The following is a 922,746-nucleotide window of genomic DNA, read 5'->3' on the forward strand; positions in this document are numbered from 1 at the left end:
TTCAGGCCACCAACATTCCCAAACCCAACATTCCCATCACCGAGGTTACCCCCACCAACATTCCCATCACCCACACTCGCAAACCCAACATTCCCCACACCCAAATTCCCCAACCCAGCATTAAAAATGTTGGTCCGCCCGGGGAAATCGATGATGGCCGTCTGCACCGCCCCCGCCGCCGCCGCGGCGGGGCTCTGCAGCACCTGGGTGAACGGTGTCAGTGCCGCCACTGCCGCTGACGCCCCGGTGTGGTAGCCGAACATGGCGGCCACATCCTGGGCCCACATCTGTTCGTATTCGGCCTCGACCGTCGCGATCGCGGGAGCGTTGAAGCCCAGCAGGTTGGATGTCACCAATGACACCAACTGCGTCCGGTTGGCCAACACCGCCACCGGATGCACCGTCGCCGCTACGGTGGCCTCAAAGGCCGCCGCCGCGATCCGGGCCTGGCTGGCCGCCTGCCCTGCTTGCACTCCGGTCGATGCCAGCCAACCCAGATAGCCGCTGGCGACGTTTGCCATCGCGGCAGAGGCCGGCCCCTGCCAGGAAGAACCGGTGAGCGCGGAGGTCACCGAGGAGAAAGCGGCAGCCGCCGATCCCAACTCGCCAGCCAGTCCATCCCAGGCCGCTGCCGCGGACAACAGCGGGCCCGACCCGGCACCGCTGAATATCCGAGCCGAGTTTATTTCTGGTGGCGACACCGAAAAACTCATCGCCGCAGCCCTTCTCAGGCGGCCGCCAAGCCGGAGGCCACCTGCCCATCGCAGCCCCCCCGACAACCCGACGATCCACGGGATCCACCCGGTCGTCGCCCATTGGCTGGTATCGCATCAGCATACGGCGGTTACCACGGGGACACGGGAACTTTAACAAAAAACTGTGACCAGTGGTCATAAACCGGGTCATTCACTCGAAATGTAAACTCTTTGTACAGAATCGTCGCTTTGGCCGCCCGGACACCATTTTGTCCACATCACCAATTTGTCGCGCGGCCGCGCGACTCGAGCTAGCGCGAGTCGAGAAGAAGAATCAGATTCGCAGCTACCAGCGAATCGAGGCCGGCGTCGCCCTAGCCAGCTATCGCCATACCCGCGGACGCAACCCCAGGGCTCTGGCCCGCAGCCACCACATGGCCTCGATCAGCGCGGCCCCGAGCAGACCGATCCCCAAAGCGATCGAAGTCGTGGCCAGATTGGAGGGATCCAGAAAGAACTTCCGCTGCGCCAGCGGGAGGCTAAAGATCGCCACATAGGCTAGGCCACAAGCGATTACGAGACCCAGCCGCCACCAGCGATAGGGCCGGGCCACCACCGCCAGTACCCACAACGCGGTTACCAGCAGAGTTATCAGGGCGGCGGTTGAGGCTTGCGTCTGCTCCTGCCACGTCGAATGTCGCCCAGGATAGGCGGTCAGGTAGGAGACGAAGGTCGCGACGCCGACCACCAGTCCAGATGGCAGCGCAGAGGTGAGGACCCGCCGTACGAATCCTGGATAGGCCCGCTCGTCGTTGGGCGCCAGCGACAAAATAAAGGACGGAATTCCGATCGTGAACCACGCCGCGATCGTGACGTGTATTGGCTGAAACGGATACAGCAATGGATCTGCGCCCAATGGCTTGGCGAACAAGCATTCGATACCCACCAGCAACGCCAGCAACGCCGAATACACGGTCTTGGTCAGAAATAGATTAGCGACGCGCTCAATATTGCCGATCACCCGCCGACCCTCGCCGACGACGTAGGGCAACGTGGCAAACCTGTTGTCAAGCAGGACTATCTGCGCCACCGCGCGCGACGCGGGACTGCCGGTTCCCATCGCCACGCCGATATCGGCATCCTTGAGGGCCAGTACGTCGTTGACCCCGTCGCCGGTCATCGCCACCGTGTGCCCATGGGACTGCAGCGCATGCACTATGGCGCGCTTCTGGTCCGGCCGCACCCGCCCAAAAGTGGTGTAGGTATCCAGGACGTCGGCCAACTCGGGCTGCTCCGATGGCAGCTGTCGTGCATCCATGGTTTGGCCCTGCAACCCGAGCTTGGCGGCGACCGCGCCGACCGATACCGCGTTGTCCCCAGAGATGACCTTCACCGAAACATTCTGAGCGGCAAAGTACTCCATCGTTTCGCGCGCATCGGGCCGTACTTTCTGCTCCAGAATCACCAAGGCGGCCGGAGTAACCTGGCCCGGTGCGCAGGGATCGTCCACCGCCACGTCTGCGACCCCCAGAAGCAGGATTCGCAGCCCCTGTGCCCCAATCCGTTCCGCCTCCCGGGCGGCCTCGGACGCCGAATCCAGCAGCACATCGGGTGCACCGATCACCCAATTTCCGTGGTCGCGAAATGATATGCCGCTCCACTTGGTTGCCGATTTGAACGGCGCCGTTGCGGTGGAGGTCCAGTCCGGTGGTGACGGAAAGGCCTGCGCAATGGCCTGCATGCTGGCGTTGGGCCGAGCATCGGCGGCAGCCAGGAAGGCCAGCACGTCGGCGACGGCCCCATGCTGGTCGGCGATGAGTTCGTCGACATCGGACACGCGCATACCGGTTTCGGTCAGCGTGCCGGTCTTGTCGGCGCACACCACGTCGACCCGGGCCAGTCCTTCGATGGCGGGCAATTCCTGTACCAGGCACTGGCGTTGCCCCAACCTGACGACGCCGACAGCGAACGCTATCGAGGTCATCAGCACCAGGCCCTCTGGGACCATCGGCACCAACGCGCCCACCGTTCGCAGCACCGAGTCTCGCCAACCCGCGTGGGTGGTGAACAGCTGGGTATAGATGGTCAGCACCCCGGCAGGTATCAACAGATAGGTGATGAATTGCAGAATCTTGTTGATGCCGCTGCGCAATTCGGATTTCACCAGGGTGAACTTGCTCGCCTCTGCGGCAAGCTTGGCAGCGTATGCCTCGTGCCCCACCTCGGTCGCACGGTATGCCCCGCTACCTGCAACCACGAAGCTGCCTGACATGACTTGTTCGCCCACGTGTTTGGCGATCGAATCGGCCTCACCGGTGAGCAGGGATTCGTCGATCTCGAGGTTGTCCTGCTCGAGGACTTCGCCATCAACGACGACCTGATCGCCAGGTCCGAGTTCGATGACGTCGTCGAGCACCACCTCGCTGGGCGACATTGTGCGGGTGCCGGATTGCCGCCGAACCAACGGTTTCGCCTGGCCGAGGATTGCCAGGTTGTCCAGTGTCTGTTTTGCCCGCAGCTCCTGGATCATTCCGATGATGCTGTTGGCGATGATCAGCAGGCCGAACATCCCGTTGATCACCGAACCGGTCGCCAGGACGATCAGCAGCAGTACGCCCAGAATCGCATTGATCCTGGTGAATACGTTGGCCCGAACGATTTGGGCCACACTGCGAGTCGCCCGCTCGGGAATGTCATTGCTCTTACCTTCGGCTAACCGTGCCGCCACTTCGGCATCGGTCAAGCCGATGGCCGTCATCGCGTGAACGTTCCGAGCTTGTTCGAATCGAAATACTCGAGATTGAGCGTGTCACCGGCGAAGGTCGCCTTCGAGATCGAACCGGGCAAAGCGTTCTCCGTCGACAGTGCGAACGTGAAAGTGTCGCCGTCCCAATGCGTCAGGTCAAACGTCTGGTTCTTTGGCCCCATCGACAACTGCAGCTGGCCATCGCGCTCCGTCACGGTGGCGGGGCCCCAATAGTCGTTGGCGTATACCCCGATGTAGTCGCTTGGCGGCCGGGCCGGTTCAGGGTTGACCGGGGGCTGCTTGCCGACCAGAGATCCTTCCGGGGTATTGATGGGGCCCATTTGCTGTCGGTATAGGTTCGTCCAGTCTTCGCGGACTTCGCCGTATTGCACCAGATCCATGAATTGGGCGGTGAGCGCTTCGGGTATGCCGTAGGGCGCGGCATTGGTCAGCGCAACGATGGCGATGTCTTCGGAGGGTAGGACCACAAAGTTGGTAGCAGCCCCCAGCCCGAACGCCCCGGAATGGCCGTACTGGGTGCGGCCCGCGGAACTCACCGACACGGTGAACCCATGGCCGTAGAAACCGGCGCGAGCTTTCGGTGAGCGCGCCGCCGACGAGATGACCTGCGGTGTGATGGCGGGGAGCAACGCCTCCGGTGACACGATTTGCTGGCCGTTGTACTCGCCGTTGGCCAGCACCATGGTCAGCCAGTGGGCCATGTCATTGAGCGACGAACTCACCCCGCCCGCCGGCGTTTGAGCATCCGGGTCCCGTTGGAACCGGGCCTCCCACCGGTCCCCCACCTTGATGTGGTTGACCGCGTGATTGGGCCGGGCCAGGAAGTCGGCGAATCGGGAACTCGTAGAGGTCATCCCCAGCGGGCGATAGAGCACCTCCTCGGACAGGTCCGGCCAGGCCTTGCCGGCTGCTGCCGCGACCGCATCGGCGGCGGCGGTCACACCGAAGTTGGTGTATGCATAGCTGATTCGAAAGGGGTCCAACGGCAGGTACTTCAACCGTTCGAGCACCTGCGTTGTGTCGTAGCCCAGATCTTCGAGCGCATCCCCGGCGTGGTCGGGCAACCCGGACCGGTGCGAATACAGGTCAGCGATCGTGGCGTGGTCGGTGACGTAGGGATCGCTGAGGGCAAACTCTGGTAGCTTCGAAACGACGGGCGTGTCCCAAGAAACGACATTGGTGCTGACCTCGTGCGCGACCACGGTCGCCCCGATGGGCTTGGACATCGAGGCCAGCTGGAAGACCGTGTCAGTGTCGACCTTGTTGTCCTGACCGTCGCCCTTGCTGACGTCCCGCACCCCGAATCCCTTGGCATACAGCGTCTTTCCACCGTGGACAATCGCCACCGCCATGCCGGGTATACCAGTGCTTTTCATCAGCTCGGCCACTAAGCCGTCAACCTTTGCGACCGCTTCGTCGATCCGGCCCGGGGGAATGTCGATACCGGAGACCTCATTGGGCGGGAGCTGCGACGGCGTCGATGGCGGGTTGGAAATTGATTGTTTGGGAGCACATCCCACCAACGCCAGGAACATCATCACCACTGCTGTCGTCGCCGCGCGTTTGGTCATTGCCGCACTCTAGCCGGGCATCGTCGCCCTCCCGGGTAGGCCCCATGCCACGTGCCGCCAGCACCGCTGGTGACCAGCGGGCATGCGGTCATGACAGTTCGCTGCGGCGTTCATGTCCCCGATGTCCGCCGAGGATATCCCCTTGCCGTCCCTTACTGCGGTGGGACGCAAACATCACCACCGCCAAGGTTGCGGCGCCGATACCGCTGGCATGAAGCCGATTTCGGCATCGCCTCGATCAGAGCCGCCACCAGGGGTTGAATCGCAACGGCCCGGCAGGATCGATGCGCTGACCGGGCAGTGGCACGGCCACCTGGACCTGGTCTGATTCAGCGGCTTTGAGCAGTCGCTCTACCGGTTCCGCCCACGGGTGCGGCGCCAACCGGAACGTCCCCCAGTGAATCGGCACCAACAGCCCCGAACCCGTGTCACTGACATCCAGGTGCGCCCGGACCGCCTCCTCGGGATTCATATGGATGTCCGGCCACCCAGTGTTGTAGGCGCCGATGGGCATCAAGGTCAGGTCGAACGGACCATGATCGGCCCCGATCTCGGCAAAACTCTTGGTGTAGCCGGTGTCCCCGCCGAAGTAGGCGCGATGCGTCGGTCCTACGAAGGCCCACGACGCCCACAGGGTGTTGTTGCGGCTCATGAAGCGCCCGGAAAAGTGCCGTGCCGGCATGCAGATCACGCTGAGCTCGCCGACCTGGGCGCTCTGGTGCCAGTCGAGTTCGATGATGCGATCCTCGGGGACGCCCCACGACCGCAGATGTGCCCCCACCCCCAACGGCACAAAAAACGGCGCCCGCTGACTACGGACCAGCGCGATCACGGTGTCGATGTCGAGATGGTCGTAGTGGTCATGGCTGATCACCACCGCGTCTACGGCGGGCAACCCGTCGAGCTGGACCGGCGGCGGATGCAGCCGCTGTGGGCCGACCAGATCCGAGGGCGAGCACCGGTCGCTCCACACCGGGTCGGTCAACACCCGGTAGCCGTCGATCTCGACCATCGCCGTGGAGTGGCCGAACCAGCTCACCGCCAGCCGGCTCGCGTCGCCCTGGTACACCTGCGGAGCAGCCAGCGGGATCGGCTTGGCCGGGCGGCTCCCACCTCGATTCGCGAGTAGCTCCCAAGCAAGGAGCCGCATTTCTTCACGATTCAGAGTGAACACCGAGGCGGGGTCGAGGTTGACGAATACACCGTCGCGATAGTTCGGCGATCCATCCGAGGCGGCCTCGATCGCCGCAGGATCGGCACCCAACGCAGCTGGCGCTCCGTGCAGCGCCCGCATCAGCCATCCGCCGGCCGCTAGCGAAGCGGTGCCGGCGGCCAGTCTTAGTGCCCGGCCGACCATGTTGGATTACGCCCCCTGGAACTTCGGCGGCCGCTTCTCCACCCGAGCGACCTGCGCCTCGATGACGTCCTGGCTTCCCCAGGCCTTGTCGAACAGCTCCTTGTGCTCCGGCCACGGTTGCTCGATGGAACCGTCGTCATTGAGCACCCGCTTGGCATGCTGGATCGCCAACGGCGCCAGACCGGCGATCTCGGCGGCCCAGGACTGTGCATCGGCCAACGTGCCGATGCGGTTGGCCATCCCGGTGTGCAGCGCCGTCTCGGCGGTCAACTTCTCCGCGGTCAGCAGCATCGCGCGCGCCCGTCCGTGCCCTACCAGCGACGACAGTCGGCGGATGCTCCAGTTATCCAGGGCCAGGCCATATTTAGACGTAGGGAACTGGAAAAACGCTTCGGGAGCCACGACCCGCAGGTCACACTGCATGGCCAGCTGCAAACCGGCGCCGATGGCAGGCCCATTCACGGCACCGATAACCGGCATCGGGGCTGCGTCCATCACGCGGTGCAGCTCGATGAGCCGATCGGGATAGTCAGCGGCAAACGCATCACCGGATAGATCCGCTCCCGCGCAGAACGCGGTGCCCTGGCCAGTGAGTACGACCGCGCGAACCGACCCGTCGCCGGCTTTTTGGATGGCCTCCCGCAGCTCCTCGACCAGCTGCGAGTTCAGGGCGTTGCGACGCTCCGGGCGCTGCAACTCGATGGTCATAACGGCTTCGACCTGGGAGATACCGATCATGGGGCAAGCCTATATAGCCTCATCGAGTGAGTCGTATCACCACCGACCAACTGCGCGACGCCGTACTGGACGAGGGCTCTTTCATCAGCTGGGATACGCCCCCGCTAGAGGTCCCGATATCGGAGTCCTACGCGCGCGATCTGGCCGACGCCCGAGCCGCCACCGGCCGTGACGAATCGGTGCTGACCGGCGAGGGCCGCGTGTTGGGGCGCCGGGTCGCGGTGGTGGTGTGCGAATTCGACTTTCTCGCCGGCTCGATCGGCGTGGCGGCCGCGGAGCGAATCACCGCGGCCGTGGAACGCGCCACCAGCCAGCGGTTGCCGCTGCTGGCCTCGCCCAGCTCCGGGGGCACGCGCATGCAGGAGGGCACGGTCGCGTTCCTGCAGATGGTGAAGATCGCCGCGGCTGTCCGGCTGCACAAGCAGGCCCACCTTCCCTACCTGGTCTATTTGCGCCATCCGACCACGGGCGGGGTGTTCGCGTCATGGGGTTCGCTGGGCCACGTGACGGTGGCCGAACCGGGGGCCCTGATCGGCTTCCTGGGTCCCCGGGTCTACGAGCTGCTCTACGACGAACCGTTTCCCGCTGGCGTCCAGACCGCGGAGAACCTGCAGCGCCATGGTGTCATCGACGGCGTGGTCACGCTAGACGAGCTACGACGCACACTGGATCGCGCATTGACGGTACTCACCGACGCGCCAGCGCCAGCGCCAGCGGCGCCAGCTCCCACTGCGATACCGGATGTTCCGGCGTGGACTTCGGTGCTGGCATCGCGACGACCCGACCGGCCGGGGGTGGAACACCTGCTGCGTTACGGGGCCACCGACCGAGTGCTGCTCTCCGGGACCGGTTACGGCGACGCGGCGACCACGCTGCTCGCGCTGGCCCGCATGGCCGGTCAGCCAATGGTGGTGCTTGGCCAGCAAGGGATCGGTGGCGGGATCATCGGACCGGCGTCGCTGCGCGAGGCTCGCCGCGGCATGGCACTGGCCGCCGAGCTGCGGCTGCCGCTGGTCCTGGTCATCGACACCGCCGGCCCCGCATTGTCCGCCGATGCCGAGCAGGGTGGGCTGGCCGGCCAGATCGCCCAATGTCTGGCCGAGTTGGTGACGCTGGGCACCCCGACGGTGTCGGTGCTGTTGGGGCAGGGCAGCGGCGGGCCGGCGCTGGCGATGGTGCCCGCAGACCGGGTATTGGCCGCCCAACACGGCTGGCTAGCTCCACTTCCGCCGGAGGGCGCCAGCGCGATCGTCTTCCGCGACACCACCCACGCCGCCGAGCTCGCCGCAGCGCAAGGCATTCGATCGGCGGACCTGCTGGCCGCCGGGATCGTCGACGTCATAGTTCCCGAACTCCCCGACGCCGCAGCTGAGCCGGTCGAGTTCGCCCAACGACTTTCGATCGCCATCGCGACCGAGGTTGCCGCGCTGCGTGAGATACCCGACGCCCAGCGCATGACGGCTCGACTCGCGCGGTACCGCAGCATCGGGCTCCCGCGCGACCGCTGACCTGCGGCGGTGCCGTTTAGCGGTCGGGCTTCGGCCCCGCTGCGGCGATTTTGGTGTGGCAGGTTAGCCAGGATCGAATGCGTGGCGGAGGGACGGGAGAATCAGCAAGGCCGGTTCGGTAATGTGATGCTGGGTCTGCGCAGCTCGCTCGATTCTCCCGTCAGCACCGCCTGCCCCGCACGGCAGGAATCATTCTGAGCTGCCGCGAGAGTCCAATTCGAATTCAATTTCTCTTACAACAGCCTCTTTTTACCGACCAGGATCTGGCTAGCACCCGTGAGAGAGCTCGGTGATCGATTTTTAGCCCCACGGCCGTTACCGCAGAGATTGCACCATTCCGCCAACGTGCGCAGATCACTACGGAGGCGCAGCCGCATCGCCGCCACCCGGCGAGAGACCGGCTCCATGAGACAAACTTGTCCAATCCTGTTCCTTTACATCTCTTTTGAGACATGCATGTTAAATCTCACACTGAGGATCGTAAGGAAAATTCCCCTTTTGAATAAGAAGCGAACGCCTAATATGGACACCGTCAAGTTTCAGCAGTACGGTCAGCTACGTGCCCCACGACCATCCAGCGAGCCCGCTCTCGTATCGGCTTGCCGAAGCGGGATCGGTTGCCGCCGTTGCCAATCGGGGCCGCCACCCCGAACGGCGCCGCGTTCACTGCAAGCTGCGCAGCTGGCCACCATCGGATTCCCCACAACGACCGGATGTCATGACGGCGCGCCGGCAACATTGCGCACACCGGCCCTTGCGGATGGCATGGTGCGGCAACACCGTTCACCTCCACACCGCCATCGCCGGCAAACCCATTGGCGCCCGCACCCATCCTGAAATGGTGTTTCATGCAGTTCGATGGCGATCCCATACACCAAATCGCGCTATTGCGACCGTCTCGAGACGAGAGTCGGCGCCGCGGCCCATGGAAGCGGCAACGCGCTCGATCCCGAGAAATTTTTGCGAGTTTGTAGTTAGATCAACTACGCAGGGGTCTGTGATGACTTCAGCCGGCGGGTGCGGTTGAGGATCGTTGGTTCGGGTTGAATGGGCGCGCGGGCGCGGGGAGTGGTATTGGTTACGGGTAGAGTGCGGGCGTTGGCGGTGGGGCTTACCGCGGGATTTATTGTTTACCTGGATACAACGGTATTACTTGTAGCTTTCGGTGCTATTTCGGCAAGTTTTCCGGAGGCATCCTCATCCGCCCGGTCGTGGGTGCTTGACGCGTATTTCATTGTGTTTGCCGCGTTGATGGTGCCGGGCGGGCGTTGGGCAGATCAGTTCGGTAGCCGCAACGTCTTCGCCATCGGTGTCAGCACGTTCATTCTGTCGTCTGTGGGTTGCGCGGTCGCGCCCACGTTGGGCGCGCTGGTTGCGGCTCGAGCGGCACAAGCGGTGGGTGCCGCGCTGATGGGGCCGGCTTCGCTTGCGCTGATTCTTCCTTATTTTGGTCGGGGTTCTCGGGCCACTGCGGTGTCGCTATGGGGTACCTCGGCGGCGTTGGCGGCGGCACTGGGGCCACCCCTCGGGGGGTTTCTCGCCGATACCGTGGGCTGGCGCGGGATTTTCCTCATCAACGTGCCGATCGGGTTGGCCGTGCTTGCCGGGTTGCGCAATGTCGACAACCGCGGCGATGCCGTGGCGGGGCAGCTGGTGAACACGAGCGCGATCGTCCTGATCGCTTCGGGTGTGGGGGCGCTGACGGCAGGCATCCTTGAAGGCCCGTCCTGGGGCTGGGGCCAGCGCCGGACACTGCTGTTGCTGATTGCGGGTGCCATCCTGCTGGCCGCGGCGATGGTGGGGGTGGCACGCCACCACCGCCGCGCGGAGCCGATACACGATTTCGACAAGGGCCGTTTCTTCGCCGCCAATGCGGCGACCGCGATCTTCGGGGCCGGCTTCTATGGGTTGTTACTTGCCGTCGTGTTCTTTCTGACGTCGCACTGGCACTATTCCACTTTCGAGGCGGGACTGGCCATGATGCCGATCTTTGTTGCGGCCGCGCTTGCGGCTATCCCGGCCGGAAGGATCGCAGATGCGCGGGGACACCGATGGGCGGTGATCCCCGGTTGCTGGGTTTTCGCTCTCGGCGTTTTCCTGTTCTGGTTACTGACAACGAGCCGAGCCGACTATGCGTCACGGTGGCTGCCCGGATCGATCCTCTGCGGGATTGGCATCGGGTGTGTCATGCCGGTTCTCGCAAGCGCTGCGATCGATGCGATGCCCGGCCAGCTCCTCGGCACCGCCAATGCACTCAATTCCATGTTGCGGCAATTCGGCGCGGCCCTGGGCACCGCCGCGGTGGGCACGTTGCTTGTTGAGCGTTCCGGTCACTCGCCCATCGACGTGGGCAGCTTCCGGGTCGTATGGGCATTTCTGGGGACTTTGGCCATCGCCACGATTCCGTTTGCGCTGCGCCTGATACGACCGGCGTGGCAACGACCGGTCGAGGAGCCTCAACCGGCAGCCGCCGAATGCACATCGCCACCCTAGCCGTCTCACGGAGCACTTTCAGGAAGAAACACCTCAGGGCAAACGATCAATGACAGGGATTAGGGGCACAAATCATGGATCTCTTCGATAAATTTGTTGCGGTAGACGAGCCGCTGCTACACATTTCTCGTGCCACACATGGCATAGCGACATATCCCAAGCTGGATGGGCCCGTCGGCGCCCACATGAGGTGGCAAGACCGCGAGCAGATCGTATGGAGCATCAACAACTATCTCGGAATCGCCAATCTTCCTGAAGTACGGGAAGCCGATGTCGAGTTCGCTCGACTCTACGGATTCGCAAGACCCATGGGCTCACGAATGATGTGCGGCGAGACGGACATCCTCGAGCAGTTGGAAGAGGAGCTGGCCAATTATGTGAAGAAGCCGGCGGCGCTCTTTCTCAACTATGGGTATCAAGGCATGGCCTCACTCATCGACTCACTCACCACCTCCTCAGACTGGATCGTCCTGGACTCGCAATGCCACGCGTGCATCATCGACGGGGTCCGGCTGAAGAAGAAGGGCGGCCTCGACCAGACACGTACGTTCTCGCACAACAATATTGACGAACTCCAAGCATGCCTGGCCGAGATCGATCGGGTGCGCAGTGCCGACGCCGGCGTATTGGTGATCACCGAAGGGGTTTTCGGCATGTCCGGCGACCAGGGTGCACTACGTGAGATCGTCGAACTCAAGAAGACCTACGATTTCCGATTGCTCGTTGACGACGCACACGGGTTCGGCGCCCTGGGCGCAACCGGCAGCGGAGCCGGGGAAGAACAGGGCGTCCAAGATGGTATCGACCTATATTTCAGCACCTTCGCCAAAGCGGCCGCCGGCACTGGGGCATTCGTCGCATCAGAGGCCAACGTAATTTGGAAACTGCGCTACACAATGCGCTCGCAGATCTTCAGCAGAGGCCTACCCCTGCCGATCATCGCCGGAAACCTGTTCCGCTTCGAGTTGCTGCGCACCCGCCACGATCTGCGCCAGCGAGCCCATGCCATCGCACATGAGCTTCAAACATCGTTGACCGACAAGGGATTTGACATCGGCAACACCCAGAGTCTGGTCACACCGGTATTCCTGCAGATGGACCCGTTGCTAACCCTCGAATTTCTGAACCGAATGCGCCACGAGCACAACGTATTCTGCTCGGGCGTGATGTACCCGGTGGTCCCCCCCGGGGTTGTCCAGCTACGACTGGTGTCCACCGCATCACACGACACCGCCGACGTGGAACCGACAGTAAACGCCATCGCGTCGCTCTACGACGAGCTAGTCCCCAACCGGGATCGTGACCTATCACCGGCACCTGAGCTCGGCGCGGTCTAACACCAGAATCCTATTGGGCGGACACGATGACAACTCACAGCCTCGCCGAATCACCATCTCGCCATCACAACCACTGGCCCCCAACCACACGATGTAGTAACGGGCCAGCTGTGATCGTCGACCTTCGCACCCGAAGAAGACCCGCACCCGCAGCGCCGACCAGCGAGCGCACCCCATGACCCGCTACGACTCACTGCTGGCCACCTTGGGCGATACGCCCCTGGTTGGCTTACCACGACTCTCACCAGGCTGGGACAACAGTCCGCACGTGCGGTTGTGGGCCAAACTCGAAGACCGCAACCCCACCGGGTCGATCAAAGATCGCCCAGCGCTGCGGATGATCGAGCAAGCCGAGGCCGACGGTTGGCTGCGGCCGGGCGCGACGATCCTGGAGGCCACCAGCGGCAACACCGGCATCTCCCTGGCGATGGCCGCCAAACTGAAGGGGTATCGGCTCATCTGCGTGATACCGGAAAACACCTCGATCGAGCGCCGTCGGTTGCTCGAGCTCTACGGGACCGAGATCATATTTTCCCCCGCCGAGGGCGGATCCAACACCGCGGTAGCGCTCGCCAAACAACTGGCCGCCGAACACCCCGAATGGGTCCTGCTCTACCAGTACGGCAACCCCGCCAACTCCGACTCCCACTACCGCGGCACCGGCCCGGAACTGCTCGCCGACCTGCCCGAGATCACCCACTTCGTCGCCGGCCTAGGCTCCTCGGGCACTCTGATGGGCGCCGGCCGATTCCTGCGCGAACACGTCGCCAACATCAAGATCGTGGCCGTCGAACCCCGCCACAACGAAAAACTCTGTGGGATGCGCAATCTCGACGAAGGATTTGTGCCCGAACTGTATGACCCCACGCTGGGGGCCGTGCGCTACCCGGTCGCCACCGCCGATGCCGAGCACCGCATCCGCGAACTCGCACACACCGAGGGCGTCCTGGCAGGCCTGTCCACGGGCGCGGCCCTACACGCCGCATTGGAGATCGGCACTCAAGCTCTGCGAGCAGGCGAGCGTGCCGATATCGCGTTCGTCGTCGCCGACGCCGCGTGGAAATACCTCTCCTCCGGCGTCTATGAACACCCGGCACCTAGCAAGTTACTGGCCCCATGACGCCACGATGCGAGCCCGCAAGTACGACGCGAACACCCAGAACCGGACCATCGGATTTCTTCCTCATATCGAATCAAACGAAATTCGGCAGGAGGGTGAACCCGTCTCCCAAATACTAAAAACAACGCCACGGCTCGCACCGGCCACGATCGGCACAACCCCGGCCGCACAGCATGAACACCGCGAATTAATCCGGAAGTCCGCCAACCCCCGACACCACGCCTACAGCTAAGGCATCACTGACATGACTACTGCGATGAGCGTCTTCGACGCACTGCCAGACAGACTGCAGGACCCGGTGGTACTGACCGCCCCATTCCTGATACTCCTGATCGTTCTCGAATGGATAGCCGCACGCAAACTGCTAACCACCAGCGCGCCCGCTGCCGACGACTCGAGAAACGCGCCCGGGGCCCACTTCGGCCCCGACACCATCGCAAGCCTGTCCACCGGGTTGGTCTCACTGGTCACCGGCGCCACCTGGAAGACCATCGCCGCAATCGGCTACGCCGCCATCTACACCTACGTCGCGCCCTGGCATCTTTCCCCACACCAGTGGTACACGTGGGTTATCGCGGTCCTGGGCCTAGACCTCATCTACTGCGTCGATCACCGCATCGCCCACAGAGTCCGGCTGATCTGGGCCGCACATCAGCCACACCACTCCAGCGAATACTTCAACCTGGCCACCGCGGTACGCGTGGAATGGAACAAGAGTGGCGAGATCATCATGTTCGCCATACTGCCGCTGTTGGGAGTTCCTCCGTGGGTGGTGTTCTTCAGCTGGTCAATAAATCTGACCTACCAGTTCTGGGTCCACACCGAACGGATCGGCAAACTACCGCGCTGGTACGAATACCTCTTCAACACACCGTCACACCACCGGGTGCACCACGGTATGGATCAAATGTATCTAGACAAGAATTTCGGCGGAATTCTCATCATCTGGGATCGCATGCTGGGCACATTCCAGGCCGAAGAATTCCGCCCACACTACGGACTCACAAAACCGGTCCACACCTTCAACATCTGGAAGCTACAAACCAACGAATACGCGGCGATAGTCCGAGACTGGCGCTCAGCAACTCGACTACGCGATCGACTCGGCTACGTCTTCGGACCGCCGGGCTGGAAACCGCAGACACCCGCCAACCAGGAAACCGGCAGGCTGGCCAAGTCCGCTTGACCCCCAAGCCATCGAGTTGGCAATCCGCCTCAGCCGACCCGCGCAGCACCGCCAGGTCTCAGCGGATCAACACCACGCCAAGAAGTTGACTGAGCCAAGCTCGTGCCGCGTCCTGGTTGCCGTCCAGTAGAAGTTGAATGCTGACCCCGTCATAGGCGGCGACCACGGCGCGGGCGGCGTCGGCAACGCTGCCGATCGCTGCGGGTAGTTCGACATCGCTGCCAGCAAGCCGGTCTTCCACTGCGGCACGCAGCTGCGCCCGTTGGGCCGCCAGGCGTTGGGCGAGATCCGGGTGGCGGGCGGCGTGCATCAGGAAGTCAGTCTTGATGAGCAGCCAGTCGCGGTCGAGCAACAAGGTGCTGGCGATTCGATCCACTGTCCCGGGCACGTCGGTGGGATCGTCGACGCTTGCCATGGCGGTGCCGACCTGTTCGGAGATCAAGGTGGCGCGCTGGTCATAGAGGGTGAAGAAGAGTTCCTCGAGGCTGTCGAACTGCGAGTAGAACGCCCCCCGGGTGTAGCCGGCCGCCGCACACACATCCTCGATGCGCACGTGCCCGAACCCTTTGTCTGCGAACACCCTGAACGCCGCATCGACCAGCCGGGCCCGAGTCTCGGCGCGCCGCTTGGTCACGCGCGCCGGCGTGGCAGTGTTGGCTTGCGGTGTCATCTACATCACACTCCGATACATCAACGCATCCGATGCATTAATGTATCAGATGCGTGGGCGTAGGGCATACTCACACATAACTCTAGGAAGGCTGTCGGATGGACGCTGATGTCATCGTCGTCGGTGCAGGTTTGGCCGGGCTGGTCGCCACTCACGAACTCACCCGCCGGGGTAAGAAGGTCGCGGTGGTCGATCAGGAGAACGAGAAGAACCTCGGCGGTCAGGCCTTTTGGTCGTTCGGCGGACTCTTCCTGGTGGACAGCCCCGAACAGCGCCACCTCGGAATCAAAGATTCCCTGGAGTTGGCGTGGAACGACTGGTCCGGCAGCGCGGCGTTCGACCGGCCCGACGATGAAGACTTCTGGGCCACCAAGTGGGCGCGCGCCTACGTGGAGTTCGCCGCCGGCGAGAAGCGCTCTTATCTGACCGACCTCGGAATCCGGTTCATGCCCACCGTGGGATGGGCCGAGCGCGGCGACCTGCGCGCCGAGGGCCACGGCAACTCCGTTCCCCGTTTCCACATCGCCTGGGGCACCGGCACCGGCGTCGTGGAACCGTTTGTCGACTCCGCTCTACAGAGCGCCAAGGACAAGCTGGTGACCTTCTACCATCGGCACCGCGTTGACGAGCTGGTCATCACCGACGGCGTTGCCACCGGGATCAAAGGCACCGTGTTGGCGCCCGATGACGCGGAGCGCGCCACTCCGTCCAACCGCGACGAGGTAGGCGAGTTCGAACTGTCGGCGCAGGCGGTCATCATCACCACCGGCGGGATCGGCGGCAACCACGACATGGTGCGGCGATACTGGCCGGACCGGATGGGCACCCCGCCAGCCTCGATGATCACCGGCGTGCCCGCCTATGTCGATGGCCGGATGCTCGACATCGCCAACGACAGCGGGGTACGCCTGGTCAACCGCGACCGGATGTGGCACTACACCGAAGGCGTCAACAACTGGGACCCCATCTGGCCCAAGCACGCCATCCGCATCATCCCCGGCCCGTCGTCGATGTGGTTCGACGCACTGGGGCGCCGGCTACCGGCCCCCTACCTGCCCGGCTACGACACCTTGGGCACCCTGCGCCACCTGCGCACCACCCCCGAGATCGCCAAGTACGACCACTCCTGGTTCATCTTGAACCAGAAGATCATCAAGAAGGAGTTCGCCCTCTCGGGTTCCGAGCAGAACCCCGACATCACCGGCAAGAGCCGCAAAGCCGTTCTGCAAGAACGGTTTTTAAACAAGGACGCGACCGGTCCGGTCGAGGCGTTCAAGCGCCACGGCGCCGACTTCGTCGTCGCCAACAGCCTGGAAGAACTCGTCGAGAAGATGAACGGCCTGACCGACGAACCGCTGCTGGATCCGGCCGCGATCCGCAGGCAGATCGAAGCGCGGGATCTGCAGGTCGCCAACCCATTCTGCAAGGACGTTCAAGTTCAGGGGATCCGCAATGCGCGACGCGCCCTTGGCGACCGGCTCGGCCGCGTCGCGGCGCCACACCGCATCCTCGACCCCAAGGCGGGGCCGCTGATCGCGACGAAACTGCACATCCTGACCCGAAAAACATTGGGCGGCATCCAAACCGATCTGTCGTCGCGGGCGATAAGCAACAACGGCGAACCGATCGCGGGCCTGTATGCGGCGGGAGAGGTCGCGGGGTTCGGCGGCGGCGGCGTGCACGGTTATAACGCGCTGGAAGGCACGTTCCTGGGCGGCTGCATTTTCTCCGGGCGCGCCGCTGGCCGTGCTGCCGCCGACGCCGTCTGAGCGAGTCGCTGACCCTCGCGAGCAGACGTGGAATCGCACAAGATCTGCGATCTTGATGCGATTCCACGTCTGCTCGCGCCAGTGGCTCCCAAATAGCTAGCCGCGACCCGGCGCCTACCCTCCCACCGCCATAGCCGGCAATCAGGCAAAATGGGCGGCATGGACACTGGTGCGAACTCACCTCGGGTCTTGGTGGTCGACGACGATTCCGATGTGCTCGCCTCGCTGGAGCGCGGTCTGCGGCTGTCCGGATTCGAAGTATCGACCGCCGTCGACGGTGCCGAGGCCTTGCGCAGCGCCACCGAGACCCGGCCGGACGCGATCGTGCTCGACATCAACATGCCCGTGCTGGACGGCGTCAGTGTCGTTACCGCACTGCGTGCCATGGACAACGACGTCCCGGTCTGTGTGCTGTCCGCGCGCAGCTCGGTCGATGACCGAGTGGCCGGTCTGGAGGCCGGCGCAGATGACTATCTGGTCAAGCCATTCGTGCTGGCCGAATTGGTGGCCCGGGTCAAAGCGCTGCTGCGTCGCCGCGGGGCCACCGCGACATCTTCATCGGAAACCATCACGGTGGGCCCGCTGGAAGTAGACATCCCCGGCCGACGGGCCCGGGTCAACGGTGTCGACGTCGACCTCACCAAGCGCGAGTTCGACCTGCTCGCGGTCCTGGCCGAGCACAAGACGGCGGTGCTGTCGCGGGCACAACTACTCGAACTGGTGTGGGGCTATGACTTCGCCGCCGACACCAACGTCGTGGACGTATTCATCGGCTACCTACGCCGCAAGTTGGAGGCCAACGGCGGCCCGCGGCTACTGCACACGGTCCGCGGGGTCGGATTCGTGCTCAGGATGCAATGAGTGCAATGACAGTGATGAACATCTTGTCGCGAATTTTCGCCCGTACGCCCTCGCTGCGCACCCGGGTGGTCGTCGCGACGGCCATCGGCGCCGCGATTCCGGTGCTCATCGTCGGAACCGTGGTCTGGGTCGGGATCACCAACGACCGCAAGGAACGGCTGGACCGCCGGCTGGACGAGGCCGCGGGTTTCGCCATCCCGTTCGTGCCGCGTGGCCTCGACGAGATACCGCGCTCCCCCAATGACCAGGACGCACTGATCACGGTCCGCCGGGGCGACCTGGTCAAGTCGAACTCCGACATCACGCTGCCCAAGCTGCAAAAGGACTACGCCGACACCTACATCCGGGGGGTGCGTTACCGGGTGCGGACGGTCGAGATCCCCGGACCGGAGCCAACATCGGTCGCGGTGGGCGCGACCTACGACGCGACCATCGCCGAGACCAACAACCTGCACCGCCGGGTGCTGTTGATCTGTACGTTCGCCATCGGCGCGGCAACGGTATTTGCCTGGCTGCTGGCCGTATTCGCGGTGCGGCCCTTCAAACAGCTCGCCGAGCAAACCCGCTCGATCGATGCCGGAGACGAGGCGCCGCGGGTAGAAGTGCACGGCGCCAGCGAGGCCATCGAGATCGCCGAGGCCATGCGAGGCATGCTTCAGCGCATCTGGAATGAGCAGATTCGAACCAAGGAGGCGCTGGCCTCGGCGCGCGACTTCGCCGCGGTGTCCTCCCACGAACTGCGCACTCCCCTGACCGCCATGCGAACAAACCTCGAGGTGCTTTCCACCCTGGATCTTCCCGACGACCAGCGCAAAGAAGTGCTCAACGACGTGATTCGGACGCAATCGCGAATCGAGGCCACCCTGGGTGCCCTGGAGCGGTTGGCCCAGGGCGAACTGTCGACATCCGAAGACCATGTGCCGGTTGACATCACCGAGTTGCTCGACCGTGCCGCCCACGACGCGATGCGCATTTACCCCGACCTCGATGTGTCGCTGGTGCCCTCGCCGACCTGCATCATCGTCGGCTTGCCGGCGGGGTTGCGGCTGGCCGTGGACAACGCCATCGCCAATGCGGTCAAACATGGCGGGTCCACCCGGGTCCAGCTGTCCGCGGTCAGTTCACGGGCCGGGGTCGAGATCGCCGTCGACGACAACGGCAGCGGTGTCCCCGAAGCCGAGCGCCAGATGGTGTTCGAGCGGTTCTCCCGAGGGTCGACGGCGTCGCATTCGGGCTCCGGCCTCGGGTTGGCCCTGGTGGCCCAGCAGGCCCACTTGCATGGCGGGACCGCGTCACTGCAGAACAGCCCACTCGGCGGCGCGCGACTGCTACTGAAACTTCCCGGCCCCAGCTAGTCCGATAGCGCGAACAGCGTCACTTCCGGTGCGTGCTCTTGCTCCACGCGGTGAAGAATGCCCGCGCGGCGGCCGCTTCGTCCTGAAACCAGACCTGAGCGCACGTCGTCTCGTACGACGAGTCCTCGGGGGTGTAGTAGTGGCGGGTGTCGGTGCGCCCCTTAACGACCCAGCCCTGGGGCCCAGTGCCGTCGGCATCGGCTCGGGCCGAACCCGGGCCGTACGGGGCAAACCGCCCCGGCGCCAGCTGGGCAGCCGAGGACTCCTCGGTAACAGCGGTCTTTTCGGTCGGTGCCCTCTTGGCCCGCGCAACCTTTTTCTTCGGAACTCGCTTGGCCCCCACCATGCGCTTCACTGGGCGCTTCCTGGCCCCAGCAATCTTGCGCGCGGCGGCCTTTTTCGCGGCGGCGGTCTTCTTCTTCGCGCCGGGAACCTTCTTCTTGGGCGCGTCCTCGCCTGCGGCAGCCTTCTTTTCGCGTGGCTCGGCGGTCGCCGTCTTCATCGCCGGGGGCTTGGTCTCGGCGTCTGCGGCGTCGGCTCCGCCCCCCGAAGCAGCGGCTGCCACTTGGTATTTGGTGGATCGGACCATCAGGGCGCAGGTCAATACCAGTCCGAGTAGGAACGACAGGATTATCAACCACCAGTGCACATGGGCCATCACTGCGCCACCTCGGTCTGGTGGGACTCGGCTGGATCCGGCTCCTCGGCCTGCACGGTTTGCTCGGTCTGCTCGGTTTGCTCGGTCTGCTCGGCCTCTACCGCCTCCGCTGTGGTGGCGACCGGTTTGATCGACACCGTGACAATCCCCCAGGCAACGGCCGAGCCCACAACGAAGGCAGCCAGGTAGTACAACCACTGGATCACGAAATCCACGCTGGATTCTCCTTAGCTGACCACGATTTCGACACGGCGGTTCTTGATGCGGCCCTCGGCCGTGTCATTGCTGGCGATCGGGTTCGCCGAGCCGAGACCCTTGGCGGTGATGTGATCGGTGGCAACGCCGTGGGCCACGAGGAAGTCGGCCACCGTCTGGGCACGCTGAGCGCTCAACGGAATGTTGAGGCCTTCGCTGCCGCTGTTGTCCGTGTAGCCGTTGACCGTCACCTTGGCATCCGGACACGCCCTCAACTTGTCCACCACCTGAGTCAGGACCTTATTGCTGTCCGGGGTCAGGCTCACCCCATCGTTCCCGAAGGCGATCGCCCCACCGGTCAGCGCCGTGACGGCCGCCTGCAGGTCGGCACATGCGCCGGTGGCCGCGGGACCCGTTGGAGGGGTGCTGCCAGCAGGCTGCCCCTTGACCTCGATCTGGTTTTCCACGTTCACGTCGGGCCAAACGCTCGTTGCCGCGCTTCCGACCGCATCCTTCTGGTCCGGCGATGCGGCGGTTCCGGTCAAGGTGATGGTGTCCCGTTCCACCTTGAGGGTGAAATCCGGAATCGGCCCGCTGGCGGAGAAAACAGGTTCGGCGTTGGAGAAATCAAGCGCGCGGACCTTGGGATCGATCTGGATCTGATCGACCACGGTGACATTTTGACTCAGCAGGCCCTTGAGCGACGTCATCAGCGCCGCTTTGGCATCTTCATTGGGAAAATCGCCGATTAGCGTCAGGGTATTGCCACTGCGGCTCACCGACAGCAATGACAACGACAACTCGGGCCGATCTGGCTTAGCGGAACTCGCCGTAACGGTCGGCAGCTCACCGGTCGGCCCGTTGACCGACGTCGGACGCTGGTAGGCGCCGTAACCGAGGGCCGCCAACAGCAATGGAATAACCACCACGCCGATTAGCCAGGAAACGCCCAGCGGGCGCCGTTCGAATTTCGGTTCCTTCGGCGCCTCGGTGGGTGCGGGCGCCTCGTCCAAGCCCGCGTCGGTACCCACCCGCACTTCTCCTTAGCGTCAGTTGGTTGCACAGCCCTCGCGGTGCCCCTGGCGATATGCAGCCTACCGACTCCCCGCCAGAGCAATTACCGATGTCAGGCACACTGGAGCAATGGCTAATGGGCGGAAACCGACGGACAGCGAAACCCTGGCCCATATCCGCGACCTTGTCGCCGAGGAGAAGGCATTGCGTGAGCGGCTTGTGCACCGCGAAATCTCCGAGTCAGAGGAGCATGAACGACTGCGCCTCATCGAAATCGAACTCGACCAGTGCTGGGATCTGCTGCGCCAGCGCCGGGCGCTGCGGGAGACCGGCGGCGACCCGCGGGAGGCAAGCGTGCGTCCCGCCGGCCAAGTCGAGGGATACTCCGGCTGACACGACCCCGCACTGACACCAGAATGAAAGAATTCGATGTCGTCGTTGTCGGCGGCGGCCACAATGGCCTGGTCGCGGCCGCGTACCTGGCACGGGCGGGTCTGCGCGTGCGGGTGCTCGAGCGCCTGGGACACGTCGGCGGGGCAGCAGTCTCGATCCAGGCGTTCGACGGCGTCGAGGTTCGTCTATCCCGGTATTCCTACCTGGTCAGCCTGCTGCCGCCGCAGATCATCAAAGACCTGGGTGCCCCGGTCCGGCTAGCCCGGCGCCAGTTTTCGTCCTATACCCCCCAACCTGACACGCACGGACGCTCCGGCCTGCTGATCGGGACCGCCGGCGACGACACCTTTGCCGCGGTCGGCGCGGCCGGCGATGAGCCCGGGTTTGCCGCGTTCTATCGGCGCTGCCGGCTGGTGACCGAACGCCTGTGGCCGACGCTGCTCGAGCCGCTACGCACCCGCGACCAGGCCCGCCGCACCGTGGTGGACTGTGGCGCCCCCGAGGCACTCGGCGCCTGGCACGCCATGATCGAGGAACCGATCGGGCGCGCCATCACCGCCGCGGTGCACGATGACCTGGTTCGTGGCGTGATCGCTACCGACGCGCTGATCGGCACCTTCGCCGGGCTCGACGAGCCATCTTTGACCCAGAACATCTGCTTCCTCTATCACCTGCTCGGCGGCGGCACCGGTGACTGGGACGTCCCGATCGGTGGCATGGGTTCGGTGACCGCGGGGCTGGCCGCCGCCGCCACCGGATACGGCGCCGAAATAGTGACCGGCGCGGAAGCTGTCGCGGTCACCCCGAACGGTGACGTGCGCTATCGCGCTGGCGACGACGAACACCTGGTCCGCGGGCGCTTTGTGCTAGCCGGCGTCACCCCAGCGGTCCTGGCAAAGCTGCTGGGCGATACCGAACCAACCTTGGCCCCGGGCGCACAGGTCAAGGTGAACATGGTGCTGCGGCGACTACCTCGGTTGCGTGATGCCGCCGTCACACCCGAACAAGCCTTCGCCGGGACATTCCACGCCAACGAAACCTGGACCCAGCTGGAAGCCGCGCACCAGCGCGCGGCCGCCGGGCATCTGCCGGATCCGTTGCCGTGCGAGGCGTATTGCCATTCGCTGAGCGATCCGAGCATCCTGTCGCCCGCGTTGCGTGACTCCGGCGCGCAGACCATGACGGTGTTCGGCCTGCACACGCCGCACTCGGTGTTCGGAAACGCCGACCCCGACGTGCTGCGCGACCAACTCACCGCAGCGGTGCTGGCCTCACTGAACTCGGTCCTGGCCGAGCCGATTCAGGACGTGCTGCTGACCGACGCCCATGGCCGGCCGTGCATCGAGACCACGACCACCGCAGACCTACAGCACACGCTGCACATGACCGCCGGCAACATCTTCCATGGCGCGCTATCGTGGCCATTCGCCGAAAACGACGACACCCTGGACACCCCCGCCCAGCAATGGGGGGTGGCCACCAACCACGACCAAATCATGCTGTGCGGCTCGGGCGCCCGGCGGGGCGGCGCGGTGTCGGGTATTGGCGGGCACAACGCCGCTATGGCGGTGTTGGCCTACCTGCGGCAAGACCGCTGACCGACTACCGCCCGTCCATCGCGACATAGTCGCGCTCGGTGTAACCGGTGTAGATCTGGCGCGGACGCCCGATCTTGCTGTCACCCTCGTCGTGCATTTCGCGCCAGTGCGCGATCCAGCCCGGCAGCCGGCCCAGCGCAAACAGCACGGTGAACATCCGGGTGGGGAAGCCGAGGGCACGGTAGATCAGGCCGGTGTAGAAGTCGACGTTGGGGTAGAGCTTGCGCTCGATGAAGTAGTCGTCGGTCAACGCCGCCTCTTCGAGCTCCTTCGCGATACCCAGCAGGGAGTCATCGCCGCCGAGCTTGGACAGGATCTTGTCGGCCTGCTCCTTGACGATCCTGGCGCGGGGGTCGTAGTTCTTGTAGACGCGGTGGCCAAAGCCCATCAGCTTGACGCCGGCTTCGCGGTTCTTCACCTTGCGGACGAACTCGCTCACGTCGTCGCCGCTGTCGCGGATCTGCTCGAGCATCTCGAGCACCGCCTGGTTGGCACCGCCGTGCAGCGGGCCCCAGAGGGCGTTGATGCCGCCCGAGATCGAGGTGAACAGGTTGGCCCGGGAGGAACCCACCAGCCGCACCGTGGAGGTCGAGCAGTTCTGCTCGTGGTCGGCGTGCAGGATGAACAGCATGTCCAGCGCCCGCACCACCTCAGGGTCGGGGTGGTAGGGCTCGGCGGGGAAGCCGAACGTCATCCGCAAGAAGTTCTCGACCAGCGTCAGGGAGTTCTCCGGGTAGAGGAACGGCTGGCCAACCGACTTCTTGTAGGCGTAGGCGGCGATGGTCGGCAGCTTGGCCAGCAACCGGATCGTCGAGAGCTCAACCTGCTCGCTGTCCATCGGGTCCAGCGCGTCCTGGTAGTACGCCGAGAGCGCGTTGACCACGCTGGACAGCACCGGCATCGGGTGGGCGTTGCGGGGGAAACCGTCGAAGAACCGCTTGAGGTCCTCGTGCAGCATGGTGTGGCGCTGGATCCGGCCGGTGAACTGGGCGAGCTGGTCGGTGTTGGGCAACTCGCCGTAGATCAGCAGGTAGCAGACCTCGATGAAGGTCGACTTCTCCGCCAGCTGGTCGATCGGGTATCCGCGGTAGCGCAGAATGCCGGCGTCACCGTCGATGTAGGTGATTGAGCTTTTGCACGACGCGGTATTGACGAAGCCGTTGTCGAACGTGGTGTGTCCGGTCTTGGACAGCAGCGGGCCGAGCGCAATGCCGTCAGCACCCTCGGTGGCATGGGCGATCTGCAGGTCGATCTCGCCCCCCGGGTACTTCAGAGTTGCGGTGTCGTCGGTGTCGGACACGAGAACCCCTTTGCGTTCTGGCTGATATGACTGCCCCACTCGGTGCGTATAGCTGAAGGTAGTCGTTGACACGATGGCGCGCCTGCCCGGGGTCGTATCTGCTGGCCCGGTCGATCTCCGCGACCCTGCTGCCCGGTGGCCATGACGGGCCACCGTGGCATGCCCCGACAAACCCTTTGCATATTCCGTGCGGAAGCCGGATGAACGATCAGACAACCGAATGCGCGCGATCGAGCGGATTGCCGACCGTGCCACACCCCGCCCATCCGCGCCTCGCGAGTCATTAATATTCAGCGACAAATATTTCTGCAGGAACTATTTCATAGACTTAAATCACGCGGTCCACCGGTCCACCGATCGAAGCGCCGGAAATCGCGCGTGGCCCGGCTACCAGGCCAGGACCTCGGGCCGGCGACGCAAGTGATACTGATCGAGGTCGGGATCGGCGAGCATGGCCCGATGCTCGGCCGGCGCGAATGGCCACACCTCCGGCACCCCATCATCGTTCAGATACCAGCTGCTGCAACCCGTCGTCCACACCGTCCTGGGCATCGCAGCCCGCAGCTTGGCATTGAATTCATCGGTTGCCCACGACGTCGGCTCGACCGTGTCGAACTCGCTGCTGCGCCACCGCTGTATCCAGCGCAATATGTGATCGGCCTGCGATTCGGCAATGCCAGTCAACGGGTAATTCCCCACTGGACTATGCGGACCCAGCAGCATGAAAAAGTTCGGAAAGTCCGGCATTGCCACCGTCTGATACGCATATGGGCCGCCGCGCCATACCTCGTCGATCTCGACACCGTCGCGGCCGATCAGCTTCATCGGCCGGAAGAACGCGTGCGAGTCGAATCCGGTGGCGAGCACGATGACGTCCACCTCGCGCAGCACCCCGTCGTCGGTCACGATGCCCGCGTTTTCAATGCGGTCGATGCCCGTGGTGACCAGCTCGACATCGTCACGCTGAATAGCACGGTAGAACCCCGAGGACATCACCAGCCGCTTACACATCGGCTGGTAGTCCGGAGTCAAAGCCTGGCGCAGGTGTGGATCCCGGACCAGGCGCAGGCTGGCACGGCACGTCATCCCCGTTACGCGGCGATGCCAGCCCGGCCTGGTCAGCGCCGCGGTGAATTGTTCGAAGGCCCGGCCCCATATCTTGTAGGCCAACGATTCGAGCCACGGCGCCCCGCGGTAGCAGGCACGACTCACCTTTGAGTACTGCCTGTTAGGCCACGGCAGGATCCACTGCGGGGTGCGCTGGAACATGGTGACCTTGGCCGCCACACCCGCCAGGGCGGAGACGAGTTGCACGCCGGTTGATCCGCTACCGATCACCGCCACGCGCTGCCCCTGCACCGCGACCCGATGATCCCACCGGGCCGAGTGAAAGGCGCTGCCTCCGAAGTCGTCCAAACCTGCGATCGCCGGCACCCGCGGGTGGTGCAGCAAACCGGTGGCCACGATCAAGAAGTCGACCGCCGTCTCTTCGCCGCTATCCGTCACCACCGACCAGTGATCGTCTTCAAATCGAGCGCTGACGATTTCGGTCCCGAAACGAATCCGGTCCCGCAATCGATAACGGTCGGCAATCCCACAGAAGTAGGATTGAATTTCGCCGCCCGGCGAGAATAAGTTCGACCAATCCGGATTCTTGGCAAACGAGTACTGATAAAGCCGCGAAGGCACATCACAGACCAGGCCCGGATATGTGTTCTCACGCCATGTCCCACCGACCTCATCGGCCTTCTCGTAGATGGTGACATCGGTAATTCCACTGTTGAGCAACGTAATTGCCATGCAGATTCCGGCCATACCTGCGCCAACGATGGCGACGGAAGGATCACGCCTTGTCATTGATCAGCTGCTCCCAATAGACGCGCACTACCAAAATTTCCTTCTAAAACTTCCTTCTAAAATGCCGTTCGATAATGCGACATGCAAAAAGGCTGCGTTGACACAACAAGATAAGGGTCCAGTACCCGCCGCTGTCAAATTAAGCCGAAAGCGCCACATAGATCAGAATCCAATTCTGATTTATGTGGCGCGCGGAAATTGAATGCATTACGCACCCGGCGCAAAAATCACCGACCGCAATTAGTGCGAAAGGTTTGCCGATCTCAGGGTTGCAGACGTTCGATCTGTGCGCCGCTGACCCGAATCCGATTGTGCACCCGGTTCTCCCGGCCCTGCCAGAACTCGACCACCTCAGCTGCGATGAGATAGCCGCCCCAATTCGGCGGCACCGGGATGCGCTCGACGTCGGCAAAGCGCGCCGTCACCTGCGCCAATTTGTCGAGCAATGCCGCGCGCGACGCGATCGGCTGCGACTGGTGCGACGCCCATGCGCCCAGCTGAGACCCGCGCGGCCGCAAAGACCAGTAGTCCTCGGTCACCTGCGCAGCGACCCGGCTCACCGGGCCACGGACGTGAACTTGGCGCCCCAGCTGGTACCACGGAAACGTCACGGACGCGTACGGAGTCTCGGCCAGCTCGGCGCCCTTGGCCGAGTCATAGCTGGTGAAAAACGTAATTCCGGCCTCATCGACCGCCTTGCACAGCACCGACCTGCTGACCGGGCGCCCCTGCGAAACGGTGGCCAGCACCATCGCGTTGGGTTCGGCGATCCCGGCATGTTCCGCGTCGTCGATCCACTTACGAACCAGCGCAAGCCATCCGTGGCCGAGCCAGTCCGCATCCAGGTCGGGACTGGCATCCTTTTCGGGTGACCCATATTCCACCCGCATCGCGGCCAGGCGCTGCTCGTTTGGCCCTGTCATTGCGCCAACGCTACCGGTGGGGCTACTAGGCGGTAGTTTCCGCCCCGAGGTGGAGTGCAAGAATTTGGCTATGACTGTGGTCCCGGAAGATTTTGTCCCTGGCCTCAATGGCGTAGTCGCCTTCACCACCGAGATCGCGGAGCCGGATAAAGACGGTGGCGCGCTGCGCTATCGCGGCGTCGATATCGAAGATCTCGTTAGTCTGCGGGTGACATTCGGCGATGTGTGGGCGCTGCTGGTCGACGGGGAATTCGGCCGCGGGCTGCCGCCCGCCGAGCCATTCCCGCTGCCGATCCACACCGGCGATGTACGAGTCGACGTTCAGGCTGGGCTGGCGATGCTGGCGCCCATCTGGGGCTACGCCCCACTGCTGGACATCGATGACGCCACGGCCCGCGAACAGTTGGCGCGTGCGTCGGTGATGGCGCTGTCGTACGTCGCTCAATCAGCACGCGGCATCTATCAGCCGGCCGTGCCTCAGCGAGTCATCGACGAATGTTCAACGGTCACGGCACGTTTCATGACGCGATGGCAAGGCGAACCGGACCCCAGGCACATCGAAGCCATTGACGCCTACTGGGTGTCGGCCGCCGAACACGGCATGAACGCCTCGACCTTCACCGCCCGCGTCATCGCCTCTACCGGCGCGGACGTCGCAGCGGCACTCTCGGGCGCGATCGGTGCGATGAGCGGGCCGCTGCACGGCGGTGCACCGGCTCGAGTCCTCCCCATGATCGAGCAGGTCGAGCGCACCGGAGACGCCCGCGGCCTGGTCAAGGGCATTCTGGACCGCGGCGAGAAGCTGATGGGCTTCGGGCATCGGGTCTACCGCGCGGAGGACCCGCGGGCGCGGGTGCTGCGCGCCACCGCCGAGCGGCTGGCGGCACCCCGGTACGAAGTCGCGGCGGCCTTGGAACAGGCGGCCCTGGCCGAGTTGCGTGAGCGCCGTCCCGACCGAGCTATCGAGACCAATGTCGAGTTCTGGGCCGCGGTCATTCTGGACTTCGCCGGCGTCCCGGCCAACATGATGCCGGCGATGTTCACCTGCGGGCGGACCGCCGGCTGGTGTGCCCACATTCTCGAGCAGAAGCGGCTGGGCAAGCTGGTCCGCCCCTCCGCGATCTACGTGGGTCCGGCGCCGCGCACCCCGGAGTCGGTCGCGGGCTGGGACCGGGTGCTGACCACCGCATAGCACGCGCCCGGACAGGTCGAATCGAGCACCAAATACCAAGCGCTACAAACTAGTTCGGGTAAGAGACGTTGGTGGTCTCGTAGTGGAAGGCGACCGCCGGAGGACTGTGGTCCGACAACGGTTGCCCGTTGGAATTGTTGAAGTTGGGCGCCTCATTGCTGTAGGCGGTGGCCTGCAGCGTCACTCCCGTGCCACTGCGATAGAAGATCTTGTCGAGCAATTCGCATTCGTTGCCGACCATGCAGTCCGGCGCGAACGGCGGCGTGGTGGGGCCGTGCTCGACCTCCACCCAGGCGTCGGTGAGCCCGGTGGAACCGGCGAAGTCGAGCAGGCCGGCTTGGTCCTCGGAGTACAGCGCGTTGAAGTCGCCGGTGACGATCACCGCGCGGCCCGCGGAGTTCTGCAGGATGTAGTTGGCAAGCTGCCTGAGGTTGGCGTTGGTAAGCACCCCACCACCGGTGTTGGCATGCAGGTTGTAGAGGTCCATGGTGTTTCCGCCCGGCAGTTGTAGCTGCGAGTAGCTAAAACCCTTCGGGGTGAGGCAGTTGTCGGCATCGCATTGAAACCACGTCTGCCGGTCGAGCCTTTTCACCTTGAACACGGCGAGGCTATTGAGCCCGTCGGAGAAGGGCACACCGATCGGCCACAGCAAGGTGGGCGGGCTGGGCGGTGTCTGGCTGGGCATCCTGGACTTCTTGATCAGGAATTCGTGGTAGCTGAAATCCTCCTGGACGTTGGACACCGAGAAGTTGTTGAGCCGCTTCCCGATCTCCTTGGTGTAGAGAAAGCGCGGCAGCATCGCGCTGGAGAGCGGGAACGGCAGCCCGGCGATGTTGTACGTCAACATGCTGAAGTCGCCGCTGATCGTGTCGGTCGGGATGTTGCCAACGAAGATCGTCACGGTGGCGACGTCGTCGTGGCCGTGAAACGGGCCCAAGTATCCGGCTAGCCCGTGCACGTGCAGGCTGGTGTCATCGCTGACCGCAACGGTGAACGTGTCGATGCCAACGAAATTCGGCTCGGGGGTGTAGACGAAGGCGGCCCTGCTCTCGTCGATGTTCACCATGCCGTGCTGAGGCCCACCAGGGGTGCCGCGGGGATTGACCTTGAAGGTCATCCTGTTGCCATCCGGGTCGTAGGCCGAAAACGGAACCAGGCCCGTCGAGCCGTTGACGTCGATCTTGAGTTGTTGGGGCGTGGCCACCGGCGTGCGGTTTTCGAGGATCGGCACCACTCCATTGCGGATTGAGGCCAGGAAATTGATCACGGCGTTGAGCAAGTCATCGGGGATGTTGCTGGGATCAAGCTGTGGCGTACCCATCCCTGGCGATGCCGCACCCGGCAGAGCCGTACCGGGCAGTACCGCTCCCGGCTGCGCCGCACCGGGCACCGCACCCGGCTGTGCCGCCCCCGGCAGCAGAGACGCTGCGGTGTTCTCGCCGCCCGGCGGCGCGGGGACGTCGGCCCACGATTCACCACTGGAGGCGTCCGAATCAGTTGGTGCGGCATGGCCGATCGCCTGATCGGTTGCCGCCGCAGCACCCACCACCAGAACGAACACCAGCGCCCCGACCCGGACCGCATGGCTGGCGTAACCCATAAATTCTCCTTGTGCCTCCACCGGGAAAGTGGCTTCGTCGGATGACGCTTTGCCGGTCGATGCGCAAGCTCGCGGTGGCTTGCCGGGCAAGCTCGATGCGAGCCAGGCCCAGCAAAGCCAACGGCCCGTCCGACGGCATCGACTGACAAGTGGCGGTATTGAGGTGTCGCGCTGCTCACCAGGATGTTCGAGGTGTGCAACCGGGAGGTCCGTAACGTGCAGCGAAGTCTGCCGCCCCACCAGAGCTATTGTCAATACCGATCTTTGGAGCCGGAAGCCGCGGTCGAGCCCGCCCGAGTAGCCCGCGTCCGGACATGCAGGACCGCCTCCCCCGGCGCATCATTAACGCCCGCCCTGGCTCGACCGAATGCTCAAACACCGTGAATTCCAATTAAATTCATCCAGATCACCGAGCCCATACCCTGACCATCCCGATGATCCGCCGAGGGGTATAAAAAGGCAGCAAGAAGGCACTGCCAGTGGCGACCGTTGCAGCGACGTTCTGTCGTGAGTGAACTGATCTTGCCAGCCGGATAGCACACAAGAAACGCGATAAAAATGGCCATAGGCATTGCGAGACAGCACTTATCACCTATACGCAGCCATCCCGAGTCAGTGCATTTCAAGGTTTATCCGCTGCCGCCCAATGCCTTTCGAATGAAACAATCGGTGAGCGATGCCATCAGCATCCTCGTTTCGCCCAGGCTTCCGACTTCGGCGAATTTTCGGGTCGACCTATATACCAACATATTTCGTACATGACGAACCTGCGCGCCAGTAGCTTTCACCCTCTCGTCCGGCATTCGCGTCCGACGCCGGAGCCCGAACACCAAAGCGACGCCAGTACGCGATCGTGGATGTTCGGCCACCAAGGGTTGACATATCGCCAGGAAGTGCTAAAGGAGCGCAATTCCCTCGCAAATCCCGTCAAAATCAGCGTGTTTCGTGACGTAATAGTACCCGTGTCGCGATCCAATCGTATTCGCGCCGATGCCGAAAAGTGCTCTCGCAGAAATGAAATCGTAGTCAACGGCGCCGTGTCTAGCGCTTTGGCGTCCACCAGGTCACTTGACGATCACTCGCCCATCACGGTCAGACAGTCACGGTGGACGCATCGCAACATCGGCCCGCGGCCGGGAGCCGGCCGCAGCCAGCAACCGGGGGGGCGAACCAGGGGCGGTCGGGAACCGAGGCGAACCGCACCGAGCGACGGCCACCGCCCGTCGCCTCATCCGCGCCTCATCTGCGCCTGATCTGCGCCTGATCCAAGAGTCCCGCACAGGCGACCAGCGCCCGTCCGGCCACAGGCCACCGGGGCTTGTCGGTGCCCCGCGGTTAAATGACGAACGCCGCGATGAGTTTGTGTCGCGGCTTGGGTCAGTACCGGTGAGCCCATTCGGGAAACCAACAGCAAGGAGACTTTCATGGCAATCAACGTCGAACCCGCCCTGTCCCCCCACCTCGTCGTTCACGACGCCGCGGCCGCCATCGACTTCTACGTCAAGGCCTTCGGGGCCGAGGAGTTGGGCCGCGTGCCCGGTCCGGACGGCAGGCTGGTCCACGCCGCGCTTCGGATCAACGGCTCTACCGTGATGCTCAACGACGACTTTCCCGAGATGTGCGGGGGCAAGTCGATGACACCGGTATCCCTGGGCGGAACACCGGTCACTATCCATCTGACCGTCACCGATGTGGACGCGAAGTTCCAGCGGGCACTGGATGCCGGAGCCACGGTTGTGGCGCCGTTGGACGACCAATTCTGGGGAGACCGCTACGGAGTTGTCGCCGATCCTTTTGGCCACCACTGGTCGCTGGGCCAGCCGGTACGCGAGGTCAGCATGGAGGAGATCCAAGCGGCCATGTCCGCACAGGCGAGCAACTAACGCAGATCAACCCTGACGTTGCGCAGGCGTCGCCGTACCGCGGCGCCTGCGCAACGGCGCGGCCTGACGACTCGCTTACCTGCCGAGGATCGCCGCGAGCAAGCCACGAGACGGGCGCACCGGTGCCCCCGAGGCGGCGGCACCCAGCATGTCGGCCACATCGGTGAACTTGTTGCGCGGACGCCCCTCGGCGTTACCGCGTGCAATCTCGGCCGCGTCGATGGCAAACCATCCCGCGGAGTCGATGACGTCGGGTTCGCGGGTATGCACCAGCTTGGCCAACGCGGCCGGTTTGCACACCGGATCGCCCAGCTTGCCCGCGTTGAAGTCGGCGACCAGCGCCGCAACCGTCTGCAGCGAGCAGGACTTGTTGGTACCGATGAACCCGGAGGGCCCGCGCTTGATCCAGCCCGCGACATAGACACCTGGCACCGGGGCGCCGCGAACCGGGTCCACGACTCGGCCACCGTCATTGGGGACAACCGCCGCATTGTCGTCAAACGGCAGATCGCCAATCTTCGTGCCGCGATACCCGATCGACGTCAGCACCAGCCCCGCATCGAGGGTGCGCATTTCGTCGGTACCGGTCACCGAAAACTCCACGCCGCTGGCTCGCTGCTCACCACGCACCGATCGGGGGGTGAGTTGGTATGCCAGCCGGATGCGCGGGCCCGATGCCGCCGAGCCCTCCCCCAGCGTTGCCAAGATCTCCAGCTTGCGCTTGGTCAGTTGGTCGGAGACGGTTGCCAAATCGTCAAGGACCCGCTGACGATCGGCCGCGTCGAGAACCACCTCGGCGCAACCCGTGAGCCCGATCAGCTCGGGCAGAGTGAACGCCGAGTGGGCGGGTCCGCGGCGGGCGGCGATCACCACCTCGCGAACCGCCGAGTTGCGCAGTGCGCGCAGCGCCGGATCAGCGATATCGGTGCGAGCCAGGTCGTCCGGATTCGCGGTGAGCATGCGTGCCACGTCGAGGGCGACATTTCCGTTGCCGATGATCACCGCGCGCTCATGGCTCAGGTCGACAGGTAGGTCAGTGAAGTCTGGATGCCCGTTTATCCATGCGACCAACTCGGTCGCGGTACCGGTGCCCGGCAAGCCCATCCCATCGATGTGCAGACGACGATCATCGGGCGCGCCGACCGCATACACCACAGCGTGATGGTGGGCCAACAAATCCGCGTGACTCAGCTGCCTGCCGATCTCCACGTTGAGGTAGAACCGAAACCGGCGATGGCGTGCCACCCCGTCGAACAATCGGGTGACCCGTTTGGTGTTCTGATGATCCGGCGCCACACCGGCGCGCACCAAGCCGTAGGGCGTGGGCAGCTTCTCAAAGACGTTGACGCGCACGCCATGCTGAACCAGCAACTCGTCGGCGGCATACATCGCCGCGGGCCCGGACCCGACGATGGCGACGGTGAGGGGCTGGCTGCGCGGCCGAACCTGGGCAGCAGGGATCACCGGTGCCAGCTTTGACGTTGGCGGTAGCTTCTCGCCGCCCTGACGCTGCGGATAGTACGACGCATTGATTTCCACGAACGGCAGTTGCTTGGAGTCCAGCCGCGAGTCGGGTGCAATCGCACCCACCGGGCACGCGCTCACACATGCACCACAGTCCACGCAGGCCACCGGATCGATATAGAGCATTTCCGACGTCGCGAAGCCGGGCTCGTCAGGTGTCGGGTGGATGCAATTGACCGGGCAGGCGAACACACAGGACCCGTCGTTGCAGCACGACTGGGTAATAACGTGCGGCATAGAACAGCTCGTAACGGCCTATGCGGCGGGCGAAGCGGCCAAGTGCTGGCGCTGCGGCTCGCTGCGATACCGAGACGGCTCCCCATCGATCTTGCAGATACGCCACATCAACCGCGCCGAGCGAGTCTGCATCAGACCGGTGTCGTGGGCCAGCATCCGCACGTCGGCGAACATGTCGCGCAACCACTTTCGCGACTCTGGCGATCTGAAGAACAGCTCCTTTTTGACCTCACGCGGGATGTCGAACTCCGCCCAGAACTCCTTCGGCGGCACCAGGATCGCATTGGCCAGCGACCGCATCGTCAGCGGCAAGTACAGCGAGATCCAGAACCGCTGCCGCTTGGTGAGCTTCGGCAAGCGTTTGCGGAGGAATTCGTGCGCGAACGAGATGTGCCGGGCTTCCTCGGCGACATGGATGGCCATCACCCGTTCCATGACCGGATGGAGCAACTTACCTTCGCGCAACACGTTCTTTTGGGTGTGGTCGATGGGCTCCTCGCCGGCGAGCACACCAATGAAGAACGCCACCGGCAGGGGGCCGGCCACCAATGGAACCAACGGCGAAATCCAACGCAACCGCCGGGGCATCCCGGGCACGTCGGCGCCGACACGGTTGACCATCTCCTGGAACATCATGGTGTGGTTGCACTCTTCGACCGATTCGTGCAGGCAGTACCGATACTCCGGTGATCCGTTGGGCATCCAGAAGGTGTAGTTCATCAGGCCCCTGACCAGGATGGACTCAAAATGCAGCCCAACCTTGGCCACGTTGGCCTGCCGCCACATCCCGATCTTGATCTTGCGTTCTTCGGATTGAGCCTGGTACCAGGGATGGCGCCCCAACGGGTCCGTTGCCGGGAGGATCCACCGGGGATCGTTGTCAGTGACAGCGAACTCCGGTGACTCCCAATCGATATCGGTGTACGGGTTGAAATTCCGCCGCACAGACCCCTCGGACAGTGTGGCGAGCATTTCCACGTACTCGGCGTCGTCGCGCACTTCCATATTGCGGCGCCACCGCCGAACCATTCGCGTCCTGGCCATTACAGCCCTCCTCGATGAGGTTTACATTCGGACGTGTGATGAACACGGTACCGCTGGTACCGGGAATTATCTAGACCCCGGACGACTCAGTGACCCACACCCCAATGGGCGGCCAACTGTGGGCTCGCTCACATCGGATCGCGCTGCCAGGCATTTTTCGGCCCGCTTGGTCACCACCGCGCCACCTCTCATTACCCTGATTACCATGGCTGACCAGCTCGCGACTTCCCTCGACATTCCCGCCAACCTCAAGCCCAGCGACGGGCGCTTCGGATGCGGCCCGTCCAAGGTCCGGCCCGCCCAATTGCAGGCCCTGACCAGCACCGCAGCCGAGCTGTTCGGCACCTCCCACCGTCAGGCACCGATCAAGAATCTGGTCGGCCAGGTGCGGTCGGGGCTGACCGACCTCTTTTCGTTGCCCGACGGCTACGAGGTCATTCTGGGCAACGGCGGCGCGACGGCGTTCTGGGACGCCGCGGCCTTCGGCTTGATCGACAAACGGTCGTTGCACCTGACCTACGGCGAGTTCAGCTCGAAGTTCGCCTCGGCCGTCGCCAAGAACCCGTTCATCGGCGACCCGATCATCATCAAGGCCGACCCGGGCAGCGCACCCGAACCGCAGGCCGACCCCTCCGTGGATGTCGTTGCCTGGGCCCACAACGAGACATCGACCGGTGTGGCGGTGCCGGTGCATCGTCCGGCCGGCTCAGGCGAAGCGTTGGTTGTCATCGACGCCACCTCGGGCGCCGGCGGCCTGCCGGTGGACATCACCGAGGTCGACGCCTACTACTTCGCGCCACAGAAGAACTTCGCCAGCGACGGCGGCCTCTGGCTGGCCATCATGAGCCCGGCCGCGCTGGCGCGCGTCGAGGCCATCGCCGCGTCCGGCCGGTGGGTCCCCGACTGCTTGTCGCTGCCGATAGCGATCGAGAACAGCCTGAAGAACCAGACCTACAACACTCCGGCGATCGCCACCCTGGTGCTGCTGGCCGAACAGCTCGACTGGCTGCTCGGCAATGGCGGGCTGGACTGGGCCGTCAAGCGCACCGCCGACTCGTCGCAGCGGTTGTACTCGTGGGCGCAGGAACGTCCCTACACCACCCCGTTCGTCAGCGATCCCGCCCTGCGCTCACAGGTGGTGGGCACGATCGACTTCGTTGACGACGTGGACGCCGCCGCCGTAGCCAAGACCCTGCGGGCAAACGGCATCGTCGACACCGAGCCGTACCGCAAGCTGGGCCGCAACCAGCTGCGGGTCGCGATGTTCCCCGCGGTGGAACCCGACGACATCAGCGCACTCACCCAGTGCATCGACTGGGTTGTCGAGCGTCTTTAACCTCGCCGTTATCAACCGGCAACCGTCCAGCGTGTCAGCGCGGCGGCAGCCTTTCGCTGCCGTAAAGTTCGCAACGTAACAGGTCCGGTGCCGACCTGCACGGAGCCTGCGAGGAGAAGCCATGCGGGAACTGAGAGTGGTTGGGCTCGACGCCGACGGCAAATACATTCTCTGCGAGGGTGTCGACTCAACCGAGAAATACAAGCTGCCCGCCGATGACCGGCTGCGGGCCGCGTTGAAGCGCCAACCGATACCGCCCGAGCAACCACAACTCGACATAGAAGTCACCAACATGCTCAGTCCCAAGGAAATTCAGGCTCGCATCCGCGCCGGGGCATCTGTCGAACAGGTCGCCACCGCGTCAGGCTCAGACATCGCGCGCATCCAACGCTTTGCCCACCCGGTGTTGCTGGAACGCTCGCGCGCCGCCGAACTGGCGACGGCCGCGCACCCCATGCTCGCCGACGGCCCCGCGGTTCTGACGCTGCTTGAAACCATCACCGCAGCGCTGGTGACCCGTGGCCTCAACCCCGAACGGCTCGACTGGGACGCCTGGCGCAACGAAGACGGCCGCTGGACGGTACAGCTTGCCTGGAAGGCCGGCCGCTCGGACAACCTCGCGCATTTCCGTTTCGCCCCGGGAGCCCACGGCGGCACGGTCACCGCGATCGACGACGCGGCCAGCGAACTAATCGACCCGGAGTACAAGGCACCGCTACGGCCCCTGGCGCCGGTCTCGCACCTGGCCTTCGACGAACCCGCAAAGCCGGCCAAGCAGGCAAAGCCCGCCAAACCGGCGAAGCAGACCCCGCCCGCTCCGGCCGAACAACCCGCCAGCAGCCGCCGTGGCAAGCCGGCCATCCCGGCCTGGGAGGACGTGCTGCTCGGGGTGCGTTCGAGCGGCCAGCGCTAGCGGCTGCCCAATCCGGCGAGGCCGATCAGCGCCAACCACGCCACGGCCACACCCACCCCCGCTCCCAGCACAAACCAGCGCAGCACCGGGGTGTTCCGCCAGCCCCAGAGCGACGGTGCCAGCCCGCCGACCGCCACGATGTTGAGACCGACCGCCAGCAGCGGATGCACGCGAATGAGCCCGATGCTGAGCACCGCATCGCCAACCCCTACCACCGCTGCGACAAAGGCGGCCACCGCCAAACCCGCAGCCCAGGGGACAGATTCACCGCGTTCGTCAGTCACTGGCCGAGCCTAGCCCGCTCATAGAAGGCCAAAGCGGCCGCCGTCGCCACGTTGAGCGAGTCGGTGCCCCGCGACATTGGGATGCGCACCCGCAGGTCGCTGATCCGCAGCGCAGCCGCCGTCAGTCCCGGTCCCTCCGCGCCCACCAGCAAGGCAACCGGTTGATCGCCCACGGCGTCCATCGCCTCGGGCAGCGCACGAGCGTCGCCCTTGGGTGTCAGCGCCAAGAGCCGAAATCCGCGTTCTTTCAGTGCGACAAGCTCCGCGGGCCAATCGGTTGCGCGCGCGTAGGGCACCAGCAACGCGTGCCCCATGGACACGCGCACCGCGCGGCGGTACAGCGGATCCGCGCAGCCGCTGCCGAAAATCACCGCGTCCACGCCCAGGCCGGCCGCGTTGCGAAAGATCGAGCCCAGATTCTCGTGGTCATTGACACCTTCGAGAACAGCGATGGTGCGGGCGCCATCCACGACTTGCCCAACGCTGGGCTCGACCACCCGGCTCGCGGCGGCTAACACGCCACGATTGAGGTGAAACCCGACCACCTGCGCCATGACGTCCGGGGAGACCCGGTAGTAAGGTGCCCCAACGCCGGCCAGATCGTCTTTCAGCTCGAGCAATCTGCGATCGGTCCCAAGCAACGCGCGCGGCGAAAACCGCGACGCCAGCATGCGCTGGACGACCAACACACCCTCGGCGATCACCAACCCTTTGCCCGACGGCAGGTCGGGCCGGCGGTCGATGCTGTTGAGGTCGCGGAAATCATCGAGGCACGGGTCGTCGGGATCGCTGACATCTCGCACATCGACGTCGCGAACATGGCTGTGCGCGGTCACGGGCTTTCGTCGACCAGCGCCATCATGATGTCGGCGGCGTTGCGCAGAATCTCGCGCTTGTCGCCGTCCAGCGTCGCCAAGCGCTCGGCCAGCCATTCCTGGCGGGCCCGCCGCGCCGCTTTGACCAGCTCCGCACCCGCTTCGGACACCGAGACCAGCACCTGGCGGCCGTCAACGGGGTGCGGCGTGCGATCCACCAGACCCATGTCGGCCAGCGAAGCGATCACCCGAGTCATCGACGGTGGGCGGACCCGCTCGCGGATCGCCAACGCGCCGGGTGTCATCGCGCCCTCATTGGCCAACGTGGTCAATGCCGACAACTGAGACAACGACACCGGCGACGAGGGGTTCCGAAATCGAAGTTGGCGGGCCAACCGCATAACTGCCAACGACAAGTCGCTAGCCAGCCGCCCATCGCTGTCAGGCACAGCGCGAGGTTACATCGGAACGCAATGGCGCGGGTTCAGAACGGCAAACCCATGCCCGCCGTGTCCGACGGCCAGGATTCGGCACGACCGCCCGCGCCCGCATTGGCACACCGCTTACCGAAGCCTGGCCGCGCCCGGGGCGGCCTGGGCCGATGGGTCGCTCGCGGACACGAGAACGACCCCGCCGTCGGCGCGACGGCAAACCCACCTGCATCCGCACGGCCGCCCGGATGACGACTTGGCTATCTTGGAGACACGATGAGTATCGAGCCCGACCAAAGCCCCGAACCGCCTCCGCTACCGGCGGTCCTGCTCGAGGTGTGGCCGGTCATCTTGGTCGGAGCGCTCGCCTGGTTGGGCGCGGCCATGGCGGCGTTCCTGGTACCCAGCCTGCAGGGCTGGCGTCCAGTGACGGTGGCCGGACTGGGGGTGGGATTGTTCGGTACCTGCCTTTTCGTCTGGCAGCTTGCCGCTGCCCGCCGCGGTGCGCGCGGCGCTCAGGCCGGACTCGAGACCTACCTCGACCAGCAGCAAATCGATCGGTAATTGCCTACCCGGGAGGACCCATGGCATCTCCGCTGTTGCAAACGCACATTGATATCGACGCGCCACCCTCGAAGGTCTGGGCGTTGATATCCGATCTGCGACGAATGCCCGAGTGGAGCCCGCAGTGCCGCTGGATGCACCAATTCGGCCCGTTGCGCCAGGGCACCCGCACCCTGAACTTCAACCGCCGCAACCGCCTGTTCTGGCCCACCAGCTCCCGAATCGTGGACGTCATCCCCGAGCAGAAGCTGGCATTCCGGGTCGATACCAACCGCACGATCTGGAGCTATGAGCTGGAGCCGCACGGCGCGGGAACCCGGCTGACCGAGAGCCGTCACGCCGAAAACGGCGTCAGCGCATTCTCGAGCATGTCGGTGAATGCCCTGCTCGGCGGCAACACGAACTTTGAACGTGAGCTGGTCGAAGGCATGAACACCTCGCTGGCCAGGATCAAGGCTGCCGCCGAAGCAGGCTAGTCCGACGACTCGGCCGGCTTCTCCACCACATCGAGCACTCCGTCGTCATACGGCTCGTACATCGGTGAGCCGGTGCCCGCCGGAGCGGGGGTATCCGAGTGCGCGCCGCAACCGTACTGCTTGTCGACAACGCGTCCGTCGGCCGCCAGTTCGTTACCGCATACCCCGAACATCGCACCCAGCGATCCGGCCAGCGGTAGGAAGAACCCACAGTCTCGACACACTCGCTTGGTCGATCGCGCCATCGGCGAATCGGGGCCGCAGTCTCCGTCATGCCATCGTTGGGCCGCCTCGGCACGGCCCCAACCGCTCATCACCCAGCGCCGGCCGAGCCCGACCTCTGCCGCGGTCTCATCGACCTGAGCGTCACCGCTGGCGGCGTAACCCGGCACCAGCCGTGGATCGTCCTTCGCCGGCGCCAGCAGGTCTCCCGGGCTTAGATCCCCCGGCCGTACCCGCTGCTCCCACGGCACCCAGGCCGGCGCCAGCAGCGCGGTTGGGCCCGGGACCAGCACCACCTCACTGACGGTGACCCGATCGGCACCGACGTAGCTGGCCACCACTGCGGCCCACTGCCAGCCCTGGTAGCCGGGCAGATGCGCCAGGAATCGGTGGGTGGCGGCATTGGGATCTTCGTAGCTGACGCCCAGGTAATCTCCGACAGCCTCGGGGCCGCTGAACTCCTCGACAGCCTCCCTGGCAAGCGCAACCGCACCCGTGAGCGTCGGCGCCAGCTCTTCGGGCCACTCGGCCACGGCCGTCGCGGAGGATTCCGTCGAGTCCTCAAAGGGTCCGGTCACATTCCCTTTCCTTTCTGCAAGCGACTCCATACTGCCGGAAGACACGGGGGGCGAGCCACACCCGGTTGCCTACACGGGGCGGCGAGATAGGACAGAATTGATTTGTGTCTGGATGGCGGCGTGATCACCAGGGCCGAATGGCCGCGTCCCCGGGCCGCCGGACCCGAAACGGATCGGTCAGTGAGCACCCGGGGATGGCGAACTACCCCACCGACGGCCCCGGCAACCGTCGCACGCGCCGTCCACCGCCCATGCCAAGCGCCAACCGCTACCTCCCGCCGCTGGACCGGGAGCCGGAATCCGAAGACGACGCGGAGGGGAACGAGGCGCCCCCACCACCCCCGCGCGGTCTCAGCAGCGGTGAACGGATCACCGTCACCCGCGCCGCGGCAATGCGCAGCCGGGAGATGGGTTCGCGGATGTACTGGATGGTCCAGCGCGCCGCGACCGCCGACGGCGCCGACAAGTCGGGGTTGACCGCGCTGACGTGGCCGACGATGGCTAACTTCGCGGTCGACTCCTCGATGGCTGTGGCACTGGCCAACACCTTGTTCTTCGCGGCGGCCAGCGGCGAGAGCAAATCCAAGGTGGCCCTCTACCTGCTGATCACGATTGCTCCGTTCGCCGTGGTCGCCCCGTTGATCGGTCCCGCGCTGGACAAACTGCAGCACGGCCGGCGCGTCGCGTTGGCGCTCTCGTTCGGACTTCGCACGGTGTTGGCCTTGGTGCTGATCATGAACTACGACGGGGCCAGCGGAAGCTTCCCGTCCTGGGTGCTCTATCCCTGCGCACTGGCCATGATGGTGTTGTCGAAGTCCTTCAGCGTGCTGCGCAGTGCCATGACGCCCCGGGTGATGCCGCCGTCCATCGACTTGGTGCGAGTCAACTCCCGCCTGACGGTATTCGGCCTGCTCGGCGGGACCATGGTCGGCGGTGCCGTCGCGGCGGGGGTCGAGTTCGCCTGCACCCGCCTGTTCGAGTTGCCGGGAGCGCTGTTCGTCGTTGTCGCGGTCACCGTGGCCGGTGCGCTGCTGTCCATGCGCATTCCGCGCTGGGTCGAGGTGACCGCGGGCGAGGTGCCCGCGACACTGAGCTACCACCGCGACCGTGGCAGGCAACGCCGAAGCTGGCCCGAAGAAGTCAAGAATCTCAGCGGAGCATTGCGGCAACCCTTGGGCCGCAACATCATTACCTCGCTGTGGGGTAACTGCACCATCAAGGTGATGGTCGGCTTCCTGTTCTTGTACCCGGCGTTTGTCGCCAAGGCCCACGATGCCAACGGGTGGGTTCAGCTGGGGATGCTGGGCTTGATCGGCGCGGCGGCCGCAATCGGCAATTTCGCCGGAAACTTCGCCAGCGCTCGCCTACAGCTGGGTAGGCCGGCGGTGCTGGTTGTGCGCTGCACCGTGGTGGTCACCGCTTTCGCGCTGGCGGCCGCGGTGGCCGGCAATCTCGTGACTGCCGCCATCGCCACCTTGGTCACGTCGGGCTCGAGTGCGATCGCCAAGGCCTCACTGGATGCGTCGTTGCAACACGACCTCCCGGAGGAATCGCGGGCATCGGGCTTTGGCCGCTCGGAGTCGACCCTGCAGCTGGCATGGGTCCTGGGCGGGGCGGTCGGCGTGCTGATCTACACCGACCTGTGGATCGGCTTCACCACGGTCAGCGCGCTGCTGATCCTGGGTCTGGCACAAACAATTGTCAGCTTTCGGGGCGACTCGCTGATACCCGGCCTCGGGGGCAACCGTCCCGTCATGGCCGAGCAGGAGACCACGCGCCGGGGGACCGCAACGGCGGGAGTGGGACCGCAGTGAAACGCTGGATGACTGCGCTGATCGCAGTCGTGGTGCTGGGGTTGTCGGCGAGCGCGGGCGTCGGCGCCTGGCTACTGGCACGCAATTCCGGTCCACAACGGCCCGAGATCAGCCTGTACTCGCACGGGCACCTGACCCGGGTAGGTCCATACATGTACTGCGACGTGCTCAGGCTCGACGAGTGCCAGACGCCGCAGACTCAGGGCGAACTGCCGGTGACCGAACGCTATCCGGTCCAGCTGTCGGTCCCGCAGGCCATTTCCCGGGCACCGTGGCGGCTGCTGCAGCTCTACGACGACCCGACCAATACCACCGCCGTCATCTTCCGGCCGAACAGTCGGTTGGCTGTCACCATCCCCACCGTCGACCCGCAACGCGGGCGGCTCACCGGGGTGGTCGTGCAGTTGCTGACGTTGGTGGTCGATCCCTCCGGTGAACTGCGGGAGGCACCGCACGCGGAATGGTCGGTGCGCGTGGTCTTCTAGCCACCTCATCGGCTCACCGGGCGTCGCGCCGTCGGCAGATCTTCGCGGGATCCCCCAACAACTCGACATTCGCTCGGACGTGTCGGTACGGCCAGGCACCGTGTCGGCATGGAGATTTTGGACTGGCCGTTCCGGGGCACTGAAGCACTAGCCGCCGGAGCCGTCACACCACACCGGTTGCGGACCCACTTCGAGATGGTTCACCGCAACGTGTACATCCCCCGCGGGAAGAAGCTGACGGCGGTGACGCGGGCCATCGCCGCGTGGTTGTGGTCGGGGCGGTCCGCAACGGCGGTGGGCCTGTCCGCCGCGGCGTTGCACCGCACGGGATGGATCGACGATTGGCTACCGGCCGAACTCAACCGACGGGGCCGGGACAAGGCGCGCGGCATCATTTCCCACTGCGCCTGCCTCGATGAGGACGAGGTATGCGTGCGCGACGGCATCGCCCTGACCACTCCGGCGCGCACGGCATTCGACCTCGGAAGGCGAAAAGGACTGACCACAGCGGTGATTCGGCTCGATGCACTGACGCGTGCCACCGAGCTGAAGGTGGCCGACGTCGAGATGCTCGCCGAGCGACATCGCGGTGCTCGTGGGTTGATCCAGCTACGTCAGGCACTACCACTGGTCGACGCCGGCGCCGATTCGCCCTATGAGACGCGAATTCGCTTGCTAGTCATTCGATCTGGCCTGCCAGCGCCCCAAACCGAGATCAAGGTACTCGACGATTGGGGCGCGGTGGCGGCCCGGATCGGCATGGGCTGGCCGGAATGCAAAGTCGGCGTCGAATTTGACAGCGCAGGTCAGTGGAATAACGCGGCGAGCAGCGACGCTGTCGATCGATCGGCCGAACTCGAAGCGCGCGGGTGGACGATTGTTCGAGTCAACGCGCAGACACTGAAAAACCGGCCTGACATCGTCGTGGCGCAGGTTCGACACGCGCTCGTGCGCAGAACCTAGGCTCCGTGACCGGCCGGGACCCGCTCCCCTGCGACCGGCGGCCCGGGCGGCGTGCCATCACCGAAGGGCCTGCCGCCCAGAGCTTCCCGTCCGTGCGGCGCCAGCCAGCCAGCCAGATCGGGGCCTTTGGGAACAATCCCGGTGGGGTTGATGTCGGCGTGCACGATGTAGTAGTGCTGCTTGATTTGGACAAAGTCCACGGTATCGCCGAATCCCGGGGTCTGGAACAGATCACGAGCGTACGCCCACAACGCGGGCATCTCGCTGAGCTTGTACCAATTGCACTTGAAATGACCGTGGTACACCGCATCGAAACGGGCCAGCGTGGTGAACAGCCGCACGTCGGCCTCGGTGATGGTGTCCCCCACCAGATAGCGTCGACTCGCCAGACGATCGCTCAACCAGTCCAATGCGCCGAACAGCCGATCGAAAGCGGCCTCGTACGCCTGCTGTGAGCCGGCAAAGCCACAGCGGTACACGCCGTTGTTCACTTCGGTGTAGATCCGCTGACTCACCTCGTCGATCTCGAGTCGCAACCGTGACGGGTACAGCTGCGGGGCGCCGTCGCGATGGTAGGCGGCCCACTGCGTGGACAAGTCCAAGGTCATCTGCGCGAAGTCGTTGGTGACCACCGCGCCGGTCGGTACATCGACGATCGCCGGAACGGTGATGCCCTTGGGGTACTCCGGGAAGCGCTTGAAGTAGGCGTCCTGTAGTCGCGGGATCTGCAACACCGGGTCCAGACCTTCGGGATCAAGGTCGAAGGTCCAGCTGCGCGCGTCATGGGTGGGTCCGCAAAAGCCTATGGAAAGAACGGGTTCCAAACCCAGCAGACGGCGCACGATGATGGCGCGGTTGGCCCACGGACAAGCCCGGGCAACGATGAGGCGATAGCGACCGGGCTGCACCGCATAACCGTCGCGCCCGTCGGCGGTGATGCGGGTGGTGATGTAGTTGGTGTCGCGGCTGAATTCACCGGCGCCGGCAACATATGAGCCCATGGGTGGACAGCCTTACAGCTTCGCCTCGGCTGACGTCGAGTCAGGCAGGAAGCGCCGAGCCACATTCGGCTGCGTGGACGGCCCGGGCTCCCAATGCGCAATCCAGGGTCCGGTGCCCTCGGAAGGATCGATGATTCCGTCCTCCAGCCAGGCATACCGACCCTCCAACACGTCGTTGGTCAGGCGGACATCGCCGACATCGGTGTTGGTCCACAACCCGTGGAACAGCGCTTCCACCCGCAGAGTCGCCTGTCCGCAGAATGCCTCCGCCAGCTCGTAGGCCTGCCGTCCGACGATCGGATCAGCGACCCGTTGGGCTTCGGCCCGCACGCATACCGCGGACATGGCGAACAATTCCGCACCGATGTCGACGATGCGACCGAGAAAGCCCTGCTTTTGTTCCAGCTTGGCCTGCCAGCGGGCCATCCCGTAGAAGGTGTTTCGGGCCAGCTTGCGAGTCGAGCGTTCGATGAATCGCAGATGAGCGGCCAGCGGGCCGAACTCGTGATACGCCTTGGGCCGCTGTCCCTCACCAAATACCAGCTGCGGCAACCATTTTGCATAGAACCCGCTGGCGCCAACCGCGGCTGCCGCCTTCTTCCGAAGATCGGTGTTGGGTTTGGCCAGATCCCCAGCGGCGGTCAGGTGCGCGTCTACCGCTTCGCGGGCAATGAGCAACCGCATGATCTCGCTGGATCCCTCGAAGATCCGGTTGATCCGAACATCACGCAACGACTGCTCCACCGGTGCCGCACGCTCACCCCGCGCTGCCAGTGACTCGGCGGTCTCATAGCCACGCCCGCCCCGGATCTGCAACAGCTCATCGGCGACCTGGCACGCTATCTCACTGGACCACAGCTTGGCCAGCGCCGCCTCGATGCGGATATCGTTGCGGCCCTCATCAGCCATCTGACCCGATATCTCCACCACCGCCTCAAGCGCGTACGTGGTGGCGGCGATGAACGAGATCTTGCCGGCGACCGCCTCGTGCTTGCCCAGCGGCTTGCCCCATTGCACTCGCTCGCCGGACCACTCACGCGCAATTTTCAGCGACCATTTGGCCGCCCCCGTCACCATCGCGGGTATCGCCAGCCGCCCGGCGTTGAGGGTGGTCAGCGCGATCCGCAGACCGTCCCCCTCCCGACCGATCAGATTCTCCTTGGGCACCCGCACGCGGTGCAGCCTGGTTACGCCGTTCTCGATGCCGCGCAGTCCCATGAACTTGTTGCGCCGTTCGACGGTGATTCCGGGTGAATCGGCCTCGACCACGAATGCGCTGATTCCACCCCGGTGCCCCTCACTCTTGGGCACCCGGGCCATCACCACCAGCAATTCGGCAACCACACCGTTGGTGGTCCACAGTTTGACCCCCTCGAGTTCGTAGGCCTGACCGTCGTCGATCGGTGTGGCCGTCGAGGCCAGCCGGGCCGGATCGGATCCGACGTCGGGCTCGGTGAGCAGGAAGGCCGAGATGGCACCGGCGGCGCACCGCGGCAAGAATTTCTTCTTCTGCTCGGGGCTTCCGGCGAGTTTCAGTGGCTCAGGCACACCGATCGATTGGTGCGCCGACAGCAGCGCGCCCAGGCTGGTGTGGACCGTCGATGCCAGCATCAGCGCGCGGTTGTAGGCAACCTGCGACATGCTCAATCCGCCATACTCGGACGGAATTTTCATGCCGAAGCAACCCAGTTCGGCCAGGCCCTTGACGTATTCATCGGGAATCTGAGCGTCTCGCTCGATGACGCTGCCGTCGATGGTGCCGAGAAACTCCTGCAGCCGGCACAGAAACGTCGCGGTGCGCGCCTCCTCGGCGTCCGACGGCCGGGGGAAGGGATTTATCAGCTCCAGGGGAAAGCGCCCGAGGAATAGCTCCTTCGCGAAAGATGGCTTATTCCAGCCACTTTCACGGGATTCCTCGGCAAGAGCTCGCGCTTGCTCCTCGGTGACCTGCGCCTGCTGTGCCATCGTTGCCTCCGCGCTACGACTTCACCGCGATAGGAAAAACCTGGTGCCGTACACAGGCAATACTACGGCGCACAACGGCAAGTGGAAGTGCCCGACGATGACGAACGCGGCCAGCGGGCCAGCCACTTTGAAAAAGCCCTGACGTCAACCCGATTCGATGCCCGAGCGGACGTATTGCGCCAACGGTTAAGCGTCGAGCTCCCGCGCCACGGCCTTGACCACCTCGGAGACCCGCCGGGCGGTCTTGCGGTCCGGGTAGCGCCCCTTGCGCAGCTCTGGCTGCACGGTGCTCTCCAGCAGCGTGATCATGTCCTCGACCATGCCGTGTAGCTCGTCGGGGCTGTGCTTGTGCTCAACGGCCTCGCGGCGGGTGCGGGTGAGGCTCGGTGGCGGGTCGAGCAATTTAAGGCTCAACGCCTGCGGTCCGCGCCGCCCGGACGCGATACCGAATTCCACCCGCTGCCCCGCTTTAAGCCCCTCGACGCCTGCCGGCAACGCAGAGGAACGAACGTAGACGTCCTCGCCCTCCTCCTGCGACAGGAAGCCGAACCCCTTGTCGGAGTCGTACCACTTCACCTTGCCGGTCGGCACTGCTCTCACCTGCTTGTCTGACGGATCACTGGGTTTACAACAAAAAGATGCGTCCCGCATGTGCAGGACGCGAGGACGATCACAGATCCTACTCGGATGCTGGCCCGCCAAGCATCCCTGTTTATCCGGCACTCGGTAGGCTGGCACCACTGCTGGAGGAGATATGCGCCTAATACTGAACGTTATCTGGCTGGTGTTCGGCGGCCTTTGGCTGGCCCTGGGTTACCTGGTCGCGGCGCTGATCTGCTTTCTGCTCATCGTGACCATCCCGTTCGGCTTCGCGGCGTTGCGGATCGCGTCCTACGCATTGTGGCCGTTCGGCAGAACGATCGTCGAAAAGCCCAGCGCTGGAACCGGCGCCCTGATCGGCAACGTCATCTGGATCCTGCTGTTCGGGCTTTGGCTGGCCATCGGGCACCTGGTCAGCGCGGTGGCGATGGCGATAACGATCATCGGGATCCCGCTGGCGCTGGCCAACCTCAAGCTGATCCCGGTGTCACTGGTTCCGCTGGGCAAGGAGATTGTTTCCGCCGACTGGCCGACCCGATACGAGCGGGTGGCCCGATGACGGTGACCGCGCTGGGCGTCCCGACGGTGCGTGGCCGGTCGGAAGGCTCGGCGATCGCATCCGACGCACCGGGCGATGGTCCGCTGCTGGATCGCTTTGGCCGGTCCGCCACCGACTTGCGGGTGTCACTAACCGACCGCTGCAATCTGCGCTGCGGTTACTGCATGCCCGCGGAAGGCCTGAACTGGCTGCCCGGCGAGCAGCTGCTTGGACCGGCGGAGCTGGCCAGGCTGCTCCGCATCGCGGTTACCCGGCTCGGGATCACCAGCGTGCGGTTCACCGGCGGCGAGCCGCTGTTGGCCCGGCATCTCGAAGAGGTGGTCGCGGCGGCGGCCCAACTGCGGCCCCGCCCGGAAATCTCGTTGACGACCAATGGTGTGGGTCTGGCGAAGCGGGCAGCGGCATTGGCGGAGGCGGGTTTGGACCGGGTCAACGTGTCGCTGGACACCGTGGACCGCGCCCACTTCGCGGCCGTCACCCGCCGGGACCGGTTGACCGATGTGCTGGACGGCCTGGCCGGCGCCAGGGCTGCCGGTTTGACTCCGGTCAAGGTCAACGCCGTGCTGGACCCCGAGACGGGCCGCCAAGACGTCGTCGAGTTGCTGAGATTCTGTTTGGAGCAGGGCTACCAGCTGCGGGTCATCGAGCAGATGCCACTCGACGCCGGACATCAGTGGCGGCGCAACGCGCTGCTGGGCTCCGACGATGTGTTGGCGGCGCTGCAACCCCATTTCCGGCTTCGGCCTGATCCAGCGCCACGCGGCTCGGCTCCTGCCGAGCTCTGGCTGGTCGACGCCGGTCCTGACACGCCCGCCGGTAAGTTCGGGGTCATCGCCTCGGTTTCGCACGCGTTCTGCTCGACGTGTGACCGCACCCGGCTGACCGCCGACGGTCAGGTCCGCAGCTGCCTGTTCTCCACCGAGGAAACCGACCTTCGCGGGTTGCTGCGCGCCGGTGCCGGCGACGAGGCGATCGAAGCGGCGTGGCGCAGCGCGATGTGGGCCAAACCGGCCGGCCACGGGATCAACAACCCGGATTTCGTCCAGCCCCAGCGCCCCATGAGCGCGATCGGTGGCTAGCCCGAAGGCGCCCGTGCCCGATCAGCCCGCCGGGATCGAGGTCACCGTTCGTTACTTCGCGGCCGCACGGGCGGCGGCGGGGATCGAGTGCGAAACGGTCGGGTTGCGGCCTGACGCCACCGTTGCCGAGTTGGTCGACACGCTGGCCGGCCGGAGCACGCGGCTGGCGACGGTGTTGGGCCGATGCTCTTACCTCAGGGACGGAATTGCTGTCCGAAATGACGCCACCGCGTTATCCACCGGCGACACGGTTGATGTACTCCCGCCATTCGCCGGCGGCTAAGCCCTGTGAATTGCCTCACGTAACGGAACGATAACGACCGGGACACGAGGTGATGTCGGGACGCTATGAGCTGCGGAAACAGTGGTCTTTCCTGGCCTTTTAGCCCACGGTTGCGCGGAAAACACCTCATTACTTCGTGCGTGACGAGAACGTCTGAAACCGCTACCGTCTCTCAGGGCTGGTCAACCGAACCCAACTGACTTGCCTGCCCTCCCTACAACGCGCCGAGCTCCATCCGGTAGGCGGGGGATTCCGACCCACGGATGGAGGCGGGGGACCCACCAGGTCCACCGAGATCGGACCGGGCCCTTCACGGCCCTTGGGGTGAAGCCGACGTCGTCCCACAGATGTAGTACGACGCTGGCCGGGTAACCTCTCCAACCCGAACCCGACAGCTGACCTCGCAGGCGTGTACCGAGAGGAATTACTGAACGTATGAGTGGACGTCACCGTAAGCCCACTACCTCGAACGTCAGCGTCGCCAAGATCGCCTTCACCGGCGCGGTGCTCGGCGGCGGTGGTATCGCCCTTGCCGGCCACGCGGCCGCGGCCACCGACGGCGAATGGGACCAGGTGGCCCGTTGCGAGTCTGGCGGCAACTGGGCGATCAACACCGGCAACGGCTACTACGGCGGCGTCCAATTCGCGCCGAGCACCTGGGCCTCCCACGGTGGCGGCGAATATGCGCCATCCGCGCAGCTGGCCAGTCGCGAAGAGCAGATCGCGGTCGCCGAGCGCGTCCTGGCCACTCAGGGCCGCGGAGCCTGGCCGGTATGCGGACACGGCCTGTCGGCCGCCACTCCCCGCGACGTCCCCGCTCCGGCCGCGCTGGATGCCCCGCTCGACGCCCCCGGAATCAACGGCGAGCCGGCACCGCTGGCCCCGCCCCCCGGAGATGACGTCCCGCCCCCGGCTGACCCGGCACCCCCGGTAGAGCTGGCGGCCAACGACGTGCCCGCGCCGGCCGACCTGCCGCCCGCCCCGGAAGACCTGCCGCCGGCCCCCGAAGACCTGGCACCCCCGGCCCCGGCCGACCTGCCCCCCGCCCCGGAAGACCTGCCGCCCGCGCCGCAGGACCTCCCGCCTGCGCCTGAGGATGTGGCCGCGCCCGCGCCGGCCGACTTGCCGCCGGCGCCCGAGGACGTGGCGCCCCCGGTGGAGTTGGTGGGCAACGACGTGCCCGCGCCGGCCGACCTGCCTCCCGCCCCGGAGGACCTGCCGCCGGCCCCCGAAGACCTGGCACCGCCGGCCCCGGCCGACCTGCCGCCGGCTCCCGAAGACCTGGCACCGCCGGCCCCGGCCGACCTGCCGCCGGCTCCCGAAGACCTGGCACCGCCGGCCCCGGCCGACCTGCCGCCGGCTCCCGAAGACCTGCCGCCGTCGGCCGACGCCGACAACCCGCCGGTGGACGTCCACGAGGCTTCGACCGTCGCCTACACCAAGAAGTTGTGGCAGGCGATCGTGGGACAGAACATCAGCGGCAACGACGCGCTCGACGCGCTCGCGCAGCCGGCCGTCTTCGCCTGAGACAGGGTCACCCCTAACCCGACCGGCGCGGAAAGCCGAGCGGGTTAGGCCGAACCCACCCATTCTTCGGAACCATCACCGAAGAACTGGTGCTTCCACACCGGGAGCCGCGCCTTGATCGTGTCGACCAACTTCGCGCACGTGGTGAACGCGGCCTCGCGATGATCGGCAGCCACGGCGGCCACCAAGGCTGCATCGCCCACGTACAGGACCCCGATTCGGTGGCTGGCCGCGACCGCGCGCACACCGGCGGCGTGTTGGGCAACATCGGCCACCACCTCGGCTAGCACCTGGCCGGCCGACGGGTGCGCGGAGTACTCCAGCCGCAACACTTCCCGGCCGCCATCGTGGTTGCGCACCACCCCGACGAAACCGACGACAGCTCCCGCCGAGGGCCGGCCCACCAGTTCCTCGTGTTCGGCCAGAGAGATCGGCTGGTCGGTCAGCAGGGCCCGCACCACCTGCGTCATCGCCGGTGGTCTTGGCCAGCGATTTGATCGAGCGCGTGGTGCACGACGTCGGCGAGCACATCCAACCCGTCCCGAACGCCGCCAGGTGAACCAGGCAAGTTGACGATCAAGGTTTGGCCGGCTACACCACACACGCCTCGGGACAACACCGATGTCGGAACCTTCGGCAAGCCGGCGCGGCGGATGGCGTCGGCCAATCCCGGGATCACAAAGTCCAGCACCGCCACGGTCTGTTCCGGGGTCGAGTCGGTAGGCGAAATCCCAGTGCCGCCCGAGGTGATGATCAGGTCCACCTGGGCCTCGACCGCGTCCTGCAGCGCCTCGCCGACCGGGTTACCGTCGGCGACCACCTTGGATTCCACCGGCGAAAAGCCGCGTTGCTCAAGCCATTCAGCGATAATCGGCCCGCATTCATCGGTGTACACACCGGATGCCGCACGCGTTGAAGCGATGATGATTTGGGCCGAGCGAGCCGTGCTCACCTCGACCAGCTTCCGCTGCGCCCGCCCTGTTTGCTGAGCACTCGGACATCGTCGATACGAGCGGCTGGGTCGACCGCTTTGATCATGTCGTAGAGCGTAAGGGCCGCGACGCTGACAGCGGTCAGTGCCTCCATCTCGACACCGGTTCGGTCGGTGCTGCGCACCGTCGCGGTGATCTCGACATCAGCCTCAGCCATGATGAAATCAACGTCGACACCGGTCAGGGCGAGCTGATGACACAGCGGGATCAAGTCACTGGTGCGTTTGGCCGCCAGAATTCCCGCCACCCGCGCGGTGGCCAGCGCATCCCCCTTGGGCAGGCCGCCGCTCGAGATCAACGCCACCACCTCCGTCGAGGTGCGCAGAAAGCCCGCAGCAACAGCCGTGCGTCTGGTGGCCCCCTTCTCGGTGACGTCGACCATGTGCGCGGCTCCCCGCTCATCCAGATGCGATAGCCCACCTGAGGGATAAGAGCCTGCCCCGGGTGTCGCCGATGCCGCGGGGGCCTTGGATGCGTTGGGGGGCTCGGCCATCCCAACGACTACCTGTTGACGACTGTCACCGGGTGCAGGTAGGGCAGATCGTCTGCGGCCAGCGGAAACACCACCTCACCGAACGGAGACAACGCCCCTGTTCGGTCGGTCACCAGCTCGCTCACGGCGTGGTCATCCGGATCCGTGGTCGGCCAGCCGTTGTCCACGTACTTGCTCTTACCCGCCTTGCCTTCAGCAATGTCAGCCACGGCGTCCATTCTGACAGGTTTACCTGCCGTCCGCGGCGCAAGGTCACCGGTCGGGCCCTACGCTGATCAGCAATGACCGAACACACCCCGGAAATCCCGCTGGGGTCCTGGCTGGCCGAATTGCCCGACGAGCGGCTGATCACGCTACTCGAGCTGCGGCCGGACCTTGCCCAGCCGCCACCTGGCAGCATCGCCGCGCTAGCCGCGCGGGCCCAGGCCCGTCAATCGGTCAAGGCTGCGACCGAACAACTCGACTTCCTGCGGTTGGCGGTGCTCGATGCGTTGCTGGTGCTGCTGGCCGACACCGAGCCGGTGCCGATCGCAAAGCTGGTGTCGCTGATCGGTGAGCGCGCCACCCAGGCCGAACTGACCGAAGCGCTCACCGACCTCAAACTGCGCGCCCTGGCCTGGGGCGACACCACCGTCCGGATCGCCGCCGACGCCGGCACCGCGCTGCCATGGCACCCGGGACAGGCCACTCTCGAGGACAACTCGCGAACCGGCGAGCAAATTGCCGAACTGATCGCCGGGCTGGACCAGCCGCAACGCGACGTGCTGGACAAACTGCTCGAGGGGTCGCCGATGGGCCGCACCCGCGACGCCGCACCCGGCGCCGCCCCGGACCGACCGGTGCCGCAGCTCTTGACGATGGGACTGCTGCGGCGCATCGACGCCGACACCGTGATTTTGCCCCGCCACGTCGGCCAGGTGCTCCGCGGCGAACGGCCCGGTCCGATGCAGCTCAGCGCACCCGACCCGGTGGTTTCCACCACCACCCCCGAGGACGTGGACGCGACGGCCGCCGGAGCGGTGATCGACCTGCTGCGTGAGGTGGAAGCACTGCTGGAAAACCTCGGCACCATGCCGGTTGTCGAGCTGCGCAGCGGTGGACTTGGGGTGCGTGAGATGAAGCGGATCGCCAAGGCGGTCGGAATCGACGAGGCGCGCCTGGGCCTGATCCTCGAGGTGGCGGCGGCGGCCGGACTGATCGCCAGCGGCATGCCCGATCCGCTGCCCGACCACGGTGACGGACCGTACTGGGCGCCGACGGCCACCGCCGACCGGTTCACCACGATGTCACCGGCCGAGCGGTGGCAGCTACTGGCCACCGCGTGGCTCGATCTGCCCGGCCGACCGGCGTTGATCGGCAGCCGCGGCCCCGACGCCAAGCCCTATAGCGCCTTGTCTGATTCGCTGTTCTCGACTGCGGCGCCATTGGATCGCCGGCTGCTCCTGGGCATGCTCGCTGAGCTACCCGCCGGCGCCGGTGTCGATCCGGTGACGGCTTCGGCCGCTTTGATCTGGCAGCGCCCGCGATGGAGCCGAAGACTGCAGCCGGAGCCGATCTCGGATCTGCTGGCCGAGAGCGAGGTCCTGGGGCTGGTCGGGCGCGGCGCGATCAGCAAGCCCGGGCGCACCCTGCTGGAACACGGCGGCGACCCCGCCGCCGTGATTGCCACAATGGCCGCGGCGCTGCCGAAGCCGATCGACCATTTTCTGGTCCAAGCGGACCTGACCGTCGTGGTGCCCGGTCCGCTGCAGCGCGACCTCGCCGATGAACTGGCGACCGTGGCGACCATCGAATCGGCCGGTGCGGCGATGGTGTACCGGGTCAGCGAACAATCCATCCGGCATGCGCTCGACATCGGCAAGACCCGCGGCTGGATGCACACGTTTTTCGCGGACCACTCCAAGACGCCGGTCCCGCAGGGACTCACCTACCTCATCGACGACGTGGCGCGCCGGCACGGCCAGCTCCGTATCGGCATGGCGACCTCGTTCGTGCGCTGCGAAGACCCCGCGTTGCTGGCCCAAGCCGTAGCGGCACCCGCCGCGGAGGCGGTGCAGCTGCGCGCGCTGGCCCCGACCGTGGCGGTGTCACCCGCCCCGATCGGCGAGGTCCTCGTCGCCCTGCGCAGTGCGGGCTTCGCACCCGCGGCCGAGGATTCCACCGGCGCGATTGTCGACGTCCGGCCCCGCGGCTCCCGGGTTCCCGCTCCCAACCAACGCCGGCCCTATCGGCCCCCGGCACGGCCCAGCGGTGAGACGCTCAACGGCATCATCGAGGTGCTGCGCAAGGTGACCTCGGCACCGTTCGGCAATATCCGCATCGATCCGGCTGTCGCGATGTCGCTGCTGCAACGCGCCGCAAAGGACGAGGCCACGCTGGTGATCGGCTACCTCGACGCGGCGGGCGTGGCCACCCAGCGGGTGGTGTCCCCCATCGTCATCCGGGGCGGTCAGTTGACCGCCTTCGATTCCACGTCGGGAAAGCTGCGTGACTTCGCTGTGCACCGCATCACGTCGGTCGTCTCGGCCGACGGCCAATAATGGATGCCATGATCCACTTCGGCTACCACCCAGATGGCGATGCGGTGCTGATAGCACCCTGCTGTGACGGAGGGCGGCGGGCATGACCGACGGACCCCTGATCGTGCAATCCGACAAGACGGTTCTGCTCGAGGTCGACCACGAGCAGGCCGGTGCCGCACGCGCAGCCATCGCGCCGTTCGCCGAGCTCGAGCGCGCGCCAGAACACGTGCACACCTACCGGATCACACCGCTGGCCCTATGGAACGCCCGGGCGGCCGGCCACGACGCCGAGCAGGTGGTCGACGCGCTGGTCACCCACTCGCGCTACGCGGTACCCCAGCCCCTGCTCGTCGACATCGTCGACACCATGGCCCGCTATGGCCGGCTGCAACTGGTCAAGCACCCTGCGCATGGTTTGACGCTGATCAGCCTGGATCGGGCCGTGCTCGAAGAAGTGCTGCGCAACAAGAAGATTGCGCCGATGCTGGGCGCCCGCATCGACGATGACACCGTTATCGTCCACCCCAGCGAGCGAGGCCGGGTCAAGCAGCTGCTGCTCAAGATCGGTTGGCCCGCGGAAGATCTCGCCGGCTACGTGAACGGCGAGGCACATTCGATCAGCCTGCAGCCCGACGGGTGGGAGCTGCGCGACTACCAAGAGCTGGCCACCGACTCCTTCTGGGCCGGCGGTTCCGGCGTGGTGGTGCTGCCGTGTGGGGCGGGCAAGACACTGGTCGGCGCGGCCGCAATGGCCAAGGCCCAGGCGACCACGCTGATCCTGGTCACCAACATCGTCGCCGCGCGGCAGTGGAAACGCGAACTGGTGGCCCGCACTTCGCTCACCGAGGAAGAGATCGGCGAGTACTCCGGAGAACGCAAGGAAATTCGGCCGGTCACCATCTCGACCTACCAGATGATCACCCGCCGCTCCAAGGGCGAATACCGCCACCTCGAGCTCTTCGACAGCCGCGACTGGGGCCTGATCATCTACGACGAGGTGCATCTGCTGCCGGCACCGGTGTTCCGGATGACCGCCGACCTGCAGTCCAAGCGGCGACTGGGCCTGACCGCGACGCTGATCCGCGAAGATGGCCGCGAGGGCGACGTCTTCTCCCTCATCGGCCCCAAGCGCTACGACGCGCCGTGGAAGGACATCGAAGCGCAGGGCTGGATCGCCCCGGCGGAGTGTGTCGAAGTCCGGGTCACCATGACCGACAGCGAACGCATGACGTACGCCACCGCCGAGCCCGAAGAGCGCTACCGGCTGTGCTCGACGGTGCACACCAAGATCGCTGTGGTGAAGTCGATTCTGCACAAGCACCCCGGCGAGCAAACCCTGGTGATCGGGGCCTACCTGGATCAACTCGAAGAGCTGGGCACCGAACTTGATGCTCCGGTCATCCAGGGAGCGACAAAAACTCGGGAAAGAGAGGCGCTGTTCGACGCCTTCCGGCGTGGCGAGATAGCCACCCTGGTGGTGTCGAAGGTCGCCAACTTCTCCATCGACTTGCCGGAGGCCTCTGTGGCGGTGCAGGTTTCGGGGACCTTTGGCTCGCGCCAGGAGGAAGCACAGCGGTTGGGCCGGTTGCTGCGCCCCAAGTCCGACGGCGGTGGCGCAATGTTTTATTCGGTGGTTGCCCGCGACAGCCTGGACGCCGAATACGCCGCACACCGGCAACGATTCCTGGCCGAGCAGGGCTATGGCTACATCATCCGCGACGCCGACGACCTGTTGGGCCCGGCGATCTAGCCTGGCGAGCAGACGCAAAATCGCACCAACGGAGCCCCGTTTGGTGCGATTTTGCGTCTGCTCGCGCCGGGGTAGGTAGAACACACACCTGACTTTGCTCGTTTTCACAGCTCAGGGCATTGGCCGCCCAAGAGTCGTGTTGTACATTCGGGCGTTTATGAGCACCCGCAGCGATCGGCGCATCCAGCGATGGCAGTCAGCCATCGTGGTTGCCGCGGCGCTGAGTGTGTTTGTTGCGTTGATCGCAGGTTGGGCGTTGCGCCCCAAGTTCTCTGCGGCCTCGCTGCCCGAACCGGTGACATGGTCACACGGAATTTCAGTCCACAGCCCGCATTCCGGGGCCCTCGGGTCAACACAACTACATGCCGATTCCCCAGCCGTGAGCCATGTCGGCAACGCCACGGCATCAGGCTCGGTACCAACCCACACCAAGCCGTTCCACAGCATGTGGATGACGCGTGGTCGGCCGCCGAGCTGGATTCCTTTATCACCGGCCTTAGTCTGGTCGCCGCAGCCGGCATCGCTTTTCGCAATGGAATTGGCGCCCAACCTCACCCATACCGCCAAGCCCGCCGATGCTGCGGGCGGTCGAGATTCGCTGACGCGGCTCTGCGTGGCCCGTTGCTGATGGCGCAGCGCTAATCGCGCCGCTGTGACGTAGCACCGCATACCCACCGCCGCTCAGGCCCGCCGCTTCGACGCGACCATCGCACCTGTGTCCGCCTGGCCGCCCGGCACCGTTTCGCCGGGACCGCCCTCACAACCACCAGCGCCATCTCGCCCGTAGGCAGATCTGGCGTTTCCCACACCAACTCGCCCGGGCCGTGCCGGCCCCGAAAGGAGAGTCTTCATGTCCTACCCGAATGCGCGCACTCTGCCCCTGGGATCACTCAACCAAAAGTCCACCGCCCTGGTCGCGAAACTACTTGTCGGCGCTGCCATCGCTGTCGGTTTCGGTGTGAGCGCAGCGGCATCGGCCAGCGCGGCTGACTGCATTGCCGGAACCGCGCCTGGCGGCGCCGACGCCAGCCCGTTGCAGAGCCTGAGCAACGGCTGTACCGAACTGCCAGTTCACATTCCGAGCGCAACGGAACGCGAGATCGATCGCGGACTGCACGACGGCTATGTCGAGGGCACGGTGCGCGGCCCGGCTTCGATCCCGAATCAGTAGACCGGGGCCCAGCAGCCGCGGTGGCCGCTAGCTCAGCGCGGGAATCACTTCACGCTCGAACAACTCGATGCCGGAGCGGTCATACGCGGCTTCCGGGAAATAGCAGATCGCGTATTCGCACCCAAGGTCGCGAATCTGCGCCAGTCGCTCAATGACCTGTTCGGGCGTGCCCGTCGCCGAATCCGGCAGGCCGCCAACCATCGAATCGGCCACGGCCTCAGGCACGTAGCCGACCAGACGGTCACGGACTCGCCCCATCCGATCTTTGACGTCGGCTTCCGAGGTACCCAGGACGGCGGTGAAGTTGGCCGATCGCACTATGGCGTCGAATTCGGTGCCCAGTTTGCGACAATGCTCCGCCAACACCTGCGACTTGTGCGCGAACTGTTCGGGCTGGGGCGTGAAGTTGGTGTATTGCGCGTACTGTGCGGCGATACGTAACGTCACCTTCTCCCCGCCACCGGCAACCCACAATGGAATTCCATTGTTCTGCAACGGCTTCGGCGCGACGATCGCGCCGTCGACCTGATAGTGCTTGCCGTCGAAACTGACCTTGCCGTCGCGCCAGGCGTCCCGCATGATCTGCACGCCTTCGTCCAGCCGGCCCAACCGCACCCCGGCCGAAGGGAATCCGTAGCCGTAGGCACGCCACTCGTGTTCGTACCAGCCGCCCCCGATCCCCATCTGGATGCGCCCACCCGAGATGATGTCGGCGGTGGCCGCCACCTTGGCGAGATATACCGGATTGCGGTAGCTCATCGCGGTGCACATTTGGCCGAGCTTGATCCTCGAGGTCACCGCCGCGTAGGCCGCCATCAACGACCAGGCCTCATGGGTGGCCTCGTCACTGGGCAATGGCACGGTATGGAAGTGGTCATAGACCCACAGTGAGTCCCAGGCGCTGGCATCGGCGTAGGTAGCCAGGTCGCGCATCACCGCCCAATGCTGCTCGGGCGCGATGCCGACGAGATCCATTCGCCAGCCTTGCGGAATGAAAAAACCGAAGCGCATAGCTCGGACTATATGCCCGGCGGCCACCGAATTTGGAGCGGGCACCAAGCACCCGCCCCGAGCCCGGCGTCAAACACCAAGCGCGGCCAACGCCGCCTCCACCGAGTACTGCCGCAGTTGCGCATAGGGCGCGTCCGGGAACTGCATGCAACAGTCCTGCAATCCACCAAATGCCAGCACCGCCCGGGTCGCCTGACCGAGCGTCGGCGCCGCGCCGAACACCAGCCGACCAAGCCGCTCCCGCCAGGCCAGCACGGTGTCGATCAGGCCGAGGTCGGACAGCAACGTCAGTTCGACCACCACCAGCATCAGGTCCTGACGATGCCGGTAGTGGAAATCGAAGTACCCCTCGAGCAGGCCGCGGACATTGCCGTCGGCAAGCCGCTCACGCTCCGCGACAAATCGCTCGCCCTCTTCGATCAACGGCACCACGATGCTGCGTACCAGGTCTTCGCGTGACGCGAAGTGGTAGTACAGCGCCGGCTTGGTGATCCCCAGCCGGTCCGCGATGTCCTGCAAGCTGGTGCCCCGCACACCTTGGCACAGAAATAGTTCGCGAGCGACTTCCTGGATCCGCCGCCTGGTGTCCGACCTGGGCTTGGTCACCACACGAGGCTATCTGACCTACCGTTAGGTAAGCACCCCATGTTAGCCTTACCGAACGTTAAGTAAGTAGGAGGCCGACGTGCGGATCTTGATTTCGGGCGCCAGCATCTCCGGTCCGGTACTGGCATATTGGCTGAGCCGCTACGGGTTCGATGTCACCGTCGTCGAGCGGGCGCCACAATTGCGCAAGGCCGGCGGCCATGCCGTTGACCTGTTCCGGCCGTCCATGGAGATCTCGGCGAAGATGGGCGTGCTATCGAAGATCGAAGCGCTGGCCACCGGGACCGAAACCCTGACCTGGTATCGCGAGGGCGCGCAGCGGCCAGTTCGCGTCAATCTCGCCAAGATCTTCAGCGCCACGTCCGACCAGCATGTCGAGATCATGCGCGACGATCTCAGTGAGATCTACTACGAGGCCAGCCGTAATGACGCCGAATACCTGTTCGGCGACTCGATCACAGCCATCTCGCCGGACGGACGGGTGAGCTTCGAGCACGCCGCGCCACGCTGCTTCGACATCGTGGTCGGCGCCGACGGTCTGCATTCCAACGTGCGGCGCCTGGTCTTCGGCGAAGACGCCGGACACACTCAATTCCTCGGCGGATACCTCGCGGTGGTGTCGGTGCCGAAAGGACTGGCACACGACGGCGAGATGGTCGGTCACGTCGGGCCCGGCCGGATGGCAGCGGTCTACACCGCAGCGCCCCTCGACGACGCGCGCCTGCTGTTCCTGTTCCGCACTCAGGACGAACTGCAATACCACTACCGAGATGTCTTGCGGCAAAAGGAATTATTGCGTGAAGCGATCGCCGGAATGCATCCGCAGGTGGACCTTTGGCTCGAAAAGCTGGACCGCACACCGGCTTTCTACTTCGACTCGATCACCCAGTTGCAGCTCGACACCTGGTCGCGCGGGCGGGTAACACTGGTCGGCGACGCCGGCTACTGCCCGGGGCCCGCGGTCGGCGGCAGCACCAGCCTGTCGGTGCTCGGCGCCTACATACTGGCCGGGGAACTGGCCCAAGCGGGCGGCGACTACGCGCGAGCGTTCGCCGCCTACGAGCGAGAGATGGCCGACCCGGTAAGTCGCGGCCGCGCCTTTGCCAGCGGGGTCGCCGTGAGCCTCATTCCGCGATCGAAAGCCGGAGTGTGGGCGCTGACCCACGGTGCGCAGCTGGTTTCAATGCTGCCCGGTGGCCTAACCAAAGCGGTCGCGAAGCTGAACACCAAGGGTGTGCGGCTCTACGACTCAATGCGGTTCAAGGAATACGCCCCACCGCGGCCCGGATAGGCACGAGCAGACGCGGAATCGCATTGCGACCGTGGGTCGCACGCGATTCCGCGTCTGCTCGCCAAGCCTGACGCTTAGGTCAGCGAGTCCGGCGGCAGGAAGCGGTCGCCGTACTTGGCGGCCAACTCGCGGGCGCGGGCCACGAAGGCCTCTTTGCCCCGGCCGAGCGCACCCTCGTAGCCGACGATGTACTGCGCGCTACCACCGGTCCACGGCGGGAAGCCGATGCCCATGATGGATCCGATGTTGGCGTCGGCCGTCGACATCAGCACGTTCTCGTCGAGGCACTTCTGGGTTTCCAGCGCCTCGGCGAACAACATCCGGTCGATCATGTCCTGCAGCGGCGGCTCCGAGGTGCCCGACTTGAACGTCTCCCGCAGGCCCGGCCACAGGCCGGCACGCTTGCCCTCGGGGTACTCGTAGAAGCCCGCGCCCTTGAGCCGACCGGACCGACCAACCTCGATCATCTTCTCGACAACCGCTTCGGCCGGGTGCGGCTCGTAGGTGCCGCCGGCGTCCTCGACACCCTTGCGGGTAGCGGTAGCGATCTTGTGCATCAGCTCCAGGTTGAGCTCGTCGGACAGCTGCAGCGGCGGGGCCGGGTAGCCGGCCTGCGATCCCGCCTGCTCGATCGACGACGGCTCGACACCCTCACCGAGCATCGCCAGCGCCTCGTTGACGAAGGTGCCGATGACCCGGGAGGTGAAGAAGCCGCGGCTGTCGTTCACCACGATCGGGGTCTTGCCGATTGCCAGGGTGTAGTCGAACACCCGGGCCAGGGCCTCGTCGGAGGTCTTCTCACCCTTGATGATCTCGACCAGCGGCATCTTGTCGACCGGGGAGAAGAAGTGGATACCGATGAAGTCCTCTTGGCGCTTGACCCCGGTGGCCAGACCGGTGATCGGCAACGTGGAGGTGTTCGACCCCAGCACCGCGTTGGGCTCGACGATGTCCTCGATCTCCTGGAACACCTTGTGCTTGAGTTCCTGGTTTTCGAACACGGCCTCGATGACGAAGTCCACGCCCTTGAGGTCGGCCGGGTCGGAGGTCGGGGTGATGCGAGCCAGCAGCGCGTCGCCCTTCTCCTGAGTGGTGCGACCGCGCTCGAGTGCCTTGGCCACCAGCTTCTCGGAGTAGCCCTTGCCCTTGGCGGCGGCCTCCGCGCTGACGTCCTTGAGCACCACGTCGTAGCCGGCCTTGGCCGAGACGTAGGCGATGCCCGCGCCCATCATGCCGGCACCGAGCACACCGATCTTGGTGATCGGGGTCTTGCCGATGCCGTCCGGCCGCGACTTGCCGGCGTTGATGGCCTGCAGGTCGAAGAAGAACGCCTGAATCATGTTCTTGGCGACCTGGCCGGTGACCAGCGAGGCGAAGTAGCGGCTCTCGATGCGGCTGGCGGTGTCGAAATCGACCTGCGCACCTTCGACCGCGGCGGCCAGAATGGCCTTCGGGGCCGGCATCGGAGCGCCCTTGAGCTGCTTGCGCAGCAAGGCCGGGAACGACGGCAGGATGGAAGCCAACCCCGGCGAAGACGGAGTGCCGCCCGGGATCTTGTAACCCTTCTTGTCCCAGGGCTGTTCGTGGGAATCCGGGTTGGCCTTGATCCACGCCTTGGCGGCGGGCACCAGCTCCTCGACCGTCGGCAGCACCTCGTCGACCAGCCCGATCTCCTTGGCCTTGGCCGGCTTGAACCGGGTGCCCTGGGACAGGATGCTCACGAAGGCGTTCTGGATACCGAACATGCGCACGGTGCGGGTCACCCCGCCGCCACCGGGCAGCAGGCCCAGGGTCACCTCGGGCAGACCCAGCTGGCTGCCCTCGGCGTCGGCCGCGATGCGGTGATGGCAGGCCAGCGCAATCTCGAGGCCACCGCCGAGTGCCGCGCCGTTGATCGCGGCGACGACGGGCTTGCCCAGCGTCTCCAGGGTTCGCAGCTGCCGCTTGACCGTCTCGACCGTGTCGAAGGACTGCCCGGCGTCTTCCGGACCGGCCTGGATCATGGACGTGAGGTCACCACCGGCGAAGAAGGTCTTCTTGGCGCTGGTGATCACCACTCCGGTAATCGAATCCTTTTCGGCGACAAGGCGATCCACCGCCTTGCCCATCGACTCGATGTAGGCCTCGTTCATGACGTTGGCCGACCCCGACGGGTCGTCCATGGTCAGCGTGACGATGCCGTCGGCATCCTTGTCCCACTGAATTGTGTTGTCGGCCATTTACTTAAACCCTCTCGATGATCGTCGCGACACCCATGCCGCCACCAATACAAAGCGTGACCAATGCGCGCCGGGCGTTGCGGCGCTCCAGCTCGTCGACCATGGTGCCCAGGATCATCGCGCCGGTCGCCCCCAGCGGGTGACCCATCGCGATGGCCCCACCGTTGACGTTGAGCTTCTCGTCGGGGATGTTGAGGTCCTTCTGGAACTTCAGCACCACCGACGCGAACGCCTCGTTCAGCTCGAACAGGTCGATGTCATCAACCGTCAGGCCGGCGCGGTCGAGCACCTTGCGGGCGGCAGGGGTCGGGCCGGTCAGCATGATGACCGGGTCGGCGCCACTGGTCGCGGTGGCGACGATGCGGGCGCGCGGGGTCGCGTTGATCGCTGCCCCCGCCTTTTCGCTACCGACCATCACGATCGCGGCACCATCGACGATGCCGGAGCTGTTGCCGCCCGTGTGCACGTGGTTGATCTTTTCCACCCAGTGGTACTTCTGCAGCGCGACGTCGTCGAAACCGCCCATCGCCGCCAGGCCCTCGAAGGCCGACTTGAGCTTGCCCAGGCCTTCCTTGGTGGTCTCGGGCCGCATGTGCTCATCGTGGTCGAGGATCAGCAGACCGTTTTGGTCGCGGACCGGCACCACGGACTTGGCGAAGTAGCCGCCCGACCACGCCTCGGCGGCCTTCTCCTGGCTACGCAGCGCATAGGCGTCGACGTCGTCGCGGGAGAAGCCCTCGATGGTGGCAATCAGGTCGGCGCCGATGCCCTGCGGAACAAACATGACGTCGTAGTTGGTGACCGGGTCAAGCCCCATGGCGCCGCCGTCGGCACCCATCGGCACCCGGCTCATCGACTCCACACCACCGGCCAGCACCAGGTCATCCCACCCGGAACGCACCTTCTGGGCGGCCATGTTCACCGCTTCCAGACCCGATGCGCAGAACCGGTTGAGCTGCACGCCACCGGAGGTAACCGGCATCCCGGAGGCCAGCACCGCGGCGCGGGCGATGTCGCCGCCCTGGTCACCGACGGGCGACACGCAGCCCAGGATGACGTCGCTGATCAGGTTCTCGTCGAGGTCAGGGTTGCGCTTGCGCAGCTCCTCGATCAGGCCAACGACCAGGCTTATCGGCTTGACCTCGTTTAGCGATCCGTTCTTTTGCTTGCCACGCGGCGTGCGGATGGCCTCATAAATGAAGGCTTCTTCGGACATGTCGACTTCCTGTTCACAAAAATTGGGGTTCAGATCCGTCATCAAGACTAGGTCCAGTACAGGCACACTAACAGGGGCCTCGGCCAACCTGTTGGTTGGGCCGAGTTGCTGGAGCGGTCCGCGCCGCTGATCACCGGCCGCGGCAGCGTGCGCCCAACGCCGCGCGACGGCGCGCATCGCCGCTCGGGCTAGGCTCGACCGACATGACGGTGTCGCGGCTACAGCCCTACGCGACGACGGTGTTCGCCGAAATGTCGGCATTGGCCGCGCGCATTGGTGCGGTCAATCTTGGCCAAGGCTTTCCCGACGAGGACGGACCGCCGGCGATGTTGAAGGCCGCCCAAGAGGCCATCGCCGCGGGCGCCAACCAGTATCCGCCGGGAATGGGCATCCCGGCCCTGCGCCAGGCCATCGCCGCCCAGCGTCGACGACGCTTCGGTGTCGAATACGACCCGGATACCGAGGTGCTGGTCACGGTCGGCGCCACCGAGGCCATCGCGGCCGCGGTCCTGGGACTGGTCGAACCCGGCTCGGAAGTGCTGTTGATCGAACCGTTCTATGACTCCTATGCACCGGTGATAGCAATGGCCGGCGCGAAGCGAGTTGCCGTGCCGCTGGTGCCCGACGGCCGCGGCTTCGCGCTGGATGCCGATGCGCTGCGACGCGCCGTGACACCCAAGACCCGCGCACTGATCGTCAACTCCCCGCACAATCCCACCGGTGCGGTGCTGCGCCGCGCCGAACTCGCGGCAATAGCAGAGATTGCGGTGGCCGCAGACCTATTGGTGATCACCGATGAGGTGTACGAGCATCTGGTGTTCACCTCGCCAACCGGGCACCAACACCTGCCCCTGGCCGGGTTTGACGGGATGGCGCAGCGCACGGTCACGATCTCGAGCGCGGCCAAGATGTTCAACTGCACCGGATGGAAGATCGGATGGGCTTGCGGCCCAAAAGAACTCATCGCCGGGGTGCGCGCGGCAAAGCAGTACATGAGCTATGTCGGCGGGGCGCCGCTGCAGCCCGCGGTGGCGCTGGCACTGGATTCCGAGGATGCCTGGGTCACAGCGCTGCGGACTTCGTTACAGGCCAGACGCGATCGGCTGGCCGCCGGCCTGAGCGAGATCGGATTCGGGGTACACGACAGCCACGGCACCTACTTCTTGTGCGCCGACCCGCGGCCGCTCGGCTACGACGACGGCACGGCGTTTTGCGCCGCGCTGCCCGAGAAGGTGGGGGTGGCCGCCATCCCGATGTCGGCCTTCTGCGATCCGGTGGCCGAGCATGCTTCAACCCAAGCCGATATCTGGAATCATTTGGTGCGCTTTACCTTCTGCAAACGCGAAGACACCCTGGACGAGGCGATCAAGCGGCTGGCCGCACTGCGTGACGCGGCTTAGTCAGCCGTACCCATCACGCGCTTGCGCAATCCCTCCAGCGCGGAGTGCAGGATCTTTCGGCGCGCACGATTAACCCAGAACTCGGGTAGCGGAGCTGAGGGTTCCACCGTGATGCTGAAGCGCACTCGCGTCTTATTGTCCGCTTCGCGGCGCAGGTTGTACTCGCCGTGCTGGCCGTGTTGCTGGACGGTCCTCTGGGCATCCCAGACCATCCAGTCCGGCCCCCAGTGATATTCGAGCAGTTCGGTGTCGGCGATCCCGGTGACCTTGATGGTGACCCGCACGTGGTGAGGTCGGCCGTCCGGATAATTGTCGACGACCTCGACGCGCTTGTGCACCACCGACCACGACGGCACCGCGCCCATGTCGGCTAGCGCCTCCATGATCACCTCAGGGGGCGCATCAATGACGATCTCACCCGACGCTTGTATGGCCACTGCCACCAAACTAGCAACCAAAATCGAGGTTTCAGGACAGACGAAGCTACTTGGCCTGATCCGTTGCGTCGCGATTGGCGACCAGCTCACTGAGCCCCTTTGCCGCGGCGTCGAGCACGTGCTCGCTAGCCCGCTTGACGATGAATCCCGGGATCGGCCCAGACGGTTCGACGGTGATGTCAAACCGCACCCGCGATTTGTCGAGTCCCTCGGGCCGGACCGTGTACTCGACGTGCTGACCGCGCTGCTGGAAGGTCTGATCCGCGTCCCAGCACACCCAATCCGGGCCCCAGTGGTACTCCAGGATCTCTTTGTCCACGAGCCCGAGAATCTTGATGGTGGCCTTCACGTGATGCGGACGGCCATCCGGGTAGTAGTCGATGACTTCCACACTCTTGTGCAGGGGTGACCAGGAGACCAAGACGCCGACGTCTGTCAGCGCCTCCATGACCACTTCCGGGGGCGCATCGATAACGAATTCCCGCGCTGCTTTTACGGCCACCAAGTTCAAGCTAGCAACGCTGCCCGGGCCACGAACCGGGTTCGGTGCAAATAACTAGTTACCAGTTGATTTCGCCGATACGCGTGATCGTGGCGGGCGGTGGCCCCACCGGCCCGGCCGGCGTTCGGGAGAACCGCGGCGCCGGCGCGGCCTGCTCCACGCCGTGCGCGGAAATCACCGTCGAGCGCGCCCGCAGATGATCGCTAGCTGCCGCTTCACTCCATGTCAGCACCGGGGTCACGCATGCGTCGGTGCCGGCGAAGACCGCGGCCCATTCGTCGCGGGTTCGGCTGGCGAACCGCTCCGAAAACATTTCGCGCATCTTGGGGTAGGCGGCGATGTCGAGCTGAGACGGCACCTCGGCGGCCGACAGACCGAGTCCGGCCAGCAACGCCGCGAAGAATTGCGGCTCGATGGCCCCCACCGCCATGTGCTTGCCATCAGAAGTCTCGTAACAGCGGTAGAACGGGGCACCCCCATCAAGGAGAAAGGACTCGCGCTCGTCGCGCAGACTGCCAATTCCCTTCATGGTCCACATCATCTGAGCCAGCACGCTGACCCCGTCGACCATCGCGGCGTCGATGACCTGCCCCTTGCCCGACCGCTCCCGCTCGTAGAGCGCGGCCATGATGCCAAGCAGCACCAGCATCGAACCGCCGCCGAAGTCGGCAACCAGATTCAGCGGTGGCGTGGGTGGCCGGTCCCGATAGCCCAGCGCCGACAACGCACCGGTCTGCGACAGATAGTTGATGTCGTGGCCGGCCGTCGGCGCCAGCGGGCCGTCCTGCCCCCAGCCGGTGATGCGCGCGAAGATCAATCGCGGGTTTACCGCGGCGCAGTCATCGGGCCCGATTCCCAGCCGTTCACAGGTGCCCGGCCGAAAACAATCCAGCAGCACGTCGGCCTTAGCAGCCAGCTCCAACAAGGCCTGCGGCTGGCTTTTGACGTCCAGGTCGACGATCCGTTTTCCGCGATGCAGCAGATCGCGGTCCTCGGCCGGCATCTGCAGACCCCCGGGCCGGCGCACCCGCACCACGTCAGCACCCAGGTCGGCGAGCACCATCCCGGCATGTGGGCCGGGGCCGATGCCACCCAACTCGATGACCTTCACCCCCGCCAGGGGTCCCCCACCCGCCACCGCGGCTACTCAGCCCTTCTTCACCTTCAGCACCTGCTTGCGCAGCTCATCGAGGCCGGACTCCACCGTGCCCTTCACCGCACGCTTGAGCACGAATCCCGGCAGCGGCACCACCGCGTCGACGGCCAGCTCGAGCTTTACCCGGGTCTTGTCGCCCTCCGGCGTCAAGAGGTAGCTCCCCTCCTGGGAACGCTGCTGGCCCGAACTGACGAGCGACCAGTTCACCTTGTTGTCGCCCCAGCTGTAGGCCACCACTTGCTCGTCGGTGATACCCGCGGTCTTGACCTTCATCTTCACCTGGCTGGGCCGACCATCGGCTCCGGTCTCGAGAATTTCGGCGCTCTGATGCGGCGAAGACCATCCGGGCATCGCTTCGAAGTCAGCAATGACGTCCAAGATCTCCTGGGGGCTGGCTTCGATGACGATGTCGCGGGTTTCTTTGATTGCCATGGCCCGCACGATAGCGAAGCGGCGGCCCAACCGGAATAGTTTCAACGGCGTAGCGTCGTCGTCGTGACCCTGCTCGAAAATGATGCCGCCAATGACCCCGTCTACACCGTCGGCGACTACCTGCTCGACCGTCTGGCCGAACTCGGTGTCTCGGAGATCTTCGGGGTTCCCGGCGACTACAACCTGGAATTCCTCGACCACATCGTCGCCCATCCGATCATCCGCTGGGTGGGCAGCGCCAATGAGCTCAACGCCGGCTACGCCGCCGACGGATACGGACGGCTACGTGGAATGTCGGCGGTGGTAACGACTTTCGGAGTCGGCGAGCTTTCTGCGACCAACGCCATCGCGGGCAGCTACGCCGAACACGTACCGGTGGTACACATCGTGGGCGGCCCCTCCAAGGACGCCCAGGGCGCCCGCCGGGCGTTGCACCACTCGCTCGGCGATGGCGACTTCGAGCACTTCTTCCGAATCAGCCGCGAAATCACCTGCGCGCAAGCCAATCTCATGCCAGCTACGGCATGCCGGGAGATCGACCGAGTGCTCTGCGAGGTGCGCGAGCAAAAACGGCCCGGGTACCTACTACTGTCCACCGACGTGGCGCGGTTCCCCACCGAACCGCCCGGCACCCCGTTGCCTCCGCTGGCCGGCGGAACCAGCCCACGCGCGCTGTCGCTGTTCACCCGCGCTGCCACCGACCTGATCGGTGACCACCAGCTGACCGTCCTGGCCGACCTGTTGGTCCATCGCCTGCAAGCGATCAAGGAGCTAGAGGCATTGCTGTCCGCCGACGTGGTGCCCCATGCGACCTTGATGTGGGGAAAGAGCCTGCTCGACGAGAGTTCAGCCAACTTCCTCGGCATCTACGCCGGGGCCGCCAGCGCCGAGCCAGTGCGCACGGCCATCGAGTGCGCACCCGTGCTGGTCACGGCCGGGGTGGTATTCACCGACATGGTGAGCGGATTCTTCAGCCAGCGGATTGACCCGGCCCGCACCATCGATATCGGGCAGTACCAAAGCAGCGTGGCGGACCAGGTGTTCGCACCACTGGAGATGGGCGCCGCGCTGCAGGCCGTGGCCACAATCCTGACCAAGCGCGGGATCAACTCTCCCCCGGTGGCGGTGCCCCCGGCCGAGCCGGGCCCGCCCACCCCGGGGCGCGACGAGCCACTCAACCAAGAGATGCTGTGGAACCGGCTCTGCGAAGCCCTGACACCGGGCAACGTGGTGCTGGCAGATCAGGGCACGTCGTTCTACGGCATGGCCGACCACCGATTGCCGCAGGGCGTCACCTTCATCGGTCAACCCCTCTGGGGCTCAATCGGTTACACGCTGCCCGCGGCGCTGGGAGCGGCGGTGGCCCATCCCGATCGCCGGACGGTGTTATTGATCGGCGACGGGGCCGCACAGTTGACCGTGCAGGAACTCGGCATCTTCTCCCGGGAGGGCCTGTCGCCGGTCATCGTGGTGGTCAACAATGACGGCTACACCGTCGAACGGGCGATTCACGGCGAGACCGCTACGTACAACGACATTGTCAGCTGGAGATGGACCGATGTCCCCGGTGCGCTGGGAGTCACCAACCACCTGGCGATGCGGGCCGAAAACTACGGCGAGCTCGACGATGCACTCACCGCGGCCGCCGAGCAGCAGGACCGCATGGTCGTCGTCGAGGCGGTGTTGCCTCGGCTCGACGTTCCGCCGCTGCTCGACGAACTCGTCGGATCGCTATCACCACCCGAGTGCGGCGGACGCAGCTGACGAGCACCGACAGGTTAGGCCGGGTGGGCCGCCCGATCGCCACTTGACGAGGCGATGATCGCCCGAACGGTGCGACGGCAGCGCCCACAGTCCGCGCCCGCTCCGCAGGCTCGCGCGACCTCCCGGGTAGTCGTGGCGCCGGCGACAACGGCATCGGCCACCATCTGACTGGTGACGCCGTTGCACAGGCACACGAACATTGCGGCGGTCAACTCACTGCGGATCGATCCGCATCATCTCGGAGAGCCGGCCCACGAACAGCGGTGGGTATGCGCCTATCCCGGCACCCCGAAGCCATTGGGCCGCGGCGTCGGGGTGATCGATCCACTCGCGGGCCCGCTGCTCGTCGGGAAACTCCTGCAGGATCAGCACTTCGTGGCTGTCGTCGAAAGCCTGAAAGACCCAGGTCTTTCGGATACCGGCGGCAACAAAGCGCTCCATCGCCGGGGCGACTTCGGCGATCAGCGTCGCCACGTCGTCGACCGAGGCGATCGCGGCCACCACGACTCCCGGGGCCGCCGCTGCCCCGGACCCCGACGCCCCGACGACAAACCTGTCCACAATCTCACCGGCAAAGACCGCCGGAATGTCGTCGACGCCTACCGCGTCGAACCAGTCGAAGAAGATCCGCGAACGAAGTAGCTCAACGACGGGCTCGCGGCTGTGCACCCCGATCATCACCAGGACGCGGCCGTAGTCATGTGTTGAGGCGTACACGAGAACGTGATGTGCACCGATATCGGCGAGCGCGGACTTGTTGCGTTCCAGCAGCGGCCACACCCTGGTTGGATCGGGCACGCGATAGTCCGATGCGATCACCATCGAGTGGATGTCGTTCGTCATCGCCGAGTTCCCGTCACCAGCAGCATCCCCTACACCGGTTCCAGACCTAACCTAGACCGGATCAAACGATGAGATAAGCCATTTTCCATTAGCTTTCGTCAGCTTGACCAGGACGCTGCTGGAAGTCAATGCCGGTTCGGGCCGATCTGCGCTCTGGGTGGTTTGGTTGACGAACAGCAGTACCACCGCCGAGTCCGGGTGCAACTCGGAAATGGCGGCGCGAAGCACCACCGCACTGGTCCTCACCGACTTCCGCTTGGCCGCCGGCGCGACGATCTGCTGCGTGAATTGGTCGTAGTAGGACAAGAATTCGCCGGTGAGGTGCGACCTGGCCGAGGAGAAATCGCGGTCGAGGGTGTCCGGAGAATAGGACAGGATGGCGATCGCCCCGTCGCTGGCGGCCGAGACGGCGGCCCCGGCGGCCTGGGCATCGACTTCGCGATCTGGCCGGTAGGAGAACACGAACAGCGCCGCCAGCAACCCCAGTGCGGCCGCCACCAGCAGCCCCACCACGGCAACGACCACTTTGCCCGGCGTCAGCTTGTGCAACCAGGCCCGACGGCGCTCGAGTGGCTCCGGCCCCGGATCCTCGCCGGGCTTCTGTTGTTCGACCGCGGTCTGCTCTGCGGTCACGGCACAAACTCGACTTTCGACATCTTGAGCTGATCACCGTCTCGGGTGATGGTCACGATCAGCCGGTACTTGCGGGGATCCTTCTTGGCCCCGGCGGCATTGGTGACTTCCGATGTCGAGGCGACCAGCACCACCGCCGAGTCATCGGTCATGGAGTTCCTGTCGACGGCGACGGCTTGGACCGTTCCCTGCTCGACCACCTGCGCCTGTTGCACCACCTGGATGAAGTCGTCGGAGGACTTGAGGAGTTCGTCTTTGAACGAGCCGGTGGAGTTGTCGAGGATGCGCCCTATCCCCTGCTTGGCGTCCTGGAAGTCCAGCGATGTCAAGGTGATCACGCCCTGCCTCGCCGCTGCAGCGAATTCGGCCACTCGCTCACGCTGCCGGGTCGCATCGCGATGCTGCAGCACCATGTACGCGCTGCCGGCCAGCGCGGCGAGAATGACGAGCACGGCGAGCGCGGCGGTGAGGGTGGACAGTTTGGGGCGCCTCAGCAGACCTCGCCGTGACCGCTCGGACTCATCGGCAAGATCGTCGCCCTCGGACTCATCGGCCTCGGCCGAGCCGGCGGCTACCGGCTCGTCGTCATCGGCGCTCAGCTCTTCGGTTTCGGCGACGTCGTCGGACTCGAGGACATCGGCCGAATTCGCAGACGGCTCTTCGGCACCGTTGGGCGAAGCGGTCGCCTGCCCATCCGCCGCGCCTTCATGGGTGGCTTCACAAGCAGCGTCAACTTCCGCTGCGGCCTCGGCGCGTTCGGCGCGACGTCTTAGTTGCAGGGCGCGCGCACGGGCACCGGCGGCGGCCGCCAGGGCCTCCGCTTCTGCGGCTTCGGCCTCAGCCTCTTCGGCCAACGCCCGCATTTCGGCAGCGGTGCCGCCAATTTCGCCCTCGTCCACCGGGGCCGATCTCGAATCAGCCGCGCCGTTTCCGATGCCGGTGCTCACACCACGCCCGCCCGACAGCAGCGCTGCGTGCATCGCTGGATGCGCAACTGCGCCACCCCGAATCCGTCATCGGCAGAGTCGAGCCCGGCCCCCGGATTCGATACCGCCGGCGCGCAACGACGGATTCCGCTGCTGCGCAACTTCACATCTCGCGGCATCGACCCCTCGTCTCGACGAACCTCGGAGAGCCACGTTGTCGTTTGGCCCCCAAGGCGGCTCCTAGCCCAAAGCTACACCACTGATGAAAGTAGCTTCTACTTGCGGAAATATGCTTCTCGACGCGCAGCATATCGCGAAGCCACGCCCTAGCGGAGCAGGTCCTTGACCACCTTTCCGGTCGCATTCAGCGGCAACGCATCGACAAAGCGCACCGAACGCGGGACCTTGAATCCCGCCATCCGTTCCCGGCACCAACCCAGCAAATCCTCAGCGCTGAGCGCACTTTTGCCGCTCTGGCGAACCACGAACGCCTTACCGACCTGTCCGAGCCGATCGTCGGGAACGCCGATGACGGCCACCTGTGCGACCGCCTCGTGCTCCATCAGAAAGCCCTCGATCTCGGCCGGGTAGGCATTGAAGCCGCCGACGATGAACATGTCCTTCTTGCGGCCGACCACGCGCAGCCGGCCGGTTTCGTCGATGGTGCCGAGATCTCCGGTATGTAGCCAGCCCTCGCCATCGATGGCTTCGGCGGTGGCAACCGGATCGTCGAGGTAGCCCCTCATGACGTTGGATCCGCGCACCAAGATCTCGCCGTCGTCGGCGGTTGCCAGCTCGATGCCGTCGCAGGCGAGACCCGCGGTGGTGGCGATGTCCTCGAACGAATCCTCCGGTTTGGACAGGGTGACCGTTCCGGCCTCGGTAAGGCCGTAGCCGGTCATGATGGTTTGGAACGGCAACTCGGTGCGCACCCGCCGAATCAGTTCCACCGGAATATCCGCGGCGCCGGTCACCCCCGCCCGCAGTGACGACAGATCCCGCTGACCTCGAGCGGACAGTAGCGAGTGGTACAGCGTCGGAGGCCCAGGAAGCATCGTAATTCGCTCGTGCTCAATCAATTCCAGCACGTTGTCGAGGACGAAGACACGTACCGGAATGATGGTGGCGCCCCTGAGCAGCGACGCGATGCAGCCGGCCTTGTACCCGAAGATGTGGAAGAACGGGTTGACGATCAGGTAGCGGTCGCCGGTGCGTAGATCCGCGCGATCACACCAATGGGCGTAGTGGCGCAATGTTTGGGCGTGATCCATCATCACGCCCTTGGGCCGCCCGGTGGTACCCGATGTGTAGACGATGTCCGCGATGTCGGATCCACTGACCGCACGCTCGAACGGCTTGCCGCACTCCAGGAAGCCGGAGCGCAGATCGATCGCCGGGATGCCGTCTGGAACGGTGAAATCCATTCCCAAGAATCCTTTTTCGAAAAGCACCGCTCTGGCCCCGCTGCGCCGGATGATGTCGGCGGCCTCGTCCGTCTTGAAGCGCGTGTTGACCGGGACCAGCACCGCTCCAGCGGTCAGCAGCCCGAAAGCGGCGATGATCCACTCGGCCGAATTGGGCGCCCAGACGGCAACGCGGTCCCCCTTGTCGATGCCCATCGCCGCGAACGCACCCGCGGCGCGGCGCACCCGATTAGTCAGCTCGGTGAAGGTGATCCGCAACGACCCGTCGACAATGGCTTCCGCATCGCCGAAACGCTCACCCGCGCTCAAGACCATCTCGGGGATGGTCTGCCATTCGTTCACACCGACATCAGCCGAGCGAGGTTGCCTCCCATGATCTTTGCCTGGTCATCGACGCTGAGGTCTTGCAGCGCGTCGGCGTAGTGCCGGGGTTGCGCGAGCCCCTCCGGGTGCGGATAGTCCGAGCCGTAGAGCACCCGGTCGGTACCGATCAGCTTGATCAGATCCGCGATGCCGTCCTCGTAGAACGGGCTGATGTGGATGCGGTTCTTGATCTCTTCGACCGGGTCGCCGCCGGGGAAGCTTTCCGGAGTCTTCTTGTAGACATCAGCCAGCTGATCGAGCAACGGGAACAGCCATTTCGAGCCAGCCTCGATGACCGCGACCTTGAGCCGCGGAACGCGGTACAACGCGCCGTGAATCACCCACGACGCGACGGCGTCTTGGACCGGGCGCCACTCGTTGAGCATGGAGAACGCATTGGTCTGGAAGGGCAGCATCTCCTTGTCGCCGCCATCCCACTCGGCGGTGTAGCGGGCGTACCCGGAGTCCGAGGAATGCATGGCGACCAGCACGTCGTGCTCGACGCAGCGGTGCCAGAACGGATCGAACTCCGGCAACGCAAACGACCGCGGGCCGCGATATCCGGGCACCGGAGCCGGGCGCACCAAGACCGCGCGGGCACCCCGCTCGACCACCCAGTCCAGTTCTTCGATGGCCTTCTCCACGATCGGCAGGCTGACCACCGGCACGGTGAAGATCCGGTCCTGGTAGCGAAAGCCCCATTCCTCGTGCAGCCATTTGTTGAGTGCGTGCACCACTATGTGGATGAGCAGCGGATCGTCGCGCATCCGCTCCTCGATGAGGCTGGCCAGGGTGGGGAACATCAACGATCGGTCGACGCCCAGTTCGTTCATCAGCTCCAACCGCGGACCGGGTTCGCGGAACGCCGGAATCGAGCGCATCGGCTCGCCGAAGATCTCCCGCCGGCTCTTTCCATCCGGGTTACCGATCCGGAAGTACTCCTCCATCGCCCCGGGCCTGGCCACCACCTCGAAGGTGGGGTTGGGGATGTAATCGCTGATCTGGCCGCGTATGGCGATCTTCGTGCGCCCGTTGACCTGGACGTACTGGATCACGCCCCGGTACTGCTTGGGCAGGTACTTGGTCAGCGACTCCTCGGTTTCGTAGAGGTGGTTGTCCGCGTCGAAGAGCGGATATGACAGAGCAGCCGACGACATGGAATCCTCCTTCGCGATTAAGGAGAATACTATTCTCATATCTCGGCGGCTGCAACGGGCGTCACTGCGCGTGCTACCCACAATTGCGCCCGGTCAGCAGTTGACGCTGATCCGAAATGCGGCCGTCGTGGGCTCGGCGGGCTTGTCCGTGTTGTACCCGTCGGCGTTCCCGGTGATGGTGAATCGGCCATCGCTGAAGTGCAGGCCCGCGTCGCCGCCGTCGCCCTGGGCGTACATCCCGGTGAAGCCCCCCAGATTGGTGATGCGAACCGACTTCGCGATCATTGGCCGCGCCCCCTGGTCGATCAGGACCCTGACCCCGGAGGCTTGGTCTCCGATCTGGATGGTCCGGTACCACTCGATCTGGGTGCACCGCACCACGCTTGGATGCACGTCGGCGCCGTTGACGGTCATCGACGCCGTGCTGGCCAGCTGCGAGCCCGACGACGAGCCGCAGCCGGTCAGACCGGCTGACGCGAGCACACACACGAACGCCAGCTTGATCGGATTGCGCACCCGGCCACCTCGATTCCGCGCGACGCGCCTTCTGGACCTGCAGCGATGATGCTATTCTCCGTTGAAGAGAATGCCTATACCGGCGGGCAGTTATCCGAGCACTGATTTTGCTCTTTGATGGCGCGTTCAGGAGCATTGACCACATGGTGGACTTGGAATTTGATGAGCTCGACACCGGGCTAGCCGTACTGACCATCGATCGCCCCCACGCGCGCAATGCCATCGGTTTGGAGACCATGGCACAGCTGCAGGATGCGCTCGACGCGGCAGCGGGAGCACAGGCCCTGGTGATCAAGGGCGCCGGCGATCGAGCTTTCGTCTCCGGCGGCGACCTCAAGGAATTGAGCGCGCTGCGCACCCTGGAAGACGCCTCGGCGATGGCGAAGCGGATGCGGTCCATCTGCGATCAGATCGCCGCGTTTCCGGCACCGGTGATCGCCGCCCTCAACGGACACGCATTCGGGGGTGGAGCCGAGGTCGCCGTCGCGGCCGATATCCGGGTGGCCGCCGACGATATCAAGATCGCCTTCAATCAGGTGCTGCTGGAGATCATGCCGGCGTGGGGCGGCGCCGAGCGGTTGGCCGCGGTGGTCGGCAAGAGCAAGGCGCTGCTGTTGGCGGGCAGTGGGATTGCACTCGATGCCGTTGAGGCCGAGCGAATTGGCTTGGTGGATCTGGTGTTCCCGCGTGCGTCCTTCGACTCGACCGACGGCGGCTGGCGGTCGCTGGCCAGATCGCTGGCACGGCGTCCGGCGGCCGAGGTCAAACGCGTAATCAACGGAACTTCACCAGATGAGGCGATAGCGTCCTTTGCCCGGCTATGGGTTGAGGATGCGCACTGGCAAGCCGCAGAGCGGGTGATGAACCGTACCCCCAACCGTGGACCGGGAGCCGAAGGAGCGACATGACCAGCAACAGGCAACCGGTCCTGCGATCAGTTACGGTCGCCGCGATTGCAACCATGACTGGTGCGCTTGCCGGCGCGCCCAAGTCATACGCGGACGACCCGCCCATGCATCAGGTCACCTACACCGTCTCCGCCAAGAGCCCCATCTACGCCGACATCTATTACGGGGACCAAGACCCCGCAGTCTTCTCCGACTACAGCCACAACAACTATCAGTTCACCCCGAACATCCAGGCCGATATCGCACCAGGGAAGCCGTGGACCATGCAGGTCATGCTGGCCAACCCCGACCAATGGGCGGTGGTCACCGCGAGCACCGGCAGGCAACAGGGCACGCCGCAGTTTCACTGCGACCTGACGGTGGACGGGGTGGTCAAGGTCTCCAAAGACGGACCCCGCGGCGTCCTCTGTTCGCTACGAATCTGGTGAACCTAGGGCTCGCCCTCTAACCGGCGCAGGTAGCTTTCCACCAACTCGATCGTTTCGGCGTGACCACCAGACATGCCAAGTGCCTTCTCCAGCACCAGAAAGCGCGACAGGCTGGCCATCAGAACCGTCCACACCACCGGCGGAACGTCCTGGCTGTCCACGCCGTAGCGCTGCAGTGCCGCGGTGATCACCCGTCGCTGTTCATCACGGAACCGCTCCGCGTAGTGGGCGATTTCGGCCCGCAACGCCTTGCGGTGATTGGCCAAGGCCATGAACTCCATCGAAATACGCGCAAAGGCCGGATCGCTGCCCAGTCTCCACAACGCCCACAGCGGTTTCGGTGACTGCAGCGCTTGGGCCTGCGCACGCAGACCCGCTTCGGCGCGGCGGCGGAACAGCTCGAGGAACAGCTCCTCCATCGTGCGGAAATAATAGTGCACCAGCTGGGGCTTGAGTCCGGCCTCACTCGCCACCCGGCGCGACGTCACCGCCGCGTAGCCCTCTTCGATCATGAGTTGTTCGGCCGTGTCGAGGAGCACGCCACGATTCTTCGCGTCAGGCGCCCCGATCCGACGGGCCGATGTCATGCCTTTGCTCCGTACTCTCCACAAAACCGGACGGCTCGCCACGATCGTATCGCCGCGCGCGCCCTTGACCGTGACATTACCGCCATGCTAAGCAGGTGCTCAGCGCAGCGGAAATGGGATTCTCCGGCGGCGCCAGCCGGTCATGGGAGGCACGCACGCAATGAGCAGCTACGAATCCATCGACTTCTTCACTGACCCGTCCCTGATCCCGGACCCACATCCCTACTTCGACTACCTGCGACGCCAAAGCCCGGTACTGCGGCTACCCCAGTACGGCGTCGTCGCGGTCACCGGTTACGAGGAGGCGACCGCGGTATACAAGGACACCGACTCCTTTTCCAACTGCGTCGCGCTCGGTGGCCCGTTCCCGCCGCTGCCCTTTACACCCAACGGTGACGACGTCAACGCCCAGATCGACGCCCATCGCGAACAGTTTCCGATGTACGAGCACATGGTCACCATGGACCCACCGGAGCACAGTCGGGCGCGGTCGATTCTGAGCCGGCTACTGACCCCCAGCCGGCTCAAACAGAACGAAGAGTTCATGTGGAGGCTGGCCGATCGCCAGCTTGATGAATTTCTCGGCGCCGGCGAATGCGAGTTCATCAGTGAGTACGCCAAGCCCTTTGCCACTTTGGTGATCGCCGACCTGCTCGGCGTACCCGAGGACGACCGCAAGGGCTTCCGCGTTGTGCTGGGCGCCGACCGGATGGGTCGAGTCGGCGCACTCGACCATGAATCGGTGGGCGTCAACCCACTGCAGTGGCTCGACGACAAGTTCAGTGCCTACATCGAGGACCGGCGGCGCCAACCGCGCAACGACGTATTGACAGCGTTGGCCACCGCGACCTACCCGGACGGTTCGACGCCGGAGGTCATCGACGTGGTTCGATCGGCCACCTTCCTGTTCGCGGCCGGTCAGGAAACCACCGCCAAGCTGTTGACCGCCGCCATGCGGGTACTCGGCGACCGGCCGGACATCCAGCGACAGCTACGCGAAAACCGCAGCCTCATAACAAACTTCATCGAGGAATCATTGCGGATGGATAGCCCCGTCAAGAGCGACTCGCGGCTGGCCCGCAAGAGAACCACAGTGGGTGGGCTCGATATCGCCGCCGGCACCGTCGTGATGGTATTGCCCGGCGCGGCCAACCGCGACCCACGCCGGTTCGAGGACCCCCATGAATTTCGTTTGGATCGCCCGAATGTTCGCGAGCACATGGCTTTCGCGCGCGGAGTGCACTCCTGCCCGGGAGGGCCACTGGCACGCGTGGAGGGTCGTGTCTCCCTGGAGCGCATTCTGGACCGGATGCTCGACATCGCCATCAACGAAGACCGGCACGGCCCCGCCGAAGACCGTCGGTATACCTACGAGCCGACCTACATACTGCGTGGACTCACCGAACTCCACATCACTTTCACTCCCGCGGGCTAGCGCTCGATTCCGTCCGGGCTACCCGAGCGCCAGCCCTACGGCGTAGCTCCCGAACAGGCTGATGCCGATCAGAATCACCCACGCGTCGGTCAGCCGGCGCAGCAGTTTCGGGGACTGACGCACCTCCATGAACTCCCGAAAAATGATGCGCACCTTGACAAGGGCGATCACGATCACGCTTGCCGTGAGCACCCTGCTGGGGCTTGGCGATCCGGGGTCGATGTAGCGGTCCATCCACAGATAGGTCAGCGTGAGCGACGCCAGAATCACCCAGACGACCAACAGCCTGGTATTGAATTTCTGCCCCACCGATCACCTCACCACGTACAGCAGCGCAAAAATGAGCACCCAGAGGTAGTCCACGGTGTGCCAGTAGGTGGCACAGGTTTCCACCAGCTCCTGGATTCGCCGCGATCTCGTTGCCGGACCACGTAGTTCAAACACGATGATGCCCAGGACTACGAAGCCGATCATTAGGTGGACAAAGTGGATTCCAGTGAGAAAGTAGTAGTACGTGAAGAAATCGCTGCCGGCCAGTCCGTTTCCCAGCGGGGCCGCTTTGGCCCACTCGGCCACCTTGGACACCATGAACACCAGACCGAGACACGCCGTGAGCAAGACGTCCCGCAACCCCCGTCGGTATGCGCCGGCCCGAGCCGCCTGAACGCATCGCGCTACCGACCACGAACTGAGCAACAACACCAGGGTGTTGAAGGTGCCGATCCGCAGGTCCAGCTGCGCCTGGGCGCTCGAGAACAGTTCAGGACTTCGCCCCCGATTGAACAGGTAGAACCCGAAATACGCCGTGAATACCAGCGTTTCGAACAGTACAAACGCCCACATGTCGGGCTGGCCCGGCACGAACGTGGGTTGCCTGTCCGCATCCTGCCGGGTGCCGGTACCGGAAAGCTCGGTCATCGCTACGCCGGCTCTCGCACCGGGAGATCCGGCAGCGGCCCGGTGCCGAAGTCCTCACGCTGGATCATCCGCCTCAGCAGAACGATGAAAACCCCGGTATAGATACCGAATACCACCATGTCGAGCCACCAGGCAATCTGACCGTTCCACGCCAATACCCCGCCGCGGAAGATCCACGCCGGCGACACAACGATCTCGGTGAGTGCATTGCACAGGTTGAGATATCCGAACCACTTTGGGAACACCCGGTTGCGGTCGATGAGAATCGCCAGCATCCACACCAGCGAGCCGATCAGGAACACGCCCATGGTGCCCACGAACGATAGGAAGGCGAAGTCGTAGATCCAGTGGATCAGCCTCGGGTCACGGCCGGGGCGCATCGCTGCGACCGTCAGCGCGATGCACATCAGCAGCATGCCCGGGATCGCGCTGAGCGAGTACAGGATCAGGTAGGAATACGTGAACGCCCGGCTGATGGACATCCGGCGCATCGAATAGGCGATCAGGGCGTTGCTCATCGTCGTCATGGCGGTGATGACGAACATCACGGCAAACCCGGCCAGGATCCCAAAGTGGTTGTCCTGGAACCACTGCGCGACCCGCGCATCATCCCACCCGGGATCCGGCGGCGGCTGGGTTCGGGTGACCAGGAAGAACACCACGAAAAAGATGTTGTAGAAGACAACCAGTGTCCCCCAGGCCAGCCACAGCTCGCGCTTCGGGTTGTGCCGACACTGCCAGACGATCCGGCGTGGCAGTGGCCCCGCGGGCCCCCCGGCTGGCGCCCCCAGCCGGTCACCGGTTGACACCCTCACTGCCGGCACTGCGCTTGTTCCCGGTAGAGGCACCGGCCCAACACCACGCCCATCACCACGATCCACACCACGATGGCAATGTTCTTCAGCCAGAACGACAACGCCCCGTCCCACGCCAGCGGACCGGTCAATGCCAGCCCAACGAATGCCGCCGGGGTCAGCGCGGCCGCGACAACGATGTTGAAATGCGCCACCCAGCGCCCCAACACCGGATGCGCGGAGTCATCGAAGTAGATCGCCAGGGCCAGGATCACGCTCTGTCCGATGAGGAAAGGGACCACAGTGGTGAAGGTGATCCAGGCAAAGTCGTTGAGCAGCTGCGTCAGCTGCGGTTCCCGTTCCGGGCGAAAGGCGGCCAGCAGCCAACAGACGTTGGCGATGAGGAAAAGTGTTGGGCCGCCGGCCACGCAGCCGAGCATGCAGTAGGAGAAGATCGGCGTGCGATGAGCCATCCTGCGGATCTGCAACACGAGCAGGATCAGGATCGGGATGAGGCAGACGCCGAACCAGTTGAACAGGATCATGCTGTAGCGGATGCGCGGCAGGTTCGCCGGATCGCGGTAGAACGCGGCCACCCGCTCCGCGGGCATCGTCGGCGACATGGGTGGGAGGAACCCCGGAAACAAGAGGAACGCGGCTATCCAGATGACCGACGCGGCGGGCAAGGTCCACAACAGAATCAGCTCGCCGTCGGTGCGCCTGCGCACACCCCGCGCATCCACCTGGCTTTCGCCGACCTCGCCCACCGGTGACTCCTTCCCGGCCCGCTAGTCAGCGAAACTAGCCGATCGGCTACTTTCGGTCAATAGCCGATCGGCTAGGCTCCCGGTGTGGTGTCCTCCCAGTCCCGCAATCAGTTTCGTGTCATCACACGCAGCGCCGCGCAGGTGCGCATATTGGACGCCGCGCTGGGCTTGATCGCCGAGCACGGCGTAGGCGGGACCTCGCTGCAAATGATCGCCGACGCCGTCGGCGTCACCAAGGCGGCCGTCTATCACCAGTTCAAGACCAAGGAACAGATCGTCATCGCGCTCACCGAACGCGAACTCGGTGGCCTGGAAGGGGCCTTGGAAGCCGCCGAGGCGCACGACCATCCTTCCCAGGCGCGTGAGTTGCTGCTGGATCGCGTCATCGAGTTGGCCGTCGAGCGCCGCGGCGCCGCCAGCACCCTGCAGTTCGATCCGGTCATCGTCCGGCTGTTGGCCGAGCACCAGCCGTTTCAGCGGTTCATCGAGCGGCTCTATGGCGTCCTGATTGGCGACGCGGGCCAAGACACCCGCGTGCTGGCGGCCATGTTGTCCGGCGCCATAGCCGTCGGCGTGTTGCACCCGTTGGTCGCCGATGTCGATGACGCGACGCTGCGTACCCAGCTACGGCGCATCACCAGTCGGCTGATGGATACCGGCGAAGGCTAGTCCGCGCTCTACGGATCGCCGTCCCCCTCACCGTCCCCGTTACCCAGCAGCTCCCCGGGGTGTTGAGTCCCACTGCCGCCCTAAATCGCCTACGCCACAGCGCTACAGGTGAATTCGGATCCAACTAGTCCCGGTGATCAACCGGAGTCGACCGACAACCGCCGCCAACGGGAACGCCTTTTCCGGTAACGTTTCCACCATGAGCAAAGTCGCTCGCTCGGTCGCCGCGACGACCTTGGTGCTCACCGGGTTCGGGCTCATCGGTGTGGGCGCCGCAGCCAGGGCCCACGCGGACGATCCGCCCTGGCCGTTTGTGGGATACCACTGGTGTCCGGGCCAGCCGTTCGACCCGGCCTGGGGACCGCAATGGGATCCCACCACTTGCCATGACGCTCATCACCGCGACATGGACGGCACGCTGCACGACCGCGACTACTTCGGGCCGAGCCCCTTCCAAGATTGGCCCGAGATCCCGAACATGCTGCCCTAGCTTCGGCCGTGCGCCGGTCGCACGGATTAGGTGTCGCCGCGCTCCCAGGCTTGTCTGCCGTCGTGGGCAACACACACCAGGAACAGCCCGTCTGGCGCTTGCGCAACGTAATACTCCGGGAAATCGGTACACGAGGAGTTCTCGTCCTTGATGCCGGCCATTGGCGGCGACCGAAACCACCGGGGCTCATATCTTCTGGGCGAGCCGCAAAACATCAGCCGCCCCGGCTGCGTGGCGAACGACACGTAGTAGTCGGCAGTCCCGAATACGTAGTAGGTGGTGCTGTCACACGGCGCACCGAGCACAACGTGCGGCCTGATACCTGGTGTGCAATCCGGGTAGTCGCACGTGCTCGGCTCGGCGACGGCCAACGGCGCCACCGGCAGGCCCGCCCACATTGCTGAACCCAGCACTGCGGCGACCGATGCCACAATGAATCGCACAAAATCACTTTGCCACAGCGGCGACTGAATTTGGGAAGGAAATTCTGTTTCACGGAGAGCCACTGATTCACCGGCGGTAGCAATCGCTCCAGACCTCTTATTTGCCAGTGATAATGTGGCTCTCCGATAGGTGCGGACCAGGAGGTGATCCATGCCGCCGCGCGAGCTTCCAGCACAGACGCTCGATACCGAGGATCCGGGGGCAGGGGTCACCGGCGCAGCCGACGCGGCTGCCGAAGCAGACCTACTCGCGCGGGCACAGGCCCGCGCTGATTCCGCTCGTGCCCGCGCCACCCGGCTTCGCGAACTCGCCGAAGCGGCCTCAACCGATCCCGATGCCAGCGCCGCCCCCGACGAACAGGAACCCACGAGAACACCAACGCGCCGCGGGCGAGGGCATCGCCACAGCCGAAAGGCCTTGGCGGCCGCGGGCGCGCTTGTGGTCATCTGCGCCTCGTTGAGTGCCAGCGGGTTTCTACTGTGGCACCACCACAACGCCGTCGCGCAACGCGAGCGCGCCGCAGCGTATTCCGCCGCGGCCCGCAACGCGGTCCTGACAATGATGTCGATTGACTCGAGCAAGGCCAGAGACGACGTGCAGCGCTTCGTCGACAGCACTACCGGGATATTCAAGGCCGGCATATTGATGAGCGCCGAGGACTTCGTCAAGGCGGTCGAGCAGTCCAAAGTCCATATCAAAGGCGCCGTCCAAGCTGTCGCCGTCGAGTCCATGACCGACGACTCGGCAATCGTGCTGATTGCGGCTAAGTCTGACATCGTCAAGCCCGATCAGACGAAGCCCGAAACACGGTCTTGGCGGATCGTCGTCAACGTCGAACGCGACGGCACCCAGCTCAAGATCTCCAAAGTTGAATTCGTCCCGTGAAAGTCGCCGGTGCCGCAGCAGTTAAGCGCTGGACGCGTCGTTGCCTGCGGCGTTGGCGCGCAATCCTGCTGACAACATCACTGGTGGCGGCAGTCGCTTTCGGCGCCGGCTACTTCTACTTCGTCTACCGAGTGGATCTACAGACCGATGATGCGGCGGCACAACAGGTTGTCACCGCGGCCAGCGACGGCGCTGTGGCTCTGTTGTCCTACTCCCCCGACACCCTCGACCATGATTTCGCCAACGCTAGATCCCGCCTCACCGACAACTACTTGACGTATTACCGACAGTTCGCAGATCAGGTCGTCGGCCCGGCCGCGCAGCGCGGCCGAGTCACCACCACGGCCAGCGTGGTCAGGGCGGCGGTGGCTGAGCTGCACCCGAATTCGGCTGTCGTGCTGGTATTTGTCAAACAGAAGACCGCCAGCAAGCAGAAGCCGGAACCGATTGTGACGTCGAGCAGCATTCGGGTAACGCTGACAAAGGTCAATAGTTCTTGGCTTATCGAGAGATTCGATCCCATGTGATTGTCATGTTTGGGTTCTCTGCCATACCGTCGGATGCACGTACGGTGTTAGTCTTTGAATCTCACTCGAAATCGGCGAAATAGCGCATCGAGGAGCAAGTGATGCGTTCCATGGGCGTAGCGATAAGCGCAACACTGATACTCGGCGGCGTGGGTTCGGCACCTTCGGCATGGGCCTACGATCCCGCCATCAATGGCACCTATACCGCCACGGTGATCGGTGACTGGGCCAGAACCAATACCGTCTATCACGACGAGCCGGTGGTACGCAGCACCTGGACCATCACCTCTTCATGCAGCACCGCCCAGGATTGCAGTGGCCAGGTCACCAGCGATCAGGGCTGGACCGCACCGCTGACCATGCATGACGGGCAATTGTGGACCGTCAAACGAGACCTGCCGAATTGGGAAACGTGTCCCGACGGAACAAGTTTCACCGGCCACGATGTCATCTACTTCTATCCCGCCAACCCCGAAACCGGTGAAACCCAACTTGGTTCGCCGGTTCTGGCCGGTCGCGAGAAGACCACCGGCCCCAGCGGCGCGTGCGGCAATAACGCCCCCCTGTATGTCGAACAGCCGTTCCGCCTGGACAAGATCGGCTGACCGGCGCGCCCGGCGGCTAAGCCGCGCAACGGACTTCAGGTGGGGAACATGTCCTTCCAGGTCCTGGGCGCTTTGCGCGTGTCGGGAACAACCAGATCCGTCTGGCGGTACACCTGACCATCGGGGGCGACGTAACTACCGGTGTGCGGGTCGTATTGGGCAAAAGCCACGGATGGGCCGGGCCGTGCCGCAGCCCGGCCGAGTCCGCTCGGCGCAGCCGACGGCGCGCCGCTTGGTGCGGGAGGCGGGGTGGACGGCACGTCGATGGGTGCAATCGGCGAGACTTCCCCCATCGGTGATGGCGGGCCCAGCGGCCCCGGCGGCATCACCGTTTCCTCCGGCGGGCCCACTCCTGGAGGCAGCGGCGTGCCCGCCACGGGCCCGAAGATTCTCTCGCGGTTCCAGTTGGCCCGGTCGTCGGGCGGGATCCCCTGCGCGATCAGGTTGGGATCCAACGGATAGGTACCGAAGATGTGCTGGCGCATCGCCAGCGGCTCGAATGGTTGGTCGCTCTCACAGATTTCGACGGTCGGCGCCCGCTTTCCGGGCTGACCCATACACGGGTAGTTGCGGGCGCCGCGCACTCCGATGGGTGAATCCTGCGGCAATTTGCAGTACAGCCCGTCCGGGGTGTCAACGATGGTGGTGTCGGCCGGGTTACGCCACTGACTCGGCGGCAGGAAGCCGACCGTGCACGCGGGCGGATCGCTGATGATGAGGTTGAACGCACCGGTGGCCAGTCCGACCGGATTCTTGGTGCCCAGGAAAGATTGAATCGCGGCGGTGAACGGCGGCAGCAGCACCAGGACCTGTTCGACCGAGGCATGGTAGGTCACCGCGATCTGACCGACGGTGGTCAGATTGGCAAGTAGCACTGGCAGCGTCGGCTTGATCTGATCCAGCAGTTTTGATGCCTCGTTGAAGGCACCCGGCCCACGCTCCAACAGGGTGCGTATCTGCGGGTCGTTGTTGGCCAGCTGGCCGCTGACCCCGGCAAGGCTGCGGGCCCACAACCGAATTGAATCGGTGGTTTGCGCCTGCGCGTCCAGAAATGGCCCGCTGTCTTCGGTGAGGGTCCGGGTGCGATCGGCGATGCCATTGAGGTCACCCGATAGCTGTGCTGAAGAGTCGAACAGCGATCCGAAATCGTAACCGACCCCGTTGAATGCGTTGAACGACTCGTCGAGCAACGTGCTGAGCTTGCCCTTGGGAATGCTGTTGATCAGGGCGCTGGTCTGATCGAGCACCGGGCCAATCGGCTGGCCAATCACGGCGCGGTCCCTGGCGATCACCGAGCCATCATGCAAGTAGGGCGGGGAGTCGGTTCGGGGACGCAGATCCACGTAGTACTCGCCCACCGCCGAGATGCTGCGCACCTCGGCTCTCAGATCCGCGGGGATCTTCGGCGAAGCATCGAGAGCCAGGGTGGCTTTCGCGCCGTTGGAGGTCAGGCCGAGCGCGGTGACCTTGCCGATCTGCACGCCGCGGTAGGTCACGTTGCTGAAGCGGTAGAGGCCACCGGTGGCCGGCAGTTCCAGCGTCACAGTCATTTTGCCGATACCGAGCAGTGTCGGGGCTTGGATGTACCAGACCGCCATCACCGCCACACCGACGATTCCCACAATCGCGAAGATCGCCAACTGGATGCGCACGAACCGGGTCAACATCTAGGGACCCCCGTCCGTCGGCGCGGCCTCGGCCGGGGTCGCGCCCGGAATCGGAACCGCCGAATCGGGCGGGGGGCCGGGCGCGGGGTCTGCGGGCGGTGGTGCGTCCGCCGGTGGCGGGCCAGGCGGTATCGGAGCTCCGAACTTGAACTGCAGGTATTCCGGATCCCCCGGAGCCGGAACGCCCTCGGCGCCCAACCGGCCCCAGTGCGTACCCAGCAGGATGCTCTTGCGCAGCCCCGCATTCGTCAAGTCGATGATGAAGTAGCCGTTGACGTAGTCGCCCCGGATATAGCGATCGATGAAGCCCTGGGTGAACGGGAACGTCGGCGCGTAGGCGATGGCGGCGTCGAGGTCCGGTCCGATGTCGGCAAGAGCACTTATCGTCGGTCCCAGGTTCTGCAGGTTCTGCACCAAGTCGGCTCCGGCGTCGTTGACCAGTCTGGTGGCGGTGTCGCTGAACGTCCCGAGCTTGTCGAGCGCCGCCGTGATCCGTGGCCGCTCCCGGATGAGAACGTCCAGCGCCGGCGGAATCTTCTGCAGCGCCTGGGTGATCACGTCGCGCTGGCCGGCCAGCGTACCGGCGAGCCGATTCAGTGCCTGGATCGACGCCACCAGGTTGTCGCGCTGCTCGTCGAATGTGCCGACGAATCTGTCTAGACGCACCAGCAGATCACGAATATCACTGGTACGCCCGGATAGCGCCGCGGTGAAATTGTGAATGATGTCCCCGATTTGCCCCAGCCCACCGGCGTTGAGGATCACCGACAGCGAGGACAACGTCTGCTCGGTCGACGGATAGGTCGACGACCGACTCAGCGGGATGGTGGAGCCCGGTTGCAGCCTTTGGTCAGACACCTGGCCTAACGGTGAATTCAAGGCCAGGTGCATGGATCCCAGTAGGCTGGTCTGGCCGACGCTAGCCACCGCATTGTCCGGGATCACCACTCCGGGCCGCACCGAGATCTCCACGTCGGCGTGCCAACCCCGCACCGTCATCTTGCTGATGCTGCCGACGATGACGTCGTTGATCATCACCGGCGAATTTGCTTCCAGGGTGCCCACGTTGGCGATCTCAACGTGGTAGACGGTGGCTCCCGGCCCCCGCCCCACCGCACCCGGCAAGGGCAACGAGTTGAGCCCGTTGAACGCGCATCCGGTCACCGCCAGCATGACGCAACAGCCGATGGCGAAGAGCCGCCGGAGCGCCGGCATCGCGGTTGGCCCGGTCATGGCTGCGGCCCCTCTGCCGGAAGCAGCATGTCCGATACGTTCGCCGGAGGTGGCGACGGTTCGACCGGCACGCTCGGCGGCGGCGGCTCCGGCATCGCGGCCCCCGGTATCCGCGCCGGCGGCGGCGGGGGCGGTGGCGCCTCCGGAGTGTCCCCCGGCAGCCCGGTGTAGGCCGACACCGCGGGAGGCAACTCGGGCGCTATGGGCTTCGGCCCCTCGCCGCCGGGTGCCAGCCGCTGCTCGGTGTACACGACGTTTTGCAGGTCGAAGGCCGGGGCCAGGATCGGGTTGATCGGAACCGGGAAATAGTTGAAGTTGAAGTACAACAGCGGGTTGAACACCTTCAACGCCGGGCTCAGATACAGGCCGCACAGCTTGCTCGACTCGACCGACGTGACGTTCTCCATGGCGCCGAGTTGTGAGCAGATGGAGAACACCGGGTTGGTGAGGTTCTGGATCCCGACCCCGCCTCGCACATTCCCGACATCCGGGTCGTAGTCGTTGTAGGCGTTGGCAAGCGCGTTCGGCGTGACGTGCAGAACGTTTTTCAGCGCCATCTTGTTATCGACCAGAATCTGCGTGAGGTCGGCCAACCGCGTGATCTGCTCGGCGGTCGCATCACGACTGCCCGCGATGAACCGCCGCACCTCGCCGACCGCGCTGGACAGGTCGGTCAATGCCGCGTCCAAGTCGGACTTGTTGTCGTCGAGCACGCTGGTGAGCGAGGCCAGCCGATCGTTGAACTGCACAATCTGAACGTTGCTGTCTCGCAAGGACCCAATGAACGTCTGCAGGTTCTTGATGATGTCGACGATGTTTCCGCTGCCGTTGGCCAGGATGCGCCCCACCCCGGACAGTTCGGCCAGCGTCTGGCGTAGCTTGTCGCCGTTTCCGTTGCCCAGCGCGTCGGCTGCGCTGTCGATGAACCGCGATATCGATGGGCTGGAAACCTTGCTGTTGGGCCCCAACTCGGTGGCCAGGCGCATCAGTTGGTCTTTCACCTCGTCCCATTCGACGGGTACCGCGGTGCGCTCGATTGGTATCACGGCGCCGTCAGCCATGACGGGGCCGCTCGACCGGTAGGCCGGGGTGAGCTGGACATAGCGGGCAGCCACCAGGTTCTGGGCGACGATCACCGCTTTCGCGTCCGCCGGAATCTGCACGTTGTGGTCGACGTGCAGAATCATCTTCGCCTTGGTCCCGTCGGGGCGGATAGCGGCGATGGTGCCGACCTTCATGCCCGAGACGCGCACATCATCGCCGGGATAGATCGCGGTGGCGGTGGGGAAATAGGCGGTGATCGTGGTGGGACGAAAGAAGGTGTTGCGCAGCGCAACTCCGGCACCAACGACGACGAGCCCGACCAAGGCCACCGCAAGCACAGCCTTGACCTTGCTGCGCGCAGCGCCTTCGAGCCGCATCATCGCGACCCACCCGGGTTTTGGTTGAAGGGGAAGGGGAACAAGGCACGCGGTCCGGCATTGTCCGGCGGTTGACCGGGAGCACCGTGGGCACGGAAGCCGAACGCATAGTCGATGAACCACTGGAAGAATTGAATTGTGAACAAGTTCGGGATGAACGGGTTGTAGTAGAAGCCGCTGGAGACGGTCTCCCCTTGGGTCAGCTCGTACTTTGCCAGTCCCGGCAACGCTTTGGCGAGGTTGTCCCGGTTCTTCTCCAGCATCGCGGTCACCGCGTTCAGCCGCTCCAGTGTCGGTGCGAGCTTGCTTTCGTTGTCGTGGACCAACCCCGACAACTGTTTGGCCACCGCAGATGTGCTGGCCAACAGCCGCACAATCGCTTGCCGCCGGGCCACCAGCATGGACAGCAGGTCATCGGCATTGAGGATCAGCGTGTTGAGCTGCTGACTGCGTTGCGACAGGATGCCGGTGACGTCAGCGGCTCCTTTGAGCAGCTCGCCCAGCGTCTGGTTGCGGCCGTTGAGGGCTTGCGACAGTCTGGTCAGCCCGTCGAATGAGGGGCCCAGCTGCGGCGCAATCTGATTCAGCGTCTCCGACAAGGTATCAAGGGACTGGTTGAGCGCGTCGGTGTTGGTGCCGGCGATGTCGGTCGCCGCGTCGCTGACGGCTTCCGACAGCGAATAGGGCGATGATGTGCGCGATACCGGGATCACAGCCATCGGACGCAGCGTGGTGCCGCCCGCGGATTCAACGGTGAGCACCCGCTGGCCCAGCAGGGAGCCCGTCCTGATGTGCGCGGTGCTGTCTGCCCCGAGCTCAACACCGCCGTTGACGGTGAATGTCACCAGAACATCGCCACGCTGCAACGACATCCCCGACACGGTGCCGACCTTGATACCCGATACCGTCACATCGTTGCCGACGGCGAGGCCGCCGGCATCAGAAAACAGCGCCTGGTAGCGCACGGTGGTGGCTCGTTGCAGCAGCTGTTCGGGGTTCAGCCCGACGGCGATGACCAGCACTATCAGCACCGCGCCGATGAATCCGGCCCGGATGAGACCTGCTCCGCGATACTTAAGCATCCGGTTCCGCGCACCTCCCGGTGACCTGGTGGGTGATGCCCACTTCCACCGTCCGGTACTGCAGATCGGAGACCCGCAGCGCTAGTCCGCACAAGTAGTACGGGAACCAGGCGCCGTAGGAACCGAGCCTCGTCAGCTTTCGGTAGTTGTCCGGCAGCTTCTGCAGCGAAATATCAATGAGGTTCTTGTCTTTATCCAGCAAGGGGGCCAACCGATTCAGTTGATCCACGGTGCCGGCCAACGGCGCGCGGGCGCGGCCAAGCAAATCGGCGATCGATGTGGTGCCGTTGTCCAGCGCGGTGATCGCGGCACCGATGGTGTCGCGGTCCTGCGACAGCGCGCTGATCAACCGCTCCAGGCGGTCGATAGCGCCGGAGAACTTGGTGCCTTCCCTGTTGACGGTGTCTACCACGACGTTGAGATTGTCGATCAGCGCCTGCACCGTTTCGTTGTTGTCCGCCAGCGCGTTGGTGAACGAAGACGTCTTGGACAGCAGTGATTCCAGTGTTGAACCCTCGCCCTGGAAAATCTGAATCAGTGACGCGCTGAGCGCATTGACGTCTTGCGGATTGAGTCCCTGGGTAACGGGTTTCAGTCCGCCCAAGAGCAGATCGAGATCGAGGGCACCGGCGGTGCGCTCAATCGGGATCTGTGATCCGGCGGGCAGCGTTTTCGTGGAGCCAGGGCCATCGACCAGTTCGAGATAGCGGTCACCGACCAGGTTCAGATAGCGCACCACGGCGCGGGTGCCGGTGGTGAGCACGATGTTGCGGTCAGCATCGAATTTCACCAGGACCTTTTTGTCTGTCCGCAGCGAGATGCTGTTGACCGTGCCCACCCGGACTCCGGCGATCCGCACGGTTTCGCCGGGCTTGAGCCGTGAAACGTCGTTGAACAGGGCCGAATAACCGTTTGTCGAGCCGGTTCGGTACTGCCCGAAGATAAAGAACAGAAAGACCGTCAGCACGATCATCACCGCGGCGAACGCCCCGAACTTGATGATCATCGCGCGTGAGCCGGTCATCCGGGTTGCCCGATCTGCATGGTGTTGCGTGGTGGACCATCGATCGGGCCGTACAACAGTTGCTTGAGCGCGTCGGAGTTCAGGAGCAGTTGCGGGTTGCCGTACTGCATCGGGTTGGCGCCGACATCGGCCACCACGAACGGTGGCGCCTTGTCGAAGGGCACCAAGGGCAGGTCATAGCACTGAGGCCCACCGGTGGCGGCCACCTTGGGCAGGTTCGACGGGTACCGGTAGCGTTCGGCGCCGAAGCCCAGGTAGACCAAGACCTTGATCATGGGCTCGGGTAGTGGCGGGGCATGAAGATTCACCAGGGAACCGGAAATGCCGCACCACAACGCTTGGCGGTACTCGTAGAGCAGATCGCTGGTCGGCACCAATAGATCGAGGACATCGGTCAGCGCCTGCCTGTTGCCGCCCACCACGTCGTTGCCCACGTCAGCCAAACCGATCGAGCTGATCAGGAACGCGTCCAAGTTCTGCTGCTCGTCGACGATCGACTTGCTGATCCTGATCGCGTTCTCGGCCGTGTTGACAAGATCCTGTGCCGCGTCCGCGTAGGCGTTGCTCACCACGGGCAGGACTGCGAGGTCGTGGCTCAGTGCGGGAAGACTCGGATCTTGCTTGGCCAGAAAGGCGTCCAAATCCGACAGCATCTGACCGATCTTGTGGCCACGGCCGTTCACCGCCGACGCGATGGCCCCGAGGGTCTCATTGAGCTTGGCCGGATCGATCGCCGACAACAGCGATGTGAGTTGTTGGAATACCGTGTTGACTTCCACGGTGACGTGCTTGCCTTCGAGCACCTGGTGAGGTTGCAGGCTCTCCGATGAAGGCTGCTCGGGCGGAACCAGTTCGACGAACTTGGCGCCGAAGACGCTTGTCGAAGCGATATCGACGAGCACATTGCTCGGGATGAGCCTGATCTGCGATGGGTCCATCGCCAGGTGCAAGACCGCGTCACCGTTGGACCGCACATCGATGGCGGCAACCTTGCCCACTTCCACACCGCGCATCTTCACCTTGGCGTCCGGGTTCATCACCAGCCCGGCACGGGGCGAGACCACGGTCACCGGCACGCTCTGGGTGAAGTCACCGCGGAACAAGCCCACCGCGACGGCCACGATCAAAGCGATCACCAGTACCGTCGCCAACCCGGCCAAGGGGCGTGCGTAGGAGCTGACGCCAAAGTGCCGACCGGGCGACGCCGCGACAGGGGTTGCAGCGCTGGCGGTTTCCGAACGGTGCATCGGGTTGGGACCGAGGTTGCGCGACATTGTCTTTTGTTCGCCTCCCCTAACCCGACAAGTGGAAGTTGCCGTTGGAGCCGTACACCGACAGCGACACCAGCAGCGTCACCGATACCACCACGATCAGCGAGGTACGCACCGCGTTGCCGGTCGCGACCCCGACACCCGCGGGACCACCCGAAGCGAAGTAACCGAAATAGGTATGGATCAGCAAGATCGTGATCGCCATCAACACGGCCTGCAAAAAGGACCACAACAGATCGATCGGGTTGAGAAAGGTTGTGAAGTAGTGCTGATACAGGCCCCCCGACTGGCCGAACAGGATCACCGTGGTGAACTGGCTGGCCAGAAACGACAGGATGACGGCGATGGAATACAGCGGGGTGATCGCCATCATCCCCGCGACGATCCTGGTGCTGACCAGATACGAAACCGGCCGGATCGCCATCGATTCCAGTGCGTCGATCTCTTCGTTGATCCGCATCGCACCCAGCTGCGCGGTGACACCGGCGCCGAAGGTCGCGGCCAAACCGATCCCGGCGACTATGGGCGCGGCAATCCGGACATTGATGAATGCGGCCAGGAAGCCGGTGAGCGCCTCGATGCCGATATTGCCCAACGAGCTATAGCCCTGAACCGCCAGGGTTCCACCGGCGGCCAGGGTCAGGAAGCCGACGATCACCAGTGTCCCGCCGATCATCGCCAGAGTCCCCGCACCCATGCTGATTTCGGCGACCAGGCGAATGATCTCCCGCCGGTAGTGGGTGGCCGCAAAAGGAGCTCCGGCAATCGCCTTGCCGTAGAACAGTGTGTGGTCACCGATGCGGCTCAGCGTGCCGACCGGCTTTTCGAGTTGTCGCGTCATACGCGGATAGACCGCTCTAAGCGCCACAGGGTGTCTTTGCGCCTCCTTTGGGATCCTTGGCCTTCGCAGCTACTTTGCCGACATTCGGATGCCGATCGCGGTGACGACCACATTGACGACGAAGAGCGACATGAATGCATAGACCACCGTTTCGTTAACCGCATTTCCGACGGCCTTGGCTCCGCCGCCGGATATCGTCAGGCCGCGGTAGCAGGCGACCAGTCCGGCGATCAGACCGAAAAGCGCCGCCTTGACGCAGGAGATGATGACTTCGGGCACACCGGTCAGCAGCGTGATGCCGGCGGCGAATGCGCCGGGGTTCACATCCTGGACGAATACCGAGAAGACGTAGCCGCCCACGATGCCGATGATCACCACCAGACTGTTCAGCAGCAGCGCGACCAGCCCGGAGGCCAGCATCCGCGGCGTCACCAGGCGCTGCACCGGATTGATGCCCAAAACCTCCATCGCATCGATCTCTTCGCGGATCGTTCGTGAACCCAGATCGGCGCACATCGCCGTGGCACCGGCACCCGCCACGATCAGCACCGTCACCAGCGGGCCGACCTGAGTGACCGCTCCGAACGCGGCACCGGCGCCGGACAGATCCGCTGCACCCAACTCCCGCAACAAAATGTTGAGGGTGAAGCTGACCAAGACGGTGAATGGGATGGCCACCAACAGCGTCGGCAGCATGGCCACGCGCGCGACAAACCATGACTGCTCCAGGAACTCACGCCACTGGAACGGACGGCGGAAGGCGAATTTGATGGCGTCGGCCGACATCGCGAACAGCCCGCCGACGGCTTGCATTGGTTTGGAGCCGCGCCCGAACGTGATGCCCGGGGTCCAACGGTCGGCCGCCCTATTCGCCATGGGTCCACGGCCCTTCGCCGAGCAGACAGCCAAATACGCTGCGTACCATGTTGATATGGGCGACCCGTAGCTGTGATTGCCCCGGAGGGCATGCCGTTTCGCCGTGTACAGCGGCTACCACCCTCACGCCAGTCCTCCGTTCTGTTGCGTGAGTTGGCGCTTGCAAGCGATGCGGACCCGACCCAGTCCCATGTCTTGCCGCGTTCGGCGATTATTGCTCATCGCACGCCCACGTGGAACCGAAAACGCACAACCGTTATCCGACAAGACGGATAGACCGGCGGCGTTGGCGGCGTTGGGCATGTGGGCTCCGGATTCTAGGTGACGGCACCGGCCGTCTTGAGTTCGATGATGCGGTCCCAGTCGAATCCGAGTTCCAGCAAGATGTCGTCGGTCTGCTCGGCGAACCCGGGCGCCGGTCCGGTCTGCGGCGCGGTCACGTCGAATTGCACTGGGTTGGCGACGAGTTCGAGTTCGCCTGCGCGAACCACATACTCGTTGGCCCGGACTTGCGCGTCGTCGGCCGCTTGCAGCGTGTCCTGCACCGGCGCCCAAGGTCCCGCGAGCGTCGCAAAGCGTTCGCTCCACTCGGCAAGCGTGCGGGCGGAGATGGCTTTGGTCAAGATCTCCACCGCATCCGCCGTGTGGGCGGCGATCTTCTCGACGGTGGCAAAGCGCGGATCCTCGGCTAGGTCCGGTCGGTCGATATGGCGACACACATCGGCCCAGAACTTGGTCGGCTGCATCATCACCAACGAGATGTAGCGACCGTCCGATGTCGCGTACACCCCGACCAGAGGGTTGATCGGCGATCCGTGGATCCCTGGTGGTGGCGCTTCCAGTCGCTGCCCCAGATGGCGGGTCAGCGCCACCGTGTGTCCCAACGACCACAGCCCACTGCCCAGCAGTGATACGTCGACAACCGACGGTTCACCGGTCCGTTCCCGTTTGAGCAGGGCCGCCGCGATGCCACCGGCCAGGTTGGTGCCGGAGATGGTGTCGCCGTACGCCGGCCCCGGCGGATTGATCATCCCCTGGTAGCCCATCGGTGTGATGGTGGCGGCCGTTCCGGCCCGGCACCAGAAGGCCGTCATGTCGTAGCCGCCCTTGGTCGCTTCCTCCCCGCGCGGCCCCAGCGCGCTGCCGCGGGCATAGATGACGGACGGATTCACGGCCCGAATGTCTTCGACATCGATGCCGAACTTGCGCCGCGCGTCCGGCAGAAAACTCGTCAGGAAAACATCTGACCGACGCGCTAACTCGTGCAGCACCTCCTTGCCCTCGGATATCGACATGTCCAGCCCGAGACTGCGCTTCCCGCGGTTGGCATGCTCGATATTGGGGTTGGGATCGCCTTCCACCCGCAACATGCCGGTCTGCCGAAGCCCCCGCTGCGGGTCACCGGTCACCGCGTGTTCGACCTTGATCACGTCGGCGCCCCACTCGGCGAGTACCGCGCCCGCCGACGGGACGAAGCCGTACATGGCGACTTCCAGAACCCGGATGCCTTCCAACGGCTTCATGCCCGGGCCTCCCCGGCCGGTACGGCCGGCATCACGGGCACCGCGAAAGTCTTGCGCTCCAGAAACTCTTCGAGGCCGGCGACGCCCATCTCCCGGCCGACACCCGACTGCTTGAAGCCGCCGAAGGGACTGTCTGCGCCGAAGTAGTTGCCACCATTGATCGAGAACGATCCGGTGCGGATACGGCGGGCGAGGGCCAGGGCGCGCTCCTGGTCGCGACTGAAAACGGCGCCGGCCAGTCCGTAGATCGAGTTATTGGCGATGCTCACCGCGTCGTCGTCATCGTCGAACGCAATCACCACGAGCACCGGCCCGAACACCTCGTCTTGAGCGATCTCGCTGTCCGGGTCGACATTGGTGAGCAGCGTGGGCGCATAGAAGAAGCCCGGATCCAGGCGTTTGCCGCCGGTGACCAGCGTCGCGCCCGCGGCGACGGCCCGACCCACCATCGCGTCGACCTTGTCGCGCTGGCGTTCGTTGATCAGCGGACCCATATAGGTTTTCGGATCAGCCGGGTCACCGTGGCGCACTCTGGCAAAGTTCTGCGCGATCAACTCCACGATCTCGTCGTGGTGGGCCCTGGGCACCAGCAGCCGCGATGTCAGCGCGCAGCCCTGACCCGCGTGGGTGACCATGCTGAAGGCCGCGAACATCGCGGCGCTGGCAAAGTCGGCGTCGTCGAGCATGATCACCGCCGACTTGCCACCTAGCTCCAGGAAGACCCGCTTGACCGTCTGACTTGCCGCGGCCATGATTCGCCGGCCGGTCGCGGTGGACCCGGTGAAGGTCACGACATCGACGTCGGGGCTGGCGGTGAGCACCTCCCCCACCGCCGGATCTGACGAGCTGAGCACGTTGACCACACCGGCCGGAATATCGGTGTGGTTGGCGATCAGTTCACCCAGGGCCAACGTGACCAGTGGGGTGTCCGGCGCGCCTTTGAGCACCACCGTGCAGCCCGCGGCCAGGGCGGGAGCCAGCTTGGCCAACGCGAGCTGGTTCGGATAGTTGTAGGCGATGATGGCCGCCACCACGCCCGCTGCTTCCTTCTCCACCCAGCGGTGGTGGCGCATCCCCCGCGATTCCTTCTCGCCAAGGTCTTCGGAGAACTCGTAGCGCGACGACAAGTCGGCGTAAAAGCGCACGATGCCGATCGGTTCGTCGAGCTGGGCGCCCTGGGTCAGCGCGTGGGTCGCCCCCACTTCGGCGATAGTGAGCTCCCGTAGTTCCTCGGCATGGTCGACCAGGGCCCGGTGCAGCTGGTCCAGGCACCGGATGCGCAACTCGACGTCGGTCGACCACTCGGTCGTGTCGAAGGCGCGCCGGGCCGCCGCAACCGCCGCCTCGGCTTCGGGGACGCCGGCATCGGGGGCATACCCCAGCACCGCACCGGTGGCGGGATTGACAGACGGGAACGTCCGATCGGTGCTGATGAGCCGCCCGCCAATCAACAGTCGGCGCTGCGCCCGCGAGGCGGCCGGGGCCTCGGCAACCCCTGATCGCGCATCCGCGATGGTCTCCGCCGTGTCCTGCGATGACATTCTGCGGCCCCCCGGTGTGGTGACAGTCACGAAAATTTGATTCTCATCTCAGGCGAATCTTACATTCGCCACCCGAGAGTTCAAGAAAGTCGCCCGACCGGATTGCACCGTCGATCGGCTAAGCGATCGCTCAGCGCCCACCGCCGAGTGGCCATTGCCGCTGGCCACACCCCGTTTCGCGGCTAGCTTGCGAGCCGCTTTCGTCCGAGAGTAGGGTTCTCATAATTGCAAGGGAGATTCTTTATGGTTGAGATTGCGACGGCCCCACCAGCGCCTCGGATATTGGCGGAATGAAAACCGCGGTCGTTACCGGTGGCGCATCCGGGATTGGGCTGGCCATCGCACGGCGGCTGCGCGCCGACGGTATCGATGTCGCCACCCTCGACCTCAAAACCCCCGACGGTGAGCTTGCCTTCTCCGCCGATGTCACCAACCGCTCGCAGGTCGATGCCGCGTTGGCGGCGATTCGTCAGCGGCTGGGCCCGGTCACAATTCTGGTCAACGCCGCGGGTTTGGACGGGTTCAAGCGGTTCAGCAACATCACCTTCGAGGACTGGCAGCGAGTGATCGACGTCAACCTCAATGGGGTTTTCCACACGATCCAGGCGGTGCTGCCCGACATGGTGGCGGCGGGCTGGGGCCGAATCGTCAACATCTCATCGTCGAGCACGCATTCGGGCACTCCCTATATGACCCACTATGTGGCGGCGAAGTCCGCCGTCAACGGACTCACCAAGGCATTGGCGCTCGAGTACGGGCCCAGCGGTATCACCGTCAATGCGGTGCCGCCGGGGTTCATCGACACCCCCATGCTGCGCAACGCCGCCGCGCAGGGGCACCTCGGTGACATCGAACAGAACATCGCCCGGACCCCGGTGCGCCGGATCGGCAAGCCGGAAGACATCGCGGCGGCATGCGCCTTTCTGGTGTCCGAGGAAGCCGGCTACATCACGGGTCAGATCCTCGGTGTCAACGGCGGCCGGAACACCTGAGCGTGGAGGTGGGAAGCGTGGAAGGTCAGGCGCCGCGCCGTCCGGTGCGCCAGGCGCTACGACAACAAGAGCAACAAGAGGTGCAGTCCCATGATGGGAGGAGGCACGGTGAAGGTCTGGGTTGATCCACAACGATGCCAGGGGCACACCCTCTGCGCGATGATCGCTCCGGATTCGTTCCAGCTCAGCGATATCGACGGCAGTTCGTCGGCAATCAGCGAGACGGTTCCTGCCGATCAGTGGGACCTGGTCCGGGAGGCCGCTCATTCCTGTCCTGAGCAGGCCATCGTCATCACCGACGAAACATAAAGGGAGACAGCACGTTGAGTGTCGACGATGTAGTGAGCGACAGCGATCACCAGAAGAACCGGTACCGATTCGACCGGCACTCTCCCGAGTACCGATCGCAGTTCAAGGCAATTACCGAGGAGATGCACACCACCTGCCCCATGGCGTGGAGCGATACCTATGGCGGCCACTGGGTAGCCGCTGGCAGCCATGAGGTATTCGAGCTGGCCCGCTGCCCGGCGGTGTCCAACGATCACGACGTCAACAACCAACGCCGCGGCTACAAGGGAATCTCGATCCCGACGGCGAGCCGCATCAACGGCGTGCGGGGCGGCATCTTGGAGATGGACGACCCCGAGCATCGCATTTATCGCACCGTGCTGAACCCATATCTATCGCCGGCCGCGGTCAAACGCTGGGAGCCGTTCATCGACGAAGTGACGCGCGCCTGCCTGGACGAGAGGATCGAACAGGGCAGCATCGACTTCGTCGACGATCTGGCCAACATCGTTCCGGCCGTGCTGACCCTGGCCATCTTGGGCATCCCGCTCGAGAAGTGGAACCTCTACAGTGAGCCAGTCCATGCGGCGGTGTACACGCCGGAACATTCCCCAGACATTCAGCGGGTGACCGAGATGCACCGGCAGATGGGGCTCGACATGGTGACCAACATGATCGAGATTCGCGATACCCCCCGGCCCGGTCTGGTGAATGCCCTGGTCCAGATGCGTATTGACGGCCAACCCGCACCCGATTTGGAGATTCTCGGCAATCTCGGCCTGGTCATCGGCGGCGGATTCGACACCACCACCGCGCTGACCGCCCATGCGCTGGAATGGCTTTCCGAGCATCCCGACGAGCGCGAGCGACTGTGGCGCAACCGCGATACCGTAATCGATTCCGCCACCGAGGAGTTCCTCCGCTACTTCACCCCCGCCCCCGGCGATGGCAGAACCTTTTCCGATGACGTCGAATTTGACGGCATCCATTTCAAAGAGGGTGAACGGCTGTGGATTTCGTGGGCGATGGCCAACCGCGACCCGCAGGTCTTCCCAGACCCGGACGAGCTCGTCCTGGACCGTAAGGGAAACCGGCACTTCAGTTTCGGCATCGGCGTACACCGCTGCATCGGATCCAACGTGGCGCGCACGGTGTTCAAGTCGATGCTGAGCGCCGTCGCCGACCGGATGCCCGACTACCGGTGTGACCCCGACGGGGCGGTCCACTACGAGACCATCGGCGTCATCCAGGGCATGCGCAAGCTGCCCGCAACGTTCACCCCGGGCCGCAAGGTCGGCGCGGGCCTGGACGAGACTCTAGCGAAGCTGCAACGCATCTGCGACGAACAGGAACTCGCGCGGCCCGTCACCGAGCGCAAACAAGCCGCGGTCATCGACTGACGCCCCTCCGGCGAGCAGACACAAAATCGCATCAGATAGCCGGCGATGATGCGATTTCGCGTCTGCTCGCCAGGAAAAGCGGGCCGCGCGGGACGGGTGATCAGCCGCGGGGTAGCCCCAGTACCCGCTGGGCGATGATGTTGCGCTGAATCTCCGAGGTACCCCCGGCAATGGTGCCGGAAAAGCTGCGGGCGTATCGCTCGAACCAGCTGGCGAAGTAGTGATCCAAATTCATCGGCGCATACGGCCCGGTCAGTGCGGGGTGAATCAGCCCGTCGGATCCGGCGGCCGCCAAAGCATGTTCACTGGCCCGCAGTTCGGCTTCCGAACCGAGCAGCTTGAGCACCGAGATTGCGGACGTGTCGTCCTCACCTCGGGAAGCGCGCGCCAGCGCCACCGAACCCAAGAGCCGCAGGGCCTGCTTGTCCATCACCATGGTGGCGTATCGGTCATGGTCGAGTTCGGTGACCGGATGCAAGTCTGCGATCAGATTGTCCAACCGGTCGGCGAATCCCAGCCACATCATGGTGCGCTCGTGCCCCAGCGATCCATTGGCCACCCGCCAGCCCCCGTTGAGCGCCCCAACCAGATTCGCGGCGGGCACCCGCACATCGCTGAAAAACACCTCGTTGAAGTCCAAGTCATCGGCGGAACAGATGGACGGGAAGGGCCGGCGCACCACACCGGCGGTATCGGTGGGTATCAGTAATGCACTGATCCCCTTGTGCTTTGGCGCGTCGGGGTCGGTGCGCACGAAGGTCAGTAGGAGGTCCGCGTCATGGGCCCCCGAGGTCCATACCTTCTGGCCGTTGACCACGAAGTGATCGCCGTCGAGCAGGGCGCGAGTGCGCAGCGACGCCAGGTCGGAGCCGGCGCTGGGCTCGCTCATGCCTAGCGAAGCGGTGATCTGCGCCCGCAGTATCGGCACCGCCCACCGCAGCTTCTGCTCGTCGGTTCCAAACGACAGTATCGACGCGGCAACGATATTCACGCCCTGCGGGTTGAGGCTGTGATAGATCCGCCGGCGGCACAGTTCCTCGAGATGTACGAACTGCTGAACCACCGTCGCGTTGCGCCCGCCGAACTCTGGGGGTTGCCCCGGCAGCAGCCAACCGTTGTCGAACAGCAGTCGCTGCCAGCGACGTGCCCACTGGGGCATATGCGAAACCGACCTGGGGCGCTCTACCGTTTCACTCGCCGGCGGAAGGTGTTCGTCGAGGAAGGTGGCAAACTCGGTCCGGAACGCCTCGACGTCGGGATCAAAAGTCAGCTGCACGGTATTCCTCAGCGATCTGGACTCGATGCTGCGCCGCACCACCTAGCATGAGTTCGCCCGCTTTTGCCCGTTTGAGCGCAAACTGTAGGTCGTTCTCCCAGGTGAATCCCATTGCGCCAAAAAGCTGTAACCCATGGCGGAACACCAGTGACTGGCACTCGCCCGCCGATGCCTTGGCCATCGCCGCGGCCAGGCGCCGGCGCGGATCATCGGCGGAGATGGTCAGCGCGGCAAAATACGCCAGGGCCCGGGCCCGCTGCACCGCGACATGCATGTCCGCCGCCTTGTGCTGGACGGCCTGGAAGGAGCCGATCGGCACACCGAATTGGTGACGGCTGCGCACATGTTCGAGCACCAGATCGAGAATGCGCTGGCAGGCGCCGACCATCGTGATGGCCATGCCAGTCAGGGCGATGTGGCGAGCCCGCTCGGCGTCGACGCCCACTCGGGCGTTCTCCGGCACCCTGACCTCGCGAAAGGACAGGTCCGCGACGTGTAGCACCGGGTCGAAGACGGATTCACGTCGAGCCGAAACCTGGCTGGCCGCCACGATGAACACCCCAGCGTCGGTCACCACCGCCAACCGGTCTGCGCGGTCCCCTTCCAGGACATGGCGTGCCGTCCCGTCCAACAGCCACCCCTGCGCGTCCCGGCGCACCGTTATCCCGCTGTACACGGCGGTGCCCGATTGATGAGGGTCGAAGCAACCGGCGGCCAGCGGCGCGAACTGACTCATCGTCGCCAAGAAGGGAGTGGGATCGGTCGCGTGGCCCAACTCCTCGAGCACAATCGCCAACTCCACCGCGCTGGCCGGATCGTTCAACTCGGTCCAGCCGAGGTCTACGTACACCTTCCACAGCGGATCGGAGTCGGCACCATTCTCGGCGACGCTGCGGACCAGCGACGGCGGGCATTGCTTGGTGACCACGTCGCGCACCGTCGCCTGCCAGAGCCGCTGATCAGCATCGAACTCCAACAGCATGCGGACCGCCTCCCGTCGTGCGTTCTCTGGCGAGAATAGCATTCTCAGTATCGGAAGCGTTAATCTCACTGCAGGGCTGTGGGGTGCAGGGAGGGACGGTAATGCTGGACGCCGCAACGACACTGTGGGAGATCGAGGCGATCAAGCAGCTCAAGGCCCGATACTGCCGCTACCTGGACACCAAACGATGGGACGACTGGCGGACGCTGTTCACCGACGATTTCCTCAGCGACACCTCGCGCTGCGGCGGGAAGGTAATCCACGGCGCCGACGAGTTCGTGGCCTACGTTCGCGCCACCTTGGGAAGGACCTCGCGCCCCACCGTGCATCAGGTGCACGCGCCGGAAATCACGCTGAGCTCGCCGACGACGGCGACCGGTGTCTGGGCGCTGCAGGATGTGGTGCGGTTGGGCCCCGGGGTCAACCTCGACGGGCGTGGTCACTACCACGAAACCTACGAGAAGCTCGATGGCGCGTGGCTCATCAAGAGTTCCACCTTGACCAGGTTGCGTGAGGACGTCTTCAATCCCGTTTTCTCCGTGCCGATCTCACCTCGGCTCCGCGACGCGGCGGCGGCGCTGCTGCACCGACTGGGCCGGTAACCGATGACGTCGGAGACCGTGCTCAATACCGGCGCCTTCGGACAGGTCGGCAAGCGCTGCACCGAGATCCTTTTGCGCCGTGGGCACACCGTGGTCGCAATGGACCTCGCCACCGAAAGCTCGGCCGTCATCGCTGCGGGTTTGCAGCAGGCCCGCACGGCCGGGGTGCTGATCCCGGTGTTCATCGATCTCACCGACGGCGCCGACGTGTCCACCGCGGTGGCCCGCCATCGGCCCACGGTGATCGTGCACCTGGCGGCGATCGTCTCACCACCCTCCTACCGCAATCCCCGGATGGCCCACCAGGTCAATGTCGGGGGCACCCGCAACCTGGTGACCGCGGCGCAAGCCTTGACCGATCCGCCGCTGTTCGTGTTCGCCTCTAGCGCAGCGGTCTACGGCTCCCGTAACCCTCACCGCCAGCCCGAACGCATCACCGCCACTACGCCGGTGAACCCCATCGACCAATACGGCGAGAACAAGGTCCTGGCCGAGCTCGCGATCGCCGAAAGCGGTCTGCCTTACGCCATGTTGCGACTGGGTGGAGTCGTCTCGCCCGACACCTCGGCCAAACTCGACACCGACTACCTGCTGTTGATGCGCGCCACCCCGACCGACAACCGCATGCATTCGGTCGATGCCCGCGATGTGGCGCTGGCCTTCGCCAACGCCGTGGCACGCAGAGCCGCTATCGAACAGAAGGTGCTGGTGATCGGGGGGCGACGACAGCCATGCCCACCTGATGTGCGACCTACAGGACGACGTCATGTGCGCGGTCGGCATCGGCGGGCTTGGCCCGTCGGCGGGCCTACCCGGCAATCCGGAAGACGACCGCGGTTGGGGCTTCACCGGCTGGTTCGACACCACCGAATCCCAAGCCCTACTTGGGTACCAAGAGCACGATTGGTCTGACACCCTGGCCTGGGTCGCCGGCGGGCTGGGACGTCGCCGCATCCTGCTCAAAGCGTTGGGGCCGATGTTGCGCCCGGCGTTGCGGGCGCTGTTGGGGCTGCAACGTCGGCTCGAACACCGCGGCCGGTATGCCGACCCGTGGCGGCTCATCGGCTCCAAGTACGGCCATGAAGCGCTGGCCACCACCGCACACTTGGTGGATTAACTCCCAAGACCCGGAAAGGCCGGCCGGTCCCAGCGATCCAGATTGACAACGTCGGAAAGCGGCCGCCGACGCAGCGGCCCGTGTTTGCCCTGGGGCCAACCGATGACGATATGACCGGCCAACAGCCAATCCTCGGGTACGCCGACGGCCTCGCGCAGCAACCGTTCCCCGCCGTAGGAAGCCCAGCTGGTCATACAGGCGCCCAAGCCCTGAGCCCGGGCGGCCAGCAGGAAGTTCTGCATGGCGGGAAAGATCGATCCGCCGAGCAGAAGTTCGGACGCCGTCGGGTAATGCTGCTGGGCGAACAAGACTGACGTGAATTCGCCTGCCCGATCGTGTAACTCGTAGGTGGCCCGGTAGGTGCGAGCACGCCGGCTGTCATCGTCGGCCGCCGGCCTGTGCATTCCGTAGACCGGCTCGATCACCGCCAGTGCGCGCGCCGCCGCCGCGGCCACCACCGCCCGTTGTTCGGGCGATCGCAGTACCACGAAGCGCCAGCCTTGAGCATTGGCCCCGGACGGCGCCCACGTGGCCGCCTCCAGACACCGGGTAAGGGTGGCGTCGTCGACCGGCTGGTCGGTGAAGCGGCGGACCGTCCGGGCGGTCGACATCACCTCCCAGATGTCACCGGTCGCGCCGCCGCTGGGGCTGGCTGCCTCGGGCACCTCAACGTCATATCAGTATTGCCACCAAACCGATAGCGTTCGAGTTTTGATTTCGGGAGGCGGGTGCTTTCCGGACCGGATCAACTCGGCGGAGCGTGGACGAATTCGGCTCTGCGCCAAGGAACGAATTTGCTTTATGCCAGCAAAGTCCCCAAGCGACACACCCGTTGACATTTCGGGGCAGGTCGGCATCCGAAAGATACAGTTTCCACCTGTGCAGAAGGATGCGTGATGACATGGGCTGACGCGGTCGACAAGATGTCGCGGCGTGAGTTTTTGGCTAAGTTGGCCGCCGCCACCAGTACCGGAGCACTCATGTCATTGGCCGGACCAGTGATCGAAAAAGCTTACGGCGCGGGGCCGTGCTCCGGACATTTGACCGACATCGAGCACATCGTGCTGTTAATGCAGGAGAATCGGTCGTTCGATCACTACTTCGGCACGCTGTCGGGCGTCGAGGGCTTCGACACCCCGACGCCATTGTTTGCGCAAAAGGGCTGGAACCCACGGACGCAGGCGCCGGACCCGGCTAGCACCACCCTGCCGTTCCGCCTCGACACCACCAGACCCCCGTTGCTCAATGGCGCGTGTGTCAATGACCCCGACCATGGTTGGGCCACCTTGCACGATTCGTGGAACGGCGGAGCCAACGACAACTGGCTACCGGCGCAGGCACGGACCCGTTCGGCGGCCAACATCCCTGCGACGCTGGGCTATCACACCCGCGATGATCTCCCGATTCATTTTCTGCTGGCCGACACATTCACGGTCTGCGACCACTACTTTTGCTCGGTGATCGGGCCCACGTTTCCCAACCGGCTGTACTGGGTGAGCGCCTGGCTCGATCCCGACGGCGCCAACGGCGGGCCACTGGTTGAGACCATCCCGACCCCGCCGATCGGCAAGTTCAGCTGGCCCATCATGCCGCAGCATCTCAGCGATGCGGGAGTCAGCTGGAAAATGTACTACGACAAGCGATTAGGGCCCGCGGTGAACAGCTACGTGGGTTACGGCGAGATTGTGCGATGGTTCACCCAAGCCCAAGACCCAAGGTCGGATCTGGTTCGCTTCGGGGCCACGCCCCGCTACCCCCGGGACTTCGCCACCGACGTCAAAGCCAATCGCCTGCCCCAGGTTTCCTGGTTGATTCCGAATTTTTTGGAGTCTGAACACCCCGCGATGCCGAACGCGGGCGGGGCCATCGCGTTCATGGACGTGCTGCGGATTCTGCTGTCGAATCCGGCGGTGTGGGAAAAGACAGCGCTGATCGTCAGCTACGACGAAAACGGCGGGTTCTTCGACCATGTGGTGCCGCCCACCCCACCGGACGGGACGCCGGGCGAATATCTGACCGTCCCTGACATCGACAAGGTCCGCGGGTCCGGCGGTATACGCGGCCCGATTGGTTTGGGCTATCGCGTTCCCGGCCTGGTTATCTCCCCATTCAGCCGCGGCGGGCTGGTGGCCCACGACGTGTTCGACCACACGTCGCAGCTGCGATTGATCGAGACACGCTTCGGCGTTCCGGTACCCAACCTCACCGCGTGGCGCAGAAACGTCACCGGGGACATGACGTCGGCCTTCAACTTCGGTGTGCCGCCGAACCCGTCGCGACCCAACCTGAACCAGTCCAAACGCGTCCTGCCTCAGCTGGCGCAATGCGGGCTCGGGGTCGAAGCGGTGGCGGGAATATTTGAGCTGAATCCGCCCTACCGGGTTCCCTACCCGCAAGCGATGCCCGCCCAGGAGACCACGCCCGTCAGGGGGGTTCCCAGCGGCCTGTGCTGAGCCGCCGGCCACCGTTGAGCCATCGTTGGCCGCACCGACGGCAACTATTGACCGGGACCGGACTCCGCGCCGGACGGGGTTGCGCCGTAACCGATTTCAGAGCAGCAGGCGGGTGCACTCGGCGCGTGTACCCTGGAAAGAAGTTGTTACAGACACGTAAACTGGGAGGAGATCGTGAAGCCGGACTGGAGGCAGAGGATAGCTGCGATACGGCGCCGTTGGATCGCGGTTGCGATCGCCGGCGCGGTTGCTGTGGCCGCGCTGATCCTGACGATGGTTCAGCCATTTGGCCCACCTCCGCACCGGGCCCTCGCGCATAGCGACAAGAGTTCGCCCGTTGCCATGCCACCCATCCCGCCCATCCCTCCGATTGCCCCCCGGTACGGCGCGATCGCCGTTGCCGACAACGGCGCGGTGGGCAAAACGTGGGGCCACCGCAAGCGCGCACAGGCCGAGATTCACGCACTGACCGCCTGCGGACACCCGAGCTGCAACGTGCTCAGCGTCTTCACTCGGTGCGGCGCCATAGCCCATGACGGCCAGAATTTCCACGGCGGACTCGGCCGGTCCCACCAGGCGGCCGGACACGATGCCAAGGCCAGGCTTGGCGGCGGCTGGGTCTTGACCTCGGCGTGCAACTGAGGCCATGGCCGCCGCGTCGGCGATCAGGTGAAGGGCCGGCGACAGAAGTCGGTAGCGCACCGCGGCAACGCCCGCCACGGAGATTGTGCTCCACAACCAGCTAATGAGAATGTTATTATCGCTAGTGCAGAACACGACTTGCATCAGCGTTCATAATTTCATCGTCTAGCAGGACAAACGATTAACCGAAATGCTTACCGCAAAGACGTTGATCGGCGGAAGCGAAGAATGTTAGCTTACCTAGCAGATACCCCGGCCGCGCTTGTGATGTTCGCCGGAGCTGGAGGGTGCCTTGGTGATTGAACATGCCGACGGGACGCGCATGCCAGTGATCGATGCCAGCGTGCACATCTTCTTTCCGTCCAACAAAGATCTGCGCAGCTTCCTGCGTGAGCCCTTCAAGAGCCGGGGTTTCCCCGACTACGAGATGGACTGGTACGGAGCCCCCGGTAGCGAATACGCGCCGAATACCGAGGGGCCGGACCGCCAATATCCCGGTTCAGACCCGAAATTCGTTGCCGATGAGTTGTTTTCACGACGTGGTGTCGATGTGGCGGTACTGCATCCGATGGGCCGCGGGATCATGCCGGATCGGCACCTCGGCAGCGCGCTACACGCCGCGCACAACGAGATGATGGTGTCGCGCTGGCTGGAACACGACGAACTCGGCGATCGCTTCCGCGGCACCATCCGGGTGAACCCCGACGACATTGCCGGCGCCGTACGAGAAGTCGCGAAGTGGCGTGCTCACCCGCGCGTGGTGCAGATCGGTGTTCCGCTGCAGTCCCGCGAGCTGTACGGCAAGCCACAGTTCTGGCCGTTGTGGGAAGCCGCGGTCGAGGCAGGTCTTCCGGTAGCGGTGCACATCGAATCGGGCGAGGGCATCGGATTTCCGCCAACGCCGTCCGGGCACACGCGCACCTACGAGCAGTACGTCAGCTTCATGGCGCTGAACTACCTGTATCACCTGATGAACATGATCGCCGAAGGGGTGTTCGAACGCTTCGCGGAGCTGAAGTTCGTCTGGGCCGACGGCGCAGCGGACTTCGTCACGCCATTCATCTGGCGGATGGATACCTTCGGCCGGCCGCATCTTGAACAGACCCCGTGGGCCCCACGGATACCCAGCGACTATTTGCCCGGCCACGTCTATTTCATCCAGGGCGGTCTGGACGGTCCCGGTGACGTCGAGTTCGCCGATGAGTGGCTGAGCTTCACCGGCAAGGAAGACATGGTGATGTTCGGCTCCAGCTATCCCCATTGGCAGTGCTACGACCTCCGCGATGTCCGCAACCTACCCACCGCGCTGACGGCCGATCAGCGCGAGAAATTGTGCTGGCGCAACGCGGCCGAGCTGTACGGGATCGATATTTCTGCCGAGCTCACTAGTGGCTGGCCGGAGGCCGTCGCAGAATAGAGACGAGGGACGTTGAGGAGATCGACATGACGCTGACTCATATGCACGAACGGGTTCCCGCAGCCGAGCGCATCGCCGTCCGGTGTGTCGACTCCGACATTCATCCGGTGCCCAAGCGCGGTGAGATCAGCCCGTACATCCCCGAGCCTTGGCGCAGCAAGTTTTTCCTCGACCACAAGGTCGGTGAGCTGATCTACTACGACGCGCCCGACTACGCACACAGCTTCGCGATGCGGGTGGATACCTTCCCGGCCGATGGCGAGTTCCCCGGCAGCGATCCGGACATGGCGTTTCGCCAGCTGATCATGGAAGCCGGCTCCGACATCGCGATCCTCGAGCCCGGTGGGCGCACACCGCGCCTGCCCGAGGCGCATCAGGCGTACTCGACCGCGCTGAATCGCTGGCAGGCCAATCACTGGCTCGACAGCCACAACAACTGGCACCAACGCTGGCGAGGTTCCATCTGCGCGGCGGTCGAGGATCCGGAAGGGGCCGCGCGTGAGATCGAGGAATGGGCCGGACACCCTTACATGGCACAGGTTTTGATCAAGGCCGAACCCCGCCCCTGCTGGGGCCACCCGATGTACAACCCCATCTGGGCGGCCGCGACCAAGCATGACATCACGGTGAGCTGTCACCTTTCCCGCAGCAATTTCGAGATGCTGCCAACGCCACCGGTGGGCTACCCCAGCTACAACCACGACTTCATGGTCACCTACTCGCTACTGGCGGCCAACCAGGTGATGAGTTTGATCTTCGACGGTGTCTTCGACCGATTCCCGACACTGCGGATCGTGCTCGTCGAGCATGCGTTCACCTGGATCCTGCCGCTGATGTGGCGCATGGACGCGCTCTATGACGCCCGCAAGTCTCGGATGGACATCAAGCGCAAGCCGTCGGAGTACGTCAAGGAGCACATCAAGTTCACCACGCAGCCCCTGGACTACCCGGAAGACAAGACGGAGCTGACCCGGGCGATCGAGTGGATGGAGGGTGACAAGATCTTGCTCTACTCCTCGGACTACCCACATTGGACCTTCGACGACCCCCGCTGGCTGGTGAAACATCTGCCCAAAGCGGCCCGGGACGCGGTGATGTACAAGAACGGCATCGCGACCTACCACCTGCCGGACACGGTGCCGGTTCTCGAAGGCCAGACCCGGGTGTTCTGAATTGGGCGAGAAGATAACGCGGCCACGGCTGGCTCAGGGGCGCGAACACATCGTTGCGACGGTGGACGAGATTCCGCCGGGAACCCACAAACTGGTGCCGATCGGCCGGCACGGTGTGGGTGTCTACAACGTCAACGGGACCTTCTACGCGATAGCCAATTATTGCCCGCACCAGGGCGGTCCGCTGTGTTCGGGCCGTGCCCGGGGACGCACCATGGTCGACGAGAGCGCACCCGGTGACGCCGTGATGGTGCGCGATCTCGAGTTCATCTACTGCCCTTGGCATCAGTGGGGTTTCGAACTGGCAACCGGGACCACCGCGGTCAAACCGGAGTGGAGCATTCGCACCTACCCGGTCCGGGTTATCGGTAGAGATGTGCTGGTGATGGCATGACATTGCAGGACAATCGCGTATCCTCTGTCGAGGTTAACGGCGGTCGGGTGGTTTACGAAATCCTGGGCGATTCAGGAGATCTCATTGTTCTGACCCCGGGCGGCCGATTCGGCAAGGACATCCCCGGCCTGCGGCCGCTCGCCCTGGCTTTGGTCGACGGCGGCTATCGGGTGCTGCTGTGGGATCGTCCGAACTGCGGCGCGTCCGATGTGCAGTTCTACGGGCAAAGCGAATCGCACATGCGCGCCGAGACGTTGCACGGCTTGTTGGCCGCCCTCGGAGTCCAGCAGTGCATCATCGCCGGCGGCTCCGGCGGGGCGCGGGATTCCATCCTGGCCACCATTCTTTTTCCCGAGTTGGTCAGCAAACTAGTGGTGTGGAATATCGTCGGTGGCATCTACGGCACCTTCGTGCTGGGTTCCTACTACCTGGTCCCCAGCATTTTGGCGGTGCGCGGCACCGGAATTGAGGCGCTGCTCAAGGTGCCCGAGTGGCGCGAGCGCATCGAAGCAAACCCCACCAACAGACAACGGTTCGGAGACCTGGACCGCGACGAGTTCTTGAAAGTCATGTTGCGCTGGCTCAACGCCTTCGTGTCCAAACCGGGGCAGACCATTCCCGGCGTCGAGGACGAAATGTTCGATCGCATCAAGGTTCCCACGCTGATCATCCGCGGTGGCGAGAACGATTGGGATCATCCCAAACGGACCTCATTAGAGGTCAGCTGCCTGATCAAGGGATCCGAGCTGATCGACCCACCCTGGCCGGAAGACGCTTGGGAGCGTGCCGCCGAGGATCGCGCGGCAGGAAGGGTGAAGCACTTCAACATGTTTGACACCTGGGTGCTGGCAGCACCCGCGATCCTGAAGTTCTTGGACTCGTGACTGCTCACAATGGGCTACCCGGTGCGGATATGGACCTCGCAATTGAGCGACGCTTCCAGCGCCGTGTGAATTCGGCTTTCCGGGACACGTTCGAGGTCGGATTCGCGCAGCGTGACGTAGACAATGTCATAGCCGTCGTCCCCGGGTTCGCGAAGGATCTCGCCGACGAGCCCAAAGGCCGACAGCACACCGTGGGCATCGTCGTCGGTTCCCCTGCTGATGAAGGTGACCACGCCGACCACCGGTCGTACCATGAAAGCGCTGGCGCACAACTCAATTGCCGCCGCCTTGGCCTCATCAACGTCGTCACCGGCGATAAGCAGTTCCACCTCCCGACGGCCGACCGGCCGCGACTCGAGGTCGTTGTCGACCACACCGGCGCCAGTCTCGTCGGCACGCGTGCGGAGCGCAGCCATGCCCGCGCGTAACTGGGCCGCGGTCAACGACCCGGCCGGGTCGACATTGACCCGCACCACCGCAGTCCGCATGCGGGCTACCCTAGCGCGCAATCACCGACCGGCGACGATAGCGGGCTGATTGATGGAAACACTCGACATCGCATTCAAGGCGACCGCCTGGCCGGGCTGCCCGCCGCGGTTACTGCGCGTGGCCGGCGGCCACGCGGACCAACAGGACCACGAAGACGTTGCGGCGTACCGGGCCCAAGGCGGGTACCGCCCGCTTGGCGACGCCGAAAAGTTGCTGCGCGAGATCGACGCGAGCGGACTCCTCGGCCGCGGTGGGGCCGCATTCCCGCTCGCGGTGAAAATGCGTGCGGTGCGCGACAACTGCCGCCGTGCCGGGCCGGCGGGCGGCGCTGTGGTCATCGCCAACGGCGAGGAGGGAGAGCCAGCCTCTTTCAAAGACCGATGGCTGCTGCGCAACCGCCCGCACCTGGTTCTGGATGGGCTGCGCCTGGCCGCGGCGCTGGTGGCCGCCACGCGCGCCTATGTCTATGTGTCCGACCCGGAATCCGCGCGCAGCGTCGAACGCGCCCTGGCACAGCTGGATCCCGACGCATTCGGCGGTGTCGCCGTCAGTGTCTGGGCCGTACCACCCGGGTACGTGGCCGGCGAGGAGACCGCCGCGGTCCGCGCGATCAACGGCGGCCCGGTCAAACCATCTGACAAGCCGCCGCGCCCCTTCGAATACGGCGTCAGCGGCCGGCCCACCCTGGTCAGCAACGTGGAGACGCTGGCCAATCTGCCGTACCTGCACCGCCACGGGGCCAGCGAGTATCGCGCGCTGGGTACGCCATCGTCGCCGGGGACATTTCTGGCCACCATCACCGGAGCCGGCCGAGCACCCGTGCTCTACGAACTCCCCTACGGTTTACCGTTTTCCGAACTGCTGGCACTGCATGCGGTTGCGCCCACAAAGGTCCGTGGAGTCTTGATGGGCGGCTACTTCGCCGGCTTGCTCAACCGTGGGGTGCTCGGCACCACACTCGATCACGAGACGATGCGACGGCTGGGCAGCGGTCTGGGCTGCGGCGCAATCTCGGTGATCACCGACGACTGCCCGGTCGCGGTCGCGGCTTCGGTGTTGTCTTACTTCGACCGCGAAAACGCCGGGCAGTGCGGGTCCTGTTTCAACGGAACGGCAGCCATGGCCGCCGTTGGCGGCGCACTTCGGGATTTCGCGGCAACCAGCGAAGACATCGATCGACTGCGCCGCTGGTCGGTGGTGTTACGCGGGCGCGGCGCTTGCGCGACCCTGGACGCAGCGACCAATGCGGCCGCCACCCTGCTGAGCCAGTTTCCCGACGAGGTGGCAAGGCATCTCGAGGGCACCTGCCAAGACTGCTCGAGCAGAACCGGCGGAGCGTTTCGCGCCGAACGCCCCTACCAGGCCACGGCACCGGTGAGGCAACCATGAGAATTCGTCTCGATCGCACCGTTTGCGACGGCTTCGGCCTGTGCGCCAAGCAAGCGCCCGGCTACTTCACGCTCGACGATTGGGGATACGCCTGCCTGAGCGGGGACGGCACGGTGCGGGAGGAAGACCGCGATCCGGTGCTGCGGGCGCTGATGGACTGCCCGGCGCATGCCATCACCGAAATCGGGGAACGCCAGCCAGATGTGGTGCAGCACTCCCCAGCCGGCGTCGAGGACCCCGCTGAGCACCTCAAAACCGAGTCGAACGAGGCGCAGTGGGGTTTTACCCGGTGACCGGCTGGGCTCGGTGTCCGCGCAAGGCAGCGGCAAGACGTCTCGAAACCGCCCAGCCCTAGCTGATAACGTAATTCTCGTATTCGCATAATGCTCCTTCCGCTCACGCCGGGGGCGCTCAACTTGCGGAGGTGAAGTGTCAGCAGCACCGGGACGTCCGCTGCCCCTGATCACCGACGAGAACGAGTTCTTCTGGACTTCGGGCGCCGACGGCAAGCTACGCCTGCAGGAATGCGCCGCCTGCGCATCGTTGATCCATCCGCCCGCACCGGTGTGCCGATACTGCCGATCCCGCGATATGGGTGTGCGGACCGTCTCCGGTGCGGCAACACTCACCGGATTCACCGTCAACCACCGGTTCAGCCTGCCCGGCCTGCCTGCCCCCTATGTGATCGCCCAAGTGGCAATCGCCGAGGACCCCAGGGTCCGGCTGACCACCAACATCGTGGAGTGCGACCCGGATCGGCTCGAACTCGGCCAGACCGTGGAGGTGGTGTTCGAGCGCATCGAGGACGTATGGCTACCGCTGTTTCGTCCGCGCACCGACGCGCAACGGCGCCCGCTGCCCGTCGATGAGATCGCGCCGCAGCGCTTCGGTGAACATGTGCGCCCCATGCTCACCACGCAGAAATTCGAGGACAAGGTGGCGCTCACCGGGATCGGCATGTCCACCATTGGCCGCCGGCTGATGGTTGCGCCGCTGTCGCTGACGGTGGACGCCTGCGAGGCGGCAGTCGCCGATGCCGGGCTGACGTTCGACGACATCGACGGTCTGTCCACCTACCCCGGTGGCGGCAATCTCGGCGGTTTCGGTGAGGGTGGCGTCACCGCGCTGGAGGCAGCGCTGGGCATCCGGCCGGTCTGGCACAACGGCGGCATCGAGACGTTCGGGCCGGGCGGATCGGTGATCGCCGCGATGCTCGCGGTCGCCGGCGGGCTGGCGCGTCACGTGTTGTGTTTCCGCACGCTGTGGGAAGCCACCTACAACGAGCTGATGAAGCGGGGCAAGATCGCCCCGCCCGGCGGCCGGACCACCAGCTGGCAATACCCATTCGGCGCGACGTCGGCGGCACACACCCTGGCGATCAACGCGCAGCGCCACTTTCACCGCTACGGCACCACCAAAGAGACGCTGGGGTGGATCGCGCTGAACCAACGCGCGAACGCCGAGTTGAACCCCACCGCCGTCTATCGCTCACCGATGACGATGGATGACTACCTGAACGCCCGGCCCATCACCACCCCGTTCGGTCTTTTCGACTGCGACGTGCCCTGCGACGCGGCGATAGCCGTCATCGTCTCCGCCGTCGACGCCGCGCGCAATCTGGCCAAACCACCCGTCCTGGTGGAGGCCGTGGGCACGCAGATCATCGAGCGGATCGACTGGGACCAAAGCACGCTCACCCATGAACCACAGGTGCTGGGCCAAGCGGCACACGTATGGACCCGCACCACGCTGCGCCCCACCGACGTCGACGTCGCCGAACTCTATGACGGATTCACGATGAATTGCCTGTCCTGGATCGAGGCACTGGGGTTCTGCGGGATCGGCGAGGCGAAGGAATTTCTTGACGGCGGTATGAACATCGCCCGCGACGGCCTGATACCGCTCAATACGCACGGCGGTCAACTGTCACACGGGCGCACGCACGGCATGGGTCTGCTGCACGAAGCCGTAACCCAGCTCCGCGGCGAGGCGGACGCACGCCAGGTCGCCGGCGCCCGGGTCGGCGTGGTCAGCAGCGGCGGCCTGACTCCCAGCGGCGTGATCCTGCTGCGGGCCGACACATGAACCAAGCCCTGGTCCGGCCGCGGGTGGTGCTCGTCGACGGCGTGCCGATGTCGGGCCTGCTCGCCGAGGCCGCCGACCCCACGGGTCCCAAAGCCACCGTCGTGGCACTGCACGGCGGCGGCACCTCATCGTCGTACTTCGACTGTCCCGGACACCCGCAACTGTCGCTGCTGCGACTCGGCGCGACTCTGGGCTTCACCGTCGTCGCCCTCGACCGGCCCGGCCACGGCAGCTCCGCACCCTATCCGGAGGCGATGCAGCACCCCGAGCAGCGCGTCGATCTCACATTCGGCGCCATCGATCGCATGCTCGACCAGCGGCCCCGCGGGGCGGGCCTATTCCTGATGGGCCATTCGGGCGGCTGCGAGTTGGTGCTGCGGATGGCAACCAGCCCGCGCGCCGCCGATCTGCTGGGCGTCGAACTGGGGGGCACCGGACGGCGCTACCACCCTGCCGCCAAGGAAGTCATGCGGTTGGCCGCGCTACAGGATCGCCCACCCGGGGTGCGCGAGCTGTTGTGGGAGCCGATGCACCTGTACCCGGACGACATTCGGCGGGGTATCACGAACTCGTCGACAGCTCCCCGTTACGAACGCACGGTGGCCCTCAATTGGCCGAACCAGGACTTTCCGGCACTCGCACCGGGCGTGCGGGTGCCGGTGCGGTTCACCCTCGGCGAGCACGACAATGTATTCCGGGCCGACCCGAGCGCACTGGCCGAAATTGCCGATATGTTCTCGGCCGCAGAGCATTTCGTCAACAGTCGACACCCTGGGGCCGGGCACAATCTCAGCCTCGGACACACCGCCGCCGACTACCACCGCCAGGTGTTGTCCTTCGTCGAGGACTGTGCGTCCGCACGCCCCCCGGATGGCGACGCTGCCGCGGCGGCCGGTTGATGCGGATCGGATCCGCCGGGCCGGTCCGGTCCTTTTCGGCGCGCGACGAAAGCGCTACCGTTAGCGTTACAGTCGAGCATTCCGGCGTAACGCCCGCAGCCCGCACTTCGCCGTCGAGGAGTATGCAATGACCACATCGAAGGTCGTCTTCGATCCGTTCTCCGAGGAGTTTTTCAACGGACCATGGGAGACCTACCGGCGGATGCAAGCCGAAGCCCCGGTGTACTACAGCGAGCAGTACGACTTCTACGCGTTGACGCGCCATGCGGATGTGGCGGCGGGGCTGAAGAACTTCGAGAGGTATTCGTCCGCCTACGGCATTGACTTGTCGATGGTGCGCTCCGGCCAGAAGCCGCCACAGTCGATCATCTTCATGGATCCGCCCGACCACCGACACATGCGCAGCCTGCTCAACAAGGTCTTCACGCCGCGCGCGATTCAGGCCCAACGCCAGACGGTCATCGACAAGATCGACAAGTACCTCGGCGCGCTGGACCCCGAGGGCTTCGATGCGGTGCAGGAGTTTTCCGGACCCTTCCCGGTCGAGGTGATCACCACCATGCTGGGCGTGCCCGAACGGCACGCCCAGCAGGTGCGCCATTGGATCGACGAATCACTGACCCGCGAGCCCGGCCAGGTCGAAGTCGGTGAACAGGGCATGCAAGCCAACATCAACACCGCGATGCTCTACTACGACCTGGTCAAGCAGCGGCGCGACGACCCGCGTGATGATCTGTTCACCAAGTTGATCAACGCCGAGATCGAGCGTGAAGACGGGCAGGTGACCAACCTTGACGATCTCGAAATCGCCGGATTCGCCACCCTTTTGGGCGGAGCCGGCGCCGAGACGGTGACCAAGCTGGTCGGCAACGCGGCCGTGGTGTTCGCTCGAAATCCCGAGCAGTGGCAAAAGCTGCTCGACGATCGCAGCAAGGTCCCCGCCGCGGTCGAAGAACTGCTGCGCTATGAGGCACCATCGCAATATCAGGTCCGGCGCGCCATGGAAGATGTTGAGCTGCACGGCGTCACGATTCCGGCCGGCAAGCCGGTGTTTCTCATCAATGGTGCGGCCAACCGCGACCCGCACGCCTGGACCGATCCGGACAAGTTCGACATCGATCGCGACCCGCACGAAGCCACCAACCTCGGTTTCGGCTACGGGATTCACAGCTGCCTGGGCGCGGCGTTGGCCCGGATGGAAAGTGCGATCGCGCTGGAGAAGTTGCTCGATTTCATGCCTGCCTTCGAGGTGGACTGGGCGGGCTGCAAACGTGTTCACATGCAAAATGTCGCCGGCTGGCAGAGCGTGCCGGTGCGGGTACTGCGGTAGGGGTGCTGCCATGAGGATCGAAGTCGACTGGGACCTGTGCGAAAGCAACGGCATATGCATGGGCATCGTCCCGGAGGTGTTCCAACTCGGCGACGACGACATGTTGACCGTTCTGCAGCCAGAAGTCACGCCCGAGAACGAGGAGCTGGTGGGCGAAGCGGTGCGCCAGTGCCCGCGGCAGGCCATCTCGATCACGCGGTAATACCGGCGCGCCCTCCCGATGCCCACCATCCTCCATGGGCACCGGAGGCGACGTCGATCGGCCAGCAGCACAGTAGCTAGCGGCGGCGAATAACTGCAGGTCGAAAACCGAATGCGGCGCCCAACACGGGTGCTAGCGTGAGCTACTCGCTTGGCCATGGGCGGGTCGCCGCCGGGGCCATCAGTCTCCGATCGAAGGATGCGAACATGTCGTTTGTCGCGGTCGCGCCGGACCTATTAGCCACGGCAACAATGGATTTGGATCGTATCGGGATGGCTATCAATGCCGGCAGCACCGCGGCAGCAGCCTCGACCACCGAGGTAGCCGCCGCGGCTGCCGATGAGATCTCGACAGCGGTTGCGGAGCTCTTCGGCGCCTACGCGCGCGGCTATCAGATCATCGGTGCCCAAGCCGCGATGTTTCATGCCGAGTTCGTCAGGGCCTTGGACATCGGCGCGGGCGCCTATTGGGCCACCGAAGTCGCCAACGCCTCGCCGCTGCAAAGCCTTGAACAACAGCTACTCGCGGCGATCAACGCCCCCACCCAAACGCTGCTGGGGCGCCCGCTGATCGGCAACGGCGCCGACGGCGCGGCCGGCACCGGCCAGGACGGCGGCGCCGGCGGGCTGCTCTACGGCAACGGCGGGGCCGGCGGATCCGGCGGCACCGCCCACCCCACCGGCGGGCGCGGTGGGAATGCCGGCCTGTTCGGCAGCGGCGGCATCGGCGGGTCCGGTGCCGCTGGCGCGGCCGGCGGCACCGGCGGTAACGGCGGGTTGCTCTACGGTGCCGGCGGCAACGGCGGCGCCGGCGGCAATGCCGTCATTCCCGGCGGCGACGGCGGTATGGGCGGAGCCGGCGGGGCCGCCGGGCTCATCGGCCAGGGCGGCAACGGTGGAGTCGGCGGCCTGGGTGCCACCGGCGCCGCCGGCGTCAACCCCAGCCCGCTACCCGCCGGCACACCGGCTGCCGCCGGAACCCCCGGCGGCTCCGATCTCGGCCAGCCCGGCGCACCCGGCGGGCCCGGGGACTACGGAGTCAGCACCGCTACCGTCGGCCAGCCCGGCGGTGCGGGCGGCGCCGGCGGCGACGGCAACTACGTGGGAGGTGTCGGCGGCACCGGGGGCGCCGGCGGGGTGGGTGCCGTGGGCGGCGACGGCGGCCGCGGCGGTGACAGCACCACCGGCACGGTGGCAAAGCTTGGCGTCGGCGGCACCGGGGGTACCGGAGGAGCCGGAGGCGCCGGCGCCGCGGGGGGTAACGGCGGAGACGGCGGGTCGGCCATTGCGGACAGCAATGAAGGTGGGACCGGGGGCACCGGAGGAACCGGCGGAACCGGCGGAACCGGCGCCGCCGGCGGAAACGGCGGGACCGGCGGCAATGGGTTCGTCGGCGGCGCGGGTGGCAGCGGCGGTACCGGCGGCGTGGGCGCCGCGGGCGACGGGGGCGGTGCCGGCGGCGTCGGCGGCGCGGGCGGCCACGGTGGACTGCTGTTCGGCGATGGCGGCGCGGGCGGCAGCGGCGGGGGCGGAGCCATGGGCGGTGCCGGCGCCGCCGGCGGTCAGGGCGGTACCGGCGGCACTGGTGGAGATAGCAGTGCCATCGATGACCGGCTTGCCGGCAATGGTGGAAACGGGGGCACCGGGGGAGACGGCGGTGCGGGCGGCGACGGCGGCAACGGCGGCAACGGCGGCAACGGCGGTGCCGGCGGGCTCTTCGGCCACACCGGGGCCAGCGGTGCGGGCGGGTCCGCGGGAACCGGCGGGGCAGGTGGCACCCCCGGCGCCGGAGGCGACGGCGGATCCGCTGTCATCATGCCGGGCATTTCCGGCGCTGACGGGCGCCTCGGTGACGCCGGCGCGGACGGCGTCGCCGGTCTTTCCGGCTGAACCGGGGTCAAACTACCGCGGCGCGGGCTCTTCGCCGCTGGGCTCCATCAGCTCTCGCTGATCGCCTGCTCCGGGCAGCATTGGATGGCCTCGCGGACCGCTTCCTCCAATTCCATTGGAACATCGGATGTTATCGCCACCGCGTAACCGTCATCGGTCAGGCTGAACACCTCCGGGCACAAGGTCAGGCACATGCCGTGACCCCGACAGCGTTGATCGTCCACCCGGACCTTCATGCGGGCGTGAAATCCAAATGCAGCTCGGTCAGGCCGCGCAGGATGTAGGTCGGAACATATTGGTAGCGGCGGTCATTCGCCGGTCCGTGCACCCGCTCGCTGATCGTGATGTCAGCCGTTCGGTCCAGCAGGCGCTCGATGGCGACCCGGGTTTCGGCGCGCGCCAAGGGCGCCCCCGGGCAGCTGTGGATCCCCCGCCCGAACGAGAGGTGCTGGCGGGCATTCTTGCGCGCGGGATCGAACGTCGCTGGCTCGACGAATCGTCGGGGATCCCGATTGGCCGCGGCTTGCAGCACCATCACCGTGGTGCCCGCGGGCAGGTCGACTTCGCCCACGGTGGTCGGGACCCGCGACAACCGGAAGTCTCCCTTGACCGGGCTCTCGACGCGCAGGGCCTCTTCGATGAAGTTCGGGATCAAGCTGCGGTCCCTGCGCAGCTGCTGCTGAATGTCCGCACGCTCACCGATGATCTGCAGGGCGGCGCCCAGTAGCCGCACCGTGGTCTCCTGGCCCGCCGAAAAGACGTTGCAGGCAACGCGAGCCACGTCCTCGACATCGGGGACGGTGCCGTCCGGGAAGGTCGCGGTGGCCAGGCCGGTCAGCACGTCCTCGCGAGGTTCGCGTCGACGGTCGCGCACGTAGTCGGCGAAGGCTCCGTAGAGGAATTCCAGCGGGTTGTGCGCCAAGGCCTCTTTGCCGGTGCCTCCGACACCGCCACCGGCGTGGTGGTGGATGTTGCTGACAAAGGTTTGGCGATCTTCGGGCGGCACGCCCAAGAGATCGGCAATCACCAGCAGCGTGAACGGGCTCGCAAAGCCTTTGATGAACTCGCCCTCCCCCGCGGCCAGATAGTCGTCGAGCACCCGATCGGCGAGCACCCACATGGCGTCTTCGTTTTCCTTGAGCCGCTTCGGGGTGATCAGCCGCATCAACAGGGCGCGATGGTTGGTGTGGGTCGGCGGGTCCAACGTCGGCAACTGGTCGCTGAACGGCAACTCGCTGCGGTGCCGCTCGATCAGCTCGGTGACATCGTCGCCTTCCAGCGGTACCGGGAAGCCGGGAAACGGCCCGGTCACCGAGATGCACGAGGAAAACGTCTCGGCGTCGTTCAAGACGCTGACGGCTTCGCCCCAGCCGGTCACCATGGTCACCCCGTGGTGGCCCTCGCCGGTGACCGGGCAACGCTGGCGGAGAGTCTCGTAATAGGGGTAGGGGTTCTCGACGAGCCCGCTGTCGCGGAAGAAATCCGGCTCGGCACAATCATTCATGAGAACCTTCCTCTCAAAGATGATCATGACATTTCCATAGCGGATCCGTCGGCGTCAATGCACCCAACCACCGAGCGTGCGGTGACTACACCGGCACGAACTCGCAGGTCAGGCCGGAACCAAATCGGCGGCGACCGAGTCCCGCGCCACCAGTCCGCTGCGGAATATCTCGCTGCCGTCGACCGCACCCGGTGCCGCCGCGGCAGCGGCCAGCGCGGCGGCCTTGAAGGTCCGGGCGGCCGCGCTCAGCGGATGCAGCACGCGGCTAACGCTGGCCTCCAGCTCGGCCGGCCAGGATTCCCCCCACAGCGTCACCTCGGTGACGCCATGATCGATGGCTTGCAGCACACCGCGCCGCACTCGTGGGTCGCAACCAAATAGATCCGCCCCGGCCGCCAATGCCTGCGGACGCGGCCGGGTTGCCGCCGACGCCAGCGCACATTCGAGGTCCAGCGTCTGGGCTCCGAGAATGTGCAGCGGCCGATCATCGAGGTGGTCGGCGACCAGCACGGTGACATCCCACCCGGCCATGGCCCGGTCGAAAAGCCAGCCGCCGGCATATCGCACCACGTCGATGACCGTGGAGGCGACGACGTCGAGTCGATATCTCATGTCGTGCTCGGCAGGGAAAAGTCGCGCGCGAGTGCCTCGGCGTACTCCTTGAACACCTCGGTCAGCGGTATCGAAGGATCGAGCAACCATGTCATTTCCATTCCGTGGATGAAGGCAAGGATCTCCACTGCTTTGACGGTCGGAGCTAGGTCGGCGCGATACCGGCCAGCCTCCTGACCACGACGGATGGCCTCGGCGACGATCTCGCACGCGTCGCGCTGGCGGGACACCAGGCGGTCATGTAGCGGGGCATCGGGGTCGATGTTCTCGGCCAGCAGCACGGTGAAGGTACCGACCAGTTCGGGCGCCCGGGTGAAGCGATCGGCGACCTGGGCAATCTCGCCGATCAGGTCACCCAAGCGATCGGCATGCGCGTCGTCATCGAGGTCACGCGCATCCAGCACCGCATGCAACAGCTGTTCTTTGGATTCGAAGTGATGCAGCAGACCCGCAGGGGTCACGCCCGCTTCCCCGGCGATCTGAGCCAAGGTCGTGTTGCGCCAGCCGTTGCGCGATAGCAGTCGCTGAGCAACGCCCAGGATGCGCTGTTTGCGATCCTCGCCTTTGGCGAGAAGCGTGTCGTACGGCCGCACTTCAGGCACTGGATTCCCTCTGAACCGCGTGGGCTAACCAACCTAGTGAATACACAGTAGGTTGGTTTGCGCCGCGATGGCAAGGGCGTCATTTTTGCCTTGTCGGCTACGCCTAGCTGAGGAGCTCGACCAGGGTGGCGTTGGCGGTACCCCCGCCTTCACACATGGTCTGTAGCCCATAACGAATGCCGTTGTCGCGCATGTGGTGCACCATCCGTGTCATCAGCACCGCGCCCGAGGCACCCAGCGGGTGTCCGAGCGCGATGGCGCCACCCAGCGGATTCAGCCGCCCCGGGTCCGCCCCGGTTTCCGCGAGCCAAGCCAGCGGTACCGGCGCAAAGGCTTCGTTCACCTCGAAGACCCCGACCTCGTCCAGCGAGACTCCGGACTTGCCGAGCACCTTCTCGGTCGCCGGAATCGGGCCGGTCAGCATCAGCACCGGGTCGGCGCCGGTGACCGCGCCGGCGCGGTACCGCACGATCGGCGTCAAGCCGAGCTCCAGCGCCATTTCCGAGGTGGTCACCAGTAGCGCCGCGCAACCATCGGAGATCTGTGAGGAGTTGCCGGCGTGGATCAACCCATCCTCGACGAACGCCGGCTTGAGGCCGGCCAGCTTCTCCACGGTGGTCCCCCGTCGAACCCCCTCGTCGGTATCGACAACGGTGGCGGCTGCGGGAAATACGGGCACGATCTGGTCGGTGAAGGCGCCGCGATCCTGGGCGGCGGCGGCCCGTTGGTGCGACAGGGTGGAGTACTCGTCGAGCCGATCCCGGGAGAATCCCCACTTCTTGGCGATCAGCTCGGCCGACAAACCCTGGTTGAACGAGAAATTGTCATACCGAGCCAATACTTTCGGGCCATAGGGCATCCCGGTCGCCCTGGCCGCTCCAAGAGGAACCCGGCTCATCACCTCGACGCCGCCGGCAACCACGACGTCTTGCTGGCCCGACATCACCGCCTGCACCGCGAAATCGAGGGCCTGCTGGCTTGATCCGCAGGCCCGGTTGACGGTGGCACCGGGAATGGTCTCCGGCCAGCCCGCGGCCAAGACCGCGTAGCGGCCGATGTTGCTGGACTGGTCGCCGACCTGCGAGACGCAGCCCCAAATCACGTCATCGACTATCTCCGGACCGACACCAGCGCGTTCCAGTAATTCGTTGAGGACGACGGCCGACAAATCGGCGGCGTGCATGCCGGACAGTCCTCCGTTGCGCTTCCCCACCGCCGTGCGCACGGCCTCGACAATGACTGTCTCACGGCCTGTTCCACCCATGTCCGGCTCCCATCACCCGTTGATCGCCGAGCGTGCCCTGAGCGCGAAAAAGTCGCGGTGCATGCACGTTCGGCGCGCAGCAAGCCTAGTTGGTCTCAGTAGCTGCGCGGCAGCTTCAACACATGTGAACCAAGGAAATTCAAGATCATCTCCTGACTGACCGGCGCGATCTTCATCAACCTCGCCTCCCGGAAGTACCGCGCAACGTGATACTCCTCCGCGTAGCCCATGCCGCCGTGGGTCTGCAGGGCTCGGTCCGCGGCGGCGAACCCCGCATCCGCGCACAGGTACTTGGCCGTATTGGCTTCGCGTCCACAGGGTTTGCCGTTGTCGTAGAGCCAGGTCGCCTTGCGCAGCATCAGCTCGGCAGCGTCCAGCCGGGCCAGCGAGTCCGCGAGCGGGAACTGCAGGCCCTGGTTCATGCCGATCGGCCGGCCGAATACCTCCCGCTCGTTGCCGTATTTGACCGCCTTGTCCAGCGCCACCCGGCCGATTCCGAGCGCCTCGGCCGCGATCAGCATCCGCTCGGGGTTCAGCCCGTCCAGGATGTACTGAAACCCGTTGCCTTCCTCACCAATTCGATCCTCGACGGGGATCTCCAGGTTGTCGATGAACAGTTCGTTGGAGCTCACGGCATTGCGGCCCATCTTGCTGATCGGCCGCACCTCCACCCGGCTGCGGTCGAGGTCGGTAATGAACAGGGTCATCCCGTCGGTCTTCTTCTTGACCTCGTCATAGCTTTGGGTACGAGTCAGCAGCAGAATCTTGTCGGACTCCAACGCCTTGGAGATCCACACCTTTCGCCCGTTGACCACGTAGCGGTCGCCGTCCCGCTTGGCGAAGGTGGTGATGCGCGACGTGTCCAGCCCCGCACCGGGCTCGGTCACCCCGAAGCAGACGTGGGTTTCCCCGGTCGCCACCGACGGCAGGGTGCGCGCCTTGAGTTCGTCTGAACCGTGCACGACGACCGGCTGCATGCCGAAGATCGACAGGTGAATCGAGCTGGCGGCGTTCATCGCGCCACCGGACTTGGCGACCTCCTCGAGCAGGATCGTGGCCTCGGTGATGCCCAGCCCGTGGCCGCCGTACTCGGTCGGGATCGTCATGCCCAGCCAACCGCCGTCGGCGATGGCACGGTAGAACTCGGCCGGAAATTCGTGCGCCTGATCTTTTTCCATCCAGTAGTGGTCGTCGAACCTCGACGCCAACTCGGCGACCGATCGCCGGATCAGCCCCTGGTCCTCGGTCAGCTCGAAATCCATTCCACCGCTCCCTATCCACTGCTCCCTATCCACTGCTCCCTATCCACCGCGAGCAGACGCAAAATCACGCAGTCGCCACCCAAAGTATGCGATTTTGTGTCTGCTCACCGGGCAGTGGCGGGCCTCAGTCCTTGTTGCCGGTCAACGCCTTCGCGTTGGCGGTGAACTCGGCCACCGACGAGCCCGACCGCGCATCCTTGTGATGACTCAGCGCCCGCACGGACACGTCGTGCCCTTCGGCGGCCTTGCGCAATGCGCCCACCGTCGCCTGCTCGCGAGTGATGTGGCTGAACGGGTCGAACGAGTACCAGCGCATCGCGTTCTCGTAGGTCATCTTGTTGATCTCGCCATCGGGGACATCGTTCACCGACAGGACATCCCACAGTTCCTCCGGCGCGCCCGGCCACATCGAGTCGCTGTGCGGGTAGTCGGCCTCCCAGGCGATGTTGTCGATGCCGATCATGTTGCGTAGCGCCACGCCCACCTTGTCGCTGATGAAGCAGGTGAGGAAGTGCTCACGGAACACCTCGCTGGGGATCTTGCCGCCGAAGTTCTGGTGCGTCCACGTCGAGTGCATCTCGAAAGTCCGGTCCGCGCGCTCCAGGAAGTACGGGATCCACCCGGTGCCACCTTCGGAGAGCGCGATCTTGAGGTCCGGGTACTCCTTGATCGGCCGCGACCACAACAGATCCGCGGCGGCCTGCACGATGTTCATCGGCTGCAGCGTGATCATCACATCCATCGGCGCGTCGGGCGCGGTGATCGCCAGCCGGCCCGAGGACCCGATGTGGATATTCATCATCGTGTTGGTGTCGCACAATGCTTTCCACAGCGGGTTCCAGTACTCATTGTGAAAACTCGGGTACCCCATCGCGGCGGGGTTCTCGGTGAAGGTCAGCGCGTGCACACCCTTGTTCGCGACGCGGCGCACTTCGGCGGCGCACGCCTCGGCGTCCCAGATCACCGGTATGGCCATCGGGATGAATCGCGCCGGGTAGGCCCCACACCACTCGTCGATGTGCCAGTCGTTGTAGGCCTGCACCAGCGCGACCGAGAAGTCCGGGTCTTCGGTGGCGAACAGTCGCCCGGCAAAGCCCGGAAACGACGGGAAGCAAATCGACGCCAGAATGCCCCCGGCGTTCATGTCCTTGATTCGTTCGTCGACGTTGTAGCAACCGGGCCGAATCTCGTCGAGGCCCTGCGGTTCCAGCCCGTACTCCTCCTTGGGCCGGCCGGCCACCGCATTGAGCGCCACATTCGGGATGACGGTGTCGCGGAACTTCCACATGTCCGAACCGTCGGGGTTGTGCACCAGCCGGGGAGCATCGTCGAGGTACTTGGCCGACAGGTGGTTCTTGAACATGTTCGGCGGCTCCACGGTGTGGTCGTCGACACTGATCAAGATCATGTCCTCTTTGTTCATAGCCGTACCTCTTTCCGCAGTCTTCCTGCCGTCTCCCTGAAGCTCCCGAATATCGGATGCGCGGCCACCGAACGGGCATCGGCGAGCTGCCACCTGCCTCCAGGCCCTCTGCCTGAAAACTATCTTCTCGCGATTCGAGAATCAACATTCAGCAGTTCGCCGCAAAACCCGACCTGCCGCGCCAGACCCGGGGCGGCGACGGCAGGCAGCGGCGCCCGCGCGAGCATTGACCGGCAAGACGAATCGTGCAAGTCTATTACTAATAAATGAGAATGTAATTCTCATTAGCCGAGAGGGCACTGGGACAACGCCGAGAGGAGCCGGCCGGATGCGCCTGCCGCCGCTGCCCGCCGATCAGTGGGACGAGGCTGTCCAGCGCTCCCTGTCGGTGATCTTGCCCGCGCAACGCTGCAATCCGCGCGACGCCGGAAACGCGCTGTCGACGTTTGCCAACCACCCCGCGCTGGCCAAGGCGTTTCTGCGGTTCAACACCCACTTGTTGTTCGCCTCCACCCTGCCCGCCCGGGTTCGCGAACTCGCCATCCTGCGGGTCGCGCACCGCCGCGCTTGCGCCTATGAGTGGACCCACCATGTGGCCCTGGCCGAACAGGCCGGCATCAGCGGTGACGAGATAGCCGCGGTTCGCCGGGGCGAGGCCACCGACGACTTCGAACGCGCCGTCTTGACCGGGGTCGACGAACTCGACGAGAACTCCGAACTGTCCGACCAAACCTGGGCGGCACTCGGCGAACACCTCGATGACCGCCAACGCATGGACTACGTCTTCACGGTCGGCTGCTACGCGCTACTGGCCATGGCTTTCAACACTTTTGGCGTGCAGCTCGAAGAGCTGGAACAAGATCGCGCAGAGAGGTAGCAGGACCTTGCCGCACTTCACCAAACCGGCTGCCGGGAGCTGGACGCAAAACTATCCGGAGCTGGGCACCGCGCCGGTCGACTACACGGACTCCATCGACCCGCAGTACTTTGCCGACGAACAGCGGGCGATCTTTCGGCGCACCTGGCTCAACGTCGGCCGCATCGAACGCCTCCCCCGCACCGGTAGCTACTTCACCAAGGAGCTGCCGTCCGCCGGAGCCGGGATGTCGGTGATCGTCGTCAAGGGCAAGGACGGCGTGATCCGGGCCTTCCACAACATCTGCCGGCATCGGGGCAACAAGTTGGTGTGGAACGACTTTCCGCATGAGGAGACCGCCGGCACCTGCCGGCAGTTCACCTGCAAATACCACGCTTGGCGCTACGGTCTCGACGGCGAACTGACCTTCATTCAGCAGGAGGATGAGTTCTTCGACGTCGACAAGAGCCAATACGGTCTCAAGTCGGTGCGTTGCGAGGTATGGGAAGGCTTCATCTTCATCAACCTCGACCCAGCCGCAGCACCGCTGTCCGAATACCTGGGTTCGATGGCCAAGGGCCTGCAGGGCTATCCCTTCCACGAAATGACCGAGGTCTATTCCTACCGGGCCGAAGTCGGCAGCAACTGGAAGCTGTTCATCGACGCGTTCGCCGAGTTCTACCACGCCCCGGTGCTACACCAGGGGCAGTACACCAAAGAGGAAGCCGCCAAGATCATGAAGTACGGGTTCGAGGCCCTGCATTACGAGCTGGCGGGCCCGCACGCGATGATCTCGGTTTGGGGCGGCCAGTCGCCGCCCGCGGACCTGAAGATGGTCAAGCCGATGGACCGGGTGCTGCGCAGCGGCTTGTTCGGTCCGTGGGACCGCCCCGCCCCGATCACCGACCTCGAGGAATTGCCGCCCGGCATCAACCCGACCAAAGCCAAGCAGTGGGGCATCGATTCGTTCCTGTTCTTTCCGAATTTCATGCTGCTGATCTGGGAGCCGGGCTGGTATCTGACCTATCACTACTGGCCGACGACGGTTGACAAACACATCTTCGAGACCACGCTGTATTTTGTGCCCCCCAGAAACGCGCGGGAACGATTGGCCCAGGAGTTGGCGGCGGTGACGTTCAAGGAATACGCGCTGCAGGACTCCAACACCTTGGAGGCCACCCAAACGATGATCGGTACCGGGGTCGTCAAGGACTTTCCACTGTGCGATCAGGAAATCCTGCTCCGACATCTACACAAGATGACCGGCGACTACGTAAAGGAATACCGCAACAATGGCCACGCCAAATAAGCTGCCCGCCCAGTTCGCCGACCTCGAGCCGTACCTGGATTGGGACCTGGCCACCGAGCCGCAACGTTATGCCAAGCGCCTGGCCTCATCCATGTCGCAGATGCAGGGCTTCTACGACACCGCCTTTCCCCGGCTGGAAGACGTGATCGCCTACTGCGACCAATTCCCGTTGGACGAATTGCCGGAGGACGCGCGAACACTCATGCACATGATGCAGTCGCTGGTCATGGTGTCGTTTCCGGTAGAGGCGTGGAAGCAGCCCCGGGTCCCCGACAGCGGCGCCGCCTGGGTCGAGCTGATCAGGGAACCGGTGGTTTGACCGGTGCTCACGCTCAAGGCTGCCGGACTGCTTGACGTCGACGCCGGCGAAATCCTGGCGCCGGCCGTCGTGCGCGTCGAAGGCGACCGGATTGCCGGTGTCGGCGGGGACCCCGAGGGCGACGTAATCGACCTCGGCGACCAGATCCTGTTACCCGGGCTGATGGACATGGAGGTCAACCTGCTGATGGGCGGGCGCGGCGAGAAGCCCGGCCTGTCCCAGGTCCAGGATGACCCGCCGACTCGGATGCTGCGCGCCGTCGGAAACGCCCGCCGCACGCTACGCGCCGGGTTCACCACGGTGCGCAACCTGGGGCTATTCGTCAAGACCGGCGGCTACCTCCTCGATGTCGCGCTGGGCAAGGCCATCGATGCCGGCTGGATCGACGGCCCACGAATCGTGCCGGCCGGACACGCCATCACCCCTACCGGCGGGCATCTGGACCCCACCATGTTCGCCGCGTTCGCCCCCCATGTGCTGGAGCTGACGATCGAGGAAGGCATCGCCAACGGCGTTGACGAGATCCGCAAGGCGGTGCGCTACCAGATCAAACACGGCGCCCAGCTGATCAAGGTGTGCTGTTCGGGCGGGGTGATGTCGCTAACGGGACCGCCAGGTGCACAACACTATTCCGACGAAGAACTACGCGCCATCGTCGACGAGGCACACCGGCGGGGGTTGCGCGTCGCCGCGCACACGCACGGTGCCGACGCCGTCAAGCACGCGGTCATCGCCGGCATTGACTGCATCGAGCACGGATTCCTGGTCGACGATGAGGCGATCGCGATGATGGTCGAGCACGGCACGTTCCTGGTGAGCACCAGGCGCCTGGCCGATGCCGATGCGATGGACATCTCGCACGCTCCACCCGAGCTGCAGGCCAAGGCGGCCGAGATGTTCCCGAGGTCGCGTGAGTCGATACTGGCCGCCTATCAAGCCGGCGTGAAGATCGCGATCGGTACCGATGCTCCGGCAATACCGCACGGGCGCAATGCCGATGAGCTCGTCACGCTTGTGCATTGGGGGATGCCGCCGCTGGCCGTGCTGCGGGCGGCAACGGTGACCGCGGCAGAGCTGATCAACGTCACCGATCGCGGTCGGCTCGCGGCGGGCCAGCTCGCCGACATCATCGCCGTTGCGGGAAATCCGTTGGATGACATCACAGTTACCCGCAGCGTCGGCTTTGTCATGAAAGGCGGCAAGGTTTATGCCCACCAAGACTGACGACCTGGTCGAGATTCAGCAGTTGTTGGCCCGGTACGCGGTGACCATCACACAGAGCGATATCGAGGGCCTGGTAGCCGTTTTCACCCCGGACGGAACCTACAGCGCCTTCGGCGACACCTATGGCCTCGATCGGTTCCCGGACCTGGTGGCCGCCGCGCCAAAAGGCTTGTTTCTCACGGCAACCGCGGTCGTCGAGCTAGCCGGTGATTCGGCCACCGGCACCCAACCACTTTGCTTCATCGAACATGCCACCCATGACATGCGTATCGGTTACTACCGCGACACGTATGCCCGCACCGCCGATGGCTGGCGGCTTAAAACCCGGGCAATGACCTTCATTCGCCGCAGCGGCGTGCACGATTCGGGACGTCCGCATGCCGTCGGCCGTCCGCAACCGTGACCGTCGATATCGGGCGGTTCCGGGCGGATCTGCGCACCTGGCTCGACGATAATGAGATGACCCCCGGACCCGACCATTCGTTGCGGGGCCACATGCAACAGTTGGCCCGAGTGCACGGCGCGCTGTATGAAGCCGGATGGATGCGTTACGGCTGGCCCACCGAAGTCGGCGGGCTCGGTGGACCGGCGCTGCTGCGCGCGATCGTCGGTGAGGAGGTGGTCGGGCGCCGGCTGGCCGAACCTGGCCCCTACTCCATGGCCGAGGTGCTGGCACCGACGCTGATCGACTACGCACCCAAAGGGTTGGCGGCGGAAATGGTGCCGCGGCTGCTCAGCGGTCGCGAGCAATGGTGTCAGGGATTCTCCGAACCGGGGTCGGGCAGCGACCTGGCATCGCTGTCCACCCGCGCGACCCCTCGCGGCGACGATTGGATCATCAACGGGCAGAAGGTGTGGACCAGCTTCGCGCAGTTCTGCACGCGTTGCATTCTGCTCACCCGTACCGCGCCTGGGCATGAGGGAATCACCGCGTTCTTTGTCGATCTGGACACGCCGGGGATCACCGTCCGGCCGTTGCGCACCATGCACGGGGTCGACGAATTCTGCGAGGTGTACTACGACGACGTGGTGATCCCGTCCGGCCGGATGCTCGGCCGGCCCGGTGATGGCTGGCGGCTGGCGATGGACCTGCTCCCCTATGAACGCTCAACCTGCTTTTGGCAGCGCATCGCCTATCTGTATTCCCGGCTCGACGAACTCATCGCCGACACCGCTGCCACCAGCTCTGCACTCGACGAGTTCGACCTTGGTGCGGCATATCTGGGACTGCATACCCTGCGCTGCCGTTCCCGTGACACACAGCACCGCCTGGCCGGCGGCTCGCGACTCGGGCCGGAGACTTCGATTGACAAGGTTCTCTTGGCGACCGCCGAGCAACGCCTCTACGACACCGTCCGCGACCTGCTGCCGGCAACGCTGGAACTCGACGACACCCCGTGGCGCCCGGAATACCTCTATTCACGTGCGGCCACCATCTATGGCGGGACCGCCGAAATCCAGCGCAACATCATCGCGCGCCGGCTGCTCGGACTGGGCAGCGAGGGATGAGCGCGAGATAGCGAGGACCAGTGGATCTCACCGACCCCGAATCGCTGCGACTGCTGGCGGACTCGCTGAAAACCGTAGTCACACAGCACCCGTCGCCGTCGGGCGGCGGGCTGGATGCGGCGTTGCAGGCCCTCGGCTGGCTCGACATGCTCGACGAGATTCCCGGCACTGCCGTTCCCTTGGTGTTTGCCATGCTCGGCGAGAACGGTGTGCATGCGCCGCTCGTCAATGACGTCGTGGCGCGTGCCGCCGGCTGCCCGGGTGGCGGCACCGTGCCGCTACCGTTTGCGGGCGGATCCTGGGTGATCTGGTCGCGCGGAGATCAGGCCGGTTCCGTGTTGGATGGTGAACTACCGATACTCCGGGTGGAACCGGCCGATCCGCTGCCACCCGCCGCACTGGCCGCGGGCCGAAGCGCGGTGGGCTGGTGGCTGGCCGGCGCCAGCCGGGCCATGCTGGAGCTGGCCCGCCGGCATGCACTGGACCGAAACCAGTTCGGGCACCCCATCGCCGCGTTTCAGGCGGTCCGGCACCGGCTGGCCGAGGCGCTGGTCGCGATCGAAGGCGCCGAAGCGACCCTTCGGGCCGCCACGGACCAGCCTGACGAATTGGCCTGTCTGCTGGCCAAAGCCGCGGCCGGCCAGGCCGCACTGACCACCGCCCGCCATTGCCAGCAGGTGCTTGCCGGCATCGGCTTCACCGCGGAACATCAGCTGCATCACCACGTCAAGCGTTCCCTGGTGCTCGACGGGCTGCTCGGCAGTTCGCGCGAGCTCACCCGCGAGGCGGGTGCGGTCCTGCGGACCAAAGGATTTGCTCCCCGGCTAGCTCAACTCTGATTTCTTCGACAGCAACCGCGATGCCGAGCTGCCAACGTTACGGCTGGTCAGTGGAATCGGCTTAGGTGGCAGCAGCGGCGATCACCGGTTGTGGCCCGACCCCGGGCCCACCCCGCGACTGGCCCTGCCCCTAGTGTTCTGCGCCGAACTGTCCGGACAGCCGGCCGTGGCGCTCTGCCGAATCCTGGTTCAGACCAATGATTTCGACGCATCGGCCCTTGGCTTGGTATTTGGTGATGATGGCGTCGAGTGCGGCCACGGTGGAGGCGTCCCAGATGTGGGACTGCGACATGTCGATCACCACGTTGTCCGGGTCGTCGACGTAGTTGAATTGGTAAACCAAGTCGTTGCTCGAGGCGAAGAACAATTCACCGCTAACTCGGTAGACCACCGTGTCAGCGGCGCCGCCGGTGTCTGATTCCACGATTCTTTCCACCGTCATGAAGTGAGCAACACGCCGCGCAAAGAGCACCATCGCGGTCAAGACACCGGCAACGACGCCGTAAGCGAGGTTGTGGGTTGCCACGGTGACCACCACGGTGGCGAGCATGACCAGCGTTTCGCTGCGCGGCATCCGACGTAGCGTCGCGGGGGCAATGCTGTGCCAGTCCATCGTGCCGACCGAGACCATGATCATCACCGCGACCAGTGCCGCCATCGGAATGAGCGCGACCACGTCGCCGAGGCCGACGACCAGGCCCAACAGGAACAGGCCGGCGAGGAAGGTCGAGATCCGGGTGCGAGCACCGGAGACCTTCACGTTGATCATGGTCTGGCCGATCATTGCGCAGCCGCCCATTCCGCCGAAGAAGCCCGTGACAACGTTGGCAACGCCCTGCCCCCAGGCCTCCCGGGTTTTGTTGCTGTGGGTGTCGGTGATGTCGTCAACGAGCTTGGCCGTCAGCAACGATTCCAGCAACCCGACCAACGCCATTGCCAGCGCATACGGGCCGATGATGGACAGGGTTTCCAGTGCGAACGGGACGTGGGGCACCAATAGGGTCGGCAGGCTGGACGGCAACTGGCCTTCGTCGCCGACGTTGGGAATCTCGACGGAGAACGCGACCGCGGCGGCCGTCAAGACCACGATCGCGACCAAAGGAGCTGGGACAACGGTGGTCAGTTTTGGCAGGAACACCATCAACAGCAAACCAACGATGACAAACGGATAGACCACCGCCGGCACTCCCAGTAGGTGGGGCAGCTGTGAGAGGAATATCAAGATCGCGAGCGCATTGACGAAGCCGACCATCACGCTGCGTGGGATGAACCGCATCAACCGAGCGACCCCCAGCAAGCTGAGCGTGATCTGCAAAAGGCCCGCCAAGATCACCGCGGCGATGAAGTAGTCGGCCCCGTGTTCACGCGCCAGCGGCGCGATCACCAACGCAATGGCGCCGGTGGCCGCGGAGATCATGGCCGGGCGCCCGCCCACCACAGCGATGGTCACCGCCATGGTGAAAGAGGCGAAAAGCCCCACTCGAGGGTCCACCCCGGCGATGATCGAAAAGGAGATTGCTTCAGGGATCAGCGCCAGAGCAACCACCAAACCGGCGAGCACCTCGGTCCGCAGACGAGTCGGCGAACGCAGTGCGGCCAGCACCGCGGTACTGGGATCGCCCGCCTCGCGAATCGTTGGGACAGCCGAAACCTGTTGGGAAGACAAAGCACTCCGTTCAGCTCGCGCGTAGCCAAGGGCCCGGCGCGGCGCGAAGATCGATTTGGGCGGCAGACGCGTCGACGCACCAATGCGGACGACCGGCCGAGAGGACTCGGATCGGCCCACTGCCGGACTGGATCCTACCCTTTCCCGAGGGGAGAGTTGGAATTTCGTGGGCCAGATCACGGCACCACCAGATCCAGCCCAGCCACCGGGTCGGCGGCTAAATCGGTTCATACACGGTCATTTTCGGGACAAACGTAGCCATGAATTCCGGCATGCCGATGTAAGGCGAGCCGATACCGCCTAACCGCGCGGCAGGCCGAGTATCCGTTCAGCGATGATGTTGCGCTGAATTTCAGAGGTGCCTCCGGCGATGGTGCCGGCGAAGCTACGCGCGTAGCGGTCGAACCAGCTGCCATAGTGGTTGTCCAGGTTCAACGCAGCGATGGGTGCCGTGATCGAGGGGTGCACCAGACCGTCGCCGCCTGCCGAGTCGAGCGCATCTTCGCAGGCACGCTGCAAAGCCTCCGAGCCCAGCAGCTTGAGCACCGACTGCGCGGGCACATCCTCCTGTCCACGCGCCGCCGAGGCCAGTGTCGCGGACCCGAGCAGTCGCATCGCCTGGGTATCCATCACCAACGTGGCGTAGCGATCCCGTTGCAGCACGCCCGCTGGATTGAAATCGGTTGCCAATTCGCCCAACAGGTTGGCATATCCCAGCCACAGCATCGTGCGTTCGTGCCCAAGGGAGCCGGTCGCCACCCGCCACCCTCCGTTGAGCTCACCCACCAGGTTCTCGGCCGGCACCGCTGCGTCGGTGAAAAACACCTCATTGAAGTCGACATCGTCGTGGTCGCACACCGACGCGAATGGCCGCCGCACCACGCCGGAAGTGTCAGTCGGAATCAGCAAAGCGCTGATTCCCTTGTGCTTTGGGGCGTCAGGATCGGTACGCACGAACGTCAGCAGCACATCGGCGTCATGGGCACCTGATGTCCACACCTTCTGCCCATTGACCACAAAACGGTCCCCCTCGCCGTCGCGGTAGCGCACTGCTCGCGTCTTCAACGACGCCAGATCCGAGCCCGCGCCCGGCTCGCTCATACCCAACGACGCGGTCATCTCCGCCCGCAGGATCGGCACTGCCCAGCGCCGCTTCTGCTCCGGCGTTCCGAACGACAGCAGCGACTCCGCAATGATGCCCACGCCTTGTGGGTTGAAACTGCGATAAAGGCGGCGCCGGGCCAACTCCTGCAGATGTACGTACTGCTGCAGCAGTGAGGCATTGCGACCACCGAACTCCGGCGGATTGCCCGGGATCAACCACCCGTTGTCGAACAACAAGCGTTGCCACCGCCGCGCCCACTCCGGCACGTGCGAGCAGGACCGCGGCCGCTCCATCCCGGCCGCCTGATCGGGCAAATTCCGGTCCAGAAACGAGATGAATTCGTCGCGGAAGGCCTCGACGTCGGCATCAAAGGTCAGCTGCACAGAACTCCTCGCCGCCCACTGAAGTTGATTCTGCTTCCCAAACACGTGCGCAAGAGAATAGTATTCTCATGTTCAGGAAGTTACAATCTCTCGTACACCGTCTGTGAGGAGGTCGAGCGCAGCGATGGCACGGCGTTCTCCGGTACAGTCCAACCATGTTTTCTCCTCGCGGCAATCATCTGAGCCGCCCGTGACGAACCCGAGCGAAGAACCCGCCTGGAAGCAGCGCGCCGTCGAGCGGTCGATCAAGACCGCGAAACTGCGAGCGGCGCAGCGCGTTCAGCGTTTCCTGGACGCCGCACAGGCCATCATCATCGAAAAGGGCAGCACAGACTTCACCGTGCAGGAAGTCGTGGACCGGTCACGGCAGTCATTGCGCAGCTTCTACCTGCAGTTCGACGGCAAACACGAGCTATTGCTGGCGCTCTTCGAGGACGCACTGAGCCGGTCCGCCGACCAGATCCGCGCCGCCACCGAAACCCACGCGGATCCGCTGGAGCGACTGAAAGTGGCGGTCGAGCTCTTGTATGAGGCGTCGCGCCCCGACCCGACAGCCAAGCGACCACTGTTTACCGACTTCGCGCCGCGCCTGTTGGTAAGCCACCCGGCCGAGGTCAAAGTCGCGCACGCGCCGCTGGTGGCGTTGCTCACCGAGCTGATGGAGGCCGCGGCCGAGGCCGGCGAACTGCGAGAAGACCTCAACCCAAGACGGATAGCCGCCATGACCATGCAGACGGTCATGTTCATCGCGCAGTCCAGCGGCGGCACCGACGACGCGACGAGCCACCCCATCACCGCAGATGAAGTATGGGATTTCTGTTCACGCGGATTCGCCGCCTCCTAACACCACCCGAACAGGCCTGCCCGAGTCACCGGCCCGCTTCGTCCGCCGGTGATAATGCCCGCGCGCGTTGAATCAGCCTAACGAGAACGCTATTCTCTCCATATAAGAACTGCGATTAGCTAAAACGGATTCCTCGTTGACACTCGTTGGCGGGTGATGACAGAGTTCAGGTGCAGCACGACTCGTGTTGCACGGGCGAACGGGCAAGCACGTTCCTTCGAGAGGCGACATGGGTGACAGTGACCGCAGCGAGTGACGTCTACTTCGACCCGTACGACGTAGAGCTCAACGCGGACCCCTACCCGATGTTCCGCCGGCTCCGCGAAGAGGCGCCGCTGTACTACAACGCGCAGCACGGCTTCTACGCGCTGAGCAGGTTCGCCGATGTCGACCGGGCCATCGTCGACTATCAAACGTTCAGTTCGGCCAGGGGGGCAATCCTCGAGATCATCAAGGCCAACATCGACATCCCCGCGGGCGTACTCGTCTTCGAGGATCCGCCGGTCCACGACGTTCACCGTAAGTTGTTGTCGCGCATGTTCACCCCGCGCAAGATCAATGATCTAGAACCCAAGATCCGCGAATTCTGCGCGCGCAGTTTGGATCCCCTGATGGGCAGCGGCAGGTTCGACTTCGTCGCCGATCTCGGCGCCCAGATGCCGATGCGCGTCATCGGCATGCTGCTGGGCGTCCCAGAGGAGGACCAGGAAGCCGCCCGCGATTTCGCCACTGCCCAGCTGCGCACCGAGGCCGGCAAACCGATGAAGGCCTCCGCCGACGGCATGGTCAGCGGCGACTTCTTCGCCCACTACATCGATTGGCGCGCCGAGCATCCCTCCAGCGACATCATGACCGAACTTCTCAACGCCGAATTCGAGGACGAGACCGGGACCGTGCGTCGACTCAGACGCGATGAACTTCTCACCTATGTCAGTGTGGTGTCCGGAGCGGGCAACGAGACCACCACCCGGCTGATCGGTTGGGCCGGCAAGGTGTTGGCTGAGCATCCAGATCAGCGCCGAGCACTGGTCGAGGACCCGTCGCTGATTCCGCAGGCGGTTGAGGAACTGCTGCGCTACGAGGCACCCGCACCACACGTGGCCCGGTACGTGACCCGCGATCTGCGGTACTACGGCGAATCGGTGCCCGAAGGCAGCATCATGATGATGCTGATCGGGGCGGCCAACCGCGATCATCGCCAATTCCCGCCGGACGGTGACGTTTTCGATATCCGGCGCGAGCCACACCAACACTTGACCTTCAGCGTCGGAACCCACTACTGCCTGGGCTCGGCGCTGGCACGGCTGGAAGGCCGGATCGCGCTCGAGGAGATCCTCAAGCGCTTCCCCGAATGGGATGTCGACCTTGGTAACGCCAAGCTCTCCCCGACCTCCACCGTACGAGGCTGGGAGAGCCTGCCGGCCGTCTTCGATTGAGCCACCCCCACCTGAGGAAGTGAGGTATCCATGACTGAGCAGCTTGGCGGGCGGGTCGCGGGAAAAGTCGCGTTCATCACCGGAGCGGCTCGCGGCCAGGGCCGCAGCCATGCGGTACGTCTGGCGCAGGAGGGTGCCGACATCATCGCTGTCGACGTGTGTAAACCCATCGTGGAGAACACCACCATCCCGGCGTCCACCCCGGAGGACCTGGCCGAGACGGCCGATCTGGTCAAGGGACACAACCGCCGGATCTTCACCGCCGAGGCCGATGTGCGTGACTACGACGCGCTGAAAGCCGCGGTGGACGCCGGAGTGGACGAACTGGGCCGGCTGGACATCATCGTGGCCAACGCGGGCATCGGCAACGGCGGCGCCACGCTGGACAAGACCAGTGAACACGACTGGCAGGAGATGATCGACGTCAACCTGTCCGGGGTCTGGAAATCCGTCAAAGCCGCGGTGCCGCATCTGATTGCCGGGGGCAACGGGGGCTCGATCGTCTTGACCAGTTCGGTCGGCGGAATGAAGGCGTACCCGCACTGCGGCAATTACGTGGCGGCCAAGCACGGCGTCGTAGGCCTGATGCGGTCCTTTGCAGTTGAGTTGGGGCAACACATGATTCGGGTCAATTCGGTACACCCAACGCATGTCCGGACCCCCATGCTGCACAACGAGGGCACCTTCAAGATGTTTCGCCCGGACCTGGAGAATCCCGGTCCCGACGACATGGCACCGATCTGCCAGCTCTTCCACACCCTGCCGATTCCGTGGGTCGAGGCCGAAGACATCAGCAACGCCGTACTGTTCCTGGCCTCCGACGAGTCCCGCTACATAACCGGTGTCACCCTGCCCGTCGACGCAGGTGGCTGCCTGAAATAGGGTTCCGTCACATGGACGGATTTGCGGGACGCGGGGCGGTCATAACGGGTGGGGCGAGCGGCATCGGCTTGGCCACGGCTACCGAGTTCGCTCGGCGCGGGGCCAAGGTGGTGCTGGCCGACATCGACAAGCCGGGACTGGAGCGGTCCGTCGAACATCTGCGCGGGAAGGGTTTCGATGCGCACGGCGTGATGTGTGACGTCCGCCATCTGAGCGAGGTCAACCATCTCGCCGCCGAATCCGCCCGCCTGCTGGGGCAAATCGACGTGGTGTTCAGCAATGCCGGCATTGTCGTCGCGGGTCCGATCGCCGACATGACGCACGACGACTGGCGGTGGGTGATCGACATCGATCTGTGGGGCTCAATTCATACCGTCGAGGCGTTCCTGCCGAAGCTGCTGGAACACGGTGGACACATCGCCTTCACCGCGTCCTTTGCCGGACTGGTGCCCAACGCCGGCCTCGGCGCCTACGGCGTAGCCAAATACGGCGTCGTCGGCTTGGCCGAAACCCTCTCCCGCGAAATGAAAGACCGCGGAGTCGGGGTAACGGTGTTGTGCCCGATGGTCGTCGAGACCCGGCTGGTCTCCAACTCGGAGCGGATCCGCGGCGCGGACTACGGACTGTCATCCGCACCGCAGGTAACCGGGGACATGGGCTCCCTGCCGACACAGGACGATAGCCTGCGCGTCGACGAGCTGGCACGCCTGACGGCCGACGCCATCCTGGCCAACCGCCTCTACGTGCTGCCACACGAGGGCGCCCGCACCTCGATTCAACGCAGGTTTGCCCGCATTGACCGCACATTCGACGAGCAAGCCGCCGAAGGCTGGCGGCACTAGCCCGGACCCAGCCGGTATTCGCCAGTCTGCGGATCGCGGTACCAGCCCGCCGCGGCGTGGGTGCCACCGTCGACGTGAATTGTCTGGCCGGTGACGTAGCGCGCCATGTCAGAGGCGAGAAACACCGCGACACTTGCTATCTCATCGACATCACCGGGGCGCCCCAACGGGACCAGACTTCCTATGTGCTCCAATGCCGCGGCGTCGCCCAGCTGCGCCAGCCCCTCGGTCATCGTGATATCGGGTGCGATCGCATTCACCCGAATGCCGTGGTGCGCCAGCTCCAGTGCCGCGGTCTTGGTGTAGTTGACAACGCCCGCCTTGGCGGCGGCGTACGCCGCGTAACCAGGCGCGGCCCGCACTCCCTCGATCGAGGTGATCGCCATGATGCTGCCCGGTAGCCCCGAGGCAACCAGCCGCCGGGCCACCCGCTGGGTACACAGCAGCACATGACCTAAGTTGCTGCGGTAGAGCGCATCCCAGCCCTTCTCACTGGTCTGCAGCAGCGGCGACCAGAACACCCCGCCCACGTTGTTGACCAGGATGGTTACCTCGCCCAGTTCGGCGTGGGTTCGCTGCAGGGCGGCGTCCACCTGGTCGCCGCTGCGTACATCGATGGCGATGCCCAGGCCACCAACCTCGGCTGCGGCCTGCGCGCAGGTTTGCGGGTCCCGCTCCCATATCGCCACCGAGGCACCGAACGCCGCAAGGCCAGCGGCGACGCCACGACCAATCCCCGATCCCGCGCCGGTCACCACCGCCACCCGGCCGTTGAGCAGGACATCCGCGGGATCAATTGCCATGGTGCTGTTCAGGTTGCCGAGTACATTGCCGAGGCCGCCCCGATAACACCGTCAGATTCCAGCTCGGATATCTCCGCCGCGGTCAGGCCCAGCTCGGTCAGCAACTCACGGTTGTGCTGACCCAACAGGGGCGCTGGTTCGGTGTGAAATCGTCCTGGCCAACCGGACAGCCGCATCGGCACCGTGCTGAGCCTGGCCGGGCCGTTCACCGGATGATCCACCACCTCGAAGAAGCCGCGCGAAGCCAACTGGGCCAACTCCGACTGCCGATGCGGTTGCATCACCTTGGCCACCGGTACACCGGCTTGCCATAGGGTGGCCACGATCTCGTCGCTGCCCCGCTGCCCGCACCACGCCGCCAAATGGTCGTCAATGACGTCTTCGTGGGTCCGCCGGCCGGGCGCTGTGGCCAGGCTTGGTTCGGCTGCCCAAGAGGGTGATCCGAGCGCAGCACCCAGCTGCTGCCAGTGCTGGTCAGTCGAGACCGCAATAGCAACCCAGCTGTCCAGGTGGCCGAACTCGTCGATGTCAGAGCTGCGGTAGAGGTTTTGCGGCACAGCGGCGGGGCCGCGGTTGCCCGCGCGCTCCAGCAGCCGCCCGTACGCGCTGTATTCGATGACCTGCTCCGCAGCGATGTTCAGCGCGGCGTCCACCATCGCCGCTTCCACCAGCACACCCCGACCGGTGCGCCGCCGGTGCTCGAGCGCCAGCAGCAGCGCATTGGCCGCATGCACACCCGCATTGGGATCGCCGACCGAATACGGCTCATACGGTGTGAGGTCGGGATAGCCCGTCATCCAGCTTATTCCGGCCGCGGACTCGATGACATAAGCAAACGCCGGATTGTCGCGCCACGGTCCGTCCAGGCCGAATCCAGGCATGCGTAGCAGGATGGCATCAGACCGAATCGACTGCACCGTGGTGAAATCCAGACCCAGCTGGTCCAGGACGCGCGGAGTGAAGTTCTCGGCTATCACGTCACAGGTTGTGATCAACCGGTGCAACACTTCCCGACCCCGCGAATCCCCCAGGTCCAGCGTCACACCCTTCTTGTTGGTGTTCAGCGCCACGAAAATGGGCGACTTCTCCCACCATTGGTCTTCGGTCACGGGTACGCCGGCAATCAGCCGGGTACCGTCGGGACGGCGGGTCGATTCGACGTGGATCACCTCGGCGCCGAGCATGGCCAACAGGTGCGTGCACGACGGTCCCGCCCAGAATGTGGTCAGGTCGAGCACGCGAATGCCACTCAGAGGCAGTCGCGTCAGAACCTGCGGCGTCGGTACCGGCCTGGGCTTCAGTTCGGCCGTCCGGTAGTGGTCGCCATGTTCCCCGAGCCGCGGCGCCGGACCGGGGCGGCGCAGGTGCACCGAACTGATCCGGTACGGATGGGCCGGTTGCAGGAACCCGTCGCGGGGGTTGCGGACAAAGGAACCTCGCGCCTGAAATTGGTCGAGCGAGGCGATGTTGGCCCCATTGGCCACCGGCGCGTTGGGAATCCGGAACGCCGTCGCGAGTTCCCGGATCTCGTCGGACGGATGGCTGCGCAGCCAGTCGTAGATCTCCTCGGCATGGAGGTTGGCTTGTTCGGTGATCGACAACGGCGATTGCTCGTCGATCCACTCCGGGTGACCGACCATCGCGCACAGGTCGAACCACTGCTGCGCGGTTCCACATCCCAGATCGACCAGCCCGTCTTGGGCACACGCCACCCCCGGTACGGTCAACCGCCGAGCGTCACGCCATGGCCGGCCGAGCATTTCGAAATAGGTGACGGGATAGTAAGTCTGGCTGAGAATTTGGGTCTCCAGCATGGATAGGTCGATCAGTTCTCCCCATCCATCGCTGATCCGGCGGTGCCGGGAGGCCAGGGTGGCCACGCTGGCATATGCTCCGGCCAGGTATTCGCCGACTTGCCCGCCGACGAAGACGGGCGCGCGATCGGCGAGGCCACGTCCGAGCCCGATGATTGCGCCTGACCACGCCTGCAGGGTGAACTCGGTCGCCGGCCGGTCGTGCCAGGGCCCCTCCAGCCCGAACGGGGTTATCGACGTGACCGTGAGCTGCGGATGGCGCCGGTGCAGCTCTTGCGGTCCAAGGCGCGGGTGCTCAGCGACTCTGGAACCTGGCGACCACACCACCGCGTCGGCGGCGGCCAGGAGCGCCTCGACCAACGCCAGGTCGCGATCGGATTCGGGTGCCGCGACGACGCTGTGCTGGCTACCGGCCAGGAAGTTGAACAGGGCGCCGTCGTTGCCCTCGGGTATGGCGGTGCCCGAAGCCGACCACCAGCGCAACGGATCACCCTCTGGTGGCTCGACTTTGACGATGTCAGCACCGCCGTCGGCGAGCAGTTTGGTGCAATATGCGCCCGCGATACCGGTGGACAGATCCACCACCCGGTAACCGGCCAGGGGCGGCTGAGCTGACGGTGTGGCCTCCACTAACCTTTTTTCTTCTTCTGCTTGGCAGGCTTGCCGGTGCCGTCTTTGGCCCGCGATTTCTTGCTCAGGCGCCACTCCGGTGGGAACCGGCTGTCATTGTCCTTGACCGCATCGCCCAGACCCTGCTCGATGGCGTCATCGAGCATGAGGTCATCGGTGTCGGCCCGCACACCGCTGCCCATCGACTCGAAGAAGCCACTGAGCAGGCTGCCCATGTACTCGCCCTGGAACTGTTTCATGATTTCGAAGAAGACCTTCTGCATGAACACCGTGTCGTTAGGCCGGTTGCGCGCACAGGCCAACGCATACTTGGCCACCTCGGCTTCGAGTTCCTCGCGCGGTACCACGCTGTTGAGAAAGTTGCAGTCCTGCATCTCCGCGGCGGTGAAAGCCCTTCCGGTGAAGACCATTTCCTGAAACTTGCGGATGCCCATGGTCTGCGCCCACCACCACATCCGCGGACCCCAGCCGTAGTAGCGGAATGACGGATGCCCGAAGAGCGCATCATCGCTGGAGATCACCAGATCAGCGTCGGCCGCCTGATAGAAGTGCCAGCCATAGCAGTAACCCTTGACCTCCAGGATGGAGATCTTCTTGAAATCCTGCAGGCCACGAATCCCGGCGTTCGGATTGGCATACCACTGGCTGACCGATGCGCCATGACGAAAAGAGCCCAACGGCGGATACTTGACCTCCTCAGCGCCGATCCGGAATTCGGCAAGCCGCGGGCCCTGATCCGGAGAGTTCATCACCTCCATGAACTCTTCGAGATCCGCACCCGAGCCCAGATCCTCTCCCTCGCCGCGAATCACCAGTACCTTGACCTCGTCATCGATGCTGGCCCGGTGCAGCAGATCGGCGTAGCGCAGTCGCGCGGCTATCGTCGGCGCATTCAGATGGCCGGGGCGATCGAAGGTGATGGTGGCGATTCGGGTCTCGGGGTCCTTGTCATACCGGATCACCTTGTCCACCGGCGGCTCCGATTTTGGCATGGCTAGGCCTGCCACATCGGGCTGGCGGTCAACACCTCGGGTCCATCGGCGTTGACCAACACCGCTTCGCGGCCAAACACGGCGCCCACCCCGGCCTCCCACACGTAACCCGTCACGGCAAGAACCATTCCCGGCTCCAATCGGTCATTGGCCGCCGTCGCGGGCAGCTGGGCGGAGATGACCGGCGGGTCAAAGCCCATTCCCAGGCCCCGCGCTACCGGCATCGGCGGCGCCGGTTCTCCGGCCTGCCGGTAGGCATTCAGCAATTCGCCGGCCCCCGCACCCGGCTGGCACGCTAAAAGCAGCCCATCCCACAGCTTCGCCCATCGTTGGTACAGCGGCGCGGCGCCCGCAACACCGTCTGCGGGCCAGGTTCGGCCCACCTCGCCGATGTATCCGCCGGCCAGGACCCCCGCGGAGAAGGCCACCAAGTCCCCGGACCGGACGCGACGATCGCCGCTGGCCCGCCGCCACGGGTGCTCGCGCGAAGTCACCCACGCCACATCCTGATTGGAGGGAGTGCTGACGCCGCCGGCCGCCACCGCTTCCACCAGCACGCCGGCCAGCAGCTGTTCACCGACCCCGGTTCGCAGCTCGGCTACCGCCGCGGCCAGCCCGGACTCGGCGACCGCGATGGCTGCCCGCAGCGCGACCACCTCCTCGTCCGTCTTGATCCGCCGGGCGGCGCGCATCGCGAGCTCGCCGTCGACCAGCTCCGCGTTGGGAAATGCCTGCGGCAGCAGCTGGGCGAAGACCGGTGACAGCGCGTCGGTCCCCACCCGCCGGGCGGTGGCGGCACCGTCGATGCGCTCGAGCACCGAAATGGTGTTCATCGGGTTCCACGAGATGCCATAGAGGTTCTCGTGCGGGATGTCATCGGGAACGCCTTCATCCCAGGTGCTGAGCAGATGAATGGCACCTGTCGCGCGGACCAGGACGCAGGTGGGGCCGAACGGCCTGGTACCGGCGACCCAAAGTTGTGGAGTGCCCGAGACATAGCGGACGTTGGCCTGCCTACCGAGAACCAGGAGATCGAGATCGTGGGCCGCCATCTGCTCGAGCGCACGTTGCCGGCGCCCACAACGCAGCGCTCTATTGTCGGGCAGTACTTCAGTCGACATAAGGGTCATACGGGTAGTCGGTCAAGCGCGTCGAGCCCTCCTCGGTGATCACCAGAACCTCTTCACTGCGGTAGCCTCCGGTACCGTCTTCCCACACAACTGGCTCGAGCACCAGCACCATGCCCGGCTCCAGCACGAAGTTCTCATCGAACTCCTCACCGAGATCGGTTCCGATCATCGGCATTTCGGCCGCGTTTACACCGATTCCGTGGCCCAGATAGAAGTGCGGCAACCAGGGCCGAGCACCGCCATTGGCCGCCGTTGCGGCCCTGGCCAACTCGGCTGCCGTCGCGCCGGCGCGGGCCACGCCGACCACGGCGCTCATGATCTCGCGCCACCTGTCGAACTGTTGCTGCTGCCGTGGCTGCGGGTCACGCCCCACGATCCAGGTCCGCCCGAAGTCTGAGCAGTAGCCCTGGTAGGTGATGCTCACGTCGGTCCACAGCACGTCGCCTGCGGCGAGTTCTCGCTCGGTGCTCAGCAGCGGCAGCGCCAAGTCGCCGTGGGTGGTCCACACACCCTCGGCCCTGCTTGCCGGCATGACCTGCCAGATCGGTTCGAGCATGCTGGCGGTGGCGCCCAGTTCGAAGGCCCGGCGCAGAAAGCGCGCGGATAGCTCGATCTGCCGAATCCCGGGCGCCAGCGCCTCGTGCACTTGCACCATCGCCGCATCGGTGATTCGGACGGCGTTGCGGATGCACGCGAGTTCATCTGAGGTCTTGATCACCTTGGCGGCACTCACGACGGCGCTCGCATCGACGGGGGCACCGCTGGGGAACAGCAGCTTTGCGGCTCGTGCCATGGCACCGGTCAACTCGTCGACCGCGATGGTGGCTGCCGGTGGGATCAGCTCCGACAACAGGCGCGCGAAATTCTCTACTCCTTCGTCGAATTCGAGGTAGACCGGACCGTGCAGGTGATCGGCGGGCAACTCCGACTCCTGGGATGCGCCCTCCCGAAACGGCAGAAACAGGTGCGGCCACTGGTCGCAGGCCAGCACCACCGCCACCGGGCGCTCGACGTAGGACAGCCCGGCGTCTCCCAGCGGCCAACTGGCGCCGGTGGCGTAGACGACGGCGCTGTTACCCAACAAGATCATCGCGTCGACGCCGCGATCGGCCATCGCGCGGCGGAGCCTGGACCCCGTCTCGCGCCGCATCCGGGTCAGGTCCGGCCGCTCCGGAATCTGCATCTCAGGCGAGGGCGGCCGCGCGAACGTCGTCATCAGAACTCCTCAGAGTCCCAGGAATTCGGTGATGTTGCCGCTGACTATCCGGGCGGCATGCTGCGGCCCGACCGCGTCGACGACAGCGGCCAGCGACTTCTCCGAATAGCCGTAGGTGCTCTCATTGTGCGGATAGTCCGAGGACCACATGACCTTGCCGACCCCGATGCGATCGATCAGTTCCAGTCCCAGCGGGTCAACCATGAACGATGCGCTCATGTGCTTGTCCCAGTAGTAGCGAACGTCATGCTCGAGCGGCCGGTTGAACATGTGCTGATAGGACGCCACCAAATGCTCAGCGTCCTGTAGTGCCCAGGGCACCCAGGCGATGCCGCCTTCGAACCAGCCGACCCGCAAACCCGGATGCTGGTCGAGGATGCCGCCGAAGATGTACTTGGAAAACGTCTCCCGGAATCCGTCGATATTGATCATCATCCCGACGACGACGCTGTTGAACTCACAGGGGCTCTTGGGCGGGGTCTCGCCGATGTGGTGGGTGATCGGCATGCCGGAAGCCTCGATCTCGTCCCAGACTGGCCGCATGGTCGTGCTCGCGTAGTCGATAGGGTTGCCGTCGTCGTCCTTGCCCGGGTTTAGCGGCATCAAAAAGGTCTTGAGTCCAAGCGATTTCAGTTCCTCTAGGGTGCGGCGAGTTCCGTCGGGGTCCCACCAGTTGATCAGCCCGGCACCGTAGAAATGACCGGCGGAGCGCTCCTGCAGTTCGGCGATGTACTCGTTGTAAATGCGGAATGCGAGTTCCCGAAGCATCTTGTCCGGGTAGTGAAAGAGGGCGAGCACCGCGTTGGGAAAGGCGAGCTCCTTGTCGACCCCGTCCTCACGAAGTTCCTGGATCCTCGCCTCGATGTTGGTGCTGGCGGCCCCGGGCAGGTCATCGTATTGCATGAGGACCGCGCTGAAGTCGCCCGGAAGGAACGACTGGCCCTTGCGCCCGACCTGAAAAGCACCGTCTTCGTACCAGATACGCGGTGCCTTGTCCTTCAGATCGTCCGGGAAGCGCTCATAGAAGATGTCGGCGGCCAGCGATATGTGATTGTCGGCCGAGAACACCACCGTGCCCTCGGGCAGCCCCACATTGATGCCGCTGGCATGTCCCCGGCGATTCTTCGGTGCTCCAAAGCCTTCCGGCGGGTAGAGCGAGACGGAGCTGGTTGGGGCCGACATCATTGATCCTCCATTCGGATCCGGGTTGAGACAGTGGTCACCAGGTCACGGGTAGTTCGTAGACCCCATAGGCCAGGCGGTCGTCTTTGAACGGGACGTCTTCGAGCGCAGTGGCCAGCGTCAGCGTGGGGATGCGCTGCAAGAGAGTGCGGTAGACAATCTGCAACTCGGCGCGGGCGAGCTGTTGGCCGACGCACTGGTGCCTGCCGTAGCCGAAGGCGACGTTGCGCTCGGCGCCCGCGCGGTGCAGATATAGCCGATCCGGTTCGGCGAACGCGTGCGCATCCCAGTTCGCCGGAGCGAGATCGATGATGATGCCTTCGCCGGCGCGGATGGTTTCTCCGCCAATGTGAATGTCTTCGTGGGCGACCCGGCGCTGGCCGTTTTGAATGATGCTGAGGTAGCGCAGCAGTTCCTCGACCGCATTCGCGACGATCTTGGGGTCGTGGGCATCCCGCAGAATCCCAGCCTGGTCGGGGTTCACCAGCAACGCGAGCACGCCAAGACCGATCATGTTTGCGGTGGTCTCGTGTCCGGCGATCAGCAAGCCGGTGCCCAACTGGGCGGCCTCCTTGACGCTGAGCTCACCGGCCTTGGCCCGCTCGGCCAGATCGGAGACCGCGTCTTCGGCCGGGTTCGCCATTTTGGCTTCGACCAGCTCAGCCAGATACTTGTGCAGGCTCATCGCGCCTTTGACGGTGTCCGCACCGGTCGCGTACCGGGCCAGCCCGACATTGGCGTGGTGCTGAAACATCTCGGCGTCCTCGTAGGGCACCCCCAGCAGTTGACTGATCACCAACGACGGCACCGGCAGGGCCAGTTTGGCAACAAGGTCGGCTGGCTGCGGGCCGGCCAGCATCGCATCGATGTGCTCGTCGGTGATCTGCTGGATGGTGGGGCGTAGTGCTTCCACCCTCTTGAAGGTGAACGGTTTCGACAGCATCCGCCGAAATCGGGTGTGCTCTTCGCCGTCGGCGGTGAACACCGAGCGGGGACGCTTGTGAACGGTCGACAACATGCCCGCATTCCAGTGCGGGAAGCCCGGCAGCCGATCATCAACGCTTACCCGTGAGTCGGAAAACAGCTCGCGCACTTGCTCATATCCCGTGATGAGCCACGGTGTGCTGCCGTCCCAGATGCGCACCCTGGTTAGCGGCCTAGCTGCCGCCAGGGCCATGACTCCTGGCGGCGGGGCGAACGGACAGCCCGCGGACCGCGACATCGGATAGTCCGGGATTCCCGCCGCCGTCTCGGGGCTGGGGCTTGCGAGCGTGTCGGACACGGTCACTCCTCGATCTTGATTGCCATCGCCGGGCAGGACGCGGCCGCCCTGCGGGCACCCTCGGCGAGCTCAGCGGGCGGATTCTCGTTGAGCAGGACGACCACACCGTCCTCGTCACGCTGGTCGAATATCTCGGGTGCATTCATCACGCAGTTGCCCGACGATGCGCAGACGTTTTCATCGACAATCACTTTCATCTGCGCCCCTTCTCACTCGCGCGCTGTCACAGGCGCCAGCCATAGGCCGGTTATCGCGTCGATCAGTCCGGTCGCGGCCCCGCGCCAGGAGGGTCGCGGCACCGAGGTGCCCGCGGCAAGCGCACGTTCGAGATCAGCACAGGTGTGCATCAAGAGGTTTCGCGCCATCAGGTTGCGTTCGTAGCGCACGTCGACGGACAGATCCGGTAGACAGCTGTTGATGCCGTCGATGACCTGAACCAGCGACGGCGAACTCAGCGCATCTTTGACGATGATGTTGTGGTAGGCGGGATCGGTCATCGCCTGCGCGGCAAACCGTGCGTACCAAGTCGGATTACCCAGGACCGCAAGGTGTTCGGTGAGCGGGCACACCAAACACGCCACCCAATCCCGCATCGTCGCGGCCGCACCCTTGGCGGCGGCCGCTGCCACCATTTGCTCGCGAAGCCGTTCGACCGGCACGCGATGCTTCTGCTCGATAGCGCGAACCAGATCGGTCTTGGTGCCGAAGTGATACCCCACCGCGGCGTTGTTGCCCTGCCCCGCCGCCTCGCTGACCTGGCGGTTGGAGACCGCGAACACACCGTGCTCGGCAAACAGCCGCTCGGCCGCGACCAGGATCGCCTCTTGCGTGGAGCTGGCCCGTTCACCGCGAACGGCCCTGCCAACGGCGGTCATGACACCTAGTCAACCGCGCACCGAAGTATTAAGTCAAGCGATTGATTTAAAACGCGAAAGCCCGGCACAGAGCCGCTGTGGCCGGTGCGACTGAAGGGGCCACAGCGACGTATCGGCCGGTTGCGCCGTGGCGCTACCCGACCCGGCCGCCGCACTCTGCGCATTTCTACTGATGTTTTGCGGCGGACCACCGATCCATGCTGGTAAGCATGACCACATCGAAGCGCGAGCAGACACGCCGCAGCTGAATTGGAGCGACCTAGGCATGAACGGTTTGCCGACGGGAACGGTGACGTTGCTGCTGGCCGACGTCGAGGGCTCGACCCGACTGTGGGACAACCAGCCCGACCAAGCCGCAGCCGCAATCACCCAGCTCGATCAGATTCTGGCCGAGGTGATTGCGGCTCACGACGGAGTACGGCCGGTCGAGCAGGGCGAGGGCGATAGCTTCGTGGTCGCGTTCGCCCGCGCCAGTGATGCCGTGGCTTGTGCCCTGGCGCTGCAGCGCGCCCCGCTGGCCCCGATCCGGCTACGCATCGGACTGCACACCGGCGAGGTTCGGATGCGTGACCCAAACGATCCGACCAACTACATCGGCCCGACCATCAACCGAACCGCACGGTTGCGCGAATTGGCGCACGGCAGCCAAACCGTACTTTCCGGTGCCACCGAACAGTTGGTCTTGGACCAGCTCCCGGCCGGAGCCTGGTTAAGCGATCTGGGCACCCACCCGCTGCGGGATTTACCTCGCCCTGAACGCGTGGTGCAACTGTGTCATCCAGACCTGTGCAATGAGTTCCCAGCCTTACGACTGTCGAAGGCCGCCGCCACCCATGGTCTACCGGTGCAGCTGACGAATTTCGTGGGCCGTGATGCGGGGATGGCCCATGTCCGCCAACTGCTGGCCGAGCAGCGGTTGGTGACCTTGACCGGGGCCGGCGGGGTTGGCAAGACCCGGCTGGCGGTGCAGATCGCGGGCGAGGTCGCAGGCGAGTACGACGGCGGTGTCTGGTGGGTCGATCTGGCATCGGTCACCGACCCAGACGCGGTGCCGATTTCGATGACCCGCGCACTTGGCCTGCCGAACCAGCCGGGCCGCTCGACGGTGGACACGCTGCTGCGGTTCGTCGCCGGTCGCCAAATGCTCATCGTGCTCGACAATTGTGAGCATCTGCTCGACACCATTGCGGAGTTGGTCCTCCCGCTGCTCGGCGCTTCCAGCAGCTTCACTTTGCTTGCCACCAGCCGGGAGCCCATCGGGGTTCCCGGTGAGGTGACCTGGCGGGTGCCTTCGCTGTCGTTGGCCGACGAAGCCATGGAGCTGTTTGTCGATCGGGCGCGTCGAGTGGCACCCGATTTCGCGAGCAACGACAATACGGCTCCTGCGGTCGCGGAAATCTGCCGTCGCCTCGACGGAATACCGTTGGCGATCGAGCTGGCGGCGGCGCGGGTACGGGCGCTGTCCTTGCCTGAGATCGTGGTGGGTCTGCACGACCGGTTCCGATTGCTGACCGGCGGTGCACGAACCGCGGTGCGACGCCAACAGACGTTGCACGCATCCGTGGACTGGTCACACGCCTTACTCAGTGAGCCAGAACGGATCCTGTTCCGCCAGCTGGCCGTTTTCTTGGGCGGGTTCGATCTCGAGGCAGCCCAGGCCGTGGCTGGAACCACCGATGTGCAGCGCTTCCAGGTGCTGGATCAACTCACCCTACTGGTCGACAAATCGCTTGTGGTGGCCGAAAACCTCATTGACCGAACGCGATACCGAATACTGGAAACGGTGCGCCAGTATGCTTTGGAAAAGCTCGCCGAGTCCGGCGAGGCCGATTCGGTACGGACCCGCCACCGCGACCATTACACGACAATGGCCGCGCGACTCGACTCGCCGAAGCACACCGACCATGAGCAGCGCCTCGAACAAGCCGAGATTGAGATCGACAACCTGCGCGCCGCATTCGCCTGGAGCCGCGAAAACTCCAATCCCGATGAGGCTTTAACATTGACCGCGTCGCTGCAGCCGTTGTGGCTCACCCGCGGCCGCATCCAGGAAGGGTTGACCTGGTTCAACTCTGCACTTGCCGATCTCGACACGCGACACGTCGACATTACGACGCCGGTGCGGATCAGAGCCCTGGCGGACAAGGCCGTGCTCAACGCATGGGTGGGCGCCACCGACAGCATGGACGACGCTAGGCAAGCGCTATCGATCGCGCGCTATTTCGACGACCCGGCGCTGCTGACGCGGGCACTGGCCGCCTGTTCGGTAATCGCCAGCTATCACCCCGAGTTGGCCAGGCCATACTTCGCCGAGGCGGTCGAGCTAGCCCGCGCAACGGACGACCGATGGAGGTTGAGCCAGATCCTGGGCACGCAGGCCTATTCCGGGATCATCAGCGGAGATCCCATCCAAGCCCGCACCGCCGCCGAAGAAGGCCGCGACTTCGCCGACTCCATCGGTGACCGATTCCATTCGCGGGAATGCCGCTTGTGGCTTGGCTGGGCACAGCTCTGGAACGGCGAACTCGACGCGGCCGCCAAGCAGTGCGCGAAAGTGGTTTCCGAGTCCGAGGCAGCTCACGACGAGATCTCGAAGGTGCTCGGCCAGACGATCGCCGGCTGGTCACTCGCCCATCGCGGAGATACCGATGCGGCTCGCATCTCAGCCGGCGCGGCCATCGAAGCCGGCCAAAGTCTCGGGGGCCTGTACCAGGGCATTGGCTATGGAGCGCTCTCCGCTGCGGCCCTGGCGGCCGGCGATCTCGCGACGGCACGGGATGCCGGTGAGGCCGCGCTTCGTCACGCGAGTGTCCAGCCTGATACGGCCGCGGTCTTCTTCAACCAAATCGCGCAAGCAGCCGTGGCATCCGAGGACTTCGACACGGCACGACGTCGCGCAGATGAAGCGGTCTCGGCAACCGCGTCTCGTCCGTTCTACGCGATGGAGGCGCGCACGACGCGCGCACGCGTGGCGCTTGCGTTGGGCGAGCACGACCGGGCTGAGCGGGACGCTCACCAGGCACTCATACACGCTTGCGGCGTTCGCGCCTATTTGGGCGTCCCCGACATCTTGGAATGCCTCGCGGATGTGGCCACTGAGTTCGACAACCACCGCGAAGCGGCCCGGTTCTTCGGCGCGGCAGCGGCAATGCGAGACCGGATGGGATCGGTACGGTTCAAGATCTACGACTCCCACTACGATTCGTCGCTACGAACCCTGCGTAACGCTCTGGAGGAAGACGACTTTGCGGCTCTTTGGGCCGAGGGCGCCGGGCTGTCGGATGAGGAGGCAATCGCCTACGCCCAACGCGGCCGCGGCGCGCGCAAACGCCCCGCCACCGGCTGGGCATCGCTGACACCCACGGAGCGCGACGTGGTCAGGCTGGTCAGCGACGGGCTCAGCAATAACGACATCGCCGCCAGGCTTTTCGTTTCACCGCGCACGGTCCAATCCCATCTGACCCACGTGTACACCAAGCTTGGGGTCACCTCCCGGGTGAAACTCGCCCAAGAGGCGACCCGAGAATCCTCCCGCTGAGCGGCGGGCCGCCCTACCTGCTGCGGCGAATCACCTTGCCCGCCACCGTCCCGCCGTCCACGGGAAGAACGGTCCCGGTGACATATCGCGACCGTTCACCGGCGAAGTACAACGCCGCTTCGGCGATGTCCTCGGGCGTGCCCTCGCGCTTCAGTGGCCGGTCCTCACGCATGGTCTGGCGAATCTGCGCGGTGAACCGCTCGACTTGCTCTTGATCCATTCCCGCCGCCGACGACGCCAACAGCGGGGTGGGGATGTTGCCCGGCGCGATCGCATTGACCCGAATCTCGTAGTGCGCCAGCTCGATCGCCGCCGATTTGGTGAATTGAATCACCGCCGCCTTCGAGGCCCGATACGTCATCACTCCCCCGCCTGCCTGAATCCCGCCGATGGAGGTGAGATTGACGATCGATCCTCCGCCGTGGGCGGCCATCTGCCGGGCGGCATCACGGGTGCCGGCCATCACTCCCAGCACGTTGACCGTCATCACGCGGTGAAAATCGGCCAGGTCGTCATCGAGGAATCTGCGGTGCATGGCGCCGGAGACACCGGCATTGTTCACCATCACGTGCAAGCCGCCGAAGTTGTCGACGGCGGCCGCCACCACCGCCGCGACCTGTTCGGGTTGGGAGACGTCGGTCCGACAGAACATGGCATCGGCGCCCAGCGCGGCCGCCAAGGACTCACCACGCTCCGCTTCGACGTCGGCGATCACAACCCGCGCACCCTCGGCGATAAACCGCGCCACCGTGGCGCGCCCGATACCGGAGGCCCCGCCGGTGACGATCGCTACTTTGCCGGCCAATTCGTCGACCACAGAACGAGTTAATCCGCGCGCGCCAGGTTAAGTCAAGCAGTTGATTTAGTTTCCATTGCTGTCACACGGAGCCGTCATCACCCTGACGCCACCCGGCGACCCGCCAAAACCACGGACTTTCCCTGTTTCATCGGCCGAAAACGGAGGATGCTGGATTGAGCAATTCCATCACGCGGACCGGGAGGGGCTTGACCATGAAGATTCTGGTTATCGGCGGCAGCGGGCTGATCGGATCGCAAGTCGTCGCCCAGTTGACCGGGCTAGCGCACCAGGCCGTCGCTGCATCGCCGCGCTCGGGCGTCAACACGCTCACCGGCGAGGGGCTGGCCGATGCCGTTGCCGGAGCCGACGCGGTGGTCGACGTGTCCAATTCCCCCTCCTTTGCCGACGACGACGTACTGCATTTCTTCACCACATCGACCAAGAACCTGCTCGCGGCGGAGCAAACAGCGGGTGTGCGCCACCACGTCGCGCTGTCCATCGTGGGCACCGACCGGGTGCCCAACAGCGGCTACTTGCGGGCCAAGTGCGCCCAGGAGAAGCTGATCGAGGAATCGGATCTGCCGTATTCCATTGTGCGGGCTACCCAGTTCTTCGAATTCGTGATCGGAATTGCCGATTCGGCTACCGATGGCGACACCGTGCGCCTGTCACACACCGCGGCCATCCAGCCTATCGCGGCCAGCGATGTGGCAACCGGCGTCACTCGAGCTGCGATCAGCAATCCGCTCAACGGGATCACCAACATCGCCGGCCCGGACAAGTTCGGCATGGACGACTTCGTCCGAATGGGGCTTGCCGCACATGGCGATTCCCGCCAGGTACGCACCGATCCCAACGCCCGCTACTTCGGCGCGGTGCTCGATGAGCACAGCATCGTCCCCACCGACGGCGAGGATGTGACCATCTACCCCACCCACTTCAGTGACTGGCTGGCCGCGGGCTAGCCCAGCGCACTAGGCCACTGCGGCGGGGCCGACTCGGGGTTCCTGCGCGCGACTAGGCCGCCTGTTGGCAGAGCTGCGCCGGTGGATGACGGCGGCTCAGTCGCTCGGCGCGCGTCGCCTGCCGGTCCAGCTGATACAGGCCGACCACCGCCGCGAGACCGATCAGAATCAATCCACCCCAGACGAGTTCATCGGCGCCAAAACGGTGTGCCACGCTCATCAGCGAGCCCACCGCAAGGTTGCCGACCAGGATTCCGACGCCGACTATCGTGCTGTAGAAGCCATAGTGTGTCGCCACGAGTTTGTCTTCGGCCAGCACCACCACGGTGCGCATTTCGAAGGGAAACAACGCCGCCGAAGCGACAGCGAGCAAACTCGCCGATACCAACAGCGCCGCGACCGCGGCCCCGGTGCCGAAACGTTGCGCGTTAGGCACCATCGCGAGCGGCACGAACGCCATGGCCAAGATCGCGGCCCCGACCACCAGGCTGCGACTTACCCTCCAGTGCGCGGCGAACCAGCGGGTGATGCGTAGCTGGCCGGCGATCGCGATCAGCCCGGATACCGCGAACATGGCCGCTACCAAAACTGATTGGTGGCCAGGCGCCAGCAACGATGCCTGTATGGGCAGGGCGAGGTAGACCTGGAACGACAGCACGTAGGCACCCGTCATGGCGGCTGCGAAGCCCAGGAACGAGCGGTTGCGCACAATCGCCTTCCAGCCCTGCAGAATCGACTCGTTCTTGGTGTCAGGGTCGGCCAGATGCTGGGGCAACGCCATCAGCTGAGCGGCGGTCAAGACCGCAAAGACGGCCGAGGCCCCCAGCACCGTCATCCGGAAATCGAGCGTCAGCAAGGCCAGCCCCACCAGCGGGCCCAGCAGGATCCCGGCCTGATAAAAGATGTTGAACATCGCAAACGCTTCGAGCTTGCGATCACCGGAGTCCGCGGCCACATAGGCACGCACCGCGGGGTTGAACAGCGCTCCGGCGAAACCCGTTGCCGCCGAGGCAATCAGCACACTGGGCAGCGAGTGCGCGACCACCAGTAGCGCAAACCCACCGGTACGGATCAAACAACCGGCAACGATCAGCGGCTTGTAGCCGAACCGGTCGGCGAGCGTCCCACCCACAAAGAACATGCCCTGCTGGGAGAAGTTGCGCACGCCCATCACCAAACCCACCGCCCATGCGGCCAGACCGAGCGGTCCCGCCAGGTAGTCGGCCAGGTATGGCATCAACATATAGAAGCCGACGTTGATGCCGAACTGGTTGATCATCAGCACCCGGCTGGGCCGGTTGAAGCTGCGGAACTGCGCCAGGAAGCCCATCACGCCGCTACCTGGGTCGGGTCGATCACCGTCGCGCTACGCGTCCAACGTTGCACCACCGCGGCCGAGGGTGAGGCGATCACCTCCGGCTCAGTCGCGGGTCGCTGACCAAGCAGCCCGTGCTCGTTGCAGTAGTCGTCGTTATAAACCGTGTCGAAGTAGCGCTGGGGACCGTCGGGAAACACCGCGGCGATAGTGATGTCCGACGGCAAGGTGCGCGCGGCCCATCCGGCGACCAGGGCGACCGCTCCGACGCTCCATCCGCCGCTGGCGTAGTGGGTAGCGGCCATGGACCGGCAGGCCCAGACGGCTTCGGCGGGGGCAACCCAGTGCACTTCATTGAAGGCGCTGTAATCGACGTTGCGTGGAAAGATGCTCGACCCCAGCCCGCGCATCAGCCTGCTCGACGCGGGCTGACCAAAGATTGTGGAGCCGATGGTGTCCACACCGATCAGTCGCATGGCGGGATTGAACTCGCGGAGCACCCGCGCAACACCCGATGAATGTCCACCAGTTCCCACCGAGCACACCAACACGTCGACTCGACCGAGTTGAGCCGCCATCTCGAGCGCCAGCGGCCGGTAGGCGTCGACGTTGTCGGGGTTGCTGTATTGGTCGGGATTCCAGGCACTGGGGTCAGCGGCCAACAACTGAGCGACTCGGTCCTTGCGGGCTTGTTGCCAGCCCCCGACCGGGTGCGGTTCGGTCACCATGTCGACGCGGGCACCATAGGCGGTCAGCATGCGCGCGATGATCGGCTCCAGCCCCGGATCGGTGACCAGCGTGACCGGGTGGCCGTAGACGGAACCGGCCAGCGCCAGGCCCAACCCCAGCGTGCCGCTCGTTGACTCGACGATGGCCGCTCCGGGGGCCAGATCACCGCGGGCGCGGGCCCGTTCCACCATGTGCATGGCAGGGCGGTCTTTCATGCCGCCGGGGTTGAAGCCTTCCAGCTTGGCCCAGAATCCACGATCGGCGCTGCCGACTGGACTCGCGTCCCCCGACACCCAGAGCACCGGGGTGTTGCCGACCATGGTGCCCGGGTGCCGGTTACGACCGGGAATGGGGTGGTATCCCTCGGGAACAACACGGTACCGATCCCGAGTCTGCCGCGGCCGCATCGAGGTCAGGTGTGAGCGGCCGGGAAGCGTTGTGGGTGAAATGTTCAGATTGTCGCCAGCGGAATTTGCTGCGTTTACCAAGGGCAAATTGGGGTTCATTGTCTCGTCGCTTCTGCATTTGGCCGCGATGGCGCTGCGGCAATTTGATGTGGGTCAGCGGTCCCCGGCCCGGGTTTGTCCCCATGACCTGGCGCTGACCAGTCAGCGACGAGCGCGGCAGTACCGGGTCAGCAGATCTTGACCCGCGCGAACATAGACTGGCACCGATGGCGGGCCACGCCCGGCCGGCACCACGAGATAGGTGAGAATGCCCGGAATCCCCGCCGCGGCGGCCACCGGAGCGGATTCGAACGACATCGTGGCCGTCCGGGGCAACACCGCCGTCGCGAATTGTTCCGGGCATGGAGGGGTCGAATTGTCCACGAGGTGCGCGTGGTCGGCGCTGAGCACGAACTCACTACCCACCGATGTCGCCAAGGGGTGATCGGAATGCGCCGGCTGCAAGTGCACCTGCGGCAACCAGCACTGCGCCGCGACCACCGCGGCGGCCCACGCCAAGGCCAGCGCGACGATCGCGGATCGCGTCCACACCACGCGGCGGCCTTTCATGCGGCTCACTATATACCCCCTACCGGTATAGCGTAAAGGGTGAGCTCCGGGTTGCGGGATGCCTGATGTCCTAGCAGGGTAAACAGGGTATATGCGCACAGCCGAATCGATCGAGACGAGGAGCGGTTAATGCCGGTACTGCCAACGGGCGGCCACCCATTCGGGAGCGCACAGCTCAGTAGGCGCGGCTTCATCGGCGCCGGCATCGCAGGCGGGCTGGCGTTGGCCGGTTGCGGCCACTCGCAGACCACGCAGACCGGCGAAACGGCCATGGCCGATGCGATCGCGGCCGCCGAGCGAGCCCGTCCGCACACCGGGCGAACGGTTACCGCCAGCCTCACCCCGCAACAGGCACAGATCGATCTGGGCGGGCCGGTGGTGCAAACGTTGGCCTTCGGCAACACGGTTCCGGGACCGCTGATCCGGGCCAGCGTCGGCGACGAGGTGGTGGTCGCGGTGTCCAACCGGCTCGACCGCGCCACCTCCGTGCACTGGCACGGCATCGCGCTACGCAACGACATGGATGGCGCCGAGCCCGCGACCCCCAACATCGGCGCAGACCAGGACTTCACCTATCGGTTCTCGGTCCCGAATGCGGGCACCTACTGGGCACACCCGCATGTCGGCCTCGAGGACGACCACGGCCTGTACCTGCCGTTCATCGTCGACGATCCGACCGAACCCAACCGCTACGACGCCGAATGGATTGTTGTCCTCGACGACTGGACCGACGGTGTCGGCAAGAGCCCGCAACAGCTTTTCGACGCCTTGGTGGATCCGAACAAGCCCCGCATGCAAGAACTCCCGGGGTCATCGACCGCCCCAAGCACGTCCACCAGTACGACGACCACCACGACAACTCCGACCACAAAAACCAGCACGACAACGACAACCACCGGAACCAGTAAGACATCTCCCACCACAACCACATCGGCGACGGGTAAGCCGGATGAAGAAAGCGGCGAAGTCGGGTCGAGCGACCTGCTCGGCGGAGATGCCGGGGACATCGCCTACCCGTACTACCTGGTCAACGGGCGAATTCCGGCGGCACCCACTTCGTTCAAGGCCAAGCCTGGTCAGCGAATCCGGATCCGCATCATCAACGTCGCCTCCGACACCGCGTTCCGTGTCGCATTGGCCGGGCATACGATGACCGTCACCCACACCGACGGCTACCCGGTGATTCCGACCCAGGTCGACGCGCTGCTGATCGGAATGGCCGAACGCTACGACGTGATCGTCACCGCGGCCGACGGCGTCTTCCCGCTGGTCGCCTCCGCGGAGGGAAAGAACGCGCTGGCGCGTGCCCTGCTGTCCACCGGCTCCGGCACCGCACCCGACCCACAGTTTCGGCCCGCCGAACTCAACAAGCGGGTGGGAACCGTGGAAATGTTCACCGCCACAACGGCTGTCAATCTGGGCCGGCCCGACCCCCAGATGAGCCTGCCGATCACGCTGGGCGGAACGATGGCGAAATACGACTGGACCATCAACGGGGAGCCTTACAGCAAGACGCATCCGCTGACCGTGCGGCTCGGCGAACGGCCAACCCTGATGTTCGACAACCCCACGATGATGTACCACCCGATCCATCTGCACGGCCACACATTTCAGATGATCAAACCCGACGGCACGCCCGGGGCACGCAAGGACACCGTTATCGTGCTGCCGGGGCAACAGCTGCGGGCGGTGCTGGTTGCGGACAACCCCGGATATTGGGTTCTGCACTGCCACAACAGCTACCACCGCGAGGCCGGCATGATGACGCTGCTGGACTACATCTTCTAAAGGCAGGCCCCGACGCGGCACCCGGTGGGTTCAGCGACCGAGAAAATCCAGCATCAGCTCGTTGACGGTACCGGCCCGTTCGATCTGCGGACAGTGCCCGGCACGGTCGACAACCCGCGAGTGTCCGTTCCGGATCTGCCCGGCGATCTGCTCGGCCCAGCCGCTGGGAAGCAGCTTGTCGTTGCGCCCCTCCACCACCATCGTGGGCACCGTGATGCGGTCATACCGGCGACTGCTGGACGGGGTAGCCGAGGGGGGTGCACCGGGGCGACGAAAGCGGGCTGCCGCCACGGCTTCCCACGCCCCCGGCGCGATACTCGAATCGTATCGGCGCTGCACATAGTCCATGTCGGCCGGATAGCGGGCGTCGTGAAATAGCGCTGCCACGATGCGCCGCATTGCCGGCAGGGTCGCGTCGTAGCTCTGTAGTGCGTCAAAGTGGCGGTTCTGCTGAATCTGCCCGCCGCCGCAGATGATCGCCATGGTCCGCACGGGCAGCATCGGCGCGTCTGAGGTCGTGTCGGTCAGCAGCATGATGGCCCCCATCGAATTGCCCACGAAGTGCGCGGAGTCAACGCCGAGCACATCGCAGAACCTCGCCACATGGCGAATGCGCATTGCGCGGCCGTCGACGAAATCAACCACCTTGGCCGACTGCCCGAAGCCCAGGAGGTCGGGCGCCAGCACCCGGAATCGGGCGCCGAGCACGCCGATGTTGTGTTCCCAGGCAATTTCGGCGCTGGCCCCGAACTCACCGCCGTGCAGCAAGACCACCGGGTCCCCGTCACCCGCCTCCAGATAGCTGGTAGGCAAGCCGTCGACCGCGACCGCGCGACGATGAATCCGCACTACTTTATTGCGATCGGGTTGACCGGCGAGCCTACCGCGCCGACAAATCGCAGCGGCGGCGCAACGAGCTGGAACTCATAAACCCCGTCGGCGGCGCAATCGGCGGCCAGCGCGGTCAGGTCCCAGTATTCGCCGAGCATCAGTCCCATGTCACGCAGGCACAGCAGATGCAACGGCAGAAACAGACCATCGACGCCAGATACCGGATCTTCGACTTGCAGATTGTCGGAAGCGACCGCGGCAACCTCGTGATCGTGCAGCCACTGCGCGCATCGCCAGTCCAGCCCCGAGTAAGGCTCGGTCTTGTTTGCGGTCATGAGAAATCTTGTCCACCAACCAGTCCGGATAAGCACGATATCGCCGGACTCGATGGTGACGCCCTGAGAGCGCGCCACGTCGTCCAGTTCCTCGGGAGTGATCGGGTTTCCGTGCTCCAAAAAGACCTCGGCTCCGCGATGACGCACCAGGTCGAGCAACACTCCGCGCGAGGTGATGCCTTTGACATCGACCTTGTCGATACCGCAGTGATAGGCGCCCTGGCTGGTCACCGAGTCGGCGGGGAAGCCGTTGTAGAGCTGGTCGTCGTAGTACACGTGGGACAGCGCATCCCACTGGGTGGCCGCCTGTAGCGGCATGATGATCATGTCGTCGTTGAAGCGGAATGGGTTGTCGACCAGATACTTGCCCATCTGCCTCGCGGTCGGGTTCTGCTCCCACCCCGGCCCGTACTGCGCCAACGAACTGGCGTCGCCGCCGTCGATCGTCATCAGATGTATTGGATTGTGCCGGAAGCCGAAAGCGCCCTGAGGCCCCGATGACCCGAAGTCGACGCCGAGCGCAAACACCTTCCCGTGCCGGACCAAGCTCGCCGCCCGCTGGACCTTCTCGGCGGTGATGAAGTTCAGCGTGCCCAACTCGTCAGCGTCGCCCCACCTCCCCCAGTTGCTGAGCTCCCGTGCCACACGTCGGAACTCAGTCAACTCTGCCATCAGGCCCGTCCTTCCCCGAGTTCTCCAGCGATCGATGCCGCCACGTTTCCACCGTCAACCCATACGACCTGACCCGAAATATAACTGGCTGCATGACCATTCAGGAACACCAAAACCGAAGCCTGTTCACCCGGAGTTGCGACCCGGCCCAGCGGCTTGGCGATATCGTCGAGAAACTCGGCTCCGTAGGCGGTTGTGAGCTGATCCAGAATCGGCGTCTCGGTCACCCCCGGCCCGGTGCAGTTGATGCGGATGCCCCGCGCACCGAGACCGACCGCACTTCGCATCGTGTAGAGGATCACCGCTTCTTTGGAGAGTTGATAGCCGGCGCCCAGCACCTCCAGGTGCCGTTTGCACCAATCGATCCCCTCGACCATCGTCGTGGTGTTCAACAGCGGCGCCACGGCGCGATGGTGTTCGCGGTAGCCGGCGGCTGCTAGTGACGACACGCTCACAATCGCCGAACCCGGGCCCATCATCGGCAGCAGTGCCTCGGTGAGATGGCGTAACCCCAGGAAGTTGATCGTGACGACCAGCAGCGGGTCACCAATTCCGGACGAAACACCGGCGATGTTGAACAACGCATCGACGGGCCCGCCGACGGCATCGACGGCTCGATCGATGGACCCGGGGTCGGCGAGATCGAGCTGGTGAAACTCGCTGATCTCATACCCGGGTTGGCGCTGGTCGAGTCCGACGACTTGCGCCCCGAGTCCGGTCAGCTGATGCACGGCCCGCTCGCCGATGCCCGATGCGCATCCGGTGACCACGGCACGACGGCCGTCATAGCGCCATAGCTGCTCGATCTGGGCCACCGGCCTTTCCCGATCCGCTTACCGTGCTGGTCGGCTACTTGCGTTGTTCCTTCAGGCGCTGCGCCGCTTGCACCCGGCCTTCGTTGATCTCCGCCATGGCCTCGGGAATCTCGCTGGCAGTGAACTTGCCACCGCGACCGGTGGGCAACCCGCCGAACGAGTAGGCCTCGTCGAACTGTGGCGCATTCGATTCCTGGCGCCGCGCTTGCACCTTCTCGATGACAGGAGCCAGTCTCGCGGCCTTGTCCGCCACCGCCTTCGCGTCGCGCTCGATGAACTCGGGCAGCACCTCCTTGCCCATCAACTCGATGGATTCCATGGTTCCCTCATGACTGCGCGGGTTGAGCAGCAGGATGATTTCGTCCACGCCGCTTTCCTCATAGCCACGCAGGAATTCGCGCACGGTAGCCGGGGATCCAATGGCGCCGCGTCCGGGGCCGTAAGCCAATGTCGGGTCCTTCTCGATCTCTTCGAGATACCGGGTCCACACTCCGGTACGCCCGGGCGTGTGAATCCCGGTCATGTAGTAGTGCATGATCCCGAAGGAGAAGAAACCGCCGCCCTGCCCCAGCCGTTGCAGTGCCTGCTCATCGGTCTTGGCCACCATCATCGACAGGTCACCCCCGATGGCCAGGATGTTGGGGTTGATCGCGGGAGTCACCGGCGTGCCGTTCTCTTCGAACTCCTTGTAGTACCCGTTGACCCGCTCGGTGAGCGGACCCGGTCCGGTGTAAGCGAAACTCAGCGCACCGATGCACTTTTGGGCGGCCATCTGCACGGTGGCCGGGCGGGTGCACGCGACCCACACTGGTGGATGCGGCTTTTGCATCGGCTTGGGGATCACATTGCGAGCCGGCATCTGGATGTGGTCGCCGGTGAATCCGGCGAACGGCTCCTCGATCATGCACCGGATCGCCACCTCGAGGGCCTCTTCCCATTGCCCACGCTTGTCGGCCGGATCGATGTTGAATCCGCCGAGTTCCCCAATCGAGGACGACTCTCCGGTGCCGAACTCGACTCGTCCGTTGGACAGCAGATCCAGGGTCGCGATGCGTTCGGCCACCCGGGCCGGGTGATTGACCGCGGGCGGCAGGTGCATGATCCCAAATCCCAGCCGGATGTTCTTGGTTCGCTGGCTGGCCGCGGCCAAGAAGATCTCCGGCGCGGTGGAATGACAGTATTCCTCGAGGAAGTGATGTTCGGTGAGCCAGACGGTGGAGAATCCGGCCTTGTCCGCGGCTTCGACCTCATCGAGGCAGTCCTGCAGCATGATCCGCTCGTCGTCAGGCGCCCAAGGACGCGGTAAAGCGAATTCATAGAACAGTGAGATTTTCATTGCTACCTTCCGTGGAAATGGGTGGTCGGTGTCGCGCGCCGCGCAGCTAGCTGCGCGGCAAGGTGTTTGGCCGCTACAAAGCCAAAGGTCATTGCCGGCCCGATGGTTGCCCCCGCGCCGGCGTAGCTGCGGCCCATCACCGGGGCGGAGGTGTTACCCACCGCATAGAGTCCGCCCACCGTGGTGTCATCGGGCCGCAGCACTCGGGCATACTCGTCGGTGCGCAGACCGCCCGAGGTCCCCAGATCCCCAAGAACGATGCGAAATGCGTAGTAGGGCGGATCTCCCAGCGGATACAGGTTGGGGTTGGGCAGCGTCGGATCGCCGTAATAGTTGTCATAGACGCTGTCGCCGCGGTTGAAGTCGTCGTCGTGGCCCTTGACGGCGAGTTCGTTGAACCGCTCGGCAGTCGCCTGCAGCTGCCCGCCCGGAACACCGATCTTGGTTGCCAGCTCTGCCCAACTCGTTGCGGCTTTGACCACACCCGACTCCAGCCAGGCGGTTGGGATCTTGCGGCCGGTGGGTACCGGGGCCCCGGGGATCTTCGGTATCGGTAGATGACCGGCCACGACGTAGCGGTTAAAGGAGCGGTGATCGGTGACCAGCCAGCACGGTATATGGGTGACACCGGATTTCTGGCCCGCGATCATGGCGTGACCGAAGTCCATGTATGGCGCCGCCTCATTGATGAAGCGCTTGCCCGCTCCGTTGACGATGAACTGAGCCGGCATCATTCGCTCGTTGAGCATGAATTGCATTCGGCCATCCGGCCATTGGATCGCCGGGAACCACCACGCCTCGTCCAGGAGGTCGGCGGCCGCACCCACCCGTTGGCCCGCGCGGATACCGTCTCCGAGTGCCGCGGGGTTGCCGAAACTCCAGTCCTGCTCCACCAGGGGTTGATGCTCTTTGCGCCAGGCCAGGTCGTGGTCAAAGCCTCCGGACGCCAGGATCACGCCGCCGCGCACTCCGATCCGTTCTCGGCCGCCCTCCGTTTGCACCACCGCACCTGTCACCGCTCCCCCGGCGTCGGTGAGCAGCTCCACCAGCGGCGCATCGAGCCACAGCGCGACACCTAGCTCCTTCATCGCCAGCCGCAGCCGTGCCGCCAGCGACTGTCCGATCGCCGCAATCTGCTCACCGAAGACTCTGGCCCGGATCATCCGGGTCACCAGTTTGAGTAGGACGGCCTTGCCTGCCCAGGACTGCCGGATGCGATAGAAGGACCGTAGTTCCTTGGGGCCCAGCCAAATTCCCTTGGGGGCCAGCGACAGCGGTGTGAGCAGGCGAGGTTGGTCGTCGCCCAGCTTGCGCAGATCGATGGGTGGCACGTTGATCGTGCTGCCCAGCACCGAGCCTCCCGGCAGTTCCGGATAGTAGTCGGCGTAGCCGGGCTTCCAGACGAACTCCAGCCAGGCAGACAGGCCTTCCAAGAACTCCAACATTTGTGGGGCCGAGTAGACATACTGCCGAATGCGCGCCTCGCTCACCAAGCCATCGGTAATCCGTCGCAGATAGCTGACCACGTCATCGGGGTTGGGCGGGTAGCCCGCCCGGCGTTGTGCGGGGGCCCCGGGAACCCAGATGCCGCCCCCCGACAGCGCCGTGGAACCGCCAAAGCACGAGGATTTTTCGATGACCAGGGTGTCGAGTCCACTCGACGCCGCGGTCAGGGCGGCGGTCATGCCCCCACCACCGGATCCGACCACGAGCACGTCGACCATGCGGTCGACGTCACCCCAAGATCCGACAGTCATGGCATCGGTACCGCCGTCCTGATGGCGAATCCGGCGATCAGGTCGGCCGCCTGCTTGTAGTAGCGGACTTTCGTCTGATACGGCCCGGCCACCGCCATGGCGGCGAACGCCGAGATCCAGGTGCGTATTTCATGCGCCGAGCTGCCGCCTTCGTGGGTGACGAACGAGTTCGACCAGCGATCGAGGTCGCTGAGGTGTCCGTTGTCGATGATTTCCAGGAAGCGCTGGTCCCAAGCCGGATTGAGCGGCTGTAGGTCACTGTTTCCCGCCGCGAAGCTCTTGGCCGCTTCCATCACGACGGTCTGCCGGGCTTGCCGCTGTGCGGGAGTCAGGGGCTGGCCGTGCACGATGCGCTCCCGGACCTGCGGATCTGCGCTGTGCAACGTCGGCACCGGCGGACTATGGGAGAGCCCGCCCGATCCAATCACCAACACCCGCATGTCCAGGGTTGACAAGAAAGTTCCTACCGCGGTGCCCAGCGCTCGGCACCGCCGCAGGGGGCCCAGCGGGGCGGCTATCGCGTTGATGAAGATCGGTATCACCGGGCGGGCGGTCGCGGTTCCGAACAACTTTTCCAGCGGCTGCACGGTCCCGTGGTCCACGTCCATGCTGGCCGATACGGCCACGTCGACATCCGCGCCGAGCACGGCCTTGGCGCAGTCCGCTGCCAGGTCGGCAGGAACATCAAGCGCACCGATGTGGGTACCGTAGTCCCCAACCGCACTGGCGTACATACCAATACAAAACGGGGGCATCGCCCGGTAGAAGAAGCCGTTGTAGTGATCCGGGGAAAAGATGACCACCAGGTCCGGGTCGTAGGCACGCACGAACTCGGCGGCCTCGGCAATGGCGGCATGGACCTCGTCAAGTAGGTCGAGCCGCGGCCCCGGTAGATTCAGCAGCGGGCTGTGGGACATACAGCACAGAGCCAGAGGCATTTTCGGCGTCACCCCCTCCCGAAGCAAGCGAGAGGGCTGCGACCAGCGATCGGCTCAGGTCTGGGGCCAGCTGGGCAATGCAGGCGCCGGCGATGCAACGGTCGGGACGCACGAACAACACCGATTCGTCGTGCGAGTCGAACCAGGCCTTGATTTCACCCGTACGGTCGCCGACGATCACCACGCCTGGGTCATCGTCGCCGGTCCAGTGCAGCTGGACCGCTGGACGCGCGGCAACAAATTTGGCGTCCAACGCTTTCCACGTAGCAAATGCGGCATCCCCGAGGATCTTTCGCGGGTTGTTGTTCCAGCACAGCACGGCGAACCAGCCACCCAGCACGTCGTCCAGCAGGATGTTGTGCTGGCCGCGTGTGTCGACTCGAGGCTGGATGAACAACGTGCCGACCGGCGACCGAGGGCGCCGAGGCCGGTCATGCACGACGGCCCCAACCTCGTATCGCGGCATCGGCTTGAACCGCATCTCGAGTACATAGCGCTTGAGCGAAGGCAGCACCGATGCGGAGCGCACCACCGCGTTGCGCACGGCCGCGATTCTGCGGTCGGTCGGCGAAATCACCCGACCCACCATGGTGGACAGGTCGATCATCGCCCGCGCGTGCTTGCGCCGCTCCAAATCGTAACTGTCGAGCAGCGCTTCGCCGGCCTGGCCCCGAACCACCGCGGCCAGTTTCCACCCCAGATTTGCCGCGTCGCGGATGCCGCTGTTGTAGCCCTGCCCTTGCCAGACCGGCATCAGATGTGCCGCGTCGCCGGCCAGCAGCAGACGCCCGCTGCGGAAGGCACCGGCGATTCGCGAATGATGGGTGTAGACGCGGCGCCGGATCACCTCGACCCGTTCGGGGTGCGGTACCAGCCGGGCCAGCATTCTGGTCAGGAAGGCCGGATCGTCGGCCTGCTCGTCAGACTCATCGGCGTGAATCATGAACTCGAACCGTCGTATCCCGTGAGCGATCGAAATCGAGGCATACGGGCGGCTCGGGTCCGCACCCACCTCGCTGTTCGGATGCCCCAGCGGGTCGTTGGCGATATCAACCACCAGCCATCGGGTGGGCGAGGTCGTGCCGTCGAAAGACACACCCATCATCCGGCGGGTGATGCTGCGGCCGCCGTCGCAGCCAACGACATAGCCGACCCGCACCCGCCGCGATTTGCCAGAGTCGTCTGCTGCGGTACCGCACTCGACCGCTACCGCGGTTTCGGTCTGCACGCATGAGGTCACCGGCCGACCCCACCACACCTCGACGTGGTCGAACCTGTCCAGACCACGGAGCAATTCCGCATCGACCAGCGGCTGCACGAATCCGTTGCGCTTCGGCCAGCCGAAACGCGCGTCCGGCGGGGCCATCTCGGCAAGGATCCGGCGCTTGGCATCGAAGAACCGCAGAATCTGGTTGGGCACCGTGTGCGGCAGGATGCCCTCGACCAGGCCGATCGACTGGAAGGTACGCAACGCCTCGTCGTCGAGCCCGACGCCGCGCGGATAGTCGATCAGCGTCGTGCGCTCCTCGATGACCAGCGTCCGGACACCCTGCAAGCCAAGGATATTGGCCAGGGTAAGGCCAACCGGTCCGGCACCGACCACTAGAACATCAAAGTCGTTCTGCCGTCGCTTCCCAGACATCAGTGCCCCATCAGGAAGTCGAGATGGCGGCGATTGAAGGATTTGGCGTCTTCGTACTGCGGCCAATGGCCACAACCCGACATCACCTCAAAGCGTGCGCCGGGAATCATCGATGCGATCCGGCGCCCCTCTGTCACGTCGGCCGTCGGGTCATGGCTGGTCCAGAGCACCAGCGTCGGCGCTTTGATGGCCCCGTACTCGGCCGGTCCCAGCAGGTTGCGGGCCCGGATCTGCGGATCCTGCAAGGCCATGATGTCGCGCATCGCGGCAACGAATCCCGGCTGGCGGTATATCCGTTGGCGGCTGGCCACCAAATCGTCGTAGTCCTTGGACTTGTCCGCCATCAGCCACTTGATCCGCGCCTGCACGGTCTCCCAGGTCGGATTCTCGGCGGCGGCCATCGATAACGTAACGATGCGCGCCATCACCTCGGGATCCGCCTGAGAACCACCAGCGGTATTGAGTACGAGGCGTTCAACCGCTTCGGGATGATAGACGGCCGCACGGGCCGCTACCCAGCCGCCCAGCGACTCACCGCTGATGCTTGCGCGTTGAGCACCGATGGCACGCAGCACCGCCATCAGATGCTCGACGTAGTGGCGGATTTCCAGTGGGTGACCCGGCTTGTCGGTGTAGCCATGGCCCAGCATGTCGATTGCCCAGGTCCAGAAGTGCTCGGCGTGCGCGGCCAGATTTCGGACGTATGCCTCGGCGTGACCACCAGATCCGTGCAACAGCATCAGCAGCGGCCGGTCCGGTTCGCCGGCGCGCAGGTAGCGAGTCCGAACTCCCTGCGCGGTGGTGAGGTAGCCCTGCTCGAACGTGACGCCCTGCAGGTCGCTCCACACGCTCTCGAAGTCCGTCACGGTTCCTCTCCGGGCCTGCCACTGTGGAAATAATGTTCTCGTTTTCCAGAATCATGTTGTGCTAATATCGCACATTGATGTGCGATATATATAGAGCTTCGCTCTCGCATAGGGATGTGTCAAGACTGTGACGGGCTCGGGAGCGGGGTCGCAGACGTTGGCGCGGGGGCTCACCGCGCTGCAGTTGGTCGCCGCGGCTCCGGCGGGCCTGTCGATGCAGGAAGTTGCCGATCGGGTCGGGGTGCACCGGACCATCGCCTACCGATTGCTGCTGACGTTGACCCAGTTCCGGCTGGTGGCCAAGGGCGAAGATGGGCGCTTCCGGCCGGCAGCCGGCCTCGCGGTGCTCGGCGCGTCCTTCGACCACAACGTGCGCCAGCTCAGTCTGCCAACGCTGCGCGCACTGGCCGATGATCTGGGCACCACCGTTTCATTGCTGGTTGCCGAGGGCGACGAACAGGTCGCCCTCGCGGTGATCGTGCCCACCCAGGTCGCCTATCAACTCGCCTTCCACGAGGGCAGCAGATATCCCCTGGACCGCGGCGCGGCCGGCATCGCGCTGCTAGCCAGCATGGCCGCGCGCCCCGGGGAGCGGGAGCTGGTCGCCGCGACGCGCCGGCGTGGCTGGGTGACGACCTTCGGCGAGATCGAACCGAATACCTATGGCCTGGCCGTGCCGGTCAGCCGGCCGGCACCAGCCCCACCAACCTGCATCAACCTCATCTCGCATCGAGAAGACGTGGTGATGCGCGCGAAGGGCGCCGTCATCGACGCCGCGCGGCAGCTGTCCACGCAGCTGAGCTGAAGGGATACCCAATCATGTTGTGGAGTCAGACATTCGATGTCGTCGTGCTCGGCAGCGGCGGCGCTGGACTCACGGCGGCCCTGAGCGCGGCAGTCGCCGGCGCCTCGGTGGCGGTGTTCGAGAAGGCGCCGACCGTCGGCGGGACCACCGCCGTCTCGGGCGGGATCGCCTGGATCCCCGCCCATCAGCGATCGCCCGACCGGGACCTCACGGTCGACGATGCGTTGCGCTACCTGCGCGCACAGTCCCTGCACTCGATGGACGACACCCTGGTCGAAACGTTTGTCCGAACCGGGGCGGCAATGCTCGATTTCGTCGAAAAGCACAGCGGCGTGCGTTTCGAGATCGCCGCCGGCTTCCCCGACTACCGGCCCGAGTTGCCGGGCGGACAACCGGCGGGCGGCCGGTCGCTCGGCCCGGCGCCCTTTGAACCAAGCCGACTCGGCGAATGGGCCAGCCGAATCACCTCTTTCCCCCCGGATTGGTCCAATGTCGGCTTCGACGCCGAAACCCGGGCCCGGCTGCACGCCGGCGTCGAGGAATCCGAAGACCTGTGCGTGGCCGGTACCGCCCTGGTAGCCGGGCTATTACAGGGATTGCTGGACGTCGGGGTGACACCGCGCACCGACGCCGCGGCCGAGGAACTGGTGGTCGAAGACGGGGCGGTCGTCGGGGTCCGGATTGCCCAGTCCGGCCGCAGCATCAGCGTGCGTGCCCGCCGCGGTGTTGTCCTGGCAACAGGTGGATTCGAATGGGATCCCGTCCTGGTGCGGGCCTTCCTGCGGGGCCCCATGCACGGTGCGGTCTCACCGCCCAACAACACCGGCGACGGGCTGCGGATGGCGATGGCACACGGCGCCGAGCTGGCCAACATGGGTGAAGCCTGGTGGGTTCCCATCGTGCAGATCCCCAACGACACCATCGATGGCAAGCAGCGCAGCCGCAGCGTGCGGCTGGAGCGAACCCGCCCGCGCAGCATCATCGTGAACCCGGCCGGGCAACGCTTTGTCAACGAGGCGTGTGACTACAACTCGATGGCCGGCGCCTTCCACTACCTCGATCCCAGGGGTGGCTACGTGAACGATCCCGCCTGGATCGTGTTCGACTCGGCCCATCTGCAACGCTACGGGTTCCTCGGGATCGACCCCGGCCAACCGGTTCCGGACTGGTTCTGTGAGTCGACCGACCTCACCGAGCTGGCCGCCAAGACCGGTATCGACGCCGACGGCTTGGGGCGCACGATAACGCGATGGAACCAAAACGTCGCCTCCGGTGCCGATCCCGACTTCGGTCGCGGCGCCAGCGCATACGACGGATATTGGGGTGACGACCAGGCGACCACCCTTGCCGGCAAGACACTTGGCCCCATCGACAGCGCGCCCTTCTACGCGGTGCCGATCCGGGTGGGCGCCATGGGCACCAAGGGCGGACCGCGCACCGATCGCGACGGACGTGTCCGGCACGTCAGCGGAGGACCCGTACCGGGACTGTTCGCCGCCGGCAATGCTATGGCGGGAGTGACCGGGAGGGCATACGGCGGGGCGGGTGGAACAATTGGTCCGGCAATGGTTTTCGGCTATCGGGCCGGCCGCGCGGCCGCCACCGGCGAGTCGGCCGATGCGCCCTAGTTGTAACTCCCAGCGAGGTTGTGAACGGCGTGGCTAGCGGGAAATAGGTGAGGACCTCCGGTATCGGTGTGGTTACCACACACACCCCGATCACCGAGAGGTCCTCATGTCCCACGCTAATGCCTCATTGACTCCGCGGGGGCGGTTGCGGCTGGCCCGCTGTGTCGTCGATGACCGTTGGACCTATGCCCGAGCCGCCGAGCGGTTCCAGTGCTCGACGGCCACGGCCAAGAAATGGGCTGACCGTTACCGCGTTGGCGGTCCAGAGGCCATGGTCGATCGCTCCAGTCGTCCGCATCGCAGTCCAGGTCGGCTTCCCCAGCGTCGGGAGCGGCGCATCATCAAAATCCGCTTCACGCGGCGCTGGGGGCCGCACCGCATCGCCGCGCATTTGCGGCTGGCCCGCTCGACGGTGGAAGCGGTGCTGCGCCGTTACCGGATGCCGTTGCTGCGCGATCTCGATCAAGCCAGTGGGCTGCCGGTGCGCCGGCCCCAACCGCGCCGTTACGAGCATCCCGCACCCGGGGATTTGGTTCACCTCGACGTCAAGAAGCTAGGTCGCATTCCCGACGGTGGTGGGCACCGCAAGTTGGGTCGTCACGCCGGTCGACGCAACCGTAGCGGCGTGGGGTATGCGTTTGTGCACCATGCCGTCGATGATCATTCGCGGCTGGCCTACTCCGAGATCCTCACCGACGAACGTAAAGACACCGCCGCAGGGTTCTGGTTGCGGGCTAACGGGTTTTTCGTCGATCACGGGATCACCGTCAAGCGTGTGTTGACTGACAACGGAAACTGTTACCGGTCAAAAGTTTTCGCCGATTCACTCGGCGAGGAGATCGCCCACAAGCGCACTCGCCCGTACCGTCCTCAGACCAACGGAAAAGTCGAGAGGTTCAACCGCACCCTGGCCAGCGAATGGGCCTACGCGCAGACCTACCTGTCGGAGGTCCAACGCGCGGCAACTTATCAGGACTGGCTGCACTACTACAATCACCATCGACCCCACACCGGCATCGGCGGAAAAACACCCATCGAACGCCTACGCGTTCACAACCTGCCAGTGAAGAACACCTAGTGCCGTTTAGCCCTTCAGCGGAACGCGTACACAAACGTGGGTGCCGGTCGGCGTATTGAGGAAGACCAGCGATCCACCGGCGGCGTCGACACGGGCCCGATGCGAGGCCAGACCGATATGCCCCTGGCCGAGGCGGCGCGCCATCGTTTCTCCGCTGACGCCGACGCCGTCGTCGGCCACATCCAGCACGCACACGCCGTCGGAGATGCCCAGAGCCACCGAAGCATTACGCGCCCGCGAATGCTGCACCACATTGGACAGCAACTCCCGGGCCACACCGAAGACGATGGGATCGATCTCGTCACGTATCGGATAGTCGACATCGTCGGTGATCCTGATGCCCGAACGTTGGGCGTGAAAAGAGGCCAACTGTTCGACCGCCGCACCCAAGCCGACCTGTTCGAGAACGGCCGGATGCAGCTCGAAGGTTGCCTGCCGCAGCAGATCCGACGCACTCTGCAGACCTGCCAGTGCGGTGCTCACTCGTTGGTCGTGGGGCGCGGCGGCCCGCAATTCGATCAGTTCCTGGCGCGCGGCCAGCACGTCCTGCAGCGGCCCATCGTGAATGGATTCCGAAATCCGGCGTTGCAGCACTTCCGAAGCCGTCATGGTCTGTGCGAGCAACTCTTCACGTATCACGCTCAACGTCGCCACCGAACGGGCGTGCCGTTCCTCGCTGCGGACCACCATCAATGCGGTGGCACAGAGGAATGCGTAGAGCCCGAACCGAAAGACCGCCTCGGGCCAGCCATTCATCCGAATCACCACCGGATCCTGAGCCAACGCCAGGGCGAATCCAACCAGCGTCAATGCCAGCACCACCGCGGCCCGCCGCGACGAAATGTCGAGGGCAACCAGCACCGGCAACAGCGTCATGATCAGCAGCGAATAGATGCCGTCGGTGGACAGCAACTGAAAGCCGGTCAGCGCCAACACATCGACGGCGGTGAAGGCGAGCGGTTCGTATCTGGCGATGTTGGCAAATCGGTCCAGGCTGACCATCGGCCGCGACCGTCGAAACGCCAACGCCAGCGCCCACAGTGCGGCAAACGCGTAGACACAGATCAAGGCCGTCTGCGCGCCCCATTCCCGGCGCGGCGTACCGACCAACATGGCGGCAACCATGAACAACACAACCCCGATCCGAAGCACGGAGCCGATGCGGTAAGCGCGCAGCTGGTGTGTTCGGCGCACCCGAGCCAGTTCTGCGTCGCTGGTGACCACCACAGGAACACCGTACAGACGGCACGAACCGACCAGCTGGCCATAATTTGCACTCGACGGGTTCGGCGACCTTTCGGTGCGCCGCTATCCGAGGCTCTGACCAGCAGATTCGTCCTGGCGCCGGCAGCTAGGAGCAAACTGTCGGCGGTCGGCTTGGCGTTGCCTGGAATTCGTCATCGATCCTGCTGAACCACCCGCTAAACTCAGGCCATGGTCGGCGCGCCATGGATGTGACTAAAACCGAGAAAGTGCGAGTGGTAGTTGGTGACGACCACCCGCTCTTTCGTGAGGGTGTGGTACGCGCGCTGTCGTTGAGCGGTTCGGTCAACGTCGTCGGCGAGGCCGATGATGGCGCGGCCGCGCTGGAACTGATCAAGACTCACTTACCCGACGTGGCCTTGCTCGACTACCGGATGCCGCGGATGGACGGCGCGCAGGTCGCTGCGGCGGTGCGCAGCAATGAGCTGCCCACTCGGGTGTTGCTGATCTCGGCGCACGACGAATCGGCGATCGTGTACCAGGCGCTGCAGCAGGGGGCCGCCGGTTTCTTGCTGAAAGACTCGACGCGTACCGAGATCGTCAAGGCGGTACTCGACTGCGCGAAGGGCCGCGACGTGGTGGCGCCGTCGCTGGTCGGCGGGCTTGCCGGAGAGATCCGCCAGCGTGCGGCACCCATGGCTCCGGTGCTCAGCGCCCGGGAGCGCGAGGTGCTTCATCGCATCGCCAAGGGCCAGAGCATCCCCGCGATCGCCGGCGAACTCTACGTCGCGCCGTCAACGGTCAAGACCCACGTGCAACGGCTATACGAGAAGCTCGGCGTCAGTGACCGAGCGGCCGCCGTCGCCGAGGCGATGCGGCAAGGGCTTCTCGACTAGTTGCGCCGGCGGGCGGGTGCCGATCCGGTTCCGGCGAAGACACCGACTTCAAGGGCAGTTCGACGCACACATGGGTGCCCGCCGGGGCATCGAGAAAGACGAACGTTCCGCCAGCCGCGTCGACCCGCGCCCGATGCGAAGCCAGGCCGATATGTCCCTCACCGAGACGGCGCGCCGCGGTACCGCCGGCGATGCCCACCCCGTCGTCAGCCACGTCCAAAACGCAAGCTCCGTCGGTGATCCCAAGGCTGACCGACACATGTTTGGCCTGTGCATGGTGCACCACGTTGGACAGCAACTCGCGTGCCACACCGAACATGATCGGGTCGATCTCGTTGCGGATGGGGTAGTCGATGTCGGTGCTGACCTCGATGCCCGATCGGCGCGCGGTGAAGGTCGCCAACTGTTCCACGGCCGCACCCAGGCCAACCTGTTCGAGGACGGCCGGGTGCAGCTCAAAAGTGGCCTGCCGCAACCGTTCGGAGGCACTTTGCAGGCCGGCCAGTGCGCGCTCCACCCGATCGTCGCCGGGCCAGACGCTCTGCAACTCGACGAGTTCCTGGCGCGCGACCAGCACGTCCTGCAGCGGGCCGTCGTGAATGGACTCCGAGATCCGGCGCTGCAACACCTCCGAGGCCGTCATCGTCTGGGCCAGCAATGCCTCTCGCAACGCGCTCAAACCCGCGACCGAGCGAACACGGCGCTCCTCGGTGCGGACCACCACCAATGCGGTGGCGCACAAAAACGCGTAGAGCGAGAACACAAACACGGAATCGGGCCACCCCGCGTCGCCGAGCAGCACATTGTCGTGAACCCCGGCGATGGTGAACCCGACAATGGTGAATGCCAGCACCACCATCGCCCGTCGTGACGAAACGTCGACGCCCACCAAAATCGGCAGCAAGGTCATCATCAATAGCGGATAGATCCCATCGGCCGACAAGAGCTGAAACGCGGTCAGCACCGCTATGTCGACGGCAGTGAAGGCCAGCGGTTCCCAGGACCGAATGGTGACCGCTCCGCTGGCCGCCACTCGCCGCGGTGAAAACGCGAGCAGCAGGGCGCCCGCCGCGGCCAGCACGTACACCACGACCAACGTGATTTGCTGGGCCCATTCGTGCTGGGGAGTGCCGATGAGCATTGCGCCGATCAGGAACACCAAGACCCCGAGGCGAAGCACCGAGACAAGCCGGTAGGAGCGCAGTTGATGCAGCTTGTGCACCCGCTCCAGCTCAAAATCGCCGGTCATCCCCACCGGAACACCGTACTCACAGCGGCAGACACCTGCCAGACTCGGAGTCGCCCAGCGCACCCCGGCTCTGCCAAGCCAGGCACGCACCGGTCCACCTCCGGACCAAAATGCGAGTCGTGCGGGCTGCGACCAGCACAGGCGGGGCCGGTGCGCCAACTGGCACTGCTGCCAGGTTTCAGCGGCGACGTCCGGTCTGCCCAGCTGATCTGCGCGCTTCTTAACTACGCCCATCATGACCGGGACAGGTCCCCGACTTGGCCAAGGCAACGGCGTCGGCGACCAGTTTGCGTGCCGTGCGCTCCACATCGCAGAGCTGCGCCGCATCGGCTCCACCGGCCTTCAGCCGGCCGCCGGTGAATACCAGCGGATCCAGGAAAGGTTCGGTAGCGGCCGCGTCGTAATCACCATCGAATGAGGGAAAATCGCTGCTCCGGTAGGTGATGGCGCGTACCACGGTGGGGCCGGCGCCAGCACGCGCCCGCTGCACCGCTGTGGCCACACAGCGTCGAACCGCCTGGACGTCGTGACCATCCACGGTGACGCTGGGAATCCGCTGGCACGCATCTCCACCATGGCCGGGGGCGCCGCGCAAACGGCCGGCAACACCGACACCGGGAACGCTTTCAACCACGATCACCACCGGAAGGTGCCACAGCACCGCCATGTTTGCGGCCTGGACAAACGCGCCGGAATTGACATCGTCAGGACCGGTGATGCAGAGCGTGACCCGGTCGCTGTTGTCCAGCCACTGCGAGTATGCGTGCCCGACCGCCAGCAGCGGGCACTGGTCGGCGGCACCCGATCGCTCCGGCGAGTTCAGCTGGTCAGCGTGGTCGCAGGTGCTGGCTTGGCCAATCAGCTCGGCGATCAGCGGCCCCAGCGGAAGATCCACACCGACGTGCAGGGCATGTGCGCGACGGCTGGCCAGCACCAGATCACCCTCGGTCAGTGCCGCCGTCGCACCGATACTCACGGCCTCCTGGCCCAACGCGGTCGATACCGGTGACTCCATCAGACCGTCGGCACGCATCTCCTCCAGCGCCATGTCGAGCAGCCGCAGCACCCACATCCGCCGATACATTTCGAGGTGGTCGGGCAGGAGCGCGGCCGGGCGTGCACTGGCATGAGTCATCTGTCGGCTCCTCATTCGTCAGCGGAGGCGTCGGCGGGTCAGCGCCGAGCTCCGCGGCGCCAACCCCGGATACGTCGCGGGCTTGGGGATGGCGGTTCGACGGCACCTCAGCGCAAGTTTGAAGCTAGCCGGGCCGGCCCGGCCGTGGTACCGCCGATCGGCCGGACAAACTGACGAACGCCGTTCCCCCGATCGGGGGAAGTCGCCGGCGCGAGTCGTAGCGCGGTACCTCGCGCGTAGCGGCTCAAGCGGCCCCTGCCGCGGCGGTGTATTGCGAGCCCCGGACCCCGACGTCACCGGACTTGTTCAGCGCCCGGCCCAGCGGCAGGCACAGCGCGGCCCCGGCCAAACCCACTGTCACGGTGACCAGCGCGACCAAGCGATGGCCGCCGTGCGTCAGACTGCAGGAGGACACGATGGGGGCCACGACCGACGCGATGGCCAGGGTCATCGACCAGATTCCGTGGTAGCGCCCGCCACTGGCGGGCGGAGCAATTCGGTGAACTATCCCAGCCGCGATCACGAACCAGGCGATTTCCCCGGGAGCGGACGCGGCCACGGCGATGGCGAAGCCGAAAGTCGTGTGCGCGAGCGCCGCACCGGCCATGGTCAACGCCGTCCATCCGCCGGCAATCGCCAGGATGTCCAATCGCGGGTTGATGCGGGCCGCGACTTTTCGGCCCAGCCAGGGCGTTATCACCGGGGTTAGGCCGATTCCGGCGGCGGCATTGGCCACCTGGGTCCAGCCGAATTCACCCGCGCCCAGACCGCTGTCGGCCATGAGCATGGGCACGGTGGCGTATAGCCCCCGCACTGCGGTCAGCGTCGCAAGGCTGGACGCGAACAACAGCACCAGCCGACCATCCGAAAATGCCCGGCGGTAGCTGATGCGTGCGGCCCTGACATGCACAGCCGGTGCCACCGGCGGCCGATGCGCCGTTGCCGGAATGCAGCGGGCCGCCACCAGCGCAAGCAGCGCGCACGCCACGGCGTTGATCCAGAACAGCACCGGCACGCCGGACCAGGCGGCGAGCAGTCCGCCCACACCACCGGTGATCGCTCGTCCGATGCTGACGATCCAGCCGAAACGCCAAGCATCGAGCTCGGCCCGCCGGCTCGGGTCTGGGATGAGTTCGGCGATCGCGGCACCTATCACCGGACGCGGCGCGTCGTAGACCACACCGGTGATCATGGCGCCGACCAGCAAGGCAGCCACGCTGCGTGCTTCGGCCATTCCCACCAGCACACCCGCCGCGATGGTCATGGTCCAAGCCAGCGTCGCCCGTGGGCCCAGAGAGTCCACCAGCCATCCGCAGACCAGCTGCCCCACGGCCCAGCCCACGCCGAACGCGGCCAGCACCGCGCCCACCGCGCCAGCGGCAAATCCTCGTCCTGCCACGTGAAACGCCATGAACGGATAGGCGAATCCGGCGGCACGCACCACCAGGTTTCCGCCCAGTAGCAGCCAAATGACCGCCGGGTAGCCCTCCCTGACCGGCCGGTGCCGTCCACCAGCGCGTTCGCCCGACGGGCGGGCACCGCCGAGTGGAGCCGCCACCGGGCGAGCGCAGAGCGCCCCTGCCGACCGGGGCTTTGTGTTGGTCTTTGTGTTGGCCAGGCGGGCAGCCGATCCGTTGCTGCCACGGGCATTGGAGCGCAAAGCGGCGTTGCGGGACCGCAGGAATTTCGTGGTGGCCCCGGCATCGGGGAGATCCGGGGAAGAACTAGAAGAGACACGCATCGCCTCGCCGGCGGCGATGGTCGCGGTGGTCGTCATCGATCCAGGGGTAAGCATGATCGCACCTGGGAGGCTCCTCCGATCAACTCACCATGCGGCAAGAATCTTGTCCGCTGATCGGGGGACACCGCCGATCGACTACAGCGGGCGAATAACCGCCCGTGGGCCGCTACTGAGCGGCGATAGCGTTGGCCGCCTCGGTCTCGGCGTAGGAACCGCCGCTGGCCTGCAAGGTGGTCACGAACATCTCGTGAATCGCCTGCGCCTGCGCGCTCAGCGTTTGGTACATCGCCCCGTGGGCGGCAAAGTGGGCCGCGGTCAGCGCCGACACCTCGTCGGCCGCAGCTGGGACCACCCCGGTGATGGGGGCCATGGCGGCGGCATTTCCCGCGCTCATCCCGGCCCCAACCGAATGTAGGTTCAAAGCTGCGGCGGTCAACGCTTCGGGTGCACTGGTCACAAATGCCATGGGACAAGATTGACACTCCGCCAGGCCGTTGTCTGTCGGCCGGAAAGCTATTCGTCAAGAGGAACTGCGTGTCCCCCAATTGGCGGACCTAGTGCGGCGGCGGGGCCAACAGCCGGTCAGCCGCAGCATAAGGATCGTCGAGGCCGTCGACCACCGCCTCGGCGAGCCGGTCCAGGTCGGTACGGCCGCGCAGCCGAGTCTGCGCCAGCGACAGAATCTGCGCCCGAGCACGGGCCAACCGGCGATCGCGACTATCGCCGCGCTGATGCGCGTCGATCAGGGCCAACAGCTCACCAATGCCCTCCGACTTGACCGCCACCAGGCTGAGGATCGGGGCATTGGTTTCGGCCCGCAAGTCTCGCACGGTCTGTTCGGCACCGACGCGGTCGGCCTTGTTGACCGCCACAATGTCGGCGACTTCCAGCAGACCGGCCTTGGCGGCCTGGACCGCATCGCCGGTTCCCGGATTGAGCACGACGACGGTCGGGTCTGCCACCGCCGCCACCTCGATCTCGGACTGTCCCACCCCGACCGTTTCCAGCAGAACGACGTCGTAACGCAGCGCCCCCAGCAGCCGGATGGCGGCGGGCGCGGAGGCGGCCAGACCGCCAAGATGGCCCCGACTGGCCACCGAGCGGATCAGCACCTCGGAGTCGTTGACATGCGCGGTCATTCGGATGCGATCGCCGAGCAACGCACCACCACTGAACGGGGACGACGGGTCCACGGCTAGCACGGCCACCCGGGCTCCGCGCTCCCGGTAGGCGCCGACCAGCCCGGTGATCGTCGTCGATTTGCCCGCCCCTGGCGGCCCGGTGATGCCGATGACTCGCGCGGGCCGCTGCGACCAGTCCTCGATAGCCGCCAGCACTTCATCGCGGCGGTCCCCCTCGACGAGACTGAGGAGCCGGCCCGCGGCGCGTTGAGATCCGTTGCGCGCAGCGGCAATCAGATCATCGATGCTCATCGCTTCCTATTTTGCAGCTATGGCGCCGCAACCTCGATGACCGTCGCCGATCCCATGCCGCCACCGGCACACATCGCCGCCAGCCCAATCCCGCCGCCGCGTCGGCGCAGTTCGTGCACCAGCGTCACCAGCATCCTGGCCCCGGTCGCGGCCACCGGGTGCCCCAACGAGCATCCGCTGCCGCTCACGTTGACCCGATCGGCGTCCAGTTCCAGCAGTTTGACGGTCGCCACGCACATTGACGCGAACGCTTCGTTGATCTCGAACAGATCAACGTCGGAGATTGATAGATGGCCCCGTGCAAGCGCTTTCGGAATAGCTTCGACCGGGGCCAGGCCGGTGGCGGCCGGATCGACACCCACCGACGCCCAGCTGAGCACCCGCGCCAGCGCCGGCATGCCCAACCCCTGGGCCATCCGGTCGCTTGCGATGGTCAGCACCGCGGCGCCGTCATTGGCGCCGCAGGCGTTGCCGGCGGTGATCGAGAAGCCGTCGATCTCGGGATGCAGCGGCTTGAGCGCGGCCAGTTTCTCCATCGTCGTGTCCCGGCGCGGATGTTCGTCGACACAGAACAGGCCGTGCGGCGTCGGGATCGGAACAATCTCCTCCTTGAACCGGCCCTCGTCGATCGCGGCGATCGCGTTGCGATGCGAGCGCAGGGCCCAGGCGTCCATCTCGGCGCGACTCACTCCGGCGGCCACCGCCGCATTCCAGCCGACCGTGATCGACATGTCCATGTTCGGCGCATCCGGCCGGTCCGGGTGAGTCGGCGGGAACCAGTCGACCCACTCGCCATCGATCTGCATCCGGGGCCGCGGCGAGGTGGAGGCCGAGTTCACGCCCCCGGCGATGATGAGCTGGTCCATCCCCGCCCGCACGCTTGCGGCCGCGCCCTGCACCGCCGCCTGTCCGGCGGCACAGTGCCGATTCTGGGCAAGACCGGGCACATGACCAAGCCCCGCCGTGATGGCCGCGTGGCGGGCGATGACGCCGCCGCCGTAGAGACCTTCGCCCAGGATTACGTCGTCGATCTGCACCGGATCCAGATCCGCGGTGGCCTCACTGACCACATGGTGGGCCAGGTCGAATGCGTTGGTGTCGCGCAAGGTTCCCTTGCGGGCGGTTCCGATCGGGGTACGCAGGGCAGCGACGATGACGGCTTCAGGCACGGGCTTTCTCCACTTCGGCGGCGCGGAGGCCAGAAGCCGACCGCACATTCACGAGAACCTGATTCTCTCAGTTTGAGAGCAACAGTTGCAACCAGGACTCCTTACACTGCTGGTGTGACACAACCGGAGGCGACAATCGCGGTCCCGGGCGGCAAGGTGTGGAGCAAGCGCGTCGGCGGCGGCTCCGGCCTTCCCCTTCTGGTGGTGCATGGCGGCCCGGGCCTGCCGCACTACTACCTGTCAGCGCTGCAACGACTGGCCGGCGAACGGGAAGTCATCTTCTGGGATCAACTTGGCTGCGGAAACTCCGAACGCCCGTCCGACGTGGATCTGTGGACAATGGGGCGCTCGGTGGCCGAGATGGACGCCGTGGTGCGCGGACTCGGGCTGGAAGCCTTTCACATCTTCGGCAATTCCTGGGGCGGAATGCTCGCCCAGCAGTATGTCCTGGACGTGCCATCGGGAGCCGTCAGCCTGACCATCTCCAACAGCACCGCGTCCATTCCCCGGTTCGCCGACAACGTGATTCGGCTCAAGGCGGAGCTGGATCCTGGCACCCGAGCCACCATTGACCGCCACGAAGCCGCCGGCACCACACATTCGGCCGAATGTCAGTCCGCAATCACGACCTGGAACGAAACGTATCTGTGCCGCACTCTCCCCTGGCCCGCCTACCTCACTGAAGCATTCCAGAATCTGGGTCCCGAGATCTTCGAAACGATGTTCGGGCCCAGCGATTTTCGGATCGTCGGGACCATTCGCGATTGGGATGTGGTCGATCGGTTGGCCGAAATCGCCCTGCCGACACTGCTGCTCGCGGGCAAGTACGACGAATGCTCGCCGGAAGACATGCGCGAGATGCATCAACGGATTGCCGGCTCACGATTCGAGTTCTTCGAGTGCAGCGCGCACATGCCCTTCATCGAAGAACCAGACCGGTTTGACCGGGTGATGCGCGACTTCCTGCGCAGCAACGACTGATTGGGTTGGCCACGCTGGGCGGGTCCGGCTAGTCCTTCGGAGCGGTCAACCTGGTCACGATTGAGCGGAAGTCCTCGGTGGTGAACGACTGGTGCTCGGCCGACAGCGCGTAGTCCAGACTGGCGAGCACGGCCCGCTCGAGGTGAATATTGAGCACCCGTTTGGTGCTTTCGACCGCCTGCTGAGGCAATTTCATGATCCGCTGGGCGCACGCCACCGCCTCGGCCACCGGATCGGCGGCCACATGGTTGGCCAGGCCGAGCTCGACGGCGCGCTGCGCGGCAATCCGCTGACCGGTCAACGCGTATTCCTTGGCCAGCATCAGGCTGATGTGCAATGGCCAGGTCAACGGACCGCCGTCGGCGGCGACCAGACCCACTTGCACATGTGGGTCGGCAAGATAGGCATCCGGCGCGATGTAGACGATGTCGCTCAGGGCGACCAGGCTGCAGCCGAGCCCCACCGCCGGGCCGTTGACCGCCGCCACCACCGGCACCCGGCAGCGGGCCATGCCCAGCACGATGTCTCGGCCATGCGCGATGGTCTTCGCCCGCAGGTCGGCGTCTTGGGCGAGTTCGGCCAGATATGCGAAATCGCCGCCGGCCGAGAAGGCTCGCCCGGCGCCCGTGAGCACCGCCGCGCGCGCGCTGCGATCCTCGCTCAACCGCCGCCACAGCCCTGCGAGCCCAACATGCAGATTGTCGTTGACCGCATTGAGCGCATCGGGCCGGTTCAGGGTGATGATGCGCAGCGCCCCCTCGGCGCGAACGTCGATTTCTGTTGGCATGTCATACATGTCAGACTCCCAATCCCAAGATGCGCGATGCGATGATGTTCTTCTGTATCTGTGAAGTGCCTCCCATCACGCTTTGCGCACGGCTGTACAGGTAGGCGCCGAACAGCTCGGGATCATGCGTGCCACCAATGCCCAGCGCGGCATGCCCGACAGACTGTTCCACCCACGTCATCAGCAATTTGTCCAGCGAGCCTTCGGGTCCGTGCGACACCCCGTCGAGCTGTTCGGACAACCGGCGCCGCACGTGATGAGTCAGCATCTCGGCTTGGACCGCGGCCCAGGCAAGCTCGTCGCTGACCGGATGCCCCTGGGCATGGTTGCGCGCCAACAGCTCTGCGACGAGCTTGTTGTAGCGGGCGGCGTAACCGAGGGTGGACGGTTCACGTTCGTGCCCGACCACGGTCATCGCCACCGCCCAGCCATCCCCTGGGGCGCCGACCATCCGGTCGGCCGCCACCGTGGCGCCGTCGAAGAACACCTGGCCGAACTCCTTGGTGACTCCGTTCATCATCCGCAACGGACGTTGCTGCACACCAGGCTGTTTCATGGCGACCACAAATGCCGACAAGCCTCGGTGCCGGCTAGCACCGGGTTCGGTTCGGGCCAGCAGCAGACACCAGTCGGCCACGTCGGAGTAACTGGTCCAGATCTTGTGACCATGCACCACATAGTCGTCACCGACACGAGTGGCGGTGGTGGTCAGCGCGGCCAGGTCCGAACCCGCACCGGGCTCACTGAACCCCTGACACCAGCGCTCGGTCCCGTCGATGATGCCGGGCAGAAACCGTTGCCGCAGTGCGTCGCTGCCGTGTCGGCCGATGCCGCAGACCAGGTAACCGACGCTGGGGCGCGGTGGCGCACCGGCACGAGCCAACTCTTCGTCGACGATCACGTCATAGACCGGTGCCAGCTCCCTGCCCCCGTATTCGCGTGGCCACGACAGCCCGAAGAATCCCTCGCGGTAGAGGGCCTGGTGCCAGGGCGCCTGCCGGGCCCAATATTGGTCCCCCGATCCGCGAAAGTCATCGGCGTTTACCGAAAGCCAGTTTCGCAGGCGTTGCCGGAAGACCGCCTCCTGCGGTGAATCACGAAAGTCCACGACCGACCTCCTGCAAGCTCACCGGCCACAACTCGGTTGATGTCAACGCCCGGCGCAGGTAAACGTGCACCAGGCAGTCCCAGGTATTGCCGATGCCACCGTGCACCTGTACCGCGGTTTCGCAGACGGTTCGACTGGCACGCGCGCAGTACACCTTTGCCATCCGGGCGGCCTGCACGGCTTGCGCCGGCTCGAGTTCGTCCACCGCCCAAGCGGCATGGCGCAGCACGCTCACCGAACCCTCGATCGACGCCAGGTTCTCCGCCAGCAGATGAGCGATCGCTTGATGGGACCCGATCGCTTTGCCGTACTGCTCGCGAATCTTCGCGTAGTCACAGGCGAGGGCGTGCGCGCCGCGGGCGTCTCCGACCAGGTCTGCGGTGGTGGCGACCAAAGCCAGCGCATACCAGCGCTGCGCGGCATCGGCGGATACCTCACCGACCGCGACCGGCTGTCCCAGCAACCCCGCGTCCAGTCGCGTCAGGTCCGCGCCCGCTCCCGCAACATCCAGATCTGCGGACAGCACGGCGGTACCCGAGAGCACCAGTGCGCGCCGATGTCCGCGCGCATCTATCGCCCGGCCGCCGACGCCCGTCGTCGCGCGCCCGGAGTCTGAGTTCAGTTGCCGGGCCAGGTCATCGGCGAGCACGGGGCCCAGGAATGGCGCATCGGCGAGCCCGCGCCCGAATTCTTCTGCCACAATCGCGACCTCGACACCGGAGGCGCCGTCGGAACGTAACGCTCTCCACCCGGCCGCCTCGATCTGCCTATCCAGCTTGGCGATTCGGGCTTCGTCAGCCAGATCCTGCACAGCTGCCGGACCGAGATCGTCGGCCATTTTCGCCGCCGAGTCACGCAGTTGCCGTTGTTCAGCTGTCAGACGGACATCCATAGAGCTCCTTGAGCGCTCGGCGCAACACCTTTCCGGAGGGCAGTCGAGGGATATCCGGCACGAACACGATCCGCGAGAGCCGCTTGTAAGACGCGAGCGAGGCGGCCACCCGGGCGCGTAGCTCGGCGTCGTCGACGGGTGTTCGGGCCGCGACAGCGGCAACTACTGCTTCGCCGTTGGCTCCGTCCGGCACCCCGAATACCGCACAATCCCGGACCGCGGGATGACCGTGCAGAACCGCCTCGATCTCGGCGGGGGCAACCTGGAAACCGCGAACCTTGATCATCTCCTTGAGCCGGTCGGTGATGCGCAGCCAGCCGGCGGAATCCAGTAAGCCGATGTCTCCGGTCCGATACCACCCCTGCGACATGACCTCGGCCGTGGCGGCCGCCGGCAGATAGCCCGCCATCAGTGAATGCGATCGCGCCTGGATTTCGCCGACCTCACCGGGGCCCACCCGCTCACCGGTTTCGGTCGATACCACCCGCAGGTCCACGCCCGGCAGCACACGTCCGACGGCGTCGAGCCGGGCACCCTGCAGCGGGCTGCAGGCGATCACGGGTAACTCGGTGGTGCCGTAGGCGGGCACCCAGCCAATGCCGGTCCGGTTCGTCACCGTCTCGGCGATGCCCGCACTCACCGGCGTGGCGCCCCACATGATGAACCTCAGCGACGACAAATCGTAGGACTCGAGGTTGGGATGCGACGCCATCGCCAAAGCTATGGGGGCAACCGCCATTTCCACGGTAATCCGGTCGCTTTCGATGTGTGCCAGCATCTGGTCGATGTCGAACCGGCGATGCAGACGCACCCGAACGCCGGTCCGCAACGCGGTGACGATGTTGAGCAAGCCAAGGATGTGCGAGGGCGGCGTGACGATCTGAATGCGATCGCGCTCGGTCAGCCCCAGCGCGTCACGCCAGTGGCCAATGGCCGCGTTCAGCGACGCGTGGGTGTGCCGGACCGCCTTGGGCAGGCCGGTGGTGCCCGAGCTGAACACCAACAGCGCATCGCCAGCGCGGCGCGGCGGGCCCGGTAGCGGTGCCGCGGGAGTGATCGGCTCGTCCAGGTGCAGCATCGGCATCAGACCGGCCAGCACCGGGTGATCCCCCGCGGCATGGGCGGGGCCGGTCAGGGCGAGGGCATGATCCACCTCGGCGCGCTTCCAGGCGGGGCTGATGAGCACCGCCGAGGCGCCCAGACACCAGATGGCGTTCAGCACGGCGACAAACTCCGGCCGGTTGGACGACATCACCGCCACCCGATCGCCCGCGACGACGCCTTGCTTGCGTAGTGCCGCGGCCAGGCCGTCGGCCATCGCCCCCAGCCCGGGCAGGCTAAAGCCCCGATCCTCGAACACGAGCGCGGCCGGCTCGGTCACGTCTCGTCCTTCCCGGCGGTCACGACAGCCTGAGAATACCCTATCTCCTGATGAGAATAGTATTCTCAATATGGAAGAACGCAAGTGCATCAGTGGGGGCGCAGGAAGGGCGGTCATGGCGGAACCGGGCATGGTGACGATCTACCTCGACCGTAGGCGGGCATCGGTGCCGCTGGTGCATGGCGAGACCCTGCTGGAAAGCGCACGACGAGCGGGGCTGGACCCGCCGTTCAACTGCGAGGCCGGCAACTGCGGGACCTGCCTGGCCCGACTCACGGAGGGCAGCGCGACAATGCTGGTCAACGACGCGCTTGACGACAGCGAGGTGGCCGACGGCTACATCTTGACCTGTCAGGGCATACCCGATACCGCACCGATCACGGTGCGCTACGAGTAGACCCGCGCAGCACCAGGATCGGCGTGCCGCTATCGGCAGTGTTCGCCCAGGAGCGGCGCCGGCCGGTATTCGGGCCGATAGCCGGACACCCGAATCGGATTACCGACGAGGCGCAATTCGCCTGCGCGCACGATCACTTGGGGATTCTCCGCGAGGGCCTCGGGCAGCGTCCGAACGGCTGCCGCGGGCACCCCCAGCGGCCGCAGCCGTCGCTCCCAACCGGCGGCGGTGTCGGTCGCCAACGCCGAGGCGACCACGGTGAGCACCTCCGCACGCCGGGACGCTCGCTCCGCCATGGTCTCGAATCCATCGATGCCGGCCTCGGCCGCAAAGGCCTTCCAGAAGCCGTCATGTGTGACGAACAGCCCGAGGTAGCCGTCGGCAGTCGGAAATAGCTGCGCGGGAACGTAATACGGGTGAGCGCCGTGCGGCCTGCGCTGCGGCTCGGTGCCGTCGTTGAGGTACGCGGCGGCGTGGTAGTTCAGCTGGGAGACCATGACGTCGAACAGCGACACGTCCACCTGCCCGCCACGGCCCGAGATGATCGCCGCCAACAACCCAAGCGCTGCACACATCCCGGTGGAGTTGTCCGCCGAGGAATACCCGGGCAGGGTCGGCGGACCGCCGGGTTCACCGGTCAGCGCGGCACTTCCGGCGGCGGCCTGGATCACGTAGTCGAAGGCCGGATCGTCGCCGCCATGCAACCCATAACCGGTGATCGCCACGCAAACGATGCGTTCGTTGAACCGCCGCAGCGCTTCGTAGGTCAACCCCAGTCGGCGGATCGACGACGGTCGCAGGTTGACCACCAGCGCATCGGATTCGGCCGCCAGCTCGGCGAGCCGGTGCTGTCCCACTTCGGAATTCAGATCCAGACAGAGGCCGGACTTGTTGCGGTTGAGGCTGGCGAAGTAGCTCTCACCGACCGTGCGTGAGATCTCACCGCCGGGCGGTTCGATCTTGACGACCTCGGCGCCGAGGTCGGCGAGCAGCAATGTGGCGTACGGGCCGGCCAGCATGGTACCGACCTCGATGACCCGAATGCCGGTCAGCGGGCCCGCGGCGGTCACCGCACCTCCGTCGCCAGCGTGGCAATCATGTCTCGGGTGCGACGCTTGGAGGCAACCAGCTCTTCACGATTGTCGCCGATCGGCAGCAGCCGCACCGACAGATCGGTCACGCCGGCCTCGGCGAATCGACGGAATCGAGCCAGGATCGCGTCCTCGTCGCCGGCCGCACAGATATCACCGACATCTCTGGCATCGCCGTATCCGAGCAGTCGTTGATAGTTCGGCGAAACCTCGGCCTCCCCCAGAATCCGGTTGGCGCGATCACGCGCTACCTCGACTTCACTAGAGCCGCAAAGGCAAACGGGGATGCCGGCGACGATGCGCGGAGCCGGGCGACCGGCATTGTCAGCGGCCTTGGAGATTCTGGGCACCACATGCTCGGCCACCGCACGTTCGTCGGCCATCCACAGCACGGTGCCGTCCGCTCGCTCGCCGGCCAGGGTCAACATCACCGGCCCGAGCGCAGCGACCAGCACCGGCAGGGGCGCCACCGCGGCCAGATCCAGCGGGTTGTGCACCCGGAAGCTGTCGTTCTCCACGTCGACGAGCCCGGGGTTGGCCAAGGCCGCGGCCAGGACCTCGAGGTAGTCCCGGGTGTAGGCGGCGGGCCGCTGGTAGGGCAGCCCGAGCATGTCGTCGACGATCCAATGGTGCGACGGTCCGACGCCCAGCACCAGGCGACCACCGGTGGCCGCATGCACCGACAGAGCTTGCCGGGCCAACGCGATCGGGTGCTGCGTCTGCAGGGGCACAACGGCGGTACCCAGCTCGATGCGGCTGCTCCGCGTTCCCATCAGAGTCACGGCGATCAGTGCGTCAAAGTCATTGGGAATCTGGGGAATCCACGCGCTATCCAAGCCGGCTGTTTCCGCCCAGTCGATATCGGCCAGCATCCGGCCCACCTTGCGGCCCGAATCCCCGCGCTCGGGGCCGATCATCACTCCGACACGCACGGTTCCTCCATGGACGGTTGCGGTGCGGTGGGCGCGGCGCCGGTCAGCGCGCGGATGTCGCGCACCAGGTCATCCAGCGGTGTTCCGGTGGGAAACACCGCCGCCGCACCGGCGGCCAGCAGCGTGGGCACGTCGGAGTGCGGGATGGTCCCGCCGACGACGACGGCGATGTCGGCGGCATCGGCGTCGCGCAGGGCCTCGATGGTGCGTGCGGTCAGCGCCAGATGGGCACCCGACAAAATGCTCAAGCCGACCACGGCCACATCTTCTTGAACGGCGATCGAGGCGATGTCTTCGATACGTTGCCGGATGCCGGTGTAGATCACCTCGAAGCCGGCGTCGCGCAGCGTGCGGGCCACGATCTTGGCGCCGCGGTCATGACCGTCGAGACCGGGCTTGGCGACCAGGATCCGGGCGGCCATCTAGAACACCACCGGTTGCTGGAATTCGCCCCACACCGCCTTGAGGGCGCGGACCATCTCACCGACCGTGCAGTATGCGTTGGCGCAGTCGATCAGCCTGTGCATCAGATTGTCGGCTCCTTCGGCGCCTCGCGCGAGCGCGGCGAGGCTGGACTGCACCGCGTCGCTGTCTCTTTCAGCCTTGACCTTGGCGAGCCGCTTGAGCTGAAGGTCACGGCCTTCGGCGTCGAGTTCGTAGGTGACGATGTCGGGTTCGGCGTCCCCGGAGACAAACCTGTTGACCCCCACGACGGGTCGAACACCCGCTTCGACGTCCTTGTGCATTCGGAAGGCCTCGTCGGCGATCAGGCCCTGCAGATATCCATCCTCGATGGCGCTGACCATCCCGCCGTGGCGCTGCAGGTCGTCCATGATCTCGATGATCCGAGCCTCGGTGGCATCGGTGAGCGCCTCTACGAAGTAGGAGCCGCCAAGCGGGTCGGCGACGCGGGTCACGCCGCTTTCATAGGCCAGGATCTGCTGGGTGCGCAGCGCCAAAGTGGTGGACTCCTCGGTCGGCAGGGCAAACGGCTCGTCCCAGGCCGCAGTGAACATCGACTGCACCCCGCCCAACACCGCGGCCATCGCCTCGTAAGCGACGCGGATCAGGTTGTTCTGCGCTTGCGGTGCATACAGCGACGCGCCGCCGCACACGCAGCCGAACCGGAACATCGCCGCTTTGTCCGTCTTGGCGCCGTATCGCTCGCGCACCAGCGTCGCCCAGCGCCGTCGTCCCGCACGGTATTTGGCGATCTCCTCGAAAAAGTCGCCGTGGGTGTAGAAGAAGAACGAGATCTGTGGGGCGAACTGATCGATGGACATCCGACCGCGCGCAACGACGTTGTCGCAGTAGGTGATTCCGTCGGCGAGGGTGAATGCCATCTCCTGTACCGCGGTGGCCCCGGCGTCACGAAAATGGGCTCCCGCCACCGATATGGCGTTGAATTTCGGGACCTCGGCCGCACAGAACTCGATCGTGTCGGCGATCAGCCGCAGCGAGGGCTCCGGCGGCCAGATCCAGGTCCCGCGCGACGCGTACTCCTTGAGGATGTCGTTCTGGATCGTCCCGGTGAGCTTGGCGCGCGGAACTCCCTTTCGCTCGGCGGCGGCCACGTAGAACGCCAGCAGAATCGCCGCCGTGCCATTGATGGTGAAACTGGTGCTGATCTTGTCCAGTGGGATGTCCTCGAACAGGATTTCGGCGTCGGCCAGGGTGTCGACCGCGACGCCAACGCGGCCGACTTCCTCGGCGACGTCTGGGTCGTCGGAGTCGAATCCGCATTGGGTGGGCAGGTCGAGCGCCACCGATAACCCGGTCCCGCCCTGGTCCAGCAGATAGCGGTAGCGGCGGTTGGACTCCTCGGCGGTGCCGAACCCGGAGTACTGCCGAAACGTCCACAACTTGCCCCGGTATCCCGACGCGAAGTTACCGCGAGTGAAGGGATACTCCCCCGGAGGCGGCGGCTCCGCCGTGCGGTCCCCAGGGCCGTAGACCGGCGCAACTGGGATACCCGATGCAGTCTGGGTCACATCATCCATCGATGAATAACGTACTTGCAAAAAAAGAGAATGCCAATACCACTCAGTTGACCAGCATAAACAGGCTCAGAGCGAGGGGGGTTCCAGAGCCGGCCGGGGTGCGCGGCTTCGACGGGGCGCGGCGGCTACACCCGGCAGAGAATTTCGCCGTTGGGAATCCCCAACCAACCATCCGGTGCCGCGGCCCAGTCCCGCCAAGCCTGCGAAATGGCCTCCAGATCTGCGGCACTGGCCATCCCGGAACCCAGCAGTTGGGCAGACAGATCCGAACGCAGAATCCGGTCGGCCCACATTCCGCCCCACCAGGCACGCATCTCGTCGGTCGCGTAGCACCACATGCTGCCGGTCGGCGTGATGTCGGCAAAGCCCGCCTGACGGGCCCACGACAGCAGCCGCCGGCCGGCATCGGGCTCACCGCCGTTGGCGCGCGCCGCCCGCTGATAGAGCTGTAGCCAATGGTCCAAGGCCGGAAGTTGCGGGTACCAGATGAACCCCGCGTAGTCGGCGTCACGCGCGGCGACCAGCCCGCCGGGCGCACAGACGCGCTTCATCTCCCGCAGCGCCTGCACCGGATCGGCCACGTGCTGCAACACCTGGTGGGCATGGACTACGTCGAACACGTCATCGGGAAAGTCCAGGGCATGCACATCGGAGGTCACGAACGCGACATTGGACACGTCGCATCGCTGCGCCTCGGCACGGGCCAGGTTCAGCGCCGCATCGGTGGGCTCTACCGCCGTCACCGTAGCGGGCACCACGCGCGCCGCGAGGTCGACGGTGATAGTCCCAGGGCCGCAACCGATGTCGAGCACGGACAACCCCGCACGAAGATGCGGCGATAGGTAGCCGGCGGAGTTGGCCACCGTGCGCTGACGGTGCCCACGCAGCACCGACTCGTGATGCCCATGGGTATAGACGGCTCGGCGTTCGTCGTTCATGAACCGGAGCCTACCCGCCCAAATCAAAAAGTGAGACAGACATCTCACTATATGAGACAGTCAGTCGACCGAAGCATTGAGGATCGGCCGGTCGACCCCCGCCCCCGGGCCATCGAAGTGCCACCACTCACCGGAGTACACGCTCAACCCGCCGTAGTTCATCGCGTCGCGCAGCCGTTTACGGCCGGCTTGGGCCGCCTCACTCACTCCTTCGGTGGCGAATGCCTTGGCCCGCGCCGAGAAGTCATCGAAGTCGGTGCCCATGTCGGCCAGGCAGATTCCGCTTATCTGCCGCTGGGACGGGCATTGTGGCGACACGCTGGCATAGGTCACGTCAACCGAGCGACCCGCCTCGTGGCTGCGGGCGTATTGGCCCGGACGCGCCACCCAGGCCGGGTTCGGGACCACCTGGAACATCTTGACCTGGACATCGTGCGGTCGGTAGCAGTCCCAGAACACCAGCGCCTGCCCTTGCGGGCGCAGCGCCGCCGCGGCGGCCGTCAACCCCGGCGCCATCGATTCGTGCACCAGACATCGGGCATTGGCGGGATACAGCTGCGTGCGGGTGAAGTTATTGGTGGTCGCGTAGCGCAGGTCGATGATGGCGTCGGGAACGACACTGCGCACATCGACAAGGCCGGCCGCAGCCGCGGCGGCACTGACGGGCGGGACGGACCCGGCCGGCACGCTGGCCGTTGTCGCGACGGCTCGCACGGCCGAGGTGACCACCGGAGGCGATGGGATCGATGACCCGTCGGGACTCGTCCACACACCCGACGGCGCGGCGGTGATACCGCAGGCCACACCGCAGGCGACGAGGGCAGCGGCGGCGCCAACCCTTCGCAATGGGCCGCTATGGAGTGCATCGGCAATACTGCTCACCGCACCGAGGCTACGTCGGGTCAGCCCGTTCTCACGTTTATCGCCGACGGTGTTCGGCGATCAGCGGCCGATCAATGTTCGTCGTAGTGCCCATCGTGGGCGGCATGCCGGCATCCGTCATGGATGTAGTCGACGTGATCGCCGTGGGGAACGGCGACGTGGCCGCAGCCATCGCCGTGAGTGTGATCGTGCCCGTCATGCACGCAGTGGCCGTCGGCGGGTTCACATTCGTCAAAGTGATCGCCGTGGCGCCGGTGCAGATGACCGTCGTGCAGATAGTCGACGTGATCACCATGCGGAATCGCGACATGTCCGCAACCGTCGCCATGCGAATGGTCGTGCCCCGCGTGCTGCCGGTGCGCTATCGCGTTCATCTCTTTCTCCTTGTGATTGTTGAGCGGGCCGGGAATGTCGACATGTTGGGCGCGTCAGCGGAGTTGTCGATCGGCGGTCGAGCTGTCGACACCACCATTCAATCCTCAACCAGCCATCACGGGGGACAAGAGCAGAAAGTCACCGAAAACTCTTGGATCGAGTGTCTTCGAGCCAACGGACATCGCACGCCACCGGCCAGCCAACAACGGCGCAAGATTTCGTCGGGGTTTCGGTTGGGCGAAGATACCGCAGCTTTCAAACACCGCCATTACATATGTTGCTAATCGAACTATACCGTTGGCGCGGTGTCCGACGAGAATCGCAACGAGCGCCACCGGCGCCCCGCGCTTCACGCTGCCGTCGCGGCATTTGTCCTGGCCTGCTCCGCTTTTCTCGCCGCCCCCACCGCACACGCGGCAGCGATAACCGCCACGCTGGCGGTGACGTCACAATGGGACACCGGCTTCGTCGCCAACTACCGGATCGCCAATCCCGGCGCGACCGAGTTGGCGGACTGGAAGCTCGAATTCGACCTGCCCGCCGAAGAATCTGTGACAAATTCGTGGAGCAGCAAGCTGGCCCAATCGGGAACGCATTACGTCCTGACACCCGAAGAGTACAACCGCACCATCGCGCCGGAGCACTCCATCAGCATTGGCTTTCAGGCCACGCTGGACGGCGATTTCTCGGCCCCACAGAACTGTGTGCTCAACGGCGAGTCCTGCACCAGTGCGCCGGACCTAGCGCCGGCCAGCGCGCCGCCTCCCCCGTCCGCCGACGATGCGGCGGCAACACTGGCGGTGATTTCACAATGGAATACCGGCTTTGTCGCCAACTACGAAATCGCCAATACCGGATCCACAGCCCTGGATGGCTGGAAGCTCGAATTCGATCTGCCCGCAGACGAATCTGTCACCCGAGCGTGGAGCAGCAAACTCTCCAAGACCGGCACCCACTACGTCCTGACACCGGAGTCCTACAACACCACCATCGCCCCCGGCAGCTCGGTCACCGTCGGTTTCCAGGCCGCCCAGACGAGCACGTATTCGGCGCCGGCGAATTGTCAGCTCAATGGCAAAACTTGCGGCGACGGCCCGGCCCCTACCGCCAGCGTGCGCCACTGAACGACACCGGTCGCGGGCGCTAACCGGCCGGGAAGAGACGAGCCACCAGAATGGCCGCGATAAGGATCGCAAGCGACAGCGGCGCCGCCACGGTGCCAATCAACATTCCCCGCCCAACCTGGCCTAGTTTGCCTGGGCTCTTGGCAACAACGGAGGAAATCGACAGGTAGATCAGCGACACCAGGAGTACGAAGACCGCCAGCGGCGGAACTGAGAGAACACAGAGCCAGGCCGCGAACTCCACCACCAGGATGTGGGCCAGCGCCACCGCGAAGCTGATCGGTCCATAACGGCCGGTCGCCGCGGTCAACGCAACACCAAGAAGGCGAAGGCGATGCCACCGATCAGGACAACCGCGGCGGCGCCGGTGACGCCTAAGCCAATACCGCGCCGCTGCGAGGAACTCGAGTTGAGCAACACCGCACCGGCCCCCAGCGAAGCGAGCGTCGCCAGGGCCGTCGCGGTCAGCAGCAGCGCACGTTCGCTTCGCCCGCTTTCCGTCGGAAATGCCCACTTCCCCAACAGCCACATGGCGGCAAGCAACAACAGCAAACAGAATTGAATGACCACCGGCGCCGACCAAGTGGCCGACCGCCACGCGGTGGCATCCATGTCACGAATACGAGCTAGAAACGACATCGGCACCCCCCTTGACGCGTCGCGTCACTCTCCTCGATCGGCATGCCACACCACTGTCGGCAGCCCCGCCCTGGCCGGCATCCGTGCGCTGGAAACCTAACCCGCCGGCACCAGCTCGAACCTGGCGCATCGCGCCGCGGCTACCGGCATACCTGTCTATCAGACGTTCGGTTCACGCCGAGGGCCAACTCCGCGCCGCCAGCGCCAGCCAAACCTCAGACTAACTTCATATAATTAATCATTAAGTTATTGAAGCATGTCGGGTAGCCTGGGAGCAGCAACATCGCCAATCAGAGATGAACCCGAGACTCTCTGCACCTACGAGGGGGGTGTGCGCCGGTGTCTTCTAGCGCCCACGGCCAACGGCTGAGCGGACCTGACGAAATGGTGTCGACCAGACAACGACCAACCCTGTCCTTGGCCACAGCCGTCGATTCACCCGATTCCGGGCGACTGGCGTCCACCCGCGACGCGGTCACCCTCGGCGACGCAGATTGGCGCTCACGGCTGCGCACCGCGGCACTAGCCCAGGTCGCCGACTTCGTCTCCGACCGCAGCGCCAGCGCGCTTGGCGGGTCGGGGTGGGAGGTCGCCGGCGACATACTTCTGCGGTTTGTCTCCGAGGGCAAATGCTTGAGATCGACCTTCATGTACCTGGGCTGGTTGTGCGGCGCCGGTCCCAACAATGCGGCATTATCGGCCGCGGCAAGCCTGGAGCTGCTGCACGCCTTTGCACTCCTGCAGGACGACGTGATGGACCAATCCCCGCAACGACGAGGCAGTCCAGCTGTCCATGTCCAGCTGGCCCGGTGCCACCAGCGGCGCCGGCTATCCGGGGCCGCAGCACGTTTCGGCGAATCGGCGGCCGTACTGCTCGGAGACATCTGCCTGGTCTGGGCCGAGCAGATGCTGCGGGAAAGCGGAGTCGAGGACCGCCGTCTCCGGCAGGTATGGCCCCGCTACGACGCCATGCGCATCGAACTCGCGGTGGGCCAGCTTTGCGACCTGTCCAACGATATCCGCAACCTGCCGACGCTGGATGCCGTCTTGGACGTGGCGCGGCGCAAGTCGGGTAACTACACGGTGCGCCGGCCACTCGAGATGGGAGCCGCGATGGCCGATTGCGATGAGCGCACGCTGGAACAGCTCGCGCGATACGGCGACGCCGTCGGAGAAGCGTTCCAACTGCGCGACGACATGCTGGGAGTGTTTGGCACACCGGCGATCACCGGCAAACCCAGTGGCGACGATCTCCGCGAACGCAAGGCAACCAGCGTCGTGGTCGCCGCCTACGAGATGGCCGATCCGCCGACGCGTCGGCAGCTTCGCGAGCTGATGAATCGGGCTGAGCTCGACGACGCGGCGGTTGATCACTGTAAACGACTGATCACCGCGACCGGAGCTGCGCAGCGAATCGAGGACATGATCGACCGCCGTGTCGATCGCGTTCGAACACTATTGGCCGACATGACGATCGGTCAGCAAACCCGAGCCGCGCTGGGCGATCTGGCAGCAGCCTGCGTGCAGCGCAGCACGTGAGATCACGCAAAGTAGGGAGCCGCGATGCGAACCATTGAAGGCACTGCCGATCACGTGGTGGTGATCGGTGCGGGACTAGCGGGGTTGGCCACGGCGCTGCACCTGGCGGGCCGCGGCCGCGCCGTCACGGTCGTTGAACGCGAGGCTTGGCCGGGTGGACGCGCCGGCCGACTCGACATCAATGGATACCGAATCGATACCGGCCCAACTGTTCTCACCATGACCGACCTTATCGACGAGGTCTTTGCGGCCGTGGGTGAGACGATCTCGGATCGGCTGGAATTGCTTCCCGTCGATCCGGCCTACACCGCCATGTTCGCCGACGGAAGTTCGATCGATGTGCACTGCGACGCGGATCGGATGGTGGCGGCGATCGACAACTTCGCCGGTCGTGAGCAAGCTACCGGTTATCTTCGGCTGCGCGATTGGTTGACCCGGCTATACCGAATCGAATTCGCCGGCTTCATTGCCTCGAACTTCGACTCGCCCCTATCACTGCTCACCCCGCAGCTGGCGCGACTGGCGGCTGCCGGTGGATTTCGCAACTGGGACAGCATGGTCAAGCGCCACATCACCGACCCGAGGCTGCGTCGCGTGTTCACCTTCCAGTCCCTCTATGCCGGGGTGGCGCCGCAGGATGCGCTGGCGGCCTATGCCGTTATCGCCTATATGGACACCATATCGGGGGTGTTCTTTCCGCGCGGCGGGGTTCGTGCCCTGCCTGACGCGCTGGCGGCCGCCGCGGCCTGCGCGGGCGTGCAGTTTCATTACGGTTCGCAGGTAAGCGAACTCGAGCGCGACGGCGCGCGGATAACCGCTGTCCGCACCGACAAGGGTGAGCGCATTGCCTGCGATGCAGTGGTGTTGACCACCGAGTTACCCACCACATACCGACTATTGGGCCGAACCCCCCGCCGGCTTCGCCGGTTACAGGCGGCACCGTCGGCGGTCGTCGTGCACGCCGGCTGCCGCAGCGCCACGATTGCGGGTGAGCCGGCGGCCCATCACACGATTCTTTTCGGACAGGCATGGGAACAGACGTTCACCGACATCATTCGCGACGGCCGGCTGATGCGGGATCCATCGTTGTTGGTCACCCGACCGACCGCGGGCGATCCCGCCCTCGCACCGCCGGGACGAGATCTGCTCTATCTACTCGCGCCGGCGCCCAACCTGACCGCGGGCCGGGTCGATTGGGACAGTGCCGGTGCTAGCTACGCGCAATCCATGATCGACACCGTCGCCTCCCGGCTGCTTCCGGACCTTCGCGACAGCGTGGAACTACTCGACGTCGTCACCCCCCTGGACTGGGCCCGGCAGGGCATGGCGGCAGGTACTCCGTTCGCGCTGGCGCATACGTTCGGCCAAACCGGCCCCTTCCGCCCGGCCAACACGGTGCGCGGCATCGACAACGCGGTGCTGGCGGGATCGTCGACGGTTCCGGGTGTGGGCGTTCCGACGACGTTGATCTCCGGGCGGCTGGCCGCCGACCGCATCACGGGAAACACCAACCGATCAATCCGACACCTCGACCTGAAAGCACAGTTGTCATGATTCGCAGTGAATTGGACGCCGCCGGGATCGGTGATCCCCGGTTGCGCGAGGCCTATCAGCAAAGCCGCCGAATCAACGCCGCCAGCGGGCGTACCTTCTTTTTGGCCACCAGACTGCTGGCACCGGATCAGCGACCACCCGTACACGCCTTGTACGGTTTCGCCCGGTACGCCGACGACATTCTGGACTCCTTCGATCCGCTGCTGGACACTGACACCCGCGCCCGGCGACTGCAGCAGCTGGCGCAGCAGTTCTTTTCCGGCGCAGACCATCCCGACAACCCGGTGCTTGCCGCGGTCAGCCACACCGCACGCCGCTACGGCATCGGCGCCGATCTGTTCGAAGATTTTCTGGAATCGATGCGCATGGACCTCACCATCACCGACTACCCCGACCGGGATGCGCTCAACACCTACATGCGCGGTTCAGCGGAAGCCATTGGCTTACAGTTACTCCCGATCTTGGGCACCGTCGTTCCGGCGCAAGAGGCCATACCCTACGCGGCCGCCCTAGGACGCGCATTTCAGCTCACCAACTTCATTCGCGACGTCGACGAGGACCTGGCCCGCAACCGCGTCTATCTGCCCGCCGACGAACTCGCCGCATATGGGGTTGATCGGGATGTGCTGATGTGGTGTCACCACAACCAGCGCAGCGATGGCCGGGTACGCGAAGCTCTGGCCGCCCAACACGAGATCACCAGAGAGACCTACCGGTTCGCCGCCGCCGGGATCCAACTGCTGGCGCCGCGGTCGCGGCCTTGCGTCGCGACGGCTTTGACGCTGTATTCGGAAATCCTGGGCCGCATCGAAGACGACGACTTCGCGGTGTTCGGCCGGCGCGCCACCGTCGGGACCGCCCGCCGTCTGCGGGTGGCCGGTGCCGGATTGATACGAGCGTGGCGCGCCCGAACCAGCGGCGCCATCCCCGATCGCTCCGAATACGGTGCCGCATGACCGACCGCTGGCAATACCTGCTGGTGCTGGTCGCATGCCTGGCAATCACCGCGCCGCTGGAAGTGTTCGGCGCCGGCGTATATCGGCGCCCGCGAAGGCTACTGCGGTCGGTGCTACCGGTGGCCGCGGCATTCCTGTTCTGGGACGAGTTGGCCGTGGCCGCCCGGGTGTGGACTTACGATCCGCGCTACATCAGCGGGCTGGACATCCCGTTTCGGGTCCCGATCGAAGAGGTGCTGTTCTTTCTGGTGATCCCCATCTGCGCCCTGTTGACCCTCAACGCGGTCAGCACCATTCTCGAGCGGCTCCGCCGACGATGACCGGGTTGGGGTACACCCTGCCGGCCGTGCTGGCCGTGGCCGGCGTCGGCGCCCTGGAGCTATTGGTACTACGGACCGGGTTGTTCCGGCGCCCCGCGTACTGGCTATCAATGGTGATAGTGCTGGGCTTTCAGGTTCCGGTCGACGGCTGGCTCACCAAGCTCAGCGCTCCCATCGTCAGCTACGACGAGCGGCAGATCACCGGCCTGCGGTTCCCGTTCGACATCCCGATTGAAGACTTCCTGTTCGGCTTCGCGATGGTCACTGCCGTTCTACTGCTGTGGGAGCGACAACGGGAACCCGGTGAGCCCGCACCGCCGAGCCAGGCGGGCAACCACGAGAAGCACAGCTTCGAGGACAAGACATGTTGACCAGAATGGCCCGACTCTCCCTCACCGCACCGCGCCGGGTCATCGCGGTGGTAATCCTGGTCATGGTCGGCACCGCCATCTTCGGCATCCCGGCGGCAAATAGCTTGGCGGCCGGGGGATTTCTGGATCCATCAGCGGAATCCGCGCGTGCCGCGGCGGTGCTCGCCGACAAGTTCCATCGAGGCGACATGGAGATGGTGCTGCTGGTGAGTTCGGACGACGGTGTCCGCGATGGTCCGGCACGCATCGTCGGCACCGATATCGCGCGGCAACTCGCGCAATCACCCTTCGTGGCGCAGGTGGCATCGCCTTGGGACACACCGCAACCGCCGCCGGACATGGTCAGCGCCGACGGGAAATCGGCGCTGATTCTGGTGGCGCTCAAGGGCGACGAAAACAGCGCACCCCGGCATGCACAGGCGCTTGCGCAGCGGTTGGCGCACAACCGCGGTGGGGTGACGGTGCAGGCCGGTGGGTCCGCGATGGTCTATGCACAGGTCAACCAGCAGACCGAGAAAGACTTGCTGCGAATGGAGTTCATCGCGGTCCCGGTCAGTTTCGCCGCGCTGGTGTGGGTGTTCGGGGGCTTGCTGGCAGCGGCCCTACCGGTGGCCGTGGGCGGATTCGCCATCCTGGGGTCCCTCGCGGTGCTGCGCGGTGTTGCGATGGTGACCGACGTGTCGATCTTCGCGCTAAATGTCACGGTTGCCCTGGGCATGGCCCTCGCGATCGACTACACCCTGCTGATCATCAGCCGGTACCGTGACGAGCTGGGCGAGGGGCGCAGCCACGAAGAGGCCCTGGTTCGCACCATGTCAACCGCCGGCCGCACCGTCCTGTTCTCGGCGGTAACGGTTGGGCTCTCGCTCGTCGCGATGGCGCTGTTCCCGATGTACTTCCTGAAGTCCTTCGCCTACGCGGGGGTTGCGGTCGTGGCGTTTTCGGCCCTGGCGGCGATGGTGGTCGCACCAACGGTGATCGTGCTGCTCGGCGACCGGCTCGACGCGCTCAACGTCTGGAAACTGGGCCGGCGGCTGCTCGGGCGTCCGGAACCGCCGCCGCGGCCCGTTGCGCAGAGTTTCTGGTACCGTACGGCCAAACTGGTCACCCGCCACGCGATTCCGGTCGGCCTGGCCATCATCGTGTTGTTGATCGCGCTGGGAATCCCGTTCCTCAACATCAAGTGGGGCTATCCGGACGACCGCGTGTTACCGCCGTCCGCGTCGGCACGCATGGTCAGCGACCGAATCCGCAGCGATTTCAGCTCGAACTCGGCGAGCAGAGTCACCGTCGTCCTCACCGACACCGCCGGCCTGACCAAACCGGATCTCAATCACTACGCCGCCCAATTGTCTGAGGTATCCGATGTGTCGGCGGTCTCGGCGCCGACGGGCACCTTCGTTGCCGGAGAGTTGCGGGGCCCGCCCTCCGCACCGACCGCGATGGCCGCCGGCAGCGCGTATCTGACCGTGGAGAGCACCGCGCCGCTGTACACCAAGGCCTCGGCGAACCAGCTGGATCGTCTGCACGCCGTGGCGCTGCCCGGCGACACCGCGGTGCAAATGACCGGCGTCGCACAGATGAACCGCGACTCCGTCAATGGGATTACCTCGCGGTTACCCATGGTGTTCGGCTTCATCGCGATCGTGACACTGGTGCTGCTGTTCTTGCTCACCGGCAGTGTGCTGCTACCGATCAAGGCGGTGGTACTCAACATGCTCTCGCTTACAGCGGCTTTCGGCGCCCTGGTCTGGATCTTTCAGGACGGCCATCTGGATGCGCTGGGTACCACCCCAACCGGCACGTTGGTCGCCAATATCCCGGTGCTGATGTTTTGCATCGCCTTCGGCTTGTCGATGGATTACGAAGTCTTCCTGCTGTCCCGCATCCGCGAGTTCTGGCTTGCATCACCTCGGGAAAGTGCCGACAACGATGAGAGCATCGCCCTGGGCCTGGCCCATACCGGCCGGGTCATCACCGCCGCGGCATTGCTGATGTCGATCTCGTTTGCCGGCCTGATTTCCGCAGAGGTGTCTTTCATGCGGATGTTCGGGGTGGGTCTGACGATTGCTGTGCTGGTCGACGCCACGTTGGTGCGGGTACTGCTGGTGCCCGCGTTCATGCATGTGTTTGGCGGATTGAACTGGTGGGCACCCAAACCACTGGAACGGTGGCACAGCCGCAGCGCTGGCGGCGGATCCGCAGGCCAAACCGCCCGCAGCAACGATGCCGTCGGCGGCAACTCCAGCAAATTCGACAGCAATCGCCGCGTCGACGACCACGTGCACCGGTCGCGGCGGTAAGGGCGATAAGCTAGTCGCTCTATCGCCCGAAAAGGATGCAGGCAGGTGACCAAGCGCGTCGCTGTGAATCGACAGCCGAGTCGAGCCGAGCTGGAGCGGCTGTTATCGGCTGATCTGCGCGCCATCACCGCTCATTCCGACCGGGTCGGCCGCTACTACGCCCGACACAACGATCTCAGCCACGGCGACTTCCAGGCATTGCTGCACATCATGGTCGCCGAGACCGCGGGGACACCCGTGACACCGGCCCAGCTCAGCCAGCGATTGGACGTCTCGGCCGCGGCGATCACCTATCTTGCCGATCGGATGATCCATGCCGGGCACATCCGCCGCGAAGCCGATCCCGAGGACCGGCGCAAATCACACCTTCGCTTCGAGCAAAGCAGCCTGGAGCTCGCACACAAGTTCTTCATGCCGCTCGGCGACCACATGCGCGAGGCGATGGCTGATCTGTCCGACCGTGATCTGCGGGCCGCACACCGGGTGCTCACGGCGATGATGGACGGGATGGCGACCTTCGAAAAGGAGCTCTTCGAGTCACCCCCGCAGAAATCGGAGCGCGCCCGCACAACGCCGGCGCAGGCGGAAAACTCCTAAACCGCGCGGCTACCGGATGGCTGTCACACCGATGTTGCGCAGCGACGTGAGATCCGGCGCGCCGCAACAGTGCAGGCAGACTCGGAGTTCGTCGAGGAACAGCTGCAACCAATCCTGCACCGCCGTGGCGGATTCGATCGCCGGCGCAAGCAACGGGCGAGCAATCGCGACCACATCGGCGCCCAGGGCGATCGCTTTGGCCGCATCCATTCCGGTGCGGATGCCGCCGGAGGCGACCAGCGGGACAGCCGGCAACGCTTGGCGCACCTCGACAATCGCCTCAGCGGTGGGGATACCCCAGTCAGCCAGTTCCGGGTAGCGCAGCTCGCCGTAGCGAACCAACTGCTCCACCCGCGACCACGAGGTTCCTCCGGCGCCGGCCACGTCGATACCCGATACCGGCAGCCCGCCGGGCAGCCGCAGCAGTTGCGCGACGGCCGCGGCCCCGATGCCGTGGCCAACCTCCTTGAGCAGCAACGGATAGTCCAGCAAGTCGGCTGCGTCGCGCAGCCGACCCAGTGACCCGGAGAAGTCGGTATCACCACCGTGCTGCATCGCTTCCTGCAGTGAGTTAGCGTGCACCGCAAGTGCATTCGCACCAACCCGGCGCAGCGCGGCAGCCACGGCCCCAACCGCGTCCTTGGTCAACTGAGCCAGACCGATGTTGCCGATCAACAGCACGTCGGGTGCTACCTCACGCACCGCGAAACTCGACGCCGCCCGCTGCCCGCGGGCATCGTCGAGCATGATCCGCTGCGAGCCCAGCATCATTCCGATACCGAGGCGCTGCGCGGCGGTGGCCAAATTGCGGTTGATCGTCGCGGACAGCTCGGCACCGCCGGTCATCGCGCCGATCAGGACCGGGGCACGCAATGGCACGCCGAAAAACTCGGTCGACAAGTCGATGTCGGCGAGGCTGGTTTGGGTCAGTGCGTTGAAGGGCAGGCGGTAGCGTTCGAGCCCGGTCGTCACGCCGACGTAGTTGACATCGTCGTTGAGGCACACGTCGATGTGCCGGCGCTTGCGGCTGGAGATCTCGGCCGGGTCGTTGGTCATCGGGCAGCACCGGCCGTCGCCATCATGGTCCTCGTCGCGGCAAGCAATGCAAGTCCTTCTTGGGGTTCAACGACGCCGTCACTGATGCCACAGAGCCTACCGCGCGCGCGGTTTGGTCAAGTTGCCGAAATGTCACACAACGGGCAGGAATCGACCCGTGCGGCGGTCATTGCGAGCTCGGCGGCGGCCACCAGAACCCGCGGCCAGATAGCCGCGTCGGCCAGCGCGAAGTCCTGGCGCTGGCGCGCGCGAATCCGCACATGGTCAACAGCACCGTCGGTGTCCCACAACGCCAGCGCGCGACCGTTGCTGTGCGCGGCGTGGTAGTAGACACCGTGTACCGGGCGGCGCGCCGGCTGATCTTCGTAGATGGCCCGTGCCCAGGCTTGAGTGCGAACCCGCGGATAGGCGCCGGTGGCCAGCGACGGCAACGCGCCGATGCGCATCGCGGCGCCCTCGGATCGCAGATCCAGCACCACGATCTCGGTGCGCGGACGCAACAGCCCGACCCGAAACCGGGGACAGACGGCGGCCTCTCCTAGGTCACCAAAGACCTCGCCCAGCGCGGTGGCCAGGGTGCCGGCAACGTAGAGCACAGATCTTCCCTCAGGACAGATCGCCGGATGAGCTGCCGGCGGCGTGTGGTGGTCGAGGCGGTGCAGCGGCCCGAAAGCGCGATGGGTGATGGCGTCCGGGGTGTGCGTGGACAGGTGGTAGACCCGGCACCACTGCCAGCCGCGGGCGCTCAGCGTTTCCGGCCACTTCCACGTCCAGACCCGACCACCTGAGAGCGGACGATTCGGTTCGCCGAGGTCGGCTACCACGCCGCCGCGGTCGACTTCGCCACCACCGCGATCACATCGTCGATGCGCGCGTCGACCAGGGCATCGGCCGGTGTGATGTCGCCCAGTTCCGGGTTCGGCGTGGCGGCCCACTTGCTCAAGGCGACGATTCCCCCCGGAAAGGCCTGTCGCAGTTGCGCGATTCCCGGCAGAAAGCCGCGTTGTGCCCCGGCGTTGAGCTGCCACATGGGTATTCGCCACTGGCGACCGTCCTTGAGACCGATCAGGTCGCCACTGGTGATCCGGTCAAGCACGGCCTGGCTGGAGATGTCGAGCAACTCGGCAACCTCCGCCGTCGACAGCGACATGGTCAGCAATTCTCGGCGGGCGACGAAGTCGTCCTGCAATGCCTGCAGCGCAGCGCCGCTCATTTCCTTGGCGGTTGGCGCACTACCCCACAACGATTCGTCCAGACCGTCCGTGTCCCGTGCCGCGACTGCTTCGACAAAGCCCGCTTTGACCGACGCGGGCGCCGCGTCCAACACCGCGTGCACCGCAGAACTCAGCTGTGCGGCCGACGCGCTGGCCCGCTGACGCCGTCGCGGCGCCGCATTACGCGTTGGGGTGCGGGTGACCATACCTCGAGGCTATACCAAGATAACCAAGCAAACACGGCCTCGTCGCGCCCGATCGGGCCCGGCGGGTGCGATCCGATCTCCCTATTTCTTGTCCATCGGCCCTGGGTTGGCGACCACGGGAAACTCGCCGGTATAGCCGATACGTCTGCGCGCAATCTCCAGCACTTGGTCGCGGACCAGGAACCAACCGCCGATCAGCATCGGAATGATGAGTCCCAGGGTCGCTACGGTCCAGGTGCCGATTGGGTAGGAGAACCCCATCAAAACCAGCACCGCGACCAGAAACACCAAGGTGAGATAACCGGTGTAGGGCGCACCCCACATGCGAAACGACGGCCGGTACACGATGCCCTGCTTCGACCAGCGGAACAGCTGAATCTGGCAGCAAACAATGGTCGCCCAGGACGCGAGAATGCCCAGCGCCGCGATATTGAGGACGATCTCGAAAGCCATCTCGGGAACGACGCCGTTGAGCAACACCCCGATCAGGCCGATGGCGGCCGTCAGACAGATCCCGCCATAAGGGACTCCTCGTTGCGACATCCGTGCGGTGAAACTCGGTGCACTGCCGTTCATCGCCATCGAGCGCAGGATGCGCCCGGTCGAATACAAACCTGCGTTGAGACTGGAGAACGCCGCGGTCATCACCACTACGTTCATGATCGAGCCGGCGCCGGTCACCCCGATCTTGTCGAAGAAGGTGACAAACGGGCTCTCACCGGCCTTGTAGTCGGTGTAGGGCAGCAACAGGCCGAGCAAAAACAACGATCCAACGTAGAACAGGGCAATACGCGCGATCACCGAGTTGATGGCACGCGGCATCACCTTCTCCGGCTCCGCCGTCTCCCCCGCTGCCGTTCCAACCAGCTCGACCGCCGCATAGGCGAAGACCACGCCCGAGGTGACGACGACCAGGGGCAGCACGCCATACGGGAAGAGTCCGCCGCCGTGGGCGAGCAGGCCGAGACCGGTGGAATGACCATCGACGGGGTAACGGCCGGCCAGGAATATGGTGCCCACGACCAGGAAGGTCAGCAGCGACACCACCTTGATCAGGGCCGCCCAGAACTCGATCTCACCGAACAGGGTCACCGAGATCAGGTTCATGCTCAACGCGATACCCAGCGCGAACAACGCCAGCGCCCACTGCGGGATGCCCTCGAAAACCCGCCAGAAATGGAAGTAGGTGGCGATCGCAGTCGAGTCGACAATCGAGGTCATCGCCCAGTTCAGGAAATACATCCAGCCCGCGACATAGGCCGCCTTTTCGCCGAAGAATTCGCGCGCATAGGAGACAAACGACCCCGACGACGGCCGGTGCAGCACGAGCTCACCCAATGCCCGCAAGATCAGGAAGGCGAACACTCCACAGACCGCGTAGACCAGAAACAGTGCTGGACCGGCGCTGGCCAGCCGTCCACCGGCGCCAAGAAACAGGCCGGTGCCAATCGCACCGCCGATCGCGATCATCTGTAGCTGGCGCGGCTTAAGGCTCTTGTGATAGCCGGCATCTTCGCTCGCGAGAGCGATGTCATCGGGATGGGTCGGGCTCGACGGGGTTCTCAACGCTCAGATGCCTCTTTCCCAGTTCGGTCGCTGGCTGTGGGGGTCAGCCGCCGGGGGCAGGTTCCGAGCCCGCGGGATCATCCGGGCCCGGAGTGTGTGGTGGTGTCGGAATATCACGAAACGTAAAGATGAAGCCGAACGCCGCCACCGCGGCGGCGATCGCGTAGCCGATGATCGAATACCAACCTGCGTGCAGGTATGCGGTAACCGCGACGAGTGCCATGGCACCAAAGACCATCGACATTCCGATAAGCGGCGTCTTGGCCTTGAAATCAACAAAGCGCATGGATAACAACCTCGTCGGGTGGCGAACGAATGTGGACTAAGTAAACACGGTGTGGACGATCATGTCCTGTTGGGCGACCGGCCCGCCAACCCACCCCTTGTGCTATAAGACCAATCCGCTGCGCCTTTGCCGCGACAATGGTCACCGATCAGCTGCGTCGCCTTTCGGCTCGCCTCGGCCGCGGGCCGGTGACGGCGCGAGCGGCGAGATCATCCGGCTGATCGTCGCGACCCGACGGTCGAGCCGGTCGGCCGGGATATCGATGAGCTGATAACCGAATTCGCGGTAGCTGTCTTCGTGGATCCGTTCGAACCTCAACGCCTCCGCTATGTCGATTCGGCGGGTCGTGGTGGGCTGGCAGAAGCCCAAGTTGCGGACGAAAAAGACCTGTCGCTGATAGGTGTGTTCGGCGGCAATCCGGTCAAGCTCGGCCGTCAGCGCCGCGCAAACGGGCAGCCCGAGATAGACGGCGAGCGCGTGAGTGCACACCGGCGAGCGGTCGAAGAAGCAAACGCCGGGGCCCGTCGTGTCGGCCGCAACTTGGCGCCGGCGCTGTGTCTGCACAACCTCGTCGATAAACGACGCATTGGTCGCACCCGTCCAGGGTTCGTCTTCGCCGCGCGCCTGCCGACCGAGGATGACGTCGGTGGCGGCTTCCGCCACGACGGCGTGTCCGAGCTCTGCGAGCCGCCGCACGATCGACGTCTTACCCGCTCCAGGCGTGCCGGTGAGAATGTATCGGCGCGTCAATTTCGTTGGTTTCCTCGGTGTCGGTGGACGACAATTGCCGCGGGCGCGGCTGGACGCGACCCAACGGGGTGGTGGCGTCGACGGGAGACCCCGCGGCCGGAGCCGAGGTCATTCCCGATTCAACCCCTTGAGGCAACATCTGCAAGATGTGACGATTGCCTCAATGGATGCCTCAGTGAAAGCCTCGGTGCGGGACCTTCAAGGCAAGGTGGCCGTGGTGACCGGCGGGGCCGGAGGCATAGGCCGAGCCCTGGGGAAGCGCTTCGGTCTGGAAGGCATGAAGGTGGTGCTCGCCGACGTCCTCGCCGAACCGCTGGACCAGGCCACCCGCGCACTCACGGACGAGGGCATCGAGGCGGTCGGCGTGGTTACCGACGTTACCGACTATTCCTCGGTCGAGGCATTGGCCAAGGAGACGTTGCGCCGATTCGGCGCGGTGCACGTGGTGTGCAACAACGCCGGCACCGGCGGAGTCTCCGAGGGCTACATGTGGGAACACGACCTAGCCGACTGGCACTGGGGGATAGATGTCAACGTCGTGGGCGTGATCCACGGCATCAAAGCCTTCGTGCCCATCCTGCTCGAGCACGGCGAGGGACACGTGGTCAACACCTGCTCGGGCAACGGCGGGTTCGCGCCGATCGCCCGGGGGGCCATGGGCGGGCCGGCCATGGCGGTCTATCCGATGACCAAGGCCGCCGTGCTCTGCCTGACCGAGAGCCTCTACACCCACCTGGAGTTGACCGGGACGCGGGTTCGGGCGCATGCCCTTTTCCCCGGCGGTTTCCTCAACACCGGCATCTGGGAGTCGTGGCGGCACCGACCACAGCGCTACGCCGCGACCCAAACGCGCCGCACACCCGAGCACACCCTGGCCGACGTCGTGGGTCGCTTCGAGGCCGCCGGCGCCCGCGTCGAGTTCACCCCGCTCGCCACGGTCGCCGACCAAGTGGTGGAGGGAATAAGAGCCGACCGCTTCTGGATGATGGGCCCCCCCACACCGGCCGATGAGGTGGTCACCCGCAAGGCGGCATCGATCGTGGCTCGCGCCGACCCCGACTACCTGGTGGATGTCCTCGGCCGCAGCGCCGCCAAGGAGCCGGAAACCGAAGGAGGAAAGCGTTGATTACCAACGCAGTTCGCTATGGTCCCCGCCCACCCGAGGCGCAAGTCGACCATGAGATCGATGCCACCAAGGCGCCCATCGCCACCGAGGCGGTGACCGTCACCTACCTCACCGATCCGCAGATCGTCGCGGCCGTGCTGCCCAAACCGCTGCAGCCGGCCGACGAGCCGCTGGTGCGGGTCCAGCTGCAGCGGGTCCGGATAGCGGGCCGGCCGCCATTCGGGTCGGCGGTGTTTGCGGTGACCGCACGGCACGGCGAATTGCAGGGGGACTACCCCCTTTTCATGCCCCAGTCCACCGAACAGTCGGTCACAGGTGGGCGCGAAACATTCGGTGAACCAAAGAAATTGGCCAACATCGAGGTCGACCATGACGGTAGCCGAGTCAGCGCCAGCGTTGACCGGATGGGCTATCGGCTGATCACCGTCAGCGGTCAGGTGAGCGGCGGCGCGCCGTTGCCGCCCGACCAGGTCAACACCGAGTTCTACTTCAAGTTCCTGCGCTCCCCCGACGGCAATGGCATCACCGACCCACACTTGGTCTACGGCGAATATCACCGCCACTACGAGCTGCTGGAGAACATCGACGGCAGCCTCGAGCTCGGAGAGTCTCCGCTGGACCCGGTGGCCGACATCGCGATTCGCCAGATCAGGTCGATTACCTGGTGCCGCCGGCGCACCGTCCAGGTGGGGCGGATCGCCACCCGGGTACCCCAGGAATGGCTGCTGCCCTATGTGCACCAGCGCTATGACGAACCCCATGACGCCCCGTCCCCGGCCACACCCCCCAGCCCTGAGCCGGCCCGGGCATAGCCATGGACCGGTACACGGTTATTTCGGCTGACTGCCACGCCGGGGCGGACCTGCTCGACTACCGCGAGTATCTCGAGGCGAAGTACCGAGACGAGTTCGACGGCTGGGCCAAGACGTTTGTGAATCCGTTCGGGGACCTCAGCGAGCCGGACGCCGAACACAACTGGGACAGCGATCGTCGTAACGCAGAACTGGACTCCGATGGCGTTGCGGGAGAGGTCATCTTCCCCAATACGGTGCCGCCGTTCTTCCCGCAGGGCAGCTTGGCCGCTCCCCCACCGAGTACCGCCCGGGACCTCGAACTGCGGTGGGCCGGCCTGCGTGCGCACAATCGCTGGCTGGCGGACTTCTGCTCGTTGTCCCCCGAACGGCGCGCCGGAGTGGGCCAGATCCTGCTCGGGGACGTTGACGAGGCCGTCGCCGAAGTGGCACAGATCGCCAAGCTGGGGCTGCGCGGCGGCGTGTTGCTGCCCGGGGTTGTCCCCGGCACCGGCATCCCCGCGCTTTATGCCGAGCACTGGGAGCCGCTCTGGGCGGCGTGCGCGCAGGCGGGCCTGGTGATCAACCACCACGGCGGCAACGCCGGACCCAGCCCGATCGACGGATGGGGTAGCTCGCTGGCGGTGTGGGTGTACGAGTCGCACTGGTGGGCACATCGCGCACTCTGGCATCTGATCTTCAGCGGCGTGCTCGATCGCTATCCGGATCTCACCGTGGTCCTGACCGAGCAAGGCACCGGATGGATACCGGCGACCCTCGACTCACTGGACGTAGCGGCAGCCCGTTACCGGCGGCCCAATTCGGCCATCGCCCGCTTCGCCGGGCCCACCGCCGGCTCGCTGCCGCTGCAGCCCAGCCAGTACTGGGCCCGCCAGTGCTACGTCGGCGCCAGCTTCCTGCGCCCGGTCGAGTGTGCACAGCGCCACCGAATCGGTGTCGACCGCATCATGTGGGGCAGCGACTACCCGCACATGGAAGGGACCGCTCCCTACAGCCGAGAAGCGCTGCGCCACACCTTCAGCGACGTCGAACCCGACCAGGTGGCGGCCATGGTGGGCGGGAATGCGGCGGCCGTCTACGGCTTCGATCTGCAGGCCCTCGCGCCGCTGGCCGCCCGCATCGGCCCAACCGTCACCGAAGTCGCCGAGCCACTGGCAGCCATCCCCGCCGACGCGAGCAGCACCGCGTTCGAGCCCGACCCCATCCGCGCCTGGTAGCGAAAGGACACTCGTGACTCCCCTGGCCCCTTACGTGATCATCTCTGCGGACTGCCATGCCGAGCTGCCGACCGATCAGTACCGCGAGTACGTCGACCCTGAGTACCGGGAGGACTTCGAGGTCTACCTGGCCGAGAAGGCCGCCGCGTCGCAGGTCGGCGGGTTCATCGACGAACAGTTCGCGCAGGACTGGTTCTCCGAGCATGGCGAGGGCATCGCCGGTGGCTGGGATGTGGGCCTGCGCGACAAGGAGCTCGACAGCGACGGGGTGGTCGGCGAGGTCATCTTCCCCGACGCCGACGCCGTGTCCGGGGTCGCCGGCGCGCCCTTCGGCGCCGGTCTGGCCCAGTCGGGCTCGCTCGACCCGGGGCGGGCCATGGCCGGGGCACGGGCCCACAACCGCTGGTTGGCCGAGCTGTGCAGCCACAGCCCCGAGCGCCGCGCGGGGGTCGCGGTGGTGCCGATCCTGGCCGACGTCGACGCGGCGGTCGCCGAGATCACCCGGGCGGCGGAGTCGGGGCTGCGGGGCGGGATCATGATCCCCGCCCTGTGGGCCAGCTACCCGCCCTACCACGACCGTCGCTATGACAAGGTCTGGGCCGCCTGCCAGGACCTGCAGATGCCGGTACACACACACGTCGGCGCCGCCCCGCAGCAGGAGTACGGCGAGCACCTGGGCATCTATGTCACCGAGGTGCGCTGGTGGGGAGTCCGGCCGCTGTGGTTCGCGTTGTGGTCGGGGGTGTTCGAGCGCTTCCCCGGGCTGCGCTGGGGCGCCACCGAGTGTGGCGCGTTTTGGGCCAACGACCTGCTGTGGCTGATGGACACGCGGTACCTGCGGGAGCACTCGGCCAAGAAGATGAGCCATCTGCTGGAGGGCGACCTGACGATGCCCCCTTCGGCTTACTTCGACCGCAACTGTTTTATCGGGGCCACCACCACCGAGCGCCGGGAGCTGGCGCGGCGCTACGAGATCGGGGTGTCCAACATGCTGTGGGGCAACGACTTTCCGCATCCGGAAGGGACCTGGCCGCACACCCGGGAATGGCTGCGGCAATCGTTTTGGGACATCCCCATCGACGAGACCCGCCAGATCCTGGGCCTGGCGGCGGCCGAGGTGTACAACTTCGATCTGGACGCGCTGGCTCCGCTGGCCGGGCGCATCGGTCCTACCCCGGCGGACCTGGGCCAAGACGATGCGGTGAGCATCCCCAAGTGGGAGGCGGCCCGCCAGGCCGGCCGGCACTGGCTTACGGGTGCCGAGCCGCTGGCTGACCTGGTGCAGAACTAGGGCCCCTCACGGGACACCGGTTTCGGCGGTGTCGTCCAGCCATTAGTCGCCGCGCGCTGACCGGGCGCGCCTCATCGAGCGCACACGTTTTCTCATGGGTGAGACGTTGTGGGGTGTGGTTGGGGGGTGGTGGTGCAGTCGGTGGTGGGTGGGCTGCGACGGGGGTCGGGGTAGTGGCGGGGGTGGGTGTTTTTCGTGTTGTGGCGATCTTGGTGATTCGCGGATAGGTCGTTGACCTGCGTCGATATCGTCGGCCGATCGGTGTTGGGTGTGGTGGGCTGAAGGGGCGGTGGGTGTGGTGTCGTTGGTCAGGGTGGCCCCGCAGGTGGTGGCCGACGGGGTGGGGAACTTAGCGCGTATCGGGTCCTCGATCGGGGCGGCCAACGCGGCCGCGGCGGCGGCGACCACCACGATGGTGCCCGCCGGCGGTGATGAGGTGTCGGTGGCGGTGGTGGGGTTGTTCCGCGGTCTGGGGCAGGACTACCAGCTCTTCGGCGCCCAGTTGGAGCAGTTCCATCAGCGTTTCGTGCAGATCCTGGATGCGGCCAGGACCGCCTATCTGGAGACCGAGACCGCCGCGGCGGCGGCGGTGGCCGATGGGCAGTATCAGGTGTTGGCGGAGCCGGTGCAAACGCTGGGGCAGGCCTGGCTGGCCACTCCGGCGGGTGAGCTGCTCGATCCGTTGGTCAATGCGCCGTTTGCGTCGTTGACCGGCCGGGAGTTGATCGGCAACGGGGCGGCGGGGGTCGCGGGTGTCGATGGTGGTGCCGGGCAGGCCGGGGGCTGGTTGTTCGGTGATGGCGGCCCGGGGGCGGCGGCCACGGCCACCAGTGCGGCCGGCCGTGGTGGGGATGCCGGGCTGATCGGTGCTGGTGGTGCCGGTGGGGCCGGGTGGGCTAACTCGGGTGCGGCCATGATGGCCGGCGGGGCCGGTGGTGATGGGGGTTTGGTGTTCGGTGATGGCGGGCCGGGTAGTCCCGGGGCGGCCTCGTTGGACCCCACCGTGGCCGGTGGTGCGGGTGGTCCGGGTGGGGATGCTCGCGGGATCGGTGACGGTGGCCGTGGTGGCGATGGTGGCCCCGGGGCCACCGGAGCGCCCGGCGGGCGGGGCAGCGATGGCGGGCCCGGCGGCAAGGGCGGCAATGCCGGGGACTACGGCAACGGCGGTACCGGCGGAACCGGCGGCATCGGCGGGGCCGGCGGCCCCGGCTCACCCGGCGGAACCCCGGGTGCGCAAGGATTTAGGGCCGGCGATGCCGGTAATGGCGGGGTGGGCGGGATCGGCGGCGATGGCGGGCACATCAAAGGCCACGGTGGTGCCGGCGGAATCGGCGGCCACGGCGGCCACGGCGGCACCGGCGGCGACGGCCAAGCCGGGGCGAACGGGGAGTTTCCGGGAGACCGCGGTGGTTCCGGCGGGGCCGGTGCGCGCGGCGGCAACGGCGGCGCCGGCGGCAACGGCGGCGCCGGCGGTCATGCCCTCGCCGAGGGATTCCACGACGGCGCCGCCGGTACCGGAGGTGTGGGTGGCAACGGCGGCGACGGCGGCAACGGCGCCGACGGAGGTGACGGCCATTCCGGTGACCCGTCGTGGCGCTCCGGCGGGGATGGCGGTAACGGTGGAAACGGTGCCTACGGGGGCAACGGCGGTCTGGGCGGCCTCAGCGGTGACGGCTCCACCAGGGCCGCCCACGGTGTCCAGGGAACCATGGGTGACGGCGGCGACGGCGGCGATGGCGGCAACGGCTCCACCACCAGCGATCAACCCGACATCGACGGCGGCAACGGCGGGTATGGCGGCTGGGGTTTCAACGGCGGTAACGGGGGCAACGGCGGCGACGGCGGCACCCGCCCGAAGGGCACGCTTTTCTTCAGATCCGGTGGTGACGGCGGTTTCGGCGGCTGGGGCGGCAACGGATACGGCGGCGTCGGCGGCGACGGCGGTAACGGCGGCTGGGGCGGTAACGGCGTGAACAGATACGGCGTGCTCAACCCCGGATGGGGCGGCGACGGCGGCAACGGTGGAGCCGGCGGTACCGCTTACACCAGCGGCGGCGTATACGCCGGTGGGCCCGTCCAACCCGGCACCGAAGGCACCGGGCCGTCCGGCGATCATGGCGGTTTCGGCGGTTCGGGCGGCATCGGCGGGCACGGCGGCCAAGCCCCGTAGATCCTGCCGGGCCGAGGTGATCTTGCTGGGGGTTTGTGCGCGCGCTCCCCTGGTTCAACGACCAGGTCGAGCACGGCCGACTTCCCCCGGCGGTACCGCTACCGAAGCCCTGGTGGGCGCACAGCGAAACAGCCGGGGGAAGTGCTACAGCTTCCGTTCGGGGAACCCAGCGAACCGTCACCGACCCGATCCGGGCCGGTCACACGGCACACCCATCGAGTGGATGAGCCGCTAAGGCTGGACTTCCCCGAAGATTTGCGAAGGGGTTCCTAGACGGCGCTGACTCCTACCGCCTGGGGACCCTTGGTACCTTGCTCAACCTCGAACTGAACCCGCTGGTTCTCCTCGAGCGAGCGATAGCCACTGCCCTGGATCTCCGAGTAGTGGACGAAGAGGTCCTTCGTGCCGTCGTCAGGAGTGATGAAGCCGAAGCCCTTTTCTCCGTTGAACCATTTCACAGTTCCCTGTGCCATTCACTTACTTCTTTCATTTAACTACCGGACGTACCAACAACGACCGGACAACTAGCGTAGCGCAAGCCGCAATCATTGAAACTGATTGCGTCCTAGGACGTTTCCTGACGCATACGACCAGGCCGGGGACCCCGTCGGCGGCCGCCGGAACCCGCGGACCTCGGCCGCGGCGAACCATGCGGCGCCGCACCATTCCTCGGCGCGGCCCCCTTCTTCGGCGCGGCCCCCTTCTTCGGTGCGCCCGCCTTCTTCGGTGCCGCCACCTGCTTCGGCGCGGGAGCTTGATAGGGCGCAATGTCACCGACCAGCGCATGTACGGCGGCCGAGTCGGCGGTGACCTCTTGCGGAGTGACCCGGATTCCAGCACGACGCATCAGCGCATGAGTGTCCTTGCGCTGCTCGGGCAGCACGACGGTCACGACGTCACCCGCGTTCCCGGCCCGCGCCGTGCGGCCGGACCGGTGCAGGTAAGCCTTGTGCTCGGCGGGTGGGTCGATGTGCACCACCAATTCGATGCCGTCGACATGCACGCCGCGGGCGGCGATGTCGGTGGCGACCAGCACCCGCGCCTCACCCTTGCTGAAGGCGGCGAGGTTTCGATCGCGGGCGGGTTGGGAAAGGTTGCCGTGCAGATCGACGGCCGGGACACCGGATTCGGTGAGCTGCTTGGCGAGCTTGCGCGCTTGATGTTTGGTGCGCATGAACAGGATTCGGCGGCCGGTACCCGAGGCGAGGCGGTGCACCAGGTCCTTCTTGGCTGCCGCGCCCGAGACGTGGAACACGTGGTGGACCATCTGGGGCACCGGCGAATCGGAGCTATCGACCGAGTGCAGCACGGCGTCGTGCAGGAATCGGTTGACCAGCTTGTCGACCCCGTTGTCCAGGGTCGCCGAGAACAGCAGTCGCTGCCCGCCGCCCGGTGTGGCCGCAAGAATGCGGGTGACCCCGGGCAGGAAACCGAGATCGGCCATGTGATCGGCTTCGTCGATCACCGTGATCTCGATCGAGTCGAGGCTGATCAATCGTTGCTTCATCAGGTCTTCCAGCCGGCCCGGGCAGGCCACGACGATGTCGACGCCGGAATTGAGCGCCGTCACCTGCCTGCCTTGCGGCACCCCACCGAAGATCGTGGTCACCCGCAGGCCATTGACCGCGGCCAGCGGTTGCAGCGTCGCGGTGATCTGGCTGGCCAACTCCCGGGTGGGGGCAAGAACCAGACCCGTGGGCCGGGCTGGGCGGCGCGGGCGCCCGGCCAGCCTGCTGACCATCGGAAGGGAGAAGGCCAGCGTCTTGCCACTGCCGGTCTTGCCGCGGCCGAGGACGTCTCGGCCGCCGAGCGTGTCGGGCAGCGTTTCGATCTGGATCGGGAAGGGATGGCTGATCCCGCGGGCGGCGAGCACCTCGATGAGCGATTCGCCCACGCCGAGATCAGCAAAGGTCGTGCCAGTAGTCAATTTGATGTCTTTCAGGATTGGTTCCGCCGAGTGGGCAGCGAGATACGCGCGTTCGGTCAGTACAAGGTGGCGAAATTGCCGGTGGGCAAAATCGATCGCCGAGATACGAACTGCGCCGGCATCAGCCCCGAAAGCAGGGCGAGCACGGGGGGTGAAGAAGCGTTTCACGACGTGCTGACCATCGAATGCAACGGTCAACGTTGTTAGCAGCATAACAGCACAGCGACCTCGGACGTGCCCACCACCGCCGCCGGGTGGGCGTGAGTGCCCAACATCACTGCCCGTACAGTTATGTATGAACCGCGCTCTAGCGGTGATCGCAACTCTCAACGCACCACCAGGAAGACCTGCGCGCGATACGATCGTCGTCGTTCGTCCTTCTGTCGACAGTGCTAACCAGCCGACCCCTTCATTGGAAGGACACCAAGTGGACAACTCGAACCTGTTCTCCCACCCGGAGACACCGGAATACATCGCCCCGGGCGAAACCTCTGGCCAACCGGTCAGCTACCCGACGTTTTCAGACCGGCCCGACAACGGATCTGCCACCTCGGCGACGTAATCATCCGAGACGACTGGCCGCGCGCCAAGGTCACCTCGATCAAACCTATTGGCCGCCAACCGATGTAGTGACCGTTCGCGCACCGCTACCTGGTGCCACTTGTGTTTCGGGCCAGCGTGGCACCAGAAGCGTTGGCAGCGAAACCTTCTGAGGTATCGGCGGCCGGATCACGCATCAGCGCAGTCTCGGCAACGATTGTGTCCCTATTCGGCGCCCAAGCTCGGGCCCGGCAAACCATGCCCCAGGAGTTGAACCGAACCGGGCCAGCGACGCGCTCGTTTGGCGCCGGTAATGGTGTCCGAGCCTGGGCGACCTCGGTGGTGATAACCGCCCGCCGAAGCTTGGACGCTTAGCACAAGCAACGAACCGCCACGTGACGACGTAGACTTTTGTGGGTCGAGAGGCGTTGCAACGGTTCGCCGGTTCCCCGCCGGTATCCGCCACGCTCGGCAGAGTCAAGGACGCCTTCCGCTACGGAGGGAATAAACGTGAGCGCCTTTGAGCCGAATATCCGCCCTGACTGCACCGACGCACTGACGGCCACCCTCGGCCAGCGAATCATGGTGATCGACGGGGCGATGGGCACGGCGATCCAGCGGGACCGCCCGGATGAGGCCGGCTACCGAGGCGAGCGGTTCAAGGACTGGCCGAGCGATCTGGTGGGCAACAACGACCTGCTCAGCCTGACGCAGCCGCAGATCATCGAGGGAATCCACCGCGAGTACCTGCAGGCGGGCGCCGACATTCTGGAGACCAACACGTTCAACGCGAACGCGGTCTCGCTCTCCGACTACGACATGGCCGAGCTGGCCTACGAACTCAACTACGCCGGCGCGGCCCTGGCGCGGGCGGCCGCCGACGAGTTCAGCACCCCGGAGAAGCCCCGTTACGTGGCCGGGGCGCTGGGGCCGACGACGCGGACCGCATCGATCTCGCCGGACGTCAACGACCCCGGAGCCCGCAACGTCTCCTACGACCAACTGGTCGCCGCCTACCTGGAAGCCGCCAACGGCCTGGTCGACGGCGGCGCCGACATCATCATCATCGAGACAATCTTCGACTCCCTGAACGCCAAGGCGGCGGTGTTCGCCGTCGAAACGCTGTTCGAGGACCGCGGACGCCGCTGGCCGGTGATCATCTCGGGCACCATCACCGACGCTTCCGGGCGAACGCTGTCCGGTCAGGTGACCGAAGCATTCTGGAACGCGATCAGGCACGCGAAGCCGATCGCGGTGGGCCTCAACTGCGCCCTGGGTGCGCCGGAGATGCGGCCCTACATCGCCGAGATGGCCCGGATCGCGGACACCTTCGTCTCCTGCTACCCGAACGCCGGTCTGCCCAATGCCTTCGGCGAGTACGACGAGACCCCCGAGCATCAGGCCGGCTACATCGCCGAGTTCGCCGACGCCGGCCTGGTCAACCTGGTCGGTGGGTGCTGCGGGACGGCGCCGCCGCACATCGCCGAGATCGCCAAGGTCGTCGAGGGCAAGGCACCCCGCGAACTGCCGGAGATCCCGGTGGCCACCCGGCTCTCGGGCCTGGAGCCGCTCAACATCACCGACGACTCCCTGTTCGTGAACATCGGCGAGCGCACCAACATCACCGGATCCGCCCGGTTCCGCAACCTGATCAAGGCCGAGGATTACGACACCGCCCTGTCGGTCGCCCTGCAGCAGGTCGAGGTCGGTGCGCAGGTCATCGACATCAACATGGACGAGGGCATGATCGACGGCGTCGCCGCGATGGATCGGTTCACCAAGCTGATCGCGGCCGAGCCGGACATCAGCCGGGTCCCGGTGATGATCGACTCCTCCAAGTGGGAGGTCATCGAGGCGGGCCTGAAGAACGTGCAAGGTAAGCCGATCGTCAACTCGATCTCGATGAAGGAGGGCGAGGAGAAGTTCATCCGCGAGGCGCGGCTGTGCCGCAAGTACGGCGCCGCCGTGGTCGTGATGGCCTTCGACGAAAAGGGCCAGGCCGACAACCTGGAGCGGCGCAAGGAGATCTGCGGGCGCGCCTACCGGATCCTGACCGAAGAGGTCGGCTTCCCGGCCGAGGACATCATCTTCGACCCGAACTGCTTCGCGCTGGCGACCGGCATCGAGGAGCACGCGACCTACGGCATCGACTTCATCGAGGCCTGCGCCTGGATCAAGGAGAACCTTCCCGGGGTACACATCTCCGGCGGTATCTCGAACGTGTCGTTCTCGTTCAGGGGAAACAACCCCGTTCGCGAGGCGATCCACGCGGTGTTCCTGTTCCACGCCATCAAGGCCGGCCTGGACATGGGCATCGTCAACGCCGGCGCGCTGGTGCCCTACGACTCGATCGACCCCGAGCTGCGGGAACGCATCGAGGACGTCGTCCTGAACCGTCGCGAGGACGCGGCCGAACGGCTGTTGGAGATCGCCGAACGGTTCAACACCAAGGGCAAGTCCGAAGACCCGGCCGCGGCCGAGTGGCGCAGCCTTCCCGTCCGCGAGCGGATCACGCACGCCCTGGTCAAAGGCATCGACGCGCACGTCGACGCCGATACCGAGGAACTGCGGGCCGAGATCGCCGCCGCGGGTGGCCGCCCGATCGAGGTGATCGAGGGTCCGCTGATGGACGGCATGAACGTGGTAGGTGACCTGTTCGGCGCGGGCAAGATGTTCCTGCCCCAAGTGGTGAAGTCGGCCCGGGTGATGAAGAAGGCGGTGGCCTACCTGCTGCCGTTCATCGAGGCGGAGAAGGCGCAGTCCGGCTCCACGGAGCAGGACAAGACCAACGGCATCATCATCATGGCGACCGTCAAGGGCGACGTCCACGACATCGGCAAGAACATCGTCGGGGTGGTGCTGCAGTGCAACAACTACACCGTGGTCGACCTCGGAGTGATGGTTCCCGCCGAGAAGATCCTGGCCGCGGCCCGGGAGTACGACGCCGACATCATCGGGCTGTCCGGCCTGATCACCCCGTCCCTGGACGAGATGGTCAACTTCGCCGCCGCGATGGAACGCGAGGGAATGCAGATCCCGCTGCTGATCGGCGGCGCGACCACCTCACGCGCGCACACGGCGGTGAAGGTGGCGCCGCGTCGCAGCGGCCCGGTGGTGTGGGTCAAGGACGCCTCCCGCTCGGTGCCCGTCGCCGCCGCGTTGCTCGACGACAAGCAGCGCCCGGGCCTGCTGGAGGCCACCGCGGCCGACTACGCGGCCCTGCGCGAGCGGCACTCGCAGAAGAACGAGCGGCCGATGCTGACGCTGGAGAAGGCCCGCGCCAACCGGACGCCGATCGACTGGGACGGCTACACGCCGCCGCTGCCCGCGCAAGGTCTCGGGGTGCGCGAGTTTCATGACTACGACCTGGCCGAGTTGCGCGAGTACATCGACTGGCAGCCGTTCTTCAACGCCTGGGAGATGAAGGGCCGATTCCCCGACATCCTCAACAATCCGGCCACCGGCGAGGCCGCCCGCAAGCTGTACAACGACGCTCAAGAAATGCTCGACACCCTGATCCGGGAGAAGTGGCTCACCGCCAACGGGGTGATCGGGTTCTTCCCGGCAAACGCGGTCGGGGACGACATCGAGGTGTACACCGACGAGACCCGCACCGAGGTGCTGACCACGTTGCACAACCTGCGCCAGCAGGGCGAGCACCGGGCCGGCATTCCGAACCGGTCGCTGGGCGACTTCATCGCGCCCAAGGACACCGGTCTTGCCGACTACGTCGGCGCCTTCGCCGTCACCGCGGGGCTGGGCAGCCAGACCAAGATCGTGGAGTTCAAGGAGGCGCTCGACGACTACAGCGCGATTCTGCTGGAGTCGATCGCCGACCGGCTGGCCGAGGCGTTTGCCGAGCGGATGCACCAGCGGGTCCGCGAGGAGTTCTGGGGATACCAGCCCGACGAGCAACTGGACAACGAGGCGCTCATCGGTGAGAGGTACGTCGGCATCCGCCCGGCGCCGGGCTACCCGGCCTGCCCGGAGCACACCGAGAAGACGACGCTGTTCGAGTTGATGGACGTGACCAAGCGGACCGGAATCGAGCTGACCGAGTCGATGGCGATGTGGCCCGGTGCCGCCGTCAGCGGCTGGTATTTCTCGCACCCGCAGTCGCAGTACTTCGTGGTCGGCCGGATGGCCCAGGACCAGGTCGCCGACTACGCCAGGCGCAAGGGCTGGACCCTGCCGGAGGCCGAGCGCTGGCTGGGCCCCAACCTCGGCTACAACCCGGAGGACTGAGGGCTCCAGCTAGAAGCCGCCGCTGCGCGGCCCGAGCGGCCTGGCAAGGGCGACAGATTCATTGGGAGTTTGAGCCGGACGGGAGGTGGCCGGACCGGTAGAGCGGGTGTGGTGGCGGCGCGGCGCCTGAGAGCGCGCTAATGCGGCCAGAGCGCCGCGCTACCGAGTCCGCCATCTGATCCCGCGGTCCTGGACGCACGATCGGGCTGGGTCGACATGTCAGCCACTTTTGCGGCGCCGCGCGAGGTGAAGTCCGAACGCGACAAATGAGGCGGCACACGCCGGTTCGCCCCCGCCTGGGCCGCACCGCCCATGGGGTCACTCCACACCAACCGATGACCGGACAAAGCAAACCGAGTGCATTACTCGTGTCCGTGCAATTCAAACATTGTGGCCAGGGGCGGGATCGAACCGCCGACCTTCCGCTTTTCAGGCGGGCTGGATAGCCTCTGACCTACGGTTTATCTGATTCTGTGCGTCGTATGCGCCGCGTTGAGCTGCGCTGACGTATTCAGCCTGTCCGACGAACGGACATAAACCGGACACGGCGCTTGCGCTCCCGTCCAGGAGCTTCCGCGCTGCCGCATGGGTTGCGGGCGGCGTCGGGGCTCCGGGGAGCAGGCACCCCGATGCCCAGATTCGCACCACTAGCCACCGTCTCGACTTCGCTTTACGGCTCAACATTTGCATCTGACGGCCCGTCATCCGAGGACGGTTCTGCGGGTGCCTCGGTGGACGGGAGGTCGCGAGCGCCCGAGGCCGCCAGGCCGCAGGGCGGGAGAGCGCCAGCGGTCGGCCGTACGTCGACCGAGGCGCCCGGCCTCAACCCAGCCGCGGCCGGCGGGCTTGTTATATGTGCCGAAAATGTCCGCGAGTCGGTTGGCGACGCGGGCGCAGCCGGTGAGCTGCGGGCGATCGATGCACTGGGGCTGCGGTTCCCGACGCCCGAGATGGTCACCGCCGCTGCGGCGAACTTCGAACCGGCGGCGCCGTGGGCATCTGGCGCTGCGCGTCGCGGGGGCGAGCCGGAATCCGGACGGTTTCGCATCACTGTCGGTCCTGGTGTGGTGCGACTCAGTTGGACCAATCCTGTTCGTGTCGAGAAGACCGCCGAACGGGGTGTTGCTCATCACCAACGTGACGTTGACGATGCGAAGTTCCATGTGCGGAATGACCTCGAAGACGATGCCGGGGACGATTTTCGGGCCGTCGTGTCTCCGACACGACGGAGTCCTTCAGCAAGCGAGCAGGCTGGGACTGGCGCTGTCATCACCGAGTGGTCCCGAAAATCACGGTCGTCGATGTGCCGCACCTTCGCCGAGCTCGACTACTGCCCACTCGTCGATTCCGGACGCGTCCCCGCGATGGTCACGCTTACCTATCCCGGCGACTGGGAAGTCGTTGCACCGGACGGGGCCAGCGTCAAGCGGCACATGGTGTTGTGGCGCAAACGCTTTCAACGGGAGTACGGCGAGGCTGCCCGGTACATCTGGAAGCTGGAGTTCCAGCGTCGCGGCGCCCCGCACGTCCATCTATGGATGGCGCCGCCGACGTCACCCGGCCGATCAGGACGCGGCTTCGCACAGTGGCTGTCCGAAACGTGGGCGGAGGTTGTCGACCACCCTGACCACGAGCAGAAGGCGAGGCATCGGCTCGCCGGCACTGCTATCGACGTGCGCAACGGGCTGAAGGCCTGCGATCCCAAGCGGCTCGCAATCTACTTCACCAAGCACTCGTCACCAAACCTTCTCGGCGACAAGGAGTATCAGCACCTCGTGCCTGAACTCTGGCAGCAGTCCGGACGAGGGCCCGGTCGGTTCTGGGGTGTGTACGGACTCAAGAAGGCTACGGCCGTCGTGGAGGTGACCCAGGAGGCGTACCTCACGGCTCGCCGGATCGTGCGGCGGTGGTCACGCAGTCAGGCGGTGTACGGCGATTCGGGTAGCCACTTCCCCACCGCCGTGGTGCCGCGCACGGCAACTCGTCTGGTTCCGCGCGTTGACCGTGACTCGGGCCGGGTGACGCACCGTCGGGTTCGGCGACGGAGAACGCTCTGCGATCAAGGCGGGCTTGCCGGCGGCTACGCGCTGGTAAATGACGGGCCATCGTTCGCGTCCCAGCTCGCGACCGCTCTGTTTGGTGCGGCCACGACGGCTCACCTGTCGCCTCAGCGCGGGATCTGCGTGTGATTGCGCATGATCTCGGTGGCGGCTTGCGTTGCTCCGCTGGCCTCCCGAAACGCGCGTTTGGCGCCGTCGAACGCCTCCAATACCTCAAGCCAATGATCGAGGTCGATCATTGACCGGTCCAGCTTGCCCGCCAGCGAGCGGACGATGTCGGCGCTAATTGAGCTCATGTACGCCAGCCGATTGACGATGTGATTGACCACCGCGGGATCGCTCACGCGGGTTCCGAAGTCATCGATATCGCTCGCCAACGTGCACGTTTTCGAGAACAGGCGTTCGGACAGCGCCACAAAGGGCGCCGCATCGCCCCATCGCGGGAAGTCGGGGACTCCGGGTTCGGTACTTTCGATGGGCATTCTGGGCCAGATCTCGTTATCCATGACCCGAACCCTATGAGCAGAAGCATGCATCTAGCGCCGCCCCTGGAAACGGAGTCGACTGGACCGTCCGAAGTGTGTCTGGGCACCGGGGGCTCGGACGCGGACGGCGACGAGGTCACCGAGTTGCTCGCTGAGTTGCTCGCCGAGGCGAAACGTAAGCGCTGATCGTCCGCGGCGCCTGAAAGACTCTCCACGTGTATGGCGCCGCTTTGGATCTCCCCCTGACAGGCCCCTGGGTCGAGGTTCGGGTGTTCGGTTTCTGAACACCCAGAGATCGGCTCTGGTTCAGGTGTTCAGTTTCCGAACACCGAGGTCGGATTTACCGACATCCATGCACGGCAAACGGTGTCATGGCTTCCACGGCACCACGTTGCCAGCGCTGCTCATGCAACTGAACCGTTCGGGTTAAGAGCCAGTTCCGTTGACAACGGAATACTGTTATATCGCGAACACGCGCAAAACTTCACTCAGCCTGCATGTGGTATGACGTGGGGATATACACACTGTTCAGATAAATCACTTGTTCCGCAACCACCGGAACGGGTATGTTTTCCGAACAGGAGATACTCATGACTGAACCAATCACTGCACCGCCCGGCACAGAGGCGGAGATCTTGACCAACTGCACCGAGCTACTCCGCGATCGTCTACCCGACGACTGGCGAGTCGACATTCAGAGACCGCCGACGGACGCCGCCATAGACGCGATCCTGGCACTCACCGCACCCGCCGGTGAGCAGGTTCGATTCCTCGTAGAGGCCAAGAGGCTACTCGTCGGCCGCGACGTTCCCAGGGTCTCGGAACAGTTGCAGTGGGCAGCAGATCGCGAGCTCATCGACACCAAGACCATGGTCATGTCCCGATACCTCGCGCCCCCAGTTCGCGAGCGGCTGTCGCAGGGGAACGTGTCGTTCATCGACGCCACCGGCAACATCTTGATCCAGTCGTCACGTCCCGCGCTATTCGTTCGCGACCGAGGCGCCGATAAAGATCCATGGCGAAGCCCAGGCCGGCCGCGCGGCTCGCTGGCAGGTGAGCCCGCCGCTCGTGTAGTCCGGGCACTCATCGCCGAGCGGGGGCCATGGTCGGCGCGCGATCTCGTCGGCGCGTCCGGGGCGTCCACCGGCGCAACGTACCGGGTGTTGGAGTTCCTTCAAGAAGAGGGGCTGGTGGAGAAGATGGGAACGGACTACGTCCTGAACGACTGGCCAACCCTCCTACGCCGATGGAGTCGTGACTACAGCTACTTCCGCACCAACCGCACATCGAGCTACATCGAGCCTCGCGGCCTAGAAACGCTGCAGAGCAAAGCCGCCAAGTCTCAGTACTCGCAGTACGCAATAACCGGAACGATCGCGGCAGCCCAGTGGGCACCTTACGCTCCCGCCCGCGCGGCGATGGTCTACGTCGATGATGCGGCACGCGCAGCAAAGGAATGGGGCCTACGGCCAGCGGATAAGGGCGCAAATGTGATTCTCGCCGAACCTAAGTACGACGTCGTGTTCACCGGAACCGGTACCAATCGCGACGGGGCGGTCATTGTCGCGATTGAACAGGCGGCAGTAGACCTACTCACAGGTCCGGGCCGAAACCCCTCTGAGGGAGAGGAACTCATCTCATGGATGGAGCGCAACGAAAGTGATTGGCGCCGTGGATGATTTACTCATCAAGGCCCGTTCAGCCCTGCTGGACGCCCTCGAAGCCCTGACCGACCAACACGATTCGATCGTCGTGGTCGGCGCTCAGGCCATCTATCTACACAGTGGAGATGCAGACGTTGCGATCGCCGAGGCAACGAAGGACAGCGATCTGGCGGTCGACCCGCGGGCACTCCCCGAAGATCCGCTGCTTGAAGACGCGATGAAGCGAGCTGGCTTCTACCCGAACGTGAACAAGCAGCCCGGAGCATGGCTAAACCCGGCAGGCATCCCGGTCGATCTAATGGTTCCAGATGCGCTGTCGCAAGGCGGTAGGTCTCATCGCGGTGCCCGGATCCCACCCCACTCCAACCAAGCAACAAGGCGGACCGTCGGGTTGGAAGCCGCCGTGGTGGACAACGAGCTCCGCTCGATATCTGCGCTCGATCCTGACGACACAAGGACTTTCGAAGCCCGAGTCGCTGGGCCAGCCGCACTCTTGATTGCGAAAGTCCACAAGATCCATGAACGTCTCGACCAACCGGACCGCCTCAACGACAAGGATGCTCACGACGTCTACCGCCTGCTCATAGCAACGACCGACACGGCGGCACTCGGATCGAGCTTTCAACGGCTACTGAGCGATCCCATATCAAAGACCGTGACGGAGCAGGCTCTCGAATGGCTGCCAACTCTGTTTGCGGACGGACCCGATGCCCTCGGATCCGTCATGGCAGGTCGCGCAGAGGAAGGGATTGGAGACCCCGACCTGGTGGCCGCCTCCGTTGCCGCGCTTGCAGCCGATGTGCTCGCTGCCGTCGCGGATTCGTCCCGGTAACCAGCCAAGAGCGAGGGATACCTGCCTCGTACCAGGCGAGCAATCACCGCAGGTCTGCGGGCCGGCTCTTCGTGAGCTCCAACATATCCGCCTTCCCTGGTCGGTGAACCCACCGATGAACACGGGGAAGCAGAGCCTGTGGGACAGTTGCACGACAAGCACGGGATCAGCAACAGCGCGAGTCGAGGTACTCACGGACAACCGCGAGATCCCGTGCGCGGTCACGGACGATCCGCTTCGACTTCACCGTGAAAGCGGACTTCTCGATCACGATGAGCTGCATCCCGTGTTCGGGGATCTCGGTGCGCTTGCGCTCGTCGTAGCGGCGGCGTTGCTCGGCGCGGCCGACCCCGGAAACTGTCTGGCGCCGGTCGAAGAACGGAGATGGCTGAGAGTGCTGCTCCTCCTGGAACTCAACGATGAGCCCCAGCTGCGGCCAGTACCCATCAACAGGGAGCTCCGTACCGTGGGGCCGCTTGGCAGACGGGTCGCCGCGGAGCCAATCGAACCGTTGCTGGCGGCGGCCAACCACGCCGAGGACCTCGTCGCACAGGTCGAGGACGTAGTGCTCGTCGGAGTCGGCTCGGCCGGCCATTGCGCGATCATCGCACCTGTACTCACCCGGTTGCCCACACCCCGCGAAATCACGCCGCATGCCTCCCAGAACAGCGCGCCGCAACGAGGAGACCAGATAATCTCTGCACCAGTATGAGTACGGAGGACGATCAGAGCCGAGTACCGGCGGAAGCACGCGCCCGAAAGCTCATCGACCAGCAGCTCACCCAGGCCGGCTGGCTACTACAGGACAAGAAGGACCTCAATCTGTTCGCCGGCCAGGGCGTCGCCGTGCGCGAGATCGTGATGAAGCCCGGCCACGGCCGGGTCGACTATCTGCTCTACGTCGACAAAGCCGTCGTCGGGGTGATCGAGGCCAAACCGACCGGCACTCCGCTGTCCGGTGTCGAATGGCAGTCAGCCATGTACGCCGACGGACTGCCGCCCGATGTGCGCCTCGCCGCCACGACCCGCGACGGCAGGCTGCCGTTCGTATTCGAGGCTTCCGGCACCGAGACGCATTTCACCAACGGCTTCGATCCCACCCCGCGGGCGCGCCTAATCTTCAACATCCCGCGGCCGGAGACCTTGGCACGCATCCTGCGCGACGCCAAGTCAGACCCGGACCGTCCGACGTGGCGCGCCAAGGTTCTTGGCCTACCGGTGCTGGACACGGCCGAGCTACGACCCGCCCAGATCGAGGCCGTCACCGGCGTGGAGCAAAGCCTGGCCCAGCAGCATTACGATCGCTCGCTGGTCCAGATGGCCACTGGTGCCGGCAAAACCTACACCGCGGTCACCGAGGCATACCGACTCCTCCGGTACGGCGGATTCAACAGCATCCTGTTCCTGGTTGACCGGATCAACTTGGCCGATCAGACGCTGGGTGAGTTCCAGAACTACCGGGCACCCGACGATGGGCGCCGGTTCACCGAGCTCTACAACGTCGCCAAGCTGTCCAGCTCCGGACTGTTGGGCTCCACCAACGTCGTCATCTCCACCATTCAGCGGGTGTTCGCGTTCATCAAGAACGGCGAAGCCAGCGAGGAGGACGACGACGGTATCGACGGCTATGTTCCGGATGCCCCTGTCTCCGTCGCCTACAGCGAGGCGCTGGCGCCTGAGACGTTCGATCTGGTGATCGTCGACGAGGCACACCGCAGTATCTACGGCGTATGGCGCGGGGTGCTGGAGTACTTCGACGCGCACATCGTGGGGTTGACGGCCACCCCGGGCAAGCAGACGTTCGGGTTCTTCAAGCAGAACCTGGTGTCGGACTACACCTATCCCGAATCGGTGGCTGACGGTGTCAACGTCGACTTCGACATCTACCGGATCCGCACCAGGATCAGCGAGCAGGGGTCGCGCATCGAGGCCGGGACGATCGTGCCGAAGGTCGACCGTCGCACCCGCGAGCAGCGGCTGGAAGCGCTCGATGACGACTTAGATTACACCCCAGGACAACTCGACCGTGCGGTGACGGCCACTGACCAGATCCGCACCGTACTGGAGACGTTCCGGGACCGGCTGTTCACCGAGATCTTCCCGGGGCGTTCAACGATGCCAAAGACGCTCATTTTCGCAAAGGACGACAACCACGCCGAGGAGATCGTTACCCAGGTTCGTGAAGTGTTCGGCAAGGGTAACGACTTCGCTGTCAAGATCACTTATAGCGCCCGCAACGCCAAGGAGCAGTTGAAGACGTTTCGCACCAGCCCGGCACTGCGCATCGCTGTCACCGTCGACATGATCGCCACCGGCACCGACGTCAAGCCGCTAGAGTGCGTGTTTTTCATGCGCGATGTACGTTCGGCGCAATACTTCGAACAGATGAAAGGCCGTGGTGCCCGGACTATTTCACCGGCAGATTTCCAGGCCGTAACCCCGGACGCTGAAACCAAGACCCGGTTCGTCATCGTCGACGCCGTCGGGGTGACCGAACACGACTTCGTCGAGCCGCCGCTGAATCGGCAGAAGTCTGTATCGCTGAAAAAGCTGCTCGACAAGACGGCCAACCTGACGCTGACCGAGGATGAAGCGGCGACGCTGGCTTCCCGACTAGCCAAACTGGAACTCGACCTCACCGAGGAGGAGCGCGTCGAGTTGGACGGCGTCGCCGGCCAACCGGTGCGGGACATTGTCCGCCAGCTTGTCGACGCTGTCGAACCGACCACCACCACGCCAGCACTGATCGAGGCCGCGACAACGCCCATTGCAGCCAATCCCGCACTGCGCAAACGTATTCTGGAACTACGTGCTGCCCATGACCGGGTGATCGATGAGGTCAGCGCCGACGAACTGATCGAGGCCAGCGGTGTCGTGGACACCGACCGCGCAAGTTCGATCGTCGAGTCTTGGCGCCTGTACCTGCAAGACCATCGCGACGAGATCACCGCGCTGCAACTGGGTTACGAGGCTGGTGAGCGCCGTGTCGACTTCGCGTTCATCCAAGGCCTGGCGGCCCGGATATCGCGCCCGCCGCACAACTGGACGCCGGAGGTCATCTGGGACGCCTACGCCGCGGTGGATTCCTCGAAAGTGCATCCGTGCGCCACACATACGCTGACAGACTTGGTTTCGCTGATCCGCTACGCCACTGGGGTTGACGAAGAACTAGTGCCGTACGCCGAGCGGGTGCGCGAGCGCTACGCGGGCTGGCTGGCCCAGCAGGCGCAGGCTGGGGTGGTGTTCACCGACATCCAGCGATGGTGGCTAGACCGGATGGTGTCGGTGATTGCCAACTCGGCGGGTATTCGAGTCGAGGACCTGGACGACGCGCCGTTCATCGAGCGGGGTGGAACCGACGGTGCGATAAGGGATCTGGGGGATAGTGCCGGAGTCTTGTTGGAGCAATTGAACGCGGAGTTGACAGCGTGAGTTGGCCGGTGGTTCCTTTGTCGGAAGTTGCAGAAGTCAGGCTTGGCCGACAGCGTGCGCCGAAGAACCATTCCGGGGAATCGATGCGCCCCTATTTGCGTGCGGCGAATGTTACATGGGGCGGTCTGAGTCTCGAAGACGTGAAGTCGATGAACTTCACTGAAGGCGAGATGGAAATCTACCGCCTGCGGCGAGGGGACCTTCTCCTAAGCGAAGCATCAGGGAGTCCAGGGGAAGTCGGAAAGCCGGCACTCTGGTCTGGAGAAATCGCGGAGTGTGCATTTCAAAACACACTCCTTCGTGTGCGTTCCCGTGAACATGAACCGAAGTTTCTTCTGCACTACTTTAGGTACCAGGCCCTCGTAGGCCGCTTTGTCGAACACTCTAGGGGCGTTGGCATACACCATCTTGGACGCGCGCGACTCGCATCGTGGCCGACGCCAGTCCCCCCGATCGATGAACAGCAACGGATCGTCGAAATACTTGAGGAACATCTCTCTCGCCTTGAGGCGGCCGACCTCGAGTTATCGCGTGCCGCGGGAAAGCTCGTTCTTCTGCGCGAACAAACGATGTTGAATGCGCTCACTGGCGTGAGGATCGCAGAACGCTCGGACGCAGCATTATTGCCATCCGAAGGTACTGCGGACGGGTCGCTCCCCGCGCTCCCGCGTGGATGGTTCTGGTCACGCCTCGGTGCCGTGGCGGACGTGGTCGGCGGCGTTACCAAGGACGCCAAGAAACAAGCTGATCCCAGCTACATTGATGTGCCCTACCTACGGGTTGCCAACGTACAACGGGGGCACCTCATGCTCGATGACGTAACGAACATCCGCGTTCCGCCATCAAAAGCAGATGCGCTGAGGCTCAAGGCAGGTGATGTCCTGCTTAATGAAGGCGGCGATCGGGACAAACTCGCCCGCGGTTGGGTCTGGGAGGGACAGATTGAAGACTGCATTCACCAGAACCACGTCTTCCGAGCTCGCATCCGCGAGCCTCGCCTCGATCCGTATTTCCTCTCAATGACTGCGAACACAATGGGTGGTAGGTGGGCCGAGAGGAACGGGAAGCAAAGTGTGAACCTTGCATCCATCAGCCTCGGGGTGATCCGCAAGATGCCAGTGATCGTGCCGGCGGCTGGGGAAGCTGAGCGGATCGTCGCCTCGATCAGAGAGATGCAGGCAGGGTTCGATCGGATTGCGGTGGCAATTGGCGATGCTCGCACCCAGAGTTCGGTGCTCCGGAAAGCCCTCCTCGCCGCCACCTTCTCTGGCCGCCTCACAGCGGATCGCCGACACATCGACACCGAAGATCTCGTGTCCCCATGAGCGGAAAGCAGATCAAGCTGTTCCTCGCCGATGGCACACCTGGCGGATTGACTACTGCCGAGATCACCAACTGGACCGGACACGTGCTCTCGGCGCGCCGCTCGGATCTGGCGGATCTGCTCAAGCGCGATGAAGCCCAACGGACTGGTGCTTACCTTCTGCTCGGCGAAGATGAGTCGGCCATCGAGAACACTCGGTGCTACATCGGGGAGGCGGATGTTGTCGCTGAGCGGCTGCGATATCACCAGCGCGACAAGGAGTTCTGGGATCAGGTTGTCGTCATCACCTCCAAGGACGCGAATCTGACGAAGGCCCATGGTCGGTATCTGGAATCCAGGCTCATCGCCTTGGCCACGTTGGCCGGACGTGTGACGGTGGAGAACGGCACCGCTCCTGGCGTTCCGGCGCTCCCAGAGGCCGATGCGTCAGATATGGATTACTTTGTCTCACAGCTGCAGATCGTGCTACCCGTGCTCGGAGTTAACGCGATACGGGTTCCGGCCCCTGCGGCGCCAGCCAAGGCGGAGGACACTAGTCAGTCACCGGTCTTCCACCTGCGCCAGGCGAAGCTCGGCGTCGATGCCCGCGCACAGCAGATCGACGGCGAGTTCACCATGCTGGCTGGTTCGACGGTGGTGCCCTCCTGGCATGGCGTCGGCAAGGCTGACAGCACCAGGAAGGCCTACGACACCTATCGCGCCCAGCATCAGCAGCTCGTGGACAACGGCGCGATCGCGGTCGCCAACACTAGGGGCCGTTTGACACGCAATGTGGTGTTCTCCTCGCCGTCGACCGCCGGATCGGTCGCTTTGGGCCGTTCGTGCAACGGACGACGAGAGTGGATCTCCACCGACGGTGCGCTGTTTGGCGATTGGGAGAGCCGCGGTGTTGACTAGTGTGCCTCGCGTACAGATATCCACTTGTCTGAGAGCAGTAACAGAGTCGCGATCTCGTCACGGCCAAAGACTCGGAGTTGGTCGCTAGTGGCTGGATCTATCGCGGCACCCCTAACCTGTCCCTCGTCTGTAAAGCAGAATTGAGACCCGTGTCTAACTCTCGCCGCCTCGTCGACAAGCTGTGGTCGTACTGCAATGTCCTGCGAGACGACGGCGTCGGCGTAATCGAGTACACCGAGCAGCTGACCTATCTGCTGTTCCTGAAGATGGCTCACGAGCGTGCGACTAGGAACCTCAACCCGCAGAAGATCGTGCCCGACGAATTTTCCTGGCAACGTCTGCTGGATAAGGACGGCACCGCCCTCGAGGTTCAATACACGGAGATTCTAGTCGGGCTCGCGCAGCGACCGGGAACCCTCGGTACTATTTTTCGCAAGGCGCAGAACAGGATCCAGGATCCGGCCAAGCTCAAGCGCCTAATCGTCGATCTGATCGACAAGGAGGATTGGTCGGCGTCCGGTACTGACCTCAAGGGCGATGCCTACGAGGAATTGCTGTCCAAAGGCGCCTCCGATAAAGGATCCGGCGCCGGCCAGTACTTCACCCCGCGCGACCTCATCCGCGCCATCGTCGACGTCATCAACCCGACCGTGGCCGATGCCGTCGTCGACCCCGCGTGCGGCACCGGCGGATTCCTGCTCGTTGCACACGAACACGCGGCCGCCGACGCCGAAAATTTGACGCCGACTCAGCGCAGGCACCTGCGTGACAAGTTCGTCACCGGCTACGAACTGGTCGACGGCACCGCCCGTCTGGCCGCCATGAATCTGCTACTGCACGGTATCGGCACACCGGACGGCGATTCACTCATCGAGGTCAAAGACGCGCTGATCACTGATCCCGGCCCGCGCTGGAAGGTGGTGCTGTCCAATCCTCCGTTCGGTCGCAAATCATCATTGACGATGGTGGGAGCCGATGGTCGCGAAGTGCGGGAGGACATCGAGATCGAACGCCAAGACTTCGTCGTCACCACCAGCAACAAGCAGCTGAATTTCCTGCAGCACATCATGACGATCCTCGACATCAACGGCCGGGCCGCCGTCGTATTGCCGGACAACGTGCTTTTCGAAGGCGGCGCGGGAGAGACTCTGCGGCGGAAGCTATTGGCCGACTTCGATCTTCACACGATGCTGCGACTGCCCACGGGACTCTTTTACGCCCAGGGCGTGAAAGCCAATGTCTTGTTCTTTGACAAGAGGCCAGCCGCTGAACAGCCATGGACCACCAAGCTGTGGGTTTACGACTTGCGCACAAACCAGCACTTCACTCTCAAGCAGAACCCCTTGCGACGACACCACCTTGATGATTTCGTCGACTCCTATCTCAGCGGAAAGCCTCGCGATGAGCGGGTGGAATCGGAGCGATGGAAGTCATTCGACTACGACGAACTTGTGGCCCGCGACAAGGCCAACCTTGACATCACCTGGCTTCGGGACGAATCACTAGAGGATGCTGAAAACCTGCCGGCTCCCGAGATCATCGCGCGGGAGATCGTCGAGGATCTGACCGCCGCTTTGGCTGAGTTCGAAGCCGTCGCCGCCGCACTGGAGGCGGCGTCGGCAGACGGCACGCCGTAGATCCAGCGCCACATGTCCCTGGATACGGGGATCTGGCGACTACTCAGCGGATACGGCTCTGTAGGAATCAACATCATCTGCCAATCGCTGCAGCGCGTCGATCACTTCTTGATGCTGGCCTGTCGGATATTCCAAGAATCTAATATTGTGCGTTTCCTCGATCGCTCGCCGCACTGAAGTGTGACGGCCAGCCTCAACAATGGCGAAATGCGTATGTTGGCTTGGTGCTGATATGTTCACGTTCTGCAACAGCAACTCGATGTCTGGATCACCATTGAATCCCGAACCGACGAAAAGCAGCGTATTTGTCAAGAAGATTGCGTCGAGAGCGGCAAAGAATTGCGGGTAATCTCGCCGAGCTGCAAAGTACTGCATTCTCGTTAACACGATTTTCTGGGGATTTGATACGCACCCATGCGCCTTGATAATGAGCCTTCTATTAGAACGAAGATCATTTACTAGATGATCTTCGTAATACCTACATACATTGTAACCAGCCGCTGCGGGCCCCACAGAGACCAGTGACTCGTAGATCCGGTCGTAGTTGGTCGTTATGACGATTTTGGGGTCGATCCTTAAGACAAGCTTGTGGAGTTCTGACGGCTGATACCCGGGATCCTCCAACTCCCGGCGCAGAAACATACCGAAGTCAGCTGAGTCGAGCGAATCAACTAGTATTTGCGCTGCATCAAGGAAGGCGCCCTTCGCCAACTGCTCCTCCGCCGCCTTACGATCGTCTTCGCTATCTACACGTTGCAAGCCCTTTTTCAGGAAAGACTCCCAATTATCCGGCCGTGATCCACTTGCATTGGCGGAGGATGCTGACGCACCGGCCCCTAAGACGACAACGCAACGACGCTCTGCAATTTCTGTCAGCAGCGACTGCGACCATGTAATGGCCATCTACACACCGACATTTCGCGCGAGCGCTTCACTGACGACTTCAATGTTGTGAATGTAATTCTGTTGCTGGCCGTACTGGCCGCCGGCGAGTCCATCGGCACTCTGCAGAGCCGCGATCGGCGCATTAACTGACTGAGCAAGCGGGATGAGACTGTACATATTCGGAACGTCCCCGAGCCTTAAGGTGGATATATCTAATCCGGCTGGCATGAACTCACCTAGGCTGTTTTGAACCTCGTTCGGGATTTCGGAAAGAATCTTCTCGAATGCCTGGGTGGGCCTCCGTACACCTTTCTTTGACTTTGTGATGTACTGCTGGACCGTATAACCAGCGAACAAAGCTGCAATAGATCCAGAGGTTGAAATATTGAATTTTTCCAAAGCACCTGGGTGGCGCCCATCGCATAGGCCTAATCCAGTCGTATAGATCCCGAGCCAATTACGCAACCACTCTGCAATATTACGCACACCAACTATCGAGAAAATATCGGCACCCATGGGAGTGACGAAGTACTCGGCACCGATCAGAATGGTTCGGTTTAGAGAGCCTAGGCTAGGTCCTACATCAAAGATTACAAGATCGTACCGCTCTTCATATTCGCGACATAGCGAAGTAACCCAATTCGTCCGGCGTATCCCACCTATATCTCCGCCTGCTGCTTCACTCCAGGATCGGCTGAGCAGATCTTCGATAATAGACATCCGCGGATGGCCCGGCAATAAGTCGACCCTGAATCGATTTCTCGACGACTTTACCGGTTCGACGTGCTGCTTTATATCCGAATCACCGAGTTCTATCGGTCCAACTACATCGATTATGGTGCCTTGCGCCGATCCCTGGCCATTCCAATACATCGCTAACCATTGATCGTTGTCGAGCACTAGTTGAGTCGTATTGCACTGGGGATCGCAATCGATCAGGAGCACACGAAGAGATTGAACGCGAGAAAGGTGGGAGGCAACATTGCAGGCTAGCGTGGTCTTGCCTACCCCACCCTTGTTATTGAAGAATACAACACTCTTCACAGTAGACCGTTTCCTTACTCGAAGCCGGTAAAGCTGCAGGCGAATCGCCCTGTCGACGCAGATAGCACATATGCGAATGTCTCCATCCAGCCTAACCAGCTGCCGGAAGAAAAGGAGAATTTTCGACCGTGTCATGGTGTTGTCGTATCGATGTCTGGGCCAGGTAGGGGTGCCAGCGCGAACGAGGGTGAGCCGCGATATCACTTGCGACTTGTAAATTCACAGAGGACCGTCATTCACGTTGGGAGCTACGGGGACAGCCACCGACGAGGTATCTCGGCCATCGCCTTGGTGCACCCCGGGCAAAGTCCACCCCGGGCTGACCACCAGGCTTGAAGATGGATGTACACGAGTGCCGTCAAGCTATCGGTGAATGTCTTGGGGTGAGACGCTCAACTGCGTACTAGGTGATGAGGTTGACACCGTCGTGAGTTCGCGATTCCGCTGTGTCTCCGAAGGCATCTAGCACACGCACCCCAAATGCCGGCACCATCGCCGACCGCGCTTCTTCTGTTGTCATCCAACGGATTTCACAAGCCTCCTCGGTCTCGTGCGGCTCGCCGCCAGAAGGCCGACATCGGTACACCAACGCGACAATTCCGTGAGTCAAGTTCTTGTAGACGCCGGTCAGCCTCTCCACCGTGACCTCAAGTCCGGTCTCCTCCAGCACCTCACGCCGAACACCTGCCTCAAACGACTCGTCGAGTTCGAGGACTCCCCCTGGCGCCTCCCAGTGACCGTTGTCGTCGCGCTTGATGACAAGGACGCGGCCGTCATCGCGGACCACAACGCCGGCGACGCTGACCGAGTGTTTCGGTGTGGCTGCCATGCGAAAGACTCCTCTGCGGCCGACTCCAGTTAGTGACAGGGGACGTGTCGTTTCCCTAGACTAGTCGCCTAGACATGTATGGGAAGGCTCTCAGGTGGTGCAACTTGGCCAGATCGACCGGGCGGACGATAAGCCGCCGTATCGGCAGATCGCCACCATGTTGCGGGACTCCATCATGTCTGGCCAGCTAGAAGCGGGGGCACGTCTACCCTCCGAGGCTGAGCTGATCGAGCATTTCGGGGTCGCCCGCATGACAGTCCGCCAGGCAGTGCAGGAACTGCGCGCCGAAGGCCTGGTGATCTCCGAGCACGGCCGCGGTGTGTTTGTGCGACCCGCTCCCCCAATTAGGCGGCTCGCCTCCGATCGCTTCGCGCGGCAACATCGCGCCAGCGGCAAAGCCGCGTTCACCGTCGAAGCGGAGAAGTCCGGTTACACGCCTCAGGTTGACAACATCACCGTGACCCGCGAGAGGCCGGATTCTGTTGTTGCCGAACGCCTTCGACTGGCATCTGATGATGAAGTCGTGGTTCGCTCACGGCGCTACCTTGCCGATGGCAAGCCGGTCGAAACGGCGACCTCCTACATTCCCGCCACCTTCGCCAAGGGCACCAAGATCGAGCAGACCGATACCGGACCAGGCGGCATATACGCGCGTCTCGAAGAAGCTGGTCACACCCTCGCGCGGTTCACCGAAGAGGTCGGCGCTCGAATGCCCACCCCTGAGGAACGCCGTGCCTTGCAACTTCCGCCCGGCGCACCTGTTCTCACCGTGGTCCGCACGGCCTATGACACCGACGATGTAGCCGTCGAAGTGTGCGACACGGTGAAGGTGGCATCGGCCTACCTGCTGGAATACGACTTTTCAGCGCGCTGAAACGTCGCGAAACGACCAAATGCATCAGCACGCTTGACTTACTCCTCTAGACGACTAGGTTGAGTAGTCATCTAGCTCAATCCCCTCGAAAGGTTCAGCAATGTCCATCCCCAAATGGCTCCAGATCGGCCACGACCAGGCGTTCGCCCTCGGCGCGTTCCTCGTCTCCGAGGTGACGCCGATGATCGACTTCGACAAGTCCTCTGGCGAGAACCGCGTGCAGGCGAGAGACCGCGATACCGGCTTGCCGATGTGGCAGGTCGAAGTGCTCGACGGTGATCCGGCGGCACCGAAGCGCAGCCGAACAGTGACGGTCAAGTTCGCCTCTCCCACACAGCCGTCTGCGCCCGCCAATTCCAGCGGAACACCCTTTACCCCAGTAGTTTTCGACGGGCTCATGGCGCTCCCATACGTCGAGAAGTCGGGTGACTTCTCCCGGATCGCCTGGTCATTTCGAGCCTCCGAGATGAGGGCACCGGGCAAGCCGTCCACGAACGCAACGGCAAACCGGGAGTCGGCATGAATCCCGATCCGTACGCGCAGCTCGATCCCGACACCCCTTTCCGGCTCGACCACGTCCTGAATTTCCTGACCACCCTCGGCCTGTGGGCGGTGATCATCGTGGGAGTCGGTGCCGCCGTTCTCATCTACTGGCGACTGCACTCACCCGAGACGTTCGAAGAACGGTTCGCAATACCGGTCAGACTGCTGAGTTGGCGACTGTGGGCTTACGCCTCCTGGCGCAGGCTCTGCAAACACTGCGGCTTATCCGCCTCCGAGCAGTTGACACGTCGCGATAAGGAAGGGCGACAGGTCACGTCGACACGTTGGGTCCATCCAAAGCTGTTGGGAACAGAGGTGTCTCACACCGCCCTGCATCTCACAGTACGGGCGAGGATGGGACAGACCGTGGAGGACCTGGAGCGGGCTGTTCCTGCGATCCGTGACGCTGCTCGTGCACATTCAGCGCGGGCAGTCGTCGTCTCGCCGGGGACCCTGCGGATCGAGCTGATCAAGCGAGAACAGTTGTCGACGGTACGTCACGCGGTGCCTCCAACGGCTGTCGCAACAACACGAGTGACGCTCGGACGACGCGAAGACGGTTCCGCCTGGACCCTCCCGCTGATCGGACTGCACACCCTCACCGTGGGCTGCTCAGGCTCAGGCAAAGGTTCCATCTTCTGGGGAATCGCCGGCGGGCTCGCTCCTGCCACGGCCGCCGGGCTGGTCCATCTGATCGGAATCGATCTGAAGTACGGCATCGAGTTGTCAGTCGGATCCGATCTGTTCACCAAGATCGCCACCACAGAGGCCGACGCCGTGGAAACCCTTGCTGGGCTGGAGATGCTGATGGACAAGCGCGGTAAGGAGATGGCAGGCCACACGCGCGAGTACCGTCCAAGCAAGGCCTCACCGCTCGTCGTGCTGCTGATCGACGAGCTGGCCGGACTGACCGCGTACATGAGTGACCCGGCCCTGCGCAAAGAAGCGGCTGCCTCGTTGTCACGAATTCTCACCAAGAGCCGAGGGCTGGGAGTCGTGGTCGCCGCGTTCCTACAGGACCCTCGCAAGGAAGTCCTGCCGATGCGAGGACTGTTCACCCAAACCATCGCGCTTCGACTGCGATCGCGCGAAGAAGTCGCGATGGTCCTCGGCGACGGGATGGCCGACAAAGCTCCGGCGCACCGAATCAGACCCGACAGACCCGGCACCGGCTATGTCATCGCCGAGGACGGCCACGTCGCCAAAGTCCGATCCGACTACTGGTCTGACGACCAGATCCGCTCCACTGCGCGGCAATACGGAAGGTCAAGGACCGCAGGAGGGCAGCGCAGTGAATAACGGGTCCGACTCAATCCAAGCAGCGAGGTGATGCCATGGTGATTCACGGCCTTCGGGAGGCCCTCGTATCCACCGGCAGCTTTCCTGAGCTTCTGACTGCAGATCAGGTGTCGGCGCTGCTCGGCGTCTCCGCCGCGACGCTCAACCGTTGGGCTGCTCTCCGCGAGACGACGGGAGAGCAGATCGGACCGCCCTGCTACACGCTCTCGGAGCGGGTTCGGCGCTGGGATGCGGCCGAAGTCCGGTCCTGGCTCAAGCAGGTGCGCCGGTAATGGCCGGCAACACCCCGCGCGGCATTCGGAAACGCCTCAACGCTGCCGGGGAGCCCCGCTATCAAGTCCGCTATCTGATCCGTGACCCCGACGCCCCATCCGGCTGGGTCGAAACGTCCGCGACGTTCCCGACCCTGCGGGAGGCGAAGGCCTTCAAGTCCGAGCGCGACAACGAGGCCGCGCTCGGCGCCCGACGGTTCGATCCCCGTCTGGGCCGAACGCCGCTCAGCAGGATCTGGACGCAGTTCTCCGACACCAAGAAACCGGCGGTCTCACCAAAGACTTGGAGTGGCTACACCCAGCACTGGGAGCTGCGGATCAAACCGCGGTTCGGTCACGTACCCGTCGACGAGATCACCCGCGCCGACGTCCAAGCCTTCGTTGACGGACTGACAGTCGGCCCGTGGGCGAAGGTATCCACGCTGCGTCTTCTGCGGTCGATTCTCGACGTCGCACACCAGGACGGCCGCATCCACCGCAACCCCGCCCTCGGCGTCTCGGCTGGCCGCATTCCCGAGCGCGAACGGCATCGGTATCTGACCGCTCAGGAAGTCCAGAGGCTCGCTACCGCCTGCGGGGATCAGGGCGACGTTGTGACCATCCTTGCCTACACCGGCCTGCGCTGGTCCGAACTCGTCGGCCTCCGGGTCAAGGACATCGATCTCAGCGCCCGTCGCCTCTACGTCCGTCGCGCAGCACCTGAAGTAGAAGGCCACATCGTCATCGGGCCGCCTAAGACCCGAGCCGGTATCCGTACCGTCCCACTCCCCCAAGTTGTCGCCGACATCCTCAAAACGAGGATCGGCGGTCGGGAATCGGATGAGCCTGCCGTCACCTCGCCCAATGGCGCGATGCTGCGGTCGAACAACTGGCGCAGGCACACGCACTGGAACAAAGCCCTCACGAAGACCGACCTGGCGCCGCTGACCATCCACGATCTACGCCACACCTACGCGAGCCTGGCCCGCAAGTCCGGCGCCGACCTCAGATACGTCCAGAAGACCATGGGCCACTCGACGCCGACCGTGACCGCAAACATCTACAGCGACCTTTATGCCGACGAGCTGGACCAGGTCGCAACGAACCTCGATCAGCTTCACGCGACCGAGATTCATACACCGAAGACCGGACAAGAACCGGACAAAGAAAACTGACAACCGAGTGCAAGATCCGTGTCAATGCAGGTAAAGATTTGTGGCCAGGGGCGGGATCGAACCGCCGACCTTCCGCTTTTCAGGCGGACGCTCGTACCGACTGAGCTACCTGGCCCCAAGGCAGCATGTGCCTCGCCGTAATCGGCGACCCTGACGGGACTCGAACCCGCGACCTCCGCCGTGACAGGGCGGCGCGCTAACCAACTGCGCCACAGGGCCTTGCTGTACTGCTTCGCTCCGCGTTACCGCGTCGCGTGTACCCCCAACGGGATTCGAACCCGTGCTACCGCCGTGAAAGGGCGGCGTCCTAGGCCACTAGACGATGGGGGCCCGAACCGAATCACTCCGGGGCACTCGCAACGTGGTTCGTTGGAAGCCTCGCTAGCTTAGGTCACCACAGGGCCAATCCTCAAACGAGCCCCCATTTCGGACCCAGTATCCTTGACCTCCGCAGCCCCTATAGCTCAGTTGGTAGAGCTACGGACTTTTAATCCGCAGGTCCTAGGTTCGAGTCCTAGTGGGGGCACTCAAACGGGCCGTGAACTCGGCCGATTCCCTGCGCGGGATCGGTCGTTTCACGGAGCCGGCCGATCCCGAGGCGGGCCACAGGCGCGAATCGACCGGGTTCGATCCGCGGCCGATGAGAGTGGGCACGATCACTTCACAGTTTCGGCCACGTCCAGCCTTGGGCGGCGTTTAGAACCCGCCAGCGCTTGGTTATGCTCCGGCTATGCTTCCCGAGATGAATCCCGATGGAGTCCAACCCAACGCACCCGTTGCTCTGGTGACCGCGGAAATTCGGCACCCGGCAACGGATTCGCTCACCGAATCAAGCAGCCGCGAACTCAAGCACCTTCTCATCAACGACTTGCCGATCGAACGTCAAGCCCAAGACGTGAGTTGGGGCATGACGGCTCCCGGCGCCGCACCCACGCCCGTGGCGGACCGTTTCGTGCGCTACGGCAATCGGGACAACACGGTTTCCGCGTCGCTGAAGAACCAGGCGATCGTCGTCGAGACCAGCGCTTACAGCAGTTTCGACAATTTCTGCGACATCCTGCTGCGGGTCGCGGACGCGCGGGCGCAGGTGTCGTCCATCGTCGGGGTGGAGCGCATCGGCTTGCGGTACGTCCTCGAAATCCGGGTTCCCGCCGGTGTCGATGGCCGCATCGCGTGGAACAACTGGATCGATGAGCAGCTCCTCGGTCCGCAACGCATCGCTCCGGGCGGGCTGTCCATGGCCGAGTGGCAGGGCGCCGCGGTCTATCGGGAGGCGCAGCCCGGCAAGTCACTCATCCTGCGGTACGGCCCGGGCATGGGCCAGGCCCTCGATGCGAACTACCACCTGCGTCGCGTCACCGCGGCCCAGACCGGACCGTTCTTCCTGATGGACATCGACAGCTTCTGGACGCCGCTCGGCTCGATTCCCGAGTTCAACCGGGATGCGCTCGTTTCGACCCTGCAGGACCTCTACGGTCCCGCGCGGGAGGTCTTCCAAGACCTGATCACCCCGCGCCTCAGGGATGAACTGCTGCGCTCCTAGCGCCGGCTGCGCAGCCTTTAGCGCCCGAGCACCGCGCTGGTGTAGGTGATGTCGGCGAACACGGCGGCGATGTCATCGTCGGGATAGTCCAAGCCATTGGCCGCGTGTAGCTCCTTGGCGGTGTGGGACGCGCTCTGCCAGCCGTCGCGGGCTAGATGGTCGATGACGTGGCTGCGCTGACCGTGGTAGACGAGGTCGTTGAAGTCGATCTCGAACCCCAGTTCGCTCATCCGGGCATGGTGCGAACGCCACCGCTCGTCGTTGAAAACCGCCGTGTCGGGGACAAACTCGAAGGCCAGCTGGCTGCCCGTAGCGCTGAGCGCGGTGATGTTGTCAAACAACGCGTCTTGGGCGTCATCGGGCAGGTAGACGAGCAGGCCTTCGGCGCTCCATGCCGAGGGCACGTCCTTGTCGAATCCGGCGGCCTGCAGCGCGGCCGCCCAATCGTCACGCAGGTCGACCGCAACCGTGCGGCGTTCGGCGGTCGGCTCGGCCCCAAGATCGGCCAGCATGAGGGTCTTGAACTCGATCACCTCTGGCATGTCGACCTCATAGACGACGGTGCCCGCCGGCCAGCCCAGCCGATAGGCGCGCGCATCCAGGCCGGACGCCAGGATCACCACCTGGGAAATCCCGCTTCGGGTGGCCTCCACGAAGAACTGGTCGTAGAACCTGGTCCGGCAGGCCATCGCCTCGGCCATCCGGGCCGGATCGAATCCAGACTCCACATCAACCGGAATCTGTCCGTTCACCAGCCGGGTGTAGACGTCGATGCCGACCGCACGCACCAGCGGGGCCGCGTACGGGTCATCGATCAGCGCGTACTGCGGGTCGGCAGCCAGCGCGCGCTGGGCGGCGACCATCGTCGCCGTCGCACCGACACTTGTCGCAAGGTCCCAACGATCCCGGTCGGTACGCACCATGCCGCTCCTTCGTCCCCAAACCCGGAAAAGAATATAGATAGTCTAGTTAGTATCACAGGCTGCGCCGATTGCGCCCGGTCTAGGCTGACAAGTGTGACCGACTTCGCTCAGCGCGCCATCGATCTCGCCCGCCAAAACGTGGCCGAAGGCGGCCGACCATTCGCGACGGTCATCGTCAAAGACGGCCAGGTGCTCGCCGAGAGCGCCAACAAGGTGGCCCAGACCAACGACCCCACCGCCCACGCCGAGATCCTCGCCATCCGCGCAGCGTGCACCAAGCTGGGAACCGAGCAGCTGTTCGGGACCACCTTCTACGTGCTGGCGCACCCATGCCCGATGTGCCTGGGCTCGCTCTACTACTGCTCCCCCGACGAAGTCATCTTTTTGACCACCCGCGACATCTACGAGCAGTACTACGTCGACGACCGCAAGTACTTCGAGCTGGCGACCTTCTACGACGAGTTCGCCAAGGCCTGGCAGGACCGCCGCCTGCCGATGCGCTACGACCCGCGCCCCTCAGCCGTGAACGTCTACCGGTTCTGGCAGGAGCTCAACGGCGGGAAGCGCGCGGCGGCCCCCGACTCGGCCGGCTAGACGCCCAACAACCGGTGATCTTGACACCACACCAACAATCTGAACTATTATCTGCGTATGCATGCAGATAACAGATCACAGCCCTTGCCGGGCGATCAGGTGGGCTTGGTGGTCGAGGTGTTTCGGATGCTTGCCGACGCCACTCGCGTGCAGGTCCTATGGTCGCTGGCCGATCGCGAGATGTCGGTCAATGAACTCGCCGAACACATCCACAAGCCCGCACCGTCGGTCTCCCAGCACCTGGCGAAGCTGCGGATGGCGCGGCTGGTGCGCACCCGCCGGGACAAGACGACGATTTTCTACAGCCTGGAAAACGAGCACGTGCGGCAGTTGGTGATCGATGCGGTCTTCAACGCCGAGCACGCCGGCCCCGGCGTCCCCCGCCATCACCGATCCGACGGTGGGCTGCAGGCCGTAACCGACGCCTAACCGAGCCCCTCAGAACCACAACATGTTTCACACAAAAAGAAAAAGGAGATGAATCCATGTCCGATGAGCACACCCACCACGGGCCGCATGCGCACGAACACCGGCACGGCGAGGTGACCCACAGCCACGCCCACACCACCCATCAGCACGAACACGTCGAGCACGCACACGCGCACTCACACGATGACGGGACCGAGCACACCCATCAGCACGTGCATGAATCGGGCCTGGAAAGCGTGCACAGCCACGCGCACAGCTGACACCGCGCCGGATCAGACCTCAGGGCAGTAGTGCATGGGGTTGTCACGCTCGTCCAGCGGCGGCAGGTTGCGCGCCGGAGTCTGCACCAATGGCGCGTCGGCTGGGATACGCCCCATGGCCCGATCCCAGCCGGCGCGCCCCCGCGGATGCTTGCGCATTCGACGCGGCACCAGCGCAAAGATCAGGCGCACGAGGTCCCCGAAGCGCCGGTGTAGCCACTCATCGCGCCGCGACCACCGATAACCCATCAGGGTTCGCACCGGTGGGTCATAAAGACCGACGGTCACCCAGACAAAAAACGGGGCCAACAACTTTCGCTGCAACGCCCACAGCCGGTCCGGAACCCGTTGCGCAAATGGCGGTTTGGGCAGTTCGGTCAGATCGAGCACGGCGCGCGCGGCGAAGTTGTTCTCCAGCACGTTGCAGCACATGTGGTCCCAGTAGACCTGGAATTCCTCCCAGGACGCCGGAACGGGCCGCATGCTCATGCCATACATCCGGTACCACTGCACGTGTTCGTCGAACAGCTGGCGCTTCTGCGCTTCGGTCAACCCCCCACAGAACCGTTCGGCCACGTGAATTGTGCCGACAAAGAACGTGGCGTGCGCCCAGTAGAAGACGTCCGGGTTCAGGGCGTGGTATCGGCGACCCGCCGCGTCCACCCCTTTGATGTTGACGTGATAGTCACGGACTTCGGCGCCGGTGACCGGGGCACGGTCGCCGTCGAACACCACGCCGCCGATCGGATAGAGCGACCGCAACAGCCTGGGCCAGCGCTCACGAAAAAACGTCGAGTGATCCTCGACGGCCGCGCCCAGTTGAGGGTGCATGTTCTGCATGGATCCCGCCCATGGCCCCTGCAACATGCCGCGCCAGTCGCCGAAATACCGCCACGTCAACGAGTCCGGCCCCAGCGGGATCGGCGGCGCCTGATAGCCCAGCGGCGAAACCGGACAACCGGTTGCTGCGGGTTGCGAATCGCCGGGCGCGGCAACCTGGCCGGCGGAGTTCGTCGACGACTTCGGCTCGGCGCTGGTCAGCGGGCAGGCCGCGGACGTATCTTGGGTCACTGGTGTCCCCCGGGCGGTTGGGTGATGTCAGCAATTTTGACTACACGCGTTGTCACTTAATTCTAGGAGGGATGTGCAGGCGGGTCAAAGACGGGGTCGCTGGACGGGCGTCCCGCTGGAAGATCGCCACGCCGTACGCCGCGACACCCTCATTGCCGCCGGCGTTCAATTGCTCGGCGAGGAAGCGGGACCGGCGCTGACCGTTCGCGCGGTCTGCCGCCAAGCGGCACTCACCGAGCGTTATTTCTATGAAAGCTTTAGCGACCGTGACCATTTCGTACGCGCAGTCTACGACGACGTTTGCACCCGAGCGATGGCGACGCTTATGTCGGCAAATACCCCCCGAGACGCCGTGGAGCGATTCGTTGCACTGATGGTCGATGATCCGGTACGCGGTCGCGTCCTGCTTTTGGCGCCGGCCGTCGAACCGGTGCTGACGCGCTCCGGCGCGGACTGGATGCCCAACTTCATCGATTTACTGCAACGCAAACTCTCTCAAATCGCCGACCCCGTTTTGCAAAAACTGGTCGCCACCAGCCTGATCGGTGCCCTTACCGGCCTTTTCACCGCATATTTGAACGGACAATTGGGAGCCACTCGCCAGCAATTTATTGACTACTGCGTGGATTTGTTGCTCGGCACCGCCGCCGCCTACGCTCCACACCGTGACCGAGGTGAAGCCGAACACCCAGTCGCTGCCCGACAACACGACTAAGCCGATTAATATCGCAGGGCCTGCGACTCGAAATTCGCGCGAAATGCGATGCCACTAGTGGCACGCCCGATCGTGCGCAAACTTGATGCTACCGATCGACACAGATATATTGACTGCAACCCACAGACACAGATAAATCCGCAAAACCACAGATACTGGAGGGCGCCATGTCGGCCCCGCTGACCGACCTACACCTGCTGCACGAGCTTGAACCGGTCGTTGAGAAGTACCTCAACCGGCACCTCAGCATGCACAAGAACTGGAACCCGCACGACTACATCCCGTGGTCGGACGGCAAGAACTACTACGCTCTGGGCGGCCAGGACTGGGACCCCGAGCAGAGCAAACTTTCCGATGTCGCCCAGATCGCGATGGTGCAGAACCTGGTCACCGAGGACAACCTGCCCTCCTATCACCGCGAGATCGCGATGAACATGGGCATGGACGGCGCCTGGGGCCAGTGGGTCAACCGGTGGACCGCCGAGGAGAACCGACACGGCATCGCGCTGCGCGACTACCTGGTGGTGACCCGCTCCGTCGACCCGTTCGAGCTGGAAAAGCTGCGTCTCGAGGTGGTCAACCGCGGCTTCAGCCCGGGCCAGAACCACCAGGGCAACTATTTCGCCGAGAGCGTCACCGACTCGGTCATCTACGTGAGCTTCCAGGAACTGGCCACCCGCGTTTCGCACCGCAACACCGGCAAGGCCTGCAACGATCCCATCGCCGACCAGCTGATGGCCAAGATCTCGGCCGACGAGAACCTGCACATGATCTTCTACCGCGATGTCAGCGAGGCCGCGTTCGATCTGGCGCCCAACCAGGCGATGAAGTCGCTGCACCTGATCCTGCACAACTTCAAGATGCCCGGGTTCCAGGTGCCCGAGTTCCGGCGCAAAGCGGTGATCATCGCCGTCGGCGGCGTCTACGACCCGCGCATCCACCTCGAAGAGGTCGTCATGCCGGTGCTGAAGAAGTGGCGCATCTTCGAGCGCGAGGACTTCACCGGCGAGGGCGCCAAGATGCGCGACGAACTTGCCCTGCTGGTCAAGGAACTCGAGATGTCCTGCGACAAGTTCGAGGAGTCCAAGCAGCGCCAACTCGATCGGGAAGCCCGTACCGGCAAGCGGGTGTCGGCCTTCGAACTGCACAAGACAGCCGGCAAGCTGCCGATGAGCCGGCGGTAGTTCCGGCTTTGCGCATCGGCCCGATCGAGCTGGCCAGCCCGGTTGTATTGGCGCCGATGGCTGGTGTGACCAATGTCGCATTCCGCACGCTGTGTCGTGAACTAGAGCAGGCCAAGGTCGGCACGGTCAGTGGACTGTATGTCTGTGAGATGGTGACCGCGCGCGCGCTGGTCGAGCGCCATCCGGTCACCATGCACATGACCACGTTCGCCCCGGACGAGTCGCCCCGGTCGCTGCAGCTCTACACCGTCGACCCCGACACCACATACGCTGCGGCCCGCATGATCGCCGAGGAGGGCTTGGCCGATCACATCGACATGAACTTCGGCTGCCCGGTCCCCAAGGTGACCAAGCGTGGCGGCGGGGCCGCCCTGCCGTACAAGCGGCGGCTGTTCGGCCAGATCGTCGCCGCCGCGGTGCGCGGGGTCGAGGGCACCGGCATACCGGTGACGGTCAAGTTCCGCATCGGCATCGACGACGCGCACCAAACGCACCTTGATGCCGGCCGCATCGCCGAGGCCGAAGGCGCCGCCGCGGTCGCACTGCACGCCCGGACCGCGGCACAGCGCTACTCGGGCACGGCCGATTGGGAGCAGATCGCGCTGCTCAAGCAACACGTGCGAACGGTCCCGGTGCTCGGCAACGGAGACATCTACGACGCCAGCGACGCGCTGGCGATGATGGCCGCCACCGGATGCGACGGCGTTGTCATCGGTCGCGGCTGCCTGGGCCGGCCGTGGCTGTTCGCCGAATTGTCGGCGGCTTTCACCGGCAACCCGGCACCCACGCCCCCCACCCTGGGCGAGGTGACCGACATCATCCGCCGGCACGGCGAACTACTGGCCGCGCACTTCGGCGAGGACAAGGGCATGCGCGACATCCGCAAGCATGTCGCCTGGTACCTGCACGGATTTCCGGCCGGATCCGACCTGCGCCGCGCGTTGGCGCTGGTCAAGACCTCCGACGAACTCGACTCCCTGCTGACGCGGCTCGACCCCGACGTCCCCTTCCCCGAAGCCGCCAACGGCCCCAGGGGCCGGCAGGGTTCACCCTCCCGAGTCGCCCTTCCCGAGGGGTGGCTGGACGACCCCGATGACTGCCGGGTGCCCGACGGCGCGGACGTCATGCACTCCGGTGGCTAGCCCCCACGACGTCCGGCAGTCGAACTGAGACGCTCTCGAAATCGCGTGTGCGCCGATAAGTCAGTACGATGTGGGCTTTATTGCATTGCGCGGCGCCATCACCTTGGCGCTGCGCTGTGGTATGCGCACGGACAACACTGATGTCTTCATCAGACTTTCGGAGGCCGGTAGGACATGGGTGATGGCAAAAGGGACGCCACTCCTGGCCATCGGCGCGCCTCCGGCACCCACCGGGGTGATGAATTGATTACCCCAAACCGAGAGGAAATGCGAGGCGCCGCGCCGTGGGAGCGGTTCTCGGCCGCACCTGTCGATGACGACCTCGTTCGATGGTCGAGTGCACGATCCGCCGACCTGGCGCAGGCCGCCGCGGCGGTCGACACCCGGGGTGGCGCGCAACCGCGCCAAGCCCACGACGACGTCGAGCGCACCCCGAAGGTTGGCTCTCACATCGACGGCGGTGTCAGCGTCGCCGAGTTGATCGCCAAACTCGGGGCCCCCGTTCCCGCCCATCCGGCCCACCACCACAGCGCACCGGAATCCGGGCCCGACCCAACCCCCGCGGATGCCGCCCCCGACATCGCGGACCAGGTCCACGAGCCTGACGAGCAGCTGGACACCGAGGTCATCGCTATCCCGGCCTACTCGCTGCAACTGCTCTCCGAACTCCCCGACCTCGGGTCTGCCAACTATCCGCACGACGAGTCCGACCCCGAATCGCCCGGCGAGCAGCCAGCCGCACCGGCGCGGGCCCGGCGGCCGCGGTTGCGTCGCAGGTCGACCGCAAAGGCTCCCCGGCCCGGTAAGGACGCGCCGAAATCGCGCCGGCGCCCGATACTGCTGGCCGGGCGGTCGCTGGCGGCGCTGTTCGCCGTGCTGGCGCTGGTGCTCACCGGCGGGGCGTGGGAATGGAGTTCGTCGAAAAACAACCGGCTCAACACGGTGAGCGCGCTCGACCCGCACTCGGGCGACATCGTCAACCCCAGCGGGCAATACGGCGACGAGAATTTCCTGATCGTCGGCATGGATACCCGTGCCGGCGCCAATTCCAATGTGGGCGCCGGTGACACCGAGGACGCCGGCGGGGCGCGGTCGGACACCGTGATGCTGGTCAACATCCCGGCGAACCGCAAGCGAGTGGTGGCGGTCTCGTTCCCCCGCGACCTGGCGATCACCCCCGTCAAGTGCGAGGCCTGGAACCCCGACACCGGCAAGTACGGGCCGATCTATGACGAGACGACGGGACAGATGGGTCCCCGGATGGTCTACACCGAGACCAAACTGAACTCGTCGTTCTCCTTCGGCGGGCCCAAGTGTCTGGTGAAGGTGATCCAAAAACTGTCCGGGTTGAGCATCAACCGGTTCATCGCCATCGACTTCGTCGGCTTCGCCAAGATGGTCCAAGCGCTCGGTGGTGTCGAGGTGTGCAGCACCACGCCGCTGCGCGACTACGAAATCGGCACGGTGCTCGAACACGCTGGGCGCCAGGTGATCGACGGGACGACCGCCCTGAACTATGTGCGAGCCCGCCAGGTGACCACCGAGAGCAACGGCGACTACGGCCGCATCAAACGTCAGCAGCTGTTCTTGTCGTCGTTGCTGCGTTCGCTGATTTCCGAAGACACCCTGTTCAACCTCAACAAGCTCAACAACGTGGTCGACATGTTCATCGGCGACAGCTACGTCGACAACGTCAAGACCAAGGATCTGGTTGAGCTGGGTCAGTCGCTGCAGGGCATGGCAGCCGGACACATCACGTTCGTCACCGTGCCCACCGGTATCACCGATGAGAACGGCGACGAGCCCCCGCGAACGGCCGACATGAAGGCGCTGTTCAGCGCCATCATCGACGATGAGCCGCTGCCGCTGGAAAACGATCACAACGCCCAGACGTTGGGAAACCGGCCGACCACGACGGCACCGACCACGGCCCCCAAAGCGCCGCCGGCAAGTCCTGCCGACGAGGTTCAGCGCCAACAGGTGACAACCACCTCGCCGCAAGAAGTCACCGTGCAGGTCTCCAACGGAACCGGGACCACGGGTCTGGCCGCCGCCGCCGCCAGCCAGCTCGAGCGCAACGGCTTCAACGTGATGGCACCCGACGACTACCCGAATTCGTTGCAGACCACGACGGTGCTTTTTGCCCCCGGCAACGAGCAAGCCGCCGCGACGGTGGCCGCCGCGTTCGGCAACAGCAAGGTTGAGCGGGTCACCGGGATCGGCGAGGTGGTGCAGGTGGTGCTCGGCGCCGACTTCAAGGCGGTGACCGCTCCCCCGCCGAGCGGCTCGTCGGTCAGCGTGCAGATCAGCCGCAATTCCACCAGCCCACCGATTAAGCTGCCGGAAGACCTAACGGTGACCAACGCCGCCGACACCACCTGCGAGTAGGCGCCCTTCGGGTCGCGCTTCGCGGCGTTTAGGCGGTCGAGAACGTAGGCTTACCACATGCGGACGGCCTACCATGAGCAGCTCTCGGAGCTATCCGAGCGGCTCGGTGAGATGTGTGGGCTGGCAGGTATCGCGATGGAGCGGGCGACTCAGGCCCTGCTACAAGCCGATCTGCTGCTGGCCGAACAGGTGATCTCTGACCACGAGAAGATCGCGACGCTGAGTGCCAGGGCCGAGGAGAGCGCCTTCGTGCTGCTGGCCTTGCAGGCACCGGTTGCCGGTGACCTCCGGGCGATCGTGAGCGCAATCCAGATGGTGGCAGACATCGACCGGATGGGGGCCCTGGCCCTGCACGTGGCCAAGATCGCCCGCCGGCGTCATCCCCAACACGCGCTACCCGAAGAGGTCAACGGCTACTTCGCCGAAATGGGCAGGGTTGCAGTTGAATTGGGGAGCAGTGCGCAAGAAGTGGTGTTGTCCCGCGACCCGGAGAAGGCGGCCCGGATCCGCGAAGAAGACGACGCGATGGACGATCTGCACCGGCATCTGTTCACCGTATTGATGGACCGGGAATGGAAGTACGGCGTGGCGGCCGCCGTCGACGTGACGCTGCTGGGCCGCTTCTACGAACGTTTCGCCGACCACGCCGTGGAAGTGGCGCGGCGGGTGATCTTTCAGGCCACCGGGAGATTCCCCGAGGACGAATCGCCAACGTACTCACGCTGACCAGCGATCGGCCGTGGCGGCCGGGCCACCCGGGTCAGCCGAAACGGCCCGAGATGTAGTCCTCGGTGGACTTCTCCCGCGGGTTCGAGAAGATCTTTTCGGTGTCGTCGATTTCGATCAGGCGGCCCGGTTTGCCCACGGCTTCCAGGTTGAAAAACGCTGTCTGATCGCTCACCCGGGCGGCCTGTTGCATGTTGTGGGTGACGATCACGATGGTGTATTCCTGTTTCAATTCGCTGATCAGATCCTCGATCGCCATCGTGGAGATGGGATCCAGCGCCGAACACGGCTCGTCCATCAGCAACACGTCGGGTTGTACCGCGATGGCCCGCGCGATACACAACCGCTGCTGCTGCCCACCGGACAGCCCGCCGCCGGGCCTGTCCATCCTGTCTTTGACCTCATCCCACAAGTTGGCCCCACGCAGGGAATACTCGGCCGTTTCGTCGAGCACCTTTCGATTGCGCACGCCCTGCAGCTTGAGGCCGGCAACCACGTTGTCGCGAATCGACATCGCGGGAAAAGGGTTGGGGCGCTGAAAGACCATCCCGATCGCCCGGCGCACCCCCACCGGGTCGATACCGGGACCGTAGATGTTTTCGTCGTCGAGCAGCACGGAGCCCTCGACGCGGGCACCCGGGATGACCTCATGCATCCGGTTCAGCGTGCGCAGCACGGTCGTCTTGCCGCAGCCGGAGGGGCCGATGAACGCCGTCACACTGCGGGGAAGAATCGACAGCGACACCTCAGCGACGGCGTGAAACGACCCGTAGTAGATGTTGACGTCCTTGAGGTCTAGCCTCTTGGCCACTTAGCGCTCCTGCCCTTGACTACTTGGCGACGAGGATTCTTGTGAGCACCCTGGCCCCGATATTGATGATGGCAATCACCAAGATCAGCGTCAGCGCGGCGCCCCACAACCGGTCCGTGGGTACCGGGTTCATTCCGGCACCCATCGTGGTCTGGTCATACATCATGCCGGGCAACGAGCCCATGTACCCGCTGAAGATGTCAAAGTTCATCGTCCGTGCATATCCGACCAGGATCAGCAACGGCGCCGTCTCACCCATCACCCTGGCCAATGCCAACAGGATCCCGGTGATGATGCCGGACAACCCGGTGGGAATGACGATCCGGACGATGGTCTTCCACTTCGGTAGCCCCAGCGCATAGCCGGCTTCGCGCAGATCCACCGGAACGATACGCAGCATCTCCTCGGTCGCCCGCACGATCACCGGAAGCATCAACAAGACCAGCGCCAAGGACACCGCGAACTCGGAACGGGGAAACCCCAACACCCCGACCCACAATGCGTAGAGGAACAGCGCGGCCACGATCGACGGCACGCCCGTCAGGATGTCGACGGTGAAGGACACCAGCCTGCCCATCAGCCCGCCACCGTCGTATTCGACCAGGTAGATCGCCACCATAATGCCGATCGGAATGGACAGCGCCGCACACACCAAGCCCTGCAGCACGGTGCCGACGATCGCGTGATAGGCGCCACCGCCGGCCACGAATGCCGTCATCCCCGCCTGCGAATGAGTCCACCACGCGCTGGAAGACACCGCTTTGAAGCCTTTGGCGATCACCGAACCCAGTACCCAGATCAACGGCGTCAGGGCCACCAGCATCGACAGTGTCACCAGCACGGTCGCCAGGCTGTTCACCAGCCGACGGCGGCGCGCCAGTCCCGAGAACGTGCGCGCCTTGACCGGCCGGTCCAACATCGAGGTCATCGGTGCACCCTTCTGGTACCGATGAGCGCGGTGCGGGCGATGGCGTTGACCACGAGGGTGAGCAGAAAAAGCATCAGTCCCGCGGCCAGGTAGGCCCCGGCCTGATATTGGTCGTCGAGATCCGAGGCCGCGCCGGCAATCTTGGTGGCGAAGGTGGAGCCACCGTCGAACAACGACCATCCGAACGCCTGCTCGGTGCCGCGCAGGATGATCAGCAGCGCGACCGTCTCGCCCAAGGCCCGGCCCAGACCCAAGATCGCGCCGCTGACGTATCCCGAGCGCCCGAACGGCAGCACGGTGGTCTTGACCGCTTCCCACCGGGTGGCGCCGAGCGCCAGCGCGGCCTCGATCTGGTCCTGGGGAGTTTGAGCGAAGACTTCCCGGGTGACGGCGGTGATCATCGGCAAGATCATCACCGCCAACACGATCCCCCCGGTGAAGACGGTGCCGCCCTCGTCGACCGGGCCATCACCGCTGGCGAACAGGAAACACCAGCCCAGGGTGCGATTGAGCCAGGCAGCGGCCGGTTGCAGTTGCGGCGCCAGCACGTATAGACCCCATACGCCATAGACGATCGACGGCACCGCGGCCAGCAGATCCACCAGGTAGGCCAGCGAGCCGGCAACCCGCCGCGGCGCGTACTGAGTCAGGAAGATCGCCACGCCCAGCGCGACCGGCATCGCCAACATCAGCGCAAACAGCGAGATGAAGACCGTGACCTCGAGCAGGTCGAGGATTCCGAAGTGCATCGCCGACGTATCGGAGGTCACCCAATTCCCGCCGTAGGTCAAGAAGTTTTCTTTGTTGCGGGCCAGTGCGGGAATCGCGCGCCACGCCAGGAAGACGCCGATCGCGATGATCAGGGCGACGACCAGGACTCCGGCGCCCTGCGCCAGCCAACGAAATATCCGGTCCGCCAAACCCGGTTTGCCGTTGCCCCACGGATTGATGGAGATGACCGGCGATTCCGGCAGGGGTGCCGCAATGCCCTTCCCCGCACCCACGTCGGCCGGGTCAGGTGCTATCACTGCTGTCCCATCGATGCCATCACCCTTGTGCCTACCGAGCGCAGATCCTCAGGCGGTCATTGCAGAGCGTTGATCGCGGTCACTAGGCGCTGTTTGACATTATCGGGCACCGGAACGTAACCGGCCGAAGCAAGGCCGCTCTGACCGCTGTTGACGGCGGTCGCGAGGAACGCCTTGACCGCGGCCCCGGTTTCCGCGTCATATCCGTTCGAGCACACGATCTCGTAGCTGGCCAGCATGATTGGGTAGGCGCCCGGGTCGCGCAGCCCGTAGATCGAATTCAGCTCCAGCACCAGGTCATTGCCGCTGGAGGCAAACGTCACCGCATCGACGGCACTGCGGGCCGTTTCGTTGGTCAGCGGTACGACGCTGATGCCGTTGTTGATTTGGGCGAACGGCAGGCCGGCGCTGTCGGCGAAACCCTTCTCGACATATCCGATCGAGTTCGGGGTGGACTGCACCGCGGTGATCACCCCCGCCGAGCCGCGTGCACCCTGGCCGACACCACCGCGAAACTCCCCACCGACCCCGTTGGTCCAGCTCTGCGGCGCCGCGGCGGTCAGATATTTCTGAAAGTTGTCGGTGGTCCCCGACGATTCCTGTCGATGGATCGGTGCGATCGGGGCGTTGGGCAGCGCCACACCGGGGTTGAGCCCAAGCAGGATCGGATCATCCCAGGTCCGAATCAGACCGCTGAAGATCTTGGCCAGTGCATCGGCATCCACGATCAACGCCTTGACGCCAGGCAGGTTGTACACCAACGCGATGGGACCGAAAACCAGTGGCAGGTCCCAGGCCGGATTGCCGCCGCAACGGTCGGCGGCCGGCCCAATCTGGTCGGCGACCAGCGGTGAGTCCGATCCCGCGAAATCGACACGCCCCGCGATGAACTGTTCGCGGCCGGCACCGGACCCGGTGGCCTTGTAGGACACGCTCTTGCCCTGACAAAGCTCGCCCCACACCTGGTTGAACAGCGCCATGGCGTCTTCCTGGGCGGTGGACCCCTCGGCGGTCAAGGTATTCCTGCCGCCGCACTCCACCCGTCGCGAAACCGCTCCGGAGTTCGCCGACGAGCCCCGGCGGTCATCGCCACCGCACGCGGTCAACACCCCGGCGCAAAACGTCGTTGCGGCCATCACCGTCGCCAAGGCTCTGCCCACCATGCCGAGTCTCACAAATCTCGCTTCCTGCACGCGTTCTCGACGGTTTCCGGCGGCGCTCGCCGTCTCCCAGACGGATTGCCGACCCACCCGGCCAGTATGCCCTTCGGCGCACACGCAACCGGGCCGACCACCGACGCTAGGCCAACGCCGCGTCCGGTGCCGCCAGGGCGTAGGCCGTGTCGACGCTATGGGTGGAAAAGCCCAACCCCTGATAGGTCCGCACGGCGGCGATATTGTCCGACTCCACGTAGAGCATGACCGTGGATTCGTGGCCGAGATCGCGATCCCCCAGCCGCTGAGCCAACGAGCGAAGACCAATCATCGTCAACGTGCGGCCCAGCCCGCGCCCCTGTGCGGCTGGATCGACACCCAGGACATAGACCTCGCCGAGGCCGGGATCATCGAGGTGAATCTTGGTCCAGTGAAAGCCGAGCAGCCTGGGCTGGCCGCGTGGGGAGTCCTCGGCGCCTTCGGATCCTTCCAAGGCCAGAAACAGGCCAGCGGGATCGAACCATGGCTCACCTCGGCGCTCGGCCAAGTCTGCTTCGGTCCATCCGCCCTGTTCGGGGTGATAGGCGAAGGCGGCGTTGTTGACCCGCAACAGCTCGGCGTCGTCTTCCGTTCCGGCATACGTGCGGATCTGCAGTCCGTTCGGGATCACCGGTTCGGGAAGCTGGCGCAGCGACCGCCGCATCTGCACCAGTTCGCGGACCGGGGTCAGCCCCAGCGCGGACGCCGTGGCCTGAGCGGGCGCCAGGGTTCCGTGCGCCCAGAACTGGTTTCGTCCGCCCGTCTTCGCCAAGGCCGCACGCACCATTGCGGTCGCGATCCCGCGCCGCCGCGCCTGCGGATGCACCACCAGCTCGGCCATCGCGGCATCGGCCCCATGGGCGGGGCTGAGATTCAGATAGCCGATGGCGGATTTCCCTGGTGATTGATCCTCGACCAACAGGTGCTCGGTGCGCTGCTGAGCCAATTCCCGCAGCACCTGCTCGCCCACGGGAGCCACCCCGTCGACTTGTGTTGCCGCCGTGACGAGATCACGCACCTGCCGCTGTTGATCGTCGGTCAGATGCGAGCGCCATAGCACCGCCGTCACGGACTGCGCAACGGGTCAACCAGTGGCTCTTCATAACCGTCGTGATCCGACTCGGCCTCTTCGTCGTCGGCCTCGACGGCCACTGACCGTCCGCGCGCAGGTCGAACCGCTTTGTAACCCACGTTACGTACCGTGCCGATCAACGCCTCGTGCTCGGGGCCGAGTTTGGCCCGCAAGCGCCGCACGTGCACATCGACGGTGCGGGTGCCACCGAAGAAGTCGTACCCCCACACCTCGTGTAGCAGCTGCGCGCGGGTGAACACGCGACCGGCATGTTGCGCGAGGTATTTCAGTAGTTCGAACTCCTTATAGGTGAGGTCGAGGGGCCGGCCGCGCAGCCGGGCGGTGTAGGTGCCTTCGTCGATGACCAGCTCGCCCAGGCTGACCTTGCCGACGCTCTCCTGATCGGCCTGACCTCCGCGACGGCCGACCACCAACCGCAGTCGGGCGTCGATCTCAGCGGGTCCGGTGCTGGGCAGCAGGATCTCGTCCAAACCCCAGTCGGCGCTAACCGCCACCAGGCCGCCCTCGTTCACCACCGCCAACACCGGCACCGACCTGCCGGCCGTGCTCAATAGACGACAAAGGCCACGAGCCGCCGATAGATCGTTGCGAGCGTCAACAAGCACCGCATCCGCGTTGCCCGCTTCCAGTAGCGAAGAAGCCTCCGCTGGGGCCGTCCGTACATTGTGAGGAAGCAACGACAGTGCCGGCAACACAGGGTCGGGATACAGCTCCGAGGTTAGTAGTAATAACTCCAACAAGCCCCTCCAGCGTCGTGGGAAAGGCATCTCCCAGATTCATCGCGACATGTGACGTTAGCGCCCAGCACATCTAACGATAACTTGCCACCTGGTCTTTGGCCCGACGATAAGGCGTTGCGCAAGGCAGAAACGGGTGGCCGGGGGGCCCCGCGGCGCGTCGCGCCGGCCGCCCGGGGCTGCGCCGCCCAGGATCTGCCCAGGGCGCGCTCTTTGCCCGCCGTGCAGCGACAACCGCCAGGTAGCGGTCGTGCTAGCGCCCTGGCGGTTCGACTGACCGGCGGGCGCATCCTGGGCCGACCCACCCAGGTCTGTTCCGGTAACTGTGACCAAGCTGACAGTTCATGACCGGGGCGCGGCCCAGCACGACGATCCGATCGGATCAATCCAGCCGGTAGGCCACAATATGCGGATGCGCAAGGTGCTGGTCGGACTCACTGCAACCGCGATCGTCCTGGGCATCGTCATCCTCGGTGCCGTCGGCGTCGACTTCGGGGCCAGCATCTACGCCGAATACCGGCTGTCGACCAGCGTACGCAAGGCGGCGCACCTGGGGTCGGACCCGTTTGTCGCCATCCTCGGCTTCCCGTTCATTCCGCAAGCGATGAGGCATCGGTACTTCGAGCTGGAGATCAAGGCCATTGCCGTCGAGCACGCCGTGGTCGGCGTGGCCACGCTCGAAGCCACCATGCATTCGATCGACCTCTCCCAGGCTTCCTGGCTGATCGAGCCGAATTCGCGGATGACGGTGCACAAGCTGGAAAGCCGCATCATCATCGACTCGATGCACCTGGGCCGCCACCTCGGCATCAGCGATCTGATGGTGCAGGCGCCCCCGCAGGAGAGCAACGACGCCACCGGAGGCACGACCGAGTCAGGGATATCGGACGGTCACGGGTTGGTGCTCAGCGGAACGCCGACATCGGCCGACTTTGATCATCGGGTCAGCGTCTCGGTGGACGTGTCCATCGCCCCCGAGGACCAATCGACCCTGGTGATCACCCCAACCCGCGTCGTCACCGGCCCCGATACCGCCGACCAAACCGTTCCGGACGACAAACTCGGTGCGGTGCTGCGCGCCTTCAGCAGCCGGCTGCCGAACCAGAAGCTGCCGTTCGCCGTGGCCCCCAACACGGTCGGGGCCCGGGGTTCGGACATCATCATCGAAGGCATCACCAACGACGTGACGATTTCCCTCGAGGGGTTCAAGCAGTCGTGACCCCGGCGGCGTGCGCGCCGCGCTGGTGGCTCGATCACGATGTCGTTGGGTTATTGGGTAAGCTGACCGGCGTGTCAGCCCGCCTTGAGCCTCTGCTCACCAAGCGTCGCGCAGTAGATCTGTGCCGCATCGCGGGTTGTTGCTGTTGCTGTAGCTGCTGAGTAGCTGCGTCGTCTACGCAGTTCACTCGGGGCAGCCGCGGAATCTGACCGTGGCCTATCTCCCCACTTCGCCCTATATCGCCATATCGCCCGAAGTGCCCTGCATCGCCGCGCAACAGCCATTTCCAGGAGCAATCCGTGTCCAGCACCAACACCCGCACCGCAGTCGAGCTGGTAGACGTTCGAGGACCCCGGTTCGCCGCATGGGTCACCACCGCGGTTCTGCTGGTGGTCCTGATCATCTCGGCACTCAACCCCGCCGCCGCCGCGGTTGTGTTGGGCCTGCAGGCCACCGCGTTCGCCGTCGGTGCCTTCGCCGGACCGCGCCGGCACCCATATGGAGTGCTGTTTTCGGCGTTCGTCGCACCTCGCATCGCGGCGGTTCGGGAGCGTGAGCCGGTCCCCCCGCTGAAGTTCGCCCAGCTCGTCGGGCTGGTGTTCGCGGTCTGCGGCGTCGCCGGCTTTGCCCTCGGCCCGTTCCTGGTCGGCGCGGTCGCGACCGCACTGGCACTGGTGGCCGCCTTCCTGAATGCGGCCTTCGGCATCTGTCTGGGCTGTGAGCTCTACCCGCTGGCCGCACGCCTGCGACGCGATCCCCACCCCGCCTAACTGCTGTTCACCTGAAGAACCTGAAAGGACCGACACCATGGCACGCACCGACGTCCTGGTCTCCGCCGACTGGGCTGAAAGCAATCTCGGAAACTCCGGGGCCGCCAACGTCGTCTTCGTCGAAGTCGACGAGGACGCCAGCGCATACGATGACGGCCACATCGCCGGTGCCATCAAGCTGGACTGGCGCACCGACCTGCAGGATCCGATCAAGCGCGACTTCGTCGACGCCCAGCAGTTCTCCAAACTGCTCTCCGACCGCGGCATCTCCAACGACGACACCGTGGTCCTCTACGGCGGCAACAACAACTGGTTCGCCGCGTACGCCTACTGGTACTTCAAGCTGTACGGACACCAGAACGTCAAGCTTCTCGACGGCGGCCGCAAGAAGTGGGAGCTCGACGGGCGCCCCTTGTCCACCGACGCCGTGAGCCGGCCGGCAACCTCCTACACCGCGGTGGCACCGGACAATTCGATCCGGGCATTCCGCGACGAGGTGATCGCGGCCATCCACGTCAAGAACCTGGTGGACGTGCGATCCCCCGACGAATTCTCCGGCAAGATTCTCGCGCCCGCGCACCTGCCCCAGGAGCAGAGTCAGCGGCCCGGCCACGTTCCCGGCGCCATCAACGTGCCCTGGAGCAGGACCGCCAACGAGGACGGCACCTTCAAAACCGATGAGCAGCTGGCCAAGCTCTACGCCGATGCCGGTCTCGACGGTGCCAAGGAAACCATTGCGTACTGCCGCATCGGGGAACGGTCCTCACACACCTGGTTCGTCTTACACGAACTGCTCGGGCACAAGAACGTGAAGAACTACGACGGCAGTTGGACGGAATACGGCTCCCTGGTGGGCGCCCCGATCGAGTTGGGAAATTGATATGTGCACTGCGCCCAAGCAAGGACTGACGTTGCCCGCCAGCGTCGACCTGGAAAAGGAAACGGTGATCACCGGTCGCGTCGTGGACCGAGACGGGCAGACCATCGGCGGCGCGTTCGTGCGGCTGCTGGACTCCTCCGACGAGTTCACCGCCGAGGTCGTGGCATCGGCGACCGGCGACTTCCGGTTTTTCGCCGCGCCGGGATCGTGGACCGTGCGCGCCCTGTCCAAGGCCGGAAACGGTGACGCCGTGGTCAGACCGTCGGGGGCGGGCATCCACGAGGTAGATGTCAAGATCGCCTGAGGGTCCCCGGACCCTCCGACACTCGCCGACCCGCATGGCCGAATAGAATCATCGGCGTGGTGCTGTTCTACGAGATCTTGCTGGTCCTTGCGACCGTGGTCATCTCCTGGTTCGCGCTTTATGCGCTGTATCGGCTTATCACTGACGAGTCGTGACGTCTGACGCGAGCCAGGACGGACCGGATGCAGTAGCGGGCTCGGGTGATCGCGCCGTCGCCGCTGCGGCCGAACGCGCCAAGTTGACCGCCGCCCGCAATATCCCTACGTTCGACGACCTACCGCTACCCGCCGACACCGCAAACCTGCGGCACGGCGCCAACCTGCACGACGCGCTGCTGGCGCTGCTGCCGCTGGTCGGAGTGTGGCGTGGTGAGGGCGAGGGCCGCGGACCCCACGGCGACTACCGGTTCGGCCAGCAGATCGTGGTTTCCCACGATGGTGGCGACTATCTGAATTGGGAAGCCCGGTCATGGCGCCTCGACGAGGACGGGCAGTACGAGGAGCCGGGCCTGCGTGAGACCGGCTTCTGGCGCTTCGTCAGCGACCCCGAGGACGATCCGAGCGAATCGCAGGCCATCGAGCTGCTGTTGGCGCATTCGGCCGGTTACGTGGAACTGTTCTACGGCCGCCCGCTCACCCAGTCATCTTGGGAGCTGGTCACCGACGCGCTCGCCCGAAGCCGGTCCGGCGTGCTGGTCGGCGGCGCCAAGCGGCTCTACGGCATCATCGAAGGCGGCGACCTCGCCTATGTCGAGGAACGAGTGGACGCCGACGGCGGCTTGGTGCCGCACCTTTCGGCCCGCCTGTCGCGCTACGCCGGCTAGTAGCGCCCGGCGCCGGCCCGGCAAAACCAACCCCCACCTCTAGTTTCTTATTGCCTTTCGCCGACGGTTCTGCGTGTACTTGTTCCACGTTTCAAGCAGCCGCTCAGCCGCGAAGGGAGCCGGCCGATGTTGCGCAGCAGGCAGGCCGCGCCGCTGGCACGTTGGGTCCTCTCGCTGGTCGGTCTGCTCCTGATCGGCTATCTGGCCGCCGTCGCGTTACAGCCCGCCATCCTGGACCAGGTGCCGAGTCCGGTGAGCTGGTTCGGCCGGCCGGGATCGATGGCGACCATCGCAATCGTGGTGGGTGTGCTGGGAGCGGTCAGCGTGCTGAGCTTCCGGTCCAGTGCCAGCCACCGGCTGGTGGGGGTGTCGTTCACCGTCATCGCGCTGCTCGTTTCGGCAAGCGCCGTGCTGGGACTCAGCGCGTATTGGAGCTGCCACGACGACAACCATCCGGCCGTCTTCACCCCGCTGATGTGGACCGCCCAATTGGTCAAAGGCGGTGTCGGTGATACCTCGCTGAGCGGACGCACCTGCCCCAATCCCACCCCGGTCGCACTCGAATTGGCCCGGTTCGCCGCACTCTCGGCGATCTTTACCGGCCTGGGCGGTGTGGTGGTCGGCATCTTCCGTTCCCAGGTGGACCGGTTGCGGGCCAACCTCGCCGATTCGGTCACCGTGATCGTGGGGGGCGACGACGACACCCAACCCATGCTCAGCGGTGTGGCGCGGGCGCTGGACCGTCACGGCACCCTGGTGCTGATCACCGACGCCGACAACGAACACGTGCAACGGGCTCGCCGGCAGGGCGCCCGCGTCGTGCTGGTGGACTTCAACGCGCCGTCCTCGCTGGCTTCGTTGCGCCTGTGGCGCCACCTGGGGCGGCTTTGTCTGATGTCGCCCGACCCGTCGACCAACCTGCTCTGGCTCGATGTGATCGGTCGCCGAGTCGCCCAGCTTGGCAACAAGCAACGGTTGCCGCTCATCGTGCGTATCGATGACCCATGGCTGGCCGAATCCTGGCGCGCCAAGCAATTCGGCGGATCCGATACCCGATGGGCGGCCGATGTGGTCGGCAAGTACGAGGTGACGGCCAGCCGGCTGCTCGACGGGGTCATGGCGACCGGCCGGATCACGCGCGTATTCGTCTGCGGCTCTTCACAGTTGACCCTGGCGCTGTGCGCCGAGCTGACCCGCCGCGCCCTGGAGCGTGACTTCTACACCGCACCCGACGCGCCCCCGCTGCCAGCTCTTACCCTGGTCGAGACGGACGCCGAGGATTACGTGCGCGATCACGAGTTTTACCGTCAGCAAGCCGGATTCGCATCATCGACCGGACCGGCAGTCACTGCGGTTTCGGCGGCGCCCACGGTGCCGACCATGTGGCGGTTGATCTCCGACGCCGACCCCACCAACTGCGGGGTGATTCTGGCCGGTCCCGACGCCGCGACCCGCGGGACCAGGCTGGCCGCCCGCTTTCCCGAGATGCCCGTGTACGCCTCGGACCTCGGCACCAACATCACCGACGACTCGATCCAGGTCGTCGGATTGCTACAGTCCTACTCCCTGGTGCTCGACACCCGGGAGGGAAGGATCCAAGACGTTTGGGACCGGGCGGCACGGCTGATCCATGAACACAAGGTCGCGGGGATCGGCCCGACGAAATCGCGCTCACCCGCCACGGTGCCGTGGGCCGAGCTCAACGAGTTCTATCGTGAGTCCACCCGGCGCCGGGTACGCAATGCGTTGTGGATGGTCAAACAGATCGCCGGACATACCTGGAACACCTGGGGCAACCCGGCCAAACCACTGTCCAGCCAAGAGATGGCCGAATCACCGCTACTGGAACAGCTTTCGCTGATGGGCTTTGACCGCCATGCGGCGCTGAGCATGGCGCGGGCAGAACACGAAGACTGGTGTCGTTACTACCGGCGCAACGGCTGGAGCTACGGCGCAGCCCGCGACGACGCCCGCAAGCTCCACGACAGGCTCGTCGACTGGGCGGTCGTCGAAAGCGATCCGGATCTGCTCAACGCCGCGTTGGCCAGCTTGGCGGACACCCTGTGGAGCCTGCGCCGGCTCGGCTACCGGTCACGTCCGTTGTGGCGACCGTTCACCCGGGTCGGAACCGTCAGCGCGCAACAACGAAACGCGCCCTGGGCATGGACGTCGGATTCGGGGCGCACCAGGCACGCCGACGCCGGCGACTGGGCCGTTGCGGCGGATGGGAAGACGTGGTCGGTGCGCGACGATGTTTTCCGGGCCAGCTACGAACAAAATGGCGACGGACAGTGGCGTCGCAAGGGGCCGGTGCAAGCCCGCCCGGCGCACGCCGGGGAGGCGATCAGCACCCCGGAAGGTCCGGCTACCGCGGCCGACGGCGACTGGGTGGTGCGCGACGGCGACGGCGCACAGTGGCCGGTTCCCCGCGACGAGTTCGCACGTCGGTACCGCGAGTTCGATCCGGCGGCGCGGACCAGCGAGCGCGGATAGCCCGGCAGCTCGAGCGGTTGGGTTTCTGCGGAAATGGAGCGGCCCCCGAGCGAAGTTCCGGTTGGACAGACCGAAAGCTCGGGGGCCGGGTGGCTACGGGGGATTCGCCAGCGCGCGTAACGCCAGCTCTTCCGAGCCAATGCAGCTAGCGCGTAGCCACCTCACATGTCCATGAAGTACTCAATTCGCGGACCACCTCCTTCCCTGTGTACGGCCGACCGTACCCCCGCATCGGCGTGCCCACAACAGATTTTCTGGCTTCAGCGGTCGCTGACGACGGCGGCGTCAACCAGTTCGGAGAATGCCTCGGAGATCGGGGAACGGGGCAACCGCCGACCGTTGAGGGTGTGCACGCGGGCGGCCAGGGTCATGCTCGACACCAACCAAATTCCGTGTGCGTCAGCGAGATCGTTGACGCGCAGTGCCCGATAGTCGCAGTCGTAGCCCTTGGCGCGGGCGACTTCAAACAGCGCCTGTTGCGTGGTGCCGCGCAGGATCGGGTACCACGGCGGGGGTGTGAGCAGGCACGGATTTGCGCCGGCCCCGCCGTCGCAGTCGGTGGCGATGACCACCGTCGAGCGCGGCCCCTCCAGGACGTAACCGTCCGAACTGACGAAGATGACGTCTCCGGCGCCCTGGTTGGCCGCATGACGCAGGGCAGCCATGTTGACCGCGTAGGACAGCGTCTTCGCCCCGGCCAGCAGCCAGGGCATCGCGTCGGCGCCGACGGCCGGCAATCCGCGGTCCAGCGTGATCGCGGCGACGCCGTCGCGCCGGACCGCCGCAACGCGCTCGGGTACGGGGTTGACCATCACGTACGCGGTGGGCGCCGAACCGCTCTCCCGGCCGCGGCTGTAGATCAGGCGCAGCGATCCCTCGGCACCGGTGGATGCCACCCAGCGCCGGGCCGCCACCTCGATCGCGTGCCGCCAGCGCGCGAGATCGGGTGCGGGCAGATCCATCAATCGAGCCGAGGTGGTCAGGCGTTGTAGATGCGGCTCGACCAGACACGGCGCACCGTCGCGCACCAGCAGGGTCTCGAACACGCCGTCGCCCCGGACCGCCGCAAGATCATCGGCGTGCAGTAACGGGGTCCCGGGCTCGGGAATCTCCCCATCAAGCGTGACGACAACACCCGTCTGCCCTGTCATGTCCCAGCAGCCTAGTGGCCCGCGGCGGGCGTACTCGCGGCAGTGCCTGACGCCAGCGGACGGCCCACCAATCGCGCCTACCCCACCCCGGGTGGGGTGGAGTATGCTGGAATCGTGCGGAACTGGTACCGGCCATGAGCCACGAACTGACCGACAAGAAACGTGCGGCGCTGAACCGGCTGAAGACGGCTCGAGGGCACCTCGACGGGATCATTCGGATGCTGGAATCCGATGCCTACTGCGTGGACGTCATGAAGCAGCTCTCCGCGGTTCAGTCCTCGCTGGAACGGGCAAATCGGGTGATGCTGCACAACCACCTGGAGACCTGCTTTTCCGCGGCGGTGCTTGATGGGCGCGGCCAGGCAGCCATTGACGAGCTGATCGACGCGGTGAAGTTCACGCCCGCTCTGACGGGCCCACAGGCGCAGCTGGGCGGCGGCGTCGTCTGCGAACCCCGCGACGACCAACCGGTGCAGAGCCGGCCATGACGGTCCCCGGAGGGATCGCCGCGGTTCGCACCTAGCTGTGGCGGCCAGGCCCGGCGCCTGTCCGCAACTTGTGACGAGGCAAGAAGGGAAGGGAGCGCGAGATGACGCTGTGGCATGGACTGTGGACGAAGGCGGTGCCCTCGGTGGTGACCGGCGTGGTGGGTGTCGCGACCTACGAAGCGCTGGCGAAAGCTCCGTGGCGGTCGGCAACGGTGACGGCGACGGCCTGGGGCCTGCGGACCGCGCGTACCACCGAACGCAGGACCAAACAGGCAACCGAGCGGGTTCGCCTGGCGGCTGCCGATGTGCTGGCCGAAGCGGTCGAGCGGGTGGGCGCCGAAGTTGCGCCACCACCGGCCAAGGACACGCCGCCGAGCATCGTCACCAAGGCCAACAATGCTTGCCACTGAGCTGGCCTGCACCGCCGATGCCACGGTCACCGTGGTGTCCGCGGCGGCCGGACGGATGCGGGTGCATGCCAATGGGTTTGCGATCGACGCCACCCGGGCTGCCGCGATCGAGGAGTCGGTGGGCAGGGTCGGCGGTGTGCGTGCGGTCCGCGCCTATCCGCGAACGGCATCGGTGGTGATCTGGTACTCACCCGCCCACTGCGACACCGCCGCCATCGTGTCGGCGATCGCCGAGGCCGAGCACGCGGGTGACGCATCGGCGCCCGCGCCCGCCGGCCGTGCGGCCAGCGTCGCCGACGGCGGCGTCGTGGGCAGGGTCATCGGCGGGCTGGCACGAGCGCTGCTGGGTATGCGCACCGACGACAACGACGACGACCCCCCGCCGGAGATCGCGCGACTGCGCGCGGCGTTGGATCGCATCGGCTACTCGCCGGAGCAGGACACCGCGACTCAGCTGTCGCCGAGTGAGCAGGCCCGGAGCGGAATTCGCTTCTGGTCGCGGCGGGCCTGGTTGGCGTGGCCGTTGGGTCTGCTGGCCTCTGGCTTGACGATGTTCTTCGGCGCATACCCGTGGGCGGGATGGCTGGCGTTCGCCGCGACCATACCCGTGCAATTCATCGCCGGGTGGCCGTTCCTGGTGGGGGCGGTGCAGCAAGCGCGGGCCCGCTCGGCGAACATGAACACGCTGATTTCGTTGGGCACGCTGACCGCGTTCATCTACTCCACCTATCAGCTGTTCGCCGGTGGCCCGCTGTTCTTTGACACCGCGGCGCTGATCATCGCGTTCGTCGTGTTGGGCCGCTATTTCGAGGCCACCGCCCACGGCAAGACCCGGGAGGCGATCAGCAAGCTGCTCGAGATGGGCGCCAAAGAGGCCCGGCTGATCGTGGACGGCGAGGAACACCTCGTGCCGGTTGACCGGGTGCAAGTCGGAGACCTGGTGCGGGTCCGGCCCGGGGAGAAGATCCCGGTCGACGGAGAGGTGATCGACGGGCGGGCAGCCGTCGACGAGTCGATGCTGACCGGCGAATCCGTTCCGGTCGAAAAGGGAGTCGGCGACCGGGTTGCCGGCGCCACCGTCAACACCGATGGGCTGCTGACCGTGCGCGCCACCGCTGTCGGCGCCGATACCGCGCTCGCGCAGATTGTGCGCTTGGTCGAGGAGGCGCAAGGCGGCAAGGCCCCCGTGCAGCGGTTGGCCGATCGGGTCTCGGCGGTGTTCGTGCCGGTGGTCGTCGGCATTGCCGCCGCAACCTTTGCCGGGTGGACGCTGCTCGCCGCCAACCCGGTGGCCGGCATGACCGCGGCCGTCTCGGTGCTGATCATCGCCTGTCCGTGCGCGCTGGGCCTGGCCACGCCCACGGCGATCATTGTCGGCACCGGCCGGGGTGCGGACATGGGGATCCTGGTCAAAGGCGGCGAGGTCCTGGAGGCTTCGAAAAAGATCGACACCGTCGTGTTCGACAAGACCGGAACCCTCACCCGGGCCCAGATGGAGCTCACCGATGTCATCGCCGGAAAGCGGCGCCAACCGGATGCGGTGTTGCGCATCGCCGCCGCGGTGGAGTCGGGTTCCGAACACCCCATCGGGGCCGCGATCGTCGCCGGCGCACGTGAGCGGGAGTTGGAGGTTCCGCCCGCCACCGAGTTCACCAACCTGGCCGGGCATGGGGTCCGAGGCGAGGTTGGCGGTAAGTCCGTGCTGGTCGGGCGGCGCAAGCTGGTCGACGAGCAACACCTGCGGCTGCCCGAGCAGCTGGCCGTGGCGGCCGCGGACCTGGAAGAGCGCGGCCGCACCGCGGTATATGTCGGCCAAGATGGCCAGGTTGTGGGTGTGCTCGCGGTGGCCGACACCGTCAAGGACGACGCCGCCGACGTGGTCCGCCAGCTGCACGCCATGGGCCTGCAGGTCGCGCTGATCACCGGCGACAACGCCCGCACGGCCGCCGCGATCGCGGCTCAGGTGGGCATCGACCGGGTGCTCGCCGAGGTGTTGCCGGCGGACAAAGTCAACGAGGTTCGGCGACTGCAGGACGAGGGCCGCATCGTCGCGATGGTCGGTGACGGCGTCAACGACGCCCCCGCCCTGGTGCAGGCCGATCTGGGCATTGCCATCGGCACCGGCACCGATGTGGCCATTGAAGCCTCCGACATCACCCTGATGTCGGGGCGCCTCGACGGTGTCGTTTCAGCGATTGAGCTGTCGCGGCGCACACTGCGCACGATCTACCAGAACCTGGGCTGGGCTTTCGGCTACAATACCGCCGCGATCCCACTTGCCGCACTCGGCGTACTGAATCCCGTCGTGGCCGGCGCCGCAATGGGGTTGTCCTCGGTCAGCGTGGTGACCAATTCGCTGCGGTTGCGCCGCTTCGGCCGCGACGTGTGACGGCGACTTGCATCCCCACCGATCCCGAATCACCGCATGATTCACGACCTGACGCTGCGTTGGGTGGTGACCGCGTTGTTCGCGCTGTCCGCGGCCGAATGCGGCCTGCCGATCATCACCGTGCGCCGGCCGTGGACGCTGGTCGTCGGTCATGGGCTGCACTTCGCGATGGCCGTTGCGATGGCAACCATGGCCTGGCCCTGGGCCACCCGGCTGCCGACCACGGGGCCTGTCACGTTTTTCCTGCTGGCGACCGTGTGGTTCGCGGTGATGGCACTGCGCGCAGCCCCAACGACCGCGGTACGGGTGCGGTATGGCTATCACGCGATCATGATGCTGGCGACAGCCTGGATGTACGCCGTCATGTCAATGCCGGGCACAGCCATGACCGCGATGAACATGCCGGCTACCAGCGGGGCACCGATCTGGTTCAGCGCGGCCAATTGGCTGGGTACCGTCGGCTTCGCGGGCGCGGGGGCGTTCTGGATATTGCGGCGCCTGTCCGACCGGCGGCGGGGCGCGCCACGGTACAGCTGGCTGGGCGACTCGGTTCAGGCGATGATGGCCGGCGGGATGGCTGTCTTGTTCTTGGCCATGCTTTTTCCGATCTAGGCCGCTCCGTAGAGTTGTGGTGTGTCCGCAGTTCCCGCTCCTGATCCTGGTCCCGACGCCGGCGCAATCTGGCACTACGGCGATCCGCTCGGCGAACAGCGCGCCGCCGAAACCGGCGCCGTGCTGGTGGACCGCTCGCATCGAGCCGTGCTCATCCTCACCGGAAAAGACCGCCAGAGCTGGCTGCACAACATCTCCACGCAGCACGTCAGCGAGCTACCCGAGGGGGCCAGCACCCAGAATCTGAGCCTGGACGGACAGGGCCGAGTCGAAGACCACTGGATCCAGACCGAGTTGGGCGCAACCACCTATCTGGATACCGAACCCTGGCGCGGCGAACCGCTGTTGAACTACCTGCGCAAGATGGTGTTCTGGGCGGAGGTGACCCCCGACACCGCAGACCTGGCGGTGCTGTCGTTGATCGGGCCGCAGTTGTCCGACCAAGCGGTGCTCGACGCACTCGGTCTCGATGCGCTGCCCGCGGACCTGATGGCGGTCCCGTTGCCAGGCGGCGGCTTCGCCCGCCGGATGCCGTCGAGCGCCGGCCAGATCGAACTGGATCTGCTGGTGCCGCGTGGCGACACCGCCGACTGGAAGCACCGCCTGACGCAGGCGGGGGTCCGACCGGCCGGCATCTGGACCTACGAGGCGCATCGGGTGGCGGCCAAGCGCCCGCGGCTGGGCGTCGACACCGATGAACGCACGATTCCCCATGAGGTCGGCTGGATCGGCGGCCCCGGCATCGGAGCCGTGCACCTGGACAAGGGCTGCTATCGGGGCCAGGAGACGGTCGCGCGGGTACAAAACCTGGGTAAACCGCCCAGGATGCTGGTCCTGCTCCATCTGGACGGTTCCACGGACCGACCGTCCACCGGCGACTCGGTGTTAGCCGGCGGGCGTTCGGTAGGACGGGTGGGAACGGTGGTCGATCACGTGGACCTCGGACCGGTTGCCTTGGCCTTGGTCAAGCGGGGGCTGCCCGCCGACACCGCGCTGATGACCGGCGCCGAAGCCACCATCCCGGCATTGATCGATGCGCAGTCTCTGCCACCGGCGGACGAAGTGGGCGCCGGAAGGCTGGCTCTGGACCGATTACGGGGCAGTGCGCGATGATTCCCTGTGACGTCCGCCATTCTGGCCGGGCCCGCTGGCAGGGTGCCCCACGCGCGCTCGCGCGGCACGGTAAGCTGTCCGCAGGACAATAACGACACTAAGAGATCGGAGCCGCCTACTTGTTAGGCCGCTCCGTTATTTCGCGAGGGGGTTCCCCCATGGGCCGCGGCCGGGCTAAGGCAAAGCAGACCAAGGTTGCTCGAGAACTGAAATACAGCTCCCCGCAGACCGACTTCCAGCGGCTTCAGCGCGAGCTGTCGGGTGCAAGTCCCGACACATCCGACCAAGTGGACGACACCGAAGACTCGTGGGACGACGAGGAGAGCTGGCGCCGCTAGGCGCACAGGTCGGTTTCCCGCTGACATTCCAACCCTAGGGTTCGGTCGCCACCGGCTACGCCGGTGGCGACTCCGCCCTAGGGCTTGTGGTTTCTAGAATCGCGGGTGCTGGCCCACCAGCGTGGCACGTGGACCCTCTTTGCCACCCTTGCAGACGGTGCCCAGCACCCAGCAGTCCAGGTGGCGCGCGGTCAGTATGGCCAGCGCCCGGTCGGTGTCTTCAGGGGCTACGACGGCGATCATGCCGACGCCCATGTTGAAGGTCTTTTCCATCTCCTCGCGCACCACCCGGCCGCGCTGGGCAATCATCGCGAACACCGGCGCGGGTGTCCAGGTGCCGCGGTCGATCTCGGCGACCAGCCCATGCGGGATTACCCGCTCCAGGTTGCCGGCCAACCCGCCACCCGTGACGTGACAGAACGTTCGGACATGCGTCTCAGCGGTGAGCGCCAGACAGTCCTTGGCATAGATCCGGGTGGGCTCCAATAGCTCTTCACCCAACGTGCGGCCGAACTCCTCCACATAACCGGCCAGATTCATCCGGTCGATCTCCAGCAGGACGTTGCGGGCCAGCGAGTAACCGTTGGAATGCAGCCCCGACGAGCCCATCGCGATGATGACGTCGCCGGGTTTGACGCGTTCCGGCCCCAGCACGTCGTCGGCTTCGACCACACCCACCCCGGTGGCCGAGATGTCGTAATGGTCGGGTGCCATCAGCCCGGGATGTTCAGCGGTCTCACCCCCCAGCAGGGCGCAGCCAGCGCGCACACAACCCTCAGCGATGCCGCTGACGATCGCGCTGACCCGTTCCGGCACGGTCCGGCCGACCGCGATGTAGTCCTGCAGGAACAGTGGCTCCGCGCCACACACCACCAGGTCATCGACCACCATCGCGACCAGGTCAAGACCGACAGTGTCGTGCTTGTCCATCGCCTGCGCGACCGCCAGCTTGGTGCCGACCCCGTCGGTGGAGGCGGCCAGCACCGGTTCGCGGTAGTCGTTGCGCAGGGCGAACAATCCGGCAAATCCGCCGAGCCCGCCGCGCACCTCGGGTCTGGTGGCCCGGGTTGCCAACGGCTTGAACAACTCCACGGCTCGGTCGCCGGCTTCGATGTCCACACCTGCCGCCGCGTACGTGACGCCTTGGCTGGCTGGGCCTCTTCCGGAGCTTTCTGGACTTTTTTCGGGATCCGTCATCGCGATAAAGGCTACCGGGCGGCGCTCACCGCCGGTATCGGCAACTCTCGCGCCGCGCACATCTCAGTGCCCGATGGGTACTTCGTCGGTCGCAACGTCGCCCAGCTCGGCTCCGCGCGCCGCGTTGGCGAGCATGTGCTCGATGACGTTCTTGCCCAGGGCGGTCTCGCCGGGCAGCTCGATCGGGTACTTGCCATCGAAACAGGCGGTGCACAGCCGGGAGATCGGTTGCTCGGTGGCCGCTACCAATCCCCGCAGCGAGATGTAGCCCAGCGTGTCGGCGTTGATCACGTGACGCACGGCTTCGAGCATCTCGTTTTCGTCCTCGACGGCGTTGGCGATCAGTTCGGCCGGCGAGGGGAAGTCGATGCCGTAGAAACAGGGCCACTTCACCGGCGGCGAGGCGATTCGCACATGCACTTCGACGGCACCGGCCTCACGCAACATCCGCACCAGGGCGCGCTGCGTGTTTCCCCGCACGATGGAGTCGTCCACGACGATCAGGCGCTTGCCGCGGATCACCTCTTTGAGCGGGTTGAGCTTCAACCGGATACCGAGCTGGCGGATCGTCTGTGACGGCTGGATGAACGTGCGCCCGACATAGGCGTTCTTCATCAGCCCTTGTCCATAGGGGATGCCGGATTCCTGCGCATAGCCAACCGCGGCAGGGGTACCCGACTCCGGCACGCCGATCACCAAATCGGCCTCGACCCCGCGCTCCTGGGCCAGCCGACGACCGATCGCCACCCGGGCGGCGTGCACGGACCGGCCGTTGAGCATGCTGTCCGGGCGTGCCAGGTAGACGTACTCGAAGACGCAACCCTTGGGGGTGGGGTTGGCGAAGCGGGTGGACCGCACCCCGTCGGCATCGATTGCCAGCAGCTCGCCCGGTTCAATGTCACGCACGAACGACGCACCGACGATGTCGAGCGCGGCCGTTTCCGATGCCACCACCCAGCCACGATCGAGCCGGCCCAGCGACAACGGCCGCACCCCGTGCGGGTCGCGGCAGGCATACAGCGTGTTTTCGTCCATGAAGGTCAGACAAAAGGCACCACGCACCGTCGGCAACAGCTCCAAGGCGGCCTGCTCCAGACTGGAATCGGCGGCGCCGTGGGCCAGCAGTGCGCCCAGGATGTCCGAGTCCGTCGTGGCGGGCGCCGAGGATCGGTTTCCGATCAGTCCCTCGTCCCGGGCGCGCGCTGCAAGGGCGGCCGCGTTGACGAGATTGCCGTTGTGACCCAATGCAACTCCGGTGCCCGCAGCGGTATTGCGGAAGACGGGCTGGGCGTTTTCCCAGGTCGTGTCGCCGGTGGTCGAATAGCGGCAGTGCCCGATGGCGACATGCCCCTGCATGGCTGCCAGCGTCTGCTCGTCGAATACCTGACTGACCAGGCCGAGGTCCTTGAAGACCAGCACTTGCGAGCCGTCGGCGACGGCAATGCCTGCCGCCTCCTGGCCGCGATGCTGCAGCGCGTAAAGGCCGTAGTAGCTGAGTTTGGCAACATCTTCGCCCGGGGCCCAGACCCCGAATACACCGCATTCTTCACGAGGCGCGTTGAAGTCTTCTTCGGACTGCTGTGCGGTCACGGTTTGGCGACTCCCTGGGGCGCGGTTGGTGACGAGTAAGAGTCTACGGCCACCATGGCCGTGGGGCCGAATCAAACCTGCGTTTTCCTTTTGGCCATCTTCCGCGTTGAACAATAATCACAGGCCAGGACATAAAATTCAGCCGAGATCAATCAGCGGCAGCCAGTGTCCGATTTCATCTGCCCGCGAACCGGACAAAGTCAACGCGCCGGTCGCCGTCGCCTCGGACAACCTCAACAGCCCCGTGGCCACCAACAACCACGTGCGCGGATCGGTTTCGACGACATTGGGCGGAGTGCCGCGGGTGTGTCTGGGCCCGGGAATGCACTGCACGGCGACAAAAGGTGGGATCCGGACTTCGACGGCCGCGCCGGGTGCCACCGCACCCAACGTGCGCGCGGTGAGCCGAACCGCCGTTGCCAGCGCGGTGCGGCCCGGCGCTGGATGGGATTCGTCGCGCAGCCAGTCCGCAATCTCCAAGACAATCTGGCGGGTCTTTGCCGGATCGGTTCTATCGCGGGCGGCCATACCTTAGGGTCTCAGAATCATGGACCCGCGATCGCGGCCGCCCTACAAGATCATCGGTCTAGCGGCCCTGATGGTCTTGGTGTTCTTCGGTGCGATGTTGTACTGGCAGTTTCGTGGGACGTTCATCCCCAAGACTCGATTGACCATGATTGCTCCGCGGGCCGGTTTGGTAACCGATCCGGGCGCGAAGGTCACGTTCAACGGTGTGCAGATCGGCCGGGTGTCCAGCATCACCGAGGTCACCCATGACGGCGCGCCAGCGGCCAGATTCGCGTTAGACGTCACGCCGAAGTACATCGGGTCAATTCCGGCCAATGTGTCGGCAACCATCAAGGCGACGACCGTTTTCGGCAACAAATATGTGTCCCTGACCTCGCCAACAGACCCGGCACCGCAACACATCACGCCGGCCCGTGTGATCTACGCGACCTCGGTGACCACGGAATTCAACACGCTGTTCGAGAATGTGACGGCGATCAGCGAGAAAGTCGATCCGGTCAAGCTCAACCTGACGCTGAGCGCGGCCGCGCAGGCCCTGAGCGGCCTGGGCGATCGGTTGGGCACCGCACTGGTCAACGGCAACGCCATCCTCGATGACGTGAACCCCCTGATGCCGCAGGCGCACCGCGACATCAGGGGGCTGGCGGCGCTGGGTGACATTTATGCCGACGCCTCAGCGGACCTTTGGGATGCCGTCGACTCCGCGGTGACCGTCGCGCGCACGGTCAACCAACGACGTAGCGATTTGGATGCGGCGTTACTGGCATCGGTCGGTTTGGCCAACAACGGCTCGGAGGTGTTCGAGCGGGGCGGCCCCTACCTGACCCGCGGCGCCGCCGATCTGGTGCCCACCGGCCAGCTGCTCGACGAGTACAGCCCGGAGATCTTCTGCACCATCCGCAACTACGACGAGGTCGCCCCCCGGATCCGCAACGCGCTGGGCTTCAACGGCTACTCGCTGGGAGCAGCCTCATCGGGCGCCATATCGGGTGCGCCGAATCCGTATATCTATCCGGAGAATCTGCCGCGGGTGAATGCGCGGGGCGGCCCCGGCGGGCGACCCGGGTGCTGGCAGACGATCACCCGCGACTTGTGGCCCGCTCCGTATCTGGTGATGGACGTCGGCGCGAACATGGCGCCCTACAACCATCTCGAGATCGGACAGCCCCTGCTCAACGAATATGTCTGGGGACGTCAGTTCGGTGAGAACACCATTAACCCCTAATGTTGCGATCACCGAAACCCACCGTGCGAGAGACGAGCGATGAGACTTTGGCCTGTGCGGGTACTTGCTGCTGCGGCGATGCTGGGGCTGGCCGGTTGTAGCGGCGGCGGCGATCATTCGGGCACCGCTTCGACCAGCTCGACCGGGACTGCCTGCCGGACGCTGGCCGCCGATCCCGGATGGTACGGCGACAATCGGGACCGGATCAACGAGATGATCGGCCGGCTCGGCAGCTGCGGCAAGTCCGGTTCGGTGGCCGACGGGGCTCCGGTGGCGTTGTTCGACTGGGACAACACCATGGTGCGAAACGACATCGGCAACGCGACATTGTTCTGGATGATCCGCAATTCCAAGGTGCGTCAACCCGCGGCCGGCGACTGGACCAGCACCAGCCCTTATCTGACCCCGCCGGCGGCCGCGGCCCTGGCCGCGGCCTGTGGCGGCCTCGCGGCGCCCGGCCAGCCCTTGCCGACCGGCTCCGAAACCGGATGCGCCGACGAGCTGATTTCGGTGTACACGAGCGAAAAAACCCGATCCGGGGCGGCCGCATTCGCCGGGTTCAACCATCGGCGCATGCAACCCGCCGATGCCTGGGCCGCGCAGTTATTGGCTGGCTGGACCGAGGCAGAGATCACCGGATTTGTCACCGCGGCCCGGCAGGAGAACCTGGACGCGGCCGAGAATGCCGAACAGACGGTGGGCAGCACTCAACAGATCGCCTGGGTGCGTTACTACTCGCAGATGCGGGACCTGGTGGCAACCTTGCAGGCCAACGGATTCGATGTGCGGATCATCTCCGCATCGGCCGAGCCGGTGGTGCGGGTGTGGGCGGCGGACGTGGGTATCGCCGCCGACCACGTGATGGGTGTTCGCACCGAACACGACGGCGAGGTGCTCACGGCGCGCCTGGCCCAGTGCGGCGGTGAGCCGTCGATCCCCTTCAACGAAGGCAAACGGTGCCGGGTCAACGAGCAGGTTTTCGGGGTTGCGGGGCCGGCCGCGTTCGACCAACTCCCCGAACAGCGCCGCCAATCGTTCGCGGCCGGAGACTCCAACGGGGACGCCACGTTCCTCACCGACGCCACCGCGTTGCGCCTGGTGATCAACCGCAACAAGATCGAGCTGATGTGTCGCGCCTACGCGGACGCCGACGGGCGCTGGCTGGTCAATCCGATGTTCATCGACCCGCTCCCGGCACACCCGCCGTATCCCTGTGCGACCCAGGGTTTCGACGATCCGGATGGCAGCCGGGCGCCGCTGCGGCAACCTGACGGCAGCGTCGTCGCCGACCAGCCGGATCGGGCGCACTGAAACAACGCCTCAACGAACCCAACATCATAGGTCATGCCGGAAACGGTGAGGTGTCCGGCAGATGTCGGCAAAGTGCTAAATCGTCTGCGGCGCAGTATTTGTCGACGCAGCTAAGGGTACCCGGAGCTGCTCGGTGCCGCCGGGCTCTCTCGCACTGCGGGGGCGCCGGAAGTGTGAGATCCTCGCGGTGCCGAAATCACTCTTACCTAAGGCGGTGTTCCGATGCCCAAGATCCCTTCACGTGACGGCAGTCGGCCCGCCGCGCGCGGCCTGGCGCCCATCATCGTTACCCGGGGCGGCAAGATTGCCCGCCTGGAATCGAGCCTCACTCCCCAAGAGGCACAGATCGAGGACCTCGTCTTCCTGCGAAAGGCGTTGAACCGGGCCGGCATTCCATTCCTGCTGATTCGCAATCACAGCGGCCGTCCGATTCTTGCGGTCGACATACAGTTGCGTCCCGCCCTCGAACGCGCTCTCGCCGCGGCGTGTGCCACCGAACCGATGTACGCCAAAACGATTGATGAGAAAGGAATTTCTCCCGTCTTGCTGGCTAATGGCCACCTTTCCAGGGTGGCCGATCCGCAAATTCTGCGTTTGTATCGCCGGCGGATTGCGCCGGGCGGATTTCGTTATGGCGCAATGTTTGGTGTCGAGATCCAATTCTGGGTCTTCGAGGAAACGCTCATCCGGTGCCCGATAGAAAACTCCCTCACCCGCAAGATACTGCCGCGCGACGAACTTTCGCCTTCGTCGGTCAAACTATATGGATACAAGTGGCCAACGCTGGATGGGATGTTCACACCTCATGCCAGCGATGTGACGTTCGACATCGATCTGGTGTTTTCCTGGGTGGACGGCAGCGACCCGGAATTCCGGGCCCGACGCGCCGCACAGATGTCGCAGCACGTGGTGGGAGAAGGCGACGACGCCGAGGCGCGGATCCGTCAGGTCGACGAGCTGAAATACGCGCTGCGATCAGTGAACATGTTCACGCCGTGGATCCGTCGCATTTTCATCGCGACGGATTCAACCCCACCCCCGTGGTTGGCTGAGCACCCGAACGTCACGGTGGTGCGCGCCGAGGACCACTTTTCCGACCGGGCCGCATTGCCGACCTACAACTCGCACGCGGTGGAGAGTCAGCTGCACCATATCCCCGATCTCAGCGAGCACTTTCTGTATTCCAATGACGACATGTTCTTTGGCCGGCCACTCAACGCCAGCATGTTCTTCTCCCCTGGCGGCGTCACCCGGTTCATCGAGGCCAACACACGGATCGGGCTCGGGGCAAACGATCCGACTCGCAGCGGCTTTGAAAACGCGGCCCGGGTGAACCGCCAGCTGCTGTTCGCCCGATTCGGTCAGGTGATCACCCGTCACCTCGAGCACACCGCCGTGCCACTGCGCAAGAGCGTGCTCGTCGAGTTGGAGCGGGAGTTTCCGGAGGAATTCGCGCGCACCCAGGCCAGCGCCTTCAGGTCCGGCACCGACATCTCGGTGACGAATTCGCTGTACCACTACTACGCACTGATGACCGGCAAGGCCGTCCAGCAAGAGAAGGCCAAAGTCCTCTATGTGGACACCACCACCCGCGCCGGGCTCGGCCTACTTCCCGAATTGCGCAGGCGCCGCAACTATGACTTCTTCTGCCTCAATGATGGCAGCTTCCCCGAAGTCAGCGGCACCGAGCGGGCGGAGCGCGTGGTCGATTTCCTGGAGCGCTACTTCCCCATCCCCGCGCCATGGGAAAAGGTTGCCGCAGATATCAATCCGCAGGACTTGGCCGAACCGATGGCGTCAGCACCATCGGAGGGTGGCTGAACAGCGAATCCCGCCGTGACGGCTCGATGAACATCCCGCTTTCGGCAATCTGCCGTTTCGCCTGCGCGGGCGAGACGAAGGTGCCCACGGTTTTGCCGGTACCGATCGGAATCACCGAGTGCACCACGGTGTCGGGGTACACGTGCACCAGGTTGCAGGCCTGCGCCGCGTCTCGGCCCCGGGTTCCCCCGACCTCAACGGTAAGATCCTGGGTGTAGCAGGTGGCCGAGGCCACCGAGACCGGGATCCCCACGAAGGTGGCGTTGGTCGAGTAATGCAGGTGGCCGGCCAGAATGGCCCGGACATCGCTGCCCTCGAGCACCCGTCCCAGCCGGGCTTGGTCGCGCAGTTCCACCGTTACGGCCAGGTCCAGGACGCTGGGAATCGGCGGATGATGCAGCGCCAGGATGGTGCCGTGCGGTGCGGGGGTCTTCAGCTCTTCAGCGAGCCATCTCAATTGGGAATCCCGGACCTCGCCGTAGTGATGCCCGGGCACCGAGGTGTCCAGCGTGATGATCCGCAGGCCGTCGATCATGGTTACCCGGTCCAGCGGCGCCATCGACGGGGCCTCGTCCAGCAGGAACCTGCGCAGGGCGGCCCTGTCGTCGTGGTTGCCCATCACCCAGATCAGTTCGGCGTCCAACTCGGCGGCGAAAGGTTCGACCACCGCGCGCAGCTTGCGATAAGCCGCCGCTTCACCGGTATCGGCCAAGTCGCCGGTGAAAATGACCGCATCAGGGCTCGCCCCTGAGTGCTTGAGCTGTTCAAGTAGTTCAGCCAGCCTGCTGTCGGCGTCTACCGCGCCATAGAGAGGGTCATCCCCTCCGACAAGATGGGTGTCGCTGATATGCAGAAGAACGTAGTCCGGCCGCGGATGCTCCGCGGCCCTAAGTCTGTGCACCTGGGGTGCCAAGCCTCTCGGTCGAGTCGTTTGCTGCGAAAAGCCAGCGTGTCAAGTATAGCGGCGCCGCGGCGTGATTTCGGCACCGTTGATCCAGCGACGCTGGACCGTCAGCGCCGCAACCGCCCCGGCCTCGTTGATCGCCAGGTGCAGCACCATCGGTGCCGCCAGGCTGCCGCTGCGCTCTGCCAGCCGCCCGAATAGCCAGCCGGCCAGGCCGGTGACCAGCACCGTAGGCACCGGCGGCGCACCGGTCGCGCGCGCATCGGCGACGTGGGACAGACCGAAGGTGGCCGCCTGTAGCAACCGCCCACCGACGTGACCAAAACCTCTGGTGCCCATGGTGGCCAATGCCGCACGAAACGCCGCCTCCTCGGCCCAGACCGTCCCGAACGGAATCTGCAGCCCGAGCCAGCCCGGCACCGATGCGGGCAGGTCGCGTTCGGACATCGACAGGCGCACCATCGTCACCGGAGTCGTCGCCGCGATCGCGGTGGCCACCGGGGCGGCGGCCACCGCGCCCAGTCGCAGCCCGGCCCACAACCGGGGCGGCGCAAGCCCCAGTGGTGCACGGGTCACCAGCACAAGTACGCCACCCAAAACGGCCTGCAGCGCCACCCGCCACCGCGCCGGCAGCCGCGGACTGGCCAGGCTCCAGCCGACCAAGCCGGCGGCCAGAGCCAGCGCGCGCAGCCGACTTACCCGAAAAATCTCGGCAGCACCGCCTCAGACGTCGCGCGCAGTTCGGCCAGCGAGACCGTGAACAAGCCCTGCACCTCGATGTCATCGGATGCCTGGTCGACGACCCCGATACGCACCGCGGGCAATCCTCGCGCTGCACACATGGCCCGTAGCCGGCTCTCTTCGGTGCGCGGCACCGCCACCAGCACCCGGCCGGCCGATTCGGAAAAGAGCATGACAAACGGGTCGGCGTCGTCGGGAAGCACAATGCGGCAGCCGGTTTCACCCGCCAATGCCGATTCGACGATGGCTTGGGCCAGTCCGCCCTCGGACAGGTCGTGCGCCGCGGAGACCAGCCCGTCCCGCGATGCCGCGCGCAGCACGTCAGCCAGCAGCTTCTCCCGCGCCAGATCGACCGCGGGGGGCGTGCCGCCCAGGTGCTCGCCGGTGACTTGCGCCCAGATCGAGCCGTCCAGCTCGTCTCGGGTATCGCCCAGCAGCATCAGGGTTTCGCTGGGCTCAGCGCCCATCGCGGTGGGGATGCGACGAGTGACATCGTCGATCACGCCGAGCACCCCGACCACCGGGGTGGGCATGATCGCCGTCGACCCGGTTTGGTTATAGAAACTGACGTTGCCGCCGGTCACCGGAATTCCCAGCGCCACACAACCATCGGCCAAGCCGCGCACCGCCTGGGCAAACTGCCACATCACGCCGGGATCCTCGGGCGAGCCGAAGTTGAGGCAGTTGGTCACCGCCACCGGGGTCGCGCCGGTCGCGGCGACGTTGCGGTAGGCCTCGGCCAGTGCCAGCTGGGCACCGGTGTAGGGGTCAAGCAGGGTGTAGCGCCCCGAAGCATCGGTCGACAACGCGATACCGCGACCGGTGGCCTCGTCGATACGCAGCACGCCGCCGTCCGCATGTTCGGCGAGCACCGTGTTGCCGCGCACGTAGCGGTCGTACTGCTCGGTGATGAACGCGCGACTGCACAGGTGCGGACTGCCAAGCAGCGCAAGCAGAGTCGCGCGCAGCTCGTCGCCGGTAGCCGGGCGGGGCAGGCTCTTCGACGAATCGGCGTTGAGCGCATCCTGGGTGTCGGGGCGGGCGACCGGACGCTGGTACACCGGGCCCTCGTGGGCCACCGTGCGCGGTGGCACGTCCACGACCGTCTCGCCGTGCCAGGTGATGCGCAACCGGTCGCCCTCGGTGACCTCACCGATAACCGTGGCCAGCACGTCCCACTTGCGGCACACCGCCATGAACGCGTCCACGTTCTCCGGCGACACCACCGCGCACATCCGTTCCTGCGACTCGCTGCAGAGCACCTCGGCGGGCGTCATTTCCTTGGCGCGCAGCGGGACGGTTTCCAGGTTGATCGCCATGCCGCCATCCCCGGCGGAGGCCAACTCCGATGTGGCGCAAGACAACCCTGCGCCGCCGAGGTCCTGGATGCCGATCACCAGTCCGCCCGAGTAGAGCTCGAGACAGCACTCGATGAGCACCTTTTCCATGAACGGGTCGCCCACCTGGACCGACGGCAACTTCTTGCGCGCGCCCTCGCCCTCGCCATCGGAGCTGAAGGTGTCCGAGGCCAGCACCGACACCCCGCCGATGCCGTCCAGGCCGGTCCGCGCGCCGAACAGGATGATCTTGTTTCCGGCGCCGGAGGCGAACGCCAGGTGCAAGTCCTCTTGACGCAAGACGCCCACGCACAGCGCATTGACCAAGGGGTTACCGGCATAGCACGCGTCGAAGACCGTCTCGCCGCCGATGTTCGGCAACCCCAGCGAGTTGCCGTAACCGCCGACACCGCGGACCACACCGTCGAGCACCCGGCGAGTGTCGGGGGCATCGGCGGCGCCGAAGCGCAGTTGGTCCATCACCGCGATCGGCCGCGCACCCATCGCCATGATGTCGCGGACGATGCCGCCGACACCCGTGGCCGCACCCTGGTAGGGCTCGACGTAGGAGGGGTGGTTGTGCGATTCCACCTTGAACGTGACGGCCCACCCGTCACCGATGTCGACGACGCCGGCGTTCTCGCCGATCCCGGCCAGCATCCCGGCGCGCATTTCATCGGTGGTGGTCTCGCCGAAATAGCGCAAATGGACTTTGGAGGACTTGTAGGAGCAGTGCTCGCTCCACATCACCGAGTACATGGCGAGCTCGGTGTCGGTGGGCCGACGGCCCAGGATGTCACGAATCCGCTGATACTCGTCGTCTTTGAGGCCCAGCTCGTGAAACGGTTGCGGCTGGTCGGGGGTGGTGGCGGCATGTGCGACTGTGTCAGTCTGGTGGCTGCGAGCGCTCGTCACGCAGACAGTCTAGAGTCCCGGGCCGCATCGCTCCCGCCGGAGACCCGCGGCAGGAAAACCGGCTGACAGCGGTCGGCCTGGTCAACATAATGGGGCGATGTCTCGTCACTGGCCGCTGTTCGATCTGCGAATCACGACCTCGCGCCTACAGCTGCGACTGCCCACCGAAGAGCTGTGCGACCAGCTGATCGACACAATTCTGGACGGCGTGCACGAGCCGGACCGGATGCCGTTTTCCGTCCCCTGGACCCGAGCCCCTCAGGCGGAGCTGCCGTACAACACCTTGTCCTTCCTGTGGCGGGAGCTGGCGGGATTCAGCCGCGATGACTGGGCCCTGCCTCTGGCCGTCGTGGTCGAGGGTCGGGCCGTCGGTGTGCAGGGCTTGCGCGCCAGCAACTTCCCGATCGCCGGCGAAGTCGAATCCGGATCCTGGCTGGGACTGTGTCACCAAGGAAACGGCCTTGGCACCGAGATGCGGGCGGCAGCATTGCATTTCGTGTTCTGTGAGCTTGGAGCCCAGGCCGCTACCTCGGCAGCGTTCGCCGACAATCCGGCCTCGATCGCGATATCCCGACGTCAGGGCTACCGGGAAAACGGCGTCGACCGAGTGGCGCGAGAGGGCGCCGCGGCACAGCGGGTGCGCTTCCGGTTGACTCGTGACGACTGGCTGCGCCAGCGCCATGTCGAGGTTCGGGTTGAGGGGTTTGACCGCTGTCGAGAGCTGTTCGGCGTTTCGCGCGCGGCCTGACCGTCGATGGGCGGTGCGCTACTGGCCGACGACGCAGAAGACGTTGCCCTCGGGATCGGCCATCACCACCCACCGGAAGTTCTCCCCGAATTGGTGCCGCTGCACCTCGGTCGCTCCGGCGGCCGCCAGCCGTGACACTTCACCGTCCACGTCGGCGGCCGAAAAGTCCAGGTGCACCCGGTTTTTTTCCGGGTGTTGGATCGGGCACCTTCTGAAATCCGAGCCGCGGCCCCGCCGGACGCGTCACCGCGATGAACTCGCCGGGCAGCAATTCGTGCGCCGTCCCGCCGAAGTGCTCGGCCCACCAGCCGGCCAGCCGGGCGGGATCACTGCAGTCGAAGGTGACCATCTCGACACTGAGCGTCATGCCAACCGAGTCTATTGCCGCCCACTATTCGGGCACGTAGAACGCCCGTAGCGCTGCCGAATACGCCGCCACGTCGGCGGCGCCCATCAGCTCGCGCGCGGAGTGCATCGCCAGCTGCGCGGCACCCACGTCCACGGTGGGGATACCGGTGCGGGCCGAGGTCATCGGCCCGATCGTCGACCCGCACGGCAGGTCGGCCCGATGCTCGTAACGTTGCAGATTGACACCGGCCTGCTGACAGGCCAGCGCAAAGGCCGCGGCTGTCCGCCCCTCGGTGGCGTAGCGCAGATTGGGGTGCACCTTGAGCACCGGCCCCGCGTTGACCGCGATCTGGTGGCTGGGCTCATGGCGCTCGGGGTAGTTGGGATGAGTGGCGTGCGCCATGTCCGCGGACGCCAGCAGTGAAGCCGGCAACAGCCGCAACAGGTCTTCCCGGACCCCGCCACCGGCCAGCACGATCCTTTCCAGCACCGTGTTCAGCAGGTTGGACTGCGCGCCGTGGTCCGAGGTCGAGCCGACCTCCTCGTGGTCGAAGATCGCCAGCACGGGCAGCACCTGGTCCGATTCGGCGGCCAGTAGCGCTTCCAGTCCCGCGTAGCAACTGGCCTGGTTGTCCAGCCGCGGCGCGCTGAGCAGGTCGGCGTTGGCACCGATGACCGCGGCCGGGATCAGGTCATGGGTCATCAGATCGGCCGCCAGCACATCACCCTCCGCCAGGCCGGCGCGCTGGGCGACGTAGCCGAAAAAGGAACCCCGCTGCGCACCGACGCCCCATACCGCGTTGACGTGCCGCTGGGGATCCAGCGTGAGCGACTTGCGATCCTCGGCCAGGTGGATGGCCAGCTGAGGTACCCGCAGGATCGGCTCATCGATCCGGACCAGCCGGTGACTGATGCCGCCGCGAACACCGGGCGCCCGCACCGAGAGCCGCCCGCTGACGCCCAGGTCGCGGTCCAGCCAGGAGTTCAGCCACGCTCCCCCGTACGGTTCGAGCGCCACCACCTGCCAGCCGGCGACCAGCCGATCCGGGTGCTGTTTGACCCGCAGGTTCGGGCTGTCCGAGTGCGCCCCGACAATCCGAAACGGTGCCTGCGCGGTCCCGACGCCGCCGCTGTCCCAGGCGACCAGCGAACCGGCTCGAACGGTGAAGTAGCGGCCCGGTTGCTGCGGCCAGCGGTCTATCTCACTCAGTTCGGTGTACCCGGCATCCAGCAGACGCCGGGCCACCGTGGCGCACAGATGAAACGGGGAGGGCGACGCGTCGATGAACTCGCCGAGGCCTCGAGCGGTGGCTGAAGTTGTGGGCGCATCGGACATGCTCAACATCATGGCTGTTGGGGACTGCGGGATTCACGCTAGGGTCGGCAGGGTGCCTTCGGTTCAGCCGCAACCCATCCTCGCGCCCCTGACGCCAGCCGCAATCTTTTTGGTGGCCACCATCGACGCCGGCGGCGAGCAGACCGTGCATGACGCGCTGACCGAGATATCCGGATTGGTGCGGGCCATCGGATTCCGCGACCCCACCAAGCACCTGTCGGTGGTGGCCTCGATCGGCTCCGACGCGTGGGATCGGTTGTTCTCCGGCCCAAAGCCGGCCGAACTGCATCCGTTCGTCCCGTTGACGGGACCACGCCACAACGCGCCGGCCACACCGGGGGACCTGCTGTTGCACATCCGGGCCGAAACTATGGACGTGTGCTTCGAGCTGGCCGGCCGAATCCTCAAGGCGATGGCCCCAGCGGTCACCGTCGTCGACGAGGTGCACGGCTTCCGCTTTTTCGACAATCGCGATCTGCTGGGCTTCGTCGACGGCACCGAAAACCCCGGTGGCGCAATCGCGATCGGCGCGACCACCGTCGGCGACGAGGATCCCGACTTTGCCGGCTCCTGCTATGTGCACGTACAGAAATATGTGCATGACATGGGGTCATGGGACTCGCTGTCGGTCACCGAGCAGGAGCGGGTGATCGGCCGGACCAAGCTGGAAGACATCGAACTCGACGAGAGCACCAAGCCGGCCAACTCGCACATCGCGCTCAACGTCATCACCGACGAGGACGGAGTCGAACTGAAGATCGTTCGGCACAACATGCCGTTCGGCGAGGTCGGCAAGGGCGAATACGGCACCTATTTCATCGGATATTCGCGCACTCCCACCGTCACCGAACGGCTGCTGCGCAACATGTTTCTCGGCGATCCGCCCGGAAATACCGATCGCGTGCTCGACTTTTCCACGGCGACAACCGGCGGGTTGTTCTTCTCGCCGACCATCGATTTCCTCGACGATCCACCGCCCTTGCCGCTGGCACCGGCGGCCGTCCCAACCGCGGACGACGGCTCACTCTCGATCGGCAGCCTGAAAGGAACCTCCGAATGAACAACCTCTACCGCGATCTGGCACCGGTCACCGAAGCCGCTTGGGCCGAAATCGAATTGGAGGCCACCCGGACATTCAAGCGCCACATCGCGGGCCGTCGGGTGGTCGACGTGAGCGACCCCGGAGGTCCGGTCACCGCGGCAGTGAGCACGGGCCGGCTGATCGATGTGAAGGCTCCTACCGACGGGGTCATCGCCCATCTGCGGGCGAGCAAGCCCCTGGTGCGACTGCGGGTCCCGTTCACCTTGTCACGCAACGAGATCGATGATGTCGAACGCGGTTCCCAGGACTCGGATTGGGACCCGGTCAAGGCGGCCGCCAAGCAGCTGGCGTTCGTGGAGGACCGCACCATCTTCGAGGGTTACGGCGCCGCATCGATCGAGGGCATCCGCAGCTCCAGCTCCAACCCGCCGCTCACGCTGCCCGAGGACCCGCGCGAAATCCCGGACGTCATCACCCAGGCACTGTCGGAACTGCGGCTGGCCGGCGTCGACGGACCCTACTCGGTGCTGCTGGCCGCCGACGTCTACACCAAGGTCAGCGAGACCACCGAGCACGGCTATCCCATTCGTGAGCATCTGAACCGGCTGGTCGACGGTGACATCATCTGGGCGCCGGCCATCGACGGTGCGTTCGTGCTGACCACTCGCGGCGGGGACTTCGACCTGCAGTTGGGCACCGATGTCGCGATCGGGTACACCAGCCACGACGCCGACACCGTGCAGTTGTACCTGCAGGAGACGCTGACCTTCCTGTGCTACACCGCCGAAGCCTCGGTCGCGCTCAGTCCGCACTCGGGATAGCTGACGGACCGACGGCGGACCACGAGCCCGGCGCCGCCTGGGGTTTCCCAGCTAACTTGCAGCCGGCGAACAGCGCCAGCTGCGACTGACTGACTATCACTGGATACAACCGCGCGGCCCGAAACCTCCGTGGCCGGGCGCCACACCCACTACGGCTCGCCACCGATCTAGCACGACGCTGGAAGGTAGCCAAACAGTCGTGCACCGCCAACGAGAGGTACGAAGCTGACGTGCTAGGCCCGGACCAAATACCTTCGGAGAAATGGGACTTGCCGCCGACCGTCACACCCAGCGGCGAGCGCTTCGGCCCGAGACGCCGCCCGCGGCCCGGTCGTATGGACCCCGCGGGCTGGCACCCCGGCATGCCCTACGGCCGCCAGGCGTGGGATCAGTACCGGCTGGAGTCCCACCGCACCAGGGCATTGGTGGGAGCGGGCCAGTAACAACGCGGCTGAGTCGTCGAGAAGAACAGGACGAACTCAGCCCACACTCGCCGGTAGCGCACCAGAGTGCGGGGCGTAGCGTCGCAGAGAGAGTCGACGGAAGGATCTGCGACCGTGACCGAAGACGAACGCGCCCGGATACCGGCCGGCGAACCCGATCTTTCGTTCGACGTGATAGTGCTCGGGGCCGGACCGGTCGGGCAGAATGCCGCTGACCGCTGCCAGGCTGCGGGGCTGCACGTTGCGGTGATCGAGCGTGACCTCGTCGGCGGTGAATGCTCGTACTGGGCATGTGTACCGAGTAAGGCGCTGCTACGTCCGGTGATCGCCGTTGCCGATGCCCGCCGGGTGGACGGTGCGCGCGAGGCAATCAGCGACTCAATCAGCGCGGCAGCAGTTTTCGATCGCCGGGACCGGTACGTGAGTAACTGGGATGACGGCGGCCAGGCCGACTGGGTCAGTGGTATCGGCGCGACGCTGATCCGCGGCCATGGGCGGCTGGCGGGTCCGCGTCGAGTCAGTGTGTCCGATCACGACGGCCAGACGCTGATGATCGCGGCGCGGCATGCGGTTGTCGTCTGCACCGGAAGTCGCCCCACCTTGCCCGACCTGCCTGGGATCACCGAGGCCTGGCCGTGGACCAATCGCCAAGCCACCGAGGCCAGTTCGGTGCCCCGCCGGCTCGCGATCGTCGGCGCGGGCGGTGTGGGTGTCGAAATGGCGACCGCCTGGCAAGGATTGGGGTCGTCGGTGATCCTGCTGGCGCGATCCCGATTGCTGAGCCGGATGGAACCGTTTGTCGGCGACTTCGTCGGCCGCGGCCTCACCCGCGCGGGCGTCGATGTGCGCGTGGGGATCTCAGTGCGCGCACTGCACCGGCCGCATCCCGATGCACCGGTTACCCTCGAACTCGATGACGATACGCGGCTCGAGGTCGACGAGGTGTTGTTCGCTACCGGCCGCGCACCACGCACCGACGACATCGGCCTGCAGACGGTCGGGCTGGCGCCAGGCAACTGGCTCGATGTCGACGACACCTGCCGAGTGAACGCCGTCGATGGCGGTTGGCTTTATGCGGCCGGCGACGTCAATCACCGCGCACTGCTCACCCATCAGGGCAAGTACCAAGCCCGCATCGCCGGTAGCGCTATCGGTGCCCGCGCCGCCGGAGACTCGCTGGACACCGCACCGTGGGGTGCGCATGCGACCACCGCCGATCATCACGCGGTGCCACAGGCCTTCTTCACCGACCCCGAAGCCGCCGCGGTGGGACTGACGGCCGAGCAGGCGGCGCGGGCCGGTCATCGGATCAAGACGATCGACGTCGAAATCGGCGATGTCGTCACCGGGGCCAAGCTCTTCGCCGACGGCTACGCCGGCCGGGCCCGCATGGTCGTCGACGTCGACCGAGGTTGCCTCCTCGGTGTCACCATCGTCGGCCCGGGCGCCGCGGAGTTGCTGCACGCCGCCACCATCGCCATCGCCGGCCAAGTGCCCATCGACCGGCTGTGGCACGCCGTACCATGCTTTCCAACGATCAGCGAACTGTGGCTGCGACTTCTCGAGGCCTACCGCGATTCGTTTTTCGTCCTTGTCTAGCACTCACCCAACAATCGGAGCAGCCATGGCAACCTCGGACGGATTCCATCCCGACTTCCCAGCCGAAACAGCCGCCCCGGACCGCCGTCGCGCGCAGGTACACCACATCAAGGCCTCCGAAATCAGTTCCGATACCGCGCAATCGGAGGGATTGCGCCGGTTTGCCGCGCTTAGCGGAAGGTCGGTGGGCGCGGAGAAGATCTGGATGGGTGAGACGCATGTCCTGCCCCGGACGGTCTCGGCCAACCATCACCACGGAGACTCCGAAACCGCAATCTATGTGCGAAGCGGACGCCCGGAGTTTGTGTTTCACGACGGCGAGCAAGAGGTGCGTATCGCTACCGAACCCGGCGACTACATCTTCGTTCCGCCCTATCTGCCACACCGGGAAGAAAATCCCGACCCGACCATGCCCGCCGAAGTGGTCATCGCGCGCAGCACCCAGGAGGCGATCGTGGTCAACCTGCCGGGGCTGTATCCGCTCTCGTAACCGACAAGCAGCAGCCACTCAGGAAATTCTCAACTGATTCTTTGGATCCGCTTTCCTTGGCTCCAAGGATCTGCATAGCCGCAGCGCGGAGCATGGATTCATGACCGAGCCACTGTGCGCAACCCTGATCGAACGCTACTTGTGCACCCGTGGAAGGCGGTATTTCCGCGGCCAGCACGACGGCGAGTTCTTCTTCGTCACCGACGCCCATCCCCAGCGGCTGCACGTCCACCTGGAGATCTCACCGGCGCATCCGGAAGTGTTCGCGATTCGGGTCGCTCCCGCATGCTTTTTCCCCGCGGGCGACCGTGCGCTGCTGGCGCGGTTCGCCGACCGCTGGAGCACCCAGCGTCGCGGAGTCACCGCGATAGTGCACAACTCGTCTGACCCACAGCGCATCGGCGTCACCGCCTACAAGTCCCAATGGATCGCCGGTCCGGTGGACTTCAGCGAATTCGCCGTATTCGTGGACCGCGCCATCGGCGCATCGATCGAGCTGTTTGGCGAGTTGAACCGGGTCGCCGAGCTGCCGCAGACGCCGCCGCTGATGCGCGACGCCGGCTGATCCGGCCGACCTCAGGCGGCCAGCACCGCGTCCAGCGCCGAATAGAACAGTCCGAGCCCGTCATCGGAGGGGCCGGTCAGCGCCTCTATCGCGTGTTCGGGGTGGGGCATGAGCCCGACCACCCGGCCATTGGCGGAGCTGATCCCGGCGATGTCACGCAGCGAGCCGTTGACATTGTCGTGGTAGCGGAACACCACCCGGTCTTCGGCTTCCAGCTCGTCGAGCACCTGTTCTGAGGCCACATAGCGGCCCTCCCCGGACTTGAGCGGCACCAGCAAGTCCGCCGCCGGTTCGAAACGCGATGTCCAGGCGGTCGACGTCGACGCCACCCGTAACCATGCGTCGCGGCAGACGAAGTGCAGCCCCACATTGCGGGTCAGCGCGCCGGGCAGCAGGCCAGCCTCGCACAACACCTGGAAACCATTGCATATCCCCAGGACCGGCATGCCTCGCTGCGCGGCGCTCACCACTTCGCCCATCACCGGGGCAAACCTGGCGATCGCACCCGCCCGCAGGTAGTCGCCGTAGGAGAAGCCGCCGGGCACCACCACGGCCTCGACGCCTTTCAGATCCGCGTCGGCATGCCAGAGATTCACCGCCTCGGCGCCCACCAGCCGGATCGCGCGGGCGGCGTCCACGTCGTCCAGCGTTCCGGGAAATGTGATAACCCCGATCCGAGCTGTCACTGCGGGTCCCGGCTTATCGTCCAATCCTCGATCACCGTGTTCGCCAACAGCGACTCCGCGATTTCGGCCAGCGTGGCATCGTCCACGCTGTCGTCGATCTCTAGCTCAAATCTCTTGCCCTGGCGGACATCCGAGATTCCGGGATGCCCGAGACGCCCCAGGGCGCCGACGATTGCCTGGCCCTGCGGGTCCAGAATCTCCGCTTTGGGCATCACATTGACGACCACCCGGGCCACCGGCATTCCTCCTCAGCTCCGATTGCTCGGCGCCAACTCTACCGGCGATGGCCTCCGGGGCGCGTCACGGGCGCGAGTCCGCTGCTGCCGGCCCGTGAGAACAACCGACCGAAGACGCGCTGTTCGCCGATCCGGTGACGGCATACCCATCGAGATCGGTGTGCGATCGCACCGGAGCCACCCGACGGTTTCGCTGCGTTGTGTCGCTTCGCCGGCCCCGGTTCACCGACGCGACGCCCGCACCCCGATGCCGGCAACCAGCTAACCCCGTTTGTTCACCAAGCGTCCGTACTGTGGCGGCGACTTGTCGGATTTCGGGAGGACTTTTATGACGGCGTCTGTTTGGATGGCCTCGCCGCCGGAAGTGCATTCGGCTTTGCTGAGCGCGGGCCCGGGCCCGGGTCCACTGCACGAGGCCGCCGCGGCATGGACGGCGCTGGCCGCCGAACACGCCTCGGCCGCAGAGGAACTCACCACCATGCTGGGTGAGTCGGCCGTGGCGTGGGAGGGGCCGAGCGCGCAGAGTTATGTCGATGCCCATGTGCCGTATCTGACGTGGTTGACCAAGACCAGCGCCGACTACGCGGCGACGGCGGCCGAGCACGAGGCGGCGGCGGGGGCCTACGCCAGTGCGCTGGCAGCAATGCCGACACTGGCGGAGTTGACCACCAACCGCACCACCCACGCGGCGCTCGTCGCGACCAATTTTTTTGGACTCAACACCATCCCCATCACGCTCAACGAAGTCGACTACGCGCGGATGTGGATTCAAGCGGCCACCACCATGAGCGCCTATCAGGCGGTCTCAGGCACGACGCTGGCCTCGATGCCCCACACCACACCGGCCCCGCTCATACTCAAGGCCGAAATCAGCACGCCCGCCACCGCCCAGAAAATCGACATCATCGATTTAATCATGTGGCTAATCATGAATATTCTGTACTATTCGATCATCTTGGGCGTGTATTTATATGTAATCGTCTATTTGTCGATGATCATTCTGCTGGCGTTCTGGCACACATTTCTCATGGTGTATTTGTACGAAATTGCCTTGGCGGTGGGCGTCCTGGCGGCACCGGTCTTGGCCCTGGCCGGCCCAACGCTGCTGCTCATCGCAACGGCATGCGCGTTGTCCGGGACTTTGCGCGGGTTATCGGACGCGTTCAATATTGATATTGGCCCGAACCTCCCGTTCTTGCTGAGCTTGTACGCACCGCCCGCCGAGGCTGAATCTGAAATTGCGGGCGCTAAACCTGTTGCCGCGCCTTCCGCAATAGCGTCGGCGATAGCGCCCGAAGCGGAGCTGGTGTCGCCTGCGGCTTCTGTTTCCGCAAGGGCGGCCGCCTTGGCGGCGGCGCGTGCACAGCATGTGGAAGCACTTGGCATGACCGCCTAGATCCCCGGTGAAACGGCGCGGTCAGCTCAGCTGCACGAGGCGATATAGGCCTCACACAGCGGCGCAACCATGGCGTCCAGGACGGTGGAATCGTTGATCACCGGCCATTCCACCTGCGCCGGTCCGGAAGTCCACAGCGTGAGCTCGCTGATGGTGCTACTCGCCGGGTGCGCAATCAGGTAGGTATGCATGATGACCGGACCGCTGATCACCGCGGACATCCGGGTGGGTTCGTCGTCGGTCACCGACGGGGATTGCTTGGGCGCCCCCAGCTGACACGCGCGCAGCGCGGTGACCGCGGCGCCGAACACGGTCGCGGCGATGGCTCCACCGCGGGCCGTGTCGCCCCGCCAGTGCAGTATTTGGGCCTGCAATTGCCACTGACCGTCCGGGTGAGTCACCGACGCGCGGCCCGCAACGGCCGATTTGCGGATGTCGTCCGGAAAGGCCGGTGTGGCACAGATTTCCTCGAACCGGAACCGGGGTGTCGTCCTGGTCAGGGCCGTCGCCACCGCGCCCAGCGCGGGCCAGCGATAGACCGCGTTCATGGGCACGGCGCGTCGCTGGATCCACGCGGCACCGGGAATCTGGTCGCATACCGGTGGGCAGGTTTCGGGCTCCGCCGCTGCCGGCGTGGCCACCCCTACCGTGATCACCAAGCTGCCGGCGACCAGCATTGTCGCCAGCAACAGTCGCATCGGCAGGGCTGCCATCAGGGCACAATCGTAGACATGCAACTGACGCATTTTGGGCATTCCTGTCTTCTCGCGGATTTCGGTCAAACCCGAGTGCTGTTTGATCCCGGGACCTTTGCGCACGGGTTCGAGGGGATCACTGGCCTGGCGGCGATCCTGATCACCCACCAGCACCCCGATCACGTCGACGTGAGCCGGCTGCCCGCGCTGCTAGCGGCCAACCCCGATGCCGCCCTGTATGCCGACGCGCAGACCGCAGCCGTACTTGGCACCGAATGCCGGGAGGTCCACGTCGGCGACGAACTGGCGGTCGGCGAGCTGGCGATCCGGGCCGTCGGCGGACGTCACGCGGTGATTCATCCGGAAATCCCAGTCATAGAAAATATTTCGTACCTGGTCGGCGACGGCGACCATCGCGCCAGGCTGATGCATCCCGGCGACGCCCTGTTCGTCCCGGACGAACCGGTGGACGTCTTGGCCACGCCGGCGGCCGCCCCGTGGATGAAGATCTCCGAGGCCGTCGACTACCTGCGATCGGTCGCGCCGGCCCGCGCCGTACCCATCCATCAGGGGATCATCGCCACCGAGGCACGTGGCATTTACTACGGCCGGCTCGCCGAGATGACCGATACCGACTTTCAGGTGTTGCCCGAAGAAAGCGCGGTCACCTTCTAGCCTCGAGACACCTTGCAGCCATATCATTTTCGACTTCACCCAAGGGTCTTTCGGGTCAAGATGTGCGACCCAAGCCCAGATCAGGCCAGTGCCCCCACCGCCGGTCCGTGCGTCCGCACCGCCTGTTGATGGATGAGTTCGAGCACCCGGCCGGCGACCACATTGTTACGTGCGCGTTGGTGCCGGCGAACCACAATGGTGCGCCGTGGCGTCGGTTCGGAGATGGCGACGGTGCGTACTCCGGCAGGTAGGTCGATGAGGGCAAGCCTGGGTACCACGGTGAGACCGACACCGGCGGCAACGAATCGCACCGCGGTCACGTAGTCGTGTGTTTCGACACGAAAGCACGGCGTGAATCCCGCGGCAGTGCAGGCACGCAGGAGATTCTCCCGACAGTTGCCGCGCGCAACGTCGTTGTCGATCCACGGTTCGCCTGCGAGCTCACGCAGGGTCACCGAATCCCGTTCAGCGAGAGAGTCTCCGGCGCCGACCACGACCACGTAATCCTCGGTGACCAGGGCAGCGGTGTCGTAGTTCGATAGCTCGGTGCCGGGCATGCCGGCGACATTGATCTCGACGTCGGGCGCCGCGTCGTCGGCGTCGGCGAGTTCGACCAACCGTAGATCCAGCCGGACAGCGGGATATTCCGAGCTGATGGTCGCGATGACCGCCGGCATCCAGGCCGCTCCCGCCGACGCGAAGTAGCTCACCCGCAGGGTGCCGGCGCGGCCATGCCGAAGATCAGCGACCAGACCGTCGAGACGCGACAGCCCGTCGAAGACCGCCGCCGACTCCGCCGCGAGGGTTGCGCCCGCATCCGTGGGGGCGATTCCACGCCCGACCTTCTCCACCAGGGTGAGTCCGATCTCACGTTGCAGCACAGCGATGTGCTGACTCACCGCGGACGGTGTGCACCCCAGCGCGGCGGCAGCACCACCGATGGATCCCTCCGCGACGACGGCACGCAGGATGCGCAGGCGATGAGGATCGATCACGCGCAACGACTATACGGTACTGCTAATCATTAGTTTAGAAATATTCAATTGTGCTGAAGTGTTTTTCCGGGGACGATACCCGCCATGACCTCCTCGACGACCTCCTCGCAACGCACCGTGAACATGCCCGCGTTGGCCATGGGGGTCACGGTCACGTTGTGGGCGTTCGCGTTTGTCGGAGTTCGGTCGGCCGGGCGCGTGTTTTCCCCCGGCGTCCTGGCGCTGAGCCGGCTCTTCATCGCGGTGATGGTGATGGCGGTGATCGCTACCATCGCGGCGACGTACACCGCCTGCGCCGGTCGCGCCACGACCAGGCGTCTGCGTCCGCCGTCGGCCGCCGCGCTCACCCTTGTGATCGCCTACGGCGTGGCATGGTTCGGCGCCTATTCGATTGTGATCAGCTGGGCCGAGCAACACATCGATGCCGGAACAACGGCACTGCTGGTCAACTTGGCCCCGATTCTGGTGGCCGTCTTCGCGGGTTTCTTTCTCGGCGAGGGCTACTCGGCGCGGCTGTTGACTGGCATTGCCATCGCCTTCGCTGGCGTTGTGCTCATCAGCGCTGGCGGGGGCGGGTCGCAGACCGACTGGCTGGGCGTCGGTCTCGGGTTGCTCGCCGCGGTGCTGTACGCCGCTGGGGTGCTGTTGCAGAAGGTGGCACTGCGGACCGTCGACGCGCTGAGTGCCACCCTCTGGGGAACGCTGGTGGGCTTCATCGTGACGCTGCCATTTCTGCCGGCAGCGGCCCGGGAACTGAGCCTGGCCTCCGCCGCCGATCTCTGGTGGCTTGTGTTCCTCGGGGCGGGCCCCAGCGCCATCGCGTTCACCACATGGGCGTATGCCTTGGCGCGCACCAACGCGGGAGTGACGGCCGCGACCACGCTCATGGTTCCCGCGTTGGTGATCGCGTTGTCGGGACTGTTGCTCGCCGAGGTTCCCAACCCGCTAGGGCTCGCTGGCGGGGGAGCATGTTTGATCGGGGTCGCGTTGGCTCGCGGACTGCTGCGGCTGCCAGCGCGTAGTCGGCGGCGCACCGGCAGAGGTGATCAATTGCAGGGCGTTGAGAGCTTGCCGGTGGGCCTGAGCGACTATGCGGCGTCGAGCACCGCACCATCTGGGCGCCAGTTGTAAACCGTCGGTGCGCAGCGGTACATCAGCGCCAGATCGATGGCATCCAACATGGCTTGGCGCGGTCCCGGCTTGCGCAGCTGACGGGCTGACACCGCGATGCGAACGACACCGCCCCGCCGGGCGACTCGGTCGGCTGACAACACCACCATCCGGCACCACCACGGTTCGGAGAGGAAGCCCTCCCCGATGCCCAGTACGCGGGTCCGCACAGTCGTCTTGCGGACCAGGTCCGAAATCCCGTGATAATCGGCGAGCAAGCGGAATCCGTTGCCCGGCAATGCCTTGACCACACCCGGCGAGACAACCCAGCCCGGCGCCGCGAACAAGCGGGTACGTAGCCCGAGATGTTCGAGCACCCGGTCGGCGGCCATCACCCGCAGGTTGGCCTCATGGGCATGAAGTGTCGCGAACTCGCCCCGGCGCTTCTTGGTCGCCGCTTCGTCATACCCGTGCAGCACCAGGGCATCGCCACCATTGCGCCGTCCGGCCAGCCAGTCGACGGTGTGCGGATCGCGATCGAGCCGGTAGCCCCCCTTGAGCCGCGGCGCGACCAACAGCGACAACGGCACCGAGCGTTCGTCCATCTGCGCGCAGAACGACTCGACGTCGGCCAGGGTGCGCTCGCCTATCCCCGAAACCGAGACGATCAGTTTTCCAGCCACGCTTGCAGTTTGCCGAATGCAGGTTTCGAGACGGTGAAGGACATGCAGACTTAAAACGTCCAACCAGCATGCCTGACGTGCGGATATTCCGATTACGGCCGGGTTAACCGGCAAGCCGGCGGGCCACCGGCGCGTCACCGCCGATGACATGGCGAGATATGCCTAGATATGCTCAGTAACGCCATGGACGAGGCGCATTGCACACCGGCGGAGGCAGCACCGCCCGATACCCGCACGGGGACAAGCAGCCCCGGCGAACACGTCTACCCCGACCGGCTCGACGCGGCACTGCTGCGCATTGCCGGCGTTTGCGTACTCGCCTCGTTGATGTCGGTACTGGACGCCACCGTCGTCGGCGTCGCACAGCGCACGTTCATCATCGAATTCGACTCCACCCAGGCTGTCGTGGCATGGACCATGACCGGCTACACACTGGCACTGGCGACCGTGATCCCGGTGGCCGGGTGGGCTGCCGACAGGTTCGGCACCAAGCGACTGTGGATGGGCTCGGTCCTGGCCTTCGCCCTGGGGTCGCTGCTATGCGCGCTGGCACCGAACATCCTGTCGCTCATATTTTTTCGGGTGCTTCAGGGTGTCGGCGGTGGCATGTTGATGCCGCTGGGGTTCATCATCCTGACTCGGGCCGCGGGCCCAAAACGGCTGGGTCGCTTGATGGCAGCGATCGGCATACCGATGTTGCTAGGCCCGATCGGTGGCCCCATCCTGGGCGGCTGGTTGATCAGTTCCTTCGGCTGGCACTGGATATTCTTGGTGAACCTGCCCATCGGGCTGGCAGCGTTCGCCCTGGCGGCAATCACCTTTCCGGCGGATCGTCCGGCACCCTCGGAAAGTTTCGATGTCATCGGTGTGCTGCTGCTCTCGCCAGGCCTGGCGGCATTTCTGTTGGGCCTGTCATTGATTCCCGACCGGGGCACCGTGGCCGATCGCTACGTGTTGATACCGGTCATTGCCGGCTTGTCACTGATCGGCGGGTTCGGTTGGCATGCGTGGCACCGTGCCGATCACCCGCTCATCGACCTGCATCTGTTCAACAACAGCGTGGTCACCCAGGCCAATCTGACGCTGCTGGCCTTCGCTGCGGCGTATTTCGGCTCTTCGCTGTTGATCCCCACCTACCTGCAACAAGTGCTGCACCAGACGCCGATGCAATCGGGGCTCTATCTGATCCCCCAGGGCCTGGGCGCCATGCTGACCATGCCCATCGCCAGTGCCTTCATGGACCGGCGCGGGCCGGGAAAGAGCGTGCTGCTCGGCATCGTCCTGATCGCCGTGGGCCTGGCCATGTTCACCTTCGGAGTCGCCACCCGGGTGCAGTACCTACCCACGCTGCTGGTCGGGCTCGCGATCATGGGCATGGGCACGGGATGCACGATGATGCCGCTCGCCGGAGCAGCGGTGCTGACCCTGAAGCCGCGAGAGATCGCGCGTGGTTCGACCCTGATCAGCGTAACCCAGCAAGTGGGCGGATCGATCGGCACCGCACTGATGGCGACGATACTGACCAACCAGTTCAATCGCAGCGATAACATCTGGGTCGCAAACAAGGTGGCCACTTTGGAACAGAACGCGGCCGCACGGGGAGTCACGGTTGACCCCTCCGGGTTACCGCCCCAGGCCCTCACCCCCGACTTCGCCGACAACGTGATGCATGATCTCTCCCACGCCTACACGGTGGTTTTCGGGGTTGCCGTGGTGCTGGTGGTGTCGACCCTCATCCCGGCGGCATTCCTGCCCAAAACGCCGGCAGCCGCTCCGGCTAGCTTTTGAACAGCATCATTGCGATACGCAATACGGTGTCCGTCGGGTCTAGCGCTCGCACTTGCGCATCGAGTGCGTCGTTGAGCCACAAGGTCGAGAAGCCGTGCACCAAGGACCAGGCGGCCAACTGCGCGCCCTCCGGATCGGACCGCGCGCCCGGGTCACGCAAGGTCGCTACCCCGGCGGCCAATTCGGCAGCGGCAGCGGCCTGCGCCGCGGCCAGGTCGGCGTCATCGGCGTCATGCAACGACCGGTTGAACATGACCTGGTAGTGGCCGGGATGCTCGATCGCGAAGCGTACGTAGGCCAGGGCAGCATCGGCGAAGCGACCACGGGCCGCCACGAGGGCGGCCGCCAGCAGTTGAAATCCCTGCGTTGCCAGCGCGGTGAACAGGCCTCGCCGATCGGTGAAGTGGTGCGCGGGGGCCGCATGTGACACGCCAGCGTCGCGCGCCAGCTCCCGCATCGACACCCGGTCCGCGCCCCGCTGCGCCACCAATCGCGCCGCCTCGTCCAGGATTACGGCCCGCAGGTCACCGTGGTGATACGCCGGACGATTCATCCCACCAGCATACAAGCCAATCTTGACAGTGGATAGTTTTGCGAGTTAGCCTGACGGTCAATCTTGTCATCGACTAGATTGTTGGGAGGCTCAGATGGCACCGATGATCACCCTGGTGCTGGGCAGCATCGTGGCCCGCATCATCGGCCAGCTCGGCGTCGCTTACCTGGACAGCTGGTCCGCCGCGATCGCGGTCGGACTGGCGGCAATGTTCACCCTGACCGGCATCGCGCATTTTGCGCCGCCGCTACGCGGCGACCTCGTCGCGATCGTGCCGCCCCGGCTGCCGGCGCCCGGGCTATTGGTCTCCATCACCGGAGCGCTGGAACTGCTGGGCGCCGCCGGCCTGCTGCTGCCGGCCACCCGGGTGGCAGCGGCGCTGTGCTTGCTGATCCTGATGCTGGCGATGTTCCCCGCCAACATCTATGCCGCTCGGATGCCCAGCCCACCCAAGTCGATGACGACGCGGTTATCTGTGCGCAGCGCCGAGGAGCTCGTATTCCTAGCCGCCGCCGTTATCGTCGCAACCGGCGGCTGCCAGTAACCACGCGTATTGGAAGGCGGTTTCCTTCCAGCGTTCGTATCGCCCGCTGATACCGCCGTGCCCGGCGTTCATCTGCGTCTTCAGCAGCACCTGATTGCCGTCACCGTTGGCATGACGAAGCGCGGCAACCCATTTGGCCGGCTCCACGAAGTACACCCGGGTATCGTTGAGCGAAGTCATCGCCAAGATGGCCGGATACCGCCGGGCCGCGACATTCTCATACGGCGAGTATGACTTCATGTAGGCATAGACTTCGCTGTCGCTCAACGGGTTTCCCCACTCGTCCCATTCGGTGACGGTAAGCGGTAGCGACGGATCCAGAATCGTGGTCAGCGGATCCACGAAGGGCACCTGGGCAAGAATTCCGGCGAAGAGTTCCGGAGCCATGTTGGCCACCGCACCCATCAGCAGCCCTCCCGCGCTGCCCCCCAATGCCACCAGACGTTCCGGCTGGGTCAGGCCCGATTCCACCAGATGCTCCGCCACCGCGATGAAGTCGGTAAAGGTGTTCTTCTTCTGCAACAACTTTCCGTGTTCGTACCACAACCGACCCATCTCGCCACCGCCACGAACGTGGGCGATGACGAACACCATTCCCCGATCCAGCAGTGACAATCGCGCGATGGAAAAGCGTGGGTCTTCACATATCTCGTAGGCGCCGTAGCCGTAGATCATTGCCGGCGCCGGAAGCTGGATGCCGCCGCGATACACGATCGAGATCGGGATACGGGTGCCGTCTTCGGCATGAGCCCAGTCACGGCGCTCGACATAGTCTTCGCGACGATAGCCACCCAGCACCGGCTGCTCTCGCAGCAAGGCGCGCTCACCAGTGCGAAGGTCGATGTCGTAGATGCGCACCGGGGTGATGAAAGATCCTGCGCCTACCCGCAATTTGGGGGAAGCCCAGTTGGGATTGGCGCCCAGGCCGGCCGACATCAGCTCGGAGTCGAACATGACGTCTTCGACCTCGCCGTAATCACCGTCGGCGGTCAGCGGCCACAGCTGGATGCGGGGCAACGCCTCGATCCGGTAGCTGACCACCAGGTGGGCGGCAAAGGCGTCCACGCCGTCCAGGCGCACGTCCTCGCGATGCGGGATGAGGGTGCGTTGCCGGGTCGGGTCGTCGACGGGTGCCTCCACCAGGGTGAAGTTCACCGCGCCGTCGTTGTGCAGGATGAGGAACCGGTCCTGCCCACCGATCACGGCGTGTTCCACCGAATACTCGACGCCCTCGCGGCGCGGCAGCACGATGGTGAATTGGGCGCTGGGGTCGGCCGAATCCGCGTAGCGCATCTCGGAGGTCACCGAGGAGCCCGCCGCGATGAAAATGTACTTGTTGCTGCGGGTACGTCCGACGCCCAGCCAGAATCGTTCGTCGGGCTCGTGGTAGACCCGTTCCGACGATCCGGGTGAGCCGAGCCGGTAGCGCCACACCGTGTCCGGGCGCCAGGCGGCGTCAACGGTGATGTAGTAGACGGTGCGGTGGTCGGCGGCCCATGTCGCGCCCGCGCCGATGTCTGCGATTTCATCCGGGTAGCGCTGGCCGGTACGTAAGTCCTTGAACCGCAAGGTGTAACGCTCGTCGCCGACCACATCTACCGAATAGGCCAGCACGTTGTCGTCCAGGCTGACACTGGCCGCGCCCAAGGCGAAGAAATCGTGGCCTTCGGCTTCCTCGTTCTCGTCGAGCAGAACCTGTTCGCCCGGTATCTCGGTGTGCTCGTCGAATTGCGGCGGATTCCAGTCGTCCGGGTCTGCGGCCGGGCAACGACAGTGCACGCCGTACTGTCTTCCCTCGAACGTGCGGGCGTAGTACCACCAGTTGCCGCGCCGCGTCGGAACCGAGAGATCCGTTTCCTTGGTGCGGGCTTTGATCTCATCGAAGATCTTCTGCCGCAACGGCTCGAGATGCGCAGTGGTCTGATCGGTATAGGTGTTTTCGGCCTCGAGATGTGCGATGACTTCGACGCTGTCCTTGTCGCGCAGCCACTCGTAGGGGTCCACAAAGACGTCGCCGTGGTGCTCCCGGCGAGTCTCGACGCGCTTGGCGACGGGGGGAAGGGTGTGATCGGTCATGCGCCCGGCCCGATCCATTCGCCGAAACTGAGACCCGAAATTCGTTCGTAGGCTTCGATGTAGCGCTCCCGTGTGGCTTCGATGATGTGATCCGGCAACGGGGGTGGCGGCTGATCACCGCCGCGGTCCCAACCGGATTCCGCACTGGTGAGCCAGTTGCGGACGAATTGCTTGTCGAAGCTGTTCTGGACCACCCCGGCCCGGTACTCATCGGCGGGCCAGTACCGCGACGAATCGGGGGTGAAGATCTCATCGGCCAGCAGCAGGTTACCGTCGCGGTCGGCGCCGAATTCGAACTTGGTGTCGGCGATGATGATTCCTCTGGTCAGGGCGTGGTCGGCGGCCTTGACGTAGATCTGCAGGGTGCGGTCGCGCAGCTGGTTGGCGCGTACCCCACCAACCGTCTCGATCACTTGGGCGAAGGAAATGTTTTCATCGTGGTCACCCAGCTCGGCCTTGGTGGCCGGGGTGAACAGTGGCTCGGCGAACTTGCTGGCCTCGACCAGGCCAGGCGGCAGGGCGATACCGCAGACCTTCCCACTCGCCTGGTAGTCCAGCAGCCCTGACCCGGTCAGATAGCCGCGGGCCACGCATTCCACCGGAAGCATCTCCAGCTGGCGCACCACCAGCGCGCGACCAAGCACCTCGTCGGGGATCCGCGGGTCGTCCGGGGGGCCGGCCAGGTGGTTGGGGGCGTCGACCAGGCCGAAGAAAAACACGCTCATCGCGGTCAGGATGCGGCCCTTGTCCGGGATCATGCTGTCGAGCACGTAGTCGTAGGCCGAGATCCGGTCGGAAGCGACCAGCAGCAGATGCTCGTCGTCCACGCGGTAAAGCTCGCGAACCTTGCCGCTGGCCAGGTGCTGGTAGTCGGACAATTGGGGGCGCATCGGGCCAGCCTATCGGGCAACCAGACCGCCCCATTCTGCCGGGAGCTGTGCTGGTATCAGTGGTATGAAATCGCGGTTCTTGCCCTACTCCACCAGGCCGCTCCGGTTGGCGATCCAATTGTTCAGCGATATCACCGTGGCCGTCTGGACCACGTTGTGGGTATTCGTCGGCATCGCCGTGCACCGCGCCATCTCGGCGATCGCCGAAGCGGGGCACCAGATCGAGACCGGCTCGCAAGGGGTCGCGGGCAACTTGGCCTCGGCGGGGCACGGCGCCCAGCACATCCCGTTGGTGGGCGATGCGGTCAGCAAGCCGATTGCCGCCGCGGCCGACGCCGCACTCGGCATCGCCGAGGCCGGACACAATCTGGATTCCACGGCGAGCTGGCTGGCGATCGTGCTCGCACTCGCGGTGGCCGCCACGCCGATCCTGGCCGTGGCCATGCCGTGGTTGTTCCTACGGTTGCGGTTCTTCCGGCGCAAGTGGACCGTGACGGCCCTGGCCGCCACGGCGGCGGGTCAGCAGCTGCTGGCCCTTCGGGCGTTGACCAACCGTCCAGCGGCCAAACTGGCCGCCGTCAGCGCGGATCCGGTTGGTGGCTGGCGCCGCGAGGATCCGGCCATCATCCGCGGCCTGGCCGCACTTGAATTGCGGGCGGCCGGGGTCAGGCTTCGCTACCGGTAGTCGATGACGACGCGGCCGTCGATCTGGCCGCGCTCCATGCGCTCGAAGACGTGGTTGATGTCTTCGAGCGCGGCGCCTTCCACCGTGGGGTGAATCAAACCGCGGGCGTAGAAGTCCAGCGCCTCGGCCATGTCCTGGCGGGTGCCGACAATCGAACCGCGAATCGTCAGGCCCTTGAGCACGATGTCGAAGATCGGCGCCGGGAAGTCCCCCGGGGGTAGCCCGTTGAACACGATCGTTCCGCCGCGCCGCGCCAGCCCGATGGCCTGCCCAAACGCCTGCGGATGCACGGCGGTGACCAGGACGCCGTGCACCCCGCCGGTGGCTTCTTGCACCTGCGCGACGACATCGCTGGTACGGGCATTGACCACCAGTTCGGCGCCCAGCCGGGCGGCCAGCGCGAGCTTGTCGTCATCGATGTCGATGGCCACCACCCGCAACCCCATCGCGCGGGCGTACTGCACGGCAACATGGCCGAGCCCGCCGATTCCTGAAATGGCGACCCACTGGCCCGGCCGGGTGTCGGTCACCTTGAGCCCCTTGTAGACGGTGACACCGGCGCACAGGATCGGCGCGACCTCGAGCGGGTCGGCACCGTCGGGGATGCGTGCCGCGTAGTCGGCGTTGACCAGCATGTGGGTGCCGAAGCTGCCGTTGACGGTGTAGCCGCCGTTGCGCTGGTTTTCGCACAGCGTTTCCCATCCGGTACGGCACTGTTCGCAGCTGCCGCACGCCGACCACAGCCAGGCATTGCCCACCTTGTCGCCGACCTTCAGGTCGGTGACGCCGTCCCCGAGCGCGACCACGGTGCCGCAGCCTTCATGCCCGGGAACGAACGGCGGGGCCGGCTTGACCGGCCAATCTCCACGTGCCGCATGCAGATCGGTGTGGCACACACCCGAGGTCTCGAGTTTGACAAGTGCCTCACCGTAGCCCGGGGTGGGCAACGCGACCTCCTTGATCTGCAACGGCTCGCCGAATCCGGTGACGACCGCCGCGCGCAGGGTTTCGGTCGCCTGCGTTGCACCTGGGTTAGCCAGTGTCTGGGTCATGACGGTTCCAATCGTTGACGGTCTTGTTGGTGGGTCTTTTTCGAACGCGATCAGAAGAAGCCCTGGGCCTTGCTGCCGTAGGACACCAGCAGGTTCTTGGTCTGCTGGTAGTGGTCGAGCATCATCTTGTGGTTCTCGCGTCCGATGCCGGACTGCTTGTAGCCGCCGAACGCCGCGTGGGCGGGATAGGCGTGGTAGCAGTTCGTCCAGACGCGGCCGGCCTTGATGTCACGCCCGGCCCGATAGGCGGTGTTGCCGTCACGGCTCCACACACCCGCGCCCAGCCCGTAGAGGGTGTCGTTGGCGATGCGGATCGCGTCGTCGTAATCGGTGAACGAGGTGACCGAGACCACCGGGCCGAAGATCTCCTCCTGGAAGATGCGCATGTTGTTGGTGCCCTCGAAGATGGTGGGCTGCACGTAGTAGCCGCCGTTGAGGTCGCCGCCCAGTTCGCAGCGCTCACCCCCGGTGACTACCCGCGCACCCTCCTCTTTGCCGATCTCGATGTAGGACAAGATCTTTTGCAGCTGGTCGTTGGAGGCCTGCGCGCCGATCATGGTCTCGGTGTCGAGTGGATCCCCCTGGCGCACGGCCTTGGTGCGGATCGCCGCCAGTTCCAGGAACCGGTCGTAGATGTCGGCCTGAATCAGGCCGCGGGACGGGCAGGTGCACACCTCGCCCTGGTTGAGGGCGAACATGGTGAAGCCCTCCAGCGCCTTGTCCTGGTAGTCGTCGTGGGCGGCCAGCACGTCGGAGAAGAAGATGTTGGGGCTCTTGCCGCCCAGCTCCAGCGTCACCGGGATCAGGTTCTGGCTGGCATATTGCATGATCAGCCGTCCGGTGGTGGTCTCGCCGGTGAAGGCGATCTTGGCGATTCGGTTGCTCGATGCCAGCGGCTTGCCGGCCTCGACCCCAAATCCGTTGACCACGTTGACCACACCGGCGGGTAGCAGGTCACCGATCAGACTCATCAGATACAGGATCGAGGCCGGGGTCTGCTCGGCGGGCTTGAGCACAACGGCGTTGCCGGCGGCCAGGGCGGGGGCCAGTTTCCAGGTGGCCATCAACAGCGGGAAGTTCCACGGGATGATCTGGCCCACCACGCCCAGCGGTTCATGGAAGTGATAGGCCACGGTGTCGGAGTCGATTTGGCTCAGCGAGCCTTCCTGGGCGCGGATGGCCCCGGCGAAGTACCGGAAGTGGTCGATCGCCAGCGGAATGTCGGCGTTGAGCGTCTCGCGGATCGGCTTGCCGTTGTCCCAGGACTCGGCCAGCGCGAGCGCTTCGAGGTTCGCCTCCATCCGATCGGCGATCTTGTGCAGAATCGCTGCCCGCTCAGCGGGTGCGGCCTTGCCCCAGGCGGGCGCCGCGGCGTGGGCCGCGTCGAGTGCTTTTTCGACATCGACATCGGTGGAGCGGGGCACCTCGCAGAATGGAGCGCCGGTTACCGGGGTTAGGTCCTCGAAGTACTCGCCTGCGGCCGGCGCGACCCACTCGCCGCCGATGAAGTTGCCGTAGCGGGACTCGAAAGTCATCAATGAACTGTGTGCGCCCGGACGTGCGAACACGGTCATGGTTTCACCTGCCTTAACCTGGCTTGATGGGGCTGTATGGAGTTTGTGCCACCCCGAAAATGTGTCGGTCGTCACAAATCTAGGAACGCGAGGGTTGCAGCACCGTTGCACGCCCCCGCAACGGCGAAACCTCAGGCCAGATCGAAGTCCAGGCCAGCCAGGTGGCCCTGGGCCTGCGCCCGCCGTGGCGAGCCGGCCGGCGAGCGGTCGTAGAGCATTCGCCAGCCTTGCCGGTCATCGCGCGCCTCCGGCAGTCTGAGCCAATTCGCCAGGAGATCGGCATCGTTGGATGCGACAACGGCGGCCCGCAAGGTGTTGCTGAGCTCGGTGCGCACCCGCGCGATGCCCGGGGACACCGATTGCGGCAGCAACGCACCGGCGTAGTGGCGCAGCGCCTGGGCCAGGTCGCCGCGACGCACGGCGTCGAAGACATCGCCGACATCGGTGGCGATGGGTTCGGTGAGCCGGTAGGGACGCGAGGCGATCAGGTGCTCCCCCACCACGCGACGCAGCCGTGACATCTCCGCGCGAATAGTCACGACATCGAGTTCGCGGTCATCGAGCAGCACGGCGAGGTGATCGGCGCTGAGCCCCTCGGGGTGCCGGTCGAGCAGGACCAGGATGTCGGCGTGACGACCGGTCAACATCGTCGGGCCCATCCCCGCGACCCGCCAGGTGGGTCGCTGCGCACCCAGCACCGACAGTTGCGCCTGTCGCGCCAGCTGCGGCTGCACAGCGCCGCTGCGCAGCAGGGCCAGCTGGCTTTCCACGGCGACGCCGGTGGCCCGCAACAACGCCAACGTCTGGGGTGAGGCGACGCTTTCGCCGCCGGTGAGGTCGATGGCCCCGATCAGCGCACCGGTCGACGGGTCGTGTACCGGCACCGCGGTGCAGTTCCACGGTTGCACCAAGCGGGAGAAGTGTTCTGATCCGCGAATCTGAAGCTCTCGATCCAGCGCCAGCGCGGTTCCGGGTGCGTTGGTGCCGGCGCCGCGCTCACTCCAGTCGGCCCCGGGCACGAAGTCCATCGACTCGGCTTTTCGACAGGCGCGGCGGTCACCGTCCACCCACAGCAGGGTGCCGTCGGCGGACGTCACCGCGACAATCACGCCCGAGTCGGCAGCATCATCGATCAGCAGGCGACGAATGAGGGGAAGCACGGGCGCCAGTGGGTGCGCACTGCGCAGCCGCTCCACGGTGTCGGAGAGCTGCGCGATCTGCCCACCACCGCGGTCCGGGTCCACGCCGGTGGCCAGGCTGCGCCGCCAGCTGTCGGCGACGATACGCCGCACCGGAGTGGAATCCAGATATGTCGAATCGACCCGACCGGCAACGAACCGGTCCCGCAGGGCACGCAGCGCCGGCATCGAAAGCCGTGCTGCGGCTATCTCATTCGCAGTCCTCATCGTTGCCACCAGCAATACCTTCGCGGTGCGCTCACCTGCGACTCAGTGAGCGCGCATGACTCACGATAACTGAATCCGCGCCCACCAGGCAGGGGCCTTTGGCCCCGCCACCGAAGGCGCCGACCAGCAACGCCGACCGCCCGGCCGCGCCGCGTCGTCCCTACCGGGATGCGACCCTGGCTAACCCAAGTCGCGAGCGCCCTCGCACCCGCCGCGCCTCAGCCCGCGACGGTAGCCAATGCCGGCCCCCAAGTGGCCGGCAGCATCGGCATTGCCGGGCCATCGCCAACCTCGGCGCCAGCCAACGTGGTAAGTCCGCTCGGCTGCGCCACGATCCCCTTGCTGGCGGTGCTGACAAATCCCCACGGGGCGGCACCCTGATCACTTGCCGCCACCGCCGGCACATCCACCGAAGCCACCGTCGATGCCGAATCGGACAGCGGTTGGGGCGCTATCGCGTGATGCGCGCTGACCAGCACCTCCCTGGATCTCTCCGCAACCCGTTCGCCCTCGGCGAGGTCGGCATTCGCCATCTGCACGTCATAGAGGTGGCGCCCCACACCGAGCGGCACGCTCACCGGCACCGCAATCTCGGCGCCAGAAGTGAGCACCGGAGCTGCCGCGAGAAATCCGACAAAGTACCCGATGATGATTTGGGCATACGACAACGAAATTACGGGAATCCACGAAAAGAATTGACCGAGAAGAGTGCTGAAGAAAAATACGACCGCTTGCACTGGAAATGCAACTATGGCCACCAGCGCCGCAAGGACGGTGGCAATGCTGGGAGTCTCTATCGCAGCAAGGATCAATGCGATCAGCGCTGCAAGCGGTGGTGTCGCGGCAGCTGCCGAGGCCGCGGGGCCGACGACCGCGGCTGCTTCACCGCCGGGTACAAGTATCCACGGGGCTGGGGCAATGTTTGGCGCCGCTAGCAACTCCCCCTGCGTAATCATTTGGTAGGTGCCCATCACGGCGGCCGCTTGGACCCACATCCGCACATAGTCCATCTCGTTCACGGCAATCGGGATCGTATTGACCCCGAAGAAATTCGTCGCCGACAGCACCGCGTGAACGGTGTGGTTTGCCGCCAGTTCGACCAAACTCGGCATCGCCGCCACCGCAGCGCCGTACGCAGCCACCACCACGTCGACCAGGGCGGCCTGGCGCGCGTAATCCGCGCTGACCTGGGTCAACCACGCAAGATAGCGCTCATTGGCAGCAGCATAACTCTGCTCGGCCGGGCCCCACCACACCTGGGGCACCGCACCCACCATGCCAGCGAGCTCCGCTGCGGCAGAGGCGTACTCGCCGCTCAACGACTTCCATGCGGCAGCAGACGCCAGCATCGGACCGGCGCCCGGGCCACTGCTGAGCAAGCCCGAGTGCACCTCCGGCGGCGAGGCCATCCACATAATCGCCGTCATCGAGTCCTCTCCCCTCAGCGGCCCATCCCAAGAGCCGCGTCGCACACTACCTACCGCGAACTATAGGTACCCAAAGCAACCTTAGGTACCCGAAGCGACTTGTCTCACTTGGGGTTTGACCTGTGACGGTGGACACCCGGCAGATGAGAATAGTAGCCGATATCGGACACTATAGCGGATGGGTAGGCCATCGCGCTAAAATGCACCACCACACATCGATGGCCGCCCAGGTAGCTCCGGGACGAGCGCGACCCATGGCGTCAGCCGGGCCGGCTACCCGATAGCGCTAACGACCAAACAGTTCTACGACCAGGTGTCGGATCCCGGTGTGCCGGTTACTGCGGGTCCATTCGACCGGCTGGCCAACCAGCACGGCACCAAACCGGCCGAGCAGCTCCTCGAACAACACGCGCAGCTCCAGCCGGGCCAGATTGGCCCCCAGACAATAGTGAACGCCTTGTCCGAATCCCAAGTGCGGGTTCGGCTTTCGCGTGATGTCGAACTCGTCGGCGTGGTCGAATATCCGGGCATCGCGGTTGGCGGAGCCTTCCCAGATCTGCACCTTCTGCCCGGCCTCGATCGAGCACCCGGCCAAGGTGACGTCACGGGTGGCGGTACGCCGTTTGGACGGAGACGGCGACGTCCAGCGCACCATCTCCTCGACCGCCGTCGGTAACAAGTCGAGATCGCCACGCAGCGCGCGCAGTTGTTCTGGATGCTCGGCCAGCGCCAGCAGCCCACCCGCCACCGCGTTGCGTGTCGTCTCCGCCCCAGCGCTGAACAGCAGGCTGAAGAACAGGTACAGCTCGAGGTCGGACAGGGCCGGCTCATCTCCCCCGTCCACCATTGCGTTGGCCACCACGGACAGCATGTCGTCGGTGGGCGCGGCACGCTTGGATGCGATCAGCTCCTGGCCGTAGGAGTACATCCGCGACGCGGCCTCCTCGGCCGTCTGCGCGACCGACAGCTGCGAAACCGCCGCCTTGCGCGAACCACCGAAATCGAACTGGGGCTCAATGGCCTCGAATAGCCAATGACGTTCGGATTCAGGCACTCCCAGCAGGATGCAGATCATCTGCATCGGCAGTTCCGCGGCCACGTCCACCAGGAAGTCGAAAGGTTCACCCGGCACCACCGCGTCCAGGAGCAGCCGGGTCCGGGCACGCAGGTCGTCCTCCACCCGGCGAATCATCCGCGGTGTCAACCCGGAGCTGACCAGCCGCCGAATCTGCGCATGCCGCGGGTCATCCATCATGTTGAGCACCTGTCCCGCGATGGCCAGGTCCTGCAACAAGGTGCCGCCAAAGGGGCGCTGCCCGCCGGTGACCGAGGAGTACGTCACCGGGTCACGAAGCACCTCGAGAGTTTCCGGGTACGTGGCCACCGACCAGAAGCCTTCTCCGTCGGGGGTGTTGTCGGTCGGCTCGTGCCAGTACACCGGGGCTTCGCGGCGATGGATCGCGAACAGCTCGTGCGGGAAACCGGCGGCGAAGTTGTCCAGATCGGTGAAGTCGATCTTGGAGAGCACGCCGCCGGATGTCACAGAATTGCCCCCGGAGCGTACTTGGCCGCCTCCGGGTAGCGACCCACCAGAGCGTCTACTTGGGCGGCTACCTGGTCAACCTGGTCGGCCGCGGCACCGGTGAATGCCGCCTTGTCGGCCAGCGCCGCGTCCAGTGCCGCGCGATCCAGCGGCAGCCGCGGATCGGCGGCCAACCGATCCAGCAAGTCGGGTTCGGCCCCATGTTCACGCATGGCCAGGGCCGTGGCCACCGCGTGTTCACGGATCACGTGATGGGCCGACTCCCGCCCCATACCGGCGCGCACCGCCGCCATCAGCACCTTGGTGGTGGCCAGGAACGGCAAGTAGCGATCCAGCTCACGCGCGATCACCGCCGGATAGGCTCCGAACTCGTCCAGCACCGTCAGGAATGTCTCGGTCTGACCGTCAATGGCAAAGAAGCTGTCCGGCAACACGACTCGACGCACCACCGAGCAGAACACGTCGCCCTCGTTCCACTGCGCACCGGCGAGCTCGGCGGCCATGGAGGCGTATCCGCGCAGCACCACCTGAAGCCCATTGACGCGTTCGCAACTGCGGGTGTTCATCTTGTGCGGCATCGCCGACGAACCGACCTGCCCCGGCGCGAAGCCTTCGGTGACCAGCTCGTGGCCGGCCATCAGCCTGATGGTGTGTGCCAACGAGGAAGGGCCCGCGCCCAGCTGCACCAGCGCGGAGACCACGTCGTGGTCCAGCGAACGCGGGTAGACCTGCCCCACACTGGTCAACACCGTCGAGAAACCCAGGAAGTCGGCCACCCGCTGTTCGAGGTCGGTCAACTTGGCCGAGTCGCCGTCCAGCAGATCGAGCATGTCCTGGGCGGTGCCCATCGGGCCCTTGATCCCGCGCAGCGGGTAGCGGTCGATCAACTCCCGCAACCGGACCAGGGCAATCAGTGTCTCTTGGGCCGCCGAGGCGAATCTCTTGCCCAGCGTGGTGGCCTGCGCTGCGACGTTGTGGCTGCGCCCGGCCATCACCAGATCGCGGTAGGCCACCGCCCGCTCGGCGAGCCGTGCCGCCACCGCCACCCCGTGAGCGAAGGTCAGGTCCAGCGACTGCCGGATCTGCAGCTGCTCCACGTTCTCGGTCAAGTCCCGGCTGGTCATCCCCTTGTGCACGTGCTCGTGGCCGGCGAGGGCGTTGAATTCCTCGATGCGGGCCTTCACGTCGTGGCGCAGCACCCGCTCGCGGGACGCGATCGAGTCCAGGTCCACGTCATCGATCACCCGCTCGTAGTCGGCGATCGCGTCGGCAGGAACAGCGGTGCCCTTTGCGCCTAACTCCCGCTGCGCCCGCAGCACCGCCAGCCAGAGCCGCCGCTCGGCCACCACCTTGGCCTGCGGCGACCAGATCGCAACCATCTCGGCGCTGGCGTAGCGGGCGGCCAGGACGTTGGGAACGCTCACTTGGTCCTCACGAAGACACAGCTTACGGTCGAGCCTTCCGGGCAGGTCCAGATCCCGGATGTGGGCGACCGGTCGGCAACGTTGGGGCACCCGGATGAGGCCGCCATACCCTGGCCAGGTGTACTTCGCCGGTGTGGATCTGGCCTGGGCCGGTCGCAATCCGACCGGCGTCGCGGTGCTCGACTCGGACGGTCGCCTGGTCTGCGCCGGCGCGGTCCGCGAGGACGCCGCCGTGCTCGCGGCGCTACAGCCCCATCTGCGGGGCGCTTGCCGGGTCGCCTTCGACGCGCCGCTGGTGGTGGCCAACGCTACCGGCCAGCGGCCGGCCGAGACCGCGCTCAACCGCGACTTTCGCAAGTTCGAGGCGGGCGCGCATCCAGCCAACACGGGAAAACCCGAGTTTGCCCACGGTCCGCGCGCCGCACGCCTGGCCGACTCCCTGGGCCTTGACATCGACCCCTTCTCCCCGGCTTCCCGGCGCGCCATCGAGGTCTATCCACACGCGGCCACGGTGGCCCTGTTTCGGCTGCCGCGCACCTTGAAATACAAGGCCAAACCGGGCCGCAGCGTCGATCGGCTCAGATCGGAGCTGCTGCGACTGATGGACGAGGTCGAAGCGCTGCGCACCGCGCCGGTGCCGCTGCAGGTGACCGGGAACCAGGACTGGCTCTCGTTGCGCCGGCAGGTGGTGACCGCGCAGCGCAAGTGCGAGCTGCGCCGCGCCGAAGACCCGGTCGATGCCGTCGTGTGCGCCTATGTGGCGTTGTACGCCGAACGACGCCCCGCCGACATCACCGTCTACGGAGACCTCACCAGCGGTTACATCCTGACGCCGACCCTGCCGGCCGGCCTGACCCCGGCGCCTACAGCCAGGCGCTAGACCTGAACCGGCCGCTGATCGACCGGCGCCAGCACGTCGATCAGATCGACCACCGTCGCCAGCGCCGCGGCACGCGGATCCCGCCCCTCTACCAGGGCGGACACCACCGAGCCGTCGACCGCGCAGATCAATGTGCACACCAGTTCGATGCGCACGGAACGCCCGGATCGTTCGATGGCCTCGGCGACCGCCTCAGCACGCTGACGCAAGCTGCGACGCATGCTTTCGCGCAACGCCGGCAGGCGGGTACAAGCGATATTGCGCTCATATCGCGATATCAGCTGCTCAGCGAGCCCAGGACTGGAGACATCCCCCACCAGGAGGTCAACAAGCACGTCAGCGGTGGTTTCAGGGCCCCGACGCCGCCGCGACAGCGCGTTGACCCTGGCCCGTAATTGCGCCACCTCGATCATCCCGACGTGTTCGACCGCCCGGGCGATCAAATCGTCCAGGGAAGAGAAGTAGTAAGTGGTCGACGCCAGCGGCAGTCCAGCCCGCCGCGCGACCGCCCGGTGGCGCACCGCTTCGAACCCACCCTCGCCAAGCAGCTCGGCGGCGGCACTTACCAACGCATACCGCCGACGTTCTCCTTTTGGAGTAACAGCTGCCGTCACGCCCACACATGCTGCCAGCAAAAGTGGTACTGCATTGCCATTTTCGCCAAACGTCCATGGCATGATGGCCCGCATGCCAGACCTCAGCCGCCGCGCCGTGCTCGGTCTCGGCGCCAGCGCTACCCTTGGCGCGGTCGGCGCATATGCACTCGACATGGCGCTTTTGCCGCGGACTTCGCGTGCCGCGCCCGCGCCGCCGATTGGCACAAACGTTCCATTGGCTCCGGCACGGCCGCTCGATCCGCCCCAGCCCGCGCAGGCGGCTCCGACGATGACCACCGGCTCGTTTGTGTCAGCGGCTCGAGGCGGGATCACGACGAACTGGGCGATCGCCCGCCCGCCCGGTCAGACCCAGCCGCTGCGGCCGGTGATCGCGCTGCACGGTAAGGGCAGTGACGCGGCCACCGTGATGGCCGGCGGGGTCGAGCAGGGGCTCGCCCAGGCCGTCAACGCCGGGTTGCCGCCGTTCGCGGTGGTGGCCGTCGACGGCGGGGGTAGCTACTGGCACAAGCGAGCGTCCGGGGAGGACTCCGGTGCCATGGTGCTCGACGAACTCATCCCGATGCTGGATTCCCAGCGCCTGGACACCTCACGGGTGGCCTTCCTCGGCTGGTCGATGGGCGGCTACGGCGCATTGCTACTGGGCGGACGGCTCGGCCCGGCCCGCACCGCGGCGATCTGTGCGGTGAGCCCGGCGCTGTGGACCTCGGCCGGCGCGGCCGCACCGGGAGCCTTCGACGGGGCCGCCGACTACGCGGCCAACTCGGTATGGGGCATGCCGGCACTCGGCTCGATCCCGATCCGAGTGGATTGTGGCGACAGCGATCCGTTCTACAGCGCTACCAAGCAGTTCATCGCTCAACTTCCGAATCCGCCCGCGGGCGGATTCTCCCCGGGCGGGCACAACGGCGGATTCTGGAGCTCGCAATTGCCCGCGGAGCTAACCTGGATGGCGCCACTGCTGGTGGCGTAGCCCCGGCGCCCGCCGGGAGCCGGCCACCTCAATTGAGCCCGCCGCAGCTACGTGCAACGATCCGGCGATGACCTCATCTGCCGGATCCGCCTCCCCCTTCGGCTGGACCTTTCCGTACGCATGGCCGCACACGCCCATCCTGGCCGCCAACGCCGTGTGCACCTCACAGCCGCTGGCCGCCCAAGCCGGTCTTCGGATGCTTGCCGAAGGCGGGAACGCCGTCGACGCCGCTATCGCCACCGCCATCACCCTCACCCTGGTGGAACCGGTGTCCAACGGCATCGGCTCGGACGCCTTCGCCATCGTCTGGGACGGCCAACAGCTGCATGGGCTCAACGCATCCGGCCGCTCGCCTGCGGCGTGGACGCCAGAATACTTCTGCGGCAAGGACGTTCCGATATTCGGCTGGAATTCGGTGACCGTGCCGGGCGCCGTATCGGCATGGGTGGACCTGCACACCAAGTTCGGCAAGCTGCCCTTTGAACGGCTCTTCGGTCCCGCTATCACCTATGGCCGCAACGGCTTTCTGGTATCACCAAAGGTATCCGCACAATGGCAGGCTCAAGTGGCCCTGTTCGCGGACCAGCCCGGATTCGCTGAGGCGTTCCTGCCCGGCGGTCGGGCGCCGAAGCCCGGCGAGCTGTTCACCTTTCCCGACCACGCGGACACACTCGAGAAGATCGCCGCCAGCACGGGGGCAGCGTTTTACCGAGGCGAGCTGGCCGACAAGATGGAAGCGCACGCGAGGGCCAATGACGCAGCGCTGCGCGCCAGCGATCTGGCCGCGCACCGCACCGACTGGGTCGGCACCATCAGCACCAACTATCGCGACTACACCATCCACGAGATTCCGCCCAACGGCCAGGGCATCGTGGCACTGATCGCGCTCGGGATCCTCGACCAGTTCGACATGTCCTGTTATCCAGTCGATTCCGCCGACAGCGTGCACCTGCAGATCGAGGCGCTGAAGCTGGCTTTCAGCGATGCCCAGCACCAGCTGGCCGATATCGACCACATGACGGTGGGGCCCGACCAGCTCCTCGACAAGGAATACCTCAGAGGGCGGGCGGCACTGATCGACCTCAAACAGGCAAAGCCAGCTTCGGCCGGGACCCCCAAAGGGGGGACCATCTATCTCACGGCAGCCGATGCCGACGGCTTGATGGTATCGATGATCCAGTCGAACTATATGGGGTTCGGTTCCGGCGTGGTGGTGCCCGGAACAGGGATATCACTGCAAAACAGGGGATCGGGTTTTGTTGCAACACCAGGACACCCGAACCAGGTCGGACCCCGAAAACGCCCCTACCACACCATCATTCCCGGTTTTGTCACCAAGGACGGCGCCCCGGTACTCAGCTTCGGCGTGATGGGCGCCCAAATGCAGCCCCAAGGACATGTACAGATGATGGTCCGCATCGCCGACTACGGCCTGAATCCGCAAGCGGCATGTGACGGTCCCCGATTCCGATGGGTCCAGGGATTGAAAGTCAGCTGCGAGAGGGGCTTTCCACCGTCGACGCTGGACGAGTTGCGCCGGCGTGGCCACGATCTGGTTACCGTCGAGGACTACAACGAGTTCGGTAGCTGCCAAGCGATTTGGCGGCTCGAGCATGGCTACCTGGCCGCCAGTGACCCACGCCGAGACGGTCAGGCCGCCGCCTTCTGACCACGGCCGTCGATTTGCATCGTCATTCCACATTCACTGGCGCACGTCCAATCGAAATGTCGTCCGATCTTGGTTTGGTCCGAGCAACTCGCACCAAAAATTAGAAACCACCATCTCGCCCTAAACCAATCTTGCCGACAGCAAATGTCGTTAGCTGGGATGTTTTTTCGGCCGAGAAGGAGGCCGGATTGGCGCGATCTCGAGACCGAATGCCGATTCTTTTCCATCCCAACCAGCAATCGGTCCGCGGACAAGCCGCATGCGGACGGTCAACCGGGCCCGGACCAGGCGCGCAGCAGGATCGCGGTTGATTCACGGCGGCGGCGCCGACGCATCTGGCCGACGACTGGCAAACATCCGGCAGCGAGCGACCAGCCGCCATTTGTCGCGATTCCAACACCACCAGTCAAGCGCGCCCCAAAAGATGACCGTTGCTACTCTGAGCCGGTGAATCGCCCAGTGATCCTCGATGAGTCCGATGCTAGCGATCGGCGTACGTTGGCGGAGTTGCGCGCCGATCCACATATCGAGGTGATCGACAGATGGGACGAGCAGAAGGCCAATGCCCAAAGTGTGCTACCCCCGCTGGCCCCGGAAATTATGGCCGAATCCAAGCGATGGGCGTTTTACCCCTGGCGCAAAACGGTGGTCAGCATCCTCGGCCCCAGATCTTTTCGGGCGCTGCGGCTGGATCGCAACCGGAACCTGATCACCGGCTCCGAACAGGATCGACTCGGGCGGCTCAAGATCGGCGTGGTGGGCCTGAGCGTGGGGCATGCCGTCGCACACATGCTGGCCACCCAAGGACTGTGCGGCACGCTGCGGCTTGCCGACTTCGACACCCTCGAGGTTTCCAACCTCAACCGGGTACCGGCAACGGTTTTCGACCTGGGAGTGAACAAGGCGACGGTGGCGGCTCGGCGCATCGCCGAACTCGATCCCTACCTCCCCGTGGAGGTCAACACGTCCGGGCTGTCCGCCGAGGCCATGGACGCGTTCCTGGACGGCCTCGACATACTCGTCGAGGAATGCGACTCGCTCGACATGAAGGTTGGGGTCCGCCTCGCCGCCCGGGCACGACACATTCCGGTGCTGATGGCAACCAGCGACCGGGGCCTGGTGGACATCGAACGGTTCGACATGGATCCGTCGCGCCCCATCCTGCACGGACTGTTGGGCGATATCGACCTCGACGAGCTGTCGGGCTTGTCCAATCGAGAGAAGCTCCCCTATATCCTCCGGCTGTTCGACATCCAGGGACTATCCACCCGGTCCGCGGCCTCGCTGGTCGAGATCGAGCAAACCCTGGCAACCTGGCCGCAGTTGGCCAGCGAGGTCTCGCTCGGGGCGACCGCGGTCTGTGAAGCCGTGCGCCGCATCGGGTTGAACGAGCCGCTTGCATCGGGCCGGGTGCGCATCGACGTCGGGCAGGCGCTCGATCGGGTTGCCGAACCCGCCCCGCATGACGAATCCAGCCCGTCGGGCGCGGACTGTGCGATGGCCGCCGAACCACCGGAGTCAGCCGCGCACCTCATCGTCGCGGCCGCGGCCAATCGGGCGCCGTCGGCCGCCAATAATCAGCCCTGGCATATCGAGACCGACCCGAATTCGGTGACCATCGAGCTCTCGACCGAGCACGTCGCGACGTTGGACGTCGACTACCGCGCTAGCGCCGTCGCCGTCGGCGCCGCGTGGTTCAACGCCCGAGTTGCCGCGGCCAAACACGGAGTACTTGGACCTGCCGACATCGCCGGGCACGGGCATCGGCTGTCGGCCGTGGTCAAGCTTGCCGACGGCGGCGACCCCAACCTGGCCCGCCTCTATGAGCCGATGTGGCTGCGGGAAACCAATCGTCATCGGGGTGCCGCTGTCGCACTCGAGGACGGGGTTGTGGCGTCCCTGGAGGCGGTGGCCACGGCCGAGGGCGCTCGGCTGCAGTTGTTGACCGGTGCAGACGAGATCGCGGACGTGGCGTCGATTTTCGCCGCCTCAGACCGCGTTCGGTACCTGACCCAGCACATGCATGCCGAGATGTTGTCGGAGATCCGTTGGCCAACCACCGATTCCATGGAGTCGGGTATCGACATGCGCAGCCTGGAGATGGACCGCTGGGAGCTGACCGGCTTCAACATCGCCAGACGCCCGGACGTGATACGCAAGCTCGCCGAGTGGGAGGCCGGTGCGGGGCTTGGCAACTATACGCGCGCCCGCATCTGTGCCAGCTCGGGCTTCGGCGTGGTGTCCATTCAAGGCGATACTCTGGCCGACTACGCGCGCGGCGGCTCGGCCATGGAGGCGGTGTGGATCACCGCACAACACCTCGGACTGGCGGTGCAGCCCTTGGCTCCGGTGTTCCTCTACGCGCGCAACGACGACGAACTACGCGGGTTGTCACCCGATTTCGCCGCGCACCTGGGTTCCCTCCAAGAGCGGCTGCGGGCGCTGACGCACACCAGAGCCGACGAGTCACACGTGCTGCTGTTCAGGTTCTCGCATGCCCCGAAAACATCGGTGCGCAGTCTGCGGCGCAGCCTGGGCACCGTTTCGGCCGCAGCGATGACGGGCTCGGGCTAGTCTCAACCAGCGATTCTTGCGCCGGGTGCTAGCCCTGCCTGGCGACGATCACGGGCGCGCGGACCGCGTGTACCACCGCAGTGCTGACCGACCCGAGCAACATCCCGGAGAATCCTCCGCGCCCATGGCTGCCGACAACCACAAGCTGGGCGGACTCCGCGTGCTCGATCAGGTGCTGGGTGGCACGGTTGACCACGACGACTCGACGGACCACCACGTCTGGATAGCGTTCCCGCCAGCCGACCAATCGCTCGGCCAGCGTTTCGTCGGCCGCCGCTTGCAGCTCCGACCACGACGTCCTGGTGGTGCCGGTCCAGTCCCGATTCGCCGCCGCGGGGACCTCGGCATCGGTCCAGGCGTGTAGCGCGACCAGTTCCGCACCCCGCCAGGAGGCCTCGTCGAAAGCGATGGCGGTGGCAAGCTCCGACGCCGGCGAGCCATCGATGCCGACCACAACCGGCCCCTCAACCGGTGGCGGGACTTCGCTGGGTACCACCGCGACCGGGCAGTGGGCGTGATGGACCAGCCCGGTGCTGACCGAGCCCAGCAGCATGCGCTTCACCAACCCCTGACCGCGACTGCCCACCACCACCAGGTCGGCTTTCCTGGACAGCTCGACGAGCGCTGGAACGGGTGACTGCGAACTGAGCTCATGGATGATGCGCAGACGATGGTCGCCGGTGGCGTCCTTGACGATCTGCACCGCGTCGGCCAGAACCTGCTGGGCCCGCGTGTCCAGTTGCTGCAGAAGTTCATCGGGAGCCGGGTCACCGAACCATTCGGCCTTGGGCGCAGCGTCCGGCACGTAGGCCGCAGCATGCACCACGGTCAGTGCCACGTTGCGCATCGTGGCCTCCTGGACGGCCCATTTCAGCGCCGCATCGGAGCCGGGCGAGCCGTCGATGCCGATGACGATTCCCGGATCCACTACCTCGCCGCCCATTCCGCCGCCTCATCCCTTGGAAGCTCCGCTGCCTAGGTTCGACGCTAGAACCCGGTGGCGCGGTCGTCAGGAGGCATTCGTCCCAACCATTAGGGACCAAACGACCTTTCACTTCGGCCCCGCGATGCCGGCACACCGCGTGACAACGGTGCCGCGAACCAGCGCCACGATGTTGCTCGCTGGTCGTCCGGCTGGCGGCGGCACCCGGCCATCAGGTAAGACTTTTCAATGAACCGGTGATGGCGTCATGGTAAACGGAACGTGAACTCCCTAGACTAATCCCAGGCCAGCGCTGAGCCGGCGCCGGCAACACTGCAATGGACGGCGTGATGGTTGGGCTAGTTCATCAAGACCCCGGCATCGGGTTGACTGCCGGAGAAGTATTTGCCGGTTACACCATCCTCCGGTTGCTGGGTTCCGGCGGCATGGGCGAGGTCTACCTAGCCAAGCACCCACGGTTGCCCCGCCACGAAGCGCTCAAGGTCCTCGGCGCCGGCGTCTGTGCCGACGACGACTATCGTCGTCGCTTCATCAGGGAGGCCGACGTTGCCGCCGCGCTGTGGCATCCGAACATCGTCCGGGTGAACGACCGGGGCGAACATGCCGGCGGGCTCTGGATCTCGATGGACTACGTCGAGGGAACCGACGCGGCCAGCCTGCTACGGGACCACTACCCGGTTGGCATGCCGGCAGATCAGGTGTCGACAATCATCGCGGCGATCGCCAGCGCGCTCGACTACGCGCATCAGCACCATGATCTGCTGCACCGCGACGTCAGCCCGGCGAACATCTTGCTCAGCGACCCCGGCGAAGACGGCCAGAGAATCCTGTTGGGCGACTTCGGAATAGCGCGCAACATCGGCGACGCCAGTGGTCTGACCGCCACCAACATGACCATCGGAACGTTCCCCTACGCCGCGCCCGAACAGCTGACGGACGAACCGATCGACGGACGTGCCGATCAGTACGCGCTCGCCGCCACCGTCTACCACCTGCTGACCGGGACAACATTGTTCCCGCACACCAACCCGGCCGTGGTGATCAGCCGCCACCTGTCCACCCCGCCACCGGCGCTGGCCCAGACGCGCCCCGAACTCGCGGCCTTCGACCCGGTGCTGGCCGTGGCACTGGCGAAGAATCCCGCCGATCGATACGCCCGATGCACAGATTTCGCGCACGCGTTCGCGCGGGCCGCCCGCTGTGGCCGGCACCCGAAGTCCTCGGCTTCGACCATGCCGGCACCTCTGGCGAGCAGGCCGGCCAAGGCCACCCCGGCGCCTCGAACCTTGGCTGACCGCGAAACGCCGCAACGACGCGGTAGGTGGCGCATCTTCGCGGCAGCATCGACGGTGCTAGCGCTCACTGCCGTCGGCGCCAGTGGCTACTCGATCTCCAATGACACCACTGCCTCTGCGCACAGGACGCTGGCCGCATCCCCGGAACAAGGCCCTCCGCCGTCGCCGACCCAACCGGTGGCACAACACCCGCCACCGCCGCGGCCCACGCCACCCGTGCCGGCCCCGCACCGAGTCGCGCCGCCACCACAGCGACCGGCCGAAACCCAGATCATCTCCGCGCCAAAGGTTTCCAGAATTCCCGCGCCCGTTGTGACGCCGCCGGCACCACCACATCCCCCCAGCCCCGACCAGAGTTTCCTGTCCCTGGTGTCAGAGATTCCCGGTATCACCGTCACCGACCCCGCAACCGCGGCCGCCACCGGCCGTGCCGTATGCACCAGCCTGCAAAACGGGGGAACCCCCCATGATGCCGCCGCCGCGACCGTGAACAACACCGGAATCACGCCCGCACAGGCGTCCGCCGGCATCAACGCGGCGATCACCGCCTACTGCCCGCAGTACCAGGGGTAGGAAAGCCGCCAAAGGGGCATCGCCCGCTCGGGAGGTGGGTTAGCCGCCGACCCTGCCCTGCGCGGCGAGCAACCCAATGTCATTGCGGAAATGACTGCCCGGCAGACGAATCGACCCCAGAATGCGGTACGCGTCCGCGCGCGCCGCGGCCAGGTCAGCACCGGTTCCCACCGCCGAGAGCACCCTGCCCCCGGATGACACGATCGCCCCGTCGTCGCGGCGTGCCGTGCCCGCATGCAAGATCCCGTCAGCCTCGGCGCCGACGATGACGTCGCCAAGGCGGGGCCGTCCGGGATAGTTCTCCGCGGCCAGTACCACCGCCACCGCGGCACCCTCGCGCCAGCGCAGTTCGCCGAAGTCGGCCAGCTTTCCGCTACCGGCGGCGTGCAGCAACTGACCGAGCGGTGAGTCCAGCAACGCCAGCACCGCCTGGGTCTCCGGATCACCGAAACGGCAATTGAATTCGACCACCGCCGGCCCCTTCGCGGTGATCGCCAGGCCGGCGTAGAGCAATCCGGAGAACGGGCAACCACGCCGAACTAGCTCGGCCGCAACGGGTTCGATGATCTCGGTGACGACTTGCCGGTAGCTGCCGTCGGGCAGCCAGGGCAGCGGCGCGTAGGCGCCCATTCCTCCGGTGTTGGGGCCGGTATCACCTTCTCCGACCCGCTTGAAGTCCTGCGCCGGTAGCAGCGGCACCACGGTCTCACCGTCGATCACGCAGAACAGCGATACCTCGGGGCCGTCCAGATACGACTCCAGCAGCACCGGGTGCCCCGCTTCCAGCAGCCCGGCAGCGTGTGCCCGGGCGGCATCACGCTCCGGTGTGACCACCACCCCCTTGCCCGCGGCCAGGTGGTCGTCTTTCACCACCCAGGCCGGGTCACCGGCGGGCGGCCCGAATCGATCGAGAGCGGCGTCCAAGCGCGCGGGGTTATCGACGATCTCGCTGCTGGCGGTGCGTACCCCGGCCGCGGCCATCACCTCTTTGGCGAACGCCTTGGATCCCTCGATGCGCGCCGCGTCCTTGCTGGGGCCGAAACACACGATTCCGGCCGCGCGAACGGCGTCGGCCACCCCGAGGACCAGTGGCACCTCCGGGCCGATAACCACCAGGTCGGCGCGCACCTCGCGGGCCAGCGCGACGACGTCGTCACCGGAGGTGATATCGACATCGTGTTGCTCGGCCAGCCGGGCGGTGCCCGCGTTCCCGGGAGCAACAACTAGCCCGCTGACCTGCGGGTCGCGGGCGAGTGCCAGCAGTAGAGCATGTTCACGGGCACCGGAGCCGATCACCAGGACGCGCACGGGGCAAGCCTAGCGGGCTCACCCGGCCCGGCACCGTCTCAGTCCGGCTTGCCGCCCGAGTGCATCTTCAACGCGTCGTCGACGTTGCCCTTCTTGTCCTCGCCGGCGCCCTTCGCCGCGGCCTTCTTACGCCGCGCCACGACCGCGTCGACCGCACCATTGAGCGCCGAACCCAGCGGAAACCCGAGGTAGTGGGTGAGAAAGACCGCCATTTCCTTCAGTTCGTCCTCGGTGAGTTCCCCGTTGAGCAGCGCGGCGTTGATCTGGATCTCGGCCAGGTCGCGATTTCCGATCGCCGTCACCGCCGTCAGCGTCATGAGACGTCTGTCGCGCATCGACAGCCCCGGCCGGGTCCAGATCGTGCCGAAGAGGTGATCAACGGTCAGGTCGAAGTACGCGTCACCCTCGATGTTGGGCATCTCCCAGCCGTAGACCTCGTTCATCTTGTCCAGGCCCTTGCGGCGCAGTTCGTCCATTACGCGTCCTTCTGTGTGTGCGGTACCCCAAGACCGGGCGCAAGCCGCTCCAACGCGAGCCTAGCCAGCGGCAGATCGACTGACAGCGCCTCGCCCAACGCCAGCGCCAGCCCCAGATCCTTCTCACCAAGATCGCGGGCGTGCACAAATCCGTCGTACAGGAAATGGCCAGGCTCAAGGTCTTTCGTGTTATCACGGAACATGATCGACCCGGCGCCGCTGGTCAGTTTGTCCGTGTGGCGCACCACGTTGCCCAGATCCTGCAGGTTCACCCCACTTGCCTCGGCCAGCTTCCAGGCCTCGCCGACGGCCGCATAAATGGTGAAGGTCAGCATGTTGCGGGCCAGCTTCATTCGGGTGCCCGCACCGGGCGGGCCGGCATGTACCACCAGCGATGCCCAGCACGAGAACGGCTCTTTGACCCGGGCAAAGACGTCGTCGCCGGCCCCCACCATGGTGGCCAGTTGGCCCTTGCTAGCGGCTCCCGCACCACCGCTGACCGGCGCGTCAATGACGTGAATCCCGCGCGAGCGCAGTTCCCGCGCGAGTTCTTCGGCGGTGGTGTCGCTGATCGTGGAGTGAATCGCAATGATGGTGCCCGCGCGCGCGTGTGCCGCCAGACCGTTCGCACCGGTGATCACCTCACGCACCTGGGCGTCGTTGAGCACAGTCACGCTGATGATGTCGGCGCCGGCGACCTCGGCGACGCTGGCGGCGGCGCTGGCGCCGGCTTCGGCCAACGGCGTCATCGCCTCGGCCCGGACGTCGTAAACCACTAGGCCGCCGGGCCAGTCGAGCAGGCGTTTGGCCATCGGGGCACCCTGGTTGCCCAGACCGATGTACCCGAGTTTCGGGTGCTCAGACATGTGCGCCGCTCCTTGTCATCGCTTGGCTTTGCATCGTCTCCGGTGGCTACGAGCGGATGATCTGGCCGCCATCGACATTGAAGATCTGCCCGGTAATCCAGGAGGCCTGGTCGCCGAGCAAGAACAGGCACATCCCCACCAGGTCCTCGGGAGTCCCCATCCGACTCAACGGGATCTGCTTGACCATGTCCTTGACGAACTCGCCGGGCGTGACGGTTCTGGTGGCTTCGGTGTCGATCGGTCCCGGCGCGATCGCATTGATCCGGATCTTCATTCCGCCAAGCTCACGGGAAAGCTGTTGGGTAAGCCCGTTGACCCCGACTTTGGCCAAACCATAGAAGTTCGAGTACAGCCACGCCGCCGTCGACGACTGGTTCACGATTGCCCCGCCACCGCGTTTGGCCATGTGCTTGTACACGGCGCGCGTGCACACCAGCACCCCGTCGTGGTTGACGCTCATGAACTTCTTGTAGTAGTCCAACGGCACCGTCAGCAGTAGGTCGAGCTTCATGCCGCCGTAGATCGCGGCGTTGTTCACCAGGTAGTCGATGCCGCCGAACTCGCTGACCGTACGATCGGCCATCGCCCTGGCCGACTCCTCATCGGAAACATCCACGGGCACATGAATTGCCGTGCCACCGTCGGCGACAATCTGCTTTGCGGTCTTCTCGGCAGCCTCGGCATTGATGTCGGCGACGACCACGCGCGCACCCTCGCGAGCCAGGGCGTCCGCATACGCCTGGCCAATACCCTGCGCCGCCCCGGTGACGATCGCCACCTTCTTCTCGAACTGTCCCACGCGTTCTCCTCTAATTCGCCGCAGTCGCAATCAGCTTGGTTTCCAGATACTCCTCGAATCCGGCGAGGCCCATCTCACGCCCGATCCCGGATTGCTTGTATCCCCCGAACGGCGCATCAGCGCAATACCAAACCCCGCCGTTGACGTTCACGGTGCCCACCCGCAGCCGCGCGGCGACGTCGGCGGCTCGCTGCGGGTCACCGCCATAAACGGTGCCCGACAAGCCATACGGTGAATCGTTGGCGATGCGCACGGCGTCATCGTCACCGTCGTGAGCAAGCACCGTGAGCACCGGACCGAAGATCTCTTCGCGCGCGGGCCGGGCGTCGTTGGTCAGACCCGCGATCACCGTGGGCTCGATGAAGTAACCGACCTGCCGGCCGGCCGGCCTCCCGCCGCCGCAAGCGAAGGTTCCGCCTTCGGCGATCGCCAAGTCGAGATAACCCTGTACCCGGTCCCGCTGCCGTTGCGAAATCAAAGGACCACAAACCGTTCTGGCATCATCAGGATCGCCGGGCTTGATCGACGACATGGTCCCCGCAGCTATTGCGACGGCCTCGTCGTAGCGGGCACGCGGCACCACCAGCCTGGTGGTGATCGCACACCCCTGCCCGGCATGCATGCTTGCGGTGAAGGCCGATACCGAGCTCGCCGCGGCCAGGTCGGCGTCATCGAGCACGATGAAGGCCGATTTGCCACCCAGCTCCAAGAACATTCTCTTGATGGTGGCCGCCCCATCGGCCATCACACTGCGGCCGGTCGCGGTGGATCCGGTGAACGAAACCATGTCCACGCGAGGGTCTTTGGCCAACAGAGCGCCCAGGCCGTGTTCGCTGGAGGTGACGATGTTGACGACGCCGGGTGGGATATCGGTGCAATCGGCGATCAATTCGCCGAGCACCGCCGCGCACCACGGTGTGTCCGGTGCCGGTTTCAGCACGACGGTATTGCCCGCGGCCAGCGCGGGGCCCAGCTTGGCGAGGTTGATCTGGTGCGGGAAGTTCCACGGCGTGATGGCGCCGACGACGCCCACCGCCTCGCGCACCAGGGTGCGCCGCGTCGGGATGCCCATGGGCGCCGCCGCACCGAGATCCTGCTTCCAGGAATAGGATTCGGCGGTGTCGGCGGAAAAGGCCAGGTCATTGACCGGGCCCTCCAATTGAGCGGCGGCGGTGAGCATCCGCGGCGCCCCGACTTCGGAGATGGTCACCGCGCGCAGCTCTTCGATGTGTTCACGCATCGCGTCGCGCAGCTGCCGCACGCATCGCACTCGCAATTCGGTGTTGCGCGACCAATCGGTGTCGTCGAATGCGCGGCGCGCGGCCTCGACCGCCCGGTCCATATCACCCGCATCGGCATCGGCCGCCACGCCGAGCGTTTCCTCGGTGGCCGGGTTGACGGTCGCAAAAGTACCCGCCCCACCCTCGCAGCGCTTGCCATCGATGAACAGTGAGCTGACTCCGTCGGCCAACAGGGCCATCTACCGCTCCCGCCTCCGTGCTGATGAAGGACCAATCCAATGGACAGCTGTCCGATATCGATGGGCCAACCATAGCTTCAAGCGCGGCGACGGTGCAAGGTCCGACCCCGCCGGCAACCGCCAATCTCCCCGGTTATAGGTGTTAGGCCAGTATTTTCAGGCACGGGGGTTGCCTCGCCTCGCAACCATCCTCTAGCTTGGACATGTGTCCAGCGATGCACTGGTTACGGTCACCGACCAGCAACAGCACGAGTCCGGAGATCGGCGGCGCAACCGTCGCCAGGAGGAGACCTTTCGCCGGGTGCTGGCAGCTGGCATGGACACCTTGCGGGCGAGCTCCTACCCGGACCTGACGGTCCGGATGGTGGCGGCCCGCGCCGGGGTGTCCCCGGCCACCGCATATACCTACTTTTCGTCGAAGAACCACCTGATCGCCGAGGTCTATCTCGACCTGGTGCGCAAGGTCCCCTTCTTCACCGACGTCAACGTCGCGATGCGCGATCGGGTGGTACAGGCGCTGCGCCACCTGGCCCTGGTGGTAGCGGATGAACCCGAGGTGGGGGCCGCGTGCACGGCGGCGCTACTGGGCGGCGGCGCCGACCCCGCGGTGCGCACCGTGCGCGATCAGATCGGCGCCGAGATCCATCGCCGGATCGCCTCGGCCATCGGTCCTGGGGCGCAACCCGGCACCATCGCGGCGCTCGAAATGGCATTTTTCGGCGCGCTGGTACACGCCGGCAGTGGGGAATTCACCTATCACGAAGTTGCCGACCGGCTGGCAGACGTCGCGGTACTGATCCTGGTCGGCGCGGGGCAGGCGGCCCCCGGCGACGCTTTGGCAGAGCCAGCCGCCGAGGCGGGCGAGGACGCATGAGCGTGCACGTGGGGGGACCCGAGCTGGTCCTCGATCCCTATGACTACGACTTCCACGAGGATCCGTATCCGTACTATCGGCGGCTGCGCGACGAGGCCCCGCTCTATCACAACCAGGAACTCGGGTTCTGGGCGCTGTCCCGGCACCGCGACGTGCACCAGGGATTCCGCAACAGCACCACGCTTTCCAACCGCGACGGAGTTTCGCTGGATCCGGTGTCACGCGGGCCCCATGCCACCAAGACGATGTCATTCTTGGCGATGGACGACCCGGCGCATCTACGGCTGCGCACGCTGGTCTCGAAAGGCTTTACGCCAAGGCGGATTCGCGAGCTGGAGCCGCGGGTGACCGAGCTGGCCGTGGCGCACCTGGACACCATGCTGGACATGGCCGGCGGCTCCCAGACGGTCGACTATGTGGCCGAATTCGCCGGCAAGCTGCCGATGGACGTGATCTCCGAGCTGATGGGCGTTCCGGTCGCCGATCGCGATCAGATCCGGGCGATGGCAGACGGGGTGATGCACCGCGAGGACGGTGTCACGGATGTACCGGCATCGGCCATCGAGGCATCGATCAACCTCATCGTCTACTACCAGCAGATGATCGCCGAGCGGCGTAAGAAGCCCTCCGGCGATCTGACCTCCGCGCTGCTGGCCGCCGACGTCGACGGCGACCGCCTTACCGACGAAGAAGTGCTCGGTTTCATGTTCTTGATGGTGATCGCCGGAAATGAGACGACGACCAAACTTCTCGCCAATGCCGCGTATTGGGGCCACAAGAACACCGATCAACTGACACCGATCTACGCCGATCTGTCTCGAGTACCGCTGTGGGTCGAGGAAACCCTGCGCTATGACACCTCGAGCCAGATCCTGGCCCGCACCGTCGTCGGTGAACTCACCCTCTACGACACCACGATCCCCGAGGGGGACGTGGTGCTCCTGTTGCCGGGCTCGGCCCACCGTGACGAGCGGGCATTCCAGGATCCCGACGAGTACCTGATCGGGCGCGAGATCGGCTCGAAGCTGCTGAGTTTCGGTAGTGGCGCGCACTTCTGTCTGGGAGCACATCTGGCTCGGATGGAAGCCCGGGTGGCACTGACCGAACTGTTCAGACGAATCCGTGGCTACCAGGTCGACGAGGGCAACGCCGTGCGGGTCCACTCCAGCAACGTCCGCGGATTCGCTCACCTGCCGATCACCGTGGAGGTCGCCTGATGCCTCGCTTCCAGCCCCACCCGGATCGCCGGCCCGCGATCGTCGCCGGCGCATCATCGGGAATCGGCGCCGCCACCGCGGTCGAGCTGGCCGCCCATGGCTTTCCGGTTGCGCTGGGCGCGCGGCGGGTTCAGAAGTGTGAAGAGATCGCCGAAAAGATTCGCGCCGATGGCGGCGATGCCGTCGCGCTGGCCCTCGATGTCACTGACGCAGATTCGGTCAAGGATTTCGTGCATCAGGCCACCGAGCGGCTCGGTGACATCGAGGTGCTGGTCGCCGGCGCCGGCGACACCTACTTCGGTCGACTCTACGAAATCGACACCGAGACTTTCGAATCGCAGGTCCAGATCCATTTGATCGGGGCAAACCGGCTGGCCACCGCCGTTCTTCCGGGCATGCTCGAACGCCAGCGCGGGGACCTGATCTTCGTGGGCTCGGATGTGGCGCTGCGCCAGCGCCCACACATGGGTGCCTACGGTGCGGCCAAAGCCGCACTGGTGGCAATGGTCACCAACCTGCAAATGGAATTGGAGGGCACCGGCCTGCGTGCGTCGATCGTGCATCCCGGCCCGACCAAGACGGCGATGGGCTGGAGCCTGCCGGTCGAGTCGATCGGCCCGGCACTCGAGGACTGGGCCAAATGGGGTCAGGCGCGCCACGACTACTTCCTGCGAGCATCCGACATCGCCCGGGCCATCATATTCGTGGCGGAAACACCCAGGGGTGGGTTCGTGGCCAACATGGAGTTGCAGCCGGAAGCCCCGTTGGCCGCCACCACGAACCGTCAGCAACTCAAAGTCGATGAGAAGGCCAAGGATTCATGACGACAGCAATCGTGCCGCGAGTGTCCGGCGGCGAAGAGGAACACGGACATCTCGAGGAGTTCCGCACCGATCCGATCGGGTTGATGCAGCGGGTGCGCGACGAATGCGGCGACGTGGGCTGGTTCCAGTTGGCCAACAAGCACGTTGTCCTGCTCTCTGGCGCCAAAGCCAATGAGTTCTTTTTCCGCTCCAGCGATGAAGAACTCGACCAGGCCGAGGCCTACCCCTTCATGACCCCGATCTTCGGCAAAGGGGTGGTGTTCGACGCCAGCCCCGAGCGGCGCAAGGAGATGCTGCACAACTCGGCATTGCGTGGCGAGCACATGAAAGGGCATGCCACGACCATCGAACGCGAAGTGCATCGGATGATCGAGAACTGGGGCCAGGAAGGCGAAATCGACCTGCTGGAGTTCTTTGCCGAACTGACCATCTACACCTCGACCTCGTGTCTGATCGGCACGAAGTTCCGCAACCAGCTCGACTCCCGGTTCGCGTACTTCTATCACGAGCTCGAGCGCGGCACCGACCCGCTGTGCTACGCGGATCCGTATCTGCCGATCGAAAGTTTCCGTCGGCGAGACGAGGCCCGAAAAGGCTTGGTGGCGTTGGTCCAGGAGATCATGCACCAGCGGGTCGCCAACCCACCGACCGACAAGCGTGACCGCGACATGCTCGACGTGCTGGTGTCGATCACCGATGAGCAAGGCAATCCGCGGTTCTGCGCCGATGAGGTGACCGGCATGTTCATCTCGTTGATGTTCGCCGGGCACCACACCAGTTCGGGTACCTCGGCCTGGACGCTGATCGAGCTGCTGCGCCACCCCGACGCGTATGCCGCCGTGATCGACGAGCTCGACGAGCTCTACGCCGACGGCCAGCCGGTGAGTTTCCACGCGCTGCGCCAGATTCCACGGCTGGAGAACGTTTTGAAGGAGACGCTGCGACTACACCCGCCGTTGATCATCCTGATGCGGGTGGCCAAGGGCGAATTCGAGGTCGAGGGTTACCCGATTCACGAAGGTGAACTGGTTGCGGCTTCACCGGCGATCTCCAACCGGATTGCCGAGGACTTCCCCGATCCGGATGAGTTTGTGCCCGAGCGCTACCAGGAGCCGCGGCAAGAGGATTTGATCAACCGCTGGACCTGGATCCCGTTCGGCGCCGGACGGCATCGCTGCGTGGGGGCGGCATTCGCCACCATGCAAATCAAGGCGATCTTCTCGGTATTGCTGCGCGAGTACGAGTTCGAGATGGCGCAGCCCGCCGACAGCTATCGCAACGACCACTCCAAGATGGTGGTTCAGTTGGCGCGCCCCGCCAGGGTGCGCTACCGCCGCAGAAAAATGAGCGACAACCGGGGCCACTGATGAGCTACCGGATTGAGGCCGACCTGGATCTGTGCCAGGGCCACGCCATGTGCGAATTGGAGGCACCGGACTACTTCCGGGTGCCCAAGCGAGGCAAGGTCGAGATCATCGGTCCCGAGCCCCCCGAGCAAGCCCGCCCAGAGATAGAGCAGGCGGTGCGAATGTGTCCAACCCAAGCACTATCGATCAAAGCGAAAGAAGACTGAGGACAATGGCGTCGTTCGAACGTAGCGAACTTGAACAGTGGGTGCAGTCCTGGCTTCAGGCCAACAGGGACTGCGAGGCTGCGGGCGACTGGAAGCCACTGGCCGACTTCTACGCCCCCGATGCCACCTACGGATGGAACATCGGCCCGAAGGAAGACGTGATGTGCGTCGGGATCGACGAGATCCGCGACGTCGCGCTCGGGTACGAGATGGAGGGCCTTCAGAACTGGCAGTACCCCTATCAGAAGGTCATCATCGATGACCGGCAGGGCGAGATCGTCGGCTTCTGGAAGCAGGTCGTCACCGACGGCGACGGCGGCCGACAGGAGATCTACGGCATCGGCGGCAGCTGGTTCCGGCTCAACGCGGACAAACTCATCGAGTGGCAGCGCGACTTCTTCGACTTCGGACACGTGCAGGCGCTGTACCTGGATCTGATGAAGGCCGGGAAGCTGTCCGCGGGCATGCAGCGGCGCATCGAGCGCAGCCTCGCCGGTGAGCGGCTTCCCGGCTACTACCCGCTGGGTAAGACGCCCGTCCCGATCTGGTGACCCGGGTACGGCCAGCCGCTCCATGCACCCAACCAAGCATTTGTTTTGTTGCGCGCGCTATGCTGGCCGAAAAGAGTGTCCTGTGGCACTCGTCACTACTGACTGGGCGCCCGCGTCCGGCAGTTCTGATCAATTCAATGGCGAAATGAGGTCAGGTCCAACGTGAAGACAAAAGGCGCTCTGATCTGGGAGTTCAACCAGCCGTGGTCGGTCGAGGACATCGAAATCGGCGATCCGGTCAAAGACGAGGTCAAGATTCAGATGGAAGCGGCGGGCATGTGCCGCTCCGACAACCACCTGGTCACCGGCGGCATTCCGATGGCGGGCTTCCCGGTCCTGGGCGGACATGAGGGCGCCGGTGTCGTCACCGAGGTCGGCCCCGGTGTGGACGACATCGCCCCCGGCGACCACGTGGTGTTGTCCTTCATCCCGTCCTGCGGCAGATGCCCGACCTGTCAGGCCGGCCTGCGCAATCTCTGCGACCTGGGGGCGGGGCTGCTGGCCGGCGCCGCGGTGTCCGACGGCACCTTCCGCATCCAGGCCCGCGGCCAGAACGTCTACCCCATGACCCTGTTGGGCACCTTCTCGCCGTACATGGTGGTACACCGCAGCTCGGTGGTGAAGATCGACCCGGCCATTCCTTTCGAGGTCGCCGCCCTGGTGGGTTGCGGCGTCACCACCGGCTACGGCTCGGCAGTTCGTACCGCCGACGTCCGCCCCGGCGACGACGTCGCCATCGTCGGTCTTGGCGGGGTCGGCATGGCGGCGCTGCAGGGCGCGGTGACCGCCGGCGCCCGCTACATCTTCGCCGTCGAGCCGGTGGAGTGGAAACGCGACCAGGCGCTCAAGTTCGGCGCCACCCATGTCTACCCCGACATGGAGGCGGCGCTCATGGGGATCGCCGAAGTCACCTACGGGCTGATGGCCAAGAAAGTGGTGATCACCGTCGGCGAGCTGCAGGGCTCCGACATCGACACCTACTTGGCGATCACCTCAAAGGGCGGTACCTGCGTGGTCACCGCGATCGGCAGCCTGCTGGACACTCAGGTCAACCTGAACCTGGCAATGCTGACCCTGATGCAGAAGAACTTGCAGGGCACCATCTTCGGCGGCGGTAACCCGCAATACGACATTCCGCAACTGCTGTCCATGTACAAGGCGCGCAAGCTCAACATCGACGACATGATCACCCGCCAGTACCGGCTGGAACAGATCAACGAGGGCTACCAGGACATGATTGACGGCAAGAACATTCGCGGCGTCATCCGCTTCACCGACGCCGACCGGTAGGCCGCTCGGCACGAGGCGCGTGGGCCTGGGTGACCCGCTTTCCGCACCTGTTGGCGCCGAGGCGAATCGGCGCCATGGCGCCGCGCAACCGGCCGGTGATGTCTGCGATGGAGACGAGGTTCGACACCACCGACGGGCGGCCAGCCCAGCGCACCCGTGACTGTTTCGCGGCTCGCGCCAGAGGTGGCGTGGGTCTGATCACGGTGGGTGCCAACAGGGTTGATCACCGGCACCCCGAGACTCCCGGTGGCCTGCATCTGGCCACCGACGCGGCGGTGCACGCGCCGCGCGCGCCATTTGACGACAGGAGATAGCGATGACCCAAGCCACCCAGTCCCCCGCATTGGCGGCCTCGCAGGCGTCATGGCGCTGCGTTCAAGCCCACGACCGCCAGGGGTGGCTCGCCTTGATGGCCGACGACATCGTCATCGAGGATCCGATCGGCAAGTCCGTGACCAACCCGGACGGCACCGGGGTGCGGGGCAAAGATGGTGTGGCGAACTTCTATGACACCAACATTGCGGCCAACCAGCTGTCGATCACCTGCGAGGAGACCTTTCCGTCGAGTTCGCCCAACGAGATCGCCCATATCCTGGTGCTGCGCAGCAGGTTTGACGGCGGCTTCACCAGCGAGGTCCGCGGCGTGTTCACCTATCGCGTCAACGACGAGGGGCTCATGACCAACATGCGCGGATACTGGAACCTGGAGATGATGAAGTTCGGCAACCAGGAATAACTCATCCGATACGGCCGATTCCGGTGATGTTGCCCTGCATGATCTTGTTGTCCATCAGGACCATGCAGGCCGTTTGGATCGGATCACTGAGGATGGTGGCCGATTTCGGTTGCTGTAGCAGCACTCGACCGTTGTTCGGATCGATGACGGCAAACGCGAAGACGTCCAGCGGTGTGGTGTTGTCCAGGCCGATCCGCGTGATGGTGTAGATCAGGCCGTCGGCAATAGACAGGTGGGGCAACGCCGCACTGCGAGTCCTGCTGTCCCACACGGTGCGACATCCGGTGGGCTCGACGTCGACCCGAGTCATTCCCCCGACGAACGGCGCGGTCGGGGGCACCGCGGGGCCCGCGCCCGCCGGCACCGCCGGATACGGGTAGCCGTAGGTGCTGGCGATGAACATGGACGTCCCGGCGCCGATGGGCGAGTTCTCACTGCCCGGCCCGCCTTGAGTCAGCACCGGCTGCTGGCAGATCAGGTTGCCCGTTCCGGACTCGTAGATCAACGCGTGCACCAGCGGGTCAGCGTTGTCGACGATGGTCAGGTAGTCCGCACCGGTGGGCCCGAAATAGGTTGGGGTGGAACCGGTGCCCCAGCTGAGTTGTCCCGGCTTGCGAGCCGGGCCGCGATCGTAGGGCTGCCGCCACAGCACCTGCGGATTGCCGACGCCGTCCAGGTTGAGCTCGTAGAGAGCGGCGGTGGTGGCCACGCCGACGCGGTTGGCCGGCGAGGCCGAGATGCTGTTGGCGACTTGCTCACCGGGGTCCAACTGAACGCTGGCGACACCACCGCCCACCTTGGCCACTCCGACCACGCCGCTGCCGGTGGCGAACCACACATTTCCCAGGTAGTCGGGGACCACACCCACGGACTGATCGCCGGCCGGGATGGCACTGGACACGTCGGTGGACTCGGTGATGCTCAATTGCCAGCAGCCCTTGCTGTCCTTGGCATGAGCGATACGCAGTAGGTGGTTGGTCCCGTCGATCATCACCAGCTGGTTGTTGTTGTCCAGGTAGGCATACACGCCGCCGAGCAGACCTCCTTTGGCGACGTCGAGGCTCGCCAGCGGTATGACATGTGGAACCAGGCCGCCGGGATCGATCAGATAGACGATGGGGGCCTGGGTGATGTCGTTGGTGCACAGGGCCAACACCAATCCGTCAGTCCCCTGGGTGATGCTCGGACAGGCGGCCAGCAGCGGGTAGGCAAAGATCGGCGCCAGCCGCGCACCGGGGCCGGGGAGCGGGCCCGCGTCTGCCGATCCGGCGTCATTGTGCATGGACGCCAATCCATTCGGCGCCATGAACGGGTTGGGCGGGGCCAGCGGACCGAATGCGGCGGCGGCGTGCGTGGCGGGCGGGAAGACGGCGGGCAGCGCCGAAATGGCACACGCGGTAAGCAATGCCGTGGGTATGGCGAGCACTGCCGCAGGAAACCGCACGTAGGTCCCCTCCCGTGTATTGGGTCACCGAGGATCTTGACGAACGCGGAAAACGACACGGCCACATCGGGTTAACGATTTTGTCTCGAAAAGACTTGTGACCAGTAACATGATGGTTGAGTTGTCCGAAAATCACTGTGCGACTGTAATTTCGGATATTTCGACCGGGTAGGTTCGGCGCTCCGAATGCCGCGCGCCACGGCAATCCCATCAGGCCAGAACGAATGAGATGTGCCCCTTGGCGCCCTGGATCCGGCCGGGAGAGCCGATGACGCACCGACCCGATGACGGACTACAAGGCTATGAAGTCCCGGCAGTCCTGCCCAAAAGTCGGCGCCAGGGTCCGGCCTGCGAGTAACCTCATGGCCACAGATTGCGCGAGGGCCGACGATCGGCACGCCTCCCTCGTGCTCTCGAGGAGAGACCCGTGTCGTATGTCGTTGCAGCGCCCGATTTTCTGAGCACCGCGGCCGAGGATTTGGCCGCGATGGGGTCGGCGGTCAGCACGGCCACCGCAGCGGCCGCCCGATCCACAACCCTGCTGCTGGCCGCGGGCGCCGACGACGTCTCCACCCACATTGCGGCGTTGTTCAGCACGCACGGCCTGCAGTATCAGCTGGCCAGTGCCCAAGCGGCGGAGTTTCACGAGCGGTTCGTGCTCACCTTGGCGGCCGACGCCAACACGTATCTGACCACCGAGATCGCCAACGCGCAGCGATGTCTGGCCGGCGCGATCAACGCCCCGGCCACGGCGCTGCTCGAGCACCCGCTGCTCGGCGCCGACCCGACGGCCTCGGCCAGCACCGCAGCCACGCCCGCCGGGGGCGCCTCGATGGCGCCCGCGGCGGCAGGCACCAGGATTACGGTCCCGGGGGCCGGACCGCTTTACTACCCGAGATTCCTCACCGAGCTGCCCTATCTGGGACAGGCACTCCTGCTGGGCATTCCGGGGCCCAGTTCGGCGTCGATCCTGCAGGGATATGACTTGATCAACCATGCGATCGGCGAAAACTGGTTCCCCGACACCATCGCTTCGGTCATCAACTATCCGGCCAGCATCGGCATCCTCAGCGGCAGTCTGGCCGCCCCCGACACCAACACGGCCGTCGCCATCGGAACGCGGATGCTCCATGAGCAGATCATGAGCGCGGTGACCAATAGCAGCGGGTTGCCGGTGCACGTGGCCGCACTGTCACAGGGCACCATCGTCGCCAACCGCGAGTTGGCTTACCTGGCAACCGACCCCAACGCGCCACCGGCCCATGCCCTGGAGTTCGCCTTGTTCGGCAGCCCTGAGCTCGGTTTGGCGCACATCTACTTGCCCGATGGCCTGACCGTGCCTTTGATCAACTACACGGTGCATGGCCTGGCCAACACCCAATACGACGTCAGCGTGGTCAATGGCCAATACGACTTCTGGGGCAATCCGCCCGACCGGCCATGGAATCTCCCGGCCTGGGTGAACTCCCTGTTCGGGGCCGCCTACTACCACAACACGTCATCGTTTGCCTCGCTGTCGGACGCGGTCGAAGTGTCCAGCGTGACCACCTCGCTGGGAGGCACGATCACGACGTACCTGATCCCGTCCCCGACGTTGCCGATGCTGTTACCGCTCGAGCAGATCGGTGTCCCGGCGCCGATCGTCGCGGGCCTCAACTCGGTGCTGGCACCGATCGTCAACGACGGATACTCCTCGCTGACTCCCAACGCCGGCCCGTACTTCTCGCAAGGAGCGCTGGTCGGTCTGCCCAGCGCGGCCGATGTGCTGGGGTCCTGGCCATGGCCAGCGCTGGGGTCAGTGACGGCACACATATGCTGAACCAATGGCGTCGATCTTCACCAAGATCATCAACCGTGAACTGCCCGGCCGCTTTGTCTACGAGGACGACGACGTCGTCGCGTTCTTGACGATTGAGCCGATGACCCAGGGCCACACGTTGGTGGTCCCGCGCGCCGAAATCGATCAGTGGCAGACCGTGGACGGCGCGGTATTCGGCCGGGTGATGGAAGTCAGTCAGCTGATCGGCAAGGCGGTGTGCAAGGCGTTTGGCACCGAACGCGCCGGCGTCATCATCGCCGGGTTAGAGGTCCCACACCTGCACATCCACGTGTTCCCCACCCGCCACTTGAGCGACTTCGGTTTCGCCACCGTCGACCGCAATCCGTCACCGGAATCACTGGACGAAGCGCAAGCCAAAATCAAAAAGGCGCTATCGGAGCTGACCTGAATCGGTCTAACTGACCGGCTCGGTGAGTTCCACCGCCGCCTCGCTGACGCGCGGCAGCGTGACGCGAAAGCAACACCCCTCCCCCGGCGCGGTCGTAAGCGTGACATCGCCGCCGTGCGCCTTCACCAGGGAGTGGACGATCGACAGACCAAGCCCGGTCCCACCACTGGCGCGGGCGCGGGAAGAGTCGGTCCGGTAGAACCGCTCGAATACCCTGGACGCGTCCTCCGCGGGCATCCCGGGACCTTTGTCTGCCACTTCCAGGACCGCGTTCTGGCCAGCCGTGCCGACCCGCACCGTGACGTCGGCGCTGTCGGGCGTGTGCTGCAGCGCGTTGCCGACGAGGTTGCTGAGCACCTGGCGCAACCGGGGCTCGTCGCCGAGCACCTCCGGTGTGCCCGGGCCCTCCAGGACTTCGACGGTGATGGCGCGCTTCCGGTCGATCGCCCGCGCATCGTGCACCGCATCGGCGGCAAGAACCAGCAAGTCCACCCGGTTGCGCTCCAGCGGCCGTTGCACGTCCAGGCGGGCCAGCGTCAGCAAATCGTCCACCAACAGACCCATCCGGCTGGCTTCGCTCTCGATCCGCGACAGCAACATGGCCACATCGCGCGCCGCGCCCTGGCGATACAGCTCGGCGAAGCCGCGGATCGTGGTCAGCGGGGTACGTAGTTCGTGGCTGGCATCGGTGATGAAACGCCGCATCCGTTCTTCGGAACTGCGCGCCTTTTCCGCCGAATCCTCCGACGCCGCCAGCGCTACTTGGATCTGGGACAGCATTCCATTCATGGCGAGCGAAAGCTGGCCCACCTCGGTTCGGGGATCACGTTCTGGCACCCGGCGATCCAGCTGACCCGAAGCGATGGCCGCGGCGGTCTGCTCGACTTCGGACAGCGGCCGCAGGCTGCGTTGCACCACCGCGAAGCCGGCCAGGCCGACCACCACAAGTACCCCGGCCCCAATGCCGATCTGCAGCCAGACCAGCGACCGCACCGTGTGCTGAACGTCGGACAGATCGATGGCCACCGTCGTCAGGCCGCCCTGCGGCCCGTGCACCGAGACCGCCCGCCACTCGATGTTCGAGCCGTTCACCGAGGGCAGCGTCGTCGGATCCGAACCCACGTCGTTGTCGGCGGGCAGCGCCGGCTCGGCGTTGCGGTCGTTGATGGCCGTCATGGCCCGACCGTCGGGACTGATGCTGCGCACGTAGAACTTCGACGGAGGCCGGGCCGGGTCGGGGCCTTCAACGCTGGGCATCGAATGCCGCCAGGAGGCTTGCGCCCAGGTGCGCGAGGCTTCCAGCAGCGTCGAGTCGATCCTGCTGACCAGGCTGTGTCGCAGGATCGAGGTGACCGCCACGCCCGAGGCCAGCAGGCCACACAACACCAGGGCGAGGGTGGCCGCGACCAGACCCACCCGGAGCGGCACTGCGCGCGGAAGACGTTCGGCCATCGCGGCGCTCCTCCCTAACCTGCCGGGCTAGGGAGCACGCTCATCGCGGCTCCCGCAGCACATAGCCGACCCCACGCAAGGTGTGCAGCAGCCGCTTGTCGCCGGTATCGATCTTGCGCCGCAGATACGACACGTAGGACTCGACGACGTTGACGTCGCCACCGAAGTCGTAGCGCCACACATGGTCGAGAATTTTCGGCTTGCTCAGCACCGTGCCCGCATTGATCACGAAATAACGCAACAAGGTGAACTCGGTGGGCGATAGCGACACCGGCTGGCCGGCCTTCCACACTTCGTGGGTTTCCTCATCGAGCTCGATATCGGCGAACGTAAGGCGGGAATTGCGCGGCTCTGCGCTGCCCTTGCCGGCGCGGCGCAGAATTACCCGCAACCGGGCAACGACCTCTTCCAGGCTGAAGGGCTTTGTCACGTAGTCATCGCCGCCCAGGGTCAGCCCCGCGATCTTGTCCTGCAGCGAGTCCCGGGCGGTCAAGAACAGTGCGGGTGCATCGATGCCGTCGGCGCGCAGCCGCCGCAGCACGCCGAAGCCGTCCATCCCAGGCATCATCACATCGAGAATCACCGCGTCCGGGCGGGTTTCCCTGGCCCGATCCAACGCCTGCGCGCCGTTGGTCGCCGTGTGCACCTCGAATCCCTGAAACTTCAGACTGACCGAGAGCAGCTCGACGATGTTGTCCTCGTCGTCGACAACGAGGATGCGTGCTTCTGGTGTGGTGGCCTCGCCCGGGGTTGTGGCTGTCATGACATTAATTCCTGCAACATGCGGCTGAAAGCTTGCTTAACGTTCATTGTGTACTTCCTGAAAGCTCGTTGACAGTCAACTGCTAATAGTCTGCCAGGAATAGTCGTGCCTGCCCGAACCCGGACGCAATTATTGCGGCGCGTCGTGAATAGACTCACAGAATGAACGTCGGCCAAAGCCTGGTGGCCTTTGCCACCGCCCCCGCCCGCGCCGGCCTCGCCGCCGCTGAGGCCAGCCTCAACCTCGCGGGAGCCGCCGTTGGCCTGGCCAAGCAAGCGCTCGGCGAAACCAGCACCGATGCCGGCAACAACGCCATGGCCAGCGTGCTCGGCATCGAGGACGCGATCGTGCGCGCCAACCGGCTGGCCAAGCTGCTCGACGAGGATGCGCCGTTGGGGCGGGCGATCGCGCCCAACGGCCCGATGGACCGGATGCTGCGCCCGGGCGGGGTGGTCGACCTGCTGACCGCGCCCGGTGGTTTGCTCGACCGCGTGACCGCCGAGGGCGGCGCGATGCATCGCGCGCTGCAGCAGGGCGGGCTGGCCGATCAACTGGTCGCCGAGGACGGCTTGATCGAACGGGTCCTTTCCGAGGACGGGCTGGCCGATCGGCTGCTGTCCGAAGGTGGTCTGGTCGACAAGCTCACCGCCAAGAACGGGCCCCTCGAACAGCTCGCCGATGTGGCCGACACCCTGGCCCGGCTGGCCCCCGGCATGGAGGCGCTGGAGCCGGCGATCGAGACCCTGCAAGACGCCGTCGTCGCGCTCACCATGGTGGTCAACCCGCTGAGCAGCATCGCCGAGCGCATCCCGCTGCCGGGCCGGCGTCCCGCGCGCCGTTCGTCCTCGCGCCCGGTGCGCTCCCAGCGAGTGGTCGACGCCGACGAGTGAGGGGTTAGGCTGGCAGCGGTCTTACCGGCCTCCTTAGCTCAGTGGTAGAGCACTCGCCTTGTAAGCGAGCGGTCGTCAGTTCAATCCTGACAGGGGGCTCCACCTGGCGCCCGGCAGCAACCGCCGTGGGGGCAGCACCAGCCTCGATGGCCGGGTAGGGTCCATTGGCGAGCGCGCCATGGCGATCCAACCCATTGCCCAGTTGTCGGCACCCAGCCGCCCGGCACCGCTTCGACGCGCGAAACGGGGCCAGCCGTCATACGGTCGACGCACGGCACCCGGAGAGCAAAGGAGGTAACACCGGTGAAAGCGGTGATCATCGGTGCGGGCATCGGCGGCATGAGTGCCGCGATTGCCCTGCGCCAGATCGGCATTGACACCGAGGTCTATGAGCGTGTCACCGAGAACAAGCCGGTCGGCGCCGCCATCTCGGTGTGGTCCAACGGGGTGAAATGCCTCAACTACCTGGGACTCGAGCAGCAGACGGCACGGCTGGGCGGGATCGTCGAGACGATGAGCTACGCCGAGGCCCACTCCGGCGAGACCATGTGCCGGATCTCGATGCAGCCGCTCATCGAGCAGGTCGGTCAGCGCCCGTACCCGATCGCCCGCGCCGAGCTGCAGCAAATGCTGATGGAGGCCTACGGGATCGACGAGATCCATTTCGGCATGAAGATGGTCGAGGTCGCCAACCGCGACGGCGCCGTCACCGCGACGTTCGCCGACGGCACCATCGCGAGTGCCGACATCCTCATCGGCGCCGACGGCGCAAACTCGATCACCCGGGAATACGTACTGGGCGGGCCGGTCACCCGGCGCTACGCCGGCTACGTCAACTACAACGGGCTGGTGGAGGTCGACGAAGCCATCAGCCCCGCCAACGAGTGGACCATGTATGTCGGCGACGGCAAGCGGGTGTCGGCGATGCCGGTCGCCGATGACAGGTTCTACTTCTTCTTCGACGTGGTCGAGCCCGAGGGCCTGCCCTTCGAGAAAGGCACCGCGCGAGAGGTGCTGCGCGAGCAGTTCGCCGGTTGGGCACCGGGCGTGCAGGCCTTGATCGACAAGCTCGACCCGACGACCACCAACCGCGTCGAGATCCTCGACCTGGACCCGTTCCACACCTGGGTCAAGGGGCGCGTCGCCGTGCTTGGCGATGCCGCCCACAACACCACGCCCGACATCGGGCAGGGCGGATGCTCGGCGATGGAAGACGCGGTGGCACTGCAATGGGCGCTCAAGGACAACCCCACCGACGTTGCGGCCGCGCTGGCCGCCTATCAGGCCAGCCGCACCGAACGGGCCGGCGATCTGGTGTTGCGGGCCCGTAAGCGCTGCGACGTCATCCACGCCAAGGACCCCGATACCACCGCAGCCTGGTATGAGGAGCTGCGAAACGAAGACGGCACCAACATCATTCGCGGGCTCGTCGCCAACATCATGGGTGGGCCGCTCACTCCGCTGAGTTGATCGCCCGCCACACTCGGGCCGCGGTCATCGGCAGCCGGGTGACCCGCGCACCGCAGGCCCGGGCGATCGCGTTGGCCAGAGCCGGCGCCACCGGGTTGTAGGGCGATTCGGCCATCGATTTCGCGCCCAGCGGACCGAGCTCGTCGAAGGTGTCGGCGAAGTACACCTCGGTGAGGGGCACGTCGACGAACTGCGGAATGTGATAGTCGCGCAGCGTCTGGGTGAGTACCCTGCCGTCGGGGCCGATCTTCAGGTCCTCATACAGCGCGGAACCGATCGCCTGCGCCACGCTGCCCTCCACCTGCCCGCGGCACTGCTCCGGGTTCAGCACCACCCCGGCGTCGGCGGCCTGAACCGACTGCAAGATCTCCACCTGGCCGGTGTCGGTGTTGACCGCGACCCGGAAGGCGTGCACGTTGAACGACACCGACCGCGGTGTCCCGTCCTGGCTTCCCTGCCCGGTCAACGGCGTCGGCAATTGGCCGAACCCGACCAGCTGCTGCCCGCACTGCACGCCGTGCGGGCCCAGCACGCAGTCGGCCGGCGACGCGCCGGCCACCTCGGCCGCGGCGGCGATGATCCGGCTGCGCAACCGTTGGGCCGCGGCCAGCGCCGCACGTCCGGCGATCACGGTTCCGGCCGAGCCGAACGCCCCGGTGTCGTGCTCGACCACGTCGGTGTCGGACTGGCGGATCACGATCCGGTCGCTGGTGGTGCCCAACGCCGTGGCGGTCAGCTGCGCGTGCACGGTGGTGGTGCCGTTGCCGAACTCCGAGGTGCCGACGCACAGCGTGTAGACGCCGGCGTCGTCGACCGAGATCTCGGCGGACCCGAAATGCCCGCCCGGGGGCAGCGTCGCGATCATCGCCAGGGCCATGCCCTCCCCGACTCGCCAGCCCGCGCCGTCGGGAGCCGGTCTGCCACCGCGGCGCAACGCGTCCTGAGCCAGGTCCAGGCATTGATCCAGCCCGTAGCTGCCGAACGTCAGATCATTCTCGCCGGCATGGGCATCGACGAACGGGTCGCCGGGCACCACCATGTTTCGGCGCCGGAACTCGAACGCGTCGATGCCCAGTCGTTGTGCCAGGTCGTCGAGTGCCGACTCCACCGCGAAGACCATCTGGCCCACGCCGTAGCCGCGGAACGCCCCCGACGGCACGTTATTGGTGTACACGGCCTCGGCGTCGATGCGCTTGTTCGCACAGCGGTACACCGACACCGACTCGCCGCAACCGTGAAACAGCACACCCCGAGTGTGGTTTCCGTACGCCCCGGCATCCATCAGGGCATCGACCGCCAGCGCGGTCAGCACCCCATCCCCGTCGGCGGCCACGGTGACGTCGATGCGGTAGGGGTGGCGGCACGTCGCCCGGACGAACTCGTCGACACGGGTGAACTCGTAGCGCACCGGCCGGCCCAGTCTCAGCACGGCCAACGTCACCAGGTCCTCGGTGAGCATCTCCTGTTTGCCGCCGAATCCGCCGCCGACCCGCTTGGTGAAAACGTGCACCTGGTCGCGGTCCAGCCCGAAGACGTGACACAGTTCGTCGCGGACCAGAAACGGTGTCTGGGAGCTGGTGCGAATCACCAGTCGCCCGCGGCTGTCCCGCCACCCGGTGCAGCCATGGGTTTCGAGGTGGGCCGGCTGCACTCGGGCGGTCTGCCACCGTCCGCGCACCACCGCTCCGCCGGAGGCCTGTGCGGCGGCAATGCCGGCTTCGACATCGCCGGTGCCGCCATGTAATTCGGCGACCAGGTTGCGCGCCGGGTCGGCGATGCGGGCCTGGCCGCCCTTGTCGGCGTGCAAGAGCACCGCGCCGGGCGCCCGGGCCTGCTCCGGATCGAACACGGCCGGCAGTTCCTCGTACTCGATCTGGATCGCCCGGCAAGCTTTTTCGGCGACCGCCACGCTGTCGGCGACCACCGCCGCAACCCGCTGTCCGATGAAGCGCACGGTGCGGTCCAACACATAGGTGTCGTCGGGGTTGTCGGTGCGCATCTCGTGGCGCGCGGTGGAGAACGCAACGGGTGGGCTGTCGTGGTGGGTGAGGATCAGGTGGACACCCGGTATCGCCGCGGCCGCCGTGGTGTCGATCGAGGTGATACGGGCGTGCGCGAGCGGGCTGCCGAGCACGGCCAGGTGCAGCAGGCCGGCCGGCGCGTCGTCTGTGGTGTAGGGCTCGGTGCCGGTCACCACCCGCAATGCCGCCGGTGCGCCGATCGAGCGCCCGGCGTCGGATCCGCTGGGCTTCTCGACATTGACCTTGCCCTCCAGCGCGTCCAGGATCGCCCGGTAGCCGGTGCACCGGCACAGGTTGCCCTTGAGATGCTGTGGCAGATTGGCCAATTCGTCATCGCCGAAGGTCGACGCGGTGACCACCAGACCGGCCGTGCAAAACCCGCACTGGAAGGCGGCCGCCTCGGCGAAACGGCGCTGCATCGGGTGCAGGTCATCGGGGGTGCCCAGCCCGGCCACCGTCGTGACGGTGCGGCCCGCCGCGCGAAATGCCGGGAACACGCACGAGTGCACCGCGGCGCCGTCGACCAAGACCGAGCAAGCGCCGCAGTCACCGGCATCGCAGCCCATCTTGACTTCGAAGTGGCCGTGCTCGCGCAGGAAGGTGCGCAGGCATTGCCCGGCCGCCGGGGTGGCGTCCAGGTCAGCTCCGTTGACGGTGAACCTCATGCCAGCTCGGCCAGGATCTGCTCGGCCAGCACCAGGCTCACCGCTGCCCGCCAATCGGGATCGCCGTGTGCGTCGCGGGTCCAGGCGCCATCGGGTATGCCGGCGTGGGCGGCGCGCAGCTCGTCGGTGCCGGGCAGGGTGGGGAACTCAAACACGAAGGGGCGCACGGTGGCCGCCGTGATCGACAGCACGAAGCCGCCGCCGTCGGACTCGGCGCCACGGCGGCCGATCACCACGATGCCGGAGCGCCCCAGCGCGGACGGGGCGAGCTTGCGGAAGGCGGTCCGGGCCCGCAGCGCGGCGGCCGGCAGGTGAAAGGAGCGCAGCACGTCGCCGGGCACGAGCACGTTGGCGGCCTGTCCGGTGACGAACTCGGCGACCGGCAGCGTGTAGTCGTTGCCATCGGCGCACCAAACCGTCACGCGCGCATCCAACGCGGACAGCAGCGAAATCATGGCGCCGGCCGGAAAGGACAGGCACACATTGCCGCCGATGGTGGCGGTGCGCCAGATCTTGGCCGACGCCAGCATTGCGGTGCAGCACTGATACAGCAGCGCACCGGCCGTCCAGTCGGCGGGCAGCCGCCCCGACAGCGTCGAGATCTCGGCAAGTGTGCACGTTGCGGCCAGGTCAATACCGTTGTCGCCGAACGCTATCGGCTGCCAGCCCAGGCCGGTGATGTCGACCAGGCGGCGGATGTGTGAGTTCGGTTCGGAGAACAGCCAGGTCCCGCCGGCGAGAATGGCGTCGGTGGGCTCCAGCGGCCAGAGTTCGTCGCGGCGGCTGGGGGTATTGACGATTTCTACGGAGTTGAGATCCATTAACTCCCCCGGTATGTCGAATACGCGTACGGCGACAACAACAGCGGCACGTGGTAGTGGGCGTCGACGTCAGTGAGGTCGAAGGCGATGACGACCTCGGGGTAGAACCCGGCGGTGCCGCTCGCGTCGAAATATTCGCCGGTATCGAAGCGCAGCCGGTAGATCCCGGCGGCCAGTGTCGCACCGAGCGACTTGATCCGGCCGTCATCGTCGGTGCGGCCGCTGGCAAGAGGTGTTCCGGCGGCGTCGGTGAGTTCCACGGCAACTCCGGCCGCGGGTCGACCGCTCACGGCGTCCAGCACATGTGTCGAAAGGCTCATGGGTTCACCATGCCAGGCCGGTAGCCACGCGCGGCGCTCACGCGGGCTCACGCAGCAGCCGCTGCAGCCGCAGCCGGTTGATCCTGGCCAGTTCGTTGCGCATCACCCGGCGTTCGGTTTCCGGGTCGTTGTCGAGCCGGTCGGTGAGCGTCTCGAGCAAGTCCTCGGCGGATCGTCCGGTGGCGCACACCAAGTAGACGTAACCGAACTTGTCCTCGTACTTGCGATTTTTTTCGGCGAGTTCGGCGCGCACGGCCTCGCCGGCCCCGGCGACCAGGGCCTGCTCACGCGCCGAGGACGCGTTGTCGGCCCTGGCACCGATGCGCGGGTGGCCGTCCAGCGCGGCGTCGATCTCGGCCTCGGGCAGCTGGGCCAGTACCCGGTCCGCGCGGTCCAGCAGCGCATCGACATCATCGAACGGCGCGCCGGCCAGCACCCGGCGCGCCCAGATCGTCGTCGAGCACACGCCGAACAGCAGGTGCATGCGTTGGCGATCCGTGAGGCGATTGAAGCCATCAAGGCCCAGGGCAGGCTTGGTCATCTAGTGCAGCTCGTTGAGTCGGCTGAGCCTGGCCGACGCAATCGGGTTCGCGTCGGCGACCAGATCGCTGAACCGGTAGTTGGCGATCTTGGCCGCCTCGATGAGGGCGTACGCCCTCTCGGTGGCGGGGGAATTGTCCATCCGCGACCAGCCGTTCTTGAGCACCCGGTCGAAGCGCTCGGTCTCGCGGGCGCAGATGATCAGCGGGAAGCCGAAGTGTTCGCGGTAGGCGCTGGCAAGCTCCACCACTACGTTGTGATCCCGCTCGTCGAGATTGGATAGCGACACGTGGTCGACGGCCAGGGCGCGTCCGGTCTCGTCCTCGGCACCCAGATCGTGAAACGCATTGAGTAGCTCCATCTGCTGCTCGGAGGACCCGGTGAGCACCGCGTCCTGGAACGCCTCGCGAAGCGCGGCGGTGTCGGCGAACGGCCGGTGCTCGTAGGCACGGTCGATCACCCAGGGGACGTCCTGCACGACATGGCCGAACACTTCGGTGAATCGCTCGCGGGTCATCGCGTTGACCTCATGGAGGGTAATCGAGCCGCCGCCGGCCACCCGTGGCCCATGCGAGCCGGTGTGAAAGAACACGATGTTGAGCACGATCGCGGCGACGGCACCGATGCTGATGCCGCTGCCGAAGATCAGGTCCACGCCCGACGGCATCGACTCGGCGACGTCGGGATAGGACGTCACCCACAACGCCAGCGCCAGGCTGGTGGTCACGATGATGAGGTTTCGGTGGTCGGTGAAGTCGACCTTGCCCAGCGTCTGGATGCCCACCACGGCGACGGTGGCGAACAGCGTCAACGCCGCCCCGCCGAGGACCGGGCTGGGGACCGCCGAGACGACCGCGGCGACCTTGGGCAGGAACCCGAGCACGATCATCACCACCCCGGCGGCGGCCACCACCCAGCGACTCTTGACCCGAGTGAGCCGCACCAGCCCGACGTTCTCGGAGAACGCGGTGTAAGGAAAGGAGTTGAAGATTCCGCCGATCACGGTGGCCAGGCCGTCGGCGCGCAGCACGTTGCCGATTTGGGCGGCCTTGATGCGCTTGCCGACGATCTCGCCGGTGGCCAGCGTCGAGCCGGTCGACTCCACCGAGGTGATCATCAGCACGATGACCATCGTCAGGCATGCCACGAAGTCGAATTTGGGCATACCGAACGCGAACGGCTCGGTGAATCCGATAACCGACGCCTCGTCCACCTTGGCGAAGCTCATGTCGCCCAGGCCGTAGGCGACCACGCAGCCCACGACCAAGCCGATCAACACCGCGATGGTGGCCATGAAACCACTGAACACCCGCTGGATCGCCACGATGATCGCGATCGTTCCCAGCGCGTAGAGCAGCCAGCGAATGTTGGTCGGGTCGTGCTCGCCGGTGCGCGGATTGGTCACCGCGTCGCCGGCGCCCACCGGCACCAGGCACAGCCCGATGATGGTGATCAGCGTGCCGGTGACCACCGGGGGAAAAAATCGCAGCAGCTTGGTGAAGATCGGGGCGATCAGGATGGTGAACAAACCGGCGACGATCACCGCGCCGTAGACGTAGAGCAGGCTAGGCGTTCCGCCGCCATGGGAAAGTCCGATGGCGATAACCGGCGACACCCCGGCGAACGCCACGCCCTGCAGCAAGGGCAGCCGCACCCCGATCTTCCAGAAGCCAACGGACTGGATGATCGAGGCGACGCCACAGGTGAACAGGTCCGCGGTGATCAGCTTGACCAGGTCCTGGTGCGGCAGGTCGATCGCGTTGGCAATGATGATCGGCACCACGACCGCCCCGGCGTAGAACGCTACGACGTGCTGAAAGCCGTAGGTCGCCAACTTGGGGATCGGCAGTACCTCGTCGACCGGATGAACACGTCTGACCGGGCTTGTGGGGGGAGCCGACATGCCATAGAGAATCCTTGAGATCCGTCGCTCGCGCACGTCGAAATGCCGGTAACCGTGCTAATTGGGGCATCTGCGGCAGGTCACTGCTTGGCCATGGCAATGTTGAACCGGTCTTCGGCGGTGATCAGATGGTCATGGCTGTCTGCACCGAGATCGATCTGCACCCAGGCGATGGTGCCGCTGAATGCGTTGCCGGTGGGGCCGTAATCGGGCGAGGCGGGCGATCCGGTGTCGCACCCGACGTCACAGGCCTCATCGGCGGAAAACGCCATGGGTTGGGTGCGTTCGACCCGTCCCTGGCCCACCGCTTTGCCGTCGTAGAAAAGCGTGACATCGCCGCCCCTGCCCAACCCGCCGCCGTCGTAGCCGAATTCCATCCGGACCTGGTGCTTGCCGGCGGGGATCGGCTTGGTCGCGGCCACCATGTAGTGGTCGATGCCGAGGAAGTTGTAGCAGTACTTGAGCCTGCCCTCGTGGGCGTACAGCGTCCAGCCCCCGGCGCTGCCGCCCTGGGTGATGAGCACTCCGCTGGCCCCGCCCGTTGGCACCTCGACTTCGGCGGTCACCGAGTGCGATTTGTTCTTGATCGTCAAGACGCACCATTCGCTGACGCGCATCCCGTCGAACAACAGCTGGCTGTTGCCCCGCACCAATTGCGGACGGCCGGCGATATCGGGGTTGATCCGCTCGAAGCCGCGGTCATCGAGCGGCACAACGTTGTACTTGGTGGCCTCGATGAGCCAAAGCCGCTGCAGCTCGGCGAGCTTGACCGGGTTCTGCGTGGCCAGATCGTGCGCCTGGGTCCAGTCACCGGGGGCATACAGCTCCCATACGTCGTCGTCGAACGGCGGTGGGGCGTCGGCTTTCCACGGGGTGCGGTGTTTGGTCACCGCGGTCCAGCCCTGGAAGTAGATGCCGCGGTTGCCCATCATCTCGAAATATTGGACCTCGTGGGTTTCGGGCGCCGCGGCATCGCGCAGCGTCGACATCATGCTGACGCCTTCGAGGGGCGCCTGGGCTATTCCATTGACCGAGTGCGGCGCCGGCAAACCGGCCGCCTCCAGGATGGTCGGCGCCACGTCGATCACGTGGTGGAACTGGTCGCGCATTCCCCCTTGCTCGGTGAGGCCGTTGGGCCAGTGCACGACGGTGCCGTTGCGGGTGCCGCCCCAGTGCGAGGCGACCTGCTTGGTCCACTGGTAGGGCGCGCAGAGGGCATGCGCCCAGCCGACGGCGTAGTGGTTGTAGGCATCCGGGGTGCCGAAATCGTCGGTCTTGGATAGCAGGAACTCCGTCGTCTCGATCCCGGGTAACCCGTTGAGCGTGGTCATCTCGTTGAAGCACCCGTTGATGGTGCCCTCGGCCGAGGCTCCGTTGTCGCCGATGATGTAGTAGATCAGCGTGTCGTCGAGGACACCGAGGTCATCGATGGCATCGACGAGGCGACCCACCTCATGGTCGGTCTGCTCGAGGAACCCGGCGTAGATCTCCATCTGCCTGGCCAATACCGGCTTGAGCTCGTCGGGCATGTCGTCCCAGGCCGGGATCTCGTCATGGCGCTTGGTCAGCTCAGCGTCATCGGGCACCACCCCGAGTTCCTTCTGCCGGTTGAGGGTCTTCTCCCGCAGCGCGTCCCACCCGTCGTCGAACTTGCCCCGGTACTTGTCCGACCACACTTTGGGCACGTGATGCGGGGCGTGGGTCGCACCGGGCGCGAAATACATGAAGAACGGCTTGTCGGGCATCAGCGCCTTTTGCTGGCGTACCCAGGTGAGCGCCCGATCCGCCAGATCCTCGGTCAGCGTGTAGCCCTGCTCCGGAGTCTTGGGCGGTTCCACCGCCGTGGTGCCCTCGTACAGACCCGGGTAGTACTGATTGGCCTCGCCGCCGACGAAGCCGTAGAAGTACTCGAACCCCGAACCCGTCGGCCACTGGTGGAACGGGCCCATCGGGGTGACCTCCCACCCCGGCACCTCGTGACACTTGCCGAACTGTGCGGTGGAATAGCCGTTGAGCTTCAAGGTCTCGGCCAGCGGTGCCTTCTCCTTGGGCCTGATGCTGTTGTTGCCGGGCGCCGAGGTGGCCATCTCGGTGATCGCGCCCATGCCCACCGAGTGGTGGTTGCGCCCGGTCAACAGTGCTTGCCGGGTGGGTGAACACAGCGCGGTGGTGTGGAACCGGTTGAGTTTGAGCCCGCCGGCCGCCAGCCGCTCGGCCACCGGGGTGCGACACGGTCCGCCGAACGCCGACGCCGCGCCGAACCCGACATCGTCGATCAAGACGATGAGCACGTTCGGCGCCCCCTGCGGCGGGCGCAGCTGCTTGATCGGTGGGTATTTGGTGTTGGGGTCCTTGGCGTCGTAGGTGGTCAATCCCACGTGCTTGGGGTCGGGGATGGGCAGGTGCTCACGGGCCAGATGCGGCTCGCGGTGCGCGTCTGAGGCGGCCCCGGTCGACGATTTCTTGGCTGGGGTATTCTTCGCCGCCTTGGCCATCATGAACTCCTTGTCAATTGGCTTTACTGCCTTGCTAACTCGCGCAACCGCTGCCTCACTACCCTGCCACGCCCCCATCGAGCGGGGACTGTTATCGCCAGTTCGGTTTGCTGGGACGTTGTGCCAGGAGCACGACGAGATTAGATTTCGTCGACATGGAGCCCAGGTGGCCACCTTTTCAAGAGCCGAGCGCTCGCCGGGTATGGCACCAGGTGCTCAGGCCGGTAGCCGCCGAAATGCAAACGTGCGCAACCCAGCTGGCGCGTGACATCGTTGACCGATACCAGTCCGAGTTGCCGAGCATCGTTCCCGATCCGCCGGCGGTGGCCGAACAGCTTGCCAGCGTCGAAGCCAGTGTCCGCCAAATCGCCGAGTGCATCGACTCCGGGGAGGGGCCGCGGCTGCTCGACCTGACGCCGGCCACCGCCGCGATCGGTCGCTCTGGAGTGCAACGAAACATTGCGCTCAATGACCTCTTCCGCTCGGTACGGATGGCCCAGGAGCGAACGTGGCAATGGCTGTTCGACCGGATCACCGCGAGTTCGGCAGCGGCCGACCACGACCGGGCGCTCGACCTGGCCACCAACTGGCTGTTCGGTTATGTCGACGTCGTCCTGATTCGGGCCGAACGGCTCTACGAAGTCGAACGCGAGGCCTGGTTGACCGGTGCGGCCGCCGCACGCGCGGCGGCGGTCGAGGACATCCTCACCGAACGTGAAGACGATGCGCAGCGGGCTTCCACCCGGCTGCGTTACGACGTCAACCGACACCATGTCGGCGTCAGCGTGTGGCGCGACGTGACCCAGGACGCCTGCGCTGGCCAAGTGACACTCACCCAGGCACTGACGCAGCTGACTCGTGCCATCGCGGCCCAAAGCGTCCTGGCCCATCCGGCCGGCTCGAAGGCCATTGCCGGCTGGCTGAGCCGGCCGCAGGCATTCACCGCTGCGGAGCTGGATGTGGCCAACATCGGTAGCGGCATCCACCTACCGCAGGACGTCCGGGTCGCCATCGGTGAACCGGGTTGGGGGATAAGCGGTTTCCGTCGCACCCATGTCGAGGCGTCGCACGCGCAACGGTTCGTCTCATTGCTCGGGGATCGCGCTGAGGTGGTGACCTGCTACCGCAACGTTGCGGTAGCAGCCCTGGCCGGCACGGACCGCGGGCACGCGGTGGCATTCGTCAGACGCGTCCTGGGGCCTTTGGCCGCCAACGATGAGGGGACGTATCGGATTGCCACCACGCTTGCGGTGTATCTCGAGGAAAACCGCAGCCCGGCCAAGGCCGCGCAACGACTTGGGGTGCATCCCAACACGGTCAGCTATCGGGTCCACCAGGCCGAGGAATTGCTTGGCCGCACGATCGACATCGGCACCCTTGATCTGTCGGTCGCGCTCGCACTATTGCCCGCCATGCGCGCCATGACCCAGGGCAGCGGTGGCGACCTGTGATCCTGGCCGGCTACTCCTCCGGGGCTTGCGGGCCGCTTCCTGCTTTGCGGCCCTTGCGAGATAGGAACGCCTGCATGTGCTGTTGCGGCTCACCGGTCTGGAACGCAAGGCCGAATTGCTCGATGCTGTCCTCGATCGCCGCCTGCACCGTCATGTCGGGCCACTTGGCCAGTAGGCGTTTTTGCTGCTGAAGGGCCTGCGGGCCGAATCCGGCAAGTTTTGTTGCGAGTGCGGCGATCCGCAGGTCCAGCGCGTCGGGCGCGACGACCTCGTGCACCAGTGCCCAGCTTGCGGCCGTGTCGGCGTCGATGGTTTCACCAGTCAGCAGCAGCCAAGTTGTCCGCGAGGCCCCGACCAGCGCCGGCAGCAACGCCGAATGGATCACCGACGGGATTCCCACCGCCACTTCGGGCATGCCGAATCGGGCGCCGGATTCGGCGATCCGCAGATCGCAGCACGCCGCGATTTCCAGGCCCCCGCCCAGACACCAACCCGCGATTCGGGCGATGACCGGAACGGGGCACTGTCGAATCGACTCGCACAGGCCCGCCAGTCGGCGGATGAAGGCCTGGGCGCTGAGGCGGTCCAGGGTGACCATTTCCTTGATGTCGGCGCCACCGATGAACGCCTTCTCGCCCGCGGCGCGCAGTACCACGACCCGCACGCCGCTGTCTTGGTTGATGCTGCGAAATGCATTGGTAAGGGCCGTGATAGCCGCGGTTCCGACAATGTTCAGCGGTCCCGAATCGATCAGTTCGACGGTGGCCACGCCGCCGTCACGACCGAGGTTGACGAACCGGCTCTCCGTCGTCTCCATGCGCTGTGGTTGTCGTGGCCCACACTTATCCGACCAGGCTGGGCACGCCCGCCGTCAGGCCGTCGGTCGCGCCGCAGATAGCGTTGACGACGTCCTCGGTCACCTCGATCGGGAAGTTGATCACCGCGCTGCCGACCTCCTCGATGCCGTCGCGCACCGCGGTCAGGATGGTCGTCGGATTGCCGGTGAACAATGAATAGAAAATGTCCCAGCCCGCATATTGCGGCGCGGTGATCAGGTTCCGCACGTCGACGAATAGCTGGGTCGGCAATGTCGCCGGTGCGACAGGAATCCCGTCCCAACTGACCATCGTCCAGCCGTTGGCGGGACTGCCCTGCACCTCGACCACGCCGGTGTTGGGCAGCGGGTGGGTGAGCAGCAGGAGTGGATCGGGGTTGTCGACGTTCATCATTGTCCCGACCCCGATGGTGAATGCGCTCGAGTAGGCGACGTCGGTGATCTTGCCGTTGGCGGCCAAGACCGGGTTCGCCAAGGCGGCGCTGTACATGGTGTCCATGGCGTGGGTGAAGTCCTGGTTGAAAACCACGCCGTTGAAGTCCAGCGAGCCCGGGGTCAGCATCGGCACGATGGGGTATCCGAGCGTCCAGGCCATCGGGCCGATCAGATACAGCAGGCCTGCGGGCGTGATCTGCTGTAGACCATCGAAGATGCCGGCACTGATCTCGTTGAGTCCGGACAGCGCCGGAACGTCGGTTATCCCATACAGGGCAGCCAACGGCGCGGCGGTTTGCTGGGTACGGAGCAACTCCGAGTCGAAGATCCCCGCGTAGGGGCCCTTCGCGAAAAGCTTGCCGGCAATGATGTCCGCCTGTAGGTGGCCCTCCGCTGTCAGCGGCGGGCCGGGCACGTTGGTGTCGATCAGCTCCGCCACGTTGCTCGCCGTCTGCCCGTGCCGGACGAAGTCGATCACGATCGACTGGCCGTTGCCGGGGTCAGCAACCCAGCCGGTGCCCGGCTCCCCGATGAACAGCCCGGCACGGCCACCCAGCGCGCTGCCCCCACCGGCGCCGCCATTGCCGAAGAACAAGGCTTGGCCACCAACACCGCCGACCCCGCCGACCCCGCCGACCCCGCCGTTGCCCATCAGCCAGCCGCCGGTACCGCCCATGCCGCCGGGACCGCCGCCGAAGCCGTTACCGCCGAGGCCACCGTTGCCGATCAGCCCGGCATCTCCGCCGATACCGCCCGCGACGGCGCCCATCCCGCCGGTCGGGGTGTAGCCGGGGCCGCCGTCGCCGAACAGGATCCCGCCGGCGCCACCATTGGGGTGTGCGGCCGTTCCGGCGGCACCGTTGCTGATCAGGCCACGCCCGAACAGGGCTTCGGTGGGCGCATTGATGACCGGATCAATAACCTCGCCGGCCGGGCTACTGATCCACGCCTGGCCGGCCGCGCGTATCGGACCGTAGACCGCGGTCTGAAACCCGTCCGCAACCGCCGAACTCAAGCCGGTGACGATGGTCGCCTCGGCGCTGGCATACGACGCCCCCGCCTCACTCAAGGCACGGACAAACTGCTCGTGGAACGTCGCGGCCTGGGCCGCCGCCGCCTGATACTCCTGGGCATTGGCGCCGAACAGCGCCGCAATGGCCCCAGACACCTCATCGGCGGCCGCCGCCATCACCTCAGTCGTCGGAATCGCCGCCGCCAGATTGCCGGCACTAACGGCTGACCCAATTTGCACCACATCCGCCGCTGCCGTCGCCAACATGTCTGGCGCCACGAGCACAAAAGACATCGCCTACCCCTCGTGTTGTCGCGTACTAGCCATCATGGTGGGCAACGCCGAAAAAGATGCGCACATCGGAGAAAAAATTGCGAGTGCGGATCCGGGTTTGCGGTCCACCCGCACTGAGATCGGCGCAACCCCGGCAAACAACGCGAGCACGGCCGGTAAGAAGATGACTACCTTTTCCCGCCGGCCAAGGGCCGCAATCATAAGATCGGCCAATGCATCTTGACGAGTACATGTCGCTGGATGCGACTGGCCTGGCCGAGCTGGTGGCGAGCAAGCAAGTCCGCGCTACCGAGCTACTTGCTTTGGCGCGTCAGCGCGCCGACGCGGTCAACCCGAGGTTGAACGCGATCATCCGTCGTATCGATGCCCTCGCCGAGGAACGGGCCGCTGATCCGGAGCTACGTGGACCGCTTGCCGGCGTCCCCTTCCTGATCAAGGACCTCGATCAGGAATATCGCGGGTTTCCCAGCTCGTGTGGATCTCGGTCGCTGGCCAACGATGTCGCCAAACAGCACGCCCTGGTCACCCAACGATTCCTGGACGCGGGCCTGGTCGTCTTCGGCATGACCAATACACCCGAGTTCGGGGCCAAGGGCATCACCGAACCCGATTACTGGGGGCCGGCCCGCAACCCGTGGAATCCGCAGCACACCCCGGGCGGCTCCTCGGGCGGATCGGGGGCCGCGGTTGCCGCCGGGATCGTTCCGGTGGCCGGTGCCAACGACGGTGGCGGATCGATCCGCATTCCCGCGGCCTGCAACGGGCTGGTCGGGCTCAAGCTCGGCCGGGGATTGTCGCCCTATGGCCCGCAGGCCGGCGAGCCGCTGTTCGGCATGGTTACTCAGGGGGTGGTTTCGCGCACCGTTCGCGACAGCGCCGCCATCTTCGATGCGATCGTCGGGCCCAATCCACGCGCCGCCTACCAGGTCGCCCTTCCCGACACCACCTTCGTCGAACACATCAAGAACCGTCCGGGCGCGCTCAAGATCGGGTACTCGGCGTCGTCTGCGATCAACGCCGCGCCTGACCGCGAGGCCGTCACGGCAGTCGAGGCCGCGGCGAGTCTGCTCGAAGACCTGGGCCACCACGTCGAGCAAGTCGATCCCCCCTACGACGACGACGCGCTGGCCCGCGATTTCCTGACCATCTGGTTCGCGCAGCTGCACTGCCAAGTCGCCGATATCCGAAAGCGGATTGGGGCCCGCGACAGCGACTTTGAAGCGGACACACTAGCGATGGCCGAACTCGGCCGATCCACCGGTGTGCTGGCGCCGCTGCTTGCGCTGGACAACCGCAACAACTACATCCAGTCCCTGGCGAGTTTCCATGAGAGTTACGACTACTTCCTGACTCCCAGCCTGGCGACTCCGCCACCGGCCGTCGGCGAGACAACCACGCCACCACGCCTGCAGACGGCGGCGCGGCTGATGAGCAAGTTGCGTGCCGGAAAGGTGCTCTCGCTCAGCGGGATCATGGACGATCTCATTCAAGAGAGCCTGGGCTGGGTGCCCTACACCCAGCTGGCCAATCTGACCGGACGACCCGCCATCAGCGTGCCGCTGCACTGGACACCGGCCGGCCTGCCGTTGGGTGTGCAGTTCGTCGGAGGCCTGGGCAGCGATGGCGACCTCTTGGCGCTGGCAGCCCAACTCGAAGAGGCCCGTCCCTGGGCGCACCGGCATCCGGCGACACCGCCCGCCGGCTAGGTGTCGGCGCGCCGGGCGCGTCAGTTCACCGCGGACGACGCCGCGGGTTCATCCAGCTCGTCGAGCGCTTCCCCGGTATAGACGGCAAGCCGCTGCAAATGTGGCAACGTGTCGCGGCAACCGATGAACCCGAAGTTCAGTGTCCCGGCATAACTCTGCAAGGTGACGTTGAGCGCTTGGCTGTGTGCCACCAGGGAGACCGGATAGGACGCCTCCATCCGACTACCCCGCAGGTAGAGCACTTCCTGCGGCCCGGGAACGTTGCTGACACAAAGGTTGAAGGTGTAGGGCAACGGCGGCTTCACCCCGGTGAGGGTGCTGGCCAGCTGGATGCCATAGGGCACCATCAGGGCCGCGCTGTAGGCCAGGATCGCGTCGCGGTCCATGTTCTTCAGCTGAGCCTTTGCCATCCGGGTGGACGCGGTGACCGCCCGCAGCCGCTCCGCGGGATCGGCGATGTCGGTGCCCAGCGTGGCCAGGATGGTCGCGACAGCGTTGCCGCCCCCTTCGTCGTCCTTGGGCCGCACGTTGACCGGTAACACGGCGATCAGCGGCTTGTCGGGCAGCTCGCCAAGTTCGTCGAGGAAGCGCCGCAAGCCGCCCCCGATGATCGCCATCGCGACATCGTTGACCGTCGCATCATATTGAGCCCCAATCGCTTTCATCCGCGCCAGCGGGTACTGCTGGGTGGCGAACCGGCGGTTGCGGCTGATCCGGGTGTTGAGAATGCAGTGCGGAGCCTGCACCGAGCTGACCAGGTCGCGATACTCGTTGTCGCTGCGCAGCTGGGAGTTGACCAGCGCCCTGGTGAGGTCGAGCGAGGATCGTCCCGCGCTGGCCACCGAACCGAGCACGCTACCCACCCCGCTGACCATGCCCCCCAGGCCCTTGACCACGTCGCCCAACCCGCTGAGCACATTGCCCGCCCCACCGATCAGGCCGCCGCCGGCGGACTCTTCGGTGTCGGCGGGCGCCGGGCCGGGGGTGGGGATGTTGAAGAACAACGGGTGCGTGGTGTCGTGTGGGTCGGCGGACAAACTGCGGGCCAGCATTTTCTGGCCGGTGTAGCCGTCGATCAACGAGTGATGCATCTTGATGTAGATCGCGAACCGACCGCCTTCGAGGCCTTCGATGAAGTGCATCTCCCACGGTGGACGCCTCAGGTCCAGCGCGTGACTGTGCAACCGCGACACCAGGATTCCGAGTTCACGCTCGTCGCCCGGGCTGGCCAGGGCGGAGCGCCGCACGTGGTAGTCCAGGTCAAAGTTTTCGTCGTAAACCCACGATTGGGTGGGGCTGTAGAGCAAGTCCGGGTGGCTCAGCTTCAGGTTCCACGGTTCCACAACCTCGTTGGCCTTGCTCTCATCGACGAGTTGTCGCAAGAAATCCGCGGGCGCGTCATCCGGTGGTGTGAAGGGCATCAGGGCACCGACGTGCATCATGGTGCTCGGCGACTCGGAGTAGAGAAAAAACATGTCTTGCGGGCCCAGCCGCTTGGCGGTCTTGCTCACCGATCACTCCTCGCTTGGTTGGCGCTCCGGCAAGGCCGGCTGCCGAGGGCCGTCGTGATGTGTGGGCCGGTCGGATGGTTTGGCGGCGACACACAGCCTTTCCAGATTTCGACCGTAGCCCACCTGGGCGGCGCAAATCATCGGTGTCAGCGCACTGGCGACCAGATAATTTCGACGTTGGGTCGGCAGTTCGGCGGATACAGTGAACCGATGCGCCGCCGGGTGGGTCGGTTGCCGCGCGAGCCAGAGATCGGTGCCAGCACGCACGCCGCGGGCGAGTCGCGTCTGGGCGATGACCCTCGCCCCGACGACCATCCCGTCAGGCTGGACGCCGAACTTCTGATGACCACGGCGACGTGCCTGATGCTCCCGGTGATGGTCACCCTGGATACCACGGTCGTCAACGTGGCTCAGCGAACGTTCATCGAAGAGTTCTCGTCCACCCAGGCGGTGGTCGCGTGGACATCGACCGGCTACACCTTGTCGCTGGCCTCGGTGATCCCGCTGACCGGCTGGGCGGCGAATCGGCTCGGCACCAAGCGCCTGGTCATGGGTTCGGTGCTGCTGTTCACGCTGGGATCGTTGCTGTGCGCGATGGCATCGAGCATTACCCTGCTGGTGGCCTTCCGCGCGGCGCAGGGCCTTGGCGGCGGAATACTCATACCGCTGCAGCTCATCATTCTGGCGCGCGCGGCGGGTCCGGCCCGCTTGGGCCGGGTACTGACGATCAGCATGATCTCGGTGTTGATGGCCCCGATCGCCGGGCCCATTCTGGGCGGCTGGTTGATCGACGCGTTTGGCTGGCAGTGGATCTTCTTGATCAACCTGCCGATCGGAGCCCTGACCTTGATACTGGCCGGGTTGGTGCTGCCCGGTGACGATTCTCTGCCCGCGGAGTCGCTGGACCTCGTGGGCATGGCGCTGCTGTCCCCGGCGCTGGTGCTGCTGCTCTACGGGCTATCAGCGCTGCCGGCGCGCGGCACCATCGGCGACCCGCAAGTCTGGCTGCCGACCACGGTCGGCTTGATCCTGATCGGCGGTTTCGCGCTGCACGCCCTGCACCGTGGCGACCACGCGCTGATCGATCTGCGACTGCTCAAGAACCGGGCCGTCGCGGCGGCCAACGCCACCCGATTCATGTTCGCCGTCACCTTTTTCGGCAGCTGCCTGTTGTTTCCGGCGTACTTCCAGCAGGTGCTCGGAAAAACACCGCTGCAGTCCGGGCTGCTGCTCATCCCCCAGACGCTGGCCGCTGCCGCGGTGATGCCGATCGTGGGGCGGCTGATGGAGAAGCGGGGCCCGCGCGATGTGGTGTTGATGGGGACCGCGTTGACCGTGGTCGGCATGGGCATCTTTATCTACGGCATGAGCCGTGAGCACGTGCATCTTCCGGCGCTGCTGATCGGGCTCGGCACGTTCGGGGTGGGTACCGCCGCCATGATGGTTCCGGTGTCCTGGTCGGCGGTGCACATGCTGAATTCCAGCGAAGTCGCGCACGGCTCAACGCTATTCAACGTCAACCACAACGTCGCGGCGTCGGTGGGCGCGGCGCTGATGTCGGTCGTACTCACCAGCCGATTCAACGGCAGCGCTGACATCGCGGCGGCCAACCGCGCGGATGAGATCCGCGAACAGGCGCTCCGGCAGCATCTGCCACTGGATGTGTCCAACCTGCCGCCGCGGATTCGAACCCCGGGGTTTGCCGAGCACCTCACCAAAGACTTGTCGCTGGCCTACGCCGGGGTCTTCTTGCTCGGAATGATCGTGGTCGCGACAACAGCCATTCCGGCGTGGTTCCTACCCAAGCGCCCCGCCCCGCGGATCGAGTTGTTGCAGGTTGAGCCATAGCGCGCCACCGTGGGGCCGGCGCGGCCCGAGGGCCGAGGGCCGAGGGAATCAGCTAGCCCCGGACTCCGGGGGCTCCGTCATTTTCAGGATTGCCGCGGCCAACGGGTAGTCAGCGCCCTCGCGCTCCTCGATGTAGCGACGTATTCGTTCATTACCGAAAAACGAGGCCCCCGCCTGTTCCATGTACTGGCGCATCTCTTCGATGTCGAGCAGGATCAACTCATCCTGCCCGCGCCAGCCGAACGCAATCTGTAGTACGCGCGATGAGACGTCGAAGTACTCCCCCACCGCGATCAACTCCGCGTAGCTGGGGAAATCGTCAGCATCCTTACGCCGTGAATAGGTCGCCTTGGGCAAGTTGAGCGCGGAACCGATTTCACTATCTGGAACGTCCCGGTTCAACAGCCACTCTAGGACGCGGCCAAGGTCCTTACCTGCGGGATTCAACCTCGGCACCCCACCAATGTATGGCTTGTTTTGGAATGAGTCAACTTTGGCGCAAATCTGAGCCTGCATTCCAACATCAGGCACGATTTGCCCGTTTTCGATCCCTGCTTCCATTTTTGGAACCAATGTCATACAGTAGCGACGCAAGGGTCCACTGCGGCACAGAAGACCGCCACAGGAAGTGGGATCCTGAAACGACAGATCGGGGCCAATCTCATGACGGACGCCGCAGCGACCTACAGCCACCCACTGCCGGCAAGGCAGTGCCTGTCCACTGGGCGGCTGTCGCGAGTCGTCGTCGGTATCGCGGCTGGAGTGACGCTGATCGCCTCTGCACCCGCATACGCGGACGCCGGTGAAACGACGGGCCCGTCCTACCGACTCGGCTACGACAAGGCCGTGAAAGACGGCCGCTTCACGATCAGCCGGATGCAGGCAATGGGGTTCCCGGCCGACTCGATCATCGTCTCCGGCCAGGTGCACAAGGTCTGCGCCAACCAGCTGGCGGCCGTGCAGCAGGTCCGGGACGTCTACGCCCCCGACTTCCTGCGTGGTTGCGCCAGCGGCGTACAGACTTTGGTCAATGCCGGCATTCCCAGCTGACTAGCCAACGAACCCGCAGGTTCGGTGCCAGACCCGTACTGGCACGAGGTCGACCAAAAGGTCGTCATTGCCACAAAAAAATTAGACGGTTCGGCTGGAAAAACACCTAGGATTTTCAGAGTGGCCCTACCTGAAGCATCTGAAGCGCTCGACAGCACGCTGCGCGACCTCAAGGCCCGCATCGCTGCCTTGGAAGCGTCGCGGACCAGCTACGAGGAAATAGTCGACGCGATCAAGGCTTTTGGCCAAACCCAGCAGATGCTCGCCGACGTACTCAGGGCATACGGCGGCGACATGCGCGGCACCGCCGAGGACTCCAACGAGCGCATCCGCAAGCTGGAAGCATCCGTTGCGGAGATCAAGAAGATGCTGACCCAGGGCTAGCAGGCTGACCTCATTTCCGGTCTGCCGCGGGCCTGTTGGCCAACCGCTCCCGAGTAGCCAGGGATCGATCACCCAGCGTCGAGATGGCGGCTCAGAAAGTCCAACACGGCCGCTGCGAAGATGTCGTTGCGGTCGCCGGCGACCATGTGCCCGGCGCCGCGGACATCGGTGAACTCGATATTCGGGAAGCGGGCAAGAAATTCCTCGGCTCGCTCCTTACTGACCAGGTCGCTCATTTGCCCCCGAATGAGCAACATGGGAACGCCGCCGCGCAGGATCGTGTCGACGGCGGCGTACAGCCGATGAGGCTCGGTGACTTCGATGGGGGGAAAGGCGGCGGAGCCGCTGATGAACCGCGGATCCCAGTGCCAATACCACCGATCGCCGCGACGGCGCAGGTTGGTGGTCAGGCCCTCCAAGTCGGTTGGCCTGGGCCGATGGGGGTTGTAGGCGGCGATCATATCGGCCACCTCATCCAGCGAGCCGAACCCCGATTCCACCCGCTCGACCATGAACGCATGTATCCGACTGGCTCCGGAGGGATCCATGTTCGGCACGATGTCCACCAGAACGACGGCACTGGCAATGCCCGGCGAAAGTTCCCCGGCCAGCAGCATCGACGTGAACCCGCCCAACGACGCGCCCACCAGAACCGGTTGCGGGGGCAGGCCTCGTAGCACCTCTTGAATATCCGCGGCGAAGCTGACAACGCGATAGTCCCCGTGCGGTGACCAGTCGGATTCACCATGCCCACGCAAGTCCACGGTGACCGATTGCCAACCCCGCTCGGCCACGACGGCGGCCACTCGGCCCCACGAGCGCCGAGTCTGTCCGCCGCCGTGCAAGAACACCACGGCACGTCCTCGCGGGTCACCGCAGCGATCTGCCACGATGCGAACGCCATCGGGCCCCTGAACCGAGAACCGCTCGGGTGCAGTCGCCACCAGCTGATACTAAGATGCTCTAACGTCGAGTCCGAGTCCGAATGCGAGCTCTCGAGGCTCCCCGAGCAAGCCACACACCTACCCGCGTGGCCAGGGCGGATCCCTTACAGCGCGTGAATTCCGTTGTAGAGCACCATCACACCGATCAGGATCAAGACGGCCGCGAGCATCCCCGCGTGGTTCTTTTCCATCCATTCCTTGAGCCGGTCCAGCGAATCCTCCAGACGGTCACCCGCACCCACGAAGGCCAGGATCGGACCGGCCACCGTCGATGCCGAGATGGCGACGAAAATCGCACCGCAGATCCATCTCATCGCGACACCGAGCCCACCGGTGCCGATCGCCAGTCCAGCCGCCAGGCAAATGATCACCACCTCGGGGCGCACCAGCACCAACACGGCCGCGGTTATCCCGGCACGCCGTGGCGTGATGGTGGCGAACGACCGCATCCACCGTGGTGATTCGACCTCCCCGTGCCGGTTCAACCAGCGGTAGATGCCGAACAAGATGAGCAACGACCCGACGACGATGCGAGCCCAGGATGCCCAGGCGGGTGGGGACCTACGCAGACCACCGAACAGTTCCGACCCGGCGACAAACATCGCCGTCACCGCTATCAGCCCCAGCACCCAGCCACCCAGGAACGCCAGCCCCGTCGGCCGGGGGCGCGGCGCATGTAGCACCAATACCGCCGGAATGATGGTTATTGGCGAGACCGCGATCACCAGCGCGAGGGGAACGAGGCTGGCCAGCACTGAGCCGGAATTTCCTGTCACGGGCAGCAATTTTCGCATCGACCGGACGCACCGACCATGACAACGCGCCCGGCCCCCCGATATTCACGCCAAACCTCAAGCCGGCGACAACAGAATTCGTTCAGGGAACCGGATCCTTGCTGGCCTTGACCGGCGCAGAGCTGGGCGGCAGGTTGAGCAGGTTGCCACGCAGACTCCCGCGCACGGTCCGGATGGCCACCAGCACCCAGGTGGCCAGCAGGCCGGCGTAGGCAGCGGCAGCGGCGACCCGGAATGCCGGCAAATGCGTATGGAGAGCCAGCTGCGACGTGCCGGTGACAAAGGTGCCGACCGGAAAGGTCAGGCTCCACCACGTCAGGGCGAACGGCATGCCCCGGCGCAGCGTGCGCACCGTCAGCGCGGTGGACAGCGCTATCCACAACATCGCGAAGCCCCACACCGGGACGCCGAAGACGATTGCGAACGCCTGCATGGTCTCCGCCAATTCGTGGTCCACCGCGCCGGTCGCGGCGGCCGCCCCCAAAAGTCCGGCGGCGGTGATGGATTGCCCCAGGGGTCCCAACACGATCCACAACGTGGGTACTCGCGCGGTGCCCGAGGTGCCGTACAACACCAGCCGGCTCCAGATCATCGCGATGATGTTCAGCGACGCCACAAACGACAATCCGAACATCGCGTAGCAGCCGTAGAGCATGGTTTCGCGGCCGGATCCGGCCGGCATATGCGGTAGCAGCAATGCGCCGGTCGCGGCCGACACCATCGGCGGGACCACCGGCATGAGCCACCCACCGAATGCCGCATCGGGCTCGACACGGTGCTGGGTGAACATGAGGAACGGAATGCTCACCGCGGTGAACAGGCCGCCGATGGTGCCCGCGGTCCACAACACCCAATCCAGGTCGACGGCGAGTCGCTCGCCGATGAGGGGCCCGCCCGCCAGAACCGCGCCGGCACCGACCGTCATGAGCGCCATGGGGGCAGCTCCGTAAAAGTGCGCCATCTGCGGATTGCGGGCGTGACTGCGCGCGACGGTGGGGTGTCGCAGCCAGTGGCCGCCGACCAGGACGATCAGCGCGAGAAGCAGCGCCGCGGCGATCACCCAGACGACTTGGGTGAAGGCCCGCAGCCCCACCAGGTGGACGGGCAGGGTCGCGCCGGCGACGGCCACGATTCCGGTACCCATGACCGAGGCAAACCAGTTGGGCCCGATGTTGCCCAGCACCTCGACGCGAGTATGCGGCGACGGCGTACCGGGCGAATTTGTAACGGCCATAGCTGAGAAACCTAGTGCCGAGTTCGCTTCGGCGCCGCGCGGCGCCGCAACTTGCGCGCCCGTGCGGCGGCGGCCGGTACGGGCGGCCAAACCGCCGGCCGGCCGGACTGCGTAGGGCAAATTGCCGCCACGACCGTGGTGCGTGAGGGTTGAGCGCGAGCCGAATACACTGCCTGCAGTGATGCTCCGGCGAAAGGTTCGCATTGAACAGAGTCCCGGTTGCGGTCTGCATTGCCGTCGTGCTTTTGGTTGCCGCGTTCGCCATGCCTATCAAGCAACGGTGCGGCGCACCGGGCCGCAGGTGCGCTACCGCAGTAGACGCACGTGGCTGTGTTCACCGTTACTACGAAGTCGAACCATTCATCATTTTTCTCATTGAACGCGCAACGGGCTCGAATATCCCCTTCTACTACACGTCGGGAGAAGAAATCGTGAGGGTCCAATAGCCCTCGCTCGAGGCTCGACGTCGGTCACGAATGCTTGCCGACCACAACGGATTCACTAGGTACAAACTTGCGACGCGAACTCCACCGTGGTGGTCGACGGTGTGTTGAATTGTGAGTCGACGGTCAGCGTGGGAACCACTAGTTGGTTTTCGATTCCCAGTCGCTTGAGGTCGAGGTTGATTTCAATGGTGTCGGGCGCGGTTCTGCGGGCATTGGTGTCTCGATCCGGCCGCATGGTCACGTCATTCCCGTTGGACGTCAGGGTGGCGGTGATGGCGAGGTCGTCGGTGTCCTCTTCGGGACCCAGCTCGACGAACTTGCGGCCGTTGTTGGCAACGCTGAATGTCAGCACATAGCCCACGAACCCGGACGCATGACTACCGCTGGGTGACTGCGGCAACGGTTCGGCGAACCGAATCACCAGCTCGAGTACGCCCGCGCTGGGATGTTCGACCTGCACCGCGGCCACGATGATCTGGTCCGGCGGCTTTGGCCCCTCCTGTATGCGGCATTCGAGATGATTGGGCAGTCGCGCCCAGTTGTCGGGCGGCGATTGCAGCCAAAACGCAACGCCGATTCCCGCCGAGATCAGCACGAAGGCGATGGGCAACAGCAACCGCAGCGCCAGCGGCATCGCCGACCATCCCCGGCGCACACCGTCGACAACGGCCGCCAGCGGCGAGCGCGCTATCCCAGCAGCTGCCCGACAGTGCTCAGTCCAGCGCTCACCGTCCCAATATCGTCGTCCCCCGGAACCGCCGGGATCGGCATACCATCCCGCCGGCGGTGAAGTCGGCACCCACACGCTCCATTCAATCGATTCAAACGTCAGGAACTGGTCAGCTCAAACCGCGTCGGCCGGCCAGATCACGGTGGCGAATCCCATGGCTCTGGCGGCGGATCAAGCATCTGCACGTGGTCACCCTGCCACTGAAACCCGACGACGGTCAGCACGCCATCCTCGCAAGCGTCACAGCTCTGCCTGGACCGATACGTGAGGACCACCAGATCGTCGGTGGATGCCGGAGCTTCCAACTGGGTGAACGGGTATGCCTCGGGTGTCGCCGTCCCGACGAACTGCCCGCGATGAAACATCAGCGCCTCGTCTGGCGAGCTGCGAGTCGCATCGACCACCGTCACCACCACCGCGGATAGGTCCGCGCAGGGGTCGTAGTCGCTGAATTCCGGGGTGGGGTTCCACGGCCTACCGGTCTTTTTATCCGGGGGCAGCGTGGCCAGCGCCGCCGCCACCGCCGCCGCCTCATCCGGGCCGCATGACCCGGGCGGCGCGCTGGTGGGCGACGTCGCGACCGGCGTCGTGGCCGACGTCGTTGCCGGTGCGGTGGCCGCTGTGGTGGCCGGCGGACTCGCGGCCGGCTGGGGCCTGGCCGAGTACGCGATGATCGCCACCACGCCGACGCACACGGCGGCGACCAGGGCTACGACCAGCCAGATCACCCGGCCGGATCCGCCCCGCACTCCAGGTTGCGACGACGGTGGCGTGGTGTCGACGTTGTCGGACGGCTGATAGACCGGTGGCGGCCAGTTGGGGTCGATCTCGCCAGAAGCCATATTTCCCGGGGTCCCCCCAATACCCTCCAGACACCTGTACGGTACTTCCGAATTTGGCGAATTGTAGCCAGAACATGCAGGTAGGGGAAATGTCGCGGCCGTGAAATCAGCGCCACGCCGGGGGTGAATCTGCCCACATCAGAGCTTCTGGAGTAGGGTCCACACAGCAATCTGCCGCATACTGGACGGCATGCATCGAGCGACGTCCCCGCAAACCGCTGGCCAAGCGCCGGTCGGTGGGCCGGTAGCGGACTAAGGCTCGTAATGGGACGTACCAAAGCCCGGCATCGCGCTGTTCGAAAACCGTCACCGATCCGCCGGCGGGTGTCGCGCACCCTGATGACCCTGGTGTCGGTGGTCGCGCTGGGAATGACCGGGGCCGGATATTGGGTGGCTCACGGCGCGCTGACCGGCATCACCATCTCCCAGGCCCTGACCGCCGAGGATCCGCGATCCACCGGCAACAACATGAACATCCTGCTGATCGGGCTGGACTCCCGTAAGGACCAAGAAGGCAACGACCTGCCGTGGTCGATCCTGAAGCACCTGCACGCGGGTGATTCGGATCAAGGTGGTTACAACACCAACACGCTGATCCTGGTGCATGTCAGCGCCGATGGAAAAGTTGTCGCCTTCTCGATCCCGCGTGACGACTGGGTGCCGTTCACCGGCGTTCCCGGCTACAACCACATCAAGATCAAAGAGGCTTACGGACTCACCAAGCAGTACGTCGCGCAGGAGCTGATCGATCAGGGCGTGACCAGCCAGCGCGAACTCGAGACCCGCGGCCGCGAAGCCGGCCGGGCCGCAACTTTGCGTGCGGTGCGCGCTCTGACCGGTGTTCCCATCGACTACTTCGCCGAGGTCAATTTGGCGGGCTTCTATGACCTCGCCCAAGCCCTGGGCGGCGTGGAAGTCTGCCTGAACCATGCCGTTGACGACTCCTACTCGGGAGCCGACTTCCCCGCCGGCCGCCAGCGCTTGGATGCCGCCCAGGCGCTGGCCTTTGTGCGCCAGCGCCACGGTCTAGACAACGGGGACCTGGATCGCACCCACCGCCAGCAGGCTTTCCTGTCGTCGGTCATGCGCGATCTGCAGGATTCGGGCACCTTCACCAACCTGGACCGGCTGGACAGCCTGATGGCGGTGGCACGCAAAGACCTCGTGTTGTCCGGGGGCTGGGATGAGGACCTGATTCGCCGCATGGGTGAGCTGGCCGGAGCCGACATCGAGTTCCGGACGCTACCGGTGGTGCGGTACGACAACATCGACGGCCAGGACGTCAACATCGTCGATCCCGCGGCGATCAAGGCCGAGGTAGCAGCGGCCATCGGCAGCACATCAACCGCCGCCACGGCGACCACGACGCCGGCCAAACCCAGCCCGTCCACCGTCGTTGACGTGGTCAACGCGGGCAGCATCAGCGGGTTGGCCAGCCAGGTGTCCAACGCACTGCGCAAGCGCGGCTATACCACCGATCAGGTCCGCGACCGCAAGTCCGGAGACCCGGCGGCCACCACGATCAAGTACGGCCCCGGTGCGCAGGCCGACGCGATGAACCTGGGCACCCTGTTGGGTATCGACGCCCCGAAGCAACCGGATGCCAGCATCGAACCCGGACATATCCAGGTAACGGTGGACACCAACTTCTCGATGCCGGCGCCCGACGATTCCGACGACGACACAACCACCTACCCCAAGCCCAACGCGTACTACAACGGGGGCGACGACAGCTCCAGCTATCCGGCGCCAGACCACGGACAGCCGATCGACGGCGGCGGAGTTCCCTGCGTCAACTAGCCCGAGTCAGGCGTGAGTTCCGCCATCGATGCGGATCTCGGTGCCGGTGATGAAGGCGCCATCCTCGGATACCAGCATCGCGATCACGCCCGCCACGACGGAGGGATCGGCCATTCCGGCGCCACTGGAGGTCTCAGTGGTCGGCAGAATCGGCATCAGCCGGGTGAACAGCGACCAATTCGCGTCCGCCGGGATGTACCCGCCGGTGGCGTCGGTGATGCCGGACTTGATGCTCCCGGGCGCCACGCACACCGCTCGTAGGCCGTCTCGGGCGTACTCGAGGGCCAAGGAATGGGTGAACGCCTGGACTCCGCCTTTGCTGGCCGCGTAGGCGGCCATGTACGGATGGGCAAACGCGGCCGAGGTGGAGCTGAAGTTCACCACGGTGCTGCGCTGATTGTCGAGCAGCGCCGGCAGTGCTTCCCGGACCACCAGAAAGGTGCCGGTCAGGTTGACCGCGATGATCTGGTTCCACTGTTGGATGCTGGTTTGATGCGTGTGCGCGGCACGCAACATCCCGGCGGCGTTGACCAGCGCATCCAGACCGCCGAGCGCCTGGACCGCCGCGCCAACGCCGTCGACCACCGACTTCTCGTCAGCGACGTCGATCTGGCACGTGGTGAGTCTGGCGCCGGTCCCGGCCTCAGCTGTGCGCGCCTGGGTTCTGGATAGGCCATCCGCATCGATATCGGCGCCAACCACCGTGGCCCCCTCGTCCAGTAGCCGCAACACCGTGGCCTGGCCGATGCCGGAGCCGGCGCCGGTCACCAGGATTCGCTGTCCAACCAGTCGAGTCATGGGTCAGACCAATCCGCGCAGTGCGTCACGGCCGAACACCGGTTCCAGCATCGCCGAGAAGTCCGGGCCGCGCCGCAGCATCTGGCCGCCGTCGACATTGATGACCTGTCCGGTGACGAAGCTGGCGGCATCGCTGAGCAGAAACATCGCCATGTTGGCGACGTCCTCGACTTCACCCTGGCGGGGCAGCGGCGTGCACATCGCGTAGTCGGAGCTCAACTCCGCGGACTCGGTGATCGCTGCGACGAGGTCGGTGCGGATCAAGCCGGGGCGGATGCTGTTTACCCGCACCCACGACGCGCCAAGCTCGTCGGCGGCCAACTGCATCAGGTGATCGACCGCGGACTTGGTGACACCGTAGGCACCGAACCAGCGATGGGTATTGCTGGCCGCAATCGAGGAGATGCCGACAAACGATCCGCCGCCGCCTCGCACCATCTCTCGTGCGGCGTGTTTGAGGACGTACATGGTGCCGTTGACGTTGAGGTCGACCGTACGGCGCCACGCTTCGGAGTCGACCTGGGTGATCGGTCCGATGGTCTCCGATCCGCCCGCACAGTGCACCACTCCATGCAGCCGGCCGTGCCAGGCGGTAACCGCATCCACCGCGCGGGCGGTCTCGTCCTCGTTGGTGATGTCGGTGGGTTCGTACCGGATGGCGCCGCCGTTGGCACCTAACGCTTCGAGTTCCTGTACCGCGCCGGCGAGCTTGTCGGGGTTACGGCCGACGATCATGACCGAGGCTCCGGCCGCGACCAGCCCGGCGGCCACTCCCTTTCCGATTCCGCTACCGCCGCCGGTGACCAGGTAGGTCCGGTCTTGGAACGAAAGCTGCATCTGGACCCCTCACGCCAAAACTGAAACAGGTTCTAGTCATAGAACCATGCACCATGATCGCCGCTGCGGCTCCCCCCGGCGCGCGGACCGACTACGCCGTCTCGCCCACGTGCCGGTTGACCCACCCGATCACTTCGCCCACCGTCTCGAGCGGGATTTCGGGATCTTTGAGCCGCATCTGCAGGCGGCTCTCCAAGGCCGCGACGAGTTCCATCTTGCGTGGCGAGTCATAGCCCAAGTCATCAACCAGATACGAATCGACGGTTACCGGTGCCATGTGGTCGGGCGCCAGCGACGCGATAACGGACAGAATCGCTTGATCGAGTGGATTCATGCTGGACTGACCTCTCCGAAGAGTTCTCGTGCCATGACGTGACGGATCTTGCCCGAGGCGGTCTTGGGGACGTTACCCTCGCCAACCAGCAGCACCGTCGGGCTCAAGCCCGTTGCGCCGCGCACATTCTGGGCGATCTGGCGGCGCAATTCCCGGCCGTCCTCGATGGACGGGTCCGCAACGGTCTCGGCGACGATCCTGATCTCCTCGCGCCGGTCGGCCAGGGTGACCCCGAACGCGACAACGCCTCCGAGCCTGATGCCGTGGACCGACGCGGCCAGCCGCTCGATGTCGGCGGGAAAGATATTGCGGCCGGCGACGATGATGACGTTCTTGCGGCGCCCGCACACGACGATTTCGCCGCCCTCGGTGAGATACCCGAGGTCGCCGGTGAAAAGCCAGCCGTCCGGGTCCACGGCGGCGACCTCTCCGTCCATCGTGAGGTAGTGACGGGCCACGGCGTCGCCGGCGATCGCGATCTCGCCCATGCGGCGCGGCGGCAGGTTGCTGCCGTCGGCGGCGACGATCCGCACCTCGACCCCGGACATCGGGGGTCCCAGCGTCACGAACTGTTTCGTCGGCCCCCCGCAGGAGCACGCCGGTAGCGCCAGACCCCGGTTTTCCAGTTCCTCGACGCACACCGACTCGGTCGTGAGCGGATTGTCGACAGGCGAAAACGACACCGCGACGGTCGCTTCGGCCAGACCGTAGGCGGCGCCGAGCGCCGTGTGGCGCAGTCCAAAGCGCCCGGCTTGCCGCGCGAACTCCGCCATGGTCGCGGGATCGATGGGCTCCGCACCCGTGACGACGCAGCGTAGGGCACCCAGGTCGTAGGTGCCGTCCTCGACCGCGCTGAGTCGGCGGCTGATGATCGAGTACGCGAAGTTGGGCGCCGCGGTGATGGTGGCCCGCCGCTCGGTCAGGATCTGCATCCACTTGAGCGGGGACACCACAAACTCCGTCGGCGTGATGTAGACCGCGCCGTTGCCGGCGAACATCGGAGAGATCAGGTAGGCGATCAGCCCCATGTCATGTGACAGCGGAAGCCAACTCGCGGTGATGTCGACCTCGGGGTCCAAATGCACCTCCGCCGTCATGGCTGCGACGTCGGCGAACAGGTTGCCATGGGTGATCGCGACGGCCTTGGGGTCTCCTGTCGATCCCGATGTGAGTTGGTAGAGCGCGACGTCGTCCTCGCCGGTCGGCTCCTCGGTGGCCGCAAGTTCGGGCCAGCTCTCACCTATCTCGATGACGCGGTATCCCGCCGCACGCAAGGTCTCGGCCGCAGCAAGGAAAGGCTCCCCGATGACCACCCAGCGAGTGTCCAGCAACGCCAGCGCGCGCAACGTACCGGCGTGCCACCCGGCCAGATCGGCCTGCGAGGTCGGTTGCTGCAGCATGGTCATCGCGGCGCCCAGCCGCCAGATGCCTTGTACGACGGGAGCGACATCCTCGGGCCCGGCGGCCAGCACGGTCACCCTGCTGCCGCGGGTGACTCCCTCCGCCGACAACCGGCCCGCAACCCGCACCGCCGTCTGATGAATGTCGCGCCAGCTGGCAAACCGCAATCCACCCGCGGCGCCGAAGTGCAAACCCCGCGGGGAATTGCTAGCGGTCGTTGCGATGGCGTCGGTAAACCTACTCATATTCCTGCCGCTTCCCATCTTGACGGACTAGCACCTGAGCGGTTATCGCGATTTCCGAAGATTGCGCGCGAACGAGCATTGTCGATTGAATTTTTTGATACGAAATTGTTAACATCAGCCAGCAATTTGACACTCAGCGATCATTTGTCTCGTGCGCCAAGCACGGCGGCGGCAATGACTTCGACCGCTCGCTCGATCTGGGCCGTCGAGTGACCCGCCGACACGCTGCACCGCATCAATGCCTCGTTCTCACCGACCGCGGGCGGAAGCGCCAGCGCGCAGAAGACACCATCGTCGAAGGCTCGGTTCCAGGCGGCGATCGCTTGGCTTTCCCGCCCGATCCAAACCGACACATGCGGTGCCATCGCGCCCGAACCGTCGGCCCGGACTATCCCTCCTCGCACCTGCAATCCGTGTGCGACCAGACCGTCGCGCAGGGCTTGGGCGTTGGCCAGGACTGCGGCGGCGCGCTGTGCCCCCTCCGGGCCGCGAATGATTTCAATCGCCGCAGCGCTTGCGGCCAACGCGGCCGGCGCGGCCGTTGCGGTGAAGATATGGGCATTGGAGTGCAACTTGAGCACATCAATCAGGTCTTGGGATCCAACGATGTAACCGCCGGTGGAGGCGATCGCTTTCGACATGCCGCCCATCAACACGTCGACATCCTTGGCACATCCGAATTCTTCGGCGATTCCGGTGCGCCGCGACCCGAAGACGCCGACGCTGTGCGCCTCGTCTACGAACAGGCCCACGTTATATTTGCTGGCCAGCGCCGCAATGCCGGCCATCGGCGCGATGTCGCCCTGCATCGAGTAAAGCCCGTCGACGACGATGAGTTTGGTGCCGCCGCGGTCAGCGGTGCGGATCAGATTGCGTTCCAGCGCATCGAGGTCATTGTGCGCAAAGAACCGCGAGCTGGCCCCGGACAGCCGGATGCCGTCCTGGATCGATGCGTGCGCTTCACTATCGGGAAACGCCAGATCGGTGACGCCCAACAAGGCGGTGAGCGCGCCCACGTTGGTCAGGTATCCGCTGTTGTAGACCAGCGCCGCCTCGGTCCCGTACCAGTCGGCCAGTAACTCTTCGAGCTCGACCTTGATCTGCAGCGTGCCGCAGAACGGAGGCGCCCCCGCACACGAGGGCCCGTAGCGCTCGGTCGCCCGATTCGCCGCCTCAACCAAGCGAGGGTCGCCACCTAGGCCCAGGGAGTTGTTCGAGGCGAACATCACCCGGGGCTGTCCTTCGACGACGGTGGTCGGCCCGGGGGCGGACTCCACGGTCCGAAAGAACGGCAATTCCATGCGAGCGCCGTAGTGCCGGAAGGCGGCCAAGCGACTGTCCCGCTCTACCCGCGCGTGCAGGTTCAACCGCGACGTATTAAGCACGCGTGTAATTAGACACCAAGTTAGGCCACTTAAGGGATGCTTTCTGTCAAGTGACAGCAATAGCGCAGAATCTTGGAATTTGGTTCCGAAAAACCGGATTCAACCAGTCCGCAACGGGAACGTCCCGGGGGCCGCCTGAACATACTTTGGGGTTTGGTACCGGTTCTTGACAACCGCGTCACGGCCGGGTTTAGGGCGTATCGCGTCGAGCTACCTGGGTCGGCCCGGCCGTACGCCAGTCCTCGACGTCGGGCGGCAGACCAATCGGGTACCGGTTCTCATTGTGGGCCGCCCAGTGTGCGTGACCCAGCTCGTGCACGTGAAACGCGTGCCGTAGCGCCTCGGTGAATCCCATCGCGTCGGAAGCGGCGTTGACCGAGTCCTTGACCAACAACGCCGCCATGGTCGGACGTTCGGCGATACGACGGGCGAACTGCAGGGTCTTGTCCGCCAGCTCATCGGCAGGGAAAACCTTGGACACCATGCCTAGCCGGTACGCCTCCTCAGCGTCTAGCGAATCACCGGTCAACAACAGCTCTTTGGCTTTGCGCGGCCCGAATTCCCAAGGATGAGCATAGTATTCGACCCCGGGCATCCCCAGACGCACCGCCACCACGTCGCTGAACTTGGCATTGTCCGCGGCGACGATCAGATCGCAGGCCCAGATCAGCATCAGGGCCGCCGAGATCGCATTGCCCTGTACCTGGGCAATGGTGATCTTGCGCAGATCGCGCCAGCGGCAGGTGTTTTGGAAGTAGAAGTGCCACTCCTGCAGGTAGAGCTTCTCCATTACCGCGTCGCGGGTCCCACCGTGCGATCGGAAGGTCGAATGCTGCGCCGGCCCGGGTTTGCGTTCCAGCAGCGCCGCCTCGGACCCGAGATCGTGTCCGGCGGAGAAGTTCTTGCCACGCGCGGCGAGAATCACCACTCGCACGGTGTCGTCCGCCTCGGCTCGACCAAACGCCTCGTCCAGCTGCACCAACAGGGTGCGGTTCTGCGCGTTGTGCGCCTCGGGCCGGTTGAGCCAGATCCGGGCGATACGGCCCTCATCAAGGGTTTCGTAGGCCACCAGTTCGGCGGGGGCGACACCCTCCGCGCTGGTGTCGGCCTGCTCGGAGAGTGTCATTGCGCCCGCCTAACTTGTCCTGGGCTTGCGTGGATCTTTACAGATTACGTCCGTTGTGTAAGCGGGTCATCGCTGGGTTGCCCGCCGGCCGCACGGTCGGGCGCGACTGGGGCCCCCGTTGACCCCGGTTGGCTGCCGCAACGGTCGCAGCCGATGATCGCGGGTGAACACCAGGCGGACCAGACCGAGTCCGACGACCACGGTGGTGGCCGCAACGGAGCCGAGGATCAAAAACATCACGACCGCCTGCACCAGCACGGCCTGCAGCGGTGATACACCGGCCAGGATGAGCCCGGTCATGGCGCCGGGCAGGAACACCAACCCGGTGGCCTTGGTGGTCTCGATCTGCGGCGATATCGCTGACCGCAACGAGGTCCGCAGGTAGGGGGCGGCGGCCTGACGGGAGGGCTGCCCCAACGCTAGTCTCGCCTCCACCTCGTCGCGCTTGTCGCGCAGTTCGTCGACGAGGCGGCGAGCCACCAGCACCATCGCCGTCATCGAGTTGCCGATCATCATTCCGGCGATCGGCACCACGGTGCGTGCCTGCAGGGGAAACACCCCTAGCCCGAAAATCACTCCCAGGGTGAGCACCGCCGCAGCAGAAAATGCGGCGACCGCCAGCAGCGCCAGCCGCGGCACCTCCGGCGCCCTCCGGCGTGCCACATCCCCGGCGTAGCCGATCATCCCGGCGATCCACGCCCAGGACCACCACAGCGAGCGCCCCGGCTCGAACAGCAGGGTCAACGCACCCCCCACCAGCAGCAGTTGCACCAGCGCGCGGGCCGCCGCCCAGACCACCTGCCGCTCCAAGCCCAATCGCTGCCACAGCGAAATCGCCGCCGCGAACGCGACCAGGGCCAGCGAAGTCGCCAGCCCTATCCACCCGATCTGACCGTTCACTAGCTCACCTGCCCGTCTGCGGGCCTGTCCACAACCGAATCGAGGCCGGTGCAGCGCCCCCGGGTGATATGCAGAATGCGGTCGGCGGCGCGCTCGGCCTGCGCCGCATCGTGGGTGACCCACAGCGCCGGAGTCCCGTCGTCCGCCAGTTCCCGGACCGCGCCCTCGATCACCGCGGCCGCGTCGGCGTCGACCGCCGAGGTTGGTTCGTCGAGCAACAAGACTTGCGGTTGCGCCAGCAAGGTCCGGGCCAGGCACATCCGCTGCGCCTCTCCGCCCGATAGCGCGGTGGCATCGCGATCCAGCCACGATCCCCTCAGAGCAACCCGCGCCAGGGTTTCGGCCATCTGAGCTTCGGAGGCGTCCGGCCGAGCGACCCGGAGGTTATCGGCCACGGTGCCGGCAAACGGCGTCGCACGCTGGAAGCACATGCCCACTCGGCGCCGCAGCCACAGCGGGTCACACTCAGCAATATCGTTGCCCCAGAAGAACACTCGCCCGCTCGTTGGCACCTCCAGTCGATTACACAGGCGCAACATCGTCGACTTCCCCGATCCCGATGGCCCGAACACCGCCGTCACACCCTGCGCCGGAACCGCGGCGGTGAACCCATCCAGCGCGCGAACCCGGTCGCGCTGGACGACCACATCGACGAACTCGAACACCGGGCCCTCGCCCACTACGGCACCTCCCAACGTGTGCGGGCTCTCGATCTGACCAGCCGATCATGAAGCCGGCCGCCAGACCCGGCAGTCTCGACCAACAACACTATCGAAAGACGATATCGAAGACCGATTCCATAGGACTCGCTGGCTCACCGGTGTCCGCCTTCGGGTTTCACGGTTGAGGGAATTAGGTTTTCTCCTCCGATAAATCCCGGCGGTGCGGTGAAATCAAACAAAAACCTCACGGTGAATAGATTCGCAGACGAAGCCCCCCGCTCCCCGCCGGGCGATCGAACACGGGCTTCCACACAACTTGGAGTTACCTGAACGTCCTCCTGGGAATTTGCTGACACCCGATTGTCAAAAAGGTTGACAAAGGCGACTTTCCGCCTTGTCGACACGGCGGCCAGCAACGTTTCACTGCGCTTCCCGCAAAGGGCGGTGACCAGCGGTCATACCCACTGCTCGAGCCGCCTGACACGAACCCAGCCGGCGCGAGAAATGGCGCGTCAGCGGGCATTTGATACGACTCGTCAATCGAATACCGCGGCCCACATATTCCTTCGCTATACAAATCTCCAATCGCAGCCAATTTGGCTAATAAAAACCGCGGCTGCCGACGGTCGATGGCGGTGGTACGGAGTCAAACTAAATACCCCCTAGTGGTACAGCTCACAAGGGTGCGCGCGTTGAATTCCGGTACTTTCACATCCCGTGTGGGATCGCTTTACCAAAATCATCAGTCAATACGCCGTGCTTATTGTGGGGCTCTGGATCGTCGGCGCCACCGTGGGCAACCTGTTGATCCCGCAGGCCGAAAGCACGGCACGTTCCCACGGCCGCGGGTTTCTTCCCGCCGACGCGCCGGTATCGGTCGCGGGCGCCAGGATGGGCGAGCAGTTCCGCGACGGCAACGCCGGCAACATCAACTATCTCGTGCTGGAGAGCGATCACCGGCTCGGGCCGGCAGAACGCGCTTTCTACGACAAGTTGTTGGCCAAACTGCGCTCCGACCCCACGAGTCTGGTGTCGGCCATGGACCTATGGTCGGACCCTTATACCGCCAAGGCGGCAGTCAGCACCGACGGCGAGGCCGAATACACGATGCTGCGACTGGCCGGGGATCTCGGCGCGGCGCAGGCGAACGCGGCACTGGACGCGGTGCGGCGGACCGTGGCCGACCAGCCCACCCCACCGGGTTTGCGGGCCTACGTCACCGGCCCGGGCGCCACCGTCGCCGACGAATTCGGCGAGATCGATCGGCAGATGCTGCTACTGACCGGTGTGACCGTGGTTCTCATCGCCCTACTGCTGCTCGCGGTGTACCGATCCGTGATTACCGCCGCGATTCCGCTGGCGGCAGTGGGACTCGGCCTGGCGGTCGGCCGTTCGATCGTTTCACTACTCGGCCAGCACAATCTTCTCGAGGTTTCCGTCTTCTCGGTCGCGTTGCTGGGCGCCATGGTGCTCGGCGGAGCTACCGACTACGCGATCTTCTTGCTCGGGCGCTATCACGAGGCGCGCCGCGACGGCGTCGAGCACGAACAAGCGCTGCTGGCCGCCAATCGCAACGTGATGCCGGTGGTCCTGGCCTCCGCGCTCACCCTCGCCGCCGCCCTGTCGTGTCTGACCTTCGCCGATGTCGGGTTGCTGCGCAGCGCCGGACTGCCCTGCGCGGTAGGCGTTGTCATCGGGATGCTCGCCTCGCTTACCCTGCTACCGGCCTTGCTGGACCTCGCGGGACGCCGTGGACTGGCGCAGCCGAGGACGGTGAACCGGCCGATCCATCGACGCTGGCGGCGTATCGGCACCATGGTGGCACGCTGGCCAGGCCCCGTTCTGGTGGCCGCGGCTCTCGTTCTGCTGATCTGCACGCTGCCCATCACCGGGTTGACCTTCGGTTTCAACGAGCCCGCCGCAGAACCGGACTCCACCCTGGCCAACCGGGGCTACCAGGCCACCGACCGGCACTTCCCGCCGAACCAACTACTTCCGGAGACCGTGTCCATCGAGACCGACCACGATCTGCGCAATCCCACCGGCGTGATCGCGATCGAGCGGGTGACCCGCCAGCTGATGACGATTCCCGGCATCCGGATGGTGCAGTCCGCCTCCCGCCCAGCAGGTTCGGTGCCCGACGAAGCGACGCTGGCCAACCAGGCAGGCGCCATCGGCGACCAGCTCGATCAGCGCATCGCCCAGCTGGATCACCGTTTCTCCTCGATCAATGTGATTGCGCCGACACTATCGCGGTTCTCTACGGCGATATCACGTCTGCAGGAACAGCTTTCCGGCAGTGCGAACGGGCTCGGCCGGGTCAACTCCGGCATCGACGCCATGGACTCCGGATTGGTTCAACTGCACGACACCGCGGCGCAGGTCTCGGGATACCTGAACCCGCTGCGCGACTACACCAACAGCGTTGCCAATTGCCCCAGCGACCCGGTGTGCGCATTGGTACTCAAGGTGATCGATCCGGCTGATTCCATTGTGGTGGAAACGAATTCGCTTGCCAAAGGAACATCACAGCTGGGCGCGGGAATGTCCGACACAGCCAAGTCCCTGACCACCGCCGATCAGTCCCTGGCCATCATGGGCGCCGACATGGCACAGCTCAGCGCGACGACCGCACAACTCGCCGACGCCGTGCACGATGCGCACACCGCGATTTCGGACATCATTGATTATCTGCGGGGCCTGCGCCAAGGCTTTCAGGGCAGCGCCGAGGGCACCTTCTACCTGCCCCAGCAGGCCTGGAATGACCCGCGCTTCCAGCGAGCGGCCAACCTGTACTTCTCCCCCGACGGACACGTGACTCGGCTGCTGGTGTTCGGCGACGGCGCGGTCTTCGGCGGGGATGGCGCCAACCGGTCTCCGCAGATCGTCGCCGCCGTCAAGGCCGCTACCAAGGAGGGCGTGCTGGCCGGAAGCACGGTGAACATCGCCGGCTTCGGCACCGCGACCGCCGAGTTGCGCGGGTACGTCCACCACGACTTTGTCTTGCTTGCCGCGGCAGCGCTGGCATTGGTGTTTCTGATCGTGCTGTTGATGCTGCGCAGCCCGGTGGCGGCGGCGGTGGTTATCGGTGCGGTGATCGTCTCGTATCTGTCGGCACTGGGCATCAGCACGTTCATCTGGCACGACCTGCTGGGCAAGGACCTGCACTGGGCGGTGCAGTCCATGGCCTTCATTTCGTTGGTGGCGGTGGGCGCCGACTACAACCTGCTGCTCACAGTGCGGGTGCGCGAGGAGGTACTCGCCCACCCGGACCGCGGGGTCGGTCTTCGCACGGCAACGATCCGTGCCTTCGGTGGCGCCGGCGGGGTAGTCACCACCGCGGGCATCGTCTTTGCGATCACGATGTTTGCCATGGCGTCCAGCGACGTGCTCAGCATCGAGCAAGTCGGCACCACCATCGGGGCCGGGCTCATCGTCGACACGCTGGTGGTGCGCATCTTCGCGGTGCCCGCGATCATGGGCCTATTGGGTCGGTGGTTCTGGTGGTCGCCGCCGCCGTTCCTGCGCGCTTCGTTGGCGGGCCCTCGCCGCTGGGGACCTTGGTTCCGCAAGCGCATCGCCTCGGCGCGACGCTGGCTGTCCACTTCGGTGCTGGCGGCGTCGGTTCGGTACCTCCGCAGAACCGCATCGGGCTAGCGGGAGATCCGGCCCGGCCCTCGGCCACCGCGTCATGAGCCTAGAATCGCAATCCGATATCGGTTTCGTCACCACGTGGAGGTGGTGTGAGTGCGGGAATTCCAGCGGGCGGCGGTGCGATTGCACATCCTGCATCACGCCGCCGACGATGAGGTTCACGGCGCCTGGCTGACCGAGGAGCTGAGCCGGCACGGCTACAAGGTCAGCCCCGGCACCTTGTACCCGACCCTGCATCGGTTGGAGGCCGACGGTCTGCTGCTGTCTGAGCAGCGGGTTGTCGACGGCCGCACGCGTCGCGTCTACCGGGCCACCTCCGCCGGACGGGCGGCGCTGACCGAGGATCGCCGGGCCCTGCGGGAGCTGGCTCGCGAGGTCTTGGGCAGCGACCTCTAAGCCGAGCTGAGCGCGCCAACCAGGGCGATCGCTGCAACGCAATACGGGTGTGGCCTACAGTTGTGTGATGCCTACAAAAACTGATCATGGCGATATCGGCGACGTGGAGCCACTCGCCGACAGCACCGCCAACCAGGCCAGGCGTGTCGTCGCGGCCTACGCAAACGATGCCGACGAATGCCGCGTTTTCCTATCCATGCTCGGTATTGGACCGGCGAAGCCCGAGAACTAAATGGGTCCCGGGGGACGCCAGTCCGCGGAACCTGCAAGCACGGAGGTCTTCGGGGACTCAGACTTTGTAGTTGTCGCCAACCGCCTGCCCGTCGATCAGGAGCGGCTTCCCGACGGCACCATCGCCTGGAAGCGCAGCCCCGGCGGGCTGGTCACGGCCCTCGAGCCGCTGTTGCGCCGGCGGCGGGGGGCCTGGGTCGGCTGGGCGGGTGTCGTCGAAAACGACGTGGACGTGCAGGACGAGCCGATCGTCCAAGACGAATTGCAGCTTCAGCCGGTACGGCTCAGCGCTGACGACGTCGCCCAGTACTACGAGGGTTTTTCCAACGCCACCCTGTGGCCGCTCTATCACGACGTCATCGTCCGGCCGATCTATCACCGCGAATGGTGGGATCGCTACGTCGACGTCAATCGCCGGTTCGCCGAGGCCACCGCCCGGGCCGCCGCGCGCGGGGGGACAGTCTGGGTGCAGGACTACCAGCTGCAGTTGGTCCCCAAGATGTTGCGTGCCATGCGCCCGGATCTGACCATCGGCTTCTTCCTGCACATCCCCTTCCCGCCGGTGGAGCTGTTTATGCAGCTCCCCTGGCGCACCGAAATCATCCAGGGCCTGCTGGGCGCCGATTTGGTCGGCTTCCACCTGCCCGGCGGTGCCCAGAACTTCCTGATCCTGTCGCGCAGACTGGTCGGAGCCGACACCTCGCGCGGGACGGTTGGGGTGCGGTCGCGGTTCGGCGAGGTGATATTGGGATCGCGCACCATTCGCGTCGGCGCCTTTCCCATCTCCATCGACTCCGGCGCGCTCGACCAGACGGCCCGCGACCGTAACATCAGGCGCCGATCCCGCGAGATTCGCGCCGAACTGGGCAATCCCCGCAAGATCCTGCTTGGTGTCGACCGGCTCGACTACACCAAGGGCATCGATGTCCGCCTCAAAGCCTTCTCCGAGCTGCTCGCCGAGGGCCGCGTCAAGCGGGACGACACCGTCTTGGTGCAGTTGGCGACACCAAGCCGGGAACGGGTGGAGAGCTACCAGACCCTGCGCAACGACATCGAGCGCCAAGTCGGCCACATCAACGGCGAGTACGCCGAGGTTGGCCATCCGGTGGTGCACTATCTACACCGGCCCGTTCCGCGCAACGAACTCATCGCCTTCTTCGTGGCCAGCGACGTCATGCTGGTCACCCCGCTGCGCGACGGGATGAACCTGGTGGCCAAGGAGTACGTGGCCTGCCGCAGCGATCTGGGTGGCGCCCTGGTGCTCAGTGAATTCACCGGTGCCGCCGCCGAACTCCGGCACGCCTATCTGGTCAACCCGCACGACCTGGAAGGCGTCAAGGACGGGATCGAAGAGGCGCTCAACCAGACCGAGGAAGCGGGGCGGCGCCGGATGCGGTCGATGCGACGGCAGGTACTTGCTCACGACGTGGACCGCTGGGCCCGATCCTTCCTGGACGCATTGGCCGACTCGCGCCCCAACGATTCGGCCGACGCCGCCGACTAGACCAACCCGGCCGCCAAAGCCATGGTTTTCGGGCCGAAACGCTGTGATACTCGAGAAGGCGTGCAAGGCGTTCAAGGGAGGTTCGGCGTGAAGATCCGCCATGGCCTGGCCGTCGGCGCCGGCATTGTTTCGGCCGTCGCGCTGGGGCTGACACTGGAATCGGAAAGCCCGGCACACGCGCTGGGGCCCCCACCGGACGGCGCGTACACCCTCAATGAGGCCGGGGTGTCGGGGGTGACCTGGACAATCACCGCGCTGTGCGATCAGCCGTCGGGCACTCGCAACATGAACGACTACTCCGACCCGGTGGTATGGGCCTTCAACTGTGCCCTCAACGTCGTGAGCGCGACACCGAACGCACCGATAACCCGGGCGGAAAAGCTGCAGAACTTCAGCGGCAGGGCTCGGCTATCCAGCGTGCTGTGGACCTTCACCGTCACCAAACAGGACGGCGTCGTGTGTCCGGGCGGCGGCACGGCACCGTCCACCGACACCTATGCGTTCAGCGATGAAACGATGAGCGGTACGCATACAACACTGCACGATGCCGTCTGCGGCATGCAGCCGGACATGAAAAAGGAGCCGTTCTCCCTGCAGATGGTCGGGCCTCCGCCCAGCCCGATCGAGCGTTACCCGTTGTACTGCAACGACATTGCGATGTGCTACTGACACTGCGCCGAGGGCACCAAGGACACTGCGGGTGAGCCGGAAACTCAGATCGGCGTGATGTACGCGATCAGCCACTTTCCACCGATGCGCTTGTAGTCCACCCGAAGTCGGCTGCCGTCGTAGAGCGGCTGGCGCGATTTGTCGGTCACCGTGCGGTTCAGGTAGACCATCACCGACGCGGAATTCCGTTTGGCCGCCATGACTCCGACGCCGACGACATTGGCCTGGACCACCACTTCGCGTTTCTTGGCCTCGGGGATGATCTGCGCGTTGGCGCTCTTCTCGAATTCCTCGCGATAGGCCGGGGTCAGCAACGGATAGGCGGCATTGAGGCTGCGCTCGACAGTTTGGTAGTCGTATCCGAAGACCAGGGGTATATCTTTGGCGGCCAGCCCGGGCAGCACCGCGCGCGCCGCGGCCTCCCCGCGCGCCTCCACTCGGTCCCAATAGAACCAACCGCCGAGGGCGGCCAACCCCACGATGACGACAGCCAGCATGCTTGCCGCGACAGTGATCACCCACCGCTGCCACCGCCGCAATCGCATCAGTTGCCCCCGTCCGGATACTTCAGGTCGTAGCCGGTCATCCGCCCGGTGTCGTCCTCATGCACGATGACCCGCAACCGGTAGGGCATGGAGGGCTTGTTGACCCCATCGATGTCGGCGACCGTGACCCGGACCGAGACCAGCACCGACGCGTTGTCGGTAACGGAGTCGATGTCTTCGAGCGCGGCACCGTTGATGACCGCCTCCGAGGTGGCGTTGGTGGCGCGAAACAGACCCTTGAGGTTCTCGACGTTGTTGTTCGCGCTCAGCATGCCGCGCAGCGGCCCGCTGGTGCCGTCGACGAACCGGTTGACGGCCTGGTCGATGGTGTCGGGCGTGTAGCTGAACATGTTGACCACCGTCTGGGTGGCGGTATCGACGAAGCGTTGCTGGCGGGCCTGTACGGCTTCGGCGTCGCGGTGCCCCACCATCAGGACGGCCACGCCGGTGCCCAGCGCGGCGGCCAGGACCAGCCCGGCCGCCGCAGACAGCCATCCGACCAGCTTGCGGTGGGCCGGACGCCGTGGCGGCGGCCGAACCGCCGTCAGCGACCTGGCCGGCTTGGCCGGCTTGGCCGGCCGCTTGGCAGTGCTCGGTGCGGCGGTAACCCCGACGGTGGTTTCACCCGCATCCGATTCGCCGGACTCGCTTTTCGCGGGCCCCGCGGCACGAGACGCCCGCCGACGCACCCGCTGCGTCGGCGTCTGCTTATCCGCGTCTGCCGATTCCACTACTTCCACCACATAGGCCCCCGCATCAGCGCTTACATGGTCCTTGGAGCAAGCATGAGATCCACCCAATTCTCCGCGCTGGACGCTCCGCTGATGCCACCCGCGAAGATACCAGTGCCACCGGCCGGGTCCTTGAATACACCGGTGAGCGGGTCATAGGTGGTGTAGGCCGGGCCGCTGGCTTGTGGCTGCGGCCCGGGTTCCGGGCCGACGCCCACCGGCGGTGGCGGCGGCGGCAGCGTCTTGGGGTAGGGAATCTGCGGCGCCTGCGGCGGGTAGTCCGGCGGCATCCACGACGTGAACGGCGGCGGTGGCCCGTTGTCGTTGGGTGGCGGAGCGGGCTGGGCCGGCTGGTTGGGCGCCGGTGGCGGACCAGGGATCACACCGGGCGGTGGCGGCCCCACAATCGGAGTGCCCGGATCCGGATCCGAGTCCGGCGGAATGTAGGGAAACTTGTTGGGAGGCAGAACGTTGAGCCCATCGGTGACCGGCGTGTCGTAGGGCACCGGCGGACCGCGCCAGGGGTTGCGCCCAACCGGGACGTACCCCTTCGGGTCACGGCACAGCTGAATGGTGGGCGCCCGCTTGCCGGGGAACTCCTGGCAGGGGTAGTTACGCGCACCGCGCACCGTGGTGGCGTCGTTCTGCGCGACCTTGCAGTACATGTCCGGCGGAAGTTCACGCAACGTCTCGTCGGCGGGTGACCGAATCAAGGGCGGCGGCAGAAATCCCACGTTGCATGGCGGCGGGTCGTTCAGGTCGACCTTGAAGTCCAGCTTGGCACCCTCGTCCTGCGGCACACCGCCGGCGGCGGTGGTGATCGCGGCGAACAAGGCCGGAAAGACCACCAACAGCTGCTCGATCGACTTGTTATAGATCACCCCGACCCTGCCCAGGTTGGCCAGGTTTGCCGCCAGCGCCGGAAAGGACGGACGGATACCGGAAAACGCGGTGTTGGCCTCATCGATGGCATCCGGTGCGGTGGCCAACGTATTGCGAAGCCCCGGATCGGCCTGGCGCAGTTCCGCGGTGAACCGGGCCAACCCGTCGGCCAACGATTTGATGTCGCCACCGGCTCGCACCTGCGCTTGCAGGAACGGCCCGGCCTGGTCGATCAACTGCGAGACCTGCGGGTAGTCGGCGTTCGCCTCGTCGACCAGCAGTCGTGCCGACTCCACCAGCCGAGCCAGCTCCGGCCCCGAGCCGTTGGTGGCCACGAAGGCCTCGTGGAGCACCTCGCGCAGCCGGGTATCACCGAGGCTGTTGACCAGCGTCTCGGCTTGGTGCAGCAGGTCGGCGACGTCCTGGCCGATCCGGGTGTTGTTGCGCTCGATCCGGGATCCGTCGTGCAGCCTGCCCGCCGACGGATCGTCGGGCGGAACCAGATCGATGTACTGCTCACCGATCGCCGACACACTCTTCACGGTGGCTGTGACGTTGGACGGGATGGCGGTGCCACTGTTGAGCCGCATCTGCGCGGTCACCCCGTTGGGGTTCAGGCCAACCGATTCCACCCGCCCGACCGCGACACCACGGTAGGTGACGTTGGCGTTCTTGTACAGGCCCCCGCCCGCGACGAAGTCGGCGCTCACCTCATAGGTACCAATGCCGAACGTGGCGGGCAGCCGCAAGTAGAAGATGCCCATCACCGTCAAGGTGAGGACCGTGATGATCGCAAAGATGGACAGCTGGATCTTGGTGAGCTTGTCGATCATCGTCTCGGCCCCTACTGTGACGCCGTGCCGGCTGGAATCTTGAACGGGTCGGCCGCCTGTCCGGACAGGTTGGCCATTTCGCCGAGCAAGAAGTTGGGCGGGTTCACGATCTCGTCCATGTGCGCCATGTTCGGGTCGAAGTAGGCGGTGGTGAAGAACGTTTCACCGATCCGGCGCAAAGTCAGGTCAAAGGTGGTGAACACGTTGAGGTAGTCGCCGCGCACCGCCTGCTTGATCCCGAAGTTGGGGAACGGGAACGTCAGCAACAGCTGCAATGAGGAGACAAACTCCTTGCGGTTGTCGTTGAGCGCCTTGACAACCGAGTACAGGCCCTTGAGGTCTTCGGCGAAATCCACCTTGGTCTTGGACAGCACGTTCGAGGTGACCATGGCCAGTCTCTTCAGCGAGGAGAACGCCTCGACGATGTTGCCGCGATTCTTGTTGAGCACCCGAAGCGCGTCGGGCAAGGTGTCCAGCGCGCGGCCTAGATTGTCCTTGTCCCTGGCCAGGATTGCGGAGAATCGGTTGAGCCCGTCCACCGCACCGATGATGTCGTCGACTTGCTTGTTGAGGCCCGCCGTCAGTTCCGCGAGCCTGGGCACGAGGTCGACGAACTGCCCTTGCCGGCCCGCGACCGCCTGGTAGACCTCATCGGTGATGTCTTCTAGCGCGCCGACATTGCCCTTGTTCACCACCACGCCCAGCGCCGAGAAGACCTCCTCGGTGGTGGGAGATCGACCGGTGTGCGATTCCGGGATCCTTGACCCGTCGGCGAGCCTGCCTTCGGCGGGTTTGTCGGTCGGTGCGGCCAGTTCGATGTGCAGTGACCCCAGCAGGGACGTCTGCGAGACCTTCGCGGTCGCGTTGGCCGGCAGCACCACGTTCTTGTCCAAGGCCAATTTGACCGCGGCATAGAAGGATCCGTCAGGTCGCTGCACCGCATTGATGCCGGAGACACTGCCGACGGTGACCTCGTCGACCATCACCGGTGAGTTCTGCGGAAGCGTCGCCACGTCCGGCATTTCCACCGTGACCGAATACGCACCGCCACCGTGGCCGGCGGTGCCGGGCATCGGCAGGGAATTCAGCCCGCCGTACTGACAGCCAGCCAGCAGCGCACTGAACGCCACAAACACGCTGCTGCGTATCCAGATTCGGCTCATCCGCCGGCCCCCTGCTCGGCGGGCAGTGGCGCCCCCGGCGCCGGGCTCGACAGGCCGGCATCCGGTCCGGCCGGTGCCGGCGCGGGCGGAGGCCCGGGCGCGGGGCCATAACCCGGCGGAGATCCGGGCGCGGGCCCGGGGGCTTGGGGAACAAACAGACTCTGCAGATCGGTGGTGTTCCCCGGCGCGGGTTGCGGTGCAGGGTGAGCCGGGATCCAGGTCAGCTCCGGAACCGGTGTCTCGGCTTTGGCCTGAGTGGCCGGGGTGTCATAGATGATCTGGCCCTTGTAGGCGGTGATGGTGTTGAGCGGGTGGAACAGGAACGGCGGGTAGTTGGCCGTGAGCCGGCGCAACACCGGACCCAGCCGCTCCCGGCACAGTTCGGCGCGCCGGTAGTAGTCGGGCGCCGATTTCCCGGCCGCGGTGTCAAAGGAACCACCGCAGATGAACTGAACCGGGTTGGCGAAGTTGGGTATGGAAAGCAACCCGTTGAGGGTGCCCTGTGCGGGGTCATAGATGTTGTAGAAGTTGGTGATACCGGGACCGGCCACGTGCAACACCTGCTCGATGTTGTCGCTCTGGTCACTGAGGGTCTGGGTGAGGTCGCCGAGCTGGTTGACCGTTTCGATCAGCGTCGAGTTGTTTTCGCGCAGGAACCCTTTGATGTCCGAAAGCGCCTGGTTGAGCGTGCCCAAGGTGTTGTCGAGGTTGCGCGAGCTATCGGCGAGGACCTGCGACACCGAGGCCACATGGCCGGCGAACTGCACAATCTGTTCGTTGCTCTGCGAGAGCGCGTCGACCAGCACCTGCAGATTCTTGACCGTGCTGAAGATGTCGTTGCGCGAATCACCAAGGCGTCCAGCCACTTGCGACAGTTCCCGCAACGCGTTGTGGAACGAGTCGCCGTTGCCGTTGAGGGTGTCTGCGGCCTGGTTGATCGCCGCTCCCAGCGGGCCCTGAAGTTCGCCGGCGGCCGGACTGAGCTGGACAGCCAGTTGGGTCAGCGATTCCTTGACTTCGTCCCATTCGACCGGGATCGCGGTGCGGGACAGATCGATGCTCGCTCCGTCGGGCAGCACCGCTCCGCCGGTGTAAACCGGGGTGAGCTGAATGAACCGCGCCGCCACCAAGTTCGGCGAAACGATCAGCGCCTGGGCATCCCGCGGAATCTTGACGTCGTTGGACACCGACATCGTGATCTTGACGTCGGCCGGCCGCGGCTCGATCGAGTCGATCCGCCCGACCGGCACACCGAGGATGCGAACCTCGTCCCCGGGGTAGATGCCAACGGCGGAGGTGAGGTACGCGACGACTTTCCGGCCGCTCTCGCCCCCGGAGAACAGCACGTAGAGGCCGCCGACCAACGCCGCAACCAGCGCGACGATGGTGACCGTCCGCATACCCCGACTACTGAGACGTTGCTTCATCATGGTGACTTCGGCCTGATGATCCAGCGCTCCTGAATCAGCCCGCGCAGGTAGTCGGCAAAGCTATCCGGCAGCTTGCCCGGCTGGAACACGGTGTCGAACACCATGGCCACCATCGGTGCAGGCAGCACGCTGTAGACGTTGACGTTGAAGCCCGGGCCGGAGCCCACCACTTCGCCCAGCGTGGTCGCATAGGCGGGCAGCCGCTTGAGCGCCTCGGTGATGTAGTCGCGACGCTCGTTGAGGTTGCTCACGACCAGGTTCAGCTTGCTCAGTGCCGGCCCGAACTCTTTGCGGTTGTCGTTGACAAACCCGGAAAGCTGGACCGAAACGTCGTCGATCCCGGAGATCAGCGCGCCGAGCGCAGAACGTCGCTCATCCAGGGCCGCGAACAGCTGGTTGCCGTCCTCGATCAACTTGTTGACCTGCGCGGCACGTTCGGACAACACCCCGGTCACCGTCTTGGCATGCGCCAGCAGGCCTTGCAGCGCCTCATCTCGGGTGTTGAGGGTGCGCGACAGCGCGGTCACGCCATCAAGTGCACCGCGCAGCTGCGGGGTGGCGTCGTGCAACGTCTCGGTGAGCACCTGCAGCGCGTGCTCGAACTGCGGCTTGTCCAGGTTGCTCGCGCTGCCGCCCAGATCCTGCAGGGCGCCATTGAGCGTGTAGGGGGTGGTGGTGCGGCTCAGCGGGATCGTGGTGGCATTCCCGCTGCCCGCGGGGGTCACCGCAACGGAGCGCTCGCCGAGAATGGTGTCGGTGCGGATCGCGGCCAGTGACTGGTCGCCGACCACGACGTGGCGGTCCACGCTGAAGGTGATCTTGGCGGCGTCCCCGGCCAGACTCACATCCGAGACGGTGCCGACCTTGAAGCCCGAAACGTAGACGTTGTTTCCGGGAGTGATGCCGCCGGCGTCGGAGAAGTACGCGTTGTAGGTCTTGCCCTGCGGCAGGAACGGCAGTCCGCTGTAGCCGAATGCGATGAGCACCACGCAGATCACCAGCACCACACCGAAGATGCCGGTGCGAAGCGGGTCGCGGTCGTGTTTGCTACTTGGCAAAAGCGCACCTCCCCTTGCTGGGATCGGGCTGGCCGCCCATCGGGATCAGGATGTCACTGCCGGCCGGACCGTTGATCTTGATTGTCACCGTGCAGAAGTAGATGTTGAAGAACGCCCCGTACGAGCCGAGGGCGGCCAACCTCAGGTAGTCCTCGCCCAGCTGCTCGACGTCGTTGTTGACCTCGTCCTTGCGGTTGTCGAGTTCGGTGGCCAGCGGCCGCGCGTTTTCCAACAGCCCCTGCAACGGCCGGCGCGAATTCTTCAGCAGCTCCGTGAGGTCCGTCGTCGTCGATGCCAGCGGCGGGATGGCTCCCGCGATGACGTCCTTGTTCTCGGCCAGCCCGGTGATCAGCTGCTGCAGCTGGTCGACGCTGGCCGAAAACTGTGCGCTGCGCTGGTCGACGGTGGCCAGCACCGAGTTGAGGTTGGTGATCGTGTCGCCGATGAGCTGGTCACGTCGGGCCAGCGCGGTCGAGAAGGCGCTGGTATCGGCGAGCACGTTGGCCAGCGCCCCGCCCTGGCCCTGCAGCAACTCGATGACGGCGCCGGTGACGGTGTTGACCTTGTCGGCGTCCAGGCCCTTGAGCACCGGGCGCAACCCGCCCAGCAATGCGTCCAGATCCAGCGCGGGTTGGGTGTGCTCGGCGTTGATGGTGCCGCCCGGGGGCAGCTTGCGCAGCTCGCCGGGCCCCGAGGTGATCTCCAGATACCGGTCACCAACCAGGTTTTCGTATCGGATCACCGCCCGCGTCGACGAGTACATCGTGTACGCCCTGTCGATCGCGAATGCCACGTCGATCGTGTTGTCCGGGTTGAGGTCGACGGCCTTGACCGAACCGACCGGCACCCCCGCGATTCGGACCTTCTGGCCCGCCTTGAGGCGCGACGCGTTGGTGAACGTCGCGTGGTAGACGTTGGTGGGCCCAAAGCGAAAATCCCCGAATACCACGACCAAAGCGGCGGCCACCACCAACATGACCACCCCGAAGACGCTGACCTTGATCACCATCGACCGGTGCGACGGCATACCCCCGGACGCCATCAGAAGTCGTCCCGTTCCGCAAAGGTGCCGTGGAACAAGAATTGCAGTGTCGAGGGCGCGTCGACCTGTACCTCGGTGAACGGCTCGTAAGGGATGTTGGCGTTGTCGGTGACCAGAAAGGGTGCCCGGTAGAACGACCCGCCGGTCTGCTTGGTCGGAATATCGGGCAGGCCACGGCAATTCGGACCGCCCGAGGCGTTCACGATCGGCAGGCTCTCCGGGTAGGTGTAGGAGGGCGAGCCCAACACGAAGCTCGACGAGGTGAACAGGCCGGCCTTGCGGACGCCGATCAACGGGGCGAATTCCTTGATTCCGCGCCCGATGCCTTTGAACAGGCAGCCGAATTCCGGCGAGTAGTCATGCGCCACCTTCACCGGGGCCCGCAACCGGTTGATGGCGGCGATGAAATCTTGCTCGGCCGGCGCCAGCGTCTCGTAACCGTTGTTGGCCAGACCGATGGTGGCCAGCAGCGTGGTGTCCAGGTCGTTCTGCTTGTCCACGACCGTCTTGTTGATCGTCGGGAGGCTGTCGAACACGGTGTTGAGGTCGGGCGCCGCGTCGGCGTAGGTGTTGGTCACGATCGCCGCCTTGCGGAAGTCCTCCTGCAGCGTCGGCAATTTCGGATTGGCTTGGCGGGTAAGCGTATTCAGGCCGGACAGCAGCGCACCCAAGTCGTCGCCGTGACCACGCAGCCCCTCCGACAGCGCGCTGAGCGTTCCGTTCAACTCGACCGGGTCGATCTTGTGCAGCAGATCTATCAGCGACTGGAACAGGGTGTTGACCTCGAGCTGAACCTCGGAGGCCGTCACCTTCGCATTGGGGTGCAGCGAGGTCGGCGACGGCGTCTTGGGCGGGATGAACTCCACCGACTTGGCGCCGAAAATGGTGTTTCCGGCGATGTGGACCGTCGCGTTCGACGGGATGAAGTGCATCTCGGCGCTTCGGATGGCCAGCTTCAGCCGTGCCTGATCGCCGCTGTAGTAGATGTCCTCGACCGTGCCCACCTGGATTCCGCGGTATTTGACCTTGGCGCCCTTCTCCATCACCAGCCCGGCCCGTGGCGAGGAGACGACCACGGTGTCGGTCGGAGTGAAGGCCGAGGTGTAGGACAGGTAGGTCAGGGCGATGCCCGCCACCAACAAGCTAGCCAGCAGCGCTGCCGCCACCCGCGCGGAGGTGCGTCGCGATCCGCCGCCTGCCATAGCCCTATCGAGTCCTTATCCAGAGAGGTTGAAATTGCCGGACGCTCCGTAAACGGCGAGCGAAATGAAAAGGGTAATGACTACGACGACAATCAGCGAGGTACGCACCGCCTGACCGACGGCGATCCCGACCCCCACCGAGCCGCCGCTGGCGTTGTAGCCGTAGTACGTATGCACCAGCATTACCGCGATCGCCATCACGATGGCTTGCAGAAATGACCACAGCAGATCGGATGGAATCAGGAAGGTATTGAAATAGTGGTCATAGAGTCCCGCGGACTGTCCGTTGATGAAAACCGTGGTGAAGCGGGCGGCGAAAAAGGCCGCCAGCACCGCAAGCGAGTACAGCGGAATGATCGCGACCAACCCGGCGATCAACCGCGTCGACACCAGGTAGGAGACCGAGTGGACCGCCATGCACTCGACGGCATCGATCTCCTCGGACACCCGCATCGCGCCAAGCTGCGCGGTGGCACCGGCGCCGATGGTGGCCGCCAGTGCGATACCGGCGATCACCGGAGCGACGACACGCACGTTCAGGAACGCCGACAGGAAGCCGGTCAACGCCTCGATACCGATGTCGCCCAGCGATGAGTAGCCCTGCACGGCGATGACGCCGCCGGACGCCAGGGTCAGAAAGGCCGCCACTCCGACGGTCCCACCGATCATGACCAGGGCCCCCGCGCCCAGCGTCATCTCGGCTACCAGTCGGATCGTTTCCTTGCGGTAGCGCGTGATCGCGTTGGGGATGTAGCGCACGGTTTCGCCGTAGAACAGCGCCTGCTCGCCAAAGTTGTCGACCGGCCGAACCAGCCTCGACATGAACCGGTGAAAGCGGATAGTGACGTCATAGCTCATCGCCTCATCACCATCGCTTGCTATCGGTCATTTGTTACCGGGCCGAGATTCTCACGCCGATAGCGGTCATCACCACGTTGATCACGAATAGGCAGATGAACGCGTAGACCACGGTCTCGTTGACCGCATTGCCCACGCCTTTGGGCCCACCTTTGACGGTCAGGCCGCGATAGCAGCCGACCAGACCTGCCATCACCCCGAACAGCAGGGCCTTGATCTCGGCGAGGATCAACTCGCGCAGCCCGGTCAGCACGGTCAGACCGTTGATGAACGCACCGGGGTTGACGCCCTGCAGAAAGACCGAGAACGCGTAGCCACCCGACAGGCCGATCGCGCACACCAAGCCGTTGAGCAGCAGCGCAACCACAGTGGAAGCCAGGACCCGGGGCACCACCAAGCGTTGGATGGGGTCGATGCCCAGCACCCGCATCGCATCGATCTCCTCGCGGATGGTGCGAGCACCCAGATCCGCACAGATCGCGGTGGCGCCGGCACCCGCCACCACCAGCACGGTGACCACCGGCCCCAGCTGGGTGATGGTGCCAAACGCGGTCCCGGCCCCCGAAAGGTCGGCGGCACCGATCTCGCGCAACAAGATGTTCAGGGTGAATGCCACCAGCACCGTGAACGGAATGGAGACCAGCAGCGTGGGCACCAGTGATACCCGGGCCACCATCCACGTCTGGTCGAGGAACTCCCGGAATTGAAACGGCCGCCGGAAGGCGGCGCGCGCGGTGTCGATGGACATCTCGAAAAACCCGCCGACCGCCCGGGCTGGAACCGCAAGTTGTTGAATCAACTTGGTCCCCCGTCCCAGTCGGCGACGACGCCAGTGTTTCCCAAGAGCCAGCCCAGGGTCCGCACCTGCCTTCGTGTGAGCCGGCTCATACTAACTCAGAACGACTTGGGCATGTCAATGAACGGATACTCGTATAATCACGATCAATCTTGCTGGTCAGTTGCGTTGCCGCGCGGGTAAGTCCGCCACCGGCCCTAGCCGATGGCAGGCCCCGGGCAAAGTCCACTTATTCCTGCTCAAGCCATCAGCGAGCTAGCGGAAAAGTTGTGTTCGGGGTTTCGCCCAGCAAAATAATCGTGCAATGTGTCGGTTAGCTGGCCGGGCTCCCAGGCCGGGCCGTTCGCACTGAACTTGTGCTCCGCCGTCGGCGCCGCCACCAGCGTCACCTGCGGACCGTAGACGATGAACAGCTGCCCGTTGACCGCCGCGGCCGCCGGGGACGCCAGGAACTGCACCAGAGTCACCACGTGTTCCGGCGACAACGGGTCGATCTCGCCCGCCGCCACGTCGGGCGCCGCCCCGAAGACGTCGGCGGTCATGGCGGTGCGGGCCCGCGGACAGATCGCGTTGGCGCATACGCCGTAACGGCCCAACGCCCGCGCCGCGGACAGGGTGAGTGCGGTGATGCCGGCCTTGGCGGCGCCGTAGTTGGCCTGCCCGACGGGACCGACCAGCCCCGCTTCCGATGAGGTGTTGACCAGCCGCCCAAATATCGAGCCCCCGGCCGCCTTGGCTTTCTGGCGCCAATAGGTTGCCGCATTGCGGGTCAGCAGGAAGTGGCCGCGCAGGTGCACCGCGATGACCTGGTCCCAGTCCTCGTCGGTCATGTTGAACAGCATCCGGTCGCGGGTGATGCCGGCGTTGTTGACCACGACATCGAGCCCGCCCAGCCCATCGGCGGTGGCAATCAGTTCATCGGCGGTGGCGCGCTGGCTGATGTCGCCGGCCACCGCGATCGCCTTGGCACCGACGGCGCTGATCTCATCAATGACGTCAGAGGCGTCCAAGGCCGAGTCGATGTCGTTGACCACCACGGTGGCGCCGAGCCGGGCCAGGCCGACCGCCTCGGCACGGCCCAGTCCCGCGGCCGCGCCGGTGACCACCGCGACCCTTCCGGACAGATCGGTCACGTTCGTGCTGCTAGTCAATTTATGAATACCTCTAGTTTCCGGTTACGCCATGGCGGTTACGACATGCCGGGCACAGCGGGCTACTGGCCTAATCCTCACGCAACAGGGCCGCACGCGGGCATTCAGCGATCGCTTGCTCGGCCAGAGCCTCCTGGTCGGGGGGAATGGGATCTGTCTTGACGACCGCATAGTCGTCGTCGTCCAAGTCGAAGATATCCGGAGCAATCCCCAGGCACACGGCGTTGCCTTCGCACCGGTCACGGTCGACTATCACTCGCACGGCGCCCTCCTTGATCTTGCCCAGAACCTGGGCCAGCCAGTGATCATTGTGTAGCACCACCCTAGGACGACCGCACCGCTGACGAAACGGTCGCTGGATTCCCAGACTAGAACGTGTTACAACCGGGGTAACGCATGGGTAGCCGTTGGCTGCGCGTCGGCAGGTGTGGAGATGCCTGTCATGGCCGGTTACCCAACCCAATCGGTTGACCGGAGGCGGCAGGAATGCGCATCAGTTACACACCCGAGCAGGAGGAGCTGCGCCGCGAACTGCGGTCGTATTTCACCACCCTGATGACGCCGGAGCGCCGCGAGGCGCTGAGTTCGGTCCAGGGCGAATACGGCACCGGCAACGTCTACCGCGAGACGGTTGCCCAGATGGGCAAGGACGGGTGGCTCACCCTGAACTGGCCGAAGGAATACGGCGGCCAGGATCGCTCGCCGATGGACTCGCTGATCTTCACCGACGAGGCGGCCATCGCCGGTGCCCCGGTGCCGTTCCTGACGATCAACAGCGTGGCGCCGACCATCATGGCCTTCGGCACCGACGAGCAGAAGAAGTTCTTCCTCCCCAAGATCGCCGCCGGGGATCTGCACTTCTCCATCGGCTACTCCGAGCCGGGCGCGGGCACCGACCTGGCCAACCTGCGAACCACGGCGGTTCGCGACGGCGACGACTATGTGATCAACGGCCAGAAGATGTGGACCAGCCTGATCGCCTACGCGGACTGGGTCTGGCTGGCGGTGCGCACCAACCCGGAGGCCAAGAAACACCGCGGCATCTCCATGCTGGTCGTTCCCACGACCGCCGAAGGCTTCTCGTGGACACCGGTGCACACCATGGCCGGACCCGACACCAGTGCGACCTACTACACCGACGTGCGGGTGCCGGTGACCAACCTGATCGGTGAGGAGAACGCGGGCTGGAAACTGGTGACCAACCAGCTCAACCACGAGCGGGTGGCCCTGGTCTCGTCGGCACCGATATCCATGGCCCTGCGGGAAGTCCGCGAATGGGCGCAAAACACCAAGGATGCCGGCGGCGCCCGTCTCATCGACTCGGAGTGGGTGCAGCTGAACCTGGCCCGGGTGCACGCCAAGGTCGAGGTGCTCAAGCTGATCAACTGGGAGCTGGCCTCGAACGACGCCGCCCCGTCACCGGCGGACGCATCGGCCGCCAAGGTGTTCGGCACCGAGCTGGCCACCGAGGCCTACCGGCTGCTCATGGAGGTGCTGGGCACCGCGGCCACCCTGCGTCAGGACTCCCCCGGCGCGTTGCTTCGCGGGCGCGTCGAGCGGATGCACCGGGCGTGTCTGATCCTGACCTTCGGCGGCGGCACCAACGAAGTCCAGCGCGACATCATCGGCATGGTCGCCCTGGGACTGCCCCGGGCCAACCGCTGACTTTCACACATTCTCAGAGGACGGACTTCTATGGACTTCTCGACGACTGAAGCGGCTCAGGATCTTGGCGGTCTGGTCGACACCATCGTGGACGCGGTGTGCACGCCCGAGCACCAGCGCCAGCTCGACGGGCTGGAGCACCGATTCGACCGCGAGCTGTGGCGCAAGCTGATCGACAGCGACATCCTGTCCAGTGCCGCCGCCACCCAGGTGGGCGGCGACGGTTTCGGGGTGCTTGAGCAGGTTGCGATCCTGGTCGCGCTCGGGCATCAGCTAGCCGCCGTGCCCTACCTCGAGTCGGTGGTTTTGGCCGCTGGCGCGCTGGCCCGGTTCGGCTCCGAAGAACTGCAGCAGAGCTGGGGTGCCGCGGCGGTCGGCGGCGAGAAGATCCTTGCCGTGGCCCTTGACGCGGAGATGGGCGACGGACCGGTCCAGGCCGCGCGGTCCGGCGCGGGCTTCCGCCTCACCGGCACCCGCACTCAGGTGGGCTACGGTCCGGTCGCAGACGCCTTTCTTGTTCCCGCCGAAACCGATTCCGGCACCGTTGTTTTCCTGGTTGCCGCCGATGACCCCGGGGTCAGCGTCACCGCGTTGCAGACCACCGGCCTGGGCAGCGTCGGCCATCTGGCCCTGGACGGCACGGAGGTGGATGCCGCACGCGGGATCGGCGGATCCGATGTCACCGCCTGGCTGCGCACCATTAATGCCCTGGGCCGCAGCGCATTTCAGCTCGGGGTGCTCGAACGCGGACTCCAGATGACCGCCGAATACGCGCGTACCCGCGAGCAGTTCGACCGCCCGATCGGCAGTTTCCAGGCGGTGGGACAGCGCCTGGCCGACGGCTATATCGACGTCAAGGGATTGCGACTGACACTGACCCAGGCCGCTTGGCGGGTATCGGAGGACCTGCCCGCTGAGATCGATGTGGCATCGGCGGGCTTCTGGGCGGCTGAGGCCGGCCACCGTGTCGCGCACACCATCGTGCATGTGCACGGCGGGGTCGGTGTCGACACCGATCATCCGGTGCACCGTTACTTCCTGGCCGCCAAGGAGGCCGAGTTCGCTCTGGGCGGGGCCACCACAGCGCTTCGCCAAATCGGCCGTGAACTGGCGGAGACTCCAGCGTAGGAGGCGACGGCGCTGGGCGCGGCCGCAGCTTCACGCTCGTCGAGACCAACGAAGGGGCTGAATTGAGCGCGGACCCCACCGTCCCCCAGCTGCTGGTCCCGCTCGCCGAAATCGGAGACCGGGGAATCTATTTCGAAGACTCCTTCACCAGCTGGGCAGACCACATCGGGCACGGCGCCGCGATCGCCGCGGCGCTGCGTGAGCGTCTTGACCCCACTCGCCCGCCGCATGTCGGCGTGTTGCTGCAGAACACGCCGTTCTTCTCGGCGATGCTGGCCGCAGCCGGAATGTCCGGAATCATTCCGGTAGGCCTCAATCCGGTACGCCGCGGCGCGGCACTTGCCCGCGACATCGAACACGCCGACTGCCAGATGGTGCTCGCCGACACGGCATCGGCGAGCACCCTGGACGACATCGAGCACGTCAACGTCGACTCAGCCGAGTGGGCGGAAGTGGTTGATGCGCATCGTAATTCGGATATCAGCTTTCAAAATGCCGCACCGGATGATCTTTTCATGCTCATCTACACCTCCGGCACCAGCGGTGATCCCAAGGCGGTCAAGTGCAGCCACAGCAAGGTCGCGATCGCGGGCGTGACCATGACGCAGCGCTTCGGCCTGGGGCGCGACGACGTCTGTTATGTGTCGATGCCGTTGTTCCACTCCAACGCGGTCCTGGTGGGATGGGCGGTGGCGGTGGCATGCCAGGGATCAATGGCGTTGCGGCGCAAGTTCTCCGCTTCGCAGTTTCTTTCCGACGTGCGCCGCTACGGCGCCACCTACGCGAACTACGTGGGCAAGCCGTTGTCGTATGTGCTGGCCACACCCGAACGACCCGATGACGCGGACAACCCGTTGCGAGCCGTCTACGGCAACGAAGGTGTACCCGGCGATATCGAGCGTTTCGGATGTCGCTTCGGCTGCGTCGTCCAGGACGGCTTCGGTTCCACCGAGGGGGGTGTAGCCATCGCGCGAACCCCCGATACCCCGGCGGGCTCGTTGGGCCCGCTGCCGGAGAACATCGAGATTGTCGACCCCGAGACGGGCCAGCAGTGTCCGGTGGGAGCCGTCGGGGAGCTGGTGAACACCGCGGGGCCGGGCCGGTTCGAGGGCTACTACAACGACGAGGCCGCCTCGGCGCAGCGGATGTCGGGCGGCGTCTACCACAGCGGCGACCTCGCCTACCGTGATGCGGCCGGCTACGCGTACTTCGCTGGCCGCCTAGGCGATTGGATGCGGGTCGATGGTGAAAACCTCGGAACCGCACCGATCGAGCGGGTACTGCTGCGTTATCCCGACGCCATCGAAGTTGCGGTCTACGCGATACCCGATCCGGTGGTCGGAGACCAAGTGATGGCGGCGATGGTGCTCACCCCCGGTGCGAAGTTCGATGTCGACAAGTTCCGCGCATTCCTGGCCGGTCAATCCGACCTCGGCCCCAAGCAGTGGCCGTCCTACGTCCGGATCTGTTCGGCGCTGCCCCGAACCGAGACGTTCAAGGTGCTCAAACGCCAGCTCGCGGCCGACGGTGTCGACTGTGGCGATCCGGTTTGGTCCATCCGCGACCAGTCCTAGCCGAAGCCTGATCTTCGGTGAAAAACACTCAATGAATTTCGCCGATCGGGATAGCATCCGCCTCGATAGTGCCCAGGTCGTGTTTCTCAGAACGCAAGGTGCCCAGGATGTCCTACCTGATTGTCGCGCCAGAGGCGATGACGGCGGCCGCCGGCGACCTGGCCGGCATCGGTTCGTCAGTCGCCGCGGCTAGCGCGGCGGCGGCGGGTCCCACCACCGCGATGCTGACAGCGGCCGCCGACGAGGTGTCCACCGCCATCGCCGCGTTCTTCTCCGAGCACGCCGCCGACTATCAGCGGTTGGCCGGCCAAGCGGCCGCATTGCATACCCAGTTGGAGCGGGTCCTGAGTGCGGGCGCGGTGGCCTACGCCGCCGCGGAGGCAACCGGCACATCACCGCTGCAGCTGGCCATCAACGCGGTGAGCGCACCCGCGCAGAGCCTGCTGGCCCGCCCAATCATCGGCAACGGTGCCAATGCGACGACGCCCGGAGGCAACGGCGGCGACGGCGGCTGGTTGTTCGGCAGCGGAGGCAACGGCGCGGCCGGTGCTGCCGGCCAGGCTGGCGGCACCGGCGGATCGGCCGGCTTGTTGGGCAATGGCGGCGCGGGTGGCGCCGGTGGGACCGGCGGCGCCAGCGGTGGCAATGGAGGTAACGGCGGGCTGCTGTTCGGCGGCGGCGGGATCGGCGGCACCGGCGGCACCGGCGCGGCCGGCGCCGGCATGGGTGGCCTGGGCGGCAATGGCGGCAGTGGGTCCTGGCTCATCGGCGGCGGTGGCGCCGGCGGGGCCGGCGGTATCGGCGGGACCGGCGGCGGCACCGGCGGCGTCGGCGGCACCGGCGGAGACGCCGGCTGGCTGGTCGGTGCCGGCGGGTCAGGTGGGGCCGGTGGCATCGGCGCCACCGGGACCGGCAGCGGCGGCGCGGCCGGGAATGGCGGCATCGGCGGCAACGGTGGCGCTGGCGGATTGTTCATGAACGGCGGCGACGGCGGGGCGGGCGGCCAAGGTGGCGACGGGGCCGCGGGCGCGGCAGCTGCGGCCGCCGGCGGCACCGGCGGCGACGGCGGTCTGGGTGGCAACGGCGGCGCCGGCGGCGCCGGTGGCGACGGGCCGGTGCTGTTCGGCCACGGTGGCGCCGGAGGACTCGGCGGCCAAGGCGGCACCGGCGGCATCGGCGGCACTGGCGGAGCGGGCACCACCAGCATCGCCGCCGGCACCGGCGGCAACGGTGGTGCCGGTGGCGCCGCGGGTGGCGGCGGCACCGCGGGCGCCGCGGGACCACTGACCAACGCCGGGTTGGCCGGCGGTTTCGGCACCGGCGGCACCGGCGGCACCGGCGGTACCGGCGGTGCCGGCGCGCCCGGCATCGACGGGGCGGCCCTCGGCGAGGGCGGCACCAACGGCTACATCGGCGGCAACGGCGGCAACGGCGGTGCCGGTGGCGCCGCGGTGGGAGGCGGTGCCGCGGGCGACGGCGGTCAGGGTGGCCACGGCGGCACTGGCGGCATGGGTGGAGCCGGGGCGAACGGAATCACCGGTGGCGGGGTGACCGGTGCGGGTGGCAGCGGCGGTGACGGCGGTCAAGGCGGCGAGCCCGGGACCGGCGGCGCCGCCGGCTCCGGCGGTGGCGGTCAGACCGGCAGCCTCGGCATCGGCGGCACCGGTGGACACGGTGGTGCGGGCGGAGACGGTACGCCCGGCGACAACGGCGCTGCCGGCCCCACCGCGGGAACCGGCGATCCGGGCGTCGACGGCGGGGCCGGCGGCAACGGCGGTACCGGCGGGCAGGGCGGCAGCAACGGCACCGGCGGCAACGGCGGTACCGGCGGCAGCGGCGCGACCGGCGGCGACGGCGGTACCGGCGGCGCCGGGACGGCTACCGACGCGGGCGGCACCGGCGGTCAGGGTGGCGTCGGCGGCGCCGGCGGGGCACCCGGTGCGGCCGGGCTGGGCGGTACCGGCGGTCAGACGGGCAACGAGGGCGTCGGCGGAAATGGCGGGCAGGGCGGTCACGGCGGTGCTGGCGGCAACGGAGTCGACGGCGCCGACGCCAACCTGTTCACCGGCGACAACGGCGGCGACGGTACCGCCGGAGGCAAGGGCGGCGACGGGGGTGCCGGTGGCGCCGCCGGCGCCAATGGCGGTACCGGCGGGGGCGGCGGCATCGGTGGGGGCGGCGGTGTTGGCGGCGACGGCGGCAACGGCGGTAGCGGCAACACCGGAACGTCCTCGGCACCCGCGGGCGGTACCGGCGGAACTGGCGGCACCGGAGCCGATGGTGGAGCCGGCGGCAACGGCGGCGCCGCCGGGGGTGCCGGTGGCACCGGCGGTCAGGGTGGCACCGGGGGCGGTGCCGGCAAGGGCGGCACCGGCGGGGCGGGCGGTGCCGCCGTGACTCCCGGACTTGGCATCGGGGACGAGCCCGCAGGCGGTACCGGTGGTACCGGCGGGCACGGCGGCACCGGAGGCCACGGCGGCACCGGAGGAGCAGCCGGCAACGGCGGGGCGGGCGGAGCCGGCGGGGAGGCCGGCGACGGCGGCAGCGGCGGCGAGGGGGGCGACGGCGGGGCGGGCGCGCAGGGCACCACCGTGTCCCTCCCCGGCTCCGGCGGAAACGCCGGCAACGGCGGCAATGCCGGCGGCGGCGGCGTGGGTGGCACCGGCGGGGCCGGCGCTACCGGGGCACCCGCCGGTGGCGGCGGCACCGGCGGCAATGGCGGCAATGCCGGCGCCGGAGGTAAGGGCGGCGCCGGCGCGTTCGGCGGGGCGGGCAGCTCCCCCGGATTCCTCAGCCCCGCAGGCGACGGCGGTGCTGGTGGTGATGCCGGCACCGCGGGAGCGGGCGGCAACGGCGGCGCCGGCGGCGCGGGTCCGAGCGGCGGCAATGGCGGGACCGGCGGCAACGGCGGCCATGGCGGCAATGGCGGAAACGGCGCCGAGGGCGCCATCGGCGCGCAGTTCGTCCCCGCCTCCAGCCTCCCGACACCGTCCGGCGGAGCCGGTGGCGATGGCGGCAACGGGAGTAACGGCGGTGCGCCGGGCGCGGGCGGCAGTGCCGGCGCCGGCACCGGCGGCAGCACCGGCGGCCAAGGCACCGGCGGCAACGGCGGCAACGGCGGCAACGGCGGCAACGGCGCCGACGGCGCGAACGCCGTCAACATCGCCTTCACTCCCAACCAGCCCCAGGCCACAGCCGGCAACCCTGGCGGTTCGGGGATCACCGGGGAAATCGGCGGGAACGGCACCAATGGCAGCCCCGCAACACTGCCGACCACGCAGGTCCAGCAGGGTGGCGACGGCGGAGCCGGCGGCACCGGCACCAATGCCGCCAACAACGAAGTGGCCACCGGCGGGGAAGGCGGCACCGGCGGCACCGGCAGCGCCGGCGGTCCGGGCGGTGACGGCGGTGTCGGCGGCGACGCGTCAGAAACCGGCACCGACGGTGTGGCCGTCGGCGGGCAAGGCGGACAGGGCGGAGCCGGCGGTCAGTTCGGCGGCGGCGGCAACGGTGGGGACGGTGGGAATGTCACCGCCGGATCGGCCGGCAGCACCGCGGGTAACGGCGGCAACGGCGGCAACGCCAACAACGGCACCATCGAGGGCTCCCCCGCCGGCGGCAACGGTTCCGCGGGCGGCGACGGCGGCGACGGCGGCGACGTCGCCTCCGGGGCGACCGGCACCGCCGGTACTGGCGGTACGGGCGGTGCCGGCAATGACGGAACCATCAACGCCGGCACCGGCGGCAATGGTGGCGCCGGGGGCAGGGCCGGTAGCGGCGGCGCCAACGGCGGCAACGGGGGAACCGGCGGAACCGGCGGCGACGGCGGCAAGGGCGGTGGCGGTGCCGTCGGCGGTAGCGGCGGGGATGGCGGCGACGGCGGCATCAATAACGGCGCCGGCGCCAACGGCAACGGAGGCGGCGGCGGCACCGGCGGCACCGGCTCCATCGGTGCGGCCGGTGGCAATGGCGGACAAGGCGGCAGTGGGGGCGCTGCGGGTTCTGGCGGCGGCACCGCGGGCAATGGCGGGGCCGGCGGGGTCGGCGGGGCGGGCGGGACCGGCGGGGTCGGCGGTGGCGGCGGCGACGGCGGAGCGGGTGCCCTGGCGGGCACCGGTGGCAGCGGCGGCACCGGCGGTGCCAGCGGCGCCGGCGGCAGCGGCGGCGGTGGCGGCCTGTCCGGCAGCGGCCAGAGCGGCGCAAACGGCGGCACCGGCGGCGCTAGTCAGGAGGGCCAAGACGGCCAGGCAAGCACCGACTCCGACGGCGGCGCCGGGGGCGCCGGCGGCACCGCGGGCAGCGGCGGCGCGGCGGGCGCCGGAGGCCAGGCCTGATGATGGGCGCGCCCCGCGCCGCGCTCGAGGCAAGCTTCGAGCGGCTGTGCACCGCGCTGCCGGCGACCGCGGGTGTGGCGGTCGCGCTCCCCGACAGCGGCGAGACCTGTTCGTTGGGCCCCTGGTCGACCGGCGTCGCCTGGTCGACGGCCAAAGTGCCGTTGGCGATCGCAGCGCTGCGCCGCGACCCACGGCGCGCAGCCGCATGGGTGACCAAGGCGATCACCGAATCGGACAACGCGGCCGCCGAGCAGCTGTGGTCGCAGCTGGGCGACCCCCTCGATGCCGCCAAACAGGTGCAGGCCGTCATCGGCACGGCCGGCGATGAGTGCACCCGGGTGGAATCGCGCCGACTTCGGCGCGGTTTCACCGCATTCGGTCAAACACCATGGCGCCTGGACCGGCAAGCGCTGTTCGCCGCGGGACTGCCCGGTGTTGCGGAAGCGAGCCCCGTCATCGACTTGATGCGCCATCTCACCGAGCGCCATCGCTGGGGTCTGGCCGCCAAAGGAGTTGCCGCAAAAGGCGGTTGGGGCCCCGGCCACGACGGCGACTATCTGGTGCGGCAGTTCGGCATCGTGCCCACCGGATCGGGCCATCTGGGTGTGGCATTGGCCGCGCAGGCAGCCAGCTTCCAAACCGGAGTCAAGGCGCTGAACAGGATCGCGGATTGGCTCCTGGGCGGCAGCGCAAAGCTATCTGCCCTTACCGGAGGCGGCGGCTAGCCCAGCAGCGATGGCACGACGGCGTCGATCAGATGCGGCCCGGGTTCATTGAAGGCGCCGCGCAGCGCGTCCGCAAATTCCTCGCAGCTACCGACCCGCCGGGCCGGAACACCCATGCCTTCCGCAATCTTGACGAAATCCATTGTGGGACGGGAGATATCAAGAAGATCCAGCGCTTTGGGACCGGGCGCCGAGCCGGCACCCACGCGCTGCAACTCCACTCGCAGAATATCGTAGGCGCCGTTGTTGTAGATGACGGTGGTGACATCGAGGTTTTCCCGGGCCTGGGTCCACAACCCGGAGATCGTGTACATCGCCGACCCGTCGGATTGCAGGCACAGCACCGGACGTTCGGGCGCCGCGACCGCGGCACCCACCGCGGCCGGAATGCCGTAACCGATCGCCCCGCCGGTCAGCGTCAGCCAATCGTGGGCCGGCGCACCGGCGGTCGCCTGCGGCAGCAGCACACCCGAGGTGTTGGACTCGTCGACGACGATCGCACGTTCGGGCATCAGCGCGCCGATCACGTCCGCCGCTGACATCGAGGTCAGCGCGCCCGTCGGCAGTTGCGGGCGCGATAGCGCGGCCAGCGGCGCACTCGTCCCGGGCGCAACCTCGTCGGCCAGTGCGATCAAGGCATCAGCCGCTCCCCGGTGCCCGGCAAGCTCGTGCACCGTGCATCCGGCGGGCACCAGATCGCTGGCCATGCCCGGGTAGGCGAAGAACGACACCGGCGATTTCGCGCCGGCCAGCACCAGATGTTTGGCCCCGTCCAGCTGTGCCGCCGCGGCCTCGGCGAAGTATCCGAGCCGTTCCACCGCGGGCACTCCAGCGCCGCGCTCCAGCCGGGTCGGGAATGTCTCGCACAGCCACCGCGCGCCGGTCGCCTCGGCGATACGAGCGGCCGCGGCCAGACCCGGCCCCCGGGTGGCGTCCCCACCGATCAGGAGCAGGGCCGGTTCCGCCGAGCGCAGCATCTTGGCGATCGAGACCACGTCGCCGGTGACCGGCGCGGGTTGCGCCGGCGGCACCATGGCCGGCTCGGCGCCCTCGGACCAGGACGCGTCCGCCGGCAGGATCAGCGTGCAAACCTGCGGCCCCTGCCGGCTGGCGGCGATGGCCTTGGCGGTGTCGGCGCCGACATCGGCGGCCGTCTCGGTCCGGTGCACCCAGCCCGAAACCGTGCCGGCCAATGCGTCGATGTCGGATTCCAATGGGGCGTCGTACTTCTTGTGGTAAGTCGCGTGGTCTCCGACGACCACAACCATCGGCACCCGGGCCCGGCGGGCGTTGTGCAGGTTGGCCAGGCCGTTGCCGAGTCCGGGGCCCAGATGCAGCAGCACCGCTGCGGGCTTGTCGGCCATGCGGGCATAGCCATCGGCCGCACCGGTGGCCACGCCCTCGAAGAGGGCGAGCACACCGCGCATGTCCGCAACGGTGTCCAGTGCGGCCACGAAATGCATCTCCGAGGTACCGGGGTTGGCAAAGCACACGTCAACACCACCATCGACCAAGGTGTTGATCAGAGCCTGGGCACCGTTCACCTGCCTACTCCTTTATCTTGGGGGTCGTTGCGCGAGCCCGAAGACCCGCTCGGCGTTGCCGTGCAGAAAGTCGCGTCGAGCCTCGTCTTCCAGACCGAGTTCGTCAAGGCCCGCCAGGGCGTGCGCATGAGCGATCATCGGGAAGTTGGTGCCGAACAAGACTTTGCGTCGTCCGGTGCCAGTCTTCATGAATCGGATCAACTCGTGCGGCAGCCGCTTGATCGTGTAGGCCGACGTGTCGATGTAGACGTTTTCGTGTTTGCGCGCCACCGCGACCATCTCTTCTGTCCACGGGTAGCCGACGTGACCGCAGACGATCACCAGCTCCGGGAAGTCCAGGGCCACTTGGTCGATGTAGGGGATCGGGCGGCCGGTCTCCGATGGCCGCAGCGGGCCGGTGTGCCCGACTTGGGTGCAGAACGGAACCCCCGACTCCACGCATTCGGCGAACAGTGGGTAATAGCGGCGATCGGTGGGCGGCGCCTCCCACAACCAGGGCACCACCCGCAGACCGACGAACCCCGAAGCGACTCGGCTTCGCAGCTCGCGAACCGCGACCATCGGACGGTCCAGGTCTACCGCCGCCAGCCCGGCGAATCGCTGCGGGTGCAGATCGACCCACCCCGCAACCTCGTCGTTAGACACCAGATCCTGACCATTGGGACCACGCCACGCGCTGAGTAGACCGAACTCGACGTCGGCGGCATCCATCGATGCAATGGTCGCCTCGATGGGGATCTGGGCCTCGGGGATCGAGCTGTCGGTCCAGCGGCGCAGCGAGGCCAGCATGTCGCTGCGCAGGAATCGCTGAGTCGGATGCTGCATCCACGCGTCGATCGTCATCGCACTTCAGACTCTAGACGGCCATCGCGCCCGCATCGCTGCTGGTCTGGCGGTGCGAGGACGTCGACCTCGATATCCGGACACAGGACCGTCGCGCAGCACCAAAAACTAAAAGAAACTGAATGAATATCAGAGAAAGCGCGTTTCCTGTTGCCATCCGTTGCATAGCATCCGTTCCGACGAGTCCGGCGTGGGGGCGGTCGTCGCAAGCCGTATGTAGACCGTTTTTAGCGAGCCCTGGGAGCTTGTCTTGACCTACGTTGTCGTTTCACCAGAGATCGTCGCCGCCGCGGCAGGAACCCTAACGAGGATCAGTTCCTCTGTCAGCGCCGCTAACGCGGCAGCGGCAGCCTCCACCACTGACCTGCTGGCCGCAGGCGCCGATGAAGTATCCACACGCATCGCCGCCCTCTTCGGCGTGCATGGCCTCGAATACCAGCACATAAGCGCGCAGGCAGCGGCATATCACGAGCAGTTCATACAAGCGATGCAAGGCGGCGCCCGGTCATACGCATGGGCTGAGGCCGCCAACGCTGAGCAAAATCTACTGAACCTCATCAACTCACCCACTCAGGCGTTCTTCGGGCGCTCTCTCATCGGGGACGGCGCCAACGCGACAACTCCGGGTGGAGCCGGCGGAGATGGTGGACTGCTCATCGGTAACGGCGGCAACGGAGCGGCCGGCGCCGCCGGCCAGGCCGGTGGCGCCGGCGGCTCCGGGGGCCTCTTGGGTAACGGGGGCAACGGCGGGGCCGGCGGAATCGGCGGTGGGGCCGGCGGGGTTGGGGGCAACGGCGGCTGGCTGTACGGCCGGGGCGGTGTCGGCGGGGCGGGCGGAATGGGCGGCGGCACGGGTGGCGCCGGCGGCCACGCCTGGTTGTTCGGGCATGGCGGGACAGGCGGCCTCGGAGGTGGTGGCGGGATCGGCGCCGGGGGCGCCGGCGGCAACGGGGGCTTGCTGTACGGCCACGGCGGCGCCGGTGCAGCTGGCGGCGCCGGCCAGGCGGGGGGCGACGGCGGATCTGCTGGCCTCTGGGGCCGCGGAGGCGCCGGTGGTGCAGCGGGTGTCGGAGGCTCCACCGGCGGCAGCGGCGGCAGCGGCGGCCTGCTAATCGGCGCCGGCGGCAGCGGCGGCGCTGGCACTTCTGGCGGGGCGGGCGGCCACGGCGGGTGGCTGATCGGCGACGGCGGCCCGGGCGGCACCGGCGGTGACGGCGGCGGATCCGGCGGCAGTGGCGGCGATGCGGCATGGCTCTTTGGCAGCGGAGGCGCTGGCGGTGCAGGGGGAATCGGCGGCGGCACCGGCGGCCAGGGCGGCGACGGCGGTTTCCTGATCGGTAACGCCGGCAGCGGCGGCATCGGTGGGATCGGAGCTACCGGTACCCCCGGCGGGCACGGCGGCGATGGCGGGAACCCCGGATGGCTACTCGGGGCGGCCGGCACTGGCGGCCTCGGCGGCGCCGGCGGCGCTGCCGCCTCCACCGGCACCGCCGGAGGAGTCGGTGGCGACGGCGGAGCCGGTGGACGCGGTGGGTTATTCATGCACGGTGGTGCCGGAGGGAACGGCGGTACCGGCGGCGCGGGCGCTGGCGGTACTGATGGCGGCGGCAGCGGCGGAGCCGGCGGCGCGGGCGGCAACGGTGGGGCTGGTGGTCGCGCCCCACTACTCTTCGGACGCGGCGGAACGGGCGGCTACGGAGGCAGCGGCGGCAGCGGCGGGCACGGCGGCACCGGATTGGACGGCAATCTGGCCGGTCTTGGTGGCGACGGTGGAGGTGGAGGCACAGGCGGTGACGGCGGCGCCCCTGGCACCGGCGGGGCCGGTGGTGCCCGCCACCTCTTCAGCCATAACGGCCGGTCCGGCAGCACTGGTGACGGTGGCGCCGGCGGCAGCGGCGGTCGCGGCGGCGATGGTGCAGCCGGCACAGACGCTGCAGCTAACTCCGGTGCCATAGGTGGAACCGGATTTTCTGGCGGGGCCGGCGGTGCGGGCGGTGTCGGTGGCGGCGCGGGTGCAAATCAAGGCGCCGGCGGCCAAGGCGGCGACGGCGGCCACGGCGGCACCGGCGGCGACGGCGGCGACGGCGCTGCGGGCACTGACCCGCTGCTGGCCGCCCAAGCCGGCGGCCAAGGCGGCGACGGCGGCACCGGCGGCGCGGCCGGCACCGGCGGCACCGGCTCGACCATGGGCACCGACGGCACCGCGGGTGACGGCGGCACCGGCGGGGCCGGCGGCCACGGCGGGACCGGCGCCGACAACACCACCGTGGTCGGTGCGGGCGCCATGGGCGCCGCGGGCGGCCAGGGCGGAGCCGGCGGGACCGGCGGCACCGGCGGCGCAGCCGGCACCGGCGGCGGCGGACTCCAAGGCGCCGGCGGCCAAGGCGGCGACGGCGGCCACGGCGGCACCGGCGGCGACGGCGGCGACGGCGCTGCGGGCACTGACCCGCTGCTGGCCGCCCAAGCCGGCGGCCAAGGCGGCGACGGCGGCACCGGCGGCGCGGCCGGCACCGGCGGCACCGGCTCGACCATGGGCACCGACGGCACCGCGGGTGACGGCGGCACCGGCGGGGCCGGCGGCCACGGCGGGACCGGCGCCGACAACACCACCGTGGTCGGTGCGGGCGCCATGGGCGCCGCGGGCGGCCAGGGCGGAGCCGGCGGGACCGGCGGCACCGGCGGCGCAGCCGGCACCGGCGGCGGCGGACTCCAAGGCGCCGGCGGCCAAGGCGGCGACGGCGGCCACGGCGGCACCGGCGGCGACGGCGGCGACGGCGCTGCGGGCACTGACCCGCTGCTGGCCGCCCAAGCCGGCGGCCAAGGCGGCGACGGCGGCACCGGCGGCGCGGCCGGCACCGGCGGCACCGGCTCGACCATGGGCACCGACGGCACCGCGGGTGACGGCGGCACCGGCGGGGCCGGCGGCCACGGCGGGACCGGCGCCGACAACACCACCGTGGTCGGTGCGGGCGCCATGGGCGCCGCGGGCGGCCAGGGCGGAGCCGGCGGGACCGGCGGCACCGGCGGCGCAGCCGGCACCGGCGGCGGCGGACTCCAAGGCGCCGGCGGCCAAGGCGGCGACGGCGGCCACGGCGGCACCGGCGGCGACGGCGGCGACGGCGCTGCGGGCACTGACCCGCTGCTGGCCGCCCAAGCCGGCGGCCAAGGCGGCGACGGCGGCACCGGCGGCGCGGCCGGCACCGGCGGCACCGGCTCGACCATGGGCACCGACGGCACCGCGGGTGACGGCGGCACCGGCGGGGCCGGCGGCCACGGCGGGACCGGCGCCGACAACACCACCGTGGTCGGTGCGGGCGCCATGGGCGCCGCGGGCGGCCAGGGCGGAGCCGGCGGGACCGGCGGCACCGGCGGCGCAGCCGGCACCGGCGGCGGCGGACTCCAAGGCGCCGGCGGCCAAGGCGGCGACGGCGGCCACGGCGGCACCGGCGGCGACGGCGGCGACGGCGCTGCGGGCACTGACCCGCTGCTGGCCGCCCAAGCCGGCGGCCAAGGCGGCGACGGCGGCACCGGCGGCGCGGCCGGCACCGGCGGCACCGGCTCGACCATGGGCACCGACGGCACCGCGGGTGACGGCGGCACCGGCGGGGCCGGCGGCCACGGCGGGACCGGCGCCGACAACACCACCGTGGTCGGTGCGGGCGCCATGGGCGCCGCGGGCGGCCAGGGCGGAGCCGGCGGGACCGGCGGCACCGGCGGCGCAGCCGGCACCGGCGGCGGCGGACTCCAAGGCGCCGGCGGCCAAGGCGGCGACGGCGGCCACGGCGGCACCGGCGGCGACGGCGGCGACGGCGCTGCGGGCACTGACCCGCTGCTGGCCGCCCAAGCCGGCGGCCAAGGCGGCGACGGCGGCACCGGCGGCGCGGCCGGCACCGGCGGCACCGGCTCGACCATGGGCACCGACGGCACCGCGGGTGACGGCGGCACCGGCGGGGCCGGCGGCCACGGCGGGACCGGCGCCGACAACACCACCGTGGTCGGTGCGGGCGCCATGGGCGCCGCGGGCGGCCAGGGCGGAGCCGGCGGGACCGGCGGCACCGGCGGCGCAGCCGGCACCGGCGGCGGCGGACTCCAAGGCGCCGGCGGCCAAGGCGGCGACGGCGGCCACGGCGGCACCGGCGGCGACGGCGGCGACGGCGCTGCGGGCACTGACCCGCTGCTGGCCGCCCAAGCCGGCGGCCAAGGCGGCGACGGCGGCACCGGCGGCGCGGCCGGCACCGGCGGCACCGCACCGGCTCGACCATGGGCACCGACGGCACCGCGGGTGACGGCGGCACCGGCGGGGCCGGCGGCCACGGCGGGACCGGCGCCGACAACACCACCGTGGTCGGTGCGGGCGCCATGGGCGCCGCGGGCGGCCAGGGCGGAGCCGGCGGGACCGGCGGCACCGGCGGCGCAGCCGGCACCGGCGGCGGCGGACTCCAAGGCGCCGGCGGCCAAGGCGGCGACGGCGGCCACGGCGGCACCGGCGGCGACGGCGGCGACGGCGCTGCGGGCACTGACCCGCTGCTGGCCGCCCAAGCCGGCGGCCAAGGCGGCGACGGCGGCACCGGCGGCGCGGCCGGCACCGGCGGCACCGGCTCGACCATGGGCACCGACGGCACCGCGGGTGACGGCGGCACCGGCGGGGCCGGCGGCCACGGCGGGACCGGCGCCGACAACACCACCGTGGTCGGTGCGGGCGCCATGGGCGCCGCGGGCGGCCAGGGCGGAGCCGGCGGGACCGGCGGCACCGGCGGCGCAGCCGGCACCGGCGGCGGCGGACTCCAAGGCGCCGGCGGCCAAGGCGGCGACGGCGGCCACGGCGGCACCGGCGGCGACGGCGGCGACGGCGCTGCGGGCACTGACCCGCTGCTGGCCGCCCAAGCCGGCGGCCAAGGCGGCGACGGCGGCACCGGCGGCGCGGCCGGCACCGGCGGCACCGGCTCGACCATGGGCACCGACGGCACCGCGGGTGACGGCGGCACCGGCGGGGCCGGCGGCCACGGCGGGACCGGCGCCGACAACACCACCGTGGTCGGTGCGGGCGCCATGGGCGCCGCGGGCGGCCAGGGCGGGCCGGCGGGACCGGCGGCACCGGCGGCGCAGCCGGCACCGGCGGCGGCGGACTCCAAGGCGCCGGCGGCCAAGGCGGCGACGGCGGCCACGGCGGCACCGGCGGCGACGGCGGCGACGGCGCTGCGGGCACTGACCCGCTGCTGGCCGCCCAAGCCGGCGGCCAAGGCGGCGACGGCGGCACCGGCGGCGCGGCCGGCACCGGCGGCACCGGCTCGACCATGGGCACCGACGGCACCGCGGGTGACGGCGGCACCGGCGGGGCCGGCGGCCACGGCGGGACCGGCGCCGACAACACCACCGTGGTCGGTGCGGGCGCCATGGGCGCCGCGGGCGGCCAGGGCGGAGCCGGCGGGACCGGCGGCACCGGCGGCGCAGCCGGCACCGGCGGCGGCGGACTCCAAGGCGCCGGCGGCCAAGGCGGCGACGGCGGCCACGGCGGCACCGGCGGCGACGGCGGCGACGGCGCTGCGGGCACTGACCCGCTGCTGGCCGCCCAAGCCGGCGGCCAAGGCGGCGACGGCGGCACCGGCGGCGCGGCCGGCACCGGCGGCACCGGCTCGACCATGGGCACCGACGGCACCGCGGGTGACGGCGGCACCGGCGGGGCCGGCGGCCACGGCGGGACCGGCGCCGACAACACCACCGTGGTCGGTGCGGGCGCCATGGGCGCCGCGGGCGGCCAGGGCGGAGCCGGCGGGACCGGCGGCACCGGCGGCGCAGCCGGCACCGGCGGCGGCGGACTCCAAGGCGCCGGCGGCCAAGGCGGCGACGGCGGCCACGGCGGCACCGGCGGCGACGGCGGCGACGGCGCTGCGGGCACTGACCCGCTGCTGGCCGCCCAAGCCGGCGGCCAAGGCGGCGACGGCGGCACCGGCGGCGCGGCCGGCACCGGCGGCACCGGCTCGACCATGGGCACCGACGGCACCGCGGGTGACGGCGGCACCGGCGGGGCCGGCGGCCACGGCGGGACCGGCGCCGACAACACCACCGTGGTCGGTGCGGGCGCCATGGGCGCCGCGGGCGGCCAGGGCGGAGCCGGCGGGACCGGCGGCACCGGCGGCGCAGCCGGCACCGGCGGCGGCGGACTCCAAGGCGCCGGCGGCCAAGGCGGCGACGGCGGCCACGGCGGCACCGGCGGCGACGGCGGCGACGGCGCTGCGGGCACTGACCCGCTGCTGGCCGCCCAAGCCGGCGGCCAAGGCGGCGACGGCGGCACCGGCGGCGCGGCCGGCACCGGCGGCACCGGCTCGACCATGGGCACCGACGGCACCGCGGGTGACGGCGGCACCGGCGGGGCCGGCGGCCACGGCGGGACCGGCGCCGACAACACCACCGTGGTCGGTGCGGGCGCCATGGGCGCCGCGGGCGGCCAGGGCGGAGCCGGCGGGACCGGCGGCACCGGCGGCGCAGCCGGCACCGGCGGCGGCGGACTCCAAGGCGCCGGCGGCCAAGGCGGCGACGGCGGCCACGGCGGCACCGGCGGCGACGGCGGCGACGGCGCTGCGGGCACTGACCCGCTGCTGGCCGCCCAAGCCGGCGGCCAAGGCGGCGACGGCGGCACCGGCGGCGCGGCCGGCACCGGCGGCACCGGCTCGACCATGGGCACCGACGGCACCGCGGGTGACGGCGGCACCGGCGGGGCCGGCGGCCACGGCGGGACCGGCGCCGACAACACCACCGTGGTCGGTGCGGGCGCCATGGGCGCCGCGGGCGGCCAGGGCGGAGCCGGCGGGACCGGCGGCACCGGCGGCGCAGCCGGCACCGGCGGCGGCGGACTCCAAGGCGCCGGCGGCCAAGGCGGCGACGGCGGCCACGGCGGCACCGGCGGCGACGGCGGCGACGGCGCTGCGGGCACTGACCCGCTGCTGGCCGCCCAAGCCGGCGGCCAAGGCGGCGACGGCGGCACCGGCGGCGCGGCCGGCACCGGCGGCACCGGCTCGACCATGGGCACCGACGGCACCGCGGGTGACGGCGGCACCGGCGGGGCCGGCGGCCACGGCGGGACCGGCGCCGACAACACCACCGTGGTCGGTGCGGGCGCCATGGGCGCCGCGGGCGGCCAGGGCGGAGCCGGCGGGACCGGCGGCACCGGCGGCGCAGCCGGCACCGGCGGCGGCGGACTCCAAGGCGCCGGCGGCCAAGGCGGCGACGGCGGCCACGGCGGCACCGGCGGCGACGGCGGCGACGGCGCTGCGGGCACTGACCCGCTGCTGGCCGCCCAAGCCGGCGGCCAAGGCGGCGACGGCGGCACCGGCGGCGCGGCCGGCACCGGCGGCACCGGCTCGACCATGGGCACCGACGGCACCGCGGGTGACGGCGGCACCGGCGGGGCCGGCGGCCACGGCGGGACCGGCGCCGACAACACCACCGTGGTCGGTGCGGGCGCCATGGGCGCCGCGGGCGGCCAGGGCGGAGCCGGCGGGACCGGCGGCGCACCGGCCGGCGGGCGGCGGCGGACTCCAAGGCGCCGGCGGCCAAGGCGGCGACGGCGGCCACGGCGGCACCGGCGGCGACGGCGGCGACGGCGCTGCGGGCACTGACCCGCTGCTGGCCGCCCAAGCCGGCGGCCAAGGCGGCGACGGCGGCACCGGCGGCGCGGCCGGCACCGGCGGCACCGGCTCGACCATGGGCACCGACGGCACCGCGGGTGACGGCGGCACCGGCGGGGCCGGCGGCCACGGCGGGACCGGCGCCGACAACACCACCGTGGTCGGTGCGGGCGCCATGGGCGCCGCGGGCGGCCAGGGCGGAGCCGGCGGGACCGGCGGCACCGGCGGCGCAGCCGGCACCGGCGGCGGCGGACTCCAAGGCGCCGGCGGCCAAGGCGGCGACGGCGGCCACGGCGGCACCGGCGGCGACGGCGGCGACGGCGCTGCGGGCACTGACCCGCTGCTGGCCGCCCAAGCCGGCGGCCAAGGCGGCGACGGCGGCACCGGCGGCGCGGCCGGCACCGGCGGCACCGGCTCGACCATGGGCACCGACGGCACCGCGGGTGACGGCGGCACCGGCGGGGCCGGCGGCCACGGCGGGACCGGCGCCGACAACACCACCGTGGTCGGTGCGGGCGCCATGGGCGCCGCGGGCGGCCAGGGCGGAGCCGGCGGGACCGGCGGCACCGGCGGCGCAGCCGGCACCGGCGGCGGCGGACTCCAAGGCGCCGGCGGCCAAGGCGGCGACGGCGGCCACGGCGGCACCGGCGGCGACGGCGGCGACGGCGCTGCGGGCACTGACCCGCTGCTGGCCGCCCAAGCCGGCGGCCAAGGCGGCGACGGCGGCACCGGCGGCGCGGCCGGCACCGGCGGCACCGGCTCGACCATGGGCACCGACGGCACCGCGGGTGACGGCGGCACCGGCGGGGCCGGCGGCCACGGCGGGACCGGCGCCGACAACACCACCGTGGTCGGTGCGGGCGCCATGGGCGCCGCGGGCGGCCAGGGCGGAGCCGGCGGGACCGGCGGCACCGGCGGCGCAGCCGGCACCGGCGGCGGCGGACTCCAAGGCGCCGGCGGCCAAGGCGGCGACGGCGGCCACGGCGGCACCGGCGGCGACGGCGGCGACGGCGCTGCGGGCACTGACCCGCTGCTGGCCGCCCAAGCCGGCGGCCAAGGCGGCGACGGCGGCACCGGCGGCGCGGCCGGCACCGGCGGCACCGGCTCGACCATGGGCACCGACGGCACCGCGGGTGACGGCGGCACCGGCGGGGCCGGCGGCCACGGCGGGACCGGCGCCGACAACACCACCGTGGTCGGTGCGGGCGCCATGGGCGCCGCGGGCGGCCAGGGCGGAGCCGGCGGGACCGGCGGCACCGGCGGCGCAGCCGGCACCGGCGGCGGCGGACTCCAAGGCGCCGGCGGCCAAGGCGGCGACGGCGGCCACGGCGGCACCGGCGGCGACGGCGGCGACGGCGCTGCGGGCACTGACCCGCTGCTGGCCGCCCAAGCCGGCGGCCAAGGCGGCGACGGCGGCACCGGCGGCGCGGCCGGCACCGGCGGCACCGGCTCGACCATGGGCACCGACGGCACCGCGGGTGACGGCGGCACCGGCGGGGCCGGCGGCCACGGCGGGACCGGCGCCGACAACACCACCGTGGTCGGTGCGGGCGCCATGGGCGCCGCGGGCGGCCAGGGCGGAGCCGGCGGGACCGGCGGCACCGGCGGCGCAGCCGGCACCGGCGGCGGCGGACTCCAAGGCGCCGGCGGCCAAGGCGGCGACGGCGGCCACGGCGGCACCGGCGGCGACGGCGGCGACGGCGCTGCGGGCACTGACCCGCTGCTGGCCGCCCAAGCCGGCGGCCAAGGCGGCGACGGCGGCACCGGCGGCGCGGCCGGCACCGGCGGCACCGGCTCGACCATGGGCACCGACGGCACCGCGGGTGACGGCGGCACCGGCGGGGCCGGCGGCCACGGCGGGACCGGCGCCGACAACACCACCGTGGTCGGTGCGGGCGCCATGGGCGCCGCGGGCGGCCAGGGCGGAGCCGGCGGGACCGGCGGCACCGGCGGCGCAGCCGGCACCGGCGGCGGCGGACTCCAAGGCGCCGGCGGCCAAGGCGGCGACGGCGGCCACGGCGGCACCGGCGGCGACGGCGGCGACGGCGCTGCGGGCACTGACCCGCTGCTGGCCGCCCAAGCCGGCGGCCAAGGCGGCGACGGCGGCACCGGCGGCGCGGCCGGCACCGGCGGCACCGGCTCGACCATGGGCACCGACGGCACCGCGGGTGACGGCGGCACCGGCGGGGCCGGCGGCCACGGCGGGACCGGCGCCGACAACACCACCGTGGTCGGTGCGGGCGCCATGGGCGCCGCGGGCGGCCAGGGCGGAGCCGGCGGGACCGGCGGCACCGGCGGCGCAGCCGGCACCGGCGGCGGCGGACTCCAAGGCGCCGGCGGCCAAGGCGGCGACGGCGGCCACGGCGGCACCGGCGGCGACGGCGGCGACGGCGCTGCGGGCACTGACCCGCTGCTGGCCGCCCAAGCCGGCGGCCAAGGCGGCGACGGCGGCACCGGCGGCGCGGCCGGCACCGGCGGCACCGGCTCGACCATGGGCACCGACGGCACCGCGGGTGACGGCGGCACCGGCGGGGCCGGCGGCCACGGCGGGACCGGCGCCGACAACACCACCGTGGTCGGTGCGGGCGCCATGGGCGCCGCGGGCGGCCAGGGCGGAGCCGGCGGGACCGGCGGCACCGGCGGCGCAGCCGGCACCGGCGGCGGCGGACTCCAAGGCGCCGGCGGCCAAGGCGGCGACGGCGGCCACGGCGGCACCGGCGGCGACGGCGGCGACGGCGCTGCGGGCACTGACCCGCTGCTGGCCGCCCAAGCCGGCGGCCAAGGCGGCGACGGCGGCACCGGCGGCGCGGCCGGCACCGGCGGCACCGGCTCGACCATGGGCACCGACGGCACCGCGGGTGACGGCGGCACCGGCGGGGCCGGCGGCCACGGCGGGACCGGCGCCGACAACACCACCGTGGTCGGTGCGGGCGCCATGGGCGCCGCGGGCGGCCAGGGCGGAGCCGGCGGGACCGGCGGCACCGGCGGCGCAGCCGGCACCGGCGGCGGCGGACTCCAAGGCGCCGGCGGCCAAGGCGGCGACGGCGGCCACGGCGGCACCGGCGGCGACGGCGGCGACGGCGCTGCGGGCACTGACCCGCTGCTGGCCGCCCAAGCCGGCGGCCAAGGCGGCGACGGCGGCACCGGCGGCGCGGCCGGCACCGGCGGCACCGGCTCGACCATGGGCACCGACGGCACCGCGGGTGACGGCGGCACCGGCGGGGCCGGCGGCCACGGCGGGACCGGCGCCGACAACACCACCGTGGTCGGTGCGGGCGCCATGGGCGCCGCGGGCGGCCAGGGCGGAGCCGGCGGGACCGGCGGCACCGGCGGCGCAGCCGGCACCGGCGGCGGCGGACTCCAAGGCGCCGGCGGCCAAGGCGGCGACGGCGGCCACGGCGGCACCGGCGGCGACGGCGGCGACGGCGCTGCGGGCACTGACCCGCTGCTGGCCGCCCAAGCCGGCGGCCAAGGCGGCGACGGCGGCACCGGCGGCGCGGCCGGCACCGGCGGCACCGGCTCGACCATGGGCACCGACGGCACCGCGGGTGACGGCGGCACCGGCGGGGCCGGCGGCCACGGCGGGACCGGCGCCGACAACACCACCGTGGTCGGTGCGGGCGCCATGGGCGCCGCGGGCGGCCAGGGCGGAGCCGGCGGGACCGGCGGCACCGGCGGCGCAGCCGGCACCGGCGGCGGCGGACTCCAAGGCGCCGGCGGCCAAGGCGGCGACGGCGGCCACGGCGGCACCGGCGGCGACGGCGGCGACGGCGCTGCGGGCACTGACCCGCTGCTGGCCGCCCAAGCCGGCGGCCAAGGCGGCGACGGCGGCACCGGCGGCGCGGCCGGCACCGGCGGCACCGGCTCGACCATGGGCACCGACGGCACCGCGGGTGACGGCGGCACCGGCGGGGCCGGCGGCCACGGCGGGACCGGCGCCGACAACACCACCGTGGTCGGTGCGGGCGCCATGGGCGCCGCGGGCGGCCAGGGCGGAGCCGGCGGGACCGGCGGCACCGGCGGCGCAGCCGGCACCGGCGGCGGCGGACTCCAAGGCGCCGGCGGCCAAGGCGGCGACGGCGGCCACGGCGGCACCGGCGGCGACGGCGGCGACGGCGCTGCGGGCACTGACCCGCTGCTGGCCGCCCAAGCCGGCGGCCAAGGCGGCGACGGCGGCACCGGCGGCGCGGCCGGCACCGGCGGCACCGGCTCGACCATGGGCACCGACGGCACCGCGGGTGACGGCGGCACCGGCGGGGCCGGCGGCCACGGCGGGACCGGCGCCGACAACACCACCGTGGTCGGTGCGGGCGCCATGGGCGCCGCGGGCGGCCAGGGCGGAGCCGGCGGGACCGGCGGCACCGGGCGGCCGCAGCCGGCCACCGGCGGCGGCGGACTCCAAGGCGCCGGCGGCCAAGGCGGCGACGGCGGCCACGGCGGCACCGGCGGGCGACGGCGGCGACGGCGCTGCGGGCACTGACCCGCTGCTGGCCGCCCAAGCCGGCGGCCAAGGCGGCGACGGCGGCACCGGCGGCGCGGCCGGCACCGGCGGCACCGGCTCGACCATGGGCACCGACGGCACCGCGGGTGACGGCGGCACCGGCGGGGCCGGCGGCCACGGCGGGACCGGCGCCGACAACACCACCGTGGTCGGTGCGGGCGCCATGGGCGCCGCGGGCGGCCAGGGCGGAGCCGGCGGGACCGGCGGCACCGGCGGCGCAGCCGGCACCGGCGGCGGCGGACTCCAAGGCGCCGGCGGCCAAGGCGGCGACGGCGGCCACGGCGGCACCGGCGGCGACGGCGGCGACGGCGCTGCGGGCACTGACCCGCTGCTGGCCGCCCAAGCCGGCGGCCAAGGCGGCGACGGCGGCACCGGCGGCGCGGCCGGCACCGGCGGCACCGGCTCGACCATGGGCACCGACGGCACCGCGGGTGACGGCGGCACCGGCGGGGCCGGCGGCCACGGCGGGACCGGCGCCGACAACACCACCGTGGTCGGTGCGGGCGCCATGGGCGCCGCGGGCGGCCAGGGCGGAGCCGGCGGGACCGGCGGCACCGGCGGCGCAGCCGGCACCGGCGGCGGCGGACTCCAAGGCGCCGGCGGCCAAGGCGGCGACGGCGGCCACGGCGGCACCGGCGGCGACGGCGGCGACGGCGCTGCGGGCACTGACCCGCTGCTGGCCGCCCAAGCCGGCGGCCAAGGCGGCGACGGCGGCACCGGCGGCGCGGCCGGCACCGGCGGCACCGGCTCGACCATGGGCACCGACGGCACCGCGGGTGACGGCGGCACCGGCGGGGCCGGCGGCCACGGCGGGACCGGCGCCGACAACACCACCGTGGTCGGTGCGGGCGCCATGGGCGCCGCGGGCGGCCAGGGCGGAGCCGGCGGGACCGGCGGCACCGGCGGCGCAGCCGGCACCGGCGGCGGCGGACTCCAAGGCGCCGGCGGCCAAGGCGGCGACGGCGGCCACGGCGGCACCGGCGGCGACGGCGGCGACGGCGCTGCGGGCACTGACCCGCTGCTGGCCGCCCAAGCCGGCGGCCAAGGCGGCGACGGCGGCACCGGCGGCGCGGCCGGCACCGGCGGCACCGGCTCGACCATGGGCACCGACGGCACCGCGGGTGACGGCGGCACCGGCGGGGCCGGCGGCCACGGCGGGACCGGCGCCGACAACACCACCGTGGTCGGTGCGGGCGCCATGGGCGCCGCGGGCGGCCAGGGCGGAGCCGGCGGGACCGGCGGCACCGGCGGCGCAGCCGGCACCGGCGGCGGCGGACTCCAAGGCGCCGGCGGCCAAGGCGGCGACGGCGGCCACGGCGGCACCGGCGGCGACGGCGGCGACGGCGCTGCGGGCACTGACCCGCTGCTGGCCGCCCAAGCCGGCGGCCAAGGCGGCGACGGCGGCACCGGCCGGCGCGGCCGGGCACCGGCCACGGGCCGGCGGACCGGCGCCGACAACACCACCGTGGTCGGTGCGGGCGCCATGGGCGCCGCGGGCGGCCAGGGCGGAGCCGGCGGGACCGGCGGCACCGGCGGCGCAGCCGGCACCGGCGGCGGCGGACTCCAAGGCGCCGGCGGCCAAGGCGGCGACGGCGGCCACGGCGGCACCGGCGGCGACGGCGGCGACGGCGCTGCGGGCACTGACCCGCTGCTGGCGCCCAAGCCGGCGGCCAAGGCGGCGACGGCGGCACCGGCGGCGCGGCCGGCACCGGCGGCACCGGCTCGACCATGGGCACCGACGGCACCGCGGGTGACGGCGGCACCGGCGGGGCCGGCGGCCACGGCGGGACCGGCGCCGACAACACCACCGTGGTCGGTGCGGGCGCCATGGGCGCCGCGGGCGGCCAGGGCGGAGCCGGCGGGACCGGCGGCACCGGCGGCGCAGCCGGCACCGGCGGCGGCGGACTCCAAGGCGCCGGCGGCCAAGGCGGCGACGGCGGCCACGGCGGCACCGGCGGCGACGGCGGCGACGGCGCTGCGGGCACTGACCCGCTGCTGGCCGCCCAAGCCGGCGGCCAAGGCGGCGACGGCGGCACCGGCGGCGCGGCCGGCACCGGCGGCACCGGCTCGACCATGGGCACCGACGGCACCGCGGGTGACGGCGGCACCGGCGGGGCCGGCGGCCACGGCGGGACCGGCGCCGACAACACCACCGTGGTCGGTGCGGGCGCCATGGGCGCCGCGGGCGGCCAGGGCGGAGCCGGCGGGACCGGCGGCACCGGCGGCGCAGCCGGCACCGGCGGCGGCGGACTCCAAGGCGCCGGCGGCCAAGGCGGCGACGGCGGCCACGGCGGCACCGGCGGCGACGGCGGCGACGGCGCTGCGGGCACTGACCCGCTGCTGGCCGCCCAAGCCGGCGGCCAAGGCGGCGACGGCGGCACCGGCGGCGCGGCCGGCACCGGCGGCACCGGCTCGACCATGGGCACCGACGGCACCGCGGGTGACGGCGGCACCGGCGGGGCCGGCGGCCACGGCGGGACCGGCGCCGACAACACCACCGTGGTCGGTGCGGGCGCCATGGGCGCCGCGGGCGGCCAGGGCGGAGCCGGCGGGACCGGCGGCACCGGCGGCGCAGCCGGCACCGGCGGCGGCGGACTCCAAGGCGCCGGCGGCCAAGGCGGCGACGGCGGCCACGGCGGCACCGGCGGCGACGGCGGCGACGGCGCTGCGGGCACTGACCCGCTGCTGGCCGCCCAAGCCGGCGGCCAAGGCGGCGACGGCGGCACCGGCGGCGCGGCCGGCACCGGCGGCACCGGCTCGACCATGGGCACCGACGGCACCGCGGGTGACGGCGGCACCGGCGGGGCCGGCGGCCACGGCGGGACCGGCGCCGACAACACCACCGTGGTCGGTGCGGGCGCCATGGGCGCCGCGGGCGGCCAGGGCGGAGCCGGCGGGACCGGCGGCACCGGCGGCGCAGCCGGCACCGGCGGCGGCGGACTCCAAGGCGCCGGCGGCCAAGGCGGCGACGGCGGCCACGGCGGCACCGGCGGCGACGGCGGCGACGGCGCTGCGGGCACTGACCCGCTGCTGGCCGCCCAAGCCGGCGGCCAAGGCGGCGACGGCGGCACCGGCGGCGCGGCCGGCACCGGCGGCACCGGCTCGACCATGGGCACCGACGGCACCGCGGGTGACGGCGGCACCGGCGGGGCCGGCGGCCACGGCGGGACCGGCGCCGACAACACCACCGTGGTCGGTGCGGGCGCCATGGGCGCCGCGGGCGGCCAGGGCGGAGCCGGCGGGACCGGCGGCACCGGCGGCGCAGCCGGCACCGGCGGCGGCGGACTCCAAGGCGCCGGCGGCCAAGGCGGCGACGGCGGCCACGGCGGCACCGGCGGCGACGGCGGCGACGGCGCTGCGGGCACTGACCCGCTGCTGGCCGCCCAAGCCGGCGGCCAAGGCGGCGACGGCGGCACCGGCGGCGCGGCCGGCACCGGCGGCACCGGCTCGACCATGGGCACCGACGGCACCGCGGGTGACGGCGGCACCGGCGGGGCCGGCGGCCACGGCGGGACCGGCGCCGACAACACCACCGTGGTCGGTGCGGGCGCCATGGGCGCCGCGGGCGGCCAGGGCGGAGCCGGCGGGACCGGCGGCACCGGCGGCGCAGCCGGCACCGGCGGCGGCGGACTCCAAGGCGCCGGCGGCCAAGGCGGCGACGGCGGCCACGGCGGCACCGGCGGCGACGGCGGCGACGGCGCTGCGGGCACTGACCCGCTGCTGGCCGCCCAAGCCGGCGGCCAAGGCGGCGACGGCGGCACCGGCGGCGCGGCCGGCACCGGCGGCACCGGCTCGACCATGGGCACCGACGGCACCGCGGGTGACGGCGGCACCGGCGGGGCCGGCGGCCACGGCGGGACCGGCGCCGACAACACCACCGTGGTCGGTGCGGGCGCCATGGGCGCCGCGGGCGGCCAGGGCGGAGCCGGCGGGACCGGCGGCACCGGCGGCGCAGCCGGCACCGGCGGCGGCGGACTCCAAGGCGCCGGCGGCCAAGGCGGCGACGGCGGCCACGGCGGCACCGGCGGCGACGGCGGCGACGGCGCTGCGGGCACTGACCCGCTGCTGGCCGCCCAAGCCGGCGGCCAAGGCGGCGACGGCGGCACCGGCGGCGCGGCCGGCACCGGCGGCACCGGCTCGACCATGGGCACCGACGGCACCGCGGGTGACGGCGGCACCGGCGGGGCCGGCGGCCACGGCGGGACCGGCGCCGACAACACCACCGTGGTCGGTGCGGGCGCCATGGGCGCCGCGGGCGGCCAGGGCGGAGCCGGCGGGACCGGCGGCACCGGCGGCGCAGCCGGCACCGGCGGCGGCGGACTCCAAGGCGCCGGCGGCCAAGGCGGCGACGGCGGCCACGGCGGCACCGGCGGCGACGGCGGCGACGGCGCTGCGGGCACTGACCCGCTGCTGGCCGCCCAAGCCGGCGGCCAAGGCGGCGACGGCGGCACCGGCGGCGCGGCCGGCACCGGCGGCACCGGCTCGACCATGGGCACCGACGGCACCGCGGGTGACGGCGGCACCGGCGGGGCCGGCGGCCACGGCGGGACCGGCGCCGACAACACCACCGTGGTCGGTGCGGGCGCCATGGGCGCCGCGGGCGGCCAGGGCGGAGCCGGCGGGACCGGCGGCACCGGCGGCGCAGCCGGCACCGGCGGCGGCGGACTCCAAGGCGCCGGCGGCCAAGGCGGCGACGGCGGCCACGGCGGCACCGGCGGCGACGGCGGGACCGGAATCGACAACAGCACCAACATGACCGGGAAGGCCGGCGGAGACGGCGGCCAAGGCGGCGACGGCGGCACCGGCGGCGCGGCCGGCACCGGCGGCACCGGCTCGACCATGGGTGCCACCGGAACCGGTGGTACGGGCGGTGTCGGCGGCAGCGGCGGCACCGGCGGCCACGGCGGCCATGGCCCTCTCAATAGCGACCCCGGAGGCGCCGGCGGCAAGGGCGGCGATGGAGGCACCGGCGGCACCGGTGGTGCCGGCATCGGCACGAGCGGGGGCGGCACCGGCGGGGACGGCGGCGCAGCGGGCGACGGAGGCACCGGCGGCGACGGCGGCGAGGTCGGTGGTACCGGAGGCGTCGGAGGTGCCGCCGGTACCGGTGGAGATGGCGGCGACGGGGGCACCGGTGGCGGCGACGGCGGCAAAGGCGGCACCGGCGGCAACGGCGGCAACGGCGGCATCGGCGATCCCCGAGTCGGCGGATCAGGCGGCGACGGCGGCGCCGGCGGCAGCGGCGGCGTGGCCGGGGCAGGAGGCCAAGGTGGCAACGCCGGGGCAGGCGGCAACGGCACCGGCGGCGACGGCGGCAGCGGCGGGACGGGCGGCACCGGAGGCGTCGGCGGCGACGCCGAGCCCGGCGCCGGCGGCAACGGAGGCGACGGCGGCCACGGCGGCACCGGCGGAGCAGCCGGGGCCGGTGGTAGCGGATCAGGCAGCGGTGCTGACGGCAGCTCCGGTATGGGCGGAACCGGCGGCCAGGGTGGAGACGGTGGTGCCGGTAGCACAGGCGCGAACGCAGCCAACGGCAGCGGCGCCACCGGCAAAGCCGGATTTGCCGGCGGTAAAGGCGGTGGCGGCGGCGACGGCGGCGCCGGCATTGGCGGAGTCGGCGGCGGCGACGGCGGAAACGGTGGAAGCGGCGGCTTAGGCGGGGACGGCGGCAACGGCGGATCCGGCGGCACCAACCAAACGGGCGGAAAAGGTGGCGCTGGCGGCACCGGCGGGGACGGCGGGGCCGCGGGCGCCGGCGGAGCCGGCGGCGGCGCCAACGGCAGCGGCGGAACCGGCGGCACCGGCGGAACGGGCGGTGACGGCGGCAAAGGCGGCACCGTAACCGGAAACGGCAAAGCCGGCACCACCGGCGGCGCCGGCGGCGCCGGCGGCGCTGGCGGCGCGGGTGGCGACGGCATCGGCAGCACCGGCGGCGGCACTGGCGGCGTTGGCGGCAACGCAGGCGACGGGGGCGACGGCGGTAACGGCAGTAACGGTGGCAACGGCAACAGCGACGGCGGCACCGGCGGCACCGGCGGGGCCGCGGGTACCGGCGGCACCGGCGGAGTTGGTGGGAGCGGCGGAGGCGACGGCGGCGCAGCCGGTGCTGGCGGCACCGGCGGTAACGGTGGCAAGGGCGGGAACGCTCGTCTCAACGGCAACGGCGACGGCGGTATGGGCGGCCAGGGTGGCGCCGCCGGCACCGGAGGCATAGGTGGCGCTGCCGGCGCCGGCGGCAACGGCAACGGTGGGGCTGGTGGAACTGGCGGAGTCGGCGGTGGCGGTGGCGACGGCGGGACCGGCGGGAGTTCCGGCAAGGGCGGTGACGGAGGCACCGGCGGCACCGGTGCCGTGGGTGGCATGGGTGGTGCTGGTGGTAGTGGTAGCGGTACCGGCACCGGCGGGACAGGCGGCGACGGCGGCGACGGCGGCGACGGCGGCGACGGCGGCGGTGGCGACGGCGGCGCCATCCCTGGCACCGGCGGTGGCGACGGCGGATCCGGTGACACCGGCAATCCCCCCGTCGGAGTAACCGGAGGTACTGGCGGTACCGGCGGTACCGCCGGTACCGGCGGCGCCGGTGGCCTGACCTGACGCGCCCGCGGACGGCCGATGCCGCTGAGGTTTGCGGGCTTCTGCTTCAGGAATGTCTGGGATATCGACGTCGGACTCTAGACCGTCGAACTCACCCGAAAAGACGGCGGACGCTGGGGTCTGCCAGCGGGCCTTGACCGCACTTTCAACTCGAAAGGTAGCTCCCCGATAATCATGTGCTTTACATCGCCCGGATTGGCCGCCGCACCCGTATGCGTAACTGCCCCGACCACATCGCAGACTGCTCAATGATGGCGAAAAGTCACTCCGCCCTGGCCCGGCAAGGGCACTGATGGTTGCTCGGTAGGCGGCGCGCCGATATCGACAGTGACCGCGACCGCGCCTAGGCATCCAACTTCAGCAACGCAGCGCTACCCGGCGAGCTGAAGGCTATGGACCGCAAGACGCGTCCCGCGGGCCGACAGCATGTGTGCCATGCGAATCCAACACCTACCACGGCGAGTTGGGCACCCACGGGTATCGGGTATTGCCGCCGGCATCTTGACCGGACCCCGCGCCGCAGCGGCCTCGATTGTCGTGCCGAAGCAGCAACCATCGAGCCGACGAGCTTCAGTTCGGAGCTAACCCACCATGACGGCGCGCGCCACCACATCGGTCCGCTGGACGTGGCCACCGCCGAAGAGCACCACGTGCGCCAGCAGCGGGTAAAGCTGGTGCAGTCCGATGCGGCCACGCCAACCGGGCCGCAGCGGTCGCAGCTGCTGGTAGCCGGCGAGGATGGCTTCGTAGTGCGCGCAGCCGAACAGTGCGAGCATCGCCAGATCGGATTCGCGATGGCCGGCATGCGCGGCGGGGTCGATCAGCACCACCCCGTCGGGTGTCCACATCACGTTGCCACCCCACAGATCGCCGTGTAGCCGGGCCGGCCGATCGCCGTCGTCGAAATCACCTGCGCGACAACGCGTGATGACGGATTCGATGGTGGCGCGGGTGGGGGCGCCAAGGCGCGGCGCGGCAAGCTCGGCCATCGGCGCCAGGCGCTCCTGAGCGTAAAAGTCGCCCCAGTGTTGGTGCCGCGCCAGCGACATCGGCAGTGGCTGCGACAACGGCCCGAAGAATCCCGGCCCGTCCCAGCCCTGCGGCCCCGCCCCGAACGCCGGGGCGCCCGCATCGTGGGTGATGGCCAGTCGGCGGCCGAAATCGTGCGCCGCCGCGACGCTGGGGGCCACGGATTCCAGCCGCCGCAGCGTCAGACTCGTCTGGCCCACCGAAACCACCGGCACACACGCGACACCGCCGTCGACATCGGCAAGCCAACGCAGGCCTGCCGCTTCCCACGCGAAATAACCGGCGGGCGCACCCGAGTGCTGCTTGACGAAGTCGCTCACACCGCGTCGCGCATCATGCGCTCACATGCGCGGCGTGCACATCGTCGGCGGGCCGCGCCTCGGTCTGCTCCTTGGCCCAGCGGTAGTCCGGCTTGCCCGCGGGTGAACGCTTGACCTCGTCGACGAACCAGAGGCTGCGTGGCACCTTGTATCCCGCGATCGCGCTGCGCACGAAGCCGTCCAACTCCGCCAACGACGGACGAGAGCCCGGCCGGGGCGCCACCACGGCCGCCACGTGCTGGCCGTAGCGCGGATCCGGCACACCGACCACCAGGGCGTCGAACACATCGGGGTGGCCCTTCAACGCCGCCTCGACCTCTTCGGGGTAGATCTTCTCGCCGCCGCTGTTGATCGACACCGAGCCGCGTCCCAGCATGGTGACCGTCCCGTCGGCCTCGACCATTGCGTAGTCGCCGGGGATCGCATAGCGAACACCGTTGATGGTCTTGAAGGTCTCGGCGGTCTTCTTCTCGTCCTTGTAGTAGCCGACCGGGATGTTGCCCTTCTTGGCGATGATGCCGCGCACCCCCGAGCCCGGTTTGACCTCGTTGCCCTCCTCGTCGAGTACCACGGTGCGATGGTCGATGGTCACCCGCGGACCACCGGTGGTGGCCTGGCCGGCTCCCACGATGCTGGTGCCGCCAAAACCGGTCTCCGACGAACCAATTGAGTCGGTGATGACCCGATTCGGCAGCAGCTCGAGCAGCTTCTCCTTGATGCTCGGCGAGAACAGCGCCGCGGTGCTGGCCAACAGGAACAACGACGACAAGTCGTAATCGTTGTCCTTCATGAGCGCGTCGAGCAGCGGACGCGCCATCGCATCCCCGGTGAAGAACAGCAGATTGACCTTGCGGTCGCTGATGGTGCGCCACACCTGGTCCGCGTCGAATTCCGGCGCCAGCACGGTGGTTTGACCGGAGAAGATCGACATCCAGGTAGCCGACTGGGTGGCGCCGTGGATCATCGGCGGAATCGGGTAGCGGATCATCGGCGGATTCGCGGCGGCGGCTTTGGCCAGATCGTATTCGTCCTTGATGAATTCGCCGGTTGCGAAGTCGGTTCCGCCGAACAGCACCCGGTAGATGTCCTCGTGACGCCACATCACGCCCTTGGGGAAGCCAGTGGTACCCCCGGTGTAGAGGATGTAGATGTCATCGGCGCTGCGCTCCCGCTGCAGCTCGGCGAAGTCTCGCTCGGGCGAGCTGTCGGCAATGGCCGAGTAGAACTCGACACCGCCGTAACGCCGGTAGTCCTTGTCACTACCGTCCTGCACCACCAGGATCGTCTTGACGTTGGGGGTGTCCGGCAGCACGTTGGCGACTCGGTCCGCGTACTGACGCTCGTGGACCAACGCCACCATGTCGGAGTTGTCGAACAGGTACTTCAGCTCCCCCTCGACGTAGCGGAAGTTGACGTTGATCAAGATGGCGCCCGCTTTGATGATGCCGAGCATCGCGATGACAATCTCGATGCGGTTTCGGCAGTAGAGGCCGACCTTGTCGCCCTTGCCCACCCCCTGGTCGATGAGGTGGTGCGCCAGTCGATTGGCTTTTTCCTCCAGCTGGGCATAGGTCAGCTGCTCATCGCCGCAGATGAGGGCTACACGGTCAGGCACAGCGTCGATGGCGTGCTCGGCTAGATCGGCAATATTCAGGGCCACGGCCACCAAACTAGAACGTGTTACATTTCTTGACAAGCGAATGCCCGATGTCATGCGAAAGGCGGTGCTCGTGGCCCCGAATACTTCCGAGACGCCAGCAAACGGGGAGTCCGGACCAGACGCGCTGGTGGAGCAGCGCGGGCACACCCTGATCGTGACGATGAATCGCCCGTCCCGGCGTAACGCGCTTAGTGGCGAAATGATGCAAATCATGGTCGAGGCCTGGGATCGCGTCGACAACGATCCCGACATCCGCTGCTGCATCCTGACCGGCGCGGGCGGCTACTTCTGCGCTGGGATGGACCTCAAGGCGGCGACCAAGAAGCCGCCGGGCGACTCATTCAAGGACGGCAGCTACGACCCGTCGCGCATCGACGCGCTGCTGAAGGGCCGCCGGCTGAAAAAGCCGCTGATCGCCGCCGTCGAGGGCCCCGCGATCGCCGGCGGAACCGAGATTCTGCAAGGTACCGACATTCGCGTCGCCGCCGAGAGCGCCAAGTTCGGCATCTCGGAGGCCAAGTGGAGCCTGTACCCGATGGGCGGCTCGGCGGTGCGGCTGGTCCGCCAGATCCCCTACACGGTGGCCTGCGATCTGCTGCTGACCGGACGGCACATCACTGCCGCGGAGGCCAAGGAGATGGGGCTGGTGGGCCACGTCGTGCCCGACGGCCAGGCGCTGACCAAGGCGCTGGAAATTGCGGAGATCATCGCGGCCAACGGGCCTCTTGCGGTCCAGGCGATCCTGCGCACCATCCGCGAAACCGAGGGCATGCACGAGAACGAGGCGTTCAAGATCGACACTCGGATCGGCATCGAGGTGTTCTTGTCCGACGACGCCAAAGAAGGTCCGCAGGCGTTCGCGCAGAAGCGCAAACCCAACTTCCAGAACCGCTGATCTCCCGCTCGGCGTGCTCAGCTCAGTGGCCGGCTAGGAGTGAAGACGACCGGCATGGACTCCAAGCCGCTGACAAAGTTCGCCGGCCGCAGCGGCAACCGTGAATCCTGATCGGCTAGCCTCAAGTCAGGCAGCCGCTGCACCACCCGAGCGGTCATCAACGACAGCTCCAACCGGGCCAGCTGATTGCCCATGCAGAAGTGGGTACCGAAGCCGAAAGCCAAATGGCTGTTCGGGTTTCGCTGGATGTCGAACTTCTCCGGGTCGGTGAACACCGCCTCGTCGAAATTGGCCGACTCGAACAGCAGCATGATCTTTTCGCCCTCGCTCAACGCGGTCCCGTGAAACTCGGTGTCCGCGGTCAGCATTCGGCACATGTTTTTCACCGGCGCGGTCCAGCGCAGCATCTCTTCGATGGCGCCCGGCAGCAACTCGCGGTCGCTTTGCAGCAGGTCCCACTGGTCGCGGTTGCGCAACAGTTGCTCGCTTCCGCCGCTTAGCGTGTGCCTGGTCGTCTCGTCGCCGCCGATCAGAATCAGCAGCGTCTCCATGACCAGTTCGTCGTCGCTCAGCCGCTCACCGTCGACTTCCGAACTGACCAACACGCTGACCAGGTCGTCGGTAGGCTCGGCGCGGCGCGCGGCGATGGTCGCCCGGGTGAAGTCGTTGTAGGCGGCGAAGGCGTCGATGGTGACCTGGAAATCCTCTTGTGACACATGGGAACTGAGGAATGTCACCAGATCGTCTGACCACCTCAGGAACATCTCTCGCTGTTCGGGGAGCACCCCGAGCATGTCACCGATGACCGCCATCGGCAGCGGCGCGGCCAGGTCCCGCACGAAGTCGCATTCTCCGCGCTCACAAACCGCGTCGATCAGCGTGTCGCACAGCTGGGCGATCGAGCGCTCTTTGTCCTTGACCCGCTTGCGGGTGAAACCCGCGTTAACCAGCTTGCGCCGCAACAGATGTGCCGGGTCGTCCATGTCGATCATCATCGGCAGCGCGTCCTGATCGGGACGGATGCCGCCGGCGTTGGAGAACAGTTCGGGCTGCCGCTCGGCATCGATCACGGCCTGATAGGTGGACGCGGCAGCCAGACCGTTGCGGTCACGGAAGACGGGCTGATTGGCCCGCATCCACCGATATGCCTCTCGCGCTTGCCTACTGGCGTAGAAGTTGCCGTCGGTCAGGTCGACGTCGGGTTTGATCAACGGCTTAGTCATCGCCATTCCTCCGCATTACAGTGAGCCTTATGCCCGTCTCTCAACACACCATCGCCGGCACTGTGCTCACCATGCCGGTGCGCATCCGCACAGCCAATCTGCACTCCGCGATGTTCTCGGTTCCCGCCGTGGCCGCACAACAGCTCATCGACTACAGCGGGCTGCGGGTGTGCGAATACCTGCCCGGCAAGGCGATGGTGATGCAGATGCTGGTGCGCTATGTCGACGGAGACCTCGGCCGGTACCACGAGTACGGCACCGCGGTCATGGTGAATCCGCCGGGCGTCCAGACGCGTGGACCGCGAGCGCTGGCCAAGGCCGCGGCGTTCATCCACCACCTGCCGGTCGACCAGTCGTTCACCCTCGAGGCCGGGCGCACCATCTGGGGCTTCCCGAAGATCATGGCGGACTTCAACGTCCGCGAGGGCAAGAAGTTCAGCTTCGATGTCAGCGCGGACGGGCAGCTGATCGCCGGCATCGAATTCGGCAACGGCGTTGCGGTGCCCACCCGGGGCGCGCAGGTGCTGCAGACCTACTCTCACCAGGACGGGGTCACCCGGGAGATTCCGTGGGAAATGCGAATCACCGGAATGCGCGCCCGGCTGGGCGGTGCACGTCTGCATCTGGGTGACCACCCCTATGCCAGGGAGCTTGCTTCGCTGGGGCTGCCCAAGCGTGCGCTGGTTTCCCAATCGGCAGCCAATGTGGAGATGACGTTCGGCGACGCGCACGCCATCTGAAGTCAACCCCACCGGGCCAATCTAGAACGTGTTCTAATCACCTGGCAAGAACCGCGTGGATCAGCCTCCAACAAGTCCGGCGAGCTCACGGACCTGCTCAACGCTGCGGGCGCTGACCACCATCATGGTGACACCGGCGGCTTCCCAGACCTCGATCTGCTTACGCACGTAGTCGGCGTCGCCGACGATCACGGCGTCATCGACCAGCTCGTCGGGGATGATCTCGGCGGCCTCGTCCTTGCGGTTGGACCGGAACAATTTGGTGACGTCGTCGACCACTTCCGCGTAGCCCATCCGGCGGTAGACGTCGGCGTGGAAGTTGGTGCCCTCGGCTCCCATCCCACCCATGTAGAGAGCCACGAACGGTTTGATGGCGGCGAACGCCGCCGGCCGGTCCTCGGTGACCACTACCTGCGCCGTCGCACAGATCTCGAAGTCCGCGCGGCTGCGCCGGGCGCCGGGGCGGGCGAATCCCTCGTCCAGCCATTCGTTGTACATGTCGGCCATCCGGGGCGTGTAGAAGATGGGCAACCAGCCGTCACAGATCTCGGCGGCCAGTGCGACGTTCTTCGGCCCCTCGGCACCGAGCATGATCGGGATATCCGCACGCAGCGGGTGGGTGATGGGCTTGAGCGCCTTACCCAGGCCGGTTGTCCCGGCACCCGTCAGCGGCAGCGGGTAGTGCGGGCCGTCGCTGGTCACCACCCCTTCCCGGGCCCATACCTGGCGCAGGATGTCGACGTATTCACGGGTGCGGGCCAGTGGCTTGGGGAACCGCTGCCCATACCAGCCCTCCACCACCTGGGGACCGGACACGCCCAATCCCAGAATGTGCCTGCCAGCACTGAGGTGGTCGAGGGTCAGCGCCGCCATCGCGCATGCGGTCGGAGTACGCGCGGACAGCTGGATCACCGAGGTGCCCAGCCGCAGCCGCTGGGTCGAGGAACCCCACCAGGCCAAGGGTGTGTAGGCGTCCGAGCCCCACGCCTCGGCGGTGAAGACGGCGTCGAATCCGGCTTCCTCGGCCGCGGCGACCAACTCCCCCGCGTTCTCGGGGGGCTGCGCGCCCCAATACCCCAGCTGCAATCCGAGCTTCATCGCTGCCTCTCTCAGGGCCCCAAGAAAGCCCTAGTTGAAACCGTTCTTAGAACCTGTTCTACTCGAAGGCGTGACAGCCAGTTCGAGCGGCCCGACCCTGATCGATCACCCTGAGCCGCCCCTCTCCGCGCCGTTGACGTTGTCCTTCGACTACACCCGTTCGGTAGGTCCCACCCTCGGTGAGTTCTTCACCGCGTTGCGCGAGCGCCGGATTCTGGGAGTCCGTGGATCCGACGGCAGGGTGCACGTGCCGCCGGCGGAATATGACCCGGTCACCTACGAACCGTTGGGCGAAATGGTACCGGTGTCGGCCGTCGGCACGGTCACGTCCTGGACCTGGCAGCCGGAGCCGCTACCGGGGCAGCCACTGGACCGCCCGTTCGCCTGGGCACTGATCAAGCTGGACGGCGCGGACACCCCGCTGCTGCACGCCGTCGATGCGGGCGGGCCGGACAAGATCAAGAGCGGCGACCGGGTCCACGTGCACTGGGCCGACGAGACGGTGGGCGCCATCACCGACATCGCCTATTTCAAGCTGGGCGAGGACGCCGAGCCACCCGGAGAACCGAGTGAGCAGGATCCGGTCAAGATGATCGTCACGCCGGTGTCGCTGACGATTCAGCACACCGCCTCACACGAGGAAAGCGCCTACCTCAGGGCCATCGCCGAAGGAAAACTGCTCGGCGCGAGGACCGGCGCGAAGGGGAAGGTCTACTTCCCGCCGCACGGGGCCGATCCGGCCACCGGCCAGCCGACCACCGAGTTCGTCGAACTGCCGGACCGGGGCACGGTGACCACGTTCGCGATCATCAACATCCCATTCCAGGGTCAGCGCATCAAGCCGCCCTACGTCGCGGCCTACGTGCTGCTCGACGGCGCCGACATTCCGTTCCTGCACCTGGTCGCCGACATCGACGCCAATGAAGTGCGGATGGGCATGCGCGTCGAGGCGGTGTGGAAGCCCCGCGAGGAGTGGGGATTCGGCATCGACAACATCGAGTATTTCCGGCCGACCGGGGAACCGGACGCCGACTACGACACCTACAAACACCACCTGTAAAGGGCTCACCCACACATGAGTGATCGCAATGTCGCGGTCGTCGGCTTTGCCCACGCCCCGCATGTCCGCCGCACCGACGGCACCACCAACGGCGTCGAAATGCTGATGCCCTGCTTCGCGCAGCTGTATGAGGATCTGGGCATCACCCAGTCCGACATTGGATTCTGGTGTTCGGGATCCTCGGATTACCTAGCCGGAAGAGCATTTTCGTTTATCTCTGCGATCGATTCGATCGGCGCCGTGCCGCCGATCAATGAATCCCACGTGGAGATGGATGCGGCCTGGGCGCTTTTCGAGGCTTACATCAAGATCCTGACCGGCGAGGTCGACACCGCGCTGGTCTACGGCTTCGGCAAGTCCTCGGCGGGCATCCTGCGCCAGATCCTGTCGAGGCAGACCGATCCCTACACCGTTGCGCCACTGTGGCCGGACTCGGTGTCGATGGCGGGATTGCAGGCCCGCCTCGGCCTGGATTCCGGCAAGTGGACCCACGAACAGATGGCTCAGGTCGCCCTCGACTCGTTCGCCCGCTCGCAACGAAACGACTCCGAGAAGCCGGCCAAGAGCATCGACGAGCTGCTCGCCCGCCCGTTCTTCAACGACCCGCTGCGACGGCACGACATCGCGCCGATCACCGACGGCGCGGCCGCGATCGTCCTGGCCGCCGATGATCGCGCTCGGGAGCTACGTGAATCGCCAGCGTGGATAACGGGTTTCGAGCACCGCATCGAATCGCCGTCGCTGGGTGTGCGCGACCTGACCGTCTCGCCGTCCACCGCCGTCTCAGCCAAGGCGGCCAGCGGCGGTGACACCGGCATCGACGTCGCCGAGATCCACGCCCCGTTCACCCACCAGCATCTGATCATCGCCGAGGCGATCGGACTCACCGACAAGACGAAAGTCAACCCGTCCGGCGGAGCGCTGGCGGCCAACCCGATGTTTGTCGCCGGCCTCGAACGCATCGGCTTTGCGGCACGACACATTTGGGACGGTTCAGCCGGTCGCGTGCTAGCACACGCCACCAGCGGGCCAGCGCTGCAACAGAACTTGGTCGCGGTCATGGAAGGGAACAACTGATGGCCGGAGCGCGAGCACAGCTGGCCGCGGTACTGGGTACCGGGCAGACCAAGTATGTCGCCAAGCGCCAAGATGTCTCGATGAACGGCCTGGTGCGCGAGGCTATCGATCGGGCGCTGCAAGATTCCGGGTCGACGTTCGACGACATCGACGCCGTCGTGGTCGGTAAGGCGCCCGATTTCTTCGAGGGCGTGATGATGCCGGAGCTGTTCATGGCCGATGCCATGGGCGCCAGCGGCAAGCCGCTGATCCGGGTGCACACGGCGGGCTCGGTGGGCGGATCCACCGGTGTGGTGGCGGCCAGCCTGGTCCAGTCCGGCAAGTATCGCCGCGTGCTGGCGATGGCGTGGGAGAAGCAGTCGGAGTCCAACGCCATGTGGGCCTTGTCGATTCCGATTCCCTTCATCAAACCGGTCGGCGCCGGTGCCGGCGGCTATTTCGCCCCACACGTGCGCGCCTACATCCGCCGCTCCGGAGCTCCGTCGAACATCGGCGCAATGGTCGCGGTGAAGGACCGGCTCAACGGCAGCCGCAACCCGCTCGCACATCTACAGCAGCCGGACATCACCCTCGACAAGGTGATGCAGTCACCGATGTTGTGGGACCCGATCCGCTACGACGAGACCTGCCCGTCGTCGGACGGCGCCTGCGCCGTGGTGATCGGCAATGAGGAAATCGCCGATGCGCGCGTTGCCGATGGGCACCCGGTGGCATGGATCCACGCGACCGCACTGCGCACCGAACCGCTGGCATACTCCGGACGCGACCAAGTCAGCCCCCAGGCCGGCCGTGACGCGGCCGCGGCGCTGTGGAAAGCGGCCGGAATCACCAGTCCTATCGATGAGATCGATGCCGCCGAGATCTATGTCCCGTTCTCCTGGTTCGAACCAATGTGGTTGGAAAACCTTGGGTTTATGCCCGAGGGCGAGGGCTGGAAGCTCACCGAGGCCGGTGAGACCGCGATCGGCGGGCGGTTGCCGGTGAACCCGTCCGGCGGCGTGCTCTCATCCAACCCCATCGGCGCCTCGGGGTTGATTCGCTTCGCCGAGGCGGCTATCCAGGTGATGGGCAAGGGCGGCGATCACCAAGTGCCCAATGCCCGGAAAGCCCTGGGTCACGCATACGGCGGCGGCTCGCAGTATTACTCCATGTGGGTGGTGGGGGCCGACAAGCCATGAGTCCGATGAAATACACCGTCAGCATCGCGATGGGCCCGATCGATGAACTGATCGGCATCGCCAAGACCGCCGAGGAAGTCGGATTCGACTCGATCGCGTTGCCGGATTCCCTGTTCTACATGGAGAAGGCCGCCGCCGACTATCCCTACACCCCCGACGGTTCGCGGATGTGGAACCAGGACACACCGTGGGTAGATCCCCTGATCGCGGCCGCCGCGATGGGGGCGGCCACTTCGAAGCTGCGCTTCTACACCAATGTGCTCAAGCTCGGGTCCCGCAATCCGCTGCTGCTGGCCCGTCAGGTCGGCTCGGTGGCCAACCTGACCAACAACCGCTTCGGCTTCGGTGTCGGGATCGGCTGGGCGCCGGAAGAGTTCGAGTGGTGCGGTGTTCCGTACCGGCGCCGCGGCGCGCGAGTCGACGAGATGATCGACGTGATCAAGCTGGTGCTCGGTGGCGGCATGGTCGAGTTCCATGGCCAGTTCTACGATTTCGATCGCCTGCAAATGAGCCCGGCCCCCAGTGAGCCGGTGCCGTTTTTCGTCGGTGGGCATACCGACGTGGCGCTGCGTCGCGCAGCCCGCATCGGCGACGGCTGGACCAGCGCGATGATGACCGGTGAGCAGCTGGCCGAAACCATCGGAAAGCTCAACCAACTGCGCGCCGAATATGGGCGAGCCGAGCAACCATTCGAGTTTCAGGCGGTGTGCATCGACAAGTTCGGAGTGCAGGGCCACCGCGAGCTCGCCGAGGCCGGGGTGACCGACAACATCGTCATACCGTGGGTCTTTGACGGCTTGGGATTCGACGCGCCGCTGGGCAAGAAGCAGGACTCGATGAAGCGCTTTGCCGATACGTATATCCACTCCGGGTGGCAAGCCGCGTGAGTTCCACACATCCCGCCCACGAAGCCGGCCGCAGATCCCGGGAAGCGGTCACGGCCCGCGACAAGCAAGCCTGGCTGGCAGTGTTCGCCGACGACGCGGTCGTCGAAGACCCCATCGGCCCGTCCGCCTTCGATCCCGAGGGAAAGGGTCACCGGGGCCGTGCCGCGATATCAGCCTTTTGGGACAAGGCGATCGAGCCCACCACCAGAATCGAGTTTTTCTTCCGCGACACTTACCAGTGCGGCAACGAGGAGGCCAACGTCGGCCACATCCTGATCACCACCGGTGACTACCAGGTCACGGCGGAAGGTGTGTTCACCTACAAGGCCAACGACGCGGGACAATTGGTGGCCCTGCGCGCCTACTGGGAGATGGACCGGGCCGCCGCGACCACCAGAAAGGCTTAGCCGGCCGCGCCAGCGCCCCCATTTAGGCATCGCACCGGGTATGCCGACTGAGGTACGGTCTTGGGGTTGCGATCACCGAAGGTGGTGAAGGAGTCGACCCATGGCGGGTGTCGGGTTCAGAATGTCGCCGCGGAAATGGGCAAGAGCCGCGATGGCCGGTGGCGCGGTAGTAGTCGTGGCGATTCTCGCGGTCAGCGCCTATTTGATCTTCAAACCATCCGGCAAGACGCCCTCCGATCAGCTCGACCGGTCGGCCGCCAGTGCCGCGGCCCAACCCACCCAGACCACCCTGCATTTCAACCCGTCCGGCCCCGCTGCGGTGGCCGTGGACAGTCTCGACACGGTGTACGTCGCCGACTCGGGCAATAGGCTGGTGCAGAAACTCACCGCCGGATCCAGCAAACCGGTCACGGTTCGGATCGGCGAGCCGATAACGCCGGGCGGTGTTGCGGTCGACCGCCACGATGTCGTCTATGTGATCGATGGAGCCGCCAACCGGGTATTGAAGGTGCCGGCCGGCTCCACAACCCCGGTCGAACTCCCGTTCACGGGCCTTGCCGACCCACACGGTTTGGCCTTCGACAGCGTCGACACCTGCTACGTCGTCGACCACGTCAACAACAACGTGCTGAAACTGCCCGCGGGCTCGACCACCCCCAGCGAACTCGGCTTCACCGGCCTGGACCGTCCCTACGATGTGGCAGCAAACAACGTCGGTACCGTCTATGTCACCGACAGCGGCCACAACCGGGTATTGGCGCTGGCCACGGGTGCGACACAGCCGGTAGAACTCCCTTTCACCGGCCTCAATTTCCCGGCTGGCGTAGCGGTGGATCTCAACGGCAACATCTATGTGGCCGACCTGAACAACAACCGGGTGGTGCGGCTGGATGCCGCTACGCACGAACAGACCGTCCTACCTTTCGACGATCTCTTTTCCCCGACCGACGTCGCGGTGGACAACCACGGTTCTGTCTATGTGATCGACTACCACGACCGGGTGCTGAAACTGCCCGCACAGTCCAACAGCCGCCATGAGTCCTGACGAATTCGATTGGTCTGTAATGCCGTTGGCTACGGCATCGATCCGGATCGGTTCCAGCCCCGCCCGATGCCGCGCGGCAAGGTCGCGATACGGCGCCTGGCCTGGACCAGCTAGCGCCTGCGACCCAGCTCACACATCGCACCGGGCATGCCGATCGGGTACTGTCTTGGCGTTGCGATGACCGGAGGAGGCGAAGGAGTCGGCAGATGGCGGGTATCGGATTCGGGGCGTCGCCACGCAAGTGGCGAAAGCTGGCGATTACCGGTGGCGCGATAGTTGTCGTCGCGATTCTCGCGGTCACCGGCTACCTGATCTTCAAGCCATCGGGCCAAGCGCCGGTCAAACGGGTCGACCTATCCACCGCCGCCGACCAACCCGCCCAGATCAAGCTGCATTTCCACCTGGCGGATCCGGACGGGGTCGCCCTGGACAGTTTCGATACGGTCTACGTCGCCGACTCGGGCAATATGCTGGTGCAGAAGCTGCCTGCCGGATCCAACACCCCGTCGGCGTTTCCGATCTCGGCCAAGATAGTTCCGGGCGGCGTAGCGGTGGACCGTCACAATGCCGTCTATGTGATAGACGCAGCTGCCAACCGGGTGTTGAAGGTTCCGCCCGACTCCACAATCCCGATCGAGCTGCCGTTCACGGGCCTTGCCGACCCACACGGCTTGGCCTTTGACAGCGCGGACACCTGCTACGTCGTCGACCACGTCAACAACAACGTGCTGAAACTGCCCGCTGGCTCGAGCACCCCCAGCGAGCTGGGTTTCACCGGCCTGGACCGTCCCTACGATGTGGCAGCCGACAACGCCGACACCGTCTATGTCACCGACAGCGGACACAACCGGGTGGTGGCGCTGGCCGCAGGCGCGACACAGCCGGTGGACCTCCCGTTCACCGGCCTCAACTTCCCCGCTGGGGTGACCGTGGACCTGAGCGGCAACGTCTATGTGGCCGACCTGAACAACAACCGGGTGGTGCGGATGGATGCCGCCACACACGAACAGTCCGTGCTGCCTTTCAAGGATCTCTTTTCCCCGACCGACGTGGCAGTCGATAGTCAGGGGTCGGTCTATGTCATCGACTATCGCGACCGGGTGCTGAAACTGCCTGCGCAGTCCAACAGCCGCCACGCTCGCTGACGAATTCGATTGGCCTACAGAGCCCATTAGCCACGCACCGCGCGAATTGGCGTCCTGTACCAACCGCATCTGTGATACTCGTTGCAGGCGCAGGAGGTAAATCATGGCGGTCGTTGTCAGCCCGGCGATCCTGGCAACGACGAGCGACAAGGCGCTGACCATCGGGTCACTGATCCGCGAAGCCAACAGACTGGCGGAATTCGCCACCACCCAGCTTGCGCCCGCGGCCGGTGACGAGATCTCGGCGGCAGTTGCGACATTGTTCGCCTGTTACGGCCAGACGTATCAAACGCTCGGCATCGCGGCCGCGAGGTTTCACGACGAGTTCGTGGGCAACCTGCGCGCGGCCGCGACGTCCTATGCCAGCGCCGAGGCCACCAACGCCTCACTCGCCCACGACCTGCTGAACACGGTGAACGCACCCGCCTAGGGCGTGTCTCCCGAACTGGAAGGCGTTTACCAGCGACGATTGGCCGGTGACGCGAATGGGTGTGATTTCTGACGAGTTGTGGGCGGCAGTTGAATCGTTGATGCCGTCAGATAAGGGCAAGCGGGGCAACAGGTTCGCTGACCATCGCCTGATACTGGAAGGGATCGCGTGGCGATTCCGCACGGGTAGCCCATGGCGGGACCTGCCAACCGATTTCGGACCATGGCAGACGGTGTGGAAGCGGCATCACCGGTGGTCGTTGGATGGCACCTACGACGCGATGTTCGCCCAGGTCGCGGCGGTATTCGGGGTCGACGCCGCGATGGTTGAGGACATCGAGAAGCTGCTGTCGGTGGATTCGACGAACGTGCGGGCGCATCAGCATTGCGCGGGGGCACGCTCGGACACGCTGGCCACAGGGGGCTCTGTCGAATTACAAGAAATCTGCCGATGAGCCCGACGATCACGCGATCGGCCGCTCCCGCGGCGGGCTCACCACCAAGATTCACGCCCTGACCGATCAGCGCGAAGCCCCGGTGGCGGTCCGGTTGACCGCCGGACAGGCCGGCGACAACCCCCAATTGGTGCCGCTGCTCGACGACTACGCCGCGGCCTGCACGGAGCAAGACCCGTCCGGTCCCGACTTCCGATTGCTCGCCGACAAGGCGTATTCGCATCCGAGCACGCGTACCGAATTGCGTTCCAGAAGAATCAAACACACAATTCCTGAACGCAAAGACCAGATCGCGCAACGCAAAGCCAAAGGATCAACCGGTGGCCGCCCGCCCGCGTTCGACCCCGCCCTCTACGGGCTTCGCAACACCGTCGAGCGAGGCTTCAACCGGCTCAAGCAGTGGCGCGGCGTCGCGACCCGGTACGACAAATACGCCCTGACCTACCTCGGCGGTGTCCTACTGGCATGCGCAGTCATCCATGCCCGTGTGGGAGCCGCTGAACTGGGAGACACGCCCTAGACGCTATTGGGGCGCCCGCTCATCGGCAACGGCGCTAACGGCGCGCCGCGCACGGGCGCAAACGGTGGCGACGGTGGGATATTGATCGGCAATGGCGGCAGCGGCGGGTCCGGCGCGGCCGGCTCGGTGGGCGGAAACGGCGGTGCGGCGGGGCTGCTCTGGGGCACCGCCGGAGCCGGCGGCGCCGGTGGTAGCGCGAACTCCGGAACCGGCGGCGCTGGCGGGATCGGCGGTGCCGCAGGACTTTTCGGAACAGGAGGCGCTGGCGGCGCGGGTGGCGCCGGCGGCACCGCGGCCGGAGGCTCATTGACGGCCAACGGTGGGGCAGGCGGGGCCGGTGGCCTCGGCGGCATGCTGTTCGGCACCGGCGGGTCCGGCGGGGCCGGTGGCGTCGCCCAGCTGGTTGCCGGCACCGGCGGGGACGGCGGCCATGCCGGACTGTTCGGCACTGGCGGCGCGGGCGGCGCCGGCGGGCTCTCCCTGGCGGGCGGAGGGGCGGGCGGTGACGGCGGCGTCGGTGGCGGCGGCGGATGGCTGTTCGGCGACGGCGGGGTCGGTGGAATCGGCGGGAATCTACTGGACAACGACGCCGGGGTCGACGGGGTCGGCGGCGCGGGCGGGGCCGGCGGTGCCGCGGGCTTGTTCTTCGGTGCCGGCGGGGCCGGCGGCCACGGCGGAAGTGCGATAAACGCCAACGCCGGATCTGGCGGTGCCGGCGGCGCCGGTGGCGCCGGCGCGTTGTTCGCCGGTAATGGTGGGGTGGGCGGCACCGGCGGGAATTCGCTCGGGACCGGTGGCGGGATGGGTGGGGCCGGCGGCCAGTCTGGCGTGTTCGGTGACGGTGGCGCCGGCGGGACCGGCGGAGACTCGGTCAACATCGCCGGGACCGGTGGCGTCGGCGGCGCTGCCTGGCTGGTCGGCGCCGGTGGCGCGGGCGGTGTCGGCGGGTTCGGTGACCTGATTGGCGGTGCCGGCGGCAACGGCGGTGCCGGCGGTGCACTTGTCGGCGACGGCGGTGCCGGCGGTGGCGGCGGGATTACCGCGCTGTCCGGCAATGCCGGCGGGGACGGCGGCAATGGCGGCAAGGCCGGGCTGATCGGCTCCGGTGGTTCTGGCGGCGCCGGTGGGCAGGCCCTGCAGCCTGGGAGCACCGGCGGCACCGGCGGGGCCGGAGGTAACGCACAGTTGATCGGCAACGGTGGCAACGGTGGCAATGGCGGGTCGGGCCAACCGGATAACGGCAACGCCCGCGCGGCCGGGGCCGGTGGCCTGTTGGCCGGCCTCAACGGAACACCGGGGCTGAACTAACCGGGGTTAGAGCGGCTCCAGCCCGGCCATGTGTCGCGCCGCCAGGTCGCGATAGGCCTGCGGATTGACATTGACCCACATCTCCGCGCCGGTTCCGGCAATCGGTCCTTTCACCTTGGCCGGTGCCCCGCTGACCAGCATCCCCTCCGGAATCTGAGTGCCGCCCACCACCAACGAATGCGCGGCGACCAGACAGCGCGCGCCGATCACGGCACCGTCGAGAACCGTTGCGTGGTTGGCGATTAGCGCCTCAGCCCCGACGTGGACGCCATGAATCACGCACAGGTGCGCCACCGTTGCGCCCGGGCCGATGTCGACCGGGATGCCTGGCGGTGCATGCAACACGGACCCGTCTTGCACATTGGCGCCCTCCCGTATCACGACGGGCGCGTAGTCGCCTCGTAGCACGGCGTTGAACCACACCGACGCCCCCGCCTCGACGGTGACGTCGCCGATCAGCGTCGCGGTTGGCGCTACGAACGCGGTGGGATCAACGCGCGGGGAGCGACCCTCAAACGAAAATAGCGGCATCGTTTACATATACCGCAACATGCATATGCCGTGGCCAGACTCGCCGTCGTTGCACTCCCCCACCCCAAAACTGTAACGTGTTCTAGTTAGAGACAGCGATCTGGAGGTTACGGGTGAGTACCGACACAACTGCCGTCGGCGTCCGGGAGATCGACGCCGGCATCTTGCCGAACAGGTATGCGCGCGGCTGGCATTGCCTGGGCGTTGCCAAGGACTTCATGGACGGTAAGCCCCATGGAGTGGAGGCGTTCGGCACCAAGCTGGTGGTGTTCACCGACTCCCACGGGGACCTGAAGATCCTCGACAGCTATTGCCGGCACATGGGTGGTGACCTGTCGGAGGGCACCATCAAGGGCGACGAGGTGGCCTGCCCGTTCCACGATTGGCGCTGGGGCGGTGACGGCCGCTGCAAGTTGGTGCCCTACGCCAAGCGCACGCCCCGGATGGCGCGCACCCGGTCGTGGACGACGGATGTCCGTGGTGGGCTGCTCTTCGTCTGGCACGACCACGAAGGCAACCCACCCGACCCCGCGGTCCGCATCCCCGAGATTCCCGAGGCCGCGAGCGATGACTGGACCCAGTGGCGGTGGAACCGGATTCTCATCGAGGGCTCCAACTGCCGCGACATCATCGACAACGTCACCGACATGGCGCACTTCTTCTACATCCACTTCGGGCTGCCGACCTACTTCAAGAACGTCTTCGAAGGCCACATCGCATCGCAGTATCTGCACAACGTCGGGCGCCCCGATGTTGACGATCTCGGAACCGCTTACGGTGAAGCGCACTTGGATTCGGAAGCGTCGTATTTCGGGCCGTCGTTCATGATCAACTGGCTGCACAACAGCTACGGCGGGTACAAGTCCGAGTCGATTCTGATCAACTGCCACTACCCGGTGACCCAGGACTCATTCGTGCTGCAGTGGGGTGTCATCGTCGAAAAGCCCAAGGGCATGGACGAAAAGATGACCGACAAGCTGTCGCGGGTGTTTACCGAAGGTGTCAGCAAGGGCTTCTTGCAGGACGTCGAGATCTGGAAGCACAAGACCCGCATCGACAATCCCCTGCTGGTCGAAGAAGACGGCGCCGTTTATCAGATGCGACGCTGGTATGAGCAGTTCTACGTGGATGCCGCCGACGTCACCCCGGAGATGGTGGAACGCTTCGAGATGGAAGTCGACACCACCCGCGCCAACGAGTTCTGGCGGGCCGAGGTCCAACAGAATCTGGAGACAAAGAAGCTCCAGGAGCAGCAGGCCGAATCGGTGCCCGACGACGCGCCCGCCGAGCAACACTGACGGCCATGGCAGCACCGGACGATCAAGAGGTCCCCGACGTCGATCAACTCGCCAGGTCGATGCTGCTGCTCCTCGGTGACCATCATGATCACCAGGAATCCTCCGAACAGCACCATGGGCGTCAGCCCTGGTCGAAGTCAAGGGATTTCACCAACGACCCGCAGCGCGGCGCGGCGGTTCGCCAAGCCAGTCTCGCCGATCGCGAACGCTATCTCACGGCCGGATTGCAGCCAGTGGATTGCCGATTCTGCCACGTTACCGTCACCGTCAAGCAACTCGGTCCGGGCCATACCGCGGTGCAGTGGAACACCGAGGCAGCACAGCGGTGCGCTCATTTCGCCGAAGTCCGGCGATCCGGCGGGGATACCGCGCGCACCAAGGCCTGCCCCAAGATGACCGACAGCATCCAGCACGCCATCGCCGAAGGCGTGCTGGTGCAACATGATCCAGACTAATCGTCAGAACCCGGCGAACCGCTCCTTGACAGCTTCGGCGGTCAGGCCGTAGTCGGCCAGCGAGTACCTATGCTTGGGCGCGCGCTCACCGGTCTGACTCTCGGCGTGGATCTTTGCCATCGCCGCTCGAGCCTCATCGGTCAGTGTCAGGCCAAAGTGCCGATAGATGTCGGCCACCGTCCCCATCGGGTCGGCAATCAGATCCCGATAGTCGACGTCGTAGAACTGCGCTGGGTCGTAATTGGTTCGGGCGGAATCGAACCGCTGCAGGCCGCGCGACCAGGTCTCCATTGCGTCGGCACCGATCTGGGCGCCGACGAAGTTCGTCGACCAGCCTTCGGAAGTGTGCTGGGCCAACGAGCACATCGAGGCCATGATCGTCTCGACCGGGCGGTGGGTCTGTATCACCAGCGCGTCGGGATAGCTGGCCATCAACGCATCCAATGCGAACAGATGACTGGGATTCTTTAGCACCCAGCGTTTTTCGGCATCGTTGAGCCCGATGAGCTGAAGGTTTTTCCGGTGCCGTTGATACGACGGTGTCCAGTCTTGCTTTGCCAGCCACTGCGCATAGCTGGGCAGGTGGGCGAGGGTCTCATACGACACCGAATGCAACGACTGCCGCAGTAGCTGCCAGCACTCCTCCAGCTCGTAGGCGGCCATGAAGTGCAGGCCGGTATAGCCGGGATTGTCCTTGTGGTGCTGGGTGAACTGGGCGTCGAGCTGGCGGTAGAACGGGTTTGTCTCCCATGTCTCGCGGGGCGGGCGCGGCTGCGGGAACTCGGCCAGCCACATGTGTAGACCCTGGTGGGCCGGGTCGGCACCAAGCAGTCGGTGCAACGCCGTGGTGCCGGTCCGCACCAGGCCGGTCACGAAGATGGGCCGCTGGATCGGCACTTCGGCGTATTGCGGGTACTGCTTCCATGCGGCTTCGGACAGCAGCCGGGCAACCAGGGCGCCGCGCAGGAAGAATCGGTTCATCTTGCTGCCCAGCACGGTGAGTCCGGCCTCGCGCCGATAGGAGTCCAGCAGCACCTCCAGCGCTTCGCGATAGTTGTCCTGGTCACTGCCAAAATCGTCCAGCCCGACCAGTTTGGTAGCCGATGCATGCAGCTCGTCGACGGTTCCGACATCGGTGCGATCGGCCATCAGGTGTGGTACTCCCCGCAGTTGACGTCCAGGGTCTGCCCGGTGATGCCGCTGGACAGGTCGCTGGCCATGAACAGGATCGCCGACGCCACCTCGTCCTCGGTCGGGAGTCGCTTGAGATCACTCTGCGCGGCCGTGGCTTGGTAGATCTGCTCCACCGTGGTTCCGTACTTGCCGGCCTGGTGCTCGAAGTAGCCCTGCAGCGTGTCACCCCAGATGTAGCCCGGCGCAACGGAATTTACCCGAATGCCCTTCACACCGAGTTCCGCTGCCAGCGAGTGTGACATCGCCAGCAATGTCGACTTGGCCATCTTGTAGGCGCCGAACTTGGGCTGCGAGTGCCGTAGCACCATCGAGTTGACGTTGACGATCGAACCATTGGTTTCGGCCAGCGCCCGGGTGAAGCCCGCAATGACGCGCAGCGCCCCCAGCGCGCTCAGCTCGATCGCATCCCGAATATGTTGAAATGTGGTCTCGGCCAACGGTTTCATCGATGGCACCCGAAACGCGTTGTTGACCAGCACGTCGATCTTCCCGTATGCCTCGAGCGTGGCATCGACCAGGTTGCTCACCTGATCGTCGTCGGTGATGTCGGCGCGAACCGCGATGGCTTGTCGCCCCTTGTCGATGATCTGCTTGGCAAGTTCATCGAGGCGATCGCCACTGCGGGCGGCCAGCACGAGGTCGGCCCCCTCGGCCGCGCACCGATGCGCCAGGGTGGTCCCCAGTCCCGGCCCCACTCCGCTGATGACAAGGGTCTTTCCGTCAAGTAAACCTGGCATCACCGTTTCCTATTCAACCCAGCATCCTGGCTGCAATTTGTTTTTGGCGCAGCGCAATTCGCGCGCGCCAGTCTTCTTCGGAAATCTTGTTGTGCTCCAGATACGGCAGCACGGATCCGACCGCGTCGAAGTCCACCAACTCCACACTCGGCCCGTCAGCGTCAGTGAGCTGCCGCGACACCCGCTGCCAACGGAACTGCAGGAACCCGCGCCGGTGACCGAGGGTTTCCACCCAGTTGGTTACGCCGGGATTGCGGTCGGCCACCACAATGCGAACCTTGCCGTCCGGATCCGCCTGGGCTTGAGAGTTGTTCAGGGAGGTCTGATGGTTGATGTAGTCCAACGAGATGTACCACATGCTGCCGAGCTGAAAGCCCAGATAGGGGGCGTCACTCACCGGCACCGTGATCACCAGCGCCTGGTCGGGGCGAAGGTCGAAGTGTCCGGCCGAGGAATACTGCGTGGCCAGCCCCCCAGGGGTCAACCGGGGCGCCACCATGGTGTTGACCGGGATGTTGAGATAAAACCACTGCGGAAACTGCAACCACGTCTTCACCCGGTCCACCAGCTGCTTTCCCGCGACGGTGTAGCGCTTTTGCATGGTCTCCCGGGTCAGCGGGGGCGGCGCGGTGCCGGCGGTATCCAGCCTGGAAATGGCTAGCGTGCCGCGCTGCGCGGACCAGTCCGCATAGACCTCCCGGATCACCAGTTGCCCGTTGCTGGTCGGCCGGAGCCGCCATTGAAAGCTGCCGTCCGACGCGATTTCGAGTTCACGGTCGTCGAAAGCGGCCTGACTGACCGGCACGTTGTTGTCGGTGTACTCACCCCCGAGCAGCTGGAAACTCAGGTCGGTGGTGGTGCCCCGGTTGCCGATGACGACGTAGTCACGGTCGGCATGCACCCGCGTGCCGAAGTAGAGGGTGTCGGGGTTATCGAGGCCCATCTTGGTGAACGGACCGGTACCCGACTGCAGGAAGGGGTGATCACGCTCGTAGTCGAAGGCCAAATGCAGGCAGCCAGCGATGCAGCCGGCCAGATATTGCAGTCCTTCGAGCAGGTCGGCTTCGGTTTCGATGTGTGGTGCCGCCGTGACCAACTTCTCGGCTTCGGCAATCGCCTCGGTCAGCGGTTGCGAGACAGGTTGCGAGACGGGATGGGAGGACACGACTTCGACGCTAGAACGTGTTCCTATTTTGAGTCAATGGCGAACATTTTGCGGCGTAGCGGCGCTGCCCACCAACGAAGCCAGCTCACCTCACCGACCATCGATTTTCGGGCTCGATCGCCGCCCCCAGCGCGTCGCGCCTGGCGGCAACAACATCGGAAGCTTTGTTTAACACACCCGCAATTGACCGCTGCGTACCGTGGCTGCATGCGCCGCGACCCGCCGCGAACGATGGGCGTCGAGGAGGAGTTTCACCTTGTCGACCTGAGGTCCAGGCGCCTGACGACACGCGCCCCGGACCTGCTCGCGAAGCTTCCGGAGGACTACGTCGCCGAACTTCAAAGCTGCGTCGTCGAGACCAACAGCGGCATCGTCGACAGCCTGGACGCGCTGCGCGCCGACCTGCTTCGGCACCGGCGGTTGTTGGTGGACGCGGCCGACGAAATCGGCGTGGGCGTGGTGGCCGCCGGCGCCGTGCCACTGTCGGTACCCGCCGAGCTTCAGATCACCCAGACTCCCCGCTACCTGCATATGCTCGCCGACTACCAGCTACTCGCCCGCGAACAGCTGATCTGCGCCACCCATGTGCACGTCGGCATCGATGACCGCGACGAAGCGATCGCCATCGCCAACCGCCTGCTCCCCTGTCTGCCGACGCTGCTGGCCCTGTCGGCCAGCTCGCCGTTCTGGGCCGACGGGTCGGACACCGGCTATGCCAGCATGCGCACGCTGGTATGGCGACGATGGCCGACGACCGGCCTGGCCGCCCCGGTGCAGTCGGCAACCGAGTACGACGCGCTGGTCAAGGCATTGATCGCCAGCCAGGTGATCACCGACTACGGCATGATCTACTTCGATCTCCGGCCGTCCAGCCACGCGCCCACGCTAGAACTGCGAGTGTGCGACAGCTGCCCGTCGGTGGACACCATCGTGCTGGTCGCCGGACTGTACCGGGCCGCCGTCGCGCGGGAGGCCGAAGCGATCCGCGCCGGCACCCCCGCGCCGGCGTTTCCCTCGACGGTGGGCAGCGCGGCGCTCTGGCGTGCTGCCCGCTCGGGGCTCGAGGGCGACCTCGTCGACCTCACCGGGCCCGTCCCGGCGAGCCGACCGGCCGGGGACGTGGTCAACGATCTGGTGTCCTCGCTGCGACCGCAGCTCGAAGACAGCGGCGACTGGGAGATGATCGGCGAACTGACCCGCCAGACCCTGCTCTCCGGTACGTCCTCGGCTCGGCAGCGGCGGGCGCTGCGCCGCCGCGGCCGCCTCACCGACGTCGTAGATCAGCTCATCGCCGAGACCGCTGGGCGCGTCAAGCCCACGACCGCGGCGATATCGCACGATGGTGGCCTGCTCGCGGCATATCAGCCCACCGGCGAGGCCGGCAAACCCGCCGACGACATGTTCGCCAGCTACGACGAAGCCGTCGATGCCGACGGGCGGGCACGCCCGAACTACAAGACGGCACTGAAGACGATCGAGGGCCTCGGCGTCGATGTGTTGCGCGCCCGCGACCGCGACATCGAGCAGGAACGCCGTGCCGGCAACGTCACGTTCCGGGCCGCCGGGCACAGCCGTGTGCAGGTGAACCCGCTTGATCTGGTGCCGCGAATCGTGACCGCCGACGAGTGGGCGCAGCTGTCCCAGGGCCTCGCGCAACGAGCCAGGGCGCTGGACGCCTTCCTGCGAGACGTCTACTCCGAGCAGGCGATCCTGGCGGACGGCGTGCTCAGCGCGCAGGTTCTCGACCGCTCGCCCGGTTTCCGTTCGACCGGCCGACTGGCCGGCGACGGCGTGCGTGCGCACATCAGCGGCATCGACCTGGTGTGCGACCGCGCGGGTAACTGGATGGTGCTGGAAGACAACCTGCGCATCCCGTCCGGTGTGGCGTACGCGATCGTCAACCGCCGGCTGCTTGGCAAGTACCTGCCCGAGCTGCCACCGCCGGGCGGGGTCGCCGATCTGGACCGGGTCGCGCACCTGCTGCTGGAGACGCTGCGGGCGGCGGCCCCACCGCACGCTCCCGATCAGCCGACGGTCACCCTGTTGTCGGCCGGCCGCGACGACCCGGGCTGGTTCGAACACGGATTCCTCGCCGAGGAGATGGGCGTTGCACTGGTCGCGCCATCGGACCTGTCGGTGCGCGATCGCAGGGTGTTCCGCCACGGCGGTTCCGGCGGTTCTCCGGTCGACGTCATCTATTCGCGGATGTACGAGGACATGCTGCTTTCATCGACCGGCCACGATGGCGCGCCGCTGCGGTCCGGACTGCTCGAGGCGCTGGACGCCGGCAACCTCACCATCGTCAACGCGCTGGGTAACGGCGTCGCCGAGGACAAGGCGGTCTACGCGTTCGTCCCCGCCATGATCGAGTACTACCTCGGGGAGAAGCCGGCGCTGGCGCAGGTGCCGACGTGGGTCTGTGCCGAACGCGAGCAGCGCGATTACGTGCTGGGTCATCTGGGCGAGCTGGTGGTCAAGCCGACCGACGGGCTCAGCGGCAGCGGCGTGCTGATCGGCCCGGAGGCCACCGACGCCGCGATCGAGGCGCGCCGGCGCGAGCTGCTCATCCAACCGGAGCGGTTCGTCGCCCAGCAGCTGGTGGCACTCTCAACGCACCCAACCTTCGATGACGATGGGCTCTACCCGCACCACGTCGACCTGCGCGCGTTCGTCCACCTACGACAGGCACCCCGCGGCCCGGTGACGGCGAAAGTCCTGCCCGCCGCCCTGACCCGAGTGGCCAGCCGAGGGTCGCGGATAGCGAACTCGTCGTCGGGCGCCGGCAGCAAGGACACCTGGATTTTCACCGACGGCTAGCGACCTGGCCGCTTTCCTGCTCGCGCTTGATTTCCAGTGCGATGTCGATGAGCTGATCTTCCTGGCCACCGATGAGCTTGCGCTGACCGGCCCGGTGCAACAGCTGATGCGCGGGAACACCGTAGCGCTCGGATTGGCGAACGGCGTGCTTGAGGAAGCTGGAATACACCCCGGAGTAGCCCATGATCAGCGCATTGCGGTCGAGCAGGCATTCGGCGGGCATGGCCGGGCGCACCACGTCTTCGGCGGCGTCGGCGATGTCGAAGAAGTCGATACCGGTCTTGACGCCGATCTTGTCGAACACCCCGATCAGGGCTTCGACCGGCGCATTGCCCGCGCCCGCGCCGAACCGGCGCACGCTGCCGTCGATCTGCTTGGCACCGGCACGCACCGCCTCTACCGAGTTGGCCACCCCCAGGCCGAGGTTCTCATGCCCGTGAAAGCCCACCTGGGCGTCCTCGCCGAGTTCGGCGACCAGCGCGGCAACCCGGTCGGCGACGCCGTCGAGCACCAGGGCGCCGGCGGAGTCGACGACATAGACGCACTGGCAGCCGGCGTCGGCCATGATGCGGGCCTGGGCGGCCAGTTTCTCGGGCGCAATCGTGTGGGCCATCATCAAGAACCCGACGGTTTCCAGGCCCAGCTCGCGGGCCAGCCCGAAATGCTGGATCGAGACGTCGGCCTCGGTGCAGTGGGTGGCAATCCGGCAGATGGATCCACCGTTGTCTTGCGCTTCTTTGATGTCTTCTTTGGTGCCGACCCCGGGCAGCATCAAAAACGCGATCTTGGCTTCCTTGGCCGTCTGGGCGGCCAGCTTGATCAGTTCCTGCTCGGGCGTTTTGGAGAAGCCGTAGTTGAAGCTCGACCCGCCCAGCCCGTCGCCGTGGGTCACCTCGATCACCGGCACCCCGGCGGCATCCAGGGCCGCCACGATGGCGCCGACCTCCTCCTTAATGAACTGGTGGCGTTTGTGGTGCGACCCGTCGCGCAACGACGTGTCGGTGATGCGCACATCCCAGATCCCGGTCATCGCTTTCCTCCTGACACGGCCAGCGTCTCCTTGGCGATCTCCTCGCCGACCTTGGTCGCCGCCGCGGTCATGATGTCCAGATTGCCCGCGTAGGGCGGCAGATAATCGCCAGCGCCTTCGACCTCGACGAACGTGGTCACCACCGCCTGGCCACCGGAGTTGATCGACGGCTCGTCGAACTGCGGCTCGTTGAGCAACCGGTACCCGGGCACATAGGTCTGCACCTGGGCCACGACCTCATGAATCGAGGCCGCGATCGCGTCGCGGTCGGCGTCTTCGGGGATGGCGCAAAAGATCGTGTCCCGCATGATCATCGGCGGATCGGCCGGGTTCAAAATGATGATCGCCTTACCGCGCCGGGCGCCGCCGATCGTCTCGACACCTTTGCTGGTGGTCTTGGTGAACTCGTCGATGTTGGCCCGGGTCCCGGGCCCTGCCGAGACCGAGGCCACCGACGCCACGATCTCGGCGTAGGGAACCCCGCCCAGATCGGCAACCGCTCGCGACACCGCGTACACGATCGGAATGGTCGCCTGTCCCCCGCAGGTGATCATGTTGACGTTGGGGGCATCCAGGTGCTCGCGCAGGTTGGCCGGCGGAACCACCGCGGGACCCACCGCCGCCGGCGTCAAGTCAATCGCCCGGATTCCGGCGGCCGCATACTTCGGCGCCGCCGCCTTGTGCACATAGGCACTGGTCGCCTCGAACACCAGATCGGGCTTGTCCGACTGGGCCAACAACCAATCCACGCCCTCGTGGGTGGTCTCCAGACCCAACTTGCGGGCCCGCGCCAAACCCTCACTCTGCGGGTCGATCCCCACCATCCAGCGCGGTTCCAGCCAGTCGGATCGCAGCAGTTTGTAGAGCAGGTCGGTGCTGATATTTCCGGACCCAACAATGGCCACACTTGCCTTCGACGGCATGTTGCTCCTTTTACCGCTCTCGATGTTCGAAACTAGTTCGGCACTATTGGAACGACAAGCGAACCGAACCCAGGCCCGTGAAATCGGCAACGAACTCGTCACCGGCGTTCGCGTCGACGGCGAACGTGCACGACCCCGGCAGCACGATGTCGCCCTTGCGTAACCGCACGCCAAACCCCTCGACCTTGCGGGCCAACCACGCCACCGCGGTGGCCGGGTTGCCCAGCACCGCGTCGCTGCGCCCCTCGGCGGCCAGCTCGCCGTTGCGAGTCAGGACCGCGTCGATCGCCTTCACGTCCACCTCCGCCGGGGACACCCGCGCCGCACCCAGCACGAAGCCCGCGGCCGATGCGTTGTCAGCGATGGTGTCGCAGATCTTGATCTGCCAATCCTTGATCCTGGTGTCGATCAACTCGATCGAGGGAACCAGGGCCTCGGTGGCCGCCAACACGTCGTCCTCGGTGCAGTCGGCGCCCGGCAGGTCGGCGGCCAGGATGAAGCCGACCTCGACCTCCACCCGGGGATACAGGTAGTTCGCCGTCCGCACCGGGGCGTCCTCGAACACCCGCATGTTGTCGAGCAGGTGCCCGTAGTCAGGCTCGTCGACACCCATCATCTGCTGCATCACCGGCGAGGACAGGCCGACCTTGTGGCCCACCACTCGGCCTCCTTCGGCGACCCGCCGACGAATGTTGATCAGCTGGATCTGGTAGGCGTCGACCACGTCGATATCCGGGTAGGACGGCGTCAACGGGGTTATCGGCTGACGGCTCCGTTCGGCTTGCGCCAAGTCGGCGGCAATCTTGTCCCGGGTCGAATCAGCCAGCATCTCCCGAAGTCCCCTCGTCTTTCTGGCATCGTGATGACCGGGCCAGTAGCGCCCGACCCTGGCAATTCTATAACGTGTTCTACATGACATCACAGGACTACGACGTCGTCGTGGTCGGAAGCGGCGGCGCCGGCATGGTGGCTGCCCTTGCCGCCGCACACAAGGGCCTCTCGACAGTAGTCATCGAGAAGGCCGCGCACTACGGTGGCTCGACCGCACGCTCGGGCGGCGGGGTATGGATTCCCAACAACCAGATCCTCAAACGCGCCCGCGTCTCGGACACGACCGAGGCGGCACGCACCTATCTGCACGGCATCATCGGCGACTCATCGGTCAGCGGGGTCGAACCGGAGCGCATCGACACCTATCTCGAGCGTGGGCCCGAGATGTTGTCCTTTGTGCTCGAGCACACGCCATTGAAAATGTGCTGGGTGCCCGGCTATTCCGACTACTACCCCGAAGCACCGGGCGGACGCTCCGGCGGCCGCTCCATCGAGCCGAAGCCCTTCGATGCCCGCAAGCTGGGCGCCGACATGGCCGAGCTAGAGCCGGCATACGGCAAGATTCCACTCAATGTGGTTGTGATGCAACAGGACTACGTGCGCCTCAACCAGCTCAAGCGTCACCCCCGGGGGGTGCTGCGCAGCATGAAGGTGGGCGCCCGCACGATGTGGGCCAAGGCAACCGGCAAGAACCTGGTCGGCATGGGACGGGCGCTGATCGGGCCGCTGCGCATCGGGCTGCAGCGCAAAGGCGTTCCGGTGCAGCTGAACACCGCACTCACCGACCTCTACCTCGAAGACGGCGTGGTGCGCGGGATCTACGTCCGCAGTACAGACGCGCAGGAATCGGAGGAGCCGCAACTGATTCGGGCCCGCAAGGGGGTCATCCTGGCTTGCGGCGGCTTTGACCACAACGAGCAGATGCGGGTGAAGTACCAGCGTGCGCCGATCACCACAGACTGGACCGTGGGCGCCAAGGCCAATACCGGCGATGGCATCGTCGCCGCCGAAAAGCTGGGCGCCGCACTGGACCTGATGGAAGACGCCTGGTGGGGGCCAACGGTGCCGCTGGTCGGCAGGCCGTGGTTCGCGCTGTCTGAACGCAATTCTCCGGGCTCGATCATCGTCAACATGTCAGGACAGCGATTCATGAATGAGTCGATGCCCTATGTGGAGGCCTGCCACCACATGTACGGCGGCCAGTACGGTCAAGGCCCGGGACCCGGTGAGAACATTCCCGCCTGGCTGGTATTCGATCAGCGTTACCGCGACCGCTACATCTTCGCGGGACTGCAACCCGGACAACGTATTCCACGCAAGTGGCTGGATTCCGGGGTGATCGTCATGGCCGACACACTTGAAGAGCTGGCCGCCAAGGCGGGACTTCCGGTCGATGAGCTCACCTCGACCGTGTCGCGTTTCAACGGCTTTGCGCGCTCCGGGGTCGACGAGGACTACCACCGTGGCGAGAGCGCCTACGACCGGTACTACGGCGACCCGACCAACAAGCCCAATCCGAACCTGGGCGAGATCAACCACGCCCCGTACTACGCCGCCAAGATGGTGCCCGGCGACCTGGGCACCAAGGGTGGTATCCGCACCGATGTCAGCGGACGCGCGCTGCGCGACGACGGCAGCATCATCGACGGCCTTTACGCCGCCGGCAACGTCAGCGCGCCGGTGATGGGGCATACCTATCCCGGACCGGGCGGCACCATCGGGCCGGCGATGACATTCGGCTACCTGGCCGCGCTACACATTGCGGGAGACCGTTGAGATGCCGATCGACGTAGCCGTCGCGCTGGGTGCTGAGCTTGACCCGATCGAGTTCTCTTGGGCCAGCAGTGATGTGCAGCTCTATCACCTGGGCCTGGGCGCTGGGGCGGATCCGATGGACCCCCGGGAACTGCGTTATCTGGTTGATGACACACCGCAGGTATTGCCGACCTTCGGCAATGTGGCGGCAACCTTCCACGCCACCAAGGCGCCAACTGTCCAATTTCCCGGCATCGATATCGAGCTGAGCAAGGTGCTACATGCCAGCGAGCGGGTGCAAGTGCCCGCGCCACTGCCACCGGCGGGCTCCGCGCGGGCCATCACCCGGTTCACCGATATCTGGGACAAGGGTAAGGCCGCGGTCATCTGGAGCGAGACGACCGTGACCACACTCGACGGTGCGCCACTATGGACGCAACGGCGATCGATCTATGCCCGCGGCGAAGGGGGATTCGGTGGCGAACGTGGGCCTTCCGGTGGCGGGGCCGCTGATGCGGCACCACAACGGGCGCCCGATCTGGAGCTCGCGATGCCGATCCTGCCGCAGCAGGCCCTGCTGTACCGACTCTGCGGCGATCGCAACCCGTTGCATTCGGATCCCGAATTCGCCGCGGCCGCGGGCTTTCCCAAGCCCATTCTGCATGGGCTGTGCACCTACGGCATGACCTGCAAGGCGATCACCGACGCACTGCTCGACGCGGACGCGACCGCGGTCGCCGGCTACGGTGCCCGCTTTGCGGGTGTGGCCTTCCCCGGCGAGACGCTCACCGTCAACGTCTGGAAGGACAACGAACGCTTCCTGGCCAGCGTTGTCGCGCCCGGGCGCGACAACGCTGTGGTGCTCAGCGGAGTGGAGCTGGTCCCGGTCTAGCCGTCAAGCGGTCTCGCGGTCTCGCGCCCGCCCAGTTCGCAACGCCCGAGTGTCACGCTGGCGTGGCGGTCGCATGCCAGGGCCACGCTAGCGTGACGCTCGGCGCACCAGGGCGGCCCGGACCCGCCGCAGGATGTCCGTGGGCCGATCGCCCGCAAGCACTCGGATGACCGTCCATCCGAGTCGCTCGAGGATCTCCTTTCGCCTTATGTCCCAGCTATATTGCCGCCGGTCGTTGCGGTGCTGTTCACCGTCGTACTCAACGGCGACCATCAGCTCTTCCCATCCCATGTCGAGATAGGCGACAAGTTCACCCCATTCGTCGGCGACGCGGATCTGAGTTTGCGGTCGAGGAAGACCATCGTCGAGCAGCAACAGTCGCAGCCAGGTCTCTTTGGGCGACTGAGCTCCAGGATCCGCCCGCTCGACCGACCTGCGCGCCCGGCGGATCCACCGCCGGGTCGGATAGCGGTGCAGGAGCGTCTCGATCTGGGCCCGTCCCACATCGGCGGCGCGCATCAGGGAATCGATTGCGGCCACAGCTTCGCCCGTCGGGTACCAGCAGCCCAGGTCCAGCGCGGTGCGGGCCGGCGTTGTCACGGGTATGCCGCCGATCTGCATGACTTCGTCAGTGGCGATCCGGTCGCCGCGGGCTCGAATGCCCGGCCTCGGGTTTCGGTTGACGTGCAGAATGTCCAGCGGCGCATCGGGATCGACCCATCTGGCTCCGTGCAGCGCGGAGGCCGCCAGTCCGGCGACAATGCCCCGGCGTCGTGACCACAGCCAGCCCGCCCTGGCCCGGGCCTGGGGACTCAGCTCGGCGTCGCAGCGGATATAGACGTCCGGAAACAGCCTGTGGTACCGCGTTCGCAGCGCGCTCTTGCGGACCTCACCGCTGGCGACGGCTTCACTTCCCAGAAACGGCACTGCCATGGCGGCAGCGTTGCACGGACGGCCACAGCCGTCACCTCAGCGCACCCCAACCATCCACAGCGTCACTCTAGAGTGACGTTCGACAGCCCCAGCCACGCTAGCGTGACGCTGGGCGGCCTGCGATGGCGAACTAACCCAGGATCAGGCCGGACGTGGGGACGCCCGTACCCGCGGTAACCAGCACATGTTCGACGTCGGGCACCGGGTTCACCGAGGTGCCCCGCAACTGCCGCACGCCCTCGGCGATGCCGTTCATGCCGTGGATATACGCCTCACCCAACTGGCCACCGTGCGTATTGATCGGTAGCCGCCCGCCTAGCTCGATCGCACCGTCGGCGATGAAGTCCTTGGCTTCGCCTTTGCCGCAGAATCCCAACTCCTCCAACTGAATCAGAGTGAAGGGGGTGAAGTGGTCGTAGAGCACCGCGGTCTGGATATCGGTCGGCTTGAGCCCCGACTGCTGCCACAGCTGCTGGCCCACCAAACCCATCTCCGGCAAACCGTCCAGCTCCGGGCGGTAATAGCTGACCATCGTGTACTGGTCCGGGCTGGAACCCTGTGACGCCGCCTCGATGATCGCCGGACGCTGCTGGAGATCCCGCGCGCGCTCGGCCGATGTCACCACGATCGCCACTGCGCCGTCAGTCTCCTGACAACAGTCCAGCAGCCGCAGCGGCTCGGCGATCCACCGCGAATTCTGGTGATCGTCAATGGTTATCGGCTTCTGGTAGAAGTACGCCTTTGGGTTCTTGGCAGCGTGCTTACGGTCGGCCACCGACACCGCCCCGAAATCGCGGCTGCTGGCGCCGGACAGGTGCATGTAGCGCTTGGCGATCATCGCGACCTGCGCGGCCGGCGTCGAAAGACCGTGTGGATAGGAGAAGGAATTGTCCACACCCGTCGAGTCGGCGTTCTCCGTCAACCGCGTCTGCACCTGGCCGAAACGCATGCCGGATCGTTCGTTGAAAGCCCGGTACGCCACCACAACGTCGGCTATCCCGGTGGCCACCGCCATCGCCGCATGCTGCACGGTCGCGCACGCCGCGCCGCCGCCATAGTGGATCTTGGAGAAGAACTTCAGCTCGCCGATCCCGGCCGCGCGTGCCACCGCGATTTCGGTGTTCGTGTCCATGGTGAAGGTGGTCAGCCCGTCGACATCGGCCGGACTCAGCCCGGCATCGTCGAGAGCATCCCGTACCGCCTCGGCCGCCAGCCTCAGCTCACTACGACCAGAGTTCTTGGAAAAGTCCGTGGCGCCGATACCAACGATGGCGGCCTTGCCCGAGAGCATCAGGCACCCCCGACCGTCAACGTCACTGTCGCGATCACATGGTTGCCAAGGCTGTTGCTACCCACAACCTTTACCGTTATCAGGCCGTCCTCGATCGCGGTCACCTCGCCGGAGAAGGTCACCGTGTCGTAGGCGTACCACGGCACCCCCAACCGCAGTCCGATCGACTTGATCAACGCCGAGGGGCCCGCCCAGTCGGTCACATAGCGCTGCACCAAGCCGGTGTCGGTGAGGATGTTGACGAAGATGTCCTTCGATCCCTTTGCCTGCGCCTTGTCACGATCGTGATGCACATCCTGAAAGTCCCTGGTCGCCAGGGCCGTCGAGACGATGAAGGTGGGATCGCCGTGGAGTTTGAGCTCCGGCAGCTTAGTACCGACATCCATTGTTGGGGCGCTCATGCGTCAGGCTCCCATGCGTAGAGGGTCCATTCCGGTCCACTGGCACCGGCGGGGAAATCGATGTAGACGGTGCGAACCGGCATTCCGATCTCGACCTGCTCGGGCTCGACGTTGCGCAGCTCGCCCAACATGCGCACGCCCTCGTCGAGCTCAACCAAAGCGATCACGAAAGGCAGTGTGCGGCCAGGGACCTTCGGAGCGTGATGCACCACGAAACTGAACACCGTGCCCGTTCCGGTGGACACCACATAGTCGATGGGCTCGGCCTTGTCCTGCCATACCGCCGGCACCGGCGGATGCTGCAGGCTGCCGTCCGGACGCCGTTGGATCCGCAGCTCGTGGGCTTTCACCCCGTCCCAGAAGAACGCGGTGTCACGCGACGACGACGGACGCATCATCGCATCGGGGTCCAGATCGTCGGGAACGTTGGTCGGCGCCGACTCGGTGCGGGGCTTGAATTTGAGAATGCGCCAGTTCATTTCAGCGACGTCTTCGTCACCAACCTGCCAGATGATGTGCTGGTTGATGAACCAGCCCTCACCCAGCGCGGTCTGTTTGGGGCCGACTACGTCACCCAATTCGGCGCTGATGCTGACCAACTCGCCAGGTTGCAGATAGCGGTGGTAGGTCTGCTCACAATTGGTGGCGACCACCCCGATGTAGCCGGCGTCGTCGAACAGCTTGATGATCGGCGGCAATGGATCATCGTCGGCGCGAACTCCGCCGAGTCCCATCATCGTCCACACCTGGATCATCGCCGGCGGCGCCACAATTCCCGGGTGCCCGACCGCGCGGGCAGCGGCATCATCGGCATATATGGGGTTTTGGTCGCCGATGGCCTCGACCCAGTTGTTGATCATCGGCTGGTTCACCGGATCCCGGCCCGCCCGCGGTTTACTGGGCCCCGCCGCCTTGACCTGCGCGACGATCTCGTGAATGTCGCTCATCGCGGCACCCGGGGCACTTTGAGGCCGGCGGCCGCGATCATCTCCCGCATGACTTCGTTAACCCCTCCACCGAAGGTGATGACCAGATTGCGTTTGGTCTGCGCGTCCAGCCACTCGAGCAGCTCGGCCGTATCAGACTCGGCAGGGTTGCCGTACTTGCCGACGATTTCTTCGGCGAGCCGGCCAACTCGCTGAACACGCTCGGTGCCAAACACTTTCGTTGCCGCAGCATCAGCGACGTTGATGTTCTCACCCGCGGCGGCCACCTGCCAATTGAGCAGCTCGTTGATCCGCCAGGTCGCGTGGATCTCACCGAGAGCCCGCCTGACGTCGTCGTGGTCGATCGGCGTGACACCGTCCCCACCCGGTTTGGCCGCCCAGGCCCGCACCCTGTCATAGATGCTGGCGAATCGGCCGGCCGGGCCCAGCATCACCCGCTCGTTGTTGAGTTGCGTGGTGATCAGGCGCCAGCCGCCGTTGGGTTCGCCGACCAACATGTCTGCCGGCACGCGCACGTCGTTGTAGTACGTGGCGTTGGTGTGGTGTGCGCCGTCGGACAGGATGATCGGTGTCCACGAGTAGCCGGGATCCTTGGTGTCGACGATCAGAATCGAGATGCCTTTGTGTTTCACCGCTTCCGGATCGGTGCGGCAGGCGAGCCAGATGTAGTCGGCATCGTGGGCGCCGGTGGTGAAGATCTTCTGGCCGTTGACGATGTACTCGTCACCCTGACGTACCGCCGTGGTTCGCAGGGATGCCAGGTCGGTGCCGGCTTCCGGCTCGGTGTAGCCGATCGCGAAGTGCACCTCACCCGCCAGGATGGCCGGCAGGAATTTCTTTTTCTGCGCGTCGCTGCCGTATGCCTGCAGGGTGGGTCCCACCGTCTGCAGCGTCACCGCGGGCAGCGGCACGTCGGCCCGGTGGGCTTCGTTGACGAAGATCTGTTGCTCGATGGGACCAAACCCAAGGCCACCAAATTCTTTTGGCCACCCGACTCCGAGCTTGCCGTCTTTGCCCATTCGGCGGATCACCGCGCGGTAGGCCGCGTTGTGCCGGTCCTTCTCCATCGCCTTCATCTCATCGGAGGAGATCAGGTTGGAAAAGTATTGTCGTAGTTCGGCTTGCAGCTGACGCTGTTCGGGGGTCAGGTCGATGAACATTGCGCTCCCACCAGGTCTAGACGATGAGCGGGCCCGCCCAGGAGCCGGGACAGGTCTTTGATCGTGGAGTAGTACCGGTGCATCGGATAGGTGACGTCCATCCCCATCCCGCCATGCAAGTGGTGGCAGATCTGCATGACCGGCGGCGCCTGCGAGGTCACCCAGTACCCGAGGACATCGAGGTCATCGCCGGTCTGCGGATCGTTTTCCCGCCCTGCGGCCAGTCGCCAGGTCACCGATTTCGCCGCCAAATCGATGGTGCGCGAAGCGATGTATACCTCAGCAAGCTGCGCGGCAACCGTCTGGAATGTCGATAACGGCTTGCCGAACTGCTTGCGGTTGGCCACATAGTCAGCGGTCAGGCGCAGCGCTCCCGCCACCAGCCCGTCGGCGTAGGCGCCCAGCATCGCCAACGCCAACTGATTGACCCTGGGCGCGGTAGCGCCGGCCAGGACGTCGGATTCGGATACCACCACGTCATGAAACGACACCGTGTATTCGACGGATCCGTTCGATGTCGGCGTCTGGACCAGCTGCACCCCATCGGCTTTCGGTGATACCACCACGACCGCACCGTCAGCGGTCACGATCAGCCAGTCGGCCTGCCCGGCGTAGGCGACGCCGAGTTTGGTCCCGGACAACCGCCCATTGGCGAACCTGGTCGCGGGCCGGTCGGGTAACGCGACCCCGGGCTCGTTGAGCGCGGCGCTCAACACCGCGCCCTTGGCGACACCGGCCAGGAACCGATCCTGCTGAGCCTCGGAAGCCAGGTCGAGCAGCGGCACCACGCCCAGGCCCAGGGTTGCCAGCGCGGGCGTGACGGCGCCGTGGCGTCCCACCTCGGCGAGCACCGTGGAGACCTCCAGCAGGCCTACCCCATCGCCACCGAGGCGTTCGGGCACGGCAAGCGCCGTCACACCCCCGTCGACCAGCGCAGTCCAGGTCAGGTCACGCGCCAGCACCGACGTAACGACGTCGGCCACGGCTTGTTGTTCTGCGGTGGGCTCGAAGTCCATCGTTGGTATCAACTCCGTCAATGTGAAACCGGGCACTTGCCGGTGTAGTCAACCTGCCAATGCTTGATTCCGTTGAGCCAGCCCGACCGTAGCCGCTCCGGCGCCGAGATCGGCTTCAGGTCCGGCATGTGATCGGCGACGGCGTTGAAGATCAGGTTGATGGTCATCCGAGCCAAGTTAGCGCCGATGCAGTAGTGCGCACCCGTACCGCCGAATCCGACGTGTGGGTTCGGGTTGCGCAGGATGTTGAAGCTGAACGGGTCTTCGAACACCTCTTCATCGAAGTTGGCCGAACGGTAGAACATCAGCACCCGCTGGCCCTTCTTGATCTGCACGCCACTGAGCTCGTAGTCCTCCAGCGCGGTGCGCTGGAACGAGGTCACCGGAGTCGCCCATCGCACGATCTCGTCGGCCGCGGTCTCCGGACGCTCCCGCTTGTAGAGCTCCCACTGCTCGGGGTTGTCGGCGAACGCCATCATCCCCTGGGTAATCGAGTTGCGGGTGGTCTCGTTGCCGGCAACGGCCAGCATCACCACGAAGAACCCGAACTCATCGTCGGAGAGCTTTTCACCGTCGATGTCGGCCTGGATCAGCTGAGTCACGATGTCGTCGCCGGGGTTCTTGGCCTTTTCTTCGGCCATCTTCATCGCGTAGCCGATCAACTCCACCGAGGAGGCCTTCGCGTCGATATGCGCGAACTCGGGGTCCTCGGTGCCGGTCATTTCGTTGGACCAGTCGAACAGCTTGCCGCGATCTTCCTGTGGAATGCCGAGCAAGCCCGCGATCGCCTGCAGGGGCAGCTCACACGACACCTGCTCGACAAAGTCGCCCGACCCCGCGGCCGCCGCCGCCTTCGCGATGTTCTGGGCGCGGTCGTTGAGCTCGTCGTGCAGACGTCCGATCGCCCGGGGGGTGAAACCACGCGAGATGATCTTGCGCAGCCGGGTGTGGTGCGGCGCATCCATGTTCAGCATGACGAAGCGCTGGACGTCGATGTCCTCACGCGCGATGTCGTTCTTGAACCTGGGGATCACCCCGTTTTCGTAGCTCGAGAACACATCGCTGCGCCGAGACACTTCCTTGACGTCCTTGAGCTTGGTAATCGCCCAGAAGCCGCCGTCGTGGAAACCGCCACCCTGGCCAGGAAGTTGTTCGTCCCACCAGATGGGCTCAGCGGATCGCAGCTCGGCAAACTCTTCGACCGGCAACCGCTCGGCATAAATGTCGGGGTCGGTGAAGTCGAACCCAGGCGGAAGGTTGGGGCAAGGCACGCTAGTTCTCCTTAGTGACGAATCCCTCTTGCGGGGCGTGTCTGGCGATCCCAGGACACTAGTTGTCCTAGTGATGCTCTATTGCCAGTAAAACATGGCTTCACCGCTGACAAAAGGCAGCGAACCATCGTCGCTTGTCAGAGTAATGAAACGTGTTCTAGCCTGACCACATGGGTAACCCGGTAATCGTAGAGGCGACGCGCAGTCCAATCGGCAAGCGCAACGGATGGCTGTCAGGCCTGCACGCGACCGAGTTGTTGGGGGCGGTTCAGAAGGCATTGGTGCACAAGGCCGGGCTCTCGTCGGGTCTACAACCCGGAGATGTCGAACAGGTCATCGGCGGTTGCGTGACGCAGTTCGGGGAGCAGTCCAACAACATCAGCCGAGTGGCGTGGCTGACCGCCGGCCTTCCCGATCATGTCGGCGCCACCACTGTCGACTGCCAGTGCGGCAGCGGCCAGCAAGCCAACCATTTGATCGCCGGCCTGATCGCGATCGGGGCCATCGACATCGGCATTGCCTGCGGGATCGAGGCGATGAGCCGGGTGGGCCTGGGCGCCAACGCCGGGCCGGACCGCTCCGCAATCCGGGCCAAGTCCTGGGACATCGACATGCCGAACCAGTTCGAAGCCGCCGAGCGCATCGCCAAGCGCCGCGGGATCACCCGCCAAGACATCGACGCGTTCGGACTCGAATCCCAGTTGCGCGCCAAGCGCGCCTGGGACGAACACCGCTTTGATCGCGAAATCTCACCGATCGAGGCCCCAGTGCTCGATGAGCAGAAGCAGCCCACCAGCGAGCTGCACATGGTCTCTCGGGACCAGGGTCTGCGCGACACCACCATGGCGGGCTTGAGTGAGCTCAAGCCGGTAATGGAGGGCGGCATTCACACCGCGGGCACGTCATCGCAGATTTCGGACGGCGCGGCCGCCGTGTTGTGGATGGACGAGGAAAAGGCCAGGGCACTCGGTTTGCGCCCACGCGCCCGCATCGTCAGCCAGGCGCTCGTGGGCGCCGAGCCGTACTACCACCTGGACGGGCCGGTGCAGTCGACGGCAAAGGTGCTCGAGAAGGCCGGGATGAAGATGGGCGACATCGACATCGTGGAGATCAACGAGGCTTTCGCATCGGTGGTGCTGTCCTGGGCGCGGGTTCACGAACCCGACATGGCCAAGGTCAACGTCAACGGCGGCGCGATCGCCCTGGGCCACCCGGTGGGATGCACCGGCAGCCGGTTGATCACCACCGCACTGCACGAGCTGGAACGCACCGACCAGAGCACCGCGCTGATCACCATGTGCGCGGGCGGGGCCCTGTCCACCGGCACCATTCTCGAGCGAATCTAGCCGTTCGGTGCGTGTCTCCGACGAGCGTCGCATCGAGGCCGCGCAGGCCTACATCGACGCGCTGGTCACCCATGACGCCGCGGTGGTGCCGTTCGCGGCCGGCTGCACCCGGATCGAACAAGGCATTCGAAACGGGTTCTCCGGCAATCACCTGCGGCGCAGCCTCAATCGTGGACCGCAGTACCGGGTGATTGCCGATACGACGCCGCCGGACTACCGCATCGTCGGCGATCGGGTGCATGCGGAGTACGACGTGTTGACCAAGGCCGCTTTCGGGAGCCGCCGTATCGCCTCACGGGTCGTCGAGACCTTCGTGATTCCCGCCGACAGTCCCAGCGGTAAAGCCGAGATTGCGCACATCAACGTCCGTTTCCGCCCATTCATTCAGCGATAGCGTGAGGGCACCGGCCGCCGAATGACCCGCGCCGTCAGCCACCAGCGACCTTAGGATGTTGTCATGCCGAAATCACCTCCGCGGTTTCTGAATTCGCCCTTCACCGACTTCTTCATCAAGTGGATGTCGCGCATCAACACCTTCATGTACCGCCGCAACGGCGGTGAGGGCCTGGGCGGCACCTTCCAGAAGATTCCCGTCGCGCTACTGACCACTACCGGCCGCAAGACCGGCGAGCCGCGGGTTAGCCCGCTGTATTTTCACCGCGACGGCGATCGGGTGATTGTCGCTGCGTCCAAAGGTGGTTCGGCAAAAAACCCGATGTGGTACCTCAACCTCAAGGCCAACCCCAAGGTGGGGGTGCAGATCAAGAAGGAAGTGCTCGACCTGACCGCGCGAGACGCCACCGACGAGGAGCGCGCCCGGTACTGGCCGAAGTTGGTGGACATGTATCCCTCCTATGAGGACTACCAGTCCTGGACCGACCGGACGATTCCGATCGTCGTCTGCGAGCCCTAGCCCGAGAAGAACGCCCGACGCTTGAATCGGTGTGGCCGGCGATGACTAGGCGCCGTACACCGGAACCGATGGCCTTGACTTGGCCAGCAGGTCGGCCACCACAAGGCGCAGCTCGGCGGGATCCCACTTGGCACCTTTGTCGACCTCGGGTCCGTGCGCCCAGCCTTCGGCTACCCGGATCACGCCGCCCTCGACCTCGAAGACCTTCCCCGTCACGGCACCGGCTTCGGCGCTGGCCAGCCATACCACCAGCGGGGAGACGTTCTCCGGAGCCATCGCGTCAAAACCCTCGTCGGGTTTGGCCATCATCTCCGCAAAGACCGTTTCGGTCATGCGGGTGCGGGCCGCGGGCGCGATCGCGTTGACGGTGACCCCGTAGCGCCCCATCTCGGCCGCGCCGACGAGCGTCAACGCCGCGATACCGGCCTTGGCGGCGCTGTAGTTGGCCTGCCCGACACTGCCTTGCAGTCCCGCACCGGAACTGGTGTTGATGATCCGTGCGTCAACGGTCTTGCCCGCCTTGGAAAGCCCGCGCCAATACGACGCCGCATGTCGCATGGTGGCAAAGTGGCCCTTGAGGTGCACGGCGATGACGGCGTCGAATTCTTCCTCACTGGTGTTGGCCATCATCCTGTCGCGCACGATGCCTGCGTTGTTGACCAGAACGTCCAGGCCACCGAACGTATCGACGGCGGTCGAAATCAGGTCGGCCGCCTGCTGCCAGTTCGATACGTCGGATCCATTCGCGACGGCTTCGCCACCGGCTGCAGTGATCTCGTCGACCACACCGTGAGCCGCGCTGCCGCCACCGGCGGGCGAACCGTCCAGGCCCACCCCGATGTCGTTGACCACCACACGCGCACCTTCGGCCGCGAAAGCGAGCGCGTGTGCGCGCCCAATCCCGCCACCCGCTCCGGTGACGATGACGACCCGTCCGTCGAGCAGGCCCATACTCGTTGCTCCTCTTCTCGTTATTTGTTGGCGCTGGATGCAGCCAGATACGGCGGCGGCTCGCCGCCACCGTGCACCTCGAGCGTGGCGCCACTGATATAGGAAGCCAGATCGGAAGCCAGAAACGCTGCGGCCCAGCCGATGTCCGCCGGTTGCGCCAGCCGCCCCAACGGGACGGTGGCGGCCACCCGGGCGATCGATTCGGCGTCGCCGTAGAACAATTCCGACTGCTCGGTCGCCACCATGCCGACCACCAGCGCGTTCACCCGGATCTTGGGCGCCCATTCGACCGCCAGCGTGCTGGTGAGGTTCTCAAAGCCGGCCTTGGCCGCGCCGTAGGCGGCCGTGCCCGGCGTCGGACGACGCCCGCTGACGCTGCAGACGTTGACGATCGACCCGCCAGTTGGCTGTTCTTGCATCAGCCCATAGGCATGCTGCGAAACCAATAGCGGCGCAAGCAGATTGAGTTCGACTATTTTGCTGTGGAACCTGGGGGTGGCCTCGGCCGCCAACGCGTAGGGCGACCCTCCCGCGTTGTTGACCAGCACATCGAGCCGTCCGTGCCGTTCGGCGATGGACCCCATCAGCCGCTTGACCGAGTCTTCGTCGCGGATATCGCAACAGTGAAACTCATGAGGCGAGTTCTCGACAGCCCGGCGCGCACAGGTGATCACCGTCGCGCCCTGCTCCGCAAAGACCGAGCTGATACCGGCGCCTACGCCGCGCACGCCGCCGGTTACCAGAACTACCCGGCCGACCAGTCCGAGGTTGATGGCTTGGGCTGCTGCGGCGCGGGTCACTGCGCAAGCGTACCAAGCAAGTGCTTGCTTAGGTACCCAACCCCGTGCGGGAAGGCTCGAGTGGCGGTCAGGTCCACCACCGCCGAGCCCTACGGCGCGTGGGGGCCAAGCCCGCCGCTGCCGCCTTTGCCGCCCAAACCACCGATCGGCGGGATGTCGGGTGGCTCGCCGGGCAGACCGTCGAATCCGGCCCCGCCGTGTTGGTACATCACGCCATTGATGTAGAGGTCACCGCCGTCGCCGCCGTTACCGCCATCGCCACCCCGCGCCGGTGGGATGAGACCGGATCCGTATGCGCCTCGGCCCCCGTTGCCGCCGTCGCCACCCCACCCGGCGTTGCCGCCGTAGGCGTCGCCGCCGCGACCACCGTCACCGCCGTCACCGCCCACTCTGCCGAAAAGCCGAAGTGTTGTTGGGCCGCTCCCGCCGTTGCCACCGTCACCGCCGTCACCACCGTTGAAACCGCGACCACCATTGCCACCGTTACCGCCCCAACCTTGTGGGATAACTCCATGGTCGGTGGTGGAGCCGTTGCCACCGTTTCCGCCGTCGCCGCCGTCGCCGTCGATTCCAGCGACGCCCTGACCGGCTCTGGTGGACCCGTCACCGCTTAGGCCGCCGTAACCGCCCAGGTTGCCATAGCCGCCGTTGCCCCCGTCACCACCGTTTCCGCCAATCACGCTCGCCAAAGTGGCGGCGTTAACGCCGTTAGCTCCGTCGCCACCGCGCCCGCCATTGCCCCCGGCGCCGCCGTCGCCACCCACGCCGCCAGCACCGGGGGCGCCGTCGTGATATCTCGGCGCGAGGGCATGACCGCCAGCGCCGCCGTCGCCGCCGAATCCGCCGAGGCCGCCGCGCCCCCCGTCCCCACCGGGACCGCCCGCCTTTCCGAACTGCGGCGACTCCACCGCGTCTTTGCCGTCGCCACCGGCGCCGCCGTGGCCGCCCTCGCCGCCGATTCCGCCGGCGCCGCCGCTGCCGCTGAGTTGTCCACCGTCGCCGCCGATTCCGCCCGCACCGCCCCGGCCGCCAAGGCCACCCTGCGACCCAGGGTCACCCCAAGATTGGCCGGCCGAGCCGGGGCCGCCGGCCCCGCCGATGCCGCCGGTTCCGCCGGTACCGCCGTTGCCGTAGTCCCCGGCATTGCCGCCCTTGCCGCCGGGCCCGCCATCGCTGCCCCGCCCGCCGGGCGCTCCGGTGGCCCCGGGGCCACCATCGCCACCACGGCCACCGTCACCGATCCCGCGAGCATCCCCACCCGGACCACCCGCACCACCGGCCACGGTGGGGTCCAACGAGGCCGCCCCGGGACTACCCGGCCCGCCATCACCGAACACCAAACCCCCATCACCACCGGCCCCGCCGGCCATCATGGCCGCACCCGAGTTAGCCCACCCGGCCCCACCGGCACCACCAGCACCGATCAGCCCGGCATCCCCACCACGGCCGGCCGCACTGGTGGCCGTGGCCGCCGCCCCCGGGCCGCCATCACCGAACAACCAGCCCCCGGCCTGCCCGGCGCCACCATCGACACCCGCGACCCCCGCCGCCCCGTTGCCGATCAACTCCCGGCCGGTCAACGACGCAAACGGCGCATTGACCAACGGATCGAGCAGCTCACCCGCCGGAGTGGCCAGCCAGGCCTGCCCCAGCGTTTGCACCGGCTCCGCCAACACCTGATACTGCCCATCGGCCACCGCCGCCGCCGCGGCGGTCTCGGTCTCCAGATAGGCGGTCCTGGCCGCATCCAGGATCTGCACGAAACGCTGATGGAACTGCTCCAACTGGGCGCCGAAGAGCTGGTAGTCCTGCCCCAGACCGCGGAACAACCCCACCACCGCCACCGACACCTCATCACCGCCGGCGGGCACCATCGTGGTGGTCGCCGCCGCCGCGGCCGCGTTGGCCACCCCGATCGAGGACCCGATACGCGCTAAGTTCCCCACCCCGTCGGCCACCACCTGCGGGGCCACCCTGACCAACGACACCACACCCACCGCCCCTTCAGCCCACCACACCCAACACCGATCGGCCGACGATATCGACGCAGGTCAACGACCTATCCGCGAATCACCAAGATCACCACAACACGAAAAACACCCACCCCCGCCACTACCCCGACCCCCGTCGCAGCCCACCCACCACCGACTGCACCACCACCCCCCAACCACACCCCACAACGTCTCACCCATGAGAAAACGTGTGCACCCGGCCTTGCCTCCTGTTGATGGCCTTGGCCACTGCGAAGCGGTTCGCTGTGCTAGCGTCCCAAGCAAGTGCTTGCTTAGGTAGCCCACCCCATAAGGAAGTCCCCAGTGACCATCACGTCCACCACCGCTGAACCGGGGATCGTTGCGATCACCGTCGACTATCCGCCGGTCAACGCCATCCCATCGCGCGGTTGGTTCGAACTCGCCGACGCCCTGACGGCCGCCGGAGCCGACCCGGATACCCGAGCGGTGATCCTGCGGGCCGAGGGCCGCGGCTTCAACGCCGGCGTAGACATCAAGGAAATGCAGCGCACCGAAGGCTTCACGGCACTGATCGACGCGAACCGTGGCTGCTTTGCGGCCTTCCGCGCGGTATACGAATGTGCGGTGCCGGTGATCGCTGCGGTCAATGGGTTCTGCGTTGGCGGGGGCATCGGATTGGTCGGCAACTCCGATGTCATCGTCGCCTCCGAGGACGCCACCTTCGGTTTGCCGGAGGTGGAGCGGGGCGCGCTCGGCGCCGCAACCCACCTCTCCAGGTTGGTTCCACAACACTTGATGCGGCGGCTGTTCTTCACCGCCGCCACCGTGGATGCCGCCACCTTGCACCACTTTGGCTCGGTGCACGAGGTGGTGCCCCGCGCCGAACTCGACGAATCCGCTTTACGCGTGGCCCGTGACATCGCCGCCAAGGACACCCGCGTTATCCGTGCCGCCAAGGAGGCGCTGAACTTGATTGATGTGCAACGGGTTAACTCCAGCTACCGCATGGAGCAAGGATTTACGTTCGAGCTCAACCTCGCCGGAGTCGCCGACGAGCACCGCGACGCGTTCGTGAAAAAGTCATGAGCAACAAGACAACCACCCTCGATGACGCAGTCGGGCACTTGCGCAGTGGAATGACCATCGGCATCGCCGGCTGGGGTTCACGGCGCAAGCCCATGGCCTTCGTGCGGGCCATCCTGCGCTCTGACGTCACCGACCTGACGGTGGTCAGCTACGGCGGCCCCGACGTCGGACTGCTGTGTTCGGCCGGCAAGGTCAAGCGGGTCTATTACGGGTTCGTCTCATTGGACTCACCCCCCTTCTACGACCCGTGGTTCGCCAAGGCCCGCACCAGTGGTGCCATCGAGGCCCGCGAAATGGACGAGGGCATGCTGCGCTGCGGGCTACAAGCGGCCGCACAACGCCTGCCGTTCCTGCCGATCCGCGCCGGGCTGGGCAGTTCGGTTCCGAACTTCTGGGACGGCGAGCTGGCCACGGTCACCAGTCCCTACCCGGCCCCGGAAGGCGGCCACGAGACCCTGATCGCCATGCCGGCGCTGCGCTTGGACGCGGCCTTTGCGCACCTCAATCTCGGCGACTGCCGTGGCAATGCCGCCTACACCGGGATCGACCCGTACTTCGACGACCTTTTCCTGATGGCCGCCGAGCAGCGCTTCCTCTCGGTGGAGCGCATTGTCACCACCGAGGAACTAGTCAAATCCGTACCGCCCCAAGCGATGCTGGTGAACCGGATGATGGTCGACGCGGTGGTGGAGGCCCCCGGCGGCGCCCACTTCACCACCGCCGCGCCCGACTACGGCCGGGACGAGAAATTCCAGCGCCACTACGCCGAAGCGGCGTCGACCGACCAGGGGTGGCAACAGTTCGTGGCCACATACTTGTCCGGCACCGAGGCCGATTATCAGGCAGCGGTGCGCGAGTTTGGAGCGTCATCGTGAGTACCCGGGCCGAGGTATGCGCCGTCGCCTGCGCCGAATTGTTCCGCAACGCGGGTGAAATCATGGTCAGCCCGATGACGAACATGGCGTCGGTCGGAGCGAGGTTGGCCCGACTCACCTTCTCACCCGACATCCTGCTGACCGACGGGGAAGCCCAGTTGCTGGCCGACACGCCACCTTTGGGCAAGACCGGACCGGTCGAGGGCTGGATGCCCTTTGGCCGGGTCTTCGAGACACTGGCCTGGGGACGCCGGCATGTTGTGATGGGCGCCAATCAGGTTGACCGTTACGGCAATCAGAACATCTCGGCGTTCGGCCCGCTGCAGCATCCGACCCGGCAGATGTTCGGCGTCCGGGGATCGCCCGGCAATACCATCAACCACGCAACCAGCTACTGGGTCGGCAGCCATTCCAAACGAGTGTTCTGCGAGGCCGTCGACATCGTCTCCGGAATCGGCTACGACAAGGTCGATCCCGACAACCCCGCGTTTCGGTTCGTCAACGTCTACCGGGTGGTGTCCAACCTGGGAGTGTTCGACTTCGGCGGACCCGAGCAAACGATGCGGGCCCTGAGTTTGCATCCCGGAGTGTCCCCCGACGACGTTCGGGAAGCCACCTCATTCGAGGTACACGGCCTCGAGGACGCCGAACAAACCAGGACTCCCACCGACGGGGAACTGCAGCTGATCCGCGAAGTCATCGATCCGAAAGCGCTGCGCGATAGAGAGATTCGTTCATGAGATTGCGCACGCCGCTGACCGATCTGGTCGGCGTCGAGCACCCGGTGGTGCAGACCGGGATGGGTTGGGTGGCCGGTGCGCGGCTGGTCTCGGCCACAGCGAACGCGGGGGGCCTGGGAATCCTGGCTTCGGCCACCATGACCTTGGACGAATTGGACACTGCCATAGGCAAAGTCAAAGCCACCACCGACAAGCCTTTCGGAGTGAACATCCGCGCCGACGCCGCCGATGCGTCGGACCGGGTCGAGTTGATGATCCGCGAGGGTGTCAAAGTCGCATCCTTTGCCCTGGCCCCCAAGCCCGAGCTGATCGCGCGGCTCAAGGAAGCCGGAGCCGTCGTCATCCCATCGATCGGCGCGGCCAAGCACGCCCGCAAGGTTGCGGGCTGGGGCGCGGACGCCATGATCGTCCAAGGCGGTGAGGGCGGCGGACACACCGGACCGGTCGCGACGACGCTGCTGTTGCCCTCGGTGCTGGACGCCGTCAAGGGCACCGGCATCCCGGTGATCGCGGCAGGCGGTTTCTTCGATGGACGCGGGCTGGCCGCCGCGCTTTCCTATGGCGCGGCAGGCGTGGCAATGGGCACCCGTTTCCTGCTCACCTCGGACTCCACCGTGCCCGACGCGGTGAAACGACGCTATCTTCAGGCCGCGCTGGATGGCACCGTCGTCACCACCCGGGTCGACGGGATGCCACACCGGGTGCTGCGCACCGGACTGGTCGAGAAATTGGAAGGCGGATCGCGAGCGCGGGGCTTTACCGCCGCGATCCGCAACGCCGCGAAGTTCAAACAGATGTCGCAGATGAGCTGGGCGTCGATGATCAAAGACGGCCTCGCCATGCGACACGGCAAAGAACTGACCTGGTCACAGGTGGTGATGGCGGCCAATACCCCGATGTTGTTGAAGGCCGGTCTGGTCGACGGCAACCCCGAGGCGGGGGTACTGGCATCGGGTCAGGTCGCCGGAATACTCGATGACCTGCCGTCGTGTGCGCAATTGGTCGAGTCGATCGTGCACGACGCCATCGAACATCTACGGGCCGCCGCAGCGCTGGTGGAGTAGTTGACGCGTGTCGACTACGCTTCTTCAGCTATGTCGACCATCGACGCCGTGAACCGAGCGGCACCGGATTCGTCTGCGCATCACGCTCTGCCCGATCCTGGCGAGACGGTGCCTAAGCTGGCCCTTCCCACCCTTGGGATCTTCCTGGCCGCACTCGGGTCCTTTGTCCTGACGACGGTCGGCTACATCGACGGTTGGGTCCCGTTCTGGGTGACGATTCCGGTCAACGCCGCGGTGACCTTTGTGATGTTCACCGTCGTGCACGACGCCTCGCATTACTCGGTCAGCTCGGTGCGCTGGGTGAACGGGTTGTTCGGGCGGCTGGCTTTTCTCTTCGTCGGTCCGGTGGTCGCCTTCCCGGCCTTCGGATACATCCACATCCAGCATCACCGCCACTCCAATGACGACGTCGAAGACCCCGACACCTTCGCCTCTCATGGTTCGCCGTGGCTGCTGCCGTTGCGCTGGTCGCTGGTGGAGTACTACTACCTCAAGTACTACATCCCGCGTGCTCGTAGCCGACCGGTCGTCGAGTTTGCCGAGACGCTGTTCATGTTTGCGTTGAGCATCACCGGCTTGACCATTGCGATCGTCACCGGCAATTTCTGGACGTTGGCGGTGGTCTTCTTGATCCCGCAGCGCATCGGACTCACCGTGCTGGCATGGTGGTTCGACTGGCTGCCTCATCACGGGCTGGAGGACACCCAGCGCACCAACCGCTATCGCGCGACCCGCAACCGCGTCGGTGCGGAATGGCTGTTCACGCCGGTGCTGCTGTCGCAGAACTACCACCTGGTACACCATCTGCACCCGTCGGTGCCGTTCTACCGGTACGTGCGCACCTGGAAGCGCAACGAAGAGGCTTACCTGGAACGCAACGCCGCGATCTCCACGGTCTTTGGCCAGCAATTGAATCCGGACGAGTACCGGGAGTGGAAGGAACTCAACGGCAGGCTCGCCAAGCTGTTGCCGGTGCGGATGCCGGCCAGGTCGAGTTCGCCGCACGCGGTGCTGCACCGCATCCCGGTCGCATCGGTGGACCCCATCACCACCGACAGCACGCTGGTGACGTTTGCGGTGCCCGAAGACCTGCAGGACGCCTTCCGCTTCGAGCCGGGCCAACACGTGACGGTCCGCACCGATCTTGGCGGGCAGGGCGTCCGTCGCAACTACTCGATCTGCGCTCCGGCCACTCGGGCCCAGCTGAGGATCGCCGTCAAACACATTCCGGGCGGCGCGTTTTCGACTTTTGTGGCCAACGACCTCAAGGCCGGCGATGTGCTGGAGCTGATGACGCCGACCGGCCAGTTCGGCACGCCATTGAATCCGTTGGAGCGCAAGCACTACGTCGGACTGGTGGCCGGCAGCGGGATCACACCGGTGTTGTCGATCCTTGCGACCACGCTCGAGATCGAAGCCGAAAGCCGGTTCACCCTGATCTACGGGAATCGCACCAAGGAATCCACGATGTTCCGGACCGAGCTGGACCGTCTCGAGTCACGCTATGCCGACCGGCTGGAGATCCTGCACGTGATGTCCAACGAGCCGCTGCACACCCCAGAGCTACGCGGACGCATCGACACGGAGAAGCTCAACAGGTGGCTGACGAGCAACCTGTCCCCAGAAACGGTGGATGAGTGGTTCATCTGCGGACCAATGGAAATGACCACCACGGTGCGTGACTCGTTGATCGAGCACGGGGTCGACACGGAGCACATTCACCTGGAGCTGTTCTTCGGTTACAACACAGCACCGGCGACCGATCACGGGTACGAGGGCGCAACCGTGACCTTCACCCTGTCCGGGCGGCAGGACACCTTCGATCTGACCCCCGGAGACTCGATCCTGGAGGGCGCGCTACAGCGGCGCAGCGATGCACCCTATGCCTGCATGGGCGGAGCGTGCGGCACCTGCCGAGCCAAACTCATCGAAGGCAACGTGGAGATGGACCACAACTTCGCGCTTGGTCAGGCCGAACTCGACGCGGGTTACATCTTGACGTGTCAGTCGCACCCGACCACACCGTTCGTGGCAGTCGACTACGACAGCTGAGGCGCCCATCGCGCCGGACGCAACCGGCGCGATACGACACCGCCGCGGGCCATCGGTCGGGTGGTCCGCACCCGGACGCCAGCGGGCTACGACCCGTTAATCCCGTCCACGCCGAGTAGCCCTCCGCTGCCGCCGGTACCACCGGTGCCGGCCGCCACGCCGTCGCCGCCGTTGCCGCCGTTACCGCCAGCGCCGAACAACCCCACGTCGCCGCCGTCGCCGCCGTCGCCGCCGTCACCGATGATCCAACCGTCCCCGCCGGCACCGCCGTTGCCGGCGTTGCCCACCCATCCGGCCCCGCCGCCGCTGCCGCCGGCACCCGCGACCGTGCCCCCGGTACCGACGGCACCACCGATACCGCCGGCACCACCGCTGCCGAACAGGCCACCCGCGTTACCACCGGCACCACCGGCACCACCGTTGTTAGCGCTGCTGGACGTCGAAATCCCGCCAGCACCACCAGCGCCACCGCCACCACCATCACCGAACAGCAAGCCCCCACTACCGCCCGCACCACCGGCACCACCAGCGCCGTCGGCGGTGTTGTTCAAAAAGCCGACCGCGCCAGCCCCACCATTACCGCCGGCACCACCATTACCGCCCAGCAACCCGCCGGCGCCACCAGTCCCACCGGCACCCCCATCACCAAGGCCACTGGCACCGCCGGAACCACCGGCACCACCGAGACCAAACCCGAGGCCACTGCCGGCACCGCCAGTACCACCAACACCGCCGCTACCACCGGCACCCAACGCACCATTACCGCCGACACCACCAAGACCGAACAACGCGCCACCGGCGCCACCCACACCACCGTCCCCACCCGTACCGAACCCACTAGCGCCACCGAACCCACCGGCCCCGCCGAAACCGATCAACCCAACGCCACCACCAGCACCGCCGTCACCGCCGCCAGCATTCTCAGACAGCGGGCCACTAAACCCGCCCGTGCCACCATTGCCACCCAGACCGATCAGCAGACCGCCACGCCCCCCGGCACCGCCCTGACCACCGAATGACAGACCAGGGTCGGTCGGGAACCCGACGCCGGTGCCACCCACGCCACCAGCCCCACCGACACCGAACAGCCCCGCATCCCCACCAGCACCGCCACCACCACCGGAACCACCCGCCCCGGTACCACCGGTCCCGCCGCTACCACCATCCCCACCGAACAGGCCGCCTCCTCCACCAGCCCCGCCGTCCCCGCCGGCACCGGCCCCACCTTGCCCGCCCCGCGCACCAGCCCCACCGGACCCCCACAACAGACCACCATCACCACCGGCACCAGCATTGCCGCCAACACCGGAGAAGCCGGTGCCACCAGTCCCGCCTATGCCACCAACACCGAACAAACCGGCATCACCGCCGTCCCCGCCGATCCCACCCGAGGGACCCTGCCCAAACCCGCCGAACCCACCACTGCCACCGATCCCCAACAACCACCCGCCACCGCCACCATCTCCACCGGCCCCGCCCACGCTGACCTGGCCAACCTCCAAGCCATTCGTGCCGCCCGCACCACCATCACCGCCAACACCACCGGTGCCCAACATCCCGGCCGCACCACCAGCACCGCCGGCCCCACCCGCATTGGCGCCCGAACCACCGAAACCACCGGCCCCACCGTTAGCGAAGGACAACAGCCCCGCATCGCCGCCAACACCACCCACACCGCCAACACCCGCATTGCCGATACCACCCGTACCGCCACCACCACCAACACCAAACAGCCACGCCCGCCCACCAGCCCCACCAGCACCCCCATTGAAGGCCCCAACACCCCCGGTACCACCAGCACCACCGTTACCCAACAACCACCCACCAGCACCACCAGCCCCACCCACGGCACCGTTATTCCCGAACATCTCGGTGTTACCACCAGCACCCCCGGCACCACCACTACCGAACAACCCCGCGTTCCCACCGGCCCCACCGTTTTGACCCTCCCCACCCGACCCCCCGGCACCACCATTACCCAGCAGCCATCCGCCGCCCGTGCCGTCCGCCCCACTGCCGGCCGTTCCGGGCGTTCCGTTGCCGATCAACGGGCGCCCGGTCAGGGCCTCGACGGGTGCATTGATCGCGTTCAGTGTTTGTTGCTGCAGGATATGTAGCGGCGAGGTGCTCCCCGCGGCATTGAATCCATCCAGGCCCAACAAGAAGCCGCTGGTTCCGCCGGTGCCAGTGTCGCCGGCTGTGACGCCGGTTCCGCCGTTGCCGCCGTTACCGCCGTTACCCAACAGCACGGCGTCGCCGCCGTCGCCGCCGTCGCCGCCGTCACCGATGATCCAACCGTCCCCGCCGGCACCACCGTTGCCGGCGTTGCCCACCCATCCGGCCCCGCCGCCGCTGCCGCCGGCACCCGCGACTGTGCCCCCGGTACCGACGGCACCACCGATACCGCCGGCACCACCGCTGCCGAACAGGCCACCCGCGTTACCACCGGCACCACCGGCACCACCGTTGTTAGCGCTGCTGGACGTCGAAATCCCGCCAGCACCACCAGCGCCACCGCCACCACCATCACCGAACAGCAAGCCCCCACTACCGCCCGCACCACCGGCACCACCAGCGCCGTCGGCGGTGTTGTTCAAAAAGCCGACCGCGCCAGCCCCACCATTACCGCCGGCACCACCATTACCGCCCAGCAACCCGCCGGCGCCACCAGTCCCACCGGCACCCCCATCACCAAGGCCACTGGCACCGCCGGAACCACCGGCACCACCGAGACCAAACCCGAGGCCACTGCCGGCACCGCCAGTACCACCAACACCGCCGCTACCACCGGCACCCAACGCACCATTACCGCCGACACCACCAAGACCGAACAACGCGCCACCGGCGCCACCCACACCACCGTCCCCACCCGTACCGAACCCACTAGCGCCACCGAACCCACCGGCCCCGCCGAAACCGATCAACCCAACGCCACCACCAGCACCGCCGTCACCGCCGCCAGCATTCTCAGACAGCGGGCCACTAAACCCGCCCGTGCCACCATTGCCACCCAGACCGATCAGCAGACCGCCACGCCCCCCGGCACCGCCCTGACCACCGAATGACAGACCAGGGTCGGTCGGGAACCCGACGCCGGTGCCACCCACGCCACCAGCCCCACCGACACCGAACAGCCCCGCATCCCCACCAGCACCGCCACCACCACCGGAACCACCCGCCCCGGTACCACCGGTCCCGCCGCTACCACCATCCCCACCGAACAGGCCGCCTCCTCCACCAGCCCCGCCGTCCCCGCCGGCACCGGCCCCACCTTGCCCGCCCCGCGCACCAGCCCCACCGGACCCCCACAACAGACCACCATCACCACCGGCACCAGCATTGCCGCCAACACCGGAGAAGCCGGTGCCACCAGTCCCGCCTATGCCACCAACACCGAACAAACCGGCATCACCGCCGTCCCCGCCGATCCCACCCGAGGGACCCTGCCCAAACCCGCCGAACCCACCACTGCCACCGATCCCCAACAACCACCCGCCACCGCCACCATCTCCACCGGCCCCGCCCACGCTGACCTGGCCAACCTCCGAGCCATTCGTGCCGCCCGCACCACCATCACCGCCAACACCACCGGTGCCCAACATCCCGGCCGCACCACCAGCACCGCCGGCCCCACCCGCATTGGCGCCCGAACCACCGAAACCACCGGCCCCACCGTTAGCGAAGGACAACAGCCCCGCATCGCCGCCAACACCACCCACACCGCCAACACCCGCATTGCCGATACCACCCGTACCGCCACCACCACCAACACCAAACAGCCACGCCCGCCCACCAGCCCCGCCAGCACCCCCATTGAAGGCCCCAACACCCCCGGTACCACCAGCACCACCGTTACCCAACAACCACCCACCAGCACCACCAGCCCCACCCACGGCACCGTTATTCCCGAACATCTCGGTGTTACCACCAGCACCCCCGGCACCACCACTACCGAACAACCCCGCACTACCACCGGCCCCACCGTTTTGACCCTCCCCACCCGACCCCCCGGCACCACCATTACCGAACAACAGCCCACCGTCGCCGCCGTTCTGGCCGGTCCCCGGGGCCCCGTTGGCGCCATTGCCGATCAACGGGCGCCCCAGCAGCGCCTGGGTGGGCGCATTTACCAGGTCGTATAGGGCTTGGAGCGGAGCGATGCTCGCCGCCTCGGCGTTCGCGTATGACGCCGCACCCGAATTCAGCGCCTGCACGAACTCTTGATGAAACGCCGTCACGTGGGAGCCGAGCGCCTGATACGCCTGGGCGTGCGCACCGAACAACGCCGCAATGGCCGCCGACACCTCATCGGCACCCGCCGCCACTATCTGGATCGTTGGCACCGCCGCCAGGACGTTCGCCGCGCTGAGCGCGGACTCGATGCCCGCCAAGTCCGCTGCCGCCGACTGCATGAGCTCGGGCGCTGCGATGAGATAGGACATCTGAGCCTCCCAATACGTGTCGACACACGCGCTCTTCCATCCGACGATCGCGCAGTCACGTCAATTGGACAGAGAAACAGTAGCAACGGGCATGAATAATCGTCTGGCATTGCGCAGGACGCGCCACACCGAAAATCCCGATGCCACAGGACTCGCCGCGCGAGCCGAGTGGTTCACCCTTCGCAGCCCGAAACGCCGGCCGCTATAGCCGCTCGATGATCGTGACGTTGGCGGTGCCCCCGCCTTCGCACATCGTCTGTAGCCCGTAGCGCCCACCGACCCGCTCGAGTTCATTGAGCATGGTGGTGAACAGCTTGGCCCCGGTGGCACCCAGCGGATGACCGAGAGCGATGGCACCGCCATTGGGGTTGACCTTCTCGGGATCGGCCTTGATTTCCTTGAGCCACGCCAAAACCACCGGCGCGAACGCCTCATTGATCTCTACCGTGGCGATGTCATCGATGGACAGACCGGTCTTTTCCAGCGCATGGCGGGTCGCCGGGATGGGGCCGGTGAGCATGAACACCGGGTCGGCGGCGCGAGCACTGATGTGGTGGATGCGAGCGCGCGGAGTCAGGCCGTGATCCTTGACCGCCTGTTCGGAAGCCAGCAGCACCGCGCTGGCACCGTCGGAGATCTGGCTGGCCATCGCGGCGGTAAGCCGTCCCCCCTCGACCAGGGTCTTCAAGCCAGCCATCTTCTCCAGCGATGACTCGCGCGGCCCTTCGTCGACCCGGAAGGGTCCGGATTCCGTTTCCACACTGAGGATTTCGTTATCGAAGCGGCCACCCCTGATCGCCGCGAACGCACGCGCGTGGCTGGTCAGCGCATACTGCTCCATCTCTTCACGCGACAAATTCCACTTCTCGGCGATCATCTCCGAACCGCGGAACTGCGAGATCTCCTGATCCCCGTACCGGTGCAGCCACTGCTTGGATTCGTTGGTCGGCGAGCTAAAGCCGAATTGTTCACCGACGATCATTGCCGACGAGATCGGGATCTGGCTCATGTTCTGCATGCCACCGGCCACGATGAGGTCCGCCGTTCCGGACATGATCGCTTGCGCACCAAAGGAGATCGCCTGCTGGCTGGAGCCGCATTGGCGGTCCACGGTGACACCCGGCACTTCTTCGGGATATCCCGCCGCAAGCCAGGACAACCGTGCGATATTGCCGGCCTGACCGCCGATGGCATCGACACAGCCCGCGATCACGTCGTCGACCGCGGCCGGGTCGACGTCAACTCGATCCAGCAGTCCCCGCCACCCCAAGGCACCCAGGTCGACGGGATGTACCCCCGCCAACGCTCCGCCACGCTTGCCCACCGCGGTACGTACAGCGTCGATGACGTACGCCTCCGGCATTTTCAGACTCCTTCTTTTTGGATCCCGCCCAGCACAATGGCGAGATACTTCTGCCCGACCTGCTGCGCGGTCAGCGCTCCGCCAGGTTTGTACCAGCGCACCGACACCCAGGTGGTGTCGCGGATGAACCGGTAGACCAGGTCCACGTCGAGGTCGGGCCGGAAGTAGCCCTCCTCGATGCCCTGGTTGAGCACGTCGACCCACATTTTGCGCTGCTCTTTGTTGCGGTCCTCCAGGTAGGAAAACCGGGGCTGTGAAGACAGCCGTTGGGCCTCGTCCTGGTAAATGACCACTTGAGCGTGCCGATGTTCGATGGCCTCGAACGACGCCAGGAACAGGCCCTTGAGCCGCTCCAGCGGGTTGGGTTCGCCATCGACGATCTCGAGGTAGCGAGCGAAGAGCCAGTCCAGAAACTCGCGCAACAGCTCGTCGACCATTTCCTCTTTGGAGGCGAAATGGTGATAGAGGCTGCCGGACAGGATGCCGGCTCCGTCGGCGATGTCACGGACGGTGGTGGCGCGCAGACCGCGCTCGGCGAACATCACCGCGGCGAGCCCCAATAACTCTCCTCGGCGGCTGTTAGCCTGACCGGTCATTCGTTCCACCCGATCAGCGTATCAACCAAGCGCTTGCTCGGCCAATGTGACTAAAGACCTCAATATCAGCGAAACGCACTATCCCCGCCTGACCACCGTCGTAGCATCTGCGCCGGAACACTCCAATTCGATTTCGGCACTGGCCGCATCGGGGGGCGGCGAGGCCACTGGCAGGAGGTCAGCCATGGTCAGTTTTCCGATGTTGCCCCCGGAGATCAATTCGCTGCGAATGTTCAACGGTGCGGGTTCTACGCCGATGCTGCAGGCGTCGGCGGCCTGGAAGGGCCTCGCCGAGGAGTTGGGCGCCGCGGCGGATTCGTTTTCCGCTGTGACCTCCGGCCTGGCCGGACAGGCTTGGCAAGGCGCGGCATCGGCGGCTATGACGGCCGCGGCCAGCCCCTACGCGGGGTGGTTGAGTGCGGCGGCGGCGCGGGCTGCCGGCGCGGCCGGCCAAGCCCAGGCGGTAGCCAGCGCATTCGAGGCGGCGCGGATGGCGATGATCCATCCGCTGGCCGTGGCGGCCAACCGCAACGTGTTTGTGCAGTTGGTGCGGTCGAACTTCTTCGGGTTCAATGCGCCGGCGATCATGGCAGCCGAGTCACAGTACGAAGAGATGTGGGCCGCAGACGTGGCCGCGATGACCGGCTACCACTCCGGCGTGTCAGCGGCGGCAGCAAGTTTGAATCCCTTCCAACAGTTGTTGCAGGCGCTGCCGAACATAGGGCTCGGCAATAAGGGCGGCACCGGGAACATCGGCAGCGGAAACACCGGCAGCACCAACATCGGCAACGGAAACACCGGCAGCTCCAACTTCGGCGGCGGCAACGTCGGCAGCAACAACATCGGCGATGGGAACCTGGGCAGCGGCAACTGGGGCAGCGGCAACCTCGGCAACGAAAACATCGGTTTCGGAAACACCGGCAACCCTCTCACCAGCTCTAATCCGGGCATCAACTTCGGCTTGGGCAACTGGGGCAACGGGAACTTCGGCATCGGTAACCGCGGCGACCTCAACGTTGGCGCCGGCAACAGCGGTGACGGGAACCTGGGCTTTGGACTTACCGGCGACAATCTGGTCGGCTTCGGGAATGCCTACTACGACTCGACAACCGGTCAGTTCACGTTCAATGGACTGAACTCGGGCACCGGGAATTTCGGAATCGGCAACTCGGGTACGAACAATATCGGCTTCTTCAACTCCGGTAATGGAAACTTCGGCGTCTTCAATGCGGGCCTCTCGTCCACTAGCGCCTTCGGCAACTTCGGCGTCGGGAACTCGGGCACCGGCAACGTCGGTTTCGGCAACTCCGACATCGGCAACTTCGGCGTCGGGAACTCGGGTGTCCTCAACACCGGCTTCTTCAACTCGGCCAGTGGCAACACCGGCTTCGGCAACGCGGGCAGCACCAACACGGGCTTCCTGAATTCGGGCGACGTCAATACGGGATCCGGCAATTCCGGCCACACGAATACCGGTTTGTGGAATTCGGGCGACGTGAACACCGACATCGGTTCCACCGCCGACACCGGCGACACGAACTCGGGCTTCAACAATACCGGGAGCAATGTCTCGGGCTTCTTCAACACTGCCACCGGAACGTTTGCCGGCGACATCTCGGGCATGTTCAACCAGGCCAGCGGCGGCACCGTAAACGGCATCATCTCCGGCATCGGGAATACCGGCGTCGCGGACAGCCTCCCCGGGATTGCCGGCAACCTCACGGGGTTGTTCAACACGGGCAGCAATATGTCGGGCGTGTTCAGCCTGGAAGAACTGCTGAAACAGCTAGCGGGGTAACCGATTCGGTCGTCCGGCGCCCAGGATCGGACTTCGGCAACACATTTACCAGTGATGCGGCCGCGACAACCCGATCAGGGGTGCTGACTGGAGACCGAAATCACCTCTCCGGTCAGATAGCTCGAGTACTCGCTGGCCAGAAACGCGATGGTGGCCGCCACTTCCCACGGTTCGGCGGCGCGTCCGAACGCCTCACCGGCGGACAGCCGGTCGAGCAGCTCGGCAGAGGTGGTCTTGTCCAGGAACTTGTGCCGGGCGATGCTAGGTGACACCGCATTGATCCGCACCCCATACTCCGCGGCTTCCATTGCGCTACAGCGAGTTAACGCCATGACGCCGGCCTTGGCGGCGGCGTAGTGCGACTGCGAGTGCTGCGCCCGCCAACCCAGCACGCTGGCGTTGTTGACGATCACTCCACCATGCGGCGCCTCACGGAAGTAGCGAAGTGCGGCTCGAGTGGCCCGGAACACCGATGTGAGCGTCACGTCCAGGACGCGATCCCACTCGTCGTCGGTCATATCGGCCACCGGGGTCTGCCCGCCCAACCCGGCGTTGTTGACCAACACGTCAAGGCGGCCCATGCGGGCGGTGGTCGAGTCGATCAGCGCGTCGACCTGTGCGGTGGAACTCACGTCGCACAGCACGCTTTCGACCCGGCCCAGTCCCAGCGCGGACAGTTCGGCGGCGGTTTCGCCGAGCCGTCGCTCGTGGTGGTCGGAAATCACCACATCGGCGCCTTCGGCCAGGGCACGGCGCGCCGTCGCCGAACCGATGCCGGTGCCGGCCGCCGCGGTCACCACCACGACCTTGTCAACCAAAAGGCCATGTCCAGCAATTTCTTTCGGCGCTTCAGACAAGCTCATCCCTTGGCCTCCCGGGGCAGGCCGAGCACCCGCTCGGCAATGATGTTGCGCTGAATCTCGTTGGATCCGCCGTAGATCGTGTCAGCGCGGGTGAACAAGAACAGCCGCTGCCATTCATCGAACTCGCCGTCGGCCAGCGTCAAGCCCGGCTTGCCGATCACATCCATCGCCAGTTCGCCGAGACTGCGATGCCAGTTGGCCCACAGCAACTTCGAAACGTTGTCCTGGCCGGGCTGCTCAACATCCATGGTGGCCAGGGCATACGAACGCATTGCCCGTAGTCCGGTCCACGCCCGGGTCAGGCGTTCCCGGATGAACGGATCGTCGGCGGCGCCGGTGCGCCGCGCGAGAGCGGCCAGATCGGAAAGCTCACGGGCATAGACGATCTGCTGCCCCAGCGTCGAGACGCCCCGCTCGAAGGTCAGCGTGCCCATCGCGACGCGCCAGCCGTCACCCGGTGCGCCGACCACCAAGTCAGCATCGGTGCGGGCGTCGTCGAAGAACACCTCATTGAACTCCGCGGTACCGGTGATCTGGACGATCGGCCGGATCTGCACGCCGGGCTGATCCAGCGGGACCAGCAGATACGACAGCCCGGCATGGCGTTTGGAGCCCTTCTCGGTTCGCGCGACCACGAAGCACCACTGCGAAAGATGAGCCAGCGACGTCCATACCTTCTGGCCGTTGATTACCCATTGATCACCGTCGAGTTCGGCGGTGGTCGCCACATTGGCCAGGTCACTACCGGCGCCGGGCTCGGAATACCCCTGGCACCACAGCTCGGTGACGTCGAGGATGCGCGGCAGGAAGCGCTGCTGTTGTTCGGGTGTCCCGAAGGCGATCAGCGTTGGCCCGAGCAGCTCTTCACCGAAGTGGTTGACCTTGTCCGGCGCATCCGCGCGCGCGTATTCCTCGTAGAAAGCCACGCGGTGGGCGGTCGAGAGCCCCCGGCCGCCATGCTCGACCGGCCACCCCAGGCAGGTCAGCCCGGCCGCGGCCAGATGCTGGTTCCAGGCCCGGCGTTCCTCGAAAGCCTCGTGTTCACGTCCCGGCCCGCCGAGCCCCTTGAGCGTTGCGAATTCTCCGACCAGATTGGCCGCGAGCCAGCCGCGGACCTCCGCCCGAAACTCCTCGACGTCCTGCATGCCCTGTAGGCTAACCTACCAAGCACTTGCTTTGTTAGCCCCGGCGGTCGCCGCGTGAGGAGGAGCGTCGATGACCAGCGATCCCCGCACCGTGCCCACGGCGCTGGATCGGCTCGTGCGCCGGTTACCCAACCACGATGCACTGGTTACCGACGAGCGCAGCTTCACGGTTTCCGAGCTGCATGACGAGGTTTATCGAGCGGCGGCCGCGCTGATCGAGCTGGGCGTCAAGCCTGCGGCTCGGGTGGGCATCTGGTCGCCCAACACCTGGCACTGGGTGGTGGCTTGCCTGGCGATCCACCACGTCGGCGCGGCAATGGTCCCGCTCAACACCCGCTACACCGCCGACGAGGCCGCCGACATCCTGGCCCGGACCGAGGCGCCCGTGCTGTTCGCGATGGGACACTTCCTCGGCAGCGACCGGGTGGCCGGCCTTGACCGCAAAGCGTTGCCCGCACTGCGGCACATCGTGCGGATACCGATCGAAGAACCCGACGGCACTTGGGACGAGTTCATCGAGACCGGCACCGACACCGGCGCGGTGGCCGCCCGCGCCGCCGCGGTCAGCCCCGACGACGTCAGCGACATTCTCTTCACCTCCGGCACCACCGGGCGGAGCAAGGGCGTCCTGTGCGCGCACCGGCAGTCGCTATCGGCCTCGGCGTCTTGGGCAGCCAACGGAAAGATCACCGCCGACGACCGTTACCTGTGCATCAACCCGTTCTTCCACAACTTCGGCTACAAGGCCGGCATCCTGGCCTGCCTACAAACCGGCGCAACTTTGTTCCCGCATTTGACGTTTGATCCACTGCGCACCCTGCAAGAGATCGAACGACACCGCATCACCGTGCTGCCCGGCCCGCCGACCATCTATCAGACCCTGCTCGACCACCCCGCGCGCGACGACTACGACCTGAGTTCGCTGCGATTCGCGGTGACCGGAGCGGCCACCGTACCCGTCGTGCTGGTGGAACGCATGCAGTCAGAACTCGATATCGACATCGTGCTGACCGCTTACGGCCTGACCGAGGCAAACGGCATGGGAACCATGTGCCGAGCCGACGACGATGCGCTGACGGTCGCCACCACCTGCGGGCGGCCCTTCGCGGACTTCGAATTGCGGATTGGCCCCGACACCGGGGAAGTGCTGCTGCGGGGCCCCAACGTCATGCTCGGCTATCTCGACGACCCGCTGGCCACCGCCGCCGCGATCGACGCCGACGGCTGGTTACACACCGGAGATATCGGAGTCCTCGACGAGGCGGGCAACCTGCGGATCACCGACCGGCTCAAGGACATGTACATCTGCGGCGGGTTCAACGTCTATCCCGCCGAGGTCGAGCAGGTACTGGCCCGGCTCGACGGTGTCGCCGACGTCGCGGTGATCGGGATTCCGGACCACCGACTGGGCGAAGTGGGCCGGGCGTTCATCGTCGCCCGACCCGGCCGCAATCTCGATGAGAAATCGGTGATCGATTACACCCGTGAACATTTGGCGAACTTCAAGGCACCGCGCTCGGTTCGCTTCGTCGATACGTTGCCCCGCAACGCGGGCGGCAAAGTAGTCAAACCGCAACTGCGAGAGCTGGCCTAAATGGATTTGGATCTTGACGAAGAGACCCTGGCTTTCCAGGGCGAAGTGCGCGAGTTCCTGGCGGCCAACGCCGAGGTCATGCCGACCAAGTCATACGACAATGCGCAAGGCTTCGCCCAGCATCGAGTTTGGGACCGAGTGCTCTTCGACGCGGGCCTGTCGGTGATCACCTGGCCGAAACAGTACGGCGGCCGCGACGCGCCCCTGCTGCACTGGGTGATCTTCGAAGAGGAGTACTTCCGCGCCGGAGCACCGGGCCGGGCCAGCGCCAACGGTACCTCGATGCTGGCCCCCACCCTGTTCGCGCACGGTACCGCCGAGCAGCTAGACCGCATCCTGCTCAAAATGGCCAGTGGCGAACAGATCTGGGCACAAGCCTGGTCGGAGCCCGAATCCGGCAGCGATCTGGCGTCACTGCGATCCACTGCCACCAAGACCGACGGAGGCTGGCTACTCAACGGCCAGAAGATCTGGAGCTCGCGCGCACCATTCGCCGACATGGGATTCGGGTTGTTCCGCTCCGACCCGTCAGCACAGCGTCATCGTGGGCTGACGTACTTCATGTTCGACCTGAAGTCCAAGGGGATTACCGTTCGCCCGATCGTCCAACTCGGCGGCGACACCGGCTTTGGTGAAATCTTCCTCGATGACGTGTTCGTGCCCGACCAGGACGTCATCGGTGCACCCAATGACGGTTGGCGCGCGGCGATGAGCACGTCGAGCAACGAGCGAGGCATGTCGCTGCGCAGTCCGGCTCGCTTCATGGCGGCTGCCCAGAAGCTGGTTCAGCTGTGGAAGGACGCCGGCTCGCCCCCCGAGTTCGCCAACCGAGTGGCCGATGCCTGGATCAAGGCGCAGGCCTATCGGCTGCAGACCTTCGGCACCGTGACCAGGCTGGCGGCCGGCGGTGAGTTGGGCGCCGAATCGTCGGTCACCAAGGTGTTCTGGTCCGACCTGGACGTGGATATCCATCAGACCGCGCTCGACATCCGCGGCGCCGACGCCGAGTTGGTCAGCCCGTGGACCGAAGGTCTGCTCTTTGCCCTTGGTGGTCCAATTTATGCCGGTACCAATGAAATCCAGCGCAATATCATTTCGGAGCGGCTGCTGGGCCTGCCACGAGAGAAGAAGTGATCCGTGGAATTTGCACTAGACGAACAGCAGCGCGACTTCGCGGCCAGCATCGACGCGGCCCTCGCGGCCGCCGATCTGCCCGCGGCAGTTCGGGCGTGGTCCGCCGGTGACGTCGCGCCCGGCCACAAGGTGTGGGAGCAGTTGGCCAACCTTGGCGTCACCGCGCTGACCGTGTCGGAGAAGTTCGACGGCCTGGGCGCCCACCCGATCGACCTGGTGGTCGCGCTCGAGCGCCTGGGCCGCTGGTGTGTGCCAGGACCGGTGGCGGAGTCGATTGCGGTGGCACCCGTATTGCTCGCCGACGATGACCGCAGCGCCGGTTTGGCCTGCGGTGAGTTGATCGCCACCGTCGCACTGCCGCCGCACGCACCCCGAGCCGTCGATGCCGATACCGCGGGCCTGGTGCTGGTGGCTGGCGAAAGCGGTGTCAGCGAAGCGGCGGTGGCGAACTGCCACGAGTCCATCGACCCCAGCCGCCGCAGTTACGACGTGACGGCCACTGGTGCTGCGTGGCAGGCAGATGTCAAGCGCGCCTATGAGTTCGGGGCGCTTGCCACCGCGGCCCAGCTGATCGGTGCCGCCGAAGCCTTGTTGGACGCCACCGTCGACTATGCCAAGCAGCGCACCCAGTTCGGCCGGGTGATCGGCTCCTACCAAGCGATCAAGCACAAGCTTGCCGATGTCCATATCGCGATCGAGCTGGCCCGTCCGCTGGTACACGGCGCGGCATTGTCGCTGCAACCCCGCGATGTCAGCGCCGCCAAGGTCGCCGCTGGCGACGCGGCCCTGCTGGCGGCTCGCAGCGCGTTGCAGACCCACGGTGCTATCGGGTTTACCCAGGAACACGACCTGTCGCTGTGGCTGCTGCGAGTGCAGGCGTTGCGTTCGGCGTGGGGTACACCAGAAGTACACCGGCGGCGGGTGCTCGAGGCGCTATGACCCCCGCCGGCGACGATGGGCAGCGCAGCGATGAGAAGGAGCGGCGGCGATGACCCCCGCCGGCGACGATGGGCAGCGCAGCGATGAGAAGGAGCGGCGGCGATGACCGAAGAGCGCGAGATGCTGCGGGAAACCGTCGCCGCCTTGGTGAACAAACACGCAAGCCCCGCGGCGGTTCGCAGCGCAATGGAGTCCGAACGAGGCTACGACGAGACGTTATGGCGGCTGCTGTGTGAGCAGGTTGGCGCCGCGGCCCTGGTGATACCCGAGGAGCTCGGCGGCGCGGGCGGCGAACTGACCGATGCCGCAATAGTTTTGCAGGAGCTGGGTCGGGCACTGGTACCTTCTCCCCTGCTCGGCACGACGCTCGCGGAGTTGGCCCTGCTGGCCGCTGCCGAACCCGATGCCAAGACGCTGGCCGGGCTGGCCGAGGGCAGCTCGATCGGGGCACTGGTGCTCGACCCCGACTACGTGCTCAACGGGGATACTGCGGATGTCGTCGTCGCCAGCACCGAGGGACAACTGAGCAGGTGGACCCGTTTCAGCGCCCATCGGGTGGCCACCATGGATCCGACCCGCAGACTGGCCCAACTGCGCGCCGAGGAGACGGCTTTTCTGGGTGAAGACCCCGGCCTGGCAGATGCCGCGGCAATTCTGCTGGCGGCCGAACAAATCGGCGCCGCCGAACGCTGCTTGGAGCTAACCGTCGAGTACGCGAAGAGCCGGGTGCAGTTCGGCCGCCCGATCGGCAGCTTCCAGGCGCTCAAGCACCGGATGGCCGACCTGTACGTCGAGGTGGCCGCGGCTCGGGCCGTAGTCACCGAGGCCTGCACTGCGCCGTCGCCCACCAGCGCCGCCACCGCGCGGCTAGCGGCCTGTGAAGCGCTGTGCGCGGTGGCCGCCGAGGGCATACAGTTGCACGGCGGCATCGCGATCACCTGGGAACACGACATGCATCTGTATTTCAAGCGAGCACACGGCAGCACCCACCTACTTGCTTCACCGCCAGAGCTGCTGCGCCGATTGGAATCGGAAGCACTAGGAGCCGGGCCATCAATACCATGAATGCCGTGAACACCCACATCGCCCGTAGAGCGGGCATCCCACCGTTTTATGTGATGGACGTCTGGCTGGCGGCCGCCGAACGCCAACGCACCCACGGCGATCTGGTGAACCTTTCGGCGGGCCAGCCCAGCGTCGGCGCACCAGAGCCGATACGTGCCGCCGCGGCCGCCGCCCTGCACCTCAACGAGCTCGGTTACACGGTAGCGCTGGGTATTCCGGAGTTGCGCGCGGCAATCGCCGCGGACTACCACCGCCAACATGGAATCTCGGTCGAACCGGAGGCGGTAGTGATAACCACCGGCTCCTCCGGTGGCTTCTTGCTCACCTTCCTGGCGTGTTTCGATGTGGGCGACCGGGTGGCGCTGGCCAGTCCTGGCTATCCGTGCTACCGGAACATCCTGTCGGCGCTGGGCTGCGAAGTCGTGGAAATCCCGTGCGGGCCCGAGACCCGGTTTCAACCCACCGCGGACATGCTCGCCCAGATCGATCCGCCGGTGCAGGGCGTCATCGTCGCCAGTCCGGCCAATCCGACCGGAACGGTCATACCGCCGGAGGAACTCGCCGCGATCGCGTCGTGGTGTGACGCCTCGGGCGCCCGACTGATCAGCGATGAGGTCTACCATGGCCTGGTCTATGAGGGCGCGCCGCCGACCAGCTGCGCCTGGCAGACGTCGCGAAACGCGGTGGTAGTAAACAGCTTTTCCAAGTACTACGCGATGACGGGCTGGCGGCTGGGCTGGCTGCTGGTACCAACCGAGCTGCGTCGCGCCGTGGATTGCCTGACCGGCAATTTCACCATCTGCCCACCGGTGCTGTCCCAGGTTGCCGCGGTGTCGGCGTTCACCCCCGAGGCAACCAAGGAAGCCGACGGCAATCTGCGCCACTACGCCAGCAACCGCTCCACGCTGCTCGACGGGCTGCGCCGCATCGGCATCGACCGGCTGGCCCCCACCGACGGCGCGTTCTACGTCTATGCCGATGTCTCCGACTTCACCGACGACTCGCTCAAGTTCTGCTCAAAGTTGCTGGCCGACACCGGCGTTGCCATCGCCCCCGGTATTGACTTCGACACCACAGGCGGGAATTCATTCGTCCGGCTGTCATTCGCGGGGCCGAGCGAAGACATCCGAGAGGCCCTGCGCAGGATCGAGTCCTGGCTACCCGAGCGCTAACCGGCCAGCGGCGTCACCGGTCTTCGGCTCCAAAACAGACCTTGTCGATGCGGGCCTCGAGCCGGCCGCGTTCACCGACGTCGGCAACGTTGATGCCGAACCGGTCGCCCAGCGTGTCGACTACCGCGGCAGCGTCTTCCAACAGGATCTTCTCGGTCCCGCCACGTCGGTGGATGGCCAAGTTGCGGCCCATCAAGTTCCACCGGGCATCGTCGGCGACGGTCGCGGCCATCAACCCGGTGACAAAGTGCGACGTTGGGTGCGTTGAGACGAACCAGCTGCCAACCCTGAGGTCGACTTGTGGCCGCGTCAGCGTGCTGAACTCATAGAGCGCCTGCCACTCGTCGCGGACCATCGCCTGCAGGACCAGCCCGTCGCCACGATCGTCGAGGCGATAGGGTTCCAGAGCTGTTTGCTGAACGGTGCCGGTTTCGAGCCGCAACGGAGCGGTCGGCGTCATCCCACCGAAGCCGACATCGACCAGATACGGCCCTTGGCAGCCCGGGAAGGTCACCGCCAATACGGTGTGTGTTTGCGCTGGAGTCGGCGCATCCGGCGGGGCCAGCCACACCACACGTCCGGCTAGCCGCCTTACCCGATATCCGAGTTCGGCCAGCACATAACCGATCAGCCCATTGTGTTCGTAGCAGTAGCCACCGCGACGGCGGTCCACCAGCTTGTCGGCCAGAGCTTCGGGACTTAGGTCATCGACCGGCACTCCCATCAACGGGTCCAGGTTCTCGAACGCGATCGCGCCAGTGTGTGCGCTCACCAAATCCCGCAATACGTCCAGCGTCGGGTCGGTTGCACCGCGATAGTTGATGCGGTCGAGGTATCCGGTCAGATCCAGCGCCATAGCGCCATTGTGCTAGGCGCGCCAATCGCCGCGCGACGGCCCAGCGGCGGACTTCGACAGGAAATACCCAAGGGGGTATTATCGGGAGCGCCCTACCCAACCAGGGTGAAGCGTCCGCGACATCGCCGCAGCAGTCGCGAGAAGGAGGAACCGTGGCCGACGTCGAGCTATACCTCGACCCGATTTGTCCGTTTGCGTGGGTCACCTCGCGCTGGCTGCTCGAAGCCGCGCAAAGCACGCACACCCCCGTCACCTTGCGCCAGATGAACCTGGCCGTTCTCAACGAAGGCAAGGACCTCGACGCCAAGCAGCAGCAGATGATGCAGCGATCACGGCAACTGGGACGGCTGTTCGCCGCGGTGACGACCAAGTATGGAGCGGACGCGTTCGCCCGGCTCTATGACTCGATCGGCACCCGCATCCATCTTCGCCGCGAAGAGATCACCCAAGGCGGCATCCGCGAAGCCCTCGCCGAGACCGGCCTGGACGAGTCGCTGTCCGAGACCCTCGACGACAGCGGGCTCGACGACGAGGCCAGGCATGCACACCAGGCCAGCCAGGATGCTCTCGGCGGCACCGCGGGCAGCCCGATCATCGCGGTCGACGGACAAGGCTTTTTTGGACCGGTACTCACCCGGATGCCCAGCGGTGCGGATGGCGTGCGGTTACTCGAAGCGGTGCTCACCGCCGCAAAAACCCCCGAATTCGCGGTCTTGCAGCGGCCCTACCAGGGGCCGCCGGTGCTCGATGGGACGGCCCGCTGATGTGTAGCCCAGTCAAATGCCGAACCTGCGGAAAGGTGACCTGGTCGGGCTGCGGGGCGCACGTGGATCAGGTTCGCGCGATGGTGCCGGAATCCCAGTGGTGCCCCGGCCACCCCAAGGACACCTCGAAACGGTTTTGGCCGCCGCGGCGCCCCTGACGACGGGAGTTCCCGGTATTTGAGGTAGCGGGCAGGCGGCGTCTCGCGCCGTCCGGTGAACCAACTACTATCTACGTACGTAGATAGTATTTTGTTGGCCATCGTCACCGAACCCTCGAACTCGACGGGAAGGGAATCACCATGCCCCGCCGCCTGATCGCCTCGCTCGCCGGCATCGCCGCCGCATTGACCATCGCAGCATGCGGTTCATCCGGAACGGCCTCACCAGCGGGCGCCCCCGCGTCGTCATCGAACGCGGTGGCCAACCGGGCCGCGCATGTCCCGGCCCAACTGCAGTTCACCACCAAAACCATTGATGGGAAGCCCTTCTCGGGAGAGAGCCTGGCGGGAAAGGCCACGGTGTTGTGGTTCTGGACACCGTGGTGCCCCAAGTGCCAACAGGAAGCACCGATCGTGGCTAAAGCCGCGGCCGCCAACCCGGAGGCGACATTCGTCGGGGTGGCCGCCCGCGAGGAAGCCTCCGCGATGCAGGCCTTCGTCGACAAATACCAGTTGGGCGACGTGACCCAACTTGCCGACAGCGACGGCCAGGTGTGGTCCAACTTCGGTGTCACACAGCAACCGGCATGGGCGTTCATCTCCGCCAACGGCGAGGTCGAGGTGGTCAAGGGTGGACTGAGCGAAGCCCAGTTGACCGAGCGGGTCAACGGGCTCACCGGGAAATGATCAATACCGCGGCCCTGAGCTTTGCCTTGGGCGCCGGGCTGGTGGCCGCCCTCAATCCGTGCGGCTTTGCCTTTCTCCCCGGTTATCTGGGCTTGGTGATCGCCGGCAGCCAAGGCACCTCCCGACCACGAGCGGTGCTGCGCGCCGGAGCGGCCACCGCGGGAATGTCGCTCGGCTTCCTCACGGTGTTCGGTGTTTTCGGACTGCTGATTTCACCGGTCATAGCTTCGGCCCAGAGATACCTGCCGTTCGCGACGGTGGTCATCGGGGTGCTGCTTGTCGGTCTTGCCATCTGGCTACTGGCCGGCAAGGAACTCAGCATCATCTTGCCCAAGAGCATGGGGGGTACGCCGACAACTCGGCTCGGTTCCATGTACGGCTACGGCGTGGGCTACGCCGTAGCCTCGCTATCTTGCACCGTTGCGCCGTTTCTCGCGGTGATCAGCACCACCTTCAAACAGGGCTCCGTACTGTCGGGGGTGCTGGCCTTCGTCGCCTATGCCGTCGGAATGACCCTCACGGTGGGCGTAGCGGCGCTCACCGTTGCGCTGGCCGGTTCATCTGCCACCGCAGCGTTTCGGCGCATCTTGCCTTTCGTGGGCCGGATCGCGGGCGTGATCGTCCTCATCACCGGCCTTTACGTCGCCTACTACGGCTACTACGAAATCCGGCTGTATTTCACCAGCGCCGAAACCGACGACCCGGTGATCCAGGCCGCAAGCACGCTGCAGGACAGCTTGATTCGGCTGGTAGACGGGCTCAGCCCGTGGCTGCTACTGGGCGTCGCGGCAGCACTTGTCGCCGTCGCCGTGGGCTGGCACACCCTGGCGCGACGGCGCGCCAGCAATCCCGCCGCGCAATCGCTGCCCGACCCAACGTCATAGCCGACAAGCCAGTCCAAGGATCATCGGCGAAACCACCGCGAGACTGATGGTCGCCCAGAGCATCAACCGCTCCTGCCACCAACTGCGGCGCGACACCGAGATGGCCAGCCGTTCGGCACGAGCCACCGTGGCGGTATTGGCCGCGCCCAATGCGGCGGGCGCCATGGCTGGCCCCTCGGTCAGCGCCAACAGGCCGCGCAGTAACGCCATCTTGCCGTGGCTGCGCACCGCGACGTCGTCGGCGCACATCTCGAGAAGGTCGGCCACCACCTTTGCTGCCGCGGCGAACAGTGGTAGCCGCGGCAGGCTCGACGCCAGCGCCCGCAGCGCCATGAGCAAGTCGTGGTGGCGGCTGGCCAGGTGCGCGTATTCGTGTGCCAGCACGGCCGCCAGCTGCGGCCCATCGAGGCGGCCGAGCGCGCCGCTGGTGACCACGATGACCGAGTTCGGACGGCCGGTCACGCAGTAGGCCGCGGGCTGTGGTGCCGGGACCACAACCACGCCGGGCCAGTCGCTGGCTCCTCCGATCGTTCGGGCGGTCGCCGCGTGCAGCCAACTGGCGGATCGCTGGCGCCGCAACTGCCGGCCCATGCGCCAGCACACGATGACGGTGGCCACCGCTCCGGTCGACAGCACACCCACCGCAAGCGCCGAGGCGATCCCGCGCGGCAGGCCCAGTTCGCCGGCCAGGCCCAGCTCTTTGAGGCACAGGGCCAGGGCCCGGTGGCGCCATATGCTGTCCAATACCGCCGCGCCGAGGAACACCAGAGCGCCCACCCATGCGGCAATAGCGGCGAACACCGCGCTCAGCCATGACGCCACCGCCAGCCGCGGGTGCACCCCGGTGCCGGTAACCCGTCGCAGCAGCACCGGCCCTAGCCAGATCAGGGCGGATGCGTACGCAAATAAGAGCAAAGCCGCGTTCATGACTCTTCCTGGTCGTCGATGATCCGGCGCAGCGCGTCGCGGACCCGCACAGCATCGTGTTCATCCATCTGTTTCAGAAAAAACGCCAAGACCAGGTCCGAGTCGCCGCCGGCGTCGAAGGCATCGTGCATCAGGCGGGCGGAATGCTCTTCGCGAGTCATGGTCGGCCAGTAACTGAACGCCTTGCCCACCCGTTCGCGCTGCAACCAGCCCTTGCGGTGCAGATTGTCCATGGTGGACATCACCGTGGTGTAGGCAATCTGGCGGTCGTGAGCCAGGTCATCGAAGACGCCGCGTACCGTCACGGCCCCGCCGTGGTCCCATACGCGGTCCATGATGACCGTCTCGAGTTCGCCGAAGCGCCGAACCTGCACGGCTCTACTCTCTCGCACGTTCGCGCCGATCGCTATTCCGGTGCCGAACAACCGCGATATGCAGCCGATTCGCGCTTGTTTGATTTCTGTCTAATACGGGGAACCCGGTACAGACGACCACAGCACCACCGACTAGCACCGGAGCCCTCATGAACAGCAGCATGATTTGGATCGTCGTCGGGGTAGTAGCAGCGATAGTCGTGCTCGGCGGCCTGATCGTCGTGGCCAGCAGGACGCGGCGCCACCGCCGGCAACAGCAGGCCGAAGAGATTCGCGATCAGGCCCGACTTCAGGCCGCCCAATTGGAACGACGTCAGGCACTCGCCGACGAAACCGCCGCCAAGGCGCGCGCCGCCCAAGCCGAGGCCGAGGTGAAGGCCGCCGAAGCCGCGCGGTTGCAGGAACGCGCGGCCCAACACCAAAGCGAGGCCGAAGCGACCCGGACGCAACTAGACGAGCAGTGGCAACGCGCCGAGGACCTGGCCCCAGAAGCCGGGGCGCAATCATCGCAGACCGCTTCGCAAAGCGACGCCGTGGACACCGGTAGCAGCCGGTAACCGAAGGCGGGCGTAGCGCCACGGCGAAATTTTCCCCTTGATTTTCGCCGTGGCGTTGCGTTCGCGGGAAGAGGGAGGCAGCCCGCTAGAGCCAGGTGTCCTGGGTCGTTGCGGTCAAAAACGCTTCCAGGTCGTCACGCCACTGAGCGGGCGTGGTCTTGTCCGGTTCGATGCCCGTGTAGTCGCCCCGGTAGAACAGCAGCGGCCGAGGCTTGATCTTGGGCACTTCCGATAGCGAATGAACCGCGCCGAAGACCACGAAGTGATCTCCGCCGTCATGCACCGAGGCCACCGTGCAATCGATGTAGGCCAGCGACCCATCAATGATCGGCGAACCGAGTTCAGAAGGGCGCCAATCGATACCGGCGAACTTGTCGGGCTCCTTGGACCCGAACCGCGCCGACACGGACTTTTGTTTCTCGGTGAGCACGTTCACGCAGAACCGGCCGCTGGCCTCGATGGCTTTCCAGGAACGCGACACCTTGGTCGGACAGAACAACACCAGCGGCGGGTCTAGCGACAGCGCCGCAAAAGACTGACACGCAAACCCACTCGGCACGTCGTCTTGCACCGTGGTGATGATGGTGATCCCGGTGCAGAACTGTCCGAGCACGTGGCGAAATGTGCGCGGGTCGATCGGGTCAGCCGCCATTGTCGTCCGAGCTAGCCGCGAGCGCCGACCGTGAAGTCATGGCCCCACAGACTGACCGCTGTACTTTCCCGGGCGATCCAATCGTGGTCATCGACCTGTCTTCCCTCACAACCGAATTCAACATCGAACCCACCGGGCGTCTTCATGTAGAACGACAGCATCAGGTCGTTGACATGCCGGCCCAGGGTGGCCGACATGGGTACTTTGCGACGCAACGCGCGGTCCAGGCACAGACCCACGTCGTCGGAATTCTGCACCTCGACCATCAAATGCACGATGCCGCTGGGCGTCGGTAGCGGCAGGAAAGCCAGCGAATGGTGACGGGGATTGCAGCCGAAGAAGCGCAACCAGGCCGGCGCTCCGTCAGCGGGACGGCCAACCACCTGCGGCGGCATCCGCATCGAGTCACGCAGCTTGAAGCCCAGCACATCCCGATAGAAGTGCAGCGCCTCGGCGTCGTCGCGGGTGGTCAGCACGACGTGCCCCAGCCCCTGCTCACCGGTGACAAACTTGTGCCCATACGGGCTCACCACCCGCCGGTGCTCCAGCGCGGCGCCGTGGAACACCGCCAGCGGGTTTCCCGATGGGTCGGAGAACAAGATCATCTCGTCGACGCGGCGGTCCGCCAGTTCGGCGGCGGTAGCTTCCTTGTAGGGCGTGCCTTCCACGTCGAGCCGATTCCGGATTTCTTGCAGCCCTTGGGCATCCGCACATTCCCAGCCGGCCTCGGCTAACCGGTCCTGGGTGCCGGGCACGATCACCAGCCGGGCCGGAAAGTCATCCATGCGCAGATACAGCGCACCCTCGGTACTGCCTTTTCCCTCGACCATGCCGAGCACCTTGAGCCCGTACTCGCGCCAGGCAGCCATATCGGTGGCTTCGATGCGCAGATAGCCCAGCGAACGGATGCTCATCTCGCACCTCCTAAGAAATCAATGGTCAACCGGTTGAACTCGTCAAACTTCTCCACCTGCGCCCAATGTCCGCACTGCCCGAAGACGTGCAGTTGGGCGCGCGGGATCGTTTTCAGCGCCACCAGCGCTCCGTCGAGCGGATTCACCCGATCCTCACGACCCCAGATCAGCAGTACCGGCTGACGCAGCTTGTAAACTTCGCGCCACATCATGCCGAGCTCGAAATCCGCTGCGGCGAAGGACTTTCCCATTGCCCGCGTGGCGGCCAGCGACTCAGGTGTGCGGGCCAGTTCAAAACGCTGGTCCACCAGCTCGGGGGTGATCAGCTTCTGGTCGTAGACCATGACCCGCAGGAACGCCTCGAGGTTCTCCCGGGTGGGTGCGACCGAGAACTTCCCCAGTCGTTTCACCCCTTCGGTCGGGTCAGGCGCAAACAGGTTGATGCTCAGCCCGCCCGGGCCCATCAACACCAAACGTCCGGCCCGGTCCGGGTAGTCGAGCGCAAAGCGCACCGCGGTGCCGCCGCCCAGCGAATTGCCCACCAGCGGAACGCGTCCCAGCCCCAATTGGTCGAACAATTCCTTGAGCGCCCTAGCCGCATAATGATTGAACTGGCCGTGCTCGGCCCGCTTGTCGGAGTGACCGTATCCGGGCTGGTCGACGGCCAGCACGTGGAACTGCTGGGCCAGCACCTCGATATTGCGGGCGAAGTTCGACCAGCTCGACGCCCCGGGTCCGCCGCCGTGCAACAGCACCACGGTCTGATCGTTGCCGACGCCCGCTTCGTGATAGTGCAGCTTCAGCGGTCCGTCGACGTCGACCTCGGCATAGCGCGAGGTGGATTCGAATGTGTGCTCTGCAGTCTTGGACTGGGTCACTGTCATCAGACCATGGTGTCGCCGGCCGGCAACCCGAATTCGTTGTTCCCGAATATCACGTACGCACGCTCGGGGTCGTTGGCCGCATGCACCCGGCCGGCGTGCGCGTCGCGCCAGAACCGCTGAATAGGAGCGTCATTGGCCAGGGCGGTGGCACCGGAGGCCTCAAACAACCGGTCAATCGAGGCGATCGACCGGCCGGTGGCGCGCACCTGATCACGACGCGCCCGCGTCCGAAGGCCGAAGGGAATCTCTTTGCCGGCGGACAACAACGCGTACTCGTCACCGACGTTGCCCATCAGCTGTCGCCAGGCGGCGTCGATGTCGCTGGCCGCTTCGGCGATGCGGACCTTTGCGAACGGGTCATCCTTGGCCTTCTCGCCGGCGAATGCGGCACGCACGCGCTTGCCCTGGTGCTCGACGTGCGCGTCGTACGCGCCGTAGGCCATCCCGACGATGGGGGCCGTGATCGTGGTGGGGTGCATTGTGCCCCATGGCATTTTGTAGACGGGTGCGGTGTTGGTCTGCAGCCCGCCCGCGGTGTGGTCGTTCATCGCCTTGTAAGACAGGAACCGGTGCCGTGGCACGAAAACATCTTTGACCACCACGGTGTTGCTGCCGGTGCCTCGCAGACCGACCACATGCCAGACATCGTCGATGCGGTACTCGGTACGGGGAATCAGGAAGCTACCGAAGTCGACCGGGCGGCCGTCCTTGATCACCGGACCACCCGCGAAACACCAGGTCGCGTGATCACAGCCGGATGACCAGTTCCATGAGCCGTTGACCAGGTAGCCGCCGTCGACCACGACGCCCGCGCCCATCGGCGCATAGGACGAGGAGATCCGCGTCTTGGGGTCACTGCCCCAGACCTCTTCCTGGGCAAGCTGATCAAACAGTGCCAGATGCCAGTTGTGCACGCCGATGATCGAGCTCACCCAGCCGGTGGAACCGCACGCGCTCGCCAGCCGCCGCGTCGCCTCGTAGAACAGCGTGGGATCGCACTGCAGGCCGCCCCACTGCTCGGGTTGCAGCAGGGTGAAGAAGCCGACATCTTCGAGTGCCTGGACGGTCTCGTCCGGCAGCCTGCGCAGATCCTCAGTCGCTTGAGCCCGCTCCCGAAGCTGCGGGAGCAGATCATCGATGGCAGCCAGCACCGACTGCGCATCGCGCTGTTGAATCGTCGTCACTTACCTTTGCCTCCTGCGAGTGCGGACTGGGCACCGCGGCCGATGCGGACCCACGGAACAGCCGGGCATGGAACCTAGAGCAAGACTAGAACACGTTCCGATTTGTGTCGAGCAGGGTATTCCTGCACCTGGTAGCGATGTGAATCGAGTTTTCTATAACATGTTCTAGTCGAGACCAAGGAGAGGGCGGCTATTGACCGACGCAATTCCTGACGAGCCACTTGGCAGCCATGTCCTGGAACTGCAGATCGCCGAGGTCGTCGCCGAAACCGACGACGCCCGGTCGCTGGTGTTCGCCGTTCCGGACGGTTCCGATGACCCTCGGATCCCACCGGAGCGCCTACGCTACGCGCCCGGCCAGTTTCTGACGCTTCGGGTTCCCAGCGAGCGCACCGGTTCGGTGGCGCGTTGCTACTCGCTGTGCAGCTCGCCGTTTACCGATGACGCGCTGACCGTGACGGTCAAGCGCACCGCCGACGGTTATGCGTCCAACTGGCTGTGCGACAACGCCCATCAGGGGATGCGCATCCATGTGCTGGCGCCGTCGGGCAACTTCGTACCCAAGACGCTCGATGACGACTTTCTGCTGCTGGCGGCGGGCAGCGGGATCACCCCGATCATGTCGATCTGCAAGTCGGCGCTGGCCGAGGGCAGCGGGCAGGTGACGCTGCTCTACGCCAACCGCGACGAACGCTCGGTGATATTCGCCGACGCACTGCGCGAGCTGTCGGCCAAGTATCCGGACCGGCTCACGGTGGTGCATTGGCTCGAGTCGCTGCAGGGACTGCCCAGCGCGACCGCACTGGCACAGCTGGCCGCGCCCTTCACCGGCCGAACCGCCTTCATCTGCGGCCCCGGCCCGTTCATGGAGGCCGCGCGCGTCGCCCTGCAGACCCTGGATGTGCCTGCCGGGCAAGTGCATATCGAGGTGTTCAAGTCGCTGGAGTCGGATCCGTTCGCGGCGGTGACGGTCGAGGACTCCGCGGCCGAACCACCGGCCACGGCGGTGGTGGAACTGGACGGACAAACCCACACCGTGTCCTGGCCGCGCAGCGCCAAGCTGCTCGACGTGCTGCTGGCCGCCGGTTTGGACGCACCGTTCTCGTGCCGGGAAGGGCACTGCGGCGCCTGCGCGGCCACCCTGCGCAGCGGCAAGGTGAACATGGAAGTCAACGACGTGCTCGAGCAGCAGGATCTCGACGATGGACTGATTTTGGCCTGTCAATCTCACCCGGAATCTGATTCGGTGGAAGTGACCTACGACGAATAGTCGCGGCGTTAAGTTCACCCAGACGGGTCGACGAGAGGACGCACGATGAGGCGGCTGATGACAGGCCTGGCGATTCCCGCGCTGATGCTCACCTTCTTGCCCAGTCCCACCTCGGCCGCGGCCAGCAATACCGCCACCACCCTGTTCCCGGTCGATGAGACCACCCAACTCGAGACGCACTCGTTCGTCGACTGCCACCCCAACGGCAGCTGCGACTTCGTCGCCGGAGCAAACCTGCGCACCCCAGAAGGCCCGACGGGGTTTCCGCCCGGGTTGTGGGCACGTCAAACCACCGAGATCAGGTCGTCGAATCGATTGGCTTACCTGGACGCGCATGCCACCAGCCAGTTCGAACGGGTGATGAAGCAGGCCGGCTCCGACGTGATCACCACCGTCTACTTCGGCGAGGGCCCACCCGACAAGTACCAGACGACCGGCGTGATCGACTCCGCCAGCTGGGAAACCGGCCAGCCGATGACCAACGTGAATGTCTACGTGTGCACGCACATGCAGGTGGTCTACCCCGGGGTCAACCTCACCTCCCCCAGCACCTGCGCGCAGACCAACTTCTCCTAGCGCTCCCGGCGGCAGCTAGCGCGGCAGACCCAGCAGCCGTTCGGCCGCCACGGTCAGCAGGATCTGTTCGGTGCCACCGGCAATCGTGAGACACCGGGTGTTGAGGAAATCGAACACGGCACGGTTCTCCACCAGACCGCCGCCGGCGGACACATCCATCATGTATTCGGCCAGCGCCTGGCGATAACGCACTCCGATCAGCTTGCGCACGCTGGATTGCGCTCCCGGATCCCGCCCGCCCATGACCAGTTGGGCGATGCGCTGATCGAGCAGTGCACCGGTTTGGGTGGCAACGATCAACCTGGCCAGCCGATCCTGCTGGCCGGTGTCGAGTTCCAGCTCGGCCAGCACCTCGAGCAGCTCTTCCATCGGGTTGCCCAGCGCCGTCCCGGTGGCCATCGCGACCCGCTCGTTGGCCAGTGTGGTGCGGGCCAGCCGCCAGCCGTCGTTGACCGCTCCGACCACCATCTCGTCGGGAATGAACACGTTCTCCAGAAAGACCTCGTTGAACAACGAGTCGCCGGTGATCTCACGCAGCGGCCGGATCTCGATCCCCGGCGCGGTCATGTCCAGCAGGAAGTAGGTGATGCCCTTGTGTTTCGGGGCGTCCGGGTCGGTCCGGGCCAGGCACACGCCCCACCGGGCTTTGTGCGCCGCGGAGGTCCATACCTTCTGTCCGGTCAGCAGCCAGCCGCCGTCACCGCGGACCGCCTTGGTGCGCAGCGACGCCAGGTCCGAACCGGCACCCGGCTCGGAAAACAGCTGACACCAAAGGAAGTCACCACGCAGGGTGCTCGGTACAAAGCGCGCGATCTGTTCGGGCGTGCCGTGTTCGAGGATGGTGGGCGCCGCCCACCACCCGATCACCAGATCCGGCCGCACCACGCCGGCCGCCGCCAGCTCCTGGTCGATCAGCAATTGCTCGGCCGGGGATGCGCCGCGCCCGTAGGGCGCCGGCCAATGCGGTGCCAGCAGGCCGGCTTCGGCCAGGGCGACCTGACGCTTCTGCTCGGGCAGCGCGGCAACGTCTGCGACGGCCGCGGCGATCTCGGGACGCAGGTCGGCCACCTCGGAAAGGTCGATGTCGAGGCGACGACGCACACCGGCCTGGGTCAACGCGGCGACGCGGCGCAGCCAGCGCTCGGCGCCGCCGAGGAATCGGCCGATGCTGTGGGCCCGGCGCAGATACAGATGAGCGTCGTGCTCCCAGGTGCAGCCGATACCGCCGAGCACCTGAATGCAGTCTTTGACATTGGCCTTCGCGGCCGAAATGCCGATGCTGGCGGCCAGCGCCGCCGCGAGTGCGAATTGTTGGTCGTCGGACTCCGCGGCCGCCCGGGCCGCGTCGGCGGCGGCCACGTCGGCCTGCTCGGCCCGGCAGAGCATCTCGGCGCAGAGGTGCTTGATGGCCTGGAAGCTACCGATCGGCTTGCCGAACTGCTCGCGCACCTTGGCGTAGGCCACCGCGGTTTCCAACGCCCACCGGGTGACCCCGGCCGCCTCGGCCGCCAGCACGGTCGCGGTCAGATCCTCGACCCGCTGCCCCAACTCGCCCAGCGACAGCGCCGGCGCCGCGGCCAGCACCACCCGGGCCAGCGGCCGGGAAAAGTCCGTGGCCGCCAATGGCTCCACCGCCACCCCCTCGGCGGTGGTGTCGACGAGCAGCCAACTCGCCCCGGCCGGCAGCAGCACCACGCCGCCGGCGATAGCGCCCAGTACCAGCGGGGCGCTACCCGAGGCGAGGGAGGTGTTCTGGTCGAACTGCAGCTCACCCTCGAGCGCCAGCCCGGCGAACCGGTCGCCCGACGCCAGTGCGGCCAGCAACTGGGGTTCGGCGCCGGCCTCGGCCAGCACCGCGGCGGCCACGGCGGTGCCGGCCACCGGCCCCGGCACCAGCGCCTTGGCCGCTTCCTCGATCATGGCGCACAGGTCCTCGATGGTGCCGCCGGCACCGCCGTGGTCCTCAGGAACCGCAACGCCGAACAGACCCAGTTCGGCCAGGCCGGTGAACACCGGGCGCCAAGCGTCGGCGTTTCCCCGCTCAATTTCACGGCTCGCGGCGGTCGGAATCTCCCCCGCGGCCGCAGTTCGGGCCCAGTCGCGCACCAACTCGCGCGCCGCCAACTGTTGGTCGGAGACAATCGCTACCACCTGCAGTCCTCCGCGTCATCAATTTCACATTGCTCGAACATGTCCGAGAACCGTTCATTCTTACTAGAACGTGTTCTAATAGTGCAGACGACCAACGTCAAGTTGGTGGCCATTAGGCCAGTACACGTCGTTGTCCCGGCTACGCGGAGGTGAGAAATTTACGCACAATATGCGTATCGTTTTGCAGCGATCCGCCCGGGAGAGGAGTTGCCCGCCAGATGTCGCCAGCGAACACCAACCCTGGCCGTGCTGCCGACGCACAACCTCGTGAGGTCGTGAAGGTGGCAGTACTGGCTGAATCAGAGCTGGGCTCGGAGGCACAGCGGGAGCGCCGCAAGCGCATCCTGGACGCCACCATGGCCATCGCCTCGAAGGGCGGCTACGAGGCCGTGCAGATGCGTGCCGTGGCCGACCGGGCCGACGTCGCGGTCGGCACGCTGTACCGGTACTTCCCGTCGAAGGTTCATCTGCTGGTGTCGGCGCTGGGCCGCGAGTTCAGCCGCATCGACGCCAAGACGGACCGGTCGGCGATGACCGGCGGCACGCCGTTTCAGCGGCTCAACTTCATGGTCGGAAAACTCAACCGGGCGATGCAGCGCAATCCGCTGCTCACCGAGGCGATGACACGCGCCTACGTGTTCGCCGACGCATCTGCGGCCACCGAGGTCGACCAGGTGGAAAAGCTCATCGACAGCATGTTTGCCCGGGCGATGGCCGACGGCGAGCCCACCGAGGACCAGTACCACATCGCCCGGGTGATTTCCGACGTGTGGCTCTCGAATCTGCTCGCGTGGCTGACCCGGCGCGCCTCGGCGACCGACGTCAGCAAGCGGCTGGATTTGGCGGTACGGCTGCTGATCGGCGATCAGGAGGCGACCGCCTAACACCGGTCAAGCCGGTGGGCCCGCGGTGCGGCCCCGGATCAGCTCGGTATCGAGCAGCTCGACGACCGGCAGACCGGATCGCGGCGGGTTCTGCAGCAGCTCCCCGGCGCGGCGGCCCTTTTGCAGGCTCGGCTGCGACACCGTCGTCAATCCCCGGCTGATCGCTTCGGGCACGCCGTCGAACCCGGTCACGGTCATCTGCCCCGGAACATAAATGCCGTGCCCGCGCAGGTAATCCATGGCCGATAAGGCCAAGATGTCCGCCGTGCACATCAAGGCTGTGATCCGCGGGTTGGCTTCCAGCGCCACCTTGGCCGCGTCGCCACCCGAGGTCGGCAGGTGCTCGTAGCTTTCCACCACGGTCAGCGATTCCGGATCGACACCGGCGGCGGTCATCGCCTCCCACACGCCCGTGATGCGCTCACGCTGCACATCGAAAGTCGGCGACTTGAGCCGCTCGGCATCGACCAGATCTTGGCGCCGGTCCCGGCCCAGGCGCATGGTCAACAGCCCGATCTGACGATGCCCCAAGCCCAGCACGTAATCGGCGATCTTGCGCATCGCCGCCCGGTCGTCGATGCCCACCCGGGACACCCCGGCCAGCTCCTTGGGCTGGTCGACCACCACCACCGGTAGCCGGCGCTGCAGAACCACCTGCAGGTAGGGATCGTCGTCGCGAACCGAGTACACGACGAAGCCGTCCACCCCGGCATTGAGCACTGCCGCGGTGCCATCCTCGAGGCTCCGGCTGGCACCGACGGCCACCAACAACAGCCCCTGCCCCAGCTCCTCGCAGGATTGCGCCACACCGGTTACGAAGTCGCGTGCCGCGGGGTCGCTGAAGAAGTAGGTCAGCGGCTCGGCCATCACCAAACCGACGGCGCCCGCTTTTCGAGTCCGCAACGAGCGGGCCACCGGATCAGGCCCCGGATAGCCCATCCGCTTGGCCGTGGCCAGCACCCGTTCACGCAATTCGGCGGAGAGCTGGTCCGGCCGGTTGAAGGCATTCGAGATGGTGCTGCGCGACACCTTGAGTTCGGCTGCCAACGACGCCAGAGTCGCACGCCGCCGCGGAGTGGGACTCACGTTCGGTGAGGCTACAACGCCCCCGGCCGCACGGCCACGCGACGCGACCAGTCGAGTTTCTAATGGAAACGGTTGTCATTACTATTAGAGGTATGTTGCGGGTCAGGGTGGCACACGGGTTCTCGGCCATCCTGCTATCCGTGCTCGGCGCAACCGGTGTTGCGGCGTGCGGAACCGACCACGACGCGCACCCCGGCGCGGCCGCGGTGGTGGCATCAACCGATGTCTGGGGCAGCGTGGCGCGCGCCGTCGCCGGAGGACATCTCGCGGTGAAGTCAATCCTCACGGGCGCGGCTTCGGACCCGCACTCGTATCAGGCCAGTCCGGTCGACGCCGCCATGATCGCCGACTCCAGTCTGCTGATCTACAACGGCGGCGGCTACGACCCGTGGGTGGACAACGTGCTGGCCAACCATCCGGCCATCAACGCAATCGACGCCTACTCCCTGCTGGGAACCGATGCGGCACGCCCACCCGACGAGCACGTCTTCTACAACCTGCACGTCGCCAAGTCCGTCGCCGCCACGATCGCCGAACGGCTGGCGATCATCGACCCGGCCCATGCCGCCGAATACCGGACCAACGCGGTCGAGTTCGGCCGCAACGCGGACGCCATCGTCGATTCCGAACGTGCCATCGGTGCCGAGCACCCGGCCGTAGGGGTCATCGCGACCGAACCCGTGGTGCACTACCTGCTAGCGGCCTCCGGACTGGTCAATCGCACCCCGGCCGCATTCGCTCAGGCCAATGAGAACGACAGCGATCCGGCACCCGCCGACCTCGCCTCGGTGCTGACCCTGATCGACCGCCGGGAGGTCGCGGCGTTATTGGTCAACCCGCAGACCGCCACCGCCACGACCGCCGGTCTGCAGGCCGCCGCGCACCGGGCCGGGGTGCCCGTGGCCGAAGTGTCCGAGACCATGCCGATCGACACCGACTACCTGACCTGGCAGCGCAACACCGTCGACCAGCTGGCGGCAGCGTTGCGGTCCGGCCGCTAGGCACGTCTTTGAACCAGTTGAACCAACCGGCAATTGCGCTGCGCGGTGCGCGGCTGGCATTCGGCGATCGGGTCCTGTGGGAGGACCTCGATCTGTCGGTGTCACGCGGCGAATTCATCGCCGTGCTCGGGCCCAACGGCACCGGCAAGACCTCGTTGCTCAAGGTGTTGCTCGGCGAACTCGCGTTGAGCGCAGGTGTGGCGCTGGTGGACGGCGCCAGGCTCGACACCGGTCGAACGCGCCGCGGTCATATCGGCTATGTCCCACAGCACCATCCGATCGACCCGGAGGTGATGCTGCGCGGGCGCGACCTGGTCGGGCTGGGTGTCGACGGATGCCGGTGGGGTGCGGTTGCGTTGCGCTCGGGCGAGCGGGCCCGTCGCCGCGAAGCCGTGCAGCGGGCGCTGCAGCAGGTCGACGGTGAGCGGCTTGCCGACGTCCGGGTGGGGCTGATGTCGGGGGGCGAGCTGCAGCGGATACGCGTCGCCCAGGCACTGGCAAGCGACCCGTCGTTGCTGCTGTGCGATGAACCGCTACTGGCCCTCGACCCGGCCAACGCCAACCTGGTCGCCGCCCTACTCGATCGCCGTCGCCGGGAGGCCGCAACCGCGGTCATGGTGGTCACCCACGAGGTCAACCCGATCTTGCCGTACGTGGACCGGGTGCTCTATCTGGTCGACGGGCGATTCCTGATCGGCACCGTCGAGCAGGTGATGACCAGCCAGACCCTCTCGACGCTGTACCGCGCCGATATCGAGGTGATCAAAGTCGTCAAGGGCCCCCACACCCGCTATTTGGTAGTCGACGCCCAGGACGGGCTCCGATGACCAACGACCGGCTCGTCGACATGCTGGACCATCTGTTCGCGTTCGACATCACCGCCCACCTACTCAGACACGACTTCGTCCAGCAGGCACTGATAGCCGCCGCGTTGCTCGGGCTGGTAGCCGGGTTGATCGGGCCGTTCGTCGTGATGCGCCAGATGTCGTTCGCCGTTCACGGCTCGAGCGAGTTGTCGCTGACCGGAGCGGCGTTCGCGCTGCTGTCCGGGTTGCCGGTGGGCGTGGGCGCGCTGGTGGGCAGCGCGTTGGCGGCGGCACTGTTCGGCATTCTGGGCCAGCGTGCCCGCGAGCGTGATTCGGTGATCGGCGTCGTGCTGGCGTTCGGGATGGGCTTGGCAGTCCTGTTCATCCACCTCTACCCGGGACGGACCGGAACCAGCTTCGCGCTACTGACCGGCCAGATCGTCGGCGTCGGCTATTCCGGCCTGACCATGCTGGCGCTGATCTGCGTTCTTGTCGTCGCGGCGCTGGCGATCTGTTACCGGCCGCTGCTGTTCGCCACCGTCGACCCCGAGGTCGCCGCGGCCCGCGGCGTGCCGGTGCGCACCCTGAGCATCGTTTTTGCCGCCCTAGTCGGCGTGGTGGCGGCTCAGGCGGTCCAGATCGTCGGAGCCCTACTGGTGATGTCCTTGCTGATCACCCCGGCCGCCGCGGCCGCGCGAGTGGTCACCGCACCGGCCGCGGCGATCCTGACCTCGGTGGTTTTCGCGGAGGTGGCGGCCGTGGGTGGCATCGTGTTGTCCCTGGCCCCCGGGGTACCGGTGTCGGTGTTTGTGGCCACCATCTCCTTCCTGATCTATCTGATTTGTCGACTGCTGGGGCGCCACCGCTGAGGCAGCGTTTATCCTGGTCGCACACGGTCGTCAAGCCGGGTGCACCGACTTGCGGCCGTCGTTGGGGGTCGTGAGGGGAGGAAATAGTGCGCCAGCGAGTCGCCGCGCTAGCCGCGCTGGTGGGAGGTGCGGGCATGCTCGTCACCGGTTGCACCAACATCGTCGATGGCAATGCAGTGGCCGCGGATATGTCGGGGCCGTTGAACCAGACTCCGATCGCCGTTTCAGCGCTGGACGATCTCCTGCTCGACGTCAGCCAGATCGACAGCGCACTGGGCGCGACCTCGATGAAAGTCTGGTTCAACGCCAAGGCGATGTGGGACTGGAGCAAGAACATCTCGGACAAGAACTGCTTGGCAGTCGATGGCCCCGCCCAGGACGAGGTGTACGCCGGCACCGGTTGGACCGCGATGCGAGGCCAGCGGATGGACGACAGCGTCGATGATTCCAAGCGACGCAAGCACTACGCCATTCAGGCCGTTGTGGCCTTTCCCAGCGCCCACGATGCCAGCGCTTTCTACAACTCCTCGGTACGCAGTTGGGGCAACTGCTCGAATCGCCGTTTCACCGACGTCAGCACGGACCAACCCGACACCATCTGGACGGTCTCCGACGTCGTCAATGACAACGGCATGCTGAGCACCTCCCAGGTCCAGGAAGCCGGCGACGGATGGACCTGCCAACGGGCTCTGACCGTGCGCAACAACGTCGCCATCGATGTGGTGACGTGCGCCTACAGCCAATCGGGTTCGGTGGCGGCCGATGTTGCGCAACAGATCGCGGCCAAAGCCGCCAAACAGTAGGCCCGCAGCGGGCCATGCAGGTAACCGGCTGGGTTCCCCACCTGAGGCTGGCGCGGGGCGCGATGGCGCTGGCAGCGACGGCCGCTCTGGCGCTCGCCGGCTGTAGCACCACCGTGGCGGGCACCGCCTTGCCGGCCGCCAACCTGGGCCATGCCCCCACCACAACCACCAGAGCAGCGCCACGCATTGTGGCGGCGGCCGCACTGGAGGGGGCACTGCTGACTCAGCAACAAGTGGTGGCGCTAGTCGGTGGAACCAACATGTCGCTGGTCGGCGCGATTACCGGCACAGCCGACGGGTCCAAGGTCGTCGACGATCCCACCTGCCTGGGGCTGGCGTCGATCGGCGACACGTCCGTCTACGCCAACAGCGGCTGGGTCGCGATGCGCGGCAACCAGATGACCAGCCCCAATGTCGTACAGGCCGACGTCACACAGCTACTCACATCGTTTCCCGTCGCCGCCGATGCCGCCGCATTGCTGCAGCGCGCGGGCCAGGACTGGCAGGGCTGCGCGAATCGGCGATACGGCTTTCACTCTTCCAACGGCAACCACAGCTACTTCAACACCGGACCTGTGATCGCCAGCGGCTCGCGCATCGAGGTGTTGCTGCGCCAACAGGAAGACCCCCGATGGACGTGCTCGCACGCGATGGCGTTGCAGGACAGTGTGCTCGCCGAGGCGCGGGTCTGCCTGATGAGCAAAAACACGACCTCGGCGCTGGAAAACCTCATCGACCAGGTGATCTCCCGGATACCCCAATAGTCCCCATAAGCTAGGCACGTGCCCTATATCGACCTCAACGCCGACTTGGGCGAAGGCTTCGGCATTTGGCAGTTGGGCGACGACGACGCCATGCTTGGAATAGTCACCAGCGCCAACGTGGCCTGCGGCTTTCACGCCGGAGAACCTGCCGGCCTGCTTCGCGTGTGCCGGGCGGCCGCCGAGCGGGGGGTGCGGATCGGAGCCCAGGTGGGCTATCGCGATCTTGCTGGCTTCGGCAGGCGTTTCATCGATGTGGACCCGGAAGATCTGGTCGCCGAAGTCGTGTACCAGATCGGCGCATTGCAGGCCATAGCCCAGTCTTGTGGATCCACGGTGTCCTACGTCAAACCCCATGGCGCCCTGTACAACACCATCGTGACCCACCGGGACCAGGCGGCCGCCGTCGCCGAGGCGGTACGGATGGTGGACGCCACGCTGCCGGTGCTGGGGATGACGGGCTCGGTGTTTTTCCAACAAGCGACCGACCTTGGGCTACGCACGGTCGCCGAGGCGTTCGCCGATCGCGCCTACCGGTCCGACGGACAACTGGTCTCGCGTCGCGAGCCCGGTGCGGTGCTGGCCGATGCCGCGGCGATCGCGCAGCGGGCGGTGTCCATGGTGGCCTCGGGCAAGGTCACCGCGGTCGACGGCAGGCAAGTCCCGATCACCATGGAATCGATTTGTGTGCACGGGGATTCGCCCGGCGCGGTGCAGATCGCGACGGCGGTGCGGGACCGGCTGACGGCGGCCGGCAACGAGATAAGGGCGTTTTGCTGATGCGTCTTCGATTTGGGCGGCCCGACCTCAAGCGCTATTCGCATCGGTTTGGCGTTCCCGCTGCCAAGCCCGATGCTCCGCTCTCGGCGATGTGGATCGGTGTGTCGACGGTGCTACTCGACGACGGCTCATCGGCGCTGATGACCGACGGATACTTCTCCCGGCCGAGCCTGGCGCAGGTCGCTGCCGGCAAGCTGGCGCCATCGGCGGCGCGCGTCGACGGCTGCCTGGCCCAAGCCAAGGCGTCGGAACTGGCGGCCGTCATACCGGTGCACACCCATATCGACCACGCGATGGACTCCGCACTGGTGGCCGACCGTACCGGCGCGCTGTTGGTCGGTGGCGAATCGGCGGCCAATATCGGGCGCGGCTACGGGCTGGCCGAGGATCGCCTGGTGGTGGCTGTCCCCGGCCAGTCGATGGAGTTGGGCGCCTACGACGTCACCCTGATCGAGTCACACCACTGCCCCCCGGACCGATTTCCCGGGGTGATCAGCGAGCCGGTGGTCCCACCGGTAAAGGCGTCGGCCTACCGCTGCGGTGAAGCCTGGTCGACACACATCCACCACCGACCGTCGGGGCGGCGGCTGCTGATCCAGGGCAGCGCCGGATTCGTCGCCGGCGCGCTGGACGGCTACCGCGCCGAGGTCGTCTACCTCGGCGTCGGCCAGCTGGGGCTGCAACGGCGGTCATACCTGATCGACTATTGGAACGAGGTGGTGCGCGCGGTCGGGGCACGCCGCGTGGTCCTTGTCCACTGGGACGACTTCTTCCGCCCGCTGTCAAAGCCGATGCGGGCCTTTCCTTATGCGGCCGACGATCTGGATATGTCCATCCGTATTCTCGATGAGCTGGCTGCACAAGACGGCATCCCGTTGCAGATGCCGACCGTGTGGCAACGCGAGGATCCCTGGGTGTAGAGACGTAAAGAGCTGCTGAAACTTGACACTAACGGTTGCGCTGCTACTGCTAGCGGTAGTCCTCGCGTTTGCGGTAGCACGTCCGCGCGGGTGGCCCGAGGCGGTGGCCGCGGTTCCGGCGGCCGGCATCTTGATCGCGATGGGCGCCATCTCGCCGCAGCAGGCGGCGGCACAGGTTTCCGGGTTGGCCGGAGTGGTCGCCTTCCTCGGCGCGGTGCTGGTGCTGGCCAAACTCTGCGACGACGAAGGCCTGTTCGAGGCCGCGGGTGCCGCGATGGCGCGGTCCAGCCGCAGTTCACACGGGCTGCTAGGCCAGGTTTTCGTGGTAGCCGCGCTGATCACCGCGGCGCTGAGTCTGGATGCCACCGTGGTGCTGTTGACGCCGGTGGTCCTGGCCACCGTGCGCAGATTGCGAACACCCGTTCGGCCATATGCCTACGCCACGGCCCACTTGGCCAATGCGGCCTCGCTGTTGCTGCCGGTGTCAAACCTGACCAACCTGCTCGCCTACCGTGGGGCCGACATCTCGTTCACCAAATTCACCCTGGTGATGACGTTGCCGTGGCTGTTGGCGATAGCTGCGGTGTACGTGATCTTCCGCTGGTTCTTCGCACGGGATCTGGTCGCAGAGCCCAATCGTGAGCATGTGGGGCCACCACCGCGGCCGCCGGTGTTTGTTTTGGTGGTCGTGGGGCTGACGCTGGTCGGGTTCGCCACCGCCGAGTCGCTGGGCGTGGCGCCCGCATGGGCGGCCCTGGCCGGTGCCTCCGTATTGGCGGTGCGCAGCCTGCGCCATCGCCACACCTCGGTAATCGAGATTGCCCGCTCGGCCAATGTGTCGTTCCTGGTGTTCGTGCTGGCGCTGGGGGTGGTCGTTCAGGCCGTCATGCTCAGCGGAATCGCTGACAAGATGTCCGCGGTGGTGCCATCGGGATCGGGGCTGACGGCGCTACTGGTGATCGCCACGGTGGCCGCGCTGCTGGCCAACGTGGTCAACAACCTGCCCGCGACGCTGGTATTGATGCCGTTGGTGGCGGGCAACGGACCGGCTGCCGTACTGGCGGTGCTGATCGGGGTCAACATCGGACCTAACCTGACCTATGTAGGTTCGCTCTCGAATCTGCTGTGGCGGCGGGTACTGCGCCAGCACAACGTCGAGGCCGGGGTCAGCGAGTACACCCGACTCGGGTTGTGCACAGTCCCGGTTGCGCTGGTAGCCGCGGTAATCGGGTTGTGGGTCAGCGTGCGACTGCTGGGCCTGTGATCGAGCTGGTGCGCGGCCGGCGTCAGGTTCTGCGCTGCCGGGCGATTTCGGCGAGCACCACACCGGCGGCCACGGAGGCGTTCAGCGATTCGGTCGGGCCGGCCATCGGCACCGATACCACCTCATCGCAGGTCTGCCGCACCAGCCGGGACAGCCCCTTGCCTTCCGAACCGACGACCACCACGATCGGGTCGCTGCCGTCCAGGTCGTCGATGGCGGTGTCGCCGCCGGCATCCAGGCCCACCACCCGCACGCCGCGATCGGCCCAATCCTTCAGGGCTCGGGTGAGATTGGTGGCCCGCGCGACCGGCATCCGGGCAGCCGCCCCGGCGCTGGTGCGCCACGCTACCGCCGTCACCGAAGCCGAACGACGTTGTGGGATCAGCACGCCGTGGCCGCCGAAGGCCGCCACCGAACGCACGATGGCGCCGAGGTTGCGCGGGTCGGAGATGTTGTCCAACGCGACCAGAAGCGCTGGCGGCGTATCCAATGAGGCAGCCAGCAGATCATCGGGATGGGCGTAGTTGTACGGCGGCACCTGCAGCGCGATGCCCTGATGCAGATGGTTGGCGGTCATCCGGTCCAAATCGGTCCGGGGCACTTCGAGAATCGGAATTCCGGAGTCGGCGGCTCGAGAGACGGACTCGGTCAGTCGCTCGTCCGCTTCGACACCAAGCGCGACGTAGAGCGCCGTCGACGGCACGCCGGCCCGCAGGCATTCCAGCACCGGGTTGCGGCCCAGCACGGTTTCGGTTTCGTCAGTGCGGCCTCGGGCCGGCCGGCGCTGCTGCGCTTTGGCCCGCTTCGCGGCGGGATGGTTCGGCCGCATGTGTGCCGGCGGCGTGGGACCGCGCCCTTCCAGACCACGACGGCGCTGGCCGCCGGACCCGACGCTGGTGCCTTTCTTGGTGCCCGACTTGCGTATCGCTCCCCGGCGCTGAGAATTACCAGCCATCTACTTACCGTCACCACCCAACAGCCACTGCGGTCCGTCGGCGGTATCGGTGACCTCGATACCGGCGTTCTTGAGGCGGTTGCGAATCTCATCGGCCAGCGCCCAGTTGCGCTCTTCGCGCGCCTTCTGGCGGTTCTCCAACTCGGCCTGGACCAGCACGTCGACGGCCGCCAACGCGGCCGACGTCTCGTCCCGAGATTCCCAGCGTTCGTCGAGCGGGTCGCAGCCCAGGATGCCCATCATCGCGCGAATTGAACTGGCGCTTTGCAGCGCTGCATCGTGGTCACCGGCGTCGAGTGCGCGGTTGCCTTCGGCGCGGGTGTGGTGAATTTCGGCCAGCGCGATCGGGACCGAAAGATCGTCGTCGAGCGCTGCGACGAATCGCGGCGTCCAGTCACCCACAACAACGGCACCGGCCCGGCTGCGCACCCGGTGCAGGAACTCCTCAACCCCGACGTAGGCGTTCACCGCGTCCTGCAGGGCGATATCGGAGAACTCGAGCATCGACCGATAGTGGGCGCTACCCAGGTAGTAGCGCAATTCGGCCGGGCGGACCCGCTGCAGCATGGTCGGAATCGCCAACACGTTGCCCAGCGACTTGCTCATCTTTTCCCCGCCCATGGTCACCCACCCGTTGTGCAACCAATAGCGGGCGAACCCGTCGCCGGCGGCCCGGCTCTGCGCAATCTCATTCTCGTGATGGGGAAAGATCAAATCCATCCCACCGCAATGGATGTCGAACTGTGCGCCGAGGTAGGTGCGAGCCATGGCGGAGCATTCCAGGTGCCAGCCCGGGCGCCCGCGGCCCCATGGCGTCGGCCAGGACGGCTCGCCCGGTTTCGCACCCTTCCACAGGGTGAAATCGCGCTGGTCACGCTTACCGGTCGCCACCCCCTCGCCCTGATGGACGTCGTCGACCTTGTGCCCGGACAGCTGGCCGTAATCGGGATAGCTCAGGACATCGAAATAGACGTCGCCACCACCGGCATAGGCGTGGCCCCGTTCGATCAACCGCTCGATCAGCTCAACCATCTGAGTCACGTGGCCGGTGGCCCTGGGCTCCGCTGACGGCGGAAGGACGTCCAGCGCGTCGTAGGCCGCGGTAAACGCACGCTCGTAGGTGGCGGCCCATTCCCACCACGGGCGCTCGGCAGCGGCGGCCTTGTTGAGGATCTTGTCGTCGATGTCGGTCACATTGCGGATGAAGGCGACGTCAAAACCCCGTGCCATCAGCCAGCGCCGCAGGATGTCGAAGGCAACCCCGCTGCGGACGTGCCCGATGTGGGGAAGACCCTGCACCGTCGCTCCGCAGAGGTAGATGGAGACGTGGCCCTCGCGCAGCGGAACGAAATCACGCACGGCACCTGCCGCCGTGTCATGTAGCCGCAAGCCGGCACGTTCGGTCACGGCGTGCCAGCTTACTGCCTGCGCGATATGCGATGGCGGCAAGCGTCGCGCTGAGCCCTACTGGGATCCCAGCGGATCACGCAGGGAAACCACCAATGCCGTCGCGATCGCGGCCAAACCTTCGCCGCGTCCGGTCAGGCCAAGTCCGTCAGTGGTGGTGGCCGATACCGACACCGGGGCGTTGAGCGATCGGGACAACACCGCCTGGGCCTCGTAACGTCGCCAGCCGATCTTCGGCCGGTTGCCGACCACCTGCACGGAGGCGTTGCCGACCCGATAGCCGTGCTGCGTGATCAGCTCGACCACATGACGCAGCATGGTGGCGCCGCTGACCCCTTCCCAGCGTGGATCACCGACGCCGAACACGTCACCGATGTCGCCCAGCCCGGCCGCCGACAACACGGCATCACACAGCGCATGCGCGGCGACGTCCCCGTCGGAATGCCCGGCGCAGCCGTCGGCGCTCGGGAACAGCAGCCCCACCAGCCAGCATGGTCTTCCGGGCTCGATCGGGTGAACGTCAACACCCAGGCCCACTCGGGGTAGGCCGTTCACCCGCGCACAACCGCGTGGGCCAGCAACAGATCGAGACGGTTGGTGATCTTGAACGCCAGCGGGTCGCCGGCAACCACGTGCACCTGCCCACCGACATGCTCAACCAGCGATGCGTCATCGGTGAAGGCGGCGACGCCCGCGTGTCGGTAGGCGCGCAGCAGCAGTTCGGTGGAGAACCCCTGCGGGGTCTGCACCGCCCTCAGCCCCGCGCGTTCCGGCGTACCCAGAACCACCCCATTGGCATCCACAGCCTTGATTGTGTCAGTGAGCGGCAGCACCGGTACGACCGCGGCATGGCCAGCCCGCAACATGTCGACCAACCGCACGACCAGTGCCGGCGGCGTCAGCGCCCGCGCAGCGTCATGGACAAGTACGAATTCCGGCGAGACGCCGGCAGACAAGGCGGACAAGGCCCGGCTCACACTTTCGGTGCGATCGGCGCCGCCGGCCACAATGGTGGCCTCGCGGCCCAGGATCAGCTTTGCCTCGTCGGTGCGATCTGGGGGTACCGCCACCACGACGGTGTCCACCACCCCGGATTCGAGCAAGCCCCTGACGGCTCGCTCAACCAGAGTTTGGCCTTCGAGTTGATAGAACGCCTTAGGCACGCCAGCCGCGAGCCGCTGACCCGACCCTGCGGCCGGAACAATCGCGGCGACGCCCTGGGTTCCCCCGGCCACCTAACGACTCGGGAGATCAGGAAGCGGCGGCCAAAACCTCGTCGAGGATTGTTTCCGCTTTAGCGTCATCGGTGCTTTCGGCCAGAGCCAGTTCGCCGACCAGAATCTGGCGGGCTTTTGCCAGCATGCGCTTCTCGCCGGCCGACAGGCCGCGCTCCTGGTCGCGACGCCACAGATCGCGGACCACCTCGGCCACCTTGTTTACATCGCCCGAAGCGAGTTTCTCCAGGTTGGCCTTGTAACGACGGGACCAGTTGGTCGGCTCTTCGGTGTGCGGGGCGCGCAGCACCTGGAAGACTTTGTCGAGACCTTCCTGACCGACGACATCGCGAACTCCGACGTACTCAGCGTTCTCAGCGGGCACTCGAACCGTCAGGTCGCCCTGCGCCACCTTCAAGACGAGATACTCTTTTTGTTCCCCTTTGATGGTCCGGGTTTCGATCGCCTCGACTAACGCAGCACCGTGGTGTGGGTAGACAACGGTGTCACCGACCTTGAAGATCATCTGATTTAGGCCCCTTTCGTCACTCCATGCTAACACGCCCCCCTAACGACTGCGGTCCAACGGTGCAGGTCAGGGGCATCGCGGCTCAACATTGGGGGTTGACAGGAGGTGCAAGACGTGCATCGTCCAGCCCTGTTCGCGGCCGCTTCGACGACCCCCGACACGCCCACAGCCAGCGAACATGCGACCGCCCACCCAAACCCGACAACCGGGAAGACATCCCGTCTCACTACGGCTGGACCAAGCCGAGGCTCACCACCCCGGCGGCCCTGGTCGGGGCGCCGATCAGGCGGGTCTGGCGCCAACCATCGCGACGCCACGACGGCGCCGAGGCCGCCTGCGCTACCGTCCGCGGCGGCTACCTACTACTGTGCATAGTCGAATCGGTGTCAGCACGCCGTCATGTGATCGACGATGCTCCGAACCCAGCGGGAGGCTTCGAGTGAACCTGTTCAAAATCCGCCTCGTATCGGTCGGCCTGGTCGCTCTGACTGCCACCCTGCTCAGTGGTTGTGGAGCGGGTCAGATCTCGCAAACCGCGTCGCAGGAGTCGGCGGTCAACGGCAACAGGCTCACCATCAACAACGTCGCGCTGCGCGACATCCGCATCCAGGCCCTCCAACGGACCAGTGATTTCCTGCGTCCCGGCCACAATGTGGACTTGGTGCTGGTGGCAGTGAACCAGTCACCGGATTTGTCGGATCGGCTCGTCAGCATCACCAGCGACATCGGCAAGGTCACGATGACCGGCGACGCTCAACTACCGGCGGGCGGCATGTTGTTCATCGGCACTCCGGACGGCCAGCTCGTCGCACCGGGTCCGCTGGACTCGAATGAATCGGCCAAGGCCACCGTCGCGTTGGCCAAGCCGATCACCAACGGTCTGATGTACAACTTCACCTTCAACTTCGAGAAGGCCGGGCAGGGCTCCGTGATGGTGCCCATTTCCGCGCCGTTGGCCGAGCCGCACGTGGAAGCCGCCGAGCCAGACAAGCACTAAGCGTCCGGCCGGCTGTCAGACCCAGCCGATACGGTCACCGCGTGGCCAACGCACGTTTGCAATACCGCTGCGCGGACTGCCGGTATCTCACCGCCAAGTGGGTGGGGCGATGCCCGGAGTGCAGCAGCTGGGGCACCGTCGAAGAAGTGTCCGTTCTCAGCGCAGTCGGCGGAGGCAGTCGCCTGGGTCGCCGGGCGCACGGTCCGGCGGTACCGACGTCGCAGGCCGTTCCGATAAGTTCCGTCCAGCCCAATCTCAGCCGGCACCGCCCTACCGGCATCGACGAACTCGACCGGGTGCTCGGCGGCGGTGTGGTGCCGGGTTCGGTGACGCTGCTGGCCGGCGAGCCCGGTGTCGGCAAGTCGACGCTGCTGCTCGAAGTGGCCCACCGCTGGGCGCAGTCGGGGCAACGCGTCTTGTACATCTCCGGCGAAGAGTCCGCGGGGCAGATCCGGCTGCGCGCCGACCGGATCGGCTGCGGCGGCCCGGCGGCCCCCGATATCTCCGAGGTCTCAGCGATCGACAACAGCGCGGAGATCTATCTGGCCGCCGAATCCGACCTGCACGCGGTCTTGGACCACATCGACACGGTTGGGTCGGCATTGGTGATCGTCGACTCGGTACAGACGATGTCCACCAGCGAGGTCGACGGCGTTACCGGCGGGGTGACACAGGTGCGCGCCGTCACCGCCGCGCTCACCGCGGCGGCCAAATCCAATGGCTTCGCGCTGATTCTCGTCGGCCACGTCACCAAGGATGGAGCCATCGCCGGCCCCCGCTCGCTAGAACACCTGGTCGACGTCGTGCTGCACTTCGAAGGCGACCGCAACGGCGGGTTGCGAATGGTCCGTGGCGTCAAGAATCGGTTCGGCGCGGCCGACGAGGTGGGTTGCTTCCTGCTGCACGATAACGGGATCGAGGGCGTAGCCGATCCGTCCAACCTGTTCCTGGATCAACGCCCCACACCGGTTCCCGGCACCGCGATCACGGTGACCCTGGATGGAAAACGCCCCCTTATCGGGGAAGTCCAGGCGTTGCTGGCGACGCCGAACGGCGGGGCACCCAGACGCGCTGTCAGCGGGATCGACCATGCCCGGGCCGCCATGATCAGCGCCGTCCTGGAAAAACACGCGCGGCTGTCACTGGCCGTCAACGACATGTATCTGTCCACCGTCGGCGGGATGCGGTTGACCGATCCCTCATCGGATCTGGCCGTCGCGATCGCACTGGCCTCGGCGTATGCGAACCTGCCGCTACCCACCACCGCGGTGATGATCGGCGAGGTCGGCCTGGCGGGCGACCTGCGGCGGGTCAACGGGATGGACCGGCGCCTGGCCGAGGCCGCCCGGCAGGGATTCAACATCGCACTGGTCCCGCCCGGCTGCGAGGCGGTGCCGGCGGGCCTGCGCACGCTCTGCGCGCCCACAATCGTGGCCGCACTCGAGCACATGATCGACATCGCCGACCACCGCAGCGCCCCTTCGGCGAAGGTGCATCGGCTAGACACCTCCCACTAGCGGCGGACGCATAGCAGAATGCACGCTGTGAATCGTCCGACACTTCGTGAGGCTGTTGCCCGGCTGGCGCCCGGCACGGGGCTACGGGACGGCCTAGAGCGCATTCTGCGCGGCCGCACCGGAGCCCTGATCGTGCTGGGCCACGATGAGAACGTCGAGGCCATCTGCGACGGCGGGTTCCCCCTCGATGTGCGCTATGCGCCCACCCGGTTACGGGAACTGTGCAAAATGGACGGCGCCGTGGTGCTGTCCACCGATGGCAGCCGGTTCATCCGGGCCAACGTGCAGCTAGTTCCGGACCCGTCGATACCCACCGACGAATCGGGCACCCGCCACCGTTCGGCGGAACGGGCCGCCATCCAGACCGGCTATCCGGTGATTTCGGTGAGCCACTCGATGAACATCGTGACCGTCTACGTCGGCGGTGAGCGACACGTGCTGAGCGATTCGGCCACCATCCTGTCGCACGCCAATCAGGCCATCGCGACCCTGGAGCGGTACAAGACCAGGCTCGACGAGGTCAGCCGGCAGCTATCCCGCGCGGAGATCGAGGACTTCGTGACGCTGCGCGACGTGATGACGGTGGTGCAGCGACTCGAGTTGGTGCGGCGAATCGGCATCGAGATCGACAACGACGTGGTCGAACTCGGCACCGATGGGCGACAACTGCGGCTGCAGCTCGAGGAGTTGCTCGGCGACAACGAAACCGCTCGGGAGTTGATTGTCCGGGACTACTACGCCAACCACGAACCGCTGGCCACCGCACAGATCACCGCGACCCTCGACGAGCTGGATGCCATCACCGACACCGAGCTACTCGATTTCAACGCGCTGGCGAAGATCTTCGGATATCCGTCCACGACCGAGGCGCAGGACTCGGCGCTGAGCCCGCGCGGCTACCGCGCCATGTCGGGCATCCCGCGACTGCAGTTCAGCCATACCGACCTGCTGGTCCGGGCCTTTGGCAGCCTGCAGGGCTTGCTCGCGGCCAGCGCCAGCGACCTGCAATCGGTGGAAGGCATCGGCGCGACGTGGGCCGCTCACGTCCGAGAGGGACTATCGCAGCTGGCCGAGTCGACGATCGCCGACCAGTGACGTGCGCCCGCCTACCCGCCCTGGGCGGGTGGCGCCTCGGGCGGTGGCGCCAAAGCCGGGCCGGGAGCCGGTAACGGACCGGGAGGCTGCGGCGCAGGATTCAAGATGAATGGAACCGGCTGCGACCGCAGGTTACCCAGCTGCACGACCAGGTTGTAGGTTCCGGGCCCAATCGCGGGCCTCGGCAGTGGGCACTTGGGCGCCGATCCCATCCCGGTCCACGTCACCGCGGTAGTCACCTGCTCACCGGGGGCAAATGTCTTGACCAAGGTCTCATTGGATGGCGCGCAGTCCAGGTTGGACCACAATCGCTTGTTGTCCAGTGAGTACACGTAGGCCGCGAGCACCGCGGCGCCCACGTCCCGCTTGCAGGCCACGAGCCCGATATTGGTGACGACCATGGTGAACTTCGGCTGGTCACCGATGTAGTACTGGGGCGCGTTCGTCAGGCCCTTGACGGCCAACGTGGAATCCGGGCAGTCGTCGCCCTCCTTGAGCACCGGCGGCGGTTGTACCGCGGCGGTGGGGGTGGGGGTCTCCGGATTCTGCCCCTGCGGCGGCGCGCCCGGCGCGTTACCTTCGGTCTGCCCGGCCGGTTGCGGCGCTTGCGGCGCACTTGACCCCGGATGGTCTTGCACACCCGCCGGTTTATCGGCATTGGCAGGCTTGGCACCCGCATTACTCCCGACGAAGGCGATCACAGCGGCGACGGCCACCCCGATCACTACGACCGCGATGCCCAGGGCCAGTCCCCTGCGCCGCCAGTAGATCTCGGTGGGTAGCGGGCCACGCGGTTCCAGATCCAGCACATTCACACCGTAGGCCCAGGTCACGCCGACTCGTTTGACCCGACCCGGCGTGTCGCCGGGTTAGCTGGGGAACGGCCGTGTTAGGGGTCCTCCAAGGCGTGCCTTAACCGCCGCTACACGCCGATATCACCGACATGGTCGCGCAGCACAGCCTGTCCGTCGGAAAGCTGGTAGGTGGCCCCCACGATGGCCAGCGTGCCCGCCGCGACTCGACTGGAAATGGCCGTAGAGCGCGACAGGAGTTGGGCGACCGTCTCGTGTATGTGGCGCTGCTCGAACTCGTCGGGCCGCGACAGCCCATCACGCCTTCCCAGCAGGATGGATGGCGCAACCCTTTCCACCACATCTCGCACATATCCGTCAGGCAGAGTGCCGCTGTCAAGCGCGGCCAACGCGGCATTCACCGCACCACAGCTGTCGTGACCGAGCACGACGATGAGCGGCACGTTGAGCACCGTAACCGCGTACTCGATGGAGCCCAGCACGGCCGAGTCGATGACGTGACCGGCGGTGCGGACCACGAACATGTCGCCCAGGCCCTGATCGAAGATGATCTCGGCGGCCACGCGGCTGTCCGCGCACCCGAAGATGACCGCCGTCGGCTTCTGCCCGGCGGCCAGGCTGGCGCGGTGATCGACGCTTTGACTGGGGTGCAGAGGCTTGCCGGCGACGAATCGCTCGTTACCCTCACTGAGTGCTTTCCAGGCGGTTATCGGATTGGTGTTGGGCATGCCAGCCATTGTGCCGCAACCTTCGATGACCTGCCCCGAACACATACCGGCCACTAATCTTGTCGCCTGGTATGAGCGTTGTTGCCGCGACCTGCCCTGGCGGGCGCCCGACGTGAGCCCGTGGCAGATCCTGGTCAGCGAGTTCATGCTGCAGCAAACCCCGGTATCACGGGTGCTGCCGATCTGGCCGGACTGGGTGCGGCGCTGGCCCACCGCATCGGCGACGGCGACGGCGACGGCCGCCGATGTGCTGCGTGCCTGGGGCAAGTTGGGTTATCCACGGCGGGCCAAACGCTTGCATGAATGCGCCATGGTCATCGCCGGTGACCACGACGACGTGGTTCCCGACGACGTCGATACACTGCTGACCCTGCCCGGCGTCGGGAGCTATACCGCACGCGCGGTGGCCTGCTTCGCGTACCGGCAGCGGGTTCCGGTGGTGGACACCAATGTCCGGCGGGTGGTGGCCCGAGCCGTCCATGGCCGCGCCGAAGCGGGTTCACCGTCGGCCACCCGCGACCATGCCGATGTACTCGCTCTCATGCCCAGTGATGAAACGGCGCCGATGTTCTCGGTGGCCCTCATGGAGCTTGGCGCGACCGTATGCACGGCGCGTGCACCGCGGTGCAGCCTGTGCCCGCTGACCCGATGCACATGGCAACAAGCCGGCTACCCACCCGACAACGGACCGCCACGTCGGGCGCAGGCCTATGCAGGAACTGACCGCCAAGCCCGCGGCCGCTTGCTGGAGGTATTGCGCGCCAATACCGCTCCAGTCACCACTGCCGAGCTGGACGTGGCCTGGCAGAGGGATTGCACGCAGCGTGCACGCGCGCTGAAGTCCCTGCTTGCCGACGGATTGGTTGTTCAAACCACCGACGGCCGATTCGCCTTGACGGGGGAAGAGTAACCGCGGCGATGTGACGAGCGATGTCGGGGATGCCGCGAGCCCGACAGTTTCAACACGCCCAGCAGCGACTGTGCGCCCGAATTGCTTCGCGCGCACAGTTACGAGATCTACTGCAGTACAGCTATTTTCGCTGAAACCACGCAACGCCTTCCCATCACTTTCCCCTCCCGGCCGTCCCACTTATACGAAATATATTTCACGAGTCTTGACGTACGTAGTTTATCTCGCGTAATTTGTTTCACATGCATAGCACATCCTTGATACCTGCAACCGGTGGTGATGCCCGGTGAGCGCCTTACTCATTGGCGTCATAGCGCTGCCCCTCATCGCATCGCTCTCCGCACTCTTCTCCACCCCGCTTCCTGCTCGCCTCGTCGGTCGATTCGGTGCGGCAGCCGCCGGCGCGGGCCTGCTTTGCGCCGTTTTGATCGCAGTCCACGTGACTGTGCACGGATCCATCTCGGCATCCCTGCTATCGCCCCAAGGCACGCTGATAGCCCAAGTCGGGGCCAACAGGTTGGTCACGATTCTGCTGGTGCTCGTCTACGGCGTGAGCACTGTCGCGCAAGTCTTCGCGCTGCGATATCTGGCCTGCGACAGCCGATCTGGCTGGTTCACTGCCGGCACCGGCCTGCTCACCACTGCCTCTGCCGGCCTGATGATCTCCGGAACTCTCATCGGACTGGCCGTGTGCTGGACCGTGGCCGGCGCCGCGCTGTGCCTGCTGCAGGCCACCTACTGGGACCTACCGGCTGCCCGCGATGGTGTGGTGCGCACGGCAACAGCGTTCCTGTTGGGCGACCTGGCCCTATGGTTAGCGGTTGGATTGCTCACGGTCCGATGGGGCAACATCAACCTGTTCGACCTGAGTCCCGGGCCGTTCGAAGGCTCATCACCAACCCTGCTGGCCGCAACGGGCCTGATTGTCATAGCGGCGCTATCACGATCAGCCCAGATTCCCTTTCACCGCTGGCTGCCCGCTACCTTGGCCGCACCGACGCCCGTGTCGGCACTGCTGCACGCGGGTGTGGTTAACGCCGGCGGAGTGTTGCTGGTGCGGTTGAGTCCGATCGTGACCGGGTCGGCCCTCGCCATGGGGCTGGCTTTTACCGCCGGCACGCTGGGCGTGCTGTACGGCGGAGTAGTAATGCTCACCAAATCCGACATCAAGGGCTCGCTGGTCTATTCCACGATGGCGCAGATGGGCTTCATGATCATGACCTGTGGGCTAGGTCTGTCGGCCGCCGCGGTCTTCCACCTGGTGGGCCACGGTTTCTACAAGGCCACCCTGTTCCTGTCGTCAGGATCGGTCATAGCCAAGCGCCGCCAGAAAGCCGACAGGCCGCCCGCCCCGATGCTGAGCACCCGCCGCTGGGCAGCGATCCAACTCACGGCCATGCTGCTACCTGCCGCCGCACTGTATGTGGCCAGCAGCATCCTGCCATCGTCGCCTGGCGAGCACGGCTCCGCACACGTGCTGCTGGTCTTCACCTGGGCGACGGCTGCGACGGCGCTTACCGGCTGGTTGACCACCAGCCCACGAGCACGGGCCGCCCTCACCGGAGCCATGGCACTGCTGATAGCCGCCATCGGATATGTGGCGCTAGTCAAAGCCGTAACCGGATTCATGGGCCCCGACTTGCCGCCGGCCACCGTACCGCCCGCATCCTCTCCGGGCATCGTGGCAGTGGCCGTCGTCCTGGGTCTGCTGACGCTGCTACGCCAGGCTCCGTCCAGCGGCTGGGCCGGCCGCGTACAACGCACCATCTACGCCAAAGCACTTGTTGCTGGACATGTTTCATCGACCCGACCGCGGTCCATGTCGAGCAACCATCCCATGACTCGCCAACTGACAGGAGCGTTGCAGTGACCACTCTGGCTGAACACGTCTCAATCGACACCCGCCGCGCGCAATTGCGCAGCGATGTCAACCTGGCCACCCGGGTGATACCTACGCATTACCCGCTCGAGACCTTTATCGCGGTAAACCCGCTGGCGGGATTGGAGTCAATGCCGTTCGACCAGGCGGTCCGGCGGGCCGGCGACCTCTATGGCAGCGCAGGTGTTCTGGATGAAGCGGCCTACCGGAACCTCTACCGCCTCGGACGCATTACCGACGCCGACCTCGAAACCACGCTGCGCCTGCGCTACCCGGCCTTGCTCGACGGGCACCCCGTCGAGCTGGGGAAACGCACATTGACACCGGCCGAGTTGTTGCGGGCCGACTTGCTCAATGGCAGCTACGCACCAAAGCCTGTGCGACGCAATATGACCCGCAGCGAGCAGGCGGCACCACAGGTAGCCGAGGAGATCGACGCCCAGGCCGCCAAATGGTGCATGGCATACTTCGGATCCCCGGCAGCCGGCTGGCCGATGCCCGGCCATGGCGAGGGCTTCTATCACGCTTGGCGCACCCTGGCCGCGGGCGACCACAAGCTAAGCCGCAGGGTGCGAGCGGCGCTGCGAGAGGCTCCGCGGCGGGCGGACGATGCCGCACTGCAAGCACTGACCCAGCTGGGGGTGGCCGACGAAGGCCGCGTGACCTACTTGCAGGCCCATCTGACGCGCCTTCCCGGTTGGGCAGCCCACGTACGCTGGTCCGCCGAGCATGCAACCGGCGTAGGGATACTGGACTACCTTGCGATGCGGCTGACCTATGAAGCAATCATGTTGGCCCATAACAATGCAAGCGCACCGCGCGCGTCGGTGACGAGCATCCGGCCGCGCATCCCTTCGGCGCGCGAGCGGGCTGCAGCGCTGGCTCGCAGTGCGGGAATCGGCGACATCAGCGACAACGATCTGGGTGCTGCCGCGCGAGTTTTGTCAGCGTTACCCGTTACCTCGCGTCAGATGATTTGGCAACAAGCCTACGAAGCGCACTACCGCGACGCGCTACTGAGTTCAATAGCCAAGGCCAAACCGCACTACAGTGACCAGCGCCCGGCTGCCCAACTCGTCTGCTGCATCGACACCCGATCTGAGGGCTTGCGGCGCCACTTCGAATCCTTGGGCCAATACGAGACGCTTGGCTTCGCCGGCTTCTTCGCCGTCGCCATCCGATTCACCGGACTGCTCGGCGGCACTCCAAACGACCTGTGCCCGGTACTGATTCGGCCTCAGCATGAAGTCAGTGAAAGCCCGGCACCAGCTGCCGGGGTGGCGGCGCGACGCCGACGCGCCGGTAGCGAGCTGATGGCTAGCGCCGAGTCGGCATTTCATGTCGCCAAGCAGGCGCCGATCGCCCCGTTCGCCTTGGCTGAAGCCGCGGGCTGGGCGGCCGGTCCGTGGGCGGCGGCGAAAACCCTGAGCCCGTCGGGCAGCGGCACACTACGACGGCGCCTACGCGACCGGTTGTCACCGCCGGCTCCTACCGTGCTGTCGATCAACGACACCGTCGACCTGGCCCAGCGCAGCCTTTACGCGCAGGTGGCGCTGACCACCATGGGCCTCACCAACCACTTCGCCCGGCTAGTGGTGCTCTGCGGACACGGCAGTATCACCGAAAACAACCCTTATCAGGCGGCACTGGATTGTGGGGCGTGCGGTGGTCAGGCCGGAGGGCCCAACGCGCGCACCGCTGCGGCAATCCTCAACGACGCCGACGTCCGCGCTGAATTGCGCAACCTGGGCATCGAGATTCCGGATGACACCCGGTTCATCGCAGCTCAGCACGACACCGCGACCGACCGAATCGACATCTTGGACCAGCACCTGATTCCGGCTGGATATCACGCCGACATACAAAGGCTGATAACAGATCTAGGCATGGCCGGTACCAAACTGGCCACCGAGCGCTGCTTTGGACTGCCCGGCGGGCCCGCTAACCCCCGCCCGGCACAGGCTGCCCGCCACGTGGCCAAACGCTCCCTCGATTGGGCTCAGGTCTTCCCGGAATGGGGACTGGCCGGCAACGCGGCGTTCATCGTGGCCCCCCGAGCGGTCACCCGTGGCATGAACCTGCAGCGGCGGGCCTTCCTGCACTCCTACGAAGCTGAGGTCGACGCAGACGGTAGCGCTCTGGAAACCATCCTCACCGCGCCCATGGTGGTAGCTCAATGGATCAACTGCCAGTACTACTTCTCCACCGTGGCGCCGGAAATGTTCGGGGCCGGCACCAAGACCATCCACAATGTCGTCGGCGGCGTGGGTGTGCTCGCTGGGCACGGCGGCGACCTCCAATTGGGGTTACCACGACAGTCCCTGACCGATGGCCAGGCGTTCGGCCATGAACCCATGCGGCTGCTGACTGTGGTCCAGGCACCGCTAAAGCGCATCGACATGGTAGTCGAGCGCAACCCAATCCTTCAGCATCTCTTCGGAAATGACTGGGTGTGCTTGGCCGCGAGGGAACATCCCGGCCAGAGCTGGCGCCGCTGGACCCGCGGCGACTGGCGCCGTTGGGACACCAACGGACCAACCGACCACAACAACGCAACCGACCAGGAGGTAATGCCATGCCAGTAAACGGATTGACCAAGATGACCAAGATCGAAGTCGTTGTCACCGGGGAACATGCACCTGCAGTACGAGATCAGTTCAACAGCTGTGGGGCAACAGGTTTCACCAGCGTGTCGGGCGTCTCTGGACTTGGCCATCACGGCTATCACCAGGGCCGGCTGCTCTTCAATCAACAGGCATCTCTCGAGATGCTCATCACTGTCGTCCCGGATGCAAAGACCGAGGCGCTGATCGCCGGATTGCGGCGCCTGCTCGACGGCTCGCCGGGGGTCATGTTTGTCACCGACACCTACGTCAGCCGGCCCGAGTACTTCAGCTAGTCCACCACCATAGAAAGGAAGTTGCCATGTCCAACCCGTCCACCGTCTGGAATCAGCTTCAGACCGGTAATCGATTCTTCCGCAGCACCTTGCGGACGACTGGGAAGCACCCCGCAAAAAAGCAGTCACCCTCTGCGGTGGTGTTCCGCTGCGCCGACGCGGATACGGCAAGCGAGGCGGTGTTTGGTCAAGCGTGGGGATCACTCGTTGACGCCAGCAACTGGGGGCACGTGATCGACAGCGGCGTCTTGGCCACCGTCGAATACGCCGTCGGCACGCTGCACATTCCACTGATCGTCGTGCTCGGCCACGAACACTGCACCGCGATGAAGACCGCATTGGAGTCCTGGAATAACGTCAGCATCCCCGAGGGAGCGTCTCGAGCCGTCGTCGAGCAGGCGATGTCGTCACTGGCCCGACAAGACGCGACGATCAGCGCGGTCGACGAGCTGGCCGAAGCTCATGTAGTACACACAGGTTCCTCGCTGCTGCACAAGTCGCCCGTGGTGGCCAAGGCAGTCGACGCAGGAGAATGCGCGATCATCTGCCTGGTCAGCGATAGCAACGATGGCCGGCTTCGCGTCTGTGCGACATTCGGCGACGTCGGGGAAAGTGGAACACCGCTGCTGGAATGCGTATAGGTAAGGCGGGCCGCCGGCCTGGCAGGAGCCCATCCAGGTCGGCGGCCAGCCCGGACAGTGGAATTGACGTGGAAATGACCAGGAAAGATCTTCCTGACCGGACAATCGACAGCTACGCCGGAGCGTTGATTGCCATGGGCACCATGCACGGGAAAGAGCATCAGGTGGCACCCGCTTTCGCTACGACGCTCCGAGCACGCGTCGTCGCGCCAGCAGGAATCGACACCGACCAATTCGGCACCTTTGCCGGAGAAGTGACCAGGGCCAAGACACCGCTAGCCGCCGCCACCGCCAAAGCCCGAATCGCGATGGGATCGGCCGATGTGCCCTACGGTTTGGCCAGCGAAGCCAGCTACCACACCTGGTGTGGCTTGGCGGCCATGCACGAAGAAATTCTGGTGTTTGTTGATGACACCCGAGACATCCGAGTCGTCGAGGGTGTCAATGTCCCGGGCGCCCCTGGTCCGCCCACCGCAGTGGACACCGCTGATGACGCCGTCCGCGCAGCACACCGTTTCGGCTTCCCCCAGCAAGGTGCGATCGTGAAGACCAGGGTTGGCGATCAGGTGCAAGTGTTCGGCAAAGGGATTACCGATGCCGACACACTTATCCAAGTTGTCGGGGCAGCGATAGCCGCTGGTGACCATCACTCGGTTTGGGTGGAACCGGACCTGCGGGCCCACCACAACCCCAGCCGACGCGATGTGCTTTCAGTACTGGCGGCTCGGCTCGCGAACCGGCTCGCCACGTACTGCCCTCATTGCTCGTGTCCCGGGTACGGGAAGGTTGCGGTGCGCGAAGGGCTGGCCTGTCGAGCATGCGGGTGGCCCACGCGCGTTGTCTCCGCCGATATCCTGGCGTGTCCGGCATGCGAGCATTACGCCAGGGTTGAGCGCAACCAAGCCCTTGCGGACCCGCGCCACTGTCCGCAGTGCAATCCCTAGCTACTTCGACCTGAAAAAGTCGGGCGTGGTTGCGCGCCTTGATGGCCTTTGAACTGGGACAATGTCCTCGAACCCTTGGTGAGAAGGATTCGAGGACATTGTGTTTCGTACTGTAAATGATCAGCCGACGTTGTGGGATGCGATCCTGCCGGCCGAGCTGTTGGTGTTGCCCGCGGAACTTGCTCGGGTAGATGAGCTGTTGGATGATCCGGTTTTCTTCGCGCCCTTCGCGAGGTATTTCGACGCCCGGATCGGTCGGCCATCGATCCCGATGGAAACCTACTTGCGGCTAATGTTTCTCAAGTTCCGCTACCGACTGGGCTTTGAGTCTTTGTGTCGGGAGGTGTCCGATTCGATCTCCTGGCAGCGGTTTTGCCGGATTCCGTTCGGTACCCGGGTGCCGCACCCGACCACGTTGATGAAGATCACCACACGGTGTGGCGAGGACGCGGTCGCCGGGCTCACCGAGGCGCTGTTGGCCAAGGCGGCCAGCGCCAAGCTGCTGCGGACCGATAAGGTCCGCGCCGACACCACCGTCATTGCCGCCGCGGTGGCCTACCCGACTGATTCGGGCCTGCTGGCAAAGGCCATCGGTTCGATGGCACGCACCGTCAAACGCATCAAGGCCGCGGGCGGGGCGGCTCGCACCCGGACCCGGGACCGGCGGCGCTCGGCCGGGCGGCGGGCCCGCTCTATTGCCGCCAAGCTCAAACTGCGTGGCGAACAGCAGCGCGATGCGGCCCAGTCCGCGGTACGCCGGATCACCGGCGAACTGGCCGCGATCACCGAATCGGCCATCCGCGAAGCCACCGCGGTGATCCGCAACGCGCGACGTGCACTGCGCACTGCGACCGGGCAGCGCAAAGGCCGGCTGCACCGGGCGATCAACCATCTGAACACCCTTGTGGAACGCGCCGAACGTGTTGTGGCCCAAACCCTTAGCCGCCTGGCCGGGATAATGCCCGAGTCGGCGAGTCGGCTGGTGAGCTTCCATGATGTCGATGCCCGCCCAATCCGCAAAGGACGCCTCGGCAGGCCCGTGGAGTTCGGTTACAAGGCCCAGATCGTAGACAATATCGACGGGGTCATCCTCGACCACAACGTCGAGGTAGGAAACCCCGCAGACGCCCCCCAACTGGCCCCGGCAATTGCACGGATCACCGCCCACACCGGGCGCACGCCTGGCGCGGTCACCGCCAACCGCGGCTACGGCGAGGCATCGGTGGAACGCGACCTACCCGAACTCGGCGTACGTGCCGTGACCATCCCCCGCAAGAGTAAACCCAGCGCCACGCGCCGCGAGTTCGAGCACCGGCGAGCGTTCCGCGAAAAAATCAAATAGCGGACCGGATCCGAAGGACGTATCAACCACATCAAACGCAGCTACGGCTGGAACCGCACCGAACTCACCGGCATCACCGGCGCCCGAACCTGGTGCGGACACGGAGTCTTCGCCCACAACCTCGTCAAGATCGGCGCCCGCACAGCATGAACCAACACCCGGGCCGACCCAGATGCAACCTACGGCCACAATCCCGGGTCCCCAGATCAAGCCATCACCGCAACGCTCAATTTTTCAGGTCGAAGTAGCTAGTCAATAGCTAATCAATACCCGCACGCTATCCCGCGGTCACGATAGAGCTTCGACAAGTTCCCCCACCGTATGGCTGGCTTCCAGCGGATGGCGCAACCTGCCTTCCGGGTTCAGCTCGTACACATTTCTACGACCCACCTTCGACTTGATGAGGTAATTCTCGTCGGTCAGATCGGTCAATATGGCTTGCACAGAGCGCTCGGTGATGCCGATGAGCACTGCCAACTCACGTGTGGTCAGCGGTTCGCCAGTCGATAAGCACAACAAGACGTGGGCATGATTCGTCAGGAAAGTCCACGTGCGATCAGCAGCTTCGACGGGGGGCTGCGCTGCCCTACTCCGCTTTCCCGCGACGCTCACCCAGGTAGGATACGCTACCCGATTTCGCGTAACTCACTTCGCGAATCGGTTCGACGACGCACGGAGCCGCCCCCGTTGCGTAGGCACCAACGCAAGGCGGGGCGCCACCATCGGGTGTGCTCACGCCAGCGTCAGAAGACTTCGGATCGGGGCGGGCATGCTCATGGTCGTGCGCCGCAGAGAAACGATTCGACTGCTCGTCGGTAAACATGGGGAGCTTCGTCGTGAACCAAATGCCCCGCTCCCGCGACGTGCACATATGCCGTACAGCTGGACACACGAGACATCGCAAGCATCTGGCCCGGCGGCGTTACGGAGTTTCCGGCCTCGATCAGAAGCGCCGGCTGCCGCACCGCCCGCCATTGTGCCCAGTAGTCGCGCGTACCCCATTCAGCGGCGATCTGGATCCACCGCGAGGTGTACCCATGCAGGCGCCACCCCGTGGCCGTGCGGTCGAAGGCTTCCAGAAAGTACTGCCCGGCAAGCGGCCCGAATTCCGCGAATACCTGATCGGCCGAATCGAATTCAACGGGAAGTGCGTGCAACCACGGCTCCCACGGGCCGGTGGTGCGGCCGACGAAATCCGGCGCCATGTCCTCGACCACCAACGCCGACACCAGCCCGGGACGCTCGGCGGCCAAACACCACGAATGCAGGGCACCCATCGAATGTCCGACCAGCCTGGCCGGCCCGCCCAGCTCGGCCACCGCCTCACCCAGGTCGGCCACGAAACGTTCGGTGCTGATCGGATACGGATCGTCGACGTCGCGGCCGCGGTGCCAGGGCGCGTCGTAGGTGTACACGGCACCGAGGCGAGTCAGCCACGGCAGCTGACGCGACCACGTGGCGCCCCGGCCCATCAGCCCGTGCACCAGGACCAACGGCTCGCCCTCTCCGCCGTGATAGGTCAACAGATCGGTGGGCATGGACCTATCTTGCGCGGCGTGCCGACGCTCGAGCCAGGCGCGGTAATCTAGCCGAATGCCAGTGGTGAAGATCAATGCAATCTCGGTGCCGGCCGGCGCTGGCCCCGAACTGGAAAAGCGCTTCGCCCACCGCGCGCACGCGGTGGATAACTCTCCGGGCTTTCTCGGCTTTCAATTGCTGCGTCCAGTCAAGGGTGAAGACCGCTACTTCGTGGTGACACACTGGGAGTCTGATGAAGCGTTCCAGGCTTGGGCGAACGGGCCCGCCAAAGAAGCTCATGCCGGCGAACGGGCCAATCCCGTGTCAACCGGCGCCTCGCTATTGGAATTCGAGGTTGTGCTCGACGTTGCAGGGAACACGCCGGCTGACTAACCGGGGCCGCAACCGGCTGCGCAGCGTGACGGTGCTCACCGCCGCCGCGGCGCTGGTGCTGACGCTGACACCTGGGTGCTCGTCCTCGCCCACCCCATCGGCCAACGCGGCCAACCCGCAACGCCGGATCGACACCGTGACTCCACCGGGTCTGCGCGCCCAGCAGACCATGGACATGCTCAATTCGGACTGGCCGATCGGCCCGGCCGGAGTGGCCACGCTGGCCGCGCCCAGCAAGGTCGACTCGGTCGAAGCCACCATGGAGGGACTCTGGTGGGACCGGCCGTTCGCCCTCGACAGTGTGGACATCAGCGCCAGCGTGGCAACGCTGCACCTGACCTCCTCCTACGGCGCGCGACAGGACATCCGCCTGCACACCGATGACGGCGGCTGGGTGGACCGGTTCGAACTCGAAACGCTTCCCCCACCGACGATCACCGCCTGGCGCGACGTCGATGCCGTATTGAGCAAGACCGGCGCCCGATACTCCTACCAGGTGTCCAAGGTCGAAAAGGGGCAGTGCACTCGAGTCGCGGGCACCAACACCAACCAACCTCTACCCCTGGCATCGATTTTCAAGTTGTACGTGCTGCATGCCCTGGCGGATGCGATCAAGAGCGGCACCGCATCCTGGGACGACCAGCTGACCGTTACCGCCAAGAGCAAGGCCGTCGGCTCCTCTGGCCTGGAATTATCTCCCGGCGACCATGTTTCGGTACGCCGGGCGGCCGAGAAAATGATCGCCAATAGCGACAACATGGCCACCGACTTGCTGATCGGGCGGCTGGGTAAGCATGCCATCGAGCAGGCGCTGGCCACCGCCGGCCATCACGATCCGGCCAGCATGACTCCTTTCCCCACCATGTATGAGCTGTTCTCGGTGGGTTGGGGTCAACCCGATCTGCGGGAGCAATGGAAGCAGGCGTCTGCGCAACAGCGAGCGGCATTACTCGAACAGGCCGATTCGACTCCGTACCGCCCCGATCCGACTCGTGCCCACACCCCGGCCTCAAACTACGGTGCCGAATGGTATGGCAGCGCCGAGGACATCTGCCGGGTCCACCTGGCACTGCAGGCCGATGCGGTCGGTCCCGCCGCACCGGTGCGAAAGATCCTGTCCGCCGTCGCGGGCATTGCGCTAGACCGCAACTACTGGCCCTACATCGGCGCGAAAGCCGGTGGTCTGCCGGGAGACTTGACCTTCAGCTGGTATGCGGAGGACAAGACCGGGCAACCGTGGGTGGTGAGCTTCCAGCTGAACTGGCCGCGTGACCATGGACCGAATGTGACCGGATGGATGCTGCAGGTCGCCAAGCAGGTCTTCGCGCTGGTCGCTCCCGAATAGCGGTCCATACCGCGGCTGCGAACCGTTGGGCGGCAAGCGAAATTCGGGCGGTTCGCAGACCCCGCAGTCGGTCTTTGACGCCCCATCGGGCGACCTGGACTATTCCCTCGCCGATGTTGGATCCGCTCATCTTTGAGGCACCGACCTCCCGCTCGGTGAAGGTAATCGGCACCTCGACCACGGCGAAGCCGGCATTGAGGCTGCGCCAAGTCATTTCAACTTGGAAGCAATAGCCCCTGGATTCGAGAGTGTCGAGGTCGAGTGCCTCGAGCACCTCGCGGCGATAGGCCCGATAGCCACCGGTGATGTCATAGACACCGACGCCCAGTATCAACCGCGAGTACGTATTGGCCGCCTTGGACAACACGCGCCGTCGCCGTGGCCAGTTGCGTACCGTCCCGCCGCGCACATAGCGGGACCCGATGGCCAGATCGGCGCCCACCGCAACAGCCTCCAACAGTCGGTGCAGCTGTTCGGGAGCGTGGCTACCATCGGCGTCCATCTCGACTAGCACCGAGTAATTGCGCTGCATACCCCAGACGAAACCCTGCAGGTAGGCCGCGGCCAGACCGTCCTTGACGTTGCGGTGCAACACGTATGTGCAGCCGGGGTCGGCGGCGGCCAGCTCGTCAGCGAGTTGGCCAGTGCCATCCGGACTTTCGTCATCAACGACAAGAACATGCACGTCTGGGCAGGCATCCTTGACGCGCCGGTGGATCAGGGGCAGGTTCTCCCGCTCGTTGTACGTCGGGATTATCACCAGGACCCGCCGGCTCCGACCATCGCCCGAATTCTCATGCGGGTCTCGCTCGTGGGTCATTTGCCTCCTTCAGCTGGCCCGATGGCCGAGGCCGCCACCGACACCGCAACGTCGTCGCGGGCCTCACCGCGCGCGGGTAACAGGAATGCGACCACGACCGCGCCGACCGCGGCGAATACCCCGCATGCCAGACAACCGACGCCAAAGCTTTCCAGGAATGCCGATTCGACGGCATGCCGGATGGCTGGCGCCTCCCCGACGGGGAGCTGGTCGAGCACCTGCTTGGCTGCCGCCATCGACTGCCGCATCGCGGCACGCGCCGCCGGATCGAGGCCATGCAACGCCGCATTATCGCTCATCGACCTCAGGTAGACCGATGCGAAGACGCTGCCCACGATGGCCACTCCCAGGCATGCCCCGAGTTGGCGGGACACCCCGGTCACCGCCGATCCGACACCGGCGGCGGTCGGGCTCAATGAACCCATGATCGCCTCACTGGCCGGGGCCATGGTGAGGCCCAGTCCGCTGCCGAGCGCGGTCATCACCGCCGCGATCAGCCAATACGGCGTGCCGGCGTCGAAGCCACCCGCGCAGGCCACGGAAACCGCCACCATCACAAGGCCACTGGTGACCACTGCGGTGGTACCCACCCGTTCGACAATGCGCGGAGCGATGACACTGAGGCCCGCATAGGAGAACGCAAGCGGCACCAGCCGCACCCCCGTGTCGAACGCGCGGTAGCCAGCCACAAATTGGAGGTACTGCGTGGCAACGAAGATGAAGCCGCACATCACCAGATAGGCGGTTGTGACCGCCGCGGTTCCTCCGGAGAACCGGCGGTTCGCGAAGATCGACAGATCAAGAATTGGGTGCCACGTTCTTCGTTCCACCCAGAGGAACACCGCGAGCAAGACGACCGCGAGCGCAAAGCCCGCAGCGGTTCTCGCACTGGCCCAGCCGATGTTGGGCGCCTCGATGAGCGTGTAGGTCAAGACGGTGACGCCGATGGTCGATACGAGCAGCCCCGGCAGGTCAAGCGGTGGGCGATCGGGGTTGCGCGAGGTTGGTACAAACATATTTACGCTGACTATGGCGACAACCGCGATCGGTACATTGACCCAAAAGATCGAGCCCACCGAGAAGTGCTCTATCAGCCATCCGCCCAGAATCGGCCCAACAACCACCGCGATGCCAGTGACCGCCGACCAGACTCCAATTGCTCTGGCGCGGTGCGTCGAATCAACGAAAACATTTGTGACCAACGCCAGCGATGTCGGAAAGATGATCGCGGCACCGACCCCCATCACCGCGCGCGCCCCGATGACTGCTTGCGCCGAGCCGGCGCTGGCGGCCACCGCAGACGAGGCGCCGACAATGACAAGGCCGATCGTGAGCCAGCCGCGCCTGCCATAACGATCGCCTAGATTGCCTGCCGCCAAAAGCAATCCGGCCGCAGCAATCGCATACGAATCGACGATCCACTGCAGCTCGGCGTTGCTAGCCCGCAACGCACGAGACAACGTGGGCAGCGCGACATTGACGATGGTCAAATCGATAGATGCGATGAAACTGCCTAGAACGATGACACCCAGCACCAACTTCGGACGAACATTGCCGCGGTTCATGGATACCCGAATCCCGGACACTGCGTCCGGGGCACCCTCGCAAACCGGCCGCACGCTCGGGGCATCACGCCGCCCGCACGGTCATCAGCTCAGCCAGGGCCAGCAAATCCTCCGCCGCGGTCGGCTCCGGTTCGGCGGCAGCCAGAGCGTCAAGAGCCAGGCCCCGATGCCGCAGCGCCTCCCCCTCCGCCCAAGCCCGGCCGCCCGCATCCTCAATCAAGTCAGCGGCGAACGCCAACTCATGATCGCTGAGGGCGTCACTGCCGCCAAGCAGGGTTTCCAGCTTGGCGCCCGCCGCCGTGCCAGAGGACAGCGCGGCTACCACCGGCAACGACTTTTTTCTCGACTGCAGATCGGAGAACACGGGTTTGCCGGTAACCGATTCATTGCCCCAGATTCCGAGAATGTCGTCGACCAGCTGAAAAGAGAGTCCCAAGTGGCGACCGAACTGCGCGTACTGGTCGGCAACAAGACTGTCGGCGCCGGCCGCGAGCGCACCCAATTGACACGCCACGCCGAACAGAGCGCCCGTCTTCTGTTGTGCCATTTGAAGACACTCGGGCAACCAGACTTTGGTGCGTTGCTCGAAGGCGAGGTCGGCGGATTGGCCGGCGCACAATTCCAGTGCCGCTTTGCGCAACGCCGAGCCCGAGGCCCCCTCGTGGACCAAGTCCAACGCCAGCACCAGCAGCGCGTCACCGGTGAGTATCGCCATCGGTACGCCGTAGACCACCCACGCCGCCGGGCGATGCCGCCGGGTTACGTCACCATCCATGATGTCGTCGTGCAACAAAGAACAATCGTGCACCAACTCGACCGCTACCGCAGCTGCAATCGCGGCATCCATTGCCCCGCCAGCTGCGCGCGCGCAGGTAATCGACAGGGCCGGCCGAACAGCCTTGCCATGGCGCACCGAACTGTCGCGCCCATCGGGTTCCCACCAGCCGATATGAAACCCTGCGCAAAGCCGCAGCGCGGGCGAGAGATTATCGATCACAGCTCGCTGCTTCGGTTCAATAAGCAGTCGAATATCGTTCAGTAATAACGTAATCCGCGCGGGAGTTGTCGAAGCCCGAACCGGACGCGCCATTTGCGACATCGCCACCGCCCTCCTGGATTGGTCTCAGAAGGGGCCCAATCGGCCCTGTAACAAACGTAAAATTTACAACAGTGTCGATAAACTACCACGGTCCATTCACCCGCGCTTTCCAACCATCCGTGGATGGTCGCGACGCACGAAATCCGGCCGCGCAATCGCAGCCCCAGCCCCGAACCGATTGTTGGAGTGGCCAATTGCGCAGGGCGGGTAAGTCGGGGACTTTCCAAACCGCTATAGGCGCAGTGTCCAGCGCCGATCGCGGTAATGGAGCGCTATCCGACTTGACGGTGCAACATCGATGCGCCAGAACGACTTCGGGCAGCCGTCGAGGGAGACTAGAATTGCCGCCCTGATTATGGCGGGGTGGGTCACCGCGACCGTATTGCCTTGTAATGACTCCAACCATCCGGCGACCCGATCAATCAACTCGAGAATCGACTCACCGCCGTGCGGCGCTTGCCCGGGGTCACTCAGCCACGTCGTAAGGTCGGCGGGCGCAATGTCGGCCAGCCTCGACCCGCGCCAATGCCCACAATCCAGATCGGCCAGCAGCGGCTCGGTGACCGCTTGCAGTCCCAGCAGCTGCGCGCTTTGACAGCAACGCCGCTCGGGCCCGGCGTATTGTCGCGAGTCGCGGTTACTCTCCAATGGCGCCGCCCATCGGCGACCAGTGTGGTTGAGCGGCTCGTCGTCGGGAAAGCGGCCGACGGCCATCGCGTCGGTCATCCCGTGCGACACCAGGATCAACCGCGTGACATCGGTCATCGAACAGTCACGCCGCGGCGCTTTGCACCCGTCCGCTATCGGCCCGCTCGTCCAGCCCTCGCCCTACGAGCGCCGAGAAGACCAGTCCGATGGATGCCCACAACACCAGTTGGGTTCCCAGCGAGACCAACCTGAACTCGTAGAGGACATCGGCGGGAAAGCCCTGGGGTATCTCGGCAACGGTCGGCAGGATCGCCATGACCACCGTGACCGCAATCAGGTACGCACCGGCCGCAAGCAACCCGGCATTGAACATGTCCATCCGCATCGAGAGCCACCGCACCAAATAGACGGCCACGATTGCCAACGTCACCGACGCCACCACCATGACCAGGTACCACAGGGTGCGTGCACCGATGGTGTCCGCTTGACCGACGGCCGGCGGGTTGGGCGGATACTTCACGAACGGGACCAGATACACCACGGTGAAGGCCAGCGCCGCTAGCCGAATCGAAAGCACCCGCGGTGCGGGGCTTGCCGACGGGTTTCCCACGCGTCCGTACACCAGACAAAACACAACGGCGAAAAGGGCTCCCACCGCGAGGCCGAAAATCAGGACTCCGAAACCCAATCCAGCGTTGGCCTGCACGCCGCGGCTGAACAATTCCGCACCGTGCTCGTGCACCCCGTGAGCGTGCGCAGCTTCGGTGCGGGCGTCTTCGAATTCGACAGCCTGGCCGATGATGGGTTCGGCGAACAGCCGGGCGAACACGAACGCCAACACGGCACCCACCGCGCCCGCCAGCAGACCTCGTGCGATCAGGCGCCGCTCCACGTTAGCCGCCCGGCTCAGTGGCACGGGAAGCCGAGCAAATGCCTGGCGTCGTGGAAGAACTCATGAACGTGGGTATCGCCGCCCACCAGCGATACCGCCCCTTGATCGATGCCGACGAAATAGATCGCCAACAGCGCCAGGACAGCCGTGCCGGCCAGCCACAGCGCTGCGCTTGCCGCCGATAGGTCAACCGAACCGGCCTGGGCGGCCTGAGAGTTCGCCACGGTCAACTCCTTCTGGGGATCTCGCGCCCCACTTGGGTAGCCGATGACGGGCGCCGGGTCTGACTAGACAGTGGCGCGACCGTTCTGGAATTTCACCAGATTCCGTCGCCCATCAACAACAATGAAACAACACCGGCCAGTGTAAACCGGTAGCTCCCAGGGGTCGATCGACAAAATCAGCCCGGCTGGCCGTGCGCCCCGTCCGCGCCCGAACCCCCGGGTTGTCCGTAACTGCCATGGGATCCAGACATGCCCCTGCGCGATCCACTTCCGGGGCCCCCACCGTCGCCCCAATGACCGCCGTCGCCACCACCGCCACCGGTACCGCCCTCGCCGCCAAGCCCGGGGTTACCCGAGTGCCCTAACAGACCTCCCGCGCCGCCCGCACCACCGTTGCCGCCATCGCCGCCGGCTCCGCCGGTCCCGCCAGTGCCGCCGTCGCCACCGGTATTGCCATTGCCGCCGGCAAATTCCGAGTCTCCGCCGGCACCGCCGGCGCCGCCGGTACCGCCGACCGCACCGGTGCCACCGCCGCCGCCGATGCCCCCGGCACCGCCGCCGCCACCGTTGCCGACGAGTAGCCCGCCATGGCCTCCACCACCCCCGGCGCCGCCGCTACCCCCGACGCCGCCTGGAGCGCCCTGCCCACCGACCCCGCCTACGCCGCCGTCGCCCCCCTCCACACGGCCGTAGCCGCCGGTACCGCCGGTGCCGCCGGTCTGCCCGTACTCGGTGCCGTCGGCGCCGGGACCGCCGGGACCGCCGGTGTCACGTCCGGTGAGACCTGGGGTTCCGTTGCCGGCCGGCATGGTCGTGGGGTTGACACCGGCCGCGCCGGCCGTGCCGTCCCCGCCCGCACCGCCGGCACCGCCGTTGCCCCAGAGCCCGGCGTTGCCGTACAGCCAGCCGCCTTGACCGCCGGACCCGCCGGCCGCCGCGGCTCCGCCCGCCCCTCCGGCACCGCCATTGCCGATCAGGCCCGCGGCCCCGCCGGCACCGCCGCCCACTCCGGAGGTGGCGCTGTTGTAGCCGCTACCGCCGCTGCCGTACAAGAACCCCCCGTCATACCCATCGGGGTGCGATGCGGTTCCCGCGGCACCGTTGCCGATCAGCCCTCGCCCCAGCAGGGCCTGCGTGGGTGCGTTGATCAACCCCAACACGTCCTGCTGCACGGTTTGTAGTGTCGAAGTGTTGGCCGACTCCACACCGGCATACCAATTTGCGCCGGCGTTCAAGGCCTCCACGAACTGGTCATGAATGGCCGCCATGTCGGCGCCCAGCACCTGATAAGCCTGGGCGTAGCGGGAGAACAGGGACGCAACGACCGTCGAGACCTCATCTGCACCGGCGGCAAGCACTTCGGTGGTCGGAGCCGCCGCCGCGGTGTTGGCCCCGCTGATCGCCGACCCAATCTGCGCCAAGTCCGTTGCTGCGGCCGCGATGATCTCCGGTGTGGCAAAAACTAGCGGCATGGCTCGCCTCCTCGGCACATGACGCAACCCAGCATCGGCCTGATCACTGCCGGATAGATCAAGAGAAACGTATCGCCATGTCCCGCCGCGATAGGCGGAGCTTCAACGAACTTTCAGGAAATCGGAAGCAGCTCGCAACGTCCGCTTAACATGTGACGGGCCTGCCAGAGGCAAGCCCGTCACATGTTTTCAGAGTGTTCGGTTACTGCTCGGTGGGCCCAGGTCCCCCGGCGCTGTGTGCTCCGGCCTTTGCCAGGTCCGGCTCACTCGGCGGCTTGCGGGTACCGGTGAACGTAAATTTCGCGTCCTCACCGGCGCCCTCGCCGTCCCAGTTGTCGACGTCGACGGTGACGACCTGTCCCGGACCGACCTCCTCGAAGAGGATCTTCTCCGAGAGCTGGTCCTCGATCTCACGCTGAATGGTTCGCCGCAGCGGACGAGCACCCAAGACCGGGTCGAAACCGCGCTTGGCCAGCAGCGACTTTGCCTTGTCGGTCAGCTCGAGCGCCATGTCCTTGCTCTTGAGCTGGTTGGCGACGCGGCCGATCATCAGGTCGACCATCCGGATGATCTCGTCGCGAGTCAGCTGGTGGAAGACGATGATGTCGTCGATGCGGTTGAGGAACTCCGGCCGGAAGTGCTTCTTGAGTTCGTCGTTGACCTTCTGCTTCATCCGCTCGTAGTCGTTCTCGCCGCCAGTCTGGCTGAACCCGAGGCCGACGGGCTTGGAAATATCGGATGTCCCCAGATTCGACGTGAAGATCAGCACGGTGTTCTTGAAGTCGACCGTGCGGCCCTGACCGTCGGTGAGCCGGCCGTCCTCGAGGACCTGCAACAGACTGTTGTAGATCTCCTGGTGTGCCTTCTCGATCTCATCGAAGAGCACCACGCTGAACGGCTTGCGCCGCACCTTCTCGGTGAGCTGGCCGCCCTCTTCGTAGCCGACATATCCGGGCGGAGCACCGAAGAGCCGGGACGCGGTGAACCGGTCGTGGAACTCGCCCATGTCGATCTGGATGAGCGCGTCGTCGTCACCGAACAAGAAGTTGGCCAGCGCCTTGGACAGCTCGGTCTTACCGACACCGGACGGGCCGGCGAAGATGAACGAGCCCGACGGGCGCTTCGGGTCCTTCAGCCCCGCGCGGGTGCGGCGGATCGCCTTGGAGACCGCCTTGACCGCGTCTTCCTGGCCGATGATCCGCTTGTGCAGCTCGTCTTCCATCCGCAGCAGGCGGGTGGTCTCCGCCTCGGTGAGCTTGAACACCGGGATGCCAGTCCAGTTGCCCAGCACTTCGGCGATCTGTTCGTCATCGACTTCGGCGACCACGTCAAGATCGCCCGAACGCCATTGCTTTTCACGCTCGGCACGCTGCGCCACCAGTTGCTTCTCCCGGTCGCGCAGGCTCGCCGCCTTCTCGAAGTCCTGGGCATCGATCGCCGATTCCTTCTCCCGGCGCGCGTCGGCGATCTTCTCGTCGAACTCGCGCAGGTCTGGCGGCGCGGTCATGCGGCGGATCCGCATCCGGGCGCCCGCCTCATCGATCAGGTCGATCGCCTTGTCCGGCAGGAACCGGTCGTTGATGTAGCGGTCGGCCAGCGTCGCGGCGGCCACCATCGCGGAATCGGTGATCGACACGCGGTGGTGCGCCTCGTAGCGGTCCCGCAGACCCTTGAGAATCTCGATCGTGTGCTCGACCGTCGGCTCACCCACCTGCACCGGCTGGAAACGGCGCTCCAGCGCGGCGTCCTTCTCGATGTACTTGCGGTACTCGTCGAGGGTGGTGGCACCGATCGTCTGCAGCTCGCCGCGAGCCAGCTTGGGCTTGAGGATGCTTGCGGCATCGATCGCGCCCTCGGCGGCACCCGCCCCGACCAGCGTGTGCAGCTCGTCGATGAACAGGATGATGTCGCCGCGGGTATTGATCTCCTTGAGCACCTTCTTCAGGCGTTCCTCGAAGTCACCGCGGTAGCGCGAACCCGCGACCAGCGAGCCGAGGTCCAGCGTGTAGAGCTGCTTGTCCTTCAGCGTCTCGGGCACCTCGCCGTGCACGATGGCCTGCGCCAGGCCCTCGACCACAGCGGTCTTGCCCACGCCGGGCTCGCCGATGAGCACCGGGTTGTTCTTGGTGCGCCGGGAGAGCACCTGCATGACCCGCTCGATTTCCTTCTCGCGGCCGATGACCGGGTCCAGTTTGCCTTCCATGGCAGCCGCGGTCAGGTTGCGGCCGAACTGGTCGAGAACCAGCGACGTGGAGGGAGAGCCGGACTCCCCTCCCCGGCCGCCAGTGCCTGCCTCGGCGGCCTCCTTGCCCTGGTAGCCGCTCAGCAGCTGGATCACCTGCTGGCGCACCCGGGTCAGTTCGGCGCCCAGCTTGACCAGCACCTGGGCGGCCACACCCTCGCCCTCGCGAATCAGGCCGAGCAGGATGTGCTCGGTACCGATGTAGTTGTGGCCGAGCTGCAGCGCCTCGCGCAGGCTGAGTTCGAGCACCTTCTTGGCGCGCGGAGTGAACGGGATGTGCCCGGACGGTGCCTGCTGGCCCTGGCCGATGATCTCTTCGACCTGGCTGCGCACACCTTCCAGCGAGATCCCGAGCGACTCCAGCGACTTGGCCGCAACGCCTTCGCCTTCATGGATTAGCCCCAGCAGAATGTGCTCGGTGCCGATGTAGTTGTGGTTCAGCATCCGGGCCTCTTCTTGCGCCAGGACAACGACCCGGCGGGCACGGTCGGTAAAACGTTCGAACATCGGCGGTTACCTGCTCTCCCTCATCGGTACTTTGGTCGGTCCTGAACCAGTCCAGCTCGGCCCCGCGTACCTGCAGTCCACTGTAATGGTCGGCCTGCCAGGCTTCATAACAACCTTGCAGTGCCGTGCGGTTCCCGGCTGCAACTCCGGTGTGGGGCCCGAATCACCCGAATCAGATACACCCGTGACCCAGACCCGGCGCCCGAGAAGCCGCGCCGGCCTCGTTTTCTTCCTGCTACAACAGAACCGCAACACGTTAACGAGGAAAACCGCCGAAGTGTTTCCCGTGTCGGCCGAAGATCGGTTTCGCCACGAGCGAAAATGACATAGCACCGTCGCCCAGGCTTAGCCTGGGCGACGGTAATAGATCGAGATCGCTATGAACCGGCAGCGTGGAATGCGTCGATGACGTCGGCCGGGATACGGCCACGGGTCGACACATTGTGCCCATTACGGCGTGCCCATTCCCGGATGGCCGCGCTTTGCTCGCGGTCGATAGCGCCGCGGCCACGTCCGGATCCCGAACGCCCACGTCGCCGGCCACCGACGCGCCGACCCGCCGCAACCCATTGCTTCAGATCACCGCGCAGTTTCGCGGCATTCTTGGAAGAAAGGTCAATCTCGTAGGTCACCCCGTCAAGCCCGAATTCAACCGTTTCGTCAGCAGCACCGGCACCGTCGAAATCGTCGACCAAGGTGACGGTAACTTTCTTAGCCATTGGCTTACCCTCGCGTTTCTTCCTATGCGTCGCAATACAGGATGGATAGTCTCCCCGCGCACCAATGTGCCATAAGTAAGCAAAATTCTCAATCCAGACACAACCACCGGCAGTTCAGTTGGAGTGAGGGCGAACAATCGGGAACAAAACTGTCTCCCTAATTGACAGTCCGGTCAAACACATCAACAACCGATCGATGCCCATTCCAGTTCCAGTACACGGGGGCATCCCGTACTCCAGAGCCGTCAGAAAATCTTCGTCAAGTTGCATCGCCTCGTCGTCACCAGCGGCCGCCGCACGCGCCTGATCAGCGAATCTGTCCCGCTGGACGACGGGATCGTTTAATTCCGAGTACCCGGTAGCCAGTTCGACTCCGCGCACGTAGAGATCCCACTTCTCGGTTACTCCGGGGATACTGCGGTGCTGACGAGTCAATGGCGTTGTCTCGACTGGGAAATCCTTGACAAATGTGGGCGCCGTCAACTTGTTGCCGACAGCATGTTCCCAGAGTTCCTCGACAAGTTTGCCGTGACCAAAAACACTGTTATCAATCTCTACGTCAAGTCCGCTTGCGATGTCACGTAAGCGAGCAACCGTCGTCTCTGGCGTGATCTGTTCCCCCAGTGCCTCCGACAAGGAGGAATACATCTCGATAGTCGCCCATTCTCCGTCGATGTCGTACACGCTGCCGTCAGGCATCGGGAGTTGCCTGGTTCCGATCGCCTCGTCAGCAACTTCTTGAATAAGCTCTCTGGTGATCAGGGCCGAATCGTCATAGGTTCCATAGGTCTGATAGGTCTCCAGCATGGAGAATTCCGGGGAATGGGTGGAATCAGACCCTTCGTTTCGGAACACCCGATTTAGTTCAAAGACCCTGTCGAAACCGCCCACGATGCAACGCTTGAGGAACAGTTCCGGCGCGATACGCAGGTAAAGATCGATGTCGAGGGCATTGGAATGGGTGACGAACGGCCGCGCCGCAGCGCCGCCGGCCAAGGTCTGCAACATTGGCGTTTCGACTTCGAGAAACCCGCGCCGCTCCAGCGCATTACGCACCGCACGGATTACCGCAATCCGCTGTCGCGCGACCTCCCGCGCCTGCGGACGCACGATCAAATCGACGTAGCGCTGACGAACCCGCGACTCCTCGCTCATCTCCTTGTGTGCGACCGGCAGCGGCCGCAAGGCCTTGGCAGCCATCCGCCAGGAATCGGCGAGCACCGATAGTTCGCCCCGACGGGAGCTGATCACGGTGCCGTGCACGTAGACGACGTCACCGATGTCGACGTCGGCCTTCCACCTGTCCAGCGATTCGCGGCCCACCTTGTCGAGGCTGATCATCGCCTGCAGCTGGGTGCCGTCGCCGTCCTGCAGTGTCGCAAAACACAGTTTCCCGGTGTTACGCGCGAACACCACTCGACCCGCGACACCGACGATGTCCTCGGTCGCCGAATCTGTCGGTAGGTCGGCATAGGTGGCACGAATCTCGGCCAACGTGTGAGTGCGTTCGATGGCTACCGGATAGGGGTCATACCCCTCTGCCAATAACCGAGCACGCTTGTCCCGACGGATTCGGAACTGCTCGGGAATGTCTGACTCGGCGGAGCTCACGACGTGCCAGCTTAAATGAACTCGCCTGAGCACTCATCGCGCGGGCACCGGGCGCGCGAAACCCGCCCTAAAGATTGCTCCCGACCGGAATCGACCGGGACGCATGGTCGCCGGGTGGCGGCTAGCGCGCCGGCTTCAGCCGACCGCGCTGAGCCTCCCGATTGCGCTCGAAGACCAGCCGTAATCCATGCAGGGTCAGGTGCTCGTCGAAGTGTTCGACGCTGTGCAGTTCGGGCAGCAGCAGCGGCGCGGTGTGCCCGGTCGCCACCACCGCGACATCGTCGTCGGCTGAAAAACCCTTAACGTCCTCACGAATCCGCGCCACCAGGCCGTCAACCAGCCCGGCAAAACCGAATACCGCACCAGCCTGCATGCATTCCACCGTGTTCTTACCCACCACCGAGCGCGGCCGGGCCAACTCGACGCGCCGAAGTGCCGCCGAACGGGCCGCGGCGGCATCCGAAGAAACCTGAACGCCGGGTGCGATCGCCCCGCCCAGGAATTCGCCTTTGGCCGACACCACGTCCACGCATATCGATGATCCGAAATCGACGACAATGGCCGCCTTTGCGAACTGCTGATATGCCGCCAGGCAGTTGACGATCCGGTCGGCACCCACTTCTTTGGGGTTGTCGACCAGCAGCGGAATACCGGTGCGTACCCCAGGTTCGATCAGCACGTGCGGGACCGACGGCCAATACTGCTCCAGCATGATCCGCACCTCATGCAACACCGACGGGACCGTGGACAACCCGGTCGCACCGGTGAGCCGCTCGGAATCCTCGCCGATCAACCCGTCGATCGTCAGTGCCAATTCATCGGCGGTGACTTCGGATTCGGTCCGTATCCGCCATTGCTGCACGACCTTTGCGTGCTGTTTGGCCCCCGACAGCAGACCGACAACGGTGTGGGTGTTGCGGACGTCGATCGCCAGCAGCACGGTTACCGCGCACCGATCCGCGGATTCAACAGCTCCTCCGCCCCGGGAATGTCGAATGCGGGCACAAAAGCCGGGTCGTGGCCCACGTCGATCTGCTTGTTGTCAGCGTCGACGAACACGATCCGCGGCTGGTAGCCGCGTGCCTCGGCATCCTGCATGGTCCCGTAAGCGATCAGGATCACCAGATCGCCGGGGTGTACGAGATGCGCCGCGGCACCGTTGATCCCGATTACGCCACTACCGCGTTCGCCGGTGATCGCATACGTGACCAAGCGAGCACCGTTATCGATGTCGACGATGGTCACCTGTTCACCTTCGAGCAGATCCGCGGCGTCCATCAGGTCGGCATCGATGGTCACCGACCCGACGTAGTGCAGGTCGGCCTGCGTGACGGTGGCGCGGTGAATCTTCGACTTCAACATTGTCCGTAACATCAATTCCTCCAAGGTGATTGGACACGCCCGTCCGGCCCGACAGGCTGCCCGTCGGTGCCGGCGATACTTTCGATCTCAATTGCCACGTTGTCGAGCAGCCGGGTGGTGCCGAACCGGACGGCGACCAGCAACCGGCCAGATCCGCTGGGGGAAACCGGGCCGAGCTCGCCGTCGCGCAGTTCCACATAGTCGACCACGATCCCGGGGACGGCCTCGAGCACACCGCGCGCCGCATCCAGCGCAGCCTGGACACCGGCGGTCGCCGCATGTGCCCCGGCCGTCAGCGCCGCCGAGAGCGCGATGGCCGCTTCCCGTTGCGCCGGGTCCAGATAGCGATTGCGCGACGACATCGCCAGTCCGTCGTGTTCACGCACGATCGGCACGCCGATCACCTGCACGTTGACGTTGAGGTCGGCAACCATCTGCCGGATGAGCACCAGCTGCTGATAATCCTTCTCACCGAAGAACGCCCGGTCGGGAGCCACGATCTGTAGCAGCTTGAGCACCACGGTCAGCACCCCGGCGAAATGGGTTGGTCGCGAACCGCCTTCGAGTTCGGCGGCCAGTGGGCCGGGTTGCACGGTGGTGCGTAGACCGTTGGGGTACATGCTCGCCGCGGTCGGGGTGAACGCGATTTCCACACCTTCGGCCCGCAGTTTCGCCAGATCCTGATCGACGGTTCGTGGGTAGGCGTCCAGATCCTCGCCGGCACCGAACTGCAGCGGGTTGACGAAAATCGACACCACGACCACCGCACCGGGCGTGCGTTTGGCCGCCCGCACCAGCGCCAGATGGCCCTCGTGCAGGGCCCCCATCGTGGGGACCAACATCACCCGGCGGCCGGTGTGGCGCAGCGCCCGGCTGACCTCGCCGACGTCACGCGGCGCCGAGTAGATGTTGAGTTCGCCCGGCTTGAAGACGGGCGCCCGGCCGGCATTCGCTCTCATGGCGTCAAGACCTCCACCACATCCCCCGGTGCATGGGCCCGCATGGCGGTGCGCAGGGCGTTCACCCGATACGCCTGCGCCAGTTGCGGGTCCGCTTCGGTGAGCGCGGCCAGGTGGCCGGCGACCGCGGCGGCGTCACCGCGCGCGATCGGCCCGGTCAGCGCGGCCTGACCCCGCTGCAGCGTGTTTTCCAGGGCCGCTCGGGCTAGCGGTCCGACGATGCGTTCCGCGATACCGCCGGGCTGGTTGTCGACGCATTGCTGGCCGAGCAGTTCTTGTCCACGCAAGGCGGTGCGCAAGGCCTCGAGGGCATCGGCGAGCACGGTGACGAGGTGGTTACTCGCATGTGCGAGGGCCGCGTGGTAGAGCACGCGGCTTTCCTCGCCCACGCAGAACGGTTCGCCGCCCATCTCCAGCACCAGCGATTGGGCGATCGCATACCCGACGTCGTCAGCCGCGGTGATTCCGAAGCAGGTATCGGGCAGCCGATTGATGTCTTCGTCGGAGCCGGTGAAGGTCATCGCCGGATGAATGGCCAGCGGTATGCAACCCTGCGCAGTCAGGGGCTCCAAGATGCCAATCCCGTTGGCGCCGGATGTGTGCGCCACGATGGTGCCCGGCCGCACCGCCGACGTGGCGGCCAGACCCGATATCAGACCCGCCAGTTCACTGTCGGTGACGGCCAGCACCAGCAACTCGGCCGATGCGGCGACATCCGGCGGCGGCAGCACCGGGGTATCGGGCAACCGGCGCTGCGCCCGCTGCAGCGACGCGTGCGAAATGGCGCTGCATGCCACCACGACATGATCGGCGCGCTCTAGCGCGACCCCCAGGGCGGTGCCTACCCGGCCGGCCGAGATGATCCCCACCTTGAGCCTGGCCGGGCGCAAACCGTCGAGCTGCACCATCGCAGACGACCTCACAGGTTTCTTCGTTCGTTCCAGTCCCGTGGATGACCGGGTACCGGACGGTCACTAAGACTGTAGTCGATTTGTTGGTCGACACCCATTTCAGCCGTCACGGCGCCGGCGCCGGCCGCCGCCGGAAGGCTGCACCTGCAACCGTGCCATCAGGTCAGCGACGGACTGACCACCGCTTTGCGAGTCAGAGTCATGCGAGCCCGCCACATCGCCGCGTTCTTCTTCCGGGCGGCGATGACGGGAGGCAAGGTCGGGTGCGGGCGGCGGGGCCAACCGGGGCGCCGCGGGCTCGGCGGGCTGGGGGCCCGGCCACGGCGGTGCAGCGGGTGCCATTGGTGGCGGTTGGGCTGGTCCGGGGCCTGGAGGCGGCCCCGCTCCCAGGCGGCCCACCCCATAGTCGCGGTAGTCGGTGGAATGACGAGATCGCGACCGTCTGCCGCCGTATTCCCGGTCGAACTCACCGATGTCACCTTGGTCCTCGTCGGAACCGTAGTGCCGGGCACGGCGGCGTCGACCCGAAGACCGGTCCTGCGTTTCGGCGCCAACCGCCTCCTCGGCCACCCAGTGGCTGCCCGGAGCGCCGGGGGGCAACCACTGTCCGTCCGCGGCAACCGGTCGCCAAGGCGAGGGTTCGGCATTGGGTACTGGTGGCGCGGGCGGCGGTCGACGATGCGGCTCGTAGTGCAGGTCAGGCTGAACCGGCGCAGCCTCCTGGGGCGGCCCGACCCACTCGGCGGGGTGTCCGGGGCCCGGAGGCGCGGGCGGCGGGGGCTGCAGAAACGGTCCCCCACCCGGCTGCACGTCACGCTCGTCCAGCGGCGGCACGCCTACCTCCGGCACATCGATGATCGCCTCCTCGGCGCGGTTGAGATTTTCGTCTCGACGGGCCATGGCAATCCGGTCACTGGGCAGCCAGTCGGTGGCTGGACTCTCGCCGTTTTGGAGCCGATCGGCAACAGCGCGGGCGGTGCGCGACTCCCTGTCCACCGTCTCCAGCGCCGGGCGCTGTTCTAGGTCCGCATCGAACAAGATTCCCAGACTGGTTCGCAGCGAAGCTAATTCGGCGCGCAACGCTGCCACCTCGTCGGCGGCCGCGCCCCGCAACTCGGCGGCGAGCTCGCGACGCAACTGCGACTCCACCGCCAGCTCGTATTCGCGGCGGGCCGAGATCTCGCGATCCAGCTGCAGGTCGTAGACGAGCTTCATGTCGCGCGCCCGCGCCTGATCCGCTTCGGCCTGGCGACGATAGAGCACCGACACAAACGCACCAGCGACCGCGGCCCACAGCGCGAGGACCACGGCGAGCTTGAGCAGTTCCACCCGATTGGTGAAAACCAGTGCCGAACTAGCTCCAATTGCCAGAACCAGCAACGTCGTCAATAGCACCCAACCCGGCCTGCGGCCGCCGCGCCGGACCCGGGCGCCGCGGGACAGAACGGTCATGGCCTGACTGTACCCGCGCGACCTGCATCCACGTGTCGCGCCGGTCCGGCGATTCTCCGGCAAAGTCCGTGCCGCAGCCAGCAACGCCGGCGGGCCGGGCCGCGGGAGTGGTCAGCCTTCCGCGCCCTCGCCCCGCTCGGGCGGCTCCTGCGGCGACTTGCAGCAATGTTGCAGCCACAAAGCGGCAACGATCAACGCCAGCGCGCTTGCGGCCGCCACCAGGGCGCCGGTCATATCTTCGGCCGCCACCCGCAGCCAGGACCGCCGCGGCAACAGATACACCAAGACCGCAATCCACCAGCCCAGCACCAGCGCACCCACCCAGGCCGATGCCTTGGCGACCATCAGGCTGCGAGCCACAGCCAGAGGATGCAGCTGTCCGGATCCATCCCCTATCTCGCCATCGTTGATCTTGGCTCTTACGAAGCGGGCCCACAGCGCCTCGGCGATCGCAACCCCCAGCAGTGACAGCCCGGTCCACACCGTGAGCGGGGGAAACGACCGGAACAACACCAGCACCATCGGATAGCCGGCGACCGCCGCCCCGATCGCGGCGGCGGCCAGGTCGCGCCTACGGGTCGGTCCCATCAGGCTGCCACGGTCAGCGAGGTCAACCGCACACTTGCCCGATCGGCCGGTGGCAGCCCGGCCAGCAGCGCGGCGACCGGGCGCGGGCCCTCCGGTCCGGTCAGTTCGGCCGCGGGGTCAACGTCGAGCCAAGGGACCATGACGAAGGCCCGCTGATGCGCCAATGGGTGTGGCAGCGTCAGGATGCTGTCGTTGCAGCGCACTTCGGTACGGCCGGCCGGGCCGGCCTGGTAGCAGGCGACCAGATCCACGTCGAGCGTGCGCGGCCCCCACCGCTGCAGACGCTGCCGGCCGGCCGCCCGCTCGAACTCCTGAGCTTGGTGCAACCAAGCATGGCCGTCGCGAGCGGGATCGTCTGCGATCAGCACCACGTTGAGGAACGGCTCCTGGGCCACCCCACCCCACGGATCGGTCTCATAGACACGTGACGCCCCGACCAACGTGTCGCCGAGTCCGTCGACCACCGAACGCAGGTTCGCCAGGCGGTCGCCCAGGTTGGAACCGACCGACAGCACTACCGAACTCATACCGCTCGGTCCGCGGGGATCACCGAACCACGCCCCCCGCGCCGCGACCGCCGGGTCACCACCGCCACGTCAGCCAGCGGTTGCGCGATGGCGGCCTGCGGCTTGTGCAGGACCACCTCGACGGCATGTACCCGTTCGTCGTTCATCACCTCGTCGGCGATCTCGGCACCGACCGTCTCGATCAGGTTGCGCGGCGGCCCGCCGACGATCTCGGCCGCGCGCTGCGCCAATTGGGCATAGTCATAGGTGTCGGCCAGATCGTCGCTGCGGGCGGCGTCGGCCAAGTCGATCCACATGGTGATGTCGACGACGAACCGTTGCCCGGCTACCCGCTCATGGTCATAGACCCCATGGCGGCCATGAACAATCAAGCCCCGCAACTCGATTCGGTCAGCCATCGTGCCCAGTCCTTTCCGCCCGCTGCCACGCGTCGACGACCTTGAGGGCGTCGACGGATGCCCGCACATCATGCACCCGCACACCCCATGCACCGTGCAGCGCCGCCAATGCGGAAATCACCGCGGTCGCCGTTTCCCGCCCGTCCGGCGGCCTTACCGCACCATCCGGGCCGGCCAGCAACGACCCGAGGAAGCGCTTTCGAGACGCTCCCACCAGCACCGGGATCCCGGTGGCGACCAACGCCGGCAGGGCGTGCAGCAGCGTCCAATTATGCTGTCCGGCCTTGGCGAAGCCGAGGCCGGGATCGATCATCAGATTCGATGGATCAACGCCCGCGGCTATCGCATCATCCACGGCGGCGAGCAGCTCGGCGCGCACCTCGGCCACCACATCGCGGTAGTTCGGCACCTGATGGGGGTTGTCGTCGGACACCGGCCGCCAGTGCATCAGTACCCACGGCACACCGGCTTCGGCGACCAGCGGGGCCATTGCCGGATCGGCCCGCCCTCCGGACACATCGTTGACGATCTGCGCGCCGTTGTGCAGCGCCTCGCACGCTACGGCCGCGCGGGTGGTGTCGATGCTGACCTTGATACCGCGCGCGGCCAGTTCTTTGATGACGGGCAAGACGCGGGACGCCTCGACGGCCGGGTCAACCCGCGCGGCGCCCGGCCGAGTCGACTCCCCCCCGACGTCGATGATGTCCGCACCTTCGGTCGCCAGCGCCAGACCGTGCTCGATGGCCTTGGCCTCGTCGCAGTAGCGCCCACCGTCGGAGAACGAGTCGTTCGTGACATTCAATACGCCCATAACCTGCACAGGCCGCGAACTCACTTACGCAGGATGAGGTCCAGCGCCTCGGCCCGAGAAGCGGCATCGGTCTTGAACTGCCCACGCACCGCCGAGGTCGTGGTGACCGCACCGGGTTTGCGGACCCCGCGCATCGCCATGCACAGGTGCTCGGCTTCGACCACCACGATCACCCCGCGCGGTCCGAGCCTTTTGACCAGGGCGTCGGCGATCTGGCTGGTGAGCCGCTCTTGCACCTGAGGACGCTTGGCGTAGAGGTCCACCAGCCGGGCAATCTTGGACAGCCCGGTCACCCGGCCATCCCGGCCCGGGATATAGCCGACATGGGCCACCCCGTGGAACGAGACCAGGTGGTGCTCGCACGTCGAGTACAACGGAATCTGTTTGATCAGCACCAGCTCGTCGTGGTCTTCGTCGAACATGGTGTTCAGTACCGCGTCGGGGTCGGTGTAAAGCCCCGCGAAGATCTCGCGATAGGCGCGGGCCACGCGGGCCGGGGTGTCGCGCAAACCGCCCCGGTCCGGGTCCTCGCCGATCGCAAGCAACAACTCGCGGACGGCGGCCTCGGCACGCGGCTGGTCGAACGCCCGGGTGGTCGTTGCCTCGGTTCGGGAATCCAGCTGCGTCATTGCAACTCTCCGTTCGTCAGCCGTGGGCCGGGGGGTTGGACCGGCTTACGTCCCTGTCCTGCTGCTCGGACGACTCGTCGGTGTCCGATGGCTGATCGGGGGAATAGCCCGATGGTTGTGGCCGCTCCGACGGCGGGGGCCACCCGGGAGCGCGCCAGCCCGCCGGGGCGCCGTAGTCGGGATGGCTGCCGGGGTGCGCGTCGGCGCCTCGAGAGCCGTTAGGGCCGCGTCCGGTCCCTTCGCTGGCCGACTGCGCCGCCTGGGCGGCCTGCGCCGCCTGGGTAGCCTGCGCGATGGCTTGCTTGAACGCCGGCTCCGGCATCGGCTGCGGCCAGGGTTCACCGCGCTCGATGGCCAGTTCGCCCGGTGTCTTGATCGGCGGCTTGTCCGACGGAATCCGGCCGCCGAAATCGTCGAACATGGTGAGTCGGGGCCGCTTTTCCACGTCGGAGAAGATCGACTCCAGCTCCGGCCGGTGCAGTGTTTCCTTTTCCAGCAGCTGGCCGGCCAGGGTGTCGAGCACGTCGCGATATTCGGTGAGAATCTCCCAGGCTTCGGTGTGGGCCGCCTCGATGAGCTTGCGCACCTCTTCGTCGATTTCGCGGGCGACTTCGTGCGAGTAGTCCGACTGGGTGCCCATGGAGCGGCCCAAGAACGGGTCACCGTGCTCGGTGCCGTACTTGACCGCGCCCAGCCGCGCGCTCATGCCGTACTCGGTGACCATCGCCCGAGCGACCTTGGTCGCCTGCTCGATATCGGACACCGCACCCGTGGTCGGCTCCCGGAACACCAATTCCTCGGCGGCGCGCCCGCCCATCGCGAAGACCAGCTGCGCGATCATCTCCGAACGGGTCCGCAGCCCCTTGTCCTCCTCGGGCACCGCTACCGCATGACCACCGGTTCGTCCCCGGGCCAGGATGGTGACCTTGTAAACGGGATCGATGTCGGGCATCGCCCAGGCCGCCAGGGTATGACCGCCCTCGTGATAGGCGGTGATCTTCTTCTCGTGCTCGCTGATGATCCGCCCTTTGCGGCGTGGGCCGCCGATGACCCGGTCTACCGCCTCTTCCAAGGCGGGACCGGTAATGACGGTGCCGTTCTCGCGGGCGGTGAGCAGCGCCGCCTCGTTGATGACGTTGGCCAGATCGGCCCCGGTCATGCCGACAGTCCGTTTTGCCAGCCCGTCCAGGTCAGCGCCGTCAGCGATCGGCTTTCCCTTGGAATGCACCCGCAGGACCGCCCGGCGTCCGGCGAGGTCAGGGTTGGTGACCGGGATCTGGCGGTCAAAGCGACCGGGACGCAGCAGCGCCGGGTCCAGAATGTCGGGCCGGTTGGTGGCCGCAATCAGGATCACGCCGGCGCGATCGCCGAACCCGTCCATTTCGACCAGCAGCTGGTTGAGGGTCTGTTCCCGCTCGTCGTGGCCGCCACCGAGGCCGGCGCCGCGTTGGCGGCCGACCGCGTCGATCTCGTCAACGAAGATGATGCATGGGCTGTTCTGTTTGGCCTGCTCAAACAGGTCCCGCACCCGGGATGCACCCACCCCGACGAACATCTCGACGAAGTCGGATCCGGAAATGGTGAAAAACGGCACCCCGGCCTCGCCCGCCACGGCGCGAGCCAGCAACGTCTTACCGGTTCCCGGCGGGCCGTAGAGCAACACGCCCTTGGGGATCTTGGCGCCCAGCGCCTGGTAGCGGGACGGATTCTGCAGGAAATCCTTGATCTCGTAGAGCTCCTCGACCGCTTCATCGACGCCGGCGACGTCGGCGAATGTGGTCTTGGGCATGTCCTTGGACAGTTGCTTGGCACGCGATTTCCCGAAGCCGAAGCCCATCCGGGCGCCGCCCTGCATGCGGGAGAACATCACGAAAAGGCCTACCAGCAGCAGCAGCGGCAGCACGTAAACCAACAGCTCGCCCAGGATGCTGCCCTGGTTGACCACCGTGGCGACCTTGGCGTTCTTGGCGGTCAAGGCATTGAATAGGTCGACCGCGTAACCGGTGGGGTACTTGGTGATGACCTTGTCGGAACCGTCGGTGTCGCTGCTGCTCTTCTTCAAGACCAGCCGCAGCTGCTGCTCACGGTCATCGATTTGCGCGCTCTTGACGTTGTCGGCGTTGATCTGCGACATCGCCACCGAGGTGTCGACCGGCTTGTAACCGCGGGTGTCGTCACTGAAGTAGAAGAACGACCAGCCGAGCACCACCACCACGGCGACCGCCGTCACGGTGCGGATCACGTTTTTTCGGTTCATCAATCTTCGGCCGTGCCGGCCTGGTCCTTCCAAATACGCAGCTGGAAATGTCAAGGCTACCGCTAGACCAACGACCGGTAGTTCCGGATGGTTGCAGTAGCACGGCAATCCGGCGAAAGGCATGGCTCACACCGGCGGTTGCGCAGCGGGCACGATCGGGCAAAGCGGACCGCGGCCGGGCGGCGGCCACCCTGAACAACAAGCCCTTCTCACCGATGTGGCGTTGTGCTTTGGTGAAATGGTGGCTACATCAACCGAGCGGTTAGTCGACACCAACGGCGTGCGGTTGCGCGTGACCGAGGCCGGCGAGCGGGGTGCGCCGGTGGTGATATTGGCCCACGGCTTCCCCGAACTGGCCTATTCCTGGCGGCACCAGATCCCGGTGCTTGCCGAGGCCGGCTACCACGTGCTGGCCCCCGATCAACGCGGCTACGGGGGTTCCTCTCGCCCCGAAGCGATCGAGGACTACGACATCCACCAGCTGACCGCAGACCTGGTAGGCCTGCTCGACGACGTCGGCGCCGAGCGTGCCGCCTGGGTGGGCCATGACTGGGGTGCTGTCGTGGTGTGGAATGCGCCCTTGCTGCACCCCGACCGCGTCGCCGCGGTCGCCGGCCTCAGCGTTCCGGTGCTGCCCCGCGCCCAGGTGCCGCCAATCCAGGCATTCCGCCAGCGCTTCGGCGAGCACTTCTTCTACATCCTCTATTTCCAGCAGCCCGGGGTGGCCGACGCCGAACTCAATGGTGACCCGGCTCGCACGATGCGCCGGATGATCGGCGGCCAACGATCCCCGACCGATCAGGGCGCGGCCCTGCGGATGGTCGCCCCCGGCCCCGAGGGCTTCATCGACCGACTGCCGGAGCCCGACGCGCCGCCCAGCTGGATCAGTCGCGACGAGCTGGATCATTACATCAGCGAGTTCACCCGCACCGGATTCACCGGCGGGCTCAACTGGTACCGCAATTTCGACCGCAACTGGAAAACCACCGCCGATCTCGAGGGCGCCACCATCACGGTTCCGTCGTTGTTCATGGCCGGCACAAAGGATCCGGTGTTGTCTTTCGCCCGTAGCGATCGGGCATCGGAAGTGATCACCGGTCCATACCGCGAAGTGATGGTTGAGGGCGCCGGGCACTGGCTGCAGCAGGAACGGCCGGACGAGGTCAACGCCACACTTCTCGACTTCCTCAAAGGAGTGCAATGGTGACCGATGCGCCGCTGAAATTCGGAGTCTTCATCACACCGTTTCACCCGACTGGCCAATCGCCGACGGTGGCTCTGGAATACGACATGGAGCGCGTTGTCGCCCTGGACCGCCTCGGCTACGACGAGGCCTGGTTTGGTGAACACCATTCCGGCGGCTACGAGCTGATCGCCTGCCCGGAAGTGTTCATTGCGGCCGCCGCCGAACGGACCAAGCACATCCGGCTGGGCACCGGGGTGGTGTCGCTGCCGTATCACCACCCGCTCATGGTGGCCGACCGATGGGTGCTGCTCGATCACCTCACCCGGGGCCGGGTCATGTTCGGCACGGGCCCGGGGGCGCTGCCATCGGACGCCTACATGATGGGCATCGATCCGATCGACCAGCGCCGGATGATGCAGGAATCCCTGGAAGCGATCCTGGCTCTGCTGCGCGCCGCACCGGGTGAACGCATCGACCGCCACTCCGATTGGTTCACCCTGCGCGACGCGCAGTTGCACATCCGCCCGTACACCTGGCCCTATCCCGAGATCTCGACGGCAGCCATGATCTCGCCGTCGGGTCCGCGGCTGGCCGGCAGCCTGGGTACGTCGCTGCTGTCGCTGTCGATGTCGGTGCCCGGCGGCTATGCGGCGCTCGAGAACACCTGGCAGGTGGTGTGCGAGCAGGCCGCCAAGGTCGGCCGGGCGGAGCCCAACCGCCGCGACTGGCGCGTGCTGTCCATCATGCACCTGTCGGATACCCGCGACCAGGCGATCCAAGACTGCATCTACGGGCTGCCGGATTTCTCGAAGTACTTCGGCGCGGCCGGGTTCGTTCCGCTGTCCAACGCGATGGACGGCGCCGAAGGCACTCGCGAGTTCGTCGAAGACTATGCGGCCAAGGGAAATTGCTGCATCGGAACCCCCGAGGACGCGATCGCATACATCGAAGATCTGCTCAATCGCTCGGGCGGCTTCGGGACTCTGCTGCTACTCGGGCATGACTGGGCATCACCGCAAGCGACCTTCCATTCCTATGATCTGTTTGCCCGCAAGGTGATTCCGTATTTCAAGGGACAACTCGAGGCGCCGCGCGCCTCGCACGAATGGGCCAGGGACAAGCGTGAGGACTTGATCGGCCGCGCCGGTCAAGCCGTGGTAGCGGCAATTACCGAACACGTGACCGAGCACGGAGAAGGTCAGACCTGATGCGGGCGTCCGTGCTGCGCAATGGACACATGACCTATCGCGACGATGTGGCCGAACCCACCCCCGGGCCGGGCCAGGTGCTGGTCGGAGTGCGAGCATGCGGAATCTGTGGATCGGACCTGCATTTCGCCGCGCATGGGCCAGAAGTGTTGGCAATGAGTTCGCGACTCTCACACGGCGACGGCCACACGAACACCGACTTGAGCCGTGATGTCTTCATGGGTCACGAGTTCTGCGCCGAGGTGATCGAGGCCGGACCCGACACCGACACCTACCCCGCGGGGACGCTCGTCACGTCCATCCCGGTGTTGCTGTCCGCCAAGGGAGTCGAGCCCATCTTCTCCAGCAACGACACCATCGGCGGGTACGCCGAGCGGATGTTGCTCTCGGCGCCGCTGCTGCTGCCCGTCCCCAACGGGCTGGACTTCAGGGATGCCGCCCTGACCGAACCCATGGCGGTGGGATTACATGCGGTGAACAAGGCCGGCGTCGACGTTGGCGACACCGCCCTGGTGCTCGGTTGCGGGCCCATCGGCATCGCGATCATCGCGGCCCTGCGGATGCGCGGTGTCGAAACGATTGTGGCATCCGACTTTTCGCAGAAGCGGCGCGAGCTGGCCAGCATCATGGGAGCTCACCAGACGGTCGACCCGGCCGTCTCGTCACCGTTCGAGCACGTCAAGGCCACCGTGGTGTTTGAAGCGGTGGGAGTCCCGGGGATGATCGACGAGGTAATTCTGCGGGCACGTCCGGGCACCCGGTTGATCGTCGCCGGGGTATGCATGCAGCCCGACACCGTGCATCCGTTCTTCGCGATCACCAAAGAGATCAACGTGCAGTTTGTGCTCGCCTATGACCCCGAAGAGTTCGCCACTTCACTGCGGGCACTTGCCGAGGGACTCATAGACGTCAGCCCGCTCATCACCGGCGAGGTGGAACTGGCCGGGGTCGGCGCCGCCTTTGACGACCTCGCCGACCCCGAACGCCACTGCAAGGTTCTCGTCACCCCCTAGCCCGGTTACCCCGACGTCGCGGCGCGTTGGCCTAGCCGGCGGCCGGCGGGCGCGTCATCACCCTGGGATGAAACCCATATCGGGGAGGGGCCGCCGAGGCGGCGAAGCCGCGCGCGGGTGTGCCATGAGCCGGCAAACCGCCAAAGACATGTTGGCTGGGGTCGGCGGCCGCGGCGGCAGCGGCAACGGAGCTGAGCGGAACGGTTGCAACGCGGCCCAACCCGGGCATCGAACTCGCCCAAGCGTTGGGTACCGACAGGCCCCCGATCTGGGCGGCCCTGCCAATCCCCCCGAGACCACTCGACACGCCCGACAACGGCAGTTTCGGCAGCGCTTGTGGCAGGGCCTCGACCGCCTTGGCGGCTTCCTGGCCCGCGTGCGCGGCAGCCGGGAAGAGACTGTGGGACAAACCGTCGATGTCTTTCAACGCCGTGGTGGTGAGCCGGAAGGGCGAAACCAGCCTGATATAGGTGTTCGATAGCGTGCTGGCATCCAGCGTCGACGACCCGGTGAGACCCGCTACCAGTGCGCCGAGTGCGCCGCTTAACACGATCCCGTCGCCGTTGGGCGTCCACTTCCAGCCGATCAGGCCGAGCGCACGCAAGATCTGTTCCGGCGAGGGCACCAACGCCGCCTCCGAGAGTCCCCGCAGCGCGTTGGGCAGCTGTTCCACCAATTGCTGCAACGACTGCGCATCCCCCGCGAGGAGATCGCCGGTGGCCCGGCCGACTGCGGCGGCCTGAGCGGCCGGTCCGTTCGCGGTGGTAGCGGGCCGAGGCGGAACGAACGAGGTCAGGTCGGCCGCCGCCGCGGCCGTCGCCGCATATTGGTACATCGCATTCGCGTCCTGAGCCCACATTTCGGCGTACTCGGCTTCCACTACCGCGATGGCCGGGGTGTTCTGACCGAAGAGGTTGGTCGCCACCAGCGTCGCCAACATCGCCCGATTGGCGGCTACCACCGCGGGCGGCACTATCCCGGCAAACGCCGCCTCGTAGGCACTCGCCGCCGCCGCCGCTTGCCTCCCGACCTGTTCAGCCTGCGCGGCGGTTGCGCTCAGCCAGGCCAGATGCGGCGCGGCAGCAGCCGACATGGCCGCGGCGGCGGGCCCCGACCATGGTCCGGAAACCAGCCCGGACAGCAGTGAACGATAAGAGTTCGCAGTGCACTGCAACTCGGCGCCCAGCGCCTGCCAAGCCGCCGCGGCGGCCAACATCGATCCTGAACCGGGTCCGGAATACATCAACGTGGAGTTGACTTCTGGCGGTAGGAGCGCGAAATCCAGCATGTGCGGCCTCGCCTAGCTGACCGCGACGGTGTTGGCGGCCTCGGTTGCCGCATACGAACCAGCGGAGATACCCAGCACGGTCACCAGCTGATCCTGTACCGCCGCGGCCTGAGCGCTGATCGCCTGATACACCCTTGCATGGGCGGCGAACTGGGCTGCCGTCAACATCGACACCAGGTCTGCCGCCGGGGGGACCACTCCTGTCGTCGGAGCTACCGCGACCTCGTCCCCGGCGCGCGCCGCCGAGTTGATGGCCTGCAGCTCCAATGCGACTCCAGCCACAATCTCCGGCTGAGCAGTCACGTGCGACATCGCTCTCCTTTCAAGAACCAATTGAGCCAATAACGTCCAGCGACGAACGGCGCTGACGCTGATCGGCAATCAGGCTAAGGGACTCAAGGGACCACAAAAACCACGAGAGATGACCAACACCAGGCGTAAACATCTTGTTCAGAATCGGTTTAACAACGATTCAAATTCAGCGACACATCTGAGCCCTATTTCACAATGCCCAAACGCTTCGCATTCGATGAATTCAAGTCCCCAAGGGGCGCAAAACGCGGCATGAGGGGAATTTTCGGCGCGGCGCGTGTCGTCGCCGACCAGCGGTATTAGCCAACCGGATTCGACCCCACCTGGCCTTTTGCCACCTGCAGCCAGCGCCTCCTCGGGGCAACCCCCCGGTTGACAGCGGAGGGCTCTCCGACGAAATCCGCCCCGCTTGTCCAGATTGTGTACGATGCTTATCAATAGGGAAAGTATTTTTGTTGCCGTAGGACATATTGGCCCCGACCAACCGGAGATCAATGATTTAGGGGGCCGCCATGGTTTCGGCACCGCAAATGCGGAAATAGGTAAGTGCACGGCGGTCACCCGAACGCGCGTCGACATCAACACCCAGGTCAACTGCCCCATAAACGGACTTACCCGCCTCCCGGGTATCACCCCCGGGAGGCGGGTAAGCCATCACGCGGCCCGATTAGGGCCGCTGCGTACCTGCCGCGGACTCAGGCCCAGCTGGAGCCGACGGCGCTGTCGGTCTGCGCCATGTTGTTGCCGGCGGCCTGAACCTTCTGGCCGTGCGAGTTGGCCTGCTCGTAGATCACCTGGAAGTTGCGACCCAACTGGGTGATGAACTCCTGGCAAGCCACCGAACCGGCGCCGCCCCAGAAGTCACCGGCGGCCAGCACATCGCGAACGATGGCCTGGTGCTCGGCCTCCAAGGAGGCGGCCTGGGCGCGGATGAGCGCACCGTGGGCGTCGACATCGCCGAACTGGTAATTGATGGTCATTGGTTTTGTCCTCCTGAATCGAAGCTGTCGGGCCGGTACTAGCTGCTGAGGATCTGCTGGGAGGCCTGCTCTTGCTGCTCGTAGTTGTTCGCGTCGCGAACCAGCCCGTCGCGCACCCCGTGCAGCATGTTGACGATGTTGCGGAAAGCGGTGTTCATCTGGCCCATGGTGTCCAGTGAGGTTGCCGAGGCCATACCGCTCCAGCCCGCGCCGGCGATGTTCTGCGAGGACGCCCACATCCGGCGGGCCTCGTCCTCGACGGTCTGGGCGTGCATTTCGAAACGGCCCGCCATGTCCCGCATCGCATGCGGGTCGGTCATAAAACGTGTGGTCATGCGAATGCCTCTCGTGTACGAGTTGTCAAATCCGTTGCTAGATCAAGGTGAATCGCGAGCCTCGCCCCTTCCCTCGAAGATCCCGCTGTACAGCAGTGCGATCACCCCGCGTTGATCGTATGTGTTCTTCGTCACCCTCCGGCGGGCGGGTGCACGACCATCGTCGGCTTGAAGCCATAGCGCGGTGCGGCGAAGTGCGCCGCCATTCCGCGCCCGACACCACTGGCGGGCATCAGTGGCACTCCACCCACCGCCGCCTGCGCCGGCTCGGCCGCGGCGGCCCCGAGGCTGTTGACCGTCACGATGGCCGGGTTCGCCGCGGCACCGACGGAGTTCATCCACGAGGTTGGCACCGAAAGCCCAGTGACCGACGCCGCCTTACCGACGGCTCCGGTAATCCCGCCCAGACCGACGCCCGGAAGCGACGGCAGTACCGCCGGCAATTCCTTGGCGGCCTCGGCCGCCGCTTTGGCGCCTTCTTGAGCGAACTTGGGCAGGTCATGGGCCAGGCCCACATAGTCCTTGAACTGAGTTACCGCCAACCCGGCCGGACTCACCCATTTGCTGAAGGTGTCCATGAATACGCCGGCATCCACTTCGGCGGAGCCGGTCACTCCCTGGACGATGTCGCCCAGGGCGCCGCCCACGATGATTCCGTCACCGTTGGAGTTCCAGGCGTGCCCGGTCAAGCCGATCGCGCCAGTGAGGTCGGTGAGCCAAGGGGGTTCGTTGGATATTCCGGCCAGCTGCGAGAGCGCCTTGGGAATCTCCGCCAGTGCCTGTGAGTCCACCGCCCCGTTCAATGCCTGACCGACCGCGGCGGCCTGATTGGCCAGGCCCGCCGCGCTGACGGTCTGCGCCGCCGGGTCGAACGGCGCCAACTGCGCGGCCGCCGCCGACGAGCCGGCATAGCCGTACATTGCCGCCGCGTCCTGCGCCCACATTTCGCCGTACTGCGCCTCGGTGGCCGCGATAGCGCCCGTGTTCTGTCCGAGGAAGTTCGTCGCCATCAGGGCCATCAACAACGCCCGGTTGGCCGCGATCACCGGCGGCGGGACCGTCGCGACAAAGGCCGCCTCGTAGGCTCCGGCCGCGGCCACGGCTTGACTACCGGCCTGCTCGGCAAGTGCGGCTGTGTTTCTCAACCACTCCACCTGGGGCATGGCGGCCGCGACCATGTTCGCCGCGGACGGCCCCTGCCAGGGCCCGTCGGTCAGTTCGGTCACCAAAGCGTCGTAGGTGGACGCGGTTGCTTGCAGCTCGGCGGCCAACACGTCCCAGGCAGCGGCGGCGGTCAGCATCGGCCCGGAGCCGGGCCCGGAATACATCAGCGCGGAGTTGACCTCCGGGGGCAATTGCGCGAAATCCAACATGACCCGGTGTCTCCTAGCCGATGGTGGCCGCGTTGGCGGCCTCGGTGGCCGCGTACGAACCCGCACTGATGCCCAGCGTGGTGGCCAGCTGCTCCTGGACCGCCACCGCCTGGGCTCCAATCTGCTGATACAGCTGGGCGTGCGCGGCAAACTGCGACGCGGTCAGCAGCGACACCAGATCGGCGGCGGCGGGCACCACGCCGGTGGTCGGTACCGCGGCCGCGACGTTCCCGGCCTGCACCGCCACGTTGATGGACTGCAATTCCGCCGCAGTCGCTGCCAGCACATCTGTCTGCGCAAGCATGATCGACATGAGTTTCCCTCTCCCTCAATTCTTAATTGCAGCAACAGCTTTCGGTGACCGATGACTGTCCGTCCCCCATTGCTGAAGCAGATCGCAGGACACGTTAGGGCAGATACGTAGGAAAACCACAGGCTTCACACAGCCTGTTCACTGCTGAGTCGGTAACAATTCATTTGCTGTGCCAAACGCGCAGGTAAATATCTTCTTTTGTATGAAACATATTTGAATCAAATATGATTTGAGTTCTATATGAATTTTGCCGATATCGAAGACAGGCGCCTTCTGTCGTGCATTCCGGGCGAGCGACGGGGCCGCGCCGAAGGCCCCAGCCACCCGCCTCCGACGGTTTGTATCCCCGCTACACCCCGCCCGCGGCCGCCGTGGACAGCCCCCTACTAATCAACAAATTGCCGCTAATCAACCTGTTCAGCGGCGGATTCTGGCCGCAGCGCCGGGCCGCGATCCGGCGCTATCACCAGGACCACGGCCCCGGTCGCGCCGCGGCGGCAAGTACCCGGGCGGGGGTGGTGGCCCAACCGGGGCCCACGGCTCGACGTCGGACTAGCCGACTCTTGCAAAGCACAAAAACTGGGTCTGCTATAGGGGTGCAGAATTGTTGAGCCAAACTTGGGTTGGATTGGAATTTTTCAACGTAAAGGTCGTAAATATGACATTTGCTGACAGTCTTTCGGGGGCCAATGTCCGGTCACGGGGGCCGGCGCTTTCCCAGGAATCAAAGATGAACAAGAAGTGAATTGAGAACATCTGGGAGCCGACAACGGCGCACCCGCCGGTCGACTCCGCGCGGCGACTAGGGTGCCAGGCATGCCAATCCAATGGAGCACACCGGGATTCGCCCGCAGATTGATTGCCTTGGCCGTGGCCGGTGCGGCCGCCGGCTGCCTGAGCGGGTGCGACTCCCACACCGCGGCGGCGCCCGGCGCAAATCCACGTCCGGTGACCGTGTTCGGGTCCGGGCAGGTGCAGGGCATCCCGGACACCCTGACCGCGCAGGTCGGCATTGAGTTCACTTCTCAGGACGTCACCGGCGCGATGAGCCAGGCCAACGCTCGGCAGCAGGCGGTCATCGACGCCCTGGCGAACGCCGGGGTGGACCGTAAGGACATTCGCACCACCGAGGTGTCGCTACAGCCCCAGTACACCAGCCCAGAGCCCGGCGCAGCGGCGGCGATCAGCAGCTATCGCGCCGATAATGCGATCGAAGTCAAGATCCGTCCACCCGATGCCGCATCACGCCTACTGGAACTCATCGTCAACACCGGCGGCGACGCCACCCGGATCAGTTCGGTGAGCTACTCGATCGAGGACGACTCGCAACTGGTCAAGGACGCGCGCGCCCGGGCATTCGAGGACGCCAAGAGCCGCGCGCAGCAATACGCCCAGTTGTCCGGGCTGCGGCTGGGCACGGTGCTTTCCATCTCCGAAGGAGTCGGCACCAGGCCCTCGCCCGGCGAGATGAACACGCCGGCGCCACGCACCTCGATGGTGCCGCTGGAACCAGGCCAGCAGACGGTGAGCTTCTCGGTGACCGCGGTGTGGGAGCTGACCTGAGTTTCCGGTCGGCAGAGCGCGCTCGCTACTGGTAGACCCTGGGATCGAGGGTGCCGATGTAGGACAGGTCGCGATAGCGCTCGTCGTAGTCCAAGCCGTAACCCACCACGAAGTCATTCGAAATGTCGAAGCCCACGTAGGTGATGTCGACGTTGGCCCCCACCGCCTCGGGCTTGCGTAGCAAGGTGCACACCCGCAACGACTTGGGTTGCCGGCTCTTGAGGTTGCGCAACAGCCAGGACAGCGTCAGTCCGGAGTCGACGACATCCTCGACGATCAGCACGTCGCGACCGGCGATGTCGCGGTCCAGGTCCTTGAGAATCCGCACCACTCCCGACGACGACGTCGAGGACCCGTAGGAGCTGACCGCCATGAACTCAAATTGCGTAGGCAACGGAATCGCACGGGCGAGATCTGTGACGAACAGCACGGCGCCCTTGAGCACCGTGATCAACAGCAGGTCCTGATCGCTGGTGTCGGCCAGCTCGCGATAGTCGTTGCCGATCTGGGCCGCGAGCTCGTCTATTCGACGCTGAATCTGCTCCTCATTGAGCAGCACGGATTTGATATCACCTGGGTACAACTCGCCTGCATGTCCGGGGGTGATCGCCGAGGAGCTCTGGGCCACGTGCACAGCGTGCCATGTCCGCGCCCGAACAACCAACGCCAGTCCCCATCTTCACCGACTCAGATTGGCTCGGACCGCAGAGTCAGCAGGCCGCCACCTCGTCCGGCGACCAGACGCCGCGCCTTCAAATTCGATCCGACCGCCACCCCGCCCTGGCCTCGCCAGGCGGTGACCAGCGCGTCCACGCCCCTGATCTGCTTGTCGGTCAGCCCGATCGCCCCGCCGGCCAGCAGCCAACTGCGGATCACTCGCCGACGCACTGGGTCGGGCAGCGTAGCCAGCACGCTGGTGTCCAGGCCGGAATCGACGACGGCGGTGGGCAGCGCCTCGGCGGCGATGGCGTCGAGCAGCTCGGTGTCCGCGCGCAGCGCGGTCGCGGTGCGCGCCAACGCCGCAGCCACACCCCCACCCAGCACTTCCTCCAACAGCGGCAGCACTTCGGCACGTAACCGCGTCCGGGTGAAGCGCCGGTCGCTGTTGTGCGGGTCCTGCCATGCGGTCAGGCCCAGCTCCCGGCACGCATCATGGGTCACCCCGCGACGCACCCCCAGCAAGGGCCGACACCATGGTGGATCGTGCGGACGCATGCCGGCGATCGAGCGAGCGCCCGAACCGCGGCCGAGCCCCAGCAACACCGTCTCGGCCTGATCGTCGAGGGTGTGGGCCAGCAGCACCGGGCCATCGCGGTGGGCGTCCAGCGCGCCGTAGCGGGCGGTGCGCGCCGCCGCCTCCAGCCCACCCCCGGCCCCGGCCGGATTGCCCACCTGGACCCGGAGCACCCGTGCGGCCACGCAACCCAACGAGACGGCCTGGGCCCGGGCGGTTTCGCTGACCGCGGCCGAATCCGGCTGCAGGCCGTGGTCGACGATCAGCGCGGTGGTGGGCCGCAGCCGCGCCGCCACGGCGGTGAGCGCCAGCGAATCCGGACCGCCGGACAGCCCGATACTCCATCGGTCGGTGGCGTCGAGATGGGTCGACGCGAACTTCTCGACGGCCCTGCGCAGTTGCGCTACAGCACCCTGTCGATCCATCGCCGCGGATTCTCCAGCTCAGCCGGCAGGGGCAGCGTCTGCGGACTCGTCCAGATGGTGTTGAACCGCTTCATCCCGACCCGGGCCACCACGTCGTCGACAAACGCTTTGCCGCGCGTGTACTGGTTGAGTTTGGCGTCGAAGCCCAACAACGCGCGCAACAACCGCTGCAGTGGCGGCTGCTTGCGTTGCCGGCGCTCGTCGAAGCGACGACGGATGACGGCAACCGAGGGCACCACCATCGGCCCCACCGCATCCATCACGTGTTCGGCATGGCCCTCCAACAGCGTGCCCAGCGCCAGCAGCTGATCCAGCGCCTGACGCTGCGGCTCGGACTGCACGGCACGCACCACACCGAGAATCCCCGTCACATTGCCCGAATCGTCGCCAGGATCGTTGCGGTTGCGCACGAAGTTCGCCAGCCGGCTCACCACCTGTCCGATGTCGTCGGCGGGTTCGGTGGTGAGCAGACCGAGCGCCTGCTGCATGTAGCCGGCCAACCACGGGTTGGCGGTGAACTGGACCCGGTGGGCGACCTCGTGCAGGCAGACCCACAGCCGGAAATCGGATGGGTCGACCCGCAGTTGTCGCTCAACGGCGATGACGTTGGGATACACCAGCAGCAGACCGCCCATGCCGGCCGCGTCCGCGGCGGCGAACGGATCGTACTGACCGAGAATTCCCGAGGCCACGAACGCCAGCACCGCACCCGTCTGCGCACCGGTGATACGCCCGGTGAGCAGTCCGCGCGGCTTCTCGGCCCCGTTGGTCATGGCCCGCATCGACTCCGCGGCGGCCCGTATCCACTCCGGCCGGTCCACAACGCGGGCCGCGGGCACATCACCGGTGGTGATCAAACCGGTGACGTCGCGCACCGGCGGCTCCGCTTGCTCGGCCGCGCGCATCAATTCGTCGACCGCCTGGCGTCGGGTGTAGTCACTGGACGGCGGACCGGGGCGGGCCAGCCGCTCCCCCACCGTGGCCGCAAACTGCCAGTCGACGGTGTTGCCCAGGGTCACATCCGAGGCCGCGGTCATGTTGTGCACCCGCAAGACCACAGCGTGGTGGCCAACGCGTCCATCGCGTTGCGTCCGTTCGGCCCGGCATCGTTGGAGATGAACGCAAACGTGAGCACGCGTCCGCTGCTATCGGTGACCACACCGACCAAGGAGTTGATGGCGGTCAGCGAGCCGGTCTTGGCCCGCAACCAGCCCGCCGGGCCCAGGTTGGTGGCCCGGTCCAGGAAGCGTTCCCCGAGAGTGCCGCTACCGCCGGCGATCGGCAGCAGATCCAGTAGCGGGCGCAACGCGGGCTGATCCGGCCCCGCCGCGGCCTGTATCGCGTCGTCGAGCGTCCGGGCTGTCAGCCGGTCGTCAACCGAAAGCCCACTGGAATCCACCAGCCCCGCGCCGGTGGTGTTGATGTGGGCGGTGTTCAGCCGGGTGGTCACCGCATCGACCGCGCCGCTGAAGCTGCGCGGACGGTTGATGGCGGCCGCGACCTCGCGGGCGATGCACTCGGCCATCACGTTGTCCGAGGCGTTCATCATCTGGGAGAGCCGTTCGATCAACGGCGCCGACTGCACCACGGCCAGCTGGCGCGCCCCAGCGGGAGCCGAGGCGATGCTGACCGTTGCTGGATCCAGACCAAGGGCCCTGGCCAGTTCGCGTCCGGCGTCCAACGCCGGGGTCAGCGACCGTCGGGAGTTGACCGTGGTCGGCTGGACGCGACCGGCATCGATCATCGCCGCCTCGATCGGGGCGATGTCACCGTTGCCGACGTCGGCCGGATCCCAGCCCGGGGCCATCGTCGGCCCGGTAAAGGCGGAGATGTCGACTTGCACCGATGTCGGCGTCATGCCACTGCGGCGGATCTGATCGACCAAGTCGCTGATGCGCGCCGCGCCCCGGTACCAGGTTTCGACGCCGGGCGGTGCCGCCGACAGCGTCGGATCCCCGGCTCCGACCAACACCACCGGCCCCTGGCCGCTGGGGCTACCGGCCACCACGCGGGTGCTGATCCGGGCCTGACGGTCCAAGGTGAGCAGCGCCGCGGTGGCGGTCAGGACCTTGTTTGTCGATGCCGGCACCAGGGGTACGTCGTCGAGTTGCTGCCAAAGCACCTGGCCGGTCAGCGCATCGCTGACCCGACCGCCCAGCTTGCCCAAGTTCGGATCGGCCGCGGCCTGCGCCAGCGCGGCGGCCATCGCGCCCGAGTTGGGCACCACACCGGTGTCGGCCACGGCGGTGACCGCGGGCTTGACCGTCGGTGGACGCGGCGGCGGCACCACCAACCGCGCACTGGCCGCGCGGCCACCGACGGTGAAGAACGCTGCGGCGGCAACGACGGCGGCGACAAACGCCAGCACGGCCACCCCAAGGAACACCTGGGTGGATTTCCGCCAACGTTTGGGACCCATAACTCTCCTGTCTTTCCGGTCCCATTGTGCCCAACCGGCCACCCAGCAGGCCCACAGGACCGCTGCACTAGGGTGTCACCGGACGCATTTGACCTAATCCCAGGCCTCTTCTGGCCTCACTAAGTCAAAGGAGCCACGCGATGCAATTCGACGTGACTATCGAGATTCCCAAGGGCCAGCGCAACAAGTACGAGGTCGATCACGAGACCGGCAGGGTCAAACTGGACCGCTACCTGTACACCCCGATGGCCTACCCCACCGACTACGGCTTCATCGAGGACACCCTCGGCGAGGATGGCGACCCGCTGGACGCCCTGGTACTGCTGCCGGAGCCGCTGTTCCCGGGTGTGCTGGTGGAGGCTCGGCCGGTCGGAATGTTCCGGATGGTCGACGAAAAGGGTGGCGACGACAAGGTGCTGTGCGTCCCGGCCGGCGACCATCGTTGGGACCACATCCAGGACATCGACAACGTTCCGGCGTTCGAGCTGGAAGCCATCAAGCACTTCTTTGTCCACTACAAAGACCTCGAACCGGGCAAGTTCGTCAAGGCGGCCGACTGGGTGGGCCGCGAAGAGGCCGAGGCCGAGGTGATGCGGTCGGTGGAGCGGTTCAAGACCGACGGCCACTGATTTCCGGCTCAGCCGCCGGCTCGCCGGTTGCGCACCACGCTGTTGGTGAACGCCGCCCCGATAAACACCACGCCGATCGATGCCGTGATCCACTCGGGGATCTGCAGGTGGTGGTCGATGGACATCAGCATGATCACCGCGAGCGCACCGATCGCCCAGTGCGCGCCGTGTTCGAGGTAGACGTAGCGGTCCAGAGCGTCCTGTCGGACCAGATAGATCGTGATCGACCGAACGAACATGGCGCCCACCAAGCCCAGCCCTAACGCGATGACGATCGGGTCGCTCGTGATCGCGAATGCCCCGGTGACCCCGTCGAAGGAGAACGAGGCGTCGAGCACCTCGAGGTACATGAAGAGCATGAACCCGGCCTTGCCCACCGCCCCCCGGGCGACGAGTTCGCCAGGTCCGGCACCGACCTGAGGCGGCTGCAACGCCCGGCTCAATCCGTTGACCACGAGGTAGGTCACCAGACCCAGCAGCCCGGCGACCATTACGGTGCCCAGGTCGTCGCTGGAATCCGTCAACCCGGGACCAGCGAAGATCAGCGTCACGCACGCCACCATCACGTGGACCTGACCCAGCCGCCCGATCCGGGCGAACGGCGCCTCAATCCACTTCAGCCACTTGATCTCACGGTCGTTGAACACGAAATCCAGAAACAGCGTCAACAAGAACATCCCGCCGAACGCCGCGATCTGCGGGTGGGCCGCGCTGATCAGTTTCTCGTAGCTGGGTGAGCCGTCCGGGAAGTCCAGCGCGCCGCCGGGCGGCGGGTTCAGCGCCAACCTCATCGCGCGGACCGGATCAAGACCCGCGGTAACCCAGACGATGGTCAGCGGGAACACCAACCGCATTCCGAAGACGGCAATCACGATCCCGATGGTCAGGAACATCTGCTGCCAGAACTGGCTCATCTGCTTGAGGATCGTGGCGTTGATGATGGCGTTGTCGAACGACAGCGATATCTCCAGGATCGCCAGCACCACCAGCAGGAACAGCGCGGTCACTCCGCCGTGCCAATACCCGGCAACTAAAGCCGCCCCGGTCACCAGCAGCGACAACCCGAACACGCGGATCGTTGTCATGGGTCCTTTCCAGTGCACTTCATCTATACCCGAGAGCCCCTCAGGGCAAGCCAAAACAACGCCGAACCGGCCTGGCGAGCACCCGCGGCCCACACGCCTAGTATTTGCAAGCGTGGCTGCAAACGTGCCCAGCATCAGGTCGGTTGGCCGTTAGTGCTGCCACGGTGACCGAAGTAGGGGGAACAACGGGAGCGGCGGGCGCCTCTGGGAGGGCGATCGCGCGAGGCAGCGTGGCACGCGTCGGCACCGCCACCGCGGTCACCGCGCTGTGCGGTTATACGGTGATCTATCTGGCCGCCCGGGACTTGGCTCCCAGCGGCTTCTCCGTGTTCGGGGTGTTCTGGGGCGCATTCGGCCTGGTTTCCGGCGCCGCCAACGGGCTCCTGCAAGAAGCCACGCGCGAAGTCCGCTCCGCGCGGTACCTGGACGTCGTGCCGGAAGGAGGCCGCACCCATCCCCTGCGAATCGCCGGGATGGTCGGGCTGGCCTCGGCCGTGGTGATCGCGGGCAGCTCGCCGCTGTGGAGCGGGCGGGTGTTCGTGGAGGACCGCTGGTTGTCGGTGGGACTGCTCAGTGTGGGACTGGCCGGATTCTGTCTGCATGCCACGCTTTTGGGCATGCTGGCCGGCACCAACCGGTGGTCGCACTACGGATCGTTGATGGTGACCGACGCGATAATCCGAGTGGCGGTCGCGGCGGCAACGTTTGCCATTGGGTGGGGTCTGGTCGGCTTCCTGTGGGCGACGGTGGCGGGCTCGGTCTCCTGGCTGATTCTGCTGCTGGCTTCGCCCGTCGCGCGCGCGACGGCACGCTTGCTGACGCCGGGCAGCACGGCAACGTTCCTGCGGGGTGCCGCGCATTCCATCACCGCCGCCGGTGCCAGCGCGATTCTGGTGATGGGGTTTCCGGTCCTGCTGAAGCTGACCTCCAACGAGCTCGGCCCCCAGGGCGGGGTGATCATCTTGGCGGTGACCTTGACCCGTGCGCCGCTGCTGGTGCCGCTGACCGCGATGCAGGGAAACCTCATCGCCCATTTCGTCGACGAGAGCGCGCAGCGACTGCGGGCACTGATCTCGCCGGCCGCACTCATCGGCGGTATCGGTGCGATCGGGGTGCTGGCCGCGGGAGCGGTGGGCCCGTGGTTACTGCGTTCGGCCTTCGGGCAGCAATATCAGGCCAGCGGCGCCCTGCTGGCCTGGCTGACCGCGGCCGCCGTGGCGATCGCCATGTTGACGCTCACCGGAGCCGCGGCGGTGGCGGCCGCACTGCACCGGGCTTACTCACTAGGCTGGGTGAGCGCGACAGCGGCATCAGGGTTGCTGCTGCTGTTGCCGCTACCGCTGGAAGCCCGCACGGTGGTGGCGCTGTTGTGTGGCCCATTGGTAGGGATCGGTGTTCATCTGCTCGCGCTGGCGCGCGCCGGATACGCGAGCAGATGATGGGCACTGGCCAAGCGTGTAATTTGTGGGCCTAGATGGCCGTGAAAATGGATATTGATACGCATCACCCCGACGTCTGGATCGTCGTTCCCGCCTTCAACGAAGCCACCGTCATCGGCGAGGTGATCGCGCAACTGCGGTCAACCTTCGGCCATGTGGTGTGCGTGGACGACGGCAGCACCGACGGCACCGGCGATATCGCCCTGCGGGCCGGGGCTCACGTGGTGGCTCATCCGATCAATCTGGGCCAGGGCGCGGCCATCCAGACCGGGGTCGAATACGCCCGTAAGCAGCCGGGAGCCCAGATCTTCGCCACGTTCGACGCCGACGGTCAGCACCGCGTCAAGGACCTGGCCGCCATGGTGGATCGGTTGTCGGTCGGCGACGTCGACGTGGTGATCGGAACCCGCTTCGGGCGGCCCGTCGGGAGCCGCCCGCCCCTGCTGAAGCGAATTGTGCTGCAGACCGCGGCGCGCCTGAGTCCGCGCGGTCGCCGGTTGGGCCTGACCGATACCAACAACGGCCTGCGGGTGTTCAACAAGACCGTGGCCGATGGGCTGAACATCACCATGAGCGGGATGAGCCACGCCACCGAGTTCGTCATGCTGATCGCCGAAAACCATTGGCGCGTTGCCGAAGAACCCGTCGAGGTGCTCTACACCGACTACTCGAAGTCGAAAGGGCAGCCCCTGCTCAACGGCGTCAACATCATTTTCGACGGGTTTTTGCGAGGGAGGATACGACGATGAACTGGATCCAGGTGCTGTTGATCGGGTCGATCATCGCGTTGCTGTTCTATCTGCTGCGCTCCCGCCGCAGCGCCCGGTCGCGGGCATGGGTCAAAGTCGGCTACGTCCTATTCGTCCTGGCCGGTATCTACGCGGTGCTGCGACCGGACGACACCACGGTGGTCGCACATTGGTTCGGAGTGCGCCGGGGCACCGATCTGATGCTCTACGCGCTGATCATGGCGTTCAGCTTCACCACGCTGAGCACCTACATGCGGTTCAAAGACCTGGAGCTGCGCTACGCGCGGCTGGCCCGCGCCATAGCGCTCGAAGGAGCTCAGACACCGGAGCCACGCTGAGGCCGGCCCAGACAATCAGCTGCCGTGGGTTCGCCGGAAGTAGTCGACGGTGCGCCGCACCCCGTCTGCCAGTTCGACTTGCGGACACCAGCCCAGCACCTCTTCGGCCCGGCTGATGTCGAGGCAGGACCGTTTCAGGTCGCCCAGCCGCGGCGGGTGAAACTCCGGGTCGTCGGGGCCGCCGACGGCCGCGGCCACAGCTGAGTGCAGTTGGCGGTCCGAGGTTTCCACGCCGGTGCCGATGTTGAACCGTTGGCCGCCGCCCACGTCGCCGCCCGCCTTGACGAAGGCATCGACGACGTCGTCGACAAACACGTAGTCGCGGGTGTTGGTGCCGTCGCCGAACACCTTGGTGGGCTTACCCGACAGCAGCGCCTGCGCGAAGATCGCCACCACCCCCGCCTCGCCGTGCGGGTCTTGGCGCGGGCCGTACACATTGGCCGGGGCGATGTGGGAACACTCCAGGCCGTACAGATGCCGAAATGTGTTGAGGTAGATCTCCCCGGCAACCTTGCCGGCGGCATACGGCGATGCCGGGTCGGTGGGCACCCGCTCGCTGGTCGGGTACTGCGGCGGGGTGCCATAGATGGATCCGCCCGAGGAGGTATGCACCACCTTGCGGACGCCGGTGAGCCGGGCCGCTTCGGCCAGCCGCAGGGTACCGATGACATTGACCGAGGCGTCGAATTGCGGATCGGCCACCGAATGGCGGACGTCGATTTGCGCCGCCAGATGAAAAATCACTTCGGGCCGGTGCTGCTCGAAAATTGCCTGCAGATCCGCGTCCACGATGTCGGCTTCGACGAAGACATGCGCAAGGTTGTCGACCAGATGCTCGAGATTGGTCGCCCGGCCAGTTGCGAAATTATCCAGTCCGACCACCGTGTGACCGTCTGCCAGGAGACGGTCGACCAGTGTCGATCCGATGAAACCGGCCGCGCCGGTGACCAGTGCACGCACCGGCCCACAATACCGACCGGTAAGAAATAACCATGCCCACCCGGACCAGGCCCGTGCCCAAGGTCGCGGTGGCCGCCATCGCGCTGATCATGATTCAGCTGGGGGTTCGAGCCGTGCTGGCGTTCCGGGGGTATTTCTATTGGGACGATTTGATCCTGGTCGGCCGGGCCGGCACCCAGGACCTGCTCTCGGCGACCTACCTGTTCGACGACCATGACGGCCACGTCATGCCCGGCGCATTTCTGGTTGCCGGCATCATCATCCGGCTGATGCCGCTGGATTGGACCGGACCCGCGATCAGCCTGGTGGTGCTGCAGCTGCTGGCATCGCTAGCGCTGCTGCGAGCGCTCTACGTGATCCTGGGCTGGCGCCGGGTCTTGCTCATCCCGCTGACGTTCGCGCTGTTCACCCCGCTGGGGGTGCCCGGATTCGCGTGGTGGGCGGCGGCACTGAACTCGCTGCCGCTGCTGGCGGCGCTGGCCTGGGTGTGCGGTGACGCGATCCTGCTGATCCGCACCGGCAACCAGCGATACGCGGTGAGCGCGGTGCTCGCCTACTTCGCCGGCCTGCTGTTCTTCGAAAAGGCGGCGGTGGTCCCGTTCGTCGCCTTCGCGGTCAGCGCCCTGGTCTGCCATGTCGGCGGCGACAAGCGTCCGCTGCGCACGGCCTGGCAGGCCGGGATCCGGTTGTGGACGGCGGCGCTGGCGCTGACCGCCGGCTGGATGGTGCTCTATCTGGCCGTGGTTGACCAGAAGCGCTGGAGTGGGGATCTGGCAATGACCTGGGACCTGCTGTGTCGATCGATCACGCACGGCATCGTGGGGGGCCTGGCCGGCGGACCGTGGCGCTGGGATCGCTGGGCCCCGGCGTCCCCGTGGGCGACGCCGCCGCCGACGGTGATGGCGCTCGGATGGCTGGTGCTGGCCGGGCTACTCGGCTTGTCGCTGATCCGTAAACGACGCATCGGCGCGGTGTGGCTGACCGCGGCCGGCTACGCCGTCGCCTGCCAGGTGCCGATCTACCTGATGCGCTCATCGCGGTTCACCGCCCTGGAATTGGCGCAGACGCTGCGCTATTTCCCCGATCTGGTGGTGGTGTTGGCGCTGTTGGCCGCCGTCGCCTTGACCGCGGCGAATCGGCCGTCAGATTGGTTGAATGCCTCGCGCGTCCGGGCCAGCACGATCACCGCCGCGGCGATGCTATTCCTGGCCAGCAGCCTCTACTCGACGGCGACCTTTCTGACCAGCTGGCGCGACAACCCGACCAAGTCATACCTGCAGAATGCGGAAGCGAGCTTGGCTGGCGCCCAGATAAATTCGAATGCCCCGCTACTGGATCAAGAAGTCGATCCACTGGTGCTGCAACGGGTGGCCTGGCCGGAAAACCTGGCCAGCCATATGTTCGCACTGTTGCCGAACCGCCCCGATTTCGCGACGGCGACAACCAAACTGAGAATGTTTACCAGCTCTGGAAATTTGGTCGATGCGCGAGTTACCTGGATACGGACGATTGTTCCCGGCCCCATGCCCCAATGCGGCTATTTCGCGCAGCCAGACCAGCCCGCACGGCTGGTCCTGGACGGCCCGTTGCTACCCGCCGACTGGACCGTTGAACTCAATTATCTTGCCAACAGCGACGGGTCGATAACGCTGGCGCTGCCGGAGGGACCCGAGCGCAAAGTTCCGGTGCATCCGGGCCTCAACCGGGTCTACGCCCGGCTGCCAGGCGCCGGCGATGTGATCACCGTGCGAGCCAATACCACCGCATTGGCGGTGTGTGTCGCCTCCGGTCCGGTGGGTTTTCTGGCTCCCGAATAAGCGGCGCGATAATTCCCTTCCGGATGAATTAGTTGTCTCGAAGTTTTCTCCAAGACAATAACTTTCAGCGAAATTTGAAGGTAGCGTTGGCCCGCAAGTCAACAACGGTTTTCATGCCTAGGAGTACAGCGGTGTCATACGTGGTGGCGGCGTCAGACCTATTGACATCGACGGCGACAGAATTGGCACGCATCGACGCCGCGCTCAACACAGCCAATGCCGCGGCGGTGCTGCCGACGACCGTGCTGCAGGCCGCCGGCGCGGATGAGGTTTCGGCGGCGGTGGCCGCCCTGTTCTCCTCGCATGCCCGCGCCTATCAGGCACTCAGTGTCCAAGCCGGGCAGTTTCATCAGTGGTTCACCCAAACGCTGAGCGGCGCTGGACTGTCCTATGCCAGTGCCGAAGCCGCCAATGTCTCGCCCTTGCAGGTCCTCGAACGCGACGTGCTGGGACTGATCAACGCACCCACCCAGGCGCTGTTGGGCCGTCCCATCATCGGCAACGGCGCCGACGGCGCACCCGGCAGCGGGGCCAACGGCGCCGACGGCGGCATCTTGATCGGCAACGGCGGCACCGGCGGCTCCGGTGCGCCCGGCCAAAATGGCGGCGCCGGCGGCAACGCGGGGTTGCTCGGTAGCGGCGGCACCGGAGGTGTCGGTGGGGCCGGCGCCACCGGCGGCACCGGCGGCACCGGCGGCCTGTTCTGGGGCAACGGCGGCATCGGCGGCCAAGGCGGGACCGCCATGGCGGGCGTCAACGGCGGTAGTCCCGGGCATGGCGGAAACGGTGGCAACGCGTTCCTGTTCGGCGATGGCGGCACCGGGGGCCAGGGTGGGACCGGCCTGGCCGGGGCAGACGGTGTCAACCCCACCCCCACCGGGACAGCCGGAACCGGTGCCGCCGGCGGCAACGTTAGCGGCAATGGCCCCCTGACCGGGGGAAACGGCGATACCGGTGATACCGGTGGGACCGGCGAGACCGGCGGTACCGGAGGCGCCGGCGGCAGCGCCACTGCCTCATCGGGGTCGGCCACCGGGGGCAAGGGCGGGGCCGGCGGTGATCCCGGTGGCGGCGCCAATGGCGGGGCCGGCGGTGCCGGCGGGGACGCCGAGAGCTTCACGGGGCAAGCCCACGGGGGCGCCGGCGGCGACGGCAGTCAAGGCGGAATCCCCGGCGGCTCGGGTGGCGCGGGTGGCGATGGCGGCAAGGCCACCGGTTTGGCGAGTGGCATCGGCGGCGATGGCGGCGATGGCGGCCGCGGCTTTGCCACCGACGTCTCCGGGGGTACCGCCGGTGGCGGCGGGACCGGCGGCGACGGTGGCCGTGGCGGGCTATTGATCGGCAGCGGCGGCAACGGCGGGACCGGCGGGACTGGCGGGACCGGGGGCACCGGCGCCGCCGCCGGCGTTGGCGGCATCGGCGGCAACGGCGGCGACGCGACCGCAGCGAGCTCCGCCACCGGCGGTCATGGGGGCGACGGCGGAGACTCTGACCCCTCTGTCGGCACCGGCGGTAACGGCGGCACCGGGGGTAACGGCGGCAACGGCGGGGCGGCGAGCCTGCTGTTCGGCAATGGCGGTAGCGGCGGCGACGGCGGTGTTGGTGGGACCGGCGGCACCGGCGGTGCGGGGGGCTCGGGCGCCGGGGGCGGCGTCGGCGGAGACGGAAGCTCCCGTGGGGGCATCGGCGGTAACGGCGGCGCCGGCGCTAATTCGATGGCCATCGGTGGTGAGGGCGGCGTCGGGGGTAGGGGCGGTGACGCCGGGACCAGTGGCCTGTTGATCGGCAACGGCGGCGACGGCGGCAGCGGCGGCGCGGGCGGGACCGGCGGCACCGGCGGCGCGGGCGGCGCAGGAGCCGCGGGTGGTGCCGGCGGCAACGGATCCACCCAAATCGCCTTCGGCGGCGACGGCGGCGACGGCGGTGACGGCGGTGACGGCGCCCAGGGCGGCGAGGGCGGTGCCACCGGCTCGGTGGGCGGCATCGGCAGTCAGGGAGGCATCTTGTTCAGCCACGCCGGCGCCGACGGCTCGACGGGGGCCCCTGGCGCTGGGGGCGCGGGTGGTGCTGGCGGCGCCGCCGGCGGCTTCGGTGCCGGCGGCAGCGGGGCCACCGCGGGCGCAGACGGCAAAGCGGGCACCGCCGGCACGGCGGGCGCGACCGGCCCGCACGGCTGACCACCACAAACAAACGAGCCGCCTAGGAGAATCGAACTCCTGACCTATTCATTACGAGTGAATCGCTCTACCGACTGAGCTAAGGCGGCGTGCCCTCATTCCGGGCGGCACGAGTCTACGGCAGGCGGGCAGGTCCGCCCAAGTCCGGATCGACCGACCGGCCCCCCGCTACTGCAGTTCCTGCCCAATGGCTGCCACCATGGCGTCAACCGCAAATTTTGGCTTTACGTTGATCGACAGCGCTTCACGGCAGTTCAGCACGGCCTCGATGCAACGCAACAGCCGCTCCGGAGTCGCGTGTGCGGCCAGCGCAGCGACCCGGTCAGCCATGTCCGGATGGTTGGCCCGCGGCTGGTCGGCCTTCGCCGAAACCAGCAGCGCATCCCGAAAATAGGTGGCCAGGTCGATCAGGGCCCGGTCCAGCGCATCGCGCGCGGCCCGGGTGTGGCGGGACTTCTGCCGCCGTTCCAGGTCCTTGATCGCGCCGGCGGAGCCACGCATCGTGCCGGCAGTCCCTTTCCCGGTGCCACCAGCCCCCAGTGCGGTACGCAGCTCCTCGGTTTCGGCCTCGGCGCGATCGGAAGTCAGCGCCAGCGCCTCGGCCTCGGCGGCGGCGACCAACTCCTCGGCCGCGGCGTAGGCCCGCGCCGGCGTCGCGGCGTCACGAACCAGCCCCAACGCTCGCTCGCGTCGCTGCCGCGCCTCCGGGTCGGTGGCCAGCCGCCGCGCCCGGCCCACATGGCCACCGCTGACCGACGCCGCCCAATTCGCCGTCTCGGCCGCCAACCCATCGTTGTCGATCAGTACCTGGGCAATCGCGGTGGTCGGCGGCGTCACCAACGCGACATGGCGACACCGGGACCGCAACGTGACCGCGATGTCCTCGGGATCCACCGATGGTGCGCACAACAGGAACACCGTCGATGCGGGCGGCTCCTCGACCACCTTGAGCAGGGCGTTGGCCGCACCTTCGGTCAACCGATCGGCGTCTTCGATCAGCACGATCTGATGGCGCCCGGTGGTTGGGCGGCGCGATGCGATCTGCACGATCGCGCGCATGTCGTCAACTCCGATAGAGAGGCCTTCGGGAATCACCCGCCGCACGTCCGCGTGAGTCCCCGCCATGGTGGTCAAACAGGACCGACAACGTCCGCACCCCGGATCGCCGTCTGACGTGCACTGCAGCGCCGCGGCGAAGCACAATGCGGCGATTGACCGCCCCGAGCCCGGGGGCCCGGTGATCAGCCACGCATGTGTCATATCCCCGTCAAACCCTGAACTGTGAGTCGAATCACTGCGAGCTGACCTAGCGGCCGCGAGCAGCTCCGATTCCACCGCCCCCTGGCCTACCAGCCGCGCGAATACCCCAGACATCACCGTGGACACTATTAGTCCCCGCCGACAGATACCGATTGGCTACCGTTTCGCGACATTTCCGTTATCTTTCCCGTCTCGAGTCGACTCGGTAACGACTTGCCGAGTCCCACGTAGGTTTCCGGCGAGTCCCCCCATCCGGATACGGTGGGCTGGTGGCTACCGTGGCAACCCTGCCCGGGCGGATCAACGGGTTCGCCCGGTGGGTAGTGCGCACTCCGTGGCCGGTGTTTTCGCTGAGTATGTTGCAGGCCGACATCATCGGCGGCCTATTCGTTCTGGGCTTTCTGCGCTATGGCTTGCCACCCAACGATCGCATCCAGCTGCAGGATCTACCACCACTGAATCTGGCGATCTTCCTCACCTCCGTGATTACCTTGTTCCTCGCCGGGTTCGCATTGAACCTCAAGCTGCTGGTGCCGGTCTTCCGGTGGCAGCGCCGCGACAATCTGGTTGCGGCGGCCGACCCGTCCGCCACCGAGCTGGCCCGCAGCCGGGTGCTGCGCATGCCGTTCTATCGCACCTTGATCAGCGTCGGGTCGTGGGCGATCGGCAGCGTGATCTTCATCGTCGCCAGCTGGTCGGTGGCTCGCTATGCGGCGCCCGTGGTGGCGATTGCCACCGCCCTGGGCGCCATCGCCACCGCGATCATCGGCTACCTGCAGTCTGAGCGGGTGCTGCGGCCGGTCGCGGTGGCCGCGCTGCGCAGTGGGGTACCGGAGAACTTGCGTTCGCCCGGGGTCATCTTGCGGTTGATGCTGGCCTGGGTGCTGTCCACCGCGGTACCACTGTTGGCGATCGTGCTGGCCGTGGTGGCCGACAAGATGGCGATTCTGCACGCCACCCCGGACAAGCTGTTCAATCCCATCCTGCTGCTCGCGCTGGCAGCGTTGGCGATCGGCTCGGTCAGCACGCTGCTGGTGTCCATGTCGATCGCTGATCCGCTGCGCCAGCTGCGTTGGGCGCTGTCGGAGGTGCAGCGCGGCAACTACAACGCGCACATGCAGATCTACGACGCCAGCGAGCTGGGCCTGCTGCAGGCTGGGTTCAACGACATGGTCCGCGACCTGTCCGAGCGGCAACGCCTGCGTGACCTGTTCGGTCGATATGTCGGCGAGGACGTGGCCCGGCGCGCCATCGAACGCGGTACCGAGCTTGGCGGGCAGGAACGCGATGTCGCGGTGCTGTTCGTCGACCTGGTGGGCTCGACCCAGCTGGCGGCGACCCGACCGCCGGTCGAGGTGGTCGGCCTGCTCAACGAATTCTTCCGGGTGGTGGTCGACACCGTCGCGCGCCACGGCGGATTCGTCAACAAGTTCCAGGGCGATGCCGCCCTGGCGATTTTCGGCGCACCGATCGAACACCCCGACGGCGCCGGCGCCGCGCTGCGCGCCGCGCGCGAGTTGCACGACGAACTCATTCCGGTGCTGGGATCTGCGGAGTTCGGCATCGGGGTGTCGGCCGGCAGGGCCATCGCCGGCCACATCGGCGCGCAGGCCCGCTTCGAATACACCGTGATCGGCGACCCGGTCAATGAGGCCGCCCGACTCACCGAGCTGGCCAAGCTCGAGGAAGGCCACGTGCTGGCCTCGGCGATCGCGGTCAGCGGGGCGCTAGACGCCGAAGCCTTGTGCTGGGACGTCGCCGAAGTCGTCGAACTACGCGGACGGACCGCACCGACCCAGCTGGCCCGCCCGCTGAACCTCGCTGTAGCCCAAGAGGTCTCCACCAAAAGCGGTAGCTAACCGGCCCCGGTCACGCGCGTTTGACGGCCTTTTTCGCCGGCGACTTGCGGGTGGTCTTCTTGGCGGCTCGCTTCACCGGCCCTCGGGCCCGGCGGTCAGCCAGCAATTCCGAGGCCCGCTCGTCGGTAATCGACGCGACCTCGTCGCCCTTGCGCAGACTGGCGTTGGTTTCACCGTCGGTGACATACGGACCGAACCGCCCGTCCTTGATCACCATCGGCTTGCCCGACGCGGCATCGGTCCCCAGCTCACGAAGCGGCGGAGCCGAAGCGCTCTGCCGGCCAGAACGCTTGGGTTCGGCGTAGATCTTGAGCGCTTCGTCAAGGGTGATGGAGAAAATCTGGTCTTCGGTGGCCAGGGAGCGAGAATCGGTGCCGCGCTTCAGATATGGCCCATAGCGCCCGTTCTGCGCGGTGATCTCTTCGCCGGAAGCGGGATCCGTGCCCACCACGCGCGGCAGCGAGAGCAGCTTGAGCGCGTCCTCGAGGGTGATCGTCTGCAGGTCCATGCTGCGCAGCAGCGAACCGGTGCGGGGTTTGGGCCCGGTGGCCTTCTTGCTCTTCTTGGCGGGGGCCTCGGTCCCGGCTTCGGGTGCGGGAGGTTCGGGAAGAATCTCGGTCACATACGGCCCGTAGCGCCCGTCCTTGGCGACGATCTCGTGGCCGGATTCCGGGTCGATGCCCAGCACGCGGCCTTCCTGCGGCGTGGCGAATAGCTCTTCGGCCAGCACCAGGGTCAGCTCGTCGGGTGTCAGCGAGTCATTGAGGTTGGCGCGCTGCGGGGTCGGCTCACCGTCTTCGCCGGTTATGGTGCGTTCCAGGTAGGGACCGTTCTTGCCCACCCGAACGTAGATGGGACGCCCCTGATCATCGTCAAACAGCTTGATGGAGTTGACTTCTCGCGCATCAATGCCTTCGAGGTTGACACCGACGAGCTTCTTGAGCCCCCCGGCGCGCGCCACCGAATCAGACACGCCGTGGTCGCCACCGAAGTAGAAGTTGTTGAGCCAGTCGGTGCGCCGCTCCTGACCAGATGCGATGGCATCGAGCTCGTCTTCCATCGCCGCGGTGAAGCCGTAGTCGACGAGGTGCCCGAAATGTTGCTCCAACAATCCGGTGACCGCGAACGCCACCCACGACGGCACCAGGGCGCTGCCCTTCTTGTGTACGTAGCCGCGGTCCTGGATCGTCTTGATGATCGGGGTGTAGGTGGACGGGCGTCCGATTCCCAGCTCCTCGAAGGCCTTGACCAGCGAGGCCTCGGTGTAGCGGGCGGGCGGGTTGGTGGTGTGCCCGTCCGGGGTCAGCTCGACCGCGTCGAGCCGCTGGCCCGGCGTCAGATTCGGCAGGCGCCGCTCGGCGTCATCGGCCTCGCCACCGACCAGTTCGTCCACCGTCTCCACGTAGGCCTTGAGGAACCCGGGGAAGGTCAGGGTGCGACCGCTCGCCGAGAACACCACCTGCTGCTCACCCGCGCTACCACCGATCCGCAGGCTCAGCGTGGTGCCGCGGGCATCCGCCATCTGGGAGGCCACCGTGCGCTGCCAGATCAGCTCGTAGAGCCGGAATTCGTCGCCGTCGAGTTCACGACGCACGGCGTCGGGGGTTGCGAACGTCTCACCCGCGGGGCGGATGGCCTCGTGCGCCTCCTGCGCGTTCTTCACCTTGCGGGTGTACTGGCGCGGAGATGATGCCACATACTCTTCGCCGTAGAGCTGGCGCGCCTGGGTGCGCGCGGCGTTGATCGCCGACTCCGACAGGGTCGTCGAGTCGGTTCGCATGTAGGTGATGTAACCGTTTTCGTAGAGCCGCTGAGCGATGCTCATCGTCCGCTCACCGGAAAACCGCAACTTGCGGCCGGCCTCCTGCTGCAGCGTCGAGGTCATAAACGGTGGGTACGGACGGCGGCTGTAGGGCTTTTCCTCGACCGAGGCCACGCTCAGCTGCGCGCCGTGTAGGCCGGTGGCCAGCGCGGCCGCACGGGCCTCGTCGAGCACGGTGACCTCGTCGGCCTTGCGCAACGTGCCCAGCGAGTCGAAATCGCGACCGGTGGCCACCCGCAAGCCGTCCACACTGGTCAGTCGGGCGACAAAGGTGGGCGGCGCGGCCTTCGGGTCGGACACGCTGGCGTCCAGCGTGGCGACGATGTCCCAGTAGGACGCGCTGCGGAACGCCATCCGGTCGCGCTCTCGCTGCACGATCATCCGCGTGGCCACCGACTGCACCCGGCCGGCCGACAGCTTGGGCGCGACCTTTTTCCACAGCACCGGACTGACCTCGTAGCCGTACAGCCGGTCCAGGATGCGCCGGGTCTCCTGCGCATCGACGAGGTCCATGTCCAGGTCACGGGGGTTTTCCGCGGCTTCGAGGATGGCCGGTTCGGTGATCTCGTGGAAGACCATCCGTTTGACCGGCACGCGCGGTTTGAGGGTTTCCAGCAAGTGCCAGGCGATCGCCTCGCCCTCGCGGTCACCATCAGTGGCCAGGTAGAGCTCGTCGACGTCTTTGAGCAGGTCTTTGAGCTCGCTGACCGCGCTCTTCTTCTCCGGGCTGATGATGTAGAGCGGTTCGAAGTCCGCGTCGACATTGACGCCGAGGCGCGCCCACGGCTCGGACTTGAACTTGGCGGGCACATCCGCGGCGGCCCGCGGCAGGTCGCGGATGTGGCCACGCGAGGATTCGACTATGTACCTGGGCCCCAGGTAACCAGCAAGTTTGCGCGCCTTGGTGGGCGACTCGACTATGACAAGTCGCCGGCCGCTCCCATTTCCGCCGCTGCTACGGCTTCCAGGGCCCTTCGTTTTCGGGTCAGCCAACTGCGGTTACGCTCCATCTCTCATCCCAGCCCCGCTGGCGGGGCCACCCTTGCAGAAGGGTGCCAGGCCGGCTGCTGAATTTCAGGCGAAATCCAATAGCCCGACATTCCCACCTGCGGGCAACAGACAATTTCGCACCCTAAGGCGGGCCTGCGCAAACTGGCTGCAATTCAGCTCCCCGGAAAACCGGGGTCCACAGGCGCCTAGCCCCGGGGCCATTGAGCCAACGCTTCGGCACCGGGCGGGGGTTCCCCCACGTTCTCTACCAGGCGCGATAGCCTTCGTCGCCCGCTTATCCGCAGCGCCGGGTGGCCCCCTCGGGTGCCGATCAAAGTAGGTGCAATGCCCACTCGCATCAGAGCCGACGCCAACGGCGAATGTGTATCGGGTGCGTGCGGATCAAGCCCCAGCAGATATCGGTCGGCCTCGGGACTGCCGGCGGCCAGCGCCCAGGCGCGCAGCTCTCGCGGACCTGGCAGCCATCGCGGCGGAACCGTCTTGACCGCACCACGGGTCCACTCCGCGGCGATTGCGCGCAATCTGGGGTCTACGGCGGTACGCACCAGCGGCGTGTCCTCGTCGGTGTGGGTGATCTCAGGCACCAGGCCCGCCTCCCGCATCATCTCGGCGAGAGCTTCGGCTCGCCAGGACTCCCCGACCACCACCGACAGCCGCGCACCAGCACCAACCATCACGACCTGGCCGGATGCTGCCAACACTCCGGATAGGTCCTCGACCGCGGGCGGCACCGACTCCGCGGCAAAGAAGGACAGCTGACTCACGCCACCGACAGTAGGCCAGTAACCCGGTCCGCGGGTTCTCCCCGTCCGGCGCGGCGACCAAGGCGCTCACGGCAGAAACGAAAACCCCCCGCCGGACCCGCTCAGCGGGATCACGTCGGGGGGATTCGTCAGAATCTGCTCGGATCAGACCGAGCGGACTCCGGTGGCCTGGGGGCCCTTAGGGCTGTGGCCGATCTCAAACTCGACCTTCTGGTTCTCTTCAAGGGTGCGGAAGCCCGAACCCTGGATCTCCGTGTAGTGGACAAAAACATCCGCGGAGCCATCCTCGGGGGCGATGAAGCCGAACCCCTTCTCCGCGTTGAACCACTTCACAGTTCCCTGTGGCATCTCTCGATCTTTCCTTTTCTTCTGGGTGCGGTGCACCGCCTCTCGGTGCCCCGGGCCAAGCCGCGACCGCCATACCTCGCAGAGTCGCCGGAACTTCACCCGACCGATAACCTCGCAGGAACCGCGGCCGCAACGTCGATCCTGCGAAAGTTTGACACGAACACAGAAGCTACGACCGCGATTAGTCAATCATGTTCATGGCGTCGGCGACAGCCCGTTGTCGTCGATGAATTGTGAAGGGTTTGCAAATGATAAGTTTCGGGCGCGAATTGCTTGCCGTCGCGCTCGCCGGTACCCCGACCGGAGAACATCCTTTACACCATGTCGCCGAGCTGCCGCCGCGTGCGGGTCAGCCGAGCGCCTGGCCGCAATGGGCCGAGCCAGACGTCGTGCGCACCTTCACCCAACGTGGCATCACCGCCCCCTGGTCACACCAGTCCACGGCCGCGGAGTTGGCCCATGACGGCCGTCACGTGGTGGTGAGCACAGGTACGGCGTCCGGCAAGTCGCTGGCCTATCAACTTCCCGTCCTCGCGGCGCTGGCGGCCGACCCCCGCGCCCGGGTGTTATATCTGTCGCCGACCAAAGCGCTGGGCCACGACCAGTTGCGCACCGCGCAGGCGCTGGTTGCCAACGTTGAACGACTTAGGGATGTCGCGCCCACGGCTTATGACGGCGACAGTTCCGATGAAGTGCGCCGCTTTGCCCGCGAGCGTTCCCGATGGTTGTTCTCCAACCCGGACATGATCCATCTGTCGATATTGCGCAACCATGCCCGCTGGGCGGTCCTGTTGCGAAATCTTCGATATCTGATCGTCGACGAATGTCATTACTATCGGGGTGTTTTCGGCTCGAATGTGGCAATGGTGCTACGCCGTCTGCTGCGATTGTGCGCACGCTACTCGGCGCACCCGACGGTCATCTTCGCCAGCGCGACGACGGACTCACCGGGTGCCACCGCCGCCGAATTGATCGGCCAGCCGGTTGCGGAGGTCACCGAGGATGGGTCGCCCCAGGGGGCCCGCACCGTGGCACTGTGGGAACCCGCGCTGCGGACCGACCTGACCGGCGAAAACGGCGCCCCGGTGCGGCGCTCCGCCGGCACCGAGGCGGCGCGAGTGATGGCCGATCTGATCGTCGAGGGAGCGCAGACCTTGACCTTCGTCCGGTCACGGCGGGCCGCTGAGCTCACCGCGCTGGGCGCGCAGGCGCGGCTGCAAGACATTGCGCCCCAGTTGTCGCACACGGTGGCGTCGTATCGGGCCGGTTATCTGCCCGAGGACCGCAACTGTCTCGAACACGCATTGACGGAGGGCCGGCTGCGCGGTCTGGCCACCACCAATGCGCTGGAGTTGGGCGTCGACATCGCCGGGCTGGATGCGGTGGTGCTGGCCGGATTCCCCGGAACCGTCGCATCCTTCTGGCAGCAGGCGGGGCGGTCCGGCCGGCGTGGCCAGGGTGCGCTGGTGGTGTTGATCGCGCGCGATGATCCGCTCGACACGTATCTGGTGCACCATCCCGCGGCGCTCCTGGACAAGCCGGTGGAGCGGGTGGTGATAGATCCCGGCAATCCCTACTTGCTGGGGCCACAGTTGCTCTGCGCGGCAACAGAACTTCCGCTCGATGCGGTAGAAGTCCACGAGCTTCGCGCCGTCGAGGTGGTCGAAACGCTCGTCGATGACGGTCTGCTGCGCCGGCGCGGCGACAAGTACTTTCCGGCACCGGGGGTGCAACCGCACGCCGCGGTGGACATCCGGGGTTCCATCGGTGGGCAGGTCGTCATCGTGGAGGCCGACACCGGCCGGCTATTGGGCAACGTCGGAGCCGATCAGGCGCCGGCATCGGTGCATCCAGGTGCCGTTTATCTGCATCAGGGCGAAAGCTACGTCGTCGACTCCCTGGACACCGAAGAAGGGCTCGCCTTCGTCCACGCCGCCGATCCCGGCTATGCGACCTTTGCGCGCGAGCTCACCGACATCGCGGTCACCGGATCCGGTGAGCGCTTGGAGTTCGGGCCCGTCACCGTCGGCTTGGTGCCAGTGACCGTCACCCACCAGGTGGTGGGCTACCTACGGCGCCAGCTTTCCGGTGAGGTGATCGATTTCGTCGAGCTGGATATGCCCGAACACGTGCTGCCCACGACCGCGGTCATGTACACCATCGCCGCAGAAGAGCTGTTGCGAAATGGTGTCGACGCCGTCCGGATTCCCGGTTCGCTGCACGCCGCCGAGCATGCGGCGATCGGGCTGCTGCCACTGGTGGCCAGCTGCGACCGCGGCGACATCGGCGGCATTTCCACCGCTATCGGGCCCGAAGGACTGCCCAGTGTCTTCGTCTATGACGGCTATCCGGGTGGGGCGGGATTCGCCGAACGCGGCTTTCGACGGGCGCGCACCTGGCTGGGAGCCACTGCGTCGGCGATCGAGGCCTGCGAATGCCCGAGCGGATGCCCGTCCTGCGTGCAGTCCCCCAAATGCGGTAACGGCAACGATCCCCTCGACAAGGCGGGCGCCATGCAGGTACTGCGACTGGTGCTGTCGCAAGTGGGTGACGATTTACTCTAGGAACACCGGGGCCCGGCCACGCAGGACTGGCATACCGGCTGTTCGCGAGTCATCTTGCACACCCGGCGGACGGCGACCGACCCCTCGACGGTCGACCTCCACCGATCTGGATGATGAGCCATCATCCCGTGCAGCGAACGGCTGGACTTACACAATCCGCTCACACCCCCGACGGTGCGGGTGCAGCAGAAAACTACCCGGATGTCACTAGGCGCGCAAATCACCACGCGCAGCGGCTTCCTTCGCTGCGGCCGTGCGGCGCCGCGGCCAACGAGCCGCTCAGCATCGGCGAGTTGCATTGCCGGGTAGCGGCATACGTTGCAGTTTCGCGCTGGTCAAAGGCCGGCTGGGCACGCCCGGGGGCAACCGGGACAGCGTGGTGGCGTTTGCCCGGATATGTCGGCAGGTATGCGCTGTGCGGCAACGGGATTCCAATATCGTTGGATACCCACCGACTCGTGGCCGCCTCTAGCGAACAGTAGACTGCGCCTATGACCCACGACTGGCTGCTCGTGGAGACCCTGGGGGACGAACCCGCGGTGGTGGCGCAGGGGCGTCAACTCAAAAGTCTCGTTCCGATCACCAAGTTCCTGCGCCGCAGCCCCTACCTTTCCGCAGTTCGCACCGCGATCGCCGAATCGCTACAGACTGGGCAGAGCCTGACCAGCATCACTCCCAAGAGCGACCGGGTGATCCGCACCGAACCAGTCGTGATGTCAGACGGCCGCATTCATGGTGTGCATGTGTGGACCGGTCCCGCCAACGAGGAGCCGCCCGAACGGCCAACGCCAGGCCCCCTCAAGTGGAATCTGACCCTGGGAGTGGCAACCGACACCCGGGAGTCGTTGGCCAACAGCGGCAAGAATCCGGACCTCGAAGTCACCTACGGCCGGGCCTTCGCCGAAGATCTGCCGTCCCGGGAGCTCAACCCGAACGAGACCAAGTTCCTGGCCATGGTCGTCAAACCGGAGCCAGGTCAAACTTTGTGCAGCACATGGGATCTAACCGACTGGCGCGGGAAGCCGATCCGAATCGGATTTGCCGTACGCAGCGCCCTGGAAGAGGGCCCAGACGGCCGTGAACACCTGGTCGCACGAGCGATCAATTGGCGGGCCGAGCAGAAGGAACCGGTGGTGCCGATCGACGATCTGGCCCGGCGGATACTGAACGGACTTGCGCAAGTCGGGGTTCACCGCGCACTGGTTGACCTGAACAATTGGTCGCTGCTCAAGTGGCTCGATGAGCCGTGCTCCTTCTACGACTGGAGGCGAAGCGAGGAAGACGGGCCGCGGGTTCATCCCGACGACAGGCCTGTGATCGCTTCCATGACAGATAAATTCGCGAAAGGGGCGGCCAGCGCGGTGCTACGGCTACCCGGGCGCGGTGCTGACGAATGGGTGCCGGTCCACGTCACGGTCAACCGAATCGAACTCGAACCGGAGACGTTCGCCGGACTGATTTCGCTGCGATTGCCCAGCGAGGAAGAACTCGCCGAGGCCGGCCTTCCGGCGGCCGCAGAGTAGACCCGATTTCACTGTCGATGAATTGAGTGGGCCCGCTCTGGCGTATCGATCGGCCCGGCCCTGGCAACCGCGCGCGCGGCGCCCGCAAAGCCGATCGGCACCTCGACCGTGACGACCACGTCAAGCTCACGCACCACACATCCGACGTCACCGACCCGCATCGCCCGGGCCACCGCCGCTGCACGCGCGCAGGCCTGCGCCGCACCGGAGCTTAGCCGTGCCGCGCCGGCCAGTGCGGCAAGATCCGCCGACGTCTGAGCCCGGTGCCGGGCCACCATCGCCGCACCCAGGTACACACCGGTGCCGGCAATGCACAGCAAGACGGCAATCATCGAGGCCGCGAGCAAGGTAGCCGAACCGCGGTCATCCCGGCTCTGCGACGGCGACCGCCTCAGCGGATATAGCCAATTCCGGCAATAGCTTTGAACGTGCAACCACCGAGACGAGCACCAGCTCACCGTCTCTTCGCAGCCGAACCCGCGCGGCCGGCGGCGCAATCGCTCGAGCGACCTGCAGGGCCGTGCCAGTGTCGCCACGCGCGGCCAACCGGGCCGCCTCGCGAGCGGCATCCACGCAGCGCAATTGCATTGACAACGCACAGATCCCGGCCAGACACAGCGCCAGCACCACGACCAGCGAGGCGATCGCCAGGGCCGCTTCAACACTGCTGAACCCGGCATCGGTACCTAGACCTTGGTGCTCAGCGCCCGGGTGATGATGCGGGTCAACGCGGACACGACCGAATCTCCGGTCACAACCGTGTACAGGATGGCCCCGAACGCGGCCGCTGCGATTGTGCCCAAAGCATATTCGACGGTGGACATGCCCGAGTCGTCGGTCGCCAGCAGGGTCAGGCGAGCCAGCATCACCCGAAAAATGTTGTTCATCAATATATTCCCTTCCCCGGATAGTCACAGCAGACCGGAATTCAGCACCTTGGCGGCCAACCCGGCCAGCACCGGAACAATGCCCAGACACACGAAGGCCGGTAGAAAACACAGCCCGAGGGGACCGGCAATGAGCACACCGGCACGTTCGGCGGCCGCCGTGGCCGCGTGCGTCGCATCGTGGCGTGACTGCGCGGCCAGTTCGCCGACAGCATCGGAGAGTGCGGCGCCGGAGCAAGCCGAGCGCCGCGCCAAGCGCAGCAACGCATCTACGTGGCCGTCGACCGAACTCAGCGGCAACTCCGGCGGGGCCGACCAGGCTACGGACGGGTCGGCGCCCAACACCAGCAACTCGGCGGCGCGCGACAGCACCCGCGCGAGCCCCGGTGGCGCCGATCGGGCGGTCGCCGCGGCGGCCGCCGACACCGCCATACCCGAGGCCAGACAAACGGCGAACACATCCAGGCACGATGCGAACGCCAGCGGATCCTCACCACGCGCTGGCCGGGTTGGCTGTTCCACCCCAAGCGCACCCGGGTGCGACGGCGTCCTGGGCCGTGCCCGCACCGCCGCGCGCCGGCCCCCGACCGATAGCGCCATGGCCAACAGGATTGCGGCAATGCTCATGAGCGCGCTGCCAATCGGGGCCTGCTCATGGCATCACCCGGTCGGTGATCCGGTCCGACCACCACAGACCACCGGCCGCCAGGGCCAGGCCGACCACCAGCAGCCAGCCGCCCAGATGCCCGCCGAGCAAGAAGGCCAACGGCTGGGCTCCGATGAGCTGCCCCAGCACCACCCCGAGTACCGGCAGCCCAGCCAGAATGCCCGCGCTGGCGCGGGCGCCGGCCAGTCCCGCCGAAACCTTTGCCGAAAATCGTTGACGTTGCGCGACATCACGTTGGGCGGCCCGCATCAGGGTGGCAATGGCCAGACCGTGGTCACTGGCCAATTGCCAGTACACGGCCAGTCGTTCCCAATGCGAGGGCAGGGCCGACCGCCGGGCGGCCGCACGCAGGCCACCGGTGACGTCAGCACCCAATCGGGCGTGTGCCGCCACACCACGCATGGCCGCAGCCACCGGACCATCGGTTTCGTCGGCGGCGACGCCGAATGCGCGCACCGGATGGGCACCCACGCGCAGCTCACCGACCAAAATCTCGAGTGCCGCCTCCAACGCCCGCCCCTCCCGCACGCCGCGGGCACGGACCAGGCGCCGGCGACGACGCCGGCTCGCGGTCCCCGCCCCCACCGCGACCGCAAGCACGGTTGTCAGTGGCATCACCAGGACGGCGCCCGCCAGCGCGCAGGCGAGCAGACAGCCGAGCCATCGCGTTGCGGATAGCCAATTCGAGTGCCCACGAACATCGTTGACGGTGATCCGGCGCCGCACCGGAACCGACAGCACGGCGATCGCGGCCGCAACCATCAGCGCGGCCGGCACCAGACCGGTCATGGCGTCCCCCGCCCGCTGAGCAGGCCGCGCAACACGGCGCCGCCGTCTTGCGCCATGCCCCGGTCCGCGTGCCACGCGGTCACCGCCGCAACGAGACCGTCTTCGGCCCTGTGTAGAACGGCAATCTCGCTGAGCCGGCGCCGCCCGCCCTGATCGCGGGTGACGTGCAGCAGCACCTGCACCGCCGCGGCAAGCTGGCTGTGCAGCGCCGCGCGGTCCAAGCCCCCCAGGGCGCCCAGCGCCTCCAGCCGAGCCGGAACCTCACCGGGGCTGTTGGCGTGCACGGTGCCCGCGCCGCCCTCGTGTCCGGTGTTCAGCGCCGCGAGCAGGTCCACCACTTCGGCTCCCCGAACCTCGCCGACGACGATGCGGTCGGGCCGCATCCGCAGCGCCTGGCGGACGAGTTGGCGCAGCGTGACTTCGCCGGCGCCTTCGACATTCGCGCAGCGGGCCACCAGTTTGACCAGGTGTGGGTGCCTCGGAGCCAACTCCGCAGCGTCTTCGACGCACACGATCCGCTCCAAGCCGGCGACGGCTCCCAACATCGCGGCGAGCAGGGTCGTCTTTCCGGCACCGGTACCCCCGCACACCAGGAATGCCAGACGCGCGGCAAGGATTTCACCGACCAGCTCGGCGGCTTGCTCGGCGATCGCGCCGGAGGCGATGAGCGCCGCCAGATCCACTGTGGTGGGCCGCAGCACGCGCAGCGACAGGCAGGTGCCGGCGGCGGCCACCGGTGGCAGCACGGCGTGCAGCCGCACCGTCAGTCCACCGGTACCGATCCCACCGAGATGTCCGTCCACCCAGGGTTGCGCGTCATCGAGCCGGCGTCCCGCCGCCAACGCCAGCCGTTGCGCCAGCCGCCGCACCGCCGCCTCGTCGGCGAATCGAACCTCGCTGCGGCGCAGCCCGTTTCCATCGTCAACCCACACCGCGTCGGGCGCGGTGACAAGGACGTCCGTGGTGCCGTCGGCACACAACAGAGGCTCGAGAATGCCGGCACCGGTCAGCTCGGTCTGCAGCACCCGAAGATTGGCGAGCACCTCCGTGTCGCCAAGCATCCCGCCAGACTCGGCGCGGATCGCCGCCGCCACCACGCTGGGTCTCAGCGGCCCGGGTTCGGTCGTCAGCCGCTCACGGACACGTTCGATCAGTGGTCCGTTCATGCGGCCCGACCGCCCGGTACCGCCGTCGAATTCGGCAGTAGCGCGAGCACCCGGCGGGCCGCGGCGGCCAGCGGCGATCGCCTCCGCAATCGCAGTCCGCCGTGTTCGAGTTGCTCGACCAGCCGAGGCTGCACTCGCATCGATGCAAGCAAAGGCACCCCGGCAATATCGGCCACCTCCGCCGCCCGCAACCCGCCCGGCGACGGCCCGCGCACCACCAGTCCCAGGTGGGGATTGATCGTGGCAAGCACCGGAACGATCGTTGCGGTGGCAGCGCAGGAGCGTACGTCGCAGGGACAGACCAGCACGACGAGATCGGCGCGGTCCAGTGCGACCTGCACGGCGTCGGTCAGCCGTCGGGGAAGATCACAGACCACGGTCACTGCACCGCGGCGACCGGCGTCGATGAGCGCGCCAACCGCACCGCAATCCAACTCCTGGCCGCGCCGGGTACCCGACAGCAGGCTTATCCCCCGGTGCCGCGGCAGGCCATCGCGCACGGCCGACCAGGCCAACCGTCCGCCCTGCAAGGACAGGTCCGGCCAGCGTAGGCCGGGGAGGTTTTCGCAACCCATCAGCAGATCGATACCCCCACCCCAGGGGTCCAGGTCAACCAGCAGAGCATCGGCGGCACTTTGGGCCAGGGCGGCCGCGAACAACGAAACCCCCGCTCCGCCACTGCCTCCGATGACGGCAATCACCTGGCCGACCTCGCCGCCAAGACCCTCGTCCCGCGCTGCCTCGACCGCTTCGGCGAGTTCGCGGATCAATTCACCCTCTTGTTCGGGCATCTGCAACACGGCGCCGGCGCCGATCGCGACGGCGGTCGCCCAGGTATCGGTCCCGGCCTCAGCTCCGGTCAGCAGGCAGACGTGGGCGCGCCGGGGCAAGGTGGCTTGGCTCAAACCCCGCGCTGCCGCGGGATCGAGCACCACGGCGCCAGCGGCCGACCACGCCTTTCGCGTCACCGGTTTGCGACCGTCGCCATGGACGATCCGAACGCCCACGGCCGCGGCGACTCGATCCAGCTCGTCACGCAGCTTCGGGTCGACAAGCATCGCCAACACGCCGGCGCTGTCGGTCGCGGGATGAAGTGGCTTGGTCACTCAGCTACCGTGCCGGCCGAGCGCCCGTGCCCACCAGGGTCAATCGCGAATTTGTGGAAAGAGACGCAGCTGTGCACAATCGCGCGGGCCGCCCGGCTCCGAGCCGGCCCGGACCACCAGCACTTCGAGAATCTCCGCAACTCCCCAGACGGCGCCAAAACGGGTGCCGCAAGGCGTTGGAGTGACGGAGGCGAAAATTTTTTACCCCACAAAAGGGACGACCCCCGCCAGGGGGGGAGGAGGCGGAGGTCGTCGTGCTTCAGCCCCGGGGGGTCGGACTGATGCACCCTCGGCTCGTGGCCGAGTAATGCTTACTATACACATGCCAGACTGGATTAACGCAAGTATCGGTGCAAATCGAAAAATGCGGCTTGAGCCGTACAAATAAGGGCAACACGTCGACAACATTCATTGTCAATCGCCGTCGCGGACGGCGCGATCACGGCTCGACAGACCGCACACCTATGCTGGTCTGGTGACCGTCTCCGACCCGGCCGCGCAGCAGCAAGACTCACCGCAGTCACCGGAAAAGCCTCCTGCGCGCGCCCGCACCGCGGCGTTTTTCGACCTGGACAAGACGATCATCGCCAAATCCAGCACGCTGGCGTTCAGCAAACCTTTCTTCGCGCAGGGCCTGATGAACCGACGAGCCGTGCTCAAATCCAGCTATGCGCAGTTCATCTTTCTGCTTTCCGGCGCCGACCATGACCAGATGGACCGGATGCGCACCCACATGACCAACATGTGCACCGGCTGGGACGCGGAACAGGTGAAGTCGATAGTCAACGAGACGCTGCACGACATCGTGACGCCGCTGGTGTTCGCCGAAGCCGCAGACCTCATAGCCGGCCACAAACTGTGTGGACGTGACGTCGTGGTGGTCTCCGCCTCCGGCGAGGAGATTGTGGGCCCGATCGCCCGCGCGTTGGGCGCCACCCACGCGATGGCGACCCGGATGGTCGTGGCGGACGGTAAGTACACCGGCGAGGTCGCCTTCTATTGCTACGGCGAAGGCAAGGTTCAGGCGATTCGCGAGCTGGCCGCCCGTGAGGGCTATCCGCTGGAACACTGCTACGCCTACTCCGACTCGATCACCGATCTGCCGATGCTCGAGGCCGTCGGCCACCCCTCGGTGGTCAACCCCGACCGCGGCTTGCGCAGGGAAGCCATGGAGCGGGGTTGGCCGGTGTTGTCCTTCTCTCGCCCAGTGTCTTTGCGTGATCGCATCCCGGCACCGTCGGGCGCCGCGATCGCCACTAGCGCCGCGGTCGGAATCAGCGCACTGGCCGCCGGAGCGGTCAGCTACCTGTTGCTGCGCCGCTTCGCTTTCTAGCACCGACGTCCCGGCGCCAGCAGCTACCTCTCGAGCAAACGTTTTGCGCGCCCGAAAAATAAGTCGTTGCAGAACTTTCATGAATTAGGCCTTGCTGCGCCCAGGCTCCAGTAGTAGAAATGGAGTCACGGCAGCCCGGTGAAGCCAAGGTCGAACCGGAAGAGAAGGTTCGTCCTCCCGACCCGGGCACCCAGCACGGCCCCCGGAACCCACGCGGAGTCATAGCCGCGATAATGGCAGAAGTGTTGCGGGCCTGCGTAATTGCGAAATTCAGATGGTACCGGCGGCCCTTTGGGTGGGGCTGCAGCCAGAAGGGTCGCAAAAGCGCCGAGGCCAACCCACGCAGCCCACAAATGCACGCTTGGTAACCGAGATCCGTGTTGGCGGGCGGCGATTCGAAAATCCTTTCGGTCGCCGCCCGCATTGCATTTCTGGAACAATTCCTATTTCGGTGCAATTGCGGCGCAAATGCGGGGCGCCAGCTATCAACGGCTAGCTACGCGGCACCGAGTTTGCGATCGCCAGAGCCTCCTGTGCCCCGGCCTCCATCGCTCGGCAACACAGCACCAACCAGGCCGCCAGCCCGGCGGGCGTGCCCTCGGCGAATCGATCCGCGGCATCGCGGTAGCCAACGGGCTGTCGCATCCAACTCACCTCGGGCACCCCGAGTCCGTGCGGATCCAGTCCGGTCGCAATGGTCACCAGCCGCGACACCCCGCGGGCGACGACGCCGTCGGCGGTGCCAAACGGCCTCAGCGTCAACAGCTCTCCATGGGCGACCGCGGCGATAACGGGCGCCGACGCTCGCGTCGGTCGTGTCACCAGATCCGCAAGCAGTTCCAGACGAGGCCCGATGCCCGCGTCGGCGCGCGGGCGGCCCAACCCGCCGTCGGCCGCCAGGTCAGCGGCGGCCAGCATGTGCAGACGCGCCAGCGCCTGCAGCGGCGCCTTCTGCCACACGCTGACCAACGGCCCCGCGCCGCCTTCGAGCGCCTGCGCCACTCGCAGCGCGCCCCCGAAGACCGGATCATTGACCACGGGGTCACCGGCGGACGCGTCCACCAAATCTTCCAGTCGCGTGGGACCACCGTCGAGCACCGAGGAGGCGCGGGCCCCGCGCAGCGCGGCCTCGGCAGCGGTCACCGGCCAGCCACGCAGGTTGGCCCGATGCCGGTGCGCCTGCCCCAGCGCTTCGCGGGCGCGGTCGCTGGCGTCACCGACGCCGGGGAGCTCCATCAGCGCGGCCAGCGGGTCAGCAGTCACAGCATGTCAACCTAGCGGGGAGCCACCGGGCCACCTGGAATGGCCTCCAGCAGGCGCTGCGTGTACTGCGCGCCGGGCCGGGTGAATACTTCCTCCGTTGGGGCATGTTCCACCACCTGACCGGCGCGCATGACCAGGACGTCGTCGGAGATTTGCCGCACGACCGCCAGATCATGGCTGATGAACAGGTACGCCAGGCCCAGGTCCGCCTGCAATTCGGCCAGCAGATCCAGAATCTGGGCCTGCACCAGCACATCGAGCGCCGAGACCGCCTCATCGCACACCAGCACGTCGGGGCGCAGCGCGAGCGCTCGGGCGATCGCCACGCGTTGCCGCTGGCCACCCGACAGCTCCCGGGGCAGCCGCCCCAACACCGACGACGGCAGCGCCACCTGGTCGACGAGCTCGGCCACCATCTGCCGGCGCTGCGCACGGTCGCCGACGCGGTGGATGCGCAACGGTTCCTCGATGGCGCGAAACACCGAGTACATCGGATCCAGGCTGCTGTACGGGTTCTGGAACACCGGCTGTATCCGGCGCCGAAAGGCCAGCTGCGCGTCGCGATCCAACTTGTCCGGCTGGATTCGGGCTCCGTCGAAGGACACCGTGCCCGAGGTCGGTTGCAGCAGACCCAGCACCATGCGCGCGACCGTTGATTTGCCCGATCCCGACTCGCCCACGATGGCCAAGGTGCTCGCCCGCCGCAATCGGAACGACACGCTATCGACGGCCCGAAACTCGCCGCGCCGCCAGGGCGCGCCCCGGGACTCCCGATAGATCTTGGTCAATTCCGAGACGCTCAGGATGTCGCCGCAACCACCGGCGGGCTGGTCCGCCCCGCCAGGAACCGGGCCCCTCGCCGGCGCTCGGCGCGGGTCACGCACCGTCAACGACGGTGCGGCGGCCACCAGTCGCTTGGTGTATTCGTGCTGCGGACTGCGCAGAATGTCGCTTGCGGTACCGGATTCCACCACCACGCCGTGATGGACAACCAGCACCGACTCGGCCCGTTCGGCCGCCAGCGCCAGGTCGTGGGTGATCAGCAGCAGCGCGGTGCCGAGCTCGTCGGTTCGGCGCTGCAAATGGTCGAGCACCTGACGCTGCACGGTGACGTCCAGTGCCGACGTCGGCTCGTCAGCGATGAGCAAAGCGGGCCGGCCGGCCAGCCCGATGGCGATCAAGGCGCGCTGGCACATGCCGCCGGACAGTTGATGTGGGTAGCGCTGGGCGTGCTTGTCCGGGTCCGGCATCCCGGCCTGGGCCAGCAGCTCTACCGTGCGCCGTCGCGCGTCGCGCCCATCGGTGTTGGCCCGCAATGCCTCCCGGATCTGAAAGCCGACCTTCCAAACCGGGTTGAGATTGGTCATCGGGTCCTGGGGAACGTAGCCGATCTCGCGGCCCCGAATGGTGCGCATCACGCGCCGGTCCGCCGAGGTGATGTCACGTCCGTCGAAAATGATGCGGCCAGCGGTAATTCGGCCACCGGGGGCCAGCAGCCCCAGGACGGCCGCGGCCGCGGTGGACTTGCCGGATCCCGACTCTCCCACCACCGCAACGGTCTGCCCGCGATAAACGCTCAGATCCATGCCGGCAACCACGGGTTCGTCGGTGCCGAACCGGACCTGCAGGCCGTGCACCGACAACAGCGGGGCCGCCGCGGTGCTCATGCCCGCCACGCCCGTGATGCCGGATCCAGGGCGTCGCGTAACGCGTCACCCATCATCATGAAGGCCAGCACCGTCACCGCCAGCGCACCGGCGGGATAGAACAGGATGGGCGAGCCGGCCCGCAGTCGCATCTGCGCCACGTTGATGTCGCCACCCCAGGACACCACCGTCGGCGGCAGGCCCACCCCGAGGTATGACAGCGTGGCTTCGGTGACGATGAAGATGCCCAGGGCCACCGTGGCTACCGCGATCACCGGCCCGATCGCGTTGGGCAGCGCGTGGCGCAACAGGATCTGAAACCGGCTCATTCCCAATGCTTTGGCGGCCAGAACGAAGTCGCTGCCGCGCACCTCGAGCACCGAACTGCGGGCGATCCGGGCTATCTGCGGCCAGCCGAACAACGCCAGGATGGCGATCACGGTCCACACCGTGCGGTGATGCATCACCTGCATGAGCACGATCGCGGCCAGCAGCAGAGGCAGACCGAAGAAGATATCCGTGATGCGCGAAACCACCGCGTCCAGCCAGCCTCCGTAGTAGCCGGCCAGGGCACCCACCGTCACGCCGAGGATGAACGCGGCCGCCGTCGCACCCAGTCCCACCACGACCGAGGCGCGGGCTCCGTAGACGGTGCGTGCGTAGATGTCATGGCCCTGCAGGTCGGTGCCGAACCAATGCGCCGTAGACGGGCTCAACATGCTCTGGCTGGGATCGGCGTAGCTAGGGTCGATCCCGGTGAACAGGGACGGAAACGCGGCGACGACGAGAATGAACACGATCAGGACGGCCGCGATGACGAACTTGGGCCGCCGCCGCAAGCCGCCGAGGACATCGAACCAAAAACCCCCGAGCTCAGCCATATCTGATCCGTGGGTCCAGCGCCGCGTAGAGCAGATCCACCAGCAGATTGGTGAGCAGATAAACCATGACCAGCACCGTCACGATCGACACCACCGTCGGCGCCTCCTGCCGGGTGACCGCCTGATACAGCACCCCGCCGACACCGTGGATGTTGAAAATGCCTTCGGTCACCACCGCGCCGCCCATCAGCGCGCCCAAATCCGCGCCCAGAAACGTCACCACCGGGATCAGTGAGTTACGCAGAATGTGCACCGTCACCACCCGGGGCCGCGACAACCCCTTTGCCGTCGCGGTGCGGACGTAGTCGGCATGGGCGTTGGCGGTTACCGCGGACCGCGTCAGCCGCACCACGTAGGCGAATGACACCGCACCCAACACCATCCCGGGTAACAGCAACCGGTCCAAAGTCGTCCTGGCCCCGACCGTGACCGGCGCCAGCCCCAGTCGCACACCGAAGAGGTATTGCGCCAGGAAGCCCAGCACGAAGATCGGCACCGCGATGATGATCAGCCCGGTAAGCAGCACCGTAGCGTCGAAGATGCCGCCTTGGCGCAATCCGGCGATCACCCCGAAGCCGATCCCCAGCACGGCCTCGACCGCGAGCGCGATCAAGGCCAGCCGAATGGTCACCGGGAATGCATGCGCCAGAACAGCACTGACCGGCAGCCCGGAATATGCGCGGCCCAGGTCGCCGTGCAGGACACCACCCAGGTAGTGGGCATACTGCACCAGGAATGGATCGTCGAGGTGATAGCGCGCGCGCAGCTGCTGCGCCACCGCGGGCGTCAACGGCCGATCGCCGGCGATGGCCGCCAACGGATCCCCGGGCAGCAGGAACACCATGCCGTAGATCAGCAGTGTCGCGCCGAGAAACACCGGCACCATCGCCAAGATCCGGCGAGCTACGTACCAAACCATGTCAGGCCTTGACGAGGTTCTCGTAGTCGGGCAGACCGTTCCACGTCACCTGCACATTGCTGACCTCGGTGGACCACCCGACAACGGCGATGTAGTCCCACAGCGGGATCGTTGGCATGTCGTGAAAGAGGATTCGCTGCGCGACATTGGCCAGCCGATCGGCCTCCTGCAGGGTGGGCGCGGCCGCGGCAGCCGCCAGGGCGTCGTCAAACTCCTGGCTGGAATAGCCGACATCGTTGGATCCCGCACCGGTTCCGTATAGCGGAGCCAGGAACTCGATCATCGAGGGAAAGTCACCCTGCCACCCCGCGCGAAATGCGGTGTCGATGGTTCGGTTGGTGATCTGGGTGCGCAAACCCGCGAAGGTGGGCTGCGGCGCACCCATCGCGTCGATTCCCAGCACATTCTTGATGCTGTTGGCCACCGCGTCCACCCACTCCTGATGGCCGCTGTCGGCGTTGTAGGCGATGGCGTAGCTGCCGCTCCACGGTGAGATCGCGTTGGCCTGCGCCCAAAGTTGCCGCGCCCGCTGCGGGTTGAAGTCCAGGGCATCGTTACCCGGAATGTGGGGGTCGAATCCGGGCAATGACCGGGCCGTGAAATCGCGCGCGGCGCTGCGGGTTCCGTTGAAGATCTGCTGGCAGATCTGGGGCCGGTCGATGGCCGCCGACAGCGCCAACCTGCGCAACCGCCCCTCCTCCCCACCAAAATGTGCCAACCGCAACGGCGTATCTAGGGTCTGGTTTATCGCGGCAGGGCCGCTGGTGGCGTTGTCCCCGAGGTCGCGCCCATAGACGGTGAGCGCGCTGGACGGAATCGTATCCAGGACATCGAGATTGCCGGACAACAGATCGGAGTAGGCGGTTTCGAGGTTGGCGTAGAACTCGAAGCGCAGCCCTTTGTTGCGGGGTTTGCGATTGCCCCGGTAGTCCGGATTGGGCACCAGGTCGATCTTGACGTTGTGTTCCCACGCCGGTTCCTCGCCGCCACTGTCCAGCCGGTATGGGCCGTTGCCGATCGGGTTGCGGCCAAACGCGGCCATGTCCTTGAAGGCGGCCTCGGGCAGTGGATAGAACGAGCTATGTCCCAGGCTCAACATAAAATCGATGGTCGGCGCGCGCAGCCGCACGGTGAACTCCCGGTTGTTGACCACATGCAATCCCGACATCGTGGTCGGCTTTCCTTCCCCCGGCTCACCGGCCACCTCCTCGTATCCCTCGATCGGGCTGAAGAAGTGTTGTTGCAGTTGTGCATTCGCGCTCAGCGCCCCATAGTTCCAGGCGTCGACAAACGAATGCGCGGTTACCGGTGAGCCGTCAGTGAATCTCCAGCCGGGTTTGAGAAGGATCCGGTAGTTGACGTTGTCGGTGGTGTCGATCGACTGCGCCACCTCCAGCGACGGCTTGCCCTTGGCGTCATAGGACACCAGGCCGGCGAACAGGCGGTCGATGATGCGACCGCCGTAGCTGTCGTTGGTGCCGGTCGGGATCAGGGGGTTCGGCGGCTCCCCACCGTTGACCAGCACCAGATCGGGGCTGAGCACGCCGCCGCCGCAGGCCACCACCGGTGAGACCGCCAGCAACACGGCGGCGACGACTGCCAGGGTGGCCCGCATCCGCCGCATGACAGCGACCATACTGGCCCCCGCGGCGCCGCCGAGTAGAGCGCCGGGCAGCCGGCTCATTGTCATCGGTGCCGTCCTGATGGCGATCGGCGCGTTGGCGATATCGCGGCGACGTTCCCCCAGGCCATCAGTGGCATTTACATCTCGGCGAGTTAGGCTCACGCCGAGCGAAGAAGAGCTCGATGAAGCTCAACATAGGAGACCCGCCAGTGACCGCCACCAGTGCTGAAGAACCGTCGTCCTACCCTCCCCCGGCCGAGTTCATCGAGCAGGCGAACGCCCTCGCCGAGTTGTACCGCGAGGCCGAAGAGGACCGGCTCGCATTCTGGGCCAAACAGGCCGACCGGTTGTCCTGGGCCACCCCATTCGGTGAGGTCCTGGACTGGTCGGATGCGCCGTTCGCCAAATGGTTTGTCGGCGGCAAGCTCAACGTCGCTTACAACTGCGTGGATCGCCATGTCGAGGCCGGCAACGGGGATCGCGTCGCGATCCACTGGGTAGGCGAGCCGATCGAGGACAGCCGCACGCTGACCTACGCCGATCTGCAGGCCGAAGTATCCAAGGCGGCCAACGCGCTGACCGGCCTCGGCCTGGTGGCCGGCGACCGGGTCGCCATCTATCTGCCGTTGATCCCCGAGGCCGTGATCGCGATGCTGGCCTGCGCGCGGCTGGGAATCATGCACAGCGTGGTCTTCGGCGGTTTTACCGCCAACGCTCTACACGCCCGGATCGTCGACGCCCAGGCCAAGCTGCTGATCACGAGCGACGGGCAGTTCCGTCGCGGCCATCCGGCTCCGCTCAAGGACGCGGCCGACGAGGCGGTCAGTCAGCCGGACAGCCCCGTCGAGCATGTCCTGGTGGTGCGGCGCACCGGAATCGACGTGTCCTGGAACGACGAACGCGACCTGTGGTGGCATGACGTCGTCGACTCGGCGTCACCCGAACACACACCGGAGCCCTTCGACGCCGAGCAGCCACTGTTTCTGCTGTACACGTCGGGGACCACGGGCAAGCCCAAGGGCATCGTGCACACCAGCGGCGGCTACCTCACCCAGTGCTGTTACACGGTGCACACCATCTTCGACGTCAAGCCCGCGACCGACGTGTTCTGGTGCACCGCCGACATCGGCTGGGTCACCGGCCACACCTATGGCGTGTACGGTCCGCTGGCCAACGGCATCACCGAGGTCCTCTACGAGGGCACCCCCAATACGCCCGACGAACACCGTCACTTCCAGATCATCGAAAAATACGGTGTCACAATCTATTACACCGCCCCGACGCTGATTCGCACCTTCATGAAATGGGGCCGCGCGATCCCGGACGCACATAACCTGTCCAGCCTGCGGCTGCTGGGCTCGGTCGGCGAACCGATCAACCCCGAGGCCTGGCGCTGGTACCGCGACGTCGTCGGCGCCGGAAACACGCCGATTGTGGACACCTGGTGGCAGACCGAGACCGGCTCGGCGATGATCTCACCGCTGCCCGGGATCGCGGCGGCAAAACCCGGGTCGGCGATGACTCCGCTGCCCGGCATCTCGGCCAAGGTGGTCGACGATCATGGCGATCCGCTGGCCCCGGAGACCGATGAGGGCACGCACGTCACCGGCTACCTGGTCCTGGACCAGCCATGGCCATCGATGCTGCGCGGCATCTGGGGCGACCCCGCGCGATTCCACTACGCCTACTGGTCGAAGTTCGAGGACAAGGGCTACTACTTCGCCGGGGACGGGGCCCGCCTCGACTCCGACGGGGCGATCTGGGTGCTGGGCCGTATCGATGACGTGATGAACGTGTCCGGGCACCGCATCTCCACCGCGGAGGTGGAATCGGCACTCGTCGGTCACCCGGGTGTGGCTGAGGCGGCGGTCGTCGGGGTGGTCGACGACACCACCACGCAGGCCATCTGCGCGTTCGTCGTGCTACGCGGCAACTACGAGCAGCACGACGGGACCAGCGACGAGTTGCGCGCCGAGGTGGCCGAGGCGATCTCGCCCATCGCCCGCCCACGGGAGGTCCACGTGGTGCCGGAGCTGCCCAAGACCCGCAGCGGCAAGATCATGCGGCGGCTGCTGCGTGACATCGCCGAAAAGCGTGAGCTCGGCGATACCTCGACACTGCTCGATCCCACGGTGTTCGACGCGATTCGCAACGCCGCCAAATAGCTCAGGCCTCAGCCCGGTACTGGGACGAACCCCGATCCGGGCCGGTTCTTGGCCGCGATGTCGTCCAGGTCGGCGTTCATCGACATCACCACGGCGGGGGTGTGCAGCGGGATGTATTTGGTGATGCAGGTGGGCAGGCTGTCACTGAACGCGCCATGAATCATCCCGACCAGCATGTTGTTGACCGTCACCGGCGCCCCGGAGTCGCCGGGGCCGCCACAGACCTGCATCAGGATGGTTCCGGGATCCTGGCCCGGCCCCCAGGTCACCCCGCAGGAGTTGCCCGTAGTGCGGCCCTGCTTGCACGCGATCTGCCCGAAGGTGGGGTCCGGGCCGATGCCGTTGATCGCAAAGTCGTTGAAGTTGGCCACCGGTGTCACCTTGGCCGGATCGAACTTGATCACCGCATAGTCAAGGCTGTCGTTGCCGGCAACCATGGTGCCCACCACGCCCTTGTCTTCGGCCCCTTCGGCGGCGACCGGGGCGCCGGGACCCCCGCAGTGCGCGGAGCTGAAACCGATGAGATCGCCGTTCTTGTCGTGCCCGATGGTGGTCAGGGTGCACAAAGTGCCCCCGTTGACGACGATGCCGGCACCGCCACCCAACGGAACCTTGTCGTCGGCAGCCGCGGCGTTGGCGGGCCCGAACACAAGGGCCAAGAGCACGGTCACGATCGCCGACGAAATGCGGCGGTGTGCCGTCTGCAAAGTGGTACTCCCGTCGGCTGGTCAAACATCAGAACAGATGCGCCAGTGTAGATGATCGCGGGACCTGCCCCGTTGCTGTTGGAATGGTGCGCAAGCGTCAATTAACCGGCTTGATCCGGCCCCGTCCCGCGCGGTGATCGACTCGCCTCGTACGGCACCGAAGCGCATGGCAACATAATCCGCGACGACCGCCAAACCGCGGCCGTCAAATCGAGAGGACCGTCTGTGAGCAAACCTGATCGCAAGAACGGTGTGCCCAGCACGCTGACCACGATTCCGTTGGCGGACCCGCATGCCATGCCGGCTGAGCCGTCGATCGGCGACCTGATCAAAGACGCGACAACTCAGATGTCGACGCTGGTGCGGGCCGAGGTGGAACTGGCGCGCGCCGAGATCACGCGTGATGTCAAGAAGGGCCTGACGGGCAGCGTTTTCTTCATCGCCGCCCTGGTGGTGCTGTTCTACTCCACCTTTTTCTTGTTCTTTTTCCTCGCCGAGTTGCTCGACACCTGGCTATGGCGTTGGGTGGCGTTTCTCATCGTGTTCGGCCTCATGGTTTTGACCACTGGCATGCTCGCCTTGCTGGGTTTCTTGAAAGTCCGCCGGATCCGAGGACCACGACAAACCATCGAGTCGGTCAAGGAGACCCGCACCGCGCTGATTCCGGGCCACGACAAGTCCATCGCGGTCGAACCCTCCGCCCCCGCGCCCGGCAAGCCGGTCACCGATCCTTCGGGTTGGTAAATGCCCGCACCAGATCCGTCGATCACCCGCATCGACGGGCCATGGCGCCATCTGGACATCCACGCCAACGGCATCCGGTTTCATGTGGTCGAGGCCGTCCCGGCCGGCCAGCGCGATAACGCACCGAGCACCACCCAGCCCCTGGTGATGCTGTTGCACGGGTTCGGGTCGTTTTGGTGGTCCTGGCGTCATCAGCTGCGCGGGCTCACCGGTGCCCGGGTGGTCGCCGTCGACCTGCGCGGTTACGGCGGCAGCGACAAACCGCCCCGCGGCTATGACGGCTGGACCCTGGCCGGCGATACGGCCGGACTGATCCGTGCGCTCGGACATTCCTCGGCCACCCTGGTCGGCCACGCTGACGGCGGGCTGGCTTGCTGGACCACCGCGCTACTGCATCCCCGATTGGTGCGCGCCATCGCGTTGATCAGCTCACCGCACCCGGCCGCGCTGCGGCGATCCACCCTGACCAGGCGCGATCAGGGGCGCGCGCTGTTGCCGACGTTGTTGCGCTACCAGGTGCCGCTGTGGCCCGAGCGTTTGCTGACCCGGGATAACGCCGAGGAAATCGAACGGCTGATCCGCAGCCGCACCAGCGCCAAATGGGCGGCCTCGGAAGATTTCTCGCAGAGCATCGGCTATCTGCGGCGGGCCATCCAGATCCCGGCCGCCGCGCACTGCGCACTGGAGTACCAGCGCTGGGCGGTGCGCAGCCAGCTACGCGGGGAAGGCCACCGATTCATGCGCTCCATGAATCAACGCCCCGGCGTCCCCATCTTGCACCTACGCGGCGACGCCGATCCCTACGTCCTGGCCGCCCCGGTGGAGCGCACCCAACGTTATGCACCGCACGGACGCTACGTGTCGGTCGCCGGCGTGGGCCATTACAGCCATGAGGAAGCGCCCGAAGAGATCAACCGGCACCTGATGCGGTTTTTCGAGCAGACCCGCGACGCGCGGCTCAGCTGACGCAGGATCCGGTGGCGACGCGCTCGGTAGCGCCGATCCTGGCCAGCTGACTGGCCACCTCGCCGGAGGTGAGGACAAACCCGGTGTCCGGGTCGTCGACCGCCGCGCCGAACACCACGCCAAGCACTTGGCCGTTGAGATCAATCAGCGGCCCGCCCGAATCACCTTGCTCCACGTTGGCCCTGATGGTGTAGACGTCGCGGGTCACCGGCTGCGGGTTGCGGTAGATGTCGGGGCCGCTGAGTCGGATGGCCTCGCGAATCCTGGCCGGAGTCGCGGTGAAATTCCCGCCGCCGGGATAACCCAGCACCACCACGTTGGTACCGGTTGGCGCTTCCCGCTCGGCGAAGATCAGTGGTGGCGGCGGCAAACCCGGCACGGCCAGGATCGCGATGTCCACCGAGGGGTCATAGGAGACCACCGTGGCATCCAGCGGCTTGCCGCTGGCAAACACCTGCACACTGTTGGCCCCCGCCACCACGTGGGCATTGGTCATCACCCGGTCCGGCGCGATCACGAAGCCGCTGCCTTCGAGCACCTTCTGGCAACTCGGCGCCAAGCTGCGGATCTTGAGCACGCTTGGCGCGGTGGCCTCGACCACCGGATTTCGCGCCAGCGCCGGATCTGGCGAGGCGACCGGAATGACCGGGGTGCGACTGAACGGCTCCAAGACGGCCGGCAGACCCGACGTGTTCAGCAACCCCGAGAGTCGCTTGGGCACCGTCTTGAGCCAGGTGGGCGCCACCTCGTTGACCTGAGCCAGTACCCGCGAACCACGGACCGCCGCCGCCAGCTCCGGTTGATCCTTGGACTGTGTCAACGGCGTCGCCAACAACCACGCCGCGGTCAGCACCACAACGAGCTGCACTCCGACCCCGATGACGGAGTCGATCACTCGAATCGGCCGGTTACGGATCGCGCCGCGGACGGCCCGTCCCAGCACCACGCCGGCGACCTCGCCGACCACCACCAGCCCCAAGATCAGGAACAGCGCGGCGAAAAGTTTTGCCCGCGGGGCGTTGATGTGGCTGACGATATGGGGCGCCAGCAACACACCCGCGATCGCACCCAGCAGCACACCGGCGAAGGACAGCATCGAGCCCAGAGCGCCGGAGCGCCAGCCGGAGACAGCGGCGATGAAGGCGACCGCCAAGACGGCGATGTCCAGCCACTGTGACGGGGTCATCGAGTTCATCGCAGCCCACCCTGCTCGCCGACCAGCGCCATCGCGTCATCCAGCTCACGCAGGTCGCTGGTATCCCAGGGCTCCGACCACCCCGCAACATCAAGCACTGCCGAAATCACCTGGCCAGTGAATCCCCAAACCAGCATTTGATTCAGCAGAAACGCCGGTCCGGCCCAGCGCCGGCTCAACGTACGCCGGTACACCATCAGCCGGTTGGCCGGATTGATGAAGGCTCGGACCGGAACTCGCGCCACGATCGCCGTTTCGGCCTCGTTGATGACGTTCACCGGACCGGGATCGGCCGAGTAGGCCAGGACCGGAACGACGTGGAAGCGCGAGGGCGCAATGAAGGTCCGCTCCATGGTGACCAGGGGATGAAGCCTGCTGACGTCGAGCCCGGTTTCTTCGTGGGCCTCACGCAAGGCGGTGGCAACCGGCCCGTCGTCGCCGGGATCGGACGCACCTCCGGGAAAGGCCGCCTGACCGGCATGGTGGCGCAACGTCGACGCTCGCACCGTCAGCAGCAGGTCGGCATCGGTGGGCACCCGGCCGTCGGCCGACTCCGGACCCGAGAACAGCACCAGAACCGCGGCATCGCGCTCGTCGCGACGCAACGATGCGGTCGAGCTGGCTGCGGTCACCATCGCCAACACGTCGGCCGGCAGCCGCCGCCGAACCGCATCGGGCACCCGATCGATGTTGTCGACCAGTGGGCGCAGCCAGGACGGACCGACCTCAGGAGTCAGGGCAACGGTCGCGTTCACCGGTGCCTCCTTGTCGGGCTGGTCGGGCCGGTCGGGCAGGTTAGGCCAAGCGCTCGTCACGCCGGGTTTCCGACCGCAGCCGCAATCTCGTCGGCGCTGCCGAAAGCTCGCGGCAGGGTTTGGGCCACGCTACCGTCCGGCCGCAGGAGCACAGTCGCGGGCATCACATTCGCGACCCCCAGCGCGGCCGCCACCTTGCGGCGGCCATCTTGCAGGGTCGGCAACCGAACGCCGAGGTCGGCCAATTCCACCAGCGCGGCGGCTTCATTCTCGTCCTGGTGAACGGTCAGCACGGTCACCTCGGATCCAACGCGTCGCTGGTACTCGACCAACGCCGGCAATTCGGCCGTGCACTCCGCGCACCAATACGCCCACAGATTGAGCAGCACCCGGCGGCCGGCCACGGCGGAGGCGACATCGACGGGCGCACCGTTGGCCGCGCATTCCACCACCACACCCTGCAACCGGGCCGGGCCGGGACCAGCGCCGCCGGCCGGACAGGGCGGCAGGTTCGCGCGCCGTCGTGGCCCGGCCAGGGCAGCCGGCGTGTCAGCATCACGATGTTCACGCGCGACCGGCGCACCGGTGTGCCCCGCCGGCCCGGAACCCTCACGCAGCTGGGCGGCCAACGCGATTATCAGCGCGACCACTACCGCCAGCACCGCAATGGTCCAGCGAGCCCCAGGTGTCAGCCGCGTCAGCTCCGGCACTATCGCGCGGTCACAGCCCGGCCATGGCCAGTAGGTGCTCGGTCTCCGGACCCTGCACGAGTGGCGCGGCGAGCAGCGGCTCCGTGGGACCGAGCCCATAGGAGGGGCAATCCTTGGCCAGCACGCACACGCCGCACGCCGGTTTGCGAGCGTGGCAGACGCGGCGACCGTGGAAGATCACCCGGTGGCTCAACAGCGTCCACTCCTTGCGCTCGATCAGCTCGCCGACCGCGTGTTCCACCTTGACCGGGTCTTCTTCGGCGGTCCAGCGCCACCGTCGCGCCAGTCGGCCGAAGTGGGTGTCCACGGTGATCCCGGGAACGTCGAAGGCATTGCCCAAGATGACGTTGGCCGTCTTGCGCCCGACCCCGGGCAGCGTCACCAGCTCCTCCATGGTGGCCGGCACCTGGCCGTCGAACCGCTCGACGAGAGCTTGCCCGAGGCCGATGAGAGAGTTCGCCTTGTTACGGTAGAAACCAGTGGGGCGGATGAGGTTTTCCAATTCGGCGCGATCGGCCTGGGCGTAATCCAGCGCTGTCTGGTATTTCGCGAACAAGTCCGGCGTCGTCAAATTCACCCGCTTGTCCGTGCTCTGCGCCGAAAGAATCGTGGCCACCGCCAACTCCAGCGGCGAGGTGAAGTCCAGCTCGCAGTACACGTGGGGAAACGCTTGTGCCAGTTTGCGATTCATCCGACGCGCCCGCCGCACCAAGGCTGTCCGGGTCTCTTCGGACCAGCGCTTGGGTAACTTGGGGGTGGACGCATTCGCGGTGGGCTTGGACTCCCCAGACGCCTTTGCCACGCTCACCTACGACAGAGTACTGATTTCGTGATCTCGCTGAGACCTGGTGTTGATTCGAAGCCGTGTTTACTCTCCTTGTGTCATGGTTGCTGGTCGCGGGTATTCCGGCGTTGCTGATTCTGACGACGCTCGGTCTGGGTCGGCTGGAGGTAGCGCTGTCCGACGACACCGTGAGCGCTTCCGACGTCGCCGAGTTTCTCGACCACGCTCGGGCCGTCGACGTACGCACGTTGGCCCGCGAGGGGATGCCCGAAGCATTGGAATATCTGCATCGGCGCCAAGCGCTGGCTCTCAGCGACGCCTCGGCACCAAGGGCCCTGACCGGGAAGCATCACGCCGTGCCCGGGGTGGAAGGCGCGTTCAACCACCTGCACGCCCAGTTGCGGACCAATCCGCAGTTTACGTCGACCCGACACGTGAATCGTGTGTAGCGTTGGCACGTCGTACTGATTGGCATAACCTTTAGACTCGGCAACGGTCAACAGATTGGCCCGCCCATATCACTTCGTTGGAAAGCTGAAGAGGCAACGTGGACGAGATCCTGGCAAGGGCAGGAATCTTCCAAGGGGTTGAACCCGGCGCGGTCGCAGCATTAACCAAACAACTGCAGCCCGTTGACTTCCCCCGCGGACACACGGTTTTCGCTGAAGGTGAGCCCGGTGATCGGCTGTACATCATCGTCGCCGGCAAAGTGAAAATCGGACGTAGGTCGCCGGACGGCAGGGAGAACCTGCTGACCATCATGGGACCGTCCGACATGTTCGGTGAGTTGTCGATCTTCGACCCCGGACCTCGGACCTCCAGCGCGACCACAATCACCGAGGTGCGGGCGGTGTCAATGGACCGCGACGCGCTGCGGGCATGGATCGCCGATCGGCCGGAGATCGCCGAGCAGCTGCTGCGGGTTCTGGCCCGCCGGCTGCGCCGGACCAACAACAACCTGGCCGACCTCATCTTCACCAACGTGCCCGGCCGGGTGGCCAAGCAGCTGTTGCAGCTCGCGCAGCGCTTCGGCACCCAAGAGGGCGGCGCCATGCGGGTCACCCACGACTTGACTCAGGAGGAGATCGCCCAGCTGGTGGGCGCTTCCCGGGAAACGGTCAACAAGGCGCTGGCCGACTTCGCACATCGGGGCTGGATCCGCCTGGAGGGCAAGAGCGTGCTCATCTCGGACTCCGAACGGCTGGCCCGCCGAGCCCGCTAGGACGGGCTCCCGGCTTGGTGCAGATGGTTCAGCTGCACCTGAACCGACCACTCGGCGGCATCCCAGAGCTTCTCGTCGACGTCGACGTAGACGTGTTCGACGATCTGGCGAGCGCTGGCTTGCTCGCCGAGCTCCCGTAGCGCCGAGCGAACCTGCTCGAGCCGCTCCTGGCGGTGCGCCAGGTATCCCTGCGCGACGATCCGAATGTCGGCCAGGTCCGGCCCATGGCCGGGCAGGACCATGCGCGGCCCCAGACCGCGGAGCCGATGCAGCGATTCCAGGTATTCGGACAGGCTGCCGTCCTGCTTGTCCAGGACGGTCGTCCCCCGCCCCAACACGCTGTCGGCGGTGAGCACGGCATCCTCGAGCACGAACGACAGCGAGTCCGCGGTGTGTCCCGGGGTGGCCAACACGGTGATTTTCAGCCCGCCGGCATCGATGACCTCACCGTCGCTCAACGCCACCGGGTCACCGCGCAGGAACTGGGGATCGGCGGCGCGCACGGGCGCACCGGTGCGCTCGAACAGCTTGTCGATGCCGTCGGTGTGATCGCCATGGCGGTGACTGATCAGCACCAGCGCGATGCGGCCCAGCGCGGCGATTCGGGCAATGTGCTCGTCGTCGGCCGGCCCGGGATCGACGACAACCAGTTCGTCACTGCGTGGGCCGCGGAGCACCCAGGTGTTGGTGCCCTCCAGGGTCAGCAGACCCGGGTTATCGGCAACCAGGACCGAGGCAAGGTCGGTGACCGGCCGTAACCGGCCGTATGCAGGATGCGTCAGCGACCCAGCTGTCTCGGACACGGCGGCTAGCCGACCTCCACGATCAGCTCGACCTCTACCGGGGCGTCCAACGGCAACTCCGCGACACCGACCGCCGAACGCGCGTGCACGCCCTTGTCGCCAAACACCTCGGCAAGCAGATCCGAGGCACCGTTGATGACGTTGGGCTGACCGTGAAAGCCCGGCGCGGAGGCGACGAACCCGACGACCTTGACCACCCGGGTCACCGAATCGATGTCCACCAGCGAGTTCACCGCGGCCAGCGCGTTGAGCGCGCAGACGCGCGCCAGCGCCTTACCTTCCTCCGGTGTGACGTTGGCGCCGACCTTGCCGGTGCCGAGGAGCTTTCCGGCTTCCAAGGGCAGCTGCCCCGCGGTGTAGATGAGATTGCCGGTGCGTACCGCGGGGACGTAGGCCGCCAGCGGCGCCGCCACCTGCGGAAGCGTGATACCCAGTTCGGCGAGCCGGGATGTAGCGTTCATCAGAATCAAGACCCTTTACTTCTACTTCGGACGCTTCAGGTAGGCGACGTGCTGCTCACCGGTTGGGCCGGGCAGCACCGCCACCAGCTCCCAGCCATCGGCTCCCCATTGATCGAGGATCTGTTTGGTGGCGTGCGTGAGCAGCGGAACCGTCGCGTACTCCCATGTGGTGGTTTGGGTCATAGCGCGAGCTTATCGGTCGAACTTGAAAACCTTCGGCCAGGCCGGTTCCCATACGGGCCGGTAGGGCTAGCATGCGATGGTGGCAAACACATCTAGCGGCAGCGGTTCCGTCGGGTGGCCATCGCGCTTGTCGAAGGCCCGCTTGCACTTTGTAACCGGCAAGGGCGGCACCGGAAAGTCCACGATCGCGGCGGCTCTCGCACTTACCCTAGCAGCGGGGGGCCGCAAGGTCCTTCTCGTCGAAGTCGAAGGGCGCCAAGGCATTGCGCAGCTCTTCGACGTTCCGCCGCTGCCATACCAAGAAGTCAAGATCGCGACCGCCGAACGTGGCGGTCAGGTCAATGCACTGGCGATTGACATCGAGGCCGCCTTCCTGGAGTACCTCGAGATGTTCTACAACCTGGGCATCGCGGGCCGGGCAATGCGCCGGATCGGTGCCATCGAATTCGCCACCACGATCGCACCCGGCCTGCGTGACGTGCTACTCACCGGAAAGATCAAAGAGACGGTGGTCCGCGTCGATAAAAACAGGCTGCCGGTCTATGACGCGATCGTTGTCGATTCGCCCCCGACCGGCCGGATCGCGCGCTTCCTCGACGTCACCAAGGCCGTCTCCGACCTGGCCAAGGGCGGGCCGGTGCATTCGCAGGCCGAGGGCGTGGTGAACCTGCTGCACTCCGACCAGACCGCCATCCATTTGGTGACCCTGCTGGAAGCGCTGCCCGTGCAGGAGACGCTGGAAGCCATCGAAGAGCTGGCCGAGATGGAATTGCCGATCGGCAGCGTGATCGTGAACCGAAATATTCCGGCCTATCTGGATCCCGGGGACCTCGCCAAGGCCGCCGAGGGAGACGTCGACGCGGACTCGGTGCGGTCCGGGCTGGCAATGGCCGGAATTGAGCTCGCGGATGCCGATTTCGCCGGGCTGCTGACCGAAACCATCGAACACGCGACCCGAATCACCGCGCGTGCCGAGACGGCGCAGCAACTCGACGCCCTGCAAGTGGCGCGACTGGAACTACCGACAATCTCCGATGGAGTCGACTTGGGCAGCTTGTACGAGCTTTCGGAATCACTTGCACAGCAGGGGGTTCGATGAGTAGCGTGCCGAAAACTCTTGACATGGCGGCCATCTTGGCCGACACCGCCAACCGCGTGGTGGTGTGCTGCGGGGCCGGAGGCGTCGGCAAGACCACCACCGCTGCGGCGATCGCGTTGCGAGCGGCCGAATATGGCCGCACCGTGGTCGTCCTGACCATCGACCCCGCCAAGCGACTGGCACAGGCGCTGGGCGTCAATGATCTCGGCAACGTGCCCCAACGAGTGCCGTTGGCCCCCGAGGTCTCCGGTGAGCTGCACGCGATGATGCTCGACATGCGCCGAACGTTCGACGAAATGGTGATCCAGTACTCCGGATCCGAACGGGCACAATCGATTCTGGACAACCAGTTCTATCAAACCGTCGCTACGTCCCTTGCCGGCACGCAGGAATACATGGCAATGGAAAAGCTGGGACAGCTGCTGGCCCAGGACCGGTGGGACCTGGTGGTGGTGGACACCCCGCCGTCGCGCAATGCTCTTGATTTCCTGGATGCACCCAAGCGCCTGGGCAGCTTCATGGACAGCCGCCTGTGGCGGCTACTGCTCGCTCCCGGCCGAGGCATTGGCCGCTTGGTGACGGGCGTGATGGGCCTGGCCATGAAGGCCATGTCGACGGTGCTCGGTTCGAGGATGCTCGGCGATGCGGCCGATTTTGTGCAGTCACTGGATGCGACCTTTGGCGGCTTTCGGGAGAAGGCCGACCGGACCTACGCCCTGCTGAAGCGCCGCGGCACCCAGTTTGTGGTGGTGTCGGCGGCCGAACCCGACGCGCTGCGCGAGGCGTCTTTCTTTGTGGACCGACTCTCGGAAGAAAGCATGCCGCTGGCCGGACTGGTGTTGAACCGCACCCATCCGACCCTGTGCGGGCTGCCGGCCGAACGGGCCATCGACGCAACCGAAACTTTGGACGAGGAGCATGCCGATTCGGAGACGGCCGCGCTGACGGCGGCGGTGCTGCGCATCCACGCCGACCGGGCACAGACAGCCAAGCGCGAGATTCGGTTGCTGTCCCGATTCACCGGAGCCAATCCGCATGTGCCGATCATCGGCGTGCCGTCGCTGCCATTCGACGTTTCCGACTTGGACGCCCTGCGCGCACTCGCCGATCAGATCACCGCCGCCGGCAATGGCGGGGGCGCTACACCAGCCCGTCAGGACCGACCGCGACGGTAGGTCCAATTGGGCACACGCCAGTTCCTATTGGGCACAAGACAATTAGAGTGCATCCAACCGGCGCGTGTAACAAAAAAGTAATCAGGAAGGGACTGCCCGCCGTTGCGCTGACCCCCCGGTCACGTGCGCCCTATCCGACGCTGCGGCGCTTGCGCTTCTCGAAGTAGTCCGACCACGAGACCACCTCGGGATGCTGCTTGAGGAGCGCCCGGCGCTGCCGCTCGGTCATGCCGCCCCAGACGCCGAACTCGACCTTGTTGTCGAGCGCGTCGGCGCCGCATTCCTGCATCACCGGGCAGTGCCGGCAAATCACCGCGGCCTTGCGCTGTGCGGCCCCACGAACAAAGAGTTCGTCCGGGTCGGTAGCCCGGCAGAGCGCCTTTGATACCCAGTTGATCCGTTCTTCAGCCTCGCCAGTGCTCAGTAGGTTCTGAGCCGACGTTAGGTTTGCCCTTCCATCAACAGGACGAATTCCCGACACGAGCTGATCCCTTCCTCCCAGCCGCTTACGCGACCGCCCACCTCGGGTACCAGCCGATGTTGCGACGAACGACACACTGTCCACATCGGTGTTACCTGAATCTCACTGCGTATATAAGTTAGGTGGTCAGCTGGCAATTGCGCAACAGTCCGATAACGGATTTTTTGGGACGATCGTCCCGAGTTGTGCCAATCGGCCGGGGGAAACAGTCCGCATTGGTCCCCGTTTTTGCCCCTGACCTGTGACGCGAGCGCAAATATTGGCTCTACCCCCGGCGACACGCCGGCCCACCTCGGGCAAAAAGTTTTTTTCGATCGCGCGGCGCGGAGGCGTGACAAGGGGGCCGCTACTGTAGTACGCATGTCCGAGCGTCCCCCGGCCGCACTCACCCTGCTCAAGCTCTCAGGGTTCTGTCTGCTCGCCAGCATCGTCGCCGCGGCGCTGATGTTTCCCTTTGCCGGCGGCATCGGTCTGATGTCCAACCGGGCCTCCGAAGTAGTGGCCAACGGGTCGGCGCAGCTGCTGCAGGGCGAAGTCCCCGCGGTATCGACCATGGTCGACGCGAAGGGCAACACGATCGCGTGGCTGTATTCGCAACGCCGCTTCGAGGTCCCCAGCGACAAGATCGCCAACACCATGAAGCTGGCGATCGTCTCGATCGAGGACAAGCGCTTCGCCGAACACAACGGCGTCGACTGGAAAGGCACCCTGACCGGGTTGGCCGGCTACGCCTCGGGCGACCTCGACACCCGGGGTGGGTCCACGATCGAGCAGCAGTACATCAAGAACTACCAGTTGTTGGTGACGGCCCAGACCGACGCCGAGAAGCGGGCGGCCGTCGAAACCACCCCGGCGCGCAAGCTGCGCGAGATCCGGATGGCCCTCACCCTCGACAAGACCTTCACCAAGCCCGAGATCCTGACCCGCTACCTGAATCTGGTGTCCTTCGGGAACAACTCATTCGGCGTGCAGGACGCGGCCCAGACCTACTTCGGCATCAACGCTTCGGAGCTGAACTGGCAGCAATCCGCGCTGCTGGCGGGCATGGTGCAGTCCACCAGCACGCTCAATCCCTACACCAACCCCGACGGTGCGCTGGCACGGCGCAACCTGGTCCTGGACACCATGATCCAGAACATCCCGTCGGAGGCCGACGCACTGCGCGCCGCCAAGGCCGAGCCGCTGGGGATCCTGCCGCAACCCAACGAGCTGCCCCGGGGCTGCATCGCCGCGGGCGATCGCGCCTTCTTCTGCGATTACGTCCAGGAGTACCTATCGCGCGCCGGAATCAGCAAGGAACAGCTGGCCAGGGGCGGCTATCTGATTCGCACCACGCTGGACCCCGACGTCCAGGTCCCGGTCAAGGCGGCCATCGACAAGTTCGCCAGCCCGACCCTGCCCGGTATCTCCAGCGTGATGAGCGTCATCAAGCCTGGCAAGGAGTCTCACCAGGTGCTCGCGATGGCCAGCAACCGTAAGTACGGCCTGGACATCAACGCCGGCGAAACCATGCGACCGCAGCCGTTCTCCCTGGTCGGCGATGGCGCCGGGTCGATCTTCAAGATCTTCACCACGGCCGCCGCCCTGGACATGGGCATGGGCATCAATGCCCAACTCGATGTACCGGGCCGGTTCCAGGGCAAGGGCCTGGGCAGCGGTGGGGCCAAGGGCTGCCCCAAGGACACCTGGTGCGTGATCAACGCCGGTAACTACCGCGGTTCCATGAGCGTGACCGACGCGCTGGCCACCTCGCCCAACACCGCCTTCGCCAAGCTGATCTCGCAGGTCGGTGTGTCGCGCACCGTGGACATGGCCATCAAGCTCGGACTGCGCTCCTACGCCAATCCCGGCACCGCCCGCGACTACAACCCGGACAGCAACGAGAGTCTGGCCGACTTCGTCAAGCGCCAGAACATCGGTTCCTTCACCCTGGGCCCGATCGAGGTCAACGCGCTGGAACTGTCCAACGTCGCGGCCACCTTGGCCTCCGGTGGCGTGTGGTGCCCGCCTAACCCGGTCGACAAGCTGATCGACCGCAACGGCAACGAGGTTGCCGTCACCACCGAAACATGTGACCAGGTGGTGCCCGAGGGCCTGGCCAACACGCTGGCCAACGCGATGAGCAAGGACGCGGTGGGCGGCGGCACGGCGTCGGGTTCGGCTGGCGCGGCCGGCTGGAGCCTGCCGGTGTCCGGTAAGACCGGCACCACAGAGGCCCACCGGTCAGCCGGATTCGTCGGCTTCACCAACCGGTACGCGGCCGCGAACTACATCTACGACGACTCGACCAATCCGACGGATCTGTGTTCGGGGCCGCTGCGCCATTGCGGCAACGGCGACCTGTACGGCGGCAACGAGCCGGCCCGTACCTGGTTCACCGCGCTGAAGCCGATCGCCACCGACTTCGGCGAGGTGCAGCTGCCGCCCACCGATCCGCGCTATGTGGACGGCGCGCCCGGCTCTCGGGTACCCAGCGTGGCGGGTCTGGACGTGGACCAGGCACGCCAGCGCCTCAAGGACGCGGGATTCCAGGTCGCCGATCAACCCAACGCGGTCAACAGCAGCGCCCGATACGGCGAGGTGGTCGGCACCTCCCCGAGCGGCCAGACCATCCCCGGGTCGATCATCACGATCCAAATCAGCAACGGCATCCCGCCGGCACCGCCGCCGCCGCCGGAAGGTGAACCGCCGCCCCCGGTCGGGTCGCAGGTCGTGGAGATTCCCGGCTTGCCGCCGATCACGATTCCGCTGCTGGCACCGCCGCCTCCCTAGGCCTACCTAGCCGATGTGGCGACCCGCCACGAGCGAGTAGGCGGCGAGCCGCAGTATCCTGCCTGCATGGCTTATGCCCAACCTCCGATCACCAAGCTGCTCCCTGGGCCGCTTAGCGGCCGGCACCGGGCCGCGTCCGTTCTGCTGCGCGGCGGTGCCCTCGCGCTCGGCTCGACGGTCGCCGGGGTCGGCTATGCCTCACTCATCGAACGCAATGCGTTCGTCCTGCGTGAGGTCACGATGCCGGTCTTAAGCCCGGGCTCCACGCCGCTGCGCGTGCTGCACCTCAGTGACCTTCATATGCTGCCCAACCAGCGACGCAAACAAGCCTGGTTGCGCGAGCTGGCCAGCTGGGAGCCCGATCTGGTGGTCAACACCGGAGACAACCTGGCCCACCCCAAGGCGGTGCCGGCGGTCGTGCAAACCCTGGGCGACCTGCTGGCCAGGCCGGGGGTGTTCGTTTTCGGCAGCAACGACTACTTCGGGCCGCGCCTGAAGAACCCGGCGAACTACTTGATCAACCCCGGCCACCGGGTTCGCGGCGAACCCCTGCCCTGGCAGGATCTGCGCGCGGCGTTCACCGAGCGCGGCTGGCTCGACCTCACCCACACCCGGCGCGAGTTCGAGGTGGCCGGCCTGCACATCGCGGCGGCGGGGGTGGATGACCCGCACATCAATCGGGACCGCTACGACGCGATCGCTGGCCCGGCGAGCCCGGCCGCCAACCTGCGGCTGGGGCTCACGCATTCGCCGGAGCCCCGGGTGCTGGACCGCTTCGCGGCCGATGGCTACCAGCTGGTGATGGCCGGCCACACCCACGGCGGGCAGCTGTGCCTGCCGTTCTACGGGGCCCTGGTAACCAACTGCGGGCTGGATCGCACCCGGGCCAAGGGCGCATCCCAGTGGGGCGCGAACATGCGCCTACACGTCTCGGCAGGGATCGGCACGTCCCCGTTTGCCCCGGTTCGCTTCTGCTGCCGGCCCGAGGCGACCCTGCTGACGCTGATCGCCGCCCCGATGGGCGGCCGAGATTCCAGCAGCAACCTGGACCGCTCCCAACCAACCATGTCGATCCGTTGAGCGGGCAGGCTCGCGTTGCGGTCCGCAGTCTGGCCCGGGATTGGACGGACAATGCTGTCCGGCTGATCGAGGCAGACGCCCGCCGCAGCGCCGACACACACCTGCTGCGCTACCCGCTACCCTCGGCGTGGAGCAACGACGCGAACGTCGAGTTGTATCTCAAGGACGAGACGACTCACATCACCGGCAGCCTCAAACACCGGCTGGCTCGGTCGCTGTTCCTGTACGCGTTGTGCAACGGCTGGATCGGCGAAGGCACCACGGTCGTCGAGGCGTCCTCGGGTTCCACGGCCGTCTCCGAGGCGTATTTCGCGGCCCTGCTGGGTCTGCCGTTCGTTGCCGTGATGCCGGCCGCGACCAGCGCCTCCAAGATTGCGCTGATCGAGGCGCAAGGCGGCCGATGCCATTTCGTGGAGAACTCCAGCCAGGTCTACGCCGAGGCCGAGCGGGTCGCCAAGGAAACCGGCGGCCACTACCTGGACCAGTTCACCAACGCCGAGCGTGCCACCGACTGGCGCGGCAACAACAACATCGCCGAGTCGATCTTCGCGCAAATGGGCGAGGAACAGCACCCCATTCCGGAATGGATCGTGGTGGGGGCGGGCACCGGCGGCACCAGCGCGACGATCGGCCGCTACATCCGCTATCGCCGGCACACGACCCGACTGTGCGTGGTGGACCCGGAGAACTCCGCGTTCTTCCCCGCCTACGCCGAGGACCGCTACGACATCGTGATGCCCAAGTCTTCTCGGATCGAGGGCATCGGCCGCCCGCGGGTTGAGCCGTCGTTTCTGCCCGGTGTGGTCGATTGCATGGTCTCTGTGCCCGATGCCGCCTCAATCGCGGCAGCACGCCACGTGAGCGCCGTTCTGGGCCGTCGGGTGGGTCCGTCCACGGGCACCAATCTGTGGGGCGCGTTCGGCCTGCTGGCCGAGATGGTCGCCGACGGCCGCAGCGGCTCGGTGGTCACCTTGCTCGCCGACAGTGGCGATCGCTACGCCGAGACCTATTTCAACGACGAATGGGTCAGCGCTCAGGGGCTGGATCCGACCGATCCGGCCCAGGCCTTGGTCGAGTTCGAGCGCTCGTGCGCCTGGAACTAGCCTCTGGCCAGCTGTTTAGTGAGTTGGTGGGCCGGTGCGATAGGCTGTCGTGGCTTCAAGCGGGGTGTGGCGCAGCTTGGTAGCGCGCTTCGTTCGGGACGAAGAGGCCGTGGGTTCGAATCCCGCCACCCCGACTCAGGTCATCGCAGGTCTGTCTCGGCTCTTAGCCGCTAGACGACATGCCAGTGGGCCAGTGCGAATAGCACCGCGACCCAGCCTGCCGACATGACCAGGCCGGCGATAGCCTCGCCTCGGCCCTGATCCGAGTTCTTGCTGTCTGCCAGCGCGGCGATCGCGCAGATGACGCTCAAAACGACCGCACCGACCATGCCGAAAGCCAGCGCGGCCGAAGCATAGACGTTCGTCTCGCGGACCGGCGCCCCCGACGAAGCGGATGCGGGCTGCACGTCGATGGTGGTCATAGCTGCTGTTCCCTTCATGGCGGACAGTTCCGTTGCTGTCACCAGACTCGGGGCCCGCGCTTGGAGGGTTCTAAACGGATTCTTGGAGCCGGGGCCGGAAGCGCACTCGGGTGCCGTGGCGGGGAGCCAGCATGATGGAGCGCCGCACGATGCGCTCGGGCGCCTCGTCGACGGCCGTGAACTGCCCCTCCCGCAACAACACGTGCAGCACGGTCACCAACTCCCGCATGGAAAAAGCGGCGCCCAGACAGCGTTTGGCGCCCCCGCCGAACGGAACCCAGGCATAGGTTTGCGGCCGCGTGCCCAGGAACCGCTCGGGACGAAACCGGTTCGGCTGCTCATACACGTCGGGGTTGCGGTTGATTGCGATCATGTGGACGACGATTCGGGTGCCGGGGTCGATGAGGTAGCCCCCGAGCCGGAACGGGCGCGCGGCAACGCGGGCCGTGAAAGGGGCTGGCGGCCGGACCCGCAGCGTCTCGTTGATCACCGCGGTGGTGAAGGTTTCCGTGCCGCCCTCGGCCTCCTCCTGGACGCGCCGCAGCGCATCGGGATGGTGTAGCAGCAGGTCGAAAACCCATGCCAGCGTCGTCGCGGTGGTTTCGTGGCCCGCCAGCATCAACGTGATGAGGTCGTCACGAATCTCTTGGTCAGACAGCTGTTCACCGTCATCGCCCCGGGCGCTGATCAGCAGCCCCAGGATGTCGCGCTGTTCGGTGCGGCCAAGGCCATTGCGCCGCTGCGCGATCAGCGGCATGACGACGTTCTCGATCTCCCGGTAGGCGCGCGCCCGCTGTGGCCATACCCGCAACGCTCCCGCTCGGCGCAGCGCATAGCGGACGGTCAGTTGCTCGGAAACCCCAAGGTCCAGGAGGCGTTCGAAAGGCCGGCCCAGCCGCCGCACCTCGTCGGGATCGTCGACACCGAAGATGACCTTGACGATCACATCCAACATCAGCGCCCGGGCCGCCCCAAGCAGCTCAAAGGGACGATCGACGGGCCAATCGCGCATCGCCGCGCGGGTGGACTCCTCGATGATCGGCACGTAACGGCCCAGCGCCGTGCCGTGCAGTGGCGGCGTCAGGAGCTTGCGCCGCCGCAGGTGTTCGGGCTCTTCCTGGACGAACATCGAACCCGCCCCGTAGATCGCCGCCGCGGGTCCCACTCCCTCGCCGCCCAGGAGCACGTCGGGCGGCGCGGTGAAGACTTCTTTGACCAGCGCCGGGTCCGAGACGATCGCCACGTCTCCCAGGCTGAGGATGGGCATCGTCATGATCGGCCCGTAGCGCCGGATCAATCGCAGCATTCGCCGCTCGCCACCAACCAGGTATGCGACCGCGTAGGCGGCCGCGAACACCGTACGCAAGCGGCGCGGGGCAGGTAGGCCGGGCGGTCGGCGCAGAGCCGGCGGTGTGCGCGCCGAGGGAGCGGATGCAGGCACCCTAACGACCCAACACGGCGCCTACCGCGGGGTCAAGAATCACACACAGTCGGCACAGATCGGGAGCTGACCGATCGAACTGCGCAACCGGCTGCGATGCTGCACCAAATAGCAGCACGAGCAGATGAACTCGTCGCTGCGTTGCGGAATCACCGCGACCGACAGTTCCTCGCCGGACAGATCCGCACCCGGGGGTTCGAAGACGGGCGCCGCATTGGGGTCGTCGTCGACGGCATCGATGGTCGCGGTCGACGACCTCGGCAAAGCGGGTGCCAGCTCGCGCAGGCCGGACGGATCGGCGGCGTCGGAATCAGGTATGCGGCGGGCATCGTAATCGCTGGCGGTCGGCATCGGCGGTCCTTCCTGCAGAGTGACCGGGCTACACACCGGATGTGATTACCCGTGGCACGTGCAGTACCCCGATCAGCCGCGGGCCACACCTAGGCGCGTACGCGCGCCGGAATGCGGCGGCTGCGCGACGCCGCAGCCAGCCCGAGCCAGGGGGCCACAATCGCAACGCCGAGCGTTGTGGACGCGATCCCCACTTGCCCGATTCCCAACGCGATCAGGCCGATCACCAGACCGATCACCCAAACACCTGCCGCAATCAAGCCCGACACGCTCGTGCCGGTCTCGCCGGGGGCCGGCTCCAGCCGGTCATCAACCCGCACGACGCTATTCCCGGTGCAAATCATGCTCACTCCCAGCAGGGACGATCAAACGCGGACCATGGGCAGCGCACATCGACGGGCAGCTTACATATCCTATGGACACTATTGCCACATAGTCCAATCTGAGACTGGTCTATACGCCGGCTGTGATGTCGCTGAACTGCAACAGGTTAACCATGCCCGTTGCGGGCGGCGCACAACAGTTCCCCGACCGTGTCCGCGGCCTCGTTGAGCAGCGCGTTTCGCCCGTCGGGGTCGCCGACGACACGCTCGGCCAACAGCCGCAGCTTGGTGTTGGATTTCTGAGACCACTTGGCCAGCACCTGGAAAGCGGACTCGGCATCCAGCCGGTACTCATGCATCAGCATCCCGATGGCCTGATTGATGACCGCCCTTCGGGCGTTGACCGCGGTGACCGCTTGGGTCAACCGCTTTTGCATGTCGACCTCATATTGTTCGGTGATGTCGACATAGAACCCGGCAGTGCCGGCCAGCGACCCGTGACCGTCATAGAGCGGATTCGCCAGCACCACGACGATGTGTACGACGCCACCCGTATCGATAATGCGAAACCGATTGCTGCATGGCTTTCCATAACGGCACACCTGGTCTACCAGTTCAGCGACGACCGCTTTGTCATCGGGATGCTTGTGCGCAACCAGTAGATCGGCGGTCGGCCTGACCCGACCCGGCTCATAGCCGTGCATCCGAGCCAGCTCATCTGACCATTCCCAGCGATCATCACGAGCGATGTAGCGGAAGCGCCCCACCCTTGACCAGCGATTCCACCGTAACGACGTACCCGCGCGCACCGGCTCAATCCATTCCGGAGCACGCCATCAGCGGCCCACATCGCTGGACTGCTGCGCCCTCCGCACTTTTCATTCCGGCCCCGCCGGCGTCTGCGCCCCAGATGGTCGCTCCCCCTTCTCCATTCGGCCAGCCAATCCCCAAACTGGCCGTTCCCCGGATCTTGCCCTTGCTTCTTCTATTCCCCCTGAGACCGGTAGCTCAACCGGAAATTACCCACCAAGACGACAACTCACACGCAACGAAACGATCAGTAGTCGGGAAGCTGCACGTCACGGGTGCGCAGCAGCAGCGGGACCAGCACCCAGAAGAGCGCAAAAAGTACCAGCGCGCACGACCCGGCGATGATGGCCGCGGTACGTCCGGACACCGCATCGAAGATGAGGGCGGTAACCCCGGTCAAAGCCAGCCCCAGCAGGACCAACCCGGCGTAGGCGCAGCGATGTGCCGCCGAAACCAGCACCACCAGACGGTGTCGCCGGAACAGTAACCGGTGCATGCCTACCGGGGCGACCAACAAGATCGTCGCGCCCACCGAGAACGCCACCGTCGCCAAATACACCGTGTGTAGCCCCAGAACCTCGAAGCGCTGCTGGAACGGCAGCATCAGCAGGAACCCGGTCAGCAGCTGAACCCCGGTCTGCACCACCCGCAGCTCCTGCAGCAGGCTGGTCCAGTTGCGGTCGAGCCGTTCCAGTTCGGTTTCCCGCCGCCGACGGTAATCCCAGCGTTGATCTCGTTCCGGATGATCGACATCCATGTTCGTGATCATCGCACCTGAGGGAACCCTCGGTGCCCGAAAACGCAAGTAGCCGAAGCGAAAAGCAGGCGCTAGCGGTTGAGCTTGCCGTCCCGCACGCCGGTCAATGCGTCATCGAGGGCGGGGTAGAGCGGGAAAGTCTTGTCCAGACCGGTCAGGTGAATCGGCCGCCTGGTCGCGGGCCCCTGTGCGACCACGCCGAACTCGGCCGCAGTGCCGAGCTTCTCGTAGGTCGCGGCCAGGATCTTCAGCCCCACCGAGCCGAGGAACTCCACCCCGGAAAGGTCGATGACCAGCGCAGTCGGGCTGTCGGCAACGACAGCGCCGATGGCTTCTTCGAGGGCCGGAGCAGTAACCAAATCAATTTCGCCGCCGATACTGAGCACGGTGACTCCATCGTGATCGGTGACCACGGCGGTGATCGAATCGGGAGCTGACAATGGCGGTCCTTTGTCCGAGCCTTCGGTGTGCTGCAAGCCTAACCTGCCTCACGAACTGCGAGAAGAAGAAGACCTCAACGCGTTCCACAGCGGCCTCCAGGCTAGTCTCGCCATATGACCAGCGCCCTGCGGAGCGCGGCGCGGCACTTGGGAGGCCAAATGTCAGATTCGCCGTCCGTCTTCAGCAGCAGCATCAGTACCAGCTCTGGGCCGATCGGCGTGTCTAGCGAAGGTTTGCTGCCGCAGCTGGTCGAGCATCTGCGGCAAAATCGAACCGCGTTGCGCGAGAAGTGGGCCCGCAGCATCACCGAGGCGCGGCTGCTCACGGCGATGACGCCGGACGAGATCTTTTCCGAAGCGACCGCGGTGTACGACAACTACGTCGAGGTGCTCGAGACCGGAAGCGTCGAGGCGTTGCAGGCCTACGCACGTGATCTCTCCGAACGCATCATTCCCAGGGGCGTGGAAACCGATGAGGTCGTCGGCATCGTCCTGTTGCTGCGCGACGTGCTGGCCCGCTCCCTGTTCGAGAAGTATCAGACGGACTTCGAGATGCTCAGCCGAGTTCTGGACGCTTACGAACCGGCGGCCAACCGCATCGCCAACACCGTCGCGGTGAGCTTCGTGCAGGAGCGTGAGCGCATCATCCGGCAGCAGCAGGAGGCGATCCGGGAGCTGTCCACGCCCGTGCTGCAGGTGCGCGAGCAACTGCTGATTCTGCCGATCATCGGAGTGCTGGACAGTCAGCGCGCCCGACAGGTCACCGAGCAACTGCTGCGGGCCATCCGGGCCAACCGCGCCAAGGTCGTGGTCATCGACGTGACCGGGGTGCCCGCCATCGACTCGACGGTGGCCAACCACCTGGTCCAAACCGTCGACGCATCCGGATTGATGGGCGCGAACGTGATCATCACCGGCTTGTCCTCCGAGATCGCACTGACGCTGGTGACAATCGGGCTCGACCTTTCGAAGATGAATGCCGTGGGCGATTTACAAGGGGGTATAGAGGAAGCCGAGCGGCTGCTGGGCTACGCAGTCACTCGCACCGGCGACTAGTCCGCACAGGTCGAGCCATCGAGGGTTTGTCATGCCAGTACCGATCTTGAAACAGGGTCCGATTCTGATCGCGACGGTTCAGTCCGCACTGACCGACAGCGACACCGAACGCCTCCGGCATGACCTCATGGAGCGGGTCAGCCGCTTTCGCGCCCAGGGCATTGTGGTCGACGTGACCGCCATCGACGTGATGGATTCGTTCGCGGCGCGTTCGTTGCAGACCATCGCCCACATGACCCGATTGCGTGGTGCTACCACCGTGATCGTGGGCCTGCAGCCAGAAGTCGCGTTTTCAATGGTCCAATTGGGCCTGACCTTCGACGACATGAAAACCGCCCTGGACCTCGAAGAGGGTGTGGCGCTGCTGAACAAGCAACTGGGACTACGGAAGTCGACGATCGGGCCCGACGGTGGCGGATGAGACCGTGGTCGGGATCAACCATCCCGACGACATCGTCACCGCCCGAAAAGCCGGTCATCAACTCGCCCTCGACCTCGGATTCTCGCTGACCGACGTCACCATGATCGCCACCGCGATCTCCGAAATCGCGCGCAATATCACCAGCTATGCCGGTCGCGGCGCGGTTCGGGTGGCCGTGCAGGACCGGGAGGGCCGCAAGGCCCTGGTGGTGCGCGCCGAAGACGACGGTCCCGGCATCGCTGACATCGAGCGCGCGATGGAGGACGGCTACTCGACCGGGCGCGGGCTGGGCATGGGCTTGCCGGGAGCGCGGCGCCTGATGGACCGGTTGGTCGTGGAGTCTGTGGTAGGCCGCGGAACGATCGTCGAGATGTGGAAATGGGTTCCGCCTCGTGCGTGATAGTGGCCGATTCGGGCCAATCGAGTGGGCGACGGCCGGTCGCCCGCGGCCCGGTGAGCACGCTCTCGGCGACCAGCCGATCGCCGTCGAGACCGAGGACGACTCCGCACTCTTCGGGGTGATGGACGGGCTGGGGCACGGCCCGGCCGCCGAAAGCGCCGCGTTGCGGGCCGTCGAGGTGGTCAAGAATGCGCGCGGCGAACGTCTCGAGGTGTTGATCCAGCTCTGTCATCGGGTCCTGACCGGCAGCAGGGGGGTCGCGATGACCCTGGCCAGGATTGATCTGCCCACCGGCAAACTGGTGTGGACGGGGGTGGGAAATGTCAGCGCCAACCTGGTAGCCAAGGCGGTAAGCGGCGTGCAGGTCCGATCCAGCGTGCGACTGACCCCCGGCATTGTCGGCTACCGGATCCCGGAGATCACCCCAGCAAAAATGGTTCCCATGCGCGCGGGCGATCTACTGGTCATAGCCAGCGACGGCGTCGCCGAGGACTACCTGGATCACATCGATTTTGCGGCGTCCGCCCCGGTGATCGCCGAACAGATTCTGGTCAAGCACGCCAAAGAGAACGACGACGCCCTTGTCCTCGCCGCACGCCACCGGGGCGTATCGACGTGACCGAGACCGGAGACTTCGGCGCCGTCGATGCGTTCCAGACCCAGTACGCCGACGCGCTGCGCGCGTATCTGGATACCCGCGACGAGAACAGTCTGGCCGTCGGGCATGAGTTCGGCCGCCGGGCACTGCAGGAACAGATCAGCATTCTCGACATCATCGAGAACCACTTCCGGCTGCTCGACGAAATCTCGCCGAACCCTGGGTCCGACCGGTCGGTCGCGCTGGAGTTCTTGCTGCAGACATTGGCCGCGCTGGACGTTGCGACGCGCGGATTTCTAGACGGCACCAAACGCTACGAGGAGCAGCGGGCCCGCGCCGAGGATCTCGCGCACCGCGACAAGTTCCGCAGCGCCCTGGTGAACTCGTTGCAGGAAGGGTTCTTCGTCGCCGATGACGAGGGTGCCGTGATCGACATGAACAGCGCCTTTGCCGAGATCCTGGGCTATCCCCCCGAGGGTTTGCCCTACCGGTGGCCACACCCGTGGCTGGTGGACCGCAAATCCGCGGCACAACAGCAAGAGCGAGTTCGGCATGAGGGCAGCGCCGACTACGAGACGCCGGTTCGCCATCAGGATGGCCATCTGTCCTGGGTTGCGGTGAGTATCAACGCGGTTCGCGGATCGGGCTCAGACCGAGACGTCTACGTCGGCACCGTTCGCGACATCACCGCTGAACGCGCCTTCGCCGCCCGGGAAAGCGCGGTGCTGCGATTGGCTACCTCGGTGAGCGTGGCCAAGAGCGTTTCCGAGGTGCTCTCGATCACTCTCGAAGAGTGCCGTACCGCGGTCGATGTGCAACGTGTGGTCGCGGTGATGTGGCCACCAAGTGACGGCGAACCTACCGTGCAGGTCGCCGGGGAGCCGGCGGAATCGTCCTGGCGTGCCCTGGATCCGCAGCTGCGCGAGACGTTCCTGGGCGCCCGTGCCCAACTGCCGCTGACCGCCAGACCGATCGAGTGGCCAGACTCCCCGGGCAGGGCACAGGGGCTGGTCGCGGTGCTCTCCGGCACCGCGGACGTCGCCTTATGGCTGGAACTTGGGGCACCGCGCTGGGTGACCGCCGAGGATCGGCTGCTGGTCACGGTCCTGGTGGGTCACCTCAGCCTGGCCATCGGGCACGTCCGGCAGTTCGAGAGTGCCCGGGAAACATCGTTGACATTGCAGCGGGCCATGCTGCCGCCGGTGAAACCGCCGCCCGGCTTTGCGGTGCGCTATGAGCCCGCGGTCCCGCCGCTCGAGATCGGCGGTGACTGGTATGACGTATTGCCGATCGGTGAGCACCGCATCGGAATTGTCGTTGGCGACTGCGTGGGGCGCGGTTTGCCGGCCGCCGCGATCATGGGCCAGCTGCGCAGTTCGGCGCGCGCACTCTTGCTCACCGGTGCACAACCGGCGCTATTGCTCGAACAACTCGATGCGGCGGCATCGCTGATTCCCGATGCCTATTGCACGACGGTGTTCCTGGCCATCCTGGACACCGAATCGGGCATCCTCGACTACAGCAATGCCGGCCATATGCCCGCGGTGCTCGCCGAGCCGAAGTCTGGGCCCGTCCTGCTGACCGATGCCCGGTCAGTGCCGCTGGCGGTCCGTCGAGTGGAGCCCAGACCCGAAGCGACTCAGGTGTTGCCGCCAGGGTCGACGCTGCTGCTGTTTACCGACGGCTTGGTCGAGCGCAGGTACGAATCGATTGACGAGGGGCTGGGCCGGGTGGCCGATGTGGTGGCCGACTCCGTGATGCTGCCGATCGATGCCGTCGCCGACGCGGTGCTGAGTCAACTGGCCCCCACCGGGGGCTATGACGACGATGTCGCGATGGTGGCCTATCGGTACCAGCACGGGCCGCTGCGGATTGAAACCAGTGCTACCCCAGACCAATTGGTCATTGTTCGGCGCCAGTTGCTGTCGTGGCTGCAGGCCGCCGAAGTTCCCGACGAGCAGGCGGGTGACATTGTGCTGGTGGTCAGCGAGGCGTGCACCAACTGCATCGAGCACGCCTATCGCGGGCAGAGCGTGGGGACGATGCTGCTCGACGTTGAAGCCGCCGACGGGGCAATTCACGCCCGGGTCGTCGACTCCGGTTCCTGGAAGAAGCCCGCGGCCGACCCGGGCAACGGCGGTCGAGGCATGACGCTGATCAGGGCCATCAGCGATGAAGTGGAAATCGACAACAGTCCGGGCGGCACCGCCATCGACATGACATTTCGGTTGCCCGCGGAGGACTGACGCACCGCAGCCGGGGGTCTCAGAATGGCGGTGGATGGGACTGGGGCTCGGGCTGCGGCGGCGTCGGCGGCGCGGCGGATTTGGCTTGCCCGCCCGGCTGGGTGCTGCGGCCGTGGTGGTTCTGACGACGTTCGGTGGCGACGCGGCGGGCGCGGTCTTGTGCCCGGGTGCGCTGACGTCGAGGCATCATCGCACTGCGCTGGTCGCAGTAGTCCGATGGTGGGTCGGCCTCCGCTGCCGGCAGTCCGCCGGTGGAACGGCACAGGCTGGGGAATAGCAGGGCGCTACCCGGGGTGGTGACGTAGGTGTGTCCGGCCGGCGAGGTGAGGATCAGGGTTCCGTCGGGCAGTTGCTGGTCATGCCAGCCCCAAAAGGTCTTGACCAGATGGTGGGTGCGGCAGTAGCACTTCAGGTTCGAGGCGTGAGTGGGCCCGCCCTGCGCGTACGGGATCGTGTGGTCCAGATCGCAGTTCAGCGCGGGCTGGTCGCAGCCGGGCCAACGGCAGGTCAGATCCCGGCACCGCACGAAGTCCGCCAACGCCTTCGAGGGCACATATCCCGGTTCCGGCGGGACATCGCCGGGGTGACGCAGCGGCACCAGCTTGGCCGACTTCGCCAGCTCGGCAACCAATTCCGGAGTGACAAGTCCGTCAGCCCCCACCTCCCAGGCCGGAGCCCCGCCGTCGCCGTCGAGCGTGGCCCGTTCGGCGATCACATGGATCACCACCGACTGGGCAGCGGGCCGGGCACCGGCCGCACAGTCCGGGAGCCCGCAGCGACACCCCAACCGGTCTCCACCGGCGGCCAGCACCCCGAGCGCATCCGCGCGCCGCTGTTCCCGGCTGCGGGGATCCTGCGCGCACACCGTGGCCGCCAGCGCCGACAGCCGCCGATCCAAGGCGTGCGCGTCGATGGTGAACATGCTGCCGTCGATGCGAGAGATTCCATCCGCGTCCTGCCCTATCCAGATCTCCCGGTCGGCGTGGCGTTCCTTACGGCGGCGCACCGCATCGGCATCGGCGCGAGCCACGATGGCGTCGACCTGTCCGGACAGACGGGCCTTCGTCATCGATGGCCACCGCCCCACGTTGAGGGCCACCAGCTCATCCACGGCGGCCATCACCTGCGGGTCAACGATCAGATCGGTGCGGAACACGATGGTCTGAAACGCCCGCAGGTCGATCTGACCCGCCGCGAATACCGCGCCGGTCTTGGGCAGCCGCTCACGCAGGGCCCGGGCATAGCGCAGCCGGCTGGCCGCCAAGCCCTGACTGATCCGCAGCCCCGCGGCCACCTCCGCCGCCACGGCCTCCATGGTGTCGACCGCCCAGTCCTCGGTCTCCGAACACCGCGACAGCCGGTAGGCGAACAATTGCCCGATCTCGATCAGCTGCGCGGCCGCGGCGCGGTTCTCGGCCCGCGCGGCCGCACCGATCCGCTGCACCCAACCCGCCGACTCCGCCGTCGGGGTGCGCAACTGGCGCCGCTCGGCGAGCGCATCGCAGGGGTGGTCAACGCCCGTGGCCGCCCCCGTCGATTCGAACATACATTCGATATTAGCTGGAGGCTCTGACACTCGCACACCCAATTCAGCGGCATGCCCCGGCTGCGAATTGCTTGACGATCGCCGCGCAGAACACCGGTAGATCCGCCGGTGAGCGGCTGGTCATCAGATTGCCGTCGACCACGACCTCTTCGTCGACCACGTTGGCACCGGCATTGCGCAGGTCGGTGTGAATACTCGGATATGAGGTGATCGTTCGCCCTCCGACCACACCGGCCTCCACCAGCATCACGGGACCGTGACAGATTGCCGCAACAGGCTTTCCGGACTCCACAAAGGCGCGGACGAAATCGACCGCAGCTTTGTCCATCCGAAGCTTGTCCGGGTTCACCGTTCCGCCCGGTAGCACCAAACCGTCGAATTCGACGACCGACGCGGCCTGCACCGGACGGTCAACCGCGAATCTGCCGGCCGGTTCGAGATCGTGGTCACGGGCCTGGATGTCACCTTCTTGCAGCGACAGCACCTCGACCCGCGCGCCTTCTTGCAGCAGGGCGGCGCGCGGTTGCTCGAGTTCGACTTTCTCGACTCCGTCGGCGGCCAGCATGGCAATACTCTTGCCGTTCAATTCGTCGGACATATGTGAATACTCCTTCATAGGTCATGGCCTTGCCCTGGTTGTCAGCCCGAGGCCGCCCGTAATGCGTGCAGCAACGGTTGGCGAGAAGTGGCCGCTGCAGACCAAGACGTCAAGACCGCACTGTTTCGGCCGAAACCACATATCGGGTTACCCAGGTCGGCACCGGGCAAACTAGCGTCAGACGCGCAAACTCAGAGCACCACGATGGTGTGGCCGGCACGGCGGGCGACCAGCTCCCCGATGACGGGTGCACCGGGGATTTCCCCCGCGATCAGGAGCCCACCGGAGGTCTGCGCGTCGGCGAGCAGCAACGCCTCGGACTCATCGACCGCGGACAGGTCAACGTGTGGGCCCACCCACTCGAGGTTGCGGCGCGTGCCGCCGCTGACGTATCCGGCGGCCAGCGCCTGGCGCGCCCCGTCCAGGTAGGGCACCGCGGTCGAGTCGATCACTGCGGTGACCCCGCTCGCCCGCGCCAGCTTGTGCAGATGCCCGAGCAACCCGAAACCCGTAATGTCGGTTGCACATTCGACACCGGCGGCCACCGCGGCGGCGGCCGCGTCGGCGTTGAGGGTGGTCATTGCGTCGATGGCTTGCGCAAAGCGCTCCCCGGTGGCCTTGTGCCGACTGTTCAGCACCCCGATTCCGAGTGGCTTGGTCAGCGAAAGCGGAGTGCCTGGCCTACCGGAGTCGTTGCGCAACAGACGATTCGGGTCTGCAATCCCGGTCACGGCAAGCCCGTACTTGGGTTCCGGGTCATCGACACTGTGCCCACCGGCAAGATGGCAACCCGCGCTGGCGCAGACGTCGCGCCCACCGCGCAGTGTCTCGGTCGCCAACTCGAAGGGCAGCACATCGCGCGGCCATCCCAACAGGTTCACCGCTACCACCGGCCGTCCGCCCATCGCGTACACGTCCGAAAGCGCGTTGGTGGCAGCGATTCGGCCCCAATCGTAGGGATCGTCGACGACCGGGGTGAAGAAGTCGGTGGTGGCGATCAGCGCGGTTCCCTCGGCAATCAGCACCGCGGCCGCGTCGTCACCACTTTCCAGCCCGACCAATAGCTCGCCGACCGGATCACGTGGCGCGGCGGCACCCAGGCCCCGAACCACCTCCTCCAACTCGCCGGGCGGAATCTTGCAGGCGCACCCGCCGCCATGGGCGTACTGAGTCAGTCGGTAAGTCCCTTGGTCAGTCACCATTCCCATAATCGTCGCCCATAATTGTCGCTATGGCCCAGGGAGGCGTCTCCGGTCTGGTGACCGGCGCGGTCTTCAAAACCGTCGAGCGACAGCTGCTGCCGTTGGCGGGTTCGATTCCCGTCCGCCTCCGCCACCGCGCCGATCGCCATGGGTGACGGCAGCGACCGGCGCCGCGCGGTGCCGCGCACCGACGTGCTGCTCGCCCATCCCAAGCTGGCCGAGGCCCAGCGCACGCTCGGGCGCACCCTGGTGAAGTCGGTGATTGCACAGGCCCAGCAGCGCGCCCGCGCCGGCGAGATCGAGCCGGACCAAGTCGCCGAGCACGCGATCGACGCGCTTCCCGGCACGGCATCGAGCTTGCGGCCGGTCATCAACGCCACCGGCGTCGTGGTCCACACGAACCTCGGGCGAGCGCCGCTATCGCGGGCCGCACTGGACGCGGTGGTGACCGCCGGCCGGGCCACCGACGTCGAGTTCGATCTGGCCACCGGCCGGCGTGCCCGCCGCGGCCGCAGCGCGCTGGCCGCTTTGGCCCGCGCGGTGCCCAGCGCGGCGGGCGTGCACGTGGTGAACAACAACGCCGCCGCCCTGCTGCTGACCGCCCTAACCCTGGCGGCCCCGGGCAAGGAGATCGTGCTCAGCCGCGGCGAGCTGGTCGAAATCGGTGACGGCTTCCGCATCCCGGAACTGCTGGCGTCCACGGGTTCGCGGCTGCGTGAGGTCGGCACCACCAACCGCACCAGCCTGCGCGACTATGCGGAGGCGATCGGCCCGGACACCGGGTTTGTGCTCAAGGTTCATCCGTCCAACTTCCACGTCACCGGGTTCACCTCGGCGGTCGGCGTCGGCGAACTCGCGCAGCTGGACGCCCCGCTGGTGGCCGACATCGGGTCAGGGCTGTTGGCGCCACATCCACTGCTGCCCGACGAGCCGGACGCGACAACAATGCTGCGCGACGGCGCCAACCTGGTCACCGCCAGCGGTGACAAATTGCTCGGCGGCCCACAGGCCGGCCTGCTGTTCGGCGATGCCGACCTGATCGAACGGCTACGCCGTCATCCGGCGGCGCGGGCCCTGCGAGTGGACAAACTCACGCTCGCGGCCCTGGAAGCCACCGTGGTGGGCCCGCCGACGCCGGTCGCCCAAGCGCTGGGCGCCGACCTGACCGAGCTGCGCGCGCGGGCCCAGCGGATCACCGCGCAGCTGCCCCAGAGCGTGGGGGCGACGGCGGTGGACTGCATCGCGGCCGTCGGCGGAGGTGGGGCCCCCGGTGTCGAGTTGCCCAGCGCCGGGCTGAGCCTGCCCGAGTCCTATGCGGCGACATTGCGCACCGGTAGCCCGCCGGTCGTCGGCCGCCTCGAGGCCGGCCGGTGCCTGCTGGATCTGCGTACCGTGGCTCCCGAGGAGGACGAGCTGCTGTTGGCAGCGGTGCGGGCGTGTTTGTCATAGCCACCGCCGGGCACGTCGACCACGGTAAGTCGACGTTGGTGCACCGGCTCACCGGCATGTGGCCGGACCGGCTGGCCGAGGAACAGCGCCGTGGGCTGACCATCGATCTGGGCTTTGCCTGGACCGAGCTGGATGGGCGCCAGCTGGCCTTCGTCGACGTACCGGGCCATGAACGATTCGTCACCAACATGCTCGCCGGCTCGGGGGCGATGCCGCCGGATAGCCCGGTCTTGTTCGTGGTGGCCGCCACCGAGGGCTGGATGCCGCAGTCCGAGGAGCATCTGGCCGCCCTCGATGCGCTGCGGGTTCGGCACGCGCTGCTGGTCATCAGCAAGGCCGATCTGGCCGACCCCGGTCCGGCCATCCGAGCGGCATCCGAACGGTTCGCCACCACATCGATGGCTGACCCATTTGTCGCGCTGGGCACCGAGCTGGACCAGGTGCGCACCAAACTGCTCGCGCTCACCGATCGGCTCCCCGAACCCGACCGCGACGCCGATGTGCGGCTGTGGGTCGATCGCGCCTTCACGGTCCGCGGTGCGGGCACGGTGGTCACCGGGACGCTGAGCGCCGGCACCATCCGGGTGGGCGACGAACTCGAACACGCCGGACAGCGCGTCACCGTCCGCGGCCTGCAATCGCTGGGCCGCGATCACACCGAGGTCGCGGCGGTGGCCCGGGTCGCGCTGAACCTGCGAGGCGTCGATCGCCGGCACATCGCTCGCGGCGATACCGTGCGCACTCCGGGGGCCTGGCTGGACACCACCGAGATCGACGTGTCCCTGCGGTCCGCGGTCAAGCTGCACCGTGAGCTGGTGGCGCACCTCGGCTCGGCGGCGGTGCCGGTGTACGTGCGTGCGCTGGGAGCCAAAGCGGCACGGTTGCGGCTGAGCCGGCCGCTGCCGTTGCGGGTCGGCGACATCGGACTGCTGCGCGACCCCGGGCAACATCGGATCGCGGCCGGAATCGAGGTCCTCGACGTCGCCCCGCCCAGCCTGCGCCGGCGCGGTGCGGCGCGCGAGCGGGCCCGGGAACTGGCGGGCGGGCGGATCCGGCCGCCACAGTGTGCGCGGGCCGCGGTGCTGCGCGCGATGGGGCTGCCGCTCGCCGGATTGCGGGTGGGCGATTGGCTGGTCGATCCGCAGTGGTGGGCCGCCAGACGCGAACACGCCGCGGCAACGGTCACCCACTGGGCCGCCGACCACGATGTCGCGGCGGGGATGCCATTGGAAACGCTGCGCCAGCAAGTGGGGCTACCCGCCGCCGAGCTGGTTCCCCCGCTGTTGGTGGGAACCGGGCTGGACGTGGCCGACGGGCTGGTGCGACCGCCCGGCGCGGGCCTGCCAGCGCGGGTCGACGCGGCGGTGCGCACCCTCGAAGGACGGCTGGCCGCCGAACCGTTTCGCGCCCCGGAAGCCGACGAATTGGGTGAGCTGAGGCTCGGAGCGCGTGAGCTGGCCGCGGCGGTACGCGCCGGCCGGCTGACCCGGGTCGCCGACGCGATCGTGCTCGGTCCGGACGCGTTCGAGCGGGCGGCCGAGATCCTCGCGACACTGCCCCAGCCGTTCACGGTGAGCCAGGCGCGCCGGGTCCTGGGAACCACCCGCCGGGTCGCGGTGCCGTTGCTGGAACAGCTCGACGCGCTTGGGATCACTCGCCGCGGTGAAGCCGGCACGCGCACGTTGCTGACCACGCCAGGCTGAGCGGGACCGCCGGTGGCGGCCGGGCCGGTGGGGCCGGCGCAGCAGCGCGGCCACCGCGATCGCGGTGGCAACGATGGTCAGGGCGGCGCCGGTCAGGGAGACGTGCAGGCCGGTGCAGAACGCCGAGACGGCCCCGGCGGTGGGGAGATGATTGCGATACGTCGCGGTCAGCAGGCTGCCCAGCACGGCAATACCCAGCGCGCCGCCGAGCTCACGAGCCAAGTCGTTGACGGCCGAGCCGACGTTTTGCAGACGCGAGGGCAGCGCGCCGGTGATCGCGGTCGTGGCCGGAGGCATCGCCAGCCCCAGCCCGGCCCCCAGCGGGATCAATCCGCTGGCGATGTGCCAGTAGGGGTCGGCGCTGTCGAGGTGCGCCAGCACCATCAGCCCCTCCGCCACGATGAGCAGGCCGGCGACCCAGGGAAGGCGGATGCCGAATCTTTCCGTCAGGTAGGGGCTGAGCCGGGAACTGGGAATCATCCCGATCGGCATGGCCAACAGGCCCAGCGCGGCGGTCAGCGCGCTGTAGTGACGAACCGATTGCAGGTACTGCATGATCACGAACAGAAAGCCGAACAGCGCGAAGAACTGCAGGGTGATCGAGAGCGAGCCGGCCGCAAAGCGTCTGTTGGTGAACAGCCGCGGGTCGAGCAACGGGTAGCGGCGCCCCATCTCGATGACGACGAAACCGGCCAGGATGAGCAGGCCCAGCGCGATACCGCCGACCGTGACCTGATCGGTCCAGCCGTACGCCGGAGCCTCGATCACCGCGTAAACCAGCACCGCGATGCCCGCGGCCGCCAGCACCGCGCCAACCACGTCAAGCGGCGCCGGATCGCGCTCGGCCGATTCCGGTACAAAGAGCAGCGTGCCGGTCAGCGCCACCGCGGCCAGCAACACGTTCAGCCAAAAAATCGACTGCCAGGACCACCACTGCAACAACAGACCCGAGGCGAGCAAGCCCACCACCCCGCTGGCACCGGCGACGGCTGTCCAGATGCTGACCGCAGCGGCGCGCCGCTGCGCCGGAAAGCTGCTGGTGATGGTCGACAGCGTGGCGGGCATGATCAGCGCGGCGCCGACTCCCAGCAAGGCACGCAGCCCGGCCAGCACGGTGGGGTCGGTGGTCAGGGTGGCCACCCCGGATCCGGCGCCGAACACAACCAGGCCGACCAGCAGCGCCAACCGTCTGCCGTAGCGGTCCCCCACCGCGCCGGCGGGCAGCAGCAAGGATGCGAACACCAGGCTGTAGGCGTCCACAATCCAAGCCTGCTGGGTCTGGTCGGCATGGGTCTGCCGGGCGATATCGGGCAGCGCCACATTCAGCGAGGCCATCGCCGCGACCACCGTTCCCAAGGCCAGGCAGGTGACGGCCAAGACCAGACCCTGATGCCTGGGCCTGCGAACCAGCGGGGTCTGCGGCGGGGTTGGCAACGTGGTGAGCATCCGCCCACCGTGACCCGCGCGCCGGTAATATTTCAACGGTGATGAATTACTCGAGGGTCAGGGGGCGCAGGGCCGGGAAGCCCGATACGCGGGCCAAGATCCTCGAGGTCGCGCGGCGACGTTTCCTGGAAGGCGGCTACCAGGGGGTGAAGCTGCGGTCGGTGGCGGCCGAGGCCGGCGTCGACCTCGCGTTGATCAGCTACTACTTCGGGTCGAAACGGGGGCTCGTCGGCGAGGCTCTTGCCTTGTCGGCAAACCCCGCCGATGTGCTCGATCAGGCGGTCGCCAAAGGCGACCCGGCGACATTTCCCCAGCGTGTCCTGGCCGGGCTGCTGGCGTTGTGGGAAGACCCGGCCAGCGGCGCATCGCTGCGGGCGTTGGTGGCCGGCGCCGCCCACGATCCGGCGCTGGCAAACCGGGTGAAGGAAATGGTCGAGCGCGAGTTGATCGACAAGATCGCGGCACAGCTCGGCGGAACAGACGCGCGCAAACGCGCCTCGATGTTCTGCAGTCAGATTGCCGGTCTGATCGTGACCCGCTACATCCTGTGCCTGGAACCCGTCTGCTCGATGACCCACGATGAAATAATTCGCCAGTACGCCCCCTTGCTGCACCTTGCGTTGAGATCAACCACTGCGACCGCCCGCCATCCTGCGCCAAACACACTGTCCGGCAATACAACCGGACGATAGTTGGCAGCGCCGCCGAAGGTAGGCGACACCGGGCCCCATCGCGTAGTGTCAGCAGAGCCGGGGCGGGAGAAAGGTGGCGCTGATGAGCCGAAACAAGGACGTCGGCAAGTTGATCCAGTCCTGGCCGATCTACCGGCAGCTCACCGGCGCCGATCCGCTGGGGCGCGGCCAGGCCGCCCAGTCCAAACGGTCCGCGCAGCTGCAACCACGAACCGCATCCGCCGACGAGGTCGCGCATTCGGTGTGCCCGTTCTGCGCGGTCGGCTGTGCGCAAAAGGTGTACGTCAAGGACGGAAAAGTCGTTCAGATCGAGGGCAATCCGGATAGCCCCATCAGCCGAGGACGGCTGTGCCCCAAGGGATCCGCCAGCAAGCAGCTCGTCACCGGTGCGCAACGGGAAACCACGGTGCGTTACCGGGCGCCGTACGCCACCGAGTGGCAAGACCTCGACCTCGAAACCGCCATGGACATGGTGGCCGACCGGGTGCTGGACGCCCGCAGCAAGGGCTGGCAGGACTTCGATGCCGACCGGCACACCCTGCGCCGCACCCTGGGAATCGCCAGCCTCGGTGGCGCCACCCTGGACAACGAAGAGAACTACCTGATCAAGAAACTCTTCACCGCGCTGGGCGCACTGCAGATCGAGAACCAAGCCCGCATTTGACACAGCGCCACGGTTCCCGGTCTGGGAGCCTCCTTCGGTCGCGGCGGGGCGACGGACTACCAGCAAGACCTCGCCACCTCGGACTTCATCGTCATCATGGGTTCGAACATGGCCGAAGCCCATCCGGTGGGGTTCCAGTGGGTGATCGAAGCCAAGACACGCGGCGCCCAGGTCATCCACATCGACCCGCGCTTCACTCGCACCAGCGCGGTCGCCGACCGGCACGTGCCGCTGCGCGCCGGCAGTGACATCGCGTTCCTCGGCGGGGTGATCAACTACATCCTGTCCAACGATCTGGACTTCCGCGAATACGTGACCGCCTATACCAACGCGCCGTTCCTGGTCGGCGAGGACTACTGCGACGCCGAGGATCTCGACGGTCTTTTCAGCGGTTACGACCGCGCCAGCGCCTCCTACGATCCGGCCACCTGGCGGTACCAACCGGGCGATCACGCCGATCCGACGCTGCAGCACCCGCGCTGCGTCTACCAGATCCTCAAGCGGCACTACGCCCGCTACACCCCCGAGATGGTCGAGCGGGTCTGCGGGGTGCCGGCGCAGAGTTTCCTACAGGTGGCCCGGGCCTGGACGGAAAACTCCGGCCGGGAGCGCACCACCGCACTGGTGTACAGCGTGGGGTGGACCCAGCACTCGATGGGCGCCCAGTTCATCCGCGCCGGGTCGATCATCCAGCTGCTGCTGGGCAACATCGGCCGGCCCGGCGGGGGCATATTCGCGCTGCGCGGACACGCGAGCATCCAGGGTTCCACGGATGTGCCGACCCTGTTCAACCTGCTGCCGGGCTACCTGGACATGCCCCATGCCGGCCAGGCCACCCTGTCGGACTACCTGGACAACATCAAGAGCCGAAACCAAAAGGGCTTCTGGCACAACGCCGATGCGTACATGGTGTCCCTGCTCAAGGAGTACTGGGGCGAGCACGCAACCGCCGACAACGACTACTGCTTCGACTACCTGCCCAGGATCAACGGCGACCACAGCACCTACCGCACCGTGATGGACATGATCGACGGCAAGGTGTTCGGCTATTTCCTGCTCGGCCAGAATCCGGCCGTCGGATCCGCCCACGGCCGCATGCAGCGGCTGGGAATGGCCAACCTGGACTGGCTGGTGGTGCGTGACCTGGTGATGATCGAAAGCGCCACCTTCTGGAAGGAGGCGCCGGAGGTGGAGACCGGTGAGATCTCGCCGCAGACCTGCCGCACCGAGGTGTTCTTCTTCCCGGCGGCCTCCCACGTCGAGAAGGCCGGCACCTTCACCCAGACCCAGCGGATGCTGCAGTGGCGGGAGAAAGCCGTCGATCCGCCCGGCGACGCCCGCTCTGAGCTGTGGTTCTTCTACCATCTGGGCCGCAAGCTGCGCGAAAAGCTCTCCGGCTCAACCGATGAGCGCGACCGGCCACTGCTTCAGCTGGCCTGGGACTACGCCACCGAAGGTGACGAGCCGTCCGGTGAAGATGTGCTGCGCCACATGAACGGGATCGATCTGGGCAGCGGCCGGACCATCGACGGCTACCCAAGCCTGAAGGCCGACGGCAGCACCGCCTGCGGTTGCTGGATCTACTCCGGTGTCTACGCCGACGAGGTGAACCAGGCGGCGCGGCGCAAACCGCGCGACGAGCAGCGGCCCTATGAGAACGAGTGGGGTTGGACCTGGCCGTTGAACCGCCGGGTGCTCTACAACCGGGCATCCGCCGACCCGCAGGGCCGGCCGTGGAGCGAGCGTAAGAAGCTGGTGTGGTGGGATGCCGAGCTGGGCGAGTGGACGGGCCACGATGTGCCCGATTTCGAAAAGCACAAGCCGCCGGACTACCGCCCACCCGAGGGTGCCGTCGGCGTCCAGGCGCTGCGCGGCGATGACGCCTTCGTCATGCAGGCCGACGGCAAGGGCTGGCTGTTCGCCCCCAGCGGCCTGGCCGACGGCCCGCTGCCGACGCACTACGAGCCGCACGAATCGCCGGTACGCAACGCGCTGTATGCCCAGCAAGGCAACCCGACGCGAATCGTGTTCGGGCGCAAGGACAACCCATCCAACCCTTCCCCACCGGAAGCACACGGCGAGGTGTTCCCGTTCGTCTTCACCGCGGCCCGGCTGACCGAGCACCACACCGCCGGGGGGATGAGCCGTCAGCTGCCCTACCTCACCGAGCTACAGCCCGCGCTGTTCATGGAGGTGTCACCGGAGTTGGCACGCATGCGCGGGCTGACCCATATGGACTGGGCGCACGTGATCACCAGCCGCACCGCGGTGGACGCCCGGGTGTTCGTCACCGACCGGATGCGTCCGCTGCGCATCGAAGACCACGTGGTGCAACAGGTTTGGATGCCATACCACTGGGGCTACACCGGGCTGGTCGAAGGTGACGTGGTCAACGATCTACTCGGGGTGGTCTTGGACCCCAACGTTTTCATCCAGGAGAGCAAGGTCGCCACCTGCGATGTCCAGCCCGGCCGGCGCCCCCGCGGACCGGCATTGCTGGACTACATCGCCGAATACCGCCGCCGGGCCGGGATTACCACGGAAACCGGCACGCATCTGGACACCACCCGCGACGACGGGATCGCGCACCCGGATCCGGAGGAAAGCCCATGAGCAGCAACAGCTTCTACGGCCCGCTCGATGATCCCGCCGGCGACGGCGGATACACCGACCATCCACCCCGAGTGGGATTCTTCACCGACACCTCGATTTGCATTGGTTGCAAGGCCTGCGAGGTGGCTTGCAAGGAATGGAACGAGGTTCCCGACGACGGCTTCAATCTGTTGGGGATGTCCTTCGACAACACCGGGATGCTGGGGGCCAGCACCTGGCGCCACGTCGCATTCATCGAACAGGCTCGCCCCCCGGTAGATCTCGGGGTTCCGAAGTTCGAGCGGCCCGGGCAGGCGAGCGGCCCGCAGGACCGCACCGATTTCCGCTGGTTGATGAGCTCGGATGTGTGCAAGCACTGCACCCACGCGGGTTGTCTGGACGTCTGCCCGACGGGCGCGTTGTTCCGCACCGAGTTCGGCACGGTCGTTGTGCAGCAAGACATTTGCAATGGATGCGGCTACTGCGTGTCGGGCTGCCCTTATGGAGTCATCGAGCGGCGCGAGGGCGACGGACGGGCCTGGAAGTGCACGCTGTGCTACGACCGGCTACGCGACGGTCTGGAACCGGCATGCGCTAAGGCCTGCCCCACCAACTCGATTCAGTTCGGCCCGCTAGAGGAACTGCGCGAGCGCGCCACACACCGCGTCGAGCAGCTACACGACCGCGGGGTGCCCGAAGCCCGGCTCTACGGCCATGACCCCAACGACGGGGTCGGCGGCAACGGCGCCTTCTTTCTGCTGCTCGACGAGCCGGAGGTCTACGGGTTACCCCCGGACCCGGTGGTGCCCACCCGGGACACGCCGGCGATGTGGCGCTACGCCGGAATGGCGGCGTCGGCCCTGGTTGCGATCGCCGTGTCGGCGTTCGCCGGGCGAGGGCGGCCATGACGGGCGGCCGGGGCAGCCGGGAGCAGCTCGCGGTGCCGCGGGCGCAATTCCGTTCCTACTACGGGCGCCCGGTACTCAAGACACCCGCCTGGGAGTGGAAGATCGCCGCCTACCTGTTCTCCGGAGGTCTGTCGGCGGGTTCGGCGCTGCTGGCCGCGGGAGCCGATCTCAACGGCCAACCGGCACTGCGCCGGGTGAGCAGGGTCGGTGCCCTGGCCAGCATCGCGGCCGGCTCCTACTTCCTGATCGCCGATCTGGGCCGCCCACAACGGTTTCACCACATGCTGCGGGTGGCCAAGCCGAGTTCGCCGATGAGCGTGGGGACCTGGATCCTGGCCGCCTACGGGCCCGGCGCCGGGCTGGCCGGGGCCGCCGAGCTGATGCCGGCGCGGCTACGGCGCACCTGGCCCGGCGCGCTGCTGGCCCGGTTGGCCCGGCCCGCGGGCCTGTCGGCGGCCGCGGTGGCTCCCGGTGTCGCGTCCTATACCGCCGTGCTGCTGTCCCAGACGGCAGTCCCGGCCTGGCACGAAGCCCATCCGTACCTGCCCTTCGTCTTCACCGGCTCGGCCGCGGCCAGCGGCGGCGGATTGGGCATGCTGCTGGCACCGGTCGCCGGAGCCGCTCCGGCACGGCGGATGAGCGTCGCGGGTGCGGTGCTGGAGGTGGCGGCGTCGCGGCTGCTCGAGCGGCGGCTCGGCCTGGTCGGCGAGGCCTATACGACAGGGCCGGCGCACCGGACCCGCAAGTGGGCCGAATACCTGACCGTCGGCGGGGCGCTGGGCACGCTCGCCGCGGGCCGCAACCGCCTTGGCGCCGCGCTGTGCGGCCTGGCCCTGCTCACCGGCAGTGCGCTGCAGCGGTTCGGGGTGTTTGAGGCCGGGGTGGAATCCACCCGCGATCCCAAGTACGTGGTGGTGCCCCAGCGCGAGCGGGTCAACACCGGCCGGGCCGCGCGCGGCGGGAGTTGAGCCAGGCGCGCTACAGACGTTCTTTGACCGCGGTGGAGAGCCGGGCGCCGTCGGCCTTGCCCTCGGCGATCTCGGTGGCGACCTTCATGACCATCCCCATCTGCTTCATGTGGGGCCGTTGTCCCAATTGCTCGGCCACCTGAGCGATGGCGGTGTCGACGACATCGGCCAATTCCGCCTCGGTGAGCGGAGTCGGCAGGTATTCGTCGATGATTCGTGCCTCGGCGTGCTCGTTGGCAGCCATCTCGCCACGCCCGTTCTGGGTATAGATCTCGGCGGCCTCACCGCGTTTGCGGGACTCGCGGGCCAGCACCTTGAGCACCTCGTCATCGCTGAGCTCTTTGGCCTGCTTGCCGGAGACTTCCTCGGTTTGAATCGCGGCCAGCACCATACGCAACGTCGCTGTACGCAACTTGTCCTGCGACTTCATCGCCTTGGTCAGATCCGACCGGAGCCGGGATTTGAGTTCCGCCATGGGAGAAACGCTACGCGCCAATGGGCGGGGCGCCCGACACTACATGCCTACATTGAGAATTACCCCAACCGCCGACAGGATGGAGCACATGACCATCGACGACAGCCGCTGCACCCGGTGAGCACGCTGCCGCCGCCGGGATATCCGGTCGAGCCGAATTCGGGATCTCCCGGGTACGAAGCAGCCGGCTACCCGCCATCGGGGTATGCCGACCCACCGCCGGCCTACGGACCACCACCCGCCTACGGACCACCACCCGGCTACGGGGCACCACCACCCGGCTACGGGGCACCACCACCCGGCTACGGGCCACCGCCTCCGGGCTACGGGCCGCCCCCCGGTTACGGGCCGCCGCCTCCGGGCTACGGGCCGCCGCTGGTTCCCGGCGCCGTCAAACCCGGGATCATCCCGCTGCGCCCCTTGACGTTGAGCGACATCTTCAACGGCGCGGTCGGCTACATCCGGGCCAATCCGAAAGCGACGCTCGGCTTGACCGCCATCGTCGTGGTGGTCATGCAGGTCATCACATTGCTCGCCACGATCGGCCCGCTGGAAGCCGCCAGTCGCTTCGACACTCACCCGTCCGAGCTGAGTTGGGGCGTGGTGGGCGCGTGGACCGGCTCCGCGGCGGCCGGCCTGCTGGTGAGCTGGCTGGGTGGCATGCTGCTCAGCGGAATACTCACCGTCGTCGTCGGGCGGGCCGTATTCGGGTCGCCGATCACCATCAGCGAAGCCTGGGCCAGGGTTCGTGGGCGGATCCTGGCGCTGATCGGCCTGGCGCTGCTGGAAGGCGCCGGACTCGTTGCGCTCGCGGGCCTGGTGGTCGTCATCCTGGTCGGGGTGGCCGCCGCCGCCAACGGAGCGACCGCGGCACTGCTGGGCTTCCCGCTGGTGCTGCTGGTCGGGTTGCTGGTGGCCTACCTGTACACGGTGCTGATGTTCGCGCCCGTGCTGATCGTGCTGGAGAGGCTGCCGCTGGTCGACGCGATCACGAGATCGTTTGCGCTGGTAACCGGCGGCTTCTGGCGGGTTCTGGGCATCCGGCTGCTGACCGCGATCGTGGTCGGCCTGGTTGGTGGCGCGATCTCGGCGCCGTTTGGCATCGTCGGCCAGATACTGCTGGGGGCCACCGCGAGCGAGGGTTCCACCGGTATGTTTCTGGTGGGCATGACCCTGTCGTCCATCGGCTCGGCGATCAGCCAGATCATTACCGCGCCATTCACCGCCGGGGTTGTCGTGCTGCTTTACACCGACCGGCGGATGCGGGCCGAGGCATTCGATCTGGTTCTGCAAACCGGGGCCGCCGGCGGCCCCGCCGCCGTGGAGTCCACCGACAACCTCTGGCTCACCCGGCCGCTCTAATGGACTCGTGAGGACGGACAGTGCCTTCCATCGACATCGACCGCGATGCCGCGCACCAGGCCGCACAGCGCGAACTCGATAAACCCATCTATCCCAAGAGTTCGTTGTCCCAGCATCTCAACGACTGGATCAACGAGTTGCTGTATCGACTGTTGGAGAAGGGCTCGTCGGTGTCCGGTGGCTGGTTCACCATCACCGTATTGGTAATCCTGCTGGTGATCGCCGTGGTTGTCGCGATCAACATCGCACGTCGCACCCTACGTACCAATCGCGGCGGCGATTACCAGCTCTTCGATGCCGGCCAACTCACCGCCGCCCAGCACCGGGCCACGGCGCAAGGTTATGCCGCCGACGGCAATTGGGCCGCGGCGATCCGGCACCGGCTGCGCGCGGTCGCCCGCGAATTGGAGGAAACCGGTGTGCTCAACCCCGCGCCCGGGCGCACCGCCAACGAGTTGGCCAACGATGCCGGCGATGTGTTGCCGTATCTGGCCGGCGAATTGGCGCAGGCGGCGGCCGCCTTCAATGACGTGACCTACGGTGAGCGGCCCGGCACCGAAGCCGCCTACCAGCTGATCGCCGACCTCGACGACCACTTGCGCTCACGTTCCACCGCATCGCCGAGCGTGGGGCGGCCCGCCCCCAGCGACTCCTGGGCGCAGGTCCGATGATGCCCGCACGCGCCGAGTCGGCGCACGCCCCCAGCCGGCAACGCAAACCATGGCGTGGCGTGCTGCTCACCCTGGCCGCGGTCACCGTCATCGCCTCGATTGCCACCTACCTGACCGCGCCGCGCCCCGGCGGCACGATGGACCCGGAATCGACCAGCGGCTCGGGTGCTCGTGCGCTGGTGACACTGCTGCGCGAAGGTGGGGTCGAGGTGGTGGTCGCCAACACCGTCGCCGACGTCGAGAACGCGGCACGGGCCGACACGCTGCTACTCGTGGCGCAAACCCAGTACCTGGCCAACAACGCCCTACTCAACCGGCTCTCACGCGTCCCCGGCGACCTCTTGCTGGTGGAACCCACGGCGCGCACCCGCAGGGTGCTGACGCCGAAGCTGCGCGTCGGTGCCGCAGAGACGCTCGCCATCCGGCCGGATTGCCCACTGCGTGAAGCTGATCGAGCCGGCACGGTGCGTTTTGGGCCGAGCGACGCGTATCGGGGCAAGGGCGAACTCGCGATGATCAGTTGCTACGGCGGGGCATTGGTTCGCTATCAGGACGTCGGGCGAACCGTCACCGTGGTGGGCAGCAATCACTTCATGACCAACGACGGATTGCTGGAGCAGGGCAATGCAGCGCTGGCGATGAACCTCGCGGGCGCCCGGCCCCGTCTCATCTGGTACGCACCTCACCTCGTCGAGGGTGAAACATCATCTCCCAGTTCGCTTTCCGATCTCATCCCGGCCAACGTCAGCTGGATCGTCTGGCAGCTGTGGCTGGCCGTGATCTTGGTGGCGCTGTGGAAGGGCCGCCGGATGGGCCCCCTGGTGGCCGAGGAGATGCCCGTGGTGGTGCGGGCATCGGAGACGGTCGAGGGGCGCGGCCGGCTGTACCGATCCCGTCGGGCCCGCGATCGCGCCGCGGATGCGCTGCGCACCGCGACATTGCAGCGGCTACTGCCCCGACTCGGCATCGGCTCCAGCGCGGACCCGCAGGCGGTCGCGATCACCGTTGCCCAGCGCAGCGGCGCCGACGCGGGATACGTCTGGTATCACCTGTTTGGCCCCCCACCGGCGGACGACCACGATCTACTGCAGCTTGCTCGCGCACTCGACGACATCGAAAGGCAGGTCACTCACTCGTGACACATCCGGCTCCCACCCAGTCCCCGACCGCGGATCCGGCCCGCGAAGCATTGCTGGGATTACGTGCCGAGATCGCCAAGGCCGTGGTCGGCCAGGAGGGGGTGATCAGCGGCTTGGTGATCGCGCTGCTGTGCCGGGGCCACGTACTCCTGGAAGGCGTCCCCGGGGTGGCGAAGACGCTGATGGTCCGCGCCCTGGCCGCCGCGCTGCAGCTGGAATTCAAGCGGGTGCAGTTCACTCCCGACTTGATGCCCGGTGACGTCACCGGTTCGCTGGTCTACGACGCGCACAGTGCGGAGTTCGCCTTCCGCCCTGGCCCGGTGTTCACCAATCTGATGCTCGCCGACGAGATCAACCGCACCCCGCCCAAGACGCAGGCGGCGCTGTTGGAGGCGATGGAAGAGCGCCAAGTCAGTGTGGAGGGCCAGGCCAAGCCGCTGCCGGACCCGTTCATCGTGGCCGCGACGCAGAACCCCATCGAATACGAGGGCACCTATCAGCTGCCCGAAGCCCAGCTCGACCGTTTTCTGCTGAAGCTGAACGTGGGTCTGCCCTCGCGGGAGTCCGAGATCGCCATCCTCGGCCGCCACGCACACGGCTTCGATCCCCGCGACCTGTCCGCGATCAAACCGGTGGCCGGCCCGGCCGAGCTGGCCGCCGGGCGCGAGGCCGTCAGCCGGGTGCTGATCGCCGACGAGGTGCTGGGCTACATCGTGGACATCGTGGGAGCCACCAGGTCCTCCCCCGCCCTACAGCTGGGTGTGTCACCGCGTGGCGCGACCGCACTGCTGGGCACCGCCCGATCTTGGGCGTGGCTATCCGGACGCAACTACGTGACCCCCGATGACGTGAAGGCCATGGCTCGCCCGACGTTGCGCCACCGGATCATGTTGCGCCCGGAGGCCGAGCTCGAAGGCGCCACCCCCGACGGGGTCCTGGACGGAATTCTGGCCTCGGTTCCGGTGCCCCGCTAGTGATCCTGACCGGACGAACCGGACTGATGGCGCTGATCGGCGTGCTGCCGATCGCGCTGTCCCCCTGGCCGCCACGGGCTTTCGGAATGCTGCTGCTGGCATTGGCGGTGGCGGTGGCCATCGACGTCGCGCTGGCGGCCAGCCCCCGCAAGTTGAGCTACACGCGCGGCGCGAATAGCTCGATCCGGTTGGGCCAGCCCGCCGATGCCGCCCTGGTGATCCACAATGTGGGGCGCCGCCGGTTTCGCGGCCTGGTCCGCGACGCCTGGCCGCCCAGTGCGCGTGCCCAACCCCGCACCCACCCGATCAATATCGCCGCCGGTGAGCGCCAGCAGGTGAACACCGCGCTGCAACCGGTGCGCCGCGGTGACCAGCACTGCGCCGCCGTCACAGCCCGCTCGATCGGGCCGCTGGGCTTGGCCGGGCGGCAGCGTTCCCAGGTGGTGCCGGGCCAGGTCCGGGTGCTGCCGCCGTTCCTGTCCCGTAAACACCTGCCGTCGCGGCTGGCCAAGCTGCGTGAGATCGACGGATTGTTGCCCACGCTGATCCGCGGGCAGGGCACCGAATTCGATTCGCTGCGTGAATACGTTGTCGGCGATGACGTGCGATCGATCGACTGGCGCGCCTCCGCCCGCCGCGCCGACGTGATGGTCCGCACCTGGCGCCCGGAGCGCGATCGACGCGTAGTGCTGGTGCTCGACACCGGGCGCATGGCGGCGGGCCGGGTTGGTGTGGACCCGACCGACGCCGATCCCGCGGGGTGGCCGCGACTGGATTGGTCCATGGATGCCGCGCTGCTGTTGGCCGCACTGGCGTCACGGGCCGGCGATCACGTCGACTTTCTCGCCCATGACCGGGTGAGCCGCGCGGCGGTGTTCGGCGCATCGCGCACCGAACTGTTGGCCCAGCTGGTCGACGCGATGGCCCCGCTGCAGCCGGCGCTGGTCGAATCCGACTGGCGGTCAATGGTTGCCACGATTGCGCGGCGGACTCGCCGGCGCTCCTTGGTGGTGTTGCTGACCGACCTCAACGCGACGGCCCTCGACGAAGGCCTGCTGCCGGTGCTGCCACAGCTATCGGCCAAACACCAGGTGGTGGTGGCCGCGGTCGCCGACCCTCGGGTCGATCAACTGGCCATCGGGCGTTCCGACGCGGCGGCAGTGTATGACGCGGCCGCCGCCGAACGCGCCCGAAATGACCGGGGCACAATCGCCGCTCGCCTGCGCCGCAGCGGCGTGGAGGTCGTCGACGCGCCGCCCACCGAAATTGCGCCGGCACTCGCCGATCGCTACCTGGCGATGAAAGCGACCGGCCGGCTGTAGGGGTTCAGCCGGTGGGCACCACGTCGGGTGCGTCCTCGATATCACCGGTCTCTCCGGCTTTGGCCGCGCGGCGGCCGAAGTAGACGATGTAGCCCAAGAACGCCGCCTCGGCCATGACGCCGATGGCGATCCGGACGAAGGTCGGCAACGGGGCCGGCGTCACCATGGCCTCAATCAGCCCGGATACCAACAGCACACCCACCAGACCCACGGCAACCGACACCACCCCGCGGCCCTGCTCGGCAAGAACCTGCCCGCGCGGCCGGTCGCCGGGCGAAATCACCGACCAGCCCAGCCGCATCCCAACCGCACCGGCCAGGAAGACCGCCGTCAACTCCAGCAATCCGTGCGGAATCAGCAGGCCCAACAGCACCCCGCCCTTGCCGGCCGCAAACATCAGGCCCGCGATCACTCCCACGTTTGCCGCATTCTGAAACAGCACCAGCGGGATGGGCACCCCCAACACCACCGACATCGCAATGCACTTGGCGGCCACCCAGGAGTTGTTCACCCAGACCTGCAGCGCAAACGCGGTCGCGGGGTGGTCGCTGTAGTAGGACTCGACGTCGTGGTTGACCAATTCGTGGATCTCAGCGGGGGTTCCGATGACGGACTGCACCTCGGGGCTACCGGCAACCCAGAACCCGACGAGCGCCGCCACCGCGAAGAATGCCACCGCCGTCGCCAACCACCAGCGCCAGGCACGGTAGGCCACCACCGGAAAGGACACCGTCCAGAACCGAACAAACGTGCTACTCAGCGGCGAGTGCGCACCGGTGACCGCGGCGCGGGCACGCGCAACCAGACTCGAGAGCCGGCCGGTCACCAACGGATCCGACGACACCGACCGCAGTATCGACAGGTGCGTGGATACCCGCTGATAGAGCTCAACGAGTTCATCGATCTCGGCGCCGGTCAGCGAGCGACGTTTTTTGACTAGGTGGTCGAGCCGGTCCCAGGTGGCGCGGTGGGTCAGCAAGAACGCGTCGACATCCACCCGCGCAGCCTATCCCGCCGGGGGTTCGCCCAGGTCACGGCGGGCATCCGGCGCGACACCGGCAGCCATCCCGCGGGATCGGGCTGCCTGTACCGTTCCCAGGTATGTCGGAGGTGGTAACCGGGGACGCGGTGGTGCTGGACGTGCAGATCGCCCAGCTGCCGGTACGCGCGGTGAGCGCGATCATCGACATGACCGTGATGTTCATCGGCTACATCATGGGGTTGACGCTGTGGGCAGCCTCGCTGAGCGAACTCGACGAAGCATTGACCATCGCGTTCCTGATCATCTTCACGGTGCTGGTGCTCGTCGGTTATCCCGTGATCATGGAAACGGCGACCCGGGGCCGTTCGTTGGGCAAGATCGCCATGGGCCTGCGCGTGGTGTCCGATGACGGCGGCCCAGAACGCTTCCGCCAGGCACTGTTTCGCGCGCTGGCGGCGGTGGTGGAGATCTGGATGCTGCTGGGCAGCCCGGCCGTGATCTGCAGCATGCTATCGCCGAAAGCCAAACGTGTCGGTGACATCTTCGCCGGCACAATCGTCGTCAGCGAGCGCGGCCCCCGGCTGGCGCCACCGCCGGCCATGCCACCGACCCTGGCCTGGTGGGCATCGTCGCTGCAGCTCTCCGGCCTCAGCGCGGGCCAGGCCGAGGTCGCGCGCCAATTCCTTTCCCGAGCGCCACAACTGGATCTGCGGTTGCGCCACCAGATGGCCTATCGCATCGCCGGGGACGTGCTGTCCCACATCGCCCCGCCACCGCCGCCGGGCACGCCTCCACAGCTCGTGCTTGCCGCGGTACTCGCCGAGCGACACCGCCGCGAGCTGGCCCGGCTGCGCCCCGCGGGAGCAGGCGCGCCCCCGGGATGGCCGCCGCAGACCCCGCCGGCTCCGGTTTGGTGGCCCGGCCAGCCCGCGCCCCAGCCCCAAACCCAGCCCCAGTTCGCACCCGACCCGGCCCCGAGCCCGCCGCAGGGCCCCGTCGGCGGCGGGTTCTCGCCACCGAGCTGACGACGCGCGCAATCCAGGTCGGCCGGCCGATCCGGGCATTGCCTTACGTTCGATCACGATATATCGTGATGTGTATTCGATATACCAGTCGCTCATCGTGGCGACCTTCCAAAAGACACGTAAGGAACACAACATGAACAACCTGTTCACACCCCCCGGCGGACCGTTCGGCCCGCGACCCGGGTTCGGCTTCGGACCCGGACCGGCACAGCGGCGTGCCCTACACAGCGCCAGGCGGCACGCCCGGCGCGAATTCTTCGAACACCTCCGCGACCACGATGCCGACCATGACGGACCGCTCGGGTTCGGCGGCGGGTTCGGCCCCGGCTTTGGCCCCGGGCTCGGTTTCGGATTCGGCCCCGGTGGCGCACGAGGCGGTGGGCGCCGCGGCGGCCCCGGCCGTGGACGGCGCGGTGACGTGCGCGCGGCCATCTTGGTGCTGTTGAGCGAACAGCCCATGCACGGCTACGAGATGATCCAGCAGATCGCCGACCGCAGCAACGGCCTGTGGCGCCCCAGCCCCGGCTCGGTGTATCCCACCCTGCAGTTGCTCGATGACGAGGGCCTGATCGCGGCCAGCGCATCCGATGGCAGCAAGAAACTTTTCGAGCTGACCGAACAGGGACGCGAGGCCGCCGACAAGATCGAAACCCCACCGTGGGATGAGATCGCCGAAGGTGTCGACCCGGCACACATCAACCTGCGCACGGCGATGCGCCAGCTGATCGGCGCGGTTATGCAAACGGCCCACGCCGCCAGCCCCGAGCAGCAGCAACGCGTCATCGACATCATCAACAACGCGCGCCGGGAGATCTACGGCATTCTCGGCGAGGAGTGATCACTACCATCCGGTTGGTTACTCAACCAACTTAAATATCGCAAACATCTATGAAAACCGGGATTCCCCAACCCAGATCGGATTACGTCTGATTCGCTGACTGTAACGCGAATGATTGGGCGCCAGTTGGATCGTGCGCCCGTTTGGGGAGGGATTCACTTGTCCTACGTGATGGCGGTTCCCGAGATCATCGAGGCCGCGGCCGCGGACCTGGCCGCGCTGCGCTCAACGCTCAGCGCGGCCAGCACAGCCGCGGCCTCTCAAACCACGCAGATCGTGGCTGCAGCCGAGGATGAGGTGTCCGCGGCGATCGCGACCGTGCTCTCCAGCCACGGCCAGGGCTATCAGGTGCTCAGCGCGCGGGCTCTGGAATTCCATACCCGGTTGGCCCAAGCGCTGTCCGCAGGCGCGGGCGCCTATTCCGGAGCGGAGGCCGGCAGCGCCGGATTGCTCGCCGCAGTGAACGAGCCCATTGCGGCGTTGACCGGCCGTCCCTTGATCGGCAACGGCGCCAATGGGACCCCCGGTCTGGGTACCGATGGGGCGCCTGGCGGCTGGCTGATCGGTAACGGCGGGGCCGGTGGGTCGGGCGCCGCGGGTTCCGCCGGCGGGGCCGGCGGGGCGGCCGGGCTGATCGGCGCCGGTGGCGCCGGCGGGGCCGGCGGCAGCTCAACGGGTGGCGCCGGCGGCACCGGCGGCGCGGGTGGCGCCGGCGGATGGCTATTCGGCCCGGGCGGGGTCGGTGGGGCCGGCGGCAGCTCCACCAGCGCCGGCGGCGCCGGAGGTGTTGGCGGGGCCGGCGGGCTCTTCGGCGGCGGCGGGCTCGGCGGGGCCGGCGGCGCCGGTGTCAGTGCGAGCGGTGGAGCCGGTGGCGCCGGTGGCGCCGGCGGGGCGTTGGCCGGGTTTCTCGGCGCCGGCGGCGGCGACGGTGGTGCCGGCGGGTCCGGCGTCAATCACGAGGGCGGCGCCGGCGGCGCTGGCGGGGCGGGCGGACTGATCGCCGGAACTGGCGGCAACGGTGGGGCCGGCGGCACCGACGCATACAGCCGAGGCGGGGCCGGCGGTGCCGGCGGCGACGCCGGGCTGCTGTTCGGCAGCGGCGGGGCCGGCGGGACCGGCGGAACAGGCGGCACCGACATGTCTGACAGTGGGGGTGCCGGCGGGGCCGGCGGCAATGCCGGGCTGCTGTTCGGCAGCGGCGGGGCCGGCGGGGCGGGCGGCGCGGCCGTCGCCCTCAACGACGTCGGAGGTGCCGGAGGAGCCGGCGGCAACGCCGGGCTGTTCGGCAACGGTGGGGTCGGCGGAGTCGGTGGCGTCGGCGCCGGCGACGGCGGGGCCGGGGGCCGGGCCGGCCTGGTGATCGGCAACGGCGGCGCCGGTGGCGCCGGTGGCGAGAGCTTCGGTTTCGGTGCGGGCGTCGGTGGCGCCGGCGGCAACGGCGGCAACGGCGTGCTGATCGGCAACGGCGGCAACGCCGGCACCGGCGGCACCGGCCTGAGCACCGGCAGCACGGGCGCCGGCGGAATCAGCGGCCTGCTGCTGGGACTGGACGGCTTCAACGCACCGGCAAGCACTTCGGCACTACACAACCTGCAGCAACAAGCCCTCGGCGTGATCAACGAGCCCACCCAGGCGCTCACCGGGCGCCCACTGATCGGCAACGGCACCCCGGGTGCGGCCGGAAGCGGGAACGACGGCACACCCGGCGGCTGGCTACTCGGCGACGGCGGCGCCGGCGGATCCGGCGCCGCCAACACCGGCGCTAGCGGCGGGGCCGGCGGCGCCGCCGGTTTGCTGGGCACCGGCGGTACCGGCGGGGCGGGCGCGCGCCTCGCGGGTGGCGCGGGCGGGACCGGAGGGGCCGGCGGAGCCGGCGGCTGGCTACTCGGTGACGGCGGAGGCGGCGGAGGCGGCGGTACTGCCGGAGGCGGCGGAGCTTCGGGAGGTACCGGCGGAACCGGTGGGGCCGGCGGACTATTGAGCGCCGGCGGGGCCGGTGGGGTCGGTGGGGCCGGGTTCAACGACGGGGGCGACGGCGGGGCCGGAGGAAGCGGCGGGCCGCTCGGCGGGCTGGTCGGTGCCGGCGGTGGCGCCGGCGGCAACGGCGGGGCCGGCTTTGGCGGCACCCCCGGTAACGGTGGGGCCGGCGGCGATGCCGGCCTGCTCGGCGGACCGGGCGGGACCGGTGGGGCGGGCGGCTACAACACCAGCGGACCCGGGGGCAACGGTGGGCCCGGCGGCAACGCCGGGACGTTGTTCGGCAGCGGCGGCGGCGGCGGGAACGGCGGATCCGGCTACAGCGGAATTGGCGGGGCCGGCGGGACCGGCGGCGGTGCCGGGCTGGTGTTCTCCGACGCCGGCGCCGGCGGGTTCGGCGGATTCGGGTCCACCGCCGGCGGGACCGGCGGAACCGGGGGCAACGCCGTGTTGCTGGGCGGCGGCGGAGCCGGCGGTGCCGGCGGAATCAGCTTTACCGGTGCCGGAGGCCAAGGCGGGGCGGGCGGCACCGGTGGGCAGTTGTCAGGCAACGGCGGCAGCGGCGGCACCGGTGGCGAGGGCGACTACGTCGGCGGCGCCGACAGCGGCGGGGCCGGTGGGGCCGGCGGCAACGCCGGACTGATCGGTGACGGTGGCAACGGCGGCAACGGCGGCAGCGGCGGCACCCCGGGCAGTCCCGGCGGCGGCGGCACCGGCGGAGCGCTGATTGGCCGAGACGGGGTCGACGGCTCGCCGTAACCGGCCGCTAGGACACGTCGACCCAGTCCAAGGTCCGCTGCACGGCCTTGCGCCACCCGGCATATCCGGCGGCACGCTGGTCATCGGTCCACTGCGGCGTCCAGCGCTTGTCCTCTTGCCGGTTGGCCCGCAGGTCCGACGGATCGGCCCAGAAACCGACGGCCAGCCCCGCCGCATCGGCGGCGCCCAGCGCGGTGGTCTCGGCGACCACCGGCCGCACCACGTCCACCCCGAGCACGTCGGCCTGGATCTGCATGCACAAGTCATTGCTGGTGATGCCGCCGTCGACCTTGAGCACCTCGAGTCGCACGCCCGAGTCGGCTTCCATGGCGTCCACCACATCGCGGCTCTGGTAGCAGATCGCTTCCAGCGTCGCGCGAGCCAAGTGGGCGTTGTTGTTGAACCGCGACAGCCCCACGATCGCCCCGCGCGCATCGGAGCGCCAATAGGGTGCGAACAGGCCCGAGAATGCCGGCACGAAGTACACCCCGCCGTTATCGGAAACCTGCCGGGCCAGCGCCTCGCTCTGCGAGGCGCCACTGATGATGCCCAGCTGATCGCGTAGCCACTGCACCGCGGAGCCGGTTACGGCTATCGACCCTTCCAGCGCGTACACGGGTTTGGCACCGCCGAATTGGTAGCACAGGGTGGTCAGCAGGCCGTTGCTGGATCGCACGATGGTCTCGCCGGTGTTCAGCAGGAGAAAGTTGCCGGTGCCGTAGGTGTTTTTCGCCTCGCCCGCGTCCAGACACACCTGGCCGACCATGGCCGCGTGCTGGTCGCCGAGCATGCCGGTGATGGGCACCTCACCTCCGACCGGACCGGTGTCCTGGGTGATGCCGTAGGGCTGCAGCGGCGACGACGGCTCGATCGCGGGCAGCATCGCGCGGGGGATGGAAAAGAACGACAGCAGCTCGTCGTCCCAGTCCAGGGTTTCCAGGTTCATCAGCATGGTCCGGCTGGCGTTGGTCACATCGGTGACGTGCACGCCGCCGCGCGGGCCGCCGGTCAAGTTCCACAGCACCCAGGTGTCCGGGGTACCGAAGAGGGCATCACCGCGTTCGGCGGCGGCGCGCACCCCGTCGACGTTCTCCAGAATCCACTGCAGCTTGCCGCCCGAGAAATAGGTCGCCGGGGGCAATCCCGCTTTGCGGCGGATCACGTCACCGCGACCGTCACGGTCCAGCGCTGAAGCGATGCGATCGGTGCGGGTGTCCTGCCAGACGATCGCGTTGTAGTAGGGCCTGCCGGTTCGCTTGTTCCACACCAGCGTGGTTTCACGTTGATTCGTGATTCCCAGTGCGGCAAGATTTTTCGGCGACAACTCGGTGGCGTTGAGCACCGACATCAGCACCGAGGCGGTGCGTTCCCAGATTTCCACCGGGTTGTGTTCCACCCAGCCGGCGCGGGGCAGGATCTGCTCGTGCTCGAGTTGGTGACGGGCGATCTCGGCGCCTTGGTGGTCGAAGATCATGCAGCGGGTGCTGGTGGTGCCCTGGTCGATGGCTGCTACAAAGTCAGGGGAATCGGCCACTGCTCTCCTCGGGTGACATCGAACACTGGATGTAATCGTCCATGATGGTCTATCGGGGCCTCGGGCCAGCCGAAGACCGGTGGTAAACGGGCTGACACTTGCGCTGCAGACGCTAAACCGGTTGCATCGGCCTAGTGGGCGAAGAGGTCAAGCGCACCACGTATGACCGCGCACACCGGCGGGAATACCGGCGCAAACTGCAACTATGTGTCGACGTCGTCGAGACGATGCTGGCACAGAGCGGCTTCGATGACGACGAAGCGCTCACCGGCATGGAGATCGAGTGCAACCTGGTCGACGGCGACTATCAGCCCGCCATGTCGAATCGGTATGTGCTGGACGCGATCGCCGACCCGGCCTATCAAACCGAATTGGGCGCGTTCAATATCGAGTTCAATGTGCCGCCCCGGCCGCTTCCCGGCGATACCGGCCTGCAGCTGGAAAAGGAGGTAAGGGCCAGCCTCAACGCTGCCGAGCAGAAGGCGAACTCCGGCGGCGCCCACATCGTGATGATCGGCATTCTGCCCACGCTGATGCCCCGGCACTTCGCGCAAGACTGGATGAGCGAATCGACCCGCTACAGCGCACTCAACGACTCCATCTTCGATGCCCGCGGCGAGGACATCCCGATCAATATCTCGGGCCCGGAGCCATTGAGCTGGCGGGCGGCATCCATTGCCCCCGAATCCGCTTGCACCAGTATGCAATTGCATCTGCAGGTGTCGCCCGACGATTTCGCGCCCAACTGGAATGCGGCCCAGATGCTGGCCGGACCGCAGCTGGCGCTGGGCGCCAACTCACCCTATTTTTTCGGCCACCAGCTGTGGGCCGAGACGCGGATCGAGGTTTTTACCCAATCCACCGACACCCGGCCGGAGGAGCTCAAGACGCAGGGGGTGCGCCCCCGGGTGTGGTTCGGCGAACAGTGGATCACCTCGATCCTTGACTTGTTCAAGGAAAACGCCCGCTACTTTCCGTCGCTGCTGCCCGAGGTGTCCGACGAGGATCCGGTCGCCGAGCTTGCGGCCGGCCGGGCCCCGCAACTCGCCGAATTACGCCTGCACAACGGCACGGTGTACCGCTGGAATCGGCCGGTGTATGACGTCGCCGACGGGCGGCCACATCTGCGGTTGGAGAACCGCGTGTTGCCCGCCGGACCGACCGTCATCGACATGCTGGCCAATTCGGCGTTCTACTACGGTGCGCTGCGCACCCTGGCCGAGGCCGACCCCCAACCGTGGACCAAGATGAGTTTTGCTACCGCACAAGACAATTTCTTGACCGCGGCCCGGTATGGGATCGACGCCCGGCTGCACTGGCCGGGATTGGGTGAGGTGACCACACAGCAACTGGTGTTGGGCACGTTGCTGCCGATGGCACATGAAGGACTGCAGCGATCCGGTGTCGCCGACGAGGTGCGGGAGCGGTTCTTGGGCGTCATCGAAGCCCGCGCCGAGAGCCGCCGCAACGGGGCGAGCTGGCAGGTGGCCACCGTGGCCGCGCTGCAGGACCGGGGGATGAACCGCGATGACGCGCTGGCCGAAATGCTGCGCCGCTATTGCGAACACATGCATGCCAACGAGCCGGTACATACCTGGCCGATTGAGCGCGAGTAGGTTGGCAATCATGACTTCTCCGGTGATGGACTGGGACGACGCATACCAGCAGCAAGGGGCGTTCGAGGGTCCGCCGCCGTGGAATATCGGTGAACCACAGCCCGAACTGGCGGCGTTGATCGCGGCCGGAAAGATCCACAGCGACGTGCTCGATGCCGGCTGTGGGTACGCCGAGTTGTCGCTGGCACTGGCCGCCGAGGGGTACACGGTGGTGGGCATCGACATCACACCCACCGCCATTGCGGCGGCTACCAAGGCCGCCACCGAACGCGGATTGAGCAACACCAGTTTCATTCAGGCCGACATCACCGACTTCAACGCCTATCCGGCCGGCTCCGCCGGCCGATTCGCCACGGTGATCGACAGCACCCTGTTTCACTCGCTGCCGGTATCGGGGCGCGACGATTACCTGAAATCGGTGCACCGCGCCGCGGCCCCCGGGGCCAGCTATTTCGTGCTGGTGTTCGCCAAGGGCGCCTTCCCGGCCGCGTTGGAGACCAAGCCCAATGAGGTCGACGAGGACGAGCTGCGGGCCGCGGTGGGCAAGTACTGGGAGATCGACGAGATCCGGCCGGCATTCATCCACGCCAATGTGCCGGTCATCCCGCCGCTGCCAGCTGGATCGCCAATCGAGTTTCCGCCGCACCAGCGAGACGAGAAGGGGCGGATGAAGTTTCCCGCCTACTTGCTCACCGCGCACAAGGCGTGAGCAAGCCCCGCACCGTCAGGTAGCGGTGGTCGCCGCGGTCGCCTCGATCAGCGCTTCAGCGAAGTTTTCCAGATCCTCGGCCGTGGTATCGACGTGTGGCGAGATGCGTAGCACCGGGGCCGTCAGCTCTTGGGGCGCCCGCGCAATTCCGGCGTAGGTGGTCAAGATCCGGCGCTGCTCGAGTAGCCACTCCCGCACCGCCGCCGGGTCGGCGCCGTCGATTGGCGCCAAAGTGGTAATCGCGCTGGGCTCGTCAACCTCTTCGACCACCAGCCAGCCGTCCACGTCCGCCAGCACCCGACGGGCCGCGGCGCCCAGCTCGGCCAGGCGGGCCCGGATCAACGCCGGCCCATATTCCAGATGCTCCCCCACCGCTAGTGAAAACCCAACTCGCGCCGCAATATTGGCTTCGCCAAACTCCAGGATCTGGGCGACCGACGTGGACGGTGAATCCGGGGACCAATCCGGGTGCGCCAGGCGCGGCGTCAACCGATCCAGCACCTCCGGGCGCATGGCCAGCACTCCGACACCGCGCGGCCCGGCCAGCCACTTGCGCGACGACGAATACGTGACATCGGCGCCCACGGCGCAATCTATCTGGCCCATCCCCTGAGCGGCGTCGACGACCAGGGGCAGCCCCAGCTCGCGGCAGAGCTCGGCCATCATGGCCAGCGGCTGCACGGTGCCCCGGTGGCTGGCCACCGGCGTCAGGTGCACCAGCTCCGGTGGGTTTTCCTCGAGTTCGTAGGCCGCATCGTCGAGGGCGAGCCGGCCGTCGTCCAGCGTCGGCAGCAGGCGAACCTCGAATCCGTGCGCGGCCATGACCGCCAGGTTGGGACCGTACTCGCCGGGCAGGCAGGCCAGCGTCCGGCTCTCCCGCGGCCAGCTGCCCAACAGCAGATCCAGTGCGTGCAGCGAGCCGGTGGTGAACACCACCCGCGCGTCAGGCACGCCACACAAGGTCGCGACCGCGGCGCGCCCCGCATCAAGCACGGGTGCGGCGGCCTCGGCGGCCACGTATCCACCGACCTCCGCCTCGTGTAGACCATGGGCGGCGACGGCCTGCAGCACCTCGAGACTTTGCCGCGAGCAGGCGGCACTGTCCAAGTGCAGTCCCGCCGCCGCAGGACGTGCCGCCCGCCACCGGTCGGCCAGGGTGTCGGTCACTTGGTGGCCAGGGACAGTCCGAAGTCGCCGGCCTCGTCGGTCCACCACTGGATGCGACGCAGGCCAGCCGCGTCCAGCTCGGCACTGACACCTTCCGGCCGGAACTTGCAGGAAACCTCGGTGAGCATCTCCTCACCGGCAGCAAAATCGACGGTCAATCCCAACGCACGCACCCGCACCCGCTGCCGGCCCTCGGCCCGCAGCCACATCTCGATGCGCTCCTCCACGCTGTTCCAGCGGGCGATGTGCTGGTATGCGTCCACGTTGAAGTCCGCATCGAGTTCTCGGTTGACCACGGCGAGCACGTTGCGGTTGAACCGCGCCGTCACTCCCGCGGCATCGTCATACGCGCGGATCAGCCGGTCGGTGTCCTTGACCAGGTCGGTGCCCAGCAACAGACTGTCTCCGGGCCGCATCACCGCGGCCAGGCCGGCCAGGAACTCCGCTCGGGGCCCGGGCGTGAGGTTGCCGATCGTCGAGCCCAAGAAGACGAACAGCCGACGCCCGCCGGTCGGGATCTCGGCCAGGTGTTCCTCGAAATCACCGCAGACGGCGTTGATTTCGATGCCGGCATATTCGCTTTGAATCGCGCTTGCGGCCGCCGACAACACACTTTCGTCGACATCGAAGGGAACGAATCTTTGCAGCAGGCCGCGGTCTCGTAGCGCGTTCAACAACAGCCGCGTCTTTTCCGAAGTACCGCTGCCGAGCTCGACCAGGGTGTCGGCCGAGCTGGCTGCCGCGATGTCGGCCGACCGGGCACGCAGAATCTGCGCCTCGGCGCGGGTCGGATAGTACTCCGGCAATCGGGTGATCTGATCGAACAGCTCACTGCCGACGGCATCATAGAACCATTTGGGCGGCAGCGACTTTGGGCTCTTCTGCAGCCCGTCGAACACGTCGCGACGCAACGCGAGATAGACCGAGTCCTCGGCCAGGTGGTTGGATAGCGACAGCGTCATCGCGTTCCTTTCGTGGGCTCCAATGCGGTCAAGGTAACCCCTTCCGCGGTGACCTCGACCAGGTGCCGGTCCGGCACATCTTCCCAGTCGGTGCCGTTGTCATAGGGCTCACTGGCCACCACCACCCCATCGGGGCGACGCAGGATGGAAAGGGTTTCGTTCCAGGTAGTGGCAAGCAAGCGAGACCCGTTCGCGGCCAGCACATTAAGCCGGGCACCTGGATCGGCGGCCCCGATCTCGCGGATCGTGTCGCCCAGCGCATCCAGACCGCGCTCGAAGATGGCCGCCGCGAGCAATGCGCTGTCACATACCGATTCGGCTGAGTCGCTGCGCGGTAACACGGCCCGGTCGACGATGCCGTTGTGCGACAACAGCCAGCGGCCGTCGGTGAATGGGGCGGTCGCGCTGATGTCGATTGGCATTCCGACGGTTGCGGAACGCACCGCGGCCACCACGCACGAGCTGCGCAATGCCGGTGCCACCGAATCAAAGGACGCATCACCCCACAGCGGAGCCGGGCTACGCCAGCGCCGGGGCGCGGGGTCGTCGTAACCGCTGTCGAAGAAGCCGGCACCCCAGCCGTCGGCGTTCATCAGGCAGTGCTTCTGGCGGCGCGGCGCATACGACTGCACCCGCAGACCGTAAGGCGGATCCAGCATCAGCGAGGAAAGCGTGACCTCGCTGCCGAGCCAACCGAGATGACGACACATCAGGCGGCATCCTCAATGGACCACGCCAACCGAACGCCCGCGAAGATCTGGCGTCGATACGGATGGTCCCAGTTCCGGAAGCTGGGTCGCAGGATGGCCGGCTCGACCGCCCAAGATCCACCACGCAGCACCCGATAGTCGCCGTCGAAGAACGGCTGCGAGTAGCGCTGGTAGATCATCGGGGCGAAGCCCGGCCAGGGCCGCAGCGGCGACGCGGTCCATTCCCAGACATCACCGAGCATCTGCTCGGCTCCGTACGCCGAAGCGCCGGCCGGATACGCACCGACCGGTGCCGGACGCAACGCCGTGGCACCCAGGTTGGCGTGGGCGGCGAAGTTGCCGACCGGCCCCGCGGAGTCCCCCCACGGATAGCGGCGGCGCGAATTGGTCACCGGGTCCCACGCGCACGCCTTCTCCCACTCGATCTCGGTGGGTAGCCGGGCTCCGGCCCAGGCCGCGTAGGCCTCGGCCTCGAAGTAGGTGACATGCTGCACCGGCTCATCGGCCGGGATGTCTTCCTGGTAGCCGAATCGGGTTCGGGTTCGCCCATCGGCGTTCCAGAATTGCGGCGCGCTCAGGCCGGCGCTCTGGCGGTGCGCCCAGCCGCGCGATGACCACCACCGCGACTGCTGGTAGCCGCCGTCGTCGATGAAGTGCTGCCATTCGGCATTGGTGACCGGCACCCGGCCGATCCGGAACGCCGCAACGTCAACCGGGTGGGCGGGACGCTCATTGTCCAGTGAGTACGGCTCGGCGCTACCGTCCACACCCAGCACGAACGGCCCGGCGGGGACCTCTACCGACGTTCCGGCCAGGCCCGCCCGTCCGGGAGGCAAGGCGGGGGTCTGCCCCAGCAACGGCGGGCCGGATCGCAGATTCAGCGCCTGCAACATCGTCTCGTTGTGTTGGCTTTCGTGGCTGATCACCATGCCGAACGTGAAGTCATCGCCCTGTCCGTCCAGGGCGTCGAGAGCATCCAGCACGGCCGCGCGGACCGTCCGGCAATATGAGTGCGCCTGCACCGGGGACAGCAGCGGAAGCTCGACCCGACTGGCCCGGTTGTGCACGAAGGCGTCGTAGAGACCCTCGACCGCCCGCGGCAGCATCCCCGGCCGATCCGGGTCGCCCTCACGTAGCAGCCACAGCTCTTCCTGCTGACCGATATGGGCCAGGTCCCACACCAGCGGGCTCATCAGGGGGTCATACTGGCGACGAAGTTCGGCGTCGTCGAAATCGACCAGCCGCAACGTTTGGGTCCGGACCCGATCCAGGTCCTCGGCAAGTCTTTCTCGTGAGGTCACTGTTCCCCTCGGGCCAGCCGCGCGATTGCCGGCGCGACACCATGCTCGGTCACCTGATCGCCAAAGTCGTCACCGGGGCAGCGGCCCCGCTGCACGTAAGCCAGCAGCGACTGCAGGGCGTCGGCAAGCTCGGCCGGCGCCCGTTCGGCGGCGATGGCCACACACCGGTTGGCCGCCGCATGCAGCCGCGGATCTCCCAGGCCCGCGCGCGCCGCCGTGTCCCACTCGGTGGCGACCGGCTGGACGGCCTCGAAGGCCAGCTCTGCGGCGCCGGGATCATCCAACAGCGTCACCAGGGTGAACACCACGGCGGGCCAGAACACGTTGGAAAGACTGTCCAGATAGCGGATCTCCAGCCACTGGCGTGGCCGCACCGGCGGGAACAGCGTGGTCAGGTGGTAGTCGAGATCGGCGTAGGTCGGCCGCCGATCGCCCAGCAAGACCCGACCGTCCACCCAGTCGGCGAAGGGCACATGGTGGGTCACCGCCACGGCATCCGGATTGTGCACCAGCATCACCGGGGCCTTGAGCGCGTAGTGCGCCCAGTCGGTGGCGGGATCGTCCGCGCTGGCCCCGAGGATCGGCCCGCATCGGCCGTCGTCCATCTGCCCCCACACCCGCTGCCGGGTTGATCTCCAGCCGGAGAACTCGCCGCCCAGCATCGGCGAGTTCGCGGCGATCGCGATCATCGTGGGTCCCAGGGCGTGCGCCAATCGCACCCGAGACGCCCATCCCGACAGCGGCCCGGCATCCAGGTTGACCTGGATGGAGGCGGTCGACGTCATCATTGCGGCGCCGGCCATCCCGGACTGGCTGGCGGTGAAGAACTGCTCCATGGCCTGGTAGCGCGCGCCCGGATTGATCCGCATGGTCGGACGAATCGGGTCCGCACCCAGACAGACCAGGCCCAACCCGGCGTCGGCAAAGGCCGACCGCAGCACGGCTTGGTCCCGGTTCATCGCGTCGATGGCGGCCAGGATGCCGTCGCACGGCGGACCCGATAATTCCACGGCCCCGCCGGGTTCGACGGTGACCGCACTCCCACCCGGCGGCTGGCCCAGCCCCTCGAGAACGTCGCCGATCTCTTCCCAGCTCGGGCGGCGAAGCGGATCGGCTGGGTCGTAGCAGTGCGCTTCGATCTCCAAACCGACTCGCCCAACGGGGCCGTCGACCAGGCAGCCATTGGCGATGTACTGCGCCGCGACCGCCGAACCGGCGATGTCGGCGGCGGCCGCACGGGAGCTGTCCAGCTGCGACGTCGCCGCAGGACTGGGGGCGAACGTCATATCACGATCCCTCCGGGCCGGATGCTGCGCGGCTATCGGCAACGATAACCGCCACATGCCATCTTCCAGGTCATCTTCCAGACCGTCCCGACATATTCCCGCACGTCTTGGTTGCACGGGTCAGACGGGTACCCACATTCGTGGGGATTACTGGCCCAGGGCGTTCTGCATTGCCCCGGCCAGCACGTTGACCGCGGGACCGCCGTTGCCAGACTGGCAGACTTTGGCCTGCAACAACACATTTTCACGCAGCCGAGTTTGATTGAAACAGCGCCGGTCGGTGTCGGCTTCCTGCTTGGTCCACGCCGCGTCGGTAGCCGTGGGCGCGGGACCGTCGAACGACCAAACCTGGGTGGTGCCGTTGTCCAGATGCATGGCGGTGGTCTGCCCCGAACAACCCACGGTTCGGTCGACGACGCGATGGAACGCCCGGCTCGCGGCATCGGCGGTGGCGAATACACCGACCGCCTGCTTGACGTAGTGAGTCTGGTCGGTGGCAGAGGTCTGCGTGGTAGCCCCGTTGAACGAGGCCAGGTCGGGATCGTCGAATACCTCGGGTAGCCCGATGTCAGCCCAGTTATTGCACACCGGTAGGTCAACCGAATACGCCTGGAACGGCTCAGTGAACACCGACTCCCACCCCATCGGCGCGCCGACGATATTGCCCACCGACCCCTTGCCGAGGACCGCGTAAGACACCACGCCCGGATCCGACGGGTTGGCCAGCGCAGGCGAAGCCACCAACGAGGCAGCCACTCCCAGCCCGAGCAGCGCTGCCGCCGTCGCGGGGCGCAAGGGGGTCGGACTGGCCATGAGGCCGATCATGCCAGGCGAGGCCGCGCTCAACTGGAGTTGGCCCGCACCCCTTCCTCAACCGCCTTGCCCAGATCGGGGTCGACATTGCGCCAATACTCGAAGACACGCGAGAGCACCGGCTCCTTCACACCCTTGCAGACATGTCCAATGATGTTGCTGGCCAACCGATCCCGCGCTGAATCGTCAAGAACTTCGCGGACCATGGTGCCGGCCTGGCCCCAGTCGTCGTCTTCGGGGTGCGGCGTGTACGCGGCGCGCATCATCTGCCCGTCGGCGTGCCAGCGCACCTCCGCGGCGCGGGCCGGATCGGCCTGCGGGCCACCGTAAGAGTTGGGCGCGTATACCGGATCCGACGCGTTGCGCACCCGCATCGCGCCATCCTTGGAGTAGCTATTCACCTGCACTATCGGCGAATTCACCGGGATCTGGCGGTAATTGGTGCCCAACCGGGCCCGGTGCGCGTCGGAGTAGGAGAACCCGCGGGCCAAGAGCATCTTGTCCGGGCTCAGCCCGGTACCGGGCACGATGTTGTTGGGCTCGAACGCCGCTTGCTCGATCTCGGTGTGGTAGTCGGTGACGTTGCGGTCCAAGGTCAACTTGCCGACATCGATCAACGGATAGTCGCTGTGTGGCCAGACCTTGGTCAGATCGAAGGGATTGAACCGGTAGCTCTTGGCCTCTTCGAACCCCATGATCTGCATCTTGAGGGTCCAACTGGGAAAGTCACCGCGCTCGATCGCTTCGTAGAGGTCGCGCTGGTGGTAGTCGCCGTCCTCACCGGCCAGCCGGTCGGCGTCCGCTTGGGTGAGGAAGTCGATGCCCTGATCGGTGATGAAGTGGTACTTCACCCAGAAGATCTCGTCGGCGGCATTGATCCAGCTGTAGGTGTGGCTGCTGTAGCCGTTCATGTGGCGCCAGCTCTTGGGAATCCCCCGATCACCCATCAGCCAGGTCACCTGGTGCGCGGACTCCGGCGACAGGCTCCAGAAGTCCCATTGCATGTTGTGGTCGCGCACGTTGCTCGCCTGCAACCGTTTTTGAGACCGGATGAAGTGCTGGAATTTCAGCGGGTCGCGCATGAAGAAGACCGGCGTGTTGTTGCCGACCATGTCGAAGTTTCCCTCGGGGGTATAGAACTTCAACGCGAAACCACGCGGGTCCCGCCAGGTGTCCGGGCTGCCGCGCTCGCCGGCGACGGTGGAGAAGCGGATCAGCGTGTCCGTCTTGGCACCTGGCGCGAACACCGCCGCCCGGGTGTACTTGCTGACATCGTGGGTCACCTCGAAGTGGCCGTGCGCGCCGCCACCTTTGGCGTGTGGCTGGCGTTCCGGGATGCGTTCCCGGTTGAACATCGCCATCTGTTCGATCAGGTAGTGATCCTGCAGCAGGATCGGTCCGTCGGGGCCGATGGTCAGCGATTGGTCGTCACTGGGCGCGGGATTGCCGGCGTCGGTGGTGGTGTAGCGTTCCGCCATTTCGGCACCTCCTTGCGTGATTGGGCTGTTGGGCTGGTCCGCGAAAAGAAAAGCCATGGGACATCGGCCGATACCGCTGCCAGCTATCACCTGGCACGGCGCGCAGTACCGGCACCTAGTTACCCATACCCAATTTCTGGCGCCCGAATCACCGGGCGGCGCGGCGCTAGGGGCGAGCTGGTGGGGTGCTGGGAGCGGGTGCGCTCGGTGTTTGGACGGGGCCGGTGGCGCCCCCGTGCGGGCCGGGGCTCATCCCGGGCCCCATGCCCGGACCCATGCCCGGCCCCATCCCGGGCCCCATCCCCGGAGGAGGCGGACCGGGCAGAAAGAACATCCCGCCGGGACCGCCGGGACCGCCGGGACCGCCGGGACCACCGCTACCGCCGGGCTTGAACATGCCGTGATGGTGGTGGCGATGGTGATGGCAGGCGCCGTGCCCGAAGACCAGGGCGCCGGCGAAGAACAGGGTCGAGGCGATGAAGGTGATTCCCGCGACGATGACGACCCACGCCGCGACCCGGTAGAGGGCGGGCACCTTTTCCACCGGCGGCGGTGGGGGTGGCGCAGCGGCAGCGACCGCAGGCGGCGGAGTTGCGGGTTCGGATGTTTCACTCATCCTTCGAATATTGCTCAACCTGCAGGAACCGTAAAGAGTCCGAGCCGCAAAGTTGCCATGAATTGATGTAGCCCGGAGCTCGGGAGCCGAGCGCCGGGCTACCGGGTCAAGGTGTCGTCTAGCGCCCTGGTGTGGTGGAAGGCGCAACCGAGGTCGGGACCTCGCCGGGCCCACCTGGGCCGGAACCGGGGCTGACCGCCGGGGCTCCGCCGTGGTGCATTCCCGGGCGCAGCATCATCGCGGGGTGGTGCTTGTGGTGGTGGCCGCGATGGAAACCACCGTGACCGCTGTGCATACCGAGTCGGAATCCGGTGAAGAAGATCACCGAGACGATGAACACGATCCCGGCAACGATGGCCACCCACGCCGCGGCCTTGAAGACCTTGGGAGTCTGGTGCTGCGGTGGTGGCGGCGGCGCGACCACGGTCGAAGTTGGTGCGGCAGAAGTTTCGGACGTTTCACTCATGACACGAATGATGCCTAAGGAAACAATAGTGGCGGCTATGCACTACTTATGTAGCAGCTATGAGCCGTGCCCCGACCGTTGATCCGCGGCGCCCAGGATTGGGCCTAAAGGGCCTACTAACACCCCGTGACCTCGGCGAACTCAGGGCTTGAACGGGTTCACCGCGAATTGGATCACCCGATACGGCCCACTCATCCGCGCGCGGGTGTCCCACTGGCTGACGAATATCCGCAGCTCGTCGAGGGTGGAGCCGGGCGAGATGTAGCCGCCGTAGGGCTGGGCGAGCCGGTTGTCGAATGGCGGCGGCAGACTCTCCGCGGGTTCCGGCCACTCGTCGTGCTGCACCACCGTCGTGACCGGCGCATCGCCCAGCAACGTCGGATTGGCGGCCACTCGCACTTCCATGTTGAGAGTGGTCGCGTTGAAATACGACAACACGGTCATGCCATCGATCTGCCGAATGCTCATTTCGCCGACCTGATCGGGCCAGAGCGGTGTCGGCGGCTTGTTCCAACCGCCGCCGGGCCCGCCGGCCCAGCCTTGCCACTTGGACCGGTCGATGAAGGTCTGCGGCGTCGCCCGATACAGCAGCACCGGATCTCTCCGGGTGAAATTGTCGGCCACGATGTACACCCAGCCGCCGGGCGAATCGGGGGTGGGAATGGGGTCGTAGTACCCGCTGATCTGAGTCTGTGACCCGTCCTGATACCGGGCCGCGCGCTGGGTGCCCGCGATGGTCTGCCAGCCCGCACGCTCCGGCACCGCCAACACCAGCCTCGAACTCTGCGGCTCCAGGTCTTTGGTCGTGGTCACCATCACGTAGTTGTGCCGGTTGATCTGCACCACTCCGGCGGGCAGCTGCGAGTTGCCGGCAGGTGTGGGATCGGCAAGCAGCGGGCTGCCGATGCCCGTGACGCCGGTGTAGCGCACCCCGGCCGGGTCATCGACGGACGCGGTGTCGACCCGCAATGCGATCGGCGAGTACCAGCCGCCGAACCCGACACCTTGGCCGGCGAAGCTATCGCCGCACACCTGCAACAGCTCGGTGGGGAATTCGACGAACTCGCACAGATCGGTGGCGCCAATGCCGTAGTCCCCGGTCGGCGTTCCGGTGCCGGCGGTCGGCCCCATGCGCAACACTTGGCCGGGCACCAACGGCGGCAGAATCGGCGCGGGCCCCGGCGCCGGCGGATCGGCGTGTGCGGTCCAAACACATTGCGAGGCAACGATAACCAGCACGACAAGCAGGGAGCACCGCACTACCAGGGCGGAGCTCACCCTTAGATCACCGGTCAGCGGCCAGCAGTTCGGCGATCTGGATGGTGTTCAGCGCCGCCCCCTTGCGCAGGTTGTCCCCCGACACGAACAGCGCCAGGCCGCGCCCGTCCGGCACACCCGGGTCTTGGCGGATGCGACCGACCAGCGACTCGTCGACTCCTGCCGCGGCCAACGGCGTCGGCACGTCGACGACTTTGACGCCCGGGGCCCCATCGAGAAGTTCGCGCGCCCGCTCCGGCGAGAGCGGCCGCTCGAATTCGGCATTGATCGACAACGAGTGTCCGGTGAACACCGGTACCCGCACGCAGGTACCGCTCACCAACAAGTCGGGAATGCCGAGAATCTTGCGGCTCTCGAAGCGCAGCTTCTGGTCCTCGTCGGTCTCGCCGGAGCCGTCGTCCACCAACGATCCGGCCAGTGGCACCACATTGAACGCGATCGGCGCCACATACTTCACCGGCGCCGGGAACTGCAGGGCCGCACCGTCGTGCACCAATTGCTCGGCGCCGTTGATAACCTCGCGCACCTGGGTCGCCAGTTCCTCGACGCCCGCCACCCCGCTACCGGACACGGCTTGATACGACGAGACCACGATGCGGACCAGCCCAGCCTCGTCGTGCAGCACCTTGAGCACCGGCATCGCCGCCATCGTGGTGCAGTTCGGGTTGGCGATGATGCCCTTCGTGAGAGGCCGAGCGCGGTTGGCGACATCGCGCTCGAAGTTGACCTCCGACACCACCAACGGCACGTCGGGGTCTTTACGCCAGGCCGACGAGTTGTCGATCACCGTCACGCCGGCGGCGGCGAACCGCGGCGCCTGCACCTTCGACATGGCCCCGCCGGCCGAGAACAGCGCGATGTCCAGCCCACTGGGGTCGGCGGTCTCGGCGTCTTCGACCTCGATCTCCTGGCCGCGGAAGGGCAGCTTGCGGCCCTGCGACCGAGCGGATGCGAAGAACCGGACGGAGGTCGCCGGAAAGTCGCGCTCATCGAGCAGCGCGCGCATGACCTGACCGACCTGGCCGGTGGCCCCCACTATCCCTATCGACAAGCCGGTGGCACCCATCTCAGCGCCCCGTCCCCGCGTAGACCGTGGCCGCCTCCTCCCCGCCGAGACCGAACGCCTCATGCAGGGCGACAACCGCCTTGTCCAGCTCGGTGTCGCGGCACAGCACCGAGATCCGGATCTCGGAGGTAGAGATCAGCTCGATGTTCACGCCGACCGCCGCCAACGCCTCACAGAACGTCGCGGTGACGCCGGGATGGCTGCGCATGCCCGCGCCGATCAGCGACAGCTTGCCGATGTGGTCGTCGTAGAGCAGTTGGGTGAAGCCGACTTCGTCTTTGAGCAAGTCCAGCTTGGCCACCGCCGTGGGGCCACTGTCTCGCGAACAGGTGAAGGTGATGTCGGTCCTGCCGTCCTCGACCTTGGACACGTTCTGCAACACCATGTCGATGTTCACGTCGGCCTCGGCGACGGCCCGGAAGACCTTGGCCGCATAGCCCGGGATGTCGGGTATCCCGACGATGGTCACCTTGGCCTCGCTGCGGTCGTGCGCGACGCCGGTCAGGATGGGGTCTTCCATAGGTGTGTCCTTGATCGATCCGACAACGAGGGTGCCCGGTTTGTCCGAATAAGAAGAGCGGACGTGCACCGGAATGTTGTGCCGGCGCGCGTATTCCACACAGCGCAGCATCAACACCTTGGCGCCGCAGGCCGCCATCTCGAGCATTTCCTCGAAAGTGACGGTGTCCAGCTTGCGGGCGTTGTGCACGATGCGCGGGTCCGCGCTGAAGATGCCGTCCACGTCGGTGTAGATCTCACAGACGTCAGCGCCCAGCGCGGCGGCCAGCGCGACCGCGGTGGTGTCCGATCCGCCGCGGCCCAAGGTGGTGACGTCCTTGCTGTCTTGGCTCACCCCCTGGAAGCCGGCGACCAGCACGATCCGGCCTTCGTCGAGCGCGGCCTGCAGCCGTCCCGGTGTGACCTCGATGATCTTCGCGTTGCCGTGGGTGCCGGTGGTGATCACGCCGGCTTGTGAACCCGTGAAGGACCGCGCATGCGCACCCAGTGATTCGATCGCCATCGCTACCAGCGCGTTGGAGATGCGCTCACCCGCGGTCAGCAGCATGTCGAGCTCACGCGGCGGCGGTACCGGACACACCTGCAGCGCCAGGTCCATCAGGTCGTCGGTGGTGTCGCCCATCGCAGAGACCACGACGACGACATCGTTGCCCTGCTTCTTGGTTTCGACAATGCGTTCGGCGACGCGGCGAATCCGTTCGGCATTGCCCACCGAGGATCCGCCGTACTTCTGCACGACGAGCGCCACTGTTTCCCTTCCCATACCGAAGCTGCTTAACCACCACTGGTGGTATAAGTCCACAACAGGATACGGGTCGGCGCATCTCAATTAATTTCGATGCCGCGGGGCCACGGTTGGACCGTCGAGGGCGGCCCGCGCTGGGCATCACCCGAAGACGCAGGTACGCCGCCCGCTGGTGGCCAGCAGCCGGCGGGGTTCATCACGAAGCGAGGCCAAGTTCACTCGTCCCGGGTGGCGCGCCCGGACAAATTTCGCAGATGTGCAGGTGATCCGCGCAGCGTGGGAGAATGCCTGCGGCGGCCACCAGCGCATTTGGGCTGGCGGTCGTCCGGGTTCGCGGGAAAGGGCTGTGGCGGGATGCGGACGAACTGGTGGGGACGGTTGTCCCAATACGTTCTCCGGTACCGGCGTGACCTGCTGCTGGGATTGTTCGCGTCGGTGGTCGGCACCGCGATCACGGTCATGGTTCCGCTGGTCACCAAACGCGTCATAGACAATGCGATCGCGCCGGATCACCGACCTCTAGCGCCGTGGGCTCTGGTGCTGGTTGCCGCTGCCGTTGCGATCTACTTCATGACCTTCGTGCGCCGGCATTACGGCGGTCGAATCGCCCATTTGGTGCAGCATGACCTCCGCGTGGACGCGTTTGCGACACTGATGCGCTGGGACGGCCGGCAGCAGGACCGCTGGAGCAGCGGCCAGCTCATCGTCCGGACCACCAATGACCTGGAACTGGTGCAGACGCTGCTGTTCGACCTGCCCAATGTGATCCGGCATCTGCTTACGCTGCTGCTCTGCCTCGCGGTCATGGCTTGGCTATCGCTACCGCTGGCTTTGCTCGTGGTGCTACTTGTACCGCTGATCGGCCTGGTCGCGCACCGCAGCCGCCGCCTGCTGGCGGTAGCCACCGAGACTGCGCAAGAACGCAATGCCGCGGTCACCGGCGTGGTCGACGCCGCGGTCAGCGGGATTCATGTAGTCAAGGCCTTCGGGCAGCAGTCCCAGGAGACGGTGAAACTCACCACCGCCGGCCGCGCGCTCTATGCAGCACGCGTGCGGGTAGCCCGACTCAACGCATACTTCGGCCCGCTGCTACAAAGCCTGCCCGCCTTCGGGCAGATGGCGGTCCTCGCGGTCGGCGGATGGATGGCGGCACAGGGCACGATCACGGTGGGCACCTTCGTTGCCTTCTGGTCTTGCCTGACCCTGGTGTCGCGCCCGGCGTGCGACCTGGCCGGGATGCTCACCATCGCGCAGCAGGCGCGGACGGGCGCCATGCGCGTGTTCGAACTCATCGACAGCCGGCCGACTCTGGTCGATGGCACCAAGCAGCTGCCCTCGTCGACTCCGGTATCCCTCGCCTTCGAGCACGCGTCGTTCGGCTATGCGGCCGAACACCCCGTCCTGCGCGGCATAGACCTCTCAATTCTGCCCGGGGAAACCCTTGCCGTGGTCGGCCCGCCAGGCAGCGGCAAATCCACCTTGGCGCTGCTGGCGATGCGCTGCTACGACGTCACCGCGGGAGCGGTCCGCGTCGGCGGCCATGATGTGCGCGACCTGACTCTCGATTCGTTGCGCTCGGCTATCGGCCTGGTACCCGAACAGGCCATCCTGTTTTCCGGAACTATCGGTGAAAACATCTCCTACGGCCGGTCGAACGTGACGCTGGAGCAGATCACCGCCGCGGCCCGGGCGGCGCATATCGATGAGTTCGTGAACACCTTGCCGGACGGCTACGCGACGCCGGTCGGAGCGCAGGGATTGACGCTGTCCGGCGGGCAGCGGCAACGCATCGCGCTGGCCCGAGCGCTGGTTGGCAACCCCCGATTGTTGATCATGGACGAGCCGACCTCGGCCGTGGACGCGGTCATCGAAGCTTCGATCCAGGACGTGTTGCGAGAGGTCCTGGCGGACCGGACCGCGGTCATCTTCACCCGCCGCCGCTCCATGCTGTCCTTGGCCGACCGCGTCGCGGTGCTCGATTCCGGGCATCTGCTCGATATCGGCACCCCGGAACAGCTATGGGGACGCTGTTCGCGTTATCGCGAACTACTTTCGCCCGCAACAGATCCCCTGCGTAATCTCGCGTTCGAAGACGGTGCGCCCGGGCCGGAATCGGAACCGGAGGCCATCGACGTCGCCGCTGACGCGACCGAACCCAGCGACCACTCGCCCAAGCCCGACCTGTTGCGCCGGCTGCTGCACGACTTCCGCGGGCCACTGATCGTGAGCCTGTTGCTGGTAGCCCTCGAGACCGGTGCGGGCTTGTTGCCGCCCCTGCTGATCAGGCACGGTATCGATGTCGGCATCCGTCAGCACGTGCTGACAGCGTTGTGGTGGGCGGCACTGGCCGGCACCGCCATCGTGGCCATCCGCCTGGTCGCACAGTGGGGCAGCGCCGTGGTCGCCGGAACCGCCGGGGAGAAAGCGCTGTTCCGATTGCGCTCCCTGGTCTTTGCCCATGCGCAGCGTCTGGACCTAGACGCCTTCGAAGACGACGGTGATTCCCAGATCATTACCGCGGTCACCGCCGACGTAGACGCCATTGTGGCGTTCCTGCGCACGGGCCTGGTCATCGCCATCGTCAGCCTGGTGACGGCGGTGGGCATTCTGGCGGCACTGCTGGCCATCAACGCCAAGTTGGCGTTGCTCATCTTCGCCACCTTGCCAATGCTGGGCCTGGCGACCTGGCAATTCCGCCGGGCGTCGAGCTGGACCTACCGGCAGGCGCGGCAGCGGCTTGGGACCGTGACCGCCACCCTGCGGGAGTACTCCGCAGGGCTGCGAATCGCACAGGCCTACCGTGCCGAATACGTGGGATTTCAAACATATTTCGCGCACAGCGACGACTACCGACGCCTTCGCGTCCGTGGTCAACGGCTGCTGGCGCTGTATTTCCCGCTCGTACCGTTAACCTGCAGCCTGGCAACGACACTGGTGCTGTTCGAAGGGGGACGCGACGTACAGGCGGGTGTGCTCTCGGTCGGCGCGCTGGTGACCTACCTGCTCTATGTCGAAATGTTGTTCGCGCCGGTCGACAAGCTGTCCCAAATGTTTGACGAGTACCAGCGTGCGGCGGTGGCCGTCGGGCGGATCCGGTCGCTGCTGAACACACCGACCGCATTTTCGCCGACGGCGGCGCCGGTGGGGACGCTGCGCGGTGAGATCGAGTTCGACGCCGTTCACTTCCGGTACCCGACCCGGGATGCGCCCGCATTGGCCGGGATCAATCTGCGGATTCCCGCCGGTCAAACGGTGGTGTTCGTCGGCTCCACCGGGTCAGGGAAATCGACCCTGATGAAGTTGGTGTCCAGGTTCTACGACCCGACGGACGGAATCATCCGCGTCGATGGTTGCGACTTGCGGGAATTCGATATCGATGGCTACCGCAGCCGGCTCAGCATCGTGGCGCAGGAACCCTACCTATTTGCCGGGACGGTCCGTGATGCCATCGCATACGGGCGTCCCGATGCCACCGACGCGCAGGTCGAACGGGCCGCTCGCGAGGTGGGTGCGCACCCCATGATCGCCGCGCTCGATGGCGGGTACCAGCATGGGGTGGCCGCCGGTGGCCGGAATCTGTCCGCCGGCCAGCTGCAGTTGCTGGCGTTGGCTCGGGCGCGGCTGGTCGATTCCGACATCTTGCTGCTCGACGAGGCCACCGTCGCCCTGGACCCCGCTACCGAGGCCTTGGTGCACTGGGCGACCCTTGGCCTGGCAGCCGACCGGACCACGTTGATCATTGCCCACGAGTTGGCAATTGCCGAATTCGTAGATCGGATCGTGGTTCTCGAGCAGGGAACCATTGTCGAGGACGGCACCCACGTCGAGCTACTGGCTGCCGGCGGACGCTATGCCGCGCTGTGGGCGGCCCACAGCCGGGTGGGCCGGCCGTCGCCATCCGACGATCGGCCGATCCCAACCGAACTGCTGGTCCATTCCCCCGACACGGATGTCGTCTAGCGGGGATCAGGCAACCGGAGCATCGGGCATCGCGGTCAGCGCCAGCATGACGTAGTGCCGCAGCAGGCGACGGGTGCAGTCCTGGACCACCAGGTTGCGCCGACCGTCCAAACTGTAGGCGGAGTCCACGATCCAGAACGCGAACAGGCTGGTCGAGAGGTAGGCCGGCATGTCCTCGCACCGCAGCACGGCCTCGGCAATGTCCTCGAGGAGTTGTCGCACCGAGCGCGCGGCGGCGGCCGGACTCATGCCCAGCATGTCGTTGTCCCAGTCGGCCGGAGGCGTCTGGTTTCCATCCAGCGGTAGCGTCCGCAGCACCTCGGAGACCAAGGCGTGCACCTGGAGCGGGCGCAGGCAGTCGGCCGGACGGTGGTGTCCCAGATCGGCACTCCAGCCCGACAACCGCTCGCGCAACCGGTCCGCCGACATCTCACGAATCAGGTTTCGCGCCCACTTGCGCGGTTCCTCGCGGTTGTCGTGGTAAAGAATCAGATCCAGCGGACCATGCTTGTCAAAGCGCATCAGTCGCCACACCAGATCGAAGAATTCCTCCGATGACAACACCTCACCGTAGGGGATGGGCTGTTCGCGGTTGCGGATCTCTTGGACGGGCGGAGCCTCGGTGGATGCGGAAATCCACTCCTCGAACCGCCGACCATCGATCTGCCTTTCCTGCAGCGGCAGCGGCACCGGACGCTCTGGAGTGCTCTTCCACTTGGCGAGCAGTTCGGCGATTTGGCCGGCGGCAGCGCACAGGGTGGTAATGAAGCGCTGCTGGTAGGACTCATCGGGGACACCGCTGGTCAACAGTTCGCTCAGCGAGGCACTGGGCGTGTCTTCGACATCGCTGACCAGCCGGCCGGGGTTATCGGCCACGCGGTGGAAGGCCATGATGATGCAGCTGCGCGCATTTCCGGAGGCGGTGCGGAACCGGTGGTGCACCAGGGAACCGGCGGCGAACACGGTGCTCAGCGGCCGTTCGGAATCACTGACCTCGATGACGACCGGGCGGTCTTGGTCCCGCAACTGCATCTGCGCGTCGAATACCCGCCTGATCCTCTCGGTGGTGGTGAAGATCGACGCATTTTCGCTGGACCACGGTTCCCCGGCCTCGTTGACAAAGCAGGTGCGGGCGAGTTGATGGGTGCCAGGCAGGAAGGTGAAGTTCTGCCCGGCCGGCCCCTTTGCAGTTCCGCGGCGCCAGGTGACGATGATCTTGTACTCGTCATTGAACGGCGTGTTGTCGATGTGCAGCATGTTGTCCTGCGCCAGGACGGACAACGGCTCCGCGTCCTTGGCACGTGCATCAACCATCCGGATCGGACCGCCGACCGCGTAGGAGATGAGCGTGATCATCAACGGGTGCACCATCGGGTTGTTGACCTCAGGATCGGTCAGAAGCCCTACGGTTCGCCGCAGGTCCACGAAGCGGTGGATGAAGCTACCGCTGCCCTCCTGCGCCATGATTTCGTCGTAGCGTGCAACCAATTCCAGGAAGGCGTCCGATTCGACGATGTCGGCGAGGACTACCGCGCCCTGCTCTGCCATTTGCCCCAAGAGGTCCTGCAGCCCTGCGGTTGCGGTGGCGGCGTCCTGCGGGCTCAGAATCTCGAAGGCTTTGGTGAGTTCCGCCAAAAGCGTGCTGCGGTAGGACTCTTTCTCCTCCAGATCACGGAAGCGCTTGTACGCCCAGGCGGCGGGAAGTTCTTCAGGCGATACCAGTTCCGGACCAATCGGAGGCGCGAAATTCATTGGCAGCACATCATCGGAGTTGAATTTGGCTAGCTGAATTCCATTGGCATTATCGGTCGACGATAATGTCGCGCCAAGCTGCATGAGCGATACCCCTAGCTGAGAAGTGAAGGTGCGATAGCGGATGATCAAGTCCGAGAAGCCCATGTCCGCTTCTCTGGCGGCCGATCGCGTTAAGCGTACGTCAAATAACCCACCTAACCTGGTGTGATTCCACTCTCATGCAGGGCACTGCTGTGCGGCAGCGCACTCTACTCTCGAATACTTGAAAGTTGCTGAGTATCAACGCCAGGGAATTGACAGAATGGCCTTTCTCATTTATGGCGGCGTCCGCCGCGGAGCCAGGCCACCCCGACAGTTTTCCGTTAAGCCACAACGGTATTGATGTTTTCACCGAGCGCACCCGGGCTCCATTAGCCTTCCGAATCCTCAGCGCGGAAACGCATTCAGTCGACGGCGGGAGCCAAGGTCCGCGATCGACAGCGACGACATTCCCGTCCGGTTTGCCGTCCGGTTTGCCGTCCGGTTTGCGGTCCGGTTTACCGTCCGGGTCGCGGTCCGGGTTGCCGATCGCCGCTTTGCGCCGGACCCGGACGGCCCAACGGTGGTTTGCCCTTGGGCCTTTTTGTCCGAGGCACCGATCGCGGTAGAGTTCTTTGCGTGCAGCGGGTGCTCCTCCTCGGACGCCGCGACGGGGCCTGATCCAGACCGGCTTCCCGTCGCGGGTGTTCGCGATGCGCCGGTCTGAAGTTCCTTCTCGCCACCCCCGGAGCAACTACCGTGACAAACTCTTCGCAAGCCCCTGGTCCCGACGCCTTTACCTCGGCGCGCACCATTGTCAAACCCGCCGGCCCACCGTCGCCGGGCCAACCCGTCTGGAACCCCCAGCGAGCTTCCTCGATGCCGGTCAACCGCTACCGGCCGTTCGCCGAGGAAGTCGAACACATCCGGGTTGCCGACCGCACCTGGCCCGACCGCGTCATCGACCGCGCTCCCCTGTGGTGCGCAGTGGACCTGCGTGACGGCAACCAGGCGCTGATCGATCCGATGAGCCCGGCCCGCAAGCGGCGCATGTTCGACCTGCTGGTTCGGATGGGCTACAAGGAGATCGAGGTCGGCTTTCCTTCGGCCAGCCAGACCGACTTCGACTTCGTCCGCGAGATCATCACCGAAGGCGCCATTCCCGACGACGTCACCATCCAGGTGCTGACTCAGTGCCGCCCCGAGCTGATCGAGCGCACGTTCGAGGCGTGCGCTGGGGCGTCGAAGGTGATCGTGCACTTCTACAACTCGACGTCGATCCTGCAGCGCCGCGTGGTGTTCCGCGCCGACCGGGCCGCGGTACAGGCGATCGCGACCGAGGGCGCCCGCAGATGCGTCGAGGAAGCCGCCAAATACCCCGACACCCGGTGGCGCTTCGAGTACTCACCGGAGTCCTACACGGGCACCGAGCTGGAATACGCCAAACAGGTGTGCGACGCCGTGGGCGAAGTCATCCAGCCCACCCCGGAAAACCCGATCATCTTCAATCTGCCCGCCACCGTGGAGATGGCCACTCCGAACGTCTACGCCGACTCGATCGAGTGGATGAGCCGCAACCTGGCCAACCGGGAGTCGGTCATTCTGAGCCTGCATCCCCACAACGATCGCGGAACCGCCGTCGCCGCAGCCGAATTGGGCTTCGCCGCAGGCGCCGACCGGATCGAGGGTTGTCTGTTCGGCAACGGCGAGCGCACCGGCAATGTGTGTCTGGTGACCCTGGGGCTGAACCTGTTCTCCCGCGGCGTAGATCCGCAGATCGATTTCTCCAACATCGACGAGATCCGGCGCACCGTGGAGTACTGCAACCAGTTGCCGGTGCCCGAACGTCACCCCTACGGCGGCGACCTGGTCTACACCGCGTTCTCCGGCAGCCACCAGGACGCCATCAACAAGGGCCTGGACGCGATGAAGTTCGATGCCGATGCCGCCGATTCCGACATGGACGACATGCTGTGGCAGGTGCCCTATCTGCCCATCGACCCCAAGGACGTCGGGCGCACCTACGAAGCGGTGATCCGGGTCAACTCGCAGTCCGGCAAGGGTGGGGTGGCCTACATCATGAAGGCCGACCACGGCCTGGCCCTGCCACGACGGCTGCAGATCGAGTTCTCGCGTGCGATCCAAGAGATCGCCGAGGGCAGCGCGGGCGAAGGGGGCGAGGTCTCACCCAAAGAGATGTGGGACGCGTTCGCCGAGGAGTACCTGGCGCCGGTGCGCCCGCTGGAACGGATCAAACAGCGCGTCATTGCCGCCGAGGAAGATGGCGGCACCACCAGCATCGACGCCACCGTCAAGATCGACGGCAAAGAGACCGAGATCAGTGGCTCGGGCAACGGTCCGCTGGCCGCGTTCGTTCACGCGCTGGGCACCGTCGGGTTCGACGTGGCCGTGTTGGACTACTCCGAGCACGCGATGAGCGCCGGCGACGACGCTCAGGCGGCGGCGTACGTGGAGGCCTCCGTGGCCGGCAAGACGGTGTGGGGCGTGGGCATCGCGCCGTCGATCACCACCGCGTCACTGCGGGCCGTCGTGTCGGCGATCAACCGGGCGTCGCGCTAGGCGTCGAAGAACGCGGGTAGCAGCCGGTCGACCAGTGCGGCCGGGTCGTCGTCGCCGGGCAGGGTGAGGTGGCTGAATACGTAGCCGTTGAGCAATCGGCTCAACTGATCCATCCGCTCGGGCGTCGGGGCAAAGCCCGCGGCCTCGAAGATCAGGGTTGCCGACTTCACCGCGGCATGCTGCAACTCCACCAGGAACGGCTGCAGCTCGGGCCGTCTCGTGCCCTCCATGAACAGCTCGAACCTCGCCAGGGTGTTGCGGCGGAACTGTTCATCGGGGTCGGTGAGCATCTTCGTCATCAACGCCTTGACGCCGTCTCGGGACAACGACCCGACCGCGGACCGCAGCACCTGCACTCGCTGCCAATGCAGATCGACGGTGCGCGATGCCGTGGCTTCGAGCAGGGCCTGACGCGTGCGGAAGTAGTTCGATGTGGTGCCGGCGGGCAGATCCGCGCGATCGTCCACCTGCCGATGCGTAAGCCCCCCAACACCGACGTCGGCAAGGATGTCGATCGCGGCGTCGAGGATCTGGGCACGGCGTTGCGGATTCGGCGGCATCAGTCTTTGTAGCGCAACCGCCAGAACATCGTCAGGAATGCCGGGTACACCGCGATCAACAGCAGGTAGCTGAACCACATGGGAAACCAGCTGACGATGGACAGATCCCGGACCACATAGGACATGTAGATGTGCAGCGGCACGCTACCGGCGATGTAGACGATCGATGCGGTGAAGAAGGCCCGATGTCGCCCATTGGCGAACCGCACCCGGGGCCACACCAGGATGCCGGTGATGGCCGCATACGTCATCGGGATCATCAGGATCCGGTCCGTGGTCACGGTCGCCACGTATTTCAGGGTGAGCTCGTCTCCGAAGATCACCCGATACACGTGCAACGCGAACCCGAGCGAGATGGTCAGCATGGCCGCCTGGCGGAAGAAATAGCCGTGCCGACGGTAGGCGCTCTGCCAAGACGATTTGCGTACTACGGATGTAGTGGTACTCATGGCGCGACCATATCACTACATCCGTAGTGGTACAAGGGTGTGGGCCTCAGAACAGCGCGAACTGTTCTTCGACCAGGGTGTGGTCGGTGAATTTCTCGGCGCTGGTGCCGCCGAGCACGCAGCCAACCCGATCCATGAACTGCGTGTCGGTAAGCACGGGCACACCCAGCTGCCGGGCCTGGTAGCCCTTGCCCTGCTCGGGGGCGTCTTCGTTGCACACCACCAGCGACGTCTCCCGGTCGACGCCATCGCTGTAGGCCAGGCCGGCATGCAGGATCCGTTCGACGAGCTCCTCATGGGTTCGGCCCACCTCGGCGGCCAGCGCTATCCGCATGCCCTGGACCAGCGGCCGGTCGCAGACGTAGCGGCCCGGGTTGAGGTATGGGCAGGGCATCCGGGAGGCCAGCGCCTTGAGCGGGCGCAGTTCGTCGTGGGTCACCCGGCCATTGGGCCACCGGCGCCGGGTGACCGGATGAATCGGCAACCAAACGTCGCGTTCGCGCGCCCGTTGCAGCGCCGGCGCCAGGATCCCGCTCAAGACCAGCGCGTCGTCGAAAGCGTCGTGCGGCCGTTCCTGGGTCACGCCCCAATGTGCGGCCAGCGTCTCCAGCTTGAGGTTGTCGATTCCGAGTTCCAGCCGCCGGGCCAGCTCGACCGTGCACATGACGGAATCGACCGGCAGCTCGGCATCTGCGATTTCAGCCTCAGCGGCCAAAAACGAGTAGTCGAACGCGACATTGTGGGCCACCAGCGTGCGGCCGCGCAGTAGCTCGGTCAGATCACCGACAACGTCGGCGAACTGGGGCTGCTCTTCGAGCATCGCCGCGGTCAGACCGTGCACGTGGGTCGGGCCGGGATCCACCCCGGGATTGAGCAGGCTGACCACGGAATGCTCGACATTGCCGGCAGAGTCCAGCCCAAGCGCGGCGACGCTGATGACCCGGGCCTGCCCCGGCCGAAATCCCGAGGTCTCGACATCGACGACGGCCCAACCCTCACCCGGGTGGCTGGCCGGCCGTCCCCAGTTCTGGCTCACACGATGAGAATGGCACGTCGGGCCGACATCACCGGCGTCGTTGCGCCTCGTGTCGGCCTCAACTTGGGGACGGCCCGTTACTTGGCCACGACCCGCTGCACTCGGCCCCCAGCGCCAAGGTTGCGATCGCCCTTAAACTGCCCGGGTGATAACCGCCCGTGCCCGGCTAGCCCTCGCCGCAGGTTCGAGCGCGCGTTGGGCGTCTCGAGTCACCGGTCGCGGAGCCGGTGCGATGATCGGCGGCCTGGTCGCAATGACCCTGGACCGCTCGGTGTTGCGCCAGCTCGCGAGCGGTCGGCGCACCGTCGTCATCACCGGCACCAACGGCAAATCGACGACCACCCGGATGACCGCGGCCGCCCTGAGCACCCTTGGCGCCGTCGCCACCAACGCCGAGGGCGCCAACATGGACGCCGGCCTGGTGGCCGCGCTGGCCGCCGACCGTCGTGCCGGACTCGCGGCGCTGGAAGTCGACGAGATGCACGTCCCGCACGTATCGGACGCCGTCGAGCCGGCGGTCCTGGTGCTCCTGAACTTGTCCCGGGATCAGCTGGACCGGGTCGGTGAGATCAACGTGATCGAACGCACCCTGCGGGCCGGCCTGGCCCGCCACCCGAACGCGGTGGTGGTGGCCAACTGTGACGACGTCCTGATGACCTCAGCGGCCTATGACAGCCCCAACGTGGTGTGGGTGGCCGCCGGCGGTTCCTGGTCGAACGACTCGGTGAGCTGCCCGCGCAGCGGCGAGGTCATCGTTCGCGAACCCGGGCACTGGTACTCCACCGGCGCCGATTTCAAACGGCCCAGCCCACAGTGGTGGTTCGATGACGAAGCCGTGTACGGGCCGGACGGGCTGGCGCTGCCGATGCGGCTGGCGCTGCCCGGCGCGGTCAACCGGGGAAACGCCACCCAAGCGGTCGCGGCCGCCGTCGCGTTGGGCGCGGATCCGGCGTTGGCAGTGGCCGCGGTCGCCGAGGTCGACGAGGTCGCCGGCCGTTACCGCAGCTTCGCTCTCGGCCGCCACCAAGCACGGATCCTGCTGGCCAAGAACCCGGCCGGCTGGCAGGAAGCGCTGTCGATGGTGGACGAACGTGCCGCCGGAGTGGTCATCTCCGTCAACGGACAAGTGCCCGACGGCGAGGATCTGTCCTGGCTGTGGGATGTGCGCTTCGAACATTTCGCCGAGGTGTTCAAAACGACCCCGGTGGTGGCCGCCGGTGAGCGCGGCACCGACCTGGCGGTGCGCCTGGGCTACGCGGGCGTGCAGCACACCCTGGTGCACGACACAGTGGCGGCCATCGAGTCTTGCCCGCCGGGACCGGTGGAGGTGGTCGCCAACTACACCGCGTTCCTCCAGCTGCAGCGGAGGTTGACGCGCAATGGCTGACTCTGTGGTCCGGATCGGCCTGGTGTTGCCCGACGTGATGGGTACCTACGGTGACGGCGGCAACGCCGTCGTGCTGCGCCAACGGCTACGCCTGCGGGCCATCCCCGCCGAGATCGTCGAGATCACCCTTTCCGACCCGGTACCGGATTCCTTGGACCTGTACACGCTCGGCGGCGCGGAAGATTACGCGCAGCGATTGGCCACCCGGCACCTGCTGCAGCACCCGGGACTGCAGCGCGCGGCCGGCCGGGGCGCACCCGTGCTGGCGATCTGTGCGGCTGTCCAGGTACTCGGGCATTGGTATGAAACCTCATCGGGCGAACGTGTCGACGGTGTCGGCCTGCTCGATGCGACCACCTCTCCGCAATCGACCCGCACCATCGGTGAGCTGATCAGCAAGCCATTGCTGCCCGGGTTGACCCAGCGGCTCACGGGTTTCGAAAATCACCGCGGAGGTACCGTTCTGGGCCCAGCGGCATCGCCGTTGGGTGCGGTGGTCAAGGGTGCGGGCAACCGGGCGGGCGATGGCTTTGACGGCGTCGTCCAGGGCAGCGTGGTCGCGACCTACATGCACGGGCCGTGTCTGGCCCGCAACCCCGAGCTGGCCGACCTGCTGCTGAGCAAGGTGGTCGGAGCGCTGGCGCCGCTGGAGCTACCGGAAGTGGAATTGTTGCGCCGAGAGCGGTTGTCGGCGCGCTAGCGCCGCCCGCCGAACTCAGACCATCGCGCGGCGGCCGGTCAGCGCGCGGCCCAGGGTGAGTTCGTCGGCGAACTCCAGGTCACCACCCATCGGCAGCCCCGACGCGATCCGGGTGACGGTCAGGCCGGGGATGTCGCGCAGCATCCGCACCAGGTAGGTGGCCGTCGCCTCGCCCTCGGTATTGGGGTCGGTGGCGATGATCACCTCGGTGATATCGACGCCGTCGACCCGATCACCGATGCGAGTCAGCAACTCGCGGATTCGCAGCTGCTCGGGACCGATCCCGGAAAGCGGATCGAGCGCCCCGCCCAGCACGTGATAGCGACCGCGGTATTCGCGGGTTCGCTCGACGGCCTGGATATCTTTGGGCTCTTCGACGACGCAGACCAGGGACCCGTCCCGGCGCGGGTCCGCGCAAATGCGGCAACGCTCGTCATCCGAGACGTTCCCGCACACGGCGCAGAAGCGCACCCCGTCCCGGACCTTGGCCAGCACGGCGGTCAGCCGGTCGATGTCCGGCGGCTCAACCGACAAGAGGTGAAACGCGATGCGCTGGGCACTCTTGGGGCCGATGCCCGGCAGCTTGCCGAGCTCGTCGATCAGATCCTGAACGGGTCCCTCGAACATGCCGGGGCCGGTCAGACCCCCGGGGCACCCGGCATGCCTGGCATACCCGGTGCGCCCGGGGCGCCCGGCATACCTGGCATTCCCGGCGCACCCGGCCGTGGCGGCATTCCCGGCGCTCCTGGCGCTCCTGGGGCACCGGGCGCACCGGGCGGGCGCATCGCGCCGGCCAGCGCACCCAGGCGCTCCTGCGCCATCTTGGTCACCTGCTGAGACGCATCGCGCATGGCACCAACGATCAGGTCCTGCAGCGTCTCTATGTCGTCACGGTCGACCACCTTGGGGTCGATCGTGACCCCGACCAGTTCGCCGCTGCCCCTGACAGCGACCTGGACCAAGCCGCCACCGGCTTGACCGTGTACCTCGGAATTGGCCAGCTGTTGCTGGGCTTCCAGTAGCTTCTGCTGCATCTGCTGTGCTTGAGCGAGCAGTGCCGACATGTCGCCGCCGGGTTGCATGACAGTCCCCTAGCATCTTGGTCTCGAGTTGGTTTCGCCTGCGGTTGTATGGCGATTTGAAACAACCAGCCTAGACGGCGCGGCGTTACCGTTGCGCAGTGGACGTAGGAGTCAGCCCGCGTGTCGGGATCGCCATGGTCATCGGGACGCTCGTAGCGGCGTTGACACCCCTGCTCCCAACGGCGGCCGCAGCCCCTTCCAACATCGCCGGCATGGTCGTTTTCATCGACCCTGGGCACAACGGCGCCAACGACGCATCGATCGGGCGTCAGGTCCCCACCGGCCGGGGCGGCACCAAGGACTGCCAGGCCAGCGGGACATCGAGCAACAGCGGTTACCCGGAGCACACGTTCACCTGGGACACCGCCCTGCGACTGCGCGCCGCGCTGAACGCGCTGGGCGTACGAACGGCGCTCTCCCGCGGCAACGACAACGCGCTGGGTCCGTGCATCGACGAACGCGCCAACACAGCCAACGCGTTACATCCCAACGCGGTCGTCAGCCTGCACGGCGACGGCGGCCCGGCCACCGGCCGCGGCTTTCACGTCAACTACTCGTCCCCGCCGCTGAACGCGGCACAGGCCGGTCCCTCGGTGCAGTTCGCGCGGGTCATGCGCGACCAGTTGCGGGCCTCGGGTATTCCGCCGGCCAACTACATCGGGCAGGACGGCTTGTACGGGCGTTCGGATCTAGCGGGGCTGAACCTGGCCCAGTACCCGTCGATCCTGGTCGAGCTGGGCAACATGAAGAACCCCGCGGACTCGGCGCTGATGGAGTCCCCCGAAGGGCGGCAGAAGTACGCCAACGCGCTGGTCCGCGGGGTCGCGGGCTTTCTGGCCAGCCAGGGCCAGGCGCGCTAGCTTTCCAGCTCGGACTTGAGGTTGGCCAGCACTTCACCCTGGATCTTCTTCAAACCCAGCGGGGCAAACGTCTTCTCGAAGAAGCCCTTGACCCCGCCGGCGCCGTTCCAGGTGGTCTTGACGGTCACGCTGCAGCCCGGCCCCGCCGGAGCCACCGTCCAGTTGATGATCATGGATGAGTTCGCATCCTTTTCGATCACCGTGTGGCCTGCGACATCCACGCCGACCTGCACGTCACGGACGCGCGACTTGGTCGCCTGCAGTCGCCACTTTGCGACGGTGCCCTGTCCCTGACCCCCTTCGAGCACCTGGTACTCGCTGTATTGCGGGGAAAGAATTTTCGGACGAACGTTCTGATAATCGGCCACTGCGGCAAGAGCGGCCGCAGGCTCAGCATTGATCAAGATCGTGCTGGCTGCGCTCACCTGTCCCATCAGGCGCAACTCCTCTGTCATGAATCGCGGTGCAGCCCACACACGGATGCAGGGGCTGTGGTCGATGACTACGATATATGTGGTGCCTGGTACTGGATCTGGACTGTCCGCCCACACATCGGGCGTAGAGCGATTGCTGGCTAGCTATCGATCCATTCCCACGACCGCAACGGTCCGGTTGGCCAAACCCACTTCAAACCTGTTCCGCGCCCGCGCCAAACGCGATGTTCGGGGTCTGGACACCTCCGGGTTGACCGGTGTCATCAGCATCGATCCCGACGCCCGCACCGCCGACGTGGCCGGCATGTGCACATATGAGGACCTGGTCGCAGCCACGCTGCCGCACGGTCTGTCGCCACTGGTGGTTCCGCAGTTGAAGACCATTACGCTCGGCGGCGCGGTCACCGGCTTGGGTATCGAGTCGGCATCGTTTCGCAATGGCCTGCCGCACGAGTCGGTGCTCGAAATGGACATCCTCACCGGCGCGGGCGAATTGCTGACGGTATCGGCTGACCGGCACGCCGATCTGTATCGAGCCTTCCCTAATTCCTATGGCACGCTGGGCTATTCGACTCGGCTCAAGATCCTGCTGGAGCCGGTCAAGCCCTTTGTGGCGTTGCAGCACATCCGATTCGACACCTTGCGGGCACTGGTCGCGGCGATGGAGCGCATTGTCGATACCGGGGGCCTGGACGGGATGGCGGTGGACTACCTGGACGGCGTGGTCTTCAGCGCCGACGAAAGCTACCTGTGTGTCGGTGTGCGGACCGCAACGCCGGGCCCGGTCAGCGATTACACCGGAAAAGACATCTACTACCGGTCGATCCAGCACGAGAGCGGCGTCAAAGCGGACCGCCTGACCATCCACGACTACTTCTGGCGCTGGGACACCGACTGGTTCTGGTGCTCGCGTGCGTTCGGCGCGCAGAACCCGACGCTGCGGCGCTGGTGGCCGCGGCGGTACCGGCGCAGCAGCGCCTACTGGAAGCTGGTGGAACTCGACCAGCGCTTTGGAATCGCCGACAGGATCGAGAAGCGCCACGGGCGCCCCCCGCGAGAGCGAGTGGTGCAGGATGTCGAGGTTCCCATCGAGCGCACCCAGGACTTCGTGACATGGTTTTTGGAAACGGTACCCATCGCACCGATTTGGCTGTGCCCCTTACGGCTTCGTGACAATGACGGCTGGCCGCTGTATCCGATCCGGCCGGACCACAGCTACGTCAATATCGGCTTCTGGTCCTCGGTGCCGGCCGGCGCCACCGAGGGGGCAACCAACCGGGAGATAGAGACAAAGGTGAGCGAGCTCAACGGACACAAGTCGCTCTACTCCGACAGTTACTACACCCGAGAAGAGTTCGATGAGTTGTACGGCGGGGAGTCGTACAAAACGGTGAAAAAAACCTACGATCCAGATTCGCGTCTGCTCGATCTCTACGCAAAGGCGGTGCAACGACGATGACTGCAACGAAAGAAGCCAACCAGCCCCCGAATGCCAACGGCGGCAGACTGAGTATTGCCGAGGTCCTGGCGATCTTCACCGCGACCGGCGGCCAGCCACTGAAGTTCAGCGCGTATGACGGCAGCACCGCCGGTTGCAACGACGCGGAAATGGGGTTGGAGCTCACCTCCCCCCGCGGCACCACCTACCTGGCGACGGCGCCGGGGGAACTCGGCCTCGCCCGGGCCTACGTATCGGGGGACCTACAGCCCCACGGTGTGCATCCCGGCGATCCGTATGAGCTGCTCAAAGCGTTGACCGACCGGGTCGAGTTCAAACGGCCGTCAGCGCGGGTGCTGGCCAACGTGGTGCGCTCGATCGGGGTGGAGCATCTGTTGCCGATCGCGCCGCCGCCGCAGGAGACGCCGCCGCGGTGGCGCCGGATGGCCGAGGGTGTCCTGCACAGCAAAACCCGTGACGCCGAGGCCATCCACCACCACTACGACGTCTCGAACACCTTCTACGAGTGGGTGCTCGGGCCGTCGATGACCTATACCTGCGCGGTCTATCCGAATGAAAAGGCAACCCTGGAAGAGGCTCAGGAGAACAAGTACCGGTTGGTCTTCGAGAAGCTGCGGCTGCAGCCGGGCGATCGCCTACTCGACGTCGGGTGCGGCTGGGGCGGGATGGTGCGCTACGCCGCGCGCCACGGGGTCCGGGTCATCGGCGCCACGCTGTCGGCCGAGCAGGCCACGTGGGCACAACAGAAGATCTCCGACGAGGGGTTGGCGCAGCTGGCCGAGGTGCGCCACTGCGACTACCGGGACGTGGTGGAGACCGGGTTTGATGCCGTCTCGTCGATCGGCATGACCGAGCACATCGGCGTGCGGAACTATCCCGCCTATTTCGGCTTCCTCAAGTCCAAGTTGCGCACCGGCGGCCTGCTACTCAACCACTGCATCACCCGCCACGACAACAAGTCGACGTCCTTTGCCGGCGGGTTCACCGACCGCTACGTCTTCCCGGACGGGGAGCTGACCGGCTCCGGACGCATCATCACCGAGATCCAGGAAGTCGGCTTCGAGGTGCTGCACGAGGAGAACCTGCGGCAGCACTACGCGTTGACGCTGCGCGACTGGTGCCACAACCTCGTCGAGCACTGGGACGCGGCGGTAGCCGAAGTCGGACTGCCCATCGCCAAGGTATGGGGCCTGTACATGGCGGCCTCGCGAGTGGCATTTGAGCGCAACAACCTGCAGCTGCATCACGTGCTCGCCGCCAACGTCGACACCTGGGGCGAAGATGACCTGCCACTGCGGCCGTGGTGGACAGCCTAGGAGGAGATCGCCATGTCGCCGGACGATACCGCTGCAAGTTCGATTGGGCGCCGAGCCGGAAGGTTTGCGGTACGACACTGGGGCGCGCTGATCCTCATCGCGTTGACGACGATCTTCATCGCCCAGAACCGCGAGCGCTCGCGAATGCACTTGCTGTGGGTCACCGTCGAGTCGCCCATGTGGCTGCTGCTGAGCGCCATGTTTGTGGTGGGCATCCTGGTAGGCCTGCTGCTGCTTCGTCGCCGCCGGAAATAGGCATCAGCGTGCCCACCGGTCGCGACACCACGCGGTCAGGCGTTGTCGATGCGACGGGCACCCAACTCATTGCGCAGCAGTTCGAGCGCCACTTCCTCGGGGTCGCGGCGCGGCTCTGACGGGTCGCTGCGGCCGGCTTCGGCCAGCAGGCTTTCCTCTTCCTCACGCCGGGCCGAATCGACGGCAACGGGATCCGCCGCCGGGGCCGCGGCCTTGGCCGGCGTCGGGGTTGCGGCGGGCTCCGCGGCGCCCACCTCGCAGCGCACCCGCCAGTTGACTCCCAACGCATCTCTGAGCGCCTCGGCGATGACGTCGGCGTTGCGCTGCTCGGACAGCCGCCGGGCCAGCGGCGCCGAGTCGTGGGTCAGCACCAGCGTGTTGTCTTCGAGCGCACGAACGGTGGCAGCGGCGAGCATCACCTCGGTGGTGCGGCTGCGCTGGCGCACCTTCTCGCGCACGGTCGGCCACATGCTGCGAACCGCGGCGGCATTGAGCTCCCCGGGAGCCGCGACCGGTTCGGGAACCGGAGCCGGCCGGGGTTCGGGCGCCCGCCGGGGTTCGGGAGCCGATCGGGGTTCGGGAGCCGGCGGCGGCTCTGGCGCGGACTTGGGCTCTGGCGGTGCCGGCCGGCGCATGCTTTGCCTGACCATTTCTTTGGCCTCCGCTCGGGCGGAGGTCGTCGCCCGCGGCGCGGCGGGCGCTTCCGGCGCTGGGGCCGAGGTGGCTCCCGCGCCGGCCGGTATCGACATGGCTAGCCGGGTCTCGATCCGCTCGATGCGCTGCAACAGCGCCGATTCGGCGTCGCTGGCCGAGGGCAGCAGCAGCCGGGCACACACCACCTCCAGCAGCAGCCGGGGTGCCGTCGCGCCGCGCATCTCGCCCAGCCCGGCCTGTACGACCTCGGCGTAGCGAGTCAGCGTCGCCGACCCGAGGTGCGCCGCCTGCTCCCGCATCCGATCCAGCACATCTTCGGGGCCGTCCACAACCCCACGAGACACGGCGTCGGGAACCGCTTGGAGCACGATGAGATCGCGGAATCGCTCCAGCAGGTCGGTGGCGAAACGACGAGGATCGTGCCCGGCGTCGATCACCGATTCGACCGCCCCGAACAGCGCCGCGGCATCCCCGGCGCCAAGCGCATCCACGGCGTCATCGATCAGCGCGACGTCGGTGGCCCCCAGCAGTCCCAGCGCTCGCTGGTAGGTCACATGGTTGCTCTGCGCCCCGGCCACCAGCTGGTCCAGCACCGAAAGCGTGTCACGCGGGGAACCACCGCCGGCGCGAGTCACCAGCGGATACACCGCCTCGTCAACGACCACGCCCTCCTGCTCACAAATCCGCTCGATCAGACCTCGCATGGTGCGCGGCGGCAGCAGGCGGAACGGGTAGTGGTGGGTGCGCGACCGGATGGTGGGCAGCACCTTCTCCGGTTCCGTGGTGGCGAAGATGAAGATGAGGTGTTCGGGGGGCTCTTCGACGATCTTGAGCAGCGCGTTGAAACCGGCGGTGGTCACCATGTGCGCCTCGTCGATGATGAACACGCGGTACCGCGACTGCGCGGGCGCGTAGAACGCGCGATCCCGCAATTCCCGGGTGTCGTCCACACCGCCGTGACTGGCCGCGTCGAGTTCGACCACGTCGATGCTGCCGGGCGCGCTGGGCGCCAAGGCCTGGCAGGACTCGCAGGTTCCACACGGCGTGGCCGTGGGGCCCTGCGCGCAGTTCAAGGACCGCGCCAGGATGCGCGCCGACGACGTCTTGCCGCAGCCGCGCGGCCCGGAGAACAGGTACGCATGGTTGATCCGGCCGGCCTCCAGGGCGATCGACAGCGGTTCGGTGACATGCTCCTGCCCCACCACCTCCGCGAAGGTCGCCGGACGATATTTGCGGTAGAGAGCCACGGTCAGCAGGCTACTCAGGCTGGCGGACTATTGCGGAATCCACTGGTCCGAGCGGGAACTACGGGCGGGCCAGCAAGGCCTCGGTGCCGGCGAGCAAGGCACAGGTCGCCAGACCATCGACCGCGTCGCTCAGATCGGGCAGCGACGGGAAAGACGGCGCGATCCGGATGTTCTTGTCCTCGGGATCCTTGCGATACGGGAACGACGCGCCCGCCTCGGTCACGGCAATCCCGGCGTCCTTGGCCAACGCCACGGTGCGGCGCGCGGTCCCCGGCATCACATCGAGGCTGATGAAATACCCGCCCTTGGGCTCGGTCCACGACGCGATCTTGGAATCGCTGAGCCGCTGATCGAGGATCTCGAGCGCCACCGCAAACTTGGGCGCCAATATCTGCTGGTGGCGGCGCATATGCAGGCGTACGCCGTCGGCGTCTCCGAAAAACCGCAGGTGCCGCAGCTGGTTGACCTTGTCCGGACCGATCGACTTCTTTCCGGCGTACTGCAGATACCACGCGATGTTGCCCAACGACCCGCCGAAGAAGCTGACGCCGCCGCCGGCGAAGGTGATCTTCGACGTGGATGCGAAAACGTAGGGCCGGTGCGGATTGCCGGCCTTGGCCGCCAGCCCCAGCACGTCAACCTGCCGGATGAAGTCCGGCGTGAGGGTGTGCACCATGTAGGCGTTGTCCCAGAACAAGCGGAAGTCCGGTGCCGCCGTCTGCATCTGCACCAGCCGGCGCACCGTTTCCCAGGAATACGTGACACCGGTGGGGTTGCCGAACACCGGTACGGTCCACATGCCCTTGATCGTGGGGTCGACGGCGACCAGTTCCTCGATCAGATCGACGTCGGGGCCGTCCTCGAGCATCGGGACGGGGATCATCTCCACGCCCATCGTTTCGGTGATGGCGAAATGGCGGTCATAGCCGGGAACGGGGCACAGGAACTTGATGCCGTCCGGCTCCTTTACCCAAGGCCGGGGCGAGTCGACCCCGCCATAGAGCATCGAGAACGCGGTCACGTCGTGCATCAGCTCCAGGCTGGAGTTGTTGCCCGCGATCAAGTTCTGGACCGGGATGCCGAGCAACTCGCCGAAGATGGCGCGCAGCGCCGGCAGGCCATGCAGGCCGCCATAGTTGCGGGTGTCGAGGCCCTCGGGGTCGCGGTAGTCCTGGCCACCGGGCAGGCTCAGCAGTTGATTGGACAGGTCCAGCTGCTCAGAAGACGGCTTGCCTCGGGTGAGATCCAGGGACAGGCCTTTACCGCGCAGGTTTGCGTAGTCCTGCTCGTGGCGGACATGCAAAGCGGCTAGCTCTTCAGGGCTGAGCGAATCGAACGAGACCATGCGGCCCTTTCACCGTCGAAAACCGTGGATCAAACATGCAGGTCTTGAGCGGTTGCAGGCCAGTTCTTGCTGGTTGGCACCTGGTGGGCCGCCCCGGACAAAGGGGGACCCCGCGCACCCGACAGAGCCCATTGACCCTTGCTGCCTTCCGGCCCTGGGGGAGTTCACAGGATAGACGCCGCGCGGGGTCCTGCCGCGAGTCTAATACCTCCGCGGAGACATTCGTCGGCGGCCGCGGAACACGGGCGCCGAGACAGCGGCTACCATATCGGCGGAGGATTCGCCTAGTGGCCTATGGCGCTCGCCTGGAACGCGGGTTGGGTTAATAGCCCTCGCGGGTTCAAATCCCGCATCCTCCGCAATGGTCGCGCCCGCGCCGAGGCGCGGGCGGACAGTGTGGGCTGGTCAGCTTGACTGGCTCCGGCTCACAGTACGAGGAGGGGTATGGGGCGCAAGGTTGCCATGCTGTGGCACGCGTCGTTTTCGATCGGCGCAGGCGTCCTCTACTTCTTCTTCGTTCTGCCCCGTTGGCCCGAATTGATGGGCGATACCGCCCACTCGCTGGGGACCGGGCTCCGGATCACCGCGGGCGCCCTGTTCGGCCTGGCCGCGCTGCCGGTGGTGTTCACCCTGCTGCGTACCCGCAAGCCGGAACTTGGCACCCCTGCGCTGGCGCTATCGATTCGGACCTGGTCGATCGTGGCGCACGTGCTGGCCGGGGTGCTGATTATCGGGACCGCCATCAGCGAGATCTGGCTCAGCCTGGACTCGGTGGGGCAATGGCTGTTCGGGATCTACGGGGCCGCTGCCGCCATTGCAGTACTCGGCTTCTTCGCGTTCTACCTGTCGTTTGTCGCGGAATTGCCGCCGCCACCGCCCAAACCGATCAAGGTGAAAGAACCCAAGCAGCGCCGCCGCCGCAAGAAGGGCGGCGAAGGCGATGACGTCGACGAGACTGACGAGGCCGAAGACGCCGAAGCCGAAGACGTCGACGAGGCCGACGAGGCCGACGAGGCCGACGAGGCCGAGGAAGCCGACGAGGCGTCCGACGGCGAAGAGTCTGTTGAGTCCGAAGAGGCCGAACCGACCGAAGAGGCTGAAGTAGCCGAAGCGGCCGAAGCGGCCGAAGCGGCCGAAGAGACCGCAGAACCCGAGGCGCAGGGCGAGGATGCGACCGCTCACGGTGGGCTGCGAAATCGTCGCCCGACCGGCAAGACCTCACACCGGCGCCGGCGCGTCCGGCGTGGGGTGACGGTCGAGGAATAGTTCCTCCCCCCTGCCGCATCCGCGCTATCGGTCAGCGCCGCCGCAGCCGCTCCAGATAGCCGGCGATGCGCTGCTGGGCCTGCGCCGAACCCCAGATCTGACGGACTTCACGGTCGATATCGCCACCGTCGCGCATCCGTGCCTGAGCCGGAGCCCGCAGCTGTGCCTTGGTGTGGCGGTAGGCGTCGGCCGGGATATCGCCAAGCTCCGACGCCTGCGCCGTGGCGACACCCAGAAGATCCTCGGCGACCACCTCATGGGCAAGTCCGCGGGAGACGGCCTCGATTCCCCGATAGCTGCGACCACCGAGCAGCACCTCCTCGGCGCGATCGCCGCACGCGTAGCGCATGACCTCCAGCGCGACCACCGGAAACGCCACCCCGACAAGCACCTCAGAGGCACCGATCGCGGCTTTGGCGCCGATCAGTCGGCGGTCGCAGGCGCATGCCAGCACACACCCGCCCGCGATGGCGGCACCGTTGATCGCGGCCACGGTAGGGCCCGGGTAGCCGAACATCGCGTCAAACGCGTCCGATAACGCCGGAATCAGCCGATCCGTATAGCTGGTCCCGCCCTGCACCACCCGGTTCAGATCGACCCCGGCAGAGAACACTCGTCCGGCGCCGGTGAGCACCAGCGCGCCACCGGGTGAGGAGCCCAGTTCGCGCAGCGCATCGGTCAACTCGGTCAGCAGCTCGACATCGAGGGCGTTGACCCGCCCGGACGAGAGGGTGAGCACTTGGACGGCGTCTACGGTCTGAATCTCAATCACAGTCACACACTCCACCACCACGGCGGTCGAGCCAAATAGTTGGGATCGGTAGCAACCCGGGCGTTCTGTACTTACTCCCATGACGGCGCCACCAGGGCGGCGCATGATGGAAGGAAATCCAGTGAAACGTGTTATCGCGGCTGCGATTGGAACCATTGGCTGCGCATCGGCGCTGGTGGGCTGCTCCAGCGGCGGCCACTCAGCCAGCCCGGCATCAAGTGTCTCCACCGGCGGTGGCGGAACGCAGGTCCAGGTGGGCGGCACGAATCTTCCTGGCCTGGACCCCGCCTCGGTGACCTGCGTCAAGCAGGGCGGCAAGATCGACATCGGTAGTGGCTCCGCCGGCGGCCAGCAGGCACTGGCGGTGGTGATGACCGATGAGGCCACTCCGCGAGTCGAGTCGCTGGCGCTTGTGGTGGACGGCAACGCATTGTCTGTCACCGACAACATGGGCGCCAAGGTCGGCTCGGCCAAGGTTGCGGTGGAGGGCAAGACCTACACCATCACCGGCCAGGCGCAAGGTGCCGACATGAAGAACCCGATGGCCGGAATGATCACCAAGGACTTCAGCATCAAGGTGACGTGCGGCTGATGCAGGGGGCGCCGGCCGGTGGGCAAGCATCCCTTGTCCACCGGTCCGGTCTGTCGCGGTCAAAACGGACTTATGATGCAGCCGTGTCGATCTCCGGCGATCTCGAACACGCCCGGCGCCTGGCGTTGGCCGCGGACGAGGACGCGGCCCGGGAGCTGCTGATCTCGCTGCTGCCGCAAATCGAACAAGCCGATCGCGATGACCTCGCACTGCAGGCATTCGCGCAGCTGGGCGAGATCTACCTGGCCCGCGGCGCGACCGAGGGCGTGCGCGAGTGCGTCCGGCGCATTCGTGACTGCTTGGCCAGCTACTCGAAGATTCTCGACGGCACCCTGCCGGAGGCGGCCGCCCAGATACAGCTGTCGGACACCGAAGTCAGGCACCTCATCTGCCGCTATTCCCGGCGCGCCGCCCTGCTGCAGATCGGCCTGTGCGCGGCCGAGGGCGATCACGAAGGCGCCGCGCAGCAACTCACCGCGCTGGCCGACTCAGCCGGCGCGGAGTTCCCCGACCTCGCCGGTGAGCACCGGCTCCTGCTCACCCACGCCCGGATTCTGTGCGCAAGCGCGTTGTGCGACGACGATCTACACACCCACGCGGTGCCGAATTGGGAATCCGTACTCGAAGCGCTGAACCGGCCGGACACCGGTTCCGACGCCGAGTACTCCGATCACCTTTGGGTGTACGGGGCCACCGCATACGGCAGGTTCTGCGGCGAGACAGGACGATTGTCGGAGGCGGAACCGTGGCTGCGACGCGCCGGGGCCCGCGCGCAGGCCAGGGGATGGGAATTGGCCTTCGCCAGAACACAATTAGAACGAGCGGCGGCGCACTGGCTGGTCGGCGACCACGCGGCCACCGAGCAGCTGGTCTCTGAAGCGCAGCCGATCATCTCCCGCTACGCGCGCGCACACGATGTCGCCCGCTGCTGGCTCTACCTTGGCCTTACCCGACTGGCCAGCGGTGCGCTCGAGGCCGCCGACCAATGCTGGGCGAACGCCGAAAAGCATTGGCGTCACCTGGGAAGGCCCCTGTACCTGCACCGCATTCTGCTACAACGCAGCTGGATAGCCATCTTTTGGGGCCGCTTCGCGCAAGCCGTGGAGATGATCGCGCAGGCGCGGGAACTGCTCGACTCATCGCCTCGCAGCAGCTGGCTTCAGTACGCCCAACTCGACAGTCATCTGGGCACGGTGTGGCGGGCAGACGCGCTGGCGGACTTGGGGTTCGACGGCTCAGGCGATCCGGAGGAGACACTGCAGCAGACCGAAGCCCGCCAAGCCGAGTCAATCGGCCTGCTGCACGGTGAGATCGGCACCGAGGGGTACTGGCGCGCGATGAGCAAGCTGGAACAGGCCGCCGAACTCAAGGTTCCCGCGGCGCTCGCCGTCGACTCGGTTCGCTATTCGATCGCTGACGCTGACGCGAGATCACGCTGGGCAAGCCATGTCTCGGCCCCGATTCTGGCCGGCGCGTTCGCCGTCGCCTGGGAGTGGGAAAATACCGAGCTGATCAGTGAACTGGTCGAATACCACAGCGCCCGAGGAACTTTTAGCCCCGCGCCGCCACGCGAAGCCATGGGCGAGTGGGCATCGACCGCCACCGCGCCGGCGTTCGTCGACACCGACGAACCGGCCGCCGCCGCAGCAGGGACGTCACGGCAGGGGGTGAACTCGTTGACACGCCTGGGCCCCTTGCCGCCCTTGCAGATGCAACCGGACGCCCCGCCGATCCTGAGCCACTATCGCGCGCTGGCGCTGCAACGCTACGGTCGTGCCGTCACGTCCGCCGAGCCCGTCTGGTCCACCTGGCCATGAACGACTCGGACCGCCCCACTCTGGTGCTGCGTTACGCCGATGTCGGGATCACCACCTACGCGAGTCTGCGCGTGGTCGGCCAACCATCCAGAACCGTCAACTGGGTGGTGGACGAGCCGATCCTGCTGGCGGCCTTGGCCGAACTGACCGACGCACTACCCGAGCCCCACGGCAACGAGGACCGGCGCGAGGCCATCGAACGCGCACTTTGCCGGGGCCCATTCGCAACGCGGGACAGCGAACTGACGGTCGCGTTCATCCTGGGGGTACTGCTGATCGGCACGCCCGGATGGCAACTGCTGACCGAGTGCGCGGCATCGCCGCGGCCGGTGCTGTTCATCTCGCCCAGCGCCCGGCTGGCGCGGGTGCCCTGGGGGCTGCTGGCGCTGCCGACCGCGGGGCCCACCCGGGAAGAGTTGGTGCGGGCTCGCCAGGAGGCGATCACCGCCAGCGGCCGAGCGGCCGCCCGGATCCCTTGGCAGCTTGCCGACATCACCGAATACACCGATGGCTACCGGCTGATGGAGTTGGTCGACATCCTTCTGGCGGTGCCCCAGAACATCGTGCACTCCGCGCGCGTGCCGGCCCGATGGGCCGCCCGCAAAGACGGCCCGCCGATACTCCTACTCGACCCGCGCGTGCCCGGCCAGCGGCCCGACTCGGCACTGGGATCGGTGCTGGGCAGGCCGTCGGAGGAAACCCCGCTCGCCAGGCATTTTGCCGAACTGATGCGACGGCGCCCCGTGTTGCCGGCGGTCGACTCGCCCAGTGAGCTGTTCCGCTGCAGGGATGCCGACCGGGACTGGCTGTCGAAATTGCTGATGCAACAACCAAGTCGGCTCTTGTACGTCGGGCATGCCAGTTCGGCCGATAGCGAGGGTGGACATGCCGACCATGCGGCGCTGCATCTGGCGTGTGGTGCCGCAATACCCGGGGATGCCCCCGCGATCGGCGACCACCGGCCGCTGACCGCCTCGGATCTGATGGCGCTGCGGATGTCGATGCCACCGCGGGTGGCGCTGCTGGCCTGTGCCTCCGGCGGCGACTACCAATTCGATGAGGCAACCGGACTGGTGGCGGCAACCATCCTGGGCGGGGCGCAGCTGGTGACCGCCACCCTGTGGTCGCTTCCCACCACCGCGGCTTATCGGCAGTTCGTCGCCGAGGACGGCGATCCGGCAGACCCGATCACCGACCCAATGACCGAGATCGTCGCCGCGATCGACTCGGCCCACGAGGCCGACGAAGCCGGGTGCGCCGTAAATCGCTGGCAGCGCGCCCAAATGCGACGCTGGCGCGACGGCGAGGCCAGCGCCAGCCCGTTGTATTGGGGTGCGGTGGTCAGTTTCGCCGTCGACGGGGCACGCTGATGGTCAACCGATGGCCAGACCCCTGGCGCGAACGGCCAATACGTCATCGGGCAGCGAAAGCTGTTGGCGGTCAGCGGGATCAAACGCCACCAACACCACCAGTCCGGGGCGCAATGTCGCCGTGTCTGGTTCCGCGTCGTCCTGCACTAGTCGGCCGATGAAGGTGTCGCCGTGCACGCTGGCCACTTCGATCCAGATCTGGCGCTCACCGTCGCCAGGTTCGGCCTCGCCGCCCTCGACCGTGCGCACCGTACCCACTCCGACCATCCGAGCGACCCCCGGCATCCGTCGTGCCGCGTAGCTGGCGTGGCCGATGAGACTCACCGTGGCCAGAGCAAGCCCGATCCCGGCCAGTGCGATCCGGAAGTCGCGCATCACCAGGTACCACAGGGTGGTTGCGATCAGCGCAACTTCGGCGCCGATGGCCAGCATCTTGGGTTTGCTCATAGCGCCAGCCTCGCGGGGACAATCGGCTACCGAACCCAACTTTGGGAATATCAGTATCCGCGTCAATGCCCCTATCCTGTTGACATGTGCGCGGATCCACAGTTGACGACGACCGTAGCGGTGGGCAGTCCCCGCCGCGCGGTGATCGATCAGGCGTGGCGCGCGATCGGCCCCGGGGTCGAACTGCTCAGCAGCGATGACGGCGGTCCGTTGAGTCGCACCGTCAAGCGCATCATCGATCCACTGGTGCTGCGGTTGCGGTCGAATCCCCAGTATTCAGCGCCCGTCGTCGACCCGGCCACCGCGACGTTGATGCACGACGCGATCCTTGGCAGCGCTGTCCAATTATGCTCTGCGGCAGCATGGTTCGATGTGCTCAAAGCCGAGCGGCGCAAGCTGCGGATCCGCAGCGGAAACGCCCAGGAGTTGTACTTCCCGGTGTGCTTCGAGCTGGCCATCACCAAGGGCCCGCCCGCGGCCGATGATCGTGAAACCCCGGCCACGGTGCTGCACGAGATCCATCAGGGGCGCGACCGCACCGCGATCGAGGTGTTGCATGAATATCTGGCAAGTCCGGAAGTGGTGGCCGCGCTTACCGATCAACTCAGTCGAAGCTGGCGCGACGTGCGGGCACCGGATTCGGCCTGCCGCGCGGCGATCGATGCGTTCCGGACCGCACTGGGCACGGCGCTGGGCCCCGCCCCCAACCACGGTGCCGTCATCGCACGCCAGCGCGCCTGGTCGATGCTGGCCGGCTCCACCACCGCATACGACCTCGGCGCACTGGCGCGCGTCGAATCTGGCGAGCTGCCCTGGTCGATAGTCGCACTGGGCTTGAGTTCGGTTGCGCCACAACAACCACCCACCGTCAATGCCGGCTCCCCCAGCGACCGTCCCCTGGACCGGACCGTGGTGGATCGGGTGCGTGCCACCCTCCGCCGCGCCCTGGACCGAGATGCGTTGCCAGACATCCCCTTACTGTGTGAGGAGGAAGTCGACCGGGCCTGCGCGCCGTGGGGCCTGCTCGGCGAGGACAAGCAGGCAACCCTGGTGGCCGGGATCGAAGTCGCCGTCGAACTGGCCCCCTTGGACCGAACCATGACCAACCGCTACGCATTGGCCGCGCAGATTCAGTCGCGGCTGCGCAAAGAGGCCTACGTGCTGCACGCCCGCCGCTACCTTGCCGACGGCGGGCCGATTCATCCACGACAACGTCAGGTGGTCGACGACCTGGCCGCCTACTCCCAGCCCTACCTGAGCCGGCTTTGGGCACGGCTGCACGGGCGCGATGTCTGGCAGGAGCCCTGCGCAGACGTCGACGACGCGCGGTCGCTACTCGACGGTGTCGCGCGTTCGGTGAGCCTCGACCATCGGCAGCGGATCAAGTCGATGCTGGAACTGCAGGTGGCCGGATGAAACTGGTGGCGGAGTCAGGATTGTGGAGCACCGGTGCCACCGGCCCCGACGAGCAACTCCCGGCGTCGCCACTGATTGCGGTGCTGGAAGTCAGTGGGGCGGTGCTGTCCTGGGTCATTGATGACCCGCGCGGGGAGGCGGCCACCCGCATCACCTTCACCAACGCGGCGCGCGCCGACTGGCTTTGGCGTGTGGTCGGCGAATCCGGACACGTCGCGGTGCTCTCGGCGGTGGCCGGGCACCCGGCGGGTGACGTCGACCTCCGCGGCGTCGACCTCATCCCGGGCTCCGCGGCCGGCCTGCGACGCCTGGCCGTCGGCCATTGGCTGCGGCGCTGGTGGCCGGCCAGTCAACGCGACGACATCGCCGGGCTGGACCGGGCGCTGCTCGACGTCGAGGTCGCACTGCTGACGGTCGGGGCACAGGGCTTCTTCACCGACGACACCCTGGATTCGGACGTCGCCGAACTGCTGGCGCCGCACGCCGGCGCCCTGACCGCACATGTCCGGACCGGTGATGCACGCATTCGCGCACTGGTGCGGGCCGGGGCTCACCTTGCCGACGAGGTGGGCGCGGACGGCGCCGGTTGGACGGAACTTTCTGCCGCAATTGATGATTCATCGGTCGCGGTGACGATGCCGACGGGACGGCGCGACGACTATGCGCTGGCCGCCGGCGCCGGGCAAGGCCCGCGCGGCGCGGCGTCGATCGGCCGTGGCGTGGCGTCGATCAACTGGGGCGGAGTACCGCCGGCAATATTCGATGCGGCCGAAGACACCGTCGACTGGACGATCGAGCCCGGCGGACCGGCCGGGTCCGCCGTTGTCGCCGTCGTGCGGGCCGCCCTCATCGGAGCACAGCCGGCCACCGACGTGCCGGTCCGAGTGCGCTCCGGTGAGGTCAGCGGCACCGGCGCGCTGGATGCCGGCGGCCGGGCCACGGTCGCACTCGTCGACGCGCAACGGCGCGCCATGACCCAGACCTCGGCATGGGACCACAACTGGGCCGCCACGTCGGTAGTGATCGGGGCCGACATCGCGGAATCACGCCAGACCCGCGACCGGGTGCGCCGCTGGGTGCGCGACCGGCTGGACCGGCCGCCACCGGACGCTTTTCTGGCCGAGATCCTGGCCGGTGAGTCCGCCTACTGATTCCCCCTCGAAGATCCGCCCCGGTTCTTATGCTGAGCGAGTGCCAAACAGTTATCGGGTCGTGCAATGGACCACCGGAAACGTCGGCAAGAGTTCGCTGCAGGCGATCGCGACTCACCCCGCGCTGGAACTGGTGGGGTGCTACGCCTGGTCGCAGGAGAAGGCCGGGCGCGACGCCGGCGAACTGTGCGGCATGGCACCGCTGGGCATCACCGCCAGCAATGACGTCGAGGCGCTGCTGGCCCTCAAACCGGACTGCGTGGTCTACAACCCGATGTGGATCGACGTGGACGAACTGGTGCGCATCTTGTCGGCCGGAGTGAATGTGGTGACGACGGCGGCGTTCATCACCGGGCACAACCTGGGCGCCGGCCGTGACCGGATTCTGGCGGCCTGCCGCCACGGCGGCTCGACGATCTTCGGATCAGGCGTCAGTCCGGGGTTTGCCGAACTGTTGGCCATTGTGTCGGCGATGGTGTGCAACCGGATCGACAAGGTGACCGTCAACGAGGCCGCCGACACCACGTTCTATGACTCCCCCGCAACCGAGCGGCCGGTCGGCTTCGGCCAGCCGATCGACCATCCGCAGCTGCAGGCGATGACCGCCCAGGGAACGGCCATCTTCGGCGAGGCGGTCCGGTTGGTCGCCGACGCGCTGGGGGTCGAACTCGACGAGGTCCGCTGTGTGGCCGAACACGCGCAGACCACCGCGGACCTCGACCTGGGTTCTTGGACCATTGCGGCGGGATGTGTCGCGGGTGTCCACGCCAGCTGGCAGGGAGTGGCGGGCGGCCGGACCATCGTCGAGCTCAATGTCCGGTGGCGCAAGGGACAGACCCTCGAGCCGGACTGGCAGATCGACCAGGATGGCTGGGTCATCCAGGTCGACGGAACTCCCACGGTTACAACCAAAGTCAGCTTTCTGCCGCCGCCCTACTTCCAGGCCGAAACGATCGCCGACTTCATGGTGCTCGGGCACATCATGACCGCGATGCCCACCATCAACGCGATTCCGGCTGTCGTTGCCGCGGCCCCCGGCATCGTCACCTATAGCGATCTGGCCCTGACGCTGCCGCGCGGGATGGTGCCCACCGATCGAGATTCCGATCCGAAACTGGGCGCTTCACGAACACCCTGATGCCGGGCGGCCTCGATAGCATTGCGGGGCCGGGCCGCGGCACAGGTTTCACGCTTGGCCACCCTCGGGTATCCGGTTGCCAAGCGCACCAACTCCTAACTCTGGAATAAGCATGAGAAACACAACATGGACGCGTCGGCTTGCCGTCGGTGCGGCAACGGCGGTAACCGCGCTGGTGGGATGGGGAATCCGGGTGCCGTTCGCGGCCGCCGAACCGTGTCCGGATGTCGAGGTGTTGTTCGCCCGCGGCACCGGCGAGCCGCCGGGTATCGGCGGCATCGGGGGATCTTTCGTGGCCGCGTTGCGGTCGGATATCGGCGCCAAGTCCTTGGCCGTCTATGCGGTCGACTACCCCGCCAGCAGCGACTTCTCCAGCAGCGATTTCCCGCGGACGGTGATCGACGGCATCCGCGACGCCAGCTCACATATCGAGTCGATGGCGGCCAAGTGCCCCGCGACCCGAGAGGTGCTCGGCGGGTATTCGCAGGGCGCTGCGGTGGCCGGCTACGTCACTTCCGCGTCGGTACCGCCGAGGGTTCCCGCGGCGGCGGTGCGCAAACCCATGGCGCCGGACATCGCTGATCATGTTGCGGCAGTGACTCTTTTCGGCACTCCCTCCGAGCAGTTCCTGCAGCACTACGGAGCCCCGCCGATCACTATCGGCCCGCTGTATCAACCCCGCACCATCGAGTTATGTGCCAGCGGTGACCCGGTTTGTAGTGGCGGCAACGACGCGGCAGCGCACGCGCTGTACGCCGTGAACGGGATGACCGGCCAAGGCGCGGACTTCGCGGCGCACCACCTGTAGCCGGGCCATTGCCCCCCGCCGCCAGATCGGGCGACTCGCCGTGCACAATCGCTGCATGCACGTTCTGGTAACCGGTGGTACGGGGTTTGTTGGCGGCTGGACCGCCAAGGCCATCGCCGATGCGGGGCATTCGGTCCGCTTTCTGGTCCGAAATCCCGCGAAACTGGAGTCGTCGGTCGCCAAGCTGGGCGTCGATGTGTCCGACTTCATCATCGGCGACATCAAAGACCGCGATCTGGTGCGCGAGGCACTCACCGGATGTGACGCCGTCGTCCACAGTGCCGCACTGGTGGCGACCGACCAGCGCCAGACTCAAGACATGCTGAGCACCAACATGGAGGGTGCTCGCAACGTGCTTGGACAGGCCGCCGCACTCGGACTCGATCCGATCGTGCACGTCTCGAGTTTTACCGCCCTTTTCCACCCCGGCCTGCAAACCCTCTCGGCGGACCTGCCCGTGGTGGGGGGATCCGACGGCTACGGAACGTCCAAAGCGCAGGTCGAAATCTATGCGCGCGGATTGCAGGATGCCGGCGCACCGGTGAACATCACCTATCCGGGCATGGTGCTGGGCCCGCCGGTCGGCAACCAATTCGGGGAGGCCGGCGAGGGGGTCAAGGCCGCGCTGGAGATCCGCACGATTCCCGGGCGCAACGCGGCTTGGCTGATCATCGACGTCCGCGACGTGGCCGCGGTGCACGCGGCGCTGCTGGAGCCGGGGCGCGGTCCTCGCCGGTACATGGTGGGCGGGCATCGAATTCCGGTGCCGGAGCTGGCGAAGATGCTTGGCCAGGTGGCCGAGACGCCGATAGTGAGCGTTCCGATTCCCGACAGCGTGCTGCGCGTCGCGGGTTCATTGCTCGATCTGGCCGGCCCGTATCTGCCCTTCGACAATCCGTTCACTGCCGCGGGAATGCAGTACTACACGCAGATGCCGGACTCCGATGATTCGCCGAGCGAACTGGAGCTGGGCGTGACCTATCGGGATCCGCGCACCACGCTGGCGGACACGGTCGCCGCGCTCACCGCCTAGCCCGCGGAGCGCTGGGGCGAGTTCAGTCATCCCCGTCCGGGGGTTGGACGCCATCTGCTTCGGGTGGGGCATTTTTCAGCCACCTGCGCAGCCGAAGCAGTTCGTTGGTCACGATGCCGAGTCCCAGCAGGATCAACGTCACCACAATTACGGTGGTCACGCCTTCTATGGTGGCAGGCTCGGCCGGCCGGCCGGCTAGGCGGCCTCGATCTCCAGACCGATATGCACCTTGTCGATGCCACCACGCACGATCGAATGTGGGTAGAACCACCACGCGTGGTACCAGTACCGCTTCAGCACGGCGTTGTAGACCCGCCTCGTTTCCGACTTGGGCAACACCCGCCCGACCGCCTCGACCGGCTCGCTCTTGGGCTTGCCCAGCGAACCGCTGCGGGCGAGCGTCACCCGCGGTGTATTGCGGATCCGCTTGACTTTCCACGACTCGTCGTCGGTGATCACCAGTAGCCGGTTTCCGTCGGGCACCCCCCAGATCGGGGTAGGTTTCGGGCGGCCGTCCTTGGTGAACGTGGTCAGCAACAGATATTTGGACTTGATGACGTCTTGAAAACTTGGAGCCACGCGCTTCTTCCGCTCTCTGAGTGAGTGTCTAAGGACAGTATCCAGTCGATGCGTCCGTTAATCGTGGCGCGCACCACTACAAGGCGCCCGCCCCGGCTCGTCACCGCATCGCTTCTGCCCACGCCAGATGTCCGCAGAAGTCCAGCGTGCGCGCCATGTCGCGGTAGCTCTCACACAAGCGCTGATAGTCGCCGTCGGCACCGCGCGCGCCCGCCAGCGCCGCCCGCATCCGCAGCAGCCAGATGTCGCGCAACGGTTGGGGCCCATCCGGCGGCTCGTCGGCTACCCGCTCGATCGCGGCCTGGGCTTCCGACCAGTCAGCCTCGGTGCCCCGGTCGAGCAGCGTCTCCACCAGAGCATGTGTTGCCGGCAGCCCCCAGCTGAGTAGCTGTCCCTGCCGGTACAGGGTGTCAACGGCCGTGCGCAGCATCGGTAGGGCGTCGTCACGATCTCCCCGGCGACCGCGCTCGCGCGCCAGGTAGGCCTCGACGATGGGCAGATCGCCCAGCGAGTAGCCGCGGCGCATCAGCGTGTCCCCGGTATCGGCGAGGTACCCGTACCCGCGGTCACGCCCGGGCTCGGTGCCCCGCTCCAACAGCGCGATGCCCAGCGAGATTTGGGCCGAGCTCAGCGCGAGGTCATCGCCGGCCTGCTGAGCAATCTGTACCGCCTGCTCGATCTCGCGTATCGCGGCTTCGTCGGGGCTGAGCACTCCGAACGCTATTCCCGGATTGTGGACGAACGCGACAACGGTGGCGTAGGCCACCGGGTCGGTGGCGCCGGCGGTCTGCACCGCTTGGTGAACGTCGTCGCGCCAACCGGGACGGCCCAGGCAGTAGCGAGCAATGGCCCGCGTCGTCAACGCCAGCGCCAGCGGCGACCCGATCATGAAGTTGCCCTTGGTGGGATCTCCGTCGGCCAGCTCGATCACCAGCTGCGACCAGTGCAGGACATCGAGCCACTGGGCCTGTTCGGCCTTGGCCACGATGGCCGTCAGCGACAGCCCCACCGTCAGGGTTGGATTGCCAATCGACTCGATGAGGCCCATTGCCTCCGACGCCAGTCGGGATCCCTCGTGGATGCGGGCCTGGTAGATGCGATCCATCACCAGCCCGGCCGTCGCGATGGCGAGCGAGGCCTTGTCCCCGGCCGCCAGGCACAGCTCACGCAGTTCAGCGAAGTGCGCATCGGAAATGTTGACGTGGACGCGCCACGCGTAACCGCACAACATGGTGCGGGGCGCGATGCGCTTGACCGACCGGTCCGGGGTGTCGGCGGGTAAGGCATCGGAGATCCTGGTGGCTCGCTCCCAACTCAAGCGCGCCGCGGCGATGTCGCGGTTCAGTGCCCACTTGCCGGCGCGCATGTGCCAGCGGTAGGCGGCCGCCAAATCGCCTGCGGCCTCGAAGTGCTCGGCAATCAGCGCGGCATGGTGGTCACCCGGATCGGCGTCCGCGTTTTCGAGCGCTTGGGCCAGCCGGCGGTGTAGCTGGGCCCGGTCGGCCTTGAGCTGCGCCTCGTAGGCCACGGTGCGAACCAAGGGATGCCGAAACGCGTACTCGGCGCGCGTGGTGAACCGGACCTGGTCGATGAGGTCGGCATCGAGCAACTCGTCGATGCAGGGTTCGATTCCCAGGCCGATCAGCAGATCGGAGCTGAACCGGGATCCGACTACCGCGGCGGCACTGAGCGTCTGTTTGGCGGCCGGACTGAGCCGATCGATGCGGGCACCGATGGCCGCTTGGACGGTTGCGGGCACCCGAATCTCGGCCACATCCGTGCGGCATTGGTAGCTGCCGCGCTCGCCGGTGAGCACGCCGCGTTCGGCGAGTTCGCGGGTCATCTCCTCGGCGAACAGCGGGTTGCCCGCGGCCCGCTCGGAGATGACCCGGCCGATGGTTGCGACCGACGGGTCCTGGCCGAGCAGCTCGGCGACCAGCGTCGACACGTCCGCGTCGGTGAGCGGCACCAGCGCAATCGTCTGGGCACCCGGCACCAGCTGCAGGGCGCCGCGATACTCGGGGCGATAAGTGAACAAGACCAGCGACGGGGTCTGCAGCATCACCGTCAGAAAGTCGGCGAGCATCGACTCGCTGGCTTCGTCAATCCAATGCACATCCTCGAGGACGAAAACCACCGGTTCGGTGCGCGCCAACTGGGATGCGTTGATCAGCCCGGTCAACCGGCGCCGGCGCGCGTCCGGGTCGATCCTGGGCAGCTCGGCACCCGGAGCGGCGATACCCAGCAGATCGTCGAGCAGCAGCAGATCCGGCAGTTGGGCATCGGGCACTCGGTCTCGAACCCGCGCCCGCGCCGCCTCATCGTCGAGCCCACTGGCCTGGCCGACGGCCCGCAGCAGACGCGTCATCACCCGGAACGGGACGTCGGCGGCGTGCGACTCACAGTAGGTGTGCACCACGGTGACCCCACGACTTTTCGCCAGGCCGATGGCCTCGCGGACGAGTCGTGATTTTCCGATCCCTACCGGACCGGTCACCCCGACCACCGAACCACGTCCGTGGATGGCGCGATCCAGCATGGTCGACACGGCGGCCACTTCCCACCCGCGCCCCACCAGTGTCGACTCGGCGGTATCGGTTCTTTGGTGTTGGGCAGTCGCGCCGCGCAGCTCCCGCGCCGAGACCGTGCCCATCCCCTTGACCTGCACCCGCTGGGGCGCCCCGAGCAGCACCACACCCTCGACCAGCCGCGAGGTGGTGTCGCTGACCATCACCCCGCCCACCGGAGCGATCGACTCCATCCGTTGCGCCATGCCGACCTGCTCGCCAACCGCGGTGTATCCCAACGCTGTCGGACCTATCCCGCCGGTGATCACCTCGCCGGAATTGAGGCCGATCCGCAGCCGCAGCTCGACGCCGTCGGTGCGACTGATGTCCGCCGCCAGGCGCGCGACCTCATCCTGGATGTCGAGCGCGGCCAGACACGCGCGCAGGGCGTGGTCCTCCAGGGCCGCCGGTGCGCCGAACACTGCCATGACCCCGTCGCCGGTGAACTTGTCCACCCGGCCGGCGTAGCGCTGCACAACCGCCGATGCACGAGTGACGAGCTCGGCCATGATCTCGCGCAGTCGCTCCGGACCGACGGCGGCCGCGATGTCCATCGAATGCGCCACGTCGGCGAACAGCACCGTGACTTGTTTGTATTCCGCACGGGTATCGGCGGCACCGACCGGTGCGCCGCATTCGTGACAGAACCGCGCATTCTCCAGGGATTCGACACCGCAAGCGCGGCACACTGTTACGGGCGTCATCCGACCCTCCGCCAGTCCGGCTCCCCGGTTTGGTCAGGCTCCCAGCATAGGGCGACATCGTGGGATGCTGGTGATTCAGGCGCGCCGGTCGCGCGGCGGGCCGATCGTTGCGAGGTCTGCGAGGTGTTCCGGATGTCCGAGCATGGTCGCCATCAACGATTGCAGGACCGGCTGCGCCACGCCGTCCTGTGGGCTCCGGCCGTCACCGACGCGGCGCTGCGCAGGGCCGTCTACCACGGGCAGGACGTGCCCGAGCCGCTGAGCGGATATGTGCAAAAGCTGCGCCGGTACGCCTACCGGGTCCAGGACAGCGACATCGAACAGTTGCGTGGCGCCGGCTACTGCGACGACGACATCTTCGAGATAACCATCGCGGCCGCACTCGGCGCCGGTGACGAGCGCCGGCATGCGGGTTTGTCCGCCCTCGAGCGGGCCTTGCGGTGAGGCTGCCCAGCATCACCCGCGGGCGCCCCGGCCGCCGCCCGGTTTTCGCGCTGGCGCGATTTGTCAGCGGCCGCGACATCCCCGACATCATCAAGGTCCGCTACTACCGTCCGAGGTTTTTCGGCAAGCCGTTCTTCCAACTCGCGCAGGCGCTGCTGCGCGGCCCTTCGCCGTGGACGATCGGTGAGCGAGAGCTCTTCGCGGCGTTCGTGTCGGCGCGCAACCGATGCCAGTTCTGCGCCACCACTCACGAGGCCGTCGCGGCGGCGACCCTGGAACCCGACCTGGCCGCGGCGGTCGTCAGCGATTGGCGCACCGCGCCGGTCGACGAACCGGTGCGAGCCACCTTGGGCCTGCTGGACAAACTGACCCTGACGCCCGCCCAGGTGCGACCGGTCGACGTGCGGGCCGTTCTCGACGCCGGTGTCAGCGCCGAGGCGATCCGGGATGCGGTCGAGATCTGTGCCCTGTTCAACACCATCAATCGGGTGGCCGACGGCCTGGACTTCGCGCTTCCCACCGGCACCGAGCGCACCCTCAATACTCGGGTACTGCTGCGGCTGGGCTATCGGTGAACGCCGCGGCGCACACCGGTCACGGCATCGACTCGGCCTGCGCAATATGTCCGGCGAAACCCATCGCGCTCGCCGTGTCGCGGTAGCGATCCCGCAACCGCGCATACGTCGTGTCGTCGCCGTGCGCCCGCGCCAGCAGCGCGCGCAGCCGCAACAGCAGGATCTCGCGCACGGCCAGCCCGTCGTCGGCGGGTGCGGCCGCCAACCGTTCGATGGCCGCCGCGGCCTCGACCAGATCGCCCTCAGTCCCCCGGTCCAGCAGGGTCTGCACCAACACCCCGGTCGCCGGAGTGCTCCACCCCAACAGCCGTCCCTCCCGAAACAGGTGCTCGACGGCGGCGCGCATGTGCGCGATGGCGCCGTCGAGGTCCCCGCCCCGAGCCCACTCGCGGGCCAGGTAGACCTCGACGAAGGGCAAGTCGGCCAGGAAGTACACCCGACGCTGGAACATGTCACTGACATCGGCGAGCACCGCCTGCCCGCGGTCGCGCATCGGGTCTTCCCGGCGGTGGACCAGCGCGATGCCCCATGTCATCCGGGCGATGGCCAGCGCGACATCGTCACCGGAACGCTCGGCGATTTGCAGAGCGTCCTCGATCTGGCCGAGCGCGCAATCCTCGGACGCCAGGACACCGGTCGAGATGCCCGCGCTGTAGACGTAGGCGACCACGGTGGCATAGGACATGGGATCGGCGCTGCGGGCCATCGCCAGACCATGCTGGAGATCTTCTGCCCACCCCGGACGCCCCAGGCAATAGCGCGCGTTGGCGCGGGTGGCGAAGGCCACCGCCAGGGGGCAGCCGATGATCAGAGCGCCCATCGTCGGGTCGCCGTCGGCCAGGGCGATCACCCGCTGTGACCAGCGCAGCGCATCCGACCACTCGGCGCACTCACTCTTGGCATAGATCAGCGCGATGGACAACGCGACCGTCAGGGCCGGATCGCCAACCGACTCGATGAGCGTCATGGCCTCGGTCGCCAACTGCGATGCTTCGCGCATTCGCGCATGCTGCAGGTGGTCAATCACCAACCCCGCCATCCCGATCGACAGTGACGCCTTGTCCCCCGCGGCGGCACACAGTTCGCGCAATTCCTCGAAACGCGCGCCGGCAACGTCGATGTGGATTCGAAACGCGATGCCGCACAACATGGTGCGCGGGGCAATCCGCATGGCCGCCCGGTTGGGATCGTCGACGGGCAATGCGTCGGCGATCTTGCGGGCTCGCTCCCAGCTGAGGTGGGCGGCCGCGATGTCGCGATTGGTCGCCCACGCGGCGGCACGCACCTGCCAGCCGTAAGCGGCGTGCGATTCACCGGCGGCCTCGAGGTGTTCGGCGATCAGCGCGGCGTACTGGTCCGCCGATTCCGGAACCCGGGCTTCGATCACCGCGGCGAGCCGCCGGTGCATCTGGGCGCGAGCTGATTTCAATTGCGACTCGTAGGCCACGGTGTGAATCAGCGGATGCCGGAACACGTATTCGGCCGGCTCCGTGAACCGCACCTGGTCGACGAGTTCCGCGCTGATCAGCTCCTCGATCGGCGGGTCGATGCCCAGGCCGATCAGCAGCTCGGTGCTGAAGCGAGATCCGATGACGGCCGCGGCGCTGAGGGTCTGCTTGGCTGCCGGGCTGAGCCGGTCGATGCGCGCGCCGATGGTTGCCTGCAGCGTGGCCGGCACGATCGCGTCGTCGGCCTCGGCGGTGCACGCGTAACGGCCACGCTCCCCCACCAGCACCCGGCGTTCGGCGAGCTCGCGGATGATCTCCTCGGCGAAAAAGGGGTTGCCGGCGGCACGCGTGGCGATGATCTCGGCGATCTGGGCGACGGAGGGATCGGGGCCCAACAGTTCGGCGATCAGCGCCGAGGTTTCGGCATCGCTGAGCGGGCCCAGGGCGATGCTCTGGGCGCCGCGCACGCCCCGCAATGCTCCGCGATAGTCGGGCCGATAGGTCACCAGCACCATCGAGTGGGTCTGCGGGATCACCGTCAGAAACTCGGCGACCATCGATTCGCTGGCCTCGTCCATCCAGTGCGCATCCTCGATGACGTACACCGCGGGTTGGGCGCGAGCCAGCTGGACCGCGTTGATCAGCGCGGCCAGCCGCCGGCGGCGGGCCTCCGGGGCGATCTTGGGCAGCTCCACCCGGGGGTCGGCGATACCGAGCAGGTCATAGAGCAACAACAGGTCCTGCGGATCACCGTCTGGGACGATCGACCGTACCCGCACCCGCGCGGTGGCATCGTCGAGCCGGCTCACCTGGGCGGCGGCGCGCAGCAGACGGGTAACCGCCCGAAACGGGATATCGGTCGCGTGCGATTCGCAGAAGGTCGAAAACACCGTAACGCCAAGATTTTTCGCGACCCGCGCGGCTTCCCTGGCCAGCCGGGTCTTGCCGATGCCCGCCCGTCCGACCAGCGTCACCACCGACCCGCGCCCGGCAATGGAACGGTCCAGCATCGTGGTCAGGGTGTCCAACTCCCACTCGCGTCCCACCAACGTCGCCGGGGCGGGACCGCTTTGCCAGTACTGATCAACCACGCCGAGCAGCTGCCACGCCGGCACCGCAGCCTCGACACCCTTGATGTGCACCAGCTGCGGCTCGCCCAGCACGGCGGCGCCCTCGACCAGTCGGGCGGTGGACTCACCGAGCATCACCGTCTCCGGCGCGGCCACCGCCTCCATCCGCTGCGCCAGCCCGACTTGCTCACCAACCGCGGTGTAACCCAGCGCGCCCGTTCCGATTTCGCCGGCCACGACCTGCCCGGAATTGAGGCCCACCCGAAGCTGCAGCACGACACCGTCGCGCCGATCGACCTCGCCGGCAAGGCGGTTGGCCTCATCCTGAACGCCCAGTGCGGCCAAACACGCCCGCAGCGCGTGGTCCTCCAGAGCGGCCGGGGCACCGAATACCGCCATGATCCCGTCACCGGTGAACTTGTCGACCGTGCCGCCATATCGCTGCACCACCACCGCCGCGCGGTTGACCAGCTCGGTCATGATCTCGCGCAACCGCTCGGCACCGAGCGCCGCCGCGATGTCCATCGAATGCACCACGTCGGCAAACAGCACCGTCACCTGCTTGTACTCGGCGTGGGCACCGGCGGCGGCGACGGGCGCGCCACATCCGTGGCAGAACCGGGCGTTTTCGAGGGGTTGGGTACCACACGAGCGGCACGCCAGTACGGGCGTCATCGACGCCTCCGTCGGTCCTGACCCAGAGTTTTCGCCTTCCCAGGATAGGTGGCCGGGGGTTGCCGGGACCCGGTTATCTTTCAGTTGACACGGAGGCGGATTTTGTCAAGTGGAGCCGCTCCGGTGGCGAGGTCGAGACTTGCCAGGGTCGCGGCCAACTCCGCATTGTGTTGCCAATAGAAATCGTTGCTATGTGCAGGCATCGCGGGCTTCCGGGCCCCGATGCGCCGAATAGGAGCCGAAGTGGTGATGTTGCGAGTTATTCCCGAGGGTTTGGCGGGGGCCAGTGCGGCGGTAGCGGCCATGACAGCTCGATTGGCCGCCGCGCATGCCGTTGCGGCGCCCGCCATTACGGCGGTGATTCCGCCAGCGGCCGATCCCGTGTCGGTGCGCAACGCGGCTGGGTTTAGCGCCGTCGGCGTTGAGCATTGCACCATGGCCACCGAAGGCATCGAGGAATTGGGCCGCTCCGGGGTCGGCGTGGGTGAGGCCGGTATCAGCTACACCGTTGGAGACGAAGCCGCGGCAGCCGGCTACGGCGCTTTTGGCGGCCTGTGATGACCATGCCGATATGGACCGCCCTGCCGCCGGAGGTGCACTCCGCGCTGCTGTACGCCGGTCCTGGTCCCGGCCCCATCGTGGCCTCGGCGCAATCGTGGCAAGCGCTGGGCGCTAGCTACGCCGAGGAGGCCGCCGAACTCGAAGCGCTGCTGGCCACCGTGCAAGCCGGGCCCTGGCAGGGGCCCAGTGCCGCCAGTTTCGTTGGCGCCTACGGCCCGTATCTGGCGTGGCTGACCACGGCCAGCGCCGACTGTATGGCGCGGGCCGCAACACACGAGGCCACCGCGGCCGGCTACGTCAGCGCGCTGGCGGCGATGCCGACGCTGGTGGAGCTGGAAGCCAACCACGTCATCCACGGCGTGTTGCTGGCGACGAATTTCTTTGGGATCAACACGATCCCAATCGCGCTCAACGAATCCGACTATGCGCGAATGTGGATTCAAGCCGCGACCACGATGAGCGTCTATGACGCGGCCAGCGCCGCCGCGGTGGCCGCAACACCACACACCAACCACGCCCCGCCCATCCTCAAACCCGGAGCCAGCTCACTCACCAGCCTGCCTCCGCCGCCCAGCCCGCCCTGGTGGAGCATCATGTGGCAGCTGCTGCAAACCCTGGCCGACATCGTGTCCCAGACGGTGAGCCAGTTGGCCAGCGAGGTGGCCAGTTTCGCCTGGCAGTTCGTCTTCTACCTCGGCCAGATAGTGGTGGCGTACGGGGTCATGCTGCTGGGCTACGCACTTCAAATGATGAAGATCCTGAACCTGCTGATCGCCGACCTGATCGTATTGGCACTGGATCAAGTTCAACTCGTCCTCATGTACCTCTACATCACGTTGCGCGGCGCCATTGCCATGGTCACGCTGGTCGCGGATTTTCTCAACAAGGTGCTCACGACGCTGTCGCTGGGAGTCGAGCACGCGATCGCAGCAATAGCGCAGGCGATCCGCGAACTGCTCGGTGGCGCGGCCATGGCGTTTCAGGCGGGCGGAGTTTCGCCGCTTTTGCCCCAAGCGAGCGCCCTGGGCAATGCCCCCACCGGCGCCATCGGTCTGGCACATTCCGGCGTGGCAGCGGCCGCATTACCCAACGCACATTTGGTTTCCGCGGTGCAGCTGTCTTCCAGCGGGTCGATGACGACGGCGGGATTCGCCGGCACCGCGCCACAGCAATCGATTGCGCAGCCGGTTGGATTGTCCACGCTAAGCGCCGGCTCATTTGGCGCCGACGCGCCCTTGCCGTTGCTGCCCAGCACGTGGGCCGCGGGCTCGATACCGGTCTGAACTCAGGTCGGCGGGCGCTCGATTCTCCAGGGGCCGCCGTCCCCGTCGCGCTGCAGCTTGACTTCATCGGTACCGCCGTCGCGCTTGCCGTCGACCTCGATCTCGACGGCGACGCGAATGGTCGCCTTGCTTTGTCCGCGCAACCGGACGGCGAGCACCTCCAAGCGGCGAAACGTCCAGCCGCGCAAGGTTTCGAGCTTGTCGATGATGATGTTGTCATCGGGCCAGAGCAGTTGTCCGGTCAGGTCGTCGCCGCGCATCAACGCCGCGTAGAACCCGACGACTGCCGCCGCCGGATCGGCGTTGCCTGGCGCCAGGTCGGCCGCCTGGGCGGGCGTGAGCACGATGGGCTCAACGTAGTCCGCCCAACCGTCGTCGTCACGTTCCTTGGTCGCCGGAATGATCAGCGCCATACGCCGATGGTATCCGGCGCAGCCCGGCGCATAAGGGCTTAGTCGTGGGCGTTTTTGGGTTTCAGGTCGGTGTCGCGGCTGGGCTGCACCCGCTTGGGTTCGCCCGGCATCTTGGGATAGTTCGGGGGGTAGGGCATGTCACCGAGCCCGCGCTCGGCGTCGGCTTCAGCCATGTCCAGCAGCCCCGTAATCGACTGGGCCACGTCGTCCATGCCGGCCCAGGGGTCCGCACGGCGGGCAGTCAGGTCGGCAACCGTGGCCATGGTGTAGTCGTCCGGGTCGGCACCGGCCAGCTCTTCCCAGGTCAGCGGCGTCGACACGGTGGCGATCGGGGTGGCCCGCACCGAGTACGCCGACGCCATGGTGCGGTCGCGGGCGTTCTGGTTGAAGTCGATGAAGATCCGCTGGCCACGTTCCTCTTTCCACCACGACGTGGTGACCGCCTCGGGGGCGCGGCGCTCAACTTCGCGGGCCAGGGCGATGCCGGCCCGGCGCACCTCGATGAAGTCCCAGTCGCTAGCGATGCGCAAGAACACGTGGATCCCGCGGCCGCCGGAGGTCTTCGGATAGCCGACCAATCCCAGGTCGTCGAGCACCGGCTTGAGCACGTCGACGGCGACCGAACGTGCCTGCGCGAAACCGGTACCGGGCTGCGGATCCAGATCGATCCGCAGCTCGTCGGGGTGCTCGGTGTCGGGGCAGCGCACCTGCCACGGGTGCAGCGTGACGGTTCCCATCTGCGCCGCCCAGACGATCGCGGCCGGATGGGTCACCTGCAGCGCGTCGGCGGTGCGTCCCGACGGAAAGCTCACCCGACACGTCCGCAGATAGTCGGGGTGGTGCTTGGGCACCCGTTTCTGATAGATCTCCTCACCGTCGATGCCGTCCGGAAATCGCTGCAAGTGGGTGGGACGATCCCGCAACGCGGTCAGCATCGGACCGCCCCCGACCGCCAGGTAATAGTCGATCAACCGGCCCTTGGTGCCCTGCTTCCCCAGCTTCGGGAAGTACACCTTGTCCCGGTTGGTCACGCGTACCGCGATGCCGTCGACGTCAAGTTCTTCTGCTGCAGCGGGCATACCTGGATTCCAGCATGCCGCACGCCACAATGAACTAATGGACCTACCAGTCATGCCGCCGATTTCGCCGATGCTGGCCAAGGCGGTCAAGACGATCCCGGCCGATGCGTCCTATGAACCCAAATGGGATGGATTCCGCTCCATCTGTTTTCGCGACAACGATGAGGTAGAGCTCGGCAGCCGCAACGAACGTCCGCTGACCCGCTACTTCCCGGAACTGGTCGCGGCGGTCCGGGCGGAGCTGCCGCGGCGCTGCGTCCTTGACGGCGAGATCGTGATCGCCACCGGCCACGGCCTGGATTTCGAGGCGCTGCAACAGCGCATCCACCCCGCCGATTCCCGGGTGCGGATGCTCGCCGAACACACCCCGGCATCCTTCATCGCCTTCGACCTGCTGGCCCTCGGCGACGACGACTACACGACGCGTCCATTTGTCGAGCGGCGCGCGGCGCTGGTCGAGGCGGTCGGCTCCGGCCCATCGATCCATGTCACCCCGGCCACCACCGATCAGGCGACGGCACGGCGGTGGTTCGAAGAGTTCGAGGGCGCCGGCCTCGACGGAGTGATCGCCAAACCGCTGGCGGTCACCTATCAGCCGGACAAGCGCGTGATGTTCAAGATCAAGCACGAGCGCACCGCCGACTGCGTGCTGGCCGGATATCGCCTCCACAAATCCGGCGGTGACGTCATCGGTTCGCTATTGCTGGGCCTCTACCAAGACGACGGGCAATTGGCGTCGGTCGGCGTGATCGGGGCATTCCCGATGGCCGAACGCCGGCGGCTCTTCACCGAGCTGCAGGAGCTGGTGACCAGCTTCGACGACCATCCGTGGAACTGGGCCGCCCACCAGTCCGGCGAACGCACGCCACGCAAAAACGAGTTCTCCCGCTGGAACGCCGGCAAAGACCTCTCGTTTGTGCCGCTGCGCCCCGAACGCGTGGTCGAGGTGCGCTACGACCACATGGAGGGCCCGCGGTTCCGTCACACCGCCCAGTTCAACCGGTGGCGTCCCGACCGCGATCCGCGTTCCTGCACCTACGCCCAGCTCGAGCAACCGCTGACGTTCAGTCTCGACGACATCGTTGCTGGTCTCGGACCCCGCTGCGGGCGCTAGGCCCGACGGGCGTTCGAGGAACGCAGCGGCCGCCGGTGCGGCGCGCCTGAAAACCCGAAGGTCCAGATTGGCGCGTCAAACGCCTTTAAGATGTCGTGATGCTGCACGTATCCACATTGTTCGTTGCAGGTAGCGCCAATCTGGACGAACACGGTGCGATCAATGCCACACGCATTCCGATGACCTGGTTTGAGGTCGATCAAGTCCCGCTTTGGGCAAAGGTTCCGATCGTTCTGGTGGTGCACGCGCCCGCCGGCGGCGACTACGACCCGGAATTACACGTGGTGTGCAAGGACCCCTCCGGAGCGCCGCGCGGCACCCTGCGGGCGAGTTGGCACTGGCCCGACGAAGTGGACAAAGCCTCCAAATATCGGTGCTTCACCCAGGAGCTCTCGTTCCCGATCGAGTCCGCGGGTGAATACACCATCGGCGCCTACTACGACCAGCAGGGCAAGTTCGAGCTGTCCACACCGATACCGATCACCATCCTGTTGACCCAACCGCCACCGGTCGAGGGTGAAGGCATGCCGGTCGCCGGCGAAGAAGTGCCGGTTGCCGGTGAGGACGTACCGTTCGCCGGCGAGGGCACGCCGGTCGCTGGTGAAGGCGTACCGGTCGAGTACGAAGACGTGCCGCCCCAGGGCGAGGGCCAGGGCGGCTAGCCCGATTCACGGCCCGCCGATTAGGAAAGCGCCACCGTCATCGACTCGAGCCCACGCAAGGTGACGTTCGTCTTGTATTGCGGCTCGCCGTCCAGCCGCGCCTTCGGGAAGCGCGCCGCGATTGCCGACAGCGCCACCGCGGCTTCCAGCCGCGCTAGCGGCGCACCAAGGCAGTAGTGCGCACCGCGACCAAATCCCAAGTGCCGCACAGCACCCCGATCCGGGTCGAATTCTTCGGGCCGATCGTACTCGGCGGGATCGCGATGCGCGGCCGCCACCAGCATCATCATCACATCCCCCTTGGTCACTTCGACGTCCCCAATTACCATGTCCGCCCCGGCAATTCGGCCGATCAATTGCACCGGCGGGTCATAGCGCATGGTTTCCTCCACCACCGCGGCGGCCCGGTCGGGATCGGCGCCCAGCTGTGCCCACTGCCGACGGTCGCGCAGCATGGCCAGGATCGCGTTGCCGATCAGGTTCACCGTGGTCTCGTGTCCGGCAACCAGCAACAACACGCAGGTGGAGACGATCTCGTCCTCGGTAAGCTGATCACCGGACTCTTCGACGGCGACCAACCCCGACATCAAGTCTTCGCCGGGTTGCGACCGGCGCAGCGCGATCAGATCACGCAGGTATCCGCGCAGCCACTGCCCCGCTTCCAGCGAGTCATTGAGGTTTTCCGCGTTCTGGCCGGTGAAGGCGAAGAACGGGTCCAACGCCTGCGCCAGCAGCGCCGAGGCCTGGCTGAACTGCGGCTCATCCTCCAGCGGCACCCCGAGAAGCCGGCAAATCACCGCCACCGGCAGCGGGTAGGCGAAGTCTGAAACCACGTCGAATCGGCCCTGCTCGGCGATCCGGTCCAGCAATCCATCCACCAGGGAGCTGATCTCAGGTCGCAACGCGTTGACCACTTTGGGGGCGAACGCCTTGCTGACCAGTTTGCGCAGCCGGGTGTGATCGGGGGGATCGAGAAATAAAAAGCCGGGCGGGAAGTCGCGGCCCAGGGCCGGTTCCTCCTCCACCCGCCGCTGGGCCACCGTCGACTTGGTCTGGTCGCTGCAGGAGGACGGGTGTCGCAGCACCTCGTCACAGTCCCCAAAGCTGGAGAACAAGACGAAGTTGGCCTCGGGCAGATGCAGTGGCCCATGTTCACGCAGCCGAGCGCACAGCGGATACGGGTCAGCCCGGATCGCCGGGTCCAACAATTGGAACAGAAATGCCTGTGGTTCGACTTGCTCGGTGAACTCGATGGGCTCGATGGGCCGTGTGGTCATGCTGACATTGTGCCTGCGCATGAAAAACGTGTGGTCAAAGTGGGTAGCGGCCGTCACCGGGCCGCGTAGCATCTGCGAGATGACGGTGCTTCGCGTGTGCCGGTCGGGGCTTGTTGCCGTTTTCCTGGTTTGTGTAACCGCTGCGGTAGCACTGGCCGCCACGGTGCTGGCCGCGCCGGGCTACGCATGCGCGTGCGGTGCCGCGATCGCCCCGGGCGACGCCCAGGCCACCATGAATCATGAGGTGGCGCTGGTGCATTGGGATGGGACGACCGAAACCATCGTTGTCCAATTGGCGGTGGACGCCACGACTGACAACCTCGCCCTGGTCGTGCCCACCCCCATGCCGGCCACCGTCGCCCCGGGCGACAAGGCCGCCTTTCTCGAACTCGACGCGTTGACCACGCCAGAGATCCGCCACCAGCGCCGCTGGAATCTGGATCTGGGCTTCAGGGCGGGCGGACCGGATGAGGGGGTGCGCGCCGCCCATCCCCCCGAAGTGATCAATCAAGTGCACCTCGGCCCCCTAGAAGCCACCACCCTGGCCGGCGGTGACCTGCCCGGCCTGCAAGCCTGGCTGGCCAACAACGGCTACGCGCTTCGTCCGGCGGTGGCGGCCGCACTGGATCCCTACGTACGAGAAGGCTGGGCTTTCGTCGCGATGCGCCTGACGAGCACGGTTCCGATCGTTGGCGGGCTCAATCCGGTACGCATGACCTTTCGTTCATCGCAGTTGGTCTATCCGATGCGGCTGTCGGCCGCCGCATTGGACCCACAGCATGTCGTCGTCTTCACGCTGACCGATCACCGGCAGGTGCGCACCGACGCCGACAGCGCCATCCAGGCCACCGAGGTCCAATTCGCCGGCAACATCGCCAACCACGTGCACGACCCGCTGCTGCGCGAACTGGTCGGCAACCACGGGTCATACCTGACCAAGACCCAGGTGGACGTGTACGAGACGTCCCGAATCTCCTCGGACTTTACCTTTGCCGATGCGCCCAACGACGACGCCTACCGACCGGTGATCGTCGTCTACGACAACGTCGCCATCCCTCTGGTGGTGATCCTGTTCGCGGGGTTCGCGGTGGCGGTGATGGCGGCGGCGGTGGTCCTATTCGTGGTCCTTCGGCGCCGGCGAACCCGCCTGGGGGCCGGCGGGGTGCCGGGCTGAGCCAGCCACGCCGCGCTCACTACCCCTCGCCCAGCCCCGCAACCGACGGGTCGGCCATCAGCCGGTCCAGGAAATCGCGCTGTCCCTTGAGCAATTTGCCCCGCGCGATCGCGACCGGAAACCAGCCGACCCGGTCGACCTCGGGGAATTCGCGCACCTTGCCCGACCCCTTCGGCCACTCCAGCTCGAAGGTGTTGCTGTGCGCCTCGGTGACGTCGAGGTCACCGCGCACCGCGAACGCGGTCACCACTTTGCCGCCGGCTTGCTTGACCGAACCCAGGTCGATTCGCGCTCCGTCCGGCACCGGCAAACCGATCTCCTCGGCGAACTCGCGCCGCGCCGCCACCCAGGGATCTTCGTCTTGGGTGTACTCGCCCTTGGGAATGGACCAGGCGCCGTAGTCTTTTCGCGCCCAGAACGGACCTCCGGGATGGACGATGAGCAGCTCGAGGACGCCAGCCGCGGCGCGATACACCAGCACACCCGCGCTGAGCTTGGGCATCGACTCGCTAGACCCCGACGGCCTGCTCGAGATCCTTCAGCGACGTTTCCAGGTGCCCCAGCAGCCGCTGCAGGCTCGGCACACTGCGGCGGCAACCGACCAGTCCGAAGTCGAGCCGGTCGGCGTTGTTGACCAAGGTGATGTTCAGCGCCTGGCCATCAGGGATGTTGGACAGCGGGTAGCTGCCGTCCAGCCGGGCGCCCCCGTAATACAGCGGCTGCGCCCCACCGGGCACATTGGAAATGACGATGTTGAATGGTGGCGGCACCGTCGACAGGAATCCCGGTACGCCGGCCAGGGTCAGCGGTGCCATGTTCAGCCCCGACAACGCCAGCACCTGCAGGCGCGGCAGATCGGCGAGCACCTTTTTGTTCGCCCGCATGGAGGCGCTGATGATTTCGATTCGCTGCGCCGGATCCTCGACATTGGTGCCGAGGTTGCACAAGACGCTGCCCACCATGTTGCCGCCACTGTCGGCCTGTTCCTTGGAGCGCAGGCTCACCGGGACCATGGCGATCAGCGATGCGTCCGGCAGCGCGTCCTGTTCGATCAAGTAGTACCGCAGCGCACCGGCGCACATCGCCAAGACCGCGTCGTTGACGGTGACGCCGGCGGCTTGCTTGACGGCCCTGATGCGCTCCAGTGACCAGGATTGCGCCGCGCACCGGCGCGCTCCCCCGACCTTGACGTTGAACATGGTGTGTGGCGCCGCGAACGGCAGGGTCAGCTGCTGTTCGAACAATGCCGCGCGCGCCAGTTTCAGCGTCGAGGGCGCCAGTCCGGCGACCGATCCCGCCATCTTGACCAGCGAACCCACCAGCGATGAGCCGCCGCCGTCGGACTCGGGTCGCGGCGGCCGGGGCAGATTCCACATCGCCCGCACCTCGGTGTCGGACGGGTCGGCTGACATGGTGCGCTGCATCAGCTTCGCCGCCGAGACGCCGTCGATCAGCGCGTGGTGCATCTTGGCGTACATGGCGAAGCGGCCGTCGCTCAATCCCTCGACCACGTGCAGTTCCCACAGCGGGCGATGGCGGTCGAGCAGACTGGTGTGCAGCCTGGAGGTCAGCTCGAGCAGGTCGCGGACCCGGCCCGGAGAGGGCAGCGCCGACCGCCGAACGTGGTAGTCGACATCCAGGTCGTCGTCGTAGGCCCACGCCACCCGCGCGATACCGCCGCCGATCGTCGCGGGGTGCTTGCGGAATGTGGGCTGGAATTCGTCGTTGGCCACCAGCGCCTCGTAGAAATTACGGACGAAATCCGGGCCGGCGCCCTCCGGGGGCTCAAACAACGACAGGCCACCCACGTGCATGGGATGCTCCCGTGATTCAACGAACAGGAACATCGAGTCGGTGGGCATCATCAATTCCATCCACTTATTAGACACCCGCCTGGTGCGGCATTGTGAGCCCGCATCCGGGCGGGCCCGCATCCGGCCGATTCAGAACATCGCCGCGGAGCCAACCTCCGGGTGGTTGCGCATGAACTCCACGAGCCGATCGACGTAAGCGGTGAACGGCGGTGGCCCGACCACCGGGCCGCCGGCAAGGTCGGCACGGCAGTGGTCGGTCAGATAGAAGGTGGGATGGGAGAAGTAGTCGACGGTTTCGGGAGGGATCCGCATCAGGCGGTACAACCCCGGGACTCGCGCCAGCGAGGCTTTGGCCAGCTTGCGCGGCAGCGGCACCTTGGTGACGTCCCGGCCGGTGGCCCGGGCCAGGACGTCGGTCATCTCGTCCACCGTCAGTGGCCGCGGATCGGCCAGGTGATAGGTGCGGCCCTGCGATTGCGACAGTCCACTGAGGTAACCCACCGCGTCGATGACGAAGTCGCGCGGGACCACATTGACTCGCGTCATGGTGGGGTCACCGGCGACCGGCAGGATCGCCCGGCGCGGCTGGCGCAACAGCCATTGCATGACAAAGTATGGCCCGTCGAACTTTTGGGTCTCGCCGGTAGCGCTGTCACCGACCACGATCGACGGGCGATAGATCGTGGCCGGCATGCCCGCAGCCATCCGGGACCGCACGTCGGCCTCGGCCAGATGCTTGGTTTCCTCGTAGTAGTTGTTGAACGGGGCACCGACTTCCAGGTCATCCTCACCGAACGGACCGGCGTAGCGGCCGCTGACGTAACAGGTGCTGAAGTAGTGCAGACGGGTCAAGTTGGGGCACTGTGCCAGCGCGTCAAGGACGTTGCGGGTGCCATCAACGTTGATTCGAACCGCTACGTCGCGTGCCACCGCCAAGTCATAAGCGGCCGCCAGGTGCCACGCCTCGGTGACATCGCTGAGATCGGCTTGCGCCAGGCCCAGTCCGGGGCGGGTGATATCTCCCTGAACCAGTCGGATACGACCCTCGAGCTCCGGTTCGGCGGCGCTCAACTCGGCCACCCGCACACCGGCTTGGGTGGCGAATTTGGGCTGGACTAAACAAATTGCCGAACTGTCGGTGCGCCTGAGAATGCCGGGCAATAAGGCACTGCCGAGAAAGCCGGGGAAACCGGTCATCAATACGCTCATCGCCGCACTCCTGGCCACCTATTAAAGCGACCCCCCGGGGCACCACCGATGAACCGACGTTATCGATTGACGGGCCTTTTTAGATGGGCCTTTCGACCCGCAATCGAACGCCATTAGTCCTCGGTTGCGGCAGGCTTTTGCCAGGCATAATCAATTGCCGACACCCTCGCCGTGACGGGAGCTCATGAACCGCAACGAAATCGACGGCCCCGAGATCGCCAAGTGGGATCGCGGCTTCACCTCGACGGTGATCGGGGCGGTCACTCCCGTCATCAAGCGATGGTTTCGGTCGGAGGTGCGCGGTCTGGAGTCGTTCCCGCCGACCGGCGGCGTGCTGGTGGTGTCCAACCATTCCGGTGGGGTGTTAACGCCCGATTGGAACGTGCTGGCCCCCGCCCTGTACGGCAAGTTCGGCTACCAGCGCCCGCTGTACACGCTGGCCCACTATGGCGTGTTCATCACCCCGTTTCGCGCCTCGCTGGGCCGCCTCGGCGTCATTCATGCCAGTCCGGACAACGCCACGGCGGCGTTGCGTTCGGGTGGGGTGGTGCTGGTCTTTCCCGGCGGGGATTACGACGCGTTCCGGCCGACACTGGCGCAGAACGTCATCGATTTCGGTGGCCGTACGGGCTACGTCCGGGCCGCAGTGCGGGCCGGCGTGCCGATTGTGCCGGCGGTGTCGATCGGCGGCCAGGAAACTCAACTATTTGTCAGTCGCGGCAACTGGCTGGCAAAGCGGTTGGGGCTCAAACGAATCCGGATAGAGATTCTTCCCATTACCATCGGCTTACCGTTCGGCCTGACGATGTTCTTTCCCGCCAATTTTCCGCTGCCGGCCAAAATCGTCTATCAGGTACTGGAGCCGATCGACATTGCCGCCCAGTTCGGCACCGACCCCGACGTCGCGCAGGTCGACGCCCACGTGCGCTCGGTGATGCAGTCGGCCCTCGATCGGCTGGGCGAGCAGCGCCGATTTCCCGTGCTGGGCTGATCACCCGCGGGCCGAATCGCCGGAATTGATGGCAGCATGGAACCGTGACGGGAAAGGTTTCCACGACGACGGTGTCCTGGGATGTGGTTTCGGTTGACAAGCCCGAGGATGTCAACGTCGTCATCGGCCAGGCGCACTTCATCAAGACGGTCGACGATCTGCATGAAGCCCTGGTCGGGGTCAGCCCGTCGCTGCGGTTCGGGCTGGCCTTTTGCGAGGCGTCGGGCCCACGCTTGGTCCGCCGCACCGGCAACGACGCCGAGTTGGTCGAACTTGCCACCGACACCGCCCTGGCCATCGCGGCCGGCCACAGCTTTGTGATCTTCCTGCGCGAGGGCTTCCCGGTGAACATTCTCAACCCGGTCAAGGCGGTGCCCGAGGTCTGCACGATCTTCTGCGCCACCGCCAATCCCGTGGAAATCGTGGTCGCGGCGACTCCCCGGGGTCGCGGCATCGCCGCGGTGATCGACGGCCAGACGCCGCTGGGCGTGGAGACCGACGTGGATGTGACCGAGCGGCGCGAACTGCTTCGCGCCATCGGCTACAAACTTTGACGGTCTCGCGCCGCGGTCACTGCTTGCGGTAGAGCGAATCGATCTCGCCGGCGAATCGTTCGGCGACCACGTTGCGCTTCACCTTCAGCGTGGGGGTCAGCTCACCGGTGAGGACGGTGAAGTCCACCGGCAGGATGCAGAACTTGCGGATTGATTCCGCTTGGGAGACCACCTGATTAGCCTGTTTGACGGCCTGATCGATCTCGGCGGTGAGGTCGGGGTCATCGATGAGGTCCGCAACCGAGGCGGCGGCGGCCTTGCTGTGGTGCTGCTTCCAGACCTCGAAGCCTTCCGGATCGATGGCGATCAGCGCGCCGACGAAGGGCCGGTTGTCCCCGACCACCATCGCCTGGCTGATCAGCGGGTGCGCCCGCAGCTGGTCTTCGAGGACCGCCGGTGCCACGTTCTTGCCGCCGGCGGTCACGATGATCTCCTTCTTGCGACCGACGATCGACAAGAATCCGGCGTCGTCGACCGACCCCAGGTCACCGGTGTGGAACCACCCATCGACGATCGCCTCGGCGGTGGCCTTCTCGTTGTGCCAATAGCCGGTGAACACCACCCCGCCGCGGACCAGCACCTCGCCGTCCTCGGCGATCGCCATGCTGTTGCCGGGCAACAGGTTTCCGACCGTGCCCACTCGCTCTTGACCGATCCGGTTGGCGGTGATGGCAGCGCTGGTTTCGGTCAGTCCGTAGCCCTCGTAGATCGTCAGCCCGATGCCGCGGTAGAAGTGACACAACCGGGTGCCCAGCGGCGCTCCCCCGGAGACGGCGGCGTGACAATCGCCGCCCAGCGCCGAGCGCAGCTTCTCGTACACCAGCCGATCGAACAGTGCATGCCGGGCCCGCAGCAACAGGCCGGGGCCGCCGGTGTCCAGCGCCTTACTCCAGGCGATCGCGGTTGCGACGGCGAGATCGAAGATCATGCCCCGGCCGCTGTCGCGAGCCTTCAACTCGGCGGTGTTGTAGACCTTTTCGAATACCCGGGGCACCGATACCACGACCGTCGGCTTGAAGACGCCCAGCGTCGCCACCAGGTTCTTGATGTCGCCGGTGTAGCCGATGGTGACTTTGTTGGCGAACGCAGACATCGACAGCGACCGGGCCAGCACGTGGGCCAGCGGCAGAAATACCAGCAGTCGCTCGCCCTTGCGCAACAGCGTCGGAAAGCATGACGCCGCGCCGCGCGCTTCGTAGAGCAGATTGGAGTGGGTCAGCTGACAGCCCTTCGGGCGCCCGGTGGTGCCCGAGGTGTAGATCAGTGTCGCCGGGTCGGAGGACCGCAGCGCTGCCAGCCGGTCGTCGAGTTGGTCGCGGGCTACCGATTTCCCTGCCTCGGCGAGCTCGTCGAGCGCCGCGGGCCCATCGGAGTCGAGGTGCAAGATCTTGCGCAAGCTGGGCAACTCATCGCTGAGTTGCTTGATCAGCTGGGCATGGGCATCGGTCTCGGCGACCGCCAATACCGCCCCCGAATCCTCCAGGACCCAGCGCACTTGCTCAGCCGAAGACGTGTCGTAGATCGGCACAGTCGGGGCGGTGACCTCGAGAGGATCGCGTAGTCGAGGATCACCCACTCGTAGCGAGTGGCCGACAAGATGGCCACCCGATCGCCGGCATTGACCCCCTCGGCGATCAAACCCAGTGCGGCGGCCCGGATCTGCTGGGCGGCCTGGGCGCAGGTCACGTCCGTCCAGGTGCCGTCGACTAGCCGCTGAAAGATCACATGATCTGGGTCGTCTCGCTCATGCGTGTACACGCAGCTGGCGACGTTGTCCTCTGCGGTAACGGTGAAATCCGCGGGAACATCCCATTCACGCATGCTCAGCAACCTCTCCCAAGTCAGATCCGAAAGTCAGATAGCGGTGCCGGGGCCAAACAACTGAGTCAAGCTCTGTCGGCTCGCACCCATTCGAGATTAGGCGCCCAGCCGCCACCTTCCCAGTACCGGCTGAAAGCCTACGTTGCGGATCGGCCCTTGCGCCGCCATTCACACTTTGACCTGTAGATATCCAGCCGACCACCGGCCACGCCGACTCTGGTCCTTGACACGACGCGAGCTTGTGCAGAGTGTCGAGTGCATGTCCGTGGTGCGCGGGACCGGGCTCTCGAACTACCCGAACCTGGTTTCCGAATTGGGCGGAGACCCGGCGGCGCTGCTGCGCGCGGCCGGTGTCCGCGAGCAAGACGTCGGCAACTACGACGCGTTCATACCGGTGCGCGCGGTCATCCGAGCGATCGAGACAGCCGCGGCCGCCACGGGCACGCACGACTTCGGGCGGCAGCTGGCGCAGCGGCAGGGCATCGAGATTCTCGGACCGGTGGGAGTGGCGGCGCGCACCGCCGCGACGGTGGCGGATGCCCTGATGATCTTTCACACCTTCATGGCCGCCTACAGTCCGGCCATCCACATCGAGATCACGCCGCTGGCCCATACGCAGCGCTCGTTCGTCGCCATCGAGATTGTGCCCGACGATCCGATCCCCTGCCCGCACACGTTGGAGCTGGCACTGGGCGTCTCGTTGGGGGTGTTCCGTTTGCTGATGGGTGCCGACTACACCCCGCTGGCGGTGCATCTGCCGCACGACCCGTTGAGCCCTCCGACCACGTATGTGCGGTATTTCGAGTGCACGCCCCACTTCGCGGAGCGCCGCAGCGGATTCACGGTGCGCAGCACCGACCTGGTCCGTCCGCTGCATCGCGACGAACTGGCGCACCGCGCGGTGGTCGACTACCTGAGCAGCATCACCCCGCTGGGCGCCGGGATCGTCGAATCGGTGCGCACCATGGCCCGCCAGCTGCTGCCCACCGGGGCGGCGACACTCGAGGTGGTCGCCGCGCAATTCCACCTGCATCCCAAGACCCTGCAGCGCAGGCTTGCCGACGAATCCACCACCTTCGCCGCACTCATCGACGAGGTGCGCAAGGAGACCGCCGATCGCTACCTGCGAACCACCGCCATGAGTCTGTCGCATCTGGCGCGCGAACTCGGCTACGCCGAGCAAAGTGTGCTGACCCGCTCGTGCAAACGCTGGTTCGGAATCGGGCCGGCCGCCTATCGCGCCAAGACCCGCGTGCGGGCCACCCCGCGACGAGGATAGCCACAACGACTCTTCCGGCATCACCGCCTACCGGACCGCCGCGAGTGCGGACGGTTCCCAGCCAGCGGGCGACATCGGCGCTCGAGTTACGTCACAGCCCGACCGCACGCTCCAGCTCCTTAAGCGAGGTCTCCAGATGTCCGAGCATCCGCTGCAGATGCGGCACGCTGCTGCGGCAACCGACCAGCCCGAAGTCCAGCCGGTCGGCGGTACTGGTCAACGTGATGTTGAGCGCTTGTCCGTTGATTGGCAGCGACAGCGGATAGTTGCCGACCAGTCGGGCACCGTTGAAGTATCGAGGCTCCCGGACGCCGGGGACGTTGGAAATGCAGACGTTGAACGGCGGCGGTGTCACCGTCGACAGACCCGGAAGCGTATTGAGCGCAGCGGGGCTCAGCAGCAGCAGCGACAGTGCCAACGCCTGCGCTCGGGGCAGTTGTGCCAGCACCTTCTTGTTGTCGCGCATCGAGGCGTGGATGACGGCCAAGCGCTGCGCCGGATCGTCAAGATGTGTCGCCAAGTTGCACAACACCGCACCGACCATGTTGCCCCCGACCGAATCACGCTCGGTGCGCAGGCTGACCGGAACCATCGCCACCAGCGGTGCGTCGGGCAACGCGTCGTTGTCTTCCAGGTAGCAGCGCAGCGCACCCGCGCACATCGCCAGCACGACGTCGTTGAGGCTCACTCCCGCAGCGTTTTTGACCGTCTCGACGCGGTCGATGTCCCATGACTGCGCGGCGCAGCGCCGCGCTCCGCCGATGGCGACATTGAGCATGGTGCGCGGCGTTGCGAACGGCAACGTCAGCTGCTGTTCCAATAGCGCGGACCGCGCCAGGCGCAGTGACGAAGGAGCCAGCCCCGCAACCGATCCGAGCATCCCGCCGAGTTGGCGCAGCGGGCCGGGCCGGGTCTGAACCCGGCGCGGCCGCTCCGGCGCCGGCGACCAGGTAGCGCGGAAGTTGGTGTCAGCGGGATCGGCCGGAAGCGACCGGCGCATCAGCGCGAGTCCGGAGACGCCGTCGATCAGCGCGTGGTGCATCTTCGAGTAGATCGCAAAGCGCCCGTCGTTGAGGCCTTCGATGACGTGTGTCTCCCACAACGGACGATGACGATCGAGCAGGTGGGCATGCAGCCTCGAGGTCAGTTCCAGCAGCTCACGCACCCGCCCCGGAGCCGGCAGGGCCGAACGCCGCACGTGAAAGCCGAAGTCGATGTCATCGTCGACCGACCAGCCCAGATTGGTGAGCACGCCCTGAAACGATGCGGGGCGCTTGCGGAACAGCGGGGCCACCTCGCGGCAGTCGAGCATCGCCTGGTGAGTCTCACGCACGAATGCCCGTCCCGCCCCCTCGGGAGGTTCGAACAGTTGCAGCGCACCGACATGCAGCGGATGCTCGCGCGACTCTGCTGACAAGAACAGCGCGTCAACCGGTGACATCAGTTCCATCGTCTTGTTACTCCTCGTGGTGGCTCGGCCCGTCTGCGGGCAGTCAGCCCGTCAAGGCCAGCGGGGGTGTGTCGGCGGCGGCCGACGCACTGAATTGCAGGTGGTCATCGTCGACCGGACCTTCGCGCAACGTCGCGCGGTCTGCGCGGTAGTCCATGCAGGTCCGCCATGGGCCCTCGGTGCCCTGGTGGGGGAACGCGGCGGCGGCACGCTTGACGTATCCGGCGGTGATCTCCAGCAGCGGCCTGGTCGGCATCGACGCGGGCGCGTGCGGGCGACATATGTTGTGACCGTTGGCATCCATGTGGGCCAGCAGTCGGCAGAAGTGCTCGCACACCAGCCCGACCTTGAGCGTCCATGACGAGTTGGTGTAGCCGAAGACGTAGCCGAAGTTGGGGACGTCGCTGAGCAGGAAACCCTTGAAGGCCACCTTCTGCGAGACATCGACGGGTTCACCGTCGACCGACAGGCCGATGCCGCCGAAGGCGAGCAGGTTCAGGCCGGTGGCGGTGACGATGATGTCGGCTTCCAATTCACGCCCGGACTGCAGCCGGATACCGCGCTCGGTGAACGTCTCGATCTGGTCGGTGACCACCGAGGCCCGCCCGTCGCGGATGGCCTGGAACATGTCGGCGTCCGGCACGGCGCACAGCCGTTGATCCCAGGGGTTGTAGTCGGGCCGGAAATGCTCGTCTACCGGATACCCGGTTGGCAGCAGCCGGGCGTTGAGATGGCGGATGACTCGCCGCGCCGCCCCGGGGTAGCGCTGGCAGAAGTGCCACACGAGTCGTTGCTTGGCGACATTCTTCTTGCGGGTGAGGGCGTAGGCCCGCTTCCGGCCGACCAGCTTGGGCAACGTGTTGGCGATGCGGTCCTTGGACGGCACCGGAATGATGTAGGTCGGCGACCGCTGCAGCATCGTCACGTGGCCGGCGGTCTCGGCCATGGCCGGCACCAAGGTGACCGCCGTCGCGCCGCTACCGATGATCAGCACCCGCTTGCCCCGGTAGTCCAGGTTTTCGGGCCAGTGTTGCGGGTGCACCACCTGGCCGGCAAAGCGCTCGCGGCCGGGGAACTCCGGTGTGTAGCCCTCGTCGTACCGGTAATAGCCGCTGGCGCAGAAGAACCATTCGCAGCTCATGGTCACGCGTTCGCCGGAGTAGAGGCGCTCGATCGTGACCCGCCAACGCGCATCCCGGGTAGACCAGGCCGCCTCTATCACCTTGTGCCCGAAGCGGATCGCCCGTGCGAGGCTATTCTCTGCGACCGTCTCCCGAAGGTAGGACATGATGGCGCCGGCACTGGCGATCGCCTTCTCGTTTTCCCAGGCCTTGAACTCGTAGCTGAACGTGTGCAGATCGGAGTCCGAACGAATCCCGGGGTACCGGAACAAGTCCCAGGTTCCGCCGATGTCGTTGCGCGCCTCGACGATTGCAAACGTCTTTGCCGGCTGATGTTCCTGCAGGTAGTAAGCCGCGCCGATGCCCGAGATCCCGGCACCGACGATCAACACGTCGACGTGTTCGATGCTGCTGGAGTTCATTTTCGCGTGTCCTGTTCGGGTTGGCTGGCCCCACGGACCGCATTGTCCGCAGGGCGGTGGTTGAACCACCAAGAACACTTTGCGGCAGGACACGGCCCTCAGTCTTGACAGCAAGCGACAACTTTTTGACCATCAAGGACACCGGGTACCGACTAGGTCACAGCAGGTCGGTGGTGGTTTTCAACCCCGCGTCGCGGAGCGCCCGGGCCCCTTCCCCTGCCGCCGGTGCACCCGCAGCGCGCCGCCCGCCGCCGTCGTTGACAGTGCCCGCCATATCGACATACCGTGCGTTTGGGAGGTCGCCGATGAGTGGTCCCGCCAAGCTTCGAGTCATCCAATGGGCGACCGGGGGCGTTGGTAAGGCCGCCATCGAGTGCATACTCAATCACCCGCAGCTCGAGCTGGCCGGTTGCTGGGTGCACAGCGCGGCCAAGCACGGCCTCGACGTCGGAACGATCATCGGCGCGGCCCGGCTTGGCGTTACCGCCACCAACGACGTCGACGAGTTGCTAGCGCTGGACGCCGACTGCGTCATGTACAGCCCGCTGGTCGCCGATGAGCAAGACGTCAAAGCGATTCTGCGCTCGGGCAAGAACGTGGTCTCCCCGGTTGGCTGGGTTTATCCCGACCTCAGCAAACCGCGCGTCAAAGCGGTCGCCGATGCGGCGGTTGCCGGCGGGGTGACACTGCACGGGTCAGGCATCCACCCTGGCGGTATCACCGAACGATTTCCGCTGATGGTCTCCTCGCTCTCGTCCGCGATCACCCATGTCCGCGCCGAGGAGTTCTCCGACATCCGCACCTACAACGCGCCGGATGTGGTGCGCGACATCATGGGATTCGGCGTGCCCCCTGCCCAAGCCATGCAGGGACCGATGGCGGCGCTGCTCGAATCCGGATTCAAGATGTCGGTACGAATGATCGCCGACCACATGGGATTTCACATCGACCCAACGATCAGAGCGACACACGAGATCGCCGTGGCGACCTCCGACCTCGCCTCCGATGTGCTGCCCATCGCCGCGGGCACCGTCGCCGGCCGCAAGTTCCGCTGGCAGGCACTCGCCGACGGAAAGCCGGTGATCACCGCCGCGGTCAACTGGCTGATGGGGCAGGCCGACATGGACCCGGACTGGTCGTTCGGGGAGCGCGGCGAACGTTTCGAGATCGAGATCACCGGCGACCCGAGCGTGAGTCTGGTGTTCAAAGGCCTGCAGCCAACATCGATTGCCGAAGGGCTGCAACGAAACCCCGGCGTCGTCGCGACCGCCAATCACTGCGTCAACGCCATCCCCGTTGTCTGCGCCGCCGATCCCGGCATCGCGACCTACCTGGATCTGCCGCTGTTCGCCGGCCGGCCGGCACGAGCCAGTCGAGGTCCCGAGCGGTGAGCTACTCGCATCCGGAATCACTACGGGGGCATGTCGCGATTGTCACCGGCGCCGCCCGCGGGGTCGGCAAGGGCGTCGCGGCCGCGCTCCTCGAACGTGGCGCCGCGGTGCTGCTGGTCGACATCCTCGACCAGGCCCTGGCCGCCACCACCGCCGAACTCGATTCGACGGGTCGCGCCGAAATGCTGGTCGCCGACCTGCGCGATCCCGACAGCGCGCAGCGGATCGTCGCGGCCGCGGTCGACGCCTTCGGCACGGTACACGGCCTGGTCAACAACGCCATCGCGACCAACGAGCCCAAACCATTCGTCGAGATCACCACCGAGGATCTGGCCCTGGACCATGACGTCGGCCCGCGGGCGACGTTTCTGCTGATGCAAGCGGTGTACCCGGTGATGGTCGAGGCTGGCGGGGGCTCGATCGTGAACCTGGGCTCAGGAACCGGCACCGGCGGGGAAGCCAAGTGGGGTGGCTATGCCGCGGCCAAGGAGGCGATCCGCGGATTGTCGAAAGTCGCCGCGCTGGAGTGGGGGCGCGACAACATCCGCGTCAATGTCATCTGCCCGTTCGCCGAGTCGGACGGGGTCAAGCTCTGGAAGCAGTTCGCCCCCGATGACTACGCCAAGGCACTGCGTCGGGTTCCGATGCGGCGCATCGGCGATGTTCGCACCGACGTGGGGGCGCTGGTGGCGTTTCTGCTGAGCACCGATGCCTCCTTCATCACCGCGCAGACGATTCACGTCGACGGCGGAACCGGCTGTTTCCGATAGCCGCCCGGTGCGCGCGGACGCACTGCCCTGCCGGTCATGACGGTGGCCGCCGAACCGCCTGCGGGTTGGCGATCCGGACCGGGGCGCCGTCCAGCCAGGCGACCACCGCTTCCACGGTGTCGGCGTAGCAGGCACTCAGCATTTCGCGGGTGACATACCCGAGGTGGGGCGACAGGGTCACGTTCGGCAACGATCGCAACCGGTGATCGACCGGAAGCGGCTCCACGTCATAGACATCGAGTCCGGCTCCGGCGATTCGCCCGGCCTCGAGCGCACCGATCAGCGCGCCCTCGTCGACGATCGGGCCCCGGGACGTGTTGATCAGGTAGCCGCCGGGCTTCATCGCCGCCAGCTCGCCCGCGCCGACCAAGGCCCTGGTGCGCTCCGAAAGCACCACGTGGATGGACACCACATCGGATTGGGCGAAAAGCACCGGCTTGTCCACCCGGCGCACGCCGTGGACCGCGGCGGCCTCCTCGGTGAGATTCTGGCTCCAAGCGATGACGTCCATCCCGAACGCCTTCGCGTATTCGGCCATCCGCTTGCCCACCCGGCCGAGACCGAGCAGTCCGAGCGTCTTGCCGGACAGCGTCATACCCGTGGTGGTCTGCCAGCCACCCGCACGCAGCCGACGATGCTCTTCGGCCAGGTTGCGCACCGTCGCGATCAGCAGCCCCCAGGCAAACTCAGCGGTGGCGTCGCGCGCGGCCCTGAACCGGGGATGGGCGAAGTTCGAATGAGCGACCAGCACCCCGCGCTCGGTGGCCGCGGCCAGGTCCAGGTTGGGCAGGTTCATGCCGACGATGGTGATCAGCTTCAGGCGCGGCAACCGCTCGAGCAGCGAGCGCGGAAAGGCCATCCGCTCGCGCATGGTGCACACCACGTCGAAGTCCGCCAGCGCCTCGGCGGCCTCGGCCTGGCCAAGATGGCGATCGAAAACGGTGAGCGTGGCCCTGCCCCGCACCGGTGACCAGTCGGCGAGGTCGGTGGCCACGCGCGCGTAGTCGTCGAGAATCGCCACCCGGGGCACGTGGTCTTGGCCGAAGCCATGCGATGCCGGCTGGCTCATTTCCAGGCCCCTATCAGCTATCGACTCGTGTACCGCCCCCTCGCCACTGCATTGTGCCCGGCCCGGCGGCGCATCACCGTGGCGCTCGAGCGGCAATCTCGCCACAGTTGAGTAGGGTTCCTATGGTGGTGACGCCCGAGATCCCCGCGCACTATCTGTTGTCGAGCGCCGCACCCAACCCGCGCACCCTGATCGACATCATCTACGAGACGGCCGCGCGGTACCCGGACGCCGCGGCGATCGACGATGGAACAGTTCAGCTCACCTACAGCGAGCTGGTCGAAGACATGGAGGCCAGCGTGGCCTGGCTCGCCGCCAGGGGCGTGGGCCGGGGCGATCGGATCGGCATCCGGATGCCATCCGGCAGCTATGGGCTGTACACCGCGATCCTGGCGATACTTGCCGCCGGCGCGGCCTACGTGCCCGTCGACGCCGATGATCCCGACGAGCGCGCCGAGCTGGTCTTCGGGGAAGCCAACGTGGTCGCGGTGATCACCGAGGGCGGCATCGAGCGAACACTCGGGGCGTCGCGCGGCTGGCGCGCCGGGGCGCCGCTGGTTCGAGACGACGCCTGGATCATCTTCACCTCCGGATCCACCGGTACCCCCAAAGGCGTTGCCGTCACCCACCGCAATGCCGCCGCGTTCGTCGATGCCGAAGCCCAGATGTTCCTGCAAGATAACCCGATTGGCCCCGGCGACCGGGTGCTGGCCGGTTTGTCGGTCGCCTTCGACGCATCGTGTGAGGAGATGTGGCTGGCCTGGCGCCACGGCGCCTGTCTGGTCCCCGCGCCGCGATCGCTGGTGCGCAGCGGGATGGACCTGGGGCCCTGGCTGGTGACCCGCGACGTGACCGTGGTTTCGACCGTGCCGTCGTTGGCCGCGCTGTGGCCGGCGGAGGCACTCGAAGCGGTGCGGCTGTTGATCTTTGGCGGCGAGGCGTGCCCTCCGGAATTGGCCGAGCGGCTCGCGGTGGATGGCCGGGAACTGTGGAACACCTACGGCCCGACCGAAGCCACCGTGGTCGCGTGCGCCGCCCGGCTCGACGGCACCGGGCCGATCAGCATCGGGCTGCCGTTGCCGGGGTGGGACCTGGCCGTCGTCGACGCCAACGGTCAGCCGGTCGGCTACGGCGAGGTCGGCGAGCTGGTGATCGGTGGGGTGGGGTTGGCCCGCTACCTCGACAGCGACAAAGACGCCGAAAAGTACGCCTCGATGCCGTCCCTGGATTGGACGCGCGCCTACCGCAGCGGCGACCTGGTGCGCCTCGAACGTGACGGGCTCTACTTCTGCGGGCGCGGCGACGACCAGGTCAAAGTGGGTGGCCGGCGCATCGAGTTGGGTGAGGTCGACTCGGCGTTGGTCCACCTGGCCGGAGTCAGCGGCGGCGCGGCCGCCGTGCGCCGCACCGCCACCGGCACGCCGGTGCTGGTCGGATACGTGGTCAGCGCCGATCCCGCGTTCGACATCGCCGCGGCACGCCGTCAACTCGCCGAACATCTGCCCGCCGCGCTGGTACCGCGCCTGGTGCAAATCGACGAGCTGCCCACCCGCACGTCGGGCAAAGTCGACCGCGATGCGCTGCCCTGGCCGCCGCCCGGCAGCAGCGACACCGAAGAGACACCCGATCTGGCCGGCACGACGGGTTGGCTGGCCGGAATGTGGCGTGACCTGCTCGGCGCCGCCATCTCCGGCCCGGAGGCCGACTTCTTTGCACTCGGCGGCGGCTCGCTGGCGGCCGCGCAGCTGGTCGCCATGCTGCGCCACCAGTATCCGCAGGTCACCGTCGCCGATCTGTATGACCATCCCCGGCTCGGATCGCTGGCCGGGTTCCTCGATGAGCTCGGGCCGCCGCCGCAGGTTGACGAACGTGTCGTTGGCCCCACCCCCCGGCTGACCCAACTGATCCAGACGGCCGCGGCGATACCGCTGACCACCTTGGCGGCGTTGCCGTGGGTGACCTGGCTGGCGGTGGGCAACAACATCGCCCATGACTTGCACCTGGTGCCGTGGACCGTGTCGGTGAACTGGTGGCTGATCGTCGTGGCGTTCGTCGCGTTCGTGACACCGTTGGGCCGGATGGGCATCGCGGTGCTGTGTGCACGCATCCTGCTGCGCAAGGTGACACCGGGCAGCTATCCCCGCGGCGGATCGGTACACCTTCGGGTGTGGTTCGCCGAGCGGCTGGCCGAGGCCAGCGGGGCCGAAAACATGGCCGGGGCCCCGTGGCTGGTCTACTACGCCCGCGCGCTGGGCGCCGACATCGGCAAGGGCGTCGACCTGCAGGCGATGCCGCCGGTCACCGGACTACTGACGGTGGGGCACCGCAGCGCGATCGAGCCCGAGGTGGACCTGTGCGGACACTGGATCGACGGCGACGTGTTTCACGTCGGCGCCATCACGATCGGCAACGACGCAACGATCGGGTCGCGAACCACGCTGTTGCCCGGCGCGGTGGTCGGCAAGAACGCCGATGTGGCACCCGGCTCCGGGGTGATCGACAAGATCAAGAACGGCCAGTACTGGAAGGGGTCACCCGCGGCCAAATCGGGCCGGGTCAATCACCCGTGGCCGGACCAGCGACCGCCGCGCCGAGGGCAGTGGGTGGCCGTGTACGGGTTGACCTCGCTGCTGCTTGCCGGTCTGCCGCTGCTGGCCGCGGTCACCGGCCTTGCGGTGATCGCGGCGGCGGTCCGGCACACCCGCAGCCTGTCCCAGGCGGTGCTGCCGGCGCTGTTGTGGACCCCGGTCGCGACGCTGGCCGCCACCGCCGTCTACGTGCTGGTGACGGTGCTGGCGGTGCGCGCGATGTCGATCGGGCTGCGCGCGGGCTACCACCCGGTACGCAGCCGGACGGGCTGGCAACTGTGGACGACCGAGCGGCTGATGGACGCTGCCCGCAACTATCTGTTCCCGCTGTATGCCAGCCTGCTGACACCGATCTGGCTGCGGATACTGGGCGCCAAGGTCGGCCGCGGCACCGAGATCTCCACCGCCCTGGTGATCCCCAAGTTCACCGTGATCGAGGATGGGGCGTTCCTGGCCGACGACACCATGGTCGCCGCATACGAACTGGGCGGCGGCTGGATATATGCCGCGCCGACGACGGTGGGCCGGCGGGCGTTCTTGGGCAATTCGGGCATCACCCAACCGGGCCGCCGCGTCCCCGACGACGGGCTGGTGGCGGTGCTGTCGGCTACGCCGCCCAAGGCCAAACGCGGCTCCTCCTGGTTGGGCAGCCCGCCAATGAGGTTGCGGCGCAAGCCCGCCGAAGCCGATGCCGCGACCACCTTTGAACCGCCCCTGCGGTTGAAGCTGATGCGGGCCGCGGTGGAGACATGCCGGCTGCTCCCCATGATGGTGACGGTCGCGATCGGCCTGGCCGTGCTGGGCGGTCTGCAGGCGGTGGTGTTGGCGTTCGGGCCGTCAGGGATTTGGTGGGCCGCGCTGCTGGGCGGATTGGTTCTGCTGGCCGCCGGTGCCGTCGCCGGGGTGATCTCGGTCGTGGTGAAATGGCTGGTTGTCGGCCGGATCAAGACCAGCGAATATCCCCTGTGGTCGTCGTTCGTGTGGCGCAACGAACTGGCCGATACGTTCGTCGAAACCGTCGCGGCTCCGTGGTTCGCCCGCGCGGCCGGCGGCACACCCGTGCTGAACATGTGGCTGCGTGGCCTGGGGGCCCACATCGGCCGTGGGGTGTGGTGTGAAAGTTACTGGCTGCCGGAGGCGGACCTGGTGACCCTCGGCGCGGGATCCACCGTCAACCGCGGCTGCGTGGTGCAGACCCATCTCTTCCACGACCGAATCATGCGGATGGACAGCGTCGTTCTGGAACCCGGCGCGACCCTCGGCCCGCATTGTGTGGCGTTGCCCGCGGCCCGGTTGGGCTCGGGCGCCACGGTCGGTCCGGCCTCACTTGTTGTCCGCGGCGACGAGGTACCCGGGTCGACGCGCTGGCAGGGCAATCCGATCAGGCCGTGGCAGACTCGCCGCAAGAAGTCCAGCGGCACAAAACAATCCGAAGGCGGCGCAAAGGACACTGCCGCGTGAAAGCATCCGCCAAGATGCCGAAGAAAGCTATCAAAATCATCGATCCATACCTGCCCCAGAACGGCAACTTCGGCTACCGGGTTTCACGCTACGAGCTGGACCTGGAATACAAGGTTGCGATCAACCGACTGTCGGGAACGGCGACGATCACCGCGGTGACCCTGACCGAGTTGCAGGAATTCACCCTCGATCTATCCGATGCGCTGTCGGTGTCGAAGGTGTTGGTCAACGGCAAGCGCGTCGCGCGCTTTGCCAGCCGCAACGGCAAGTTGCGCATCGGGTTGACCTCGAAGCTGGCTACCGGAGTGGCGTTTTCGGTTCTCGTGCGTTACAGCGGAGCGCCGCGGCCCCTGCAAACACTCTGGGGTGAAGTCGGATTCGAGGAACTGACCGAAGGGGCGCTGGTGGCCGGCCAACCCAACGGTGCGGCCTCGTGGTTTCCGTGTAACGACCATCCCAGCGCGAAAGCGGCGTTTCGCATCCAGATCAGCACCGAGAGCTCCTACCGGGCGATTGCCAACGGCAAGCTCGTCGGGCAGCGGGTACGGGCGTCACAGACCGTGTGGACCTACGAGCAGCCCGAACCCACCTCGACCTACCTGATCACCCTCCAGGTCGGCGTCTACGTCATGGCCCGGATGTCCAGGTCCCCGGTGCCGATCAGGGCGGCGCTGCCCGAACGGCTGCGCTGCGAGTTCGACCACGACTTCGCCGGGCAGCCGGCGATGATGCAGTTGTTCATCGATCTGTTCGGCCCGTATCCGCTGGCGAACGGATACACGGTCGTGGTCACCGACGATGCTCTGGAGATACCGCTGGAGGCGCAAGGCATCTCGATCTTCGGCGCCAATCACTGCGATGGCACCCGTTCCAGCGAACGGCTCATCGCGCACGAACTGGCGCACCAGTGGTTCGGTAACTCGGTGACGGCGCGGCGATGGTGCGACATCTGGCTGCACGAGGGATTCGCTTGCTACGCCGAGTGGCTCTGGTCGGAGCACAGCGGCGGGCCCAGCGCCGATGAGCTGGCCCGCCATCACCACCAGGAGCTGCGGGGGAAACCGCAAGACCTGCTACTGACCGATCCCGGGCCCCAACTGATGTTCGACGATCGCGTCTACAAGCGCGGCGCGTTGGCCCTGCACAGCCTGCGCGGGCGGTTGGGTGACGCGAAATTCTTCGCCCTGCTCAGGGATTGGACGACGCGGTATCGGCACGGCACGGTCATCACCGACGACTTCACCGGCCTGGCCGCCAACTACGCCACCGAGTCGCTACGGGACTTGTGGGACACCTGGCTGTATTCGACCGCAGTGCCCTGACGCCGCCGGCCACTACAAGTTGGCCAGGTCATCGGGTACATCGACGGCGTGTTCTTGCAGCACCTCGAGTGGCACCACTTCCAGAGCCCGCTCGTTGGTGGATGCCAGCACTACCGGCGCGGCGCAGCCGTCATAGTGGGCACGCAGCCAATTCACCGCGACGACACACCAGCGGTCGCCTGGCAGCAGTCCGGGAAAGCGGTACTCCGGCACCGGGGTAGACAGGTCGTTACCGATTGAACGCTGATGTTCGAGGAACTCGGCAGTCACCACCGCGCAGATCGTATGCCGGCCAACGTCCTCGGGCCCGGTAGCACAGCAGCCGTCACGATAGAACCCGGTGGGCGGCTCAGCCCCACACTGCTCCAACGGGTTACCCAGCACGTTCCGATCAGCCACCTGCCCAGTATCGCGCGTTCCGGCGCGAAATTGGCTGAAGCGGCGGGGATACCCAGCCACCCGATCAGACGTTCGCCAACGCCGATCCCGACCGCCATCCGACGTCGATCAGGTTTCTGGCCACCGCCACGTCGGTGTCGGCGTACATCCGCGCGATCGCGTTGACGGCCTCGCCGGCCCTCCTGAGCTCTTCCTGCGCCGCCTGATTGAGGGCAAGCATTTGTCCGGCGTGTTTGGTGAACGCCAGCATCGCCTGGGTGGAAACCTCGTCGGCCCCAGCCGGCCGCACCGAAGTTATGGAAGTGGCCGCCGTCGCGCCGGCCTGCAGACCCCGCAAGGCGCCTTCGGCCAACTGCGCACCAATATCGGCGGCGACCGGATCGATCGACATCGACTGCATCTGGTCCTCCTTAGTTGCGCGGACTTGGGCCCGATGACCGCAACGGCCGGATGAGCGCACACCAGTCCCGGATGGACCGTGACCGCGTGAGCGACACCACGACCAATGTCTATAGCGACAGTAGTAATTGGCCATAGTTGTATTCGTCAAGACTTTTACCATGCCGTCAGATTCCCGATGTTGAGCCCGGAGCACCGCCGGTAGCCGTTATGCCACCGCATATTTCGCGACTCCCCCCGTTCGGAGGCCCCTCCCGACGACTAGGCGGGCAGGACAGAAGCGTGCGCTCGCAAACCGCGCCGCAGCGCTCATCGCACCCCCGGGAATCGCCGCGAGGCGGCTCCCGAACCGGCCGGCATTGGCCGCCCCCACCGACGCCGCCGGGCCCGTCTTTCGAGCATCCGATGATGCGCGGCCCGCTACCGACGTTTGTCGGGCCGAGGTTTCACACGACGAAGATGCGACGCGCGCTTTACCAAAGCCGCCCCAGGGCCATACCCCCCTCGGGTTTGCTGGCAAATCTACTTCGCGGTAGGTTCAGCCGCGTGATACTTACCGGTGCCTTTCTCGCGGACGCCGCTGCCGCGGTAGACAACAAACTCAACGTGTCGGGCGGCGTGCTGTCCCGTTTCGCGGTCGGGCCTGATCGTCTGGCCCGGTTTGTCCTGGTAGTGCTGACCCAGTCGAACCCGGGCAGCACGGATCGGCAGCTCACTGTCGAGGCACGGCCTCCCGCGGATGCCGAGCCCACCCGGCTGCAATTCGAGGTTCCGGAGGCCGCCGTGGCCGAGTTTCCGGGCTTCGCCTTCTTCGAGATCCAGCTGCGCCTTCCCATCGACGGCCGCTGGGAACTCGTGGCCAGCTCCGACACCGGGTCGGTCACGCTTCCGGTGCTGGTCACGGAGATGCCACAGCAGTTGGGCTTCTAAGCCCCGAGCCGTCAGTCACCTCCTCGGCTGCCTATCGGGGTCTGTGAGCGCGTGGCTTCCAGGGCATAGCCGTTGCCCTGCAGCGTCGGCTCAGACGCAATCCGACGCGCCGTCGACAACGAACACCGCCCCGCTGGTGTAGCTGCTGCATTCGGTGCACAGGAACGCCACCGTGGGTGCAACGTCGCCGACTGATCCGAAGCGGCGCAACGGAATATGGGCCAGCTCCGCATCCACCAGCTCGGTCGCGAGATGCATCGGCGCGGTCATCGGGGTATCGATAGTGCCCGGCGCCACGGCATTTACCCGGATGCCCTTGGCCGCCCACTTGACCGCCAGGTTTCTGGTGACACAGATGATTCCCGCCTTGGCGGCGCCGTAGCCGGGGACCAGGGTGATCGCGCGCAGTGCCGACATCGATGCCATGTTGACCACGCTGGCGCCTCCAACCGCGGTCGATGCCTTCAGCGAGCGGTAGAGACCCATGGTCAGCCGGTACGGACCGGTCAGATTGAGCTGTACCGAAGCGTCAAAACCATCCGGCTTCGATTCATCAAGTCCCCCGGGGAAATTCGCGCCGGCGTTGTTGACCAGGACATCCAGCCGGTCGAAGTGCTGCGTCAGCTGGGCTATCGAATCCGGGTCGGTGAGGTGCAGTTGCCGGTAAGTCATGCCGGACAAGTCGATGTCGTAGTCCGCGACCCCCGGCTTGGTTCCGGTGACGGTGACCTGGGCCCCCGCGTCCCGGAACAGCATCGCGATCCCATGCCCGATCCCGCTGGTACCGCCGGTGATCAGAGCCGCAGTCCCGGTGAAATCGAAGCTCACCCGCGCCGTCACGAGAGGCTCGCTATCTGACGCTCGAGCCATGCACTTTCCCAGAAGTTGGTACTGCCGGCGAGCAGGTTTTCGTGGGCTTGTCTGAGTACCTCACGGGCGCCCGGATGGTCCCGATCGATCAACTCGGCAAGGTGGATCGCTTGCACCGGGCGGCCGGAGACCAGATGAGCGCGGGCTCGATCCACGATCGCATCCGCGCCCGCCAGATCCACCACATCGGCGGCGACAGCGTCGAATCCAACCGGATACAGCTCGGTTGTCGAGCGATGGTGGAACCAGCCCGAGTAGTTCTCCCAGATCGCCCGCACGTCCCAGGCCACCGTCCCATATCCCTGGCCGACGTCGTATTCGGCGGGTAGCACGATCTCGCGCATCAGGGTTTCTACCTCCTTGCCGGCGTTCATCCCGGCGACGGTCTGATCGTGGACGTACGCGAGGGCGTCGCGCAGTCGGGTGAGCTCGGAATAAATGAGCTCGGCGCCGGTGATCGGGTCGAAATGACCGGTCACCAGAATTTCGGGGCGCAGCTCGCGCACCCGCTCGATCGAGGCGATGGCCGCCAGCGCGTCACGGTACCGGTCGCCGCGCATGGTGACGAGGTTGGGGATGTGGCCGAATAGCGGACCAAAGGTATTTCCGCACAAACATATTCGTTCCTCCGGCAGCCAGACCACCAACGAATCGGTCGTTTCTCCCCCCGGTACCGACAACAGCTCCAGCTGTCGGCTGCCGACTTCCAGGACGAGCGTGTCCGCGAAATCAAGCTCGACGTTGGGCACGCTCTGGCCGGCCAGGCGGGTGGTACCGAGACGTCGCTGGATCGCCTGGATGCCGGCGCTCAGCGTGTCTTTGAAGGCGAAGGCGCTGCGGCTGGCCCGATACGGGATGAGGCGCTCGTTGTCGTCGCGCCAGAGGGTCCAGTTCGCCTGTGCAACAACCTTTGTCTCGGGGTCGCGCACGCTGTCCAGGCCACCGACGTGGTCCACGTGTCCCTGGGTCAAGATGATGTAGCGCACCGGCGAGCAGTCCACGGCATCGAAATTCGCGCGGTGCACCGGGCCCTCAAATCCCATCCCCGTGTTGACCACCACCCGACCGTCATCGGTGGTCAGCAAGTAGGAGTTCGACAGTCCCGGTGAACACCACAATCCTGGCGCGATCTGCTCAGCCCGCTCGGCGGCCGCCGGGCGCATCGCGTCGGCGCCCGGCCTGCTGCGGTAGACCGGTTCGAACATCGCGGTCGTCTCCTTCACTCGGGGCGGACATCAAACCTGTCGAAATAGAAGTCGAACCGTTCCCGAAGTTGCTCGGCCGAACTGCCGAAATGACGTTGCAGGTGGTAGTGCACCCGACCGTGCTTGCCGCGCGGATTGCCGTCCAGGTACTGCTGAAACAGTCCGCGAACCTTCGGGGTCATCGCGACGCCGCTGCGCCGGTAAAGCTCGTCCAGCAGCGCCATTTCGTTGCCGTTGAGCTGATGGAAGCCGATGTCGATGCTGCGGTCGGGCGGCACAATGTCACGGTCACGCACGCAGGCCCGCAGCAGTCGGTACACGCGGTCGCTCCAGTAGTCCAGCAGCCAGCCGGCGTCGATGCTGGTCCGGCGCAGCCGGTCAGAGTAGGCCATCATGGTGATGGTCGACTGGATCACCGCCACCGGATCACGATGCGTGAAAGCCACCGTGGCATCTGGAAAGGTCGCCATCAACGGGCCCAGCTGCTCGCAATGCTGCGGGCTCTTGAGGACCCAGGTTTGCGGGCCGCGCAGAAACGTCAGCGCCTGCAGCACCTTCTTCAGGTAGGCGTAATGGCGGCGTTGGTCGAGCCCAAGATAGTAGTCGCGCCAATCGGGCACCCGCGCATGCCATTCCAGGACATAGGAGGCCAGGTCCAGGTCGAGGAGCTCCACTTCCTCCTCGATTGCTTCGGGAAACCGGTCATGCATGGCAGCCACCACCGGGGCGGTGGCCATCAAGGCATCGTGCTCGGATTTTGCCCTGTTGTAGCGCGGGTCCACGCCGAAGATGTCGGGGCCTTGGCCTCGGGCCGGGATCGGGTCTCGACTCTCCCAGTACGGCAGCGCACGCCGGCGCGGATCGGCAGCGAGCAGATTCACCAGATGGGTGGTGCCCGACCTCGGCATGCCCACCACGACGAACGGTTTTTCGATCCGGATCGATTCGATCTCGGGGTATCGGCGGATGAGGTCGGTCAACGAGAGGCGGTTGCGCAGCAGCCGAACCACTCGCTGCCGCAAGGACGAGCGGGTGAGCTGGGTGAGACCTTGGTCGCCTTCGATCGCTGCCACATGGGCCCTCAAGCGGTCTCCGAAGCCGTCGGTGTCGCCAAGGTCGTCGCCGACCCCGGCCTGGTCCACAGCTTCGGCGAGCAGTGCCGCGATGTCGAATTCGACGTGTCTGGACTCGGTGAACTGCAGAACCTGGCGCTGGACGTCGGTCAGCACGGGCCTCGCCAGATCGTCAAAGTCGATGTCGGCGATGTCAGTGCTGGAAGGTTCCACCGGATCCCCACTTCGACTTCGAGATACTCCAAAGACGGTAGCCGCGGGTGTGGCCGTTTCACCAGCTGGAGCCGGGGTAGCGTGGGGAGGCGAGATACGAGGGGGTAGTGCTAGCCGATGGCGACACCGAATCAACCCGGAGGTTCCTCCGACGAGCCCCCCTGGGTCGGGCAGCCCTACGGCCAACCGGGCCCCAATCCCCAGTTCCCACCGTCATGGGGGTATCCGGCTCAACCGGGGGGCCAGCCACAGCCATACCCCGGCAACCCGTCGTACCGCTACCCCAATTTAGCCCAGGCGCCAGATCCACAGGCGCCCTTTGGACGCGATCCGATCAGCGGTGTGCCCCTTTCCGATAAGTCGGCCGCCACCGCCGGACTGCTGCAGCTGTTTTTCGGTTTCGCCGGCATCGGCCGGTTCTACATCGGCTCGAATTCCGTTGCCACGGCCCAGTTGTGCCTCGGACTCGGCGGCCTGGCCTTCACCGTATTCTGCCTCATCGGCCTTCCGTTTCTCATCGTCGCGGTGTTGTGGGGAATCGTTGACGCGATCATGATCTTCACTGGCAACGTTGCCGACAACTACGGCCGCAAGCTGCGCTAGGCGCCCCGCCCGAGCAGCGGTAGTCTGCAGCGCAATCACGTCGTATCGAACGACCGCAGAAGGGTGGCCCGGTGCTCGTTGTCACGACCAATGACATTCCCGGTTGGGAAATCCAGCGGGTGTGCGGCGAAGTCTTCGGACTGACCGTGCGTTCCCGAAATGCCTTCTCCCAGATAGGCGCCGGATTCAAATCGATGTTCGGCGGCGAGTTGCAGGGCATGACCAAGAACCTGGCCGAGAGCCGCAATGAGGCGATGGCCCGGCTGATGACCGAGGCCCGCAACAAGGGCGGCAACGCGATTATCGGGATGCGCTTCGACACCACCGAGCTCGGTGACGTATGGACCGAGATCTGCGCGTACGGCACTGCGGTGCAGGCGGTGCCGGTCACCGATGCCGCACGCTACACCGCGTCGCAGCTCGGTTATGGCGGCGCTCCCCAGCCTCAGCAATAGCCGCAGGGGCGCTCCGAGCCCCGCCGAGCGTGCCGTGACCATGGCTGTAGGTTCGGGGGGTGATAGTGGGGGCTTTTCTCGCCGAAGCGGCCGCTGCGGTGGATAACAAGCTCAACGTATCCGGCGGCGTGTTGTACCGATACTGGGTCGACACCGACCGGACGGCACGGTTTCTGCTGGTGGTGTTGACCCAGACCGAAACCGACGATCCCCACCAGCGGATCGAAGTCGAGATCAGACCTCCCACCGATGACGAACCCCTGCTGATGGGATTCGAGCTGCCCGACGCCGCAACCACCGCCGAGGTCGGGTTCGCCATCTTCAACATTGAGGTGAGCCTGCCCGTCGACGGCCGGTGGGTAATTGTGGTGACCGGAGGTGCGGGAGCGATCTCGCTTCCGTTATTGATCAGCGGGTAGAACGGGCCCGGCTCGGCTAGATCCCGGTCATTCGCTTGTTCTGCAAGCTATGTCGCACCGCCGAATCGGGGGTGGTTGGGTGTGGCATTGCTCAGCCCGGGTTACCTGGTTGCCCGTTAGTCCCGTTGTCGGAAGGCGAGCCGCCCGCGCCCGTCCCGCCAAGGCTTCCGAATCCATCGCCCGCCACCTTCACCCCAATGCCGGTGGCGTTTCCTCCTGCGCCTCCGAGTCCGCTATTCGACGGGATGACGCCATCATTACCCGCGCCGCCGGCACCACCGGAAACACGCGTGCCGCCACTGCCGCCCTTGCCACCGTTTCCGCCACTGACTCCATTCACGCCGGCCCCCGGCACCACCCATACCGCCATCGCCACCGTGGCCGGCATTTCCAACGGCACTAGAACCATTGACGCCGGCAAGTCCTGCGGCGCCGCCTAGCAACACCGTTGCCGCCGTTGCCGCCGGCGCCACCAGCTCCACCGGCACCCCCGGCCCACCCGACCGTACCCGGGTCACCAGGCACGTCACAGCTCGCGCGAGCACGATGGCCACGGCACTCGAGCTGCTGGGCTGTGCTCCGCTCGTCGAAGCGGTCGTGAGTGACAGCTCGGGTGCTGCAGTTCGTGCCGGTCTCGGGAGAGCGCTGCCTACTTTGCGCGCCCAATACACCCAAGAACAAAAACCTCGGCCGACGGCCGGGGAGTCTGCAGTCGATGACGCGACCCGTGGTGTCACCCACGGGTCGACTCATCGCTTGGCGGTGGCGGAGGGATTTGAACCCTCGGACGGTTTTAGCCGTCACACGCTTTCGAGGCGTGCTCCTTAGGCCGCTCGGACACGCCACCGCCGAGCAGCTTACCGAACCGATGGCCCGTCACCCCAATCGCTGGCGGCCGAAGAACTCTTCCAGGGGCGCAGCGCACTCCTGCGCGAGTACACCACCGCGCACTTGCGGGCGGTGGTTGAGCCGACGATCGCGCACCACATCCCACAATGAACCGACCGCTCCAGTCTTGGGTTCCCACGCACCGAACACCAAACGAGCCACCCGCGCCAGCACCAGCGCACCCGCACACATGGTGCACGGTTCCACCGTTACCGCCAGCGTGGCGCCTTCGAGCCGCCACCCATCCCCAAGCACTCGCGCCGCCGCCCGCAACGCCAGGATCTCGGCGTGGGCGGTCGGATCGCCGAGTTCCTCGCGGGCGTTTACCGCGCGGGCGAGTTCGGTCCCGTCAGCGGAGATCACCACCGCACCGATGGGTACATCGCGCGGACCGGCCGTCGCGGCTACCGCCAGAGCGGCGCGGACCAGATCTTCGTCCGCGATCACCGACCGAGGCGGTCGATTATCGCCGACAGCTGCTCCGCGAAGCCCATCTCCCGGGCGATGCGGCCAAGTTGTTCATCAGCGTAAAGATCGGTCTCGTCGAGGATGACCCCCAGCACGGCCTCGGGCAGGCCGATATCTGCCAGCAGGCCCAAATCGCCTTCCTCGAACGGGTCGGCATCCTCGAGGTCCTCGGGATCTATTTCGGAGTCCAGGCTGTCCAGGACTTCAGCCGCGATGTCGTAGTCAAGTGCCGCGGTGGCATCCGACAACAGCAGCCGGGTCCCTGAAGGCGCCGGACGCAGAATGACGAAGAACTCGTCATCAATGTCCAGGAGCCCGAAGACAGCTCCCGAGCTGCGCAATTCCCGCAGCTCGGTTTCGGCCGCCGACAGCGTGGCCAAGGCCTTCGCGCTCATCGCGGCGCAACGCCATTTACCTTCTTCACGAACCACGGCAACGCCGAAACCGTCCGGCGTTTCCGCGGACGGGCCTTTCGCTGCGGCCCGTTGTGCTCCCATGGGCGCTTACGGTAGTCGCTGGCCAGGTTTGTGACCAGATGACCCTTGACCAGCGCCGCTGGGCAAGCACGGCGGCGGACACACACGAGCAATGCAAGTGTGCCAACCTTGGGACTGTGCAGACGACACCCGTGTGTGTACTCGGGCTGGGCTTGATCGGTGGTTCCATCATGCGGGCCACCGCTGCAGCAGATCGTGTGGTCTTCGGCTACAACCGGTCGGTGGAAGGCGCCAACGGCGCCCAGTCGGACGGATTTGAGGCCACCACCGATCTCGCCGAAACGCTGGCCCGGGCCGCCGACACCAACGCATTGATTGTGCTGGCCGTTCCTATGCCGGCGTTGCCGAGCATGCTGACCCATATCCGCGAGTTGGCCCCTAACTGCCCGCTGACCGACGTGACCAGCGTCAAGACCGCCGTCCTGGAGGAAGTCACCGAGGCCGGTCTGCGCGAGCGCTTCGTCGGCGGTCACCCGATGACCGGCACCGCACACTCCGGTTGGGGGGCTGGTCACGGCGCCCTATTCACGCGGGCACCCTGGGTAGTCAGCGTCGACGACCACGTGGATCCCGTGGTGTGGTCGATGGTGATGCAGCTGGCGCTGGACTGCGGAGCGGTGGTCGTGCCGGCCAAGTCCGACGAGCACGACGCGGCCGCGGCGGCCATCTCGCACCTGCCCCACCTGCTCGCCGAGGCACTGGCGGTCACCGCCGCCGAAGTCCCCCTGGCTTTTGCGCTGGCCGCGGGTTCGTTCCGGGACGCCACCCGCGTTGCCGGCACCGCTCCCGACCTGGTTCGGGCGATGTGCGAGGCCAACACCGGACAGTTGGTGCCGGCCGCGGACCGAATCATCGAATTGCTCAACCGTGCCCGCGATTCGTTGGCCTGCAACGGCTCGGTGGCCGACCTGGTCGACGCGGGCAACGCCGCGCGCACCCGCTACGAGAGCTTCCCGCGCTCCGACATCTCCACGGTGACGATCGGCGAGCCGCGCTGGCGCGAACGACTGGCCGCGGCCGGCCGGGCGGGCGGCGTGATCAAATCCGCTCTGCCAAGCCTGGATAGTCCAGGATGAAACCTTCATCGTCGACGGTCACGGTGGTATCGGCGACCGGGGAGCGCAACTTGATGCCATCCAGGCGGCCCTCACTGCTGTAGCTCACGGTGGCCGCGTCGACGCTCATGTCCGGCACGTTGACGTAGACCATCGGCAAGGTGATCATCTCCGCACGCTCGTGGATTCCGAGGCGCCGGATCGGCAGCGCGTTGAAGAACGGGCTGAACACCAGGTCGATGTCCAGCGCGCCGTTGTACCCCGCTCGGCTCTCCCCCTGGTGGTCGGTGACCAACCACATGTTCTCTTCGTCCCGGGCGATCGCGAGCTGACGTTCCCGCTCGGCCAGCGTGACGGTCAGTCCGAACCGTTTGGTGGCGCCGGTCTCGTCGGTCTGCAGATCGTAGAAAGCGCCGAATGCGGGGTTGCTGGTGGTGGCGGCCGCCACAATGCGGCCATTTGCCCTGATCCGCTTGCCGGACACCTGAATTCGTACCGATTCCATGCGCGAGACGTCTTGAGCACGCCACGTCAACATAGCCGTCCAGAGGCGCCGAGCCGGATCAGAGGAAACTGAGTTCACATGTCTACCGTAGGACGTGTGAACCAACCGCGGCGGAATTGGGACTAACTGCAACGTCAATTCGGTCATCTGGCTGGTGCCAGAACCTGCTCAGGCGGCCGGTACCGGGCACCGACGCCCATCCCGCCAACGCCAGCAGCCCGTCCAAAGACAGCGCCAAGGCCGCCACCATCAGCGCACCGACCAAGGCGATATGGAACTGACGTTCCTTGATCCCATCGATCAGGTAGCGGCCCAGCCCGCCCAGGCTGGCGTAGGCAGCCACCGTCGCGGTGGCGACCACTTGCAGCGTCGCGCTGCGCAACCCGCCGAGTATCAGTGGCAGGGCGTTGGGCATCTCGACGCGCAACACCACCTGGGCCTCGGTCATACCCATCGCACGGGCGGCATCGACCACCAGCGGGTCGACGCTGGCGATGCCCGCGTAGGTGCCGGCCAGTAGCGGCGGCATGCCCAACAGCATCAGCGCGACTATCGGCGGCCCCAGCCCCAGTCCGAACAACAGCACACCGAGCAGCAGCACGCCCAGCGTCGGCAAGGCGCGCAGCCCGTTGACCGCGCTGACCACCAGCACCTGACCACGGCCGGTGTGCCCGATGATCAACCCAATCGGTATGGCAACCAGCGCCGACGCCGTCACGGCCAGCGCGGTGTATTCCAGGTGCTCGGCGGTGCGCTCGGCCAGGCCGGCCGATCCGGTCCAATTTGCGGCGGTGGACAAATAGGACAGCGCCTGCTGCAGGAAACTCATCGGGCCCCACCCACGATCGGAGATCTGAACCGACGCCGGCTGCGCGAGCTGCGCTCCCACGGCGTGGCCAACCGGCCAGCCACGTTGAGCACCATGTCGATCAGGATGGCCAGGACAAACATCACGGTGATACCGGCCACGATCTGGTCGCTCTTGTCCATCAGGTAACCCGCGGTGAACCAGGTGCCCAGACCGCCGATCCCGATCACCGCCCCCACCGAAACCATTGCGATATTGGTCACCACCACCACCCGCAGGCCGGATACCAGCACCGGAATCGATAGCGGCAGTTCAACTTTCAGCATTCGCGCAATCGGCGAATAGCCGACCGCCACGGCGGCATCCCGGACCTGCGCGGGCACCGCATCCAGGGCCTCCAGCACGGCACGCACTAGCAGGGCGCTCGTGTAGGCCGACAGCGCGATGATCACGTTCGCCTCTTGCAGGATCCGCGTCTTGATGATCAGCGGCAACACCACGAACAGCGCGAGCGACGGGATGGTGAAGACGACGCTGGTGGTTGCCGTCGTCAGCCGACGCAGCGTCGGTCTGTGCTGCACGAACAGCCCCAGGGGGACCGCGATCGCCGTACCGATCAGCACCGGAATCAGCGACAGCCGTAGATGGACCATGGTCAGCGCCCAAGCGGCGCCGAGGTGGGTCATCAAGTAAGGCATACCCGGGCCTTATCGCCGGCTTTTCAACGCGGACAGCACGTCATCGGCCAGCACTCCACCGATGACCTTGCCGCCTTCGTCGACGGCCACACCCATGGATGACGGCGACGACAGCGCGGCATCCAGCGCCTGGCTAAGGTTGCCGTTCGGCCGGAATACCGCCCCCACCACCGTCATGGCGTCCGGCAGGGTCGCACCATCGCGGTGGCGGCGCAATCCGTCGGCGTCAATCCAGCCCACCGGGACGTCATCGTCGCTGACCACCAGCGCCCAGCCATCGGGCAGTTGTGAGCGCCCCAGACTGCTCACACAGATCCGCTCGAGGTCATGCAGCTCGAGACCCGCCCCATCGAAGAGTTGCAGCAGCCGGTAGCCACGGCCCAAGCCAATGAATTTCGACACGAACTCATTGGCCGGGCGGGCGAGCAGCCGCGCGGGCTGGTCGCATTGCTGCAGCCGGCCGCCCGGCGCGAACACCGCCACCACCTCGCCGAGTTTGAACGCCTCGTCGATGTCGTGCGTGACGAAAACGATGGTCTTGTGTAGATCACTTTGCAGACGCAGGATTTCGTTCTGCAGGTCATGGCGCACCACCGGGTCGACAGCAGAGAAGGCCTCGTCCATCAACAGGATCGGCGGGTCAGCCGCCAGCGCCCGCGCCACCCCGACCCGCTGTTGTTCGCCACCGGAGAGTTGGGCCGGATAACGGCTGGCCACCTTGGGGTTCAGACCTACCCGTTCGAGTACTTCGTAGGCGGCTTTGCGGGCGGCCCGGCGTGACTGCCCCTTCAGCACCGGCACCGTCGCGACATTGTCGATCACCCGCTGATGGGGCATCAGCCCCGCGTTTTGGATGACGTAACCGATCCCGAGGCGCAACCTCACCGGGTTCACCGTGGAGACGTCGGTGCCGTTGACGGTGACGGTGCCCGAACTCGGCTCGACCATGCGGTTGATCATGCGCAGTGCGGTTGTCTTGCCACAGCCCGATGGGCCCACGAAAACGGTCAGCATGCCGTCGGCGACTTCGAGGCTCAGTTGGTCTACGGCGGTGGTGCCGTCGGCGTACACCTTGTCGACATTGTCAAACCTGATCAATGCGTTTCCCAGTTAGTCTCTAGGGCCGGATCGGATGATCGAAGCCGTTGTCGTGCAACCATTTCCGCGCGGCCTCATCAGGGTCGATGCCACCGTTGCCCGATACCGAAGCGTTGAGCTCAGCCACGCCTTCGGTGGTCAACTTCGCTGACACCGCGTCGAGGACGTCTTTGATGCGATCAGACTTCTTCTGCGAATTGAGCAGCGGCACAATGTTGCCGGCCCGGAAGTTGTGCTCCGGATCGGCGAGCACCACCAGGTGGTTCTGCCGGATCGTCGGCGACGTGCTGAAAATGTCGGCGGCGTCGACCGTTCCGTCCAACAACGCCCGCACTGTTACCGCGCCGCCGCCGTCGTTGATCGTCACGAAATTCTGAGGTGAGATGTCGAGCCCGTATTTCTCGCGCAGCCCACGCAATCCGGACGGCCTGTTCTGAAACGCCGAGGGCGCCGCGAACCGCAGATTCGCGGAATGCGGGGCCAGGTCCGCGATCGTCTTCAGGTTCCACTTGTCGGCGGTAGCACTGGTGACGGTGACCGTGTCGGTATCCGAAGCCGGCGACGGCGTGAGAACCGACAGATCTCCGGGCAGCCGCCGGTAAAGCTCCAATTCGACGGCCTCCAGCAGGGTCACGGTGGCGTGTGGGTCGAAGTACAGCAAGAGGTTTCCGATGTACTCCGGAACCAGATCGATGGAATGGTCCTTGAGCGCCGGTATGTAGGTTTCGCGGCTGCCGATTCCCAACCGCATTCCGACCTCGAAGCCATTTGCCCGCAACGCCTGTGCATAGAGTTCGGCGACAATCTGCGATTCCGGGAAGTCGCCAGACCCGACCACGATCGAGTTGATGTCACAGCTGGTGGTCCCGAATGGGTCCGAACTGCCGCAGGCCGCGACCGAACACACCATCACAACGCACAGCGCTGCGGCGAGTGTTGCGCGGCACACGCGCCGCAGCGTCCCCATGCACCCGACACTATCGTCCGCGATGGTGTGTTGCCGCGCAGACGTGAAAGCGCAGCAAAGTTGCCAGCGGAGATTTAATTACCTTCACCGCGGAAAAAAGGGTAAACATGACGGTATGAGCAGCAACCAATCTGGCTCAGCTGGTCCCCCACCGCAGACCAAAGCGCCCTCGACGCCGGCGCCAAAGCCCGCTCCGAGTTCGGGGGAACCCCCGATCAAGTTCACCCGGGCGGCCGCGCTGTGGTCCTCACTGATCACCGGCTTCTTGGTGCTGATCGTGTTGCTGATCTTCATCGCCCAAAACACCGCCTCGACGGCTTTCGCCTTCTTCGGCTGGCATTGGAGCCTGCCCCTGGGTGTGGCGATACTGCTGGCGGCCGTGGGGGGCGGTTTGCTGACCGTCGCGGTCGGCACCGCGCGGATTCTGCAGCTGCGCCGCGAGGCGAAAAAGAGTCACGCGCAGGCACTGCGGGCCACCAACCCCGGGCGTTGACCGGCCTTGCACGCCGCCGGGCTCGCACCCCGGAAAACCCGGGCAGACATTCGATCTGAGGCTAGGAGATCGGCTTGGTGATCTCCGCCAGGCCACGAGAGATCAACGGCGAAACGACCTCGGGGGCCTCATCGGAGGCATCGGTTTTCCCATCGGCCAGCTCGGACATGCGTCTGCGGAAGTCGATACCGGCGGCGATGATGGCGAGTTTGAAGTAGGCCAACGCCATGTAGAACTCCCAATGCCCCAGCGACATCCCGGAAACCAGCGAGTACCGATCGGCCAACTCGTCGGCCGTCGGTAGCAATGGGGATGTCCAGGCGGCCTGGGTGTTGACGATCAGGTCCAGTGCGGGGTCGCGATACACGCACATCAGCGCCGCGTCGCTGAGCGGATCCCCCAGCGTCGAAAGTTCCCAATCGACCACCGCGCGAACCCGCGTCGGGTCATCGGCGTCCAAGATGGTGTTGTCGATCCGGTAGTCGCCGTGCACGATCGACGTGCAACTCTGCGTCGGAATAGCTTGCTGCAGAGCCGAATGCAGTCGCGCGACGTCGCCGTCACGGCGGTCGTCAGGCAACCGCACCAGGTCCCACTGCGACCCCCATCGACGTACCTGGCGCTGCAGGTAGCCGTCGGGTTTGCCGAAATCGCCAAGCCCAACGGCGCCCGGATCGATGCTGTGCAGGTCGACGAGCACCCGGATCAGTGAGTCAACACAGCCGTCGATCGCCCTGCTACCCAGCACTTCGAGCTGGGCCCGGCGGCGCACCACCTGCCCGGCCACGAACTCCACAATCTGGAAGGGTGCGCCCAGCACCGTGTCGTCCTCGCACAGCGCGATAGCGCGGGCCACCGGAACCGGGGTGTCCTGCAGCGCCGCCACCACCCGGTATTCGCGAGCCATGTCGTGTGCCGAAGGCGTCAGCCCATGCAACGGTGGCCGCCGCACCAGCCAACTCGTCGCATCGTCGTAGACCCGGAATGTCAGATTGGAGCGGCCGCCGGAGATCAGCTCGCCGCGTAGCTCACCCTCTCGCCCCAGACCCAGTGAACGCAGATACCCGTCCAGCGCGGCCAGGTCGAGGCCGTCGAGTCGGTCAACCGAAGTCACCGAACTTGTTTACCACCGCCCACCACCCATTTGCTCCCCGGGCGTGTCGGCACGTCGAAATTCTCGACGGCAGCTGCCGCTGGGCTACCACCGCTGGTTTCGGGGCAGCAGATCCCACACGTGTTCGGTCGAATTCACCGTGGCCACCGTGGCCTGGCCGGTCCGCGAGAACAGCAGCCGGGTGACCGAGGCGTAGTCGATAGGAAACGACAAGAGCCGCGCGGTCCCCAGAATCTCGTGCAGCACCACGTTGATCACTCCGCCATGGCTGAACACCGCGACCGTGTCGTCGGGGCCAGCTGCGGACACCACGTCGTCAACCACCGCACGAACCCGCGCGCGAAAGGCGTCCTCGTCGACCGCGCTGGGCAGCTTCCCCTGAGCCATCCTCGCCCACTCCTGGGGCTTCTCGGTGCGGATCTGCTCGACGGGAATGTAATGCGGCAGGTCGCGGTCGTATTCGGCGAAGCGATCGTCGATGTCGATGGCCAGCCCGCGTGCGGTCGCGACGGGTTCGGCGGTCTGGACGGCACGGCGTTGTGGACTGCTGATCACCCGGGCGATGGGGAACCGGGAGAGCGCCTCGGGCAGGCGGCTGACCTGCGCCACCCCGGTGTCGGACAGGACCGGATCCGAACCTTCGCCATGCTCGCTGCGCAGCGGCAGTGCATGCCGGACCAGCAGCATCTGCATATGGGCTCCCATGCGGTGGTTGGTGTGGTGTGCTGCCCGCGGTCGGGGTCGCTCGGCCCAGCCTCGCACGTGGCCTCGCCGCATGGGCCGGCCGGTGCCCGCTGTGGTGGCCATTGTCCGAGCGCGGAAATCGTGGATTCATGCCTGGTTTGGGCAGGCGCTGGGCGGGTTGTGGTTGGCGTGGTGAGCACCCCCAGTTTGCGTGCGTGAGACGCGAATGGTGTCTGACGGTCAGCAATGTTGCTGTTCATCATCGCGGGGGTGAGACGGCCGCAAGAGCGTGGTCCGGGGTGGCCCTTCTCAACATTTGATGGCGGCTTTGATTCGCCAATACGACGCTGGCCTGCACATTTATGGTCAGCGATGTTGTTGGGCTAAGGGCCTTGCCGACCGATGGGTGGTGCGCTGTGTCGTTTGTGAATGTGGCTCCGCAGCAGTTGAGTGCGGCGGCAGCGGAGGTGGCCGGCATCGGGTCGGCCGTGAGTGCGGCCAGCAGGGCGGCGGCGGCTCCGACGATGGGCTTGTTGGCCGCTGGCGCCGATGAGGTGTCGGTGGGGATCGCGGCGTTGTTCACCGATCACGCGCAGCAGTACGAGGTGGTGCTCGAGGAATTTCTGGACGGCCTGCAGGGAGGGTTCGGGCGGACCCTTGACGCCGCCGCAAAGGCCTACGCGAGTGCGGAGGCCGCCAGCGCCGCCGCGTTGGGGCGGGTGTGGGACGCCACGGCCGGGCCGACCGCAGTGCTCTCCGGTGCCTACGAGGCGGCGGCCACCGCGGCCAAAGCCGGGGAGGGCCCGGTCGGGGTGGTGCAGGCGGTGATCGGCGCGGAATCTGACGCGTTGTTGGTGCAGCCAGCACATACGCTGAGCCAGGCCTGGATCACCAGTCCGCTGGGCCAGGTGGTGGATCCGGTGATCAATGCGCCGTTCGAGGCAGCAATCGGGCGGGACTTGATCGGCAATGGCGCACCGGGGGTGGCCGGAGTCAACGGCGGCGCGGGCGAGGCGGGTGGCTTGCTGTTCGGTGATGGCGGGACCGGGGCGGCGGCCACGGCCACCACCGTTGCCGGCCGCGGTGGAGATGCCGGGTTGATCGGGTCCGGCGGGGCCGGCGGAGCGGGTCTGGCTGGCTCGAGTGCGGCCACGATGGCCGGCGGGTCCGGCGGCCGCGGTGGATTGTTGCTCGGCGACGGCGGGGCCGGAGCGCCCGGGGCGGCGTCGTTTGACCCGAATGTTGCCGGGGGCGCTGGAGGCGCTGGCGGGGACGCCGGGAAAATCGGCGATGGTGGTCGCGGCGGCGACGGCGGGCACGGCGCCACCGGTACCGCCGGCGACGCAACCCATCTCGAAGGCGGCAGGGGTAGTGACGGTGGGGCCGGCGGCAAAGGAGGCAACGCCGGCGACTACGGCCACGGTGGGGCCGGCGGCACGGGTGGCCAGGGCGGCCGGGGCGGCACGGGCAGTGCCGGGCTCACCCCGGGCGACAAAGGGTTTCAAGGCGGTCTCGGGGGCAGCGGCGGGGTTGGCGGAGCTGGCGGCGAGGGCGGCCTGATCAAGGGCAACGGTGGCGCCGGCGGGGCAGGTGGCATCGGCGGGACCGGCGGCATCGGCGGCGACGGCTCACGAGGCGATACACCTCTTGGTCCCTTCAATGTTGACGGCCATTCCGGTGGGGACGGCGGTCGCGGCGGCCTCGGCGGCAACGGTGGTCACGGCGGCGTTGGTGGTGGGCACACCGCCGGAAACGGATTCCACGACGGCACCACGGGCGCCGGCGGTGTCGGCGGTGTTGGCGGGACCGGCGGCAACGGCGGCACCGGCGGTGACGGCCTGCACACCGCACTGGGGCGCCAAGGAAACGGTGGTGCCGGCGGGCACGGCGGGAATGGCAATCAGGGCGGTTACGGCGGCCTCAGCGGTGATGAATCCAGCAGAGCCGCCCAGGGCGCCACCGGAAACGACGGCAACGGCGGTAACGGCGGCAAGGGCGCCAACGGCAATGCCGCACTCGGCGCCAACCGCAACGGCGGCAACGGCGGTATCGGCGGTACTGGTTTCATCGGCGGCAACGGCGGCAACGGAGGCGGCGGCGTCGCCGGCGGGACCGGCGGAAACGGCGGCAACGGCGCTGCCGGAGTCAGCGCAGGAGGCGCAGGAGGCGCCGGCGGCGCCGGCGGTGAGGGCAACGGCGCCAACGACGTCGACGGCGGAAACGGCGGAAACGGCGGAAACGGCGGTCACGGCGCCAGCACCGGAGGCAACGGCGGCAACGGCGGCGCCGGCGGAAACGGCAACGGCGGCACCGCAGGCACCGGCGGCAAAGGCGGGGATGGCGGCACCGCCAGCAATGACGGGGTTGGCGGCGACGGTGGTAGCGGGGGCCGAGGGGGCGACGGCAACACCCGATACACCCCAAGAGGAAACGTCGGCGGCCATGGCGGCAATGGCGGAGCCGGCGGCGCCGCCGGTACCGGCGGCCATGGCGGCAGCGGCGGCGACGGCGGAAACGGAGGGATCAACGCCAACGGCGCGGCCGGCGGCGCGGGCGGCAACGGTGGCGCCGGCGGCGGCAGCACGTTGTTGGCCAACGGGCACGGCGGGTCCGGCGGGGCCGGCGGCAATGGGGGCATCGGCGGCGAGAATGCGTCCAACCGCGGGGCGACTGGTGGTGCCGGCGGCGCCGGCGGGATTGGTGGCGCCGGCAGCCTCTCTATCAACGGCGGCGGTTACGGCGGCCTTGGCGGGAACGGCGGCACCGGTGGTGCCGGAGGCGCCGGCGCCAATGAGACCTACGGCGGGAGTGGCGGTTCCGGCGGCGCCGCCGGCAACGGTGGGGTTGGTGGCCTCAACGGCGTCGGTGGAAACGGCGGGGTCGGCGGCCACGGCGGCACCGGCGCCAACGGCCAGTTCAACGGCGGCAACGGGGGCAGGGGCGGCGTCGGCGGCACCGGCGGCGCCGGAACCACCGCCGGCAATGGGGGCCACGGCGGGACCGGCGGGACCGGCGGTGACGGCCAGACCGCTGCCGGCGTCGGTGGTAGCGGGGGTACCGGCGGCAACGGTGGTTCCTCCAACACTGCCGACGGCGTCGCCGGCAAGGGCGGGGCTGGCGGCGACGCCGGCGACGGCGGCCGCGGCGCACAGACTGGCGCCCAAGGCGGGCACGGCGGTAAGGGCGGGCTTGGCGGCGACAACGTCTACGGAGCCGGCGGCGCGGGCGGCGACGGCGGGCGCGGCGGCTCGGGCGGCTACGCCGGTAACGGTGGCCCCTGGTCAAGTCCCGGCACCGGCGGCACCGGCGGCACCGGCGGTGCTGGCGGCACGGGCGTCACCGGCGGCGACGGCGGGCGCGGCGGCAGCGGCGGCGCCGGTGGAGACGGGGCGGGCACGTTCGCCGGCAACGGCGGCAACGGCGGCCTCGGTGGTGCCGGCGGCCTGGGCACCGACGGCTACGGCGGCTGGGGCGGCGAGGGCGGGTGGGGCGGCGACGCCGGCACCACCAGGTTGAGCTCCGCCGTCGGCGGCTCCGGCGGCAATGGCGGCCACGGCGGCACCAGCACCCTGAACGGACAGCAGGTTGTCGGCAGCGACGGTGGCCCCGGCGAAGGCCCCGGACCAAACCGCTCGGGCGGCGAGGGAGGCAGTCGCGGTCGCCCTGGTGGCCGCTAGTCGCCAACGTGATGTTGGCCCGCAGGGCCCCGGCGCGGCAGCCGCGTGGTGGTGGTCAGCGCGTGGGGGTGGGGTGAATTTTCTCGGAAAACCGGAATCGCTGGTTTTCAGATGGCTAGTATCGCTGTGCTCACGGTGTGGTGATTGCGTGTTGGTGTTGGGCGAGCTACCAGTCGGGGAGACGGTCATGTCTTTTGTGTTTGCTAGCCCGGAGGTGTTGGGGGCCGCTGCCGCCCAGGCGGCGGTGATCGGCTCGGGTGTGCAGACCGCCGGGGCGTGGGCGGCGGGGCCGACCACGGCGTTGGCGGGAGCATTGGGCGCCGATGAGGTGTCGGTGGCGGTGGCCCAGCTATTTGATGGTCATGGGCAGGCCTATCAGGCGATCAGCGCGCAGGCGGCGGTGTTTCATGGCCGGTTCGTCGCGGCATTGAATGCGGCCGCGGATTCCTATGCCGGGGCCGAGGCGGCGGGGGTATCGGTGTTGCAGAGCGCCGGCGCCGATGTGATGGGCGCCCTCAATGCCCCGACGATGGCCTGGTTGGGGCGCCCGCTTATCGGTGATGGCGCCAATGGGGTGGATGGCACCGGAGGCAATGGCGGTGCCGGCGGCCTGTTGTGGGGCAATGGGGGTCGGGGCGGATCGGGAGCGGCCGGTCAGGCCGGGGGCCGTGGGGGTAGCGCCGGGTTGATCGGTACCGGTGGTGCTGGCGGGGCCGGCGGGGCCTCCGCGAGCGGGGCCGGCGGTGTCGGGGGCGGCGGGGGCGCCGGCGGCTGGCTGTTCGGTGCTGGGGGCCAAGGCGGGACCGGCGGCAATGGCCTGACCACCGCCGGGGTGGGGGGTCATGGCGGCGGTACGGGGTTGTTCGGGGCCGGTGGGGCCGGTGGGGCCGGCGGCATCTCGGGTACGGGTGTGGGCGGTGGCGGCGGTCATGGCGGTAACGGCGGCTGGGTAGCCGGCGACGGTGGGGCCGGCGGGGCCGGGGGCACCGGTGGAGGCGCGGGCCGAGGCGGCTGGGTGTTCGGTGATGGCGGGGCCGGCGGGGCCGGCGGGGACGGCGCCACCGGCGCGGCGGGCGCCCAGGGTTTGACCGGACAAACCGGCCAGACCGGACACGACGGCGGGGCCGGCGGGGCGGGCGGGGCCGGTGGCCGAGGCGGCTGGCTGTTCAGTGCCGGCGGCGACGGTGGGGCCGGCGGGGCCGGCGGTGCCGGCGGTGCGGGCGGAGCCGGAGGCGCGGGCGCAACCGCGACGACCGCCGGGACCAGCGGCGGCAACGGCGGTAACGGCGGGGCCGGCGGGACCGGCGGTGATGGCGGTACGGGCGGAGCCGGCGGAGCCACCGGCTGGTTCGGCAGCACCGGGACAACCGGGGCCGGCGGTAACGGCGGCACCGGCGGTAACGGAGCGATCGCTGGCAACGGCGGCGCCGGCGCCAACGGTGATGGCCTCCACCTCGACGGCGGCAACGGCGGCAACGGCGGTAACCCCGGCGCCGGCGGCGCCGGCGGGACCGGCGGGACTGGTTCGCGCACCGGCGCCCACGGCCTGGCCGGCACCACCCCCACCACCAACGCCGGCGACGGCGGGCGCGGCGGAGACGGCTACACCTCCACCGACCCCACCCTCAACGGCGGCAACGGCGGCAACGGCGGAAACGGCGGCGACTACGGCAACGGCGGCGCCGGCGGCAACGGCGGCAACGGCGCCACCGGCGCCCTCGGGACCGCGCCGCCCGCCGCTGGTGATCCCGGCGGCAACGGCGGCAACGGCAGCAACGGCGGCAACGGCGGAGCCGGCGGCACCGGCGGCCTGATCGCCGGTGACGGCGGGGCCGGCGGGCACGGCGGGGGCGGCGGGGGCGGCGGTAACGGGGCGGCCGGGGCCAACGGCACCAACGCCACCACCGCCGGCACCAACGGCGGAAACGCCGGAGCCGGCGGCAACGGCGGCAACGGCGGAACCGGCGGCAACGGCGGCGCCGGCGGGGCCGCAACCCACGGCAGCGCGGGCGCCAACGGGGCCGGCGGGGCCGGCGGTAACGGCGGCGACGGCGCGATCGCCGGTGACGGCGGCACCGGCGCCACCGGTGACGCCACCCACCTCGACGGCGGCAACGGCGGCAACGGCGCCAACCCCGGCATCGGCGGACTCGGCGGGGCCGGCGGCACCGGCGGGGACGGCACCACCCCCGCCGCCCACGGCATCAACGGCACCACCCCCACCACCACCACCAACGGCAGCGGCGGACGCGGCGGAGACGGCTACACCTCCACCGACCCCACCCTCAACGGCGGCAAAGGCGGCACCGGAGGCAACGGCGGCGACTACGGCAACGGCGGCGCCGGCGGAAACGGCGGCAACGGCGCCACCGGCACCACCGGCACCAACCCCACCCCCCACCCCGTCACCAGCACCGCCGCCTCCGGAGCCAACGGAACTGCCGACACCTTCAATGGCGGCAACGGCGACAACGGCGCCTACGCCGGCCAAGCAGGCGGAAACGGCGGCATCGGCTACTACGACGCGCAGAATGCGCTTGGCGGCAACGGCGGGGATGGCGGCATCGGCGGCCCCGGCACTGTCGGCGGCAACGGCGGCCACGGCGGCCCCGGTGTCGACGTCGCCGGAACAGGCGGCGATGGCGGGGCAGGCGGCGACGGCGGCGGCGCCGGCGGAAACGGCGGTGCCGGCGGCAACTCGTTCTATTACGGCAACGACGGGGGTGCCGGCGGCAACGGCGGGGCAGGCGGCGGGACCGGAGGCAACGGCGGCAACGGCGGGTACAGCACCCAAGGCGGTCACAACGGGACCGGTGGCACGGGCGGCACCGGCGGCATCGGCGCCACCGGAGGCGACGGCAGCAACGGCGGAGCAGGCGGCGCCGGAGGCACCGGCGGCCTCTACGGCAACGGCGGCAACGGCGGAACAGGAGGCACCGGAGGCAACGGCGGCACCGGAGCCACCGGCGGCACCGGCGGCACCGGAGGCAACGGCCAAACCTATTACAACGGCGACTCCTCTTCCCCCGGGACCGGCGGCGACGGCGGCACCGGAGGCACCGGCGGCAACGGCGGCAACGGCGGGGACGGCGGCGCCGCGGGCGCCGGCGGCACCTACGGACAATCCGGCACCAACGGCACCGGCGGCAACGCCGGCACCGGCGGCAGCGGAGGCGACGGTGGCGCCCCCGGTGACGGCGGCGCCACCGTGGACGAATACGGCTTTAGTCCCGGTCCTCCTTACGGCGCCGACGGACAAGCCGGCGCGATGGGGGCTACCGGCCAAGACGGCATCGCCGGTATGACCCCGGGCACCGGCACCGCCGGCAATGGCGGCAATGGTGGGCCCGGGGTTCCCTAGACACCCGCTATAGACCACTAGCACCGCTCGTAGGGACCACGTGGTGGACATTGCCCAGGCATGGCAATCGCGGGTTTTCAGCTGACCGGGGTCGCTGCGCTGCTGGTGTGGTGCTCGCGGGTACTGGATGGGCGCCGGGTGGGGCTGGGTGAATTTTCTCGGAAAACCGGAATCGCTGGTTTTCAGATGGCTAGTATCGCTGTGCTCACGGTGTGGTGATTGCGTGTTGGTGTTGGGCGAGCTACCAGTCGGGGAGACGGTCATGTCTTTTGTGTTTGCTAGCCCGGAGGTGTTGGGGGCCGCTGCCGCCCAGGCGGCGGTGATCGGCTCGGGTGTGCAGACCGCCGGGGCGTGGGCGGCGGGGCCGACCACGGCGTTGGCGGGAGCATTGGGCGCCGATGAGGTGTCGGTGGCGGTGGCCCAGCTATTTGATGGTCATGGGCAGGCCTATCAGGCGATCAGCGCGCAGGCGGCGGTGTTTCATGGCCGGTTCGTCGCGGCATTGAATGCGGCCGCGGATTCCTATGCCGGGGCCGAGGCGGCGGGGGTATCGGTGTTGCAGAGCGCCGGCGCCGATGTGATGGGCGCCCTCAATGCCCCGACGATGGCCTGGTTGGGGCGCCCGCTTATCGGTGATGGCGCCAATGGGGTGGATGGCACCGGAGGCAATGGCGGTGCCGGCGGCCTGTTGTGGGGCAATGGGGGTCGGGGCGGATCGGGAGCGGCCGGTCAGGCCGGGGGCCGTGGGGGTAGCGCCGGGTTGATCGGTACCGGTGGTGCTGGCGGGGCCGGCGGGGCCTCCGCGAGCGGGGCCGGCGGTGTCGGGGGCGGCGGGGGCGCCGGCGGCTGGCTGTTCGGTGCTGGGGGCCAAGGCGGGACCGGCGGCAATGGCCTGACCACCGCCGGGGTGGGGGGTCATGGCGGCGGTACGGGGTTGTTCGGGGCCGGTGGGGCCGGTGGGGCCGGCGGCATCTCGGGTACGGGTGTGGGCGGTGGCGGCGGTCATGGCGGTAACGGCGGCTGGGTAGCCGGCGACGGTGGGGCCGGCGGGGCCGGGGGCACCTCCAACACTGGGGCCGGGGGCTCCGGTGGAGGCGCGGGCCGAGGCGGCTGGGTGTTCGGTGATGGCGGGGCCGGCGGGGCCGGCGGGGACGGCGCCACCGGCGCGGCGGGCGCCCAGGGTTTGACCGGACAAACCGGCCAGACCGGACACGACGGCGGGGCCGGCGGGGCGGGCGGGGCCGGTGGCCGAGGCGGCTGGCTGTTCAGTGCCGGCGGCGACGGTGGGGCCGGCGGGGCCGGCGGTGCCGGCGGTGCGGGCGGAGCCGGAGGCGCGGGCGCAACCGCGACGACCGCCGGGACCAGCGGCGGCAACGGCGGTAACGGCGGGGCCGGCGGGACCGGCGGTGATGGCGGTACGGGCGGAGCCGGCGGAGCCACCGGCTGGTTCGGCAGCACCGGGACAACCGGGGCCGGCGGTAACGGCGGCACCGGCGGTAACGGAGCGATCGCTGGCAACGGCGGCGCCGGCGCCAACGGTGATGGCCTCCACCTCGACGGCGGCAACGGCGGCAACGGCGGTAACCCCGGCGCCGGCGGCGCCGGCGGGACCGGCGGGACTGGTTCGCGCACCGGCGCCCACGGCCTGGCCGGCACCACCCCCACCACCAACGCCGGCGACGGCGGGCGCGGCGGAGACGGCTACACCTCCACCGACCCCACCCTCAACGGCGGCAACGGCGGCAACGGCGGAAACGGCGGCGACTACGGCAACGGCGGCGCCGGCGGCAACGGCGGCAACGGCGCCACCGGCGCCCTCGGGACCGCGCCGCCCGCCGCTGGTGATCCCGGCGGCAACGGCGGCAACGGCAGCAACGGCGGCAACGGCGGAGCCGGCGGCACCGGCGGCCTGATCGCCGGTGACGGCGGGGCCGGCGGGCACGGCGGGGGCGGCGGGGGCGGCGGTAACGGGGCGGCCGGGGCCAACGGCACCAACGCCACCACCGCCGGCACCAACGGCGGAAACGCCGGAGCCGGCGGCAACGGCGGCAACGGCGGAACCGGCGGCAACGGCGGCGCCGGCGGGGCCGCAACCCACGGCAGCGCGGGCGCCAACGGGGCCGGCGGGGCCGGCGGTAACGGCGGCGACGGCGCGATCGCCGGTGACGGCGGCACCGGCGCCACCGGTGACGCCACCCACCTCGACGGCGGCAACGGCGGCAACGGCGCCAACCCCGGCATCGGCGGACTCGGCGGGGCCGGCGGCACCGGCGGGGACGGCACCACCCCCGCCGCCCACGGCACCAACGGCACCACCCCCACCACCACCAACGGCAGCGGCGGACGCGGCGGAGACGGCTACACCTCCACCGACCCCACCCTCAACGGCGGCAAAGGCGGCACCGGAGGCAACGGCGGCGACTACGGCAACGGCGGAAACGGCGGAAACGGCGGCAACGGCGCCACCGGCACCACCGGCACCAACCCCACCCCCCACCCCGTCACCAGCACCGCCAACCCCGGAACCGACGCGTCCGGCAATCAAACCCTCTTCAACGGCGGCACCGGCGACAACGGCGCCTACGCCGGCCAAGCAGGCGGCACCGGCGGCAACGGCTACGCCGACTTCGACCAGCCCTTCGGCGGTAACGGTGGCGACGGCGGCAGCGGCGGACCCGGCACCATCGGCGGCACCGGCGGAACAGGCGGCTACGCCGCAATCGCCGGCGGCTGGGGCGGTGACGGTGGGGCAGGCGGCGACGGCGGCGGCGCCGGCGGAAACGGCGGCAACGGCGGCCTCGGGTTAGGCACCTCCGTCTTACCCGGCCAGGGCGGCGAGGGCGGCAACGGCGGCAACGGCGGCAACGGCGGCGGCACCGGCGGAACAGGCGGCAACGGCGGAAACGGCTTTCACGGCCCTGGCGGCGCGGCCGGTGACGGCGGGACCGGCGGTATCGGCGCCACCGGAGGCGACGGCAGCAACGGCGGAGCAGGCGGGGCCGGCGGCACCGGCGGCCTCTACGGCGACGGCGGCAACGGCGGAACAGGCGGCACCGGCGGAAACGGCGGCATCGGGGCTACCGGAGGCACCGGCGGAGACGGCGGCATTGGCGGGAGCAGCGAGGCAGGGGCGGCCGCAGTTGGCGGAGATGGCGGTGACGGCGGCACCGGAGGCACCGGCGGAAACGGCGGCAACGGCGGGGACGGCGGGGCCGCGGGCGCCGGTGGCACCTACGGACAATCCGGCACCAACGGCACCGGCGGAGACGCCGGCAACGGCGGCAGCGGAGGCGACGGCGGCACCGGCGGCAACGGCGGCGCCGGAGGCGAAACCCCCTCAACCCAAAGCCCCGACGGTCAGCCCGGGGCAACCGGGGCGATGGGGGCTAGCGGCCAAGACGGCATCGCCGGCGCCACCCCCGGCACCGGCACCGGCGGACCCCCCGCCGGTGGACCCGACGGGAACGGGGGTGACGGCGGACCCGGCGTCCCTGGGCCCTAAGTGGCGATGCCCTGCTCGTCCCGGGCCCGCCCAACCGCAGTGAGAATGCTATTCTCCAAAATGAGAGTTTGGAGTGCGGCCGATGGAGACCAAAGGCGGTACCTCGCTGAATGCGGCCGTTCTGGGGCGCTGGCTGGATAGCAGCCATGCGCCCGGCAGCGGCGAGGAGCCCCTGCTCGCGCAGCTAGAGGGCGGTTCGCAGAACACGCTGTACCTGGTGCGCCGCGGCGATCAGAGCATGGTGCTGCGCATGCCCGGCCCGGGTGCCGACGCGACCCGCATTGACGGCTTGCTGCGCGAGATCCGGCTGGTAAGGGCCCTGTCCGGCACCGACGTGCCGCACGCAGAACTGATCGCTGCCGACGAGACCGGATCGGTGCTGGGCATGCCGTTCTACCTGATGAGGGCCATCGATGGATGGAGCCCGATGGACGGCGGGTGGCCCGCACCCTTCGACACCGACCTGCCAGCCCGCCGCGGGCTGGCGCTGCAACTCGTCGAAGGGGCGGCCAAACTGGGCCGGGTGGACTGGCGCGGCCAGGGCCTGGAAGGCTTCGGCCGCCCGGACGGATTCCATGAGCGCCAGGTCGACCGGTGGCTGCACTTTCTCGCGGCCTACCAGGTGCGCGAACTGCCCGGGCTGGACGCGGCCTCGGACTGGTTGCGCCGCAACCGGCCGGCGCATTACACGCCGGGCATCATGCACGGCGACTACCAGTTCGCCAATGTCATGTTCGCCCACGGGGAACCCGCCCGACTGGCCGCGATTGTGGACTGGGAGATGACCACGATCGGCGACCCGCTGCTGGATCTGGCCTGGTCACTGCTGGGCTATGACGGTGAAGAGCCGCGCGCCGACGGGTTCTATCTGGACATGAGTGCCATGCCGAAGCGCAGCGAACTGCTCGAGCACTACGAGAAGGTCAGCGGGCTGTCCACCGACAACATCGACTACTACCTGGTGTTGGCGAACTGGAAACTGGGCATCGTGCTGGAGAAGACCTACGCCGCCGCCGTGCGCGCCGGGCCCCACACAGCCGGGGTGGATCCCAAGATCAAGGACGCGTTCGCTGCGATGATCCCCCGGCTGATCGCCACCGCCGCCGAGCTGGCCCGCGCAACCAAGGCGCGTTGAAATGGGTTATGCCGACCAGCTTTTCGACCTCACCGACCACGTTGTCCTGATCACCGGGGGCAGCCGCGGCCTGGGCCGGCAGATGGCCTTTGCGGCGGCACGCTGCGGCGCCGACGTGGTGATCGCCAGCCGCAACCTGGATAACTGCGTGGCCACCGCCACCGAGATCGAGTCCGAGACCGGGCGCTCCGCCCTGGCCTATCAAGTGCATGTGGGGCGCTGGGATCAGCTCGACGGGCTGGTCGCGGCGTCCTACGAACGCTTCGGCAAGATCGACACACTGATCAACAACGCGGGCATGTCGCCGCTCTACGACAAGCTGAGCGACGTCACCGAGAAGCTGTTCGATGCGGTGCTCAACCTCAACCTCAAGGGCCCGTTCCGGCTCTCGGCGTTGGTCGGTGAGCGGATGGTGGCCGCCGGCACAGGCTCCATCATCAACGTGAGTTCGGCCGGTTCGCTGCGCCCGAGCGCCGACATCATTCCCTATGCCGCGGCAAAGGCCGGGCTCAACGCGATGACCGAGGGCCTGGCGCGGGCATTCGGACCGACGGTGCGCGTCAACACATTGATGGCCGGGCCGTTTCTGACCGATGTCAGCAAGGCCTGGAACCTCGAAGCGGCCACGCAGAATCCATTCGGCCACCTAGCCCTGCGGCGCGCCGGAAACCCACCCGAAATCGTCGGAGCGGCATTGTTTCTGGCTTCTGACGCGTCCAGTTTCACCACCGGATCGATCTTGCGCGCCGACGGCGGCATTCCCTGAAAGACAGGAGCACGCGAATGCCTTGGGACTTCTCCACCGAACCGGAGTTCGAGAAGAAGCTCGACTGGATCCGCGGGTTCGTGCGCGAGGAGGTGGAACCGCTCGAGGTGGTGTTCCCCGGCTGCGAGTTCCTGCCGCTCAACGATGAACGCCGCCGCGTCGTGGATCCCCTCAAACAACGAGTTCGCGACGAAGGCTTGTGGGCCCCACATTTGGGTCCGGAACTCGGCGGGCAGGGCTTTGGCGCGGTGAAACTGACCCTGATCAACGAGATCCTGGGACGCAGCCCCTGGGCTCCGATCGTGTTCGGCACCCAGGCACCCGACACCGGCAACGCGGAGATCATTGCGCGGTTTGGCACCCAGGATCAAAAGGACCGCTACCTGCAGGGCTTGCTGTCCGGCGAGATCTTCTCCTGCTTCTCCATGACCGAGCCGCAGGGCGGTGCCGATCCGCGCGTCTTCACCACCCGCGCCGTCCGCGACGGTGACGATTGGGTAATCAGCGGCCGCAAGTATTTCTCGTCCAACGCCTCGGTCGCATCGTTTTTCATCGTCGTCGCGATCACCAATCCGGATGTGGCCGTTCACCACGGAGCGTCGACGTTCCTGGTCCCGGCTGGAACCAAGGGCTTGACCATCGAAGCCAACCACCACCTGGTCGGCGCCCTGCCACACGAACCGGGTCACTCCCTGGTGCACTACGACGACGTTCGAGTCGGTGCGGATGCGCTGCTCGGGGAACCGGGGCAGGGATTTCTGATCCTGCAAACCCGCCTGGCCGGTGGCCGGCTGCATCACGCGATGCGCTCCATCGGGGTGGCGCAGCGTGCGGTCGAGATGATGTCACGTCGAGCGAAAAGTCGATTCACCCAGGGCAGTTCGCTGGCCGATAAGCAGTTGGTGCAAGCGTTCATCGCCGACTCCTACACCGAGCTGATGCCGTTCCGGCTGGCGGTGCTGCACGCGGCCTGGATGATCGACACCGCCGGCGAGCACGCGGCGCGCGCCGAGATCGGCGCCTGCAAGATCCTGGCATCCCAAGTGCTCAAATCGATTGGTCTGCGTGCCATCCAGGTGCACGGCGCGCTGGGCACCACCGATCAGCTACCGCTGGTCAGCGTGCTACTCGGCGGTGTTGCGCTGGGGCTGGCAGACGGCCCCACCGAAGCCCACAAGGTGAACCTGGCGCGGATGCTGCTGAAGAACTACGAGCCCGAAGACCCGCAGTGGCCCAGCGAATCACTGACCGTCCGGCAAGCGGCCGCCCGCGCCAAGTACGGCCAACTCGTCGACCGTGTTCCGGCCCTTCCCGATTCACCGTGAGCGATCGAGTCACCGCCGCAGTCGAGCGCGCGCTCGATGACCGCCAGCGCGAGGCCACCGAGGAAGTGGAGCGCATTCTCGCCGCCGCGGTGCGGGTGATGGAACGCGCCGCTCCCGAACCTCCGCGGGTCAGCGACATCGTCGCCGAGGCCGGTTCGTCGAACAAGGCGTTCTATCGGTATTTCGCCGGCAAGGACGATCTGATCCTGGCCGTGATGGAGCGCGGTGTCGCCATTGTGGTGTCCTACCTGGAACATCAGATGGCCAAGGAGTCACGCCCGGACACCAAGATCGCGCGCTGGATCGAGGGCACGCTGGCCCAGGTTGCCGACCCACACCTGATCAGCATGAGTCGCGCGGCCGCCGGGCAACTGTCGACTTGGCTTGCGACCGACCGGGAAATGCTGCGACCGCTGCGTGATCTACTCACCGCACCGGTGACCGCACTGGGCAGCTCCGACGTGGATCGTGACGTCGAGGCGGTCTACGGTTGCACGGTTGCGACGATGCGCAGGTACGTGGGTTCGGCCGAGCGGCCCGGCCGAGACGACATCGAGCATCTCGTACGGTTCTGTCTGCTCGGGCTGGGGGTCAGTTGAATGCGCGCGATCGTCTGTAACGCCTACGGTCCACCGGAAGATCTGGTGCTAGACGAAGTTCCCGACCCCGTTCCCGCAACCGGTCAGGTGCTGGTGCGGGTTCGCGCCGCGGCGGTCAACTTTCCCGACGTGCTGTTCATCGCGGGCAAGTACCAGATCAAGATCCCACCCCCATTCATCCCCGGCAACGAGATCGCCGGCGAAGTCGTGAGCGTCGGCGGGGGCGTGACTCTGGTTCCGGGGCAACGCGTATTCGGCACGACATTCGGGGCGTTCGCCGAGTTGGCGCTGCTCGACGGGGCGGCGGCCGAACCCATCCCCGACGACGCCGACTTCGCGTCCGCCGCCGCGTTCGGCGTCACCTACCGCACCGCCTATCATGCGCTGCGCTCGGTAGCCCAAGTGTCGCAGGGCGATTGGGTCGTGGTGCTCGGCGCGGCAGGCGGTGTGGGCCTGGCCGCCGTCGATCTGGCGGTGGCGATGGGTGCCCGGGTGCTGGCAGCAGCATCCAGTCCGGAGAAGCTGGGTTTGTGCCGCCAGCGCGGCGCCGAGGCCGTCGTCGACTATGGCCAGGAGGACCTGAAGCTGCGAATCCGGGAACTGACCGGCGAGAGCGCCCGCGTCGTCCTCGATCCCGTCGGCGGATCGTACGCCGAACCCGCGCTGCGTGGCCTGGCCCGCGGGGGCATGTTCGTCACCCTGGGCTACGCGGCCGGATCCATTCCGGCCATTCCGCTCAACCTGGTGATGCTCAAGAACCTCACCATCCGCGGCATGGAGATCCGCACCTTCATGGGCGACTACCCCGACGAGTGCGCCCGCGATGTCGCAGAGCTGTCACAGATGTTCGCCGCTGGAAAGATCCGGCCGCACATCGGCGCCCGCTTCCCATTGGCCGACACGCCTGCCGCGCTGCGCTACGTCGCCGAACGCAAGGTGCTGGGCAAGGTGGTGATCGACGTCGCGTGATGGCCGCTAGGGCAGGATGATGTTGAAGTCGGGGTCCGGCTCATCGAGCACACCGGCCAGCGTCTGCAACACCGACTCGTCCCCGGAGACCTCGAGCCCGGGCGAGGTGACGTCGCCCATCGCCACGGCCAGCAGCCGAGACTTGTTCTGCAGCTTGACGGTTGCCGACGCCGTCGCTTCATCCGCGGCGACCTTGCGGTGCACCAACACACCATTGCTCAGCGCAAGCCGGTAGTTGGCGTTGAGATCCTCGAACGTCACATCGATGGTGAGGTCCAGGTCCCAGCTGCGCGGACCGTCGATGCGGATCGCCAGGCTGTCGAAGATCTGTTCCGGAGTCAGCTGGGTCAGCAGAGTCGGCGAGGTGGTTTGCACGGCGGTACCGAACTTGCCGTCGCGCAACTCGGCCGCGCCGCACAGGAAGAAGTTGCGCCACACCGCGTTCTCGGCGCCATAGGCCAGCTGCTCCAGGGTGTCGGCGTAGAGAGTCCGGGCCGCGGAATGCTCGCTGTCGGTGAACACCGCGTGATCGAGCAGCGTGGCCGCCCAGCGGAAGTCGCCGGAATCGAAAGCCTGCTGGGCGAGTTCGACCACCTGATCGATCCCGCCCATGGCCTCGACGTAGCGAGGCGCGAGCTCTTCGGGGGGATGCGGCCACAGCCGGCCGGGGTTGCCGTCGAACCAACCCATGTATCGCTGATAAACGGCTTTGACGTTGTGGTTGACCGACCCGTAGTAGCCGCGGGTATGCCAGGCCTGCTCCAATGCCGGCGGCATCTGGAACATTTCAGCGATCTCCACACCGGTGTAACCCTGGTTGAGCAGCCGCAGCGTCTGGTCATGCAGGTACGCGTAGAGGTCTCGTTGCAGCGCCAGGAATTCGACGATGCGTTCACGGCCCCAGGTCGGCCAGTGGTGGGATGCGAAGACCACGTCGGCGCGGTCGGCGAACGTATCGATCGCCTCGGTGAGGTAGCCCGACCATGCGTGCGGGTCACGCACCAGCGCGCCGCGTAGCGTCAGCAGGTTGTGCAGATTGTGGGTGGCGTTTTCGGCCATGCACAGGGCGCGGAACTTCGGGAAATAGAAGTGCATCTCGGCGGGGGCTTCGGTGCCCGGCGCCATCTGGAATTCGATCTCCACGCCGTCGATGGTGTGTTTTTCCCCGGTCGAACGGATGTCGACAGTCGGGTTGATGATGGCGACCTCGCCGGTCGATGGCGTCTGGCCGAGCCCGCAGCCCACTTGCGCCTGTGGTCCACGTTCGAGCAATGTGCCGTACATGTAGGTCGCACGGCGGGTCATCGCCGGTCCCGCGTAGACGTTCTCCTGAACGGCATGCTCGGTGAAGCCTTGCGGGGCGAGCACCTTCACCTTGCCCGCGTCCACGTCGTCCTGGGAGGTGACGCCGAGCACTCCGCCGAAATGATCGACGTGACTGTGGGTATAGATCACCGCGACCACCGGCCGGTCCGCATCGCGGTGGGCGCGGTACAGGGTCAACGCGGCGGCCGCGACCTCGGTGGATACCAAGGGGTCGATGACGATGATTCCGGTGTCACCCTCGACAAAGGTGATGTTTGACAGGTCGAATCCGCGAACCTGGTAGATGCCCGGCACGACTTCGTACAAGCCTTGTTTGGCAGCCAGTGTCGATTGGCGCCACAGACTGGGATGCACCGATGTGGGCGCGGGGCCGTCGAGAAACGAATACGCGTCGTTGTCCCACACGACTCGGCCGTCGGCGGCCTTGATGACGCACGGGGTCAAGGCCGCGATGAAGCCACGGTCAGCGTCGTCGAAATCTCGGGTGTCCTGTAGCGGTAGGGAGTGTTCGCCATGAGCCGTTTCGATCGCCGCGGTAGGGGGTTTGTGGTCCACCGGCACTACATTGCCATCAGCATCACCGTCGTCGATAGGCCGGTGCAGCGACTTTGCGCGGCGATGTGCCAGCGAACTCGGAAATATTTTTCTCGCGGTCCCTAGACCTCGGGTCCAGTTAACCCGCATACTGCCGAAGCGGTCCTCAATGCCGATGGCCGCTACACACGGGCAAAGGAGCACAGGTGAAGCGTGGACTGACGGTCGCGGTTGCCGGAGCGGCCATTTTTGTCGCGGGTCTTTCCGGATGTTCGAGCAACAAGTCGACCACAAGCGGTGGCGAAAGCTCGAGTACGGGCTCGACATCAGCAAGCACCGGAGGCGGTCAAGCCTCCGGCACAAAGGTCCTCATCGATGGGCAAGACCAGCACGTGACCGGCTCCGTCGTATGCACGACGGCCGCGGGCAACGTCAACATCGCGATCGGTGGAGCAGCCACCGGTATCGCCGCGGTGCTCACCGACGCCAACCCCCCGGAGGTCAAGTCGGTCGGGCTCGGCAACGTCAACGGCGTGACGCTGGGCTACACGTCGGGCACCGGCCAGGGCAACGCCTCGGCGACCAAGGACGGCAGCAGCTACAAGATCAGCGGCACGGCGACGGGGGTCGACATGGCCAACCCGATGTCCCCGGTGAACAAGCCGTTCGAAATCAACGTGACCTGCCCCTAGTCCGCCCACGGTGACGATGCGGGCCCAAGCGCCCGCGGTGGGCGGCCCAGCAATTCGGCTGGCCCAATGATCAACAGCGTCCGCTGAGTTGCCGGGCTACTGCGGTCGGCAACTCAGCCGGGCGGCACGCCGGATCGTTGCCACGCGTCAAGTGGCAGCCGCACCGCAAACTCGGTGCGTCCGGGCGAGCTGTTGACGGTGATGGTGCCGTTGTGCGCCTTCACCACGGCCGCCACGATCGCCAGGCCCAGGCCGGTGCTGCCGCCCTTGCGGGAGCGGGAGGTATCACCGCGGGCGAACCGCTCGAATATCTCCGACTGCATCGCCTCGGGAATGCCCGGACCGTTGTCGATCACCTCCAGCACCACATGCGTCGGCCCACTACTGAGCCGGGTGGTGACGACGGCGCCGGGGCCGGTGTGGATACGAGCATTGGCCAGCAGGTTGGCGACGACTTGGTGTAGCCGTGCGGCATCGCCGGTGACGACTACCGGTTCTGCGGGCAGGTCAAGCTCCCACTGGTGATCCGGTCCGGCGATATGCGCATCGCTGACGGCATCGACCGCCAGCCGGGACATATCGACCGGCTCGCGTTCCAGCGGACGGCCGGAGTCCAACCGGGCCAGCAGCAACAGGTCCTCGACCAGACTGGTGATCCGCTCCGTCTCGGACCCCACCCGGCTCATCGCATGGGCGACCGCGGCACGGTCATCACCCATTCGTTGCGCCAGCTCGGTGTACCCGCGAATCGCGGCCAGCGGGGTGCGCAGCTCATGACTGGCGTCGGCGACGAATTGACGAACCCGCGTCTCGCTTGCCTGCCGGGTCGACAGTGCGGCGGCAATGTGATCGAGCATCCGGTTGAGCGCCGACCCAAGCTGACCCACCTCGGTGTCGGGGTTGGCGTCGGTCTCCGATACCCGCACCGGCAATTCGACTTCGCCGCGATCCAACGGCAAATCGACGACTTCCGTTGCGGTTTGGGCCACCCGGCGCAACGGGGCCAGTGCCCGCCGAATGATAATCGCGCCGGCGGTGGTGGCCGCGACCAATGCGACGATGGTGACGATGCCGAAAATGATCAGCATTCGGATCATGGTCGCGTCCACATCCGACATCGAAAGGCCGGTGACGATGAGTTCGTCACCGCGGCGGCTCAGGGCGGACACCACCCGGTAGCGGCCCAACCCATCGAGGTTCAGTGTCACCGGATCTTGGCTGCCGGCAACGGCCGCCAGCTGGGCCTGCGCCGTCGGGCTGATTTCGGCACGGTCCCCACTATTGGTCAGATACCCCGCAACGATCGCCTTGCCGTCCCTGACCACGGCGCCAACCATGCCGGCCGGCTGGCCCGGGGCATCCAGAAACCGCGGCCCGGGGCCGGGGCGCCAGTATCGGTGCTGGTGCCGCCAGAATCGATGGGACGACTCGGGGTACATCAACGCCGATCGATGCGACGTTCCGCCCAGTTGCCCGTCGAGCTGTGCGACCAGGTGGTGATGCAGCGCCAGTTCGGTTGCGGCGGTGATTCCCACACAAACAACGGCTAGGACGAGGATCTGCCCGACCAGCAGGCGCAGCCGAAGCGACCAGGCGCCCGGTCTCCTAACGAGCCGGTTTGAGGACATAACCTGCGCCGCGCAGCGTGTGAATCATGGGTTCGCGACCGTTGTCGATCTTCTTGCGCAGGTAGGAGATGTAGAGCTCGACGATGTTGGACCGGCCGCCGAAGTCATAACTCCATACCCGGTCCAGAATCTGCGCCTTACTCAGTACCCGCTTGGAGTTACGCATCATGAACCGTAGCAATTCGAATTCGGTTGATGTCAACGAAATCAGCTCGCCGGCGCGTGTCACTTCATGACTGTCCTCATCGAGCACCAGGTCCCCCACGACCAGCTGAGCCCCGCTGTCCACGGTGGTCACACCGGTGCGTCGCAGCAGCGCCCGCAGCCGCAGCACGACCTCCTCGATGCTGAACGGCTTGGTCACGTAATCGTCTCCGCCAGCGGTCAACCCGGCGATGCGATCCTCCACCGCATCCTTGGCCGTCAACAGCAGCACCGGCAGCGCTGGGTTCTCCTTACGCAAGCGATGCAGGACTTCCAGCCCGCTCATGTCGGGCAGCATCACGTCGAGTACGACGACGTCAGGGCGCTCGGCGCGGGCGGACGCGATCGCAGACGCTCCATCAGAGGCGGTGGCGATGTTCCAGCCCTCGTAACGCAGTGCCATTGACACCATCTCGGCCAGAACGGGTTCGTCATCGACGACCAACACGCTTACCGGTTGACCATCGGCGCGGCACATCACAACGCGCTCAGCCGAACTTCGGGGGGCGGTCACGGTTTCCAGTATCCGCTCCGGGCTAGGCCGAAGCTATGCCGTTGCTATGTGCAGGCTGTGAGAGGCGGGTGTGGAACTCCAGCGGTCAGTACCAATACCGCCGGCCGGCCACCGGGCGACCCACCGAGCCCATGACCCACAGCACCGCACCGATCACCAACAGGATGACACCAAGGGTGGTCAGCAAATGGATACCGAACACAAACCCCAGGATGAGCAGGATGGCACCGACGACGATCATGACGACTTCCTTTACATTGCGAGTGCGTGATCGATTGATTCCATTGCGCTAGGTTGCGGCAAATGGCAGTCCCTTACTTTCGGGTTGACGCCGAAGTAATTGAGTGGCCCAGCGAGCACCGTGACTGCAACGGTTCCCACTGAGGCACAGCTTGTTTGCTGACCCTTGAAGTAGCCTCGCTGCCATGTTGCGAATACTCCAATGAGCAACCATACGAGCACAATCGCCCCGACAACTCCGCGCCCACGCATGGTGACCTCCATTGTGTTCGAGAAAAATTCCCGCAGTTGCGTACATACCCGTTGTACTCGTGTCTAAACACTTTTGGGACACGAATTCCGGCCGCATTCAGCCCTACCCCAAGGCGTACCGGCGGCTAGGTTTTCTGGGCGCTTTGGGCGGCCAGCCACGTCTCGGCCCGCTTCTTGGAGGCGCGCGACAGCCAGGCGTCCTGAATGAGTTCGGCTAATTCGGTGGTGCCGATTTCGGCCAACCGACTGGCTCGCACCAGCACTGACAGATGCCCGTCGAAATGGGCCGTGGAAAAGAATGGCGACCCAGGATCCTGGATAAGCGCAAATTTGTCGCTTTCGGACTCCACCCAGAGCATGATCACGTCGGTATAGCGCTCCCCGCGGTCCGGATCGGCCGCGTCCGGTTGCGGGGTGCGAAAGAACACGAACGATTTGCCGCCCACCTGATAGATGGGGTTGCCTTTGGGCCCTTCCAGGCGTTTGACGTGCGGCATCGACGCGGCGATCCGATGGACGTCGTCAACCCGTGCGGGCCGATCAGCCATAGCGGGCAGCGTACCGACTCGGGCCGGTCGGCTCGCCGCTGCGCGCTAGCCCACGCTTCCGAAGAGCAGCCCGCCGGTACCAGCGGCGCCCTCGAGCCCCTGTTCACCATCGTTGCCTGGACCAGTGGGGGAGCCCGCTCCGCCGATGGCCCCGGACCCACCGGCACCGCCGTTGCCGATGAATTGGGCGGCCCCGCCGCTGCCGCCGCTGCCGCCGTTTCCGCCTGAGTAATAGCCTTGGAAGCTGTCCCCGCCGGCGCCTCCGGCGCCGCCCGCGCCGCCGTCGCCGAACCATCCGCCGCCGACACCACCGGCACCGCCCGCACCACCAGAACCGCCGAAACCGTTGACAAAGCCGGTGACCGTGTCATTGACGCCGTCTCCGCCGGCACCACCTTGCCCGCCGGTCCCGCCGGTCCCGATCAACGTCCCGCCGGCACCGCCGGCGCCGCCGTCCCCACCAGTGCCGGCGACGCCGTACCCGCCGAGCCCACCTGCCCCGCCGGCCCCGCCGGTCCCGCCGACTCCGAAGAGCCCGGCAGCTCCACCGCTGCCACCGGCACCACCGCCGGCCCCAAAGTCCGCCCCGGCGTATTGCGAGAAGGTGCCGTCATACGTGACGTAGCCATCCCCGCCGGCACCCCCGTCGCCGCCGGCACCCGCGGCGCCGAACAGCCAGCCACCACGGCCACCATTACCGCCAGCGCCGCCGACACCGGGACCGTAGCCAAGGGCGCCTCCCGCGCCACCCGATCCGCCGGCCCCACCGGCACCGAACAGCCCGGCCGCGCCACCGCTGCCGCCCATACCGCCGGTTCCGCCGCTATCGCCGTAGTACCCGTACGTGTTGCCGGAAGAATCGAGAACGGCGAAATCGTCACCGCCTGCTCCACCTTGGCCACCGGCCCCGGCATCACCGAACAGCATCCCGCCGGCCCCACCATTGCCCCCGTTACCCCCGTTGCCCGAATAGTCGTCGCCGTAGAGGCCGCCGGCACCACCCGCCCCGCCGGCCCCGCCGGCGCCAAACAACCCGGCAGCACCGCCACTGCCCCCGGCGCCACCGTTGCCACTCCAGTAACCGGTATACGGGCTGCCGGCTTGCCGCAGCAGGAACCCGTTACCACCGACTCCACCTTGCCCGCCGGCCCCGGCATCGCCGAAGATCCATCCGCCAGCTCCGCCATTGCCCCCGGCACCGCCGTCGCCGGCACCTTCGTAAACACTGAGCCCACCGGCCCCACCTGCTGCGCCGGCCCCGCCGGTACCGATCAACCCGGCAGCACCACCGCTGCCACCGGCTCCGCCGTTGCCACCGAAATAGCCGTCTAACACGCTGTTGGACTCATCCTCATAGGCCCCGGCCCCGCCGGCACCACCCTGCCCGCCGGCTCCGGCGTTGCCGAGAATCCATCCGCTGTGACCACCGTTGCCGCCAGCGCCTCCGTTGCCGCCACCACCGTTGTAATTACCGTTCAGCCCGCCGGCCCCGCCGGCACCACCGGCGCCACCGTCGCCGAACAGCCGAGAGGCTCCCCCTGCGCCGCCGGCGCCTCCGTTGCCGCCCACCCCACCGTTGTTCGCGGCGTTGCCGTCGCCGCCGTCCCCGCCGTGCCCGCCAGCCCCGGCGTTGCCGTTCATCCAGCCGCCGGCGCCGCCACTACCGCCGGCCCCACCGCTTCCGGCGCTCAGACCGGTGAGACCGGAACCGTTGTCATAACCGCCGGCGGCTCCCCCGGTACCACCGGCCCCACCCGCTCCACCCACACCAAACAAGCCGGCAGCTCCGCCCGCCCCGCCGGAACCACCGGCCCCACCGTTGAAGCCCACCGCGCTCGTGCCAATGCCCCCGCTCCCGCCGGAGCCGCCGGAGCCGTACAACCATCCGCCCGTCCCGCCGGCACCACCTGCCGCGCCGGCCCCGCCGGCCCCGCCCATCCCACCGTTGCCGATCAGGCCCGCAGCGCCGCCGGCCCCGCCGGCAACCCCGGCTGTGGTTTGAGAAAAGCCGTTGCCGCCATTGCCGTACAAGAACCCGCCGGCCCCGCCGTTTGGATTCGCCGCGGTCCCGGCGGCGCCATCGCCGATCAGTGGACGCCCCAACAACGTCTGGGTCGGTGCATTGATCACACCCAGCACCGTGTCTTCGAAGGCCTGCAACGGCGAGGTGCTGGCCGCCTCCGCGGCCGCGTAGGCGCCGCCCGCACCATTGATCGCCTGGATGAACTGCGCCTGAAATGCATTCGCCTGCAAGCTAATCGATTGGTAGGCCTGTCCATAGCCGGCGAACAGCGACGCCACAGCCGCCGAGACCTCATCGGCTCCAGCGGCCAGCATCCCGGTGGTCGGGACCGCCGCGGCCAGGTTGGCCGTGCTCAGCGCCGAGGCGATTCCTTCCAGATCGGTCGCCGCCGACGTCAGCAATTCTGGCGCCACCAAAAGGTATGACATTGCAGGCCTCCGCCACTCTTCGTTGAGTAATTAACGCAGACTAAAACACGCGATAGGAACTAATTCTGGAGTTTGGCAAATACGCTGCCCCGCCGGAAAGCGATAGGAGCGCACTATCGGCTCACCAAAGGTCTGCGCCGGCCGGCATTTGGTCCGACCCAGACCTGGATCGCTGTCGGTCAGCTCAGCCGAAAAACAGTCCTGGCGAACCATTCGAACCGGCAACGCCGTCATCGGCGGTTCCCCCGCCGCCGGTACCCCCTGGGCCCCCGGCTCCGCCGTGGCCGGCGAACTGAGCATCACCGCCGTTGCCGCCGTCACCACCATTCCCACCGGAGTGGTCGCCGCTTACCCCGCCGGCCCCGCCGAGGCCGCCGGCCCCGCCATTGCCGAAGACACCCGCGCCTCCACCGGCTCCACCGCCACCACCCACACCGCCGGCAAACTCCACCACGGTGAGGCGGCCGCTTGGGCTGATGTAGGTTCCAGCACCGCCGGATCCCCCTGGCCCACCGGCGCCGGCGTTGCCGAATAGCCACCCGCCGTGGCCACCGATTCCCCCATCACCACCGGTTCCCCCAGTGCCGAATAGGGAACCGATCGTGATTGTTGAACTAGAACTCGCGATGATGAAATCACCGTTGTCGGTAGCCCCGGCGAGCCCGCCGATGCCACCGGCACCACCCGCTCCGCCGTTGCCGGCGGAACCGGCCGTTGCGCTCCCACCCATGAACTCGACCACACCGGTGGCGCCGTCGGCATTTGTGGCGAGGAACCCGTCGCCGCCGCCACCGCCCTGTCCACCGGTACCTCCCGAGCCGTACAGCAGACCGCCATGGCCGCCATGGCCACCGGCGCCACCGGCGCCACCGGCGCCGGCGCTGATATCGACGACGCCTTGGGCACCGGCGTTCAGCCCACCGATCCCGCCGGAGCCACCCGCGCCTCCCGAACCGAAGAGCCCGGCGGCACCACCGACTCCCCCGCTCCCGCCATTGCCAACGCCAAGACCGTCCACCGCGGCCGCGCCAGCACCGCCTTGCCCGCCAGCACCGCCGTTGCCGCACAGCCACCCACCGCTGCCGCCGGCGCCGCCCGCGGCGCCGATTCCACCGTTCCCGCCGCTTCCGCCGTTGCCGATCAACCCGGCAGCGCCACCGGCGCCCCCGCTACCCCGGCCGTCGTTTCGGAGTAACCATTGCCGCCGTTGCCGTACAACAGCCCTCCCGCGCCACCGTTGGGGTCGGTCGCCGTCCCGGCGGCACCGTCGCCGATCAGCGGACGCCCGAAGATGGCCTGGGTGGGGCCATTGATCGCTGCGAGCAATTCCTGGCCGACGGCCTGCAGGGGGGTGGTGTTCGCCGCCTCGGCCGCGGCGTACGACCCGGCACCCGTTGTCATCAACTGGACAAACTGCTGATGGAAGGCTTCCGCCCGGGCAACCAACGCCTGATACTCCTGGGCGTGCCCGCCGAAGAGTGCGGCCACGGCCGTGGACGCTTCGTCAGCGCCGGCGGCCATCACCGTCGTTGTCGGCGCCGCGGCGGTCAGATTTGCTGCGCTGAGCGCCGAGCCGATGCGCTCCAGCTGGTTCGCGGCCGAAGCGACAAGATCTGGGGCCACCGCGATGTGAGGCATCTGAGACAACGCTGCCTCCATCCGTGGTCGGCAATCGTGGGCATTCCGGAAGCGCAGCCGATTACGTTGAGATCCCTAGACCGACTACTTTTCCATCCCAACCTAAGCCGGACCCGTGAGCGTCGTTCATCTCTTGGATAAATTGCGCATTAAATGCGTTCGGGCGTGCGCTAATCAGGCCACGGGCCGATGTGCGGACACGAAAAGGGTGGGCGGGACCGGTCCTTCGGCATCGTTGGGCACCGGACGCCCGTAGCGGGTCAGCAATTCGGCCGAGGTCGTGGCCGACGCGCGCCAGCCGTGCTCACCCAGCCAATCCGCGACCGGGGTGCGCTCTTCGGCGTACCAAAGGTCTTCGACGGCCGGCATCTGGATCTCCACCAGTCGGCCGGCCGCCGCTCGCATCCGCTGCATTTCCTCGTGTTGGCGGCGCACCAGATCGGGATCCAAGAAGCCTTCCTGGGGCACGTTCGTTGCCAGCCAGCTTCCGGCGGGGCTGAGTGCATCGATGCGCTCGAACAGCAGATCCTGAGCTTGAGCCGGAAGGTAGCGCACCAGCCCTTCGGCTGACCAGGCAGTCGGCTTCGAGGCGTCAAAACCGCTGTCCAACAAGGCCGCTGGCCAGTCCTGGCGCAGATCTATCGGGATGTTCACCAGTTGCGCCGTCGGCCGGGCACCGTGCTGGCGCAAGGTGGCGGACTTGAATTCGAGCACCCTGGGCTGATCAAGCTCGTATACGACGGTGCCGTCCGGCCACGGCAACCGCCAGGCGCGCGAATCCAGACCGGACGCCAGGATCACCACTTGCCGCACACCGGCGTCGGCCACACCCAGAAAGAACTCATCGAAGAATGCCGTCCGCGTCGCCATGAAGTCGATCATCTGGCGGACCCGAGCCCCCACCTGTGACTCGATTTCTGGTGCGCCGGCCAGCAAAGAGGGGTTGGCGAATATGCTCCACATGCCATCGCCGGCGGCGTCGACAAAGACTCGCGCGAACGGGTCCTCGATGAGGGGGTTCTCGCTCTCGGTCTCCGCGGCCCGGGCGGCTGCCACACCCAAGGCGGTGGCTCCCACGCTCTCGGTGATGGTCCAGGAATCATTGTCGGTTCGTGGCATTGCCAGCCTCCCAGGCAGAAATGGGTTCCTGCCATCCAGTCTTGCAGCCGCCGCGGGCCGTGGCCGCTCGCCGGGAGTGTCCTACGCTTTTTCCCAGAGGGTCTACAGGTTGCAAGGGAGCACCATGACACGGACGCCGCAGGAAGTATTCGCCCACCACGGCCGCGCGCTCGCCGCCGGTGACCTCGACGAGATCATCGCCGACTACGACGACGACTCCGTGCTACTGACCGCTGCGAGTGTCGCGCGCGGCAAGGATGCCATCCGCCAGGTGTTCGTCAAGTTGCTCGACGACCTGCCCGGGGCCACCTGGGACCTGAAATCCCAGGTCTTCGACGGCGACCTGTTGTTCCTGGAATGGGCCGCCGATTCCGCGCACCACCGGGTTGACGACGGCGTGGACACCTTCATCTTCGACGGCGGCATGATCCGGGCCCAAACGGTTCGATACACGCCACAAGCCAAGGGCTGACGCCGATGCACCCGGTGGATCCCGACGCGGTCGCGGAATGGATGTCCGGGCAGGGACTGGGTGAAGGTCCCTTGTACGACGTCTGCGCGGTCACCGGTGGAACACAGAACGTGATGCTGCGGTTCACCCGCTCCGGACGCGCCTACGTGCTGCGCCGCGGCCCCCGCCACCTGCGTCCGCGCAGCAACAGCGTGATCCTGCGCGAGACCAAGGTGCTTGCGGCGCTGGCCGGCACCGACGTTCCACACCCACGTTTGATCGCTGCCTGCCCGGACCCCACCGTGCTCGGTGATGCGGTCTTCTATCTGATGGAACCCGTCGAAGGCTTCAATGCCGGTGAGGGGCTGCCGCCGCTGCACGCCGGGGACGCGAGCATCCGGTTTCAGATGGGCCTGTCGATGGCCGACGCGCTGGCCAAGCTCGGCGCGGTCGACCATGCCGCCGTGGGTCTCGCCGACTTCGGCAAGCCGGCGGGATTTCTGGAACGCCAGGTGCCGCGCTGGCTTGCCGAACTGGAGTCCTATCGGCAGTACGACGGCTACCCGGGACCCGACATCCCCGGCATCGGGGAAGTGTCCGCCTGGCTGGACAGCCATCGCCCGACGGCGTGGACGCCCGGCATCCTGCATGGCGATTACCACATGGCCAATGTCATGTTCTCCCGCACCGGACCGGAGGTGGTGGCCATCTGCGATTGGGAGATGTGCACCATCGGTGACCCGCTGCTGGATCTGGGCTGGCTGCTGGCCACGTGGCGGCAGTCCGACGGGGCCAGCGTGTTCGGCCACGCCCTGGGCGCCCAAGACGGGTTGGCCAGTACCGACGATCTGCTGCAGCGATATGCGGCCAACACCACGCGAGATCTATCTCACATCACCTGGTACACCGTGCTGGCCTGCTTCAAGCTCGGCATCGTCATCGAGGGCACGCTGGCACGCGCCTGCGCGGGCCAGGCCGAGAAAGAAGTGGGCGATCAGCTCCATGCCGCCACGGTGCACCTGTTCGAACGGGCACTGGGGCTGATCGGCGCCTAGCCCGCAGCCCGGGTAGCGGCGCGGCGCCGACGCAGAAAAGCCCGAACCCCCATCGAGGGTTCGGGCCGATTCCCGCCAACTCAGATGTCCTTAGACATCACAGAGCGCGCCCGAAGGGATTCGAACCCCTAACCTTCTGATCCGTAGTCAGATGCTCTATCCGTTGAGCTACGGGCGCCGATGTTCAGTTGTGTCCCCGAAGGAACCGCGCGGAGGCGAGAGGATTTGAACCTCCGGTCCCCTTGAAGGGGGACAACTCATTAGCAGTGAGCCCCATTCGGCCGCTCTGGCACGCCTCCTTTGGACTTCCTGAGGGTACCCGACGCTGGGAACCCCCCGAGCCGCCGGAGGCTTAGCGTACACAGCCGCAACATATGCTGTCGAAGTGACCGCCCGCCTACGCCCCGTATTGGCCGGGTTGCCAGTCTACGTTCCCGGCAAAACAGTGCCGGGAGCCATCAAACTGGCCAGCAATGAGACGGTGTTCGGCCCCCTGCCCAGCGTGCGCGCGGCCATAGAACACGCCACCCAGTCGATCAACCGCTACCCCGACAACGGCTGTCTTGCGGTCAAGGCGGCGTTGGCCCGCCACGTCAGCTCGCTGAGCGCGGCGGACTTCGGCCCCGAGCACATCGCCGTCGGGTGCGGTTCGGTGAGTCTGTGCCAGCAGCTGGTGCAGATCACCGCCTCGGTGGGAGACGAGGTGATTTTCGGGTGGCGCAGCTTCGAGCTCTACCCACCCCAGGTGCAGGTGGCCGGCGCCACCGCCATCCAGGTGCCGCTGACCAACCACACCTTCGACCTCGAGGCGATGCTGGCCGCGGTGACCGAGCGCACCCGGCTGATCATCGTCTGCAACCCGAACAACCCGACGTCGACGGTGGTGCAGCCGGAGGCTCTCGCCGAGTTCGTTCGCTCGGTTCCGCCGCACATCCTGGTCGCCATCGACGAGGCCTACGTCGAGTACCTGCGCGACGGCACGGTTCCCGACAGCCCGCACCTGGTCCACACTCACAGCAACGTCGTGGTCTTGCGAACCTTCTCCAAGGCGTACGGCCTGGCGGGCCTGCGCGTCGGCTACGCGGTGGGGCAGCCCGACGTGATCGCCGCGCTGGACAAGGTCTACGTGCCGTTCACCGTGTCCAGCCTCGCCCAGGCCGCGGCCATCGCCTCGGTGCAGGCCGCCGATGAGCTGTTGGCCCGCACCGACGCGGTGGTGGCCGAACGCGGCAGGGTCAGCGCCGAACTGCGTGCCGCCGGCTTCACCGTGCCGCCGTCACAGGCCAACTTCGTGTGGCTGCCGCTGGAAGACCGGACCACCGACTTCGTCACACAGGCCGCCAAGGCGCACATCGTGGTCCGCCCTTACGGGGCCGACGGGGTGCGAGTCACCATTGCCGCTCCCGAAGAAAACGACGCCCTGCTGCGGTTCGCCCGCTGCTGGATCACCCACCGCGACGGTGCGCGATGAGCGCCCGTGACACGTTCACCGAGCTGAAGAACCGTATGGGTGCGATTCCGGATGCGGAGCTCGACGACTTCTGGGCGACCCTGGAACCGGCAACCATCGACGGCATGATCGGCGACTGGAAGGGCGGTGAGTTCGACACCGGTCACAAGATGAACGGACAGTTGGAAAAGGCCCGCTGGTTCGGCAAGACCTTCGCCTCGCCCACCGATGTGCAGCCACTGGTGTGCCTGGACGCCGATGGAAACAAGTTCTCCAACGTGGCAATGGGCAAGGGCGAGGCCAGCCTGTGGCTCGAGGACTTCCGGGGCGAAACCACCGCCACGATGGTCTACGACGGCCAGCCGGTGCACGACCACTTCAAGCGGATCGACGACGACGCGGTGATGGGCATCATGAACGGCAAAGGCGTTCTCGATAGCGGCCGCTATTACTACTTCTATCTGGAACGGGTGTAGGGCCGCGCCGAGGCGTCGAGGGTGCCTACCTGATCGGGTTGCGGCCGGTGAAGGCGACCAGCCGGTGCAGCCCGCTGACATCGTCGCCAACCTGGACCGGATCATCGAAGCCGGCGGCACCGCGTTCGTGCGGCTGGATCAGATTCTGCGCTAGACCCAGGACATAGTCGGCCAGCGAGTCCGGGACGTGAATGTCATGCCCCACCGCCGTCGCGTAGTCCCACGCGTGCACCAGGAATTCAATCGAGAACACCGAGACGGCCACCCTGGCGGGCATCGAGGCGGGGCCCAGCGGCACGTCGCCCTCCATGCCGCGGCGATGCCAGGCATCCAGTGCCGGACGCGCGGCGCTGACCACCTGACCTTCCGCCGAGGAGGTGTGGTCGCGCATCGTGAATTCGGCGCCGGCCATACCGCCGAGCACCACGATGGAGTTCAGCAAGTGCCCAGTCAGCCCGGACACGTCGTACTCGGGGCACGGCGTTGGCCGGAACAGGTCACCATCTCCGATCGGGTGCAGCACCTGCTGCAAGACCGCCAGGGCGCGTTCGGCGCTGGCCAGCTCGTCGGTCGGCGGAGAATCTGGTCCGGGTCGCAAATCAGAGGCCATATCCGCCACGCTACGGTCTGGACATGGGCGAAACATACGAATCTGTCACCGTCGAGATCAAAGACCAGGTCGCACAGGTGACGTTGATCGGGCCGGGCAAGGGTAATGCAATGGGACCCGCTTTCTGGTCGGAGCTGCCGGAAGTCTTCGCGGCGCTGGACGCCGACCGTGATGTGCGGGCGATCGTCATCACCGGGTCGGGCAAGAACTTCAGTTACGGACTGGACGTGCCGGCGATGGGTGGAACTTTCGCCCCGCTGATGGCCGAAGGGGCGCTGGCGCGTCCCCGCACCGACTTTCATGCCGAGGTGCTGCGGATGCAGAAGGCGACCAATGCGGTCGCCGATTGCCGGACCCCGACCATCGCGTCGGTGCACGGCTGGTGCATTGGCGGCGGCGTCGACCTGATCTCGGCGGTGGACATGCGCTACGCGAGTGCGGATGCGAAGTTCTCGATACGCGAGGTCAAGCTCGCCATCGTCGCCGACATGGGCAGCCTGGCCCGCCTTCCGATGATCCTCAACGACGGTCATCTGCGGGAGCTGGCGCTGACCGGTCGGGATATCGACGCCGCTCGGGCCGAGAAGATCGGCCTGGTCAACCAGGTGTTCGAAGACGCCGACGCAACCTTGGCCGCCGCCCACGCCACCGCCACCGAGATTGCCGCCAATCCCCCGCTGGCGGTGTACGGCGTCAAAGACGTCCTCGACCAGCAGCGCGCGTCGGCCGTCGCGGAAAACCTGCGCTACGTCGCGGCCTGGAATGCGGCGTTTCTGCCGTCCAAGGACCTCACCGAGGGGATATCGGCGACCTTCGCCAAGCGGCCTCCCCAGTTCACCGGGGAGTAGCCGGCGGCCTCCACGTACCCTCGCGGTGTGGCGAGTATGACCGAAGACGGCAGGATTCGAGTCCCGGCCGACCTTGACGCCGTCACGGCGCTCGGTGCGGAAGATCACTCCGAAATCGACAGTGCGGCTATCGAGCGGATCTGGCAGGCCGCTCGGTACTGGTACCAAGCCGGGATGCATCCGGCGATCCAGTTGTGCATCAGGCACAACGGCCGGGTGGTGCTCAACCGGGCGATTGGCCACGGCTGGGGTAACGCACCCAGCGATGCGCCCGACGCCGCGAAAATCCCGGTCAGCACCGATACACCGTTCTGTACGTATTCCTCGGCCAAGGCCATCACCGCCACGGTCGCGCACATGCTGGCCGAGCGCGGGCACTTCTCGCTCGATGACCGCGTCTGCGAGTACATACCCAGCTACACCAGCCACGGCAAAGACCGCACCACCATCCGGCACGTGCTGACCCACAGCGCCGGTGTCCCCTTCCCCACCGGGCCCCGCCCCGACGTCACCCGGGCCGACGACCACGAGTACGCCGCACGCAAGCTGGGCGAGCTGCGGCCGCTCTACCCGCCGGGGCTGGTGCACATCTACCACGCGCTGACCTGGGGACCGTTGATGCGCGAGATCATCTGGGCCACCACCGGCAAGGAGATTCGCGACATCCTTGCCACCGAGATCCTCGACCCGCTGGGCTTTCGCTGGACCAACTTCGGCGTCGCCGAGGAGGACCTCCCGCTGGTGGCGCCCAGCCACGCCACCGGGCGACCGTTGCCCCCGGTGATCGCCGCGGCGTTCCGCAAGGCGATCGGCGGCACCGTGCACGAGGTCATCCCCTACACCAACAAGCCGCTGTTCCTGCGCACCATCATCCCGTCGTCCAACACGGTGTCGACCGCCAACGAGCTGTCCCGTTTCATGGAGATCCTGCGCCGCGGTGGCGAACTCGACGGGGTTCGGATCATGGCGCCCGAAACGGTGCGCAGCGCGGCCACAGAATGCCGGCGTCTGCGGCCCGATTTCGCGACGGGACTCGCTCCCCTGCGCTGGGGAACCGGATTCATGTTGGGTTCAAACAGATTCGGACCGTTCGGCCGAAATGCACCGGCGGCCTTCGGACATCTCGGGCTGGTCAATATCGCCACCTGGGCCGACCCTGACCGCGGACTATCGGTCGGCCTCATCAACAGCGGAAAGCCCGGCAGGGATCCCGACGCCAAACGCTACGTCGCCCTCAAGAATGCCATCACCGCTGAGATTCCCCCGAAAACCGTCGAGTAATGTCGCCGATCGGGGCCCGCGAATTTTAGTGGAAGTAACCTGATATGTAGTCCTTGGCGTTGAGCACGCCCGAGGAATAATCAGCTAATTGCCCGAAACCGGAATCGCCGGTACCGGTACTGAAGAATCCCGAATTGACCGCTCCCACGTTGACAAATCCAGAGGTATTACCAACGGGCGTTCCCGATGGGTAGACGGTGTTTCTGAATCCGGAATTATAGTTGCCATAGTTCAGGAATCCCGCATTGTTGCTTCCAATGTTCAGAACGCCCGAATTGCTGGTCATCCCGGCCTCGTGCCCGGCACTGTCAGCACCCGAGTTATAGGTTCCCCTATTAGCGAATCCGGAGTTATAGTCACCGGTTCCCCTGATTCCCGAGTTTCCGGTACCCGTGTTCATGAATCCCGAATTCGCGACGTTCTGATCAACTGGACTGCCGATGCCAGTATTGAGATCCCCGGAGTCGAAAAATCCCGTGTTACTGGCCCCCGAGTTGAAACCCCCCGTATTGTAGTTACCCGACCCTGCGTAACCGGTGTTCGAGTCGCCCGAGTTAAAGGCCAGTGTGTTCGAGCTTCCCGCATTGAAGCTGCCGGTGTTCGTGCTGCCGGCATTGAAGGCGGCGAAGTTGTTGTTCCCCGAATTGAAGAGCCCCGTGTTGACGTCACCCGAGTTGAACAAGCCCGTATTGAGGTTCCCGGAGTTGAAGAAACCCGTATTGGTGTCGCCGGAGTTTCCGATGCCCGTGTTGTGGGAGCCCGAGTTGAACCAACCGGTGTTGGTAGTCGCGCTCGACCCACCCGAGTTGAACAGGCCCGTGTTGAGGTCGCCGGAATTTCCGATGCCCGCACTCAAGTTCGGACCTCGACCCGTGCCAAGGCCCGAGTTGATGAAGCCCTTGTTCTCACTGCCCGAATTCAGGAAGCCGACATTATTGTCACCCGAGTTGAAGAAGCCGATATTGTTGTTGCCCGAGTTCCCGAAACCAATATTTCCGGAGCCCGAGTTCAGGCCGCCGATGCCTATCTGACCATCTCCGGTCAGACCGAACCCGATATTGTTGTTGCCGCTGTTGCCAAAGCCAATATTGTTGTTGCCGGAGTTCCCGAAGCCGAAGTTTCCGGAACCGATATTCCCGCTGCCAAAATTCGAATTTCCGTAGTTTCCGCCGCCTACGTTGTGGTTGCCGCTGTTGCCGTGACCGAAATTGTGACCGCCAGTGTTGCCGCTACCGAAATTGTGACCGCCGGTGTTACCGCCGCCGAGATTGAAGTTGCCGGTATTCCCAATCCCAAAGTTGCCCTTGCCGATATTGCCGCTACCCAGGTTGAGGTTGCCGATATTGCCGCTGCCCAGGTTGAAATCTCCGATGTTGCCGCTACCCACATTCAGAATCCCGGTGTTACCGCTACCCAGATTCATGTTGCCGATATTGCCGCTGCCCAGGTTGAGCTTGCCCGCGTTTCCCCAACCCGGGTTGAAACTACCGGTGTTGCCGCTGCCCAGGTTGATTCCACCGGTGTTTCCGCTGCCGAGGTTCAGGTTGCCGGCGTTACCCCAGCCCAGGTTCAGGTTCCCGGTGTTACCGAGACCGAGGTTCAGCAGGCCACGGTTGCCGATGGACAGGCCCGGGATGACAAAGCCGCCGAGGCGACCGCCAGCCACCGCCGAGCTGACCGACCGGCCAGACAGGCCCGCCAACATCCGATGAAACGGGGTCAACTGTTCGGCGGCCGCCGAGCTGGTCGAGTGATAACCGACCATCGCGGTCACGTCCTGCGCCCACATGTCCTCGTAGTCCGTCTCAACCGCCGCGATCGCGGGCGCGTTCTGCCCGAAGATGTTCGAGAGCGCCAGCGACACAAACTGAGCGCGGTTGGCCGCGACCAAGGCCGGATGCACCGTGGCAGCGCGCACCGCCTCAAAGGCGCTTGCCACTACCCGGGCCTGGGCGGCGGCCTGTTCGACCTGGCCCGCCAGGCCCTGCAACAGTCGCGCATGGGGGGTAGCTACCGCCGCCATCGCCGTCGCCGACGCGCCCTGCCAGGCCCCAGCCACCAGGTTTGCGGTCACCGACTCGAACGAGGACGCCGCCAGGCGTAACTCCGCAGCTAACCCATCCCAGGCCTGCGCGGCCGAGAACATCTGCCCCGAACCCGGACCGGAATAAATTCGCGCCGACGTTAATTCCGGCGGATCTACCAAGAAATTCACTAATGCTCTCTCTTTCCCGGAGGGGTCTCATTAGTAGCCAAATGCGCGGCAGTGCAGCGGCCGACTTCTGCCACCACTTTCTATACGAAATACCCTCCAGTTTCCAGTCTTTCGTGACAGCAACTGACCTCATAGTCGGGGCTTTGATCCGGAAGTTACGGGGCTCCGGAAGATGCCAAAATGCGAATACTCGGTTGCGAATACCCAGCCGCGAATGCTCAAACAAGAATGCGTAGATGCGAATACTCAAAGGCACTGCCGAAAACTTGCCGGGGGTCGATCTTGCTCACGAAAATCCTCGGCTGGCAAAGTCGCCACGGCACGTGCGGGCTGTGCCAGCCGGCCGCTCACCGCGCGGACGTGCGGTCCGGGCGCCTTGCTACTGAGCTGCTACCGGGCTGCTGCTCGATTGATCACATGGCGGTGGCGGAGGGATTTGAACCCCCGGACGGTTTTAGCCGTCTCTCGCTTTCAAGGCGAGTGCATTAGGCCGCTCTGCCACGCCACCGCTGCTAAGGGTAACTGGGCCCGATTCGGAGGTAGTAGCGTGGCGTTCGTGCACGCCATCGTCGCCGAATCCGCGGATCATCTGGTTTGGCAGCAAGTACCCGATGTCACGGCCGGGGCCGGCGAGGTAGTCATCAAGGTCGCCGCCGCCGGCGTCAACCGCGCGGACGTCTTGCAGGCCGCCGGCAAGTATCCCCCGCCGCCGGGAGCCAGCGAGATCATCGGCATGGAAGTCAGCGGCACCATCACCGATATCGGCGACGGTGTCACGGAATGGTCTGCCGGGCAAGAGGTTTGCGCACTGCTGGCCGGTGGTGGCTACGCCGAGTACGTGGCCGTTCCGGCCGGCCAGGTGCTACCGATGCCGCCCGGGGTCAGCCTGATCGACGCCGCGGCGCTGCCCGAGGTCGCCTGCACGGTGTGGTCGAACCTGGTGATGACCGCGCACCTGGGGCCGGGTCAGCTGGTGCTGATTCACGGTGGCGCCAGCGGCATCGGCAGCCACGCGATCCAGGTCTGCACCGCGTTGGGCGCCCGCGTGGCGGTCACCGCGGGGTCGTCCGAGAAGCTGCAGCTGTGTCGCGATCTGGGAGCCCAGATCACCATCAATTACCGCGACGAGGACTTCGTGGCGCGCCTGAAGCAAGAGACCGACGGTTCGGGTGCCGACGTGATCCTCGACATCATGGGCGCGGCCTACCTGGACCGCAACGTCGACGCGCTGGCCGTGGACGGACAGCTGGTGATCATCGGCATGCAGGGCGGGATCAAAGCGGAACTCAACCTGGGCAAACTGCTGACCAAACGTGCTCGCGTCATCGGCACCACGCTGCGGGCCCGGCCGCTGCAGGGTCCGAACGGCAAGGCCGTGATCGCCCAGGCCGTGACAGCCTCGGTGTGGCCGATGATCGCCAGCAACCGGGTGCGGCCCATCATCGGCTCCCGACTGCCCATTCAGCAGGCGGCAAAGGCGCATCAACTGCTGCTGTCAGGTCAGAGCTACGGAAAGATCCTGCTCACCGTCGACGGCTAGCCGGGACGTAGGCCGTCGGGAAACCCCCAACCCCCGGGCTCAGCCCAACGAGGCCAGCGCACGCACCAGCTGGTCCACTTCGGCCATCGTCGAATAGTGGGCCAGCCCGACGGTCACCGCGCCGCCGACATCGTTGACGCCCAACACATCGAAAACCCGCGAACTGGAGTTGGAAACCGCCAGGATGCCGTTGTCGGCCAAGCGCTGCACCACCCGGTCGGCCGGCACGTCCTGCAGCGCGAAGCTGACCACCGGTATCCGCGCCTCCGGTCGGCCGATCAGCATCACCAGCGGCAGCGACCGCAGCGAGACCATCAGGTAGTCGAAGATCCGGTTCAAGTAGGCCGACGCGGACTGCATCGATACCGACAGGCGCTCGCGCCGGGTTCCGCGCGCCGACTCGTCGAGCGAGGCGAGGTATTCGATGCTGGCGACCACACCGGCCAGGAATCCGAATTGGTGTAAACCGGTCTCCAGCCGTTCCGGGCCGGTCGCGTGCGGATCGGTCGACACCGAGCTGAAGCTGTGCATGAGAGCCGGTTCCCGAAAGACCATCGCCCCGATGGGCGGACCGCCCCAGCCGACCGCGTTCATCGCGACCACGTCGGCCTCGGTCTCCTTGATGTCGAAAAGCCGGTAGGGCGCCGCAGCGGAATGGTCAACCACGACCAGGCCGCCGATGTCGTGAACCAGCTTGGTCATCGCCCGCAGATCGGTGACCGCGCCCAGGGTTCCCGAAGCCGAGGTGACGGCGACCAGCCGGGTCGACTTGCTGATCAGGCTCTCCCATTGCCAGGTCGGTAGCTCACCGGTCTCGATGTCGACCTCGGCCCACTTCACCTTGGCCCCGTAGCGGTGGGCGGCGCGCAGCCAGGGGGCGATGTTGGCTTCGTCGTCGAGGCGGCTGACGATCACCTCGTACCCCAGCCCCGCGCGTGACGACGACGCCTCGGCCAGCGCCGACAACAGCACGGCACGGTCGGCGCCCAGCACCACACCGGCCGGGTCGGCGTTGACCAGATCGGCCACCGCCTCCCGTGCCGTTTGCAGCACGGCGGCGCTGCGCCGGGCGGACGGATGCGCGCCCGCGGTGCTGGCGGCCGAACGCCGGAAGGCCGTGGACACAGTGGTCGCGACGGAATCGGGAATGAGCATGCCGGTGGGTGCATCGAAATGCACCCACCCGTCGCCCAAGGACGGGTGCAGTCCGCGCACCCGGGCGACGTCATATGCCATGCCTGCCACCTTAGAGAATCTAGCCACTCACGCGGATTGGTGACGTGTAGCGGGTGGCCCGGATCGTTCCAGACATTCCAACCGTTCCGGCTTCCGGAGCCAGGTCACCCGGCCCCGCCATACTAGTCGAGTGACCTTGTGGTTCGGAACGCTGATCGCATTGATCCTGCTGATCGCACCGGGGACCCTCATCGCACGTATCGCGCAGCTCAGTTGGCCGATCGCTATCGCGGTGGGCCCGCCGCTGACCTACGGCGTGATCGCACTGGCGATCGTCCCCTACGGCGCGCTCGGGATCCCGTGGAACGGCTGGACAGCACTGCTGGCGCTGGCCGGCGTGGCCGCGGCGGTAACTGGTTTCCAGCTGCTACTCGGCCGCTGCCGCGACAAGGAGGCAGAGGCCCGCGGTGTCAGCCGCGGCCCGGCGCTCACCGTCGCGGCGGGCGTGGCGCTGGGGACGCTGTTCATTGCCTGGGCGGCCTACCGAGGCATCCCGCACTGGCAGTCCATCCCCAGCACCTGGGACGCGGTCTGGCACGCCAACACCGTGCGCTTCATTCTCGACACCGGCCAAGCCTCCCCTACCCACATGGGCGAGCTGCGCAACGTCGAAACCCATGCGCTGTTGTACTACCCCTCGGTGTTTCATGGCCTGACCACGGTGTTCTGCCAACTCACCGGCGCGGCGCCCACCACCGGCTACACACTGAACTCGCTGGCCGCCGCGATCTGGCTGTTTCCGGTCAGCGCGGCAACGCTGACCTGGCGCGCGATGCGCGGCCACCTGACGGAATGGCGCACCGCGGGCTCCGCGGCGACCGCAGCGGCACTGTCCGCATCGTTCACCGCGCTGCCCTACGTGGAGTTCGGCACCGCGGCCATGCCCAATCTGGCCTCCTACGGCGTCGCGGTACCCGCCATGGTGTTGATCACCTCGACGCCGCGGCACCGCGACCGCATTCCGATAGCGGTGCTGGCACTGGTGGGGGTGCTGTCGGTGCACATCGCGGGCGGCATGGTGGTGGTGCTCTTGGTCGCAGCCTGGTGGTTGTTCGAGGCGCTGTGGCATCCGGCGCGGGGCCGGCTGGCCGATCTGGCGACGCTGGCGGGGGTGGCCGCGATCTCCGGGTTGATCATGTTGCCGCAGTTCATCAGCGTGGAACAGCAGGAAGACATCATCGCCGGGCACTCGTTTCTCACCTACCTGAGCAAGAAGCGGGGCGTGTTCGATGCGGTGTTCCAGCATTCGCGCCATCTCAACGACTTCCCGGTGCAATACGCGCTGATTGCACTGGCCGCGATCGGCGGGTTCATTCTGCTGATCAAAAAGATTTGGTGGCCACTGGCGGTGTGGCTGCTGCTGGTCGTCATGAACGTCAACGCGGGAACCCCCTTGGGCGGTCCGATCGACACGGTGGCCGGGTCGCTCGGCGAGTTCTTCTACAACGATCCACGCCGCATCGCCGCCGCCACCACGCTGCTGCTGATGCTGATGGCCGGCGTGGCTTTGTTCTGGATCGTCACGCTGGTGGTGACGGCGGCGCGGGGCCTCACGAATCGATTCCGGCCACTGCCCCAACCGTTCTGGGTCTCGGTCACCGTGGCACTACTGCTGGGGGTCTGCCTAGTCAGCACCTGGCACTACTTTCCGCGCCATCGGTTCCTGTTCGGCGACAAGTACGACTCGGTGATGATCGACCAGAAGGACCTCGACGCCATGGCGTACCTGGCCACCCTTCCCGGCGCGCGCGACACCATGATCGGCAATGCCAACACCGACGGCACCGCCTGGATGTATGCCGTGGCGGGTCTGCATCCGTTGTGGACCCACTACGACTATCCCGTGCAGCAGGGGCCGGGATATCACCGGTTCATTTTCTGGGCCTACGCAGGTAGAGGCGATTCCGATCCCCGGGTAGTCGAGTCGATCAAGGCACTCGATATTCGCTACATCCTGACCAGCAGCCCGACGGTCAGAGGGTTCGCCGTTCCCGACGGGATAGTCTCTCTGGAGAATTCCCCGTCGTGGAAGAAGATTTACGACAACGGTGGAGCCCGAATTTACGAGTGGCGCGGCAAGACCGCACAGACGCACTCCAAGTAGGTACGTAAGAGGATGGTGACTGGATTGAGTACCGGCAACGATGACCCGGAGGCCGAGGACGTCGAGGTCATCGGTGGCATCGACCCGAGGCTCATGGCGGTAACCGACGAAGACTCCGACGAGCGCTTATTGACCGACCTGGTTGAACAGCCTGCCAAGGTGATGCGCATCGGCACCATGATCAAGCAACTGCTCGAAGAGGTCCGGGCCGCACCGCTAGACGAAGCCAGCCGCAACCGGTTACGCGACATCCACGCCACCAGCATCCAAGAGCTTGAAGAAGGCCTGGCACCGGAGCTGCGCGAAGAACTCGACCGGCTGACCCTGCCGTTCAACGAGGACGCCGCGCCGTCGGACGCGGAGTTGCGCATCGCACAGGCGCAACTGGTCGGATGGCTGGAAGGGCTGTTCCATGGCATCCAGACCGCCCTGTTCGCCCAACAGATGGCCGCCCGTGCGCAGCTGGAACAGATGCGCCAGGGCGCGCTGCCCCCAGGCATCGGCAAACCGGGACCTCACGGTCACGGCACCGGACAGTACCTCTAGACCGTGTCTGAGGCGCCACGGATCGAAACCCGCGACGCGTGGGTCGAATTCCCCATCTTCGATGCCAAGTCGCGATCGCTGAAGAAAGCCTTTCTGGGCAAGGCCGGCGGTTCCATCGGCCGCAACAGCTCCAATGTCGTCGTCATCGAGGCGTTGCGCGACATCACCATGTCCCTCGAACACGGCGACCGGGTCGGCTTGGTCGGCCACAACGGGGCCGGGAAATCCACGCTGCTGCGCTTGTTGTCCGGCATCTACGAGCCGACCCGCGGTCTGGCCAAAGTCACCGGCCGTGTGGCGCCGGTCTTCGACCTGGGGATCGGCATGGACCCCGAGATCTCCGGCTACGAGAACATCATCATCCGCGGCTTGTTCCTGGGACAGACCCGCAAACAGATGCTGGCCAAGGTCGACGAAATCGCCGAATTCACCGAACTGGGCGACTACCTGTCCATGCCATTGCGCACCTATTCCACCGGCATGCGCGTCCGGCTGGCCATGGGCGTGGTGACCAGCATCGACCCGGAAATCCTGCTGCTTGACGAAGGCATTGGCGCGGTGGACGCCGAGTTCCTCAAAAAGGCCCAATCCCGGCTGCAGGGCCTGGTCGAGCGTTCCGGAATCCTGGTGTTCGCAAGCCATTCCAACGAGTTCCTGGCGCGGCTGTGCAAGACGGCGATGTGGATCGACCACGGCGAGATCAAGCTCAGCGGCGGTATCGAGGACGTCGTGCGGGCCTATGAGGGCGAAGACGCGGCCCGGCATGTCCGAGACGTGCTGGCCGAAACGCAGCGTGACAACATCGCTCAACAGCCGCTGGCGCACAAAGCTTCCGGGGATGAGTGACACCGTCATCGCCGTCGTGGTCACCCACCGGCGCCCCGATGAGCTGGCCAAGTCACTGGACGTGCTGAGCACTCAGACCAGGTTGCCCGATCACCTGATCGTGGTCGACAACGACGCTGCCGAGGGCTCCGGCGCCAACCGGGTTGGCGATCTTGTTGCGGGACAACCGATCCCCACTACCTACTTGAAGTCACGTCGAAACCTCGGCGGCGCGGGCGGTTTCGCGCTCGGCATGTTGCACGCGCTGGCACTGGGGGCCGACTGGGTGTGGCTGGCCGACGACGACGGACGCCCCCGGGACACCGGCGTATTGGCGACCCTGTTGGCATGCGCCGAAAAGTACGGGCTGGCCGAAGTGTCACCGATCGTCTGCAACATGGACGACCCGCAGCGCCTGGCCTTTCCGTTGCGGCGTGGCCTGGTGTGGCGCAGGCACGCCAGCGAATTGCGCACCGAGGCGGGCCAGGAGTTGCTGGCGGGGATAGCCTCGCTGTTCAACGGAGCGCTGTTCCGCGCGTCGACGCTGGAAGCGATCGGCGTCCCGGACCTGAGGCTTTTCATCCGGGGTGACGAGGTGGAGATCCACCGCCGGCTGGTTCGGTCCGGCCTACCCTTCGGAACCTGCCTGGACACGGCCTATCTGCACCCGTGCGGGTCGGACGAGTTCAAACCGATCCTCGGCGGCCGGATGCACACCCAATACCCTGACGACCCCGGCAAACGGTTCTTCACCTACCGCAACCGCGGCTACGTGCTGTCTCAGCCCGGCCTGCGTAAGTTGCTGCCCCAGGAGTGGCTGAGGTTCGGCTGGTTCTTCCTGGTGACCCGCCACGACCCGAAGGGTCTGCAGGAGTGGATTCGGTTGCGCCGCTTGGGGCGTCACGAGAAGTTCGGAAAGCCCGATCTTGGAGGATCCACATGACGTTCATCGACGCGGCGGCCCAGTCCAGGACGTTCGCCCGCGCCCGGGGTGACCTGCTGGAGGGCTTTCGGCGCCACGAACTGTGGCTGCACCTGGGCTGGCAGGACATCAAACAGCGCTACCGCAGATCGGTGCTGGGACCGTTCTGGATCACCATCGCGACCGGCACCACCGCCCTGGCGATGGGCGGGCTGTACTCCAAGCTCTTCCACCTCGAGCTGTCCGCACATCTGCCCTACGTCACCCTGGGGCTGATCATCTGGAACCTGATCAACGCGGCCATCCTGGACGGCGCCGACGTCTTCGTCTCCAACGAAGGCTTGATCAAACAGCTGCCGGCACCGTTGAGCGTGCACGTCTACCGGCTGGTTTGGCGGCAGATGATCTTTTTCGCCCACAACATCGTGATCTACTTCGTCGTCGCGATCATCTTTCCCAAGCCGTGGTCCTGGGCGGACCTGTCGGTACTGCCGGCGCTGGGGTTGATCGTGCTCAATTGTGTATGGGTGTCAATATGTTTCGGCATCCTGGCGACCCGCTATCGCGACATCGCACCGCTGCTCAATTCGCTGGTGCAGCTGCTGTTCTTCATGACGCCGATCATCTGGAACGACGAGACCCTGCACCGCCAGGGCGCGGGTCGGTGGGCACGCATCGTCGAACTCAATCCCCTGCTGCACTACCTCGACATCGTGCGCGCGCCATTGCTGGGTGCCCATCAAGAGCTGAGGCACTGGCTGGTGGTGATCGCACTGACGATCGTCGGCTGGGTGCTGGCGGCGTTCGCGATGCGGCAATACCGCGCGCGGGTGCCCTACTGGGTGTAGCCGCTGTCGCGTGAACGCTTCGGCGGAAACCGCGGATATTTTGAGTACCACCGCGTAATCTCCAATCCATTCCAAACAGGCGGCGAGTGGCTGATCTGTGCACTGCCGCCGGCTAGGGGCGGGAGATTGCCGATGTCTTATCTGATCGCTTCGCCAGAGCACCTGGCAAGCTCAGCGCGGAATCTGGTCAGGCTGGGGTCGGTAATCACGGACGCGAACGTCGCGGCGGCCACTCCCACAACCGGTGTGCTTGCCGCGGCCGTCGACGAGGTGTCAATTCAGATCGCAGCACTGTTCGGCGCACACGCGCGCAACTATCAACAGCTCAGCGCCCAGGCGGCGACGTTTCACGAACAGTTCGTGCACACACTCGCCACCGCCAGTCGGGCATACGCCAGTGCTGAGGCCGTCAACGCGTCACCGTTGCAAACGCTAGAGCAGCAGGTACTCAGCGTGATCAACGCGCCGACCGAGGCGCTGTTGGGTCGCCCGCTCATCGGCGACGGCGCCAATGGGTCGGCGCCGGGCCAGGCCGGGGGCGCCGGAGGGTTGTTGTACGGCAACGGCGGTAGCGGCGCAGCCGGCGCCGCCGGCCAAGCTGGTGGGGCCGGAGGCGCGGCCGGCTTGTGGGGTAGCGGCGGAACCGGTGGCGCAGGCGGTGCCGGCGCGGCCGGCGGCTCCGGCGGCAACGGGGGGCTGCTGTACGGCAACGGCGGTGCCGGCGGAACCGGCGGGATGGCACTGGCCGGGATCAACGGCGGCAGCCCGGGCAGCGGCGGCGACGGCGGCAGCGCTTTGCTGTTCGGCAGCGGCGGCGACGGTGGGCAGGGCGGCACCGGGCTGGTCGGGGCCGATGGAAGCAACCCCACCCCCACCGGCACCCAGGCGGGCGATGGAAGCTCTGCCGGCCCAAATGCCGCGGTCGGCGACATCCTTGCAGTAAGCGGCGGGATTGGGGCCGACGGCCAGTCCGGTGGCCCGGGAGTGGGTGGCGGTAGCGGCGGAAACGGCGGCGCTGCGGTGGCCTACTCCAACGGCACCTCCGCCAACATGCTTGCGGCTAACGGCGGCGACGGCGGCGGCGGTGGCTTGGCCGGTGCCGGTGCTGCGGGCGGGGATGGCGGCACTGGTGGCGGGGCAGGTGTCCAAGATCTCTTGGGCGACTCGGGGAGTTCCGGTGCGGCCTTGGGCGGCGCTGGTGGCGCCGGGGCATCCGGCGGCGCCCACGGCGGGGCCGGCGGTAACGGTGGTGAAGGCGGATACGCCTCGGCCACCAGTGACAATTACGCGGCTACCGCCACCGGCGGCCATGGCGGTATGGGCGGCGCTGGCGCCTCGGGTGCGGTCGGCCTCGACGGCGGAACCGGCGGGGCCGGCGGGAATGGAGGTCACGGCGGTCTGCTCATCGGCAACGGTGGCAACGGGGGCGCCGGCGGCATTGGTGGCAGCGGCGGTGCTGGCGACATCGGCGGGGCCGGCGGCAACGGCGGAGCGGGCGGCGTCGCCTCGTCAAGCGGCATCTCCACCAGCCACGGCGGCGACGGCGGCGACGGCGGCGACGGCGGCGACGGCGGCGGCGCCGGCGCCGGTGGGGTCGGCGGAGTAGGCGGCAAAGGCGGCAACGGCGGACTGCTGACGGGCACGGGCGGTGACGGCGGATCGGGCGGAAGCGGCGGCGACGGCGGTCTGGGCGGGAATGGCGGCCACGGCGGCGCCGGCGGCAAAGGGGGCAACGCAGACCAACACGCCGACGACGGCGCCCCGGGCATCGGCGGCGGCGGCGGTGACGCCGGCGCCGGTGGTACCGCAGGCAGCGGTGGGGCCGGCGGCGGTGCCGGGACCGGCGGCGCCCTACTCGGCTCAGCCGGGGTAGGCGGAGCTCTCGGCGCAGCTGGTCTCATGGGAGCGGGCGGCACTGGCGGCGCTCCCGGGTGACGGCCCACCCGAGCCCGCCGGTCCCGTACCGATAGGCAGACCGCCGACACCGACCGCGGTACCACCCGCGTCGCCGCGTGCTACCGGCCGTCTGATCAACGGTCTCACCTATCTCCTTGCCTACCAGCCCCCGCCGCCGGTTTGGTGCCGCAGCCGGGGCAGGCTGTAGAAGCGCCAGGTCACATCCAGCACGGCGGCCAGCAAGCGCCCGGGCACCCACGCCGGGGTGTCGAAGCTGATGGAGTAGTCCAGTCGCGTGCCGCGTCCGGGGACGGCGGTGAGTTCGATGCGGCCGAAATGATTGCGCACCGGGCCGCGAATGGTCCGATATTCGATGAGCCGGGCCGGCCGGTGACCGACAATCTCTTCCTGGATCGGCCAAACGCCCAACGCGCGTTGCGCCCGGACCGACCGCAGGCCGTCTGGCGCACGGGGATGCACCCCGGCACGCACCCGCCGGTGGCGTACCGGCCACAAAGTCGCCCAATGGTGGGTGAGCACGTCGAAAGTCCACTCGGGTGGAGCGTCGAGTTCGACGGTGTATTGCAGGCGGTGCCGCCCGACCGGCGCCGTGACCGCGGTGTCCGGCGTGCACTCGTCGAGGCGCGCGGAAAACCAGTCACGTAGGAACGGAAACACGTCCGCGCTCGCCGAGGGATGCAGCAGCGGGGATTCGTGGTTGTGATTGCGGGCGAATCCGTGGCGACGTGCGGCGGATTGGATGCGCCGGTCAGCGCTGCCGAATGCCTGCGCCAGCCGCTTGCAGCGCCCAGCGGGGGCGATGACGTCGCGGGGAGCTGTGATGGCGAGTGCGGGCACGCGCACGGCCTGCAGCGCCGCCGACAACTCGCCGCCAGCGCGTTCGGCACGGCCCCAGGAGATCGCGTCTTGGAAGGCGGCCACTGGCTCGTCTTCGGGACCGAGCCGAAACAGCCGGGCCGGGAACATACCGCGCCACATGCTGGCCTGCACGGTCGCGGCCACCACCCGATTCGCCAGCAATGGGATATCGACGGCGCTTTCCACCAACACCAGTCCCGCGATCTGTGCTTGTTGCATCGTCTCCGCGGCGGCGCGGGCCAGTGCCACCCCGCCAAATGAGTGCGCCACCCAGAATGCCGGACGACCGTTGTGGGTGGCGATCAGCAGTTGGACGGCCGGCAGATCGATGCGAACCATCTCCTCCCAGCCCGCGCGAACCCCGGTATCGACCGCTACCCCACCTGCTCCACGCCGCTCGACGATCCATATGTCCAGGCCGCTACCTGCCAGCGCTTCGGCCAGCCCACCCCCACCCGGCCACAAATACAGACGACGGTTGTCGAACATCCCGGGAAGCAGCACCACCGGAGATCCCTGACCCGCACCGACTCGGGTGACCCGAAACCGGCCCCCGTCTGCGACGGTCATTGCGGTGCTCTGCACTGGTTGCCGCGAATGCTGCTCGCTGATCCATTCAGCAAGCCGTGAATCGTCGTTCATGGTCTCCTAGGTCGCCGACCGTAGTCGTGGCATTCGTCGCGGCCGGCATTGGTCCAACGCCAGCCCTTCGCGAGTCCGTCGGGTAGTTGCTCACTACCGACCAGACATCTGGCAGCCATTCTTCTATGACCGCGATGAGCGCGACTCGCACCGTCCGAAAGAACTTCTTGCCCCCAATTCAGGAAACATCGGGTCTCACACCGCTAGCATCTGAGTTTCGTTGATGGTCACCCTCCGGCGAATTCCGGTCGGTGTGGTGTTGGTCCGTTCCGGGGTGGGGTGATCAGTGATGTCGTTTGTGGTGGTTTCTGCGCAGGAGCTGGAGTCGGCGGCCGCGCTACTGGCCGGTGTCGGTTCCAATGTTGGTGCGGCCGGTTCGGCTGCGGCGGGTCCGACCGCTGCGGTGTTGGGCGCGTTGGGTGCCGATGAGGTCTCAGCGGCGGTGGCGGAGTTGTTCGGTGACCATGCTCAGGCCTATCAAGTGGTCAGTGCGCAGGCGGCTGCGTTTCATCAGCGGTTCGTGGTGGCGTTGGCCGCGGCGGCGGGCTCCTATGGCCGGGCCGAGTCCGCTGGTGCGGCGGTGTTACAGACGGTGGGCGCCGATGTGCTCGGTGCGGTGAATGCGCCGACGATGGCGGTGTTGGGGCGCCCGTTGATCGGTGACGGTGTTGATGCGGCCGCGGGCAGCGGCCACAACGGCGGCGCGGGCGGCCTGTTGTGGGGCAACGGCGGCGACGGCGGGGCCGGGGCGGCGGGTCAGGCCGGCGGCCGCGGCGGTGACGCCGGGTTGATCGGCACCGGCGGCGCCGGTGGGGCGGGCGGGGCCGGCGGCGCGGGCGGCAATGGTGGTGCCGGTGGGGCCGGGGGTCGCGGCGGACTGGTGTTCGGAGGTGGCGGCGCGGGCGGGGCCGGCGGTGACGGCGGGACCGCCACGATCGGGGCCCAGGGATTGGCGGGCCAGACCGGGCAAACCGGACACACCGGCGGGGCCGGCGGTGACGGCGGGGCCGGTGGCCGAGGCGGCTGGCTGTGGAGTGCGGGTGGCGACGGTGGAGCCGGCGGTCTGGGCGGCACCGGCGGCGCGGGCGGGGCCGGGGGCACCGGTATCGCGGCCACCACGGCCGGCGGCATCGGACAAGCCGGCGGTGACGGCGGGGCCGGGGGCGCCGGAGGGGCCGGCGGTAACGGCGGAGCCGGCGGAGCCACCGGCTGGTTCGGCAGCACCGGGATGACCGGAGCCGGCGGGGCCGGCGGACACGGCGGCAACGGCGCGATCGCCGGCAATGGCGGGGCCGGCGCCAATGGTGACATGACCCACCTCGACGGCGGCAACGGCGGCAACGGCGGCAACCCCGGCGCCGGCGGAGCCGGCGGAAACGGCGGCGCCGGTTCCCACGCCGGCGCTCACGGCCTGGCCGGGTCCTCCCCCACCACCAACGCCGGCGACGGCGGCAAAGGCGGGGACGGCTACACCTCCACCGACCCCGGTACCGACGGCGGCAACGGCGGTCACGGTGGGGCCGGCGGCTACTACGGCAACGGCGGGGCAGGCGGCAACGGCGGCAACGGCGCCACCGGCACCCTCGGGGCCGCACCCCTGGCCGAGGGCGAACCGGGCGGCGACGGCGGGGCCGGCGGCAACGGCGGGACCGGCGGTGCCGGCGGGGCCGGCGGCGTGATCTCTGGTGACGGCGGGGCCGGCGGGCACGGCGGGGGCGGCGGGGGCGGCGGTAACGGGGCGGCCGGGGCCAACGGCACCAACGCCACCATCGCCGGCACCAACGGCGGTAACGCCGGGGCCGGCGGCAACGGCGGCAACGGCGGAACCGGAGGCAACGGCGGCGCCGGCGGGGCCGCAACCCACGGCAGCGCGGGCGCCAACGGGGCCGGCGGGGCCGGCGGTAACGGCGGCGACGGCGCGATCGCCGGTGACGGCGGCACCGGCGCCAACGGAGATGCCACCCACTTCGATGGCGGCAACGGCGGCAACGGCGCCAACCCCGGCATCGGCGGACTCGGCGGGGCCGGCGGCACCGGCGGGGACGGCAGCACCCCCGCCGCCCACGGCACCAACGGCACCACCCCCACCACCACCAACGGCAGCGGCGGACGCGGCGGAGACGGCTACACCTCCACCGACCCCACCCTCAACGGCGGCAAAGGCGGCACCGGAGGCAACGGCGGCGACTACGGCAACGGCGGCGCCGGCGGAAACGGCGGCAACGGCGCCACCGGCACCACCGGCACCAACCCCACCCCCCACCCCATCACCAGCCACGCCAACCCCGGCACCGACGGCACCACCAGCAACGGCGGGAACGGTACGACCGGCAGCGACGGCACCGCCGCAGGACAACAGGGCGGCACCGGTGGCGCCGGATACAACAGCGGCGGCCCGGGCGATACGAATCCCTTCGGAGGCAATGGCGGCACCGGCGGTATGGGCGGCCCCGGCACCCAAGGCGGCGCCGGCGGCAGCGGCGGCTACGGTCCGCTGGTAGGCGGTTGGGGAGGCGACGGCGGGGCAGGCGGCGACGGCGGCGGAGCAGGCGGCGACGGCGGCACCGGCGGCGCGTCGTCCGGCGCCAACGGCTTCACCGGCCAAGCCGGCAACGGGGGCACCGGCGGCAACGGCGGCAACGGCGGGGGCAGCGGCGGTAATGGCGGCGACGGGGGCGATGCCAACTACGCCATTCCCTGGGGCAACTCCGCCTACGCCGGCGATGGCGGCTACGGCGGCGACGGGGGCACCGGCGCCACCGGCGGCACCGGCAGCGATGGCGGCGCGGGCGGCGCAGGCGGCGCCGGCGGACTCTACGGCAACGGCGGCAATGGCGGCACGGGTGGCACCGGAGGAGACGGCGGAACCGGAGCCACCGGAGGCACCGCAGGCAGCGGCGGCAATGGCGGCGACTCCACCGGTAACAGCCTCTCGTCGCTCCCCGGGAACGGTGGCGACGGCGGGGACGGAGGTACCGGCGGCACTGGAGGCACCGGGGGCAGCGGCGGCGACGGCGGCGCCGCGGGTGCAGGCGGCACCTACGGGCAATCCGGCACCAACGGCACCGGAGGCGCCGCGGGCAGCGGCGGCGAGGGCGGTGCGGGCGGCACCGGTGGCGACGGCGGCAGCGGCGGCGTTACCTACGACAGCGACTACAACCCCGGCCCCCCCTACGGCACCAGCGGCCAGTCCGGGGCTACCGGGGCGACAGGAGCTACCGGCCAAGCCGGCATGGCCGGTACCACCCCCGGCACCGGCACCCCGGGACCTGGAGGCGACGGCGGCGACGGTACCGGCGGCAACGGCGGCAACGGTGGACCGGGCTTCCCCTGATACGCGACGCGCGCCTCCGGGTCGCCACCGACGCGCGTGGCCAGCTAGCACCGCGCCACGGCCCAGCCGAATCCCTACAGCCCGCGCGCACCCGAGATTTCGGCGCCTATCGACCGCCCGACCCGTCACCTGCGAGCAGCGAGCTTGTCTGCTGGATCTGAATGAGATTGCCGCAGGTGTCGTCGAGAACCGCGGTGGTCACCGGCCCCATCTCGGTGGGTTCCTGGGTAAAGCGAACACCGAGGGCCCGGAGTCGGTCGAACTCGGCTCGCACGTTGTCGACCGCGAAGGCCGTGAACGGAATCCCGTCGGAGCGCAGCGCGTCCTTGAACGGCTTGGCCGCCGGGTGCTCGTCGGGCTCGAGGACCAGCTCGGTGCCGTCCGGGTCCTCCGGTGAGACAACGGTAATCCATCGGAACTGGCCCATCGGAACGTCGTGTTTGGTCTGGAAGCCGAGGATTTCGGTATAGAAGCGCAGTGCCTTGTCTTGGTCGTCGACCAGGACACTGGCCAGATTGATCCTCATGTAGTCCCTCTTCCGGAGTCGGCGGTATCGATGCGCCACCTCTTGGCGATCTGGCCAAGAGGAGCGGTGTTGAGGTAGTGGAATTTTTGCCGGCCGCCGCGCTGCGTTTCGATCAACTCAGCCGCCTCCAGCACATCGAGGTGCTGCGAAATCGCCTGTCGTGTCGAACAAATCCCATGTTTCGTAGTCAGACGAGCGCAGATCTCGAAGAGAGTTTGGCCGTTCCGGTCGGTCAGCTCGTCGAGGATGACACGCCGGGTGGGATCCGCCAGCGCCTTGAAGACATCGCCCACCTCTCGCACGATATGCAAGCCGCTACTTGCCTGTCAACGGATGAGGGCTTGCCAGCCACTCACACCCAGGTGAGCAATCGTTACCCAAACTCGGAAACGTGTGTTATCACTTTGCTAGTGATTGCCGTGCCCATGGTGCGGTGATCGCGGATTTGGTGGTGTCGGGCGCCTAACGGTCGGGGGAACTAACGATGTCTTATGTCTTCGCGAGCCCGGAGGTGCTCAACGCCGCCGCTGCTGAGGTCTCGACCATCGGATCCAGCCTGCAGACGGCCAACGCGTCGGCGGCGGCGCCGACCACGGCCCTGCTGAGTGCGTTGGGCGCTGATGAGGTCTCAGCGGCGGTCACCGCGATGTTCGGCAACCACGCCCAGGCCTATCAGGCCGTCAGCACCCAGGCGGCGGAGTTTCACGACCGCTTCGTGGCCGCGTTGACCGCGGGCGCGGACGCCTACTCCAGTGCGGAAGCCTCGAGTGCCGCAACCTTGCAGAGCCTGCCCCAAGACCTGCTCAACGTGGTCAACGCGCCCACTCAGGCACTGCTGGGGCGGGCCCTGATCGGCAACGGCGCCAACGGCGCCGACGGGACCGGGCAGAACGGGGGCGATGGCGGCCTGTTGTGGGGCAACGGGGGTAACGGCGGAACCGGAGCGGCGGGGCAGGCCGGCGGCAACGGGGGCGCGGCGGGCCTAATCGGCAATGGCGGCGCCGGCGGGGCCGGCGGAGCGGGCGCCACCGGAGGCGCCGGGGGTACCGGCGGGGCCGGCGGCTGGTTGACCGGGGCCGGAGGGACCGGCGGGGCCGGCGGGACCGGCACTAGTGGCGGCGGCGGGATGGGCGGGGCCGGCGGGCAGGCCGGGTGGCTGTCCGGGGCCGGCGGGACCGGCGGGGCCGGCGGGGCCGGCGACAACGGCAGCGGTGGGTCCGGCGGCAGCGGCGGGGCCGGCGGCTTGTTCAACGCCGGTGGTGCCGGCGGCGCCGGTGGGACTTCCCTGGGCAACAGCGGCGATACCGGCGGGACGGGCGGAGCCGGCGGGGCCGGGGGCATCGTGGCCGGGGCGGGCGGCGCCGGCGGGGCCGGCGGCCTGTCTAGCAGCGGCGACGGCGGCGCCGGCGGCACCGGCGGCGACGGCGGATTCCTATTGGGCCAAGGAGCCGCGGGCGGGGCCGGCGGCAACGGCGGGGCCGGCGCTACCGGTATCACCGGGCCAGCCGGTCAAACCGGAGGCGACGGCGGGGCCGCCGGCAACGGCGGAAACGGCGGCGCCGGCGGCAAAGGCGGGCTGCTGTTGGGCGGCGGCGGGCGCGGCGGGGCCGGCGGCCTGGGCGGGGCCGGCGGGGCCGGTGGGATCGGCGGCACCGGCGCGGCCGCCACCACGCCCGGCGCCACCGGAGGCGACGGCGGCAACGGCGGGCTCGGCGGGACCGGCGGCACCGGTGGAAACGGCGGCGCCGGCGGACAAGCCGGCCTGTTCGGCGCCCAGGGTCAACAGGGCGCGGGCGGGGCCGGCGGCAACGGCGGGACCGGTGGGATCGCCGGCGACGGCGGCACCGGCGGGGCCGGTGATGCCACCCATCTCGATGGCGGCAAGGGCGGCAACGGCGGAAATCCAGGGCTCGGCGGGACCGGCGGCGCCGGGGGCACCGGAGCCAGCACCGGCACCCACGGCTCCGCCGGCGCCACCCCCACCACCGTGGCCGGAAATGGCGGCAAAGGTGGCGACGGCTACACCCCCACCACACCCGGCGCCGACGGCGGTAACGGCGGCGCCGGCGGAAACGGCGGTCTCTACGGAAACGGCGGCAACGGCGGAAACGGCGGAAACGGAACCGTTGGCGCCGCCGGCGTCAACCCCACCCCAAACCCGGTCCTCGGGCAGGCTGACCCCGGGACCGACGGTATTGACACCACCGGTATCGGTGGCGACGGCGGACCGGGTAGCCCGGGGGTGTTCGCCGGGCAGCAGGGCGGCAACGGCGGTGAGGGTGGCACGGGCGTCGACGTGGGTGGCGGCGGTGGTGATGGCCAAACCGGCGGGCCCGGCACCCTGGGAGGCAATGGCGGCAACGGCGGCACCGCCAGCATGGGCGGGTCCGGCGGCGGCGGCGGGTCCGGCGGCGATGGCGGCGGCGGGGGCGGCGCCGGGGGCAACGGTGCGATCGGCGGCTTTTCCGGCGGCAACGGTGGGGCCGGCGGTAGCGGCGGGTCCGGCGGCGGGGCGGGGGGCAACGGCGGCGATGGCGGCAACGCCACCGACCTCATGTTCGCCAACGGCGGCAACGGCGGCAACGGTGGCACCGGGGGTGAGGGAACCGCCGGCAGCGGTGGTGGTAGCGGCGGCAACGGAGGCGCCGGCGGGGCGGGCGGACTGTACGGCAACGGCGGCAACGGCGGCACGGGTGGCTCGGGTGCCGCCGGTGGCGTCGGCGCCATGGGCGGTAACGGAGGAAATGGCGGCAGCGGTGGCACTGGCACGACTGCCGGCGCCGACGGCAATGGCGGCAACGGCGGCACGGGTGGCGCCGGCGGCAATGGCGGCAACGGCGGCACGGGTGGCGCCGCTGGCTCGGGTGGAATGTTCGGCCAGATGGGCGACGCGGGCGACGGTGGTGACGCCGGCACTGGCGGCGAGGGCGGCGACGGCGGGACCGGCGGCAGCGGCGCAATGTCGGGCCAGACCGGTGACCAGGGCGCCGGCGGGACACCGGGCACCGCCGGCGCATCGGGCTAATCAGGGACGGCCCGCTCGCCGCACGCGCTTTACCGGTCCTGGGCCTCGGGCAGCCGATAGAACGCGGCCGAGTTCTCCCACAGCACCTTGCTGGCGCCCGCGTCCCCGAGCGCCTCGCTGATCAGATCGATGTCGCTGTCCTCGAACGGGCGCCGAGCACGCGTCGAGGGCAGGTCAGTGCCGAACATCAGGGCATCGGGGTTGACCGCGTGGATCGTCTTCACCGTGTCCCGCACATCCAAACCGACCCGGCCGAAGCCGGTCGCCTTGACCCGAATCCCCTTGTCCACCAACGGCAGCAACAGCTCAACCCCTTCGGCTGACATGCCCAGATGGTCGATGCTGACCGCTGGCAGCGCAATGAGCTGATCGGCCAACTGCCCGAGGTGCGCGGCATCGACATAGAGCTCGACATGCCAACCCGCAATGTCGTGGACCCGGCGGGCGAACGAGTTCAATTCGTCGATGGTCTCGGACCCACCGCGATAGAGATTGAACCGGACCGCACGGATTCCGGCGGCATCAAGATCGCGTATCTCCGCGTCCGAAGTCGTCGAGGGCAACTGAGTGACCCCGACAAAGCCGGGCCCCAACCGCGCCAGCGAATCCCGCAAATACCCTTGGTCGAACCCCTGGAATGACCCGGAAACAACGGCACCACCCCGGATGCCCAGCCCGGCGGTGCGGGCGCGGTAGTCGCCGATGGTAAAGGCGGGCGGGAAATAGCCCTCGTTTCCGATCAGCGGAAACGAGGGGTCGATGATGTGGAAATGCGCATCGAATAGCCTTGCCGGCGGCTGCCGCTGCGATGCCCGCATGACAAATCTCCTGTCCCGCGCAGCCTGCCTGCGACGATGGCGGCACGCCAGGCTACCAACCCCGCGAAACCCGCGCCGGCGACACCGGTATTGGCCGCCTTTGCTCTGGTCTCCCGCCGGAGCCATAAGGTGTTCCGACACGCCGCCGCACGTATACTTCATCAATGAAACGGCCTTCACGAGATTTCGAAATCAGCTGACAAGTCCTGCCATTGCGTGTGAGCATCGATTCAGGTCGCTATTGCCGATGAGACTCGAAGGGTAGCGGATGGAAATTCTGGTCATCGGGGGCGCGGGCTTCCAAGGCAGCCACCTGACCGAATCCCTATTGGCCGATGGACATTGGGTAACCGTCCTCAATACACCTTCTAAAAACACCACTCGCAACATGCAAGGGTTCCAATCGCATGAACGGGTTTCATTTATCTCCGGATCGGTAACCGACGGGGAGACGGTGTATCGCGCGGTGCGTGATCACCACGTCGTATTTCACCTGGCGGCCAGAACCAACGTTGACGAGTCGCTTAGCGACCCGAAAAGCTTTCTCGAAACAAATGTCATGGGCACCTACCGAGCACTCGAAGCGGTGCGCCGCTACCGCAACCGGCTGATATACGTGTCCACCTGCGAAGTTTACGGAGATGGGCACAATCTCGAGGAAGGCCAGCGCCTCGACGAACACGCCGAACTCAAACCGAATAGCCCCTACGCCGCGTCCAAGGCCGCCGCCGACCGGCTGTGCTACTCGTATTTTCGCTCCTTCGGAATCGACGTCACCATCGTCCGCCCGTTCAATATCTTTGGAATTCGCCAAAAGACCGGCCGATTCGGCGCGCTGATTCCACGGCTCGTCCGACAGGCAATCAATGGCAAGAACCTGACAATTTTCGGCGCGGGGACTTCGAGCCGCGATTATCTCTACATCAGCGATATCGTGAACGCCTACAACCTGATATTGCAAACCCCGTCCCTGCGTGGCCAGACCATCAATTTTGCCAGCGGTAAAGACACCTGCGTGAAGGATATCGTCGAGTACGTCGCAGGTAAATTCGATGCCACAATCGAACATCGCGATGCCCGCCCCGGGGAGGTCCAGCGATTTCCCGCCGATATCTCATTGGCGAGAAGCATCGGATTCGAGCCGCAAGTCGATATTTGGGAAGGCATCGACAGGTACATCGCCTGGGCTAAGGATCAGCCCCAGCACGCATACGAGCTGGACGGGCTCGGCGACAGGTCGACCGCGAACGGATGACCGTCCCCCACTAGCGCTGGGGCGCGGTAATCGTGCACGGGGTGGCCGGCGGATAACTGCCCGACACCGCCCGCAGCCGCCCGGGCGGCGGCCACGGCCGCAGCCCCAGGTTGGCGAGATAGCGCAGCGGGTTGACGTGCGAGCCGCGCTGTCGGACCTCGAAATGCAGATAGCCGTCGCCGGAGTCGCCCTCCGCGCCGATCGCGCCGAGCCGCGCACCCGCGCGCACCTGGTCGCCAACCGACATCCCGTTTCGCTCTGTCGGGCGAAACACATAGACGACGTCGAGGTCCGGGCCCTGCGAGATCGTCATTGACAGCAAGCCGTCGACATCATCGATGGCGCTGACCGCCCCGGACACCACGGCGTACACGGGTGTTCCCGGGTCGGCGGCGAAGTCGACACCGGGGTGAAAACCACCGGCGCGTTGCCCGTACCCACGGCCGATGGCCCGCGGTTCCCGGTCAATCGGCAGCCGCCCGCCCGGCTCGAGCGGGTCGAAGTCGCCGCGGATGCGCCGCTGATAGTCGGCTTTGAGCAGGTCGACCTCGTCGAGCGCGTAACCGAACAGCAGGGACCGGTCGTAGGCCACCCCGAAGTTGTGCCGGTAGTCCGGATCGAGCCGGAGATAGTGCTCGACTCTGGAAATCCGCTCCGCCAGCGTCGACCAACCGTCGTGCACCAGCCGGACCCCCTCCAGCCGGCCGATCCGACCGTGGTCGGTGATATTGGCCGGCCAGTGCGGGTTGTGCATCAGCTTGATCCCGGCACGCAGACCCGGAGACCAGCGCCAGAAGGGCCCGCGCAGCGCTTCGGCGGTTCCCATGACCGGAATCAGCTCGGGGTATTCGGGATCGTCCCAGCTGGACACGATCGGGCACAGCAGCGCCGCCACGTCCTCGGGGGTGCGGGCCAGGGCCGCACGGACATCGATGTCGGTCTCGACAAGCCAATCCGCGTCGACCATCATCACCCAGTCCGGGCGGCAGAAATCGGCCATCCGATACAGCAGTTCCAGCCCGGTGGACTCCGGAATCAGCCAGGGCGTGGCGGGAAGATCAGAACGGGCACGCACCACATTCGTCACCGCAGGGTGGTTCGCCAGAATCTCGGCGGTGTCATCGGTGCTGCGGTCATCGATCACATAGATGTCGTCGCTGAACGCAGCCAACGAGTCCAACGTGCGCACCAACGTCCGTCCGGCGTTGTGCGCGCGTGTTACCGCCAGAATCCGCATGCAGTCTCTCTATCACCCGAGAACGCAAAAGCCAGTAGCTGGAAGAATATGCAAGTGTGAGCGACGCCTCGGTGATCGGTTGCGTCGGGACGTTGGTGGTCGCGACCCGCGGCAAACATGGTGCCGGTGAGGTCCTGCTCACCGTTCGGGGCTCCAAGGAGGCCTTCCTGGCACGATCTGACCATCCGTTACCCAAAGGCACCACGGTGCTGGTGGTAGGGGTTCGGGGAGCCCGGACGGTGCTCGTCGAGCCCTGGAACGATCTGGTCGTAACCGAACTTCTCTGATCCAAACCACGAAAAATTCAAGGAGTCCAACAATGCTCGGTTACAAGGTTCCCGATCCGGATGAGGCGATGCTGATATCCGGGGGCCGGGTCAAAGGCAACGCGCCGTTTCGCGTGGTAACCGGCCACGGGTCCTTCGTCGTTCCGTTCTTCCGTAAGGTCCGCTTCCTCACGCTGGCGATGTGTGAAGCCGAGGTCGCCGAGAAATGCGTGACGCAGCAGGGCATCACGCTCAACGTCCGGGCGGTCATCGCCTTCAAGGTCGGCAACGACACCGAGAGCATCATCGCCGCGGCGCAACGATTCCTCTCCGAACAAGACCAGATGTCGGTCTTGACCGGGCGCATCTTTGCCGGCCACCTGCGCTCGATCATCGGCTCCATGACCGTCGAAGAGATCATCCGGGAGCGCCAAAAGCTCGCGACCGAGGTGCTCGACGGTTCCAAGGAAGAGATGGCCCGAATCGGCCTCAACGTCGACGCCCTGCAGATCCAGTCGATCGACGACGACGGGCTCGGCTACATCGACGCGATGTCGGCACCGCACAATGCGGCGATCCAGCAGCAAGCACAGATCGCCCAGGCGCAGGCCAACCAGTTGTCCGCCGAGGCAGAGCAGGAATCGCAGCGCAAGCAAGCCGAATTCGCCCGTGAGACCGCCATTGTCAAGGCGCAATACAAGGCCGAGGTCGACAAGGCTCAGGCCCAGGCCGCCCAGGCCGGTCCGCTGGCCGAGGCCCAGTCCCAGCGCGAGGTGCTCGAGATGCGCACCGAACTGGCCGAGCGGGCCGCCGAGTTGCGCCAGCAGGAGCTGGTCGCCGAGGTGGTCAAGCCGGCCGAGGCCGAAGCCGAACGGGTCCGCATCCTGGCCGTCGCCGACGCCGAGAAGATGAAGATCCAGGCCGAGGCCGCGGCGTCGCACAACCGGGTGGCGCTGGATCGCATGCTCATCGACCAGCTGCCCGACATCGTCGAAAAGGCCGCCCTGGGTCTCTCGGGCGCAAATCTCACCGTGCTCAATGGCGCCGACGGGCTCAGCCAGGTGGCCGCGGGGCTGGTCTCTCAAGGGGTCGCCATTTTCGACGCGATGCGCGGCAGCGTCGCTGACGACAACGACGGGGAGAACGCGGTGGCGCCCTGGAACGCCGGAACCACAGACAACGTCTAGCAAGGCGGTTGGCGCCACCGGCGGGTGGCCACGACGGTCCGGGGCAAGCCGCCGGACTTTATCGGGCTGTAAACGCTTCACGAATACAGGTGACGGCGGCCTGTCAGTGGTGTAACACTGGAACGCCACATGGCCGATGAGTTATTGGCAAACGGAACTACGGGCAACCCACATCGGACGAAAGGTCGACGGACGTGAGTGAGGAAGTCCAATCACCAGGGCTGGCAGAGGCAGCGCGCGATAACCTCGCCGCCGAGCTGGCCCGGCTCCGGCAACGCCACGACCGGCTGGAGATCGAGGTCAAAAACGACCGCGGAATGATCGGCGATCACGGCGACGCGGCTGAGGCGATTCAGCGCGCCGACGAACTGGCCGTGCTGACCGAACGGATCCACGAGCTCGATCGGCGACTGAAAGCCGGGCCGTCCAACGCGACCGGGTCCGAAACGCTGCCAAGTGGCACCGAGGTCACCTTGCGCTTCGACGATGGCGAGGTGGTCACGATGCACGTGATCGCCATCGTCGAGGAGAACCCGGTCGGCCACGAGTACGAGACGCTGACCGCGCACAGCCCGCTGGGGCAGGCCCTGGCGGGGCGCCAGGCGGGTGACACGGTGACCTACTCCACCCCGCGCGGACCGAGCCAGGTGGAACTCCTCTCGATCAAGTTGCCCACCTAGTAGCGCCCGTTCCCGACAGAACGCCAGAATCGCTCGCCAACCTGGTTAGACTTCCCCCGATGATCCCGCCAGAGCCCGCTGCCGCGCCCGCCGAAGAGCACCAGCGCCAGCATTTGCATCTGACGACTCAGATGATCCGCTTCATCGTGACCGGCGGTTTCGCGGCAATCGTCGACTTCAGCGTGTACGTGGTGCTCTACAAGGTGGTCGGCCTGCAGGTCGACCTGTCCAAGTTCATCAGCGTCGTGATCGGCACCATCACCGCCTACCTGATCAATCGCCGGTGGACGTTCCAGGCGGCACCAAGCGGGGCGCGATTTGCCGCCGTGATGGCTCTCTACGGGGTCACCTTCGCCGTGCAGGTCGGAATCAACCACCTCTGTCTTGCACTTATGCACTATCGCGGGTGGGCCATACCGGTCGCATTCGTGATCGCCCAGGCCGTTGCTACGGTGATCAACTTCGTGGTGCAGCGGGCCGTGATCTTCCGCAGGCACTGAGCCGGTCCCGCCCAAACTGCACTTTCCCGCCGGCAAAACGCCCGCTACCGGCGTGAGCGTGGGCATCCTTGCCGAACCAAGCGGTACCCTCTTTGACGATGTTTAGCGCGCCCGTTCCCACCGCACCCACCCGGCTGACCGGATGGGGTCGAACCGCGCCGTCGGTTGCCGAGGTGCTCCGCACCCCAGATCCCGAGGTGATCGCGACAGCAGTCGCGCGTGTCGCCGACTCCGGTGCCAGGGGCGTCATCGCCCGCGGCCTGGGCAGGTCCTACGGCGACAACGCGCAAAACGGCGGCGGGTTGGTGATCGACATGAGCCCGCTGAACAAGATCCACTCGATCAGCGCCGACAGCAAGCTTGTCGACGTCGATGCCGGGGTGAATCTCGACCAGCTGATGAAGGCGGCGCTACCGCTGGGCCTGTGGGTCCCGGTATTGCCGGGCACCCGGCAAGTCACCATCGGCGGTGCGATCGCATGCGACATCCACGGCAAGAACCACCACAGCGCGGGCAGCTTCGGCAACCATGTGCGCAGCCTGGACCTGCTGACCGCCGACGGCGAAGTCCGCCACCTCACCCCGACGGGCACCGAGACCGCAGACACCGAGCTGTTTTGGGCCACCGTCGGCGGCAACGGCCTGACCGGGATCATCCTGCGCGCCACCATCGAGATGACGCCCACCGAGACGGCGTACTTCATCGCCGACGGCGACGTCACCGCCAGCCTGGACGAAACCATCGCGTTGCACAGCGACGGCAGCGAAGGCAACTACACCTATTCCAGCGCCTGGTTCGACGCGATCAGCGGGCCGCCCAAGCTGGGCCGTGCCGCGGTGTCGCGCGGCTGCTTGGCCACCATCGACCAGCTCCCCACCAAGCTGCAACGGGATCCGCTGAAATTCGACGCGCCGCAACTGCTCACATTTCCCGACGTATTCCCCAATGGGCTGGCCAACAAATACACCTTCGGGCCGATCGGCGAGCTCTGGTACCGCAAGTCCGGCACCTATCGGGGCAAGGTCCAGAATCTGACGCAGTTCTACCACCCGCTGGACATGTTCGGTGAGTGGAACCGCGCCTATGGTCCGGCGGGTTTCCTGCAATATCAGTTCGTGGTTCCCACCGAGGCGGTCGACGAGTTCAAGCGGATCATCGGCGACATCCAGGCCAGCGGGCACTACTCATTTCTCAATGTGTTCAAGTTGTTCGGCGCCGGGAATCAGGCCCCGCTGAGCTTCCCGATTCCCGGCTGGAACATCTGCGTCGACTTTCCGATCAAGGCGGGTCTGAACGAGTTCGTCAGCGAACTCGATCGCCGGGTCATGGAATTCGGCGGCCGCCTCTACACCGCCAAGGACTCTCGTACCACCGCTGAAACCTTTCACGCCATGTATCCGCGCATCGACGAATGGATCGCCGTGCGCCGCAAGGTGGACCCCTGCGGGGTGTTCGCCTCCGACATGGCCCGACGTTTGGAGCTGCTCTAAATGGTGCTGGACGCCGTAGGAAATCCCCAGAGCGTGCTGCTGCTCGGCGGCACCTCCGAAATCGGTCTGGCCATTTGCCAGCGCTACCTGCGTAACGCTCCGGCCCGGATCGTGCTGGCCTGCCTGCCCGATGACCCGGGCCGCGACGACGCGGTCGCGCAGATGAAGGCCGCCGGCGCCTCCTCGGTCGAGCTGATCGACTTCGACGCGATGGACACCGACAGTCACCCGAAGGTGATCGAGCAGGCATTCGGCGGCGGCGATGTCGACGTGGCCATCGTCGCGTTCGGTTTGCTCGGCGATGCCGAAGAGCTGTGGCAAAACCAGCACAAGGCCGTGCAGATCGCCGAGATCAACTACACCGCGGCGGTGTCGGTGGGCGTGCTGCTGGGCGAGAAGATGCGGGCCCAGGGCTTCGGCCAGATCATCGCCATGAGCACGGTGGCCGGTGAACGCGTACGACGCTCCAACTTCGTCTACGGATCCACCAAGGCCGGCCTGGACGGCTTCTACCTCGGGCTGTCAGAGGCTCTGCGTGAACACGGGGTTCGTGTCCTGGTGATCCGGCCGGGTCAGGTGCGCACCCGGATGAGCGCACACGTCAAGGAAGCTCCACTGACGGTGGACAAGGAGTACGTCGCCAACCTCGCGGTGACCGCCGCCGCAAAAGGTAAGGAACTGGTTTGGGCGCCAGCAGCATTTCGCTACGTGATGATGGTGTTGCGTCACATCCCGCGGAGCATCTTCCGCAGGCTGCCAATCTGAGCATGCGTAATGCACTGGCCACCCTCGGCCAGATGGCGGCCGCGGTACTGGTGGCCGTGACCGTCGCGGTGGTCGCCCTGTCCGCCATTTCGCAGGTGCAGTGGCCGGCCTTTCCGTCGTCCAACCAGCTGCACGCGCTGACCACCGTCGGCCAGGTCGGCTGCCTGGCCGGCCTGCTCGGCGCCGGCTGGGCCTGGCGACGCGGCGGCCGGCTGCGGTGGCCGGCTCAGCTGGGTGGCTTGGTGTTCGTCTCGGCGTTCACCGTGGTGACGCTCGGCATGCCGCTGGGGGCCACCCGGCTGTACCTGTTCGGCATCTCGGTGGACCAGCAGTTCCGCACCGAATACCTGACCCGGCTGACCGACAGCCCGGCACTGCACGACATGACCTACATCGGGCTGCCGCCGTTCTACCCGCCGGGCTGGTTCTGGATCGGCGGTCGCGCCGCGGCGCTGACCGGCAGCCCCGCCTGGGAAATGTTCAAGCCGTGGGCCATCACCTCGATCGCCGTCGCGGTCGCGGTCGCGCTGGTGCTGTGGTGGCGAATGATTCGCTTCGAGTACGCGCTGCTGGTCACCATCGCCACCACGGCGGTGACGCTGGCCTACAGCTCGCCGGAGCCCTACGCCGCGATGATCACGGTGCTGCTGCCGCCGGTGCTGGTGCTGACGTGGTCGGGCCTGCGCGCCGGCGCCCCGCCCGCCGCCGAACGTCACGCCAGCGTGGCGCCCGACACCGAAAGCCACGCTGACGTGACGCTGGGCGCCGCGGCGGCTCGGGGCTGGGCCGCGGTGGTCGGCGCCGGGATCTTTCTCGGCTTCGCCGCCACCTGGTACACGCTGCTGGTGGCCTACAGCGCGTTCACGGTCACGCTGATGGCCGCGCTGTTGGCCGTGTCGCGGTGGCGTCGCGGCGGGCTCAGGGCCGCGGTGGATCCGCTGCGACGGCTCGCCGTGATCGCCGCGATCGCCGCGACGATCGCGTCCACCACCTGGCTGCCCTACCTGTTGCGAGCGGCCCGTGACCCGGTCAGCGACACCGGCAGCGCCCAGCACTACCTGCCCGCCGACGGCGCCGAACTGACCTTCCCGATGCTGCAGTTCTCGCTGCTGGGCGCGCTGTGCATGCTGGGCACCCTGTGGCTGGTGGTGCGGGCACGGTCCTCGACCCGGGCCGGCGCCCTGGCCATCGGGGTGCTGGCCGTCTACCTGTGGTCACTGCTGTCGATGCTGACCACGCTGGCGCGCACCACCCTGTTGTCGTTCCGGTTGCAGCCGACCCTGACCGTGCTGTTGGCCACGGCCGGGGTCTTTGGCTTCCTGGAAGGAACGCGTGCGCTGACCACCCGCAGCCGCGCCGCGCTGCCCGTCGCCGCCGCGATCGGACTGGCCGGGGCGATCGCGTTCAGCCAGGACATTCCCGACGTGTTACGGCCCGACCTCACGATTGCCTACACCGACACCGACGGGTACGGCGAGCGCGGCGATCAGCGCCCGCCCGGTTCCGAGAAGTACTACTCGACGATCGACACGGCCATCCGAAAGATCACCGGCAAGCCGCGCGATCAGGTCGTCGTGATGACCGCCGACTACAGCTTCCTGTCCTACTACCCCTACTGGGGTTTTCAAGGTCTGACGTCGCATTACGCCAACCCGCTGGCGCAGTTCGACAAGCGCGCGGCCCAGATCGAGAGCTGGGCCAGGCTCAAGACGTCCGACGAGTTCGTCCAGGCCCTGGACAAACTGCCCTGGCCGGCGCCAACGGTTTTCCTGATGCGACGCGGCGCCGGTCCCGGTTCGGGCGCTAGCTACACCCTGCGGCTGGCCGAAGACGTCTACCCCAACCAGCCCAATGTCCGGCGTTACACCGTCGACCTCAAGGCCGCGCTGTTCGCCGACCCACGCTTCACCGTCGAGACCATCGGCCCCTTCGTGCTGGCCATCCGCAAGCCGGCGGCGAGCGCCTGATGGCGACCGAGACCGCACCCGGCGCATTGGAACAATTACCATCTACGTCCGTGAGCGATTCGGGAGCAAAGTACCGGATTGCCCGACTCGTCGCCGTGCTCACGGGTCTGCTGGGGACCCTTCTGGCGCTGGCAACCCCGCTGCTGCCGGTCGACCAGACCACGGCCAAGCTGAATTGGCCGCAGAACGGCACGTTCAGCAGCGTCGAGGCACCGCTGATCAGCTATGTGGCCACCGATCTCGATGTCACCATCCCCTGTTCGGCGGCCGCCGGGCTGGCCGGCCCGCAGAAAAACGGCAAGACGGTGCTGCTGTCGACGGTGCCCAAGCAAGCCCCCAACGCCGTCGACCGTGGACTACTCGTTCAGCGCGCCAATGACGATCTGGTTCTCGTGGTGCGCAACGTCCCGGTGGTCTCCGCGCCGCTGAGCCAAGTGCTCAGCCCCGCCTGCCAGCGTTTGACCTTCACCGCGCACGCCGAGAGCGTCACCGCCGAATTCGTCGGGCTCAAGCAGGGCCCCAACGCCGAGCATCCGGGCGAGCCGTTGCGCGGCGAACGCAGCGGCTACGACTTCCGGCCGCAAATCGTCGGGGTGTTCACCGATCTGACCGGGCCGACACCGCCGGGCCTGAGCTTCTCCGCAACCATCGACACCCGCTACAGCAGCAGCCCCACTCCGTTGAAGATGGCCGCGATGATCATCGGCCTGCTGTCCACCGCGGTCGCCCTGGTCGCTCTGCACATCCTCGATACCGCCGACGGCACCCGGCATCGGCGCATCCTGCCGCCGCGCTGGTGGTCGATCGGCGCGCTGGACGGGCTGGTCACCGCCGTGTTGGTGTGGTGGCACTTCGTCGGCGCCAACACCTCCGACGACGGCTACATCCTGACCATGGCCCGGGTGTCCGAGCACGCCGGCTACATGGCGAACTACTACCGCTGGTTCGGCACGCCCGAGGCGCCGTTCGGCTGGTACTACGACCTGTTGGCGATGTGGGCCCATGTCAGCACCGCCAGCGTCTGGATGCGCCTGCCCACCCTGGCGATGGCATTGACCTGCTGGTGGGTGATCAGCCGGGAGGTCATCCCGCGGCTGGGGCACGCCGTCAAGACCAACCGGGCCGCGGCCTGGACGGCCGCGGGCATGTTCCTGGCGGTCTGGCTGCCGCTGAACAACGGGCTGCGCCCAGAGCCGATCATCGCCCTGGGCATCCTGCTGACCTGGTGTTCGGTCGAGCGAGCGGTGGCCACCAGCCGGCTGCTGCCGGTGGCAATCGCCTGCATCATCGGTGCCCTGACCCTGTTCTCCGGGCCTACCGGCATCGCCTCCATCGGCGCGCTGCTGGTCGCGATCGGGCCGCTGCGCACCATCCTGCACCGCCGCTACAAACAGTTCGGCGCGCTGCCGCTGCTGGCGCCGCTGCTCGCCGCGGCCACCGTCACCGTGATCCTGATCTTCCGTGACCAGACCTTCGCGGGCGAGGCTCAGGCCAGCGTGCTCAAACGCGCCGTCGGCCCCAGCCTCAAGTGGTTTGACGAGCACATCCGCTACGAGCGACTGTTCATGGCCAGCCCCGACGGCTCGGTGGCCCGTCGCTTCGCGGTCCTGGCGCTAATCCTCGCGCTCGCCGTCGTGGTGGCAATGTCGCTGCGCAAGGGCCGGATTCCTGGCACTGCGGCAGGCCCCAGCCGCCGCATCATCGGCATCACGATCATCTCGTTCTTGGCGATGATGTTCACCCCGACCAAATGGACCCACCACTTCGGGGTGTTCGCCGGGCTGGCCGGCTCGCTGGGAGCGCTGGCCGCCGTCGCCGTGACCGGCGTGGCGATGCGCTCGCGTCGCAACCGCACCGTGTTCGCCGCCGTGGTGCTGTTTGTGATGGCGCTGTCGTTCGCCAGCGTCAACGGCTGGTGGTATGTCTCCAACTTCGGCGTTCCGTGGTCGAACTCGTTCCCCAGACTGCGGTGGTCGCTGACCACCGCACTGCTCGAGCTGTCGGTGATCGTGCTGGTGGTGGCCGCCTGGTTCAACTTCGTCGCCACCGGGGACGGGCCGCCCAGGACCCGCCTCGGGGCGCGGCTGGCGCCGATCGTCCAAGCGCCGCTGGCCATTGCCACCTGGTTGCTGGTGACGATGGAAGTCGTCTCGTTGACCCAGGGCATGATGTCGCAGTACCCGGCGTGGTCGGTGGGCCGGTCCAACCTGCAGGCGCTGACCGGCAAGAGCTGTGGGCTGGCCGAAGACGTGCTGGTGGAGCTGGATCCCGACGCGGGAATGCTGCCCCCGATGAGCGCTCCGGTGGCCGATGCGCTGGGCGCCGGCCTGTCAGACGGGTTCACCGCCAACGGAATCCCCGCCAACGTCTCCGCGGACCCGGTGATGGAGCGCCCGGGCGACCGCAGCTTCGTCAACGACGACGGTCTGGTGACCGGCACCGAGGCCGGCACCGAGGGCGGCACCACTGCCGCGCCGGGCATCAATGGCTCGCGCGCGCGGCTGCCTTTCAACCTCGATCCGGCGCGCACGCCGGTGCTGGGCAGCTGGCGATCCGGCATCCAGGTGCCTGCCATGCTGCGGTCGGGCTGGTATCGGCTGCCCCCCGCGGATCAGCGGAGGAAGACACCGCTACTGGTGGTGTCCGCGGCCGGCCGGTTCGATCCCCGCGAAGTCCAGGTGCAGTGGGCCACCGATGAGCAAGCGGCAGCTGGGAAGCACGGCGGCTCGATGGGGTTTGCCGACGTCGGCGCGGCACCGGCGTGGCGCAACCTGCGGGCGACGCTGTCCGCCATCCCCGACTCCGCCACGCAAATCCGCCTGGTGGCCGACGACAACGACCTGCTCCGCAGCACTGGATCGCCCTGACCCCGCCGCGGATCCCGCAACTGCGCACGTTGCAGGAGGTGGTGGGCTCCAAGGATCCGGTGTTCCTGGACTGGCTGGTGGGCCTGGCCTTCCCGTGCCAGCGGCCATTCGGCCATCAGAACGGTGTCGATGAATCACCGAAATGGCGGATCCTGCCGGACCGGTTCGGCGCGGAAGCCAACTCACCCGTGATGGACAAGAACGGCGGTGGCCCGCTCGGCGTCACCGAGCTGCTGTTCCATGCGACGACGGTCGCCAGCTACCTCAAGGACGACTGGTTCCGGGACTGGGGGCGCGTTGCAGCGCCTCACGCCGTACTACCCGGAGGCCGAACCGGCACGGCTGCAGCTGGGCACGGCAACCCACAGCGGTCTGTGGAATCCGGCACCCTTGCGTAAAGGTTAGCGGGGCCCCGAGGCGGTGGGCAACCGCTTTGCGGACTCGCAGCCGCGCCGCACCCAATCCGCCTGTCCGACCCTTCGCCACGGCGCCGGAATCGCTTTGCGGCGGCGCGTCCTGACGGCGCTGGATCCGCCGATCCGGGCCCTCCCCGGAGCCGCTTTGCGGCCCCGCGTCCTCACCGCGCTAAGCCGCGTCGCCTACGATCGACCATCGTGTCCCTCGACGGTAATGAGCGATCTCAGCGGATCGCCCGGTTAGCAGCCGTCGTCTGGGAGTCGCCGGGCTGGTCCTGTGCGCCTTGGTTCCGCTCCTTCCGGTGAAGCAGACGACGGCGACGATCCTGTGGCCCCAGGGCGCCTCCGCGGACGGCGACATCAGCCAAATCACCGCCCCATTGGTGTCCGGCGCGCCGCGCGCATTGGACATTTCACTGCCTTGCGCGGCGATCGCCACCCTGCCCGCCACCGGCGGTCTCTGGTGCTGTCCACCCTCCCCGCCGGGGGCGTGGATACCGGCAAGAACGGGCTGTTCGTCCGCGCTGACAAGGACTCGGTCGTGGTCGCATTCCGCGACACGGTGGCCGCGGTGGCACCGCGCGCCGCGATCGCCGAGGGCCGGTGCAGCGCGCTGCACATCTGGGCCGACGCCACCGGCGCGCACGCGGATTTCGTCGGCATTCCCGGTGCCGCGGGCACCCTGCCCCCGGAGAAGAAGCCTCAAGTCGGTGGCATCTTCACCGACTTGAAGGTCCAGGCCCAACCGGGGTTGTCGGCGCGCATCGACGTCGACACCCGATTCATCACCGCGCCCACGGTCACCAAGACCATCGCCATGATCCTCGGTGCGATCGCGGTCCTGGGCGCCATCGTGGCCTTGGCCGCCCTGGATCGGCTGAGCCGCGGCGGTGACGCGCTGCGCGACTGGCGCTCCCCATCGCCTGGCTATCCAGGTACCGACCGCGGCTGCCCCGGCTGTCGCGCTGGCGCGTCGGGTTCGCAACCTGGCTCACCGACGCCGCGGTGATCGCCACGCTGCTGCTCTGGCATGTGATCGGAGCCCTTTCCTCCGACGACGGCTACAACCTGACCATCGCCCGGATCGCTCCCCAGGCCGGCTATGTGGCCAACTACTACCGATACTTCGGGACCACCGAGGCCCCCTTCGACTGGTATCACGAGCTGCTGGCACACCTGGCGCAGATCAGCACCGCCAGCGTCTGGATGCGGTTGCCCGCCACCCTGGCCGGCATCGCCTGCTGGCTGCTCATCAGCCGTTTCGTGCTGCGCCGGCTCGGCCCCGGCAAGAACGGCCTGGCCGCCAATCGGGTGGCCGTGTTCACCGCCGGCGCGGTCTTCGTGGCCGCCTGGCTGCCGTTCAACAACGGCCTTCGCCCCGAGCCGCTGATCGCCCTTGGCGTGCTGGTCACCTGGGCACTGGTGGAACGCGCCATCGCGCTGAGCCGGCTGGCTTCGGCCGCGATCGCGATCATCGTCGCGATGCTCACCGCGACGCTGGCACCGCAAGGTTTGATCGCGGTGGCCGCGCTGCTGACCGGGGCGCGCGTCATCGCCGGGATCATCCGTAAGCGCCGCGGCACCGACGGTCTGCTGGCCCCGCTCGCCGTCCTGGCCGCATCGCTGTCGCTGATCACCGTCGTGGTGTTCCGCAACCAGACGCTGGCCACCGTGGCCGAGGCGGCACGGATCAAGTACAAGGTCGGCCCGACCATCGCGTGGTACCAGGACTTCCTGCGCTACTACTTCCTGACCGTCGAAACCAACATTGACGGGTCGATGACCAGGCGCTTCGCCGTGCTGGTGCTGCTGCTCTGCCTGTTCGGCTCACTGGTGGTGCTGCTGCGGCGGGGCTGGGTGGGCGGTTTGGCCCGCGGCCCGGCCTGGCGACTGATCGGCACCACCGCGGTTGGTCTGCTGCTGCTGACCTTCACGCCGACCAAGTGGGCCGTGCAGTTCGGCGCCTTCGCCGGGCTGGCCGGTGCGCTGGGGGCGGTGATGGCATTCAGCTTCGCCCGGATCGGCCTGCACAGCCGACGCAACCTCACGCTCTACGTGACCGCCCTGTTGTTCGTGCTGGCGTGGGCCACCTCGGGCATCAACGGGTGGTTCTACGTCGGCAACTACGGGGTGCCCTGGTACGACATCCAGCCGGTGATCGCCAGCCATCCGGTGACCTCGATGTTCCTGACCCTGTCGATCCTGACCGGGCTGCTGGCCGCCTGGTACCACTTCCGGATGGACTACGCCGGGCACACCGAAGTCAAGGACAACCGGCGCAACCGGGTGCTGGCCTCCACCCCGCTACTGGTGGTCGCGGTCATCATGGTCCTGGGCGAAGTCGGCTCGATGGCCAAGGCCGCGGTTTTCCGCTACCCGCTCTACACCACCGGCAAGGCCAACCTGGCCGCCCTGGCTTCGGGGCTATCCCCGAACAGCTGCGCGATGGCCGATGACGTGCTGGCCGAGCCCGATCCAATGCCGGGATGCTGCAACCGCTTCCGGGGCAGACCTTCGGACCGGGCGGACCGCTGGGCGGCATCAACCCGTTCGGGTTCAAGCCGGAAGGGGTCGGCGAAGACCTCAAGTCCGACCCGGTGGTCAGCAAGCCCGGCCTGGTCAACTCCGACGCATCGCCCAACAAGCCCAACGCCGCCATCAGCGACTCCGCCGGCACCGCCGGCGGCAAGGGCCCGGCCGGCATCAACGGATCCACGCGGCGCTGCCGTTCGGACTGGACCCGGCCCGTACCCCGGTGATGGGCAGTTACGGGGAGAACTCGTTGGCCGCCACGGCGACCTCGTCCTGGTACCAGTTGCCCGGCGATTGGAAGGCCAACATCGCCGCCCAGCCGCTGGTCGTGGTCACCGCGGCTGGGGCCATCTGGTCCTACAAAGAGGACGGCGACTTCATCTACGGGCAGTCCCTGAAACTGGAGTGGGGCGTCACTCGCCCCGACGGCACCACGCAGCCGCTGGGGCAGGTATTCCCGATCGACATCGGGCCACAACCGGCGTGGCGCAACCTGCGCTTCCCGCTGGCCTGGGCCCCGCCGGAGGCCAACGTGGCGCGCATCGTCGCCTACGACCCAAACCTGAGTCCCGAACAGTGGTTCGCCTTCACCCCGCCCCGGGTGCCGGTTTTGGAAACGCTGCAGCAGTTGATCGGATCGAAGACCCCGGTGTTGATGGACATTGCGACCGCAGCCAACTTCCCGTGCCAGCGGCCGTTCTCCGAGCACCTCGGCATCGCCGAACTGCCGCAGTACCGCATCCTGCCTGACCACAAGCAGACCGCGGCGTCGTCGAACCTGTGGCAGGCCGGCCCGACCGGTGGGCCGTTCCTGTTCACCCAGGCGCTGCTGCGAACCTCGACCATCGCCACCTACCTGCGCGGTGACTGGCATCGCGACTGGGGATCGGTGGAACAGTATTACCGCTTGGTGCCGGCCGATCAGGCGCCGGAGGCCGTTGTGCAAGAGGGTGTGATCACAGTGCCCGGCTGGAGTCGCCAGGGACCGATTAGGGCGCTGCCATGAGCGTCACGAACGAAACCGAACAGGCCACCGCCGCCACCACCGCCAGCGCCCGTGAGGTGCGGGTGACCCGATGGGTAGCCACGATCGCGGGCCTGATCGGCTTCGTGCTCTCGGTGGCCACCCCGCTGTTGCCGGTCGTGCAGACCACAGCGATGCTCAACTGGCCGCAAAACGGGCAGCTGAACAGCGTGACCGCGCCGCTGATTTCGCTGACGCCGGTGAATCTGACGGCCTCGGTGCCCTGCAGCGTGGTGCGCGACATGCCCGCCAAGGGCGGGGTGGTGCTGGGCACCGCACCCAAGCAGGGCAAGGACGCCAACCTGCAGGCGCTGTTCGTCGTCGTCAACAGCAAGCGCGTCAACGTCACCGACCGCAACGTGGTGATCCTGTCGGTGCCACGCGAGCAGGTGGATTCCCCGCAATGCGAGCGCATCGAGATCAGCTCGACACATGCCGGTACCTTCGCCACCTTTGTCGGCCTCAAGGATCCCTCCGGCGCCCCGCTACGCAGTGGCTACCCGGATCCAACCTGCGCCCTCAGATCGTCGGGGTCTTCACCGATCTGACCGGACCCGCGCCGGACGGGCTGCGGCTCTCGGCCACCATCGACACCCGGTTCTCCACCACACCCACCACGCTGAAGTTGCTGGCGATCATCGGTGCGATCCTGGCCACCACCGTCGCGCTGATCGCGCTCTGGCGCCTCGACCGGCTGGACGGGCGTCGGCTACGCAGCCTGTTCCCGGCTAACTGGCGCACCTTCACCCTGGTCGACGCCGCGGTGATATTCGGATTCCTGCTGTGGCACGTCATCGGGGCGAACTCGTCCGACGACGGCTACATCCTCGGCATGGCCCGGGTCGCCGATCACGCCGGCTACATGTCTAACTATTTCCGCTGGTTCGGCAGCCCCGAGGACCCGTTCGGCTGGTACTACAACCTCCTTGCGCTGATGACCCACGTCAGCGACGCCAGCATTTGGATGCGGTTGCCCGACCTGTTCGCCGGGCTGGTGTGCTGGCTGTTGCTGTCGCGTGAGGTGCTGCCCCGGTTGGGGCCGGCGGTCGCGGCCAGCAAACCCGCCAACTGGGCCGCGGCGATGGTGCTGCTGACCGCGTGGATGCCATTCAACAACGGACTGCGTCCTGAAGGGATCATCGCGCTGGGCTCGCTGGTCACCTACGTGTTGATCGAGCGGTCGATGCGTTACGGCCGACTGACACCGGCGGCGCTGGCGATCATCTCCGCCGCGTTCACCCTCGGTGTGCAACCGACCGGGCTGATCGCGGTGGCCGCGCTGGTGGCCGGTGGCCGCCCCATCCTGCGGATCCTGGTCAAACGCCGGCGCCAGGTCGGCACGTTGCCGTTGCTGTCGCCGATGCTGGCGGCCGGCACCATCATCCTGACCGTGGTGTTCGCCGACCAGACCCTGTCGACGGTGTTCGAAGCCACCCGGGTGCGCGGCAAGATCGGGCCGAGCCAGGCCTGGTACACCGAGAACCTGCGGTACTACTACCTGATCCTGCCCACCGTCGACGGGTCGCTATCGCGCCGGTTCGGCTTCCTGATTACCGCGCTGTGCCTGTTCACAGCGGTGTTCATCATGCTGCGGCGCAAGCGCGTCGCAGGTGTGGCGCGCGGACCCGCGTGGCGCCTGATGGGCGTCATCTTCGGCACCATGTTCTTCCTGATGTTCACCCCCACCAAGTGGGTGCACCACTTTGGGCTGTTCGCCGCGGTGGGAGCGGCGATGGCGGCGCTGACGACGGTATTGGTGTCTCCAACGGTGCTGCGCTGGTCGCGCAACCGGATGGCATTCCTGGCGGCGCTGCTGTTCACCCTGGCGTTGTGCTGGGCCACCACCAACGGGTGGTGGTATGTCTCCAGCTACGGGGTGCCGTTCAACAGCGCGATGCCCAAGATCGCCGGAATCACGGTCAGCACCATATTTTTCGTGCTGTTCGCGCTCGCCGTGCTGTACGCGGCCTGGCTACACTTCGCCCCGCGCGGCAGCGGTGAAGGCCGGCTGACCCGCGCGCTCACCACGGCCCCGGTTCCCATCGCGGCCGGCTTCATGGCGGTGGTGTTCGTCGCATCGATGGGTATCGGGATTGTCCGGCAATACCCCACCTACTCCAATGGCTGGGCCAACCTGCGGGCCTTTACCGGCGGCTGCGGCCTGGCCGATGACGTGCTCGTCGAGCCGGACACCAACGCGGGTTTCATGACGCCGCTGCCCGGCGACTACGGCCCGCTGGGACCGCTGGGCGGGGTGAACCCGGTCGGGTTCTCCCCCAACGGGGTTCCCGACCACACCGTCGCCGAGGCGATGGTCATGAAGCCGAACCAGCCCGGAACCGACTACGACTGGGATCAGCCGGTGAAGCTGAAGTCCCCGGGTATCAACGGGTCCACCGTGCCGCTGCCCTACCAGCTCGACCCGGCACGGGTTCCGCTCGCGGGTACCTATGCCACCGGGTCACAGCAGCAAAGCAAACTCACTTCGGCGTGGTACCAGCTGCCCAAGCCCGACGATGGGCACCCACTGGTGGTGGTGACCGCCGCGGGCAAGATCGCCGGAAACAGTGTGCTGCACGGCTACACCCCCGGACAGACCGTGGTGCTCGAGTACGCCAGGCCCGGTCCCGGCCCGCTGGTGGCCGCCGGACGGATGGTGCCTGACGACCTGTTCGGCGAGCAGCCCAAGGCCTGGCGCAATCTGCGCTTTGCCCGCGACAAGATGCCGGCCGACGCCGTCGCAGTCCGCGTGGTGGCCGAGGACCTGTCGCTGACACCGGAGGACTGGATCGCGCTGACCCCGCCGCGGGTGCCGGACCTGCGCTCGTTGCAGGAGTACGTCGGTTCGACGCAACCGGTGCTGCTGGACTGGGCGGTCGGGCTGGCGTTCCCCTGCCAGCAGCCGATGTTGCATGTCAACGGCGTCACCGAGATCCCGAAGTTCCGCATCACGCCGGACTACAACGCCAAGAAGCTGGACACCGACACCTGGGAGGACGGCGTCAATGGCGGTCTGCTCGGTATCACCGACCTGCTGCTGCGGGCCCATGTCATGGCGACTTATCTGTCCCGCGACTGGGCACGCGACTGGGGGTCACTGCGTCAGTTCGAGACCCTGGTCGATGCGCCGCCCGCACAGCTCGACTTGGGCACCGCGACGCACAGCGGGCTGTGGTCGCCGGGCAAGATCCGCATCGGTCCGTAGCTGCCGCGAAGGACCGGTTCGTGGAAGTGAGTCGCACACCGCGCTTCGCGACCGGCGGCCTCGGCCATGACGCAACCTAAGCCGCACGGTATGCACCAGGCGTGCGACCACAGTGGCGCATCGATAGTGGCCGCGGTCTCTTCACGGCGGTCCGCCCTGACCGCGGCGGGGTTAGCCGTCGTCGGCGCAGGCGTTTTGGCCACGTCAGCCTGCGGTCCGGGCGAGTCGCCGGCGCCGCCCAACCCGGCCGCGTTGCCCGAAAATGCGCTGATCACTCTCGGGGTCGCCGCCGGCCCGCCGCCAACGCCCAACAAGATCGGAATCTCGTCGGTGCTGAAAATCGGCGGCGATCTCTATCTGATCGATTGCGGCTTGGGCTCGCTGAACGCGTTCACCAACGCGGGCCTGCAGTTCAATGACCTCAAGGCGATCTTCATCACCCACTTACACACCGACCACATCGTCGACTACTACAGCTTCTTCCTCTCCGGCGGCTTCCAAGCCCCGCCCGGGCGGGCGCCGATCCCGGTCTATGGTCCCGGTCCAGCCGGCGGATTGCCGCCAAGCGAAATCGGCAACCCGAATCCCGCCACCGTCAATCCCGCCAACCCGACGCCAGGGCTGGCCGCGACCACTGAAGCGCTGCACCAGGCCTTCGCCTACAGCAGCAACATCTTCATCCGCGACTACGGCATCGATAACGTTCAGGATCTGGCCAAGGTCATCGAGATCCCGGTGCCGGCGGGGTCGGACTATCGCAACACAGCGCCGAAGGTCAGCCCGTTCCCCGTGGTATCGGACGACAACGTATCGGTCACCACGACGCTGGTGCCCCACTACGACGTCTATCCCGCATTCGCCTTCCGCTTCGACGTGAAGAACCCGGCTGTGTCCATTACCTTCTCCGGTGACACCACCAAATCCGACAACCTCGTTGCGCTGGCGAACGGCACCGACATCCTGGTCCACGAAGCGATGTTCAGCCTCGATACCGCCTACTACGGCAACGTCTTCCCGCCGGACTATCTGCCCAAGTCACACACCTCCGCCGAGCAGGTCGGCGAGGTAGCCGCAGTGGTCAAACCGAAGCATCTGATCCTGAGCCACTACGCACCCGACGACCTGCCCGATTCCCAATGGCTCGACAAGATCAACCAGAACTACTCGGGCAGAACCACTGTCGCCAAGGACGGGCAAATCTTCGCCCTGTGATCCGCTAACCCATGGCGGCGTTGCGTGAGCTGCGGGCGGTCGAGCCATTTTCGATTCGTGGTCACCCGGTAGGTGCCGTCGGTGAGGTTTCAGCGTCGGCGATGCGGTCAATATCCCGGTTCGGGCGGGCAAATCAAACGCACATAGACGGTGGGGCTGATGCGCAGGCTGGTACGGATATTGATGGTGTCCACAGCAATCACACTGGCAATCTCTGCGGGGGCAACGTTTCCGGCCGGCAGCGCAGGTGCCGTTCCGGATCCTCGAGGCGCCACTCGGGTTGGGTTACGCGCGGCTGGGCGACAATGCGATTTCAGCATCACCGCCTTCGCGCCCCAGGTGCCACCGGGCCCCACAGGCACCGGCTCGGCCCTCATCCGCACGGCCGGTTCCACGGTGATCGCCGAGGTGCATCTGGTGAACACCGCGCTACCAGGCATGCACTATGACGTCGGCCTGATTCAGGCGCCCCGCCCGTCCTCGACCCCGTGCGGCCCCGGCGCGCCGGACACCGCCTTCACCGATCTGGACCTCGACGGGTCCGGCGCGGGGACGGTGACCGTTCAAGACGCCATCCGTCCGGGTACCACGGGGGTCTGGGTGCTGGTGCAACGTCCGAGCAGCTTTTCCCAGGACCACGCCGAGGTCTACACCTCCGACTTTCTGGCTTCGATCTAGCGGGCATCGGGCCCGCCCGGGGCCGCACCGACGGATCTGCCGGCAAAAACGGGACTTCGTACCCTATCGCCGCAGCGTGTTGTGGTGATCCGATGGAGGTGATGCGCCAATGGCGGCCAATGTGGTCAAAGGAGGTACAGCCATGAGCGTCTCACTGGATTCGCAGGCCAGGACCCGGATGTTTTGCCGGGTATTGGGTCCACTGCTCGTCATCGTCGATGTCACGGCGGTGGCCCGCGCCTCTGACATGCAGAACCTGCTGTCGCAATTCGAGGCGAATTCCCTGTGGACATGGGTCACCGGCGCCTTTGTGCTGGTGCTGGGGCTGGTGATGGTGGCCGGTCACCAGTACTGGCACGGCGCAGCGGCAATCATCGTGTCGGTGCTGGGCTGGATCGTTACGCTGCGCGGGGTGCTGCTACTGGCCTTCCCCAAGGCGTTTGTTTCGGCGGCCAACAGCATGATCGGTGCGCAAGCCGTGTGGGTGAGTCTTTGCATCGTCTTCGCGCTGCTCGGGCTCTATCTGACCTATGTCGGCTGGGCGCCGGCGGCCAGCGGGCCCAGCCAGCACGAAGCGGCGGCGTCGCGAGACCTGCCGCGCGCTGCCTGAGCACCCGGCGCAACGCCTTCACCCGGCAGCACAGGTGTAATACCGTCGCGTCATGAGCCAGCGTGACGGCGAGTACGAGATGGAGGGCGTCGACCGGTTGCCCTTCTCGACGCCCGAGAAGGCCCAGCGCTATCAAACGGAGAGCTATCGCGGGGCCGTGGGCCTCAACTGGTACTTAACCGACCCCACGTTGCGGTCGACCGTGGCGTATTACCTGCAACCCGACGAGCTGGCGGTCGTCGAACCGCACCTGATCCGCGCCGGCGAGCTGATGGGTGGTGCGGTGGCGCGGTGGGCCGAGGAAACCGACCGCGACCCCCCGCGCCTGCAGCGCTACGACCGCTGGGGCCACGACGTCAGCCGGATCGTCATGCCGGCATCCTTCACCCAGTCCAAGCGCGCCGTCCTCGATGCCCAGGCGGCATTGCGCGATGAGGCGCGAGGTGCCGGGATACGGCCGACCGTGGCACTGTTTGCGGCCAGCTATCTGCTCAACCAGGCCGACATCGGCATGGGCTGCGCGCTGGGTACCGGCGCCGGGATGGTGCAGTCGCTGGTGGCCGCCTTCGCGCCGGCCGACGTGCGCGATCACGTCCTGGCCAAGTTCGACTCCGGCGAGTGGGCCGGCGAGACCGCCCAGTTGTTGACCGAACGCACCGGCGGCTCGGATCTGGGCGCGCTGGAGACGACGGCCACCCGAGACGGGGACTCCTGGCGGCTCAACGGCTTCAAGTGGTTCGCGTCCAACTGCGCCGGGCAGGCCTTCGTCGTGCTGGCCAAACCCGAGGGCGCTCCCGATACCACCCGCGGGGTCGCGAATTTCCTGGTACTGCGCACCCGCCGGGACGGATCGCGCAATGGCGTACGGGTCCGACGCCTCAAGGACAAGCTCGGCACCCGATCGGTCGCCTCCGGCGAGGTGGAATTCGTCGACGCCGAGGCCTTCCTGTTGTCCGCGGAGCCATCCGGCCCGCAAGCTCTCGCCGGCCCGTCCGGCGGGCGCGGCCTGGCCCGGATGATGGAGCTGACCAACGCGGCCCGGCTGGGCATCGCGTCGTTCGCGCTGGGTAACGCGCGCCGAGCCCTGGTCGAATCGCTGTGCTACGCCCGCCAGCGCCGGGCCTTCGGCGGTGCGCTCATCGATAAGCCGCTGATGCGCCGCAAGCTCGCCGAGCTGATCGTCGACGTCGAAGCCGCCCAGACGTTGGTGTTCGACGGCCTCGGAGTGGCCAACCACCGCCAGCCCAGGACCATCCGCCAGCGCATCGCCGTTCCGGTTACCAAGCTCAAGGTCTGCCGGCTCGGGATCAGCGCCGCCTCGGATGCGATCGAGATCCACGGCGGCAACGGCTACGTCGAGAACTGGCCGGTGGCCCGCCTGCTACGCGACGCGCAAGTCAACACGATCTGGGAGGGCCCGGACAACATCCTGTGCCTGGACGTACGGCGGGGTATCGAACAGACCAGCGCCCACGAGACGCTGCTGGCCCGACTGCGTGACGCGGTATCGGTCGCCGACCGCGACGACACCACGCGATTGGTCGAGGCCCGCATCGACGATCTCGACGCGGCAATCACGGCGTGGACCAAGCTCGACAGGCGCCTTGGTGAGGCGCGGCTTTTTCCGCTGACCCAGTTCATGGGCGACGTCTACGCGGGGGCGCTGCTCATCGAGCGGGCTTCCTGGGAGCGCGAGGTCAGCGGCACCGACCGCGCGGCGCTGGTCGCCCGGCTCTACGCGGAACGGTATCTGGCTGATCGTGGGCCGCTGCGCGGCATCGACGCCGACTCCGAAGAGGCCCTGGATCGGTTCGGTGACCTCGTCGCGGGGGCGCTGGCGACCGCCTGATCGGCCTGGCCATGCCCGCGGGGCGGCCGAACCGACCAACTCCCAAGTAGAGACGAAAGTCCCTATTGGTCCGCGGCGAATTAGCGCGACCGTAAACCCCAACGCATCACGCTTGGGGTAAGGGGACACGGGATGTCGTATGTGATCGCGACGCCAGACATGCTCGCGGCGGCGGCATCGGATTTGACCAATATCGGCTCGACTCTTGGCGCCGCCAATTCCGCGGCGCTGGCACGGACCACCGGGCTGCTGGCCGCTGCCGAAGACGAGGTATCCACGGCCATCGCGTCGCTGTTTTCCGCCAGCGCCCGGGAATACCAAATGGTCAGCACCCGGGCGGCCCACCTGCACGCCGAATTCGTGCATTCGTTGACCAGGGCCGGCGCCGCCTACGCGGCTGCCGAGGCTGTGAATGCCTCTCCCCTGCAGACACTCGAACAGAACGTCCTCGCGGCGATCAATGCGCCCAGCCAAGCGCTGACCGCACGTCCGCTGTTCGGCGACGGTGCCGATGGGGCGCCCGGCACCGGGCAAAACGGTGGCGATGGCGGCTGGCTGATCGGCAACGTGGCAACGGCGGTTCTGGAGCACCCGGCGGCAATGGCGGTGCCGGCGGTTCGGCTGGATTGTGGGGACGCGGCGGCAATGGCGGAGCCGGGGGTACCGGTGTGGCTGGCGGGGCCGGGGGCAACGGCGGCTCCGGCGGGGCGAACGGGCTGCTCGGCGGCGGCTGGGGCCCGTTCGGCGGCGCTTCTGGCGGGGCCGGGGGTGCTGGGGGGGCCGGTGGAATCGGGGTAGCCGGCGGGCTCGGCGGCGACGGGGGTGCCGGTGGCGCCGGTGGCGCAAATAGCCAGCTGTTGTCGCTTTGGGGAAGTGCCGGTGCCGGTGGCGCCGGCGGCATCGGCGGGGCTGGCGGGGCCGGCACCGACGGGTCAGCTGGTGGTATCGGCGCTGACGGCGGGGCTGGCGGCCATGGGGGTGCCGGCGGGGCCGGCGGCGCCAACAACGCATGGTTGGGCGGCGCGGCCGGCAGCGGCGGAACCGGTGGCAGCGGCGGAACAGGTGGCCTCGGTGGGGCCGGCGGCAGCGGTATCGGCTACAGCACCGGCGGTGGGGCCGGTGGTGCTGGCGGGGCGGGCGGCGACGCTGGCACCGGTGGGGCCGCAGGTGCTACCGCATTCTTGGGGAGATCCGGTGTCGCGGGTTCGGCGGGCAACGGCGGTCACGGTGGCAACGGCGGCGGCGGTGCCGACGGAGACATCGGTGTGGCCGGTATCGGCGCCGGCGCCGACGGCGGCAACGGCTTCGCCGGCGGCACCGGCGGCGACGGCGGAACCGGCGGCAACACCACCGGCGGCACCAATGGATCCGGCGGCAACGCAGGCCACGGCGGCAACGCCGGCAACGGCGCCGCCGGCAACACCGGAGTCGGCTTCGCCACCAAGGGCGGCAACGGCGGCAACGGCGGAATCGGCGGCAACGCCGGCACCGCCGGACTGGCCGGCACCGGAGGCACCGGAGGCACCACCGGCGCGGTGGCCAACGCAGGCCACGGCGGCAACGGCGGCAACGGCGCCGACGGAGACATCGGCGTCGCCGGTATCGGCGCCGGCGCCGACGGCGGCAACGGCTTCGCCGGCGGCACCGGCGGCGACGGCGGAACCGGCGGCAACACCACCGGCGGCACCAATGGATCCGGCGGCAACCCAGGCCACGGCGGCAACGCCGGCAACGGCGCCGACGGCAACACCGGAGTCGGCTTCGCCACCACCGGCGGCAACGGCGGCAACGGCGGAATCGGCGGCAACGCCGGCACCGCCGGACTGGCCGGCACCGGAGGCACCGGAGGCACCACCGGCGCGGTGGGCAACGCAGGCAACGGCGGCAACGGCGGCAACGGCGCCGACGGAGACATCGGCGTCGCCGGTATCGGCGCCGGCGCCGACGGCGGCAACGGCTTCGCCGGCGGCACCGGCGGCGACGGCGGAACCGGCGGCAACACCACCGGCGGCACCAATGGATCCGGCGGCAACGCAGGCCACGGCGGCAACGCCGGCAACGGCGCCGACGGCAACACCGGAGTCGGCTTCGCCACCACCGGCGGCAACGGCGGCAACGGCGGAATCGGCGGCAACGCCGGCACCGCCGGACTGGCCGGCACCGGAGGCACCGGAGGCACCACCGGCGCGGTGGGCAACGCAGGCCACGGCGGCAACGGCGGCAACGGCGCCGACGGAGACATCGGCGTCGCCGGTATCGGCGCCGGCGCCGACGGCGGCAACGGCTTCGCCGGCGGCACCGGCGGCGACGGCGGAACCGGCGGCAACACCACCGGCGGCACCAATGGATCCGGCGGCAACGCAGGCCACGGCGGCAACGCCGGCAACGGCGCCGACGGCAACACCGGGGACTACTACGTCTCCGGCGGAAGCGGTGGCCTGGGAGGTGACGGTGGCGACGCCGGCACCGCAGGACTGGCCGGCACCGGAGGCACCGGAGGCACCGTGGGCGCGTACAGCGCCGGCGGCGCCGCGGGTAACGGCGGCACCGGCGGGGCCGGCGCTCAGGGTGCCCCGGCCCAGTTCGGCTCTACCGGCTTTGCGGGCGGTGATGGCGGGGCCGGCGGGGATGGCGGCACCGGCGGCGGCGGCAATGGCGGAACCAACGGCAGCGGTGGCCACGGCGGCACCGGCGGGGCCGGCGGCCAAGGAGGCGTGGGTTACACCGACGACGGCGGCAACAACGCCACCACCGGCGGCGACGGCGGCAACGGCGGCCAAGGCGGCCAGGGCGGGGTGCCTGGTGCGACCGGCACCGGCGGCACCGTGGGGATGGCAGGCAACGGCGGAGCCGGAGGTGCCGGTGGCCAGGGCGGCGCCACCACCACCAGCGGCAATTTCGCCGGCTCTGGCGGCCAGGGCGGCCAAGGCGGCCAGGGCGGCGCCGGGTTGTCCGGCCTGACCGGCGGCGACGGGTACGACGGCGGGCAAGGCGGTGCGGGCGGTACCGGTGGTGCCGGCGGCGACGCCGTCTCCGGCGCATACAACGGCCATGGCGGCGCGGGTGGCGACGGCGGGGCCGGCGGCCAAGGTGGTACCGGCTACGCCGACGACGGCAGCAACAATGCCGGCGCCGGCGGCAACGGCGGGATGGGCGGTCAAGGCGGTCAAGGGGGTGGCGCCGGCGCCGGCGCCGGCGCGGGTAGCGGCGCGGGCAGTGCGGGTACCGGCGGAGACGGCGGTACCGGCGGCGATGGCGGTGCCACCACCACCATCGGTCATACCGCCGGGGCCGGCGGAGACGGCGGCCAGGGTGGCGACGGCGGCGATGGTCTGGCCGATGCGGCCAGTAGCGGCGGCAAGGGCGGTGCGGGCGGTCTCGGCGGCAATGGCGGCGACGCCGTCTCCGGCGCATACAACGGTCAGGGCGGTATGGGCGGTCAAGGGGGTACCGGCGGCCAAGGTGGTGACGCCGGCCCCGAAGGCAACGGCGGCAACGGCGGCAACGGCGGTGACGGCGGCACCGCCGGCGCCGCGGGCACGGGCGGTCTCGGCGGCACCGCGGGCACCGCGGGTACCGGCGGCACCGGTGGCGGTGGCGGCCAGGGCGGCGACACCACCGCCGCCGGGCACACCGCCGGCTGGGGCGGGAATGGCGGCTATGGCGGCCAAGGAGGCGGCGGCGCCGCCGGCCCGGCCGGTGGCAGCGGCTCCGACGGTGGGCAGGGCGGCCAAGGAGGCGCCGGCGGCACCGGCGGCGACGCCGTGGCCGGAGCAACCAATGGCAGCGGCGGCACCGGTGGCTACGGAGGCCAAGGCGGCCAAGGAGGCGCCGGCGGCACCGATGACGGCGGCGACAATGCCGGCACCGGCGGTGCCGGCGGCACTGGAGGCACCGGGGGCGCGGCCGGTGCGACCGGCAGCGGCGGCACGGTGGGCTTGGCATTCCCCGGCACCGCGGGCCACGGTGGTGACGGGGGTGCCGGCGGCGAAGGCGGTGCCACCACCATCGTCGGGCACACCGCCGGTACCGGCGGGAGCGGCGGTCAAGGCGGTGACGGCGGCCCTGCTGCCGACACCGGCGTTCCCGGCGCCGCCGGGTCCACCGGCGGCTTCGGCGGCACCGGCGGCGCCGGCGGTGCTGGCGGCGATGCCGTCGCCGGCGCAACCAACGGCAGCGGCGGCGCCGGCGGTCAGGGCGGCGCGGGAGCCAAGGGCGGGCAGGGCTACGACGACAACGGCGCCAACAACGCAGGTGTCGGTGGCAACGGTGGCGAAGGCGGCACCGGCGGCAACGGCGGAGCGGCCGGCGCCGGGGGTGACGGCGGCACCGCGGGCGCCGCAGGCACCGGCGGTACCGGTGGTGACGGCGGCAAGGGCGGCGCGACCACCATCAGCGGTCATCATGCTGGCTACGGCGGCAACGCCGGCGGCGGCGGCCAAGGTGCCGATGGTGCCGCCGGCCCGGCCGGCGGCAATGGCTACGACGGTGGCCAGGGCGGCGCGGGAGGCACCGGCGGCCAGGGCGGGGATGCCGTCGCCGGCGCGACAAATGGCTACGGCGGCCAGGGCGGTATCGGCGGGACCGGTGGCCAGGGTGGTGGCGGCGCCGCCGACGATGGCAGCGACAATGCCGGCGCCGGTGGGAGCGGCGGCGCCGGCGGCCTGGGCGGTCAAGGCGGCGCGGCCAGCATCGGAGGCATCGTCGGCACCGGCGGCACCGGCTTCTCGGGCGACGGCGGCGACGGCGGCGCGGGTGGCCAAGGAGGCGCCACCGCCGTCAGTGGTCACACCGCCGGGGCGGGCGGCACCGGCGGCACCGGCGGCACCGGCGGCGATGGCATCAATGGCCCCGCCGACCGTCCCGGCGGTCGCGGCGGCCAAGGCGGTCACGGCGGCAACGGCGGTAGCGGCGGCAGTGCCGTCGCTACCGCGACCAACGGCAGCGGCGGAGCCGGGGGCGCGGGCGGCACGGGCGGCCAAGGTGGCAACGGCTACGACGACGACGGCAGCAACAATGCCGGCGCCGGCGGCGCCGGCGGCGACGGCGGCGTGGGAGGCACTGCCGGCGCGGTGGGCTCGGGTGGCTCCGGCGGCACTGCCGGTACCGCGGGAACGGGCGGCGACGGCGGCGACGGCGGCAAAGGCGGCGCCACCACCACCATCGGCAGTTCCGCGGGCTCCGGTGGCGATGGCGGGAACGGCGGCCTAGGCGGCGCCGGTGCTATCGGCCCCGCTGGCGCTGACGGCTCCACCGGCGGTCAAGGCGGCGCCGGCGGCGAGGGCGGCGATGGGGGCGACGCCGTCGCCGGCGCCACCAACGGCTCGGGCGGGGACGGCGGAGATGGTGGTAGCGGTGGCCAGGGCGGCGCTGGAGGGGTCGATGACGGCGGCGGAGCCGGCACCGGCGGCCAGGGCGGTGAGGGTGGTCAAGCCGGCGACGGCGGCGTGTCCGGTAGTGGCGGATTGTTCGGCGGTGGTGGCGACGGTGGCCACGGTGGCCAGGGCGGCCTCGGCGGCACCGGCGGTGACAGCGCACTGGGTACCGGCGGTGACGGTGGCCAAGGCGGCCAGGGGGGAACTGGCGGCACGGGCGGCTATGGCGCCTTCGAGGGCGGCTTCGGTGGCGACGGCGGCGATGGCGGAACCGGAGGGACCGGCGGCGTCGGACAGAGCGGCCTTCCCGGCACCGGTGGCACCATCGGCATCGCGGGCGTCCCGGGCAGCCTTCCTTCCGGCTCTACCGGTGGCGCCGGCGGCGACGGCGGCGACGGCGGCGACGGCGGACCGGGTTCGCCCTAGCCGGCCAGCAGACGCAGAATCGCACGCAAAACGTGTTTTGCGTGCGATTCTGCGTCTGCTCGCGCTACTGGGTGGGCGGTACTCGCTAGACCGGGATCAGGCCGTGCTTGCGGCCCACCCGCCACCACAGCTGCTTGTCCCGCAGCAGGTGCATGGACTTGCGCAGCAGCAGCCGGGTCTGGTGCGGGTCGACGACGGCGTCGATGAACCCGCGCTCAGCCGCGATCCACGGGATCGCCATGTTCAGGTTGTAGCCCTCGATGAAGTCACGCTTGATCTTCTGGGCCTCGGGTGTGGTCGGGTCCGGGAAACGCTTCATCAGCAACTGCGCGGCACCGTCGGCACCGATCACCGCGATGCGCGCGGTCGGCCAGGCGAAGTTGAAGTCCGCGGTCAGCTGCTTGGAGCCCATCACCGCGTACGCACCGCCGTAGGACTTGCGGATGGTGATCGTCACCTTCGGCACGTCGGCTTCCACCACGGCGTACAGGAACCGCCCGCCGCGCTTGATGATCCCGTTCTTCTCCTGCTCGGCCCCCGGCAGGAAGCCGGGTGTGTCCACCACAAAGACCAGCGGGATCTTGAACGCGTCGCAGAACCGGACGAACCGTGCGGCCTTGTCGGAGGCTTCGTTGTCGATGGCACCGGACATGTGCATCGGCTGGTTGGCCACCACCCCCACCGGGCGTCCGTCGACGCGCGCGTAACCGGTGATGATCGCCTGGCCCGCCTGCGCGGCGACGTCGAGAAAATCCCCATCGTCGAAGATCCGCAGCAGAATCTCGTGCATGTCGTAGGCGGTGTTGTCCGAGTCCGGCACGATCGAGTCGAGCTCGAGGTCACTCGGGGTGATTTCGGGCTCCAGCCCGGGGTTGACCACCGGCGGGTCGCCAAAGCAGTCCGATGGCAGGAATGACAGGAAGTCCCGCACGTACTGGAATGCGGCGGCCTCGTCCTCGACCACCTGGTGGATGTTGCCGTAGCGGGCCTGCGAGTCGGCGCCGCCCAATTCGTCGAGGCTGACGTCCTCGCCGGTGACGTCTTTGATCACGTCGGGCCCGGTGACGAACATGTAGCCCTGGTCTCGCACGGCGACCACCAGGTCCGTCTGGATCGGCGAATACACCGCTCCCCCAGCACATTTGCCGAGGATGATGGAGATCTGCGGTACCTGGCCGGACAAGATCTCGTGGCGCCGGCCCAGCTCGGCGTACCACGCCAGCGAGGTCGCCGTGTCTTGAATTCGGGCGCCGGCGGAATCGTTGATGCCGATGATCGGGCAACCGACCATCGAGCACCACTCCATCAGGCGGGCCACCTTGCGGCCGAACATCTCACCGACCGAGCCCTGAAACACGGTCTGGTCGTGGGAGAACACCCCGACCGGGCGGCCGTCGATCATGGCGTGCCCGGTGACCACCCCATCGCCGTACAGCGCGCCCGGGTCACCCGGGGTCTTGCACAGCGCACCGGTCTCGAAGAAGGTGCCCGGGTCCACCAGCGCATGCACCCGTGCGCGGGCGCTCGGAATGCCCTTCTTGTCACGCTTGGCAGCGGCCTTCTCACCGCCGGGTTCTTTGGCCAGCTCCAGGCGTTCCCGCAGTTCCGCGAGCTTCTCGGCAGTGGAGTGCACCACAGGAGCTGGGCCTGGAGCTGTATCGGTCACTACTTGCCTACCTCACTGGTCGGTTCAGCCTTGATGTTGTCCACAGCGCGGCTCATGTGTTCGCCGACCTTGGCGATGATCGGCTCGTCGATGGCCTGGATGTGCTCGCCACCGATCGGCACGACCTCGAGGTCGGAAACATACTCGCCCCAGCCGCCGTCCGGCTGGCGAACGGCATACCGCGGCTCGAACATGATCGCGTCGTCATGGTAGCGATCGGCCATGTAGAGGGTGACATGCCCGTCGTACGGGTGGATCTCGGCGGTGTCGATCGCCCGGTTGTCCAGGTACGAGGTGCGTTGGTGCTCGATGATGCCGGCCGGGATCTCCACCCCGCTCTGGCTGACGGCCTCGAGAACGAACCGGACCTGACCTTCGTCGTCGAGCTCCTCGAGATGCTCGTACGGGATCGCCGGAACGGTGACGTTGAACGTCTTCTCGGCGAACTTGGCGTAGCGGTCCCAGCGCTTGCGGATCTCATCCTTGGTCTGGGGGATCTCCTCCCCCGCCCGCACCGCGTCGATCAGACCGACAAACCGGACGTCTTTGCCCAGGCGCTTCAGCCCGATCGCGCACGCGTAGGCCAGCACGCCACCCAGCGACCAGCCGACCAGGATGTAAGGCCCGTCGCCCTGCATCTCGATCAGCTTCGGCACGTATTGGGCCGCCCGCTCTTCGATTGATCCCTCGACCCGCTCGAAGCCGTACATCGGCGTATCCGCCGGCAATCGGTTCAGCAGTGGCTCGTAGACCACCGTCGAACCACCGGCCGGGTGGAACACGAACACCGGCACCTTCGAGCTGCCCTCGGGACGGGCCCGCAGGGTGCGTACGAAGCCGTCGACGACACCGGCCTCCAGGTAGCCGCGCACCTTCTCAGCGAGCGCCTCGATGTTGTGCGAACTCAAGACGTCCTCGGTGGTGATGGAACCTTCCGCACGCTCGGACAGGCGTTGGGCCATCTTGGCGGCCTTGTCCTTATCCAGCTTGGGCAGCGGGTTGAAGATGCCCCCCGCCGACTTGCCGGTAACGATCGCCCAGGTAGCGAAGACGACACGCTCGGCGGCATCACGCGGCGGCACGTCAGAGTTCAGCGCCTTGGCGACCGCTTCCTGGTTGAGCGCATCGGCGGCACCCTTGAGATCCGGAGCCGAACTGGGCTGCCCCTTGCCGGACGGGCCGGCCGGGTCGGTGGGCGGCGGCGGCACGTCCGAGGGCGGCGGGGCGGCCGCCTCCTCCGCTGCCTGGGCAACCGCCTCCGCGGCGGGAGCCGGCGCGGAGTCGTGCTTGGCGTGCATCAGCTCCGCCTGAACCCTGGCGATTTCCTCGGCCGACTGGGTCTTCTGGTGCTCGTGCAGCTGCTCGACCTCATCACGGTGTTCGACCGCGTATTCGATCAGCTTCTCCACGTTGTAGAGGTTGGCGTCACGCACCGCCGTCAACTGGATGGGCGGCAGGTCGAAGTCGTACTCCACGCGGTTCTTGATCCGCACGGCCATCAACGAGTCCAGGCCCAGCTCGATCAGCGGCACCTCCCAGGGCAGGTCCTCGGGCTCATAGCCCATGGCCGATCCGACGATCAGGCCCAGGCGATCGGCGATGGTTTCGCCGGTATCCGGAGTCCATCTGCCCATGCCGCTCGGCATGTAACGGTTGGTCAGGCTGTCCGTCAGCGTCTCCGCGTCGGATTCCTCGGTCGCGTCCGCGGACGCGGACGGTGCCACGGCATCGACGGCACCGTCGACACCCGCCGCAACGGCGGTACCCGCGCCGACCGCAGCCGGCAACACCGCGTCCTGGCCGCCCCGGGCGACCAGGGCGTCATAGACGAGGGTGAACGATTCATCGATGCGGGCGTGCACCTGCACCGACGCGCCGCCGGGATGGCGGGCCAGGGTCGTCACCAGCCGCGCGCCCTCGCCGGGCAACGCGCGCTGCTCGGCAGCGCTGAGCCGGGCGTCCGGAAGCACCTGCGTGGCAGCGGCTCTGACCAGTGCGGCCAGATCGGTGGCCTCGCGCGGGGCGAATTCCCAGACGTGCCGGCCATCGGGCAAGGCGACATGGTTACCCGGCATGATCACCGACGCATCACCGGAGAACTTCGCGTCCAACCAGTGCTCTTTGCGCTTGAATCGGGTGGGCGGAATGATCGCGTAGTCCGCCGGCCCGGCCGGCCCCGGGAACAGGGTGCGCATGTCCAGGTCGTGGCCGTGCACGTAGAGCTGCGCCAGCGTCGAAATCATCGACTCGACTTCGTCTTGCTTGCGGGCCAGCGTCGGAATCAGCTGGGCGTCATGCAGACCGGCCGAGGCCGTGGTCAGGCCAACCTGCATCAGCGCGACGGGGTTGGGCGCCAGCTCCAGGAAGGTGGTGTGCCCGCTGTCGACCGCGTTGCGGATGCCGTGGGTGAAGTAGACGCTGTGGCGCAGGCCCTTCTTCCAGTAGTCAACATCGTGGATGGGGTCACTGCCGGGTTTGACGTAGCTGCCCTCGTGCACGGTCGAGAAGATGCCGGCGGTCGGGCTCATCGGCTTGATGCCCTGCAGCTCCGCGGCGAGTTCGCCGAGCAGCGGGTCCATCTGCTGAGTGTGGCTGGCGCCCTTGGTCTGGAACTTGCGGGCGAACTTACCCTCGGATTCCGCGCGGGCGATGATCGCGTCGACCTGCTCCGGCGGGCCGCCGATGACGGTCTGGGTGGGTGCCGCGTAGACACACACCTCCAGATCGGGGAAGTCGGAGAACACTGTCTTGATCTCGTCGGCGGAGTACTCCACCAGCGCCATCAACCGGATGTACTCGCCGAACAGCATCGCCTCGCCCTCGCCCATCAGGTGCGAGCGCGAGCAGATCGCCCGGGTGGCATCGCGCAGCGAGAGACCGCCGGCGAAGTAGGCCGACGCGGCCTCGCCCAGCGACTGGCCGACCACCGCGGCGGGCTTGGCGCCGTGGTGGCGGAGCAGCTCACCGAGCGCGACCTGGATCGCGAAGATGGTGACCTGCGTGGTCTCGATGCCGTAGTCCTGCGAGTCGTCCAGAATCAGCTCGAGCACCGAGTAGCCCAGCTCGTCCTGGACCAGCGCGTCGACCTTCTCGATCCACTCGGCGAATACCGGGTTGCGCAGGTAGAGGCTCTTGCCCATCTTGCGGTGCTGCGCGCCGAACCCGGCCAACACCCACACCGGGCCGTTGGTCACCGGACCGTCAACGCTGAACACGCCGGGCCGCTGCTTGCCCTCGGCGACCGCGCGCAGGCCCTTGATGGCCTCTTCATGGTCGTGGGCCAGCACCACCGCGCGGGACCGGCCGTGGTTGCGCCGCGACAGCGAGCGGCCGATCGACTCCAGCGACGACGACTGGCCTTCGGGGCTTTCCATCCAGTCCGCCAATTCGGCGGCGGCGGCCTTCTTACGCGAGGTCAAAAACGCCGAAACCGCGAGCGGAATCAGGGGCTTGGTGGGCCCTTCGGCCTCTTCTTTGGCCGCGAGCTCTTCCAGCGCGACTTCCTTGAGCCGCAGCGCCTCCTCGGTGACCCCGGGCAGCTCGGGCTCCGCCTCTTCGGCTTGCCCGTAGCTGGGCGCGTCGGTGATGATCTCGCCGTACTCGTCGAAGCGCAGTGCGTGGCCTTCGGCGCTCGCCGCCTCGGACTCGCAGGCCTGCGCGGGTGCGGCCGGCGCCGACTCGGGATCGGGTTCGCGCTCGATGACATCGCGTGGCAGCACCTCGCGCACCACCACGTGGGCGTTGGCGCCGCCGAATCCGAAGCTCGATACCCCGGCCAGCGCATAGCCGCCGTATCGCGGCCAGTCGGTGGCCGCGTCGACCACCTTCAGGCGCATCGCGTCGAAGTCGATGTAGGGGCTGGGCCCGGCGAAGTTGATCGACGGGGGCAGCTTGTCATGCTGCAACGCCAGCACCACCTTGGCCATGCTGGCCGCACCGGCGGCCGACTCCAGGTGTCCGACGTTGGTCTTGACCGCACCGAGCAAGGCGGGCCGATCCGCCGCACGCCCCTTGCCAACCACCCGGCCCAGCGCCTCGGCCTCGATCGGGTCGCCCAGGATGGTCCCGGTGCCGTGCGCCTCGATGTAGTCGACGTTGCGCGGGTCGATGCCCGCGTCCTTGTAGGCCCGGCGCAACACGTCGGCCTGGGCGTCCTGGTTCGGCGCGATCAGGCCGTTGGACCGCCCGTCGTGGTTGACCGCGCTGCCGGCGATGACGGCCAGGATCTGGTCGCCGTCGCGGCGGGCGTCATCGACGCGCTTGAGTACCAGCATGCCGGCACCCTCGGAGCGGGTGTAGCCGTCAGCGTCGGCCGAAAACGACTTGATCCGGCCGTCCGGGGCCAGCACGGCGCCGATCTCATCGAAACCAAGCGTCACCATGGGGGTGACCAGCGCGTTCACCCCGCCGGCCACGACCACATCGGCCTCACCGTTGCGCAGCGCTTGCACGCCCTGATGGACTGCCACCAGTGAGCTCGAGCACGCGGTGTCGATCGCCACCGAAGGCCCGCGGAAGTCGTAGAAGTAGGACACCCGGTTGGCGATGATCGACGTCGCGGTGCCGGTGATCGCATACGGGTGGGCGATGGTCGGGTCCGACACCGCCAAGAAGCTGTAGTCATTGTTGGAGACACCCACGTAGACGCCGACCGAGCCACCGCGCAAGCTCGACGGTGGGATGCGGGCGTGCTCGAGCGCCTCCCAGGTCAGCTCCAGCGCCATCCGCTGCTGCGGGTCGATGTTGTCGGCTTCGGTCTTGGCCACCGCGAAGAACTCGGAGTCGAAGCCTTTGATGTCGCTGAGGTAGCCGCCGCGAGTGCGGGCGTTTGCGACCCGCTCGGCGATCCGCGGCTCTTCCAGAAATTCCGACCAGCGTCCCTCGGGCAGGTCGGTGATCGCGTCGCGGCCCTCCAGCAGCGCCCGCCAGGTCTCCTCCGGGGTGTTCATCTCGCCGGGCAGCCGGGTCGCCAGACCCACAATCGCAATGTCGACCCGCTCGGCCGGGCCGTTGCGCGTCCAGTCAATGTTGTCGATGCCGTCGTCGGCGACTTCGGGCTCACCCTCGATGATGCGAGTGGCCAGCGACTCGATGGTCGGATGCTGGAAGGCAACCGCGACCGACAGGGTGACGCCGGTCATGTCTTCGACGTCGGCGGCCATGGCCACCGCATCCCGTGACGACAAACCGAGCTCGACCATCGGCACCGACTCATCGATGGAGTCCGGCGACTTCCCGACCGCCTTGCCCACCCAGTTGCGCAGCCACTGCCGCATCTCGGGGACCGTCATATCGGACTTGTTGGCTTGCGCGTCCTCGTTCGACTGGGGTTGGTCTGTGTCAGCCATGGCTACCTTTGCTTACGCTTGCTTACGATCCGGTGGCGAAGACTGTCGGGGAGCCGACGCCGCTGCGCAGGCTGCCGTCGATGTAGGCGGTGCGGCAGGCGCGGCGGCCGATCTTGCCACTCGAAGTCCGAGGAATGGTCCCGGCCGACACCAGCAGCACGTCCCGTACCGTCACTCCGTGACCGACGGCGACGGCCGCCCGGATGTCATCGGCGATCGGCTGGTATTCGAGCTTGTGGGTACCCGCGGCGCGTTCGCCGACGATCACCAACTGCTCGGAGGTGTCCTCGGGGTCGAAGCTCAGTCCGGCATGCGGGTCCTCGAAGACCTTCTGCGGCAATTGGTTGGCCGGTACGGAGAAGGCCGCGACGTACCCGACCCGCAGCGCCTTGGTGGACTCTTGCGCCGTGTATTCGAGGTCCTGCGGGTAGTGGTTGCGACCGTCGATGATGACCAGGTCCTTGATCCGGCCGGCGATGTAGAGGTGGCCCTTGAAGTAGGTCCCGTAGTCGCCGGTGCGCACCCACAAGCCATCGTCGGGAGCGCCCTCGGCATGCGACTCGGGAACCCGCGACTTGAGGATGTTACGGAAGGTCTGGGCGGACTCTTCTTCCTTGCCCCAGTAGCCGATACCCAGGTTGTTGCCGTGCAACCAGATCTCACCGATCTGGCCGTCCGGGAGCTCACTGGCCGTCTCGGTGTCGACGATGACCGCCCATTCATCGACACCGACCTTGCCCGCCGAAACCTGCGCGACGGCGTTTGGCGCGTCGGCGGCCACCTCGACGAAGCGCTGCTTGTTCAGCTCGTCGCGGTCGACGTGGATGACCGTCGGCACCTCGTCCATCGGTGTGGTGGAGACGAACAGGGTGGCCTCGGCCAAGCCGTAGGACGGCTTGACCGCGGTCTCGCGCAGGCCGTAGGGCTCGAACGCCTTGAAGAACTTGCGCATCGAAGCCGGCGACACCGGCTCGCTGCCGTTCAGGATGCCCTTGACGTTGCTCAGGTCCAGTGGCGGTTCGTCGTCGCGGGGCACACCGCGCATCGCGGCGTGCTCGAACGCAAAGTTCGGCGCGGCCGAGAAGGTGCCGCCGGTCTCGCCCGGCTTGCGGGCAAGCTCACGGATCCAGCGCCCGGGCCGGCGCACGAACGCGGCCGGCGTCATGAAGGTGAAGCTGTGCCCGAGCACCGACGCCAACAGCACCGTGATCAGGCCCATGTCGTGGAAGAACGGCAGCCAGCTGACCCCGCGGTCACCTTCCTGGCCTTCCAGCGCGTTGAGCACCTGCAGCACGTTGGTGGGCAGGTTCAGGTGGGTGATCTGCACGCCAGAGGGGACGCGGGTGGAGCCGGAGGTGTACTGCAGGTAGGCGGTGGTCAACTCGTTGGCTTCGGGTTGCTGCCAGGTGGAGGCGACCTCGGTTGGCACCGCGTCGACCGCGATCACTCGGGGCCGCTCTTTGGCCGACCGGCTGCGGATGAACTTCCGCACGCCCTCGGCGGAGTCGGTGGTGGTCAGGATGGTCGACGGCGTGCAGTCGTCGAGCACGGCGTGCAGGCGGCCGACGTGGCCCGGCTCGGCCGGGTCGAACAGCGGCACCGCGATCCGGCCGGAGTAGAGCGCACCGAAGAACGAGATGAGGTAGTCCAGGTTCTGCGGGCACAGGATCGCGATGCGGTCACCCGGCTGAGTCACCTGCTGCAGCCGCGCACCGACGGCGCGGTTGCGGGCGCTGAACTCCGACCACAAGATGTCGCGCTCGACACCGTCGCGCTCGGTGGAGAAGTCCAAGAAGCGGTAGGCCAGCTTGTCGCCACGAACCCGTGCCCATTTCTCGACGTGACGAACCAGGTTCGTGTTCTCCGGGAACCTGATCTTTCCATTCACGATGAACGGGTTGTGGTACGCCATGGGGCCCTCTCCTGTCACAACACTGCTCAGTCGGCTACGCCGACGGGGTTACATTTCGGTCGGCTGGGCCGACGTTTTACATCTGTGCGCGGACCAGCCCTCGAGCGGCGCGCGCGAGCCACAGCTCGCGCGACGGTGCCAGCTTCGACCCGATGCGGCCTTCCACATGCTCTTAAATTTCTCTTAATGTTAAGGGGCGGGGCGCGACAGACCAAATCACAAGGTACCGCTGTTTGCGCCCGCCATCGCGAGCGAGTCGCTGTGTCCCCCTGGCGAGGCCCGTCGGCGGTCGCCGATCGCTACTACCGGGACTCGATCACCCGTGTTTGGGATGCGGTGCCTTGTCGATGAGTTCATGGGCCCAGTTCAGCGTCCACTCGGTAGCCGGCTCCCCATCGGAGCTCCAGAAGTCCGGGGTGGCATACATCGCGTGAACCGGCTGACCCGCTCCGCCGGCCAGGGTGTTCAGGGTGGTCGGCAGGTTGGCGGGGCTGAAAGCTTCTTGCGGGGCGGCGCAGATCAGGTCGCCCTCGGCGCAGATCTCGTTGGTCCGGTCATCGAGCGCACCGAATCCGCCGGGCCGGGGGCCGGTCATGGTCAATCCGAGCCCGGACAGCACCGGCACCTCGTGCAGGGTGATTTCGGCGCCTTCGCCCGGCGGGCTCGGCGGGATGTCGTTGCCCACCCCGGGCTGCCGGCGCCCGTCGGCGATCAGCGTCACACCCAGCACCAAGTCTTCGTCGACGGGTCCGCGGCCGTTGCCGATATCGCTGGCCACGTCGCCGGCGATCACTGCGCCCTGAGAAAACCCGACCAGTACGTAGCTGGTCAGGGGGCACCTGTTGTTCATGTCCGTCATTTCCGCGACCATCGCGCGGGTGCCTTCGGCCCGGCTGTCGTTATAGGACATCTGGCCGTCGGCACTCAACGGATTGTGGAACTGCGCGGTGTAGGGAACCGTGTAGGTCTGCACCCGGGATTCGGGGAAGTCCGTGGAGATCGGCCCGGTCACCTTCAGCAGCAACGCTTTGGGGAACGTCAGCGGGTTGAGCGGGTCATCCTGGGGCGATGACTCCCAGGTGCCCGGAACCGCGATCAACTGCACGTCGGGGCACGACGCATCCTGGAATGCCGGCCGGGGCTTGCGCGGGTGGGGGGTGGTGGGCGCCGGAGTCAAGATGCCCGGCGGTACCGCGCTCGGCGGAGTTTCGGAATGGCGCAGCAGGATCACCCCGGCCACGATGACCAACGCCACCACCGATGCCATCGCACCCGCGGCGACCCAGGCAAGGATCCGGTGTCGGCGTCTCCGCCGGGAGTTCGTGGCCATGTTCTCCTGCTGCAGGGTCGGTACTTATCAGTGTGGGTACAGGTGCTGGGGGCGGCGGTGTCGCGCCCGCTCACCACCCGAGCCACCCGAACTCACCCGCACCGCGTATCGACGCGGCGGTACCGCCCTTAGCTGCACTCCATACACGGTACCGGCTCACCACGGGGTTACTTCCCGGCTGACAGATACAGCGGGTTTCGGGGCAGCGCCGTCAGCCGAGGTCGTGCGCCGGCCGGCTAGCGGATTGCGCCGACGATATCACCAGACATCGCACCCAGCTGCGCTGACCACGAGCCCCAGCCGTTGTCGCCGCCGCCCGGGAAATCAAAGTGGCCGTTGTGCCCGCCGACGTTGCGATACTGCTGGTAGAACGACCGGCTGTCGCCCATTGCCGCACCGGCCTGGCCGATCATGGCCGCGGGGTCACTGGCGCCCGGGTTGGTCGGACTCCACACCCACACTCGGGTGTTGTTCTGCGCCAGCAGGGCGGCGTGGACCCACGGGTCGTGCCACTTCCACCGGCCCAACTGTGGGGCACCCCACATGCCGTTGCCGTCCACTCCGCCGAATTGCTGCATCCCGGCCAGGATCGCCCCGTTGGTGGTGGTGCTCGACGGGTACAAGAACCCGGACAGCGATCCGGCGAAACCGAACCGGTCGGGGTGGAATGCGGCCAGCGCCATCGCGCCGTAGCCGCCCTGAGACGCACCGACCGCGGCGTGGCCGCCGGGCGCCAGGCCCTTGTTGGCGGCCAGCCAATCGGGCAGCTCACTGGAGAGGAAGGTGTCCCACTGCTTGCTGCCGTCCTGTTCCCAGTCGGTGTACATGCTGAACGCGCCGCCCGCCGGCGCGACCACCGAGATTCCTTTGCCGCCGAGGGTGTTCATCGCGTTACCCGCGGTGACCCAGTTGCTGACATCGGGGCCGGCGTTGAAGGCGTCGAGAAGGTAGGCCGCGTGCGGCCCGCCGGCCAGGAAAGCCACCGGGATGTCTCGGCCCATTGCGCCCGAGGGGACCATCAGGGTCTCGTACGGAGCGGCGTTGGCCTTTCCGGTGGATCCCGTGGCCACCGTGATACCGCCCAACGTGACTGACAGCACGGCAACGCAGAGCAGCCGTATCACCACTGACACACCCCTCATGTCCACCTCCATCGTGTATCGCTGCGTGCTCACAGCAAGGCTCGGCCCGCACGTAGCTAACCACACCGGCTACGACCGGATAAAGGGGAGATAACGCCAGAAATGATTAACGGCGGCGACCCCTGAGGGCCGCCGCCGTTAATCGCTGTTTTGTTAGTACGCCGAGCGCTTGGTACTAGGCGCCCTGGGTGTCACCGGTGTTGGGTGTCGCACCCAGCGTGTGCTGCAGGTCAGGCTTCATAGCGTTGAGCTGCGCACCCCAGTACTCCCAGCTGTGCGTGCCGTTGTCATCGAAGTTCCACACGGCGTTGTGGCCACCGGCAGCGTTGTACGCGGCCTGGAACTTCATGTTGCTGGTCCGGACGAAGCCCTCCAGGAACTTCGCGGGCAGGTTGTCGCCACCCAGGTCGGACGGCTTGCCGTTACCGCAGTACACCCAGATCCGGGTGTTGTTGGCAACCAGCTTGCCGACCTGCAGCATCGGGTCGTTACGCGCCCAGGCCGGGTCATCCTTCGGGCCCCACATGTCGGAAGCCTTGTAGCCGCCCGCGTCACCCATGGCCAGGCCGATCAGCGACGGGCCCATACCCTGCGACGGGTCCAGCAGTGCCGACAGCGAGCCGGAGTACACGAACTGGTCGGGGTGGTAGGCAGCCAGGATCAGGGCCGACGATCCCGCCATCGACAGACCAACCACGCCGCTGCCGGTGGGCTTGACACCCTTGTTGGCCGACAGGTACTGCGGCAGCTCGCTGGTCAGGAAGGTCTCCCACTTGTAAGTGGTGCAGCCAGCCTTACCGCAAGCCGGGTTGTACCAGTCCGAGTAGAAGCTGGACTGGCCACCGACCGGCATGGCGACCGAGATGCCCGACTGGTAGTACCACTCGAACGCGGGGGTGTTGATGTCCCAACCGCTGAAGTCGTCCTGCGCACGCATGCCGTCCAGCAGGTACAGCGCCGGAGAGTTGGCGCCACCGCTTTGGAACTGGACCTTGATGTTGCGGCCCATCGCCGCCGAGGGCACCTGCAGGTATTCCACCGGCAGGCCCGGCCGCGAAAATGCACTCGCGGTCGCCGAGCCGCCGACGAAGCCGACCAGACCCGATAGCAGGGCCGCGCCAACGGCTCCCACCATGAGTCGGCGCGGCGTACCCGTCACGGCGCCACGAAACCTGTCAACAAGCTTCATCCTTGCTTCCTCATCCTCATTCATTTAGGCGCATCCGGTTAGATCGGGCGCATCCTCAACTAGGTCAGACTGCGCGCGCTGGGCCGCAGTGCCCGTGTAGTCAACCACATCTTTGGGCCGATCCTCTCATCGAGGACGGCGCGCAGTTCGTTACCCAGCGGGGATCCGGACCGAATTTTCGGACCCGCCCGCCACCGTAACGTTGCGTTTTCGCACGTGTCCGCGGTTCCGTGCGCGCGGGCGACAGATCAAATGTGATGTTTCTGTCAGTATCCGATCAAACCAGGGTCAGCCCCGGCGTGCGGTGCGATCGAATCCGACCCAAATATTTACCAAACCGAATATTGCGCCGCGCAGCGGCACCCCCAAAACGGTCCGGCGCCACTACCTACTCGCTCATTCCCGAGGCGGGGCGGGCGGGACGTCGGGCACCTCGAGGCCACACCTGACCAGCTCATACAGCGGCACCCGGTTGATCCGGTACCGGGTGAACTCAAACGAGTGCACCACGTTGGACACGAACCGGTGCAGGCTCATCGGTGCCCGCACCGAGTTCAGCACCGCCTGGGTGGCGGGGCATCGCAGGGCGGCCTCGGCCTGCGCGACCCACTGCTGATCGAGGTAGGCGGGGACACCCGGATACCACTTCACCCACGGACCGTCGGCGATCACCCAGTCCGGGAACAGGTTCTTGTCGTGGCCGATACGGCCATGCTCGAGCCGCTCGGTGTGCGCGGCCAGCGGGTTTGCCAGACCGATCTGGTCCAGCACCCGGACGTCGAGCCCGACGTTCATGCCAACCATGCCCAAGTTGGTGAAAAACACCGTGTGCTGCGGCTTTTCGCTGGCCGGGATGCCGGGGGCCGATCCGGGCTTGATCATCGGCACCAGATCCCACTGGGTGTAATTGCCCGACGGCAACAGCAACGCCCCTTCCGGGGTGTTGTTGAGCGCCGTCAGAATGGCGGCCATCCGCGGGTAGTCGAGGTAGTCGGCGGCCGTCAGCGGGTGCGCGTGTCCGGTGGCCTGAGCGTAGAAACGGCGCTCATCGACGATCCCCGAATAGCTGACGTGGGTGGCGTCGTCACCCATCCCCGGCGAATTCGCCGCCCACAGTGACCAGCCCGCAACGCCCAACCACAGCACGCTGACGGCACCGGCCACCCAGTAGCCGGTCTCACGCGAATAGTCCTTGCCATCGGGCACGACCAGGGGAATGACGGCGACGGGCGCCAGCACGCAGAACAGCGGCGCCAACAGCACCCGGCCATGCATGAAGTCGCCACCCTGGCGAATCCAGTACAGCGCCTGCAGTACGCCACTGCCGACCATGAAGACCACCACCGCGGTCGGGCTCTGCACCGCCCGGGCAAACCGTCCGTAATCGGGTGCCAGCACCGGGCGCAGGAACGCGGGCCGCCGCCGCGCGAACATCACAACCACTCCCAGCGGCACCACCAGCACCAGCGGCAGCCAAAGCGCATACGGCCGGTTGAAGTTCGTCAGGTAGACCATGCCCTGCGACCATTTGTCCCCCGCGGCGTCTTTGGCCAGCGCGGTGCCGGGAACCAGCAAGCCGTAGTAGCCCATCCGGAAGATCTGGTAGGCCACCGGCAGCAACCCACCGGCGAGCACGATCAACCCGCGACGACGCCAACTGCGGGCCGCGATCAACATCATGATCAGGGCCAGCCCACCGATCAGCGCCAGCTCCGGGCGCACCAGCACACTGCATCCGGCGACGAAGGCCAGCAGGCCGATGAAGACCGGGTGGTCCGAGCGACCCCGCAGCGGCTGCGACCAGCAGACCATCATCCACCACAGCAGTCCCAGGTAGGCCAGCACCAGACCGCTTTCCAGGCCGGACGTCGCGAAGTCACGCGCCGGGGGTACCGCGATGTAGACCAGCGCCCCCGCGGGCAACATGATCGCCCGACGGCCGCGCAGGCTCGGCGCATACAGCCGGCCGGCGCCCAGCATGAGCAGCACCACACCCAGCACCGACAGCGTCAGCGCTACCGCCAGCGCGACGTACTCGAGCCGCATCGGTCCGCCGACCCAGCTCGCCGCGTAGAGCAGATAGGTCCACACCGTCGAGGTGTTGGCCTCCACCCGTTCGCCCATGTTGAACACCGGCCCGTTGCCGGCCAACAGATTGCGCACCGTGCGCAGCACGATGAGTCCGTCATCGGCGATCCAGCGTCGTTGCCAGGCTCCCCACCCGAACAGCAGCGCAATGATCGCCACACCGATCCACAGGCTGATCCGGACCCAGGGGTCATACGGAAACGCCGGCCACCTGATTGGCCGCAGTACTGGCCGCCGTGCCAGCGCACCGGCCTGCAGGGCCTTGAGTCTGGAGCTAGCCGAAGGCAACGGCGGCCCCAACTGTTCCTATCCACGCCAGCGCCAACAGCTGCAACACCCGGTCCCGCAGGGCGATCTCCTCGGGCTCCCCGGCCAACCCCCCGTCGACATCGACCGCGTAGCGCAGGATGGCGATGGTGAACGGCACCATCGACGCCGCGAACCAGGATCCCGAGTAGTTGTCCCGCTCGAACGCCCACAGCCCGTAACACACCACCACGGCGGTGGCCGACAACGTCCAGACGAACCGCAGATAGGTACTCGTATAGCTTTCCAGCGACTTGCGGATCGCCGCACCGGTGCGCTCGGCGAGCTGCAGCTCGGCGTAACGCTTGCCGGCCACCATGAAAAGCGACCCGAACGCCGCCGTCAGCAAGAACCACTGCGACAGCCGGATGTCGGTGGCCGCGCCGCCGGCGATGGCGCGGATCAAATACGCCGATGACACGACGCAGATGTCGATCACCGCTTGATGCTTGAGGCCGAAGCAGTAGCCCAACTGCATGGCGAGGTAAACGACCATCACCACGGCCAGGCTCGGGGTCAACCACCAGGCCAGCCCCAGTGACGTCACACCCAGCGCCACCGCCAACGTGTACGCCAGCCATTCGGGCACCACGCCGGCGGCGATGGGGCGAAACCTCTTGGTGGGGTGCTCCCGATCCGCCTCGACGTCTCGCACGTCGTTGATCAGATAGATGGCCGAGGCGGCCAGGCTGAACACCACGAAGGCCACCAAGACCTCGAACAGCACTTCCGCGTAGCCGTACCGGACCCCGCGGCCCGCCGCGGCCAGCGGGGCGGCCAGCACGAGCACGTTCTTCACCCACTGACGTGGGCGCATCGCCTTGACCACACCGGCCACCAGGTTGGTCGGGGGTCCGGTCACCACGTCTTCGCTCATAGCGACATACCTTTTGTCGAGACCTTGTCGAGTCGCGCGGCGATGGCCGCGACGCTGGCACCCACGGCGATGCCGGCGGCCACGTCGCTGGGATAGTGCACCCCCAGCAGTATTCGAGACAGGGCCATCGGCGGCACCAACACCGCCACGCCCGCAGCTTCGGGCACCCCGGCCGCCCTGCTGAGCAGGATGGCCGCGGCGGCCGTCGAGGTGGCGTGCGCGGACGGGAAACTCAGCTTGCTGGGCGTGCCGACGTTGACCGTCACGGCCGGGTCATGGGGCCGTTTGCGCCGCACCACCCGCTTGATCACCACGGCGGCGGCGTGCGCGACGAAGGTGCCGGCCCCCGCGACCACCCACTCCCGGCGCCGGCTCGGGAACAGCAGCGCGCCCAGCGCCGACACCAGCAGCCAGCCCACGCTGTGCTCGCCGAAGTGGGAGAGCCCGCGCGCCGTGCCCAGCACCCCGGGGCGATCAGCCAGTGCCGACTGAACCACGACGATCGCCGCGGCTTCACCGCGCGGTGGCGCCGGTTCAGGCATGCTCGGGCTCGTGGCTCGTCGCCGGCAGCAGCGCCGTCTCCCATTTCTGCTTGCTCGACAGCACCGGCAACGCGTTGCGGTAGGTCCTGCGCATCTCGTCGAATCGCTTGGACAGCTCCCGCTGACGGCGCAGCGACTGCCACAGCAGTGAGAGCATCTTGGCCCGGTCGCGCTGCCGATAGACCACGCCACACCCGTCGGCCGTCGTCACGGTGACGCCGTCGACCGTGCACAGCCGGAACCAGCGGGCGTCTTGGGTCGGCACGTTGAATTCCGGGCGGCCATGGTGGGCCGGGTCGGCCGTCTTGAGGTTGTGCAAGATGCCGCGGGCCAACCGGTAGCCGATCGTCACCGGGTTGGTGGGGGGCTTGTTCACGATGTTCTTGTGCAATGGCGGGGGCAGCTCACTGGCCGCGGGCAGCACCACCGCATCCGGGTAGGACTTGCGAATGCGGTGCACTTCCGGCAGCGCCGATTCCAGGATCGAGAAGATGTGTTCGGGGCCGGCGAGGAAGTCGTCGATGGCCTTGTTCTGGATCTCCACCGTCGAATACTCGAGGCAAGCGAGGTGTTTCAGCGTCGCCTTGAGGTGACTGCGGACCAGTCCGGTGACGTCACCATCCCAGTGCATGGCCGCGACCACCAGCCGGTTGCGCAGATGGAAATAGGCCTGCCAGTCGATGGCATCGTCCTTGTCGCTCCAGGCCATGTGCCACACCGCCGCCCCCGGCAGGGTGACGGTGGGGTAACCGTGTTCGGCGGCCCGTAGCCCGTAGTCCGCGTCGTCCCATTTGATGAACAACGGCAGTGGCTGGCCCAGCTCCTCGGCCACCTGCCGCGGGATCATGCAGGTCCACCAGCCGTTGTAGTCGACGTCGATGCGCCGGTGCAGCAGCTTGCTCTTGTCTTCGTTGTCGTTCAACGGGTATTCGGCGAAGTCGTGGTCATACTCGGCGTGCGAGGCCGCGGTCCACATGAAGTTCGCCCGGTTCACCACTTCGCCCATGATGTGCAGGTGTGACGGCTCCTGCAGGTTGAGCATCTGCCCACCCACCAGCATCGGGCTCTTGGCGAAGCGGTGCATCGCCAGCACCCGCAGGATCGAGTCCGGCTCGATGCGGATGTCGTCATCCATGAACAGGATCTGCTGGCAGTCGGTGTTCTTCAGCGCCTCGTACATGACCCTGCTGTAGCCACCGGAACCGCCCAGGTTGGGCTGGTCATGGATGGAGAGCCGGTCGCCCAAGCGGGCCGCGGCGGCCGGGAAGTCCGGGTGATCGCGCACTTTGCGGGTGCCTTGGTCCGGCACGATCACCGCGCCGACGACCTCGTCCACCAAGGGGTCCGCGGTGAGTTCGCGCAACGCGTTGGCACAGTCCGCGGGGCGGTTGAACGTCGGGATGCCGACCGCGATGTTGGCCGTTCCCGGCGCGGGCTCGGCCGCGTACCAGCCCGCGTTGAGCAAGGTCACCGCGGTGTCGGTGGTGATGTCGAACCAGATCCAGCCGCCGTCTTCAAACGGCGTCAGCGCCACCTCGATCTCGAGCACCGCCGGCTTGTCCTCATCACCGGCAAATGCGCGCCCTTCGACGAAGATGCGCGCTCCGGTGGCCTTGGTCCGGTAGACGTCGACGCGCCCGGCACCGGACAACTCGACGCGCAGCACCACGGACTTACAGATCGACCAGCGTCGCCAGTAGCTGGCCGGAAACGCATTGAAGTAGGTGGCGAAGGAGACCTCGGATTCCGGACCGATCTGCAGCGAAGTCCGGCTGGTCGCATGCGCGCGCCGAGCGTTGGTGGTCGACTCCTCGAGGTACAGTTTGCGCACGTCGAGCGGTTCGCCCGGACGCGGCAGGATGACTCGGGACAAAAGGCTTACGGCACTCATCCGCGCGCACTCTCCTCGGCCGGCGGTTCCGCCAGCGGTCTACCGTCGCGCAGGTGCGGCGCGAGGACGTTGTCATACATGCTCAAAGCGCTGGCAATGGCCATATGCATATCCAGATATTGATAGGTGCCCAAGCGCCCGCCGAACAGAACCTTCGATGACGCGGTCTCGGACTTCGCCCGGGTCCGGTAGGCGGCCAACAGGGCGCGGTCGGCCTCGGTGTTGATCGGATAGTAGGGCTCGTCCTCGTCTTCGGCGAACCGGGAATACTCGCGCATGATCACCGTCTGGTCCGACGGGTATTCGCGCTCGGGATGGAAGTGGCGGAATTCGTGGATGCGGGTGTAGGGGACGTCGAGATCGTTGTAGTTCATCACCGACGTGCCCTGGAAGTCTCCGATCGGCAGCACTTCCACGTCGAAGTCCAGGGTGCGCCAGCCCAGCCGGCCTTCGGCGTAGTCGAAGTAGCGGTCTAGCGGGCCGGTGTATACGACAGGAGCCTCGGGGTTGGCCGCGCGCAACTCGTCGCGGACGTCGAACCAGTCGGTGTCGAGCCGGATCTCGATGCGGTCGTCGGCGGCCATGTTCTGCAACCACGCGGTGTAGCCGTCGACGGGCAATCCCTCGTAGGTGTCACTGAAGTACCGGTTGTCGAAGGTGTAGCGCACCGGCAGGCGGGTGATGTTCGCCGCCGGCAGCTGCTTCGGGTCGGTCTGCCACTGTTTGGCGGTGTACCCCTTGACGAAGGCCTCATACAGCGGGCGCCCGATCAGGGAGATGGCTTTCTCCTCGAGATTCTGGGCGTCGGCGGTATCAATCTCGGCGGCCTGCTCGGCGATGAGTTGGCGCGCTTCGGCGGGACTGAAGTACTTGCCGAAGAACTGCGAGACCAGACCCAGCCCCATCGGGAACTGATAGGCCTGCCCGTTGTGCATCGCGAACACCCGGTGGCGATAGTCGGTGAAGTCGGTGAACTGCCCCACGTAGTCCCACACCTTCTTATTGGAGGTGTGAAACAGGTGCGCACCGTACTTGTGGACTTCGATACCGGTCTGCGGCTCGGGTTCGGAATATGCATTACCGCCGATGTGCGGGCGCCGCTCGACAACCAGGACACGCTTGCCGAGTTGGGTAGCCACGCGCTCGGCGATCGTCAGGCCGAAAAATCCGGAGCCGACGACGAAGAGGTCAAAGCGTGCGGTCATCGGTTGCCTAGGGTATCCGACCTTCCTGCGAAAACCCGATTTGGCAGGACGACAAGGTCAGGGTTGCACCGGGTTTCGACAACCCAAGCAGGCCCTAAGCAGGTCTAAAGCGGGTCCGATGACCCCGATGGGCCGAAGATGCCACCTTAGGTAGCGATTGCCTCACGATTCGATATAACCACACTAGTCTCACCAACCTCACTCGTACCATCGAGCGTGTGGGTTCGAGCCGCCGAGGACAGCCGGCGCGAACCGACGCAACACATAGTCCAGATTGAGGAGACTTCCGTGCCGAATCGACGCCGACGCAAGCTCTCGACAGCCATGAGCGCGGTCGCCGCCCTGGCAGTTGCGAGTCCATGTGCATACTTTCTTGTCTACGAATCGACCACCGAGACCAAGCCGACCGAGCACCACGAGTTTGTGCGGGCGGCCAGCGTGGCCGACCTGCCCACCGAGCTGATGACCGCGCTGTCGCAGGGTTTGTCCTCGTTCGGGATCAATCTGCCTCCAGTGCCCAGCCTCACCGGCGGTACCGGCACCGGCATGAGCCCGGGCCTGACCAGCCCGGGGTTGACCAGCCCGGGGTTGACCAGCCCCGGCTTGACCAGCCCAGGGCTGACCAGCCCGGGTCTCACCAGCCCAGGCCTGACCACCCCGGGTCTGACGCCGGGAATGCCGGGAGACTTGGCCCTGCCGGGCACGACGCTGCCCCCGACACCGGGCGCCGCCGTCAACCCCGCACTCACCAATCCGGCGTTGACCAGCCCGACCGGCTTGGCACCCGGCTTGACCAGTCCGACTGGCCTGGACCCGGCACTTGGTGGCACCAACGAGATTCCCATCACGACGCCGGTCGGCCTGGACCCCGGGATGGACGGCACCTATCCGATCCTGGGTGACCCCAGCCTGGGATACGGGCCGGGGACCTCCTCCCTGGGCGGCAGCGGCCTGGGCAGCAGCACCGGCGGCGGCGGAATCCTCAACGACGTGATGCAGGCCGCCAACCAGCTGGGCGCAGGCCAGGCCATCGACCTGCTCAAGGGCGTGCTGATGCCTTCGATCATGCAGGCCGTCCAAAACGGCGGCGCAGCCGCGCCGGCGGCCGCAGCGGCGGTTCCCGAACTACCCGCCGCGGCAGCGGCACCCGCGGCGGCCGCACCTGCGGCAGTCGCACCGGCCGCGGCGGCTGCCGCAGCCGCGGTACCGCCGATCTAATCGGCACCTAGCGAAAGGCCTCAGAACCTGTCACCTGACGACACCGCAGAGTCACGCTGGACCCGAACCCACCCCCCAGCTACTTATCCTCTGCGGTGTCGTCGACAGGTTTTCGGCCCATTACCCGTGTCGCCTCACAAGAAACATCAGACACACAAGTAACATCCCTTTGGTGCCGTCCCGCAGTCGCGCACCGACCATGCTGCTCACCGCCATCGCGGCGACGGTCGTCATCGTCTCGTGGGTGCTGACCCGTCCCCCTCCCAGCACCCACGAGCAGCCGTCGGCTCAGGACACCCGGCTGGTCGAGCAGCCGCTGGTCGGCCTCGGCGGCGGCGTCACGGTGCGCGAACTCACCCAGGACGAGCCGTTCTCCCTAGTGGCGCTGACCGGGGATCTGGTCGGCACCTCGGCACGGATGCGGGCCAGGCAGTCGGACGGTTCGTGGGGACCGTGGTACCAGGCGGAGTACGAAACCGCCGCGCCCGACGAGCAAGGCGGGGCACCGGCAACGGCCGGGACCTCGGAGCGACCGCGTAGCACCGAACCGGTATTCGTGGGCACCACCAACACGGTCGAGATCGCGGTCACCCGCCCGATCGACGCCCCGGTGACTCAGCCGCCGCCCACCGGCGAACCCGAGCCCGTTGACCTTGGTTACCGTCCGGCCACCAAGGAGCTGCCGTTCGGGCAGAACATTTCGGCGGTGCTCATCTCCCCGCCGCAGGCCCCGGCCGGCACCCACTGGACCCCGCCCACCGGAGTCACCATGCCTGGCCAAGCGCCCCCCATCATCAGCCGCGCGGATTGGGGAGCGGACGAAGCGTTGCGCTGTGAGAGCCCGGAATACGACCGGGCGGTACGCGCCGCGGTGGTCCATCACACCGCGGGCAGCAACGACTATTCCCCGTTGGAATCGGCGGGCATCGTCAAGGCGATCTACACGTATCACAGCAAGACGCTGGGCTGGTGCGACATCGCCTACAACGCGCTGGTCGACAAGTACGGTCAGATCTTCGAGGGCAGTGCCGGCGGGCTCACCAAACCGGTCGAAGGGTTCCACACCGGCGGATTCAACCGTGACACCTGGGGTGTCGCGATGATCGGCAATTTCGATGACGTCGCGCCCACGCCGCTGCAGATCCGTGCCGTCGGACGACTGCTGGGGTGGCGGCTGGGCATCGCCGAAGTCGACCCCAAGAGCATGGTGGAGCTGGAGTCCACGGGCAGTTCCTACACCACCGTTCCCGGCGGCGCCATCGCGAAACTGCCGGCCATCTTCACCCATCGCGACGTCGGCAACACCGATTGTCCCGGCAACGCCGCCTATGCCCTGATGGACGAGATCCGCGAAATCGCATCCCATTTCAACGATCCGCCGGAGGAGCTGCTCAAGTCCTTGGAGGGCGGCGCGATCTATCAGCGCTGGCAGGAGCTGGGCGCGATGAACAGCGTGCTGGGGGCACCGACATCTCCGGAAGCGGACGGGGCCGATGGCGCGCGCTACGCCACCTTCGCCAAGGGCGCGATGTACTGGTCACCGACCACCGGTGCCCAACCAGTGACCGGCGCGATCTATGACGCGTGGGCCTCGCTGAGCTACGAACGCGGCCCGCTCGGATTGCCGACCAGCGCCGAGATACAGGAGCCGCTGCGGATCACGCAGAACTTCCAGCACGGTGTGTTGAATTTCCAACGGCTCACCGGCAACGTCTCCGAGGTCGTCAACGGGATCACCACACCGCTGGCGACCAAACCCCCGAGCGGGCCGATGGTGCCACCCGAGCACTTCTCGCTACCAATCCACCCGATCATTCCCTGAGGCGCGGCGACGCGCTCAGAACCACCAGCGCTCGAGCACCTTGGCGACACCGTCCTCACTGTTGGGGGCGGTGACCTCGTTCGCGGCGGCCAACGCGTCGGGATGGGCATTGCCCATCGCCACACCCAAACCGGCCCGCAACAGCATCGGCACATCGTTGGGCATATCGCCGAACGCCACCACGTCCGTATCGGCAATGCCCAAGGGCGCCGCGACGTCGCGCACACCGGTGGCCTTGCTGATGCCCAGCGGCACGATTTCGACCAGCCCGTTGTTGGTCGAGTAGGTGATGTCGCCCTCGATGCCCACGTGCTTGGCCAGTTCGGCCGCCATGTCCGCGCTGGCGGCACCGGCCTTGCGGATCAGCAGCTTGATCGCCGGGGCGCTGAGCAGGTTTTCGATCGACACCTCGGTGTTGTCCGGGTTGAGCCAGGCGTGCTCGTAGCCGGGCGAACTGACGAACTGTGGGGTCGCCGTGTCGTGGGCTCGCTCGCCGATTCGCTCGACCGCCAACCCAGACCCGGGAATTACCCGACTGGAAACCTCCGCCAACGTGGCCAGCGCCTCAACCGAGAGGGTGTGCGCCGACACCACCCGGTCGGTCGCGGGATCGTAGATGACGGCGCCATTGGCGCACACCGCCATCGGCGCGAACCCGAGTTCTTCGACGACCGGCCGTACCCAGCGCGGCGGCCGGCCGGTGGCCAGGATGAAGGTCGCGCCACCGGCAACCGCGGCGCGCACCGCATCACGGGTGCGCCCGGAGACGTGTTCATCATCGTTTAGCAAGGTGCCGTCGACGTCGCAGGCGATGAGCGCCGGCCGGCTCTCCGGTGTGGTCAGTGTGGTCCGCCTTTGCTGGAACTGCGTGAGGTAACGCCGTCATATCCACGCTTGCGGGCGCGTTCGGCCAACTCCGCGATGCGGAATTGGCTGGACTGCTCCGGACTTGGCGCGCCGCCACCCAGCCGCTGTGGCACCCAGAATTCCCCTTCGGGGTGAGGGTACTGCTCCTGCACCCAGTGCAGCATCGATTCCATCGCTTGCCGCAGCGTGGCGTTGAGTTCCGTCGGATCGCCCGCCGGCGGTAGCCCGGGGCCAATGGCCACACTGATCGGAACCTTGTTGCGGAACAGATTCTTGGGGTGACCCTTCGGCCAAATCCGCTGCGCGCCCCAGACGATCATCGGGACTATCGGTACCTGAGCCTCGAGCGCCATCCGGGCCGCCCCGGTCTTGAATTCCCGTAGTTCGAGGCTGCGGCTGATCGTCGCCTCGGGGTGTACCCCGACCAGTTCACCCTCACGCAGTCGTTGGACGGCGACCCCATAGGCATTGGCGCCCTCGGCGCGGTCAACGGGAATCAGCTGGGCGTGCTTGATCACATAGTTGACCGACCTCACCTCCTGCATCTCGGCCTTGATCATGAACCGCAGCCGACGTTTGCGTTCCTTGGCGGCAATGGAGGCGGGGACCCAGTCCACATAGCTGGTGTGGTTGAGGGCGATCAACGCGCCGCCCCGGTCGGGGATGTTCTCCAACCCGTAGTAGGTGATCTTGTTTCCGTTAGCCGCAACGATCGACGGAACAAGCACTTCCATCATTCGGAAGAATGGCTCTGCCATCCTTCGGTTCCTCCTTCTGTTCTTCAGCCGCCGCTACCGCGATTGATGCGGTGTCCGGCCGGCGGCCCTGGCGGCAGCCTCGTCAGCGTCCAGCCGAGCTGCCTCGGCCGGAGTCGGCGCGGTGCCGCCAAGCCGGCGCGGCACCCAGTACTCCCCTGCTGGCTGCGGGTAGCTCCGTTGCGCCTCCTGCAGCAGCGTGGTCATCGCTTGGCGCAGGGCGGCGTCGGTCTGCGCAATGTCACCGGCAGCCGGTAAACGCGGGCCAACCTGCACGACGATCGGAACCTTGGCGCGTCCGATGTGCCTGGGCTGGCCCTTGGTCCAGATCCGCTGAGCACCCCAAACAATAACCGGCACAATCGGCACGTCTGCGTCCAGCGCCATCCGCGCGGCCCCGGTCTTGAACTCCTTGAGCTCGAAGCTCCGGCTGATCGTCGCCTCTGGGTAGACGCCGACCAGCTCCCCTTCGCGAAGGCGCTGCACCGCTAGGGCGTAGGCGCCCGCACCCGCGCCGCGATCCACCGGAATGGTCCGAGTGCGCTTGATCAGGAAGTTGACCACCTTCACTCGTTGCATTTCGGCCTTGATCATGAACCTCATGCGACGGTGCCGCCGATTCATGGCCAGCGCGGCCGGAAGCCAGTCGACATAGCTGGTGTGATTGATCGCGATCACCGCGCCGCCCCGCTCTGGCACATTCACGACGCCGACATAGGTGATCCGGGTCCCCGTGGCCAGCACCAGCAACTTGGCCAGGATCTCGAGGGTCCGGTAGGTCGGCTCCGCCATGGGCTACTGCTCCGGCGCTCCCGCGGGATGGGCGCGTTGGGCACGGCGAGCGGCCCGCTCCGCCGCCTCCTGCGCATCCAGCCGCGCCGCCTCGGCCAGCGATGGCGCGCTGCCGCCCAGCCGGCGCGGCACCCAGAACTCGCCGGACGGATGCGGCCCGTACTGCTCCTGCGCTTGGTCGAGCAGGTGCTGCATCCGGGAGTGCAGCAGATTGCTCAGCTCCGCGGTCGGCAGCGTGGGTTCGATCGGTTCGCCGACGACCACCACGATCGGCACTTTCGGGCGGAACAGCTTCTTCTTGTGGCCTTTGGTCCAGATCCGCTGGGCGCCCCAGACGATGTGGGGGACGATCGGCACCCCAGCTTCGAGCACCATCCGCGCGGCGCCGGACTTGAATTCTTTGATTTCGAAACTTCGGCTGATCGTTGCCTCCGGATAGACCCCGACCAGCTCACCGGCCTTGAGCAGGCGGACCGCAGCGTCATAGGACGCGGCGCCGTCGGCCCGGTCCACCGGGATGTGTCGCAGCTTGCGCATGATGGGACCGGTGATCTTCTGGTCGAAGACCTCCTGCTTGGCCATGAACCGCACCTTGCGCCCCAGCCGCTGCTGGTAGGCCGGCAACCCGCCGAAGGTGAAGTCGAGGTATCCGGTGTGGTTGATTGCGATGACCGCACCACCCTGGACGGGTATGTTCTCCACACCAGTCACGGTGATGCGGAGCCCCTGGATTCGCCACGTCAAGCGGGCAAGCTGAATGACCGTCCCGTATACCGGTTCCACAGCAGTCAAGCCTAGTGCTCCCGGCCGGCGGTCGGTTGAAGTGGCGAATTTGAAGTCCGAAAGAGGAGTGCTTTGTCCTTCCCCGCCGCACCTCCCGCGGTGCCCCCGGTTGTCCGGCGGCTTGCCGCCGGGCGCCCCGTGCAAGCCGTCTGGGCCAACGAACTGGGCGGTGTGACCTTCCGGGTGGGCCCCGGCGCCGAGTTCATCAAGGTGGCCAGAACCGGCGTCTTCGACTTCACCGCCGAGGCGCAACGCTTGCGCTGGGCGTCAGCACACCTCACCGTGCCGGCGGTGCTGGACTTCGGGGTCGAGCAAGACTGGGCGTGGCTACGCACCGCGGGGCTACCCGGCGTCTCGGCCGTGCACCCCCGCTGGGTGGCCGCACCCGATGTCGCCGTGCGGGCGATCGGTGTGGGGTTGCGCACACTGCACGAGCGCTTGCCGGTCCGAGCGTGCCCATTCGACTGGTCTGCGCAAAGCCGGCTGGCGCGGCTGACCGCGGCGGGCCGGGCTAATGTCGGCGCCCCGCCCCCGATCGATCGGTTGGTGGTCTGCCACGGCGACGCGTGTGCACCCAACACCCTGATCGCCGAGGACGGCAACTGTTGCGGCCACGTCGACCTCGGCACGCTGGGCGTGGCCGATCGATGGGCTGACCTGGCGGTAGCAACGTTGTCGTTGCAGTGGAACTTTCCCGGCCACGGTTGGGAGGCGAAGTTCTTCGCCGCCTACGGAGTGGCGCCGGACCCACGGCGAATCGATTACTACCGGCGGCTGTGGGGGGCCGAGGATCTCGACTCAAGCTAAGCTCGATGCTGCATTTGGCGCCGAACATGCGTCAGCAGTAGCTGTTGCAGGAAGGTATTTGTGCAGGTCACAAGCGTCGGCCACGCCGGCTTTCTGATTCAGACCCAGTCCGGCAGCATTCTGTGCGACCCCTGGGTCAACCCGGCCTACTTTGCTTCTTGGTTCCCGTTTCCGGACAACAGCGCACTGGACTGGGACGCCATCGGCGACTGCGACTACCTATATGTCTCGCATCTGCACAAGGATCACTTCGACGCCGAGAACTTGCGTTCGCACGTCAACAAAGACGCGGTGGTGCTGCTCCCGGACTTCCCCGTGCCGGATCTGCGAAATGAGCTCGAGAAGCTGGGATTTCACCGGTTCTTCGAAACCACCGACTCGGTCAAGCACCGGCTCAGCGGGCCCCGCGGCGATCTCGACATCATGATCATCGCGCTGCGGGCGCCGGCCGACGGTCCGATCGGTGACTCCGCGCTAGTGGTTTCCGACGGCGAGACCACCGCCTTCAATATGAATGACGCACGACCGATCGAGCTGGACATGCTGGCATCGGAGTTCGGCCACGTCGATGTGCACCTGCTGCAGTACTCCGGCGCGATCTGGTACCCGATGGTCTACGACATGCCGGCCAGGGCCAAGGAGGCGTTCGGCACCCAGAAGCGACAGCGCGGGATGGACCGGGCGCGCCAGTACGTCGCGCAGGTGGACGCGACCTGGGTGGTGCCGTCGGCGGGGCCACCGTGTTTTCTGGACCCCGAGCTGCGCGAGCTCAACGACGACCGCAGCGATCCGGCCAACATCTTCCCCGACCAGATGGTCTTCCTGGACCAGATGCGCATCCACGGCCATGATCGCGGTTTGCTGATGATTCCCGGATCGATCGCGGATTTCACCGGATCGACCCTGAATTCGCTGAGCCACCCGCTGCCCACCGAAGACGTCGAGGCCATCTTCACCACCGGAAAGTCCGCCTACATCGCCGATTACGCCGACCGGATGGCTCCGGTGATCGCCGCCGAACGGGCGAGTTGGGCCCCCGCCGACGGCGAGCCGCTACTCGAGCCGTTGCGCGCACTGTTCGAGCCGATCATGTTGCAGAGCAATGAGATCTGCGACGGTATCGGTTACCCCGTGGAACTGGTCATCGGCGCCGAAACCGTCGTACTGGACTTTCCGAAAAGGGCGGTGCGCGAGCCGATTCCCAACGAGAAGTTCCGCTACGGGTTTGCCATAGCGCCGGAGCTGGTGCGCACGGTACTGCGCGATCAAGAACCCGACTGGGTCAACACCATCTTCTTGTCCACCCGCTTCCAGGCCTGGCGAGTGGGTGGCTACAACGAATACCTGTACACGTTCTTCAAGTGCCTCACCGACGAGCGGATCGCCTACGCCGACGGCTGGTTCGCCGAGACTCACGACGACTCCGCTTCAATCACTCTGGACGGCTGGGAGATTCAGCGCCGCTGCCCTCACCTCAAAGCCGACCTATCGAAGTTCGGTGTGGTAGAAGACGATACGTTGACCTGCAACCTGCACGGGTGGCAGTGGCGCCTGGAGGACGGCCGCTGCCTCACCACCCGCGGTCACCAGCTGCGGAGCTCGCGGAAATGATGCGGTTCTACGACGACGGCGTGGTCCAGCTCGATGGCGCCGCGCTGACGTTGCGCCGCTACCACTTCCCGTCGGGCACCGCCAAGATCATCGCGCTGGACACGATCCGCGGCTACCGTGCCGAATCGCTGGGACTGCTCACCCATCGCTTTCGCATCTGGGGCAGCTCGGATCTGCGCCGCTGGCTGCCGATGGACATGAACCGGCCGCTCAAGTCGACGTTGATCACCCTCGACATCCCCGATGCTCGTTGGCAACCGGCCTTCACCCCGGCGCGTCCAGACGATTTCATCGCGCTGCTCGACGAACTGCTCAGCGACCGGCGCTGACCCGCTAGCGGTCGGCCAGCGCCGCACGACCGGCGTTGAAACCGGGGATGAAGGTGATTCCCGGTCCGCCATGGCATCCCGCGCTGCCCAGGTAGAGCCCGGCGATCGGGATCAGTTGGCCGATGAAGCCTCTCGGCCCCGGGCGGTTCTGACCTATCTGGTCGGGGTGCAACAAGCCGTGGCAGTAGTCGCCAGCGGGCGCTCCGAACATGACGCCCATGTGCTTGGGAGTGAAGGTGGTGTGCCGGATGATGCTGCGCTCGAAGTTGGGCGCCAAGCGGGTGACCTTGTCGATCACCCGTTGCCCCATTTCGGTCTTGGCCTGTCCGTACTCATGGGAGTCTTGTTCGCCCTCGATCGGGAACCACATCGCGAACGCCGATGCGGCGTGCTTGCCCGGCGGTGCCAGGTCGGGGTCGTGCACCGACGGTACCTGCAGCACGACGGTCGGGTCGGCCGGCACGATCCCGCGGCGGCAGTCCTCCCACTGCTGCTGCACTTCCTCTGGCGTGCAGAAAATGCCGATCGAGGCCTGCATGGCCGGATCGTTGAGGGCCTCATACGGCGGCGCGAACGCCGGGGCTTCCTCGAGAGCGAAGTGCATCTGCAGGTAGCTACCGCGGTGGTCGATGTGCGCGTAGCGGTCCCGGACATCGCTGGGCAGCACCGTCGGATCGATCAGGTCGTTGATCGTGACGTCTGGGGCAATCGCGGACACCACGATCGGGGCGGCCACGATGTCGCCCGCCTCGGTGCGTACGCCACTGATCCGCGCTCCGGCCTCGGCGTTGTCGACGAGGATCTCGCTGACCTTGGTGCGCAACCGCAACTCGCCGCCGTCGCGCTCGAACAGCCGGCACAGATGTGCGGTGAGTGTGCCGATGCCACCGCTCAGCTTCTTCATCTGCACGAAGTCTCCGTCGGGGATACCCAGACCGAAGGCAAGCGCGGCGGCGCTACCCGGCGTGGCCGGTCCCCGGTAGATGGTGTTGACGGCAAGGACCGTCATCGAACCCCGTAGTGCGGCGTGCTTTTCCCGGTCCGGAAAGTACCGGTCCAGCACGTCGGTGACCGACCCGAACAGCATGTCGTCGATGGCCGATCGCTCGAATTCGTTGGTGGCGCACGCATACATCTGGTCGAAGGTCTTGGGGAGCGTGTCGGATTCGAACCGCCCGAGCGCCCGGGTCGGCGCCTGGCTCCAGGCCAGCAGGCCCGCCATCCCGGTGACCGCATCTGCCCCGTGCACCTCGTTGAGGTGGGCGAACATCTTCATCGGGTCGGTGTACTGGACCAACGGATCGTCGCCCACGCCGCGTAGGGCTACCGACATCACTTCCAGATCCACAGTCGGCAAGGTGTCCAGGCCGAGTTCGCTGATCACCGCGGCCGCCGTCGGGAACTGCACCGATCCGGCAATCTCGAACCGGTAGCCGTCAAACAGTTCGACGGTGGAGGCCATGCCGCCGGCGTAGAGCTTCGCGTCCAGGCAGAGGGTGCGCAGGCCCGCTCGCTGCAGCAGCACCGCGGCGGTCAGGCCGTTGTGCCCCGCGCCGATCACTATCGCGTCATACTCCGCCATGCTCTCGACCTCCCGAGTTGGAGGCTGGCACGGTCCGAAAGTTTTGTCAATTATGACGAAACAGTCCGGGGCCGGTCGGGGCACCAGGTGTCGGTGAGCCCGGCCCGCAACGTCTCCAGCGCCAGCTGACACACCCGCGCCAACTCGCCGAGGGACCGGTCTTCGCCCAGCATCCACACTTCCATCGCGCCGAACACCGCGGCCGCAATGCAACGCGCGGTCACCGCGGTGCGGACCCGGGCATCCGGGGTTTGCGCCGACGTTCCCGCCGCGGCGCAGCTACGTCGTCGCAGCTGAGCCGCGATCACCTCGGCGAAGTCGGCCTGGACCTCCTGAATGTGCCGGACGATGCGGCTCGGGTCCAGCTCTCCACCGCGCAGGGTGGCGATTTTCGCAACGGCTTCAACGTCATACGGAAAGGCGAAGATCGCGGTCTGTACCGAATCGATGATCGTCTCGTCGACGGGGCGGGCGTCCAGCGCCGCGCGAAACCAATGCAAACCGGTGTAGTCGGCAAACAGCAGATCGTGCTTGGACCTGAAGTGGCGATAGAACGTGCGCAGTGACACCCCGGCATCGGCGGCGATCTGCTCGGCCGACGTCTCCTCGACGCCCTGGGCCAGGAAACGCACCACCGCGGCCTGGCGCAGGGCCTCGCGGGTGCGTTCGCTGCGCACCGTCTGCGCGGGCCTGACCATGGCAGTAAGGTACCCCAACCCGCGACCCCGACAGTTATGTCAATATTGACAAAACTTCGGGATAGGGGTGAGACTGCGCCCATGGTGTCGCTTCTTGTCCACGCGGTTCTCGGAATTGCCGTCATCGGCTGGATCATCGCGTCGAACCCTCAGGTGTATGCCCGGCCGGCCGCAGGTGCGTGGTTCTCCCCGCTGGAATGCGTGTACTACGCGGTCGGCATCGCCTCGATCGCCTTGGGCTGGTACTTCAACATCCGCTTCGTCCGGGAGTACTCGCACGGCGCGACCAACCCCATCTGGGGCCCCGGTAGCTGGGCGGACTACATCCGGCTGATGTTCACCAACCCGGCCGCCGGTTCGGCCAGCCAGGACTACACGATCGCCAACGTGATCCTGCTGCCGCTGTTCTCCATCGTCGATGGCTACCGACGCGGTCTGCGCCGGCCCTGGCTGTACTTCGTGTCCAGCCTGTTCACCAGCTTCGCCTTCGCGCTGGCGTTCTACTTCGCCACCATCGAACGCCAGCACCGCCACGAACAGGCTCGCGACAAGGTGGGCGTCTAGCCCTTGGGCTCGAGCACCTCGGTGCCCACGAACCCAACCAGGGCCGCGGGAACCCGCACGCTGCCGTCGGGCTGTTGGTGGTTTTCCAGAATCGACACCAACCACCGCGTCGTGCCCAGCGTGCCGTTCAACGTGGCCGCGATCTGCGGTTTGCCGTTGGCGTCGCGGTAGCGCGTCGCCAGCCGTCGGGCCTGAAACGTGGTGCAGTTCGAGGTGGAGGTCAGCTCGCGGTAGGTGCCCTGGGTCGGCACCCACGCCTCGCAGTCGAACTTGCGGGCGGCCGAGGCGCCGAGATCGCCGGCCGCCACGTCGATCACCCGATAGGGGACCTCGATCTGCGCCAGCATCTCGCGCTGCCAGGCCAGCAGCCGTTGATGTTCGGCCTCGGCGTCGGCGGGGGCGCAGTAGACGAAGCCTTCCACCTTGTCGAACTGGTGCACCCGGATGATGCCGCGGGTGTCCTTGCCGTAGCTGCCGGCCTCGCGCCGAAAGCATGACGACCATCCGGCGTAGCGCAACGGCCCCTCGGACAGGTCCACGATCTCGTCGGCGTGATAGCCCGCCATCGGCACCTCAGAGGTGCCCACCAGGTACAGGTCGTCGGCCTCGAGCCGATAGACCTCGTCGGCATGGGCGCCGAGGAATCCGGTACCGGCCATCACCTCCGGTCGCACCAGCACCGGCGGGATCATCGGGATGAAGCCGTTGCCGACGGCCAGCCGCAGCGCCAGCTGCAACAGACCCAGCTGCAACAACGCACCCTGACCGGTCAAGAAATAGAATCGCGACCCTGCCACCTTGGCGCCGCGCGCCATGTCGATCAGGCCCAGCGATTCGCCGAGTTCCAGGTGGTCTTTCGGATTGTCTATCGCGCGGGGTTCGCCGACCACGTCCAGCACCGCGTAGTCGTCCTCCCCGCCGGCGGGCACGCCGTCGAGGATGACGTTCGGTATTGCCATGTGTGCTGCGGTGAAGGCCGTCTCGGTTTCGGACTGCGTCGCCTCGGCGGCCTTGACCTGCTCGGCGAGATCCTTGGCCCGTTGCAGCAGGGCGGGACGCTCTTCGGGCGATGCACCACCCACGCCCTTGCTGGCGGCTTTCTGCTCGGCCCGCAAGGAGTCCGCGGTCGAGATCGCGGTCCGGCGGGCCGTGTCCGCCGTGAGCAGGGCATCTACCAGCGCCGGGTCTTCGCCGCGGCTGAGCTGGGATCGGCGTACGACGTCGGGGTCTTCCCGGAGCAGTTTCAGGTCGATCACGGCCGCAAGACTACTTTTGACGGGTTGGCCGCGTCGCGTCAGCTCGGCTTCTGTCGGGCTCTGGTATCACATGTGCAACATTGGTCACGTGGCTATGTGGGCCCTGTAAGAATGGAACTGATGTTGGACGCGCCCGAGAAGGAGCTCGCACCGGATAGCGAGCCTGACCCCGACGCCGAAGCCGACGCCGAAACTGCCGCCGAAGCGGAGCAGCCGTCGGCCGGCTTCCGGTGGCCGCGTGCCCTGCAAGCGTCGGCGACCAGGCGCGGGTTGCTGCTCACCGCACTGGGCGGCCTGCTGATCGCCGGTTTGATCACCGCGATCCCCGACGTTGCCACCGGGCCGGGCCGGCTGGCCGGCTACATCGACAACAACCCGGTGCCCAGCACCGGCACCAAGAGCAACGCCGCTTTCAACCGCGCCACCACCGGCGACTGCCTGATGTGGCCGGAAGGCACACCGGAGGCGGCCACCATCGTCGACTGCGGCGATGAGCACCGGTTCGAAGTCGCCGAGTCCATCGACATGCGAACCTTCCCCGGTTCGGAGTACGGGCCCGACGCCGCTCCCCCATCACCGGCCCGCATTCAGCAGATCAGCCAGGAACAGTGCCAGGCCGCGGTGCGCCGCTACCTCGGCGCCAAGTTCGATCCCAACAGCAAGTTCACCACCAGCATGCTCTGGTCCGGCGACCGGGCGTGGCGCCAGGCCGGCGAGCGCCGCATGCTGTGCGGCCTGCAGTTGCCCGGTCCCAACAACCAACAGACCGCGTTCAAGGGCAAGGTCGCCGACATCAATCAATCCAAGGTCTGGCCGGCCGGCACCTGTTTGGGCATTGATTCGACCACCAACCAGCCAATCGATATTCCGGTCGACTGCGCGGCGCCCCATGCCATGGAGGTCACCGGCACGGTCAATCTGGCGGAGAAGTTCCCCGACGCCCTGCCGCCCGAGCCCGAGCAGGACGGGTACATCAAAGACACCTGTACCCGGCTGACCGACGCCTACCTCGCCCCCATCAAGTTGCGCACCACCACCCTGACCCTGATCTACCCCACGCTGTCGCTGCCGAGCTGGTCCGCGGGCAGCCGCGAAGTCGCGTGCAGCATCGGCGCGACGCTGGGCAATGGGGGCTGGGCCACGTTGGTGAACAGCGCCAAGGGGGAGCTGTTGATCAACGGGCAACCACCGGTGCCGCCGCCCGACATTCCCGAAGAGCGGCTCACGTTGCCGCCCATTCCGCTGCAGGTGCCGCCCGCCGCGCCCGCGCCCGCACCCCGGCAGACCCAAACGGCTCCGCCGAGCAATCAGCATCTACCCAATCAGCAACCGGTGGTGACGCCGTCGCGGGCCCCCGCCGCCCCGGCCACCACAACCCAGGCGACTCAGCCGCCGCCGGCGACCCAAAGTCAGCCGCCGCCCGCCGATGGCGGCGCACCACCGCCTGCCCAAGCACCCGAACCCGAGGCCCCCGCGCCCGCGGAACCCGCGCCGGGAGGCTAGCCGGGTGGCGGTGCGGATGGACCCCCGGCGGTTCGACGAACTGGTCTCTGACGCACTGGACCTGATTCCGCCCCAGCTGGCGGCCGCTATGGACAACGTCGTGGTGCTGGTCGCCGACCGCCACCCCGACGAAAACGACCTGCTCGGCCTTTACGAGGGGGTCGCCCTGACCGAGCGTGATTCCGACTACGCCGGAGCCCTGCCGGACGCCATCACGATCTACCGGGAAGCGCTGCTGGATGTCTGCGAGTCCGCCGACGAGGTTGTCGACCAGGTGGCGATCACGGTGATCCACGAGATCGCCCACCATTTCGGTATCGACGACGACCGGCTGGGCCAGCTGGGCTGGGCGTGATCGGCCATCGAATTACGATGGGCGCGCCAACCCGGCGATGTCGGGGTGCGGTGCTATGAACGGTCTATGAGCACAGGCTGCCGCGACTGCCGGGCAGGCTTGGGACACTGCCACGGGACCTTGATTCGGCACGTGGAGGGTCCACTATCCGGCCGGTCGGAATGCACCGAATCCGATTGTGTCGACGCCGAGCTGATACCGCACACCTTCGTCGTCGACTGCGCGGCCATCGGCTGCACTTGCGGCGAGAGCGCCGCGGTCACCCTGGCGGGGTGACCGTCAGCCCATCGGGTCGCCGCTGGACGCCATGAGGTCGCCGGCGGCGGAGTCGACCTCGGCGCAGAAGGGCGGCGTTTTCGTTCCCCACCGGACGCAACTCCAGCGACCGTCGGTGATCGGGGTCAGCACCACCGATTCGGCGTTGTCCAGGTGGTTGTCCAAGGCGAAGTTGGCGTCCACCCCGGCGAGCACAGCACCGGCCAGCCGGATGGCCGCGCCGTGGCTGACCACGACGAGATCGCCGGTTCGGTCTTCGTCGTCCAGATAGCGCATTCGCAGGTCGTTGAGCACCGGCACATAGCGCGCCAGCACGTCGTTGGCGCTCTCACCGCCCGGCAACGGGACATCCAGCTCGCCGCAATGCCACCGCTTGTAGATGGCGTTGAATTCCGCGACGGCCTCGTCATCACAGCGGTTTTCCAGCTCGCCGACCTGTACCTCGTGAATGCCGACCACCTCGTGGGCCGAGACGGCCAGTTCGGCGGCGATCACCTCGGCCGTCTGCGACGCCCGAGTAGCGATCGAGTGCACCAGCATGGCGGGACGAATCAAACCGCCGCGCGCGAAGGCCTGTGCCTGCTCCCGGCCCGTCGGGGTCAACTCCGCCCCCGGCGGCAGCGTGTCCAAGCGACGCTCGACATTGCTGACCGACTGACCGTGGCGAACCAGCACCAGACGACCGCTCATAGCGGCGGCTCCGGGCTTGCTTCGGGCTTGCCTTCGCGCAGCTGCTGCAGCCAGATCGCCGCCTCGTCCGCCGGCGGCGGCTGCGCCGCATAGGTCTGACCCGTCGGCCAAGAACCCAGGTATCGCACATCAGCACAACGACGGTGCAGCGCCTTGAGTGCCTCAGCGACAGCATCGTCGGCGATGTGGCCCACACAGTCGACGAAAAACATGTACGTGCCCAGCCCGGTACGGGTGGGCCGGGACTCGATTCGGGTGAGGTCGATGCCGCGCATACCGAACTCGGTCAGTGCATCCAGCAGGGCACCGGGCACGTTGGCTATACGCAGCACCGCCGAGGTGCGATCGGTGCCGGTACGCGGCGGCGGCGGTCCCGGTACACCGATGAGCAAGAACCGGGTGCGGGCGTTGGACTCGTCAACGACGCCGTCGGCCAGCGACTGCAGCGCCCAGTGAGCGGCGGCCAGCGGGGACGTCACGGCGGCGTCGACCTGCCCCTCCGCCACCTGGCGGGCCGCGTCGGCGTTGGAGTACGCCGGATGCAGCTCGACGCTGGGCAGATGAGCGGTCAGCCACTGTCTAACCTGCGCCGCTGCCACCGGGAAAGCCGCCAGGGTCCGTACGTCGGCCGCGCCGACGCCGGGCTTGACCACGATGCTGAAGGCTACGTCGAGCGTTGTCTCGGCAAACACCTGCAGCGGCGACCCGATGGCCAGGCTGTCCAGGGTGGGGGCCAGCGAGCCGTCGATCGAGTTCTCGATCGGCACGCAGGCGAATTCGGCGGCACCGGTACGGACGGCGTCGAGTGCGGCGGGAGTGCTTTCGACCGGCAGCGGTTGCGCGCCTCCGTCGTCGTGGCCTGGGACCAGCCCGGCAGCCGCTATCTCGAGTAGCGCCGCTTGGGTGAATGTCCCTTCCGGACCGAGATATGCGATGCGCGCCACGCACACAACATTAACGGCGACGCTCGCCCTTTCGGTGCTTGCAGCCACCACCCCGGTAAGTTAACTTAGGCTTACCTAAGAACACGGAGGAGTTTGTGATGCTGCCGCTCACCAACCCGGCGCCGACGACCGCCGAACGTATTCGCAGCGCATGCGCCCGGGCCGGCGGTGCCCTGCTGGCGGTGGAACGGGACGGACCCGTCGCCACACCCATCCATCACCTGATGCCCGACGGGTCTTTTGCGGTGGCCGTTCCCATCGAGCACCCGGGTGCGGGCACCGGCGATCCCGGGCAGCCCCCATGGCAGGCCCTCCTCGAACTAACGGACTACGCCCCGCTGCCGGTGCGTGAGCCCGTCCGCTCGCTGGTCTGGATACGCGGGCGCCTGCACCCCGTCCCCGCGGACATGATCGGCGCGACGCTCGACCTGATCGCCACCGAGAACCCCAATCCAGCCTTGCTGCAAGTCCAGACACCTAGATCCGCACCGGCGCACGGCGCGGAGATCCGATACGCATTGCTGCGACTGGAGATCGAGTCGGTGGTCGTCACCGACGCCACCGGCGCGGAACCGATCAGCGTCGTGGACCTACTGGCCGCGCGGCCGGATCCGTTCTGCGAGATTGAGTCGAGCCTGCTGCGCCACCTGACGACCGACCATCAGGACGTGGTCGCGCGGTTGGTGTCGCGCCTGCCGGCCCCGCTGCGACGCGGTGAGGTCCGCCCGCTTGGCCTCGACCGCTACGGCGTGCGGTTTCGCATCGAGAGCAACGACGGCGACCGCGATATCCGGCTGCCGTTCCATCGCCCGGTCGACGACATGCACGGGCTCAGGCAGGCCATCCGGGTGCTGCTGGGCTGCCCGTTCGGCAACGGTCTGCGCGCCCGGCGATAACCGCCCGGGGCCAACCCGTTGCGCCCCGCGCGCCGTGGCGGCCGGCTGCGTTCCGGTGTCCTGGCACGTACGTTGTCCAGGTGAACGGCGATCGACCCGCGCAGTTTCGGCGACCCCAGCCTCCGATCCCGCCGCAATCGGAACCCTCGCAGGTCATCCGGCGCGACACGCTGCCCCTGCGCCGTCCCGCCGAACCCACCGGGACGCCACCGCATCAACCAACCTCAGCGCCACCTCCACCCAGACCGGCCACCGGCCCCGTCGGCCCCCGACGCCGGCGGCGCACCCCCGCCCCGGCGCCGCCGCCACGTCCGGCTGCACCCAAAGCGCGCCGCAAAAAGACCGAGCGCCGCTGGGGCAAGATCGTTGCGCTGAGCCTGCTGACCGCCGTGTTACTGGCCGGCGCCGGCATTCTCGGCGGGGCTTTGTGGCTGGACACGGCGCTGCACCGGGAACCGGTATTGCGCGACTATGCCGACCGGCCCGGCCCCGGGCGCGGCACCAACTGGCTGATCGTCGGCTCGGACAGTCGCCAGGGTCTGACCACCGAGCAACAGCAGGAGCTGACCACCGGTGGGGATCCCGGAGACGGGCGAACCGACACCATCCTGCTGGTCCACCTGGCCGAACTCGGATCGAGCACCCCGACGGCCCTGGTATCGATCCCGCGCGATTCATATGTCCCGGTTCCCGGGTATGGCCGCGACAAGATCAACGCGGCTTTCGCCACAGGCGGGGCACCCTTGCTGGTGCAAACGGTCGAACAGGCCACCGGCCTGCGAATCGACCACTATGCCGAGATCGGATTCGGCGGATTCGCCGAACTGGTCGACGCGCTCGGCGGTGTCCGGATGTGCTTGACGGAACCGATCGGCGATCCACTGGCCGGCATCGATCTAGCGCCGGGCTGCCAGCAACTCGACGGCCGAAGCGCACTGGGCTACGTCAGGTCCCGAGCCACACCGAGAGCCGACCTGGACCGAATGATCAACCAGCGCCAGTTCATGTCCGCGTTGCTGCGCCGGGCCGAAAGCCCCGCGGTGTGGCTCAATCCGTGGCGCTGGTATTCGGTGCCGCGCGCCGCAGCAGCGGCGCTCACCGTCGACCAGGGGGCCCACGTATTCGACCTTGCCCGGCTCGGGTGGGCGCTACACGGGCACCCGACGGCCCTGACGGTGCCGATCGGTGAATTCACCACCACCGACGTCGGCTCGGTCGTGGTGTGGAACCACGACGCGGCCGCCGAGATGTTCGACGCGCTGGCTTCCGACGCACCGATACCCGCCGACGCTTTCGACGGGCCACCATAACAACGCAATTTCGGCGCCCCGGGTGTGTTGTAGGTCATAAAGATGCGGAAAATGCGCCCATAATTCCGGCCCGGCTAGGTTTACTTAGGCAAACCTGACCTTATCGATTTCGCGCATTGGCTTAGGAAAACCTTTCCTGAGTAAGTCATGCCTTCGTTGCAGGTGGCGTTTTACCTGCACTATTCTGGCGGCATGACCGACTACGACGGACCAAAGACGAAATTCCATGCGCTGGTGCAGGAACAAATTTTCAACGAATTCACCGCGGCCCAACAATACGTTGCCATTGCCGTTTATTTCGATAGCGAAGAATTGCCCCAATTGGCGAAGCACTTTTACGCTCAAGCGGTCGAGGAGCGCAACCACGCGATGATGCTGGTGCAGCATCTGATCGACCGCGACCTCCGTGTCGAGATTCCGGGAATCGACTCGGTACGAAATCACTTCGACAAGCCGCGCGACGCCCTGGCGTTGGCCCTCGATCAGGAGCGGGCAGTCACCGATCAGGTCAGTCGGCTGACCGCGGTGGCACGCGATGAGAGCGACTTCCTCGGCGAGCAGTTCATGCAGTGGTTCCTGCAGGAGCAGATCGAAGAGGTGGCGCTGATGGCCAGCCTGGTGCGCATTGCCGACCGGGCCGGGGCCAACCTGTTCGAGCTCGAGAACTTCGTTGCGCGTGAGGTCGGCCGGGCTCCGTCGGGCGCAGCCGCTCCGCGTGCCGCCGGAGGCAACCTCTAGGCCTCCGGCGGGGCGGCGGGGCCGCTACTCACGCCCGGCCGGCCATGCTGCAACCAGGCCTTGGCGCGGCCGGGGTGGTCGGTGGCCATCCATGCCACGCCGACGTCCCGGCAGAAATCGATATCTTCGTACTCGTCGACACCCCAGCAGTACACCGCTCGCCCCTGGGCGGCGGCGCGATCGACGAGTTGTGGATATTCCCGCAACACCGCCAGCGACGGTCCCACGGCGGTCGCTCCGACAGCCGAGGCGGCACCGCTGGCCAGATAGCGAGCCGTTTTGCCGAGCAGCACCGTTGGTAGCAGCGGTGCTGCTCGGCGAATCCGCCACACCGCGGCCGCCGAAAACGACATCACGACGGCGCGGGACCGGTCTGCGGACGCCGGTTGGGCAATGCCGAAGCGCTGCAGCAGCGCCAGCACCTTGCTTTCGACCAGCGACCCGTACCGCACCGGATGCTTGGTCTCGATAAAGACCTTCACCGGCCGTTTCCAATCCAGCACCAGCGAGATCAGCGCGTCCAGGGTCAGCAGGCTGGTATCTCCGTGGGCACCGTCCGGCCGCCAGCTGTCATGCCAGGCGCCGTACTCCAACTCACGCAGCTGATCCAGCGTCATCGTGCTGACCAACCCGGCCCCGGTCGAAGTCCGATCCAACCGGCGATCGTGCACGCAAACCAGATGACCGTCGCGGGTGAGCCGGACGTCGCACTCCACACCGTCGGCCCCCTGCTTGAGCGCCAGGTCGTAGGCGGCGAGCGTATGTTCCGGCCGGGCGCCCGACGCCCCGCGGTGGGCCACCACAAAAGGATGCCCGGCGATCACCTCGTCGGCCCAGGTCATACCCATTATGCTGCCGGTTCCTGCCCCTCCAGCTCAACCGCATCAGCATCGGGGGCCGCATCGACCCGATCGTCTTCATCCGTGGCGGACCGGCCGGGTTGATCATCCTGACCCATCACCAGCCAGCGGTGCGCGGGCCGTTGCACCGGCTTGCGCTCGAATCCCTCGAAAACGCGAGAAACGGTGCCCACGGCGGCTGCCGCCAGCGCATACGCGACGACCACCATGACGGTGTTGTTCGCGATGCCCTGAGCGTCGCTGGAAAAGCTGGTGGCGATGGCGAACAGCGACGTGGCGGTGCTGACCACCCATGCGATCCACCACACCAGGATGGGTTTCTTCAACCGGTGATAGGTGTCCTCGACCACGGCGAGTTCGATGAGATACACCGGCGCCCACAGCAGGTTCGCCAGCGGCGTCAGGCAACCGGCCCACAACTGCAGGGTGGAGCGGTGCTCGGGTAGGCCGTAGTAGGCGAAGGCGGCGGCCCGGCGCGCGACAAGCCACTTGATCAGTACGACGAAGCAGACGCCCATCGCGGCGAGCGCGGCGAAACTGACCGCCACTCCCACCCAGACCGCGATGCCGGCCAGCACGGAATTCAGCAGAATGTCGCGGTTGATGATCAGCAACACGTATCGCACCGCGTAGACAAATGCGGCGGCACCGAGAACCAGCATGGTGGCGAACAACAGGGTGCGTACGGTCGCTGCCGCCGGTCCCGTCTTGGTCGGTACCGGCACGGGCGAAGGGCCGGGCTCAGCGACGCGGTCGCCCAGTCCCCAGCGCGGCATCACCGTGTACCGGGGGGTGGGCCCGTACGCGCGTCGCCGGGGTCGGTGCGGTGGCGCAGCGCCCGGACGCACCGCTATCCAGCGAAAACCTGGTGGTAGCCGGGGCGCCGCCCGCCGCGCGGTAGACGCCACCCGTTGCGGGCCGACCGAGGTTCGCGACTGCGGGTCGGCGGCCGCAGCCCCGGTCAGCGGCGCCATCAGCGCTCCCCGACAACGGGGACACCACACGCGCTGTCGCTCGCGTACGTTCCACCGAGTGCCGCACTGGGAGCACACCTGTATCACCGGACCAGCGTAATGCGAGTCGGCACTCGTGGGCATACGGGCCGCGCGACCTCCGACTCAGCTACTTGTGGATATCCACAGTTTCCACAGGTTTATCCACAACATGGGTTGGGTGGGTTTTGGTTATCAACACAGCGTCTGTCGGTCAAGATCGGCCATCGCTGTGGATAACCCTCACCACCAACACCCGCCGATCGACAGCCCGGACCGGACCCGAGCGAAATGCATTGCCGCGCTAAGCACTTGTACCCAGTTGGACGACTCGTCAAACGTGACCGACCACGGCCCACCGAACAGCGTCCGCCGGCGGCCCACATCGCCGCATTGATGCCCTCAACCTGGTGCGGTTGCCGACCCGCCAAGGCAAGAATTTTTCAATCCGGGCACCAGGGGTTATGATCGCGGACGCCAGGTTCAGTGTGAGTCACCTCACTGTTGGAGGTGACCGTGCAGGTGAAAGGCGCTCGATGGCGACACATTCCTACGGCTCCGGGTCGACTCCCTCACCGAAGTCGCACTCCGGATCGCCCACCTGGAATCACGCCTACGTCATAGCCGCCCTGCGTGCGGGCCTGATTGCGCTGGCATTACTGGGAGTTCTCGCCCTCATCGTCTTGTATTAGATCCCCGACCAACCGGGTACCCGGCAGTATCAGCACGGTGGGGCGTCCTTGCGGCGCGAGCGCTCATCAAGCAGGGTTAACTACTGCAGCCCGCTGCGTGGCGGTCCCCACGCGAATGACTTATCGGACGATCGAAGGAAGGAATGCCGTGGCTGAATACACCTTGCCCGATTTGGACTGGGACTACGGAGCTCTGGAACCCCACATCTCAGGTCAGATCAACGAGCTTCACCACAGTAAGCACCACGCCACCTACGTCAAGGGTGCCAATGACGCCGTCACCAAACTCGAGGAAGCGCGCGCCAAGGAAGACCACTCGACGATCCTGCTGAACGAGAAGAACCTCGCTTTCAACCTCGCCGGCCACGTCAACCACACCATCTGGTGGAAGAACCTCTCCCCCAACGGTGGCGACAAGCCCACCGGTGAACTCGCCGCGGCCATCGATGAGGCGTTTGGGTCGTTCGACAAGTTTCGGGCACAGTTCCACGCCGCCGCGACCACCGTGCAGGGGTCGGGTTGGGCAGCGTTGGGCTGGGACACCCTCGGCAACAAGCTGCTGATCTTCCAGGTCTACGACCACCAGACCAACTTCCCGCTGGGCATTGTCCCGCTGCTGCTGCTCGACATGTGGGAGCACGCGTTCTACCTGCAGTACAAGAATGTGAAGGTCGACTTCGCCAAGGCATTCTGGAATGTCGTCAACTGGGCCGACGTACAGTCGCGCTACGACGCCGCCACCTCGAAAACTCGAGGATTAATCTTCGGCTGACTCGAATACCCGAAGGCTTGGGCGCCGCGCACACCATTGCGCGGCGCCCTTGCGTTTTAACCGGGCCTTAATATTTCGCGCTTACGAACACCGCTGAACGCCCGCCGTGTCGAGTTGCACGGCGCCAAAACCCCGCGCATGCTTGATCATTCGAGCTACCATTTATTCGAGCTACCAGCGTGGTTATTTCGGATGGAGGCGTCAACGGAGGGCGAGATGGATGCTGGGTCAGATGGGCCTATCGGTGTTGCACCCTTTCATTCTCGTGGTTCGCTGAAAGGGTTTGTCATCTCCGGGCGTTGGCCTGATTCAACGAAAGAATGGGCTCAACTGTTGATGGTCGCCGTGCGCGTCGCATCTTTGCCCGGGTTGCTTTCGACCACCACGGTATTCGGGGCGCGCGAGGAATTGCCCGATGAGCCCGAGCCCGGCACCGTCGGACTGGTGCTGGCCGAGGGCACGGTGTTCGGCGAATCCGCGATCCAGCCGGGATACTTCGCCGATCATCAGCCCCCCGCACTGCTCATGTTGCATCCGCCGTCAGAAACCACGCCGTCGCTGCCGGAGTGCACCGGCGCCGCCTCGGGCTGTGTGCTGCTACCGGGGTTGCCGTATCTGGGATTGGAACATCGGGCGGCGTGGGTGGAGGCCGAAGCCGACGGAACCATCACATCGATGGTCAGCCGCGTCGGCGTTGACCCCATCAGCCATCCCGACACCGCAATTCTGGCGATGCTGCTTGCCGCATAAGGAGATTCGAACCAATAAGTTCGCGCGCCGAATCGACGGATACGGCCGCCCGAACTTCACCGCCACGGTGGCGCGCATCGAATCCGGCCGCTAGCCTGGGAAACTGTTAGCGAAGGGGAGTAGCCCCGAATCGTTGGGTCGACATACTGGCGCACAGCCCGGCCCGCGAACCGTCACACCGGACGGTGGGCGAGACCTTCGACCGATGTTCGATGACCGGACGGTCATCGGCACGTGTCGAGAGGTCGCCCGCATGCTTTCCGCCACGATGCTGAGTCTCGGAGTGGTTTTCCTTGCCGAGCTGGGCGACAGATCGCAGCTGATCACGATGACCTACGCGTTGCGGTACCGCTGGTGGGTGGTGCTGACCGGGGTAGCGATCGCATCCGTCACCGTGCATGGTGTCTCGGTGGCGGTCGGCCACTTTCTGGGCACCACGGTGCCGGCCCGGCCGATGGCGTTTGTGGGAGCGATCGCCTTCCTGATATTCGCGGGCTGGGCCTGGCGCGAAGGCCGCGAAGACCCGGCCGGCGCCGACGAGGTCGCGCATCTGCCCAACCCCCGATTCGCGCTGCTCACCGTGGTGTCGTCGTTTGTCCTGGCCGAGCTCAGCGACAAGACAACCCTGGCCACGGTCACCTTGGCCAGCGATCACAACTGGGCCGGCGTATGGATCGGCACCACCTTGGGCATGATCGTGGCCGACGGCCTGGCAATAGGTGTCGGACTACTGCTGCATCACCGGCTGCCCGAACAGCTGCTGCATCTGCTGGCCAGCCTGCTGTTCCTGCTTTTCGGCTTGTGGATGCTGTTCGAGGGGGCGCTGGGATGGCGCTCGGTCGCCATCGGTGTGACCGCGGCGGTGGCGCTGGCCGCCGCTGCCGGAGCCGCGGCGCAAACTCTCCGGCGGCGCCGCAGCGCCGCCGCACTCGACACGAATTCACCCTCGGGCCGGTAGCCAACACCAACCGGCATCGACCGGGCTCCGACCATCCCGACCACCGCCCCCGACATCGTCGCACCGGTCCGCCGCCCGCCCCGGTTCCGTGCTGTCACCCGCCGAGCCTTCATAGACAGCAAAGCGCCCAATCCGACGTCCGCCATTGGCGTCTGGTTGCCCAGAATCGAGCGCGTTCCGCCGACGGGGAGCACCTTTGTTCCTTGCCAGCGCCGGTGCGCGTGGACCTTCGATCCCATCCGGACGCCGTATTCTGCGGATAACCTGTGAAATTCGTTCATCTTATGGACACCCCACCGAATCGGTTGGACGCTCGTCGGAGGCGGCTTGGGCACCTGTCCGACGCACCGGCACCCAATCGCCTCAGGTTTGCACTTGGTTGTTGACATAACTGTCGCTACCATGATCAGCAAATACATATAGATAAGCGTTCAATTTTGCAGCCCGGTGGAGGTCATATCGATGAGCACGACGTTCGCTGCCCGCCTGAACCGTCTGTTTGACACGGTGTACCCACCCGGACGGGGGCCGCATACCTCCGCCGAGGTGATTGCGGCGCTCAAGGCGGAGGGCGTCACGATGTCGGCTCCTTATCTATCGCAGCTACGCTCCGGCAACCGCACAAACCCTTCCACCGCGACCATGGCCGCCCTCGCCAACTTCTTTCGCATCAAGTCGGCCTATTTCACCGATGACGAGTACTACGAAAACCTCGATCAGGAACTGCAGTGGCTGGCCACGATGCGTGACGACGGCGTGCGCCGCATCGCCGTTCGTTCCCAAGGGTTGTCCACCCAAGCGCAGCAGGAGATCGTGGAGCGAATCGAAGAACTCCGCCGGACGGAACGCCTCGACGCTTAACGCGATTACCGCAGGGCCGGTCCCCCGACCTGAGGGATTGCCGACGCCCCTCCCGGATTAGGGTTGGGCCCAGCGAGCGCGCACGCACCGCGATAGTCCACGAGATACCGGGAGGCGGCCGGGAATGGGCCTGTTCCGCAAGCGAAAGAGCCGCGCGACGCGTCGCGCCGAAGCCCGCGCGATCAAGGCCCGCGCCAAGCTGGAAGCCAAACTGTCCGCCAAGAATGAGGCGCGCCGCATCAAGTCCGCGCGGAAGGCGACCGACAAGGCGCTCAAGGCACAGCTCAAGGCGCAGCGCGACAGCGACCGGGCGGCACTGAAGGTCGCCGAGACCCAACTCAAGGCGGCCCGCGAGGGCAAGTTCCTCTCGCCCGCTCGAATCCGCCGGACACTGACGGTGTCTCGATTACTCGCCCCGATCCTTGCGCCGGTGATGTATCGCGCGGCCATCGCGGCCCGCGGACTGCTGGATCAACGGCGGGCAGACCAGCTCGGGGTGCCGCTGGCTCAGATCGGACAGTTCTCGGGCCACGGCGCACAGCTGTCCGCCCGGGTGTCCGGTTGTGAGCGGTCGCTGCGGATTGTGCAGGAAATGAAGCCGAAGGACGCGGAGACCAAGCAGTTCGTCTCGGCCATCAGCGAGCGGCTCTCCGAACTCTCGGCCGCTATCACAGCAGCCGAGAACATGCCGGCCCAGCGGCGTCGAGCCGCGCATTCCGCGATCTCCTCGCAACTCGACGGCATCGAGGCGGACCTGATGGCGCGTCTAGGGCTAGCCTGAGTCAGCATGCCGGTCCTGCGCAGTTGGGTTTCGAGCAGCCGTGTTCAGTCACGAGCCAGATATTCGCGTGGTGTGGTTGCGCAGGTGCTCGGGAAGTTGCGGTTCGCGCCGTTATTGGTCGCCATCACGATTGTCGTCGCGCTGCCGGTTCCGGCGGCATCCGCGCAGGCTGGAGGCATGGCGGCGCACGAATCGGTGACCGTCGGCGCCAGTGGTGATGGCGGTGGCGATTCGGGCGAAGACCTGCCCGCCTGGCCGTTCGCGGTGGGAGTGGTCGCTGCGGTAGGCGCGGCAGCGCTGTGGGCTACGCGGCGCCGGCCGTAGCGGCTTGGGCCGGCGACCTGGTAGGCGAGGCAGACGACGAACCGTGTCCTGGCATGATGGACCCGAGTGTTTCGCGATCTAGTGAGCAATGAGGAAGCTGCAAAGGAGCGGCCGCATGGCAGACCCGCAGGATCGACCCGACGGCGAACCCGACGCGACACCGGGACAGCCGGCCAAGAAGCCGCCCGCCGACAAGGCCGCGAAGACACCGGCTAAGAAGACACCTGCGAAGAAGACGCCGGCCAAGAAGGCCCCGGCGCAGCAGGCGCCGGCCAAGAAGGCCCCCGCCAAAAAGGCACCGGCCAAAAAGGCCCCGGCGACCAAGCCGCCCGCGCAAAGCCCCGAACCGGCCCCGCAACCGACCGCGCTGGCCAACGTTTCACAGCAACAACCGAGCGCCAACGGCCAACTCGCCGAAGCCGCTAAGGATGCGGCCGCACAAGCTAAGTCGACGGTGGACCGCGCCAACAACCCACTTCCCCGGGTCGCCGATGAGCAGCCAAGCCACTCCACCGTTCCGCTGGTCGTCGCAATCGCATTGAGCCTGTTGGCGATGCTGCTGATCCGCCAGCTGCGCCGGCGCTGATCGATGGGAAACGTGGCGTTTCGGCCAACGGCCGATCTCGTTGACGACATCGGGCCCGATGTGCGCAGCTGTGATCTTCAATTCCGCCAGTTCGGTGGCCGCGCCGAGTTCGCCGGACCGATCAGCACCGTGCGGTGTTTTCAGGACAACGCGCTGCTGAAATCGGTGCTCTCGCAGCCGGGTGAGGGCGGGGTGCTGGTGATCGACGGTGCCGGTTCCCTGCATACCGCCCTGGTCGGTGATGTCATCGCCGAACTGGCGCGCTCCAACGGCTGGGCGGGGCTGGTGGTGCACGGCGCGGTCCGCGATTCGGCCGCACTGCGTGGCATTGACATTGGCATCAAGGCACTGGGCACCAATCCGCGCAAGAGCACCAAGACGGGGTCGGGTGAACGCGACGCCGAAATCACGCTGGGCGGTGTCACGTTCGTGCCGGGCGAGATCGCCTACAGCGACGACGACGGCATCGTGGTCGTCGCCGCCGTCGCAACCGAATCCTGAATCGCGGCTAAACCGGCACTGCGACCGGCTTTTTGGCGAATCGCAAACCCTCGTCGTCGATCTTGCCGCGGCGAATCAGATGAATATCGCGCAGATAGTTCTGGTTGAGTCGCCACGGCTTGCGTGAACCCTGCTTGGGAAGTTCGTCGATCACGCGCAGCACATAGCCCGGAGTGAACTCCATGAAGGGACATTCCTGCACATCCGAACCCGGGCGCTCGACGACGACGGAGTCATAGTCATTGGCGTCCATGTAGTTGAGCAGACGGCAAACGAACTCCGACACCAGATCCGCCTTCAGTGTCCACGACGCGTTGGTGTAGCCAACGGTGTAGGCCATGTTGGGCAGGCCGGAAAGCATCATGCCCTTGTAGGCCATCGCCTTGGTGAGATCCACCGACTCTCCGTCCACGGTGACCGCCGCCCCGCCGAAGAGCTGCAGGTTCAAACCCGTTGCGGTGACGATGATGTCGGCCGGCAGCTGCTGGCCCGAGTTGAGCCGGATGCCGGTCGGCGTGAACCGGTCGATCGTGTCGGTGACCACATCGACCTGTCCGTGGCGAATGGCCCGGAACAAGTCGCCGTTGGGCACCAGGCATAGCCGCTGGTCCCATGGGTTGTAGTGCGGGCCGAAATGCTTTCGCACGTCATAGCCTTCGGGCAACTGACGCTGGGCCAGTCCCATGAAGTTCTTCCGCATTCGCCGCGGCCACTTGCGGCAGGCTCCGTATACGGCGGCCTGGCGCAGCACGTTCTTCCACCGCACCATGGCGTAGGCCATGTTCTCGGGAAGCCAGCGGTTGAGGCGCTCAGCGATGCTGTCCCGTTCTGGCTGGGAGACGATGTAGGTCGGCGAGCGCTGCAGCATCGTGACGTGCTTGGCCCCCGAGTTCGCCAGCGCCGGGACCAGAGTGACCGCGGTGGCACCGCTGCCGATCACGACGACGTTCTTGCCGTCATAGTCGAGGTCTTCGGGCCAGTGCTGCGGATGGATGATCGAGCCGGCGAAGTCCTGCGCGCCGGCGAAGTTCGGGGTGTAGCCCTGGTCGTAGTTGTAGTAGCCGCTGCAGAGAAACAGGAACGAACAGGTGACGGCGCTCATGGCACCGTTGCTCTCGATCTGCAGCGTCCAGCGGTTCTGCGCGTTCGACCAGTCCGCGCTGATGACTTTCTGGTTGAGCCGGATGTGCTTGTCGATGCCGTACATGGCCGCCGTGCCTTTGACGTATTCGAGGATCGGCTTGCCGTCGGCGATGGCCTGGCGCTCGGTCCACGGACGAAAGCGGAAGCCCAGTGTGTGCATATCGGAGTCGGATCGGATGCCGGGGTAGCGGAACAGATCCCAGGTGCCACCCATGGCGGCGCGCTTCTCCAGGATCGCGTAGGACTTGGTCGGACAGCGGTCTTGAAGATGCCAGGCTGCACTCACGCCGGAGATACCCGCCCCCACGATCACGACGTCAAGATGCTCAGTCATGGCGCCACGCTATCAACGCTGTGTTGAGTCCGTCAACGGAGTGTCGAAACTCTCGACGCGCGGTAAGCTGCCGTGGTGTCTACTTCCACTGCCGGTCAGGCATCGCTGAGCCGGGGCCGCCGTAGCGCGCGACCATCCGGTGATGAGCGGGAGCTGGCGATCCTCAACACGGCCGAGAAGCTGCTCGAGGACCGTCCGATGGTCGACATCTCGGTCGACGACCTGGCCAAGGGAGCCGGCATCTCCCGCCCCACCTTCTACTTCTATTTCCCGTCCAAGGAAGCGGTGTTGCTGACCTTGCTGGACCGGGTGGTCAATGAGGCCGACGCGGCGCTGGACAACCTCGCCCAGGCACCCGACGTCGACCACGTGACGATGTGGCGCAACGGAATCAACGTGTTCTTCGAGACCTTCGGATCGCACCGGGCGGTCGTCCAGGGCGGTCAGGGCGTCCGAAGTATCAGCACCGAAGTCCGGGAGCTGTGGTCGACATTCATGCAGAAGTGGATCGCCTATACCGCCAAGATCATCGAGGCCGAGCGCGAACGGGGCGCCGCGCCGGTGACGCTGCCCGCCCTGGAACTGGCCACCGCACTCAACCTGATGAACGAGCGGACTTTGTCGGCGTCGTTCCTGGCTGAGGAGCCGTCCGTGCCGGAGACACATGTGGTCGACACCCTGGTGCACGTCTGGGTCAGCAGCATCTACGGCGCGGCTCGCTAACCAGGAACTTGTCGGTCCGCGGTGCGAACATATGTTCGTGCGCGGCGATGCCTCCATCCTGCACGCGGACCTGGATTCGTTCTACGCGTCCGTCGAGCAGCGTGACGACCCCTCGTTGCGGGGTCGGCCGGTGATCGTCGGCGGCGGTGTCGTGCTGGCGGCGAGCTATGAGGCCAAGGCATACGGGGTCCGCACCGCGATGGGCGGAGCTCAGGCGCGGCGGCTGTGCCCGCAGGCCGTGGTGGTGCCGCCGCGTATGCGCGCCTACATGCGGGCCAGTGCTGCCGTGTTCGAGGTGTTCCGCGACTGCACTCCACTGGTGGAGCCGCTTTCGGTGGATGAGGCGTTTCTCGATGTGGCCGGCTTGCGCCGGGTCTCGGGCACACCGGTGCAGATCGCGGCGCGGCTGCGGGAAGACGTACGCGGGCGGGTCGGGCTGCCCATCACCGTCGGCGTGGCGCGGACGAAGTTTCTGGCCAAAGTCGCCAGCCAAGAGGCCAAGCCGGACGGCTTGCTGCTGGTGCCGCCGGAAGATGAGCTGGCATTCCTGCATCCCCTGCCGGTGCGCCGGCTCTGGGGAGTGGGCGCCAAGACTGCCGCGAAACTGCAGTCGCACGGCCTGTGCACCGTCGCCGACGTCGCCGAGCTCAGCGAATCGGCACTGAGCTCGATGCTGGGTGCGGCGATGGGGCGCCAGCTGTATGCCCTGTCCCGCAACATCGATCGGCGCCGGGTGAGCACCGGTGTGCGACGGCGTTCGGTGGGCGCCCAGCGCGCACTGGGGCGAGCGGGCAACGCCCTGTCGCTGGCGGAGTTGGACGCGGTGGTGGTCACGTTGATCGACAGAATCACGGGCCGGATGAGAGCGGCCGGCCGCACCGGCCGAACCGTGGTGCTGCGGCTACGATTCGACGATTTCAGCCGGGCGACCCGGTCCCACACGTTGCCGTGGGCAACGTCGTCTACCCAGCCGATCCTCGCCGCGGCGCGCCAACTGGTGCGCTCGGCCGCGCCGGCTATCGCGCAGCGGGGATTGACGCTGGTCGGCTTCGCCGTGTCCAGCATCGACCCCGGCGGTGCCCAGCAACTGATGCTGCCGTTCGGCGGCGAGCCCGAGGCCATTGACGCGGCGGTGGACCGGATTCGGCGTCGATACGGCAACTCCGCACTCACCCGCGCGGTGCTGGTGGGCCGGGCCCCGGACCAGGAGGTGCCCCGTCTACCGGACTGAAGCCCAGTCGAGGAGTCTGTCGACCGGCCAGGTATTGATAATGCGATCGGCCGGAACTCCCGCGTCGAGCGCGCGCTGAGCGCCGTAGCCGAGGAAGTCCAGCTGGCCGGGTGCGTGTGCGTCGGTGTCGATGCTGAAGACACAGCCGATGTCGCGGGCCAGGTTCAGTAGCCGGGTCGGCGGATCGCGCCGCTCCGGACGCGAGTTGATCTCCACCGCGGTGCCGTGGTCACGGCAGGCGGTGAACACCGCTTCGGCGTCGAATTTGGATTCGGGCCGGATGCCACGGTTGCCCGTCACCAACCGGCCCGTGCAGTGGCCGAGCACATCGGCATGACCGTTGGAAACGGCCCGCACCATCCGCCGAGTCATCGCCGCCGACTCCATCGAGAGCTTCGAGTGCACGCTGGCCACCACGATGTCGAGACGGTCGAGCAGCTCGGGTTCCTGGTCGAGGCTGCCGTCCTCGAGAATGTCGACCTCGATTCCGGTGAGGATGCGCATCGGGGCGAACCTCTCGCGCAATTCGTCAATGACATCGAGCTGCCTGCGCAACCGCTCTGCCGACAGCCCGTTGGCGATCGTCAGCCGCGGCGAGTGGTCGGTTAGCGCGCAATACTCATGCCCCAACGCCGCCGCGGTCTGCATCATCTCCTCGATCGGCGCCGAGCCGTCCGACCACTCCGAGTGCAGGTGCAGATCCCCACGCAGCGCGCCGCGAATCTCACCGCCGCCCAGATCTTGCGCCGCAGACCGCAATTCGACCAGCAGATCGGGCTCCTGACCGGACCACGCTTGGCTGATGACCTTTGCGGTCTTGGGACCGATACCCGGCAGCGATTGCCAGCTGTTGGCCCGACCATGCCGCTGGCGCGCATCCTCGTCCAGTCTTTCGATGATGTCGGCGGCGTTGCGATAGGCCATGACCCGTCTGGGGTCCTGACGGCTTCGGTCCTTGTAGTAGGCGATCTGCCGAAGTGCGGCTACCGGATCCATGCCTTGTCGCTCACCTCAGCTGACCGACGATGAACCCCACGAAGACCACCGCGAAGCCCCCAATCTCACCCAGCATGAGCGAGACCATGAACACGCCGGTCCCCGGCACAGCAGGATCGAACTGATTCTCGGTGTCACGACGCGCGCCGTGGAAGATGTATGTCGCGATCGCAGCGACGAAAAAGAACACCATGACCATCGCCGCCGTGAGATTGAGCCACGCTGGCCAGACGCTCAGCTCGACGAAGACGGCAACCAGCAGCGTCGCGAACGCGTAGAGCAGCGCGGCCCGATGCGCGATATCGACGTAAACGTGCGCCCGGTGCCCATCGCTGACCATGACCTGCCGGTACTTCCACACTCCGAGCGCCAGGGCCAGCAGAAAGATGGCTCCCGCCGCCACCAGCGTGATGGCGGTGTCGACCCCAAGGATGTGGCTCATCGTTGTATGGAGTCTAGTTGCGCCCCCGGCTTCATGGCGTTCTCCGACGTCACGCCATCGGGCACCGCGGTGGTTATGGATTTTGCATGTGTGTGACCCATTTGCTTGAACCGGCGATCACCCGGCAAATACCGTCGAATTCAGCTGCGTGACGAGTTAGTCGTCCGTGAGATACCGACAATTCTGAAGGAGAGGCCGTCATGTCGATCGTGAAGCACGAACGGCCAAACGCGGGATTCCCCATTCTGAAGCGCCCCGCGATGAGAATGGTGTTGGTTGGCGCTGCCGTCATTATCGGTTGCCTGGTTGGGGCGACACCGGCCGGCGCCAGTCCCGATGAAGTCATCGAAGAGCCCAACCCCTTCGGCGGCTTCAGCTGCAATTGTGGGCCGGCCGAGAGCCCGATCATGCCCGAGGAGATAACCCGCGGGCTAAGGGCAGGCCTCACCTAAACCGCCGGGAGCCGCACGGCCCCGCTGGCCTGCGCGCCGGTCGTCTGCTGCGCGTTAGCGGCCAAATCCAGATGATCTGCTAGCTTGGGTCACGTCGGTCACCGGGGTCCGCACCAGCTGGCCCCGCCTTGTCGTCGATGCAAATCTCGCGGCAAGCCAATCCCTTGTGTCTATGCCGTCGCGCCGCGATGTGCTCCCGGAGGAATTTCGACATGCGTCACGTCATGATGTTCGTGCTGATCACGTTTGCCACGCTCTTCGGCTCTACCGGCCTCGCCGCAGCCGCGCCACCCAAGAGCTACTGCGACGAACTCAAAGGGACCACCACCGGCGAGGTGTGCAAGATTCAGATGACCGAACCCGGCTACACCGTCGATATCAGCCTGCCAAGCAACTACCCCGACGGGAAGTCGCTGGAAAGCTTCGTCCGCGAGACGGGCGAACATTTCCTCGACAAGGCGAAATCCTCCACTGCCCGCGACGCACCCTACGAGCTCGACATCACCTCGACCAATTACGAGTCGGCGATTCCTCCGCGGGGAACGCAGAGCGTGGTGCTCAAGATTTATCAAAACGTCGGTGGCCCGCGCCCCCAAACCACATATAAGGCGTTCAATTGGGACCAGGCCTATCGCAAGCCGATCACTTGGGACAAGTTGTGGCAGCCTGAAACCGATCCGCTGAAGGTCGTTTTCCCAATCGTGGAAAGCGAATTGTCAAAGCAGTCCGAGGAGCAGGTGGTGATCGCATCCAGCGCTGGTCTGGACCCGAAGAACTACCAGAATTTCGCCATCTCCAATGACGGGATCACGTTCTTCTTCAGCCCGGGGGAACTGCTGCCCGAAGCGGCCGGCGCTCGCCAGGTGCTGGTCCCCCGCGCTGCGGTGGACCCGATGCTGGCCTAACCGCGGCTTGGCCTCAGGAGTTTGGGGGTGTGCGGGCGATGATGACCGGAATCCGTGCCGAGTTGATGACCGCTCGGCTGACCGAGCCGAGCAGCATGCCGGGGAACCCACCGCGGCCGTGGCTGCCCACAACCACAAGCTGAGCGTCGTGGGCGTGTTCGAGCAGCCGAGGTGCTGGTCGGTCGCTCACCACAACCTTGTGCGTAACCACATCGGGATAGCGTTCCTGCCAGCCGCAAAGGCGTTCCGCTAGGACTTCTTCCTCCTGGTCCTTGATGTTGCTCCACTCGATCGGCGCCCAATTGATGCTCGGGAAGTCGAGGGGACCCATGTCGGTCCAAGCGTGCAATGCCACCAATTCCGCGCCGCGCCGAGATGCCTCGTCGAAAGCGATCTCGGTGGCCAACTCCGAGGTGGGCGAGCCATCGACGCCCACCAGCACCGGCGCCTGTGCGGAACGCGGTGGCAGCGCTTCGTCGTCATGGATGATGGCAACGGGGCAGTGTGCGTGGTGGGCCAGCCCAGAACTGACCGACCCCAGCAGGGCACTAGCCACCCCGCCCTGGCCGCGGCAACCCACCACGACCATCTCGGCCTGCTGGGACAGCTCCACCATGGCGGGCACGATCGCGGCATAGCGCACCTCGCTCGTGACGTGCGCTGCCCGACCCGGCGCGGCCGCGTCGACCGCCACCGCGTGGGCCTGCTGCACAATCTGGTGCGCCTGGTCTTCTCGCCAGCGTGCATAGTCGGCGGGCATCGCAACGTCTGCCCATCCGTTAGCGGGAGTCACCATGGGCGCGAAGACGTGCACCACCTTCAGCGGCACATTACGCATCTCAGCGTCCCGCGCGGCCCACTCCACCGCCAACGTGGACGCCGGCGAGCCGTCGACGCCGACCACAATTGCCGGGCTCGTGGACTCGGTCGACATAGACAACCTCCCTGCTCGCGCATCGCTACCGCATGTGGTCGACGTTCAAGCTTTGCCGGCCAACACCGACGTTAGTTAAAACGCGTGCGGGCGGCAGGAGGCGTTGGTCCCTTCTCCGTGGGCACTATTGCTCGCAGGCAAGTGTGCGAGGTTTCGCGGTCGGTAGGTCTAAAACCGCTGGCGCGCAGGGCAAGCCATACGCACGGTGACCGTTGACCTGCGCGGTCGTTTGCGGCAGTTGCGCCGCGACTACCGTCGAAGGCATGCGTTTCGCTTTCAAGACCTCACCGCAGAACACCACCTGGGAGCAGATGCTGGCGGTCTGGCAGACCGCCGACGGCATCGACGTCTACGAATCCGGTTGGACCTTCGACCACTTCTATCCGATCTTCAGCGACCCCACCGGCCCCTGCCTGGAAGGGTGGACAACGCTGACCGCGCTGGCTCAGGCCACCACCCGGCTGCGGCTAGGCACCCTGGTGACCGGCGTTCACTATCGCCATCCCGCGGTGTTGGCCAACATGGCCGCCGCACTCGACATCATTTCCCATGGGCGACTCGAGCTAGGGATTGGCGCCGGCTGGAACGAGGAGGAGTCCAGTGCCTACGGAATCGAGCTGGGCAGCGTCAAGGAACGCTTCGACCGATTCGAGGAAGCCTGCGCGGTACTGACCGGGCTGCTGAGCCAACCGAGCACCACCTTCGACGGGAAGTACTACCAGCTCGAGGACGCGCGCAACGAGCCCAAGGGCCCGCAGCGTCCGCACCCGCCGATTTGTATCGGCGGTAGCGGGGAGAAACGTACGCTGCGGATCACCGCCCGCTATGCCCAACACTGGAATTTTGCGGGCGGAACTCCCGAGGAATTTGCCCGCAAGCGCGATGTATTGGCGGCACATTGCGCCGATATCGGGCGCGATCCGAAAGAGATCACGCTTTCAGCCCACCTGGGTTTGGCGCCGGAGCGCAATTTCGGGCAGGTGATCGAGAACGCCGCCGCGCTGGCGGCCGAGGGATTGGATCTGGGAATCGTCTATATCGCGCCACCGCATGACCCGGCCGTGCTGGAGCCGATGGCCGAGGCTATCCGCGAGTCGGGATTAATTGACGGATAAGCGATGCTTCTAATAACAACTCGATGAAGTCGAGCAAACCCGTTTGGCGCCGGCAAGTGCGCCGGGCCAGGCGCTAGACCGCGAACCGCAGCAGCTCTTCGGCCGTTGCCAGGCGCTCGTGTTTGGCAGGAAACTCGTGGCTTTTGACTGGGTGGCGAAACCATGACCAGGCGATTCGCCCCATCCTTGACCGGGGTAACGGGTTACTACGCACAGTGACACTCCCTGTGATCGGACAAACTACCTGGACCCCATGTGCGACGTCTATGTGACGGAGCCCACATCGGCCAATTAGACACCCCGGCTCTGGCAAACCGAAAACGACGCGCCGAGCAATTATCAAATGTTTCTAATGTGGCTGTTGTGATTATTGAAGCGGTGCTGCGGTCGGTTTGATTGGGGCTGGCAACGCCGTGGAACCCATCAAATAGCGGTCCACTCCGGCCGCCGCGGCCCTGCCTTCGGCAATCGCCCAGACGATCAATGACTGGCCACGACCCATGTCTCCGGCAACAAAGACCCCCGGTGCTGAGGTCTCGAAGTCGTCGCCGCGGGCCACGTTTCCGCGGTCGGTGAGCTTGACCCCGAGGTCAGTGAGAAGACCGGGCTTCTCCGGACCAACGAAGCCCATCGCCAGCAAAACCAGGTCGGCCTCCAATTCGAAGTCTGACCCTTCGACCTTGACGAACTTGCCGTCGTGCATCGCGACTTCGTGCGCCTTGAGCGCGCGCACCCGCCCATCGTCACCGATGAACTTCTCGGTGTTGACCGAGAACACCCGCTCGCCGCCCTCTTCGTGTGCCGCGGACACCCGATACATCAGCGGGTAGGTCGGCCACGGGGTCGACGCAGCGCGGGCTTCCGGCGGACGCGGCATGATCTCGAACTGGTGGATGTTGGCCGCACCTTGGCGGTGCGCGGTGCCCAGGCAGTCCGCGCCGGTGTCGCCGCCGCCGATGATGACGACCTTCTTGCCCTGTGCGGTAATCGGTGGTTGCCCGTCGGGCCCCAGCACGTCGTCGCCCTCCTGCAGCCGGTTGGCCCACGGCAAATATTCCATCGCCTGATGGACGCCATCCAGCTCCCGGCCGGGGATGGGCAGATCCCGCCACGCGGTGGCACCACCGGCCAGCACGACCGCATCAAAATCGGCGCGCAGCTGCTCGGCCGTGATATCAACCCCGACGTTGACGCCGGCCCGGAACTCGGTGCCCTCAGCCTGCATCTGCTCGAGCCGCCGATTCAGAACACGCTTTTCCATCTTGAACTCGGGGATGCCGTAGCGAAGCAGACCACCGATGCGGTCCTCACGCTCGAAGACGGTGACTTTGTGCCCGGCCCGGGTGAGCTGCTGCGCGGCCGCCAGACCGGCCGGACCGGAGCCCACAACGGCAACCGTCTTACCGGTCAGCGTCTGCGGCGGCAGTGGCTTCACCCAGCCTTCATCGAAGGCGTTGTCGATGATTTCGAGCTCGATCTGCTTGATCGTCACCGGATCCTGGTTGATCCCGAGCACGCACGCCGGCTCGCACGGCGCCGGACATAGCCGCCCCGTGAAGTCCGGAAAGTTGTTGGTGGCATGCAGCCGTTCGATTGCATCGCGCCAACGCCCCTGGCGCACCAGGTCGTTCCATTCCGGTATCAGGTTGCCCAACGGACATCCGTTGTGGCAGAACGGAATACCGCAGTCCATGCAGCGAGTCGCCTGCTCACGCAGCGTCTCGTTGTCGAAGTCCTCGTAGACCTCGTTCCAGTCACGTAGCCGCAACGGGACGGGCCGACGGGTCGGCAGTTCGCGATGCGTGTATTTCAGGAAGCCGGTCGGGTCAGCCATGCGAAGCCGCCATGATCGCTTTGTCGATATCCACACCGTCGCGTTCGGCCTCGGCAATCGCCTGCAGCACCCGTTTGTAGTCGCGCGGCATCACCTTGACGAAATGCCGTTGCTGCTGCGGCCAGTCGGCCAGGACGCGCTGGCCCACAGCGGAATCGGTGGCATCGACGTGAGCCTGGACGATGCCGTGCACGAACTCGGAATCATCGTCATCGAGCGTCTCGACATCGACCATCTCGGTGTTCAGGTTGTCCGGCAGTTCGCCGTCGGGGTCGTAGACGTAGGCGATACCGCCCGACATTCCGGCGGCGAAGTTGCGGCCGGTCTGGCCAAGGATGACGACCCGGCCGCCGGTCATGTATTCACAACCGTGATCGCCGACGCCCTCAACCACGGCATGAGCCCCGGAGTTGCGAACCGCAAAGCGCTCACCCACCACGCCGCGCAGGAATACCTCTCCGCTGGTGGCACCAAAAAGGATCACATTTCCCCCGATGATGTTGTCTTCGGCGACATAACCCGGTGGCGCATTATCCGATGGCCGCACCACGATCCGGCCGCCCGAGAGTCCTTTGCCGACGTAGTCGTTGGCGTCGCCGTAGATGCGCAAGGTAATCCCCTTCGGCACAAACGCACCGAAGCTGTTGCCAGCGGATCCCTCGAATGTGATGTCGATGCTTCCGTCCGGCAAGCCTTGGCCGCCATAGGCTTTGGTCACCTCGTGACCAAGCATGGTGCCGACCGTGCGGTTGACGTTGCTGATGGTGGTGGCGAACCGGACCGGTTTGCCGGAATCCAGCGCCTCCCTGCTCATCACGATCAGCTGCTGGTCGAGCGCCTTGTCCAGCCCGTGATCCTGGCTGGAACTGCAGTACAGGTCCTGGTTCATGAACGCCGACTCAGGCTCATGCAGCACGGGCGTCAGATCCAGCCGGTGCGCCTTCCAGTGCGCCCGCGCCAGCGTCGTGTCCAGTGCCCCCGCTTGGCCGACAGCCTCGTTGATGGTGCGGAAGCCCAACTGCGCCATGTATTCGCGCACTTCTTCGGCGATGAACATGAAGAAGTTCTCCACGAATTCGGGCTTTCCGGTGAACCGCTCCCGCAGCAACGGATTCTGGGTGGCCACGCCGACCGGACAGGTGTCGAGGTGACACACCCGCATCATGATGCAGCCGGCCACCACCAGCGGGGCGGTCGCAAAACCGAACTCCTCGCCACCGAGCAGCGTCGCGATCATCACGTCGCGCCCGGTCTTGAGCTGACCGTCCACCTGAACCACGATCCGGTCACGTAATCCGTTGAGCAGCAACGTCTGCTGCGTCTCGGCCAGGCCCAGCTCCCAGGGCGCACCGGCGTGCTTCATGGACGTCAGTGGCGTCGCACCCGTACCGCCGTCGTGCCCGGAGATCAGCACCACGTCGGCGTGGGCTTTCGAGACGCCGGCGGCGACCGTCCCCACCCCGTTCTCGGAGACCAGCTTGACGTGCACCCGTGCCGATGGGTTGGCGTTCTTCAGGTCGTGGATCAGCTGCGCCAGATCCTCGATGGAGTAGATGTCGTGGTGCGGTGGCGGCGAGATCAGGCCGACACCCGGGGTGGAGTGACGCACCTTTGCCACCCAGGGATAGACCTTGTGCCCCGGAAGTTGGCCTCCCTCACCGGGCTTGGCGCCCTGCGCCATCTTGATCTGGATATCGGTGCAGTTGGTCAGGTAATGCGAGGTGACGCCGAAACGCGCCGAGGCGACCTGCTTGATGGCGCTGCGACGCCAGTCCCCATTGGGATCCTGCTCGAATCGCCCGACGTCCTCGCCGCCTTCACCACTGTTTGACCGGCCGCCCAGCCGGTTCATGGCAATCGCCAGCGTCTCGTGCGCCTCGGCCGATATGGACCCGAAGCTCATCGCTCCGGTCGAGAAGCGCTTCACGATTTCGCTGGCGGGCTCCACCTCGTCCAACGGTATCGGGGGCCGCACGCCGGCCCGGAACTTGAGCAGTCCCCGCAGCGAGGCCATCCGTTCGCTCTGGTCATCGACCAGGCGGGTGTACTCCTTGAAAATCTTGTATTGGCCGGTGCGGGTGGAGTGCTGAAGCTTGAAAACGGTCTCGGGGTTGAACAGGTGGTACTCGCCTTCGCGACGCCACTGGTACTCCCCACCCACTTCAAGCTCTCGGTGTGCGCGTTCGTCTGGCCGGTCCAGGTAGGCCAGCGTGTGGCGGGTGGCGACATCGGCGGCGATGTCATCGAGGGTGATCCCGCCAGTGGCGCAGGTCAGTCCGCTGAAGTACTCGTTGAGGACTTCTTCGGACACCCCTACCGCCTGGAACAGCTGTGCCCCGGTGTAGGACGCCAGCGTCGAAATGCCCATCTTGGACATAACTTTCAACACGCCTTTGCCGGCGGCCTTGACGTAGTTGCTCAACGCGGTGTTGCGGTCGATGCCGTCGATGACCCCCCGGTCGAGCATGTCCTCGATCGACTCGAAGGCCAGATAGGGGTTCACCGCCGCTGCGCCGCAGCCGAGCAGCATCGCCATGTGATGAACCTCGCGGGCGTCGCCGGATTCGACCACCAGCCCGACCTTGGTGCGGCTGCGCTCGCGTACCAGGTGGTGATGAACCCCGGCAATTGCAAGCAAGGACGGGATCGGTGCCATCCGCTCATCGGACTCGCGGTCCGACAACACGATGATCCGGGCGCCATCGGCGATCGCCGCCGACGCCTGGGCACGTACCTCATTCAGCGCGGCGGCCAGCCCGGCGCCACCCTCGGCGACCGGGTACAAACAACGAACCACCTTGGATTTGATCCCGTGTGGCCGCCCGTTGATCGCAGTCTCGGGGTCGAGGTTGATCAGCTTGGCCAGCTCGTGGTTCCGCAGAATCGGCTGGGGCAGCTGGATTTGGTGGCAGGAGTTCTCGTCGGGGTTGAGCAGGTCACGCTCACCACCGGTGGTGCCCTGCAGGCTGGTCACCACCTCTTCGCGGATCGCGTCCAGCGGGGGGTTGGTCACCTGTGCGAATAACTGCTGGAAATAGTCGTAGAGCATCCTGGGACGCCGCGACAGCACCGCGATCGGGGTATCGGTGCCCATCGACCCGATCGGTTCGGCACCGGCCCGGACCATCGGTGCCACCAGCAGGTTGAGTTCCTCGTAGGTGTAGCCGAAAACCAGCTGCCGCAGGACCACCCGCTCATGGGCCATCCGGGCGTATTCGCCCGACGGCAACTTCTCCAGCGGAATCAAGTTGTTGTCGAGCCATTCCTGATAGGGATGCTCGGCAGCCAGCTCCGCTTTGATCTCTTCGTCGGCGACGATGCGGCCTTGCGCGGTGTCGACCAAGAACATCCGGCCCGGCTGCAACCGCATCCGCTGCACCACCGTCGACGGGTCGAGGTCCAGCACGCCAGCCTCGGAGGCCATCACCACCAAGCCGTCCTCGGTGACCCAGATCCGCGACGGGCGCAAGCCGTTGCGGTCCAGCACCGCGCCGATGATGGTGCCGTCGGTGAATGTCATCGACGCCGGGCCGTCCCACGGCTCCATCAACGAGGAGTGGTACTGGTAGAACGCCCGCCTGCTCGGGTCCATGCTCGCGTGGCGTTCCCAGGCTTCCGGGATCATCATCAACACGGCATGGGCCAGGCTGCGCCCGCCCAGGTGTAGCAGTTCGAGCACCTCGTCGAAACGCGCGGTGTCAGACGCGCCCGGGGTGCAGATGGGGAACAGCTTCTCCACGTTTGCTTCGGTGCCGAAGACATCCGTCTTGATCAACGCCTCGCGGGCCCGCATCCAGTTCTCATTGCCGGTGACGGTGTTGATCTCCCCGTTGTGGGCGATGCGCCGGAAGGGATGCGCCAGCGGCCAGGACGGGAACGTGTTGGTCGAGAACCGTGAGTGCACGATCCCCAGGGCACTGGTCAGCCGATCGTCCTGCAGATCCAGGTAGAACGCCTTGAGCTGTGGGGTGGTCAACATGCCCTTGTAGACGAACGTCCGGCCGGACAAGCTGGGGAAGTACACGGTCTCCCGGCCCGGGCCGTCTTGGCCGGGGCCCTTGGTCCCCAACTCGTGCTCAGCCCGTTTGCGGATGACGTAGCAGCGCCGTTCCAGGGTCATGCCGGAGGCTCCGGCCAGGAAAACCTGGCGGAAAGTCGGCATTGCGTCGCGTGAAAGTGCGCCCAGCGACGAGTCGTCGGTGGGCACGTTGCGCCAGCCCAGCACCTGCAGGCCTTCGGCTTCGGCGATCTTCTCGACGGCCGCGCAGGCCGCGGCCGCGTCTTTGGATGACTGCGGCAGGAAGGCGATGCCGGTGGCGTAGCTGCCCGGGGCCGGTAGCTCGAAGTCGACGACCTCCCGGAGGAATGCATCCGGGACCTGAATCAAGATGCCGGCACCGTCACCGCTGCGCGGCTCGGCACCAGCAGCGCCCCGGTGTTCCAGGTTGAGCAGCGCAGTAATCGCCTTGTCCACAATGTCGCGGCTCCGCCGGCCATGCATGTCGACCACCATGGCTACCCCACACGAATCGTGTTCGAATGCGGGGTTGTACAGCCCGACGCGCTTGGGCGTCATACCCACCTAACCCTTCAGCAGACTTAACTGCGCGGCCTCACCAGCAGCCCGTAGGCCACCTCGCCCCGACGTTGCCCGCGTTGGCCCCTTCGGTCTTGTCGATAGGCTGGCCCTCGTGCGGGATGATCCAGTCAGGGATTCGTCCGTGCAGCGCTGAACGGTGCCCCTGTAACCGATCACGACAAGTCGTAAAACGATATGACAAAACCCGCCTGACATGCCAACTTACCAATGGTAACCCGCCCAGTGGCGATGCCGTACGGTCAGCGCAGCCAATGATCGAAGGCCGCGCTCACGTGCCGTTTTCCGGTGAATTATCGGCGCGTCAACCGCCGCCCCCAACCCCGCGACGAGCCACAGTAACTGCTTAGACTAATTTGCTGGACCGGCGCCGAAGCGCACTCGTCCACATCGGAGACCGCGTCACACAGCAGTCACTTCGGCAACACGTTCCACGATAAGGCGTGGCAGTTATCGTGCGGGAATTTTGGGATCACCGTGCACGCGCCATGGCCACGACGCCACGACATCCCCCGGTTGCCACCGGTCATGTTTGCGCAATATTAAGAAAAACCTAAGACTGGCGGTCCCGCTGGGCGATTCGCCCCACCCCGCCCAATAGCTAGCGGCCGATTCTGGACCGACCCCAGTTCAGCGTCCATCGACAGTCCGCGGGAGTGTGATGGGACACACCCGGCCGTGGCCGGTGAGCGCGACAACGACAACCATGACAACCACACCGCCGACTCCGGCCCGTTGGGTGTGCCTAGATCACCGCCTCTAGCGCCCGGTCCAATGCTTGTTGATCGCGCCGACACACCCACACCCCCGCGTCGCCGTGATCGCCATACGAATCGCGGGATCCAACGAGTGGGCACACCCGCGCTGTGGCGACAACCGCATTGTCTATTTAACACTTGCCCCGCCAGGTCGCCTTGACGAAATGTATCAGAAGCCGTACATATCGTTTTATTTCAGAAGGTAATTCTGATTTATCTTGGAAGGCCGTTCTGCTTTCTTGGCTGAAAATTGGTGTGGGGATCACCGCATTTAGTCACCCATAATAGATATGCACGGCGGATAGAAATTTGGGCACGCCGAACGAGAATCCATTCGAGCGCACCTCCGGTAAGCCCATCGAGGCGAGCCGGCACAGCCTGAACCGCAGCAACGAGAACACCAGATCAGAAGGAACTTTGCAGCATGCAGCCTTTCAATCCAGCAGGTAATGATGCGCCGGTGCCTGGCGGAAACAACAACCCGCCGGAACCGGAATTACGTGGCGAACCTGGATCAGTGATGTGCGCCTGCACCGAGGCCGTCCTCTTCGCCTGGTTGATCTACGCTTTGGCGCATCCAACACCCCCCGAAAAGGGTGACAGCGTCGTGCGCAGCGGGGTGATGTTCGACCAACTCAGCGGCCAGATCGCGGCTCTGGTTCCCGAGGAGGGCTGGCAGGGCATCGCGGCGCAGGCCTATGCGGCCCAGACTCTCGCACAGTCACAACGCGCGCGGCTGCTGGGTGATCTTGACCGCCTCTCCGCCGGCCTGGTGGCATCTCAAGCCGAAATCGTTAAAACCGTTCGCACCGGCGTGATTGCGTTGATGGTCATCGTTGCCTGTGCGGGCGCGGTGTGTCTCTACATTGAGGGGGCGCTGGGACCGGCGGGCTGGCGACTGTCACAAAACATCGCCGGGGTCGTGTGCATCGGGGCGCTGACCAGCTGGTTCGGCCTGCTGGCGTACGGCGGTATTGCCAGTGATCGGAATCGGCGGAGCTTGCAGGTGCTCACGCAAAGATTGACCGACATGATGACCAATTTGCCGAATTGGTCTGGCCAGGTTCCCGCGCTGGCCGACGCGGCCGTTCCCCCGTCGGCATCCGATGGAGCCGCGCAAAATTTGCCGTGGCGTACCGCCGGACTTGCCGAGGACCTCGGGGCCGTTCCTCAGACCACCGATGCCGCCATGATTTTGACCGGCCTACCCGGCCTACCCGGCTCACCCGAGTTCAGCCAGCCCAGCGCACCGAGCCCCGGTTTCGCCGATTTCGGTGCGCCCCACTTGCCCATCCCCACCTTGGCCGGCATGCCCACGATGCCCACCGGCGGCGAACTGGCGGCAATGAATCGGGTTACCGCAGCCCTGGGCCAGCTGAACACCGCCGCGGCTCAACAGGCCCAGATGGTCTCTTCGCTTGCCCAACAGCGCACCGGGGCCGACAGCACCGGCGCCGCCGCGAGCACCAGCACCGACGAGCGTGCGCCGGTCACGACTGCGACCGGCCGAACCCAACACCACCCACCGCGCGTCGGCACCCCCCAGCGGGGCTAGCGCGGATACTTCGATAACGGCGTTGTCCATTTAGACGAAAACGCCCTGCGACTCGCATTTCCGAAGTAAAGTCCGGTTCGTTTGCATAGCCATTTTATTTCAGAAACTACTTCTGATTCATCCTGGAACGCAATTCCATTCCCGAGGCCGGGGAGTTTGGTGCAGAAACGACTGAATTCGCCGGGCGATAATGGCTATAGCACTAAGGAGAATGATTCGGCATGGCTCAGACACGGCAGGACGGACCGCCGGGTCGTGCCAGCACGCCATAGCCCCGCCACCAAGCCCGCCACCAGCGCGGACCACAGCAACACAAAGATCAGATCGATAAGAGAGGTCGGGCCATGACCGAGCCCATAGAACCCATGCCGTCGGACTACGTAGAACGTTGGCTGGCGAACCAGCAGAAACTCTTCCCGAACGGAGAAACCATTACATATGGGCCCGGAGGGGAGGAGTGCGGCCAGTATTTCGTTAACGGGGAGTGGGTCAGTGAGCGGCCGCCGAACTGGCCGAACGGCCCGGCGGAAGAGATGGCCGAAGATGCCCCGAAGCGGCTGTTGCGGGGATCGCTCATCTGTCTTGGGACCGAGACGCTGCTTGGCAGCGTGCTGACATACCTCGGACTTGGGTTCCCTGATAGCGGTGATGACTTGCTGAGCAGTGCGTCGATGTTCGACGGGGCCAGGTCCCAGATCGCGGATCTCGTCCCCGGCGGCGGCTGGCGCGGCGCCGCGGCGCAGACCTATGCAGCCAACAACCTCGCTCAGTCGCAACGCGCGATGCTTATCGGTGACCTCGACCGTCTCACCGCCGGGCTGGTCTCCGCCCAGGCCGATGCCGTCAAGACCGCTCGCTGGATCGTCGGGGCAGAGATGGCCGTGGTGGGAGGGACGGGCGCTTGTTGCCTTTACTGGGAAACGCTGGGGCCGGCCGGCCAGGTGTTGTCGCTTCAGGTCGCGCTAACCGTATGTGCGATTGCGCTGGCTACCGCCGTGGGCTTCTTGTTCGCTCTACTGAGCACGACATCGCGGAATGCGAGCGGCCTGCATCTGCTGACGAAGGCACTGGCCGAGACGGTGACCGGGTTACTTCATTGTTCTGACGAGATTGCCGGGGTTTCCGGTGCAGCCGGACCCCCATCGGAATTCGACGCTACCCACCACACCGCGTCCCGCCCCGAAACACCCGACACCACCGACGTTTTCGCGAACCTGGCCGGCACGCCCGAACTTAGCCTGCCCACCGCGCCGAGCCCCGGTTTCGCCGACTTCGGCGCGCCCCATTTGCCCATCCTCGGGTTGGCCGGCATGCCCAGCCTGCCCGACTCGTTCCCTGGCCTACCCAACCCTTCGGGCGCCTTAGCCGGTCTCGCGGGACGGGTTGCCCGCCTCAACCAACTCGCCAACACCGCCGCGCAACGAGTGCAGATGATCTCATCTCTGGCCCAGCACGGTGTTTCACAGCCCACCACCCCGGCCAAGCGCCACCCCCACGGCCAGGACAACGCCGTCGCCGCGGGCACCGCCACCGACGAGCGCGCTCCGGTCGACGCCGCGGCCGCCCCCCGCTCGATGACACCAACGGCACAGCCCTAACGGCCGAACCGTCGTCAGCCCAAGCCAGAGCCGCTAGACGTACAACCCGAGAGGAGAGTCAAACCCATGACCCACACTTCGTCGGATATCGCGGACCCCCTCATCATGTGCATGGACGGCGTTAAGACCGTTGCGAGCCACTGTCTCCCGGGCATCGTGGACAATCTCCCGACCGCGTGGCGACGGGGATCCGTCATTTGCGATGCGACCGAGTACGTTTGCGTCGGCGTCCGGTTCTTGCTTGGCGACGGACTCCCTGATCCGGGTGATCGCTACGCGGGTAGTGGGTCGATGTTCGATGAAGTCAGTGCCCAGGTCGCGGCCCTGGTTCCCGGCGGCGGGTGGCGGGGTTGTGCGGCGCAGACCTATGCGGCCCAGAGCCTCGCGCAGTCTGCGCGCGCGAAGATGATGGGCGATCTGGACCGTCACACCCGCGACCTGGTGGCAGCTCAGTCCGATGCCGTTACGAGAGTGCGGTCCGTCGTGATCACGGCGGAGGTGTTTGTCGCCTGTTTGGGCGTCTGTTGCCTGGCGCTCGAGGCGCAAGGGCCTACCGGCCAAGCTGTTTCGTTCTTCCTCGCATTAGACCTGTGCAGTGTGGCGCTAGCCGCTCTGATTGGCGGTCTGATCTCGTTGGCGGTCACGACGTCGCGGAACGCCAGCGGCATGCAAGACACGACACAGCGCCTGACCACCATGATGACGAGCTTGCCGACGCTGGCCCCCGCGGTTGCCGGGCTGCCCGCTGAGCCCTTGGCTGATGCCCTCGCAGACCTGCCCAACGACACGCAGCCAATCCCCCAGATACCGGATGCTGCAGTAATTTTCGCGCAGTTGCCCGGCTTGCCCGAATTCAGCCTGCCTACCGCGCCAAGTCCCGGCTTCCCCGATTTCGGCGCGCCCCACTTGCCCATCCCCACCTTGGTCGGCCTACCCCGCCAGCCCAACGTATTCCGCGGTCTGCGCGACGTTTCGAGCGGCTTCGCGGGACCGCTCCCCGCCACCGGCCGCCAACTCAAAAGAGGGTCGGGGATCACCGGCCGGCTCGGCCATTTCGACAGCGCCGCTGCAGCGGGCACCACTGCCCAAGAGCGGGTGCCTGCCGGTGCCGCGACCGCCCCCTCGCCGCAGCCCCAAAAGCGCGTGTGTTGAGCCCACCGCAATGATTCCCGTTCCTCCGCCTGCCGCACCGGGCATTCCCGTCGTTCCGGCGGCGCCGCCGGTCAACCGGGAGCCGGCACAGCAGGCGGGACAAGGCAACCGGACATGGATTCGGGGATCTGCTCGTTGCGCTTCGGCCGAGCTGTTTCTTCTCGTCGTGTTGCTCGATCTTGGCGACGGGAGCTCGAAACCATCCGGAGCCCGCACACCTGACCCTGGTTCCCCAGTTGGTGCACGTGTTGGGGCAATGGGTGAGTCGGTTCCGCGGCGAGCGGATTAGGTGCGGTTCACCAGTCCTCGCCGGCGTCCCAACCGTGCGGGTCGGTTTCGTCGAGTTCGGGCAGCACCAGCGTGCGGGTGGCCGGTCTTGGCCGGGGGCTGCCACTGCCAGCGGGTGCGCTGTGACCCATGGGCGCCAGGGGGGCGGTGCCGGCGGTGGCCGAGGGTGCGGCGCTTGCGGGCGTCGGCGCCATTGCTGCGGTGGGTTTATCGACCAGTTGGGCCATCAGCGAGGTGCGGGCCAGCAACCCTGCTGATCCGGGCATCGAGTCTGCGCGGATCAATCCGGCCCCGACGCTGGGGCCGGATCCGCCCGCTAGCGGGTGGTTGGACAGCGGGCTCACGCCCAGCAGGCCCACCTGCGTACCTTGCTCGGCGTCGCTCACCGCCGCACCCGCACCGCCGGTGTGGCTGAACAGGGTCGTCGTCTGCTGCACCAGCTGGGCGAGTTGCTGCGCGGAGCTGGTCATGCCCGATACCTGGGCGGCGGTTTGCCCGATCGCTTCCTTGGAGGGCAGGGCGACGCTCGGCGCGATCCTTGCCGCCTGATCCAGTCCGTTCGTCACGAATCGGCCCACCGACGCCAGGATCGGTTTCATCGGTTCAAGCTTGTCGAAGATGGTGTTGATGATCGTTTCGGCCTGGTAGCGGTCCATCGCCGCGGCGGCCTGGTTCCACATCCGCACGAAGTAGTCGGTCTCGTTGACCGCGATCGGCACCGTGTTGATGCCGAAGAAGTTGGTCGCGGTAAGAGCTGCGGTGGTGACGTGATTTTGCGCGATCTCTGGCAACGACGGGGTCTCGGCCATCGCTTGGGTGTAGGCCGCGGCTTGTGCGGTTGCCTTGCTCGCCCTGATCTTGGCCTGCGCTGAGGCGGTTGCCAGCCAAGTCACCATCGGCGTGGCAGCGGCGATGGCCTTGTCGCTGCCCGCTCCGGTCCATGCCTCGCCGAGCGAGTTCAAGCGCACAGACACCTCGGCGGCCTGAGCGTCCAAAGCCGCGGCCCATGCCTCCCATCCCATCGCGGCGGCCAACATTGGCGCCGCTCCGGCGCCAACCATCAGCCGCGCAGTGTTGAGTTCCGGTGGCATTGAGTGCCACAACATCGTTATCCCTACCTCGTTGTTCCGATATGTTCTCGATGGCATGCGCCAGCGCCGCGATATTCGACTTGCGGAATAAGCGCGCCGACGGTGCCCGTGAAGGCTTCGGCGCTGCAACGCGAACGTTTCACGCACCGGGGAAAGCCGCTGCCAGATGGCTGTGCGCAACTAAGTTATAGTTTATTTCAAAGTTTTATACAAGGTTCTTTCTGCGGCTTATTCCAGAAGCCAATTCTGCTTTATCCCAGAAGGTTGTTCTGATTTATGTCCTGGAATCTAATTCTGGTTTATTTCGGAAGGTAGTTCTGAAATAATCGTGCCGGAATTTGGTGCGCGGACCATCGAATTCAGCGACGATAATAGCTATAGCACGATGAAGGAGTTTCGGCATGTCGCAGCCGTGGATGCTGGCGGTGGATCCCAGCGAGATCGTGGCCAGGGCCACCGAGGTGGAAGCCCCGATCGCTGATCCGCCCGGCGGTGCGGTGTTGGCCGCGTGCGCCCTGGACCCGGCGGTTGCGGGGGCCACGCAGTTGGCGTTGTCGGCCGAGAGCATGCGTGCCTATCTGCAGTCGGGCGCCCAAGCGCGGCAACGGCTTGCGCAGTTCATGAGGGATGCGGCCAAGGCCTACGAACAGATCGACGAAGGTGCGGCAACGGCTTTGGGCACCGACGGCCACGGCATCGGGGCACCGCCGGTGCCCGCGGGTACGGACCTGGCTCCCGTCGCGCTGAGCGATACCCTTACCGTCGCGGCGGCGAAATACCCGCCCGATTTCACCGAACTCAAAACGGCAGCCCAACAGCTCAACAAGCCCGACCAGGGTGTATCGCTGAAGAAGTTCGCCCATGACTGGAATGCCTACAACCTGACAATTCAGCAGTCCCTGGGACGGTTCCGCGACTTCGAGAATTGGGAAGGTGAAGCGGCCACCGCGGTGCAGGCCGCATTCGATCAACACCGGGACTGGCTGCGCCTGATGGCGCGGTTGAGTACCACGATGGCCAAACAAGCCTCAGGCCTCGAACAAGCCCACCACTGGGCCATTGGTCAACACCCGACATTGACCGCGATCACGGAACTGGAAAACGATTTGCGCCACGCCCACCGCGGCAACCAACGAATCGCCTTGATGAAGGAATACGCGAAGCTTCAGAAGAAATCCGAGGAAGTGCTGACCGGATACGCCACCAGGACAATCACCGAGCCCGTGCAACCACCCCGACCACCGGCAGCCCCCACCCACAACGACCCCAAACCCCCACCCCCGCTACCACCGCTCCCGCCTGGCGGGGACCCCACACTGCCCTTCACCGGCACACCACCGATGCCGACGATGCCGTTCACCCCACCCCCCGCCGCAACCCCCGACACCACTGAAGCCGCCCGCGCCGCGGCCACACTCGCCACCGGCCCCACCGTCAAACCCGCCGCACTCGGCGGGGGCGCCGGCGCCGCCATCCCCTTGACCGCCCCCCTGGGCGCGGGCCCCACACCCCCGGGTGCGCCAGGCGCCCTGGGCCCCGGCACCACCGGCCGCCCCCTGGGCGCGGGCCCCATGGGGGGCATGCCCATGGGGGAAAACGGCCAAGCCCAAAACGCCAAAACCAAACGCACCCAGCAAGACGACCGAGCCCTCTACACCGAACAACGACCCTGGACCGAAGCACTCATCGGCCCCGCCCGACCCCACCTCACCACCACAACCACCACGGAGCACAAACCATGAACCTCGACCCCACCGCCGCACACCTGCTCGCAGGGCTCACCCAATTCCACACCGCCCTGCAAAACCGCTTCCACCAAATGAACGCCGGCAACTTCAAAGCCTCAGACAACACCCACACCGTGCAGGTCACCCTCAACGGATACAACTGGCTCACCGGCATCCGCATCCAAGACGGCCTCCTCAAACAACTCGGCTCCCAAGGCGTCGCCCACCGCGTCAACCAAGCCCTCCACAACGCCAAACAAGCCGTCCACGCCTACGACAACGCCGCCAACCACACCCTGGCCACCACCCTGGCCACCCTCGCCACCGCCATCAACCAAACCCACCCCTAACCACACCAAACCGAAAGCGACGCAACACCGATGACTCAGCCGGACCCAGAGCCGTTGCCGCACGACAATTTGGCGGTGGCGTACGGATCCGTGCTGTGCGCTGCCGCCGAGGGCGTCCTTGGCGTCTCACTGTCGCTGCTCGGCGTCGCCTTTCCCGATGCGGGTGATCGCCTGGTCAGCGGCGGATCGATGTTCGACGAGGTCGGCACCCTCATTGCGGCCCTTGTTCCTGAAGCCGGCTGGCAGGGTGCCGCGTCGCGCGCCTACATCGCCCAAGCCCTCGCACAATCCCAGCGCGCAAAGCTGATGGGTGAGCTGGACCGGCTCGTCGCCGACCTGGTGTCATCCCAAGCCGATGCCGTCAAAGCCGTTCGCTACGCCGTGGCCGCCGAGATGGTCGCGGTTGCCATTACCGGTGCGTATTGCGTCTACCAGGAAGGGCTGGGGCCCGCCGGCCTCCTGTTGTCAGCTCGAGTGGCACTGGTCGTGTGCACTCTCGCGATGCTTGTCCTTGTTGGCTGCCTGATCTACTTGCTGGTTACAACGGCCCGGAATACGCGCGATCTGCACGCAACCGGGCAGAGATTGACCGACATGCTGGCGCTCTTGCCGAAATCGTTGGACGCGATTCCCGCGCCGGCCGATATGGCGCTGCCCCCACCGCCTTCGCGTTGCGAAGCCAACGCCACCGCTCCCATCCCCCACATCCCCGATGCCACCGTCGTGTTCGCACGCTTACCCGGGTCCCCCATGTTCAGCCTGCCCCCCGTGGCCAGCCCCGGCTTCCCTGATTTCGGCGCACCGCGCCTGCCGATTCCCCAATTGGTTAGCACGCCAACCCAACCCGACCTGTCAAGCGTCCTCGCCAAGCTGCCCACGATGACTCAACTGAACAACCTCACCGGGCCGACCAGCACCGTGAGGCGGCTCGCCAACACCGTCGCCCAACCCGCCCAAATGGTCTCCGCGCTGGCCCAACAGGGCGGACGTGCACCCGTTGATGCCGAAGACCGCTCCGCCCTACAACACCAAGAGCGCGTCCGGTGAGGCGGCCGACTCAGCCCGACTCCGCTGCCACAGCCTCGGCGGCCCACCGGTGGTGCAGTGGGGATCGCGGGACATTGAAAGGAAAGTCCAACCGATGACTGACCCCTTTTGGCAGCACTACGCGTTGATGGAGCTGGCGAGGGTGTTGCCCGGCCAACCACAAGCACAGCATCTGCCGGCACCACAACCGGAGCCAGCACCACAGGCGGCCCACCAGCCGGCAACAGAAGACGGGGACAACCCCGGTCGGCTGCGTCGTGGCTCTGTTCTGTGTGTGGTGACCGAGAGCCTCCTTGGCGGCGCGCTGGCATGGCTGGGAAACGGGTTCCCCGACCGGGGCGATGGTCTGGCGTGCAGTGCGTCGATGTTTGACGGCGTCGGTGCCCAAATAGCGACTCTGATTCCCGGCGGCAGTTGGCGGGGCAGCGCGGCGCAGGCCTATTTGGTCCAAAACCTCGCACAGTCCCGGCACGCCACGCTGATGGCTGATCTGGATCGTCTGGCCGCCGACCTGGTGTCATCCCAAGCCGATGCCGTAAAGACCGCTCGCGGCGTCCTGATTGCGGAATTGTCCTTGGTCGCAGTGCTATTTGCTGTTTGCGTTTACTATGAAATGCAGGGGCCTGCGGGTCAGTTGTGGTCGTTCAAAATCGCACTAGCTGCGTGTGGTGCCGCGCTAGCCGTCGCCGCTGGCTATCTGGTCGATGTGGCGGAGACGACTTGGCGCAACGGCTGCGATCTGCAAATGGCGACACAGCGCTTGACCGATATGTTGGCGGATCTGCCCAGAAAGGCCGGCGCTGTCTACAGTTCGACCGAAGTGACCTTGCCCCTAGCGCATTCCCCATCTGGATCCGCTATCGCCGAGGAGGCCGCGCCCACCCCTCGCACGCCCGATCCTCGGTCGGCTCTCGCCGGTCTAGCCGGGTCCCCCGAGTTCAGCGTGCCGTCCGTGGCCGCACCCGGTTTCCCGGACTTCGGCGCACCCTATCTGCCGATCCCCCAATTGGCCGGCATGCCAACCGTGCCCGACTTGTCGGCCATCGTGGCCAGCCTGCCCACGATGGCTCAGCTCAACACCGCGCTGCGCCAACTCAACAACTTGACCGGGCCAACAAGCGCGATAGGCCAACTCGCCAACACCGCCACCCAGCATGCCCAAATGATCTCCGCGCTGGCCCAGCAGGGCGCCCAACAGCACGCCACCCTGGCCGATCACCTCACCACGGACCAGGACACGCCTGATACCGACGGCACCGCCACGGGCGAACGCGCACCCATCGATGCCCAAACCCTCCCCAACCAACAACAGCGAGAACGTCTCGGGTGAAGCCACCGGGATAAGCCACCCGTACGCCGTAACCCCTACCGGAATAGCCGCCGCGCCAGCTGGCGCGGCGTTAGCCCTCTGAGGAAAGCCCAGACCCATGACTGCCGCACAACAGCTGGCGCAACTTCGCGCTTGGCAGGAGAATCTGATTGAACAATTCGCGCACGGCAACCCCCAGGTGCCAATGCAAGGCGTCGCACACGAGAACGTGATCGAGCCGGGCGCACCGGGCAATGCGCAGGGGTTTCGTCGAGGGACCCTGGTGTGCGGGGTGACCTTGGGTGCCCTGGGCGGCGCGCTGGCGTGGCTTGGAAATGGGCTCCCCGACGTGGGTGATGCCCTGGACCGCAGTGGGGCGATGTTTGACCGTGCCGGCGCCCAGATCTCGGCTCTTGGGCCCGACGCCGGCTGGCAGGGCACCGCAGCGGCTGCCTACCTGGCTCAGAACCAGGCTCAGTCCCAGCACGCCGGGCTGATGGCCGATCTGGATCGTCTCGCCGCCGAACTGGTGACATCCCAAGCCCATGGCGTGAAGACCGCACGCGATGTGGTGATTCTAGAAATTCTGTTGGTCATGATCCTGTTTGGTGCGTGCGTTGTCTTTGAACTGGAGGGGCCTGCCGGACAGCTGCTCTCGTTCAAGATCGCGATACCGATCTGTGGGGCTGCGCTAGCCGTCGCTGCCGGCTTCCTCATCGATTTGGCGGTCAGGACCTCGGGCAATGTCAGCAGTCTGCAGGCGCTGACGCAGCGACTGACCGCCATGGTGGCGGCCTTGCCGAGGTGGTGCGACATCATCCCCGGGGCGCCCGAAGTCGCACTACCCCAACCGCATTGCCCGTCTGCCGTCGATGTCGCCGATGAGACCGCGCGCAGCCCTCACACCCCCGATCCGCGGGCGGCTCTCGCCGATCTACCCGGGTCCCCCGAGTTCACCGCACCATCCGTGGCCGCACCCGGCTTCCCGGATTTCGGTGCGCCCTACCTGCCGATCCCCCAATTGGCCGGCATGCCAGCCCTGCCCGACTTGTCAGGTGTCCTGGCCAACCTGCCCACGCTGCGCCAACTCAACAGCCTGACCGGGCCAACCGGTGCCATGAGCCAGCTCGCCAACACCGCCACGCAACATGCCCAAATGATCTCCTCGGTGGCCCAGCAGGGTGCCCAACAGCACGCCACCCTGGCCGATCACCTCACCACAGACCACGACGACGACACCCCCGACACCGAGGGCGCCACCGCGGACACCACCGTGGGCGAACGCGCACCCATCGATGCCGAAACTCGCCCCAACGACCAACAGCGAGGGCTTGTTGTGTGACGCCCGCGAGCGCACAACGACCAATCCGCGGCACCCGCCACAACCTGAACCGAAAGGCCATCCCCCATGGAGGAGTTCGCAGAGTTCCTGCGCCTCATGAACCAGCAGCTGGTTCATGGGGTCGGGAACTTCCAGGCACGCGTACAGCAACTGGTAGAACAGCTGCAGCGGGATGAGTGGCTGCGGCTTCGGGGCTCCTATGTTTGCGTTGCGGCCGAGGGCATTCTCGGTGGAGCGCTGGCCTGGCTCGGATACGGATTCCCCGAGCGGGCGGAGGGCTTGGCCGGCACCGGTTCAAGGTTCGGCGCAGTCAGTGCCCAGATTGCGGGCCTGGGTCCCGAAGCCGGCTGGCAGGGCCGCGCGGCGCGGGCCTACGGAGCCCAAAACCGTGCACAGTCCGAGCGCGCAACGCTGATGAGCAATCTGGACCGCCACATCGCCGATCTGGTGACAGCACAAGCCGAGGACGTACAGGCCGTTCGCTCAGTCGTGACGGGCGAGATGGTCGCGGTCGCCGGTCTCTGCGCGTTGTGCGTTTACTGTGAATCGTTGGGGCCGCTCGGCCATGAGGTTTCGCTCGCTATCGCGCTCACCGCATGCGGTGTCCTGCTAGCTATCACCATTGGCTTCCTGATCGACCTGGCCGTCACGACGTCGCGGAATGCCGGCGATCTGCGGGCCGCCGAGCAGAAGCTGACCGCCATGTTGGCGGTCTTGCCGAGATGGCCTGAGGCGATCGGCTCATCCAATATGGCCTTCCCTCTGCCATATTCACCTCGCGAAGCCCCGGCCGCCACGCCCGTCGCGCGCACCGTCGATGCCGCGCTCGGGTTCGCACAGTTACCCGGTGCGCCCGGGTTCAGGTTGCCCACCGTTGCGTCCCCCGGCTTCCCCGACTTCGGCGCACCCCACTTGCCCATCCCCCGCTTGACCGGCATGCCGACCCTGCCCGACGCCCTGCCCACAATGCTTAGCACCAACGAATTGGCCACTCGGCCCGGTCTTTCGGGCGCGCTGGCCGCGCTAGCCCGGCCAGCCCATCAACCCGTCAGCGACGCCGCCGCGGGCAGCGCGACCCCGGCACGCGCGCGTGTCCCGGCACCAGCAGGCGAAAGCGCCAGCGGCCAAAACCATCACCAGCTACAACGGCCGCTGCAGCCGGAGCAACGTTGGACCCGAGAGGACAGCTCGACTCATGGCCTTTAATCCCGAACCCGAAGTCGAACCTGGGGCATTGCCACAAGCCAACCCGCAGCGGGTGAAGCGGGGGTCCATTCTTTGTCTGCTCAATGAGTTCGGCCTTACCGGCATCTGGTTGGCGCTCGGGCTTGGAAGCCCCGACCGCGGCGCCGCCCTGGTGCACAGTGGGTCGATATTCGACGAAGTCAGCGGCCGGATCGCCGCCCTTGTTCCCGAGGACCGCTGGCAGGGTTTGGCGGCACAGGCTTACACCTCCCAGAACCGGGCGCAATCACAACGTACCCAGCTGATGGCTGATCTCGACCGCCTCGCCGCCGACCTGGTGGCAGCGCAAGCCGATGCCATAGCGGCCATCCGCGAAATCCTGCTCGATGAGATCCGAATCATTGCCTGTACCTACGTGATTTGCCTCAACTGTGAACTATTTATGGGGCCCCAGGGCCAACTCTGGTCGTTTCGCATCGCGACAATCGTCTGCGATCTTGCGATGATTGTCGTCGCGTGCTGCATCACGTACTTGGTAGTCACCTCCTACCAGAATGCGCGCAGCCTGCAGGCGGCGACACAGAGTTTGACCGGGATGTTGGCGGCCTTGCCGATGTTGTCTGATCCGCCCGCCGGGCGCCCCGATGTGGCATTTCCCCCATTGAGTTCCCCGCTGGAATTCGACGCGCCCGAGCTAACCCCCCAGACTCCCCAGATTCCGGACGCCGCATCAATTTTCGCCGACCTGCCCGGTGCGCCCGAATTCGTGCTGTCCGCCCTGCCAACCCCCGGCTTCCCCGATTTCGGTGCGCCTCACCTGCCCATTCCCCGCTTGTCAGGCACTCCCAGCATGCCCGCCACGACCGCACCGCCCGCTGGGCTGGTGGCCACCCTCAGCCGGCTCACCAACACCCGCCGCCTGAGCCAGCCCGATCAGTTCGCCGAAGCCACCTCAGGCGCGGCCGCGGGCGCACCCACCGACGAGCGGGCGCCCGTCTATGCAACCGGCCCGGGCCAACGGCGGGAAACGCCATCGACCGGGGGTGGGTAGGCGATGGGTATCGCGAGGCCGGCGGGCAGGTATTCCGGGCCGATGCTCGACCCGGACGGATGGCCAGAGGCTGATGAGGACGCCTTCTATGACCAAGCCCGGAAGTACCGTCAAACGTTGCACGAAGTCACCGGTGTCCTCGAAACGTGTCGCGAACAGCGGGTCCGGGTCTTCGAAGACCGCGCCTGGTCGGGCGCTGCGGCAAATGCCACCAACGAGGCCTTGGGCGCCAACATCGACCAATTGGTGACGCTGCGGGACTACCTCGCGACGGTGATTTCCTGGCACCGCCATACCGCGGATTTGATCGAGCAAGCCAAATCCGACATCAGCGAGCATGTGGATGCGGCTCACCGGGAAATCCGCACCCTGGAAACGGATCTTGGCCTCGACGACGATGAGAAGGCCGCTGCCGTCAACTCGTTGGTCCGCGCCGCACACGTAGCCAACGTCGGCATGGTTTCCCGCACCGCGGAGCTGGTTCTGGCATCCAATCGCTGGCGGCCCCCGAACAACGCCCTGGTGGATCTGCTCAACCACGAGACCCCGACGCCAGACATATCGTCGCTGATCGCCCCTGCCGACCCGACACCACTTTCCCCGCGCGCCGGTCAATCCGGGCAAGCGCACGACCGTCACCACGCGCCCGCCGACTCCTGGGGCAGAACCGTTTCCGCCGCTACCCAACCCCCGGGCCGGGGCCGCGCCCGACACCGGTGGTACCTCCGCCTGCTCTTCGCCCGACCGACAAGCCGAAAGGTCAGGTGAACCCCGTCGCGTCGGCTATGTAGGCGCCCGTCGCGTGTGACAGGCGGCCTCGGCGGCGCAGTGTCGGCGGCATTGGACGCCACAAAATGGTGGACCGATGCCTTTGTTCCGATATGTCCTTGATCACACTGACCATTTCCGCAGTAGCGGACTCGCGAATAATCGCTGGCGGCGCGCGTGAAGGCTTCGGCACTTCAGCGAGAAGGCTGGAGCACCCGACGAAGCTGCTGGCAGATGGCTATTCGAAAGTAAGTTATAGTTAATTTCATCGCTTTATCAAAGGTTCTCTCTGCAACCTATTCCAGAAGCCAGTTCTGATCTTTTTCTAGAAGGTCATTCTGGCTCATGCACTGGAAACAGATGCGGGATTTTTCAGAAGGTAATTCTGAAAAGCTGGTATGTGAATTTGGTGCGGGAACCGGTGAATTCAGCGGCGATCATTGCTGGCGCGTTAAGGAGGAGATTTCGCATGTCACGGCCATCCATGCCGGCGGGCGATCCCAGCCAGATCGCGACCATGGCTTGGCCGATCCCCTCACCGCAGACGACGACAATGACGGCCTTGGCGCCGGGCGCCACTCGGCGTCGGGAACCGCCCCATGAGCACTCGATGACCGGAATCACGCTTAGCCACAACAACAACCGGGCCAGCCGGCACAACGTGAAACCGAAAGGAACGTCCATCGCATGGACCCGATGAGAATACGGACTCTGATCCAACGATGGATCAGAGCGGAAGGACATCAGCCAGCAGCCGAAGACGGGACCGCCGACAGCTTCCTGCGGAAGCATCGGGGAAGCGCGATCTGCATGGCAACCGAGGGCGTCCTTGGTGGCTTGCTGGCACTACTTGGACTCGGGTTCCCCGACCAGGGGGACGGCCTGCACAGCAGTGGGTCGGTATTCGACGGCGTCAGCGCCCAGCTCGCAGCCCTTGGTCCCGACGGCGGTTGGCGGGGCAACGCGGCGCAGGCCTATGGGGCCCGCAACCTCGCCCAGTCCCAACACACGATCCTGATGGCCGATCTGGACCGGGGCGCCGCCGAATTGGTGTTATCCCAAGCCGAAGCCGTGAAGAAAGTACGCGACGGCGTGCGGGCAGAGCTTGGGATTGTCTTGGTCCTGCTTGTGGTTTGCCTCGGCTTGGAGTCACAGGGACCCGATGCCCAGCTGGTGTCCTTCTACATCGCGACAGTCGCTTGCTGTTCGGTGCTGCTGCTCACCGGTATCGCCGTGGTCGAATTGGCGGTCACGACGTCGCGGAATGCCAGCGCCGTGCAGGCGGCGACGCAGCGATTGGCCGCCATGGTGGCGGCCCTGACCACCGGCTCCGACGCAGTTGCCGGTCCGCCCGAAATAACCTTGCCTCCAACGCATTCCAGGTCGGAGTTCGATCTCGCCGATAGCAGCGCCGCATCCTCACACATCCCCGATCTGGGCTCGGCTTTCACCGACCTACCCGGCGCCCCCGAATTTCACCTGGCCACCGGGGCCGGCGCGGGCCTCCCCGATTTCGGCGCACCGCAGCTGCCCATCACCGCATTGACCGGCCTGCCAACCCTGCCCACGATCGCTCAACTCAGCACCACCCTGAGCCAACTCACCAACCTCGCCGGGCGGACCGGCGCCGTGAGCCAACCGGCCCAACAGCACACCACCCCGGCCGATCACCGCACCCGAGACGACGCCACCAACACCCCCGACACCGATGCCGCCACCGCGGGCACCACCAGCAGCGGCGAGCGCGCACCCCTGGGCAGCACAACCCAACCCACCCAACAACACCAAAAACTCGCCGTGTGAGGCCAACAGGTCACGTCCGGCACACCGTCCAACCGAAGGAGACGTTCATCTCATGGACCTGATGACAATTAGGAATTGGATTCGACGGCGGATCACAGGGAACGCAGGGGGGAATCCGCCACCAGCGGAAGAGGGTACGGCCGATAGTTTTCCTTGGCGACATCGAGGAAGCGTTGTTTGCCTGGTGACCGAGGGCGTCCTTGGTGGCTTGCTGGCATTGCTTGGAGAGGGCAGCCCATTTCGGGGTGACGTCCTGGACAGCAGCGGGTCGATGTTCGACGGGGTCAGCGCCCAGATCGCGGCCCTTGGTCCCGACGGCGGTTGGCAGGGCAGCGCGGCCCGCGCCTATGGAGCTCGCAACCTCGCCCAATCCCAACACACGATCCTGATGGCCGATCTGGACCGACTCGCCGCCGAGTTGGTGTCAGCCCAAGCCGAGCACGTGAAGTTTGCTCGCGACTTCATGAGAGTAGAAATTGGGATTGTCTCGGTCGTGCTGGTGGTTTGCATTGGCTTGGAATCGCGCGGGCCCGACGGCCAGGAGGTGTCCTTCTATATCGCGTCGTTTGTAGCCGCGATTGGGCTATTGATCGCCGGCGTGGTTATGTACGACTTGGCGGAAAAGACGTGGCTGAGTGCCAGCGATATGCAGGCGGTGACGCAGCGATTGACCGCCATGGTGGCGGCCCTGACCACCGGCTCCGACGCAGTTGCCGGTCCGCCCAAAATAACCTTGCCTCCAACGCATTCCAGGTCGGAGTTCGATCTCGCCGATAGCAGCGCCGCCTCCCCACACATCCCCGATCTGGGCTCGGCTTTCACCGACCTACCCGGCGCCCCCGAATTTCACCTGGCCACCGGGGCCGGCGCGGGCCTCCCCGATTTCGGCGCACCGCAGCTGCCCATCACCGCATTGACCGGCCTGCCAACCCTGCCCACGATCGCTCAACTCAGCACCACCCTGAGCCAACTCACCAACCTCGCCGGGCGGACCGGCGCCGTGAGCCAACCGGCCCAACAGCACACCACCCCGGCCGATCACCGCACCCGAGACGACGCCACCAACACCCCCGACACCGATGCCGCCACCGCGGGCACCACCAGCAGCGGCGAGCGCGCACCCCTGGGCAGCACAACACAACCCACCCAACAACACCAAAAACTCGCCGTGTGAGGCCAACAGGTCACGTCCGGCACAACGTCCAACCGAAGGAGACGTTCATCTCATGCAGCCAGCCACCGTTCGAGTAGTAAAAGAGATGCAAGACCTTTCTCAGCAAGTGCTCGACGAGCTCAACGCCGCACAGGCGAATCCGCCAGCGGCGGAAGAGGAGTTGACCGATAGTTTCCTTTCGAAGCATCGAGGAAGCGTTGTTTGCTTGGGGACCGACGGCATCCTTGGTGGCTTGCTGGCATGGCTTGGACATGAGTTCCCCGACCAGGGGGACCGCCTGGACAGCAGTGGGTCGATGTTCGACGGTGTCATTGCCCAGATCGCGGCCCTTGGTCCCGACAGCGGTTGGCAGGGCAGCGCGGCCCGCGCCTATGGGGCTCGCAACCTCGCCCAATCCCAGCACACGGGGCTGATGGCGGATCTGGACCGACTCGCCGCCGAGCTGGTGTCAGCCCAAGCCGATGACGTGCACAAAGTGCGCTCCACCCTGTGGGCACTAGTAGCGATTGTCTCGGTCTTGCTTGTGGTTTGCATTGGTTTGGAACTGCAGGGGCCCGAGGGCCAACTCGCGTCCTTCTATTCCGCACTACCCATATGCGGTACCGCGTTGTTTGTCGCCGCTGTCGCCCTGACCTTCTTGGCGGTCACGACGTCACGGAATGCCAGCGCCGTGCAGGCGGCGACGCAGCGATTGACCGCCCTGGTGGCGGCCCTGACCACCGGCCCCGACGCAGTTCCCGGTTCGCCCGAAATGCCTACTCCCCCAAAATATTGCCTCTCGGAGTTCGATCTCGCCGAGGACACCGGGCCCACCCCACCGCAGCTGCCCGATCTGGGCTCGGCTTTCACCGACTTACCCGGCGCCCCCGAATTTCACCTGGCCACCGGAACCGGCGCGGGCCTCCCCGACTTCGGCGCACCGCAGCTACCCATCCCCGCGCTGACCGGCCTGCCAACCCTGCCCGGACCCACAAACCTGACCGACCTAACCAGCGTCCTAGCCGGCCTGCCCACGATCGCTCAACTCAGGACCACCCTGAGCCAACTCACCAACCTCGCCGGACCCACCAGCACCACCACCCAACCGGCCCAACAGCACACCACCCCGGCCGACCACCCCACCCAAGACGACGCCACCGACACACCCGACACCGCCGCCGCAGCCACCACCACCAGCGGCGAGCGCGCACCCCTGGGCAGCACAACCCGCCCCACCCAACCAAACCAAGACCTCGTCGTGTGAGGCCACACAGATCACACCACCGATCAACCTTCAACAGCCGGCTCAACGTGAAACCGAAGGAAAGTTCAACGCATGAACCTCAACGGAACAATGAGGAATCTGATTCGACGACTAATCGCAGAAGACCCAGAGGGGAACGAAGAAAATCCCCAATGGCTGCGCCGAGGCAGCGTTGTTTGCCTGGTGACCGACTGCATCCTTGGCGGCGAACTGGCATGGCTTGGACATGCGTCCCCCGACCAAGGTGGTTGCCTGGTCAAAGGCGCGGCGATGTTCGACGACCTCGGCGCCCAGATCGCCGCTCTTGTTCCCGATAGCGGTTGGCAGGGCAGCGCGGCCCGCGCCTATGGGGCCCACACCCTCGCCCAGTCCCGACACTCCACGCTGATGGCTGATCTGGACCGGCTCGCCGCCGAGCTGGTGTCATCCCAAGCCGACGACGTGAAGCAAGCGCGCACCGCACTGTGGGCAGCAATCGGCTTTGTCTCGGTCTACCTATTGATTTGCCTCGGCATAGAACTTCAGGGGCCCGAGGGCCAGCTACTCTCCTTCAACTTCGCCGTAGTCGTATGCGGTGCCGTGCTAGGTATCTCTGCTCTCGTTCTGCACGACTTGGCGAAGAAGACGTCGCGCAGGGCCAGCAGTCTGCAGACGACGACGCAGCGACTGTCCGACATGGTGGCGGGCCTGCCTACACGGTCGGACATGATCCCCGGCTCACCCGAAATGAGCCTGCCCCCAGCGCATTCCCTGTCAGAGTTCGATCTCACCGATAGCAGCGCCGCCTCCCCGCCGCACCTCCCCGATCTGGACTCGGCTTTCGCCGACCTACCCGGCGCCCCCGAATTTCACCTGCCCACCGCGGCCGGCGCCGGCTTGCCCGACTTCGGCGCACCGCAGCTGCCCATCCCCGCGCTGACCGGCCTACCAACCCTGCCCGATCCGACAAACCCGACCGACCTATCCAGCATGCTGGCCAGCCTGCCCACGATCACCCAGCTGCCCGCCATCCTCGGTCAACTCAACAACCTCGCCAGGCCAACCAGCGCCGTGAGCCAACTGGCCAACACCGCCACCCAACACGCACAAATGATCTCCACCCTGGCCCAACAGGGCGCCCATCCGCACACCACCCTGACCGATCACCACACCACAGACGAAACCCCCGACACCGACGCCGCCACCGCAGCCACCAGCAGCGGCGAACGCGCACCCCTGGACACCACAACCCACCCCACCCAACACCGCCTAGACCACATCGTGTGAGCCCAACAGGCCACACCAATAACTGGGGGCGGCCGGCACAACGTGGGCCCGAAAGGAACGTTCATCCCATGTATCTCAGTCAACTTCAGCGTTTGGTTCAGCAAATCTCGCGATGGGTACGCGGAGATGAAAATCTGCAGAACTTCCAAGACATCCAAGAGGGAGGCGGAAATCCGCCGCCGGCGCAGGAGGGGGCGCCCGACAATTCCCCTTGGGCGCGTCGAGGAAGCGTTGTTTGCGGGGTGACCGAGGGCATCCTCGGCCTTCTACTGGCATTGCTTGGAGAGGCCGGCCCATCCCGGGGCGAATCCCTGGACCGCAGTGGATCGATGTTCGACGGTGTCAGCGCCCAGATCGCGACCCTTGATCCCGACGGCGGTTGGCGGGGCAACGCAGCGCGGGCCTACGGGGCCAAGAACCTCGCCCAATCCCAACACACCACGCTGATCGCTGATCTGGACCGGCTCACCGGCGAGCTGGTGTCATCCCAGGCCGACGCCGTGAAGCGGGCACGCGACCTGCTATCGGCGGAAATTTGGATTGTCTTGGTCTTGCTTGTGGTTTGCATTGGCTTGGAGCTGCACGGGCCCGAGGGCCAAATCCTGTCCTTCCATATCGCAATACCCATATGCACTATGGCGGTGTTTACGGCCGCTACCGCCCTGGGCGTGTTGGCGGCCACGACGTCGCAGAATGCCAGCGCCGTGCAAGCGGCGACGCAGCTATTGACCGCCATGGCGGCGGCCCTGACCACCGGGGCGGACCCAGTTCCCAGTTCGCCCAAAATGACCTTTCCACCAATACATTCCCTGTCGGAGTTCGATCTCACCGAGGCCACCGGCCCCACCCCACCGCAGCTTCCCGATCTGCAGTCGACGTTGGCCGAGTTACCCGGTGCCCCCGAGTTTCACCTGGCCACCAGGGCCGGCGCGGGCGTCCCCGACTTCGGCGCACCGCAGCTGCCCATCACCGAATTGACCGGCCTGCCAACCCTGCCCGATCCCACAAACCTGACCGACCCAACCAGCATGCTGGCCGACCTGCCCACGATCGCTCAACTCAGCACCACCCTGAGCCAACTCACCAACCTCGCCGGACCCACCAGCGCCACCACCCAACCGGCCCAACAGCACACCACCCCGGCCGATCGCCTCACCCAAGACGACGCCACCAACACCCCCGACACCGCCACCGCAGCCACCACCAGCAGCAGTGAACGCGCACCGCTGGACACCCAAACCCACCCCCACCGGCAGCGCCTACTGACCTGACCGGCTTTGCCAACCATGCCCATCATGGTCCCAAATTCACTAGACCTGGCTGACTTGTACCGGGACAAAACGAATTGGCTGCGTTGCCCGATCTCTGCGACGGTATAGCCTGGCCTCTTCGGTCGGGCCGCCGCAACTGTGCCCGTCCAAGCCTTGGTTCACGGGCGGCGATCGGGACTAGCCAGTTGTTGCAGTGAAGTCGTTCTTGTATCGGGTGGCGAACACCTCTTCTTCTGCCGCGGCCGCCTGCTCGGGCGTCGGCAAGTTCATTGTCTTCTCAACGATTTCGCGCAGCACGGCGCGTTGTTCTGCGTCGTTCACTTCATTCATGCCTTGGAGCATGAAGGCGTGCTGCGCGGCCCGCGCCTTCTGCCGGGCCAGGTCCGCAAGAACAAATATCTCCTCGGCAAGCCTCGGTTCGGACATGTTGTCGACCTTGTCCGACAGCTCGACCCGGTAGATGTCTCCGCCCATGACGGCCGACACCGAAACGCTCCCTTGAGGATTGGTTACCGTGAACAGTTCGCACTCATCGTTCTTGTCCTCCTCGGTCACCCCAAGGATTGCTGACATGTCGGATCCGGGGTCCTCGGGTTGGGCCGGTGCGTAGCTGAGCAACGCGTCGATGGCGGACTCGGTCTCTCCGGTTGCGGGGCCGGAGAAACCCAGTCCCGCTAGATAGTTATGGGCGTCGTACCCGGGCTGGTCGGTCATGACATGCCTTTCTGAGATGGGTTGCGGGCGTGGCGAGAAGCTAGCCCGAGGTTTGGGCCTCGGCGTGGTCTGACCACGCGCCGAGCGGGAACATCAGTTGTCAATCTGCGCATCGAGGATCTCGGCGCCACGTTGGTCCGTATCGGCGTAGGAGGCGAGGGCACGGGTCAGATTCGTGGAAAGCCCATCAGCGACCCCCTCCAGGGCTCGCCCCGCGCTAGCGCGGACTGCCTCGTAGGCGCTTAGTGCATTGTTGAAGGTCGACGTGAATGGGCCGTGGGTCTCGGCGACTGTCGCACCGATCCCGGCGGGCGCCGCCGTCGCTGCCCGCAGACTTGTTGCGGTGGCGTCGTGCCCGCTGGCAAGCCGGTTCACGACGTCGGGCTGCAACGTCAACATGTCATTCATCGGCTGAACTTCGCTTTTCATCGGTGTTGCGTCGCTTTCGGTTTGGTGTGGTTAGGGGTGGGTTTGGTTGATGGCGGTGGCGAGGGTGGCCAGGGTGGTGGCCAGGGTGTGGTTGGCGGCGTTGTCGTAGGCGTGGACGGCTTGTTTGGCGTTGTGGAGGGCTTGGTTGACGCGGTGGGCGACGCCTTGGGAGCCGAGTTGTTTGAGGAGGCCGTCTTGGATGCGGATGCCGGTGAGCCAGTTGTATCCGTTGAGGGTGACCTGCACGGTGTGGGTGTTGTCTGAGGCTTTGAAGTTGCCGGCGTTCATTTGGTGGAAGCGGTTTTGCAGGGCGGTGTGGAATTGGGTGAGCCCTGCGAGCAGGTGTGCGGCGGTGGGGTCGAGGTTCATGGTTTGTGCTCCGTGGTGGTTGTGGTGGTGAGGTGGGGTCGGGCGGGGCCGATGAGTGCTTCGGTCCAGGGGCGTTGTTCGGTGTAGAGGGCTCGGTCGTCTTGCTGGGTGCGTTTGGTTTTGGTGGTGTGGGCTGGGCTGTTGGCGCCTAGGGGCATGCCTGCCATGGGGCCCGTGCCCAGGGGGCGGCCGGTGGGGGTGGTGCCGGGGCCCAGGGCGCCTGGCGCACCCGGGGGTGTGGGGCCCGCGCCCAGGGGGGCGGTCAAGGGGATGGCGGCGCCGGCGCCCCCGCCGAGTGCGGCGGGTTTGACGGTGGGGCCGGTGGCGAGTGTGGCCGCGGCGCGGGCGGCTTCAGTGGTGTCGGGGGTTGCGGCGGGGGGTGGGGTGAACGGCATCGTCGGCATCGGTGGTGTGCCGGTGAAGGGCAGTGTGGGGTCCCCGCCAGGCGGGAGCGGTGGTAGCGGGGGTGGGGGTTTGGGGTCGTTGTGGGTGGGGGCTGCCGGTGGTCGGGGTGGTTGCACGGGCTCGGTGATTGTCCTGTTGGCGTATCCGGTCAGCACTTCCTCGGATTTCTTCTGACATTGCGCGTAGACCTTCATAAACGGTTTTTTATCGGGCACCCTGGGGTCACGAAGGACTTCTTCTAGCGTGGTGATATCCGCCAATGTCGGGTGTTGACCAATGGCCCAGTGGTGGGCTTGTTCGAGGCCTGAGGCTTGTTTGGCCATCGTGGTACTCAACCGCGCCATCAGACGCAGCCAGTCCCGGTGTTGATCGAATGCGGCCTGCACCGCGGTGGCCGCTTCACCTTCCCAATTCTCGAAGTCACGGAACCGGCCCAGGGCCTGCTGAATTGTCAGGTTGTAGGCATTCCAGTCATGGGCGAACTGCTTCAGCGATACACCCTGGTCGGGCTTGTTGAGGTTGATCGCGGCCAGTTTGACACCGGTATATGGAGACGGAGGCGCTGCTGGCGCGGTGGGGGTGTCGGCTAGCGCGGGCAGGGGCAGGTCCGTACCCGCGGGTACCGGCGGTGCTCCGATGCCGTGGCCGTCGGTGCCCAAAGCCGTTGCCGCGCCTTCGTCGATCTGTTCGTAGGCCTTGGCCGCATCCCTCATGAACTGCGCAAGCCGTTGCCGCGCTTGGGCGCCCGACTGCAGATAGGCACGCATGCTCTCGGCCGACAACGCCAACTGCGTGGCCCCCGCAACCGCCGGGTCCAGGGCGCACGCGGCCAACACCGCACCGCCGGGCGGATCAGCGATCGGGGCTTCCACCTCGGTGGCCCTGGCCACGATCTCGCTGGGATCCACCGCCAGCATCCACGGCTGCGACATGCCGAAACTCCTTCATCGTGCTATAGCTATTATCGTCGCTGAATTCGATGGTCCGCGCACCAAATTCCGGCACGATTATTTCAGAACTACCTTCTGAAATAAACCAGAATTAGATTCCGGAACATAAACCCGAATTGGTTTCTGAAATAGGCCACCAGGTGCTCTGCGTCCTGCCCACGCGCTAAATCATTGCCCACTTTTTCGGGGGCATCCAGCAGGAACTTTCCGGACCGGAGATATATTGCGAATCGTCGACTTGCAATTGCACGCACGCAGGACTTGATGGCGCAATACGGCAGGTCCGGCGCCGGGCCCGGACCCAACGAGGCCAATCGGCCGCCTCAGGGCACAAGCCCCCGAACCGGGCAACACAGCGGTTCACGGGGGTGTCGGGCCAAACCGGCCGGCCGGCGAGAGTGCCAGTCGATGCTTGGATACTGGTCGGTGTTTGGCATTGGCAGTCTGATGCGACCGAGGAGCCCATGAACGAACGCGAGGAGTTTCTGCGAGACCGGGTCCGGCCGGACCAGCCCAGCGTTCCCGACGCGAGTCGGTCTCGTCAGCGTTCCGGTATGTACCGGACGGCGACGGACGCGTCGGGCCCTCCGGTAGCGCCCACTCACCAACCTCGGCCCGCCCCGCCCCGTCCGCCGACTCCGCAGCCTTCACCCGTTCCACCGCGGGGGGCCAACCCGCATCCCCCGCCGCCACCGGCGCCACCTTCGGTCCCGGCGCCGCCGCCCCCACCGGTGGCACATCCACCCACCGGGCACAACTCGCCGCCACAAGCTGCCCCACACGAACCGATGCCGAAGGTTCCACCGCCAAGCCTTGGGGCCGAGCCCACACCGGCGCGCACCCCCGGCGAGCCTCCATCCACCGACCACGGCTGGCGACATATCATTCGACTCGCGTCGTTTGGGCTGATCAACCCACGCCCATCGGCGGCGCAGCGCGATGCCGCCGAATTCGAAGCGGCCATTCGAGCCCCGTTGCGCGGCACCCACAAGGTTGGTGTGTTGGGCAAGGGCGGCGTCGGCAAGACGTCAGTCGCTGCCAGCATCGGGTCACTCCTGGCCGAATTGCGACAGCAGGACCGCATCGTGGCGGTCGACGCCGATACCGCTTTTGGCCGGTTGAGCAGCAGGATCGATCCCACCGCGCGTGGCTCGTTCTGGGACCTGACCGCCGATAGGAATCTGGCGTCGTTCGCCGATGTGGTTGCCCGCTTGGGCCGAAAC

The 922,746-nt window shown here is 66.5% G+C and carries 807 protein-coding genes, 14 tRNA genes, 1 other RNA gene, 18 pseudogenes and 1 riboswitch (2 of these 841 running past the window's edge); of the genes and pseudogenes, 409 read left to right on the top strand and 431 right to left on the bottom strand.

Going from position 1 to position 922,746, the window contains the following annotated elements; all coding sequences use genetic code 11:
• From CCUG20998_RS22925 to CCUG20998_RS22945, 5 genes are all read right to left on the bottom strand, one after another.
• On the bottom strand, positions 1–713 hold the 5' portion of the coding sequence (locus CCUG20998_RS22925) for a PPE family protein (protein ID WP_116269149.1). It extends 8,311 nt beyond the left edge of the window; only the first 713 of its 9,024 coding nucleotides appear in the window; it begins with the start codon at positions 711–713; its stop codon lies beyond the left edge, outside the window.
• Positions 714–1,077: 364 nt separating this feature from the next.
• The gene (locus CCUG20998_RS22930; RefSeq protein ID WP_020729615.1) at positions 1,078–3,453 is read right to left on the bottom strand and encodes a cation-translocating P-type ATPase; all 2,376 of its coding nucleotides are present in this window, start codon (positions 3,451–3,453) and stop codon (positions 1,078–1,080) included.
• Entirely contained in the window at positions 3,450–5,033 is a 1,584-nt protein-coding gene (locus tag CCUG20998_RS22935; RefSeq protein WP_020729614.1) for a serine hydrolase, read from the bottom strand. Before CCUG20998_RS22935 ends, CCUG20998_RS22930 begins: the two co-directional genes overlap by 4 nt.
• Positions 5,034–5,271: 238 nt before the next feature.
• Positions 5,272–6,390: an MBL fold metallo-hydrolase gene (locus CCUG20998_RS22940; protein WP_012396166.1), complete on the bottom strand. Its 1,119-nt coding sequence runs from the start codon at positions 6,388–6,390 to the stop codon at positions 5,272–5,274.
• Positions 6,391–6,396: 6 nt separating this feature from the next.
• Positions 6,397–7,128: an enoyl-CoA hydratase gene (locus CCUG20998_RS22945; RefSeq protein WP_011738605.1), complete on the bottom strand. Its 732-nt coding sequence runs from the start codon at positions 7,126–7,128 to the stop codon at positions 6,397–6,399.
• A 26-nt stretch (positions 7,129–7,154) separates the two neighbouring features.
• Between CCUG20998_RS22945 and CCUG20998_RS22950 the strand changes: the two genes are divergently transcribed.
• The 5 genes from CCUG20998_RS22950 to CCUG20998_RS22975 all read left to right on the top strand — a co-directional run bounded on the left by CCUG20998_RS22950 (position 7,155) and on the right by CCUG20998_RS22975 (position 14,772).
• The gene (locus tag CCUG20998_RS22950; RefSeq protein WP_020729613.1) at positions 7,155–8,636 is read left to right on the top strand and encodes a carboxyl transferase domain-containing protein; all 1,482 of its coding nucleotides are present in this window, start codon (positions 7,155–7,157) and stop codon (positions 8,634–8,636) included.
• Between the two features lie 1,047 nt (positions 8,637–9,683).
• Complete coding sequence (locus CCUG20998_RS22960; RefSeq protein ID WP_036456053.1) at positions 9,684–11,129, top strand: MFS transporter; 1,446 nt, start codon at positions 9,684–9,686, stop codon at positions 11,127–11,129.
• Positions 11,130–11,203: 74 nt separating this feature from the next.
• Positions 11,204–12,466: an aminotransferase class I/II-fold pyridoxal phosphate-dependent enzyme gene (locus CCUG20998_RS22965; protein WP_015357083.1), complete on the top strand. Its 1,263-nt coding sequence runs from the start codon at positions 11,204–11,206 to the stop codon at positions 12,464–12,466.
• Positions 12,467–12,641: 175 nt separating this feature from the next.
• Positions 12,642–13,586, top strand: a complete 945-nt coding sequence (locus tag CCUG20998_RS22970; RefSeq protein ID WP_015357084.1) for a PLP-dependent cysteine synthase family protein — start codon at positions 12,642–12,644, stop codon at positions 13,584–13,586.
• Between the two features lie 244 nt (positions 13,587–13,830).
• A complete protein-coding gene (locus CCUG20998_RS22975; RefSeq protein ID WP_036456052.1) occupies positions 13,831–14,772 on the top strand; it encodes a sterol desaturase family protein in 942 nt (313 codons plus the stop codon).
• Positions 14,773–14,830: 58 nt separating this feature from the next.
• On the opposite strand, the gene CCUG20998_RS22980 is transcribed toward CCUG20998_RS22975, so the two are convergent.
• Positions 14,831–15,442, bottom strand: coding sequence for a TetR/AcrR family transcriptional regulator (locus tag CCUG20998_RS22980; RefSeq protein ID WP_020729608.1), 612 nt, complete (start codon positions 15,440–15,442; stop codon positions 14,831–14,833).
• Between the two features lie 98 nt (positions 15,443–15,540).
• Here CCUG20998_RS22980 and CCUG20998_RS22985 point away from each other — a divergent pair, with 98 nt between their 5' ends.
• From CCUG20998_RS22985 to prrB, 3 genes are all read left to right on the top strand, one after another.
• Complete coding sequence (locus CCUG20998_RS22985; RefSeq protein ID WP_020729607.1) at positions 15,541–17,211, top strand: FAD-binding dehydrogenase; 1,671 nt, start codon at positions 15,541–15,543, stop codon at positions 17,209–17,211.
• A 150-nt stretch (positions 17,212–17,361) separates the two neighbouring features.
• Complete coding sequence (prrA, locus tag CCUG20998_RS22990) at positions 17,362–18,072, top strand: two-component system response regulator PrrA (RefSeq protein ID WP_012396175.1); 711 nt, start codon at positions 17,362–17,364, stop codon at positions 18,070–18,072.
• A gap of 14 nt (positions 18,073–18,086) precedes the next feature.
• Positions 18,087–19,427 (top strand): two-component system sensor histidine kinase PrrB, encoded by a 1,341-nt coding sequence (gene prrB, locus CCUG20998_RS22995; protein ID WP_036426280.1) that lies wholly within the window; start codon positions 18,087–18,089, stop codon positions 19,425–19,427.
• 19 nt (positions 19,428–19,446) lie between these two features.
• Here prrB and arfC read toward each other — a convergent pair whose 3' ends face one another.
• The 3 genes from arfC to arfA are packed head-to-tail and all read right to left on the bottom strand — an operon-like array spanning position 19,447 to position 21,311.
• Positions 19,447–20,085: a channel accessory protein ArfC, sunset domain variant gene (arfC, locus tag CCUG20998_RS23000; RefSeq protein WP_020729606.1), complete on the bottom strand. Its 639-nt coding sequence runs from the start codon at positions 20,083–20,085 to the stop codon at positions 19,447–19,449.
• Entirely contained in the window at positions 20,085–20,300 is a 216-nt protein-coding gene (arfB, locus tag CCUG20998_RS23005; RefSeq protein WP_020729605.1) for a channel accessory protein ArfB, read from the bottom strand. The genes arfC and arfB overlap by 1 nt, the downstream gene beginning before the upstream one ends.
• Before the next feature lie 12 nt (positions 20,301–20,312).
• Positions 20,313–21,311, bottom strand: a complete 999-nt coding sequence (gene arfA, locus CCUG20998_RS23010) for a channel-forming protein ArfA/OmpATb (RefSeq protein ID WP_020729604.1) — start codon at positions 21,309–21,311, stop codon at positions 20,313–20,315.
• A 112-nt stretch (positions 21,312–21,423) separates the two neighbouring features.
• On the opposite strand from arfA, the gene CCUG20998_RS23015 reads away from it, so the two are divergent.
• Positions 21,424–21,687 carry a DUF2630 family protein gene (locus tag CCUG20998_RS23015; protein ID WP_011738616.1) on the top strand — a complete coding sequence of 88 codons (264 nt, stop codon included), beginning with the start codon at positions 21,424–21,426 and terminating at the stop codon, positions 21,685–21,687.
• Positions 21,688–21,710: 23 nt separating this feature from the next.
• Positions 21,711–23,285, top strand: coding sequence for a phytoene desaturase family protein (locus CCUG20998_RS23020; RefSeq protein ID WP_020729603.1), 1,575 nt, complete (start codon positions 21,711–21,713; stop codon positions 23,283–23,285).
• Between the two features lie 4 nt (positions 23,286–23,289).
• On the opposite strand, the gene CCUG20998_RS23025 is transcribed toward CCUG20998_RS23020, so the two are convergent.
• The 3 genes from CCUG20998_RS23025 to pdxH form a co-directional block, all read right to left on the bottom strand.
• Positions 23,290–24,585, bottom strand: coding sequence for a citrate synthase (locus CCUG20998_RS23025; RefSeq protein ID WP_012396181.1), 1,296 nt, complete (start codon positions 24,583–24,585; stop codon positions 23,290–23,292).
• Between the two features lie 387 nt (positions 24,586–24,972).
• A complete protein-coding gene (locus tag CCUG20998_RS23030) occupies positions 24,973–26,442 on the bottom strand; it encodes a flavin-containing monooxygenase (RefSeq protein WP_020729601.1) in 1,470 nt (489 codons plus the stop codon).
• A gap of 263 nt (positions 26,443–26,705) precedes the next feature.
• Positions 26,706–27,365, bottom strand: a complete 660-nt coding sequence (pdxH, locus tag CCUG20998_RS23035) for a pyridoxamine 5'-phosphate oxidase (RefSeq protein WP_020729600.1) — start codon at positions 27,363–27,365, stop codon at positions 26,706–26,708.
• A gap of 70 nt (positions 27,366–27,435) precedes the next feature.
• On the opposite strand from pdxH, the gene CCUG20998_RS23040 reads away from it, so the two are divergent.
• Positions 27,436–28,557, top strand: a complete 1,122-nt coding sequence (locus CCUG20998_RS23040) for a citrate synthase 2 (protein WP_012396184.1) — start codon at positions 27,436–27,438, stop codon at positions 28,555–28,557.
• A 49-nt stretch (positions 28,558–28,606) separates the two neighbouring features.
• On the opposite strand, the gene CCUG20998_RS23045 is transcribed toward CCUG20998_RS23040, so the two are convergent.
• Positions 28,607–30,157, bottom strand: a complete 1,551-nt coding sequence (locus CCUG20998_RS23045; RefSeq protein ID WP_020729599.1) for an Ig-like domain-containing protein — start codon at positions 30,155–30,157, stop codon at positions 28,607–28,609.
• Positions 30,158–31,581: 1,424 nt separating this feature from the next.
• Here CCUG20998_RS23045 and CCUG20998_RS23050 point away from each other — a divergent pair.
• Complete coding sequence (locus CCUG20998_RS23050; protein WP_012396186.1) at positions 31,582–32,040, top strand: VOC family protein; 459 nt, start codon at positions 31,582–31,584, stop codon at positions 32,038–32,040.
• A 75-nt stretch (positions 32,041–32,115) separates the two neighbouring features.
• Here the strand turns inward: CCUG20998_RS23050 and CCUG20998_RS23055 are convergent, their stop codons facing one another.
• Together CCUG20998_RS23055 and CCUG20998_RS23060 are read right to left on the bottom strand one after the other, a co-directional pair.
• Positions 32,116–33,801, bottom strand: a complete 1,686-nt coding sequence (locus CCUG20998_RS23055; RefSeq protein WP_036456049.1) for an FAD-dependent oxidoreductase — start codon at positions 33,799–33,801, stop codon at positions 32,116–32,118.
• Positions 33,802–33,819: 18 nt separating this feature from the next.
• Positions 33,820–34,845 carry an AurF N-oxygenase family protein gene (locus tag CCUG20998_RS23060; protein ID WP_012396188.1) on the bottom strand — a complete coding sequence of 342 codons (1,026 nt, stop codon included), beginning with the start codon at positions 34,843–34,845 and terminating at the stop codon, positions 33,820–33,822.
• Positions 34,846–35,050: 205 nt separating this feature from the next.
• Here CCUG20998_RS23060 and serC point away from each other — a divergent pair, with 205 nt between their 5' ends.
• Entirely contained in the window at positions 35,051–36,181 is a 1,131-nt protein-coding gene (serC, locus tag CCUG20998_RS23065; protein ID WP_020729595.1) for a phosphoserine transaminase, read from the top strand.
• A gap of 121 nt (positions 36,182–36,302) precedes the next feature.
• Positions 36,303–37,094 carry a septation protein SepH gene (gene sepH / locus CCUG20998_RS23070; protein ID WP_020729594.1) on the top strand — a complete coding sequence of 264 codons (792 nt, stop codon included), beginning with the start codon at positions 36,303–36,305 and terminating at the stop codon, positions 37,092–37,094.
• Here sepH and CCUG20998_RS23075 read toward each other — a convergent pair.
• The 3 genes from CCUG20998_RS23075 to CCUG20998_RS23085 are packed head-to-tail and all read right to left on the bottom strand — an operon-like array spanning position 37,091 to position 38,642.
• Positions 37,091–37,378, bottom strand: coding sequence for a DUF2537 domain-containing protein (locus CCUG20998_RS23075; RefSeq protein WP_020726531.1), 288 nt, complete (start codon positions 37,376–37,378; stop codon positions 37,091–37,093). The two genes, sepH and CCUG20998_RS23075, sit on opposite strands and share 4 nt — an antisense overlap.
• On the bottom strand, positions 37,375–38,214 hold the full coding sequence (locus CCUG20998_RS23080; protein WP_020729593.1) for a TrmH family RNA methyltransferase: 840 nt from the start codon (positions 38,212–38,214) through the stop codon (positions 37,375–37,377). Before CCUG20998_RS23080 ends, CCUG20998_RS23075 begins: the two co-directional genes overlap by 4 nt.
• Positions 38,211–38,642 carry an Rv0880 family HTH-type transcriptional regulator gene (locus CCUG20998_RS23085; protein ID WP_036450529.1) on the bottom strand — a complete coding sequence of 144 codons (432 nt, stop codon included), beginning with the start codon at positions 38,640–38,642 and terminating at the stop codon, positions 38,211–38,213. Before CCUG20998_RS23085 ends, CCUG20998_RS23080 begins: the two co-directional genes overlap by 4 nt.
• 258 nt (positions 38,643–38,900) lie before the next feature.
• Here CCUG20998_RS23085 and CCUG20998_RS23090 point away from each other — a divergent pair, with 258 nt between their 5' ends.
• Together CCUG20998_RS23090 and CCUG20998_RS23095 are read left to right on the top strand one after the other, a co-directional pair.
• Entirely contained in the window at positions 38,901–39,188 is a 288-nt protein-coding gene (locus CCUG20998_RS23090) for a DUF2530 domain-containing protein (protein WP_020729592.1), read from the top strand.
• A gap of 20 nt (positions 39,189–39,208) precedes the next feature.
• Positions 39,209–39,664 carry an SRPBCC family protein gene (locus tag CCUG20998_RS23095; RefSeq protein WP_020729591.1) on the top strand — a complete coding sequence of 152 codons (456 nt, stop codon included), beginning with the start codon at positions 39,209–39,211 and terminating at the stop codon, positions 39,662–39,664.
• On the opposite strand, the gene CCUG20998_RS23100 is transcribed toward CCUG20998_RS23095, so the two are convergent.
• Complete coding sequence (locus CCUG20998_RS23100) at positions 39,661–40,464, bottom strand: DUF3027 domain-containing protein (RefSeq protein ID WP_012396196.1); 804 nt, start codon at positions 40,462–40,464, stop codon at positions 39,661–39,663. The genes CCUG20998_RS23095 and CCUG20998_RS23100 overlap by 4 nt on opposite strands.
• Before the next feature lie 137 nt (positions 40,465–40,601).
• Between CCUG20998_RS23100 and CCUG20998_RS23105 the strand changes: the two genes are divergently transcribed.
• The 3 genes from CCUG20998_RS23105 (at position 40,602) to CCUG20998_RS23115 (ending at position 43,726) form a co-directional block, all read left to right on the top strand.
• Positions 40,602–42,278, top strand: coding sequence for an MFS transporter (locus CCUG20998_RS23105; RefSeq protein ID WP_036456432.1), 1,677 nt, complete (start codon positions 40,602–40,604; stop codon positions 42,276–42,278).
• 8 nt (positions 42,279–42,286) lie between these two features.
• On the top strand, positions 42,287–42,763 hold the full coding sequence (locus CCUG20998_RS23110) for a DUF2771 domain-containing protein (RefSeq protein ID WP_020729587.1): 477 nt from the start codon (positions 42,287–42,289) through the stop codon (positions 42,761–42,763).
• 108 nt (positions 42,764–42,871) lie between these two features.
• Complete coding sequence (locus tag CCUG20998_RS23115; RefSeq protein ID WP_020729586.1) at positions 42,872–43,726, top strand: hypothetical protein; 855 nt, start codon at positions 42,872–42,874, stop codon at positions 43,724–43,726.
• Here CCUG20998_RS23115 and CCUG20998_RS23120 read toward each other — a convergent pair.
• From CCUG20998_RS23120 to CCUG20998_RS23130, 3 genes are all read right to left on the bottom strand, one after another.
• Complete coding sequence (locus tag CCUG20998_RS23120; protein WP_020729585.1) at positions 43,723–44,727, bottom strand: glutathione S-transferase family protein; 1,005 nt, start codon at positions 44,725–44,727, stop codon at positions 43,723–43,725. The genes CCUG20998_RS23115 and CCUG20998_RS23120 overlap by 4 nt on opposite strands.
• A gap of 12 nt (positions 44,728–44,739) precedes the next feature.
• Positions 44,740–46,692 carry an acyl-CoA dehydrogenase family protein gene (locus CCUG20998_RS23125; protein ID WP_020729584.1) on the bottom strand — a complete coding sequence of 651 codons (1,953 nt, stop codon included), beginning with the start codon at positions 46,690–46,692 and terminating at the stop codon, positions 44,740–44,742.
• Positions 46,693–46,878: 186 nt separating this feature from the next.
• Positions 46,879–47,283: a cold-shock protein gene (locus CCUG20998_RS23130; protein WP_012396202.1), complete on the bottom strand. Its 405-nt coding sequence runs from the start codon at positions 47,281–47,283 to the stop codon at positions 46,879–46,881.
• A gap of 163 nt (positions 47,284–47,446) precedes the next feature.
• On the opposite strand from CCUG20998_RS23130, the gene CCUG20998_RS23135 reads away from it, so the two are divergent.
• From CCUG20998_RS23135 to CCUG20998_RS23150, 4 genes are all read left to right on the top strand, one after another.
• Positions 47,447–47,851 (top strand): YccF domain-containing protein, encoded by a 405-nt coding sequence (locus tag CCUG20998_RS23135; protein ID WP_011738640.1) that lies wholly within the window; start codon positions 47,447–47,449, stop codon positions 47,849–47,851.
• Positions 47,848–48,930 carry a GTP 3',8-cyclase MoaA gene (moaA, locus tag CCUG20998_RS23140; protein WP_020729582.1) on the top strand — a complete coding sequence of 361 codons (1,083 nt, stop codon included), beginning with the start codon at positions 47,848–47,850 and terminating at the stop codon, positions 48,928–48,930. Before CCUG20998_RS23135 ends, moaA begins: the two co-directional genes overlap by 4 nt.
• Before the next feature lie 13 nt (positions 48,931–48,943).
• Positions 48,944–49,213, top strand: a complete 270-nt coding sequence (locus CCUG20998_RS23145) for a MoaD/ThiS family protein (RefSeq protein ID WP_012396204.1) — start codon at positions 48,944–48,946, stop codon at positions 49,211–49,213.
• 212 nt (positions 49,214–49,425) lie between these two features.
• Positions 49,426–49,639, top strand: a riboswitch (cyclic di-AMP (ydaO/yuaA leader).
• 9 nt (positions 49,640–49,648) lie between these two features.
• The gene (locus CCUG20998_RS23150; RefSeq protein ID WP_116269150.1) at positions 49,649–50,740 is read left to right on the top strand and encodes a transglycosylase family protein; all 1,092 of its coding nucleotides are present in this window, start codon (positions 49,649–49,651) and stop codon (positions 50,738–50,740) included.
• 44 nt (positions 50,741–50,784) lie between these two features.
• Here CCUG20998_RS23150 and CCUG20998_RS23155 read toward each other — a convergent pair whose 3' ends face one another.
• The 4 genes from CCUG20998_RS23155 to CCUG20998_RS23170 are packed head-to-tail and all read right to left on the bottom strand — an operon-like array spanning position 50,785 to position 52,434.
• The gene (locus tag CCUG20998_RS23155; RefSeq protein ID WP_036456046.1) at positions 50,785–51,210 is read right to left on the bottom strand and encodes a molybdenum cofactor biosynthesis protein MoaE; all 426 of its coding nucleotides are present in this window, start codon (positions 51,208–51,210) and stop codon (positions 50,785–50,787) included.
• Complete coding sequence (locus CCUG20998_RS23160) at positions 51,207–51,692, bottom strand: MogA/MoaB family molybdenum cofactor biosynthesis protein (protein WP_012396206.1); 486 nt, start codon at positions 51,690–51,692, stop codon at positions 51,207–51,209. Before CCUG20998_RS23160 ends, CCUG20998_RS23155 begins: the two co-directional genes overlap by 4 nt.
• Positions 51,689–52,225, bottom strand: a complete 537-nt coding sequence (gene moaC, locus CCUG20998_RS23165) for a cyclic pyranopterin monophosphate synthase MoaC (RefSeq protein ID WP_020729579.1) — start codon at positions 52,223–52,225, stop codon at positions 51,689–51,691. The genes CCUG20998_RS23160 and moaC overlap by 4 nt, the downstream gene beginning before the upstream one ends.
• A gap of 8 nt (positions 52,226–52,233) precedes the next feature.
• Complete coding sequence (locus tag CCUG20998_RS23170; protein WP_172607222.1) at positions 52,234–52,434, bottom strand: hypothetical protein; 201 nt, start codon at positions 52,432–52,434, stop codon at positions 52,234–52,236.
• Positions 52,435–52,506: 72 nt separating this feature from the next.
• Here CCUG20998_RS23170 and CCUG20998_RS23175 point away from each other — a divergent pair, with 72 nt between their 5' ends.
• From CCUG20998_RS23175 to CCUG20998_RS23190, 3 genes are all read left to right on the top strand, one after another.
• Positions 52,507–54,765 (top strand): helicase-associated domain-containing protein, encoded by a 2,259-nt coding sequence (locus CCUG20998_RS23175; protein WP_103654057.1) that lies wholly within the window; start codon positions 52,507–52,509, stop codon positions 54,763–54,765.
• A gap of 82 nt (positions 54,766–54,847) precedes the next feature.
• A complete protein-coding gene (locus CCUG20998_RS23180) occupies positions 54,848–56,497 on the top strand; it encodes a DNA repair helicase XPB (RefSeq protein WP_020729577.1) in 1,650 nt (549 codons plus the stop codon).
• A gap of 850 nt (positions 56,498–57,347) precedes the next feature.
• Positions 57,348–57,668, top strand: a complete 321-nt coding sequence (locus CCUG20998_RS23190) for a hypothetical protein (RefSeq protein ID WP_020729576.1) — start codon at positions 57,348–57,350, stop codon at positions 57,666–57,668.
• A gap of 27 nt (positions 57,669–57,695) precedes the next feature.
• Here CCUG20998_RS23190 and CCUG20998_RS23195 read toward each other — a convergent pair whose 3' ends face one another.
• Together CCUG20998_RS23195 and CCUG20998_RS23200 are read right to left on the bottom strand one after the other, a co-directional pair.
• Positions 57,696–58,679 carry an LLM class F420-dependent oxidoreductase gene (locus CCUG20998_RS23195; RefSeq protein WP_020729575.1) on the bottom strand — a complete coding sequence of 328 codons (984 nt, stop codon included), beginning with the start codon at positions 58,677–58,679 and terminating at the stop codon, positions 57,696–57,698.
• A gap of 69 nt (positions 58,680–58,748) precedes the next feature.
• Complete coding sequence (locus CCUG20998_RS23200) at positions 58,749–59,285, bottom strand: TetR/AcrR family transcriptional regulator (RefSeq protein WP_038581774.1); 537 nt, start codon at positions 59,283–59,285, stop codon at positions 58,749–58,751.
• A gap of 79 nt (positions 59,286–59,364) precedes the next feature.
• Here CCUG20998_RS23200 and CCUG20998_RS23205 point away from each other — a divergent pair, with 79 nt between their 5' ends.
• Positions 59,365–60,576 carry an FAD-dependent monooxygenase gene (locus tag CCUG20998_RS23205; protein WP_020729573.1) on the top strand — a complete coding sequence of 404 codons (1,212 nt, stop codon included), beginning with the start codon at positions 59,365–59,367 and terminating at the stop codon, positions 60,574–60,576.
• A gap of 74 nt (positions 60,577–60,650) precedes the next feature.
• On the opposite strand, the gene CCUG20998_RS23210 is transcribed toward CCUG20998_RS23205, so the two are convergent.
• Complete coding sequence (locus CCUG20998_RS23210; RefSeq protein ID WP_020729572.1) at positions 60,651–62,795, bottom strand: 3-hydroxyacyl-CoA dehydrogenase NAD-binding domain-containing protein; 2,145 nt, start codon at positions 62,793–62,795, stop codon at positions 60,651–60,653.
• Between the two features lie 4 nt (positions 62,796–62,799).
• Positions 62,800–64,011, bottom strand: coding sequence for an acetyl-CoA C-acetyltransferase (locus tag CCUG20998_RS23215; protein ID WP_020729571.1), 1,212 nt, complete (start codon positions 64,009–64,011; stop codon positions 62,800–62,802).
• Positions 64,012–64,214: 203 nt separating this feature from the next.
• On the opposite strand from CCUG20998_RS23215, the gene CCUG20998_RS23220 reads away from it, so the two are divergent.
• Positions 64,215–65,411, top strand: a complete 1,197-nt coding sequence (locus CCUG20998_RS23220; RefSeq protein WP_103654058.1) for a pyridoxal phosphate-dependent aminotransferase — start codon at positions 64,215–64,217, stop codon at positions 65,409–65,411.
• On the opposite strand, the gene CCUG20998_RS23225 is transcribed toward CCUG20998_RS23220, so the two are convergent.
• From CCUG20998_RS23225 to CCUG20998_RS23240, 4 genes are read right to left on the bottom strand one after another with little or no spacing between them, the layout of a single operon-like run.
• Positions 65,408–65,848 carry an SRPBCC family protein gene (locus CCUG20998_RS23225; RefSeq protein WP_036456040.1) on the bottom strand — a complete coding sequence of 147 codons (441 nt, stop codon included), beginning with the start codon at positions 65,846–65,848 and terminating at the stop codon, positions 65,408–65,410. The two genes, CCUG20998_RS23220 and CCUG20998_RS23225, sit on opposite strands and share 4 nt — an antisense overlap.
• Positions 65,849–65,894: 46 nt before the next feature.
• Positions 65,895–66,350, bottom strand: coding sequence for an SRPBCC family protein (locus tag CCUG20998_RS23230; RefSeq protein ID WP_081435805.1), 456 nt, complete (start codon positions 66,348–66,350; stop codon positions 65,895–65,897).
• Between the two features lie 58 nt (positions 66,351–66,408).
• Positions 66,409–67,488: a CaiB/BaiF CoA transferase family protein gene (locus tag CCUG20998_RS23235; RefSeq protein WP_036456038.1), complete on the bottom strand. Its 1,080-nt coding sequence runs from the start codon at positions 67,486–67,488 to the stop codon at positions 66,409–66,411.
• 9 nt (positions 67,489–67,497) lie between these two features.
• Complete coding sequence (locus CCUG20998_RS23240) at positions 67,498–67,938, bottom strand: SRPBCC family protein (protein ID WP_012396222.1); 441 nt, start codon at positions 67,936–67,938, stop codon at positions 67,498–67,500.
• 63 nt (positions 67,939–68,001) lie between these two features.
• On the opposite strand from CCUG20998_RS23240, the gene CCUG20998_RS23245 reads away from it, so the two are divergent.
• Positions 68,002–69,702: an alpha-keto acid decarboxylase family protein gene (locus CCUG20998_RS23245; RefSeq protein ID WP_020729566.1), complete on the top strand. Its 1,701-nt coding sequence runs from the start codon at positions 68,002–68,004 to the stop codon at positions 69,700–69,702.
• Between the two features lie 14 nt (positions 69,703–69,716).
• On the opposite strand, the gene CCUG20998_RS23250 is transcribed toward CCUG20998_RS23245, so the two are convergent.
• From CCUG20998_RS23250 to CCUG20998_RS23280, 7 genes are all read right to left on the bottom strand, one after another.
• Positions 69,717–69,902, bottom strand: coding sequence for a (2Fe-2S)-binding protein (locus CCUG20998_RS23250; protein ID WP_011738661.1), 186 nt, complete (start codon positions 69,900–69,902; stop codon positions 69,717–69,719).
• A 13-nt stretch (positions 69,903–69,915) separates the two neighbouring features.
• On the bottom strand, positions 69,916–70,545 hold the full coding sequence (locus tag CCUG20998_RS23255) for a hypothetical protein (protein ID WP_020729565.1): 630 nt from the start codon (positions 70,543–70,545) through the stop codon (positions 69,916–69,918).
• Positions 70,546–70,596: 51 nt separating this feature from the next.
• Positions 70,597–71,178: a hypothetical protein gene (locus tag CCUG20998_RS23260; RefSeq protein WP_020729564.1), complete on the bottom strand. Its 582-nt coding sequence runs from the start codon at positions 71,176–71,178 to the stop codon at positions 70,597–70,599.
• A complete protein-coding gene (locus tag CCUG20998_RS23265) occupies positions 71,175–72,158 on the bottom strand; it encodes a hypothetical protein (RefSeq protein ID WP_020729563.1) in 984 nt (327 codons plus the stop codon). The genes CCUG20998_RS23260 and CCUG20998_RS23265 overlap by 4 nt, the downstream gene beginning before the upstream one ends.
• 272 nt (positions 72,159–72,430) lie before the next feature.
• The gene (locus CCUG20998_RS23270) at positions 72,431–73,870 is read right to left on the bottom strand and encodes a FadD3 family acyl-CoA ligase (RefSeq protein ID WP_020729562.1); all 1,440 of its coding nucleotides are present in this window, start codon (positions 73,868–73,870) and stop codon (positions 72,431–72,433) included.
• On the bottom strand, positions 73,867–75,048 hold the full coding sequence (locus CCUG20998_RS23275; protein ID WP_020729561.1) for an amidohydrolase family protein: 1,182 nt from the start codon (positions 75,046–75,048) through the stop codon (positions 73,867–73,869). The genes CCUG20998_RS23270 and CCUG20998_RS23275 overlap by 4 nt, the downstream gene beginning before the upstream one ends.
• 93 nt (positions 75,049–75,141) lie before the next feature.
• Positions 75,142–75,564: a lipoprotein LpqH gene (locus CCUG20998_RS23280; RefSeq protein ID WP_020729560.1), complete on the bottom strand. Its 423-nt coding sequence runs from the start codon at positions 75,562–75,564 to the stop codon at positions 75,142–75,144.
• 143 nt (positions 75,565–75,707) lie between these two features.
• Here CCUG20998_RS23280 and CCUG20998_RS23285 point away from each other — a divergent pair, with 143 nt between their 5' ends.
• Positions 75,708–76,472 (top strand): enoyl-CoA hydratase/isomerase family protein, encoded by a 765-nt coding sequence (locus tag CCUG20998_RS23285; protein WP_012396230.1) that lies wholly within the window; start codon positions 75,708–75,710, stop codon positions 76,470–76,472.
• Positions 76,469–76,900, top strand: coding sequence for a hypothetical protein (locus tag CCUG20998_RS23290; RefSeq protein WP_020729559.1), 432 nt, complete (start codon positions 76,469–76,471; stop codon positions 76,898–76,900). The genes CCUG20998_RS23285 and CCUG20998_RS23290 overlap by 4 nt, the downstream gene beginning before the upstream one ends.
• 2 nt (positions 76,901–76,902) lie before the next feature.
• Here CCUG20998_RS23290 and CCUG20998_RS23295 read toward each other — a convergent pair whose 3' ends face one another.
• Positions 76,903–77,487: a TetR/AcrR family transcriptional regulator gene (locus tag CCUG20998_RS23295; RefSeq protein WP_015357134.1), complete on the bottom strand. Its 585-nt coding sequence runs from the start codon at positions 77,485–77,487 to the stop codon at positions 76,903–76,905.
• Between the two features lie 160 nt (positions 77,488–77,647).
• On the opposite strand from CCUG20998_RS23295, the gene CCUG20998_RS23300 reads away from it, so the two are divergent.
• Complete coding sequence (locus CCUG20998_RS23300) at positions 77,648–78,922, top strand: cytochrome P450 (protein ID WP_020729558.1); 1,275 nt, start codon at positions 77,648–77,650, stop codon at positions 78,920–78,922.
• Positions 78,923–78,940: 18 nt separating this feature from the next.
• On the opposite strand, the gene CCUG20998_RS23305 is transcribed toward CCUG20998_RS23300, so the two are convergent.
• From CCUG20998_RS23305 to CCUG20998_RS23320, 4 genes are read right to left on the bottom strand one after another with little or no spacing between them, the layout of a single operon-like run.
• The gene (locus CCUG20998_RS23305; RefSeq protein WP_012396234.1) at positions 78,941–79,231 is read right to left on the bottom strand and encodes a cytochrome C oxidase subunit IV family protein; all 291 of its coding nucleotides are present in this window, start codon (positions 79,229–79,231) and stop codon (positions 78,941–78,943) included.
• Positions 79,232–79,234: 3 nt separating this feature from the next.
• The gene (locus CCUG20998_RS23310; protein WP_020729557.1) at positions 79,235–79,840 is read right to left on the bottom strand and encodes a cytochrome c oxidase subunit 3; all 606 of its coding nucleotides are present in this window, start codon (positions 79,838–79,840) and stop codon (positions 79,235–79,237) included.
• Positions 79,841–79,842: 2 nt separating this feature from the next.
• Positions 79,843–80,649: a hypothetical protein gene (locus tag CCUG20998_RS23315; RefSeq protein ID WP_020729556.1), complete on the bottom strand. Its 807-nt coding sequence runs from the start codon at positions 80,647–80,649 to the stop codon at positions 79,843–79,845.
• A 2-nt stretch (positions 80,650–80,651) separates the two neighbouring features.
• Complete coding sequence (locus CCUG20998_RS23320; RefSeq protein ID WP_020729555.1) at positions 80,652–81,401, bottom strand: hypothetical protein; 750 nt, start codon at positions 81,399–81,401, stop codon at positions 80,652–80,654.
• A gap of 84 nt (positions 81,402–81,485) precedes the next feature.
• Between CCUG20998_RS23320 and CCUG20998_RS23325 the strand changes: the two genes are divergently transcribed.
• Positions 81,486–82,070, top strand: a complete 585-nt coding sequence (locus tag CCUG20998_RS23325; RefSeq protein ID WP_050674626.1) for a TetR/AcrR family transcriptional regulator — start codon at positions 81,486–81,488, stop codon at positions 82,068–82,070.
• 199 nt (positions 82,071–82,269) lie between these two features.
• On the top strand, positions 82,270–82,560 hold the full coding sequence (locus tag CCUG20998_RS23330; RefSeq protein WP_020729552.1) for an Mtp family mycobacterial-type pilin: 291 nt from the start codon (positions 82,270–82,272) through the stop codon (positions 82,558–82,560).
• 26 nt (positions 82,561–82,586) lie between these two features.
• Here the strand turns inward: CCUG20998_RS23330 and CCUG20998_RS23335 are convergent, their stop codons facing one another.
• The gene (locus CCUG20998_RS23335; RefSeq protein ID WP_012396240.1) at positions 82,587–83,003 is read right to left on the bottom strand and encodes a hypothetical protein; all 417 of its coding nucleotides are present in this window, start codon (positions 83,001–83,003) and stop codon (positions 82,587–82,589) included.
• 151 nt (positions 83,004–83,154) lie between these two features.
• On the opposite strand from CCUG20998_RS23335, the gene CCUG20998_RS23340 reads away from it, so the two are divergent.
• From CCUG20998_RS23340 to CCUG20998_RS23350, 3 genes are all read left to right on the top strand, one after another.
• Positions 83,155–83,889, top strand: a complete 735-nt coding sequence (locus CCUG20998_RS23340; protein ID WP_020729551.1) for a hypothetical protein — start codon at positions 83,155–83,157, stop codon at positions 83,887–83,889.
• On the top strand, positions 83,886–84,416 hold the full coding sequence (locus CCUG20998_RS23345; protein ID WP_020729550.1) for a hypothetical protein: 531 nt from the start codon (positions 83,886–83,888) through the stop codon (positions 84,414–84,416). Before CCUG20998_RS23340 ends, CCUG20998_RS23345 begins: the two co-directional genes overlap by 4 nt.
• Positions 84,417–84,517: 101 nt before the next feature.
• Positions 84,518–85,021, top strand: a complete 504-nt coding sequence (locus CCUG20998_RS23350) for an Rv2253/PknI dimerization domain-containing protein (RefSeq protein ID WP_020729549.1) — start codon at positions 84,518–84,520, stop codon at positions 85,019–85,021.
• Between the two features lie 35 nt (positions 85,022–85,056).
• Here CCUG20998_RS23350 and CCUG20998_RS23355 read toward each other — a convergent pair whose 3' ends face one another.
• From CCUG20998_RS23355 to CCUG20998_RS23405, 10 genes are all read right to left on the bottom strand, one after another.
• Positions 85,057–86,688: an MCE family protein gene (locus CCUG20998_RS23355; RefSeq protein ID WP_020729548.1), complete on the bottom strand. Its 1,632-nt coding sequence runs from the start codon at positions 86,686–86,688 to the stop codon at positions 85,057–85,059.
• The gene (locus CCUG20998_RS23360) at positions 86,689–87,921 is read right to left on the bottom strand and encodes an MCE family protein (protein ID WP_050674627.1); all 1,233 of its coding nucleotides are present in this window, start codon (positions 87,919–87,921) and stop codon (positions 86,689–86,691) included. It lies immediately after the preceding gene.
• Complete coding sequence (locus CCUG20998_RS23365; protein ID WP_081651049.1) at positions 87,918–89,345, bottom strand: MCE family protein; 1,428 nt, start codon at positions 89,343–89,345, stop codon at positions 87,918–87,920. The genes CCUG20998_RS23360 and CCUG20998_RS23365 overlap by 4 nt, the downstream gene beginning before the upstream one ends.
• Positions 89,342–90,424 carry an MCE family protein gene (locus CCUG20998_RS23370; RefSeq protein WP_020729545.1) on the bottom strand — a complete coding sequence of 361 codons (1,083 nt, stop codon included), beginning with the start codon at positions 90,422–90,424 and terminating at the stop codon, positions 89,342–89,344. The genes CCUG20998_RS23365 and CCUG20998_RS23370 overlap by 4 nt, the downstream gene beginning before the upstream one ends.
• Positions 90,417–91,448: an MCE family protein gene (locus CCUG20998_RS23375; protein WP_020729544.1), complete on the bottom strand. Its 1,032-nt coding sequence runs from the start codon at positions 91,446–91,448 to the stop codon at positions 90,417–90,419. The genes CCUG20998_RS23370 and CCUG20998_RS23375 overlap by 8 nt, the downstream gene beginning before the upstream one ends.
• Positions 91,445–92,722, bottom strand: a complete 1,278-nt coding sequence (locus tag CCUG20998_RS23380; protein WP_020729543.1) for an MCE family protein — start codon at positions 92,720–92,722, stop codon at positions 91,445–91,447. The genes CCUG20998_RS23375 and CCUG20998_RS23380 overlap by 4 nt, the downstream gene beginning before the upstream one ends.
• Before the next feature lie 19 nt (positions 92,723–92,741).
• Complete coding sequence (locus CCUG20998_RS23385; RefSeq protein ID WP_012396250.1) at positions 92,742–93,587, bottom strand: ABC transporter permease; 846 nt, start codon at positions 93,585–93,587, stop codon at positions 92,742–92,744.
• A 42-nt stretch (positions 93,588–93,629) separates the two neighbouring features.
• Positions 93,630–94,436, bottom strand: a complete 807-nt coding sequence (locus CCUG20998_RS23390; RefSeq protein WP_012396251.1) for an MlaE family ABC transporter permease — start codon at positions 94,434–94,436, stop codon at positions 93,630–93,632.
• A gap of 317 nt (positions 94,437–94,753) precedes the next feature.
• A complete protein-coding gene (locus CCUG20998_RS23400; RefSeq protein WP_020729541.1) occupies positions 94,754–95,959 on the bottom strand; it encodes a CaiB/BaiF CoA transferase family protein in 1,206 nt (401 codons plus the stop codon).
• Positions 95,956–97,500 (bottom strand): aldehyde dehydrogenase family protein, encoded by a 1,545-nt coding sequence (locus CCUG20998_RS23405; protein WP_036456035.1) that lies wholly within the window; start codon positions 97,498–97,500, stop codon positions 95,956–95,958. Before CCUG20998_RS23405 ends, CCUG20998_RS23400 begins: the two co-directional genes overlap by 4 nt.
• A 290-nt stretch (positions 97,501–97,790) precedes the next feature.
• Between CCUG20998_RS23405 and CCUG20998_RS23410 the strand changes: the two genes are divergently transcribed.
• From CCUG20998_RS23410 to CCUG20998_RS23420, 3 genes are all read left to right on the top strand, one after another.
• A complete protein-coding gene (locus CCUG20998_RS23410) occupies positions 97,791–98,492 on the top strand; it encodes an SDR family NAD(P)-dependent oxidoreductase (RefSeq protein ID WP_020726585.1) in 702 nt (233 codons plus the stop codon).
• Between the two features lie 108 nt (positions 98,493–98,600).
• Complete coding sequence (locus CCUG20998_RS23415; protein ID WP_011738671.1) at positions 98,601–98,801, top strand: ferredoxin; 201 nt, start codon at positions 98,601–98,603, stop codon at positions 98,799–98,801.
• 14 nt (positions 98,802–98,815) lie between these two features.
• Positions 98,816–100,180 (top strand): cytochrome P450, encoded by a 1,365-nt coding sequence (locus CCUG20998_RS23420; protein WP_020729539.1) that lies wholly within the window; start codon positions 98,816–98,818, stop codon positions 100,178–100,180.
• 100 nt (positions 100,181–100,280) lie between these two features.
• Here CCUG20998_RS23420 and CCUG20998_RS23425 read toward each other — a convergent pair whose 3' ends face one another.
• Both CCUG20998_RS23425 and CCUG20998_RS23430 read right to left on the bottom strand, forming a co-directional pair.
• Positions 100,281–101,456, bottom strand: a complete 1,176-nt coding sequence (locus tag CCUG20998_RS23425) for an acyl-CoA dehydrogenase family protein (RefSeq protein WP_020729538.1) — start codon at positions 101,454–101,456, stop codon at positions 100,281–100,283.
• Entirely contained in the window at positions 101,440–102,438 is a 999-nt protein-coding gene (locus CCUG20998_RS23430; RefSeq protein ID WP_020729537.1) for an acyl-CoA dehydrogenase family protein, read from the bottom strand. Before CCUG20998_RS23430 ends, CCUG20998_RS23425 begins: the two co-directional genes overlap by 17 nt.
• Positions 102,439–102,539: 101 nt before the next feature.
• Between CCUG20998_RS23430 and CCUG20998_RS23435 the strand changes: the two genes are divergently transcribed.
• Together CCUG20998_RS23435 and CCUG20998_RS23440 are read left to right on the top strand one after the other, a co-directional pair.
• Positions 102,540–103,040, top strand: a complete 501-nt coding sequence (locus CCUG20998_RS23435) for a nuclear transport factor 2 family protein (RefSeq protein ID WP_020729536.1) — start codon at positions 102,540–102,542, stop codon at positions 103,038–103,040.
• Positions 103,041–103,043: 3 nt separating this feature from the next.
• Positions 103,044–104,157: pseudogene (locus tag CCUG20998_RS23440) on the top strand (NAD-dependent epimerase/dehydratase family protein).
• On the opposite strand, the gene CCUG20998_RS23445 reads toward CCUG20998_RS23440, so the two are convergent.
• Positions 104,154–104,768 (bottom strand): nitroreductase family protein, encoded by a 615-nt coding sequence (locus CCUG20998_RS23445; protein ID WP_050674705.1) that lies wholly within the window; start codon positions 104,766–104,768, stop codon positions 104,154–104,156. The pseudogene CCUG20998_RS23440 and the gene CCUG20998_RS23445 overlap by 4 nt on opposite strands.
• Before the next feature lie 285 nt (positions 104,769–105,053).
• On the opposite strand from CCUG20998_RS23445, the gene CCUG20998_RS23450 reads away from it, so the two are divergent.
• From CCUG20998_RS23450 to CCUG20998_RS23475, 6 genes are all read left to right on the top strand, one after another.
• On the top strand, positions 105,054–106,610 hold the full coding sequence (locus CCUG20998_RS23450; RefSeq protein WP_020729532.1) for a phospholipase C: 1,557 nt from the start codon (positions 105,054–105,056) through the stop codon (positions 106,608–106,610).
• 342 nt (positions 106,611–106,952) lie between these two features.
• The gene (locus CCUG20998_RS28770) at positions 106,953–107,252 is read left to right on the top strand and encodes a DUF4189 domain-containing protein (protein WP_231389722.1); all 300 of its coding nucleotides are present in this window, start codon (positions 106,953–106,955) and stop codon (positions 107,250–107,252) included.
• Between the two features lie 295 nt (positions 107,253–107,547).
• Positions 107,548–108,669: an amidohydrolase family protein gene (locus tag CCUG20998_RS23460; RefSeq protein ID WP_020729530.1), complete on the top strand. Its 1,122-nt coding sequence runs from the start codon at positions 107,548–107,550 to the stop codon at positions 108,667–108,669.
• 26 nt (positions 108,670–108,695) lie between these two features.
• Positions 108,696–109,841 carry an amidohydrolase family protein gene (locus CCUG20998_RS23465; RefSeq protein WP_012396263.1) on the top strand — a complete coding sequence of 382 codons (1,146 nt, stop codon included), beginning with the start codon at positions 108,696–108,698 and terminating at the stop codon, positions 109,839–109,841.
• A gap of 1 nt (position 109,842) precedes the next feature.
• Positions 109,843–110,235, top strand: a complete 393-nt coding sequence (locus CCUG20998_RS23470; protein WP_036456032.1) for a Rieske (2Fe-2S) protein — start codon at positions 109,843–109,845, stop codon at positions 110,233–110,235.
• The gene (locus tag CCUG20998_RS23475) at positions 110,232–111,119 is read left to right on the top strand and encodes an alpha/beta fold hydrolase (RefSeq protein WP_020729528.1); all 888 of its coding nucleotides are present in this window, start codon (positions 110,232–110,234) and stop codon (positions 111,117–111,119) included. Before CCUG20998_RS23470 ends, CCUG20998_RS23475 begins: the two co-directional genes overlap by 4 nt.
• 14 nt (positions 111,120–111,133) lie before the next feature.
• On the opposite strand, the gene CCUG20998_RS23480 is transcribed toward CCUG20998_RS23475, so the two are convergent.
• A complete protein-coding gene (locus CCUG20998_RS23480) occupies positions 111,134–111,607 on the bottom strand; it encodes a hypothetical protein (protein WP_020729527.1) in 474 nt (157 codons plus the stop codon).
• 52 nt (positions 111,608–111,659) lie between these two features.
• Here CCUG20998_RS23480 and CCUG20998_RS23485 point away from each other — a divergent pair, with 52 nt between their 5' ends.
• From CCUG20998_RS23485 to CCUG20998_RS23515, 7 genes are all read left to right on the top strand, one after another.
• A complete protein-coding gene (locus CCUG20998_RS23485; RefSeq protein WP_020729526.1) occupies positions 111,660–112,997 on the top strand; it encodes an NADH-ubiquinone oxidoreductase-F iron-sulfur binding region domain-containing protein in 1,338 nt (445 codons plus the stop codon).
• On the top strand, positions 112,994–113,290 hold the full coding sequence (locus CCUG20998_RS23490; protein WP_020729525.1) for a ferredoxin: 297 nt from the start codon (positions 112,994–112,996) through the stop codon (positions 113,288–113,290). The genes CCUG20998_RS23485 and CCUG20998_RS23490 overlap by 4 nt, the downstream gene beginning before the upstream one ends.
• Positions 113,291–113,426: 136 nt before the next feature.
• Positions 113,427–115,082, top strand: a complete 1,656-nt coding sequence (locus CCUG20998_RS23495) for a thiolase C-terminal domain-containing protein (protein WP_020729524.1) — start codon at positions 113,427–113,429, stop codon at positions 115,080–115,082.
• The gene (locus tag CCUG20998_RS23500; RefSeq protein WP_020729523.1) at positions 115,079–115,981 is read left to right on the top strand and encodes an alpha/beta fold hydrolase; all 903 of its coding nucleotides are present in this window, start codon (positions 115,079–115,081) and stop codon (positions 115,979–115,981) included. The genes CCUG20998_RS23495 and CCUG20998_RS23500 overlap by 4 nt, the downstream gene beginning before the upstream one ends.
• A gap of 127 nt (positions 115,982–116,108) precedes the next feature.
• A complete protein-coding gene (locus tag CCUG20998_RS23505; protein ID WP_012396271.1) occupies positions 116,109–117,311 on the top strand; it encodes a cytochrome P450 in 1,203 nt (400 codons plus the stop codon).
• Positions 117,312–117,321: 10 nt separating this feature from the next.
• Complete coding sequence (locus CCUG20998_RS23510; RefSeq protein ID WP_036456030.1) at positions 117,322–117,513, top strand: ferredoxin; 192 nt, start codon at positions 117,322–117,324, stop codon at positions 117,511–117,513.
• A 206-nt stretch (positions 117,514–117,719) separates the two neighbouring features.
• Positions 117,720–119,402 carry a PE family protein gene (locus CCUG20998_RS23515; protein WP_038581778.1) on the top strand — a complete coding sequence of 561 codons (1,683 nt, stop codon included), beginning with the start codon at positions 117,720–117,722 and terminating at the stop codon, positions 119,400–119,402.
• Positions 119,403–119,449: 47 nt separating this feature from the next.
• On the opposite strand, the gene CCUG20998_RS23520 is transcribed toward CCUG20998_RS23515, so the two are convergent.
• The 7 genes from CCUG20998_RS23520 to CCUG20998_RS23550 form a co-directional block, all read right to left on the bottom strand.
• Entirely contained in the window at positions 119,450–119,638 is a 189-nt protein-coding gene (locus tag CCUG20998_RS23520; RefSeq protein ID WP_012396274.1) for a ferredoxin, read from the bottom strand.
• The gene (locus tag CCUG20998_RS23525) at positions 119,635–120,906 is read right to left on the bottom strand and encodes a cytochrome P450 (protein ID WP_036456422.1); all 1,272 of its coding nucleotides are present in this window, start codon (positions 120,904–120,906) and stop codon (positions 119,635–119,637) included. The genes CCUG20998_RS23520 and CCUG20998_RS23525 overlap by 4 nt, the downstream gene beginning before the upstream one ends.
• Positions 120,907–121,014: 108 nt before the next feature.
• Positions 121,015–121,518, bottom strand: coding sequence for a hypothetical protein (locus CCUG20998_RS23530; protein WP_020729518.1), 504 nt, complete (start codon positions 121,516–121,518; stop codon positions 121,015–121,017).
• On the bottom strand, positions 121,515–122,120 hold the full coding sequence (locus CCUG20998_RS23535; RefSeq protein WP_020729517.1) for a TetR/AcrR family transcriptional regulator: 606 nt from the start codon (positions 122,118–122,120) through the stop codon (positions 121,515–121,517). The genes CCUG20998_RS23530 and CCUG20998_RS23535 overlap by 4 nt, the downstream gene beginning before the upstream one ends.
• A 103-nt stretch (positions 122,121–122,223) precedes the next feature.
• A complete protein-coding gene (locus tag CCUG20998_RS23540) occupies positions 122,224–123,384 on the bottom strand; it encodes a thiolase family protein (RefSeq protein ID WP_020729516.1) in 1,161 nt (386 codons plus the stop codon).
• A gap of 95 nt (positions 123,385–123,479) precedes the next feature.
• Positions 123,480–124,646: an acyl-CoA dehydrogenase family protein gene (locus CCUG20998_RS23545; protein WP_036456028.1), complete on the bottom strand. Its 1,167-nt coding sequence runs from the start codon at positions 124,644–124,646 to the stop codon at positions 123,480–123,482.
• 124 nt (positions 124,647–124,770) lie between these two features.
• Complete coding sequence (locus tag CCUG20998_RS23550; protein WP_020729514.1) at positions 124,771–126,069, bottom strand: amidohydrolase family protein; 1,299 nt, start codon at positions 126,067–126,069, stop codon at positions 124,771–124,773.
• A 328-nt stretch (positions 126,070–126,397) separates the two neighbouring features.
• Here CCUG20998_RS23550 and CCUG20998_RS23555 point away from each other — a divergent pair, with 328 nt between their 5' ends.
• From CCUG20998_RS23555 to CCUG20998_RS23585, 7 genes are read left to right on the top strand one after another with little or no spacing between them, the layout of a single operon-like run.
• Positions 126,398–126,946, top strand: coding sequence for a carboxymuconolactone decarboxylase family protein (locus tag CCUG20998_RS23555; RefSeq protein WP_012396281.1), 549 nt, complete (start codon positions 126,398–126,400; stop codon positions 126,944–126,946).
• Between the two features lie 7 nt (positions 126,947–126,953).
• On the top strand, positions 126,954–128,234 hold the full coding sequence (locus CCUG20998_RS23560; RefSeq protein ID WP_020729513.1) for an aromatic ring-hydroxylating oxygenase subunit alpha: 1,281 nt from the start codon (positions 126,954–126,956) through the stop codon (positions 128,232–128,234).
• Positions 128,218–128,553: a hypothetical protein gene (locus CCUG20998_RS23565; RefSeq protein ID WP_012396283.1), complete on the top strand. Its 336-nt coding sequence runs from the start codon at positions 128,218–128,220 to the stop codon at positions 128,551–128,553. The genes CCUG20998_RS23560 and CCUG20998_RS23565 overlap by 17 nt, the downstream gene beginning before the upstream one ends.
• Before the next feature lie 3 nt (positions 128,554–128,556).
• On the top strand, positions 128,557–129,777 hold the full coding sequence (locus tag CCUG20998_RS23570) for a metal-dependent hydrolase family protein (RefSeq protein WP_020729512.1): 1,221 nt from the start codon (positions 128,557–128,559) through the stop codon (positions 129,775–129,777).
• Positions 129,761–130,180, top strand: a complete 420-nt coding sequence (locus CCUG20998_RS23575) for a nuclear transport factor 2 family protein (RefSeq protein WP_020729511.1) — start codon at positions 129,761–129,763, stop codon at positions 130,178–130,180. The genes CCUG20998_RS23570 and CCUG20998_RS23575 overlap by 17 nt, the downstream gene beginning before the upstream one ends.
• A gap of 56 nt (positions 130,181–130,236) precedes the next feature.
• On the top strand, positions 130,237–131,286 hold the full coding sequence (locus tag CCUG20998_RS23580; RefSeq protein ID WP_050674706.1) for an acyl-CoA dehydrogenase family protein: 1,050 nt from the start codon (positions 130,237–130,239) through the stop codon (positions 131,284–131,286).
• Between the two features lie 20 nt (positions 131,287–131,306).
• A complete protein-coding gene (locus CCUG20998_RS23585; protein ID WP_020729509.1) occupies positions 131,307–132,125 on the top strand; it encodes an acyl-CoA dehydrogenase family protein in 819 nt (272 codons plus the stop codon).
• A 130-nt stretch (positions 132,126–132,255) separates the two neighbouring features.
• Here the strand turns inward: CCUG20998_RS23585 and CCUG20998_RS23590 are convergent, their stop codons facing one another.
• Together CCUG20998_RS23590 and CCUG20998_RS23595 are read right to left on the bottom strand one after the other, a co-directional pair.
• Positions 132,256–133,791 carry a SulP family inorganic anion transporter gene (locus CCUG20998_RS23590; protein ID WP_020729508.1) on the bottom strand — a complete coding sequence of 512 codons (1,536 nt, stop codon included), beginning with the start codon at positions 133,789–133,791 and terminating at the stop codon, positions 132,256–132,258.
• Positions 133,792–134,091: 300 nt separating this feature from the next.
• Positions 134,092–135,279: an acyl-CoA dehydrogenase family protein gene (locus tag CCUG20998_RS23595; RefSeq protein ID WP_020729507.1), complete on the bottom strand. Its 1,188-nt coding sequence runs from the start codon at positions 135,277–135,279 to the stop codon at positions 134,092–134,094.
• A 190-nt stretch (positions 135,280–135,469) separates the two neighbouring features.
• Between CCUG20998_RS23595 and CCUG20998_RS23600 the strand changes: the two genes are divergently transcribed.
• The 4 genes from CCUG20998_RS23600 to CCUG20998_RS23615 all read left to right on the top strand — a co-directional run bounded on the left by CCUG20998_RS23600 (position 135,470) and on the right by CCUG20998_RS23615 (position 139,283).
• Positions 135,470–136,123, top strand: coding sequence for a TetR/AcrR family transcriptional regulator (locus CCUG20998_RS23600; RefSeq protein ID WP_020729506.1), 654 nt, complete (start codon positions 135,470–135,472; stop codon positions 136,121–136,123).
• Between the two features lie 233 nt (positions 136,124–136,356).
• A complete protein-coding gene (locus CCUG20998_RS23605) occupies positions 136,357–137,559 on the top strand; it encodes a cytochrome P450 (RefSeq protein ID WP_020729505.1) in 1,203 nt (400 codons plus the stop codon).
• 30 nt (positions 137,560–137,589) lie between these two features.
• Positions 137,590–138,441 (top strand): mycofactocin-coupled SDR family oxidoreductase, encoded by an 852-nt coding sequence (locus CCUG20998_RS23610; protein WP_012396292.1) that lies wholly within the window; start codon positions 137,590–137,592, stop codon positions 138,439–138,441.
• A gap of 11 nt (positions 138,442–138,452) precedes the next feature.
• Positions 138,453–139,283, top strand: a complete 831-nt coding sequence (locus CCUG20998_RS23615; protein WP_020729504.1) for an SDR family NAD(P)-dependent oxidoreductase — start codon at positions 138,453–138,455, stop codon at positions 139,281–139,283.
• Here the strand turns inward: CCUG20998_RS23615 and CCUG20998_RS23620 are convergent.
• The 9 genes from CCUG20998_RS23620 to CCUG20998_RS23660 form a co-directional block, all read right to left on the bottom strand.
• Positions 139,280–140,086: an SDR family NAD(P)-dependent oxidoreductase gene (locus CCUG20998_RS23620; RefSeq protein ID WP_020729503.1), complete on the bottom strand. Its 807-nt coding sequence runs from the start codon at positions 140,084–140,086 to the stop codon at positions 139,280–139,282. The two genes, CCUG20998_RS23615 and CCUG20998_RS23620, sit on opposite strands and share 4 nt — an antisense overlap.
• Positions 140,087–140,094: 8 nt before the next feature.
• Entirely contained in the window at positions 140,095–142,530 is a 2,436-nt protein-coding gene (locus tag CCUG20998_RS23625) for a CaiB/BaiF CoA-transferase family protein (RefSeq protein WP_020729502.1), read from the bottom strand.
• Positions 142,530–143,522, bottom strand: coding sequence for an enoyl-CoA hydratase/isomerase family protein (locus CCUG20998_RS23630; RefSeq protein WP_036456025.1), 993 nt, complete (start codon positions 143,520–143,522; stop codon positions 142,530–142,532). The genes CCUG20998_RS23625 and CCUG20998_RS23630 overlap by 1 nt, the downstream gene beginning before the upstream one ends.
• Before the next feature lie 2 nt (positions 143,523–143,524).
• Positions 143,525–144,643: a M24 family metallopeptidase gene (locus CCUG20998_RS23635; protein WP_036456022.1), complete on the bottom strand. Its 1,119-nt coding sequence runs from the start codon at positions 144,641–144,643 to the stop codon at positions 143,525–143,527.
• Positions 144,633–145,868, bottom strand: coding sequence for a M24 family metallopeptidase (locus CCUG20998_RS23640; protein WP_020729499.1), 1,236 nt, complete (start codon positions 145,866–145,868; stop codon positions 144,633–144,635). The genes CCUG20998_RS23635 and CCUG20998_RS23640 overlap by 11 nt, the downstream gene beginning before the upstream one ends.
• Before the next feature lie 9 nt (positions 145,869–145,877).
• Positions 145,878–146,939 (bottom strand): amidohydrolase family protein, encoded by a 1,062-nt coding sequence (locus tag CCUG20998_RS23645; protein ID WP_172607309.1) that lies wholly within the window; start codon positions 146,937–146,939, stop codon positions 145,878–145,880.
• 148 nt (positions 146,940–147,087) lie between these two features.
• On the bottom strand, positions 147,088–148,272 hold the full coding sequence (locus CCUG20998_RS23650; protein WP_373145215.1) for a cytochrome P450: 1,185 nt from the start codon (positions 148,270–148,272) through the stop codon (positions 147,088–147,090).
• A 62-nt stretch (positions 148,273–148,334) separates the two neighbouring features.
• Entirely contained in the window at positions 148,335–148,529 is a 195-nt protein-coding gene (locus CCUG20998_RS23655) for a ferredoxin (protein ID WP_020729496.1), read from the bottom strand.
• 12 nt (positions 148,530–148,541) lie between these two features.
• Positions 148,542–149,207 carry a TetR/AcrR family transcriptional regulator gene (locus CCUG20998_RS23660; RefSeq protein ID WP_020729495.1) on the bottom strand — a complete coding sequence of 222 codons (666 nt, stop codon included), beginning with the start codon at positions 149,205–149,207 and terminating at the stop codon, positions 148,542–148,544.
• Positions 149,208–149,472: 265 nt separating this feature from the next.
• On the opposite strand from CCUG20998_RS23660, the gene CCUG20998_RS23665 reads away from it, so the two are divergent.
• Positions 149,473–152,745 carry a LuxR family transcriptional regulator gene (locus CCUG20998_RS23665; RefSeq protein ID WP_020729494.1) on the top strand — a complete coding sequence of 1,091 codons (3,273 nt, stop codon included), beginning with the start codon at positions 149,473–149,475 and terminating at the stop codon, positions 152,743–152,745.
• A 13-nt stretch (positions 152,746–152,758) separates the two neighbouring features.
• On the opposite strand, the gene CCUG20998_RS23670 is transcribed toward CCUG20998_RS23665, so the two are convergent.
• Positions 152,759–153,562: an SDR family NAD(P)-dependent oxidoreductase gene (locus CCUG20998_RS23670; protein ID WP_020729493.1), complete on the bottom strand. Its 804-nt coding sequence runs from the start codon at positions 153,560–153,562 to the stop codon at positions 152,759–152,761.
• 194 nt (positions 153,563–153,756) lie between these two features.
• Between CCUG20998_RS23670 and CCUG20998_RS23675 the strand changes: the two genes are divergently transcribed.
• Positions 153,757–154,509, top strand: a complete 753-nt coding sequence (locus tag CCUG20998_RS23675) for an SDR family oxidoreductase (RefSeq protein ID WP_020729492.1) — start codon at positions 153,757–153,759, stop codon at positions 154,507–154,509.
• A gap of 52 nt (positions 154,510–154,561) precedes the next feature.
• On the opposite strand, the gene CCUG20998_RS23680 is transcribed toward CCUG20998_RS23675, so the two are convergent.
• The 3 genes from CCUG20998_RS23680 to lpqS all read right to left on the bottom strand — a co-directional run bounded on the left by CCUG20998_RS23680 (position 154,562) and on the right by lpqS (position 157,569).
• A complete protein-coding gene (locus CCUG20998_RS23680; protein ID WP_020729491.1) occupies positions 154,562–155,839 on the bottom strand; it encodes an MDR family MFS transporter in 1,278 nt (425 codons plus the stop codon).
• The gene (locus CCUG20998_RS23685) at positions 155,839–156,960 is read right to left on the bottom strand and encodes a PLP-dependent cysteine synthase family protein (RefSeq protein ID WP_099052725.1); all 1,122 of its coding nucleotides are present in this window, start codon (positions 156,958–156,960) and stop codon (positions 155,839–155,841) included. The genes CCUG20998_RS23680 and CCUG20998_RS23685 overlap by 1 nt, the downstream gene beginning before the upstream one ends.
• A gap of 201 nt (positions 156,961–157,161) precedes the next feature.
• The gene (gene lpqS / locus CCUG20998_RS23690; RefSeq protein WP_223161693.1) at positions 157,162–157,569 is read right to left on the bottom strand and encodes a putative copper homeostasis (lipo)protein LpqS; all 408 of its coding nucleotides are present in this window, start codon (positions 157,567–157,569) and stop codon (positions 157,162–157,164) included.
• A gap of 129 nt (positions 157,570–157,698) precedes the next feature.
• Between lpqS and CCUG20998_RS23695 the strand changes: the two genes are divergently transcribed.
• Positions 157,699–159,357 carry a multicopper oxidase family protein gene (locus CCUG20998_RS23695; protein WP_012396308.1) on the top strand — a complete coding sequence of 553 codons (1,659 nt, stop codon included), beginning with the start codon at positions 157,699–157,701 and terminating at the stop codon, positions 159,355–159,357.
• Between the two features lie 30 nt (positions 159,358–159,387).
• Here the strand turns inward: CCUG20998_RS23695 and CCUG20998_RS23700 are convergent, their stop codons facing one another.
• Genes CCUG20998_RS23700 through CCUG20998_RS23735 form a run of 8 tightly spaced genes read right to left on the bottom strand, consistent with a single transcriptional unit; the run spans position 159,388 to position 168,549 of the window.
• Positions 159,388–160,206, bottom strand: a complete 819-nt coding sequence (locus CCUG20998_RS23700) for an alpha/beta fold hydrolase (RefSeq protein WP_020729488.1) — start codon at positions 160,204–160,206, stop codon at positions 159,388–159,390.
• On the bottom strand, positions 160,206–161,195 hold the full coding sequence (locus CCUG20998_RS23705; RefSeq protein ID WP_020729487.1) for a cyclase family protein: 990 nt from the start codon (positions 161,193–161,195) through the stop codon (positions 160,206–160,208). The genes CCUG20998_RS23700 and CCUG20998_RS23705 overlap by 1 nt, the downstream gene beginning before the upstream one ends.
• Complete coding sequence (locus CCUG20998_RS23710) at positions 161,195–162,010, bottom strand: coniferyl-alcohol dehydrogenase (RefSeq protein ID WP_020729486.1); 816 nt, start codon at positions 162,008–162,010, stop codon at positions 161,195–161,197. The genes CCUG20998_RS23705 and CCUG20998_RS23710 overlap by 1 nt, the downstream gene beginning before the upstream one ends.
• Before the next feature lie 34 nt (positions 162,011–162,044).
• Positions 162,045–163,346 (bottom strand): LLM class flavin-dependent oxidoreductase, encoded by a 1,302-nt coding sequence (locus CCUG20998_RS23715; RefSeq protein ID WP_020729485.1) that lies wholly within the window; start codon positions 163,344–163,346, stop codon positions 162,045–162,047.
• A 2-nt stretch (positions 163,347–163,348) separates the two neighbouring features.
• Positions 163,349–165,103 (bottom strand): FAD-binding protein, encoded by a 1,755-nt coding sequence (locus CCUG20998_RS23720; protein WP_036456020.1) that lies wholly within the window; start codon positions 165,101–165,103, stop codon positions 163,349–163,351.
• Positions 165,100–166,020, bottom strand: a complete 921-nt coding sequence (locus tag CCUG20998_RS23725; protein ID WP_036456018.1) for a 3-carboxyethylcatechol 2,3-dioxygenase — start codon at positions 166,018–166,020, stop codon at positions 165,100–165,102. Before CCUG20998_RS23725 ends, CCUG20998_RS23720 begins: the two co-directional genes overlap by 4 nt.
• Positions 165,968–167,683, bottom strand: a complete 1,716-nt coding sequence (locus tag CCUG20998_RS23730; RefSeq protein WP_036456016.1) for a bifunctional 3-(3-hydroxy-phenyl)propionate/3-hydroxycinnamic acid hydroxylase — start codon at positions 167,681–167,683, stop codon at positions 165,968–165,970. Before CCUG20998_RS23730 ends, CCUG20998_RS23725 begins: the two co-directional genes overlap by 53 nt.
• A complete protein-coding gene (locus CCUG20998_RS23735; RefSeq protein WP_020729481.1) occupies positions 167,683–168,549 on the bottom strand; it encodes an alpha/beta fold hydrolase in 867 nt (288 codons plus the stop codon). The genes CCUG20998_RS23730 and CCUG20998_RS23735 overlap by 1 nt, the downstream gene beginning before the upstream one ends.
• Before the next feature lie 127 nt (positions 168,550–168,676).
• On the opposite strand from CCUG20998_RS23735, the gene CCUG20998_RS23740 reads away from it, so the two are divergent.
• From CCUG20998_RS23740 to CCUG20998_RS23750, 3 genes are all read left to right on the top strand, one after another.
• On the top strand, positions 168,677–169,354 hold the full coding sequence (locus tag CCUG20998_RS23740; protein ID WP_020729480.1) for an IclR family transcriptional regulator: 678 nt from the start codon (positions 168,677–168,679) through the stop codon (positions 169,352–169,354).
• Positions 169,355–169,368: 14 nt separating this feature from the next.
• Positions 169,369–170,982, top strand: a complete 1,614-nt coding sequence (locus tag CCUG20998_RS23745; protein ID WP_020729479.1) for an FAD-dependent oxidoreductase — start codon at positions 169,369–169,371, stop codon at positions 170,980–170,982.
• Between the two features lie 106 nt (positions 170,983–171,088).
• The gene (locus tag CCUG20998_RS23750; RefSeq protein WP_012394229.1) at positions 171,089–172,060 is read left to right on the top strand and encodes an IS481-like element ISMyma6 family transposase; all 972 of its coding nucleotides are present in this window, start codon (positions 171,089–171,091) and stop codon (positions 172,058–172,060) included.
• Between the two features lie 6 nt (positions 172,061–172,066).
• Here the strand turns inward: CCUG20998_RS23750 and CCUG20998_RS23755 are convergent, their stop codons facing one another.
• Complete coding sequence (locus CCUG20998_RS23755; RefSeq protein ID WP_020729478.1) at positions 172,067–173,287, bottom strand: sensor histidine kinase; 1,221 nt, start codon at positions 173,285–173,287, stop codon at positions 172,067–172,069.
• Between the two features lie 221 nt (positions 173,288–173,508).
• Between CCUG20998_RS23755 and CCUG20998_RS23765 the strand changes: the two genes are divergently transcribed.
• A complete protein-coding gene (locus CCUG20998_RS23765; RefSeq protein WP_012396319.1) occupies positions 173,509–174,159 on the top strand; it encodes a response regulator in 651 nt (216 codons plus the stop codon).
• On the opposite strand, the gene CCUG20998_RS23770 is transcribed toward CCUG20998_RS23765, so the two are convergent.
• The 6 genes from CCUG20998_RS23770 to CCUG20998_RS23795 form a co-directional block, all read right to left on the bottom strand.
• Positions 174,104–175,414: a sensor histidine kinase gene (locus CCUG20998_RS23770; RefSeq protein ID WP_020729476.1), complete on the bottom strand. Its 1,311-nt coding sequence runs from the start codon at positions 175,412–175,414 to the stop codon at positions 174,104–174,106. The genes CCUG20998_RS23765 and CCUG20998_RS23770 overlap by 56 nt on opposite strands.
• Positions 175,415–175,628: 214 nt before the next feature.
• Positions 175,629–176,543: a thiamine pyrophosphate-dependent enzyme gene (locus CCUG20998_RS23775; RefSeq protein WP_020729475.1), complete on the bottom strand. Its 915-nt coding sequence runs from the start codon at positions 176,541–176,543 to the stop codon at positions 175,629–175,631.
• 244 nt (positions 176,544–176,787) lie between these two features.
• Positions 176,788–178,338, bottom strand: coding sequence for an MFS transporter (locus tag CCUG20998_RS23780; protein WP_020729474.1), 1,551 nt, complete (start codon positions 178,336–178,338; stop codon positions 176,788–176,790).
• 112 nt (positions 178,339–178,450) lie between these two features.
• Positions 178,451–178,750 carry a PE family protein gene (locus CCUG20998_RS23785; RefSeq protein ID WP_012396323.1) on the bottom strand — a complete coding sequence of 100 codons (300 nt, stop codon included), beginning with the start codon at positions 178,748–178,750 and terminating at the stop codon, positions 178,451–178,453.
• An 88-nt stretch (positions 178,751–178,838) separates the two neighbouring features.
• Positions 178,839–179,717, bottom strand: a complete 879-nt coding sequence (locus tag CCUG20998_RS23790; protein ID WP_020729473.1) for an ArgK/MeaB family GTPase — start codon at positions 179,715–179,717, stop codon at positions 178,839–178,841.
• Positions 179,718–179,734: 17 nt separating this feature from the next.
• Complete coding sequence (locus tag CCUG20998_RS23795) at positions 179,735–180,886, bottom strand: thiolase family protein (protein ID WP_020729472.1); 1,152 nt, start codon at positions 180,884–180,886, stop codon at positions 179,735–179,737.
• Positions 180,887–181,000: 114 nt separating this feature from the next.
• Between CCUG20998_RS23795 and CCUG20998_RS23800 the strand changes: the two genes are divergently transcribed.
• The gene (locus CCUG20998_RS23800) at positions 181,001–181,867 is read left to right on the top strand and encodes a proline iminopeptidase-family hydrolase (RefSeq protein WP_020729471.1); all 867 of its coding nucleotides are present in this window, start codon (positions 181,001–181,003) and stop codon (positions 181,865–181,867) included.
• A gap of 28 nt (positions 181,868–181,895) precedes the next feature.
• Here CCUG20998_RS23800 and CCUG20998_RS23805 read toward each other — a convergent pair whose 3' ends face one another.
• The 4 genes from CCUG20998_RS23805 to CCUG20998_RS23820 are packed head-to-tail and all read right to left on the bottom strand — an operon-like array spanning position 181,896 to position 186,035.
• Positions 181,896–182,663 (bottom strand): enoyl-CoA hydratase/isomerase family protein, encoded by a 768-nt coding sequence (locus CCUG20998_RS23805; RefSeq protein ID WP_020729470.1) that lies wholly within the window; start codon positions 182,661–182,663, stop codon positions 181,896–181,898.
• A 1-nt stretch (position 182,664) separates the two neighbouring features.
• Positions 182,665–183,762 carry an acyl-CoA dehydrogenase family protein gene (locus tag CCUG20998_RS23810; protein ID WP_020729469.1) on the bottom strand — a complete coding sequence of 366 codons (1,098 nt, stop codon included), beginning with the start codon at positions 183,760–183,762 and terminating at the stop codon, positions 182,665–182,667.
• Entirely contained in the window at positions 183,749–184,654 is a 906-nt protein-coding gene (locus CCUG20998_RS23815; protein WP_020729468.1) for an acyl-CoA dehydrogenase family protein, read from the bottom strand. Before CCUG20998_RS23815 ends, CCUG20998_RS23810 begins: the two co-directional genes overlap by 14 nt.
• Positions 184,632–186,035 carry a class I adenylate-forming enzyme family protein gene (locus CCUG20998_RS23820; RefSeq protein ID WP_020729467.1) on the bottom strand — a complete coding sequence of 468 codons (1,404 nt, stop codon included), beginning with the start codon at positions 186,033–186,035 and terminating at the stop codon, positions 184,632–184,634. The genes CCUG20998_RS23815 and CCUG20998_RS23820 overlap by 23 nt, the downstream gene beginning before the upstream one ends.
• Positions 186,036–186,150: 115 nt before the next feature.
• Here CCUG20998_RS23820 and CCUG20998_RS23825 point away from each other — a divergent pair, with 115 nt between their 5' ends.
• Entirely contained in the window at positions 186,151–186,432 is a 282-nt protein-coding gene (locus tag CCUG20998_RS23825) for a 2Fe-2S iron-sulfur cluster-binding protein (protein ID WP_020729466.1), read from the top strand.
• 29 nt (positions 186,433–186,461) lie between these two features.
• On the opposite strand, the gene CCUG20998_RS23830 is transcribed toward CCUG20998_RS23825, so the two are convergent.
• From CCUG20998_RS23830 to CCUG20998_RS28775, 7 genes are all read right to left on the bottom strand, one after another.
• Positions 186,462–187,451, bottom strand: coding sequence for a CaiB/BaiF CoA transferase family protein (locus tag CCUG20998_RS23830; RefSeq protein WP_050674708.1), 990 nt, complete (start codon positions 187,449–187,451; stop codon positions 186,462–186,464).
• Between the two features lie 47 nt (positions 187,452–187,498).
• Complete coding sequence (locus tag CCUG20998_RS23835) at positions 187,499–188,455, bottom strand: TIGR03564 family F420-dependent LLM class oxidoreductase (protein ID WP_020729464.1); 957 nt, start codon at positions 188,453–188,455, stop codon at positions 187,499–187,501.
• On the bottom strand, positions 188,440–188,877 hold the full coding sequence (locus CCUG20998_RS23840; protein ID WP_020729463.1) for a cobalamin B12-binding domain-containing protein: 438 nt from the start codon (positions 188,875–188,877) through the stop codon (positions 188,440–188,442). Before CCUG20998_RS23840 ends, CCUG20998_RS23835 begins: the two co-directional genes overlap by 16 nt.
• Positions 188,878–190,455, bottom strand: a complete 1,578-nt coding sequence (locus tag CCUG20998_RS23845; RefSeq protein ID WP_020729462.1) for a methylmalonyl-CoA mutase family protein — start codon at positions 190,453–190,455, stop codon at positions 188,878–188,880.
• 125 nt (positions 190,456–190,580) lie between these two features.
• A complete protein-coding gene (locus tag CCUG20998_RS23850; RefSeq protein ID WP_020729461.1) occupies positions 190,581–191,393 on the bottom strand; it encodes a class I SAM-dependent methyltransferase in 813 nt (270 codons plus the stop codon).
• A 60-nt stretch (positions 191,394–191,453) separates the two neighbouring features.
• On the bottom strand, positions 191,454–192,239 hold the full coding sequence (locus tag CCUG20998_RS23855) for a M15 family metallopeptidase (protein ID WP_406682465.1): 786 nt from the start codon (positions 192,237–192,239) through the stop codon (positions 191,454–191,456).
• A gap of 107 nt (positions 192,240–192,346) precedes the next feature.
• Complete coding sequence (locus CCUG20998_RS28775; protein WP_081651047.1) at positions 192,347–192,649, bottom strand: hypothetical protein; 303 nt, start codon at positions 192,647–192,649, stop codon at positions 192,347–192,349.
• Positions 192,650–192,955: 306 nt separating this feature from the next.
• Between CCUG20998_RS28775 and CCUG20998_RS29195 the strand changes: the two are divergent.
• Together CCUG20998_RS29195 and CCUG20998_RS29200 are read left to right on the top strand one after the other, a co-directional pair.
• Positions 192,956–193,378: pseudogene (locus CCUG20998_RS29195) on the top strand (cellulose-binding domain-containing protein); the annotation flags it as partial.
• A gap of 69 nt (positions 193,379–193,447) precedes the next feature.
• Positions 193,448–193,774, top strand: a pseudogene (locus CCUG20998_RS29200) (cellulose binding domain-containing protein); the annotation flags it as partial.
• Between the two features lie 19 nt (positions 193,775–193,793).
• On the opposite strand, the gene CCUG20998_RS23875 reads toward CCUG20998_RS29200, so the two are convergent.
• On the bottom strand, positions 193,794–194,084 hold the full coding sequence (locus CCUG20998_RS23875; protein WP_020729457.1) for a hypothetical protein: 291 nt from the start codon (positions 194,082–194,084) through the stop codon (positions 193,794–193,796).
• Positions 194,081–194,413 (bottom strand): hypothetical protein, encoded by a 333-nt coding sequence (locus CCUG20998_RS23880; protein WP_020729456.1) that lies wholly within the window; start codon positions 194,411–194,413, stop codon positions 194,081–194,083. Before CCUG20998_RS23880 ends, CCUG20998_RS23875 begins: the two co-directional genes overlap by 4 nt.
• Positions 194,414–194,752: 339 nt before the next feature.
• On the opposite strand from CCUG20998_RS23880, the gene CCUG20998_RS23885 reads away from it, so the two are divergent.
• From CCUG20998_RS23885 to CCUG20998_RS23915, 7 genes are read left to right on the top strand one after another with little or no spacing between them, the layout of a single operon-like run.
• On the top strand, positions 194,753–195,952 hold the full coding sequence (locus CCUG20998_RS23885) for a polyprenyl synthetase family protein (RefSeq protein WP_020729455.1): 1,200 nt from the start codon (positions 194,753–194,755) through the stop codon (positions 195,950–195,952).
• A 24-nt stretch (positions 195,953–195,976) separates the two neighbouring features.
• The gene (crtI, locus tag CCUG20998_RS23890; RefSeq protein ID WP_020729454.1) at positions 195,977–197,506 is read left to right on the top strand and encodes a phytoene desaturase family protein; all 1,530 of its coding nucleotides are present in this window, start codon (positions 195,977–195,979) and stop codon (positions 197,504–197,506) included.
• Positions 197,503–198,462 carry a phytoene/squalene synthase family protein gene (locus tag CCUG20998_RS23895; RefSeq protein ID WP_020729453.1) on the top strand — a complete coding sequence of 320 codons (960 nt, stop codon included), beginning with the start codon at positions 197,503–197,505 and terminating at the stop codon, positions 198,460–198,462. The genes crtI and CCUG20998_RS23895 overlap by 4 nt, the downstream gene beginning before the upstream one ends.
• Positions 198,459–198,782, top strand: a complete 324-nt coding sequence (locus CCUG20998_RS23900; protein WP_020729452.1) for a lycopene cyclase domain-containing protein — start codon at positions 198,459–198,461, stop codon at positions 198,780–198,782. Before CCUG20998_RS23895 ends, CCUG20998_RS23900 begins: the two co-directional genes overlap by 4 nt.
• Positions 198,779–199,153: a lycopene cyclase domain-containing protein gene (locus CCUG20998_RS23905; protein ID WP_036456013.1), complete on the top strand. Its 375-nt coding sequence runs from the start codon at positions 198,779–198,781 to the stop codon at positions 199,151–199,153. Before CCUG20998_RS23900 ends, CCUG20998_RS23905 begins: the two co-directional genes overlap by 4 nt.
• Positions 199,147–201,456 (top strand): MMPL family transporter, encoded by a 2,310-nt coding sequence (locus tag CCUG20998_RS23910; protein WP_020729450.1) that lies wholly within the window; start codon positions 199,147–199,149, stop codon positions 201,454–201,456. The genes CCUG20998_RS23905 and CCUG20998_RS23910 overlap by 7 nt, the downstream gene beginning before the upstream one ends.
• Before the next feature lie 45 nt (positions 201,457–201,501).
• Positions 201,502–202,053, top strand: a complete 552-nt coding sequence (locus CCUG20998_RS23915) for a MarR family winged helix-turn-helix transcriptional regulator (RefSeq protein ID WP_020729449.1) — start codon at positions 201,502–201,504, stop codon at positions 202,051–202,053.
• A 9-nt stretch (positions 202,054–202,062) separates the two neighbouring features.
• On the opposite strand, the gene fni is transcribed toward CCUG20998_RS23915, so the two are convergent.
• The 6 genes from fni to CCUG20998_RS23945 all read right to left on the bottom strand — a co-directional run bounded on the left by fni (position 202,063) and on the right by CCUG20998_RS23945 (position 207,131).
• Complete coding sequence (fni, locus tag CCUG20998_RS23920; protein WP_020729448.1) at positions 202,063–203,109, bottom strand: type 2 isopentenyl-diphosphate Delta-isomerase; 1,047 nt, start codon at positions 203,107–203,109, stop codon at positions 202,063–202,065.
• A 116-nt stretch (positions 203,110–203,225) separates the two neighbouring features.
• Positions 203,226–203,933, bottom strand: coding sequence for an RES family NAD+ phosphorylase (locus CCUG20998_RS23925; RefSeq protein WP_020729447.1), 708 nt, complete (start codon positions 203,931–203,933; stop codon positions 203,226–203,228).
• A complete protein-coding gene (locus CCUG20998_RS23930; protein WP_020729446.1) occupies positions 203,927–204,529 on the bottom strand; it encodes a helix-turn-helix domain-containing protein in 603 nt (200 codons plus the stop codon). Before CCUG20998_RS23930 ends, CCUG20998_RS23925 begins: the two co-directional genes overlap by 7 nt.
• A gap of 81 nt (positions 204,530–204,610) precedes the next feature.
• Entirely contained in the window at positions 204,611–206,095 is a 1,485-nt protein-coding gene (locus CCUG20998_RS23935; protein WP_020729445.1) for an amino acid permease, read from the bottom strand.
• Between the two features lie 43 nt (positions 206,096–206,138).
• Positions 206,139–206,381 carry a hypothetical protein gene (locus CCUG20998_RS23940; protein ID WP_012396352.1) on the bottom strand — a complete coding sequence of 81 codons (243 nt, stop codon included), beginning with the start codon at positions 206,379–206,381 and terminating at the stop codon, positions 206,139–206,141.
• Positions 206,382–206,522: 141 nt separating this feature from the next.
• Entirely contained in the window at positions 206,523–207,131 is a 609-nt protein-coding gene (locus CCUG20998_RS23945) for an AAA family ATPase (protein ID WP_050674628.1), read from the bottom strand.
• Positions 207,132–207,294: 163 nt separating this feature from the next.
• Here CCUG20998_RS23945 and CCUG20998_RS23950 point away from each other — a divergent pair, with 163 nt between their 5' ends.
• From CCUG20998_RS23950 to CCUG20998_RS23970, 5 genes are all read left to right on the top strand, one after another.
• Entirely contained in the window at positions 207,295–208,257 is a 963-nt protein-coding gene (locus CCUG20998_RS23950) for an SDR family oxidoreductase (protein WP_038580843.1), read from the top strand.
• The gene (locus tag CCUG20998_RS23955) at positions 208,254–209,069 is read left to right on the top strand and encodes an acetoacetate decarboxylase family protein (RefSeq protein ID WP_036456010.1); all 816 of its coding nucleotides are present in this window, start codon (positions 208,254–208,256) and stop codon (positions 209,067–209,069) included. Before CCUG20998_RS23950 ends, CCUG20998_RS23955 begins: the two co-directional genes overlap by 4 nt.
• 2 nt (positions 209,070–209,071) lie before the next feature.
• On the top strand, positions 209,072–210,286 hold the full coding sequence (locus CCUG20998_RS23960; protein WP_020729440.1) for an amidohydrolase family protein: 1,215 nt from the start codon (positions 209,072–209,074) through the stop codon (positions 210,284–210,286).
• A gap of 13 nt (positions 210,287–210,299) precedes the next feature.
• Entirely contained in the window at positions 210,300–211,577 is a 1,278-nt protein-coding gene (locus CCUG20998_RS23965; RefSeq protein WP_172607223.1) for an amidohydrolase family protein, read from the top strand.
• Positions 211,578–211,875: 298 nt separating this feature from the next.
• Complete coding sequence (locus CCUG20998_RS23970; protein WP_036457053.1) at positions 211,876–213,747, top strand: PE family protein; 1,872 nt, start codon at positions 211,876–211,878, stop codon at positions 213,745–213,747.
• Between the two features lie 269 nt (positions 213,748–214,016).
• Here CCUG20998_RS23970 and CCUG20998_RS23975 read toward each other — a convergent pair whose 3' ends face one another.
• Both CCUG20998_RS23975 and CCUG20998_RS23980 read right to left on the bottom strand, forming a co-directional pair.
• Positions 214,017–214,220: a cold-shock protein gene (locus CCUG20998_RS23975; protein WP_012396359.1), complete on the bottom strand. Its 204-nt coding sequence runs from the start codon at positions 214,218–214,220 to the stop codon at positions 214,017–214,019.
• Between the two features lie 92 nt (positions 214,221–214,312).
• The gene (locus CCUG20998_RS23980) at positions 214,313–215,674 is read right to left on the bottom strand and encodes a DEAD/DEAH box helicase (protein ID WP_020730807.1); all 1,362 of its coding nucleotides are present in this window, start codon (positions 215,672–215,674) and stop codon (positions 214,313–214,315) included.
• Here CCUG20998_RS23980 and CCUG20998_RS28790 point away from each other — a divergent pair.
• From CCUG20998_RS28790 to metH, 3 genes are all read left to right on the top strand, one after another.
• Positions 215,594–215,881 (top strand): hypothetical protein, encoded by a 288-nt coding sequence (locus tag CCUG20998_RS28790; RefSeq protein ID WP_231389844.1) that lies wholly within the window; start codon positions 215,594–215,596, stop codon positions 215,879–215,881. The genes CCUG20998_RS23980 and CCUG20998_RS28790 overlap by 81 nt on opposite strands.
• Positions 215,882–216,101: 220 nt before the next feature.
• The gene (locus CCUG20998_RS29035) at positions 216,102–216,236 is read left to right on the top strand and encodes a hypothetical protein (protein ID WP_012396361.1); all 135 of its coding nucleotides are present in this window, start codon (positions 216,102–216,104) and stop codon (positions 216,234–216,236) included.
• A gap of 488 nt (positions 216,237–216,724) precedes the next feature.
• On the top strand, positions 216,725–220,459 hold the full coding sequence (metH, locus tag CCUG20998_RS23990; protein ID WP_020730805.1) for a methionine synthase: 3,735 nt from the start codon (positions 216,725–216,727) through the stop codon (positions 220,457–220,459).
• Between the two features lie 391 nt (positions 220,460–220,850).
• Here metH and CCUG20998_RS23995 read toward each other — a convergent pair.
• A tRNA-OTHER gene (locus CCUG20998_RS23995) sits at positions 220,851–220,917 on the bottom strand.
• A 171-nt stretch (positions 220,918–221,088) separates the two neighbouring features.
• Between CCUG20998_RS23995 and CCUG20998_RS24000 the strand changes: the two genes are divergently transcribed.
• Complete coding sequence (locus CCUG20998_RS24000) at positions 221,089–222,648, top strand: rolling circle replication-associated protein (RefSeq protein ID WP_051173402.1); 1,560 nt, start codon at positions 221,089–221,091, stop codon at positions 222,646–222,648.
• Here CCUG20998_RS24000 and CCUG20998_RS24005 read toward each other — a convergent pair.
• Positions 222,627–223,025, bottom strand: coding sequence for a hypothetical protein (locus CCUG20998_RS24005; RefSeq protein ID WP_020730803.1), 399 nt, complete (start codon positions 223,023–223,025; stop codon positions 222,627–222,629). The genes CCUG20998_RS24000 and CCUG20998_RS24005 overlap by 22 nt on opposite strands.
• 24 nt (positions 223,026–223,049) lie before the next feature.
• Here CCUG20998_RS24005 and CCUG20998_RS27720 point away from each other — a divergent pair, with 24 nt between their 5' ends.
• From CCUG20998_RS27720 to CCUG20998_RS24015, 3 genes are all read left to right on the top strand, one after another.
• Positions 223,050–223,190: a hypothetical protein gene (locus tag CCUG20998_RS27720; RefSeq protein WP_020730802.1), complete on the top strand. Its 141-nt coding sequence runs from the start codon at positions 223,050–223,052 to the stop codon at positions 223,188–223,190.
• 404 nt (positions 223,191–223,594) lie between these two features.
• On the top strand, positions 223,595–224,683 hold the full coding sequence (locus CCUG20998_RS24010) for a helix-turn-helix domain-containing protein (protein WP_172607224.1): 1,089 nt from the start codon (positions 223,595–223,597) through the stop codon (positions 224,681–224,683).
• Entirely contained in the window at positions 224,676–225,500 is an 825-nt protein-coding gene (locus CCUG20998_RS24015) for a hypothetical protein (RefSeq protein WP_020730800.1), read from the top strand. Before CCUG20998_RS24010 ends, CCUG20998_RS24015 begins: the two co-directional genes overlap by 8 nt.
• Positions 225,501–225,666: 166 nt before the next feature.
• Here CCUG20998_RS24015 and CCUG20998_RS24020 read toward each other — a convergent pair whose 3' ends face one another.
• On the bottom strand, positions 225,667–226,095 hold the full coding sequence (locus CCUG20998_RS24020; RefSeq protein ID WP_020730799.1) for a hypothetical protein: 429 nt from the start codon (positions 226,093–226,095) through the stop codon (positions 225,667–225,669).
• 113 nt (positions 226,096–226,208) lie between these two features.
• Between CCUG20998_RS24020 and CCUG20998_RS24025 the strand changes: the two genes are divergently transcribed.
• The 4 genes from CCUG20998_RS24025 to CCUG20998_RS24045 all read left to right on the top strand — a co-directional run bounded on the left by CCUG20998_RS24025 (position 226,209) and on the right by CCUG20998_RS24045 (position 232,790).
• A complete protein-coding gene (locus tag CCUG20998_RS24025) occupies positions 226,209–228,932 on the top strand; it encodes a type I restriction endonuclease subunit R (protein WP_172607225.1) in 2,724 nt (907 codons plus the stop codon).
• Positions 228,929–230,257, top strand: coding sequence for a restriction endonuclease subunit S (locus CCUG20998_RS24035; protein WP_020730797.1), 1,329 nt, complete (start codon positions 228,929–228,931; stop codon positions 230,255–230,257). Before CCUG20998_RS24025 ends, CCUG20998_RS24035 begins: the two co-directional genes overlap by 4 nt.
• Positions 230,254–231,153, top strand: coding sequence for a GIY-YIG nuclease family protein (locus tag CCUG20998_RS24040; RefSeq protein WP_020730796.1), 900 nt, complete (start codon positions 230,254–230,256; stop codon positions 231,151–231,153). The genes CCUG20998_RS24035 and CCUG20998_RS24040 overlap by 4 nt, the downstream gene beginning before the upstream one ends.
• Positions 231,154–231,302: 149 nt before the next feature.
• On the top strand, positions 231,303–232,790 hold the full coding sequence (locus tag CCUG20998_RS24045; RefSeq protein WP_020730795.1) for a type I restriction-modification system subunit M: 1,488 nt from the start codon (positions 231,303–231,305) through the stop codon (positions 232,788–232,790).
• Between the two features lie 39 nt (positions 232,791–232,829).
• Here CCUG20998_RS24045 and CCUG20998_RS24050 read toward each other — a convergent pair whose 3' ends face one another.
• The 3 genes from CCUG20998_RS24050 to CCUG20998_RS24060 all read right to left on the bottom strand — a co-directional run bounded on the left by CCUG20998_RS24050 (position 232,830) and on the right by CCUG20998_RS24060 (position 235,548).
• Positions 232,830–233,693 carry an SIR2 family NAD-dependent protein deacylase gene (locus tag CCUG20998_RS24050; RefSeq protein ID WP_081651096.1) on the bottom strand — a complete coding sequence of 288 codons (864 nt, stop codon included), beginning with the start codon at positions 233,691–233,693 and terminating at the stop codon, positions 232,830–232,832.
• Positions 233,694–234,719, bottom strand: coding sequence for a ParA family protein (locus CCUG20998_RS24055; protein ID WP_036457048.1), 1,026 nt, complete (start codon positions 234,717–234,719; stop codon positions 233,694–233,696).
• 403 nt (positions 234,720–235,122) lie between these two features.
• The gene (locus tag CCUG20998_RS24060) at positions 235,123–235,548 is read right to left on the bottom strand and encodes an NUDIX hydrolase (RefSeq protein WP_020730792.1); all 426 of its coding nucleotides are present in this window, start codon (positions 235,546–235,548) and stop codon (positions 235,123–235,125) included.
• A 94-nt stretch (positions 235,549–235,642) separates the two neighbouring features.
• On the opposite strand from CCUG20998_RS24060, the gene CCUG20998_RS24065 reads away from it, so the two are divergent.
• The 5 genes from CCUG20998_RS24065 to CCUG20998_RS24085 all read left to right on the top strand — a co-directional run bounded on the left by CCUG20998_RS24065 (position 235,643) and on the right by CCUG20998_RS24085 (position 239,690).
• Positions 235,643–236,422: a GntR family transcriptional regulator gene (locus CCUG20998_RS24065; protein WP_020730791.1), complete on the top strand. Its 780-nt coding sequence runs from the start codon at positions 235,643–235,645 to the stop codon at positions 236,420–236,422.
• A gap of 100 nt (positions 236,423–236,522) precedes the next feature.
• Complete coding sequence (locus CCUG20998_RS24070) at positions 236,523–236,945, top strand: hypothetical protein (RefSeq protein ID WP_020730790.1); 423 nt, start codon at positions 236,523–236,525, stop codon at positions 236,943–236,945.
• On the top strand, positions 236,942–238,264 hold the full coding sequence (locus tag CCUG20998_RS24075) for an FtsK/SpoIIIE domain-containing protein (protein WP_020730789.1): 1,323 nt from the start codon (positions 236,942–236,944) through the stop codon (positions 238,262–238,264). The genes CCUG20998_RS24070 and CCUG20998_RS24075 overlap by 4 nt, the downstream gene beginning before the upstream one ends.
• Before the next feature lie 35 nt (positions 238,265–238,299).
• Positions 238,300–238,536 carry a helix-turn-helix transcriptional regulator gene (locus CCUG20998_RS24080; protein WP_005139256.1) on the top strand — a complete coding sequence of 79 codons (237 nt, stop codon included), beginning with the start codon at positions 238,300–238,302 and terminating at the stop codon, positions 238,534–238,536.
• Entirely contained in the window at positions 238,536–239,690 is a 1,155-nt protein-coding gene (locus CCUG20998_RS24085; RefSeq protein ID WP_020730788.1) for a tyrosine-type recombinase/integrase, read from the top strand. The genes CCUG20998_RS24080 and CCUG20998_RS24085 overlap by 1 nt, the downstream gene beginning before the upstream one ends.
• Before the next feature lie 41 nt (positions 239,691–239,731).
• Here CCUG20998_RS24085 and CCUG20998_RS24090 read toward each other — a convergent pair.
• The 3 genes from CCUG20998_RS24090 to CCUG20998_RS24100 all read right to left on the bottom strand — a co-directional run bounded on the left by CCUG20998_RS24090 (position 239,732) and on the right by CCUG20998_RS24100 (position 240,020).
• A tRNA-Phe gene (locus CCUG20998_RS24090) sits at positions 239,732–239,805 on the bottom strand.
• Positions 239,806–239,835: 30 nt separating this feature from the next.
• Positions 239,836–239,909 (bottom strand) — tRNA-Asp (locus CCUG20998_RS24095).
• A 38-nt stretch (positions 239,910–239,947) separates the two neighbouring features.
• Positions 239,948–240,020 (bottom strand) — tRNA-Glu (locus CCUG20998_RS24100).
• Positions 240,021–240,143: 123 nt separating this feature from the next.
• Here CCUG20998_RS24100 and CCUG20998_RS24105 point away from each other — a divergent pair.
• Together CCUG20998_RS24105 and CCUG20998_RS24110 are read left to right on the top strand one after the other, a co-directional pair.
• Positions 240,144–240,216: transfer RNA gene (locus tag CCUG20998_RS24105), tRNA-Lys, on the top strand.
• A 204-nt stretch (positions 240,217–240,420) separates the two neighbouring features.
• Positions 240,421–241,233: a TIGR04255 family protein gene (locus CCUG20998_RS24110; protein WP_020730787.1), complete on the top strand. Its 813-nt coding sequence runs from the start codon at positions 240,421–240,423 to the stop codon at positions 241,231–241,233.
• A 17-nt stretch (positions 241,234–241,250) separates the two neighbouring features.
• On the opposite strand, the gene CCUG20998_RS24115 is transcribed toward CCUG20998_RS24110, so the two are convergent.
• On the bottom strand, positions 241,251–242,156 hold the full coding sequence (locus tag CCUG20998_RS24115; protein ID WP_020730786.1) for an SAM-dependent methyltransferase: 906 nt from the start codon (positions 242,154–242,156) through the stop codon (positions 241,251–241,253).
• A 93-nt stretch (positions 242,157–242,249) separates the two neighbouring features.
• On the opposite strand from CCUG20998_RS24115, the gene CCUG20998_RS24120 reads away from it, so the two are divergent.
• From CCUG20998_RS24120 to CCUG20998_RS24130, 3 genes are read left to right on the top strand one after another with little or no spacing between them, the layout of a single operon-like run.
• The gene (locus tag CCUG20998_RS24120) at positions 242,250–242,750 is read left to right on the top strand and encodes a nucleoside deaminase (protein ID WP_020730785.1); all 501 of its coding nucleotides are present in this window, start codon (positions 242,250–242,252) and stop codon (positions 242,748–242,750) included.
• A gap of 57 nt (positions 242,751–242,807) precedes the next feature.
• A complete protein-coding gene (locus tag CCUG20998_RS24125) occupies positions 242,808–243,179 on the top strand; it encodes an ArsR/SmtB family transcription factor (RefSeq protein WP_050674630.1) in 372 nt (123 codons plus the stop codon).
• Positions 243,180–243,235: 56 nt separating this feature from the next.
• Complete coding sequence (locus CCUG20998_RS24130; protein WP_020730784.1) at positions 243,236–243,439, top strand: hypothetical protein; 204 nt, start codon at positions 243,236–243,238, stop codon at positions 243,437–243,439.
• Between the two features lie 12 nt (positions 243,440–243,451).
• Here the strand turns inward: CCUG20998_RS24130 and CCUG20998_RS24135 are convergent, their stop codons facing one another.
• Positions 243,452–244,510 (bottom strand): oxygenase MpaB family protein, encoded by a 1,059-nt coding sequence (locus CCUG20998_RS24135; protein WP_020730783.1) that lies wholly within the window; start codon positions 244,508–244,510, stop codon positions 243,452–243,454.
• Between the two features lie 73 nt (positions 244,511–244,583).
• On the opposite strand from CCUG20998_RS24135, the gene CCUG20998_RS24140 reads away from it, so the two are divergent.
• From CCUG20998_RS24140 to phoU, 5 genes are all read left to right on the top strand, one after another.
• The gene (locus tag CCUG20998_RS24140) at positions 244,584–245,225 is read left to right on the top strand and encodes a TetR/AcrR family transcriptional regulator (protein ID WP_011738778.1); all 642 of its coding nucleotides are present in this window, start codon (positions 244,584–244,586) and stop codon (positions 245,223–245,225) included.
• A gap of 167 nt (positions 245,226–245,392) precedes the next feature.
• The gene (locus tag CCUG20998_RS24145) at positions 245,393–246,409 is read left to right on the top strand and encodes an acyl-ACP desaturase (RefSeq protein ID WP_020730781.1); all 1,017 of its coding nucleotides are present in this window, start codon (positions 245,393–245,395) and stop codon (positions 246,407–246,409) included.
• A 56-nt stretch (positions 246,410–246,465) separates the two neighbouring features.
• Positions 246,466–247,551: a tRNA dihydrouridine synthase DusB gene (gene dusB / locus CCUG20998_RS24150; protein WP_373145217.1), complete on the top strand. Its 1,086-nt coding sequence runs from the start codon at positions 246,466–246,468 to the stop codon at positions 247,549–247,551.
• Positions 247,552–247,818: 267 nt separating this feature from the next.
• A complete protein-coding gene (locus tag CCUG20998_RS24155) occupies positions 247,819–249,939 on the top strand; it encodes an LCP family protein (protein ID WP_036456719.1) in 2,121 nt (706 codons plus the stop codon).
• 57 nt (positions 249,940–249,996) lie between these two features.
• Positions 249,997–250,665 carry a phosphate signaling complex protein PhoU gene (gene phoU, locus CCUG20998_RS24160; protein ID WP_036456718.1) on the top strand — a complete coding sequence of 223 codons (669 nt, stop codon included), beginning with the start codon at positions 249,997–249,999 and terminating at the stop codon, positions 250,663–250,665.
• A 34-nt stretch (positions 250,666–250,699) separates the two neighbouring features.
• On the opposite strand, the gene pstB is transcribed toward phoU, so the two are convergent.
• From pstB to CCUG20998_RS24190, 6 genes are all read right to left on the bottom strand, one after another.
• On the bottom strand, positions 250,700–251,476 hold the full coding sequence (gene pstB, locus CCUG20998_RS24165) for a phosphate ABC transporter ATP-binding protein PstB (protein WP_011738774.1): 777 nt from the start codon (positions 251,474–251,476) through the stop codon (positions 250,700–250,702).
• A gap of 19 nt (positions 251,477–251,495) precedes the next feature.
• Positions 251,496–252,404, bottom strand: coding sequence for a phosphate ABC transporter permease PstA (pstA, locus tag CCUG20998_RS24170; RefSeq protein WP_012396393.1), 909 nt, complete (start codon positions 252,402–252,404; stop codon positions 251,496–251,498).
• Positions 252,401–253,432 (bottom strand): phosphate ABC transporter permease subunit PstC, encoded by a 1,032-nt coding sequence (gene pstC / locus CCUG20998_RS24175; protein ID WP_020730776.1) that lies wholly within the window; start codon positions 253,430–253,432, stop codon positions 252,401–252,403. Before pstC ends, pstA begins: the two co-directional genes overlap by 4 nt.
• A 56-nt stretch (positions 253,433–253,488) precedes the next feature.
• Entirely contained in the window at positions 253,489–254,595 is a 1,107-nt protein-coding gene (gene pstS / locus CCUG20998_RS24180; protein ID WP_036456717.1) for a phosphate ABC transporter substrate-binding protein PstS, read from the bottom strand.
• 136 nt (positions 254,596–254,731) lie between these two features.
• Positions 254,732–255,694 (bottom strand): mycothiol synthase, encoded by a 963-nt coding sequence (mshD, locus tag CCUG20998_RS24185; RefSeq protein ID WP_020730774.1) that lies wholly within the window; start codon positions 255,692–255,694, stop codon positions 254,732–254,734.
• Positions 255,691–256,458, bottom strand: a complete 768-nt coding sequence (locus CCUG20998_RS24190; protein WP_099052665.1) for a winged helix-turn-helix transcriptional regulator — start codon at positions 256,456–256,458, stop codon at positions 255,691–255,693. The genes mshD and CCUG20998_RS24190 overlap by 4 nt, the downstream gene beginning before the upstream one ends.
• 403 nt (positions 256,459–256,861) lie before the next feature.
• Between CCUG20998_RS24190 and lmeA the strand changes: the two genes are divergently transcribed.
• From lmeA to CCUG20998_RS24225, 7 genes are all read left to right on the top strand, one after another.
• On the top strand, positions 256,862–257,674 hold the full coding sequence (gene lmeA, locus CCUG20998_RS24195; protein WP_012396398.1) for a mannan chain length control protein LmeA: 813 nt from the start codon (positions 256,862–256,864) through the stop codon (positions 257,672–257,674).
• Between the two features lie 71 nt (positions 257,675–257,745).
• Positions 257,746–257,835, top strand: coding sequence for an Ms5788A family Cys-rich leader peptide (locus tag CCUG20998_RS29375; RefSeq protein WP_369073493.1), 90 nt, complete (start codon positions 257,746–257,748; stop codon positions 257,833–257,835).
• A 138-nt stretch (positions 257,836–257,973) separates the two neighbouring features.
• Complete coding sequence (locus CCUG20998_RS24205) at positions 257,974–258,444, top strand: DUF4395 domain-containing protein (RefSeq protein WP_015357271.1); 471 nt, start codon at positions 257,974–257,976, stop codon at positions 258,442–258,444.
• Positions 258,445–258,481: 37 nt separating this feature from the next.
• Positions 258,482–259,324, top strand: coding sequence for a sulfurtransferase (locus CCUG20998_RS24210; RefSeq protein ID WP_020730771.1), 843 nt, complete (start codon positions 258,482–258,484; stop codon positions 259,322–259,324).
• A gap of 1 nt (position 259,325) precedes the next feature.
• A complete protein-coding gene (locus CCUG20998_RS24215; RefSeq protein ID WP_011738766.1) occupies positions 259,326–259,628 on the top strand; it encodes a DUF1416 domain-containing protein in 303 nt (100 codons plus the stop codon).
• A gap of 151 nt (positions 259,629–259,779) precedes the next feature.
• Positions 259,780–260,451 carry a heme-binding beta-barrel domain-containing protein gene (locus CCUG20998_RS24220; protein WP_012396402.1) on the top strand — a complete coding sequence of 224 codons (672 nt, stop codon included), beginning with the start codon at positions 259,780–259,782 and terminating at the stop codon, positions 260,449–260,451.
• Positions 260,452–260,577: 126 nt separating this feature from the next.
• On the top strand, positions 260,578–262,944 hold the full coding sequence (locus tag CCUG20998_RS24225; protein ID WP_020730770.1) for a RyR domain-containing protein: 2,367 nt from the start codon (positions 260,578–260,580) through the stop codon (positions 262,942–262,944).
• Between the two features lie 260 nt (positions 262,945–263,204).
• Here CCUG20998_RS24225 and CCUG20998_RS24230 read toward each other — a convergent pair whose 3' ends face one another.
• Positions 263,205–264,095, bottom strand: a complete 891-nt coding sequence (locus tag CCUG20998_RS24230) for an aminodeoxychorismate lyase (RefSeq protein ID WP_020730769.1) — start codon at positions 264,093–264,095, stop codon at positions 263,205–263,207.
• Positions 264,096–264,229: 134 nt separating this feature from the next.
• Between CCUG20998_RS24230 and csoR the strand changes: the two genes are divergently transcribed.
• The 6 genes from csoR (at position 264,230) to CCUG20998_RS24260 (ending at position 269,445) form a co-directional block, all read left to right on the top strand.
• Positions 264,230–264,583 (top strand): copper-sensing transcriptional repressor CsoR, encoded by a 354-nt coding sequence (gene csoR / locus CCUG20998_RS24235; RefSeq protein ID WP_020730768.1) that lies wholly within the window; start codon positions 264,230–264,232, stop codon positions 264,581–264,583.
• Between the two features lie 101 nt (positions 264,584–264,684).
• A complete protein-coding gene (locus CCUG20998_RS24240; protein WP_015357275.1) occupies positions 264,685–264,993 on the top strand; it encodes a DUF1490 family protein in 309 nt (102 codons plus the stop codon).
• A 55-nt stretch (positions 264,994–265,048) separates the two neighbouring features.
• Positions 265,049–267,382, top strand: coding sequence for a copper-translocating P-type ATPase (locus tag CCUG20998_RS24245; protein WP_117406493.1), 2,334 nt, complete (start codon positions 265,049–265,051; stop codon positions 267,380–267,382).
• A 36-nt stretch (positions 267,383–267,418) separates the two neighbouring features.
• Positions 267,419–267,994 (top strand): DUF5134 domain-containing protein, encoded by a 576-nt coding sequence (locus CCUG20998_RS24250; protein WP_020730766.1) that lies wholly within the window; start codon positions 267,419–267,421, stop codon positions 267,992–267,994.
• Positions 267,995–268,015: 21 nt separating this feature from the next.
• Entirely contained in the window at positions 268,016–269,107 is a 1,092-nt protein-coding gene (gene ygfZ, locus CCUG20998_RS24255; RefSeq protein ID WP_020730765.1) for a CAF17-like 4Fe-4S cluster assembly/insertion protein YgfZ, read from the top strand.
• Positions 269,108–269,265: 158 nt separating this feature from the next.
• A complete protein-coding gene (locus tag CCUG20998_RS24260; RefSeq protein WP_011738758.1) occupies positions 269,266–269,445 on the top strand; it encodes a DUF3073 domain-containing protein in 180 nt (59 codons plus the stop codon).
• Positions 269,446–269,538: 93 nt separating this feature from the next.
• Here CCUG20998_RS24260 and purM read toward each other — a convergent pair whose 3' ends face one another.
• The 3 genes from purM to CCUG20998_RS24275 form a co-directional block, all read right to left on the bottom strand.
• A complete protein-coding gene (gene purM, locus CCUG20998_RS24265; protein ID WP_012396410.1) occupies positions 269,539–270,642 on the bottom strand; it encodes a phosphoribosylformylglycinamidine cyclo-ligase in 1,104 nt (367 codons plus the stop codon).
• Positions 270,643–270,705: 63 nt separating this feature from the next.
• Complete coding sequence (gene purF / locus CCUG20998_RS24270) at positions 270,706–272,232, bottom strand: amidophosphoribosyltransferase (RefSeq protein WP_015357281.1); 1,527 nt, start codon at positions 272,230–272,232, stop codon at positions 270,706–270,708.
• Between the two features lie 138 nt (positions 272,233–272,370).
• Entirely contained in the window at positions 272,371–272,760 is a 390-nt protein-coding gene (locus tag CCUG20998_RS24275) for a sterol carrier family protein (protein WP_012396412.1), read from the bottom strand.
• A gap of 19 nt (positions 272,761–272,779) precedes the next feature.
• On the opposite strand from CCUG20998_RS24275, the gene CCUG20998_RS24280 reads away from it, so the two are divergent.
• The 3 genes from CCUG20998_RS24280 (at position 272,780) to CCUG20998_RS24290 (ending at position 277,117) form a co-directional block, all read left to right on the top strand.
• A complete protein-coding gene (locus CCUG20998_RS24280) occupies positions 272,780–273,985 on the top strand; it encodes an MCE family protein (RefSeq protein ID WP_020730763.1) in 1,206 nt (401 codons plus the stop codon).
• Positions 273,986–274,039: 54 nt separating this feature from the next.
• Positions 274,040–275,296 carry an HAD family hydrolase gene (locus CCUG20998_RS24285; RefSeq protein ID WP_020730762.1) on the top strand — a complete coding sequence of 419 codons (1,257 nt, stop codon included), beginning with the start codon at positions 274,040–274,042 and terminating at the stop codon, positions 275,294–275,296.
• Between the two features lie 222 nt (positions 275,297–275,518).
• Positions 275,519–277,117: a stealth family protein gene (locus CCUG20998_RS24290; protein ID WP_020730761.1), complete on the top strand. Its 1,599-nt coding sequence runs from the start codon at positions 275,519–275,521 to the stop codon at positions 277,115–277,117.
• Here the strand turns inward: CCUG20998_RS24290 and CCUG20998_RS24295 are convergent.
• Genes CCUG20998_RS24295 through purL form a run of 3 tightly spaced genes read right to left on the bottom strand, consistent with a single transcriptional unit; the run spans position 277,062 to position 281,014 of the window.
• Complete coding sequence (locus tag CCUG20998_RS24295; protein WP_036456716.1) at positions 277,062–278,018, bottom strand: 3',5'-cyclic adenosine monophosphate phosphodiesterase CpdA; 957 nt, start codon at positions 278,016–278,018, stop codon at positions 277,062–277,064. The two genes, CCUG20998_RS24290 and CCUG20998_RS24295, sit on opposite strands and share 56 nt — an antisense overlap.
• A gap of 51 nt (positions 278,019–278,069) precedes the next feature.
• Positions 278,070–278,729 (bottom strand): Rv0804 family intramembrane glutamic endopeptidase, encoded by a 660-nt coding sequence (locus tag CCUG20998_RS24300; RefSeq protein ID WP_099052666.1) that lies wholly within the window; start codon positions 278,727–278,729, stop codon positions 278,070–278,072.
• Positions 278,717–281,014, bottom strand: a complete 2,298-nt coding sequence (gene purL, locus CCUG20998_RS24305; protein WP_036456714.1) for a phosphoribosylformylglycinamidine synthase subunit PurL — start codon at positions 281,012–281,014, stop codon at positions 278,717–278,719. The genes CCUG20998_RS24300 and purL overlap by 13 nt, the downstream gene beginning before the upstream one ends.
• 97 nt (positions 281,015–281,111) lie before the next feature.
• Here purL and CCUG20998_RS24310 point away from each other — a divergent pair, with 97 nt between their 5' ends.
• Positions 281,112–281,762 carry an acetyl-/succinyl-CoA transferase gene (locus CCUG20998_RS24310; RefSeq protein ID WP_020730758.1) on the top strand — a complete coding sequence of 217 codons (651 nt, stop codon included), beginning with the start codon at positions 281,112–281,114 and terminating at the stop codon, positions 281,760–281,762.
• Between the two features lie 18 nt (positions 281,763–281,780).
• Here CCUG20998_RS24310 and CCUG20998_RS24315 read toward each other — a convergent pair.
• Positions 281,781–282,129: pseudogene (locus CCUG20998_RS24315) on the bottom strand (VOC family protein).
• 24 nt (positions 282,130–282,153) lie between these two features.
• Positions 282,154–283,446 (bottom strand): M18 family aminopeptidase, encoded by a 1,293-nt coding sequence (locus tag CCUG20998_RS24320; protein WP_020730755.1) that lies wholly within the window; start codon positions 283,444–283,446, stop codon positions 282,154–282,156.
• A 10-nt stretch (positions 283,447–283,456) separates the two neighbouring features.
• Between CCUG20998_RS24320 and CCUG20998_RS24325 the strand changes: the two genes are divergently transcribed.
• The 5 genes from CCUG20998_RS24325 to CCUG20998_RS24345 all read left to right on the top strand — a co-directional run bounded on the left by CCUG20998_RS24325 (position 283,457) and on the right by CCUG20998_RS24345 (position 288,406).
• A complete protein-coding gene (locus CCUG20998_RS24325) occupies positions 283,457–284,506 on the top strand; it encodes a Dyp-type peroxidase (protein ID WP_051173419.1) in 1,050 nt (349 codons plus the stop codon).
• Positions 284,503–285,309, top strand: coding sequence for a family 1 encapsulin nanocompartment shell protein (locus CCUG20998_RS24330; protein WP_012396423.1), 807 nt, complete (start codon positions 284,503–284,505; stop codon positions 285,307–285,309). Before CCUG20998_RS24325 ends, CCUG20998_RS24330 begins: the two co-directional genes overlap by 4 nt.
• 557 nt (positions 285,310–285,866) lie before the next feature.
• The gene (locus CCUG20998_RS24335) at positions 285,867–287,351 is read left to right on the top strand and encodes a dihydrolipoyl dehydrogenase family protein (RefSeq protein ID WP_020730752.1); all 1,485 of its coding nucleotides are present in this window, start codon (positions 285,867–285,869) and stop codon (positions 287,349–287,351) included.
• Between the two features lie 25 nt (positions 287,352–287,376).
• On the top strand, positions 287,377–287,841 hold the full coding sequence (locus CCUG20998_RS24340) for a cupin domain-containing protein (protein ID WP_012396425.1): 465 nt from the start codon (positions 287,377–287,379) through the stop codon (positions 287,839–287,841).
• A 100-nt stretch (positions 287,842–287,941) separates the two neighbouring features.
• Positions 287,942–288,406, top strand: a complete 465-nt coding sequence (locus CCUG20998_RS24345; protein ID WP_020730751.1) for a hypothetical protein — start codon at positions 287,942–287,944, stop codon at positions 288,404–288,406.
• An 11-nt stretch (positions 288,407–288,417) separates the two neighbouring features.
• Here the strand turns inward: CCUG20998_RS24345 and purQ are convergent, their stop codons facing one another.
• Together purQ and purS are read right to left on the bottom strand one after the other, a co-directional pair.
• Positions 288,418–289,092 carry a phosphoribosylformylglycinamidine synthase subunit PurQ gene (purQ, locus tag CCUG20998_RS24350; protein ID WP_036456712.1) on the bottom strand — a complete coding sequence of 225 codons (675 nt, stop codon included), beginning with the start codon at positions 289,090–289,092 and terminating at the stop codon, positions 288,418–288,420.
• The gene (gene purS, locus CCUG20998_RS24355) at positions 289,089–289,328 is read right to left on the bottom strand and encodes a phosphoribosylformylglycinamidine synthase subunit PurS (protein ID WP_015357291.1); all 240 of its coding nucleotides are present in this window, start codon (positions 289,326–289,328) and stop codon (positions 289,089–289,091) included. The genes purQ and purS overlap by 4 nt, the downstream gene beginning before the upstream one ends.
• A gap of 328 nt (positions 289,329–289,656) precedes the next feature.
• Here purS and CCUG20998_RS24360 point away from each other — a divergent pair, with 328 nt between their 5' ends.
• Positions 289,657–290,724: a PPE family protein gene (locus CCUG20998_RS24360; protein WP_036456711.1), complete on the top strand. Its 1,068-nt coding sequence runs from the start codon at positions 289,657–289,659 to the stop codon at positions 290,722–290,724.
• Positions 290,725–290,750: 26 nt separating this feature from the next.
• Here CCUG20998_RS24360 and CCUG20998_RS24365 read toward each other — a convergent pair whose 3' ends face one another.
• A complete protein-coding gene (locus tag CCUG20998_RS24365; RefSeq protein ID WP_020730747.1) occupies positions 290,751–291,479 on the bottom strand; it encodes a hypothetical protein in 729 nt (242 codons plus the stop codon).
• Between CCUG20998_RS24365 and CCUG20998_RS24370 the strand changes: the two genes are divergently transcribed.
• On the top strand, positions 291,456–292,094 hold the full coding sequence (locus CCUG20998_RS24370) for an MBL fold metallo-hydrolase (protein WP_036456709.1): 639 nt from the start codon (positions 291,456–291,458) through the stop codon (positions 292,092–292,094). The two genes, CCUG20998_RS24365 and CCUG20998_RS24370, sit on opposite strands and share 24 nt — an antisense overlap.
• Before the next feature lie 80 nt (positions 292,095–292,174).
• On the opposite strand, the gene CCUG20998_RS24375 is transcribed toward CCUG20998_RS24370, so the two are convergent.
• Positions 292,175–293,089 carry a LysR family transcriptional regulator gene (locus CCUG20998_RS24375; RefSeq protein ID WP_038580879.1) on the bottom strand — a complete coding sequence of 305 codons (915 nt, stop codon included), beginning with the start codon at positions 293,087–293,089 and terminating at the stop codon, positions 292,175–292,177.
• An 84-nt stretch (positions 293,090–293,173) separates the two neighbouring features.
• Here CCUG20998_RS24375 and CCUG20998_RS24380 point away from each other — a divergent pair, with 84 nt between their 5' ends.
• Positions 293,174–294,220 carry a DMT family transporter gene (locus tag CCUG20998_RS24380; protein WP_036456708.1) on the top strand — a complete coding sequence of 349 codons (1,047 nt, stop codon included), beginning with the start codon at positions 293,174–293,176 and terminating at the stop codon, positions 294,218–294,220.
• On the opposite strand, the gene CCUG20998_RS24385 is transcribed toward CCUG20998_RS24380, so the two are convergent.
• Positions 294,178–294,882 (bottom strand): DUF2334 domain-containing protein, encoded by a 705-nt coding sequence (locus CCUG20998_RS24385; RefSeq protein ID WP_020730742.1) that lies wholly within the window; start codon positions 294,880–294,882, stop codon positions 294,178–294,180. The genes CCUG20998_RS24380 and CCUG20998_RS24385 overlap by 43 nt on opposite strands.
• 168 nt (positions 294,883–295,050) lie before the next feature.
• Between CCUG20998_RS24385 and CCUG20998_RS24390 the strand changes: the two genes are divergently transcribed.
• Positions 295,051–296,670, top strand: a complete 1,620-nt coding sequence (locus CCUG20998_RS24390) for a DHA2 family efflux MFS transporter permease subunit (protein WP_020730741.1) — start codon at positions 295,051–295,053, stop codon at positions 296,668–296,670.
• On the opposite strand, the gene CCUG20998_RS24395 is transcribed toward CCUG20998_RS24390, so the two are convergent.
• Entirely contained in the window at positions 296,660–297,223 is a 564-nt protein-coding gene (locus CCUG20998_RS24395; RefSeq protein ID WP_020730740.1) for a TetR/AcrR family transcriptional regulator, read from the bottom strand. The genes CCUG20998_RS24390 and CCUG20998_RS24395 overlap by 11 nt on opposite strands.
• A gap of 94 nt (positions 297,224–297,317) precedes the next feature.
• Here CCUG20998_RS24395 and CCUG20998_RS24400 point away from each other — a divergent pair, with 94 nt between their 5' ends.
• Positions 297,318–297,767: a DoxX family protein gene (locus CCUG20998_RS24400; protein ID WP_036456707.1), complete on the top strand. Its 450-nt coding sequence runs from the start codon at positions 297,318–297,320 to the stop codon at positions 297,765–297,767.
• Here CCUG20998_RS24400 and CCUG20998_RS24405 read toward each other — a convergent pair.
• Positions 297,726–299,843, bottom strand: a complete 2,118-nt coding sequence (locus tag CCUG20998_RS24405) for a S9 family peptidase (protein ID WP_020730738.1) — start codon at positions 299,841–299,843, stop codon at positions 297,726–297,728. The genes CCUG20998_RS24400 and CCUG20998_RS24405 overlap by 42 nt on opposite strands.
• Positions 299,840–300,733 carry a phosphoribosylaminoimidazolesuccinocarboxamide synthase gene (locus CCUG20998_RS24410; protein WP_020730737.1) on the bottom strand — a complete coding sequence of 298 codons (894 nt, stop codon included), beginning with the start codon at positions 300,731–300,733 and terminating at the stop codon, positions 299,840–299,842. The genes CCUG20998_RS24405 and CCUG20998_RS24410 overlap by 4 nt, the downstream gene beginning before the upstream one ends.
• Before the next feature lie 64 nt (positions 300,734–300,797).
• Here CCUG20998_RS24410 and CCUG20998_RS24415 point away from each other — a divergent pair, with 64 nt between their 5' ends.
• A complete protein-coding gene (locus CCUG20998_RS24415; RefSeq protein WP_012396440.1) occupies positions 300,798–301,418 on the top strand; it encodes a hypothetical protein in 621 nt (206 codons plus the stop codon).
• Here CCUG20998_RS24415 and adhP read toward each other — a convergent pair.
• The 6 genes from adhP to purB all read right to left on the bottom strand — a co-directional run bounded on the left by adhP (position 301,409) and on the right by purB (position 309,844).
• Positions 301,409–302,470 (bottom strand): alcohol dehydrogenase AdhP, encoded by a 1,062-nt coding sequence (gene adhP, locus CCUG20998_RS24420; RefSeq protein ID WP_020730736.1) that lies wholly within the window; start codon positions 302,468–302,470, stop codon positions 301,409–301,411. The two genes, CCUG20998_RS24415 and adhP, sit on opposite strands and share 10 nt — an antisense overlap.
• A gap of 50 nt (positions 302,471–302,520) precedes the next feature.
• Positions 302,521–304,044, bottom strand: coding sequence for an aldehyde dehydrogenase (adh, locus tag CCUG20998_RS24425; RefSeq protein WP_012396442.1), 1,524 nt, complete (start codon positions 304,042–304,044; stop codon positions 302,521–302,523).
• Between the two features lie 131 nt (positions 304,045–304,175).
• Positions 304,176–305,411: a GAF domain-containing protein gene (locus CCUG20998_RS24430; RefSeq protein ID WP_020730735.1), complete on the bottom strand. Its 1,236-nt coding sequence runs from the start codon at positions 305,409–305,411 to the stop codon at positions 304,176–304,178.
• Between the two features lie 257 nt (positions 305,412–305,668).
• Complete coding sequence (locus CCUG20998_RS24435) at positions 305,669–306,877, bottom strand: PPE family protein (protein WP_020730734.1); 1,209 nt, start codon at positions 306,875–306,877, stop codon at positions 305,669–305,671.
• A gap of 286 nt (positions 306,878–307,163) precedes the next feature.
• Positions 307,164–308,420 (bottom strand): cytochrome P450, encoded by a 1,257-nt coding sequence (locus CCUG20998_RS24440; protein WP_020730733.1) that lies wholly within the window; start codon positions 308,418–308,420, stop codon positions 307,164–307,166.
• Positions 308,417–309,844 carry an adenylosuccinate lyase gene (gene purB, locus CCUG20998_RS24445; protein ID WP_020730732.1) on the bottom strand — a complete coding sequence of 476 codons (1,428 nt, stop codon included), beginning with the start codon at positions 309,842–309,844 and terminating at the stop codon, positions 308,417–308,419. Before purB ends, CCUG20998_RS24440 begins: the two co-directional genes overlap by 4 nt.
• 118 nt (positions 309,845–309,962) lie before the next feature.
• Between purB and CCUG20998_RS24450 the strand changes: the two genes are divergently transcribed.
• On the top strand, positions 309,963–310,724 hold the full coding sequence (locus CCUG20998_RS24450) for a DUF429 domain-containing protein (protein WP_020730731.1): 762 nt from the start codon (positions 309,963–309,965) through the stop codon (positions 310,722–310,724).
• Here CCUG20998_RS24450 and CCUG20998_RS24455 read toward each other — a convergent pair.
• Positions 310,721–311,344 (bottom strand): TetR/AcrR family transcriptional regulator, encoded by a 624-nt coding sequence (locus tag CCUG20998_RS24455; protein WP_012396448.1) that lies wholly within the window; start codon positions 311,342–311,344, stop codon positions 310,721–310,723. The two genes, CCUG20998_RS24450 and CCUG20998_RS24455, sit on opposite strands and share 4 nt — an antisense overlap.
• A gap of 55 nt (positions 311,345–311,399) precedes the next feature.
• On the opposite strand from CCUG20998_RS24455, the gene CCUG20998_RS24460 reads away from it, so the two are divergent.
• From CCUG20998_RS24460 to CCUG20998_RS24470, 3 genes are all read left to right on the top strand, one after another.
• Entirely contained in the window at positions 311,400–312,311 is a 912-nt protein-coding gene (locus CCUG20998_RS24460; RefSeq protein ID WP_036456706.1) for an alpha/beta hydrolase-fold protein, read from the top strand.
• 67 nt (positions 312,312–312,378) lie between these two features.
• Complete coding sequence (locus CCUG20998_RS24465) at positions 312,379–313,980, top strand: gamma-glutamyltransferase family protein (protein ID WP_020730729.1); 1,602 nt, start codon at positions 312,379–312,381, stop codon at positions 313,978–313,980.
• A 447-nt stretch (positions 313,981–314,427) separates the two neighbouring features.
• The gene (locus CCUG20998_RS24470) at positions 314,428–316,554 is read left to right on the top strand and encodes an Rv1355c family protein (RefSeq protein WP_036456705.1); all 2,127 of its coding nucleotides are present in this window, start codon (positions 314,428–314,430) and stop codon (positions 316,552–316,554) included.
• Between the two features lie 28 nt (positions 316,555–316,582).
• Here CCUG20998_RS24470 and CCUG20998_RS24475 read toward each other — a convergent pair whose 3' ends face one another.
• On the bottom strand, positions 316,583–317,497 hold the full coding sequence (locus CCUG20998_RS24475; protein WP_020730727.1) for a universal stress protein: 915 nt from the start codon (positions 317,495–317,497) through the stop codon (positions 316,583–316,585).
• Between the two features lie 329 nt (positions 317,498–317,826).
• On the opposite strand from CCUG20998_RS24475, the gene CCUG20998_RS24480 reads away from it, so the two are divergent.
• Entirely contained in the window at positions 317,827–319,365 is a 1,539-nt protein-coding gene (locus tag CCUG20998_RS24480) for a serine/threonine-protein kinase (RefSeq protein WP_036457045.1), read from the top strand.
• Between the two features lie 39 nt (positions 319,366–319,404).
• Here CCUG20998_RS24480 and purD read toward each other — a convergent pair whose 3' ends face one another.
• Genes purD through CCUG20998_RS24505 form a run of 5 tightly spaced genes read right to left on the bottom strand, consistent with a single transcriptional unit; the run spans position 319,405 to position 324,294 of the window.
• A complete protein-coding gene (purD, locus tag CCUG20998_RS24485; RefSeq protein ID WP_020730725.1) occupies positions 319,405–320,673 on the bottom strand; it encodes a phosphoribosylamine--glycine ligase in 1,269 nt (422 codons plus the stop codon).
• Positions 320,674–320,711: 38 nt separating this feature from the next.
• Entirely contained in the window at positions 320,712–321,149 is a 438-nt protein-coding gene (locus tag CCUG20998_RS24490; protein WP_020730724.1) for a carboxymuconolactone decarboxylase family protein, read from the bottom strand.
• Positions 321,149–322,015 carry an NAD(P)-dependent oxidoreductase gene (locus tag CCUG20998_RS24495; RefSeq protein ID WP_020730723.1) on the bottom strand — a complete coding sequence of 289 codons (867 nt, stop codon included), beginning with the start codon at positions 322,013–322,015 and terminating at the stop codon, positions 321,149–321,151. The genes CCUG20998_RS24490 and CCUG20998_RS24495 overlap by 1 nt, the downstream gene beginning before the upstream one ends.
• Before the next feature lie 46 nt (positions 322,016–322,061).
• The gene (locus tag CCUG20998_RS24500; protein WP_020730722.1) at positions 322,062–322,814 is read right to left on the bottom strand and encodes an SDR family oxidoreductase; all 753 of its coding nucleotides are present in this window, start codon (positions 322,812–322,814) and stop codon (positions 322,062–322,064) included.
• A gap of 10 nt (positions 322,815–322,824) precedes the next feature.
• Positions 322,825–324,294: an aldehyde dehydrogenase gene (locus CCUG20998_RS24505; protein ID WP_020730721.1), complete on the bottom strand. Its 1,470-nt coding sequence runs from the start codon at positions 324,292–324,294 to the stop codon at positions 322,825–322,827.
• 205 nt (positions 324,295–324,499) lie between these two features.
• On the opposite strand from CCUG20998_RS24505, the gene CCUG20998_RS24510 reads away from it, so the two are divergent.
• From CCUG20998_RS24510 to CCUG20998_RS24550, 9 genes are all read left to right on the top strand, one after another.
• Positions 324,500–325,168 (top strand): TetR/AcrR family transcriptional regulator, encoded by a 669-nt coding sequence (locus tag CCUG20998_RS24510; protein WP_020730720.1) that lies wholly within the window; start codon positions 324,500–324,502, stop codon positions 325,166–325,168.
• Positions 325,165–326,385 carry a cytochrome P450 gene (locus CCUG20998_RS24515; protein WP_020730719.1) on the top strand — a complete coding sequence of 407 codons (1,221 nt, stop codon included), beginning with the start codon at positions 325,165–325,167 and terminating at the stop codon, positions 326,383–326,385. Before CCUG20998_RS24510 ends, CCUG20998_RS24515 begins: the two co-directional genes overlap by 4 nt.
• Entirely contained in the window at positions 326,385–327,209 is an 825-nt protein-coding gene (locus CCUG20998_RS24520; protein WP_020730718.1) for an SDR family oxidoreductase, read from the top strand. The genes CCUG20998_RS24515 and CCUG20998_RS24520 overlap by 1 nt, the downstream gene beginning before the upstream one ends.
• Positions 327,206–328,576, top strand: a complete 1,371-nt coding sequence (locus tag CCUG20998_RS24525) for a cytochrome P450 (RefSeq protein ID WP_020730717.1) — start codon at positions 327,206–327,208, stop codon at positions 328,574–328,576. Before CCUG20998_RS24520 ends, CCUG20998_RS24525 begins: the two co-directional genes overlap by 4 nt.
• Positions 328,576–328,782, top strand: a complete 207-nt coding sequence (locus tag CCUG20998_RS24530; protein ID WP_020730716.1) for a ferredoxin — start codon at positions 328,576–328,578, stop codon at positions 328,780–328,782. The genes CCUG20998_RS24525 and CCUG20998_RS24530 overlap by 1 nt, the downstream gene beginning before the upstream one ends.
• 5 nt (positions 328,783–328,787) lie before the next feature.
• The gene (locus tag CCUG20998_RS24535; RefSeq protein ID WP_012396463.1) at positions 328,788–329,333 is read left to right on the top strand and encodes a nuclear transport factor 2-like protein; all 546 of its coding nucleotides are present in this window, start codon (positions 328,788–328,790) and stop codon (positions 329,331–329,333) included.
• Positions 329,334–329,495: 162 nt separating this feature from the next.
• Positions 329,496–330,623, top strand: a complete 1,128-nt coding sequence (locus CCUG20998_RS24540) for an NDMA-dependent alcohol dehydrogenase (protein WP_012396464.1) — start codon at positions 329,496–329,498, stop codon at positions 330,621–330,623.
• Between the two features lie 29 nt (positions 330,624–330,652).
• Complete coding sequence (locus tag CCUG20998_RS24545; RefSeq protein ID WP_036456704.1) at positions 330,653–330,937, top strand: beta/alpha barrel domain-containing protein; 285 nt, start codon at positions 330,653–330,655, stop codon at positions 330,935–330,937.
• A gap of 2 nt (positions 330,938–330,939) precedes the next feature.
• On the top strand, positions 330,940–331,359 hold the full coding sequence (locus CCUG20998_RS24550) for a ketosteroid isomerase family protein (protein ID WP_020730714.1): 420 nt from the start codon (positions 330,940–330,942) through the stop codon (positions 331,357–331,359).
• A 1-nt stretch (position 331,360) separates the two neighbouring features.
• Here CCUG20998_RS24550 and CCUG20998_RS24555 read toward each other — a convergent pair whose 3' ends face one another.
• Positions 331,361–332,803 (bottom strand): hypothetical protein, encoded by a 1,443-nt coding sequence (locus CCUG20998_RS24555; protein WP_036456703.1) that lies wholly within the window; start codon positions 332,801–332,803, stop codon positions 331,361–331,363.
• 427 nt (positions 332,804–333,230) lie between these two features.
• On the opposite strand from CCUG20998_RS24555, the gene CCUG20998_RS24560 reads away from it, so the two are divergent.
• On the top strand, positions 333,231–334,622 hold the full coding sequence (locus CCUG20998_RS24560) for a PE-PPE domain-containing protein (RefSeq protein ID WP_020730712.1): 1,392 nt from the start codon (positions 333,231–333,233) through the stop codon (positions 334,620–334,622).
• 4 nt (positions 334,623–334,626) lie between these two features.
• Positions 334,627–335,031, top strand: coding sequence for an HIT family protein (locus CCUG20998_RS24565; protein ID WP_011738794.1), 405 nt, complete (start codon positions 334,627–334,629; stop codon positions 335,029–335,031).
• A 6-nt stretch (positions 335,032–335,037) separates the two neighbouring features.
• Here CCUG20998_RS24565 and CCUG20998_RS24570 read toward each other — a convergent pair whose 3' ends face one another.
• Both CCUG20998_RS24570 and phoP read right to left on the bottom strand, forming a co-directional pair.
• Positions 335,038–336,483 (bottom strand): sensor histidine kinase, encoded by a 1,446-nt coding sequence (locus tag CCUG20998_RS24570; RefSeq protein ID WP_020730711.1) that lies wholly within the window; start codon positions 336,481–336,483, stop codon positions 335,038–335,040.
• A gap of 40 nt (positions 336,484–336,523) precedes the next feature.
• Positions 336,524–337,246, bottom strand: a complete 723-nt coding sequence (phoP, locus tag CCUG20998_RS24575) for a two-component system response regulator PhoP (protein ID WP_012396471.1) — start codon at positions 337,244–337,246, stop codon at positions 336,524–336,526.
• Positions 337,247–337,407: 161 nt separating this feature from the next.
• Here phoP and CCUG20998_RS24580 point away from each other — a divergent pair, with 161 nt between their 5' ends.
• The 3 genes from CCUG20998_RS24580 (at position 337,408) to hpxO (ending at position 339,606) form a co-directional block, all read left to right on the top strand.
• Positions 337,408–338,136, top strand: coding sequence for a hypothetical protein (locus CCUG20998_RS24580; protein WP_020730710.1), 729 nt, complete (start codon positions 337,408–337,410; stop codon positions 338,134–338,136).
• Positions 338,137–338,163: 27 nt separating this feature from the next.
• A tRNA-Thr gene (locus CCUG20998_RS24585) sits at positions 338,164–338,238 on the top strand.
• A gap of 201 nt (positions 338,239–338,439) precedes the next feature.
• Positions 338,440–339,606 (top strand): FAD-dependent urate hydroxylase HpxO, encoded by a 1,167-nt coding sequence (hpxO, locus tag CCUG20998_RS24590; protein WP_103653764.1) that lies wholly within the window; start codon positions 338,440–338,442, stop codon positions 339,604–339,606.
• Here the strand turns inward: hpxO and CCUG20998_RS24595 are convergent.
• From CCUG20998_RS24595 to CCUG20998_RS24620, 6 genes are all read right to left on the bottom strand, one after another.
• On the bottom strand, positions 339,590–342,292 hold the full coding sequence (locus tag CCUG20998_RS24595) for a molybdopterin-dependent oxidoreductase (protein WP_103653763.1): 2,703 nt from the start codon (positions 342,290–342,292) through the stop codon (positions 339,590–339,592). The genes hpxO and CCUG20998_RS24595 overlap by 17 nt on opposite strands.
• A complete protein-coding gene (locus CCUG20998_RS24600) occupies positions 342,289–343,113 on the bottom strand; it encodes an FAD binding domain-containing protein (RefSeq protein ID WP_015357323.1) in 825 nt (274 codons plus the stop codon). The genes CCUG20998_RS24595 and CCUG20998_RS24600 overlap by 4 nt, the downstream gene beginning before the upstream one ends.
• Positions 343,113–343,433, bottom strand: coding sequence for a hydroxyisourate hydrolase (gene uraH / locus CCUG20998_RS24605; protein WP_036457044.1), 321 nt, complete (start codon positions 343,431–343,433; stop codon positions 343,113–343,115). Before uraH ends, CCUG20998_RS24600 begins: the two co-directional genes overlap by 1 nt.
• Before the next feature lie 37 nt (positions 343,434–343,470).
• Positions 343,471–343,974 carry a 2-oxo-4-hydroxy-4-carboxy-5-ureidoimidazoline decarboxylase gene (uraD, locus tag CCUG20998_RS24610; protein ID WP_036456702.1) on the bottom strand — a complete coding sequence of 168 codons (504 nt, stop codon included), beginning with the start codon at positions 343,972–343,974 and terminating at the stop codon, positions 343,471–343,473.
• Positions 343,975–345,876 (bottom strand): solute carrier family 23 protein, encoded by a 1,902-nt coding sequence (locus tag CCUG20998_RS24615; RefSeq protein WP_020730706.1) that lies wholly within the window; start codon positions 345,874–345,876, stop codon positions 343,975–343,977.
• Between the two features lie 80 nt (positions 345,877–345,956).
• A complete protein-coding gene (locus tag CCUG20998_RS24620) occupies positions 345,957–348,371 on the bottom strand; it encodes an arylsulfatase (RefSeq protein WP_020730705.1) in 2,415 nt (804 codons plus the stop codon).
• A 155-nt stretch (positions 348,372–348,526) separates the two neighbouring features.
• On the opposite strand from CCUG20998_RS24620, the gene CCUG20998_RS24625 reads away from it, so the two are divergent.
• A complete protein-coding gene (locus CCUG20998_RS24625; RefSeq protein ID WP_172607226.1) occupies positions 348,527–349,822 on the top strand; it encodes a PucR family transcriptional regulator in 1,296 nt (431 codons plus the stop codon).
• Positions 349,823–349,832: 10 nt separating this feature from the next.
• Here CCUG20998_RS24625 and CCUG20998_RS24630 read toward each other — a convergent pair whose 3' ends face one another.
• Both CCUG20998_RS24630 and CCUG20998_RS24635 read right to left on the bottom strand, forming a co-directional pair.
• The gene (locus CCUG20998_RS24630) at positions 349,833–350,639 is read right to left on the bottom strand and encodes an enoyl-CoA hydratase (RefSeq protein WP_020730703.1); all 807 of its coding nucleotides are present in this window, start codon (positions 350,637–350,639) and stop codon (positions 349,833–349,835) included.
• A gap of 25 nt (positions 350,640–350,664) precedes the next feature.
• Positions 350,665–352,398 (bottom strand): PE domain-containing protein, encoded by a 1,734-nt coding sequence (locus CCUG20998_RS24635; RefSeq protein WP_036456701.1) that lies wholly within the window; start codon positions 352,396–352,398, stop codon positions 350,665–350,667.
• Between the two features lie 212 nt (positions 352,399–352,610).
• On the opposite strand from CCUG20998_RS24635, the gene CCUG20998_RS24645 reads away from it, so the two are divergent.
• Positions 352,611–354,104, top strand: a complete 1,494-nt coding sequence (locus CCUG20998_RS24645; RefSeq protein ID WP_020730700.1) for an amidase — start codon at positions 352,611–352,613, stop codon at positions 354,102–354,104.
• Between the two features lie 20 nt (positions 354,105–354,124).
• On the opposite strand, the gene CCUG20998_RS24650 is transcribed toward CCUG20998_RS24645, so the two are convergent.
• Positions 354,125–355,615, bottom strand: a complete 1,491-nt coding sequence (locus tag CCUG20998_RS24650) for a WS/DGAT/MGAT family O-acyltransferase (RefSeq protein WP_020730699.1) — start codon at positions 355,613–355,615, stop codon at positions 354,125–354,127.
• 210 nt (positions 355,616–355,825) lie between these two features.
• Between CCUG20998_RS24650 and CCUG20998_RS24655 the strand changes: the two genes are divergently transcribed.
• Entirely contained in the window at positions 355,826–357,463 is a 1,638-nt protein-coding gene (locus CCUG20998_RS24655; RefSeq protein ID WP_036457041.1) for a DHA2 family efflux MFS transporter permease subunit, read from the top strand.
• Between the two features lie 48 nt (positions 357,464–357,511).
• On the opposite strand, the gene CCUG20998_RS24660 is transcribed toward CCUG20998_RS24655, so the two are convergent.
• Complete coding sequence (locus tag CCUG20998_RS24660) at positions 357,512–357,919, bottom strand: hypothetical protein (RefSeq protein ID WP_231389787.1); 408 nt, start codon at positions 357,917–357,919, stop codon at positions 357,512–357,514.
• 207 nt (positions 357,920–358,126) lie between these two features.
• Here CCUG20998_RS24660 and CCUG20998_RS24665 point away from each other — a divergent pair, with 207 nt between their 5' ends.
• Positions 358,127–358,513: a hypothetical protein gene (locus CCUG20998_RS24665; RefSeq protein ID WP_036456700.1), complete on the top strand. Its 387-nt coding sequence runs from the start codon at positions 358,127–358,129 to the stop codon at positions 358,511–358,513.
• 120 nt (positions 358,514–358,633) lie between these two features.
• Positions 358,634–358,897, top strand: a complete 264-nt coding sequence (locus tag CCUG20998_RS24670) for a hypothetical protein (protein ID WP_012396487.1) — start codon at positions 358,634–358,636, stop codon at positions 358,895–358,897.
• 68 nt (positions 358,898–358,965) lie between these two features.
• Here CCUG20998_RS24670 and CCUG20998_RS24675 read toward each other — a convergent pair whose 3' ends face one another.
• The 3 genes from CCUG20998_RS24675 to CCUG20998_RS24685 all read right to left on the bottom strand — a co-directional run bounded on the left by CCUG20998_RS24675 (position 358,966) and on the right by CCUG20998_RS24685 (position 361,869).
• Positions 358,966–359,841, bottom strand: coding sequence for an alpha/beta fold hydrolase (locus CCUG20998_RS24675; protein ID WP_020730695.1), 876 nt, complete (start codon positions 359,839–359,841; stop codon positions 358,966–358,968).
• Positions 359,842–359,945: 104 nt separating this feature from the next.
• On the bottom strand, positions 359,946–360,635 hold the full coding sequence (locus CCUG20998_RS24680) for a GAP family protein (protein ID WP_036456698.1): 690 nt from the start codon (positions 360,633–360,635) through the stop codon (positions 359,946–359,948).
• Positions 360,636–360,717: 82 nt separating this feature from the next.
• Positions 360,718–361,869, bottom strand: a complete 1,152-nt coding sequence (locus CCUG20998_RS24685) for a TDT family transporter (protein WP_020730693.1) — start codon at positions 361,867–361,869, stop codon at positions 360,718–360,720.
• A 203-nt stretch (positions 361,870–362,072) separates the two neighbouring features.
• On the opposite strand from CCUG20998_RS24685, the gene CCUG20998_RS28795 reads away from it, so the two are divergent.
• Positions 362,073–362,315 carry a hypothetical protein gene (locus tag CCUG20998_RS28795; protein WP_011741697.1) on the top strand — a complete coding sequence of 81 codons (243 nt, stop codon included), beginning with the start codon at positions 362,073–362,075 and terminating at the stop codon, positions 362,313–362,315.
• 55 nt (positions 362,316–362,370) lie between these two features.
• Here the strand turns inward: CCUG20998_RS28795 and CCUG20998_RS24695 are convergent, their stop codons facing one another.
• Positions 362,371–363,114 (bottom strand): DUF2510 domain-containing protein, encoded by a 744-nt coding sequence (locus tag CCUG20998_RS24695; protein ID WP_036457040.1) that lies wholly within the window; start codon positions 363,112–363,114, stop codon positions 362,371–362,373.
• A 68-nt stretch (positions 363,115–363,182) separates the two neighbouring features.
• On the bottom strand, positions 363,183–363,887 hold the full coding sequence (locus tag CCUG20998_RS24700) for an LppP/LprE family lipoprotein (protein ID WP_036456697.1): 705 nt from the start codon (positions 363,885–363,887) through the stop codon (positions 363,183–363,185).
• Between the two features lie 264 nt (positions 363,888–364,151).
• Here CCUG20998_RS24700 and CCUG20998_RS24705 point away from each other — a divergent pair, with 264 nt between their 5' ends.
• Positions 364,152–365,687, top strand: coding sequence for an LCP family protein (locus CCUG20998_RS24705; protein ID WP_015357337.1), 1,536 nt, complete (start codon positions 364,152–364,154; stop codon positions 365,685–365,687).
• Between the two features lie 6 nt (positions 365,688–365,693).
• Here the strand turns inward: CCUG20998_RS24705 and CCUG20998_RS24710 are convergent, their stop codons facing one another.
• From CCUG20998_RS24710 to CCUG20998_RS24745, 8 genes are all read right to left on the bottom strand, one after another.
• Complete coding sequence (locus CCUG20998_RS24710; RefSeq protein ID WP_011741700.1) at positions 365,694–366,485, bottom strand: SDR family NAD(P)-dependent oxidoreductase; 792 nt, start codon at positions 366,483–366,485, stop codon at positions 365,694–365,696.
• Between the two features lie 3 nt (positions 366,486–366,488).
• Positions 366,489–367,322: an SDR family oxidoreductase gene (locus CCUG20998_RS24715; protein WP_012396494.1), complete on the bottom strand. Its 834-nt coding sequence runs from the start codon at positions 367,320–367,322 to the stop codon at positions 366,489–366,491.
• A gap of 91 nt (positions 367,323–367,413) precedes the next feature.
• Entirely contained in the window at positions 367,414–367,656 is a 243-nt protein-coding gene (locus CCUG20998_RS24720; RefSeq protein ID WP_012396495.1) for an acyl carrier protein, read from the bottom strand.
• Positions 367,653–369,302 carry a fatty acyl-AMP ligase gene (locus tag CCUG20998_RS24725; protein ID WP_036456696.1) on the bottom strand — a complete coding sequence of 550 codons (1,650 nt, stop codon included), beginning with the start codon at positions 369,300–369,302 and terminating at the stop codon, positions 367,653–367,655. Before CCUG20998_RS24725 ends, CCUG20998_RS24720 begins: the two co-directional genes overlap by 4 nt.
• Before the next feature lie 140 nt (positions 369,303–369,442).
• Complete coding sequence (locus tag CCUG20998_RS24730) at positions 369,443–370,687, bottom strand: aminotransferase class I/II-fold pyridoxal phosphate-dependent enzyme (protein WP_036456695.1); 1,245 nt, start codon at positions 370,685–370,687, stop codon at positions 369,443–369,445.
• A 190-nt stretch (positions 370,688–370,877) separates the two neighbouring features.
• Positions 370,878–371,813 carry an enoyl-CoA hydratase gene (locus tag CCUG20998_RS24735; RefSeq protein WP_020730687.1) on the bottom strand — a complete coding sequence of 312 codons (936 nt, stop codon included), beginning with the start codon at positions 371,811–371,813 and terminating at the stop codon, positions 370,878–370,880.
• 66 nt (positions 371,814–371,879) lie between these two features.
• Complete coding sequence (locus CCUG20998_RS24740; protein ID WP_020730686.1) at positions 371,880–372,713, bottom strand: ABC transporter permease; 834 nt, start codon at positions 372,711–372,713, stop codon at positions 371,880–371,882.
• Positions 372,713–373,393 carry an ATP-binding cassette domain-containing protein gene (locus tag CCUG20998_RS24745; protein ID WP_020730685.1) on the bottom strand — a complete coding sequence of 227 codons (681 nt, stop codon included), beginning with the start codon at positions 373,391–373,393 and terminating at the stop codon, positions 372,713–372,715. Before CCUG20998_RS24745 ends, CCUG20998_RS24740 begins: the two co-directional genes overlap by 1 nt.
• A 699-nt stretch (positions 373,394–374,092) precedes the next feature.
• Here CCUG20998_RS24745 and CCUG20998_RS24750 point away from each other — a divergent pair.
• The 5 genes from CCUG20998_RS24750 (at position 374,093) to CCUG20998_RS24770 (ending at position 379,829) form a co-directional block, all read left to right on the top strand.
• Positions 374,093–377,032, top strand: a complete 2,940-nt coding sequence (locus CCUG20998_RS24750) for an MMPL/RND family transporter (RefSeq protein ID WP_020730684.1) — start codon at positions 374,093–374,095, stop codon at positions 377,030–377,032.
• 90 nt (positions 377,033–377,122) lie between these two features.
• Positions 377,123–377,425, top strand: a complete 303-nt coding sequence (locus tag CCUG20998_RS24755; protein ID WP_012396502.1) for an Rv3488 family transcriptional regulator — start codon at positions 377,123–377,125, stop codon at positions 377,423–377,425.
• 67 nt (positions 377,426–377,492) lie between these two features.
• Positions 377,493–377,657, top strand: coding sequence for a hypothetical protein (locus tag CCUG20998_RS24760; protein WP_011741708.1), 165 nt, complete (start codon positions 377,493–377,495; stop codon positions 377,655–377,657).
• The gene (locus tag CCUG20998_RS24765) at positions 377,658–379,160 is read left to right on the top strand and encodes an alpha,alpha-trehalose-phosphate synthase (UDP-forming) (protein WP_012396503.1); all 1,503 of its coding nucleotides are present in this window, start codon (positions 377,658–377,660) and stop codon (positions 379,158–379,160) included. It begins immediately after the preceding gene.
• An 87-nt stretch (positions 379,161–379,247) separates the two neighbouring features.
• Positions 379,248–379,829 carry a hypothetical protein gene (locus CCUG20998_RS24770; RefSeq protein WP_012396504.1) on the top strand — a complete coding sequence of 194 codons (582 nt, stop codon included), beginning with the start codon at positions 379,248–379,250 and terminating at the stop codon, positions 379,827–379,829.
• Positions 379,830–379,873: 44 nt separating this feature from the next.
• Here CCUG20998_RS24770 and CCUG20998_RS24775 read toward each other — a convergent pair whose 3' ends face one another.
• The 12 genes from CCUG20998_RS24775 to CCUG20998_RS24830 form a co-directional block, all read right to left on the bottom strand.
• Positions 379,874–380,374, bottom strand: a complete 501-nt coding sequence (locus tag CCUG20998_RS24775; protein ID WP_011741710.1) for a hypothetical protein — start codon at positions 380,372–380,374, stop codon at positions 379,874–379,876.
• Positions 380,374–381,114 (bottom strand): mammalian cell entry protein, encoded by a 741-nt coding sequence (locus tag CCUG20998_RS24780; RefSeq protein ID WP_171944442.1) that lies wholly within the window; start codon positions 381,112–381,114, stop codon positions 380,374–380,376. The genes CCUG20998_RS24775 and CCUG20998_RS24780 overlap by 1 nt, the downstream gene beginning before the upstream one ends.
• A gap of 23 nt (positions 381,115–381,137) precedes the next feature.
• Positions 381,138–382,820: a virulence factor Mce family protein gene (locus CCUG20998_RS24785; protein ID WP_012396506.1), complete on the bottom strand. Its 1,683-nt coding sequence runs from the start codon at positions 382,818–382,820 to the stop codon at positions 381,138–381,140.
• Positions 382,821–382,831: 11 nt separating this feature from the next.
• Positions 382,832–383,983 carry a virulence factor Mce family protein gene (locus CCUG20998_RS24790; protein WP_020730682.1) on the bottom strand — a complete coding sequence of 384 codons (1,152 nt, stop codon included), beginning with the start codon at positions 383,981–383,983 and terminating at the stop codon, positions 382,832–382,834.
• Positions 383,980–385,413 (bottom strand): virulence factor Mce family protein, encoded by a 1,434-nt coding sequence (locus tag CCUG20998_RS24795; protein WP_116269151.1) that lies wholly within the window; start codon positions 385,411–385,413, stop codon positions 383,980–383,982. The genes CCUG20998_RS24790 and CCUG20998_RS24795 overlap by 4 nt, the downstream gene beginning before the upstream one ends.
• Positions 385,410–386,471 carry a virulence factor Mce family protein gene (locus CCUG20998_RS24800; protein WP_020730681.1) on the bottom strand — a complete coding sequence of 354 codons (1,062 nt, stop codon included), beginning with the start codon at positions 386,469–386,471 and terminating at the stop codon, positions 385,410–385,412. Before CCUG20998_RS24800 ends, CCUG20998_RS24795 begins: the two co-directional genes overlap by 4 nt.
• Positions 386,461–387,513, bottom strand: coding sequence for an MCE family protein (locus CCUG20998_RS24805; RefSeq protein ID WP_012396510.1), 1,053 nt, complete (start codon positions 387,511–387,513; stop codon positions 386,461–386,463). Before CCUG20998_RS24805 ends, CCUG20998_RS24800 begins: the two co-directional genes overlap by 11 nt.
• A complete protein-coding gene (locus CCUG20998_RS24810) occupies positions 387,513–388,715 on the bottom strand; it encodes a virulence factor Mce family protein (protein WP_020730680.1) in 1,203 nt (400 codons plus the stop codon). Before CCUG20998_RS24810 ends, CCUG20998_RS24805 begins: the two co-directional genes overlap by 1 nt.
• Before the next feature lie 15 nt (positions 388,716–388,730).
• The gene (locus CCUG20998_RS24815) at positions 388,731–389,573 is read right to left on the bottom strand and encodes an MlaE family ABC transporter permease (RefSeq protein ID WP_012396512.1); all 843 of its coding nucleotides are present in this window, start codon (positions 389,571–389,573) and stop codon (positions 388,731–388,733) included.
• A 34-nt stretch (positions 389,574–389,607) separates the two neighbouring features.
• The gene (locus tag CCUG20998_RS24820; RefSeq protein ID WP_015357355.1) at positions 389,608–390,372 is read right to left on the bottom strand and encodes an MlaE family ABC transporter permease; all 765 of its coding nucleotides are present in this window, start codon (positions 390,370–390,372) and stop codon (positions 389,608–389,610) included.
• A 236-nt stretch (positions 390,373–390,608) separates the two neighbouring features.
• On the bottom strand, positions 390,609–391,520 hold the full coding sequence (locus CCUG20998_RS24825) for a 3-oxoacyl-ACP reductase (RefSeq protein WP_036456694.1): 912 nt from the start codon (positions 391,518–391,520) through the stop codon (positions 390,609–390,611).
• Positions 391,521–391,590: 70 nt separating this feature from the next.
• Positions 391,591–391,782, bottom strand: coding sequence for a ferredoxin (locus tag CCUG20998_RS24830; RefSeq protein WP_036427093.1), 192 nt, complete (start codon positions 391,780–391,782; stop codon positions 391,591–391,593).
• Positions 391,783–392,006: 224 nt separating this feature from the next.
• On the opposite strand from CCUG20998_RS24830, the gene CCUG20998_RS24835 reads away from it, so the two are divergent.
• The 5 genes from CCUG20998_RS24835 (at position 392,007) to CCUG20998_RS24855 (ending at position 400,946) form a co-directional block, all read left to right on the top strand.
• Positions 392,007–393,185, top strand: a complete 1,179-nt coding sequence (locus tag CCUG20998_RS24835; protein WP_015357358.1) for an acyl-CoA dehydrogenase — start codon at positions 392,007–392,009, stop codon at positions 393,183–393,185.
• Between the two features lie 30 nt (positions 393,186–393,215).
• Complete coding sequence (locus CCUG20998_RS24840; RefSeq protein WP_020730678.1) at positions 393,216–394,313, top strand: acyl-CoA dehydrogenase family protein; 1,098 nt, start codon at positions 393,216–393,218, stop codon at positions 394,311–394,313.
• 62 nt (positions 394,314–394,375) lie between these two features.
• Complete coding sequence (fadD17, locus tag CCUG20998_RS24845) at positions 394,376–395,887, top strand: long-chain-fatty-acid--CoA ligase FadD17 (protein WP_020730677.1); 1,512 nt, start codon at positions 394,376–394,378, stop codon at positions 395,885–395,887.
• A 107-nt stretch (positions 395,888–395,994) separates the two neighbouring features.
• Positions 395,995–400,221, top strand: a complete 4,227-nt coding sequence (locus tag CCUG20998_RS24850) for a PE family protein (RefSeq protein ID WP_116269152.1) — start codon at positions 395,995–395,997, stop codon at positions 400,219–400,221.
• Positions 400,221–400,946 (top strand): serine hydrolase, encoded by a 726-nt coding sequence (locus CCUG20998_RS24855; protein WP_103654197.1) that lies wholly within the window; start codon positions 400,221–400,223, stop codon positions 400,944–400,946. Before CCUG20998_RS24850 ends, CCUG20998_RS24855 begins: the two co-directional genes overlap by 1 nt.
• Here the strand turns inward: CCUG20998_RS24855 and CCUG20998_RS24860 are convergent.
• Together CCUG20998_RS24860 and CCUG20998_RS24865 are read right to left on the bottom strand one after the other, a co-directional pair.
• Positions 400,943–402,490 (bottom strand): acetolactate synthase large subunit, encoded by a 1,548-nt coding sequence (locus CCUG20998_RS24860; RefSeq protein WP_020730675.1) that lies wholly within the window; start codon positions 402,488–402,490, stop codon positions 400,943–400,945. The two genes, CCUG20998_RS24855 and CCUG20998_RS24860, sit on opposite strands and share 4 nt — an antisense overlap.
• 12 nt (positions 402,491–402,502) lie before the next feature.
• Positions 402,503–403,333 carry an amidohydrolase family protein gene (locus CCUG20998_RS24865; protein ID WP_015357364.1) on the bottom strand — a complete coding sequence of 277 codons (831 nt, stop codon included), beginning with the start codon at positions 403,331–403,333 and terminating at the stop codon, positions 402,503–402,505.
• A gap of 250 nt (positions 403,334–403,583) precedes the next feature.
• Between CCUG20998_RS24865 and CCUG20998_RS28800 the strand changes: the two genes are divergently transcribed.
• The 4 genes and pseudogenes from CCUG20998_RS28800 (at position 403,584) to CCUG20998_RS29390 (ending at position 422,053) form a co-directional block, all read left to right on the top strand.
• Positions 403,584–408,542, top strand: a complete 4,959-nt coding sequence (locus CCUG20998_RS28800) for a PE family protein (protein ID WP_240642829.1) — start codon at positions 403,584–403,586, stop codon at positions 408,540–408,542.
• 430 nt (positions 408,543–408,972) lie between these two features.
• A pseudogene (locus CCUG20998_RS29380) lies at positions 408,973–415,438 on the top strand (hypothetical protein); the annotation flags it as partial.
• Positions 415,439–415,545: 107 nt separating this feature from the next.
• Positions 415,546–417,213, top strand: coding sequence for a hypothetical protein (locus CCUG20998_RS29385; protein WP_116269153.1), 1,668 nt, complete (start codon positions 415,546–415,548; stop codon positions 417,211–417,213).
• Positions 417,188–422,053 carry a hypothetical protein gene (locus tag CCUG20998_RS29390; RefSeq protein WP_205869989.1) on the top strand — a complete coding sequence of 1,622 codons (4,866 nt, stop codon included), beginning with the start codon at positions 417,188–417,190 and terminating at the stop codon, positions 422,051–422,053. Before CCUG20998_RS29385 ends, CCUG20998_RS29390 begins: the two co-directional genes overlap by 26 nt.
• A gap of 581 nt (positions 422,054–422,634) precedes the next feature.
• Here CCUG20998_RS29390 and CCUG20998_RS24910 read toward each other — a convergent pair.
• Positions 422,635–423,402 (bottom strand): fructosamine kinase family protein, encoded by a 768-nt coding sequence (locus tag CCUG20998_RS24910; protein WP_038580939.1) that lies wholly within the window; start codon positions 423,400–423,402, stop codon positions 422,635–422,637.
• Positions 423,403–423,415: 13 nt separating this feature from the next.
• A complete protein-coding gene (locus CCUG20998_RS24915; protein ID WP_012396525.1) occupies positions 423,416–425,068 on the bottom strand; it encodes an acyl-CoA synthetase in 1,653 nt (550 codons plus the stop codon).
• 46 nt (positions 425,069–425,114) lie between these two features.
• On the opposite strand from CCUG20998_RS24915, the gene CCUG20998_RS24920 reads away from it, so the two are divergent.
• Positions 425,115–425,957 (top strand): crotonase/enoyl-CoA hydratase family protein, encoded by an 843-nt coding sequence (locus tag CCUG20998_RS24920; RefSeq protein ID WP_036451156.1) that lies wholly within the window; start codon positions 425,115–425,117, stop codon positions 425,955–425,957.
• Between the two features lie 17 nt (positions 425,958–425,974).
• Here CCUG20998_RS24920 and CCUG20998_RS24925 read toward each other — a convergent pair whose 3' ends face one another.
• Entirely contained in the window at positions 425,975–427,180 is a 1,206-nt protein-coding gene (locus tag CCUG20998_RS24925; protein ID WP_012396527.1) for a cytochrome P450, read from the bottom strand.
• A 29-nt stretch (positions 427,181–427,209) separates the two neighbouring features.
• Here CCUG20998_RS24925 and CCUG20998_RS24930 point away from each other — a divergent pair, with 29 nt between their 5' ends.
• Positions 427,210–427,920 carry an acetoacetate decarboxylase family protein gene (locus CCUG20998_RS24930; protein ID WP_012396528.1) on the top strand — a complete coding sequence of 237 codons (711 nt, stop codon included), beginning with the start codon at positions 427,210–427,212 and terminating at the stop codon, positions 427,918–427,920.
• A 60-nt stretch (positions 427,921–427,980) separates the two neighbouring features.
• Here CCUG20998_RS24930 and CCUG20998_RS24935 read toward each other — a convergent pair whose 3' ends face one another.
• Entirely contained in the window at positions 427,981–429,018 is a 1,038-nt protein-coding gene (locus tag CCUG20998_RS24935) for an LLM class F420-dependent oxidoreductase (protein WP_103654137.1), read from the bottom strand.
• A gap of 70 nt (positions 429,019–429,088) precedes the next feature.
• Here CCUG20998_RS24935 and CCUG20998_RS24940 point away from each other — a divergent pair, with 70 nt between their 5' ends.
• The 10 genes and pseudogenes from CCUG20998_RS24940 to CCUG20998_RS29395 all read left to right on the top strand — a co-directional run.
• On the top strand, positions 429,089–430,078 hold the full coding sequence (locus CCUG20998_RS24940; protein ID WP_103654138.1) for a Zn-ribbon domain-containing OB-fold protein: 990 nt from the start codon (positions 429,089–429,091) through the stop codon (positions 430,076–430,078).
• 15 nt (positions 430,079–430,093) lie between these two features.
• A complete protein-coding gene (locus CCUG20998_RS24945) occupies positions 430,094–431,155 on the top strand; it encodes a thiolase domain-containing protein (RefSeq protein WP_012396531.1) in 1,062 nt (353 codons plus the stop codon).
• Positions 431,155–432,333, top strand: coding sequence for a thiolase domain-containing protein (locus CCUG20998_RS24950; protein WP_015357371.1), 1,179 nt, complete (start codon positions 431,155–431,157; stop codon positions 432,331–432,333). Before CCUG20998_RS24945 ends, CCUG20998_RS24950 begins: the two co-directional genes overlap by 1 nt.
• Before the next feature lie 5 nt (positions 432,334–432,338).
• Complete coding sequence (locus CCUG20998_RS24955; RefSeq protein WP_103654139.1) at positions 432,339–433,220, top strand: TIGR03619 family F420-dependent LLM class oxidoreductase; 882 nt, start codon at positions 432,339–432,341, stop codon at positions 433,218–433,220.
• The gene (locus tag CCUG20998_RS24960) at positions 433,217–433,627 is read left to right on the top strand and encodes a nuclear transport factor 2 family protein (protein ID WP_012396534.1); all 411 of its coding nucleotides are present in this window, start codon (positions 433,217–433,219) and stop codon (positions 433,625–433,627) included. The genes CCUG20998_RS24955 and CCUG20998_RS24960 overlap by 4 nt, the downstream gene beginning before the upstream one ends.
• 100 nt (positions 433,628–433,727) lie before the next feature.
• Positions 433,728–434,672: an NHL repeat-containing protein gene (locus tag CCUG20998_RS24965; protein ID WP_050674638.1), complete on the top strand. Its 945-nt coding sequence runs from the start codon at positions 433,728–433,730 to the stop codon at positions 434,670–434,672.
• A gap of 206 nt (positions 434,673–434,878) precedes the next feature.
• On the top strand, positions 434,879–435,817 hold the full coding sequence (locus CCUG20998_RS24970; RefSeq protein WP_012396536.1) for an NHL repeat-containing protein: 939 nt from the start codon (positions 434,879–434,881) through the stop codon (positions 435,815–435,817).
• A gap of 103 nt (positions 435,818–435,920) precedes the next feature.
• Complete coding sequence (locus tag CCUG20998_RS24975) at positions 435,921–436,247, top strand: PE family protein (protein ID WP_240642830.1); 327 nt, start codon at positions 435,921–435,923, stop codon at positions 436,245–436,247.
• Between the two features lie 46 nt (positions 436,248–436,293).
• Positions 436,294–437,221: pseudogene (locus tag CCUG20998_RS24980) on the top strand (IS5 family transposase).
• A 6-nt stretch (positions 437,222–437,227) separates the two neighbouring features.
• Positions 437,228–437,446, top strand: a pseudogene (locus CCUG20998_RS29395) (PGRS repeat-containing protein); the annotation flags it as partial.
• A 1,089-nt stretch (positions 437,447–438,535) separates the two neighbouring features.
• Here the strand turns inward: CCUG20998_RS29395 and CCUG20998_RS24990 are convergent.
• Complete coding sequence (locus tag CCUG20998_RS24990; protein WP_038580950.1) at positions 438,536–439,060, bottom strand: gamma carbonic anhydrase family protein; 525 nt, start codon at positions 439,058–439,060, stop codon at positions 438,536–438,538.
• Positions 439,061–439,173: 113 nt separating this feature from the next.
• Here CCUG20998_RS24990 and CCUG20998_RS24995 point away from each other — a divergent pair, with 113 nt between their 5' ends.
• Together CCUG20998_RS24995 and CCUG20998_RS25000 are read left to right on the top strand one after the other, a co-directional pair.
• Entirely contained in the window at positions 439,174–440,358 is a 1,185-nt protein-coding gene (locus CCUG20998_RS24995) for a 3-ketosteroid-9-alpha-monooxygenase, oxygenase component (protein ID WP_103654102.1), read from the top strand.
• Between the two features lie 5 nt (positions 440,359–440,363).
• Positions 440,364–440,813 carry a hypothetical protein gene (locus CCUG20998_RS25000; protein WP_038580952.1) on the top strand — a complete coding sequence of 150 codons (450 nt, stop codon included), beginning with the start codon at positions 440,364–440,366 and terminating at the stop codon, positions 440,811–440,813.
• Positions 440,814–440,816: 3 nt separating this feature from the next.
• Here the strand turns inward: CCUG20998_RS25000 and CCUG20998_RS25005 are convergent, their stop codons facing one another.
• Genes CCUG20998_RS25005 through CCUG20998_RS25015 form a run of 3 tightly spaced genes read right to left on the bottom strand, consistent with a single transcriptional unit; the run spans position 440,817 to position 443,909 of the window.
• Positions 440,817–441,962, bottom strand: a complete 1,146-nt coding sequence (locus tag CCUG20998_RS25005; protein ID WP_012396541.1) for a sulfotransferase family protein — start codon at positions 441,960–441,962, stop codon at positions 440,817–440,819.
• Entirely contained in the window at positions 441,962–442,744 is a 783-nt protein-coding gene (locus tag CCUG20998_RS25010; protein WP_012396542.1) for an SDR family oxidoreductase, read from the bottom strand. Before CCUG20998_RS25010 ends, CCUG20998_RS25005 begins: the two co-directional genes overlap by 1 nt.
• A gap of 13 nt (positions 442,745–442,757) precedes the next feature.
• Positions 442,758–443,909, bottom strand: coding sequence for a hypothetical protein (locus tag CCUG20998_RS25015; protein WP_103654103.1), 1,152 nt, complete (start codon positions 443,907–443,909; stop codon positions 442,758–442,760).
• Between the two features lie 207 nt (positions 443,910–444,116).
• Between CCUG20998_RS25015 and CCUG20998_RS29210 the strand changes: the two are divergent.
• Positions 444,117–445,211, top strand: a pseudogene (locus CCUG20998_RS29210) (carboxylate-amine ligase); the annotation flags it as partial.
• Between the two features lie 312 nt (positions 445,212–445,523).
• A pseudogene (locus CCUG20998_RS29215) lies at positions 445,524–446,726 on the top strand (circularly permuted type 2 ATP-grasp protein); the annotation flags it as partial.
• Here the strand turns inward: CCUG20998_RS29215 and dmpG are convergent.
• From dmpG to CCUG20998_RS25035, 3 genes are read right to left on the bottom strand one after another with little or no spacing between them, the layout of a single operon-like run.
• Complete coding sequence (gene dmpG / locus CCUG20998_RS25025) at positions 446,713–447,756, bottom strand: 4-hydroxy-2-oxovalerate aldolase (RefSeq protein ID WP_012396545.1); 1,044 nt, start codon at positions 447,754–447,756, stop codon at positions 446,713–446,715. The pseudogene CCUG20998_RS29215 and the gene dmpG overlap by 14 nt on opposite strands.
• Positions 447,753–448,679: an acetaldehyde dehydrogenase (acetylating) gene (locus CCUG20998_RS25030; RefSeq protein WP_015357385.1), complete on the bottom strand. Its 927-nt coding sequence runs from the start codon at positions 448,677–448,679 to the stop codon at positions 447,753–447,755. Before CCUG20998_RS25030 ends, dmpG begins: the two co-directional genes overlap by 4 nt.
• Positions 448,680–448,722: 43 nt before the next feature.
• Entirely contained in the window at positions 448,723–449,508 is a 786-nt protein-coding gene (locus CCUG20998_RS25035) for a 2-keto-4-pentenoate hydratase (RefSeq protein WP_012396547.1), read from the bottom strand.
• Positions 449,509–449,591: 83 nt separating this feature from the next.
• On the opposite strand from CCUG20998_RS25035, the gene kstD reads away from it, so the two are divergent.
• Positions 449,592–451,286 carry a 3-oxosteroid 1-dehydrogenase gene (gene kstD / locus CCUG20998_RS25040; RefSeq protein WP_038581799.1) on the top strand — a complete coding sequence of 565 codons (1,695 nt, stop codon included), beginning with the start codon at positions 449,592–449,594 and terminating at the stop codon, positions 451,284–451,286.
• A gap of 1 nt (position 451,287) precedes the next feature.
• Complete coding sequence (locus tag CCUG20998_RS25045; protein ID WP_103654104.1) at positions 451,288–452,157, top strand: MaoC family dehydratase; 870 nt, start codon at positions 451,288–451,290, stop codon at positions 452,155–452,157.
• Positions 452,158–452,244: 87 nt separating this feature from the next.
• On the opposite strand, the gene CCUG20998_RS25050 is transcribed toward CCUG20998_RS25045, so the two are convergent.
• The 7 genes from CCUG20998_RS25050 to CCUG20998_RS25080 all read right to left on the bottom strand — a co-directional run bounded on the left by CCUG20998_RS25050 (position 452,245) and on the right by CCUG20998_RS25080 (position 459,176).
• Positions 452,245–453,090, bottom strand: coding sequence for a DUF559 domain-containing protein (locus tag CCUG20998_RS25050; RefSeq protein ID WP_038580962.1), 846 nt, complete (start codon positions 453,088–453,090; stop codon positions 452,245–452,247).
• Between the two features lie 130 nt (positions 453,091–453,220).
• On the bottom strand, positions 453,221–454,381 hold the full coding sequence (locus tag CCUG20998_RS25055) for a lipid-transfer protein (RefSeq protein ID WP_012396551.1): 1,161 nt from the start codon (positions 454,379–454,381) through the stop codon (positions 453,221–453,223).
• Positions 454,381–454,782 (bottom strand): MaoC family dehydratase, encoded by a 402-nt coding sequence (locus CCUG20998_RS25060; RefSeq protein WP_015357391.1) that lies wholly within the window; start codon positions 454,780–454,782, stop codon positions 454,381–454,383. Before CCUG20998_RS25060 ends, CCUG20998_RS25055 begins: the two co-directional genes overlap by 1 nt.
• Complete coding sequence (locus tag CCUG20998_RS25065) at positions 454,779–455,729, bottom strand: bifunctional MaoC family dehydratase N-terminal/OB-fold nucleic acid binding domain-containing protein (RefSeq protein ID WP_038580967.1); 951 nt, start codon at positions 455,727–455,729, stop codon at positions 454,779–454,781. Before CCUG20998_RS25065 ends, CCUG20998_RS25060 begins: the two co-directional genes overlap by 4 nt.
• Positions 455,726–456,889 carry an acyl-CoA dehydrogenase FadE29 gene (gene fadE29 / locus CCUG20998_RS25070; protein WP_012396554.1) on the bottom strand — a complete coding sequence of 388 codons (1,164 nt, stop codon included), beginning with the start codon at positions 456,887–456,889 and terminating at the stop codon, positions 455,726–455,728. The genes CCUG20998_RS25065 and fadE29 overlap by 4 nt, the downstream gene beginning before the upstream one ends.
• Positions 456,874–457,905, bottom strand: coding sequence for an acyl-CoA dehydrogenase family protein (locus CCUG20998_RS25075; protein ID WP_038580970.1), 1,032 nt, complete (start codon positions 457,903–457,905; stop codon positions 456,874–456,876). Before CCUG20998_RS25075 ends, fadE29 begins: the two co-directional genes overlap by 16 nt.
• A 17-nt stretch (positions 457,906–457,922) precedes the next feature.
• Positions 457,923–459,176 (bottom strand): cytochrome P450, encoded by a 1,254-nt coding sequence (locus tag CCUG20998_RS25080; protein ID WP_038580974.1) that lies wholly within the window; start codon positions 459,174–459,176, stop codon positions 457,923–457,925.
• Positions 459,177–459,346: 170 nt separating this feature from the next.
• Between CCUG20998_RS25080 and CCUG20998_RS25085 the strand changes: the two genes are divergently transcribed.
• From CCUG20998_RS25085 to CCUG20998_RS25095, 3 genes are all read left to right on the top strand, one after another.
• Positions 459,347–460,522, top strand: coding sequence for a steroid 3-ketoacyl-CoA thiolase (locus tag CCUG20998_RS25085; RefSeq protein WP_012396557.1), 1,176 nt, complete (start codon positions 459,347–459,349; stop codon positions 460,520–460,522).
• A gap of 7 nt (positions 460,523–460,529) precedes the next feature.
• Positions 460,530–460,916, top strand: a complete 387-nt coding sequence (locus tag CCUG20998_RS25090) for a DUF8021 domain-containing protein (RefSeq protein ID WP_038580977.1) — start codon at positions 460,530–460,532, stop codon at positions 460,914–460,916.
• Between the two features lie 63 nt (positions 460,917–460,979).
• Positions 460,980–461,435 carry a nitroreductase family deazaflavin-dependent oxidoreductase gene (locus CCUG20998_RS25095; RefSeq protein WP_012396559.1) on the top strand — a complete coding sequence of 152 codons (456 nt, stop codon included), beginning with the start codon at positions 460,980–460,982 and terminating at the stop codon, positions 461,433–461,435.
• Positions 461,436–461,480: 45 nt separating this feature from the next.
• Here CCUG20998_RS25095 and CCUG20998_RS25100 read toward each other — a convergent pair whose 3' ends face one another.
• The 3 genes from CCUG20998_RS25100 to CCUG20998_RS25110 form a co-directional block, all read right to left on the bottom strand.
• Positions 461,481–462,386, bottom strand: coding sequence for an SDR family oxidoreductase (locus CCUG20998_RS25100; protein WP_038580980.1), 906 nt, complete (start codon positions 462,384–462,386; stop codon positions 461,481–461,483).
• A gap of 20 nt (positions 462,387–462,406) precedes the next feature.
• Entirely contained in the window at positions 462,407–463,186 is a 780-nt protein-coding gene (locus tag CCUG20998_RS25105; RefSeq protein WP_038580983.1) for an SDR family oxidoreductase, read from the bottom strand.
• A gap of 89 nt (positions 463,187–463,275) precedes the next feature.
• Positions 463,276–465,174 carry a PE family protein gene (locus tag CCUG20998_RS25110; protein ID WP_116268346.1) on the bottom strand — a complete coding sequence of 633 codons (1,899 nt, stop codon included), beginning with the start codon at positions 465,172–465,174 and terminating at the stop codon, positions 463,276–463,278.
• A gap of 327 nt (positions 465,175–465,501) precedes the next feature.
• Between CCUG20998_RS25110 and echA20 the strand changes: the two genes are divergently transcribed.
• From echA20 to CCUG20998_RS25135, 5 genes are read left to right on the top strand one after another with little or no spacing between them, the layout of a single operon-like run.
• Positions 465,502–466,245: a (7aS)-7a-methyl-1,5-dioxo-2,3,5,6,7,7a-hexahydro-1H-indene-carboxyl-CoA hydrolase gene (echA20, locus tag CCUG20998_RS25115; RefSeq protein WP_020730809.1), complete on the top strand. Its 744-nt coding sequence runs from the start codon at positions 465,502–465,504 to the stop codon at positions 466,243–466,245.
• Entirely contained in the window at positions 466,242–467,120 is an 879-nt protein-coding gene (gene ipdA / locus CCUG20998_RS25120) for a cholesterol ring-cleaving hydrolase subunit IpdA (RefSeq protein WP_020730810.1), read from the top strand. The genes echA20 and ipdA overlap by 4 nt, the downstream gene beginning before the upstream one ends.
• Positions 467,117–467,860: a cholesterol ring-cleaving hydrolase subunit IpdB gene (gene ipdB, locus CCUG20998_RS25125; RefSeq protein ID WP_015357401.1), complete on the top strand. Its 744-nt coding sequence runs from the start codon at positions 467,117–467,119 to the stop codon at positions 467,858–467,860. The genes ipdA and ipdB overlap by 4 nt, the downstream gene beginning before the upstream one ends.
• Complete coding sequence (gene ipdC, locus CCUG20998_RS25130; protein WP_020730811.1) at positions 467,857–468,924, top strand: (3aS,4S,5R,7aS)-5-hydroxy-7a-methyl-1-oxo-octahydro-1H-indene-4-carboxyl-CoA dehydrogenase; 1,068 nt, start codon at positions 467,857–467,859, stop codon at positions 468,922–468,924. The genes ipdB and ipdC overlap by 4 nt, the downstream gene beginning before the upstream one ends.
• A 30-nt stretch (positions 468,925–468,954) precedes the next feature.
• The gene (locus CCUG20998_RS25135; RefSeq protein ID WP_020730812.1) at positions 468,955–470,976 is read left to right on the top strand and encodes a fatty acid desaturase; all 2,022 of its coding nucleotides are present in this window, start codon (positions 468,955–468,957) and stop codon (positions 470,974–470,976) included.
• Between the two features lie 86 nt (positions 470,977–471,062).
• Here CCUG20998_RS25135 and CCUG20998_RS25140 read toward each other — a convergent pair whose 3' ends face one another.
• The 3 genes from CCUG20998_RS25140 to kstR2 all read right to left on the bottom strand — a co-directional run bounded on the left by CCUG20998_RS25140 (position 471,063) and on the right by kstR2 (position 477,386).
• The gene (locus tag CCUG20998_RS25140) at positions 471,063–475,418 is read right to left on the bottom strand and encodes a PE family protein (protein WP_116269154.1); all 4,356 of its coding nucleotides are present in this window, start codon (positions 475,416–475,418) and stop codon (positions 471,063–471,065) included.
• Between the two features lie 202 nt (positions 475,419–475,620).
• On the bottom strand, positions 475,621–476,781 hold the full coding sequence (gene fadA6, locus CCUG20998_RS25145) for a steroid 3-ketoacyl-CoA thiolase FadA6 (RefSeq protein ID WP_020730814.1): 1,161 nt from the start codon (positions 476,779–476,781) through the stop codon (positions 475,621–475,623).
• Between the two features lie 2 nt (positions 476,782–476,783).
• Entirely contained in the window at positions 476,784–477,386 is a 603-nt protein-coding gene (gene kstR2, locus CCUG20998_RS25150; RefSeq protein ID WP_012396570.1) for a TetR family transcriptional regulator KstR2, read from the bottom strand.
• A 175-nt stretch (positions 477,387–477,561) separates the two neighbouring features.
• Between kstR2 and CCUG20998_RS25155 the strand changes: the two genes are divergently transcribed.
• Complete coding sequence (locus CCUG20998_RS25155) at positions 477,562–479,175, top strand: PPE family protein (RefSeq protein WP_020730816.1); 1,614 nt, start codon at positions 477,562–477,564, stop codon at positions 479,173–479,175.
• Positions 479,176–479,249: 74 nt separating this feature from the next.
• On the opposite strand, the gene ipdF is transcribed toward CCUG20998_RS25155, so the two are convergent.
• Both ipdF and ipdE1 read right to left on the bottom strand, forming a co-directional pair.
• Complete coding sequence (ipdF, locus tag CCUG20998_RS25160) at positions 479,250–480,038, bottom strand: (5R,7aS)-5-hydroxy-7a-methyl-1-oxo-2,3,5,6,7,7a-hexahydro-1H-indene-carboxyl-CoA reductase (RefSeq protein WP_012396572.1); 789 nt, start codon at positions 480,036–480,038, stop codon at positions 479,250–479,252.
• Positions 480,035–481,183: an acyl-CoA dehydrogenase IpdE1 gene (ipdE1, locus tag CCUG20998_RS25165; protein WP_012396573.1), complete on the bottom strand. Its 1,149-nt coding sequence runs from the start codon at positions 481,181–481,183 to the stop codon at positions 480,035–480,037. Before ipdE1 ends, ipdF begins: the two co-directional genes overlap by 4 nt.
• A gap of 70 nt (positions 481,184–481,253) precedes the next feature.
• Here ipdE1 and fadD3 point away from each other — a divergent pair, with 70 nt between their 5' ends.
• The 5 genes from fadD3 to CCUG20998_RS25190 all read left to right on the top strand — a co-directional run bounded on the left by fadD3 (position 481,254) and on the right by CCUG20998_RS25190 (position 487,087).
• Positions 481,254–482,777, top strand: a complete 1,524-nt coding sequence (fadD3, locus tag CCUG20998_RS25170) for a 3-((3aS,4S,7aS)-7a-methyl-1,5-dioxo-octahydro-1H-inden-4-yl)propanoate--CoA ligase FadD3 (RefSeq protein ID WP_020730818.1) — start codon at positions 481,254–481,256, stop codon at positions 482,775–482,777.
• A complete protein-coding gene (locus CCUG20998_RS25175; protein WP_020730819.1) occupies positions 482,778–483,911 on the top strand; it encodes an acyl-CoA dehydrogenase family protein in 1,134 nt (377 codons plus the stop codon).
• 3 nt (positions 483,912–483,914) lie between these two features.
• Positions 483,915–484,850 (top strand): acyl-CoA dehydrogenase family protein, encoded by a 936-nt coding sequence (locus CCUG20998_RS25180; RefSeq protein ID WP_020730820.1) that lies wholly within the window; start codon positions 483,915–483,917, stop codon positions 484,848–484,850.
• A gap of 102 nt (positions 484,851–484,952) precedes the next feature.
• Positions 484,953–485,915: an acyl-CoA dehydrogenase IpdE2 gene (gene ipdE2, locus CCUG20998_RS25185; RefSeq protein WP_020730821.1), complete on the top strand. Its 963-nt coding sequence runs from the start codon at positions 484,953–484,955 to the stop codon at positions 485,913–485,915.
• Positions 485,912–487,087, top strand: a complete 1,176-nt coding sequence (locus tag CCUG20998_RS25190; protein ID WP_038580996.1) for a pyridoxal phosphate-dependent aminotransferase — start codon at positions 485,912–485,914, stop codon at positions 487,085–487,087. The genes ipdE2 and CCUG20998_RS25190 overlap by 4 nt, the downstream gene beginning before the upstream one ends.
• Before the next feature lie 13 nt (positions 487,088–487,100).
• Here CCUG20998_RS25190 and CCUG20998_RS25195 read toward each other — a convergent pair whose 3' ends face one another.
• Positions 487,101–487,943 carry an arylamine N-acetyltransferase family protein gene (locus CCUG20998_RS25195; protein WP_020730822.1) on the bottom strand — a complete coding sequence of 281 codons (843 nt, stop codon included), beginning with the start codon at positions 487,941–487,943 and terminating at the stop codon, positions 487,101–487,103.
• Between the two features lie 152 nt (positions 487,944–488,095).
• On the opposite strand from CCUG20998_RS25195, the gene CCUG20998_RS25200 reads away from it, so the two are divergent.
• The 3 genes from CCUG20998_RS25200 (at position 488,096) to CCUG20998_RS25210 (ending at position 490,436) form a co-directional block, all read left to right on the top strand.
• Positions 488,096–488,707, top strand: coding sequence for a mycothiol-dependent nitroreductase Rv2466c family protein (locus CCUG20998_RS25200; protein WP_020730823.1), 612 nt, complete (start codon positions 488,096–488,098; stop codon positions 488,705–488,707).
• A gap of 299 nt (positions 488,708–489,006) precedes the next feature.
• Positions 489,007–489,552, top strand: coding sequence for a thiol:disulfide interchange protein (locus CCUG20998_RS25205; RefSeq protein WP_012396581.1), 546 nt, complete (start codon positions 489,007–489,009; stop codon positions 489,550–489,552).
• Positions 489,549–490,436 carry a cytochrome c biogenesis CcdA family protein gene (locus tag CCUG20998_RS25210; RefSeq protein ID WP_015357420.1) on the top strand — a complete coding sequence of 296 codons (888 nt, stop codon included), beginning with the start codon at positions 489,549–489,551 and terminating at the stop codon, positions 490,434–490,436. The genes CCUG20998_RS25205 and CCUG20998_RS25210 overlap by 4 nt, the downstream gene beginning before the upstream one ends.
• Here CCUG20998_RS25210 and CCUG20998_RS25215 read toward each other — a convergent pair.
• Together CCUG20998_RS25215 and CCUG20998_RS25220 are read right to left on the bottom strand one after the other, a co-directional pair.
• Positions 490,431–491,363: a M56 family metallopeptidase gene (locus tag CCUG20998_RS25215; RefSeq protein WP_020730826.1), complete on the bottom strand. Its 933-nt coding sequence runs from the start codon at positions 491,361–491,363 to the stop codon at positions 490,431–490,433. The two genes, CCUG20998_RS25210 and CCUG20998_RS25215, sit on opposite strands and share 6 nt — an antisense overlap.
• Positions 491,360–491,737 carry a BlaI/MecI/CopY family transcriptional regulator gene (locus CCUG20998_RS25220; protein ID WP_020730827.1) on the bottom strand — a complete coding sequence of 126 codons (378 nt, stop codon included), beginning with the start codon at positions 491,735–491,737 and terminating at the stop codon, positions 491,360–491,362. Before CCUG20998_RS25220 ends, CCUG20998_RS25215 begins: the two co-directional genes overlap by 4 nt.
• Positions 491,738–491,886: 149 nt before the next feature.
• Here CCUG20998_RS25220 and CCUG20998_RS25225 point away from each other — a divergent pair, with 149 nt between their 5' ends.
• On the top strand, positions 491,887–492,294 hold the full coding sequence (locus CCUG20998_RS25225) for a hypothetical protein (RefSeq protein ID WP_020730828.1): 408 nt from the start codon (positions 491,887–491,889) through the stop codon (positions 492,292–492,294).
• Positions 492,295–492,379: 85 nt separating this feature from the next.
• On the opposite strand, the gene hsaB is transcribed toward CCUG20998_RS25225, so the two are convergent.
• Genes hsaB through hsaA form a run of 4 tightly spaced genes read right to left on the bottom strand, consistent with a single transcriptional unit; the run spans position 492,380 to position 495,928 of the window.
• A complete protein-coding gene (hsaB, locus tag CCUG20998_RS25230; protein ID WP_020730829.1) occupies positions 492,380–492,946 on the bottom strand; it encodes a 3-hydroxy-9,10-secoandrosta-1,3,5(10)-triene-9,17-dione monooxygenase reductase subunit in 567 nt (188 codons plus the stop codon).
• Between the two features lie 11 nt (positions 492,947–492,957).
• Positions 492,958–493,860: an iron-dependent extradiol dioxygenase HsaC gene (gene hsaC / locus CCUG20998_RS25235; RefSeq protein WP_011741783.1), complete on the bottom strand. Its 903-nt coding sequence runs from the start codon at positions 493,858–493,860 to the stop codon at positions 492,958–492,960.
• Positions 493,857–494,744: a 4,5:9,10-diseco-3-hydroxy-5,9,17-trioxoandrosta-1(10),2-diene-4-oate hydrolase gene (hsaD, locus tag CCUG20998_RS25240; protein ID WP_012396587.1), complete on the bottom strand. Its 888-nt coding sequence runs from the start codon at positions 494,742–494,744 to the stop codon at positions 493,857–493,859. The genes hsaC and hsaD overlap by 4 nt, the downstream gene beginning before the upstream one ends.
• The gene (gene hsaA, locus CCUG20998_RS25245; protein WP_020730830.1) at positions 494,744–495,928 is read right to left on the bottom strand and encodes a 3-hydroxy-9,10-secoandrosta-1,3,5(10)-triene-9,17-dione monooxygenase oxygenase subunit; all 1,185 of its coding nucleotides are present in this window, start codon (positions 495,926–495,928) and stop codon (positions 494,744–494,746) included. The genes hsaD and hsaA overlap by 1 nt, the downstream gene beginning before the upstream one ends.
• Positions 495,929–496,121: 193 nt before the next feature.
• On the opposite strand from hsaA, the gene CCUG20998_RS25250 reads away from it, so the two are divergent.
• Together CCUG20998_RS25250 and CCUG20998_RS25255 are read left to right on the top strand one after the other, a co-directional pair.
• Entirely contained in the window at positions 496,122–497,198 is a 1,077-nt protein-coding gene (locus tag CCUG20998_RS25250; protein WP_020726788.1) for a ferredoxin--NADP reductase, read from the top strand.
• A gap of 45 nt (positions 497,199–497,243) precedes the next feature.
• Positions 497,244–497,774 carry a hypothetical protein gene (locus CCUG20998_RS25255; protein WP_012396590.1) on the top strand — a complete coding sequence of 177 codons (531 nt, stop codon included), beginning with the start codon at positions 497,244–497,246 and terminating at the stop codon, positions 497,772–497,774.
• Between the two features lie 15 nt (positions 497,775–497,789).
• On the opposite strand, the gene CCUG20998_RS25260 is transcribed toward CCUG20998_RS25255, so the two are convergent.
• Positions 497,790–499,925, bottom strand: coding sequence for an acyl-CoA dehydrogenase family protein (locus CCUG20998_RS25260; protein ID WP_020730832.1), 2,136 nt, complete (start codon positions 499,923–499,925; stop codon positions 497,790–497,792).
• Between the two features lie 281 nt (positions 499,926–500,206).
• Here CCUG20998_RS25260 and kstR point away from each other — a divergent pair, with 281 nt between their 5' ends.
• Positions 500,207–500,809, top strand: a complete 603-nt coding sequence (gene kstR, locus CCUG20998_RS25265) for a cholesterol catabolism transcriptional regulator KstR (protein ID WP_011741789.1) — start codon at positions 500,207–500,209, stop codon at positions 500,807–500,809.
• 6 nt (positions 500,810–500,815) lie between these two features.
• On the opposite strand, the gene CCUG20998_RS25270 is transcribed toward kstR, so the two are convergent.
• Positions 500,816–501,895: an Rv3575c family transcriptional regulator gene (locus tag CCUG20998_RS25270; RefSeq protein ID WP_012396592.1), complete on the bottom strand. Its 1,080-nt coding sequence runs from the start codon at positions 501,893–501,895 to the stop codon at positions 500,816–500,818.
• 92 nt (positions 501,896–501,987) lie between these two features.
• Here CCUG20998_RS25270 and CCUG20998_RS25275 point away from each other — a divergent pair, with 92 nt between their 5' ends.
• The 8 genes from CCUG20998_RS25275 to CCUG20998_RS25310 all read left to right on the top strand — a co-directional run bounded on the left by CCUG20998_RS25275 (position 501,988) and on the right by CCUG20998_RS25310 (position 509,099).
• Positions 501,988–502,896 (top strand): metal ABC transporter solute-binding protein, Zn/Mn family, encoded by a 909-nt coding sequence (locus tag CCUG20998_RS25275; protein ID WP_012396593.1) that lies wholly within the window; start codon positions 501,988–501,990, stop codon positions 502,894–502,896.
• 8 nt (positions 502,897–502,904) lie between these two features.
• A complete protein-coding gene (locus CCUG20998_RS25280; protein ID WP_020730834.1) occupies positions 502,905–503,723 on the top strand; it encodes a metal ABC transporter ATP-binding protein in 819 nt (272 codons plus the stop codon).
• Positions 503,720–504,571 (top strand): metal ABC transporter permease, encoded by an 852-nt coding sequence (locus CCUG20998_RS25285; protein WP_012396595.1) that lies wholly within the window; start codon positions 503,720–503,722, stop codon positions 504,569–504,571. Before CCUG20998_RS25280 ends, CCUG20998_RS25285 begins: the two co-directional genes overlap by 4 nt.
• A gap of 134 nt (positions 504,572–504,705) precedes the next feature.
• Positions 504,706–505,374 carry a sensor domain-containing protein gene (locus CCUG20998_RS25290; protein WP_373122246.1) on the top strand — a complete coding sequence of 223 codons (669 nt, stop codon included), beginning with the start codon at positions 504,706–504,708 and terminating at the stop codon, positions 505,372–505,374.
• 14 nt (positions 505,375–505,388) lie between these two features.
• Complete coding sequence (locus tag CCUG20998_RS25295; RefSeq protein WP_036456721.1) at positions 505,389–506,138, top strand: sensor domain-containing protein; 750 nt, start codon at positions 505,389–505,391, stop codon at positions 506,136–506,138.
• A gap of 18 nt (positions 506,139–506,156) precedes the next feature.
• Positions 506,157–506,915, top strand: coding sequence for a LamB/YcsF family protein (locus CCUG20998_RS25300; protein WP_020730836.1), 759 nt, complete (start codon positions 506,157–506,159; stop codon positions 506,913–506,915).
• On the top strand, positions 506,915–507,835 hold the full coding sequence (locus CCUG20998_RS25305) for an MBL fold metallo-hydrolase (RefSeq protein WP_036456722.1): 921 nt from the start codon (positions 506,915–506,917) through the stop codon (positions 507,833–507,835). Before CCUG20998_RS25300 ends, CCUG20998_RS25305 begins: the two co-directional genes overlap by 1 nt.
• A gap of 22 nt (positions 507,836–507,857) precedes the next feature.
• Positions 507,858–509,099, top strand: a complete 1,242-nt coding sequence (locus CCUG20998_RS25310) for an SLC13 family permease (RefSeq protein WP_036456723.1) — start codon at positions 507,858–507,860, stop codon at positions 509,097–509,099.
• 22 nt (positions 509,100–509,121) lie between these two features.
• Here CCUG20998_RS25310 and rlmB read toward each other — a convergent pair whose 3' ends face one another.
• The 5 genes from rlmB to carD are packed head-to-tail and all read right to left on the bottom strand — an operon-like array spanning position 509,122 to position 513,201.
• A complete protein-coding gene (gene rlmB / locus CCUG20998_RS25315) occupies positions 509,122–510,054 on the bottom strand; it encodes a 23S rRNA (guanosine(2251)-2'-O)-methyltransferase RlmB (RefSeq protein WP_020730839.1) in 933 nt (310 codons plus the stop codon).
• Positions 510,055–511,461, bottom strand: a complete 1,407-nt coding sequence (cysS, locus tag CCUG20998_RS25320; protein ID WP_020730840.1) for a cysteine--tRNA ligase — start codon at positions 511,459–511,461, stop codon at positions 510,055–510,057.
• Between the two features lie 57 nt (positions 511,462–511,518).
• Positions 511,519–512,016: a 2-C-methyl-D-erythritol 2,4-cyclodiphosphate synthase gene (gene ispF, locus CCUG20998_RS25325; protein WP_020730841.1), complete on the bottom strand. Its 498-nt coding sequence runs from the start codon at positions 512,014–512,016 to the stop codon at positions 511,519–511,521.
• Entirely contained in the window at positions 512,013–512,696 is a 684-nt protein-coding gene (gene ispD / locus CCUG20998_RS25330) for a 2-C-methyl-D-erythritol 4-phosphate cytidylyltransferase (RefSeq protein WP_012396604.1), read from the bottom strand. The genes ispF and ispD overlap by 4 nt, the downstream gene beginning before the upstream one ends.
• Positions 512,697–512,712: 16 nt before the next feature.
• Positions 512,713–513,201, bottom strand: a complete 489-nt coding sequence (gene carD / locus CCUG20998_RS25335) for an RNA polymerase-binding transcription factor CarD (RefSeq protein ID WP_003419482.1) — start codon at positions 513,199–513,201, stop codon at positions 512,713–512,715.
• Between the two features lie 442 nt (positions 513,202–513,643).
• Here carD and CCUG20998_RS25340 point away from each other — a divergent pair, with 442 nt between their 5' ends.
• From CCUG20998_RS25340 to disA, 3 genes are read left to right on the top strand one after another with little or no spacing between them, the layout of a single operon-like run.
• Positions 513,644–514,201, top strand: coding sequence for a copper chaperone PCu(A)C domain-containing protein (locus tag CCUG20998_RS25340; RefSeq protein ID WP_012396605.1), 558 nt, complete (start codon positions 513,644–513,646; stop codon positions 514,199–514,201).
• 41 nt (positions 514,202–514,242) lie between these two features.
• Positions 514,243–515,718, top strand: a complete 1,476-nt coding sequence (gene radA / locus CCUG20998_RS25345; protein ID WP_015357440.1) for a DNA repair protein RadA — start codon at positions 514,243–514,245, stop codon at positions 515,716–515,718.
• 18 nt (positions 515,719–515,736) lie between these two features.
• Entirely contained in the window at positions 515,737–516,813 is a 1,077-nt protein-coding gene (disA, locus tag CCUG20998_RS25350; RefSeq protein ID WP_081651100.1) for a DNA integrity scanning diadenylate cyclase DisA, read from the top strand.
• A gap of 11 nt (positions 516,814–516,824) precedes the next feature.
• On the opposite strand, the gene CCUG20998_RS25355 is transcribed toward disA, so the two are convergent.
• Entirely contained in the window at positions 516,825–517,622 is a 798-nt protein-coding gene (locus CCUG20998_RS25355) for a hypothetical protein (protein WP_099052727.1), read from the bottom strand.
• 113 nt (positions 517,623–517,735) lie between these two features.
• On the bottom strand, positions 517,736–518,353 hold the full coding sequence (locus CCUG20998_RS25360; protein ID WP_036456724.1) for a carbonic anhydrase: 618 nt from the start codon (positions 518,351–518,353) through the stop codon (positions 517,736–517,738).
• On the opposite strand from CCUG20998_RS25360, the gene CCUG20998_RS25365 reads away from it, so the two are divergent.
• The 7 genes from CCUG20998_RS25365 (at position 518,352) to CCUG20998_RS25395 (ending at position 526,968) form a co-directional block, all read left to right on the top strand.
• On the top strand, positions 518,352–519,263 hold the full coding sequence (locus CCUG20998_RS25365; RefSeq protein ID WP_036456725.1) for an HhH-GPD family protein: 912 nt from the start codon (positions 518,352–518,354) through the stop codon (positions 519,261–519,263). The two genes, CCUG20998_RS25360 and CCUG20998_RS25365, sit on opposite strands and share 2 nt — an antisense overlap.
• A 286-nt stretch (positions 519,264–519,549) precedes the next feature.
• Complete coding sequence (locus tag CCUG20998_RS25370) at positions 519,550–521,133, top strand: proton-conducting transporter transmembrane domain-containing protein (RefSeq protein ID WP_036456726.1); 1,584 nt, start codon at positions 519,550–519,552, stop codon at positions 521,131–521,133.
• Positions 521,130–523,727: a DUF2309 domain-containing protein gene (locus tag CCUG20998_RS25375; protein ID WP_020730849.1), complete on the top strand. Its 2,598-nt coding sequence runs from the start codon at positions 521,130–521,132 to the stop codon at positions 523,725–523,727. Before CCUG20998_RS25370 ends, CCUG20998_RS25375 begins: the two co-directional genes overlap by 4 nt.
• On the top strand, positions 523,718–524,041 hold the full coding sequence (locus tag CCUG20998_RS25380) for a P-II family nitrogen regulator (RefSeq protein WP_020730850.1): 324 nt from the start codon (positions 523,718–523,720) through the stop codon (positions 524,039–524,041). The genes CCUG20998_RS25375 and CCUG20998_RS25380 overlap by 10 nt, the downstream gene beginning before the upstream one ends.
• A gap of 26 nt (positions 524,042–524,067) precedes the next feature.
• Positions 524,068–524,682 (top strand): carbonic anhydrase, encoded by a 615-nt coding sequence (locus CCUG20998_RS25385; RefSeq protein WP_020730851.1) that lies wholly within the window; start codon positions 524,068–524,070, stop codon positions 524,680–524,682.
• Between the two features lie 74 nt (positions 524,683–524,756).
• Positions 524,757–525,626 carry a DUF6671 family protein gene (locus CCUG20998_RS25390; RefSeq protein WP_050674640.1) on the top strand — a complete coding sequence of 290 codons (870 nt, stop codon included), beginning with the start codon at positions 524,757–524,759 and terminating at the stop codon, positions 525,624–525,626.
• A gap of 100 nt (positions 525,627–525,726) precedes the next feature.
• The gene (locus CCUG20998_RS25395; protein ID WP_020730853.1) at positions 525,727–526,968 is read left to right on the top strand and encodes an ISNCY-like element ISMyma11 family transposase; all 1,242 of its coding nucleotides are present in this window, start codon (positions 525,727–525,729) and stop codon (positions 526,966–526,968) included.
• A gap of 288 nt (positions 526,969–527,256) precedes the next feature.
• Here CCUG20998_RS25395 and CCUG20998_RS25400 read toward each other — a convergent pair whose 3' ends face one another.
• Positions 527,257–527,580 (bottom strand): helix-turn-helix transcriptional regulator, encoded by a 324-nt coding sequence (locus CCUG20998_RS25400; protein WP_036456727.1) that lies wholly within the window; start codon positions 527,578–527,580, stop codon positions 527,257–527,259.
• 161 nt (positions 527,581–527,741) lie between these two features.
• On the bottom strand, positions 527,742–528,506 hold the full coding sequence (locus tag CCUG20998_RS25405; RefSeq protein WP_020730856.1) for an alpha/beta fold hydrolase: 765 nt from the start codon (positions 528,504–528,506) through the stop codon (positions 527,742–527,744).
• A gap of 55 nt (positions 528,507–528,561) precedes the next feature.
• Here CCUG20998_RS25405 and mhuD point away from each other — a divergent pair, with 55 nt between their 5' ends.
• Positions 528,562–528,879 carry a mycobilin-forming heme oxygenase MhuD gene (gene mhuD, locus CCUG20998_RS25410; RefSeq protein WP_012396612.1) on the top strand — a complete coding sequence of 106 codons (318 nt, stop codon included), beginning with the start codon at positions 528,562–528,564 and terminating at the stop codon, positions 528,877–528,879.
• Positions 528,854–530,224, top strand: a complete 1,371-nt coding sequence (locus tag CCUG20998_RS25415; RefSeq protein ID WP_020730858.1) for a serine hydrolase — start codon at positions 528,854–528,856, stop codon at positions 530,222–530,224. Before mhuD ends, CCUG20998_RS25415 begins: the two co-directional genes overlap by 26 nt.
• A 64-nt stretch (positions 530,225–530,288) precedes the next feature.
• Here the strand turns inward: CCUG20998_RS25415 and CCUG20998_RS28810 are convergent.
• The 21 genes and pseudogenes from CCUG20998_RS28810 to ftsH form a co-directional block, all read right to left on the bottom strand.
• A pseudogene (locus CCUG20998_RS28810) lies at positions 530,289–531,002 on the bottom strand (polyprenol monophosphomannose synthase); the annotation flags it as partial.
• Positions 531,003–531,040: 38 nt separating this feature from the next.
• A complete protein-coding gene (locus CCUG20998_RS25425; protein WP_036456729.1) occupies positions 531,041–532,609 on the bottom strand; it encodes a DHA2 family efflux MFS transporter permease subunit in 1,569 nt (522 codons plus the stop codon).
• Positions 532,610–532,673: 64 nt separating this feature from the next.
• A complete protein-coding gene (locus CCUG20998_RS25430) occupies positions 532,674–533,606 on the bottom strand; it encodes a polyprenyl synthetase family protein (protein ID WP_020730860.1) in 933 nt (310 codons plus the stop codon).
• 333 nt (positions 533,607–533,939) lie between these two features.
• Positions 533,940–534,473, bottom strand: coding sequence for a histidine phosphatase family protein (locus CCUG20998_RS25435; RefSeq protein ID WP_020730861.1), 534 nt, complete (start codon positions 534,471–534,473; stop codon positions 533,940–533,942).
• A gap of 7 nt (positions 534,474–534,480) precedes the next feature.
• On the bottom strand, positions 534,481–535,248 hold the full coding sequence (locus CCUG20998_RS25440; protein WP_020730862.1) for a CbtA family protein: 768 nt from the start codon (positions 535,246–535,248) through the stop codon (positions 534,481–534,483).
• Positions 535,249–535,262: 14 nt separating this feature from the next.
• Entirely contained in the window at positions 535,263–535,472 is a 210-nt protein-coding gene (locus CCUG20998_RS25445; RefSeq protein ID WP_020730863.1) for a CbtB domain-containing protein, read from the bottom strand.
• 176 nt (positions 535,473–535,648) lie between these two features.
• Positions 535,649–536,944, bottom strand: coding sequence for a PE family protein (locus tag CCUG20998_RS25450; protein ID WP_116269155.1), 1,296 nt, complete (start codon positions 536,942–536,944; stop codon positions 535,649–535,651).
• Positions 536,945–537,146: 202 nt separating this feature from the next.
• Positions 537,147–539,693, bottom strand: coding sequence for an ATP-dependent protease ATP-binding subunit ClpC (clpC1, locus tag CCUG20998_RS25455; protein WP_012396621.1), 2,547 nt, complete (start codon positions 539,691–539,693; stop codon positions 537,147–537,149).
• 377 nt (positions 539,694–540,070) lie between these two features.
• Positions 540,071–540,412, bottom strand: a complete 342-nt coding sequence (lsr2, locus tag CCUG20998_RS25460; protein WP_011741818.1) for a histone-like nucleoid-structuring protein Lsr2 — start codon at positions 540,410–540,412, stop codon at positions 540,071–540,073.
• A gap of 114 nt (positions 540,413–540,526) precedes the next feature.
• The gene (gene lysS, locus CCUG20998_RS25465; RefSeq protein WP_012396622.1) at positions 540,527–542,023 is read right to left on the bottom strand and encodes a lysine--tRNA ligase; all 1,497 of its coding nucleotides are present in this window, start codon (positions 542,021–542,023) and stop codon (positions 540,527–540,529) included.
• Positions 542,024–542,144: 121 nt separating this feature from the next.
• Positions 542,145–542,963, bottom strand: coding sequence for a type III pantothenate kinase (locus tag CCUG20998_RS25470; RefSeq protein WP_012396623.1), 819 nt, complete (start codon positions 542,961–542,963; stop codon positions 542,145–542,147).
• A gap of 2 nt (positions 542,964–542,965) precedes the next feature.
• Positions 542,966–543,397 carry an aspartate 1-decarboxylase gene (gene panD, locus CCUG20998_RS25475; protein WP_036456731.1) on the bottom strand — a complete coding sequence of 144 codons (432 nt, stop codon included), beginning with the start codon at positions 543,395–543,397 and terminating at the stop codon, positions 542,966–542,968.
• Positions 543,397–544,344 (bottom strand): pantoate--beta-alanine ligase, encoded by a 948-nt coding sequence (gene panC, locus CCUG20998_RS25480; protein WP_020730865.1) that lies wholly within the window; start codon positions 544,342–544,344, stop codon positions 543,397–543,399. Before panC ends, panD begins: the two co-directional genes overlap by 1 nt.
• A complete protein-coding gene (locus CCUG20998_RS25485; protein ID WP_020730866.1) occupies positions 544,341–545,252 on the bottom strand; it encodes a Rossmann-like and DUF2520 domain-containing protein in 912 nt (303 codons plus the stop codon). Before CCUG20998_RS25485 ends, panC begins: the two co-directional genes overlap by 4 nt.
• Before the next feature lie 102 nt (positions 545,253–545,354).
• On the bottom strand, positions 545,355–546,707 hold the full coding sequence (locus CCUG20998_RS25490; RefSeq protein ID WP_020730867.1) for a DUF6779 domain-containing protein: 1,353 nt from the start codon (positions 546,705–546,707) through the stop codon (positions 545,355–545,357).
• A 111-nt stretch (positions 546,708–546,818) separates the two neighbouring features.
• Positions 546,819–547,295: a DUF3180 domain-containing protein gene (locus tag CCUG20998_RS25495; protein WP_012396628.1), complete on the bottom strand. Its 477-nt coding sequence runs from the start codon at positions 547,293–547,295 to the stop codon at positions 546,819–546,821.
• Positions 547,295–547,822 carry a 2-amino-4-hydroxy-6-hydroxymethyldihydropteridine diphosphokinase gene (gene folK / locus CCUG20998_RS25500; protein WP_036456732.1) on the bottom strand — a complete coding sequence of 176 codons (528 nt, stop codon included), beginning with the start codon at positions 547,820–547,822 and terminating at the stop codon, positions 547,295–547,297. The genes CCUG20998_RS25495 and folK overlap by 1 nt, the downstream gene beginning before the upstream one ends.
• Positions 547,819–548,220, bottom strand: coding sequence for a dihydroneopterin aldolase (folB, locus tag CCUG20998_RS25505; RefSeq protein WP_012396630.1), 402 nt, complete (start codon positions 548,218–548,220; stop codon positions 547,819–547,821). Before folB ends, folK begins: the two co-directional genes overlap by 4 nt.
• Positions 548,213–549,055 carry a dihydropteroate synthase gene (folP, locus tag CCUG20998_RS25510; protein ID WP_099052669.1) on the bottom strand — a complete coding sequence of 281 codons (843 nt, stop codon included), beginning with the start codon at positions 549,053–549,055 and terminating at the stop codon, positions 548,213–548,215. Before folP ends, folB begins: the two co-directional genes overlap by 8 nt.
• The gene (gene folE / locus CCUG20998_RS25515; RefSeq protein WP_020730870.1) at positions 549,052–549,660 is read right to left on the bottom strand and encodes a GTP cyclohydrolase I FolE; all 609 of its coding nucleotides are present in this window, start codon (positions 549,658–549,660) and stop codon (positions 549,052–549,054) included. Before folE ends, folP begins: the two co-directional genes overlap by 4 nt.
• Before the next feature lie 16 nt (positions 549,661–549,676).
• Positions 549,677–551,917: an ATP-dependent zinc metalloprotease FtsH gene (ftsH, locus tag CCUG20998_RS25520; RefSeq protein WP_020730871.1), complete on the bottom strand. Its 2,241-nt coding sequence runs from the start codon at positions 551,915–551,917 to the stop codon at positions 549,677–549,679.
• 241 nt (positions 551,918–552,158) lie between these two features.
• Here ftsH and CCUG20998_RS25525 point away from each other — a divergent pair, with 241 nt between their 5' ends.
• Genes CCUG20998_RS25525 through CCUG20998_RS25535 form a run of 3 tightly spaced genes read left to right on the top strand, consistent with a single transcriptional unit; the run spans position 552,159 to position 555,324 of the window.
• On the top strand, positions 552,159–553,124 hold the full coding sequence (locus tag CCUG20998_RS25525) for an alpha/beta fold hydrolase (protein WP_099052728.1): 966 nt from the start codon (positions 552,159–552,161) through the stop codon (positions 553,122–553,124).
• On the top strand, positions 553,118–554,311 hold the full coding sequence (locus tag CCUG20998_RS25530) for an LLM class flavin-dependent oxidoreductase (protein WP_036456734.1): 1,194 nt from the start codon (positions 553,118–553,120) through the stop codon (positions 554,309–554,311). Before CCUG20998_RS25525 ends, CCUG20998_RS25530 begins: the two co-directional genes overlap by 7 nt.
• Positions 554,311–555,324 (top strand): zinc-binding dehydrogenase, encoded by a 1,014-nt coding sequence (locus CCUG20998_RS25535; RefSeq protein ID WP_020730874.1) that lies wholly within the window; start codon positions 554,311–554,313, stop codon positions 555,322–555,324. The genes CCUG20998_RS25530 and CCUG20998_RS25535 overlap by 1 nt, the downstream gene beginning before the upstream one ends.
• A gap of 31 nt (positions 555,325–555,355) precedes the next feature.
• Here the strand turns inward: CCUG20998_RS25535 and CCUG20998_RS25540 are convergent, their stop codons facing one another.
• The 6 genes from CCUG20998_RS25540 to CCUG20998_RS25565 all read right to left on the bottom strand — a co-directional run bounded on the left by CCUG20998_RS25540 (position 555,356) and on the right by CCUG20998_RS25565 (position 559,925).
• On the bottom strand, positions 555,356–556,612 hold the full coding sequence (locus tag CCUG20998_RS25540) for a PPE family protein (protein WP_038581030.1): 1,257 nt from the start codon (positions 556,610–556,612) through the stop codon (positions 555,356–555,358).
• A 12-nt stretch (positions 556,613–556,624) separates the two neighbouring features.
• On the bottom strand, positions 556,625–556,924 hold the full coding sequence (locus tag CCUG20998_RS25545; protein ID WP_012396638.1) for a PE family protein: 300 nt from the start codon (positions 556,922–556,924) through the stop codon (positions 556,625–556,627).
• Positions 556,925–557,619: 695 nt separating this feature from the next.
• On the bottom strand, positions 557,620–557,904 hold the full coding sequence (locus CCUG20998_RS25550) for a WXG100 family type VII secretion target (RefSeq protein WP_011740938.1): 285 nt from the start codon (positions 557,902–557,904) through the stop codon (positions 557,620–557,622).
• A 38-nt stretch (positions 557,905–557,942) separates the two neighbouring features.
• The gene (esxM, locus tag CCUG20998_RS25555) at positions 557,943–558,239 is read right to left on the bottom strand and encodes a type VII secretion system effector EsxM (protein ID WP_012396639.1); all 297 of its coding nucleotides are present in this window, start codon (positions 558,237–558,239) and stop codon (positions 557,943–557,945) included.
• 131 nt (positions 558,240–558,370) lie between these two features.
• On the bottom strand, positions 558,371–559,612 hold the full coding sequence (locus CCUG20998_RS25560) for a PPE family protein (RefSeq protein ID WP_103654041.1): 1,242 nt from the start codon (positions 559,610–559,612) through the stop codon (positions 558,371–558,373).
• 13 nt (positions 559,613–559,625) lie between these two features.
• Entirely contained in the window at positions 559,626–559,925 is a 300-nt protein-coding gene (locus tag CCUG20998_RS25565; protein ID WP_012396641.1) for a PE family protein, read from the bottom strand.
• A gap of 816 nt (positions 559,926–560,741) precedes the next feature.
• Here CCUG20998_RS25565 and CCUG20998_RS25570 point away from each other — a divergent pair.
• Entirely contained in the window at positions 560,742–561,488 is a 747-nt protein-coding gene (locus tag CCUG20998_RS25570) for an SIMPL domain-containing protein (protein WP_036456735.1), read from the top strand.
• Positions 561,489–561,513: 25 nt separating this feature from the next.
• On the opposite strand, the gene hpt is transcribed toward CCUG20998_RS25570, so the two are convergent.
• From hpt to dacB, 4 genes are read right to left on the bottom strand one after another with little or no spacing between them, the layout of a single operon-like run.
• Positions 561,514–562,122, bottom strand: a complete 609-nt coding sequence (gene hpt / locus CCUG20998_RS25575) for a hypoxanthine phosphoribosyltransferase (protein ID WP_036456736.1) — start codon at positions 562,120–562,122, stop codon at positions 561,514–561,516.
• A gap of 53 nt (positions 562,123–562,175) precedes the next feature.
• Positions 562,176–563,147 (bottom strand): tRNA lysidine(34) synthetase TilS, encoded by a 972-nt coding sequence (gene tilS / locus CCUG20998_RS25580; RefSeq protein WP_012396644.1) that lies wholly within the window; start codon positions 563,145–563,147, stop codon positions 562,176–562,178.
• Positions 563,126–564,184: a zinc-dependent metalloprotease gene (locus CCUG20998_RS25585; RefSeq protein ID WP_020730879.1), complete on the bottom strand. Its 1,059-nt coding sequence runs from the start codon at positions 564,182–564,184 to the stop codon at positions 563,126–563,128. Before CCUG20998_RS25585 ends, tilS begins: the two co-directional genes overlap by 22 nt.
• Positions 564,181–565,566, bottom strand: coding sequence for a D-alanyl-D-alanine carboxypeptidase/D-alanyl-D-alanine endopeptidase (gene dacB / locus CCUG20998_RS25590; RefSeq protein WP_012396646.1), 1,386 nt, complete (start codon positions 565,564–565,566; stop codon positions 564,181–564,183). The genes CCUG20998_RS25585 and dacB overlap by 4 nt, the downstream gene beginning before the upstream one ends.
• Before the next feature lie 140 nt (positions 565,567–565,706).
• Here dacB and CCUG20998_RS25595 point away from each other — a divergent pair, with 140 nt between their 5' ends.
• Entirely contained in the window at positions 565,707–566,195 is a 489-nt protein-coding gene (locus tag CCUG20998_RS25595) for an inorganic diphosphatase (protein WP_020730880.1), read from the top strand.
• 8 nt (positions 566,196–566,203) lie between these two features.
• Here the strand turns inward: CCUG20998_RS25595 and CCUG20998_RS25600 are convergent, their stop codons facing one another.
• On the bottom strand, positions 566,204–567,280 hold the full coding sequence (locus CCUG20998_RS25600) for a DUF475 domain-containing protein (protein ID WP_020730881.1): 1,077 nt from the start codon (positions 567,278–567,280) through the stop codon (positions 566,204–566,206).
• Positions 567,281–567,423: 143 nt separating this feature from the next.
• On the opposite strand from CCUG20998_RS25600, the gene CCUG20998_RS25605 reads away from it, so the two are divergent.
• Genes CCUG20998_RS25605 through CCUG20998_RS25615 form a run of 3 tightly spaced genes read left to right on the top strand, consistent with a single transcriptional unit; the run spans position 567,424 to position 569,806 of the window.
• Entirely contained in the window at positions 567,424–568,719 is a 1,296-nt protein-coding gene (locus tag CCUG20998_RS25605; protein WP_099052670.1) for a hypothetical protein, read from the top strand.
• Between the two features lie 35 nt (positions 568,720–568,754).
• Entirely contained in the window at positions 568,755–569,468 is a 714-nt protein-coding gene (locus CCUG20998_RS25610; protein ID WP_099052671.1) for a glycosyltransferase family 2 protein, read from the top strand.
• Positions 569,465–569,806 carry a DUF2304 domain-containing protein gene (locus tag CCUG20998_RS25615; RefSeq protein ID WP_011741846.1) on the top strand — a complete coding sequence of 114 codons (342 nt, stop codon included), beginning with the start codon at positions 569,465–569,467 and terminating at the stop codon, positions 569,804–569,806. Before CCUG20998_RS25610 ends, CCUG20998_RS25615 begins: the two co-directional genes overlap by 4 nt.
• A gap of 15 nt (positions 569,807–569,821) precedes the next feature.
• Here CCUG20998_RS25615 and CCUG20998_RS25620 read toward each other — a convergent pair whose 3' ends face one another.
• Positions 569,822–570,766: an NAD-dependent epimerase/dehydratase family protein gene (locus CCUG20998_RS25620; RefSeq protein ID WP_020730884.1), complete on the bottom strand. Its 945-nt coding sequence runs from the start codon at positions 570,764–570,766 to the stop codon at positions 569,822–569,824.
• A gap of 32 nt (positions 570,767–570,798) precedes the next feature.
• On the opposite strand from CCUG20998_RS25620, the gene CCUG20998_RS25625 reads away from it, so the two are divergent.
• Positions 570,799–572,583, top strand: a complete 1,785-nt coding sequence (locus CCUG20998_RS25625) for a hypothetical protein (protein WP_020730885.1) — start codon at positions 570,799–570,801, stop codon at positions 572,581–572,583.
• A gap of 131 nt (positions 572,584–572,714) precedes the next feature.
• Positions 572,715–574,760, top strand: coding sequence for a PE family protein (locus CCUG20998_RS25630; RefSeq protein ID WP_038581038.1), 2,046 nt, complete (start codon positions 572,715–572,717; stop codon positions 574,758–574,760).
• Between the two features lie 16 nt (positions 574,761–574,776).
• Here CCUG20998_RS25630 and CCUG20998_RS25635 read toward each other — a convergent pair.
• Together CCUG20998_RS25635 and CCUG20998_RS25640 are read right to left on the bottom strand one after the other, a co-directional pair.
• A tRNA-Thr gene (locus CCUG20998_RS25635) sits at positions 574,777–574,849 on the bottom strand.
• A gap of 79 nt (positions 574,850–574,928) precedes the next feature.
• Complete coding sequence (locus CCUG20998_RS25640) at positions 574,929–576,134, bottom strand: DNA polymerase III subunit delta' (RefSeq protein WP_036457064.1); 1,206 nt, start codon at positions 576,132–576,134, stop codon at positions 574,929–574,931.
• Positions 576,135–576,289: 155 nt separating this feature from the next.
• On the opposite strand from CCUG20998_RS25640, the gene CCUG20998_RS25645 reads away from it, so the two are divergent.
• Positions 576,290–577,879, top strand: a complete 1,590-nt coding sequence (locus CCUG20998_RS25645; protein ID WP_020730888.1) for an adenylate/guanylate cyclase domain-containing protein — start codon at positions 576,290–576,292, stop codon at positions 577,877–577,879.
• Between the two features lie 10 nt (positions 577,880–577,889).
• On the opposite strand, the gene topA is transcribed toward CCUG20998_RS25645, so the two are convergent.
• From topA to cspA, 3 genes are all read right to left on the bottom strand, one after another.
• The gene (topA, locus tag CCUG20998_RS25650) at positions 577,890–580,694 is read right to left on the bottom strand and encodes a type I DNA topoisomerase (RefSeq protein WP_036456737.1); all 2,805 of its coding nucleotides are present in this window, start codon (positions 580,692–580,694) and stop codon (positions 577,890–577,892) included.
• Between the two features lie 203 nt (positions 580,695–580,897).
• Entirely contained in the window at positions 580,898–581,476 is a 579-nt protein-coding gene (locus tag CCUG20998_RS25655) for a hypothetical protein (protein ID WP_011741857.1), read from the bottom strand.
• A 144-nt stretch (positions 581,477–581,620) separates the two neighbouring features.
• Positions 581,621–581,824: a cold shock protein CspA gene (gene cspA / locus CCUG20998_RS25660; RefSeq protein WP_007166602.1), complete on the bottom strand. Its 204-nt coding sequence runs from the start codon at positions 581,822–581,824 to the stop codon at positions 581,621–581,623.
• A gap of 248 nt (positions 581,825–582,072) precedes the next feature.
• On the opposite strand from cspA, the gene CCUG20998_RS25665 reads away from it, so the two are divergent.
• A complete protein-coding gene (locus CCUG20998_RS25665) occupies positions 582,073–584,388 on the top strand; it encodes a DEAD/DEAH box helicase (RefSeq protein ID WP_020730890.1) in 2,316 nt (771 codons plus the stop codon).
• Between the two features lie 491 nt (positions 584,389–584,879).
• On the top strand, positions 584,880–585,911 hold the full coding sequence (locus CCUG20998_RS25675; RefSeq protein ID WP_012396658.1) for a PAS domain-containing protein: 1,032 nt from the start codon (positions 584,880–584,882) through the stop codon (positions 585,909–585,911).
• 8 nt (positions 585,912–585,919) lie between these two features.
• On the opposite strand, the gene CCUG20998_RS25680 is transcribed toward CCUG20998_RS25675, so the two are convergent.
• The 7 genes from CCUG20998_RS25680 to ssd are packed head-to-tail and all read right to left on the bottom strand — an operon-like array spanning position 585,920 to position 590,478.
• The gene (locus CCUG20998_RS25680; protein ID WP_231608827.1) at positions 585,920–586,243 is read right to left on the bottom strand and encodes an Rv3654c family TadE-like protein; all 324 of its coding nucleotides are present in this window, start codon (positions 586,241–586,243) and stop codon (positions 585,920–585,922) included.
• A 31-nt stretch (positions 586,244–586,274) separates the two neighbouring features.
• Positions 586,275–586,562: a TadE family type IV pilus minor pilin gene (locus CCUG20998_RS28815; protein ID WP_272890652.1), complete on the bottom strand. Its 288-nt coding sequence runs from the start codon at positions 586,560–586,562 to the stop codon at positions 586,275–586,277.
• Between the two features lie 35 nt (positions 586,563–586,597).
• Positions 586,598–586,798 (bottom strand): DUF4244 domain-containing protein, encoded by a 201-nt coding sequence (locus CCUG20998_RS25690; RefSeq protein WP_011741860.1) that lies wholly within the window; start codon positions 586,796–586,798, stop codon positions 586,598–586,600.
• 24 nt (positions 586,799–586,822) lie between these two features.
• On the bottom strand, positions 586,823–587,425 hold the full coding sequence (locus tag CCUG20998_RS25695) for a type II secretion system F family protein (protein ID WP_020730892.1): 603 nt from the start codon (positions 587,423–587,425) through the stop codon (positions 586,823–586,825).
• A 25-nt stretch (positions 587,426–587,450) separates the two neighbouring features.
• Entirely contained in the window at positions 587,451–588,254 is an 804-nt protein-coding gene (locus tag CCUG20998_RS25700; protein WP_020730893.1) for a type II secretion system F family protein, read from the bottom strand.
• Positions 588,251–589,420, bottom strand: a complete 1,170-nt coding sequence (locus CCUG20998_RS25705) for a TadA family conjugal transfer-associated ATPase (protein WP_020730894.1) — start codon at positions 589,418–589,420, stop codon at positions 588,251–588,253. Before CCUG20998_RS25705 ends, CCUG20998_RS25700 begins: the two co-directional genes overlap by 4 nt.
• Positions 589,417–590,478, bottom strand: coding sequence for a septum site-determining protein Ssd (gene ssd, locus CCUG20998_RS25710; protein ID WP_099052729.1), 1,062 nt, complete (start codon positions 590,476–590,478; stop codon positions 589,417–589,419). The genes CCUG20998_RS25705 and ssd overlap by 4 nt, the downstream gene beginning before the upstream one ends.
• A 523-nt stretch (positions 590,479–591,001) precedes the next feature.
• Here ssd and CCUG20998_RS25715 point away from each other — a divergent pair.
• Positions 591,002–591,859, top strand: coding sequence for an HAD-IB family hydrolase (locus CCUG20998_RS25715; RefSeq protein WP_020730896.1), 858 nt, complete (start codon positions 591,002–591,004; stop codon positions 591,857–591,859).
• A gap of 492 nt (positions 591,860–592,351) precedes the next feature.
• On the opposite strand, the gene CCUG20998_RS25725 is transcribed toward CCUG20998_RS25715, so the two are convergent.
• From CCUG20998_RS25725 to CCUG20998_RS25745, 5 genes are read right to left on the bottom strand one after another with little or no spacing between them, the layout of a single operon-like run.
• Positions 592,352–593,122: a Fic family protein gene (locus CCUG20998_RS25725; protein WP_020730897.1), complete on the bottom strand. Its 771-nt coding sequence runs from the start codon at positions 593,120–593,122 to the stop codon at positions 592,352–592,354.
• An 11-nt stretch (positions 593,123–593,133) separates the two neighbouring features.
• Positions 593,134–594,789, bottom strand: coding sequence for a dipeptide ABC transporter ATP-binding protein (locus CCUG20998_RS25730; protein WP_036456738.1), 1,656 nt, complete (start codon positions 594,787–594,789; stop codon positions 593,134–593,136).
• A complete protein-coding gene (locus tag CCUG20998_RS25735; RefSeq protein WP_036456739.1) occupies positions 594,786–595,649 on the bottom strand; it encodes an ABC transporter permease in 864 nt (287 codons plus the stop codon). Before CCUG20998_RS25735 ends, CCUG20998_RS25730 begins: the two co-directional genes overlap by 4 nt.
• Positions 595,642–596,568 carry an ABC transporter permease gene (locus CCUG20998_RS25740; RefSeq protein WP_020730900.1) on the bottom strand — a complete coding sequence of 309 codons (927 nt, stop codon included), beginning with the start codon at positions 596,566–596,568 and terminating at the stop codon, positions 595,642–595,644. The genes CCUG20998_RS25735 and CCUG20998_RS25740 overlap by 8 nt, the downstream gene beginning before the upstream one ends.
• 1 nt (position 596,569) lies before the next feature.
• The gene (locus CCUG20998_RS25745; protein ID WP_036457066.1) at positions 596,570–598,204 is read right to left on the bottom strand and encodes a peptide ABC transporter substrate-binding protein; all 1,635 of its coding nucleotides are present in this window, start codon (positions 598,202–598,204) and stop codon (positions 596,570–596,572) included.
• A 170-nt stretch (positions 598,205–598,374) separates the two neighbouring features.
• Between CCUG20998_RS25745 and acs the strand changes: the two genes are divergently transcribed.
• Positions 598,375–600,357 carry an acetate--CoA ligase gene (gene acs, locus CCUG20998_RS25750; RefSeq protein WP_373145730.1) on the top strand — a complete coding sequence of 661 codons (1,983 nt, stop codon included), beginning with the start codon at positions 598,375–598,377 and terminating at the stop codon, positions 600,355–600,357.
• An 8-nt stretch (positions 600,358–600,365) separates the two neighbouring features.
• Here the strand turns inward: acs and CCUG20998_RS25755 are convergent, their stop codons facing one another.
• Positions 600,366–601,064 (bottom strand): chymotrypsin family serine protease, encoded by a 699-nt coding sequence (locus tag CCUG20998_RS25755; RefSeq protein WP_012396673.1) that lies wholly within the window; start codon positions 601,062–601,064, stop codon positions 600,366–600,368.
• A 225-nt stretch (positions 601,065–601,289) separates the two neighbouring features.
• Here CCUG20998_RS25755 and CCUG20998_RS25760 point away from each other — a divergent pair, with 225 nt between their 5' ends.
• On the top strand, positions 601,290–601,808 hold the full coding sequence (locus CCUG20998_RS25760; RefSeq protein WP_020730903.1) for a phage holin family protein: 519 nt from the start codon (positions 601,290–601,292) through the stop codon (positions 601,806–601,808).
• A complete protein-coding gene (locus CCUG20998_RS25765) occupies positions 601,809–602,774 on the top strand; it encodes an alpha/beta fold hydrolase (RefSeq protein ID WP_015357497.1) in 966 nt (321 codons plus the stop codon). It begins immediately after the preceding gene.
• Here CCUG20998_RS25765 and marP read toward each other — a convergent pair.
• From marP to nth, 4 genes are read right to left on the bottom strand one after another with little or no spacing between them, the layout of a single operon-like run.
• Positions 602,767–603,960, bottom strand: a complete 1,194-nt coding sequence (gene marP / locus CCUG20998_RS25770; RefSeq protein WP_020726844.1) for an acid resistance serine protease MarP — start codon at positions 603,958–603,960, stop codon at positions 602,767–602,769. The genes CCUG20998_RS25765 and marP overlap by 8 nt on opposite strands.
• Before the next feature lie 5 nt (positions 603,961–603,965).
• Positions 603,966–604,763: an NUDIX hydrolase gene (locus CCUG20998_RS25775; protein WP_036451171.1), complete on the bottom strand. Its 798-nt coding sequence runs from the start codon at positions 604,761–604,763 to the stop codon at positions 603,966–603,968.
• Between the two features lie 17 nt (positions 604,764–604,780).
• Entirely contained in the window at positions 604,781–605,434 is a 654-nt protein-coding gene (locus CCUG20998_RS25780) for a TlpA family protein disulfide reductase (RefSeq protein WP_020730904.1), read from the bottom strand.
• Between the two features lie 10 nt (positions 605,435–605,444).
• The gene (nth, locus tag CCUG20998_RS25785; RefSeq protein ID WP_020730905.1) at positions 605,445–606,125 is read right to left on the bottom strand and encodes an endonuclease III; all 681 of its coding nucleotides are present in this window, start codon (positions 606,123–606,125) and stop codon (positions 605,445–605,447) included.
• A 173-nt stretch (positions 606,126–606,298) separates the two neighbouring features.
• Between nth and CCUG20998_RS25790 the strand changes: the two genes are divergently transcribed.
• Entirely contained in the window at positions 606,299–606,667 is a 369-nt protein-coding gene (locus CCUG20998_RS25790) for a hypothetical protein (protein WP_012396680.1), read from the top strand.
• A gap of 98 nt (positions 606,668–606,765) precedes the next feature.
• Entirely contained in the window at positions 606,766–607,440 is a 675-nt protein-coding gene (gene crp / locus CCUG20998_RS25795; protein ID WP_103653967.1) for a cAMP-activated global transcriptional regulator CRP, read from the top strand.
• Here crp and CCUG20998_RS25800 read toward each other — a convergent pair.
• From CCUG20998_RS25800 to CCUG20998_RS25810, 3 genes are read right to left on the bottom strand one after another with little or no spacing between them, the layout of a single operon-like run.
• Entirely contained in the window at positions 607,437–608,243 is an 807-nt protein-coding gene (locus tag CCUG20998_RS25800; RefSeq protein ID WP_012396682.1) for an MBL fold metallo-hydrolase, read from the bottom strand. The two genes, crp and CCUG20998_RS25800, sit on opposite strands and share 4 nt — an antisense overlap.
• Positions 608,244–608,248: 5 nt before the next feature.
• On the bottom strand, positions 608,249–608,704 hold the full coding sequence (locus CCUG20998_RS25805; RefSeq protein ID WP_011741882.1) for a RidA family protein: 456 nt from the start codon (positions 608,702–608,704) through the stop codon (positions 608,249–608,251).
• Between the two features lie 21 nt (positions 608,705–608,725).
• Positions 608,726–608,887, bottom strand: a complete 162-nt coding sequence (locus tag CCUG20998_RS25810; protein ID WP_020730906.1) for a Sp36 family protein — start codon at positions 608,885–608,887, stop codon at positions 608,726–608,728.
• 76 nt (positions 608,888–608,963) lie between these two features.
• On the opposite strand from CCUG20998_RS25810, the gene bagA reads away from it, so the two are divergent.
• Both bagA and bagB read left to right on the top strand, forming a co-directional pair.
• A complete protein-coding gene (gene bagA / locus CCUG20998_RS25815) occupies positions 608,964–609,986 on the top strand; it encodes an ATPase BagA (RefSeq protein WP_012396684.1) in 1,023 nt (340 codons plus the stop codon).
• Positions 609,983–611,161, top strand: coding sequence for an ATPase BagB (gene bagB / locus CCUG20998_RS25820; RefSeq protein WP_036456740.1), 1,179 nt, complete (start codon positions 609,983–609,985; stop codon positions 611,159–611,161). Before bagA ends, bagB begins: the two co-directional genes overlap by 4 nt.
• A 130-nt stretch (positions 611,162–611,291) precedes the next feature.
• Here bagB and CCUG20998_RS25825 read toward each other — a convergent pair whose 3' ends face one another.
• Entirely contained in the window at positions 611,292–611,642 is a 351-nt protein-coding gene (locus CCUG20998_RS25825) for a WhiB family transcriptional regulator (RefSeq protein ID WP_012396686.1), read from the bottom strand.
• 360 nt (positions 611,643–612,002) lie between these two features.
• Between CCUG20998_RS25825 and ponA2 the strand changes: the two genes are divergently transcribed.
• The 4 genes from ponA2 (at position 612,003) to CCUG20998_RS25845 (ending at position 616,731) form a co-directional block, all read left to right on the top strand.
• Complete coding sequence (gene ponA2 / locus CCUG20998_RS25830; protein WP_012396687.1) at positions 612,003–614,414, top strand: transglycosylase/D,D-transpeptidase PonA2; 2,412 nt, start codon at positions 612,003–612,005, stop codon at positions 614,412–614,414.
• Between the two features lie 66 nt (positions 614,415–614,480).
• On the top strand, positions 614,481–615,494 hold the full coding sequence (locus CCUG20998_RS25835; RefSeq protein WP_020730909.1) for a metallophosphoesterase: 1,014 nt from the start codon (positions 614,481–614,483) through the stop codon (positions 615,492–615,494).
• Positions 615,491–616,597, top strand: coding sequence for an L-cysteine desulfhydrase Cds1 (cds1, locus tag CCUG20998_RS25840; RefSeq protein WP_012396688.1), 1,107 nt, complete (start codon positions 615,491–615,493; stop codon positions 616,595–616,597). Before CCUG20998_RS25835 ends, cds1 begins: the two co-directional genes overlap by 4 nt.
• A 60-nt stretch (positions 616,598–616,657) precedes the next feature.
• Positions 616,658–616,731, top strand: a tRNA-Pro gene (locus CCUG20998_RS25845).
• A gap of 36 nt (positions 616,732–616,767) precedes the next feature.
• Here the strand turns inward: CCUG20998_RS25845 and CCUG20998_RS25850 are convergent.
• From CCUG20998_RS25850 to CCUG20998_RS25880, 7 genes are all read right to left on the bottom strand, one after another.
• A complete protein-coding gene (locus CCUG20998_RS25850) occupies positions 616,768–617,019 on the bottom strand; it encodes a hypothetical protein (RefSeq protein WP_020730910.1) in 252 nt (83 codons plus the stop codon).
• Positions 617,020–617,089: 70 nt separating this feature from the next.
• Positions 617,090–618,460, bottom strand: a complete 1,371-nt coding sequence (locus CCUG20998_RS25855; protein ID WP_103653968.1) for a cytochrome P450 — start codon at positions 618,458–618,460, stop codon at positions 617,090–617,092.
• Positions 618,461–618,499: 39 nt separating this feature from the next.
• Complete coding sequence (locus tag CCUG20998_RS25860) at positions 618,500–618,811, bottom strand: DUF4193 domain-containing protein (protein ID WP_020730912.1); 312 nt, start codon at positions 618,809–618,811, stop codon at positions 618,500–618,502.
• Positions 618,812–618,900: 89 nt separating this feature from the next.
• Complete coding sequence (locus CCUG20998_RS25865) at positions 618,901–619,131, bottom strand: hypothetical protein (RefSeq protein WP_020730913.1); 231 nt, start codon at positions 619,129–619,131, stop codon at positions 618,901–618,903.
• 170 nt (positions 619,132–619,301) lie between these two features.
• Complete coding sequence (locus CCUG20998_RS25870) at positions 619,302–619,943, bottom strand: PAS and ANTAR domain-containing protein (protein WP_231389790.1); 642 nt, start codon at positions 619,941–619,943, stop codon at positions 619,302–619,304.
• 248 nt (positions 619,944–620,191) lie between these two features.
• Positions 620,192–620,701 (bottom strand): DUF6328 family protein, encoded by a 510-nt coding sequence (locus tag CCUG20998_RS25875; RefSeq protein ID WP_012396694.1) that lies wholly within the window; start codon positions 620,699–620,701, stop codon positions 620,192–620,194.
• Between the two features lie 71 nt (positions 620,702–620,772).
• Positions 620,773–621,141 carry an STAS domain-containing protein gene (locus CCUG20998_RS25880; protein WP_012396695.1) on the bottom strand — a complete coding sequence of 123 codons (369 nt, stop codon included), beginning with the start codon at positions 621,139–621,141 and terminating at the stop codon, positions 620,773–620,775.
• Between the two features lie 159 nt (positions 621,142–621,300).
• On the opposite strand from CCUG20998_RS25880, the gene CCUG20998_RS25885 reads away from it, so the two are divergent.
• Genes CCUG20998_RS25885 through CCUG20998_RS25905 form a run of 5 tightly spaced genes read left to right on the top strand, consistent with a single transcriptional unit; the run spans position 621,301 to position 625,862 of the window.
• A complete protein-coding gene (locus CCUG20998_RS25885; RefSeq protein WP_012396696.1) occupies positions 621,301–622,197 on the top strand; it encodes an STAS domain-containing protein in 897 nt (298 codons plus the stop codon).
• 31 nt (positions 622,198–622,228) lie between these two features.
• Entirely contained in the window at positions 622,229–622,618 is a 390-nt protein-coding gene (locus tag CCUG20998_RS25890) for an STAS domain-containing protein (protein ID WP_012396697.1), read from the top strand.
• Complete coding sequence (locus CCUG20998_RS25895; protein WP_036456741.1) at positions 622,608–623,018, top strand: anti-sigma regulatory factor; 411 nt, start codon at positions 622,608–622,610, stop codon at positions 623,016–623,018. The genes CCUG20998_RS25890 and CCUG20998_RS25895 overlap by 11 nt, the downstream gene beginning before the upstream one ends.
• Positions 623,011–623,637, top strand: a complete 627-nt coding sequence (locus CCUG20998_RS25900; RefSeq protein WP_012396699.1) for a SpoIIE family protein phosphatase — start codon at positions 623,011–623,013, stop codon at positions 623,635–623,637. The genes CCUG20998_RS25895 and CCUG20998_RS25900 overlap by 8 nt, the downstream gene beginning before the upstream one ends.
• Complete coding sequence (locus tag CCUG20998_RS25905) at positions 623,634–625,862, top strand: SpoIIE family protein phosphatase (protein WP_020730917.1); 2,229 nt, start codon at positions 623,634–623,636, stop codon at positions 625,860–625,862. Before CCUG20998_RS25900 ends, CCUG20998_RS25905 begins: the two co-directional genes overlap by 4 nt.
• Before the next feature lie 19 nt (positions 625,863–625,881).
• On the opposite strand, the gene CCUG20998_RS25910 is transcribed toward CCUG20998_RS25905, so the two are convergent.
• From CCUG20998_RS25910 to selD, 3 genes are all read right to left on the bottom strand, one after another.
• Positions 625,882–627,408: an HNH endonuclease signature motif containing protein gene (locus CCUG20998_RS25910; RefSeq protein ID WP_020730918.1), complete on the bottom strand. Its 1,527-nt coding sequence runs from the start codon at positions 627,406–627,408 to the stop codon at positions 625,882–625,884.
• 43 nt (positions 627,409–627,451) lie between these two features.
• A complete protein-coding gene (locus CCUG20998_RS25915; protein WP_020730919.1) occupies positions 627,452–628,006 on the bottom strand; it encodes a type 1 glutamine amidotransferase domain-containing protein in 555 nt (184 codons plus the stop codon).
• Positions 628,007–628,197: 191 nt separating this feature from the next.
• The gene (gene selD / locus CCUG20998_RS25920) at positions 628,198–629,214 is read right to left on the bottom strand and encodes a selenide, water dikinase SelD (RefSeq protein WP_036456742.1); all 1,017 of its coding nucleotides are present in this window, start codon (positions 629,212–629,214) and stop codon (positions 628,198–628,200) included.
• A gap of 32 nt (positions 629,215–629,246) precedes the next feature.
• On the opposite strand from selD, the gene CCUG20998_RS25925 reads away from it, so the two are divergent.
• The 3 genes from CCUG20998_RS25925 to CCUG20998_RS25935 all read left to right on the top strand — a co-directional run bounded on the left by CCUG20998_RS25925 (position 629,247) and on the right by CCUG20998_RS25935 (position 632,360).
• Positions 629,247–629,341: transfer RNA gene (locus tag CCUG20998_RS25925), tRNA-Sec, on the top strand.
• A 14-nt stretch (positions 629,342–629,355) separates the two neighbouring features.
• The gene (selA, locus tag CCUG20998_RS25930; RefSeq protein ID WP_020730921.1) at positions 629,356–630,657 is read left to right on the top strand and encodes an L-seryl-tRNA(Sec) selenium transferase; all 1,302 of its coding nucleotides are present in this window, start codon (positions 629,356–629,358) and stop codon (positions 630,655–630,657) included.
• Positions 630,645–632,360: a selenocysteine-specific translation elongation factor gene (locus tag CCUG20998_RS25935; RefSeq protein ID WP_020730922.1), complete on the top strand. Its 1,716-nt coding sequence runs from the start codon at positions 630,645–630,647 to the stop codon at positions 632,358–632,360. Before selA ends, CCUG20998_RS25935 begins: the two co-directional genes overlap by 13 nt.
• A 252-nt stretch (positions 632,361–632,612) precedes the next feature.
• Here CCUG20998_RS25935 and CCUG20998_RS25940 read toward each other — a convergent pair.
• Positions 632,613–633,806 (bottom strand): annotated as a pseudogene (locus CCUG20998_RS25940) (MFS transporter); the annotation flags it as partial.
• 41 nt (positions 633,807–633,847) lie between these two features.
• On the opposite strand from CCUG20998_RS25940, the gene CCUG20998_RS25945 reads away from it, so the two are divergent.
• From CCUG20998_RS25945 to nrfD, 4 genes are all read left to right on the top strand, one after another.
• Complete coding sequence (locus CCUG20998_RS25945; RefSeq protein WP_036456743.1) at positions 633,848–634,498, top strand: TetR/AcrR family transcriptional regulator; 651 nt, start codon at positions 633,848–633,850, stop codon at positions 634,496–634,498.
• A gap of 82 nt (positions 634,499–634,580) precedes the next feature.
• Positions 634,581–637,775, top strand: a complete 3,195-nt coding sequence (fdnG, locus tag CCUG20998_RS25955) for a formate dehydrogenase-N subunit alpha (protein WP_117414873.1) — start codon at positions 634,581–634,583, stop codon at positions 637,773–637,775.
• Entirely contained in the window at positions 637,772–638,662 is an 891-nt protein-coding gene (locus tag CCUG20998_RS25960; protein ID WP_020730927.1) for a 4Fe-4S dicluster domain-containing protein, read from the top strand. The genes fdnG and CCUG20998_RS25960 overlap by 4 nt, the downstream gene beginning before the upstream one ends.
• Complete coding sequence (gene nrfD / locus CCUG20998_RS25965; RefSeq protein ID WP_103653969.1) at positions 638,659–639,630, top strand: NrfD/PsrC family molybdoenzyme membrane anchor subunit; 972 nt, start codon at positions 638,659–638,661, stop codon at positions 639,628–639,630. The genes CCUG20998_RS25960 and nrfD overlap by 4 nt, the downstream gene beginning before the upstream one ends.
• Before the next feature lie 10 nt (positions 639,631–639,640).
• On the opposite strand, the gene CCUG20998_RS25970 is transcribed toward nrfD, so the two are convergent.
• Entirely contained in the window at positions 639,641–640,105 is a 465-nt protein-coding gene (locus CCUG20998_RS25970; protein ID WP_020730929.1) for a GatB/YqeY domain-containing protein, read from the bottom strand.
• A 117-nt stretch (positions 640,106–640,222) separates the two neighbouring features.
• On the opposite strand from CCUG20998_RS25970, the gene CCUG20998_RS25975 reads away from it, so the two are divergent.
• Genes CCUG20998_RS25975 through CCUG20998_RS25995 form a run of 5 tightly spaced genes read left to right on the top strand, consistent with a single transcriptional unit; the run spans position 640,223 to position 645,573 of the window.
• Positions 640,223–641,467, top strand: a complete 1,245-nt coding sequence (locus CCUG20998_RS25975) for a hypothetical protein (RefSeq protein WP_020730930.1) — start codon at positions 640,223–640,225, stop codon at positions 641,465–641,467.
• Positions 641,468–641,487: 20 nt separating this feature from the next.
• Complete coding sequence (locus CCUG20998_RS25980) at positions 641,488–642,138, top strand: DUF4129 domain-containing protein (RefSeq protein WP_011741896.1); 651 nt, start codon at positions 641,488–641,490, stop codon at positions 642,136–642,138.
• Positions 642,138–643,277 carry a DUF4350 domain-containing protein gene (locus CCUG20998_RS25985; protein ID WP_036456745.1) on the top strand — a complete coding sequence of 380 codons (1,140 nt, stop codon included), beginning with the start codon at positions 642,138–642,140 and terminating at the stop codon, positions 643,275–643,277. The genes CCUG20998_RS25980 and CCUG20998_RS25985 overlap by 1 nt, the downstream gene beginning before the upstream one ends.
• Complete coding sequence (locus CCUG20998_RS25990) at positions 643,172–644,251, top strand: AAA family ATPase (RefSeq protein WP_373145733.1); 1,080 nt, start codon at positions 643,172–643,174, stop codon at positions 644,249–644,251. The genes CCUG20998_RS25985 and CCUG20998_RS25990 overlap by 106 nt, the downstream gene beginning before the upstream one ends.
• Positions 644,251–645,573: a DUF58 domain-containing protein gene (locus CCUG20998_RS25995; RefSeq protein ID WP_011741899.1), complete on the top strand. Its 1,323-nt coding sequence runs from the start codon at positions 644,251–644,253 to the stop codon at positions 645,571–645,573. The genes CCUG20998_RS25990 and CCUG20998_RS25995 overlap by 1 nt, the downstream gene beginning before the upstream one ends.
• 4 nt (positions 645,574–645,577) lie before the next feature.
• Here CCUG20998_RS25995 and CCUG20998_RS26000 read toward each other — a convergent pair whose 3' ends face one another.
• Positions 645,578–646,570 carry a stage II sporulation protein M gene (locus CCUG20998_RS26000; protein ID WP_020730932.1) on the bottom strand — a complete coding sequence of 331 codons (993 nt, stop codon included), beginning with the start codon at positions 646,568–646,570 and terminating at the stop codon, positions 645,578–645,580.
• 104 nt (positions 646,571–646,674) lie between these two features.
• Between CCUG20998_RS26000 and CCUG20998_RS26005 the strand changes: the two genes are divergently transcribed.
• From CCUG20998_RS26005 to CCUG20998_RS26015, 3 genes are all read left to right on the top strand, one after another.
• The gene (locus tag CCUG20998_RS26005) at positions 646,675–647,580 is read left to right on the top strand and encodes an RDD family protein (RefSeq protein WP_036456746.1); all 906 of its coding nucleotides are present in this window, start codon (positions 646,675–646,677) and stop codon (positions 647,578–647,580) included.
• 133 nt (positions 647,581–647,713) lie between these two features.
• Positions 647,714–648,418 carry a PadR family transcriptional regulator gene (locus tag CCUG20998_RS26010; RefSeq protein ID WP_012396718.1) on the top strand — a complete coding sequence of 235 codons (705 nt, stop codon included), beginning with the start codon at positions 647,714–647,716 and terminating at the stop codon, positions 648,416–648,418.
• 159 nt (positions 648,419–648,577) lie between these two features.
• Positions 648,578–651,154 (top strand): PE family protein, encoded by a 2,577-nt coding sequence (locus CCUG20998_RS26015; RefSeq protein WP_116269165.1) that lies wholly within the window; start codon positions 648,578–648,580, stop codon positions 651,152–651,154.
• A gap of 7 nt (positions 651,155–651,161) precedes the next feature.
• Here CCUG20998_RS26015 and glpK read toward each other — a convergent pair whose 3' ends face one another.
• Positions 651,162–652,688, bottom strand: a complete 1,527-nt coding sequence (glpK, locus tag CCUG20998_RS26020) for a glycerol kinase GlpK (RefSeq protein ID WP_103653939.1) — start codon at positions 652,686–652,688, stop codon at positions 651,162–651,164.
• Positions 652,689–652,822: 134 nt separating this feature from the next.
• Here glpK and CCUG20998_RS26025 point away from each other — a divergent pair, with 134 nt between their 5' ends.
• Both CCUG20998_RS26025 and CCUG20998_RS26030 read left to right on the top strand, forming a co-directional pair.
• Positions 652,823–654,304, top strand: a complete 1,482-nt coding sequence (locus tag CCUG20998_RS26025) for a glutamate-cysteine ligase family protein (protein WP_020730937.1) — start codon at positions 652,823–652,825, stop codon at positions 654,302–654,304.
• Between the two features lie 10 nt (positions 654,305–654,314).
• Complete coding sequence (locus tag CCUG20998_RS26030; RefSeq protein ID WP_020730938.1) at positions 654,315–655,013, top strand: class I SAM-dependent methyltransferase; 699 nt, start codon at positions 654,315–654,317, stop codon at positions 655,011–655,013.
• A gap of 15 nt (positions 655,014–655,028) precedes the next feature.
• Here the strand turns inward: CCUG20998_RS26030 and egtE are convergent, their stop codons facing one another.
• From egtE to CCUG20998_RS26090, 12 genes are all read right to left on the bottom strand, one after another.
• The gene (egtE, locus tag CCUG20998_RS26035; RefSeq protein ID WP_020730939.1) at positions 655,029–656,180 is read right to left on the bottom strand and encodes an ergothioneine biosynthesis PLP-dependent enzyme EgtE; all 1,152 of its coding nucleotides are present in this window, start codon (positions 656,178–656,180) and stop codon (positions 655,029–655,031) included.
• A complete protein-coding gene (egtD, locus tag CCUG20998_RS26040) occupies positions 656,177–657,142 on the bottom strand; it encodes an L-histidine N(alpha)-methyltransferase (protein WP_012396724.1) in 966 nt (321 codons plus the stop codon). Before egtD ends, egtE begins: the two co-directional genes overlap by 4 nt.
• Complete coding sequence (egtC, locus tag CCUG20998_RS26045; RefSeq protein ID WP_020730940.1) at positions 657,139–657,852, bottom strand: ergothioneine biosynthesis protein EgtC; 714 nt, start codon at positions 657,850–657,852, stop codon at positions 657,139–657,141. Before egtC ends, egtD begins: the two co-directional genes overlap by 4 nt.
• Positions 657,852–659,153 (bottom strand): ergothioneine biosynthesis protein EgtB, encoded by a 1,302-nt coding sequence (gene egtB / locus CCUG20998_RS26050; protein ID WP_020730941.1) that lies wholly within the window; start codon positions 659,151–659,153, stop codon positions 657,852–657,854. The genes egtC and egtB overlap by 1 nt, the downstream gene beginning before the upstream one ends.
• Positions 659,150–660,439, bottom strand: coding sequence for an ergothioneine biosynthesis glutamate--cysteine ligase EgtA (gene egtA / locus CCUG20998_RS26055; RefSeq protein WP_020730942.1), 1,290 nt, complete (start codon positions 660,437–660,439; stop codon positions 659,150–659,152). The genes egtB and egtA overlap by 4 nt, the downstream gene beginning before the upstream one ends.
• A gap of 147 nt (positions 660,440–660,586) precedes the next feature.
• Positions 660,587–661,234, bottom strand: a complete 648-nt coding sequence (locus CCUG20998_RS26060; RefSeq protein ID WP_036457070.1) for a sensor domain-containing protein — start codon at positions 661,232–661,234, stop codon at positions 660,587–660,589.
• A 47-nt stretch (positions 661,235–661,281) separates the two neighbouring features.
• Positions 661,282–662,730, bottom strand: a complete 1,449-nt coding sequence (locus CCUG20998_RS26065; RefSeq protein WP_020730944.1) for a catalase — start codon at positions 662,728–662,730, stop codon at positions 661,282–661,284.
• 166 nt (positions 662,731–662,896) lie between these two features.
• Complete coding sequence (locus CCUG20998_RS26070; protein WP_020730945.1) at positions 662,897–663,346, bottom strand: hypothetical protein; 450 nt, start codon at positions 663,344–663,346, stop codon at positions 662,897–662,899.
• A gap of 118 nt (positions 663,347–663,464) precedes the next feature.
• On the bottom strand, positions 663,465–663,821 hold the full coding sequence (locus CCUG20998_RS26075; protein ID WP_373120945.1) for a hypothetical protein: 357 nt from the start codon (positions 663,819–663,821) through the stop codon (positions 663,465–663,467).
• A 132-nt stretch (positions 663,822–663,953) separates the two neighbouring features.
• The gene (locus tag CCUG20998_RS26080; RefSeq protein WP_020730946.1) at positions 663,954–665,090 is read right to left on the bottom strand and encodes a DUF4185 domain-containing protein; all 1,137 of its coding nucleotides are present in this window, start codon (positions 665,088–665,090) and stop codon (positions 663,954–663,956) included.
• A gap of 7 nt (positions 665,091–665,097) precedes the next feature.
• On the bottom strand, positions 665,098–666,156 hold the full coding sequence (locus CCUG20998_RS26085; protein ID WP_020730947.1) for an aspartate-semialdehyde dehydrogenase: 1,059 nt from the start codon (positions 666,154–666,156) through the stop codon (positions 665,098–665,100).
• Between the two features lies 1 nt (position 666,157).
• The gene (locus CCUG20998_RS26090) at positions 666,158–667,423 is read right to left on the bottom strand and encodes an aspartate kinase (RefSeq protein ID WP_103653937.1); all 1,266 of its coding nucleotides are present in this window, start codon (positions 667,421–667,423) and stop codon (positions 666,158–666,160) included.
• 351 nt (positions 667,424–667,774) lie between these two features.
• On the opposite strand from CCUG20998_RS26090, the gene CCUG20998_RS26095 reads away from it, so the two are divergent.
• Complete coding sequence (locus CCUG20998_RS26095; protein ID WP_036456747.1) at positions 667,775–671,380, top strand: ABC transporter ATP-binding protein; 3,606 nt, start codon at positions 667,775–667,777, stop codon at positions 671,378–671,380.
• Positions 671,381–671,386: 6 nt separating this feature from the next.
• On the opposite strand, the gene CCUG20998_RS26100 is transcribed toward CCUG20998_RS26095, so the two are convergent.
• Entirely contained in the window at positions 671,387–673,216 is a 1,830-nt protein-coding gene (locus tag CCUG20998_RS26100) for a hypothetical protein (RefSeq protein ID WP_231389825.1), read from the bottom strand.
• Positions 673,217–673,912: 696 nt separating this feature from the next.
• Between CCUG20998_RS26100 and leuA the strand changes: the two genes are divergently transcribed.
• Positions 673,913–675,733: a 2-isopropylmalate synthase gene (gene leuA / locus CCUG20998_RS26105; protein WP_020730951.1), complete on the top strand. Its 1,821-nt coding sequence runs from the start codon at positions 673,913–673,915 to the stop codon at positions 675,731–675,733.
• Here the strand turns inward: leuA and CCUG20998_RS26110 are convergent.
• Genes CCUG20998_RS26110 through CCUG20998_RS26120 form a run of 3 tightly spaced genes read right to left on the bottom strand, consistent with a single transcriptional unit; the run spans position 675,730 to position 677,778 of the window.
• Positions 675,730–676,293: a TetR/AcrR family transcriptional regulator gene (locus tag CCUG20998_RS26110; RefSeq protein ID WP_020730952.1), complete on the bottom strand. Its 564-nt coding sequence runs from the start codon at positions 676,291–676,293 to the stop codon at positions 675,730–675,732. The genes leuA and CCUG20998_RS26110 overlap by 4 nt on opposite strands.
• Positions 676,293–676,742 (bottom strand): hypothetical protein, encoded by a 450-nt coding sequence (locus CCUG20998_RS26115; protein WP_036456749.1) that lies wholly within the window; start codon positions 676,740–676,742, stop codon positions 676,293–676,295. Before CCUG20998_RS26115 ends, CCUG20998_RS26110 begins: the two co-directional genes overlap by 1 nt.
• A 46-nt stretch (positions 676,743–676,788) precedes the next feature.
• Positions 676,789–677,778, bottom strand: coding sequence for a DEDDh family exonuclease (locus tag CCUG20998_RS26120; protein ID WP_020730954.1), 990 nt, complete (start codon positions 677,776–677,778; stop codon positions 676,789–676,791).
• Positions 677,779–677,923: 145 nt separating this feature from the next.
• Here CCUG20998_RS26120 and CCUG20998_RS26125 point away from each other — a divergent pair, with 145 nt between their 5' ends.
• Positions 677,924–679,165: a Mur ligase family protein gene (locus CCUG20998_RS26125; RefSeq protein WP_036456750.1), complete on the top strand. Its 1,242-nt coding sequence runs from the start codon at positions 677,924–677,926 to the stop codon at positions 679,163–679,165.
• Between the two features lie 4 nt (positions 679,166–679,169).
• On the top strand, positions 679,170–679,865 hold the full coding sequence (locus CCUG20998_RS26130; protein ID WP_103653941.1) for a type 1 glutamine amidotransferase: 696 nt from the start codon (positions 679,170–679,172) through the stop codon (positions 679,863–679,865).
• Positions 679,866–679,880: 15 nt separating this feature from the next.
• Here CCUG20998_RS26130 and recR read toward each other — a convergent pair whose 3' ends face one another.
• On the bottom strand, positions 679,881–680,492 hold the full coding sequence (gene recR / locus CCUG20998_RS26135) for a recombination mediator RecR (protein WP_012396743.1): 612 nt from the start codon (positions 680,490–680,492) through the stop codon (positions 679,881–679,883).
• An 11-nt stretch (positions 680,493–680,503) separates the two neighbouring features.
• Entirely contained in the window at positions 680,504–680,947 is a 444-nt protein-coding gene (locus CCUG20998_RS26140) for a YbaB/EbfC family nucleoid-associated protein (protein WP_011741924.1), read from the bottom strand.
• 98 nt (positions 680,948–681,045) lie between these two features.
• On the opposite strand from CCUG20998_RS26140, the gene CCUG20998_RS26145 reads away from it, so the two are divergent.
• On the top strand, positions 681,046–681,807 hold the full coding sequence (locus tag CCUG20998_RS26145) for an Rv3717 family N-acetylmuramoyl-L-alanine amidase (RefSeq protein ID WP_181005661.1): 762 nt from the start codon (positions 681,046–681,048) through the stop codon (positions 681,805–681,807).
• Here the strand turns inward: CCUG20998_RS26145 and CCUG20998_RS26150 are convergent.
• Entirely contained in the window at positions 681,804–682,241 is a 438-nt protein-coding gene (locus CCUG20998_RS26150; RefSeq protein WP_020730958.1) for an SRPBCC family protein, read from the bottom strand. The genes CCUG20998_RS26145 and CCUG20998_RS26150 overlap by 4 nt on opposite strands.
• A 64-nt stretch (positions 682,242–682,305) precedes the next feature.
• On the opposite strand from CCUG20998_RS26150, the gene CCUG20998_RS26155 reads away from it, so the two are divergent.
• The 3 genes from CCUG20998_RS26155 to CCUG20998_RS26165 are packed head-to-tail and all read left to right on the top strand — an operon-like array spanning position 682,306 to position 685,271.
• Positions 682,306–683,700: an FAD-binding oxidoreductase gene (locus CCUG20998_RS26155; RefSeq protein ID WP_181005662.1), complete on the top strand. Its 1,395-nt coding sequence runs from the start codon at positions 682,306–682,308 to the stop codon at positions 683,698–683,700.
• Positions 683,697–685,016, top strand: a complete 1,320-nt coding sequence (locus CCUG20998_RS26160) for a class I SAM-dependent methyltransferase (protein WP_020730960.1) — start codon at positions 683,697–683,699, stop codon at positions 685,014–685,016. Before CCUG20998_RS26155 ends, CCUG20998_RS26160 begins: the two co-directional genes overlap by 4 nt.
• A 12-nt stretch (positions 685,017–685,028) precedes the next feature.
• Positions 685,029–685,271, top strand: coding sequence for a LapA family protein (locus CCUG20998_RS26165; protein ID WP_020730961.1), 243 nt, complete (start codon positions 685,029–685,031; stop codon positions 685,269–685,271).
• A 35-nt stretch (positions 685,272–685,306) separates the two neighbouring features.
• Here the strand turns inward: CCUG20998_RS26165 and CCUG20998_RS26170 are convergent, their stop codons facing one another.
• From CCUG20998_RS26170 to ffs, 3 genes are all read right to left on the bottom strand, one after another.
• Positions 685,307–687,172, bottom strand: coding sequence for a DNA polymerase III subunits gamma/tau (locus CCUG20998_RS26170; RefSeq protein ID WP_036456751.1), 1,866 nt, complete (start codon positions 687,170–687,172; stop codon positions 685,307–685,309).
• A 58-nt stretch (positions 687,173–687,230) separates the two neighbouring features.
• Positions 687,231–688,517: an aspartate aminotransferase type Ic gene (locus CCUG20998_RS26175; protein WP_020730963.1), complete on the bottom strand. Its 1,287-nt coding sequence runs from the start codon at positions 688,515–688,517 to the stop codon at positions 687,231–687,233.
• Between the two features lie 98 nt (positions 688,518–688,615).
• Positions 688,616–688,712, bottom strand: an RNA gene (gene ffs, locus CCUG20998_RS26180) — signal recognition particle sRNA small type.
• 78 nt (positions 688,713–688,790) lie between these two features.
• On the opposite strand from ffs, the gene CCUG20998_RS26185 reads away from it, so the two are divergent.
• Positions 688,791–688,876 (top strand) — tRNA-Ser (locus CCUG20998_RS26185).
• An 85-nt stretch (positions 688,877–688,961) separates the two neighbouring features.
• On the top strand, positions 688,962–689,783 hold the full coding sequence (gene lucA / locus CCUG20998_RS26190) for a lipid uptake coordinator LucA (RefSeq protein WP_020730964.1): 822 nt from the start codon (positions 688,962–688,964) through the stop codon (positions 689,781–689,783).
• Between the two features lie 31 nt (positions 689,784–689,814).
• Here lucA and CCUG20998_RS26195 read toward each other — a convergent pair whose 3' ends face one another.
• Positions 689,815–690,561 carry an enoyl-CoA hydratase/isomerase family protein gene (locus CCUG20998_RS26195; RefSeq protein WP_036457074.1) on the bottom strand — a complete coding sequence of 249 codons (747 nt, stop codon included), beginning with the start codon at positions 690,559–690,561 and terminating at the stop codon, positions 689,815–689,817.
• Between the two features lie 148 nt (positions 690,562–690,709).
• Here CCUG20998_RS26195 and CCUG20998_RS26200 point away from each other — a divergent pair, with 148 nt between their 5' ends.
• The 3 genes from CCUG20998_RS26200 (at position 690,710) to CCUG20998_RS26210 (ending at position 694,334) form a co-directional block, all read left to right on the top strand.
• Complete coding sequence (locus CCUG20998_RS26200; protein ID WP_081435807.1) at positions 690,710–691,147, top strand: lipoprotein LpqH; 438 nt, start codon at positions 690,710–690,712, stop codon at positions 691,145–691,147.
• 83 nt (positions 691,148–691,230) lie between these two features.
• Entirely contained in the window at positions 691,231–692,964 is a 1,734-nt protein-coding gene (locus CCUG20998_RS26205; protein WP_020730966.1) for a hypothetical protein, read from the top strand.
• A complete protein-coding gene (locus tag CCUG20998_RS26210) occupies positions 692,961–694,334 on the top strand; it encodes a CHAT domain-containing protein (protein ID WP_020730967.1) in 1,374 nt (457 codons plus the stop codon). The genes CCUG20998_RS26205 and CCUG20998_RS26210 overlap by 4 nt, the downstream gene beginning before the upstream one ends.
• 3 nt (positions 694,335–694,337) lie before the next feature.
• Here CCUG20998_RS26210 and CCUG20998_RS26215 read toward each other — a convergent pair whose 3' ends face one another.
• A complete protein-coding gene (locus CCUG20998_RS26215; protein WP_020730968.1) occupies positions 694,338–694,781 on the bottom strand; it encodes a hypothetical protein in 444 nt (147 codons plus the stop codon).
• An 84-nt stretch (positions 694,782–694,865) separates the two neighbouring features.
• Here CCUG20998_RS26215 and CCUG20998_RS26220 point away from each other — a divergent pair, with 84 nt between their 5' ends.
• The 5 genes from CCUG20998_RS26220 to CCUG20998_RS26240 all read left to right on the top strand — a co-directional run bounded on the left by CCUG20998_RS26220 (position 694,866) and on the right by CCUG20998_RS26240 (position 700,327).
• Entirely contained in the window at positions 694,866–696,197 is a 1,332-nt protein-coding gene (locus CCUG20998_RS26220) for a hypothetical protein (protein ID WP_036456752.1), read from the top strand.
• Positions 696,194–697,348 (top strand): hypothetical protein, encoded by a 1,155-nt coding sequence (locus tag CCUG20998_RS26225; protein ID WP_020730970.1) that lies wholly within the window; start codon positions 696,194–696,196, stop codon positions 697,346–697,348. The genes CCUG20998_RS26220 and CCUG20998_RS26225 overlap by 4 nt, the downstream gene beginning before the upstream one ends.
• A gap of 40 nt (positions 697,349–697,388) precedes the next feature.
• Entirely contained in the window at positions 697,389–698,486 is a 1,098-nt protein-coding gene (locus tag CCUG20998_RS26230) for an NAD(P)H-dependent amine dehydrogenase family protein (RefSeq protein ID WP_036456754.1), read from the top strand.
• A 112-nt stretch (positions 698,487–698,598) separates the two neighbouring features.
• Positions 698,599–699,294 carry a cutinase family protein gene (locus tag CCUG20998_RS26235; protein WP_020730972.1) on the top strand — a complete coding sequence of 232 codons (696 nt, stop codon included), beginning with the start codon at positions 698,599–698,601 and terminating at the stop codon, positions 699,292–699,294.
• Between the two features lie 55 nt (positions 699,295–699,349).
• Positions 699,350–700,327: an SDR family NAD(P)-dependent oxidoreductase gene (locus tag CCUG20998_RS26240; RefSeq protein ID WP_036456756.1), complete on the top strand. Its 978-nt coding sequence runs from the start codon at positions 699,350–699,352 to the stop codon at positions 700,325–700,327.
• Positions 700,328–700,349: 22 nt separating this feature from the next.
• On the opposite strand, the gene CCUG20998_RS27730 is transcribed toward CCUG20998_RS26240, so the two are convergent.
• The 3 genes from CCUG20998_RS27730 to CCUG20998_RS26250 all read right to left on the bottom strand — a co-directional run bounded on the left by CCUG20998_RS27730 (position 700,350) and on the right by CCUG20998_RS26250 (position 704,177).
• Complete coding sequence (locus CCUG20998_RS27730; protein ID WP_020730974.1) at positions 700,350–700,487, bottom strand: hypothetical protein; 138 nt, start codon at positions 700,485–700,487, stop codon at positions 700,350–700,352.
• 35 nt (positions 700,488–700,522) lie between these two features.
• The gene (locus CCUG20998_RS26245) at positions 700,523–700,906 is read right to left on the bottom strand and encodes a PPOX class F420-dependent oxidoreductase (protein WP_012396762.1); all 384 of its coding nucleotides are present in this window, start codon (positions 700,904–700,906) and stop codon (positions 700,523–700,525) included.
• 100 nt (positions 700,907–701,006) lie between these two features.
• The gene (locus CCUG20998_RS26250) at positions 701,007–704,177 is read right to left on the bottom strand and encodes an ATP-binding protein (RefSeq protein ID WP_036456758.1); all 3,171 of its coding nucleotides are present in this window, start codon (positions 704,175–704,177) and stop codon (positions 701,007–701,009) included.
• Between the two features lie 132 nt (positions 704,178–704,309).
• Between CCUG20998_RS26250 and CCUG20998_RS26255 the strand changes: the two genes are divergently transcribed.
• Both CCUG20998_RS26255 and CCUG20998_RS26260 read left to right on the top strand, forming a co-directional pair.
• Positions 704,310–704,621, top strand: a complete 312-nt coding sequence (locus CCUG20998_RS26255; RefSeq protein WP_011741941.1) for a hypothetical protein — start codon at positions 704,310–704,312, stop codon at positions 704,619–704,621.
• Positions 704,618–705,196: a carboxymuconolactone decarboxylase family protein gene (locus tag CCUG20998_RS26260; protein ID WP_020730976.1), complete on the top strand. Its 579-nt coding sequence runs from the start codon at positions 704,618–704,620 to the stop codon at positions 705,194–705,196. Before CCUG20998_RS26255 ends, CCUG20998_RS26260 begins: the two co-directional genes overlap by 4 nt.
• A gap of 19 nt (positions 705,197–705,215) precedes the next feature.
• On the opposite strand, the gene CCUG20998_RS26265 is transcribed toward CCUG20998_RS26260, so the two are convergent.
• Positions 705,216–708,389, bottom strand: a complete 3,174-nt coding sequence (locus CCUG20998_RS26265) for an ATP-binding protein (protein WP_036456759.1) — start codon at positions 708,387–708,389, stop codon at positions 705,216–705,218.
• A gap of 246 nt (positions 708,390–708,635) precedes the next feature.
• Here CCUG20998_RS26265 and CCUG20998_RS26270 point away from each other — a divergent pair, with 246 nt between their 5' ends.
• Together CCUG20998_RS26270 and CCUG20998_RS26275 are read left to right on the top strand one after the other, a co-directional pair.
• On the top strand, positions 708,636–708,947 hold the full coding sequence (locus CCUG20998_RS26270; RefSeq protein WP_036457075.1) for a PE family protein: 312 nt from the start codon (positions 708,636–708,638) through the stop codon (positions 708,945–708,947).
• A complete protein-coding gene (locus tag CCUG20998_RS26275) occupies positions 708,947–710,233 on the top strand; it encodes a PPE family protein (RefSeq protein ID WP_020730980.1) in 1,287 nt (428 codons plus the stop codon). Before CCUG20998_RS26270 ends, CCUG20998_RS26275 begins: the two co-directional genes overlap by 1 nt.
• Before the next feature lie 2 nt (positions 710,234–710,235).
• Here the strand turns inward: CCUG20998_RS26275 and CCUG20998_RS26280 are convergent, their stop codons facing one another.
• Both CCUG20998_RS26280 and ligD read right to left on the bottom strand, forming a co-directional pair.
• Positions 710,236–710,646: a hypothetical protein gene (locus CCUG20998_RS26280; protein ID WP_020730981.1), complete on the bottom strand. Its 411-nt coding sequence runs from the start codon at positions 710,644–710,646 to the stop codon at positions 710,236–710,238.
• Positions 710,647–710,684: 38 nt separating this feature from the next.
• Positions 710,685–711,725 carry a non-homologous end-joining DNA ligase gene (gene ligD, locus CCUG20998_RS26285; protein ID WP_020730982.1) on the bottom strand — a complete coding sequence of 347 codons (1,041 nt, stop codon included), beginning with the start codon at positions 711,723–711,725 and terminating at the stop codon, positions 710,685–710,687.
• 37 nt (positions 711,726–711,762) lie between these two features.
• Here ligD and CCUG20998_RS26290 point away from each other — a divergent pair, with 37 nt between their 5' ends.
• Together CCUG20998_RS26290 and CCUG20998_RS26295 are read left to right on the top strand one after the other, a co-directional pair.
• The gene (locus CCUG20998_RS26290) at positions 711,763–712,839 is read left to right on the top strand and encodes an ATP-dependent DNA ligase (protein ID WP_036456760.1); all 1,077 of its coding nucleotides are present in this window, start codon (positions 711,763–711,765) and stop codon (positions 712,837–712,839) included.
• 98 nt (positions 712,840–712,937) lie between these two features.
• Entirely contained in the window at positions 712,938–713,501 is a 564-nt protein-coding gene (locus CCUG20998_RS26295) for a hypothetical protein (protein WP_020730984.1), read from the top strand.
• Between the two features lie 20 nt (positions 713,502–713,521).
• On the opposite strand, the gene CCUG20998_RS26300 is transcribed toward CCUG20998_RS26295, so the two are convergent.
• Positions 713,522–714,778, bottom strand: coding sequence for a cytochrome P450 (locus CCUG20998_RS26300; protein WP_020730985.1), 1,257 nt, complete (start codon positions 714,776–714,778; stop codon positions 713,522–713,524).
• 79 nt (positions 714,779–714,857) lie between these two features.
• Here CCUG20998_RS26300 and CCUG20998_RS26305 point away from each other — a divergent pair, with 79 nt between their 5' ends.
• Positions 714,858–715,952, top strand: coding sequence for a DUF2330 domain-containing protein (locus CCUG20998_RS26305; RefSeq protein WP_181005663.1), 1,095 nt, complete (start codon positions 714,858–714,860; stop codon positions 715,950–715,952).
• 19 nt (positions 715,953–715,971) lie between these two features.
• On the opposite strand, the gene CCUG20998_RS26310 is transcribed toward CCUG20998_RS26305, so the two are convergent.
• The 3 genes from CCUG20998_RS26310 to CCUG20998_RS26320 all read right to left on the bottom strand — a co-directional run bounded on the left by CCUG20998_RS26310 (position 715,972) and on the right by CCUG20998_RS26320 (position 718,975).
• Entirely contained in the window at positions 715,972–716,454 is a 483-nt protein-coding gene (locus CCUG20998_RS26310) for an NUDIX hydrolase (protein WP_020730987.1), read from the bottom strand.
• A 7-nt stretch (positions 716,455–716,461) separates the two neighbouring features.
• Positions 716,462–717,826: a WS/DGAT/MGAT family O-acyltransferase gene (locus CCUG20998_RS26315; RefSeq protein ID WP_020730988.1), complete on the bottom strand. Its 1,365-nt coding sequence runs from the start codon at positions 717,824–717,826 to the stop codon at positions 716,462–716,464.
• Positions 717,827–717,895: 69 nt separating this feature from the next.
• Positions 717,896–718,975: an SDR family oxidoreductase gene (locus CCUG20998_RS26320; RefSeq protein WP_020730989.1), complete on the bottom strand. Its 1,080-nt coding sequence runs from the start codon at positions 718,973–718,975 to the stop codon at positions 717,896–717,898.
• Between the two features lie 184 nt (positions 718,976–719,159).
• Here CCUG20998_RS26320 and CCUG20998_RS26325 point away from each other — a divergent pair, with 184 nt between their 5' ends.
• Both CCUG20998_RS26325 and CCUG20998_RS26330 read left to right on the top strand, forming a co-directional pair.
• Positions 719,160–719,966: a lysophospholipid acyltransferase family protein gene (locus CCUG20998_RS26325; RefSeq protein ID WP_020730990.1), complete on the top strand. Its 807-nt coding sequence runs from the start codon at positions 719,160–719,162 to the stop codon at positions 719,964–719,966.
• A gap of 44 nt (positions 719,967–720,010) precedes the next feature.
• A complete protein-coding gene (locus tag CCUG20998_RS26330; RefSeq protein WP_020730991.1) occupies positions 720,011–720,520 on the top strand; it encodes an adenosine-specific kinase in 510 nt (169 codons plus the stop codon).
• Between the two features lie 16 nt (positions 720,521–720,536).
• Here the strand turns inward: CCUG20998_RS26330 and CCUG20998_RS26335 are convergent.
• Positions 720,537–722,341: pseudogene (locus CCUG20998_RS26335) on the bottom strand (AMP-dependent synthetase/ligase).
• A gap of 259 nt (positions 722,342–722,600) precedes the next feature.
• Between CCUG20998_RS26335 and CCUG20998_RS26340 the strand changes: the two are divergent.
• Entirely contained in the window at positions 722,601–723,620 is a 1,020-nt protein-coding gene (locus CCUG20998_RS26340) for an AraC family transcriptional regulator (RefSeq protein WP_020730993.1), read from the top strand.
• 91 nt (positions 723,621–723,711) lie between these two features.
• Here the strand turns inward: CCUG20998_RS26340 and CCUG20998_RS26345 are convergent, their stop codons facing one another.
• Together CCUG20998_RS26345 and CCUG20998_RS26350 are read right to left on the bottom strand one after the other, a co-directional pair.
• Positions 723,712–725,061 carry a WS/DGAT/MGAT family O-acyltransferase gene (locus CCUG20998_RS26345; RefSeq protein WP_099052733.1) on the bottom strand — a complete coding sequence of 450 codons (1,350 nt, stop codon included), beginning with the start codon at positions 725,059–725,061 and terminating at the stop codon, positions 723,712–723,714.
• A gap of 52 nt (positions 725,062–725,113) precedes the next feature.
• Positions 725,114–726,613 carry a flavin-containing monooxygenase gene (locus CCUG20998_RS26350; RefSeq protein ID WP_020730994.1) on the bottom strand — a complete coding sequence of 500 codons (1,500 nt, stop codon included), beginning with the start codon at positions 726,611–726,613 and terminating at the stop codon, positions 725,114–725,116.
• Between the two features lie 305 nt (positions 726,614–726,918).
• Between CCUG20998_RS26350 and CCUG20998_RS26355 the strand changes: the two genes are divergently transcribed.
• Together CCUG20998_RS26355 and CCUG20998_RS26360 are read left to right on the top strand one after the other, a co-directional pair.
• On the top strand, positions 726,919–728,004 hold the full coding sequence (locus CCUG20998_RS26355; protein WP_036456768.1) for an NAD(P)H-dependent amine dehydrogenase family protein: 1,086 nt from the start codon (positions 726,919–726,921) through the stop codon (positions 728,002–728,004).
• Positions 728,001–728,774, top strand: a complete 774-nt coding sequence (locus tag CCUG20998_RS26360; RefSeq protein ID WP_020730996.1) for an SDR family NAD(P)-dependent oxidoreductase — start codon at positions 728,001–728,003, stop codon at positions 728,772–728,774. Before CCUG20998_RS26355 ends, CCUG20998_RS26360 begins: the two co-directional genes overlap by 4 nt.
• Before the next feature lie 34 nt (positions 728,775–728,808).
• Here CCUG20998_RS26360 and CCUG20998_RS26365 read toward each other — a convergent pair whose 3' ends face one another.
• Positions 728,809–729,843 carry a D-2-hydroxyacid dehydrogenase family protein gene (locus CCUG20998_RS26365; RefSeq protein ID WP_020730997.1) on the bottom strand — a complete coding sequence of 345 codons (1,035 nt, stop codon included), beginning with the start codon at positions 729,841–729,843 and terminating at the stop codon, positions 728,809–728,811.
• Positions 729,844–729,965: 122 nt separating this feature from the next.
• Here CCUG20998_RS26365 and CCUG20998_RS26370 point away from each other — a divergent pair, with 122 nt between their 5' ends.
• Together CCUG20998_RS26370 and CCUG20998_RS26375 are read left to right on the top strand one after the other, a co-directional pair.
• Positions 729,966–733,892 carry a Pls/PosA family non-ribosomal peptide synthetase gene (locus CCUG20998_RS26370; protein WP_020730998.1) on the top strand — a complete coding sequence of 1,309 codons (3,927 nt, stop codon included), beginning with the start codon at positions 729,966–729,968 and terminating at the stop codon, positions 733,890–733,892.
• 14 nt (positions 733,893–733,906) lie between these two features.
• Positions 733,907–735,214 (top strand): M1 family metallopeptidase, encoded by a 1,308-nt coding sequence (locus tag CCUG20998_RS26375; RefSeq protein ID WP_036457077.1) that lies wholly within the window; start codon positions 733,907–733,909, stop codon positions 735,212–735,214.
• A 12-nt stretch (positions 735,215–735,226) separates the two neighbouring features.
• Here the strand turns inward: CCUG20998_RS26375 and CCUG20998_RS26380 are convergent, their stop codons facing one another.
• Together CCUG20998_RS26380 and CCUG20998_RS26385 are read right to left on the bottom strand one after the other, a co-directional pair.
• A complete protein-coding gene (locus CCUG20998_RS26380; RefSeq protein ID WP_036457078.1) occupies positions 735,227–735,613 on the bottom strand; it encodes a DUF2237 family protein in 387 nt (128 codons plus the stop codon).
• 64 nt (positions 735,614–735,677) lie between these two features.
• The gene (locus tag CCUG20998_RS26385) at positions 735,678–736,013 is read right to left on the bottom strand and encodes a PE family protein (RefSeq protein WP_020726920.1); all 336 of its coding nucleotides are present in this window, start codon (positions 736,011–736,013) and stop codon (positions 735,678–735,680) included.
• Between the two features lie 545 nt (positions 736,014–736,558).
• Here CCUG20998_RS26385 and CCUG20998_RS26390 point away from each other — a divergent pair.
• Positions 736,559–736,942, top strand: a complete 384-nt coding sequence (locus CCUG20998_RS26390) for a hypothetical protein (protein ID WP_020731001.1) — start codon at positions 736,559–736,561, stop codon at positions 736,940–736,942.
• Between the two features lie 90 nt (positions 736,943–737,032).
• Here the strand turns inward: CCUG20998_RS26390 and CCUG20998_RS26395 are convergent, their stop codons facing one another.
• From CCUG20998_RS26395 to CCUG20998_RS26405, 3 genes are read right to left on the bottom strand one after another with little or no spacing between them, the layout of a single operon-like run.
• Positions 737,033–737,782 (bottom strand): SDR family NAD(P)-dependent oxidoreductase, encoded by a 750-nt coding sequence (locus CCUG20998_RS26395; RefSeq protein WP_020731002.1) that lies wholly within the window; start codon positions 737,780–737,782, stop codon positions 737,033–737,035.
• Positions 737,779–739,017: an MBL fold metallo-hydrolase gene (locus tag CCUG20998_RS26400; protein ID WP_020731003.1), complete on the bottom strand. Its 1,239-nt coding sequence runs from the start codon at positions 739,015–739,017 to the stop codon at positions 737,779–737,781. The genes CCUG20998_RS26395 and CCUG20998_RS26400 overlap by 4 nt, the downstream gene beginning before the upstream one ends.
• A gap of 14 nt (positions 739,018–739,031) precedes the next feature.
• Entirely contained in the window at positions 739,032–740,303 is a 1,272-nt protein-coding gene (locus CCUG20998_RS26405; protein ID WP_020731004.1) for a sulfotransferase family protein, read from the bottom strand.
• A 117-nt stretch (positions 740,304–740,420) separates the two neighbouring features.
• Here CCUG20998_RS26405 and CCUG20998_RS26410 point away from each other — a divergent pair, with 117 nt between their 5' ends.
• From CCUG20998_RS26410 to CCUG20998_RS26420, 3 genes are all read left to right on the top strand, one after another.
• On the top strand, positions 740,421–740,906 hold the full coding sequence (locus CCUG20998_RS26410; protein ID WP_036456770.1) for a TM2 domain-containing protein: 486 nt from the start codon (positions 740,421–740,423) through the stop codon (positions 740,904–740,906).
• 71 nt (positions 740,907–740,977) lie between these two features.
• On the top strand, positions 740,978–741,361 hold the full coding sequence (locus CCUG20998_RS26415; RefSeq protein WP_020726924.1) for a YbjQ family protein: 384 nt from the start codon (positions 740,978–740,980) through the stop codon (positions 741,359–741,361).
• Positions 741,362–741,420: 59 nt separating this feature from the next.
• A complete protein-coding gene (locus CCUG20998_RS26420; RefSeq protein ID WP_036456772.1) occupies positions 741,421–741,780 on the top strand; it encodes a hypothetical protein in 360 nt (119 codons plus the stop codon).
• 91 nt (positions 741,781–741,871) lie between these two features.
• On the opposite strand, the gene CCUG20998_RS26425 is transcribed toward CCUG20998_RS26420, so the two are convergent.
• The 4 genes from CCUG20998_RS26425 to CCUG20998_RS26440 form a co-directional block, all read right to left on the bottom strand.
• Positions 741,872–742,168 carry a hypothetical protein gene (locus tag CCUG20998_RS26425; RefSeq protein WP_142401094.1) on the bottom strand — a complete coding sequence of 99 codons (297 nt, stop codon included), beginning with the start codon at positions 742,166–742,168 and terminating at the stop codon, positions 741,872–741,874.
• Between the two features lie 369 nt (positions 742,169–742,537).
• A tRNA-Ser gene (locus tag CCUG20998_RS26430) sits at positions 742,538–742,627 on the bottom strand.
• A gap of 29 nt (positions 742,628–742,656) precedes the next feature.
• Positions 742,657–743,115: a nucleoside deaminase gene (locus CCUG20998_RS26435; protein WP_020731009.1), complete on the bottom strand. Its 459-nt coding sequence runs from the start codon at positions 743,113–743,115 to the stop codon at positions 742,657–742,659.
• Entirely contained in the window at positions 743,112–743,633 is a 522-nt protein-coding gene (locus CCUG20998_RS26440) for a tRNA adenosine deaminase-associated protein (protein ID WP_036456774.1), read from the bottom strand. The genes CCUG20998_RS26435 and CCUG20998_RS26440 overlap by 4 nt, the downstream gene beginning before the upstream one ends.
• A 131-nt stretch (positions 743,634–743,764) precedes the next feature.
• On the opposite strand from CCUG20998_RS26440, the gene CCUG20998_RS26445 reads away from it, so the two are divergent.
• On the top strand, positions 743,765–744,709 hold the full coding sequence (locus tag CCUG20998_RS26445) for a prephenate dehydrogenase (RefSeq protein WP_020731010.1): 945 nt from the start codon (positions 743,765–743,767) through the stop codon (positions 744,707–744,709).
• Here CCUG20998_RS26445 and CCUG20998_RS26450 read toward each other — a convergent pair.
• The 5 genes from CCUG20998_RS26450 to CCUG20998_RS26470 are packed head-to-tail and all read right to left on the bottom strand — an operon-like array spanning position 744,672 to position 748,764.
• A complete protein-coding gene (locus tag CCUG20998_RS26450; RefSeq protein WP_036456778.1) occupies positions 744,672–745,271 on the bottom strand; it encodes a putative glycolipid-binding domain-containing protein in 600 nt (199 codons plus the stop codon). The genes CCUG20998_RS26445 and CCUG20998_RS26450 overlap by 38 nt on opposite strands.
• Before the next feature lie 4 nt (positions 745,272–745,275).
• Positions 745,276–746,022: an ABC transporter permease gene (locus CCUG20998_RS26455; RefSeq protein WP_020731012.1), complete on the bottom strand. Its 747-nt coding sequence runs from the start codon at positions 746,020–746,022 to the stop codon at positions 745,276–745,278.
• Complete coding sequence (locus CCUG20998_RS26460; protein ID WP_020731013.1) at positions 746,019–746,699, bottom strand: ABC transporter permease; 681 nt, start codon at positions 746,697–746,699, stop codon at positions 746,019–746,021. The genes CCUG20998_RS26455 and CCUG20998_RS26460 overlap by 4 nt, the downstream gene beginning before the upstream one ends.
• Before the next feature lie 9 nt (positions 746,700–746,708).
• Positions 746,709–747,797 (bottom strand): ABC transporter ATP-binding protein, encoded by a 1,089-nt coding sequence (locus CCUG20998_RS26465; RefSeq protein WP_020731014.1) that lies wholly within the window; start codon positions 747,795–747,797, stop codon positions 746,709–746,711.
• Positions 747,798–747,816: 19 nt separating this feature from the next.
• Entirely contained in the window at positions 747,817–748,764 is a 948-nt protein-coding gene (locus CCUG20998_RS26470) for an ABC transporter substrate-binding protein (RefSeq protein ID WP_020731015.1), read from the bottom strand.
• A gap of 115 nt (positions 748,765–748,879) precedes the next feature.
• Between CCUG20998_RS26470 and CCUG20998_RS26475 the strand changes: the two genes are divergently transcribed.
• Positions 748,880–749,257 carry a LapA family protein gene (locus CCUG20998_RS26475; RefSeq protein WP_011741980.1) on the top strand — a complete coding sequence of 126 codons (378 nt, stop codon included), beginning with the start codon at positions 748,880–748,882 and terminating at the stop codon, positions 749,255–749,257.
• 61 nt (positions 749,258–749,318) lie between these two features.
• On the opposite strand, the gene CCUG20998_RS26480 is transcribed toward CCUG20998_RS26475, so the two are convergent.
• Together CCUG20998_RS26480 and CCUG20998_RS26485 are read right to left on the bottom strand one after the other, a co-directional pair.
• Complete coding sequence (locus CCUG20998_RS26480; RefSeq protein WP_020731016.1) at positions 749,319–750,371, bottom strand: phosphotransferase family protein; 1,053 nt, start codon at positions 750,369–750,371, stop codon at positions 749,319–749,321.
• A gap of 84 nt (positions 750,372–750,455) precedes the next feature.
• The gene (locus CCUG20998_RS26485; protein WP_020731017.1) at positions 750,456–751,064 is read right to left on the bottom strand and encodes a histidine phosphatase family protein; all 609 of its coding nucleotides are present in this window, start codon (positions 751,062–751,064) and stop codon (positions 750,456–750,458) included.
• Positions 751,065–751,471: 407 nt separating this feature from the next.
• On the opposite strand from CCUG20998_RS26485, the gene CCUG20998_RS26490 reads away from it, so the two are divergent.
• The 8 genes from CCUG20998_RS26490 (at position 751,472) to CCUG20998_RS26525 (ending at position 766,389) form a co-directional block, all read left to right on the top strand.
• The gene (locus tag CCUG20998_RS26490) at positions 751,472–754,732 is read left to right on the top strand and encodes a PE family protein (protein WP_050674645.1); all 3,261 of its coding nucleotides are present in this window, start codon (positions 751,472–751,474) and stop codon (positions 754,730–754,732) included.
• Between the two features lie 187 nt (positions 754,733–754,919).
• Entirely contained in the window at positions 754,920–758,093 is a 3,174-nt protein-coding gene (locus tag CCUG20998_RS26495) for a PE family protein (protein ID WP_116269166.1), read from the top strand.
• A gap of 262 nt (positions 758,094–758,355) precedes the next feature.
• Positions 758,356–761,595, top strand: a complete 3,240-nt coding sequence (locus tag CCUG20998_RS29125) for a PE family protein (RefSeq protein ID WP_116269167.1) — start codon at positions 758,356–758,358, stop codon at positions 761,593–761,595.
• A gap of 82 nt (positions 761,596–761,677) precedes the next feature.
• A complete protein-coding gene (locus CCUG20998_RS26505; RefSeq protein WP_020731022.1) occupies positions 761,678–762,730 on the top strand; it encodes a phosphotransferase family protein in 1,053 nt (350 codons plus the stop codon).
• Position 762,731: 1 nt separating this feature from the next.
• Positions 762,732–763,496: an SDR family NAD(P)-dependent oxidoreductase gene (locus CCUG20998_RS26510; protein WP_020731023.1), complete on the top strand. Its 765-nt coding sequence runs from the start codon at positions 762,732–762,734 to the stop codon at positions 763,494–763,496.
• A gap of 17 nt (positions 763,497–763,513) precedes the next feature.
• Complete coding sequence (locus CCUG20998_RS26515) at positions 763,514–764,821, top strand: acyl-CoA dehydrogenase family protein (RefSeq protein WP_020731024.1); 1,308 nt, start codon at positions 763,514–763,516, stop codon at positions 764,819–764,821.
• Positions 764,818–765,420: a TetR/AcrR family transcriptional regulator gene (locus tag CCUG20998_RS26520; RefSeq protein ID WP_020731025.1), complete on the top strand. Its 603-nt coding sequence runs from the start codon at positions 764,818–764,820 to the stop codon at positions 765,418–765,420. The genes CCUG20998_RS26515 and CCUG20998_RS26520 overlap by 4 nt, the downstream gene beginning before the upstream one ends.
• Positions 765,421–766,389, top strand: a complete 969-nt coding sequence (locus CCUG20998_RS26525) for an NADPH:quinone oxidoreductase family protein (RefSeq protein ID WP_020731026.1) — start codon at positions 765,421–765,423, stop codon at positions 766,387–766,389.
• Positions 766,390–766,395: 6 nt separating this feature from the next.
• Here CCUG20998_RS26525 and CCUG20998_RS26530 read toward each other — a convergent pair whose 3' ends face one another.
• Entirely contained in the window at positions 766,396–768,276 is a 1,881-nt protein-coding gene (locus tag CCUG20998_RS26530) for an alkyl/aryl-sulfatase (protein ID WP_012396819.1), read from the bottom strand.
• Between the two features lie 179 nt (positions 768,277–768,455).
• Here CCUG20998_RS26530 and CCUG20998_RS26535 point away from each other — a divergent pair, with 179 nt between their 5' ends.
• Entirely contained in the window at positions 768,456–768,941 is a 486-nt protein-coding gene (locus CCUG20998_RS26535) for a lipoprotein LpqH (protein ID WP_015357568.1), read from the top strand.
• 113 nt (positions 768,942–769,054) lie between these two features.
• Here the strand turns inward: CCUG20998_RS26535 and CCUG20998_RS26540 are convergent, their stop codons facing one another.
• The 8 genes and pseudogenes from CCUG20998_RS26540 to CCUG20998_RS26570 form a co-directional block, all read right to left on the bottom strand.
• Positions 769,055–770,569 carry a sensor histidine kinase gene (locus CCUG20998_RS26540; RefSeq protein ID WP_036456781.1) on the bottom strand — a complete coding sequence of 505 codons (1,515 nt, stop codon included), beginning with the start codon at positions 770,567–770,569 and terminating at the stop codon, positions 769,055–769,057.
• Entirely contained in the window at positions 770,547–771,251 is a 705-nt protein-coding gene (locus CCUG20998_RS26545) for a response regulator transcription factor (RefSeq protein WP_036456783.1), read from the bottom strand. The genes CCUG20998_RS26540 and CCUG20998_RS26545 overlap by 23 nt, the downstream gene beginning before the upstream one ends.
• A gap of 121 nt (positions 771,252–771,372) precedes the next feature.
• Positions 771,373–771,528 (bottom strand): DUF6131 family protein, encoded by a 156-nt coding sequence (locus CCUG20998_RS28040; protein ID WP_012396823.1) that lies wholly within the window; start codon positions 771,526–771,528, stop codon positions 771,373–771,375.
• A gap of 11 nt (positions 771,529–771,539) precedes the next feature.
• A complete protein-coding gene (locus tag CCUG20998_RS28820; protein WP_081435809.1) occupies positions 771,540–771,791 on the bottom strand; it encodes a hypothetical protein in 252 nt (83 codons plus the stop codon).
• 113 nt (positions 771,792–771,904) lie between these two features.
• Positions 771,905–772,327, bottom strand: a complete 423-nt coding sequence (locus CCUG20998_RS26555) for an MmcQ/YjbR family DNA-binding protein (protein ID WP_020731029.1) — start codon at positions 772,325–772,327, stop codon at positions 771,905–771,907.
• 45 nt (positions 772,328–772,372) lie between these two features.
• Entirely contained in the window at positions 772,373–774,778 is a 2,406-nt protein-coding gene (locus CCUG20998_RS26560; protein WP_020731030.1) for a PE family protein, read from the bottom strand.
• A 784-nt stretch (positions 774,779–775,562) separates the two neighbouring features.
• Positions 775,563–776,416: pseudogene (locus CCUG20998_RS29130) on the bottom strand (PE family protein); the annotation flags it as partial.
• Positions 776,417–776,590: 174 nt separating this feature from the next.
• Positions 776,591–777,535, bottom strand: a complete 945-nt coding sequence (locus CCUG20998_RS26570) for a class I SAM-dependent methyltransferase (protein ID WP_020731033.1) — start codon at positions 777,533–777,535, stop codon at positions 776,591–776,593.
• Between the two features lie 124 nt (positions 777,536–777,659).
• Between CCUG20998_RS26570 and CCUG20998_RS26575 the strand changes: the two genes are divergently transcribed.
• Complete coding sequence (locus tag CCUG20998_RS26575; RefSeq protein WP_020731034.1) at positions 777,660–778,007, top strand: nuclear transport factor 2 family protein; 348 nt, start codon at positions 777,660–777,662, stop codon at positions 778,005–778,007.
• Between the two features lie 5 nt (positions 778,008–778,012).
• Positions 778,013–779,041 carry a phosphotransferase family protein gene (locus tag CCUG20998_RS26580; RefSeq protein WP_036456784.1) on the top strand — a complete coding sequence of 343 codons (1,029 nt, stop codon included), beginning with the start codon at positions 778,013–778,015 and terminating at the stop codon, positions 779,039–779,041.
• Between the two features lie 105 nt (positions 779,042–779,146).
• Here the strand turns inward: CCUG20998_RS26580 and CCUG20998_RS26585 are convergent.
• A tRNA-Arg gene (locus CCUG20998_RS26585) sits at positions 779,147–779,219 on the bottom strand.
• Between the two features lie 32 nt (positions 779,220–779,251).
• Positions 779,252–779,340, bottom strand: a tRNA-Ser gene (locus CCUG20998_RS26590).
• Between the two features lie 86 nt (positions 779,341–779,426).
• On the opposite strand from CCUG20998_RS26590, the gene CCUG20998_RS26595 reads away from it, so the two are divergent.
• Positions 779,427–780,512 (top strand): pyridoxal phosphate-dependent aminotransferase, encoded by a 1,086-nt coding sequence (locus CCUG20998_RS26595; protein ID WP_036456785.1) that lies wholly within the window; start codon positions 779,427–779,429, stop codon positions 780,510–780,512.
• Positions 780,509–780,967, top strand: a complete 459-nt coding sequence (locus tag CCUG20998_RS26600; RefSeq protein WP_020731037.1) for a DUF4334 domain-containing protein — start codon at positions 780,509–780,511, stop codon at positions 780,965–780,967. The genes CCUG20998_RS26595 and CCUG20998_RS26600 overlap by 4 nt, the downstream gene beginning before the upstream one ends.
• Before the next feature lie 25 nt (positions 780,968–780,992).
• Here CCUG20998_RS26600 and CCUG20998_RS26605 read toward each other — a convergent pair whose 3' ends face one another.
• Positions 780,993–781,577 (bottom strand): TIGR03086 family metal-binding protein, encoded by a 585-nt coding sequence (locus CCUG20998_RS26605; protein ID WP_012396833.1) that lies wholly within the window; start codon positions 781,575–781,577, stop codon positions 780,993–780,995.
• A gap of 23 nt (positions 781,578–781,600) precedes the next feature.
• On the opposite strand from CCUG20998_RS26605, the gene CCUG20998_RS26610 reads away from it, so the two are divergent.
• A complete protein-coding gene (locus CCUG20998_RS26610) occupies positions 781,601–782,425 on the top strand; it encodes a crotonase/enoyl-CoA hydratase family protein (RefSeq protein ID WP_012396834.1) in 825 nt (274 codons plus the stop codon).
• Positions 782,426–782,461: 36 nt separating this feature from the next.
• Entirely contained in the window at positions 782,462–783,706 is a 1,245-nt protein-coding gene (gene lipE / locus CCUG20998_RS26615; RefSeq protein WP_020731039.1) for a lipase LipE, read from the top strand.
• A gap of 25 nt (positions 783,707–783,731) precedes the next feature.
• Here lipE and CCUG20998_RS26620 read toward each other — a convergent pair whose 3' ends face one another.
• Both CCUG20998_RS26620 and CCUG20998_RS26625 read right to left on the bottom strand, forming a co-directional pair.
• Entirely contained in the window at positions 783,732–785,921 is a 2,190-nt protein-coding gene (locus CCUG20998_RS26620; RefSeq protein WP_036456786.1) for a PPE family protein, read from the bottom strand.
• Positions 785,922–786,339: 418 nt separating this feature from the next.
• Positions 786,340–786,429: transfer RNA gene (locus CCUG20998_RS26625), tRNA-Ser, on the bottom strand.
• A 39-nt stretch (positions 786,430–786,468) separates the two neighbouring features.
• Here CCUG20998_RS26625 and CCUG20998_RS26630 point away from each other — a divergent pair.
• Positions 786,469–787,461, top strand: a complete 993-nt coding sequence (locus CCUG20998_RS26630; protein WP_020731041.1) for an NAD(P)H-quinone oxidoreductase — start codon at positions 786,469–786,471, stop codon at positions 787,459–787,461.
• A gap of 39 nt (positions 787,462–787,500) precedes the next feature.
• Here CCUG20998_RS26630 and CCUG20998_RS26635 read toward each other — a convergent pair whose 3' ends face one another.
• Entirely contained in the window at positions 787,501–788,697 is a 1,197-nt protein-coding gene (locus CCUG20998_RS26635; RefSeq protein WP_020731042.1) for a cysteine desulfurase-like protein, read from the bottom strand.
• Positions 788,698–788,827: 130 nt separating this feature from the next.
• Here CCUG20998_RS26635 and CCUG20998_RS26640 point away from each other — a divergent pair, with 130 nt between their 5' ends.
• The 6 genes from CCUG20998_RS26640 to CCUG20998_RS26665 all read left to right on the top strand — a co-directional run bounded on the left by CCUG20998_RS26640 (position 788,828) and on the right by CCUG20998_RS26665 (position 795,877).
• Positions 788,828–790,801, top strand: coding sequence for a DUF6541 family protein (locus CCUG20998_RS26640; RefSeq protein ID WP_020731043.1), 1,974 nt, complete (start codon positions 788,828–788,830; stop codon positions 790,799–790,801).
• Positions 790,802–790,813: 12 nt separating this feature from the next.
• Entirely contained in the window at positions 790,814–791,347 is a 534-nt protein-coding gene (locus CCUG20998_RS26645; protein ID WP_020731044.1) for a bacterial proteasome activator family protein, read from the top strand.
• 3 nt (positions 791,348–791,350) lie between these two features.
• Complete coding sequence (gene wzt, locus CCUG20998_RS26650; RefSeq protein ID WP_020731045.1) at positions 791,351–792,193, top strand: galactan export ABC transporter ATP-binding subunit Wzt/RfbE; 843 nt, start codon at positions 791,351–791,353, stop codon at positions 792,191–792,193.
• Positions 792,186–793,115, top strand: a complete 930-nt coding sequence (glfT1, locus tag CCUG20998_RS26655) for a galactofuranosyltransferase GlfT1 (RefSeq protein ID WP_020731046.1) — start codon at positions 792,186–792,188, stop codon at positions 793,113–793,115. Before wzt ends, glfT1 begins: the two co-directional genes overlap by 8 nt.
• The gene (gene wzm / locus CCUG20998_RS26660; protein ID WP_020731047.1) at positions 793,112–793,942 is read left to right on the top strand and encodes a galactan export ABC transporter permease subunit Wzm/RfbD; all 831 of its coding nucleotides are present in this window, start codon (positions 793,112–793,114) and stop codon (positions 793,940–793,942) included. Before glfT1 ends, wzm begins: the two co-directional genes overlap by 4 nt.
• A gap of 132 nt (positions 793,943–794,074) precedes the next feature.
• Entirely contained in the window at positions 794,075–795,877 is a 1,803-nt protein-coding gene (locus tag CCUG20998_RS26665) for a PE family protein (RefSeq protein WP_050674647.1), read from the top strand.
• Positions 795,878–795,997: 120 nt separating this feature from the next.
• Here the strand turns inward: CCUG20998_RS26665 and CCUG20998_RS26670 are convergent, their stop codons facing one another.
• Positions 795,998–797,359 (bottom strand): serine aminopeptidase domain-containing protein, encoded by a 1,362-nt coding sequence (locus tag CCUG20998_RS26670; protein WP_020731049.1) that lies wholly within the window; start codon positions 797,357–797,359, stop codon positions 795,998–796,000.
• A gap of 289 nt (positions 797,360–797,648) precedes the next feature.
• Here CCUG20998_RS26670 and CCUG20998_RS26675 point away from each other — a divergent pair, with 289 nt between their 5' ends.
• Positions 797,649–800,693: a PE family protein gene (locus CCUG20998_RS26675; RefSeq protein WP_116268248.1), complete on the top strand. Its 3,045-nt coding sequence runs from the start codon at positions 797,649–797,651 to the stop codon at positions 800,691–800,693.
• A 106-nt stretch (positions 800,694–800,799) separates the two neighbouring features.
• Here the strand turns inward: CCUG20998_RS26675 and CCUG20998_RS26680 are convergent, their stop codons facing one another.
• Positions 800,800–801,219: a VOC family protein gene (locus CCUG20998_RS26680; RefSeq protein WP_020731051.1), complete on the bottom strand. Its 420-nt coding sequence runs from the start codon at positions 801,217–801,219 to the stop codon at positions 800,800–800,802.
• Positions 801,216–801,521, bottom strand: a complete 306-nt coding sequence (locus CCUG20998_RS26685) for an ArsR/SmtB family transcription factor (RefSeq protein ID WP_020731052.1) — start codon at positions 801,519–801,521, stop codon at positions 801,216–801,218. The genes CCUG20998_RS26680 and CCUG20998_RS26685 overlap by 4 nt, the downstream gene beginning before the upstream one ends.
• A 182-nt stretch (positions 801,522–801,703) precedes the next feature.
• Here CCUG20998_RS26685 and CCUG20998_RS26690 point away from each other — a divergent pair, with 182 nt between their 5' ends.
• Positions 801,704–804,244 (top strand): PE family protein, encoded by a 2,541-nt coding sequence (locus CCUG20998_RS26690; protein WP_116269156.1) that lies wholly within the window; start codon positions 801,704–801,706, stop codon positions 804,242–804,244.
• A gap of 29 nt (positions 804,245–804,273) precedes the next feature.
• Here CCUG20998_RS26690 and CCUG20998_RS26695 read toward each other — a convergent pair whose 3' ends face one another.
• Positions 804,274–805,062 carry an amidohydrolase family protein gene (locus CCUG20998_RS26695; RefSeq protein WP_020731054.1) on the bottom strand — a complete coding sequence of 263 codons (789 nt, stop codon included), beginning with the start codon at positions 805,060–805,062 and terminating at the stop codon, positions 804,274–804,276.
• Positions 805,063–805,330: 268 nt separating this feature from the next.
• Between CCUG20998_RS26695 and CCUG20998_RS26700 the strand changes: the two genes are divergently transcribed.
• Positions 805,331–806,317 carry an NAD-dependent epimerase/dehydratase family protein gene (locus tag CCUG20998_RS26700; protein WP_012396850.1) on the top strand — a complete coding sequence of 329 codons (987 nt, stop codon included), beginning with the start codon at positions 805,331–805,333 and terminating at the stop codon, positions 806,315–806,317.
• Between the two features lie 10 nt (positions 806,318–806,327).
• On the opposite strand, the gene CCUG20998_RS26705 is transcribed toward CCUG20998_RS26700, so the two are convergent.
• Positions 806,328–807,554: a peptidoglycan DD-metalloendopeptidase family protein gene (locus CCUG20998_RS26705; protein WP_020731055.1), complete on the bottom strand. Its 1,227-nt coding sequence runs from the start codon at positions 807,552–807,554 to the stop codon at positions 806,328–806,330.
• 56 nt (positions 807,555–807,610) lie between these two features.
• Here CCUG20998_RS26705 and CCUG20998_RS26710 point away from each other — a divergent pair, with 56 nt between their 5' ends.
• From CCUG20998_RS26710 to CCUG20998_RS29050, 15 genes and pseudogenes are all read left to right on the top strand, one after another.
• Complete coding sequence (locus CCUG20998_RS26710) at positions 807,611–807,841, top strand: hypothetical protein (protein ID WP_012396852.1); 231 nt, start codon at positions 807,611–807,613, stop codon at positions 807,839–807,841.
• Between the two features lie 32 nt (positions 807,842–807,873).
• The gene (locus tag CCUG20998_RS26715; RefSeq protein ID WP_012396853.1) at positions 807,874–809,007 is read left to right on the top strand and encodes an SPFH domain-containing protein; all 1,134 of its coding nucleotides are present in this window, start codon (positions 807,874–807,876) and stop codon (positions 809,005–809,007) included.
• A 194-nt stretch (positions 809,008–809,201) separates the two neighbouring features.
• A complete protein-coding gene (locus CCUG20998_RS26720; protein WP_012396854.1) occupies positions 809,202–809,687 on the top strand; it encodes a GreA/GreB family elongation factor in 486 nt (161 codons plus the stop codon).
• A 134-nt stretch (positions 809,688–809,821) separates the two neighbouring features.
• Positions 809,822–810,187 (top strand): GtrA family protein, encoded by a 366-nt coding sequence (locus tag CCUG20998_RS26725; RefSeq protein WP_085979938.1) that lies wholly within the window; start codon positions 809,822–809,824, stop codon positions 810,185–810,187.
• Between the two features lie 98 nt (positions 810,188–810,285).
• Positions 810,286–811,677: a decaprenylphosphoryl-beta-D-ribose oxidase gene (locus tag CCUG20998_RS26730; protein WP_020731056.1), complete on the top strand. Its 1,392-nt coding sequence runs from the start codon at positions 810,286–810,288 to the stop codon at positions 811,675–811,677.
• Positions 811,678–812,442 carry a decaprenylphospho-beta-D-erythro-pentofuranosid-2-ulose 2-reductase gene (locus CCUG20998_RS26735; protein ID WP_011742444.1) on the top strand — a complete coding sequence of 255 codons (765 nt, stop codon included), beginning with the start codon at positions 811,678–811,680 and terminating at the stop codon, positions 812,440–812,442.
• Between the two features lie 2 nt (positions 812,443–812,444).
• Positions 812,445–814,409: a galactan 5-O-arabinofuranosyltransferase gene (locus CCUG20998_RS26740; protein ID WP_020731057.1), complete on the top strand. Its 1,965-nt coding sequence runs from the start codon at positions 812,445–812,447 to the stop codon at positions 814,407–814,409.
• Positions 814,409–817,681, top strand: a pseudogene (locus CCUG20998_RS26745) (arabinosyltransferase domain-containing protein). The gene CCUG20998_RS26740 and the pseudogene CCUG20998_RS26745 overlap by 1 nt, the downstream one beginning before the upstream one ends.
• Before the next feature lie 209 nt (positions 817,682–817,890).
• A pseudogene (locus CCUG20998_RS26750) lies at positions 817,891–821,230 on the top strand (arabinosyltransferase domain-containing protein).
• Positions 821,227–824,453: pseudogene (gene embB, locus CCUG20998_RS26755) on the top strand (arabinosyltransferase EmbB). Before CCUG20998_RS26750 ends, embB begins: the two co-directional pseudogenes overlap by 4 nt.
• 66 nt (positions 824,454–824,519) lie before the next feature.
• The gene (locus CCUG20998_RS26760; RefSeq protein ID WP_050674650.1) at positions 824,520–825,665 is read left to right on the top strand and encodes an MBL fold metallo-hydrolase; all 1,146 of its coding nucleotides are present in this window, start codon (positions 824,520–824,522) and stop codon (positions 825,663–825,665) included.
• A 159-nt stretch (positions 825,666–825,824) separates the two neighbouring features.
• Complete coding sequence (locus CCUG20998_RS28245) at positions 825,825–826,343, top strand: hypothetical protein (RefSeq protein WP_036456789.1); 519 nt, start codon at positions 825,825–825,827, stop codon at positions 826,341–826,343.
• A 109-nt stretch (positions 826,344–826,452) separates the two neighbouring features.
• Entirely contained in the window at positions 826,453–826,953 is a 501-nt protein-coding gene (locus CCUG20998_RS26770; protein ID WP_020731064.1) for a hypothetical protein, read from the top strand.
• A 52-nt stretch (positions 826,954–827,005) separates the two neighbouring features.
• A complete protein-coding gene (locus CCUG20998_RS26775) occupies positions 827,006–828,802 on the top strand; it encodes an acyl-CoA dehydrogenase family protein (protein ID WP_020731065.1) in 1,797 nt (598 codons plus the stop codon).
• Between the two features lie 132 nt (positions 828,803–828,934).
• Positions 828,935–834,603: pseudogene (locus CCUG20998_RS29050) on the top strand (PE family protein).
• 85 nt (positions 834,604–834,688) lie between these two features.
• On the opposite strand, the gene CCUG20998_RS26785 reads toward CCUG20998_RS29050, so the two are convergent.
• The 11 genes from CCUG20998_RS26785 to glf form a co-directional block, all read right to left on the bottom strand.
• Entirely contained in the window at positions 834,689–836,269 is a 1,581-nt protein-coding gene (locus CCUG20998_RS26785; protein ID WP_012396866.1) for an acyl-CoA carboxylase subunit beta, read from the bottom strand.
• Complete coding sequence (gene pks13 / locus CCUG20998_RS26790; RefSeq protein ID WP_020731068.1) at positions 836,269–841,617, bottom strand: polyketide synthase Pks13; 5,349 nt, start codon at positions 841,615–841,617, stop codon at positions 836,269–836,271. The genes CCUG20998_RS26785 and pks13 overlap by 1 nt, the downstream gene beginning before the upstream one ends.
• Positions 841,618–841,639: 22 nt before the next feature.
• The gene (gene fadD32 / locus CCUG20998_RS26795; protein ID WP_020731069.1) at positions 841,640–843,529 is read right to left on the bottom strand and encodes a long-chain-fatty-acid--AMP ligase FadD32; all 1,890 of its coding nucleotides are present in this window, start codon (positions 843,527–843,529) and stop codon (positions 841,640–841,642) included.
• Positions 843,530–843,845: 316 nt separating this feature from the next.
• Positions 843,846–844,859, bottom strand: coding sequence for a carboxylesterase Culp6 (culp6, locus tag CCUG20998_RS26805; protein WP_011742454.1), 1,014 nt, complete (start codon positions 844,857–844,859; stop codon positions 843,846–843,848).
• Positions 844,860–845,095: 236 nt separating this feature from the next.
• Positions 845,096–846,001, bottom strand: a complete 906-nt coding sequence (locus CCUG20998_RS26810; protein ID WP_012396869.1) for an esterase family protein — start codon at positions 845,999–846,001, stop codon at positions 845,096–845,098.
• Between the two features lie 175 nt (positions 846,002–846,176).
• Positions 846,177–847,190, bottom strand: a complete 1,014-nt coding sequence (gene ag85A, locus CCUG20998_RS26815) for a diacylglycerol acyltransferase/mycolyltransferase Ag85A (protein ID WP_012396870.1) — start codon at positions 847,188–847,190, stop codon at positions 846,177–846,179.
• A 396-nt stretch (positions 847,191–847,586) separates the two neighbouring features.
• On the bottom strand, positions 847,587–849,566 hold the full coding sequence (aftB, locus tag CCUG20998_RS26820) for a terminal beta-(1->2)-arabinofuranosyltransferase (protein WP_373145749.1): 1,980 nt from the start codon (positions 849,564–849,566) through the stop codon (positions 847,587–847,589).
• Entirely contained in the window at positions 849,553–850,461 is a 909-nt protein-coding gene (locus CCUG20998_RS26825) for a decaprenyl-phosphate phosphoribosyltransferase (protein ID WP_020731073.1), read from the bottom strand. Before CCUG20998_RS26825 ends, aftB begins: the two co-directional genes overlap by 14 nt.
• The gene (locus CCUG20998_RS26830) at positions 850,458–851,003 is read right to left on the bottom strand and encodes a phosphatase PAP2 family protein (RefSeq protein ID WP_020731074.1); all 546 of its coding nucleotides are present in this window, start codon (positions 851,001–851,003) and stop codon (positions 850,458–850,460) included. Before CCUG20998_RS26830 ends, CCUG20998_RS26825 begins: the two co-directional genes overlap by 4 nt.
• Complete coding sequence (locus tag CCUG20998_RS26835) at positions 850,996–852,894, bottom strand: glycosyltransferase (RefSeq protein ID WP_012396873.1); 1,899 nt, start codon at positions 852,892–852,894, stop codon at positions 850,996–850,998. The genes CCUG20998_RS26830 and CCUG20998_RS26835 overlap by 8 nt, the downstream gene beginning before the upstream one ends.
• Positions 852,891–854,099 carry a UDP-galactopyranose mutase gene (gene glf, locus CCUG20998_RS26840; protein WP_020731075.1) on the bottom strand — a complete coding sequence of 403 codons (1,209 nt, stop codon included), beginning with the start codon at positions 854,097–854,099 and terminating at the stop codon, positions 852,891–852,893. The genes CCUG20998_RS26835 and glf overlap by 4 nt, the downstream gene beginning before the upstream one ends.
• Before the next feature lie 288 nt (positions 854,100–854,387).
• On the opposite strand from glf, the gene CCUG20998_RS26845 reads away from it, so the two are divergent.
• A complete protein-coding gene (locus CCUG20998_RS26845) occupies positions 854,388–855,317 on the top strand; it encodes an exported repetitive protein (RefSeq protein ID WP_038581843.1) in 930 nt (309 codons plus the stop codon).
• 172 nt (positions 855,318–855,489) lie between these two features.
• Positions 855,490–857,139 carry an LGFP repeat-containing protein gene (locus CCUG20998_RS26850; protein ID WP_181005689.1) on the top strand — a complete coding sequence of 550 codons (1,650 nt, stop codon included), beginning with the start codon at positions 855,490–855,492 and terminating at the stop codon, positions 857,137–857,139.
• Between the two features lie 15 nt (positions 857,140–857,154).
• Here the strand turns inward: CCUG20998_RS26850 and CCUG20998_RS26855 are convergent, their stop codons facing one another.
• Genes CCUG20998_RS26855 through CCUG20998_RS26870 form a run of 4 tightly spaced genes read right to left on the bottom strand, consistent with a single transcriptional unit; the run spans position 857,155 to position 860,336 of the window.
• Positions 857,155–857,982 (bottom strand): Cof-type HAD-IIB family hydrolase, encoded by an 828-nt coding sequence (locus CCUG20998_RS26855; protein ID WP_051173406.1) that lies wholly within the window; start codon positions 857,980–857,982, stop codon positions 857,155–857,157.
• Positions 857,979–858,764: a lysophospholipid acyltransferase family protein gene (locus CCUG20998_RS26860; RefSeq protein ID WP_020731078.1), complete on the bottom strand. Its 786-nt coding sequence runs from the start codon at positions 858,762–858,764 to the stop codon at positions 857,979–857,981. The genes CCUG20998_RS26855 and CCUG20998_RS26860 overlap by 4 nt, the downstream gene beginning before the upstream one ends.
• A gap of 33 nt (positions 858,765–858,797) precedes the next feature.
• Positions 858,798–859,553, bottom strand: a complete 756-nt coding sequence (locus CCUG20998_RS26865; protein ID WP_020731079.1) for a lysophospholipid acyltransferase family protein — start codon at positions 859,551–859,553, stop codon at positions 858,798–858,800.
• 3 nt (positions 859,554–859,556) lie between these two features.
• Entirely contained in the window at positions 859,557–860,336 is a 780-nt protein-coding gene (locus tag CCUG20998_RS26870; RefSeq protein WP_103653974.1) for a lysophospholipid acyltransferase family protein, read from the bottom strand.
• Between the two features lie 72 nt (positions 860,337–860,408).
• On the opposite strand from CCUG20998_RS26870, the gene CCUG20998_RS26875 reads away from it, so the two are divergent.
• The 3 genes from CCUG20998_RS26875 to CCUG20998_RS26885 are packed head-to-tail and all read left to right on the top strand — an operon-like array spanning position 860,409 to position 863,083.
• The gene (locus CCUG20998_RS26875; RefSeq protein WP_012396881.1) at positions 860,409–861,143 is read left to right on the top strand and encodes an aminoglycoside phosphotransferase APH(3'); all 735 of its coding nucleotides are present in this window, start codon (positions 860,409–860,411) and stop codon (positions 861,141–861,143) included.
• Positions 861,144–861,203: 60 nt separating this feature from the next.
• Complete coding sequence (locus CCUG20998_RS26880) at positions 861,204–862,754, top strand: MBL fold metallo-hydrolase (protein WP_020731082.1); 1,551 nt, start codon at positions 861,204–861,206, stop codon at positions 862,752–862,754.
• The gene (locus tag CCUG20998_RS26885) at positions 862,751–863,083 is read left to right on the top strand and encodes a hypothetical protein (RefSeq protein WP_015357650.1); all 333 of its coding nucleotides are present in this window, start codon (positions 862,751–862,753) and stop codon (positions 863,081–863,083) included. The genes CCUG20998_RS26880 and CCUG20998_RS26885 overlap by 4 nt, the downstream gene beginning before the upstream one ends.
• 4 nt (positions 863,084–863,087) lie before the next feature.
• On the opposite strand, the gene CCUG20998_RS26890 is transcribed toward CCUG20998_RS26885, so the two are convergent.
• Together CCUG20998_RS26890 and CCUG20998_RS26895 are read right to left on the bottom strand one after the other, a co-directional pair.
• The gene (locus CCUG20998_RS26890; protein WP_020731083.1) at positions 863,088–864,665 is read right to left on the bottom strand and encodes a phytoene desaturase family protein; all 1,578 of its coding nucleotides are present in this window, start codon (positions 864,663–864,665) and stop codon (positions 863,088–863,090) included.
• Positions 864,666–864,715: 50 nt separating this feature from the next.
• On the bottom strand, positions 864,716–865,363 hold the full coding sequence (locus CCUG20998_RS26895) for a TetR/AcrR family transcriptional regulator (protein ID WP_020731084.1): 648 nt from the start codon (positions 865,361–865,363) through the stop codon (positions 864,716–864,718).
• An 81-nt stretch (positions 865,364–865,444) separates the two neighbouring features.
• Between CCUG20998_RS26895 and CCUG20998_RS26900 the strand changes: the two genes are divergently transcribed.
• Positions 865,445–865,927 carry a DUF2834 domain-containing protein gene (locus tag CCUG20998_RS26900; protein ID WP_020731085.1) on the top strand — a complete coding sequence of 161 codons (483 nt, stop codon included), beginning with the start codon at positions 865,445–865,447 and terminating at the stop codon, positions 865,925–865,927.
• Here the strand turns inward: CCUG20998_RS26900 and serS are convergent.
• Positions 865,924–867,183, bottom strand: coding sequence for a serine--tRNA ligase (serS, locus tag CCUG20998_RS26905; RefSeq protein WP_020731086.1), 1,260 nt, complete (start codon positions 867,181–867,183; stop codon positions 865,924–865,926). The two genes, CCUG20998_RS26900 and serS, sit on opposite strands and share 4 nt — an antisense overlap.
• Positions 867,184–867,303: 120 nt before the next feature.
• On the opposite strand from serS, the gene CCUG20998_RS26910 reads away from it, so the two are divergent.
• Together CCUG20998_RS26910 and CCUG20998_RS26915 are read left to right on the top strand one after the other, a co-directional pair.
• A complete protein-coding gene (locus CCUG20998_RS26910) occupies positions 867,304–868,686 on the top strand; it encodes a septum formation family protein (protein WP_020731087.1) in 1,383 nt (460 codons plus the stop codon).
• A gap of 4 nt (positions 868,687–868,690) precedes the next feature.
• Positions 868,691–869,111 (top strand): annotated as a pseudogene (locus CCUG20998_RS26915) (metallopeptidase family protein).
• 209 nt (positions 869,112–869,320) lie between these two features.
• Here CCUG20998_RS26915 and CCUG20998_RS26920 read toward each other — a convergent pair.
• Entirely contained in the window at positions 869,321–870,007 is a 687-nt protein-coding gene (locus CCUG20998_RS26920; RefSeq protein WP_020731090.1) for a histidine phosphatase family protein, read from the bottom strand.
• Positions 870,004–870,951: a prephenate dehydratase gene (gene pheA / locus CCUG20998_RS26925; RefSeq protein WP_020731091.1), complete on the bottom strand. Its 948-nt coding sequence runs from the start codon at positions 870,949–870,951 to the stop codon at positions 870,004–870,006. Before pheA ends, CCUG20998_RS26920 begins: the two co-directional genes overlap by 4 nt.
• 98 nt (positions 870,952–871,049) lie before the next feature.
• Here pheA and CCUG20998_RS26930 point away from each other — a divergent pair, with 98 nt between their 5' ends.
• The 3 genes from CCUG20998_RS26930 (at position 871,050) to CCUG20998_RS26940 (ending at position 873,895) form a co-directional block, all read left to right on the top strand.
• Complete coding sequence (locus CCUG20998_RS26930) at positions 871,050–871,847, top strand: DUF2470 domain-containing protein (protein ID WP_020731092.1); 798 nt, start codon at positions 871,050–871,052, stop codon at positions 871,845–871,847.
• Between the two features lie 80 nt (positions 871,848–871,927).
• Complete coding sequence (locus CCUG20998_RS26935; protein WP_020731093.1) at positions 871,928–873,157, top strand: LCP family protein; 1,230 nt, start codon at positions 871,928–871,930, stop codon at positions 873,155–873,157.
• A 192-nt stretch (positions 873,158–873,349) separates the two neighbouring features.
• Entirely contained in the window at positions 873,350–873,895 is a 546-nt protein-coding gene (locus CCUG20998_RS26940) for a ferritin (protein WP_036427077.1), read from the top strand.
• On the opposite strand, the gene CCUG20998_RS26945 is transcribed toward CCUG20998_RS26940, so the two are convergent.
• Both CCUG20998_RS26945 and CCUG20998_RS26950 read right to left on the bottom strand, forming a co-directional pair.
• Entirely contained in the window at positions 873,892–874,737 is an 846-nt protein-coding gene (locus tag CCUG20998_RS26945; protein WP_036427075.1) for a glycerophosphodiester phosphodiesterase, read from the bottom strand. The two genes, CCUG20998_RS26940 and CCUG20998_RS26945, sit on opposite strands and share 4 nt — an antisense overlap.
• A gap of 5 nt (positions 874,738–874,742) precedes the next feature.
• A complete protein-coding gene (locus tag CCUG20998_RS26950; protein ID WP_172607243.1) occupies positions 874,743–875,816 on the bottom strand; it encodes a DUF4328 domain-containing protein in 1,074 nt (357 codons plus the stop codon).
• A gap of 467 nt (positions 875,817–876,283) precedes the next feature.
• Here CCUG20998_RS26950 and CCUG20998_RS28050 point away from each other — a divergent pair, with 467 nt between their 5' ends.
• The 9 genes from CCUG20998_RS28050 to rraA all read left to right on the top strand — a co-directional run bounded on the left by CCUG20998_RS28050 (position 876,284) and on the right by rraA (position 881,972).
• A complete protein-coding gene (locus CCUG20998_RS28050) occupies positions 876,284–876,439 on the top strand; it encodes a hypothetical protein (protein WP_020731096.1) in 156 nt (51 codons plus the stop codon).
• Between the two features lie 148 nt (positions 876,440–876,587).
• The gene (locus tag CCUG20998_RS26960) at positions 876,588–877,211 is read left to right on the top strand and encodes a superoxide dismutase (protein ID WP_015357664.1); all 624 of its coding nucleotides are present in this window, start codon (positions 876,588–876,590) and stop codon (positions 877,209–877,211) included.
• A 216-nt stretch (positions 877,212–877,427) separates the two neighbouring features.
• Positions 877,428–877,961, top strand: a complete 534-nt coding sequence (locus CCUG20998_RS26965; RefSeq protein WP_012396897.1) for a hypothetical protein — start codon at positions 877,428–877,430, stop codon at positions 877,959–877,961.
• Between the two features lie 253 nt (positions 877,962–878,214).
• Positions 878,215–878,919 (top strand): TMEM165/GDT1 family protein, encoded by a 705-nt coding sequence (locus tag CCUG20998_RS26970; protein WP_036457086.1) that lies wholly within the window; start codon positions 878,215–878,217, stop codon positions 878,917–878,919.
• Positions 878,920–879,381: 462 nt separating this feature from the next.
• A complete protein-coding gene (locus CCUG20998_RS26975; protein ID WP_020731098.1) occupies positions 879,382–879,780 on the top strand; it encodes a hypothetical protein in 399 nt (132 codons plus the stop codon).
• Positions 879,781–879,904: 124 nt separating this feature from the next.
• Positions 879,905–880,561, top strand: a complete 657-nt coding sequence (locus CCUG20998_RS26980; protein WP_020731099.1) for a DUF6474 family protein — start codon at positions 879,905–879,907, stop codon at positions 880,559–880,561.
• A 72-nt stretch (positions 880,562–880,633) separates the two neighbouring features.
• A complete protein-coding gene (locus CCUG20998_RS26985) occupies positions 880,634–880,885 on the top strand; it encodes a hypothetical protein (protein WP_011742489.1) in 252 nt (83 codons plus the stop codon).
• Positions 880,886–881,000: 115 nt separating this feature from the next.
• On the top strand, positions 881,001–881,471 hold the full coding sequence (locus CCUG20998_RS26990; protein WP_020731100.1) for an Rv3852 family protein: 471 nt from the start codon (positions 881,001–881,003) through the stop codon (positions 881,469–881,471).
• 3 nt (positions 881,472–881,474) lie between these two features.
• Entirely contained in the window at positions 881,475–881,972 is a 498-nt protein-coding gene (rraA, locus tag CCUG20998_RS26995; protein WP_036456791.1) for a ribonuclease E activity regulator RraA, read from the top strand.
• 7 nt (positions 881,973–881,979) lie between these two features.
• On the opposite strand, the gene CCUG20998_RS27000 is transcribed toward rraA, so the two are convergent.
• Positions 881,980–883,449, bottom strand: a complete 1,470-nt coding sequence (locus CCUG20998_RS27000) for a flavin-containing monooxygenase (RefSeq protein ID WP_020726997.1) — start codon at positions 883,447–883,449, stop codon at positions 881,980–881,982.
• A 75-nt stretch (positions 883,450–883,524) separates the two neighbouring features.
• On the opposite strand from CCUG20998_RS27000, the gene CCUG20998_RS27005 reads away from it, so the two are divergent.
• Positions 883,525–884,172, top strand: a complete 648-nt coding sequence (locus CCUG20998_RS27005) for a TetR/AcrR family transcriptional regulator (protein WP_099052735.1) — start codon at positions 883,525–883,527, stop codon at positions 884,170–884,172.
• A 31-nt stretch (positions 884,173–884,203) separates the two neighbouring features.
• Positions 884,204–885,403 carry a DNA polymerase IV gene (dinB, locus tag CCUG20998_RS27010; RefSeq protein ID WP_020731103.1) on the top strand — a complete coding sequence of 400 codons (1,200 nt, stop codon included), beginning with the start codon at positions 884,204–884,206 and terminating at the stop codon, positions 885,401–885,403.
• Here dinB and CCUG20998_RS27015 read toward each other — a convergent pair.
• Both CCUG20998_RS27015 and CCUG20998_RS27020 read right to left on the bottom strand, forming a co-directional pair.
• A complete protein-coding gene (locus CCUG20998_RS27015; RefSeq protein WP_020731104.1) occupies positions 885,392–886,399 on the bottom strand; it encodes a PHP domain-containing protein in 1,008 nt (335 codons plus the stop codon). The two genes, dinB and CCUG20998_RS27015, sit on opposite strands and share 12 nt — an antisense overlap.
• 10 nt (positions 886,400–886,409) lie before the next feature.
• Positions 886,410–886,841 (bottom strand): hypothetical protein, encoded by a 432-nt coding sequence (locus CCUG20998_RS27020; RefSeq protein WP_012396907.1) that lies wholly within the window; start codon positions 886,839–886,841, stop codon positions 886,410–886,412.
• Positions 886,842–887,041: 200 nt separating this feature from the next.
• Here CCUG20998_RS27020 and CCUG20998_RS27025 point away from each other — a divergent pair, with 200 nt between their 5' ends.
• Both CCUG20998_RS27025 and CCUG20998_RS27030 read left to right on the top strand, forming a co-directional pair.
• On the top strand, positions 887,042–887,293 hold the full coding sequence (locus tag CCUG20998_RS27025; protein ID WP_012396908.1) for a hypothetical protein: 252 nt from the start codon (positions 887,042–887,044) through the stop codon (positions 887,291–887,293).
• Between the two features lie 212 nt (positions 887,294–887,505).
• Complete coding sequence (locus CCUG20998_RS27030) at positions 887,506–888,198, top strand: esterase (protein ID WP_020731105.1); 693 nt, start codon at positions 887,506–887,508, stop codon at positions 888,196–888,198.
• Positions 888,199–888,211: 13 nt separating this feature from the next.
• Here the strand turns inward: CCUG20998_RS27030 and CCUG20998_RS27035 are convergent, their stop codons facing one another.
• Positions 888,212–889,132, bottom strand: a complete 921-nt coding sequence (locus tag CCUG20998_RS27035; protein WP_012396910.1) for a universal stress protein — start codon at positions 889,130–889,132, stop codon at positions 888,212–888,214.
• 263 nt (positions 889,133–889,395) lie between these two features.
• Here CCUG20998_RS27035 and CCUG20998_RS27040 point away from each other — a divergent pair, with 263 nt between their 5' ends.
• The gene (locus CCUG20998_RS27040; protein ID WP_036456792.1) at positions 889,396–890,247 is read left to right on the top strand and encodes an LLM class F420-dependent oxidoreductase; all 852 of its coding nucleotides are present in this window, start codon (positions 889,396–889,398) and stop codon (positions 890,245–890,247) included.
• 367 nt (positions 890,248–890,614) lie between these two features.
• Here the strand turns inward: CCUG20998_RS27040 and CCUG20998_RS27045 are convergent, their stop codons facing one another.
• Positions 890,615–892,081, bottom strand: coding sequence for a glutamate synthase subunit beta (locus CCUG20998_RS27045; RefSeq protein WP_020731107.1), 1,467 nt, complete (start codon positions 892,079–892,081; stop codon positions 890,615–890,617).
• The gene (gltB, locus tag CCUG20998_RS27050; RefSeq protein ID WP_036456793.1) at positions 892,074–896,657 is read right to left on the bottom strand and encodes a glutamate synthase large subunit; all 4,584 of its coding nucleotides are present in this window, start codon (positions 896,655–896,657) and stop codon (positions 892,074–892,076) included. The genes CCUG20998_RS27045 and gltB overlap by 8 nt, the downstream gene beginning before the upstream one ends.
• Before the next feature lie 1,203 nt (positions 896,658–897,860).
• On the opposite strand from gltB, the gene CCUG20998_RS27055 reads away from it, so the two are divergent.
• The 3 genes from CCUG20998_RS27055 (at position 897,861) to CCUG20998_RS27065 (ending at position 901,741) form a co-directional block, all read left to right on the top strand.
• Positions 897,861–898,991, top strand: coding sequence for an EspA/EspE family type VII secretion system effector (locus CCUG20998_RS27055; RefSeq protein WP_020731110.1), 1,131 nt, complete (start codon positions 897,861–897,863; stop codon positions 898,989–898,991).
• Between the two features lie 344 nt (positions 898,992–899,335).
• Positions 899,336–900,589, top strand: coding sequence for an EspA/EspE family type VII secretion system effector (locus tag CCUG20998_RS27060; protein ID WP_051173407.1), 1,254 nt, complete (start codon positions 899,336–899,338; stop codon positions 900,587–900,589).
• Between the two features lie 66 nt (positions 900,590–900,655).
• Positions 900,656–901,741 carry an EspA/EspE family type VII secretion system effector gene (locus CCUG20998_RS27065; protein WP_020731112.1) on the top strand — a complete coding sequence of 362 codons (1,086 nt, stop codon included), beginning with the start codon at positions 900,656–900,658 and terminating at the stop codon, positions 901,739–901,741.
• Between the two features lie 296 nt (positions 901,742–902,037).
• Here CCUG20998_RS27065 and CCUG20998_RS27070 read toward each other — a convergent pair whose 3' ends face one another.
• Positions 902,038–903,135, bottom strand: coding sequence for a PPE family protein (locus tag CCUG20998_RS27070; RefSeq protein ID WP_020731113.1), 1,098 nt, complete (start codon positions 903,133–903,135; stop codon positions 902,038–902,040).
• Positions 903,136–903,521: 386 nt separating this feature from the next.
• Here CCUG20998_RS27070 and CCUG20998_RS27075 point away from each other — a divergent pair, with 386 nt between their 5' ends.
• The 8 genes from CCUG20998_RS27075 to CCUG20998_RS27110 all read left to right on the top strand — a co-directional run bounded on the left by CCUG20998_RS27075 (position 903,522) and on the right by CCUG20998_RS27110 (position 911,899).
• A complete protein-coding gene (locus tag CCUG20998_RS27075) occupies positions 903,522–904,862 on the top strand; it encodes a PPE domain-containing protein (RefSeq protein WP_116269157.1) in 1,341 nt (446 codons plus the stop codon).
• Positions 904,859–905,197, top strand: coding sequence for a YbaB/EbfC family nucleoid-associated protein (locus CCUG20998_RS27080; protein ID WP_012396919.1), 339 nt, complete (start codon positions 904,859–904,861; stop codon positions 905,195–905,197). Before CCUG20998_RS27075 ends, CCUG20998_RS27080 begins: the two co-directional genes overlap by 4 nt.
• Before the next feature lie 75 nt (positions 905,198–905,272).
• Positions 905,273–906,244 carry an EspA/EspE family type VII secretion system effector gene (locus CCUG20998_RS27085; protein WP_231389795.1) on the top strand — a complete coding sequence of 324 codons (972 nt, stop codon included), beginning with the start codon at positions 905,273–905,275 and terminating at the stop codon, positions 906,242–906,244.
• A 94-nt stretch (positions 906,245–906,338) separates the two neighbouring features.
• On the top strand, positions 906,339–907,574 hold the full coding sequence (locus CCUG20998_RS27090) for an EspA/EspE family type VII secretion system effector (protein ID WP_020731115.1): 1,236 nt from the start codon (positions 906,339–906,341) through the stop codon (positions 907,572–907,574).
• A 97-nt stretch (positions 907,575–907,671) separates the two neighbouring features.
• A complete protein-coding gene (locus CCUG20998_RS27095) occupies positions 907,672–908,895 on the top strand; it encodes an EspA/EspE family type VII secretion system effector (RefSeq protein WP_020731116.1) in 1,224 nt (407 codons plus the stop codon).
• Positions 908,896–908,961: 66 nt separating this feature from the next.
• The gene (locus tag CCUG20998_RS27100) at positions 908,962–910,101 is read left to right on the top strand and encodes an EspA/EspE family type VII secretion system effector (protein ID WP_020731117.1); all 1,140 of its coding nucleotides are present in this window, start codon (positions 908,962–908,964) and stop codon (positions 910,099–910,101) included.
• Positions 910,091–911,131, top strand: coding sequence for an EspA/EspE family type VII secretion system effector (locus CCUG20998_RS27105; RefSeq protein ID WP_020731118.1), 1,041 nt, complete (start codon positions 910,091–910,093; stop codon positions 911,129–911,131). Before CCUG20998_RS27100 ends, CCUG20998_RS27105 begins: the two co-directional genes overlap by 11 nt.
• A 3-nt stretch (positions 911,132–911,134) precedes the next feature.
• Positions 911,135–911,899, top strand: a complete 765-nt coding sequence (locus CCUG20998_RS27110; RefSeq protein WP_036456799.1) for a hypothetical protein — start codon at positions 911,135–911,137, stop codon at positions 911,897–911,899.
• Between the two features lie 372 nt (positions 911,900–912,271).
• Here CCUG20998_RS27110 and CCUG20998_RS27115 read toward each other — a convergent pair whose 3' ends face one another.
• Positions 912,272–912,691: a hypothetical protein gene (locus tag CCUG20998_RS27115; protein ID WP_231389796.1), complete on the bottom strand. Its 420-nt coding sequence runs from the start codon at positions 912,689–912,691 to the stop codon at positions 912,272–912,274.
• An 18-nt stretch (positions 912,692–912,709) separates the two neighbouring features.
• Here CCUG20998_RS27115 and CCUG20998_RS27120 point away from each other — a divergent pair, with 18 nt between their 5' ends.
• The 5 genes from CCUG20998_RS27120 (at position 912,710) to CCUG20998_RS27140 (ending at position 918,656) form a co-directional block, all read left to right on the top strand.
• Complete coding sequence (locus CCUG20998_RS27120; protein ID WP_103654186.1) at positions 912,710–913,702, top strand: EspA/EspE family type VII secretion system effector; 993 nt, start codon at positions 912,710–912,712, stop codon at positions 913,700–913,702.
• 184 nt (positions 913,703–913,886) lie between these two features.
• Positions 913,887–914,876, top strand: coding sequence for an EspA/EspE family type VII secretion system effector (locus tag CCUG20998_RS27125; protein ID WP_103654187.1), 990 nt, complete (start codon positions 913,887–913,889; stop codon positions 914,874–914,876).
• A 52-nt stretch (positions 914,877–914,928) separates the two neighbouring features.
• Positions 914,929–916,119, top strand: a complete 1,191-nt coding sequence (locus tag CCUG20998_RS27130) for an EspA/EspE family type VII secretion system effector (protein WP_020731123.1) — start codon at positions 914,929–914,931, stop codon at positions 916,117–916,119.
• A 72-nt stretch (positions 916,120–916,191) separates the two neighbouring features.
• Positions 916,192–917,385 carry an EspA/EspE family type VII secretion system effector gene (locus CCUG20998_RS27135; RefSeq protein WP_020731124.1) on the top strand — a complete coding sequence of 398 codons (1,194 nt, stop codon included), beginning with the start codon at positions 916,192–916,194 and terminating at the stop codon, positions 917,383–917,385.
• Positions 917,386–917,453: 68 nt separating this feature from the next.
• On the top strand, positions 917,454–918,656 hold the full coding sequence (locus CCUG20998_RS27140) for an EspA/EspE family type VII secretion system effector (RefSeq protein WP_050674657.1): 1,203 nt from the start codon (positions 917,454–917,456) through the stop codon (positions 918,654–918,656).
• Between the two features lie 177 nt (positions 918,657–918,833).
• Here CCUG20998_RS27140 and CCUG20998_RS27145 read toward each other — a convergent pair whose 3' ends face one another.
• The 4 genes from CCUG20998_RS27145 to CCUG20998_RS27160 form a co-directional block, all read right to left on the bottom strand.
• A complete protein-coding gene (locus tag CCUG20998_RS27145; RefSeq protein WP_020731126.1) occupies positions 918,834–919,370 on the bottom strand; it encodes a hypothetical protein in 537 nt (178 codons plus the stop codon).
• Between the two features lie 93 nt (positions 919,371–919,463).
• Positions 919,464–919,778 carry an ESX-1 secretion-associated protein gene (locus tag CCUG20998_RS27150; protein ID WP_020731127.1) on the bottom strand — a complete coding sequence of 105 codons (315 nt, stop codon included), beginning with the start codon at positions 919,776–919,778 and terminating at the stop codon, positions 919,464–919,466.
• 51 nt (positions 919,779–919,829) lie between these two features.
• A complete protein-coding gene (locus tag CCUG20998_RS27155) occupies positions 919,830–920,168 on the bottom strand; it encodes a YbaB/EbfC family nucleoid-associated protein (RefSeq protein WP_012396919.1) in 339 nt (112 codons plus the stop codon).
• Positions 920,165–921,505, bottom strand: a complete 1,341-nt coding sequence (locus CCUG20998_RS27160; RefSeq protein ID WP_116269158.1) for a PPE domain-containing protein — start codon at positions 921,503–921,505, stop codon at positions 920,165–920,167. The genes CCUG20998_RS27155 and CCUG20998_RS27160 overlap by 4 nt, the downstream gene beginning before the upstream one ends.
• A gap of 482 nt (positions 921,506–921,987) precedes the next feature.
• On the opposite strand from CCUG20998_RS27160, the gene CCUG20998_RS27165 reads away from it, so the two are divergent.
• A protein-coding gene (locus CCUG20998_RS27165) for a MinD/ParA family ATP-binding protein (protein WP_231389799.1) crosses the window boundary here: on the top strand, positions 921,988–922,746 show its 5' portion. The gene runs 555 nt beyond the window's last position; 759 of the gene's 1,314 nt are visible here — the first part of the coding sequence; it begins with the start codon at positions 921,988–921,990; the stop codon falls past the right edge of the window.

It is taken from the genome of Mycobacterium marinum (assembly GCF_003391395.1).
GTDB lineage: Bacteria > Actinomycetota > Actinomycetes > Mycobacteriales > Mycobacteriaceae > Mycobacterium > Mycobacterium marinum.

What these genes read in the sequence shown, in the direction of transcription:
- CCUG20998_RS27120 (WP_103654186.1), top strand. Translation starts at nt 912,710, where the DNA reads ATGGCAACCGAGGGCGTCCTTGGTGGCTTGCTGGCACTACTTGGACTC.
- CCUG20998_RS26505 (WP_020731022.1), top strand. Translation starts at nt 761,678, where the DNA reads ATGGAGACCAAAGGCGGTACCTCGCTGAATGCGGCCGTTCTGGGGCGC.
- CCUG20998_RS24260 (WP_011738758.1), top strand. Translation starts at nt 269,266, where the DNA reads ATGGGCCGCGGCCGGGCTAAGGCAAAGCAGACCAAGGTTGCTCGAGAA.
- fadA6 (WP_020730814.1), bottom strand. Translation starts at nt 476,781, where the DNA reads ATGCCGGAGGCGTACGTCATCGACGCTGTACGTACCGCGGTGGGCAAG.
- CCUG20998_RS23400 (WP_020729541.1), bottom strand. Translation starts at nt 95,959, where the DNA reads ATGAAGCCGTTGGAAGGCATCCGGGTTCTGGAAGTCGCCATGTACGGC.
- CCUG20998_RS24085 (WP_020730788.1), top strand. Translation starts at nt 238,536, where the DNA reads ATGGCCGGCAACACCCCGCGCGGCATTCGGAAACGCCTCAACGCTGCC.
- CCUG20998_RS26525 (WP_020731026.1), top strand. Translation starts at nt 765,421, where the DNA reads ATGCGCGCGATCGTCTGTAACGCCTACGGTCCACCGGAAGATCTGGTG.
- fadE29 (WP_012396554.1), bottom strand. Translation starts at nt 456,889, where the DNA reads ATGTTCATCGACCTGACCCCCGAACAGCGTCAGCTGCAAGCCGAACTA.
- CCUG20998_RS26830 (WP_020731074.1), bottom strand. Translation starts at nt 851,003, where the DNA reads ATGCCTGAACCGGCGCCACCGCGCGGTGAAGCCGCGGCGATCGTCGTG.
- CCUG20998_RS27160 (WP_116269158.1), bottom strand. Translation starts at nt 921,505, where the DNA reads ATGTCGCAGCCGTGGATGCTGGCGGTGGATCCCAGCGAGATCGTGGCC.
- CCUG20998_RS24415 (WP_012396440.1), top strand. Translation starts at nt 300,798, where the DNA reads ATGAAATCGCGGTTCTTGCCCTACTCCACCAGGCCGCTCCGGTTGGCG.
- CCUG20998_RS26115 (WP_036456749.1), bottom strand. Translation starts at nt 676,742, where the DNA reads ATGAGTACCACTACATCCGTAGTACGCAAATCGTCTTGGCAGAGCGCC.
- CCUG20998_RS23510 (WP_036456030.1), top strand. Translation starts at nt 117,322, where the DNA reads ATGAGGATCGAAGTCGACTGGGACCTGTGCGAAAGCAACGGCATATGC.
- CCUG20998_RS24530 (WP_020730716.1), top strand. Translation starts at nt 328,576, where the DNA reads ATGAGCTACCGGATTGAGGCCGACCTGGATCTGTGCCAGGGCCACGCC.
- CCUG20998_RS25030 (WP_015357385.1), bottom strand. Translation starts at nt 448,679, where the DNA reads ATGCCGTCGAAGGCAAGTGTGGCCATTGTTGGGTCCGGAAATATCAGC.
- CCUG20998_RS24040 (WP_020730796.1), top strand. Translation starts at nt 230,254, where the DNA reads ATGAGCGGAAAGCAGATCAAGCTGTTCCTCGCCGATGGCACACCTGGC.
- CCUG20998_RS27150 (WP_020731127.1), bottom strand. Translation starts at nt 919,778, where the DNA reads ATGAATGACATGTTGACGTTGCAGCCCGACGTCGTGAACCGGCTTGCC.
- CCUG20998_RS25875 (WP_012396694.1), bottom strand. Translation starts at nt 620,701, where the DNA reads ATGGATGTCGATCATCCGGAACGAGATCAACGCTGGGATTACCGTCGG.
- CCUG20998_RS25065 (WP_038580967.1), bottom strand. Translation starts at nt 455,729, where the DNA reads ATGAGCGACATTCACGAGATCGTCGCGCAGGTCAAGGCGGCGGGGCCC.
- CCUG20998_RS24155 (WP_036456719.1), top strand. Translation starts at nt 247,819, where the DNA reads ATGCGAGGCGCCGCGCCGTGGGAGCGGTTCTCGGCCGCACCTGTCGAT.
- dmpG (WP_012396545.1), bottom strand. Translation starts at nt 447,756, where the DNA reads ATGACCGGGATCTGGGATGTGCGCATCACCGACACGTCGTTGCGCGAC.
- CCUG20998_RS24225 (WP_020730770.1), top strand. Translation starts at nt 260,578, where the DNA reads ATGTTGCGCAGCAGGCAGGCCGCGCCGCTGGCACGTTGGGTCCTCTCG.
- CCUG20998_RS22960 (WP_036456053.1), top strand. Translation starts at nt 9,684, where the DNA reads ATGGGCGCGCGGGCGCGGGGAGTGGTATTGGTTACGGGTAGAGTGCGG.
- CCUG20998_RS23330 (WP_020729552.1), top strand. Translation starts at nt 82,270, where the DNA reads ATGAGCAAAGTCGCTCGCTCGGTCGCCGCGACGACCTTGGTGCTCACC.
- CCUG20998_RS24735 (WP_020730687.1), bottom strand. Translation starts at nt 371,813, where the DNA reads ATGACACTCTCCGAGCAGGCCGACACCAGCGCGGAGGGTGTCGCCCCC.
- CCUG20998_RS27030 (WP_020731105.1), top strand. Translation starts at nt 887,506, where the DNA reads ATGCGTCACGTCATGATGTTCGTGCTGATCACGTTTGCCACGCTCTTC.
- CCUG20998_RS25490 (WP_020730867.1), bottom strand. Translation starts at nt 546,707, where the DNA reads ATGACCGTTCTGTCCCGCGGCGCCCGGGTCCGGCGCGGCGGCCGCAGG.
- CCUG20998_RS24790 (WP_020730682.1), bottom strand. Translation starts at nt 383,983, where the DNA reads ATGAGCCGAATCTGGATACGCAGCAGCGTGTTTGTGGCGTTCAGTGCG.
- CCUG20998_RS23530 (WP_020729518.1), bottom strand. Translation starts at nt 121,518, where the DNA reads ATGAGATATCGACTCGACGTCGTCGCCTCCACGGTCATCGACGTGGTG.
- CCUG20998_RS25565 (WP_012396641.1), bottom strand. Translation starts at nt 559,925, where the DNA reads ATGTCGATCATGCTTGCGCAGACAGATGTGCTGGCAGCGACTGCGGCG.
- serC (WP_020729595.1), top strand. Translation starts at nt 35,051, where the DNA reads ATGGCTGACCAGCTCGCGACTTCCCTCGACATTCCCGCCAACCTCAAG.
- CCUG20998_RS24405 (WP_020730738.1), bottom strand. Translation starts at nt 299,843, where the DNA reads ATGACCGATCACACCCTTCCCCCCGTCGCCAAGCGCGTCGAGACTCGC.
- CCUG20998_RS26400 (WP_020731003.1), bottom strand. Translation starts at nt 739,017, where the DNA reads ATGTTCGAACCGGTCTACCGCAGCAGGCCGGGCGCCGACGCGATGCGC.
- CCUG20998_RS26945 (WP_036427075.1), bottom strand. Translation starts at nt 874,737, where the DNA reads ATGACCTGGGCCGACGAGGTGATCGCCGGGCATCCTTTTGTGGTGGCC.
- CCUG20998_RS26410 (WP_036456770.1), top strand. Translation starts at nt 740,421, where the DNA reads ATGGCGACACCGAATCAACCCGGAGGTTCCTCCGACGAGCCCCCCTGG.
- CCUG20998_RS25915 (WP_020730919.1), bottom strand. Translation starts at nt 628,006, where the DNA reads ATGTCCGACGAATTGAACGGCAAGAGTATTGCCATGCTGGCCGCCGAC.
- CCUG20998_RS23375 (WP_020729544.1), bottom strand. Translation starts at nt 91,448, where the DNA reads ATGACCGGCTCACGCGCGATGATCATCAAGTTCGGGGCGTTCGCCGCG.
- CCUG20998_RS25640 (WP_036457064.1), bottom strand. Translation starts at nt 576,134, where the DNA reads ATGTCTGGGGTATTCGCGCGGCTGGTAGGCCAGGGGGCGGTGGAATCG.
- CCUG20998_RS27020 (WP_012396907.1), bottom strand. Translation starts at nt 886,841, where the DNA reads ATGAGCCACATCCTTGGGGTCGACACCGCCATCACGCTGGTGGCGGCG.
- CCUG20998_RS26555 (WP_020731029.1), bottom strand. Translation starts at nt 772,327, where the DNA reads ATGGCTGATCGGCCCGCACGGGTTGACGACGTCCATCGGATCGCCGCG.
- CCUG20998_RS23390 (WP_012396251.1), bottom strand. Translation starts at nt 94,436, where the DNA reads ATGGCGAATAGGGCGGCCGACCGTTGGACCCCGGGCATCACGTTCGGG.
- CCUG20998_RS25450 (WP_116269155.1), bottom strand. Translation starts at nt 536,944, where the DNA reads ATGCCGCTAGTTTTTGCCACACCGGAGATCATCGCGGCCGCAGCAACG.
- ipdE1 (WP_012396573.1), bottom strand. Translation starts at nt 481,183, where the DNA reads ATGCAGGACGTCGAGGAGTTTCGGGCGGAGGTCCGCGGCTGGCTCGCG.
- CCUG20998_RS25425 (WP_036456729.1), bottom strand. Translation starts at nt 532,609, where the DNA reads ATGAACCGCGGCAATGTTCGTCCGAAGTTGGTGCTGGGTGTCATCGTT.
- CCUG20998_RS25100 (WP_038580980.1), bottom strand. Translation starts at nt 462,386, where the DNA reads ATGGGCCTGCTCGACGGACGGGTCGTCATCGTCACCGGAGCGGGTGGC.
- pstS (WP_036456717.1), bottom strand. Translation starts at nt 254,595, where the DNA reads ATGGTGGGCAGAGCCTTGGCGACGGTGATGGCCGCAACGACGTTTTGC.
- CCUG20998_RS26970 (WP_036457086.1), top strand. Translation starts at nt 878,215, where the DNA reads ATGCTTTCCGCCACGATGCTGAGTCTCGGAGTGGTTTTCCTTGCCGAG.
- CCUG20998_RS24710 (WP_011741700.1), bottom strand. Translation starts at nt 366,485, where the DNA reads ATGACTCGACTGGTTGGACAGCGAATCCTGGTGACCGGCGCCGGCTCC.
- CCUG20998_RS28775 (WP_081651047.1), bottom strand. Translation starts at nt 192,649, where the DNA reads ATGAACGCGATAGCGCACCGGCAGCACGCGGGGCACGACCATTCGCAT.
- CCUG20998_RS23360 (WP_050674627.1), bottom strand. Translation starts at nt 87,921, where the DNA reads ATGACCGGGCCAACCGCGATGCCGGCGCTCCGGCGGCTCTTCGCCATC.
- CCUG20998_RS26740 (WP_020731057.1), top strand. Translation starts at nt 812,445, where the DNA reads ATGCGTAATGCACTGGCCACCCTCGGCCAGATGGCGGCCGCGGTACTG.
- crtI (WP_020729454.1), top strand. Translation starts at nt 195,977, where the DNA reads ATGCGAACCATTGAAGGCACTGCCGATCACGTGGTGGTGATCGGTGCG.
- CCUG20998_RS27035 (WP_012396910.1), bottom strand. Translation starts at nt 889,132, where the DNA reads ATGTCGACCGAGTCCACGAGCCCGGCAATTGTGGTCGGCGTCGACGGC.
- CCUG20998_RS23685 (WP_099052725.1), bottom strand. Translation starts at nt 156,960, where the DNA reads ATGCGGCCGCGGCAGACTCGGGATCGGTACCGTGTTGTTCCCGAGGGA.
- CCUG20998_RS26890 (WP_020731083.1), bottom strand. Translation starts at nt 864,665, where the DNA reads ATGGCGGAGTATGACGCGATAGTGATCGGCGCGGGGCACAACGGCCTG.
- CCUG20998_RS25740 (WP_020730900.1), bottom strand. Translation starts at nt 596,568, where the DNA reads ATGGTTTGGTACGTAGCTCGCCGGATCTTGGCGATGGTGCCGGTGTTT.
- CCUG20998_RS22975 (WP_036456052.1), top strand. Translation starts at nt 13,831, where the DNA reads ATGACTACTGCGATGAGCGTCTTCGACGCACTGCCAGACAGACTGCAG.
- CCUG20998_RS24210 (WP_020730771.1), top strand. Translation starts at nt 258,482, where the DNA reads ATGGCACGCACCGACGTCCTGGTCTCCGCCGACTGGGCTGAAAGCAAT.
- CCUG20998_RS23790 (WP_020729473.1), bottom strand. Translation starts at nt 179,717, where the DNA reads ATGAGCATCGATGATCTGATTGCCGCTGCGCGCAACGGATCTCAACGC.
- CCUG20998_RS23730 (WP_036456016.1), bottom strand. Translation starts at nt 167,683, where the DNA reads ATGTCTGGGAAGCGACGGCAGAACGACTTTGATGTTCTAGTGGTCGGT.
- CCUG20998_RS25675 (WP_012396658.1), top strand. Translation starts at nt 584,880, where the DNA reads ATGACCCACGACTGGCTGCTCGTGGAGACCCTGGGGGACGAACCCGCG.
- CCUG20998_RS26730 (WP_020731056.1), top strand. Translation starts at nt 810,286, where the DNA reads ATGTTTAGCGCGCCCGTTCCCACCGCACCCACCCGGCTGACCGGATGG.
- fni (WP_020729448.1), bottom strand. Translation starts at nt 203,109, where the DNA reads ATGACCAACGACCCGGCCGAGATCTCCAGCCGCAAGCGCCGGCACATC.
- CCUG20998_RS24920 (WP_036451156.1), top strand. Translation starts at nt 425,115, where the DNA reads ATGCGAAAGGCGGTGCTCGTGGCCCCGAATACTTCCGAGACGCCAGCA.
- mhuD (WP_012396612.1), top strand. Translation starts at nt 528,562, where the DNA reads ATGCCAGTGGTGAAGATCAATGCAATCTCGGTGCCGGCCGGCGCTGGC.
- uraD (WP_036456702.1), bottom strand. Translation starts at nt 343,974, where the DNA reads ATGACCAAGCCTGCCCTGGGCCTTGATGGCTTCAATCGCCTCACGGAT.
- CCUG20998_RS26540 (WP_036456781.1), bottom strand. Translation starts at nt 770,569, where the DNA reads ATGTCCTCAAACCGGCTCGTTAGGAGACCGGGCGCCTGGTCGCTTCGG.
- CCUG20998_RS26305 (WP_181005663.1), top strand. Translation starts at nt 714,858, where the DNA reads ATGACGGTGCTTCGCGTGTGCCGGTCGGGGCTTGTTGCCGTTTTCCTG.
- CCUG20998_RS26355 (WP_036456768.1), top strand. Translation starts at nt 726,919, where the DNA reads ATGAGTGGTCCCGCCAAGCTTCGAGTCATCCAATGGGCGACCGGGGGC.
- CCUG20998_RS26695 (WP_020731054.1), bottom strand. Translation starts at nt 805,062, where the DNA reads ATGCGGGCATCGCAGCGGCAGCCGCCGGCAAGGCTATTCGATGCGCAT.
- CCUG20998_RS23780 (WP_020729474.1), bottom strand. Translation starts at nt 178,338, where the DNA reads ATGCTTACCCCTGGATCGATGACGACCACCGCGACCATCGCCGCCGGC.
- moaC (WP_020729579.1), bottom strand. Translation starts at nt 52,225, where the DNA reads ATGGCCGAGCCCCCCAACGCATCCAAGGCCCCCGCGGCATCGGCGACA.
- CCUG20998_RS23090 (WP_020729592.1), top strand. Translation starts at nt 38,901, where the DNA reads ATGAGTATCGAGCCCGACCAAAGCCCCGAACCGCCTCCGCTACCGGCG.
- CCUG20998_RS23500 (WP_020729523.1), top strand. Translation starts at nt 115,079, where the DNA reads ATGAACCAAGCCCTGGTCCGGCCGCGGGTGGTGCTCGTCGACGGCGTG.
- CCUG20998_RS23290 (WP_020729559.1), top strand. Translation starts at nt 76,469, where the DNA reads ATGACCAGCAACAGGCAACCGGTCCTGCGATCAGTTACGGTCGCCGCG.
- CCUG20998_RS23285 (WP_012396230.1), top strand. Translation starts at nt 75,708, where the DNA reads ATGGTGGACTTGGAATTTGATGAGCTCGACACCGGGCTAGCCGTACTG.
- CCUG20998_RS26605 (WP_012396833.1), bottom strand. Translation starts at nt 781,577, where the DNA reads ATGGCCTCTGATTTGCGACCCGGACCAGATTCTCCGCCGACCGACGAG.
- hsaB (WP_020730829.1), bottom strand. Translation starts at nt 492,946, where the DNA reads ATGGCGGCTGACCCGATCGACCCGCGCACATTTCGCCACGTGCTCGGA.
- CCUG20998_RS23355 (WP_020729548.1), bottom strand. Translation starts at nt 86,688, where the DNA reads ATGTTGACCCGGTTCGTGCGCATCCAGTTGGCGATCTTCGCGATTGTG.
- CCUG20998_RS24645 (WP_020730700.1), top strand. Translation starts at nt 352,611, where the DNA reads ATGCATCTTGACGAGTACATGTCGCTGGATGCGACTGGCCTGGCCGAG.
- ftsH (WP_020730871.1), bottom strand. Translation starts at nt 551,917, where the DNA reads ATGAACCGAAAAAACGTGATCCGCACCGTGACGGCGGTCGCCGTGGTG.
- CCUG20998_RS27135 (WP_020731124.1), top strand. Translation starts at nt 916,192, where the DNA reads ATGAACCTCAACGGAACAATGAGGAATCTGATTCGACGACTAATCGCA.
- CCUG20998_RS23110 (WP_020729587.1), top strand. Translation starts at nt 42,287, where the DNA reads ATGACTGCGCTGATCGCAGTCGTGGTGCTGGGGTTGTCGGCGAGCGCG.
- CCUG20998_RS23715 (WP_020729485.1), bottom strand. Translation starts at nt 163,346, where the DNA reads ATGAAAATCTCACTGTTCTATGAATTCGCTTTACCGCGTCCTTGGGCG.
- CCUG20998_RS27100 (WP_020731117.1), top strand. Translation starts at nt 908,962, where the DNA reads ATGGAGGAGTTCGCAGAGTTCCTGCGCCTCATGAACCAGCAGCTGGTT.
- CCUG20998_RS24345 (WP_020730751.1), top strand. Translation starts at nt 287,942, where the DNA reads ATGACCGAGCCACTGTGCGCAACCCTGATCGAACGCTACTTGTGCACC.
- CCUG20998_RS26910 (WP_020731087.1), top strand. Translation starts at nt 867,304, where the DNA reads ATGTTGGACGCGCCCGAGAAGGAGCTCGCACCGGATAGCGAGCCTGAC.
- CCUG20998_RS24430 (WP_020730735.1), bottom strand. Translation starts at nt 305,411, where the DNA reads ATGCCGGCGCTGCGTGCCCTGCGGGACCGGTTCGTTGCCGGTCGGGTC.
- CCUG20998_RS26065 (WP_020730944.1), bottom strand. Translation starts at nt 662,730, where the DNA reads ATGGCGGAACGCTACACCACCACCGACGCCGGCAATCCCGCGCCCAGT.
- folK (WP_036456732.1), bottom strand. Translation starts at nt 547,822, where the DNA reads ATGAGTTCGGTAGTGCTGTCGGTCGGTTCCAACCTGGGCGACCGCCTG.
- CCUG20998_RS25625 (WP_020730885.1), top strand. Translation starts at nt 570,799, where the DNA reads ATGCCCACCCGGACCAGGCCCGTGCCCAAGGTCGCGGTGGCCGCCATC.
- CCUG20998_RS24215 (WP_011738766.1), top strand. Translation starts at nt 259,326, where the DNA reads ATGTGCACTGCGCCCAAGCAAGGACTGACGTTGCCCGCCAGCGTCGAC.
- CCUG20998_RS26210 (WP_020730967.1), top strand. Translation starts at nt 692,961, where the DNA reads ATGAACGACTCGGACCGCCCCACTCTGGTGCTGCGTTACGCCGATGTC.
- selD (WP_036456742.1), bottom strand. Translation starts at nt 629,214, where the DNA reads ATGGGAATGGTGACTGACCAAGGGACTTACCGACTGACTCAGTACGCC.
- CCUG20998_RS26470 (WP_020731015.1), bottom strand. Translation starts at nt 748,764, where the DNA reads ATGGGGACGCTGCGGCGCGTGTGCCGCGCAACACTCGCCGCAGCGCTG.
- CCUG20998_RS23120 (WP_020729585.1), bottom strand. Translation starts at nt 44,727, where the DNA reads ATGGGCTCATATGTTGCCGGCGCCGGTGAATTCAGCCGCGACACCAAC.
- CCUG20998_RS23105 (WP_036456432.1), top strand. Translation starts at nt 40,602, where the DNA reads ATGGCCGCGTCCCCGGGCCGCCGGACCCGAAACGGATCGGTCAGTGAG.
- CCUG20998_RS25085 (WP_012396557.1), top strand. Translation starts at nt 459,347, where the DNA reads ATGGGTAACCCGGTAATCGTAGAGGCGACGCGCAGTCCAATCGGCAAG.
- CCUG20998_RS22965 (WP_015357083.1), top strand. Translation starts at nt 11,204, where the DNA reads ATGGATCTCTTCGATAAATTTGTTGCGGTAGACGAGCCGCTGCTACAC.
- CCUG20998_RS25060 (WP_015357391.1), bottom strand. Translation starts at nt 454,782, where the DNA reads ATGAGCGCCCCAACAATGGATGTCGGTACTAAGCTGCCGGAGCTCAAA.
- CCUG20998_RS26485 (WP_020731017.1), bottom strand. Translation starts at nt 751,064, where the DNA reads ATGCAGATGCTGCTGGTCCGGCATGCACTGCCGCTGCGCAGCGAGCAT.
- CCUG20998_RS24665 (WP_036456700.1), top strand. Translation starts at nt 358,127, where the DNA reads ATGACGGACGCCGCAGCGACCTACAGCCACCCACTGCCGGCAAGGCAG.
- CCUG20998_RS24620 (WP_020730705.1), bottom strand. Translation starts at nt 348,371, where the DNA reads ATGGCCAAGGCGGCGAAGAATACCCCAGCCAAGAAATCGTCGACCGGG.
- CCUG20998_RS23630 (WP_036456025.1), bottom strand. Translation starts at nt 143,522, where the DNA reads ATGCCAAAATCGGAGCCGCCGGTGGACAAGGTGATCCGGTATGACAAG.
- CCUG20998_RS25435 (WP_020730861.1), bottom strand. Translation starts at nt 534,473, where the DNA reads ATGACCGATGTCACGCGGTTGATCCTGGTGTCGCACGGGATGACCGAC.
- CCUG20998_RS24630 (WP_020730703.1), bottom strand. Translation starts at nt 350,639, where the DNA reads ATGGAGACGACGGAGAGCCGGTTCGTCAACCTCGGTCGTGACGGCGGC.
- CCUG20998_RS27155 (WP_012396919.1), bottom strand. Translation starts at nt 920,168, where the DNA reads ATGAACCTCGACCCCACCGCCGCACACCTGCTCGCAGGGCTCACCCAA.
- CCUG20998_RS25290 (WP_373122246.1), top strand. Translation starts at nt 504,706, where the DNA reads ATGCTCGTCACCGGTTGCACCAACATCGTCGATGGCAATGCAGTGGCC.
- CCUG20998_RS23665 (WP_020729494.1), top strand. Translation starts at nt 149,473, where the DNA reads ATGAACGGTTTGCCGACGGGAACGGTGACGTTGCTGCTGGCCGACGTC.
- CCUG20998_RS26315 (WP_020730988.1), bottom strand. Translation starts at nt 717,826, where the DNA reads ATGGAATTGATGATGCCCACCGACTCGATGTTCCTGTTCGTTGAATCA.
- CCUG20998_RS24110 (WP_020730787.1), top strand. Translation starts at nt 240,421, where the DNA reads ATGCTTCCCGAGATGAATCCCGATGGAGTCCAACCCAACGCACCCGTT.
- CCUG20998_RS26975 (WP_020731098.1), top strand. Translation starts at nt 879,382, where the DNA reads ATGAGCACGACGTTCGCTGCCCGCCTGAACCGTCTGTTTGACACGGTG.
- CCUG20998_RS24765 (WP_012396503.1), top strand. Translation starts at nt 377,658, where the DNA reads ATGGGTCCCGGGGGACGCCAGTCCGCGGAACCTGCAAGCACGGAGGTC.
- CCUG20998_RS23785 (WP_012396323.1), bottom strand. Translation starts at nt 178,750, where the DNA reads ATGGCATTTGTGACCAGTGCACCCGAAGCGTTGACCGCCGCAGCTTTG.
- egtD (WP_012396724.1), bottom strand. Translation starts at nt 657,142, where the DNA reads ATGACGCTGTCGCTATCCAACCACCTGGCCGAGGACTCGGTCTATCTC.
- CCUG20998_RS25225 (WP_020730828.1), top strand. Translation starts at nt 491,887, where the DNA reads ATGAACAGCAGCATGATTTGGATCGTCGTCGGGGTAGTAGCAGCGATA.
- CCUG20998_RS26675 (WP_116268248.1), top strand. Translation starts at nt 797,649, where the DNA reads ATGTCGTTTGTGGTGGTTTCTGCGCAGGAGCTGGAGTCGGCGGCCGCG.
- tilS (WP_012396644.1), bottom strand. Translation starts at nt 563,147, where the DNA reads ATGGATCGACAGGGTGCTGTAGCGCAACTGCGCAGGGCCGTCGAGAAG.
- CCUG20998_RS23240 (WP_012396222.1), bottom strand. Translation starts at nt 67,938, where the DNA reads ATGGCAATCAAAGAAACCCGCGACATCGTCATCGAAGCCAGCCCCCAG.
- CCUG20998_RS25705 (WP_020730894.1), bottom strand. Translation starts at nt 589,420, where the DNA reads ATGAACGGACCACTGATCGAACGTGTCCGTGAGCGGCTGACGACCGAA.
- CCUG20998_RS22970 (WP_015357084.1), top strand. Translation starts at nt 12,642, where the DNA reads ATGACCCGCTACGACTCACTGCTGGCCACCTTGGGCGATACGCCCCTG.
- CCUG20998_RS23565 (WP_012396283.1), top strand. Translation starts at nt 128,218, where the DNA reads ATGGCCACGCCAAATAAGCTGCCCGCCCAGTTCGCCGACCTCGAGCCG.
- kstD (WP_038581799.1), top strand. Translation starts at nt 449,592, where the DNA reads ATGACATCACAGGACTACGACGTCGTCGTGGTCGGAAGCGGCGGCGCC.
- CCUG20998_RS24250 (WP_020730766.1), top strand. Translation starts at nt 267,419, where the DNA reads ATGATTCACGACCTGACGCTGCGTTGGGTGGTGACCGCGTTGTTCGCG.
- CCUG20998_RS25835 (WP_020730909.1), top strand. Translation starts at nt 614,481, where the DNA reads ATGGCTTATGCCCAACCTCCGATCACCAAGCTGCTCCCTGGGCCGCTT.
- CCUG20998_RS23215 (WP_020729571.1), bottom strand. Translation starts at nt 64,011, where the DNA reads ATGTCCGAAGAAGCCTTCATTTATGAGGCCATCCGCACGCCGCGTGGC.
- CCUG20998_RS26645 (WP_020731044.1), top strand. Translation starts at nt 790,814, where the DNA reads ATGGTGACTGGATTGAGTACCGGCAACGATGACCCGGAGGCCGAGGAC.
- CCUG20998_RS26575 (WP_020731034.1), top strand. Translation starts at nt 777,660, where the DNA reads ATGACACGGACGCCGCAGGAAGTATTCGCCCACCACGGCCGCGCGCTC.
- CCUG20998_RS25945 (WP_036456743.1), top strand. Translation starts at nt 633,848, where the DNA reads ATGAATTACTCGAGGGTCAGGGGGCGCAGGGCCGGGAAGCCCGATACG.
- CCUG20998_RS27080 (WP_012396919.1), top strand. Translation starts at nt 904,859, where the DNA reads ATGAACCTCGACCCCACCGCCGCACACCTGCTCGCAGGGCTCACCCAA.
- CCUG20998_RS24005 (WP_020730803.1), bottom strand. Translation starts at nt 223,025, where the DNA reads ATGGATAACGAGATCTGGCCCAGAATGCCCATCGAAAGTACCGAACCC.
- CCUG20998_RS24290 (WP_020730761.1), top strand. Translation starts at nt 275,519, where the DNA reads ATGCCCAAGATCCCTTCACGTGACGGCAGTCGGCCCGCCGCGCGCGGC.
- CCUG20998_RS24465 (WP_020730729.1), top strand. Translation starts at nt 312,379, where the DNA reads ATGACCTCATCTGCCGGATCCGCCTCCCCCTTCGGCTGGACCTTTCCG.
- pdxH (WP_020729600.1), bottom strand. Translation starts at nt 27,365, where the DNA reads ATGACAGGGCCAAACGAGCAGCGCCTGGCCGCGATGCGGGTGGAATAT.
- arfC (WP_020729606.1), bottom strand. Translation starts at nt 20,085, where the DNA reads ATGGCCCATGTGCACTGGTGGTTGATAATCCTGTCGTTCCTACTCGGA.
- wzm (WP_020731047.1), top strand. Translation starts at nt 793,112, where the DNA reads ATGACGTTCATCGACGCGGCGGCCCAGTCCAGGACGTTCGCCCGCGCC.
- CCUG20998_RS25195 (WP_020730822.1), bottom strand. Translation starts at nt 487,943, where the DNA reads ATGGCGCTGGATCTGACCGGATACCTCGACCGCATCAACTATCGCGGT.
- CCUG20998_RS23540 (WP_020729516.1), bottom strand. Translation starts at nt 123,384, where the DNA reads ATGGGTGGAACAGGCCGTGAGACAGTCATTGTCGAGGCCGTGCGCACG.
- nth (WP_020730905.1), bottom strand. Translation starts at nt 606,125, where the DNA reads ATGAATCGCAAACTGGCACAAGCGTTTCCCCACGTGTACTGCGAGCTG.
- hsaD (WP_012396587.1), bottom strand. Translation starts at nt 494,744, where the DNA reads ATGACAGTGACCCAGTCCAAGACTGCAGAGCACACATTCGAATCCACC.
- CCUG20998_RS23745 (WP_020729479.1), top strand. Translation starts at nt 169,369, where the DNA reads ATGTTGTGGAGTCAGACATTCGATGTCGTCGTGCTCGGCAGCGGCGGC.
- CCUG20998_RS25010 (WP_012396542.1), bottom strand. Translation starts at nt 442,744, where the DNA reads ATGCCAGGTTTACTTGACGGAAAGACCCTTGTCATCAGCGGAGTGGGG.
- csoR (WP_020730768.1), top strand. Translation starts at nt 264,230, where the DNA reads ATGAGCCACGAACTGACCGACAAGAAACGTGCGGCGCTGAACCGGCTG.
- CCUG20998_RS26475 (WP_011741980.1), top strand. Translation starts at nt 748,880, where the DNA reads ATGAGCAGCAACCAATCTGGCTCAGCTGGTCCCCCACCGCAGACCAAA.
- egtA (WP_020730942.1), bottom strand. Translation starts at nt 660,439, where the DNA reads ATGACGTTCGCCCCCAGTCCTGCGGCGACGTCGCAGCTGGACAGCTCC.
- CCUG20998_RS22945 (WP_011738605.1), bottom strand. Translation starts at nt 7,128, where the DNA reads ATGATCGGTATCTCCCAGGTCGAAGCCGTTATGACCATCGAGTTGCAG.
- acs (WP_373145730.1), top strand. Translation starts at nt 598,375, where the DNA reads ATGAAGCTCAACATAGGAGACCCGCCAGTGACCGCCACCAGTGCTGAA.
- CCUG20998_RS26610 (WP_012396834.1), top strand. Translation starts at nt 781,601, where the DNA reads ATGGGCGAAACATACGAATCTGTCACCGTCGAGATCAAAGACCAGGTC.
- CCUG20998_RS25095 (WP_012396559.1), top strand. Translation starts at nt 460,980, where the DNA reads ATGCCGAAATCACCTCCGCGGTTTCTGAATTCGCCCTTCACCGACTTC.
- CCUG20998_RS24850 (WP_116269152.1), top strand. Translation starts at nt 395,995, where the DNA reads ATGTCCTACCTGATTGTCGCGCCAGAGGCGATGACGGCGGCCGCCGGC.
- cspA (WP_007166602.1), bottom strand. Translation starts at nt 581,824, where the DNA reads ATGCCACAGGGAACTGTGAAGTGGTTCAACGCGGAGAAGGGGTTCGGC.
- CCUG20998_RS24635 (WP_036456701.1), bottom strand. Translation starts at nt 352,398, where the DNA reads ATGTCTTTTGTGCTCGTGGCGCCAGACATGTTGGCGACGGCAGCGGCG.
- pstA (WP_012396393.1), bottom strand. Translation starts at nt 252,404, where the DNA reads ATGACCTCGATGTTGGACCGGCCGGTCAAGGCGCGCACGTTCTCGGGA.
- CCUG20998_RS26455 (WP_020731012.1), bottom strand. Translation starts at nt 746,022, where the DNA reads ATGAGTTTCCTGCAGCAGGCGCTGTCCTATTTGTCCACCGCCGCAAAT.
- CCUG20998_RS24025 (WP_172607225.1), top strand. Translation starts at nt 226,209, where the DNA reads ATGAGTACGGAGGACGATCAGAGCCGAGTACCGGCGGAAGCACGCGCC.
- CCUG20998_RS27025 (WP_012396908.1), top strand. Translation starts at nt 887,042, where the DNA reads ATGTCGATCGTGAAGCACGAACGGCCAAACGCGGGATTCCCCATTCTG.
- adh (WP_012396442.1), bottom strand. Translation starts at nt 304,044, where the DNA reads ATGACCGTGTTCGCACGTCCGGGCGCACACAGTTCATTGATGACTTTC.
- CCUG20998_RS24330 (WP_012396423.1), top strand. Translation starts at nt 284,503, where the DNA reads ATGAACAACCTCTACCGCGATCTGGCACCGGTCACCGAAGCCGCTTGG.
- CCUG20998_RS24280 (WP_020730763.1), top strand. Translation starts at nt 272,780, where the DNA reads ATGGACCCGCGATCGCGGCCGCCCTACAAGATCATCGGTCTAGCGGCC.
- bagB (WP_036456740.1), top strand. Translation starts at nt 609,983, where the DNA reads ATGAGTAGCGTGCCGAAAACTCTTGACATGGCGGCCATCTTGGCCGAC.
- CCUG20998_RS25540 (WP_038581030.1), bottom strand. Translation starts at nt 556,612, where the DNA reads ATGCTGGATTTCGCGCTCCTACCGCCAGAAGTCAACTCCACGTTGATG.
- CCUG20998_RS22940 (WP_012396166.1), bottom strand. Translation starts at nt 6,390, where the DNA reads ATGGTCGGCCGGGCACTAAGACTGGCCGCCGGCACCGCTTCGCTAGCG.
- CCUG20998_RS25690 (WP_011741860.1), bottom strand. Translation starts at nt 586,798, where the DNA reads ATGAACAACATTTTTCGGGTGATGCTGGCTCGCCTGACCCTGCTGGCG.
- CCUG20998_RS26370 (WP_020730998.1), top strand. Translation starts at nt 729,966, where the DNA reads ATGGTGGTGACGCCCGAGATCCCCGCGCACTATCTGTTGTCGAGCGCC.
- CCUG20998_RS25285 (WP_012396595.1), top strand. Translation starts at nt 503,720, where the DNA reads ATGACCAACGACCGGCTCGTCGACATGCTGGACCATCTGTTCGCGTTC.
- CCUG20998_RS23050 (WP_012396186.1), top strand. Translation starts at nt 31,582, where the DNA reads ATGGCAATCAACGTCGAACCCGCCCTGTCCCCCCACCTCGTCGTTCAC.
- CCUG20998_RS26865 (WP_020731079.1), bottom strand. Translation starts at nt 859,553, where the DNA reads ATGGCGGAGCCGACCTACCGGACCCTCGAGATCCTGGCCAAGTTGCTG.
- CCUG20998_RS26345 (WP_099052733.1), bottom strand. Translation starts at nt 725,061, where the DNA reads ATGTCACCGGTTGACGCGCTGTTCTTGTCAGCAGAGTCGCGCGAGCAT.
- folB (WP_012396630.1), bottom strand. Translation starts at nt 548,220, where the DNA reads ATGGCTGACCGAATCGAGTTGCGGGGCTTGATTGTTCATGGCCGCCAT.
- CCUG20998_RS29390 (WP_205869989.1), top strand. Translation starts at nt 417,188, where the DNA reads ATGGGCACCGACGGCACCGCGGGTGACGGCGGCACCGGCGGGGCCGGC.
- CCUG20998_RS26990 (WP_020731100.1), top strand. Translation starts at nt 881,001, where the DNA reads ATGGCAGACCCGCAGGATCGACCCGACGGCGAACCCGACGCGACACCG.
- CCUG20998_RS26030 (WP_020730938.1), top strand. Translation starts at nt 654,315, where the DNA reads ATGACTTCTCCGGTGATGGACTGGGACGACGCATACCAGCAGCAAGGG.
- CCUG20998_RS23430 (WP_020729537.1), bottom strand. Translation starts at nt 102,438, where the DNA reads ATGCTGTTGGAGTTCGATGCTGATCAGCGGCTCTGGCAGGCGACGGTG.
- CCUG20998_RS25695 (WP_020730892.1), bottom strand. Translation starts at nt 587,425, where the DNA reads ATGAGCATTGCCGCAATCCTGTTGGCCATGGCGCTATCGGTCGGGGGC.
- CCUG20998_RS25735 (WP_036456739.1), bottom strand. Translation starts at nt 595,649, where the DNA reads ATGGCTGAGCTCGGGGGTTTTTGGTTCGATGTCCTCGGCGGCTTGCGG.
- ssd (WP_099052729.1), bottom strand. Translation starts at nt 590,478, where the DNA reads ATGCTTGTCGACCCGAAGCTGCGTGACGAGCTGGATCGAGTCGCCGCG.
- CCUG20998_RS24115 (WP_020730786.1), bottom strand. Translation starts at nt 242,156, where the DNA reads ATGGTGCGTACCGACCGGGATCGTTGGGACCTTGCGACAAGTGTCGGT.
- uraH (WP_036457044.1), bottom strand. Translation starts at nt 343,433, where the DNA reads ATGAGCCTTTCGACACATGTGCTGGACGCCGTGAGCGGTCGACCCGCG.
- esxM (WP_012396639.1), bottom strand. Translation starts at nt 558,239, where the DNA reads ATGACCACACGTTTTATGACCGACCCGCATGCGATGCGGGACATGGCG.
- CCUG20998_RS27095 (WP_020731116.1), top strand. Translation starts at nt 907,672, where the DNA reads ATGACTGCCGCACAACAGCTGGCGCAACTTCGCGCTTGGCAGGAGAAT.
- CCUG20998_RS24975 (WP_240642830.1), top strand. Translation starts at nt 435,921, where the DNA reads ATGGCGGTCGTTGTCAGCCCGGCGATCCTGGCAACGACGAGCGACAAG.
- lipE (WP_020731039.1), top strand. Translation starts at nt 782,462, where the DNA reads ATGACCGAAGACGGCAGGATTCGAGTCCCGGCCGACCTTGACGCCGTC.
- CCUG20998_RS23485 (WP_020729526.1), top strand. Translation starts at nt 111,660, where the DNA reads ATGGAAACACTCGACATCGCATTCAAGGCGACCGCCTGGCCGGGCTGC.
- CCUG20998_RS24000 (WP_051173402.1), top strand. Translation starts at nt 221,089, where the DNA reads ATGCCCAGATTCGCACCACTAGCCACCGTCTCGACTTCGCTTTACGGC.
- CCUG20998_RS26175 (WP_020730963.1), bottom strand. Translation starts at nt 688,517, where the DNA reads ATGGTCTCGTTCGATTCGCTCAGCCCTGAAGAGCTAGCCGCTTTGCAT.
- CCUG20998_RS25255 (WP_012396590.1), top strand. Translation starts at nt 497,244, where the DNA reads ATGAGGCGGCTGATGACAGGCCTGGCGATTCCCGCGCTGATGCTCACC.
- CCUG20998_RS23640 (WP_020729499.1), bottom strand. Translation starts at nt 145,868, where the DNA reads ATGACGACGTTCGCGCGGCCGCCCTCGCCTGAGATGCAGATTCCGGAG.
- CCUG20998_RS23900 (WP_020729452.1), top strand. Translation starts at nt 198,459, where the DNA reads ATGACCGACCGCTGGCAATACCTGCTGGTGCTGGTCGCATGCCTGGCA.
- CCUG20998_RS26350 (WP_020730994.1), bottom strand. Translation starts at nt 726,613, where the DNA reads ATGAACTCCAGCAGCATCGAACACGTCGACGTGTTGATCGTCGGTGCC.
- CCUG20998_RS24815 (WP_012396512.1), bottom strand. Translation starts at nt 389,573, where the DNA reads ATGAGCTATGACGTCACTATCCGCTTTCACCGGTTCATGTCGAGGCTG.
- CCUG20998_RS24275 (WP_012396412.1), bottom strand. Translation starts at nt 272,760, where the DNA reads ATGGCCGCCCGCGATAGAACCGATCCGGCAAAGACCCGCCAGATTGTC.
- CCUG20998_RS26495 (WP_116269166.1), top strand. Translation starts at nt 754,920, where the DNA reads ATGTCTTTTGTGTTTGCTAGCCCGGAGGTGTTGGGGGCCGCTGCCGCC.
- CCUG20998_RS26005 (WP_036456746.1), top strand. Translation starts at nt 646,675, where the DNA reads ATGTCGGAGGTGGTAACCGGGGACGCGGTGGTGCTGGACGTGCAGATC.
- CCUG20998_RS24805 (WP_012396510.1), bottom strand. Translation starts at nt 387,513, where the DNA reads ATGGCGTCCGGGGGTATGCCGTCGCACCGGTCGATGGTGATCAAGGTC.
- CCUG20998_RS24865 (WP_015357364.1), bottom strand. Translation starts at nt 403,333, where the DNA reads ATGACGATCGACGCGTGGATGCAGCATCCGACTCAGCGATTCCTGCGC.
- CCUG20998_RS23720 (WP_036456020.1), bottom strand. Translation starts at nt 165,103, where the DNA reads ATGACTGTCGGATCTTGGGGTGACGTCGACCGCATGGTCGACGTGCTC.
- CCUG20998_RS23060 (WP_012396188.1), bottom strand. Translation starts at nt 34,845, where the DNA reads ATGGCCAGGACGCGAATGGTTCGGCGGTGGCGCCGCAATATGGAAGTG.
- CCUG20998_RS24325 (WP_051173419.1), top strand. Translation starts at nt 283,457, where the DNA reads ATGGCTGTTGGGGACTGCGGGATTCACGCTAGGGTCGGCAGGGTGCCT.
- CCUG20998_RS23295 (WP_015357134.1), bottom strand. Translation starts at nt 77,487, where the DNA reads ATGACATCGGCCCGTCGGATCGGGGCGCCTGACGCGAAGAATCGTGGC.
- CCUG20998_RS28770 (WP_231389722.1), top strand. Translation starts at nt 106,953, where the DNA reads ATGCCACCCATCCCGCCCATCCCTCCGATTGCCCCCCGGTACGGCGCG.
- CCUG20998_RS25000 (WP_038580952.1), top strand. Translation starts at nt 440,364, where the DNA reads ATGGCAGCACCGGACGATCAAGAGGTCCCCGACGTCGATCAACTCGCC.
- CCUG20998_RS26635 (WP_020731042.1), bottom strand. Translation starts at nt 788,697, where the DNA reads ATGGCATATGACGTCGCCCGGGTGCGCGGACTGCACCCGTCCTTGGGC.
- CCUG20998_RS26545 (WP_036456783.1), bottom strand. Translation starts at nt 771,251, where the DNA reads ATGTGCCGCGCCGATGGTCAACCGGTAAGCGTGTTGGTCGTCGATGAC.
- CCUG20998_RS24600 (WP_015357323.1), bottom strand. Translation starts at nt 343,113, where the DNA reads ATGGATCTCAACTCCGTAGAAATCGTCAATACCCCCAGCCGCCGCGAC.
- glfT1 (WP_020731046.1), top strand. Translation starts at nt 792,186, where the DNA reads ATGAGTGACACCGTCATCGCCGTCGTGGTCACCCACCGGCGCCCCGAT.
- CCUG20998_RS23350 (WP_020729549.1), top strand. Translation starts at nt 84,518, where the DNA reads ATGCGTTCCATGGGCGTAGCGATAAGCGCAACACTGATACTCGGCGGC.
- CCUG20998_RS24705 (WP_015357337.1), top strand. Translation starts at nt 364,152, where the DNA reads ATGGGACGTACCAAAGCCCGGCATCGCGCTGTTCGAAAACCGTCACCG.
- CCUG20998_RS23765 (WP_012396319.1), top strand. Translation starts at nt 173,509, where the DNA reads ATGGATGTGACTAAAACCGAGAAAGTGCGAGTGGTAGTTGGTGACGAC.
- CCUG20998_RS23615 (WP_020729504.1), top strand. Translation starts at nt 138,453, where the DNA reads ATGGACGGATTTGCGGGACGCGGGGCGGTCATAACGGGTGGGGCGAGC.
- CCUG20998_RS24535 (WP_012396463.1), top strand. Translation starts at nt 328,788, where the DNA reads ATGGCGTCGTTCGAACGTAGCGAACTTGAACAGTGGGTGCAGTCCTGG.
- CCUG20998_RS24320 (WP_020730755.1), bottom strand. Translation starts at nt 283,446, where the DNA reads ATGTCCGATGCGCCCACAACTTCAGCCACCGCTCGAGGCCTCGGCGAG.
- fadD32 (WP_020731069.1), bottom strand. Translation starts at nt 843,529, where the DNA reads ATGGCGTACCACAACCCGTTCATCGTGAATGGAAAGATCAGGTTCCCG.
- lucA (WP_020730964.1), top strand. Translation starts at nt 688,962, where the DNA reads ATGGGGCGCAAGGTTGCCATGCTGTGGCACGCGTCGTTTTCGATCGGC.
- CCUG20998_RS26250 (WP_036456758.1), bottom strand. Translation starts at nt 704,177, where the DNA reads ATGACGCCCGTAACAGTGTGCCGCGCTTGCGGTGTCGAATCCCTGGAG.
- panC (WP_020730865.1), bottom strand. Translation starts at nt 544,344, where the DNA reads ATGAGAGCGAATGCCGGCCGGGCGCCCGTCTTCAAGCCGGGCGAACTC.
- CCUG20998_RS23190 (WP_020729576.1), top strand. Translation starts at nt 57,348, where the DNA reads ATGTCCTACCCGAATGCGCGCACTCTGCCCCTGGGATCACTCAACCAA.
- CCUG20998_RS24970 (WP_012396536.1), top strand. Translation starts at nt 434,879, where the DNA reads ATGGCGGGTATCGGATTCGGGGCGTCGCCACGCAAGTGGCGAAAGCTG.
- CCUG20998_RS25910 (WP_020730918.1), bottom strand. Translation starts at nt 627,408, where the DNA reads ATGTTCGAATCGACGGGGGCGGCCACGGGCGTTGACCACCCCTGCGAT.
- CCUG20998_RS25700 (WP_020730893.1), bottom strand. Translation starts at nt 588,254, where the DNA reads ATGACCGGTCTGGTGCCGGCCGCGCTGATGGTTGCGGCCGCGATCGCC.
- CCUG20998_RS25140 (WP_116269154.1), bottom strand. Translation starts at nt 475,418, where the DNA reads ATGTCCTATCTCATCGCAGCGCCCGAGCTCATGCAGTCGGCGGCAGCG.
- CCUG20998_RS26240 (WP_036456756.1), top strand. Translation starts at nt 699,350, where the DNA reads ATGCACGTTCTGGTAACCGGTGGTACGGGGTTTGTTGGCGGCTGGACC.
- dinB (WP_020731103.1), top strand. Translation starts at nt 884,204, where the DNA reads ATGTTCGTGCGCGGCGATGCCTCCATCCTGCACGCGGACCTGGATTCG.
- CCUG20998_RS25600 (WP_020730881.1), bottom strand. Translation starts at nt 567,280, where the DNA reads ATGACAACGATCCGCGTGTTCGGGTTGTCGCTGCTGGTGACCGGGGCG.
- CCUG20998_RS23655 (WP_020729496.1), bottom strand. Translation starts at nt 148,529, where the DNA reads ATGAAAGTGATTGTCGATGAAAACGTCTGCGCATCGTCGGGCAACTGC.
- CCUG20998_RS26665 (WP_050674647.1), top strand. Translation starts at nt 794,075, where the DNA reads ATGTCTTATCTGATCGCTTCGCCAGAGCACCTGGCAAGCTCAGCGCGG.
- CCUG20998_RS25960 (WP_020730927.1), top strand. Translation starts at nt 637,772, where the DNA reads ATGAGCAGCAACAGCTTCTACGGCCCGCTCGATGATCCCGCCGGCGAC.
- CCUG20998_RS23045 (WP_020729599.1), bottom strand. Translation starts at nt 30,157, where the DNA reads ATGGGTTACGCCAGCCATGCGGTCCGGGTCGGGGCGCTGGTGTTCGTT.
- CCUG20998_RS25380 (WP_020730850.1), top strand. Translation starts at nt 523,718, where the DNA reads ATGCCAGTAAACGGATTGACCAAGATGACCAAGATCGAAGTCGTTGTC.
- CCUG20998_RS25805 (WP_011741882.1), bottom strand. Translation starts at nt 608,704, where the DNA reads ATGAACGCTACATCCCGGCTCGCCGAACTGGGTATCACGCTTCCGCAG.
- CCUG20998_RS25765 (WP_015357497.1), top strand. Translation starts at nt 601,809, where the DNA reads ATGCCCGCACCAGATCCGTCGATCACCCGCATCGACGGGCCATGGCGC.
- prrA (WP_012396175.1), top strand. Translation starts at nt 17,362, where the DNA reads ATGGGCGGCATGGACACTGGTGCGAACTCACCTCGGGTCTTGGTGGTC.
- phoP (WP_012396471.1), bottom strand. Translation starts at nt 337,246, where the DNA reads ATGACAGCCACAACCCCGGGCGAGGCCACCACACCAGAAGCACGCATC.
- CCUG20998_RS24855 (WP_103654197.1), top strand. Translation starts at nt 400,221, where the DNA reads ATGATGGGCGCGCCCCGCGCCGCGCTCGAGGCAAGCTTCGAGCGGCTG.
- CCUG20998_RS24520 (WP_020730718.1), top strand. Translation starts at nt 326,385, where the DNA reads ATGCCTCGCTTCCAGCCCCACCCGGATCGCCGGCCCGCGATCGTCGCC.
- CCUG20998_RS23515 (WP_038581778.1), top strand. Translation starts at nt 117,720, where the DNA reads ATGTCGTTTGTCGCGGTCGCGCCGGACCTATTAGCCACGGCAACAATG.
- CCUG20998_RS25005 (WP_012396541.1), bottom strand. Translation starts at nt 441,962, where the DNA reads ATGGCCGATCGCACCGATGTCGGAACCGTCGACGAGCTGCATGCATCG.
- recR (WP_012396743.1), bottom strand. Translation starts at nt 680,492, where the DNA reads ATGTTCGAGGGACCCGTTCAGGATCTGATCGACGAGCTCGGCAAGCTG.
- nrfD (WP_103653969.1), top strand. Translation starts at nt 638,659, where the DNA reads ATGACGGGCGGCCGGGGCAGCCGGGAGCAGCTCGCGGTGCCGCGGGCG.
- CCUG20998_RS26010 (WP_012396718.1), top strand. Translation starts at nt 647,714, where the DNA reads ATGAACAACCTGTTCACACCCCCCGGCGGACCGTTCGGCCCGCGACCC.
- CCUG20998_RS28050 (WP_020731096.1), top strand. Translation starts at nt 876,284, where the DNA reads ATGGCGACACATTCCTACGGCTCCGGGTCGACTCCCTCACCGAAGTCG.
- CCUG20998_RS26320 (WP_020730989.1), bottom strand. Translation starts at nt 718,975, where the DNA reads ATGAGCGTATTGATGACCGGTTTCCCCGGCTTTCTCGGCAGTGCCTTA.
- CCUG20998_RS26085 (WP_020730947.1), bottom strand. Translation starts at nt 666,156, where the DNA reads ATGGGTGCCACCGGCTTGTCGATAGGGATAGTGGGGGCCACCGGCCAG.
- CCUG20998_RS24810 (WP_020730680.1), bottom strand. Translation starts at nt 388,715, where the DNA reads ATGGCAGGCGGCGGATCGCGACGCACCTCCGCGCGGGTGGCGGCAGCG.
- CCUG20998_RS27720 (WP_020730802.1), top strand. Translation starts at nt 223,050, where the DNA reads ATGCATCTAGCGCCGCCCCTGGAAACGGAGTCGACTGGACCGTCCGAA.
- CCUG20998_RS23275 (WP_020729561.1), bottom strand. Translation starts at nt 75,048, where the DNA reads ATGTCGTCGGCTGCTCTGTCATATCCGCTCTTCGACGCGGACAACCAC.
- CCUG20998_RS26300 (WP_020730985.1), bottom strand. Translation starts at nt 714,778, where the DNA reads ATGACCACACGGCCCATCGAGCCCATCGAGTTCACCGAGCAAGTCGAA.
- ligD (WP_020730982.1), bottom strand. Translation starts at nt 711,725, where the DNA reads ATGCCCGCTGCAGCAGAAGAACTTGACGTCGACGGCATCGCGGTACGC.
- CCUG20998_RS24700 (WP_036456697.1), bottom strand. Translation starts at nt 363,887, where the DNA reads ATGGCTTCTGGCGAGATCGACCCCAACTGGCCGCCACCGGTCTATCAG.
- glf (WP_020731075.1), bottom strand. Translation starts at nt 854,099, where the DNA reads ATGACCGCACGCTTTGACCTCTTCGTCGTCGGCTCCGGATTTTTCGGC.
- CCUG20998_RS27015 (WP_020731104.1), bottom strand. Translation starts at nt 886,399, where the DNA reads ATGGATCCGGTAGCCGCACTTCGGCAGATCGCCTACTACAAGGACCGA.
- egtC (WP_020730940.1), bottom strand. Translation starts at nt 657,852, where the DNA reads ATGTGTCGTCATCTCGGTTGGCTCGGCAGCGAGGTCACGCTTTCCTCG.
- CCUG20998_RS24595 (WP_103653763.1), bottom strand. Translation starts at nt 342,292, where the DNA reads ATGAGGTTCACCGTCAACGGAGCTGACCTGGACGCCACCCCGGCGGCC.
- CCUG20998_RS27145 (WP_020731126.1), bottom strand. Translation starts at nt 919,370, where the DNA reads ATGACCGACCAGCCCGGGTACGACGCCCATAACTATCTAGCGGGACTG.
- CCUG20998_RS23825 (WP_020729466.1), top strand. Translation starts at nt 186,151, where the DNA reads ATGGCGGAACCGGGCATGGTGACGATCTACCTCGACCGTAGGCGGGCA.
- CCUG20998_RS23265 (WP_020729563.1), bottom strand. Translation starts at nt 72,158, where the DNA reads ATGCACGCAGCGCTGCTGTCGGGCGGGCGTGGTGTGAGCACCGGCATC.
- CCUG20998_RS23480 (WP_020729527.1), bottom strand. Translation starts at nt 111,607, where the DNA reads ATGCGGACTGCGGTGGTGCGGGTCAATGTCGACCCGGCCGGGTCGTTG.
- CCUG20998_RS23370 (WP_020729545.1), bottom strand. Translation starts at nt 90,424, where the DNA reads ATGCTTAAGTATCGCGGAGCAGGTCTCATCCGGGCCGGATTCATCGGC.
- CCUG20998_RS23490 (WP_020729525.1), top strand. Translation starts at nt 112,994, where the DNA reads ATGAGAATTCGTCTCGATCGCACCGTTTGCGACGGCTTCGGCCTGTGC.
- CCUG20998_RS26510 (WP_020731023.1), top strand. Translation starts at nt 762,732, where the DNA reads ATGGGTTATGCCGACCAGCTTTTCGACCTCACCGACCACGTTGTCCTG.
- CCUG20998_RS26425 (WP_142401094.1), bottom strand. Translation starts at nt 742,168, where the DNA reads ATGCCGGCCACGGTGGCGATGGCGGTATGGGTGGTGCCGGGGGCCGGC.
- CCUG20998_RS27070 (WP_020731113.1), bottom strand. Translation starts at nt 903,135, where the DNA reads ATGTTGTGGCACTCAATGCCACCGGAACTCAACACTGCGCGGCTGATG.
- CCUG20998_RS24230 (WP_020730769.1), bottom strand. Translation starts at nt 264,095, where the DNA reads ATGACAGGGCAGACGGGTGTTGTCGTCACGCTTGATGGGGAGATTCCC.
- CCUG20998_RS26340 (WP_020730993.1), top strand. Translation starts at nt 722,601, where the DNA reads ATGTCCGTGGTGCGCGGGACCGGGCTCTCGAACTACCCGAACCTGGTT.
- CCUG20998_RS26165 (WP_020730961.1), top strand. Translation starts at nt 685,029, where the DNA reads ATGTCGCCGGACGATACCGCTGCAAGTTCGATTGGGCGCCGAGCCGGA.
- CCUG20998_RS24625 (WP_172607226.1), top strand. Translation starts at nt 348,527, where the DNA reads ATGGAGCCCAGGTGGCCACCTTTTCAAGAGCCGAGCGCTCGCCGGGTA.
- CCUG20998_RS26885 (WP_015357650.1), top strand. Translation starts at nt 862,751, where the DNA reads ATGATGCGGTTCTACGACGACGGCGTGGTCCAGCTCGATGGCGCCGCG.
- CCUG20998_RS24655 (WP_036457041.1), top strand. Translation starts at nt 355,826, where the DNA reads ATGCGCCGCCGGGTGGGTCGGTTGCCGCGCGAGCCAGAGATCGGTGCC.
- CCUG20998_RS23310 (WP_020729557.1), bottom strand. Translation starts at nt 79,840, where the DNA reads ATGACCGAGCTTTCCGGTACCGGCACCCGGCAGGATGCGGACAGGCAA.
- CCUG20998_RS24495 (WP_020730723.1), bottom strand. Translation starts at nt 322,015, where the DNA reads ATGTCTGAGCACCCGAAACTCGGGTACATCGGTCTGGGCAACCAGGGT.
- ipdF (WP_012396572.1), bottom strand. Translation starts at nt 480,038, where the DNA reads ATGAGCTTGTCTGAAGCGCCGAAAGAAATTGCTGGACATGGCCTTTTG.
- CCUG20998_RS23650 (WP_373145215.1), bottom strand. Translation starts at nt 148,272, where the DNA reads ATGTCGCGGTCCGCGGGCTGTCCGTTCGCCCCGCCGCCAGGAGTCATG.
- CCUG20998_RS24145 (WP_020730781.1), top strand. Translation starts at nt 245,393, where the DNA reads ATGTCGGCCCCGCTGACCGACCTACACCTGCTGCACGAGCTTGAACCG.
- CCUG20998_RS25035 (WP_012396547.1), bottom strand. Translation starts at nt 449,508, where the DNA reads ATGCTGGCTGATTCGACCCGGGACAAGATTGCCGCCGACTTGGCGCAA.
- CCUG20998_RS25595 (WP_020730880.1), top strand. Translation starts at nt 565,707, where the DNA reads ATGCAATTCGACGTGACTATCGAGATTCCCAAGGGCCAGCGCAACAAG.
- CCUG20998_RS23465 (WP_012396263.1), top strand. Translation starts at nt 108,696, where the DNA reads ATGACGCTGACTCATATGCACGAACGGGTTCCCGCAGCCGAGCGCATC.
- CCUG20998_RS23845 (WP_020729462.1), bottom strand. Translation starts at nt 190,455, where the DNA reads ATGGATGATGTGACCCAGACTGCATCGGGTATCCCAGTTGCGCCGGTC.
- CCUG20998_RS24070 (WP_020730790.1), top strand. Translation starts at nt 236,523, where the DNA reads ATGTCCATCCCCAAATGGCTCCAGATCGGCCACGACCAGGCGTTCGCC.
- CCUG20998_RS23340 (WP_020729551.1), top strand. Translation starts at nt 83,155, where the DNA reads ATGCCGCCGCGCGAGCTTCCAGCACAGACGCTCGATACCGAGGATCCG.
- CCUG20998_RS23250 (WP_011738661.1), bottom strand. Translation starts at nt 69,902, where the DNA reads ATGTTCGTGTGCCTGTGCAACGGCGTCACCAGTCAGATGGTGGCCGAT.
- ipdA (WP_020730810.1), top strand. Translation starts at nt 466,242, where the DNA reads ATGAGCAACAAGACAACCACCCTCGATGACGCAGTCGGGCACTTGCGC.
- CCUG20998_RS26600 (WP_020731037.1), top strand. Translation starts at nt 780,509, where the DNA reads ATGAGCGCCCGTGACACGTTCACCGAGCTGAAGAACCGTATGGGTGCG.
- CCUG20998_RS26095 (WP_036456747.1), top strand. Translation starts at nt 667,775, where the DNA reads ATGCGGACGAACTGGTGGGGACGGTTGTCCCAATACGTTCTCCGGTAC.
- CCUG20998_RS25135 (WP_020730812.1), top strand. Translation starts at nt 468,955, where the DNA reads ATGTCGACCATCGACGCCGTGAACCGAGCGGCACCGGATTCGTCTGCG.
- CCUG20998_RS24480 (WP_036457045.1), top strand. Translation starts at nt 317,827, where the DNA reads ATGGTTGGGCTAGTTCATCAAGACCCCGGCATCGGGTTGACTGCCGGA.
- CCUG20998_RS24460 (WP_036456706.1), top strand. Translation starts at nt 311,400, where the DNA reads ATGATGGCCCGCATGCCAGACCTCAGCCGCCGCGCCGTGCTCGGTCTC.
- CCUG20998_RS26460 (WP_020731013.1), bottom strand. Translation starts at nt 746,699, where the DNA reads ATGCCTTACTTGATGACCCACCTCGGCGCCGCTTGGGCGCTGACCATG.
- dusB (WP_373145217.1), top strand. Translation starts at nt 246,466, where the DNA reads ATGGCTGGTGTGACCAATGTCGCATTCCGCACGCTGTGTCGTGAACTA.
- CCUG20998_RS26255 (WP_011741941.1), top strand. Translation starts at nt 704,310, where the DNA reads ATGTCCGAGCATGGTCGCCATCAACGATTGCAGGACCGGCTGCGCCAC.
- CCUG20998_RS22935 (WP_020729614.1), bottom strand. Translation starts at nt 5,033, where the DNA reads ATGACCAAACGCGCGGCGACGACAGCAGTGGTGATGATGTTCCTGGCG.
- CCUG20998_RS23175 (WP_103654057.1), top strand. Translation starts at nt 52,507, where the DNA reads ATGACCGAACACACCCCGGAAATCCCGCTGGGGTCCTGGCTGGCCGAA.
- CCUG20998_RS25210 (WP_015357420.1), top strand. Translation starts at nt 489,549, where the DNA reads ATGATCAATACCGCGGCCCTGAGCTTTGCCTTGGGCGCCGGGCTGGTG.
- CCUG20998_RS24680 (WP_036456698.1), bottom strand. Translation starts at nt 360,635, where the DNA reads ATGCGAAAATTGCTGCCCGTGACAGGAAATTCCGGCTCAGTGCTGGCC.
- ipdC (WP_020730811.1), top strand. Translation starts at nt 467,857, where the DNA reads ATGAGATTGCGCACGCCGCTGACCGATCTGGTCGGCGTCGAGCACCCG.
- CCUG20998_RS24390 (WP_020730741.1), top strand. Translation starts at nt 295,051, where the DNA reads ATGCTCAGTAACGCCATGGACGAGGCGCATTGCACACCGGCGGAGGCA.
- CCUG20998_RS25730 (WP_036456738.1), bottom strand. Translation starts at nt 594,789, where the DNA reads ATGAGCACCGCGGCGGCCCCGCTGTTGTCGGTGCACGGCCTGCAGGTC.
- prrB (WP_036426280.1), top strand. Translation starts at nt 18,087, where the DNA reads ATGAACATCTTGTCGCGAATTTTCGCCCGTACGCCCTCGCTGCGCACC.
- CCUG20998_RS24955 (WP_103654139.1), top strand. Translation starts at nt 432,339, where the DNA reads ATGAAATACACCGTCAGCATCGCGATGGGCCCGATCGATGAACTGATC.
- CCUG20998_RS23020 (WP_020729603.1), top strand. Translation starts at nt 21,711, where the DNA reads ATGAAAGAATTCGATGTCGTCGTTGTCGGCGGCGGCCACAATGGCCTG.
- CCUG20998_RS23635 (WP_036456022.1), bottom strand. Translation starts at nt 144,643, where the DNA reads ATGTCGACTGAAGTACTGCCCGACAATAGAGCGCTGCGTTGTGGGCGC.
- CCUG20998_RS24580 (WP_020730710.1), top strand. Translation starts at nt 337,408, where the DNA reads ATGAACGTCGGCCAAAGCCTGGTGGCCTTTGCCACCGCCCCCGCCCGC.
- CCUG20998_RS23180 (WP_020729577.1), top strand. Translation starts at nt 54,848, where the DNA reads ATGACCGACGGACCCCTGATCGTGCAATCCGACAAGACGGTTCTGCTC.
- CCUG20998_RS26770 (WP_020731064.1), top strand. Translation starts at nt 826,453, where the DNA reads ATGGCGGCCAATGTGGTCAAAGGAGGTACAGCCATGAGCGTCTCACTG.
- CCUG20998_RS24515 (WP_020730719.1), top strand. Translation starts at nt 325,165, where the DNA reads ATGAGCGTGCACGTGGGGGGACCCGAGCTGGTCCTCGATCCCTATGAC.
- CCUG20998_RS23695 (WP_012396308.1), top strand. Translation starts at nt 157,699, where the DNA reads ATGCCGGTACTGCCAACGGGCGGCCACCCATTCGGGAGCGCACAGCTC.
- CCUG20998_RS26290 (WP_036456760.1), top strand. Translation starts at nt 711,763, where the DNA reads ATGGACCTACCAGTCATGCCGCCGATTTCGCCGATGCTGGCCAAGGCG.
- CCUG20998_RS26140 (WP_011741924.1), bottom strand. Translation starts at nt 680,947, where the DNA reads ATGCAACCCGGCGGCGACATGTCGGCACTGCTCGCTCAAGCACAGCAG.
- CCUG20998_RS25205 (WP_012396581.1), top strand. Translation starts at nt 489,007, where the DNA reads ATGCCCCGCCGCCTGATCGCCTCGCTCGCCGGCATCGCCGCCGCATTG.
- CCUG20998_RS25215 (WP_020730826.1), bottom strand. Translation starts at nt 491,363, where the DNA reads ATGAACGCGGCTTTGCTCTTATTTGCGTACGCATCCGCCCTGATCTGG.
- CCUG20998_RS26375 (WP_036457077.1), top strand. Translation starts at nt 733,907, where the DNA reads ATGCCGAAGAAAGCTATCAAAATCATCGATCCATACCTGCCCCAGAAC.
- CCUG20998_RS24950 (WP_015357371.1), top strand. Translation starts at nt 431,155, where the DNA reads ATGGCCGGAGCGCGAGCACAGCTGGCCGCGGTACTGGGTACCGGGCAG.
- CCUG20998_RS23940 (WP_012396352.1), bottom strand. Translation starts at nt 206,381, where the DNA reads ATGCGCTTTGTTGATTTCAAGGCCAAGACGCCGCTTATCGGAATGTCG.
- CCUG20998_RS26570 (WP_020731033.1), bottom strand. Translation starts at nt 777,535, where the DNA reads ATGCCACGAACCGACAATGATTCCTGGACCATCACCGAGAGCGTGGGA.
- CCUG20998_RS26810 (WP_012396869.1), bottom strand. Translation starts at nt 846,001, where the DNA reads ATGAGGGGTGTGTCAGTGGTGATACGGCTGCTCTGCGTTGCCGTGCTG.
- CCUG20998_RS25585 (WP_020730879.1), bottom strand. Translation starts at nt 564,184, where the DNA reads ATGACCGCGGCCTCGGATGTGACCCTGGGCAACACCGTCGACTGGCAG.
- CCUG20998_RS24945 (WP_012396531.1), top strand. Translation starts at nt 430,094, where the DNA reads ATGAGTGATCGCAATGTCGCGGTCGTCGGCTTTGCCCACGCCCCGCAT.
- CCUG20998_RS23135 (WP_011738640.1), top strand. Translation starts at nt 47,447, where the DNA reads ATGCGCCTAATACTGAACGTTATCTGGCTGGTGTTCGGCGGCCTTTGG.
- CCUG20998_RS25385 (WP_020730851.1), top strand. Translation starts at nt 524,068, where the DNA reads ATGTCCAACCCGTCCACCGTCTGGAATCAGCTTCAGACCGGTAATCGA.
- CCUG20998_RS23450 (WP_020729532.1), top strand. Translation starts at nt 105,054, where the DNA reads ATGACATGGGCTGACGCGGTCGACAAGATGTCGCGGCGTGAGTTTTTG.
- CCUG20998_RS27110 (WP_036456799.1), top strand. Translation starts at nt 911,135, where the DNA reads ATGGGTATCGCGAGGCCGGCGGGCAGGTATTCCGGGCCGATGCTCGAC.
- purM (WP_012396410.1), bottom strand. Translation starts at nt 270,642, where the DNA reads ATGACGGATCCCGAAAAAAGTCCAGAAAGCTCCGGAAGAGGCCCAGCC.
- CCUG20998_RS23525 (WP_036456422.1), bottom strand. Translation starts at nt 120,906, where the DNA reads ATGAATGATTGTGCCGAGCCGGATTTCTTCCGCGACAGCGGGCTCGTC.
- CCUG20998_RS24130 (WP_020730784.1), top strand. Translation starts at nt 243,236, where the DNA reads ATGTCCGATGAGCACACCCACCACGGGCCGCATGCGCACGAACACCGG.
- CCUG20998_RS26155 (WP_181005662.1), top strand. Translation starts at nt 682,306, where the DNA reads ATGACTACGATATATGTGGTGCCTGGTACTGGATCTGGACTGTCCGCC.
- CCUG20998_RS23815 (WP_020729468.1), bottom strand. Translation starts at nt 184,654, where the DNA reads ATGGATGTCCGTCTGACAGCTGAACAACGGCAACTGCGTGACTCGGCG.
- CCUG20998_RS24475 (WP_020730727.1), bottom strand. Translation starts at nt 317,497, where the DNA reads ATGGGCGGCGAGGTAGTGGATCCGGGAATCGTCATCGGCATCGACGGC.
- CCUG20998_RS24060 (WP_020730792.1), bottom strand. Translation starts at nt 235,548, where the DNA reads ATGGCAGCCACACCGAAACACTCGGTCAGCGTCGCCGGCGTTGTGGTC.
- CCUG20998_RS25295 (WP_036456721.1), top strand. Translation starts at nt 505,389, where the DNA reads ATGCAGGTAACCGGCTGGGTTCCCCACCTGAGGCTGGCGCGGGGCGCG.
- CCUG20998_RS26265 (WP_036456759.1), bottom strand. Translation starts at nt 708,389, where the DNA reads ATGACGCCCGTACTGGCGTGCCGCTCGTGTGGTACCCAACCCCTCGAA.
- CCUG20998_RS27090 (WP_020731115.1), top strand. Translation starts at nt 906,339, where the DNA reads ATGACTGACCCCTTTTGGCAGCACTACGCGTTGATGGAGCTGGCGAGG.
- CCUG20998_RS26835 (WP_012396873.1), bottom strand. Translation starts at nt 852,894, where the DNA reads ATGAGTGCCGTAAGCCTTTTGTCCCGAGTCATCCTGCCGCGTCCGGGC.
- sepH (WP_020729594.1), top strand. Translation starts at nt 36,303, where the DNA reads ATGCGGGAACTGAGAGTGGTTGGGCTCGACGCCGACGGCAAATACATT.
- CCUG20998_RS23195 (WP_020729575.1), bottom strand. Translation starts at nt 58,679, where the DNA reads ATGCGCTTCGGTTTTTTCATTCCGCAAGGCTGGCGAATGGATCTCGTC.
- CCUG20998_RS23380 (WP_020729543.1), bottom strand. Translation starts at nt 92,722, where the DNA reads ATGTCGCGCAACCTCGGTCCCAACCCGATGCACCGTTCGGAAACCGCC.
- CCUG20998_RS25155 (WP_020730816.1), top strand. Translation starts at nt 477,562, where the DNA reads ATGGTCAGTTTTCCGATGTTGCCCCCGGAGATCAATTCGCTGCGAATG.
- CCUG20998_RS24050 (WP_081651096.1), bottom strand. Translation starts at nt 233,693, where the DNA reads ATGGCCATTACATGGTCGCAGTCGCTGCTGACAGAAATTGCAGAGCGT.
- CCUG20998_RS25665 (WP_020730890.1), top strand. Translation starts at nt 582,073, where the DNA reads ATGATAAGTTTCGGGCGCGAATTGCTTGCCGTCGCGCTCGCCGGTACC.
- CCUG20998_RS26325 (WP_020730990.1), top strand. Translation starts at nt 719,160, where the DNA reads ATGAACCGCAACGAAATCGACGGCCCCGAGATCGCCAAGTGGGATCGC.
- CCUG20998_RS26295 (WP_020730984.1), top strand. Translation starts at nt 712,938, where the DNA reads ATGCTGCACGTATCCACATTGTTCGTTGCAGGTAGCGCCAATCTGGAC.
- CCUG20998_RS26070 (WP_020730945.1), bottom strand. Translation starts at nt 663,346, where the DNA reads ATGAGTGAAACATCCGAACCCGCAACTCCGCCGCCTGCGGTCGCTGCC.
- CCUG20998_RS25190 (WP_038580996.1), top strand. Translation starts at nt 485,912, where the DNA reads ATGAATGCCGTGAACACCCACATCGCCCGTAGAGCGGGCATCCCACCG.
- CCUG20998_RS26580 (WP_036456784.1), top strand. Translation starts at nt 778,013, where the DNA reads ATGCACCCGGTGGATCCCGACGCGGTCGCGGAATGGATGTCCGGGCAG.
- CCUG20998_RS24835 (WP_015357358.1), top strand. Translation starts at nt 392,007, where the DNA reads ATGCGCATCAGTTACACACCCGAGCAGGAGGAGCTGCGCCGCGAACTG.
- CCUG20998_RS23660 (WP_020729495.1), bottom strand. Translation starts at nt 149,207, where the DNA reads ATGACCGCCGTTGGCAGGGCCGTTCGCGGTGAACGGGCCAGCTCCACG.
- CCUG20998_RS24525 (WP_020730717.1), top strand. Translation starts at nt 327,206, where the DNA reads ATGACGACAGCAATCGTGCCGCGAGTGTCCGGCGGCGAAGAGGAACAC.
- CCUG20998_RS27075 (WP_116269157.1), top strand. Translation starts at nt 903,522, where the DNA reads ATGTCGCAGCCGTGGATGCTGGCGGTGGATCCCAGCGAGATCGTGGCC.
- ag85A (WP_012396870.1), bottom strand. Translation starts at nt 847,190, where the DNA reads ATGAAGCTTGTTGACAGGTTTCGTGGCGCCGTGACGGGTACGCCGCGC.
- phoU (WP_036456718.1), top strand. Translation starts at nt 249,997, where the DNA reads ATGCGGACGGCCTACCATGAGCAGCTCTCGGAGCTATCCGAGCGGCTC.
- CCUG20998_RS23410 (WP_020726585.1), top strand. Translation starts at nt 97,791, where the DNA reads ATGAAAACCGCGGTCGTTACCGGTGGCGCATCCGGGATTGGGCTGGCC.
- CCUG20998_RS23830 (WP_050674708.1), bottom strand. Translation starts at nt 187,451, where the DNA reads ATGCTGGCCGGCCCGTACGCCACATTGCTGCTCGCCGACCTCGGCGCC.
- ponA2 (WP_012396687.1), top strand. Translation starts at nt 612,003, where the DNA reads ATGTCCGAGCGTCCCCCGGCCGCACTCACCCTGCTCAAGCTCTCAGGG.
- rraA (WP_036456791.1), top strand. Translation starts at nt 881,475, where the DNA reads ATGGGAAACGTGGCGTTTCGGCCAACGGCCGATCTCGTTGACGACATC.
- CCUG20998_RS23580 (WP_050674706.1), top strand. Translation starts at nt 130,237, where the DNA reads ATGACCCCCGGACCCGACCATTCGTTGCGGGGCCACATGCAACAGTTG.
- CCUG20998_RS23725 (WP_036456018.1), bottom strand. Translation starts at nt 166,020, where the DNA reads ATGTCCCACAGCCCGCTGCTGAATCTACCGGGGCCGCGGCTCGACCTA.
- CCUG20998_RS25745 (WP_036457066.1), bottom strand. Translation starts at nt 598,204, where the DNA reads ATGGTCGCTGTCATGCGGCGGATGCGGGCCACCCTGGCAGTCGTCGCC.
- CCUG20998_RS26680 (WP_020731051.1), bottom strand. Translation starts at nt 801,219, where the DNA reads ATGAGGATCAATCTGGCCAGTGTCCTGGTCGACGACCAAGACAAGGCA.
- CCUG20998_RS25495 (WP_012396628.1), bottom strand. Translation starts at nt 547,295, where the DNA reads ATGGGACCGACCCGTAGGCGCGACCTGGCCGCCGCCGCGATCGGGGCG.
- CCUG20998_RS26690 (WP_116269156.1), top strand. Translation starts at nt 801,704, where the DNA reads ATGTCTTATGTCTTCGCGAGCCCGGAGGTGCTCAACGCCGCCGCTGCT.
- CCUG20998_RS25365 (WP_036456725.1), top strand. Translation starts at nt 518,352, where the DNA reads ATGCCAGCCATTGTGCCGCAACCTTCGATGACCTGCCCCGAACACATA.
- CCUG20998_RS23775 (WP_020729475.1), bottom strand. Translation starts at nt 176,543, where the DNA reads ATGACTCATGCCAGTGCACGCCCGGCCGCGCTCCTGCCCGACCACCTC.
- pks13 (WP_020731068.1), bottom strand. Translation starts at nt 841,617, where the DNA reads ATGGCTGACACAGACCAACCCCAGTCGAACGAGGACGCGCAAGCCAAC.
- CCUG20998_RS23840 (WP_020729463.1), bottom strand. Translation starts at nt 188,877, where the DNA reads ATGGCCGCCCGGATCCTGGTCGCCAAGCCCGGTCTCGACGGTCATGAC.
- CCUG20998_RS26715 (WP_012396853.1), top strand. Translation starts at nt 807,874, where the DNA reads ATGCTCGGTTACAAGGTTCCCGATCCGGATGAGGCGATGCTGATATCC.
- dacB (WP_012396646.1), bottom strand. Translation starts at nt 565,566, where the DNA reads ATGGGTCCCAAACGTTGGCGGAAATCCACCCAGGTGTTCCTTGGGGTG.
- CCUG20998_RS23095 (WP_020729591.1), top strand. Translation starts at nt 39,209, where the DNA reads ATGGCATCTCCGCTGTTGCAAACGCACATTGATATCGACGCGCCACCC.
- CCUG20998_RS25985 (WP_036456745.1), top strand. Translation starts at nt 642,138, where the DNA reads ATGCCCGCACGCGCCGAGTCGGCGCACGCCCCCAGCCGGCAACGCAAA.
- carD (WP_003419482.1), bottom strand. Translation starts at nt 513,201, where the DNA reads ATGATCTTCAAGGTCGGTGACACCGTTGTCTACCCACACCACGGTGCT.
- CCUG20998_RS24080 (WP_005139256.1), top strand. Translation starts at nt 238,300, where the DNA reads ATGGTGATTCACGGCCTTCGGGAGGCCCTCGTATCCACCGGCAGCTTT.
- CCUG20998_RS23475 (WP_020729528.1), top strand. Translation starts at nt 110,232, where the DNA reads ATGACATTGCAGGACAATCGCGTATCCTCTGTCGAGGTTAACGGCGGT.
- CCUG20998_RS23055 (WP_036456049.1), bottom strand. Translation starts at nt 33,801, where the DNA reads ATGCCGCACGTTATTACCCAGTCGTGCTGCAACGACGGGTCCTGTGTG.
- CCUG20998_RS23905 (WP_036456013.1), top strand. Translation starts at nt 198,779, where the DNA reads ATGACCGGGTTGGGGTACACCCTGCCGGCCGTGCTGGCCGTGGCCGGC.
- CCUG20998_RS25275 (WP_012396593.1), top strand. Translation starts at nt 501,988, where the DNA reads ATGTTGCGGGTCAGGGTGGCACACGGGTTCTCGGCCATCCTGCTATCC.
- CCUG20998_RS25610 (WP_099052671.1), top strand. Translation starts at nt 568,755, where the DNA reads ATGGCCGTGAAAATGGATATTGATACGCATCACCCCGACGTCTGGATC.
- CCUG20998_RS25045 (WP_103654104.1), top strand. Translation starts at nt 451,288, where the DNA reads ATGCCGATCGACGTAGCCGTCGCGCTGGGTGCTGAGCTTGACCCGATC.
- CCUG20998_RS26700 (WP_012396850.1), top strand. Translation starts at nt 805,331, where the DNA reads ATGGAAATTCTGGTCATCGGGGGCGCGGGCTTCCAAGGCAGCCACCTG.
- CCUG20998_RS26965 (WP_012396897.1), top strand. Translation starts at nt 877,428, where the DNA reads ATGGATGCTGGGTCAGATGGGCCTATCGGTGTTGCACCCTTTCATTCT.
- CCUG20998_RS23220 (WP_103654058.1), top strand. Translation starts at nt 64,215, where the DNA reads ATGACGGTGTCGCGGCTACAGCCCTACGCGACGACGGTGTTCGCCGAA.
- CCUG20998_RS23575 (WP_020729511.1), top strand. Translation starts at nt 129,761, where the DNA reads ATGCCCACCAAGACTGACGACCTGGTCGAGATTCAGCAGTTGTTGGCC.
- CCUG20998_RS26220 (WP_036456752.1), top strand. Translation starts at nt 694,866, where the DNA reads ATGTGCGCGGATCCACAGTTGACGACGACCGTAGCGGTGGGCAGTCCC.
- panD (WP_036456731.1), bottom strand. Translation starts at nt 543,397, where the DNA reads ATGTTACGGACAATGTTGAAGTCGAAGATTCACCGCGCCACCGTCACG.
- CCUG20998_RS24380 (WP_036456708.1), top strand. Translation starts at nt 293,174, where the DNA reads ATGACCTCCTCGACGACCTCCTCGCAACGCACCGTGAACATGCCCGCG.
- CCUG20998_RS26275 (WP_020730980.1), top strand. Translation starts at nt 708,947, where the DNA reads ATGACCATGCCGATATGGACCGCCCTGCCGCCGGAGGTGCACTCCGCG.
- CCUG20998_RS28040 (WP_012396823.1), bottom strand. Translation starts at nt 771,528, where the DNA reads ATGATCGTCGTCGGTGCCATCCTGCTCATCCTGGGGTTTGTGTTCGGT.
- CCUG20998_RS24615 (WP_020730706.1), bottom strand. Translation starts at nt 345,876, where the DNA reads ATGTCGGCTCCCCCCACAAGCCCGGTCAGACGTGTTCATCCGGTCGAC.
- CCUG20998_RS22980 (WP_020729608.1), bottom strand. Translation starts at nt 15,442, where the DNA reads ATGACACCGCAAGCCAACACTGCCACGCCGGCGCGCGTGACCAAGCGG.
- CCUG20998_RS24365 (WP_020730747.1), bottom strand. Translation starts at nt 291,479, where the DNA reads ATGCCCAAAATGCGTCAGTTGCATGTCTACGATTGTGCCCTGATGGCA.
- CCUG20998_RS26775 (WP_020731065.1), top strand. Translation starts at nt 827,006, where the DNA reads ATGAGCCAGCGTGACGGCGAGTACGAGATGGAGGGCGTCGACCGGTTG.
- CCUG20998_RS29125 (WP_116269167.1), top strand. Translation starts at nt 758,356, where the DNA reads ATGTCTTTTGTGTTTGCTAGCCCGGAGGTGTTGGGGGCCGCTGCCGCC.
- CCUG20998_RS25390 (WP_050674640.1), top strand. Translation starts at nt 524,757, where the DNA reads ATGACCAGGAAAGATCTTCCTGACCGGACAATCGACAGCTACGCCGGA.
- CCUG20998_RS24125 (WP_050674630.1), top strand. Translation starts at nt 242,808, where the DNA reads ATGCATGCAGATAACAGATCACAGCCCTTGCCGGGCGATCAGGTGGGC.
- CCUG20998_RS24565 (WP_011738794.1), top strand. Translation starts at nt 334,627, where the DNA reads ATGGCGTCGATCTTCACCAAGATCATCAACCGTGAACTGCCCGGCCGC.
- CCUG20998_RS26365 (WP_020730997.1), bottom strand. Translation starts at nt 729,843, where the DNA reads ATGAGCCAGCCGGCATCGCATGGCTTCGGCCAAGACCACGTGCCCCGG.
- CCUG20998_RS28790 (WP_231389844.1), top strand. Translation starts at nt 215,594, where the DNA reads ATGGCTGATCCCGCGGGCGGCGAGCACCTCGATGAGCGATTCGCCCAC.
- fadD3 (WP_020730818.1), top strand. Translation starts at nt 481,254, where the DNA reads ATGACCAGCGATCCCCGCACCGTGCCCACGGCGCTGGATCGGCTCGTG.
- lpqS (WP_223161693.1), bottom strand. Translation starts at nt 157,569, where the DNA reads ATGAAAGGCCGCCGCGTGGTGTGGACGCGATCCGCGATCGTCGCGCTG.
- CCUG20998_RS23750 (WP_012394229.1), top strand. Translation starts at nt 171,089, where the DNA reads ATGTCCCACGCTAATGCCTCATTGACTCCGCGGGGGCGGTTGCGGCTG.
- CCUG20998_RS23520 (WP_012396274.1), bottom strand. Translation starts at nt 119,638, where the DNA reads ATGAAGGTCCGGGTGGACGATCAACGCTGTCGGGGTCACGGCATGTGC.
- ipdE2 (WP_020730821.1), top strand. Translation starts at nt 484,953, where the DNA reads ATGACCGAAGAGCGCGAGATGCTGCGGGAAACCGTCGCCGCCTTGGTG.
- CCUG20998_RS25405 (WP_020730856.1), bottom strand. Translation starts at nt 528,506, where the DNA reads ATGCCCACCGATCTGTTGACCTATCACGGCGGAGAGGGCGAGCCGTTG.
- CCUG20998_RS25890 (WP_012396697.1), top strand. Translation starts at nt 622,229, where the DNA reads ATGCCAGTACCGATCTTGAAACAGGGTCCGATTCTGATCGCGACGGTT.
- clpC1 (WP_012396621.1), bottom strand. Translation starts at nt 539,693, where the DNA reads ATGTTCGAACGTTTTACCGACCGTGCCCGCCGGGTCGTTGTCCTGGCG.
- CCUG20998_RS25850 (WP_020730910.1), bottom strand. Translation starts at nt 617,019, where the DNA reads ATGACCACCATCGACGTGCAGCCCGCATCCGCTTCGTCGGGGGCGCCG.
- CCUG20998_RS25055 (WP_012396551.1), bottom strand. Translation starts at nt 454,381, where the DNA reads ATGCTCTCGGGCAAGGCCGCCATCGTTGGTATCGGCGCCACGGACTTT.
- CCUG20998_RS26225 (WP_020730970.1), top strand. Translation starts at nt 696,194, where the DNA reads ATGAAACTGGTGGCGGAGTCAGGATTGTGGAGCACCGGTGCCACCGGC.
- CCUG20998_RS24795 (WP_116269151.1), bottom strand. Translation starts at nt 385,413, where the DNA reads ATGATGAAGCAACGTCTCAGTAGTCGGGGTATGCGGACGGTCACCATC.
- CCUG20998_RS24505 (WP_020730721.1), bottom strand. Translation starts at nt 324,294, where the DNA reads ATGGCCCTGTTGGCCGACGGAGTCAGCTCACTGTTCATCGATGGCAAG.
- CCUG20998_RS24785 (WP_012396506.1), bottom strand. Translation starts at nt 382,820, where the DNA reads ATGATCGACAAGCTCACCAAGATCCAGCTGTCCATCTTTGCGATCATC.
- CCUG20998_RS24240 (WP_015357275.1), top strand. Translation starts at nt 264,685, where the DNA reads ATGACGCTGTGGCATGGACTGTGGACGAAGGCGGTGCCCTCGGTGGTG.
- CCUG20998_RS24725 (WP_036456696.1), bottom strand. Translation starts at nt 369,302, where the DNA reads ATGAGTAGGTTTACCGACGCCATCGCAACGACCGCTAGCAATTCCCCG.
- CCUG20998_RS23435 (WP_020729536.1), top strand. Translation starts at nt 102,540, where the DNA reads ATGCTGGACGCCGCAACGACACTGTGGGAGATCGAGGCGATCAAGCAG.
- CCUG20998_RS25075 (WP_038580970.1), bottom strand. Translation starts at nt 457,905, where the DNA reads ATGGACTTCGAGCCCACCGCAGAACAACAAGCCGTGGCCGACGTCGTT.
- CCUG20998_RS24435 (WP_020730734.1), bottom strand. Translation starts at nt 306,877, where the DNA reads ATGACGGCGATTATGTGGATGGCCTCGCCGCCGGAGGTGCACTCGGGC.
- CCUG20998_RS27060 (WP_051173407.1), top strand. Translation starts at nt 899,336, where the DNA reads ATGACCGAGCCCATAGAACCCATGCCGTCGGACTACGTAGAACGTTGG.
- CCUG20998_RS23210 (WP_020729572.1), bottom strand. Translation starts at nt 62,795, where the DNA reads ATGGCCGACAACACAATTCAGTGGGACAAGGATGCCGACGGCATCGTC.
- CCUG20998_RS27055 (WP_020731110.1), top strand. Translation starts at nt 897,861, where the DNA reads ATGCAGCCTTTCAATCCAGCAGGTAATGATGCGCCGGTGCCTGGCGGA.
- CCUG20998_RS25545 (WP_012396638.1), bottom strand. Translation starts at nt 556,924, where the DNA reads ATGTCGCACGTGACTGCTCAGCCGGAGATTGTGGCTGGAGTCGCATTG.
- CCUG20998_RS24930 (WP_012396528.1), top strand. Translation starts at nt 427,210, where the DNA reads ATGCCCGTCTCTCAACACACCATCGCCGGCACTGTGCTCACCATGCCG.
- CCUG20998_RS26860 (WP_020731078.1), bottom strand. Translation starts at nt 858,764, where the DNA reads ATGGCAGAGCCATTCTTCCGAATGATGGAAGTGCTTGTTCCGTCGATC.
- CCUG20998_RS26110 (WP_020730952.1), bottom strand. Translation starts at nt 676,293, where the DNA reads ATGCCGCCGAATCCGCAACGCCGTGCCCAGATCCTCGACGCCGCGATC.
- CCUG20998_RS26705 (WP_020731055.1), bottom strand. Translation starts at nt 807,554, where the DNA reads ATGCGGATTCTGGCGGTAACACGCGCGCACAACGCCGGACGGACGTTG.
- CCUG20998_RS23255 (WP_020729565.1), bottom strand. Translation starts at nt 70,545, where the DNA reads ATGACGAACGACATCCACTCGATGGTGATCGCATCGGACTATCGCGTG.
- CCUG20998_RS24020 (WP_020730799.1), bottom strand. Translation starts at nt 226,095, where the DNA reads ATGGCCGGCCGAGCCGACTCCGACGAGCACTACGTCCTCGACCTGTGC.
- CCUG20998_RS26560 (WP_020731030.1), bottom strand. Translation starts at nt 774,778, where the DNA reads ATGTCATACCTTTTGGTGGCGCCAGAATTGCTGACGTCGGCGGCGACC.
- CCUG20998_RS26920 (WP_020731090.1), bottom strand. Translation starts at nt 870,007, where the DNA reads ATGAGCGGTCGTCTGGTGCTGGTTCGCCACGGTCAGTCGGTCAGCAAT.
- CCUG20998_RS25570 (WP_036456735.1), top strand. Translation starts at nt 560,742, where the DNA reads ATGCCAATCCAATGGAGCACACCGGGATTCGCCCGCAGATTGATTGCC.
- CCUG20998_RS23910 (WP_020729450.1), top strand. Translation starts at nt 199,147, where the DNA reads ATGTTGACCAGAATGGCCCGACTCTCCCTCACCGCACCGCGCCGGGTC.
- CCUG20998_RS27115 (WP_231389796.1), bottom strand. Translation starts at nt 912,691, where the DNA reads ATGCTTCCGCAGGAAGCTGTCGGCGGTCCCGTCTTCGGCTGCTGGCTG.
- CCUG20998_RS27105 (WP_020731118.1), top strand. Translation starts at nt 910,091, where the DNA reads ATGGCCTTTAATCCCGAACCCGAAGTCGAACCTGGGGCATTGCCACAA.
- CCUG20998_RS24840 (WP_020730678.1), top strand. Translation starts at nt 393,216, where the DNA reads ATGGACTTCTCGACGACTGAAGCGGCTCAGGATCTTGGCGGTCTGGTC.
- CCUG20998_RS23505 (WP_012396271.1), top strand. Translation starts at nt 116,109, where the DNA reads ATGACCACATCGAAGGTCGTCTTCGATCCGTTCTCCGAGGAGTTTTTC.
- CCUG20998_RS24490 (WP_020730724.1), bottom strand. Translation starts at nt 321,149, where the DNA reads ATGGACGAACTGCGCCGCAAGGGCCTGGACAAGATGAACGAGGTCTAC.
- CCUG20998_RS26150 (WP_020730958.1), bottom strand. Translation starts at nt 682,241, where the DNA reads ATGGGACAGGTGAGCGCAGCCAGCACGATCTTGATCAATGCTGAGCCT.
- CCUG20998_RS23405 (WP_036456035.1), bottom strand. Translation starts at nt 97,500, where the DNA reads ATGTCATCGCAGGACACGGCGGAGACCATCGCGGATGCGCGATCAGGG.
- CCUG20998_RS22930 (WP_020729615.1), bottom strand. Translation starts at nt 3,453, where the DNA reads ATGACGGCCATCGGCTTGACCGATGCCGAAGTGGCGGCACGGTTAGCC.
- CCUG20998_RS24075 (WP_020730789.1), top strand. Translation starts at nt 236,942, where the DNA reads ATGAATCCCGATCCGTACGCGCAGCTCGATCCCGACACCCCTTTCCGG.
- CCUG20998_RS23620 (WP_020729503.1), bottom strand. Translation starts at nt 140,086, where the DNA reads ATGGCAATTGATCCCGCGGATGTCCTGCTCAACGGCCGGGTGGCGGTG.
- CCUG20998_RS24775 (WP_011741710.1), bottom strand. Translation starts at nt 380,374, where the DNA reads ATGCGATTGCGGCGGTGGCAGCGGTGGGTGATCACTGTCGCGGCAAGC.
- adhP (WP_020730736.1), bottom strand. Translation starts at nt 302,470, where the DNA reads ATGACCCAGACACTGGCTAACCCAGGTGCAACGCAGGCGACCGAAACC.
- CCUG20998_RS24360 (WP_036456711.1), top strand. Translation starts at nt 289,657, where the DNA reads ATGACGGCGTCTGTTTGGATGGCCTCGCCGCCGGAAGTGCATTCGGCT.
- CCUG20998_RS27065 (WP_020731112.1), top strand. Translation starts at nt 900,656, where the DNA reads ATGACCCACACTTCGTCGGATATCGCGGACCCCCTCATCATGTGCATG.
- CCUG20998_RS26900 (WP_020731085.1), top strand. Translation starts at nt 865,445, where the DNA reads ATGGTGTCGCTTCTTGTCCACGCGGTTCTCGGAATTGCCGTCATCGGC.
- CCUG20998_RS23950 (WP_038580843.1), top strand. Translation starts at nt 207,295, where the DNA reads ATGGATGCCTCAGTGAAAGCCTCGGTGCGGGACCTTCAAGGCAAGGTG.
- folE (WP_020730870.1), bottom strand. Translation starts at nt 549,660, where the DNA reads ATGACGCAGCTGGATTCCCGAACCGAGGCAACGACCACCCGGGCGTTC.
- CCUG20998_RS23545 (WP_036456028.1), bottom strand. Translation starts at nt 124,646, where the DNA reads ATGGATTTCGAGCTGACCGAGGACCAGGGGCTGATCCGGCGATCGGTC.
- CCUG20998_RS25860 (WP_020730912.1), bottom strand. Translation starts at nt 618,811, where the DNA reads ATGCCGACCGCCAGCGATTACGATGCCCGCCGCATACCTGATTCCGAC.
- CCUG20998_RS23445 (WP_050674705.1), bottom strand. Translation starts at nt 104,768, where the DNA reads ATGTCGACCGCCCGGACGGTCCGCCGCTTCACCGACCAGCCGGTCGAC.
- CCUG20998_RS23895 (WP_020729453.1), top strand. Translation starts at nt 197,503, where the DNA reads ATGATTCGCAGTGAATTGGACGCCGCCGGGATCGGTGATCCCCGGTTG.
- CCUG20998_RS26215 (WP_020730968.1), bottom strand. Translation starts at nt 694,781, where the DNA reads ATGAGCAAACCCAAGATGCTGGCCATCGGCGCCGAAGTTGCGCTGATC.
- CCUG20998_RS26515 (WP_020731024.1), top strand. Translation starts at nt 763,514, where the DNA reads ATGCCTTGGGACTTCTCCACCGAACCGGAGTTCGAGAAGAAGCTCGAC.
- CCUG20998_RS23960 (WP_020729440.1), top strand. Translation starts at nt 209,072, where the DNA reads ATGGACCGGTACACGGTTATTTCGGCTGACTGCCACGCCGGGGCGGAC.
- CCUG20998_RS25560 (WP_103654041.1), bottom strand. Translation starts at nt 559,612, where the DNA reads ATGTTGGATTTCGCGCAATTGCCCCCGGAGGTCAACTCCGCGCTGATG.
- CCUG20998_RS24720 (WP_012396495.1), bottom strand. Translation starts at nt 367,656, where the DNA reads ATGAATCCACTCGATCAAGCGATTCTGTCCGTTATCGCGTCGCTGGCG.
- CCUG20998_RS23705 (WP_020729487.1), bottom strand. Translation starts at nt 161,195, where the DNA reads ATGGCAGAGTTGACTGAGTTCCGACGTGTGGCACGGGAGCTCAGCAAC.
- gltB (WP_036456793.1), bottom strand. Translation starts at nt 896,657, where the DNA reads ATGACGCCCAAGCGCGTCGGGCTGTACAACCCCGCATTCGAACACGAT.
- CCUG20998_RS25530 (WP_036456734.1), top strand. Translation starts at nt 553,118, where the DNA reads ATGGTGACCGATGCGCCGCTGAAATTCGGAGTCTTCATCACACCGTTT.
- CCUG20998_RS26980 (WP_020731099.1), top strand. Translation starts at nt 879,905, where the DNA reads ATGGGCCTGTTCCGCAAGCGAAAGAGCCGCGCGACGCGTCGCGCCGAA.
- CCUG20998_RS24010 (WP_172607224.1), top strand. Translation starts at nt 223,595, where the DNA reads ATGACTGAACCAATCACTGCACCGCCCGGCACAGAGGCGGAGATCTTG.
- CCUG20998_RS26895 (WP_020731084.1), bottom strand. Translation starts at nt 865,363, where the DNA reads ATGGTCAGGCCCGCGCAGACGGTGCGCAGCGAACGCACCCGCGAGGCC.
- CCUG20998_RS24715 (WP_012396494.1), bottom strand. Translation starts at nt 367,322, where the DNA reads ATGCAGCTTTCGTTCCAAGACCGGACCTACCTGGTCACCGGCGGCGGT.
- culp6 (WP_011742454.1), bottom strand. Translation starts at nt 844,859, where the DNA reads ATGGCCACGAACTCCCGGCGGAGACGCCGACACCGGATCCTTGCCTGG.
- CCUG20998_RS27045 (WP_020731107.1), bottom strand. Translation starts at nt 892,081, where the DNA reads ATGGCTGACCCGACCGGCTTCCTGAAATACACGCATCGCGAACTGCCG.
- CCUG20998_RS23930 (WP_020729446.1), bottom strand. Translation starts at nt 204,529, where the DNA reads ATGGTCACCCGCACCCCAACGCGTAATGCGGCGCCGCGACGGCGTCAG.
- CCUG20998_RS26235 (WP_020730972.1), top strand. Translation starts at nt 698,599, where the DNA reads ATGAGAAACACAACATGGACGCGTCGGCTTGCCGTCGGTGCGGCAACG.
- CCUG20998_RS25305 (WP_036456722.1), top strand. Translation starts at nt 506,915, where the DNA reads ATGCGTCTTCGATTTGGGCGGCCCGACCTCAAGCGCTATTCGCATCGG.
- CCUG20998_RS23680 (WP_020729491.1), bottom strand. Translation starts at nt 155,839, where the DNA reads ATGGGCTTCCTGGCGCAGTTCCGCAGCTTCAACCGGCCCAGCCGGGTG.
- CCUG20998_RS25970 (WP_020730929.1), bottom strand. Translation starts at nt 640,105, where the DNA reads ATGGCGGAACTCAAATCCCGGCTCCGGTCGGATCTGACCAAGGCGATG.
- CCUG20998_RS24570 (WP_020730711.1), bottom strand. Translation starts at nt 336,483, where the DNA reads ATGGCCGAACGTCTTCCGCGCGCAGTGCCGCTCCGGGTGGGTCTGGTC.
- CCUG20998_RS26385 (WP_020726920.1), bottom strand. Translation starts at nt 736,013, where the DNA reads ATGCAGTCGATGTCGATCGATCCGGTCGCCGCCGATATTGGTGCGCAG.
- CCUG20998_RS23850 (WP_020729461.1), bottom strand. Translation starts at nt 191,393, where the DNA reads ATGAACGACGAACGCCGAGCCGTCTATACCCATGGGCATCACGAGTCG.
- CCUG20998_RS26100 (WP_231389825.1), bottom strand. Translation starts at nt 673,216, where the DNA reads ATGCAGCTTGGCGCGACATTATCGTCGACCGATAATGCCAATGGAATT.
- disA (WP_081651100.1), top strand. Translation starts at nt 515,737, where the DNA reads ATGCACGCTGTGAATCGTCCGACACTTCGTGAGGCTGTTGCCCGGCTG.
- CCUG20998_RS23125 (WP_020729584.1), bottom strand. Translation starts at nt 46,692, where the DNA reads ATGGCACAGCAGGCGCAGGTCACCGAGGAGCAAGCGCGAGCTCTTGCC.
- marP (WP_020726844.1), bottom strand. Translation starts at nt 603,960, where the DNA reads ATGACCCCGTCACAGTGGCTGGACATCGCCGTCTTGGCGGTCGCCTTC.
- CCUG20998_RS26280 (WP_020730981.1), bottom strand. Translation starts at nt 710,646, where the DNA reads ATGGCGCTGATCATTCCGGCGACCAAGGAACGTGACGACGACGGTTGG.
- CCUG20998_RS23975 (WP_012396359.1), bottom strand. Translation starts at nt 214,220, where the DNA reads ATGGCACAGGGAACTGTGAAATGGTTCAACGGAGAAAAGGGCTTCGGC.
- CCUG20998_RS26940 (WP_036427077.1), top strand. Translation starts at nt 873,350, where the DNA reads ATGACCGACTACGACGGACCAAAGACGAAATTCCATGCGCTGGTGCAG.
- CCUG20998_RS24925 (WP_012396527.1), bottom strand. Translation starts at nt 427,180, where the DNA reads ATGACTAAGCCGTTGATCAAACCCGACGTCGACCTGACCGACGGCAAC.
- CCUG20998_RS23550 (WP_020729514.1), bottom strand. Translation starts at nt 126,069, where the DNA reads ATGAACAAAGAGGACATGATCTTGATCAGTGTCGACGACCACACCGTG.
- moaA (WP_020729582.1), top strand. Translation starts at nt 47,848, where the DNA reads ATGACGGTGACCGCGCTGGGCGTCCCGACGGTGCGTGGCCGGTCGGAA.
- CCUG20998_RS25535 (WP_020730874.1), top strand. Translation starts at nt 554,311, where the DNA reads ATGCGGGCGTCCGTGCTGCGCAATGGACACATGACCTATCGCGACGAT.
- hsaC (WP_011741783.1), bottom strand. Translation starts at nt 493,860, where the DNA reads ATGAGCATCCGTTCGCTGGGCTATCTGCGCATCGAAGCCACCGATATG.
- CCUG20998_RS23365 (WP_081651049.1), bottom strand. Translation starts at nt 89,345, where the DNA reads ATGATGCGGCTCGAAGGCGCTGCGCGCAGCAAGGTCAAGGCTGTGCTT.
- CCUG20998_RS24310 (WP_020730758.1), top strand. Translation starts at nt 281,112, where the DNA reads ATGTCTCGTCACTGGCCGCTGTTCGATCTGCGAATCACGACCTCGCGC.
- CCUG20998_RS25615 (WP_011741846.1), top strand. Translation starts at nt 569,465, where the DNA reads ATGAACTGGATCCAGGTGCTGTTGATCGGGTCGATCATCGCGTTGCTG.
- CCUG20998_RS23150 (WP_116269150.1), top strand. Translation starts at nt 49,649, where the DNA reads ATGAGTGGACGTCACCGTAAGCCCACTACCTCGAACGTCAGCGTCGCC.
- CCUG20998_RS23115 (WP_020729586.1), top strand. Translation starts at nt 42,872, where the DNA reads ATGGAGATTTTGGACTGGCCGTTCCGGGGCACTGAAGCACTAGCCGCC.
- CCUG20998_RS25050 (WP_038580962.1), bottom strand. Translation starts at nt 453,090, where the DNA reads ATGGCAGTGCCGTTTCTGGGAAGTGAAGCCGTCGCCAGCGGTGAGGTC.
- CCUG20998_RS26735 (WP_011742444.1), top strand. Translation starts at nt 811,678, where the DNA reads ATGGTGCTGGACGCCGTAGGAAATCCCCAGAGCGTGCTGCTGCTCGGC.
- CCUG20998_RS27140 (WP_050674657.1), top strand. Translation starts at nt 917,454, where the DNA reads ATGTATCTCAGTCAACTTCAGCGTTTGGTTCAGCAAATCTCGCGATGG.
- CCUG20998_RS24340 (WP_012396425.1), top strand. Translation starts at nt 287,377, where the DNA reads ATGGCAACCTCGGACGGATTCCATCCCGACTTCCCAGCCGAAACAGCC.
- CCUG20998_RS24370 (WP_036456709.1), top strand. Translation starts at nt 291,456, where the DNA reads ATGCAACTGACGCATTTTGGGCATTCCTGTCTTCTCGCGGATTTCGGT.
- CCUG20998_RS28820 (WP_081435809.1), bottom strand. Translation starts at nt 771,791, where the DNA reads ATGGAGGTCACCATGCGTGGGCGCGGAGTTGTCGGGGCGATTGTGCTC.
- CCUG20998_RS25810 (WP_020730906.1), bottom strand. Translation starts at nt 608,887, where the DNA reads ATGACCCAAACCACCACATGGGAGTACGCGACGGTTCCGCTGCTCACG.
- CCUG20998_RS24990 (WP_038580950.1), bottom strand. Translation starts at nt 439,060, where the DNA reads ATGCCGCTATTTTCGTTTGAGGGTCGCTCCCCGCGCGTTGATCCCACC.
- CCUG20998_RS25485 (WP_020730866.1), bottom strand. Translation starts at nt 545,252, where the DNA reads ATGGTGCAGCTCGACGGTTTGCGCCCGGCCAGGCTCAAGGTGGGGATC.
- rlmB (WP_020730839.1), bottom strand. Translation starts at nt 510,054, where the DNA reads ATGGCTGGTAATTCTCAGCGCCGGGGAGCGATACGCAAGTCGGGCACC.
- CCUG20998_RS22985 (WP_020729607.1), top strand. Translation starts at nt 15,541, where the DNA reads ATGGACGCTGATGTCATCGTCGTCGGTGCAGGTTTGGCCGGGCTGGTC.
- bagA (WP_012396684.1), top strand. Translation starts at nt 608,964, where the DNA reads ATGGTGGCAAACACATCTAGCGGCAGCGGTTCCGTCGGGTGGCCATCG.
- CCUG20998_RS24395 (WP_020730740.1), bottom strand. Translation starts at nt 297,223, where the DNA reads ATGAATCGTCCGGCGTATCACCACGGTGACCTGCGGGCCGTAATCCTG.
- CCUG20998_RS26760 (WP_050674650.1), top strand. Translation starts at nt 824,520, where the DNA reads ATGACGCAACCTAAGCCGCACGGTATGCACCAGGCGTGCGACCACAGT.
- CCUG20998_RS23015 (WP_011738616.1), top strand. Translation starts at nt 21,424, where the DNA reads ATGGCTAATGGGCGGAAACCGACGGACAGCGAAACCCTGGCCCATATC.
- CCUG20998_RS24760 (WP_011741708.1), top strand. Translation starts at nt 377,493, where the DNA reads ATGCCTACAAAAACTGATCATGGCGATATCGGCGACGTGGAGCCACTC.
- CCUG20998_RS24410 (WP_020730737.1), bottom strand. Translation starts at nt 300,733, where the DNA reads ATGCGCCCCCAATTGTCCGACTACCAGCACCTGGCCAGCGGCAAGGTT.
- CCUG20998_RS24400 (WP_036456707.1), top strand. Translation starts at nt 297,318, where the DNA reads ATGGCACCGATGATCACCCTGGTGCTGGGCAGCATCGTGGCCCGCATC.
- CCUG20998_RS26310 (WP_020730987.1), bottom strand. Translation starts at nt 716,454, where the DNA reads ATGCCCAAGCTCAGCGCGGGTGTGCTGGTGTATCGCGCCGCGGCTGGC.
- CCUG20998_RS23030 (WP_020729601.1), bottom strand. Translation starts at nt 26,442, where the DNA reads ATGACAAGGCGTGATCCTTCCGTCGCCATCGTTGGCGCAGGTATGGCC.
- CCUG20998_RS23555 (WP_012396281.1), top strand. Translation starts at nt 126,398, where the DNA reads ATGCGCCTGCCGCCGCTGCCCGCCGATCAGTGGGACGAGGCTGTCCAG.
- CCUG20998_RS23610 (WP_012396292.1), top strand. Translation starts at nt 137,590, where the DNA reads ATGACTGAGCAGCTTGGCGGGCGGGTCGCGGGAAAAGTCGCGTTCATC.
- CCUG20998_RS24935 (WP_103654137.1), bottom strand. Translation starts at nt 429,018, where the DNA reads ATGAAGCTCGGATTGCAGCTGGGGTATTGGGGCGCGCAGCCCCCCGAG.
- CCUG20998_RS26160 (WP_020730960.1), top strand. Translation starts at nt 683,697, where the DNA reads ATGACTGCAACGAAAGAAGCCAACCAGCCCCCGAATGCCAACGGCGGC.
- CCUG20998_RS27130 (WP_020731123.1), top strand. Translation starts at nt 914,929, where the DNA reads ATGCAGCCAGCCACCGTTCGAGTAGTAAAAGAGATGCAAGACCTTTCT.
- selA (WP_020730921.1), top strand. Translation starts at nt 629,356, where the DNA reads ATGGGTGACGGCAGCGACCGGCGCCGCGCGGTGCCGCGCACCGACGTG.
- CCUG20998_RS25550 (WP_011740938.1), bottom strand. Translation starts at nt 557,904, where the DNA reads ATGACCATCAATTACCAGTTCGGCGATGTCGACGCCCACGGTGCGCTC.
- CCUG20998_RS24550 (WP_020730714.1), top strand. Translation starts at nt 330,940, where the DNA reads ATGACCCAAGCCACCCAGTCCCCCGCATTGGCGGCCTCGCAGGCGTCA.
- CCUG20998_RS23300 (WP_020729558.1), top strand. Translation starts at nt 77,648, where the DNA reads ATGAGCAGCTACGAATCCATCGACTTCTTCACTGACCCGTCCCTGATC.
- CCUG20998_RS27000 (WP_020726997.1), bottom strand. Translation starts at nt 883,449, where the DNA reads ATGACTGAGCATCTTGACGTCGTGATCGTGGGGGCGGGTATCTCCGGC.
- CCUG20998_RS23675 (WP_020729492.1), top strand. Translation starts at nt 153,757, where the DNA reads ATGAAGATTCTGGTTATCGGCGGCAGCGGGCTGATCGGATCGCAAGTC.
- CCUG20998_RS24685 (WP_020730693.1), bottom strand. Translation starts at nt 361,869, where the DNA reads ATGGCCGTTACAAATTCGCCCGGTACGCCGTCGCCGCATACTCGCGTC.
- CCUG20998_RS24245 (WP_117406493.1), top strand. Translation starts at nt 265,049, where the DNA reads ATGCGGGTGCATGCCAATGGGTTTGCGATCGACGCCACCCGGGCTGCC.
- CCUG20998_RS23880 (WP_020729456.1), bottom strand. Translation starts at nt 194,413, where the DNA reads ATGTCGTTTCTAGCTCGTATTCGTGACATGGATGCCACCGCGTGGCGG.
- CCUG20998_RS23805 (WP_020729470.1), bottom strand. Translation starts at nt 182,663, where the DNA reads ATGTATGACATGCCAACAGAAATCGACGTTCGCGCCGAGGGGGCGCTG.
- CCUG20998_RS25680 (WP_231608827.1), bottom strand. Translation starts at nt 586,243, where the DNA reads ATGATTGCCGTCTTGCTGTGCATTGCCGGCACCGGTGTGTACCTGGGT.
- CCUG20998_RS25885 (WP_012396696.1), top strand. Translation starts at nt 621,301, where the DNA reads ATGTCAGATTCGCCGTCCGTCTTCAGCAGCAGCATCAGTACCAGCTCT.
- CCUG20998_RS27040 (WP_036456792.1), top strand. Translation starts at nt 889,396, where the DNA reads ATGCGTTTCGCTTTCAAGACCTCACCGCAGAACACCACCTGGGAGCAG.
- lsr2 (WP_011741818.1), bottom strand. Translation starts at nt 540,412, where the DNA reads ATGGCTAAGAAAGTTACCGTCACCTTGGTCGACGATTTCGACGGTGCC.
- CCUG20998_RS23155 (WP_036456046.1), bottom strand. Translation starts at nt 51,210, where the DNA reads ATGACGCAGGTGGTGCGGGCCCTGCTGACCGACCAGCCGATCTCTCTG.
- CCUG20998_RS28245 (WP_036456789.1), top strand. Translation starts at nt 825,825, where the DNA reads ATGCGCAGGCTGGTACGGATATTGATGGTGTCCACAGCAATCACACTG.
- lmeA (WP_012396398.1), top strand. Translation starts at nt 256,862, where the DNA reads ATGCGGATGCGCAAGGTGCTGGTCGGACTCACTGCAACCGCGATCGTC.
- CCUG20998_RS26670 (WP_020731049.1), bottom strand. Translation starts at nt 797,359, where the DNA reads ATGAACGACGATTCACGGCTTGCTGAATGGATCAGCGAGCAGCATTCG.
- CCUG20998_RS26440 (WP_036456774.1), bottom strand. Translation starts at nt 743,633, where the DNA reads ATGGGAGCACAACGGGCCGCAGCGAAAGGCCCGTCCGCGGAAACGCCG.
- CCUG20998_RS26930 (WP_020731092.1), top strand. Translation starts at nt 871,050, where the DNA reads ATGCTGCCGCTCACCAACCCGGCGCCGACGACCGCCGAACGTATTCGC.
- CCUG20998_RS26825 (WP_020731073.1), bottom strand. Translation starts at nt 850,461, where the DNA reads ATGAGCGAAGACGTGGTGACCGGACCCCCGACCAACCTGGTGGCCGGT.
- CCUG20998_RS24965 (WP_050674638.1), top strand. Translation starts at nt 433,728, where the DNA reads ATGGCGGGTGTCGGGTTCAGAATGTCGCCGCGGAAATGGGCAAGAGCC.
- CCUG20998_RS23040 (WP_012396184.1), top strand. Translation starts at nt 27,436, where the DNA reads ATGACTGTGGTCCCGGAAGATTTTGTCCCTGGCCTCAATGGCGTAGTC.
- CCUG20998_RS25175 (WP_020730819.1), top strand. Translation starts at nt 482,778, where the DNA reads ATGGATTTGGATCTTGACGAAGAGACCCTGGCTTTCCAGGGCGAAGTG.
- CCUG20998_RS25360 (WP_036456724.1), bottom strand. Translation starts at nt 518,353, where the DNA reads ATGCCCAACACCAATCCGATAACCGCCTGGAAAGCACTCAGTGAGGGT.